Here is a 922746-nt window from a genome sequence, read left to right as displayed (position 1 = left end):
CTTTTTCGGAGCAATTCCCCGATTTGAATTGGATGAATATAGTCCACGTTCTTCACCATCCCTGACACCTGATCAAATTTCACCACATATGTAACACTATATAAAATTTTCAGCTAATTTTTATGTCATGACGGGGTAAAGCACCCAAACATCCCCTGAAGAAAGAAAAAACCCCAACATTTTATGGGGTAATTAAATATTTAGATACGCTTATTCTACCATATTTTTTTGAAAAGAAAAAAGAATGAATCAAAAAAAGGAAATTCTCTCCCTTTATATCCTCTCAAATAGATTGACCACGATGAAAGCAAAACTGCTTCCCAAGAAGGTTCCGATCAACACATCGGTCGGATAATGCAAAGCCAGATACATGCGGGAGAATCCAATGATCATGGCATATGGAATCAAAATCATCATCATGACGGACGAATGAAGGGCAAACGTCATGGCAATGGAAAAAGCGGCTGTGGTATGGCCGGAAGGAAAAGAATAATCCGTCAGCGGATTTGGAAATGTGTGCAAATGCGTTAATTTCAGATAAGGGCGGATTCTTGGCTTATACTTTTTCAAAAACCGGACGGCCAAATGGCTTGTCCCCAGCGCAATCAATGCCTCCAACGCCCATCCTTTCACCGGCTTGGGCATAAAAAGAAGCCAGCCCAACAAAAAAACGATGGTCGCCGTGGCCCCTCCCAAATGGGTCACCCGGGGCATGAGCCAATCCAACAAACGACACTTGAAATGGCAATTCACCAGTTGGATCAAAAATTGATCCGATCGGGACAACCAGGATGTCAAACTTTTCATCAGACCTCACCTCCGTCTGTCTCAGCACCCCTGATGAAGAAAAACGATAAAAAGAAAAAGTAAATAAGGTGTTAATCTTGGGAGAAGATTAACACCCGTTTTCAGCATTGGTGATTGCCATGGTGCAACTCTTCCAAAAAGGATATATCCATCATTCCGTCGCCAACCCTTCCAACCGTTCTTTTATGTAACAACACAGGGTGGTTTGTTTTTCCGGATTTTTCTCAGCAGAAACGCCTTTTTCGATTCCTCCCGACTGAAGCAGCATTTCCCAATGATTCAGCCATATTTTATTGCTTGGTGGCATCAGTACGATCAGAGTCATGACAGAAGCTACGATGATCAAAAAAGACGTTTTGTTCATTTTTCACTCCTTATATTAAAACGCTTCGTCCTGTGTTTTCATTTTAAAAAGGAATACGGAGAGGGTCAAGATTCCACGGCTTGTATTCTATAAGATTTATTGAACAACATGGATCAATCTGGTCACAATTGTGGAAAACAAACATTCAGGTCCGGTAAACTGTTTAATTTTTTCCAACACCTAAAAAAACGACAAATCCGATCCTTGATCTTCCGCTCCCGGAGACGAAAGAAAAAAAGATCGCTATAATAAGATAAGGAATTTTTAACCAAAGACAAAAAGGTGGGATGCAGAGTGAGTACACTGATCGCCATCCTCTCTCTTCTTCTGAACGGGGGGGTTCTCTATTTTTTGTACCGGCAATCGCTCACGAAAACGAAAGAAAATCCTTGGAACGATCTTTTTTACCAGCTGCAAACGCTCCAAGCCCAGCAAGAAAAATTGGAAAAAAGAGTGCGGGAAGAAATGGGGTACAACCGTCAGGAGTGGAATACGTCTTCACTGGAAAACCGGAGAGAATTGCAGCAGTCTTTCACCACGTTGACCAAAGCCACTTTATCCACGCTACGCGAATCGGCATCGCAACAAAAAGATCTCTTGGACAGCTTTTCCAAACAACTGAATGATCTGACCCGGATGAACGAACAAAAATTTGATCATCTCCGGACCCAAGTCGAAGAAAAACTGGCGGCCATCCAAACCGAAAACCAGAAAAAACTGGAGGAAATGCGCAAAACGGTGGATGAAAAGTTGCACAACACCTTGGAAAAACGTCTTGGTGAATCCTTTCAATTGGTCAGCGAACGTCTGGAACAAGTACATAAAAGCTTGGGGGAAATGCAAAATCTGGCCACCGGTGTGGACCATTTGCGGAAAATATTATCCAATGTCAAAAACCGCGGGGTGTTGGGCGAAATTCAACTGGAGAATATTTTGGAACAAATGTTGTCTTCAGAACAATATGAAAAAAATGTGCGTGTCAAAGAAAACAGCAAGGAAAATGTGGAATTTTGCATCAAACTGCCTTCGAAACAGGAAGAAGGGAAATTTGTATTGCTTCCGATCGACTCCAAGTTTCCCCTCGCAGATTATCAGCGCCTGTTGGAAGCGCAGGAAAGCGGAGATGTCCATCAAATGGCCCAGGCCGGAAAAAAACTGGAAAACCGGGTCAAACAAGAAGCCAAAAAGATCAGCGAAAAATATATATCCCCCCCGAAAACAACGGACTTTGCCATTTTATTTTTGCCTTTGGAAGGTTTATATGCCGAAATCTTGCGCCGTCCGGGATTATGGGAAAGCATTCAGCGCAAATACCGTGTCTCCATTGTCGGGCCGGCAACATTGTCCGCTTTTTTAAACAGTTTGCAAATGGGCTTTCGCACTTTGGCAATTGAAAAGCATACCCATGAAGCTTGGGAATGGCTCAGCATTTTAAAAAATGATTTGTACCGGTTCGGAGACTACCTGGCCAAAGCACAAAGAAAAATTGAAGAAGCCGGAAAAACCATCGGCCAGGCGAGCCGGCAAACGGAAACCATGAAAAAGAAACTGAACAAAGTGGAAAACCTGCCCCAACCCAAAAGCATCCCCCCGACTCCGGCCGATCCCGAAACGGATGAATTAACGGATCAGGGGGAGTGACCGTGGAACAGGTTTTATCATGTGGTGAAACCGATCCGGCCGGAAACGGGCGGGTGGTTCAACACATAACGGGGTGTTCCTTGGGCAGACACAGACAGGCGACGCACCGGCTGCCCAAGGATGGAGTCCCTTTGACCGAAAACCAAAAATCTCAGATAATCATTCTCATGAGGTTCCCCACCATGATCCCGATATAATTGCCCACCGCGTAACCGAAGATCCCCATTAACACGGCGGGAGTCATTAATGAAGCCCAACCTTTGGACGATGCCAGCGCAAGGGCCGTCGATGGCCCTCCGATGGCCGCCTGGCTGGCCACCGCCAACATCTCCACTTCCAGTTTGAACCATTTCCCCACACCGAAAACAATCAGTGCATGTATGGCGATGACAAGAACGAGAAATAGAAACACCACCGGTCCTTTTTCCACCAATGTATTCAAGATAGTCCCGGCGCCCATGGTGGCAAAAAACAGATGAAGCAAATAATTCCCGATCGCCTCTCCCCCTTGCAACCGGGAGACCGGCGTAAACCAGGCCAACAACAGAGCCAATGTGGTATACCAGATCACACTTGGAATTTCAAGGCCGCTGGCTTGCTGAATCCATGGCGTGACCCATTCGGAGACTGCCACGATGGAAAAGGCAACCGCAAGCATTGCCGCCAGATCAAAAATCGTCACTTTTTTGGGTTGGAAGAAACCTTCACCGGCTTTTTCCCCTTTCTCTCCCTTGTCCTGAACCGAAGGGTAAAAGCGGCGGAATAACACCGGAATCACGGCTGTCGCGACCATCCAGACGTTGGTCATGATGTTGTCGGCGGCAGCTCCGGTCGCATACATGGTTTCTGATGTTTCAAGCGCTTTTCCCACCGCCGCATAATTAATCCCGCCGCCGATGTAACTGGCCGCAAATTGGGCGGTGATTTTCCAACTCTCTTCCCCGATCCGGCCGGCCGTCAAAAGCCCTCCCAACACTGCCCCGCAAACGGTACCGATGGCGGCGAGGCCAAAAGCGATAAACGCCGGTTTTCCCAATCGGCGCAAATTTCGAAAATCCGTGGATAACAGTAACAGGACAATGGACAGCGGTACACCGTAATCTCCGGCAAATTGATAAACGGGATTTGATTCCCCCAAAGAAGAAGGAATCACATGCAAATTGACCAAAACCGCCCCGCCGGTGATCACCAGGATCGCGGTTCCGAGAAAAGAGAAAAAACGGTATTTTTGATCCAGCCAAAAGCAAAACCAAATAAGTAAAGTGATTACGGCCCCCACTCCCAAAGGGCTGGTGATCCATGCATCTTGATTCATCCAACTCCTCCTTTTCAAACTCTTTGCTTTTCCACCATTATCATACATTCAATAAAAAAAGTCTTGGATAAAAATATCCAAGACGATACTGATCTACTTCCACTCCGTTTTTCTGTTCACCATTTCGACCGCCTCTTCAATCCGGCTGAGCACTTCTTGTTCCGTCCGTCCGGTAATCACCATGGTCACGACGTAATCCACGCTCGTGCTGGCTCCGGCATAAGATTGCCCCGGTTTGGCGAGCAACCGGTATTCCGTGATCCATTCCGGCAATTCTTCCGCTTTGGGTCCCTTTACAAACGTGCCGTATTTCGGGGGAATCCCGACAAAACCAAATTGGGTTTTTGGTTTTTTCTCTTTCTGCAACCGTTTTGGCAGCTGAACCGGTATCCCGCACTGGGCTTGTACAGAAAATTTCGTCAAATCAACCCCGAAAGCTTGGCGATACTCTTCGCAAATCCGGGATCCCCCGGTGCGGCAAGCCACCTCACACAAGACCAATTCATCATCCGGTGTATGGAACACTTCGGCATGAAAAGAAGTGTGCTCAGGCGTCGGCATTACTTTCAAAACGGAACAAACATACTCTTGCATACGCGCCGTCAGCGGATTTTGCGGTGACAACAAATAACTTCCCAAATATTTGCCCTCGTGAAAAGCCAAGCAATCATTCAAATACTTGGACGGCCAGCATAAAACGATTTCGCCGTTTAGAATCAAACCATCAATATGATACATTTCTCCCTCAATAAATTGTTCCACTTCCAGATTATGCTCCAAGCCTTTGGTCAGGTACCGGATGGTGTCGCGGTCATTCTCCAGAACGGTGGTGTTCCTCGACCCCATTCCGTCAACCGGCTTCACCACCACCGGATAATGATGATCCTGAATAAACGCATACAAATCAATGGCTGAATTCAAACGGGCATATTGAGGAACCCGAATGCGTGCCTCGCTTAGAATGGATTTCATTTTGACTTTATCGCGGAACGCGATGGCACTTTCCCAGGATTGCCCTTCAATCCCCAAATATTCCCTCAGCCTGGCTGCCCGCAGGATATCTCTCTCGGCCGTTGCAATGATGGTGTGATACGGATGTTCGCGGTACAATTGCAAAGCTTGAAATTCAATGGCAGAATTATAATCATAATTTTCAAAAGCAAAAACTTGGACATATTGAGTAAAATCCTTGGCATAAGTGGTGTTTGTCATGAGATACAGATCCTCATTCAGTTCCTTCAACCATTGGTTATAAGGAACATCATAATGGGGCAATCGGTTGAAAATCAGTATACTCAAATTGTTTCCCCCTTTTTTCTGTCTTCTTGAGGATCTCAAAACACCGATAAATGAAGCAAATTCATGAACCCCCGACATTCAGGGTGCTCCTCTTAATATTAGAAAAAACGCTATTTTATGTCAATAAATATATGTAGAAAATGATTAATTTTCTTTTAATTAAAAATACCTTGCGAAACCGGCTTCGCAAGGCTCAAGAGATCGTGGATCTATAAGTCTTTTTTGGAGAACGAATAGGGAAGCAGTTTTCCAACGGTCGTCTCCATGACATCCCCCTTCAAATTGGACAGATAAACCGGCATGTCCGTATAGCAAAACTCTGAAAGCACCTGGCGGCACGCACCGCAAGGCGAAACCGGCCCGTCTGTATCCGCCACCACGGCCATGGCGGAAAAAGAACGTTCGTTTTCTGAAACGGCCTTAAAGATGGCGGTCCGTTCGGCACAATTGGTCAGTCCGTAAGAAGCGTTTTCAATATTGGCCCCGCGGATCACTTTCCCCTCTTTGGTCAAAAGAGCGGCGCCGACTTTAAATTTGGAATAAGGGACATAAGCCCGTTCCATCCCTTTTTTGGCTTCCTCAATCAGTTGGTCACGGTCCATGGATCTCAACCTTTCTGCTTAATGCTTATTTTGCTTCCATGATTTTGACTCCGGAACTGGTTCCAATGCGGTTGGCTCCGGCATCAACCATTTTCATCAGATCCTCCAGGCTGCGTACGCCTCCGGATGCTTTCACGCCCAGATCGTCTCCCACCGTTTTGCGCATCAGTGCGACATCTTCCACGGTGGCTCCTCCTGTTGAAAAACCGGTCGACGTTTTGACGAAATCCGCCCCGGCTCTGGCAGCTATTTCACATGCCCGGACTTTTTCTTCATCCGTCAACAAACAGGTTTCAATGATCACTTTGGTCAACGCTTTTCCTTCGGCCGCCTTGGTCACTGCACGAATGTCTTCTTCCACTTCTTCATACCGGCCGCTTTTTAACAGACCGATATTGATCACCATATCGACTTCCGTCGCCCCGTTTTCAATTGCGTTGCGGGTTTCGAAGGCTTTGGTCTCCGGTGTGGTTGCCCCGAGCGGGAATCCGATCACCGTACACACCTTCACATCAGTCTCTTTTAAAATTTCACAGACCTGCGGAACCCAAACCGGATTGACGCATACGGACGCAAAATCATATTTTTTGGCCTCTTCCGCCAGACGGACAATCTGTTCCCTGGTTGCATCCGGTTTCAACAAAGTGTGATCGATCAGTTTGGCAATTTGACTTTTTTCCATTTCTTCTTCCTCCTGTCATCCTTGAACAATGTCGTGAATCAAAGCAGGCGGTTGAACCGGTTTTTGGCTGATCGCATAAGCCTGTTCCACTTTTTCAATGACGTCTGTCACCGACGAACGGTTGCTGTGAATGGTGACGAGTGTCTCTCCTTTGCGGACGGAATCGCCGATCTTTTTGTTTAACACCAATCCCACCGCCAAATCGATTTCGGATTCTTTGGTGGCCCGTCCGGCTCCCAGCATCATGGCGGCCGTTCCGATTTCATTGGCTGTGATTTCGGAGACATATCCGTCCTCTTTCGCTTTCACTTCCATCGTATACTTTGCGGTCAGCAACTGCTCCGGATGATCGACATACCGGTCGTCCCCGCCTTGCGCCCGGATAAATTGCTTCATGGTTTCAAGCGCTTTTCCGTTGTTCATGGATTCTTTGAGCAATGATCGGGCTTCTTCCGGAGTTTGGGCTTTGCCGGCCAGGCAAACCATGTGGCTGCCCAACGTCAAACAAAGCTCTTCCAGATCTTTCGGCCCTTTTCCTTTCAACGTGTCAATGGCTTCTTTGACTTCGAGGGCATTTCCGACGGCGAAACCGAGCGGTTGGCTCATATCCGAGATCACCGCCATGGATTTTCTTCCCACATTGCCGCCGATTTCCACCATGGTCCGGGCAAGTTGCCGCGCATCTTCCATGCTCTTCATGAAAGCCCCGGCTCCCACCTTCACATCCAATACAATGGCATCCGAACCGGAAGCAATTTTTTTGCTCATGATCGAACTGGCAATCAGCGGAATGGAATTGACGGTTCCGGTCACATCCCGCAAGGCATACAACTTTTTATCGGCAGGCGTCAGCTTTCCGGACTGGCCGATGACGGCGACTTTATTTTGATTCACCAGCCGGATGAATTGCTCATTATCCACCTCGACATGAAATCCGGGAAAGGATTCAAGTTTATCAATCGTTCCGCCGGTATGCCCCAGCCCGCGGCCGGACATTTTGGCAACCGGCACACCGACCGAACCCACCAGCGGCGCCAGCACCAATGTGGTGGTATCCCCCACGCCTCCGGTACTGTGCTTATCCACCTTGATCCCTTCAATGGAAGATAAGTCGATCTGCTCTCCCGAGCGGACGATTTCCATGGTAAAATGAGCGGTTTCCTCAGGAGTCATCCCTTGAAAATAAACCGCCATCAAAAAGGAGGCCATTTGATAATCCGGAATCTCTCCCCGGGTGTAACCTTGCACCAAAAACCGAATCTCTTCTTCGGTCAACGCCTTTTTATCTCTTTTCTTTTCGATCAAATCGATCATCCGCATTTTCCTAACGACTCCCTTCATTCTTTATCGCACAAAGCCATCCGACTTATTCCATTCCTGCCTTCAAAGCAAATATATCAAAGGGGTGAACATATGTAAATTAAAATATTAACAAATGTAAAACCAACATCTTTCCAATCCTCTTTCTCCTTATTATGATCGGCGAAACGGAAAATAAAAAAGAGCATTCAATCCGAATGCCCCGTATCGTCGCTCATTCGTTTTCTCCGCCGCTTTGTTCGTGAAGCAATCGGGCCGTGTGCTGATCTGTGATCAACACGTTGGCATACCGTCCCCGCAAAGCCCCGCGGATCGCCTTCACTTTATTCAATCCCCCCGCCACCAAAACGGAGTGCTCCTTTTTTCTCAATTCGTCCAATTCAATGCCGATGGTTCGTTGATTTAAACGTTCATCGCAAATCTTGCCGTTTTCATCATAAAAACGGGAGCAAATATCCCCGACGGCTTTGGCGGAGAGCAGTTCCAACTCTTCCTTGTTCAGATAACCCAACCGGAACAACAGGGAATCGGACAACGCTTCCCCGACGGTATAAACCGCAATATTGGCCTGTCTCCCCATTTTCAGCAGTTTTTGAATGTGCTTGTCGGCTTCGATTGCTTCTTTCACCACCGCCTTGTCGACAATGGCGGGAAGCGGGAGATAATGCGGAATCGTTCCGTAAGCTTGCCCGAACCTTTGCATGATTTCCGAGGCATAAGTATGCTCCGCCGAGTAACTGACGCCTCCTTTTAATTGCACCACATGCACATGATTGACCGGCTTGTGCTTCAAATGAAGCGCAACCTGATACAAGGTTGTCCCCCAGGCAACACCGATCAAATCCCCGTCTGCAACGATTTGGTCCAAGTACAAGGCCGCCTGCCTGCCAAGCATTTTTTTCACCGTTTTTTCGTCATAGTTGTGAACCGGTACAATCAACACTTTTTTCATCCGGTATCTTTCTTTTAAAGCAGCTGCAAGTTGATCCAAACGAAGAGAAGGATCCACGATTTCAATCCGCACAATTCCTTCTTCTTTGGCCTGTTGCAAAAGGCGCGACACAGTCGGACGCGAAACCCCCAACTGGTTGGCGATTTCCTGCTGGTTGTAATCCTCCTGGTAATACATTTTGGCTGCTTGTATCAACATCTTGAGTTTTGTTTGGTCCATATTTTCACCCATCATCAATTCGTCACGCCCATTATAGCACGGATGGAATCCGGAACTCATCTTTCGCCGCCTTCATACGATGAAAAAAAAGTTTCCTTCCGTCTTTCGGTCAAGCGGACAAGAAAACACTTCCGCATTTTTCGACGGGAACTCCGGCAACGCTCTATTTTCTGAAAGGTTATTTTTATTATTTTTTAATATAAATTCATTTTTACAATAATGAATAAAATTCGTTAAACTTTTGTAACAAATTGAAAATAGAATCCTAACTGAAAATATTTTAGTATAGAAAGGATGAGCCCATTGCTGAAACGTGTATTGTCTCTGGCGGCCATCTTTGCATTGGGAACGTTTATGTCCATTCCGACCGTATCCAACGCCAACGCGGAGACGGTTCAAAAACAGCCTCAGGAAATTATCGTAAAATTCAAACAAAACGCAACATCTTCTGACGTTTCCGCCTTGCATGCCAAAGCAAAAGCCTCCATCACTTCCACCAATAAACAACTGGGTTATCAAGTGGTGAAAGTAAACGAAGGTCAAAACATGGAAGACGTACTGAAACAATACCAATCCAACCCCAATGTGGAATATGTGGAACCCAACCATGAAGTGCATGCCTTTTTCACTCCGAATGATCCCAGATACAGCGAGCAATATGCTCCTCAACTCGTCGGTGCTGAAGAAGCCTGGGATGTGACCCAAGGTTCTTCCAATGTGACGGTGGCCATCGTGGACACCGGGGTTGACTACAACCATCCCGACCTGCAAGGAAAAGTGATCAAAGGAAAAGACTTCGTTGACAACGATGACGACCCCATGGATGAAAATATGCACGGAACGCACTGTGCCGGAATCGCGGCTGCTTTGACCAACAACGGCGTCGGGATTGCCGGTATGGCTCCGAAAGTGAAAATTCTGGCAGAACGTGTTTTGGATGCGAACGGATCCGGCACCCTGGATTCCGTTGCACAAGGAATCACCCATGCCGCTGACCAAGGTGCTGACGTGATCAGCTTGAGCTTGGGATCTCCCCAAGGCGCTTCAACATTGGAAAATGCCGTGAATTATGCCGCAAGCAAAGGAGCTGTTGTGGTGGCGGCAGCCGGGAACGAATCCACCAGCGCTCCCAGCTATCCGGCTTATTATGAAAAAGCCATCGCAGTTGCCGCAACCGACTCCAACGATAAAATCGCTTCCTTCTCGAACTATGGAAGCTGGGTTGATGTAGCCGCTCCGGGGGTAAACATTTTATCCACGGTTCCCGGCGGGGGATACCAAACGGCTTCCGGAACTTCCATGGCCACACCGCTGGTTGCCGGTCAGGCAGCATTGCTCGCCTCCCAAGGCAAAAGTGCGAGTGAAATCCGTCAAGCCATCGAAGGAACGGCTGACCAAATCTCCGGAACCGGCCAATATTGGGCACACGGCCGTGTCAATGCCGCAAAATCTGTCTCTCAATAATGAAGTCGAAAGCTGTCTGTGATTTCACAGACAGCTTTTTTTGATCAGCGGCTGAAAAAATTCATGAGGATACCGGTTTAAAAAATGAAACATGCCGTTTGCCGACTTTAAAATGATGAACCCGGTTGAATCCCTCATGCTCCGGTTTTATCTTCTGACCGGTAATAATGACGGCGACGGAGTTGTTTAAGTCCATCGCTTTCCGCAGATTTTCAAACAGGGATTGGACCGGATTTTCATCATTTCCACGCCAGGAAACCAGATTCCCGTATGGAAGATCGGTGATGATGACCTGGACCCGTTGGACCGGGTTTTCATCCGGCTTCGTGATGTCCCTTTGAAAACAAGTGATTTGGATGGGTTCCTTCTTCAAATAAGCTTTTAACACCTGCACACTGTCCAACGCTTCTATATGCGAAGGTTTTCCATACTCCTTAACGTATTTCCGGATTTCTTCTTCTCTGCGACGAAGCCCTGCAAAAGAAAGCAAGGACAGATTTTTCCGCGCAAACGCCACCATTTTTTCATCATCATCCGAAGCCGCGATTTCACGGATCTTGGAAGCATGCAAAAAACCCAACACGGTCAACAGATAACCCGAACCACAACACGGATCATAGAGCTTGAACCCGTTTTTTTCTTCATTTAAAAACGATTGCGCCCGGTAAAAAATTTCGCTTGCCAACCGGACGGGAAACGGCGCGGAACCGGGGACATTGTACAACACCCGTCCGCTTGCAAAATCACGATAATCTTTCTTTTCGATTTCATAATGATACTTCATTGAATCACCCGATTGTAAATGTTATTCCTTTTGATTGAGAAACGATGTAACAGTCCGCACGAATTTGTCCGGCTGTTCTCTTTGCGGCCAATGCTTGCATTTTTCAAAGATCGCCAAGGGGAGATCCGGCGCATACACCTGAAATTTTTTGACAACGGTGCCAGTACTCCCTAGGACAGGCAGGCGGAATCGATGCCTCCCCCATGCAACAAAACAACAGGCGTTCCATTTTGATCCGGACAGGCTGTATAACCACTTACTCCTATTAAACCATTTTCCTTTGCGCTGATAAATCCGCTTTCACAGTGGATCAAAAAAACCGGGCAAACGGTGCTTCCATTTCTCCCTGCCCGGATCATCAGCTGTCATCAGGAGTGTTGCAATGCCACTTCAAATTTGATTTCTTTTTCATCCGTAAGATTAGGCTTATAAAGGAGCACATATTTTTCTTTTTGGGGAACATCAAAATAGAGGACGCCTTTTTTCGTCTCCCCTTTTTGCAAATCGGCCTTCATAAACCCGTCATCATAGGAAAAATAACTTTGCAATGCGTTCCCGTCCTCATCATATAAATTAAACGCTTCTACCCCCACACTCACCGGTTCATCCTTCTGGTTGGCCAACTGAAATTGAACCGCCAACACTTTTCCCTTCTCCGGCGGAATATATTTGTTTCCGTTTTTTAAAACGGCGCTTTGGACGGTGATCTCCAGCCCGTCAACAGCCGCGGTTTCACCGGTTTGAAACACTTTTTCCTCTTTGGTCGGTTCTTGTTTCTCCTCGGCATCCGTTTTTTCCTCACTGACCGCCGCGAGATTTTCCGCTTTCGGCTCCGCTTTTTGTCCTTGCGTGGAGCAACCCGTCAACACACCCCCTGCGAACAAAAGCGTTGCCCCCCATAAGATCCATCGCTTCATCCAATCCCTCCTTACCTTGGTCTCCGGATAATTCATTCGTATTGAAATCAAAAGTTTTTGTCCGGACCGGACAACCGGGATTGGATGAAGACACAAAAAGCCCGCTCCCCTCATGGAAATCCCCCCATGAAAAGAAGCGGGCTCCGGCCGGCGTCAATTTTGAAACGGATCTGACACAGCGTATCCGTTTACCAAGCAAAAACCCCTTCGCAAAAGAAGGGGTTCGATTTGGTGGGCAGTATTGGAATCGAACCAACGACCTCTTCCGTGTCAAGGAAGCGCTCTCCCCCTGAGCTAACTGCCCAAGTTTTGAATAGTTTGTGAATAGAAAAGGAAGTGATATGGTGGGCCCAACAGGACTCGAACCTGTGACCGATCGGTTATGAGCCGACTGCTCTACCAACTGAGCTATAGGCCCATTAAAGATGGCGGAGCTGACGGGATTCGAACCCGCGATCTCCTGCGTGACAGGCAGGCATGTTAGGCCTCTACACCACAGCTCCACATTTGGTTGCGGGGACAGGATTTGAACCTGCGACCTTCGGGTTATGAGCCCGACGAGCTACCTGACTGCTCCACCCCGCGTCGTTTTCCGCTTTGTCATCAGCGACATGTTTTAATATACAATAATTCTCTGGAACATGCAAGGGGTTTTTTAAAATTTTTTTCTCCAAATGTACCGCACCCCGTATTTCCCTTTTTTGGAGCGGAATACTTCCACTTCCTCCGGGCTGTCGTAACCATACAGCCACCAATCTTCCTGCATGCGTGTTGCCAGGCAGCGCGCTTGAAACGAACTGTCAAACAATTTGGCCCAATAAATCCACTTTGTCATTTTTCACACCCTCCCTGTATGTCTATTTTTTCCGCGGCGCTTCCTTTTCATGCCTGGATAAACGCATATTTTTGCCTGGTTTCATAACCGTTCAATGTGAAACGCATAAAATAAAACAACCATTGCAACACCTCTACATTCCCTCCTCTGAGCAGGCAGGCCGGATCTTTGCGGCCTGTCTTATTCTTTGCAGACAGATGCGTTCTGCTTAAATAAAAGTTATAATAATAGGAGTCACTATTTTGAGGAGGGATTCAGATGTACTACGGCATTGTTGCCTTTCCACAGAAACATGTCCAAGACAAAGTAAACGCTTTACGAAAACGCTATGATCCGCATTATTCCTTAATTCCCCCGCATATCACTTTAAAAGAGAAATTCGAACTTTCTGACGACAAACTCGAGAAAGCGGTTCAAGATCTGGAGAGAATCGCCAAAGAAGTCAAAGCGTTTCAAATTAAATTCCATAAAATCAGCCACTTTCATCCCACCAGCAACACCATCTATTATGCCATTGAAAATGGAGAGCCTTTGGTCAAATTGCACAATAAAATCAGCGAGGTGTTTGAAAGCGTCGAAGCTCCCTACAAATACATCCCTCATCTCACGATCGGGCAAAAAATGGCGGAAGATGAGTTGCATGATGTTTACGGAAGCTTGCGAATGAAAAATGTGCAAATGGAATCAAAAATTGACCGTTTTCATTTGATGTACCAATTGGAAAACGGTTCTTGGAGCATTCATCAATCTTTCCTGCTGGCCAAGGACTGAGAAAGGAAGGTATGCAATGGCAGACACCACCGTAAAACAAGCGACCGGCTCCAAAGAAATGGAGCTTGTCTATTCGATCCGGACCAAGGTGTTCATCGAGGAACAACAAGTGCCAAAAGACTTGGAAATGGACGAATGGGAAGAAAAATCCGTCCATTTCCTTGCCTGGCTGGAAGACATTCCCGTCGGAACCTGCCGCCTCCGTTTTATTGACCATGATACGGGCAAAGCGGAAAGAGTGGCCGTTTTAAAAGAGTACCGAAAAACCGGTGCCGGCACGAAATTGATGGAGGCATTGGAAACCTTCGCCCGGCAAAAAGGGGCCAAAAAAGTCTTGCTGTATGCGCAAGTCTCCGCGTTGCCCTTTTACGAGAAGTTGGGTTATGTCGCTTTTGGCACCCCGTTTGAAGATGCCGGGATCTTACACATGCGGATGGAAAAAATTTTCTAAAGATAAAGGCGATGTTTTTTCAAGTCCTTTATGACGGAGATGTCTGTTGTGCATGTGCCCAGCGGCGCGTGATACATGGAACCGTTTCGCTCCCCGTGAAAGTCCGAGCCCGCTGTTTTCAGCACTCCCAGTTGATCCGCCAACTCCTCATAATGTCTTTTTTGATCGGCCGGATGATCAGGATGGTTCATCTCTATGCCATCCAATCCTTTCTCCACCAAGAGCGGGATCAAGTCGTCTTGCTCATAAAGACCGGGATGAGCAATGACGGCTGCTCCTCCGCTTTGATGAATGCATTCAATCGCTTCAAACGGAGAAATCCGCTCAACCACCGCATAAGCTTTCCCATCTTTCCCCAAATACTGATCAAACGCTTCGTCCATCGTTTTTACGACGCCTTTATCGATCAATACTTCGGCAATATGCGGCCTCCCCGGATTTTTTCGGGCATTTCTTTTCTTTTTGGCGATGACCTCCTCATAAGTAACCGGAATCCCCAATTCGTTTAAACGGTCAATGATTTTCAAATTGCGTTGATGCCGGGCTTCTTGCTGTTTCTTTAATATTTTGAGGAGACGGTTGTCATACATATCAATATGGTATCCCAGCATGTGAATTTCTTTCCCCTGCCACATTGTACTGATTTCCACACCGGGCACCACTTCAATTCCCCGTTTTCTTCCTTCTGCCCGGGCTTCTTCGATTCCCTCGACGGTATCATGGTCGGTGATGGCGATCCCTTTCAACCCGGCTTCCTCCGCCAGCTGCACCACACCGGCGGGAGAAAACAAGCCATCCGAAGCCGTTGTATGCACATGTAAATCCACTTTCCCCATGCAAAACCCCTCCATTCATTGATTCAAAAAACAAACCGAAACAGCCCCATCCCTTCGCCTTTCATCCAGATCCGCACCGGAACCGTCCGGTTCTTCCGCTTTTCAAAAGACCATGCCTGCATCTTTTGTGCCTGCTCTTTCGTCAAAAAAACAACCGGCTTTAATGGATAAAACCTGACTCCCACCTTGACCGGCCTCAACAAGGCATAGTATGTGCACCCTGTCCCCGGTCCATCCGTCCCGGACCACTCAACACGGCATTCGGCCGCATCTTCCAGCAAAGAGCGAAGCTTCACCGTTTGGCCTTCTTGTTGCATCTCATATAACGAATAATAAGACGCAATCAACTTGGAAGCATATTCCCAATAATCATGAAGCTTGGCTTCTTTCAGTACGAATTCCACCATCCTTTCCTGTTTGACATTAAAATAGTCATACAAAAACCACTGCTGAAATATTTGTTCGGGGAGAATGTCCGCTGTTGATTCTTTGGTGCGTTGGTAACCGGTACATCGCTGAAACCAATAAAGAGCCCGCATCTTTTCCCGGATGGAAATCAACCGCCGGGCCCATTGCTCCACTTCTTGAAGCATGGTTTGAAACTCTTTTTCTTTTTGCCGCTGCCATTGCTCCCGCCAATTCGTAAAGTGAATCATTTCATGGTTGGAATTGGAATGCATCCGGATTCACTCCCTCTGTAACATCAAACACGAAGTCCGGCATGAAATCAAACTCGATGGAGGCATGTCCAGGGGCAAACAACGCATTTCAATCCCTCCTGCGGGCAGGATTTTCATCCGGACAAAGGAATCCAGGCCCGTTGAATTTTGTAGTACAAAAAAAGAGTACCCGCTTCAGACCGGGTACTCTCCTCACTCAACACCTTTTACTTCCGTTTTTTGATCTCCTCTTTCATCCGTTCCGCCAATTGCTTCGGGTCCTGATTGGTTGAACGCGTATTTTCATTCACACCCAACTCACGACCCACTTCATTCATCAGTTCTTCGACCTGTTTTTTATTTTGCCCTTGTTGATTGTTGCGTTGTTGTTTTTGATCTTTTTCCCGTCCAAATAATTGGTTGAGAAAGCGGAACATTCGAAGATCCCCCTTTTGGTTGAGTGATATGCTTATTATTTTCTTTTTTGTTCTTTTGCATACAAAAAAGAAGCCACTCCTTGCTATGGCTTCTTTTTATCATTTCTGACTTATTAGTTGTGCCGGATTGTCAAAAACCACCACCGGATAGACCCCGTCGATCTGCGTAAAATAACAACCCGTTTCATTTTTTGCAAGCTTTCCCCGGATCCAAAAACGCTGTTCTGTTGTAAACGAGGGAACCGCCGACAGATGGACAGGTTTCCATTTCCCTTCCAGATAGACCACCGGTCCGGAAGAAGAAAAAGTAAACATCGACATTTCCTGTTTCTCTTCAACCGTTTCCGGATTCTTTTCAGCCTGACAAATGCCATGATCCAAAAGCCATTTACGCACTTCAACCGCAACCGGCAAGGTACGGATCAAATAAATGTAAACTTTCCGGAACACCGGATAAACGTGAGCCATCTTTTCGCTTTCCAACCAGCGGAAAAAATACTTCAGTGTGTTGAGGAAAACGCGGGAACCCTGAGGTGTGCATTTTCCCTGATCCAAATACCATTTACTGAGAAAATGAATAAACGCCTCTTCATCCAAATGCTCCCAGCGAAACCGGTTTCCGAACCGGGAGGACAGGTATTGGTACAATTTATCGATCGATTGGCTGTACAAAGCTTGCGTCCCTTTTTGGAAAGAAGAAACATATTGAATGAAAAATTGTTCAAATTGCTGCATGACATACAAAGGCAACGTTTCATTTTTCTCCTCCAAGACAGGCCATCCGGAGGTTTTTTCTTCTGAAACTTTTGGCCCTGTTTGAACAGATTTTGAATTTTCCATTTCTTCTGCACGTTGAATGGACCAACCAAAAACTCTCCAACCGTTCTCCCAAGTCGTATACTTATTTTCTTCTTCCAAGTGGTTGTATTTCTCTAGTTGCAAAAGTATCTCCCCTCTCATCTCATGCAAGAAGGATGTATAAGGGCCAATCAGTTCATAATGATTGCCGATTCGGACAAACCGCCCGAAAATCAAAGGTGCCGGCGGATATTCTCCTGCCGGATGCTTCACCGTCATCTCCCCGCCGCCCGTCAGCATCCGATAGACCGCTTTTTGTTCATCAAAATCCAACAACTCGTAACAAGTAAAGCGGGATTGGCAAAAGCTTTTTGCAAGTCGTTTTTGGTAGGGATTTTTTTTCATAAGTGTGGAGGCCCAGATCTCTACGGGACGTTTATGATTCAGGCTGGGTGCATCAAACAACAGCCAAAATCGGAAGAAAGCGGACATGTCGTGCGGAATCGGCTTTTCAGGCGGAATGTTCAGCAACTGCTTAAAACGGTCGACCCAATCCAATTGCATTTCTGGTGGCATGTGTCGATGGAACCATTGATTAAACTCATGCAGCAAATCATTCTTCAGTTGACTTTCCCGATCTTCTCTTGCTTTTTCAGCTACAGACAGAGTCACTACCCTTTCACAACATTTTTTGTACTTTTTTCCACTGCCGCACGGGCAGGATTCATTCCGACCTACCATCGTCACACCTCGGATGAAAGATTCCTTGTTTTCAAGTATAGCTCAATCAGCTACCGAAAACAAAGAAAATATCACAAAATATACCAAATATCTGCTTGCATTTCCCCCATACATCACTTTATTCTCACTAACAATATTCCTCTATCTGAGGAAATTTAAACCAAAATGTGACGGCATGATCGGATGGTTTGAATGCTTCATGGAAGGATGGTGTAGCCGGGGCCGTTTGGAGATCATTGCGAAGGAAACGATGTCTCTTCACCCAAGAAGAACTCCCTGCTATAAAAATAATTCCCTATTCAACAAAAAAAACCTGCAATTCTTTTGATTGCAGGTCCACTTTTTTCTATTTTATTTTAAAATCTTGATCGTTACCGTTCTTCTTCCCCATTGGATCGCTTCACTTCTTGTTTCAAAAAACAAATCGATGATATGGCCTTGCACTGCTCCTCCGGTATCTTCCGCCACTCCATAACCGTAACCCGGAACATACAGTTTTGTTCCCAAAGGAATCACATCCGGATCCACGGCAATGGTTCCACGACGCGGGTATGTACCTGTTGCGGTTCTGCTGCCTGTATGGGTGTAACCAGTGGCCTGAACGGTCAATGTGCCGGCAGACGCCAATTGGGTGTCTTCTTTTTCAGCCAATTCTTCATTCGTGCCAATTTTTACAATTTCTTCGACAGGCTGAACCGTATCCACCAATCTTTGCTTCACCACTTGTTTCCCGTTTTCCTCCATGGGCTCCCCGTTTTTATACATCATGGCGACTTCGTAGATTTTCTTCCCTTTTTTCCCTTCTTGCTCCACTTCTTTTTCGCCTTTGGCCAATTCTTTATCTTCAACTTCCTTGGTTTTATAAGGCACCAGTTCTATTTTTTTCTGAATCCGCTGTTCATAACGATCCACGACGATTTTCACGCCGTCTTTGATTTTCTGATTCAGAGGCTGATTGACTTCATCCCACTCGGAAATTTGAATGTTTTTTTCTTCCAAGACATCACCAACGGTCGTCTTCGAAGTCTCGAACGTTCCCATGTCCTTTCCGCCGACTTGAAGCGAGACTTCACATTTGCAGATCAATTGAACTTGGTTATGTCCTTTAAGAGGTTGGTTCCACTGAATGCTCGGCGAATATTTCCGTTTCAACTCCGCCACATTCAAACCAGCCCCCTCCAACGCCTCTGCCAAAGTATGATCACTTGATTCAAGCTTGATCATTTTGGATTGGTCACTGAACGTGACTTCCACTTGTTGGGAAGACCCGGAACATCCTGCCAGCAGGAGAAAAATCATCGCAAGGCTGCTGAGAAGGGTCTTGTTCATCCAATACCTCCTTCGGTGAGCCTGAAACAATGACTTGATTATAGCAAATGTTCCCGGAATGATCTACGAGTCACCAACTTTTGTCAAATAATCACCCATTTTTATTAAAGATATGTCGCCGGCTTATCCAAGATTCGCCTTTTTTTCTTTCACTTCCTCCCGAATGGATTCTTTTTCACTCGGAGGCTCGGGAACTTCACGCGGAAAATGACGGGCATCGCTCGGAGCATAAATATGAATCGTCAACATTCCTTTCCTGACGCCGGCTTCAATCAAAATCGGTTTGGAAAGCGTATTTTTAAACTTGAAATCTGGCCCTCCCCAGGATACGGTGGCATCCCGGTTTTTGGGCACGTAAGCCACCCGGCGGCTGTGGCTGTTTCGTTCAACAATTTCAAGCCCCGCCATATCAACGGCATTAAACAGAGTGGATGAAGTTTGGCAAATGCCGCCGCCCACCCCTTCGCTGTATTCCCCTTTTACGATGATCTTCGCCATCCGGTATCCCCGCGCTCTGGAACGAATTCCGACAACTTTGTTAAAGGAAAAGGTTTCCCCGGGCATCAGCACATGATGGTCGATGGCTTTGGCGGATAAATAGATATTATGCGAGCGGTTTACATTTCTGTAATTAAAAAATGTGGTATAACTGCCCAATACTTTTTCTTTTAATTGCAATAGTTCCTTCGTGGTAAGTTCCGGCATGGACCACTGAACGGGCAAATCAACCGGGCGATTGATGTAATCATGAATTTCGTCAAACCATAATTTGATTTTTTGGCGGTCCACCTTGACTCCAAGTTGATGAGGAACCACCTTGCGATCCTTGTAGTATGCCGGTTGAGGCTTGCGATTCACCTCTTTTTCGATAGTCTCACGGATTTGATTCATGAGCGCATCCTGATTCAAAGTGGTCGGGTCGATCCCGTCAAAACCGATTTCACGCAAATCCAAACTCCACTCGTTTTCGCCAAACCTCACCATCAACCGGACTTCCGGATCCTTTTTTTCCTGAAAAGACCATGCCGCTTCCGGAAAGAAAAACAAGCTTGACAAAAAAAGAATAAAGAGAAAAATCGGTTTAGTTCGCTTCATAAATGAAACCCCCTTTTTGATCCATAGTTTGCATCAAAAAGGAGGCGGGTATGAAAAAACGGCTAGATGATTTCCCACAAAACATAAAGAAAAAACAAGTTCCATGCAAAGAGCACAGGAACCCCGATGCGAAAAGACCGGTGCAGGGTCTTATGGCGAAAAGCTTTCATCCCCATCCAAACCCCGGTGGCCCCTCCAAAAAAAGACAGCAAAAAAAAGGCGCTTTCTCTGACCCTCCATTTCCGTTTCATGGCTTGGGCTTTATCCCATCCCATCAGCAAAAAACCAAATCCGTTTAAAATCATCCAAGCAAGAATCAATAAAATCATCACCATACTCCGCATATTAACACAGGAACCGGAGGTTGTCGAATTCAGGTTTCCCCCCTTTTTCTTCTGATGCAAGCCTCCACAAAAGCACAAAAGAGACGGTGTGCATCGGCATCCCTTTTCACCATGTCCTCCGGATGCCATTGCACTCCCATCATAAAAGGGTGTTCTTTGCTTTCGAACGCTTCAATGACCCCGTCTTTAGACACGGCCGAAACACGAAAAGGTTCCACGACATTGCGGACCGCTTGATGGTGAAAGCTGTTCACCTTGGCCAGCCCTTTTTGATAAATCGATTGGAGCAAGGTATCTTCCACAATGGTAATGGTGTGGGAAGCATGATCCCTTGGCGCCCGCTGTGCATGCTGCAAAAGGGTTTGCTTTTGGGCGGCAAGGTCCTGGTACATGTCTCCTCCGAGCGCAATGTTTAAGATCTGGCAACCGCGACAAATCCCCAGGATGGGCTTGTTTTGCTCCATGAACTGTTCAATTAACGCGATCTCCATCTCATCGCGGTCCGGAACGATTTCACCCAATCCGGGATGCGGCTCTTCATCAAACAAGGTCGGATCGATATCCCCTCCCCCGGTCAAAATCAATCCATCCAATTTTAAGCTCAGTTGTTGAATCACGTGATCTTCCACGGTATAGGGAATGACCAGGGCGATCCCTCCGGCTTCAAACACCGCATCACTGTAAGCTTTGGAAAGATATTGTTTGATCTCGTTTTCCAAAGACATCGTCAGTCCGATGAGCGGTTTCATTTTTGCCTCCCCCTTTCTTTTTTGATCTTAACTTATTTCCTGATTTTACGAAAGAATCAAATTTTTTATCCCCGAAAAAACTCCAGACGGATTTGCCCGGAGTTTCACTCATGTTATTGGGATTCGGCTTTTGTACGGTCGTCAAAGAGGAAGCGAATCGCATAAATCCCCGCAATCCCGACCAGGGCATAAATGATGCGGCTGAGAAAGGAGGATTCCCTGAAAGCTTCGCCTCCGAAAATGGCCGATACCAAATCCCATTGAAAAAGTCCTACCAACAACCAGTTTAATGCGCCAATAATCACCAAGATCAAAGCTAATTTTCTCATGAGGTCCCTCCTTTAACTTGGGATCAGCAATAGTATCACAAAAAAAAGCGGGATTTATACATGGAATTGGAAAAATGCCGGAAACCCGTTTTCCGTGCCAATGAAAAAGCCATCCTTTTTTAAGGATGGCTGTTCTTTAAGCATTGAGAACGTTTTGTTTCTCTGCTTCTTGTTTTTTATAATACTCTTCCGCGAGCTTGTCGATTTCTTTTTTAAGTTCTTCAACCATTTTCTCTTCGGGAATTTTGCGGATAATCTTGCCGTGACGGAACAGCAATCCTTCTCCACGGGCCCCGGCAATTCCGATATCCGCTTCTTTAGCTTCACCCGGACCGTTTACGGCACATCCCAACACAGACACTTTGATGGGCGCTTGGATATTTGCAATGTACTCTTCAATCTCGTTGGCAATGGAGATCAAATCGATCTCGATCCGGCCGCAGGTGGGACAAGAAATCAAAGTGGCGGCATTGGCTGCCAATCCGAACGATTTCAGCAATTCGCGGGCCACTTTCACTTCCTCCACCGGATCGGCACTCAGGCTGATCCGAATAGTGTTTCCGATTCCCATCGCCAAGAGTGCACCCAAACCGGCCGAACTTTTCACCGTTCCGGAAAACAACGTTCCCGATTCAGTGATTCCCAAATGCAAAGGATAATCAAATGTTTCGGCCGCCAATTTATATGCATCAATCGCCAACCGGACATCCGAGGCTTTTAACGAAACGATAATATCATGAAAATCCAACTCTTCCAAAATGCCGATATGGTACAATGCGCTCTCAATCATGCCTTCTGCCGTCGGGTAGCCGTATTTCTCCAAGATGCGTTTTTCCAAAGATCCGGCATTCACACCAATCCGAATGGGAATCCCTCGTTCCTTGGCGGCTTTGACGACCGCTTCCACTTTTTCGCGGCGGCCGATGTTTCCCGGATTGATACGGATTTTGTCAATCCCGCCTTCAATCGCTTTTAATGCCAACTTATAATCAAAATGAATATCCGCAACCAAGGGGACATTCACTTCTTTTTTAATCAACGGAATGGCCTCTGCCGCACGCTGATCGGGACAAGCCACGCGTACAATCTGGCATCCGGCTTCTTCCAGCTTCTGAATCTGCTCAACGGTTGCTTTGACGTCATGGGTTTTGGTTGTGGTCATGCTTTGTATCACAACTTGGTCGTTTCCCCCGATTTGGATATTTCCCACTTTTACCGGTCGGGTTTTTGTACGATGTACCATCAAGGATTCGCTCCTTTTAAATATAGGTAAATCTATAATCGATTAATAAGGTCGAAACTCAATTATAAAGTATAACACAGAACAAAAAGAAAAGGAGCTTCACTCCCGCTCCTTTTTGTGAAGTTGTTCCGTTTGCTTTTCTTCGTAAGCAATCAGGGCCACATGGCTTCCGGTCTTTTCATGAAGTTCCCGTTCCCATTTTTGAATTTGCTCCAACAACTTCGGCTCCTGTTTCAAATTCATCAACCGGTAATTATTTTCCACTTTGCTTCCCTCGCAATCTGCTTCGTTGTTTGTCAATGGTCATTTTCATCGAGAAAGGGATCAATCCAAACCAGCGGACACTCCAAGGTTCTTTTCGCGATTGTTTCAATTTCTTCCGTTCGGTCCGGGGGGTTTCAAGATACCAGATGAATCTTTCCAACAAATAGGTAAACCAATCCCTGAATGACATTGAATCACCTCAGCCTTTAGCATGGCCCGGCACAAAAAACTTTAAACCAGGAAATACCGGTTTACCGGATCCACCGCGAAACAGCATAGGTATCCGGATGGAGAAAGGCCTCCACGGTTTGCACCACTCCCTGTTCCCCCCACGTGGTGGCTTGTACATGGACACGGGACGGCTTGACTTCCACTTTTACCAAGACATACCGGTCCTCCACCTGAATCATGGTTTCATCCGGCGCGTCTGCCCGGTTTTGCCCGTTCAACCGCAATTGTTGCTGGACGACGGCGATCCCGCTTTCAGCCACATACCGGCTTTTCACTCTTTCCTGATACAGCGTTTGCATATTTCTCACCTGAACCATTTGCGAAACCGACAGCATGATCAGCGTGAATAAAAACGTCACGACCATGAGGGTGACCGGCAGAGCCATGCCGCACTCACCGGGATGGGTCTTCCTCCTGTGACCGTTTTGAAAAGTACGTTTGAAATTCCTGATGGGCATACCAGTTTTGCAATCCGACATCCGACTTCACCCCGTTTCCATCCGGTAAAAAATGCGCATAATAAACATGGTTCAGAACAATGGTCGTGCCCCTGAAACCCCTGTCTTCCGGCTTTTTGACGCTTCGGATCAAGCGCCGGTCTTTCAGCATGTAGCGAATCATCACTTGTTGATCCTGCTCAATGTATAACACGCCATCCGTTTCCCGAAAATGAACTCCTTTTTGGACGTCTTTTTCCAGCCATACCAGAAAAGACAGGTAATCCATCTCCAACCGGGAGTGATGAATCATTTCTTTGATTTCTTTCTCGGTGGTTGAGGACACAAAAAACAAGGCCGGCAGAAAAACGATCAAAGCGGACAAAACAATACAAAATTCAATATATGTAAATCCGGCTTCTTTTTTCACGGGTAAAACCGGTGGGTGAACCATCGCCGGTTTTCGGTTTTTCCATCGAATCCTTCCCATTCAGCCTTCAACTCCAATTGATATAAGAAAGGTTGCACCTTTTTGCAATCCCAGCGCATAAGGATTTCTTTTTGCGGGATCTTGCGGCTTTTTACTTTTTCTTGCCCCTTGCATTGCCCTGGATCGGCATGTTGAAGCTCTTCCATTTTGCTTTGCATGGCCTCTGATATCTCCATCTGCAACATTTGTGAAGCATAGTGCATCCGCATTTCTTTCATCACAGGCAAAGCAAAAAACACAAACACCCCCAGGACAAAGCCGGCACTGACCAGTTCGGCCAGCGAATATCCGCTTGAGCTGTTGAAACGGTCAGACGGCATTGACGAACACCTCGATCATCGGCAGTCCTGAAGCCACTTGAATCACAATGCGGCCGACGGGCTTGTCTTTTACATAAAAAGTGACCGTGCCACCGCGCACCTGTCCCGTTTCCCGGAAAGTGAGCCGTTGCCCCGGATAGTTGCTGTCCAACCGGTATGGCGGAGGGATATCCATTTTCCTTAATATCGTCCCATCCTCGATCACTTTCACTTCCTTTGCTTCCCACTGCACTGTCACTTCCGCTTGTCTCGTGACAGCTTCCATTTGCGCCAGTTGCAGTTGGGTCGCAAGCTCCTCGATCAACAGCTTTCTTTCCACCCGCTCCCCCAGCGACATGACCGCGGGAACACACAAAGCGGCCAACAATCCAAACAAAAACAAAGCAAAAATAACTTCGATCAGCGTCCATCCCGCTTGGCCGCCCGACTTTCCGTCATTTGGCATGACAAGTGACTCTCCGTTCAAAAGGAAGATTTGGTTCTGGATGGATCACATATTTCCCGTTTCCGGACGGACATGGTGGGATGGAACGCAAATAACCCCTTTTCACCAATTCTTCAACCGTCGGATATTCCCCGTACTCCAAAAAATACTGATCCGCTTGGGCCGCAATCATTTGCCGGTTGGCCAGATCCGCTTTCTCCTGTGCTTTTAATCCCGCCGCTTTCAAATTGGGAATGGCAATTGCCAAAATCAAACCGATAATAAACAGGACAACCAACATTTCAATCAGAGTAAACCCGTTTTCTCCATGCGAACGACGGACATTCATGTTCCTCCCCCTTTCGTTTTTTCAGAGCGCCTGCACCAGTTTTACAACCGGCAAAAACAAAGCAACCACCGAGACTGCAATCATAAGGCCGATCACAAAAATACAAACAGGCTCAATGCTTTTGGCCACCCGTTCCAACTTGTAACGGATCATCATTTCGGTCCCGTCCGCCAGATTGGTCAAGGTTTCCACCAATTTCCCCGATTCTTCGGCAATGGCAACCAACCGGGGCAAAGAAGGCAAAAAGAAATATTTGCCCTTTTGGCTCAAGGCACCAGCAAAAGATTTCCCCGTCAACAGTTCTTTGTTCACCCGGTTCAGGTAGTGAACGAGCACCGGCCATGGTGTGTGTTTTTGGATCAACTGCAGGGCATCCACCAACGAAACCCCGGCTTTTAAAAGAGAAGACAGCTGAATGGTCAAAAAATGAGTGTGCCGGTACCGGCAAATCTGCCGGACCAACGGCAAACGGATCCAGCAGGCTCCCCACCAAACCCGGACCGGAAAAGGGCTCAACCGAAGGATGAAACCCACGGCCACCACCAGAAGGATGAGAAGCATCCCCCCTGCCAAAAGCTGCGGCATCGCATCATAAACCCGAAACAAACGGCGTGTAACCAGCGGCATGGAAATATTCATGGATGCATACAGATGGGAAAACCTCGGCATCACCACTGCAAACATAAAGACAAAAGCGCAAACGGCAAGGAGAAAAACGATCGCCGGATAAGTGCATGCTTTTTTGACTTCCCGCTGCCAATTGGCTTTAGTTGCATAGTAAGAAGCACAGCGCTTAAACCCCGATACGTAATCCCCGTGTTCTTCCGCCGCCCGCACAAAGGCGATGTAAATCGGCGGAAAATTGAGTTTTTTCAAAGCAGCGGACAACGATTGCCCTTTTTGCAGCAACCCGTTCAGCCGTTGATAAACCGGTTCGTCGATCAAACGTTGTGCCGCCAGCAATTCCAAACAGGCCAATAATGGTATTCCGCTTTCCAACAGATGTCCCATTTGTTGGCTAAACACCATGTACTGCTCCGCATTCCACCGTTTCCTTATCCACAACATCCCCATCGACCTTCCTCACCCGTTCTTCCAGTGTCGTTTCGCCTTGACGGACATACTCCTTCATCCTGTCTTCCAGCGTTTTCATCCCCGAATCTTTCATCGTCTTGCGAATTTTCATCCATGTATTTTGACGGGCAATCTGCCCGGCCAGATCATCACTCATCTCCAGCACTTCAAAGATTCCCGTTCTTCCCTGGTACCCGGTTTGCCGGCAATGATGGCACCCCTCACCGCCACAGCCGGTGCAGATCCGCCGCACGAGCCTTTGCGCAATCACCCCAATGAGCGATGCGGCCAGGCGGTACGGTTCCACTTTCAAATCAAGCAAACGTATCACGGCTCCCGCCGCATCGGGCGTGTGTAACGTCGTCAAAACCAGATGGCCGGTCAATGCGGCACTCACGGCAATCTTTGCCACTTCCTCATCCCGGATTTCCCCGATCATGATCACATCCGGATCTTGCCTCATCACCGCCCGCAATACGCAGGCATAAGTGAGGCCGGATTTGGGATGGATCTGCACTTGATTGATCCCGTCCAGTTGCAATTCAACCGGATCTTCCAAAGAAACAATGTTGGTCCGGTTTTGATTCAATGTCTGCAACAAGGTGTAAAGCGTCGTGGTTTTGCCTGAGCCAGTGGGGCCGGTGACAACCATGAGGCCGCTGTTCTTGCTTAACAGATGCCTCACTTTTTGTTGCTGGTCGCTCTCCATCCCCAACTCTTCCATGGTGAAAGGATTCTCGCGAAGGCGAAGAAGCCGCATCACCACTTTCTCCCCGTAAATCGTCGGCAGGGTGGATACCCTGATCTCAAGCGGTTGTTTGTTCCGCTCAAAAACAAAAACCCCGTCCTGCGGAAGGCGTTTTTCCCCGATATCCAACCGGCTCATCACTTTGATCCTTGAGACAATCGCTGTCGCATGGAAGAGATCCACCCTTCCGGTCTCCGTCAATTGTCCGTCCACCCGCATGCGGATGCGCAATGCATCCTGTTGCGGTTCAATATGGACATCACTTGCCCGGAGCTGCACGGCCTGATGCAACAATTGATTGATGTAAGAAGCTATGTCCACGCTGAATACCCCTTTCCCCATGCAAACGACATATTTTTACAATTTCCCCTTTAAAAGGGAAGATCCTCCTGAATTTTGTCATTTTTTTGATTTTGGTTGTTTTCGATTTTTTTCTCTTTTATGCCTTGTGCGATGTATAAAACGGTCCGGATGGATCCATTCTAAGAATGAAAGCAATGGGGAATAGCCAAGTGGTAAGGCAACGGACTTTGACTCCGTGATGCGCAGGTTCGAATCCTGCTTCCCCAGCCAAAAAAGATTGGCTCCTTTTAACCGGAAAAAGCCGGCTCATCCGCAACAACGGACAAGCCGGCTTTTGATTTACACTGTTTTGGTTCTATGTTTCCACGCATAGCCGCTGATAACGACAATCGCTGCCAGCGCCACCGGGATGATCATGTTCAAGACATCCAGCCCGGCTAGCAATTGATGAACGAACGGGTCTTCCACGATCAATTGTCCGCCCGTGTACCCGAGTACGGCGGCTCCGACATAGAGCAGCCAGGGAAACCGGTTCAGCAATCCGGCAATGATATTGCTTCCCCACATGATGATCGGAATGCTCAATGCCAGTCCCATCAATACGAGAAAAACATTCCCGTGGGAAGCGCCGGCAACTGCCAATACATTATCCAGACTCATCACCACATCAGCGATGATGATGGTTTTAATGGCACTTTTCAAAGTGTCCCCGGCATGGACATCCACTCCGTCATCTTCCTCAACCAATAATTTCACCGCAATGCCAATCAACAAGATTCCGCCCACGGTCATCAACAGAGGAATGTTCAACAAATATGCGGCCACGACCGTCAGGGTGGACCGTAACAACACGGCGATACCCGCACCGAACACGATCGCTTTTTTCCTTTGTGCCGGCGGCAGTTTGCGTGCAGCCATCCCGATCACAACCGCGTTATCCCCGCTCAAAATCAAATCGATGATGATAATATTAAAAAAAGCAAGCCATAAGGCAGGCTCCATCCAACTCGTATCCATGTCGACTCTCCTTTTCGGTATCTGCTCCTTTATACGATAACACAAATTTTCATCCGATGAGACGTTGTCAAAAAGCATCCACAGAATTGAAAAGATACCGTATCACACGCACGGTCAAGTTGGGGACCCATTGCATCGAATAGGAAATTTCCAACCGTTCCCATTTTTTGTGAGCGTCTTTTCCGTAAGGACCGATGTTGATCACCGGGACATCCAGCTGCCGGATGGCCTCCATGTCCATATGGTATTTTGCCCCCCACACCGGCATGTTTTTTTCAAACGTTTGAATTTCCCGTTCATCATCGCTCATTGCCACAAAGCTCATATCCGAAATGTACGGAAAAAATTTGCGCACTTTGATCTTTTTCTCCTGCAAAGGCTCAATCTCTTTGACCGATTTTTCTACGGCCCGGATCAGGCGGAGATCACGCGGATCTTTTTCATTTAAAACCACACGGGGAATATAAGGAGCCGCATAAAAAAGAATCACCGCCGGTTCATCGTCGCCGCCCCATTTCCACAACTCCTCCACCATCCGCAGCGAATGCTCGCGGACATCCATGTTTTCCTGATTCAGCATGTTACGGGTCAATCGCAAGACTTCCTGTTCGAATTCCTGTCCGTGTTTTTCCCGGCATTTCCGGTAAAACTCCTCATATGTATAAACACGCGGCTTCCAGTCAATGTCCCGGTACGGACGGCGTCTCAATTCATGATACCGGCGCGACCGGCCCCGAAACTTCATGACGGCTGATTCAAAGGCGTCAATAGCCACCTGCTTCAACTTTTCCAGCACATCCCTCGGCGACCAACTGTGAACGAAAAAATTATAGTAGACCAGTGCGGTTTTGGGCGTTTGCACATCATATTGTTTTTTTAGGTCCGTTTGTTTCAATGAAACCGGGGGCAAAGTAATTTCGCCAAACATTTCATCGCACAAATCGGTTTGGTAATCGATTCGCGCCGTTAACTCCGACGCAATCAAGTTGGGATCAAATCCTTCAAATGCCTGCCCCACATGGGTCTCCTTGCCCACGATATAAAAAGCCGGCAACAATTTACCGACCGTCCCCAGATAAATATAGCGGTCGCGATCCCCCGGAAATCGGGGCGATGTGTAATCCGAATTGATTGCCGCAATATAAGTAAGATTTTCTTCCCTTCCCCATTTCAAGATATCGGAAAGGGCAGACAGGATCCCGCGCGAATTCCGTTCTTCATCACAAGCGGCCACAAACAGCAAATTCCCATTCAATAAATGCCGGTTCCGGGCAAAGTACCGGACAATCGCCAAATGAATGGCAATCCCGCTTTTCATGTCCAGCACCCCGCGTCCGCCGATGTAATCTTCGGTGTCAAGATCTTTTTTCACTTCTTCCGGCAGTTTGCTCTTTTTCCACTCTTCCAATAATTGTTCCGGCGAAAAAGCAAGATTCATCCACTTCCCGTAATCTTCCACTCCCACCGTATCCATGTGCCCCATCAATATCACGGTTTCGCTTTCATTCTCTTTGCCGCCTTTCAGCAAAGCGAGCACATTATATCTTTCCAGGTCATCCTGCCGGGTCGGCGTCATCTGCAAATACTCCGGATGTTCTTGAAAATAAGGGGTCTCTTGCAATATTTCATAAATCAGATAAGCCATGTCCCGTTCACCGAAAGTTCCGACAATACTGGGGTGTTCAACCAATTTTTTTGTCAATCGGTATACTTCCTCTTGAAATGGAATCATACATCGGACCCCCGTTTCGGTCATGTTTGTTTTGACCGTTTGGCATGCGGAACGGAAACCGCATGCCAAACGCAACCTTAAAAGTAGGAAAATTGTTCTTCATCTTCCGGGCGCAAGTCGATGATTTCCGTGTTTTCCACGGCTTCTTGGATCAACCGTTCCACATCCAGCAAACGCTCCTGCCTTTCGGCCACGTCCAGATGAGGCTTGGTTTTCGGTGCTTTCGGGAGAAAAACCGTACAACAATCTTCATACGGCAAAATGGAAGTTTCATAAGTATCTATACGCTTGGAGATGGACATAATTTCCTGTTTATCCATCCCCACCAGCGGCCTTAGTACGGGCATTGTCGTTACGGCATTAATCGTTTGCATGCTTTCCAGTGTCTGGCTGGCCACCTGGCCGAGACTTTCTCCGGTCACCAGCGCCAACGCTTTGTGTTTTTTGGCGATTTGCTCCGCGATGCGGAACATAAAGCGGCGCATAATGGTGATGCTGTACGATTCATAACAATGCTTGTTGATCTCCGTTTGGATCTCGGTGAACGGAACCACATGCAACCGGATGTGTCCCCCGTAACGGGTTAAGATTTTGGCCAGGTCGATCACTTTTTGTTTGGCCCGTTCGCTGGTATACGGATAACTGTGAAAATGAATTGCCTGCAGCTCCACGCCCCGTTTCAGCGCCAGATATCCGGCGACCGGGCTGTCGATCCCTCCGGAGAGCATCAACAAAACCCTTCCGCTGACTCCAACCGGCAAACCGCCCAAGCCAGGGAGATCCTCGCCATATACATAAGCATGTTCTTTCCGCACTTCCACAAACAATGTCAGATCCGGATCGTGGACGTCGACTTTCAAATGCGGCAGCTTGGCCAGCAAAAATCCGCCCAACCGGTGATTCATCTCCTGGGAGGGGATGGGAAATTGCTTATCGGCCCGTTTCGCATTGATCTTAAACGTGTGCACCCGTTCCTTTTGTTCACTCAACAGCGCCAATGCCGCCTCTTTGATTTTTTCCCAATCCTTCTCCACCCGGATGGCGGGACTGATCCCCACCAGACCGAAAATTTCCGAACAAGCCTGAATGACCGGCTCGAAGTGTTCTTCACTCAGGTCAATATAAATCCGGCCCGGACTTTTGGTCACCACCGTGCCCGGAAACCGTTTCACTTTTTGGCGGATGTTGTTCACCAACTGATTCTCAAATTCTTTTTTATTTTTGCCTTTTAATGCAAGCTCTCCATATCGCAACAATATACAGTTCTTTTTCATCCTTTATGCACCTTCATGACTTGTTGTAATTCCGGGATGACACGCACCAGTGCATCGCCGCATCGGCGGATATCTTCGTCCGTGTTCATCCTCCCCATGCTGATCCGGATGGAACCGATCGCTTCCAGATCGGTCAACCCCATCGCTTTCAACACTCTGGAAGGCTCTTCTTTTTTCGAGGAGCAGGCTGATTTGCTGGAGACATAAACCTTTTCTTTTTCCAAGGCATGAACCACCACCTCGGACTTCAGTCCAGGGAAAGACAAGTTTAAAATATACGGGGCTCCACCGCGGGAAGACGTATCTCCGTTCACTTTCACACCGTTTAACTCTTTCACCCGCTCCAAGAGCATTTCTTTCCATCGTTGGCATTTTTGGATAAAATCTTTCTCCGATTGGCCAGCCATCACCACCGCTTTGGCCAGGCCGGCAACAGCCGGGACATTTTCGGTTCCCGAGCGAAATCCCTGTTCTTGTCCCCCGCCGATCAAAAGCGGCGGAAGGGTCAGGTTTTTCCGTTTATATAAACAACCAATGCCTTTCGGTCCGTGAATCTTGTGGCCGGACATGGTTAAAAAGTCGATATGGGCATCGGCCGGTTTCAGCGGGATCTTCCCGAAAGATTGGACCGCATCCACATGAAACATCACTTTGGGATAAGATTTTAATAATTCCCCGATTTCCCCGACTGGTTGAATGCTTCCCGTCTCATTATTGACATGCATGATGGAAACCAGAACCGTTTCATCGGTCAAAGCGGCTTTGACGTCTTCGGTCCTCACTTGCCCCTTTTCATTCACAGGCAGAAAAGTGACTTTCCACCCTTTTTGTTTCAGGTACTGAAAAACATCATACACAGACGGATGTTCAACCTGGCTCGTGATGATGTGGTTTCCCCGGTTGCGGTAAGATTCGGCAATTCCGCGAATCACCATGTTATTGGCTTCGGTTCCTCCCGAAGTAAAAATGATTTCCTGCGGCGATCCGCCGAGTTGATCGGCAATCACTTTGCGCGCCTGCTGCAGCAACCGCTCGGCTTTCACTCCGATACCGTGCAATGAAGAGGGATTTCCGTACACTTCGCGCATGACATCCCCCATGACCTTAATCACAGCCGGATCGGTTTGGGTCGTTGCACTGTTATCCAAATAAACCACCGATCCCCCCTCCTTTCTGCTGTACAAGAATGCCTGTTTTCATAACTCCATCATTCTAACACAAAACAAAACACCTGCCATCCATTCAGGTGCCGGGAGATCCGCCTGTTTTGTTCAAACTTCTGTTCGGATACAAGATAGCAAAGACCTGTCGAAATAATATTGCCAGTGTTTCCGGCAACCCGGATTAAACTTGGCGCGGCAAGAGGGACAAGCTCCCGTCCCCTGCAAATACTCCTTCAGGGTCATTTCATGCCGGCACACACCGCAGAAGACCGCTTTTTCATGCAGATGGCGGACCGACCAGCGAATGACCGGATGATTCTCCGCTTCCTGATGACAAAAATAGCATGGATAGTATTGCCCGCAACAGGCAAACTTAACCGCTATGATATCCAACTCCGAATGGTAATGGATACAACGGGTCATACCATCCACGACTTTGCCTTTGACAACCATTTCTTTCACACGCTTCACTTCCTTACAGAAAAAGGCGCCCGATGTCAGCGCCTTTTCTCTCTGATTATAAATGGCAGGCATTTAAGCCGCGTTTTTGCAAGTAACGTTGATGATATTCTTCCGCACGCCAAAAAGTGCCGGCTGGTTCAATCTGTGTCACAATCGGATCTTTCCATTTGCCGGATTGATCCAATTGTTTTTTCGACGCTTCCGCAGCCTGCTTTTGTTCATCTGTATGGTAAAAAATGACCGAACGGTACTGGGTTCCCACATCAGGGCCCTGACGGTTCAGTGTCGTCGGATTGTGATTATTCCAGAATACATCCAGCAAATCTTCATAGGTGACTTGTTCCGGATCATACTCGACCTGAACCACTTCGGCATGGCCGGTTTGATCCGTGCAAACTTCTTCATACGTCGGGTTTTCCGTGGTTCCACCCATGTAACCCACAGTGGTGTTTTTCACACCGGGAATTTGGCGGAACACCTCTTCAACCCCCCAAAAACATCCAGCTCCAAAAGTAGCCAGTGCCATAAGCAGTGCCTCCTTTTAATTACCACATATTTTATCAGTTTTTGCTGAAAAGAAGAAGATTATTTTTTCCGACCGTCATCAACCACTTCCAATTTTCCCGTTTCGGGATCGATGGTTAAGCCATGGATCAACACATCCCGGGGAAAAAAAGGATGGTTTCGGATCAAACGGACACTTTCCATCACGCCTTCTTCCACACTTTGAATGCCGGACAACCATTTCGCGGCATCCACTCCTTGTTTTTCTATTTCATCCGCTTTCTCTTCGGTGATTCCTCTCTCTTTTAATTTTTCAAGCACCCGCTCGCCCGTCAAACCGACCAGCCCGCAGTCATGATGACCAATCACCATCACTTCTTCCACTTTTAAAAGCGTTACGCCCACCAAAAGGCTTCGCATCAGGCTTCCATACGGTTCCGATATGAATGCACCGGCCGTCTTGAGAATTTTGGCATCCCCGTTTCTCAAATTCAGGGCTTTGGGCAACAACTCCGTCAACCGGGTATCCATGCAAGTAACAATCAATAACCGTTTATTGGGATATTTGTCCGTGGTGTAACTTTCATATTGTTTATTTTTTACAAACCTCTCATTATATGACAAAATTTCTTCCAAACAACTCATCATTTTGCCCCCTTCGTCACGGTCATATTTATGTTACATTTGCCAAAAAAACTTCATTTTGATTCCCGGAGGTCTGGGATATACTAAAAATATATTAACGGGCTGAAGGGGTTTGAACATCACATGAAAACACTTTGGACAAACATTCTCGGTTGGACCTTTTTAATATTGGGAATCATTGGTTTTTTCGCACCATTTCTCCAAGGATTTTTGTTCACATTTATCGGATTGGCATTGCTTTCCAAAACCACTCCTTGGGCAGCACGAATCGTACTCAAACTTCGGAAACGATATCCGAACATCGCCCGAAAATCAGATGAATGGATGGCTCGTTTTCTTGTGAAGTCCGGCTCGGCACAGAAAAATTAGAATCAGACAGAAACCGTGGAATCCGGAAAATTCGGGTTCCTTTTTTAACTTTAACGGGACCCCTTTACCCGGCAAACGCCCAAACCATCACCCAGTGGAAGAATCAGGGACTCCAAGCGGTCATCCGAGGCGATCTGCTGGTGAAACCGGCGCATGGTCACCGGAGAAGGCGCCTGATTTTTCTCATCAAACACCCGGCCGCGAAGAAATAAATTGTCAGCAGTGATTACGGCCCCCGGATTTGACAGACGGATGGCTTTCTCCAGATAGTTCGGGTAATTCAGCTTGTCCGCATCAATTAAAAAGAAATCAAACCGTTTTTGTTCTTTCTCCAATTGATTTAAACTTTCCAAAGCATCGCCGACGATCAATTCAACCTGTTCACTGAGCCCCGCCTTGGCAATATTCTCGCGGGCAAATTGTGCATGCTCCTCCTTTAACTCCAACGAAATAATTTTCCCATGCTCCGGCAACGCCCTGGCCATCCAGATCGTGCTGTAGCCCCCCAATGCACCGATTTCCAAAATACAGGATGCATTGGAAATCTTAACAAGCATATGTAACATTTTTCCGACTTCCGGCGGCACGGATATTTGCGGGAACCCTTGTTTTTCTAACCCGGCGCTGATCGACTTGAGCACTTCATCTTCTTCACGCGTAAATTGCTCACGGATATATTGTATTTCCTGCATGCAAGCCCCTCCTTCTTCGCTATTTTTATTATTTTATTCGATCGGGCGCACCCTTGGCTACTTTTTCTGAAATCAAATAAAAAAGGCACTACTGAAAACAGTAATGCCTCTGCTTTTATTTCGGAGGGGGTTCCAGGATAATTCCCTCTTTTTTGTGCATTTCCTAAAAGCGCTTCCAGTCCGTTCAGAAAATAAACTGGAGCGGATGACGGGAATCGAACCCGCGTTCCTAGCTTGGGAAGCTAGTGTTCTACCATTGAACTACATCCGCTAATTTCACTTTAAATTATAACATATTCCTATCATAAGAACAAGCCTTTCTTTTTCAGAAAGGCTTGTTCACCTGATCCGGACGTGATTAAAAAAGTAGTCGGAACGGAAATAAAAAGAGTGCGACGATCAGGGCAACGATCCCGACTGCAATCGCCCACCATCCTAAAGCACTTCTTCTCCGAACGGCAAAAATCCCTACAATAATCCCGGCAATGGATAAAACAAACGGCCAGACAAAAAATGAAAGAACGGACAGAATCAAGGCGGTTAAACCAATGCCGAATCCTCCCGCCTCTTCCTTTCTTTTATTGTTCTCCCTTCTGTCCTTCGCCAGAGCCGGATTGGGAGCAACCTCCTGTGCCACCTCTTCATCCAGCTGAGGATTGTGATTGTTTTCCTGATAGGTGCGATTTTCCATACGTTCTTCCTGACGTTCTTCTTGCTTTTGAAATTGATTGTCTCGATTCTCCATCATTACCCTCCAAACGGTCCGGATCTGTCCTTAGTATGTGTGTTTCAAGCAAAATTACTTTGTAAAAAAAATCCACTTGGGACTTCCGGATGCCAAGAGGGTTTAATTCACTTCGGCATGCGTATAATCTTTCGGGCCGACCGGATGGCGGATGATTCCTTTGACTCCCGGCTGTTCCATATATGCCGTGTTGTAATAGTAAAGCGGGAATACCGGCATTTCCTCAAACAAGATCGCCTCCGCTTCATGCAGCAGTTTCTTTCTTGATTCAGGATCAGCCGTTTCGGAAGCCTGCTTGAGAAGCGCATCATATTTTTCATTGCTCCAATTGGTTCGGTTCATCGGATGACCTGTTTGGAAACTTTCCAAGTAATTATAAGCATCGTTGTAATCTGCCAAGAAACTGGAGGTGCTCATCACAAACCGGGTGTTTTCCTGATCGGCATAATAGACCTTTTTCTCCTTGGCTTGCAATTGAATTTCCACGCCCAGATGTTTGCGGTACATTTCCTGTACGGCTTCCACCACTTTTTTGTTTTTGTCAGTGGCATTACTGTACATAAGCGTCACCGTCGGCAACCGGTCCCATCCTTCTTCTTTCATCCCTTCAGCCAAGAGTTGCCGTGCCTTTTCATACTGGCCGTCCGAAATCAGATTTCCCCCTTCCTTGCGGAAATTGTCCGGCACGGAAGGAGCGACATAAGCGTATGCCGGCTCTTCCCCGCTTCCCACAATCTGTTCCGTGATCAATTTGCGGTCCACCGCCAGCGCAAACGCTTGACGGATCTTCTTGTTGGTAAACGGTTTCTCTTTCACGTTAAACCGAAAAAAGGAAAGCCCGCTTCCTTCCATGGTTTTCACTTTCTCTTCCCCGATCAGCCGGGTTAACATCTCCCCGGGGATGGAACTTTTGGACGCCACATGCAATTTTTTGGTTTGAAACATTTGATAAACGGTCTGGTTATCCGTAATCACCGAAAAATGAATTCCATCCAGTTTGACTTCATTGGCTTTGTAAAAATTTTCGTTTTTGGTTATTTTCACATAATTGTTGTGCTTCCATTCAGCCAACCGGTAAGCGCCGTTAATCACATAGTTTTGGGTATTTTCGAACATGTCGGGATTTTTTTCATATGCCTGCCTGCTCACCGGGGCATAAACCGGATAGGCAGTGAGTTCGAGGAAAGAAGGCGTCGGCTTTTCCAGCTCCACCCGCAACGTGTCATCGTCCAACGCTTGAACTCCGACTCCTTCCACACCGGCTTTTCCTTGATTGTACGCTTCCGCTCCTTTAATAAAATAAAGCAGAAAAGCCGCTTTTGAAGCCGTTTCCGGGTTCAACACCCGTTTCCAAGCAAACTCAAAGTCATGGGCGGTCAGCGGACTTCCGTCGGACCATTTGGTTTGCCTCAACGTAAAGGTATAGACCCGTCCGTCTTCACTGGTCTCCACTTTCTCCGCAATGGCAGGCTGCGGTTGATGATTTTCGTCCAGGCGCATCAGCCCGACAAACAGATTATGGGTGATATCCAGGGAATCTTCATCAAAAGCTTGCGCCGGATCCAAGGAAGTCGGTTCGCCGGTGATATTCAAATTCAACGTTTGGTCGCCTTGATCCGCTTTTGAACTGCAACCGCTTAGCATCACAGCCAAAAGAAAAATGGCTGCCATCCCCATCGTCAATATTTTTCTCAATCGATGCCCCCCTTTTTTCATCAAACTATTTTTTAATTCAGCAAAATATTCAAAAAACCTCCTTAGAAGAAGGTTTGATTATTATTTTTAATAAAAATATATATCCATGACGAAAGCGAAGGAAACCGATTGATTTTGATCTGATACGGATGCCAGCCATTTTTCACACTTGTTTTTATGTATTAGCGAAGGACGATTTTCTCCAAACGATCCAACCGGGCGAGGATGTCACTGATCACGTCATCGTTTTTAACGGCGGCATTGCGGCCCGTTGCCTGGGACACCTTTTTTCCACCGCTTTTCAACTTCTTGATTTCTTCCTTCAAATATTCATTTTCCTGCAATACATCTTCATAACTTGCAATCACCTGATCCAAAAATTTGTTCACTTCTTCGATGTCATAACCCCGCAACGATTGCTTGAAATCTTTATTGAAAATCTCCATGGGCGTTAACCTTTTCACAAACCGACACTCCCTGCTTCAATTTCCTTCTTTGTCCTAATTATATATAAAAAAAACAGACCTCAAAAGAGGTCTATATCCGTAAAAAGGCTTATTTGGCTTCCGGGAATGTTCTCTTAATGATATCATTTAAATTTTTGATCAATCCGCTGACCGGACGTCCGTTCCGCAAGTCATTGGCATAATTATTCATTTGTTTGACGAAATCCGGGTTGGCGGAAACATACACATCCCGCAAAGTGGGATCCACGGCTCTGGCGTGTTTGGTGATCTTTTCTTTTAATCGGTCCGTCACCTTTCCGTCTCCGCGTTTTTTATCCAGAACCACCGCCACATAAGCCGTTTTGCCCATCACTATAGCTGCGGCACTTTTTACTTCCGGCAAACCGGCCACTTCGCCGGCCACTTCATCCGAAACCCGGACACCACGAGCCAAGTTGTTGTCATCCGTATCATTCATCCGGGTAAAGTTTTGTGCACGTTCGTTCATGTTGTTTCGGTTGGCAATTCTTGTCACGTCATCCCTCAGCGTGTCCCGGTCCACTCCTTGCTCTTGGGAAGTGGCACACGCACTCAATACAAAAACCAGGCATAAACTCATGAAGCTACGCATCCACAAGGCCATTCGGTTCATTTGTTTTCCCCCCTTTTGCTTTTGATTTGCCATTATTATTGTTATCCGGCCCTCAAACTATGTACCCGGTTTCTGTCATAAAGACGGCAAAAGAGGGAAAAACAGGAAAAGATGATCAACCGTTCACAAAAAAAAACCCTCCGAAGAGGGTTTTTTCTTTAATCGTCCTGTTGCAGGAAAAATAAAGCAACATATTGCAACAGTTCCACCAAGGCGACAACCGCACCGGCCACATAGGTGAGCGCCGCCGCTCCCAAGACTTTGCGGACGCCTCTTTCTTCCGAGGCTCCGTTAATAAATCCTTCCCTGACCATGATCGTCTTGGCCCGGGAACTGGCATTAAACTCAACCGGCAATGTCACCAGGTGAAACAAAACAGCCACGGAAAAGAAAATCAATCCGAGCAAAAGCATGCCCGTCATTTTAAAGAAAATACCGGCCATCAACAAGAAAGGAGCCAATCCCGAAGTGATGTTTAAGACAGGAACCATCCGATGGCGCAGGACAAGCGCGCCATAAGCTTCTTTATGTTGAATGGCATGCCCGCACTCATGCGCGGCCACCGAAATGGCAGCAATGGAACTGGAGCTGTATACTCCTTCCGACAACCGGACCACTCTGGATACCGGATCATAATGATCCGTCAACATCCCGCGTACCGGTTCAACCGCCACATTGTACAATCCGTTTTGGTCCAAAATGCGCCGCGCCACTTCTGCACCGGTCAATCCGGATCGTGCAGGCACCTTTGACCATTTAGAATAATTTCCCCTCACTTTGGCCTGTGCCCATAAGGTCAAGACCAAACCGGCTAAAGACAGCAACAGAAATAATCCAAACAATGACCCTTCACTCCTCAACTCAAGCCTGTATACACATAATAACTATACCCACTCTTATTCTAACAAAAACCAAAATGAAAACTAAGCGATAAAAAGCGGGCACCTATGTATTTTTATAAACAAAAAAATCCATCCTAACAACAGGGAGGGTTACCATGTTAGCAGATCAATTCTTCGACTTCGGCAAACTGGAACAATTCGGCTTCTTGTATGAGCTGGGAATCATCCTGCTGGCAGTAAAAATCATGGGGCATCTGAGCAAAAAATGGGGGCAACCCTCCGTGCTGGGGGAACTTTTGGCCGGCATCCTTTTAGGGCCGATGGTGCTCGACTGGATCCATATGAATGCGTTTATTGAAGAAGCGGCCGAAATCGGTGTCATTTTGTTGATGTTTTTGGCCGGGCTGGAAACAAATTTAAAGGAATTCCGAAAAGCCGCTTTTGCCTCCACCATGGTGGCGGTCATCGGGGTGATTTTTCCGTTTCTCGGCGGACTGGCCAGCGGTCTCTGGTTTGATTACCGGTTTGCCACGTCCATCTTTATCGGAACCGCATTGGTGGCGACAAGCGTCAGCATTTCGGTTCAGACGTTGCGCGAATTGGGCTGTTTAAAATCGAAAGCGGGCAACACCATTTTGGGTGCGGCCGTCCTGGATGACATTCTCGGAATCATCACGTTATCCATTGTCATTGGCTTTGTGGGAAAAAACGGGGACGACAGCCCGTCGCTTCCGGTATTGATTGTGAAAATCATCGTCTTCTTTTTATTCATCTGGTTGAGCCGCAAGCCGCTTCCGAAAATATTTCAATGGGCCAACCAAATGATGACGACAGAAGTCATCCTGACCATCGGCATCATCGTGGCGCTCGTTTATGCTTTTCTTGCCGAAATGTTCGGGCTGGCCGGGATTGTCGGTGCATACTTTGCCGGACTCATACTCAGCACGAGCAAATTTCAGGACGAACTGTTCCCGAAACTGGAGACGATTTCTTTTTCCTTTTTTGTGCCGGTCTTCTTCGTCAGTATCGGCTTAATGACCGAAATTGAGTCCGTCAATGCCACCATTTTGATTCAGATCATTGTGTTTACCGTCATCGCGGTATTGACCAAATTGGCTGGCGGTGCCATCGGGGCGAAATTGGGCGGTTTCCCGGCAAAGGATTCTTTCGCCGTCGGTGCCGGCATGGTGGCCCGGGGAGAAGTCGGGCTGATCATTGCAAGCATCGGTTTAAACAACAAGCTGTTCCCGGCCTCCCTGTTTCCGGTCATGGTCGCAGTAATCTTGATCACCACCGTTTTGACTCCGCCGCTTTTAAAGGTGTTTTTGCCAAAGCCGGAGAAAAAATCCGCCTCTTCCTGAACCCCTTATGATTCTATGGGACAAAAAGCAAAAAAAGTACAAAAAAACCGCCTCGAAAAGGGCGGCTTTTTTACTCTTGATCCGGGGTGTGATCAGCTTTGTCCAACTCTTGCAGCAATTGGATGATCCGGTCCAGTTTGATTCCCTGCTCGTTTCGCGCCGTCAATTTCAACGTGACTTCGGCACTGAATGCGGCAATATGTTCCCGGATTTCCACTTCCGTCTCGCCGAATGTTTTTTGATAAATGTGCTGGCCTTTCACCTTTTTCCATCCTCTTTGGATCAAAGTCTCCTCATACTCTTCAAAATCCTTTTCCCGGATATCCAGTGACAAAGAAGTGATTTTCATGGATTCGCCTCCCTTTAATGAATGGTAAATTGCAATTGTTCCGCCTTGGAACGCATTCCTACATTCAATGCCAAACCGATCGCCATCATTTGCGTGACAATGGAAGTGCCTCCGTAACTGATGAACGGAAGCGGAATACCGGTAATCGGCATCAAACCGATCGCCATTCCAATATTCTGGTATATTTGGAAAGCAAACATACCAACGATTCCGCTGACGATGCAGGTTCCGAACAAATTGGCTGATTTTAATGCAATGCGAATCAAGCGGTACAGCAACATCAAGTAACATGCAAGCAGGAAACCGGCACCCAAAAAGCCGAACTCTTCGGCAATCACCGCAAAGATGAAATCATTGTGGGGCTCCGGAATCCAGTTGCCCTGAGCTTGCGTTCCCTGCTGATAGCCTTTTCCCAAAAGCATTCCCGAACCAATGGCGATTTTGGCCTGGGTTGCCTGATATCCCGCTCCCGTCGGGTCGGATGCCGGATCCAAAAAGATTTGAATCCGTTCAATTTGGTGATCCGCCAACAAGAGGTGGAGCAAAGGAGAATCCGTCAGGTAAAGAAAAACGACCGAGCCGACGATGATTGCAATCACCGTCAGGCCGCCAACCAACCATTTCCAGTGCAAGCCGCCCACCAGTAAAATGCTTGCGGTGATGGCCAACAAGATCAGTGCCGTACCCAAGTCGGGTTGCATCAAAATGATCAGAAACGGGACGCCCGCAGCCAGCAAACTCTTTCCGAGCGTATGAAAATCCTCCCACATCTCCCCTTTTTTCCGGGACATCATTTTTGCTAATATCAAGATAACAAAGATTTTCATCAACTCCGACGGCTGCAGGGAAAAACCGCCAATCCGGATCCACAATTGCGCACCGTTCACTTCCTGGCCGATGCCCGGGATCATGACGAGCAGATTTAAGAAAATGCCGATCCCGTATAAAATGTACAAGAGTTTCCCTTGTAACAAAATTTTATAGTCAAACAGGAGAACACCGAACATACAGAGAAACCCGACTATGTACCACATGATCTGTTTTTCGTAAAAATCCTGGTTTCCGGTGTAAGTCGCACTCGATATGGCAACAATGCTAATAGCCGCAAGCAGGATGAAGATCAACACGGTGGCAAAATCAATTTGTTGTATTTGGTGCTTCTTGTTCATCACGATTTCCATTCTCCTTTTCTCTGCTCGGATTTCATCCTATCATAATGCATGAAACATCAAAACCTTTTGCAGAAGGAGATTTTTACTATGAAGCGTGGCAAACCAGACTTTTGGTTGATTTTTCTCACCTTTTTGCTGTTGGGAATTGGACTTGTCATGGTTTTTAGCGCCAGTTATTTCAATGGATATATCGATCCGGGCATCCATGATTCCTATTACTTTTTCAAAAAGCAATCCATCTATGCCCTGATTGGCTTGATTTTATTTATTACGGTTTCCAATATCCCCTATCACACCTACCGCAAATGGGTCGGCCCGATCTTGCTCCTTTCGCTCATTTTTTTAATCCTCGTCCCGATGATCGGTCTGGTCAGAAACGGAGCGCAACGTTGGCTGGGTTACGGGGCCATCTCTTTTCAACCCTCGGAATTTGTCAAGCTGGGGATGATCATTTACATGTCTTCCATCATGGTCAAAAAGCAACCGGTCTTGCATCAATTTCGGCGTGGTTTGCTCCCTCCCCTGATCGTCCTGTTTCTGATCTTGGGACTCTTAATGTTACAGCCTCATTTTAGCGCAACGGTGATTATCATGGGAATATGTTTCACCATCATTTTTTGCGCCGGCGCCCGGCTGAAACATCTTTTTTTGTTGGCATTATCCGGCCTTCCCGTTCTCATTGGCGTCATGTTGTTGGGAGACTACCGCGTCGACCGGATTCAATCGATGCTTAATCCGTTAAGTGATCCGACCGGAAACGGGTATCAAATCATGCAATCACTGATGGCCATCGGCCCCGGCGGCTTGACGGGAGTGGGACTTGGAAGAAGCATTCAAAAGCTGGCTTACCTTCCGGAATCCCATACCGATTTCATCTTCTCGATCATTGCCGAAGAACTCGGGTTTATCGGAGGGTTCATCATTATCGCTTTGTTTGCCTTGCTCATTGTACGCGGCATCTTGGTTGCCCTCCAGGCACCGGATCAGTTTGGAACCTTGATGGCAACAGGGATCGTCACTTTGATTGCAATCGAAACGATTTTCAATTTGGGCGTGGTCACGGCATTGCTTCCGGTGACCGGAGTTCCGCTTCCGCTGATCAGTTACGGGGGAACGGCACTGGTGTTTAAGTTGGTGTCGTTGGGCATTTTGCTGAACATCTCCCGCTACCGGAATGTAAAAAGCAAAGTGAAATTTTCCTCACCCACCATTCATCAGGTACATAGTTAGAAGAAATCCCCCCGGCCGGATTCATCCGGCCAGGGGATTTTTCGTTGAAAGAGTTATTTAATTGGCCGGCAATCCCTCGGAAGGACTGCTGGCACTGGCATATTCCCGTTTTGGGATCCTTCCGGCCTCATACCCCATTCTTCCCGCAATAATGGCATATTTCATGGCTTCTGCCATCTTGACCGGATCTTTCGCCTGAGATACGGCCGTGTTGAGCAACACCCCGTCCGCTCCCAATTCCATGGATTCCGCAACATCTTTCGGCGAACCGATTCCGGCATCGATAATCACCGGCACCGGCGAATTCTCAATGATCCACTTCAGATAAAGGGGATTCAATAACCCTTGCCCCGAACCAATCGGCGACCCCCCGGGCATGATCGCATGGGCCCCGGCTTCCCACAATTTGCGGGCCAAAACCGGATCATCCAAAGTGTAAGAAAGAACGGTAAATCCTTCTTCCACCAACATCCGGGTGGCTTTTAACGTTTCAACGGGATCAGGCAACAAGGTTTTGGAATCGCCGATCACTTCCACTTTAATCATATCACACAAGTTGGAGGCCCGGGCCAAACGGGCGATCCGTACGGCTTCTTCCGCAGTTGTGGCCCCTGCTGTATTTGGCAGCAGTTTGTATTTTTTCAAATCAAGCATTTCCAAAAAGTTGGGTTGCTCCGGATCAAAGAGATTCATTCTGCGGACCGCAAAAGTCAACACCTCGGTTCCGGAAACATCCACCGCTTTTTTTTGTACATCCAAACTGGAAAATTTCCCTGTGCCGAGAAACAAACGCGATTGAAAAGTATGTTTTCCGATTTTCAACACCGGCTTATCCCCCTCCGACAAAATGAACAATTTCAATGCAATCGCCATCCGACAACCGGGTCGTGGGATGCATTTCCCTTGTCAATACATGGCGGTTGTGTTCCACCACAAGAATTTTGTTGTTTAGTTTGAAGTGTTTGATGAGATCATCCACCGTTTTCAGATGAGGGGGGACCGTTTGCATCTCCCCGTTCAACTGAATTTGCACGGAACACCCTCCTTTTCATCCGGTAAACCTCCGGGGACTGAACGGGAGACATTCTTCTTCTGTTTCTCCCAAAATGAGACGGGCCACGACTTGACCGGTCCAAGGGCTGAGTAAAATGCCATTTCGAAAATGACCGGTGGCCACAATGCAATGATCGATGTTTTCCAGCCGGCCGATCACAGGAAGCTTATCCGGCGTTCCGGGACGGACGCTTGCCCACATCCGGCTGATGTTTAATTCTTTGACACCAGGCAAGTAACGGGAGGCATCGGCGATAAGCCGGTAAACCGCTTCGGCTGTCACGCCGGGATCCCACTGATGTTCTTTTTCGGTGGCGCCAATGATCCATTCACCGTTTGCTTTTGGCACGATGTACACATCATTGCCGAATATCGTGTGTTTCAGGGAAGGACGGGTGGTTTTCAGGGCAAAGGACTCGCCTTTGACCGGATAGACCGGCAGGTTCAATCCCAACCGCCGCGAAGCAATCCCCGTCCAAGCACCGGCAGCGAGCACCACCGTGTCCGCCGCCCATTCTTCATGCGGGGTGACCACTTTCCGGATCCGTCCGTTTTCAACGCAAAAATCAATGACTTTGCAATCTTCGATCAATTTTGCTCCCTGCTGTTGCGCAGCCCGGATCAAAGCTTGGGTCAACCGGGGGGCAGAAACTTGAAATTCCTCAGAAAAAAACAAGCCGCCGATCACTTCTTCGCCCAGCCCTCTTTCCTTCTCCAAGCATTCCTTGCGATCCAGCCAGACGGCTTTTTGCCATTTCATCCGTTCTTTTAAACCGGCCGCTTCCTCTTCCGACCGGGCGGGTTTGATCAACCCGGAACGGTTCAATTCAATATCCAGCCCGGTCTGCTCCCGCAATGCTTCCGCCAGTTCAGGAAACATGGACCTGCTTTTTAAACAAACATCGGCCAGCGGCCCCGGATGATGCATCTCCACCTGGGCCCCCAACATTCCCGCGGCCGCCCTTGAGGCATGAGCGCCTGCCCGGTCTTGTTCAAGGATAACGACTTTTACTTTTGCTTTGGCCAAGTGATAAGCAATGGAAATGCCGATGATCCCTCCGCCAATAATTAAAACATCACTGTGCTTCATCAACCCACCTTCTTTTCATTTCCTTTGCCGCTTCTTCAGGGGAAGGATGATGTGCGACGGCTGAAATCACAGCCACTCCTTCAGCACCCGTTTGTCGGATTTGATTCACATTGTCCGGTCCGATCCCGCCGATGGCAATGACAGGCAGCGAACAGGCTTGTACCAATCGCCGCAACGATTCCACCCCGAAGGGAGGCAATCCCGGTTTGGAAGCGGAAGGAAAAATGTGCCCTGCCATCAGATAATCCATGCCTTCCTGATTTGCTTCAACCGCGCGGCGGACAGAGTGAACGGAACGTCCCACCCGCATTTTTCGTTGCAACCGTTGCAACATTTCCCGGGAAATCACTTGATGTTCGGTCAGATGCAGGCCCCCTGCCCCCAATTCTTCCGCCACAGCGGCATGCCGGTTAATGATCAACGATTTCGCCTCAATCGGGGTTTCTTGCAAAAGCAGACGGGCCATCTCCAAGATTTCCCCTTCGCTTTTTTCTTTGTAGCGCAGATGAAAAGCATCGGCATAAGGAGCCAAACGGGTCCATTGTTCGATCAAACCACTGAGTGTTTGACAAGGGCTGGATATCACATGCAATTCCATACACGAATCCCCCATCAAAAAAACCGGCATCCATGGGGATACCGGTTTTTATGCATCATCAAGTCATAACGAACCTTCCCCACTTCCTTTCGCTGGCATGACCCAGTTCAAGTTCAAAGGGTTGGAACCATGTTCCTCTCAGCACGTCCGTGCACCCCTAGTGGATAATTTCAATATGATGTTATCTTCTTTATTCTAAACATAGAATGATCTACCCGTCAACTTTTTTAAACATTCGCACGATGGGAATCCCTTCTCTTGTCATGATTTCTTCCTGCTTCTGAAATCCGTGCTTTTCATAACATCGAATGGCCGGCTCATTTTCTTTTCCCGTGGTCACGACCCAGCTTTTGATCCCGGGTTGGTTTAAAACCTCCGTCAACAACCGGGAGGCAATCCCCTGCCGAAAATAGTCCGGATGAACCGCCAGACGGCAGATCGTCATCCGGTCTTTCTCTTTTATGTACGATAAAAAACCGGCCAATTGATCTTTTTTATATATACCGATAAACGTTTCTTTCGATTTTCGCATGGATTGAATGGTTTCTTTCAGTGTGGGAATATTGTAGGAACGGATTCGCTCTGCTTCCACCTGGTACGCCGCTTGCTGTGTGGATAAGATTTGGATCAGATGTTTATCATCCATGAGCGACAAAATTTGTATCGTCATCCCCATCCCTCCTTAACCTCTTCCACTATATCTTTATCTCTCCACCTTTGACAAGCAATCACCGGATTCCATAAAGAAAAGCCACCACCAACTTTTTTGGGGATGATGGTACCGTTCGCCACTTTCTATTTTGTGTTTAACGATTTATTTTGACTCCAAAAATACCATCCGCCAAAAACCAGAGCAACCGGCAACAGAATGAATAAAATCCGGGTCCCATACTTGTGCAACAGAAAAAACCCCCATTCCCAATTGGCTCCCAGAAGATGCCCCAAACCGATAAAAGCAGTGCACCAGCAAACGGCGCCTGCATAGGCATGTATGGCAAAACGCCAATAAGAAATCCGGGTTATCCCCGCCAGATAGGCCGAGACATGGCGGACGCCGGGAATGAAATACCCGCCAAACAACAGCCAATTTCCGTATTTACGGAACAGCAACTGCGTGATTCGCAATCGCCGGCGGGTAATGAAAAGCTTGGGCCCGTATTTTTTCAAAAACGGGTATCCCAACCAAATGCCGAGCAAATAACTGATGGTGATTCCACCCGCCGATCCGAGAAACGCACAAAGGATGGTGAGGTAAAAATTCAATTGTCCGATGGTTGTCAAATAACCAAGAAAAGTTAACATAATCTCATCGGGCAACGGAAGTCCGATCAGCCCCAACACCAGAAACAGAAAGATTCCTATATACCCGTATTCCTGCAAGATATACAATGCTTGTTCCATAACTCAACCCCGTTTTTGGACACGTCTCATTCTAAAAATATCTTACGAATTCCGATGCTGAAAAATACTGCTTTTTGTCCGCCGGTTCATCCTGGCCGGCAAGCTCCCTGAACTTCATCCATCCCGCCTGAATCCTTTCGTTTTACCGTGCTGTATTTCCCCCATTCCTTTTGATCTTTCTCCATCATAGCATAAAAGGAGGACGGTATGGAGTCACCGTCCCATGATGGGTACAAGTCAGACATATTGAATGAATTCATTGTATTGGTCCTGATTTAACCCTTTGACCACTTCCACCAGCAAGCGGACGGCATGATCCAAGTCACTCTTGCTGATCATGGAAACATGGCTGTGGATGTACCGTGCCGCCACACCAATGACGATCGACGGAACGCCTTTGCCGTAGAGATGGAACTGTCCGGCATCGGTTCCACCCCCGGTCATCGTGTCGATTTGGAAAGGGATTCCATGTTTTTCGGCCACTTTCACCACATAATTGCGCAAGGACAGATTGGGAATCATCGTCGCATCCAAAAATGTGATTAACGGGCCTTTGCCCAGCTTGGCTTTGTTTTGTCCTTCACTGCCCGGGGAATCTTCCGCAACCCCCACATCCAGAGCAATCGCAACGTCCGGCTTCAGCAGGCGCGGGGCGGTTGTCGCTCCCCTGAGGCCCACTTCTTCCTGCACCGTGGCCCCGGCAATCACCGTATTGGGATGATCCGCCATACTTAATTGTTTTAACACTTCCAAAGCCAGATAACAACCGGCACGGTTGTCCAGCGCTTTAGCCAGAATGGTGTCGCGATCCGGCAAAATTTCAAACGGACACACCGGCACAATCGGATCTCCGACGCGGATCCCCCATTCTTTCACCTGTTCATCGCTGTGGGCACCGATATCAATAAACATTTCGCGAATCGGAATCAATTTTCCTTTTTCTTCGGGTGTCAACACATGCGGCGGCCGGGAACCGATGACCCCCGTAAAGGTTCTTTGTTCCGTAATGATCAAAACACGCTGTGACAACAGAACTTGACTCCACCATCCCCCGAGCGGAGTAAAACGCAAATAACCGCTTTTGGTGATTTCGGTCACCATAAAGCCGACTTCATCCAGGTGTCCGGCCAATAAAATACGCGGCCGGTCACTTGTCCCTTTTTTAATCCCGAAAATGCCTCCGAGCCCGTCGGTTTGAATTTCCACATTTTCTTTGCTCAGTTCCCTTTTCATGACTTCGCGGACTTCTTTTTCAAACCCGGATACCCCGTTGGCTTCGGTAAGTTCCTTCAACAGCTGCATAGATATCCTCCTTCATGTTCATCTTTTGTTAAGTTTTGCAACGTTTTGCGATTTATACCCCGGTCCGGCCTGTTCCGCGGCAAAAATTCACAACACCGGCAATTGCCCGCCAAAACCCTCTCTCTTCGTGTGAATTTTCCGATAAATATCACCCGAGAAACAATGGCTTGAAAACAAGCCATCGTTTTTCCCGGCCGGTTACATTGAATGAAGAAGTTGTATACGGAAATTGTCAGAAGCATCACTGATGGCCAATTGATTTTCCAAACCGTTAATCACACTGCGGTAATACTGCCCCGCCTGCTCCTGTTTTCCCATGCGCAGCATTTCCTCATAGGTTTGGTAACTTTCTTTCAGCAACTGAAACAAGCGGGTGAATTGCTCACGATCCAACACGGGAGGGCGGTCATCCAATTCTTCATCGTAAAAAGTCTGATAACGCTCCAAATAAGCCTCGTAAGATGTAAAGTCCCCGTTCATCTGAACCAACCTCATTTTGAAAGATTCTATGTTTAGCATGGCCTTCCCTTTCATTCCTATTCAAAGTCCGCAAAAGTCCGTAAAAATAAAAAAAGACGCGTTCGCGTCTTTTCTCAAGCGATTTGTCGGAAAGCAAACAATAAGCCGGGTTCTGTTCTCCGGGTGGTCCAAGCAACGGCTTGAACGTCTCCCACCCATTGGAGTGGCAATCATCTATCTACATTGTGTATTGCTACACAACTTCAGCGACCTACCCGAGATCACTGCGGGCCACAGCTGCATCCAAAGATGCTGATCTCCTATCAGGTCTTGCTCCGGGTGGGGTTTACCTAGCCAGCATGTCTCCATGCTGCTGGTGCGCTCTTACCGCACCGTTGCACCCTTGCCTGTGAGACGAAATTCGTCCCCATCGGCGGTCTGCATTTCTGTGGCACTAGCCTTAGGGTCGCCCCCACCGGCCGTTAGCCGGCACCCTGCCCTGTGGAGCCCGGACTTTCCTCCCGTGGGACCTTGCGGTACACCACCGGCGATTGCCTTGTTTACTTTCCTTTGTACAGTAAATTTAATTATAACAATGGAGCAGGGTCATATCAACAGGAACCTCTTTCCACTTGCTCAAACACAAAACCGAAAGGGGTTGGTGTTCACTTTCGACGGTTCGACCGGAACCTGGCGGTTCAACCGTTTTTCCAGCTCCTTGCAAACATACGGAACCACCCAATGCTCAACATGGTGTCCCGGATCCACCAGTGAAATTCCCAAATCCATGGCTTCTTGCGCCGTATGATAATCCACATCCCCCGTGATGTAAACATCGGCCCCCTGCCGTTTGACATCGCGAAGGTAACGGCCGCCAGATCCTCCCAAAATCGCCACTTTCCGGATTTCTTTTTCCGGGTCCCCCACCACACGAACCCCGTCACATTCAAAAGCGTCTTTGACGAAACGGGCAAATTCATCCAATTTCATCGTTTCCGGCAAGGATCCGATTCGTCCGAACCCGAGCGGCTCGCCTTTCAAATCCAACGGATAAATGTCATAAGCCACTTCCTCATATGGATGGGCTTTGAACATGGCTTCAAGCACCCGTTTTTCGATCGATGCCGGCATGATGGTCTCCAAACGGATCTCTTTCACCTTTTCCAGTTCCCCCGTTTGGCCGATAAACGGATTGGCCCCGTCGCGCGGCAAAAAGGTTCCGGTTCCTTCCACATTAAACGTGCAGTGGCTATAGTTCCCGATCCATCCGGCCCCGGCCCTGCTGATGGCATTCAGCACCGCTTCATGATGAGCCACCGGCACGGTGACGACCAGTTTTTTCAATGCATCCTGTTTATAGCCGATCAGAACCTTGGTGCCGGTGAGCCCGAGACGGTCGGCCAAGGCATCATTCACTCCACCCTCAGCCGCATCCAAATTAGTGTGCGCGATGTAAACATGGATGCCGTGTGCCAGCAACTTGGCAAACATTCTGCCTGCCGGCTCATCGGTCCGGATTTCTTTCAACGGATGAAAAATCACCGCATGATGAGCCACGATCCAATTGGCCCCGATGCGAATCGCTTCATCCACCACTTCTTCATTCACATCCAGGGTGACCAGCACTTTCCGGACTTCCCCTTGCGGATCCCCCACCTGTAAACCAATCCGGTCTTTTTCGACAGCCAAAGCGGAAGGGGCATACGATTCCATCGCTTTGATCAGGTCGACTCCGCGAACAGACATGTTTTCACCTTCTCCCATTCTTTTAATTGTTCCGCCAGTTGTTCTCTTTTGGTGACAGCTGGTGCCGATTTCGCGTTTTTCAATGAACGAAACACCTTTTGTTTCGATTCCCATTCCTGCATCACTTTTCTTTTCAAAAGCGGATGCCTTTTCTTAAAAAGCAGCGGCCCCACTTCCATTAAGGTGGATTCCGAAAACTCCCCGCCCATTTCGTGATAAATCCTCTCCTCACCGGGTTCGGCCGCCATCGCCTCATACAAGATGCCGGCATCTTCCACCAATGATTCATCCACCAGGCAAAATCCGTTTTCTTTCAACCACCTGCGGACATTGTGGCCGCCGATGTTGGGTTGCAAAATCAACCTTTTCACACCGTGCAGTTTTTCTTTGCCCTCGTTTAAAATCTGAGCAATCAAAGCCCCGCCCATTCCGGCGATCACAACCACATCGACTTCATCCGGCTTTAACACTGACAATCCGTCTCCGAGGCGGACTTCCACCATCTTTTCCACCTTTGCCATGCGGATGGTGCGGCGGGCATTTTCAAACGGCCCCTTGTTTAACTCTCCCACAATTCCATGTGACAAACAACCGGCCTTGGCCTGATGAATCAGCAAATAGGCATGATCTCCGCCGATGTCTGCCACCCGCGCCCCGGAAGGGATCCATTCCGTCAATTTCTGAAGGCGCGCCGACAGGACAATTGGATCATCCGACAACCTCTTCCCTCCCCCTTGAAACTTAGACCTTTACGCCTCTTAGAATAATAGCACGAACCCTTTAAACAAAAAAGCAACCGGTTTGGTTGAGCCGTCTCCGGACAGCAAAGAAGGAAGTGACGGGTCATCACTTCCTTCGCTTGGTTGTTTTCGGTTCCTTCCCCCTCGAATTTAAGCTTCCTTGAAGTACAACCATTTTTGGAAAAAAGGAGTCAAATCTTTGCCGGCCACTTCACCTGCGGTCCGGATAAAATCCCGGGTGGTGGCGACTTTGTATTGATAACGGTGATAATAGGTTTTTAAGATCTCCAGGACTTTCTCTCTTCCGATTTCGTCCATCAGTTCATACAACATGGCTGCCGGACGAATGTACACCATCAGACCGTACACCGGTTCCGGGTAATCATACAACGGTTGAGCCGAACTGATCCCCACCGTTTGATGAATTTCATCGGCTTTTTCCGATGCTTTCTTCAAAAGCTCCCGTTCATCTTCTTTCATCTGCTCTTCCATATACAAAAACTCGGAGAAGGTGGTCAACCCTTCATCCAGCCAGGGTTCTTTGGCTTGGTTGTTGCCGACCACCCCGTACCACCACTGGTGCGCCAGCTCGTGCACCACCACATTGACGGCCGGTTGGATCCCTTTTTTGGTCCCGATTTTTGGAATGGAGGTCACCAGGCCCGGATATTCCATCCCGGCGATTCCTTCACCGGTTTCCCCCAACACGACATCGACTTCTTCATAAGGATAGGGTCCGAATTTTTCACTGTAAAATTTCATTCCGGATACCGCTGCTTCCAACAAGGGTTTGGCCACATCCTCCATCCCGTTCATATACCAAAGGTTGACTTGAATATCTTTGTACTTTCCGCTTACCGACCGGTAATCTTTGGTTAAAACCGCTGCAAAGTCGCGGACTTGATCCTGTTTGATGGTGATTTTGGAGCGTACCGGTTGATTTTTGTCATTTCCCGTGGAAATCACCCGGTAACCTTCGGGGAGACGGAAAGTGACTTCAAAATCAGACATCACCGAGTAAAAGGGATCGCCGGTCGTGGTGTACGGTTCGGTATGCCATCCGTGTTGATCCCTGACGGCCAGCATCGGGTACCACTGAGCCAAAAAGGCCGTGTTTTTGAAAGTGTTCAGCCGCATCCCTCCACGGGGCAAATGCAATAAAAAATCCATCTCAATGCGGGCGGATTGTCCGTCTTGAAGGGAACGGGGCAACTGCACTTTCATCACCGTTTCCTTGATATCGGGCTGCACGCTTTTGCCATCCACTTTCACATGAAAAACGCGGATGTAACCCGGTTTTTCCGGTTTGGAGGCTTTGTGCTTCCAATTTTGAAATGCATTGGGATAGAGCCTGAAATATACTTCATTTTGCGGTTCGTTTCTTTTTTCCGGCAAAGTGACCACCATATGTCCCGTCAACTCATCCTTTTCCGGATAAAAGGTTGTATCCATCTGATAAAAAGGGCGGTCCGCATAAGCGACCCCTTCCCTTGTATTGACACGGGGCGCCATTCCGGTCAAAACCGAAGAGGCGAAAATCAAAGAGAGAACGAGCGAAAAAACACGGCCTTTCATCTGTGTCACCTCAATTTGGTCAATTGGATTCTTCCATAGGATGACCTTAATATTGAGGATTTATGACAGAGAAAAGCCGTCTTGTCATCTCAGGGTCTCATGATTTTCTCTTTATAAGTTGCCTCGCCGGGCCTGCTCCCGCTCAATCGCCTCAAACAAAGCTTTAAAGTTTCCTTCACCAAATCCCCTGGCGCCTTTGCGCTGGATGATTTCAAAGAACAAGGTCGGACGGTCCACAATCGGTTTGGTGAAGATCTGCAACAGATATCCTTCATCATCCCGGTCCACCAAAATCCGGAGCCGTTTCAAATCATCCAGCTTTTCATCAATGTCGCCGACGCGTTCAAACAAATCTTCATAATACGTATCCGGGGTGTCCAAAAACTCCACGCCGTTTTTCTGCATCGTTTCCACGGTTTTCACAATGTCATCGGTAAGGAGCGCCACATGTTGAACGCCCGCACCGTGATAAAACTCCAAAAACTCCTGGATTTGTGATTTTTTCTTTCCTTCCGCCGGTTCGTTGATGGGGAACTTGATTCTTCCCGATCCGTTTTGCATCACTTTGGACATCAACGCCGAATACTCCGTGCTGATATCCTCGTCATCAAAATGAATCAACTGCTTAAAGCCCATGACTTTCTCATAATAAGCCACCCATGTCTCCATTTTTTCCACATTGCCCACCACATGGTCCACACCGGTGATGCCGGCATTCCGCACGGGGAGGTTCATTTCACACGGGATAAAGCCCGGCGCAAACAACCCTTTGTAATTTTTCCGCTCCACAAGCGTATGGACGGTGTCCCCATAGGTGCCGATGACAGCTTTTTTCAAAACCCCTTGTTCATCCCTCAATTCATACGGTTCTTTGATGGCAATGCCTCCGCGGGAAACCGCCTCTTTGAAAGCGCTTTCCACATCGTCCACCAAAAGGGCAATATCTTTGACTCCGTCACCGTGTTGCCTGACAAAGGAGGAAATCTCATGCTCCGGAGAATAAGCCCCGGTAATCAAAAAGCGCACATTCCCTTGTTCCACCAGATACGAAACGGTTTCGCGGTTTCCGGTTTCCAATCCGCTGTAAGCAACCGGACGAAATCCAAACGTCTGGCAAAAATAAGATGCAGCTTGCCTCGCATTTCCTGTGTAATACTCTAAATAGTCTACATCATGGATTGGGAAAAAATCGCTCATGTAAGAATATTCCTCCTTTATAAAATAATCTGTCATTTATAGATTAATATGCAAAAAAAAACAGCGCAAGCATCTACATTGATGCACCGCCGCTTTTCCGTAATGAAAGACTGTGGAAGTCTTCAGCAATCATTGCATATACACACGTATTTTCCAATTGGCGATCCGGGGACACATGGAAATTCCGCAGGATCCCTTCCAACCGGTACCCCAAACGTTCAGCCACTTTCCGGCTGCGTACATTTCGTTGGTCACAGCGGATCTCCACCCGGTTGGCTTTTAAAATTTCAAAAGCAAATACGGACAACCCCCGGACCGCTTCAGTGATGTACCCCTGTCTCATGTAAGACTTGCGGCACCAATAACCGATTTCAAATTTCGGTACGCTCCAGTCAATCCGGTGCAGTCCGCTGCTCCCGACAAAATCCTTGGTCTCTTTGTGAAACAAATGGAAACGCAAGTCGGTTCGCTCCAAGAACTTGCTGTGTGCCTGCCTGACATTGATTTCGGCTTGTTCTTTGGAAGGGGGAGTTTGCGCCCATGGCATCCATTGGCGCAAAAGCTCCTCGGTTTCCACCATGGCTTCATACACTTTTTCCCCGTCTCCCGGCAAAGGCAAACGAATCCATAAACGTTCGGTTTCGAAAGAATGCGGAAAATCCATCAAGATCGGAGGGATTCGCTCCATTTTTGACTCTCCATTTCTTGCTGTAATCCATACAGACCGATGATATTCATTCTAAATGTACCGGGAAGCCGGAAAAAAGACAAGGGTCAAGCTTTGCCGCCCGCTTGTTGATAGGCGGACAAGTCCTTTCGGATAAAGGCTTCCCGCAACTTGTACTTTTGGATTTTTCCGCTGGCGGTCATCGGATATTTGTCCACAAAAATGACTTGGGAAGGGATTTTGTACCGGGCAATGTTCCCTTTGCAAAACTCAATGATTTCCTCTTCCGTACAATCGACCCCCTCTTTCTTCCGGATGAAAGCCACCGAAACTTCACCATACTTTTCGTCCGGCACTCCCACAATTTGAATGTCCAAAACTTTGGGATGCGTATAGAGAAATTCCTCGATCTCCCGCGGATAAATATTTTCGCCCCCGCGAATGATCATATCTTTCAAACGTCCGGTAATCCGGTAGGTTCCATCTTCATTTTCCACTGCCAAATCACCGGTGTGAAGCCATCCTTCTTCATCAATCACTTCCCGGGTCGCCTCAGGCATTTTGTAATAGCCTTTCATCACATGGTAACCCCGGGTGCAAAGCTCCCCTTGCTTTCCTGGAGGCAACGGCTTGTTGCTTTCGGGGTCAATGATTTTCACTTCCACATGCGGCAAGGGCCTTCCCACGGTGGCCACACGCACGTCCAAAGGGTCATCCGTCCGGGTCTGGGTGATGACCGGTGAAGACTCCGTTTGGCCGTAAGCAATGGTGATTTCGCGGACCCCCATGTCTTCGGTCACTTTGCGCATCACTTCAATCGGGCAATTGGAACCGGCCATAATCCCCGTTCGCAAATGGGGGTACTTTTTCTTTCGGAAGGACGGATGATTCAATTCGGTAATAAACATGGTGGGCACCCCGTGCAGGCCTGTACACTTTTCCTTTTCCACAATCTCCAGCACTTTTCCGGCGTCAAAGGTGATCAAGGGAACCAGGGCCGCCCCGACACTGATGCCGGCTAGGGTGCCCAGGACGCACCCGAAGCAATGAAAAAAAGGCACCGGTATACAGAGGCGGTCTTTCTCCGTCAATTTCATGCACTCTGCGATATTTCGCCCGTTGTTGATGATATTGTGGTGAGAAAGCATCACGCCTTTTGGAAATCCGGTGGTGCCGGACGTGTACTGCATGTTGATCACATCATCCGGATGCAAAGATGCCTGACGGGCTTTGACTTCCTCCTCCCGGACCTCCCTCCCCATTTCAATCAGGTCCTTCCAGCAAAACATCCCGGGGGCCGGTTCATCATCGAGCAGTATGACATTTTTCAATTTGGGCAATCTCTTGGATTTTAACCGGCCGGGCGGACATTCTTTTAACTCCGGGCATATTTCATAAAGCATATCGACATAGGAAACGCCTTTTACTTCCCTCTCCAAAATCAGTGTCTCCGTATCCGATTGCTTCAGCAAATATTCCAGTTCGCGCACGCGGTAATTGGTGTTGACCGTAATCAAAACCACCCCGGTCATGCCGGTGGCAAATTGGGAAATCAACCATTCCGGTTGGTTCAGAGCCCAGATGGCCAGGTGATGCCCTTTGTCCAACCCCAGATTAATCAATCCTTTGGCAGCTTCGATCACCTTTTTTTGAAAGTCCTCATAAGTCCAGCGAATGCCTTTCTCCGGATAAATCACCGCTTCTTTTTTTCCATGGAGCTTCACTTGTTCGTCCAACAAATCCCCCAGCGTGTAATGAACCAGTTCCGCCAAGATATGACCTCCCTTTTCAACAGCCGATTTCACGTGCAATGATATTGCGCTGAATCTCCGAGGTTCCTTCCCCGATCTCGGTCAATTTGGCATCACGGAAATACCGCTCCACTTTATAATCGTGCATATATCCCCAGCCGCCATGAATTTGCACCGCTTGATTGGCAACTTCCATGGCCACTTCCGAAGCAAACAATTTACAGATGGAAGCTTCCTTGGTAAACCGTTTTCCCTGATCCTTCAACCAGGCAGCTTTATATACATAAGTCCGGGCCAATTCAATTTTCATGTGCATATCCGCCAATTTATGCTGAATCGCCTGAAACTTGGACAGAGATTGGCCAAATTGTTTCCGTTCTTTCGCATACTTCAAAGCCAATTCATAGGCTCCCTGCGCTATTCCGACCGCCATGGCCCCGATCCCGATCCGGCCCCCGTCCAGGGTGATCAAAAACTGTTTAAACCCTTTTCCCCTTTCCCCCAAAATATTTTCTTCCGGAACGTGCACATCTTCCAACACCAATTCGGTGGTATTGGAACTGTTTAACCCCAGCTTCACATAATGATCCAGCACTTGGAACCCGGGCGCATCCGTCGGAACGATAAACGCGGTGATTTCTTTGCGGTCTCCGGATTGGCCGGTCACGGCGGTCAAAGCCAAATACTTTGCATAACTGGCATTAGTGATGAAACATTTGCTGCCATTTATGACCCACTCGTCCCCTTTTTTGACAGCGCGGGTTTTGGTTCCTCCGGCATCGGAACCGGCATTGGGTTCGGTGAGCCCAAAAGCCCCCAAGGTCTTTCCTTCACACAACGGAACCAGATATTTTTCTTTTTGTTCTTTGGTTCCAAAGAGATAGAGTGGAGCACACCCCAATGAGATGTGAGCAGAATAAGTGATTCCGGTGGAAGCACAAACCCGGCTCAATTCCTCCACGGCAATGGCAAAGCTGATCGTATCTGCACCCGCTCCTCCGTATTCTTCCGGAAAGGGCAACCCCATTAATTTAAGATTGGACATTTTCTGAAAAATATCCTTGGGAAATTGCTTGCTTCGATCCCTTTCATCCGCTCCCGGAGCCACCTCTCCTTCGGCAAAATCACGCATCAAAGATCGGATCATTTGTTGCTCGGATGTCAATTCGTAGTTCATGTTTCCCCACTCCTTCGGTCCGAATGACAGCGTTTTCATTTTTATTATAAATTTTTTTATTCTATTTATTCAATAATTTTCGGTTATTCGCCCCAAACGGGCCCAAAATTGTCCGAAACTTATTTGCAATGAGGGTTGAAAAGGGATAAAATTGAATCAACAAAAAAGAAACGCACCCGGTTGGGTGCGTCAAACCACCAAATTTTATTCGAGGAAATCTTTTAAACGTTTGCTGCGGCTTGGATGACGCAATTTGCGAAGTGCTTTGGCTTCAATCTGACGAATCCGTTCCCGTGTCACGCCAAAGACTTTCCCGACTTCTTCCAAAGTGCGGGTGCGTCCATCATCCAATCCAAAACGTAAACGCAAAACATTTTCTTCCCGTTCCGACAAGGTATCCAACACATCTTTCAACTGTTCTTTCAACAATTCATAAGCCGCGGCATCCGCTGGTGCTTGTGCATCATCATCCGGAATGAAATCGCCCAGATGGGAGTCATCTTCTTCTCCGATCGGCGTTTCCAACGAAACGGGTTCTTGGGCAATTTTCATGATTTCCCGTACCTTTTCAGGGCTTAAACTCATTTCTTCGGCAATTTCTTCCGGTGTCGGCTCCCGGCCGAGTTCTTGCAACAATTGACGGGACACGCGAATCAATTTATTAATGGTTTCCACCATATGAACCGGGATTCGAATAGTGCGGGCCTGATCGGCAATGGCGCGGGTGATGGCTTGCCGGATCCACCAGGTTGCGTACGTGCTGAATTTAAATCCTTTACGGAAATCAAACTTTTCAACGGCTTTAATCAGCCCCATATTTCCTTCCTGAATCAAATCCAAGAACAACATTCCCCGTCCGACATACCGCTTGGCGATACTGACCACCAGGCGCAAGTTGGCTTCAGCCAGCCGCTGCTTGGCTTCTTCATCCCCCTGTTCAATCCGTTTAGCCAATTCGACTTCTTCTTCCGCAGTCAGCAAAGGAACACGGCCAATCTCTTTGAGATACATCCGGACAGGGTCATTGATTTTAACTCCCGGCGGAACATTTAAATCATCATCCACAAACTCCTCGTCATCGACCTCGGTTTCATCAAAATCCGAATCGTCTTCTTCATTGACCACTTCGATTCCCTGATCATGCAAGTGTTCAAAAAACTCGTCCATTTGTTGGGAACTTTGGTCGAAAGGAGACATTTTTTCCATGATCATTTTATAAGATAAAACACCTTGCTTTTTGCCTTTTTCCACCAATTGTTCTTTGGCTTGATCCAAAGTTAGTTCCATTTCATTTTGTTTGTTCGCCAAGTTCCTTTCCTCCTCCTTTCTGATGAACTCGTTTCCTAAATCCGCATATGCAACTGATTACGCAACTGCGTAACTTCCTTTAACAACTTTGCGGCTTTGACGGGTTCATCAGCACGCGATAGTTGTTCAATCTGTCTCTCCTTTTCTTCAATCTGTTTCAGGAGAGGAACATCTCGTATATGGTGAACACAATCCCTCAATTCCTTTTCCGAAATCTCATCGGGCAACTCCATGAAAGCAAGTTTTGCGGCCACTGATTCCAGATCGGGGTCGGTCAATGTACGGATAAAGGCTCCGGGATCTTCCGGGCTGTCCCGGTCATAGTAAGAATAAAGATAAGCTGCCAACACGGCATAAATTTCTGTATTGAAATCAGCTCCCAAATGGGTTTTCACCCATTCCGTCACTGATCTGCTTCTCATCATATGGGCAATCAGATACATCTCCGATTTCTCGGCAATCGACCGGGGTTGAGCACCTCCGATCAAATGTTTGCCAATCTCTTGATACCCATTATTCCACTTGGAGCCATCTTTATCCCTTTTGCTTTTCTGCTTTATCCGCTTTGCTTTCCGCAGTTCATCTTTCAGGGCATCCAATGAAAGATGAAACTCTCCGGCCAACCGGCGAAGATAGTGATCTTGTTCAATGGCTTGAGGCAACCTGGCAATGACACCGACCGCTTCGGCCAGATATTTCATGCGTTCGTCTTCATCCTGCAAATCATATTTTTTCTTTAGGATTTCCAATTTAAATGCCGTTAATGGCATGGCCGCCGCCAAAATTTCTTCTTTAAACGCCGTCTTTCCGAACCGCCGGATGTAATCGTCCGGATCCAATCCCAAGGGCATTTGCGCGACTTTGACCGTGCATCCTTCATTTTTTAACAATTCAATTCCTCTGAAAGCCGCATTCTGCCCGGCTTCATCGGAATCGTAACTCAAAATGACATGGTCTGAATTTCTCTTCAGGATTCGTGCTTGGGTTTCGCTCAGAGCCGTTCCCAACGTCGCAACACCATTGGGAACCCCTGCCTGCCAGGCAGAGATCACATCCATGTATCCTTCAAACAGAACGGCTTTGGAATGTTTACGTATGTGAGAACGTGCACGATGAAGATTATATAAATGATTCCGTTTATGAAATAATATTGTATCAGGACTGTTCAAATACTTCGGTTGTCCGTCTCCCAATGCCCGTCCGCCAAAGCCGATCACTTTTCCCTGGGCGTCATGAATCGGAAACATCAGGCGATGTCGAAAACGGTCATAATATTTTTTAGTGTATCCTTGTTCACGCGATGTGATTAATCCAATTTTTTCGAGGATCTCTTCGGAAAACCCTCTTTTTTTAAGGAATGACAGTAGAAATTGAAAAGATGAAGGTGCATAGCCAAGTTGAAACTCTTTGACGGCCTCCGGCAGGATTTCCCGTTGCTTGAGATATTGTCTTGCAACACGGCCGTACTTTGTGGAAAGGAGCACATAATGATACAACTTTGCAGTCAGATCGAGAGCTTTTCTCATTTGCCGGCGCATTTGTTCCTCTTCATCGGAAAGATCTTCCGCAACCGGCTTGGGAACGGGAATGCCGGCTTGTTCAGCTAAATGCGTCACGGCTTCGACAAACGTGTACTGCTCCAGCTCCATGACAAATTTGATCACATCTCCGCCTTTCCCGCAACCGAAACAATAAAAAATCTGTTTATCAGGCGCGACCGAAAAGGAAGGAGTTTTCTCTGAATGAAAAGGGCACAATCCAAAATAATTCTTACCGCTTTTTTTCAGGGAAACGGTCTGTTCAATCACATCGACAATATCATACTCTTTTCTGACTTGGTCAATGACTTCATCAGGAATCCTTCCTTTCATATCCATCACTGCTTTCTAAAGAATTCCTAATAAAAGGTATGGATGGATTGATTCCCCTGCACGAATGTTAACTATTCGCCAACATTCGGCAAACTCCTCCTTCAATCCTTTTTTTATAAAATGGCAATATCTGCAAAAAGTGCTTTGACCTTTCCCTATCCCCTTATTCTACATTAAAAATCGCTTCTCCTTCTAGGTGCCTTCTTTTAAAAATCAGGAGGATAAAAAACCAGGGGAATGAATTCATCATCATATCATTGCATTTTATTTTAATTTTGTAAAGAAATCTTTTTAAAGAAAAAATACCCAACGCGTGGGTATTTTTTTAAATAAATTTATTCTAGTACTACTTTCATATTCTTGCAAGCTTATTTCTCCAAAATGACGGCTTGTGCGGCGGCAAGCCTTGCCAACGGAACCCGGAAGACAGAGCAGCTGACATAATTCATCCCGACTTCATGGCAAAATCGGATGGATTCTTTTTCTCCGCCGTGCTCCCCGCAAATGCCGGTCTTTAAGGCTGGCTTTGTGTTTCTTCCTTTTTCCGTCCCGATGCGAACCAGCTCCCCGACACCTTCGCGGTCAAGGCGGATGAACGGGTTATCCGGCAGGATTTTCTGATCCACATAGGTATGCAAAAATTTGCCTTCCGCATCATCCCGGCTGTAGCCGAACGTCGTCTGGGTCAAATCATTGGTTCCGAAAGAGAAGAAATCGGCTTCTTCTGCAATTTGGTCTGCCGTCAAGGCTGCTCTCGGAATCTCGATCATGGTTCCCACCTGATATGAAACGCTTACATTTTCAGCCGCCATGACTTCAGCCGCCACTTGTTCCACCAAGGCACGCATCCGTTTCAATTCCTCCACATGCCCCACCAGCGGGATCATGATCTCCGGCTCCACCCGGATGCCTTCTTTGATGCATTCCACTGCCGCTTGGAAGATCGCTTCTGCCTGCATTCGGTAAATTTCGGGGTGAATGATCCCCAGACGGCATCCCCGGTGCCCCAGCATCGGGTTAAACTCATGGAGGGAACGCACTTTTTTAAGCAAATGTTCTTTTTGGCGGTACTCCCCGGTGCCTTCTTGCCCCGCCACTTGCATTTTGGTGATTTCCACCAGCAAGTCTTCCATATTCGGCAGGAATTCATGCAGCGGTGGATCCAACAGCCGGATGTTGACCGGCAATCCGTCCATCGCCCGGAAAATTCCTTTGAAGTCTTCTTTTTGCATGGGCAAAAGCTCATCGAGCGCCTGTTGTCTTTCTTCCTGGTCATCGGCCAGAATCATCCGTTGCACGATCGGAATCCGCTTGGGATCCATAAACATGTGCTCCGTGCGGCATAATCCGATTCCTTCCGCCCCCAGTTCCCGTGCTTTTTCCGCATCTTCCGGATTGTCAGCATTGGTGCGCACTTTCAACCTTCTGATTTCATCCGCCCATTTCAGCAATTCCCGGAACTCGGGAGTCAATTCGGGATCCTTCATCGGAACTTCGCCGATAAACACTTGTCCGGTTCCCCCGTCGATGGACAAAACGTCCCCTTCCCGGAGGGTCACATCCTCTACGGTCACCGTTTTTTGGCGCAAATCGATTTTCAACTGTTCACATCCGCATACGCATGCTTTTCCCATTCCCCTGGCGACCACGGCAGCATGGCTTGTCATTCCGCCGCGGCTTGTCAAAATCCCTTGTGCCGCCAAAACACCATGAATATCTTCCGGCGTCGTTTCCGGCCGGACCAACAACACCCGTTTGCCCTCTTTGGCCCAGGCTTCCGCCGTGTCCGCGTCAAAAACAATTTGTCCGGAAGCCGCTCCAGGCGATGCGGGCAATCCTTTGGCCCATGCGGTCAGCTTGGCGTTATGGTCGATCCGGCGGTGTAACATCTGTTCCAATTGCTCCGGTTCGACCCGCATCAGGGCCTCTTCGCGCGAGATGATTCCTTCCCCGGCCATCTGAACGGCAATCTTCACCGCAGCTTGCGAAGTTCTTTTGCCAACTCTCGTTTGCAGAATGTATAATTTTTTATTTTCAATGGTAAATTCAATATCCTGCATATCCCGGTAAGCGCTTTCCAATTGGTTGCAGATGCGGACCAACTCCTCATAAACATCCGGCATCTCTTTTTCCAGATCGGCGATCGGTTTGGGAGTGCGAATGCCGGCCACCACATCTTCCCCTTGCGCGTTAAACAAAAACTCCCCGTATAACTCTTTCTCCCCGCTGGAAGGGTTTCGTGTGAAGCAAACCCCCGTCCCTGATTCATTCCCCATGTTCCCGAAAACCATGGTTTGCACATTGACGGCCGTTCCCAAATCATCCGGAATTCCGTTCATTTTCCGGTAAATTTTGGCCCGGTTGTTATTCCATGAAGAGAACACGGCTACAATGGCTTGTTTCAATTGCTCCATCGGCTCCTGGGGGAAAGGGTTTTTGGTTTCCTTCCAAATCAGTTCTTTAAACGCGCGAATCACTTCCTGCCAATCCTCTGCATCCAGTTCGGTATCCAGTTCAACGCCTTTTTTCTCTTTCACCTTTTGGATGACTTGTTCGAATTTGTAATGATCCACGCCCAACACGACATCCCCGAACATTTGGATAAACCGGCGGTAACAATCATAGGCAAAGCGGGGATTGCCGGTTTGCCCGGCCAGGCCGGCCGCCGTTTGGTCATTGAGCCCCAGATTCAAAATCGTATCCATCATGCCCGGCATGGAAAATTTGGCGCCTGAACGGACCGAGACCAGCAACGGGCGCTTGGGATGGCCCAGTTTTTTTCCGGTTTCTTTTTCCAGACCGGATATCGCTTCTTTCACCTGCTCCAATAATTCTTCTTTTAACCCTTCCCCGCTTTTCAGAAAGTCATTGCACGCTTCGGTGGTGATGGTAAATCCCGGCGGAACGGGCAGACCGACACGGGTCATGTCTGCCAGATTCGCCCCTTTGCCTCCCAACAAATCTTTCATGTCCCTGTTTCCTTCATGAAAACGGTAAACCTGTTTCAAACCCACTGCTATTGTCCCCCTTTTTGAATGATATCCAGTATGAGATTTGCTGTTTCTTCCACGGCTTTGTTGGATACGTTGATCACCGGGCATCCCAGGCGGCGAATCACCCGTTCTGCATAATCCAGCTCTTCCAGGATCCGCTCCATGCTCGCATAGTTGGCACCGGAAGCCAGCCCCAATGCTTTCAGCCTTTCCGTCCGGATGTGATTTAATTGTTCCGGATCAATGGTCAGGCCGATAATGCGATGTGAGGGAACTTGCAGCAACTCTTCCGGCGGTTCCACTTCCGGAACAAGCGGGACGTTGGCCACTTTAAAGCGCTTGTGGGCCAAATACATGGACAGCGGTGTTTTCGAAGTCCGGGAAACCCCCACCAATATGACATCGGCTTTCAAAAGGCCCCGCGGATCTTTGCCGTCATCATATTTCACGGCAAATTCGATCGCTTCCACTTTGCGGAAATAATCTTCATCCAACTGGTGGATCAGCCCCGGCTTGTATTTGGGTTCATGCTGAAACAGCTCAGACATGCCTTGAATCATCGGCCCCATGATATCCACATAAGGGACTTGCTTGCGTCCGGCCTCTGTGATCAGGAGCTCTTGCAATTCCGGAACCACCAAAGTAAAAGCGATCAGCGCTTTTTCCTCTTTGGCGGCTTGTACCGTCTCAATGACGGTATCCGCATCGTTCACATAAGGGATGCGGCGGATTTCGATTTCTCCCCCGTTAAATTGGCTGGAAGCAGCTTTGACCACCAGTTCTGCTGTCTCTCCCACGGAATCGGAAACGACATATACGACTCGTTGCTTTTCTGACATATAAGGTCATACTCCCTCCCTTAATTTCTTCAAGGTTGTCCAAGCTCGACAAATACTTTGACCAGCGTCGTTTTGCTGATCCGGCCGATCACTTCGAGTTGCTGTTCATCCCCGTCGACCGGGCGAACCACCGGCAAAGAATCCACTTCATGGCGCATCATCTGTTTCGCCGCATAGTAAAGGGTATCTTCCGGCTTGCAAGTGATGATGTTCGGCATCCGGGTCATCACGACCCCGATGGGCATCGATTGCAATTCTTGTTTTCCCATCGCCGCCTGCAATAAGTCTTTCCGTGACACAACACCGACCAGATTGCCTTCTTTTTTTATCACGTAGAGCGAACCGACATCTTCCAAAAACATGGTGCAAATCCCGTCATAAACCGATGTGTGTTCCTGTACGACCACCGGGCGGGATTTGTAATCTTTCACCAGCAAATGACGGATATGTTCCCCCATCAGTTGGTTCGCGGTCTTTCCCGAGTAAAAATAGCCGACACGCGGTCTGGCTTCAAGAAAACCGGCCATGGTCAAGATTGCCAGATCAGGCCGCAACGTGGCTCTGGTTAAGTGAAGTTTGTCGGCAATATGTTCTCCTGTAATCGGACCCTCTTCCTTGACAATCTCCAGGATTTTCTCTTGACGCTTTGTGAGCTCGATTTTTTCACACCTCCCACGAAAGCCTTGCTTTTATTAATTGTGACATACTTTTGATCAAAAATCCATGTCTAGTATATAACATTTTTCATCCTTCTTACCAGTGTAATTTTTATCGCTTTTTGAGTTAACATAAGGGTAGATTTGAATCCCGATGATGGAGGACACACCATGTTATTCAACCATCCGATTGCAGTCAGTTGTTCGTGTGATTATTCTTGTTTTCATCATGCCAAAGCCCATGATGTGCAGTATATTGAAGTTCAACTTCCTGAAAAGCCCTTTGATCCCGGCCAATTCCGGGACATGATCAACACCGGCCGGCTCCGGCCCGTCGCTTTTCGGATGCCGCCTTCCGCGGGGCTTGGAACCGGGGCATTCAACCCTGAAGACTGGGAAAAATGGCTTCATCTTTTGCATCAATCCACCGATGAAAAAGGCCGCCGCCTCATCTGCAGCGGCCGGAAAGTTCCGCTCGGCATTATATTTGAATACCTGGACCGTCATCCCACGGACTTTTCCGCATTGCAGGACTTTAAAGATCAATATGTGAAAACCATCGCATCCCAACTGGAAGAGATTCAAAAACTTTGCCGGCCCCTTGGGTTTGAACTGTATTTGGAAAATGCCCCGATGGGGGGAGAACACTACTTTGAACCGGGACGCGCCGATTTGTATCCGGCTCTGCGAACCCCCCGACATTTACTGGAAATCGCCGAAAACACGGGTGTGCGCCTTTGTTTTGACACTGCCAACGCCTGCATCACGTCCAATGTGCTCACCTACATGCACCGATCCCGGAGTTTGTTTGCTGGGGCAACCGAACAAGAAATCACCCACAGAACCAACAACTGGGTGGATTTTTATCAACAGATTCAAAACCATGTGGGATTGGTCCGCCTTTCTTATGCCCACAGCTGGGGGGACACCAAAACCACTCACCACATCCCGTTCCCTCCGTCTGCTTACGGGGAATTGATTCAATTTGCCGAGCTGATCCGGGAGCAAACCCCCGTCATTCTCCCGGGGGAACATTTGGAGGAAATGATCCAAACCCTCCATCAATTGAAAAAAAGCTGAGCAAAAAAAGAAACAGCTTTGAAGCTGTTTCTTTTTTAAGCGAAAACGATCTGGTTAAAATCAGCAAACCGGTGAATCAATCGGGTGACGTCACTAAGCAATGCAAGGCGGTTACTTTTGATTTCCTCTTCTTCCACCATCACCATCACCCGGTCAAAGAAGTGATGAATATCGGGTGCCATTTGCGCCAGGGCTTGATACATGCCAAGGAAATCTTGTTGCTTTTCCGCTTCCTCATAACCGGCTTTCACTTCTTCCAACCGGCGGTAAAGCGCCTTTTCAGCATCCTCCCGGAAAAGGGACGGATCCGGCGTGGAATCTTCGGCATTTTTCGCCAATCGCGCAACACGCGTAAACCCTTCAACTTCTTCTTTAAACGCTTCCCGTCCGACTTGCCCCATCAATACCCGGGCTTTTTCCACGACTTGCACGGGATGGGAAAGATCGGAGGCCAATACCGCATCCATCACATCATACCGGATTTGCTGCTCCTGCAATACCGTACGCAGGCGGAGCGCAAAGAATTCATGCAGTTCTTTTTCCAGTTCGCCGGGATGCTTTTGAAGCAATCCGGCATCGTCCAGTTGCGCCAAGGAAAGTTGCCACAATTGCTTTAAAGAAAGCTTGTGGTAATCCCCGGCCAACAAAATCTGGATGATCCCCTGCGCTTTTCTGCGCAAGCCGTAGGGGTCTTGTGATCCGGTCGGCTGAATCCCGATTCCAAAGCTGGACACAATTGCATCGATTTTATCAGCAAGCGAGAGCAATCCGGCAATTCTCCGGCTTGGGAGGGCATCTCCGGAAAAACGGGGCAAATGGTGCTCATACACGGTTTCGGCCACTTCCGTTTCCTCTCCGGCATTCAGTGCATAAGTGCGCCCCATGATTCCTTCCAGTTCGGGAAATTCCCCGACCATCTGGGTCACGGCGTCAAACTTGCAAATGTGCGCCGCCCGTTTTAATTGAGACCGCTCTTTTTCCGAAAGGCCGATCCCGTCAGCCAGTTGTGCGGCAAGTGCTACGAGCCGGCGCACCCGATCTCCCAGGCTTCCCAATTCATCTTGATACACAATCTGATCCAATTTTTGTACGGCATCATCCAACGCAAGCTTTAAATCTTCTTCATAGAAGAAGCGGGCATCAGACAAGCGGGCACGGAGCACCTTCTCATTTCCTTTGGCCACCGTTTCCAAATATTGGTCATCTCCGTTGCGGACCGTCACAAAATAAGGCAATAACCGGCCGTTTTGATCTTCCACCGGAAAATAACGTTGATGTTCCCGCATGGTGGTGACCAACACTTCACGCGGCAGAATCAGAAACTCTTCATCGTATTGCCCGTACAACACCGTCGGGTATTCCACCAGATGGGTAATCTCCTTCAACAAGCCTTCCTCTGTCGGAATCACCCAACCCTTTTCTTCCTCCAACCTTCTCAGCTGGTTCAAAATGGCATTTCTTCTCGTCTCCACGTCGGCCAAAACATATTGCTGATTCATCACCTCTTCATAAGCACCGGCTTCCGGAATCACCGCTTCGCTTCCCAAAAAGCGATGCCCCCTGGTTTGATTGCCTGCCGTCAGCCCCGCCCACCGGACGGGAATGATTTCGTCTCCCAACAGACAAACCAGCCAGCGCACCGGACGGATAAACCTGACCCGCGAATTCCAGCGCATGGTCTTTGGAAAATGGAATTGGTTCAGCAAAGACGGAATCCCTTCCGGCAACAACTCCGCCGTCCGTTTTCCAGGTTGGTGAATTTTGGCAAAAACGTAGTTTTCCCCTTTCACCTCTTTGAGAACAAGTTGTTCGGGATCCACCCCTTGTTTTTTGGCAAATCCCTGAGCCGCTTTGCTCCAGGTGCCATCCTCCAGCTTGGCGATTTTTTCCGCAGGCCCTCTCACTTCTTTATACACGTCTTCTTGCCGTTCCAAAACGCCTGTGACACAAACGGCCAACCGGCGCGGGGTTGCATAGGTTTTGCAATGGCTGTATTGAACCCGGTTTTCTTCCAGCCAACCGGTCAACTTGTCTTTCAGCTGGGCCGCCGCATCATCCACAAACCGGGCCGGAATTTCCTCGCAACCGATTTCCAGCAACAAATCCTTGCTCATTTGCTTCTTCCCCCTTCTTGTTTTAATAAGGGATAACCCAATTTCTCCCTTTGCTCGACGAAAGCTTTGGCGATTTTCCGGGCCAGGTTTCGCACCCGTCCGATATAACCGGTCCGCTCCGTCACACTGATCGCTCCCCGGGCTTCCAGCAGATTGAAGACATGCGAGCATTTCAGCGCATAGTCATATGCCGGGAAAACCAATTGGTCCTCCAAAGCCCTCATCGCTTCTTTCTCAAAGTCGTCAAACTGGCGGAAGAGCCACTCTTTATTGGAGACTTCAAAGGTATATTTGGAATGCTCATATTCCGGCTGGCCAAACACATCGCCATACTTTACGCCATCCACCCATTCAAGGTCAAAGACATTTTCCTTTTCCTGAATGTAAGAGGCCAAGCGTTCCAATCCGTAAGTCAATTCCACGGAAACCGGATCCACATCCAGACTGCCCACTTGTTGGAAATATGTAAATTGGGTCACTTCCATCCCGTCCAGCCATACTTCCCATCCCAGTCCGGCCGCGCCGAATGTCGGGTTTTCCCAGTTGTCTTCCACAAACCGGATATCATGCTTGGACGGGTCAATCTCCAACGCTTCCAAGCTTTTTAAATAGATTTCCTGAATGTTGTCCGGTGCCGGCTTTAACAGCACTTGAAATTGATGGTGCTGGTAAAGGCGGTTGGGATTTTCCCCGTAACGGCCATCCGCCGGACGCCGGGAAGGTTCCACATACGCCACGTTCCACGGTTCCGGACCCAACGCCCTTAAAAAAGTCATTGGATTTAAGGTTCCGGCCCCTTTTTCCGTATCGTAGGGCTGGGCGAGGATACAACCATGCGAAGCCCAATAATCTTGCAATCGTTTGATCATCTCCTGCATGTTCACAGCTTTCCACCTCCGTCAAATTTCCACCTAAAAAACCTCTCATCCCTGACAAAACCCATGGTTTTCTCATAGGGACGAGAGGTTTTCCCGCGGTTCCACCCTATTTGACCCGGACTTGGTCCAGGCCCGCTTTTTATCATACAGCGCTTAAGAACTGCCTTCACCAATTGCCCGGACCGGGCTCCCACCATCCCCGGCTCGCTGTTCACACAGACAGATTTGGCTACTCCTTTTCTCTCATCGCGCCGATCTTCAAATTTTAATAATGGTATAGCAAAAATCCTTTCAAATGTCAATATCCATGAAAAAATCCGGAAGTCTCACGTCCAGATTTTTTTGAACTGCTCCAGCAGTTGCAAGGATTTCAGCCGAACCGGCAAATACTCTTCAACAAATCCCCGGATCATTTTTTCCAACTGCTCTTTGGTCTCCGGTTTCACATCGATTTTACCGAGCCGGTGCGGATCGACTTGTTGCAGGATCCGCAAAATCCGGATGCTTGCCTCCGATACCAAAATCCCGTCTCGATCCTGATCCTGACAACTTTCGCATAACCAACCGCCCTGACGGATACTGAAACGGACAGGACGCCGTCCGGAACAACAAGAAACACACCGGTCCGTCTCCGGAGTGTATCCCGCCGTCCTCAACACTCTGAGTTCCAAAATAAAGGTTAAGATGTCAGGGTCCTTTTTTTGTTCCAAATGCTCCAACAAGCTGGTCAACAAATCGTACATAGAAGGATCCGCTTCTTTTTCTTCCGTCGTTTTGTCGATCAACTCCAGCCAGTAGGCGCCATATGACGTCAACAAGAGATCAGAACGCAATAAATGATGAGAAGAAATGAGATCAGCTTGCGACAACGTCGCGATGTTCCCGTTTCCAAAACTGACAAAATGAGCCCGGGTAAACGGCTCGGTCACGGCTCCAAAACGGCTTTTCGTTTTCTTGGAGCCTCTGGCCATAAAAGAAACTTTCCCCTGGTTTTTCGTATAAACGGTTAGAATTTGATGGCTCTCTCCGTAATCGCGAGCTTTCAGGACAATCCCCTCATATTTGTTTAACACCGGTTAACCGCCCTTTCCCGTGTCAGCCGCTTTCCTCCTCATCCCGCTCTTTTTGCGCTTTTTCTTCATTCTCTTTTATGTTTTCGAGGCTTTTGAGCAAGAGATATGCATCGATACTGCCAGTCACTTCAAAGCAACTCCATAAGAAATTGCGCAACCAGTATCACCCTTTCCGTATTTTACAACTTTAGGATGACCTTTTGAGCGGGAGAGTATAAGAAGGAAAATTTGTCATTTTTTCAGATCTCTTCTTCCGTGTAACCCAGTTGACGCAACATGATATCTTCATTGGTCCAGTCTTTTTTCACTTTGACCCACAAATCAAGGAAAATCTTCACACCCAGCAAACGCTCGATTTCAACCCGGGCACGCGTGCCGACTTCTTTCAGCAAGGCTCCTTTTTTTCCGATCAGGATGCCTTTTTGTGAAGGCCGCTCAGCATATATCGTTGCCAACACATCCACGATGTCCTTCCCGGGTCTCCGCTTCATTTCCTCGACAACGACCGCCACCGAATGCGGAATCTCTTCCCGGGTCAGTTCGAGGACTTTTTCCCGGATTAATTCACTGACGATAAACCGTTCGGGATGATCGGTCACCTGGTCGGACGGATAATATTTCGGCCCTTGCGGCAAATACTGAAAAACCTGTTGGATCAGCGTTCCCGTATTATTTCCGTTCAGCGCCGAAATCGGCACCACTTCCGCAAACGAAAAATCTTTGCGGTATTTGTCAATGAGCGGCAACAGATCATCCGGATGCACCTGGTCGATTTTATTGACAACCAAAAAAACAGGTGTTTTGACATCCTTTAAATGGTTCATGATAAATTCATCCCCGGGACCTTTTCCTGCGACCGCATCCACCAGAAACAGGATCAAATCCACTTCTTCCAAGGCATTGTGCGATGCCCTGACCAGCATTTCCCCCAATTTGGATTGCGGCTTGTGAATCCCCGGTGTATCCAGGAAAACAATTTGTCCGTTTTCTTCGGTGTAAACCCCCCGGATCTTGTTGCGGGTGGTTTGCGGTTTGTCGGACATAATGGTGATCTTTTGCCCGATCACATGATTCATCAAAGTCGATTTTCCCACATTCGGTCGCCCGATCAAGGCTACAAATCCTGAACGAAATTCACTTCCCAAGTCAATATCCCCTTTCAAAAATTGCTTGGCCCTTCTTGTAAAGAATGGTTGCCAAGCAATGGTCTTTTTCTTTATCTATTTTCACCGGAAACGGCCGGTTCTTACAAGAACTGCGCGCCAATCAGGGCCACCAAAATCCCCAGGCAGACGCCAAAAAACACCGGTTTCCGCGAAGAACGGAAGCGGAGGCGGGTGCCGATCAACATGGCAAAAAGCACAAGGACCAATAAGGTGATCAAAAAATGACCGATGACACCGATCAGTAATACCGAAACACAACCGGCAATGGATGCAACCATACTGGGCTCCCAACTTCCACGATCCATACGTTGCAACCAGCCCTTTATGAAAAGCGTGAGGAAAAAGTCAAACACAATGATGACTGCAAGACTGATATTGGCCGGAATCGTCTTTTGGTTGATGGCCAGGGTAAACAAAGCATCCAGATGCGGATAAAAAACACTGATTCCGATGATCACGGCAAATCCGGCGGTAAGAAGCACCGCACCGGCTGCGACATCTTTGGCCACTTTGGCAAGCGGATGATACTCACCGGTGACCATATCGACGACGGCTTCAATGGCCGTATTAATCAATTCAGCAAACAGGACGAGGACGATTGCGACAAACAAGACCAGAACTTCCACTTTGTTCATCGGGAGCGTGAGGCTCAGCAAAAGAACCCCCAATGCCACCAAAAAATGAAACCGCATGTTCCGTTGCGTCACAATCGTGTATTTTAATCCTTCCAAAGCGTAGACAAAACTGCGTAACAGTTTGGTCACTTTCATGAAAGACATCCTCCCTTTTACCGGTGCAAACCTGCTTGCTGTAAGATCTCCTCCTGTCTTTGGAACATTTCCTTTTCTTCTTCCGCCGTTTCATGATCATATCCCAACAAATGCAAAAAACCGTGTACGGCCAGAAAGCCCAGTTCCCGTTCGAGGGAATGGCCGTATTCTTCCGCCTGCTCCTTCGCTTTGGGGTAAGAAATCACAATATCCCCGAGCGGCACGGTTTCTTCTTCTTCCGAGATCACCCATTCCTCCCCCGGTTCCCACAGGGGAAACGACAAGACATCGGTGGGACGGTCCACCTGGCGATACTCCTTGTTCAACGCATGAATCTGTTCATTGTCCACCACCGTGACCGCCACATCCGCCGGAGGCAGGTTTTCAGCCCGGGCGGCGGCCCGGAGCGCTTTTAATATCACCGAAAGTGACTCTTGTTCGGCTTCGTTTAAGGGAGTTTCCACTTGCAAATCGATGACTAAACTCATTCTTTCTTGACTCCTTTGGCATTTCCTGTTTCATCCGGATATTCGATGCGCGAATGAAAGATTCCCTGCAAGGTTTCGCAAACCGATTTTTCAATCAAATCAAGCTCCCTCAGGGTCAGGTCACATTCATTGAACTGTCCGTCCTCCAACCGCTCCCGAATGATCTTTTTGACCATGTTTTCGATGCGGGACGGAGTCGGTCTGGACAGCGACCGGACAGCTGCTTCCACACAATCACAGATTCCGACAATCGCGGCCTCTTTAAATTGTGCTTTGGGCCCGGGGTAACGGTAATCTTCTTCACGCACATTCTCCATTTGTTCTTTGGCTTTAAAATAAAAATATTTGATCAAGGTGGTTCCGTGATGTTGGGCGGCGATATCCTGAATCGGTTTGGGGATATTGTGGGACTTTAATAACTCCACCCCGTCTTTGGCATGGGAAATGATAATGCTTTTGCTTAAATTGGGCGATATTTTGTCATGGGGATTTTCCTTGGACAATTGATTTTCGATAAAAAATTGCGGACGTTTGGTTTTGCCCACATCATGATAATAAGCCCCCACCCTCGCCAGCAATCCGTTGGCGCCGATCGCTTCGGCCGCCGCTTCCGACAAGTTTCCGACCATCACCGAATGGTGGTAAGTCCCCGGACTTTGAATCAGCAACTTTCGCAACAACGGATGGTTCGGATTTCCGAGTTCAATGAGACGCATCGGGGACAAAATGCCAAAAAGCGTTTCCAAATAGGGGAGAAAACCCATGGTCAAAACAGCCGAAAAGATCCCGCCCAACATGGCAAAACCGATCGACTGCAACAATTCATTCAAGGTTCCCTCCACCGGCATCATAAACCAGATGGCCATCACCGGAATCACGGAAGCCAGCGAAGAAATAAGCCCCGCCTTCAAAATGGCGCTTCTTTTTCGCACATCGCCCAACGCAAACGCCGCCGTCATCCCGCTCACCAGTGAAACCAGACCGTACCGGTAATCAAACAGCAAATGATTATCCCCGTTAAACAACACACTGCAGAAGATCGACAAAAAGACCGTGCAGATCAAAGACAAGCGTATGTTGAGCAATAAAGTGATCAGCATGGATCCCAATCCGACCGGAACCAGATATCCGATTTTGCTCCATTCGAGATTTTGGCCGTAAGACACCACTTTCATCCCGATCAGCGTGAGCAGCAAGATGCAAAACAGCAACAACAAGTTCCGGTTATTATGGTGATTTTCCTGATCAAAGCGGTAAATGTAATAATATAAAAGACCCATGATGGTAAAGACAAACAAAAGGATTCCCAGATGTGTCTGCAATTGGGTATCTTTTTTCAGCAGGCCCAATTCTTGCAATTTTCGATACTGGTCATCCGTCACCACTTCTCCGTAAGCGACGATGATTTGCCCTTTGTTGATGGGAATCGGCTTGACCGCCTCCTGTACAGCCTGTTTTTGCTGTTCGGTCTGATTCTTGTCATAAAATTCATTGACAACCAGGCTTTTTTTCGCCAGTTCACTCACCAGGGCCTGCTCTTCATTGTTCAGGGTGTTAACGCTGAGATATAAGGTCTGATCCACTTTTTCCTGCATTTTTTTCAGTTCGTCTTCCCGAACCCCTTCTTGTAAGATTTCAGACACAATTTGGCGGGCGGTCAAACGAATCACTTGCAGGCGGTTCAGCGAAACATTCAACAGTTTTTGGTAAAACCCGTCTGAAAACCCCAAGGAAAAAGTGGCTTCAAAATCATTTTTTAATTTCTCCCGCTTTTCATCCGCATCGACCGGCTTCTCCAAAATTTCTTTGGCCATCACAAAAATGGAATCAATCTTTCCGATTTGCTGCATGGTTAAATGATCATCTTTGATGTACACCGGCTCCACGGATGCAGCCGCTTTTTTCCTTGCCTGATTGGTCGCATATTCATCCACTTTGGTAACGGGGGACACCACCGTTGCCGGACTGGGCTCCCCGAGGGTGATATCATATTGGTCGGGCAACACATGATGGATCAGCAATAAATAGAACGCGATCCCGAAGATCGCGTACATCAGAATCTTAACACGCCAGCTTGTTTTCCAATCCTTTAAAAGAAACCAATGGCTCACACCAGAGGTCGGTTCTTTGCTCTCTTTCATCGAAACCGGCTCCTTATCTGTTCTCCTCTTCTTTTGAATCGGCTTCATAAGCATCAATGATTTTCTGTACCAAGGTATTGCGGACAACATCGGCTTGTCCCAAATAAACAAAGCTGATTTCCGGAATCGATTTCAAAATCCGTTCGGCTTCTTTCAAACCGGACTTTTTGCCTCTCGGCAAATCAATCTGCGTCACATCTCCCGTGACCACCATTTTGGAACCAAACCCCAGACGGGTCAAAAACATTTTCATCTGTTCAGGGGTCGTGTTTTGCGCTTCATCCAAAATCACAAACGAATCCTCCAAGGTCCGTCCCCTCATGTAAGCCAACGGGGCAACTTCAATCAACCCCCGTTCCATCATTTTATTCATTTGCTCGGTGCCCAGCATCGTATATAAGCTGTCATAAAGCGGACGCAAATAAGGATCCACTTTCTCCTGCAGATCCCCGGGCAAAAAGCCCAGATTTTCTCCAGCTTCGACAGCCGGGCGGGTTAAAACAATCCGTTTCACCCGATGGGCTTTCAGTGCCGACACGGCCATCACCACCGCCAAGAACGTTTTACCGGTTCCGGCCGGACCCACACCAAAAACAATGTCCGATTTTTGAATGGCCGTCACGTAATGGCGCTGTCCCAACGTTTTGACCCGGATGGCTTTCCCTTTTTGGGTCACACCGATTTCTTCCTGGTACAATTCCAGCAATTCATCGGCCATCCCCTGTTCCGCCAGGCGGTGAGCATACACCACATCCCTTTCGGTCACTTGCATCCCGCGGCGAATGAGGGTGATCAGTACCCGGAACAATTCCTCCAATATTTCAACGTCCCCGGGCCGACCTTGGATCAGCACCTCTCCCCCGCGCGAAATGATTTGGGCATTGGTGTTTCTTTCAATTTGTTTCAAATAAGCATCATGGGGGCCAAAAAGGCTCAGGGCTTCCGCCCCGTTGCGCAAATGAATTTTTACGGTTTTGTTCTCTTCACGTGGATTTTGCAATGGCTCATTCTCCTTGCAGAATCGGTTGGATTTTAGCGATATTTTCAATCACATCAAAGTGTACTTTCAAATAAACTTTACCATTCTCTTGGCGCTTCTGCAAAACTTTTTGCCCCAAAATCCGCCCGTCCGATCCGGTTTTTTTAAGTAAATCCTCCTTGGCGTGAACCAGTCCTTCCTGAACGGCTTCATCAACCGACAACCGTTCTTTCATCCACTCCATTTCCAACTCTTCCCGTTCCACCCAGCCAACAGGAAGTTCCCACCGGCCCAACTTCAGAAAGTGAAAATGATCCATTACCTCGGTTGATTTATACGGCGGTTTTCTGTGAAAAGGATTTTTCATCACATGGGAAAACAGATAAGGATAAACATGTTTTTCGCGTCGTCCCGTATACACTTTTCTTTTTCGTTCGAGCGGAATCTCGACACTGGACTCATACCAAACCTCTCCCCATACTTTTCCCTTTGCACCCACTATTTTTTTCGATTTTGAATCATTTAAGTCCCCGTAAATTCCCGATACCAAAATTTGGCCTTCTTTGACGACATCATTCACCTCGACCATCGGATTGCCCCGTTCCACTTTCAGATCGTAAATCAATGCGTTTTTGGTGGCAACCAAATGCACGGGTCCGGCATCGCCGTTTTGTTCCCCGGACGGATCCTTCTCCCTTTTTTCCACCACGGTCACCACCACCCGTGTCCCTTCAACGCGGACGCCGACCCAGGAAGCCTGCGGCAGTTGGGACAGCAAACGGTATTGGACTTCTTCCCGGTCCGGCAAACGCATCTTCCATTGGCCTGGATACACGCCTTCTTTTTTTAATAAAGCTTGTACGTGTTGCACGGGAATCTTCTCCGTCCCTTCCACTTTCACATTCCACACCAGCGAGGTGAACAAAAGAATCAAGACAAAAAACAAAACAGAGCCCGCAACGAAGAACTTCCTCCTTTTCAAGCGCTTTAATAAAAAAGGAAGTCCTTCTTTTTTCACAATCCTCACCCGGTTGCGTGATTTACGCGCAATCCGGTAGAAAGAGAGAAACTCCGACAGTGGCACTTTTAACCGGATGCGATGCCCGTCCAGCCATTCGATATTTTCCAGTTCCATCCCCTGCTGAACCGCTTGGTTTAGCAAAGAAGTCAAATGCTCCCCTTCGCAAATACATTCGATTTTTCCTTTGAAATTGGATGGTAAGATGTTGGATGACACGCCGGGTCCTCCTCTTATTCCTGAAATTGAAAGCCCTGAATTTTTCCTTCAACCCATACCACTTCAGGCTGAATGGCTTTGATTTTTAATTGCTTTCCTTCGATCTTCAAAATTCCGGTTTTTGTCTTTAGCAACAATTCATCGGCGTTAAATTTCTCAATCTCCTGATAATTTTCCACTTGCATGGTCATTGAGCCGATGATCTCAATCCGCGGAGCATCACTTGCCACATGAACCGGTAAATCCAACCAATCCGAAGCCCATTTGCGCATGGTTTTCAGCCTTCCTCTCCACCCGCCCCTTCTTTTGTACCATCCTTATGCTTCGATGTACTCCGTTATGTTTCGTTCCTTCCAACCAAAAAAGCATGGGAACCGTGAATCACCCATGCTTGTCAACCCGTTTATTCATTCAATTGTTTTTGCGCTTGCGAAATGAGCCGTTTCGTGATCTCACCGCCGACGGAACCATTGGCACGGGCCGCCGTGTCAGAGCCCAACTTCACTCCGAATTCCGAAGCAATTTCTTCTTTGAACTGGTTTAAGACCTGCCGGGCACCGGGAACGAGCAATCGGTTGGAACGGTTGGCCACCTTCTTCACCTCCTTTGTTTTTTTAGTATGAGTGTACGGATTGAATCCATGACAGAGATTTATTTCCTTGGTTGGGATAAAAAAGAAAAGTCCGTTCCCCCGCAAGGAACGGACTTTTTGTTTGATATGCATTAAAAGCGGCGATACCGGACCCAGGAAAATGGTTTCAAGGCCCGGGGCGCTCCCAAAATTTCACTCATCAAAAATCCCCGGCGAAGCTCGGAACGGGTCAGCCAAAGCGATGCCTCCGGATCATTTTTTGTCTCCTCTCTCTGATTCCCTTCCACCTTCTCCTTCACTTCTTCAAAAATCATTCTTTATCTCCACCATTCTCCTTGAGGTCATCTCCGCGCAGGGAACGGCGCATTTTGGTGTCGGCTTCAATATTTTGCAACATGTAATAATCCATAAAGCCCATTTTTCCGGAACGCAACGCTTCGGCCAAAGCCAATGGAACCTGGGACTCCGCCTCGATCACTTTGGCTTTCATCTCTTGAACGCGTGCTTTCATTTCCTGTTCCGCGGCCACCGCCATGGCCCTCCGTTCTTCGGCTTTCGCCTGGGCAATCTTCTTGTCCGCTTCGGCTTGGTCAATTTGCAAAGAAGCGCCGATGTTTTTTCCGATATCGACATCCGCAATGTCAATGGACAAGATTTCAAACGCTGTCCCTGCATCCAAACCTTTGCTTAAAACAGTGTTGGAGATCATGTCGGGATTTTCCAATACTTCTTTGTGGTTTTCCGCCGATCCGTTGGTGGTGACAATCCCTTCCCCCACGCGGGCAATGATGGTTTCTTCACCGGCGCCTCCGACCAAACGGTCGATGTTGGCACGCACCGTCACCCGCGCAATCACCTTGACTTCGATTCCGTCTTTACAAACTGCAGAAACTTCCGGGGTTTCAATCACTTTGGGGTTGACGCTCATCTGCACGGCTTCCAGCACGTCCCGTCCAGCCAAATCAATGGCCGCCGCCCGTTCAAACACCAGGTCGATATTGGCACGTTGTGCCGCAATCAAAGCATCCACCACACGATCCACGTTTCCGCCTGCCAAATAATGCGTTTCCAATTGGGAAATATCCACATTCAATCCGGCTTTACGCGCCTTGATCAACGGATTGACAATGCGGGCAGGAGTAATCCGGCGCAACCGCATACCGATCAGGGTGGTCAAACCGATGTAAACCCCCGAGGCCATGGCCGTGATCCACAGCATGACCGGAACAAAGGAAAAAAACAGGGAAATCGCGATGATAATCAAGATAACCGAAAACAACGAACCAAAATCCATACCCATTTCTCCTTTTTGTTGTTAATGGTCAGAATCCAAATCCTTCACACGCTTCACAACCACACGCATTCCTTCAACATGAATAACCTTTACCTCTTCTCCTCTTGATATAATTTCTCCTTCACTGACAACATCTTCCTTCCGATCGCCAAACTTGGCAAAACCGGACGGGCGCAACGGAGTCAAAGTGATTCCGACTTGCCCGAGCAATTCGTTCCGGTCTTTTGAAGACGTATACCCTTCCTCATTGGATTGAGACGATCGGAGCACCACTCGGTTCCATTTCACTTCCCATCCCAAAAAACGGATCAAGATCCACACGATCACCGCCGTGAGCAGGACCGCTCCGGCCACGATCCAAATGGCCTCGCTCAATATGGGAACGGCATTGAAAATGGAAACCGCCACCAAAATCAAACCAATTGTTCCAACAATCCCCAGTGTCGGCAAAAAAATTTCCAACAAGATCAGAATGATTCCGGCGATAAAAAGCAACGGTTCGGTTGCACCGGCCGTTCCGGCATGAATATAAGTCCCGAAAAAAACGGCAAAACTGGCCAAACCGATGAACGCTCCAAGCCCGACTCCCGGGGAAAACAACTCCACCAGCAAACCCACGAGCCCGATGGTAAGGATAACCATCATCACCGCGGGATTCATCAAAAATTCCGATAGTTCCATCCCGGTTCGCCCTCCCCTCCCGGTACAAAAAACAGCGTGTTTGGATAAACACGCTGCAATCATTACTGAAGTGCTTCTTGAACCATTCGATTGACCAATCTTCCCTCTGCCCGTCCCTTCACTTTGGGCATGATCGCACTCATCACTTTGCCCATGTCCGCTTTGGAACCGGCCCCCACTTCTTCAATGACTTGTTTCACAAGGGCTTTCAATTCCTCTTCGGACATTTGTTCCGGCAAATAAGCAGAGAGGATGTCAATTTCAGCTTGCTCTTTCTCTGCCAAATCATCGCGTCCGGCAGCTTTGTATTCAGCCAATGAATCTTTGCGTTGTTTTACTTCACGCATGATGACACTGATGATTTCATCGTCGTTTAACGGACGCTTTTTATCGATTTCTTCTTTTTTTATCGCTGATTTCAACATGCGAATGGTGGATAATTTTTGTTTATCCTTATTTTTCAGTGCCATTTTCATCTCTTGATCCAACTGATTCGTCAAACTCAAAAAATGCCACCTCACTAACGGCGCTTTCTACGTGCCGCTTCCGACTTCTTTTTGCGTTTTACACTCGGCTTTTCATAGCGCTCGCGTCTTCTGTATTCGGCCAAAATCCCGTCTTTGGCGCAAGAACGCTTGAAACGACGCAAAGCGGCATCGAGTGATTCGTTTTTGCGAACGCGAGTTTCAACCATGCTATTCCCTCCCTCCACGGGTCAGCTAGACCGCTTTGGGCCGGCAGCCTAACAAAGGAAAAAGACCCACACATTTCAAGCAAAAAAACAAGAGAGCGGCCTTCCCCCAGAGGAGGGTCAGCACAACAACACCTGCTCAAAAAATCAGCCAACGATGCCCAAAATAAGGTTCCAAGACAGTCGTCTGAGAACCACCGTTGGAGACACAAATAATCATTTTATATTATATCTTATAAGAATGGTTCCTGTCAAAATCAACCCGGAGGCCAGGTCAGGGTCCGTCCACCCAACAAATGGAAATGAATGTGATAGACGGTTTGTCCGCCTTCTTTTCCGACATTGTTTACAATCCGAAATCCTCTTTCATCCAAATGATACTCTTTTGCAATTTTTTGAATTGCCGCCATCACTTCCCCTGCCAGCATCTGGTCTTCTTCCTTCAAGTCCATGATCGTCGGAATATGTTTTTTCGGAATGACCAAAATGTGCGTCGGAGCAGCCGGGGAAATGTCATGAAAAGCGTAAACATATTCATCTTCGTACACTTTTTTGGAAGGCATTTTCCCTTCCACGATTTGGCAAAAAATGCAATCCGCCATACAAGTTCCCTCCCTACTTTTTCAGGGCAATCTATGTATTCACCCATTTTTCCCGTTTGACATACACTATATCAGCCTGAAAGGAAAAAAGGGGTGAAAACCATGACACAACGCAATCATCCATCGGCATCGCAACTGCGGAAACTGATCCGGAAAATCGTCCGGGAAGAACTGAGCCAATTCTTTGCGGAGTCAAAAAAGGAAAACAATTCCGCTTCGCTGCCGGAACAAATGGAAGACGGGCCGTCCATCAAACCGCCGCGCATGGCGGAAGATCCCCATACGGGCACTTGGGCCATTTTCGGGACACCGGAACTGGCACCGGTCCAAACCCGCTCAGAACATGCACGTGCTTTGCCCGGCTTTCCGGAATTGTACCGCCCAGACTTCACCGGGTTTGACGCTCCCCCGTTCATCCCGAAACATCCCCGGGAAAAGCCGGGCGACCTGTCCGTTGAAACAGCACCGGAAGAAAGAAAAGCATAATGCGCCAGCCCTGTTGCAGGGCTTTTATTTATTTTATCGGTCATTCCCTCCGCATGTCCACATATAAATCAAATCAAGGAGGGAAACAAGCCGATGCCGATTCAATTGTTGGTTCCGTTCGGGTTTGGTCTTTTTATTTTTTTATGGGGACTTTCCAAGATGCGGACAGGCTTGGAAAACCTGGCCCGTGACCGCTTGCAGTCCGTGTTGCTGCGATTCACGAAAACACCGGTGCGCAGTTTTTGGACCGGAACGGTCACCACCGCTTTTTTGCAGTCCAGCAGTGCCGTGACGGTGTTGACCATCGGTTTCGTCAATGCCGGTATGCTCACTTTTTCCCAATCGTTGGGAATCATCCTGGGAAGCAATGTGGGAACCACCATCACCACCCAAATCCTGGCCTTGAAAATCGAAGATTTTGCCATTCCGCTGTTGGTCATCGGCGGCGGCCTCACTTTGCTTTCCAATCCGTTCCTCAAAAACACCGGCTCGGTCTGTCTCGGATTTGGAGCCATCTTTTGGGGAATCGAATGGATGCAAAGCATCACGGAATCCCTGAAGGAACAAGGATGGGTTTCCTGGCTCATCCATCACGGCGGAAACCCCATTGTTTCGGGTCTTGCCGCAGGCATCCTGGTTACGGCGCTGATTCACAGCAGCAGCGCCTGCATCGCCATGGCCATGGGATTTTATGCCGCCCAGGTGATTCCGCTTCCTTTTGCCATTGCCGTTGTGTTCGGAAGCAACATCGGCACCTGCGTCACAGCACTCATGGCGTCCATCCGCACCATCCCTGCCGCCAAACAAGTCGCCCTTTCCCATCTGATCTTAAATGTGGCAGGCGCCATCTTGTTCACCCCGTTCATACCGGTCATCGCCCGGCTGGCTCCGTATTTGTCCGGAGATCCGGCAACGCAAATCGCCCACATTCAGACCTTGTTCAATCTCATTTGTTCCATCGCGGTGCTTCCGTTTTGCGACCAATTCGCCCGCTTTATCACCCGTCTGGTTCCCGAAAAAGCAAGCTTTTAACCGCACTCATTGGTCAGGAAATCAACTGCCTGATCCATGACCTCCTGATTATTCGAATAGCCGTGAAGCGCTTGTCTTGACAACGCTTCTTTCACCGTGAGCCATGTGACATCATCTATCTCTTCCAACTGAGGGGATTCTGTTCCGTCCATCGCTTTCACCAAAAAATAGTGCACAACCTTGTCCGTTTCCCCGTGCTGCGGATGTTCATATGTATACTGCACGGTCACCAGGGGACGCAGAATTTCCCCTTTGATCCCCGTTTCCTCTTCGATTTCCCTCAAGGCTGTTTCCTCAACGGTTTCGCCCGGCTCTTGTTTTCCTTTCGGCAACGTCCAATGTTCAAAACGGTCTTTAATCATCAAAATCTCGTATCTTCCGTGCTTTTCCCGAAACACAACACCGCCTGCAGAAATCTCTTTCAACTTCCTTCCTCCTTTAAAAAAAGGTAAGAAAAAAGGTTGTCAACCCCGACCGGTTAACAACCTTTTTCCATCCCGACCTCAACCAACCCTGGCCGGACGGGGCACTTCATCCACCACACGCACGAAAGTGCCGTAACAATACTCCGGATCAACACGATCAATTTTCACCCGGCAAACTTTTCCAACCCATTCGGGATCAGCCGGGAAAACCACTTGCAGGTAGTTATCCGAATAACCCATATAAAGCCCGCTGTCCGGGTCCTCTTTAAACGGTTGTTCCGGAATCACTTCCACCACTTCGCCCACAAAACGCCGGGCATACTCCACCGTCAACCGTTTGGACAGTTCAATAAGCTTGCGGACCCGTTCGTGTTTCACTTCTTCCGGCACTTGGTCCGGCATGCGGGCGGCGGGGGTTCCGGTTCTTTTGGAGTATGGGAAGACATGCAGCTGATACATTTTCAAGTCTTCAATAAAACGGTATCCGCGCTCAAATTGTTCTTCCGTTTCTCCCGGGAAGCCGACAATCACGTCGGTGGTGATCGCCACATCCGGCATGGCTTCATGCAACTTCATGATTTTTTCCCTGTATTCTTCTGTCGTATATTTGCGGCGCATCCGTTTTAACACGGCGTCATCTCCCGCCTGCAACGGAATATGCAGGTGGCGGCACATTTTTTCGGATGCGTTCAACACCTCGATCACCCGGTCATCGATCTGGCTGGCTTCAATGGAACTGATCCGGATTCTTTTCAACCCTTCAATTTTATCCAAATCCCACAACAAGTCAGCCAGCTTGTAATCTTCAAAGTCATCCCCGTAACCACCTGTGTGAATACCGGTCAGGACAATCTCTTTATAACCGGCATCCACCAACTGGCGCGCTTGTTTCAGGACATTTTCAGGCTGACGGCTGCGGGACAACCCTTTCGCCCAGGGAATAATGCAGAACGTGCAAAAGTTGTTGCATCCTTCCTGGATTTTGAGATATGCCCGGGTTTGGTCCGAAAACGTGGGCACATCCAATTCTTCAAACTTGCGTTGCTTCATGATGTTCCCCACAGCGTTGATCGGTTCACGTTCCCGCATGTATTGTTCCACATAATCGATCAGCTTTTCGCGCCCTTGTGTCCCGACCACGACATCCACCCCGGGAATCGCAGCCACTTCGGCAGGGGAGGTTTGGGCATAGCAACCGGTCACCGCGATGACCGCGTCAGGATTGCGCCGGATCGCCCGGCGGATCATTTGCCGGCTTTTCCGGTCTCCCGTATTGGTGACCGTACAAGTGTTGATCACATAAACATCGGCTTCCTCTTCAAATTCCACCCGTTTGTAATCCGCTTTTTTAAACATTTGCCAGATGGCTTCGGTTTCATAGGCATTCACTTTACAACCCAACGTATGAAAAGCCACCGTTTTCACTGTGTTTCACCTCCCAATTCATGTCTTGCAAACAATATGCAAGAAAGAGCAACCAGCGGTGCTGTCTCGGCTCTGAGAATCCGGTTTCCCAATGTGACCGGCACGGCTCCCCTTGCTTTGGCCTCATCGATTTCGGCTTCAGTAAACCCGCCTTCCGGTCCGGTCACAAGCATGATTTCATCCGCTTGCGAGCCGGCCATCGCTTGACGGATGGGGACTCCCCCTTTTTCATACGCGATGAGAACAAGCGGAAACCTTTCCATCTCAGCGAGAAATTCTTTCCATGACAAAGCAGGCAAGACAGCCGGCACTTTGCCGCGATGCGACTGTTCGGCCGCTTCCTTTGCAATCCGTTGCCAACGCTCCCGCTTCTTTCTTTCCTTTTTATCATCTATATGGATCAATGAACGTTCAGAACAAAAGGGCTGAAAGGAAACAGCACCGATTTCGGTCCCCTTTTGTATGATCCATTCGAGTTTATTGCTTCTCACCAAAGAAGGGGCAACAGTAATCCTAGTTTTCGGCTCTCCTTTCGAAGGCCGTTTTTCCACCACTTCGCAAAGGATTTCGTTGCGGTTGATTTCCGAAATGGAGCACAGATAATCCATTCCATCTTCTTTACAGACAATGATTTGATCATTGGGCTGAAACCGCATCACGTTGCGAATGTGGTGCACTTCTTCCCCTGTTAACCAAACGAATTCACCTTGAAATGCGTCTTCGGATACAAAATATCTTTGCATTTGACACTCCTGCCATTTTACCATTTTTTTGCCACAATGGCTACCCAGCCATCCATATGAATCTTTTCCAGCACTTGAAGCCCACACGAAACCAGAGACTGTTCCACTGCATCGGCTTTTTCTTCAATAATCCCCGAGCCGATAAAAATGCCGCCGGGCACCAAGACACGCGGCAAATCCGGAACCATCGGCAGAATCAATTCGGCCAACAGATTGCCGACGACAACATCCGCCGTTTGGGACACCCCTTTTAACAAATCGCCTTTTTCCACCCGGATCCCGCTTTCGATTGGATTGAGACCAATGTTTTCTTTTGCCTTTTCCACGGCCAGGGGATCATAATCCAACGCCAAAACGTTTTTCGCACCGAGCATGGCGGATACAATGCTTAAAATGCCGCTTCCGCATCCCACATCTATCACCTTGGCATCGCGCGGCAAATATTTTTCCAAACACTGGATACACAGTTTGGTTGTCGGATGCGTCCCGGTTCCAAAGGCCATTCCGGGATCCAGCCGGACGATTTTTTCATCCGGGCTTTCCGGCTGATAATCCTCCCACACCGGCTTGATGGTGATCGTATCCGTCACCCGGACCGGCTTGTAGTATGTTTTCCATTCATTTTCCCAAGACTGTTCACTCATGCTTCGGATCCCCACCAACCCTTGCCCGGGGGACAATCCGTATTGCTTCAGCGATTCCAATTTCTCCTTGATTCTTTTTTTCAGGATTTCCGGATCGACCGATTGCAAATCAGACAAATAAGCTTTGATGACCACGCCCTCTTCCGGATAATCCTCCGGGGTCAATTCGATGATTTCCCCATAACGCTTTTCAAAATCCTGATTCAAGACGTTCGAATCTTCTATGGCAACCCCGTCGGCCCCCATCTCCTGTAAGAATTCACTGATGGCTTCTGCCGACTCGTGGCTTGTACGGACACTCACTTCCAGCCAATCCATCCGCTCATTGCTCCCTTCACCTCAAAGAAAAAACGGGCGAAATTGCCCGTTTCCCTCTTTACTCGCCTCGAAATGCCTGTTTCATCTTATCGAAAAAGTTCGTGCTTTGTTCTTGTTTGATATATTCGCCGCATAAATGGCTGAAATGGCGCAAGGCTTCTTTTTGTTCCTCCGTCAATTTGGTTGGTGTGACCACACGGACTTTCACGCGCAAATCCCCTTCCCCGTATCCGCGTAAACGGGGAACACCTTTTCCGCGAAGGCGAAACTCGGTTCCGGTCTGTGTGCCGGCAGGAACTTTCAGTTTGGCACGGCCGTTTAAGGTGGGGACGATCACTTCATCTCCCAATGCAGCCTGTCCAAAGGTGATCGGCAGTTCACAGACCAAATCGTCACCTTCTCTTTTGAAGAATTCATGCGGTTTGATATAAACGGTAATGTATAAGTCCCCTGCCGGTCCGCCGTTTTGGCCGGGTTCTCCCTCCCCGCTCACGCGCAGTTGGGCACCTTCATGAATCCCGGCAGGAATTTTGACGTTGATTTTCTTTTTCCGTTTCACTTGGCCGGTTCCGGAACATCCGTTGCATTTTTCACGGATGATTTTACCCGATCCGTTACATACCTGACAAATCCGCCGGTTCACAATGCGGCCGAAAGGCGTATTTTGCACCACTTCGGATTGACCGGTTCCTTGACAGGTGGAACAGGTTTCCGGTTGGGTTCCGGGTTTGGCCCCGGAACCATGACATTTTTCACACGTTTCGGTTCGCGGAATCGCCACTTCCACATTTTTCCCAAAAACCGCATCTTTAAACTCCACTGTCAAACGGTATTCCAAATCAGCCCCTTTGCGGGGAGCATGCGGATTGGTGCTGCGGCGGCCGCCGCCGAAAAACATGTCAAAAATGTCTCCAAAACCAAAATCGGCTTCAAAACCGCCAGCCCCCCCGAACCCCTGGTTGGGATCGGCATGTCCAAAGCGGTCATATTGTGCCTTTTTCTGCGGATCGCTCAAGACTTCATAAGCTTCTTTAATCTCTTTAAATTTCTGTTCCGCATCTTTTTCTTTGTTTACATCCGGGTGGTATTTACGCGCCAATTTCCGATAGGCTTTCCGTATCTCGCTTTCCGAGGCATCACGACTCACGCCAAGCACCTCATAATAATCGCGCTTGCTCACCGGGTCACCTCCCCTTCATTGATGAAACGATTTGGTTTTGACCTTTCACAAAAAAAGGGAAAGTCAACTCAAGGCAGAGCCCCGACGCTGACTTTCCAGTCGAGGAGAACTCTTCCTGCTCCTCCTTACTTCTCATCCTCTTTCACTTCTTCGTATTCGGCTTCCACGACATTGTCATCTTTCTTCTGACCGGAGTTGTCACTGCCCCCTTGGCTTTGTTGGGCACTTTGTTGTTGCATTTGTTCGTACAGTTTGATGGAAAGTTGTTGTACGGCTTGTTCCAGTTCTTCAATGCCTTTTTTGATGGCTTCGTCGTCATCTTTTTCCAAGGCTTTTTTCAACTCATCTTTGGCTTTTTCCGCCTTGTCTTTATCTCCGGCGTCCACTTTGTCGCCAAGATCTTTCAAGGTTTTGTCCGTGGTGAAAATCAGCTGGTCGGCTTTGTTACGAAGCTCCACTTTTTCTTTTCGTTTTTTATCCTCTTCCGCATGCAATTCGGCATCTTTCACCATCCGTTCAATCTCTTCGTCGGACAAACCGCTGGAAGATTGAATGGTGATGGCTTGACTTTTTCCGGTTGCTTTATCTTTCGCCGATACATTGACAATCCCGTTTGCATCAATTTTGAAGGTGACTTCGATTTGCGGGATGCCGCGAGGTGCCGGCGGAATGTCGGTCAATTGGAAACGTCCCAATGTTTTGTTGTCCGCTGCCATTTCCCGTTCCCCTTGCAGAACGTGAATATCCACCGTGGTTTGGTTGTCGGCGGCAGTGGAGAAGATTTGAGATTTCTCCGTCGGGATGGTCGTATTCCGTTCAATCAATTTGGTGAAGACGCCACCGAGGGTTTCGATTCCAAGGGAAAGCGGGGTGACATCCAGAAGAACAACGTCTTTCACATCGCCGGACAAGACACCGCCTTGAATGGCCGCACCCATGGCCACCACTTCATCCGGATTGACCCCTTTGCTGGGTTCTTTTCCGATCAATTTTTTAATGGCTTCCTGAACGGCCGGAATCCGTGTCGATCCCCCTACCAAGAGAACCCGGTCAATGTCTTCCGGTTTCAATCCGGCATCATTCAAAGCTTGGCGAGTCGGAACCATCGTTCTTTCAATCAAATCCGCGCTCAGCTCTTCAAATTTCGCTCTGGTCAAGGTGACTTCCAAGTGTTTCGGTCCGGTTTCATCAGCGGTCAAAAACGGCAGGGAAATCGTCGTGGTCAACACACCGGACAAGTCTTTTTTCGCTTTTTCCGCTTCATTTTTCAGACGTTGCATCACTTGGGTGTGATTGGGATCTTTCCGCAAATCAATTCCGTTTTCTTTTTGGAACTCTTCGATCAGATAATCCATGATCACTTGGTCGAAGTCGTCCCCACCCAATTGGTTGTCTCCGCTGGTGGCCAAAACTTCAAAAACCCCATCGCCTAATTCCAAGATGGAAACGTCAAAGGTTCCTCCACCGAGGTCAAACACCAAAACTTTTTGATCATCGGTGTTGTCCAAACCATAAGCAAGCGCGGCGGCCGTCGGCTCGTTAATGATCCGAAGCACTTCAAGCCCGGCAATTTTTCCCGCATCTTTGGTGGCTTGACGTTGACTGTCATTAAAATAAGCCGGCACGGTAATGACCGCTTGCGTGACTTCTTCCCCCAGGTAGCTTTCAGCGTCTTGTTTCAGCTTTTGCAGGATCATCGCCGAGATTTCTTGCGGAGTATATTTTTTTCCGTCAATGTCCACTTTATAGTCCGTTCCCATGTGACGTTTGATCGAAACAATGGTTTTGTCCGGGTTGGTGATTGCTTGCCGTTTTGCAGCTTCCCCGATCAAACGTTCCCCGGTTTTCGAAAAGCCGACAACCGAAGGAGTGGTGCGCCCTCCCTCCGCATTGGCAATGACCACCGCTTCTTTACCATCCATAAACGCGACACATGAGTTGGTTGTACCCAAATCAATTCCAATCACTTTACCCATAAACTGCTACCTCCCACTTCAGTGACAAATATGAAGATAGATGTTATCTATTTACTGACTTTCACGATTGAAGGACGAATGACGCGATCCAAATACCGGTACCCCGGTTGCAATTCCTCAACCACCATTCCGGATTCCACATCATCCGCTTCAACCTGCATCACCGCATTGTGTTCATGAGGATTGAATGGTTTCCCTTCAGTTTCAATCAAAGTGAGTCCCGCTTGGGACAACACATTTAAAAATTGCCGGTACACCATTTCTATGCCTTCTTGAAGCGCCTGGACATCCTGATTGGCGTCAGCGGCATCAAGCGCCCTCTCGAAATTGTCAAGGACCGGCAACAGATTTTCCAAAAAAGGAACCACACTGTATTTCAACGCTTCCTCTTTTTCCTTGCGGGCACGCCGGCGGTAGTTCTCGTAATCGGCCAACGCCCGCAAATACAATTCTTTGTTTTCTTCTGCTTGTTTTTTCCAATGATCTGCAGATTGTCTCGCTTCTTCCAACTCTGCCTCCAACTTTTCAAGCACTTTCCCGCCGTCTTTTTCTTCTTCGGAAACTGCCTCTTCCTTCGGTGGTTCCTTTTGGATATGTAATTCTTTTTCTTCCCGATTTTGCTCCTGCTCTAAACGGGCTTCTTCCGGTTGATGCTGGAGCTCATCTTTTTCTTGATTCATCTTAAAAATCCTCCTAAGTTTTTGAAACGGGGTTTTCCTTCATTTTCACAATGGCATGAATTCGCAAGATGGCGATCGCAACCTCACCGGCTGTTTTCAGTGCATGTGCTTTCACCAACAACGGATCGACCACACCCATTTCAATCATATCGACAATTGTGCCACGATCGCAATCCACCCCCAAGGAGTCGGATTGACGTTTGGCTTGAAAAACCTTGACGGACTCGATCTTTTCCAACGGATTAAAGCCTGCATTGGCCACAACTTGTTTCATCGGCTTTTGGAGAGCTTCCGCCACGGCAGACACGCCAAACCGTTCCGTTCCCTGGATGGTTTCCCGGTAATGTTCCACATGGCGGGCAATAAACAACTCAACGGCGCCTCCTCCCGGCACAAAACCGCCCCGGATGGCAGCCTGCACCGCCGATGCCGCATCTTTGGCAATGCGTTCCTGCTCTTTAATCACATCTTCCGTGGTCGCTCCGACAACAATGGTGGCATACGGCTTTCCTTGACCGCCGGTCACGCTCACACATTGAAGCTCGTTGTCGCCGGCAACCTCTTTGCACACACCCAAAAACGGCTTCATGCCGTCCGGCAAGCTGCGGCGCAAAGCACTCCGCTTCACAATCCTCGCGCGGGTGTGTTCCGCGACTTTTCTCAGATCATCCTCTGCCACGTTTTCCACCACGACAATCCCTGCATCCGCAAAAACACTCTCTGCATACGGATCAACAGAACCTCCTGCCACAATCAGCCCCACATTTAAATGGATGATGTGTTCCAACATCACATAAAACTCTTCTTTTAATCTTTCTTGTTTGTTGTTCTCATCATCCGACGCGAAATCTTTCGGATCTTGATCCGGCTCCAGAGAATCCGCCAAAACGAGCACAAGCGTCTCTCCTTTTTTCCGCTGCACCTCACTGTCCATATGAGGCTGCTTGAGAAGGACCCCCGGAACCACCCGTGTCTCGCTGCGGGGATGGGCCATTACACAGGATGAAAACTTAAATCCTTTATCCAACAACTTTTCCCGTCCCAATATATACGCGGCTTCCGTCACCGCCATTGTGATGTCTTCATCCTCGCGGCAGGCGGTGAAGGCAATCCGCTGCAGCCATTCATCATCTAATTCGTAAATGGGACGTGCTTTTTCCTGCATTTTGTGCAATGCAAACCGGATTCCCTTTTGTATCCCGTCAATGACTTTGGTTACAGGAACCCCGTGCGCCACTTGTTTAACCCCTTCATCCACCAGCGCGGAGGCCAGCAACGTGTCGGTGGTCGTTCCATCCCCCATTTCCTCCTGCTGTGCTTTGGCAACGTTGACAATCATTTTCGCAGCCGGATGCTCCGTCTTCATCAGTTCGAGGATGGTAACGCCGTCATTGGTGACCACCACTTCGTTTTTGGAGTTGACCAGCATCGTATCCAGCCCCTTGGGCCCCAGGGTGGAAGATACGGCTGAAGCCACCTCTTTTACGGCTTTGGCATTACTCTCCAACGCCGAAACCCGCGCATCCGGATTACGGACAAAAGACTCGTTTTCGGGCAACGGGTATTCCCCCCTTTCTATACACAGGGACGGGGGATTCAGATCCCCCTCCCTCTCAAAACCATGATAATCCATTAATCTCCATTTTCAAAAAAACGAATCCAAACGCCTTGAGAAATCTTTTGCCAACAACTGAATGATTCCGATCACCCGCCCGTAATCCATCCGGGTCGGGCCCAACACGCCGATTGTGCCAACAGGTTCCCCATTAATCATATACGATGCGGAAATGATACTACAATCCCTCACTGCTTCCAAATGGTTTTCATACCCAATGCGGACCTGCACCCCTTCGGAAGAAGTTTGGAGAAGGGATATGATCTCATCGTCATTTTCAAGGAAGTCGAGCAGGGATTTCATTTTATCCACATCGCGGAATTCAGGTTGTTCCAAAATCTTCGTCGTCCCGCTGGTATACAAGCGTTCGTCCGGCCGGGCCAGCAGAATTTGGTCCAGCAAGTCTGTCAGTTTTTCAAAATGGTCCACATGTCTCTGCAATTCGTCAGCCAGCTCTTTGACGACAATCCGCTTTAATTTGGAAATGGGAGAACCGGTCAAACGGAAACGGAGGAAATTCGTCAACCGCTCAATCTCCGACAATGATACCCCTTCAGGAACGGTGATGTGCTGTTGATAGACATGGCCCGTATCCGTAACCAATATGGAAACTGCGGTCCGGTCATTCAGCGGAACGATTTGCAGGTGTTTCAATCTGCTTTCCGAAATTTTCGGCCCCAAGATAAAGGTCATATAATTGGTCAGTTGTGACAAAATCGAGTTGGTATGTTTGATTGCTTGCTCGACATGATCCATCCGTGTGACGTAATAATCATGCAAAGCCATTAAATCCTTCTTTGACCACATATACGGCTTCAACAAATGATCGACATAAAAACGATACCCTTTTTGTGAAGGTACTCTTCCGGCAGATGTGTGCGGTTGTTCCAAAAATCCCATCTCTTCCAGATCAGCCATGACGTTGCGAACCGTTGCGGCACTAAAATGAATTCCTTCCTTTTTGGAAACCGTGCGTGAACCAACCGGTTCAGCCGATAAGATGTAATCATCAATGACTGCCCAAAGGATCATCTTCTGCCGCTCGCTTAACATCTGCCTTCCCTCCTTGTTAGCACTCCTGAAGGACGAGTGCTAAAAATACTATTTTTAAATTACCAAACGGCTGAAATGATGTCAACGGATGCCTCTATAATTCCACGCCGTTGAGAAATGAGGCGAACACCTCATTTCCAAACAAAAGCCCTTTTTCCGTCAAGGAGATCCAGTCTCCCTCCATTTTGATGAATTTTTGACTTTGCAAATTCCTCAAAACCGTATCAAACACTTCTTCCGGCCGGCAACCGTACCGGCGGTCAAAACGGGATCGTTTCACCCCTTTTAACAGGCGAAGCCCCAGGATCATGAAGTTTTCCATATCTTCTTCCGGACTGACCTGATACGATTCTTTCACCGGCAAATGCCCCTGCCGGATTTGATCGATATAGGCCCGAACCCCCGTCACGTTCGCGTAGCGGGTGGAACCGACATAGCCGTGCGCCCCGGTTCCCAAACCATAGTATTCCTCATTCAGCCAATACGTGGTATTGTGCCTGCTCTCCCTTCCGGGTTTGGCAAAATTGCTCACTTCATATTGGATATACCCCTTTTCCCGCATAAACGAACGGATGCATTGGTACATCTCAAACTCTTCGTCCTCCGTCGGAAGCGGCAATTCCTTCCGTTGGTGCAAGTGATAAAACACCGTACCCTCTTCAATTTTCAGACTGTAACAGGAAAAATGACCCAGATCGAGTGACATGGCTTCATTTAATGTATGTTTCAGATCGTCGACGGTTTGCGTCGGGAGGCCGAACATCAGATCCAGTGAGATGTTGTCAAAACCGGCCATGCGGGCGGCGTCGACACTTTCCCGGATTTCCCCGGCGCTGTGAATGCGCCCGATTCGCTTTAACAGATCCGGCCGGAAGGTTTGCGCCCCAAAACTGATCCGGTTCACGCCGCCTTCGCGCATGACGGAAAGCAGTTCGGGACTGGTGGTGCCGGGATTGGCTTCAACGGTGAATTCAAGCTGGTCGGACCAATCCGGAAAATGAAGACGCAAATCCCGAAGGAGTTTTTCCATTTGCTTTGGAGTCAACACGGTCGGGGTGCCGCCTCCGATAAAAATGGTTTCAATTTCTTGCGGCTTGGCTGCTTCCGTCACCATCTCCATTTCCCGCTTCAGCGCATCCAAATAATCATCCACCGGCTGTCCGCCCACGACATAAGCCGTAAAGTCACAGTAATAACATTTATTTGTACAAAAAGGAATATGAACATAAACCGATTTGGGCGGCAAAACCCCCACCTCCTTGATAAAAGCCGCAAGCGTTGCACCCGCCTGCGGCTTTTCCTCTTTATTTCTGTTCGTCAATCTTCAGCACGGCCATGAATGCTTCCTGGGGAACGTCCACGCTTCCCACAGACTTCATTCTTTTCTTTCCTTCTTTTTGCTTTTCAAGCAGCTTTCTTTTGCGGCTGACGTCGCCGCCGTAGCATTTGGCCAAAACATTTTTCCGTACGGCACGGATGGTTTCCCTTGCGATCACCTTGTTGCCGATGGCCGCCTGTACGGGCACTTCAAACATTTGCCGCGGAATCAGGCTTTTCAGCTTTTCCACCAACGCCCGGCCGCGCTGATAGGCACGATCCCGGTGGACGATAAACGACAAGGCATCCACAATCTCTCCATTGAGGAGAATGTCCAGTTTCACCAGATTCGCTTCCTTGTAACCGATCAATTCATAATCAAAGGAGGCATACCCTTTGGTGTTGGATTTCAATTGGTCGAAAAAGTCGTATACAATCTCGGCCAAAGGCAACTCATAAACCAGGTTGACCCGGTTTTGATCCAGGTAATCCATATTGACGTATTGTCCTCTTTTATTTTGACATATTTCCATCACCGCACCGACATAGTCATTGGGAACCATGATGCTGGCTTTCACATACGGCTCTTCCACCCGGTCAATCTCCTGCACCGGCGGCATCAAGGTCGGATTTTCGATTTCCAACATCGTGCCATCGGTTTTGTGAATCCGGTATACCACACTGGGAGCGGTGGTGATCAATTCAATTCCAAATTCCCGTTCAATCCGTTCCTGGACAATTTCCATGTGCAAAAGCCCCAGAAAACCGCAACGGAAACCGAATCCGAGCGCTTGTGAGGTCTCAGGCTCAAAAGACAAGGAAGCATCATTCAATTCCAGCTTTTCAAGGGCTTCCCGCAAATTGTCGTAGTCGGACGAATCCACCGGATACAACCCGCAAAAGACCATCGGATTGATGCGCCGGTAACCGGCCAACGGCTCTGCAGCCGGACGGTCCCGGTCGGTGATCGTGTCCCCCACCCGGGTGTCGCGCACGTTTTTGATGTTGGCACAGACAAATCCCACTTCACCGGCCTTCAACTCATTGGTGATCACGGGGCGCGGTGTGAAAACGCCGACTTCGGTCACTTCAAAGGTTTTTCCCGATGCCATCATCCGGATGCCCATGCCCTTTTTGATCGTCCCCTCAAAAACACGGGTATAAATAATGACGCCTTTATAGGAATCATAAACCGAATCAAAAATGAGCGCCCTAAGCGGACTGGATTCATCCGCTTCCGGCGGGGGAACCTTTTCCACAATCTGCTCCAGAATCTCTTCAATCCCGATGCCGGCTTTCGCCGATGCCAAGACTGCATCACTGGCATCCAAACCAATCACGTCTTCAATTTCCTGCTTCACGCGCTCCGGGTCCGCGCTGGGTAGATCGATTTTATTGATAACGGGAATGATTTCAAGATCGTTTTCCAAAGCCAAATAAACGTTGGCCAGCGTCTGCGCTTCCACTCCCTGGGAAGCATCCACCACCAACAACGCTCCTTCACATGCTTGCAAAGAACGGGAAACTTCATAGGAAAAGTCAACATGTCCCGGCGTATCAATCAAGTTTAACACATACTCTTTCCCATCCTTGGCTTTGTAGGAGATACGCACGGTCTGCAACTTGATGGTAATTCCCCGTTCTCTTTCCAAATCCATCTGATCCAGGAATTGATCTTGCATTTCCCTTTCGGACAAAGCACCCGTTTTCTCCAAAATCCGATCTGCCAACGTCGATTTTCCATGGTCAATATGGGCGATGATAGAAAAATTACGTATTTGTTTCTGATGATTCTTGTTTTCCATTCCCGTTCTTTTCCCTCCTGCAAAATGCAAGACTGCATTCCTAAATTATATCAGCAGACACAGGAGGTTTCAACGACATAAAAAAAGCATGGGACCGCGACCCCCATGCATCCGCCGGATTTGAGATGGAAAAAACTATGATCTTGTCCAGGCAAACAACCGGTCGGCCAACTCGCGCAACAGTTCACGGATCATCGTGCCGACCTGATTTCCGGTTTCAGCCAGATAATTGGTTCCTTCCCTCATTTCCTGACCAGCGCTTTTTTCCGGATTCTTTAAACCGGCTTTCGCCGACGCTTCTTCGGATCCGATGGTTTGTCCGAAGACGGAGATTTCGATTTTCCCTTCCTGTGGAGTAATTTGAATGGCCCGTGGCGCCCCTTCGATCCCTTGCATTTTTTGCATATTCCGTTCCGCAACATCCATCCCGATAAAAATACCGAAAACCAACATGGCCAAAAGCCCGATTATCTGCACCCAAACCCGCATGTTTCTCCACCTCAAAACTGTTTTAAGATCCTTCTTGCCGCATCACCGGCGTGGCATCATGAATCCGTTGCGCCAGCACTTCCGCCAACACTTCGACCGACCGGTATGCTTCTTCGAAGGTGTTATCCACCCCTCCCACTTCCACAAGCATGCTATTGGGGGATAAAGACTGGTTATATTCACCGTTGTTCCCATTTGTCCGTTCTTTAATAATCACCGCCCGTGACAATCCGGGATATTGTTTGTTGATTTCTTTGTGCAACTCACGGGCCAGCTTCAGATTTTGCTCAAAATGCTTGCTCGATTTTCCCACGACAAAAGCTAACCGGGCATAGCTTTTCCCGTTGTAAGTTTTGGTGGTTTTGTCCCTTCGTTGCGCATCCCTGTGCAAATCGATCAGATAAGTGATCCCTTCATGCTGCCCCATTACGGATTGCACCATTTTCCTCGATTGCTTGTACGCTCCCGAATCCCAAGTGTATTTCCGTTCCGCCGTGACCGCCCCGATGCCCATCTTCTCGAGCACTTGGGCCAGATGTTGAGAAACGAGGGTGATGTTTTTTTCGATATGCGATGCTTTCTGCGGATTTTTTTCTCCCAACTCCGGAAGATAAGACTCCCAAAAATGCGTCGAGTAAATCAATACTTTTTTCTGTTTGATCCCGCTTTGGGTTGTGCTGGCGCGGTCCTGATCCGGCTTTTCCATCGCTTTGATGATCTCTTTTTCCAATTCGGGAGGAGGAGCCGATTCAATGGGAATCGATGTGTAATCGACATCGGCGCTCGCCACGTCAATTTCGCTGTCAAAAAGTGCGTACATCGGCAATTCCCGGCCCAGAAAGGTACGGGGATCTTGTAAATTCATGCTGGTTAAAAGTTCAAAAGTCATCCGGGACACAATCCCGTCCAATCCGGCCGAACCGATTTCTTCCTGAAAATACGGGATGTTCTCCCCCATCACCATGGCCAGGGTTTTGGCCGAAATGCGGGAAGTCACCCGGCTAAAATCCGAACCCTGCATGCTGTTTTCAGCCTGAACCATGACCCAGGCTCCCGCAAATGAAAACAACACCGCGATGGCCAAAAATAAAAAAACCAAGATTCTTCTGGTCCGCGGACGTGCCAAGTTTAACGTCATAAACCTTCGATACCGATGATTCATCCGGTTCACCCTTTGCCAGCTTGTCTCTCATCCCTAAGCTATGAAAAAACCGGCAAAAGTAGAACCTATGAGACTTAAAAAATACAGGAGAAGGGTTGATAGAAATCCGGAACAAAACCCCGCCCCTTCAACAAACAGGCGGACATAAAAACGGAAGCCTGTTCCGCTCACAAGCTTCCGTTTTTGATCCCGTACGCCGTCTTCAATTGACGTGCGAAGCCACATTATCCATCGTCACCGCATCATGCAAGGCACAATTGACACCGTTGGCGATCATTTTGGCCACATTGGCAATAAAGGAGTCCACTTCTTTTGGGGTCACGATCAGGTTCTGTCCCAGCGGGGAAAGAACTTCATGAATGAGCTGGCGTTTTTCCTGTTCATTCAGACGACCGAACATTCCCAACACTTCCCGCGCGGTGCCGGAAGGAAGCTGATAATTTTTCAAATCCTTCACTGTCGGGCGGTTGTAAGGATCCAGCGGGTTGTTTCTTTCGCCATGAATTTCTCTTCCCAGATGGGAGATGACAAAATCAATCGTGTCATAGGCAATGGTCACCGCATCCACCACGGTGGGAACACCGATGGCAATCACGGGAACCCCCAACGTTTCCCGGGTTAACGCTTTCCGGTTGTTTCCCACCCCGGATCCCGGATTGATGCCGGTATCCGCCACCTGAATGGTCGTATTCACACGGGTCAAAGCCCGGGAAGCCAACGAATCAAAAGCAATGACAAAATCCGGTTTGGCTTTGTCAACCACTCCCCGTACAATATCGCTCGTCTCCAGTCCGGTCAACCCCAACACGCCCGGGGACAACGCACTGACCGACCGGTATCCTTCCTCAACGGATTCCGGTTCCAGCTCAAACAAATGCCTAGTAATCATGGTGTGCTTCACCACCAGGGGCCCCAATGCATCGGCCGTGACATTCCAGTTACCCAACCCGACAATCAGGCAGGAATCATCTTTCCCAATTCCGGCTTCATCTAAAAACCGGGCAAACTGTTCTGCAAAATGGCCCGCCACTTTCTGGCTGAAGACGGAATCTCTCGATCTCAGTTCCGGAGCTTCAATGGTTAAATAAGTGCCTGGCACTTTTCCCATCTCTTCCGCACCCCGGTCATTTTCAATCCAAATCCAGCTGGTTGTGATCCCGTCCTCCGTCTTTTCCTCGATCCGCACTCCCGGAATGGAACCGTTCCCGCTCCTGTTTCTTTTGGTTGCCAATTCATGCGATTCACGCGCCAAATCGGTCCGGATGTTATACCGGCTCAAATCAACCTGATGACCTTGCGATGGATCCTGATTCATGTTTCTTTTCTCCTTCCATTCACTTCCTCCTGTTTTTAGTTTGCTTGATGTCATTGGATTTATTCTTGGGGGATTGTTGCTTTTTGCCCCTTCCCATGCTAGAATATTGCATGTTGCATTTTAGGGATGCGGAATCCTTGTACGGGAGGTGAATTCATTGGCAAACATCAAATCGGCAATTAAACGTGCGAAAACCAACGAAGAGCGCCGCAAACGCAATGCTTCCCAAAAATCGGCAATGCGTACGGCTGTGAAAAAGTTTTTGACCGCTGTGGAAAATCAGGACAAAGAACAAGCACAAGTTCTTTTCGGTCAAGCAACCCGCAGCTTGGACAAAGCTGTAACCAAGGGTTTAATCCATAAAAACGCAGCTGCCCGCAAAAAATCCCGTCTTGCCAAAAAGTTGAACGCTTTGGCCTGATGCACGGTTCCATAAAACGACCCCTTTGACCGGGTCGCTTTTTTATACAAAAAAGATGCCGCCGGAGATTCCGGGGCATCTTTTTTTGCCTCACAAGATTCCCATCGCATCTTTCATTTTGCGCAGAGTGTCCTCGGCCACGAGCCGGGCTTTTTCTTTTCCTTCATCCAATACTTTGTCCACATAATCGGTATGCCGGATTTCCCGGTACCGCTCTTGGATTGGCGTGAGATGATCGACCGTCACCTCGACCAAATCCTTTTTAAATTTACCATAGCCCACCCCTTCGTATTGTTTCTCCAATTCCGGGATGGACTTTCCGGAGAGCAGGCTGTAAATCGACAGCAAATTGCTGATCCCCGGCTTGTTCTCCACGTCAAAACGGACTTGGTTGTCCGAATCGGTCACCGCGCGTTTCAATTTTTTCTCAATGGTTTTCGGATCATCCAACATCGCAATGTAATTCATTGCGCTTTCCGCACTTTTGCTCATTTTTTTCTTTGGTTGATCCAGCCCCATGATGCGGGCCCCCACTTTTCCGATCAGCGGTTCGGGAATGGTGAACACTTCCGCATAATCCCGGTTGAATCGTTGTGCCAAATCCCTGGTCAGTTCCAAATGCTGCTTTTGGTCTTCCCCGACCGGCACCTTGTCCGCCTGGTACAGCAGAATATCTGCCGCCATCAGCACCGGATACGTGTATAATCCGACCAGTGCCGATTCCGATCCTTTTCCTTTTTCTTTAAACTGAATCATCCGGTCCAATTCCCCGACACGGGCGACACATTGAAGCAGCCAGTTTGCTTCCGCATGGGCTTTCACCTGTGACTGGGCAAACAAGGTCACTTTTTCGGGATCCAGCCCGACCGCCAGATACAAAGCGGCGACATCTTTGGTTCTTTCCAAAACCTCCTTGGGATCTTTCGGAATGGTGAGCGCATGCAGATTCACAACGCAGAAGTAGCATTCCGCTTCATTTTGCAACTCGACAAACTGCCTGATGGCCCCGAGATAATTTCCCAAATGCAACATCCCCGTCGGTTGCACTCCGGACAATACTCGCGTCATCCAAAATCACTCCTTTGCCATGCAAAAAATATTCATATAAAAAACCCGCCCCCCAAAAGGGACGGGTTTTTGCCCGCGATACCACCCTCGTTCACCTGAGAAATCAAGGTGCACTCAACAGATAACGGTCTTCCCGTTTTTCCCTACTGAGGACTCATGCCCCGTTCGGAAAAAAAGCTCCAAAGTCCATTCACACAGGTCCCTGATTGGCTTGCACCACCCGCCAACTCTCTGAACAGTTCCCCTGTGCTACTCCTCTTTTTCAACACTTTCTGTCCTTATCCATTTGTACCTGACGATTGAAGAATATTTTCCTAGAACGATCCGGAAAAGTCAAGTATATATTATTTACAAGCTTCTTAAATTGTGCTAGTTTTTTTATCATACAAGGAGGGACGGGCATGATGCATTCTATCCCCGTGAATGTCAAAGTCATTGCACCCATTTTTGCCTTCATCATGGCACTGACCGTGATTTTCGTTCGAATCAAAGCGGCTGACAAACCGACCAACGCCAAAAAAATACTCATTCCACCGCTTGGAATGAGCACAGGTTTTTTAATGTTCCTGTACCCGCCTGTGCATATCCCTTGGTCTTGGGCCATCGCATCTTTCTTGGTCGGGGCTCTTTTTTTGTCCATTCCTTTGATTCAAACGTCCAAATATGAAATCATCGACGGACAAGTTTACCTGAAACGTTCCCGGGCGTTCATTTACATTCTGTTGATCTTGTTTGTCATCCGCATGTCACTGCACACATACATCGAACATTTCATCAGCTATTACCAAACGGCCAGTTTGTTTTTTATTCTGGCTTTCGGCATGCTGCTGCCCTGGCGGATCGCCATGTATATCCAATATAAAAAACTTTTGTCCACAGAAAAAGATGCATCCCGAAAACCCATGCCCCAAAAATCTCCCTGATCGCGGGAGATTTTTTTGTTTCATTCGATTGAAATTTTCGAATATCTAAAAAAACTATCCTCTTGTGATTAAACTTGCTACAATATTACAAGTAGATCGATATTTCTTTATAAAAATTGCAAACGATCTCAAGGGAGTGTGTCTTGTGTCTAAAAAAGTGATTGTAGCGGGTGGAGGTTTGGCCGGTTTAAGCGCAGCAGCCCGACTCGCTTACAATGGATATGATGTGACTTTGCTGGAAAAAGCACCGAAACTGGGCGGACGCGCCATCACCATCCCTTTGAAGGGGTTTAACTTTAACTTTGGCGCCCATGCCATTTATGCCCGGGACAAATCCGTTTTGCGGCGTTATGAAAGCGAAATCGGATTGGAAGTGGACTGGAAAAATTTTTCCCCATCCAAAGCTTATTACGATCTGGGGTCTTATACAACCTTAATGCCTGCCACATTGGAAGGGCTTTACCGCACAAAAATTTTGGATTCCCAAAACAAATGGCGTTTCGCCTATGAAGTGTTCAAAACCATGGCTTCCATCGAAAAAGGGGAAGAAGGCATTCCCATCGGGCAATATTTGGAGAAAGAGCCCCCAAAAGTCAGGGATTTGCTGTTGACCATTGCATCATCCAACTTCTTTACCAATGAGCCTGAAAAAATTCCTTCCCCGCTGTTTTTCCAATATTACAAACGCTTATTCTCCACACAACGTGCCGTCAGTTACATCGGGGGAGGCTGGCAGGCGATTGTGGAATCCTTCTCCAAAATCATTGAAGATCACGGGGGAAAAATCATCACCAAAGAAAAAGTCAGCGGCATCGAACTGGACGGCAACCGAATTTCCAAAATCATCGGGAAAGAAACCACTTACACAGCCGATGAGTTCATTTTGTGCATTCCGCCGAAAGAGTTACACCAGCTTTTTGCCGACACCCCGTATGAATCGACATTCGAAATTTATCGCAACTACTCGCCCACCCAAGTGGTCGTCTATGATGTGGGATTGAAAGAACGGATCCCCAGCCCGTATACCTATGTATATCAAAAAGAAAAGAAAGTGTTTATCACAGACATTTCCTACTATGATACGACCTGCATCCCGGAAGGCGGTCAGTTGATGCAAGCCATCGCTTATCTCAATGATGAAGAAGCGGCTGCCAACAAGGCCAACGAGAAAGTGGCGGACATTGAATCCGTTTACGATAAACACTTCCCCGGCTGGCGGGATCAACTCGTCGCCAAACGAATTTCGAAAAAAGCGGTTGTTCAGGAAATTAAATGTATTCATGACCAAAAACTGCTGCCGGTGAAACTGTACAGTTTGGATAATGTGTATTTCGCCGGAGACTGGTGCCAGGGTGAAGGTCAACTCTCCGAACTTTCCTTCTCCTCGGCCTATGAAGTCACCAACCGGATCATGAATAAAACCACCACATCATAAACAAAAAGGCCGGCGCCTTCATTGCCGGCCTTTTTCACCCGGTTCAAGAAATGAGCAGGATAAAAACGGATCCCAACAACGTCATGCCTAATACAACACAAGCAAAAATAACGGTAAACAAACTCCGCTCTGACGCATGTACACGGATTTGTTCCGCCGACAACCGGTCAAAGCGGCGGGCATGGGCAATCAAACTCAAATTCCCGATCAGAAACACTCCCACGATGAAAACCGCGATATACCAAACCGGGATCCCTTCCAAAAAGTACAAATCCTGGCGAAACCAAGCCTGCCCCAAGAAAAAGATCCCCAACACAACGGCCAAAATCACCGATGACAGATGATATTTCTTCCAAGTTTCACCCAGCTTTTCTTTCTCGTACCGGATCAATTCTTTCATCCCCGGAAAAAGCAGCAAGGTCGGGTGAAAGGTTTTCAGCCAAAAGCTGCTGAGTGCAACAAGAAAACACAAAATGCCCAAAAGCGTGTAGATCACAAGCGATGACAGTTGTGCCAGAGACAGCAAAGCAAGAATCCCCAGATAGACGAGAATGAGCACATTGGTATAAATCCGCTGCTTTTTACGCAGTTCATTCCGTTTTGCCGGATCCATTTTGATCAACTCCTTCCACAGCTTCCCTTCTCTTTAGTATCTTAGCATTGCTGTGTTGATGAAGGAAACAGGATCGGCACATCTTCTTCAAGCAAAGGAATGATGAATGGCGAACAGTAACCGTTCAACCGCCAGTTCCTTATCCGCTTTTCCGGATTTGATATCCTGGTCGGTGGCGATGGCGGAAATCAAAAATTGCCGCAGTTGGTCCTCTGTAAATTTGGCACCGTTTTTCAAGGCCAGTTTCACCGGATAAGGGTGGACTTTCAAGAAACCCGCCATCTCTTTTTCGGGCATCCCTTTCTTTGCCAGGGCTTTGACTTGCAACATCAACCGGATTTGCCGGATCATCAAGGCAAGAATCCGGATCGGCTCTTCTTTTTGAAACAACAAATCCTGCCAAACCATGAGCGCCTGATCAATTTTCCGCTCGGCCATCTTTTCCGTCAGTTTAAATATATTATGCTCCAGTGTCCGCGGGACAAGCTCTGACACCGTTTGCCGCGTCACCGTTCCTCCCCTTCCCGCGTAAGTGACCAGCTTCATACATTCTTGATTCAACAATTGCAAGTTCTCTCCGACCAAAAGAACCAACTCTTTCAATGCGGAAGGATCGATGGCAACTTGATGTGCTGCAAACCGCCCTTTTACCCAATCCGTCAATTCCTTCCCTTTCAGAGGGGGAAACGAAAGGGTAAAGGCTTTTTTCTGCAAGGCCTTTACCACTTTTTTTCGCTTGTCCAGTTGCTCGGAATAAACCGTCAGCACAAGAATGCTGGATGGAAGAGGATCTTCCAGGTACTTCAGCAAGGCATCCGCATCATGCTGAATCCCCGCAGCCTTTTTTTCGCTTGTGAGGAAATGGGCATGATGCCCGACAATAAACCGCCGGTCACCAAAAAAAGGGAGTGTTTCCGCCTCTTGGACCACCATTTGAACCGGCGTTTCCTCCAGATCAAAAGCGATCATGTTGCCAAACGGATCATCGGCAGGCATCCAATTGGTTTTCATCCACCGAACCGTTTCCTCGATCAAAAAAGACTCGGTTCCGTAAAGCAAATATACCGGATGCGGCCCTTTTCTTTTCAATTCTTCCAAACGGGAATGATCCACTTGTTCCACCTCTTGCCCTAATGATGAACTTCTTCCTTTTTCTCCACATCAATGGTGATCGATTGAGGAGCTTTTTGGTCTTCCTGAATGGTCATTTTCAGGGTTTGATCGGTCAACCACTCGATTTTTTGCAAACGCGCACCCGTTCCCGCAAAAGAACGCTCAAATTGAATGGTCCCGTCCGCTTTGGTGACAACCAGCGTTCCTTGTCTCCATTCCGCCTGATAGGTTTCATCCGGCGACCAAACTTGTGCACCGGATTCCCCGTCCGGTGCCGGACCATCCGTTTTCTCCATCAGGACATTCACTTCTTCCTTCGGGGTGGAATCTCCCATGAAGGTTCCGTTTTCTTTCTCCGCCGGTTGAAAATTCATCCACGCATAAAAGCCAATGAAACCGATCACCACCACTGCCGCCAATGCCTTTGCCGCCAGCGGCCATCCAAACCGGCGCCGGACGGAAGCTTCTCTCTTCAGACGGGAAGCCTCCTCTTGATCGATTTGAGCCAAGACATCGCCCACAATATCGCGGGGTGGATCCACTTTGGGAAGAAGGGACAGCTGACGCGAAACCTCCATCAGCTTCTCAGCGTTCTCGCGATCTTTCACTGATTCTGCCAGATGTTTGTTTAGCATCTTTTTTTCCGCTTCTGACAAATCATCATCCAGATCACGTTGCACCCATTCGTTTATTTTTTCATCCGCCACAGGTAATCCCCTCCTTCCTGATATTCGGACAACCACTTTTGCAATTGTTTCCGTCCCCGGAACAAATGAGATTTCACCGTATTTAACGGCAAATTCATGGCTTCTGAAATTTCCTTGTAATTATAGTCCTGGACATACCGTAGAATAATCGCTGTTTGCTGGGGCATCGGAAGACGCCGGATCGCTTGCTTTAAATCGGAGATGATGGCGCCCTTTTCTATCTCTTTGCCTGCATGGTAATCTTCCTGAACAAAATCCTCCTCCATGAACACCACCTTCTTCCGTTTGCGAAACATATCCATACACACATTAGTGACAATGCGTTGCGCCCACGTGTAAATCATGGCATCCCCTTTATACGAAGGCAAATACCGATACACTTTCAGCAATGCTTCCTGGGTTGCATCCAGCGCATCCTGTTCATTCCCCATGATGTAGTAAGCAGTGCGATAGAGCGGCGTTTCCAACTGTCGCAAAATCTCAACCAGTGCTTTTCGCTCCCCTGCCTGTGCCCGCTGAATCAATTCCGAGTCAAGCAAAAAAATAACCCCCCATATTTATTGACCTATTTTCCCACATGTTAGTTGCAAACAGGAGATTTATGTATACAAAAGTAGTATAAAGAAAAAACGGATTCATTTTAAATGGAACATCTTCCGGGTTGCATCCCTGACGGAACTGACGGTCATTCCCTTCTTCCCGATCTCAAAGATCACAGCTCCTTGTTGATCGGTCCGCCAAATGGAAATGCCTCTTTTCTCCAACCGCGAAATCACTTCCGGGGCAGGATGTCCATAGGTGTTGTAACGTCCGGCCGAAATCACCGCATGCTTGGGCTTGAGCACGTCCAGCCAGGTTTCATGGGTGGAAGAGCCACTGCCGTGATGGGCGACTTTTAAAATATCCACTGCCGGCCAACGCCAGCGTTGAAGCAACCTTTTTTCTGTCTCCGTGCCGATGTCTCCGGGAAACAAAACGTTGATGCCGTGAACGGAAAACAAACAGACCACCGAATCTTCGTTGGTTGCTTCCCCTTTGCCTCCATGCCGGACCGGATCCGGGTGCAAAAACGCAAACCCCGTTCCCCTTTCAATTTCCAACGTGCGGCCCACAGGGGACACATAGACCGGAACTTTTTGTCTGTGGAGCTCCGTCATGAGTTGCCGTTCCTCCTCATTTGCAGGCAAACGGGCATTACGCACCACTTTTTGCACCGGAAACCGCCGGATCACATCCAATAATCCATTGATATGATCCTGGTCGCCGTGTGTCAGGATCAACCAATCGATTTTTTGGATTCCTTGTGATTTTAAGTAAGGCACAATCACATCCTCGCCAACCCGAAACGGATGCTTTCGCCTTCGCCATGCTTCATGATTATCGTAACGTACATGGCCGCCTCCATCCACCAAAACGGTTTGACCGTTTGCCGTCTCAATGACCGTGGCATCCCCTTGGCCCACATCCAGAAAAGCAAGGCGTGCCAAAACGTCTTCTTTTCCCGGCTCCGCCCACAACAGCAGGCTGAGTGCCGCCACGCTTGCCGCAAGAAAAACCGGTTTTCCGCGCCGAAGCCATGACCAAAGCGCCATCGCCGAAGAGAGATAGTAAAGGAGGATCCACCACTCTGGAGGAGATGGAAAAGCCGGACAAAATGCCTTCCATGTACTCAGCCACTCCATCCCTCCCTGCATCATCCGGATCCCCGTTTCCATCACATTGGCCGCCCCCATGCTCCCGGACTCCCAGATCCAGCTCAACCCCAAAAGGAGCAAAGAGACCGGAAGCACGACAAAACTGACGATGGGAGCAAACAGCAGATTAGCGGGCAAAGACATGAAAGAGTATTCATGAAAGTGATCAATCACCAATGGAAAAGACAGCCATTCCGCGACCAGATTCCCTGCGACCGGATAACGAAGCGGTGAGGGGAGCCATGTGAGCTGTCCGGACACCGGTTCCGTCCAGACAATCAATCCGGCCGTCAACAAAAAACTGAGCTGAAATCCGGCTTCAAACAATTGATAGGGATCCCACACCAACAGAAGCAAAAGAGCAATCCCCCAAAAGGACAAACTGTCCCCCGGCTTGCGGAAAATCAAGGCAACCATCGTCAACCCCGCCATGACCGCCGCACGGGCCACCGGGGCTCCGAGACCGGTGAGAACCGCATAGACCGGCAGCAATCCGAGGACAACCCATGCCGCCTTTTCTCTGGTCAGGCCGATCCATTTTAAAATATAATATACGATCCCGGTCAGAACCGTAACATGCAATCCGGAAATCGACAACAAATGAACCAAGCCCAACCGGGTGTATTGCCGTTCCCAGTCCGGATCCACTTCCAAGCGCTCCCCCAGCAGCAAGCCGCGCAAATAACCGGACACCGGCTCGTCATACAGTTTTTCCAATTGTCCGGCCAACTTCTTCCGCCATGCATCCACCCATCCCACCGGATGTGGCGGGGCTTCTTTTAACATCACCAAAGAATGCAAACCCTTTCCTTTTCCCGTCCAATGAATTTTTTGCCGAAATAAATAAGCCCGGTAGTCCATTCCCCCCGGGTTGGAACGTTGAGATGGTTTTTCCATCCGGACCGGAAGCCGAATCCGGGAATAACGACGCAATTGTCCAGCCTTTTCCGCTTCTTCTTTTGATTGGAGTGAAAGGAAAACCCGGATTTTTTCCCGGTTTCCGTTGATCACACGATCCTTTGGTTGCAAGCGGTCCAGTTTCAGGTCAAAGCGGAGCACATCCCCGTCCACGACGGGCGAAGAAATGATGGTTCCGGCGACGGTCATTTCTTCCCCTTCCACCGTTGACGGGATTTGGCTCCGATTCTGCCCGTCCACCCAGGAAAAATGCGCAGCGGCCAAAAACAGCGCCGACAAAAAAATCCAAACCGGCCGCCCCTTGCGAAAGAGGTAATCATAGCAGACGCCCGAAAGCAAGAAAGAAACGGCCAGTCCGAGGAACAAAGCCGCATGGTTCCCCATCCGGTCCGCCAACAAAATCCCGGCTCCCCAGGCAATTCCTGCAACCACAAAAGGACGCTGCAATGCCCATCTTCCTTTCTTCCGTTTCCATTCCTTTCGACATTTTCCGACGATTTCCTTTTGGCCGCCTATCTTCACTCCAAAAAACGCACGGATTCACCGTGCGCCCTCCACTATCTCCTTCCAAATTTGTTCAAACTCTTCTTGGGTGATTTCCTTCGGAAAAAAGATTTCATACGGGTCTTGCGCGATCTCCTCCAGCGGCGGAACCGGCAACTTTCCCAATCCGGTCGGACCTGCCTCGATATCATCATAAGCATATCCAATGCTTCCGTCCCGGAACACTTCCACTTTTCGCAGTTCGTACCGGTTTTCGTCCAGTTCGGAACAGATTCTCACGGGCATGTCGCCGTGGCAATGAACATGATCTACCATGATGTAAGTTCTCCGGCTCATGTTGAACCTTCAGCCTCCTTCAGCAAAAAACGCGCGGATTTCCCGCACGTTTTCTATGCATGGCTATACTTTCGGCAATGTAATACCGGATTGGAACTGATATTTTCCTTTTTTCGTCCGGTAGGAAACTTCGCAGTCCTCATCACTTTCCAAGAAAAGAATCTGGCAAAGCCCTTCATTGGAGTAAATTTTGGCCGGCAGAGGCGTGGTGTTGGAAATCTCCAAGGTCACATATCCTTCCCATCCCGGTTCAAGCGGGGTCACATTGGTGATGATCCCGCAACGGGCATAGGTCGATTTACCCACACAAATCGCCAGCACGTTCTCCGGAATGCGGAAATATTCCACGGACCGGGCCAAAGCAAATGAATTGGGCGGAATAATGCACACATCCCCTTTATAATCCAGAAAAGAATCCGAATCGATTGCTTTGGGATCAATCACCGGGTTTAAGGCATTGTGAAAGATCTTATACTCATCAGCGACCCGGAGGTCATATCCGTAACTGCTCAATCCGTAACTGACCGCTTCTCCTTTCCCGACATTCCGGTCAATAAATGGTTCAATCATTTTGTATTGCTCTGCCATTTTCCGAATCCATTTGTCTGATTTGATCGCCATCGTTTTACGTACCCCTTCTAACATCAATTTTCCTTTCTCATTTTACATGATGACGGCTGAAAGAAAAACGTCTCCCGAAAAAGACGTATTATTTTCCAGAAAAAGAAACAACCGTTTCTTCTTGAAGGGCAGCGGCCAAATCGCCAATCAGGTCCTCCGCATTTTCCAATCCGACCGAAAGCCGCAACAAACCGTCGGTGATGCCGCGCTTTTGCCTTGCTTCCGGCGGCATGGAAGCATGCGACATCACCGCGGGATAGGACAAGATGCTTTCAACCGCTCCGAGGCTGACGGCAACGACCGGCAGTTGGACCCGTTTCAACACTTGCCGGGCTTTTTCTTTGCTGCCCACATCAAAAGAGAGAACCGCTCCGTGCCCAGTCGCCTGCCGGCATTGCAAATCATGCCATTCATTTGACGGGAGGCCGGGATAATAAACTTTTTCCACCAATGGATGCTGATTCAGCCACAACGCGATTTTTTCCGCGCTTTGCGTGGATTGTTCCAACCGCACTTTCAATGTCTTCAGACCCCTTAACACCAACCAGGAATCATGGACGCCCAATACGGCACCAAACGCATTTTGCAACAGTTCCAGCCGTTCCGCCATCTCTTTGTCTTTGGCCACCACCAACCCGGCCAGCACATCACTGTGTCCGCTGATAAATTTCGTCGCACTGTGAATGACGATATCGGCTCCCAACTTCAGCGGCTGTTGGTAATAAGGCGTTAAAAAGGTGTTGTCCACAATGGTCAAACATCGGTGTTTTTTTGCCAACCAGATAATTTCTTTTAAATCGCTCACCTTAAGCAGGGGATTGGACGGGGTTTCCACATAGATCGCTTTGGTTTGGGGCCGGATGGCTTGTTCGACTTCCCCGGTCCGGGTGGTATCGACAAACGTCGTTTCAATGCCCAGCCGCCGGAAAACTTGTGTCAGGACACGAAACGTTCCCCCGTAAACATCCCGGGAAACAATCAGATGATCCCCGCGCGAGAAGAGCAACAGCACCGTGGAGATGGCAGCCATCCCGGAGGAAAAGGCAAATCCCCGTTCACCGCCTTCCAAGTTGGCAATGGTGTCCTCCAGCGCTTTTCTTGTGGGATTTCCCGAACGGGTGTAATCAAATTCCCCGGGCCGGTCCACATTTTGATGAAAGGTGGATGACTGATAAAGAGGAATCCCCACTGCCCCGGTTACAGGATCGACTTCATTTCCGTTATGAAGCAGTTGCGTTTCAAAGTTCATCATCTATCTCCTCTCTTTATTTCGTCTTTGAAGCGGCTTGTCGGAAAGCTTGAACCAAATCATCCATCAAATCGTCAGCATGTTCGATCCCCACCGACAAACGAAGCAACCGGTCGGTCACGCCTGCCTTTTTCCGCACCTCTTCGGGAATATCGGCATGCGTTTGGGTGACCGGATAAGTCATCAGGCTTTCCACTCCGCCCAAACTCTCCGCAAAAGTAATAATCTTCAAATGATTAAGGATAAAGGGGATTTGATCCGGATCTTTCACATGGAATGAAATCATGCCTCCGTATCCCTCCGCCTGTTCATCCAGGATTTTTCGCCCGGCCGGATCGAAGGCCGGATGAAAAACCTGTTCCACTTGGGGATGTGCGGCCAAAAATTTGGCCAGCTTGTGTGCATTTTCCTGGTGTTTTTGCATCCGGAGCGCCAATGTTTTCATTCCCCGCATCAACAACCAGGCATCCAAAGGGCCCAACACCGCCCCGATGGAATTGTGGACAAACCGCAGGCGTTCGGTCCATTCTTCTCCTTTGGCCACAATCAATCCGGCCAGCACATCATTATGCCCGCCCAAGTATTTCGTGGCACTGTGAATCACAATGTCGGCTCCTAACGTCAGCGGCTTTTGGAAAAAGGGAGTCATAAACGTATTGTCCACAATGACACACAAATTTTTTTGCCGGGCCCATCGGCACAACGACCGGATATCGACCACCTGCATGAGCGGATTGGTGGGGGATTCGATAAAAAGGCCTTTGGTGTTCGGCTGGAGCGCTTCCGCGATTTCTTCCGGATTGCGTAAATCCACATAAGAAAACGTCAACCCGTATTGTGACAAAACTTGTTCAAACAACCGGTACGTTCCGCCGTATAAATCCAGCGACACTATGAAATGGTCGCCTTTTTCAAACAATCCCATCACGGTGTGAATCGCAGCCATGCCGGAACTACAGGCATATCCTTCATCTCCTTCTTCCAATTCGGCGATGCTGGCTTCCACCACCTCACGGGTGGGATTGGCGGTTCTCGAATAATCATAGCCTGTACTTTTTCCGGAGATATGCTCATAGGCGGTTGAAAAATAGACCGGAAAACTGACAGCGCCGGTGGTCCTTTCTTTTTTATTGCCGATCTGCGCCAACCTGGTTTCCAATCTCATGGCTGCCCCTCCCTTGATGTTGACAATCATGAAAAAAGCCTCTTCCCATAAGAGAAGAGGCTTTTATGCTGAACACAATCGCACGCAAATTCAAGCTTCTTCTCTTATCTTTCAGAAACCGGGGTTTCTGCAGGAATTGGCACCATCCGGTACACTGATCTGCACCGAGGTTGCCGGGCTTCATCGGGCCAGTCCCTCCGCCACTCTGGATAAGAGAATCGTTCCTGATCCATATGAAGTTGTTGCCGTAAGTGATATGAACATTATACCGATTCACAAAATAAAAAGTCAAGGAGCTACAAAGTGATTTGCTCACGAAACTGCTCCAGTGTTTTTTCTCCGATTCCGGGGACGTTGGAGATCTCTTCAATGCTTTGAAAGGGCCCGTTTTCCTCACGATAGCTCACAATCGCTTGCGCTTTTTTGGCTCCCACACCGTTTAATTGTTGCAGTTCTTCAGCCGTCGCCAAATTGATGTTAATTTTTCCGCCCGTTCCGTCTGCGGACGGATTCATCCATGCCATCCCTTGCTGCGTTTCTCCTTTTTTGGGAATGTAAACCACTTTTCCGTCTGTCAGGCGTTCGGCCAGATTGACTTGGTCCAAATCAGCATCGGACCGGGCACCGCCTGCTTTCAATATGGCGTCATGCACTCTGGACTCCGGATCCAGACGGTAAATCCCCGGTTTTTTGACGGCTCCTTTCACATCGATCATCACCCATGGATTTTTTTCTTCAGCCGTGTCCGGCGAATCGGGTGCGTCCGCTTCCACAGGCTGATAAGGAGTGAGCGGAGACGCTGATTCATTTGGGTTTTCATCCTGTTGCCAGATAAAAACAAGGCAAACGATCAACGCCAATGCCAAACCGCCCGACAAGATCATCCATTTCTTTTCCCGGGAAGTAAAATCCCACTCCCATTGCACCATCGGCCTTCCCCTTTCCGTTTTCGCCAAAGGACATGCTTTTATAAATTATTCCATGATTCCACAAAAAAACCTTCTTCCAAAGCAAATAAAAAACGGCCCGCCAAAATGGGCGAACCGTTTTTTCTGTGGTCATCTATTTCACCACAATATTCACCAATTTTCCGGGCACAACGATCACTTTACGCACCGTTTTTCCTTCCGTCCAATGTTTAATCCGTTCATTGTCGAGCGCTTGTTTTTCAATCTCTTCCCGGGAAGCCTGGGTTGGCACCACGATTTTATCCCGTACTTTCCCGTTGATCTGAACAGCCAATTCCACTTCATCCAAGACCAGCGCCGATTCATCATAAGACGGCCACGCTGTCTGGTGGACACTTCCTTCTTTCCCCATCACGGACCACAATTCTTCCGATATATGGGGCACAAACGGAGCGAGCAAGACCACGAGCGTCTCCAACGCTTCTTTGTACAAGGCGGGATCCGTTTCGCCCGCATGTTGGTACAATCCGTTGACCAGCTCCATAATCGCGCTCACCGCGGTATTGAAGTGGTTTCTTTCCCCGATTTCAATGGTCACTTTTTTGATGGTTTGATGCAAGAGACGGCGCAACTCTTTGGTTTTGCCATCCGCTTTCGCACCAGACGGGACCGGTTGCTTGAACAGCTCTTCGTTCTGTACGACCAGACGCCATACCCGGTTCAAGAAACGGTGAACCCCTTCCACACCGGATTCACTCCAATCCAGATCGCGGTCAGGGGGCGCCGCAAACAGGATGAAGAGGCGGGCGGTATCCGCACCGTATTTCTCCACAATTTCCAAAGGACTGACCACATTTCCTTTGGATTTGGACATTTTAAACCCGTCTTTCAACACCATTCCCTGTGTCAACAAGCTTTCAAACGGCTCATCGAACGAAACCATGCCGGCATCATAAAACACTTTGGTAAAGAACCGGGAATAAAGCAGGTGCAACACCGCATGCTCGATGCCGCCGATATATTCGTCAACCGGCATAAAGCGGTCTGCTTTCTCTTTTGCAAACGGGATTTCTTCATTATGCGGATCAGTATACCGCAAGAAATACCACGAAGAGTCCACAAAGGTGTCCATCGTGTCCGTCTCGCGGCGGGCCGGTTTTCCGCACTTCGGGCAAGTGGTGTGCACAAAACTTTCCGAAGTGGCAAGCGGATTGTTTTTCCCGTCAAAAACAACATCTTCCGGCAGCAGAACCGGTAATTGATCCTTGGGAACCGGCACGATATGGCAATCATCGCAGTAAACCACCGGGATTGGCGTTCCCCAGTAGCGTTGCCGCGAAATCAACCAATCCCGCAACCGGTAATTCACCGTCCATTTCCCTTGTCCCCGTTCTTCCAGGAACTTCGCAATCGCATGGATGGCTTCCCGGTTTTTCATGCCGTCAAATTGGCCCGAAGAAACCAACACGCCGTCTCCGGTGTATGCTTCACGCAACGGTTCGCTGAGTTCCTCATTTTCCGGACGGATGACCGGTTTCACCGGCAATTGGTATTTGGACGCAAACGCGAAATCCCGCTCGTCATGAGCCGGTACCCCCATGACAGCGCCCGTTCCGTAATCCATCAACACATAGTTGCCCACCCAGATCGGGATGGCCTCTCCCGTCAATGGATGTTGGGCATACGCTCCTGTCGGATGGCCCACTTTTTCGGCATCGTTGCTGGTCCGTTCAATTTCGGATTGTTTTTGGGTTTGGTTGATAAACTCAAGAATCCCGGCTTCGTTTTCTTTTCCTTTGATCAGCCGGGGAACCAGCGGATGCTCCGGAGCCAACACCAAGTAACTGACACCGTACAACGTATCCGGACGGGTGGTGAAGACCGTGATTTTTTCATCGGACAGCTCCGGCACCGTAAACGTGACGTGCGCCCCTTCGCTGCGGCCTATCCAGTTGCGTTGCATGGCTTTGACCCGTTCCGGCCATTTCGGCAAACGGTCCAGTCCCTCCAGCAAACGGTCTGCATAATCGGTAATCTTGAAAAACCATTGTTCCAGCTCTTTTTTGATCACTTCCGAATCACAGCGCCAGCATTTTCCTTCTTCCACTTGTTCATTGGCCAAAACCGTACCGCAGGACGGGCACCAGTTGACCATCGCTTTTTTCCGGTAAGCCAGTCCACGCTCATAGAAAAGCAAAAACAACCATTGGTTGAACTTGTAATAATCCGGGAGACAAGTTCCCACATAACGGTCCCAATCGTAAGAAGCACCCAAAAGCGATTGTTCGCGGCGAATGCGTTCCATGTTGTTCAGCGTCCATTCCCGCGGATTCACGCCACGCTGGATCGCTGCGTTTTCAGCCGGCAATCCGAAGGCATCCGCCCCCATTGGGTGCAACACGTTATAACCGTTCATCCGCCTGAACCGTGCCACCACATCGCCAATCGAATAGACCCGTGTGTGTCCCATGTGCAACCCTTCCCCGGAAGGATAAGGGAACTGTTCCAGCACATAATATTTCGGTTTGTTTGTATCCTCACCCGTTTGATAAAGCTCTGTTTTTCTCCAATGTTCTTGCCATTTGGCTTCAATTTCCCTTGGAGAGTACTCCTTCATGCCTGTAAACCTCCATCAATCTGATTTCATGCGATCAATTAAAAAACCTCCCACCCCCAGCATCTTCGGCTAGGGACGAGAGGTTGTTTCCAAATTCCCGCGGTACCACCCTAATTAGTGTTTCAAAAAACACTCCCTCATGGATCCGGTAACGGGGATGAACCGCCAAAAAGTACTGACGTGACCGCGTTCCTCTTTGGAGCAATGAGGCGAGTTCATTTGCTTCCCGGATTGACTCGCACCATCCGTCAATTCTCTGAGCCGGGAGAGGGCAAATTACTACTCCTCATCATCGCTGTCGCATTCAAAAGTTGTTTTTTAAGATTATATGAAAACAAACAGATCCGTGTCAACATTTTTCTCCAATTTCAACGCGGACGGACCGCCTGTTTTTCATACAAACCCGACCTATTGGACATGGACCTGCCTGGCGTCGCCCCACAAGCGCTCCAAGCCGTAAAATTCACGATCATCTTTGTGGAAAACATGGACAACCACATCACCGAGATCCATCAGAACCCAACGGGCATCCTGATAACCTTCCATCCCTTTGAGTTCCACGTTGTTTTCCAATAATTTTTCTTTGATTGCAGTGGCGATTGCTTGAACTTGTGTTTGCGAATTTCCGTGACAGATCACAAAATAATCCGCAAAGACGGATAATCCGCGAATATCCAGAACCGTGACATCTTGTGCTTTTTTCTCCTCGGCAGCGGTGGCTGCTAACTGAGCGATTTCCACGACTTTCAAACAGATTCCTCCCTTGAATCCTTTTGGGCAATCTGATCCAGCATGTGATTGCGTGCATCGAGTGTAAGCGGATAAACCTTCCGGCCTTTTTCGATCAAAAAGACAATGGTGTTGTCCAATGATTGAAGCACGGCCAGATTCAGGCTTTTTTCCGCAATCCTCCGGACTTCCTCCACCCCGGGAAATTGTCGGCCCGGCTCAATATAATCGGCCAGAAAAATGATCTTTTCCATTTTCGACATGTCAGGGCGGCCGGAGGTATGGTACCGGATCGCATTCAAGACCGTCTCATCCTCAATCCCGAACCGTTTCCGGGCCACGGCCGCGCCAACGGGGCCATGCCACAATTCTTTGTTGTACAGGAGCAAGTCCTGCCGCTCGTTTTCTTGTAAAATCCACTCGGTCAGTACTTCCCCGGGCCAAAACTTGCAAAAATCATGCAAAATGGCAGCCACTTCCGTTTTGTGCGGATCCACTCCCTCCCGCCTGGCCAGTTGAACGGCCGTTTCTGCAACACGAAGGGTATGCTCCCATCTTTTTTGAGGCAACTCTTTCTTTGTAGCTTGCTTTAAATACTCAAGATCCATACAACCCTTGCTCCTTTATATATTTGTATACGGAATCGGGGACAAGATAACGAACCGACCGGTTCAGCATGAGGCGCTCGCGTATGATGCTTGAGGAAATATTGGTTTCCACGGCGTCCGGAATCCACATCAAACGTTCTTCAATATATTCCGGCAACGCATCGTGATCAAACCCGGGGCGTCCAAGACCGATCACTTGAACATTTTGTATGATTTCCTTTATTTTATACCATTTTGGTAAATTTTTCACCATGTCCGCCCCCACTAGCAGAAAAAACTCAACATGAGGATTTTGTTTTTTCAGCTCCATGATCGTGTCCACCGTATAGGAGGGGCCGGAGCGCATCAACTCGATCGGATTGACTTTAAATTGCGGATGCCCCTCGATTGCCAGCTCCACCATTTTTTTTCGCTCCATGGCCGGGGTGACCGGTTTTCCTTGCTTGTGCGGGGGCTCGCCCGCAGGGATAAACCAAATCTCATGGAGGGATGCTGCTTCCCGTGCTTGTTCGGCGAGCAACAAGTGCCCGAAATGGATGGGATCAAAAGTGCCTCCAAAAATCCCTACCTTCATACCATCATTCATCCTTTAATCATCTTTTAAGGAATTGGCCAATGCTTGCTTCATCAAGGAAACGGGTGCGGGGACGCCCGTCCATTTTTCAAAGGCGATCGCCGCCTGATAAACCAGCATGCCCAATCCTTCATGCACCTTGGCTCCCTGTTGTTTGGCCCCTTTTAACAGCGCGGTCTCCCGCGGATGATAAATCAAATCGCTCACATATTGGCCTTCGTGGAACCATTCTGCCGGTACCGGTGTTGCATCCCGGTCGGGGTGCATGCCCACCGATGTGGTATTGATCACCAAATCGGCTTTTTCAATCACATCTTTTCCTTCTTTTAAAGAAACAGCCCGGGTTTGGGTAAACGAAGACAAGTGGTTTGCCAGGGCTTCTGCTTTTTCCACCGTCCGGTTTGCGATGGAAATTTCAGGAACACCTGCGGTTGCCAAAGCATACCCGACCGCCCGGGCGGCCCCGCCGGCTCCCAATATCACGGCTTTCAGCCCGGAAAAGGGAAGATCCCACTCTTCTTTCAGCGACCTTAAATAACCGGGCCCGTCGGTATTATATCCCACCCATTTTCCTTCTTCACACACGACGGTGTTGACCGCGCCGATCGCCCGGGCCGATTCATCGATCGCGTCCAAATGTTTCATGATCGCCACTTTGTGAGGGATGGTCACATTCCATCCTTTCACCCCGAGGGCCCGAAATCCATCCACCGCTTCCTTCAACCGTTCCGGTGCCACTTGAAAAGCCAGGTATACATAAGGCAATCCATGGCTCTCTAACGCCCGGTTCATCATCTCCGGTGACTTGGAGTGGCCGACCGGATCCCCGATCAGCGCCAGAAGTCCTGTTTGACTGTCCACTTGGGCTCCCCCCTCTTTTTTCTTTATTTATATAATGGACGGACGGGTGCTCACTCCGGTCCCCTCCGGAGCATAAACTTCAACCCACACCGCATTCTTACCACACGCCACCCATCCCAAGCCGGGAATGACAATGTCCGTCTTCTTCTCCCCTTTTAAATGGATCACGTGCTTTTTCAAAGGCGGCAAATTGTCCGGACGTTTGGGCGGGGACAACAATTTTCCGCGGTGTTTGTCCCACACTTCATCCGCTTTTTCCAATTTCGTCCGGTGAATGTATAACTGATTGGATAAATAACAAACAAACGACTGTCTGTTTCCCCGGACAAAGTCAAAGCGGACCAATCCTCCGAAAAACAACGTTTGTTGATCATTCAACTGATACACCCGCGGCTTGATCGTTTTGTGGGGAATCACCGATTTCAATTCCCCGGGCTCCACCCATTCGCTCACCCGGTCCTCCCGGACAATCCCCGGTGTGTCGACCAAAAATTTCCTGTCTTCCAACGGGATCCGGATGGCGTCCAAAGTCGTTCCCGGGTAAGGAGAAGTGGTGATGATCTCTTTTTCCGTGAGCTTGGCTTTTTTCAGAATTTGATTGATCAGGGTCGATTTTCCCACGTTGGTCGTTCCGATCATGTAGACATCCCGGTGATCTCTGTAAAATTCAATCGCTTCCATCACCTGCCGGATGCCAATCCCAACTTCTGCACTGATCAACACCACATCCACCGGACGAATCCCCAACTTTTTTGCCGACTGAAAAATCCATCCCCTAAGCCGTTCCCGTTTCACGCTGGGCGGGAATAAATCCACTTTATTGGCCGCAATCAAAACCGGAAGATTTCCGATCCGGCGAGCCAATCCCGGAATCCAACTTCCGGCGAAATCAAACAGATCCACCACCCATACCACAAAGCCCTCACTGCGGGCAATTTCGTCCAGGCGATGAAGATACGCATCCGGATCTTGTTCCACTTTGGCCATTTCCCCGTAATGGCGAATCCGGAAACAACGTTTGCACAAAACCACTTCCCGCGTCAACGCTTGTTCAGGGATATATCCCGCTTGATCCGGATCTTCGGTTTGCAGGGCAATTCCGCATCCTTCACAATGTTTCGTTTCTGAATCCAATCATCTGACTCCTTTCTTGTCCGTTTCTTTTCAACTTTTATGAATATCCCAGGGAATCAACCCCTTCTTTTCCAACAAATGAAAGACAAACCGTTCGACCCTCCGGTTTATTCGCGTGAAAAACCCGTCGACTTCGGAAACCGGCACCACCAAGATGGTGAAAAAGCCCATCCGGTTTCCGCCCAGCACATCCGTCAACAACTGATCCCCGATCACAACCGTTTCCTGTTTGGAAACCCCCAACTCTTTGAGCGCGCGGCGAAACGCAGCAGAAAACGGTTTTTTGGCCGCATGAATATAAGGGATTCCAAGCGGATCAGCAAATTGGGAAACCCGGGTTTTGGTATTATTGGATACGATCATCACTTTTAATCCCATTTGTTGCACTTCTTTCAGCCACTCCACCAACTCCGGGGTGGCATCGGGGCGTGTCGATTCCACCAAGGTGTTATCCAAATCCACAATGACTGCCTTGATATTGCGCTTTTTCAGTGCGGCAAAATCAATCTCATAGATCGATTGAACATACAAATCAGGTATCATTTGTTTCAACAAAGGCTACACCGTCCATTCAAAGCTTATCGGCAAATAATATATCACAGGCATAAAACTGTTTTCAAAAACTCCTCACCGGTCCAAATTCGCTTCTTGCTCTTTCCCGATTTTCTCTTGTTCCTCCAAAACGGCTAGGAACAAATCGGCATCGGATAAATATTGAAACCATGCAATCACTTCATCCGCATCTTGATCTATCACATTATACCCTTTATCCTCCAAAAGTTCACCGACCCGTTCAATCACATATCTGGAACGCATACCGATCCTCCTAATTTTTTTGCGATTTTCCATTTCGATTTTACTTCGAGTCCCAAGCACATTCAACCAAATCATCGGATAAATCGCTGGTACACCGCCCTTGCTAATGTTATAATTTTATTTGTATAGCAAATCTTTTTACAAAAAATATATTCCATGAGGTTCAGGCGATGAATTATTCATACTCATTCAAATTTTTGTGGTTGGGACAATCTTTGGCTAATTTGGCGGATTCATTTTACATGCTGGCCATTGTCACCCTGATTTACGGAAAGACGGGATCTGCCGCGATATCAGCTTTCATCCCGGTCATTCGCATCATCGCCAAGTTTATCAGCGGCATCATCTCGCCTCTGTTACTGGAACGTTACCGGCTGCTCCCTTTGCTCATCACTTCCCAAGGGAGCCAGACCCTTTTGTTGGGACTTTTGATCTTGAGCATCGATTGGTGGAAGGACTCCGCGTCATTGACGCTCGTCATTTGGCTGTTTATCATTCTCCTTGCTTTTTTTGACGGATGGACCAACCCGGCAAGAAATTCACTGGTTCCGCGTCTGGTCACCAAAGAGCAACTGGTGAAAGCCAACGGCCTTTTATCCACTTCGGACCAAACCGTCTTGCTGGTCGGCTGGGGAGCCGGAGGGTTGTTGGTTGAATTGCTTGGGGCCCATCAGGTGCTTTGGCTGACTGCCGTTTGTTTTCTCATTTCCACCCTTTCTTTGTTTTTCATTCATGATCCCCATCACAAAGAAAGGGTTTCGCCTGAAAAAACATCTCACCGGAAAGCGATGAAAGAGGGTTGGCTGCTGTTATTCAATCATCCGGTTCTGAAAAGGCTTGCAGCGATCGATTTTCTCGATTACACCGCTTCATCGGTATGGATCGGCGCCATCACCCTGACTTTTGTCGACAAAGTGTTGCACGAGCAGCATACCTGGTGGGGGTTTATCAACAGCAGTTACTTTTTGGGCACGATGATCGGCGGAATGTTGGTGATTCGTTACAGCCACTCCATTGAAAAAAGATTATACAAAATATTAATATTTTCAGGTTTTGCTTCCATCTTGTTCAAACTCATTTTCGGTTTCGTCACGTTCCCTGTCATTTCGCTCATCACCATCTTTTTGCTCGGTTTTCCCTATCAGGCAAAAGGCGTGGCCAAAAAGACACTGTATCAACTCCACACCACGCTGGACACCATGCCGAAAGTATTTTCGGCGCAATATGCGTTATGTTGTGTTGCATACGGCACTTCCTGCTTTTTGATGGGCTGGGTTGCCGACCACTTTTCCGTGCAATGGGTTTATATCATCGCCGCAGTCGCCAGCACCGTTGCCACCTTTGTCTCTTATCCGCTGAAAAAGTTCGAGGCACGAACCATTCCGGTCCGTTCCCAATCGATGCCCTGAGGAAAAAGGAGCGGGATATTCCCGCTCCTTTTTATTCTCAAATCCTTTCAATTTTTTCCATCTGACAGGGTGCATCCGTCATCGTCACCGCCGAATCCGTCATTCATTTTCTGCATTCTTTTTCAGATGTGTTGTTTCTGTTCTTTGTTTTTTTTTAAGTAATACCACAAAATAAAGGCTGCAGCGAACACCAGGATAATGGTGATCATCACTCCGACTTTTCGGGTCATGGCAAGAAAATGTTCAACCGTTTCCAAACTCCCGTAATTTCCGATAAACAACAAAAGCGTATTCCACGGGAACACACCCAGATAACTCAAAAGCCCGAACCGCCAGATGGAAATATCGCTGATGCCGGATATATAAGAGATATAATTCCCAAATCCGGTGGGACGTGACAGGGTGATGCTCCACTCTCCGTACTTTTGGAACCATTCCTGGGCTTTTTTCACTTTTTTCTCATCAAATTTCTTCTGGGTTAAATTTCCCAAATATTTCCCGATATAATAAGGAATCAAACTGAACACGACGTAAACCAGACTGTTCAGCGCACTGATCGCCACTAATTGCCACGTACTCACATCCATCAAATACCCGTAAATCAAAACAAAAGTCGCCCCGGGAAACGGAAGTGATGAAGCTTCAATCGCCGTTGCTGCAAAAAGCCCCCATACGCCACATTTCTCCAGAAAGTCCAATGCCGTTTGCAGCATATCTCCACTCCTCATTGACTATATGTTTCAAAGCCAGCCGCTCTGATTTTTTCTCGAAATAAAAAACCGAACCTTATCAACAATTCGATTTCATTATAACATACTACAAATAGAAGAAATAAACATGAATGAAACCGGCTTATCTAATGCTTGACGACCTCCGCTTCCACTTCCAACCGTACATTCCCCCGAAGCGCATTGGAAATCATGCAATTCTTCTCGGCCAACTCCACCGCCCGCTCGATTTTTTTCAGCTCTTCGTCCGTCGTTCCTTCTTCCAAAATCAATTTCGGGCGATGAATGATCGCTTCAAAGGTGAATTTTTTATCCACATGGACAATGCCTTCGGTTTCCAGCGACAATTCACGAACCGGCATGTTTCCTCTTTCAATCATCGCCGCCAACGTGATGAGATAACACGTGGCGGCCGCACCGATCAACATTTCATCCGGATTGGTTCCGACACCGGGGCCGTCCATCTCTTTTGGAATGGAAATCGTCTGTTTCAAGTTTCCCGCTTCAATCGTGCCTTGCCCGTTTCTGCCTCCATCCCAGCTTGCCTTCAAATGAAAATGATGTCGTGCCATTTTTCATCACCTGTCTTTTTTATATGAAATCATCTGCATCAATGGTTCGTTACTTTCAGCTTCCACCTTCGTTTGTTAATAAATCCATTTTAACAAGAATCAAAACCAATACCAGTGAACAACCCTTGAAAGTCTCACACAAAGATCAGGTCTTTGGGGAAGGAAGTCAACAGTTCCGCGCCGTCTTTGGCAATATAAACATCGTCTTCAATCCGGACCCCGCCGACTCCGGGAACATAAACCCCCGGTTCAACGGTAAACACCATTCCTTCTTTCAGAGGATGGTCATTTTTCCCGTGAAGGGAAGGATATTCATGAACACTGATTCCGAGCCCGTGCCCCAACCGGTGCGTGAAATAAGCCCCATAGCCGGCATCGGAAATCTTTTTCCTGGCGATTTGATCCAGATCACCCATGCGCACACCGGGCCGTGCCGCATCGATGGCGGCTTGTTGCGCTTCCTGGACAAGCAAATAAATTTCCCGTTGTTTGGAACCGGCCGATCCAAACGCCACCGTCCGGGTGATGTCCGAACAATATCCGTTCCAGACGACCCCCAGGTCAAACAATACCAAATCCCCTATTTTCAGGCGGTTCAGCCCCGGATTTCCGTGCGGCAATGCGGTTTTCTCGCCAAATAACACCATGGTGGGAAAAGACATGGCGGCGACGCCTTTTTTCTTCATGGCAAGTTCAATTTGTGCCACGATGTCCATCTCCGTACAACCCTCTTTTAAATGCTCAATCCCGACTTGCACCGCTTCATCCGCCAAGAGGGCCGCTTCCTTCAAAATCTGCCGTTCCCGCTCATCTTTGACCAAACGCAATTGGTTCAGCGTTTCGTCCAAGGAGCAAAACCGGACTTCTTCCGCCAGGGTTTGAAGTTCTTGGGACCTTGCGTAGGAAACCACATGTTCTTCGATCGCGATATTTAGACGGTTTTTGAAAGAACGGCGGCTCCACTCCTCACGGATCAATGCCCACGGGTCCTCCGCATCATCATAGCCGATCACGTGACCGGTCCAACCGGCTTCCCTCGCGGCTTGTTCTTCCATTTTCGGACAAACCAAAAAAGATTCCGCTTCTGGAAACACAAATAACCCCAACAATCGTTCATGGGGGTGGCACATAAAGTTGGTGAAATAATATACATTCTCCGGCGAATGGACAAAAGCCGCATCGATTCCTCCGGCTTTCAGCCAGTCCGTCAACCGGTCGAGTCGTTGTTGTTGGATCATTTTTTCTCCCTCTTTTTTAATCAAATCATACCACAACCGAACCTTTTCCAACAAATTAACCGGTCAAGCCCGTCATTTGTCAAAAAATTAATGGTTTCGATTGAAAAAATAAGGGAATATATAGTATTTATAAAATATTATGATTCATCTTGCTGTGAAGGAGGACACCTGCCATGAATCATAACGGATACTTGTGTGAACATTGCGGGAAAGAGGAAGCCAAATATGAAGCGCGTTTTGTTTTGGAGGGAATAAACATTTTGCTTTGCGAACGTTGTTTGAAACACTTTGATTCATCCCATTGCCCGCCGGTATTTCACACCGAAGCCGGTTGGGATTGGAAAACGCAAAAAAGGGCTTAATCCCCGCAGAATAAAAAGGGGCTTCCCGGGGAAAACGCCCTTTTTCCATTGGCCCTTTTTAAAAAATCCCCAACCGGCCGATCCGGTGAGCCGCCTCTTGCAGACGTTCTTCCGAGGTCAACAATCCGACCCGGACATACCGGTCTCCTTGCTGTCCAAAGCCCACGCCCGGAGCGACGACCACGTGCGCTTTTTCGATCAACAAATCGGAAAACGTCTCCGAATCATATCCTTCGGGGACCGGAAACCAGCAAAAGAAGGAGCCTTGCGGTGCTTCCACCTTCCAGCCGATTTCCCTCAAATGACGGATAAAGAGATCCCGCCTTCTTTCATACATCCCGACCAATTCACGCACACAGTCTTGCGGCCCCAAAAGCGCTTTGGCCGCCGCTTGTTGAATGCCGCCAAACAAGCTGCAATAAAAGTGATCCTGGATCAGGTTGATGGACCGGATCACTTTTTCATGCCCGACAGCAAAAGCGATTCTCCAGCCGGCCATGTTGTAAGTTTTGCTCATGGTGTAAATTTCGACGCCAACGTCTTTGGCCCCCGGCGTTTGCAAAAAACTGCGGGGTTTCTGCCCGTCAAAACCGATGGCGGAATAAGCAAAATCATGAACCACCAAAACATGATGCCGTTTGGCAAAACGCACGGTCTCTTCAAAAAACGCCGCATGGGCCAAAGCGCCCGTCGGATTATTGGGATAATTGAGAAACATCAATTTTGCCCGGTCCGCACTTTCGCGGTCGATTTGCCCGTAATCCGGCAAAAACCCGTTTTCTTTCAAAAGGGGCATCATGTACATCCGGCCGCCGGCCAAGGCAATTCCCGACCAATAATCCGGATACCCCGGATCGGGAACCAATGCCACATCCCCCGGATTTAAATAACACTGCGAAATTTCAACCAATCCGGTTTTTCCCCCGAACAACACCGCCACTTCTTTCTCCGGATCCAGCCGGACCCCGTACTCGCGATCATAAAATTGGCTGACGGCTTCTTTTAAAAAAGAAAAACCGTGAAACGGCGGGTATTTATGGTACTTGGGATTTGAAGCCGCTTCTTGCAGTTCCTTGACAATATGGGGAGGTGTGGGTAAATCCGGGCTTCCCTGTCCCAGATTGATCACATCATGACCCGCTTCAACCGCCCTCCCCACTTTTCGGACCAGTTTGGCAAAAAATTGCTCCGGCAATCGTTTTAAGGCATCAGCTTGTTCAAATCTCTCCATCCTGACCACATCCCGTCTATCCAAATATTCTTGAAAATATATTGAATTATGTTATATGTTAAAAGAAAATCTGTCAAAGGATCTGGAGGAAAACCATGCAAAAAACCGTTGCCTTGATTCAAATGGACATTGCCTACGGACGGCCGGAAGCCAACCGGAAAAAAGTGGAGGAAAAAGTCGCGCAGGCGATGGAACAACAACCGGATTTGATCATGCTTCCGGAACTTTGGGACACCGGATACGATTTGACAAGGCTGGATGAAATCGCGGATGACCACGGTCAAACCAACAAAGCCTTCTTGCGGGATCTCGCCCGAAAACATCAAGTGGCCATCATCGGCGGCTCCGTTTCCAACCGGGAGGAAACCGGTACGTATAATACATTGTATGCCTTCGATCCTGCCGGCAAGCAGACGGGGGAATACAAGAAAGTGCATTTATTCCGTCTGATGGAAGAAGAAAAATATCTGAAAGCCGGCGATCAGGAAGGGGTCTTCCCATGGGGCGACCTGTTGTGTGCGGCAGCCATTTGCTATGATATCCGCTTTCCGGAATGGATCCGGAAAATGGTGCTCCGCGGCGCCCATGTGTTGTTTGTGCCGGCCGAATGGCCCGGGCCGCGGCTTTCTCACTGGCGTCACCTTTTAATCAGCCGCGCGATTGAAAACCAATGTTATGTCGTCGCTTGCAACCGGACGGGAAAAGATCCGAACAATACATTCGCCGGCCATTCCATGGTGGTGGATCCGTGGGGAGAAGTGATTGCAGAAGCCGGAGAAGACGAAGAAATTCTTTTTGCTGATCTGGATTTGTCCTTGGTGCAAAAAGTCCGTTCCACCATTCCGGTCTTCACGGACCGCCGGCCGGAACTCTATGAATAAATAATATCCGCTGCTCCGCGAGTCTCTTTTTCAAAAAAAGGGACTCTTTTCATGAAATCCGCAAAAAGCGCCGGGTGTTTTCCCGCACTTGCCCGGCAACTTTTTCAAACGGCAATCCTTTCAACCGGGCCAGCTCTTTCAAAACCGCCCAAACCATCGGGGGTTCGGTTCGCTTGCCTGCAAATGGATGTTCAAAAGGCCAGGGACCGTCGGTTTCGGCCATGATCCGCTCCAGCGGATAACTCCGGGCCACTTGACGCGTTTTTTCATTGTAAAGGAGGTCTGGCGTAAAAGAAACATAATATCCGGACTTCTCCATCCGTTTTAACGTCTCCGGATCGGTTTTCAGCCAATGAAAATGAACACGGCGGATGGAAGTTTCCTCCAGCAAGTCGCAAATCAGCGGCACGTCTTCATGCACCCCGTGCAAAATCACCGGCTTGTCCCACTCATCCGCCCATTTCAACAGGGTTTGCAAGATGTGGAGATATGCCGGCTTGTCAAATGGCTTTCCTTCTTTTTTCCGCTCACGCTCCAGATAATAGGGAAGCCCCGCTTCACCGATGGCATCGATCTCCTCCCGGTGGGCATTCAGAAATGAAAACCACTTGTCACGGTCAAAACAAGGCGGCTGTTCCGGATGAAAACCGCAAGCGGCAAAAACCTTGCCCGGAAATCTTTTCTTCAGTTGCAACGTGCGCCGGCTGGACGGAAGATCCATCGACACCGCGATCACCCCTTCCAACCGTGCGTCGGATAAAAACCGCTCTATTTCCGAATCCTCGTATTTCTCCAAATGAATATGCGCATCCCAATACACTTTTGATTCCTCCGTAAACATAAAAAAAGAAACAGGCGGATCCGTTTTTTGATCCGCCTGTTGGCCAAACGTTTTTCCCCTCCCGCGGCGGCCGGATTAAAAATCAAAGTTGTCCGGATCCGGACCATACCGGTGATTCTTGTTCAGTGCATCCAACTTGTCCATATCTTCCCGGCTCAACTCAAAGTCAAACACATCTGCGTTTTCTTGGATCCGATGCTCTTTGACTGATTTGGGAATGGTCACGACCCCGTGCTGCAAATCCCAGCGCAATACGATTTGGGCCGGGGTTTTTCCGTATTTTTCCGCCAACTCCTTGATCACATCCACCCGGACCACTTCGCCTTGCATCAGAGGACTCCATGCTTCCAATTGAATGTTTTCCTCATTGCAATAGGAAAGCAGTTCTTTCTGGGTCAAATAGGGATGAAACTCCACTTGGTTCACCATGGGTTTGACTTTGGCATCCGACAGTAAATCTTTCAAGTGGTGAACTTGGAAATTGCTGACCCCGATCGCTTTGACCAATCCGTCTTCGTAAAGTTTCTCCAAGGCTTTCCAGGTTTCTTTATATTTCCCTTTCACCGGCCAATGGATCAAATAAAGATCAATATATTCCAACCCCAGTTTCTTGCGGCTTTCTTCAAAAGCTTGAAGCGTCGACTCATAACCTTGGTCATCATTCCAAACTTTGGTGGTGATGAACAGGTCTTCTCTTGATACCCCGGATTCTTTGATGGCTTTTCCGACACCTTCCTCATTTTTGTAAACCGCTGCCGTGTCAATCAACCGATATCCGGTTTGAATTGCCGCTTTGACTGCGTTTTGCACTTCTTCACCGTCTTTGGCTTTCCAAACCCCCAGTCCCAACCGGGGCATTTCCACACCGTTTGCCAGTTTGACTGTGTCTGAAAGCTTTTTGGGGTTTGCCATAATATCCCTCCATCTTTTTTTCGATGCCTTCTCATTTTAGTCAATGCAAAATGATCATGCAAACGATCATATGAACGTTTAAAGCGAAAAAAAGACCCACCAGCCGGTGAGTCATCCCTCATTTTTACAAATGCATTGTATTATAAAGCATGATCCAAACGGAACCTGCCACCACAACCACCGCAATGAAAACGGCAAACCACATGTTGATAACCTGAAAGAATTTCACTCTTCCTTCGGTGAGGTGCATGAAGAAAATGAGCTGAATGATGAATTGCACGAAGGCCAGAGCAAAAATCACCGTGATTTTGACAGACTCGGAAAACGGCGCTTTGAGCGTCACACCGAGTGCGGCAAAGGTCAAAAGGAGTGACAACAGGAAACCGATAATATGCTGTTTGGGCGAAAGATCATGTTGTTTCATTGTCACATCACTCCCATCAAATAAACCGCCGTAAAGATAAAGATCCACACAACATCAAGGAAATGCCAGTAAAGACCGGTGATAAACGCTTTTCTCGCCGTCATGGGCGTAAAACCGCGGCGGGAAATCTGCAGCATGACCGCCAACACCCATACAATCCCCAAGGATACATGCAAACCGTGCGTCCCGAGCAAGGTGAAAAAGGCAGACAAAAATGCACTGGTTCCGATGGTTGCCCCTTCATTCACATACGCGATAAACTCATGAATCTCCATGTAGAGAAAGCCGAGACCCAGCAAAAGCGTGACACCCATCCATGCCATAAATCCCTTCTGCCGATCCTTTCTCATTTCCAACATGGCAAGCCCGCACGTAAAGCTGCTGGTCAAAAGAAGGAGCGTTTCCATCATAAATTCTTTGACTTCAAAAAGCTCCCGCGAGGACGGGCCGCCCGCCGTCTGATGATGATAAACCAAATACGCGGCAAACAACGTGGCAAACAAAACAACTTCCGCCCCCAGGAAGATCCAGAAGCCGAAAATTTTCATCCGGCCTTCCTTCGTTGAATATTCCAAAGGCATCTTCATTCCCTCCTTCTTCCTTTGATCAACCGGCCCTTAAATCTTTTTCAATTTCTTCCACCTGGATATAATGATCGGCGTCATAATCGTTGAACGTGCGCCACAGCATCGATCCGAAGATTCCCAACAAGCCGATGACCACCAAGAGATACCATTCAAAAACAAACCCGAATCCGGCAACAAACATGAACGCCGCAAAGATGACCGGCATTCCGGTGTTATTCGGCATATGAATCGGTTGAAGCGGCTCGTCGCTGTCTTTGCGGTTTTCTTTTTTCCGGTACCAGAAGTCATCCTGCTTCTTCACCACAGGAATGCGGGCAAAGTTGTAATGCGGAGCCGGTGACGGAATGGACCATTCCAACGTGCGTCCGTTCCACGGATCCCCGGTCGTATCCCGCTCGCCGTAACGCGCACTGTAATAGATGTTGTAAGCCAGGATGAGAAAACCGATTCCCATCACGAAAGCGCCCACGGTGCTGATAAAGTTGCCCGCAGTCCAACCCGCTTCGGCCGGATACGTGTAAATGCGCCGCGGCATCGCCTGGAAGCCCAGGATATATTGCGGGAAAAAGCAAAGATGAAACCCGATGAAGAAGGTCCAAAACGACCATTTCCCCAGCCGCTCGTCCAGCATATGCCCGAACATCTTCGGCCACCAGTAAGTGAGTCCCGCCATACATCCGAAGACCGTTCCGCCGATTAATGCATAGTGGAAGTGGCTGATCAAAAAGTACGTGTTGTGGAATTGGTAATCCGCCGCTGCTGCCGCCAGCATCACACCGGTGATCCCGGCGATCAGGAAGGTGGGAATAAATCCGGTTGCCCACAACATCGGCGTGGTGAATTCAATCCGTCCTTTGTGCATGGTAAACAGCCAGTTAAAGATTTTCACACCGGTCGGAATGGCAATCAGCATGGTGGTGACGGAAAAGACCGAGTTGATCCAAGGTCCGGAACCCATGGTGAAAAAGTGGTGAACCCACACGAGAAAACTCAAGCCCGTGATCAAAATCATCGACCAAACCATGGCGCCATATCCGAAGAGCCGTTTTCTGGCAAAAGTCGTAATCACATCCGAGAAAATCCCGAATGCGGGCAAAATCACCAGATACACTTCGGGATGTCCCCAAATCCAGAACAGGTTGGCCCACATCATCGGCATACCGCCGCCGTCAATGGTGAAGAAATGGGTGCCGAACAGCCTGTCCATGCTGAGCATCGCCAAAGCAACGGTTAAAACGGGAAACGCAAAGACAATGATGACAGATGCAATCATCGTCGACCAAGTAAACATCGGCATTTTCATCAGTTTCATTCCCGGTGCACGCATCTTGATGATCGTGACGATAAAGTTGATCCCGGTCATCAAGGTGCCGATCCCGGATATTTGAAGTCCCCACAGATAGTAGTTGATTCCGGGGCCTGCGCTTAAATCATTGCCTGCCAGCGGAGTGTAGTTGGTCCATCCGGCATCCGGAGACCCCCCGATGACAAAGGACAGGTTGAAGAGCATGGCTCCGGCAAAAAACAGCCAGAAGCTGACCGCATTCAACACGGGGAACGCAACGTCCCGCGCACCGATCTGAAGCGGAACGATGATATTCATCAAACCGATCAGAAACGGCATGGCCATAAAGATGATCATGATGGTTCCGTGCGTCGTAAAAATCTCGTTATAATGCTGGGCATTGAGAAAATTCATATCGGGCAGGGCCAATTGGGTCCGCATCAACAGTGCGTCCACCCCGCCCCGGAAAAACATCAACAACGCACAAATCAAATACATAATCCCGATTCTTTTATGATCCACCGTGGTTAACCATTCTTCCCACAGCCAACGCCACTTTTTAAAGTAGGTCAGCACAAACAGAATTCCCAATGTGACAAGAACAATGGATATCTCCGCAATGACAATCATCGGTTCATTGGTAATCAAAAACGGGTCCGGTATCTTAAACTTGAACAGATCCACTTCGTTAGCCCTCCTTTGCTCTAATGGTGGCTTCCATGGCTACCGTGATGATCAGTGCCTGCGGAGCCCTGATGATCCGATCCATGGGCATTTGTTTTTTCTTTTTCTTCCGGGAAAGAAGAGTAAGTTTTCTCCTCCACCAGTCCCGGTTCGAGCAACTGCTGATACTCCGTCTCCGTCATGGCCGGTGCAGATTTTTTCACGCTTTGCACCCATTGATCAAAGTCCGGAGCCTGAACGGATTCCACATCAAAGGTCATATGCGTAAATCCTTCACCGGAAAAATTGGCGCTTCTGCCCTGATACACGCCCGGCCGGTCCGCCTCCAGCCACAAAACCATCTCCATATCCGGCATCGTGTACTCTTGTCCGCCCAATTCAGGGATCCAGAAAGAGTTCATGGGCCCGACCGCATTCAATTCGAATTTGACCGGCACCCCGGCCGGAATCTTCAAGTGGTTGACAGTGGCAATCCCTTGTTCCGGATATTTGAAAATCCATTTCCAGTCAGCCGATGTCACCTCGATCACCATCGGTTCCTTGTGAGGACTCGGGGATGTTTCCAAGTCAAACGTGGCCTTCACCGTGGGGACGGCCAACAAGGCGACAATCACCACCGGGATCAAGGTCCATACCACTTCAAGCTTGCGGCTTCCCTCAATATCCGGCGGCTCGTAACCTTCGTTTTCCGGCTTTGCTCTGTATTTCACAATCATGTAAACAAACAAGACGGAAACCGCGACGAAAATAATCATCATCAAAATCACAGACCACAAGATCAAGTCATACTGTTTTTGTGCCACGGGACCTTGCGGATTCAAAATGCCTGTTTTCATCGAACAGCCCGTCAACAGAAACAGGAACAATCCCGTCAGCGGCATCCATCGCAGCAGGCGCTTTTTATTCATTGCTGATACCCCATCCTTCCTTGCGTAAATAAACATCATCGCCTGAATACAATAGAAAGAATATTTTTACAAACAATGGATAAAAATAGTAAACTCTCACAATAATTGCTTACGGTTTTTACTAGAGACATTGTATAGAAAAAAATGTGCAATTGATCACATGAAATATGACATTTCCGTAAATCTTTTCTTGAAAATGCCAGGAAAATGATGGTTACTCATAAAATTTTTTGTTTTTCGGCCCGATTCCGCCGGTTGTTGTTTATATTTTTATAAAAACTTCCCATCTTCGTTCTCCTTTCCTTTTTCCGTGCCGACCGCTACAATAGGGATAAATTGACGGAAGGAGCTGACACGAGGATGGACAAGAAAAAGCCGCTGCTTCAGATCTCCCTTCTGCTCATCCTGGCCGTCCTGACCGTTTATGCGATCTGGTCTTTCAGGAGTTCCCCCTCCAAATCCCAAAACCCGCAAAACATGACCGCCGAAGAATATATTGCGTCCCATGCGCTTCCCAAACAGTCCCAAGCGCCGGGATTTGAGCTGCCCGGCATTTTTCAAGAGACGGTCCGGTTTTCCGCGGACTCCGGTAAACCCGCGATCATTAATTTTTGGGCGACTTGGTGCGAAAACTGCAAACGGGAGATGCCGCTGTTGGAGAAGGTTTACCAATCCAAACAGGATCAAGTCCAAATCATCATGGTTCACACCACGCATCTGGACCGGAAAGAGGCGGCACAACAATACATAAAACAGCATGGCTACACCTTCCCGGCGGGTCTGGACACGGATGGCCGGGTTTCCGATCTTTATCGCGTGTCGGCCTTGCCCCAAACGTTTTTCATCGACAAAAACGGGCGCATCATCCACCACCAAATCGGCGAACTCACCCCAGCCGTGTTGGATCAACAACTTTCCAGGCTGATTGAACCGTAAAACACAAAAAAAGCGGGATCTCCGCGGTTGAGAGATTCCGCTTTTTCATTCGGCCTCAAAACCGAAATATACAAATAAGAAGATAAAAAATTAAGATTAGCAAATATTTTTATCTAATTCCCATAATTCATTGCATCAAACGGCTTCTATTTCTTATACTTGTACTAGATACCTGTGAATCATCGTTCACCAACCGCCCCCGACGGATCAACGGGTTCGTATTCAGAAGATCGGAGGAAGATCAAGGTGAAGCGTAAAATTGTTTTGAAGTTGGATAACAACGCCAAACAGATTTTGTTGCACGCTTTAAAGAAACATAAGACTTTGCGAAAGGTGGAATTGAAGCGAAACCCGGACAACAGCTGCCCTTCCCTTTATTTTGATGAAGCGAAAATTTTGGAAGATTTGGCGAATCAAGTGATCGAACAGTGGAATCAAGCATTGCCCAGCATCCCTTCCACCCCTCGCAAATAACCGGTTCAAGGCGATGTGTTACCGGCACCGCCTGATTCAAAACATCCGTCCCGTCGTTTCGCTCCGGCAAAGGGAGTCCGTTCAGGATTCCCTTTTCATTTCCCGTATTATTTTCCCGTGATCAGATAATGGTAGGGAAGACGCTTCATCAGCTTGGCCAATCCCAAGGAAAAAAGCGTCACGACGAACAACATGATGAAAAACTCCGTCCAGGAGGCAGCGGGGAACAGCTTGGAACTGACTTGGCTCCATAAGTTTAACAACATCGGATGAATCAAATACAGGCCAAACGAATATTTCCCCAACGTATACATCCAGGAAAACTTCCATTTGCAAAACATCTGATACAGCAGCATCAGCGTGCAAATCGAATAAGCAAAAACCGAATAATTAAAGAAGCCGGTGTGTTTGCGGACGAATCCCTCGATCATCATCGCAACGGCCGAGGCCAGATAAAAGAGGACCGTCGCCGAAAAAGGGATTTTTTTGACATATTGGTATACTTGGTCGGCATGTTGGCCGATCCAACCGCCCAGACAAAAGTAGAATAACCAAACCGGAAAGTAATACATGGCATTTTGGTTATAGGACGCAAGCCACGGCAACTTGTCCACCACTTCCCACCAAGTCATGCTTCCGGCGATCACATTCACGAGCAGTGAGAAGGCAACCACCGTGATGCCTCCAAACTTGCGGAATGCCCAGATCAAAACGGGAAGCAACACATAAAATTGAACCATGACCACCAAGAAATACAAGTGATAATAGGCGCCTCCCGTAAAAATCGCCTCAATGCTTTTGATTCCCGGCCCGGGAACGGTTTCCGGATGAACCATTTTTCCGTAAATCAGATAGATGACCGACCAGATCAGATAGGGAATCAGGATATACATGGTGCGCTTTTTAAAGAAGCTTTTGACCGGAAACGGTTCATTGTCATAGTACCGGTAGAACAAAAACAAGCCGGAGATCATAAAGAAAACCGGAACACAAAACCTGCCCAACTGATTGATCGCAAAAAACACGCCCCCGTCTGTCAATTGATGAAATGAACGCATGCTAAAAGCGGTTACATGAATCAAAATCACGGCCAAAATGGCGACGCCTTTCATGTAATCCGCTTCTTCAATTCTTTTTTTCATCCCGATCCTCCTCTTGCTGCAAAACATTTCCCCAATCCTTAAGACACAGCCAATGCACTGATAAACAAAAAAATGATCCCTAAAAGGGATCATTTCATCTTCATCTCCAGCATAACATATTTGCCCGCAACAATTAATAGTCAGAAAAATTTGTCCATAAGTTTTAAATATTCATCCAAGATCTCTTCCTCGCTTGGCAATCTTTTTCCCAATCATTAACCTTTGACGAACAGAAATATTTCCTTTAAAATTTTCAAAGATAATATTCGATGTTTTTTCTATAATTGTTCCAAAATTTTAACGACAAGCCTTTTTTTCTGCTGGATTTTTATTTTTTTCCAAAGTATTTCACCTAATCAATCAACCAGCCAGGCAATCAGGCAACATTCAAGGAGGGATCATCACATGGAAGCAGCAGTGGAAATTGAAGAAAACATAGCGGAATCGGCACCCACGAAAAAACATCCTCCCGGACTCAAACTGCTTTTTTTCACGGAGATGTGGGAACGATTCAGTTACTATGGATTGCGGAGTTTGTTGATCTTGTATTTAACCGCCAGTCTGGTCAGCGGCGGTTTGGGATTTGATCCTGCGACCGCATCGATGATTTACGGCTTTTACACCGGCGCTTGTTATTTCACACCGCTTGCCGGCGGCTGGCTGACCGACCATTTCATCGGAAAACGCCTGGCCATCACCATCGGGGGTGTCACCATGGCGCTCGGAAACCTGGTGCTGTTCATTAACCAGAGTCAGGCGGCGTTATATATCGGACTGGCGCTGATCATCCTGGGGAACGGTTTCTTTAAACCCAATATCTCCACCCTCTTGGGCGAACTTTACAGCGAACAAGACAAACGGCGCGATGCAGCGTTTACGATTTTTTACATGGGCATCAACCTGGGCGCCTTGTTTGCCCCGCTCATTTGCGGTTTTTTGGCCGAAGATTTCTTTAAAACCACCGTCAACGGAGTGGTGCAATACGGCTTTAAATACGCTTTTCTTGCCGCTGCCATCGGAATGATCGCGGGACAACTGGCTTTTAACCTGTTGGGAAAACGCTATTTGGGGGACATCGGGATGAAACCGGCCGGCAAGAAAACGGCCGCCAATCCCAAAGCCAACGAGCCGTTGACCAAAAAGGAAAAACAACGGACGCTGGCCATCATCCTCATCACTTGTTTTGTCGTCTTTTTCTGGGCCGGTTTTGAACAAGCAGGAAGCTCCATGACGCTTTACACCCGGGACTTTATCGACCGGACCCTCTTCGGATGGGAAATCCCCATTTCCTGGTTCCAATCGGTCAACCCGTTGTTTATCATTCTGCTGGCACCCTTGGTTTCCATGCTGTGGACCAAACTGGCCAACTCCAAGCGGGGAGATTTGCCCGTTCCCATCAAAATGGGGCTGGGAATGGTTCTTTTGGGCACAGGCTTTTTGATTCTGATGGCTGCCGTGCTTCAAACCGGCAGTGATGCGGAACATATCACGGTCAAAGCCAACCTGCTGTTTATTGTGTTCACTTATTTGTTCCATACCTTGGGAGAACTTTTCTTGTCTCCGATCGGGCTTTCCTTGGTCAGCCGCATTGCGCCGGTCAAACTGGCTTCGCTTCTCATGGGAGTCTGGTTGGCCAGCACCGGGGTGGCCAATATCTTGGGCGGCCAAATCGCTGCACTGACCACATCGTTCGGCTTCATGGAGATTTTCGCCATCATTGGAGGACTGGCCATCTTCTTCGGCCTCTTGTTGATTTCCATCAACCGCATCCTGGTGCGGATGATGGACTGACCGGAAAAAGGGAGGGAACCAGGTTCCCTCCCTTTTTATCCGCCTTTTAAAATCATGACCGTTAAAATCGAACCGGCAATCACCAACAGAACCGGGGCGCGAAAAACCGCCAACAGGGCGGCGACCAGACCGCCGATCAGTCCGGTGGAAGGATTTTCGGCATCCACGCTTAAGATCCCGGGAAAAATCAAAGCGCCCAGTGCAGCATAAGGAATGAAGCCCAACCAGTCATTCACCCGTTTGGGAAAAGTGAAGCGCCCGATAATGAGGACCGGCAACCATCTCGGGATCAAAGTCACCACTGCCATGCCGAGGATGATCAAGAATTCATTCATCAGTCTCCCTCCGTTTCAGAACCAAACCTGCCAGGCTTCCCAATACGGTTGCCAGCACAATCGACCAGCCGCTGCTTGTAAATTGGCTGAAAAGGTAACAAAGAAGCATGGAAAGAACGCTGATCAACCCGATTCTCCAGTTCTTCCGCACGGATGGCACCAACAGCCCGATGAACATGGCATACAAAGCAATGGACATGCTTTCCCCGATGACCGGCGGAATAAAATCCCCGAGGAGCGCGCCCGACAAGGTGCCAAAAATCCACGATCCGTAAGCGGTGAGCATCAAACCCGCCAAAAACCCGGGACCGGCTTTTTCTTTATGAAAAGAAGCCACACTGAACGTTTCATCCGTGATCCACGAAGACAAAACCCACTTCCATTGATTCGGGACGGATTTTATTCCGTTCATCAGAGATAAACTCATGATAAAATGCCTGAAATTTAAAATAAAGGTCGCCAAGATAATCTCCATTGCCCCCACTCCGCCTGCCAACATCGACACGGCCATGAATTGGCTGGCTCCGGCATAAACCATGACACTCATCAGCACCGTGTGATAAAGAGAAAGACCGGATTGGGTGGAAATCAGGCCGAAAGCAACCGCCACCGGGAGATAACCGATGACGATGGGAACGGACTTTAAGACTCCCTCCGCAAAACCCTGTTTAATCCCCCGCCATGCTTCATGCCCCTGCTGATTGATCATCTGCTTGTCCAATCCTTTCAAGCTGATTCCACAAAAGTTTTATTTATTAGTATATTATAAGTTGATATAAAAAGACAGGAAACCGATTTGGAGCCAAAGCATCATGTTGTGCGGACCGCCGCGCCCGACCGGACGGTTGATCGGCTGCATCAAAATCTTTTTGGTCTTGCGATAAATCTCACAAACCCATCGACCTTTCCATGATAGAATAAAATGTTCACCATCACTCAAAGAAAGGAGAAGCATTCTTGAACCGGATCATGCTGTTTCTTCATCTCTTGGGAGCCGTCGGCATGGGCTTCTATTTGTTATTGCCCTTCTTCTTGCGCAAAACGTGGTTACAAAACCGGGGGGTTCTGCAAGTTTATTACTGGATGAACTTCACCGTCCAATGGATTTTGGTCGCTCAATTCGTCACGGGCCTCATCATGTATCTTCAAGGAAATTATCCGGTATTGTGGATCATCCTTGTGGCGGTTGTATTTACCGGTGTGGGCGCATTTGGCGGGATGTTCGGATATTATTGCCGGAAAGCTCCCCCGTCCTTTGAAGAGGACCGGACCGGCTGGCTGAAAAAAGTGCGCTTTCATGCCATCCTGACCTCGATTTGCATGTATCTGATCCTTGTGTTGATGAAATTCCCATATGGTTGGTAAGAAAACAGCCTCCTTTGCTCCGGGCTTAAACCCGGGACAAAGGAGGCTTTCTTCATCGTCCGGATCCACTGGCTTCTTCCGGCATCACCGGACGATCCAAGTGATATAAACGGCGGTAACGTGGCAAACAGGCAAGCAGTTCTTCATGCGGACCGATCATTTCAATCCTTCCGTTTTCAATAAAGACAACCTCATCCATTTTTTCCACTCCCGTCAAATGGTGTGTAATCCAGATCAGGGTTTTTCCGGCGGCAACCTGAAAAATCGTCGCAAGCAAATCCCGTTCCGTCCGGGGATCCAGTCCCACCGTCGGCTCATCCAAAACCATCACGGGCGTGTTTTGCAGCAATATCCGGGCCAATGCAATCCGTTGCCGTTCCCCGCCAGAAAATCGCTCTCCCGTTTCCATCATCGGGGTGTCATACCCCAGGGGCAGGGATTCGATCAGTGCATCCAGTCGGACTTGCCGGGCCACCCGGCGGACTTCTTCATCGGTCGCATCCGGTTTGCCCAGCCGGATATTATTGGCTACGGTGGTGTCAAACAAATGCGGCCGCTGGTTTAACACGGAAATCACTTTTGAAATTTCCCCGCCGAACCGGACGGCATCCACCCCGTTGATGGTCACCTGTCCGCGTTCGGGAGCCAACATGCCCCGGATCAGTTTGATGAGGGTCGACTTTCCGGCTCCGCTCCGTCCGATCAATGCCACTTTCTTCCCGTGGGGAATATCCAGGGAAATGTTGTCCATGCTCCATTCATCAGCACCTTCATACCGATGGGACACCTTTTTCAACCGGATATCCGCTTTTTGTTTCGCCTTTTGCAACTCTTCTTCCGCAACTTCCGGTTCGGATGGCGGAACGAAACCCGATCTGCCGAAACGATGTATCCTGTTCAGCGAATGGCGGTATTGCGGAATTTTTTCCACGGCTTCGGACACCGGAAGAAACACATCCGTCAACGGAAAGACAATCAACGTAAACGCGGCAATCATGGGGGCGGCAAGTTGGCCGTTTTGTGCGTGGCCACCGGCCCAGGAAACCATGAAGATCACCAGGACTCCGAGCATGACTTGTCCGACCAGCGTTCTCCACTGCTTCCAGCGCTTTAACCTTCTCTCCTCAACAGCCAACCGGTCTTCATCCGCCTCATGCGACGCAATCAATTCTGCCGACCGCCCGCTGATCACCCAATCCGAAAGCCCCATGACCGCATCCGTCCACTCCCGGTACAAACGGTTCCGGTTTTTCCTCATGCGGCGCTGCCTCACCTGTGTCACCCAAAGCGAGACAAGCGGCAAAAGAACCACCAGGAAAAACAGATACAAAGCCATCCAAAGGGCAAACGAAAGGTCAAACGTTCCCAAAGCCGCAACGGCCAACCCGTAAATCACCAGCGCGGTCACCGCCGGGAAAATCGTCCTCACATACACATCCTGCAATTGTTCGATGTCATCGGCAAGCGTCCCCAACATATCCCCTGTCCGGTAACGGGAGCGAAGGAAAAGTGCCTGCGGTTCCAAGATCCGGTACAGACAGACACGCATCTTGGCCAGAATGCGCAACACCATATCATGGCTGATCAACCGCTCCGCATAATGGAGCACCGCACGCCCGATCCCAAACGTCCGAACCAGAACGATCGGCACATAAACCATGAGAATGTTTTCCGGACGAAGCGCCGATTTGGAAATCAAAAAACCGGAAGTAAACATCAAGGCCGCCGCACAACCGGCCGTCAAAATCCCCAATCCAATGACCAGCAAAAACCGCAGACGGTGAGACCGGAGATAAGCGAAAATCCATTGTTCCTTTTTCATGCCAACCCTTCCCTTTGCGCTTGAAACAACTGATAATACAAGCTTTTTTGCGCCAGCAGCTCCTCATGGGTTCCGGTTTCAACCACTTTCCCCTTGTCCAGCACCAACACCACATCCATGTGCGGCATCCAGTGCAGCCGGTGCGTGGCCAGGAAGACGAGTTTGTTTTCAACCAAACGAAGCATCGTTTCTTTCAGTTCATACTCGGTCTCCACGTCCAAATGTGCCGTCGGTTCATCCAACAGCACAACGGGGCGGTCGTTTAAAAAAGCCCGGGCCAATGCCACCCGCTGTTCCTGGCCGCCGCTTAACGATCTGCCGCCGTTTCCGACGATTTGATCCAATCCGCCGGGCAATGTTTGAATCAGTTTCGTGAGGCCGGCGGACGCTGCCGCTTTTTCCACTTCTTCCCGGGTGGCGTCCGGCTTGTAAAACCGGATGTTGTCTTCCAAAGAGGCACTGAACAAATACGGATGTTGCGGGATGTACGTCGTTTGCCCGCGCCATCTTTCTTCCATCAAAGACGAGAGCTTTATTCCGTTGATGCAAACCGAACCGGACTCCGGCCGCTTAAAGCCGGCCAGCACATCGATCAATGTCGATTTGCCGGCTCCGCTCTCCCCGACGATCCCCACCTTTTGAAATCCTCGGATCTCAAACGACACCTTTTCCAAAGAAGCCGATCCTTTTTCTTCATGGCGAACCACAAGCGAAGTGAGCGACAAGAAGCTGTCTTTGTCCCAGACAAACGAAGCGGGAAGCTTGGCAGTGACGGGTTCTTCTTTTTGTCCGATGATCCCGAAAATCGCTTCCCCTGCTTCTTTTCCGTCCAATGTGGCGTGGTAATCCGCTCCCACCATCCGGACCGGCAAGAAATACTCCGGCGCCAACATCAGAATGGCCAGTGCCGTCGCCAGCGACATGTGTCCTTTGATCAGTTCAAGTCCCAGATGCACCGCCACCGAGGCCACGGAAAGCATGGTGAAAAACTCCAACGCAAACGAGGACAAAAAAGCAACGCGCAAGGTGCGCATGGTCGCTTCCCGGTACCGGTTGCTCACCCTTTCCATCGTGTGGCCGTGTGCCCGGCTCCGCCCGAGGAATTTCAACGTTTCCAGTCCGCGCAGCGAATCGACAAAATGATTGGATAAAACCCGAAACGAGGCCATCTGTTTTTCCGTATGCTTTTGCGCCGCCATACCGACAAGAATCAAAAACACGATTAAAACGGGCAGGGTCACCGTTAAAATCAGACCGGAGGTCACATCCAGCGTATACACATAAACCAACAGGAGGGCCGGTGTCACGGCGACGGAAATCATGCGGGGGAAAAACAGTTCCAAATACGTGCGAAATTGCGTGACACCTTCCAACACCAGCGTCACCAAGTTCCCCGTCCCTTCCCGTTTGGCAAAGCGCGGCCCGTTTTGCACCAGCTTTTTCAGGAGTTGTTTTCTCACCCCGGCTCCCGTCCGCTCCGCAAAACGGAAGGCCGATTGATCCATCAGAAACTGCATCCCGTGGCGCAGAAGGAAAAACACCAAAAACAGTCCCATTAAAACAGCTTGCTCAGCCGGCGGCTCCCCGGCAAACAAAGCCGAAACCACACCGGAGAGCCACTTCGCCGCCATGATGATCGCGACACTTTGAATGACTGTCATGATGAAAAGCTTCAAGAGGAAGCCCTTCACCCCTTGAAGCTTCAACCAATTGCGGTTCATCAATATTCCAAGTGCTCCTTTTCAGACAATCTTTTGCGGAAAATGTAGTAGTTCCAAATTTGGTATCCCAACACAAAAGGCAACAGCGTCAAAGCCACGATCGTCATCACTTTCAGCGAATACGGTCCGGAAGCCGCATTATAAACCGTCAGGTTATAGGCACTGTCAATGGAACTGATCATCACGCGGGGGAACATGCCCGTAAAGACCGAGGCAATCGCGAGGGTGATCACCGTGCCCATCATGCCGAAAGCCCAGCCGTCTTTTTTCTTTGAAATCATCGCTCCGGCCACCAGGAAAGCCGCCGTCCCTAACAGGAACGTCACGGTCAGAATGTCCCCGCGCACGTTAAACAAATCGGTTTTTAAGCAGGTCATGCCCCCAAACGCCACCAGCAACATGGCCAGCGGAACCAACAGGCGTTTGGCCAGTTTCCGCGCCCGGTCCCGCAAATCCCCCGTCGTCTTCAGCGTGGCGAACAGGAGACCGTGCACAAGGCATAAAACGGTAACCGTCACGCCGCCGGTCACGGTGTACAAGTTAACCATGTCAAACAGCCCGGCATTCAGTTCCATCTGATGATCCACGGGCAACCCTTGGATCAAACCAGCAAACAAAACCCCGAACAAAAACGGAGGCAACAAACTTCCCCAAAAAATCACTTCATCCCAGGTTTTTTTCCACTTTTCGCTGTTCACTTTCCCGCGGAATTCAAAGGAAACGCCCCGGCCGATCAAAGCCAGCAGGACGATCACCAGCGGCAAATAATATCCGCTGAACAGCGTGGCATACCAGTGCGGAAATGCGGCAAACATCGCACCGCCGGCAGTCAGGAGCCACACCTCATTCGCATCCCAGAACGGGCCGATGGCATTGATCAAAACCCTCCGCTCCCCGTCCGTTCTGGCCAGAAACTTCGTCGACATCCCGATCCCAAAGTCAAATCCCTCCAAAAAGAAGAACCCGACAAAGAGCACGGCCACCAACACAAACCACAATTCATTGAGATACAGCATGGCGTTGTCCCCCCATTTCAAACGGGTCTTCCGACTGGGCTTCCTCTTCAACGGCTACATGCGGCCCTTTTTTAATGACCCGGACAAACAAGTAAGCCATCACAATCGCCAGGATCGTGTAAATCGCCGTGAAAGCGATGAGCGAAAACAGCACTTCCCCTGCCGTCACACCCGGCGAAACACTGTCTGCGGTAGTCATGTGCCCGAAAACCGTCCACGGCTGGCGGCCGATCTCGGTCATGATCCATCCCGAAGCATTGGCGATATGCGGAAGAGAAATGGCGAAGACCATGATGCGGTAAAACCACGGTTTCACATCCGGCAGTTTTTTGCGCAAGGCCTGGTAAGTTCCGTACATTCCCAACAGGATCATCGCCACGCCGGCCCCAACCATGATCCGGAAGCTCCAGAACGTGGTTCTTACCGGCGGAATATAATCTCCCGCTCCATATGTCTGCTCATATTTTTGTTGCAGTTCCTTCATGCCCTCCACCGATCCGGAAAACTTGCTGTAGGTCAAATAGCTGAGCATGTACGGAATTTTAATTTCATATTTATTCTCCATCGTTTCCGGATTGATGACGGCAAAAACCGTCCACGGCGCAGGATCCTCACTGGTCTCCCATAACCCTTCACTGGCCGCCATTTTCATGGGCTGGGTATGCATCAGGTACTGCGCTTGCTGATGTCCGAATATTGCCACCAGGAAAGATGAGATGAGTGCAACGACAATTCCGATGTGGAAAGATTTTTTAAAGAATGGGACATCTTGTTTTTTAAGCAGCTTGTAAGCACTGACCCCGGTCACCAAAAACGCCCCGGTCGCCAACGCCCCGAGCACCGTGTGCGGGAACTCCACCCACAATTGCCCGTTTGTAATGAGGGCGAGAAAATCGTTCATTTCCGCGCGGCCTTGATTGATGGTAAATCCGACCGGATGTTGCATGAACGAATTGGCCGCCAAAATCCAAAACGCCGACAGTGTCGTCCCGATAAACACCAGCCAGATGCAAGCCAAATGCAATTTTTTGGACAACCGGTCCCAACCAAAAATCCAAAGCCCGATAAACGTCGACTCCATAAAGAAAGCCAACAACGCTTCAATGGCAAGTGGCGCACCAAACACATCCCCGACAAACCGGGAGTAATCCGACCAGTTCATCCCAAACTGAAACTCTTGGATGATCCCGGTCACCACACCGACGGCAAAGTTGATCAAAAACAGCTTTCCCCAAAACTTTGCCATGTTTTTGTACTCTTCTTTGCCTTTGACAACGTACATCGTCTCCATCACAGCAATCAAAAACACCAAGCCAATGGACAAAGGCACAAAGATAAAGTGATAAATCGTCGTCACGGCAAATTGAATTCGTGACAAAGTGAGCAAATCCATTTGCTTCTCTCCACCTTTCCCGCCAATTTGCCAATCACGTTGGCTTTAATCCTTCTCACCTTTATTATGGCATGAAGCGCTGCCAATTTTTGCGGGCGAGTATGGCTTTTTTGTGAAAAAAATCACATAATCACCCAAAGAATAAATCCCTTTTTCCACCCCGGAATTCAAGTGAATATCCTGATTTGAAATCATACATCCCCCATAATCCTTTTCCGGAAGAAAACGCATAAGAATGATCATTCATTAACAAAATGAAATATCGGGAAAGCGAAACAACCGCTGGTGTTATTTTCATTCTATTAATTCGAAAAATTATTTATATTTAAAATATAATAATAGAGCTGAACCGGTTGTTTGGTCCTTTCTCTTTTTTCCTTCCCCTTAATCACCTTAATGACGATGGAAAAAACTTGGAATTCAAAAATGAACCAACGCTACAAAATCGTCGCTGATTATCATTTACAACTGACCCTTAATCCTTTTGACGATCCCTGGCACCCCGGCACGCCTCATTTTAAATATGGCAGAAACCAAGTGGAATTGAAAATCAAGCCGCAAAAAGAGATCAAAAAATCCGTGTTCACAGGCGATGTCGAGGTTTACTTGAATGGAAAACGGTTAGATACATTTAAAAATCGAATGCTGGAGAGCGTCACCAATCATGAAAATGAACCTCCCGAATTCCTCCCCCCCTCAGCTGACGACGTTTCTGTCTTCGCCGTCACCGATTCCAAAACAAAGGAAAGTCATGTCTTCATTTTGGCAGAGATCTCTGACTATGAAATAAGGAATGAAAATGAATTGCATTACAAATATTACCGTGACGGGATGAAGGAAATGTTAACGTTTCGTTTATGGAAGGTTCGTGAAGACGGTACCTGTACAAAAGAAGAGTTCGGATATAAAGGTGGGAGGACCGATCTTCAAACTTTTCTGGTTCAATATGCAGGGCATCCGGTCGGCCGGTATACCGATTTGTTATTTGCATGGCCATCTTTCATTTTTCCAATCCTTTATCCTTATGCTACAGGATTAATCGGCTTGATTCTCATTTTCTTTGGTGTGCGAACAAAGCCGTCTTTACATTAGATCTCCTTTTTCTTTATACAATTTGATTCTTTGCACTTCTCCCCTCACCAGTTTTCGATGTTCTTTTGACAGGAACCAGGTGAAAGGCCGCCATTCCCCTGTATCCGCATAATAATTGGTGATTTTTATCCCGTGCGGTTGAAAGACTTTGGCAAACGTCAAATAAGCGCGCAATTGATGAAAGGGCGACGTCACCAGAATGATATGGGATAAACCATGCTCTTTAAGCAGATCCAGCACATACTCCGCATTTTCACGCGTATGGAGGGACTCATCTTCGACGAGAACCGCACGGGAAGGAACCCCCATGGACAAAGCTTTTCGTCGCATATATCCGGCTCCGAGACGGGTATCCCAAGTGGCGGCGGCTCTTTTAATGTCTTTTTCTTCAATCCGTCCGCACCGTGCAGCCTCCCGCAATGTTTCCAGAGAGATCAACCGGGGTTCCCCCGTTCCATTCACCTTGGCACTGAACTTTCCGCTGCAAATGATCCGGGGAGCCCATCCTTCACGATATAACCGCACGGCCGTCGCAATTTTGCCGTCCAAAAACCGGATGTTTCCCCGGGTGCCGGCAAGCACGACAATGGCATCTGCTTTTTGCAAACGGTCTCTCAACGCAAAACGTTTTCCCCGCAGGTAGAAAACAAACCAAGTAGCAAACAACATCAGGACAAGAATAATAAACACCGTCATTTTTCTCTCCCCCGCTGATCAAACCTCAGCTGAATTCTTCCTCCCTTTTTGATTTCGTCCCTCCCATTTCCTCCTTTTTGCCCCGGATATTTTGGATGGATTTTAAAGCCGGTTTTCCCGTTTGCCATTCTGAAAGATAAATGCATAATCCAACCGCATTGTAGATACAATGTGTATACAAGGCATCCCGGAGGTGATAAAATGAAAGAGGAGGAAAATCAAGGAGGAATCATGAAGATGACGACACAAGTCCGTAAATGGGGAAACAGCCTGGCCATTCGGATCCCCAGCCATATTGCCGAGATGTTGTCCATCAAGCAAGGCTCCGAATTGGAAATGAAAGTGGAAAACCAAGAGATTAAATTGGTTCCAAAGAAGAAAAAACCCACATTGGATGAACTTCTAGCCAAAGTCACGCCGGAAAACCGCCACGAGGAAATTCAGCTTGGAACCGAAGGGAATGAGCTGATTTAATGGCTGTACCGGATCGCGGGGATCTTGTTTATGTCAGTTTCCATCCACAAGCCGGGCATGAACAGGCCGGAAGACGCCCCGCCATTGTCTTATCCCCCCAATCATTCAACGCAGTGACCAAATTCGCTGTGGTCTGCCCCATCACCCGCAAAGAAAAAGGCTACCCATTTGAAGTGAAATTGCCCGACGGTCTGCCCATTCAAGGCGTCATTCTGGCGGACCAAGTCAAAAGCCTGGATTGGCGGGCACGGCAATTTACGATCAAAGGCCGGGCACCCGAAAACGTGGTTAATGATTGCATTGAATTAATCCATACCTTTTTGTCATAAACAGTAAGAAAAGCCTGTTCTTTTTCTCTCAAGCCAATTTAACAAATGAAATTATCGCGAGACGATCTCAAGGATGGTCTCTTATTTTTTGTCTAATGCTCCCCCGGGAAGTTCACAACAACCGGTTCCCCTCTGCTGCAAGCAGGAAAAGAACATGACGGAACGAATATTATATCCAATAAAACAACATTATCTTTTAAATATAAAAGGAGATGACGCTGATGAAAAAGAATTTTGGTTGGAATGTCAAAGCAAAACCACTGCCCAAACAGAATTATTTCACCCGGTCGGATTTAAACCCGCGGGGATGGGTAAATGCCAAAAAGGGCGAAAATTTGACCGGATGGACCAATCATGAGAACTGGAACGGGTCTCCTTGGTTAAAGGAACGGTAATTCTTTGATATGGTAATAGAGGGAAGAATATTTATACATATGAGGTGATCTTTGATATGCCCTCTGTAACCAGTATGAGAAATGCGATGTTATGGGAGAATGAGACATGGCAACGGAAACACACAAAGGAAATCGCCGCGCTCCGGGAACGGGACCCTTCCCGCTTTGCCAAAATGAAGGGCGACTTTTACTGTTTCGGTTGCTGGAAGCGCTACGTCCAAGAGCATGAAACGCCGCCTTCGCGTTCTGAGCTTCCCAAAGTGAGCCATTATCACTTTAAAAAAAGCAAAGAACATCATTTCCGGCTTCGCCCCAATCAAAAACACATCCCCGGATGCGTTTTCCGGGACGCCGGCTATATTCGCGAAGTGGCCCAAAGGCACGGATTAACCGTTCTCCATGATCAAGTCCTCTGTCTGCCGGACTTGGAAAAAAGCCTGCGTTTGGCCGCACCAACCCGTTCCCAAGAATCCAAACCGGCTTCCGGCAAGAAACGCCCGGAACAATCTTTTCTGTTTCAAGAGCTGTTTGACGGAATGCAGGAAGATTGGGTTCACCAACGGGTGCAGGTGGACGGAAAAACCACCGATTTGGGGCAAATGTTGTACTCTCATGAATCAGCACACCAAGCAGCCGGCTCCTATGCCATCATCACCGGTGTGGTGCAAAATCTCTCTTTGAACCGGTACCACGGCGTGGAACTGACCTTGGGACCTGATGAGAAATTGAAAATCACGGTTTCCCCGGGACACCTTTATGACCGGGATTTCCTCTCCCCGCTTTTGGGAAGAAAAATCGCGATCTACGGCAAGGTGACACAAACAGAAGATCAGCCTCCCGGGATGGAACTGATCTCCATAGAGAAACAACTGGCTTTTTTGGATCTGGATGAAAAACCTTTTCCCGCGTTTGATCCACCAAAGGTCAAAGATCAACGCTTGCACGACACCATCCATCAGGTTTTGGCCCGTTACCAAGCCCAACCGCTGGCACCAAAAGAATTTCCTTTCCGTTTTCAAACCGGACTGATTCAGCAACACGAAGAACAACGGGCGCAACTGGAAGAAGAATATGCCCGACTTGAGCGGCAAACCAAAGATTTACATCATCAACATACTGATTTATTGCAACAACAATCTGAATATGAGGAACAGAAAGAGAAATATACACAAGAAAAAAGCGCCAAAGAAGCGGTTGAAAACCAGCTGAAAAAAGAAATCCGGAAACTCAGCGGATTTTTCAAACGCCTGTTTTCCTCCGGCAAGCTGAAACAAAAGCAACAGGAACTCATCGCCGTCCAAACAGAACTCCAATACTTGACGCGCCAAATTTACGAAACCCGATCCAAAATCCAAAAGCTGGCCGATGAACAAAAAAAGATCCATCGGGAGATGGAAACGCTGAAGGCGGAGATGAAAAAAATCCAATCGGAAATGGAATCTGTGAAAAGCTCGCTGGGTTCGTTGCGTCAACATGATGAACTCGCCCGCTCTTGGCAAAAGGTCGCAAATCATGCTGAGCACTCATATCTCTTTTCATCCCATACCCGTGGCTTTCATTTTTGCCTGAACATCTCGCGGGACCAGGATAATGCCCGTTCCGTTCATGTTCAAGCCTTCCTTCAGCCTTACGAAACCGAAGGAACCGAAAAACGGTTGACGCAACCCTTCGCAAAACAAGCAATCCATCTCGAACCGGATCTTCTCAAACCATATGGAAAACTGTTCAATCAATTGAAAGCATGGATTGACAGCCAAACCGAAAACCTTGAGGGCGAAATGGCCACCACCCCCGTATAACCCAAAATAGCCGGGCTTACTGCCTGGCTTTTTTTCTCTATGAAACATTCCCTCGGGCAATTTGGGGTCACCTTTTTGACAAATCAAGAGACTCAGAATCAACAAATTTCATTATAATTAGCAAATTGAACTTTAGTTATACAATAAGAGTATGTAACCTCATGTGAAATTGAAAATATTTTAGCTGAGGGAGAGTTCATCTACAATTAATAAAATCTACATTAAACATATTTTGCTTCCCTCTTCAATACATAGCTTCATCAAGATACCCCTTTAATTACTCCATTATTTTCTCATATCATCCATCCACTCTGGAACTTTCCAACCGCCCTCCCGTGCTCTCTTCATCCGCTCTTTAATGGACATTCCATCGGGGTCATCGATAATTTTATGACGAACCAACCATCCAATAACCAGATCACGTTCTGGATCAGCTTCGTCAACCAAGTTATACCACCATTCAGTTACTATTGAAAGTTTATTTCCTTTCTCCGCAATAGTTTGATCACATTGATACCAAGATTCTTTATCAGTGTTAGATGCAACTTGATTAAGAATATTATTTATGGTGGCATATAATAACGCTTCTTCTTTTTCTTCTTCACTTTCTAAAGAAAACCTAATCAATTCATCAAATGAGTATTTATCATTTTCCTGAGGAATTTCTTCTCTACGTTTCATATATGCCAGAAGGTTATATGCTAAACCATAATTTTGGCTTTCAGCACATTCCAAAAAATATTTTGATGCCAATAGATAATTATTAGCTTTATAGTAAACGGCCCCAACCCCCATTAAAATTTCTTTTATATTTGGTATTCTTTTTATTTTATTCAACCAAACTTCGAGTTCTTTCCATTGAGTTTTTAAATTTACTCCTTCGTATAACTTACCAGCTAAAGCCAAAATTGCATTTCCTATTCCTTGCTGAGCGGCTCTTCTCAACCACATTTCTCCCTCTTCCAATTCATCCTTATCAATATAATTATCGACGAGATTAACTCCCAATCTTAACATCGCTCTTTGATCACCTTCTTTTGCCGCCTCTCTTAACAATTTTTTTCCTCTTTCTCTATCATTCAAATACTCCCCTTCAAACAAAATTCCTCCATAGATTCGTTTCGCCTGTAAATCTCCTGTTTGTGTCGCTTTAATTAACCACATCTCACCTTCTTTAGAGTTTTGTTTAAATCCATTCCCTGTTAAAAATCTTATCCCTAATGATAACATCGCTTGAACCTCACCATTTTCAGCTGCTTTTCTTAACCATTGTTCCCCTTCCAAGACATCAATTCTTCCAAGATTTCCATCAATCAAGCACACTCCTAATAGATACATAGATTTAATGCAACCCAAATCAATCGCCTGACGCAATAGATTTTCACCATATGTTTTATCAATACCAAAATCTTCATCATTAATTACATGCCACGCTAACTTCCTCATTGCATCCACATTTTCTAAATCAATCGCAAATAGTAAACATTTTTTGCCTACTGTTTTGCTTTCTCCAATAAGACAATCAGATAAATTAAATAATAATTGTGAGCAACCTCTTTCCTTTAACTGTTGTAATAAATCTATTTCGACACCCAACTGTTCGCAATTTTTTTTGTCAGTATAAAAGATGAAAAATTTTTCTATTAATTCCATTTTCTTTTCTGTAACATTTTTTAGTGAAGCTATCCAATCTAATATATTAATAAATACTTCTTCCATATCAATTGGGCTATAGTATTCCTCTCGTACATACTCTGCAAAAACTTTGAACCTCAATTTAACCCAAGTTTTTGACTTTAAACCCTCAATCTGCTCTTCCACTAATTTTAATACTCTAATCAAGCGCGGTTTATTTAAATAAAAACCATGATAGTGCAAGTAGCTCTGGATATCACTAAAATGAAGTGGTGCAACTGGTTCAAACAAAGCCAATAAAGGTAAAAGTTCTTCTAAGATCTCATTATCTTTAGCTGAAATCGAATAGGATTGCCAATTTTCTGCCATCCGATCTAAAAAAACACTTCTACTTTCATAAATTTCAACCTTATCTATTTGAAAGTTACATCTTCTCACTTCTTTAGAAATCGCAGACACCAATAAAGGCCATCCATCACTCGCTTCCATTACTTTATCATTAAATGACCGTTCTTCACTTCCCTCATCAGGTATACCAGTTAATAAAGGTATCTCTTCCCGAGTCAAGTGATTAAGCGTGAATGTTTCTACAGGACGATTTAAACATACCCATTTCTCTACTTGCCCCGGACGTGTAGTCATTAATAAAACTACCCCATCAGGCAATGACTTAGGTAAAAACGAAAGCGTCTCACCATCCTGACTAATTTCATCTAATGCATCTATCAAAACTACAACATGACCAAGTTCTTTAGACAATTGATCTAAAGCTTGGTATAAATAACGACTTAACTTCTCATTGCTTTGAACCAAATTATTTCGTCGGATAGTCATTAATTTTTCAAAATCAAATCCTTTATCTTGTAGTCCAATCTTCTCTTCAATCAGCTTGTGCTCGATTTCTTTCATTTCTCCAACTTCCTTGATTTCTTTAGTCTGTATAGGATGTAGCAATAATGTATTAGCTTGTTCGATTAGAGAGAGAACAATTTCATAAGGCTGATTGGATTGTTTTCCGTAATGCATGATAACTCCAGGTATCCATGGAGCATATTTCTTCACCTCAATTTCCCTGGGCCCAAAACTAGTATACATAGAAGCAAATTGTTCTGATAATTTGCTACACAATGCTGTCTTACCTGTCCCCTCATCGCCAACTAACATAAAATAACGACTAAATCCTGTCTTATCGCTTGTCATAATCTCAAATAATTTACCAATAATTTCTTCACGAGCTGCAAATTGTTTTATATGCCGGTTTCGCTCATCTCTAATCGATCCAAGTAATGGGGTTAAATTTGAATTTTCAATAGAATTCAAGATACAGCCTCGTAAGTACTGGGTAAGCTTCTTCTTATAGATGTATACAGGTGTTAATAATGAAACAAGTCCTATTCGTTCCCAATCATTAGGAACTAGATTTGAAATGTTATGCATATGTTTTGATCGAAGAAATGATTGAAAGCAATATTGTCTTTCTAACTTCAAATTAACCAACAATTCACTAAAAGACATTTTTTTCACTTTCGATTTATTAATTGATGTTTTGGAATTGATAACAAAGAAAATTAACCTCAACCATTCCAAGATGATATCGCTCCACTGATAACAGGACATCAAATCAGATCCCTTTTGCTCTAACAACATTGGAATATGTTTTATTTTATGAAAATAAGGATCCTCACCATAACCGGCCACCAACCGATCACAAATCAGTAAGAGTTTATCAATTTTTTTATCCAAATCGAATTTTAATTCCCCTATAACCATACTTTCTTGTATTTTCTGTAAAAACAAATCCCGATGATCTGAAAATAATCTTCTGCCTTGGAAAATTTGATTTGTAACCCCTTTACATTTTATTCCTTTTCTTTCTTCATATCCCATAATCCCGTAAGTTTGCGCATCATCTTGAGTAATATTTAGCTGTCCCTCAAAACTTGATATATTAAAAATACTTTTACTATCGTTATTCACTCATAAATTCTCCTTTCTCTTACTACTTTAATAAGTTCATGAAGGTATCAATTGTACTGTTTAGAAATGAACCTGCCTCAAATAAATTAGAAATATTTTGCAACTTCTCATTAAGAATTGCAACAATCCCCTGATCTACTTTCCCCGTTTCCATTTGGGATTCCACTATTTTAACTAAAGATTTAATTTGTTCTTTGTCCGCATCATTTAATTCCTTTATATCATTAATCTCGCTTAATAGTCGTTCAACCAACTGTTTTACATTATTGATTTGTTCCGTACTAACAGCATTATACATGTTAATATTTTTCGATTTTCCTTGTCCAATATTAATTTGTCCAGTAATACGGTCAAAGTGAAATTGTGAGTTGTTTTGCTCACTCATAATAATCCCCCCTCATTAAAGTTATTATTATCATTATAAATTCAAAAATTAATACGAACAAATAATTTTTTCACTCTGCAAAACCAATCGTGGTTGGAGGTCGAAGTGTTGTATGAAGGATGATATCTCAACCACGGAACTGGAAAATCAACTCGGGGCTGTTTTTCATCCTTCCATCAAAGCATATTTTAACAGCTACTGGTTTGCCGAACTCGACGGATTTATTGAAAATGACTGCATCCACTGGAGCCGGTGTTGCCCCGGATCGAATTGGACAGTTTTGCGTATATGGTAAAAGGTTACAAAGAAAATCACCCCCGATTGCAACACATCCCGTTGGGAATGGAAGGAAACGGCCGGATCGTGGAGGTGGACAACCAACACGGAACCGTCCGGTTGGAAGACTTCGAGCGAAAATCATTTGCGTTTTTAGCCAATGATATCCCTTCTCTCCTTACCCGCTTAAGGCTGCGTAAATAAGAGACTCGTATCATTCAGGCCTGAGGAAAAGCTCAGGCCTTTTTTATTGGTATTTTCCCTATTTAATCTTTACAGATTTTATTCATGCTTTATATAATTCTATAGAAACAGAATTTTTCATACAGAGGGGACTAATTTTTTATCATCCAAAAATTCCTTCGAGAAAAAGGTCTATCTCAGCAATCCGCAAGGGCGGTTTGTTGATTAAAAATTAAATGCGAGTGGTATAATGCCAAGTTTCATGCCTTTGATGACCGTGTGACACGAAATCATGGTGGAAGGGGGTCCCCTTTGCGATAAAGGAGAGGTTTTCGTTGAAAAAGTATGTATTCACATCGATTTTGTTGTTTCTGTTCAGCATCGTTGCAGGATTTCTTTTGGGAACCAACTTATGGTTAATCAAAGATCACATTCCAAAAGCTGAGGCCGCCATTGTTGTTTCTCTTTTAAACATTTGCATCACCCTGTTTGCTTTGGTGGCCATGCTTGTCCGGATGCATCACGGAAACCAAAAGGCCGATTCGTTTTCCGCCGGGCCGCAACGGTCCTCAGTCCAAGATCAAATCTTGGAAAAGCGGATGAGATTGTATCAGGAACTCATCATGAAAATAAAAAAGTACCAAAAATACTATTTTGATCTTCTCTCCACTCCCAATTACAGCGAAGAAAAATTTAACGAAAAGAAAAGTTTCCAGAAATATGATGAACTGCACAAATGGTTAAAGCAATTCCATGACCAAAACAAATTGTTTCTCAGTAAAGACATGAGTGACCTGATTTATTACTATCTCATCGCAGCCAATCTTGCCCCGGAGGATGACCATCACTTGTATTCGGCCCATGCGGTTTATCATCAGGCTGTTCAGTTTACGGCCCATCCCCGTACGGTCAAAAAAATACATAAAGCGCATCCATCCTGGTCTCCGGATTATATCAAGAACATCGGGCAGGATCCGTTGACATTTGGCCATCTCATCAAGGAGCTGCCGGAGAAATGGATCCAAAAACGATTCAAATCGGACCTTGGCCGGAAACAAAACCGGATCGCTCTTTCCATCCTGCATTTCATCGGACATTTAACCGAATCGGACGGATACAAACTGCAGTCAGATCTGGAATATTTCAAACGGCTGAATCAACTCAGTTTTCATTTGACACAATTGATCAGTAACGAATTGAATCTGGCATCCGTTGAGGAAGAGATCAACATTTTTTCAAAAACCAATCCCATGGTGCCATCCTAGCCAATCGTTCATTGGATCCGAATGGCGGGAAACCATCCGGATCCATAAATTTGCAAGACGCAAGGCAATCTGCGATAAGCCCCAAACCTGGATAAAAAAGAGATTTTCAGTGCGGGGCTTTTGCGGCTTGCAAGTCAGCCTATCTAAAACCTCATCAGATATGCCACAGACTTTGTTCTTCTCAAGAATTTTTTTAATCAATATAACTCCTCACCTCTCAAAATGAACAAATCCTTATATTTCATTCAACTCTCTCCAATCATTTCAAAATAATTTTCATCCTATTTATTATTTGAAAGTTGAGTTTATTTAATAGATGAAGCATTTCATTATTATTCAATATCAAAAAGGAGGTAGCATCGTTGTATTTAGTATGAAAAAAATAATTTATCGATTTTTTATCGGCCTGCTTATTAAAGAAAGGAGATTTAAATATTGATTTCTTGGGCTGAGCAAGAAGAAAAAATCCCCGACGAGCAATTTGCCGAAATTGAGGAAGAAATTGGTGTGAAACTTCCCAAAGACTATATTCATTGGGTGCAACAATATGCTTCCCCGGAAGATGGTAATACGTATCTCCTCGTCGATGGGAAACATTATCATTTTGATGCGTTTTACCCACCAGATTCCATTATTGAAGAATTTGAAGCCCTCTATTTTGGGGAAGAAGAGTTTAAAGAATTCGGGCTTCTCGTGCCATTCGCCTTTGACGGGTCATTAAACCATTACTGTTTTTACTACCGTCCCGGAAACCTGAATCCCTTGATTCTTTGGAAAGATAAAAACGATGCATTGGAAGCTATTTTTGATAAAAATAAATTAAACAATCGTGTTCAGATATTCGGCTCTTCCTTTACAGAGTTTATTAACGCTTTATATCACCCGGCTGAAAATATTGACAGTATGTAAAGACCAGTGTTTCACTGGTCTTTTTTATGGATTAAAGGCAAAGTATTCGTTATAATATGAATAGAAAATATAATCATTGTTGAAGCTACAGTCTGAAAGGAGGAAATTATGTGGCTTGGTTAAAAACCCGTAAAGGGATTATAGTCATTCTCGCCGTACTTCTTCTCATTATTTTTATCATTTGGAACACCTTTTTTGGATTTTATCAAGGGACAGGAAAGAGTATGGGGCCCGCCATGGCCGAAGGAGAAGTTTATATTGTTAAAAAAAACCCTGACTACATACAAAGAGGAGATATCATCGTCTTCAAAGCCCCTGGTCTGAATCAGATACATACGAAACGAGTGGTTGCTTTTGGAAACGAAATGGTGGAAATCAAGGAAGGCCAACTTTATATCAACGGCGAAAAATTCGACGAACCTTATATCTTACATAAAAACAAAAGTGACCATTTCAAACCGGTACATGTCCCGACCGGCCAGTATTTTGTTCTCGGCGATGTCCGTTCCGCAAGCCAAGACAGCCGATATTACGGAGCAATCAAAAAAGACGACATCATCGGTGTCGTAATCCAATAGAAAGGTGATAAAAATGTTGGTTACATTAAAGGAATTTTGGATTCCAATGATCAAGCAGCCTAAGTCAGTCATTCGCCAAGCCATCGCCAATTGCTCAAGTGGAATATTTTTTATTTTGGCTATATTATATGGAATCACCTTGTTTTTGGAACAAGCAATGAACCGGAATGCAGGCGATACGATGGCCGTCCCGACCATTTTGGTCTTATCAGTAATTTTGGGACCAATCATCGGTATTATCTCCTGGTTTTTATACAGTCTTTTGACTTATGCAGGCACTCGCTTGTTTAAAGGAACGGCAACTTTTAAAGAAACATATAAAGCAACCGCTTGGGCAACTGTTCCGTATTCAACAAAACTTGCTTTGTTCATTCCCATGCTCCTCATTTTCAGAGAAGAAAACTTTACAACAGAGACACCGGATATTGATTCCTCATTTTTCTTGATACTGTTGTTTTTTATTGCTTTATTGATCGGATTAATAATGACCATTTATTATTTCATGGTTTACTCAAAAATCATTGGAGAAATTCACGGCATTGGTTCATGGAAAGGATTTGCTTCGATCATTGTGATACCTGTCATTTTGATTTTGTTTTTGATTGTTTTGTCACTAATATTTTTTTAAAACATGAATTAAATTGTTTTAAAGATTGAGAATCTTCCTCAATCTTTTTTCATTCTTCTTTCAAAAATTCCTCCATGAATCCAACTTGCAAGACTCCAGTCAAATCCCATCACAGGTGTCTCATATAACTTGGTAATCTTTTGGTAATCTTTTACCAAGTGAATGCAAAGATAATGTAATAGCAGAACCCTCACTCTTTTGGTTTTATTCTTTCGGCCCGGCCGTCCATAGAAGAAACACAAAACTCTTTTTAATATCCCCTGTTTTAATCGCCCTCTCCTCAATTTCATTTTTTCAGTTTATACTTTTCTTATGATTTTGCTTTCCCGGACAAAAACACAACAGCCAAGGGACTCACTGTAAATACATAGGCAAAGCAAAATCTTTTTTCAAAACGGATCCTTGATCCATCACAGGGGGAGTGAGAAACGATGAGTGAACATGAAAACAATCAACAACCCAACGAAAAAAACGCGCAAGTGATTGACCTGAGCAAAAAAAGAGAGCAGTTCGGCGTCGACGAAGGCATCAAATGGTTGCGCCGGGCGGCTCACTCCGGAGACATTTGGTCGATGACCGAGTTGGCTTATCTTATGTTGACCGGCACAAAAGTGGCACAAGATTTGGAAGAAGGCGAAAGATGGCTGAGAAAAGCAGCGGATGCCGGCGACCGGTGGGCCATGATGGAATTGGGTTACCGTTTGTTGGTCGGTGAAGGGCTGGCCAAAGATGCCGAAGAAGGAGAAATGTGGCTCAGAAAGTCAGCGGAAGCCAATTATCCGGTGGCCATGAGAATCTTGGGTTACCGTTTGCTTGAAGGAGACGGATTGGAGAAAAACCCCGAGGAAGGGGAAATGTGGCTGAGAAGAGCCGCAGAAGCCGGGGAATCCGTGGCTATGAGGGTTTTGGGTTACCGTTTGTTGAATGGACAAGGACTGGAGCAAAATATCGAAGAAGGAGAAATCTGGCTGCAAAAAGCGGCCGAATCCGGAGAAGTCATCGCGATGCGTGAATGGGGAAACTATTTGATTCACGGACTCTCCAATCCACCGAAAAATTAAGGGCTTGAACTGCCGGCAGATCTTTCCCGAAACCACAACGGGCAAGATCTGCTTTTTCTTCCATCTTTTTATCTTGATTCCACCTTCCGGTCATTGCGGTAAAACTCATGAAACAGCTTGATCAACGCCCTTTTTTCAATCCGGGAAACATAAGAACGGGAAATCCCCAGCTCCTTTGCAATTTCCCGCTGCGTCTTCTCTCTTTCTCCCCCGAGCCCGAATCGCGCCCGGATCACCTCTTGTTCCCGGTCATCCAATATATGGATGTGCTGATAAATATTGCGCCGCTCAATCTGCATCTCCACTTGTTTGACCACGTCATCCGCTCTCGTTCCGAGAATGTCGATCAAGGTGATTTCATTTCCTTCTTTGTCTGTGCCTATGGGGTCATGCAGGGAAACATCTTTCCGGGATTTTTTTAATGAACGCAAATACATCAGGATTTCATTTTCCACACACCGTGCCGCATACGTCGCCAATTTTGTCCCTTTTCCCATCTGGTACGATTCAATCGCTTTAATCAAACCGATCGTGCCGATCGAGATCAAATCTTCATTGTCTTCTCCCGTATTTTCAAACTTTTTCACAATATGTGCAACCAGACGCAGGTTATGCTCAATCAGCTTATTGCGCGCTTTGGTGTCTCCCCGGGCCATCGCTTTTAATGCTTTTTCCTCTTCTTCCGATGAAAGCGGATGGGGAAAGGCATTGTTTTTAATGTACGAGACAAACGCAATGAGCTCTTTCACCATAAAAGCCATCGCCGTCAACATACCGGGCAATCTGCGACACCTCCATCCCACTGGTCAAAAGCCCATTCATCTTCACCATATGCCCGACCGGGGCCGGGGGTGAATTTTATTTTCCAATCCATCCCTTTTATATATATGCAGCATGGGCTTGGTTAAGCAGGAAGAGGAAAAAACCGAAAAAAACAGGAGACAAAAATCTCCTGTTTTTTTCAAACCGCATGATTTGACCGGACTTACGGCCCGCCACTCCTTTTGATTGCTGCCAATTGCCACACCGGATCGATCAAGCGTTTTTATTTTATTCCAAGTATCGCCGGTCATACATCCGCACGGGATCCCCGGTGGAAACGTTCATAAAGCTCTTGTCTGGAACCCAACGGACTTCCGATCAAGTCCCAAGCCAATTTGAACAGCCAGATCCGGCTGTCGGCATCAATTTTTCGCCCCGTGATAATATTTGCTTCCCCCAATGGCTGTCGCGAAAAAAGTACCTTCATGGTCTGACCGTTTCACGGCTTTATTCTCCTCCTTCATACCACAACTCCAAGGGCAAACCAAGCAGGGATTTTCCGATCCATTCGCGGGCAATATGATTAGACGGGCCCATGACAATGCCAGCGCGGGCGTCCCGGAACAACCGCTCAATTACCCCTTTTTTATACCCGTAACCTCCGCTCACATTCATCGCCGCTTGTGTGGCTCTGCTTGCAACTTCCGCCGCATGGACTTTAAACTCCACCAGCGGGATCAAAAGCTCTGCTTGCGGCCGTCCTTCCGCCTGAAGGGCATCCAGCTCACAGGCCAAATAATTTTGCCAATGTTTGAGGCTTTCAAGCAAGATTTTCACTTTCGCCAATTCCTGCCGGATCACCTGATAATCGGCCAACCGCTTATTAAAATCCCGATGGATGGTCCCTTTGGCATACTGAACGGCTTCTTCGAGTGCTGCTTCCGCCACCCGACCCAGGCCGATCCCAAACCGATCAGGTAGACAGGCGACACACCGTTTTCAACGATTTCTTTTCCTTGGCCTTCTTCCCCCAAGCGGTCCCGGGCATGCACTCTTACGTTTTCATACCGAATGGGACCGCTGTGGTTTCCCCTGACTCCCAATGCGTCCCAATGCCCCGGTCGGATCCCCGGCTTTTTCCCGTCGATGATGAAAAAACTGATGTCCGTCGGTTTGCGGGCGCCGGGGGACCTGGTTTGAAAAACATAAAAATCGGCTTGTCCGGCACTGGTCGTAAACGATTTTTCCGCATTCAAAATATATTCGTCGCCGTCCCGTCCGACCTCGCTCAAGTTAAACCACCAATGACCGCCGGTGGCTTTTTCGCTCGTGGAATAAGTTCCGATCAATCCGTGTTGAACCGGTTCGAGCCAGCGGCGCTTTTGATCGTCATTTCCATACAGATGAATCGTTTGTGCAGCGCCCACATGCATCACGTAAACCAAGGCGGTGGAAGCGCACCCTTTGGCAATTTCCGCGGCGGCGATGGAAAAGGCCACATGGTTCAGGCCCAATCCACCCCATTTTTCAGGGATGAGCACTCCGTTCCACCCGTGTTTGGCCAACGCTTGCAAATTCTCCCTTGGAAACACACCTTCCCGGTCAATTTGTTCCGCCCGCGGTCTCACCACGGTTTCCACGATCTCCCGCACTTCGTCCCGGTATCTTTTTTCATCGGCCGCCTTGCTCATGTTTCATTCTCCCCCTTTTGGTGGTCAGTCTGTCACCGGTTGTTCCAAAAGCTGTTCTCTTTCGCGCACCAGCGGAATCACTTTTTCGCCGAATAACGCCAAATCTTCTTCATAATGCAGAAACCCGGTCAAGATCAGGTCCACCCCGGCTTTTTTCAACGCAATGATCCGGTCGGCCACCTGCTCAGGCGTTCCGATCAATCCCGTCTTAAACCCGTCATTATACTGAACCAGATCCTCAAAACCGGAGTTTGCCCACATCCCCTCTCTTTCGGGAGACGCTTTGCCGGCGAACCGGACCTGATCCCGGAACCCTTCCACCACTTTCGGATCGGCATGGGACACGATCTCACGCAGCACGTGTTTTGCTTCTTCTTCACTGTCCCGGACGATGACAAACCCGTTCACTCCGAACCGAACCTTCCTCCCTTCCAAGGCCGCCAATTCCTTCACTTCATCAATCTGTTTCCGGATCCCCTCCAGGGTGTTCCCGTTCATGAAATACCAATCGGAAACCCGCGCCGCCATTTGCTTGGCCGCTTTGGAATTCCCCCCTTGAAAAACGGGCGGCAAAGTGGCGGGCTTGGGTTTGAGCGGCGCTTGCCAGATGCGGTAAAAAGCCCCCGTGAAGGTGGTTTCTTCCTGTGTCCACATGCTTCGGAGCACCCTGATAAACTCTTCAGACCGGCGATACCGCTCATCATGATCCAGCCAAGGTTGCCCGTATTTGTGAAATTCATCTTTAAACCATCCGCTGACAATGTTCACCGCGGCCCGCCCGTTGCTGATCTGATCCAGGGTTGCGATCATTTTCGCCACCACGCCCGGGTGCCACAAGCCGGGCAGAATGGCCGGAATGAGACGAATCTTTTGGGTGACGGCCGCCAATGCCGCCGCCAACGTGATCGCTTCCAATTGATTCTCCGCACCATAGCTGCCCACAAAACGGGTTTGCAACAACGCATATTCAAATCCAGCCTGCTCGGCAATGCGGGCGTACCGCGCATTGGCTTCAAAAGACCAATCCGTTTTTTGCGGGATGTCTGAAATCACCAATCCGCCGCTTACATTGGGAACCCAATAAGCAAACTTTAATGCCATCGCTTCTTCACCTCATTTCAACAAATTGGAAACGAATCGCGAAGATATTGATGGAGTGTGGCCATCAGCATGCCTTTTCCGAATTTGACCCGGTCCTTCTCCCGGCATTTTCCGGACTGATAAATCTCGTCCAAAAACGAGACGATGGTTCTCCGGCGGGTCACGATGTCTTTCAAACCAAACCGGTACAGCGCATCATCAATCGTGTTGTAAATCCCCCGGTTGATGCCGTATTGCCGGCGGCACCAGGCGGCAAACCGGTAATCCGGTTGATGCACGAGATGCGGGCCGACCGGCGCCTGGGGGATTTTGGCAGATTGTATTTTCAATTTCCCGCGACCCCCCTGTTCACTCCGGACAAAAGGCGGTTTTTCTTGTTTTTGCCTGAATGCCACAAAACCTCTTCGATCAATTCCCGGAGAGCATCATTAAACCGCCGTTTCACTTCCCCGTCCAACACCAATTGCCCCTGGCTGTCCCGTTGCACTTGGGAATCGATGACGTAAACGCCGGCCAAAATGTGCCGCGCTCCCAATACGGACAACACCGGTTTCAGAGCATAATCGATGGCCAATAAATGATTGATGGTTCCGCCGATAAAAACGGGAAGAATGACTTTTTCAGCAAGCCCTTTTTGCGGCAACAAATCAAGATAGGTCTTGAGAATACCGGTATAGGAAGCTTTATAAACCGGACTCGCAATGATGACGGCATCCGCGTTTTCCACCCGGCGGTTGGCCTCTTGAATGGCGGGATGTTCGAAATCAGCCGTAATGAGTGCCTCCGCCGGCAGATCCGAAACGCGGATCACCCCGACTTTCAGTCCTTTTTCCTGCAAATGGGTTTGGGCATAATCAACCATCCCGTTCAGCCTTGACGTGCGCGACGGACTTCCGGAGAGAATCAACACATTGGGCATAAAGCATCTCCTCTCTGTGGCATGGAATAAAAAAGGGCACCCCGCCTGCGTGTACCCTCGCAAGCAAAGGTGCCTTCAGTTGACTGATCGGCAATGGAAACCCTGATATACACTCACAATTCCGATTTGATTAATCAAGTTTAATATAGCATACCCTCCGCCGGAAGTAAAGAGAAAATGAAGAACATTTCCGCTTTGTCCCGGACAAAAAAGAACCGCCTCCCACGAGGCGGTTCAATCGGTTCACCGCTTTCCGGACGCATCCGGCGAGGCGGCTTTTCCAACGTTTCTATTGGACCAATTTCAAAGGAACGGAAATTTTCTTGTCCACCTTTTCCCCTTTCAATATTTTTGAAGCCGCCACCACCGCTTCTTTTCCGATCAATTCAGGCTGTTGGGCAATGGTGGCGCCGAGCCTTCCATCTTGGACGGCTTTGATGGCATCATCATTTCCGTCAAAACCAACCACCAAAATGTCTCTTCCCGAACTGTTGATGGCTTCAATGGCTCCCAGCGCCATTTCGTCGTTTTGGGCGAACACGGCATCAATCTCTTTATGGCCCTGCAGCAGGTTTTCCATGACATTCAACCCCTGGGTCCGGTCGAAATTGGCCGTTTGCCGGGCGATTACATTCAAATCCCGGTCTGCGACGGAACGGAATCCTTGTCCCCGTTCACGCGCTGCCGAAGCCCCCGGTGTTCCTTGCAATTCGACAACTTTGGCATCTTTGCCCAATTGACCAATGATAAATTCCGCCGCCATTTTTCCTCCTTCGATATTGTCAGAAGCGATAAAGGAAGCCACCTCTCCCTGATCAGCCGTCCGGTCCAGCGTGATGACCGGAATGCCAATGTGGTTGGCATTTTGCACCGCCGTCGATACAGCGGAAGAATCCGTCGGGTTGATCAAGAGAATATCCACGCCTTGTTGGATTAAATCCTCAATGTCATTGATTTGTTTGGCAGTGTCATCTTGCGCATCAACGGTGATCACTTCCATGTTTTTGCTTTTCGCTTCCTTTAAGACCCCCTCTTTCAGCGAAACAAAAAACGGGTTGTCCAACGTGGAAACGCTCAAGCCGATTTTCACGTCGGCCAGATCTTTCTTTTTGGCAGGTTTGGCCCATTCCGGCGGTTCCAAGGAACAAGCCGATAAAATGAAAATGAGAGAACACATCAACAGAAGATGAACCAGCTTCTTCATCACCGACACCCTCCTCATGATTTTTTCCGGTCAATCAAAACGGCGATCAGGATGACAATTCCTTTGACCACCTGTTGGTAGAAGGAAGAAACCCCGAGCAAATTGAGGCCGTTGTTCAAAGTCCCGATAATGAGGGCACCCACCAACGTCCCGAAAATTCTTCCTTTCCCGCCGGCCAGACTGGTTCCGCCCAAAACCACCGCGGCAATGGCATCCATCTCGTAAGCCGTACCGGCCGTCGGTTGGGCGGAATTCAAGCGGGAAGTCAGGATGGCTCCGGATATCGCCGCCATCATTCCGGCCAAGCTGTAAATCAAGCATTTCACCTGGTCTACTTTAATGCCGGAAACAAACGCCGCCGTTTCATTCCCGCCGATGGCATATGTTTTTCTTCCGAATGACGTTTTGTGAAGGATAAACCACAGAATGAAAAACGTGATCAGCATGGTGACGGCCGGAACCGGAATACCGAAGAAATATCCGCGGCCGAACAATTGAAAACTGTAATGATCCCCCAGACCGGTGATCGGATTTCCGTCGGTATAAACCAGCGTCAATCCCCGGTAAATGGTCATGGTGGCCAGCGTGGCAATAAAAGGCGCCACTTTTCCTTTGGTGATCAAAAGCCCGTTGACCGCCCCCATCAAGGCCCCGAGAAGCGCAGTGATGCATATGGACAGGATCGGATCCACGCCGGATACGATCATGCCCGCCATCAACGCACTGGACAAAGCCAGGATGGAACCGACCGATAAATCAATGCCGCCGGTTAAAATGACAAACGTCATACCAAAAGCAATGAGTGCATTAATCGAAATTTGTCTGAGCAAATTCAATAAGTTCAGCGGTTCGATAAATGACGGGTTTAAAACGGCCACCACCGCAAACAACAAAACAAACGCCAAAAAAGGTCCCAATTTTTGTATGAGGCCGGCACTTTTTTTACTGATCTGTTCCATGTTGATCCCCCCCTGTTGCCAAAACCATGATTTTTTCCTGTGTGGCTTCTTCCCGTTTCAATTCCCCGGCCAGTCTGCCCTCGTGGATGACCAGAATCCGGTCGCTCATTCCCAAAACCTCCGGCAACTCGGAAGAGATCATCACGATGGCCATTCCTCTTTCCGTCAGTTCATTCATGAGATGGTAAATCTCTTTTTTCGCCCCGACATCGATTCCGCGTGTCGGTTCATCCAAGATGAGAACTTTCGGAGCCGTCCCGATCCATTTGGCAAGAACCACTTTCTGCTGATTTCCCCCGGACAGGTTTCCGGCAAGTTCATCCAACGACGTGGTTTTCACTTTCAATCGCTCCACCATCATTTGGACAAACGTCTCTTCATCTTTGGTTTTCATCCATCCGTGGGGCGCAAAGCTTTTCAGATTGGCCAGGCTCATGTTTTCCTTGATCGAAAAGTCCAACAGCAACCCCTCATCCTTGCGGTTTTCCGTAATAAAACCGATGCCATGGGAAACGGCGTCACCGGGATGCTTGATGCGGACCTTTTGGCCGTCGATCAAAATTTCGCCTTCATCATACGCGTCAATCCCGAAAATCGCTCTCATGATCTCCGTCCTTCCCGATCCCATCAAACCGGCAATCCCCAGGATTTCGCCGGAACGCACCGAAAAACTGATGTCCCCGAACACGTCCGATCGCGTGAGATGGCGCACTTCCAGAACGACTTTCCCCGGTTGGGCCTTTCTTTCCGGAAACCATTCATCCAATTCCCGGCCCACCATTTTTCTCACGACTTCCTGCGAGTCAGTCTCTTGAACCGGCTTGGTATCGACCGTTTTCCCGTCCCTCATCACCGTGATCCGGTCGCAGATGGTGAAAATCTCTTCCATCCGGTGAGAGATATAAACAATGGAAACTCCGTCATCTTTCAACGACCGCATCACCTGAAACAAGGACTCGATTTCCCGGTCCGTCAATGCCGATGTCGGCTCATCCATGATGATGACCTCGGCATCCGTCAGCAAAGCTTTGGCGATTTCAATCATTTGTTGCTCCCCGACCGAACACTTTCCGGCCTCTTGGTGAAAAGGAAGCGAGATTCCCAAACGGTCAAACACCTTTTTTGCCAGCGCTTTCATTTCTTCCGTTTTCAAAATCCCCAGCTTGTTGGTGATTTCCCTGCCGATGAACAAATTTTCCAAAACGGTCATGTCCGGCCAGATATTTAATTCCTGATGAATAAAAGCAATCCCGTCATCTTCGGCTTCTTTGGGATTTTGGAACTGTTTTTCCTCGCCGTTGATCAGAATGCGGCCCCTATCTTGCTTGTGAAGTCCCGTTAAAATATTCATCAGGGTCGATTTGCCGGCACCGTTTTCCCCCATCAAGGCATGCACTTCTCCCGGAAGGAGAGTGAAACGGACTCCTTCCAGGACTTTGTTCGCGCCAAAGGATTTATAAATATCTAGCATTTCAATTTGCATCATGCATCCCCCCTTGTCAGAAAAAGACCCCTGCCTGCAAAATGCAATTGGAATAAGGCGTGGCTTCCCCCGTCCGGATGACGGCTTTGGCCTGCCTTGTCATCTGCTTGAATTCTTCATGCGGGACATAACTGATTTGATCCGGAAATTCGCTGGTCAAAAACGCATGTTGCTTGGCATTTTCGGCCACGATTTCTTCTGCGACGAACACTTTCTCCACCACCATGTCCCCGTGAACCGCTTTCACGACGGCTTCAAACGACGGATTTCCCACCGTGACGGCCAGATCGATTTTGGGAACGCCGGCGGGCACCGGCAGTCCCGCATCGGCAATCACAATCCGGTCCGTATGCCCCAAATCGGACAGAACCTTGGAAATGGCGCTGTTGATGATTCCGGTTTTTTTCATCCTTCCCGACTCCTTTTCACTTCTTCTGCCGTCGGCATCCCACCCTGTGCACCAAATTTCGTCACAGACAATGCGGCGGCATGGTTGGCGAATTCAAGGGCTTCATAAACGGATTTTCCCCCGGCAATTTGAACCGCAAATGCGGCATTAAAGGTATCCCCGGCACCGGTTGTATCCACCACCGGCACGCTGATTCCCGGAACCAGCCATTCTTTCTCCCCGTCAAAAAAGCGTGCCCCTTCTTTCCCTTCCGTGATGATCAATTTGTTCGGATATCTTTTTAGCACTTCGGAACGGTCTTCCCCGTCAAACAAAAGCTTGAATTCATGTTCATTGGGAGTGATGAATGAAGCCTTCGCGATCAATTCCCGGCTGACGGGCCGTGCCGGTGCGGGATTGAGCAAAAGCGGAACCCCCAGCTTGTCGCAAAGCTCAGCCGCAAATTCCACCGTCTCCATCGGAATTTCCAACTGAACCAGCACGACATCCGCTTCACGAATCACAGATTCGGCTTTTTTCACATATTCCGGTGTGGTATGGTCATTCGCGCCTTTGACGACAACAATGCTGTTATCCCCTTCCGCCAAGGTGATATGTGCGGTTCCCGACCGGGTATGTGTAACCGGTTCCATATATTTCGTATTGACCCCGTTGGTTTTCAAATTCTCCAGGATGATCTCGCCGAAGTCGTCGTCCCCGACCCGCCCGATCATGGTCACATCGGCTCCGAGCCGTGCCGCGGCCACCGCCTGGTTGGCTCCCTTTCCGCCGGGAACGGTTTCAAACGAATTTCCCAATACCGTTTCGCCGGCTTGCGGACGCTTGTCCGCACTCACCACCAAGTCAATGGACGAACTGCCGATCACTGCTATTTTTGCCACGTTCCATCCCCTGCCTTTCTGGTTGTCTCTCTTTCCACAAAAGATACAGGCAATATGATTTGCTTTTTCTTGATATCCGCTTGACGGATTCTCTCCAACAACAGTTTGGCCGCTTCCTTTCCCATTTCATAGGCGGGCTGTTGAATGGTGGATAAAGCGGGAAACAGAAATTTGCTCATCGGAATGTCGTCAAAACCGATGATTTGCATCTCCTCCGGGATCTTCCTGCCCCGTCGCAACGCCTCCCGCAACACGGCCGAGGCCACAATGTCATTGACGGCGATCACCCCGTCCGTGTCCGGATACAATTCAAACAGTTTCCCGGCGGTTTCCAAAGCCCCGTCAAAAGAAAAAGAAGTGTTTAACACCTGAAACTGCACTTGGGATTTCCCGAGAACTTCCAGCGCCGCAAAAAATCTTTCATACGCGGTCCGCACATGTTTCGGGCCCCGAAGCAACGTGATATTGCGGCTGCCCCGGTCCAGCAGGATTTGCGCAGCCAGCCGCCCTCCTTCCTTTTGATCGGAACATACAAACGGAAAGTCATGATGAATCCGGTCCAGCAAGACAACGGGAATATTTAATTTTTCCCATTGCGATACTTCTTCACTGCTGGTGCTGATCACGCCAAGCACATTATGTTGGGTGAACGTTTCAATGTAACGGACTTCCTTTTCTGCATCCTCATCACTGTTTCCGATAATCAAGCGGTATCCGTTTTGTTGCAGAACATCTTCGACTCCCCGGGCAATTTCCGGAAAAAAGGGGTTGGTGATATCCGGAATGATCAACCCGATCAGCTTCGACTTTTGGAAATATAAAGAACGGGCCACTTCATTCGGCAAATAATTCAATTTCGAAATGGCGGCTTCCACCAATTTTCTGGTCTCCTCCTGAACATACCCGTTCCGGTTGATCACCCGGGAAACGGTCGCCACCGACACCCCCGCTTCTTTCGCCACATCTTTGATCGTCGCCATTACTCCCACCATTTTTCTTTTTTGATATGTAACCGTTTACATCATTATGTCACAAAAATGTTTAATTCACAAGATAAATCTTTTTTCTCTGTTCAAATTAAAAAAACATGCCAAAAGGCCGGCTTTTTGCCATCAGCCGGCCGTTATCACCAATATTTTCCATTTGCAATCCAAAAAAGAACCCGGTAAAATGAATGTTACCTTCATGCACATTATATTCGAAAGAACATAATTACTCCATAATAATTATAAAACATAATTCACCCCCTTGTCAATCTTTTTTTGAAAGGAGCGGAAGCATGGAAAATTCCAAACGGATCTGGCAGGAAGAGCAAGAACGTGTCGACCGGGTGATCGATGAAATCGACGGACGCCTTTCTTCGCTCGAACAGCAAGCAAACCAAGTCAAATCAGACATTGTGGATATACGCAAAAACTTTTGGGAAGATGTGCGGATCAATTTTGCCGACGAGATCGAAACAACCGAAACCGTGGTCAGCATCAAGCAACAAGCCGAAGTTTTGGCGGAAAGAGAGCGCCGCCACCGAACCGCGCAAAAACAAGTGCAACTCTTAAAGAAAATGAAATCCTCCCCCTACTTCGGACGGATTGATTTTACCGAACACGGGGAAGAAAAAGAATCGATTTATCTGGGAATCGCCTCGCTGGTCGATGAGCAAACGAATGAGTTTCTCATTTATGACTGGCGCGCCCCCGTCTGCAGCCTGTATTATGATTACCCGCCGGGGCCTGCACGGTATGAAACGCCGGGCGGAACGGTCGAAGGATTCATCGGTCTGAAGCGCCAATTCCTGATAAAAAACGGAATCATTGAAAGCTTGTTTGACACCGGGATCACCATTGGCGATCAACTGTTGCAGGAAGTGCTCGGAAAAAGATCCGACTCCCAAATGAAAAGCATCGTGGCCACCATTCAACAAGAACAAAACCGCATCATCCGTAATGAAAAAAGCCGGCTGGTCATCGTTCAAGGGGCGGCCGGGAGCGGAAAAACTTCGGCCGCGTTGCAACGGGTCGCCTATCTCCTTTACCGGTACCGGAATTCATTGAAAGCCGAAAATATCCTTTTGTTTTCCCCCAATCCGATGTTTAACCGGTATGTCTCCACGGTTCTTCCCGAACTGGGGGAGGAAAACATGCAACAAACCACTTTTCAGGAGCTGTTGGAACATCAATTGAAAAATCTATTGAAAGTGGAAGATCCGTTTTCACAAATTGAATATACCTTGACAAACCATCAGGAAGACGGGTATGAGGCAAGGATTGACGGCATCCGCTACAAAGCCTCCCGGGCATACATCCGGTTGCTGGACCTTTACCTGTCTTATCTCGGGCAACATGGCGCGTTAGTCTTCCGGGACATTCCGTTCCGTGGCGGCACGATCATTCCGGCCGGGGAAATCAAAGCCCATTTTGCTTCCCTGGATTCGTCCCTTCCGCTCACCCACCGGATCTCCCTGGTCAAAGACCGGCTGATGGCAGAACTGAAAAAGCGGGCCCGGGAAGAAGTCAAAAAAGACTGGGTGGATGAAGAAATCCAGTGGTTGAATCCGGCCAATTACATCCGCGCTGACCAAGCGCTGCAAAAAGACAAACATTTCACTTCCGATACCTTTGACGATCTACAAAGGGAACGGCACTGGCTGGCCAAAAAAGTGGTCCAAAAACACATCAAACCGGCTGTCCGCATGGTCAAAAAACTCGGATTTCTGGACATTCCGGCCATCTACCGGCAACTGTTTGCCGATCCAACCCTGGCCAAAGATGCCCTCGGGGTCACGGATCTGCCGGAAACCTGGCCGGACATCTGCCGGCAAACGGTTGCCAAACTGGAGCAAAAGGAGCTTTTTTACGAAGACGCCACTCCTTTGCTCTATTTGAAAACCCGGCTTGAAGGATTGGAAACCAACCGGTCCATCCGCCATATTTTTATCGATGAAGCGCAGGATTACTCGCCTTTTCAGTTTTTCTTTTTAAAGCGTTTGTTTCCGCGCAGCAAGATGACAATCCTCGGCGATTTCAACCAGGCCGTCTTTTCTCATACCCCGGTTCATCACAATATGGCTGAGTTATCCTCTCTGTATGGAAAAGAGCAAACCGAATTGGTTGAATTGAAACGAAGTTACCGGTCCACCTTTCCGATCATCGAATTCACCCGTCACCTGGCGGAAAACAAAGAAGCCATCGAGCCCTTTGAACGTCCGGGGAGCAAGCCGACCGTGACCGAAGTGCAAAACCGAAAGGAACTTCACAACCGGATTCTCCACCGCATCGAAACATTGCTAAAAGACGGGCATGAAACGATTGCCGTCATATGCAAAACAGCCGCGGAAAGCCAAAAGGTTTTTGATGCATTGAACAAAGCAACTGCCGAACCGGTTCAACTGATCACGAAAGAATCCGTCGAATTTCACCCGGGCATCCTGGTCATTCCGGTTTATCTCGCCAAAGGCATTGAATTTGATGCCGTGATTCTTTATGACGCTTCCGGGGATCAATATCACCGGGAAAACGAGCGGAAATTATTGTACACCGCCTGCACCCGCGCCATGCATGCTTTGCACCTTTACTGCCTCGGCAAAATGAGTCCGTTTATAAAAGAAGTCCCTGAAGACACCTATCTCCGGGATCATCAATAAAAAAAGAGCGGGAACATACCCGCTCTTTTTTTATTGGAGCATTTCCCGCAACCGGTGAATGTGATCGGGGCTACCGCTGATAATGAGGCGATCCCCGACTTCCAGCACGGTGTCCCCGTGAGGAAGGATGGCTTCATTTCCCCGCAGGATGCGGATGATCAACGTATCCCCCCAAAAAGTCAGGTCCCGGACCCGTGCCAAATGGTAACGGTGGTTCAACAATTTCACTTCCATCAAATTTCCGTTATCATGGTTCACCAGTTTAAACAGGGTCGGATGTTCAATCAAAATCTTGGTCAACGTTTGATTGGCAAAGAAGGTGGAGATAAGCTGGATTCCCAGATTGTTTAACGACTGTTGCAACTCTTTGCTTTCCACCCGGGCAATGATCCGTTCAACGCCTTGTTTCTTCGCCGCTTTGGCCAACTCCACGTTCCTTTCATCATGCGGCGTGAACAAAACCATGATATCGCATGAAAATCCGTTTTCCTTTTGCAGGTATTCCTCTTCGACCACCGGCAATTGAATGATCGGAAACGGACGCTGTTTTTCTTCCAGATTCGATTTATCCGCTCCGTAAACCTTGACTTCATACCCGTCCCGGTGCAAATCCTGCGCCAGGGTCAATGTCGCGGCATTGATCCCCACCAGCGAAACGGACGGGCGTTCCACCTCATCGACGGCATCCGGCAACAATTGCTGGAATATAATCGGCGGAATGATCACGGTGATGGACGCGGCCAAAATCAACGCCGTGTTCATCGTGTTATTGATGATTCCGAGATCCATCCCGACCGCCGCGGCGGCAATGACCAAACTGATGGTGGATGTCAACAAAATCCCCGAACTGATTGACTCGCGCCAAGAAAACCACTTGCGGAAAATCAAAACCAAAAGTCCTTTGGATAAGATAAAGGCAAGCAAAATGAGCGGAAACATGATCAAAGCACGGGCATCCTGCATCAACGAGACCAGGTCCAGCTTGGCACCCACCATCACAAAGAATATCGGGATTAAAAAGCCAAAACCAAATGCATTCAATTGACTGACAAACTCTTCACGCGGCCCCAACAACGACACAATGACGCCTGCCAAAAAGGCTCCCAAAATATTTTCCGCCCCGACTGTTTCCGATAACGCGACAAAAAACAGGATCAAAGCAAAGACGCCGCGTGTTCCGATGGAAATTGTCTCTTTGGAAATGGATTCGGTCAGCCGAATGGGCTTTAATGCTTGGATAATGCGGTACACCGCAAAGAAAATCACAAAAAATAACAATAACAGCAGCACGCTGAAAAATCCTTTTTCCGACTTCAGCGCCGCATAAACCGCCAACAAAATCATGGTGATAAAGTCCGCAAAAACTGCCGTCACCAAGATTGATTGTCCCAGCGGTTTTTTATTGATCCCTTTATCTTTCACCACCGGCAAAGTGACACTCAATGAGATCGTGGAAATGATCAAAGTGATAAAGTAAGGATCTTTGATAAACCCCGCAACATATAAGATCCAACTGATCACAAAAGACAAGAGAAGGATGCTTATAAAACTGATCAGACCGATCATGAGCGGATTTTCCCGATTCTCTTTCTTTCCGCTTGTCTTACCCGTGTTTAAAATCATATTAAAGTCGATTTCCAGTCCGCTTAAAAACATCAAAAAAATAATTCCAAGCGTGGACAACATTTCCAGCCAGGTGTCCTCAACCACCCATCCCAAGCCGCTTTTTCCCAGGATCAAGCCAACCATGATTTCTGCGACAACGGCCGGAATCGCATTCCATTTTAAACGGTGCAATAAGATCGGAACCAAAAATGCCACGATGACCACAATCATGACTGAAATCAATGAATGATCCACTTCCATATCTTGTCCCCCCATCCATTACGGGTTTCAATTTTCTACCTGTAGACCCTGCCGGAACATGAGAAGTTGCAAAGCACTTTCTTGCTCATCATAATGGTCTTTGAGATCCGTGACAAGTGCCGGGCGATATAATTTTATTTTGTTTCCGCCCGACAAGGCCTCCTTTTTTTACCAACATGCCTTCTCCCCGCTTGGTACACCGGCCAGCGACGGTGAACCGGCATCAACCCTTGCATGGAGATTGAAATTGCTTTCACAAACGTACTATAGTAGGTAAAGAGTGAGTACGGAGCACCAAAGGAGAGAAAAAGGATGAATCAAACGTCGAACAAAACTGCTGTCAATATGAACCAAGGGGCTCTGATCGTTTCCTGCCCTGAAAAGCAAGGAATCATTGCTGCAATCACACAATTTCTTTATGAAAACGGAGCCAACATCTTGCACTCCGATCAATTTTCAACCAATCCGGAAAGCGGACACTTTTTTATGCGGGTCCAGTTTCTGATGGACAACCTGACCGGACGGATTGATGAACTTCGGAAACAATTTTCATTGATTGCAGAGCCGTTTCAGATGGATTGGAAAATCACACATCCGTCCGAAAGAAAAAAACTGGCGGTCTTCGTTTCAAAGGAAGACCATTGTCTGCGGGAACTGTTGTGGCGTTGGAGTATCAAAGAATTGAATGCCGATATTGTCATGGTGGTTTCCAATCACCCGGACATGGAATATCTGGTTACACCCCACAACATTCCTTATTATCATGTCCCGGTGACCAAAGAAAACCGTGAAGAAGCCGCAGACATCCATCTGGAACTGCTTCAAAAACACCAAGTGGATACTCTTATCCTTGCTCGTTATATGCAAATTATCCCTGGTAAAATCATCGACCGTTATCCGAATCAAATCATTAACATCCACCACTCGTTTTTGCCGGCCTTTATCGGTGGGAAACCGTATCACCAAGCGTTCAACCGCGGGGTGAAGCTCATCGGGGCCACAGCGCACTATGTCACGGAAGATTTGGATGAAGGTCCCATTATCGAACAAGATGTGAGCCGTGTCAATCACCGGCATCAAGTCGCCGATTTAAAACGAATCGGACGCGATCTGGAGCGGATCGTTTTGGCCAGAGCCGTCCAATGGCACATCAATGACCAGATTATCGTTCACAATCACAAAACCATTGTGTTTGAATAAAAAATCCCCTTTACAGGGGATTTTTTGCTTTATGACCACAACTTCGGCAACTCTTCCACACTGACCACCAATCCCATGGTTGCCATGATCACAGCGACCAGGATGCCAAAGACCGTCAGCCAAAGCGGATGCCTGTATTCACCGACAATCTCCTTCCGGCGGGCGGCAAACAGGATGATGGCCAGTGAAAGTGGCAGAATAAAACCATTTAACGTCCCCACCAAAATCAACATTTTCACCGGTTTTCCCACCACCACAAAAACCGCTGTGGACAACAAGATGAAGCAAACGGTCCACCACCGGTGATGACGGTCGATCTTTTCATGCCAAGTGCGAATAAAGGAGACGGAAGTATATGCCGCTCCCACCACCGACGTAATGGCGGCCGCCCACATGACCAAACCGAACAATTGATAGCCTGTCTCTCCCGTGGCCAGCTGAAACACCGAAGCCGCCGGATTGCTTTCGCTTAATGTTCCCCCCGCAGAAACCACGCCCAATGTCGCCAAAAACAAGACCAAACGCATGACCGATGTGATGATGATTCCGGAAACCGAACTTCGGTTGGTTTCCGGCAACGCTTCCGTTCCTTTCAATCCGGCATCTAAAAGGCGGTGCCCTCCTGCAAAGGTAATGTATCCGCCAACTGATCCGCCGACCACGGTCACAATGGCCATAAAAAATGCATTCCACCCGTCAACGGGCACATCGGGAACCAGCGAGCGCACCGCAGCTTCACCCAGGGGAGGATGCGATCCCACTGCCACCCAGAGCGTCAGCCCAATCATCACAAATCCCAACAACACGGCAAACCGGTCCATCACTTTCCCGGCTTCTTTTGACAAAAAAACCATCACGGCAATCAACCCGCTGATGACCGCTCCCCATACCGCATCCACACCAAACAACACTTCAAACCCCAATCCGGCACCGGCCACATTGCCAATGTTAAAAGCCAATCCTCCTGACACCACCAAAAACGACAAAACGTGGCCGAGCCCCGGCCGGACCGCATGGGCAATATCCTGCGCCCGCATCTTCGATACAACAATAACCCGCCAAATATTTAATTGGGCTCCAATGTCGAGCAAAACGGAAGCCAGGATCACAAACCCGAAACTGGCTCCAAATTGGGCCGTGAATACGGAAGTTTGTGTCAAAAACCCGGGTCCGACGGCAGAAGTGGCCATTAAAAATGCGGCCCCCATCAAAGATAACCAAACTTTTTTCTGCACCGTACCAACCGCCTTTAATTGGATTGAATTAAAAAAAGATTCCGTTTTTTAATAATATACTTTTAAATGGTTTTATTTCTTTTCCATACTAACATATTTCCGCTTGCCACCAACACCTTCCCCGTTTAAAAAAACCACTTCTGAAATGACATTCAGAAGTGGTTTTCAAGTCAAGTCGAGATGCTTACTTCGCTTTGGCCGATCCCGGCTCTTTCGGGGTTCCCGCTCTTCTTCTTTTGGGCACTTCCTGGCGGAACGCCTTCAACAAGGAAACCGCCACACCGATCAGGATAAAGGCAAATGGAAAAGCAGCAATAATCGATGCCATCTGCAATCCTTCCAATCCGCCGGAGTAAAGCAAGATCAAAGCCGAAGCGGAAATAATGAGTCCCCAAATCCATTTGACGGTATTGGAAGGGTTTAAACTCCCGTCCGTCGTCTGCATTCCCAGCACAAACGTTGCCGAGTCGGCGGAAGTAATGAAAAACGTGCTGATCAAAATCACGGCAAGCACAATCATAATCCCGCTCAACGGCAAATGGGAAAGCATCGAGAACAGAGCCACTTCGGTTCCCTGCTCGCTCATCTGTTCAAAAAGCGGAATACCATCCGACATCTCCATGTGAAGTCCGGTTCCTCCGAAAACGCTGAACCAAAATGCCCCGAAAAAGGTGGGCACCAAGAGGACGCCGATCACAAATTCCCGCACCGTGCGCCCTTTTGAAATGCGGGCAATAAACGTTCCGACAAACGGAGCCCAAGCAATCCACCATGCCCAGTAAAAGATCGTCCAACTTTGAATCCATTCATTAGCCTGCGGATTAAACGGCCCCAAATAGAAACTCATCCGGGGCAACTCCTGAATATACGCCCCCAACGTGGATGTGAACAAATTCATGATAAACTTGGTCGGTCCCGTGAACAAAACAAAAAACATCAACAATACCGCAATCAGAATATTGATATTGCTCAAGTACTTGATCCCTTTATTCAGCCCGGTGGTGGCCGAAAGAATAAACAAGCCGGTCACAATCACAATGGCGATGAATTGGGTGAGGATGTTATTTTCCAGCGGCGTCACAAAAGAAAGCCCTCCGCCGATCTGAATGGCCCCCAATCCCAAGGAAGTGGCCACGCCGAACACCGTGGCATAAACGGAAATAATATCAATTGTTTTCCCGACCGGCCCCTTCACTTTCTCTTTCAACAGTGGATAAAAGGTGTGGCTGATCAATCCCGGAGCATCTTTTCGAAAGTTTGCATAAGCAAGCGCCAATCCCAAAAGGGCATAAATCCCCCATGGATGCAATCCCCAGTGGAAGAAGGAATAACGCATCGCATCATTGGCGGCGGTACCGGAACCTGGTTGGGCAAAGATCGGCTGATAAAGATGGGACAACGGCTCAGCTGTTCCCCAAAAGACCAGTCCGATCCCCATTCCGGCACTGAATAACATGGCAAACCATGAAATGGTGCCAAATTCGGGACGATCGGTATCCTTTCCGAGTCGAATATTTCCATAGCGGCTGAAAATGAGGAATAAAGAAAAGATCAAAAAGGCCGTGGTGGAAAACAAATAGAACCAACCAAACTTATCCTGCAAAAAAGTCTGGATATCGTTCATGACCGTCAGAATATGTTTTGGGGCGACACCCCCCCACAAAATAAAGACAAAGGAAATAATCACTGAAATAATGAAGACGTTGGTAAATTTTTTCATGCTTCAATCCTTCCTATTTACAGACTGGTAAAAATGCTCCGGTTTCATAATTAAGATATATTCCCCGGTTTTTCGATTTTTAAACCGTGTTTTTTCAAAGAGAATAAAAAAAAGGATTGAGGAATCTGTTTCCCCAATCCTCTCAAGATCAGTATTCTCCCAAATCAATCAAATCATTCATTTCCTGATATTGGTTTTGCATACGCTTTTTGATATTCACTTCCCAATGTTGGGACAAAAAGCGGGCCGCTTCATCCAAATCACTAAAAACCTTGCGCTCTCCCTGATAAATCACCATCCAACCTTCGTCCAAACCTTTGAACACTCTTTCCACTTCAATCTTATGTTCATCCTTCGACGTCGAAAAATAAGTCGATTCCCCGACTTTCAAGTTTTTTAAAATATTTTTCACTTCTTGTTCCTTCATCATCTTTCTCCCTTTGGCATATGCACCAATCATCTTTGTTCATGTACATCATAACATGATCCGGCATCCAATATAAAAGCGCCATCTGAAGAGTATGAAAATCAGAGGCGCTGATTTACTGAATCCATTTAACGAGAAAATGGATATTGATTGGGAGCTACAAAGGTATTGGGACCATGGTATTGATTGGGAGAAGCGTACTGGCCCTGCGGCGGCTGATATTGGTTTCCGCCCGGAGGCATCGGCAATGCCTTTTGCTGGGACTGTGGTTGATCCTGAGAATTCTCCTCCAAATCTTCCATCCCAAACTCTTCCAAAACGCGGCGCACCAATTTTAACTCGTCATTGACCATTTCATCTTGATCTTTTGATTTGAGCAAAAGATTTTGATATTGCAAAAGAGCTTCTTCAATTAAATCAAGTTCGGCCTTTGATAAATTAACGGTGATTTTCATGATTTCTACTCCTTTATTTAAAACCTACAATACTACTAATATCATAATCGGATAGGAATCACAAAACAACCAGAAGAACATCTTGTGAAACCAATAACTTTCACATCGCCCGCGGAAATAATTATTCTTTTTTCCGCATTTTTATGGATTCCTTCACTCTTTTGCCCGCTTTTTTTCCAAATCAGCCAAATTGTTCATCACTTTTTCAAAGATTTTTATCGCTCTTTGATCACCGGCATCATCCACCGAACGCAACAACACGGCCACCGAATAACGCGGCGTTTCCACGGGGCCGAAACCGATCATCCATTTGTTGTACCGGTCTTTGTCCACCCCGATCTGAGCCGTTCCCGTCTTCCCCGCCAGGGACCAGGTTGCATTTTTAAGCGATGAAGCCGTGCCATCTGTGACGACTTGACGCATCAGCGCTTTGACGGATGCGGCGGTTTCCGGCTTGAGCGGTTTGGCCCCTTCGATTGTCTGCTCCCGAAAGCGAAATAACATGCGCCCTTCAGCATCTTTGATTTCCTTCACCAGACGCGGTTCCATGGTTTTTCCCTGATGGAAGACCGAAGTGATCATATTGGTTGCCTGAACCGGGGTCATCCGGACATCGCGCTGTCCGATCCCGGTTTGCACCAAAACCCCTTCATCTTTTTTATTCGTGGAATCAGCAAAAATCAGTCCCGTTTGCTCTTCAGCCAACTGCGCAAACGACGGGTCGTGAAACACTTTGCCGTTCCAGATCACTTTTTGCCCGAGCCCCAACCGCTTCGCATACTCTTCCAGTTTTTCAGGGCCGAGTGTTTTGGCCACGGTGCCAAAAACAATATTGCAGGACTTGGCATAAGCTTCGGCAAACGTAATTTTTCCGTGTCCTTCGGGATCATTGTCCCGCAAATGATATTGATCCAATTTTCCTTTGCAATGGAAAGTGGTGTCCGGGCGGACCAATCCCTGATCCAAAGCCGCCACCGCAACCACAGTCTTAAAGATCGAGCCGGGTGTTGCCTCCATCACCGCCCGGTTTTCCCAATGATTTTCCCCTTCCTTTTCCGAATTTCCTTTCGGCCGGCTGGCCATCGCCAGGATATCCCCGGAAGAGATCTCCTGAATCACCACTGCACCGTCATCCACACTTTCTTCTTGCAACAGGTTTTCCGCCATTTGCTGAATCTCTTTGTCCAATGTGGTGACAAGGGTCTTGGGCCGGTCTCCGGATCCGCGTTGAATATCTTTTCGTTTCATCTGCACCCCGTTTAACGGTTTTCCCGTCCGTGCCTTGGTATAAATTAAAAGATGCTCTTCTTCTCCGTGCAAAAATGGTTCAAAAGCTTGTTCAAGCCCGGAGATTCCAATGAATGATTCGGGATGCCAATTTCCGTTTTGGGCTTGCTCCTGATACCGGTTTTTCAAAAGGAGCGGACTGCGGGCAATCTGTCCGATCACTTGTTCCGCCACTTGGTTTAATGTCATGCGCTGGTCCGATTGAACCACCATCACCCCCGGGATGTTCATCGCTTCGATCCTCTCCCGCTCCAAGGGGGACAGGGTGATTTCTTCTCCGCGAATGCCTGACAAGATCGCGGGAGACTTCAGATGCAACAACTGGCGTCGGAATGCCTCATACGGATAATGGATCCATTCGGCAATCTGTTTGAATTGCTCCTCGCGCAGCTTGAGCTGCTCTTCACTTTGCGGAAAGATCAGCAAATGCCAATCGTTCCCTCCAACCAGCGTTTCTTGATGGCGATCCAAAATGTCCCCGCGACCGCTTTGAATCACAATTTCTTTGTTTTGCCGCGTTTGTGCCATGGTGACCAAATCAACTTGTTTATTCACAATTTCAAAAGACCGCGCCGAGGCGATCTGAATCATGTACAACCGAACCAAAATCACTGCAAACATGGACAAAATCAACAAGCTGACTGTGATGCTTCGCCAATTTCGTTTCATGATGACACCCCACTTCTTTCATCAGCTTGGACAGGATGAAAGCGGGGTATACTTCTTATATCAAAGCAGTCTTTCATACCAAAAAAGAAAATAAACCATTATTTATTCATCGCGATGTCCTTTCTGTTCAGCAATTTTTTCAGAAAATCCCTTTTTTTGCCCAAAAAAGCTCTTGCAAAAATGCAAGAGCTTGCTCCTGTTAATTTTTCTGTTCTCTTTGTGCTTGATTGGCATTACTCATTTTGATGTACTGATTATGCTGCTCATACGTCTCGGCAAAGTAATGTTCGCCGCTGCCATCTCCCTTGGTGACATAATACTGGTAAGAATGCTGTTCCGGTTCCAAAGCGGCGCGCAACGCTTCTTCCCCCGGATTGGCGATCGGCCCCGGCGGCAAACCTTTGACTTGATATGTATTATACGGGTGCTGTTTGTATTTCAACTGATGAAAAGGAATATCCTTCCATTCCTCCTTCAACTGCGTCACATACAAAAAAGTGGCGTCGATTCCCAGTTTCTGATTATCGGTGCTGTGCAGCCGGTTATAAATCACACCGGAAATGCGCGGATATTCCTGCTTTGCCTTTCCTTCCCTTTCCACCAGCGACGCAATTGTCACCAGCTTATCCAACGTCATGCCTTTTTCCGGTTCATTTTGATTGAGCCGGTCACGAATTTTCAGTTTTTCGACACGCTGTGCAAACTGGCCCAGCATGATGTTGATGATTTCCTCTTCCGAAGCCGTTTTTGGAAAGTCATAGGTGCTGGGGAACAAATATCCTTCCAATTTAAACGGTCGGTCGGGATTTTGGGGAATGTTCACCTCAAAATTATATTTTGGTTTTTTACTATTCAATAAATCTAGAAACTTTTCTTTGTCAAAATCCTCTTTTTCCTTTTCAAGGCGATTGGCGATTTTCATGGCATCCCATCCTTCGGGAATGGTCACCGTAACAACGTTTTCTTCGCCTTTAGAAAATTTTTCTAATATTCGATCGATGTCTTCATCAGGCTCAATCAGGTAATTCCCGGCTTGCAGGTTGGTCTTTTGCTTAAGAAAAACATAAAGACCGAAACAATAGGACCGGCGAATGATTTGCTTTTCCTCCAAAATCTTGCCGACTTGCTTCAATGATGTATTTTTAGGGATTTCCACCGCCACTGGTTCGGTTCGTTCCGATGAGCCCAAAGTGAAATCCATAAAGAAGTAACCCAGAATCCCCCAACCGGCCAGTAGCGCAATGGTAAAGAAGATGCGCCAAAACCATTTCATGAGACGTGGACTCCTTTTTCTGATTAAATCTCTTCTTTATTACAAGAAACCCTTCTCTATGTTAGCACAGTTTATCAAAAAGAAAACGGGGTTCCCCCCGTTTTTACTGAAAGTCATGAAAATATAACATTTCGTCAACGGCATCGGCAATATTTTCCCACTCTTGCTCATCCTCAATTTCTTCGATGCGCCCTTGATTGACATGAAACAAGTGCAGATCATCCGGATGATCGCCGTCTTTTTGCAACAAAGCATAGTGTTGTCCGTTCACTTCAACTTCATGGACAATCCGGTAAGGAGTGCCGGCCGGTTCGACATTGGAAACCATGTGATCCGGATATTGCTGACGCAAGATATTCACTTCTCTTGCTCCGTGAACCGACAGGTTGTTATTGTTCATTTTCCTCACTTTCCTCTTCCAATTCACTCACCAGTGTGTTAAACACTTCTTCCACCATATCCCATTCTTCTTCATTCTCTTCTTCAATCATTTCCAGATTCAAATTCCCATCCTCTTCGGTATAGCGAAAAGCCATCACTTCTTGGTAAGGCTCCTGTTCGTCCGGTTCCCCGCCTTGTTCCCCGTCGACCGGCGTGACAAACATATAGCTTTTGCCTGTTTCATCATGATCAAACGTATATAAGATCTCAAACTTTTCCTCTTTCCCGTTTTCCGTCGGAATGATCAAGTATTCCGGTTCATGATTATGTGCCATTAAAATTGCCTCCTCTTTGCATCCAGATATCCTTGCAAAATCCATGTCGCAGCCAGTTGGTCAACCACCTTTTTCCGTTTGCGGCGGGAAAGATCGGCATCAATCAAGGTGCGCTCTGCCGCTGCTGTTGACAAGCGTTCATCCCACAAGTGCACAGGATATCCATATCGCTTTTTTAATTCTTCGGCCAGTTGCCGGCTCAACTCCCCGCGGGGACCGATGGTCCCGTTCATGTTGCGGGGGAAGCCGACAACCAGCTCTTTTATTTGATATTGTTCCACAAGTTGGTCCAATTCTTTCAACCAGTTACTGTTTTTGCGGTCAATGACTTTGACGCCCTGAGCGGTCAGCCCTAATGCATCGCTGACCGCCACGCCAATTCTCCGGTCTCCTGCATCCAGTCCCAGAATCCGGGGGAAATCATCTATATGCTTTGAAGAGAGTTCATCCAAATCCATTTTCCAATACCTTTCTTATTGATTCTGCCTTTCCACACCCAAGTAGTGCTTGACGAGTTCTTCGATAATTTCATCCCGTTCCATTTTCCGGATCATGGCACGGGCATTTTTATGGCGCGGAATATAAGCCGGATCTCCTGAAATAAGGTAGCCCACAATTTGGCTGATCGGATTGTAACCTTTTTCCTTCAAGGCCTCATAAACGTGGAACAACAAATCTTTAGGGTCGATCTCATTTCCACCTCGGAAATTAAACTTCATCGTTTCATCCATGGATGATCTCACACCCCTCTCTTATGAAGATCCGCACTTTAATCCTTCGCCTTTTGCAATGGATTATCCTTTGTTTTTAACAGGACATTTGCCGGCGGATCCACTCACTGACTCCGGCCAAAGCAGCCGGCAATTGTTCCGGTTTCTTGCCTCCGGCTTGCGCCATATCCGGACGGCCGCCACCGCCGCCACCGCATTGGACAGCCACTTCTTTCACCAATTTTCCGGCGTGCAACCCTTCCTTTACGTATTTGGGGGAGACCGAAGCCACAATGGACACTTTTCCGTTTGAAGCCGCGCCCAGCACGATGACTCCTTCTTCGAGGTGCTTACGCAAATCGTCCATTAACGAGCGCAACGGTTCCATGCCGCCGGCTTGCACTTGTGTGGCGAGCACCGGGACTCCGGACACTTCCTGCACCTGATTCAGCAATTTGGCAACCTGAGCCTGGTTTAACTTGGCCGTGAGGGATTCGTTTTCCCTTTCCAACTCTTTCTGGCGGTTTTGCAATTGTTCAATCCGTTCCGGAACATCTTGCGCTTTGCTTTTCAACTGCCGGGCAGCCAGGTTGAGCCATCCGATCTGCTCTTCAACGAACGCATAAGCATGGCGCCCGGTCACTGCTTCGATCCGGCGGGTTCCGGAACCGATTCCGCTTTCCCCGGTAATTTTGAAAAGACCAATCTCACCGGTGAATTTCACATGGGTTCCGCCGCAAAGCTCCAAGCTGTAGTCGTCAATTTTCACGACCCGCACGATGCTGCCATATTTTTCGCCAAACAAAGCCATGGCTCCCATCGCTTTGGCCTCGTCCAGCGGCTTGATCATGACTTCCACCTTATTATTAGCCCAAATCTGTTCGTTTACACGCCGTTCCACTTCTTTGATTTCCTCTTCGGACATCGCGCCGATGTGTGTGAAATCAAAGCGGAGGCGATCCGGCGCAACCAAAGAACCGGCTTGGTTCACATGTTCGCCCAAGACATCTTTTAAGGCTTGGTGCAACAAGTGAGTGGCCGTATGGTTTTTCACCGTGTCCTGGCGCAAATCGCGATGGATGGCGGCTTTGACCGTTTCTCCTTCGCGGATCGTCCCTTTTTCAACCTGAATGTTGTGGACATGCTCACCACGCGGTCCTTTTTGCACATCCAGCACGGTCAGTTCCGCCTGGCCGGACAAAATGACGCCCCGGTCGGCGACCTGCCCGCCGCTTTCCGCATAAAACGGGGTTTCTTTCAGGATCAAAAACCCTTTTTGTCCTTCCGTCAATTCCCGAACCCGTTCCTCTTCATGAATCAACACGGAAACGGTGGTCTGGCATTCGGTTTTTTCATAACCGACAAACTCCGTGTCCACTTGCAATTCAGAGAGAACACCGCCTTGCACCTGCATGCTGTCCGCATCTTCCCTCGCGGAACGGGCCCGTTCCCGTTGTTTTTTCATTTCTTCTTCGAATCCCTGACGGTCGACGGAAACCCCTTGCTCGCGGGCAATTTCTTCGGTTAAATCAAAAGGAAAACCATAGGTGTCATACAATTTGAATGCTTCTTTTCCGGAGATTTCTTGTTTTCCTTCGGTTTTTGCTTTATCCAAGACCTTTTCAAGAATATGCAAGCCTTCGGTCAATGTTTCCAGGAATTTTTCTTCTTCACCCCGGATGACCCGTTGGATGAAATCTTGTTTTTGCACCGGCTCCGGATAGTAATCTTTCATGATCTCCGCCACGATCGGGGTCAATTCATAAAGGAACGGCCGTTTGATCCCCAGCTTCCGTCCGTACCGAACGGCCCGGCGCAACAAGCGGCGCAAAACATAGCCGCGGCCCTCATTGGAAGGAAGCGCTCCATCCCCCACGGCAAAAACAATGGTCCGCACATGATCAGCAATCACTTTCAACGCGACATCGGTTTCCTCTTTTTCCCCGTAGGCCACTCCCGCTTTCTCACAGGTTGCCTGGATGATCGGCTGGAACAAATCCGTGTCATAGTTGGTCGGAACATCCTGCATCACCGAAGCCATCCGTTCCAACCCCATGCCGGTATCAATGTTCTTTTTCGGCAGGGGCGTGTAAGTCCCGTCCGGATTGTGGTTGTATTGGGAAAACACGAGGTTCCAGATTTCCAGATACCGTTCGTTTTCACCGCCGGGGTAACACTCCGGATCCGAGGGATCACAAAGATGGGCCCCGCGGTCATAGAAAATTTCGGTATTGGGGCCGCTCGGTCCCTCGCCGATATCCCAGAAATTTTCTTCCAGGCGGATGATCCGCTCATCGGGCAAGCCGATTTTCTCTTTCCACAGCCGGTAAGCTTCCTCATCTTCCGGGTGAATGGTTACGGACAATTTTTCCGGATCCAGCCCCATCCATTTGGGATCGGTCAGGAATTCCCAAGCCCACTCGATCGCTTCTTCTTTAAAGTAATCCCCGACCGAAAAGTTTCCCAACATCTCAAAAAACGTATGATGGCGGGCCGTGTATCCGACATTTTCAATATCATTGGTACGGATCGCTTTTTGCGAATTGACGATCCGTGGATTTTCCGGTTTCACCCGGCCGTCAAAATACTTTTTCAATGTGGCCACCCCGCTGTTGATCCACAACAGAGAAGGATCATCCACAGGGACAAGCGATGCACTGGGTTCGATTTTGTGCCCTTTTTCCGCAAAGAATTCAAGATATTTCCGGCGAATTTCACTTGCTTTCATCAACTCTTACCTCCTTTTTCCAATAAAAAACCTCCCCGTCCTCGATCAGGGACGAGAAGGCTGTTCTCGCGGTACCACCCTTATTACCGTCAAATCCCGGTCCTTTGGAAGCCGGGTATGTAACACGGTCACCTCATTAAAGGATAACGGCAGATTCTGCCGGCAGGGATTAGCTGCATTCCGGAACTGGCCGTGGATCGATCGGTTCCGGAAAAGCCTCTCAGCCCACGGGCTTTTCTCTCTGGCGGGGATTCAATCCACTCGGTTCCTTCATCATGTTTCACATATTCCAGATGCTCTTTGGTTTTTTTATTATACAATCTGTTTTGCCGGGTTTCAAACCCTTCGTTCAATAAAATGTTGCAAAATATGCTCCACCGTCACTTTTCCCATCGCAAAAACGGGAACAGCCAAAAGCAATCCCAAAACCCCCCCGATTTCCCCACCGACCAATAAGGCCAAGATAATAAACAACGGATGCATATGCAGGCTTCGCCCGACAATCTGTGGCGAAATCACATTCCCTTCCAGCATCTGGACAAAGAGATTGACGATCACAACGCCGACGGCCGTTTTGGGAGAAACGGTCAGTGCCACAAACAATGACGGAATGAGGCCAAATATGGGGCCCAGATACGGAATGACATTAAAGACGGCAACCAAAGCCGCCATCAAGAGTGCATAGGGCAACCCCACAATGAGATAACCGATATATGCCAGCACCCCGACAACCACGCAAACCAGAAACTGCCCGCGAATGTAATTGCCCAGTGCATCGTCCACATCCCTCAACAAACGGAGAATCGGCTTGCGCTGTTTTTTGGGCAACAAAGTAAGCAATGTCCGTTCAATGGATTGAATGTCCTTTAACATGTAAAAAGCCAAAAAAGGAATGATCAAAACGAGAAACAACTGGTTGATGGTGCTGCCGATCCCGCTCATCATGTTTCCCACATAACCGGTCATCTTATGCTCCAATTTTGACAATGCTTGCTCGATGCCTTCTTTGACCCCAAAAGGCAACAACTCTTTGCTGTGATCATTGTATTCTTTGATCATGAGCTGGATCCGCTCATTCCATTCCGGAAGATGCTCAGCCAACTCTTTGAATTGATGTTGCAAAAGCGGAATGGTGTTCATCGCCAAAATCACCAGAGACAGGATAAACAAACTGTATATGAGCAACACCGCCAGACTGCGCGGCAGAAACTTCTGGCTCAACAAATTGACCACCGGATTTAATAAATAGGAAATGATCATGGCAATTAAAAAAGGGCCGAAAACCGCCTTTAAAAAACGAAAAATGCCCGATATCCACGGTCCGAGTTGCATAAGAAAATACAAGATGCCGAGCAGAACAAGGACAAAAAGAGCCCGATGCAAATATTGCGGCATTTTCCATTGCTCCACGGACGGCACCTCCCGAAAAACCAATCTTACTTATAAGATACGAAAACCTGTCTCATTTTATGAGAAGCAAAAAATCCCCGGGCTTATTTTGGGCCCGGGGATTTTCGCGGGGTTTGGTTATCTTGCGATTTGGAAGCGACGAAGCCCTTTCATGAGCCCTTCCATCATGATTTTGCGCAACCATTTGTTTTTTTGCATGGCACGCATCATGGACTGCAAATAGTACTGCATCTTGCTTTTTTGCCGCATGTGCATCATCCGTCTGAAGCCGAATAAAATCAATCCGCCTGCGATAAGGGTGTAAAGTGTCCGGCGCATGACGAAGCTCCCTCCTTGTGGGTGAGGTCAGTCCAAATACGAAAGGTGAGAGCTTTCCTCCAAAAACAGGTCATTGAGGGAAGTCAGGGTTCCGTCTTCTTCCACTTGATACACCGAGGTAATTTGATCTTCTTCTGTGGTGATTTCCACAAAGCAGTGCCAGCAATACAGCTGATTGGTTCCCACTTTTCCCAGGTCGTGAGAATTGCAATTCGGACAACGAAGCATACTGATTTCCTTCCTTCAAGAATTGGCATCTTTGACTTCAATTTGGTCGGCGGGGGCAATCAACACATCTTCTCCCCAAATCAGCGGTTTTTTCGTTTTCAACCACTTTCTGCCGTCCCGAATGTCATTTAAGATGCCGTCAGAGAGTTCGTACCCTATCAGCGTCCCCATTTCTTCCAGAAAATAGACATTTTCCACCAAACCCATTTCATATCCGCTGCTGGTTAAAATGGTGCGTCCTTTTAATTTCTTGTCTCCCGAACAAATGCTCATCCAATTCTTGTTTTTCGGGTTGGCGGAAAATGGATGCTCGTTGTCCACTACGACGGCATCATTTCCGATGGAAACGATATGGTCCGTCGAAATAAACTTTCGCCTTTTAAACAAACCGCCGTCTTCCATCAAAATACCCCTGAACTGTTGCTCTTCATCAAACAGAAGATCACAGACGGTTCCCAACTTCTTGCCTGTTTCAAGATGGATGATGGAAAGCCCGATCACTTCCTGGGATTTGCGCAAGGATATCAGCCTCCCCCGCTACCCTTAGTATTGGCGGATCACCGTCGGAAATGCGGGGGACTTGTTACCAGTCTTCCTCAATCAAATCTTGAAGCCGGCTGTTTCGTTCCTCACCCCGTTGGTTTTTCAATCCCTCGACCAAGGCTTCCTTTTCCCCGCACATGATCAGATACGATTTGCTCCGGGTAATCCCCGTATAAATCAGATTCCGCTCCAGCATCCGGCGAAAAGCAAATAATACCGGAAACACCACAATCGGAAATTCGGATCCTTGCGCCTTATGGACGGAACAGGCATATGCCAGGGAAATTTGGCCCAATTGCGTCTTTTTATAAGGAACTTCCAACCGGTCGTACCGCACCCACAACACCGGCTGATCCCCGGAAGCCGTTTCGTCAATGGAGGTGATGATGCCCATATCCCCGTTATAAACCGGATGTTCCGTGTGATTGACAAGCTGCAACACTTTGTCTCCCAACCGAAACACCGTGTCTCCCCAAGCAATTTCTTTTTTTTGCGGGCCCGGGGGATTTAAAACGGCTTGAATCTCTTCGTTGATGCGGTTCACCCCGACGGGGCCTTTGTAAATCGGGGCCAGAACCTGGATGTCAAACAACGTGTACCCTTTTTTGACGGCATTGACGACGGTTTGCACTATGACGGACAGCGCTTGTTCTTTTTTGCACGAAAAAAAACGGCGGTCGGGCCGGGGCAACAACAAATCATCCGGAACCTCACCGTTTTTCACGGCATGCGCCAGCTCAATGATCGAAGAGCCTTCCTGTTGCCGGAAAATTTCCGTCAACTCGGCACGGGGAATTTCTTTCACCTGCAAGAGATGATGCAAAACCTGACCGGGTCCCACGGAAGGAAGCTGGTCTTGATCCCCGACCAAAATCACCTGCATCCCCTTTGGAATCGCCCGGAAAAGTGAATTGGCCAGCCAGATGTCGAGCATCGAAACCTCGTCCACAATTAACAAACTTCCTTCAATCGGATGATCGGCATGATGCTCAAAAAATTCTCCTTTCCATCCCAACAACCGGTGAATCGTCATTGCCGGAAGCCCCGTGGTTTCAGACATCCGCTTGGCGGCCCGCCCGGTGGGCGCAACCAGCCGGATGGGAAACGGCTTCTCCGTTCCTTTGTAATCCTCGGGATTGATGGAAATTTCATTCAGGCGGGAAAACAGCTGACAAATCCCTTGGATCACGGTGGTCTTCCCCGTTCCCGGCCCACCGGTCAAGATCATCAAGGAAGACAACATCGCCGTGATCAAGGCATCTCTCTGCTTTTCGGCATAACTGACTGACAACTCTTCTTCAATCTCCCCGATTTTTCCGTAAATGTCCGCCACCGAGTAATCCGGCTCAAACGGCTCCTCCAGCAATTGCTTGACCCGCATGGCAAGCCCGTATTCCGCGTAATACAACGAAGGCAGATAATAGCGGCCGTCTTCTAATATCAACCGGTCATCATCCAACAGATGCTCAATATAAAGCGTCCGTTTCTCTTCCGGAAACCATCGGACCGCCTCTTCCCCCAACAGATCATTGACCGCTTCGTTCAACTGTTCCCAAGTGGCGTAAACATGTCCCCGGGACAGAGAGGCTTCCTTGATCACATACAGCAACGCGGCTTGAAAACGCTCCGGCGCATCTTCGCTGAGCCCTTGTGCTTTGGCAATTTCATCGGCCCGCCGAAACCCGATTCCGTCAATTTCTTCAATCATCCGGTAGGGGTTTTCTTTCAGAATGGAGATGGTCTCATGTTTATATGTTTGAACGATCCGCAAGGCCAAGGCCGGGCCGATTCCGAATTGATACAAATAAACCAACGCTTGCTCCAGTCCCTGATGGTCATGAAGTTGCTCAGCGATTTTCCGGGCTTTTGCGGCCGAAATCCCTTTGATTTCCTCCAAACAACGGGGATCGTTTGCAATTTTGTCGAGCGCCTCCGTCCCCAAAAAATCAACGATTTTTTCTGCCGTCTTTTGCCCCACGCCGGAGAACAGCCCGCTGGAAAGATAACGGATGATGGCGTCTCTGGAGCGCGGAATCTCTTTTTGCACGCGATGGGCATACCATTGCCGGCCAAACTTGGGATGGTTTCTCCACTCTCCGTAGCAACAATAAACTTCTTCCTGATACGGGCGCAACATATTGCCGACCACGGTGATCTCCTCTTCCTCCACTTCCTCGGAAGCATCCGTCACCTTCAATATAAACACGCCATATCCGGTTTCCTCGTTATAAAAAATTTCCTGTTTGAAAACGCCTTTGACATAGCTTTCTTGAAACAGATCCAACTGTGTATTCATGACACTCACCCTGATTCATGCCTTAAAGAAAAGGACCTCAAACAAACATCTGAGGTCGCTTTTAAGAATTATCCCGTAAAATCTTCTTTCATTTCATCCATCACATATTCCATCGCACATTCGGGGGAGCAAAATTCCGCTTGCTCCTGCTCCGCATCCCAATCGATGCGGGACGGGTCAAACGGATTGTATTCGTGTTCGCAACAACGGCAGCGCTTGGTTTGCACTACTTGATCCAGCCCCTGTTCCAAGCGTCTTAAATGTTTTTTTTCCAACTTTAATACTTTGGCAATAAACTCCATAATTTGTTGTTTATTCTCAAAATACAACGGATCTTCTTTGGCATACGTGGTCGGATTCCACCACACCCACCGGCCGTCGGAAAGGTGGGCGACGTAAAAGTCTTCCACCACCCGCTCCGAAGCTTGTTCCAAACGTTGGTAGGAAGGAAAACCCAACTCGGCGGCCAAATTATCCATCAATGCACGGTCAATGTCGGCAAGCATGGTTTTCCAGTCAATGTTGTCCAATTCCTTTTCCCAATCTTCCATTTGATCAAGGGCATGCAAATTCAATGGTCTCCCTCCCTTTCTTTTTCCATTTGTTTCGATCTCCACCCTTGTCCATTCCTGCTTTTGCCGGTTTTTACACCGAAGTCAATCTCTCCACAACCGACGCTGTGATTTGCGCCGCCTGTCTCACTTCTTCTTCGGTATTTTCCCAGCCGAAACTGAAGCGAATGGCCGATTTTGTCACTTCATCCGGCAAATTCATCGCTTTCAAGACATGCGACACTTCCAGCGTTCCGGATGTACATGCCGAACCGCTCGCACACGCAATTCCTTCCAAATCGAAATTCATCAGTAACGTTTCGGAATCCGTACCGGGAAAACTAACATTGACAATGTGGGGAAGGCTCCGGTCGGGATCGCCGTTAATCACGTGACGGGTTCCGCGTTTTTGCAGCTCTTTCAAAAAGAGTTTCCGCAACCCTTCCATTTTTGCCCTGTGCTCCCGGCGTTTTTGGCCGGCGATTTCAGCTGCTTTTCCAAATCCGACGATTCCCAAAACGTTTTCCGTTCCGGCACGGCGCCTTCTTTCCTGGGCACCGCCAAAAAAGCGGGGAATCAGCGGAACCTCCGGTGCGAAATAAAGGGCACCCGCCCCTTTGGGACCGTTGATCTTATGGCTGGAGATGGTAACCAAATCCACGGGTAATGTTTTTACATCGATTTCTTCCACCCCGAATGCCTGCACCGCATCGGTATGAAAAAAAATCCCCCGTTCCCGGGCCCATTCGCCGATTTCCCAGACAGGCTGAAGGGTGCCCACTTCATTGTTTCCATACATGATGGAAACAAGAGCCGTATCCGGCCGGGTCGCCTCTTTCAAAGCTTCCAAATCCACAAGCCCTTTGGAATCCACCGGAAGATAAGTGACTTCAAACCCGTTCCGTTCCAAATAATGGCATGTATCCAAAACCGCATGGTGTTCAATTTGAGATGTGATCAAATGATTTCTGCCTTTTTTGCGTTCTGCCTCCATGACCCCGAACAAGGCCAGGTTATCTGCTTCAGTTCCGCCGCTGGTAAAGACAATCCGGCTGCTGTCGGCATTCAAGCTTTGTGCGATTTGATCACGTGCCCGATCCAGCGCGCTTCTCACTTCCCTGCCGTATTGGTGGATACTGGAGGGGTTCCCAAACGCATGATCCAAAAAAGGCAACATGGCTTCTTTCACTTTTGGATGGATCGGTGTTGTCGCTGCATGGTCTAAATAAATTGGCATTGATTTTCACCTTACCTGCTGAACTCTTTAAAAATCTATAATAAAAAGATACGCCTTTTCGCTTCTTTTTAAAAGTTTCTTCAGATATAAAACATATAACCGTCATGATTTCCGTCATCGGAATCATTGATCAATGAGGCCAGCGTGGTGCTGTCCAATTCTTTGACAATGGCATCCCGGACGCGTTTCCACAAGTTCCGCCTGGCAGGATCATCTTCTTCGGTGTATTCCACCAGGTTAATGGGGCCTTCCAAAACCCGGATGATGTCTCCGGCGGTGATCTCTTCGGGATCTTTTGCCAGTTTATATCCGCCGTAAGCTCCGCGTACACTCCGCACCAGACCGGCATTGCGCAGCGGGGCGATCAGCTGTTCCAAATAATGCTCCGATAACCCGTGGCGTTCAGCCACGCTTTTTAAAGGAACCGGCCCTTGTCCAAACCGTTTGGCCAGATCCATCATAATGGTTAAACCATATCGACCCTTGGTTGAAATTTTCAAGATTGCCACTCCTTTAACTTACTTAATCAAACATTTTATGGTTTTCATATGCCGTTTCCGGCTTCCCGACGTTTTTTCTTTTAACCGGATACAAAAATTTCCGATGCCCGTGTGCCAATCGCAAGAATGGATCGACAGTTCATTGTCAGTGTATCATAGCTTCATTCTCTTTTAGCAATCTTTTTTCCTGTACTTTTTGTTACATTCCGCTTGGAAAACGTTCTGTTTCCCTTTACTTTTCCTGAATTTATCATAAAAATAAAACGTAGATGATTGATCAGGAAAGGCGGAACCATATGGACTTGTTTGAATATGGATACCAACAAACCAAAAAGGAAAGCGAACCACTGGCAGCCCGGATGCGTCCCCGCCACATCGATGAAGTGATCGGACAACAACATATCATCGGACCGGGAAAACTGCTCCGGAGGATGATCGAAGCCGATCGCCTGTCTTCCATTATTCTATACGGACCGCCCGGCACGGGAAAAACGACCCTGGCGCATGTGATCGCCAACCACACGCAAGCTTACTTTGAACAACTGAATGCAGTGACCGCCGGCGTCAAAGATTTACGCCAAGTCATCTCGGAAGCCAAAGAACGGTTAACCATGCACGGCCGGCGTTCCGTCCTCTTCATTGACGAAATCCACCGCTTCAACCGCTCACAGCAGGATGCCCTGCTCCCGCACGTGGAGAACGGAACCATCATCCTGATCGGCGCAACGACCGAAAACCCGTCTTTTGAAGTGAATGCCGCGCTGCTTTCCCGTTCCCGCATGTTTATGTTGGAACCGCTGAAGGATTCCGAAATCCGGCAAATTCTGCTCCAAGCTTTACAGGACCCGGATCGGGGATACGGCAAGGAAAACATCCGCTTGGATGAAGAAGCGCTTCAGCATTTCGTCCGCGTGGCCGGCGGAGACAGCCGCAACGCTTTAAACGCGTTGGAACTCGCTGTCATGACCACTCCCCCTGACCAAGACGGGGTCCGCCACATCACGTTGGACATTGCCGAAGAATCCATTCAGAAAAAAGTGGTGCGTTACGATAAAAGCGGCGACAACCATTATGATACCATTTCCGCCTTTATCAAAAGCATGCGCGGTTCGGATCCGGATGCCGCGCTTTATTACCTGGCGAAAATGTTAAAGGCCGGGGAAGATCCCCGTTTCATCGCCCGCCGGATTTTGATCCATGCGGCCGAAGATGTCGGAATGGCCGATCCGCGCGCACTGTTGATCGCCTCAGCCGCTGCACACTCGGTGGACCTGGTGGGCCTGCCTGAAGCACAAATCCCCATGGCACAAGCGGTGATTTACATCGCCACCGCCCCGAAAAGCAATGCCGTGGTGAGGGGAATTCAAGAAGCCATGCAAGCTGTCGAGAACGAAAAAGACGGATCCGTTCCCCCGCATTTGCGCGATGCGCACTTCCACGGCGCCAAAGAACAAGGCAGAGGAAAAGGATATTTGTATCCGCACGACTATCCCCGCGGTTATGTGCGGCAAGATTATTTACCGGCGGAACATCGCGGGAAAACCTTTTACCATCCGACAACACACGGTTATGAGAAAAAATTGCAACTGTTTATGAACTGGATGAAGGAAACGCCCGGGGAATCCCAAAAATAAAATCAGGTACGGCTCGTACCTGATTCAATCTTTCCCCGTCAGCTTTCTTTCTTTTTAAATATTTTTTCTTCCCGGTCTTTTCGTTTCAGAGCAGCGATCCCGGCCAGTGCCAAAGCAAAGGGCACAAAAAAGTTAAATCCCCCGTCATAGGTCAAAATCTCAACCAAAGCATAAATCACCGCGATCACGAGCATCATGATCCCAAAATGTTTGATCTTCATTCCCCGGCTCCTTTTTTTCCAGATATTATCGATTGTTATGTAAAGATTCCAAGTCATCTAATTCATACAAAAAGATTGAATTTCTGTCAAGATGATTTCAAATTCTTACAAAAGTGATCCCTTCATGGAAGGGATATCTACCGTTCCACCTGTTTCCAAGGGTTTTCCTCATCGCCGTTTAACCCGGCCCCCGGTTGAATCCCCTGATTCTCTCTTTCCGCCACATAAACCCTGTCTTCATACCGGACATAATCTCCCGGTTGATAAACCCGGTCGGCTTGCCAAGGTTCAACGGGTCTTTCCTCTTCTTTGGGGTCCGGACTCGTGGTTTCCGGTTCATCTTTGTCGACCGGGTTCACCTTTGGCACCTGAACCGGTTCGGGGGTTTTTTCCACTTCTCTGGTTCTTTCCTCATGAATGTCGGCTTCGAATGTTTGGGTATCGGTGTCTTCTTCCGACGCTTGAGCCGCGGGCTCCGGTGCATGGAACGTCCGGGTGATCTCGGGAATCTCAGGAACATGCCGCACCACGACCCTTTCCGCAGACAACCCGTGGACAGCCTCTCTTTGATCTTCATTATCCATCAAACGTCCGGCACCCAGTCCCACAGCCAGCAAAATCACACACGTCCACACCAGCTTGTTGGGGATGCGTTGTTTCTTTCTGGAGGAAGGAAGCGGCGGCAAGGTCGATCCCGACACCTTCCGTGTAACCACTTTGATTTTCAATGAAAAATCCTCCTTATGTAGAGAATTTAGATCATAAATATGGAATCTTCGACATCGTTTAAATGAACCCTTTACTTTACCAACTATTTACTAAAAAAAACAAGAGTATCATTTATCTATTTGGTCATATTACCTAATGTTGACTCAGAAAGGAGGAAGAAATTATGAATCAATTTCAACATCAACAGGAAAATCAAACCATGAACCCCTCGGTTCCCCCTTCACTGAACCATGGTGCTCATGAAATAATGGATGTGCATGAACTTTTATCTTTTGGCATCAACACATTGAACCAATATACCATGATGGAACAGCAATGCACTTGCCAAGAGCTTCGCGATATCATCCGGCGGCAACATGACTTCATGACACAAGAATATAATACATTGCTTGAATGTTTCTCCACCGGTACCCCGCCTCAACAACCCACCGGAAAGTATGAAATGAAGCAAGGAAACAATGTGATTTACGGCTTGGAAGCCGGTACGCCCAAGAAGCCGATCCAATCCGCCAATGAATGGAACAACGAGAACATTTCCCAACAAATGATGGGGCTGATGAAAACCTCTGCCACCGAGAAAGCAAGAGCTGCCTGCGAAATCACCAATCCCGTGGTACGCCGCGTCGTTCAAGACAGCGTGGCCAACTGCCTGGAAATGGCGTACGAAATCTTCCTGTATCAAAACAAAAAAGGGTACTATCAGGTGCCTCAGCTCCCGGCCAATGTCATGCAACAAATGATCCAATCTTACCAACCGTCCAATGCCACGATGTCCTCTTCCCCCCAGGCACCGGTGCAATAAACGGGAAAACCGCTCCTTTCAAAGGGGCGGTTTGCATTTTTTGCAAAACAAAAGCCGCAAAGCATCGGTGGGGCGCTTTACGGTTCATCAGTGTCCTTTTTTTGTTTGGAACGTTCCATTTCTTCCACCAATGAATACACTTGCCGCCAGTTGGTGATCCGTTTTAAAGGCACCGGAAAGTCGCGATTGTAGACGGCATCGACGATCACCGTGGGCACCTGGCTTTTCACCAGTTTTTCCAAATGATCGGGAGCATCTTCGAAAAACAGCTCCACTCCCAATTCCTTGGCAACTTTTCCTTTATCTTGCGAATTCATGATCAGATTTTTTCCGTTATAGGGAAAGCCATGTTCTTTCAGCCACTTCCTGGTAACGCTTTCAATATTTTTCAAACCGGGTCGTGCGGTGATAAAATAAATCTGGTGTCCTTGGTCAGCCAAATCATTTAATACTTCCACAGCATGATTTAACGGAACACCCAGTTGGTAAATTTCTTCTTCCAGAGAACGCCACAGTTTTTGCCCTTCTTTCGGTGTCAAGCCATACGCTTTATCCAAATAGAAGTCTTGCACATCTTCCACTTTGACTTGTTGATTCAATTTCCGGTTGTAAATTTCCACAGCGGCACGGTGAGTATCTTTGATGGTATTATCGATATCCACACCAATAATCATGTTTTTCGCCTTCCTCTGCCATCCACACATAATAAAAAAGAGTCCCGTTATGCCGTGCTCCGTTTGTTTTGAACCTGCTCTCTCGCAGGTGGGTGTCCTGCATCCATGTTCGAAGGTCCACTCACATTGCGTGGCTTCCCCTAGCATGGATGACGCAGACTCCCTTTTCGTGGGTGTTGGCTCAAAACATCCCGGCGGACACGTACATCGCAGGACTCGTTTGGTTGCTTCTATATTACCAAAAATTTATAGATGCATCAAGCCAGAACGTCTTCTGCCTTCTTCTTTGGTTTGATTTGGATGTGCAGTTCATCCAACTGGCTTTCTTCAACCGGAGATGGCGCTTCGGTCAACAAGCAACTGGCTTGCGCGGTTTTCGGGAAGGCGATGCATTCCCTGAGATTGCTCCGTTTGGCCAGCAACATGACAATCCGGTCAAACCCGAAAGCAATTCCTCCGTGCGGCGGAGCCCCGTACTCGAAAGCTCTCAGCAAAAAGCCGAATTTTTCTTTGCTTTCTTCTTCGGTGATGCCCAACGCTTTAAACATTTTTTCCTGAATTTCACGTTGATAAATCCGTTGGCTTCCCCCGCCGATTTCATAACCGTTTAAAACCATGTCATAGGCTTTGGCCCGCACTTTGCCCGGTTCGGTTTCCAACAGATCGATGTCTTCTTCCACCGGCATCGTAAACGGATGATGCATCGCATAATAGCGTCCGTCTTCTTCCGAATACTCAAGCAGAGGGAAATCGACAATCCAGGCGAACCGGTATACATCCGGGTCGATCAAGCCCAGCTCCTGTCCCAGCAGCAACCGCAATTGCCCCAGCACATGAGCCACCACGGAGGGCCGGTCTGCGACAAAGAACAACAAATCTCCCGTCCCGGCACCGGTGATTTCCTGAATCCGGGCAATCTCTTCCTCCGTTAAAAACTTGACCACCGATCCTTTCACGCCGGACTCTTTAAAGGCCAACCATGCCAATCCTTTTGCCCCCAGTTCCTGAGCCTTGGTGCTCCAACCGTCGATTTCTTTCCGGCTCCAGCCGGCACACCCTTTGGCACAAATCGCTTTGACTTGCCCGCCGTTTTGGATGGTTTTGGCAAAGACTTGGAAAGAAGTGTTTTTCAAGGCTTCCGACAGATCGTTCAGCTCCATGCCAAAACGCAAATCCGGTTTATCCGATCCGTAGCGTTCCATGGCTTCCTGATAAGTGAGGCGCGGGAAAGGGGTTTCCACCTTGACCCCGATGGTCTCTTGGAACAATTCGGCCATCATTTGCTCCATCATCGACTGCAGTTCTTCGGCCGGCAAGAAGGAAGCTTCAATGTCGATTTGGGTAAATTCCGGTTGCCGGTCTGCACGCAGATCCTCATCCCGGAAACAACGGGCAAATTGGAAATACCGGTCCATGCCCGCCACCATGAACAACTGTTTAAACAATTGAGGCGATTGGGGAAGGGCATAAAATTCCCCTTCGTGCAAACGGCTCGGCACCAAATAATCGCGTGCCCCCTCCGGTGTGCTACGTGTGAGCATCGGGGTCTCCAATTCCATAAAGTGGTGCCGGTCCAAAAAGCGGCGAACCACTTGCATCGCTTTATGGCGAATTTGCATGGTGGTTTGCATGCCCGGGCGGCGGAGATCCAGATAACGGTATTTTAAGCGGATGGATTCATCCACTTCTTCATCATCGGCAATCATGAAAGGCGGGGTTTTGGCAGCATTAAACACGTGCACCTCTTTTGCGAGTACCTCGATTTCACCGGTTTCCATGTTGGGATTGACATTTTCCGGGTCGCGTTTGACCACTTCCCCGCGCACCGCCAAAACATACTCGCTTCGGATTTGGTCGGCAACCGCCGCCGCTTCCGCCGAAATCTCCGGATTAAACACAACCTGCACCAGCCCGGTGCGATCGCGCAAGTCGATAAAAATGAGACCGCCCAAGTCCCGGCGCTTTTGAACCCATCCATTTAACACAATCATTTTTCCGGTCAGTTCTTTGGTGCATTCGGAAACATAATGAGTACGGTAAACCTGTTCCACGCTTATCTCCTCCTGATGTTTGCTTTGATATATGGAATCAATTGTTCAAGCTCAATCGTTTCCTGTTCTCCGGAGTCCAGGTGTTTGACGTTGATTCTGCCTTGCTCCATTTCGTCTTCGCCCAAGATGACGGCAAAGCGGGCATTGCTCCGGTCCGCTGCTTTGAATTGCGCCTTCATTTTCCGGCCCAAATAGTCCTGATCAGCGGCGATTCCGGCTTCCCTCAATGCTTTCAGCCATTTCGCACCGGCTGTTTTTGCTTTTTCCCCAATGGTGATCAAATAACAATCGATGCCGTCTTCGACGGGTATTTCCACCTTTTGCTCCTCCAAAGCAAGAAGCACCCGCTCCAGCCCGATGCCAAAACCAAAACCGGGCATTTCCGGCCCGCCGAATTCTTCAACCAGCCCGTTATACCGGCCGCCTCCGCCGATGGTTCCCGCTTGCGCCCCCGGCACATCCACCATAAACTCAAATGCGGTGTGTGTGTAATAGTCCAGGCCACGCACCAGACGGTCATTGATCACATACGGGATTTTTAAAACATCCAAATACGACTTGACTTGCTCAAAATGCTGCCGGGCCGGCTCACTCAGATCGTCCAAAATCGACGGCGCCTCCATCGCAATCTCTTTGGTTTTCGGATCTTTGCTGTCCAAAATACGCAGAGGGTTTTTATACAAGCGTTCCCTGGCTTCTTTTGATAACGATTCCTTTACCGGCTCAAAATAATCGATCAGGCGCCTCCGGTACCGTTCCCGCGTTTCCTGATCACCCACGCTGTTGATTTCAACCCGGACATCTTTCAGTCCCAACGCTTGATAAAAATGCATCCCGAGCGCAATCACTTCCGCGTCCAACGCCGGATCCGCGCTTCCAAACACTTCCACCCCGAACTGGTGAAACTGGCGTCTCCTTCCGGCCTGGGGATTTTCATACCGGAACATCGGCCCGATATAATACCATTTCGTCGGTTGCGGATCGGCAAACACTTTCTTCTCCACAAAAGACCGGACCACTCCGGCCGTTCCTTCCGGACGAAGCGTTAACGCCCGTTCGCCGCGGTCATAAAAACTGTACATTTCTTTTTCAACGATATCGGTCGCTTCCCCCACCCCGCGTTGATAAATCTCCGTGTGTTCAAACAAAGGAGTGCGGATTTCCCGAAAACCGTAAAGGCGGCAAATCTTGCGCGCCGTTTCTTCCATCCATTGCCATTTCTCCACTTCACCCGGCAGAAGATCGTCCGTTCCGCGCGGAACAAAATATTTCGGCGATGCTTGATATTTCATGAACGCATTCCCTCCTAAACACCCGTTTTCCGTATTTACAAATTAAAAAATCTCCCGCCACTGACTTATTGTCAGGGACGAGAGATTGGTTTAACGATTCCCGTGGTGCCACCCTAGTTGGAAACTTTGAGTTTCCCGCTTTCATACTCGTTATCGCCGAGATACGTCTAAGTCTACTGGCCAACATTGGCGTTCGGTTAGATACTCCGGGTGTCTTTCACTGCCCCGTCACAAAGGGAATCTTCCAGCCTCAGGATTCCCCTCTCTGGTTGCTCGCCAGACAGTTACTTTTCCCATCATCGTGCAAATATCCATTTCAAGTTGATTTATCTTAAGATTTTAATGAGGGAGATTGCTTTTGTCAAGAAAAAGATCCATCTTTTTTCTTTTGCACTGTGTGATGAAATCGTGAATCATGGTATGGTAATGATGGACAGGAGGGATCATCATGAAAGTGTTCGTCATCCTGGGAAGCATCAACATGGCTCTTGCGGTGGCCATCGGGGCTTTTGGCGCTCACGGACTGGCTCCAAGGGTAACGGATAAAATGCTTCAAACTTGGGAAACAGGCGCTCATTATCACATCATTCATGCCCTTGCATTGATTGCCGTCGGCCTGTTGATGAGCAAAGCAGGCCAAGCTTCGTCATTAATGAACATCGGCGGCTGGCTCTTGTTTGCCGGCATCGTCATCTTTTCCGGAAGTTTGTATACGCTGGTCTTGACCAATGTAAGCAAATTCGGCATGATTACACCGATTGGCGGTGTCTGTTTCATTGTCGGATGGATCTTGGTTGCCGTTGCCACCGCCAAAATGGCCATCGAATAAGGACACGTTCCAAAAAAATCCCTGCCACTGAGGACAGTGACAGGGATTTTTTGTTCAGCCCCGCAACAGATTTTCCATATGCGAGACCACATTATCCACATGGAAACCATACTCTTTCATCACCCGGGATCCAGGCGCCGATGCACCGAAGCGATCGATGCCGATCACTGCGCCGTTGTCGCCGACATAATGATCCCATCCCATCGGATGAGCGGCTTCCACCGCAAGGCGTGCCTTGATGTTGGAAGGCAACACCGATTCGCGGTAATCCTCGGGCTGTGCGTCAAACAATTCACGGCAAGGCATGCTGACAACACGGACATGGATTCCTTTTTCAGCCAGTTTTTGTTGTGCCTCAACCGCCAGGCTCACTTCAGAACCGGTGGCCAGGATGATGCCTTCCGGTTTCCCGCCTTGGGCTTCGGACAAGACATAAGCCCCTCGTTCAATCACCGTGCGGTCTTTGTCCACTGTTCCTTCCAGAACCGGCAATCCTTGCCGCGTCAAAACAAGCGCAACAGGATGTTCTTTTTGGCTCAATGCATATGCCCAAGCGGCAACCGTTTCATTCGCATCCGCCGGACGGATCACCTTGAGTCCCGGAATCAGACGCAAAGACGGAACATGTTCCACCGGTTCATGTGTCGGTCCGTCTTCCCCGACTGCAATGCTGTCATGCGTAAAGACATAAACAACAGGCAGTTTGGACAAAGCGGCAAGACGGATGGACGGCCGCAAATAATCGGAGAAGACCAGGAAGGTTCCGCCATACGCCCGAACCCCGCCGTGGAGCAGCATTCCGTTTAAAGCCGCACCCATGGCATGTTCGCGCACACCGAACCAAATGTTTCTTCCCGAGTAATCTTCGGCATGGAACACGCCCTCTTCTTTCATCATGGTATTGTTGGACGAAGCCAGATCCGCTGATCCGCCGATCAATTCCGGAACCGCTTTGGCCAGGGCCTGCAACGCTTGACCGGAGGCGGCCCGGGTGGCGAGCGGCTTGTCCTCTGTGGTAAACTTCGGCAATTGTTGTTCCCAATCTGCCGGCAGTTCCCCTCTCATCACCCGGTGGAACTCCCGTGCCAGTTCCGGGTGTTTGGCTTCATACTGTTTCAACAAGTCTTGCCATGCCGCTTCCGATTCACCAAGTTTGGAAGCGAGATCATCAAAGTATTTCCGCACTTCCGCCGGAACCGTAAAAGGTTCTTCATAAGGCCAGCCGTATTCTTTTTTCACCGCCTCTACTTCGTCTTTGCCGAGTGGTTTTCCATGGACTTCGGAAGTGCCGGCCCGGTTGGGGCTTCCATACCCGATGATCGTGCGCACTTCAATCAAAGTCGGGCGGTCGGTCACTTTTTGCGCTTCTTCAATCGCTTTGCCGATGGCATCCAGATCATTTCCGTCTTCCACCAGGAGATAATGCCAGCCGTAAGATTCATAGCGTTTTTTCACACTTTCGGTAAAGGCGTGGGCCAATTCTCCATCCAGGGAAATATCGTTGGAGTCATACAGGGCGATCAATTTGCCCAAACGCAAATGTCCCGCCAGCGATGCAGCTTCCGCCGAAACCCCTTCCATCAGATCGCCGTCGCTGCATAATACATAGGTGTAATGGTCCACGACATTCAAACCGTCACGGTTGAAACGTGCGGCCAAATGCGCTTCCGCCATCGCCATCCCGACCGCCGTGGAAATCCCTTGTCCGAGCGGGCCTGTGGTCGCTTCCACCCCGGGGGTGTAATTGGCTTCCGGATGTCCCGGCGTTAAACTTCCCCACTGGCGGAAATTTTTCAGATCATCGATGGAAAGCGGATATCCGAACAAATGCAGGAGACTGTACAGCAAGGCACTGCCATGACCGGCAGACAACACAAACCGGTCGCGGTTGAACCATTTCGGATTTTTCGGATTGTGTTTCATATATTTTGCCCAAAGTTCGTAGGCCATCGGGGCTGCTCCCATCGGCAATCCCGGATGTCCTGAATTTGCTTCTTCAATTTGATCAATCGACAACATACGAATGGTGTTAACAGCTAATTGATCCACGTTGGACACTATGTATCCTCCTTTTTCATCTGACTGATTACTCAGCGGGTATTATAACATATCTGTCTCTTTTAGGATGCTTCTTTGCTCTCCAAAATAAAAGTGACCGGCCCGTCGTTGGTGAAAGAAACTTCCATCATCGCGCCAAAAACGCCGGTTTCGACCGGCACCCCGTAACTTCTCAAAATTTCATTAAAGCGCCGGTACAACGGTTCTGCCACTTCCGGTTTGGCCGAGCGCATGAAATTGGGGCGCCGGCCCTTCCGGCAGTCCCCGTACAATGTAAACTGGGATACCGAAAGGATAGCACCCTTCACATCCAGCAATGAGTGATTCATTTTCCCGCTCTCGTCCTCAAAAATCCGGAGATGGACCGCCTTGTCGGCCAAATAGCGCAAATCCTCTTCCGTATCCCCTTCTTTAAAGCCGACAAGGAGCAGGAGCCCGTGATCAATGGCTCCCGTCACCTCTCCATCCACGGTCACACTGGCATTTTTCACCCGCTGCAAAACCACCTTCATGCCTGACACCGTCCTTTGCTTTCATTGAATAATCCGACGAACGCTGTAAATGTCGCGAACTCCTTTGACCCGTTCCACCACGGATTTCAAGTGATTGATGTTTTGGATTCCCACCCGGATGTGGATGGAAGCGATGCCGCGCCGGTCCCCCTTGGCACTGACGGCCGACAAACTGGTCTGGGTGTCGCTGATGACCTGGAGCACTTCATTCAACAATCCTTGCCGGTCAAATCCGGAGACCTCGATGTCGACCTGATAATGTTGGGAAGTTTGGCTGTCCCATTCCACTTCGATTCTACGCTCTTTCGGGACATTATTCAGGTTGGGGCAATCGGCCCGGTGGACCGTGACCCCGCGCCCTTGTGTCACATATCCGGCAATATCGTCCCCGGGAACGGGATTGCAACATCGGGACAAGCGAATAAGCAGATTGTCGACACCCTTGACCCGGACTCCCTGATCCGCCTTATGGTTTCGGTGACGCATCGTTTTCACGTCCGGCAGAATAACCGGTTGTTCTTCCTCTTTGAGACCGTCTGTTAACCGGTTCACAACCTGTGCGGTGGTGATCCCCCCGTATCCGACGGCCGCAAACAAGTCATCCGGATCCTGAAAATTAAATTTCCGGGTCACTTCTTGAATGCGTTCATTGGTTAATACTTCGCTCACTTTAAAATCATGTTTTTTCAGCAGCGCTTCCACCATCTCGCGGCCTTTGGCAATGCTCTCTTCCCGTCTTTGCTTTTTGAACCAGCTGCGGATTTTATTGCGTGCATTGGAGGATTTGACGATTTTGAGCCAATCCTGGCTGGGGCCGTAACTGTGCTTGGAAGTAAGGATCTCGACAATGTCTCCCGTGTGAAGCTGATAATCCAAGGGGACAATCTTTCCGTTCACCTTTGCCCCGATGCACATATTGCCGATATCCGTATGAATCCGGTAGGCAAAATCGAGCGGAACCGAGCCTTGCGGCAACTCAATCACATCCCCTTTGGGGGTAAACACAAAGACCGAATCCGAAAACCAATCCACCTTCAGGCTTTCCACAAACTCCAGCGCATCTTTCGTTTCTTGCTGAAGCTCCATCATTTCACGGAACCATTTGAGCTTTTCTTCAAACTTGCTGTTTTCAATGGTGCTTCCCTCTTTATAAGCCCAATGGGCCGCAATCCCGTATTCAGCCGTCCGATGCATTTTCATGGTGCGGATTTGCACCTCGATCGGCTCCCCTTTGGGACCAATCACCGTCGTGTGCAACGATTGATACATATTGGCTTTCGGCATGGCAATGTAATCTTTGAAACGGCCGGGCATCGGCTTCCAAATCGTATGAATGATTCCCAACACCGTGTAACAATCCCGAACCGTGTTGACGATGACCCGCACCGCCATCAAATCATATATCTCATTGAATTCTTTGTTTTGCGTCACCATCTTGCGATAAATGCTGTATATATGCTTCGGGCGCCCGGAAATATCCAGCACCGGGACATCCGAACCTTCCAGGCGTTCGGACAACGTCGAAATGATTTCATCCAGATATTGTTCGCGTTCCGCCCTTTTTTTCTTCATCAGATGCACGATCCGGTAATATTGTTGCGGGTTCAAATAACGGAGAGCGGTGTCCTCCAATTCCCATTTGATCTTGGAAATCCCGAGCCGGTGAGCAAGCGGGGCGTAAATTTCCAGCGTTTCCCTGGACTTTTCCCTTTGTTTCTTTTCGGGCATGTATTTTAACGTTCTCATGTTATGGAGACGGTCTGCCAACTTGATCAAAATCACGCGAATGTCTTTGGCCATGGCCACAAACATTTTCCGGTGGTTTTCAGCTTGATGCTCCTGATTCGACTTGAATTTCATGCGTTTGCGCAACTTGGTCAGACCATCCACCAGTTTCCCGACAGCAGGCCCGAATTTTTCTTCCACTTCTTCCAAAGTGACACTGGTGTCTTCCACCACATCATGCAGCAGGGCGGCGATCAGTGTCGTTAAATCCATCTTCAGTTCCGCCAAAATGATGGCCACTTCCACCGGATGATGAATATAAGGCTCTCCGGATTTCCGGGTTTGTCCCTCATGCGCTTTGGCGGCAAATTCATAAGCCGCCTTCAGGCACATCACATCTTCTTTCGATAAATACGATTCTGCAATGTCGACTAATGCATCGATCGGCATTCCTCTCACATCCGTACAAAAAATAAGTTTTCCTTCTATTATCACTCAATGGTCTTTGAAAGTAAAGGGAAATGCAGATATAGGAAATAAACCGATCGGTGATCCCAATCGGTTTATTTATGCCGGCGGATCCGGAACATCCCGGACCGGCCCCATCCTCCGGTCTGGCTGCGGATATATAAACTGATGACGGTCAAAATGACAGCGGCGACCGTAATCATCCCGTACCGCAAATATTCTTCTGTCACATACATCATGATGGGCGCGATGACCACAGTGCCATAGATGGTGCACTCCACGCTCACAATCAGCATACGCAACACTTTATACAGATAATCACGCAGATCCAACCGGGTCGGTGAAAATAACTCACGAAACAACAAAACAACGAGCCCAATCATCCAAATCACTACTGCGATCAACAATATGATCGAAAATCCCGTGATAAATGATGTGAATCCTTCCTGAAATGATTCCACGCGCGTCCTCTCTCCTTAATAAAAAAATTCAAACATAATCTTTTAACAATAATAATGCAATCTCCTGTTTCCTGCAATTCCATCAGTTGAAATCAGGTTCCCGAATAAAATCCGTTGAAAATGACAGGTTAAGATTATCTGTTACCATATGGAGGTGAGCAAATGAAAGAAGAACCAATAAAACAAGACAAAATGAAAAAACCAAAAGCCCGGCGCGATCAGGAACAAACCGAATTTGCATCCGAGTTTTTTGAGGATGAATCCACCCGGAAAGTCATGAGTGCCATCCAGGAAATGTACAGCCAATCCGGACCAGAGGATGTCGAACGCACCAAGTAACCGGGTCCGCTCAGAAAGCCCCATGCATTTTCATGGGGCTTTTTTAGATTTTTATTTTTATTTGCACTCCCATTCAAAATCGAATAAACTTTTCTTATGAAACCAATCGGCAAATATATTCCATTTTTTCCTATATGTATCTTGTTTAATCGCACGGATTGCTTCACTGGAAATATATTCGATGAAATTTTTTGTTAATTTTTACTTTTCTCCCCTACGAACGGAGGATGTTTTATGTTAAGAAGTACCAAAAGCACTCTCTATGAACGCCTGGGCGGAGAACAGGCCATTGCAGCAGTGATTGCGGAATTTTTCAACCGGATGATGCAGGATGACCGGGTCAACCATCATTTTATCGGTGTCAACATCGAACAATTGCGGCAGAAACAAATCACCAACTTCATGAGCTATGCCATAAGCGGGACCCCGCTCTACGACAAAGCAACCCTGAGAGAAGCCCATACCGGTTTGAACATCACCTCGGAAGAATATGAAATCGCCATCAAACATTTAAACAGTTCGCTGAGGAAATACAATGTGGGTCTGGGTGATATCGCCAAAATCGAGGCATTTCTGCGCAGTGTAAAGCCACATATCATTAATAAATAACAGGGAAGCGGCACCGGCCGCTTCCCTGTTATTTATGTTAAGAATCCTCTTATTCAATTTCAATGATTTTAAACTGAATGGTTCCGGACGGAGTGGAAACATTGACGATTTCGCCCACTTTTTTGCCGATCAACTCTTTCCCGATCGGGGATTCATTGGAAATTTTGAAAGAAGCAGGGTCGGATTCGGCGCTTCCCACAATCGTATAGGTCTCGCGATCCCCGTCCGGCTGTTCTTCAATCGTCACTTTGCTTCCCACGTTCACCACGTTTTTATCCTGATTGGCCGCATCAATGATTTTTGCGTTGCGGATCATGTTTTCAAGCGTAATGATACGGGACTCCACAAAAGCTTGTTCTTCTTTGGCTGCGTCATATTCGGAGTTTTCGCTCAGGTCCCCTTGGGCAATGGCTTCTTTTAACCGTTGGGCGACTTGTTGGCGCTTTTCCGTTCTTAAATATTCCAGCTCTTCTTTTACCTTTTCGAGCCCTTCTTCTGTCAAATAAACTTCTTTATTTTGCGACATGCTAACTCATCCTCCTTTAATACAACACAAGCTCTTCTCATCGCTTGTGTTCCCCGGCGATCCACCGCCAGTCTTCTGATCCCATTCTCTTATTCACAAGCATTTTATGAAGTTTCAATCCCGTCAAACGGTGGTTGTAAGCGATTTCACCTTGCGATTCAACGCTGAACTTGATTGGCCGAAGCCAAGAATCAAACCACGAAATTAAACTGAGGAATATATTAACACATTTTATTTCTTCCTCCAAGTAAAGAACCAAACTTTTTTCTTTTAGCCACCACCTTGTCAAAATTACCCGTAAAGCTCTTCCCAGACCCGGGTGTTGACAACATGCGGCGGACGCCTCCCTTTAAAGAAGCAGATCAAGTTTTCCACGGCCAAGCGGGCCATCGCTTCTCTCGTTTCGACGGTGGCACTTCCCATATGGGGAGCCAGCACAACGTTTTCCATTTCTTTGAGCTCTGCCGGAACTTCCGGTTCCCTTTCGTAAACATCCAGCGCCGCTCCGGCAATTTCTTGATTCCGCAACGCTTCGGCCAATGCCCGTTCATCCACCAGAGAACCTCGTGCGGTATTAATGAGATACGCACTTTTTTTCATTTTTTTCAGCGCCTGTCGCCCGATCAAGCGGTGCGTCTCCGGAGTGTAAGGGGCGTGCAGCGAAACGAAATCGGCTTCTTCCAGCAGATCAAAAAATGAACTCCACCGGACCCCCAGCTTCTGCTCTTCTTCAGAAGACAAGCGTGTGCGTGAGTGATAGATCACATTCATATGAAAAGCCCGCGCCCGATATGCCACGGCTTGGCCGATTCGCCCCATACCGATGATTCCCAGGGTTTTTCCGGTCACCTCCGTCCCCAGCAAAAACCCGGGTTCCCATCCCTTCCATTCCCCGAACCGGACCAACCGGTCTCCTTCCGACACACGGCGGGCCACATCAAGCAACAGTGCCCACGTCAAATCCGCGGTTGCATCGGTCAACACACCCGGCGTGTTCGTCACGATGACCCCGGACGATGTCGCAGCTTCCAAATCAATATTGTTGTATCCAACCCCATAGTTGCTGATGATTTTTAACCGGGGGCAAGCATCCATCACCTCTGAATTAATTTCATCGGACACCGTACATAAAAGGGCATCTTTATCCTTGGCGAATTGCATGATTTCCGACTGTGTCAATTGCCGGTTCATCGGATTCAGTTCCACTTCCATATACTCTTTTAATTTGGATAAATAATGTTGGTTGATCAAACTTGTAACAAAAACACGGTGACCCAATGATCTTCCTCCTGTTCATCATGCAAAGGTACCATAACTGCATTTTCAATCTCTATAATATTCGACCAATAAACCTTTTTTCCCTGCTAATCTTTCCAAGAATCCCCGAAATATTTTCCGTTTTCTTCCATGCGTCCACACCCTCCCTGTGAGCAACAATGATATAATAATAACAGAATACTCTGACTCCATACAGGGGGAATTCAATGAAAGAAATCCTGAACATGGATGCAACGATCTTGTCCAGGGAATTAAAAAAGGGAACCTGGGATGTGGAAGAGGTTTTGCGAACTTATTATCACCACATTCAAAAAATCAATCCGCATTTGAATGCCGTTGTTGAAACCCGGTGGGATGACGCGTTGAAAGAAGCCCGGGAAATCAAGAGTCAAGGTTTGAAAGGGCGGTTGGCCGGTGTCCCGGTCAGCATGAAAGAATCTTTTTTCGTCAAAGGAACGGTCACCTCAGGAGGCCTTCCCCGCCATGCTTCCGCTCCCCGGCCGTGCGATGCCGAAGTTGTCCGGCGTTTGAAAAAAGAAGGAGCCATTATCCTTACCAAAACCAACACACCTTCACTCTGCTTCTGCCAAGAAACCGATAATCTTCTTTATGGCCGCACCAATAACCCGTGGAATTTGTCCAGGTCATGCGGGGGATCCAGCGGAGGGGAAGGTGCACTGATTGCCGCGGGCGGAGCTGCGGTCGGCATCGGAGCCGACATCGGGGGATCCATCCGGTTTCCGGCCCATTTCAATGGAGTGATCGGTTTCAAGTCCGGTATGAATCAAGTGCCGGATGAAGGATTGTTTCCAAAGCTGGCTCATCCCTTGCAGCAAAATATGCTGGGAATCGGCGCCCTTTCCAAATCCGTCGCCGATGCCCAATTGATCCATGAAATTATCGCCGGAAAACCGTCTCCAAGCCAAAATCTCTCCGAGTACACCCTGTCGGTGCCTGATCTTTGTTTTTTCACTCCTGTCAACACTACAACCAGGCAACTGTATGACCAAATCCATTCCTTTTTAAAACAAGATTTCCCCATCGACCGGACCCTCCCGCCTCACTTTTCGGACTCGACACAAACGTGGTTTTGGATCATGACTTTTGACGGCGCCCGATCCTTTCTCCAGCAGACCGAGTTTGACCATATCGGACAAGTGTTTTGGGATTGGCTCAAATCCAAAACCGGCCTCAAGCCCCGTTATCACCACTATTTGACCTGGGCTCTTTTGGCCGCTGAATTTCTCAAACCCTCCCCCCGGGAATGGAAAGACTTGCTCATCCGGTGGAAAAAAACGAAAATGGAAGTGTATGATTTTCTAAAACAACGCATCTTGGTTTTGCCTGTTTATCACAGCCCGGCCCTGAAGCATGGTGAACTTTACCGCGAACTCTTTTCCATCCGGAAAACGATTTTTAAATACCTGCAGTTTATCACGTATGCCAACACATACGGACTGTGTTCCCTCACCATTCCCATCGGGGAAAGTGAAGAACACCTGCCAGTTGCTTATCAGCTGGTGACCATCCCTGGACAGGAAGATGCTTTGTTCCGGCTGGGTACGGAGCTGGAAACCCGTTTTCGAGGCTATCGTCGGGCCACACACTATGATTCTTAAGCAGCAAAGGAAGTGTTTTCATATGAAACCCATTCAGACGGGACTGATCGGCTTTGGTTTTTCCGGGTCCACTTTTCATGCGCCGGTCATTCAGGCCGTACCGGCCCTGAAATTGACCAAAGTCCTTTCTTCCAAACCCGAAGTGGTCAAACAATCGCTCCCGGAAGCAGAAATTACCGGAACATTGGAGGAGATGCTCAACGATCCCGAATTGGAACTGGTCATTATCACATCCCCCAATGAAACCCATTATCCCTATGCCAAAGAAGCGCTGGCGGCCGGCAAACATGTGGTGGTGGAAAAACCTTTTGTCATTCGCACCGAAGAAGCCGATGAACTGATTCAACTCGCCCGAAAGCAAAACCGCATCTTAAGCGTCTACCAAAACCGTCGTTTTGACAGCGATTTTTTGACCGTCCAAAAATGCCTGAGTCAAGAATTGATCGGAACGGTTCACACTTATCATGCCCATTTTCACCGGTTCCGCCCGCAAGTCAAAGACCGGTGGCGCGAATGGGATCTTCCCGGCTCCGGATTGCTCTATGACTTGGGTTCCCATTTGGTCGATCAGGCATTGGTCTTATTCGGGTTGCCTCAATTCGTATCCGCGGAGTTGTTCAAACAACGCCCGCAGGCGCAAACCACGGACGCCTTTCACCTGGTTCTCGGCTATGAATCCGGTTTGAGGGTCCGGCTGGAAGCCGGCTGTCTGGTGAAATCGCCGGGTCCCCGTTACGAAATACACGGAAGGCAGGGAACTTTGATTAAATACGGGATGGATCCGCAAGAAGAGCAATTGAAAAACGGCCTGACCCCCCATGCCCCCGAATGGGGCAAAGAATGTCCGGAACACTATTTAAAAGCGGTTTACGAAAAGGACGGATTGGAAATTTCGGCGACCATTCCTTCTCTTGCCGGCTGCTATGAAATGTATTATCAAAAGCTGGCCGAAGCCATCCGCACCGGCTCCCGGCCGCCCGTGACCGCCGAAGAAGCCCGTGAAACCATCCGCATCATTGAAGCCGTCATCCAAAGCCACCGGGAAGGCCGGCGGATTGATTTGTAAACGTAGGCGACCGACAAAAAAACCGCAGAAGCAGGGAACCCTCTTCCCCGCTTCCGCGGTTTTTATCTTGTCAATCTCCGGATCCATTTCAAACCGCTTCTCACATAAGGATAACGTAAAGCCATATCAAACCGCGTGGTTTGTTTTATCATTCCCTTCTGGTGGGAGAAACAATCAAAACTGTATTTACCGTGATACCTTCCGATCCCGCTGGGGCCCACTCCCCCGAAGGGCAGATGCGGGGTTCCGACATGCATCAGCGTGTCATTGACGCATCCCCCGCCGAAAGGCAAGGAAGCAATCACTTTTTCCTGCACGTTTTTGTTTTCTGCAAACACATAGAGTGCAAGCGGTTTCGGTTTCTGCCGGATGGTTTGGATCACTTCTTCCAGCTTGCAATAGGTCAACACCGGCAAGACCGGGCCGAAAATTTCTTCCTGCATGACGGGATCTTCCCAAGAAACGGGATCCAGGATGGTCGGTTCAATCTTAAGCGACTTTGGATCGCTTTTGCCGCCAACGACAATACGGTCCGGTGCCAGAAAGGACTGCAACCGATGGAAATGCTTTTCGGACACAATCCGTGTATAATCCGGATTTTCCAGCGGATTCTCCCCGTAAAAACGCTTGATCTCCTCTTTCATCCGATTCAAAAGGGCCTCTTTGATCTCTTCTGGAACATACACATAGTCCGGCGCCACACAAGTTTGCCCGGCATTGGTAAACTTGCCCCAGACAATCCGGCGGGCAGTCAACTCCAGATTACAGTCTGGACTGACAATCACCGGGCTTTTGCCGCCCAGCTCCAAGGTCACCGGGGTCAATGATTTGGCTGCACTCTCCATGACGGATCGGCCGACGGCCACACTCCCCGTGAAGAAAATATGGTCAAAAGGCTCCCGGATCAATGCTTGGGCTGTTTCCGCCTCCCCTTCGACCACAGCCACATATTCCGGATCAAATATTCCTTCAATCATTTGCTTTAATACTTTGGAGGTATGCGGGGTATATTCCGACGGTTTGATCACGGCACAATTCCCGGCCGCAACGGCACCCGTCAACGGGCACAAAATCAATTGAACCGGATAATTCCACGGACCAATAATCAAATTGACGCCATAAGGTTCCGGATAAACATAACTCCGGGCGCCGAATAAAACCAGCGGAGTTTTGACCCTGCGCCGCTTTGCCCACTTGCGCAAATTCTTTTTCATCCATTTGATTTCTTCTTTGATCACCATAATTTCCATCACATAGGCTTCATACTCCGACTTGTTTAAATCTCTTTTCAATGCCGTCAGGATATCCGGCTCATACCTTTTCACCGCATCCAGCAGTTTTTGCAAGTTGTTCAACCGAAACGAAAGCTCCCTGGTTTTCCCACTGTAAAAAAAAGCTTTTTGCCTCCGGACCAATTCGGACAAATCCATCCGTTTCCCCTCCCTTTTTCCGGTTACACGAAAATGCCAAACCGTTCCTTGCATGCCTTTCGCAATTGCTCCTGATATTCCCGACTCAACCTTCCGGCTCCCCGCATGATTTCTTTCAAGTATGACGGATGCGGGCAAACCTCTTTGCTTTCTTTCTTCACCACCGTGTAAGTCATCGCCATCTTCTTTTTCCCCTGATGGCAGACATTCACTTGGATCCGCTTGTATCGCCCGCGGCTCACCCCTTCCCGTTCATCCAGATCCGGCAGTGCCTTCGGGTTCAACTGATACAGGATCCCTTCCACTGTTTCACCCGGAGACCAAAGAATATCCGCAACCCCTCCTTTCCGGTTCGGGCTGTACAAGGTAAAAGCCAACCGAAAATCCGGCAAAACGGCTCTGCCCATGAGTTTATACCCGTTTTCGCCCACTGTCCGCTTGAAACTCAATTCATCCATGCACGAACCGTAAGCAAAGTAAAGGATCAATCCGGCCCCCCTCCCTTGCTTTCTTTTATTGTATCAAATCAAAAATAATTGATATATTCAGAAATGTTAAATCCATTGAGGATGTCCTGTCTTTCACATCCTCCGGGCGTGGTTTTCCACGCGCTTTGGTACCGGAATCTTTCGCATCGCCCACCATGCAAAAATCGGGACAAAGCTGATGGCTAAAACAAACCACCGGATCGACGAAAGGGACGTCGAATATTGAACCCATCCCACAAACAACAAAACACCGGCTATGCGTCCCAAATTTAATGCCATTTCCCTGGAAACCACATATTCCACCCGGTACTTGGCGGTTTCCCTGGATTGACCGATCACATCAAAGACAACGGAAGTCATCGGGGACAGGTATAAAGGATAAAACAGGGAAACGATCACCCCCAGGATCCAGATCGTCCATTCATTGGTTTGAAAAACAAACGGCACCGCAGCCAATCCCATCATCCAGGCGCCGACCAGCATGTAACGGTTTCGCAAATCCGGCCTCAGATAGCGACTGACAATAAAGAAGGAAAGACAGGACATCGCGGAGGAAACCGTGTAGAAACTTCCCAGCGCCAATTCACTCTTCACAATGACAAAAAAGAGCAAACCAAGCAAAAAAGCAAAAACCCCTTCGCGAAACCCCTGGCCGATCATGGCCAAATTCACCCAAAACCAATCCGTATCCCGATCCCGTGCCAAAGCTAAAACCGAGTGCAATTGATAGTTTCCCCGGGCTTTTCGGGAACGGAAAAAAAAGCTGGCCAAAACGGCGCATAAAAAGATGATCAACGAAATGCCAAAAATCAGCCGGTATCCCTTCAGCTCCCCCATCTGACTGATCAGGAACCCGGATACAAAAGGGGCCACGATTCCTCCCACGGATGTGCAGAAACCGTGAAGGCCGTTAAAAATATCCCGGTTCTCCTTTTCCGTGATCTCGAAATACATTACATGGAAAGCCAGCCAATAAAAACCGGAACCCATCCCCAAGATGACACCGAGCGCGGCGAACCAGTCAACCGACCGGGCGCCCAACCACCATACACTGAGATAAAAAAAGGCCAGAACCGCAACCCCCAACCGGATCGCCATCACCCGGTCCCGTTTTTTGATCAGCCAGCCTCCCAGCGCAAAAGTGACCGCAGTCGTCAAGTACTGGATGAGATTAAACATGCTGATGAAAACCCAATCTTCTTCCATTTTAAAGAGGTATACATTCACAAAAGTGCTGGACAGAGAAGTGGCCATAAAAAAAAGGGTGCTGGTCAACAAAAGAAGCCATGCTTCCCGGTCCATCCGGTCCATGTTTAAGATTTGCATCACCCATCACCGGTATTAGCTTATCCAAGCCCGGATTTTTTACCACAAAACAAAAAAGGACAGACTTTTTCCGCCTGTCCCGAAATCCTTAAAAACCACTCTTGTTTCGTGCTGTGAATTGTTTGATTTGAATAATCACCATGGCCATGACAAACCCCGCAAGCAAAGCCAAAATATGCGCAAACAAAAATGCATGGTCCAAAGCCAGGCTCAAAACAATCAACAAGATCATGGCTCTTCCGAATAAGGGATGAATGATGCCACGCAAAAGCAGATATAAGTAAACCCCCATTAAGCCAAAAACAGCTTCCGTCGCACCTGTATAAATCCCTTGGAAATCCATCCAGCAAATTCCCCAGTTGCCGATCATGCCAGTCACCAAAAAGAGAAGCAAAAAAACACTTCTTCCAAACAGCCATTCCAACTGCGGAGCCAACAAATAAATGGTAAAAGACACCATCAGCCATTGGAAAAGGTTCACATGCAAAAACAAAGAAAAAAGCAATCGCCAAAATTCCCCTTCTTCCACACGCCATTGCACAATGGCTCCAAACTGAACCCATTGCATCGGGTGATGCTGATGGCCCGATATCAAAAAAAAGAAAAACACGATGGCTTGAATGATTAAAATGCTGGTCACCACTGGAAACATACGCGGAAACTGATGCAAGGGGATGATGACGCGTCTATGGTTCAATGGCCTCCCCTCCGTTTTTTATAATCCGTGCCACGGCTTGTCCCATTTGGACTTTTGCACCCGGGACACAATAATTCATCCAGTCGATCTGATTGGGTTCAAACAACAGGATGACGGTGGATCCGAATTCAAACCAACCCAATTCCTCGCCTTTTTTAAAGGAAAAAGCCGGATCGTACGTTTGGAAAGATTCCTTTTTCGCCTTCTGGTTGGTGGCAATATTCCGGTCGTAGGAAACTTTGATGCTCCCCACGTTGGTTGCGCCAACTTTGACCATCGCCACTTTTCCGCAATCCATGGAATCAATGTAAGAAATCAAACGCTCATTTATAACAAAAATGCCTTTCATACAATTTACCACCATCGGATTCACCGGATACAATTCGCCGGGCAAATGAGTACAAGCGTGAATTTTGCCGTCCAACGGCATATGAAAGCGATGGTAATCGCTCGGACTCAGATAAATGGTCATAAAACGACCGCCAAAAAAAGACTCGACATATTTTTTCTGATGTCCCAGCAACTCTTCCAAAGAATAAGTGATTCCTTTGGCCTGAAACAACTTTCCTTCTGTTATCTCACCAACCTGCGAAATCGTACCATCCACGGGACTGATGATCAAATGATCTTCTCGGGCAACCGGCCGCATATCCGGCCGCAATTCCCGGATAAAAAAGGCAAGCAGATTTTCAAATTCGTGAACAGGCTTTTTTACAGGTGTGAGATCGACTCGAAAATACCGGATGTAGATGGGAATCAACCTGCGGCTCCACGGCTGCCGGGCAAGCTTCCCCATCCACCGGGATATGGTTCTTTTCGGAAGATATTTCAAAACCCATTGTAAATATCTCTGTTTCATGTGCGCCTCCTATGGGTTCATTCAATTTCAAACGAACAGGAAAAAAACGGTAAACATAATTGCTCCATAAGGGGACACCATAGTTAACGGGAGGTGAACGAATGATGAACAACAAAAACTTTGGACCGCAAGAATCCAAAACCAATGCACAACAAGTTCGTCAGCAAAATCAGCAATCCGCTCAACGTCAAACCGGTAAATATGGTACCGAGTTTGCTTCTCAAGCTGGTGCAGCTCAACAACAACAACAGCAACAACAAGCTCGCCAAGCTCAACGCCAAGGGCAACAAGCTGGTAAATTCGGAACTGAGTTTGCTTCCGAAACCAATGCACAACAAGTTCGTCAACAAAATCAGCAATCTCAAGCCAAAAAAGGCCAACAACAACAATAATTGGCCTCATCAGAAGATGAAATCCCATCTACCGGCGATGTAGATGGGATTTTCTTTCTTCTTGACATCACCCGTTTCAGGGTCGACCCATCCTTTTACCCAAAACGAACCGGAAAACGGAATTATCCGCCAGGCTCGCCGCCGGCTTCAGATCACTTTGCCATAAACTGCTCATAATAGGAAGTGATCAACCGCTCCGCAATCGGGCCGGCAGCCACTGCACCATATCCGCCTTCCGGTACAACGACAGCCACCGCAATTTCCGGATCGTCGGCCGGGGCAAAGGCAATAAACACGGAATTTTCCACACGGCCTCTGCCGGGAATGTCTTGTTCAGACGTACCCGTTTTTGCCGCAACGTCAAAGGGCAAATGGCCAAACAGTCCGCTGGCGGTTCCGCCGGACTTGGTCACTTTCACCATGCCGTTGACAACGGTTTGCCAATGTTCCGGCTTGATGTCCGTTTGGTTTAACACTTCCGGTTTGGTCTCTTTGGTTTCACGCGTATGGGGATTGACCACTTTTTCCACCAGTTGCGGCTTCATTCGTTTCCCCTTGTTCGCCAGCGTCGCCGCATATTGGGTCAACTGCATCGTGGTGTACCGTTGGGCTTGGCCAAAAGAAGAAAGAGCCATTGCGCCCAAACCTGAGAATTTCTCGGCGGTGACAAGATAATCTTCCGATCCATCCTGTTCTCCTTTTAAAGGAACCCCCGTTTTCACCCCCAAACCAAAGCGGTGCGTGAGTTCACGGAATTCGCGGACCGCCTCCGTCTTCTCTTTCCAATACCAACGGGTACCGAGCCAGGCCATAAACGTGTTGGAAGACTTTTGCAACGCTTTTTCCGGAGTTAACATCCCGTAATTGTGCCCGCCGGAATTCCGCACCGGGGGAGTGGCTTTCGCATAATAATATTTTCCCGGATCGGCCCAGTGTGTGTTCGGCGAAATCAATCCTTTCTCCAACCCCATCCAAACCATGAGCGGCTTAAAAGTGGATCCGGGCGGCAAAACGGACAGCGGATGTTTTTGCATCTCTTTTTCCGGGTTCGCCGCACCCCTTGCATCATAAGGAGCTTCGGTGATGGTTCCGTTTCTCATCACATAACTCAGATTTTGATAATCTTTTTGGGACACTTTTTGATTCCAAATCCCCGGATCATAGTCCGGATAACTGACCATCGCCCGGATTTTTCCGGTTTTGACTTCCATGGCGACGGCATAGGCATTTTTGGCATACGGTGCCCGGTCTTTTCCGGAAGTGGTGCGCAAGTGGCGCAAATGTTGCTCGATAAATGTTTCGGCATCCAGCTGCATTTTTTCATCCAGGGTCAAATACAAGTGATTTCCCGATTTCGGATAAACTTCTTTCAACACCTCAACCAGTTTTCCCCTGGAGTTCACCCGGACCAGCCGATAACCGTTTTTTCCCCGGAGCTCATCCTGATAGGTGTATTCCAATCCGTCAATTCCGACTTGCTCCCAGTCCAGGTAACCGCCTTGGTCCTTTTTTTCCGCCGCATCTTTATACCTGGAAAGCGAGGATTTTGCTCCGGCAAACGGACGGACATAGCCGATGGTTTGAACGGCAAATGTATCCGTCCGGTATTTGCGAAGCGGCTGGGAAAAAATATTCACGCCGGGAAAAAGATCAGGGTTTTCAGAGATTTTGACAATTTCCTTCTCACTCAATTGGTCTTTGATGCTCTTCGGGTAATAGGGGGGCTGTTTGCGCATCACGGTGTTTCCTTTTTCATCCAATCCGACATCCATGGCTTCAAGGACTTCGCTCACGGTCATCCCCAATGTGTTTGCCAGATTCTTTGCCGTCTGCAATTTTTGTTCTTTGCTGATATCCGGTTCAATATACATTGCGGCAAACAGCGATTGATTCCCGACAAGCTCCGTACCGTTCCGGTCAAAAATTTGCCCCCTTGAGGCAACGATCGGGATTTTTTTGAAGTTGTTTTGTTCGGCCAACAGTTGATATTTTTCTCCCGAGCCCAGCTGGATCCAACCCAATCGCAATATCACAGCGACAAAGAGCAGAACAACAATGAACCACAGGATGTGCAAACGCTGGGTAACCAGCCCTGCGCCCCCTGTTTTTTGCTTTGACTTCTTCATCGCCTTGATCAATCCTTTTTCAATATGGTGCTGTCGCTTTTGACCACGATAATAAGTTTAACATAAAATCACCGGAATCGATCTTTCTTTTCCAACCTTTCTTTGAATGGAAACCCGGCCTAATATCGGTAGATCTTATGATAAAACCGCAGTACCTCGTAGGCATTCAACGCGCCGATCTCCTTGAGGTGATCGTGCTTTTCCGCCGATTGTGTGAGAATGTAACGGACTTGCTCCGGATTGAGATACGGATTGAGATGCAACAAGAGCGAAATGGTTCCGGTCACATGGGGAACCGCCATGGAAGTCCCGCTCATCTCCCGTTTGGAATGATTCAGCCAGGCAGACAGGATCCGGTCCCCCGGGGCGGCAATGTCCACTCCTTTGCTGATATTGCTAAACACCGACAATTCCCCGTTTTTCGAAATCGATGTCACCGCGATGGTTTCCGGATAGCGGGCCGGAAAATCAATCCGGGAAGACATTCCTTGATTCCCTGCCGCCGCAACCATCAAAATCCCTTTCCGGTGAGCAATCTGGATGGCATGGCGAAGGGATTCGCTGACTTTGTCCATGCCAAAGCTCATGTTGATGACATGCATTTTATTTTCGATGCACCAGTTGATCGCACTCAATAAGTCGGAAAGGTTGGCACTTCCTTTGCGGTTAAACGCCTTCACCCCGTAAATATGCGTCTCCGGGGCAACCCCCACAATCCCGGCCTCTGCCGTCCGTCCGGCAATAATCCCTGCGACATGCGTGCCGTGGCCGTTATAATCCCTCGGGGTATGGTAAGGAGAGAGAATATTGATCCCACCCCGGTAATTGTCACGGATCGCCGGATGATCATCCGCAATGCCCGTGTCGATCACAGCGACCCGTATCCCTCTTCCTTTACTCCATTTCCAAGCCTTGTGTGCCTTGATTCTTTCAATTCCCCAAGGCAAATTTTCCTGCTTGACAGGAGTGCTCAATGTTCCGACATAAGGTTCGGTGATCGTTATCCGGATGTCGCTTTCCCAGTACTCGATTCCTTCCAGTTTATGCGAGCGGGAAGGCCGGGTGTATTCCCCGATGATCATCCCCAAATGGGACAAGTAACGAATCGGCCGGACCCCTGAATATCTCATTCCCTTCAAACAACGGTCCAAAGAATGGCCGCTGCGGAGGTAAAAAATTTTCCGGATGCCTTGCGGCGGCCGCGCATTCCACTTCTCTGCCGAAGAAGGGAGCAGACCATTGGTGTATTCCATGATTTTCACTCCCCGGTTTCACTGATTCACAATTTTGTGAATATATTTCCATCGAATCCTTCTCCTGAAAGGCGGTGCGTACGACGATGGAAAAAAAGCCGGAAGATTCTCTTGATTATTGGAAAGAAATCCAAAACTGGTCCGGCTTGTTGTCCAAACGGATCAAACAATTCGATGACATCGTGAAAGCTATGCAATCGGTCAACTTGGCGGTGACAGATAAAGAAGTTTTAAAAGAACTCATCTCTGCCCTCGCAAAGTTGAACCAAGTCCAAACCAAACCCCAAAAAGAAAAAACCGTTTCCAAACAATCCGCTGAAAGCAGCGGCTCTGATGAATTTCTGGTTCAGCTCATGAACACTCCGGCCATCAGCAACGTGTTTAAAGAGGTCTTCAAAAACAAGCGAAAATGGTGAACGATGGCTTTTTCCGGTTGATTTAGTTGTATGAAACAGCCGTTCAAAGTCACACGTTATATACCTAAAAAACGAAAAAAGGGCAGAAGTCCAAAGACTTCTGCCCTTTATCCCGTGATTTCATTCACAACCGCATGGTTTGCGATTGATGTCATAAACCGAACATCCAAACATTTCAAAATCGATGTCCCGTCCCAACTCCCATACCTGCTGCCAAAATTCCGCCACACAAGCCAACGGTTCCAAGACGCCATCTTCATCCGCAAAGAAATAAGTGGTTTCATCTCCCGTCTCTTCATCCATAAACGTGATATATAAAACCCGGTAATGAACGGGACCAGCTTGTTCATCCACAATATCAAAGCTGGCTTCGTGGCTCAAATACACATCTTCCAGCTTCCGGTTCTCTTCCTCTTGCTTCGGTTCATCCATGCATTGGAAAGAAAACGTGCACCGGTTCCCTTCCTCATCATAATCAAAGCTTTCCAAGCGGCCGTAAACCCTGACTTCTTTTGCTTCAAGATCGATTTTCCCAAAAAGCGTTTTTTCCTGCTGATCGAGCATTTTATCCAAAAGCCGCTTCCAATCGGAAATCACCATTTCCCGGACGGATTCCTGGAAGTTGATATTGCAACCATGCGCAAATACCTTCATTTCATGGACTCCTTTTCCATTCAAGTCCCATTCATTATACCGAAAGCGCTTTGATCCTTTCAAGACGATGCCTGTTTTCTTTGCTTTTCCAAATTCCGAAGTTCGACCCGGCGGATTTTTCCGCTGGCTGTTTTGGGCAAGTGGCCGACAAACTCGATTTCCCGCGGATATTTGTAAGGAGCCGTTATCTTTTTGACATGATCTTGCAACTTTTGGATCAGCTCTTCGGATGGGGAAAATCCTTCTTTCAAAACCACAAACGCTTTGACAATCGACCCCCTCACTTCATGCGGACTGGCCACCACCGCACACTCTTTCACGGCAGGGTGCTTGACCAAGGCGTCCTCCACCTCAAAGGGGCCGATGGTGTATCCAGAGCTGATAATAATATCATCCGCCCGGCCTTCAAACCAGAAATATCCGTCTTCATCTTTTCTTGCCCGGTCTCCGGTCAGGTACCAATCACCAATAAATGCTTGCCGGGTTCTTTCCGGATCCTGATAATACCCTTTAAACAAAGCCGGTGAGGAACGATGAACCGCAATATGCCCCACTTCCCCTGCCGGGACTTCTTTTCCTTCGTCGTTGATAATGGCCACCTTGTTGCCGGGAGTCGGTTTGCCCATGGAACCTTGTTTGGTTTCCATATCTTTCATGGTGGCCACCAACAGTGTGTTTTCGGTCTGGCCGTAACCGTCCCGCACCCGGATCCCGAAATGGGTTTGGAAGACCTGAATCACTTCCCGGTTTAAGGGTTCCCCGGCGCTGACTGCGCTTCTCAAGTACAACTGATAATCCTTTAAGTTGTCCAGTTTCGCCATCATGCGATACTCGGTGGGGGTACAGCAAAGCACATTGATTTTTTCATCCTGCAGGAGCTCCAGATACGTTTTGGCATCAAACGTCCCGTGATATACAAACGCCGTCGCCCCGGCTCCCAAAGTGGATACAAACGGGCTCCAAATCCATTTGGCCCATCCCGGGCTGGCAGTGGCCCAGACCACATCATCCGTCTGTATGTCCAGCCAGGCTTCGGTCGCCGTCTTTTGATGGGCAATCGCCCAACTGTGGTGATGGATCACACCTTTGGGATTGCCGGTGGTTCCCGATGTGTAAGACAAAAAGGCCATATCCTCTTCGGTGGTTTCCGGGAGTTCCGTTAAAGCGCTTCCATTTAAGGATAAAAGAGGTTTCCAGCCATCCCGTTCCTCTCCGTGAATCAGCCGGCTGTGCAATGATTGAGATTGTTTTTCCGCCTCTTCCACCCGTTCCGCAAGTGAAGCATGGGCAATCACCGCTTTCGCACCGGAATGGCGAAGCCGGTAGGCAATGTCGCTGGCCCTTAACATTTCCGATCCCGGAATCACCACCAATCCGGCTTTTAAGCACGCTATGTATGATAGGTAAGCCTCAGGGATTCGCGGCAATAAAATCATGACCCGGTCTCCCTTGTCCAGTCCGAGCTCCACCATCCCTTTGGCCAAACGATCTGATCTCTCTTTTAATTCAGAATAAGAAAACGAACGTCTTTTCCCCTCTGCGTTGACCCAGCGGATCGCTTCCTTGCCGCTTTGGGCATGGCGGTCAATATCTTGTGTCAAATTGTAAAGTTTCGCCATCCAAATCCCCTCCCAATCTCTCATAATTGCAACTATTGTTTATAAAATAAACACTTTTCGCTAAAAAGTAAAGAATTTGAATAAAACAAATTATGAATAATGGAACATCCCGGATGGATGTATTTCTTTCCATTGAAAGTGGCGGCTTCCACAGCCGCCACCCAATGACCATGCTATTTCATTGTCCTGAATTAGAAGTTGCTTCCTCCAAGCTGTTGTTGAGCCATGGAAACCAGACGTTTCGTGATTTCTCCCCCGACAGAACCGTTTGCGCGGGAAGTGGTGTCAGCTCCCAATTGAACGCCAAACTCTTGAGCAATCTCATATTTCATTTGATCGATTGCTTGAGCAGCACCAGCCACCAGCAATTGATTAGAACTGCGAGTGCGATCTTGTTGTGCCATGTGTTTTTCACCTCCTTGGCTTTGTTGTCTATAGCTTGTGTCGGATCAAATCAGCCAATGCATAGGAAAATTTGGTATTCGAGCCGTTTTCCGTCATCAGTAGTTTTCTTGCATCATCACCGTTTTTTTGTAAACGGAAAATATGTTTTTCATTCTAAAATGCTTTTTTTATACATATCGTTATTATGCCTCCCATTTTATTTTTCACAGGAAGGGTGATTGGAGTGAAAGACTGCCGCGACCGCAATACGCCCGACCCGTACCGTTATCAACAGCGGGTTTGGTATCCGTACATCAGCCCTTTGGATCCCTGCCCTCCGCAAAGAGTCAAAACTTACGTCGTTGCACCCAACCAATTCCTTGGTTTTCAACCGCCCGGCCTCCCCCAATATCCGCCGCACAAAGCCCTGCGCCGCGGAACACTGTGGCCTATTTTATACAGCCCTTATCCTCCGAAAAAAACGCCAAGGGAGGAAAGATAATGGATACGTATCCGGATCACGCCAAACGCTTCCAAATGCTCAAGCAGTTACAGGAAGTGGATTTTGTGTTGACTGAATTGAACCTTTATTTGGATACCCATCCGGATGATCTGTCCGCCATTGACCAATACAACTGGTACGCCAAAGAACGCGACAAACTCCGCCGCCGATATGAAAAACAGTTCGGTCCCCTGATGCATTTCGGACACAGTTTTAACCAGTATCCCGACGGATGGAATGAAGGTCCCTGGCCTTGGGAAATATAAAGGGGGAAAGATTCGGTGTGGATTTATGAAAAAAAATTGCAATACCCGGTCCGGGTCAGCCAATGCAACCCGAGACTGGCCAAATTTCTGATTGAACAATACGGGGGCGCTGACGGGGAACTGGCCGCAGCCCTGCGCTACTTAAACCAGCGCTACACGTTGCCGGACAAGGTCAAAGCCCTTTTGACGGATATCGGCACAGAAGAATTTGCCCACTTGGAAATGATCGCCACCATGGTGTACAAATTGACCAAAGATGCAACGCCGGAACAGCTGAAAGAAGCAGGACTGGGGGCCCATTTTGCAGATCATGACAAAGCCCTGTTTTACCATAATGCCGCCGGTGTTCCATTTACGGCCACCTATATCCAGGCCAAAGGAGATCCCATTGCCGATCTGTATGAAGACATCGCCGCCGAAGAAAAGGCACGGGCCACATACCAATGGCTGATTGACATGTCCGATGACCCGGACATCAATGATGCGTTGAAATTCTTGCGTGAACGGGAAGTGGTGCATGCACAGCGTTTCCGTGAAGCGGTGGAAATCCTGAAAGAGTATCAGGGGCAGAAGAAGTATTTTTAAACGAGCGACGTCATCCCGTCTCAGATAAAAAAGCCGCCACCATTTCAAGGGGCGGTTTTTGTGTATTGGCGCAAGGGACAACCTCAGCCCCGATGGAAATAATCTACAAATCTTTTGAGTTCATTGTTTTTAAAATATTTTATATATTCTATAATAAAAACAACTTCTTGTTTCACATCGTTAAATCCGGCCAATAGGACTGTCACCTTGCGCCGGTTTGGTGATTGATCCATGAGATCCGTACGGAACATTACATTTTTACGGGAGGTTGTCTCCATTGAAAAACAAATTCAACATTCCATGGTTGTCCATATGGTTAAACCCCGGGGACACGGTCCAGCGGATTTTAAACAACAAGAAAATACCCGTTATGCTGATATTGCTGACCGGCCTTTCCATGAATCTGGACAATTCTTATTTCAACTCCACAGGGGATACCTTGAGCTTGTCCGCCATCTTGCTGATTGCAATCATCTTTAGTCCGGTGACCGGTTACCTGTTTGTCTGGATTTCCACCTATTTGTTTTCCATTACCGGACAATGGTTGGGAGGCACAGGATCAACCAAAGAAATCAAACCCGTCGTCGCATGGTCAGGGATCTTTTTTGCCGCTTCGCTGATCATCCGATTTTTGGAAATCCTGATCCTGGGAAACGAAATTTTTCAAACCGTTCAACCCACCGTGGAAAACAGTACATTTTTATCAATCTTATTTATTTTCCTCCATCTGCTTGATCTGGCCATCTTAATTTGGTGGGCCGTCTTTATGGCTGTTGCATTGGGAGAAATCCACTCTTTTTCCAAACTCAGGGGATTTTTCGCCATGCTCATTTCCCTGCTGTTGGTTGTATTGGTTAACCTTTTGATTGCCATAATTCTTATGATTTTTTAAACAGGGTGATCATCATGATCAAAAGATTCTGCATGACCTTGTTCAGGCTTGTTGTTTGTTTCGCTGTTCTTTTCATGTCGGCGGGAACATGCTATGCCGATCCATCGGGAGGTTTTGAGGTTCCCGAAGTGAATGAGGACTTTACCAAAGTCAAACCGAATCAAGGTGCGCAACAGAAAAAAGACGAAAACACCTGGCTGGGCGATTTTCTTATCTGGATCGGTGCCGCCAAGGATAAAAAAGACTTGGAGAAATTAAGCAAGCAGGCAAATGACGAATTTTTGGACGGCTTCTTCAAAAAATCAGTCGAAAGTTTGTTGGGATATGATCTATACACAGGCGATCCATTGCAAGGCGAAAGGAAAAAAGAGGCAGACCGGGCGTTAAGCAGCGTTGTCGACTGTATTCCGGTCATCTCCAACATCAAAAATTTGAAGGACCTCTTTACCGGAAAAGATTCCATCTCCGGGGACAAACTGAGCCCGGTCGATAAAGTGATCTCAGCCATCGGCATTGCTTCCGGCCCCGGCAAAAAAGCAGGGGTGATCCTGAAAGGAATATTTAATGGCGGAAAGAAATTATTAAAGAAATTTGGTGTCTATATTGATGATCTGGCTGAACGATTCGGATTCGGTCCCAAACTGCAGCCTGCCGGCGGACCCCCGGACATTCCCCGGAGACCTGAGGTGAATCGGATTGAAGGCACAAACGGGGGTGGAAAAAATCAGAAAAATCATCCTGTCAAAAGAACCCAAGAGGAATATGACGATTTAGCAAGAGACCCTTCTCATGGCGGACAAATTACAGAACAGGGGATTAAAGAAAGAGAAATAGGTTTAGCGCTTGAAAGTCAAGGAAAGCTGGGAAAAATCATTCGTGATCCACAGGCTGACGGGGGCGCAGAATTTATTGATACCACCACAGGTATAAAATGGGACATAAAAAGTTTTGTTTCCTATCCAAATGGTCACACTTCTCCAAGAAAGGGCGCTTTTACTGTTGAAAAAGCAATGAAAAAGATTAATGCGGAGTTTCGCAGAGGTCATAATGTAATTATTGATAAAAGAGATTTAATTCCTCAACATGTCAAAGAGTTAGAAGATGCAATTAAAAAGAATGGGGTTGAGGACCGAATCATATGGTATCCATAGAAAGAGGTTTTCAAAATGCAAGAAAAAATATTGAATTGTCTGGAAGCCCATAAAATATGGATTAAAACGATTGGCAAAAAAGGCGAAAAATTAAAATTGGACGCAATCGATTTTCGTGAAATGAATTTAATGGAATATCCCTTGGATCAATCTTTTTTAACAGATTGTGTATTTGATGGAATGAACTTAAAAAGTAAAGATTGGTTTGCATCACATCTGTGTTCCTCCACATTTCAATATACCAATTTGGCCCATGCTGATTTTACGAAAGCAAATTTATCTTATGTGAATTTCTCTCATGCTAATGCCAAAAATGCAAGGTTTGTTAAATGTGAGTGCTTTGAAACCATCTTTTACAAAACAGACCTGACCCATGCCAAGTTAGTGAACAGTCTTTTTGTGGAGGCTGACTTTCGTGAGGCTACTTTGAAACATGTGGATGTAAGTGTCTCCGTTTTTGAAGATGTTTTGATTAAAGGAGCAAAATTAACAGACATCAGAGGTATTGATAATGCATATATAAAAAGCATTAATATCGGTACACCTGAAAATCCAATAATGCTTGAAGGCGATAAAGCCAAAGAATGGCTCATGAACCACGTGGTTTAATCAATCATAAGATCACGTGATTACGGCTCTTCCCGGAGGAGAGTTGGATGAATGATAAAAAACCCTCAGCATGATCCGGAAAAATTAAAAAACAATCTTTACTTGCCAATGAAGCACTTGCCTGCAAATACACAGGGCAAGTGCTTCTGATGATGATTTATACAAGACCCGATGGATCCCCGATAAGCTTATTTTTTATACCCCGAATAAACCGCATGGTTTTTGCCAAATATAAAAACCTCTTTTTCTTTTGTAAAACCGATTTTTTCCGCCACCCGGATGGAAGGAATATTTTTCGGATCGATGAGACAGATCAATTTATTGAAATGCAATTGATGAAAGCCATATGCTTTGCATGCTTTGGCCGCTTCCGTGGCAAATCCCCTGGACCAATACTTTTTATGGATATGATACCCGATTTCAATTTCGGTGCGGCCGTCCACCGTCTGGCGAACCAATCCGCAATCACCAATGAGTTCATCTGTTTCTTTCAAACACACCCCCCACAGTCCGAACCCGTCTTTCCGGTATCGTTCCTGATTTTTTTTGATCCATTGGCCGGTTTGTTCCCGGGTGAAAGGCGCCGGGTAAAACCGCATGGTCTCTTCATCGGAGAAGATGGCATGAAGACGGTCCAGATCCTCCTGTTTCAATTCTCTCAAGTACAACCTTTCTGTTTCCAGAATCATCCTTCATCCTCTCTTTGAAAGAAAGAATCTTATCAAAGTTCTTCCCTTTTTACGGCATGAAGAAAATGGATCGTTTCGCAGGCAGACAAATGATCATTCCGATTGCGAAAATACCGCTCCTGAATATCGACCGGCGATAAATGTTCAACGATCCGCAAGCCCGGTTTCTCCAACATGTTCTCCATTTCCGGCAATGAAAAGCAAGATTTCATCGGCTCTCCGGCAGCCGCGGCCATTTTCACCATGTTCTCCACCCGGTTGCAGAACCCTTTTTCTTCAAAAAGTCGTTCATCGGCAAAATCGAAAACAATGGAACTTCCCGCCGGAACGTTCGCAAACAAATGCCGGAGCAAACCGGCCAACTCCTCTTTGCTTAAATAATAAGAAACGCCCAGCAAACTGAAAAAGGTTTTTTGATCGCCAAAGCCTTTTTCATACAGTTTTTCGTAAGAAAACGGCTTTGTAAAATCACAAGCAATGAAATGAAGATGATCCGGTATTTCCAAACCCGCCTCCTGCAATCTTTGCAATTTAAACGTTTGGGTGAAAGGGTGATCCAATTCGAAGATTTCCAATCTGTTTTTCAGTTCCGGATACCGCTGGGCAAACGTGTCCATGCCTGCACCGAGAATGACATATTGCCTGACCCCTGATTCGATTTCCTTTTGCAATACCGCTTCGCAATAGGCCGCCCGTGCCAAAGGCGTTGGCGATAACTGAACTTGGGTGATCCATTTCAATATTTCATCCGGATTGTCCCGATGTTGCTCGGCCATTTCCGGGTTGAAAAACGAAATTCCTTGAACCATATGGGTTTTAATGGCATCATATTCTTCTTGTGTCATCAATTGTTTGGCGAGAAAATCGTCGAAAATCTTTGGTGTATCAAATTGGCTGTGATAAGCCCTGCCAAATGCGGAAATCAGCGCGGTTAAACTGGATTCCCCTTTTTTCACGTCCATACACCCCTTTAAAAAAAATGGGATCCCCCACGTCCGGGAATCCCATTATATATAATATAGAATTAATTTTAAATTATAGCATAAATTAATTTTTTTGTCAAGAGGTTTACTGCTTTCTTTTTCAATGTTCACCCGATTCCCTCTCTAAAATGAATCAAATCATCTTCACCAGCTTAAAAATTTATCTTCTTTTTTGCATGATCATTCTTCCTTATAAAGAGGCGTTCCTGTGAGAATTTTGGACAGGAACTGTATAAATCGAATGCATTTATCAAGAGATCGTCTGACACGACAATTCAAATCATTCCGTAAATTTCATAGAATAAAGTTAAGGTTTTATTTAGGTTGTTGAAAATCCACCTTCAAATCGCATTCCGTGCAAAAGAAACGATCCCGGATGGATTTTACAACATGATCAGGGAGGGATTCACATGCCTTGGTATCAAACCCGGTTAACCGAATTATTGCAAATCTCCCGCCCCATTATCCAGGCAGGAATGGCCGGCGGGATCACAAGTCCCCGGCTCGTTGCGGCGGTATCCAATGCCGGCGGTCTGGGATCACTGGGAGCGGGCTATATGTCTCCCGAAGACATCCGCCAAGCCATCCGGGAAATCCGGAAGCAAACCGACCGTCCGTTTGCCGTCAACTTGATGGTTCCCGCGCCTTATGAAACCAATGCGGAACAAGAACGCCTGATGAAAAATCATCTCAAGCGGTTTGAAGAAGCCGCCGGTGCCTCCGGCCAAGAAACCACAAGCCATGCCGCCATTTCCTTTGAAGAACAAATTCACGTCATTCTGGAAGAAAAGGTCCCTGTCGCATGCTTCACTTTTGGAATTCCGTCCCCCGCCGTCATCCAGGAACTGCATGCCCGTCACACGGTGGTCATCGGGACAGCCACTTCGGTGCGGGAAGCTGTCGAAGTGGAAAAGAGCGGGATGGATGCCGTCGTAGCCCAAGGAAGTGAAGCGGGAGGCCACCGGGGAACCTTTCTCTCCGCCGAATTTCCATATGTCGGAACGATGGCCCTGATCCCTCAAGTGGTGGATCATGTCCGGATTCCGGTCGTTGCCGCCGGCGGGGTCATGGACGGTCGCGGGGTTCTGGCCAGCCTGGCTCTGGGGGCGGACGGGGTTCAAATGGGCTCGGCCTTTTTACCCACCTTGGAAAGCAGCGCCCATGACAAACACAAAGAAGCCGTCCTGCAAAGCACCGATGAAAGCACCGTCATGACAACCGTCTTTTCCGGAAAGCCGGCACGGGCCATCCAAAACGAATTTATCCGGGAAATGGAGAACTATCCCCATCCCCTTCCCCCATACCCGGTCCAAAACGCCTTGACCAAGCACCTGCGCCAAGCAGCCTCCAAAAAAGGAAACAAGGACTACATGGCTTTGTGGGCCGGCCAAGCCGCTGCCCTCAGCCGTTTTGAACAGGTCGAAGAACTGATGCAAAGAATCATGACCCAAGTTGATCAATGTTTGTCGCAACTGGCCGGCGAGCATTAAGCCCATAACCGGGACAACTAATGAAAAGAGCTGAATCCGCAAGGGTTCAGCTCTTCTGCAGACACCATCCAAATTCAGTGTTTAAAAATAAAAGCAAGGAAAGAATTCGAAGTAATGGCTAAATGGACATGGAAATAAACTTGGTTTCCAGGAAGCTTTCCATCGCATAGCGACCTCCTTCACGGCCCAAGCCGCTTTCCTTCAACCCGCCGAAAGGTGCCTGGGTCTGGGTCGGGGTGCCGTCATTGACGCCGATGATGCCATATTCCAAGGCCTCCGCCACCCGGAAGCAGCGGCTGTTGTCCTTTGTATAGCAGTAGGCGGCCAATCCGTAGCGGGTGTCGTTTGCCATCTCCAACACGGCCTCTTCCTCTTTAAAGGGAATAATCGGCACGACGGGACCAAATGTTTCTTCATAAGTAATTTTCATATCCGGGGTGACATGGGTGATGACAGTCGGTTCCAGGAAAAATCCTTTGCTGTATTCCCCTTCTGTCAGCCTGTTTCCGCCAAAGATCACGCGGCCTCCTTTTTCTTTGGCATCACGGATGTGTTCCATCACCCCGTTTAATGCTTCTTCATCCACCAGCGGTCCGATCTCCACGCCTTTTTGGCGCCCGTCACCCACCTTGGTTTTTTTCAACCGTGCGACCAGTTTTTCCGTAAACGCATCCACCACGGACTCATGGACATACAAACGGTTGGTGCTAATGCACATTTGCCCGGAGTTGCGGTATTTGCTTTCAAAGAAACCGGCAACCGCCGCATCGAGATCGGCGTCTTCAAACACAATGAAGGGAGCGTGTCCGCCAAGCTCCATGCTGATCCGTTTCACCTGCTTGGCCGCACCTTCCATCAAATGCTTGCCGACGGCGGTCGAACCGGTGAAGGTGATCTTCGCCACTTTCCGGTTTTGCAACACTTCGTCGCCAAACTTTTCCGCCTTGGCCAGCACCAGATTGACCACGCCTTTGGGGAACCCGGCTTCTTCCATCAGCTCAAACAGCCGGACCGCGCTCAACGGGCTTTCCATCGCGGGTTTTAAAACGACGGTACACCCGGCGGCAAGTGCCGGGGCAATTTTTCTCGCCACCATGTTGACCGGGAAGTTCCAGGGAGTGATGGCGGCCACGACACCCACCGGCTGTTTGATGGCCATCAACCGTTTACTGCCGTCATAGGACGGGATGGTTTCCCCGTAAATCCGCTTGGCTTCCTCGGCATACCACAAGAAATTGTCCGCACTGCCCACGGCTTCAAATTTGGCTTCCCCGAAAGGCTTTCCCATCTCCGCCGACATCAGTTCGGCGAGCTCATTGCGGTGTTTCATCACCAGCTCGTACAATTTGGTGAGATATTTGGATCTTTGGCGTCCGGGCAACCGGGACCAGTCTCTGAACGCTTCATGCGCCGCATCAATGGCTTTTTTCGCATCCCGTTCATCCCCGTAACTGACCACTCCCACACATTCTCCCGTGGCCGGATTGAATACTTCCAGTGTTTCTCCGCTTTCTGCTTCCACCCATTCTCCCCGGATATACATTTTTTTGATCTCACTCATGGATTGGCCACCCTTTCTCCATTTGGATTTAAATCATTTTCAACGCTTCAAACGGATTTTTGCAGTTTTTGCAATATAAAATGCTCCGGCATGCGGCCGGCCCGAACAAGTTCTCCAGAGCGGTGTATGAAGAACCGCAATACGGACATTTCACTTCCCATGTTTCCTTTTGCTCATCCTTGCGTGGCGGCGGCATGATGCCCATTTTTTTCAGCTTTTCCCTTCCCTCATCACTGATGCGGTCGGAGGACCACGCCGGTTCGAGCAAAAATTTCACCCGGACCTCCCGGACCCCTTCCACCGCGCCCAGTTTCTTTTCAATCGCTTTTTTCATGATGTCCAAAGCGGGGCAACCGGCAAAAGTGGGCAAAACATCCACGGACACCACATCATCCTCGACACGAACCTGATGGATCATGCCCATTTCCACCATGCTGACCGTCGGGATTTCCGGATCCTTCACTTCTTGCAGCAGTTCCAAAAAAATCTCTTCCTTCCCTGCCACCCAGATCCTCTCCTTTACCAACGGGCTGTGGGATCCAGCCGGTAAACTTCTGACAAAGTATTTAGTGCCGCGGCGAGATCCGGTGTGTGCTCCCCGGCCCGTCCGTTCCATCCGGGCGCTTTCAGCCCGCCGGCCGGAGGCAAGCCATAGTCCTCAAAATCTTTGTTCACTTGCTCCAACCACCGCTTCGTCAACGGCTCTTCTCCTTCAATCAATCCGTATCGGACCATGGCGGAAGCTTCAGGCCCCAACTGAAACAATCCGCCTGCATCCTCCCACGCCCTTTCCGTCGCCTCCTTCAGACGGGACCGGGCTTCCTCCGTACTGTCGGCCAATTGTTTCATCCACACCCGCCAGTGAAACAGATGGTAATGGTGTTCCGTCAGGATTTTACGCGCCGACTGCTTCAGCGGAAGGTAGGAAGCATGGGACAAAGATTCAAACCGGATTTGCTTGAACACACTGTAAAAATACGAACGCACAATGGCATAAGCCCAATCATAGCGGGGTTCTTCCAGATAAAGGCCGGGGCCGTTCACCCGCTCCACCAGGACGGCATTACGGAAGTCTTCCGGCTTGCGGAGTTGTGCCAGATCATCGGCTCTTCCGGCCCCCAATACTTCCAACATTTCATAAAAGAGCACGGCATGTCCCATCATGTCTTGTGAAATGGAGGAAAAAGCGACATCTTCTTCGATATGGGGGGCCAGCCCCAGCCATTCCGATCCCCGGAAAGCCATAATGAAATCATCATCGGCGATTTGAAGCAGCAAGTCCTTCAAAGCCGATAAATATTCCGGATTCTGCTTGGCTTGCTCTGCCGATTCGACACGGAAATTGCTCACATGCTGACCCTCCTTTTACTTTCCCGAAGCATTTTTCTTCTCGTACCGCTCTTTGTGCCGGCGCCATTTCGATTGCAAATCGCCGTACCCTTTCGTTTCCCGGTAACTCTTGTTGTCCAGCTTTTCCAAGTACCGGCGCTGTTCCGGAGGCAAAACCCAGATATCGTCCCGTTTGACCACCCACAAATTGACGCACGGTTCACGCCGGAGGAAGTTTTCACGCGCCATGGACATGGCCACCTCGTGATTCGGGGCCAGCAAGCTGAACTGGTGGACAAAATGGGCATTCGGGCTTTTTTGGCTGAAGACTTCAAACACGAAAAAGTCTTTCTTTTCCTTGTCCCCGCTGGTCATACGCTTCCCCCCCAGACCGCGTTTCGTTGCTTGGCGAGCAGGGCATCACGCACCCATTTTCCTTCTTCATAAGAAATTTTTCTCAATCTCAGCCGCTCTTTGGATCGGGGCCCGTTTCCTTTGATGATCCGTTTGAATTCATTCCAGTCCGGCTGCCGGTAATGCCAACGGCCTTCTTTTTCGTCGTAATGAATGGTCTCATCCGGCAAGGTCAACCCGAGATGGAAAATCCGCGGAACATATTTGTGGAAAAACTCCTGCCTCAACTCTTCGTTGGTTTTGGAACGGATTTTATACCGGAGGTTCAGGCGTTGGTTACTGGAAATTCCCCCGTCTTCCGGCGGCCCGAAGAACATGAGCAATGCCGGCCACCAGCGGTTGACCGCCTCCTGCAACATCCGGCGCTGCCGGGGGGTTCCTTCTGCCAGGCTCAACACGATGCTTTCGCCGTGTTGCATGTGAAATTTTTCTTCGGCACAAATCCGTTGCAGCGCCCGGGCATAAGGCGCATACGAGGTGCTAAGCGACATCGTTTGCGTGATGATCGCCGCCCCGTCCACCAACCATCCGATCACTCCGGCATCGGCCCAGGTCGGCGACTCCATGTGGAACACATTGTGAAATTTTAATTTTCCGACAAATAAATCGTTCATCAGGTCTTCCCGGGTTTTTCCAAGCGGAGCCAGCAAATCTTCCGCCACCCTGAGCAACAATTGCCCATGCCCCATCTCATCCTGGACTTTGGCCATGATCGCCAGCTTGCGCCGTAACGTTGGTGCTTTGGGAACCCATTCTTTCTCCGGCAACGCCCCCATGACTTCGCTGATCCCGTGCATCGCGATCAATTTAATCAACTGCCGGCGGTAATCATCCGGCATCCAGTCATCCGCTTCAATTTTTTCGCCGCGCTCAATCCGGGCAAGAAATTCTTGCCGTTTTTCGTCATCGGGATGCCCATTGCCATGTTCCTGATCTTCCAACAGTCTCCGGTCATAGATATGCATCCACATCACAACCTTTTTATATAACGTTTGTTTAACGATATATTAACATATTGTAACATGTTTTTCAATGCATAAAATTCATTAATATATTTATTGTCAGAATAAATTAACACAAAAAAAGAAGGGAGAATCTCCCCTTCTTTGTTTAGCGTCCACTCTTGGATTCTACTCCGGAGCACTTTTGAAAACACTCAGGAAAAACCGGACCGCACCGGGATGCAACAGCTCATAATAATGGCGGAATATCCGGTCCGCCTCCCGTCCCGTCCAAAAATCGGGCAACAACTCTTCCGGCAGGCTCGGATCAATAAACAAAAATTTGCGATATTCGTGCACCAGTTTGGTTTTCTCCACAAAGCATTTTGCATCCGATATGTCTTCCTGGTTTTTCACTTGTTCTTTCAATCTTTCATATTGCGGTTGATAGTGGCTGATGAATTCTTCGTAGGCCTTGTTGATTTCATCCAGATTCCAGCATTTTTCCACCAACTGCTTATCCGTGCTGACGCCGAGATGTTCGGACCGGAAGACTTCAATATATTCGCTGGCATCATAAGATTCGGCAATTTCTTTGACCCGGTCGGCCAAGTCATTCGGGCTGATCCACACGCTGTTGGCCAGCATGCCAAAGCCCATCCAAGACAATTCTTTTCGCAATTGATCCCGTTTGGCCCTCTGCTTTTCCGGAATGTTGTAATGAATGATGCACCATTTTCCGTCCCACCGGCCCGGGGATTGCTTATAAATCCGGGCACTGGCTTCATTCATCCGCTTTTTTCCGCGGGGCGTCAAAGAGTAGTAGGAGCGGTTGCCGACTTTGCGCGCTTTCAGCCATCCCTGGCTGGCAATGCGGGATATGGCGACGCGCACGGCTTGTTCGGACATGCCGAATCGCCCCAATAACCGGGTCAAACTGCCCACCCAGATTTCCCCGCCAAAATGGCGGACATATTCGCCATATATCGTAAAAATCATCGATTGAGGCTTCAATCTCTTTCAACTCCATTCAACCGTTGCCTGTTTTTCTCCATCTCAAACCTATTCGCCTATTATAACAAAAAAATATTTCAAATGTTGAACGGAGTTTGTCAACTTTCTTCTGTGACTGTTATCGGGCTCTTGGTTATAACCTTTCTATTATCGTGGCAATGCCCTGTCCGACCCCGATGCACATCGTCGCCAACCCGTAGCGCACACCCCTCCGCTCCATTTCATACAGCAAGGTGGTCAGAATGCGTGCCCCGCTGCATCCCAAGGGATGGCCGATGGCAATGGCTCCCCCGTTGACATTCACCCGGGCGGGATTCATCCCCAACTCGCGGATGCAGGCCAGGGATTGGGCGGCAAACGCTTCATTCAATTCGATCAAATCGATCTCATCGATGGTGAGACCGGCCTGTTTCAACGCTTTTTTCGTGGCCGGGACCGGCCCGGTTCCCATGACGGACGGATCCACACCGGCCACAGCCGAAGCCACCACACGGGCCCTTGGCTTCAAGCCGAGCTTCACGGCCGTTTCCATTTCCATCAGCAACAAGGCGGCGGCCCCGTCATTGATGCCGGAAGAATTGCCGGCCGTGACCGTCCCGCCTTGGCGGAAAACCGGTTTCAACCGGGACAACTGTTCAAGGGTCGTATCCGGACGGGGATGCTCATCCTCGGCAAAAAGGGTGACCTGCCCTTTATGCCCGGGGATTTCCACCGGGACAATCTCGCTTTTGAACTTGCCTTCCTCCCGGGCTTTGGCGTATTTTCGCTGGCTTTCCAACGCAAAGCGGTCCTGTTCTTCCCGGCTGATGCCGTATTGTTCCGCCACATTTTCCGCGGTTTCCCCCATGCTGTACGGATAATACATTTCGGCAAGCTTTTCATTCACAAACCGCCAACCGAGCGTGGTGTCATACAGTTTTTGCTCTCCGCGCGCAAAACCCTTTTCGGGTTTTGGCATCACATACGGAGCCCTTGTCATGCTTTCCGTTCCGCCGGCAACATAAACTTCTCCGCGCCCCGCTTCAATGGCATTGGCACACTGATTCACCGCTTCCAGTCCCGAGCCGCACAAACGGTTTACCGTCACTCCCGGCACCGTCACCGGAAGGCCCGCCAGCAACAAGGACATTCTCGCCACATTCCGGTTGTCTTCACCGGCTTGATTGGCACACCCCAAGATCACGTCGTCAATCCGTTCCAAAGGGATGTCGTTTCGTTCCATCAGATAGCGGATCACCACGGCTCCCAAGTCATCGGGACGGACCTCTTTCAATGCGCCGCCGTATCTTCCGATGGCTGTCCGTACGGCATCCACGATCACCGGAATTCTCATCGTTCGTCCCCCCTTGTCGATGGCCGGGCCGCTTCCCCGGAATAAGTATAAAATCCCTCGCCGCTTCGGACGCCAAGCATCCCGGCCAGCACCATTTTCCGGAGCAAGGGAGCCGGCCGGTACCGTTCTTCCGCCAAATCCCGATGCAGTCCGCGAATCACCGCGTAAACCTCGTCCAAGCCGATTTGGTCAGCCCATTCCAGCGGTCCGTATGGATAATTCGTCCCTTTTTTCATGGCAATATCGATGTCTTTGGGGGTTGCGGTCCCCTCCATCACGGCAAAAACGGCTTCATTGATGATGAGTGACAAAACCCTCGGAAAGACCAGTCCGGTCTCATCTTGCACCACAGCGGTATTTTTGCCCAGCGACTGAAAAAACGCCTCCGCCCGTTTCAACGTTTCCATAGATGTCCTGAGACCGGGAGCCAGCTCCAGCAATTTCCGTTCCGACAACGGACGGAAGGTGCCAAAACCGCAAACTCTTTCCGGATTCCGGGTCCACGACGCCACTTCGGTGGCCGACACTCCCAATGAAGTCGTGAGAATGGGAACATCCGGCGGAAGCTCCCGGTCCAGCTTTTGGATCACGGCTTTTTTCAATTCCAAGTCGAGATTGGAAACTTCAACGGCGAGCCCGATCTTCTGTGCATCGTTTTCAACGGTTTTTTCTGTCACCACTTCATAATTCTTGTCCGTAAAAAGTTCCTTCAATTCAGGAAGCAGCACACTCTCGCCCGTCAGCAAAACGGTGTTACTTGTCGTAGTCATAATATCCCTCACCTGACTTCCGGCCGATGGTTCCCGCCTGAACCATCTTTTGTTGAATGCGGCTCGGCTGAAACCGGCGTTCATGGAAAAAACCGGAGTAAACCGACTCGGTCACCGCAAAATTCACATCGATGCCGATCAGATCCTGGAGTTCAAACGGCCCCATTTTAAATCCGCCGGCTTCGGTGAGAATGCGGTCGATTTGCTCGACGCCGGCCACCCGGTCTTCCAAGATGCGGAGCGCTTCATTGTAGTAAGGCCGGGCCACGCGATTGACGATGAATCCCGGCGTATCATTGGCATACACCGGCACTTTTCCCAGATTTTGCGCAAATTCATAAACAAACTTTGCCTGCTTTTCGCCCGATTTCTTCCCCCGGACCACTTCCACCAGCGGCATGACAGGAGCCGGATTGAAAAAGTGCATCCCCAGAATCCGCTCCGGGTTCCTCAGGCCGCCGGCAATTTCGGTAATGGAAAGCGAAGAAGTATTTGTCAAAAGCAAGGCATCGGGCCGGCAAATTTCACTTAACGACCGGAAAATTGATTTTTTCAGGTCCATCCGTTCCGAGACCGCTTCGATCACAATGTCCGAGTCCGCCAACTTCTTCAGGTCTTGTACAAATTGGACGGACCGGAAAACCGACGCTTTTCCCTCTTCGCTGATTCGTCCTTTCATGACGTCTCTCGATAAAACCGATTGAAAATAAGCTTTGGCTTTTTCCAGCATCGTCGGATCCACATCCAGCAATAAGACCCGGTGCCCTTTTTTGGCGCAAACCAGGGCAATCCCCGATCCCATCGTGCCTGCCCCGACGACGCCAATCTGATATCCGGTCACAAACTCCCCTCCTTGTCCGGTTTTGGTTTCCCTTCCATTCCTCTTCCGCCGATGCTTCAGCCTGCAGTTGCATTGTTCCGGTTGTCCACCACCCGGATCGCTTTCCCCTCACTGCGCGGGATGGTGTGCGGTTTGCAAACCTTCAACAAGATGGAAACCCCCAGCGTGCTTTTCATGGCATGCCCGATCTCTTTGGACAGCTTTTCCATTTCCGGACTGTTTTCTATATCCCCGCCCTGCTCCATAAATTCCGGGGTGACTTCGCAGTGCACTTCAATCCGGTCCAACGCCCCTTCCCGTTCCACCACCGCCTGATAATGGGGTGCCAGTTGCGGAAAACTCAAAAGCACCGATTCGATCTCGGTCGGAAAAACATTGACACCGCGGATGATCAGCATGTCATCCACGCGCCCTTTGATCCGCGACATCCGGAGGGTTGTGCGTCCGCATTTGCATTTTTCCGGATGAAGGGATGCAATGTCGCCCGTCCGGTAGCGGATCACCGGAAACGCTTCTTTGGTCAACGAAGTGAAGACCAACTCTCCTTCAGCACCATCGGGAAGCACTTCCCCGGTTTCAGGGTCAATCACCTCCGCCAGAAAATGGTCTTCCGCAATGTGGAGTCCGTCCTGCGCTTCGTGGCATTCAATCGCCACACCCGGCCCCATCACTTCGCTCAATCCGTAAATGTCCACTGCTTTGATGCAGAGCTTTTCTTCCAACTGCCGGCGCATTTCCTCTGACCATGGCTCCGCCCCAAAAATGCCGTATTCCAGGCTGGTTTCCCGGGGATCCATTCCCCGCCTTTCCATTTCTTCCACGAGGTTCAGGATATAAGAAGGCGTTCCGGAAATGCCGCGGGGTTTGAAATCTTCAATCAGCGTAACCTGACGGGGCGTGTTCCCTCCCGAAACCGGAACGGCCGTCATACCGAGGTATTCCATTCCATAGTGCAATCCGAGGCCACCGGTGAATAAACCATATCCATATGCATTATGAAAAATATCACCCGGACGGCCGCCGGCACAGCAAATCGCCCTGGCGACAATCTCTGCCCAATTTTCGATATCCTTTCTCGTATAACCGACCACCGTCGGCTTTCCTTTGGTTCCGGAAGAGCCGTGAATGCGAATCACTTTGCTGAGATCCACCGCAAAAAGTTTAAACGGATAGTTTTCGCGCAAGTCTGTCTTTTTCATGAACGGCAAACGCCGGATGTCTTCCAAGCACCGGATGTCTTCCGGTTTCACCCCGGCACGGTCGAAATTTTCCCGGTGGAAAGGAACGTTATCATAGCAACGCTTTACCGTTTCTTTCAGACGAGCCAGCTGAAGTTTTTGCATGTCCTCCCGTGATGCGGTTTCCATCGCTTGATTGAATATCACCAGAATGTCCCTCCCTTTCGGCCAGGCCGACGGTTACTCTCCCCGAAACACCGGCTTCCTTTTTTCACGAAATGCTTCCAACGCTTCCACCCGGTCTTTGGTGGGGATCAACACCTCATACGCTTTGGACTCCAGATCCAATCCGCTTTGCAGATCCAACCCGACTCCCCGGTCGATGGCATATTTCGCCTGATACACCGCCAGCGGGGCGTTGGAAAGCATCTCACCGGCCAAGGAACGGCACAGCTTAAACAGATGATCGCGGTTTTCGGCAACCCCGTTTAATATGCCATATTCCTCCGCATCGTTTGCCGTGATTTTCCGGGCGGTCAAGATCAGTTCCTTGGCCCTGGCCAGGCCGGTCAACCGCGTCAGCCGCTGTGTTCCGCCGGCTCCCGGAATGATCCCCAGACTGACCTCGGTCAGTCCCATCCTGGCTTCCTGTACGGCAAACCGGAAATCACATGCCAGTGCCAACTCAAACCCTCCGCCAAAAGCATGTCCGTTGATGGCGGCAATGGTGGGTTGCGGAAGCCTCTCCAGTGCCGAAAACACCTCCCGGATTTTTTTCACATTGCGGCGGACTTGCTGTTCATTCAGGGTTCTCCGCTCTTTCAAATCCGCTCCGGCGCAAAACGCTTTTCCTTCTCCGGTCACGATGACGGCCCGGGTTTCTTTGAGATCCTGTTCCAGTTCGCCAATCACTTCCCCGAGCCGAACCAAGGTGGAGTAATCCAAGGCATTCATCCGGTCCAGGCGGTTCAGCCGGATGATCCCCAAATAGCCTTCTTTCTCCAGCAATACCGTTTCTTTTCCCATCATGCATGGCTCCTTGAGTGAAAATTTTCATTCATGTTTGGGCTGGATGCGGGCATACGTGCCAACCGCGACCGCCACCAGCTTTCTGTCACCGGTCCTGACCCGGGCTTCCATCACGATGATCTTCAATCCCCTTTTGATCACCTTGGCCTCGGCAATCAAACGGTCGCCTCTTGCCGGTGCAAGGTAATTGATTTTGCTTTCCACCGTGACGCATTGTTGCAAACCGTTGACAGGCGGAGCCGCCCCGTGCCCCATAGCGACATCAGCCAACGTGGCCGTCACGCCGCCATGCACCACGCCCTCCATGCTGTTGTAAAATTCCGGGCGGATTTTTAAAGATGCCGTGCATCCTTCTTCATCCAACTGCTCGATCTCAATGCCAAGGGCATGGTTAAAACGATTGATCACCGTTTCGTTTGTGGAATGCTCACTTACATTTTTCATCTCAAACCACCTGTCCGCATCATTTCGGTAGCGCTTTCAAACAACGATACACGAACCGATCTGAATACTATGAATTCATGTTGGAGGGACGCCAACCGCATGCACACACGGTTGACATCATGCCGCCTGTTACACCACCTCGGCAAAATGCATTTGCACCAGTTTGCCGGCAAACGTCATCAAATCTTTGCCAGCCGCTTTTCCTTCCGGGGATGCCAGTGCCGCATTCAACGCCTCTTTGGTTTCAAAATACATTTCGGCCATCAAATACAGGTCACTCTTCCCGGCCGGAGAACCGTAAATTTTATTCACTTCCAGTTTGATAAGCCCCGGCATCTTTTCAGCCAACGGAGCATGGACATTGTAATAATGCTCGTCAAATTTCTCCTTGTCTTCCGGCTGACGGTAAATCGCAATTAATTTTACCATTTTGAATTTTCACTCCCCTTAATGTTTTGGGTTATTCTCCATATAACATAATTTAATATAACGTTATAAAAACGTTGCTCTAAAATTAAGTATAAACTTTCAGCCTCTTTTCAGTCAATTAGTTTTTTCTTTCATTTTAGAATATTCACTTCAATCATCCTTTTCTTTCAGCCGATTAACCACTTTTTGCAGCGTTTCATCCGGCTCCGGTTTCGGATGGTTATGACCCAACTTCATCTTGTCTTGTTCGCCCTGTTCCTCCTTTGCTAGAGTGAAAGAAGACTATTAAAGGAGCGATTTGATGCGAATTCGATTTGTGTTTGAGATCCCGGCGGAAACATCACTTCCTTACCATTATCCATATGCCCTGATGAGTTACTTTTACCACGCCGTCAGGATGGCGGATCCGGATCTGGCTGAGTGGTTGCATCAGGAAGGCATCCCCTATGAAGGACGAAAATACAAGCCGTTCGTTTTTTCCCCCCTCGCTTTTGACCATTGCCGGAAATCCCCCGGACAAATGCGGGTACAGGGAAAAGCGACATGGAAAGTGGATTCGATTCATCCTCCCTTGTTGCAAGCACTCTGCCAAGGCATCCAAGCACTCAACCATTTACAACTGTTTTCACACCGTTTTCCTTTGCACTCGATTCATTTTGAGGAACGGCCCCGTTTCGAATCTGTCATGAATTATCGTTGTTTGGGGCCAGTGGTGTTTCCTGTCCGCAAAGAAGGGAAGTTGGTGTTTTGCCATCCGCTGGAAAGCGATTTTTATGACCAAATTCGAACATCCCTCCATCGTTGGGCCAAATTGAAATGGGGAGTGGATGACTCCAACCCGGCTCCCATTCGCATCCGTTTGCTGAATCCCGGACACTTTCGCCTTGAACAAGCTGCCACTTTGATCGACATCAAAGGAAAAAAGACCAAAGGATACCAAATGCCTCTGCAAATCCATGCATCCCCCCGTATTCAGGAAGTGGCAATGGAAGCGGGAATCGGGAGTTATACCAATCAAGGCTTTGGCATGTTGGAACCCCTGTCCTGATCGTAAACGGGATTTTCAACAAACCGGCCATAACCATTGGAAGTTTTGGCCCGAGCCCGAGCCGCAAACCCTGTATGCGCCGGTTTTCATTAGGAATAAGAATCGATCGGATCAACACCCTTTCGGTAGTAATCACCCTAAAGGACATTGATGATATATGTGATAAAAGGTGAATCCATTTTCTGTCGGATGCGGGTTGCCCAAACCGACAGCCAGCCGGCTGGTCAGTTTCATATATAATATGGAGCAAAAAATAAAAAACCAGGGGCGTTTTCCCCTGGTTTCATTCTCTGATTTCAACTTGCTTTTGCTTCCTGATGGCTGACCGGCACGGCTTTTAAGCGCGGAAAGCGGAACAGGATGGACAATACGGCGCAAACGGCGATCAAAGCCGGATAATAGGAATAAGCCAAGATGCTGACCGGCGAGATGGAAGCAATCCCTGCAGCAAGCAACATTTGCGGCCCGTACGGGATCAGTCCCTGTACACTGCAGGAAAAGATGTCCAACAAGCTGGCCGATTTCCGTCCGTCAATTCCGTATTGGTCCGAAATCTCTTTGGCGAGCGGTCCGGTCATGATGATGGAGATGGTGTTGTTGGCCACGCACAGGTTGGTCAAACTCACCAGACCGGCAATGCCGAACTGCGCCCCTGTTTTCGTCCGCACTTTGCTCGTCAACAAATTTAACAAAAACTGAATGCCCCCGTAATGCCGGATCAATTCCACCATCCCGCCGATCAACAGCACCAGGATCGACAAGGATTGCATGCCGGTGATCCCTTCTTCGGCATGTTTCACCAAGGAAAGCCATGTGTAGCTTCCCTCAAACAGTCCGATGGCTCCAGCAAAAACAATGCCCAAGATCAAAACGATCAATACATGAACCCCGAGCAAGGCCGTAATCAACACGGCGATATAAGGCAGTGTCTGGAGAATGGAGAAGTCTTGACCGCCGGCCACACTGCCTTGTCCGCCCCCCGTGAAAAAGAAGAGAATCGCTGCGGTCAAGATGGCGGCGGGCAACACAATCAAAAAGTTGGCTTTAAATTTGTCTTTCATCCGGATCTTTTGGGTACTGACCGCTGCAATCGTGGTGTCGGAGATAAAGGACAAGTTATCCCCGAACATGGCTCCCCCGATCACCACCGCCATGGACAAGGCCAGTGCAATGTCCGCCTGTTGGCTGATTCCGACCCCGATCGGCGCGAGTGCCACGATCGTTCCCATCGATGTTCCCATCGCCAACGAAATGAAGCAGGCGATCACGAACAGTCCGACCATCAACCAATTGGCCGGCAAAAGGTTCAGGGCCAGGTTGACCGTGGAATCCACGGCGCCCATGCCTTTGGCCACTGCCGAAAAGGCACCGGACAACAAAAAGATCAAGATCATCATGATGATATCCGGATGGCCGGCTCCACGAAAATAGTGTTGCAATTTCGATGCCAACGACTCTTTGCGGTGCATGCACAAGGCCAACACCGATGCAATCATCACGGCAATGATGGCCGGCATTTTGGTGAAATCACCGGTATAAGCCCCCACACCAATAAACAAGATCAAAAACACGGCAAAAGGCAATAAAGCCCATGGATTTTCTCTGTTTTCCAATCGTCTCTCCCCTTTATTAAAAGAAAAGACCTCTTCGATGCATACGAAGAGGTCTTCTGTCTCCATGTTATTGAAAACCTCTTCTTATCTTCCAAGCTTCAAAACGCTTGCTGGAATTGGCACAGTACTCCGAAGAGCCCGTTGCCGAGGTTTCATCGGGCCAGTCCCTCCACCTCTCTGGATAAGAAGATCGGGTGTTGGATTTCGATGTCATGAATGATCTTTTGACATCATAATACGCAATCCTTTGTTTGTCAATTGATTGGATGCTTAAAAAATATGGAAAACAGCCGGCTGGATTCGCCGGCTGTTTTCTGCCATTTATCATTTAATTGAGCCCTAACTGTGACTTCAGTTCGCTCTGTTGTTTTTTCAATTGTTTCCACTCTTCGTAAAGATCATATTGTGCCAAAAATTCATGTCTTTCTTTTGCCAGCAAGTATTCTTGTTGAACGGAATAGAGACGCTCTTCCAGTGCTTTTAACTGTTCGATCATGCGAAGCACCTCAATTCTTTTCATTTGGTTTGACGAGAGTCAACAAATTATTACCCGTTATTCAATATATTAAACCCAAAATTTTGTCTAAATTACCAAAGGGTTTGTCTGATTGAAAGAAAAAAAGGAAACATCCCGGCAAAAAGCTGACAAAAAACAGAGGACAAGGTCAAAAACCGATGTTGACCTGCGTCGAATTTTTGATAGAATGAAAACCTGACCCATCACAGATTGATAAACCGAAGGGAGTAAACGGGTATGTCCATGCAACCACAATATATGCCGTCTTTTCTGGAAGAATTCCGCTCCATGAAGCTCGAGATGATGATTCGTGACCTGCATAAATTGAGCCATGAAGAATTGATCTATATCAAAAAAGAAATTGATGAGATCCTTCATTCCGTCAAAGAGTAGGATGGATTGCAATGAGCCAGCCAACAGAGAAGCTGTTGATCGAAACCTACAAGCACATTAACGAATCGCGCAATTTAATCGAGCAACTCATTAATCAACTCGGGCAAGAACAACCGTTTATCCACCATCTGCCCGACGACATTCAACATCTTATTCGTGTTGCTTTGGAATTATCACCCGATCAGCGAAAAACCTTGCGTTTGTTTCTTGAATCTTTAAAACAAGAATGACCCCAGCTATTACTTTGAAAAGTAATTACTGGGGTCATTTTTTGGAATTGTCTGTTCAAACATGTTGATCCGGATAAAGAAGTTGGAAGATCTTGCGGGACAAAACCGATGAACGAAAATACCGGTACATTTTGGCCGCATCGACAGCGGAAAACAATCCGGTTCCGGGAACCACCCATTCTTCATCGCGAAAGCGGATATAATCATGTTCCTTCAGTTTTTCCAACACTTCACGGCACCGTCCGGCACTTCCCAAATAGTTTTCAAATATATTGATAAACCGTTTGATATGTACCGCGTCTGACTCATTTTCTTCTCTTAAATCCGGATCCAGCTTCGGGTAAATCAATAACCCCCAAAAAATCACCAATGCGGCACGTTCGGTTTCATTCCAATGGCGATGGGGGAGTTCCTGGTCGCTTAAATCTCGTTGGGTTTTGATTCTATGACGTGAAAATAAAAGAGAACTGATTTCTTGAATCGACAACAGTGTCATTACTCCACCCCTTTCATCGTTCATATCAACCTATTCTTTTTCTCTCTTAATAAGGGTTATGGGCAAAATTCCCAGTTTTCATACCTCCGTCGCCAAGAAAATGATTTTATTATATAATTTCAGATGGATTTCCTTAAATTTTCTGGTCTGTGAACGAAAAAACAAGCCCGGTTCCTTGTTAAACATTAATAATTACCCTTGCTTATAAAATGGGCAGTGGAAAAGATTACGGCTTTTCTGTTATATTTATAAGTAAAGATTTTAAGGAAAATTATCTTCGGAAGGAGTTTGCACCGAATGTTTTTTGAAACAAAAAAAGGGAAATATACCGAAGAAGAAAACGAGTTGATTATAAAAACAATGAATAAAGGTTTAAAAGAAGGTAAAAAAGAACGGGAAATTCTAAAAGAACTGTCTGAACAATTAAAACGCGGATATTCCGGAGTGATGTCCCACGTAAGAAAGCTGAGGTCGGAATATCCAGATCGTTTTCACTCTTTAGAAAATTCGCCGGACGGCGGGAACCGCCTGAACAGCTGGGAAAAAGAAGAAGAAGAATTGGTCATTGAAACCGTCAATGAATATTTGGAAGAAGGAAAGTCCCTCTCTGCCGCGATCAGCGAACTGGAAAAGAAACTTTCCCGTACCCAGGGAGCCATCTACCAACGGATTTATACCTTAAGGCGAAAACATCCCGAAAAATTCAAACACCTTCCCGTGCAAAGACCCCGGCGCCGCCGGCAATTGCATGATTGGCCGTTTCATCCGTCACTGCAACAGGTGAACCAGTCCTTTCCCGTCCCATCCAAGGATCTTTCCGGAACCAATCAACAATTGACATCTGCTTTTCATCAAATGCATACATATCAACAATCTTTAATCACTCCTTCCGATGACAGGACGGATCATGCATCATCTCTGACACCAGAAGAAGAGCTGGTCTTAAAAGCTTTTGAGAAAAAATACGGGCGCCCCAACAATGAAGCGAAATCCAAATTACTCTCTCTCATGCGTACATACGGGACCACCCGGGTTTCGGTGGCCATGTTCACCTTGACGGAAGACAAGGCTTTTCCCAGCCATATTATCGAGTTTTTGGAAAAACACCTGATCAATCACAAGTTCTTGTAAAAAGAAAAAGCACGAACCCGCACCGGTCCGTGCTTTTACTTATACCTGGCCTTTCAATTTCACCGGAATGCTTGCATTGATGATGGTCGTTCGTTCTTTGGATTGCGGAACCACCACCACTTGTCCGACCACATCGTAACCAAAATCATCGCATAACTCGATCAGCCGTGCGCGAAACTCTTTGAGCTTTTGTTCGTTGATGTCCGATCGTTGATAGCTGAGCACCAATGACAACCGATCATCTGCCGTCATGGCCGTTGGTTCATCCTTATCCCGATTAAACATGTTCAAAAAAGCCATCCTTGTCACCTCAAATTTCATTAAGCGATATGAAACAACCTCTTGATCCTGGTGATAATCGTGGAAGACTCCAATTCCAAAAACGGCACTTCTTCTCCGATCAACCGGCGGGCAATGTTGGCAAACGCTTTCCCGGCCAACGATTTGTGATCCAAAATAACCGGCTCCCCGGTGTTGGAAGAACGGATGATGCGTTTGTCCTCCGGAACAATGCCCAAAAGATTGATGGCGAGATGGCTTTGTACCCGTTCCACGCTCAACATGTCCCCGTCTCTGACCATTCCGGGTTGCACCCGGTTCACGATCAAGTCGATTTGCCGGATGTTCGCCGACTCCAACAAACCAATGACCCGGTCCGAATCCCTGACAGATGGAATCTCCGGATTGACAACAAGAATGGCCCGGTCCGCGGAAGCGATCGCGTTACGGAATCCTCCTTCGATCCCTGCCGGTGAGTCGATCAAAATATAGTCAAATTCGTTCCGCAACTCATTCACAATCGCTTGAACCTGTTCAGGTGAAACCTCTTCCTTGTACCTGGTTTGCGCCGCGGGCAACAACGCGAGCTGATTGTACTCTTTATGGCGAACCAGGGACTGGCGCAATTTGCTTACCCCTTCGATCACATCGACCAGATCATAGACGATCCGGTTTTCCAAACCCAGCATCAAGTCCAGCTTGCGCAATCCGATATCGGTATCCACCAGGCAAACTTTATAACCCAACTGAGCCAAACCCAATCCCAGTGAAGCAACGGTCGTCGACTTGCCGACGCCTCCTTTGCCGCTTGTCACTGTAATCGCCACAGACCTGTGGTTCATCATCGATTCCCCTTTCTCGCCCTCATATGTACTCCGCTTCAACTTTTCTCTCCACTTATCCTTTTCTATCCATTAAAATTATCGAACCAATCCGATCCTTTTTTTGTCGAAGAAAGTCTGTCAATGCCACCGGATCTACAATATTCTCCATTTATTGTAGCAAAACTGTAAGAATAAAAAAAGTAAGAAATCAGCTTCTTGGCAAAAAATGTCTCTGCCGATTTCCTACTTTTGGAATCAGTTGGCTAATTCAGTTCTTTTCCCTGTTCAAACCGTTCGAGTTCCTTTGATAAAAAACGCCAAACAAACAAGACGGCCGCCATGTCATCGATATATCCCACCATCGGCAACCAGTCAAAGATCACATCGGTCGGCAGGATGAAATAAAGAAGGGCTGCTCCCACCAACCCTTTTTTCTTCATGCTGACGCCGGGATCGCGGAAATAATGGTACATGACCTTCAACTTGTGAATCAATGCCTGAATTCCGCCGACACTTTCCACTTTGCGGTTGAACTGGTCGATGATCTTTTTTTCTCCCTCTTTTGTCATTGCTTCTTTTTTTAACACCTGAAGCATGGCGATGATTTTATTTTTTTGCTTCATGGATGCTCCTCTCCTCAATAGAAGCGTTTTTGGCAATGGGGGCAGCTTTGGTCATCGGGAGCGATTTGGCGGGCACAAAAAGGGCAGATGTAAATTACGGAAGACACCAATGCTTCCGGTTTCCCCCCCTCCGCCTCGTCCGATGCCAAATCCAAAGGAACCCGTTCGGCTTCCTTGCGGGAAACAATCTCCTTTTTCTTTAACTCTTCCAGCTCTTTGGTCAACGCTTCGAGCCGTTTTTGCTGATCCCGGATCGATTCCAAAGAAAGGACAATGCTGTCCGTCAATTCGAGATTCCCATGTTCCTCCCAGTGGCGATAGACTTGCCATCCCAGTTTGCTGACCTCGTGTTCGATATCTTCTTTTTTCCCTTTTATCCGAAGTGTTAAGCGACTCATCTCCAACATTTTTTGAGATTTTTGGCCGGCCGTCTCCACACTTTTCTCCAGTTTTTCCTTCAAATCCTGAAAAAAGTTCAACAGAATCTCTCCTCACAAAAAATCATCATTGCTTTATCTATTGTATGGAAGAGAGGCGGAAAGAAACAAGCCAAAACCTCCAAATTCGTTTTTTTGTCAGGCCGATTTGGCCGCCTTGCGGGAATGGGGATCCCGGACTTTCTTGCGCATCACCGCATTAAACCAAAAAGCATTCAGGATCAAAATGAGGCCGGTCACCGGAAAAACGCCACGGATACCAAACCATCCTGACATGGCGCCGTAGCAGATGGGACCGAGCAAATTGCCGATGCTGTTGGCACTGGTGTAAAAACCGTATGCGGTGCTTTCTTTTCCCGGGGGCGAAAAACGGCGGATCAATGTGTTCAGCGAAGGCAACAATCCTCCGACGCAAAGCCCCAACAAGAAACGGAGAATCAACAGCTGCCAAATGTTGGTGACCGCCATATGCGGGATAAACAGCAGTCCGGAAGCAATCAAAGCCATAAAAAGAACACGGTCTGACCCGTAACGGTCGGCGGTTCTGCCCAATATCGGGGAAGACAGCATGTTGGAAACGCCTGTCATCGCCGTCACCAATCCGGCAAAAAAGGCGACGTGCCCGTGCGCTCCCAATTCATCCACAAACAAAGACATCAGCGGTGTCGGGCCGACATTGGCAAATTGCAACAACAAACCGACTCCGAAAAGAAGCAGCAACGTGCGCTGATTCAGCACAAAAAGACCGTCCTTCAAAACCGATTGTTTCGGCTGGACGGAAGGATCCGGTTTTTTCTCTTCCTTGACCGCAAACAAAACCACCAACGACGCAGTCAGCAACATGGCAGACGTGAGAATGAAGTTATTCCGGTATCCGACCAACTCGGCCAAAACCCCGCCCATAAAGGGACCGATGATGGATCCTGCGGTTGCCCCGGCTTGCAACATCCCCAACACATAACCGCTTTTTTCTTTCGGGGAGTTGGTCGCCATCAATGAAATCGAGGCCGGAATAAACCCGGAAACCATCCCGTTTAAGAGGCGAAGGAAAAAAAGCTGCCAATGGGATGTGGCCAGACTCATGAGAAAGATGGCAACCGACATGCCAAACCCGGAACGCAAGATCATCATTTTTCTGCCGTACCGGTCAGCCAGATTCCCCCAGATCGGCTGGACAATAATCTGGGACAAAAAGTTGATCCCAAAAATCAAGCCAGCCCATAATTGGACTTGCTTGGGATCCGTCATGCCCAGTTCTTTCAAATAAAGCGGAAGAAATGGCATGATCATGGTCATCGATCCTAAAACCAAAAACTGCGACACCATCAAAATATACATGTTTCGCTTCCAGACCGGCATCTTCTCTTACTCCTTCCGACATGGTAAATTTCGAAATACGAAATAACAGACAACAAAAAAACTGTCACTGGATGTGACAGAAATGAAAGTATGGACATCATGATTTATGAAAGTCAAGGCAAATGTTCCTTCTTTGCGATCTTTCAACGCGTTTTACAAACGGTAATTGCTCAATGCGGTGGATGACCTGATCCGCAGATTTTTCATCAATGTAAAGGTAAACGTACTTTAATCGTTTGGAAATGTAATGAATGTTTCCCATGCGACCCAACGAACGGGCTGACTTCAGATCATTGACCCAAACAGCCAAACCTAATCTTTCCGCAATATTCATGCTTGGTAACTCCTTTTCTTCGGAACGTGTCCGGAGGGCGCCATTGTTTGGATAAAAAAACAGCCTAATATCATGTTAACACTCTGTTAACAATTATTCAATGCGCGAAATACACCAAATATAAACAAGGCAGAGAAAAACCCAAAGGCGCTTTCTCTGCCGGCTCGTTCTATTTCAACAAGGGATAAAATCAAGAGGAAGAGTGGCTTGCACATCCGCCGCGACCTTTGGCCCCGATGGGGAAAACCGGATCATTGCCCGGCACCTTCACGGATTCGGACACGGCATGGGCGATGGTCCTGGAGACTTCATGCAACAGCCGGTCCAGTTGTTCCTCGGCCAACAAATACGAATGGATGGCCGGGTGTTTCCGTAATTTCTCCTGCCACTTCACCGCCTTTTCCTTGGCCTCGTGATAATTGGGATGAAAGATGCCAAACCGCTGGGCTTCTTCAAACTGATCCTTCACTTTGTGGAATTCCCGGATCAATTTTTGCGCTTCCTGATCTTCACTCAGCCGTCGTTTGGTCCGCAGGTACTCTTCGACTTCCGGCGATTCGTTGATTTTATCCGCCAAATGATATGCTTCAAGCAGTATGGTCGCCATGTCCAGTGTTTCCATGAACACCCCTCCTCCTTTTTATTGTAATGGATTTTCCCGCGATACAGAAGGAGAGGGCAACATCTGGAAAGCTTCCACTTCACCCAAATGAATGTTTTTTCGCTCGGTTCCAACCAGCGCCTCCATCATCCATTTGCCATTTTCATAACGCAAATGTTCCGGGTACACTTCCATTTTTCGCCCCTGATGCTCCATGAAAAGCGGCAATCCGTGAGAAATGCTTTGCCGGACCATTTCCCTGGCCATGTTGATTCCATATGGCCTGAGCCCGGAAAACCAAGCCTTGGGCAAAGGAACAGGCTCCGGTTTCGGAACTTCGACCCGGCAATCCCGGATGCCCTCAAAATCGGTTTCCAGGTTTTCGGCTTTACCAGACCATTCCTTTTTTTCCATGATGGCTTCCCGGTTCTGCTGTTTCAGCCAGGCCCTGACTTTCCCTGGTGTTTCTTTGATAAAATACTCGGACCCGTTCAGTTTTTTGACTTCCCAGCCGGCCTCTTCCAACCGCACCGGCCAATCTTTTGCCCCGTCATCGTTTTCGATTTTCAGGCACGTCCATGTTGACAGGGTGACGGCACCGATTCTTTTTTTGAGATCAAGGAGCCTTTCCGTAACAGAAGACGGAACATCCCCCGCCCATGCTTCCAGTTTTTCCAGAATCTTGTCCACCGTCCGTCCGTATTGGAGCCCTCTGACCAATGACCTTTCGTTGATCTCGTACACAAGCATGTAATCCCCGCCCATAAAATCCGCCCACAAGGAAAGTTCATGACGCTTTTCCCACGGAAAATGAAACGGGACATAAACTTCCGGTGCTGGATCGACATAGACCGGCATTTCGCCTGGATCCACCCACTCCCTGGGGGGATAAGACATCCATCGGAAACAAGTTTCTCCTTTTTCCGTCCTGCCCGACTCCAACCAGCCCATGCAAGCCATCGGGGTGATAAACCCCTCTTGCAACCGTTTGATGAATTGAAACGGCATCTTCAGCGGCACCTCCGTTTTAAGACGGCGCCAGAATTGTTCCAATCCCCACCACGTTCCGGCCGGCAATTGTTCCAAAATCAAGCAGAATCCGTCCAGCTCCGGGTGATCTTTCAAAAGGACATGGCGAACGGCATCATACAATTGGCCGACACTTTTTGGCCAAGGGGTGGAAAGCCAGCTTTTCCACCTTGTTTGATGAACGGCAACATGTTTTTTGGTCTCTGTGACCAATCCGAGCAAACGGGCGGTTTCCAGCAGAAAACCGGACCAGCCGGGCCAGGATGCATGAACGTCGTCCAAATCCAACTCGACATCCATTTTTTTCAGATCTTTTTTGGAGAGATGGCCGGTCCGATTCAACAGCCAAGGTTCATGGCTTAACGATGTCAAAAAGTGAAAAAAGGCCTGGCTTGCTTTCAAAGGATTGGATTGGACAGGAATGACGCGTTCTTCATCCAATGGGCGAAGAGACTGAGCGACAGAAATGGACCGGGCCCAGGCCACCCGGATCTCCCAAGGCACATAATACATCCGCTCCATATGCCGGTTCCGCAGGCAATAAATCCATCCCCGCCCGCAAGCCGCATCCAGCAGATGCTGATATTCCACTTTGGAAAGTGGCAGGTTTTTTTCCTGATGCAGGGCTTGTTTTTTTATTTTTCCCTTCTTCAAAAAGACCGACCAAAACCACCGGTACGTTTTTCGGTCCATCTTTTGCAGGCAATCCTGATAATAAGCGGGATCGGTCAGTTTCTGTTCCATCGCAGCCAATGACTCTTCTTGAAGATCCAGCGCGTTTGCAATCTGTTTTCGTTCCGCGTCGGATAAGGAAGTCAAACAATACCGGAGCTCTCTCACCCGCATCATTATGTTCCCCCCCACTTTACGACGAAATAGTGATACCCTTTTTCCCGCAAAAAGGTTTGGCGTTGCCATGCATATTCCTGATCCAAGGTGTCCTGGGTGACCAGCTGATAAAAATAAGCTTTTTGTCCGTTTGCTTTCGGCCGTAAAATCCGCCCCAAACGTTGGGCCTCTTCCTGGCGGGAACCAAACGTTCCGGACACTTGAACGGCCACTTTCGCATCCGGCAGGTCGATCGCCATATTCGCCACCTTGGAAACAAATAAAACAGAGATTTCCTTTTTCCGAAACTTCCTGTACCACTCTTCCCGTTCCGGTTGCGGGGTGGAACCGGTGATGAGCGGGGCGTCAAAACGCTCCGCCAAAGCTTTCAGTTGATCCACATACTGGCCGATCACCAAAATTTGCTCGCCCTGATGTTTTTTTAAGATCTCTTGCAAGACCTCCTGTTTCAGCGGATTTTCCGCGGCCAGGCGGTACCGGTGGCGTTTTTCGGCGGTTTGGTAAACCTCTTTCAGTGAGTCGGAAAGCGGAACACGCACCTCATGGCAAACCGCTTCCGAGATCCATCCCCCTTCCTCCATCTCTTTCCACCGGGAAGCATAAATCACCGGCCCGATGAGCGAAAATACATCCTTTTCCCGACCGTCTTCCCGGATCAATGCCGCTGTCAACCCGAGCCTCCTTTTGGCTTGCAAGCCGGCGGTGACCCGAAAAACCGGTGCCGGCAACAAATGCACTTCATCATAAATGATCAGTCCCCAATCTCTTTTCGAAAAAAGGTGCATATGCAAAAATGCACCCGTTTTTCCGTCTCTTTTGGTCAACATTTGGTACGTGGTGACCGTGACCGGGGCGATGTTTTTCGTTAAAGATGTATACTCTCCGATCCATTCTTCCGGCAAGTCGGTTTTCTCTTTCAATTCGCGGATCCATTGTCGGCAGGAGGTGACATTCGGGGTCAGAATCAGCGTCTCTTTTTGAATCTTTTCCATAATGCCAAGGCCCACCACGGTTTTTCCCGAGCCGCACGGCAACAGGATCACCCCGCTTGTCCGCCAGCTTTGCTCCGGATGGCAAAAAGCATCCACCGCTTGTTGTTGGTATTGACGCAATCCGGGAAAAGAAGGGTGGGTTTTCAAGCGCAGGGAAAGCTGTGCTCCTTCGGAAGAGCCGATGGCATCCAAAGGCGGATAACCCCAATCAACACATTTCTTTTTCAGCAATCCCCGATATTCCATCGGAATCACAAGGGTATTTTTGTTCTTTTGAAGAATACATTTCATAATCTCCGACAATTGTTTGATGCGTCGAATGATCTTTTCTTCCGGGCACATCAAAAGAAACGTCTCTTTGCTGTCTTTCTCAAACCGGATCAAACCAAAACGTTTCATTTCCGTTTTTATTTTTTGCACCAGTCCGGAAGAAAGCGGAAATTTGGCATGTTGTCGAAGCCACATCACGAGGCTGTCCGGATCGGATCCGTCGGCGGCGGCTTGCCACAGGGAGCATTCATCCCAACGGTACGTGTACAAAACATCCGTTTCTTTGACACACCGGGCAAACTGATCCAGTTTTTGAATCACATCCTGAATTCCCGGAGCCCGTTTTTCTGCGAGAATGATCCCATTGTCCCTGACGATCAATGGTTTGAAAGCCAACCCTTTTCACCTCCTGTCCCCGAATTGGTGACCGGTTGAAAGAATGTTGAAACTCCCGGTCATAAAAAAACGTCTATCCCATAAAAGCAATTGTGGGGTGAAAAACCAATGCACACTTTCAAATCCATTGTCTCCGTTTTTATTTTTTGTTTGCTGGCCGGTTGCTCAACCTTCGGTCAAGAATCTGACACGGGAGGAACGGTCATGGAAGAAATCCCTTTTCAAGTCGTCTCTTTGGAACAGGTGCCGTCTCAACTTCAAAACCAAGCTCAAGAATCGCTGCAATCCCCCGGGGAATCCATCCGTCTGCTTTCAGCCGACTCCAAAAAATATGTCATTTTAGGTTTGGGAGAAAAGCCGACGGCGGGCTATAAAATTGACGTGAAAAAAGTGGAGCAAAAGGGCAACAAACTGGTGGTTCATGCGCAAAAACACGAACCGTCCAAGGATTCTTTCCAAGCGCAGGTGATCACTTATCCTGCCGTTATTATTGTCACAGAACCCAAAAATCATGTGGAACACGCCGAAGTTCATTGGCTTTAAATCAAACGGAGCCTGTCAAATCATTTTGACAAGCTCCGTTTTTTCTTATTGTTTCGGTTCTTTGACCCGTTCCGGACTCCGGTCGGGAGCGTGCGGTTCTTCTCTTCTTTCGGGTTCCGGATCCCGGGGCGTCATGATTTCCGGTTGTCGGGGCTGAGCAATTTCCGGTTCGCGAATCACATCCGGCATTCTCATGATTTCCATTCCCTCCTTCTGTCCGTAGTGTGTCCGTATCGTTTGGTTTTCAATGATCTTGTTTTTTCCAAAAAAAATTCCCTTTGCATAAAACAAAGGGAAAACCCGGTCGGGTCACTTTTCTTCCTTCTCGTTTTTTTCCTGATTCTGATAAGCCCGGAACCAAGGGGATTCCGGGGATTCGGGCGATTCCCAGGCCCGGGGGTTGTTCCGGCGCGGCCTTTGCCATTGCCACTGATATCCTTGGTCATCTGGTGGAAACATAGGATATGACATCCCGGATTGAGGAGGCGGACCATAAGCTCCTCCATACGGAGGGTTGGAGGGGTATGAGTAACCCGGCATATATCCGCCGTAACGGCCTCCTCCGCAGCCGCAACCGGTGCCCGGGGGATAAACCGGGAACGGGTAATAGGGACTGCCATAACCATGTCTGAACGGAGGGTAAAACATAGGGTACATATTGAACTTCCTCCTTTTTTGTCACGTCAGTTTCAATTTATGTAAACACAAGCTTGGCTTATGACAAGGGGAAATCCATCATGGATCATCAACCAATCGGACAAAAAGATTTAAAGCAACTGTTGACTTACTTGCAAAACCTGGATCAAACGGGTTTTCGGGCCATGATCCAAAAATTGCATTCGTATGATCTGGCCCGCCTGTTTTTCCAATTGAGCAATATTTATCAAAGGCGCCTGCTCACCCTGTTGCAGCCGGAAGAAATCGCCCTTCTCATGGAAGAATTGGACCTTCAGGAACAAAAGGAAGTCCTTGCCGCATTGGGTCAAAAAAAAGCTGCGCAAGTACTCGACCACATGCCCAACGACGATGCCGCCGATCTGCTCAGCGAACTGGAATTGTCCCAATCCACTTTGCTTTTAAAAGAGATGAAAACAGTGGAAGCCGATCAGGTTCGGGCATTGCTGCATTATCCGGAAGACACGGCCGGAGGATTGATGACCAATGCATACGTCCAAATCTTCTCCCACTATACAGTGGAAGAAACATTGCGTTTTTTGCGGGAAATCGCCCCTGCTGCCGAAACGATTTATTATTTGTATGTGACCGATGTCCGCCACCGGCTGATCGGCGTTCTTTCCTTGCGGGACCTTTTGATCCGTGAACCCCACGAAAAAATCGACCGGATCATGAATGAACGGGTCATTTCAGTTCCAGTTGACATGGATCAGGAAGAAGTGGCGCGGATCCTGAGCCGATATGATTTTCTGGCCCTGCCCGTGGTGGATCAAAACAAAAAACTGGTGGGCATTGTCACCGTGGATGATATTATCGACGTCCTGATCGAAGAAGCCCGGGAAGATTTGGAACAACTGTCAGCCGTCCAACCGACGGACTTTGTAGATCCCTTTGATTCCGCCCGCAAGCGGATTCCCTGGCTGATCATCTTACTCGGAATCGGCATCCTCACCGCCAATCTAATCGGCTTGTTTGAAAGCACCATTGAAGTCCTTCCCGTTTTGACGCTCTTTATGCCGATGGTCGCCGGGATGACCGGAAATGCAGCGACGCAATCGCTGGCTTTGACCATCCGGGCCCTGTCCAAGGATCAACCCGCCCCGGATCACTTCCGGAAATTCATCCGTCAGGAAGGGATTGCCGGTGTGATCATCGGCTTGATATGCAGTGTTTTTATCACCTTGGCGATCGGAATTTGGAAAAGTTTTCAGCTGGGGTTGGTCGTCGGGCTTTCCCTTTTCTTCACCCTGATCTTGGGAACCATGGTCGGCACCTTCGTCCCCCTGATTTTGGAGAAATTCGGCATAGACCCGACAACCGCTTCCGGCCCTTTGATCACCACCTTAAACGATGTCTTTTCCCTGATGATTTACTTCGGGTTCGCCACCCTTTTTCTGCAATACCTCATGTGATCTCACAATGCGCGGACCAATCCTCTTCCGGTCCAGGGATCCGGACCTGCCGGCGGCAAATCAATGGCTCGCTGAAAAACCATTTTTTTGAGCTCGTTCGCATCCATCCGCGGATAAGCCGCCCGGTAAATGGCCAAAACCCCGCTGACATGGGCGGCGGCCATGGATGTCCCGCTTAAGATCGCAAACCGGCGTAACGAGTAGGTACTCAATATTTGCGATCCCGGTGCGGCCAAATCCACCTTTCCCGTCGCGGAGTAAGGTTCGCGCCCGTTATTCCGGTTCAATGCCGCCACCGAAATCACCGGGGCCAACCGCGCCGGAACCGAAACGGTGTCGCCCGTCCCCGCCGGCGTTCCGGTGTTTCCGGCTGCAGCCACCACCAGAATCCCGCGTTTGACCGCCGCTTGAAGAACATAATCCAACAGAGGCGTGGTCAACTTTCCCCCGCTGATACTGATGTTTAAAATATGCATGCGGTTGGCAATCGCCCATTCCACACCGCGAATCAAATTGGAAATCGTCCCTTTTCCCGATGCATTGAGTACTTTGATGGCATAAAGCGAAACCTTCGGAGCCACTCCCACCACACCGTAATGATTGTTCAATGCACCGATGATGCCGGCAATGTGTGTTCCGTGACCGTTTTCATCCATCGGCGGCAGAGAAGGAGACAGAATGTTGACTCCTCCTTTCACATTGGAAGCCAGATCGGGATGATGAAAATCAATCCCCGTGTCAATGACACCGACCCGGACGCCCGATCCGCTGTTTAAACGGCGTTTTCCGATCACGCGGGCGATATTCCACGTCAACACCTGTTGATTCATCATCTTGTGTTCGGGATAAGGCACGGCCGATGCTTTGATCACCTTGTTGACCTTATAATACGGGAGGGTTAACAACTGATCTTTGGCAATGCCGATCAATTCCGGACTATTGGCAATTTTCCGGGCCTGGTCGGGATGTTTGAATGACACAATCACCGCCGGCGTGTATTTTCCAACAAACAGGATGTTTCCTCCCGCGGCTTTGATTTTTTTCAAATGGGCAGGAGAGCGTAGCAACAAGTGATAGTTGGCACTCATAAAAAATCACCCCTTTGATTCTAGTTATGAATCGAGGGGTGATTTGGTATAGACGAGATTCATAGCGTTATAGTTTATTTTCCTTCTTCCCGGTCTTTGGTTCCGGAGGAAACCGGCCTGCTTTTTTCGCGGCTTGTTTTAAAATAAACTCGATCTGTGCATTCACACTGCGAAACTCATCCGCTGCCCATTTTTCCAAAGCCGAATAAAGTGCATGGTCGAGCCGGAGAAGGAAACGCTTTTTTTCTTTGCTCATGAGTACAGGGTGCCTGTATTGATCACAGGCTGGGATTCACTCTCCGAAACCAGCGCCACCATCAGATTATTGGCCATGGCCGCTTTTCTTTCTTCATCCAGTTGAACCACACCCTGTTTTTCCAAATGGGACAGCGTCATTTCAACCATACTCATGGCCCCTTCAACAATTTGCTTGCGTGCAGCAATGACTGCCTGCGCTTGCTGGCGGCGCAACATGGACTGGGCGATTTCCGGGGCATATGCCAAATGGCTGATCCGCGCTTCCAATACTTCCACCCCGGCAATCGCCAAACGTTTCCCCAATTCCTCCCGCAAATTCTCTGTCACATCGTCGGTGGCCGTACGCAGAGAGATTTCCGCATCGTCTTGGCGGTCATACGGATAACGGCTGGCAATGGCCCGGATGGCCGTTTCACTTTGCACCGCAACAAAAGAATCGAAATCTTCCACATCCAACAATGCTTTGGCTGAATCGACGACCCGCCAGACAATCACCGCTCCGATCAAAATCGGATTTCCGTCGGCATCATTCACTTTTAACTTATCGCTTTGGAAATTCCGGACGCGTAAAGAGATCTTTTTTTTGGCAGCAAACGGATTGAGCCAGAAAAACCCGTCTTCCCGGACACTGCCCACATATTTCCCAAAAAACAGCAAGACACGCGCTTCGTTCGGCTGAATGAGGGTGTACCCCGGCAAAGTGACGAAAAACAGAATCAACAAAATGACACCAAGCAAATGGCCTGCCAAAACCAACACTGCTCCGGCAACCAGTAATACCAAGTGAACCAAAAGCATCAAAAATCCATTCACTTTCCAGGTAACAACTTCCCGTGATTGATTCATACCTTCACCTCGAAATTGATTTGTTATCTAAATGATATCATTATGATAAATAAAAAACCACCCCTTTTTAAGAGATGGTTTTGCTCATTTCCCCAGGATTCTGAAGAGGACTTTGCTTGGCCGACTGGATGAATAACCGGGCCAACTCATCATAACCCGTTTGGTTGGGATGCACTTCATCGGCAAAATACTCTTTGCGGTTTAAAAACGATGGATACGGATCCACCATATTCACTCGGAACCGCTTGCACAAACCCGAATACGCCCGGTTCAACATCTGGACAAAGAGCTGCGCCTGCTCGATCCCCATCTCATATGCCGGCAACGGAATGTAAAATCCCAACAGATAAACGGTCAACCGAGGATTTTGCCGCCGGATCAATGAAAGGATTTGCCGGACATTTCTTTGCACCATGCGGGAAGATTTCAGGATTTCCCCGACGGTCAGCTTTCCTTTTTCAAACAGCTCGATAAAATCGCATCCCCCCGTGGTCACAGTCAAGTGGGTCAAACGCGGGAGGAGTCGTTGGAAAGCCGAATGTTGCACCAGCTGCAACAACTCGGTGGAAGTCATTCCCGAAATCCCCCAATTACGGAAGTGGCAGTGATCGGAATGCCTTAAATAACGGAAAAGCTGGGCCACGAAATGTTGTTGGGGACTGTTTGCCCCGATTCCTTCCGTCAACGAATCCCCGATGGCCAAATAAGAAACGGCGGCTGGTGGTTCATTATGCATCAAGACCCTCCCTTCTCATTTCGCCTTTCAAATGAAACGGCATGGGCAATGCAAGGAATCGCTTCGCCTTGCTGATAAGAAACCGGACTGAGCAAGGCTCCGGTCGCCACCACTAGGATCCGGTCATACACTCCTTCTTCCATCTCCTTCAATAAATGACCGTAAGTCACCACCGCACTGCTGGCACACCCGCTTCCCCCGGCAAAGGTTTGCTGATCCTGGGTATAAATCATCAAACCGCAGTCTTTGAATTTGGCTCCCATGTTGTAACCGTCATTCTCCAACAGTTCCCTGGCTATGGGTAATCCCACACTGGCCAGATCCCCGGTGACGATCAAATCATAATCATCCGCCGTCCGGCCTGTGTCTTTAAAATGGGTTTGAATCGTTTTGGCCGCGGCCGGGGCCATGGCTGATCCCATGTCAAACGGATTTTTCACACCCAAATCCGTCACCTTGCCAATGGTCGCATAGCGAATCCCGATTGTTCCCTTTCCTTTCCCGACAACACAAGCTCCGGCGCCGGTGACCGTCCATTGAGCCGTATCCGGTTTTTGGCCTCCGTATTCCGTCGGATAACGGTATTGCCTTTCGGCCGTGCAGTTATGGCTGCTGACACCGGCCACGGCATAATCGGCATATCCCCCGTCCACCAAAGCAGCAGCCAATGACAACGAAAGCATGGAAGTGGAACAGGCGCCGTACACTCCCAGCAGGGGAATTTGGTTTGTTTTGGCGGAAAAGGAAGCAGAAATGTTTTGGTTTAACAAATCGCCTGCCACATAGAAATTGATTTGCCCGGGGGTCAGGTTTGCTTTTTCAATGGCGATTTGCACTGCGTCTTCCAACATTTTGCGCTCGGCTTTTTCCCATGTCTCTTCTCCCATGTATAAATCGGAATACACCTTGTCATAACGATCCTTCAACAGCCCTTCGCCTTCCATGGGGCCTGCCGTGGCCGCACTGGAAAGCACACACAGGTCTTCGGAAAAGCTCCATGTACTCTGTCCGATTAATTTACTTTGTTTCAATTCCATCTCCCCCGATCATTTGATCCAATGAAAGAAAAAGTAGTGAATGATGCCGATGAAAAACGCCGCAACGGTTCCAAAGACAATCACCGAACCGGCCAGTTTGAACATGTTTCCGCCGACTCCCAGCACAAACCCTTCGGAACGGTGCTCCAAGGCGGCAGAAGCCATGGAATTGGCAAAGCCGGTCACCGGTACGGCCGTTCCCGCTCCTGCCCATTGACCGATCCGGTCATATACTCCCAACCCCGTCAACAAACAGGAAATAAAAACCAATGTGGCCACTGTTGGATTTCCGGCTTTCTCCGGCGGAAACCCAAACCACTTGACATACATTTGCGACAGCCCTTGGCCCAGCATGCAAATGGCTCCTCCGACCACAAATGCTTTCACACAGTTTTTCAGCACATTGGGCCGCGGTTGATGTTTTTTTGCCAGTTTTTGATACGCTTTTTGGGATTTTTTATCCACATTGGCTGACGAAATCTTTTCGCTCACGTTTTCTTCGCTCCTTTTTCAACCAGTATCTTCTTTTAGATTGCGGCCTTTTCGCCCACTTTATGCACCCGGATTCCCATGTAAAAAGCATGCAAAAAACCATGCCGCCGGCGTTTCACCGGCAACATGGCACAAACTCACTGGAGGTCATTGGATGCATTTGGATTGTGCGTTTCGGAGATTTCGTTCAAAGCCTGGCTGGCCTCATCCTGGAACTCCGGCTGAACCGCCAGATCCCCGATCGAAACAACTCCGACCACACGATTGTTTTCCACCACAGGCAAACGTCTCACTTGCGCTCTTGCCATCAATTCAGCGGCTTCATCCACCGTCATATCCGGTGTACCATAAACAAGATTGGTGGACATAATGTCGCTGACGGAACTGGAATTCGGCTTCTTGTCTGCAATTCCCCGTGTTACAAGGTCCCGGTCTGTAATCACGCCTTTTAACTCTCCGTTTTCCACAACCGGTATCATCCCGACATTGGAACCGCGCATTTTGTTTGCCACTTCATACACATTGTCCTGCGGCGACACAGCTTCAACGTTGGTCGACATGACTTCGCGTAAAGTATGCATCAGAATCCCCCCTTGGGTTATATCCTTTGCCAGGGAGGGACAACTCATTCCTGACACTGCCCGGGAATTTTCCCTATTTCCTCCAATTCCAGCCCCATTTCCCTCAAGGCCGTCCGGGTCAATAATTCGGCCCCGATTTTCATGGCCCTTTCATCAAAATCAAACATCGGATGATGGTGCGGATACCGAAAATCCTGATCATTTCCCGCCCCGATAAAGCAAAAGGCGCCGGGACGTTCCTTCAGGTAATAACTGAAATCTTCACCAGCCATTAAAGGTTCCATTTCCTTCACGCAGGAAACTCCGTCAATCTTTCGCGCTTCGTCCATTAATTCCCGTGCGGGCCGGGACTCGTTGGAAACGGCGGGATACCCCCACTCATAGTAAAATTCGCAATCGGCCCCATACATGCGGCAAGTGGACTCAGTGACTTCTTTCATCCGGCGCACAATCAACCGGCGGACTTCTTCATTGAATGTGCGCACGGTGCCCTCCAACCGGCAATGTTCCGCAATCACATTGAAAGTTTGCCCCGCCTGGATCATTCCCACTGAAATCACTGCCGGTTCCAAGGGATTGACTTCCCTGCTGATAATGGATTGCAAATGAACCACCAAGTGAGCGGCAATTTGCACCGCATCAACGGATTCATGCGGCAATCCGGCATGGCCGCCCCGCCCTTTGATCTCAATCCGGAACGCATCCGCCGCCGCCATCAACACTCCCGGGCGGGACCCGACCGTGCCGAGGGGAAGAGGCGTCCACAAATGGGCCCCGTAAATCACATCCACTCCTTCCAACACCCCGGCTTCAATCATGGCTTTGGCTCCTCCGGGAACCAACTCTTCAGCCGGTTGAAAAAGAAACAAAACATTTCCGCGCAACTCTTCACGCAACTCTGACAACAAAGCGGCTGCTCCCATCAACATGGCCATGTGCCCGTCATGCCCGCAAGCATGCATCACTCCCGGAACGGTCGAGCGGTATTCGCACGTTTTCTCATCCTGAATCGGCAAAGCATCCATATCCGCGCGCAATGCGACCGTGGGCCCTTCTCCTTTTCCTTTGAGGAAACCGGTCACGCCGTACCCGCCGACTCCCGTTTTGACCTCCAGATTTAAACTTTTCAGATAGCCAGCCACCTTTTCGGATGTTTCCCGCTCTTGAAAAGAACGTTCAGGATATTGATGAAAATGCCGGCGCCACTTTTTCATGAGGGGAAAAAGACGGTCCAATCGTTCTTTCATCTGTCCTCTCGGCACTCCTCTCTTCCCTTTTTCGCTCCTCCTTTATGCCCCTTTGTCCGGTTGCTTTGTCAAAGCGTTCGTACTATGATAAAAAAGGATTGAATACGGTGCCAATACAAAGGAGGCGCACATGAATGATTTTTTATGACAGTAAAACCAAAGGGATCAAAAAAGAATTCGGCGAAATGGAAAAATTAATGAAAAAATTGGGATTTGTCCGCTGGTCCTGGGATTATGAACGGGTCACGTACGATTACAAATTGTCAGCCAATGGCGTGAGTTACTACCTGCGTCTGAGCGGAGATGTCGTGAACGATAAACGTTTGGAACACCCGAAAGCATTGCTGGAGCTGGGCACTCCCGTATTTTCCCGTCACTTCTTCCCGCACGGCCTGGATGACACTGCCGAAGTCCCGGAAGAATTAAAAGAAGAAGTCCAACAACTGCTGAATGATTTGGAAAAAGCTTTGCTGGAAGAGAAAAAATAAAGATTTGGACAAAAGAAGAGGGTGCTTTGGCTTCACCCTCTTTTTCAACGCAACTCCCCGTTACCGGCTTGGACAGCCGTTTCCTTTATATGGACGCCGTCCACTTTGACATTGACTTCAACCACATGTAAGCCCGTCATCGTTTCCACGGCTTCTTTCACATTTTGTTGGAGTTCCCGGCATACTTTGTGAATGGGTTGGCCATAGTCCACGATGACTCTTAAATCAATGGCCGCTTCCAAATTGCCCACTTCGACTTGCACGCCTTTGGTGATGTTCTTCCCGCTCACCCGTTTGGCGAACTCTTCAGCCATCCCGCCTGACATGCTGGCAATTCCATGGGTTTTGCCTGCCGCCAGTCCAGCAATCACGGCAACCACGTCGTCGGCAATCCGGATCGACCCTTGATTGGTTTCTTCAGCCACGCATCATCCCCCCTTGTCGTCAGAATGGCCCCCGGTTATAGTTTAGCACAACCGTCCGGCGGAAATCCGGTCAACTTACCTTATACCCGGCGATTTTCACCATGGTTTGCACCTGAGAATGGTTGAGATTCACCTTATAACCATAATATGTTTTATCTTCCATCTCAATTTCTACAGGAACAATAAATTTCCCTTTTAAAAGCTTCGTAAACAATTGGTTCGCTTCCATTTCGTCCAAGTGGAATTTACGCATAAAATCATTTTTGATCCACGTGCTTCCATAACTCTTTCCAATATTGTTGGGATCATGATACCATTCATAAATTTGCACCACCGCATTATGAATCAGGCGATCCAGCTGCGTCAGATTCTGAAATTCGTTAATATTCAAAAATTCAAAGAGATTGTGGGTTTGGTCACAAAACTCATGCAACTGAGCGGTTCGGGATAAACTTTCATCACAAAGGCAAAAAAGTTCAACCTGCTTTCCTCTCGACCACAAGCGGTCCAAAAGCGGGATCATGTCCTGATCCGCACTGACGATTACAAACGTGTTGATTTCGGGAATTTCATATAACACTTCCATGGCATCCAAACACAACTGAATGTCCGCCGCATTTTTCCGTTCCCGGCCGTTTCGCCCGTTCCCGTACACCTGATGGATGTGAACCCGTTTTTTTTGCAGGCTCATCATGGACAAATCCAATTGCTCAAAATCCGCATATGCTTCCATGAGGCGGATGGCATCCCGTCCGTAATGTTCTTGCAGACGCAAAAATAAATTATGAGTCTCATCCGGGTGATCCGGGTCCATATGATACTTTTTGAGTCCGTAATACACATTTTCCAGATCAATAAATATCGCTATGTCCTTGGACACGGGAGTCATCGAACGTCCCTCCCTTCATAAAATGGAGTATGTTCAATTATTTCGATTTTTTACAGAGATTTCCTGCCATAAACTTTCGAAATCGTCTTACAGATACTTTGATAGGATTTGACATTTTTTTGCGTTTCCGTATGACAAAATCGTTTTTTGTTCAACATAAACTCACATCTTATGGAATGAGGGGTGCGCAGGATTGAATAACAAATGGTTTTATCCTTTATTGATTCTTTCCACCTTGCTCAGCGCAGGGGCTCATTACTTTTGGGGCAACCAATTCATCCAATTTGTTGCAGCTTCCTTCTCTCTTTTGCTGTGGGCTGCGTTGTTGGGAAAAGCAACGGAAAATGTGGCCCATTATGCCGGGGAACGGTTGGGGGGACTGTTAAATGCCACCTTCGGCAATGCGGCTGAATTGATCATCGCTATTTTTCTGGTGAAAGAAGGATACTTCGACATGGTCAAAGCAAGCATCACCGGTTCGGTGATCGGAAACTTGCTGTTGGTGCTGGGACTGAGTGTCCTTTTCGGAGGGATGAAACATAAAACCCAGCGCTTTAATTCCGAACTTGCCGGCCATAATGCATCCCTGATGATGCTTTCCGTGATCGCCCTGTTTATCCCGGCCGCCTTTATCCAATCTCTCGGGGAGCGGGAGGTCGGGATTATCAGCATGGTCATTGCTTTTCTCCTGATTGCCGGCTATTTTTTGTGGCTTTATTTCTCTCTTGTCACGCACAAAGATGAATTGGGGGACGCCGTGGATGGTCTGCCGGACCGGGAAGAAGAAAAAGAGGAACCGGTTTGGTCCGGGAAAATTTCCCTCCTCCTTCTTTTCATTTCCACGGTTTTTGTGGCAATTCAAAGTGAATGGCTTGTGCACAGCGTCGAAGCCGTCGCTCACACCCTCGGATGGTCCCAATTATTTGTCGGCGCTTTTCTGATTGCGATCATCGGAAATGCAGCCGAACACAGCGCAGCCATCTTTCTGGCCATGAAAAACCGGATGGGGGCGGCCGTGGAAATTGCCATCGGAAGCAGCCTGCAAATCAGTCTCTTTGTGGCCCCCGTCTTAATCTTTGTGAGCCGGTTGTTTCAAAATCCCATGGACATCCTCTTCACCCATCATGAAATTGCGGCCATTGCCGTCTCTGCATTGATCACCGCATCCATTTCCCGGGACGGGGCGACCAACTGGTATGAAGGGGTTTTGCTGCTGATTGTCTATTTCATCTTGGGCGCGGTCTTTTTTGTCGCCTGAATCCAAAAAGAAAAAAGACTCCTCTTTTTCAAAGGAGTCTATTCATCTATGACATATTATCATTAGACTTAGGCAAAACTTTCGAATAAAAATCAGCTAATTTCCGTTCCAGATCATGAATGATTTGTTGCCCTTGCTCTTTTTCGATTAATCCTGCCCGGACGGCAAAATCAATTTCCCTTGATAAACCAAACATTTGTGTATCTAGAACTTCCTCATATAAAGGACATTTTGGCAAGGTGAGATTGTCAAGCTGTACGGAAATAAGTTGAGCGATTTTATCTGCATCTTCTCTGAGTAATTGCAGAGCCTTGTAACTCAAATCGGTCTGTGTTGGTATGGTCAAAGCAAACCCCTCCATCGACCGCCGTCATTGCAATTGGTTTGCTTAAAACGGCCCGTATTCCCTGCGTTAAAGTTAGTGTATCATGACCCCCTCCGTTTGTAAAATACCGAATCCCGTTATTAGAAAATACTTAAATCCAATTCCCTCGAAAGATCTTCCAATAACGCAACCCCCCCGATGCTGTTTCCCTTTTCGTTCAGGGCCGGACCGAACACTCCGATTCCCATTTCCATCGGCACGGAAGCCATAATGCCTCCCGAGACCCCGCTTTTTGCCGGTATTCCCACTTTGATGGCAAATTCCCCGGACTCATTGTACATGCCGCATGTCACCATAAAGGTTTTCGCCATTCGGGAAACATAGACCGGAACCACCATCCGGTTGTCAAAGGTTTGTCCGTACCGGGCCAGGCATAATCCGATTTTGGCCAGGTCTTCACAGGTAACCTGAATCGAGCATTGAAGCAAATAGGCTTCCAATGTTTCCTCCACCCGGTCGATCAGGTTGAGTTCTTTCAACAAGTGGGCCAGTGCCCGGTTCCTGTGCGCCGATTCATATTCGGAACGAAAAACTTCTTCATCCACTTCAATTCCTTTGCTTCCTGTCATTTCCTCGATCAGCCGGATGATCCGCCCCGTCTTTTCCCGTGCCGTTCTCCCTTTGATCAGGGAGGTCACCACCAACGCCCCGGCATTGATCATCGGATTTAACGGCTTTTTCAACTTCATCATTTCCATGTTATATATGGAATTAAAAGGATCGCCGGTGGGCTCCATTCCCACTTTGGAAAAAACTTTGCGGTCCCCGTTATCCATTACCGCGAGCATCAATGCAATCACCTTGGAGATGCTTTGCAGCGTGAAGCGTTTCGGAAACCGTCCAGCCTGATACACTTTTTGGTCCTTTGTGACAACGGTGATCCCCAGCTGGGACGGATCCTGCCCGGCCAATACGGGAATATATTCGGCACACTTGCCATACCGGGTTGTGGGCAGATGTTTTTCAATCAAACGCTCCAGTAATTTTTGCATATCGGCTTCCTTCTTTCCGAAGTTCTTTTATGAATTATCATGTCCGATTCAGCATTTGTTATTTTATTCTCCGCTCCATCTTCGATATAATGAAAACGTTATAAAATTCAATTCGTTTGGGTGATCATGATGAATTCCGTCATTCAAGTAACCGGAGATGTAAAATATACCATTCATCTGGATCCAACCATTTGGATTTTTGATGAGCGCCGTTTCCCTCTTGAGGAGCGTCTGGACGGAGTGAGCGGGCTGGCTGTCGAATTGGCCCCGTTTCTGGCCAATGCCGAGCCTTCCGAAAAAGCCACCAAGTTGATTTGTCGCCGCCGTCAGGGCGAAGATGTTGTCATTTCCATGGAAGAAGCGAAAAAAGCTTATTTGTGCTTTGCCAAAGACAACAAACCAATCCGGGAAGGAGGTCCGGCGCTTCTGTATTTGGCAGACGGCAGCAACAAGGATCAGCCGGTCGATTATCTGACGCATCTCGAAGTGGTGGAATGACCCGCCCGCTCAATTCCCTCAGGAAAACGAACGAGGAGGCCTTTTTTCGGCCCCCTCGTTCTTCTGTTTTATCACATCACCGGAAATGGCGGTATGGCTCTTTTAAACATCCGCCGTCGTCCATCCCTCTTCCGTACCGCCAAAAAGTTTCTTCTTATTTTCGAATCATGAAAAAGGTTCCCGATGCATGCGCGATCAATTGATTTTTCTCATTCTTGATCTCACAAGTGGCGGTTGCCAAATGGCTTCCCATCTTCAGCAATTTGGCTCTGGAAATGATCCGTTCGCCCGTTCCCGGTGACAAATAATTGATTTTCATTTCGGCCGTCACGGCTCCCTGGTATTTGTCCGACAGCCGCCGGTTGATCAACGATCCCATCGTTGAATCGGCCAGTGTAGCCGTGATGCCTCCATGGACAATGCCGGCTTTATTCAACATGAACGGAGTGATCGGAACGGAAAACTGATACTCATCCTCACCGATGAATTCACCCTTCAACCCCATAAAACCGGACAAATAGGCACTGTCACGATCCCTTTTTTGCCGGATGGCCTGTACAGCCAAAGATAAAATTTCCCTTTCCTCATCGTTGCCGTCCCGGAGAATCCTGTCCAGTTCCTTCCTGAGATCCACCTTTTCTCTCTCCTTTACTTGCAAATATGATCCCGTTTCAAAAACAAGCTGTCCTGAGAAAACCGCACGGCCACGGCTCACAAACCCGGTTCACGCCATGTTTGAAAGCAAATAATGATACAAAAGCAGATACGTGTTTTCCAAAGCATCCCGATGCGTCCGTTCATAAGCATGAGAAGCATCCACCCCCGGGCCGATCAAGGCATGCTTCACATCATACCCTGCCCGGACGGCGGCACTGGCATCAGAAGCATAATGCGGATAAATGTCCACTTGATAAGCAATGTGATGCTCCTCGGCCAGCCGGATCAAATGATTGGTCAACCCGTAATGATAAGGGCCCGAACCGTCTTTGGCACAAATGGACACGCTAAATTCATCCGATGCCTGCCCTTCCCCGGTCGCCCCCATGTCAACCGACACGTATTCGCAAACAGGGACCGGGATCCCGGCATTCGCCCCAAAGCCCACTTCTTCGAAGTTGCTGAAATAAAAATGGGTGGTATAAGGCAGTTTCGCCCCGGATTCTTTCAAATGTTTTAAAAGCTCCAGCATGACGGCCACACTGGCTTTGTCATCCAGATGGCGGGCTTTGACAAAACCGGTATCCGTTTGGACAACGGACGGGTCAAATGAAACAAAGTCCCCCACCCGGATGCCAAGCGCCTCAATCTCTTCCCGGGAGCCGGCCCGCACATCCAGCCGGACTTCCATGTTCTCATCGGAGCGTTCTTGTTTTTCGGCATCATGATAAACATGAACCGACGTATGGGAAGCGAGGATGGTTCCGGTAAACACCTCTCCTTTTCTCGTCTCCACAAAGCAATAGGCCCCGTCCACGGAAAACCAACCAAACCCGCCGATTTTGCTCAATTTTAAGCGCCCGTCTTCCTTGATCTCTTTCACCATGGCACCCAACGTGTCCACATGGGCTGTCACAAACCGGTGTTGGGTGTCGTTTTCTCCCTTGATGGTGACAAGCACCCCTCCTTTGTTGGTGAACACCGGCTGCATTCCCGCCTTGGTCAACCGGCGGGTGACATATTCAATCGCATGGTCGGTATGGCCGGAAGGACTTTGAATTTGCATCAATTCCACCAGGGTGGTTAAAACTTGTTCTTCCGGAAAATTCATGATTCATTCCCCCTTGAGCTTTTAGAAAAAAGAGGCTTCCCCTTCCATCTGACTAAATGAGAAGGAAGCCTCTTCCTCTTGGCCGCTGATTCTCTTTATTTTTTTTCTACGCTTGCAACATGGGTTTCTCCTGCTTTTAAATCTTCTTGCTCTTTAAATTCAATCTTCCATTCGGCTGACTGAGGAAAAACCACCGGCGAAACCGGCGATTTTCCTTTCCCCTTCAAGAAATCCACATCCACCTTTAACAATTTTTGCCCAACTTTGACCGAATCGCCTTCGCTGACAAAGGTTTCAAATCCTTCACCGTTCAACTCCACTGTGTCAATGCCGATGTGGACCAGAATTTCCAGGCCATCCGCTGTTTTTAAACCGATGGCATGCTTTGTCGGGAAAACATGAATTACTTTGCCATCGACCGGGGAAACCACTTCCCCGCCAACCGGATCCACCGCAAATCCTTCTCCCATCATTCCTTGGGAAAAAACTTGGTCCGGCACTTCATCCAATGATACAAACCGTCCGTTCATCGGGGAATAAACTTCAATGCTTTTCTTTTTTTTCTTCCAAAAGAACATTTTTTTGCCCCTCTCTTTGATCCATTTTGTTTATTTTAGATTTTCCGGATTGAGCGGAATCAAATCGTCCACTACAAAGAGCCCGTCTTTGCGAATCAGTTCGCCGTCAAAATAAATTTCTCCGCCGCCGTATTCCGGCCGTTGAATCAAAACAAGATCCCAGTGAATGGCCGAGCGGTTGCCGTTATCCGCTTCATCGTAAGCCCGTCCCGGAGTAAAATGGAAACTTCCGTTGATTTTTTCGTCAAACAAGGTGTCCTTCATCGGATGATGGATATGCGGATTCAAACCCAAACTCCATTCCCCGGCATAGCGGGCTCCTTCATCGGTGTCCAAAATTTGGTTTAACCGCTCGGTGTCATTGGCGGTCGCTTTCACAATTTTACCGTCTTTGAGCTCAAAGGAAATGTTTTCAAAGGTGACTCCCTGATATACCGACGGGGTGTTGAACGTAATCACGCCATTGATCGAATCGCGGACCGGAGCGGTGAACACTTCCCCGTCGGGAATATTCATTTCCCCTGCACATTTGACCACCGGAATTCCTTTGATGGAGAAGGTGAGGTCTGTTCCCGGGCCCACAATCCGCACTTCGTCCGTCTGCTCCATTCGTTTCACCAGCGGATCCATGGCTTTGGACATTTGTTCATAATCCACATTGCATACACGGAAATAGTAATCCTCAAAAGCCTCCGTACTCATGTTGGCCAGCTGTGCCATGGACGCGTTGGGATAACGGAGAACCACCCATTTCGTGTGTTTCACCCGTTGCTCGCTATGTACCCGGTGATTAAACAGGCTCATGTACAATCTCATTTTTTCTTCGGGAACATCACTCAGCTCACTCACATTGTCATTGCCCCGGATCCCAATGTAACAATCCATGGATTTCATCTGTTCGAGCGCATGGTATGTTAACGTTTCCATATGTTCTTCAGAAGTTCCCATTAAAAGCGCACGGGTGATCATCTGGTCGTTGAGCTGCACGTACGGATGCCCGCCCGCTTTATAAACCTCCTCAATCAATGCACGGGCCAGTTCCCGTTCATTGCCGAATACATCAATCAGGACTTTTTCCCCCGGTTGGACTTTGCAAGAATGGTTCACCAAAATTTCGGCCAATTTCAAAACACGTGAATCACGCATTTCTTCATCCCCTTTATGGTTCAATGTCGATTGTGTTGCATCTGTTTCTTGTCATTTTTATATTCTAACACTTCTTTGCCCAAAGCGTACAATCTTTTCATCCCCGCCGGTCCGGTGTACAATGGGAACCATACCTGCGAAAACATGAAATCACCCGGTCTCACCGATCACGACCGGAGAAATGGAGGGCATTCAATGTTTGCTTTTGAAGAAGTGAAAGGAGACAAAACCACGCGTTATGAATCCATGCAACAACAACTGTCCGCCCTGTTGGAAGGAGAAACCTTCTGGCTTCCGAATTTATCCAATGCCGCCTCACATTTATTTCATTCCTTGTCTGACATTAACTGGGCCGGCTTTTACCTGATGAAAGACGGCGAATTGGTCTTGGGTCCTTTCATGGGCAAACCGGCTTGTGTCCGGATCCCCGTCGGAAAAGGCGTATGCGGAACCGCTGTCAAAGAGGAGCGGCCGCAACTGGTGAAAAACGTCCTGGAGTTTGCCGGACATATCGCTTGTGACGCCGACAGCCGTTCCGAAATCGTCATCCCTTTGTCGGTAAACGGAAAAATCATCGGCGTCTTGGATATTGACAGCCCGAAGGAAGCCCGTTTTGATGAGGAAGATCTGGCCCAGCTGGAAAAGTACGCCGAAATCATAATCCAAAAAACGGACTGGAGTCCGCTCCTTGCAAACTGAAAAACCCCGGTGTTGTCTCCAACCCGGGGTTTTCAAACCTTTCCCGTTCAATTGTAAACCTGGCTTAAAAACTGCCGGGTCCTTTCTTCTTTCGGGGATTCAAAAATTTGTTCCGGCGGTCCCGATTCCACAATCACCCCTTGATCCAAGAACATCACCTGATCGGCCACTTCACGCGCAAATCCCATTTCATGGGTGACAATCACCATCGTCATCCCGTCTTGAGCCAGTTCTTTCATCACGGTCAACACTTCCCCCACCAATTCGGGATCCAGGGCGGAAGTCGGTTCGTCAAACAGCATGACTTTCGGCTGCATCGCCAAGGCCCGCGCAATCGCCACCCGCTGTTTTTGTCCGCCGGATAAAGCGTAAGGATAGACATGGGCTTTTTCGCGCAACCCGACTTTGTCCAACATTTTCAGTCCCAAACGCTCGGCCTCTTCTTTGGGAACTTTTTTCACATGAACCGGGGCCTCCATCAGATTTTGAAGAACTGTCCGATACGGGAAAAGGTGAAAATGCTGAAAAACCATGCCGACTTCCTGGCGAATCCGGTTCAGATTCTTTTTTTCGGCTCCACTTTTTTTCCCTTGAACCAAATTTCGCCTCCGTCCGGTTTCTCCAAAAAATTCAGGCAACGGAGCAATGTGCTCTTTCCCGAACCACTGGTCCCGATGAAAACAACCACCTCGCTTTCTTCCACTTTAAAATTGACATCCTTCAACACCTGCACTCCTCCGAACGACTTGTTCAACTTTTTCACCTGAATCAAGCACGGACACTCCTTTGTTCCACATCCAAATGCTTCTCCACCCACTGCAGCAGAAATGTAAAAATCAAAACCAATGCCAAATAATAAAACCCGTTAATCAAATAAGTCTCAAACTGCTTAAAATTATCCGCCGCCGCTCCCAAAGCCGTGGCCCACAACTCGGTTCCGCCGATATAAGCCACCAGGGAAGAATCTTTCAACCCGATGATAAACTGGTTCCCCAAGGAAGGAATGGAACGGCGAAAAGCCTGCGGCAAAATAATCCGGCGCATGGCCATCGGATAAGTCATGCCAAGGGAACGGGACGCTTCCATCTGTCCTTTGTCGATGGATTGAATCGCGCCGCGGAAAATTTCCGCAATATAGGCTCCGGCATGGATGGCCAGCGCATACACCCCGGCCGTGAACGAATCCAACACCACGAGTTGCGCCAAGCCGAAGTAAATGGCAAAAATCTGCACAATCAGCGGCGTCCCGCGAATCAACCGTGATATAAACCGTTGCAATTCCATTTAAAACGGCATTGCGGGAAATTTTGAAAAATGCAAACACCAAGCCAATCGCCGTTCCCAAAAGCAAGGACCAAAACGTTAACTGAACGGTTTGCCAAGCGGCTTTGGTAAAGCCAGCAAACGTCACTTGGAAAATTTCCATGATCTCCATGTTTCTGTTGAAAGTCACCCCTTCACATCTATTTCATTTATTTTCCAGAAGATTCCGATTGAAATACTTGTGACTGATCCGGTCATACGTCCCGTCCCGGATGATCTTTTCAAGAGCCTGATTTAACTTTTGCTGCAATTCTTTATCCCCTTTATGCACGGCAATGGCCATCTCGTCTTGTGTCAGCGGCTCACCGACATCTTTGATCGGGAAATTCATCCGGTTCATCGCATACAACCCGACGGCCTGGTCGGTAATGACGGCATCCAGACGCCCGGTCGGCAAATCCTGCAAAGCGGTGATGTCGCTGGTGTATTCCACGAGATCGGAACTGTAGCCGGATGCCACCTCTTTAAAAGTGGACGCCTTCATCACCCCGATGATTTTTCCTTTCAAATCATCCGCCGAACGAATGGACGTGTTCTCAGCGGACACAAATATTTGCGCACCCGAACGGTAATAAGGGATCGTAAAATCAACAGCTTGTTTTCGCTTCTCGGTAATCCCCATGCTGCCGATGATGGCATCATATTTTCTCATTTGCAAACCGGCAATGATGGTTTCCCAAGGCGTGGCAACCGGATTGGGTTTCAATCCCATTTCTTTGGCCAATGCCTTCCCGATCTCCACATCAAATCCGGTCAATTCTCCTCCCTGCCGGGTGTCATGATAGTTGAACGGTTTATACAGACCGCTCATCGCAAAGGTAAACGTTCCTTCTTCCAAAGTAAACCGGCCTTCGGGGCGGTCCGGCACACAAGCAGTGAAAAACAGAAAACAAAAAACCATGCCCAAAAAAGAAAACCAACGGAAACGGATCACAAAAACCTCCTTTTTTCAATACAACAGATAAAAAATCCAAACCTTATTCCCGATATGCGTTATGTATTTCCCGTTCTATTGCATTTTTAAACCATAAAACTTTATATTTATAATGTTAGATTTCATAAAGATCAATAAAAAAACCACCCGTAACGCAGGGTGGCTGCAAGATTCCGGGAACAAATCAAGAGGATTCAATCAAACTGCTTGTATCCACTTTCCATATTCCCTGTTCATTTTTCACCATTTGAAACCGGCTGGCATCTTCGCCCATCAGCGGATACTCGACGTAACCCGTATGGTCATCAAGTTGGACAAACTTCACTTTTGTCACTCCGGTCAACACCCGTTTCATACTGTTCACCTTTTGGATCAGTTTCTGGTGGTCCCCGGGCTTTTTATTGACAGACAACAATTCCTCCATCTCTTCATCATGGTTCAAAACGGCGTGGAGATACAGCTTGGCCGCAACAATGGGATCGATCTGTTTCAAATCTTCCACCGGTTTGCTCTTATACTGATCATAAATCTTTTGTTCATCTTCCCGGAGTTCGAGCAGATGGGTTTCTTCCAGCATCATCACTTTCTTTTCGTTTCCAACCACCGTGCCCGTTCCCATTTCCGGCTGATCCGCGCATCCTGCCAACAACACGCCACAAACGCCACAGAACACAAAAAACATGGCCAAACGAAGATTGACACGAAGCATGTCCGTTTCCTCCCATCCCAAAAAAATCCCCCGGTTTCACAACCAGAGGACTTCTCTGTTCTTGTTCCAAGATTCAAAGACCGCGAAAATCGGTGTAAATCCGATAAGCCCGGCGGATCTCTTCTTTCATCCATTCCGGATATTCTCCCTCGTCCAGTTCGTCCAGATAAACCCAACGGTAAAGGTCATGCTCTGCACTTAAAGTCAGATCTCCCGTGGGTTGGTCACAGGCAAATTTAACAATGATCAAATGCTTTTCTTCCTGGATCTCATCGTATATATATGCCGGTGCCACCACTTTCACTTCCAAACCGGTTTCTTCCTTCACTTCCCGGGCCAACGCATCCATGATCGGTTCGCACGGTTCCAAACCGCCTCCCGGAAAGTCCCAACCGTGAGTGTCTTTGGCCAGGCGTTCTTCCAGCGACTTGCGCAAAATTAGCACATGGCCTTCATGAAAAATAATCGCTTTTGCCACGATTTTGTAAGGTTTTGTCATAAAAATCCCCGCCTACTTCAAACGGAAAAAGGTTGAGGAAGCTGTGGCAATCATCTTTTCCCGCTCATCGAACACTTTGGTTTCCAAAATAATGGTCGTTTTTCCCTTTTTGATCACTTGCGTTTCGGAAGTCAGCCAGCCTTCCTGGCCTGGTGCCAAAAAATGAACATTCAAGTCCAGGGTCACGACCCGGGCATCTTTCCCTTCCATTTGAAAAATGGTGGATCCCATGGCCGTGTCGATAAAAGTGGCGGTGATGCCGCCATGCAAGATTTTGTAGCGGTTTTTCAATTCATCTGTGATGCACATGCGGTGAATGTACGCATTTTTCTGTTCATCGTAGCCCGTCGCTTGAAAGTTCATGACTTCCTCAATATATGCCAGCGGGCTGACCCTTGTGCGTTTCAAAGCTTGAACCAGTTTATGTATGGTTTCAATTTCACCGGGATTTAAATCCTGCAGTTCTTGGTATAAAGTTTCTAACGTCATCGTTGCTCCTCGGTTCATATCTTGATTTTTCTTCTATTATCTTAACGAAACCACCCGCAGGACGCAAGAATCCCCGCCTTTTTAAGACGGGGAAATTTTGTCACCATCCGCCCGATACGGAAATGGTCTCTCCGGTCACCGCCCCGGCCGGATCCGAAGCAAGATAAACCGCACAAGCAGCCACTTCTTCCGGGCGGATAAACCGTTTGACGGCTTGTTTATTCAACAAATGTTTCATCAAAGCCTCCTGTTTTGTGATCCCTTCTTCCGAGGCCAATTTCTCCAGTTGATTTTGCACCAGCGGGGTATCCACGGCGCCGGGCATGATCGCATTGGCGGTAATGCCGTAATCGGCGGTTTCCAAAGCAACCGTTTTGGTCAGCCCCACCAATCCGTGTTTGGCTGAAATATAGGCCGCTTTAAAGGGGGAAGCGGTCTTTCCGTGCACGGACGAAATATTGATGATCCGCCCGTACTTCTGTTTTTTCATCACCGGCAACACATGTTTGATCAACAAAAACGGACCGGTCAACATCACATCCAACAAATGATTCCACTTTTCGAGCGGGAAATGCTCTACCGGATCAATATGTTGCAATCCGGCATTATTGACAATCACATCGATGCTGCCCCGTTCATCCACAAGCAACTTGGTGTTTTGCTTGATTTGCTCTTCGCTGGTCACATCCACCGCATAGCCTTTGGCCGATCCGGCCGTTTCATTTTGGATGTCTTCCGCCACCGATTCAGCCGCTTCTTTCTTTACATCCCAGACCGCCACAAAGTCTCCTTCTCCGGCAAACGCCCGGGCAATGGCCCGCCCGATCGTTCCGGCAGCGCCTGTCACAATCACCGTTCTTTCCGCCATCCGGTATCCTCCTCTTGAAAAAATTTTTAATAAATTCCCGTCGCGATGGTCAACAAGATCATAAGCGGAACAACCAACGTCTTGATCACCGTGATCGCAAAAATGTCCGGATACGCTTCCCGATGCGTCAATCCGCAGATCGCCAGAAGGGTGATGACCGCCCCGTTATGGGGCAATGTGTCCATGCCGCCGGCCGACATGGAAGCGATCCGGTGCAACACTTCGGGATCCGTCCCGATGCTTGCGGCCAGCTCCAGATACTTTTGCCCCATGATGTCAAGGGCAATGCTCATCCCGCCGGATGCGGACCCGGTGATGCCGGCCAGAATGTTGATGGACAATGCCTCGGAAAAAAGGGGATTCACGTCCATCGACAACAGGGCACGGGTAATCGACTGAAACCCCGGCAAGCCGGCAATCACATTTCCAAACCCCACTTCCGAGGCTGTATTCATGATCGCCAATGGCCAAATTCCGGTTTCCGTTCGCAGCTTTCAATGCTTGCCGGATCGCTTCTTTTTCCGCCCGGGCCACGGCGGACTTCAAGGAAAATTTCCCGTCATGGCATCCTTGTTTTTTCTGCAGGTGATACGGCAAGTGTTTCACATCCAATGTGTCCCCATCCATCAGATGCATCGACCGCTCCAAGACATTTCGCAATTCCCGGATGTTTCCGGGCCAGTCATAATTCAACAGGCATCCCATGGCTCCCGGCGTGATCCGGCTTGCGTAAATCCCCAGATCCGCCGATAAATCCCTGAGCAGGATCTGTGCCAGGTCCGGGATGTCTTCTTTCCGCTTGCGCAACGGGGGAATCTGTAAGGAAATCACATGGAGCCTGTAAAATAAATCCAACCGGAACCGCTTTTCCCTGACCATCTCTTCCAAATCCCGGTTGCTGGCTGCCAACACCCGGACATTGATTGGAACCGGATGAGCCGATCCCACCGGCTCCACTTCTTTTTCCTGCAACACACGCAACAGTTTTGCCTGCATGGTGAGAGGAAGTTCCCCGATCTCATCCAAAAAAATCGTGCCACCCTCCGCGAGGAGAAACTTTCCCTTTCTGCCTCCCGGGAAAGCTCCGGTAAACGCCCCCTCTTCATACCCGAACAAAATCGATTCCACCAGGCTTTCCGGATTGGCGGCACAATTGACTTTAATAAACGGCTTTCCCCGTCTCGGGCTTTCAAAATGGATGGCATGGGCAAACATTTCTTTTCCGGTTCCGCTTTCGCCCCCGATGAAAACCGTGGAATCACTCCAAGCCACTTTCCGCGCCATTTCCTTCACCCGGAGCATGGCTTCGCTTTTTCCCGCAATGTCATCAAAACGGTATCGGATTCCCAATTTTTTAAAATATTCTCCCCTGTAATAGTCCAATTCTTTGCTCAACTGCATGACCCGGCGGGACAAGGCGTGCAGTTTGTTCACATCTTGAAACAAAACTTTGCCAACTGCGGAAACCACCCGGTTGTTTTTACGGATGGGAATGCGATGAACCAACATGTCTCCGCCGCGGATCCGTTGGACTTGCGCCAGCTCCGGCCGGTGCGGACGACAATGTGCATCCGTGTGTTTTCAATCACTTCGGTCACATGCCGCCCGATAACTTCCCGGGCATCCACCTGCAAAAATCTGGCATACGTGTCGTTCAGCATGACAATTTTCCCGTCGGGATCCACCCGAACAATCCCCTCATAGGCGCTCTCAAACGCCTCTTCAATCAGCTGCTGCCTTTCCCGCAACCGGAAAAGCTCCTTTCTGAGCTCTTGAAAATCGTTGCATTCTGCTTCCACAGCCGGACAACCTCCATTAGCGGATAATCTCATTGAAGATGCGGCACTTCATTATAACTTTCCACCGTCCACCGGCCGTTTTGGTGATAAATCAGCCGGGTCATGCTGGTATTTTTCAATTTTTCTCTTTGCGGGCCGTACTCCCCGCCAGTCACCGCATGCAAAAACATATGGATGCACAAACCATGGGCCACAATCGCAATTTGCCCTCCAAAATGTTCCCTGGCCAATTCCTCGCATTTTTCAGAAAATCGTTTTTGCATGGCTTTCACGGTTTCCACACCGTATTTTCCCCCGTTTAAAGTCACTTCTTTCCAGTCGGGATATTTCCGTTTCACTTCCTCATCCATCAACCCTTCCCACTCACCAAAATTTCTTTCCCTGAATTCCGGAAAGACCGTGACCGGCAACCGGTGCGGTTTGGCCACCAGTTGTGCCGTCTCTTTGGCGCGGGACAGGTCGCTGGCATAAATGGCACTGAACGTTTCATCCTTCAGATAGCCGGCCAGCTTGGCAGCCTGCTCCCTGCCCAAATCACTCAACGGGACATCCCGTTGCCCTTGCTTGCGAAATTCCCGGTTCCACAAGGTTTCCCCATGACGAATCAAAAGAATTTTGGTCTCCATCCCTCTTCCTCCCGTCCAGTCGGTGCCAAATCCGCGGGTTGTGCGGGGTTCAGGGCCGGAAAGTGCCGGCATCAAAACGGCGGATCATGTTTTCTTCCGCCCGGTCCCCTTTCAGCACAACCGCAAAAGCCCAGTCGGAATGATTCTCATCCAAAGGCACCAAATAAGGATAAATTTCATTTTCTTTGATTCCTTTTAAATCTTTCCGGAAAACCGTCCAACGCTGGTCCTTTTCATTTTCAACCGTCAAATACAAATCGCCTTCCTGCTTATACGCCCGTGCATACCATCCGGCTTCTTTCTGCAGGATATACCGGTTGCCGGTCACTAACAAAACTGGTTTCACCGGCTTGTTGATCCGGTATCCTTTGTCGATCGTTTCTTGTACAATTTCCAGATATTCCACCATCTCATCGCCGTCTTTGGAATGCATTTTGGTTTCCAGCTTGCTTTTTTCCGGCAAATAAAGGGTTTGGACACACCGGCCGCTGTCCAATTGGTAAAAATCCATCCGAAACACTTGTTTTTCCTTTATGTAAGTTAAAACGGACAAATACCGGCCATCATCACTTCCGCCGTAAATATAGGGTTGATTTTGCAAGTAAGTTTGCACACCCGCATCCAAAAGCAAATCTTTGATTTTTGGAACCTCTTGATACAATTTTTCATAAAAACCCCAGTGATCCGTGGGGTCTTGTTGAATGCCGAAGAGAAACCCCTGGCAAGCCACACAGGCAAAAGCCATGAAAACCATCAAGAGCAGAAAATATCTTTTTGACACATCAACACCCCGAACCAGTCCGAAAAATCATCCATCCTTGTTCCCATTGTATAGCAAAATCAAACGGACAGACCTCCGGATCCATGCCAACCAAGTGTCGCCCCAACTTGCACGGTACCGGCTTTAATCTTAGCATATTAAATGTTTTTATTTATATCAACAAAATCCGGGCCGGAAGGACGACACCTTCACAAGCCCGGAAAAACGGATCTTTCCTGTTACACGATGCTGACTTGTCTGGAGGAAACAACAATCGGCCGGGGGACCCCTTGAACACAAGCAACCAAGGTGGCATCTCCCCAACGGTTCACATCGGCGACATAAACGTAGGTGGGATAACGGAATACATCACGAACCACCACACGGATCACCTGACCGACATATTGGCGCAACGTTTGAGGAGCGACGAAGGGACGTTGTTGCGGGGGTTGCTGCTGACCGGGGCTCCCCGGCCTTCCCGGGGGTTCAGGTCTTCTCTGCTCAATATATCCTTCATTTCCCATCCATCCATACGGATAATGATACATCCATCCTTCTCCCTTCATTGAAGATCTATTTTCTATCTATTCCAATCCAAACCGCTTCGTTTATGTATACACCCACCCGGCAAAAAACCGGGCATCAAAAGGGAAACCCTTTGTTTTCCCGCTTGTCAATCGTTATAATAGAAAGGAATTTTAAATGGAGGATCAGAGAGAACCATGCGACTGAGAAGAAACCCAGAAGCACCGAAAATTCTTTCCAATCACCCGATGGTTTTCCGGGTCACGGAAGAAAACAAAAATGAGTGGCAAGGCAAGTGGCGTACGCGCTTTCCCCATCCCGACAACCCCCTTTACGTGGAACTCGGGACCGGAAAGGGCCAATTTTTAGCCAAAGCTTCCACCCAATATCCCGATATAAACTGGATCGGCGTCGAAAAAATTCAGGAGCCTTTGTTAAAAGCCGTCCGAAAAGGAGAAGAAACCGAAAACCAAAACCTTCATTACATCTGGATGGATGTGGAATGGTTAAATGAGGTCTTCGGCAACGGGGAAATCAACCGCCTGTACCTTCACTTCAGCGATCCATGGCCGAAAAAGCGGCATACCAAAAGGCGCTTGACTCATCATCGCTTTTTGGAACGTTACCGGAAAGTATTGGCTCCCGGCGGTGACTTGATTTTAAAAACCGACAGTGTCAGCCTGTTTGACTTTTCATTGGAGGAATTTGCCGAATACGGCTGGGAAACGGTCGAAATGACGCGGGATCTGCACAACAGCCCCTTTCAGGCGGACAATATCACCACTGAATACGAAGAAAAATTTGTCGCCCGCGGCCTGCCGATCCACTACATTCGTGTCAAACCCGTCTGATCGTCCCATTCCTCCATTTTCCCTTCTGTTATTGACTTTTGTATGGAACCGGCTATAATAATTCCTTGTATGGCTCAAAGTTCCTGAAAAAGGGTTTTGAGGATAGCAAGCAAACGATAGGTGAAGGGATCACCCTCACTGATTCGCCTCACCGGGAACCGGTGGGTATCCGGCTTTTCGCCGCTATCCGGAAAGTGCGGGTAATTCGCGAATCAGCACCCTGTCATTTGCGAAAAACCAGCAAATGATGAAAGGAGCCAAAAAGTATGGCACGTTACACAGGACCTACTTGGAAATTAAGCCGTCGTCTGGGAATTTCTCTTTCCGGAACCGGAAAAGAGTTGGCAAAACGCCCGTACGCTCCCGGACAACACGGCCCGAACCAACGCAGAAAGCTTTCCGAATACGGAATGCAATTGCAGGAAAAACAAAAACTCCGTCTGATGTACGGCGTTAATGAAAAGCAATTCCGTAATCTGTTCAAACGCGCAGGGAAAATGAAAGGGGTCCACGGGGAAAACTTCATGAAGCTGTTGGAATCCCGTTTGGACAACCTCGTGTATCGTCTCGGACTTGCCCGTACCCGTGCACAAGCACGCCAATTGGTGGTACACGGCCACATCCTGGTCAACGGGAAAAAAGTGGACCGTCCGTCTTACCAAGTAAAACCGGGCGATGTCATCGGCGTACGCGAAAAAAGCCGCAACCTGCAAATCATCAAAGAAGCTTTGGAAGAACGCCAATACCTTCCGGAATATCTCACCTTTGATGAAAACAAAATGGAAGGTACCTACACCCGTCTTCCGGAGCGCTCGGAATTGCCGTCTGAGATTAACGAGACCATGATCGTCGAGTTCTACTCCCGTTAATCCGGCAAAACGGCATATGCGACGAAAAAACCCTGAAAGCCTGGATCCAGGCTTTCAGGGTTTTTTGGTTTTTTCGGCTCACTCCAAAATTTCGATATAACCCTCCGTGCCATTCACCCGGATCCTTTGTCCGTCCTTGATCCGCCTGGTCGCATTCTCCACCCCGACCACAGCCGGCAAGCCGTATTCCCGGGCAATGACAGCGCCATGGGTCATCAACCCTCCCACTTCGGTAACCAATCCTTTCACCGAGACAAAAAAGGGAGTCCAACCGGGGTCGGTAAATCTTGTCACCAAAATATCCCCGTCTTCCGGAACCGCGTCCTCCATGTTTAAAAGAACACGGGCCCGTCCCTCGACAATGCCGGAAGAAACCGGCAGCCCCAAAATTGCGTTGTCCGGGAGGTTTTCCCGTCGGTACCGGCCTTGGATGATTTCGCCATCGGATGTGATCACACGCGGAGGGAACAGTTTTTCATAGAATTGGTATTCTCTCTTTCGCCGGCGGATGATGCGTTTATCCAGCCTGCCGGTGCGCACCGCTTCGCAAAATTCATCAAAAGTGAGGTAAAAAACCTCTTCTTTATCCCGCAAAATCCCCTTTTGCACAAGCTTTTCCGCTTCTTTCAGCAAGGACTGCTTATAGATAAAGTAACGTTGAATGATACAGTACTTGGGATATTCCCTGAAGCCGGCGAGGTTTCTCAGCCGCTGGATCATCCGCTTGGTTTCCCTTGCTTTTTGCCCACCATCCGGCAGTTCTTTCAACCGTTCCAATAATTCCTTTTCTTTTTTCAATGCTTTTTGCTTTCCTTGCTCGAACTTGCGTCTGCCGGCACCCGGCCCAAAGTTTTTGACGTGGTGCAAAATGACGGGAACCAATGTGACGGGCTTTTCGCTCCAACGGGTCCGGGTGATATCAATTTCCCCGGGACAACGCATTCCATGCTTTTCAAGAAAAGCATCGATTTTGGCACGGGCTTCTTTGCCGCCCTCCAACCGGATCATGTCATCCAAAAAAGAATCCTTTTTCACTTGTTGCAAATAATCCACAACTTGCGGATAAGGGCGGATCGCATCGGCCACCTCCAAAAGCTCCATTCCCATTTCCGACGTGATGTTGTTCGGCACTGATTGCGTCAATTGGTCGGCTGCGTGTTTTTCCCCCAGCCACTGTTCCATCTTTTCATTGATCCACATCGCAGCGTCCATCGCCGCCTGAATCAAATCGATATGGGAAGATAACTCCTTCCTCAGTCGTTTCAGATCATGCCGGATGTAATCAAACAACGCCGGTCCGGCTTTCTGTCGGATCTCTTGTTTACACTGTTCGACGGATGCCTGAGCTTTTCTCATTCGTTCCAAAACGACAGACGGATCGCTTGGAATGGAGGCCGGATCAGGCGGAGACGGCAGCGCTTGGCGTCCCGGTCCGGGATTGCGTCCTTTGCTATCCGGACAAGATCGGGTAAAATCCTCAAAAAAATTCTCCCGTTTGACAATGGTCATCAGCGCGTCTTTGATCAGCGGATCGTTTTGTCCGAGGGATTGGATCAAATGGTTTCGGCTTTCAGGCGAAGCCAGCATCGGCGTGACATCGACAAACAACCTTCCCCCTGCGGTCCGCATGGGCGCGGGCGTCGTTAACAGGAAAAAAGACAATCCCAACGGTTTCATGGCATCCGTCATCATTTGTTGATGCCCGACCGACACGTAAACGCGTTTTCCCCGGGCTTCCCCCTGCTTTGGAACAGGAAACAAAGTGGTGACGGGGCGGCTCTGAACAATATAAACGGTGCCGTCGGCCAGACACCATTCGATGTCTTGGGGACATCCGAAATGCGCTTCCAGCATCCTGCCGGTTTGCTCCAACTTCAACACTTGCTTTTCTGAAAGGACGGGACGGTTTTGCTTCTCCGGCGGGATCCCCTTTTTCTCCGTCCCGCCCTCTTTCCGTGCATAAACCGCCGACTTTTTGCAGGCAATCCGTTTCTCCGTGATTTTTCCTTCCCGCACTTTGTAGCTGTCGCCGGAAATTTCGCCGGAGACCAAGGCCTCCCCCAATCCGAAGCACGCATCCACCGCCAGCACCTTGCGGTTGGAAGTGACGGGATCGGCGGTGAACATGACACCGGAAGCATCAGGAAAAACCATCCTTTGAATCACAACAGCCGGCAAAACCTCCCGATGATCCCTCCCGTTTTTCATGCGGTAAATCACAGCCCGATCCGTAAACAGAGAAGCCCAGCATTGTTTCACCGACCGGAAAATTTCCCGGGTCCCCTTGACATGGAGCCAGGAAACCAGCTGTCCCGCAAAAGAATGGTCAGGCGAATCCTCGGCCGTTGCGCTGGAACGAACAGCATATGCTTCTTCCCTTCCAAACTTTTCAAGCAGGCGGTCCACCTCGTTCACCATCTCTTGAGGAAGGGTGGACTGCATGATCACTTTCCGGATCTTCCCACTGATTTCACCCGTTTGTTCAAGATCCTCATCTTTCAGCCGGGTGAGCCGGTCCAACAGCATATGAAAGGTTTCATTTGATGCCAAGGCCTTTTCAAAAGCGGCTGTGGTCACACAAAATCCTTCCGGCACGTGGATGCCTTGAATCTTTGAGAGCTCTCCCAAATGATATCCTTTTCCCCCGACAAGCCTGAGATGCGTTGGTTGGATTTCCTGAAACTCAAGGACATACGGATTCATCTCATTCCTCCTCCTGACGGCGTCACCGGAGGCGGATGGCCCGCGGGCACCATCCAACCTCCCGGACACGATCTCACTGGAACATGATGCACCATTTCCCCCCGAAAAAACAGTCTGATATTCTTTTTTCCGCCGTTGTATAATAAAAGTGGGAGGAAGATGCCGGTTTCAGGGCAGATGGATCCCTTGACGTTTTTGGAACATCATTTCGCCGGCGGTTTGAAATCGTGAATCCATTCCTTTATCTTTTAACCGGGTGTTCCCCCGGTTCCCCGGTTTGAATTCTCTGAAATTATGGACAAATATTAAGAATCATCCAAAATTTTTGATCTGCCTTCCCGCTCCCGCAAGCGGCATTCCCCGCTCCCGTTTGCTTCTGCACGACTTCCCGGCCCCTTTTCTTTTCAAGCATTCCGGGCTTTTCATTTTTTCCGGGTGCCCACAGACTTCCTCGCAACCATCCCCGCGGAAGCCCTGAACCGTTGCAAAATTCAAGCATAAAATATACCGATTTTAATCATATTTTCGTATTACTTTATACCAATATATATGTTAATCTTTGCTAATTTTTGTTAAAATATATATAAAGGAACCAATCATCCTCTGATTATTTCCCCTCTGTTTTTTGCTAATCTTTTCACCACCTGGACCTCATTTTCAAAAAGGTGAGGTGAGTTATGATGGCACCTCCGAAATTTTCATTGTATTCCCGTGTTTTGGTTTTTAACTACCACTCACAGCTTTTGCTTGTCAAACACCCGAAACGCGGTTGGGAGATTCCCGGCGGACGGGTGAGAGAAAAAGAATCCATTCGCTTGGCCGCCATTCGCGAAGTGAAGCAAAAAGCGGGGATGAACATCAAATTGATCAAATACTGCGGAGTTTTCCAGGACTTACGTTCACATAAATGCGAACTGTTATTTATCGGCAAACCCATCAGCGGACGGATTGCGGTCGGAGAAGAAGTCGATGATGCCGCTTATTTCCCTGTCGACACGGCCATGAGAATGATCAGCCAACGCATTGTCAAACAACAGATCATGTACTGCCTCCATGAAAAAAGACATCCATTCATCGTGGAATATTAAAAAAACCGGCAGAGCAGGCCATCCCCTGCTCTGTCGGTTCAATTTCGTTTCACCTTTGCAAATTTCCGCTTTCCGACTTGGACGACCATGCCGTCTTCCACTTGAATTTGCGCTTGGATGTCAGTGACTTTTTCCTGGTTGATCCGGACACCGCCCTGTTGAATCATCCGGCGACCTTCCCCGTTGCTAGCCACCAGACCCAGCTTGGACAAGAGGGCAACCACCCAAATCTTTCCTTGTTCCAAATCTTCTTCGGCCAATATCACTTCCGGAATCTCGTCCGGCAACGATCCCTTTTGGAAGACGGTCTGAAAATGCCTTTGGGCTTCATCCGCCGCTTCTTTTCCGTGATACATCCGCACCAGGGTATGCGCCAGCCGCATTTTCGCGTCCCGGGGATGCAATTTTTCTTGCTCCAGTGCTTGTTTTAAACCATCCAGCTCATCTACCGTCAGATCGGTCACCAACTCAAAATACTTGAGCATCAACTCGTCCGGAATGGACATGGTTTTTCCATACATGTTATTCGGCTCTTCATCGACGCCGATGTAGTTGCCCAAGCTTTTGCTCATTTTCTTCACGCCGTCCATCCCTTCAAGGATCGGCATCGTCAAAATCACTTGTTCTTCCAGACCGTATTCTTTTTGCAACTGGCGCCCCATCAATAAGTTAAATGTCTGGTCCGTCCCCCCGATCTCAATGTCACTTTTGAGCACCACCGAATCGTACCCTTGCATCAGGGGATAGAAAAACTCATGAATGCTGATGGCCTGGCCCCTTTCGTAACGTTTGGAAAAATCATCCCGTTCCAACATGCGGGCCACGGTGCATTTCGAAGCGAGATGGGTCACATCGGCAAAAGTCAGCGGGCTTAACCAGTGACTGTTGAAATAAACTTCGGTTTTTTCCCGGTCCAACACTTTAAACAATTGGTCCGTATAAGTTTTCGCATTTTCTTTCACTTCTTCTTCGGACAACTGTTTCCGGGTTTGCGATTTTCCGGTCGGGTCCCCGATTTGTGCGGTAAAATCCCCGATCACCAGCTGAACCTGATGTCCCAACTCCTGAAATTCGCGCAGTTTATGAAAGACGACCGTATGGCCGATATGCAGATCCGGGGCGGTCGGGTCCAAACCCAGTTTGATTTTCAGCGGGCGGTTTTCTTCGATTGAGCGGGCCAATTTCTCCCGCAAATCTTCCAATGGCAAAATTTCGGCTGCTCCACGCCGGATCACTCTCAGTTGTTGTTCAGTTTTTTCCATGGTTTCGGCGGACCATTCTTTTTTTACTGACATACCTGTTCCCTCCTTAAGTAAAATAAAAGTAGGTCATAAAAAAACTCCATCCCTCATCAAAAGGGACGGAGATTGATTCCGCGGTACCACCCTCATTGGAAACCGGACGTTTCCCACTCATTTCGATAACGGACCCTGTCGTCCGTGCGCATGACACGCAAGCTCCCAAGTGTAATTCACCGCCAGGTTCCTGCCGGTTCGCAGCAACCACCGGCTCTCTGGAAGGAATGGTCTGGCGACTACTCGCTTGTTCACAGCTTTTTACACGTTATAATAACCAGATTATGCTATAATATTACCCTAGAATGAGGAGGGTATCAAGTGAATGAAAAGTAGATCAGCCCGATTTACAAAAAAACGAAAGCATCAACCGGTGATCAATGCGGTGAAACCTGGCCTTTACGGACTTGTTGCTTTCGTGCTGATCGCCGCTTTTTTTGCGGTCGGCACTGGTGCGGGCATTGTATCCGCCATGGTGAAAGATGAACCGGTGAGAGATAAAGAAGATTTTGAAAAAGCATTAAACAGCTTGTTTGAAAACAGTTATGCCTATTTTGCCAACAAAGATGACAGCGGAAATCCCATTCGCATCGGGGCCTTCCGGAATGAAGGGGATGTCCGGAAACTCATCAAGTCAGTTAACGATGTCAGCCCTTACTTGATCGATGCTTTTATTTCCGTCGAAGACCGCGATTTTTACAAACATCACGGGATTGTCCCCCGCTCGATCTTGCGGGCGGCTTACCAACAGATCACCCATGCGGACGTGACAACCGGCGGAAGCACGATCACCCAGCAATTGGTGCGACGGGTCATCCTGGAGAATTTCGAAAAAGACCTGGCGCGCAAATCCAAAGAAATCGTTTTGTCCATCCGGCTTGACTCCTTGTTGGAGAAAGACCAGATTCTCGTTTATTACATGAACAGCGTCTATTTCGGCAAAGGCGCCAACAATCAAAACTTGTACGGTGTACAGGCCGCAGCCAACGGCATTTTCGGCGTGGATGTCAAAGACCTGAATCTCGCCCAGGCCGCCTATCTTGCCGGGATGGTTCAACGCCCGAATGCATACAATCCATTTGGTGATCCGGATAATCTCCGTCGCGGTTTGGACCGGATGCGACTGGTACTGTCGGAAATGTTGGAGAACAAAAAGATCACGGAAGAACAATATCAGGAAGCGTTGAAGTTTGACATCAAGGGTTCCCTGGCCAAGCCCAGTCCGGACGCCAACGGGTATGCCAATTATCCGTTTATCATGTATGCGCTGGAAAAAGAAGCGGCCGAAATCCTGATGAAAAAAGACGGTCTGGATATCGAAAAACTGAGCCAGGAAGGCAAATACCGCGCCACCTTGCAAAAATACATTGAGCGGATCCAGACACAGGGATACCATGTGTACAGCACGATCGACAAAAACATGTATGATGCCGTCAACAAGGAAGCCACCAAACATCTCACCTTCCACACGCGCAAATACGGTGAGTTTGAAGACCATGAACAATTGGGTGCAGTGCTCATGGACAACCGCACGGGAGCCGTTCTTTCCTTTGTCTCCTCGTCCAACCGCGAGGGCAATCAAAAAGACCATGCTTTTGACGCTTTAAACCAACCCGGCTCCTCCATCAAGCCGTTGATCGTTTACGGACCGGCCATTGAACAAAAAGTGGTTTCCCCCGACACCAAAGTATTGGATGAAAAACTGGCCCGGGGAGACGGTTCCGGCTATTACCAAAATGCGAACCAGAAATATCACGGACCGGTTACCATCCGGGAAGCTTTAAAATGGTCCTACAACATTCCGGCCATCAAAGTGTTCAACCACTTGGGCCATGACACCGGCTTCGAGTATCTGCGCAAGCTGAAAATCCCGCCGCATCCAAATGACGGGGAATCAGCAGCCATCGGGGGGCAAACCAAAGGTTACTCCGTTGCCAGAATGACGGCGGCTTTTGCAACGTTTGGAAACCAAGGGAAATACAATGACCCCCACATAGTGGAAAAAATCACCAATGCCGACGGGGAAGTCATCTATGAACACGAAAACAAACCGGAAACGGTCTTCTCTCCGCAAACCGCCTATCAGGTGACGGACATGCTTCGCGAGGTCGTCAAAGGAGGAACCGGTGTATATATCGGAAGCCGCATTAACGGTTTTGACATTGCCGGAAAAACCGGAACCACTTCCGAAGACCGGGACCTTTGGTTTATCGGTTACACACCGCAAATCACCCTTGGGGTTTGGAGCGGATACGATTACAACTTCCCGATGAGCCACAATGACAAATTCTCCAAACAAGCCTGGGTCAATATTTTTAAAGCCGCTCAGCAAGCAGCGCCTCAATACTTTGACAAAAATGCGCGCTTTGAAAACCCCGGCGGTCTTTTCCACGGCGTTCCGTGCCTGGAATGCGACCGGATAAACAAACATCAGGAAGACAAAGAGAAAGAAAACAAACAAAAAGACCCCAATGGCAATCCTGCGGATGATCCTTCACAAGGAAATCCGGATGATGGCACGAAGCCGCCCGATATTGTCCGTCCGCCGGATGACAAACCTTCGGATGGCGGTGGCGGAGACGACCCCAATCCTCCCGATGATCCCGGGGAGGAACCGGATCATCAGCACGGAAATCAGCCCGATCATCCCGGGCGCCCTCCGGGACAACGGGATGAAAACTGAACATCTGTTTGGAAAATCCCCTGATCTGGCAAAAAGATCAGGGGATTTTTCGCGGTCAAAAATCCATGAAAATATTGTCAAAAATTATATATGACTAGCAAGATAATGCCCTATGTTATAATAGGTCTCGTCAACATGGAGGGAGGGGATTGATGCATCATCATGAAACCATCTAACCATCCCGACGAGAGCGAACAAAAAGTGGGGAAAGAAGAAATATGAACAACAAGATCAAGCGTATTTTACTCGGCTGTTTATCAGTCATCCTGATTCTCTCTGTAGGAATCTTCGGGGCCGGAGCAGGCGTTGTTTCTGCTTTTGCCAAAAATGAAACGATCCGGACCAAAGAGGCTTACGAAAAGGAATTGACCGGCTGGTCGCAAACCAGTTACGCTTATTTCCGTTCAGAAGAGCAGATCGGTCGCATGATCGCACAAACGGACCGGAAACTGATCAAGAACATGGATGAAGTGAGCCCGTATGTTGTGGATGCCTTGGTCGCCACCGAAGACAGGGATTTCTACAATCATAACGGGATCGTCCCCCGCTCGATCTTACGCGCCATTTGGCAGCAAATCAGTAACAGCGGCGTGGAAACCGGGGGAAGTACGCTTACCCAGCAATTGGTGAAAAATGAGATTTTGGACAACACCAAAAAAACTTATGAGCGCAAAGCCTTGGAAATCATCAATGCCGTGCGTTTGGAACGTTTTTACAGCAAAGATGAGATTTTTGTAAAATATTTAAATAGTGTTGAATTCGGCCCCGGTGCTCACGGCACCCGGATGGTTGGTTTTGCCTCCGCCGCACGCGGGCTTTTTAATAAAGACATCAAAGAATTGTCCATTGCGGAAGCGGCTTATCTGGCAGGAATGGTGCAACGTCCCTACGACTACAACCCCTTTTATGGAAACACCGAACAAGAACAAAACAAGCATTTCCAAAAAGGGTTAAAACGGATGAAATATGTACTGGGGAAAATGCTTGAAACCGGCAAAATCTCGCAAGCGGAATACAATCAAGCCGTCAAATACGACATTAAAGCCCATCTTGCCAATGCATCGGATTTTCCAAATGCGTACGCAGAATACCCGTACATCATTACTTCCGTTGAACGGGAAGCCGCGCAAGTTTTAAAAGAACTGGATCAGAAAAAAGGCAATAAAGTTCAGTCGGATAAAAACTACATCGATCAAGTTCGTCAAGGCGGATACAAAATTTACACAACGATTGACAAAAACATGTACGATGCTGTGAACGACGCCGTTTCCAAAATGCACATTCCTTCAAAAAACGGCCACAGCGAACAAATCGGTGCAACCATTATCGATAACAAAACCGGAGCCATTCTGGCCTTTGTCGGTGGCACCAGTTTTGAGAAATCCAACATTAACTATGCACTGAGCGCTACCAACCAGCCGGGATCCACCATCAAACCTTTGCTGGTTTACGGTCCGGCCATGAATGAAGGAATCATTTCGCCCAACTCCATCATTATTGACGAACCGATCAAAAAAGCCGGAAGCTCTGACAACTATGTCAATGCGAACGGAAAATATTCCGGACCGGTGACGGCCACGGTCGCCTTGCAAAACTCGCTCAACATCCCGGCCGTGAAAATCTTCCGGGAACTGGGAATCAAAAAAGGCTTTAAATACTTACGCAAGATGGACATGCCGCCCACCAAATACGATGGCGAAGCTTCCGCGTTGGGAGGCATGCGTGCAGGGTACACCGTTTCCGAGATGACAGCCGGCTTTGCCATGATTGCCAATAACGGAAAACATAACAAACCCCATTTGATTCAAAAAATCGTCGATTCCAATGGGGATGTGATTTACGAGTTTGAAAAACATCATCAGCCAAAAACCATTTTAAAACCGTCTGTTTCCTTTGAATTAACCAAAATGTTGCAGAAAGTGGTGACGGACGGAACCGGTCGCTATATCGGCTCCAGTCTCCCAGGGTTCACGATTGCCGGTAAGACCGGAACGACATCCAATTATTACGACCTGTGGTTCATTGGCTATACTCCGGAAATTTCCCTCGGGGTCTGGTCCGGTTATTCGGACGCAAATCGCCCGGCTGACAAAGATCTTTCCAAAACAGCTTGGGTCAAAATCTTTAAAGCGGCTCAGCAAGCAAGTCCGGATCTGATCAAACAAGGAAGCCAGTTTGAAAATCCGGGCGGACAAGTCAAGGACCAATGCTTTGAATGCCATAAGGTCCCGCAACAACCGCAACAGCCGGAGCAACCGGGGAACCCGGCACAACCCGGTCAGCAACCGGGAAATCCGGGACAGCAACCGGCACCTCCGCAACAACCGCAGCAGCCGGAACAGCCCCAACCGGGAGCGGAGCAGCCTCAAGAAGCCAGTACGTTCCTGCGTTACTTTTCACCAGAAAAAGACGCCACCTGAAAGTGGCGTCTTTTTTAGTGTTATATCAATCTTCCATGGTGGACAAATCGCCGGTCGGCAATCCGAGTTCCCAAGCTTTTAAAACGCGGCGCATGATTTTCCCGCTGCGGGTCTTGGGCAACTTGTCTTTAAACTCAATTTCCCGCGGTGCGGCATGAGCCGCCAAACCCTTTTTCACAAACAAACGGATCTCTTCTTTTAACTCATCGGAAGGTTCATATCCATCCCGAAGCGAGATAAAAGCTTTGATGATTTGTCCCCGCACCGGATCCGGTTTCCCGATGACCCCCGCTTCCGCCACCGCCGGATGCTCGACCAATTTGCTTTCCACTTCAAACGGCCCCACGCGTTCCCCGGAGGTATTGATCACATCATCCAAACGGCCTTGAAACCAGAAATAACCTTCCTCGTCCTTGTATGCCGTGTCTCCCGATGTATACCAGCCGGGAATTTTGAAATATTCTTTGTATTTTTCGGGGTTTTTCCAGATCTGCCTCATCATGGACGGCCACGGTGTTTTAATGGAAAGATTCCCCATTTGATAAGGCGGCAACTCATTTCCGTCGTCATCCAAAATGGCCGCTTTCACTCCCGGGATCGGTTTACCCATCGATCCGGGTTTAATCTCCATTTGCGGGAAGTTTGCAATCAGGATCCCGCCGGTTTCCGTCATCCACCAATTGTCATGGATGCGTTTGTTATATACTTTTAAGCCCCAGCGAACCACTTCCGGATTGAGCGGTTCCCCCACGCTCAGGATATGACGGACAGAAGAAAGATCATACCGTTTGGCCACTTCTTCCCCTGCTCCCATCAACATCCGGAAGGCGGTCGGCGCGCTGTACCAAACCGTTACTTTGTATTTTTCAAGGGTTTGGTACCAGTCATCCGGCGAAAACCGTCCTCCGCGAATCACATTTGTCACTCCGTTCAACCAGGGAGCAAAAATCCCGTAACAAGTTCCGGTCACCCAACCCGGATCTGCTGTGCACCAATATATGTCATTTTCCTGAAGATCGAGAACCCACTTCCCGGTTTGATAATGCTGAATCATGGCATTATGCACATGGAGAACCCCTTTGGGCTTTCCTGTGGATCCGGAAGTATAATGCATCAGCATGGGATCTTCCCGATCAACCCATTCAATTTCCAATTCCGTCGATGCCTGCGACATCTCTTTTTCAAAGGAATACACACCTTCAGCGGTGTTTTCTTCCCCATCGACCAAAATCACATATTTTAAATTTGGCAACTCTTCTCTCGGTACACGTTCCAAAAGACTTTTCGTCGTCACCAGAGCCACCGCTTCGCTGTCTTCCAAGCGGTCCTTCACCGCATCTTCCATGAACGCTTCAAACAAAGGGCCGGCAATTGCGCCTATTTTGATAATTCCCAAGAAACTGACATAAAGTTCGGGGGTCCGGGGCATAAAAATAAAAACACGATCACCCTTGGAAATGCCCAGCTTTTTCAGGACATTGCCAAATTGGTTTGACTTTTGCTTCAACTCGTAAAAGGTATATTTCTCGTCCCGCTTGGCATCACTATAATACAAGGCGATTTTGTCTTTTTTCCCCTCATCGACATGGCGGTCAATTGCTTCATAACCTGCGTTGACTTTTCCCGTTTTGGCCCACGTGAACTGTTGTTCCACTTCTTCCCAGCGGAAGCTCTTGTAAGTGTTTTCATAATCTTGCAGATTATTCCCTGTTGTTTTCACTGCAATGGTCTCATCATGTCTCATAAGAAGAGATGCCCCCTTTAAAATAAAGGTTTCACTTTTCAGTATTATAACATAATTCGAATCAAATTCAAATTTTAGACACAAAAGAAGAAGAGTAAAAACTCTTCTTCCCCTTTCATCAGTGTACCGGCTTAAATGTTTTGCAGTCGGTTTCTTTGGTGTCTTCCGCTTCTTCCCCTTTGTGGCTCACAACATAAATTTCCTCGGCACTGCACAAGTTTCCTTGTTGCCAAAAGGTACAGTTTTTCACTTCACACAATACATCTCGTGCCATCTTCACTTCCCTCCTTTGCTCTATCGTTATTCTCTCTCACGCTCCCCTTTTTTACACTGTCAGATTCATGAAAAAAACGCCCCGCCTTTTCAGGCTGGCGTTTTTCATAAGCGGTTCCGGTTGCGCAAGGAAAGCATGCGGCAAACCATTTCACTGGAGCGCTTGGCCGCCAACTGCGTAAACTCCGTGAAATTCACATTGGCCGAATGGTCCGCCCGGTCGGACATGGAACGGATCACCACATATGGAATGCCGGCCAGATGGGAGACATGGGCCACCGCCGCCCCTTCCATTTCCACACAAGCTCCTTCCATCTGTCCCCGCAATTCCTTGACTTTTCCAAGATCAGAAATAAATTGGTCACCGGACAAAACTTTACCTTGTATGACTTGAACCCCTTCCAGCGTTTCCCCGGCTTTGACCGCCCAACCGATCCACTTGGAATCGGCCGGGTAAACCGACACTTCCTGATAGGGAATGATTCCTTTGGCAAATCCCAAAGCACTAACATCCACATCATGCTCCTGGCATTCGGTGGAAACAACAATATCCCCGATCTCCAACTTGGGGTCCAAAGCCCCGGCCACGCCGGTGAACACGATCGCCTGCACTTGGAAACGATCAATTAAAACCTGCGTGCACAATGCGGCATTCACTTTGCCGACGCCCGATTTGCAAAGCACCACGGGGGTGCCTTCGAGCCGGCCTTCATAATAAGTGATTTGATAATGGGTATGAGACCGTACATCCTCCATCAAACGGAGCAGAGAAGCGATTTCTTCGTCCATTGCCCCGATAATTCCAATCTTTTTTTCCATCGGTTTCTCCTCGCTTATTCTTTTTCTTCTTCCCACTCTTTTAACCGGGTGGACTCCCGCAATTGGATATGATACGGCAAATAAACCTGCCCTGTCTCCACTTGCTCTTCATTCATGTATTTCGTAAGCAACCGCATGGCCACCGCACCGATGTCATACATCGGAACCCCGACGGTGCTTAAAAGCGGGCGGACTTGGGAAGCCAGCGGAATGTTTTCAAAACCGATGACCGATAAATCATTCGGAACGTCACGCCCCATGTCCAATGCCGCATGAAGGGCACCCACAGCCATTTCATCGCTGGCCGCAAAGACAGCGGTGATTTCAGGACGGCTTTCCAATAGTTCTCTCATCGCTTTGTAACCGGAACGGTAGCGATAATCCCCCAAACGGATCAGGTCTTCCTCAAAGGCAATATCCATCTCTTTCAAGGCTTCTTTGTAACCGAGATAACGCGGATAGCCGTTGACCGAATCCGTCAGCGGGCCACCGATAAACCCGACATGTTTATGTCCCTCATGCCCCAGGATCAGGGTGGCCTCTTTGGATGCCTGAATCTGATCAATTGTGACATAGGGAAGTTCTTTTTTCTCATCGCGGCTCGCCGCAAGGACAACGGGCACCGGTGTGGCCGAAAAAATTTCCCGGTGTGCTTCGGTGATTTCCCCGCCCAAGAACAGCAGGCCGTCGACTTGTTTTTCCAGCAATGTTTCAATTAACTGCAATTCCCTGTCCTTTTGCAAATCCGAGTTGCTCAAAATAATGTTGTAATGATACATCGTGGCAATATCTTCGATGCCCCGGGTCAGTTCGGCATAAAAAGCGTTGGAAATATCCGGGATCACCACACCGACTGTGGTCGTTCTTTTGCTTGCCAGCCCGCGCGCCACCGCATTGGGCCGATACCCGAGCCGGCGGATGACATCCAACACTTTTTTTCTGGTTGCCGGTTTGACATTGGGGTTTCCATTGACAACACGGGATACGGTCGCCATGGAAACGCCCGCTTCATGAGCAACATCATAAATCGTGATCGTCTCTTTTTTCTTACCCATACGACTCCACATCCATTTTTTAATTTTTGTTCACAAACCATCTCTTCTCGAGCATTTTTTAGTTTTTACCAGGTTGCTTCTTTCCATCCTGAAGCTGTGACATTAATTGTAGCACATATGGCAAGGTGTCTCCCATAATACTTGTCCATGCTTCCGGGGATCCCCGGTTGATCCAGACAATCGGCTGGCGTGGCGCCAAAGCCCGGTACAGCTTTTTCGTCGAAATCAATCTCGGAACCATGGGCGGCAAATTCGGGTTTTTTTCACGGGCTTCTTTGATCAAGCGCTCGGCGTGTTCAGCCGAAGTGAAAAAGTCCACAATCGGGCTTTGATCCTGTCCGGCCAAAATCACCATATTTCCGTCCGGATCCACCACAACCCAAATTCTGCGCAACTCCGCCATCGCCCGGCACACTTCCCAGCCATTTCCCATTCCCTGTCCTTCAATCGTGGCTCTCTCCAACTTTTTCAAGCCCAACGCCACATCCGGATCGACCGGCTTCCGGGGAACCGGCTCCGGACTCACGGGTTGGGGTTGCCCACGCTCCGGCTCCTGATTGGAAGGAGCGGTTTCTTGGGGCGGATTGCCGACGGGTTCGGGAGGCTGCGGCAGTGGTTCGGGCAGTTGGTTGGACGCCGGCAAACGTTCGGGCGATTCAACGGTTTCGTCTCGTTCAGGCAACTTCTGACGGAGCCCGGAAAAAATCACTGCGGCATGTTCCGGCGATAACAGTCCCTGCTCCGGCAAACCAAAATGGAAGTAAGGAGCCGCCGCCCCCAATTCACGGCAACGCTCTTCAATTTTTTCCCACGAATGCTGTACAGCCTGTCCTCCCGACCTTTGCGTGACATATTGCGCATCTTGTTCACTTAAATAAACCGCCACGGAATATTGCCCCTTTTGGTACTCCACCAATAACAGTTGATCATCCATGGTCGGCACCCAGGGGCCCGGCATCTCTTTAAACTGTTCAACCGCATATGCATAAATCAACTTCTGCACATGCGGCTTGATCAAAAACAGAGGCGAATCCTGCCCCGGATTGAGAATCACCCCGTCCGCTTGCGACCGGTAGGCTTTCAACAAAAACGTAAGCGCCGGTTCTCTCACAATCTGCAAATGCTGAGGCTGATCCACCCGGATCACTCCCGCCGATTCAGGATCCGTAAAAGCTACAATATAGTCACTGTTTTGATTCCCCTTGGACAATAAAGGATTTCTCTCCGATCCCACCGTCTGGTAAACAATCGTCCAGTCAGACAAGTTTTTCACCAGCAAATGGAACAGTTCATCCAGACCAATCTGATTCCTGTCCACTCTCACCAAATATTCCCTCACATCCAACAAACGTTCCTCCCCCTGTAACACAGTTCTTCTTTATTATAAGGGATGTGATCCGGTCCAACATATTTGATCAGCATCCTCGTCTTTTAAAGGTTCATTTTCACCACCATGATCATCATATCAAAAATTTGCACGAAAAAAAGCGGACAGACTGTGAAGCCGGTCCGCTTTTTTTACGCCGTCCCGCTTATGTTGCCGAAACCAACTGGCCTTCCAACAATCCGGAACTTTTAAGCTCGCCCATAAACGATTCAAATTGAGGGATGTTGATCTGCTGTTTGGCATCCGACAACGCCACATCCGGATTGGGGTGCACTTCCAGCATGACACCGTCTGCCCCCGCAGCAAGAGCCGCTTTGGCACAGGGAACCAAAATGTCCCTTCTTCCTGTTGAGTGAGTGACATCCACAATCACCGGCAAATGCGATTCATTTTTCAGAATCGGAACAGCTGAAATATCCAATGTGTTTCGTGTCCATTTTTCATAGGTCCGGATTCCCCGTTCACACAGCATCACCTGGTCATTTCCACGGGAAACGATATACTCTGCCGCAAACAAAAACTCCTCCATCGTTGCGGACAGTCCCCTTTTCAACAACACCGGGGTTTTGACCGAACCAGCCGCTTTCAAAAGCTCAAAGTTTTGCATATTGCGTGCACCGATTTGGATCACGTCGACATATTGCTCTGCCATTTCAATGTCCACGGGACTTACGATTTCGCTGATCACCTTCAACCCGTATTCATCCGCTGCGCGCCTTAAGATTTTCAAGCCTTCTTCACCCAATCCCTGGAAGTCGTAAGGCGATGTCCGGGGTTTGAAAGCGCCTCCCCGCATCAATTTGACGCCCTGTTCTTTCAAAGCTTTGGCCACGGCAAAAACCTGTTCCTCCGACTCCACGGAACAAGGTCCGGCGATCACTTGCCGTCTGGAGCCGCCGACAGTCACCCCGCCAAAATCCAACACCGTATCCGTTCCTTTTCTTTTCCGGCTCACCAACAATTCTTTCTTCTGGTTGTCTTGTTGCAAATCCAGACATGCCTTAAAGATTTGCTTGAACAGATAGCGGATGGTGTCATCCGAAAAAGGCCCGGGGTTTTGTTTCACCAAGGTGTTCAGCATGTTTTTTTCGCGTTCGGGGTCAAACTTGTTGATCCCTTGTTTTTTCTTCACCTCGCCAATTTGCTTGGCGATTTGGGCACGCTCGCTTAACAAGTCCAATAATTTCAGATTGATTTCATCCAGTTGTTTCCTTAACACTTGCAGTTGATCACTCACTCGTCTGTCTCCTCTCTTCTCATCCTAAAAATAATTTTTGATATTATAACGAAAAATGCCTGAATTGTCACCCGTTAATTTGAAACCGGAGCAACTTCCTTCCGCGCCCGGAACCAATGGGTTTTCACCGTTTCTTCCGGAATATTCGGTTCCCGGTCCATTTCCTGACCGCTCATTCCGTAAAAATGGTGGGGGATAAAGGCCGCCGGCAAATTTCCGCCCACCGGCCGATTGCCCGTTTCAAGCCTTTTCTTGCTTTTTTGATCCCGAAAGCGATGATTTTTTCTGCTTTTGACGGGCTTGCCACATGGTTTCCCCGGCGGAACCCGCTATTTACCGGGGTTCACTGACCGCTTGGCCGATCTTTTCCGCTGTAATATTTGAATGGGATGTGTGCCAACACACTTTTCCGTCTTTGATCCACATCACTTGCGGGGATTCATGCCGGATGCCAAACCTTTCTGAAACGGCATCGGAAACCTCCCGTTGTTCAATCACATGTACAACTGCAGCCGGGACCCGCCGGTCCGCATCCGTATTCTTCAAAAACCGTTGAAATTCATCAAAAGCTTGCGCACTGACAGGACACCGGGTGCTGTGTTTAAACAACAATAAACGGTCATATCCGGCCAGTACCTCTTCCAATTGCCCCCGGTTTTCAATCAAAACATAAGGTTCCAATGTGAAGGCCTCCTTTGATTCTTTTCTTTTTAAAAAAGAGAGCCAACAACGGATTCTGTTGGCTCATGCATATCGTTTTATGACGGAGAAACTTCCCCGGTCTTTTGCTCTTCTTTGGTCTCTTCCTGTTTTTTCGGGGCAGGCAGTTCCATCCATCCTTCATACGAATCTTCTTTTTCCGTGTCCTTGTAAACGGAATCGACGGGTTCATTTACGAGGGAATAATAAAATTCCTTTCCTTTTTCCTTGGTCAATTCCAGATTTTTTTCCAATTCCTCACGCATTTCCTTTCCGTTGCGCGGGGTGGTCAACACGGCAACCGCCGCTCCGACCACGGCACCAATAAAAGCTCCTGCAACAAAGTATTTACACTTCGCCACGGATTTTCACTCCTTTGCTTTGATCGGTTTTTCGATCCTGTTTCCAGCGCTTGGCCAGTTCAATTCCCGTTCCGATGACACTGATCAAATTTCCGTACCGGGATTGATGGGCTTTGATTTGCTGATCCACCCGGACAGAGATCTGCTCCATGGTTTTTCCCCATTCATCCAGCGCATGAAATAACGATTCGGTTTTCTCCGTCTTCTTGCGGACCTCTTCCACCAAGCCCCTGGTTTCTCTGACCGTTAAATGCGTTTCGTCAATGGTGGCCGTCACTTGACCTTTGACTTCATTCAAGGTGGTTTGCACGGTTTCAATGGTTTGGGTGATTTTTATCAAAAAACGAACGGCAAAAACGACCAAGACGACGACTGCCACTGCCATCACTGCCACACTGATTTCAAGAATCACTCCGTCAGCACCTCCTTTATCCTCCCTGGTTGCCGTTTTCTTGTTCTGGCCAGCCGAACGGATATTGTTTCGACAGGGTGACCGGCAAACGCCCCTGGCTTTGGACCCCGCCGGTCATGATTTTGGCTCCGGCTTCCAACAGCGGACGGGACGATCCATATAAAGCAATGGATGTGACGCCCTCCGGCAATTGATCCAATCCGTAGGGGACATCCATTCCCCAGACAATGACCGGGATCCGTTTGGCATGTAACGTTTGAATCAAGTCAATCCATGCCGGATTTTCCTTCACCTGATTGATCACGACCAATGCCGCATCCGCATTTCCGGCCTTCTCCGCCAAAGCCGGAACTTGCGTTTTCTTCAGGGAATCGACATAATTCACATCAGCTTCATATCCGTTTTGTTTTAAAACCTCCGCTATGGCCTGGGGTTTATTCACGGTGAACACAGCCAGCTTTTTCGCATTTTCCGGCTTCAACGGGATGTGTTGTGCCGGATCTTTCACCAGCGTCACCCCTTGCTCGGCGGTTTGCCGGGCCACTTTTTCCGCTTCGGGCCGGTTGGAAAGCTCCGTGGCTTTCTCAACATCGGCATACGGTTGTTTCAAAAAAGCGTCTTTTGCTTTTAACCGGAGAATCCGGCGAACCGACTCATCAATGCGCGCCTCGTCAATTTCCCCTTTTTCGACGGCTTGTTTCACCGCTTCGATGGATTGGGTTTGCCGCTCAAGCGAATGGCAAACCAACACAATGTCCGCTCCGGCCTTGATGGCACGGACCACCGCTTCGCGGGTACCGAAATTCTCCGCAATGGCTCCCATCTCCATGTCATCGGTGATGATGATGCCGTCGTAATTCAATTGTTTTCGCAACAGCCCCGTCAACACTTTTTCGGACAACGTGGCGGGAATCCCCGGCTCCTTTTCAATCGCAGGGAAGATGATATGCGTGCTCATCACCATATCCGTCCCTTGCGAAACGGCTTTTTTAAAGGGAACCAGTTCCACTTGGTTCAAGCGTTCCATGGAGTGTGAAATCTCAGGCAGTCCCACATGGGAATCGACCGCCGTGTCCCCGTGTCCGGGAAAATGCTTGGCAATCGTGTAGATGCCGCTGTCATGAAATCCCCGGATCAATTCCGCTCCCAATTCAGCCGTCAGCCCGGGATCTTCGGAAAACGAACGCACACCGATCACCGGATTCTCCGGATTGTTATTCACATCCAACACCGGAGCCATATTCAAGTTGACACCGACGGCTCTCAACTCTTTGCCCATTTGTTTTCCGGTTTGGTAAGCCAAATCTTTATTTTGCGTGGCTCCGAGAACCATGTTCCCCGGAAAAGCGGTAAACCCTTCCTTAAACCGGGCCACTTTTCCTCCTTCCTGATCCACCGTGATGAACAACGGAATTTTCCTTTCTGATGAAAGTGCCAGTTTTTGCAAATCATTGCTCAGCGTTGCGACCTGGTTTGGACTTTTTACATTCCGGTCAAAATAAATAACGCCTCCCACATGGTAATCCTCAATCAATGTTTTGGCTTGTTCATTCACGGTGAGCGCTTGTTCGCTGTCGCCTTTTCCTTTGAAACCGACAATAAACATTTGCCCGATCTTTTCCTCCAGGGTCATGTTTTTCAATTGTTCCTCGACCCAGTTTGAGGAAGCCTCAGGCATCGGCTTTTCCCCGGATCCGGGTGAAGAGGAGGGCGAACAAGCCGTAACGGCTCCCACACAAAACGCCAGACAAAAACTTATGTATTTCAGATATTTCGGACGCAAATCCATCTCTCCCTCTTCCTGTCTCCCTTCCATTGTACTGAATCCCGGGCGGAACTTAAAGGAATGTCACCTGCCTTTCAATTTGTCAGAATATTTATTGCTAGTTATTGAAAGTTCGAAAGAGTATAATAGACACGGAATATTTAAATGAGGTGATTAATCCATGAGCCATAAAACCATCGTAGTCATGAAAGGGGACCAAACCGGACAAGAACTGTTGGATGAAGCATTGCGGGTTTTGGATCCGAATGTAATCGGAATGGGTCTCGAATTTCAAACGTTTGACTTGAGCCTTGAAAACCGGAGAAATACGAACAACGAGGTCGTTTATGAAGCGGCACGAGCAATGAAACGGACGGGATTCGGCCTGAAAGCGGCCACCATCACTCCGGAAGAAAAAGGGGATGTGGGAAGCCCCAATGCCATCTTGCGGAAAGAGATTGACGGGAAAGTGATCATCCGCACCGGTCGCAGAATCCCGGGAGTTCGCCCCGTTGCGGGAACCTTTGCCCCGATTTCCGTCATCCGCATGGCGGTGGGTGACGCTTACGGCGCCAAAGAATGGCGGGAAGGTGAGGGCTTGGATGAAATCGCTTTCCGGACGGAACAAATTGACCGCAAAACCTGCCGCGCCGTTGCCGAATTTGCCTTCCGCCACGCAAAAAAAATGAACGCCAAAGTGTTTGGCGGGCCGAAATACACCGTGAGCCCTGTCTATGAAGGCATGTTAAAAGAAGAAATGGACGAAGCGAGCAAGCGCTTTCCGGAAGTCCGTTACGAACCCCAACTGATTGACGCGACCTATGCCCTTCTCATCAACAACTCCGGCGATCCCCTTGTCATTCCTGCATTAAACCGTGATGGAGATTGTTTGAGCGATATGGTTCTCCAATTGTTTGGATCCATCGCCGGTTCGGAATCGATCTTGATGAGCTTTGACGAATCCTTCAACACCCAAACGGTCATGGCCGAAGCACCACATGGCACGGCGCCTTCTCTGTTCGGCAAAAACGTAGCCAATCCCATGGCCATGATCCTGGCCGCTGCCTCTTTGCTCACCTATATGGATGACCCCAAAGCCAGCGCCGCTTCCCGCGCCATCTATGAATCAGTGATCGAAACGGTCCGGGAAGGAGTCCGAACCGCCGATTTGGGTGGAAGCGCCACCACAACGGAATTCACCAATGAAGTGATCAGCAAGGTCCAAACCAAACTGGAAGTATGGACAACCCTGCAAGGATTTTGAACCAGACGCAAACACACCCGGTTTTCACCGGGTGTGTTTGCAAAGATTTACCTTTTTGTGCGGGGCAAACTTCTCTTTCCCTGTAAAATGTCCAGTCCTTTTTGCGGATTTTTTTGCACCTGGTTGGCGAATCTTTTCAATTCCCCGAAATCGACATCGGCCTGGGTCACTTTCATCAGGTATTGCAAAACCGCATCCATTCCACCCCGCTCATGGGCGCGTTTGGCCCCTTCCATGATCTGCTCCATTTTTCTTTCGGACAACACCGATCTTCCCATAATGGCATTGATCATGTGGGCAAGATCTTTCATGGATGGTCCTTTTCCGGTCATTTCCATTCCTCCTTACAGGCAACTCCATATACTATATGCCCCCCTGATTCAAATTGCTTATCAAAGCGACCCACTCCAAACGTCCAATCTTCAAAAATCGTGATGTTCACCCAACACCTTTTGGACGAATTTTGTATAAATTCATAGTAAAAAACATCAGTGATACGCCGCTTTTCGAAAGGAGAACCGCCATGTCCTTTTCCCCGTCAAAATCCAGACAAAATTCGCCATATCTCAATCTGCTTCTTTTCTTGCTGATCATTCCGGTCATCTTTGTGTTTGTCATGAATCTGAATCTTTGACCCCGGCAATTTCCCCGGCAAAGATATTCGCCTTTACAAAAGAAAAACACCGAGCATAAAGTAAATCAGCACTGGTGAAAAAACATCCATTTCACCAGTAAACCCCATCCACAAAGGAGGATTTTAGATGAGCGAATATTACGGTGGTTTCGGCTGGAGACAACTTTTGATCTTCCTCTTGGTCATCGCCACGATCTTCGTCTTTGTCGGATCAGGATTTGGAAAAGGCGGATATTGCTGATCCGCTGATTCTTTGAATCTTCCTTGAAAGGAGGTGTTCAAATGAGCGGATACTACGGCGGTTTCGGCTGGAGACAACTTTTGATCTTCCTCCTGGTCATTGCCACCATCTTCGTCTTTGTCGGATCAGGATTTGGAAAAGGCGGATATTGCTAATTCACTGATGTCGCAATCCTTTTCTTGAAAGGAGGTATTCAAATGAGCGGAGGATACTGCGGCGGTTTCGGCTGGAGACAACTTTTGATCTTCCTCCTGGTCATTGCCACCATCTTCGTCTTTGTCGGATCAGGATTTGGAAAAGGCGGATATTGCTAATTCACTGATGTCGCAATCCTTTTCTTGAAAGGAGGTATTCAAATGAGCGGAGGATACTGCGGCGGTTTCGGCTGGAGACAACTTTTGATCTACCTCTTGGTGATTGCCACCATCTTCGTCTTTGTCGGCGGATGCTTTGGTGGCGGAAAATACTGATCACCCGAATGCCTTCCAAAGAAATAATCCCGCCCTCTCCAGACAGCATGAAAGTACAAAAAGCGCCTCTTCCAAGGCGCTTTTTGTTTATTCTGAATTCTTGTCCCGTTTCGTTTGTCCGTGGGCGGATTGAATATAAATTTTATTTTGATCCCGGTTCAACAGTTGAATCAACAAATGATACTCTTCCAGCAACATGAGCTCGAAAAATTTCAAGTCCGTCTTCAGTTTATGGTTTTCCCGAAGCAAATCTTTCACTTGTGCCTGAATTTGTTCCAACCGGTTTTCCAAACTGGACAACTGTTGATCAAGCGATTCCTTTGAACGGCTGGACAAACGCTGCACCTCTTTTCATTGAAATCTGGCCATATTATTTTATGAAGTCGTCTCTTTTTTGTGTTCGGCTTCCGTTTGAACCGCTGCGTGATCTTCGGCAGGAAGAGTTGCGGAAAAAACGGGATTGGCCCCCATGTCCGACAACAGATTCAACAAATACCGGTACTTGTTTTTTACTTCTTTCTGATACCATTGATAAGATTCCCGGTCTTCACGCAGTCCGCGATTTTCCTCTTTTAATATCCGGTAACGCTTGTCGAGCTTTTTCCGTTTATCCTTCAAATGATTCAAATGTTCTTTCAGACTCTTTTCTTCTTGTTCCAGCTTTTTCAGCATCGGGATCAACGCATCAACCGACGAACATCGTTCTTCTTTGTTTTTCCTCAATTGCTTGGCAACCCGCGCTCTCTTTGCCTCAAGAAATGAATGGGGATCTTGTTGCTTGACGACTGCATTCCAGCGAAACCCGCAGGATCCGGGAGTCCGGTTCAGCTTTTCCCCCACTTTTTCAAAGGCTTCGATTTGCGTTCCTCCAAGACGGATGGCCTCCAACACCGTCTCTTTTAAGAGCCGGTCCTCTTCTTCAGTCCATCGTCTCCCCTTCACTCCTCCATCCTCCTTTCCTGACGGTTTCGTTGATGAAGACGCCACCTAGTAATTATTTAGTCAATAACAAGTAATTTTATGTTTAATTTATAAAAGATAATTATATAAACAAAGAAGTTGTCCGTTTCAGCGGACAACTCCCCAAGCCTTTTTTCGACATCTTTTTTAGCGGTTGTTGTTAAAATCGTGTTCGCCCGGCAACTTGCACGGCAAAATGCCCAGCCGGTTCACCTCTTCCCGGCTGATTTTTTCCACACCTTCCGGTAAAATTTGCAAACATTCGTTTAACCAACGGACGACTTCGGCCACATCCACGCCGTCTTTTTGCGGGACAAACGGCTTCAGGTAACCGAGGGCACTGATGGCCAGTTTCCTGGCTCCGCGTACTTTTCCCCTCTTCAACTGATGCATGATGGCCGCAATTTGAATCAACCCGTGATAAAAATCATTGTGCCGTTGGGTTTGCCATAACTCCTCCAACACTTCATGGGCTTCCCAATACTCTTCGTTGTGGTAATGGCGGAAAAACTGAAGATAAAGCGGGGGATATGTCATAAATTTTTCAATCCTTCCGTTCGGTTTGGTGTTCATCTCTCTTCGTTTCAGGGTATATTCTTTATGTCAATATCATCATAACGAATGGCAAAAGAAAAAAGACCAGGCAATTCCTGGTCACATGAAAGAGGGTCAAGATTAAGGAGTTAAAAGAAGCGTGGTAGCGTAAGCAAGAAGGTCAACCTTACTTACACGAACATTTTAACACGCTCCCCGAATTTTGTCGATATCATGTCGAGAGATGTTTTCAAACTGTTTCAATTTTAAACCGCTTTTCAGATCACCCATTTTTTCCAAAAAAAGAAAATCTTGGGCGTTTTCGTCGCTTTTTTCACCATATCAAACTGGGAGCGGATGATTTTGTTTTTGGGGTCCATCCGAAGCGCCTGCTTCAATTGCTCGGCCGCTTCCTCATAACGGTTCATCTCCATGAACACTTTGGCTTTGCGCTGATGATAAAGTGGATTCGCCTGATAATACTGAGCCGCCAATCGGAGGTGCAATAACGCTTGTCCCGTTTTGCCGCGCAACAAATAAATTTCAGCCAGCAACGTGTGTGCAATCGCGTCTTTCGGATTCCATTCCAGACTGTGGAACAAAACATTTTGTGCAAGCGTCAGCGAATCGGTATGGGTTATCAAATAACGGGCATACTCCCGGGCCCCTTTACTGAATTGGCGGTGTCTGTGAAAACATTCCTGATACATGACACCGGCTTCCCGCAGTTCCCCTTTGGCTTCCAAAATTTGCGCCAAAAGAAGTTTGGCCCCGGCGTGATTCCCGTCCAGTTCCAACGCCTTTTGCACGGCGGTTTGGGCACGGTTCCAATAACCTTTTCTTGCTTCCAAAACCGCCAACAGCAAATATTCCTCCACACGCGGATTGTCTTGAATCATTTTTTCGATCCGTGAACGGTTTCTCCTGTAACTGCCCGTGACCAGCCAGCGTCCCTTTTTTCCATTTTCACAGACAAAATCAACATCAATCATCGGCCCAACCACTTTCGTTTCCCCCTTAGTCCAAGAAGTCTGTTCTATGATCAACCCTCACTGAATCGTTATTCACTTCATGACAGAAAACAAACCCCGGCCAAATTGGCTGAAAAACCAGGGTTTTCATGAAGAATGCCGAATTCTTCCCTGACGCATGCCAAAAAAATATCCATCCCGCCATTTGATGATGGTAAAGTCTTGGCCGTTTCCGGTGCAGAATATTTCATGGAAAAGATGACAATCATCATGCAATCTGTTCACTTTGTTCACTAACAAACAAAATAATCCGATTAATTCCATGTTTAGTATATCATAAGTACTATTTTATTTCTGCAATTAATTTAAATATTTTTCACATAATCCTATCAATATTTCATATATTTATGCCTAAATTTTTATTATAATGAAGAAATACTCATTTTATTATCCTCATCCCTTTTTACATCATTATTTTCATTTCCTTATTTTGGATTCCGGACAAGGAGGAACCGAAGATGAAAATTGCTTGGATGGACCAAGCGCCGGAACAATGGCTGGAAAAGTTTCGCTTTTTTACTCCGATCCAAGTTCGTTTTTCAGATACGGACCAACTCGGACACATCAATAATGTCAGTTATTTCAGTTATTTCGAATACGGGAGGATCGCTTATCTGGAAGCGCTGGATTTGACCAAGAGCCTGCTGGATGCTTCCCAACGCTCCGCACAAGGCGTGATTGTCACCGCCAGCTTGGAATGCCAATACTTAAAACAAGTTCATTTTGGGGAGAAAGTTTCGCTCGGTGTCCGCATTTCCCGTCTGGGAAAAAGCAGTGCCGACTTCGAATATGCATTGGTGACAGGCGAAAACAAAACGCTGTCGGCCGCAGGAAGGGGCGCGGTGGTTTATATTGATCCCAAAACCGGTAAAAGCCAGCCGATTCCGGAGGAAGTCAAAGATCGCATCCGTGCTTATGAACAAAAGATGGAGCCGATCGAATAAAAACCGCAGTCAAAAAGGGATTCATCCACAACGGGATGAATCCCTTTTTGATCCGAAACATCTATCTCAATGGTAAACCGAAGATTCATGGTGATACTGAATGGTTTGGGCGATAATCCGGTTCATATCGTCTTTGTTAATGTCTGAAAGCTTCCCGTGAACCATGATACTCGCATTCCGCTCCGTTTCCGTCAATAAGTCGTAAAGTTCAGGGGACACAACAAGAACTAACTGCGAAAGCTTCATGGTTTGCATGAGAGCATCACCCCGTCCGTTTTTTACAACTTGTTTTTTATATTATGACACAAATAGAATCAAAATACGATATCTTTCGACAAATTTTTTTGAGAATTGACAAAATCAAAAGAGCCCCGGACGGGTCGGGACTCCTTAAATCCTGCACCTGATTACCGGTTTGTTCCCACTAAAATGGCATGATCCACTTTGATGCAACGGTCCATCACCACAATCAGACCATTTTCTCCGGCATAGCGCGCCGCTTCTTCATGGATCACTCCTTCTTGCAGCCATAGCGCTTTCGCTCCGGCTTCCACGGCTTCTTTGGCCACCGGAAAAACATGTTCGCTGCGGCGGAAAACATTGACAATATCGATCGGTTCTTTGATTTCGGTCAAGGAGGCATATGGTTTTTCCCCCAACACCGGTCCGGTTAAATTGGGATTCACCGGAAAGATCCGATAGCCTGCCTTTTGCAAAGCTTCCGCAATCATGTGACTGGTCCGGGCCGGATTGTCAGAACAACCCACCACTGCAATATTTTTCGCCTCTTTGAGCAGTTTTTTCCGGATTTCGTCCGAAGGATTTTTAAACATTTTCGTCGGCACTCCCCTCTGATTGTGTATCCCCCAACCATTTGACAAACTTCCGGCCAAACTCCCGGACGGAAAAAGCGGAGGAAGTTTTGCGGTTATACATCATTTTGACGCTTTCCAGCAGCCAAACAGGGACTTTGCGTCCCCTAATCAACGGATAAAATTCGTAATATGCCTCTACCAGGGCATCCCAACGCCGGTCATTCCCCGGTTTCATATATTCGGAAACATCCAACAGTTTTCCGCGCCCTTTTTGCAAAAGGACATTTTTCAAATGAATGTCACGCGGGTTCAACCCTTTGAACCGCGCTTCACGACGTGCGTGTTCCACATCGATGATCACCTGCTCCGGGATTTCAACTCCTTCGCACAAACACTGATACAAGTTCATCCCTTGTTCATGACTCAAAATCAAATAATTGTCCCCTATGTCGTAGCAACGGGCAAAATAAGGGGACCCCTTCAACTTTTGGTAAACTTGAAACTCTTGATCCACTTTGTGAAGGCGGCCCTCCGCAAACACCTTCAAAACCCGGCCTTTGCATTCCGGATGGCTGACGACCACTGCATCCGTGCCGTAACCGACCAGGTTGAATGCGGGGGGAATATACTCAATTGTGACCGGTTCATTTTCCGGATGGGCGTGGAAAATGATTTCCCCGATGGCTTCTTCAATCTTTCGGATCTGATTCATGGGCTTGGCCCCTTGTCGATAATATCCCACTTACAGTATTTACCCGATTTCAAGAAGAACATGCCCTTGATTTTTATTTAAAAAATCGCGCAGCAAACCCCTGAAAGGGCCAAAAGATACAATCCGGAAGCAAGCCACATCACCCGGATCGCCTTAAGCAGGTGTTCCGGTTTTTTGTCCTGAACCGGTTTTCCCATGTAAGCACGGAACGATTTTTTGCCGAAATAAGTATTGACTCCCCCCAACCGGATTTGAAGCCCGCCCGCCATCAGGGACTCAGGAATGCCGCTGTTGGGACTGGGATGTTGCCGGGCATCCCGCCTCCACGCTTGAAAAGCCGGGCCCGGGCTCAGCCGCAACAAACCGAAGGCTGCCAACATAAACGGGATCAAAACGCGGGCCGGAATCCAGTTGGCCAGATCATCCATCCTCGCCGAAGCCCAGCCCAGGTGCAAATAGGTCTCGTTTTTGTATCCGACCATGGAATCCAGGGTATTGACTGCACGGTAAGCCATGGCCAGCGGCGCTCCTCCCAATGCCGCATAAAAAAGAGGGGATATGACCGCGTCCACAATATTTTCCGCAATGGTTTCCACACCACCTCTCACAATTTCCGCTTCATCCAACGAATCCGTGTCTCTTCCGACCACCATGGACAAACGACGGCGCGCCTCACCGATCTTTTTTTCCACCAAAGCGGAATAAATGTCTTTTCCCGACTCAGCCAAACTGCGCGGAGCCATCGTCAGCCAAACCAGCACCGCTTCAAACAAAAGGCCGGCCACCGGATGCAGCTGCTTCATGCCTTGAACCCCGAAAAAGGTCAAAAGCCAAACGCCACCCACCACAACCAGCGGCAAAATCATCCCGGCACAGCGCCACTTCCACGCCTCTTCTTTTTCATTCCACCCTCTTTTCCGGCCAAAAAAGCGGATGCGGCGGTCCAGCCACCCAATGGCTTTCCCCATCCCCACCACCGGATGATAACGGTTTGCGGGATCCGCAAAAAGACAATCCAAAAGAAATGCCAGGATCAAAACAGCGGCCGTGGTCATATGCGCTCCTCCCCGTATCTTTCTGCCAGCACGGCTTCTTTCACCGCCTGATAGACGGCTTTTCCCAAAGCGCTTCCCAACGGGCTGGACAATCCCGCATAGGCATGCAGATCCTTTCTTGCCGGATCCTGGGTCGAAGCAATGAGAATCGCATCCGTTGTGGTGCCGGTGGCCGGGTTTCCGCGGGCATCTTTTACTTTCAAGTCTTGCAGTGCCGCCGCTTTGGCTTCGGTTGCCGTGATGACGGCATTCACCATTGCCGCCTGTGTCATCCGTCCGTCGATCACAATCACCGTGTTGATCGTGTGCGGCATGTATTCCTGATCGTTCCAAAACACCGGGTATGATTCCCCGGCACGGGCTGCATTTCCCACACCGGCTGTGACAAACACCGCCATCTTGAAGGTTTTCTCCTCAACAAAACGGCGGCAAACCCGGTCCACCCGGGCAGCTGTCATCAGCACGACCGTTTCGTCAAGGGGAATCTTTTTCCGGGTTAACCAATCCCGGATCTCTTCTTCCGGCTCTTTCGCCGCATAATCGCGTCCGACATGCCGGTTGATCATCCGTTTGCAAGAGAACCGGTCACTTCCGTAAACCGCACTGGTCAAAACTTTCAACGGCCGTTTTGACTCAATCATCATCATTTCCGGGTGAACCGTCCATGAAATCGGGCAACTGGCTCGATGAAACCAATCCATCAAAAGTCTCCTTTCTGAAACAAAGAACGGCTGATGATCCACTCAGCCTCCTTTTTTTCGGCAACCCATCCCTCTCCGTGCCCGATGGACGGCTTCCAAAAGTCGTCCCGGCACTGATACACATGATAAGCAACAAACCAGCGGATGGGGCCGCCATGTGTAAAAACGGCCACGGTGTCCCCGGGCCGGTTTTGTTCCAATTCGCGAAGGAAACATTGCATGCGGTGGTGCAGATCCATGAGGCTTTCCCCCTTTGGGGGAGCAAAACGGACCGGATCACGGATCCAGTTCCACCAAGCCTCTTTGGCCAACTTCTCCGCTTCCTGATACGTTTTTCCTTCCCAAATCCCAAATGAACACTCTCTCAAAGCCGGCATGACGGCCACCGGAATCCCGGGATGTTTTTGAAGAAAGGGACGGGCGGTCTGGACGGCCCTTTTCAAATCGCTGGTCACCACAAAGTCAATCTTTTCGCGCGAAAGTGCTTCCGCCAACCGGAATGCCTGTTCTTTTCCCGTTTCAGCCAGCGGCTCGTCCAAATGCCCGATGTACCGTTTCATCTGATTTCCCTTGGTTTCGCCATGGCGAATCCATATCAACCGCATCATGAAAGCACCCCCGGAATGGTAAAAAAGAGAAGCCAGGTTAATTCAGACGCTTCAATCATGGCTCCGTACAAATCCCCGGTGCAACCGCCAAGGGTCCGGGTTCCCTTCCAACCGATCCACAGCGGAACCCAAACCGCAAAGAGCCCCACCACCAAACCCATGCTTCCCAAACCGACCCCCACCGGCAACACCGTGCAAACCAAAGCCAAACAAAATCGCGGCCAGGTGAACCGCTCCCGCATGCCTTGTCCCAACCCGTCTTTTCCGGCATAAGGGAAGAAACGGATGCCGATCACCGCGGCCATCCTCCCCCAGATGCAGGCCGTGATCCACACCCGGGCAAAGGAAGCATCCGGATGGCCGGCAAGCACAAACAGGGACCCCGCTTTTAACATCAACAGCAAAATGGCGGCAATCGCTCCCATGGCTCCGACCCGGGAATCCTTCATGATTTCCCGGATTTTGTCCGGATCGCGGTGGGATCCGAATCCATCGGCCATATCCATCCAACCGTCCAAGTGCAATCCCCCGGTGAAAAACACCCATGCCGAAAGGTCCAACAACACCCGGACCGGCGCCGGAAACCACCCGGCAATCAATTGATCAAATAAAAAAAGAACGCCTCCCAACAGAAAACCGACCAACGGATACCACACCGGACTTTCCCGGAACCCCTCCTTGCCCAGCCGGATCGGTACCGGGAAGCGGGTCAAAAAAGCCAGGGCATGAAAAAAAGCATTCATGGTTTCACTCTCCACGGAATACCCGCAATCACCATCCACACTTCATCCGCCACTTGCGCAACCTCCTGATTGAGCCAGCCCAAACCGTCTTGAAACGCCCGGCTCACCGGATGCATGGCCACACCGCCCAAACCGACTTCATCGGTGACCAGGATGGCCTCATACGGTTTTAACCGTTCCAGCCAAACCCGGGTGTCTTGTTTCAAATGTTCTTCCCACGCTTCTTCTTTGTACAACATCAATTGATTGCTCACCCACGCGGTCAGGCTGTCCACCAACACGAGATGGTGATGCGGAATTTGTTGAAAGGCCCGGGCCAACCGGTGCGGCTCTTCCACCAAGCACCAGTGGTCCGGACGCCTTTTCCGGTGTCGTTCGATCCTCTTTTTCATCTCTTCATCCGAAGCAACTCCGGTTGCCACATAAGTGACATATTCGGCATCCATGCACAATGACTCGGCAAAGCGGCTTTTGCCGGAACGGACGCCGCCGGTGATCAACTTGATGCCCATGATATCCCGCCTTCCTTCCGGCTCCATTCTTCAAGCGCCTGCCTGAACAGCAGATTCTGCTCCGGTTTTCTTACCGCGATCCGGAAACAATCATCCTCCAGCCCTTCATAATTGGAACAACTCCGGATCAATAACCCTTCCCGGGCCAAGTCGAATTGCAGATCCGAAACGTTTTTTCCGTTTACCGACATGCGGACCAGCAAGTAATTGGCCACCCCCGGAAAAACCTGAAAACCGTCCAGACGGTTCAATTCCCGGATCATCGTTTCCCGCTCTGTTTCCAGCCACCCGCTCACCTTTCGGGCGTGCGGCCGGTAAACTTCCTCCCGCAAAACCGCGCAGCCGATCATTTGCGCCAATCCGTTCACACTCCAGGGAACCTGAAGCGCCCGAATCCGGGAAATCACCGCTTCATCCGCCACAAGATAACCCAAACGCAAACCGGGCAGCGAAAAAAACTTCGTCATGGAACGAACCACAATCAATTGGGGATGCTCCTTCACCCGTGAAATCAACGACCGGTCTTCCTTTGGCTCCACAAAATCCATAAAAGCTTCATCCACAACCAAAATGGTTTGATACCGTCCGGCCCGGCGGATCCATTCCAACATCCGGCCGGCATCAATCAAATGCCCGGTGGGGTTGTTGGGATAACCGATGAATACCAAGTCCACCCGTCTCAACAGCCGGTCCATTTCTTCCAGGGACGGCAAAAATTGCTGCTCCCAGCCGGTCACCAGATGGTCCACGGGAATGTTTCTCTTCCGGGCACATTGCCTGTACTCGACAAAAGAAGGATCCACCACCCCCACCCGGGACGGCCGGAAGGCCTGGATCAACAGATCAATCAACTCGGCAGCCCCGTTTCCCGGCAACACCATGTCCGCGGAAATCCGGTGAAAACGGGCGATCGCCTGTTTCAACCCGCGGCAGGCCGGATCCGGATATCTTGATAACACCGGCATTTCTCTTTCTTCGACCAACTCCCGGATCACTTCTTTGACGATTTCCGGCGGACCGTAAGGATAAATATTGGAGCTGAAATCAATCCATTCCTCTTGTTCTCTGGAAAAAAGCTCACTGGCCGTCAGCAAATCCCCTCCGTGTCCGAACCGCTCCAAGCTTGCCATTTTTTTTCACCCTTTCTGGTCAGTTCTTTTCGCCTTGCGGGGCAGAAAGTCCCAAATCGGCAAATACGGCCATATTTCGGGCCAACTTTACCGCCGTCTCAAACATCGGCATCACAAGAGCCGCACCGCTGGCTTCCCCCAAACGCATCTCTGCATGCAGCAACGGTTTAAAACCCAGCTCATCCAGCAATACGGCATGTCCCGGTTCCACCGACAGATGGGAAGCAAACAAACAGGGGCGGACCTCCGGTTTCCATCTCACCGCCGCCAAAGCTGCCGCCGTGGAAATCAATCCATCCATGATGACGGGAATCCGGTGTTCGGCCGCCCCCACATAAGCTCCCACCATGGCTGCAATCTCCAGCCCGCCGACTTTTTCCAACACCTCCAGCGGATTTTCCGGATCGGGCCGGTGAAAATCGATGGCCTTTTGGATCACTTCACATTTTCGCGCATAAGCCTCCGGAGAAACCCCGGAACCTTTTCCCGTCAATGACGAAACCGGTTTTCCCGTGAGCCCGGCTGCCACCGCAGCCCCTGCCGTGGTATTGCCGATTCCCAATTCCCCCACAGCCAACAGGCGGACGTTCTTTTCGCCCAACTGCCGGACAGTCTCTCTCCCCACCCGGATCGCTTCCACCACTTCTTGGCGGGTCATCGCCTTTTCTTTTAAAAAGTTGCGCGTGCCTTTGCGTACCCGGGCAGAGAGCACGGATCCCGGGGTTTCCTCCCATTCACTCCCGACATCCACCACAACCAGCCCGGCGCCGGCCGCTTCAGCCAAAAGATTCACCGCCGCTTTTCCACGGTCGAAGGTTTGCATCATCAGGCCGGTCACTTCTTTCGGATACGGACTGACCCCTTCTTCGGTCACCCCGTGATCCCCGCAAAACACGGCCACCGCTTTTTGACTCAAATCAGGGAACATTTCCCCCGTGATGGCGGCCAAGCGGATCATGATTTCTTCCAATTGCCCCAAGCTGCCGACCGGTTTGGTCAATTGATCGACATGTTGTTTCATTTTGCCGGCCGTTTCTTTGTCGACCGGCGGAATTTCAATCTTTTCTATTCCGTTGATCAATGTCTCCTCCCCCGCTTTCTTCCGGTATCTTCATTCAAGGATATTATAGATGAAACAGCCGGACAAACCCGTTGTTAAAAAATTGGTTGTTGAAAGATAAATTCATTTTGTTAAAATATTCTTCAATTACCCTTTCTTTATTTCCCCGTTTCTTTGACGAGCTGAGATAAAAGATGAGGTGAGCAAATTGAGACCACGAACATTGTTTGAGAAGGTTTGGGATCGCCATGTCATTGAGCAGGAAAAAGGAAAACCCGCCATCTTGTACATCGATTTGCATTTGGTGCATGAAGTCACCTCCCCGCAAGCTTTTGAAGGATTGCGTCTTCAGGGGCGCAAAGTCCGGCGGCCGGATTTGACCGTCGCCACCATGGATCACAATGTTCCCACCACCGACCGCCATTTGCCGGTCAAAGACCCGATTTCCCAAAAACAAATGGAAACCTTGGAGAAAAACTGCAAAGAATTTGGCATTTCCCTTTTCGATCTGCATCACCAAAACCAAGGAATTGTCCACGTCATCGGCCCCGAGCTCGGGCTCACCCTGCCCGGGAAAACCATCGTATGCGGGGACAGCCACACTTCCACACACGGGGCATTCGGCGCCTTGGCATTCGGCATCGGAACCAGTGAAGTGGAACACGTCTTGGCCACGCAATGTTTGCATCAACTCAAGCCCAAAACGATGCGCATCCACTTTAACGGGGAACTTCGCCCCGGTGTCACCGCCAAAGATGCCATTCTTGCCGTGATCCGCCAAATCGGCACGGACGGAGCCACCGGCTATGTGATTGAATATACCGGCAAACCTATTGAAAAAATGTCCATGGAAGAACGGATGACGGTATGCAACATGTCCATTGAAGCGGGTGCCCGTGCCGGCATGATCGCTCCGGATGAAACCACTTTTGAATATTTGAAAGGCCGCCCTTACGCCCCCAAAGGGGAAGCCTTTGAAAAAGCGGTCCGAGAATGGCGGCAGCTGTCCAGCGATCCGGGTGCGATGTATGATGCGTACATCGAAATCGACGCCTCATCCATTGCACCGCAGGTAACCTGGGGAACCAGCCCTGGAATGGGGACGGATATCACCGAAACCGTGCCGGACCCTTCCTCTTTCCCGACAGAAACCGAAGCCAAAGCGGCCCGGCGGGCGTTGGAGTACATGGGATTGAAACCGGGCACGCCGATATCGGAAATCGAGATTGATCAAGTATTCATCGGCTCCTGTACCAATTCACGCATTGAAGATTTGCGGGCGGCGGCCAAAGTGGTCAGAGGATACAAAGTGGCCCCGCAAGTGAAGGCCATGGTGGTTCCCGGTTCCCAACAAGTGAAACTGCAGGCGGAAAAGGAAGGATTGGACAAAATATTTTTGGAAGCCGGGTTCGAATGGCGCGAGTCGGGTTGCAGCATGTGTTTGGGAATGAATCCGGATATTTTGAAACCCGGTGAGCGATGCGCCTCCACTTCCAACCGGAACTTCGAGGGCCGGCAAGGCCGCGGTGGCAGAACCCACCTGGTGTCCCCGGCCATGGCGGCAGCAGTAGCCGTCGCCGGTCATTTTGTCGATGTGCGCAACTGGCAATACCGGGATGAGGAGGGAAAAGTCCATGCAACCACTTAAACAACATAAGGGAATCGTTTGCCCGTTGGACCGGGCCAATGTGGATACAGATGCCATCATTCCCAAACAGTTTTTAAAACGGATCGAACGGACCGGATTTGGCCAATTCCTGTTTCACGATTGGCGGTTCACCGGTGACGGAAACCCGGATCCGGATTTTGTCCTCAACCAGCCGGAATACAAGGAAGCCAGTGTGTTATTGGCACGGAAAAACTTCGGATGCGGCTCTTCCCGCGAGCATGCCCCCTGGGCTCTTCAGGATTACGGATTTCGTGTGATTATCGCACCCGGTTTTGCGGATATTTTTTACAACAATTGTTTTAAAAACGGAATTCTTCCCGTTTCGCTTTCGGAAGAACAGGTGGACCGGCTCTTTCAAAACACCTTCAAAAAAGACGGTTACACCTTGACCATCGACTTGGAAAAACAAGAAGTGCGGGACGATGCGGGGCTTTGCTTCCGCTTTGAAATCGATCCCTATCGCCGCTTCTGTTTAATGAACGGGTTGGATGACATCGGCATCACGCTGCAATATGAAAACCAAATCGCTCAATACGAAAATGAGCTTCCCTCTTATTACAGCGTGAAATCATAAGGGATTGCAAAAGGCATAGGCCGCTTGAACCAGTGGCACTATGCCTTTACTTTTCGGATTGCCGGCGCGAGAAGCGGGCGGATTGTTGAAGGAGCACCGCCATCGCTTTCTGAAACGTTTGCGGATCAATCAGGCCCATCGCCTTTAATTCCCGGACCTCTTCCATCATCAACTCCACATCCCCCAGCTGGTCCCCTGTATAAATGATGGTTCCAAATTGTTTTAACAACTGACGAACCTCAGTCATGCCACGCATCGGATGTATCCTTTCCTCTCTTGTGTTATACTGGATATAACCTCACTGAAAGAGGTGTTCTTTTTGCCTTATACAAACTTTATTCCCGTCAAACGAATGATCGGGCATTTGATCATATCCCAAAAACGGAATCATTGGGCAAGTACACTGACCACCAAAGAACTGATTTTCCAAAAACCACATTTATCCTATCACATCCTTTTAAATGATGTCATCGGCATCATTCCCTGTGAGATAAAAGGACTGCATCCACAGCCGGATCACGATTTATTGATAACTTTGAAAAATCCATCCCGTTACTATAAAATCTCAGTCCACAAATTGTTTGTCATCAACCGGAACGGTGTGTTCACCAACAGGGCAACGGATTTGATCGTACCGTTAAACCATCGTTTCTTAAAACATGTGGAAAAACATACAAATTTGACGATGTTACCTTCATAAAAAAAGAGCCTTTGTCAGGCTCTTTTTTGTTGTTGCACACTGCTTAATTGGGGAAGCGCTTTTCTCACCGCCATCACCACCGGCACGGCCAAGATCGCTTTCATCAAATCTCCCGGCAGAAAAACCAACAGAGAGGAAATCCATGTGGTTTGGTTCAGCGGAAGGTCAAGCACCGTAACCAGCCACGGAAAACCAATCAAATGAATCAAAATCACTCCGCCGACGACATGGGCCAATCCGAGTTTCCAAGCATTGAGTGTGCCCTTTCGGATCCATCTTTCCACCATCCAACCGGTCAATCCGGCCGCAAACACCCAGCTGATGATGTAACCTCCCGTCGGGCCGGCCAAAGCGGCGATTCCGCTTTTACCCCCGCTTAAAACCGGCGCTCCGGCGATGACCAGGGCAATAAAGACGACCATGGAAATCATTCCCCGCCGGGCCCCCAGCACGGACCCCGCCAGCATCACCACAAGGGTTTGCAAGGTAATCGGAGCCGGGCCGATATGAATCGCAAAGGCCCCGCTGACCGCCAGCATGGCAACAAACATGGCCATCCATGTCATATCCCGCACCTTCAAAGCAGATCGACGCATCAGCAAACCTCATTTCGATAAATGATTTTCTACTCATTACAATAGCGATCCCTGCATTTATTGTCAACTTCATTTATCAATAAGGTTTACAATTGGCTTTTGACCGGCACTTGAGTCATCCGCCCTTCCTCCTTCCCGGCTGCAGCCATATGATATACAACCTGGCTTCGCGGATGGGGAGTGAAATGGATGCCTGATGGAAAGTTAAAAAAACAACGTCTGTCGGTCGTTTCGCCTGCACCACACCCGGCGAACATCTTTGTGCCGGTCTACCGCCGTGTCCGGAGAGGGGTGGTTTCCATCATCACCCAGGAAAAAAGCCCGGGGACTTATCTGTCGCTTCCCAGAAATTTGCTTCACCTGTTTGTCCCCGAACTGAACGATCCTCCGGCCCCTCCCAAAAACCATTTTGGTTCCGGGTTTATCATTCACCCGCAAGGCTACATTTTAACCAATGCCCATGTCATCAAAAATGCTTCACGCATTGACGTAAAGTTGGATCATTTCCAAAAACGGTTCACCGGAATGCCGGTTTGGACCGATGACAAACGCGATTTGGCCGTCGTCAAAATCAAATCCCCGCGTCCGTTACCCGCATTGTCCCTGGGAACTTCCCGGGATGCCGACATCGGGGAATGGGTATTGGCGGTCGGCAACCCTTTCGGCTTGGAACACACGGTCACGGTTGGGATCATCAGCGGCAAAAACCGGCCGCTTAAAGTCGGGCGGCGTTATTATAAAAACGTGATCCAGACCGATGCCGCCATCAATCCGGGAAACAGCGGCGGCCCTTTGATCAACCTCCAGGGAAAAGTGATCGGAATGAACACACTGATCATTTATCCATCCCAATGTCTCGGATTCGCCATCCCCATGGAAGAGATCCGCCCGCATATCAAGCGCTATTTGCCCCAATGATGCCAGAGTCAAACACTGAGGGTTTGCTCCTTTTTCCCTTTGTTTTTCATATTCCAAAGCACCGAACCGGCCCACAAGACCAAAATGATTGCGTAAACCCCCCATTGTCCGGTGGAGGAAACCTTCAAAAATTTCAACACCGGGCCCACATTGACCAGAACAATGAAACCGCCGACCAACACGCCCAACAAATGGGACGGGATCACCCGCACCAGCCATGCCGCAATCGGGGCCGCCACGACTCCGCCAATCACGATGGCTGCCACCCAGTAGGCATGAAAGGTTTCCCAACCGAGGAAGAGGAAAAATCCCAAGGAGGCGGAAACAGCCACAATAAATTCGCTGGTATCCACCGTGCCAATCACTTTTCTGGGTGTGACGGCATCTCTGGCCAACAACATAGGGGTGGTAATCGGACCCCATCCCCCGCCTCCGACAGCATCAAAAAATCCTCCCGCCAATCCGAGCGGAATCAAATAAGTATTGGATAAATTCGTTTTTTTGGCTTTCCGCGAGGAAACTGTGATATATCGACAAACAATATAAATCCCCATCAGCATTAAAAACAAAGAGATAAACGGTTTGATCCGGTCTCCCGGTATACCGCTTAAAAAAGCGGCTCCCGCAAAAGCACTGACACCTCCCGGAACAGCCAGTTTGAAGAGGATTTTTTTGTCCACATTTCCAAACCATAAATGGGACGCGCCGGAGACAGCGGTCGTCGCCACTTCCGCCAGATGAATCGAGGCCGAAGCCACTGCAGGAGCCACCCCGAAAAACAAAAGCAAAGAAGCGGAAGTTGCCCCGTAAGCCATTCCCAGCGATCCGTCAATCAACTGGGCGAAAAAACCGACAATGCCAAGAATCAGGAGTTTTTTCATAAATGCCCCCCTTAAACAAGCATTCATTTTTGCAATGGATGAAAGGGGAGCGCCGCATCAGGCAAGCTCCCGCCACAAGTTCTACACCCCCACTTTATTCCGGAGCCCCTCAATTAATACTTCCACCACTTCGGGACGGGAAAATTCCGGAGGCGGCGCAATTCCTTCCGACAACATCTTTCTCACTTTCGTTCCGGAAAGAATGACATGATGTTCGTCATCATGCGGACAAGTTTTGTACGAAGCCATGCCCGCACATTTTTTACAGTAAAAGCTGTGTTCAAAAAAGAGCGGGTTGATCCCCAGTTCCTCTGCAGTAAAATGGGAGAAAATTTTCTGCGCATCATAGGTGCCGTAATAATCGCCGACACCGGCATGATCCCTGCCCACGATAAAATGGGTGCAGCCGTGGTTTTTGCGCACCAAAGCATGAAGGACGGCTTCGCGGGGACCGGCATAGCGCATGGCCGCCGGGTACGCTCCCAAAAAGACCCGGTTTTCCGGATAGTAATGTTTTAAAATCACTTCATAGCTTTTCATGCGGACATCCACCGGAATATCATCCGTTTTCGTTTGTCCGACCAACGGATGCAAAAACAGTCCGTCCACCGTCTCCAAAGCCGATTTTTGAATGTACTCATGGGCACGGTGCACCGGATTTCTCGTTTGAAACCCGACCACCTTTTTCCACCCGCGCTTTTGGAAAATCTCCCGCGTTTCGGCCGGGTCGAACAGCCGGTCTTCAAACGGATATGCCGGGCGTTTTAACAGCCAGATGTCCCCGCCCAGGTTTAACGGCGATTGACTGTACAGATATCGAACCCCCGGATGGGCTTCTTCTTCCGTCTTGTAAACCAACCGGGCTTCTTCACGCAGATCGACACGGTAAAGCTCTTCCACTTGGACAACCGCAATGATGTTTTGTTCTTCATCGAGCAAGGAAACATATTCCGCCCCGGCAATCTCTTTTTCCCGTTCTTCCGGAACGGGCAAGGTCACCGGGATGCTCCAGACTGTTCCGTCCGACAGCCGCATGGTTTCACAAACTGACCGGTAGTCTTTTTCTTTTAAAAAACCGGTCAACGGCGAGAAAACCCCGGTGGCAATGCAAAACAAATCCGACACGGTGCGGTTGGAAACGGGAAGCTTCGGAAAATGCTCCGCCCGATTCAACCAAACTTGTTTTCCCTCTCCTGTCAAAACGCGGTTTACCAGCACTCCTCCATGTGGTGCGATCAAATCTCCCATGGTAATACTCCTCTCCAATCATTTTCATCGGGCCCTCTCCCCGGGGGCTTCCGGGTCAGAGTGACTGAAAAGATCCCACGGTTCGAATCGCCCCCGGCGCCAAGCGGAACGGAATGAGCAAAAATCAATTGACCGGACTGTTATGAAGCCCGCATTCGATTTTGTCGGTCCCCGACCAGCGTCCGGCACGCGGATCTTCCCCGGGACGGACCGGGCGGGTGCACGGCTGGCAGCCGATGCTTGGATACTGCCGGTCATGCAAGGAATTGTACGGAATTTGATGATCATGAATATAAGTCCAGACTTGTTTGGCGTTCCAGAAAGCCAAGGGATTCAGCTTGAGCAACCCAAACCCCTGATCCCACTCCACCACCTGCGTATGGGCACGGGTGGGGGCTTGTTCGCGCCGGATTCCGGTGATCCATCCCTGGTAGTTTTTCAACACTTTTTTCAAAGGCTCGACTTTGCGGAGCTTACAACATAAATCGGGATTTCTTTTCCACAGTTCGCCGCCGTATTTCTCCGCTTGTTCCTCCAACGTGAGTTCGGGCGAAACGCGGATGAATTCTTTTTGGTATTTCTCAGCCAGCCGGTCCCGGACTTCATAGGTTTCCTGAAAGTGCAGGTCGGTGTCGAGATAAAAAATGTCCAATTCCGGATCGACTTTGAATGCCATATCCACCAAAACCACGTCTTCATATCCGAAACTGCAAGCCAACACCAACCGGGAAACCCCCAGTTGTTCCACTCCCCAACGGATAATTTCCTGAGGATGGAAGTCTTTCAACTCTTCTGCCACGATTTTGATTTGTTCGGGATTCCATCTTTCTTCTCCACTCAATGTCGGCCAATACCGTTCCCGGGTCATTTGTCGTTCTCCTTTCTTTCGGATCCGTTTAATACATATCCGGTTCCTTGGCGAACCCTTTTTTTCTCTTCAATCACCCACTCTTTGACCGCAGGCGTTTTGATCGTGTAACGTTCCAACTCTTTTTCTGCATATTCAAAAGCTTTTTCCTCCGTCGGCGCCAGAACGATGACGTTGTAAGAACCGTCCGGTTCTTTCTCTGCCACCAAGCGGTACAGATACAATTCCCGGCTCATACAGCAGGCACCACCCGCTGGCGGATCTCATCAAACTGTTTCTGAATCGCTTCGATTCCGGCACGTTTCACAAAGTCGCCGAATTTCTCCCCTTCTTTCCGTTCGCGTTTGTAGAAAAGAATGATTTCTTTTAACACAGGCGCCACATATTCTTTGGTGACCCGTCCCTTTAACTGCGTGTTAAACTTTCCTTGTCCGTATAAATGCCCGCCGACCGAGATGGTGTAAGCTTCCACCATTCCTTGGGCCGTTTTCGCCTTCCCGCCCATGAGACCGATGTCGGCGATTTGTTGTTGCCCGCAGGAATTGGGACAACCGTTGATATGAATCCGGATGGGTTCGTCCAACCGGATCTCCTGGTCCAGAAAGTTGACCACTTCTTTCAAAAACCCTTTGGTTTCGGTCAGCGCCAGATTGCAAAATTCAATTCCCGTGCAGGAAACGGCATACCCCTCAAACGTTTTTGGAAACGGGCTCAGCCTTTTTAAGAGAGGCTCTTTCAACAGATCCTCCACTTTGTCATCCGGCACATCGGTCAGAATCACATTTTGCGTGTTGGCGGTGCGCACCGAGCCGGATCCATAGTGGTCCGCCAGATCGGCCAAACCGTCAAACTCGTCTGCCGACGTGCGCCCCAACGGAATGTTTAAACCGACATAGTTCAGCCCCGGCTGTTTTTGCGGATGAACCCCGGTGAAATAACCGGCATTCCAGCCGGCGATTTTATCTTCACCCCGGGCCGGATACTCGCCGATATACTCTTTCAAGATTTCCAAAAACTTCTCCGGCCCCCAATCTGCGACCAAAAACTTCAGGCGCGCTTTATGCCGCTTTTTCCGGTATCCGTAATCGCGGAACACTTTCGTCACGCCGACCGCCACATCGACAACCTGTTCGGGACGGACGAAAAGATCCAGCTGCTGAGCCAAATGCGGCCGGTTGGAAAGGCCTCCCCCCACCCAGACGTGGAAACCGACCGTCTCTTTGCCATCCAACTTTTTCACTGCCGGCGTAAACGACAGATCGTTGATCTGGGCATGAGCCGGATTGTAGACACTGGAGGAGACGGAAATTTTGTATTTTCTCGGCAAGTTGGAAAATTCCCGGTTTAACAGCAACTTTTCATTCAGTTTGGCAACGATGGGACGGGTGTCCACCAACTCATGCGGATCGATCCCGGCCAGCGGGTTGCCGGTAATGTTGCGGGGGCAATCACCACAAGCTTCAAAGGTGTAAAGATCGACCTCTTTCAAACGCCGGAAGATATCCGGAAGATTTTCCACCCGAATCCAATGATATTGAATCGCTTGGCGTGTCGTCACATCGATCAGCCCGCGCCCGTACTCCCTCGACAACTCAGCCACCACCCGCACTTGGCGGCTGTTTAAAATCCCGGAAGGGACACGGATGCGGATCATAAAATAGCCGTCTTTTTTCGGGCGTTGTTGATAGACTCCCGCCCACTTGAACAAAGCAAATTTTTCCTCGGGAATCGATTCAAATCCCTTTTTAGAATAAATATGAATAATCTCGTCGATAATGTCTAAACCGTCCTGCTCCAACTTTTGCAATTCGAACGGATTCAACTGTTCCGGATTGTTCGCCCAAGGCCAATGTTTTTTCATCCCCGCTTCCACTCCTTCGTTCACCTTGAAAATAAAAAAATCCCTTTTCCATGAGGGAAAAAGGGATCGATGCCACTTGCCTTTTTCTCCTCATATTCGAACAGTGACTGTTCTCTGGATTTGGCACCAAGCCGTACGGCCGGTTGCCGAGGGTTCATCGGGCCAGTCCCTCCGCCTCTCTTTATGAGGATGTTTCTAAACCATAAATACCTATCAAATAACTATGTTTTCAATTGCTTGGGATAAGAATAACAAATTCCGCCCGTTATTGTCAACCATTTCAGAAGAATCCTTTTGTCTTGAAAAATCAAGGCTTTGAACCGCCCCGAAACCTCCTGTTCCGGGCATGCATCCCGGTTTGTCTTTTTCAAAAAACGCACTTTGATTACAATAGAAGAGATCATTCCAAAAAAGGGGGAACCGGATCATGGAACTCGTCGTCTATCTTGCCGGTCAAATTCATGATGACTGGAGGGCAAAACTGCGCCAAAAAGCCGAAGAACGGGGCTTGCCCGTCATTTTTAAAGGGCCGCAGGAAAATCACGACCGTTCGGATGACATCGGCGAACTGATCAAAGGAAAACAGCCCAATGCGGTTTACCGGGATCAAGCCGCTTCGGAACTGAACAATTTGCGCACCCGGGTATGGATGGAAAAAGCCGACATCGTCATCGCCTTGTTTGGCGAAAAATACCGGCAATGGAACACCGCAATGGATGCATCGTTGGCCATCGCTTTAAACAAGCCCCTGATTTTGGTGCGTCCGGAAAGCTTGCACCATCCGTTGAAAGAAATCAGCCAGCGGGCACAAGTGACGGTCGAAACCGTCGATCAGGCCCTGGATGCCCTGGCCTATATCTTTGAAGAATGAAACAGGAAAGGGAGGCGGTTTTCCGCCTCCCTTTTCACGCTTTTTCACACTTTTTCCGCCAGGGGTTACGACCGGGTCAGCCGGGCCGGTGTATCATCAAACACTACAAAATTCAAATTGATATTTAACAACATGACATCTTTTCCGGTTTCCTGATCCCGCAAAACAAAATAATCCCTGCCCACCTGGCGCAACACCCCGGTGAACACCCGGTTCCTCCATTCCTCGCTCCCTTCATAAGTCATGTAAGCCGTCACTCGTTTTCCGATATTGCTTTGCAACAAATCTTCCGAGAATCTGCGGTCCTGTCTTTGGGGCTGCCCTTGTTCCGGTTGTTGTCTCTGACTGACCTGCGCGTCGGAATAAAACGGGTATGGAGCATGATATGGATAAGACCAATACACCATTTGTCTCCCTCCAGTTCTTAATATTGATAAACAGCCGGACAATCCGAAGCATCAGGAATATAAAAACAGTGGCTTTTATATCTTCCGGAATGCGTCTGATTAAACCAGGTTGCCGGACATTCCCCTGTCGGCCGGAAAAACCACAAGGCCCGTTTGGCGGGATCAAAACGCTGGCCCTGAATGGCCTTTCGGGCCAACCGGATATCCTGCTGGCGGGCCGGTTGATAAAAATACGGCATTTGCACGGCTTCAAAACCGCCGGGGGATTGGAAAACCATCTGTTGAAGATTGCGGATCCCCTCAAAATCGAGACAGTTGGCAATCACCCGGTTGACACCCACATTGCCAACCAGTAACATCCCCATTTGCCCGTCCCCTTCCGCTTCCGCCCGCATCAACCTGGCCAACAGCTTGACATGCGATTCCGGCGCCTGAATAACCGCCATACCATCCCCCCTGAGACCAACATATGCCCCCCTGCTCAAAAAAAGAACCGGCCAATTCTTTTGAAAATTGGAAATATCTTTTGGAAAGAACACTTCTTTTGGTGTATTCTGAATATAGGAGGTGACCGGCTTGCTTCCCCTGTTCAACAACCGAACCGACGGCTGTCGCCAACTTTCCTGGAAGTTTCGGAAGTTACGCCGCAAGTGGCGTCATCACTGGTTGTGCATCCCCTTTTTCATCCCTGTCTGGATTTACGAACAAGTCCGGCTGGGGTTCTTCCCGTTTATCCATTTCCAACTCCTCCACACTTGCAATCCTTGGGAACGGAAACTGTTTTACGCGCTTTATTCCAAATTCGGGCGTGACGTCAAAATCCACTATCCCATTCACCGCCATCGGGTGGCAATCGCCATCCCCAAATACAAACTGGCTTTGGAATGCGACGGGGACACGGTGATCCGTCCCAAAAAACAACTCCGCTTTCAAACAAAAAAACATGATCTGGGAAAGCAAGGCTGGAAAGTGATGCGCTTTTCACGCCGTCGCCTGTCCGGGCAAATGGACCAGGTCATCCGCGAAATTACAGAATATACAGATATCATGAAAAGAAGAAAATCACCTGGTCAATTCACCTGACAAGCATCCGGTCCGCGGGGACGGAAAACAGGGTCCCGGACGGCTTTTCACAAGGAGGGAAACTTTTATGATTCAAGGCTTGTATGAAGTTCATTTTCAAGTGGAAGATTTGGACCGTTCTGTCGAATTTTATCAAAAACTGGGGCTGACTCCGGCCTGGAGAAATGACAGTGTCGCTTTTCTGTGGATTGAACCTGAAAAAAGCTGGCTGGGCCTCTGGCAAAAGCCCGGCGGGAACCATGTATTTGCCAAACATATCGCCTTTCGCATCCACTTTGAGGATATGCCCGAAGCCATCCGCTGGCTCAAGGAAAAAGGGATCGAACCGGTAAAAGACGGGCGTTTTGAACCGGTCGAGCCCGTGGTGCGCCCGTTTCAAAGAAATGCTTCTTTGTATTTTGAAGATCCGGACGGCCATAATCTGGAACTGATCTGCACCATCCCCGATGACATTTCCCCGGATCTTCCGAAAATGTATTGGAGCGAATGGGAAAAACTCCGCGCAAAAAAATAAACCTCCCGCTGAAACGGCGAAACCCCCTTAAAAATCGACAAGCTTGCACCGGCTGATATCATAGAAGAAGAACCCCCGACCCCGTCCAAAAAAAGGAGGAAAGCAAAAAGATGTCCGAGATGATTGAAGTAAAAAATCCTGCCACCGGGGAATTGATCCAAAAAGTAAAAGCCCATACCGAAGAGGAAATCACCAGAGCCATCCGGAAAGGACACGAAAGTTTTTCCGCTTGGTCCAAAACCAATGCCCATGAGCGCTCCCGCTTGCTCCGGGTATGGTCGGATCGCATTCAAAAAAACAAGGAAAACATCGCGCGGATCATGACGCTGGAAAGCGGAAAACCGCTGACCGAATCCCTCGCGGAGGTCGACTATGCCGTCAGTTATATTGATTGGTACGCCGAAGAAGCCAAACGGCTGTACGGCCGGACCATCCCCGCCCACACCGGATCGAAACGGATTATCGTCACTCGTCAACCCGTCGGGCTGGTGGCGGCCATCACGCCTTGGAATTTTCCCGCGGCCATGATGACCAGAAAAGCCGCACCCGCCTTGGCAGCCGGCTGTACGTTTATTGTGAAACCGGCGGAAGAAACGCCGCTGACCACCATGGAACTGGTTAAACTGGCCCATGAAGCCGGCATCCCGGAAGGGGTCATCCAATATGTCAACGGGTTGGGGCCTTTCGTCGGCAAACTCTTTACGGACAGCCCCCTGATTCAAAAAATCTCTTTTACCGGCTCCACTGAAGTCGGAAAGTTGCTGATGAAAAACAGCGCCGCCACCGTCAAACGCATTTCCATGGAACTGGGCGGCCATGCTCCCGTCATTGTGGCCGAAGATGCCGACCTTGATCTTGCCGTCCGGCAAACCATCCTTTCCAAATTCCGAAACGCCGGGCAAACCTGCATTTGCGCCAACCGCCTGCTGGTCCACGAAAGCATCGCCGAAGCCTTCTCCCAAAAGTTGGCGGACAGCGTGCGGAAATTAAAAGTCGGAAACGGCTTGAACCCAGAGACCGACGTCGGTCCGGTCATCAACAAAAAAAGCTTTGACAAAATCATGGAACAAATCGAAGATGCCCTCCAAAAGGGCGCACGCGTGTTGTGCGGAAACACTTACCAAGCCGACCGCGAAAAAGGATATTTTTTTGTCGCTCCGACCATCCTCGGCCAAGCCGGCCTTGACACGAAAATCATGCAGGAAGAAACATTCGGACCGGTTCTTCCCATCCTGTCCTTCAAAAGCCTGGAAGAAGCCGTGGAGATTGCCAACAGCACCCCTTACGGCCTGGCCGCTTATTTCTTCACCAATGATTACCGCACCGGCATTTACTTGAATGAACACTTGGACTTCGGCATTATCGGTTGGAACGACGGAGCGCCGTCTGCCGCACACGCCCCGTTTGGTGGAATGAAAGAAAGCGGCATCGGCCGGGAAGGCGGCTTGGAAGGAATGGAACCGTATTTGGAGACAAAGTACTTATCCATCGGGAATCTGTAAAAAAGCCGATTGATTGTTCTTGATCAATCGGCTTTCAGCATGGCGCTTTCTTGAATCGCTCCCGTTCTCATCAAAAAACAAAGAGAACCGAAGAAACAGATGGTCTGTCTCCGGTTCCCCGTTTTATCATGATTCCAAATTGCTGTGGCGGCGGACCGCTTCGTCATGATTCACTTCCTTCAGCCTTCCATATTCCAGGCATACGGCATCCAACAAGATATGGACACTTTGGTCAAACAGCGACCCCAGAGGTTGAATGGTTTTCCATTCATTGGCGCGCCGGTGTTTGGTTGCCGCCGGAACACGGAGGATCTTCACGGCCGTTTGTGCAAGAGGGGACGCCTCATCGGTCGTCACGGCAATCACCTTGCACCCGATGGATTTGGCTTTCTCCGCCGTCCAAACCACTTGGCGGGTGGTTCCCGATCCTGAAACGGCAACCAGCCAGTCTCCTGCTTCAACGGATGGCGTAATCGTTTCGCCTGCCACATACACCTTGGCACCCAAATGCATCAACCGCATGGCAAACGATTTGGCCATCAATCCGGAGCGTCCTTCCCCCACGACAAAGATCCGCCCCGCCTTTTGCAATGCCGCGGCGGTTTCTTTGATCTCTTCTTCTTTCACCTGCCCGATCACCGCTTCCACTTCTCTTAAAATGGCTTGAGCTGTCGACATGGCTTATTCCCCCTTTTCAATGGCTTGTTTCAACTGTCTGGCCGCCTCTTTTGGATTCTCCGCTTTGGTGATGGCGGTACCGACAATCACCACCGAAGGATGGAAAGACTTTCTCACCTTCTCCAAGGAACTTAGCGTAATTCCGCCTGCTGCCGCCCATTTCACCGGCTTCTCCGACGAAACCGCCGCACACTTTTTCCATACAGGCCGCACCCCTTCTTCTTGCTCATCCTTGCTCACATGCACGCAAAAAACGGCCTCGTCATATTTTAATAACTCTCTCACTTGATCTTCTGATACGTTCAACAAATCAATCATCACCGTTTTGCCATGGCGGCGTGCCACGTCCATGCAGGTCTCGATGGTAACCGGCGGCGCCACCCCCATGACAGTGGCCGCATCGGCCCCGGCTTCAAATGCCTTTTCAAATTCATAACGGGCATTGTCCATCGTTTTGGTGTCCGCCACCACCGGCTTGTCGGGAAAAGTCCGCTTCAATTCCCGGACTCCCGCCATTCCAAATTCCTTGATAATGGAAGTCCCCACTTCAATCCAATCGGTGAATTCTTCCGTTTCCCCGGCCAACCGGACTGCTTCGGGGATACTCATCCGATCCAACGCAAGTTGCAGTATCATCCTCCGGTCTCCTTTCCCTCTGCATGAACATTCATTTCCTCTCCGGATCAACACGATTGCCGGGAAGTGCCGGGCCGGCAGGCGGATTTGCCTGAACCATCCGGCTCGGAAAAACATATTCCTCCGGCTCCGGCTTCCCGCCATTTATTTGTTCAAACAACAATTCCGCAGCCTTTCTTCCCATCTCAGCTGCCGGTTGCTCGATAAACGTGATGGGGTGGTCCATCAACCGGGCAAACGGAATATTGTCAAAAACGACCAGATCCACCTCTTCCCCGAGCACGAGCCCTTTTTCTTTTATAAATTCCATGACGGCCAGAAACATCCGGTCATTCCCGGCAAACAAAGCAGTCGGCCGCTCTTTGGAAGCAAAAAGGCTTTCCAGCCGGCTTTTCACCTCATCCACCGGGGATTCGACGATATAGTCGGGATCCACGGGCAAACCGGCATCCTCCATGGCTTTTCGGTAACCTTCCAATCTGCCTTTTCTGGTGCTTACCATCAGTGGCTGCACGACAAAAGCAATTCGTTGGTGCCCTTGTCCGATCAACTGTTTGATCGCTTGGCAAGTGGCCGCGGCATTATCGGTCACCACCGAATAAGCATGATCCAACCCGGTCTGGCGATCCACGAAAACCACCGGATAGCCTTCCCGGACCATCTGTTCATACAAATCCCGATTCTTTCCGGTCGGAAAGATAATCATGCCATCCACTTGCTTTGCCCTCAGCATTTCAATATACCGTCGTTCCTGATCCGGCTGGTCATCCGCATTGCAAACAATCGCGTGCAAATCATGATCCCGGCAAAAATCTTCAATTGCACGAATGATTCCGGTGGAAAAATAATGAAGGATATTCGCTACAATAATCGCAATCATTGAAGTGCGCTTTTGTTTTAGACTCCTGGCAATGAAATTGGGTTGATAACCCAGTTTTTCAATGGCTTCTTCGATTCTTTTTTTTGTGTTTTCCCCCATGTATTCAAAGCGCTTGTTTAAAAATTGCGAAACGGTGCTCTTGGAAACACCCGCTTCTTTGGCGACATCCGCCATGGTCACTTTCTTCATTGCTGTTCCCTCTTTCAATCGTTCGATGACTTTATTGTAGCGACTCCTTTTCCTTTTTCCCAGCTTCAATCCGTTCCGACTGCACCGCGGCCATCAGCTTTTCGGCCTGTTTTGTCACTTCCCGCAAATATTCGTCCGTCAATGCCCGTGACGGATCGACGAGGGACGATCCCACCCCGACGGCCACCGCACCGGCCCGGATGTAATCTTTGGCGTTCGTTTGGTCAATGCCGCCGGTCGGCATGAGCGGAATGTGGGGCAAAGGAGCCGAAATGCTTTTTAAATAGCCCGGTCCGGCAATCCCTGCCGGAAACACTTTCACCACATCCGCCCCCTGTTCAAACGCATGTAAAATTTCCGTTGGGGTGAATGCTCCCGGCACACTGATCACCCCGTACCGTTTCGCCATTTGAATGATCTTTTCATTCACCGTCGGCGAAACAATGAATCGGGCTCCCGCCAAGATGGCCAGACGTGCGGTTTCGGCATCGAGAACGGTTCCGGCCCCGACCAGCATTGCATCGCCAAACACCTCGCATGCTTTTTCAAGCACGGACAGCGCTTGCGGGGTTTCCATCGTGATTTCAAGCGCGGTCACGCCTCCGTCCAGCAACGCTTGGCCGATTTTTACCGCCGATTCCACAGAAGCCCCGCGGACAACGGCAACCACCGATCTTTTTTTGATTTCTTCCGCTCCCATGACAACTCCCCCTTTATCCTTCTTCCGACGCATAAACAACATCCGGGCGGCGGCCGGAAAGCTTGTCCTTTCGGGCTGCACGGACCGCCCAAAGTGTGAGGGCCGCGGCCAAAAGCAAAGATCCCGCCATGAAGATATAGGAAGCACCAAATCCTCCCGTCACACCGTTTAAATACCCGACCACATAAGCGCCGACAAACGACCCCAAGGCTCCCATGCTGTTGATCAGTGCCATCGCTCCCCCCGCCACATTTCTGGGGAGAATTTCCGGAATAATTGCAAAGAACGGTCCGTACGGGGCATACATCGCGCCGCCGGCAATCACCAGCAGGATGAAAGAAAGCAAGAAGTGGTCGGTTCCCAAGGCATATGAAAGGTAAAAAGCGACGGCGCCAACCAGTAAAAACGGCCACACAAACGCACTGCGATTTAACATTTTGTCAGAGAAGTATGAAGCCAGAAGCATCATGGCCGTGGCCAGGATGTAAGGGACAGACGACAACCAACCGGTCTCCACCAGCCCCATGTCCGGCGCGGCTTTGATGATTGACGGCAGCCACATTACAAATCCATACACGCCGATACTCCACAAAGCATATTGGATGCTGAGCAAAATCACCGGCTTGGATCGAAACGCCTCCCGGTAATTTTTAACCGGTTTTAAATCCTCCTGTTCCTTTTGTAACCGTTGATTCAATTCCCCTTTTTGTTGTCCGGTCAGCCAACGGGCCTCCCCGGGTTTATCTTCCACAACGCACCACCACACAAAGGCCCATAAAACGGCGGGAATCCCTTCCAAAACAAACATCCAACGCCAGCCGAACGCTTCCAACAGATAGCCGGAAACAATGGACATCCACAGCACCGTGACCGGATTTCCCAAGATCAAAAATGTATTGGCGCGGGAACGCTCTTCTTTGGTGAACCAGTGGCTCAAGAAGACAAGCATCGCCGGCATTACAGCGCTTTCAACCACTCCCAAAGCAAACCGGATGACAAATAATAAAGAAAGATTGCTGACCAGTCCGGTCAAGGAAGCCAACAAGCCCCATAAAATCAACGACCAGAAAATCAACCTTTTGGCACTTTTCTTTTCCGCATAATGCGCGCCGGGAATTTGGAAAAAGAAATACCCCAGAAAGAACAGGGCACCGAGCAAGGAGGAAGTGCCTTCCGTAATGTTCAGATCTTCCGCCAAACCGCCGGCGGCCCCAAATCCATAATTGGCACGGTCCAGATAAGCAAGACTGTAAGTGATAAAAACAACGGGAATCAAACGCATCCATCTTTGATCGGCCCAAGTTTTCATGTGATCACTCCTTGCGGGGCTCCCCATTTTTTTCAAGATAATCATCCAGCTCCGTCTTGGTTGGATAACCGTCATGGTCTCCGGGAGATTGCACCGCCAGAGCCCCCATCGCATTGGCCCGGATCACGGCCTCCCGGATCGCGAGTCCTTCCAGGAGTCCGCTGATCAATCCGGCGGCAAACCCGTCGCCGGCCCCAACGGTATCCACCACTTTACGGACCTTAAAGCCGGAAACCGTCCCTTCTTCCGATGCCGTTTTGTAATAGGCTCCCTCTTCCCCCAGCTTGACGACAACAAGCTTTACTCCTTTTTCCAAGTAAAAATCGGCAATCTCCCCCGGTTTGTCCGAACCGGTCAGAACCGCTCCCTCCCGGATGCCGGGCAGCACCCAGTCGCATTGAAAAGCGGATTGATTGACTTGCCGGATCATCTCATGAACGGACGGCCAAAGGGAAGGTCGCAAATTTGGGTCAAAAGAAACCGTTTTTCCGTTTTCCTTCATAAACGCCAAAGCCTGACGGGCAAAAGACCGGAATGACCCGGACACCGCCAGGGGGATCCCCGTCATGTGCAGGTGGCGCGCTTTGAGAAAATACGCTTTGTCAAAGTCGCCGGGCACCCAACGGCTTGCCGCCGATCCCTTTCGGAAATATTGAACTTCCGGATCCCCTTCTTTCACTTTCGACTTCAACTGGAAACCGGTCGGATGCTTGTCATCCATCCGGACTCTGCTGATGTCAACGCTTTCATTTTTGAGCCGCTTCATGATAAACTTGCCAAACGCATCCTTCCCCACTTTACTCACCCAACCGGTCCGGACATTCAGCCGGGCCAGGCCGATGGCCACATTGGCTTCGGCACCGGCAAGCCCAAGCGTGAACCGGCCGGCTTCATGCAATAGCCCCGGACGATCCGCCATAAACATGGCCATGGCTTCCCCAAATGTCACAACATCCAACTTCTGCATGTCACCACCCCGCCTGTTCGGTTGTTACCCGCCTTTTTCAACAGAAGCCAAAGACAACGCTTTCAAAATCATAGATAAACCGATTTAGTAAAACGGTTTATCTCAGTATAAAACCCATCCCCAAAGAGATCAATACAAAATTTCAAAAATACCACATTTTTTCTTGTGTATTCTGCATTGATCCTGTGTATTGTATGGATTATTTATCGATTTTATATATTTTTCATTCCATTTTTTATTGTTATAATTAACTAAATTGTTGTTTTTTATTTTTCGCCGTGTGAAAAGAAACCGGAAAACATCCAGCCCGCCTTCTGTGTCTTCCACAGATCCGGACAGGGTTCTGCTCATTCCCAATGCTGCCCGGAGGGTTCACCGGATGCAATGATCGGAGTCTCAAACGGAAGGAACAGGAGGAGAACAGATGGCCGTTTTGTCCTTGATATTTTTGCAAATCATTCTGCCACTGTTGATTCTGCTGGCCGTTGGTGCGATTTTGCATAAAGTCTTTGCTTTGCATTTAAAATCCTTTTCCAAACTGTTAACGTATTGCCTCTTGCCGGCCAACACCTTCGTCAATATTTATCAAAGCCGCATGCCGCTGGCGATTTTCGGGCAAATCATCTTGTTTTTGCTGTTGTTTTCCACTTTCTCCATCTCCTTTACCGAAATCATCAGCCGGGTCACGAAGATGGACCGGAAAACGGCGGCCACCTATAAGAACAGTGTGGTTTTGATGAATTCGGCCAACTATGGGATTCCAGTCAGCCAGATGGTTTTCCATGCCAATCCGCTGGGGGTTTCCATTCAATTGTTTGTGATGATTTTTCAAAACCTGCTCACCTTCACCTACGGGATTTTCAACTTGGTGAGCGCCAAAAGCGGAGTGCAATCCGTGATCAAAGAGCTGTTAAAACTCCCCATGCTGTATGCGCTCCTGCTCGGTCTTATCTGTTCCGGTTTTCAGATCGAAATTCCCTCCATCCTGTGGGGGCCGGTCGGGAACATGGCCAACGCGTTTCTGGCGGTCGCTTTGATCACGCTCGGCGCACAAATCGCCACCATCCGGCCCGGCAAACTCCATCCGATTTTGTACCTGAGCACTTTTTCCCGGTTGGTGATCGGGCCCGGTGCCGCACTCGGCATCATCTTCCTGCTGGGGTTGGACGGCACGGTCGCACAATCCTTGTTTATCGCCAGTTCCTTCCCCACTTCACGAAACAGCTCCATTTTGGCTTTGGAATACAACAACCATCCCGATCTGGCTGCACAGGCCGTCATGATCACCACCTTGCTCAGCACAATGACGGTCACGCTGGTGGTTTATCTCGCCGGAATCCTTTTTCCGGTCACCACTTGACAGGAGGGGCAAATGATGCTTGCACTCACGGGTTACCTGATGGTCTTTTTGTTTATGTACCTGATCATGTCGAAAAAGATGCCCACACTCATTGCACTGATGATCATCCCGGTCCTTTTTGCCGTATTCACCGGACATGCTTCCGAAATGGGCCATATGGCTTTGGAGGGAATCAAAGATTTGGCACCGACCGGGATCATGCTTTTGTTTGCGATTCTTTATTTTGGCATCATGATTGATGCCGGCTTGTTTGACCCCATCGTAACCAGAATCTTAAAGGCGGTGAAAGGAGATCCGGCAAAGATCGTCATGGGAACGGCCGTCCTTGCACTGGTCGTTTCCCTGGACGGGGACGGCACCACCAGTTACATCGAAACGTTTTTTTGTTATTAATAGCCTGTGAATAGTTTGTTTTTTCACGGGCTTATTTTATTGTTTGTTGTTTTTTATCGGGGTTTATCGCTTTTTTTGTGAGCATTAATGTGAGCAAAACACCCAGCGCCGGTCAGCCCTCCACATTAAAGCCCCTACGCCTTTTGTTCTGATATTTCCCCCTTCCTCTCTCTGTAACAAAAAATATGCAAAACAAAAAAATTATTTGTTGACATTTATGCGTATCGCAATTATTATAATAATAGACATTGCGAAACGCAAAGAAAACAGGAAGGGGATATGCGAAATGGAAAAACTGCTCGACAAAAAGGTAAAAGTTGAAACAAACAACGTCGTCATGATTGGCAAATTGTACGACTATACACAAGATGAAAAAACTGTATGGATTGAAACCGAAGAAGATATTTTTGCAATTAGTAACTTTGGCCACTTAGAAGAAATTGAAGAGGAAACGAAAGAAGAAGTAGAAGAAGAGGCAGAGGAAGAGACAGAAGAAGAAAACCCTATTTATCAAGCTCTTGCAAAAGAAAATATTCAGTGTGACTCGTTCAATAATGGAGATTACGGCGACGATATTTTAATTACGGGCTCTACTTACGACATTAACATTTGGGCAAAACCAGACGGAACATATGAATGTTGCACAATACATAAGGAACGATGGAAACAAGAGGATAAAGAATTATATGGAGATACGACGAAGGCATATGCGAACCACCGAGACATCAAGAATGTAAAAACGGTTATTCGATATATCAAAAGATGGATAGAAGCCTAACGGCTTCTATCCTCTGGACAAAAACAAAGAAAGGGATGATTCAAATGTATTGTAAATGTTTGGAACCGCACCACGATTTGAGGAAAGCCGACGGAAAAATTTGTCGTGAATGTGGCGGTAAAAAGCCGACCGCTGAAGAAATCATGCGCCAACGGTATTTAATCAGCATTTTAAACGTGATTGACTATAACAAAGAACCAGAGTATTTTAAGCGAATCTTGGATGAATGCTTGGAATTTGAAAGCAAATACTGTTAACCCACCCCCTCCCCCACTCTCTATTATGCCTCTCTCCACTCTAGACAAAAAAACGGAGAGGGGCGATAGGGTAGGGGGGAGGCCGGACAACATATTGTAAATGAAAGGAGGAATCGCATGGACGAGGTGTTTTTTCAAGTCGTGAGCGATAGGAGGAAATATGACGTAAATGTGCAGTTCGAACGGTCAAGGCGTTATTTTCATGTTCGCATAACCAAGGCAACCAGCGGTTTCTTACGTCCGGATATACTGGTAGGAGAAAAGAAATATATCAAATTCAGCGAACCAGAGGAAGCACGGCGAGCTATTTTAGAAGTGGTGAAAAAGGAAATTCAAAGCTACGAAATACCGGATGATTTTGAAGAATCCATAACAGAAAACAACGGCGTCTTTTTTCTTGACAATGAACCAGAAGATGAAGTAGAACCGGAAAGCACGGAAGAAGAACCGAGGAGCAAAATTAAATATACGGATTGGGAAACAAGAGAAGTTAAATATATTTATATATAAAGGAGCCGTGAATATGATGAACGAAATGAAAAAGTTTAACGATGATTTGAAAAGACTTTATAAAACCGCCGAGCAGTTTAAAAATCTTGATGATTATGTTTATGGTGAATTGACGGAGACTTTTAAAAAGTACGCCGCGTTATTTTATGAATTCGACCAAGAATTAAACACCACCGGCAATATCAAAGAGACACGCGAGAAAATGAGCAAAGAAGTTTCTGACTTTTTGCGCGCTGTTAAAAACCACTACGGCGAACGATTAAACCTAGAATTAGAGTGATTAAAGGCAACCAAAAAAGTTACATAGGTTTACTATGAGTAACTTTTTTTGAATTTAGGTATTGCATTCCGCAAAGAAACTGTTATAATAGATTATGTAGTTACCGATTAGAAACCTATCGGAAACCCACAAGAGTCAAGAAGGGGAAATGCAAGATGGAAAATGATTTTACTATTGATGAAATCTTAGCAATCGATTTGAAACCGAAGCGCAAGGCAGAACCAATTAAAAAAATGAAATGTCCGAAATGCTCCGGAAAAAAACGCTCAAACAATACATCTATTTCCGCGCTGGTAAGTGTTTCGAGTGTAACGGCAAAGGGTTTACATACAAAGTCAAATAAAACAATGAAGGGGTGGTCTTAATGTTAGTTGCTGTTGACGCTGGCCGTTCTTATGTAAAATCCATTATTTCAGACGGAAAAGGAAAATATAAAACACTTATTTTCCCCTCTTGGATTACGAAATACTATAAAACGGAATGGGATGTCTTAACATCCCCTAATGATTTTGTTATTGAGTATAACGGGGAAAAACATTACATCGGCGAAGTTGTAGAATTTGTAGCTGATGGCGACAGCGGACGCCGGATGGATGAAAACAAAGGTGGAAAAAATACATTGCTTTTTGTCCTGACTGCGCTGTTTCGTTTGGGTTCGACTTACGAACCTATTGACTTAGTAACCGGTGTACCGCTTGACCGGTTTAATCAGGATAAAGATGAAGTGAAAAATATGTTGATTGGTTCGCATGAAGTAACTATGCATACAAAATACGGAGAAGAGAAGCGGAAAATTATTATTCGAAATTGCAGCGTTTCGGTGGAAGGCGCTGGCGCTTTCTTCGATGATGCAACGGAAGAGGAAACCCATGTTATCGACTTAGGAAGCCGCACGGTGAATTGCTTGACCTTCCGTAATCGTCGTTTCGTTGCTCCATCTTCCCTTACTCTCCCGTGGGGATGGGATACGCTCCGGAAAGAAAACCGTGATTTTGAACGAATCGCCGAAACACTTCACGGGGAATTATCAGCCAAATGGAACAAAAATAATCCTGTCAGAGTCGTCGGCGGTCAAGCTGAAAACCTAACACCTGTACTACAAAAATATTTTCCTAACGCCTATACAGTCGAAGCACCGCAATTTGCAAATGTAAGAGGTTATTATAAAATGGGGGATGTAATGGGTTATTGATTTTGGAGGCGTAAAAAATGAGCAAAGGGAATATAAAAAAAGTTGCAATTAATTTTAAATTGGACGACAAGCAAGAAGGTGACATGTGGGAGTATTTAAATAAAGTCTCAACAAACCACAGCGCGTATTTTAAGCGGCTGTTATACATGGAAATGAGATTGAACCCTGACGGCAAAGGTGGTTATCCTGTTGCGGCTGTTCCGGCTCAACCACTGCCGCAACAGGAAGAACCAGAACCCGAGGAAGAAAAGCCGAACTTTGACAAAGACGACTTAGGGGGAATTTTTGGATGAAACTTTCAGAGAAAGAACGGGAACAAGCCGCATTAATCGCTGAAACGGTTTTAACAACCTTAGAGAAGCGATTTAATACTATGACAGAGGAATTAAAAAAGCAAATCGAAGAATCGCACCTAGATTTAAGTGAACAGCTTCTTATTTTGACTTCGAAAGTCGAAGGCATCGCCAAAAAATTGGAAGAAACCGAAAAAGCCACAGCATACCTTGCAAAAGATGTATTATTACTGAAAAACGCCGAATAAAACAAAAAACCAGCCGCCGTTTTTGGCCGCTGGTTTTTTTCTTGTTCATCGCTTTTTCACGCTGATTTCTTCCGCTTCTTCCCTTACTGCGTTCATTACAGCTTCGGTAATTTTCGTTTCATACGCTGTGTCATAAATAACATCTCCGTCAACAGTCACCCGATACATGGGCTTTTGTGTTGTGTCTTTCTTTTTAAGTCCGAATGCATCGGCAACCCCTGCAACGATTGCCGCCGCTAAACCATCCAAAAATTCATTATCTCTTAACAGTTTATTTTCCTTCTCGTTGGTGATAAAAAGATTTTCAAGAAGAATTGCCGACATTTTAGTATTGCGAAGTACCGCAAAGTCCGCGCGTTTCTTTCCGCGGTCTCGGATGTTGTAGCGGCTTAAATAGTCCATAATATGTTTATGAAGTACATTCTGATAATTAGCCGTTTTTGAACCGGCGTTATCGTGAATGAAACTTTCAAACCCGTTAGCTGTGGGAGTGGCCGCGTTATTATGAATACTAATAAACAAATCAGCCCCACGCTGATTAGCCATTTCCGCGCGTTCGCTCAAATCAATAAAGCGGTCATCCCAACGTGTGAGACTGACCGCCGCGTCTTTATATTCCCCGAAATGATTATTAATTTTTTTAGCCAAGTCAAGGCAGACATTTTTTTCATATAGCCCAAAACCTACCGCCCCGCTGTCGCGTCCACCGTGTCCCGCATCAATAAAAATATATGCCATATCATTTTACCTCCTTTTTTCGTTGAAGAGTCATAGAAAGCGGACAAATCGAACATTCGCCGTTTAACGGGCAATTTGAACAATCAAACATTATTTATTTCCCTCCTTTTTCGGACTATAGAAAATGCCAATCAATCCAACGAGAGACAAAACGCCTAATGCTATATCTTGAAGCATTTGCATTTGTTCAGGCATCAAATCGATGCCGAAAGAGGAAAGAATAACGGGAATATAAGCCACTACAGCCGCTTTAACTTTTGCATCTTTCAAGCTATCAATCAATTCACGGAAAAGTCTTTTCATTTCATTTGCCCTCCTGTTAAGATTGAAATAATTACGCCGGCAAACGCAGACCATGCCACCCTTTTTGCCGCTTTATTTTCGTCTTTGATGTCTTGCGCTATGGCCAAAGCTTCCCGGCTTCTGTCGTCTGTTTCTTCTAGTTTCAAATCAAGCCTTTCTATTTTGCCATCTAGCTTGTCTAATTGAGAAATTACAATCGATTGTCTTTCATCCATCCTTGCTAACCATTCTTTTAATTCCTTATCCTCCATTTTTCGGCGCTCCCTTCGCCCTCGCTTCCTTGACATCTCCGAGCAATGCGGCTTTTAATTCTTCAATTGTTGTAGCCGATGAAATAGCTTGTGCTAATAATTCATCCGGTGATGCTGGGAGCGTCGGCGGTGTCGGGTCGTGATTTGATACAATTTCATTGATTTTTTGTATTTCTTCATCTGTCACCGTTTCAGGCACATAAATAAAAACGTTTTCCCCTTTTCCCGTTACGGTCGGAGAAAACGTTAAACCAGCCGCGGCTAATTCATCACATAATTTGTCTAAATGGTTTGCCTTGACAAAAGCCAGTCTTTTCACTGTTAATCACCTACCCTTGCAATAGATAAACAGGGAGAATAAAACAATGAACTTAAAACGGACAATGCCGCCCCGCTATTTTGGTAAGCGTCTAGGGTTAGATAGTCCCCCTCGTTTAGCCAATAGTGTGTATTAACTTGATTCGCTTTTTGTGTCGTGTCGGCCGCCGAAGTAGTATCCCATGCAACTTCTGACAACGTGCCGGAAGCCGCACTGTACCTATTGACTCTAATGCTTCTTATGCCCGTTGAATTCCCTGCCCATTTCACAGTCCCTGAAATAGAATAAACCCCTTTTGTCCGAATCGTTAACCTTGTATTATTCGAAGAGTTGAAGAAAAAGTTATCGTCAAACGATGTAACATCAAAAGGAATAGAAGTCCACGTGGCATTTGGTATTGATACATCAGCGGTAGAATACGCACGACAAGCCGGCGCAAGTCCATAACTAGTAATGACCGTTCGCATTTCCTGAACGTCAGATGCCGCAATGTAAGTTCTCACACTCGACGGCTGAACAAGCACACGCGCAAGTGGGTATTCCCATCTCACCCCAAGCGCTTGAGTTAATGCAGGGTCAGTGTCGCTTCCCTGTAATACTGCTAAGTCGATATTATTTTCCGTCCAATCCAAGCGCAAAATAACTAAATCACGCCTTGCAGTTGTGCCATCGTTCGGCGCGATGCTTAGCCGCTCGGTCGCGTCGCTTATAAAATAATGTCCCATTATCCAAGCTTCACCGGGTGACACATCCACATATAGCCCCGTTCCGTCTGCTGATACTTTTAATTCATCGCGCAATGATGAATGCCTAACCGTATTAACTCCTGTTCCGGCGAAAACCTTCGCCATCCGCGCCCATTGTTCTTCGTATGTTGCGCTATCGTCGAACGGGAAAGAAAATTTAGCCACGTTTTAACCCCCTTTTAAATCTTCTCTAAATTCATCATCCGCGCTTCTAAATTCCGGTAATTATCGAATAGTCTAAATGTCGTCCCGACTCCTGCCGTTCCTATAACCGGTGTTATTTCCTCGCCTTTATCTTCGGTTAATTCAATATTAATTTCTCTGATAATGTCGCTAAATTTTTCGTCGTCAACTTCAACCGTTACCCTATCCCCGATGTCATAATCGACACCAAAAACAGTTCCTGGCGCTTCTCTCGGTTTGATTTCGGCGCTTATTTCTTCGGTTTTCTTTGCTAGTTCTTCATAGATTTTTTCGTTTAATTCTTGCTTGTCTGTTGTGTGACGCTGGTCTATGAATTCTTCAATCGTCCCGTATAAACTCCGGCTCGGTTCATCGCCTGCCCATGAAAAATAACGGTCTACACCTACACCACCGCCACCAACAATAATAAAATTAGCTGTCGCCGCGTTTTGTCGGTAGTTAATGGCTTGCAAAGTTCCGCGCAGATTCGAAAAAACAACACTTTTTGTTTTATCCTTCGGCTCAAAGACCATGAATTCAGTTTGTCCGTTTCCGGTTTGGATGGTTTTAAATCCAATGCCACCTTTTGTAGCTAACTCGTTACAAAGCTTTAATAGATTATCGAAACGCGCCCGTCCGATAACCTGCGTTCCTCGCTCTTTGTTTGTTTCAACGGTCAAACCTCTAATTTTCCGCGAAGGATAAGCTAAATCAGCCGCATTGTAACGAACATAATTTTTAATAACTGCTTCAGCCGCTCCAGTGAAAATGCTGTAGTCTTCGCCATTGTATGGTTCTCGGTTTTCTCCGTTTGCATTTTTAGGAACTGCTAAACGCATGGCCAATAAAAAATTATCGTCGTTACCGGTTAAAATCAGCTCGTCTGTTTTTGTGCTATAGTCCGTGTCTTTCTCCCGCCCGCGGATTACTCCTGAAAATATCGGCGTTTGGTTTTTAAAAACAACAATACCGGCTTTTCCTCCGCCGGCTTTCAATAAGTCTATAAACTTTTCCCCAGCACGAGTTTTTGCCGGTAATTTTAACTTCCACGCTCCGACGTCGCAAAAAGACATTTTCAGCTTTAAGCTAGTAAATTCTTTTACTTCGCCGACAATGTTTAAATCATTGTCCCTGATTTTGATTTCATATTGATTCATAGATACACCCCGTCATAACCCGATAAATCTTTCTTTATAAGAAATAACCACGCTTGAATTTTCAGTTCCTCCGCTCATCTCGATTGAAATTTTATTTTCTCCCGGAACTAATGGCCACAGCGAACAGCCCCAATCTAAACTTGAATATGCTTCAATATATCCATTTTTAACGATAGTTCCAGCTTTAGTATCAATGGTCAAGGTTTCGCCGACGCTTAATGTTAAATCGCTAAATGAAATGGTTTTAGATGTTGTTAAATTATTTAAAGCTATGTTGTTTCCGGGCCCGGTGATAGTAAATACCGGATAAGCTTCTAAATCCCCGTTATTCGTCACGTTGTCACTTGAAAAGACTGTAGAAGAAGCCAGCCGCAAAGGGAGGATTGGAAAAAAGTTGACTACACTACCAGTAGTAAAAGTTTTTGTTATTGTTGACGTTGATTCCCAAACCCCTTCAAACCCTTTAAAAACTAACAGGATATCCTGAAACGAAGGGATATTATCATTGTAAAATGAGCTTTTGCTATCTTCTTTCACGATAAAATCAATAAAACGCCCTTTCATTTCACGCTGTACCCCATCGGGAGAGGTAACCCTCAAATAACCATCGCCTAACATTGGATTAAATGCCTGTCTCATCCGGCGCAATCTTCCCCACAAATCAGCCGCATTACTTCCGCGCACTCTAAACGGCAATTCAACCTCTACCGGTTCAATAGTCATAACTTGCAATTTGACACCGGGACGTCCCGGTGTCTTTTCTTCGATGGTGTCAAACTCTGTTATAAATGCTCCTGTTCGCCCGTATAAATATTTTATGTTCGGCGGGTCAGTTAATAGGGTTTCGTTCCCATGGGTATCAATAAATGAAATTCGTTCTATCATAAATACCACCCTGTAGCCCGTCTAAAGGTTTTTACTAATTTCCTTTCATCTAAAGTTGCTTCTTTGGGATAAACATTAACCGTTGTTCCCCCGCCGCCTAATCTTTGGGCAATGGCTGAACCTAAAGCATCAAAAGTGCTATTATTAAGCGGTAAAACCGCTTCGCTGTCTCGCCCTTCCCCAATCATTGCTAGCGTAGGAGAAGAAACGATGCCCCCAGAAGCAAGCCCCGGAATCTTCGGGATGTTCAGGGAGAAACTACCGCCGCCCAACCATGAAGGCATACGGAAACTGAATAAACTGTTTAGCTTGCTAATAATACTGTTGATGCTACTAATTACACGGTTAGCCGCATTTCTTACGGAGTTTGCTATACTATTCCAAGCATCGCGCGTTTTATCTTTCACTTTATCCCACGCGTTTTTAATTGCGTCCCAAACTTTTTTTCCTAGTTCCTTTGCGCCGCTAGTCAATTTATCAAGCCCTAAAGATTTAAAAACACTCCATACAATCTGAAGCGCTTCGCGTATGATTTGTTTCACTCCGTTCCACATTGCCGACCAATTACCGGTAAACAAACCTTTAAACGTATTTAGAATACCCATGATAATATTTACAGCACCGGTAAAAATGGCTTTAATTGCATTCCACGCGCTTTGGATAATAACTTTCGCTACATTCATTACGTTGTTTACTATGTTGCGGAACGTTTCAAATCGGTTATAAGCATAAATAACCGCCGCCGCAATTGCGACAATGGCCGCAATAATTAACGTTATCGGCGATAGTAACGCGCTAAACACCGTACCAAGCGCGCCGACACTCATTACAAGCGCTCCGATTGTAATGAGAATAGGCGGCAATATGATTGCTAAGCCGGATAAAATAAGCAGAAATGTTTGTGTGGTTGGGCTGAGCGATTGAAACCAGCTAACCGCCTGTTTTATCCAATTTACAAGCGTAGGCAAATGTCTTTCTGCAATATCCAGAAGTAAATCCCCTAGCGGTTGCAATTCTAACTGCGCCTGACGCCATATTCCCGATAGCTCCACCCATGGTGAACTGTTCGCGGCCGCTGTTACTTCATCCGCTCTTCCCTTGACCTGTTGAAGCCGCATAGCTAAATTTTGCCCTTCTAATGAAGCCGCGCTATACCCAGCGGCTACTAAATCCATTGCTTGTTCTGTTGTTACCCCGTATTCTTGGGTAATCTCCTTAACTTCTTCTAAAGTGCTTGTTACATCCTCTCCCATGACTTGCGATAATGCCAAAGCATCAGTAACGAGCCCCTCTATTTGAACCGTTGACAGGTTTCTAAACTGAGTATGCGCCCACCCTACAGCATTTGCCACCTCGTTTATATCTTCGCCTAGCCCGCTACTCCAAACGCTCTTTGCTACCTCTCCCCATTTTGTAACCTCGCTTGCCGAACTCCCGACATATCCTTGAATAATCGACATTCCAGCGCCAATGTCTCCAGCCGCTTTAAAAGCCGCTCCCCCAGCAATCATAAAAGGGAGACTTAGCCCTTCCGTAAGGTTTTCCCCTGTATCAATCATGGTTTCTCCTGCTTCGCGCCATCTCCGGGAAATTTCACGCAAGGTTTGCTGAACTCGGCGCATCCCCGAAACAAACGGTTTAATATTTGCGGAAACAATAGTAGAAACTTCTGAAATGGCCACTACCCGCCCCCCTTTCTAGCCTCCTAATCTCTCTTCCAAGCTTTTTAATATTTGTTTCCGTTCCTCGTTTGTATGTTTGCGATTTGGCTTGATTTTCTGTAAATAGCGCCGTTCTCCTTCTTTGGTGTAGTCTTCAGGTTTGACCTTCCGCTTTCGCCATACATTAGTAATTTCCGCAACAATAAACGCCGCCCGCTTATCTTCGAGTAATTGCCGGCGTTGTTCCGCGATAACGAAGGCGTCGACCATTTCTATAAATTCGATGTATAACAATGAATAAAATTCGTCCGGTTTCAAACCCAATTCACCATATGCAATTCTTTTCATTTCCTCCCATGTCGCCGCTTCGTCTTGTTCATTCTTTTTTTTAGTTCCATCCCTTGCGCAATGTCTTTTTTTGTCGCTCCTAAAGAAAGCGCAAAAGCTTTCATAGCATACCCGAAAGCTTTCAAAATTTGCCCGTCAACAATTTTATTTACATCGTCTATTTCTAATTTCGGGTTTTCATGCAACAGCCCAGCCCAAACTATCACCTTATAATCACTAATAGTCAGCTTTTCGGTTTGTTCCAGAATTTCCACTAGGCCTTTACCAGTCTTTTCACAAATCCTTTCTAATGCGTCCATGTCATATTTAAAATAGCGCGTTTTATCCAATTCAACTTTTACATAACCGCGTCTGTTACTCATTTTTAACCTCCTATAAATTACTTATAGGTTACTTATAGGAAACCTATAATTGTTTTTATAGTGATAATCCACCAAAAAAGACAGAATAAACAAAAATAAGTTACCTATAAGATTCTTATAGGTAACTTAAATTATGATGTCGTTGTTGTCGTTGCTGTTTTTACTAATGCTCCGGTTCCTTCAATGGTCAAAGAATACGTGCTATATTCATCCACCGGATGTTCAACAGGCAATTCACTAATAATGCCGTTCCCCTCGTAAATTGCCCCGTTTGGTCGCTCAAGTTTTACTTTGATTGCTTGGTTATTCTCCCATGCATCTTCCAGAAAATCATAAGCCACATCATCCGCCGGCAAAAACGCGCTCATCTCTAAACTCCAACTTTTAGCGCCTGCGTCTCTTGTCATCCAGCCGTTATCATCTTTAGCGTACCCTTCCATAATTTCAGTTTCCCGGTTCAATGTCGCGTCTTGCTGTCCTCCAATAAGGGTATATGTGTCTGCCGCTGTCTCAATGTACAATAAAGCTTTTACGCCTGGCTCCTTAACCGCCATTTGTTTATACCTCCTCTGTATTAAACATTAACGACAAAACGCCGTGCCGTGTTACGCCGTCTGGGTCTCTAAGTGTTTGTTCACTGACCAATCGCGTAAAGTGAAAATAAAAAGAACCGCTAGCCCCTAACGGTTCCCGCGTAATTGCTTGTAATATCAAGTCGTGAATTTCCATTACTTCTTTCATACCCGGATATTCTGACCATGTATGAAGAGTAACAATGAATTCTTGCCCCGGTTCCGTTTTTGTCGACCAGTCGACCGCCGACATTTCCCCAATGGTCACAAAGGGAACAGCGTGTCCGTTTGCGTCATCAAAAATACCGGTTACTTTTTCCGTTAAAGCGGTATCGTTAATAAGCCGCGAATAAATAGCCTTTTGTAATTCCCAGCCTGCCGACTTCATTTATTCTTTAACCGCCTTTTCTAATCGTTTTTTAAATTCTGGTATAACCTCCTGAACAGACGGGTAAAAATACGGTCGCGCGCTCATTTTACGCGTTCCAAACTCAACGAATACAGCATATTCCACATTCGTGCCAACCCATCGCGAGTATTCCCCGCGTGGTTCCGTATGAATAGAGTTTTTTAGACGGCCAGTATCAACCGGCGCTTTTGTTTTTGCTCTACGCTCAATATCTAATGCGGTTTTCTCTACTGCTTCGGATGTTTTTCTAGAAACAACCCCTGTATATTCTTCAAACTTCCTCATTGTTTTATTAACGCCGGATACTTTTATATTTACTCGCATATTTCAACCGCCTTTAAATAAATTCTTCGGCTAGCAGTTGCAACGTTTTGTTACTTTCCTGTTCGTTGATAACGGATGTTATGTTAAATATTCGATTGTTATAAACTGCTCGCATCTTAACGTTAACGCTTATATCCGGTCTATAACGAATAATTATTTTATGCGTTAAAGTTGCGCGCACTTGTTGCGCCGCGTATAACTCGCGCCCTTTTAACGGCTCTACACTAGCCCATACCGTGGCCACATCTTGCCAAGTGACCACCGAACCGCCACCGCCATCCGGCGTTTTAACCTCTTCTTGCAAGGTTACCCTGTGTTTTAGTCTCCCGGCGTTCATCGCTTACCGCTCCTGTTCTCGTATAAGTCAGCCACAATATCTATGCATTCGGCTACAAAAGATTCTGGCACAGGATTATAACCGGCTGTATACGAAACCTCTATATTCCCAAAACCTTCAGGGAATATCCCGGCATATTTCAACACGCCGTTATCTTTTGAAACCTGATAATCATTTATAGGTGTTCCGTTGATTTTTACGCTTGTAACATTTGTTACAGGATAATTTAGCAAAAATATTTCCGGCGTCCCTTCTCCATCGTGTGTTTCTGTATATTCTCGCTCTTTTATCCCTTTGAAATAACGTTCTTTTTCTAATATGTCAGTTGCGCGATTAATAAGGTTTTCTAATAAAGCGTCTTCTAAATCATGTTCAATCTTCAAATAATCCTTTACATCTTGAACAGTGATGAATGCATTAGGGGATATCATTTCTTAGCGCTCCCCTTTTTCGTTTTCTTTGTTGTTTTCGTTTCTTCGACAATAACCGCCGGGTATACTTTGCCATGAGCTTTTACCTTTTGATTGGCTAATCGCTTTAAAACGTCTTCACCAAAAACACTAACCGGTAATTCTTCGCCTTTTTTATATAGCTTTTCTTTCCTAATCGCGGTATTTGCGATATAACGCATTTTTTCACCTCCAAAAAGACAAATAGAATAGACCGCCCTGATAAAAAACAAGCGGTCTAATCCTAATCAGTCTACAAATGCGCTAACGTATGCAAACGGTTGGAACTCTCCGGCGGTTGTAGAACCTGCCAATTTACCATCAAGACGCGCAACCGCACGGAAAGCAGTTTGCCCATATTCGAAAAACCGTTCCGTAGAACGCTCAATAACAAGGTTAGACGCTTCACCGATAAAATAATATGACGGGTCGCCAAAATAGATGTCATGCCCTTCTTGTACTCCTTCTGTTACATCGTCCGTGTCGATTGCCGGGATATTCGGCGCTTCAAATACTGGACGCCCTAAAATGGTTAACGGCATACCATCACGATACGAATTTACCCAATCCGTACCAAGCGCAGAGAGAACCTTCTCTAAATGATGAGGATGAATAAACCATACCGCATTCATGCGTAAGTCTTCAGGCAACGAGAAATACAACCCTTGCACCGCTTCTTTAATTGTCGCGCCGCTCGCCGGCGTGTGTTGAATCATTTGCCCTGTGGAACTGCTTAAACCTGTCGGCTTGGCGTTACCATCGCCGGCAATAAACGCCGCATTTTCAGCCTTCGCCAAGTTGCGCCCGAACAATCGCGCTAAGTAATCGGCGATGTTCAGCGCTGAATCATTGAACATATTGTTAGAAACTTTAATAATACGTCCCCAGTCATGAGGGTCTAATACCACTTCATTCAATGTCGGGTCAGACTCAGTAAACGCTTGTTGTTCTGTCGTTCTCCAGCCGCCATCCCCGCTGTTATATTCCACGGGAACAGAAATTTTTCCAGAGTTAACCGGCACAACCTCAGCGCCTGCCCGCCGCATAATTGAACGTTTGTCACGTTCGGCGATAATTTGATTATACATTTCATCCGGCACAACATAAGAACCCGGCGCCACGTTTGTGTCTAATGACTTAAATTCACTTTGTCCAGTTGCCGCCCAATAGATAAAATCCTTAACCTCCGGGCTTAACTGTTCCCGGCCATAACGTGTATTAATATTTACTCGTTTGCTAGCGATTGGATAAAACATTTTTTGCTCTACCTGCTTTCTGAAAGGGTCATTTAAGAAATTGATTCCTTTTTCCTCCAAAAATTTATTAACGTTTTCTGCAACAAGTTGGTCAAAATCTTCTTTTACCCGCTTCCGCGCTTCGACAATTTGTTTTCCGATTTCTTCCGCTTGTTTTTGTGCTTGTTCTTGCAGTTCTTTTTCTTCTTTGTATTTCCGATATTCTTCTAATTCTTTTTTGTCCGCGATAACTTCACACGACGGACAACCGCAAGCCCGTAAATCCTTTACTTCTAGTGCCCATTTTTCATTTTTGGTTTTATCGCCATATTTACACTTCATAATTTTTTAACCTCCTATTTTTGCGATTCGTAAAGTTAATGAACATCATAAAAAGCCCATTTGATATAAGCTTTGTTGTAGTTGTTCCACCTGTTTTTTATAGCTTCTTAATTCATCGTTGGTTTTCTTCAATTCTTCATTTTCTGCCGCCAATTTTTCTATCCTATCTTCCAAAGCTTTTACGTTAGTAACACGCGCTTTATCATTTGCGGGAATGGGAACAAGAGAGACTTCTAATAGCTCCCCTTCCTTAATAACTCTTACAAAGCGTTCTTGACCATTGATTTCTTTAATGTCTTCCTCGGCTTTGTTAACAATAAATCCTACCGACATACGGGAAATAATGCCTTCCTTAACCATTGAATAATATTCAAGCGCCCGTTGTCTCAAGCGCTCAGACTCGGCATTAATAGCAAGTCGCATTTTAATGCGGAGACCGTTTTTATCTTCTTTCACTTCGCCGACGCCTACGCCTTCCCTTGGGTCGTGATAACCAAAGATAGGAACCTTTCGCGCGTTCTTAAATGTCCCCGGCTCGATAATATCCCCGTGCCGGTCGATATTGTTATAATACGCGGCATACCCTTCAATAACACCTTTTTCTTCCTCTGATGCCTTAAACTCCACCCCGCTAAATTCTTTAAAGACTTTTTCCTCTATGATTCACACCCCCTTTATAATTTAGGAATTAGCGCACAACGGCAATTAGGATGCAACGGAGGGAATTCTACCGGCGCAAAATCCACTGTATAACTTACCATTTGACCGGTTTCATCCTCCGCGGTTATCGTATCGCCGAGTTCTGCAAAGCTTTCATCAATATTAATTTCTTTCATATGAAATTTCTTGCAGAATGGACAGCGTCTTTCGTCCGCATGCGTATGCCAAACAAGCCTTTTGATTCCGGCTTTCTGATACGTCATTTTCGCCGCGGCATTACTCGAGCGGATAATTTCGGACCTGGCAATAGTCAAAGCGCGGTTATCGCTGAATTGCTTAAACTTTTCTTTGATTAAATCCCTAACCTCCGGAATGCTCAAGCCTTCATCATGCGCCCTTCTTAGAACGCCTGCTATTTCTTCTAATGTCACATTTTCATATTGTCGGATAAATTTAGGTAAATACTCGTCTAAATACTTTTCAATCTCAGAGTTAGTCGGCTTAAATTCTTCGTTTCCCATCAAGTTGCTTGTAATCGTTCCGCTCACTTCAACACCGGCCGTTATCAGCGCGCGAACAATCCTTTCTACCCGTTTCCCCCATCGAGGGATTAGCGCTTTGATTGCCGCTAACAATACGGCTAATTCTTCAGCGGATAAATCCTTTTTGTTCAACACATCCAAAACATCTTTTTCATGTTCCGAAAACACCTTTTGCAACTGCCCGGTATATACCGGTTCTAACTGCTCTTGTGCTCGCCTCATGTCTTCCAGATACCCGCTAATGTCCGCGCTTTTTAGGGTGAAACTTTTATTTTCCGTCTCGTCCTCTTCTACCGGCTCCGGCTGATTATCCAAAACTTCAACGGTTTGCAACCGGTCAATTTGCCATTTGTACAAATCCCCTAATTGGTCATCTTTATTTTTTTGCATTTCTTCGCGCGCTTCGTTTAAGGTGTATATTCCTGCTTGGAACAACGAAACCGCCCGTGTTGCGTTATCGTTCGCGTTTTCTTGTAACGCTTCGACACCCGACAAATCAAATTCACAAAATAAACCCTCAGTCACTAATAGTTGACTGGTGATTTTTGATTCTAAGCGCCGTAATTCAGGAATTAATGTTTCTTCCCATAAATGCCGGCGCGCTTCTTGGTAGTTGGAGTATTTGCCGCCAAGTTCAATACCTACATAGGCGGAAACTAACACAGGGTCAACACCAAACGCGCCACAAATTCGCGCCTCTGAAATTGAACGTAAAGTTTTTACATCCATCTTTTGAAAGTCCAGCGACAAAGGCATGAACTTCAAGCCGTTCCCTATGACAGGCGGAACAAATCGCATTTTCCCTTTGAACCAATTAAAAAAGCGTAAGCGTGTTCTTTTCGCTTCCGCCTCCGTAACGCGTTTATCTTCTTTTATCAGCAACCCATAAGGCACACCGTTATTTTTGAAAAATGTTTCCGTGAAGTCATTGGCTTCGTTATCAATCCCTAATTCTCGCGCTATTGGCTCCAAAGGGGAAGCGCCCCAGAAGTCATTTAAAGGATTGGGACGTTTGAAATGCAACACTTCCCATGGCTCAAATCTGACTTCCCTGCCTGCGACTTTGTAGACATAGCCAGCAATTAAATTTTTTGAGTCCGGAATGATTTCCACCCTATCCGGTCGCATAGGGTAAATTTCCACCACTTCAGCGGACGGGTGATTTGCGCGTCTGACCAATTCCCAGAAACAATTACCGGATGTATCAGAAAAAATATGTGTCAATTCCCACAGTTCATAAGCCGACAAAAAAGGGTTAGGCCGTTGCAATACTTTCAGCAACCAATGATTAGTAATTTCCCTTTTTTCGCCGTTTCTCATTCGCTTATATACGCGGAGAATTGCGCCGTTTGTAGCCGCTTTTGCTTTTAGCTTAATACAAGCGGAGGCAACCGCATTTAATTTGAACCCAGCATTAATCAACTGTTCGTTTGCTTCTCCTCTTTGTGCGTGCCGGTTCCACGTAATTAATGACGTTTGCCGGCTATCCTTAACAAACCAATCAAGCACGGTTAAACCCCCTTTCTATATAACTTCCCACATGAAAGAATCATCTGTTATATCCTCTTCGATTTCATCAGCATAAAAAGCCGTAGTTTCTGCATCTTTGAAAGCTAATATAACCGCGTCGGCTCTGTCAGGTGAACGCAACCCGCGTTTTTTCATCTCATCCTTAGATTCAAGTCTGATTTTCCCTTTGCTCGTAATCTTATATTTGCGCGTGGTTAATTGACCAATTAACGCCTCATCATCCAATAATGTTATTTTCCCGTCTTTCAGCAACTGGCGAAATTCCGCCCATGCTTCCGAACCCCAGTTATCGTATCTATCCGAATCATCCGCGCTGGCCCCGTTGTGACAATCGATAACCTCTATTCCCTCCGCCTTGTTTTCATCTATTAGTTCGCGTAACCGGTCAGTAACAGCGCCGCCTATCCCGTCGTCATCCACTTTGATATAACAATTTGTTTTATCATATTCCCTCATTAAATCCCGTGCCAACTGCCAAACGGCGCCGGTTGTTCTCATGGTATCCTGCCCGGCGTGTATTTCTATTTTGAGCATAACGGAACCAATGCGAGCGACAATGACTGTTTCATCGTTCCCGAACCGTGCGACATCAACACCAATATGCAAGACGTTTTCCTTCAAATGCTCCTGTCGCTCTTTCTCAGATGAAAATAATTCCCTCATTGTTGCTTGTTCCACAATATCAATAGGTATAAATACATCCGCTTCAACTTTGGGGAACTCACCCAAAACACGCACCCGGTATACATCCGAGTCTTTGCCGTATTCCTTCGCGATTCGTTGCGCGTATTTTGGGCTGACTTGTCGCGGTGATAAGTCCAAACAGGAAACCTTCATTACATAATACAATTCGCGGTTTTTATGAAATGCCTCGTAAAACTTCCCGGATGTACGCGTAGGGTTTCCGCATAAAAGAAGTTTTGCACCGCTTGTTGTTAATGCCCCTTCGATAGCTTCATAAATTTCATCACTTACCCCTGACGCTTCATCAATGATGAATAACAAATGCTTTTCATGAAACCCTTGCAAATTCTCTGGTTTATTGCTTGTTCTGGCTGTTGCAAACCAATTTTCAGGATGATAAACATTATTAATTCGCGTTTTTCTCCACTGGAACAGAGATTTCAAAAGCGGTGATTTATCCAGCCACTTTGAAACCTCCGACCATAAAACATCCATTAATTGTTGTTTGGTCGGCGCGGTAACAGGCACACGCGGGAAAGGCCGCGTAAATAAAAACCATAGAATAAGCCACGATTCAAGCGCCGTTTTTCCTACGCCGTGCCCTGCCCGGATTGCTAACCGGTCATATTTGCTAATAGCCGTTAACGCTTCTTTTTGCCATTCGTGCGGTTCTACTCTCAACACATGCCGCACAAACCAAACCGGGTTATCTTTCGATTTCTTTATAATCATTTTTACTCGCTGTTCTTCATTCATCGTCCGTCCACTCGCTAGCTACAATTTCCGCGATATCCGCCAATACATCATCTTTTGTATCTTCGCCTAATAATTCGGCTTTTTGCTTCAATTGTTGACGTACTTCCGCGGCGGTTGTTGCTAATAAATCCACCGCCGACTTAGGCAATTTCCCTTTCTTCTCTACTAATTCACCAATCCACGCACGAACAGCCAAGAACAAGTCATAATTTTCGCGTGCTATATTATCTAACATTTCTACTTCCGATAACTTCTTGTTTACCTGCCGGCTCATTTCCGCTTGGCTTTTCGCGTATTGACGCCTGGCTTCCGCCTTAACATCAAAATGTTCATTCATATGCCGGCTAATCGCAACATGGCCAATCTTTTCCCCATGCTCTTCTTTTAGCCTTTCGGAGGCCGCGCGTAGACTTAAACCTTCTTCTTTAATCCATCTTTCAACTTCCGCTCTATGCATCGAATTACAAAGTTTGCATTTCGCAGAATATCCGACAGGCATATTTGCAACCCTCCTTTTCCCGAAATAAAAACAGGCGTGATTTCGCGCCTGTTCTATACTGTTTCTTCCGCTTTTTATTTTTTCGCCAATTCTTTTTTTATTCCGCTGATTTCATCTTTTATCCCTTTATGTACACCATATATATGCCTAAGCTGTTTCGCTATCTCTTGAAACTGTTTAATTTCCTTATTTTCAATAATCCTGAGTTCTCCGTCAAACTGTTTTATGTCAAGTTCAAATTGTCCGGTGTATAACCGCCCGTTGACATCTTTATATTCAACGTCGATTTTATAAACAACATCTACCAATTCCCTACCGCCCCAATAAAACAAGACCTTATTCTTATAATGGGGCGATAGCGTTTTAATCCCCTTATTAAATAATGCGCTTTTGCTTAAAGGGTGTTCCTCATCAGGATAGATATCTATAATTGGGTTGCTTTTAAATTTGATATCAAACGCCGTCCCGTTACCTGAGTTTTCAACAATCAAATTAACAACATGATATGTTAAATCGCGTTCTAGGTATACGGTTATATTCGGGCTTGCTTGGTCTAATCTCGTCAATCGCATTTCTTTTACAGCCTTCCAGTTTGCAAGAACAGTGAGATAAGTTAATGTGATTGTAGCGAGCGTTAACAAAGCACTTATTGTCCCTTCGTTCTTATTAAGAAATTCCATTATATCTTTTATTGTCTCCATATTGCATTCCTCCCCGAAATTCATTTCTTCAGGGAGTTTTAAATTTCCTGTTGCAAACCGGAAAATAAAAATTCATACTAAAAAAAGGAACGCTGAGCGTTCCTTAACTTGCTTCAGCTTGTTTTATGCTAATTTTTCTTGTATACACTGCCTGCTTTTTAAATTCCTCTATCGGAACCAACCGCCCGAATGACCGATAAGAGGAATTAAAAGCAGGCGCTTTTTTATATGTGGCTATCCACCGCGGAAGGTTAAGTAATATATCAATTGGTCTAACAGCTATCAATTCGCCCGTCATCGGAATAAAATAAATAACTATATCCGCTTGGCATTTAATCGCCCAACCCTCCGCGCCGCTTTTGGAATTGCTTATTGTTTCAACAAATATATTACCGGTTTTCCCGGCCGCTGAATCGGCTTTATATTCAACTTTAATTATTTTCCCATCAAATCTATTCTTAAATATCCTGTCTATGCCCATTTTCCGTTGAGTTTTTATATTTACTTTTTCTATCTGATACCATTTAGAAAAATGGTTATCTAATTCACGTTCAAAAGCTTCTCCTTCTTTTAATTTCTCTTGGAAGCTATGGATTTTTTTCATTTCTCCTCACCCTCCGAGTAGGAAAAGGCGGCTTTTATTGCGGAACGCATAGACAGAGGGTTAAAAAAATAAGTCTCCGCCTTTTCCTCTCATATATTAGTTGCATCTGTTACCCGAGCTTGCGCCTAATCCGGTTGTATTGACTAAAAACCGGTTGACCTATCAGTTTTCCGACTTCACGAACAGACAGCCCCCAAACGGATGTAAGAATAAAAACCTTTATTTCCAACGGGGAAAGCTTCTTTAACGCTCGGTTTATAGCCGCTTTCTCAAACTCGCTTAGCCTGCTAGACTTCTTATAATCTTCTAACGCGTTTTGAACAAGCAATGGAACATCCGAAGGTGCGAAAGGCATATAATTCCTCCGTGTCGTCGGCTCTTTCAATTCGTCGGTGTGCTCTTTCAACCATTCAAAAGACTTCTTATATTCCTCCGCGATTTGTCTTTCTCCTTCCGCCAAAAGCCTATTTATTCGCTCAGCGATTCCGCAAGCGGTTCTAAATTCCCGTCCGGGAAGTATGACCGCCTTTTCCGTCTCATAATCAACAACCAAGCATGCTTTATCCTCTCCGCCAAAAACTTTAACGCCTATATCCGGCATTTAATCCCCTCCGTATAACCTCATGTAATCGCTCCAATATTCGCGGAAATCTTCTTCGTTCCCCGGCCACGGATTGGTCAAGTCGTCATTTTCAAAATGAATCCGGCTAAAATCATCAATCAATAATTCCCTACGCCTTTTGCTATATCGGCTTATATCTGTTTTTGCCGGCGGCTCATAACCTAGTTCCAACCACTCTACCGCATATGATAAATCCCGCTTCATCCCTCTTAGAATGCGGCGGTTATCTGCCGCCTGCTTAGTTTTTTGGTTTTTAACCTTTTTTAATAACACTTCAAGCTTAATTAAACTTTCTTTGCACTCCTTTAAATGTCTTAACTTCCAATCTCGAAAACTCATTTTTTGCTCCTCCTCACATCTTGCATATATAATATCAAAAAATTATGCGTAACGCAATTTATAGACGTAAAAAATAATGCGTTACGCATAATATATTATTTATTTATATGTGTCGAAATAGCCCAAAAGCCCGTATCCCGCAATATCCGCCCATGCGTTTTCTTCTCCTTGGTTTCCATTCGCGATTCTCGACAACTTATCCAAAATACGTACGATGCCTAACATATAATGATATTCGCTCGGCTTCACTCCCTCAGGATATAAAACCCTCAAGATATCCGCCGATTTGCCCCAACTGTCTCCATACTCTGCTTGTTTTCTATCCACTAGCTGACCAATCCGGCGTCCTAGCGCTTCATAATCACCCATACCTTCCGTTTTTTCTTGCTTCGCCTGTTCGCTTTTTTGTGGCGGTGTGATTAATGCCGCGTTTAGCAACTTTGTGATATCCTGCAAATGCTTTTTATTTTCCTCTGTTAGCCCATTAAGGAGATAAACATTTTCTTTTGTTTCCGTGTCATATACCCGCCCGTAATCTTCGCCATAATATAAAATAAAGCGTTCATTCATCTTCAATCACTCCTAGTAACTTTTTATATTCATTCATAGCGTTTATTCCATCCCACCGACTAAACCGCCTCACTATTTCACCGGTTTCCCGGTCTATAATTAAAATTTGTCTATTCTTCAAATCGTCCAAGATTAAGAACGGTTCATTGTTCCTGTCGGTTCTTAATGCATAAAAATACTCTGTCATCATCAATGGTGAATTGCTGAACCTCACAATCTAACAACTCCAACGGAACCGCCGAAAAAAGACTATCAAAGGTAACTTTTAACGCTCGCGGCGTTAACTGTTCCGGCAACATCACACGTACTTGTTTATTAGGATTGGCTGAACGTTCCGCCTGTTTCTCTTGTTTCTGTTCCGGTTTGCTTCTTTTGACCATTTCCGCCCATGCTCTGTTAACGCTCATCTTTTCCCTCCCGCATAGCTAAAAAAGTATCCAAAGGCAACACAACAAGCCAATCTTTCCTATCCGCCTTAATCGCTAAACCGTCTACAGCCTCTTCTGATAACCACTTATAAAGTGTTTTAAATCCATCTTTTCTGGCTTTCACCTCCCAGCGCATCCCCAACCCCTCTACATCACCGGTATATTCTTGGCCTGAATGTTTGGCGGAACCGGAAAGCGGAACCCTCCGGCCGCCTATCAGTTTTGCAAATTCGCGCTCTGTCCTGTTTCCCTTCATTTTCTGGCTTCTGCCCATCGCAACCCCTCCTCTTATTTAAAAAGTTCAAGTTGGATAAATTTAACCTTAGTTTTCGCCTTTACGCGAACTTCTTCACCAAGCAAACGCGCAATATATCCGCAACATTCTACATAAGCCCTCGGGCTACAAACGCTTACTAATTTGTGGCATTTCCCGCATTCATAATGAAACATTTTCAACCCCTCCGTGAAATTATCTTTTTGTTATATTGCGATACGCAAAGATGAAGTCCTAAAAAAATCCCTTATAAGCTAATATTTTGTGTTCAATGGCATTATAAAGCTTCAGATACTCTTTCCTTTTCTTTTCCGGCAAAAAAGGGTTAGATATCATTTCCGCGCCTTTTCGCAACCGCTCGAGCAAATGAAAATATTCCTTTTCACTCATTTTACATCCTCCCTCCTATGGCTTTTGTTGTCTCTTCTTTTTCCTATTTGGTCGATTTCTTCGTATGACTGACACCAACCGGCGAATTTACAAATAAACTCCGCCAACCCGATATTACGCCCTTTCGCTATCCTGCTTCTAACCCATTTGCAACCCTCCGGCGCGGGTTCTCCTTTTTCGTCTTCTTTGTTTTCATAAAGGAATTCAACCACATCTGCCGCCTGTTCAATTCCGCCGGATTCCTTTAAATGTCCTAATTCTGGCGTTACTGTTTCTTCCGTCTTCCGACTCAATTGGGACAACATAACAAAGGTTAAATTTTCCGCTCTGGCAATCTCTTTTGCTTGTTGCGCTACTCTTCCGACCGCTTGCGCCCGTGATTCCCCCAACTCTTGCTTGATATTCATAATTTGGAGGTAATCAACAAATACAGCCGCTATTTTCCCTTTCCGCGCTTTAAATCGTTTGATTGCCGCTTTTATTTGATTAATGCTTTTCCCCGCCACGTCATCCACATAAATATCAAGTTGGCAAAGTTTTTTATATCTTTCTCTTAACTTCTCCCTCATTTCCGGCGTCAATTTGTCTTTGTCCTTGGTTAGAAAGTTATAAGGTACTGACGTTTCGTTTGATAACACCCTTAACATTAATTCTGTATAGCTCATTTCTTGGGAGAAAATAAGAACCGCTCCTTGACGCTGTTTAGCCACTCCAAAAGCCATTTGTAACATTTTCGCCGTTTTCCCGACACTAGGACGACCAGCGAGGATATATAGCCAGCCGGGATGTAAGCCCCCACTGAACCTATCAAATAATTTAAACCCGGTTTTAATGCCGCTTTTCTTCTCGTCCAAGGATTGAAATAATTCCTCTTCAACATCCGACAGATGCCGAAGCCCCTTTGAATCATCTGGCCGCGCACTCTCTATCGCCTTTTCCATTTCTTCTATTAAAGCTTCTGCGTCTTCCGGTTTAGCTTTTTCTAATTTCAATTGTATTTCTTGCGCTTTGTACTGAAGTCGTCGTAATGTCGCCGCGTTTTTTACTTTCTCAGCGTAATATTTCACATTAGCCGCGCTAATAATGCTTCTTTGCAAGTCATACAAACGCATAAACCCGCCGACTTCATCTAACCGCCCGGCGTCCTGTAGCATTTGCACAACCGCCGGTAATTCCATCGGTTCATCATGTTCATATAAATACTTCAATCCTTGCCACAGGATAGAAAAGCCCGGTTCTTCGAAGTCATCCGCTTCTAAATCAATGACATCACCAATTACAGCCGGTTCAAACAAAACAGAACCTATAACCATTTCTTCAGGTTTTAAATTCATAATGCATACCTCCTATGGATTCACAGATTTAATGCCGCTTCTTGTAACTTTTTATTTAAAAAGTCGTCGCTATACTCAAAGCCAAATAATTCTTTTTCCTCTTTCGCCGGTTTTTCCGGCTCATCATCGCCTATATAGTCAAGATACGGTCTATCCTGTCCTAGGAAAGTTGAAGGGTGTTTTATAAACTGTTCGGGCGTCGCTCTTTCCTCACACTCCGCCGCGTAATTTTCCGCGGCTTTTATCATGTTTTCGCTTGTTTCCCCTTCTTCAATCAAGGCCTTAAAATTGCTATAAGCTTTACTCTTGCTTACTTTCTTTGTTCTGGGATACACTGACCAAAACTTTTCGAATTCAGCCGGATAAATTCGCCGTCGATTCCTCTTTTTTGGTTGCTCCTCTTCGACTTTATCTTTTTTCTCGTCTGTCTCGCCGGTTTGTTCTCGTTCGCTCTTCGGCTCTTTCGTTTCAGATGGTTTATCTGTTTGCTGGCTCGTTTGGTACACTTCCCAATTTACAACGGTTATTATCCGCCCCTTTTTTGATGATTCATTTGTGATGAACCCCCATTTTTCAAGTTTTTTAAGCGCTGTTCTAACGTTTTGTATAGTCACATCTTTTGCGCATTTTTCCCTGATTGTCTCAAGCGAACAAAAACACTGTCCCGGTTTCGTCTTAATTATCCCCTCTTCTGTTTCCGCTTCCCCTTCATCGTAGGAAGCCATCAATAAAATCGTAATAGCAACATCCCGTTGCGCGCTGTTTAGGTTTCTCCACATATCAGACTTTAGAATCTTCCGGTGTAACTTAATCCATCCTGACACTCTGCAACCCTCCGGCTGTTAAAATATGCGTTACGCAATGTCATTTATTATAATAATTTGCGGAACGCATAGTTGTCAATCGTTTTTTTAGCGAATCGCAATTGAACAAAGTATGAAAAAAGGCCGATTTTGCATCAGCCTTTAACACGCAAACCTTATGCCCAACAACTTCTTCTCTACTTTCTCCCCTTCGCCAGTAACAAAGGAGAAAATATTTTGCATCGCGTCGTTCATTATTCCGTCAATCACTTGCAAAGTTTTAAACCCGTCTTTAAAATCCTCCTCGCTCATAACACCTGTTACCTCTACTGTTGTTTCTCGGTCTACGCTGACAGTTACCGTGATTTCTACGCCTTTCCGCATGCTGTTCCCCTCCGATGTCTTAGAATGGCAAGTCTTTTTCATCTAATAAAACCCCATCGTCAGCGAACGGGTCGTCTATAGGCATTTGTTCACTTTGTTTATTCGATTCTTCTTTTTTCTTAGTATCTAAAAACGCCACATTATCAGCCCGGACATCAACGGTATAAACCGTTTGACCATCTTTTTCATACCTGCCGGTTACAATGGAACCATCAACCGCAACCATCGAACCTTTAGAAAGATACCGCGCGCAAGTTTCGGCTAATCCGCGCCAAGTGACTATATTTATAAAATCGGCTTCCCTTTCGCCGTTTTTATTTGTATAACGTCTGCTGACAGCCAATGCGAACCGGCAAAACGCGTCCCCTGCTTGCGTATAACGCAATTCAGGGTCACGCGTAAGGCGACCAACCAGCACCACGCGATTTATCATTTTTCATCATCCTTTTTTTCTTCTTTCTTCCCGTCATCCTTTATATCCACTTCCCAACCATTGGGTAAAATCACTTTCATTTTCTAACCCTCCAATATGTTATAATCGGAGGTAGGCGGTGGCCGCCGCCTACCATTACATTGCTTCTTTGAGTCGTTTTATTACGTTGCGTCGCCAGTCAATTTCGCGGCGCAATTTTTCTTTTCTATCGCCTTGCGCCCAAAGAATATTTCTTTCTACTTCTCTTAAAATCGCCTCGTGCGCTTTTATTTCTTCTTCTATGGGCAACGGCATTTCTTGCCAAAAATGTAACCCTAAATTCACGCGGCATCGCTCCCGTTTTTCGTTTCATCCTCTTTACCGGTTCCTTCTTGCTTCGCTTCCTGACTCCCTAACCGTTCATTCTTTTTAGCTTCCTTTCTTTCGCGCTTGCTTAGTTCCATTTCAAGCATTTTTAAAAACTCTTTCGCTTCATCGTCTGTAAGTTCATCTAACCGCTTACTATAAAGTTTGAAAATCTGGCTCGCTAATTGTTTCTCCGTTAGGTTTAATTCCTTCCATGCTTTCTGTATTTTTTTCATTAGTCGTTGGTTAGTTGCAGGTTTCGGCGTTTTCTGTATTGCTTGCTTTTTCGCATTTTGGCGCGCCTTCGCGTTTGCAACCTCTTCCCACGATGCAATCGACTTTTTTATTTCGTAGCCCATAAACGCCAGCGCGCGTCCAACAGCCGACGTCTCGCAATTTTCCAAGGCATTCCCGTTGTTAATGTAGCTCGAGCCTTCCTGTTCGTAGGCATGGCCAACAGCGATATAAACCCCTCTTTCAAATTCTTCTGGATTGCGGTAAATTACCGCCTTCATAACGATTGTTCCGTCATCCGTCCATTTGATAATTTCCGTGTGTATGATACCGTCCGGGTATTCCTCCCGGAACTTCATTAACCGCTCGTTCACAGATACATAATCCTTCAACGCTTCCTCGCGCGTTTTTCTCATATCGCATAACCCCTTTTCAATTTATTTTTCATCTGACGTATGCGTCATAAGCTCTTCTTTCCTGTTGGCTGCTAAGATATGCGGCGGCAAAGTATGCCTTACGCGGCTTAACAGGCCGTTCAACAAATCCCCTAAAGTCAACACTGAATTTTTCACGGCAATTAGTGCAATAGTAATAATCCTTAGTGATTGATTCACCCGGAACATAAGAAACCGGATGAACTTTGCAGTCTGGACAGTATTTTTGTTTTAATCCCATAGTTCAACGCCCCTTTCAATGAATTCTTCCAGCGCTTTAATAGGTATCAACTTTCTACCACCTAGTTTCAAATGTGGTAATTTACCCTCGCGGATAAGTTCATAACAAGTAGTTTGGGAAATATTCAATGCCTTCGCCGCTTGCTTAACTGTATAAACCAACGGTTTAACCTCTTCTTTCCGCATACTTTCGTTATTAATTTCTTGCGCTATGTCAAGTAATCGTTTAAAAAAATTTGTTGACATTTCCTCGTTTTTGAAATCGTTATGTTCCATGGTGCTCCTCCTTTATGCGTTCCGTCTGACAATACAAATAATAACATCACGATACGCAAGATGTCAAGCGAAAAATTATTTTTTTCATAAATAAATTATGCGCATTGCAAAGTCTTTGCATATATTATCATATATTACAAGAAGGCGTTTTGTTAGTTTGACTTTACTGTTAAAATGAGTTAATTATTATATTATGTGCGGAATGTAAATTATTTTTATCTTTTATTCACGGGGAGGAAATAATGTAAGATGGATAAAGAATCAAGGAAAGAATTTGGTGCGCGCTTGCGTAGATTGAGGAAAGCGAAGAAAAAAACAATAAAAGAACTTTCGGCGAAAATTGGAGTCGCTGAAAGTACATTAAGTTGCTATGAAAATGGTTCGAGAATCCCGGACATTGAAATATTGGCGAAATTAGCGGATGAACTTGATGTGCCTACTGATTACCTTATTAACGAAAACCAAGAGGAAATAAAAAACCTCCGAAAGCTTCTAGATAGTAAAGAATTGACATACGACGGGGTTAAACTAGATGAAATTGAATTAGTACAAATCAAAAACTTTCTGGAGTTTTTAATTAGGGAAAAGATTAAATGAGAAACCGGGTCACCTAAATGTATTAGGTGACTTATTTTTTTAACCCTCTCAATTCCTCATCCCATTCCACAGGGATATTTACTTTCGTTTTCAAATCGTTAATGAACACGCAAACATCCGCTCTCAGCGTAACACCCGTTTTAAGAGAAACATAAACTAAGTAATCCTTGATGATTTCTTGGGTATCTAGGAGATTTGGATTGTTCGTCATTTTCATCAACCATATCCCTTCCCTGAGTTTATTGTCTCTCGTGGCAAAACCTCATATACTTACCATTAATTAGATAATAAATGTTTTTATGTTCACCTTCAATATAATCTTTCGAAAATCGAACGTATTTTCGGTCACAATTTTGACACGTTCATTTTTCTGTAACATTTATAAGCAACCAAACATGCGCTATGCAACATAATAATATATTCTTATATTTCTTATATATATTCTTTATAGATGTTAATTTTATTGTTAGTCTGTTTGTTAGTTTGATTGTTAGCATGACGCTAAACACGTTGTAATCACTAGCTTAACCCTTTGTTGATATGTTTGTTAGTCTGTTTGTTAGTTTCTTTGTTAAATCCTTGTTAGTGGTAAAACTTTATGTCGTGAAACCCCTTGCGTTTATTAAGGTTTCCGGTTGGTGACCCTTTTGTTAGTAGTTTGTTAGTTCTTTGTTATTCTTTAGTCAGGCAAAGAAGGGTTAGGCGGCGCTTTGAATAATATAAGAAAACTATCCCTTTCTCTCCTGTTAATGGTAATGAAACATCTATATATATTCTTCTTTTTATTCTTTATATATTCTTTATTGATGTTAGGTTTCATGTTACCTTCTTTGTTAGCCGCTTTGTTATAATGTTATTGAATCCCTTGAATTTACTGGCTTCAAGGTTTGTTAATGTGTTTGTTGGTTTGTTTGTTAATTTCTTTGTTAAATCCTTGTTGGTTTTTGTGTTGCTTACCGCGAAAATACCGGTGAAATAAGGGTTTTCGGTGTGTGGGTGCTTTGTTAGTCGTTTTGTTGAAAAGGAGAAATGCGGAATGAAGGGAAGCATTAGAAAGCGAGGAAAGACATGGTATTATACCGTTGATTTACCGAGGATAAACGGCAAGCGAAAACAGAAGACGAAAGGCGGATTTAAAACCAAGAAAGAAGCGGAGAAAGCCCTGGCGCTCGTCCTGGCCGATATTGAGCGCGGAGAATATATAATAGAGGATAAGAAAGTTACGTTGAACGAATTAATAAGGGATTGGCTAAATTTCCAAAAATGGAGAGTAAAGCCGACTACTCATTACATTTACGTCCGCCTTTTTAAAACTCATATACAGAATGGAATCGGGCGATGTAAAATAAGTGAAATAAAACCCATTAATATCACTCGGTATTATCAAGACTTGGTAAACTTCCTATCGCCGAGCACGATTAAATTAATTCATCGTGTTATAAACGGTTCCTTTGCATGGGCTGTAAAAATGGAAATGCTTAATAGGAACCCGGCGCAAGGTTTAGAATTACCCCAAAAAAAGCGTTCCGGTTTAACCATTTGGACAAAAGAGGAAGTAAACCGGTTTTTGTCGGTGGCGAAAAAGGAAAGCGTTTATTACCCCATTTATTATTTGGCTATTACAACAGGAATGAGACGCGGGGAAATTCTAGGTTTAAAATGGCAGGATATAGATTTTGAGCAAGGAGTAATAAATATTCAAAGAAGCTGGACAACAACCGGAAAAGAAGCTATATTAACCGATACTAAGACTAATTTTTCCGCCAGAAGCATTAATATTTCAAAAAATGTAATCGAAATCCTTAAAGCTCACAGAAAAAAACAGGAAGAACATTTGAAGTTGCTAGGGATTAAAACTGATTTTGTTTTTGTAAACCGGAACGGAAATTTAATAAGACATAATAACTTATGGCGTTCATTTAAGACGATGCAAGAAAAAGCGGGCGTTCCGCTAATTCGATTTCATGATTTGCGGCACATCCACGCTTCTATTTTGTTACAAAAAGGCGTCCATCCTAAAATTGTTAGCGAACGCTTAGGCCATTCTTCAATAAAAATTACCCTTGACATATATTCCCATCTCGTCCCCGGCATGCAGAAACAAGCCGCGGACGCTATAGATGATTTTTTGGCTTGATGTTAGCAAAATGTGAGCAAATAAGCCCCCTTCTCCTCTCGAAGCCCCATAAAATCAAGACTTATAGACGTTTGGGAATGTAACCACCAGTTACATGATCACCGTTTCCGCCTTTCTTCCGCTGTACCGGCGTTTGAACATGAATCCGCTGATTCTGCCGGGGATCACTGTGATGTCGGTCAGTTTGACCAATATGGTGCCATGGGGCGGACCGACTGCCCGTGCAGCCGCCGCATTGGGCGTGGACGCCGGCGATGTGTTCGTCCCTTTGATTCCTTCCATGATCGGCGGGGCCGTTTGGATCCTCTTCACCGCATTTTGGTTGGGACGGCGGGAAAGAAAACGGCTGGGAGTGATTCCCCTGGATGAACAGAGCATCCAAAACCTGCAAAAAGAAGCCTCCCCTGAAGGGGACGCTTCCTTGAAACGCCCGAAACTGCTTTGGGCCAACACCATCTTGACCGCTCTTTTGCTCATCGGCCTGATCAAAGGCATCATGCCGCTGCCGGTGTTGTTTATGCTCGCTTTTTCCCTTGCCGTCATGATCAACTATCCCAATCCCGAACAACAAAAAAAGCGGATCGCATCCCATGCCGGAAACGCCCTTGCCGTCGTCTCCCTGGTTTTTGCCGCCGGCATTTTCACCGGGATCCTCTCAGGCACCAAAATGGTGGACGCCATGGCTTCCAGCCTGATCTCCATCATTCCGGACTCCTGGGGACCGGCCTTTCATCTCATCATCGCGGTAACCAGCATCCCATTCACCTTTTTCATGTCCAATGATGCTTACTATTTCGGCGTGGTTCCCATTTTGGCTGAAGCTGCCGCTTCCTACGGTTATACTGCCGTCGAGATCGCCCGGGCATCGTTGCTGGGACAGCCGGTCCATTTGTTAAGCCCGCTCGTGCCTGCCACTTACCTGCTGGTGGGAATGTCGAAAGTCGACTTCGGGGAATTCCAGCGCTTTACAATCCTTTGGGCCACCGGCACCGCAATGGCTGTGATCATCACGGCTCTGGCCACCAAAGTCATCTTTTGAGCCGGGGACCGGGACGGCCGGCCTCTACAGACGGATCTGGTATTTTTTCAGCTTTTTGTAGAGGGTCACCCGGGATATCCTTAATTTTCTGGCAGCTTGGGATTTGTTGCCGGCCGTCTCTTTTAATGCCTGTTCAATCAACTGTTTCTCCATGTGATCTTTTTCACCGGACAAGCTGCGGGGGTTTTCCGCACCACGCTCCGAAAAAGACGGGGCATCCGGATGTTGAAAAAAGCTGACCAAATCTTCTTTTTGGATCACCGGTTTTTCCGACAGGATCACGACCCGTTCCATCAGATTGCGCAGTTCCCGCACATTTCCCGGCCATGGATGCTGAAGCAAAACCGGCATGGCATCCGGCTGGATTTCGGGAACCGGCACTTGATACCGGCTGGCAAATTGCTCCAAAAAATATTGCGCCAACAGGGGGATATCCTCCACCCGCTCTCTTAAGGGAGGCATGGTCAGCTGAATGACGTTTAACCGGTAATACAAATCGGAACGGAATTTTTTTTCTTCCATCAGCTTGTTAAGATCCTGATTGGTCGCGGCGATAAACCGGACATCCACTTTTCTCCCCTTGGAATCCCCGATGCGGTAAAGGACTTGCTCTTGCAACACCCGGAGCAACTTCACCTGCATCTCCAACGGAAGCTCTCCCACTTCATCCAAAAACAGGGTGCCGCCGTGGGCCATTTCAATTTTTCCGGGTTTTCCTTTTTTCTGTGCCCCGGTGAAGGAACCGCCTTCATACCCGAACAATTCACTTTCAAACAAAGCGTGTGGAATCGCCCCGCAATTCACGGGGATAAACGGCCCTTTTCTCCGTGCGCTGGCTTCGTGGATGGCCCGGGCGCAAATTTCTTTCCCGGTTCCGCTTTCCCCCAGAATCAATGTGGTTGCGTCCGCTTTGGCACTTTTATTGGCAATTGCGATCGTTTTTCGGAGGGCTTTGCTTTTTCCGATCAATTTGGAAAAGGGAAGGATCTCCTGATCCGTGTGAACGCGTTGCCTCAATTCCTGCAGCTCCCGGGATGTCGTGATCAGGTTTTCATTCAATTTCACCAACTGGGTGATGTCACGTTCGACCGACACCGCTCCAATCAATTCCCTGTTCCCGTCAAAAATGGGGCTGGTATTGATGACAACATGTTTGTCATGGCGAGGGCGATGATATTTATTTTTCACTTTTTTCTTTGTTTTCAGGACCTTCAAAACCATTAAATCGTCATGGAAAAAGAAATCCGTGATTTTTTTGCCCAGGATCTCCTCTTTTTTAATGTTGTAAGTCTCTTCCGCCGCTTCATTCCAAAAAATCACATTCATCTTTTTATCCACAATCGTAATCGCATCATCTTCCGTCGACAACACCGCCTGCAAATAAAAGTGATGAGGATTCGTCACTTTCCCCGCCCCTTTCGGCTCAATGTGGATGAATCCGACTGTAAACAGGTGTTAACCCTGTTTACAATATTGTTAATAATATTTTACACATTAACAAGATTATCAGCAAATGAAATCGCTTCCAGACAAATGAAAACAACATGATTAAACCGGTTTCATTTTGTTGGCACATTCCTTGCATAGAAAAAGGGCAAAGCATTTTTTCTTGAGTCATTGATTCATTTTTAAAATCATTGATCTTTTAAAGGAGGTTTTCTCATGGTTGTCCCTTACAAACATGAACCTTTTACCGATTTCAAGGATCCGGCTAATCGCGAGGCATTTGAAAAAGCTTTGCAAAAAGTCCGCAGTGAACTCGGAAAAGAATATCCGCTGGTCATCAACGGCGAACGGATTTACACCGAAGATAAATTGGTTTCCGTCAACCCCGCCAACAAAGATCAAGTGATCGGAAAGGTTTCAAAAGCAACCAAAAAACACATTGACCAGGCATTTGAAGCAGCGAACGAAGCCTTTAAAACGTGGCGGAAAATGTCCCCGGAAGCCCGCGCCAACGTGCTCTTTAAGGCCGCTGCCATCACCCGTCGCAGAAAGCATGAAATTTCCGCATGGCTCGTCTACGATGCCGGAAAACCCTGGGATCAAGCCGATGCGGATACGGCCGAAGGCATTGACTTTTTGGAATACTACGGAAGACAAATGCTGGAAATTGCCAAAGGGGAAAAAGTAAACAGCCGTCCCATTGAACAAAACACCTTGTTTTACCAGCCGATGGGACCGGGCGTCACGATTCCGCCGTGGAACTTCGCCTTTGCCATTGTATGCGGAACGACCGTCGCCCCCATCGTTGCCGGAAACCCGGTTCTGATGAAACCGTCGGAAAACACCCCCGTCGTCGCTTACAAAGTCGTGGAAATTTTGGAAGAAGCCGGTCTCCCCAAAGGCGTGCTCAACTTTGTCCCGGGAGATCCCGCGGAAATCGGGGACTATCTGGTTGACCATAAAGACACACACTTCATCAACTTTACCGGTTCCAGAGCCACCGGTGTCCGCATCTATGAACGCGCTGCCAAGGTGCAGGAAGGTCAGACCCACCTGAAACGGGTGATTGCGGAAATGGGAGGCAAGGACACGATCATCGTGGACAAAGATGCAGACTTGGAATTGGCTGCAGATGCCATCGTCTATTCTGCCTTCGGATTCTCCGGACAAAAATGTTCCGCCTGCTCCCGGGTCGTGGTTCATGAGGATGTTTACGACGAAGTGATCGAAAAAACGGTTCAGCGCACCAAAGCGTTGACAGTGGGAAATCCGGCGGAAGAAGATGTGTACATGGGTGCCGTGATCAATCAAAAACAATTTGACAAAATCAAAAGCTACATTGAAATCGGCAAAACCGAAGGAACCCTTGTCTACGGCGGACAAACGGATGATTCCAAAGGATATTTCGTCCACCCGACAATCTTCAAAGATGTGGATCCCAAAGCCCGCATCATGCAGGAAGAAATTTTCGGCCCGGTGGTTGCGTTCACCAAAGCCCGTGATTTTGATGAAATGCTGGAAATCGCAAACAACACGGAATACGGTTTGACCGGAGCCGTGATTTCGAATAACCGGGAACATCTGGAACGGGCAAGATATGAATTCCATGTCGGAAACCTTTACTTTAACAGAGGATGCACCGCGGCCATTGTCGGTTATCAGCCTTTCGGCGGATTCAAAATGTCCGGTACCGATTCCAAAGCAGGAGGCCCTGACCACCTGAAATTATTCATGGAAGCAAAAACGGTTTCCGAAACGTATTGATCGCAGATCGGAAACAGATGAAAGGGATGGGGGCTGTGCAGAAATTGTTGCGTAATTTTTTCATCCGTTTATCTACCAATAAATTTTTAAACCAAAGCGCCCGGAAATGGGGATTTCGCTTGGGGGCCGAACGGTTTGTGGCCGGCACGGACATTGAAAGCGTCACACGCACCATCAAAAAGATGAATCAACAAGGCATCAGCTGTACGGTAGATAACCTGGGGGAATTTGTCTTTCACAAAGAAGAATCCATCCAAGCCAAAAACCAAATCATCGCGATGCTCAATAAAATCAATGAAGAAAATCTGGATTGCCATGTCTCGGTCAAATTGACCCAGTTGGGGCTGGACATCGATCAGGACTTTTGCATTGGAAACATGAAAGAGATCCTGGACATCGCCGCCCGATACGACATTTTCATCAACATTGACATGGAAGACTACATTCACTTCCAACCGACCATCGACGTTTTAAAAACATTGCTGAAAGACTATAACAATGTGGGAACCGTGATCCAAAGCTATTTGCGATGCGCGGAAGAAGTGACGGATGAACTCCGGGATGTCCGCCTCCGGATCGTCAAAGGAGCGTATAAAGAAAGTCCGGATGTCGCCTTTCAATCCAAAGAGGATATTGACCGGAACTTTTTGAAACTGGCCAAGAAAAGACTGACCGGACCGGCTTTCACTTCCATTGCCACGCATGATCACCGGATCATCGGCGAACTGAAAAAGTTCGTCGCCGAAAACGGGATCCCGACGGACCGGTTTGAGTTTCAAATGCTCTATGGATTCCGGCAAGAGATGCAATATGATTTGGCCAAAGAGGGATACCGGATGACCACTTACATGCCCTTTGGCCATGACTGGTTCGGCTATTACATGCGCCGGTTGGCCGAACGCCCGCAAAATCTGAATCTGATCTTCAAAGACGTTTTCAACCGGAAATCCTCCTGAGCCGAAAAGGCGGCGTCACCAGCAGATGGGTGACACCGCCTTCTTCTTTGCCATCCGTTCAGGTTTGCCGGTATGCCACTTGCCCGTTGACAATGGTCATTCGCGTCTTCGTCTTTCCCCACTCCCCGGGATCTGTGGCAAACAAATCCTGGTCATAAACCGTCATATCTGCATAATAACCAACCTGCAGGCGTCCCCGCTCTTTTTCCTCCCCGGCTGCATAAGCACTACCTTTAGAAAATAAGGCTAAAGCTTCGGTCAAGCTCAGTTTCTGCCGGGGGAAATAGCCCGGATGATCTTCTTCCGGTGACCGCCGGGTGACCGCCGCATGAAGTCCCCACACGGGATGAAGCGGCTCGATCGGCGCATCGCTTCCGCCTGCCAGGTGAACACCGGATTGAAGCAATGTTTTCCAGGCATAAGCACACGCCATCAAATCTTCTTCGACGCGGTCCAACACCCAGGGAAAATCGCTGGCCACAAACCGGGGCTGGATGTCCACAGCCACCGGCATGGTTTTCAGTTTCGAAATGAGATCCGGCCGCAAAAATTGTCCGTGAATGAGCCGATGGCGAAGCGTGTGGCCTGTTTTGCCGGGAACCACCGGACAGGACTGCATGGCCTTCAACACATATTCGGCGGCTTGATCGCCAATGGCGTGAGCTGCCACCGGCATCCGTTGTTCCGCTGCCGTTTGCGTCAACCGGATCAATTCTCCCGGTTCGTGAATCAAAAGCCCGTAATGATCCGGTTCATCCCGGTACGGTCTGGAAAGAAGTGCCGTCTTTCCTCCCAACGATCCGTCCGCAAAAATTTTCATCGCCCCGATCCGGAACCACTCGTCCCCATCCCCGGCATTCCACGAACTTTCTTTCAGCTCTTCCAAATAAGGATGATAAATTAATTGATGAGTCCGCAACCACACGCCTTCTTCCCTAAGCTCCCGGTATATCCGGATCAACTCGGACAAACTTTCGACATAACGCAGATCTTCGGTATGGACGGCGGTCAACCCGCAAGCCAACGCCTCTTGCATCGCCAGGCGGATGGTTTCCTTTTTTTCCGTGTAATCCGGTTTCGGTTGGACATCATAAAAAAACCGGGTGGCATTTTCATAAACCCGTCCGTTCAACCGTCCCTTTTCATCCCGTCCCCATTTTCCCTGCTCCGGATCTTTTTCCCCTTCCCGGATTCCGGCCATTTGGTAAGCCAGGCGGTTGACCAGACCGGCATGATGGCAGATGCGGATCAGAAAAAGGGGATGATCCCCGCTTGCTTCATCCAGCTCTTCCAATGTCGGGATTTCGCCTTGCATTTGATTTTCATCCCATCCCATTCCCAAGATCCATTGCCGCGGTTTTAACGACCCGGCCCGGGTACGGATGGCTTGCAACAGTTCTTCTTTGGAACGGCAGAAACTCACATCCATCCACCGCCTTTTTTGCCCGACCCCCGACAAATGCACATGGCTGTCGGCCAGTCCCGGATAAATGTAGCCGCCTTCCAGATCCACCTTCTTCACATCCGGACGCCCGTACTCCAGAAGAATGGAATCATTTTCGCCGATGGCCGCAATCCGCCCGTCCCGCACCACCACGGCTTCCACAGAGGAAGCGCCGGTAGCCGGACGAATGTGTCCATGGTGAAAAATCACCGTCCCTTTCATCTTTCTTCTCCCCCGTTTCATGAATGGAACATGCTTACTCCCATCATAGCGTCTGAATATTCGGCCGTAAAGAACCGGGACACGCGCTGGAAATATTTTGAGGTATAAAAAGAATGCATGTTCGCATATAATGAGAACAAATCCGATCGTTTGTTCGCGTTTTGAGGGGAGGTAAAAGCATGGAAAAAGTGATCTTTCTCGTTGACATGCAATCCTTTTATGCAAATATCGAAAAATCACTTCATCCCGAATGGCGCAACCGCCCGGTGGTTGTCTCCGGCGATCCCAAACGGCGCCACGGCGTGATCTTGGCCGCTTGTCCCCTTGCCAAAAAATATGGCATTCAAAATGCCGACACGTTGCAAGAAGCGCAAAAACGTTGCCCGGATCTGGTTGTCGCCCGTCCCCGCATGGGTTTGTATCTGGAATTTTCCCTGCGCATCACAGAAATTCTGGAGCGTTTCAGCGATTTGGTCGAACCTTACTCCGTGGATGAACAGTTTATCTCAATCCACGGAAGTGAAAAGCTGTTCGGCCCTCCCGAAACCATTGCCCGCAAGATCCAAAAGACCATCCAGGATGAACTTCACCTGTATGCCCGGATCGGGATCGGACCGAACAAGGTGCTCAGCAAAATGGCCTGCGACAATTTTGCCAAGAAAAACAAGGAAGGCATTTATTGGCTGGATCGAAAAAAATTGAAAACCGATTTATGGCCCCTGCCGGTGCAAAACATGTTCGGGGTGGGCAAACGGATGGGGCATCACCTGAACAAGATGGGGATTCGCACCATCGGGGATCTCGCCCGCTTTCCGCTGAAACGCCTGCAAAAACGGTGGGGGATCCCCGGGCAAGTATTGTGGATGACCGCCAACGGACATGATTTGTCCCCGGTTTCTCCCGACACCTTCGAACACCAAAAAGCGATCGGCCATCAGATGACCTTGCCCCGCGATTACCGGACCGCCGAAGAAATCCGGGTCGTCCTGTTGGAACTGTGTGAAGAGGTCTGCCGCCGGACCCGGTGTCACCATCTTCTCGGCCAAACGGTCAGCGTCGGATGCCGGGGGGGAGATTTTCAAAATCCGTCGGGATTTCACCGCCAATGCAAACTCCCGGAAGCAACCAATCAGACCATGGAAGTTTTTCAATCGGCCTGGCAACTGTTTTTGCGTTTTTGGGAAGGACAGCCGATCCGTTCGCTGGGGGTCAGCTTAAGCCGGTTCCAAACCGATCAAGCCCTGCAACTCAGCCTTTTCGAAGACCGGAACAAAAAAACGGAGCTCGGCTATGTGATGGACGAAATCAAGGAACGCTTCGGCCCGACAGCCATCTTGCGCGCCGTCTCCCTGACGCATGCCGGGCAAGCGCTCAGCCGGGCACAAAAGATTGGAGGTCATGATCGATGAGCTCTGTATTAAACCGCAAAAATCTCCTTTGGGAAGGAAGCCGCATGTTTCTGCCTGAGCATCGCGAAGCCTTGTTGGCCCGGCGAAAAAAGCAAGAAGAATGGAGCCCGCCTGAACTGGCGGAAGACGCGCTCGAAGAAATCAACCAAATTCTTCTGGAGGCATTGCACGGCGATTTCCCTGTCCTGGTCCGCTATGTGAAAAACCGGCGCCCCTGTCAACTGTGCGGATTTGTCGAAAAACTGAATCCGCAGGAGCGCCGGATGAAAATAGCCAATGGCCGCTATGAGGAGATCATCCCTTTTTCCGCCATTTACAGCGTCCAAAAAGTATCCGGTCACCCGTGATGGCTCGTTGCATAACGGGCAGCGGGCCGCCGCCAAAATCTGGCCACCGCCAAAGTCAACAGGACCGCGGCGCCAAAGCGGATCAACAGCAAATATTGGACCGGGATTCCCAAAGGAATAAAAATGACGGTATCTTCAATCACGGCATGACAAGCGGCCAGGAAAATGATGATGAGCGTAATGTCCCGTTTTGACAAATTGTGTTCCTGTGCTTGCTGGATAATCAATCCGGCCCCGAGAAACAAACCAGCCAGCAAACCGCTTGCCATGGTGATGGAACCTTCTTTGGCAATGCCGAACGGCTTTAAGAAGGGAAAAATCCAAACCGCAATCTTGTCCAACACTTTTAAATCTTTCAGCGCCTGCAAAAACAACGTCAACGGAATCAAAATGGCGGCAAATTGAAGAACCCCCGTCGCGGCGGTCCAAAACGCCGATCCGATGATTTCATCCCATCCGGAATAAACCGTTTCCCCGCCAGAAGCCAAATTCACAGAGGCTTTGCTGTTTCCGCCCGGCCAGAACAGATGGATCAAAATCCCCGATAAAGCGGCAAGCCCCCCGCGCACCGCCAGAGGCACCCAAACCGCCACCCCCACTTTCCGGCACAGGGCCGATTCAATGAACATATTGTGGGAAAAACTCAACATCACCGCCAATATAAACACTTGTTTCACCGTCAGATCCAACGCTCCGATCGCTCCCAGAGCGGCATACAGATTCAGCACATTTCCAAGCACCAACGGAATGGCCGCTTCCCCGTTCAATCCGAACAAGGACATAAACGGAGCAAGGAGGTTGGCAAACCACGCCAAAAGTGAAGTATGTTTGGCGATATGCACAAAAAAAGCAATCGGAAAAACCACTTTCGCCAGCTCCAAAGAAGTTTTCCAACCGGACTGAAGTCCCTGTTTCCAATAAATCTTCTGCACAAACGTCCCCTTCTTTCTCTTTTTGCTCTTCCGCTATACAAATCTGTCTCCTGTGTAAACGGAGGATCTCCGCCATTTAAAAAATCCCCCGGATTTCACGGCTGTCCCTTCTGCCGCCGTTGCCATTTTTTCTCCCGGCCCGCTTCTTTTCATTCCGTCTGGTGCCGGTGAAACAACCGGATCCGTCCCCAAGCTTTCCGCTGTCCGGGAATCCAACCGATCAACCCCATAATAAAAACACGCTCTGATAATCTGCTTTTCTACCACATCATAAAATAATTCTCCCAAAACCTTCAATAAAGACAACCGGAGGATCGAAACAAAATGACTGAGTCCGAAACTCCACGGAGCGTGGATGACGTTTCAGCAGCCCCGGGAGATATAATAAAACCCGGGGTGAGGCAATGGATCAAGCAAGAAAAAACACTCCGGCAATTTTTCCAAAACAGGCGCCCATTTTTGATTGGCAACCAACCTGCATCCCGGACGCCGACTGCAGGAATTTTGCAACCAACCCAAAATCGGGCGATGAATATAAGATAAATATAAAAAGATGGAGGCAAGAATATGGATGCTGATAAAATCGGCAAGTTGATTGCCAGACTGCGCAAAGAAAAAAACCTGACCCAAAAAAATATTGCCGATGCGTTAGGGGTGCAAAGCAAAACCGTTTCAAAATGGGAATGCGGAGCCGGATGTCCGGATTTGTCCCTGTGGCCGAAATTGTCCGCCGTTTTGGGTGCGGATATCGCACAAATGATGGAAGGGGAAATCATTCCCAACCGACCGGACGCCGGGAATATGGACAAAGTACGCTTTTATGTTTGTCCAAGCTGCGGAAATATGTTGGTCAGCACCGGAAATGCCTCTGTCTTCTGCTGCGGCAGAAAGCTGGAACGGCTCCGGCCTGCGAAAGCCCTTCACGAAACAGAAATCAAGGCAGAAGAAACGGACACGGATTACTTCTTTACGTTGGACCACCCGATGACCAAAGAACACTATCTTTCTTTTGCCGCCTTGGTCAAAAGCGACAAAGTTTACCTGAACCGGTTATACCCCGAGCAAGACCCTTCTTTCCGGTTCCCGGCCGTCAAAGGCGCGAAATTGTATGTCCATTGTGTCAAGCATGGTTTGATGATGTATTCCGGCAAATATTAATCCCGCCCTGAATCCTTCGGCAATCAAGCGGCCGCCGCACAAGGAGTCCTGCTCCTTGCCCGGCGGCCTTTCTTTCACATCGTCCGGGCAAGCGGAAGGGAACGTTTGCTGCCCGTTGCTTCGCCGCTTAACACCGGACGGATCCGAATGCCATCCACTTTTCCATCCCATGTGGAAACCAGGGTATCTGTTTTCTCTTGTGTCCATCCCCGGAGAATCAACCCGATAAACGTGTGTTCTTCCGCCGGAAGCAAAGCCAGGGACGAAGCTTCTTCAGGGAAAGACGGCGGAAGCATGGATTCGGAAATCTGTCCGCATACTTTGAGCAACAAAAACCGGGTGGGAAACAAATCATCCCCGGAGAGCATCCATGGCTCGTTTGCCGGAAGGGGGTTTTGTTCCGCAAAGCCGTTTGTGTTCAGCAAGTCTTCCACCACTGCGCTGGCTGTCGGTTTCTGTCCCGCACCTTGTCCGACCAATGTCAAATCCTGAACATAATCGCCTTCGACCGTCACGGCATTATAAACATCCCGGACCGAGGCCAACGGATGTTCCTTGGGCACCAGCGTCGGAAAAACCAAACCGGAAACCGGGCCGTTCTCGCCAAATTTTTCGGCCTGTGCCAACAATTTGACCGAATACCCCAATCTCTCTGCCAATTGAAGCTCTCCCGGAAGCATATCGGTAATTCCTTGATAAAAAATGTCCGAAACGGATACCTGCGCCTGAAAAGCAAGCCGCATCAAAATCGTCAATTTATAGACCGCATCCAATCCTTCCACATCGGAGGAAGGATCGCTTTCCGCATACCCTTTTTCCTGGGCTTTTTTTAAAACCTCCGCAAACGAACAACCTTTTTCTTGCATTTGGGTCAGAATATAATTGGTCGTTCCGTTTAAAATGCCTTGGATCCGGTCGATGCGGTTGGCCTTCAGAAAATGGCGGAGGGTGCTGATGACCGGAATGCCTCCCCCGACACTGGCTTCATACCGCAATTGGACTTTGCATTGTTTGGCCAGCTGTTCCAATTCCATGCCGTGTTTGGCGATCAGCTCTTTGTTGGCGGTCACCACATGGCATCCTTTTTTTATCGCCTGTTTGATATACGAATAAGCCGGTTCCACTCCCCCCATCACTTCCACCAACACATCCGTCTCTTCGGTCAGAACCTGGGAAAAATCCGTGGTGATCCGTGCATCCGTGATTTCCAGATCCCGCTTTTTCCCGGGATCTTTCACTAAAATGGCATGGACTTGATACCACTTCCCGGTTTTGCGGGCAATCACATCCTGGTTTTCCTTGAGCATTTTCCACACTCCGCTTCCCACGGTTCCCAAACCGAGCAACGCAACATTCACTTTTTCCATTGTTCCACCTCTGCCTCCCAAAATAAAAACCCCCTTCCATAAAGATAAGAAGAGGGTTGAGATCCGAAGAACGTTCTTCTTATCTTTCAGCGGTTTCAACCGCTGCAGGAATTGGCACCATCCGGTGATTGGCTGATCACCGAGGTTGCCGGGCTTCATCGGGCCAGTCCCTCCGCCACTCTGGATAAGAATGAATCTGCTTTGTATTCAATTCAAAAAATATTTCTGTATATTATGAAGTTCAACTCCTTCTTTGTCAAGGGCCGCTCTTTTAAATAATAAGGTTTTTCAAGATGCCGAGCCGCTCGACTTCCAGTTCCACCACGTCCCCCGGTTCCAAATAGCGGTGCACATCAGTGCCCAATTCCAGGATGCAGCCGGTTCCGACCGTCCCGGAGCCGATCACGTCGCCCGGGAAAAGCTCACAATCCCGCGAAGCCCGCTCGATCATCCGGGCAAAACTCCAGTAAAGCGATTTTACATTTCCCGATGAAACCTCTTTGCCGTTGATTCTGGCCCGCATCTTTAAATCCCAGTGCTCACCGGACCGGCGGTCTTCCAATTCATCCGGCGTCACCAGATAAGGACCCATCGAGGTGGCGAAATCTTTCCCTTTGGCCGGCCCCAACCCGACCGCCATTTCTTTTCGTTGCTCATCCCTTGCACTCCAGTCATTTAAAATCGTAAAGCCGGCAATATATTCCAACGCCCGTTCGTGCGGAATGTTTTTTCCTTTCTTTTTGATGACACAGGCCACTTCCAGTTCAAAGTCAAGCTCGTTGGTGTATTCCGGCTTCTTGACCCGTGACTCGTGCCCGACAATTGACCGATGATTCGAAAAATAAAAAACAGGAATTTCATACCACTCCGGCACCATGGGAAGTCCCCGCTTATGGCGGCAGGTCTTGACATGCTGCTCAAACGCATAAAAATCGCGAAAACTGTTCGGCACAGGAACCGGCGCAAACAGCCTGGCTTCCTTCAGGCGGATCGCAACGGGCTCCCCTTCGATCTGCAAAGTCCCGATGTCCTCCTGCGCAAGCTGCCTTTCCATCTCTCTGAGGGCGTTGAATTCCGCATCCCCTCTGGCCAGACATTGCCCCATCTCCGTTGCGATTTCATGAGAAAAAACCAAACGTTTTTCAATTTCCAGCCATCTTTGGGCAAGTCCCACATCGATGATCCATGCCCCTGACACCAGTCCCAGGCGGGCACCGGCAATCTCTTCCGTCTGGATGTTCAATTCATCGGCTTTGACGCAATACGTGACCAGTTTCAAAAGCAGATCCCCCTTTATATAAAAGAAACAGACTTTGTAGCTGCTCCATGTTAGCTATAAAGTCTGCATCATCTTTGCCTGGATTCGAAGCGTCTCGTGAACAATCCGCTCTCCCGCATTCGGCGACATCAGCCCGGTAAACCGTTCGACCATGCGATCTCTTTTATAATCCGGCGAAAAAAACTTTTCCAATTGCAACCGGATCGTCTGCGGTCTGGTGATCATGGCCACACGATGGTGCAACAAATATTGTTGATTGGCTTTTTCCTGTCCCGGTAAAGCTTCAAACAAAAACATCGGCAATTTTTTGGCAATGGCCTCGCTGATGGTCAATCCGCCGGGTTTGGTGACCAACAAGTCGGCAGCCGCCATCCTCAGCGGGATGTCGCAACGAAAGGGTTCAATCCGGATGTGTGGTTGATTCACTTTCTTTTGAAGCCGGTGATACAACTGGTTGTTTTTCCCGGTCAACACAACAAATTGCATGGAACGGAGAAGCCGGATTTCATCCACCAACTGCTCCAGCGGTCCGAGACCGGTGCCTCCGCCCATGATCAACACCACCGGTTCGTCGCTTTTTAAATTCAATTGTCGGCGCGCTTCTTCCTTCGGTATTTCTTCATAAAAAGCTTCATTGACCGGTATGCCTGTTTCATGGATTTCAAGCCCTGTTGTCCACTGAATTTGTTCCAACTGGCATTGATTCAGCAAACGCTTGGGCACAAAAAGCGCATGCGGCAACCGCATCAGCCAGATGGGATGCAATTCATAATCGGTAATCACTCCGACGGCCGGAACTTCCTCCCATTGGGTCGGACACAAAAGCAACGCAAAAGGATGGGTGGAAACTATTCGTGTCGGTTGCACTTGTTCAAAGAGTTGCGCCATTTTCTTCCGAATGGACCATCCCATCTTTTCAATGAGTTCGCTTGAGACATAACGAAACATTTTATTGTGATGAGTCCAGTCATATAAATAATGATAAAGGGTTGGAAACTTGTTCAACATTCCGTGATATCCAGATTGCAACAGGGGATGGAAGGTGCCAGGGATCAAATCCAGTAAATCAACCACCTCCGCTGTTACTGCAGGCATTTTTTCAAATTGACACTTCAGTGCCTTGGCGGCAGCATTATGTCCGGTACCGAAGCCCATGGTCAGCAGTAATATGCGTTCGATGGCGCTTCCCTCCTTTGCAAACCCGTTAACCCCTATATACTGTTCCCAAAACTGCCCGGATTTAAATCCGTAATCTCGCAATGAAACCAAACACGCAAAGTGCAGCAACCACTCGGACAACTCTTTGGATGCCGTGCTGCGGGCCGTTTCCCCCGTTTCCTTTCGCCTTCGGCACGATCCGTCCGACACCTCCGGCTCTTCCCATTGAACAAAAACGGCTTGGCTACTTCCATCTTTACGTCATCCGGATGGCGAATATGCTTTCCCGCCCGATGAAGGATGTCCCGTTGAACCAGTCTTCATCCTCCCGCTTCTCCCTCACTTCAGGGAAGCGGAAAAAATGACACAGGGCCGCTGTATCTCTATATTCTACACTTTTTTGAAACAGGGAGCAAAAACACGGATGCTATTTAAAAAAGACGTGTTCACCAATGCGCATTTTCTTGCTGTTCGACGCTTTTTTCTCCATCCATTCGGAGGTGGCGATTTCCGGATTGTAATAATAAACGGCTCCTTGTGTCGGATCCTCCCCTTGGATCGCCATTTCCACCGCTCTTACCGCCTTGGCGTCCGGCTCCAGTTGAATTTGTCCGTCACTGACCGCCGTAAAAGCATTTTTCTGATAAATCACTCCACGGATGCTGTCCGGGAAAGCCGCATGTTCCGTCCGGTTTAAAATCACCGCGGCCACGGCCACCTGCCCCTTGAACGATTCTCCGCGGGCTTCTCCGTAAACCGCTTTGGCCAACAGCCTTTTTTCCGAAGGCGTGACATCAAATCTTTTTTTCCCCGGCCCATCGCCGGCCATTTTTCCTTTTATTTCATTTTTACCGGGTTGCGCGGTGTTGCCCGTTTCTTTCTTTTGCATGGATTTCCCGGCCAAGCGAACCGGCTTGGTTTTCCGGGCATCTTGTTTCACATGGGAAACAGCGATCCCCTCGCTCAACGCTTCTTGATTCCTCTCTTTCCATAAGCGGATATATTCTCTGTCATCCACTGCTGCGGATGTTTTCTTCAATATTTTCCGGTCTGCCATTTTTGCATGTCCTTGATGGGCGGTTTTATACAAAACAATCACAGCCATGGCAAGAATTGCAATGGCCGCCGCCAGATTTTTCGCTGTCTTCATTCAATCCCCTCCCCTTTTTGACCGGGCAGAGCTACACAATCGCTATTGTAGGAGAAGGGATTTTACGACTCAATAGTGATTTATTGGGAATCAAAAGACACAAAAAAAGACACAGCGTTTTTGCTGTGTCTTTTTACCGGGATTAACCGCGAGCGGCGAGGTAACGTTTGTTTACTTCTTCCCAATTAACAACGTTCCAGAACGCTTCAATGTATTCCGGACGTTTGTTTTGGTATTTGAGATAGTAAGCGTGCTCCCAAACATCCAAGCCCAGGATCGGGGTCGCCCCTTCCATCAACGGGCTGTCTTGGTTCGGCGTGCTGGTGACGGCCAACTTGCCGTCTTTCACAACCAGCCATGCCCAGCCGCTTCCAAAACGACCTTTGGCTGCATTGGAGAATTCTTCTTTAAAGGCATCGAAGCTTCCAAATTCGGCATTAATGGCTTCTGCCACTTCACCCGTCGGGGCGCCTCCTCCGTTCGGGCTCAAAATTTGCCAGAACAAGCTGTGGTTTGCATGTCCGCCTCCGTTGTTGCGGACAGCGGTGCGGATGCTTTCCGGCAAAGCATTCAAGTCCGAAATCAATTCTTCCACGCTTTTGGCACCAACATCGTGCCCTTCCAGCGCAGCGTTCAAATTGTTGACATAGGTCGCATGATGGCGGTCATGGTGAATTTCCATGGTGGTTGCATCAATATGCGGTTCCAAAGCGTCTTTTGCATATGGCAGTGGCGGCAATTCGTATTTGGCCATGGTTTTTAACCTCCTATGTAATGAAAATGAATGGCTTTTTGGGACATTGGAAACAAAACCAACATCTATATTTATTATGCTTGAAATTTAAGTATTTAGTCAACCGATACGTTGAAGGAGAGGAATGAAATGCGTAATGTCCTCCAAAACATAATCCGCCCCCAGCTCTTCAAACTTCGCCCGGGCTGCTTTCCCGGTGAGACCGGTCAAAGTTGCGGCAAAATCACAGCCCATTTTCCGGGCCGCAAGCAAATCGGCCACCGAATCGCCCACAATCAAAATCTCTTTTCCGTTTTCAAACGGCAACGGATGGTCCAGACAATCGCTGATGTCTGCCTCCCTCCCCAAGTAAGCCCGGACATAGGTAAATGGCTCGGGCTTTCCGAGCGGGGCGCGATGGGGATATGCTTTTTCCGCTTCCATCACATCACTTGCCGTGGCAATATGGTTCTCATCCAGCAAGGGGAACCAGCCGAACGAGCGGAAAGGGACTTCCGTTTCCAAAAAGGAGCGCCCGGTTCCGATTCCGGCTTGGATTCCCTTTTCTTTTAACGTTGTCAGCAATTGCCTGACCTTTTCCGGTTCGGCAAGGGGAATTTCATTTTCAAGAAATCCTTTTTTCCCTTTTTGTCTCGCCGGTTTGCCCTCTGTTTCCTCAAATCTTTGATCACCCAAATACCATTCCTGATAAACCGAGTAAGCCAATTTCCACAAGGAAGAATTCCGGGAAAACGCATCCACCGCGAAACCAAACCATTCATAAGCCAGTTCATTGAAATAAATCAACAATTGATGTTTGTCCAGGTTTTCTTTCCCGTCAAACAGAGAGATAAAGCCGGAAAACCGCAGTTGAAAGCCGTTTGCCTCGTTTTGGATCGCTTGGAGCACCTCCGCCGTCACCGGTTCACTCAATAATTGTTTTACCCTCTCCGGTTTTTCTTCATACAATGCCTTCAAAAAGAGCATCAGCTGTCCCGAAAAGACGAGGTAAACCATATCCCAGTTGGAATTGAGCCCCTTTTGTTTCATCCAGTCCAAAACTTGATCGTTTACAAAAACCTCTTTCCGGATCCGGCGGATCTGCTCTTCGGAAGGCCGGACCACATGTTTTTGGTCATCCAGCCCCAGATATTGCGGCGAATGGAGCAATTCCCACACGGACAGCGCCGAAGCGTCAAAACATCTTTCTTCACTTAAAAACACACCATCCACATCAAATAAAACCGTTTTATACAATCGGAACACCCCTTTTGAGAAAAACATCACATTCTGCCTTTCGCCTCATTGTAATAAAGCACTCCTTGTCTCGCAAGAAAGGAATCTTCTTCTTTTTGCGACTTTGAATGAAATCTCTTGCGCAACATCCTGAAATGCGACTCTCTTCTTCACAAATCATTTAACATCCATTATTATCTAAATAGACAGAAAAAACAAATTTACTGGCGAGGAGGCATGCCGATTGCGTTTTTTCAAATGGTCCTCTCTTTTGATCACGACCATTGCCTTCACACTCATTTTTTCATTTTGGCCGACGGTTTCTGATGCAGCTTCCTTCGGTTACAAAATAGAAGTCAACAAAGCCACCAACCGCCTCTATCTGTATCAAGGCAATCAATTGAAAAAAGTATATCCGGTGGCTACCGGGCGTCAGCCGGGGTTGACCCCGGAAGGCACGTTTCCCGTGGTCATCAAAATCAACAAACCCGGCTGGAAAGGCATCCCGGGAGGAGATCCGAAAAACCCGCTGGGCGAACGCTGGCTGGGTCTCCGCGTGAACGGGGACCAGGGCAGAACTTACGGCATCCACGGCACCAATCAACCCGGGTCGATCGGGAAATATGTTTCCAACGGCTGCATCCGCATGCGGAACCAGGACGTCATCGAATTATCGAAGCTGGTTCCGACAGGTACACCGGTTTGGATTCACAGCGGCAAAAGCAATCAAAAACCACAAGGGAAACAGAACGGACAACCCGTTTTACAAACCGCCACCATTACGGGCAACCACGTTCATATCCGGACCGCCCCTTCCCTCAGCGCCGCGATCATCGGAAAATTAAACAAAGGCGCCCGTCTTTCGGCCACGGGAAAAACGAAGGATTGGGTGCAAGTGAAACTGGCGGACGGACGCACTGCTTATGTCCATCAAAACTATATCCGGGTGCAAGGGAACACTGGCGGAAATCAACATTCAATCCGTGTCGGTGTCTTTTTGGCCAATATCCGGTCTCAGCCTTCTTTGTCGGCAACCATTCTTCAACGCGTTCCCAAAGGAATGGTCTTGACCGCCATCGGGAAAGAAGGGCATTTTTACAAACTGCGCCTGAAAGATGGATCGATCGCATACATTCACGAAATTTGCATCGGCCGGTAAACGGATGTGTCATGCCTCTGACGAGGCATTTTTTCTGCGCGAAATTCAAATAATGGTAAAATTCCTCCTGCTCTCTCCCCCAATTTTTCCGGTATAGTTAATTTCAGTTGATGATTCGCAAGCAAGGAGGGGGAAACGATTGCATGATCCGATCGGGCTTCATTCCGGTTAAACTCCTGCTGCTTTCACAATAACATGTAGGAGGGAAAAGAAGCGTTGAAACATATAAAATGGATTTTCTCATCCATTTTGGCCATCGTTCTGGTCTTCGGTTTTTACTTTGGAACCGCAGGCGCTGCGGCCAATTACCAAATCGAGGTCAATAAATCCACGAACACACTCTATTTATATAAAGACGGTACCTTGGAAAAAACATACCGGGTGGCGACCGGCCGCACGAAAGAATTGACTCCCGAAGGAACATTCACCATGGTGGTCAAGATCAACAAACCCGGCTGGAAAAACATCCCGGGAGGAGACCCGAAGAACCCGTTGGGAGATAAATGGATGGGAATCAGTGTCAATGAAGACAATGGACGTACTTACGGCATTCACGGGACCAATCAACCGGAAAGCATCGGAAGCCACGCTTCGAGCGGATGTGTACGGATGAAAAATGAAGATGTGAATGAATTGTACAAAATCGTCCCTGAAGGCACCCCCGTGTGGATTCACAGCGGAAAATCGACGGGGAAATGGGCCGGAGATCCTTCCTTTGCCGTTCAACCGACAAGCGGCCAATTGAAAGTGACGGTCAACCTGGCCAATATCCGGACAGGCCCTTCACTGGGAGCCTTTGTCATGGAACAGGCTGAAACAGGGACGGTTCTGGAAATGACCGGCTTTGTCAAGGATTGGTATCAAATCAAAACACCGGGCGGCAAAACCGGGTTTATCCATTCATCTACCGTGACGAAAAACACCGGTTCTTCCAATCAGAATAACTTTACCGATGCCACCGGTTCCATCAAAGTCACCGGTTCCGTGACCAACATCCGGTCCAATCCGTCTTTGTCCGCTCCGATTGTGCAAAAAGTAAACAAAGGCACCCAACTTGTGCTGACCGGAGAAAATGCGGAATGGTACCGGGTCCGGTTATCCAGCGGTTACACCGCATACGTCCATAAAAGTGTCGCCGAAAAAACAGAAGCCAAAACACCCGATGCCCAAACGATCAAAGTAACGGTCTTTCTTGCCAACATTCGTAATTCCCCTTCAGAAAATGCAACCATTATCATGCGAGTGGCTCAAGGAACGGAACTGAAAAAAATCGGAAACAACGGTGATTGGCACATCATCCAATTAAAAGACGGGCGCACCGGATTTATACATCACAGTGTTGCCCAATAAAAAGGAAGGAGAAACATTGGTTTCTCCTTCCTTTTTTTATCAAACAGTCAACATCCGGTTCAACGCGACCTTGGACCAATGTTTGGTTTCCTCATCCACTTTGATGACATGAATCGGGTTTCCCTCCAGGATACTTTCCAGCGCCCATAATAAATGGGGGCGGTCAATCCGGTTCATGGTCAGACAGGGACACATCGTCGTGCTTAGCAGTTCAATATGCTTGTCGGGATATTCCTGGGCCAGCCGTTGCACCAAATTGACTTCGGTGCCGATGGCCCAGCGGCTTCCGGCCGGCGCTTCTTCGATCACTTTGATGATATAGCTGGTCGAACCGGAATCATCGGCCAATTGCACCACATCAAAAGAACATTCCGGATGGACGATCACTTTCATTTCCGGATCCCGCTTGCGAATGCGGTGCACTTGTTCAGGAGTGAACTTTTGATGCACGGAACAATATCCTTTCCATAAGATCATGCGCACCCGATCCAACGGCCCTTTTTGCTCCTCAAACTTTCCGTCTGCAGGATTCCAAACCACCATTTCTTCCAAGGGAATGCCCAATTGATCATAAGCGGTGTTGCGCCCCAGGTGTTGATCGGGGAGGAAAAACACGCGCTTCTTTTGGCGGAATGCCCAGTCTAACACCTGCTTCGCATTGGAAGACGTACAGGTGGTTCCGCCGTGCTTTCCGACAAAAGCCTTGATCGCAGCCGTGGAATTGACATAAGTGACCGGAATCACCGTGTCTTGAAATGTTTCCTGCAAAACTTCCCAAGCTTCTTCCACTTCTTCAATGTCCGCCATATCCGCCATGGAACAACCGGCGCGCAGGTCCGGCAAAATCACGGTTTGCCCCGGGGACGCCAACGTATCGGCCGTCTCAGCCATAAAATGCACCCCGCAAAACACGATATATTTGGCGTTCTTCTGCTTCGCTCCCGTCTTGGCCAATTGCAAGGAATCCCCGCGGAAATCGGCATATTGAATCACATCATCCCGCTGGTAGTGATGGCCGAGGATCACCAAATCGTCCCCCAGTGCTTTTTTTGCCTTTTGAATCCGTTCGTCCAGCTCCTGCCCGGACATGGAACGGTAAACCTCCGGCAAATCTTGATCCAAGTAATTCAACATGGTATCCATCATCGAGATGCCTCCTCCCCAAAATCCAAACTGATATCAAGAGCGGAAACCGAATGCGTCAGCCAACCGAGCGATACCGCATCCACCCCGGTCTCCGCAATCGGGCGGATCGTTTCCGGTGTGATCCCTCCGGATGCCTCGGTCCATACCCGGCCGTCGATCAAACGAACGGCTTCCCGCAGTGTGTCAAGATCCATATTGTCCAGCAAAATCGCATCCACATCATGCTTTAAAATTTCTTTCACTTGTTCCAAGGTATCCGCTTCCACTTCAATTTTCACCATGTGCCCGACATGTTTGCGGGCCCGTTCAATCGCCGTCGCCAGACTCCCCGCCATCGCAATGTGATTGTCTTTAATCATCACGCCGTGGCTTAATCCAAACCGGTGATTGGTGCCGCCGCCGACACGGACGGCATACTTCTCCAACTGCCGCAACCCCGGTGTCGTTTTCCTTGTGTCCAACACCTGGCACGAAAGCCCTTCCAACCGGTCCACCAACTGCCGGGTCATCGTGGCAATGCCTGACATCCGTTGCAAAAGGTTCAGCGCTACCCTTTCCCCCGTCAAGATGGCTCGGGTCGGTCCGGTGATCCGGGCAATCGCCGTTCCTTTTTTCACCCGGTCCCCTTCCCGGACCAGCCATTCCCACTTTATTTCGGGATCCAACTCCCGGTACACGGCTTCCGCCACCGGCAAACCGGCAATCACCCCGTCTTGCTTGGCAATAAACAAACAAGAACTTTGATGATCCGCCGGCACCAGCGCTTCCGTCGTGAGATCGCCGGCACCGATGTCTTCGTTCAATACTTCACGAATCCATTGCTTTAATGCTATCCAATTCACGATGAAATCCCCCCTTGGATCACTTTGTGTTTTTCCGCCCATTCAGGAATGGTTTGCGGGAAATCACGACGGTAATGCCCCCCTCTGCTCTCCTCGCGCCATCGTGCAGCTTTCATCACCAATTGTGCAGTCGTTAACATATTTCTCAACTCAAACATCCCCGGCAGAACGCGTCCCGAATCCTGCAACCGTTTCAGCTTGGAAAGCCCTTCAGCCAATCCTTCCGATGTGCGGACAATGCCTGCGTGATCCCACATGATCTGCCGGATTTCCTTTTTGATTTTTTCTTCCGTTTGTTTATCTTGGCACAAACGAGGAAATTGCGAAGGAAGTTGCATCGTTGTGGGCTGCTCTTCATAAGACGACAGCTTTTCCGCCACCCGTTGCGCAAAAACCGTTCCTTCCAGCAAAGAATTGCTCGCCAGACGGTTGGCACCGTGGACACCCGTGCAAGCCACTTCCCCACATGCAAACAGCCGCGGGAGGGAAGTCCGTCCATAAGAATCGGTTTTGATTCCTCCCATGATAAAGTGCGCGGCCGGCCGGACGGGAATCCATTCACGTTCCGGATCAATCCCGGCTTTGCGGCATTTCTTGTAAATGGCAGGAAACCGGTGGGCAAATTTCCCTTTCAAATGTCTTGCATCCAAATACACTTGGTTCCCTTGCTGCATTTCGGTGTAGATGGCCCTGGACACCACATCCCGGGGAGCCAGATCTTTTAATTCGTGATACCGTTCCATGAACCGGTCTCCCGATTCCGTCACCAAAACGGCGCCTTCGCCCCGCACGGCTTCCGAAATGAGAAACATCGGGTTTTGATCGACGGCCAGTGCAGTCGGATGAAACTGAATAAACTCCATGTCTGTCAATTGCACGTTGGCACGATGTGCCATTGCAAAACCGTCACCGGTGGTCACCAGGTCATTGGTCGTATACTTAAAGACCTGACCGCATCCTCCCGTCGCCAAGACCACCCCTTTCCGTGCCAGATAACACGTCGGCTCCCGACCGGTATCCAGTGCAATCACTCCGCGGCAAGTTTCGTTTTCCACCAACAAATCGGCCACCATTGTATGCGTTTGCATATGAATGGATTTTCGCCGCTTGGCTTGCCGCAGTAAGGTGGAAGTGATCCCGGCTCCGGTTGAATCCCCGTGCACCCGCAAAATCCGGGAAGCCGAGTGGGCACCTTCTTTGGCCAGCAAATAGGTATTCCCCTTTTTATCAAAAGGCGTTCCCCAATCTGCCAGCAACCGGATCGTGTCGGGAGCCATCTTAACCATCAAACGCACGGTATCCTCATCACACAAATCCACTCCCGCCCGCAGTGTGTCCTGCCAATGCAGGTTGGGAGAGTCTGCAACGCCGACGGCCGCGGCAATCCCGCCTTGGGCCCGGTAAGAATTGCTCTCATCTTCACATGCTTTGGTCAAAACCTTCACTTCTCCGGTTTCGGATAAGAAAAGCGCTGTCATTAAACCGGAAATCCCGCTCCCTACGACAATATAATCGGTAGTGACTTGTCTCATCATGATAAGGTCCTTTCAAAAAACGTTAACAATTTGTTCATATTCATTTTCTCAATAACGAAAGGAATGTCAATAGCAAATTTTTTCTTTTTATGTTTTGAACACTTCACGAAAAAAGGTCTGTCGTTCTTTTTTTTCGCTATAATAGGTGGAGAAAGCTTTACAAATGCGGAGGTTTAATCGATGAAACCCATTTATTTGGATTATGGGGCCACCAGTCCCGTACGGCCGGAGGTCATGGAAATCCTTCTTCCTTTCTTCCAAAAAGAATATGCCAATGCCGGCAGCATCCATGATTTCGGACAACGAAGCCGGGATGCAATCGAGTTGGCAAGAAAACAGGTGGCTGACTCGCTGGGCGCTTCATCCCCGCGGGAAATCATCTTTACCGGAAGCGGCACCGAAGCCAATAACCTGGCCATCCTGGGAGCGGCCAGAAAACACCGGAACCGGGGAAATCATGTGATTACGACATCCATCGAGCACCCTTCGGTCCTGGAAGCATGCAAACAATTGGAGAAAGAAGGGTTTGAGGTCACTTACCTGCCGGTCGATCCATACGGCCGAATTTCTGTGGAACAAGTCAAAGATGCCCTGACGGAGCAAACCATTCTGGTCAGTGTCATGGCCGCCAACAATGAAGTGGGAACGCTGCAACCGATCAAAGAAATTGGCCGGCTCCTTCGCGACACACCGGTTTTGTTTCATACCGACGCGGTGCAATTTTACGGCAAAATCCCCTTTTCCGTTCAGGAACTGGGCGTGGACCTTCTTTCCGTCAGCGGGCACAAAATTTACGGCCCCAAAGGAATCGGCGCTTTGTATATCAAAAAAGGAATCCGGATTGAACCGGTTCTCTTTGGCGGGGGCCAAGAAAGAGGCCTGCGTCCCGCGACCCAAAACACGCCCGGAATCATCGGTCTCGGAGCAGCCGCTTATCTGATGAGCCAAGAATTGGAACAAGAACGGCAACGGTTGACCCGGTTGCGCGATCTGTGCCTGAAGCGGATCCAAAAGGAAATCGGCCAAGTGGATTTAAACGGCCATCCAAGCAACCGGTTACCCAACAATCTGAATCTCAGTTTTCACGGGGTCGAGGGACAAGCCGTTTTGTTGGAACTCAACCGCAAACAAATTTTTGTTTCCAGCGGTTCCGCTTGCAGTGCAGGGAAACATGCCCCTTCCCATGTCCTGATGGCCATGGGCAAAAGTGAAGAACAAGCCTATCAAAGCCTTCGCATCACCTTTGGCAGGGAAACCACCGAGTCGGATATCCATCAACTGGTGGATCATTTAAAAGAAATTCTTGAAGACTTGCGATCCTTCTTGCGAAACAAACCTTAATACTTGGAGGCTGTTTCCATTGCAAAAATATATCAAAGGATGCTTGAAGTTATTGTCCGGTTTGCTGATTGCCGTTTTGTTTTGGATTTTGTTTGTCTTTTTGCAACAAGTGAATTATCGGGATCCGGAACAGATTTACTTAATGGGAACCCCTGTCGCCTACGGGTTTGTCTTTTTCTTTTTATGTATCTCTGTCGGTTTTATCTTTTCCTTTTTCAAAAACCGGTTCCAACCCGCCAAATTAAAAAGGCGTTTCTTTGTTTTTGCTTTTTTCTATTTGGTCAGCAGCCCGCTTGTGATTTTAAGCTTTGACAATTATTTGCTCGTGACTCCCCAAGGTCTCGGTTACAGCCGCTTTTTCAGCATCGAAGACATGCATTTTTACCGCTGGCAAGACATCAATCACGTGGTTTTGGACTACAAGCCGGAACAACTTCCGTTTATGAAAGAAAAACTCCGTCTTCAATATCACATCCATTTTAAGGATGGAACAGCCTACAACCTGAACAGTTACAATTCACCGCTTTATGATGCCAGCCAATTCAAGGCGATTCATCGCACGTTGCTTCGGAAACAAGTTCCGGTGATGATTGAACGTCCCTTGCCTGCGGATGTTTCCCCCGATTCATTCATTTATCAGATGTTCCATTTTCACTCGCAATAAAACATCCCCTCCCCAGGCTGACAACCCGGGTGAGGGGATGTTTTCAATCATTTGGCCAATTCATAAATGGCTTGGGCATAAATCGCAGTGGCCTTCAGCAATTCATCCACATCGATATATTCATCACGCTGGTGTGCGGTTTCGGCACTGCCCGGGAACAACGGCCCAAAGGCAACGCCGGTGTCCAGGACCCTAGCATACGTTCCTCCTCCAATGGCGAGAATCTCCGCTTTTTCTCCGGTTTGTTCTTCATAGACTTTCGTCAGCGTCCGGATCAAGGGGTGATCCGGTTCCACAAAATGAACCGGCTTATGGTCGGCCTCCGGAATTTGGAAACCGTATTCGGCCAATTTTTTCTCTGCAGTTTGCAAAATCTGACCGGCATCGCCGTTTTTGGGATAGCGGATATTGATGCGGATCATTTGTTTTTCCCCGGCTTCAAAGCGGAAAACCCCGGCATTGACGGTAAGGGGTCCCATCCATTCATCGGACACCTGAATGCCCAGTTTCTCCCCGAAGAAACTGTCCACAAAAAGATCATTGATCATGCGGACATAATTTTCCCCTTCCGGATCCAAAGGAACTTCCGCGAGGAAACGGGCCATAAACAACGCCGCATTTTTTCCTTTGTCCGGTTCCATGCCATGATGGGCTTTCCCCTCCATCACAATGGTGACACCCTCGTTGCTTTCTTCGGCGTATCCCTGAATCCTGCGGGTAAGCAGATAGTCTTGAACCTTTTCTTTCAATGCGAAGACATCCCCGTCTCCACTCAGCCGGACGGTGGCCACGTCCGGAACCATGTTTACGCGTTCCCCGGATTCAAATCGTTCCAATGTCCATGCGCCATCCCTGTTCGCCGGTTTTTGGCCGGATTTTACCGCCTGGATATCCAAAAAGCCTTTCTCGGCCGCAATGATCGGAAAATCGGCATCCGGGCTGAATCCCATCACCGGCATCTCTTCTTTCTCGAAATAATGAGCCATGCAGCGCCAACGGGACTCTTCGTCCCCTCCCACTATCAGCCGGATCCTTTTGGACAAATTGAGCCCCAGATCCCTGATGATCTTCAAAGCAAAATAAGCCGCCATGGTCGGGCCCTTGTCGTCCAAGGCACCACGGGCATACAATTTTCCATCGCGGATTTCGGGTTGAAACGGAGGACTCGTCCATCCATCTCCCGCCGGAACCACATCCACATGGGACAAAATTCCGATAATCTCCTCCCCATCGCCGTATTCAATATGCCCGGCATAACCGTCCACATTTTTGGTTTGAAAGCCGTCCTTTTTGCCCAATTCCAACATATAATGAAGTGCTTCCGCCACTTTTTCCCCAAACGGAGCCCGGGCGGAAGCCGTGGATTCATCCAAAACACTTGCAATGGACAATAAGCTTTTTAATTCCGCTAACAATTCATCTTTCCGTTTCAACACTTCTTCCTGCCATGCCACTTGGTTCATAACCGACTCCTCCTGTTTCACGTTCATGCCTTTTCTCCTTTCCGTTATGTATAGTCAGAGATGATGAGCCAAACGTGAATATTCTCCTTAAAATGGAATAAGTCTCTTTTTATGGGATTTATTAGATGCATGACTTATTTCTAATTAATATACCACGTTTGGGTAAAAAGAGTAAATGAAGCAAGCTTCACCCCCGTTTCCAGACTGTTCATATATTTTAATAAAAAAGAAAAGACTTGTGTTGCCACAAGTCCCATCAACCTTCCAAAAATTTTAAGACGTGGTAAAAGAGAAAGCCCATCACAGCCGTACCCGGAAGGGTCAGCACCCAGGCATAAATGATTTTTCCGGCCACACTCCAACGCACGCTGCGGACCCGTTCAGCCGCACCGACGCCAATGATTGAACCCGTGATGGTATGTGTCGTACTGACCGGAATCCCAATTTTCGCCACCGTCGTCAACAAGATGGCCGACCCGGTCTCAGCGGCAAAACCTTGCGGCGTTTCCAAACGGCTCAACCGGGAACCGATCGTATGGATGATTTTTCGTCCGCCCATTGCGGTTCCCAATCCCATGGACAAACCTGCAGCCACTTTGACCCAGCTTGGCACCGTCAATTCACTGTATGAACCGTACGCCACCAAAGCCATGGCAACAATCCCCATCGCTTTTTGCGCATCGGACGCCCCGTGGCTGAATGCCATAAACGCTGACGAAACGATCTGCAACGGTTTAAAAATCCGTTTCACCCGGGAGCGGGGCATGGTTTGGAAAAGTTTCCGAATCAATTTGATCAGACTTCCCGAGAAAAGTGCTCCCAATACGGGAGAAATCAACATGGCTACAAGAATCATAATAATTCCATGAACTTTAAGAACGCCAAAACCTTTATATGCAATCACCGCCCCGATCAAACTGCCGATCAAGGCATGGGATGAACTGGTGGGAAGTCCCAACAACACGGTGATGATATTCCACATGATCACTGCCAATAAAGCCGATATCAACAAAACCAATGTCACATTTTCCGGATCCACAATATCCTTTCCGATCGCTTTTGCAACCGCCGTGGAAAAAAAGGCCCCGGCCAAGTTTAATCCCGCGGCCATGAGAATGGCTGCCCACGGGGATAGCGTGCGTGTCCCCACCACCGTTGCAATCGCGTTGGCGGTGTCATGCCATCCGTTTGTAAAATCAAATATCAATGCCAATACCACAACCGCAACCAGTAACCAAAACGGATCAAGCATACTTCATTACCACACTTTCCATCACGTCCATCACATCTTCAAAGGAATCCGTGACGCCTTCCAGTTTTTGATAAATCTCTTTCATTTTGATTAATTCAATCGGGTCAATCGCCTCTTCAAACAACGCACTGATGCTTTCCCGCATTAATTTGTCGCCTTCGTTTTCCAACGAATTGATTTCGACGGAAATCCGGCGAATGGTATCATAATCCCGCTTTTCCAATGCGACAAATGCTTCCTGTAACTGTCGCGCCGATTTTTCCAGGATTTCTCCATACTGGATCAGGTAAGGCGTCGTTTTGTTGACATGCATATAAACAAACCGCGCGGCGCACGCTTCAATCCCGTCCAAAACATCATCCAGATAATAAACCAATTTCAAGATGTCTTCATGATCAAGAGGAGTGACAAACGCCTTGTTGAGTTCCTGGATCACAAGATGAGTGTAATCGTCCCCCTTATGCTCCAGTTCTTTCAATCTTTCCGCATATTGTTCCTTTTCTTCCAGGGTTTCCACGTTTTCGCGGAACAGCTGTACGGCCTCGATGATGTTGGTGGTTGCATCCACCATGGTTTGGTAAAAAATCTTGTCCTTTGACCGGTTAAAGAGCACAATCGTTTCCTCCCAATCAACCATTTTTTAACTAAAAATTATCTTATTCTTAAAAAAGAAGTTTTGAAATACCTCAGCCTGAGACTTAACCAATTATTTATCTCTGATTTAAAAAAACTTAACAAAAACTTTACATTGGAAATAAAAAACACACGACATATCTTGATATCCAATGCGGTTTGGCGGTATTGGAAGAAAAGGAACAACAGGCACCACGGGCTTTTTCAGGGACGGACCGGATCCAATCATTTATTTTAACACAGAAGTAAACAGCTGACTTAAAGGAAGAATCTTCTTTTCCATCTTGCAAAATTGTCCCGACGACGGAAATGCACTCTGTTTTATCTATTTCCCAAATGAAAAGATTATATAAATGCATAAAAAAAGACACCCTTTGCAGGTGTCTTCAAAGCCAATCCGGCGAGGCGTCACATATGAACATTGCTGTGCAAATAGGTTCCTTCAATTTGTAAATAAAGCAAATTGATCTCACTGATTTTCTTGGACAGCTCGTTCATTTCCTCGTTGGTTTTAAAAAAGAGCTCTTCATCTTCTGTATCCTTCAATTTTTCATAAAGCTCCATATAAGCTTGTTCAAGTTGTTGGAGCCGGTCCGGAATTTTGGCACACACTTGTTGGCAAGCCCATTCAAATTCCTGCTTCTTCTCCGGGGACAAACTTTCATAATCCACGTGCAAAACCGGCCGCATCAATTCCAACTCTTGGTCATAGCGAAGCTCAAAAGCGGGTTTTGTCATCATCTTCACCTTCACCTTTTTAGGGTTGCGGCTTTTCTTCCGTATTTAACTGCATATTGCGTTTCACTTGATCTTGCAAATCCTCTTTGATCAATTGCTCCGTTTTCAGCTCGATCTGATCCGGATCCCCTCCGGCTTCTTTCCAATCTTTGAGCAAACCGGACACTTCTTTGCGGTAATCTTCATCCAGTTTGTTGCCCACCTCATCAAAACGCTGTCTCACATAGTTTTGCAGCTGTTCATTTCTTTGTTCAATCCAGGAACGGATTTGTTGAAAGGTTCGCTGGTCGATTTTTTGATCATCTTTGATAAAGTGGTTGGCTTTTTTCAGACGATCCGATTCCTGGTCCACTTTGGTTTGCATATCGGCATAATATTGTTGCAGGCGTTCTTCATCATAGTGATGGGCTTTTTGCACCGAATTGATTGCACGGATCGCCCACGGTTGCCGGGATTCTTTCAAGCGTTCCGTTTCGGATGACAATACCTTTTCCAATTCCTGTTCATTTTTGACGGTGGCATAATCCCCACCGGTTTGATCGGCTATGTTTCGCAATTGCTGTTCGGTTTTCGCTTCCACATCCAAACCGATCACATGAACATTGGCTGCGGTGTCGGACAAATGCAGGGCTTGTGCCATTTTTTCCGGATTGCCGTCACAGTTGTCATAACCGTCCGTGATCAGAATGACATGGTTTTCCACCTGACCGGGTGCCCCTTTTTTCATATCCGGTTGGGATTTAAACAATGCCAGGGCCAGGGGATTGTAGCCCGTCGGTTGAACCCGGCTCAAAGCTTGTTCCAACTGTTTTTGGTCATACCGGGAACCTGCATAAATTTTTTGGGTGCTGTTGCATGACCGGTCCCGGTCCTTCAACTCCGGACTCCCTTCATGTCCGTAAATGCGCAACTGGAAATCCACCGTATTTTGCGGAAAGCGTTTGGCCAATTGTTGAAGTGATTTTTTCACCGCATCCATCTTCGGTTGTTCTTTCAATTTTCCTCCCATGCTCCCGCTCGTATCCAGTAAAACCACATAGTTCATTTTTTTGTTTTCCGGATCCGTCTTCGATTTCTTCGCTGCCTCTTCCGCTTGCAGCCAGCGGTCTTTCACATTGCGCCATGCTTCGCTTTTGGCTTTATAGGTTTGATGGGAGAGTGCATCAAACGCTTCGATATCCTCTTTATAATTTTCGCCGACCAACCCCAGCAAATAAGCATAAGCTTTGTCATCCGACAAGCCTTTCGGCATTTGCTGCAAAGCGTTGATGACTTCATTCCGCTCATAATTTTTCCCGGCGTATCTTCCTTGCCCGTCATCATTCAATATCGCCTGCAACTCGGTGTGGGGAGCCGGGCTTTTGGGAATGCTTCGATCCTTTTCCTCTTCGTCCGGATTCTCTTCTTTGGCTTGTTCCTGTTGTTGAAGCGTTAATTTGTCCACTTTCTCGATTTCATTGCCTGTGGTTTGCTGGATTTTTTGGATCACTGACGCGCAACCACTTGACATCCCGACCGTCAACAACAGGAAGCCTGTCAGCAGGACTCGACTTTTGCTGATACGCATAAGCCCTCCTTATCCTATCCTCTTCATTGATCTATATATATCCAACCTGAGAGAAAAACATCCCAATTTGATTTTAGCTTACTTGATGCACTTTGATTTCGCAATAGGTGCAGCCTGCCTTCATTCGACAATCTCGGGAAAGATTTTATCCGATCAAAGGGCGTTCTTCCGGATACCGGAAAGGAGGCGGATCAATGTCGCGGGCAATGGCCAACGCCAGAGTGATCGGACCAAGACGCCCGGCATACATGCTGAAAATGAGAATAATTTTTCCCATCTCGCTCAAATGGGGGGTCAGTCCGGTGGACAACCCCACGGTTCCCACGGCGGAAACCGCTTCAAACAAGGCAGACAGGATGTCGGTTTGTTCCGTGATCGCCAAGAGCATGGTGACGATGATCACCAGTGTTAAGGAAGCCACTGTAATCGTCAATGCTTTATACACATGTTTCGTGGGAATCCGGCGCCGGTAAGCCACCACATCCTGACGTCCCCTCATCATGGTCCACACGGCCAACAAAATCACAGCCAGCGTGGTGGTTTTGATTCCTCCCCCGATGGAGCTGGGAGACGCTCCCACAAACATCAGCAGGATGGTGAAAAACAATGTCGCCGGATACATGTGGCTTAAGTCCAGAGTTTGAAATCCTCCGGACCTGGGAGTGACCGCATGAAAAAAAGAAGCCAACAGCTTTTCCTTCAAAGAAAAAGATTGCATGGTTTGGGGATTGTTCCATTCCGTAAATAAAATGACCAGCATTCCGATGCCAAGGAGCAGGCCGGTCATGGTCAACACCAATTTGGTATGTAAACTGAGCCGCTTGGTTTTTGGATAATGGATCAGCTCCAGGATCACGATAAAACCGATGCCACCCAAAATCACCAGGAAGCCGACAATCAGATTGACCCACGGATCGTGCACATAAGCTGTCAACCCGGCAAATGCCCGGGTCTCTCCAAACAAGTCAAAGCCTCCCTGGTTAAAAGCGGAGACCGCATGAAAAAGCGCATAATACAACCCTTTTTTGATCCCCCAATCCGGGACGAAACAAAAACACAAAGCGACAAACCCGGTTCCCTCGACAATCAGGGTGATGAGAAACACTTTCAAAACAAGGCTGACCACCCCTTGCAATTCCAATTGATTGAATGCTTCCCGCAAGACCAGCCGCTCCTGCACGCCGATTTTTCTCCCCAGAATCATGGCAAACAAAGTGGTGAGAGTCATGATCCCCAGTCCGCCGGTCTGAATGAGCAGGAGGATCACCATTTCGCCAAATGTGCTGAACGTTTGAGCCGTATCCACCACCACCAGTCCGGTCACACAAACGGCAGAGGTTGCCGTAAATAAAGCATCAATCCATGGAAGCGGCTGTCCGCTTTCGGTGGCAACAGGCAAGGAAAGGAGAAAGCTCCCGGCCAAAATCGCCACCACAAAACCGATGGCAAGCACTTGAGCCGGATTTAATCTTTTCTTTTGAAATGATTTGTTTTTCTTGTACAACACACGACATCATTTCCTTTTGTAAAATTTGTTGAATGTCTTTGGATTGGTTATAATGAGATCACCGGGTAAAATAGCATTATACATCAATTTTTAGCATGGGACGGATTCATTATGACCAGAAAACCTCGAGTTGTCGTTGGCATGTCCGGCGGCGTGGACTCTTCTGTTACAGCCTGGTTACTGAAAGAACAAGGATATGAAGTGATCGGCCTGTTTATGAAAAACTGGGATGACACCGATGAATTCGGTCATTGTACCGCCACAGAGGATTATGAAGATGTGCGGAGAGTGTGCGCACAAATCGGCATCCCTTATTATTCGGTAAACTTCGAGAAAGAATATTACCAAAAAGTGTTCCAATATTTCCTGGACGAATACCGAAAAGGCCGCACCCCCAATCCGGATGTCATGTGTAACCGGGAAATCAAGTTTGGCGATTTCCTCAAAAAAGCCAAACAACTGGGAGCAGACTTGATCGCCACCGGACACTATGCACAAATCAAAGATGAAAATGGCACCAAATATTTGGTTCGCGGTGCTGATTCCAATAAAGACCAGACTTACTTTTTATATGCAGTTCCGAAACAACAATTGATGCAAGCCATCTTCCCGATTGGCCACATGCAAAAGAAAGAAGTGCGTGCACTGGCTGAAAAAGCGGGACTGGCCACCGCCAAAAAGAAAGACAGCACCGGCATCTGTTTTATCGGCGAACGCAATTTCCGTGAATTCCTCAGTCAGTATTTGCCGGCACAACCAGGCAAAATTTGCACGCTGGACGGCCGGGAAATCGGCGAGCATCACGGCCTGATGTATTACACATTGGGTCAACGCCAAGGATTGGGCATTGGCGGTTCCGGAACCGGCGAGCCTTGGTTTGTTGCCAAAAAAGATTTGGAGAACAATATTTTGTATGTGGTCCAAGGGCATGACCATGAAGCGCTCTACTCCAACGGTTTGTCGGCAACAGACGTCAACTGGCTGGGAGAAGGAAATTTGCCGGACCGTCCGTTTGAATGCACAGCCAAATTCCGTTACCGCCAACAAGACCAAAAAGTGCTTGTCCATCCTCAAGCTGACGGATGCCTGCACGTCGAATTTGAAAAGCCGCAACGCGCGGTAACCCCCGGACAATCAATCGTGATGTATCGCGATGAAAAATGTCTGGGCGGCGGCATTATCGATCACACTTTTTAACCTTTCTCCCATAAAAAGCCCGGGGACGGGGATCTCCCCGCCCTCCGTTTTCCTTTTAATTGCTTGAATAATTATATTTAACCCAAAAAAACCATTTTATATATTATATAAAAATAGAACTTTGGTCGGCTGTTCAAAAACTGGAAAATAGAGTAGCATATAAACGAGTTTTCATAAAGGAGGACTCATTTCCGTGAAAAATACATATCGCGGTGAACCGGAACACAAAGAGAATTTTTCCATCGATGAGTTCGGCTTACAAGTCAAGCGAAAAGCCCTGGTGTTTACCAGTGCCGGCATTGCTTGCCTGATCATGACTTTTTCCGCATATGTGATCGGAATGGAAGAAACTTATCCAACAGCATCCAAGCTTGAACAACCATTGATTTCGAAGAAAAAGTCAAATATCTCTGAACATGCAGTCAACGAATCCAGGCAACTGGCATCAGCGGATGTCGACCGACCGGCCACCACGGAGAACAACGGGGAAACTGCGAACACATCCATTCAGCCTGACACCAATCCAAACGACCCGGCACCGTCCGCTTCCAACCCTTCTCCGAAAAACGATCCGGCGACACAGGAACCAAAAAATCATGACTTGTCGGATATTGTGGCCATTGCCGATCCGGTTGGAGAAACGCCGGTTTATGAAAAGGATGATCCGGTACCATCCAACGATCAAAAACCGAAGTTTCCGCCACCCAAGTTTGAATGGAATCAACCGGGTTTCCTTGACCACTTGATTCCTTGCAAGCCTGAACCGTCCAAAGACTGCACAAAATCAATCATTAAAAAACCAGAAACAAACAACGATCTCAAATGGATTCATTTAAACCCCCATCACAAGGATGAAGATGACAAACAATCCAAGCGGCTCAACCAATCTGATTCATCTGATGTGAAAAAACAAGAAAGCCATCGACGGAGCCAAAACAAGCAGACCGTTTCAACCAAAGAAAAACCCAAACAAGACTTCAAACGGTTTCAAAAGCAGGCCTTGCTTTTCAAAATGAAAGACAAGCATCTACACAGCAAAATAAAGACCCAACCTGTGAAGAAAGAGCCGTTCTTTTTAAAAACAAAAACAAAATGGAATCATCAAAAAAGCAGCTAATTCAAATTGAATTAGCTGCTTTTTTGATGGCGTGCCCTGGAAGATTCGAACTCCCGACCTTCTGATCCGTAGTCAGACGCTCTATCCAGCTGAGCTAAGGGCACATATTTAATTGGTGCGGACGAAGGGACTTGAACCCCCACGGTCTGAAGTGACCACAAGAACCTGAATCTTGCGCGTCTGCCAATTCCGCCACGTCCGCACGTCATGGAGGCGGCACCCGGATTCGAACCGGGGATAAAGGTTTTGCAGACCTCTGCCTTACCACTTGGCTATGCCGCCATGTTGAATGAAATAAATCAGATCATCAAACAATAACTTTGAAAGGAGGAAACAATGGTGATTACCATTTCGTCAAAAATCGAAGGTTTACAGATTCCCTACGGAATTCTTCAAGAACAACTGGAACCTGAAGACTTCCATCTGGGTGGTGGCTATGATTACGACCACGGCTATCTCGACAAGCCTTTGGATTGGGAATCTGATCAAGGTTACCGTTACTATTTGCGTATTCCCCTTTACACGGTTAAAGGAGAATTGGAATCACGCAACGCCATCGTCAAAATCGGTAAACCTTTCATCATCAAACATGAATTTCTGACAAAAAATGACCCATCCGGAGATACCGGACTTGTCAGTTCTTTGGTGAATCAATTTTCCAAACCCGTCCCTTCAGCAGATGAACCCATTGATGACAAATGGATTCAGCGGGCTGAAAAAGTGATTCAAACCATTGAAGCCAAACTTGCAACCGTAAGTTGAAGATGGCAGGGGCGGTAGGAATCGAACCCACACTGGAGGTTTTGGAGACCTCTGTTCTACCATTAAACTACGCCCCTACGATGGTGCTGGTGGAGGGACTTGAACCCCCAACCTACTGATTACAAGTCAGTTGCTCTACCAATTGAGCCACACCAGCCAGTGGTGGCTCGGGACGGAATCGAACCGCCGACACGAGGATTTTCAGTCCTCTGCTCTACCGACTGAGCTACCGAGCCTCATAAAATGGCGGAGAGAGAGGGATTCGAACCCTCGAGGCGGGGTTTGCCCGCCTACACGATTTCCAATCGTGCTCCTTCGACCACTCGGACATCTCTCCGTGTCAAGTCATTCGAAAATAAGTTACTTACTTATTTCGTATTGTTTATCGTGCTGACAAATAATATGATACACAGCCCCTGTCTTCATGTCAAGACAAAATTTACTTTAGTTTTTTTCTGAAAACTCCCCACTCTGCCCTCTCACCTTAAAACCGGCGAGAAGATTGAACCCATTCCACCAAGGAACAGGACATGCCACGAGGAACAAAACTGTAAGATCAGGGCAATAATTTTTGAAAACAATTCCCCCTGTCTGAAATCAGGGGGGATTGTTTGCCTGGCAACGACCTACTCTCCCAGGGGTCATCCCCAAGTACCATCGGCGCTGGAGGGCTTAACTTCCGTGTTCGGGATGGGAACGGGTGGATCCCCTCCGCTATGGTCACCAGACAAAGATGTTATGGACACACCCTGAAAATGAGGATGGAAGAAGCAATGCAACCGTGAGAAGTAGTAGGGAAAGCCCTCGACCGATTCGTATCCGTCAGCTGAACACATTGCTGTGCTTACACCCCGGACCGATCTACCTTGTCATCTACAAGGGGTCTTACTTCCACGAAGGGAATGGGAAATCTCATCTTGAGGGGGGCTTCGCGCTTAGATGCTTTCAGCGCTTATCCCTTCCGCACTTGGCTACCCAGCGGTGCTCCTGGCGGAACAACTGGTACACCAGAGGTGCGTCCATCCCGGTCCTCTCGTACTAAGGACAGCTCCTCTCAAATTTCCTGCGCCCGCGACAGATAGGGACCGAACTGTCTCACGACGTTCTGAACCCAGCTCGCGTACCGCTTTAATGGGCGAACAGCCCAACCCTTGGGACCTACTTCAGCCCCAGGATGCGATGAGCCGACATCGAGGTGCCAAACCTCCCCGTCGATGTGGACTCTTGGGGGAGATAAGCCTGTTATCCCCGGGGTAGCTTTTATCCGTTGAGCGATGGCCCATCCACACGGAACCACCGGATCACTAAGTCCGACTTTCGTCCCTGCTCGACTTGTAGGTCTCGCAGTCAAGCTCCCTTCTGCCTTTGCACTCTGAGGGCGCGATTTCCAACCGCGCTGAGGGAACCTTGGAGCGCCTCCGTTACCTTTTAGGAGGCGACCGCCCCAGTCAAACTGCCCACCTGACACGGTCCTCCCGCCGGATGACGGCGGCGAGTTAGAACCCCGATACGGCCAGAGTGGTATCCCACCGGCGTCTCCACCGAAGCTGGCGCTCCGGCTTCGCAGACTCCCACCTATCCTGTACAAGCCGTACCCGGATTCAATATCAGGCTGCAGTAAAGCTCCACGGGGTCTTTCCGTCTTGTCGCGGGTAACCAGCATCTTCACTGGTAGTACAATTTCACCGGGTCTCTCGTTGAGACAGCGCCCAGATCGTTACGCCTTTCGTGCGGGTCGGAACTTACCCGACAAGGAATTTCGCTACCTTAGGACCGTTATAGTTACGGCCGCCGTTTACTGGGGCTTCGGTTCAGAGCTTCGCGTGAGCTAACTCTTCCCCTTAACCTTCCAGCACCGGGCAGGCGTCAGCCCCTATACTTCGCCTTGCGGCTTTGCAGAGACCTGTGTTTTTGCTAAACAGTCGCCTGGGCCTCTTCACTGCGGCCCCCTCGGGCCCGAAGACCCTAACGGGGCACCCCTTCTCCCGAAGTTACGGGGTCATTTTGCCGAGTTCCTTAACGAGAGTTCTCCCGAGCACCTTAGGATTCTCTCCTCGCCTACCTGTGTCGGTTTGCGGTACGGGCACCTTGTTCCTCCTTAGAGGCTTTTCTTGGCAGTGTGAGATCAAGAACTTCGGTACTGAAACTTCCCTCGCCATCACAGCCTGGCCTTAAGAAGAGACGGATTTGCCTGTCTCTTCAGCCTCACTGCTTGGACGCGCACAACCAGTCGCGCGATTCTCTACCCTCCTGCGTCCCCCCGTCGTCAACGGAACAAGGTGGTACAGGAATCTCAACCTGTTGTCCATCGCCTACGCCTTTCGGCCTCGGCTTAGGTCCCGACTAACCCTGAGCGGACGAACCTTCCTCAGGAAACCTTAGGCTTTCGGTGGAAGGGATTCTCACCCTTCTTTTCGCTACTCATACCGGCATTCTCACTTCCAAACGCTCCACCGCTTCTCACGAAGCAGCTTCGCTGCTGTTTGGAACGCTCCCCTACCATGTCCGAAGGACATCCGCAGCTTCGGTGAACCGTTTAGCCCCGTTACATTTTCGGCGCAGAGTCACTTGACCAGTGAGCTATTACGCACTCTTTGAATGATGGCTGCTTCTAAGCCAACATCCTGGTTGTCTGGGCAACTCCACATCCTTTGCCACTTAACGGTTACTTTGGGACCTTAGCTGGCGGTCTGGGCTGTTTCCCTCTCGACCACGGATCTTAGCACTCGTAGTCTGACTCCCGGAGGACGAGTCTGTGGCATTCGGAGTTTAACTGAGTTCGGTAACCCTGTGGGGGCCCCTAGCCCAATCAGTGCTCTACCTCCACGACTCCTCTCCGAGGCTAGCCCTAAAGCTATTTCGGGGAGAACCAGCTATCTCCGGGTTCGATTGGCATTTCACCCCTACCCACACCTCATCCTATGGTTTTTCAACACCAACAGGTTCGGGCCTCCATTCCGTGTTACCGGAACTTCACCCTGGACATGGGTAGATCACCCGGTTTCGGGTCGACGGCCACGTACTCATTCGCCCTGTTCAGACTCGCTTTCGCTGCGGCTCCGGCTTCTCACCTTAACCTCGCACGTAACCGTCACTCGCCGGTTCATTCTACAAAAGGCACGCCGTCATCCCTTTAAAAGGACTCCGACTGATTGTAAGCACACGGTTTCAGGTTCTCTTTCACTCCCCTCCCGGGGTGCTTTTCACCTTTCCCTCACGGTACTGGTTCACTATCGGTCGCCAGGGAGTATTTAGCCTTGGGAGGTGGTCCTCCCTGCTTCCCACGGGGTTTCACGTGTCCCGCGGTACTCAGGATCCGTCTCGGAGGGTGACCGATTTCGATTACAGGGCTGTTACCTTCTTTGGCGGGTCTTTCCAGAACCACTTCATCTATCCGTCACCTTTGTAACTCCGTGTGAGACGTCCTACAACCCCGGTTGGCAAAGCCAACCGGTTTGGGCTGTTCCCGTTTCGCTCGCCGCTACTCAGGGAATCGCGTTTGCTTTCTCTTCCTCAGGGTACTAAGATGTTTCAGTTCCCCTGGTGTGCCCCCGTCCATCCTATGGATTCAGATGGCGGTGCCAGCTCTTCAAGCTGGCGGGTTCCCCCATTCGGACATCCCCGGATCAACGCTCACTTACAGCTCCCCGGGGCATATCGGTGTTCGTCCCGTCCTTCATCGGCTCCTGGCGCCAAGGCATCCACCGTGTGCCCTTAGTAGCTTACCCTACTGGCTCTCTTGGAGATTACTTCTCCCGGTGATTGCAACTTGACAAGCGACGTGTGAAGATTCTCGTCAAACGAGCCTCTTCAACCTCGTCTTGCTTCTTCCATATCTCATTTTCAAGGTGCGTTCTTTTTCCTTTTGTCCACCGCCTTTTGCGGCGACAAGGAATAATATATCACGGCCGCAAGAAAAATGCAACCCTTTTTGTAGATGTTTTTTTCAAAAGAAAAGAACCATTCGCTTGTGAACAGCTCTTTATCTTGGTGGAGCTAAGCGGATTCGAACCGCTGACCCCCTGCTTGCAAGGCAGGTGCTCTCCCAGCTGAGCTATAGCCCCACAGTTTGAAGGAATTATTCCTTCAAAACCAAAGAGTGCGAGACATGACTCTTTGAAAGAAGAAACGTTTTTGCTCGAAATGAGCTCCTTAGAAAGGAGGTGATCCATCCCCACCTTCCGGTAGGGATACCTTGTTACGACTTCACCCCAATCATCTGCCCCACCTTCGGCGGCTGGCTCCTAAAAGGTTGCCTCACCGACTTCGGGTGTTGCAAACTCTCGTGGTGTGACGGGCGGTGTGTACAAGGCCCGGGAACGTATTCACCGCGGCATGCTGATCCGCGATTACTAGCGATTCCGGCTTCACGCAGGCGAGTTGCAGCCTGCGATCCGAACTGAGACTGGCTTTTTGGGATTGGCTCCCCCTCGCGGGTTCGCTGCCCTTTGTACCAGCCATTGTAGCACGTGTGTAGCCCAGGACATAAGGGGCATGATGATTTGACGTCATCCCCACCTTCCTCCGGCTTTCACCGGCTGTCTCGTTAGAGTGCCCATCCGAAATGCTGGCAACTAACGACAAGGGTTGCGCTCGTTGCGGGACTGAACCCAACATCTCACGACACGAGCTGACGACAACCATGCACCACCTGTCACCGCTGTCCCGAAGGAAACCTCCATCTCTGGAGGGGTCAGCGGGATGTCAAGCCCTGGTAAGGTTCTTCGCGTTGCTTCGAATTAAACCACATGCTCCACCGCTTGTGCGGGCCCCCGTCAATTCCTTTGAGTTTCAGCCTTGCGGCCGTACTCCCCAGGCGGAGTGCTTAATGGGTTACCTTCGGCACTGAGGGGCGTAGCCCCCCAACACCTAGCACTCATCGTTTACGGCGTGGACTACCAGGGTATCTAATCCTGTTTGCTCCCCACGCTTTCGCGCCTCAGCGTCAGTTACAGGCCAGAGAGCCGCCTTCGCCACTGGTGTTCCTCCCGATCTCTACGCATTCCACCGCTACACCGGGAATTCCGCTCCCCTCTCCTGCACTCAAGCTGACCAGTTTCAGGTGCCGCTCTGCGGTTGAGCCGCAGCCTTTCACACCTGACTTAATCAGCCGCCTGCGCGCGCTTTACGCCCAATAATTCCGGATAACGCTCGCCCCCTACGTATTACCGCGGCTGCTGGCACGTAGTTAGCCGGGGCTTTCTCCTTGAGTACCGTCAACCTTCCAGGCTGTTCGCCTGGAAGGAATTCTTCCTCAAGAACAGAGTTTTACAACCCGAAGGCCGTCCTCACTCACGCGGCGTTGCTCCGTCAGGCTTTCGCCCATTGCGGAAAATTCCCTACTGCTGCCTCCCGTAGGAGTCTGGGCCGTGTCTCAGTCCCAGTGTGGCCGATCACCCTCTCAGGTCGGCTACGCATCGTCGCCTTGGTGAGCCGTTACCTCACCAACCAGCTAATGCGCCGCGGGCCCATCCGCAAGTGACAGCCGAAGCCGCCTTTCCCCTTTTCCCCATGCGGGGAAAAGGACTATCCGGTATTAGCCCCGGTTTCCCGGAGTTATCCCGGTCTTGCGGGCAGGTTGCCCACGTGTTACTCACCCGTTCGCCGCTGGATCCTCATCCCGAAGGATGATTCTCCCGCTCGACTTGCATGTATTAGGCACGCCGCCAGCGTTCATCCTGAGCCAGGATCAAACTCTCCAAAAAAGTTTGATGTGAACTCTCAAGAATTAACGAGTCATGTCTTCACTCTTCAGTTTTCAAGGAACAAGTCATGCAGCAGTTTTTCGCGACAACGTTGAATATATTAACCCATATTTGATCACTTGTCAACAAAAAAATTAATTTTTTTCTCTCTATTATAAATCACACAGAAGAACTTTATTCTCCCTGGTAAACCCCTTGTACCGAAAGGCTTTTCGCCATGTCATTCAAATCCTTCACCACTTCATCCGAAAGAGGAATTCCTTGTTTTTTTCTTTGCAAATATCTTTGATATCTCCTTTCTCCCGGATAATAAACGCCATCACTGTTTGTGGAAGGAGGTGTTTCTTTCAACATCCGTAAAAAGGCGTTCATCCGTTTGTCATATTCCTTTAATGACATGAAATGCGGCACATGATACAGGATGAAATGGTGTCCCACACCAGCAAAGCCAGCCTTCTCTTCATAGATGCTGACTACATTTTTCCCGAAGGCGGCACCGCTTAAGACCCCGCAAAACATCTCAATTGCACATGCCAGAGCATATCCCTTGGCTCCCCCCAACGGCAGCATCGCCCCTTTGAGTGCGGCCGAAGGATCCGTTGTATCCATTCCGTTTTCATCAACGGCCCAGCCCTTGGGAATCGGTTTCTTTTCGCGGGCGGCCAAAATCACTTTGCCTCTTGCAACCATACTGGTGGCCAAGTCAACAATCAACGGTGGACCGTCGTTCACCGGAAAACCGAAAGCAACCGGATTGGTCCCCAGCCGCGGTTCTCTGCCTCCGGTTGGCACAATGCCCGGCGGGGTATTGGTCATGGCGATCAGCACCATATTCTCCCGCATGGCTTGCTGGCAGTAAAACGAACCTGTGCCGTTATGATTGCTGCGACGAATAAAGACACCGGCCATGCCCAGTTTTTTTGCAACGGGAATCGCCGCTTCCAGCGAACGGTAAGAAACCACTTGCCCCAACCCGTTGTCTCCATCCACGTTTAACGCCGATCCGTGTTGAATGATCCGAAGACACGGGCGCACGGAAATTCTGCCTTCCATCATCCTGCGCACATAAACCGGCAAACGGCTGATGCCATGGCTGTCGATTCCTTCCAAGTTGGCTTGTATCAATGAATCCGTTATTATTTTCGCATCTTTTTGAGAAACTCCGACCGCTTTGAGCACTGTTTCGGCAAATCGCCGCAGATCGGCATCTTTAAATCGCGGCAACGGATGGCAAACCTCCTTTCAGATCATTTGCGTAAAGAAAAAGGCCTGCATTGTCACAGGCCTTCCTTCTTTTCTCCGGATCCGAAAAAAATTAACCCAAAAGGGATTTTCTTTTCATTGCAACGGACAGAAGTACCATCCCGGCCAGGATTCCCCCAAGTCCAAACATCATTCCGGTTCCATATGACGTCGCGGTCTTGGGCAACTTTCCTCCTTGAGGCTGTTTGGAACCACCCTTTTGATTGTCATCGCCGGGCTGATCACCACCGTTTCCGGGATTTTTCGGATCATCCTGGTTTCCGGGATCATCGGGATTATTCGGGTCATTCGGTTGGCCGCTTCCTGGATCATCGGGCGCCCCCGGTTGATCCGATCCGCAATCATGGTTGAACACCAGTTTTGCAATCAAGATCTTCCCGATGACTTCATTGTTTATGTTCAATCTTACTTTTAAAACATACGTCCCTTTGGCGCCGTTCGGATTGGACCTGGGATCATATTTCACAAAAAGAGTTTCGTTGTCTTCTTTTACATCCAGTACTCCCTGATCCACTTTCTTCCCGTTCACCAACCCTTGATCGGAAGCCGGATACCAGTAAATTTCATAAGGCACCACCACTTTTAGCGGGGTGTCGGGAAGATCAACCAACTTAAAAACGCTTCCCACCTGTACTTTGAATTGAATCGAGGTGCAATTTCCCTTAAAAGGAATCGGCTTTAAAACATTTGCTTCAACCAACGATTTGAGCTTCGCTTGTACATCCGCATCGTCTGCCGCTGATGAAACGGCCGGATGTAAGCTGATTACCAACAACGAAACCAACGACAAAACAACTTGAGCAAGTTTAATCCATTTTTTTGTCATTTTATGTACCCCCTTACGGGGAATTAGTTTTCCACATCTTTTTTCAATTTCCTTCTTAAAATTGGATAAAATTGATTTAATTTGTAATTGAATAAAAAATATGTAAACATTCCAGGGAACACCTTTTTAGCAAAGAAAAAAGCTGCAAGTTTTAAATCACTTGCAGCTTTGCTTGGTTATCGGTTTGTTTGGAGCGGAAGACGGGATTCGAACCCGCGACCCTCGCCTTGGCAAGGCGATGCTCTACCCCTGAGCCACTTCCGCATATGGGGCGACCGGTGGGAATCGAACCCACGAATGCCGGAGCCACAATCCGGTGCGTTAACCACTTCGCCACGGCCGCCATCCAAAAAAAATGGCGGAGCTGACGGGATTCGAACCCGCGATCTCCTGCGTGACAGGCAGGCATGTTAGGCCTCTACACCACAGCTCCGCATTTGGTGACCCGTAGGGGATTCGAACCCCTGCATGCCAGCGTGAAAGGCTGGTGTGTTAAACCACTTCACCAACGGGCCGTTTCATGGAGCTCCCTACCAGGCTCGAACTGGTGACCTCTTCCTTACCATGGAAGCGCTCTGCCAACTGAGCTAAGGGAGCGGATGCTCTGGAGCGGGTGAAGGGAATCGAACCCTCGCATTCGGCTTGGAAGGCCGATGTTCTACCACTGAACTACACCCGCAACTGGTGCGGTCGGCGAGACTCGAACTCGCACGGCCAAAAGGCCACTACCCCCTCAAGATAGCGTGTCTGCCAATTCCACCACGACCGCAAAATGTTATGGAAATTAGAAAATCATCTCACGCTGATATAATTTAACACAGGTTCGAAAAAAACGCAACCCCTTTTTCAACAAAAAAAAGACGGGAATCCCGTCTTTTTTCCCCTTGATGCCACTGAAGATCACGCAGCTGAACCTTCTTGTTGCTGTCTTTTTTCTTCTCCTTTGGCAACAACGACTGCCACACACACATCCCCGGTGATATTGGTCGCCGTACGGCTCATATCCAGCAAACGGTCCACACCGAGTACAATGGCAATCCCCTCAACCGGCAGCCCCACCGATTGCAACACCAAAGTCAACATAATCATTCCGGCTCCCGGAACAGCGGCCGTACCAATTGACGCAAGGGTTGCGGTCAAAATAATCATGAGCTGATCATCAATCCCCAACGGAATTCCATATAACTGGGCGATGAAAATGGCGGCAACCCCCTGCATGATGGCCGTTCCGTCCATGTTGATCGTGGCGCCGAGCGGCAACACAAAACTGCTGATCGATTTCGGGACTTTAAAGTCATTTTCCGCCACATCCATGGTCACCGGCAGGGTGGCGGCACTGCTGCTGGTCGTAAAGGCAACTTCCATCGCCCTCATCATGCGTTTGAAAAAGAAAATCGGATTCATCTTCGCAAATACGGCAAGCAGTGTACTGTATGTCACACCCATATGCAACAACAACGCCAGCAACAGGGTGATCATGTATATCGCCATGGAACCGATCAACTCGATCCCGGATTCCCCGATCGCCCGGGCCATCAAGGCAAATGCCGCATAAGGGGCTGTGGCCATAACAAGGGTAACCAGTTTCAACGTCACTTCATTTCCCTGTTCAATCACTTCTCTGATGCGATTGGCCTTATCCCCCAATAAAGCGATTCCAATTCCAAACAGCAAAGCGAAAAAGATAATTTGCAGCATTTCCGCCTCAGCCATGGCTTTCACCGGGTTTTCCGGAACGATATTCACCAGGGTATCAATCATGCTCGGCGGCTTATCCACTTTCACTTCTTCCGCCGGTTGGTCAATCGTAACCCCGGTTCCCGGCTGGATGATATTTGCCAAAATAATGGCAAAAGTAATGGCGATTGCCGTTGTCAGAATATACAGGATAATCGTTTTCCCGCCGATGCGCCCCAGTTTTTTCGGATCGGCAATGCCGGCAGCTCCCGAAACCAGCGAGAAAAACACAAGAGGAACGACAACCATTTTAATTGCTTTAATAAATAAATTACTGACCGGGTCAAATAAATATTGATTCAAGACGACAAATGCAGATGGAAAATAAAGATTAAGAATAACACCAACTATCAGACCGAGCAAGATCCCGATCAAAATCTTTTTCGTCAAGGAAATCTTCTTCATAGCCTCACACCTTTCAAAAATAATTCGATAATTCATAAAAAATCAATTTTAAATTAATCAGACAATACAGGCGACAAGGTAATAATGACAATTTTATTATATATTTTATAAAGAAATATCTCAACTAAAAATTATCATCCTAAAAAAACCAAAAGATTTTATTTATCATTGCAAATTCCGGTTGCAAGCCGGTCCCCTCTTGTGCATTGGAATGAGAGCAGAAGATTTCAGATTCACGATCACTTTGCCCTTGATCCCTCTTCTCTGAAAATCATCCCCGTTTTCTTCGTACCGGCAAAGGTAAAAACACTTTTTCAATATTCATATTTTTTATCTTCACATAAACCTTTTTGGCAATTTTTCTCAATAGGATACTCCAAATATGTAAAATTTAAATTGCTAAATTTATATTTTTAAAAAAAGATACCTTAAATGCGCATGAAACATAAAAAAACCACCTTCAGCAAGACTGCTGAAGGTGGTTTGGGTGACAATTCGCCTGGCAACGACCTACTCTCCCAGGGGTCATCCCCAAGTACCATCGGCGCTGGAGGGCTTAACTTCCGTGTTCGGGATGGGAACGGGTGGATCCCCTCCGCTATGGTCACCAGACAATTTGATTGGCGTGCCCTGGAAGATTCGAACTCCCGACCTTCTGATCCGTAGTCAGACGCTCTATCCAGCTGAGCTAAGGGCACATGAACACACCCTGAAAATGAGGATGGAAGAAGCAATGCAACCGTGAGAAGTAGTAGGGAAAGCCCTCGACCGATTCGTATCCGTCAGCTGAACACATTGCTGTGCTTACACCCCGGACCGATCTACCTTGTCATCTACAAGGGGTCTTACTTCCACGAAGGGAATGGGAAATCTCATCTTGAGGGGGGCTTCGCGCTTAGATGCTTTCAGCGCTTATCCCTTCCGCACTTGGCTACCCAGCGGTGCTCCTGGCGGAACAACTGGTACACCAGAGGTGCGTCCATCCCGGTCCTCTCGTACTAAGGACAGCTCCTCTCAAATTTCCTGCGCCCGCGACAGATAGGGACCGAACTGTCTCACGACGTTCTGAACCCAGCTCGCGTACCGCTTTAATGGGCGAACAGCCCAACCCTTGGGACCTACTTCAGCCCCAGGATGCGATGAGCCGACATCGAGGTGCCAAACCTCCCCGTCGATGTGGACTCTTGGGGGAGATAAGCCTGTTATCCCCGGGGTAGCTTTTATCCGTTGAGCGATGGCCCATCCACACGGAACCACCGGATCACTAAGTCCGACTTTCGTCCCTGCTCGACTTGTAGGTCTCGCAGTCAAGCTCCCTTCTGCCTTTGCACTCTGAGGGCGCGATTTCCAACCGCGCTGAGGGAACCTTGGAGCGCCTCCGTTACCTTTTAGGAGGCGACCGCCCCAGTCAAACTGCCCACCTGACACGGTCCTCCCGCCGGATGACGGCGGCGAGTTAGAACCCCGATACGGCCAGAGTGGTATCCCACCGGCGTCTCCACCGAAGCTGGCGCTCCGGCTTCGCAGACTCCCACCTATCCTGTACAAGCCGTACCCGGATTCAATATCAGGCTGCAGTAAAGCTCCACGGGGTCTTTCCGTCTTGTCGCGGGTAACCAGCATCTTCACTGGTAGTACAATTTCACCGGGTCTCTCGTTGAGACAGCGCCCAGATCGTTACGCCTTTCGTGCGGGTCGGAACTTACCCGACAAGGAATTTCGCTACCTTAGGACCGTTATAGTTACGGCCGCCGTTTACTGGGGCTTCGGTTCAGAGCTTCGCGTGAGCTAACTCTTCCCCTTAACCTTCCAGCACCGGGCAGGCGTCAGCCCCTATACTTCGCCTTGCGGCTTTGCAGAGACCTGTGTTTTTGCTAAACAGTCGCCTGGGCCTCTTCACTGCGGCCCCCTCGGGCCCGAAGACCCTAACGGGGCACCCCTTCTCCCGAAGTTACGGGGTCATTTTGCCGAGTTCCTTAACGAGAGTTCTCCCGAGCACCTTAGGATTCTCTCCTCGCCTACCTGTGTCGGTTTGCGGTACGGGCACCTTGTTCCTCCTTAGAGGCTTTTCTTGGCAGTGTGAGATCAAGAACTTCGGTACTGAAACTTCCCTCGCCATCACAGCCTGGCCTTAAGAAGAGACGGATTTGCCTGTCTCTTCAGCCTCACTGCTTGGACGCGCACAACCAGTCGCGCGATTCTCTACCCTCCTGCGTCCCCCCGTCGTCAACGGAACAAGGTGGTACAGGAATCTCAACCTGTTGTCCATCGCCTACGCCTTTCGGCCTCGGCTTAGGTCCCGACTAACCCTGAGCGGACGAACCTTCCTCAGGAAACCTTAGGCTTTCGGTGGAAGGGATTCTCACCCTTCTTTTCGCTACTCATACCGGCATTCTCACTTCCAAACGCTCCACCGCTTCTCACGAAGCAGCTTCGCTGCTGTTTGGAACGCTCCCCTACCATGTCCGAAGGACATCCGCAGCTTCGGTGAACCGTTTAGCCCCGTTACATTTTCGGCGCAGAGTCACTTGACCAGTGAGCTATTACGCACTCTTTGAATGATGGCTGCTTCTAAGCCAACATCCTGGTTGTCTGGGCAACTCCACATCCTTTGCCACTTAACGGTTACTTTGGGACCTTAGCTGGCGGTCTGGGCTGTTTCCCTCTTGACCACGGATCTTAGCACTCGTAGTCTGACTCCCGGAGGACGAGTCTGTGGCATTCGGAGTTTAACTGAGTTCGGTAACCCTGTGGGGGCCCCTAGCCCAATCAGTGCTCTACCTCCACGACTCCTCTCCGAGGCTAGCCCTAAAGCTATTTCGGGGAGAACCAGCTATCTCCGGGTTCGATTGGCATTTCACCCCTACCCACACCTCATCCTATGGTTTTTCAACACCAACAGGTTCGGGCCTCCATTCCGTGTTACCGGAACTTCACCCTGGACATGGGTAGATCACCCGGTTTCGGGTCGACGGCCACGTACTCATTCGCCCTGTTCAGACTCGCTTTCGCTGCGGCTCCGGCTTCTCACCTTAACCTCGCACGTAACCGTCACTCGCCGGTTCATTCTACAAAAGGCACGCCGTCATCCCTTTAAAAGGACTCCGACTGATTGTAAGCACACGGTTTCAGGTTCTCTTTCACTCCCCTCCCGGGGTGCTTTTCACCTTTCCCTCACGGTACTGGTTCACTATCGGTCGCCAGGGAGTATTTAGCCTTGGGAGGTGGTCCTCCCTGCTTCCCACGGGGTTTCACGTGTCCCGCGGTACTCAGGATCCGTCTCGGAGGGTGACCGATTTCGATTACAGGGCTGTTACCTTCTTTGGCGGGTCTTTCCAGAACCACTTCATCTATCCGTCACCTTTGTAACTCCGTGTGAGACGTCCTACAACCCCGGTTGGCAAAGCCAGCCGGTTTGGGCTGTTCCCGTTTCGCTCGCCGCTACTCAGGGAATCGCGTTTGCTTTCTCTTCCTCAGGGTACTAAGATGTTTCAGTTCCCCTGGTGTGCCCCCGTCCATCCTATGGATTCAGATGGCGGTGCCAGCTCTTCAAGCTGGCGGGTTCCCCCATTCGGACATCCCCGGATCAACGCTCACTTACAGCTCCCCGGGGCATATCGGTGTTCGTCCCGTCCTTCATCGGCTCCTGGCGCCAAGGCATCCACCGTGTGCCCTTAGTAGCTTACCCTACTGGCTCTCTTGGAGATTACTTCTCCCGGTGATTGCAACTTGACAAGCGACGTGTGAAGATTCTCGTCAAACGAGCTTCTTCAACCTCGTCTTGCTTCTTCCATATCTCATTTTCAAAGTGCGTCGTTTTTTCATTGTTTCCATCGCCTCGCGGCGACAAGAAATAATTTAACACAAATCGACAAATTGCGCAAGACATTTTTTTAAAAAATTTTATGTTTCCTATTCCTGCTTTTGCAAATAACGCTTATCCTTCAGGAAAAAACGCCAAAAAATCAAGAATCCCGGCAAGAGCAGGGCAATCCCCGCACCAAGGATTTTAAGCAGGGAATAGAAGGTGTTAATGTTGGTAAATGCTTCTCCGACCGTCAAGTAGGGATAGACAATATACGGAAGATGGGCAATTCCGTAAGCAAACGTGGCAAACGCATATTGTAAAAATATAAAAATGATCGCCACCCGGATCCGCCGGCCTCCCCGCCATAAAAAAAGGTACCCGATCAAGAAACAAACCATGGATAACAAAAACAGTTTCAACTGTCCGCTAAGCCTATGCAACAACCATTCCGCTTCCGGTTCCAAAAAAACGAGCGTCAAAACCGCCGCTGCGATGGCCACCGGCCCGAGCCAGACGGCTTGCTTCCGGTACATCGCATAAGCCTCCGTATCATTGGCTTCCCTCGAATAATCCGCGAGAAACAAAGCAGACAAAAACAATTCCGACGCAAGCCCGAACAACATGTACAAATAAACAGAAGGACTGGTTAACCACTTATCAAACAACATCATGATCTGTCCCCCGGTTTCCCGGATAAAGCCGCCTTCCGTCACCGGCAACGCGCTGATCAAAAGCGCCGGGACAAACAAGCCCGTCATACCCGAAACAATACGGAGTCCTTTGGCTGACCCCCCGGCCGAATAAGACAACACCAAAAAAGAACTGCGCAAGGTGATCAGCAACAAAATGATGCTGACCGGAACCAACAGCACCGTTCCCAGCATATAAGCCGCTTTCGGGAAAAAGCCCACCATGGACACCACCAACAACACCAAAATCGTATTGGTCACCTCCCAAGTGGGAGACAAAAACCGGTTGGCTACTTGTCCAGCTTTGGATCGTTTTTGATTGTAAATCATCGCCCAAAAGCTGGCTCCAAAATCGATGGATCCGGCCATGCTGTAGACGTAGACAAGCATCCATATCAACAAAATGGCAATCGACGGTTCAATAGTTTGCTCCATAGGAATACCCCTTTTGTCTCATTTGTTCCAGATCTTCTTCGAGGGGATGACGCCGGAAATAGGAGATCATCACTTTGACCAACATCAAACTCAACAACCCGTATACCACGGCAAACAGGACATACAGGAAACCGAGGTTCCCGGCTTTGGTTGCCGCTTCCGCCGTTAGTTGCACCCCGTAAATCGTCCAGGGCTGACGTCCGCTGCAACTGAAAATCCAGCCAAATTCGATCCCCAGCATGGATAAGGGCCCGGATGCAACCAGTAACCACAACAGCCAGCGGGGCAGATTTTTCTCCTTTGCATCCCGTTGTTTCCACCAAAAATAAAGGGCCAAAGCGGAAAGAGCCAACAAGAGGACACCGATTCCCACCATGATGTTAAACAAAGTGTGCACATAGGCCGGCGGCCAGGTTTCCTCCGGAAATTCCTCCAAGCCTTTGACTTCCGTGTCAAACCGGTCTCCTGCCAAAAAGCTGAGCATGTAGGGGATTTCAATCCCGTTTCTCACTTCTCTTTTTTCTTGATCCACCACACCGCCGATGATCAGTGGGGCATAACGCCGGGTTTCAAACAATCCCTCTGAAGCGGCGAGTTTTTCCGGATTATATTGATGCAAATTTTGGGCAGATCCGTGTCCGGAAACTGCCGTCAAAAACGACATGGCAAACGCTGCAATCAACGAGAAAAACAAAGCTTTTTGATGAACGGGGCGTTCGGCGGCCTTTCCCTTCAACAAGCGGTAACTGGCCATAGACACGATCACAAATGCTCCGGTCATGAGCGCACTGACCACCACATGATAAGCGGTGTTTCCAAAGCTCGGATTAAAAAAAGCTTTCCATGGATCCACATTGTAGACCGTCCCGTCCGGTTTCATGTCAAACCCCGCAGGAGTATTCATCCAAGTGTTTGCCGATGTGATCAAAATTCCGGAAGCCGCGGCGCCAAAAGCCACTAAAAACACGGAAATCACCCGCCACAAAGGGGCCAGGCGGTCAGCAGCGTAAACATAAATGGATAAGGCGAGTGCTTCCAAAAAGAATGCATAGATTTCAATCTGAAACGGAACCGAGATCACTTGACCGACAATTTTCATAAATCCCGGCCACAACAGCGAAAGCTGGACAGCCACAATGGTCCCGCTCGGAATGGCCACTCCCAAAAGCAGTGCCACTGACTTGGTCCACCGCTTAGCCATGACCGCGTAGTGAAGATCTTTTCTTTTGTAAAAGAGCCATTCGCTTACAAAAACCATCGCCGACAAACCGATTCCCAACGTGGCGTAGATGATGTGAAAAGCCAAAGAAGTCCCAAAAAAGATTCGGGCCATGGTGACCTGATCCATAAAAATCCTCCTCGTCTCACGGTCTTGTCTTAGTTTGATAGGATCAGGAAATTTTATGCAAAAAAGGAAGACTTACTTTGTAAGCCTTCCATCATCAAAACCTGTTTTGTCAAATGAGTTCCCGCAACAACTTTCCGGGATCCCGGGTATATTCGCCCAAAGTTTGTGTAAAACGGATGGCATCGGCTCCGTCCAACACCCGGTGATCGAAACTGAGCGAGACGTTCATCCGCCATCCGACGGTTAGCTGGTGATGTTCCACGACCGGTTTTTCCCCGATCCGGTGCAAGGCAAGTATGGCCACCTCCGGGGGCTGGATGATCGGGGTCGCCCATTCTCCCCCCAAAGCCCCGGCATTGCTGATGGTAAAAGTGCTTCCCTTCATTTGATCCAGCGAAAGCTTCCCTTCTCTTGCCAGTTGGGTCAATCTTCCGATTTCTTCCGCCAGCTGGTCGATGCTTTTTTGCTCGGCCTGTTGAATCACCGGAACGACGAGTCCTCCCGGGGCATCCACCGCCATCCCCAGCGAAATGGACGAAAACTGCCGGATGCGCTGATTTTCCTCATCATAATGGGCATTAAACCGGGGATGGTGTTTCAATGTCACGGCGACTAATTTTGCCAAAACGGCCATATAAGTTAATTTGGGCAACGACGGATCATTGGCCGACGCTTGTTTTTGTTGTTCGTACCACCGGACCAAACCATCTGCCGACAATTCATCAAAATGGGTCGCATGCGGCTTGCGGGTCACCGAATAAAGCAGCCGGTCCCCGATCACCCGCCGCGTCGGTGACAAATCTTCCTCCACCACTTCCTGAGTGGGAACTTCCACTTTCGGAGGGAGGATACCGGATACCGGCCTCTCCTTGTTCCGGTTCACATGGCGGAGGACATCTTCTTTGGTGACCCGCCCATGTTCCCCCGTTCCCTTGATTTCATTGATATCCACTCCGTGTTCCCTGGCCAGACGCCGCGTGGAGGGGGTTGCCAAAACTCTTTTTTTCTTTTTCTTCTGCGGGGCCACCGGGCGGGCAACGGTTTCGTCTTCTTCCAGTTCATACAAAACTTCCCCAACGGGTACCACTTGCCCTTCGGTCCATTTCAACCGCATGATTTTTCCGCCGGCAGGCGCGGGCAATTCCACGACTGCTTTATCGGTCTGCACTTCCAAAACCGGTTGATTTTCTTCGATTTTCTCTCCTTCTTTCACCAGCCAGCGGATGATTTCGGCTTCCGTCACCCCTTCGCCGATATCCGGCAAACAAAATTTCACTGCCACTTCTTCTCTCCCCCCTCAATAAGAAACGACCTGGCGAATCGCTTGATACACCCGTTTCACATCCGGGCGGAAATCATCTTCCAATGCATACATCGGCACCGGCACGTCATAACCGGTCACCCGGGTCACCGGGGCTTCCAGGTACAGAAAAGCTTGTTCATTGATCAGTGCCGTCAACTCCGCTCCAACCCCGGCGGTTCGGGGGGCTTCATGGACAATGACGACCCGCCCCGTTTTTTTGACAGAGTGAATAATCGTCTCTTCATCCAATGGCGACAAGGAACGCAAATCAATCAAATCACAGGAGATTCCTTCTTTTTTTCCTGCTTCTGCCGCTTTTTTCGCCACCGGCACCATGGTTCCCCATGCAATCAGGGTGACATCTTCCCCGTCCGTCACTTTCCGCGCTTGGCCGATCGGAACCTCATACCACCCTTCGGGAACTTCTTCTTTCACCGAACGGTACAACTGCATCGGTTCCAAAAACAAAACCGGATCCGGATCTTGAATGGCGGCAAGCAAAAGCCCTTTGGCGTCTTTCGGAGTTGAAGGGGCCAAGACTTTCAATCCGGGAATGTGGACAAATAAGCTTTCCGTGGAATCAGAGTGCAATTCGGGCGCCCGGATCCCCCCGCCATACGGAACGCGCACGACCATGGAAGCCGGATACCTTCCTTGTGTCCTTGTCCGCAAGCGCGCGGCATGCGTCACCAGCTGTTCCATCGCCGGATAAATAAAACCCATGAATTGCACTTCCGCCACCGGACGAAACCCGCCTACAGCCAGTCCGATGGAGGAACCGATGATGCCCGCTTCCGCAAGCGGGGTGTCCATCACCCTCTCCTCTCCGAACAATTCCCACAATCCTTCCGTCGCTCGGAAAACCCCTCCGTTTTTCCCGATATCTTCCCCTAGCAAAATCACCCGCGGGTCGGTCTCCAATGCCACCTTCAGCGCATCGCATATGGCTTGCACCATGGTTTTTGGTTTCATCGACGATAATCCCTCTCTTCCAAAAGCTCCAGTTTTTGTCTCTTTTCATTTGCGGATAAGGTTTCATATACATGCGCAAACATATGCCCGGGAGGGACCGGCTCTTCTTTTTCCGCCCGGGAAATGGCTTGATCCATTTTCTCTTTGCAGGTTTCTTCCCACGTTTTCTCCTCTTCGTCCGTCAACAACCCTTCCTTTTTCAACAGGCGGGTATATCTCAGCAAAGGATCTTTTTCGTTCACCCATTCTTCCACTTCTTCCGGCGGGCGGTAACGCGTGGCATCATCGGCCGTGGTGTGCGGACCGAAGCGGTAAGTCACGGCTTCGATCAAGGTCGGTCCTTCCCCGGCACGGGCACGCGCGACGGCTTTAGACATCACATCATACACGGCCAAAACGTCATTTCCATCGACGCGGATTCCCGGAAAGTTATACGCTTTCGCCTTTTCGGCCACCGTCTTTGACGCCGACTGGCGCGAAAACGGCACACTGATGGCATAGCCGTTATTTTGGCAGAAAAAAATCACCGGGATGTTGAAAACCCCTGCAAAATTGCAAGCTTCGTGAAAATCCCCTTCGGATGTGGCCCCGTCCCCAAAGTAACAGACCGCGATGCTGTCCTCTTTTTTCAATTTCGATGCCCAGGCCGTTCCGACTGCATGCGGAAGATGGGTGGCAATCGGCACGGAAGGAGGCAATAAGCGAATTTCTTCCGGGGCTTTGCATCCTTCGACCCTGCCCATCCAATAAAGCAAGATTTGAGACAACGGCATTCCGGCAATCATCGCCACCCCGTGTTCCCGGTAACTCGGAAAAATCCAATCTTTTTTTTGCAAGGCCAAGGAACTTCCGACCTGCGCCGCTTCCTGTCCTTCCAAAGGGGCATAGGTTCCGATTCTCCCTTGCCGTTGCAAGAAAACCGACCGCCGGTCAAAATGGCGGACGAAGGCCATCCACCGGTAAAAGTCTTTTTTCTTTTCCACACTCAACCGGTTCCAGATTTCCTTTCCCGATTCCGTCAAATGGCCATCCGGGGAAAGATGGCAGACTTCATCCTTGGTCATCAGTTCCATCAATGGTTTTTACCTCCTTGCGCTGTTGCGGGAATCCTCCAACAAAATCCGGCGAATATCGGTTAACTTTTTCAAACGCTCCATCACGATCCGGTCCGCCGCTTCACAAGTGGGAATATTCTCATTTTTCGCCCGGTGGAAAATATCCAGGACCATGTCATAAATCGCTTCGGTTTTGGCAAGCACTCTCTCTTCATGGAAGCCTTCCAGCTCATCAGCCACTTGAATCAGCCCTCCGGCATTCACCAGATAATCGGGCGCATACCAAATGCTTCGTTTTTGAAGCAAAGCCCCATGCCTGTCTTCCACCAGTTGGTTGTTGGCGGATCCGACAATGGCCAGGCAACGAAACTCGTCAATGGTGTCATCATTGACCACGCCGCCTTTGGCGCAAGGCGAGAAAATATCGCAACTCTCCTTGTGAATCCGGTTCACATCCACCACTTGGACCTTGTCGCCATACTTTTCTTTCAGCTGTTCGCATCGCACCGAATCGATATCGGCAATTTTGCAGTAAGCCCCCGCTTCGACCAAAAGCTGCAACAAGCGCTCTCCCACCTTGCCGACTCCCTGGATGGCAACCACACGCCCTTTCAGCTGATCCGTCCCCCATAAAAACCGGGCGGTTGCCCGCATTCCATGAAACACCCCGAGCGCGGTGGGAATGGATGTGTCCCCGCTTCCGCCGTACGATTTCGGCAATCCGGCAAAAGATTTCGATTCCCTGGCGGCATGGACAAAATCTTCCGGGTTGGTTCCCATGTCGGTTCCGGTATAGAAACGGCCGTTTAACCCGCCCACAAAACGGCCGATCACGCGAAACAACTCCGGCGACTTATCTTTTTTCGGGTCTCCAATAATGACCATTTTTCCCCCGCCAAAGTCCACATCTGCCAGACTGCATTTATAGGTCATGCCTTTGGACAACCGCAAAACATCCTCCAGGGCTTCGTCCGTCGAAGCATACGGAATCATGCGGCATCCGCCCAAAGCCGGTCCCGCGGTTGTATTATGCAAGGCGATGATCGCTTTGAGACCGGTTTGCGGATGACGGCAAAAAATGACCTGCTCATGGCCATAGCGGTCCATCATTTCAAACACGTCGCGCATCTTCGCTTCCTCCAGCAAAGCTCCCCGCATTTGTTCATTGATTTTCATGCTTCCCATTCTTATCATCTCCACTTTGAACAAGTTGACTGACAAGCCTGAAAATCTCTCAATTCATCATATGCCCAAAACCGGAAGTGTGATCTTATTCCCCCCGAAACTCCGGTTTTCTTTTTTCCAAAAACGCCCGCATACCCTCGCTTTGGTCTTCTGAGGAAAAGAGCAGAAAAAAAGCATTTTGTTCCAAATTCAATCCGTGTTCCAAAGGAAGTTCCTGCGCCTTTAAAACCGCTTGTTTGGCCAGCCGGACTGCAACAGGCGGCTTTTCCGCAATCTCTTTTGCAAGGGACAGCGCCTCTTTTTCCAAATCCTCCGCGGGAACCACACGATTGATCAATCTCCACTGCAGGGCTTCTTCTGCCGAAATGCTTTTTCCGGTCAAAATCATTTCCATCGCTTTTTTTGTTCCGACTGCTTTGGTCAGGCGCTGGGTTCCCCCGGCTCCGGGGATCACTCCCAATAAAATTTCAGGTTGTCCAAATTGAGCCGTGTCGGAAGCAATGATCATATCACAGCACATCGCCAGTTCATTGCCCCCGCCCAAAGCATAACCGTTGACAGCCGCAATCAAAGGTTTGGAGATTTTGCGGATCCGTTCCCAATCCCGGAAAAATTGTTTCATCACAAAGTCGACCGGCTTGGTTTCAGACAACTCATTAATGTCGGCTCCCGCCGCGAAAGCCCTTTCACTCCCGGTCAAAACAATCACCCGGATCGCTTCGTCCCGGTCCAGCGCTTCCAATTCATCGGCCAGTTTTTTCATCAGGCCGGAGTTTAAGGCATTGAGTGACTTCGGGCGATTCAGCGTTATTTTTGCGATCGGCTCCATCCTGTCCAGCAACAGCATTTGCTGATCCATTGGAATATTCCCCCTTGTAAAGAAAGCGATTTCATTTTTCGAAAAATTATTTATTTATCATATGTTTTCATTTTACCAAACAAGCGATTGTTTGTCAGTCCGTCACGGTGAAGCGGTTGTGAGATAAAGAAGACATGCACCAAAAAAAGCGCCCTTACTCAGGCGCTCCTTTCATCATCACTTTGGATGTTTCCTCCACACATTTTTTGCAAATCATTTTTCCGCGATAGTAGATCACTTCTTCCAGACTCCCGCAAAAAATGCAGTTGGGCTCGTATTTTTTCAGCACAATATATTGATCATCCACAAACACTTCAACACCGTCGCTGGGATGAATATTCAAAAGATCCCTCAGGCCTTTTGGCAATACGATCCTTCCCAGATGATCCACTTTTCTTACGATCCCAGTCCCTTTCATCGAAATCGGCCCCTCTCATTTCTGTTGTAAGCTGGTGGGAGGTGTCAGCTTGCAACCCCAGTTCAACCGGTTTACTCATCCGTCACCATGTTGGACTCTTTTGGACCCGACGTATTTGAATCGGAAGAGGAGTCTGTTTTTTCATCTGCAGGTTTAGCCTTCTGATCCTGATCTTTTGATGGAGATTGGGAATCGGTTTGCTCCGGTTCCTCCTTGTTTGCAGGTTCCTCCTGATCGGTATTAGAAGCCGGATCACGGGTGGAACCCGAAGAAGAGTCATTGCTGGTTTTGTCTGTTTTTTTGGCGGGGGCATCGTCTTTGTGATCCGTTTTGGGTTGATTCTCATCTTTGATGATGCTTTCCCATTCTTCTTCCGATGGCGGCCGATTGAGAATATCGGATACCGGCTTGATGTCTTCAGCCAGTTGCGTTATCGGAATCTCTTCCATCTCTTTGACATCCAGGTTTTTCCCCTCTTTGTTTGCAATCATCCACACGGCATATTTCGCCGGGGACAAACCGGTTTCATCTGCTTTCTTCTTCACCGATTTCGGCATCGTCAGCGTATGAACAAGCAATTCCAGTTTCTCTTCTTTGCTTTCCTCGTCAATCATGGTTTCGATCTCTTGCAACGTTCTCACGCTTGTTTCTTCATCGTTGTAACCGGATAAAACAATTTGGTCTTTCGGATGCAAAAAACCTTGTTGTTTCGCTTCATCCAAAAAATGTTCCACAAATTCGTCCACTTGCTCGTTTTTGTAACTTTTACCGCCAAGCACTTTTAAAGCGGATTTGTTTAAGGGTTTGACCTCGGTGATATGTTTGTTTTTATCCATTCCAATCGCAATGCTGGGATTCACATCCAAATAAATATATCCTTCTGCATGGGCTTCCTTGGAAGGCGAAAATTGGGGAAGAACATAAAACATTCCGATCATCGCTGCCACGCCGGCACTGATCGCCGCGATCCAAGGCTTTCTCTTCCATGCGGAAGAACGATTCACAACCATGGGAAACTCCACTTCTTCTCCCACGGTCAGCTCCATGTTTGTTCTCGGCACACGAACAAACTCGCCATCCGGTGTCATCACAATCCAATGGCGCGGCCGAACTTCCATGATAACTCCTTTCCGCATTCATTCGCCCCCTTTCTTACCCTTACAGACCCAAATAGCTTCGCACAAGGGCTAAATCTTCCGTCATGACAATGGTAAGAGCCGTCAGGTATTTTCTGTGCCGATTCAAAGTTCGGCGATGCATTCCCAAATATGAGGCAATCTCTTTATCCAGCTTTTTTTGGTGCAGGAATTTGTGCAAAAGCTCCTTCTCAGACACCAGCTTTTTCGCCACGTGGAATAAATTTTCGCGTGTATCCCGGTGTTTCGGGCTTTTTTTGACCAATTCATCCAAAGTGATCCCTTGCTTGGCCAACGCTTTTTTAAAAATTTCGATCTCAAGGCGGCGCATTTTGCTCAGTTCTTCGTCCCGGTAACTTTCAAAGGCTTTGGCCACCACTTCCTGGTTTTGGATCTCTTCCTCATTTGGACCGGAAGTCAAAAGGGGCACCGTTTTCTGATGCTTTGCCTCCTGCCGGAAATAATCCACCAACCGCCGATGGATCACTTTGTACGCAAAGGACATGAATGTTGCCTGAAATCCTGAGCTGTAGCCACTGATCGCTTCATCCAAAGCTTTGTAAGCGATCATGTACTCGTCATCCTGCTTAGTGATCACCCTCCTGCAAACACGTGAAGCGATTCTGCGCACATGTGGTTCCAGTTCCCTAAGCAGATCGTCTCGTTTGTCTGGAGAGTGTGTTTCTTGCACCTGAAGCACACGTGTTTCTAAATCTGTTCCCCGGAACATGCAATACCGACACCTCTCCTATGTATTCATTCGCACGGCTTCTCTGTTTTTCTGTCCATTTTATGGATCAGTATCATTGTATCACGGATCATTCCCTCCATTATATAGACAAAAGCGATCATTTTATCAACAACAAAAAACAGAATGAACCAAAAACCGGTTCATTCTGTAATGCAAGCAAATTCGTATCGCTTAAATATATATATTTTATCATATTTATGAAAATCTTATTTTTCGTTTCCGGCCAACCGGCGAATCGCCTCAACGGTCTCTGTGTTTTCCAGCGAAGACAGATCACCGGTGTCTTCTCCCAAATAGGCGGCCCGGATCACGCGGCGCAAAATTTTTCCATTCCGGGTCTTGGGCAATTCGTCCACCACCCATACCCGCTTTGGTTTTAATGCTTTTCCCATTTTGCGGGCCACAAACCGGATCAGCTCCTCTTCCAACCCTTCGGTTGTCCCGCCTTTTAAGACGACAAAGCAGACGGCACTCTCCCCTTTTTCCGCATCCGGAATCCCGATGGTTGCCGCTTCCGCCACCAAGGGATGATTGACCAGAACCGATTCCATCTCTGCCGGCCCCAACCGTTTTCCAGCGATTTTCAGCGTGTCATCCGAACGTCCGGTGATAAACCAGTTGTTTTCCTCATCGATATACACCCAGTCCCCGTGCAACCATACATTCGGCCAGCGGCTCCAATAAGCTTGTTCATACCGCCGGTCATCCTGCCAGAAGCTTCGCGTCATGCCGACCCATGGCTGACGCAAAACCAGCTCCCCCACTTGCCCGCGGACCGGGCGGCCCGAATCATCAAACACTTCGGCATCCATTCCCAAAATGGGACCGGCAAACCCGCACGGAACAATGGGCTTGAAAAAATGATTGCCTAAAATGCCGCCGGAGATTTCAGTCCCGCCGGAATAATTGAAAATGGGCACTTTCTTTTTGCCGACTTGTTCAAACAGCCAATGCCACGGCTCCGGATTCCAAGGCTCCCCCGTGGAACCGAAAACGCGCAGGCTGCTTAAATCCCATTTTTCATGCCACTGGTCCCCGTGCTTCATCAACGCCCGGATCAAGGTCGGGGAGATTCCCAAGTGAGTGACCCCGTTTTTTTCGACCAACTGCCACAAACGGTCCGGTGCCGGGTAATCCGGCGTTCCCTCATAAACAATCATGGTGCTTCCCATCATCAAAGCACCGAACACCATCCAGGGGCCCATCATCCACCCCATGTCCGTCACCCAAAACAACACATCCCCCGGTCCCACATCAAACATGTATCCCGCATCAAAAGCCGCTTTCACCGGAAACCCCGCATGCACATGGACCGTTCCCTTCGGTTTGCCGGTGGTCCCGGAAGTATAAATGATCATCACGGGATCATCCGCCGCCGTGGGATGGGGTGACAGCGCTTTCAAATCTGTCCGCAACCGGTCCCAATCCACATCCCTGTCCCTTGCCGGGCACTCCCGGTTGGCCCGCCGCACCACAATCACTTTCTCGACAGATGGCGATTGATCCGCGGCCAGATCGGCTTCCTCTTTCATCCGGACCAATTTTCCCCGCCGGTAGAACCCGTCCGCCGTGATCAGCCATTTGGCCTCGCATCCTTGAATCCGGGTGGCCACCGCATCGGCGCCGTATCCGGAAAAACACGGGATGAAAATCGCACCAATCCTGGCGACCGCCAACATGGCAATCACATTTTCCGCAATCATGGGCAGGTATATGGCAACCCGGTCTCCCGGCTTCACACCCAGCTTTTGCAACCCTCCTGCAATCCGGTTCACTTCCAGCCATAAATCCCGGTACGAATATTTCCGGCACTCCCCGTTATCGCCTTCCCAGATCAACGCAATCCGGTGACGGGACGATGGATCATCGACAAACCGGTCCAAGCAATTTTCCGAAATATTGAGTTTCCCGCCAACAAACCAGCGGGTCCATAAAATGCCGTCACTCATGTCCATCACTTGACGATACGGAACCTGCCATCTCAACTGCATATCTTTGACCGCTTCATCCCAAAACCAGGCAATATTTTTCACACTGTCCCGGTAAAAAGCGTCATAATCCTGATAACCCAGCCGGTTCATCCATTGATAAAGACGGGTTTTTTTCATCTGTCCGGGGGTTGGAACCCAGGCCGGTTCATGACTCATCGCCCATATCACTCCTATCTCAAATAAAATGACTCATCATTATTTTAAATGTATTTAAAAGATTAAGCAAAATAGATATACGCATAAAAAAGGGCTTTCTGCTTTTAGCACAGAAAGCCCGCCCGGGTTCCGTCAAAAAATCAGATGAGCCATCAAGGCGATGATGGGCAACGTCAGCAACGTACGCTGCAGGAACAAAATCACCAGATCTTTAAAATCAACGGGGACTTTGGAACCCAACAACAGCCCGCCCACTTCGGACATGTAAATCAATTGGGTCACCGAGAGACAGGCAATGACAAACCGGGTCAATTCGCTTTCAATCGCTCCGCTTGCAATCACGGAAGGAAGAAACATGTCCGCAAAGCCGACCACAACCGTTTGGGCCGCTTCGTGTGCTTCCGGGATGTTCAACAAGGATAAAATCGGGACAAACGGCAATCCCAGCCATTTAAACAACGGGGTATATTCCGCGATAATCACTGCGGTGGTTCCAAAAGCCATCACAACCGGCAAGACGCCCAGCCACATATCGAAGATGTTTTTGGATCCGTTTTGAAAAACTTTTTTAAACTGCATGCTGCGCGCACGTTCCACGGCTTGGTGCAAACCCCATTGCCACACGGAAAAGCCTTCCGGAAACGTTTCATTCAGGTTCCCTTTCAACCCGTCATAATACGTATCCTCTTTCCGGGACAACGGAGGGATCCGCGGCAAAACAATCGCCGCCACCAACCCGGATAAGGAAATGGTTAAATAATAAGGCCCGAACAAATGTCCCAATCCGATCTGTTCCAAAACGACAATGGTAAAAGTGATGGACACCACGGAAAACGTCGTTCCGATAACGGCCGCCTCCCGCTTGGTATAAAAGCCGTCTTCATATTGCTTGTTGGTAAGCAAAACCCCGATCGTTCCATCCCCCAGCCAGGATGCCAGACAGTCAATGGAAGCCCGTCCGGGAAGTTTGAATAACGGACGCATCAACCGTGTCAACAACGTTCCGGTCATTTCCAGCAATCCAAAATCCATCAAAAAAGGCATGAAAAGTCCGGCAAAAATAAACACTGTAAACAATACGGGAATCAGGTCATACAGCAACAAACCGCCTGTATTTTCCGACCAAACCCAATCCGGTCCCCACTGAAACAGCGTCAGCACGGCCAATACCGCTCCCAAAGCACGGGTGACCGCCCAAAAAACCGACACGTGAAACAAACTTTTTAAAAAGGGGCGATCCATGATCCAAGTTGGTTTTATAAAAGATCCAATGAGCGTGAGCACTGCAGAAACCAAGATCAGGACCGTTGCCAAAGCCGGGAGGACATCCGCCAGCAACTCCTGCAACCATTTGGCCAGCATGGCAACAGGAATGGTCATTTCCCCCCCGATGGAGATCGGAATCATAAATAAGATAATACCGATGATAGATGGGATGATAAATTTCAAATAGCTCGTCACCGGGCGCGTCCCTTTCTGAACATTTTCCATATCGACTGGATCACCTCAATATTTGCGTATAGATAAAACATAGATACATAAATCTTATAATTATTTTATAAAAAAGAAAAGATATATTTTTCCGACCAATTTGATCCATATGAATTGTTTATACAGATAAAAAACAGATATAAATGGATAACAATATTATTTTTTCAATAACACAGTATAAATATACAAAAATACGATATAAATAATCAATAGGAAAATATAGCAAAAATAAGGTATAGTAGTATTAAACGACTTTCATCCAAAAGGGGACTATACAAGTATGATCAAGCGGACCATCAAAAAAGAAGTACTTGACAGCAAACATCTCGATGAAACAAAAGAAATACTGATTTTTCTTCCCGAAGAAGAGCCATCATCCGTCCGGGAATATCCGCTGGTCCTTCTTCATGACGGGCCTGATTACTTCAACTTGGGACGCGTGGTGACTCAGGCCACCCAAATGATTGCAAACGGGGAGCTCCAACCCTTTGCCATGGCAGCCATTCCGGTGGACAAAAAGAAACGGATCTCCCAATACTCCCCTGTTGGAAAACAACAATCCGGACATATCCAAATGGTGATGGAAGAACTCCTCCCTTTGCTCCGTGATAAATATCCCGTCTCCCGGGAAAAAGAAAAGTTGGCGATCGGCGGTTCATCACTGGGTGGAACGGTTTCGTTGCACATTGCCTTGCAACATCCGGAACAGGTGGTCAATGTCTTTGCCCAGTCGGGGGCCTTTTTGGAAGAAACCTGTGAAGAAATCCTGCAGCAAGACACGCTTTCCCATTTGCGCATCTATCAATCGGTCGGAACCTCTGAAACGAAAGTTCCCACCCATATGGGGGATCTGGACCTCTTGGCCCGCAACCGGGAAGTCCATCGTTATTTAAAGGAAAAAGAAGCCCGGGTGCAATATGCTGAAAAAGACGGAGATCACACCTGGGGGTTCTGGCAACGGGATCTCCCGGATGTCTTAAAAACCTTTTTTTCTTCCTGAATCATAAAAACAGCCATCCGTGTGCCTCACAGATGGCTGTTTTTTTATGGGATGCTTCCATTCATTTTCACTGTCTTGCTTCAAATACTGCTTCCGCAACTGCTCCCGCCCGAAGAGTCGCTGCCTGTGCCACTTCCCGGATCACTCCCCGAATTCGATCCTGTGTCACCGGCTCCGCCGCCTTCCCAAAGATACTCCGTGCCGGAGGATTCGGGATAATAGCCTGTTCGTTTTTTGGCGTAAACGACGGAACCATGATCGTCTTCCAATGATTTTTTACAGAGCTCATGGTATTTTTCGCCGAATGCATCGGCATGGTTTAACGAAAGGAAAATCGCGCCAAGAACCGGATCGCCCTCTTTGAACGGCCCGGAATCTTTTTTGAAATGGCGGCGGAATTCTTTGATGGAGGTTCCTTGATTCACCACATGCTTTTCGACTTCTTCCCGTTTTCGTTTCAAAAGCCGGATCATGTTTTCAATGACACGGGCTGCCGGTTCCAAATTTTTAACAGTGTGTGGATTAAAGTATTGATCCTTTAATTCCAGATCCGAGCAGCGCTTAAAGTCATCCAAAAGTGCTTTGGAAAGCGGTTGTTGAAAAAAAGCTCCCCATGTATGGCGGCTGTACGGGGTCGGGCGAAACAAAAGCAAATACACCAAATCAAAAAAACTTCTCTCGCTTTCACTCACCGTTTGCCCCGGCACATTGGGCTCATGATGCAAAGTCGTCCCCAGGAAACGGTTGGAAAATTCCTCGTATTCTCTGGTGAACATCAGCATTTCATGCCAAATCTCATCGACTTCATGGCTGTACATCGGCGCTTTTTTCAGGATGGCTGTCATGATTAAGTATCGTTTCCACTCAAAAAAGCGGTTTTCCCATTCGGTCAAACTGATTTTATATTCACGGATCACGCGTTCTTTAACCCGTTCCACATAACTTTCTTGAAGTGAATGTTCCAAATGTTGTACCAGTGCTTGAACGTCCTCCTCAAGTTCCTGCCGGGGCTGGACCCCGAGATTTTCAAGCACATAACTCTTTTTATGGTTTACTTTTTTCGCCGAGCGATACAAGACATTCACAATGATCGACGTGATGATAAACAAAGCCACCAAAAAAAAGGCGATCAATTCCATTCCTTCACCATCCTTTCACTTTTATTTTAATGAAAATAACCCCTGCCGCCTATGTACATATAAAAAAACTCCCCTATCTTTCACACAGGGGAGATTTTGTGAATTTAATCCACAAAACGGTCATAAGCATCCGTCAGGTTTTTGGCGATTTCCTCAAGCGGAACATTTTCAATGTCGTGGCGATGCACCATGTGCACCAGTTTCCCGTCTTTTAACAAGGCAAAAGATGGTGAAGACGGGGGCATTCCTTCAAAATATGAACGGGCCCGTTCCGTGGCTTCCCGGTCTTGTCCGGCAAAAACGGTATACAAGTGATCCGGAACTTTGTCATGTTTCAAAGAAAGCGCCACTGCCGGGCGGGCCAAACCGGCTGCACAACCGCAAACCGAGTTCACCGCCACCAAGGTGGTTCCTTTGGCTCCTTCCCCCTGCAGAGCTTCATCCACTTCTTCCGGAGTGCGGAGCTCTTTGAAACCGACACCGGTCAATTCATCACGCATATGTTGAACCATCTGCTGCATTTGCAGAATATAGAAGTTTTCACTCATTTCCAACCCTCCTCCCCACTATTCTATCCCAATCGGGAAACAGAGAAAAGAAACATTTACCGATTGTCCACTTTTTCGGGATACAGGTCATGCAGCGCCAAACGCTGTTCGGCGATTTTTTCCCACCGGGTTCCCGGTTTTCCATAGTTCACATAAGGATCGATGCTGATCCCGCCTCTGGGCAAAAATTTCCCCCATACTTCGATGTATTTGGGATCCAGCTTCTCAATCAAATCCTTCATGATCGTGACAATGCAGTTTTCGTGAAAATCGCCGTGATTGCGAAAACTGAACAGATACAACTTCAGCGATTTGCTTTCCACCAGTTTTTGATCCGGAACATAGCTGAGATAAATGGTCGCAAAGTCCGGTTGACCGGTAATCGGACATAAACTGGTGAACTCCGGGCAGTTGAACTTCACAAAATAATCCGTCCCCGGATGACGGTTGTCAAACGTCTCCAACAAACCGGGGTTGTATTCGAAATGGTAAGTGGTGTCATTCCCCAACGCTTTCAGGGACAATTCCTCTTTCGACTTGTCGCTCATGACTTTTCCTCCTGTTCATCCACACGTTCAAAACGGGCATAAGCTTCATTGGTCTCTTCAACCTCAACCCATTTGCACCGGGGTTGATTCGATTTTTGCCGGCACAAGCCTTCAATAATCCGGAAAAACACCTCCGCCACTTTCTCGGTGGACGGGGCCACTCCGGTTTGCTCGGGATCAAACTCCGGAAAATCATTTAAGTAGTGGTGGTCATACTTTTTCTCGATGGCATGTTTCACTTGCCGGAAATCGATCAACATATGCTTTTCGTCCAACTCAAACCCTTCCACACAAAAAGTGACCTTATAGTTATGTCCGTGAATTCTTTCACATTTCCCGGCCCCCGGAATGCTGTGGGCGCAGGAAATCCAAAAGTGTTTCACCATCGTGTATTTGCCGCGCATGTTTATCACCTTAATTGTTCAGGGATTTTTTTATAAGCAATGGGATCCGTCGCGTTATTCTCTTTAAAACCTTTCAAGCGGAGCAGGCAGCTGTCGCATTCCCCGCACGCTTCCTCTCCCCCCAGATAACAGGAAGTGGTCAGTTCATAAGGAACGTTCAGCTCAAGCCCTCTTTTGATGGTTTCCGCTTTACTCAAATGAATCAGCGGCGTCCTGATCTCCATTTTTTCGGAAACACCCATTTTGGTCGCCAAATTGACCGTTTCACTGAAAGAACGGATAAATTCGGGGCGGCAGTCGGGATAACCGCTGTAATCCACCGCACTCACCCCGGTATAAATCCGTCTGGCCCCGATCACTTCCGCATAAGCCGATGCCAGTGACAGGAAAATTAAATTGCGGGCAGGAACATACGTATCCGGGATGTCTTCTTCCACTCCCCCGGTCCGGACTTCCATTGTCTGATCCGTCAGGGCACTGCCGCCAATCTCGCCGAGGAAAGAAACGTTTACAATTTTATGCCGGTGGCCCACCCCGTAGTGTTTGGCGATTTTTTTGGCTTGCTCCACTTCCCTGTCATGGCGCTGGTTGTAATAAAAGGTGATCGGATACAGTGCATAACCTTCTTCGCGGGCAATGCCCATGCACGTCGTGCTGTCCAATCCGCCGCTCAACACAATCACCGCTTTTTCTTCCACCCGTTTTCCCTCCTGTCATACCCCGCGCAAGTCGGGATCCCAAATCATTTTGTGCATTTGCAGACTCAATTTCACCTGTGTCAATTGATGCTTCAAGATCAAATCCACCAGTTTTGCCGGTTCCATTGATTCCCACACCGGACTGAACAAGGGAATCCCTTTTTTCATCTTGGTCTGGACGACTTCTTTGGCCACCTTGAAGTCCTCTTCCCCGGCAATCACAAATTTGACCTCGTCGTCATCGTTCAAACAGTCGAAATTCTCATCGATCATCCGCTTGTTTTCGCCGCTTCCCGGCAATTTATAATCCAAAATGAACCGGACTTTTTGTCTTGCCGCTTCATGGTTTTGCCTTAACTCAGCAAACGGCTTCAAATGGATCGCGCCGTTGGTTTCAATGTGAATGTCCTCGATATGGTCAATCTCAGCCAATGCTTCAATCAACCGTTCGGATTTATATCCATGCATCAACGGCTCACCGCCCGTCAGGCAAATGAACCGGTGCGGAAACTTTTTCACTTCCTTTACGATTTCGGAAACCCGTGCAAAATATTCCGGTTTGGAAGGGGCGTAGCTGTAAGGTGTATCACACCAGGTACACCGTAAGTTGCAATTAAACAACCGTACAAACGTGGTGGGAAATCCGGCACGGGTCCCTTCCCCTTCAACGGTTTGAAAAATTTCCACCATCGGAAGTTTGGGATCTTTTATGGATCCGGAATCTTGTTGCAAAGGGGCACCTTCTCTCCTGCAAAAAATATAGACATCACAAAAATTATATTCTACTTTGTCATGCTATCAAAAGCAAACGTTTTCGGGCAAGCGATGCTTTGGTCATCTTTCTGCAACACTCCACTCCACATTGGCTTTTTCCAGACATTCTTTCCAATGATCCGGCAAACGGTCCGTCACCAAAAGATCAATATCTTCCAAACGGCAGACTTGATAAAAAAACTGCTTTCCAAATTTTGTGTGGTCAGCCAGCACAATCACTTGTTCCGAACAGGCAATCATCTGTTTGACAACCTGGCCTTCCTCTTCATCCTTGACAAAAATCCCGTCCTTGGTGATTCCCCCGCCGCCCATCAAACACTTGTTCACCCGGAACTCCTGCAAATGGCGGATGGTCGCGGCTCCATGAATGTACCGGGAATGCGGGTCAAAAACCCCTCCCAACACATGCAGTTTGACCCCCTCTTTGCCGGACAGGATATCCGCAATGTCGATGGAATTGGTTACAACCACGACATTTTGCGCTTCAAGGGCTTGCGCGGCATATTGCACCGTTGTGGACGTATCCATCAAAATATGGTCGCGGGGGTGGATGTTTGCCGCGGCCAGCCGTCCGATCTTTGCTTTGGCTTCGCTTTTCTGTCCCACACGTTTCTTATAACTGTCGACTTCTTTTTCAAGAACCGGCAAAATGGCTCCGCCCCGTGTGCGGATGATGGAATTTTGTTCACTCAATTTCACCAAATCCCTGCGGGCGGTGTCACGGGAAACCCGAAACATCTCGCAAATCTCTTGAACGCTGATCCGGTGATGTTTTTTTAGATGGCGCAAAATCATCATCATTCTTTCTTCCTGATACACCCCTCGTCCCTCCTTTCCGTCCGGCGTTAAGCGATCATAAGCAATTATAAGACATAATACTCGACATCCGCGCCAGTATTGCTTATAATTACTTAAAAAGAAGCTCACAGGATCAGCGGGAATGGAGCGTGACCTTCAGCGGGCGTGATCTTTCCCGTTCTCTACATTTTGTCAGCCCGAGAAACCTCGGGCCTTTTTTGTTCAATCTCCTATCATTTTCCCCATTTTTCCTGCCGCTTCCATCATATACGGGACAAATTGCTCCATCTTGTCCACATTCATCCGGGAAACCGGACCGGACACGGCCAGCGCCGCCACCAATTTTTCCCGGCGGGAAAAGATCGGGACCGCCACTGCGGCTGTTCCGGCTTCCCTTTCTTCGATGCTCACCGCGTAACCGTCTTTCCGGATCTGTTTCAGTTGGTTCAGGTATTCAGACTTTTCCACATGGTCCGGCCATTCGGATTCGGCCAGCACTTTTTGCAACAGCGCCGGCTCCGCAAATGCGACCAGAACTTTACTGGAAGCTCCGACGGTAAGCGGCATCCGGACCCCGACCGGGGCCACCCGGCGAATTGCCTGATTGCTCTCGACAGCCTGAATGCGGATCCGCTCGATGCCGTCATAAACATACAAACTGACGGTCTCATCCAATTCATCCCGCAGCCGCTCCATTTCCGGCAAGAAAAGCACGGCGGGATCCTTGGACCGGTTTAAATGGGCGGAAAGCTCCCAAATCCGGAAACCCAGCTGATATTTTTCGGTATCCGGGTCTCTCTTCACAAATCCTTTGCTCTCCAAGGTGGCAAGCAAACGAAACACCGTGCTTTTGTTCAGCCCCGTGCGTTCGGCGATTTCTGTCATCCCCAGCCTGGTTTCATCCACAAAACACAACAAAATATCCAGTGCACGCTCAGCTGCTCGGACTGTCGATTTTTTTTCTCCACTCAAAATCAAGTCTCTCCCCCGTGTTTCACTCTGTGAAACTCATTTTTCAAATATTATACTCCTCTCTTTTCCATTAGAAAACGGAAATTTTGACAGAAAACAAAGAGATCGGTCTTTTCATGCGTCGTTCCAAAAGAATAAGACGTCTGACTTGTCCGTTTTTTTGCATTTTTTATAAAGAGTCTATACAAGTTTAAAAAAACATTGTATAATGAAGACGAATTTAGAACTTAGTTTCATCTGATGAAACAAGACGTCTCCCTCAGCGTGCCTTATTCCTTGCACTTTTCCCGCTTTTCATTCAGCCACCGCTGATGTGAAAGCTTTTTCATCTTTCTTCAAAGGAGGTTTTCCCATGGCAAAAGACTTATACAATGTGCGCTCCACGTTAAAAGTGGGCAACAAAGAATATGTTTACTATCGTCTGGACAGCTTGGAAGAACAAGGGATCGGAGAAATCTCCCGGTTGCCTTTCTCCATCAAAGTGTTGCTGGAAGCTGCCCTTCGCCAATATGACGGGAAATCGGTCACCCAGGAACATATTGAGCAGTTGGCTTCCTGGACCCAAAACAAGGATAAAAAGGAAATCGGATTTAAACCGGCCCGCATCGTTTTGCAGGACTTTACCGGTGTGCCGGCAGTCGTGGACTTGGCGGCATTGCGCTCTGCCATGAGCCGGGTGGGCGGCGATCCAAAACGGATTAACCCGCTGATTCCGGTTGACCTGGTGATCGACCATTCGGTGATGGTGGATCGTGCCGGAACTGAAGATGCACTGCAATACAACATGGATCTGGAATTCAAACGGAATGAAGAACGCTACCGCCTGCTTCGCTGGGCTGCTGAATCCCTTGACAATTTCCAAGCGGTTCCGCCCGCAACCGGAATTGTCCACCAGGTGAACTTGGAATACCTGGCCCGTGTCGCACAAACCCGTGAAGAAAACGGGGAAACAGTGGTATTCCCGGATTCCCTCGTCGGAACCGACTCCCACACCACCATGATTAACGGACTCGGCGTCGTCGGTTGGGGCGTTGGCGGAATCGAAGCGGAAGCCTGCATGTTGGGGCAACCATTGTACTTCATCACCCCGGATGTCATCGGATTCAAATTGACGGGGCAACTTCCGGAAGGGGCAACCGCTACCGACCTCGCGCTTACGGTCACAGAAATGCTCAGGAAGAAAGGCGTCGTCGGCAAATTTGTCGAGTTCTACGGTCCCGGCTTATCCAACCTGAACCTTGCTGACCGGGCCACAGTGGCAAACATGGCGCCGGAATACGGTGCAACAGTCGGTTTCTTCCCGGTTGACGAAGAATCCTTGAACTACCTCCGCACTACCGGACGGGACGAAAACCTGATTCAACTGGTCAAAGCTTACTATCAGGCACAAGGCTTGTTCCGGACCGATGACACTCCGGATCCGGTATTCACGGACACCATTGAACTGGATCTCAGCACGGTGGTTCCAAGCCTGTCCGGACCGAGACGCCCGCAAGACCGCATTGAACTGAACAAAATGAAAGAAGCTTGGAACGAAACCTTGCGCAAGCCGATTGATGAAAGCGGCTTTGGTCTGACGGAAGAAGAAATCAGCAAATCCGTGCAAGTCACCCGCCAAAATGACCGTTTTGACCTGAAACACGGTTCCGTGGTGATTGCCGCCATCACCAGCTGTACCAACACGTCCAACCCGTCCGTCATGGTGGGAGCCGGTTTGGTGGCGAAAAAAGCCGTCGAAAAAGGTTTAAGTGTACCGGCTTATGTCAAAAGCAGTTTGACACCCGGTTCCAAAGTGGTCACCGAATACCTGGCCCAGGCCAATCTGCTGGAACCGCTCGCCAAACTCGGCTTTACCGTTGCCGGTTACGGATGTGCCACCTGTATCGGAAACAGCGGGCCCCTCGCAGACGATGTAAGCAAAGCCATTGAAGAAAACGATTTGACAGTGGCTTCCGTTCTGTCCGGAAACCGGAACTTTGAAGGACGCATCCATCCGCTGGTAAAAGCCAATTATCTGGCTTCTCCGCCGCTGGTTGTTGCTTATGCGCTTGCCGGAACCGTCAATATTGACTTTGAAACCGAACCGATCGGTCACGGCAAAGACGGCCAACCCGTCTATCTCAAAGATATCTGGCCGACTTCCCAAGAAATCAGCCGGGTCATGAGCGAAGCCATCAGCGCGGAACAATTCCGCAAACAATACAGCCGGGTGTTTGACGCCAACGAGCGCTGGAATCAATTGCCAACTCCCAAAGGCGTTCTCTACGATTGGGACGAAAACTCCACCTACATTCAAGAACCGCCGTTCTTCGTGGATATGTCGGTGGAAGCGGAAGAAATCGCTCCGATTCAAGACGCCCGTGTTCTCGCTCTGTTGGGAGATTCCGTCACCACGGACCATATTTCGCCGGCCGGAAGCATCGCCCCCAACAGCCCGGCAGGGAAATATCTCCAAGAACATGGCGTCAAAGTAAAAGACTTCAACTCATATGGTTCCAGACGCGGGAACGACCGGGTCATGACACGCGGAACCTTTGCAAACATCCGGATCCGGAACCAAATGGTGCCCGGTTCTGAAGGCGGAGTGACCGAACATGTTCCGAGCGGGCAAGTCATGTCCATTTATGATGCGGCCATGAAATACAAAGAAGAAAACACGCCACTCGTCGTGATTGCCGGAAAAGAATACGGCACGGGAAGCTCTCGTGACTGGGCGGCCAAAGGAACCAACCTGCTCGGGGTAAAAGCTGTCATCGCCGAAAGCTTTGAACGGATTCACCGCAGCAATCTGGTCGGCATGGGCGTATTGCCGCTTCAATTCAAAGAAGGGCAAAGCTGGAAAACATTGAACCTGACCGGAAAAGAAACCATTGACATCCTCGGCTTGAATGATGACATCCAACCGGGGCAATGCCTGACGGTTCGCGCCACCAAACCGGACGGCGAGACCACGGAATTTGAAGTCACCGTCCGCCTCGACAGCGTTGTGGATGTGGAATACTATAAAAACGGCGGCATCCTGCAAACGGTTCTGCGCCAAATCTTAAAAGACAACCAATAAGCTGAATAACCCGAAACAAAAAACCTCCCGGGACTTTCCCGGGGGGATTTTTTTGGGGACAAACGGCGGGGAGATCCAACGACAGGCTCAATCTTTGGCTTCCATCCACATTCCTTTGACAATGGCCGATTTGATGATCCAGCGGTCTTGATCCCGGATGCAAGGAAAGCGAATATCCTGCTCGCGATGGTACAAATAAAGGTGGCGGTCGGTCTCCAAGATCACCTGGCTCTCCCGGATCATCCGGTCAATTTCATGTCCGGAGATTTTTCGGTTCAAGCGTTCTTCCAGCCGCTTCCGCAAATGATAGGAAAAATGGTAAGAACGCGTTTCAAAGATGTTCCCTCCCTTGGCTTAATTCTTTCAAAAAATGGTAAACCAAGTCCCTTTGAAACTGCGGAAGCGTTCTCATCATTGCCTTTGTAAATTGATATACCCCCATTTCCCGGACCATGTCCTTGATAATGGTTTTGGACTCTTCCGACACAACGCCGAATTCTTTGGAAAGGTCTTGAATGATTTGATCCACTTCGTCTTGCGGAACCTCTTTTTTGGGGAGTTCATTTTTGACATTTTCCAATAATCGAAAAGGATTGTCTCTTTTATCCATATACATCAAACTGAACTCTACTTTATGGTCTTCCTTCACTTGCCGCACCTCGGCATCCATCACCTGGTTGACTTCCACGGTCACCCCGTCGGGAATTTGGGATATATGGATCAGTCCCGAAGCCATATGTTCATCCTTGGTCACGACAAAGGCGCCGTAATCCATGATCCGGGTGATGCGAACCTTGACTATATCACCAACCGCATAAGGCAGCGGAGCTTTCCTGTCGCTATGTAGGAACTTGTCGATCCGTTCATCAATGCTCATTTCCGCTCTCCTCCCCCTCAGAAACGATTTTCATTCCATTATAAATACAGATACGAAAAAAGGGCAAAGTGATTTCATTGTCCACGCTCTTCACACCCTCGCCCTCGTTTCATTTATACAATATATTCTCTCTCTTCGCTGAACGTCATTAAAATTAAAAGTGATGTTCTTTTCTAAGATAAGAAAAAGCTTGCATCGCTTCGTACCAAGCCTGTACCGTTCCCTCCGTGACACCGGATGTCAAAATCTTTCGACTCCCCAGGCGCCTGCAAGCTCCCGATTCCAACAACATCAAATCATTTGCGCATTCTGCCAAGTCCATGTCTGTGGTGGTCGCAAACAAGGTAATTTGTCCTCTTTTGCGTTTTTTCAATTCGTGCATCAACAAATAACGTCCCCATGGATCCAATCCTTCCGTCGGCTCATCCATGATCCAGATCGGGGCGGGCACAATCAGGCTGCGGGCCAACAAAAACCTTTTCAAAACCGCTCCGGAAAGTTCGTACAGAGGCACTTTCCGATAACCGGCCAATCCCCATTTTGCAATGATTTCCGCAATTTTTTTCCTGGGATTTGGAACGCGCATCAACTGCGCATGCATGAAGAGTGAAGACTCGATGGTGGTATCCTGGTTCAACCGTTGGACATGCGGGGTATAGTGAATCAGTGATTTGAGAAAGGAAAGGTCTGAAAGGCCGGAATGCAACATTTTCCCTTTCGACCAGACAGGCGGTTCTTTTTTATGGGAGAAAAAAACAATCCTGCCGTCATCCGGAACCATTTTCAGGGCGGTCAGCTTCAACAACGTTGTTTTTCCCGAACCCGCAGGGCCCAACAAGGCCGTCACCCCTTCCCGGACGGAAGCGGAAAAATCTATGAGCCCCGTCATCCTCATACGTGAAACCTGCGCCTTTTGACCAAAAACTTTCCGCACGTGATGCCACTCTATTCTCAATTTTCATGCACCCTTTCTCCAACCTCTCACAGGTACAAAAAACAAAGATCTTTTCCAAGGATTTTCACATTCAACCAAAAATGGAAGATATCCCCTGATTCAGGGTTTGTTTAATTTAAGTATAACGGACAAAAAATATCCTGTCTAAAATGAGGATTGTGAATATATTGCAAAATCGTGACAAAAAACCTTCAAAAATAACAGATTCCAACCGAATGGGGATCCCGTTTGTTTTTCTTCTTCTTTTATATAAATTTATTCTTTGGCGATTGACCTCCCGTGAAATCTGTGATAGCTTGAAAGGGACAGCAACTAAATAGGGTCAAAAAACGGGAGCTTGGAGTCAGCCAGGCTGAGAGGGCGGAGAATTCTGCCGCCGACCGTGTACCTGATCTGGGTAATGCCAGCGTAGGGAAGATGACGGGACTCGTGTCCCCTCATCGTTTTGATCACTTCCCCGATCCATACGCATCAGGTGTATGGTTTTTTTGTGTCGTATTCGCCCTTCGTCCGTTTTGGCCACTGGTTGCAATCACCAAAGGAGGGCAATATTGATGGAACGTTATTTCTATCCGAACAGCAAAAAAGTTTATGTCAAAGGGTCCAGACCCGATCTCCTCGTTCCCATGCGGGAAATTTCCCTTTCCCCCACCACCGACTGGCGCGGAACCCGTGCCAATGAACCTCTCCGCATCTATGACACAAGCGGGCCTTACACCGATCCGGAAGCATCCATTGATTTGAGACGAGGATTGCCAAAATTGCGAAGAAACTGGATTTTGGAACGGGGCGACGTGGAAGAAACCAAAGGCCGCCCGGTCCAGCCCGTCGACAATGGATACCGCTCGGAGGAAAAGGCAAAAACGCTTGAATCATTTCCTCATCCCAACAAACACCCGTTAAAAGCAAGACCCGGAAAAATCGTCACCCAGATGCATTATGCCAAAAAGGGAATCATCACGCCGGAAATGGAGTTTGTCGCCATTCGCGAACAGTTGGATCCCGAATTCGTGCGGCAAGAAGTCGCCAGCGGCCGGGCCATCATCCCCGCCAATATCAATCATCCGGAATCCGAACCGATGATCATCGGCAAAAACTTCCATGTCAAAATCAATGCCAACATCGGAAATTCCGCGGTTTCCTCTTCCATTGAGGAAGAAGTTGAAAAAATGACCTGGGCCACCTTATGGGGAGCCGATACCATCATGGATTTATCGACCGGAAAAAACATTCACAACACCCGGGAATGGATCATCCGCAATTCACCGGTTCCGGTTGGAACTGTTCCCATTTACCAGGCACTCGAAAAGGTCAACGGGGTTCCGGAAGACTTGACATGGGAAATTTACCGCGACACCTTGATCGAACAAGCCGAACAAGGGGTGGATTACTTTACCATCCATGCCGGCGTGCGGCTCCATTACATCCCGCTCACGGCCGAACGCACCACCGGAATTGTCTCGCGCGGCGGTTCGATCATGGCCGCATGGTGTCTGGCCCATCATGAGGAAAACTTTTTATACACACACTTCCGCGAGATCTGCGAAATTCTGCAAGCTTATGACATTTGCGTTTCTCTCGGTGACGGCTTGCGTCCGGGATCGATTGCCGATGCCAACGACAAAGCCCAATTCGCCGAACTGGAAACGCTGGCGGAACTGACCCAAATTGCATGGGAACACGATGTGCAGGTGATGATCGAAGGACCGGGACATATCCCCATGCATAAAATTAAAGAAAACGTGGATATTCAGCAAAAACTGTGTCAAGAAGCTCCTTTTTACACCCTGGGGCCGCTGACCACGGATATCGCCCCCGGCTATGACCACATCACGTCTGCCATCGGTGCGGCGATGATCGGCTGGTATGGCACCGCCATGCTTTGCTATGTGACTCCGAAAGAACATCTGGGGCTCCCCAACAAACAAGACGTAAAAGAAGGGGTCATCGCATATAAAATCGCCGCCCATGCCGCCGATCTGGCCAAAGGGCATCCGGGAGCGCAAAAACGGGATGATGCGTTGTCCAAAGCACGGTTTGAATTCCGGTGGGTGGATCAGTTCAATTTGTCCCTGGATCCGGTCCGGGCAAGAGAATTCCATGATGAAACCTTACCGGCCGAGCCGGCAAAAACCGCCCACTTCTGCTCGATGTGCGGCCCCAAATTTTGCAGTATGAAAATCACGCAAGATATCCGGGAATATGCGGACAAACAAGGATTGACCCTGGAAGAGGCCGCCAAAAAAGGGATGAAAGAAAAAGCCCGGGAATTTAAGAAAAAAGGCTCTTCCCTCTATCAATAATTCCGGTCAAGGGAAAAAAGACCCACCGGTTCATACATCGGCTGCCGCCCCAACTTCGTCTCATAGCACGCAATTTGCCGGACCCGCCATTCGATGTTTTGGAAGATGGAACTCATCCCGGGCGTCAGTGTAAAGTTTGGCTGCCGGCATTTGCGGGCAATCGTGACATGGGGGCGGTATGCCCGTTTTTCAGCCGGAAAGCCGAGCGGTTCCATCGTCCGGACCACTTGTTTTTGCAAGCGGTACAAAGCGTCAAGATCTCCCGAAACACCGGCCCACAAAATGCGCGGCTGATGTTCCCTGCCAAACGTCCCGAGACCGGACAGTTTTAAAGAAAACGGTTCCGTTCCTTGGGCACAACGGGGCAAGGCGCTTAAAATTTGTTCTTTTTTCTCCGGGTTGACATCGCCCAAAAATTGAAGCGTAATATGGTAATCCTCTTCAAAGACCCAGCGGGAAAAATCGCATTGTCGCTTCAACATGTCACTTCCCCGGGCCAAATGCCGTTTCACTTCCGGCGGTAATTTCACGGCGATAAACAAACGGGATTCGTGTGCCATCCCCGATTCGACCTCCATTCCATGCTGAAAAGGCTCAGCGGTCATCGCCGAGCCTTTTTTGCATATGGATTTATTGGTTCAATGCTTTTTTGGCGGCAAGAATCGGCGCTTCATAATCCGGATGATTGGTGGATTCCGGTACGTATTCCACATAGACGATCTGATCATTTTGATCCACCACAAACACGGCCCGGGCCAACAAACGCATTTCTTTAATGGCGACACCGTAAGCCGTTCCAAACGACAAATCGCGGTGATCGGAAAGAGTTTGCACATTTTCCACACCGGCCGCCCCGCACCAGCGTTTTTGGGCGAAAGGCAGGTCCACACTGACGGTCAGTACTTTCACCCCGTCAATGCCGCCCGCTTCTTCGTTGAAACGGCGGGTTTGCGCATCACAAACTCCTGTATCCAGAGACGGAACCACACTGATAATCCGGACAAACCCTTTGCTGTCCGCAAGTGTGACTTCGGACAAATCATTTGCCAACACTTTAAAATCCGGGGCTTGGTCCCCGACTTTCAACTCCGGGCCAAGCAAAGTGACCGGGTTTCCTTTAAATGTTACAGCACCTTTTCGTTCGATGGCCATGAGCATTTCCTCCTTTAAAAAGTCATCTTCTTTATCTTAACACTGTTTGAAAACAAAAAAAATAAACATCCCCCTTCACAAATGGAAGGGGCTCTGTTTCTCTGTCGAAAAGGCCCGTTTTTTTCAAAAATCGGGGTTTTTATTCTTCTGATGAACCCGACTTCCGGCTCAACACCCCGGAAAGGAAGGAAAGCATAGTGTGGGTTGCCGTTTTGACCGACACCGATCCCACATCCCGCATGGGATCCAGGCAAACAATATCCAATGCCTTGACTTTCGGTTCTTCCCCCAGCCGGAACATGGCCTCAAACAATTCCCGCGAATACAAACCGCCGGGATGGGATCCGGGGGAACCCGGCAGAAATGAAAGATCAAGCACATCCATATCCACGGTCACATAGATGGAATCCACCAATTCAGTCAATTTGGACAGAGCTTCTTCAAAGACCGCAGGAAATCCTTTTTTCCAGATTTGATGCATGGTATAAAAAGTGATTCCTTTTTCTTCTGCATATTGGCGGTAGATCCGGGAATTAGCAAAGCCGTGGATGCCGATTTGGACAATCTCTTTTCCTTCCAGTGTGCCGGATTCCAACAATCCGCGAACCGGCGTCCCGTTGCTCGGACCTCCGCTTTCCAAGCTCCGCACGTCAAAATGCGTGTCAAACTGGAGCAGACCGGTCTTGCCGGGCGGACGGGCTTTTTTCCATGCCTTGACCGACGGGCACGTGATGGAATGGTCCCCTCCGATGATCACCGGCAAAAAGAAGTCCTGTTTCTGTGTCTTTTCATAAACTTCTTCCATTCCTTTTTCAATGTAATGATGGCAAAGCGGGATATCCGTCACATGCATGCGGACATCGCCCAGATCCCGCACATTCAAGCGGGTTAAATCGGCATCATGATCCACATCATAGGTGGAAAAGCTTTTCCAGCTTTGCCGGACGGCCCACGGCGTTTCACTCGCTCCCGAAGCGCTGATGGAAGAACGGGACAAAGGGACTCCGATGACTCCGACATCCATGGTTTCTTTCCCGTTCCACGGCCGGATCCACTCACTCACTTTCGGATCATTGGGATCAGCCGTCTGAACACGGTGGACAAAGGGGGGCGGATTCAAATAACGAAAGTTCATCCTTCCTTCCTCCCTAAACAACCCATTTTCCTTTTTTCATCACTCGTTCCACGTCATTGGATCCGTAATGATACGTCAAATGCAGATAGTTGGGCACATCGAATACAACCAAATCCGCTTGCTTGCCGGGCTCCAGACTTCCGATCCGGTCCGCCCGGCCGATGGCATGAGCGGCATTGACGGTCACCGCTGTAATCACCTCTGCCGGGGTCATCTTCATGTGAAAACAAGCCAGATTCATCATCAAAAGCAAGGATTCGGTCGGGGAAGAGCCCGGATTGCAATCCGTCGACAAGGCCACCGGCACCCCGGCATCAATCATCTTTCGCCCGTCGGCAAAGGGGGCCATCAGGAAAAAGGCCGTTCCCGGAAGCAAGACCGCCACCACTTTCGCTTTGGCGAGTGCGCGGATTCCTTCATCGGACGCTTTCAGCAAATGGTCCGCGGAAATGGCACCGATGCGGGCAGCGAGTTCCGCCCCACCCGTCGGTTCGATTTCGTCCGCATGAATCTTCGGGATCAGGCCGGCCGCTTTGGCCGCCCGGAGGATCATTTCAGACTGTCCGACGGTAAACACGCCTCTTTCGCAAAAAACATCGCAAAATTCAGCCAAATGCTCCGAAACCACCCGCGGTATCATCTCGTCCGTGATGAGCCTGACATACGCATCCGGTTGTTGTTGGTACTCCTTCGGGATCGCATGCGCCCCCATAAAAGTGGATACGATCTCCACCGGATGCTCCTCATTCAATCGTTTGGCCACTCTGAGCTGTTTCAGTTCATGTTCCAGGGACAGCCCGTATCCGCTTTTCGCTTCAACGGTGGTCACCCCGTTCTTTAAAAACCGGTCCAGCCTCGCTTTGGCTTGCTCCGCCAATTCATCGGCACTCGCTGCCCGTGTTCTTTGGGTGGTTGACAAAATTCCGCCGCCGGCCTCCAAGATCTCCAAATAGGTTTTCCCGTTTAAGCGCATGTTCAGCTCATCTTCACGGGAACCGGCATACACCAAATGGGTGTGCGGATCAATGAGCCCCGGCATGATGACTTTTCCCGTCGCATCCCAATGGTTCACCTTTTCCCATGAACCCCATCGTTTCCGCGCTTCACTCTCCACTTCGTTGCGGGTCCCGACGGCAATGATCGTGTCTTTTTCAACAGCCACCGCCCCATCTTCGATGATGCCCAGATCATTCATTGCTTTCCCGGTTTTCGGGTGTTTGCCGGCCCCTTGCAACGTAAGCAATTGGTTTGCTCCGGTAATCAGCCACTTCTCCATTTCCCTCACTCCATCATCGGAATCTGAATCCCGTGCTTTTTCGCCGTTTCGACCGCCTTTTCATATCCGGCGTCCACATGGCGCACGATCCCCGTGCCCGGATCGGAGGTCAACACCCTTTCCAGGCGCCTCGCCGCCTCTTTGCTGCCGTCTGCCACCACCACCATGCCCGCGTGGATCGAATAACCCATCCCGACACCGCCACCATGATGGATGGACACCCAGCTTGCCCCGTTGACCGCATTGATCAATGCATTCAACAGCGGCCAATCTGCAATCGCATCACTGCCATCTTTCATTGCTTCGGTTTCACGATTGGGAGAGGCCACCGAACCGCAGTCCAAATGATCCCGTCCGATGACAACCGGCGCCTTCAGTTCGCCCGATGCCACCATTTCATTGATGATTCGTCCGAATCGCACTCTTTCGCCGTAACCCAGCCAACAAATACGGGCCGGCAAGCCTTGAAATTGCACCTTCTTGCGGGCCAAATCGATCCAGCGCACCAAAGAGGGCTGGTCTTTAAATTCCCGTTTGATCACTTCATCCGTTTTATAAATGTCTTCCGGATCGCCGGACAAGGCCACCCAGCGAAACGGACCTTTTCCTTCACAAAACAGCGGCCGGATAAAAGCCGGGATGAATCCGGGGATGGAAAACGCTTCTTTCACTCCTTCATCAAAAGCGGCCTGCCGGATGTTGTTTCCGTAATCAAAGGCAACCGCCCCCCGTTCTTTCATCGCCAACATCGCCTTGACGTGTCCGGCGATACTTGCCTTGGCTTTTCGGATATATTGCTTCGGATCGGTCTTGCGAAGCCGCTCGCATTCTTCCAAAGTCATCCCGGCAGGGTAATAACCGTTCAACGGATCATGAGCCGAGGTTTGGTCGGTCACCAAATCCGGAATAAACCCCCGTTTCACCATTTCAGGGAGACATTCGGCGGCATTTCCCACGAGTCCGATGGACAAGGGTTTGCCTTTTTGTTTGGCCGCTTCCGCCATGCGGATCGCTTCATCCAGACTGTCCGTTTCCCTGTCCAGATAACCCGTTTGGATTCTTCGCCGGATGCGGGAAGGATCGCATTCGACCGCAATGATCACCCCTTCGTTCATGGTGACGGCAAGCGGTTGCGCGCCTCCCATTCCGCCCAACCCGGCAGTGACCGTGACCGTGCCTTTCAAACTGCCTCCGAAGTGTTTCCTTGCGGCTTCGGCAAACGTTTCATACGTCCCTTGCAAAATCCCCTGGGTCCCGATGTAAATCCAGCTTCCTGCCGTCATTTGCCCGTACATGATCAAGCCTTTTTGTTCCAGGTCACGAAAGGTCTCCCAATCAGCCCAAGCCGGAACCAGATTGGAATTGGCCAGCAAGACCCGCGGCGCATCCGGATGCGACTTGAAAACCGCCACCGGCTTTCCGGATTGAATCAGTAACGTTTCGTCATTTTCCAACGCTTTCAGCGAGCGCAGGATCGCATTAAAACATTCCCAATTCCGGGCGGCTTTTCCCATTCCCCCGTACACCACCAGCTCTTCGGGACGCTCCGCCACCTCCGGATCCAAATTATTCATCAACATCCGGTAAGCGGCTTCTTGAACCCACCCCTTGGTTCTTAAATCCGTTCCCCGCGGAGCGCGGATCTCTTGCCTCTTTCCATTCACCACAGATGGCTCCTTTCGGAATTTTCCTTGTAAACGCAATATTATTTATATTTCACTTTCACCTTATCATGCTGGAAAACCAAGAGGCAAGCCATTCCGTTATTGAGTTAGCTCAGCACAGGAAACGGACGAAAATGCCCTCTTCCCCTTTTCTTTCATGTCCCCCGGATTTTTGCTATATTGATGAAGAATGCATTTCAAGGAGTGAGCATCCATTGAGTATGGAGATTTCCGATTTGGCGGCCGGGAAACTGCACTGGCTGCTTTACCAGGAGCAGCAGTCGGAAAACCATCCGTTGGGGGTGAAGATTGTTTCTCTCACTTCCGGGTGCAACAGCCCGGTTTATGCCCTCGAAATCACGGAAACGGATCCGGCCTGTGAACAAGAAAACATCAAAGGCATCCCGTTCATGTGGCAAGCCGGCGAAAAGGAATGGATCCAAGGCTTAAAGATCGATTATGATCCGGTCCGCAGAAAATTTTCTTTGACCCATCAACATCCGCCACGCATGCCCGACTGCCCGATTGCATGAAATAATAACAGAGACACAAAAAAACGGAGAGGGGAATCATGCTGACAAGCAAATGGTTTTGGTTCGGATGGCTGTCCGCCCTTTTTTTCTGCGGGGTTTTTGTCTTCGTTCACCTGTGGCAATGGGTTTCCCGTTTTGATCATAAAGATCCGCCGGAGGAACATGCACAAGTCGGAATCGTGTTGGGAGCGGCATTATGGAATCAACAGCCGAGCCCGGCCCTGAGGGAGCGTTTGGAGCTTGCTTTGCAATTGTACAGGCAAGGGAGAGTGGATTATCTCATTTTATCCGGGGGACTGGGCAACAACGGGATCACAGAAGCGGAAGGAATGAAAAACTACCTGGTGGAACGCGGGGTTTCCCCCGCCCATCTTCTTCTGGAAGACCGTTCTTCCAACACCAGGGAAAACCTGCTGTATTCTGCGCAAATCATCAAACGGACGGGGTTTGAGAAGATCACCGTCATCACCCATGACTATCACATGTTGCGGGCTTTGAATTATGCCCGGCAAGCCGGCCTGGAAGTGACAGCTTCGCCCGTTCATTCCAAGGTATTATTCCTTCCGTACCATAAAGCACGCGAATGTCTGGCCTTGATCAAGCAACAAGTGTTTAAACACTGAACGGACACAACGGAAGCCTTAATGGTCCTGATTTTCCATCTTGACCACTTCCTTTCTTAACACCGGGTCCGTCAGTTCGATCACGATCCGCTCCGGGACGGCATCCAAACGGGCATTTCCGTTTAAAAAGGCGATTACCTTTTTCACATCCCGTTTTAACCGGTCCAAGTTGATCCCCATCCACTCTTTCTCCGGATAAAGCGACAGCTTTTCCAAAGCACTGGTGAGCAATTTTAAAGCTCCGTTCCGGTTGTCGTTTTGCAAATGGTACAATCCGACAGCCACTTGGAGCAATCCTTGGTAAAACGGTTCCCTGCCCTCTTCGAGCCACAGCTCTTCCAACATATCGTGGCATACATAGTAGTCACAGACCGTGTTAAAATAATGAAAAAAGGCAATATATAAAGGGGAATAAGGCTCCACGGATTTTCACTCCTTTAAAAAACGGCAGAGAGGATGGAGCAAATTTGAATTCTGGCACGCCCAGCAAGGAAAATCTGGAACAAATTGTCGAAGAAATCAAAAGCAACCTGAGATTGGTCAATGCATCCATCATCAGACCGGAAGATTTCTGCTTGGATCAATATGATGAATTGTTGGAAATCCATCAACTGATCCGGAAAAAAGAAGGCCGGCTGACGATGATGGAAATCGAAGGGATACTGGAGGAGTTAAGGGAACTCCGGACAAACGCAAAATGAAGGCAGGGTTTTCCCCTGCCTTGTTTTTTATGTAAAAATTTTGGCCAATGGTTCGGGCAATGCAACCGATTTTCTTTTTTTCAGGTCGATCGTGACACTGGTCACTTCCGCATCCGCCACTTTCTCCCCTTGTTCATTATAAATTTCATGTTTGAGCACAAAACTGGTTCTTCCTTTCCGGACAGGCTCTGTGGATATCACCAGCTTTTGCCCCAACAACGCTTCCTTCCGATAGTTAATGTTTATGTTGACAGTCACTGTTCCCACTCCCATCTCCGTAAACACATCAAACGGGAGTCCCATTTTGTTGTACCAATCTTCACGGCTCCATTCCATATACTCTAAATATTTCGCATTATTCACATGCCCCATGACGTCGATTTCCGTCGGCCGCACTTCAATTTGAATGGAGGTTTTCATCTCTTTCTCCCCTTTTTGAGATCAAAATAGCGATTTTTTCTTTGTCTGAAAGGCATTTTTCTTGATATCGTCGATCATCTCCAAAATCTCCAGCCAATATTGGTGATCCTCGACCAACCCAAATTTCCGCGTAAGGTATTCATGATTCCAAACAAATGCACGTAACGTAAATGCGTTGATCACCACGGCCTGTCCCTGACAGGATTCATAAAAACTTTTGTACAGAATGGGTTTCATTTTCAAAAAAGCCGCCTCCATCAACTCATCCTGTGCGACTCCGTGTTGCCGGACATAAATGCCCGGCCGGATCTTTTTCCACTCTTGCAAGATCCGCTTGTTTAAAAAACTTTTCTGGTATTGGACAAACGCTTTTTGTTCCTCTTTCGTCACTTCCCCTTTGCTTCCCGCAATCTGATCCATGATGTGGAAAATGGTGTTTAATTGAGGGGGTGACAAGTTTTCCGGCTTTTGGTGCCTGACATAAATATTTTTGTGTTTGAGAGAAGGAATCAACTCACCCATTTTTACGGCAACAGTTCCGCGCCAACCATTGCAAACCTTCAGAAACAACTGAGCCCATCGATGATACCAATTCATCTGCTTCACCCTTAACCATGCATGAATTGCCAGACCAAAAAAGATTATTTTCAGAAATATTCCCTTCCCATTATAATACGAAAAGTCCCCAAGCAGTTTAAATCGCGATTATTTTTAAATTTCCGTCAAATCTCGCCAAAAAAGTGCCCCGTGAAAGATTCACGGGGCACCGGGTCCGAAAAGCTTACCGGTTCACCATATGGATGGCGTGGCCCAAGACGCCTTCGGCCGCTTCCATGATTGTTTCGGTCAAGGTCGGATGCGCATGAATCGTCAAAGAGAGATCTTCTGCGTTGGCACCCATTTCCACGGCAAAAACGGCTTCTCCGATTAATGTGGAGGCTTCCGGACCAACAATTTGAACGCCCAAAACCTGTTTGGTTTCGGAGTCGGCGACGATTTTGACGAAACCGTCAGCCTGATTCATCGACAAAGCGCGTCCGTTTGCCTGGAAGGCAAAGCGGCTGACCACCGGATCATAGCCTTGTTCTTTGGCTTCTTCTTCCGTCAGGCCGGTGTAAGCAATTTCCGGATCGGAGAAGACAACAAACGGCATGGCTTGATAGTCAATGACGCTGTTCATTCCAGCAATGGCTTCCGCAGCCACTTTTCCTTCGTAGCTGGCTTTGTGGGCCAACAGTGCACCTCCGGCGCAATCTCCGATGGCATAGATGTGATCCACATTGGTGCGGCATTGATTGTCGATTTTAATAAAGCCGCGTTCATCCAGTTCCACTTGAGCGTATTCCAATCCCAATTCGTCGGTGTTCGGTTTCCGACCGACCGCAACCAGGCAATAGTCTGCGGTAAATGTTTTTTCTTCCCCGCCGACCGTGGCTTTGATTTCCACTTCTTCGCCTTTGTTTTCGCCACCTTGAACCATGGCTTCCGTCATAACGTTGACGCCCAGTTGTTTCAAGCGGCGCATCACCATTTTTGTCAATGCCGGATCGCTTCCGGGGAGAATGGATTTGGCTCCTTCCAAAATGGTGACTTCTGCACCCAGTTTCGCATAAGCGGTACCCAATTCCAGACCAATGTAACCGCCGCCCACAACCACCAAGCGTCCGGGAACTTCTTGCAATTGCAGCGCTTCGGTGGAGGAAAGGATCCGTTTTCCGTCAAACCGGAGAATCGGAAGTTCAGCCGGACGGGATCCCGTTGCAATAATCACATCGTTAAATTTATAAGTCTGGCTGGAATCGTCCGTCACAACCCGGACCGAATCGGTGCCGTTAAAGTATGCTTCTCCGCTGATGATCTCCACTTTGTTTCCTTGCAACAGCGATTTCACACCGCCGGTCAACTTTTTCACAACGCCGTCTTTCCATTTCATGAGTTCCGGCATGTTCACATTGACATCCCCTGAAACTTCGATCCCCATCTGATCCGCTTCTTTGATGGACAAGAAACGTTCAGAAGCGGTGATCAAAGCTTTAGACGGAATACAACCACGGTTCAAGCACACGCCGCCCAAAGCATCTTTATCGACAATGGTCACTTTGCGTCCCAGTTGTGCGGCACGAATGGCTGCCACATATCCACCCGGACCGGCTCCGATCACCAGAACATCGACTTCTTGTGCAAGATCTCCCACTACCATATCAGCTCATCTCCATCATTAAGAGTTTTGGATTTTCCATCAACTGTTTGAACCGACGCATAAATTGTGCAGCCAAATCGCCATCCACCAGACGATGGTCAAAGCTCAAAGATGCAAACATTTGCGGGCGGATGACAATCTCTCCGTCACGAACCACCGGTTTTTCCTGGATGGTTCCGACGCCCAGGATGGCCACCTCCGGATAGTTGATGATCGGGGTGAAGAATTGAGCCCCGTATCCGCCGAGGTTGGAAATGGTAAAGGTGCTGCCTTTCAATTCGCTGGGATCCAGTTTCATTTCACGTGCTTTGGTTGCTTTTTCGGTGATTTCCTGAGCGAGTTCGAAAAGCGATTTGCGATCGGCATCTTCAATGACCGGCACCATCAAACCATGGTCGGTCGCGGTGGCCAGACCGATGTTATAGTATTTTTTGATGACAATCTCTTCTCTTTCTTCATCGATGGACGCATTCAGTTCCGGGAACTCACGCAATGCAGCGATGGCCGCTTTGATCATGAACGGCAGGTAGGTCAATTTGATTCCGCGTTCTTGCGCCACTTCTTTTCCCCACTTGCGGATGGCCATCAATTCCGTTGCATCGATTTCGTCCATCAAGGTGACATGAGGAGCGGTATGTTTGCTTTCCACCATGCGTTTGGCGATGGTGCGACGGATGCCGCGCAGCGGAATGCGTTCTTCGTCCCCTCTGGTTTCCACCGGTGTTTTTGGCTCCACGGTTTTCCCTTGAACCGGTTGCGTTTCCGGTTGGGCTGCCGCTTCAGCTTGCCCGCCTTCTGCAAACCGTCTGACGTCTTCGGCCAAAATCCGGCCATGTTTTCCGGTTCCGGTTACCTGGGTGATGTCGACTCCCAACTCACGCGCCAATTTGCGGACAGACGGCATCGCCGATACATTCCGTTTGTTGCCGGCTTGCTCCGGAGCCGCTTTTTTCTCTTCCTTGGCTTCCTGAGCCGGTGCTGCCGTCTCTTCAGCCGCGTCTTCTTCTGCCACCTCTGCTTCTTCGAAATCTCCTTCTGCATCGATGATGGCAATCACCGAGTCGACGAGCACCACATCCCCTTCTTTGACTTTGATCTCTTTGATCGTCCCCGATACCGGAGAGGGGATTTCCACAACGGCTTTATCAGTTTGCACTTCGGCAAAAATGTCAAATTCCTGGATGGTGTCTCCTTCTTTGGCGTGCAGTGTCACGATTTCGCCTTCATGAATTCCTTCGCCCACATCCGGCAGTTTAAATTGATATGTTGCCACGAAAATAGCCTCCTTTTCTGTTTTCATGTTTAAGAAAGGACGCGGTGATGTCGAAACCACCGCATCCATCGGTATGTGTCTTTCCGGCACACTTTTTTACAATCAGAAGTCGAGTACTTCGGTAATTCCTTCCACCACGCGTTTGACATCCGGAATCCACTGGTCTTCGATCATCGGGAATGCGATGACGGTATCCGGAGGAGCAATCCGTTTGACCGGTGCTTCCAGTTTCAAGATGGCATGTTCATTGATTTGAGCAATCACTTCTGCCGCAATTCCGGAAGATCTTTGAGCTTCCTGTACCACCACGGCACGTCCCGTTTTTTCCACCGATTGGATGATGGTTTCGGTATCCAGCGGGCTGAGCGTGCGAAGATCGATCACTTCCACTTTGGTTCCGCGTTCTTTTTCCAGTTGCTCTGCCGCTTTCAAGGATGTATGAACCATGGCACCGTACGTGATCACCGTGACATCGGAACCTTCCCGAACCACGTTGGCTTTACCGATCGGAACGGTGTATTCCCCTTCCGGAACGTCTGCTTTTTGCGAGAAGTAAAGTTTCAAGTGTTCCAGGAAGAATACCGGGTCATTGTCCCGAATGGCCGAAATCATCAATCCTTTGGCATCATACGGATTGGAAGGCATAACCACTTTCAACCCTGGTGTTTGGGTGAGCAATCCTTCCAACGGATCCCCGTGAAGTTCCGGCGGTTTTACTCCTCCGCCAAGCGGTGCGCGGAACACGATCGGGGCATGAAAACGGCCGCCGGTCCGGTAACGCAAGCGGGGAGCTTGTACACAAATCGAATCCATGGCTTCAAAGATAAAACCGATAAATTGGATTTCAGCAACCGGACGGAATCCTTGGCTGGCAAGACCGACTGCCAAACCGCCGATTCCGGATTCGGCAAGCGGTGTATCAAAGACGCGATCTTCCCCGAATTCTTTTTGCAATCCGTCACTGACACGGAACACACCGCCGTTTTTCCCCACGTCTTCCCCAAACAAGAGTACGTTCGGGTCCCGTTTTAACTCGACACGAAGTGCATCATTAATTGCTTTTACCATTGTCATTTGTGGCATGGCTTATTTCCCCTCCTTTGTATATTCCGCTTTTTGTCTTTCAAGGTTCGGAGGCGTGACTTCAAACATGGAGTCAATCAAACCAGAAATGGTCATTTTCTCATATTTATCCGCTTTTTTAATTTCTTCGGAAACGGTTTGTTTTGCTTCCTCAATCACTTGGTTTTCGTCTTTTTCCGTCCACAGTCCTTTAGATTGCAAGTATTTGCGGAAACGAACCAACGGCTCGATTTTTTCATATTGTCCCGGTTCATCTTCCGGACGGTAACGGGACGGATCGTCACCGGACATGGAGTGCGCTCCGAGACGGTAGTTGATGGCCTCGATCAAGGTCGGTCCTTCACCGTTGCGGGCACGGTCGGCGGCATCTTTCACCACACGGTACACGGCCAGGACGTCCATTCCGTCCACTTGCACGCTGCGAATACCGGCAGCGACCCCTTTTTGTGCGACGGATTTTGCCGCTGTTTGTTTGCGGAACGGTGTGGAGATTGCATAACCGTTATTTTGCACGACAAAAATGGCGGGCAATTGATAAGCGCCGGCAAAGTTCATTGCTTCATAGAAATCCCCTTGGGAACTTCCTCCGTCACCGGTGAAGGTGATGGCAACGCGTTTTTCCCCGCGGCGTTTAAACGCCATGGCCACACCGGATGTTTGCACATATTGCGCCCCGATAATGATTTGGGGAACCAGGACGTGCACATCTTCCGGAATTTCCCCGCCGTGCTGATGGCCGCGGGACCACAGGAACCCTTGGTACATCGGATAGCCATGCCAGTAAATTTGCGGGATATCCCGGTAACCCGGCAAAATAAAATCATCTTTATTCAAAGCGTATTCGCTTCCAATCATCGTGGCTTCCTGCCCGGAAACCGGCGCGTAGAACCCCAGGCGTCCTTGGCGGGCGAGGCTGACCGCACGCTGATCCCATGTACGGGTAAAGACCATTCTTCTCATTAATTCTCTCAACTGTTCATCGCTTAACTCCGGCATGTGTTCTTCATTGATCACTTCCCCTTCCGGAGAAAGGATGGCAAACGGCTCTAACGGTTTCAGGCTGACTTCCGCTTTGCCAAAGACGGCAGCTTGTTTTGTTTTTGCCATGATTCATTCACCTCTTTGAATTAGTCTCAAAAAACCAATCAGTGAAAGCGTTTCACTGTTACACCCATTTTTTTATTCTGTTTTATAACAACAAAAATAATCAAGGGAAAGCAATTGATTTTATTAACTTTTTTGCTTTGAAACAAATGGCCTTTCCTCAATAATACAACTCACAGCAAATTTGTCAATCGCTCAAGAGCATCATTTTGTACTTTCCTTATCTTACCCATCCACAAACACGCTCCATGCATGTTCCCGGATGCATTTCATGTTCATCAAAAAACAATTGATGATATTAAATATTCAAGAAATAAATCCCTTTATAATTAAATTAAAAAATGGTACATTCTATAGAAAGGTTTTTGATTCTCTGAATAATAATCCATTAAATTTTTAAACGAAGAGGTGACGTTTCATGTGCGCTTTTTTGGAAGCGGACCCGCCCATCAGCCAAACCTCTTGACTCAGAACAGAAATCACAGCAATTCATCTCAGACCGTCAGATATACATACAAAAACAACACCAAAAGGCCTGGAAATTTGTCCAGGCCTTTCAGTGTTCCGAAAATTGCGGCATGACATTTTCCCATTTGACCGGTTCCGAAAAACGAATCTCCCCGGTCCGCTCTGCTTCCGGTATCCATGCATGCCTTTTATGAAGTGACACTTCTATTTTACTAATCCGCAAATGATCCACTTGCTTCACCCGAAACAACAAATGGGAAAAGGCGACTTGGTCTCCGACTTCAGGCGCTTTCTCCAACCGGGAGAAAAGCCATCCGCCGATGGTGTCATTGTGATCGTCCTGAATATGACAATGAAAAACCTGATTCACCTCGTCGATCAACCATCCCGGATCGATCTCCATCTTGATTGAACCGGACAGCGGTTGCCTTTCTTCAGGCAACGGACGGGGAATCTCTTTCAGCATCATATTCATGATGTCTTCCATCGTGACCAGTCCGGAGGTTCCACCAAATTCGTCGATGACCACCGCCAGTCTGATGTTTTCCTGCCGAAAAAGGCGAAGCATGGCTTTGAGCTCCATCGTCTCGGGCACAAACATCGCCGGACGAACCAAATCCCTGACGGAAAAGTCATCGCCTTCCCTCATCTTTTCAAACACGTCTTTGATGTGGATCACGCCGAGAATCTCATCTTTGTCTTTCCCGCAATAAGGAAACCACATGTGGCTTGACTGCCGGATCGTCTGAAACATCTCCTGTTTCGATTGCCCTTTATACAGGCAGACCATTTCCACCCGGGGAACCATCACTTCCCTCACGACACGGTCAACCAATGCAAAGACATTATCCACCAGAGCAAAAGCGGTTTGATCAATCACCCCGTGTTGATAGCTTTGCTCCAGCGATTGCCGGATCTCTTTTTCCGATGGAACCCTTTGCTCGCCTGCATCCATTCCCAGTTTCCGCGAGAGGAAAACGGTCAATTGCCGCAAAATTTGGACAACCGGACGAAATACATGGTAACAGCCAAGCACCCAAGGCGTCAAAAAGCACATTAAATTTTCCGGTTTGGAAAGAGCAAAAAGCTTCGGAAAGATCTCGCCAAAAACCGCATGCAACAATGTCAACAACAAAAAAACCAAGAAAAAAGCAATGATCTGAACGGCTCCGTCTGACAGGCCGAAACGGTTCAGCCCGGATTCCATCCATTGAAACAAAAAAGATCCGCCCATCCATCCCAAACCGAGAGAGGATACCGTCATCCCGAGTTGCGCGGCAGAAACATATTGGTGGATATCCAACCTTTTCAACGACATTTCCAGCCTCTTCTTTGCCGGCGTATGACGCACCATAAGCTCTGCTGCAACAAAAACGGAATTAAACAGCACCAATAAAAGAACGACTCCAAGCACCCACCAACTGTCAGGATCTTCCAATTGTCAATGCCCCCTAAAGCGTTCTCGTTCTTATTATAGCAAAAAAACTCTTTATGAGACCGTATTCCGGCCCACAAAGAGTTTTCCCCCTCTATACCACCGCTTCAATGCCGGCCCAGGTTTGAATCGCGTAGGCCACCCCGTGTTCATCATTGGTGCGTGTGACATAACGGCAGGCTTTTTTCACTTCTTCCTCCGCATTTCCCATCGCCACACTGACGCCGGCCCGTTTCATCATGGAAAGATCATTGAATTGATCGCCCAGGACCATGACTCGTTCCATCGGAATCCCATGCAGCCGGGCGAAAAACTCCACTGCGATCCCTTTTTGCGCTTCGGGATGATTGATTTCGATATTTTGCCCGTTCGAGCTGGTCACACAAACCCCGGCAACCGATTTTGCTTTTTCGCGCGCTTCGGCCAGTTTTTCTTCCATCAACGAAAAAGCCAGGACTTTAAAGACGGGGGATTTCGCTTCCTCCATCACATCTTCATAATACCGGTCGCAAATTTCCGTCGTGCGAAATTGTTTTTTGGCCAAATCCCGAATCCAGTCCTGAACCTTCGAACGATCGATTTGAAGCCGGTCCAGCTCTCCTTTTAGATTTTGAAATCCGTCGCGATTGCAGTAAATCCCGCCGGAGGTGTACAGCTCATGATAAATCCCCGCTGCCCGGAAGGCTTCATGCAGCTTCCGGACTTGATTTACATCCAGAGAAATCTCCCGGAGAATCATCCCTTTTTCCGACCGGATGCAAGCGCCGTTCAAATGGATCAAAGGCAATCGGAGGCCGGCTTCCTCGAGAACCGTGACGGCGCCTTGGTACGAACGCCCGGTTGCAATGACCACCAAAATCCCTTTTTCCCGGGCCAAACGCAACGCCTTTTGATTTTCCGGACTGATCTTCCCTTCGTGATTCAATAATGTTCCATCCATATCTGTTGCAATCATTTGAACCATGTTCCCCACTCCTTCCCGATGCTGACAAATCATTTCTTACCCCAACCAACCATCCCTTAACCATCCTGAACCAAATCATGTATAATGGTCAATGGAATTTGACAGCAGACAAAACACAAGGATGATACCATGAAAAACAATAAATGCAAAACCCCTTCCCGTTGGGGAGAAAAACGATATCACACATGGAATCACCATTTGCGCCGGGTTTTTGGGCAAAAAGTGTTTAAGGTGGCGTTGGACGGCGGATTTACTTGTCCCAACCGGGACGGAACCGTGGCCGTCGGCGGATGCACGTTTTGCAGTGCACGCGGCTCCGGGGATTTTGCCGGAAACCGGCGTGATAATTTATTAAAACAATTTCACGAAGTCAAAACGCGGATGCATCAAAAATGGCCGGAAGCCAAATACCTTGGCTATTTTCAAGCTTTCACCAACACCTATGCCCCCGTGGAAACATTGAAAAATATGTATGAAATCATTTTGGAACAACCGGGCGTTGTCGGCTTAAACATCGCAACACGGCCGGACTGCCTGCCGGATGATGTGGTGGAGTATCTGAAAGAACTCAACGAACGGTCTTATTTGTGGGTGGAGTTGGGATTGCAAACCATCCATGATGAAACGGCCAAAAGGATCAACCGCGGACATGACTTCGCCTGTTTTCTGGAGGCCGTGGATAAACTGAGGAAACACGGAATCCGTGTCTGTGCCCATATCATTCACGGCCTGCCGGGCGAAACCGAAGAAATGATGCTGGAAACCGTCAAAGCTTGCGCTGACATGGATATCCAAGGGATCAAAATCCATTTGCTGCATGTATTAAAAAACACGCCGATGGCGAAGCAATATGAAGCCGGGCTCATCCGGTTTTTGGAAAAAGATCAATATATAAGTTTGATCGCCGATTCCTTGGAACTTCTCCCACCCGACATCGTCATTCACCGGTTGACGGGCGACGGGCCCCCGGACTTATTGATCGGCCCGATGTGGAGCACCAACAAATGGAGCGTGCTCAATGCCATTGACGCCGAATTGAAAAAGCGCAACGCATGGCAGGGAAAAAAAGCCAAACCGCGCAAGCCGCTGACGCCTTCCACATCCATGTCAGGAGGAAAAGCATGATTCTTCCATCCATCTTGCAAAGTGCCCACCAATGGGCGTCCGAAGCATTAACTCCCGGCGGGACGGCCATCGATGCCACAACGGGAAACGGCCATGACACCTTGTTTTTGGCCAGGCAAGTCGGACCGGACGGACAAGTCTTCGGCTTTGACATTCAAGAACAAGCCATCCAAAAGACCCACCGGCGTCTCTTGGCGGAAAATGCACATCGTCAAGTCACATTGTTCCAAAAAAGCCATGATCAAATGCACGAAGTGTTGCCGGAAAAACTCTTGGGAAAGGTCCAAGTCGTGATGTTTAATCTGGGCTATCTCCCGCACGGGGACAAAACGATCATCACCCGTCCCGACACCACCGTCCGAGCCATGCAACAGGCCCTCCAATTTTTAACATCCGGCGGACTGCTGATTGCAGCTCTGTACACCGGCCATCCGGGCGGACAAGAAGAAGCCGGTCACGTCATTGAGTGGGCTTCCGGCTTGTCCCCCCGTTCTTTTCAAGTCATGTGGCAACAGATGATCAACCGGGACCGGTCCCCTTCATTGCTGATGATCGAAAAACGGTCATAAAAAGACGGATCCCCGCTCCGGCGATCCGTCTTTTTATAATAAAAACATCTTCCCGGCTTCCTGGAAGATGTTTGATTGCTGATTTATGAAACATTATCGGTTTTTTCTTTGCTTGGCTGCAAGGGCACTCAGTCGTTCTTCGCTGCTTTTCATCCATTTCTTCATCATGTCTTCGAAGTCCGTCGAACTTCTTCGACCGGACCGTCCTCCTCTTCGATCACGCGGACGATCCGCCTGGAGCGCTTTTATTGACAAGGAGATTTTTCCTGAAGGATCAATAGAAAGCACTTTCGCTTTAACTTTTGCACCTACTTGCAACTCATCTTCAACTTTTTCCACATATTTTGTCGAGATTTGAGAAATGTGAACCAAACCCGTTTCTCCGGATTCCAGTTTGACAAATGCGCCGAACGGTTTGGTGGTAACCACTTCCCCTTCTACGACGGCCCCTTCCTTTAACACGCTCATTATAACACTCCCGAAGTGTAATTAATTCTGTACAAAAGTACCATTTATTTTCGTAAAAGTCAATGGGTAAAAATGTCTTCGCACCCGATGATGCGCTTGTTTTATTTATCTCCTTGTCTCCACAGATCCAAACCTTTGCCTTTAAAATATACACAAAACCATGGCAAAATATGCACTTGATTTCCCACCTGTTTCTTAGTTTAATATTTTTCTTATAAGGGAATTTGAAAGGATATGTGATTGTATAATCCCTTTCTGATTCTGTTGGACAGACCTGAGGCGGGGATGAAGCGGCAACATCCTCCATGAAAAACCCGTGCCGCGCAAACTTTATTGTTGGGAGGCTACTTTTGTGCATCATTCGGTGAATGACGTGAAAATCATTGAGGAAAAGGCAAAGAAAGATCAGGCGGAAGAAAGAAAAGCGATCCGGGTGGTTCGGGAAGCAACCAAAACCCATTTGAAAAACGAAAACAATCATCATTCAAAATAAACCATTCCCAGCCGAATCCTTCTCAAAAAAGGAGAACCCCTGTACCGGGTTCTTCTTTTTTTGTTCCTTACCAAAAAAATAAATGATCCTATTCACCTTATCCGGATAATTATGTTATACTAATCGGTGATTTAATATATCACAATCGATTCGGAATCTCATTAAAAGGTGGATGTAAATATGAGCATGGTTATCCCGACGAAAAATGAACCTTCTCTTCACCTCGGGGGAAAATTGCACATCAACCTCCCTGTCAGCCAATTGGTGGAACACGCCATCTTGAGAAAAGAAGCCGTTTTGACAGAATCCGGCGCCATTTGCGCAACCACAGGGGCTTTTACCGGACGTTCACCCAAAGACAAATTCATCGTTCAGGAACCTTCCGTCGATGGACACATCGACTGGGGAAGCGTCAATCAACCCATGGAACCGGAGAAGTTTGAACGTTTATTAAAACGGTTACAAACCTATCTGGCAGAAAAAGAACTCTACATTTTTGACGGTTTTGCCGGCGCAGACCCCGCTTACCGCCTTGCGATCCGGGTCATCAATGAGTATGCCTGGCAAAACCTGTTCGTACATCAGCTTTTTATTCGCCCTTCAAAAGAAGAACTGGAAACGCACGAGCCGGAATTCACCGTGGTTTGTGCCCCGGACTTCAAAGCCGATCCGAAATCGGACGGAACCCGGTCCGAAACGGTGATTGCCGTCAGCTTTGAGCACAAAATGGTGATCATTGCCGGAACCCGTTATGCAGGGGAAATGAAAAAATCCATATTCAGTGTCATGAATTACTTGCTGCCGGAACATGGTGTGCTGCCGATGCATTGCTCTGCAAACATCGGTAAGGAAGGAGACGTGGCCCTCTTTTTCGGACTGTCGGGAACCGGAAAAACAACGTTGTCCGCAGACCCTGAACGCTCGTTGATCGGAGATGACGAGCACGGCTGGTCCGACCAAGGGGTGTTTAACATGGAAGGCGGTTGCTACGCCAAATGCATCGGCCTTACCGAAGAAAAAGAGCCGCAAATCTACCGTGCCATCCGCTTTGGCTCCGTTCTGGAAAATGTCGTGGTGGATCAAGACGGGGTTCCCGATTACGAGGACGCTTCGTTAACCGAAAACACACGCGCCGCTTATCCCATTCATCATATTTCTGGATCAGTCATTCCGGGGATCGCCGGACACCCGAAAGTCATTCTCTTTTTAACGGCGGATGCTTTTGGAGTATTGCCCCCGATTTCCAAGTTGACGCCGGAGCAAGCCATGTATCATTTCTTGTCCGGCTATACGAGCAAGCTGGCCGGAACCGAGCGGGGAGTCACGGAGCCGGAAGCCACTTTTTCCACATGTTTCGGCGCTCCGTTCCTGCCCCGCCCAGCATCGGTTTACGCGGAAATGTTGGGCGAAAAAATTGACAAACACCAAGTCGATGTTTACTTGGTCAACACCGGCTGGACCGGCGGGCCTTATGGAACCGGCAAACGCATGGATTTGAAATATACGCGCGCCATGGTCCGTGCCGCCATTTCCGGGGAACTGAAAAAAGCGGATTATGAAACGGATCCCATTTTTGGTTTGTCCATGCCCAAAACCTGCCCGAACGTCCCGGATGAAATATTGAATCCGCGCAACACTTGGGACGATCCAAAAGCTTATGACGAAAAAGCACGGGAATTGTCCCGTCGGTTCCACACCCATTTCGCGAAATTTAAAAATATCAAGGATAAAATTCGTAACGCCGGCCCCCGGCTCTGAACTTTTCTTTTAAAAACAGCTCTTATTTTTCAAGAGCTGTTTTTTTATTAACAAAAACGCTTATTTTATATTTTTTGACATCCTGTTATCTGTTGAAATCAATGTAATCTATTGGTATGATCAGCAAAGGTGAAGCTTGGACGAAAGAAAGGAAGCTCAGTCATGTCAACAAAACCTGTCATTATCGGTGTTGCAGGAGGAACCGGTTCAGGCAAAACGACCATTGCCAAAAAACTGGTGGAACAGTTTTCGGAATCCGTGGTTTATCTGGAACAAGATTCTTATTATAAAGATCAATCCCATTTGCCTTTTGAAGAACGCATCAAAACCAATTACGACCATCCTTTGGCCTTTGACAACGATTTGTTGTATCAACATCTCCTTCAGCTGAAAACCTACCAACCGGTTCAAAAACCCGTTTATGATTATGCACGGCACACCCGGGCAAAAGAATCCGTACATCTCGAGCCCAAAGATGTCATCATCTTGGAAGGCATTTTGATTTTGGAAGATGAACGTTTGCGCAATCTGATGGATATCAAAATTTTTGTTGACACGGATGCGGATGTCCGGATTTTAAGAAGAATTGACCGCGACATCAAAGAAAGAGGAAGAGATCTGGATTCGGTGATCAACCAGTATCTGACCGTTGTGCGTCCGATGCACATGCAATTCATCGAACCGAGCAAACGTTATGCCGACATCATCATTCCTGAAGGAGGGCACAATCAGGTGGCCATCAATCTTTTGCTCAATCAAATCCGGACTTATTTGCAAAAAGCTCCTTCCTTTTCCAATAAAAAAGCCTAGATCGCATTCACGACCTAGGCTGGATTTCTTATTTGCTTTCTTCTTTCTGCTCTTCGAGCTCTTTCAGCTGATCGCTTAACACGTGGAGACGATGCTTCAATTCTTCGCCCCACTCTTTATCATTTAATACTTTTGATACTCTCAACAAGTCAAGTGAATGATCAATTTGTTCGCGCAAGATGGGTTCAAAGTCTTCAGACTCTTGAAAACTTACGCCATATTCTTTCCATTCAGCGATCATTTCGGGGGTAATGGTATCTCGGAGGGTGACTTCTCTTACGCGATCTTCCCGAGCGTACTCCACCACTAGCTCGAACTCTTCTCTCACCGATGGATGAACTTGAACGTCATGGCAAACCGGACAGTACATCAGTGGCACCTTATGAACCATGACGGACTCTGAACGATACGATCCGATAAATCCGATGGTTGATGCGCCACAACAATAACTCATCTGCGATCCCCCCTGTCCCACTCATGATCGGCGACATATCCTGGTGCGATTCGGTTTTATAAAGGATAAGGCGTCTTTTATATATTTTATCACAAATCACTATTATCCAAACATATTTATACAAAGAAAAAACATGACAATTTTTTCTGTTCACCGAAAATCTTCACTTTTAAAAATCTCCTGATCCGGGGAAGGGGCCGCCCGGGCCGCCGGAAAGCACAAAAATATCCTCCTGTAAAAAATCTCTTTTTCACCGAGATTTTCCTTCAGGAGGACAAATCAGGCCGTGACGGCACATTAAGAATCAGTCTTCTTCACTGACCATCGCTTCATATTGGCTTGCATCCAACAATTTCTCCAGTTCGGAGGGATCGGACATTTCCAACACGATCATCCAACCGTCTCCATAAGGGGATTCATTCACATTTTCCGGCGAATCTTCCAGTCCGCTGTTAACCTCAAGAACTTTTCCGCTGACCGGAGCATAAAGTTCCGAAACCGTTTTCACGGATTCGACACTGCCAAACGATTCTTCGGCAGCCAGTTCCTGTCCTGCCTCAGGCAATTCCACAAAAACAATGTCTCCTAACTGGTCTTGGGCAAAGTCCGTAATCCCGATGCGAACTTTGTTGTCTTCCAAAGTTTCCACCCATTCATGTTCTTTGGAATACCGCAGTTCTTTTGGCACGTTCATTGTTCGATTCCCTCCGTTATTGAATTTCTCCCGACATCCGTTCCAGCGGGCGCTTTAACATGGACAATGCCTTGGCGCCGGCGAAACGGTGTCTTAATTGACCTTTGGCATCGAATAAGTAAAATGCCGGTACATACTCATTCTCAAAGGCATCCACAACAGCATGCTTGTTATCGATCCCTTGAGGATGTTTCAATTCATATTTTACGATAGTTTCTTTCACCGCGTCTACATCTGTATCTTTTTCCGAACGCGGGACATGAATACCTATAAATTCCACATGCGGATGTTCTTCCCGCAGTTTGTTCAATTCTTTAAACCCCATCTTGCACAACTCGCAACTGACGGACCAGAAATGAACCAGCACGGGTTGTCCCGTGAGCTCGTCGTTTGAAACCTCTTGATTCACCCATTCCGTGACGCCGCCGATGTCCGGCAATGCCGTCCGCAACCGCAGAACCATGTGCCATTCCTCCCGTTCCGTATGAATAAAGGCCCGACACATTGTCAGGCCTTCCGGCTTGCTTGCCCGTAAACTTTTTTAAGACCGAATGAAGCATTACAGCCATTTTTCTTTGAACTCTTCTTCTTTAAAACCAACCGTGACCTGGTTCCCGTCGGTAATGACCGGGCGCTTGATCAGCATCCCGTCCGATGCCAAAAGATCCAACTGCTCTTCTTCACTCATCTCTTTCAGCTTTTTGGACAATCCAAGTTCACGGTATTTCTTGCCGCTGGTATTGAAAAACTTTTTGACGGGCAGTCCGCTTTTGGAAACAAACTGTGCCAATTCATCCCGGGAAGGAGGGTTTTCGACGATGTTTTGCTCGGTGAAACGCACGCCGTGTTCCTCCAAAAATTTCTTGGCCTTACTGCACGTCCCGCATTTCGGATACCAGTACATTTTCAGTGCCAATTTCAGCCCTCCTTATGTGGACATCATTATTTCTTATTCTATCCTGAATAAAATTATTTGAACACTTGGCCGCCTCTTTTATATTCCACATCCGCCACATTTTCCCTCACATTGGCCACCCTTGCCGCGACAAAGAAAAAGTCGGACAAACGGTTTAAGTAGCGGCGGACTTCCTCATTGGTCTCTTGTTCACGGCACAATGTCACCACCATGCGTTCAGCACGGCGCGCCAGCACGCGGCAAATGTGCAAAGCGGCGGCTCCCCGGGTTCCACCCGGCAAAATAAACCGTTTTAACGCCGGGCACTCTTCCTCATAATGATCAATCCAGTTTTCAAGGCGACGGACCATCTCCGCATTCACCTTATATTGCCGCTTTTCCCCCGCCTGTGCCAGGTCGGCTCCGGCATCAAACAATTCATGTTGAATTTCGGTCAAATGCCGGATCAGATCGGAAAACTTTTCGTCATCCAACCGGGTGATGGCATCACCGACAAACGCATTCAGCTCATCGACGGTTCCATAGGCTTCCACGCGGATGTCATCTTTATCCACACGTCCGCCGATCACATTGGTTTTTCCTTCATCTCCCTTACGGGTGTAAATTTTCATGATATCTCCTCCTGATCAACACCCCTGGCGGATGTTAAAAGAATTTGCGGAACATGGAGGGTCGGATGATCAATGACAACCGGCTTGACACCATATACTTCTTCAACGAGGCCGGGCTCGATCACCTCCCACGCCGTTCCGGTTCTTACCAGCTTTCCGTCTTTCAGCACCAGCAGTGCATCGCAATATTGGGCGGCCAGGTTTAAATCATGCAGGACCACAATCACTGTCAATCCGTACGTCTTTTGCCAGTTTTTCAGCCGGTCCAGCACCGCAAGTTGATAATGAATGTCCAAATAAGTGGTTGGTTCATCCAATATCAGCAACCGGGGCTCCTGCGACATCACCCGGGCGATGGATACCCGTTGCCGTTCCCCTCCGCTCAATTCAGAAACCGGACGGTGTCTGACCGGGTAAACCTGCGTTTCCCGCATGATCCGGTCCACCACCCGCCGGTCTTCCCCGGTCTGTCCGAAAAAGCGGCGGCGGTAGGGATAACGTCCCATCAAAACAACTTCTTCAGCCGTGAATGAAAGATCCGAAACCTGTTCCTGCGTCAATACCGCCCATTTTTTGGCTCTTTCTTTGAGCGGATACGATTCAAGCGGTTTATCATCCAACCAAACCTTGCCGGCATCGGGAGCATCCTCCCCGGTGAGAAGGCGCAGCAATGTGCTCTTTCCGCTTCCGTTCGGACCGATGATGCCCAACATTTCTCCTGGTTTGACTTGAAAAGAAATCTCTTTCAACACCCAGCGTTGCCCCATCTTTTTCGCCAGTCCGGCCGCTTTTAACATCGTTTGTCTCCTTTCATCCCTGACTTCTCTGATGTCTGCGCAAAATGCCCGCGAAAAAAGGAGCCCCCACAAAGGCTGTCACCACACCAATCGGGAGTTCCCGGGGTGCCAGCACAATCCGGGACAACCCGTCGGCCCAAATGAGAAAGGAAGCCCCGAACAGCGCCGACAAGGGAAGCAAATACCGATGATCCGCCCCCGTCAACATGCGCATGATGTGGGGGACCACCAATCCGACAAAGCCAATCATTCCCGAAACGGAAACAGCCGCACTGGTCATCAGGGAAACAATGATCAATAAAAATATCCGCATTTTTTCCACATGAATACCCAGATGGTGAGCCGATCTTTCTCCCAACACCATCAAATTCAGCTCCCGTGAAAACCGCCAGCAAACGAGAAAGCCGATGAGAAAAAATGGCAACAGCAAACCGATGTGTTGCCACCCGCGAAAAGCAAAACTGCCCATCAGCCAAAACTGAATCCGCTGCATTTCCTCCGGGGAAGTCGAAATGGCCAAAGTCAACACCGCACTGAAAAACGCTTGGACCACCACGCCGGCCAGAATTAATGAACTCGCCTGCGATGCTCTCCGTCCTCTCCCAAGCTGAAGCACCAACAAAAGTGCCAGACAAGCGCCCAGAAAAGCAAAAAGAGGAAGCATCCAACCGGACCGGTCCCCCCAGCCGGTGATGATAACCAAAGCCGCTCCGACAGCCGCACCGGAGGACACCCCCAGGATATACGGGTCCGCCAAATGATTTTTGAGCAATCCCTGATAAATCACTCCGGCCGTCGCCAGACAAGCTCCGACCAAACCCACCAACAACACCCGGGGAAGCCGCAACTCCCAAATAATAGCGGCATCGGCTTCATCCATGTTCAACCCGTCCGCCAAACCGGTATGTTGCAAAATAACTTTCCACACCGTCCAAAATCCGACATCCGTGCTTCCAAGAAAAACCCCCAGGGAAACGGAGAGAATCAGGGCAACCAACAACCCTCCTCCCCACAACCACTTCCTTCTTCCGATCGTCATCGGGCACTCTCACCAAACCTGTCAGGATACAATGTTTCAGCCAATTGTTTGACCCCTTCGTAAACGCGCGGCCCGGGACGGCTCAACAAATCCGGATCCAGTGCGTAGACCCGGCCTTCCTGAATGGCACGGATGGATTGCCAGCCTGCCCTTTTCTTAATTTCTTCGATATTGCCATGCAACGAAACAATCACATCCGGATTCCATTTCACCACTTGTTCCGGAGAAACTTTGGGCCATCCTTTCAGCCCTTGCGCCACATTTTTTCCGCCGGCCAATTGGAACAATTCATTCATAAAGGTGTCTCCCCCGACCGTATACAAGTTGTCGTCCAATTCAATCCACACTTTCACCCGTTTTTCTTCCGGAACTTGAGCCACCTTGGCATAAACCGTCCGCAATTGTTTTTCCATTTTGGCAACCAATTGATCCGCCTCTTTTAGATGATTGGTTGCCTGCGACAAGATGACAATGGCCTCATAAATCTCTTTGGTGCTTTGGGGATCGGCCACCAACACGGGAATCCCCATTTTTTTCAATTGATCCAGAACTTCTTTTTCATTTCCGGAACTTGCCACAACCAGATCCGGCTTTAAAGCCACCACTTGTTCCGCATTGATTTGGAATGCACTGACTTTGGGCAAATTTTTGACTTCCTCCGGATAATCATCCTGATCGGTTACTCCGACCACTTGCTTTCCTGCTCCCAGTGCGAATAAAAGCTCCGTGTTGCTCGGCATCAGGGATACGATACGCTGTGGCTCTTTTTCAATCTGAACCAGATTGCCCGTCTGATCTTTTACGGTCAGCGGATAATGGACGCTTCTGTCTTGCATCGGCCCGTATTGCACGGCTGAATCATCCAGGTTTTGCGGGGAACAACCGGCAATTCCGCCGATCAAGACCAGAAGTGCGATCCCCAGGAAAAGAACTTTCCACTTGAATCGTTTCATGTTTGAACTCCTCTCTGTGGCCAATAAAAAAACCCGTGCTGACGGGGCACAGGAGTTACATGCATGCAAAACACCAGCCCGGCATGAGACACACAACGGGCCAAGTGCATACGTCTCTCCTCACCCCCGAAGGAGAACGTAAGTAAACAGAAAAGGCAGGTCTCCTGGCTTATGGGTCATCGTCAGGCTCGCCTTCCCATTTTCTTGCGAAAACAGTGGCATTAAGAGCCGTCCTCCCCAAATACAGTGGCGGGGCCGCGCCGGATTCCAACCGGTCTTCCCTATTACCTTTCTCCCAACGGAGAAAGACCTTTTCTTCTATTCACTTCGTTCGTTATCATTATAAAAGAAAGGAAAACGGGTTTCAATTTTCAGACCTGCAGCGGAAGGGAGAGACCACACTTTGCTTAAAAAATCTTTTTCTTTTGATTTGGGAAAAGAAAATCGCGTCATCCGCGGAGATATCCGTTTGCCAAAACCGCAACTACCTGCGCCGGTCCTTTTCATTTGTCACGGTTTCAAAGGATTCAAAGATTGGGGATTTTTCCCTGTATTGGCCGAAAAACTGGCAGAAGCCGGCTTTGTCACCGTCACGTTTAACTTTTCCATGAATGGAATCGGCGAGGATTTGGAAAACTTTACGGAGTTGGAGAAATTTTCATTGAACACCTTCAGCCGGGAACAAGAAGATTTGGCCTTTTTAATCCAAAAGGTCCGCGAAGGGGACTTTCCGTATGCGGATGCCATCGATCCGGGACGAATCGGACTTTTCGGCCACAGCCGCGGAGGAGGCAACAGCCTGATCCATGCCTTGGATCACCCGGATCGGATCAAAGCGGTTGCTGTTTGGAACAGCATTCACCGGGCCGACTTCTTTGCTCCTGAAGTGATGGACGACATCAAGCGCAAGGGAATCGGTTATATATCCAATGCACGCACCGGACAACTATTGCCCGTCCGCCGGGAAGTCATCGATGACATCCGGCAGAACCGGGAACGGTTTGACATCAAAAAACGTCTGCCGGATCTGCATCTTCCTCTGCTCATCGTACAAGGAACCGAAGATCTCCCCGGATTTATGGAAGGAGCAAAAGAAATGGCTGATCTGGCAGACAAGGCCACGCTTCGTCTCATCGAAGGGGCCAATCACACCATGGGTGCGGTTCATCCTTTTGAAAAAATGACTCCGCAGCTGGAAGAGGCGATTCAAACCACCTCCTCTTTTTTTCTGAAGCATTTGTCTCCTGAACAGGTATAATGATAGCAGGTGCATCATGTAAAAAGCAGGTGAATGGAATGCAAACGCAGAAATCGTCTTCGGATTGCCCGGCGGGGGAAACCCGGAAAAGCCACCACCCCGACAAAGTGAAAAACAATCTGATTTCCAGGCTCAACCGCATTGAAGGGCAAATTCGCGGTGTCAAAAAAATGATCGACAATGATACTTACTGCGATGATGTGTTAAATCAGATTGCAGCGATCCAATCGGCTTTAAACAGTGTGGGCAAAATCCTTTTGGAAGGCCATTTGAGAAGTTGTGTGGTGGAACGTCTCCAAGAAGGCGAAATGGAAGTGATTGACGAATTGCTTGTGACCATGAATAAGTTGATGAAATAAGCAGTGAAAATGCAGACAGGTTGGCGGATCCCGCCAACCTGTCTGCTTAAGGGGGTCAAACGTTTTGGATTTCTACTTGCCATCAGTGACGCGTGAGAACATGAGATCATCCATTTACAAATTGGAAAGGAAAGTTGTTTTCTCTGCTCCATCCATTGTTGCATCGTCATGCATGTTTGCTTCTCTATCTATTATAACGGATCATGCTTCGGAAAAGTTTCAACAAAAAATGAAAAAATAAAATTTTAAACCGTGATGGAGACATCATGACTTTCAAACAACTTTACGGCGGTTTTCTCACGCATATACACCAAATAACGCGTGTAAAGACGCCACATTCCCTGCCAGAATTCATCCCCGGCCGGTTGGTACACCACTTTCAGCCCGATCGCTTTGGCCTCCTCATAACCGATGACTGAACCGTGATTCGGATATTTGTCTATGTTGATCAACGTCTCGGCAATCCGCTTGGCCTTCAGCAGATTGTTTTTATACATGGACCGGCTCAACCACTTGATGGCCAAACGTTTCGAATGTTCAATCGATTTATGGCAAAAGTCAATCAATGCCGCATCCACGCCCTGCAAAAAAGGAAGATAGGCTGCATTTAAAGGTTGTCCATTTGCATGTTCTTTTTTAATCAATTCGAGTCCGTTCAGGAAAGCTTGAGCGGGCCGGTATTGATAACCGAGCACGGTCGGAATCGAAACCTGAGGATCGATCGGACCCAGTTCCGATGTGTCGCTCATCACAATTTCATCCGCAGCCAGGCTGATCAAGGTGGCCGCACTTTTGGCTGCCTGCGGGACAATCACCCGAAGATGCCTGGTTTTGGAAAACAGCGTGTGCACCAATGTTTCCGCCGCATTCGGATCGCCACCGGGGCTTTCGATGATCAAATCCACATCACACGAGTCCTCCAAAGAAGAAACAATCTCATAAAACGGAGCAATATCTTCCCGGGTAATGGCGCTGTCCGGATGGGTCAGGTTCGCCATGTACACCAAAATGCGGCGCCCCGTCTTCTTTTCCAATTCTCTCATCAATGCCTGCCGTTCGTACCGGTCGCGATGGACAGCGTGATAAAGAGGACTTTGCTTTGGAAATTGTTGGTGATCCATGGAATCTCCTTCTCTTTTCATTATTGGCTTTGATAGGGACGGCCGTACAACTTTTCTTTCGTCGGCTTGATTCCCAAAGCCTCCATATCCCTTTTCAGCTTTTGCACCGATTTGGCAAAGCACTCAAAATCATTCCGGTTGTTTTCGCGCAACAATTTCTCTTTGGCTGTAAGGAGTGTGTCAAACATCGCTTGCTTCCCTCCTTGTCTCATTCGCAAGCTCCTTTTTTTAGTATACTATATGCATTCCCTTTCCGAAAGATCACGGTGATTCCCCCGACTTTCCATTGTTGGGCACTTTCCCGTTTGCTATACTAATATATTAAGTCGATTCCATAAAGATAGGAGTTTTACAGTGAAATACACCGGATTTTTAGAGCCGCTTCAGCATCGCCCCGCCCGGCCTGTACACTATGAGCTGAAAGTGGATGACCAAGTCATCCCTTTGAATGATTTTTTGGGCAGGGAAATGGAAATCCGATTTCTGGATGAATTGCGATGCCGGTATTGCGGACGGAAAACCAAAAAATTTTACGGTAACAACGGCTCATGCTTTCCTTGTTTTAAAAAACTCCCGGTCAATGATCTTTGCATCGTCAAACCGGAATTGTGCCATTTCCATCAGGGAACTTGCCGGGACAACGCCTTCGGCGAGCATCATTGCATGTGCCCCCATATTGTTTATCTCGCTTTATCCAGCGATATCAAAGTCGGCATCACGCGAAAAAGCAACCGGTTCAACCGCTGGATCGATCAAGGGGCGGTGCAGGCATTGCCCGTTTTGGAAGTGGCTACACGCAAAGACGCCGGCGAAGCGGAAGTGTTCCTTTCCCAATTCATTACGGACAAAACCAACTGGCGCAAAATGCTGAAAAATGAAATCAATGACGCGGATTTGTATCAAACCCGGAAAGAACTGATCAAAAAACTGCCGGAACGGTTCCAGCCTTGCATCCTTCCTGAAACGGAAATTCATGAATTCACTTATCCCCAGCTTCAAGTTCCCGATAAAATCACTTCCCTGAACTTTAAAAAACAACCGGCCATCCGCGGGACATTGATCGGCATCAAAGCACAATACTTAATCTTTGACACCGGAGTATTTCAGGTGCGCAAACATGCCGGATACAAAATTTCCATTTCGCTTTGAGCATTTTTAATGTATCCGGCGAAAGAAGTTTTTAAACCGGTACGGCGGTCCCAAATTCCGGCGGATGTGCCGCCAATTCGGCTTCATTCGGAAGAGAATGAGGCTTCCCAAAACCAAAATGACAAGCCATGCATAAAAATGGGTCACCAGAATCAATCCGAGAATAATCATCGCCATGGTCGTAAGCAGTGTGGACAAAAACAGATAACGGGTGAACAGCAAACTGAAAAAATAAATAATGATTCCCACCAAAACCAACACCGGGCTTAAAATCAGCAATGCTCCCGCTGCGACGGTCAATCCGTAATTCCCTTGAAAACCCAAGAACACAGAATACATACTGCCGGCGACAACCAGGACAGCCGCAAAGCACGCTCCCGGCCACCCTCCCAAAGCCATGCCGAAAAGAGTTGCTGCCATTCCTTTCACCAAGTCAATTACAATTATTAAAAAATATTCGCTCGGCTGCAATTGGGATCGAAACGGATACTTTCCCAAAGCCCAGAGATGAAGCGGCAAAGCTCCCATCAGATAAGCGCCGGCCAAGATACAAACAAAACTCATGCTGTCCCCTCCTTCCCTGTTTTTTAACAAATTATGCCGGCAAACGGCATAGTGCCAACCGGATCAGGGTCACCAGCCCGGCATAACCGAAAAAAGGGTACAAAAACCCGATCAGCACCGGAAAACCGAACAAGGAAAACAGATAGCCCAATCCAAAAATCACAGCCATCACAATTGCCGGATGGTACGGAATCCACGGTTTCAAACTGACGGTCAACCCGTATACATTGCCGATGAGGGTGGTCAAAATCTCCGCCCACATCACCAATAAAAAGAAGTATTTGAGCCCGGCGCCCAACCGGCTGATGACAAAAGCCATGGGAATCTTCAGATGAGACACATCCGTCCAATAAATCTGCATGGCGAGGTTGCTGGCAAAAAGCATCAAGCCCAAGCCCAAGCCACCCATCATCCCTCCCGCCATCACCACAGGCTCATCGGCCACTTTGGCCCCCAACGGGATCAAGACCGCTTGCATCAACGACAAATTGTAAGCCACGTAAATGAGGGACGGCACCAACCAATGATAGCGGGACGGCACCAAAGCAAAGGGCATATAAGAAGACCAATCCGCTGTCTTCCAAGCATGAATCGCGACCATCCCGATAAACAGAAGCATCATGGGAACGACAAGGGAGTTGACCGATAAGATGCCGTCCATTCCCCTTAAAATGACGACATATGCAATGAAGACCGTTATCATGACCCCCAAATGAAAAGACAATCCGAGTTGTTCCTCAAACAAAGCCCCCGAGCCGGACAACATCGCGGTTGTGATGCCGAATAACATGAGACTGACCAACCGGCTCATCCATTTCCCCCAATATTCGCCAAACAAATAACAGTTGAAATCTTCATAGGACGGGGTGCCCAACCGGCTTCCCATGAGAAGCATGCGGACTCCCAACCATGAAAACATCCCGATGGCAAACAGGACTCCCCAAATGCTGTCTTTCCCGTGAGAAGTAAAAAATTGCATGATTTCCTGTCCGGAAGCAAATCCGGCTCCAACAGCGGTTCCCGCATAGACAAAACTGATCCGGAGAGCCAAACTCCATCTCCTCAGTGACCACATACAACCCTAACCCCTTTGTCCGACTGTCAGGACTAGTTTATGATCACGGGCATAAGAAAAGACCAGCCAAGTTTTTGGCTGGTCTTTGGATTACCAGGGCCATCCTCCTTTTTTGTCATCATCCTTCTTGCCATCGTCACCGTTATTTCCGTTGTCCCCTTGGTCATTGCCGTTGCCGGGTCCGGGGAACGGGAAGTTATTGTTGTCGTCTCCATTTCCCGGATCATTCGGATCTTCCGGTTTTTCCCCGTCATCCGGTTTTTCTTCCCCTTGCGGGGCCAGTGTAACCGAAACGACACCCGATTCTTTTTGATCGTTTTTCTCCGTGTCAATGGCCACCACTTTATAGCGGTAGGTTTTGGAGGCAGGTTGCCCTCCTCCGCCGAAGAGATTATCCAGGAAGTTTCCTCCTTGAGGCGGTTGCACGGGATCTTTATATTCTCCCACGGTTCCGGGCAATTCTTTAATCATCTGGAAGTCTTGCCCTTCCTCTGCACGCCATACCTGGAATTTGACGCGGTCTCCCTGTTCACCCCACTTCAAGAGAATACCGTCACTTTGTTGCGACGCACTTAATTGAGGTTGTTTCAACTCAAACGGCGGTTGCGGTTCAGGTGCGTTAAACTGGAATTTCTGAGGTTTCTCCCCTTCCAGCGCTTTGTTCATCACATAGCCGAAGATTTTCGCCGGTGCGCTTCCCCCGGTCAGGTACGGGTTGTCCTGTCCGCCTTGGGGATAGAACACGTTGACAGCCATCACCATATTGGGGGTGTACCCGACAAACCATCCGGCTTGCCCGCCTTGGATCGTACCGGTTTTCCCGGCAACATCCCAGTCGTTATGCAAGGCGGCTTTTTTACCGGAACCTTCGGTAATGACATTCTTCAACATGCGGGTCATCCAATAAGCGGTCTTTTCATCAAAGACTTTGGTTTCTTTTTCATCTTTTTCTTTTTTGGGCTCCAACTCTTTGTCTCCTTGCACCACTTTCCGGATGGTGTACGCATGCTTATAAGAACCTTTATTCGGGAAGACGGAGTACGCTTGCGCCATTTGCTTGGAAGTAACCCCTTTGTTCAAACCTCCCAGAGCAAGGGGTGCATATCCTTTATCCGCCGGTTGCAAATCCAGCCCCAGTTTTTGCCCGTAATTATAGGCCCGTTCCAGTCCGACTTCTCGCAACAAGTGAATCGTCGACAAGTTCAGCGAGTTGGCCACCATGTATTTCATGCTGACCTCACCTTTGGGACCTCCCGAGTAGTTGCTTGGACTCCAGTCGCCGGCAAAGTCCACCTTTTTGTCTTCAACCGTGAAATACTCATTATAACCAAGATCCTGAATGGCCGGGGAATAGACGGTCAATGGTTTGATCGTCGATCCCGGTTGCACCGGATCGGCCACCGCCCGGTTTCGGTATCCCGGTTTATATTCGCGGCCGCCTCCCACGGCTCGGATCAGCCCCGTTTTGGGATCAATAATGGTAATCCCGGCGTCGGCCCCCTCCAAAGATTTTCCTTCATTATTGGTAAACAGCGAATCATCTTTCAGAGCCTCTTCCACCGCTTTTTGGGCTTTCAAATTCAAACCGGTATAAATATTGAGTCCCAGTTGTTCCAGATCTTCTTCATTCAAGCCGTATATTTCTTCCAATTCATCAATGACCAAATCTTTATAAGCATCAAACTCGTTTTGTTTCAGATACTCTTGTTCACATTCTTTACAAGTTTCCAGTGGCTTTTGCGCCAGCTTTTTGGCCTCTTCTTCCGAAAGCATCGGCTCCATCTCATCATCCACCGGCATGACCATCGTCAAGACGACATTTCGGCGCTCGATTGCTTTATCCGGATGTTTAAGCGGATTGTACTTGTTGGGCGCCTTGGGCATCCCGGCAAGCATGGCCACTTCTTGCGGCTCCAGTTTTTCTTCAACCGGGTCCTTGCCAAAATACACCTTGGAAGCCAGACGCACACCGGCTACCCGGCCGCCGAATCCGATAAAGTTTAAATAGGCTTCCAAAATATCATCCTTGCTGTATCTCTTTTCAAGATTCAGCGAACAACCCAGCTCCTTGATCTTCCGGGTCATGGTTTTTTCGGCATTTTCCAGGATAATGTTTTTACAAACCTGTTGGGTGATGGTACTTGCCCCTTGGGCCGCACCCATGGCGACGATGTTTTTGACCACAGCCCGGGACAAACCTTCAAAGTCAACCCCGATATGTTTATAGAAACGACGGTCTTCCGTTTTGACAAAAGCGTCGACCAGCATCGGGTTTTTTGCTTTTAACTTTTCAATATCCGCCCACTCACGCTGTTTCGTACCAATGGTGGCAATCACTTCATCATTGGCATCATACAGTTTGGAACTAAATGGCATATTTTCTTTTTGAATTTTTTTCAAATCATAAGTGCCTTCGCTTAACATAATGGCTGAACATCCGCCCACCATCAGGAGCAGAGATGTCACCAATACCAATACAAGCCATTTCCAAGAAAGAAATCTCTTCCACCCGGTTTTGGGCGGTTTGCGTCCGCCGCCGCCACCCGAACGGGAACGCGAACGGGGACCCACTCGTTCACTGCGTGAGCGCGGAGGCATCGGGCTATAACCACTTTTCATGCTCACCCTGCGAAAATCATCCATCGATTACCCTCCCGAAACCATTGTTCTATCCAATCCATGCTTCCACCTTCAAAAAAGCACGAAAACCTATAGATAATTTGACAATGAGGCTGACCAATTCCTGCACATCCGCTTTTGTGCTATGATAAACGAAAAGGTGGTGAGCGTCGTCATGCACAAAAAAGCTGCAGTTTTTTCCAGTCGGTTGACCGGGATCATCAGCCTTTTCCTTACCTTTTATTTATGGAAAGTTGCAGGAATCACCGGTCTCATCGGCGGACTGGTCAGTGCCGGTTGTTGGTTTGCTTGGAGTTGGCTCCTCCAAAAGAAGTAATCTTTTCTTCTCTCGAATACTTACCCATTATAACTTAAGAGCCTGCAAAATGGTTTGTCATTTTTAAAAAATATTACAGCAATATTACACGAATCTTATGCTCATTCTACATAATATCATCCATTGATGAAACCCCCAGTCACTGGAATCATGGCACCGGTGATAAAATCGGAATCGGGATGGACCAAAAAGCGGACCACGCGTGCGACATCCTCCCCGGTGCCCGGCCTTCCGACCGGGGTGCGTTGGTCTTCCTTCCCCCTCGCTTCGCAAATGGATGCTTCTTTATAGGGATCGCGAATATCCCCGGGCAGGATCATATTGACGGTAATTTGATGGGCCGCTTCCTCACGGGCCAGTGTTTGCGTCAACACCGCCAATCCCGTTTTCGCGGCGGCATAGGGCCCGTAACCGGTCCATCCGAACACTTTATCCGCTTCCGGATACCCGAAAGTAATGATCCGCCCTCCTCCCTGGTTGCGCATCATCGGAATCACTTCCCGCACCAAATAAAAAACGCCGGATAAATTGCCGTCGATCATGTCACGCCAATGTTCATCCGTAAAGTCGATCACGGGCGTTTTCTTGAAAATAAACGGTCCGGCCGTGCAGACAAGGGCATCGATCCTCCCCAAATCTTCACGAACCTCACCGACCATGCGCCGGATATCCTCTTTGTTGCTGATATCTCCTTGGAGAATGACCGCTTCTCCTCCATTTTTTTCGATCTCTTTTTTCATTTTTTGCGCCGCACTCCGACTTTGTCGATAATTGATCACAATCCGGTAACCGTCCTCAGCCAGCCCTTTGGCCACCATCACGCCCAGCCCTTTGGGGCCGCCGACAACCCAGGCCACCGGCTTTTCTTTTTGCGCCATCAAACATTCATCTCCTTATTCAAAACATTTTTATGTCCGGCCATTTGGAAATTATGATACCATCCCCGGTCGCAAATTTTGTCTATTATTATAATATATGGCGTTGGAAGTCCCACTCCGAAAATTGCCCGATTCTCCCGGCCGGTAAACTGCTTCATAAAAAAAACAGCAGGCAACTTTGGATACATTGCCCGCTGTCTTGCACAGTCTGCTTGCAAACATTCCCGGCAACCGTCGCCGCAAATCTCCGGATGCCGGATTTAGGATGTGGCAACCCTCTGCCGTCGGTCCGCTCACTGTTTTCCGATGTAAACCGACCGGACGATGGTGCGTGCAAAAGGCGTTCCGTCGGCTTTGGTTCCCTGAAGATCGATGGTGACATTGTAGGTGCCCGGCTCCTTCAACCCGAAGCGGTCAGCCAGATCCGGTACATTTTTCAGGATTTGTCCGGCGGTGATTTTTTCGGTTCGAATTTTCTCCCCCCGCGGGGAAATCACTTGGATGGATCCTTGCAGTTGTTTCAAATTCGTGTTTTTCCAATTCATCTGTAAGGGGATACGGCCGGAATCGGCTTTGGCCGGAAGCGTGAACGAAAGGGTATCCGCTCCGGAATAGGTGGTGATCAAGAGATAAGCATCGGTTTGCGGACTGTTCATTTGCATCGTCCAGTTTCCGCTTTCCAACTGGCTTCCATTAAGATGAAACATTTGCACAGCCGCCCCTTGAAAGAAGGCTTCATCCGTCGCTTTGGAAAAAACGCCGCTGGTTTCGGTGTAAACTTTGCCGGATGGCGAGATCAACCGGACTTTCACTTCAGGGGATTTGGTAAGCACGGTGAAAAGGATTTCTTCCGAACCGGCATCCACCGAAATCGTTTCTTCCGCTTGCTCGCCTGCCGTCAACGGTCCCCCTCTGACAAAATGGTCAGCACTTTCTTCCTTCATCCGGGGAACATCCTGCCGGGTTTGCACCACTTGACCAGAGCGAAGCACGGAATCGATTTCCGCAAAGGCGACGGTTCCGGTCCGGATGGCATCATGATCCACATCCTTGGTAAACAGATGGTTTCCATAAGGAAGATCGGTGCTCCAGACATTCACCAACCCGTCATTGTCTCCATGGGAAGACAAGTAGAAACCGCCAAACCACAAGGCCGACAAACTCGGTCCCCAATTGGTGCCCGCAGCAGTGTAATAAACGTTTTTAACCGCATCGGGATGACTGTCGGTTTGTTCGCGGTACTTTGCCATTTCGCCCGTTTGCAAGGAATAGGTCGCATCCGAACGCTGTCCCAGCAACTCTGCCAGCCACCCGGCCCAGGAACTGTGTGCCAGATCCGCAAGATGCGAACCGTGATGCGGGGAGCCTAAGGTGACCACTTTTGATACATACGGATACGCGCCATAATGAATCAAGGCTGCCTGCGTGTCAGGACCACCTTTGCTGTGTGCGACAATATTCACCTTCTGTCCGAAATGGTCATAAATTTCCTTCAGCATCCGGGCCAGCAATTCTCCGTTATCCCACTGGCTGGATGGCTTTCCGCCGGCATCATACAATTGGACAAAAGCGGTCCGGTAACCGTTGTTGTATGCGGTTTCATACATATCATTCAATCCGTGATAATTGGTCTCGTTCCACCAGTTTTGGGCTTTTCCGTTCATTCCTTGGACAAAGACGATGGGAAGTTTGTTCGGGTCGGCATTTGCCGGAGTGGCTCCCAAAAACCAGGTTCCGGGGGTGGTGTCTTCAGAGGGAGGGGGCAACTGATTGCTGATCACATTTCCCATCGGTTGGGGAGGGGGAATTTCCTCACTCTCAGCCCCGACCCATCCGGCGGGCAAAAACATGCTGAAGGCCAACAACAAACAAAGCAAAAAACACCAAGGCCGGCGCAACACAATCTCCTCCTTTTTTCATATACAGAAGATTGCGACATCTATTTCTGAAACATTTGCGTTTCCAAGAGAACATAAGGTCTTGCAAACCATTTTTCAATTTTGATTATATCGTATTCTATAAAATTCCACAAATAAAATTTTGAATATTTGAAAATTTAATGGTTTGCATGTTCCAAAGCGGGGAACATGCAGACCCGGCCTTGTCCTTGCCAAGTCTCAATGATTCAACACGCTCCAGCTTCCAATGTTTCAAGCAGTTGCCGGATATCTTCCGGAAGCGGGGACTCCCATTCTTTCCATTCATGCCACCGGGGATGGAGCAAACGGAGATAAGAAGCGTGCAAGGCTTGCCGACCGATCAGATGTTGATCATCCCCGATTCCGTACAACGGATCGCCAATGATGGGGTGGCCGATGGATGCCAAATGAATCCGAATCTGATGCGTGCGTCCGGTTTCCAACCACAAACGCAACAAAGTGGTTTCTTGGAAGCGCTTGACGACTTGAAAGCGGGTAACGGCGCGGACGCCTTCCTCAGATACGACGCGTCCCCCTTTTTCCTCCGGCAACATTTGAATGGGCTTGTCAATGGTGCCGCTTTCGTCTTCCACCCGGCCATGGACAACGGCATGATAGCTTCGTTCATAATGCTTTTTTTCCATTTGGGCCGCCAAAAAAGCATGCGTGTATGCATGTTTGGCTACCACCATCAATCCGGAAGTGTCCCGGTCCAGCCGGGTCACCGGCCGGAACTTTCTTCGTTCCCCTCTTTGTTCCCAATGGTAAATCAACCCATTGGCCAAAGTACCTTCCTTATAACCGCGCGTGGGGTGGACCACCAAGCCGGGCGGCTTGTCAATCACGATCAAATCTTCATCTTCTTCGACAATGTCAAAAGAAACGGGTTGGGGAAGGACGGTTTCCGATTCCTCTTCCATATAGCGGATTTCAATTTGGTCCCCTTCCCTGACCCGGCTCGTAAAATAACGCACTTCGCCGTTGACCGTGACCAACCGGTTCCTTTTCAGGCGGGTCATCATTCTTTTGGAAAAACGGTACTTGTTCCGGAGAATTTGTTTCAACATTTTCCCGTCTTCTTCTCCGGAAACGACATGGGTGAATTGGATCTGGTTATTCATGAAACACCTCAAAAAGACATGATGATTCCAAACGTTTCTAGTATAGCACGGGTGAAATCAACGAGAAAGAATCCCTTTTGTAAATAATTGTAATTATATATAATAGACAATGATTTCATCCATTCGTTATAATGATGCCAAAACCAAAAAAATACCTGCAAAGGGGAGCCGGAGATTGGCCGGCTGAGATAGTGTACCGATACACTGACCCTCACAACCTGATCCGGATTATGCCGGCGTAGGGATTGCGCATGGTTTCAGACAAGCACAAGCATCCCTCCATCAGGGGTGCTTTTTTGTGTCTTCCCCTTTGCATGCAACCAGGAAGGAGTACAAAAATGAAACAACGTCTGGTGCTCACGGCACTTTTCACCTTGTTCGCCTTGTTTCTGGCGGCATGTTCCTCAACCGGGGACTCTTCCAGACAAACAGTCAAAATCGTGCTCGACTGGACCCCGAACACCAATCACACCGGACTGTACGTAGCAAAAGAAAAGGGCTATTTCAAAGAACAAGGGCTTGATGTCCAAATTATCCAACCCGGCAACAGCGGCGCGGAGCAAATGGTTGCTTCCGGGCAGGCCGATTTTGGCGTCAGTTATCAAGAAAACGTCACCCATGCCCGAACCCAAGGGATTCCGATCATTTCCATCGCGGCCGTGTTGCAACATAACACTTCCGGCTTTGCCTCTCTCCGCGACAAACAGATTCAACGGCCGAAAGATTTTGAAGGCAAAGTCTACGGCGGCTTCGGTTCGCCGGTTGAAAAACAGATCCTGACTTCTTTGATGGAAAAAGATCAGGCGGATGCAAACAAAGTCAAAATCATCAACACCGGAAACGTCGACTTTTTCCAAGCGTCCAAACAAAATATCGACTTTATGTGGATTTATTACGGATGGACCGGCATTGAAGCCGAATTGCGCGGCGAAAAGCTGAACATGGTCTACCTGAAAGATTATGACCGTGCTCTGGACTATTACACCCCGGTTCTCATCACCAGCGAAAAACAAATCAGCCAAAACAAAGAAACCGTTCAATCCTTTATGAAAGCCGTCAGCAAAGGTTATCAGTTTGCCATTGACCATCCCGATCAAGCGGCTGACATTCTGATCCGGGAAGTGCCGGATTTAAATCCCGAACTGGTGAAAAAAAGCCAGGCATGGATCAGCCCCCGTTACAAGGATGATGCCAAAGTTTGGGGATGGCAAAAAGAAGAAGTTTGGGCGGACTATGCCAAATGGCTGAGCGATCACCACCTTTTGGAGGGAAAATTTGTACCCAACGAAGCCTTTACCAATGAATTTTTGCCGGAAGGAGGAAACTGAATTGGCCCAAGCACTGGTCAGCCTTCAAATCCTGCCGCGAACCCCCCGCGGGGAAAAAGTGATTCCTTATGTGGACCGGGCGATTGAACTGATTGACCAATCCGGTGTCCGTTACCGCGTCGGCCCTCTGGAGACCACCATGGAAGGGGACTTGTCCGAACTGCTAAAGATCGTTGAGAAAGTCCATGAAGAAATGGTGAAAATGGGTTGCGGCAGCGTCCTGGCCCAAGTGAAAATCTTGTATCAGCCGGACGGCATTTCGATAAGCGAGTTGACGAAAAAATATGATGAGCATTGTTAAACGGGGCATGCCTGTCTGGTTCGTCCTTTTTCTGTTGTTCTTATGGGAAATGTCGGTTTCCTTGTTTCATATTGAACCTTGGGTGCTTCCGTCCCCTTCGGCAATCGGCAAAGAATCCCTCGCATTGTCCCGGCAATTGCCCGTTCCCGTATGGGCAACTGCAAGCATTGCCATCAGCGGCCTTTTCATGGGGACCGTCATCGGCCTTTTGACCGCCGGCGTGCTTCATTTATTTTCATCTCTGCGCCGAATGGTTTATCCGTTGATTATCTTGTCGCAAAATATCCCGATGATTGCGCTAGCGCCGTTGCTTGTGATGTGGCTCGGGTTTGGCGTCTTTCCAAAAATCCTGGTGGTTGCCCTGATCTGTTTCTTCCCTGTCACCGTCTCACTGTTGGGCGGATTGGCTGAAACGGATCGCACCCTTCTGACCTATATGAAAATGGCCGGCGCTTCCCGGATGCAAATTTTTTTCAAATGTGAATGCCCGTCGGCTTTACCGGCCTTTTTTTCCGGTTTGAAATTATCGGCCACTTACAGCGTGATGGGAGCGGTCATCGCCGAATGGCTGGGAGCGGAAAACGGCATCGGGGTGATGATGCAGCTGGCTTCGTCCACTTTCCGCACAGACCGGGTCTTTGTGACCATTTTGTTGGTCGCCGGCTTAAGCCTTCTCTTTTTCGCTTTGATCACATTCTTCGAGCGGATGGTGACAGTGCGCAATGGAAATCAAAGGAGGGATTCCCGATGACTTTGGAAGTGAAAAACATCACGTTTTCTTATGGCAACGGACCGGTCATTTCCGGTCTTTCCTTACGGGTGAAAGAGCGGGAATTCGTCTCCTTGATCGGACCGTCCGGGAGCGGAAAAAGCACACTGTTCCACCTGATCGGAGGCTTGGAAAAACCGGCAGAAGGAGAAATTACGTGGAACGGGCAGTCCATCGTCGGCAAACGCGGCAACTTCGCTTACATGCCGCAACAACCGTCCCTCTTCCCGTGGCGGACCGTGGCGGAAAACATTGCTCTTCCCAGTGAATTGAACCATCAAAAAATGAAACCGGAGCACATCCGCCGGTATTTGGAAAACGCAGGCTTGAGCGGGACGGAATCGCTGTATCCCCACGAACTGAGCGGGGGAATGCAACAGCGGGTGGCATTTTTGCGCACCTTGGCAAGCGGAAAGGAATGGCTGCTTTTGGACGAACCTTTCGGCGCATTGGATGCCCTGACGCGAACCCACATGCAAAAATGGCTGGATGCTTTGCTGAAAAAGGAACGGCGCACTGTCCTTTTCATCACACACAGCATTGAAGAAGCTTTGCTCCTTTCTGATCGCATCTATATTTTGACGAAACGCCCGATGCAGGTGTATCAAGAGTTGAAGGTTCCATTCCCCAAGGAAAACCGTTTTTCCCTCCGCGGAGATAAAACATGGGAATCCCTCCGGAAACAGCTGGAAGACTGGTTGTTACCGGAACCGGCGGAAACGGATTAAATAAATGACAGGGAACGGCATGCACGTCCGTTCCCTGTTTTGTCAATAAACAATGCCCGTGCGGCGATGTGTTTTGTCCAGTAAGGAAGAAGGAGGATCAAAATAACGGGAATCATATCTTTTTTGGAACGTTCCCTCTTTCGTTATGTACCCGGAACCCCATGTCGGATCCATGACCAGCCATCGCCCATCCACCCGGACTTCCACCCAGGCATGGCGTTGTCCCCCCGCTTTTCCTTCCACAAAACGGGCTGGCAAACCGGCGGATCTTAAAAGCGCAATCGTCAAAAACACGTAATCCTGGCAAATACCCTTTTTTGTGCGCAACGACTTGATCGCGCTGTCCGACCAATGGAATTCATTTTTCCGGTACTTTTCCATGTCATACGTCATGTTTTTTGCAACATAATCATAGATCGCCTTCGCCTTTTCCCGCGGTGTGGAAGCTCCGTTCACCAGTTGTCCGGACCGGTTTTGAATCTCCGCACTGTCGGACTCAATGCCTCTGGACGGAAGCAAATACCGGAGATCCTGCTTTGCCGAACTGTTCACCTCAAACCGGGCCACTTTAAAAAAACGGAAATAATCCCGTTTCTCCGTTGTGATTTCCGGAACATACAGGTTCACTTCATATTTTCCGGGACCAAACCTCAGCCATATCCGGTCATCAAAGCGGAAATTGTTCACCGGCAGAAAATAGGTTGCCTCTTCTCCATCTTTTTTGGTTTTGACAATCAGATGGGTGGTCTCTTTTGCATAAGGTGCCGTCGCATCAATCCGTCCGGCAACGCGGTAGGACAAGCCGGCCGTATCGCCGCTGGCCACCGGCGTTTCCAATTGAATGCCCCTTTGGGCATAAAGATCAGTATAGGCAACCGGTTCCCGCTTGATGTTTTTCGTGTGTTCCACATACAGCGTGGCTCCTTCCCGGAACGAACCCCATTTTTCCGGGTCGGGAACCATCACATCAAGCTGATGCACCCCCTGCCCGAACAACAAAGGGATCTGCTCCTGAAACTTGCCGTCGGTGACCCGGATGACCCGTTCCCAGGATTGATTTCCTTTTTTCAATTGCACCAGCAGTTTTTTCACGGATTTTTTGACCTCTCCGCGGATCGGGACGGCCTGGTCCGACCGGACATACCCTGACTGCGGGGAAGAGAGATTCAGTTCGGCTTCCCGGGCTTGCATGCTGTATGCCACATCCCGTGCCAACGTGTCGGAAGCATTGTGGACAGTAAAAGCCGCCATCAAATAAAAGTAATCTTTTTCTTCCCGGTCCGGAAGCCGGAGATAAACGCGATAATCCCCTTTCCCCTGAAACAGCCGGAGACTTTTCCCGAACCGCCCGTTTTCCACGGGAATATATTCATCCAATGTTTTGGGCAATCCCTGTTTGGGCTCCCCTTGGTACTCGATGTGCACCCATATGTATGGAACCGCCAGGTTTTCTGTCTTTTCGATGGTTCCGGAAACCGTAAAAACGGATTCGGCCTGCACCGGTTCCCATTGAGGCTGTTCCAGTTTGGCGTTCAGTTTTTGGGCATAATCCTCTAACCGGATTTTTTCTCTGCCTTGAAAATCCGAGCCCGGATTGGCCTGTTTGCTGAACACCAGTTTTTCCGATCCCCGGGTCCAGGTCCGGTCCAAAGCCTCTTTGTCCTGATATGCGGCCACTCCGAGCAGACAAGCCGTCAACAACGCACAACCTGCCGAAAACCACTTCCAACTCATACCCTTCTCCGGCCTTTCACAATTTTTTCCTTTGCTATTCCATTTTCTTTTGCATTGTGAAAAACCCTTCTTTTTCGCCGCCGGTTTAAAATAAAAAAAGCAAATGGCCGGGGTCTTTGACACACAAGACCCCGGCCATTTTTTATACCCGCACTTCTTCCGGCAAATGGCTCAACAACGTTTCTTCATCCCAAATCGTCACATCCAATTTTTTCGCTTTGTCCAGTTTGGAGCCCGCTTTTTCGCCGGCAACCAACAAATCCGTCTTTTTGCTGACGCTTCCGGTGACATTGGCCCCCAACGATTCGAGCAGGTCCGTTGCCTCTTTGCGGGACATCTTCTGCAATGTTCCTGTGATGACGACCGTCTTTCCGGCCAACGGTGATGATGCAACGGCTTTTTCTCCATCCGCACCCGGCCCTTTGTATTCCATATTCACGCCGGCTTCTTTCAAACGATTGATCGTTTCCCGGACTTCCGGTTTTTCCATGTAGGTGACCACGCTGTCTGCCATTTTCGGCCCGATCTCATCCAAGGCAAGCAATTCTTCCATGCCCGCCTCCATCAGGGCATCCATATGCTTGAAGTGTTGCGCCAGAATTTTGGCCCCTTTGGCTCCGACAAAACGGATCCCCAGCCCGAACAACAACCGTTCCAGCGAATTCCGTTTGCTTTTTTCAATGGCTTCCAGAAGGTTTTGGACCGATTTTTCTCCCATTCTCTCCAGCTGTAACAAATCTTCTTTTTCAAGGTAATAAAGATCCGCCACGCTTCGCACCAAACCGTGGTTAAACAGCTGGGTCACCACTTTTTCGCCCAGCCCTTCGATATTCATCGCACCACGCGAAACAAAATGGATGATGCCTTCCCGAGTCTGCGCCGGACATTCGGGATTGATGCAGCGAAGCGCCACTTCACCTTCAAGGCGGACCAGCCCGCTGCCACACTCCGGACAGTGTTCCGGCATGGAAAACGCTTTTTCTCCGCCGGTGCGCTTTTCGGTGAGAACGCCCACCACTTCCGGAATGATGTCTCCTGCTTTTTTCACCACCACATAATCATGGATCCGGATATCTTTTTCACGGATCAAGTCTTCGTTATGCAGAGAAGCTCGTTGGACGGTGGTTCCGGCCAGGCTGACCGGCTCCAAAACGGCAGTCGGTGTCACCACGCCGGTCCGACCGACATTCAGGGTGATGTCCAAAAGACGGGTGACGGCTTCTTCCGCCGGGAATTTATAGGCAATGGCCCAACGGGGGCTTTTGGCGGTGTTCCCCATCTGTTTTCTTAACGCCAATTCATCGACTTTGATCACAATGCCGTCAATCTCGTAAGGAAGATCCGGGCGGTTCTTTCCCCATTTTTCAATGAAAGCCAGCATTTCCTCCACGGATTCCACCGTCTGCCGGGCCGGATTCACCTTAAAGCCCAACGTCTCCAAAAATTGAAGCCCTTCGGTGTGGGTTTGGACGGTATGGCCTTCCAATTGTCCGATCTCATAAACAAACAAATCCAGCGTCCGCCGGGCCGCCAATTTGGGATCCAGCTGGCGAAGCGAACCGGCTGCCGCATTGCGCGGGTTGGCAAATAAAGGTTCCCCGTTTTCGGCCCGTTCCCGGTTCAAGCGTTCAAAAGCCCGCCGCGGCATGTACGCTTCCCCGCGAACTTCGATGGAAAGCGGTTCGTTGATGCGCAAAGGCAGGGACCGGATCGTTTTTAAGTTTTGCGTGATATCTTCCCCGGTGATGCCATCCCCCCGGGTGGATCCCAAGACAAAACGGCCGTCTTCATATTTGACGGAAACTGCCAACCCGTCGATTTTCAACTCGCAAACATAACGGACATTTTGGCGGCCGGCCGCTTTTCTCACACGCTCGTCAAAATCACGCAAATCCTGCTCGTCAAAAGCGTTCCCCAAACTGAGCATAGGGGCGGTGTGCTCGACTTTTTCAAAATAAGGAAGCGGTTCTCCGCCAACCCGCTGGGTGGGGGAATCCGGGGTTTTCAGTTCGGGAAATTTCTCTTCCAATGCCATGAGCTCGCGCATCAACCGGTCATACTCGGCATCGGAAATGGCCGGATCATCCAAAACATAATACCGGTGGTTATGTTCATTGATTTCATCATGCAATTCCAGCACGCGTTTCTTTGCCTCTTCCAGCTTCAATCCAACTTCATCCTCCTGTTCATCATTCTTTCGTGATGGGAGCATATTTGGCCAATAATTTTTTCACCCCGACCGGAGCGGGAAATGCAATGTTCAACTCCATGTCGTCGCCTTCCCCCTGCACTTTGACGACCGTGCCGACCCCCCATTTTTTGTGGACGGCTTTGTCCCCGACCTGCCAGTTGCGTTCCGGATTGGGTGCCGGCCGTGCCACTTTCCTGAAGCTTCGGCTTGGCGTCGGCGCTTCCTTTTTCTGTCCGGCTTCTTCAAACAACCCTGCCGGAATTTCCCTCAAAAAACGGGAAGGCAGATTGGAACTGGTTTGCCCAAAAATCGTCCGCGTCCGGGCCCGTGTCAGGTGAAGCACTTTCTCCGCACGGGTCAACCCCACATAGGCCAGCCGCCTTTCTTCTTCCATCTCCGACTCGTCATCCAGTGAACGCATGTGAGGGAAAATCCCTTCTTCCAAGCCGACCAAAAAGACATGCGGAAACTCGAGTCCTTTGGCGCTGTGCAATGTCATCAACGCCACGGATTCCGCATTTTTTTCCTCCTCTTCATCCAGCTGGTCCACATCCGAAATCAAAGCCAAATCCGTCAAAAAGCTGATCAATGTTTTGTCTTCATTTCTTTTCTCGAACTCTTGGGCGACCGATAAAAATTCATCAATGTTTTCCAGCCGGCTCGCCGCTTCGATGGTCTTCTCTTTTTTCAATTCTTCTCTGTAGCCGCTTCGTTGCAACACTTCTTCCGTCATTTCCACGGCTGACAGATATTCAATCATGGCATGAAGCTCGCGCACAAATCCGACAAAGGTTTCCAGCGGCTTCAGGGTCCGCTTGGACAGTCCGATGTGCTCCATCTCCAACAGCGCTTCAAACATGGAAATGCCGTTTTGCACTGCATAATTTTGGATTTTCTCCAGCGAAGCCGCTCCGACACCGCGGCGGGGCACATTGATGATGCGAGAAAGGCTCAGATCATCATGGGGATTGACAATCAGACGCAAATATGCCAACAAATCTTTAATCTCTTTTCGTTCGTAGAACTTGATGCCGCCAACCACGGTGTAAGGAATGTTGGATTTCATCATCACTTCCTCGATCACCCGTGATTGTGCATTGGTCCGGTACAACACAGCATAATCGGAATACCGTTTTCCTTGTTTGATGCCGTTTGAAATGGTTTCGGCAATATAGAAGGCTTCTTCCTGCTCAGTACCGGCTTCAAACAATTGAATCTTGCTTCCTTCCTCATTGGCCGTCCACAATTCTTTGGGTTTCCGTTCCGTGTTGTGGGCAATGAGATGATTGGCGGCTTGGAGGATGTTTTTGGTGGAACGGTAATTTTGCTCCAGCTTGATTTGCACCGCATCCGGATAATCCTGTTCAAAATGGAGAATGTTCCTTATATCCGCTCCCCGGAAACGGTAAATCGATTGGTCCGAATCACCGACCACGCAAATATTCCGGTGATGTTCCGCCAGCATTTGAACCAATACATATTGGGCATGGTTTGTATCCTGATACTCATCCACATGAATGTACTTGAATTTGCGCTGGTAATACTCTTTCACCTCGGGCCGCGATTTGAAAAGCCGGACGGTTTCCATTAACAAATCGTCAAAATCCAAGGATTGATTGGCCCGCAATTTCTCTTGGTATTTTTCGTAAACATCTGCTGCCACCTGTTCGAAAAAGTTGCGCGCACCCTGTTTCATTTCTGCCGGCCCGGCCAATTGATTCTTCGCATGGCTGATTTGATTCAAAAGGGAACGCGGCTCAAACTTTTTGGGATCCAGATTTTCTTCCTTTAAAACTTGTTTAATCACGCTCAATTGGTCCGAAGTGTCCAGAATGGTGAAGTTGCGCGACATCCCCAGCTGGTCAATATCCCGCCGCAAAATGCGCACGCACATCGCATGGAAGGTGGAGATCCAGATCTCTTCCGCCCGGGGCCCCACCAAAGAGACGATGCGTTCTTTCATTTCGCGCGCCGCTTTGTTGGTAAAGGTGATCGCCAAAATATTCCAGGGGTGAACCTGTTTTTCACTGAGAAGATAAGCCACGCGGTGTGTCAAAACCCGGGTTTTTCCGCTTCCGGCCCCGGCCACGATCAGAACGGGGCCTTCGGTGGTTTCCACTGCTTTTCGCTGCATCGGGTTCAAGCCCTCAAGCAACGTCTCCGTCGACAACTGGTTAAGCATCAGCTCACCCTTTCTCCTGCAACTTTGTTTCTTTGACCCATGTCACGGTTTGAACCGCTTTTTCCACATTGGTGTAAACCACATTACCCACGACAACGGTATCGGCCCACCGGGCCATGGTTTTCGCCTGCTCTTCGTTGGTGATGCCTCCCCCGTAAAACAACCGGGTCTGCTTTAATTTTCGGCGAATGGCCCGCACCTTTTTCTCCTCGCCAAAGGTCCCGCTGTATTCAACATAAAGCACCGGCCACCGGAACAAATTTTCCACCAAATCGGCATAGCCGGCCGCTTCTTCTTCGGTCAGGTCCGCTTTGGCCTGTGTCAAGCGGCTCACCTTGGCCCCTGGATTTAAAATCACATATCCGAGCAACAAAACCTGCTCCCAGGGAATGCTGCTCCCGTAACGCCGGATGGCCTCCAGGTGCGCCCCATGAATCCACTTGGCTTGATCGGTGTTTAACACCGATGGAATGAGATAACCGTCAAATCCGGGTACAATCGCCTTCATCGTCGAAATTTCCTGCACACAAGGCACTTGATATTTCTGTATCCGTTCAAGCAATTGCCATGTGTTTTGAAACGTAATTCCATCCGTTCCCCCAACTATAATCGCATCAGTTCCGGATTGGCAAATCTTTTCCAGTGCCAGATCAGAAAGCCGCCGGTTGGGGTCCAATTTAAAGACATGTCTCCATTTCTTCACTTTTTTTATCATACTTTTCCCCCCGCCCGAAACCTACAATCCCTATTATACACCGCAGAGAAAATGAAAAGAAAACAAAGGCTGTGATCCGTACAGGAAAACACAGCCTTTCAGCAAAAAGTCATCCGTATTATCATTTTTCAGGGGATTTTTCTTCCTTCGCTTCTTTTAAACGTTCCAAGGCGAGCAAATAACCGTCGGTACCGTAGTGGAGACAGCGTTTGACACGGGATATCGTTGCCGTGCTGGCGCCCGTTTCGGTTTCAATCTGGTTATAAGTGCAACCATCTTCGAGCATCCGGGCCACTTCCAACCGTTGCGCCAGTGACTTGATCTCCCCGACAGTACATAAATCTTCAAAAAAACGGTAACATTCATCAATGGTTTCAAGTTGCAAGATTGCCTGAAAAAGTTGATCCACTTCTTTTTTGTTCAGTTTATTCAGTTGCATTCATCATTCCTCCTCGAGGTAGAAGGAAGTCCTTTCGCCCTTTAAAGTTATGCCTCTGATAAGTATAGCAGAAAATAAGAGGTTATTGGAGAAGAACCTCTCCGGTCTCCGGCAAAACATTGATCCATGTTTTCCCGGGCAGCAACGTGCATTCTTTTCCGTCACGGTAAGGAACGATCCATCCGTCCCGGTACTTCCATTCGACCGGGACCGCCTTCCCCTGCTGGAGCAAATAACCTTTCCCCTGCCCCGTAATATCCACCGCCCGGTGTCCCACATAATCCAATACCTTGTGTTTGGCAAAAATCACGAGTACATTTTGCATGGTGACCGGCTCCCCGGTTTCCCTATCGGTTTGCATCTCGCCTTCGGTGTAGCGGACATATTGCTGCTTGGCCGGATCATATTGATACCCGGCTTCGTACAATTTATGGTAAATGAGGCGGACCTTCCCGGCGGCCTTTCCCCCGCCGGTGACCGCTTCACCGGAAAACTGGTAAGCCGGCTTTCCACTGTAATCGGGATAATCCCGTTGCTTTGCAACCCGGCTCAATTCTTCCAACCGGGCATACAGGTTATGCGGCGGTTTGCGAAAATCGACGCGGAAAAAATGTTTTTCGTCTTGATGGACCCCGTCGATCGCCGGCTTTTTCTCCTCACGGATCCGGTTTAACGCAGACGGGGAACCGCCGGCATGCGCCACCACCGCCCCGGTTCCGTCCGCCAGGTCCAGATAATAATCCCGGACACTCCGGACCGGACCGATCACCCCGTTCAACCGGTTATAATAAAAAGCCGCGAACCGGGTGATCTCTCCTTCCGCCAAAATCTCCACCACCACATCCGCCAATTGAAGCCCGGATTGCGGACGGGCCGCTGGATGGTTGTTGATCATGGCCATGATCACGGGTTTGGGTTCCTCTTTCTCAACAGGAGTGCCGGTGATGGGACTCATCAGACGTACCGGTTTTTCTGGCCGGGTGACGGGGGCGGAATCAGGCTGACAGGCAACCAGCAAGACAGCGATTAAAAGACTCGCAATTCCGAAATTTCTTTTCACCAAATCCCTCCACTTGAAATCGATATTGAATTCTTCTTTTTCAAACGGTTTCATCCCTTCCTGTTCAGAAAACCTGCTGACAGGGTATGCAACAAGGCAAAGCATAGCAACGGGCAAACTGCCAGGCGCCAGCCCGCAAAAATGAGAACCGGCTGTTTTAAAACCGCCGCGTCTCAGGTTGCAAACCATTCAATCACATGGGAACGAAACCGCTCAGCGGACGGGGATAACGGATTGTCTTTCAACCAAGTCAATCCGATCTTCCGGTAACATCTTGGATTCCGAACGGAAATCTTTTTGATCTTGGCCTCGCTGATGCCCCGGTATTCCGGGATCAACGTCACGCCCAATCCGGCTGAAACCAACCCGGCCAACGTCGATACATCTTCGCCTTCAAATTTCATGACCGGGGTGAAACCGGCTTTCCGGCAAAAATAGGTGATCCGTTCCCTCATCTCCAATCCTTGCCGAAAACCGACAAAGCTTTCGCCGCCAATCTCCTTCAGATCCACAGAGTCTTTTGCAGCCAGCCGGTGGTTCGCCGGAACATACAAAAACAATTCCTGTTCCATCAGCGGATGCCACTGAATGCCAGGCGGAAACGCATACGAACTGATCAGGCACAAATCAACCTCCCTGGCCTTCAACAGCTCCACGCTTCTTGAAATGGTGCTTTGGATCAGTTGAATTTCCACCCGGGGATATTTTTGGTTAAAGCTGCGGATCAACTCCGGCAAAACCGTGACACCCAACGTGCGGAGAAAGGCCACCGAAACCTTCCCGGTATCCGGGTTTTTCAATTGTTCAATCTCCTGAACCCCGACGGAAATTTCATTGAGCGCATTTTCCACCCGTTTCAAAAAAACCCGGCCGAAGGCATTCAGCTTGACGGAACGGCCGACCCGGTCAAACAGCGGCACCCCCAACTCTTCTTCCAGTTTGGCCATGGAACGGCTGAGAGCCGGTTGGGAAATGCCCAGCCGGTTTGCCGCTTTCCGGAAGTGCTCGGTTTTGGCCACTTGACAAAAGTATTCCAGCTGCTGCCATTCCATTCTTCGATAACCTCTTTCTCTTTATTGATAGCAAAAAATTATCATTTAAATAAATATAATGCAATAGACACATCAGCCTGCCGGAAGTACACTAAAAACCAAAGCAACAGCTTCACAATGAGGAGAGGTGCTTCATGAAATATGTCGAATCCGGCAGCAGTGAATATTACCGGATTTTTGTTTGCATGCTGTTGGGGAGCATGGTGACTTTTGCCCAGCTGTATTATCCGCAAACATTGATCAATGCGTTTGCCTCACAAATGGGAATCTCCCCGTCTCATGCCAGTTTGTCTGTTTCGCTGGCCACCTTTTCACTGGCCGTCGGAATGTTGATTCTCACAGTTTTTTCCAATGCCTGGGGCCGGAAAAAAATCATGGGAGTGTCTTTGTTGTTGGCATCCTTGGCGGGAATCGCCACGGCATTCACCCCGGATTTCAAAACCCTGGTTTTTTTGCGGGTTTTCCAGGGACTGGCGATGAGCGGATTTCCATCCGTTGCCATCACTTATCTGAATGAAGCAATCTCACCGAAACACATCGGGCGCATCATGGGGATTTATGTGAGCGGCAATGCAGTGGGCGGTTTCTTTGGGAGAATATGGGTCAGTGTTTTTGCCGACTTTTATTCTTGGCAGGCGGGCGCCCTTGCGCTGGGGATTTTCAGTTTTTTATGCAGTGCGCTGTTTTTCGTTTTGCTTCCTGAATCCAAACATTTCAAAAAAGAACAACTCTCTTTTTCCAACTGGATTTCAGGCATGATCGGCGGAATGAAAAACAAATATCTGTTGTCCATTTACGCCATGGCCTTTTTGCTGCTCGGCGCCTACATTACATTGTTTAACTACATCGCTTTTCCTTTGTCCAATCCTCCGTATCAATTGAGCCAAACGGCGATCGGCTTTTTATTTATTTTTCAACTTTCCGGATCGTGGAGTTCGTATTTCTTCGGGAAACTGACAGAAAACCACTCGCGATCCTCCCTCTTGATCAGCGGGGTGGTCATGGCATTGGCCGGTGCCCTTTTGACCTGCACCGGAAATCTCTTTTTGTTGATGGCCGGCTTGATCTTGTTTGCAGCCGGATTTTTCGCCGGACACAGCCTTGCCAGCGGATGGGTCGGGATGATCGCAGACCCCCGGATCAAAGTGTACGCTTCTTCTTTATACCTGTTGTTTTATTACACCGGCTCCAGCCTCTTGGGATGGGCCGGCGGGTTCTTTTTGACCCGCTTTGGTTGGTACGGGGTGATTTTCATGATCTCCGTCCTCTTGATCGCCACTGTGTTGTTGACTCTTACGTTAACCCGGTCGCTTCGTCTCTCCCACAAGGAAAATTCCGTCCGCCTGACCGGTTGAAACCAGAAAAACAGGAACCTTACGGGGTTCCTGTTTTTTAATGCAAAAACCGGAGCAAGACGGGAATCAAGAGGGAAGTCAAAATGGCACACAGGGTCATGGCCACCAAACTGGCGGTTCCTTCCTTTTCCCCGATCTCCAGTGCTTTGGACGTTCCAATCGCATGGGAAGCACTGCCAAATCCGATGCCTATGCCCAAGTAATGGGTGATCTTGCACCATTTCATCAAATACGGGCCCAACACAGCCCCGATCAGTCCGGCCACAATCACAAATAAGGCGGCCAGAGAGGGGATGCCTCCCGAAAGCTTGGCCAAGTCCATGGCCACCGGCGTGGTCACGGATTTCGGCAACAACGTGTAAAGAAGACGGCGGTCCACCCCGAATGCCTCCGCCAAAAAGTATCCGCTCAACACGGCGGTGAAACAACCGGAAATCACACTGACCAGTATCGAAGCAAGATAACGTTTCACGACCCGTCGGTGACGATACAGCGGGATCGCCATCGCCACCACCGCCGGACCCAGAAACCCGTCCAGCCACCGTCCGCCGGTCATATAGACATCATAAGGAATTTGGAATAAAAGCAACAAGCTGATCAGAAACACTGCCGAAGTCAAAAGGGGCAGCAAAAACGGCGACGGGAAGCGTTTATACAGACGTTTCATCGCGATGAACACCGCGAGCGTGACACCGATGGATATTCCCCCGCTGATCCACTCTTTCATCCACACCCTCCTTTCGCATGGCAAGCCATTGTGCCAGCCATCCGGATAAACACATGACCAGCACGGTACTGATGAAAACCACGGCCACGGCTTGCAACCCGTGTTGTTTCAAAAAGCCGCCATATTCGATCACCCCGATGACAGAGGGCAGAAACAAAAGCGGCAACCAGGAAAGCAATGCATCCGCCCCTGATTGCAGCCGCTTGACCCGGACCATGCCGGTGGACAAACAAATGAACAATAGAAACAATCCGATCATACTGCCCGGGATCGGGACATGGAACTTCTGCTGGATCCACATGCCCGTCTCATAAAAAAGGTAAATCCCGCCGATTTGCAAGACGGTTTTCAACATCTGCGCAAACATGGATGAACCCTTCTTCCTGTGTATTCTCTTTTTTGGGAGAGATTGTTATATAACAAGAGAATAACCTTCTATCTTTACTATCACACAAATATCCCGGTCCCGCAATATGCTTCCCGTTTTCATTCCCCCAAGGGACTTTAAGGCGGTGACTTATTTCACTGTACATTTTTTTCATCATTGGTACAATAAAGGAAACCTCAAAATCAGGGGGAATTCGATGGCTTATCCAGTGGAAACACGCGGGGTGGAAGAACAGCAACACCCGTTTTACGTAATTCGTTATGTCATCAAAAACGGAGATGAAGAACTTCTCGCCAGCGTTGCACGTTATGTCCATACCGGGCAAGGGGGAAGAGTGCAGTTTCTGGAGCACGACTTGAGAAAAATCAGGCGCATGCCCGATCCCGTCAAGCAAATGTCGGAAGTGGAAAGAGTCATCAAAAACGAAGGAGCCCGCTTGGCCGAAGAAGCAAAAAACAAAAAATGACCGCTTCTTTTCCTTGCAAAAACAAGGTAAAATAAATACGTCCATCAACGAGGAGTGAATCCAATGACAGTCAAAGGTGAAATTTTGCTTGAAAACGGAGGAATCATCGAAATCGAATTTTTCCCGGATGAAGCTCCCATCACGGTCAATAACTTTCGCAAACTGGCCAATGAGGGCTTTTACAACGGGCTCAACTTTCACCGGGTGATTCCGGGATTTGTCAGCCAGGGAGGCTGCCCCAACGGGCTGGGAAACGGCGATGCCGGATACACCATTCCTTGCGAAACGAAAAACAATCCGCACCGCCATGTGCCCGGAGCCGTATCGATGGCGCATCGCGGGAAAGACACCGGATCTTGCCAATTTTTCATTGTTCATGAATCCCAGCCGCATTTGGACGGGGTGCACACCGTTTTCGGCATGGTGATCAAAGGAATGGAGCACGTGCTGAACATGCAGCCCGGAACGGTCATGAAAGAAGTCAAAGTCTGGGAAGAATAAATAAAAAAACTGTCGGCCTTGACCGTAAGGCCGGCAGTTTTTTTATGCCCCTCTTTCGTTCACCGGATTTTTTCTTTCTTTTGGCACTGATGAATCCGGGCAATCCCTTCCGTAATCGTTTCTGCGTATTGATCCAAAAACCGGGCGTCTGAAAGAAGATGGTTTTCCCGCATGTGGGTGATAAACAACGAAGCCACCGTGATCGCGGGCATGTTCACCCCGCGCAATTCCTGGATTTTCCCTTCCGCCGTCTCTGTGTCATTTTTCTTTCCCAAATCCATCACGCCGTATTTTCTTAAAAAGCTGGTCAGCTGATTATGAAGCCAGCACTGGATTTTTCTCTCTTCCAATCCTGCAATCACGCTCACATAAGAGGCAAACCCGGACATGGTGGGATCAGGGGAAGCATTGGTATGGATGCTTAAAAATAAGTCCGCATTCTGACGGTTCGCCCACTCAATCCTTTCCCGGGCACTCACGTGGGTATCCACAGACCGGGTCATGGTCACGGACAACCCTTCATAATTTAACAACTTGCGGCGAACGCGAAAAGCAATTTCCAAACAAACATCCTTTTCAGCCAGAGAATAACCCACCGAACCCAAATCCTCTCCCCCATGTCCCGGGTCAAGGCACACCAGCATGATTCTCACCTCACGTAAGACAATGCTCCATGTTCATACTTTTTCCCCACATCGCTTCTTTAAAAACACCGATTCCCAAAAGGATATGAACAAAAACAAAACACCGGATCGTTTCGGTGCCTCTTTTGCAATAAAAAACGGGAGGGGCCGGTCTTCTTCCGAACCCCTCCCGTGTTCCGGTTTTCAGTTACATCGGGATACGTTTTAAAAACTTTCCTTCACCACAACCTGATCCAAAGGCAAACGGGTCGTCGGCCGGGCCGGAGCCGCCGCTTTGCCGATCGTGATCAGCATAACGGGCGCATAACGATCCGGAACCCGGAATTCCTCCACAAATTTTTCCCGGTTAAATCCTCCGATCGGACAAGTGTCATACCCTTTGGCTTTGGCTGCCAACATCAGCTGCATGGCGGCAAATCCGGCATTCAAAAAAGCCTCATCCCGGGCGAACCGGTCATTTTGATAAGCTTTTTCCACTTGGCCGATCATTAAATCGTAAATGTCTTTTCCGGCATCCTTATAGACGATTTTGGCGGTTTCATTCGCTTGCAGGTCTCCCAACACAGCCACGGTGGCTGCCGCCTCGACCACTTGCTCTTGATTGTATGAAATGGGCAACAGTTTTTCCTTCATCTCTTTGGATGTAATGACGAGAAAGCGCCAATGTTGCAAGTTCCAGGCAGAAGGAGCCTGGATGGCAATCTCCAGAAGTTCATTCAATTCCTCTTCCGGAATGTTTGCATTCGGATCATATTTGCGAACCGTGGAACGCGCTTTCATCACTTCAATCGCATCCATGGTTTTTGTTGTTGACATTCAATCACCCCGATTAATTTAAATAGAAATTAGACAGATAAACATACTTTCATATTACTTAATATATCAAAAAATTATATGTCAAGATAAACAACTTGACAACAGGCCATTTCCATCAAGATTCCAGTCAACCCCCAACAAATCATATCATGTCCATCTGATCCCTGATGGATGCAATGGCGGCAGATCTCTCCGTTCCTTTCGCCCTCCATTGCCCGGCAGATGGCCGATCTTCCCTGCCATGGCACAACCGCCGGCATCGTGGCACATCGGATATCATTTGAAAAAACATCCCCGGCCAGCCGGTAAATGGCAGCCGGGGCCTAGAGGTTTTTAAACGATGTGAGTTTCTCCGGATTCCGCACCAGATAAAGTTTCTTCATTTTCCCTCCCTCCAGTTGAAACAAGGCGACAGTCATTTGTCCACCCGCACGGATCAACAGTCCGTCCTCTGCATTGATCCCGATCACCCTGTATTGCACACCCTGATATTTTCTCAACAATCCCAACAAGAACCGTGCCACCTTTTCGGCAGAAATGACCAGCCGGAGGGCAGCCGTCACTTTTCCGCCGCCGTCAGATGTTACAACGACATCTTCCGCCAAGAGGGAAAGGATTTTTTCTACATTTCCTCGACGCAATTCTTCAAGAAACTGTTCAATCCATACTCTTTGGTTTTGCCGGCGGCGAATCGCTTTCCCCGGATTTCCCACTTTCCTTCTCGCCCTGCTCAAAATTTTGCGACAATTCCCCTCGCTTTTCTCCACGATTTTTCCAATTGAGGCATAATCAAAAGACAATGCTTCCCTCAAAACAAAAACCGTTCTTTCAACAGGGGTCAACCGTTCCAACAACACCAACATCCCATAAGACAACATATCCTTTTTAAGTAACATGGCACCGGGATCTGCAACATCTGTGGGAACCGGTTCCGGCAGCCAGGGACCGGTATATTGCTCCCGCCTTTTTTGGGCAGAACCCAGATAATCATAACAACGATTGACGATCATTTTACAAAGATAATTCTTGGGATCGTACAAGCGCTTGAGATCCAAACCGGTCAGTTTGACAAAGAGATCTTGCACCAGATCTTCCGCATCAGCCATCGAACCGGTCAATTGATATGCAATGGTGCAAAGCAAAGGTTTGTATTCTTCATAAAGTTGTTTTATTGTTTCCCCATATCCTTCTCCCCTCCTGTGCCCCCATTTCACTTTTATTTTACGTTACTTGCTTTCTTCCATGTCCATTTTCTGATGAACCTGCCGATTTTCCCCGCCAGGATCCAATCGATTCCGCAGTATTCAGCCCAGACCAAACCTTCTTTTTGACCTAAATTGATACAAAAAAAATTTCGGCATCTCCGATGAATCGGAGCAGGCTTTTTTTTCAAATCAGCTTCAATAACTTCTCCCAGTCGTTTTGCTTGCAGGATTCCTTCTTTGCAAGTCATCCCGTCTGCTTTTCCATTCTCCGGATCGATAACATGTGCACAATCCCCGATACTGTAGATGGCACTTTTCCCTGACACCCGATAAGAAGCATCCACTTTCACTTTTCCCTCCAAAGTAAGTGGCAGTTGACATTGGCGCAAAACCGGATGGGGCTCAAGCCCCAAGGTCCAAATGGTGAACCCGGCAGAAAGTTGCGTGCCATCGGAAAGTACCAGCTTTCCGTCTTTCTCATACAAAGCTTTGCGTTGATGGAGGACCGTAACACCTAAATTGTTCAGCTTGGCTTCCAATTTCCGGCCCAATTTCTTTGGTCCGTTCATCATCAACCTTTCTTCCGCATTGATCAAAAAAACCCGGACCAACGCGGGATCCATGCCCAACCGAGCTGCTTCTGAACGCATGGCCTGTGCCAATTCCGCAGATGTCTCCACTCCACTGATTCCGGCACCTGCCACCGCAACAGAGAGCAATCGTTTTCGTTCGGCCGGGTCTTGCTCGTTTACCGCCTTTTGTAAATGCCGGCGCCACTTGGTTCGTATCTCTTCCGATGCGGATAAATCGTGCAATGAAATTCCGCCTTGTTCCGGATCCGGCCTTTTCACCACACTTCCCACGGTAATGACCAACAGATCATAGTCCAATGATTGCTCCTTTTTCTCTGCATCACAAAAAAAGATCCGCTTTTCCTGGCTTTCGATGGTTACAAGCTCACCTTGAATGCGCTCCACCCTTTCCGGGAGAACCTCTTCCCAAGCCAAGGCAATCTTTTCAGCTCTGGCAACCGGTTGAAATAACAGGACTTTCTGTACATAAAACGGCTTGGGATCAATCAAAATCAACCGGAAGGGTTTGCCTGCTTTTCTCATCGCCTGACCGATCTCTTTTAAAGCATGAAGGCCCACATGCCCGCCCCCTGTCACGACACAAGTGATTTCCTTCATTCCGCCCATCCCCTTTTCCCTGTTTAATAATAAAACGAAACAGACGGTGTTTTTGTGACAGACTCCACCACGACTCAAGTTTGTTTCCCCAAACCGGTATAATGGAAAACGAATCCTGAAAAAGAAGGGTTGACCATGAAAAAAGTGATTGTCATCGGAGGCGGAATTTCAGGCGCCTCCGCCGCGTACCAATTGACCAAACTGAGTGCCGATGTGAAGGTTACGATCATCGACCGCAAAGATCCGGGACAAGCCACCGACGCCGCCGCCGGAATCATTTGTCCCTGGTTGTCACAGAGGCGAAACAAAGCCTGGTATCAACTGGCAAAAAAAGGGGCCCGTTTTTATTCGCAACTGATCGCCGGGTTGGAAAAAGACGGGGAAAAACAAACTGGTTACAAAAAAGTCGGCGCGCTACGCATTCATACGGATGCCAAAAGGCTCGCCAAAGTGGAAGAACGGGCCGAAAAACGCCGGCAGGACGCACCGGAAATGGGCAAGCTCACCCCGTTGCCACCCCAAAAGACACGGGAACGGTTTCCTCCGCTTGCCAGCCATTTTTCGTCCCTGCATGTGGAAGGGGCGGCCCGCGTGGATGGCCGCGCCCTCCGCGACTCCCTGCTCCGTGCGTCACAAAAAAACGGTGCATCGTTCATCCGGGGAAGCGCCTCGCTCTTGCACCAGGGAAAAAAGGTGACTGGCGTCCGGGTAAATGACAAAGAGGTGATTCCGGCGGATATCGTGATTGTCTGCGCGGGAGCATGGGCAAAATCATTGCTTGCCCCGCTGGGAGTAAATTTTTTGGGCACTTTCCAAAAAGGGCAAATCGTCCATTTGCGATTGCCCGACACGCCCACCAACCATTGGCCGGTCATCATGCCGCCCAATGATCAGTACATGCTGACCCTGGAGGATCACCGGATCATTGTCGGGGCAACCCACGAAAATGATTTGGATCACTTTGACACCCGGGTCACTGCCGGCGGCTTGTTCGAAGTGATTCAAAAAGCGCTGGACGTCGCTCCCGGACTGGAACACAGCACCTTGCTGGAGACCAGAGTCGGCTTCCGTCCCTATACTCCCGGGTTCCTTCCGGTCATCGGCCCGCTTCCCGGATGGGACGGCATCCTGTTGGCCAATGGACTGGGAGCTTCAGGACTGACGATGGGACCTTTTATCGGAAACCAACTGGCCAAACTGGCATTGGGATTGGAACTGGACATCGATCTGTCCCTGTATGATGTCAAAGGGGCACTGGAACCTTGATTCCGGTGCTCCTGAACGGCATCGCCTCTTCACAAAAAACTCACGCGGTTGTTTGCTGGATGGCCTCTCTGACCCGAAGGAAAAGATGTTGTTTAAACCTTTCCATTTTCCGTTCGCAATTCTCCATTCCGGTGTCCTTAACTCCAAAATAAAACTTCAGCTTCGGCTCGGTCCCCGAGGGACGGGCGGCCACCCAAGAGTCATCCTCCAGCACAAATTTCAGCACACAGGTAATCCGGATGCCGCTTTTCCTCCTGCCAAGCCTCCAAATAACGCCAGCCCTCCAATTGGGGCAGCCCTGTTTCTTCCGTGCCATTCAAGATGGCAAAGAACCGTCCCTTCATGATATCCAGCAGCACCACATGCGGGAGAAACTACTTCATGAGTTGCAGAGCCTCCATCCCATCCTGTGCCGTCCGGCCCTCAAATCCTTCATTTTGCAGACCGATCTTTAATAATGTCGGGCTCATCATCCACAACCAATATTTTGATTCCCGCCAATGGTTTCATCATGGCGGGTTCACCGCCTTTTTCCCCAAATCATTTTCATGATCCGGCCTGAAACTGAAATTTCCCTTCAAAAAAACCGCACTTTCATCCCTCCCGGGACAAAAGCACGGTTTCTCTCACGGGCCCGCAGGACGAGGCCAACGGAAAAAATGGCTCCTATTTTCGAAGCAACAAATAAACAAAATAAGGCGCGCCAATCAGCGATGCCACAATTCCGGCCGGAATGCCGTCCGGTTCCAACAGATTGCGTCCGATAGTATCGGCCGTCAAAAGCAACCAGCCTCCGATCAACAGGGCAATCGGCAAAAACAGCTGATTTCTCGGTCCAATCAAGGCTTTCGCCAAATGGGGAGCCATCAAGCCGATAAAAGCAATCCCGCCGGTGACGGATACGGCGGAAGCCGCAAGCGCCACAGCCGCAAGCAGCAGGAACATCCTTTCTTTTTGCAGGGGCATTCCGACTCCGATGGCGACCGGATCATTAAAACTTAACAGATTTAATTGATTGGCTTTATAAAAGGTAAACGGGATAAACACCAACAGCCAGGGGAGGAGCGCCCAGATGAACGGCCAATCTTCCCCCCAAATATTCCCGTTGAGCCATCGTGCAATAAAATCCACTTTTTCGCGCTCAGCCGAGGAAATAATGACCAACATCGCCCCGGAAAAAGCCATGTAAAATCCCACACCCGTCAAAATCAAACGGGCCGGCTGGAGCCCCGCCCCCTTTTGATAAGAAAACAGATAAAGAAGGATGGCGGTCAAAATGCCGGATAAAAAAGCCACGACCGGCAGCAAATAGATTAACGATCCGGCTTCCACCGGAAAAAACAGAAAAAAGACGGCCACTCCGACACCGGCGCCGGAATTGATGCCGATAATGCCGGGGTCAGCCAGATCATTGCGCGTAATTCCCTGTAAAATGGCTCCGGACACAGCCAAAGCCATTCCGGCAAGGAGGGTCACCACGATCCGCGGCAGGCGAATCGAATAGAAGACAAATTCTTCTTTAAAGGTTCCATCCCCCAAGAGAATCGGCAAAATCCGGTCGAAAGAGACCGAGGAACGGCCAAGCCCCAGGCTGAGGACCATGGTGATCCCCGTCAGGACAAGCAAGATCCCGATGATGATTTTTTGTTTCTTTAACACGGAAGGATGGATCATAAAACGGTTTTCCCTCCTTTGCGCACGATCAACAGGAAGAAGGGCAGCCCCAGTATGTATACAATGGCCGTCACCGGTGTCTCAAACGGGGCATGGATCGTCCGGCCCAGCGTATCGGCCAAAAGCATGAATGCAGCCCCGCACACGGCAGACATGGGAAGAACAAAACGGTAATCCGTGCCCACCACCGCCCTGACGATGTGGGGAACCATCAAGCCGATAAAAGCCATGTTGCCGGCAAGCGCCACCGCGGCGCCGGCGAGGATGGTGACCACCATGAACAAAACCGCTTTGATCTGCCGGGTCTTTTGCCCCAAGCCGACCGCCACCTCCTCATTCAAACTGAGGATGGTCAACTGCCGGGAGAGATAAAGAGCGATCAAAATGCCGGCGGCAATAAACGGAATGATCACCTGAAGCTGTTCCCAGGAAGTTCCGATCAGTCCGCCGGCCGTCCACATCGACACATCTTTGGAAATTTTGAAATACAACCCGATGGCTTCCGCAATCCCTTGCAAAAAGGCCGTCACCGCCGCACCCGCCAACACGATTTTAAAAGGCGAAAAACCGCCTTTTTTCACCGCGCTGATGCCGAACACCAGACACACCCCCGCAAAAGCCCCGACAAAACAGGCTATGGTAAGGACAAAGTATCCGGCAGAAGGGTAAAAAGCAAGCAGGAAAGCCAATGCGGCATTGGCGCCGGCCGTCAGGCCCAGCAATCCGGGATCGGCCAACGGATTTCTTGTCAACCCTTGCATGACAGCGCCGGCCACCGATAGTGCCGCTCCGACAAAAACAGCCGCCACTTCGCGGGGCAAACGGATCTCCCGGATCATCGTGACCGTCTCCGTCTTTTCCCCGCCGGTGATCGCCAGCCACACTTCCCTGAGACTGGTATCCGCCGCACCCATCACCATGGCGATGACAAAAGAGAGAAAAAGAATGGCCACCCCGGCCGTCAATTTCAAAACAAACGGGAAAGAACTTTGGTTTTTCAACATGTTGATCTCATCTTTCTATCATCAGGAAGAGGCACCCTGTCCAAGGGCCCCTCTTCCCCGCATGTTACTGGTTTAAAAAGGACTTTTTAAAGAAATCAAGCTGATATTCCAAAGTCAGGGGATCATTGAAGAAGAAACCTCTCGCATCGACTTCAAACACGCGATGATTTTTCACCGCCGGGATGTTTTGGTAAGTTTCGGTTTTCTCAAACGATGTGTCCGCATCTTTGTATTTGCTGAAAATCACATAATCCCCGGCAAAATCGCGCAAAACTTCGGGAGAGATGGCATAATAGCCCGGTCCCAACGCTTTCTCTTTCACTTTCGGGGGCATTTTCAGGCCCATTTCCTGATAAAGGATTTCGGTTCCCCTTCCCCAGTTATCCCCGAAAACATACAGTTGTTTATCAAAGTTCTCAATCACGGAAACCGTTGCATCTTCCCCGATTTTGGCTTTGATTTCCTCTCCGGTTTTCTTGGCTTCCGCCTTGAATTGGTCAATCCATTTGCGGGCTTCCTCTTCTTTGTTGAGAAGCTTCCCGATTTCAAGATGCTGTGTCAGGTAGTCCAATTTCCCATAGGTATAGGTGACGGTGGGAGCGATTTGTTTCAGTTTATCCACGTTTTTCGTTGTGGAAACACCGATAATCAGATCCGGATTCAACTCGATGATTTTCTCCAAATCTTCATCGCTGACCAGTTCCGCATTTTTCAGCTTGTCTTTGAAACGGGGATTGTCTTTTGCCCAGGAATCCACCCCGACAATATTGCCGCCAAGTGCCATCACGTTCCCGGCAAACTGCGAAAGCACCACAATGCGTTTGGGATGTTCCGGAACCTCGACGGGTCCGTTTTCCGATTGGTAAGTCACGGTTTTGGATGAACCGTTTGTTGCACTCTCGTCCGCCGAACCGCCGCACCCGCTAAGAAACAGTGCCAGTCCGAGCAGCAACGGCCAGATTTTCTTCATAAGCGTCTTCTCCTTTGATCAGATTATATGTCAAGCACATCGGTTTACCGGTGCGCGGATCTTTTCCGATTTCTGCATCAATATGGAAAACTTCCCTCAGCACATCCCGGGTGATGACCTCTTCACCGGTTCCGCTTTTTATGATTTTCCCGTCTTTCATCGCCACGAGAAAATCCGCAAAACGGGCTGCCTGATTCAAATCATGCAGGACCATGACAATCGTGCGCCCTTCTTCTTTATTGAGCTTTTGCAAAAGCTCCAAAACCTCGAGCTGATGGGCCAGATCCAAATAAGTGGTGGGTTCGTCGAGGAAAATGATATCGGTTTCCTGCGCAATGGCCAAAGCGATCCAAACCCGCTGTCTCTGGCCGCCGGATAAAGCATCCACCGGATGATATTTAAAGCGCTCTGTACCGGTGACTTTAAGTGCCCAGTCAATCACCTCGATGTCCTTTTTGCTCAGGCGTCCAAACCCTTTTTGGTAAGGATACCTCCCGTAAGAAACCAGTTCCCCGGCCGTGAGCCCGGCCGCGCTTTCCGGATTTTGGGGAAGAATTGCCATTTTTCTGGCTAAACTTTTTGTGTCTTCCTGCACAATACTTTTCCCGTCCAGGATCACCGACCCCGACTGATATGCGATGATGCGTGACATTGCTTTTAAAAAGGTCGATTTTCCGCATCCGTTCGGCCCGATGATCACCGTGATTTGATGATCGGGAATTTGAATCGTCAAATCACGGACAATCGCTTTCTCCCCATAACCAACCTGCAAATGTTCGGTATAAAGGCGCCCCATCCTGATGCCCCCAACATCTTTAATTTATCATTGATAATGATTATCAATTCAAGTCCAATAATACTATAAATCGTTTTCTTATCAGCGTCAATAAAAAAGCAACCTTTTCCCACAACAGTTCTTTCCTGTAAACAGGATTTAGCGCGCCGCTCCCTAAATATACATAACAACCGGTTTTGGCTTTCCATAAAACAAAAAGGGGGGAAACCCGATGATTCAATATCCTTTGTGGACCGAAGGCGCAACCATCGGGGTCACCGCGCCGTCATCCGGTGTGCCGCGGGAATTGCATGCCATGTTTGAACTTTCATGCCGGCAGATGGAAGAAAAAGGTTTTCAGATCCATTGCGGGGAAACCGTCCGGACCCAGCATAAAGCAAAATCAGCCCCTGCCCGGAAACGGGCGGAGGAATTCCATGAAATGATGCAAAACGATGCAATCCACGTTATTATCCCGCCATGGGGCGGGGAGCTTTTGATTGAGATGCTTGAACATACCGACTTTCGAAAAATCAAAAACAAATGGGTGATGGGCTATTCCGATACCAGCACTTTGTTGTTGGCCATCACCTTGAATACAGGGATCGCCACGGCCCACGGCCCCAACTTTGTGGATTTGCGGGGGGAATATTGGGATGACACCACCGCCATGTGGAAAAACGTTTTGGCCGCGGGAAAGGGAAATTCCGTCCTGCAGCGCTCTTCCGCATATTATCAAAAGAAATGGCAGCACGACCGCCCGACACCCTGCGTTTTTCATCTGACGGAGCCGACTTGCTGGAAAACCGTTTCCAACCAAAAAGAAATCATCAAAGGCCGGCTGCTCGGCGGATGCATTGACACCATCCGGCATTTGGCCGGCACGCCTTACGGGGATGTGGAAAAATTCAGAAAAACCCATCTGGATGGAGAACCGGTGGTGTGGTATCTGGAAAATTGCGAATTGACAACGGTGGATTTGAGAAGGTCCCTCATGCAGATGAAATTGGCCGGTTGGTTTGACGCATGCTCTGGGATCCTGTTCGGACGAAGCCAAGCCAATCACCCGGTTCAAGACTACACCGTGGATGATGTTTACCAAGAGCTTGCCGGGGAACTTCAAATCCCGGTCATTTACGATGTCGATTGCGGCCATGTCCCGCCGCAGATGACCTTCATCAACGGAGCCTTTGCCGAGGTGGAAACCGAAAACGGAAAAGGCAGTATCCGGCAGCATTTCATATGACCAAATCCAATAAACCTGCCCCTCACGGGCAGGTTTTCCTTTGGTCAACCGATTATTTTTTGCTTTTCCGTTTGAATAAAATCCCGAGTGTATTGGGGCCGCAATGGCTTGAGATGGTGCAGCCGGCCTCGGTGACGATGATTTCATCAAAATCAACATAACGGCGGACGGCTTCCTTGACTTTGGCCACGGTTTCTTCCGAACACTTGGAATGAGTGATAAAGATCCGGCTCCGGTCGATATTCTCTTGTTTACCTGATAATTTGTCTTTGACATAACGTTCCAGGCAACGTTCAAAACTGCCCCGGTATTTCTTCCCGACTTCCATCCGGCCGTCGACCACTTCAATGCTCGGCTTGATCCGGAGCAAGGCCGCCCCCAACGCTTCCACTCCCGAACAGCGTCCGCCTTTTCTCAGATAATCGAGGCGGTCAATCACAAAGCTGGCATCCACTTTGGGAATGGTCTCCTTGATTTTTTCGCAAATCTCCTCCGCTTTTAAACCTTCCTTGGCCATGAGCGCCGCATCATATACGAGATGTCCGCTGCCCGTGGAAAGATTGCGTGTGTCAATCACATGGACATTGGCGAAGTTCTCTGCCGCCAACACCGCATTTTGATAAGTCGAGGAAAATTCCGCGCTGAGGGAAAAATGGATGACGGCTTCATATTTGGGGGACAGTTCGGCAAAAACCTTCTCGTACTCATAGGTGTTCACCGCTGCCGTTTTGCAGGTTTTCCCTTCCTCGCCCACATACCGGAAGATCTCGGCCGGCGTAATGTCCACCCCGTCCCGGTATGACTTGTCATCAATCAAAACATTCAAGGGCACCAGCGTGATATCCATCGCGTTTAAGATTTCAGGAGACAGATCACAAGTGCTGTCTGCCGTGATCTTAATCATTTTCATCACCACTCTTTGCTGTCTGAACCGTTCAAACCGGTTTCTTTCCTGACCATTCAGTCAAAACGATTTTATAATACCCTGTTTTTTCTTGTCAAAAACCAAAGCGCCTCCCGGACGGAAGGCGCTTCCGAGCTATTGTTTCTTATTTCATCAACTGCACAATCACATCATGGATGCGGGTGTTCTCATAAGCCCCCTGCAACAACTCGGCTCCCGGTCCCATGGCGGTTAAAGGAATGCTTACCGCCGAATGTCCCCCGGTTGTCCAATCCACCATAAACTGCTGATCGGAACCGGCTACCGGGAAAGGCCCGTCTTCAGCAGACACGCCGTCCCCCGACTCGTCGGAGTCATCCAATCCTTCAATCGTAAATCCGCCGGTTTCATGGTCACCGACGACAATGACCAGGGTATCCCCGCGTTTTTTGGCAAATTCTTTGACATGCGCCACCGCTTTGTCAAACTCCTTACCGGCTTTGATGGCCAGTTCGGCGTTGTTCACATGGCACATGGCGTCAATCCCTTCTTCTTCCACCAGCAGGAAAAATCCGTTTTTGTTTTTGGACAGCGTTTGAAGGGCTTTGTCCGCCATCTCGGTCAAAGACACCGACGGATCATAGCGATCCCCGGCCTCGGTATCATATTGGAACATCTCTTCGTTGGCAAACAAGCCGAGAATTTTGGAACCGTTTGCTTTTTGCAACTCTTCCCGGTTCGCGACATACTGGTATCCCAGATCTTTGGCCCGTTCCACCAGATTTCCTTCGGTTCCTTTGCTTTCTTCAGAGGGGTCTTCCGCCGGATGATCCGGATGACGGCCGGGGTTCCCTTTCGGATACCAGTAATCTTCTCCTCCGCCCAAGATCACGTCAGGACGGCTTTTCTCCAAAAACTGCCGGGCGATTTTGCTCTGGTCCTCCCGGTCTTTCACATGGGAACCAAATGCCGCCGGGGTTGCATCCGTGACTTGGGCGGTGGTGACCAGCCCCGTCGCTTTCCCCCGTTTTTTGGCTGTTTCCAACACTGTTTCCACCGGCTTTTGATCCAGGTCGACACCGATGGCTCCATTGTAGGTCTTCACGCCGGTGGCCATCGCCGTCGCCGCTGCGGCCGAGTCGGTTACAAACTCTACGGGGTCTGCGGAATTGGTGTGTACAAAGCCTGTATACGGCATGTCATCCATGGCCGTTTTACCGTGCAAACCGACACTGGACAGCCGGATGGCATCCCGTTGGGCCCTGCCCATCCCATCTCCGACCATCAATATGACATTCTTCGGCTGCGGCTTCTGCTTTCTTGCCACTTCCTCCTGTCCGGCCCAGACTTTGGAAAAGGAGACGGCAGAAACCGCGACAATCACCGCCAAAGCCGCCCCAAACCAACCGCGTTTGTTCATGATAAATCATCCTTTCCAAAGAAGTCGTTTTACGTTTACACACTATCCAAAAAATTCATTTATATTCTAAAATATTTATATATAAATAAGACGAATTCCTTTTTAAATGACGGTAAATTTACCATTCAAAACAAAAAAGCACCTCGTTTTTGAGGTGCCTGCATCAGACTTTCACTCATCTTTTTTCGGCCACTGCGGAACCGTCTCAAACACATCTTCCAATGCGTCGGATTTCATGACAGCAATCCCTCTTTCAACATCCGCAAACAAAAGCAGGGTTTCGCCCGGTTGAATGTCAAACATATCCCGGATCTCCTTGGGGATCACGATCTGGCCTTTGGTTCCGACCTTTGCGGTTCCGGCGTATTTGCCAACCGGTCCTTTCTTCTTCTGATTCATAGATTCCTCCTTGTCTTTATCATAAACCGATCCCAAACGATCAACCATTGACTTTGTTTCCATTCATTGAACCTCAATATTATCTTAATAAACTCTTCCCGTTTTTCAAAACCGGAACCCTTTCACCCTTCCGCCCGAATCCCAAAAACGGAGTTCTGTGCTACAATTTAGGGTTGAGGTGGTTGCAAGTGAAACTCTCACCAGAAACAATCCGACAACTGCAGAAAAAACAACTGGAGATTTTGCTGGAATTTGACAAAGCGGCCAGAAAAATGGGCCTCTCCTATACCCTTTCTTCCGGAACCCTGTTGGGGGCCGTCCGTCACGGCGGGTTTATCCCATGGGATGACGACGCGGATGTGGCGATGCTCCGGGAAGATTACGAACGCTTTTGGAAAGAAGGCCAAAAACACTTGCCGGATTATTTGTTCATCCAACACTATGAAACTGACCGCGATTATCCGCACAACTTTATCAAAATTGTGGACACGCGCACCCGCCTTGTCGAGCACACTACCTCCCAATCGGATATCAAACGGGGTGTTTTTATCGATATCTTCCCCATCGACCGCATCCCCGACAGCCGGATTCTCCGCACACTCGACCGGATCTGTCTCACTTTCATCTACTTCACCCGATATTCGGTCACACTGAAATTCCAAAAGAAAAGCCACAGCCGCATGAGAAAAATCGCAAGCCGCTTGCTCCGGCCGCTTGGCAAGGCGCTGGGCGTCCACCGGCTCAATCAATGGGAAACCCGCATCAAAACCAAATACAATCACCATTCAAAATTTGAATATACTTACGGAGACAATTCCATCTTGGTTCCAACCGAGATTAAAGAATCCATGATTTTGCCCGTCAGGATTTTTCAAGACCTCGAAGAAATCCGGTTCGAGGGGCACTCTTTCCTGGCAATCAAAGACCGTGACCGCTATTTGCGGACGCTTTACGGGGATCATTACATGGAATTGCCTCCCGAAGAAAAGCAAAAGCCCAAACACACCTTCACCGAATTACAATTATGAGGGTTGATTCATTCATTTTTTGACCAAAAAAGAGGGATGGCTTTCACCGACGAAAGCTTCCCTCTTTTTTTCACGCTTTATGAACTCTGAATAAAATCCTTTTAACAGCCGCTCTCTGGAAATCTCCCATTTCACGCCACATTAATTTCTCAAAAAAAGAGAGTTATGTTAAAATAAATACATTCAAAAATTGAATATGTTTCTCGATTCATCTTGTCCATACGTTTTCACCCCGGTCTGCCACACTCCGCCACAACCGATTCATCACACCATCCAGCAGGAGGGATGTCCATGGAAGATCAACTCAAAGTGCTTGAAATCATCAACAAACATGTGCAGGTGAATCAAAAATCGATCGGGCAACTCTGCCATTTTTCCTCCGGCAAAGTCAATTACCTGATCCGCGATTTGATGGAAAAAGGCCTGATCGACACACGGAAACATGGACGCAGCACCCAATACTACCTCACCAAAGAAGGCATCCGCCTTTTGAAAAACCGGTATGCTTCTTACCAAAACAAAAAAGTGGATCTTCACGGCGGGAAAACAACCAAAGTGAAAGAAGCCGTCATTTTGGCCGCCGGCGAAAACGATGAATTCAATCTTCCGGTAAGTCTCTTGCCGCTGAACGGCACCACGCTGTTACAACGCAACATTGACATTTTGAGAAAGCACGGAATCGAAAAAATCATCATCGTCACCGGATACCAAAAGGAAGCCTTCCAATCGTTAACTGATCAAGAAGGAATCGTGTTCGTGGATAACCCGCGTTACCAATGGACCGGGTCGATGTCCTCCCTGGCTTGTGCCAAATATGCCGTTTCCGGGGATTTCATCGTTCTCGACCACGATATTCTGGCGGAGGAACAAGCCTTCAAGCAGCTGATTCACAATGAACAACGCGACTGCATGCTGATTGCAACCGAAAGCGGGCAAGGCAACGAGGCCTATGTGGAACTCCGCAACCAGAGTATCTTCAAAATTTCCAAAGATCTTCACCAATTGAACCGGATTGACGGCGAAATGGTGGGCATCAACAAAATCTCGTATGATGTCTATCAACTGATGCTGGAAGAATACAAAAACAACCAGAATCCCTATCTCGATTATGAATACCTGCTGTTGGATGTTTCCCGCCAGTACAAAATCGGTTATTTGAAAATCAATGATTTGATCTGGTCCGACATCGACACGAAGGAGCATTATATCCGCATTTTGAATTTGGTGCACCCGCGATTGAAGCGGAAAGAAGAAACCTATTTCATCCATCAATTAAAAGATACGGTTTCATCCGCCATCGGAATTCCGGAGGATGACATCACCGGGGCTGTCCCGTTGGGAGGCATGACGAACAAAAACTACAAAATCAGCGTGGTCGGAGGAAAGGAATATGTTCTTCGCATTCCGGGCGCCGGGACAGACCAAATGATCGACCGCCACCTCGAAAAGGAAAACGCCATGCTGGCCGGCGATCTCGGAATTAACGCCAAAACCCTCTACTTTGATGAAAAAAACGGCGTGAAAATTTCTGAGATGATTCCGGATGCGGAAACGCTCACTCCCAAAATGGCCCGGCGCGAAGAAAACATGCGGCTGGTGGCCAACCTTTTGAAAAAGCTCCACACCTCCAACGCACCGATGAAAAACAAATTTGACATCGGACAGGTCAAAACCAAGTATGAGCGGCTGGTCGACGAGGTGAACGGAGGTTATTTTTATCCGAACTTCCGCAAATTGAAAGAAGAAGTGTTGAAGATCAAATTGATGTTTGACGCCATGCAGGTTCCGCTCGTCCCGTGCCATAATGACACCTTGCCGGACAACTTCATCAAAAGCGGGGACAACCGGCTTTACCTGATCGACTGGGAATATGCCGGGTTGAATGATCCCGTCTGGGATTTGGCTGCCTACTCGCTGGAATCTTCCCTGACCCGACGGGAAGAAGATCTCTTCTTGTCCTATTATTTCTCCGGAGAGATCACCGAAAAAATCCGGATGCGCATGCTGATGCACAAAATTTTCCAAGATTACATCTGGAGTTTGTGGACCATCTACAAAGAAGCCAAAGGGGACAACTTCGGGGATTACGGCATCATGCGCTACAACCGGGCCATTGCCAACATTGAGTTCTTCTTGTCAAAGAAGGTGTCGGCATGAAACGGGCCGGTGCAGCTTACGGACTCTTGTCGGGGATCATGTGGGCGTTGGACACGGTATTCATCGGGGCGATCCTCTCCCGCGATCTGTTTGTCTCCTCCGGGCAGGCATTGTTCCTCGCCCCGCTGGTGGGGACTTTTTTGCATGACGCGACATCGGGCTTGTGGATCACCGGATACTTATCCCTGAAGGGGGAACTGAAGAAAGCACTTGCAAACATCAAAACGGACGGCGGACGGTTTGTCATTCTGGGCTCGATCCTTGGCGGTCCGCTCGGAATGACCTTTTATGTGCTTTCCATCCACCACCTCGGTTCCTCCTATGCCGCTTCGTTCTCCGCGGTTTATCCGGCCGTCGGGGCCTTCTTCTCTTTTCTGCTTTTGAAAGACCGTCTGCGCCCCAAAAACTGGTTTGGGCTTTGCATCAGCATTTTGTTCATCATCCTGCTCGGCTCCTCGGGATCAGAGGATGCTTCCGTTCCATCCCGGCTCGGATTCTTGTATGTCCTGCTGTGCATTATCTGCTGGGGATTGGAATGCGTCCTGGTCGCTTATGGAATGAAAAAAGTACAAATTTCCCCGGAGCAATCCATCCTGCTGCGCCAACTGGTTTCAACGGTCACCTACTGTTCCGTCATTCTTCCGTTCTTTGGCGGTTGGCACTTTGCCGCCGGAGTCATGGCCAAAAAGGAACTGTTCTTTCTCGCTCTCGTTGCTTTGGCCGGATCGGTCTCCTACCTGTTTTATTACAAAGCCATCCGGGCCATCGGTCCCGCCAAGGCCATGGGACTGAACATCTCTTATTCCGGCTGGGCCATCTTCTTCGGCTTTCTGTTTTTCAGCGAACCCCTCTCTTTGAAAATGATTGGTTACAGCCTCATGATCATCCTGGGTTCCGTGCTGACGGTGGCTGAAAAAGATGAACTGAATCTCACGCACTTTTTGAAAAAATTCCGGAACCGGCCCATGAAGGAGGTGAGACGATGAAAGCCATTTTGCTGGCGGCAGGAATGGGGACCCGGCTCCGCCCGCTCACGCTGACCACCCCGAAATCCCTCATCACCGTCAACGGTGAACCGCTGTTGGAAAGGCAAATCCGTTTTTTAAGGGAAACCGGTGTCCGGGATATCGCGGTGGTGACAGGATACCTGCACGAAAAATTCACTTATTTAAAAAAGAAATTTGCCGTCACGCTGATCCGCAACCCGTACTATGACCGGTACAACAACCTCTATTCCATGTACCTGGCCCGGGAATACCTGCCCGGCGCTTATGTCATCGACGCCGACAACTATCTGCGCCGCAACTTTCTTTTGGACAAGCCGTCCACCTCGTTGTATTTCAGCGCCAAAAAACCGTTTGTCAACGAATGGGTCCTCCACATGGACTCGCAAAACCGGATCCAAAACATCACCATCGAGGAACAAGGAAATGATTACATCCTGTGCGGCATCTCCTATTGGAGCGAACCAGACGGCCGGAAACTGGCCAAAAAACTGGAAGAAACCGTCGCAAACGGAGATTTCCAAAACAAATACTGGGATCACATCGTCAAAGAAAACATCCGGGATTTGAATGTCCGTTTGCAAGAAATCGATGCTTGGGACACCCATGAAATCGACAGCCTGGAAGACTTAAAGCGTCTGCAAAGGGAAGGGTTGTAAAAAAGCCGGATTCAACCCGAGACCCTGACATTCCCCGATAAAAACCTTACGGATGCAGATTTCTTCCGCCCGGAGCAGGGAAATCCCGTACCCATCTTTTCACCGGCTTATCCCCCCACCCCCAAAACACCATTTTCATTTGTTTTATTCTCCCCTTTGGCACTGCCACCCCGGAGGATCCCCCACCTCCGTTCCTTCCTCTTAACCCTTTCCAATATAACCATGTCATGCAATTTTTCCTTTTGGGATTGGTTTACTGAAATTTGCTCCAAAATAGCAGAAGTCGTAATCGATACACTGTCTGCAGTGTGGGACTGGATCGTCAAATTTAAGGAATACATAGCGTTTGCCGGCGTCTTGATTTTGGGCATTGTCTTGTGCATCTTTGCCACACCGTTAGGGATTGCCGTACTCAGTGGTATGGCTTTGTCATTTGTGATCAGTATGGCCCTGAATGGTTGGGAAATTAACAAAATGACCTTCTTGGAAGCAGCCATTGGCGGCCTCTTGGGATTGATCGGAGGAGGCATCACGGCAGGAGCTTCCCGGGGCTTGGCCAGTGGCATCGGGCAAAAACTGATCATGGGTGCCAAGAATTCCAAAGTCTTGGGACCTGTTCTGCGCGGAGGACAAAAACTGGTTTCCAAATTGCCGGCACCTCTGCAAAACATGTTTACCAAAGGTGGAGTCATCGGAGCAGTAGAAGGCGCCGGTACAAGCGTCGCAGACGATATTTTGCACGGGCGGAAAATCAATTGGAAAAATGCAGTCTTATCGGGAATAGGCGGCGCAGCACTGGTCGGATTAGGATCATTCATCGTTCCCAAGTTGGACCCAATCATCGATAAAGTAACCACCGCATTCAAAAAATCAGAAACTGTTGAAATCGCAGCAAAACAAGTCGCAGATTGTTTTTCTTATCGATATCAATCAAACAGTTATTTGGCATCCATAGCACTGGCTTCTCCAATTAAATGTGAAAAATATGGAGAGCACTTCACCAAAAGAAATGGCAAAAAAGCTTTAAAAGCAAACATTGAATACACTTCAAATGAAGGCTATAAATATATAACCGATGCAAACGGAAGAATCATAGACATTGAAGCATCCTTAAAATTAGGCAAAGGAAAAAGGAATAATTATGCTCAAAGGACCGTGGGTGGTGATGACAGGTTGCCAGATGACGATGGCGGCCATTTAATAGCGACTATTTTCAAAGGATCTGGTGAAATTGATAACCTGGTCCCGATGAACTCTAATCTGAACAGAGGTGAATGGAAAAAGTTGGAGAACGAATGGAAAGAAGAATTACTTCATAATAATGAAGTTAAGGTCAAAATAAATCCTAAATACATTGGCAATTCAAATCGACCAGATTACTTTAAAATAAAATATAAAATTGGTGATGATCCTTGGGTTGAAATTGAGTTTAAAAATAGACCAGGAGGTAAATAAATGGAAGCTCAATTAGGAAAAATATATCAGCAGATTGGAGAAACCATTGTTGAAATGATTCCCGAAGAATGGGAAAAAGTTTATTTGTATGCGGAAGTGAGTGAAGGATTTAGTTATGTTTACTTTTACTACTACCCTGTAAATCATTCATCCCCTGTTTACTTTTTGGATATTCCCGAAAAATTTCATATCAGCGATACGGAGTTTGATGAAATTAAGCACCAATTATTCGAAGAGTTTGTGAAGTTGTGGGAAACCTTCAAAAAACATGACCAAGAGCCTTGGACCAACCTGACTTTGTTCTTGGATTCATCCGGAAAATTAAAAATCCATTTCGACTATGAAGATCTCTCTCATGCGAGCCCGCGAAAACGCAGAATCATTTGGAGATATCAATATCTTGGAATTGTACCAGAAAATCAGAGGGACAGATCTTTTATAGATGAATATCTAAAACAGAAAAAAGAGGATATATAAAAATGTTTACAGTATCTTTCTCCATAACGTTATCATTGCTTAAAGCACTGCATTTTCCACCGGCTCCCCATTGGCAATGAGGCCGGCATGATTAGTTTAACGAATTTTAACAGACTGGCATTACGGGAGCGAATTCGAATGGATCGTAAAATCAAATCACTCCTCCAAGAAGGAATTAATTTAGAAAAAGAAAATGTCATTCAGCATTTTCGGTATTTATTACAATATCCGTTTCATCCGGATACAACCTTTATCTTGTTAGAAATCAGAGGTGACAGAGGAATTTTTGGTGCAACGATCACACCCATGAACGGATTTGGAAGACAACTCAACATGGATGCCCATGGAGAAGACCCGAAAGTAGGTTCCTTTGGATTTTATGCTTATGAAAAAATGGAGCATGTGCTTCCACCAGAGGAATTCGAAAAGCTGGAAGAAGATGAAGAACTCGTGGAGGAAATGGATTCCTATGTTAAAGATTACTTTGTTCCGTTTTTTCAGGAATGCTTCAACAAAGCCGGCGGAAAGAAATCAAAACTCCCCTGCTATCTGGGTTATACCAATGGCGATGTCTATGATTTGGTAAAAGAAAAATGGCTAAACACTTATTGATGAACGTAATCAAGAAAACCGGTTTCTATAGTAGAATTGAATCCGGTTTTCTTTTTTATTTTGTTTTGCAGGGGGAAAATCCATGGATACTCCATTCGAAACCCAATCAGGAAAGCTTTATCAGCAAATCGGAGAAGCCATTAATAAAATGATTCCTGAAGAATGGGAGAAAGTTTATTTGTATGCGGAAGTGAGTGAAGGATTCAGTTATGTTTACTTTTACTACTGCCCTGTCCATCATTCATCCTGTTTAACTTTCCGAAAAATTTCATATCATCGACACGGGGTTTGATGAAATCAGGCACCAATTATTTGAAAAGAGTTTGTGCCTCCAGAGAACATGACCAGGAACCTTGGACTAATTTGACTTTGTTTCGGGTTCATCCGGAAAATCAGAGAGACAGGAAACATTTTGGAAGCATATCTAAAAAAAGAAGCCGGCTCCTCGAATCAAACGGGAGCCGGTTGTTTTACTTTTTTCCTCTTCATCCCGAGCACAAGATAGCGGATGACAGGAATTCTCCGCAATCCCTCATAGAGGAGAAACGTGCCGGGCAGTTCGATGGCCAAGGCCAAAAAGTAATTCAGGGCCTTCGGCAAGGGACTGAAATGGTAAACATAGAAACAAACCACTTGAACGACCAAGTAATGCACCACATAAAAACCGAAGCTGGATCGGGTCATATAGGATGCAAAAGCGGATGTTTTATTAAACCAGGCTTTGCCACAGCCGAGGATCGCAAGGATGGCGGCCCACAGATAACAGTTGGTCAAAAAGCTTGTCAGGCACTTTGTGGAGACGAAACTTTCCCCAAAGTAACAGACGGTAAAGGCCACTCCCAGAATGACGGCCGCAAACAACATGGGAATCCGGATCTTTTCGACGGCGTTTTGAACCTCATCATGGGAAAAAACAAAGTAACCGATCAGATAAGCGGCACCATAGATCCCAAACCGGTACGTTGTGATCAAAGGCGGATTCAAAACCTGTGCCGCCCCCCAGATGACAAAAACGAGCGACAGGATCATGACGATGTTGATTTTCCCGCAAAAGGCCCAGATTTTATCGTTTTTATCCATTTTGCGGATCAACACCAAGAAGACTGAAAATAAAAACAGCATTTGGATAAACCACAAAGGGCCGGTTCCGGCCATGGCAAAAACGGGATAACGCATCCAAACCGGAATGGAATCGAGCCCGCCTCCCCACTTGATATTCAAGTACCCGGAGATCCAGTGAAAGACAAACAACCCCAGGGTGGACGGAACCAAAAGCTTGTTCACTTTGTCTTTTAAAAATTCCCGGTGGGTCCGCTTGTAGAGCGCATACCTGGCACTGATCCCGGCGATTAAAAAAAGGATGACCATAAACCACGGATAAACGATATAAGAAAACGTATCAAACGCGCGTACCCCGGCATCATCTGCAACCGGAAAAGGCACGCCGACCGTGTTGAACAGATAAAACACGTGATAAATCAAGACCAAAATCACGGTTGCCCAACGGATATTGTCCAAATAATGGACTCTGCCAACCTTATGGACATCCGACTTTACACTTGTCATTATGCTTTCCCCTTTGGAACCGGTGGTAACCGGACAGATGTACTTTCGCTTTGATCTTTTCCTTCATCCAAGATATTTTTCTTCGGTACGTTTGGTATAATTAGTATTACTTGTATTACAAATTATACTTTGGAGCATTGTTTTTGTCAATGGGAGCATCCTCTTGTCTTCAATTGCGGCGATCATATCCATGATAACCGTTGCAAAGTGGTGCCGGATTCTTGATGTGAGGATAAGACATGCGGACATCTTCATCAAGGATGGATTCAGAGAGAAGTTGAATGAGGTGAATGGTGAAATGGAAGACAAAAAAACGCCAATCAGGCCAGCTTTTATCCCCTGAATTGGCAAGGCAATTTAACGGAGCGCATGGAATCGGCGTTTCCACTTTTCAGATACAATCATTTATTTTGTGAATCAGCATTCGCCAGAGCAACCCGTTTCATTTACTTATAAAGATAGACATACAAACTGATGCCTTCTTTTTTAATCTTGTAATTTTCAAAACACGATTCGTTGATTAATTCCTCAAACCCTTCTTTGGTGTATGCGCCTTCCCTCAGGAAAGTTCTAAATGCGAATTTTACAAAATATTTGTCAAATCCTTTCATGCCTGTCTTCTTGATTTCATTCTCTATATCTTCTGCGGTGGCCTCGTGATTCATGTCAATGATCAGTGCAGTTCCGCCCGGTTTCAGCACTCTGTGCATTTCATTCAATGCTTTTAAGGGCTCCTTGAAGTTTTTGAATGCCGCACTGCATACAACAAAATCGAAAAAATTGTCGTCACAAGGCAAACTGGATGCATTTCCTTCTTTAAAATCAACAAATACACCGGCTTTCTTTGCATTTTCTTTTTCAATCTACACAAAATCGGGGCTGATCTCAACACCCGTTACATGAAAACCTCTTAAGGCAAGCTCGATGGCCAAATAACCCGGGCCGGGGGCGACTTCCAAGATCTTTGCATTTTCGCCGACATGCGATGCCACTTCATTGGCATATTCCCGCATTTCCGCAAGCCGGTTCTTACGCGTGTTTCGGTCATACCATTTGGCCGCCAAACCATAGATCCCGACATCTTTCTTTTTTCTCCTGTTCTTGATCATGTTTTTCACCATCCTTTTTCAACCGGAAATCAATCTGCCAGTCACCGGGGCAAAGCTCCTCTGCCTTGGGTGTATTGATAATCCGGTTGCAACAGGTTATAATGCAATCACCTAACATTGTTAGTCTGCTTATACTGCCAGTATACAATCTAACACCGTTAGTGTCAATGTTTCGAAAATATTCTCTTGGAGTGATTGGATGACCATAACCAAAGAAGCCATTATCCAAGCATCGCTGGATCTTTTAAACCGGGATGGCATAGGGAATTTGACAATGCGGGCACTTGCAAAGGAGTTAAACATCAAGGCGGCTTCCTTGTACTGGCATATCAAAAATAAACAGGAATTATATGATTTGATTGCAGAACACATCACCCGGGATGTATCTTTTCCCGAATCGGTCGATCATCCTGAAGAAGCATTAACAGCCATCGCTTTGGAATTCAGGAGGGTTTTGCTTCATACCCGGGATGCGGTCGATATTTTTGCGCAATCTGTCCCCAAGACACCGAGCAGAATCAAAGCCATCAAATTTGTTTTATCTGCCCTGACCAAGCTCGGGGTATCTGACAAAAATTGTATGACTGCAGCCAATCTCATCAATAATTACATATTATCGTTTGTCGCCGATGAAATCCGGGCAAAACAGCTTTCTTCAGAGGAACTTAAGCAGTTTGAAATGCTTTTTGGCAAGCAATATGCATTTGATCCGGACTTTGAACGGCAGTTCCTGTACGGGTTAAACGTGTTACTGACAGGATTGTTACATGTGAAGTAAATATGAGGGATGCCGGTTGCCCCTTCTGGCAATGATCAACTCTGCAATACTCCCAACAAAAGACCATGCTTACAGCGGGATTTGGATTCCGGTCAAAAAACGAACGTAATAAGGGTTTTCCGGCCAAGGGACGGAAAACCCTTTATCATAAAACAGCCAATATATCTTTGGATCAGTTTCCTTCCTCCTCCCCTTTTTCATGGTGCTGATTTCCATTGTAACTTCCTCAATGACAACTCCCTTTGACCGACATCACACCATCGGTTTTAAAAACAATCGAAAACGTATACAACGGACAATGAGATACCGATTGATGATCGGATCTTTTTTGGATGAATAAAGTCGAGCGGCAATGCATGGCGTTTTGTTATGATGTCGATGCCGAAAGGGGGAAACCATGTGTTAAAAGAATTGAATGACGTGATCAACTATATTGAGGATCATTTGACCGATGAACTCACTCTGGAATCGATTTCGGAATATGCCGGGGTTTCGGACTACCACTTTCGGAAGATATTTTTTTATCTTACCGGCTTTCCTCTGAGTGAATATATAAAAAACCGAAGATTATCGGAAGCCGGCATGGACCTGTTGCAAGGAGAAACCGTGACCGATGTGGCTTTGAAATACGGTTATACCCTCGACGGCTTTACCCGGGCTTTCAAAAAATGGAGCGGTCATTTGCCCTCGGATGTCATCAAGAACGGCGTCAGCCAATCTTTTCCCAAACTTTCATTTGTCATTACAGTCAAAGGAGGCCATTCCATGAAGTTTCGGATCGAAGACAAACCGGCTTTTCATCTGGTCGGTGTCAAGAAACGGGTTCCCATGCAATTCAAAGGAATCAACCAAGACATTGTCAAACTGGCAGAAAGCATCACGGATGAGCAAAAAGAAGAAATGCATGCACTTCAAAACATCGAGCCTTATGAAGTCGTCAATGCTTCTTATGAAGCGGATGCTGACTTCTTAAAAGAAGAAGGAGAATTAACGCATATGATCGGGGTTTTGACGACGAAAAATCAGGTGAGTGACCGGTTGGAAAAGGTGACGGTGCCTGCATGCACTTGGGCCGTCTTCCCCAATGAAGGTCCCTTCCCTTCCACACTGCAGGAAACCATGGCCAAAGTGTATTCCGAATGGCTCCCCTCTTCCAATTATGAACTCATCAATGCTCCTGCTTTTTCCTTTTCCAAACGGGATCAAAACCAAAAAGACCATGCTTACAGCGAGATTTGGATTCCGGTCAAAAAACGAACGTAAAACATAAGGGTTTTCCGGCCAAGGGACGGAAAACCCTTTTTTTGCAGATGTTTATATATCACCTGATCTATATTTTGTCACTCGTTTTCGCATTGGATCTTGACGGCGGTCCCGGTCGGATTGTTTAATTCGACGCATAATTCTCTGCCGCACAGAAGAGATAATAACTCAAGCCGGTCTGTTGCGATTCCATTTGCTTCCGGTGAAAATCATCCATCATAAAAAACCGGGTTTGGGCCAAAAAACCCTTTGCATCCATGTCCATGTCTTTTTGAAGGAACCGGATGTGTTTTTCAATCGCATCCCGTACCCGCTTGTCGTTGACACCGATGCCGTTTCTCAAGGCGGAGGCCATAAACGACATAAATTCAACCGCTTCATTCGCCTTTTCATTCATCGCGTCAGCATGGATTTCACTTGAACCAATTTCGTAGCCGTAGTTTTTTTGCAAATAATCATTCTGCTCTTTCATCGCTTCTTTCCATTCGGTTTCATTCAACCCGGAAAACATCTTATCCTTTCTCATCGGAATTTCCTCCTTTTCGTGCCGGATGGTTTCCTCCAACGTCCGCAAAATGCCGGCCAGTCTCTGCTCTTTTTCTTTTAAGAGGGAATGCTGTTCCAACAAACAGCTCAGCCGGTCCGTTTGCTGGTCCAGCAAGTCTTTGATTTTCTTCAACGGAAAATCCAACTCGCGATAAAATAAAATTTGCTGCAACCGTTTTAATTCCTGATCGCCATAATAACGGTATCCGTTGTCGTCCACCCTCTTTGGCAACAAAAGTCCGATTTTGTGATAATGGTGCAACGTCTTCACGGTCACACCGGAGAGTTTCGCCACTTCCTGCACGGTATAGGACACATCGCTTCACCTCCCGCCATCCACTCTAAAGTCTTACCCAAGGTCAGGGTCAAGAGAAATTCCGCATTTTTTTATTCATCAAAAGCGCATGATTACTATTCATGATGAGTTATGATAATAATAAATAAAAGATGAAAATGGAGACGCTTCAACCAACGGGGAACCGAAGCTCCGCCCTGCATCCGGAAGAGGATGGAACCTGGGAAACCGCTTATGTGGCGGCGCCGGGAGCCGTTTCAATGGTTCAGTTACTTAAACGTTGACAACAAGATAAATTATAATTATTATTAAATAGGAATTAATTAAAGAAGCGAGCCTTCAATCCCCACGAAGCGCTTCATATATCTTAAAAACAGGAGGAAACAAGCCATGTCTTTAATCGGTAAAAAAGTTGAACCTTTCAAATTGCAAGCTTACAGAAATGGTGAGTTCGTCGAAGTGACGGAAGAAGATTTCAAAGGTCATTGGAGCGTTGTTTGCTTCTACCCGGCAGACTTTACTTTTGTTTGCCCGACCGAGCTTGAAGACTTGCAAGATCAATATGAAACCCTGAAAAAACTGGACACGGAAGTATTCTCCGTTTCCGCTGACACCCACTTCGTGCACAAAGCATGGCATGATCATTCCGAAGCGATCAGCAAAATCACCTACACCATGATCGGCGACCCGGCTCATGTGCTGATCAACATGTTCGATGTATTGAGAGAAGAAGAAGGTGTGGCTGACCGCGGTACCTTCATCATCGATCCGGACGGCGTGATCCAAGCTGTCGAAATCAACGCTGACGGCATCGGACGCGATGCAAGCACCATCGTGGACAAAATCAAAGCAGCTCAATACGTACGCAACCATCCTGGCGAAGTTTGCCCGGCAAAATGGAAAGAAGGAGAAGAAACCCTTAAGCCGAGCCTTGACCTGGTTGGAAAAATCTGAGGAGAGCGATATACATGCTGGATGCAGAAATAAAAACACAACTGGAACAATATCTCCAACTATTGGAAAACGATATCGTTCTTAAAGTGAGCGCCGGCTCCGATAAAGTATCCCAAGACATGCTCGCCTTCGTGGATGAAGTTGCGGGCATGTCCCCCAAAATCAAAGTGGAAAAAACCACATTGGAGCGCACGCCCGGCTTTAGCGTGGACCGTGTTGGAGAAGATTCAGGAATTGTCTTTGCAGGTATTCCTCTGGGTCACGAGTTTTCTTCCTTTGTGCTGGCTCTGTTGCAAGTCAGCGGCAGACCGCCCAAAGTGGAGCAAAGCATTATTGACCAAATTAAAAATCTGGATGGCGAATACCACTTCGAAACATATGTCAGCCTGAGTTGCACCAACTGCCCGGATGTGGTGCAGGCTTTGAACATGATGAGTGTTTTGAATCCGGGTATCAAACACACCATGATCGAAGGAAAAGCCTATCAGGAAGAAGTGGAAAGCAAAGACATCCTGGCTGTGCCCACGGTTTACCTGAATGGCGAATTTTTCGAAAGCGGACGGATGACGATCGGCGACATTCTCAAAAAACTTGGAAGCGAATCCGACCCGTCGGAATTCAATAAAAAAGATCCGTTCGATGTCCTCGTCATCGGCGGAGGGCCTGCCGGCGCAACGGCGGCCATTTATGCGGCGCGTAAAGGGGTTCGCACAGGTATCATTGCCGACCGGTTTGGCGGCCAAATTTTGGACACCACCACCATTGAAAACTTCATCTCCGTCAAACAAACCGACGGGGAAAAACTGGCTTCCCAACTGGAAGCGCATGTCAGGGATTACCCTGTCGATGTGATGGATTCACAAACGGTTAAACGGATCGAAAAGAAAGACGACATGATTGACATCTTCCTGGAAAACGGTGCCGTGTTAAAAAGCAAAACCGTCATTATTGCAACGGGTGCCCGTTGGCGTAATGTCGGTGTTCCCGGAGAAGATAAATTCCGGAACAAAGGTGTGGCAAACTGCACACACTGTGACGCACCGTTATTCGCCGGAAAAGACGTGGCCGTCATCGGCGGAGGAAATTCCGGCATCGAGTCGGCCATCGACCTGGCAGGGATCGCCAATCATGTCACCGTCCTCGAATTTATGCCTGAACTAAAAGCAGACGAAGTTCTGCAAAAACGCCTGAACAGCCTTCCCAACGTCACCGTGATTACCAATGCCCAAACCAAGGAAATCACTGGCACAGATAAAGTGGACGGAATCAAATATATCGATCGTGAGACTGGTGAAGAACATCACATCAAACTGCAAGGTGTCTTTGTCCAAATCGGTCTCGTGCCGAATACCGAATGGTTGGAAGGCACGGTCGAAATGGATCGCGGCCAAATCATCGTCGATTCCAAAGGTGCCACCAATGTTCCGGGCATCTTTGCCGCAGGGGATTGTACCAACAGTGCCTACAAACAAATCATCATTTCCATGGGCTCCGGTGCAACCGCCGCATTGGGAGCATTTGACTATCTGATCCGCAATTAATTGAAAAAAGTTGCTCTACTGAATTAAAGTAGAGCAACTTTTTTTGTTCCTGATCATTGGGATGTCCGCCATCTCCGGTAAATCCCATCCCGCATGATTTGCCTCCTCCATTTCGGAGGCACACTTTTCCTTGGAAACGCACTTCAATCAGCAAGCTTACCGATTGAGACAGCCAATCCCAAACCAACAATGTTTTCATACCTTACTCAGATCCTCAATTTTCTTCTCAACCGATAAATCGCGCCAATTGATGGTTAAATTCATCTTTCTCATCATAAAAAGATCCGTGACCGGAAAATTGAAACGGGACCAACCTGGCATTCCGGATCATCCTTTGTTGGATTTCTCCCAGTTCAAAAGGAACCACTTGGTCATGAATGCCGTGAATGATTAAAACCGGCACCCGGATCGCTTCCAAATCGGCAAACAACACTTCCCGGATCCAGGTTTTTGCAATGGCAGCCGTGGCCCATCCCGCCGCCTCCAACCCCAATTGGAAAAACCAGTCGGAAAATGCTTGCGATGTATGTTGGTAAAAAAAGCGGTCCCCGAAATCCCGAAGCATCCGGGGACGGTCCCGGTAAGTGTCCTTGATAATCTGCAATATGGTTTCTTTCTCAACCCCGTATGGAAAATTGGTTCGGCGGATCAAACTGGGAGCAGCAGCTGCGACCAAAACCAGCTTCGACACCCCGTAACCCTGATGCCGTCCCATATATCTGGCCGCAATGGCACCGCCGGTGGAATGCCCGACCAATGTAAAATCACGCAATCCGAGCGCCTCCACCACCCCTCTCACATCATCGGCCAACGTATCGTAATCATAGCCGGAAAACGGTTTGTCAGACTTGCCAAATCCCCGGATATCCATGCCGATACAGCGATACCCGTATTTGGGAAGCCGGTTGAACTGGTATTCAAACAGATGATGATTGCCGGGCCAACCGTGCAAAAACAAGATGACCTTTTGGCATTCGGGCCTTAAATCTTCGACATATATATTGATATGATTTGCCTTCACATAGTAACCCATGGCTTTCCTCCTTCATGAATATGTCAGGTCATTCTATTCATGAAGGCGTTTCAATATGCCGGAACTCACCCCGCCGGCCTTTTTCCAAAATAATGCCCGAAGTGACAAATCCACCTCGGGCTTCACAAGATCTTCCTTGAATTCGCTTCAAATTCATCTCCTTATTGATTTTGCACCTGAGGTCCTTGTATCCGGTTTTTCAGTTTGTCAGTCAAAAACAATGCCGGCAGGATGCTGATCCCCATGAAAATCAAGCTTGTCACAAAACCGGAGTGATAAGCTCCGGCCAAGTTGGCTGCCGCAGCTCCCCCGAGGACATGGCTCACCACGGTTGCCAAAATGGCAGAACCGGAAGCTGCCCCGACGTTTTGGATAATGCGAGTGGCCACGCTGGCTGCCGGCATCTGTGACTTTTCCAATCCCACATAAGCGTCGCTCATTACAGGGACTGTGATCCCTCCAACGCCGATTCCGCGTATGAACAGTACAATCCAGATGATCCACTGTGCCGAGTCAACATCAAAAAATATAAACGGGAACGTCCCGATGATGGTGATGGCAATCGAAGGCAGCACAACATACCGGGCCCCAATCTTATCCGTCAAGTTTCCAATCAACGGCCGTGCCACCAGCATCCCCAAGCCTTGGGGAATCAGCCACAACGCCGATGTGATCACGTCCAGGCCAAGTACATTTTGAAAAAACATCGGGAAAAGCAACATGGGTCCGTTGGTGGCAAACCCGGCCAAGAACAGGGAAAAGAACACAGCACTGAAATTTTTGGATTGAAACAGATCCAGCGGGATCAATGCTTCGCTCTTTTGCTTCCATGCATAAAGCAAGTAGGAAATCAGTGACAGAGCGGCAATTCCCAAAGCCAGAATGCCCGTGGCTGCATGCTTGCTTTCCGCCCGGATCTCTGTGATGCCATAGATAAACATTCCCGATAACATAACCAACAACAAAATACCGATCCAGTCCAGTTTTGCTGATCGATTCACCGGCTCAAATTTTGGAAGCTTCCATTGCGCAATGATGAGTGCAAGGGCTCCGACCGGAAGGTTTACAAAGAACAACCATTGCCACTCGGAGTGCTGCAAAATCAACCCTCCGATCACCGGTCCGGCAATCGGGCCAAAAACAACCGGAATTCCGACAACAGACATGAGACGCCCGATGTTTTCGCCGCCGGCAGCTTGTGCAACCAAGGTCGTCAGCGTTGGAATGATGATCCCGGAAGCGATCCCCTGCAACACACGAAATGCAATCAGACTCTCAATGTTCCAAGCAAATCCGGAAAGGAGAGAGCTGATCAAAAACAGCCCCAATGCGTACATATACACCTTCTTGCCGTCATATTTTTGCATCAGCCATCCGGAGAAGGGGACGGCCATCCCCAACGCAAGAACATATCCGGTCACAACCCATTGCGTAACCACGAAGGAGGCTGAAAACACTTTTGCCAAATCATTCACCGCAATATTCACGATCGTGGAGTCCAACATCGGCGGCAGTGCGCCAAGTACCAAAATCCACGCGATGCTGAGCAATCCTTTGGTCAATTTATCTTTTTCCATCATCTCACCACCTTATTAGGATACACATTGTACTTTAATCGGTATACACACTGCCGCCATAAGGTTCAATATGTACCTTATTTCCAAAAACAATATGGTATAATGTTTTAGAAAAATTTTGGTCCGGGATTAAGGTTTCCCGAAAGAAGGTGAAGAAATGAAAGATCCAAACAAGAATACGCGCAGAAGAGGAGACACGCTGACCGAAAGCATTTATGAAGCCACGATTCAGTTAATCAAAAAGGTCGGCTACAACAACCTGACCTTTCAACAAATCGCGCAGGCCGCCAAAACCAGCCGTTCGGTCTTGTACCGCCGTTGGAAAACTCCCTTGGAATTGATCCGTGACATCGCGGCATATAAAGCAATCGACGCACTCGACGGGGCTTTGATTGATAAAATTGAGGATACCGGAAGTTTGCGCGGGGACTTGTTGCAGTTGCTCACCCTTTACCAAAGCATTTATGACCGGTGCGAGCGTGAAATCATGAATGCGATTTTATTTGAAATGGGGCAAAACAAAGAAATCGCAGCTGAACTTGAAATCAACGCAACCAATAAGAACATCCAGGTCATGCGGAAACTGCTCGAGTTCGCCAAAAACCGGGGGGAAAAAATAAAAAAGGTCAGCGACGAGACACTGACCTTGCCTTTTGACCTGATCCGGATTGAAAATATTCTGCGTAAGGATGCGATTGACACTAAACGGTTGGAACGGCTGGTGGACGAAATATTGCTTCCGGTTTATCTTGCTTGACGCCTCCCACTTAAGGGCAAGAATTCCGTTTTCTTGTCCACCCCTTCTTTCAGAACGGGGCGAAGAACAGAAACGTTTATTCGCAAAAGGAAAGATGACTTCGACGAACTCCATCCCTGTAGCCACTCTTTTTAGCTCCACATATCCATTCCCTGTAAATTTCCTCCGGATTGATACTGAAAAAGATCCGGAAATGATCAGTGCTTTTATATCAAATCCGGATCCAATGTCTTTCTGTCAATCTTTTTTCATCCATGCCACGCACTCCACGTATCTCGAGTGTTGACGGCAGACAAATTATAAAAAATGAGATGAAGTGGTGCATTATCACTTCTTTTCAATACCTTTTATGTTACGGATCCGATTGTGGAGGTGAACCAATAAAAGAAACAAAAGAAATTTATGATACCTTAGCTCAATGGAGATTTGAAAAGTATGTAAAATAAAAAGGCTCTGTTACTAAATATGGTTGATCTTTTGTGTAATTGTAAAGGAGACGTTATTTCCTCTACAAACCGGGATTTGCGCATTTAACTTAGTTCTGACATATACGAAAATCAGATCTGTCTTGTTTTACAATAATATCTCATTATAAAAGTTGATATAATCATTGATAGCTTCTTCAAAATACGGATTTAAATAAATATCAAAGTGTCCGCAATCATACTGTTTACAAGTTGAGTATTTCGTGTTTCCTGCAAGTTGTATGGTTTTTTCTGCAGGAGCCAATGAATCTTTTGAACAAACCGCAACATAAATCGGATTGTTGATTTTGCTGAAATATTTGCCGGGAGAATACTTGACAAATTCAAGTAATGTTCTTGCTGGTGCTTCATTTCTAAATTCTGCATCTCCAATAAATCTCTTTGTGGTTTCCTCATCGGCTTCCATAAACGCATTTTCTCCCTTGTATGTGGAGAGTTTCAGCATGACGGGATGATATCCTCTTATACAGGATAATAAGTCAGCAATAACAAAAGGTACTTTTTTCAGGATATAAGGCAGGGATACCATTTTTACGGTGGCCATGGTATCCGTATATGGACATTGTGCTACTGTTGCTTTAATATCATTTCTGTGTGCCGACAGCCATATTACATGCCCACCGCTGAATGAAGTGCCAAAGAGCAAAAGATTCTCTCCATCAATGCGATTGTCTTTTTTGACATATTCGATGGCATTATTCCAATCTTCGAGCTGCATTTTTACATTTATCAGTTGTCTTTTATTGCCGTCACTTGCCCCAAAGTTACGATAGTCAAATAAAAAGCAAGCGTATCCTGCTTCTGCAAATCTTTCAGCGTATTCATATAAACGCATTTCACGAGTTCCACCCAATCCGTGAGCCATTACAATTATGGGGCATTTTTTATCGCTTGCTGGTAAATACAACCATGCACTGCATCTTGTTCCCTTGGAATAAAAGTCAACATCTTCCCGCTGAAATGAATTTCCCATAATTACCTCCTTTCAATATCATTCAATAAATTCTGATTTATCTGAATCCATGAGACGAACGAATTGCTGGCCTCTTGGAATTTGACTGCATTTTTCAGACCTCAATGTAATCTGTGGTAGTTGTTAATATACTGGATATTATAAATGCCATTCTTGCTCTTTCCTGTTTTCAACTGTACTAATTTATTTCCGTTTATATTTGAAAACTTAACATATGAATTCATTTTATTCCCTTAAAAAAATATATAATAAATAAACTTTATATTCTTAATTTTAATATAAATATCGACCCTTTGTCAAAGGGTATAGGTTAACGCGCAAGCGCGTTTGCTCAGGTCTTTAGGATCGTGTTGTTCCCGCAGGACTTTGAATATGCTACGGAGCATGACACCGCAGAAAAATACGAATGTATTTTTTTGAGTCGCTGCCAAAAGCAGAAACTCCCTGAACAAAGTCAGACCGTTTCGACTCCTTCTGGAGGCACAGTTATTGTAATTTGTAATGGGTATATGGCAAATTATCAAATATAAAAAGATATTTACGGCTTGAGTCAATGAAATTATTGCTCTAATGACACTATATTAAAAGAAATAGACCCCCCCAAGGACAGGTTAAGGCCTATTTCTTCACATCTTTTTATTCTGGTTAATTTTCTAATTTCAACATTGCAACATTTTCTATGTGCCCGGTCTGCGGAAACATGTCCACCGGTTGCACTTCCTGCACCCGGTACCCGCATTCTGCGAGGTATTTTGCATCACGGGCCAACGTGGATGAATTGCAGGAAACATAGACGAGCCGCTCAGGCTGCATGGAAACGAGGGTATCGAGCAGCACCCGGTCACAGCCTTTTCGCGGCGGATCGACCACCACGACATCCGGGCGCATCCCTTCTTTGTACCATCGGGGCAACACTTCTTCCGCGGCTCCCGTTTCAAACGTGACATGATCCATGCCGTTAATTTTCGCATTTCTTTTTGCATCCCGGACAGCGGCGGGGACAATCTCCACCCCGTACACCCGCTTGGCGTTTTGCGCCAGGTACAAGGCAATGGTTCCGATTCCGCAATAAGCATCGATCACGACTTCATGGCCGGTCAGGTCGGCATACCGGGCCACTTGATCATACAGCACTTGGGTCTGCACGGGATTGACCTGGAAAAAGGAATGCGGCGAAATGGCAAAGGTCACTTCCCCGATCCGGTCGCAAATGACATCCCGGCCCCACAACACTTCATTTTCCGGACCCAAGACCACATTGGTCCGTTTGGAATTGATGTTTTGGATCAATGACTTGAGCGCGGGAAACTCTTTTCGCAACGCCTCCACCCATTTGTCACGATGCGGCAGTTTTTTGCCGTTCGTCACCAGCACAATCATCATTTCCCCGGTGTGAAAACCGGTGCGAACCATCACATGCCGCAAGCATCCCTGGTGTTTGGTTTCGTCATAAACGGGGGTTTTCAGTTCCCGGGCCAGTTCTTTGACTTTCCGGACAGCTTGATCATTGGCTTCATGCTGGATGAGGCAGGCCTCCATATCCACGATCCGGTGCGATCCGGCCGCATAAAAACCGGCTTTCACTTTCCCGTCCTCCCATCCCAAAGGAACCTGGGCTTTATTGCGGTACCGCCATGGGTCTTCCATGCCCAACACGGGGAGAACCGGCACCTGCATGCCGCCGATCCGCTCAAAATGATCCGCCACCTGTTGCCGTTTATACTCCAGTTGGGCAGGATATTGCAAATGTTGGATCTGGCATCCCCCGCATTCATGGTAAATCGGGCAAGGGGGCTCCGTCCGGCGGGGATGGCTTTTCAACACTTGGATCGCCTCGCCCTTCCCGTATGTTTTTTTCACCACTTGAACGCGGACGCGGACTTTCTCATCCGGAACCGTTTGCGGAACAAAGATGGTGAATCCCTGGTATTTCCCGACACCGGCTCCGTCATGGGACAAGCCGGTGATTTCCATTTCAATCACATCGCCTGTTTTTACCGGCGGATTTGCTTTCTTCATCCGAACAACTCCTTCATAAAAAAACGTTCATCAACCCGGATGAACGGCGACTATGGACAAAAGATCTGCAAGTGGCGCGGCAGCATTTTCACCTTACCGGAAAGCTCCCCTCCCCACTCCCCGTCCAAATTTAATTTCAGGGAAATCGGGGTGTTGATCTCGAGCTCATCCGTTTGGAAATAAATGATTCTCGAATCCCGGATATGTTCCCCTTTACGGGCCAGGGCAGCCAAGTGCAACAAGTCGGGGATATTGGCTTTGGGAATGATGAGCACATCAAACAAACCGTCATTCAGACTGGCTTCGGGAGCGAGCCGTTCAAATCCCCCGACAGAGACGCTGTTGGCAATGATGATCAGCCAGATTTCCGACTTCCATTTCCCACGGGGCGTTTGAAGCTCGACCGGGAAAGGATGATGAAGGCTCCCCAGCTTTTCGATCGCTTTGGCGTAATAAGCCAACGGCCCCACCATGGACTTTAAACGGCTGGGCGCCTCATAGGTGACTTCCGTCAACCGGCCGGCTGCCGCCACATTGATGAAATATTTATCTCCAAACACACCGACATCCACATCGACGGTGTTTCCTTTGGCAATTACTTTGCAAGCTTCTTCCAAATCCCGGGGAAGTTTTAAAGCCCGGGCCAGATCATTTGTGGTTCCTCCGGGCAAAATGCCGAGTGCGGGAGGGTTTGGAAACTCCGCCAACCCGTTGACCACTTCATGAATCGTCCCGTCCCCGCCGGCGGCAATCACCACGTCCTCTCCCCGTTTTGCGGCAATGCGGGCTTCCCGGGTGGCATAACCCCGTCCCGTGGTGGCATGGCAGGAGGTTTCATATCCGGCCTGTTCCAATACCGCGATCAACTGCGGCAACTTCCTGGCTATCATTTCCCTTCCGGCTGTGGGATTATATATCAGTCGTGCCCGTTTCATAGAGCCAGCTCCTTTGGACTTTCAAAAAAATTGCCGTCATTTTTCCTTATTCCGTTGGAACAAACACCTAGTTACTAGTTTACCCAACACCCCTGCCCACTTCAAAGTGAATATTTCGTTATAGAAAAAGGCTTGCGGGAAATTCCCACAAGCCTGTCAATGTCCGGGTCAATGGGGCAGATAAACCAGTTGGAAAAAGAACAGGACAGCAAAGAGATACACCAGCCAGTGAACTTCTCTCCACTTGCCGCGGAAGATTTTCATCAGCGGATAGGTGAGAAAGCCCAGCGCAATTCCCGTGGCGATGCTTGACGTCAGCGGCATGCTCAAAATCACCATAAATGCCGGGAATGCCTCATCGATCTCGTTCCATTGGATATGGCTGACATGGCTCATCATCAGGGCGCCGACCACAATCAAAGCCGGGGCCGTGATGGCCGCAATCCCGGACACGGATTGAACCAACGGGCTGAAAAAGGCGGAAAGGGCAAACAACACGGCCACCACCACGGCTGTCAACCCGGTTCTCCCGCCAGAAGCCACACCGGAAGACGATTCAATATAGGCCGAAGTCGGACTGGTTCCAAAAACGGAGCCCGTCAAGGTTGCGACCGAATCGGCCAGCAGGGTCCTTTCCCCCCGGGGAAGCACTCCCTCCTTCATCAATCCGGCTTGTTTGGCAACCCCCAAGACAGTGCCGGTGGTGTCAAACAAAGTGACCAGCAAAAAGGAAAAGACCACTGCATACAAACCGTAATCAAACACGATTTGAAACGCATGAACCGGATTGTCCACCACGAGCCGGTTTGGAATCTCGGGAGCCGACACAATGCCGCTGTCAAAAGAAAGCTGTCCCGTCAAATAAGCAATGATTCCCGTCCCGATCATCCCGATAAATAAAGCGCCATTAAGATTCAAGGCCATACAAGCCAGTGTGATCGCCAATCCGGCCAGCGTAAGCAGCGCCGAAGCAGAATGAAGATTGCCAAGCGCCACCAAATTGGAGGGATGGTCTTGAATCAATCCCGACATTCGCAAACCGATGAAAGCAATAAACAATCCAATGCCTGCGGTGATCGCGCTTTTCAAATTGGAAGGGATCACTTCAATCAGCTTGGTCCGAAGCGGCGTCAACGAAATCAGAACAAAGAGAATCCCCGCGACAAAGACCGCCGCGAACGCTTCTTCATATCCCAATCCTTGATGGGCTTTCACCACGGAATAGGCAAAATATGCATTTAAACCCATCGCCGGAGCAATGGCAATCGGGTAATTTGCGAACAATCCCATGACCAGCGTTCCAACCACCGTCGCAATGATGGTGGCAAAGAAACTCAACGAAAAGGGAACCCCGGCATCCGCCAAAATAATCGGGTTCACCACCATAATATAAGACATGGTGAAAAAGGTGGTCATTCCTGCAATGATTTCTTTTTTAACGGAAGATCCGTGTTTTTCCAATTGAAACATGGATGAACTCCCCCGAAAAAACGAATATTATTAGAAGCACAGATATATATTATTCGTTTTATGTATAAAATGCAAGAAAAAAACCCCGGAAATGATATCCCGGGGTCTCCAAATTATTCTTTTGTCCACTCCGTATGGAACACGCCTTCCCGGTCAATGCGCCGGTAAGTATGAGCTCCAAAATAATCGCGCTGGGCTTGCAACAGGTTGGCCGGCAATTTCTCAGAGCGGTAACTGTCATAGTAGTTGATGGCACTGGCAAAAGCCGGCACCGGAATGCCGTTTAACACCGCCGTTGCCACCACTTCCCGCCAAGCTTGCTGATACTCTTCCACAATCCCTTTAAAGTAGGGGTCCAAAAGCAAGTTGCTCAAGTTCGGATCCCGGTCATATGCCTCTTTGATATTTTGCAGGAATTGGGCACGGATAATGCATCCGCCACGGAAAATCATCGCGATTTCCCCGGGTTTTAAATCCCAGCCAAATGCATCGGATGCAGCTTTCATTTGGGCAAATCCTTGGGCATACGAACAGATCTTGCTGGCATAAAGGGCTTTGCGGATCGATTCGATCAATGCTTCCCGGTCCTCGATCACCGTATGGCAGCCGGTTTTCGGCCCTTTTAAGACCTGGCTGGCTTTAACCCGCTCTTCTTTCATGGCCGACAAAAAGCGGGAATAAACCGACTGGGTGATAATGGAGAGCGGGACGCCGAGATCCAAGGAGCTTTGGCTCGTCCACTTTCCGGTTCCTTTTTGCCCGGCGGTATCCAGGATCAATTCAACCAACGGCTGTCCGGTTTCCTTATCGACTTTGGTAAAGATGTCTGCCGTGATTTCGATCAGGTAACTGTTCAACTCGCCTTGGTTCCATTCTTTAAAGACCTCATGCAATTCCTCGGCATTCATGTTTAACAGATGTTTCAACAAATGATAAGCTTCGCTGATCAATTGCATGTCGCCGTATTCGATGCCGTTGTGAACCATTTTTACATAATGTCCGGCTCCGTCCGGGCCAATATAGGTGCAGCAGGGATCGCCGTTTACTTTGGCGGAAATGTCGGTCAAAATATGTTGGACCTTCTCATAGGCTTCTTTGGATCCTCCCGGCATAATGGCCGGTCCGTGCAGAGCTCCTTCTTCCCCTCCGGACACCCCGGCCCCGATAAAATGAATCCCGGTGGCTTCCAATTCTTTGCTGCGGCGAATGGTGTCCTCGTAAAAGGCATTGCCGCCGTCAATCACGATATCGCCGGGTTCCAGGTATTTTTTCAGTTGTTGAATCATGTCATCCGTCGGTTGGCCGGCTTTGACCATCAACATGATCCGGCGCGGCCTTTGAAGAGACTGAACAAATTCTTCCATGGTATATGTACCAACGATATTCAAATCGCTGTGTTTTTCGGTCAGCTTTTTCGTCCGCTCCGGAGAACGGTTGAAGACAGATACGGTATAACCTTTGCTTTCCATATTCAAAGCCAGATTTTTGCCCATCACTGCCAGTCCGATTACTCCGATATGACTTTTTGCCATGAACGACACATCCTTCTATAAATGTAAAGTATTGTTCATCTTTAATAATTAATTATAACAAAAACAAATTCATTCTTCTTCAAATCGGGAAAAACGGAATCTGAATCTCAAAAGCCCGCTCCACCATCCACAAAATTCCCAACACCGCCATCACCGCCGAAACCCACCGGATGGCCCGGCGCTCAAGCGCCCCGTTTTGCATGCGGATCCGCCGGAGCAACGGGAACACAAGGGAAACCACCAGCAATTGCCCGATTTCAATCCCCGCATTAAACGAAAAAAGGGCGGTGAGAAAATTGGTTTTGGGCAAGTGGATATCGGCCAGCGAACCGGCAAACCCGAGACCGTGAATCAATCCGAAGAAAAACGTCACCGTCAGTCGATGAGGGTATGTCCGGAAAAAGAAATTCTCCACTGCAACATAAACAATGGTCAGTGCAATCAGCACTTCCACCCACTTGGAGGGGGCTGCAATAATGTCCATGACGGCCAAAATCAACGTGATGGAATGGGCAACGGTGAAACAAGTAATCACCTTCAACAAGTTTTTCGCGTTTCCCGCGACCACCAGAAGACCCGCCAAAAAAGCCAAGTGATCAAACCCAAACCAAATGTGTGTCATTCCCATATAAACAAACTCTTTGGCCGTCAGCCAAACCGACAAATCCGTTTGTTTGGAAAAAGTCAGATGCCGGTTGTCATCATGAAAAACATAATGCCCTTCCTGATCCCCGTTATGGATCTTGACCACGTTTTGGTGTTGGCTTTTGTTGAATTCAAAAAACATTTGATAGGACAAATCCACTTTGCCAACCGGTTCCGTGGAAACAAACACTCCCTCCACCCTGTAGTGCCCCGGTTCCGGCCGGGTGATTTCTTTCAATGTGAATGGCATCGGACGGTTATTATTTTTTGCAACAAACCGTGTTTTTATATAGCTTTCGATTTGATTCTCCTGTTCTTCACGCACTTTATTTTCCTTCAGCACCAGCTGCTTCCCCGCCACCTGTTCCAACAGGGGCTCATTGATCAGCATCGAGACATGAATTTGATTGCCTTCGACCGAAAGATCCGTAGACACCAGATGCAACGGATGGGCCTCTGCCGGCAACAAAGGCAAAAAAACGATCATCCACAATAAAAATCCCATCCATCCCCAATAACGGATTTTCTCCATCCTCTCTCCTCCCACATCATTTCGTATAATTCCGGGCCATTTCCATCAAACTAACAACGTACCAAGAAACAGGAGGGATTAAATCATGAAACGCGTTGCAGTGGAAGCCGGATTATCGCCCGTCCGTGATTACTTGAGCCAAAGAGGTTTCCAAGTGGAGGAATATCAAGCGGAATCACTGCAAAATCAAGGTAATTATGCCGCAATTGTCATATCCGGACAAGATCAGAATTTAATGGGCATGCAAGACCAAGTGGAAAACTGTCCGGTCATCAGCGCAAGCGGCCTGACCCCGGAAGAAGTTTGCCGGAGGATTGAACAAATTGCCGGATCTTAAAGAAAAGACCAAGTCATCTGTTATGACTTGGTCTTTTTCTTCAGGTCCTCCACCATGGCCTCCATCCAATGGGAAACCCCCGGATCCGGCAAGTATGCCGACCTGAGGTATTCCACCTTCAATCCTTCCAAACGGGAGGGAATCAGTTGGTCAGTGAAGTACCCCTCGCTTAAAAACAAAGGCAAAACCAACACCCGGTATTTCTGACTCAAAGCATCAGCCCGTTTTCGCAATTCGTCCGATGAAAGGGAGGCAGAGGTGATACAGGCCAAAGGAAACTTTCGCCGCAGCTGCTTCACCAATCCGTTCACTCCGGCTTCCCACTTCTCTTTGAAACCAGGCAATCCATTTCCGTGTCCCACCAGCAAAACCGCCTCTTCCTCCGGTTTCCGGATAAGAGCTTGGATTCTTTTGGCCAACATTTCCGCAATGTACGGATGGTCGTCCATCGCGGGACTCATCGCCACTTTGGCATGCACGTTCAACGGTGCGGCATCGGATGCGGCCGGAAGACGGCCGGTCAGCCCCAACATAAACCGGATTTCTTCAATATGTTTGCTGCCGGAAGAAGCAAACAAAGGGATGGCGAAAATCCGGTTTACCCCTTGGGCTTCCAATGCATCAATTCCGTCTTGAATCTTCCGCCCTTTCACCAGTTCCAAAAAACCGACCGTAAGCGGATGGTCCGTTTTTACCTGTTTTGCGGCATCATCAACCAACCGGACCCACTGTTTGCTTCTGGAACCATGAGCAATCACCAGCACCCCGATTTTTTCCGCCATCACACATCCCCTTATTTTGAATGATCTGCCACTTTCTGCATGGATTTAAATGTCAAAAGAGCAAAAAAGAAGCTGATCATCCCATTCATCAGGCCTTCCGCATAAAAAAAGACCTGAGCCACTCCGTTTAAAGCCAGCAAAAAAACCGTCACCCAATAAACCGGTTTGGGAAACGCCCGGGCCGTCCGTTCATAATAAGTCAACAAAAAGTACAACGCAAAAATCAAAAAAGTAACCGCTTCATAAGGAGCCGGCACCAAAAATAAAAAATAAACCCCCGCCCCCAACAGAAGCGCAATAATCACAAGATGAAAAAGCAGCACAACCAAGCCTCCTTCTGATTAGAAAGAAGCCCGCCGAAAGGCGAGCTTTTTAATTGGACGATTGAATTTGTTTTAAGATCAACTCATTCACCAATTTCGGATTGGCTTGGCCCCGGGTTGCTTTCATCACCTGACCAACCAGGAAACCAAGCGCCCGGTCTTTTCCGTTTTTAAAGTCCTCAACGGATTGCGGGTTGGCGGCAATCACTTTTGCGACTTCCTCTTTCAGCTTCCCTTCGTCACTGATTTGGACCCATCCTTTTTCTTTCACGATGGTGCCGGGGTCTTTTCCGGTATCCAGCATTTCCTTGAACACTTTTTTCGCGATTTTGCTGCTGATGGTTCCTTTTTGGATCAATAAGATCATTTCAGCCAAATGAGCCGGTGTCATCCGGATGGCTTCGATTTCAATGCCTTCCCGGTTCAGGTATCCCAACAGTTCAGTGATAATCCAGTTGGAAGCCAGTTTCGGATCCGCTTTTTTCGTCACTGTCTCTTCATAAAAATCGGCAACGGCTTTGGAGCTGGTCAAAATTCCCGCATCATAATCACTGAGCCCGAACTCTTTTTGGTACCGTTCTTTTCGCTGATCCGGCAATTCAGGGATGCTTGCGCGGATTTCTTCTTTCCAAGCTTCGTCAATATGAAGCGTAACCAGATCCGGTTCGGGGAAGTAACGGTAATCGTGCGCTTCCTCTTTGCTGCGCATGGTTTTCGTCCGGTTTTCCTGTTCCAGCCAGCGCAAGGTTTGTTGCACCACTTTTTCGCCGCGGTCCAAAATTTCCTGTTGCCGTTTTTGTTCATATTCCAGCGCTTTTTCCACGTTTTTGAACGAGTTTAAGTTTTTCATTTCCGTCTTGGTGCCGAATTCTTTTTGGCCGACCGGACGCAAACTGATATTGGCATCGCAACGCAACGAACCTTCTTCCATCCGGACATCGGATACACCCGTGTACTGGATGATCGTTTTTAATTTTTCCAAGTAAGCCCGGGCTTCGGCCGGTGAACGGAGATCGGGTTCGGATACAATCTCAATCAGCGGCACGCCCACACGGTTGAAATCAACCAGGGAACCGTCGCCGTTATCGCTGTGATTGAGCTTTCCGGCGTCTTCTTCCAGATGCAAGCGCGTGATTCCGATGCGTTTCTTTTTTCCGTCAACTTCGATTTCAATCCATCCGTTTTGGCCGATCGGTTGATCATATTGAGAGATTTGGTAAGCTTTCGGGCTGTCCGGATAAAAATAGTTTTTCCTGTCAAACTTGCTGTATTCGGCAATCTCACAATTCAGGGCCATGGCGGCTTTCATCGCGAAATTCACTGCTTGTTTGTTCAATACCGGAAGCACGCCGGGATGCCCCAGGCAAACCGGACAGGTATTCGTGTTGGGGGGAGCTCCGAACTCAGTCGAACAACCGCAAAAGATTTTGGATTTCGTGGACAGTTCGACGTGAACTTCCAAACCGATGACTGTTTCATATTTACTCATTCTGCGTTCCCTCCCACCATCGGAGCCGGCAATGACTCAGTTTGTTGTTCATAGGCATGAGCCACGCGCAATACCGTCGATTCGGCAAAAGGCTGGCCAATGATCTGCAAACCAACCGGCATGCCGTCTGCCAGACCGCACGGAACACTAATGGCCGGCAATCCTGCCAGATTGACCGGAATGGTCAAAATATCGTTCATATACATGGTCAGCGGATCGTCCGCCTGTTCGCCGATTTTAAAGGCCGTTGTCGGCGTGGTCGGTCCGACAATCACGTCAAATTGCTTGAATACGTTCTCGAAATCCTGACGGATCAATGTTCTCACTTTTTGTGCCTTTTTGTAGTAAGCATCATAATAACCGGAGCTGAGGGCATAAGTTCCGAGCATGATCCGCCGTTTCACTTCGGGACCGAAGCCCTGACTGCGCGATTCCAGATAAAGATCCAACAAGTTTTTCCCGGTTTTGCGAACCCCGTACCGCACGCCGTCAAAGCGGGCCAGGTTGGAAGAGGCTTCCGCCGGGGCAATGATGTAGTAGGCCGCTACCGCATATTCCATATGGGGAAGGGAAACTTCCTCCACATGTGCGCCCATTTTTTCCAGCTGGTCAATCGCTTTTTGAACCGTTTCACGTACGAAAGGATCAATACCTTCTCCCAACATTTCTTTGGCCACGGCCACCTTCATGCCTTTGATCTCTCCGGTCAAAGCGGACAGATAGTCCGGCACTTCTACCGGGGCCGAGGTGGTGTCATGAGGATCGTGACCGGAAATGGCTTGCAAGACATAAGCGGTGTCTTCCACGTTTTTCGTCAACGGCCCGATTTGATCCAACGAAGAGGCAAAAGCCACCAAACCATAACGGGAAACACGCCCGTAGGTCGGCTTCATGCCAACCACGCCGCAATATGCTGCCGGTTGGCGGATCGATCCGCCGGTATCCGATCCCAGTGAGAAATAGACTTCGCGGGCGGCCACCGCTGCGGCCGAACCTCCGCTGGATCCTCCGGGTACCCGGTTTAGATCCCACGGATTGCGGGTCAAGTGGAGAGAGGAGTTTTCCGTGGAGGAACCCATCGCAAATTCGTCCATGTTCATTTTTCCCACCGTCACCGCTTCGGCCTGTTCCAATTTATCCATCACCGTGGCGTTATAGATCGGCTGGTAATTGGACAAAAGCTGGCTGGCACACGTCGTGGTCATGCCTTCGGTGCAAATATTGTCCTTGATGCCTGCCGGTAAAGCGGCGAGCAGACCTTTTTCCGAAGCGTTTGCAAGCTTCTTGTCCAACTCCTCCGCACGCTTTCGGGCGCCTTCCGCATCCACGTGAACAAAAGCTTTCACTTGTCCGTCGACTTCTTCAATGCGCCGCAAGGATTCATTCACCAGGTCTGTGGCCGAAATTTCACGATCTGCCAAGCGTTTATGTATGCTCGTTATGGATTCATTAAACAGCGACATCGTTCTCCCCCTTACTCTTCAAAAACTGCCGGCACACGAAACATTCCGTCTTGATGTTCCGGTGCATTTTTCAATACTTTTTCCCGGTCCAGGGACGGACGCACTTCATCTTCCCGCATCACATTGATCATCGGTAAAACATGGCTGGTCGGTTCCACATGATCTGTGTCCAATTCGTTCAATTTATTGGCAAACTCCAAAATATCATTTAACTGGCTGGTAAACCGCTCCGCTTCCTCTTCACTTAATTTCAAACGGGCCAGTTCAGCCACTTTATAAACCTCTTCTTTGGAAATCGCCATCTCGTTCACCTCCGCTAAACAATCGCGTGCCTTATTATTCTTCCACTTTAACTTCTCACAGTATAGCATAAAACCGTAAATTTCATTAGTTTTTCTTTGGCTCCGTCCTTTTAAATACAGGTCCGTGGGAACCGAGACCTTATTTTTTGACGAAAACCGGAAATATTTTTGTCGAAATCATGAAAAATCTCCAGTATAATAATGATAAAATTCAATAAATATTTTGATGAATTCGATGAAGCAACGCCATTCAACCGGTTCGGACGAATTCTCATCAGCAGGAGGGTTGAAAGTGAAAAATCGACTATTGTCCATTCTCATATGGGGAGGAATATCCGTATTAGGCGCCGCCGGTTTGGCCGTTTTGGCCTTAAACCGCGGCGAATCGGTGAACTCATTTTGGCTGATTATCGCCGCCGTCTGCACCTATGCGGTTGCTTACCGTTTTTACAGCCGTTTTATCGCGCGGAAAATTTTCGAATTGGATGACAATCGGAAAACTCCGGCAGAAATTCATAACGACGGCAAAGATTATGTTCCCACCAACAAATGGGTGTTGTTCGGCCACCATTTTGCGGCCATTGCCGGCGCCGGTCCCCTTGTCGGTCCCATTTTGGCGGCACAAATGGGGTATTTGCCGGGAACGATTTGGATCATCGTCGGCGTGGTGCTTGGCGGGGCCGTGCAAGATTTTATCATTTTGTTCGGCTCCATGCGGCGAAACGGAAAGTCGCTCGGTGACATGGCACGCGAAGAAATCGGCCCGGTCGGCGGATTCACGGCTGCCATCGCCATTTTGGGAATTATGATTATTTTGCTGGCGGTTTTGGCATTGGTGGTTGTACAAGCGCTCGCACACAGCCCGTGGGGAATGTTCACCATTGTGATGACGATCCCCATCGCCATATTTATGGGCATTTACATGCGCTATCTGCGGCCGGGGAGAGTGCTGGAAGCCTCCATCATCGGGTTTGCCTTGTTGCTCTTGTCCATTTACGGGGGACAATATGTATCCGCTCATCCAGCCCTGTCTTCCCACTTCACGTTTGAAGGCACCACCATCGCCTGGATGATGATTATTTACGGCTTTGTCGCTTCGGTTCTTCCGGTTTGGCTTTTGCTCGCTCCACGCGATTATTTAAGCACCTTTTTGAAAGTGGGGGTCATTTTCGGACTGGCTGTCGGCATTCTCATTGTCTTGCCGGATCTTCAAATGCCGGCCTTAACCCAATTTATTGACGGAACCGGTCCCGTGTTCTCCGGCGATTTGTTCCCGTTTGTCTTTATCACCATCGCTTGTGGTGCCATTTCCGGATTTCACGCTTTGGTTTCATCCGGCACCACTCCCAAAATGATCGCCCGGGAATCCCATGCCACCATGATTGGATACGGAGGAATGCTGACCGAATCTTTCGTCGCCATCATGGCATTGGTCGCGGCATGCATCCTGACCCCCGGTGTGTACTTTGCCATGAACAGTCCGGCTTCGGTGATCGGAAATGACGTCATTTCGGCAGCCCGGGCCGTGACGGAGATGGGATTCACCGTAACGCCACAGGATTTGTCGCAACTGGCTGAATCGGTCGGTGAAAGCACCATTCTTTCCCGCACCGGCGGAGCTCCGACCCTTGCCGTCGGAATGTCCGTCATCTTTTCTGAAGTGATCGGCGGTCAATCGTTGATGGCATTCTGGTATCATTTTGCCATTTTGTTTGAAGCCGTGTTCATTCTGACCACCATTGATGCCGGTACCCGAGTGGGCCGCTTCATTTTGCAAGACTTGATGGGAAGGGTTGTCCCGAAACTGGGAGACACCAAGTTTTATCCGGCAAACATCCTGGCGAGCGCACTGGTCGTTGCCGGCTGGGGATACTTTTTATACCAGGGCGTCATCGACCCGTTGGGCGGCATTAACACGTTATGGCCCCTGTTTGGGATCGCCAACCAAATGCTCGCGGTCGTTGCGCTGGTTGTCGGCACCACTATTTTGATCAAGATGGGAAAAGCCGCCTACTCCTGGGTAACGTTCATTCCGCTGGGATGGCTGACCATCGTCACCATGACAGCGGGATGGCAAAAGTTGTTCCATTCCGATCCTTCGATCGGATTTATCGCGGCGGCCAACAAATATTCCGGAGCGATTGCCAACAACCAGTTGCTGGGTCCGGCGCAATCGATTGAAGAAATGAAACGCATCGTTTTGAACAATCAGATTGATGCCGTCTTAACCTTCTTGTTCATTGCTTTTGTGCTTGTGATTATTGTGGATGCGGCCCGCATCTGGTACAAGGTGCTGGTCAAACACGAACCCCTGTCGGCAAAAGAAGCGCCGTATGTTCCGCATCAACCCAAAACCGTGAAGGGGTGAATTTGAATGGTGAAATGGATCAAAAAATCCTGCCGGGCCATTGCTTTTTATTTAAATGAAATGGCCGGTGTCCCCAATTACAACCGATATCTTGAGCACCTTAAAAAACATCATCCGGACCAAACCCCGATGACAAGAGCCGAATTTTACCGCCAGGCCATCGATGAACGATACGGAAGCGGCGACATCCGCCGCTGTTGCTGAACGGAAACAGCAAAAAAACACCCACCTCTGGTCTTTAGAGGCTGGGTGTTTTTGTTTCGTCTTTCACGGTTTGGGTTTCCGCCTTCGGATTTTCGGTCTTGGCATTTTCCGCTTTGGGTGCATCCGGCTTGGCCTCTGCTCCTTGTCCCGAATCTTCTTCGCTTAAAACCCCGCTGGTGGCCTTTTTAAATTCTCGAAGCGATTTCCCAAGGGCTCGTCCCAATTCCGGCAGTTTCTTCGGACCAAACAAAATGAGTGCCACCACAAATATCAGCAGCCATTCCACACCATTGATGCTCACTTTGCTTCCTCCTTTATCAAGGGACACTTCAGATCGTATCCATTATAACACCGATTCAAAACAAAGAAAAACCCAAACAACGTGTCCGGGCTTACCCTACATGCTGATCAATGATGTTTTTAAGCTGATTCTTCTTTTCTTTGGAACATAAGGCCAAAGCCTGTGTGATCTGTTCCTGCCAATTTTCTTCCTCAATCAGAACCTGATCCAGCCTCTCCTTTGAGCGGTCGATAGAGGAAAGTTCCTCTTTGATCATTCCCACCATTTGTTTCATTCCGTTGACGTGCGATTCGATCCGGTCGACTTTTTGCTCCACCTTGTTCAAATTCTTTTTTAAATCCGAGATATCCGTTTTGATCTGTTCAATGCTTGCAGACTGCATGTCAATCCGTTCCATCACCGCATGCAACAAAGATTGCAATTCTTCCATCGCCGATCAGCTCCATCTCTGACTCTGCTTTTGTTTCTTCCATTATATAGAAATTTTTGCCAAAAATATCCCTGCAATTTGTCGATATTTTGACAAAAATATCAAAATTGCGGTTTTCTTTCATTCCCGGCTTGTACAAGCAAACCCGGTTTTGCTTAATCTTCCCTCCGGCGCCCCCAAAATCCTGCCACCATTGCGGGCATTTTTCTCATACTTTTTCCAGCTTCTTGCCAAAATAAAGCCAACAAGCGAAGGAGGCGAAAAAAAATGCCCTTTTTGGATTGCGGCGGAACCCGGCTTTACTACGAATCGGAAGGAAACGGCCCTGCCATCATTTTTATCCATCCTCCGCTGATCACCAGCCGCGTCTTCCGATATCAGAAAGAAGATTTGAAACACCGTTATCAACTGATCCTTTTTGACGTTCGCGGCCATGGATTCAGCGGCCCGTCGCGCCAGCCGGTGACCTATCCGTTAATCATCCAGGATCTTTGCCGCCTGATGGATCACTTGCAAATCGAAAAAGCTTATCTGGCCGGGTATTCCACAGGTGGAAGCGTGGCGTTAAACGCCTTGCATCGCCACCCCGAACGATTTTTGGGCGGAATCTTAATCAGTGCGCTTTCAGAAATATCCGATCCGATCATCCAAGCGGAATTGGATCTGGCTGTGGCTTTGTGCAACCGCATCGGCTTTCCGTTTTTGTCACGGAGCATTTGCATGGCCAACGCCGGCAGCCGCAAAATGTTTTCTTATCTCCATGCCGCAGCCCGCGTGGGAAACCCGGAAAACATCAAGCAATACTTTCAATACAGCCAAACATTTAACGGCACCAAGCTCCTGCCGGGCATTCAGGCACCTGTTTTGGTTTTCTCGGGAACCCGGAATGACCGGTTCCGCAAATATACCGAAGTTCTCACCAAAAACCTGCCCAATTCCACTCATTTTCCGCTGAACCACAAGCCGCATCACTTAATCACCCGAGCTGCACGGCAACTCAATCAAGCCATCCGCGCGTGGCTGGCGCTGTATGAAACCACCGATTGATCCATCGCATGCATAGGCGTTTATGGCGGTGAAATAATAACAAAAAACCGGAAAGGAGCTTGCGCGTTGAATCATACTTACCATCTGATCATCAAGTTTATCTATGTCACTTTTCTTCTCTACCTTACGTTGGGATTGATTTACGACATTGATTATAAATCGATTCTGTTTGTCAGCATTGTTCTTGCATTGGCCGGATATCTGGGGGATTTCTTTTTGCTGCCGAAAATGGGGAATATGTTCACCACTCTGTCGGATGCCTTGTTAAGTTTTCTCATTGTTTGGTTCATCGGGACTTACTTTTTTGATATGGATATCGGCACCAAAAACTTTAAAATCAACCAAGTGCCGCTTTTTCAAATTTCCTTGACCGCCGGGATCCTCTATGCCGTCATCGAATGGTTTTACCATCGCTGGTTTTTTAAATTTCTAGGCAAAAAAGAGGTTTTTTAACCCTTCCCTTTCGTTCCCCTTTTCTTCTTCACACATGCAAAAGGGGGGATTTGATTCCGATTCATCATATAGAAATAATAAAAAATATTTGGATATAAAATCCCTGAAAGCTCCCTGAAAGCCGCTGAATTTCAAACGCACGTTCATGGCGGAAGACGTTTCCTCGTTCACCTGCCTTCCCCGGAGCAAAGCGAACATCTGCTTCAGGACGAAACCGTCATTGAAAAGACATGAAAGGAAATTTTTCAATAAAAAAAGGCTGTTGACGATTTTGTCAACAGCCTGAAAACGCCGATTAAACCACATATTTCTCGGCATCGATGATCCGGGCGGCAATCCGGCGTTTCAGTTCCACTTCGTTTACCGGTTGAATCCGGGTCAGCTTTTTCAATACCGAAAGTTGTGTGCGCAGGACATCGCCTTCTTCGATGGCTGCCAAAGCATGGCGGGCCAGTGCATCCACTTTTTGCATCGAAGCATAGATGAAGGCCACGGTGTAATCGATTTTGGCTTGTTCATTTTCTTCACCATTTTTAAGAATGGCTTTTTTCGTGCGCAACAAAGCACTCTCCATGGCAAAGGTTTCGATGGCGATATCCGCCAGGTCACGCAACAACTCTTGTTCTTTCTGCATTTTCTCACCGTATTTTTGCGTGGCCAGTCCGGCGACCATCAAGAAGATTTTCTTCGCATTTTCCACATAATGTTCTTCAGCTTCCAAGACCGGAGCATCTTCATCCGGGAAGTACGGCATCATGGTCAACAATTCTTCTTGCAGGTCTTGCGCGGCTTGCAAGAAAGGCAATTCCCCTTTCAATGCTTTCCGCATCAAGGTGGCCGGAATGATCAAACGGTTAATTTCGTTGGTTCCTTCAAAAATGCGGTTGATCCGGGAATCGCGATACATGTTTTCAATCTCGTATTCATTCATGAAACCGTAACCGCCATGAATTTGTACCCCTTCATCCACCACATAATCGAGCACTTCGGAACCGAACACTTTCGACACGGAACATTCGATCGCCAAATCTCCGATCGCATTGGCCACCACGGAACCTTCCGCGTTTTCCACTCCTTCCAGGTTGGCGTCAAACATTCCCGCAATCCGGTACGCCAAGCTTTCCGAAGCATACACTTTTGTCGCCATGTTGGCCAATTTTTCGCGAATGAGGCCAAATTTAGAAATCGGGACTTTAAATTGTTTCCGTTCATTGGCGTATTGCGCCGAGATCTCGATGGCCCGTTTGGAGGAACCCACGGTACCGATGGCCAGTTTGTAACGGCCAATATTCAAAATGTTAAAGGCGATTTTGTGCCCTTTACCCAATTCTCCGAGCAGGTTTTCCACCGGAACCTTGGCGTCTTCCAGGATCAAGGTGCGGGTGGATGAACCTTTGATCCCCATTTTCTTTTCTTCCGGCCCGACAGAAACACCGGGGAAGTCACGTTCCACGATGAACGCCGTAAACTTGTCGCCATCCACTTTGGCGTACACGATAAACACATCGGCAAAGCCGGAGTTGGTAATCCATTGTTTCTCCCCGTTTAAGATGTAATATTTGCCGTCATCGCTTAATTTCGCCGTCGTTTTTGCCCCCAGGGCATCTGATCCGGAACTGGGTTCCGTCAAGGCATAAGCGGCAAGTTTCCGTCCGGAGGCCAAATCCGGCAGATATTTTTTCTTTTGTTCCTCATTTCCGAAAAAGACAATCGGAAGGGATCCGATCCCCACATGCGCCCCGTGGGACAAACCAAAAGAACGGGCAAGAGAAATTTTCTCCGTGATCAAACTGGAACTGACTTTGTCCAGCCCCAGCCCTTCATATTTCTCCGGCACGTCGGCACCAAGGAGTCCCAAATCTCCTGCTTCTTTCAACAAACGCACGGTATGTTCAAATTGATGATTCTCAATTTCCGGCAAAACCGGCCATACTTTGTCTTTGACAAAGTCTTCGGTCGTTTTGGCGATCATCTTATGTTCTTCTGTAAAATCTTCCGGGGTAAACACGGTTTCCGGATCTCTTTGCTCCAGTAAATAAGCTCCGCCTTTTGCTTTTGTATCTGTCATTTTTCTTCCCTCCCGTTAATTTAAAACCTGATGGATTGGCCGGGTCAGCTTACCCGTTCCACAATGCCCGCAGCTCCCATGCCGCCGCCGATACACATGGTGACAAGCCCGTAACGAAGATTGCGCCGTTCCAGTTCTCCCAAGATGGAAACGGTCAATTTCGCTCCGGAACATCCCAGGGGATGGCCCAAGGCAATGGCGCCTCCATTGACATTCACCTTCTCGTGATCCAGTCCCAACTCCCGGATCACGGCCACCGATTGGGAAGCAAAGGCTTCATTCAGCTCAATCAAATCGATGTCCTCAAGGCGAATGCCCGTTTTTTCAAGCAATTTGGGGACGGCTGCCACCGGACCGATTCCCATGACATCCGGATCCACCCCGCCCAGGGTGAATCCGCGGAAAATCGCCAGCGGTTTCACACCCAGTTCCTCGGCTTTTTCACGGGACATGATCATCACAGCGGCCGCTCCGTCACTCGTTTGCGAAGAGTTCCCCGCGGTCACCGTTCCGTTCACGTGGAAAACCGGACGCAATTTCCCAAGCACTTCCAGATTGGTGTCGGGACGAACGCCTTCATCAGTGTCAAAGACCCGCTCTTTGACTTGCAGTTTTCCGTTTTCATCAAAGAAATGTTCTTTCACGGTCAACGGAACGATTTCATCTTTAAATTTCCCCGCTTTGATGGCTGCCGCCGCCTTTTGGTGGCTGGCCAGGGCAAAACGGTCCTGATCTTCTCTTGTCACGTTGTACCGCTTTGCCACTTCTTCCGCCGTATGCCCCATGGACATGTAGGTTTCCGGCAAATGTTCCATCAGATAGGGGTTGGGCGCCGGTTTATATCCGCCCATCGGCACCATACTCATGCTTTCGACACCGCCGGCGATCATGATGTCGGCAAATCCGCACATAATTTTTTCCGCCGCAATGGCAATGGTTTGCAGGCCGGAAGAACAGAAGCGATTCACGGTCATTCCCGGAACCTCCGTGGGAAGTCCCGCCCTCAAAGCGACGATTCTCGCAAGGTTCATCCCTTGCTCTCCCTCAGGAAACGCACATCCCAAGATCACATCTTCCACTTCCTTGGGATCCACCTGAGGAACACGCCGCATCAGATCCGAAACAACAGCTGCGGCCATTTCATCCGGCCGGTAATTGCGCAAGCTCCCTTTTCCCGCTTTTCCCACCGCAGTACGGGCGCCGGCCACAATGACTGCTTCGCGCATATTTTCTCCCCCTTTTCAAATGTTAGTTGCGAAGAGGCTTTCCTTTGGCCAACATATGTTGCATTCTTTGTTGGGTTTTGGGTTCTCCGATCAAACTCAAAAAGGCTTCCCGTTCGAGATCCAACAGATATTGCTGATCCACCAGCGTTCCTTCCGGCACATTTCCTCCGGACAGAACAAAAGCCAGTTTGCTTGCAATTTTGTAGTCATGCTCACTGATATATCCCGACTTCAAGAGACCGTAAGCCCCGAGTTTCAGCGTGTTGTATCCCGTTTCCCCGACCACCGGGATTTTACGCGGTTGAGGCGCTTTATAACCTGCGTTGTAAAGTCCCAGCGCCACTTGTTTTGCATCGTAAATCAAATGATCTTTGTTGACGGTAATACCGTCATACGGACGGATGAATTTATATTTACGGGCATCTTCACCGCTGGTTGACACCTTGGCTTGCCCGATGGTCATAAAGATGTGATTCACCAGAGGCTGCAAAGAAATCCGGTCTTTGGGATCCACGCCTTCGGTGAAGCGGAGCAACATTTCGCTGTTGCCGCCACCGCCCGGAATCAAACCGACACCGACTTCAACCAGCCCCATATAGGTTTCTCCCGCTGCCTGAATCCGGTCACACGGCAAGCACACCTCAACGCCGCCGCCCAACGCCATGCCATAAGGTGCGGCAACGACCGGTTTCTCAAGGGTCCGCAAAGAGCCCATGGCTTGCTGGAACTGATGAACAATCAAATCGATTTCCGGCCAGTTGTAATCTTGGGCTTCCATTAAGAGCATCATCAGGTTGGCGCCGACACAGAAGTTGGGCGCTTCCGCACTGATGACGAGTCCCCGGTAATTCTTCCGCACTTCTTTGACCGATTTGTTGATCATGCTGATCACTTCCGGCCCCAGTGCTTGTTTGGGGGAATGGATTTCCAGACAAGCAATGTCATCGCCCAGGTCAATCAGGGAGGCTCCCCGGTTTCCGAAGATTTTCTTCCCTTGTTCTTTCAAGCGGGCCAAAGAGATCGCTTTTTGATGCTCTTTTACTTCTTCATACTTGCCGCCAATCGCGAACACCCGGGTTTTTCCGTCTTCCGTTTGATAGAAAGCGGTTTTTCCGGACTGAAGCATCTCTTCCACCCATTGCGGGATGGTTTCTCCTTCTTCGCGCATCCGGTTGACGGATTCTTCAAGCCCGACGGCATCCCACATTTCAAACGGCCCCAAATCCCAGTTGAATCCCCATTTCATCGCACGATCCACACTGGTGATGTCATCGGCGATTTCTTCCAGACGGGCAGCGGAATAAAGAAGCACTTTTTTCGTGATAGTCCAAGCCAATTTTCCGGCAACATCATCGGCATAAACCAGAGCTCGCAATTTTTTCGGCAGCCCTTTTGCCCGTTTGCTCGCTTCCAGTGAAGGGGCTTTCAGTTTTTGGCGCGGTTCATAAGTAAGCGTTTTCGGATTTAAGACCAAGATCTCTTTTCCTTTTTCCGTTTTCACCCGTTTATAAAATCCTTGGCCGCTCTTTTCACCGAGCCACCCGTTTTCCACCATTTTTTTCAGGAGGGGAGAAACCTCAAAAGCGGCTTTTTCCTCCGGATCATCCACATTTTCTCTCACATTGTTTGCCACATGGACAAACGTATCCAATCCCACCAGATCCAGGGTACGGAAGGTGGCGCTTTTGGGCCGCCCCATGGCACGTCCGGTGATCGCGTCCACTTCAGCCGGTCCGAGATCCATTTCCTCCATCGCCTCTAACGTGACTTGAAGCCCGTAAGTTCCGATGCGGTTTGCAATAAAGTTGGGGGTATCCTTGCATATGACCACCCCTTTGCCCAGAACCTCCTCGGCAAAAGACTTCATGCCTTCGACAATAGCAGGATCGGTCTTTTCATTTGGAATAATCTCCAACAATTTCATATAGCGCGGGGGGTTAAAAAAGTGCGTCCCCAAAAAATGCTTCCGGAACTCTTCGGAACGGCCCTCCACCATCTTATTGATGGAAATGCCCGAAGTGTTGGAACTGACCACAATGCCCGGTTTCCAAACATTTTCCAGGCGCTTGAACAAATCTTGTTTAATTTCCAAATTTTCCACAACGACTTCGATCACCCAGTCCACCTCGGACAAGCGGTCAAAATCGTCTTCCATGTTTCCGATTTCTATCCGTTCAGCCGCTTCCTTCGTATAAAGCGGAGATGGCTTTTCCTTGAACAAACGGTCTTTCCCGGCCTGAGCCAAACGGTTGCGAACCGCCCGGTCTTCAAGCGTCAGTCCTTTCTGCTTTTCCTTTTCCGTCAAATCGCGCGGCACAATGTCCAGTAACAAAGTGGGAATTCCTACATTCGCAAGATGCCCGGCGATCGATGCCCCCATGACACCTGCGCCCAACACTGCTGCTTTTTGAATGTGTCGCAAGAGTTCTCCTCCTCTCTTCTTTTAAAAAACCCCGTCTGAATGAACAGTCATTCACTTGAGGGATAGAAAAAAACCTATCCCTAAGGATCGGCTTTGACTACAAGAGGATTGACACCAATTCATAACTTAACAAATTTTATTTTGTTTATAATTAATTTCAATAATATTATTTCTCTGTTTTTTATTTTCGTCAAGGGTTTTTATCGACTTTTTAATTCCTTCTGACAAAAATATTTTTTCAAAACGATCCGGTTCCTTTTGATTCGTCACATTTTTCGATAAATAACGATCCAAATGATGATTCCCGCCCCCAATGCGACAACCGAAAAGATGGCAACGGGTGTGAAGAAAAACGGAGTGGAGCTGCTTTGCGAAGGATTCGGACCGGAATCCGGCAAGCCGGGTTCGTCTTCAGAAGCCGGTGAAGAGCTTTCGGGAGAGACTTGGAACGAATAAGCATCTCTTAATATTCGCCGGTCGCCGTTGATCGTCCCGTCAAAGGTGAGCTGTGCCTGATAAGCGCCAGGAGGAAGCGCCTCAAACCGGTGGCTTGCGGTCTCCCCGTTTTGCCGGAGCCAAATGGAAGCTTTTTCTTGTCCTTGTTGATCAAAAATTTGAAAATGCCATTTTCCTGCCGCTTGACTCCCATATAAAATTTCCCCGGAAGCGCGGATGCCCTCTTGGGAGGGTGACACTTGCAACCGAATGCCTTCCCGGGTAAACGTGCAGTTTTCTTCCAATATATACGGCTTGCGGTTGATAATCCCGTCAAACTTGAGGAGTGCCGCGGTTTTCCCGGCATCATTCCCGATCTTTAAAAAAGAGACATCGCGATCGCCAATCTCGCGGAACGATTGGTTGTGTTCACGGTCAAAATAATACCAGCTTCCTTCCACTTGATCGCCGGATCCAACCGTGAGCCGCGCATACACATAATACCGTTCACTTTGTTCATCAAAACCGACACTGCACCGAATCGAATAGGCATCCTGAGCCAAGCTGTGTGATAAAGGAAGCGCCGCCACAACCAGCCAAAAAGCGAAAAAGGCGGTCCACCCCTTTTTCATCCCTTTCCTCCCTTCCAAAGAAAACCCAGATTTCATGAAATTTTCCATTCATGGTTACATTCATTATAACATATATTTCTAAATAGTTTTAAAATATCTATTAATTAACAGTTGGATTCCTTGTTATTTTAAACATCCCTTTAGAAAGCAAAAAGTTGCCCGGTGCATCCCCGACGGATGCCTGAGCAACGTTCCACCTTAATTTATAAATGATTGCTTGCCCGCATCACACGCGGTCTCAATGCGGGGGTCTGGGGAATATATTCTTTCACCAAAGCCGCGGCATAAAAGAGGCACCACAAATAGTTGATGAAAAGGAAAGTCCCCGCTTTCAACCAAACATTCGGAAGATCCAACAAGTCAAACGCCAACACATACGCCGGCAAAATCGACCACAAAGCCCGGTCTCCCAGTGATTCGGCCATTTCCCAATAATACACTTCTTCCACTTTAAAAAGCTTATCCCGGAAGTACATTTTCAAGACCGGCCGGACACTGGAATAATAGAAAAAACCCGGGATTCCCAACAACGCCCGGTTGATGCTGATAAACAAATACGACAGTATCAGCAAACAGATATATATCATCGGTTTGCTCCTCCCCCCACAAAGACCTGGATGATTTTCTGTTTTATTTCGTAAAACTTTGTCATAAAAAAGTTTTATATATATATTTATATCTTTTTATAATTCTTTCCTCCCGGGAAAATTTAAAAATTCCATGTCTTTGTTAACCAGTAATTTTAATTACAACTAAAATTAAACAAAATTTGATTTTACAGGTTGAATCTTTGTTTCCAAGAAGTTTATTTTATGTAAATAAATATCCCTCGTCCATCGGGATCGAGGGAATCATTAATTTCCATAATTATCCGGTAATTAATCCGGAAGAATTTTTGATGATGAAATTGCGTATGGTTTCTGCCGCCGCCTCTTCAGAGGAAAGTTCTTCCGCACGGAATTCAAAAGCTCCCTTTTTTTCATCCAAATCCAGCTCATCTGCCAGCATGCCGATCAACCCTTTGGTTTTCTTATCCAATTCAAAAAATCCTCTGACGCTGTTTACCGCCTGTTTCGGTTTATACTGAAACACGATTTCATCAAATTTGCCGCGCATCCAATCGGTGGCATGAAACTGGATGATTTGGACGCCTCCGTTCCGTTGGCCGGTATACCCTTCTCCATAGTGAACAAAGCCCAGCTTTGCAAAACCGCCCAAAAAGTTTTTGAGAAGGCCCGACGGCTTTACATCGACAACGTCCCGGTCCTTGGCATCAATGCCGCTTATGATTTCCAAATTGGATTGGAAATAATAACGGGTGTTGACGGATGAAACCGGGAGCAGTTCAGGACATTTAAAATAGAAATCAAATTCTCTTTTTTCCCCGGGCCGGACCACAAATTCTTCCTGCATCACCGGAATGGTTGCGATGGTTTCATTGACATACTTGATTTCATCGTCCTTTTTAAAAGAGGACGCCAGATTGAAGTGGACTTCCAACTCTTCGATTAGCTGTTCGACTTCGCCTCCCTCAACATACACCTTTCCGGTGACCTCTTCACCCATGGTGACCACATCGGAATCCAAAACCAAATCGATTTTGGCCGCTCCCACTCCCAAAGAAGCTAGAATTTTCTTAAACAAATCCGCTCCATCCTTTCATCATTATGTAATTTACTCCCATCTTACCATACATTCCTCACGGCGAGCGGATCAATCAATGTGCTTTCTTGGATTTTTGTCAGGCCGTTTTCACAAGGCAAAAGTTCAATCTTCTTCTGCCTCTTCCACCTCAAATCCCATATCCCGTATCATTTGATGATCCAACAAGGCCGATTGGCCTTCTGTCGTCAAGTAATCCCCGACAAAAATGGAATTGGCAGGATAGAGGGACAATGCTTGCAAATGGCGCAAATTGACTTCTCTTCCTCCCGAAACCCGAATTTCCTTTTGCGGACATATGAAACGAAACAACGCAAGCACTTTTAAACAATAACGCGGATTTAATTCATTCATCCCTTCCAAAGGCGTTCCGGGGATGGGATTCAAGAAGTTCACCGGGATCGAATCAACATCCAGTTCACGCAAGGCCAAAGCCATTTCCACGACTTGTTCTTGGGTTTCCCCCATGCCGACAATATAGCCGGAGCAAGGGGAAATGCCCCCCTTCTTCACCAATTGCAGTGTTTCCACCCGGTCTTGATACGTATGGGTGGTGGTGATGTTTTCATAGTGTTTTTCGCCGGTATTCAGGTTGTGGTTGTAACGGTCCACGCCGGCTTCTTTTAACCGTTTGACTTGATCATCATTCAAGATCCCCAAACAAGCGCAAATTTTTAGCGGATATTTTTCTTTGATTTCCCGAACCGCTTGAACCACTTCATCCAGTTCACGTCGGGTCGGTCCGCGCCCGCTTGCCACAATGCAATAGGTCCCGGCTTTTCGTGCCAAGGCTTCTTTTGCCCCGTCGACCAATTCCTCTTTTTTCAATAAACTGTATCGCTCAACCGGAGCCTGCGAAACGACCGATTGCGAACAATAACCGCAATCTTCCGGACAAAGCCCGCTTTTGGCATTGATGATCATATTTAATTTGACCTTTTTCCCGAAATAATGGCACCGGACACGGAAGCTGGCTTGCAACAAAGGCAGCAATTCATCATCCGGTGCATTTAACACCGAAAGGCCCTCTTCCATGCTCAATGTTTCTCCTTGAAGCGCCTTATCCGCCAACTTTTCCCATTTGGACAAGCTTCTGAAAGAATGAAGTGTCATAGAAACCTCCTGCTCCTTAAAAATGCATGAACCCAATCTCCGGATCAACCGGTGTCGGGCCAATTCAATTGTAAACCAAATCGAAATAAATAGTTTACATTTACAATATAAGTATACCACAGCCGGCTTTTTTCCTTTAGAAAAAAGCAAATGCCCCCGGGACATTTGCTGTCAGAATCTCCTATAAATATAATTCACTGTATTTTTTTCTTAAATAATCCAGATAGGGTTGGATGGTCAGTTCCGATCCGGTTGCCCGCCGGATCAATTCATCTGCTGTATATTTGCTTCCATGCTGATAGATCTGTTCTTTCAACCAAGAATGAAGAGCGGTAAAGCTCCCGTGTGCAATTTGATCCGGGATGTGAGGGGCATCTTTTAATGCCGCTTCGTAAAATTGGCAACTTAAGATATTTCCAAGCGCATAGCCCTGAAACTGTCCGCCAATAAAATCCGCATACCAATGGATATCCTGCAATACGCCCGAACGGTCATCGGGAGGAGTGATTCCAAGATCGGACTGATAACGTTCATTCCATGCATCACGCAAATCTTCCACCCGGAGTTTTCCTTCCAGCATGTGCAGTTCCAGATCAAAGCGGATAATCACATGCAAGTTGTATGTCAATTCATCCGCTTCCGTACGGATCAGCGACCGCTTCACATGATTGATGGCCCGGTAAAACTCATCCAGTGTCACCCTTCCCAACTGGGTCGGGAACGTGGCCTGCAATTGCGGATAAAAATAGGTCCAAAACTCCCGGCTTCTGGCAATCACATTTTCCCACAGACGCGACTGGCTTTCGTGTACCCCGGAAGAGGTCCCGTCATAAAGCGGGGTTCCGTCATATTCCGGGCGAATCCCCAATTCATACAGCGCATGCCCGGCTTCATGGATCGTACTGAACAACGCTTCGCTGATATCCCGTTCATTGACGCGGGTGGTGATGCGAACATCTCCTGCCGCAAACCGCGTCATAAATGGGTGGGCCGACAAATCCACTCTCCCGCGGTTGAAATCAAATCCCATCTGCTTGATAATTTCCTTGCTGAAATCCAGCTGTTTTTGCACCGGATAAGATTGCTCCAAAGAGGAACGGTCCGAAGCCGGCTTCTTCGTCACCGCTTCCACAAAGGGAACCAATTCCCTTCGCAACTCATGAAACAACTTGCGGAGCATCGACGCTTTCATCCCGTAGTCCGAACGGTTGATCAACGGGTCGGACACATGCTCTTTTTCCGGAAAAAAGTCGGCATATTCCAAACTGAGTTCCAACGTCTTTTTCAGGTAAGGAATCACTTTGCCAAAATCATTGGCTTCCCGCGCTTCCAACCACGCCTGGTTGGTTTCGGTGATATGCCTGTAAAAACGGGCCATGAAATCCGCCGAAACTTTTTGTGCTTCCTCATACTGCCGTTTGGCAACCCGGACGATGGCTGCCTGATCGGAATCCAAGGATGAAGAAGCCGTCGCTTTTTCCAGATCCTCCAGTAATTCGCCCAACCGTGGATCCGTTTTTTTCTGATGCACCAGTTTCCCCAACAGGGACAGTTGGTGTCCTCTTGCTTCCGCTGCAGCCGGGGGCATGTATGTATTTTGATCCCAGCTTAATATGGCCATCGTTGCTTCCAAATCATATATTTCGCGCAACTTCGTTTTTAATGCTTCCCATTTTTCATGCAAAATCGATTTCCCTCCAGTTTGCCGGGCAAAGAGTCCGGAGATTCAGTCAATCTTTGTTTATTGTACCAAAACATCACATCCCAGGCGATGCCCGAAAAAAATGAAAATCATCGGTTTTGCCGGTGTACGGTTAAATTTGGATTTCATTTTTTCTTGCCTTTTTTACACGCTCGGGTGACAATTAGTGTGCAAAGTGTGTATGATACTTAGAAGAATGAGAAAAAGAGGCGGTACCATGAAAAAGCGGGATTGGATCGAACAAGTTCTCCGTCAATCCTGCCTGGAAAACCCGGAAGGAATGACGGCACAACAAGTCGGAAAGATATCAGGCCTGAACCGTTCCACCGCCAGCCGGTATTTAAATGAATTGGTCAAACTGGGACGCGCCCGGAAACAGGCGGGTCGCCCGGTGCGGTATTTTCCTGCGGATGACCCGGGCAAAATCCAGGCAACCTCCCGCCAGAAACCGGCTGAAGATGACGGATTGCTGGACGATGCCCTGGCAGCTCTTTTATATCCTCCCAAAGGGCTTCCCATTTTGTTTACCGGGGAAACCGGTGTCGGAAAAACCTATATGGCCAAAAAATTGGTCGAAGTGGCCATCGAAAAAAATTACCTTCCGCCAAACACTCCGTTTGTCTCTTTTAACTGTGCGGAATACGCCCAAAACCCCGAATTGCTTCTGGCTCAACTGTTTGGCGTGAAGAAAGGCGCCTACACCGGTGCGCAGGAAAACCGGGCCGGGTTGGTGGAGCGGGCCAATGGCGGCATTTTGTTTTTGGATGAAATCCACCGTCTTCCCCCATCGGGACAAGAAATGCTTTTTTACCTGATGGACCAAGGATTTTACCGTCGCCTGGGGGAAGCTTCCGTGGAACACCCTGCCCGCATCCGGCTGATCGGCGCCACCACCGAACCTCCTGAACAGGCGTTATTGCCGACCTTACAGCGCCGTTTCTCCGTGCAAATTGAAATTCCGCCGCTCAGAAAGCGTCCGGTTCAGGTGAGGGAACAATTGATCGAAAAATTTCTCCTCAATGAATCCAAACAGATGAACATTCCCGTTTCCCTGTCCCCCGAATGCCGCTCGCGGCTTTTGACTTATCCTTGTTTTGGAAACATCGGCCAATTAAAAAGCGATATCCAGATTGCGTGCGCCCGCGCTTTCCTCCGACACATGAACCGTTCCGGACAAGAAGTGGTGATTCAACTGCATGATTTGCCGGCCCATCTGCGCAAACAAGGCTGGATCTCGGCCGCCATCGAAGCCAAAATGAAAGATCAACCGGCACCCATAGAGGCAAAAGCAAAAACAACAGACGAAGCGGGCAACATCTACCGTGAACTGCTGGCAGCCACAGACGAAGCGGGCAACATCTACCGTGAACTGCTGGCAGCCAAAGAACAATTAAGCAAACAAAACATTTCGCCTGCAGAATTAAACCGGCAACTGCAGGAAACGGTCAATGAATATATCACCCGTCTTTTGCACTCAGCCAAAAACCGACAACCCTCCGGGGATCAGGAAACCCGTCTGTTCCAATCGATCCGGCAGGTGCTCGGGCAATGTGTGGATCATTGGAACCATCCTCTGGCCCAAAAGATATCCGGCACGAAGATCAACGCCCTGGCCCTGCACATCCAGTCTTATTTGGAACAACCCGGACCCCGTGCGAAAAAAACGTTTAACGGGTTGAAAATTGAACCGGTTTACCGAGAACTGGCCGGTCAGATCGGAACCGCTTTGGAACAAGCGTTGGGTATCCGTTTGCCGAAAGATGAATTGGATTTAATCTCCCTTTTTTTCTCGTTGTATCAACCCCGTTCATCCGATCCGAAGCCGCGGGTGATTGCCACGGTTTGTTTAACTGGCGAAGGAGCGGCGGTTTCATTGGAACTTTGGCTGAAACAACACTTGCCGGAGCAAGACCAGGACGTGTTGATCCGTGCGGTGCAGATCGATCCGCTTGAACGCGAATCCGGGGAGTTGGAAGAACTGGCGAAATCCTGTCATCTGGTCGCCGTGGTCGGGACGGTCCCCCCCAAGATGAAAGATGTTCCATACATTCCGGTTTGGGAACTGTACCAACCCGCCGGATGGGACAAATTGAAGGAACTGTTATCCAATAGCCGCCCGGGCACTTCATCTTTTAAACGCGACATGAAACCGGAACCCGAAAACCGGCTCTTTCAGTTAATGGAACAAGGATTGCGGGAGACGGTCACCCACTTTAATCCCAAAAAATATATCGACCTGATCCAAAAACATCGCGCGCCGTTTCAAGAAACATTTCAGTGGACCCCCGAACGCGAACTGGGGATCTGGATGCATTTGGCGATTTACACCGATCAACTGCTGAAAGAACAAATCAATCAAACGTCCCGCCAAAATCACGGTGGCGGGCATAAATCCCGGCCAGAACAACCATCCTATTTATGGAAAAACCTTTTGCACCAACTGGAATCCGTCTTTTCCGTTCAATATCCGGCGATGACGGCACAAGAAATGACCCGTTTGTCGGCGTCTTCCGTTTAAACCGTTCCACCCTTGTGTGTAATTTTGCTGCACACAGGTGTGTCCAATCTCATCCGATGCGAAAAATCTTTCCAATCGGTATGTTTTATTGTTTGGCATGCTTTTTGCATTTAAAATGAAATGGCATTATTTTTTATTACTAAAACCAAGGTGGAAAATCGTTTCTGTCAGAAGCGGAGGAATGAAATGAACCACACTATCCGCCTGCTCGTCATTTGCAGCTGGGGGGCAACTTCCAGTGTATTGTGCCAGAAAATCAATGAAGCAGCTTCCCAAAAGGGGATTGCTTTAAGGGCAAAAGCAGTCGGCGTCAAAGATTGGAGCGAACATCTCCAATCTGCGGATCTCATCATGATCGAACCCCAAATCAGCCATCTCCGAAACGAGATCGAACCGGTCGCAAAAGCCCATCGAAAACCGTTTGCGCAAGTCGACCCGGTTGCTTTTGCCACGATGAACGGAGATCAGTTGCTAAAACAGGCGGCATTGCTTTTATCCACTTACCGTTCATTGCATGGGACAGAATAAAGGTTGTCATCCTTTCCACCTTGTACACGATATGCCAGTCAAAATCCAAAATGATAAAAAGAAAGGAACATGTCACATGGCTCAAAAGAAAGTAACCATTACCAATCCAAGCGGTTTGCATGCCCGTCCGGCAGCACTTTTGGTGAAAGAAGCCGGAAAATTTTCCAGCAAAGTCCAATTGGTGAAAGACGGAAAAGAAGTGGATGCCAAAAGCTTATTGGGGGTCATGTCGCTCGCAGCCAAACAAAATGATGAAATTGTCATTCAGGCTGAAGGAGAAGACGCTGAAGAAGCCGTAAACCAATTGGCACAATTTATCGAACAACTCAACGCTTAACTTTAAGGAGGGTTCATGTTGAGCCAACACATCAAGGGAGTGGGGGCTGCACCGGGGTTAAATATCGGACAGGCCATTTGGTGGCGCAAAGAAAAACCGGTTGTGGAAACACGCTCCATCTCCGATACCGATGCCGAAGTGGAAAAGTTAAATCAAGCGATTGAACAAGCCAGGGAACAAATCCAGGAGCTGCGTTCGATCGCTTCCCGGCGGATGAGTGACGAAGAGGCCGCTGTTTTTGATGCACACCTCGCCTTCTTGGACGATCCCGGTTTTACGGGAGAAATGAAAAACCGGATTCAAAGCAAAAAACAAAACGCGGAATCCATTTGCCAGGAAGTCACCGATGAAATGAGCCAGTTAATGGCTTCGCTCGATGACGAATACATGCAAGCCCGTGCCGACGACATTCGTGATGTCGGAACCCGTTTGTTGTTGATTTTATCCGGCAAACAACCTTTTGATCCTTCCTTGTTAAAACCGGGGCATGTTGTCATCGCGGAAGAATTGACTCCTTCCGACACGGCCCAATTCCCGGAAGGAATCAGCGGGATGGTGACCGAACGCGGAAGCAAAACCGCCCATGCCGCCATCATGGCCCGGACTTTGGGCATTCCGGCCGTATTGGGACTGGGTGAGGCCATTCGTCAAATTGAAGACGGCGACATCATTGTGTTGGACGGGGATCAGGGAACCATCCAAATCAACCCGGACAAAGAAACCGAAGCAGCGATCCGCCAACAGATCAAAAAACAAAACGAAGCACGCGAGCAAGCATTGAAAGAAGCAAAAGCCGATGCTTATACAGCTGATGGAAAACGGATTCAGGTTTTCGCCAACATCGGAAGTTTAAATGATGTGGAAATCGCCCTGAAAAACCATGCCGAAGGGGTCGGTTTGTTCAGAACCGAGTTTCTTTATCTGGAAAATGACCACTGGCCTGACGAGGAAGAACAATATGACGCTTATGCAAAAGTTTTGAAAGCGTTTGGCGACCGCCCCGTGGTCATCCGGACTTTGGATATCGGCGGCGACAAAGACTTGCCTTATGCCGAATTACCCAAAGAAGAAAACCCGTTCTTGGGACACCGGGCGATCCGTTTCTGTCTTTCCAACCCGGACATCTTCAAAACTCAATTGCGTGCACTGCTCCGGGCAAGCACCCACGGAAATCTGTGGATCATGTTCCCGATGATCGAAAACCTCGCCGAAATCCGCCAAGCCAAAGCGCTGCTGGATGAGTGCAAAAATGAACTGAAAAACGAAGGCATTTCCTTCGCAGAAAACATTCCCGTCGGCATCATGGTGGAAATTCCGGCAGCCGCCATCAATGCGGATCTACTTGCGCCGGAAGTGGATTTCATGAGCATTGGAACCAACGACCTCACCCAATACACCCTGGCGGCAGACCGGGGCAACGAGAAAGTGGCTCATTTGTATGATGCCGCACATCCGGCAGTGTTGCGCCTGGTCAAAATGACCTGTGACGCCGCGGAAAAAGCCGGAATCGTTGTCGGCATGTGCGGGGAATTGGCAGGTGACACCGCCATGACAGAAGCGTTGGTCGGACTCGGCCTGCACGAATTGTCCATGAGTGCAGGAACCATTCCGGAAGTGAAACAAAAAGTCCGCCAAACCGATTCGGAAAAAGCCAAAAAATTGGCGGCGGGACTGTTGAACCAAAAAGACGGGGATCAAGTCCGCCGGTTCATCCAAGAACAAAAATCATAAAGACGAAAAAAAGCCGAAGAACATGTTCTTCGGCTTTTTTTAAATGAAAAAGGAATCCAAAACATGCTTTTGGATTCCCACCGTTCCCTATTTAAACCGTCATTTTTTTCATCGGTCGTATTGCTGGTTCTGGTTGGACAACCTCAATAGGCCTAACACCTCTCCGAAGCATTTTGTGATAGGCTTGGGAGGGTTTTAATACATTGAACATGTGCTCAATGGCAATCATGGGATCAACGGTATGACCGCAAGTATAACAATCCAAAGCGGCAAACCCTTTTTCCGGATACGTGTGAATGGACAGATGACTCTCTGAGAGCAACACTAAAACAGTGGCCCCTTGAGGTTCAAACTGATGCGATTGGACGGACAAAACGGTTGCTCCGCAGGCTTTTGCCGCATCTTTCAAGTGTTCCTCCAAACGCTGGACATCATTCAGCAGATCGAAATCAACACCCCATGCATCCATGGCTACATGTCTTCCGAAAGTAGAAAATTCCATCTCTTTCGGCCCCCTTCCTAGCAAAAAGTTGGTGTGAGCCAAATTCCGCTAGGATCTGCTTGTTCACCACGGGGGAAGGTTAGTCCAGTGAGGTCCCAACCCTTTAAGTGAATCCTGGATCCTACTAGCTCAATGTCACAGTGATTAACTTAACACAATCTGTATACAACTTCAATAGTTATTTTAACCGAAATTCCCTTTCACTGCGATCTTTTTAAAAAGTTTAAAACCAATATTTCGAATCATCCGAGTCATCCTGCAACGAACCTGCCCATCCAGGTTTTCTCTGTCTCATCCACGGCCAATCATTGCCGGAGCATTTGTTAAAAAAAGCGGGATCCGGTCCCGCTTTAATTTCCTTCTTGCCAACGCCCGCCTTTTTACAACTTTTTCACCCAGATATTCATATCTTCAAAATCCCCGGAGATCTGGCTGTTTTGAATCAATCGTCCTTTATATTCAAAACCCAGCTTGGCGATCACCATATTCATTCCCGTCGAAACCGCCCGGGTCAATGAAAACAGATGAGGGATCCCTTTTTCTTTCATTCTTAATTCCAGACCATAAATAATGGCACTTAACAGTCCGTTTCCCCGATGATCCGGGTGAGTGGCGCAATCAGTGATTTCCGCACATTGAAAATGCGGAAAAACATCAGCCGATGCCGAGCTGACAATCTGATCCCCTTCGGTTACCACCGTGAAGTAGACATCCTGGTCCATGCACTGGCGGATAAAATCCGGATCATGAATGGGGGTGGGATACGTTTCAAAAACCAGCTGATACAACTTCGCCAAAGCCTCGGCATCTTCTTTCACGGCATGGCGCAATTGATACTTTGGATCCAAACGCGGACGCTCTTTAATGGCTTCGGCCTGCTCTGCCATCTCCACAATTTGATCTTTTTTCTCCTCATCTTTTTTATGCGCGCGGTCCTCTTCCAGAAAGCGGGACAAAATACAAGCCGGATTTCCTTGGAAAAAACCGCTGATTTCTCCTTCTCTTTGAAACCCGAGCTTCTCAAAAAAGGAGATATCCTCAGGGTTTGCATAAATCATCACTTTACCGATATCCTTTTCCTTGGCCAATTCTTCCAGGTGTTTCAACAGGGACTCCACATCGTACCGGCTGTATTGGATCAATTTAATGCGACTATTAAATTCATCCACTTCATAAGATACATTATGTGGAGTGGTTTGAGTGGTTTTCATTCAACTACTCTCCTCCATCATCTTTCTTTCTGCAACTCCGCTGTCCTTAGCTTTTGCCAAGCTGCCCGATATTATCATCAGTAACTTTTACCCTGTCTTCTGAAATACAAACGGCTTTTTCCCGGTTTCATGTCAATTGGACATAAAATCAACACAAAAAAGAAAGATCCGTCGTGTAATTTTTATTTAATGCGGGTAGGATATAATTTAGATGTTGATTACCCTAAATCCAGGGGGTTTCTTTTATGTACCTGACACCCAAAGAACGCGGCATCGTCATCCGGGCTCTAACCAAGGTGTTGGAAACCGAACCGCCTTATACAAGAGCCGATGAATATAAAAAATTATTGGACCGTCTCAAAAGCGAACAAGAAAAGGAAGACGACGACCATCTTCGGCAAGAATACATCTACAACATGGACGATGGCTGAAACATAAAAAATCCCCTTCTTTTCAAAGAAAAAAGGGGATTTTTGTCTTCTTCACCATCCGGCTTGGGGATGCCTTTTTAATTCGATATTCCGAAACAAAAAGCAAGGATCCAACGAATCGGAACCCGACAAAGGTTGACTGGTGATCAACAAATGAAAGGGCGCATAAGCACGTTTGTCTTTCAGCAGGATCCCGGCATGTTCCCTCGGAAACGCAACTGCATATTCCCGCTTCCCCTTCAACCGGAAACAAAAGAGGTAAGCATCATTGCCGCGGTCGTACATCCAGACATATTCATCCGCTTCCTCCGATTGCTTGACATCGCCGGCCCACTCCGGAATGGACAACACCAACGTATCCGTTTCATCCGCACGGAGTTCGGTCCATCCTCCGTCCTCCGGAATGGCTGCTTCTGTCACCTGTGGTATATATCTTGAACTCATAATCACCGATCCTTTACCTCATTTTTATTTCTGGACACGATCCGATGCAACAGCGGAACAATGCCCGTTAAATCCCACGCTCCCGTGTCAACCTCCGAGAATGCGTCAATATCCCCGATCACCAGGGTGGGGACCGGGTTGGCAGTATGGGTTTTCACCCGCAAATCTTCGCTGTTTCCATGATCGCTGACCAATACTATCGTATCCTCCGGCCCTTTCAACCGCGCAAGTTCCCCCAAAAAACGATCATAATGGTGCGTCACATATTGAAGCAACCAGGGATCCTGTTTGTGGCCGGCCCGGTCACTCAAGAAGAACTCATGGACAACCAAATCATAACCGCTGGCTATCGACCAAAGGTGGCGGGCAGCCTGCTCCGGCGTGATTTCCTCCACATCCGTCCCTGATTTTTTCAGGATGGTCCGGGTAATGTCATGATACACCGCTTTGCCTTCCACCAATTCCGGGAAAAACCGAACCGGCTCCCCGCTGGATTGGATCGTTGCCGTGGTGACCGACACCCATCCGCGCTTGGTGGCAGGACGTTCAAAATACTCTTTGGTGTACGCATTGGCAAAGGTCGCTTTCCATCCTTTTTTTTCAAACTGTAAGTAGATATTGTCTTTTTTCACCCATTCACGCAACCTTCGAAACGGCAACCCGCTCATGTGTTTTCCCATCTCACGGGCTGCATTTTTTCCCGTAAAGATCGTCGCCTGGCCCGTGGCACTCTGCGGAAGCCCCTCCACGCCCAGACAGGCATCGGTCTCGAGCAGAAGAAGATCCGGACCATGGCGGCCGGCCGCTTCCCTCACCAACGGCATTCCGCCTAGCAACTGACGGATGCAAGGAGTCGGATACGTCACCCAGGGATTGTGATCAGCCATCTCTCCCAAGCCCACCCCGTCAATAAACAGTAGCACAACAGCGATCTTCCCCACCCCCCGTCTGTGTCCTCCAGGTTGTTTTTCATCCCGGCCTCCCGGTACAATAAAAAGGAGTATTGCAAAAAAGGAGGATACGATGCAACGTTTCAGCCAAATGTCCAAAGATGCTCTTGAGATGGAAATTGAGCGCCTGAACCGGGAAAAACAAAAAGCAAAAGACCAAGGTTTGGATACACAACTTGCCATTTTGGAACAAAAAATCAATCTTGCGCGTTCATACCTGATCGATTCCTCAACTGTCCAAACTTCCTGTTGGTATCAAGTGGAAGGAAAAAACATTCCTTTTTATGTCGAATATCTGAACGGAGTGATGGCTTGGGGAAATTGGGAACATTCCGGTGAAAAAACAGCCGTTCCTTTGGCTTTGTTGGAAAAACCGGTATCCCGCCGTTCTGTTAAATGATGGTTAATTTTTATTTGTATTGGACATAATACAACTAGGAGGTGTGTTCGAAAATGTATTATGTCGTCCGCGATTCAGAAAAACTCCCGCCATCGATCATTCATGAAGATAACTATTTCGCTTGGTATAATCCGATGAAAAAGGATCATCGCATTGAATTTCGCGGCACCATGAATCAATGCTATGATTTTATGGCCGCACACTATCCCCGAAAATAATGTTTTTTTAGGTCTGTAAATTGACAGAATTGTATAAAGAAATGAGTGAAAAATAAACCGGGACTTGAAAGTCTCCGGTTATTTTTTCGGTTGTAACTTTTTCTTTCGCACCGGTGGCAAAATTTTGTTCATGCTGACTTCCTGTTTGCGTTCCCAGGTACTCGGATCATTTTCGTCAAACTGCTCCAAAAAGCGAATCACTTCGCGGGTGATCGGTGTTGGCGTCGACGCACCCGCCGTCACGCCGACCACTTTTTTCCCTTTGAGCCAGTCCAAATTGATTTCTGTCACATCCGCAATCCGGTACGCATCCACGCCGGCGATCTCTTTGGCCACCTGAGCCAGCCGGTTGGAATTGTTGCTGCGGGGATCTCCGACAACAAGAACCAGATCCGTTTCCTTCGCCTGTTTCGCAACGGCTTCTTGCCGCAATTGCGTGGCGAGACAAATTTCATTGTGGATCTCTGCCGTCGGGAACCGTTCTTTGACCTTTTCCATCAAATGCTTGGTGTCCCATTGGCTCATGGTGGTTTGGTTGGTGACGAGCAACCGGTCCGTTTTGAGTTGGAGCCGGTCAATATCATCCTCTTTTTCAATCAAGTGAACCTTCCCGGGAGCCACTCCCATGGCCCCTTCAGGCTCGGGATGGCCTTGTTTGCCGATATAAATCACTTCATATCCGGCAGCCGTCTTTTCCCTGATCAGATCGTGCGTCCGCGTCACATCCGGACAAGTTGCATCCACCACCGTCAAACCCTTTTCCCGGGCGCGACGGCGGACTTCGGGAGAAACCCCGTGTGCGGTGAAAATGACCGTCCCTTTGTCAATTTTCTCCAGAATCTCCAACCGGTTTGCTCCGTCCAGGGTAATAATGCCTTCGTCTTCAAATGCTTCCACAACATGGCTGTTGTGAACAATCATTCCCAATATATAAATCGGACGGGGCAGATCCAGGTTTTGGGCGGCTTGGCGCGCCAAAACCATGGCATCCACCACTCCGTAACAATATCCTCTCGGTGTGATTTTTACGACTTCCATGTTTTTCCCTCCTGACCCCGATGTTGGATCCGAGGCTTTTGTCCATCTCATTATAGCGCAACGGCCGCTCCGGGTAAATGCAAATCCTCCCTGTTCCCGATAAGTCCAAAAGGATTTCACAATTTTTTAGGCATTTTTTCTGGAACATCCACCCTTGGTCATTCATAAGATACACTGTCATCATGAACAGAAGGAAGTGAGTGTGCATTATGGAAAAACCAGCAAAACCCATGCCGAGGCCCGAACCGCAACCGCCGGTCATGCCGGAATATCCCATGCCGCCGATGCCGGAACACCCCATGCCCATGCCCTGCATGCCGCCCATGCATGAAATCCCCTGTGATCCCAGATGGCTCCGGCACATGTATCACCACCTTAAAATTTGCCATAAGTATGAATTGGAAATGCTTAAATGGTATATGAGGTATTGTGAGAGCAAACATGATTGCAGACATCCTCACCGTCACCATCCCCACTGCAGAAGACCTTACCACTGTCATCCGCATGAATCCCCTCGTCACCGGTGGGAAAGCTCTCACCATCATTGCTGAAAAAAGGCCATCCTTCCTGATTTCTCTCCCGGAAGGATGGCCTTGATTGCACCTGTATCGGATTAATTTTTCATTCTTTCGCGGACATACAAGGTACCAAGAATAAAAGAAATAAACAACAAAAAAAGGATAATCACTCCTGATGAATCCAGAATATTCCCATTCATATGATCAAAACCCCCCGAATCTTGTCCGTCTGTAAATAGGTATACTACATTTAAATAAATTTGTACAGAATGGGAATATTACAAAACCATGAAACAGGGGTGATTTCGTGCAGATTTAAAGAGCTTCCTCTTCTTCCTCCCAATTCTGGGGTTTCATGACACCGTTTTTGATTCGCAAGATGGCCAACGTTCTCGCTTCAAAATCAAGCGCCCGTTCCGAATGGGAAAGCGTCAGGTTTCGCCGGGCAATACAGTCAAAGCACACGGCGAATTCATCAAAGATTTGGTCGGGATCTTTGGCGATTCTCAATTCGGTTCTCTTCTTTTCCTGATAACAGATCGCGCAATTTAAATACATTTCCGTGTAATAAGGTTGAGGCCCGCCTTCCCGGATCGCATTTAATATCTCCGCTTCAATCTGGTCCGCCAAACGCTCCACTCTTTTTTTTCTCTTTGTTTGATCCTGCATCATTGTTCACCCATTTCCCCTTTTGAAAAAATCGCGTTTTCCATGAACAAACCAATCCACTGCATCTTTTTATTTATATTTAAAAGCAAAATTCGTTATTTTTGACTATATCATCCATTCGTCAACAAGCCGGCAAACCCCTTTCAAAGAAGGAAGAATGCGAAAAAATCCCCATCATCCTCATTATCATCAATGTCCTTTTTTGTCAAAAAATTAAATGATTTGACTACTTATGTCGCGAGGAAGGAATTGTTGGTTACCGATGTCTAATAAATGTTAAAAAGGAGGGGGCGAATATGGTCGTACGTGATCGATCCTCGAAATCTTTTGCCGACCAGCGTCTGGGATACAAGTACCGTGTCATTCACAAGCGGGTTCGTCCCGCAGTGAAAAGGACGGTACTCAAAATGGCAAGAGATATGTTTCTCGACCATATTTCGAAGGATGTGCCTTTTAAAAAGTGAATCACCTTTGTTTGGTTTGCATTTTGCATTGGATGACAGCCCTCCCGTTCCAAAAGGGCGTCATTTCCTCTCCAAACGGATGAATCATTCCCCCAAATGGCCAATGGTTCGTTTCTCTATTCTTTTGAATTTGGTTTTGGGTAATCAAACAATCAGCCCTCCTGAACCGACAGGAGGGCCTTTTTTTGTTCTTTAAGCATGTGTATGGCTCTTGAGACAGGCTTGCATCTTTTTGTCATGCCGCCGGATAAAATGCGTCAATTCTTCTGTCATCTGCCAGTTGGAAAACGGGGTGATCAAATAAATTCCGTCGAATTTTTCCATCGCCACTTCCAAAAGTTCCTTGGCCACTTGGACGCCTTCTGATTTTCCGGACTGCCGGTCGGTCGTTTTTTCCATTCTTTTTAACACGTCTTCCGGTATTTTAATTCCGGGCACCTCATTATGCAAAAACAATGCATTGCGATACCCGGTGAGCGGCATCACACCGATAAACACCGGGATGCCAAGCGATTTCGTCGCCTCATGCATCCGAATCACCCCGTCCGGGTCATAGACCGGCTGAGTCATGACAAAATCCGCGCCGGCTTCAATTTTTTTCTCGAGACGTTTGACCGCCGCATCCAGCTTTCGCACATGCGGATTAAAGGCGGCGCCCACCACAAACTGCGCTTTTTGTTTTAATTTCCTTCCAGAGAACGATATCCCTTCATTCAGCTGTTTCGCCATCCGGATCAGTTCAAAGGAAGTGACATCGTAAATCGAATGGGCTCCGGGCAAATCCCCCATGCGGGTGGGATCCCCGGTAATCACCAAAATTTGATCGATTCCCAAGGCGTGAAGCCCCATCAGGTGGGATTGCTGTCCCAATAAATTCCGGTCCCGGCAAGCCACGTGGACCAACGGCTCGATATCATATTTTTTTAAGATGGCGCCCAGCGCCAAATTGCTCATCCGGGCGGTGGCCAGGGAATTGTCCGCCATCGTGACCGCATCGACACCGGCTTGTTTCAGTTTTTTCGCCCCTTGCAAGAACCGCATGGTATCCAGATCTTTCGGCGGATCAAATTCACAAATGATGGTTCGTTGTCCGTTGCGGACTTTCTGTACGACCGTCGGTTTCGTTCTTTTTTGCAAGACGATCGTTTCATGGGAAGACAGTTTGTAACCATCCCGGGGAGGATTTTTCCGCTGAACCGGACATTTGTCTTTCAATGCTTTGGCTATCCGGGCGATGTGCCCGGGGGTGGTTCCGCAACACCCTCCAAGCAGGCGGACTCCTTGATCAATCAAGAGACCGGCTGTTTCTTCAAAATAGTCCGGCTCCGACTTGTAATGAAGTTCCCCGTTGCTCATCCCCAGCCGCCCGGCATTGGGAAAAGCCGTGAGGATCATTTGCTCGGGAACAATGGTTTTTTCCAATGTTCTCAATACTTCCACGGGACCGAAACGGCAATTGATTCCCACCCCGTTCACCCCGAGCGATGCAAGCTTCTCAAAAGCTTCAGAGACGGTAAAGGCATCCCGGGTCCGGCCGATTTCCATCATCGACAGCTGGGCAAAGACGGGAAGCTTCGTCAACGGGCGAATCACTTCAACCGCCAATTGCAGCTCTTTCAAATCCAAAAAAGTCTCCAGCAAAATCCCGTCAACACCTCCGTGCAAAAGAGCCACCGCTTGCTCTTCATACATCACCCGGTACTCCTCTTCATCGTACACCGGCACCTTCCCGGCACAGATGGAACCGATCACCCCAAGAACATAGGCATCGCTGCCAATCGATTCTTTGGCAATATGAACGGCTTCCCGGTTCAGCCGCGTCACCTTGCTCTCCAGTCCGTAACGCGACAGCCTCTCGCGGTTGGCACCAAAGGTGTGCGTTTCAATCACACGCGCCCCGGCCCGATAATATGCTTCATGAACCTCGCTGATCAGGGACGGGTTGCTCAAAACCAATTCCTCCGTACAATGGCCGATGGAAACGCCTTGTTGATACAAAAATGTCGCAATCGCCCCGTCTCCGACCAGCAAAGAATGTTGCAGGCATTGAAGCAAGCCTTGCTTGCCCATCAATCTTTCCCCCTTATATCGCATTAAAATACCGAGCTTCCGGATGAGCAAACACCATTGCCGACACGGATGCTTCGGGATCCATCATGAAACCGTCGGTTAACTGAATGCCGATATCCTCCGGCGAAATCAGGCGAAACAACTTCTGCTGATCCTCCAGATCAGGACAAGCCGGATAGCCGAAAGAAACGCGAATTCCCTGATATCTTGCGCCGAACCGCTCCTTCATGGTCATTTCGGCCGGATCCGGAAATCCCCAACGGTTCCGCATCTGTTGATGCAATTGTTCGGCGAAGGCTTCCGCCGTTTCCAATGCCAAGGCCTGAATGAAATGGGAATGGAGATAATCCCCTTTTTCTTTCCATTTTTGGGACAATTCCCGGATGTGTTGCCCGGCTGTCACCGCAAGAAAACCGACATAATCCATTTCCCCGGATTCCACCGGACGCACAAAATCTGCCAGGCACAGATACGGATCCTCAGGCTGACGGGGAAACGAAAAACGTTCCAATATCACGCCGGGGTCTTCAGGATCATAAATCAAAATGTCATCCCCGTCGGCTTGCGCGGGGAAAAATTGATAAATGCCGTGAGGGGTGAGCCACCGTTCTTTTTTGGCTTTTTCAAAAAACTGGCTAAACAATCCCTTCATTTCCAGCGCTTTTTCGTCCCCCTCTTCGATCAATTGCTCCACATTTCCCTTTAACCCGAGATGTTTTCCAAACAACATCTGCAAATTGATATAGGGAAGAAGCAAATCCAACGGATAATCCCGGTAAACATGCTTTTTGAAATCCGGCGGAGTAAAAACAGGGGCCTTGCGGTTCACTTTGCTTTTCACCAGCAAAGACGCCGGGGGCCCCGCCTCCCTTCGGTCTGTTTGCAATGGAGACCGCTGTTTTTTCTTTTCGTTTTTTTCGGCCTCAATTTGCTCCCTCTGCTCCGGATTCATCAACTTGTTGGCCAGTTCCAGTCCGTTCATCGCGTCTTTGGCATATAAAACGGGGCCGTCGTATTCCACGGAAATGCGTGTTTCTGTAAATTTTCTCGTCAAAGCCGCCCCGCCCACCAGGATGGGAATGTCAATCTCCGCTTCTTTCAGATCTTGGGCCGTCACCACCATCTGTTGGGCCGACTTCACCAAAAGCCCGGACAGCCCGATGATATCCGGCTTTTCTTTCCGGGCGGTCTCAATCAATTGCTCCGGGGGCACTTTGATCCCCAAATTCACCACTTGATAGCCGTTATTCGCCAAGATGATTTCCACCAGATTTTTCCCGATGTCATGGACGTCTCCCTTGACGGTGGCCAAAACGACTTTTCCCCGTGTATGGCTTTCCGCCCGGTCCATGTGGGGTTCCAAATACCGGACGGCCGCTTTCATCACTTCCGCACTCTGCAAAACTTCAGCCACAATCAACTGGTTATCATTAAATAAACGCCCCACTTCATCCATGCCTGCCATCAACGGCCCGTTGATGATATCCAGCGGTTTGTACTTGGCAAGCGCCTGATCCAAATCCTCGTACAAACCGTCTTTGCTTCCTTCCAGGATGTAGTTGGCAAGCCTCTCTTCCAAAGTCATCCGAACCCCGGTTTGCTTTTTCTTTTCTTTTTTATGGCGGTAAAAGTTTGTAAACCGGATCAAGATATCGTCATAGTTTTGATGATCTGAGTGAAACAAGAAGGTTTCCGCCAACTCCCTCTCTTCTTCCCCGATGGAAGCGTAGCGCTCCAGTTTTTCCGTATTGACGATGGCATAATCCAACCCTGCTTTGGTGCAGGCATAGAGAAACACCGCATTTAACACTTCACGCCCGGCCAGCGGAAGCCCGAAAGAAACATTGGAGATACCCAGAATGGTTGATGTCCGGGGCAACGCTTTTTTGATGAGCCGGATGCCTTCCACCGTCTCACGGGCGGAACCGATGTACTGTTCATCTCCCGTCCCGACGGGGAAAACCAATGGGTCAAAAATGATGTCCTCTTCAGGAATGCCGTACTTATGAACCAGCAAATCATAACTTCTGAGCGCCACTTCCAGTTTCCGCCGGGCCGTCTGCGCCATCCCCTCTTCATCAATCGATCCCACCACGATTGCCGCCCCGTATTTTTTCACCAGCGGGATCACTTCTTGAAAACGTTCTTCCCCGTTTTCCAGGTTGATGGAATTGATCACTGCTTTTCCTTGGGAATATTGAAGCGCCTTTTCAATCACCCTGGCATCGGTCGAATCAATCATCAGCGGAACTTTCACCATTTTGGTCACATGCTTCAAAAATGCTTCCATGTCCGCCAGTTCATCCCGGTCCGGATCAGCCAGACAAACATCGATGATCTGGGCTCCGCCTTTCACTTGTTTGCGGGCAATCTCGGAGGCTTCCTCATATTTCCCTTCTCTGATGAGCCGTTTAAACTTGCGGGACCCGATTACGTTGGTGCGCTCCCCGACAAGCAACGGCCGGGCATCCTCTTCCAAGAAAACCGGGTCAATTCCCGAGATTCCTGGCAAATGGCTTTGAACCGGCCGGCGGGGTTTTTTCCCTTCCAAAGCCCGGGCAATGGCCCGGATGTGTTCCGGTGTGGTTCCGCAACAGCCTCCCGCCAAATTCAGCCATCCTTTATCCGCAAAGTCGGTCAATTTCTGCGCCAAGGCTTCGGGGGTCTCCGGATAATCCCCGTTTTCATCCGGCAAGCCGGCATTGGGATAACAACTGACGCCGCAACGGGCAATTCGGGACAACGAACGGATGTGATCCGTCATGAACTCGGGACCGGTCGCACAATTCAGCCCGACCGCAAACGGGCGAAGATGTTCGATGGACAGATAAAACGCTTCAATGGTTTGTCCTCCGAGCATCGTTCCCATCGGCTCAATCGTCCCGGAAATCATGACAGGCAAACGGAAGCCCAAGTCCTGAAAAGCCCTTTCAATCCCGATCCCCCCAGCTTTCACATTTAACGTGTCTTGGGAAGTTTCCAACAGGAGAAAGTCCACCCCGCCCTCCATCAATGCTTTCGCCTGCCGATAGTATCCCTCGGCCAACGCTTCAAAGGTCGTCCCCCCGGTGACGGACAATGTCTTGGTGGTCGGCCCGATGGCGCCGGCCACATAGCGGGGACGGTCACCGGTTGACCATTTGTCCCTTGCTTGAACCGCACAACGGGCGGCTGCCCGGTTAATTTCTTCGGTTTTGTCTGCCAAATGATACTCCCCCAAAACCAGCGGCGTGGCTCCAAATGTATTGGTTTCCACCACATCGGCGCCGGCCTGGTAATACTTTTCATGAATGTTTCGAATCAGATCCGGCCGGGTCAGGTTCAAGATTTCATTGCAACCTTCATACCGCTCTCCGCCAAAATCATCAGCCGTCAGTTGTGCCTGCTGCAACATCGTGCCCATCGCGCCATCCAAAATGACAATTTTTTCGCGCAAATATTCTTCAATCGGTTTTTTCCCCACACCTATCGCCACCTTTAACCGTTTTTTCCCAGGCAGAGGTCCGCAAAATAAAAAACACCTTTTCATCTCTGAAAGATGAAAAGGTGTGGATTACCCGGCCAGACTCACTCTCATCTTTCAGAGAGAGAAACTCTCTCTGCTGGAATTGGCACCACATTGGACGCAAGTTCCAACAGGTTGCCGGGCTTCATCGGGCCAGTCCCTCCGCCTCTCTTGATAAGAGATCCTTGTAAAAATTATGTCAGTTTATCTTCATAATATATAAATCTTTTTGCAAGTTGTCAACCAATTTGCCGCAGTTGCTGTTGTTCGAGTTCTTTTTGGGCCAGGTACATTTGCTCGGTGGCCGATTTGAAGCCATCCTGATCATCCAAAGCTTCATAACAGCCGGCCAGTTCATAATAACAGTCGTAAACATTGGTTTTCAGCTTGTTTTTGGCTGCCAAACGGGCAGACCGTTTCAAATATTCGACCGCTTCAGTGTAATGCTTCATCTGCTTCAGCAGTTTGCCCATGGTGAAAAGGGCATCATTCAACAGTTGCGGATCATAAATTTTTTCCGCCCATTCCAGCGCTTTTTTCAGCTTATCATAAGCTTCGTGGTATTTGCCTTGCAACATATACACTTTACCCAGATGGCAATAGGCATGTGCTACTTCCTGGGAGTTATCATCATGTTCTGCCAGTTCTAAGACAAATTGGAAACAGGTCGCTGCATCATCCAATTGGGAAATTTCAAGGTAAGACAGTCCCAATCCACTCCAAAGCTTCAACATTTCTTCCGTGTTTTTACTGCCGACCGACCGTTGAATCCCCTCTCTGGCATAGCGGATGGCATCATGGTAAAGTTTCATTCTCTGTAACAACCTGGAGCGATAATAGTACATTTTAATGATGATGTCTTTGCTTTGAATCCGGGGAATTTTCCCCCACAACTCTTCCAGCAGGCGGAAAGCTTCATCCGTGCGGTTCAACTTTTCCAAGTAAGCCACTTGCGAAATCAAGAGCAAGTAATAGGTTCGGTCATCACACTCATTGGATTTGTCTTGCTCCATTGCCGCCAACCCGCGTTCCACATACCGGAGGGCTTGTCCATAATCTTTGTTCATAAAGCGGCAATAAGCCAGTTCACAATAACCGGCAGCTTCCAAATGATTTTTCGGGGAATAGGGATCCTGATAAGCCAGACGGATGGCTTCACTCAACTCACGTTCTGCTTTGCGCCATTCCTTCTGGTGACTGTACACTTTCCCTTTCAAATAATGAACCGTAGCCTGATGTCTGGAATAAGATTCTTCCGATATATCCGAAAGCAAATGAAGGGCCCGTTCAGGCATTCCCATCTGGATCATGGTTTCGATGGCGACAAACCGCACTTGCATACTTTCCAAAGTTTCCGTATCTTTTTCGATCATTTCCGGAATTTCATTTAAATCCAGTTCCAGCTTGCTCATTAAATACAAGACTTTATCTTTGTTGACATGAGGAACACCGCGCTCAATATTACTGATTGTCGCCGTGGAGATATGCTCATCTGCCAAATCTTCCAATCTTAACCCTTTTTCTTTTCGGACTTTACGAATAAATTTGCCAATTTCACTCATTTCCAAAATATTCATAGCCGATCTTTCCTTTCGGATTGTTGGTTAACTCTATATTACTTCATTCATTTTATTTTATAAAGAAATAAATATATAAAAATTAACATTTTATGGATTGTAATTTATACCAATTTCTATTTTTAACTTTCATCCCAAAAAACAAGCCCCGGTTTCATCTTGAAAAAAACAATCGAAACACCGCTTTCACATCTTTATTTCGAGTCGGATATTTTTTCGAATTTTACAAATAACAATCAATGTTTAATCCCATGCTCCGCATCTTTATTAAATATTTTATGTATTAAATTAAAATACTTTGTTTATTACTCAAACATCCTTCAAATATTGTCTCTATATCTTTTTTTTCTCTGTATTTCTTATTTTACCCAGTAAATTAACAGCGCAATCTCCTTCTTTGATCCTGTTTTTTGATTGTTTTTGATTGGTTATGATTTAAAATGATTGTTTTTGCTCTCTTTTTTCGATACAATCAAGAAAAGGCCGAAGCGAGGTGATGGATCACGCTTACACCCCAACGTCACCAATTCATTCTGAGTTTATTAAAAAGGCAAGGTATCGTAAAAGTGCAGGAATTGGTTCATTTAACCGGCGCTTCCGAATCCACCATCCGCCGCGACCTGGATCAATTGCAGCAACAACATCTTTTAAAACGGGTTCACGGCGGTGCAGCGCTGCTTCAAAACAAAGGTTTGGAAATGCCCATTCAAGAAAAAGCGATTCGGCACACCCCCGAGAAAAAAGAAATCGCTCTCTTTGCCGGTTCCTTTGTCGATCAGGGAGCTTGCATCTATCTCGATGCCGGCAGCACCACGCTTGAAATGATCCCGGCGCTGGCCGGAAAACAAGTCACAGTGGTCACCAATGGAATGACGCATTTGGAACGGCTGGTTGAATATGACATCGAGGCCTATGTTTTGGGCGGGAAAATGAAATCATCCACCAAAGCGCTGATCGGAGCCGTGGCACTCCAAGGAATCGAACGTTACCGCTTTGATCAGTGTTTTTTGGGAACCAACGGCATCCATCCGGATTTTGGATACACGACGCCGGATCCCGAAGAAGCCTGCCTGAAACAAAAAGCGCTTCAACTTTCCAGTCAGGCGTTTGTGTTGGCCGATCCCAGCAAGTTATCGGAAGTTTCTTTTGCCAAATTCGCTGATTTGGAAGAAGCCTCCTTGATTACACTTCCTCTTTCCTCGGAGATCAAAGAAAAACTTGCACAAAAAACTTATGTATTTGAGGTTGATCAGGCATGATTTATACCATTACATTGAATCCTTCCATCGATTTTGTGGTTGAAGTGGAAACCTTGCAACTCCATCAAGTCAACCGGATGAAGAAAGAACAAAAATACCCCGGGGGCAAAGGGATCAACGTGGCTCGCGTGTTGCACCGGCTGGGGGCCGAAACCACGGCTCTCGGCTTTGTGGGCGGATTTACCGGAAGGTTTATTGAAGAAGCGTTGCGACGGGAAGGCATTCCTGCCCGGTGGATCCGCGTCAACGAAGATACGCGCATCAACATCAAGCTCAAAACCGGGGCAAACGAGGAAACGGAAATCAATGGCCAAGGGCCGGCGATCCCTCCGGTAGCGTTTCAGCAATTAAACGAACAGCTGGAACAAGTCCGGCCGGGAGACACCGTGGTGATGTCCGGCAGCATTCCCCCGTCGCTGTCCCCTTCCGTCTATGAGGAATGGGCCGCAATACTTAGCGCCCGCGGCGTCCGTGTCGCTGTTGACGTTGCCGGTCCGGCATTAAAAAGAGCGGCCAACCGTCCCGTTTTTTTGTTGAAGCCCAATCACCATGAACTGGGCCAATTGTATGGTGTCCGTTTAAACACCATGGAAGAGGTGGTTGTTTACGGACGCAAGCTGCAACAAGCGGGGGCAGCCCATGTGATCGTATCAATGGCCGGCCAAGGAGCGCTTTTGTTTACAGAGGATGCGACATATCGCTCCACCGTTCCCAAAGGCACCGTGGTTCACCCGGTCGGGGCGGGCGATTCGATGGTTGCCGCCTTTCTCGCTGACTATGAGAAAACCAACGATGCGGTCTCCGCATTCAAAACCGCCGTGGCTGCCGGCAGTGCAACCGCGTTTTCGCCCGACTTGTGCACCAAAGAACAGGTTGAACAATTACGACAGGAAATTGACATTGAGGCGCTTTGAGGAGGTGCAAATCCAATGAAGATCACCGATTTGTTAACCAAAGAAACGATCGTGATGGAACTCGGCGCAACCACCAAATCTGCCGTGATCGACGAGCTGGTGGACAAGCTGGATCAAGCCGGGGTTTTATCCGACAAAAATCTGTTTAAAGAAGCCATCCTCGAACGGGAATCGCAAGGATCCACCGGCATCGGCGAGGGGATCGCGATTCCCCATGCCAAAACCAAAGCGGTCCGGACACCGGCGATTGGTTTTGGCCGCAGCCGTTCCGGGATCGAATATGAATCGCTGGACGGCAACCCGGCCCGCTTATTCTTCATGATTGCCGCGCCGGAAGGAGCCAACGAGACCCATTTGGAGACGTTATCCCGCTTGTCCACGTTGCTGATGAATGAAGATTTTAGAAAACGCTTGCTCGAGGCCGAAACCGAAGAAGAACTGCTGGACATTGTTCGCCGCCAGGAAGCAGAAGGGCATGAGGACAGAGAAGAAAAGAAAGACGAAAAAGAACCCGGTGACGACGGAGCTATGATCCTGGCTGTCACCGCTTGCCCCACCGGCATCGCCCACACCTACATGGCTGCCGATGCCTTGGCCGCCAAAGCGAAAGAAATGGGAGTTTCCCTCAAGGTGGAAACCAATGGTTCAACCGGAGTGAAAAACCGTTTGACAGAAAACGAAATCAAACGGGCCACCGCCATCATCGTCGCAGCGGACAAGCAAGTGGAAATGGATCGCTTTCATGGAAAACACGTGATTCAGGTTCCGGTGGCCGACGGCATTCACAAGGCCGAAACCCTCATCCGGCGCGCTTTGAAACAGGACGCCCCGGTCTACCAGGGACATCAAGAGACAAGAGGTGCGAAAAAGAAAGCGCCTTCTTCCTTCGGGTTTTACAAGCATTTAATGAACGGGGTCAGCAATATGCTGCCCTTTGTGGTGGGCGGCGGTATCTTCATTGCGTTGTCCTTTGTCTTTGGAGGCATTGATGCCAAGGGCCCTGTGGCAGAACTTTTGATGAAAATCGGAGGAGACGAAGGAGCGTTTCATTTCTTGGTTCCGATTTTGGCCGGATTTATCGCCAGCAGTCTGGCGGACCGCCCCGGATTTGCCCCCGGGGTGGTCGGAGGCTATTTGGCCGCCAGCGCGGGAGCCGGGTTTTTGGGCGGATTGATTGCCGGTTTCCTTGCCGGTTATGTCGTCCTTTTATTGAAAAAAGCTTTTTCCGTTTTGCCGGACAGTTTAGAAGGAATTAAACCGGTGTTGCTCTACCCGGTTTTCGGCATCCTGATCACCGGAGTGTTGATGGTGCTAGTGATCAATACCCCCGTCGCCGCACTGAACCAGTGGCTGACGGATTGGCTGAACGGGATGAGCGGCACCAATGCCGTCATCCTCGGATTGATCTTGGGCGGCATGATGGCGGTCGACATGGGCGGTCCGGTGAACAAAGCCGCTTTCACCTTCGGCATCGCCGCCATCGAAGCCGGCAACCTCGCCCCCCACGCCGCCGTCATGGCCGGGGGAATGGTTCCGCCGCTCGGCATTGCGTTGGCAACCACTTTCTTCAAAAACAAGTTCACTGACGAACAGCGCAAATCCGGATTGACCAATTACGTGATGGGCGCTTCTTTCATCACCGAAGGAGCAATTCCGTTTGCCGCCGCCGATCCCCTGCGGGTTCTGACTTCTTGCATTGTGGGATCTGCCGTGGCCGGTGCGGTCACCATGATGTTCGGCATCACCTTGCCGGCTCCGCATGGCGGAATTTTTGTCATACCGTTGGTCAACCAACCGCTTTTGTATCTTCTCGCCATCCTGGCCGGTTCGCTCGTCACGGCCGTCCTGATCGGTTTCTTCAAAAAGAAAATCCGTTAAACCTGAAAAGGTCTCTTCCCTCTGGTGACAACCGGGAACGAGACCTTTTCTTTTCACATCGGTTTGGCAGTCAATTTGATTAATTGGATCACTTCTTGCATGTTTTGCTCGGGAGAATTTTGGCTCATTTTCTCGCGGTAGGCTTCCTGATTTTCCACCAAATTCTCCAGATGTTGGAAGAAACTTTCATCAGTCAAGTCTTCTTCCATCAAAACTTCCGAATAGCCCATTTTTTCGAAAGAACGCGCATTCAAAATTTGATCCCCGCGGCTGGCGGCTTTGGAAAGCGGAATCAAAAGCATCGGTTTTTTCAGCGACAAGAATTCAAAAATGGCGTTGGATCCGGCACGCGACACGACAAAGTCGGCCATGTTCAAGACATGGGGAAGTTCTTCCGACAAGTATTCAAACTGGCAATAGCCGGGTTTTTGAATCGACTCGTCCACCTTTCCCCGCCCACAAAGATGAACAATTTGAAACCGCTTTAGAAGCGTATCCAAGTTGTTGCGAACCACTTCATTGATAACGCCAGACCCCAAACTTCCGCCCATGACCAGGATCACCGGCTTCTCTTGGGTGAATCCGCACAATTCCCTTCCCCGTCCGGGGTCCCCGTGTTTCAATTCTTCCCGGATGATGGCGCCGACATACTTTCCTTTCTCCTTGGAAAAATGTTTGGCCGTTTCCGGAAACGTGGTGCAAACTTTTGTTGCAAACGGAGTGGCAATCTTATTGGCCAGCCCGGGCGTCATGTCGGATTCGTGAATGATGGCAGGCACCCGGTTCAACCATCCTCCCAGCACCACCGGAACCGACACGAATCCTCCCTTGGAGAAGATCAAACCCGGTTTATGGCGGCGAATCAGCCGGTATGCTTCAAAAATCCCTTTCAGGACTTTAAAAGGATCTTTAAAGTTGTTCCAATCAAAGTACCGGCGCAGTTTTCCGGTCGAAACACTGTAATATTCCACATCTTTCAGTTCGGAAACTAATTGTTTTTCTATTCCGTCTTTGGAACCGACATAAATCACTTTCCAGCCATCTTCCAAAAATTTAGGAATCAGTGCCAAGTTGACCATGACATGGCCGGCGGTTCCGCCACCTGTAAACAAAATGGTTTTTTTCATCGGTCGTTTCCCTTTCTAACGGTGTTTTCAGCGACAACGTTATTTTAACAGCTTTTTTTCCTGTTGCATTGAACAATGTATGAAAGATGTAACCAATCCATCCCTGATTTCAATAAAAAATATCTTTTTTGGAAATTCCATACTTCTTCATCTTGTTCAAAACGGTGGTATGGCTCACCCCCAGATGGCGGGCGGTTTTCCGTATGCTTTTGAACCGCCGGATCCCGGCCTGCACCAGTTCTTTTTCATACTGCGCAAGATGTTCTTTCAAACTGCGCCGGGGAAATGAGCAATCCGTATCCAATACATCGCTCAGATAAACTTCTTGTAATTCGGTTTCTCCTTCCGGACAAAGGTAAACGCTCCGCTCCATCACATTTTGCAGTTCCCGGACATTTCCCGGCCAGGAGTGTGCCTGCAGGCGAAGGAAAGCCTGGGATGAAAGAGAAAGAAGCGGACGGCGGGAACGGGTGCAAAATTCCCGGAGAAAATGAGCAGCCAGAAGCGGGATGTCTTCTTTGCGTTCTCTTAAAGGGGGAATGGTGATCGGGATCACATGAAGGCGGTAATACAAGTCTTTGCGGAACCGGCCCCGGTGCACCAGATCCGCCAAATCCCGGTTGGTGGCGGCAATGATCCGCACGCGGAGAGGAATCCACCGGTTTCCGCCGACCCGCCTCAAAGCCCTTTCCTCCAAAACCCTCAATAATTTGGCTTGCAAATTGAGCGGAAGCTCACCGATTTCATCCAAAAACAGCGTCCCGTTCTGCGCCAATTCCATCAAGCCTTTTTTCCCCCTTTCCCCGCTCCGGTGAACGCCCCCTCCTCATAGCCGAACCATTCGCTTTCCATCAATGACTCCGGAACGGCGGCACAATTGATGGAAATAAAAGGGCCGTTGGCCCGCCGGCTTTCAAAATGAATGGCCCGCGCAAACAATTCTTTTCCCGTTCCGCTTTCCCCCTGCAATAAAACGGTCGCTTCCATTTGTGCCACCTTTTTGACCGTTTCCACGCACCTTTTCATCGTTTCACTTTGATGGATAATATCCTGAAACTGGACCATTCCCTTCCGGTTGACAGACTGCAGCAATTGGCGGACTTGTTTCATGTCGCGAATGACGATCACCAAACCGGACTGCCGTTTTTCACCGGAACGGACCGGAATAAAACTGGCCATCACTTGAATCATGTCCGGACCGCGGCGGATGGTTACCGGGACATTCAATTGTTCTTTCCCCGACTGAAAACATTTCCGGCAACATTTCAGGTCCGTTCCCCAAAGTCCGGGAAGATCCTTTTCTTCCCAATCCTCCGGAAAAAGGCGCAGCATTTCGGCCGCCGCCCGGTTCATCGCCTGAATTTTGAACTTTTGGTCCACCAGGATCATGCCTTCGGACACCGTTTCCAAAATGGTGTTCATTTGTCCTTCGCGCATTTCGGACGGAAGAATTTGAATGGGTTCTAATTGCTTCACACCAGGGATTTGCTTGATCCGTTCCGTCAGTTTTTTAAACACCCCGGAAGGGACCGCCCGGATTTTCAGATGAATGCTTCCCGATTCCACCTCCATCCGCTCAATGTCGACATGATCGGCCAACAGACAGGAAATCACCTCATGCGTCATGCCCACCCGGTCAATGGTTTTAATGCAGAGGGCGATTGTTTTCATTCGTTTCCTCCTTCCCGTCCTCTTACTTTTATCTTAGCGGAAGGGAAGAGGAAGATCGATCACACAGATGAAAACGCTTCCCCCAGATCCGCCAAAATATCCTCTGCGTTTTCAATCCCCGCGGACAGGCGGATCATGCCGTCGGAAATGCCCATTTTCAGCCGCTCCTTCCGGGGAACCACCGCATGGGTCATCGAAGCCGGATGCTGAATTAGTGTATCCGTTTCTCCCAGACTGACGGCCAATTTACAAAGCGAGACATGATTCAACAACCGGACGGCAGCTTCATATCCGCCCTTCATCTCAAAGCTGATGACTCCGCCGGGCTTTCGCATTTGTTTTTTGGCCAACTCAACCTGAGGGAAAGAAGAAAGCCCCGGGTAAAAGACCTGCTTCACTTTGGGGTGTTCCGACAAAAAACGGGCGATCTTCCCCGCGTTTTCACAATGGCGGTCCATGCGCACCTCCAATGTTTTCAATCCCCGGATCAAAAGGTAGGCATCCATCGGCGACAAAACCGCCCCCAAATCTTTCAAGGTGGTTTTTTTCACGTTTTCCAGCAGATGGCGGGGGCCCGCCGCAATCCCGGCAATCACATCCCCGTGACCGCCGATATATTTGGTGGCGCTGTGCAACACAATGTCACAGCCCCATTCCAACGGACGCTGCAAATACGGAGACATCAGGGTATTGTCCACAATGGTCACGATCCCGTGCCTGCGGGCCACAGTTGCGGCCCATTCCAGATCCACCAGCTCAAGGGTGGGATTCATGGGAGTTTCAATATAAAAACAACGGGTTTCGGGACGGATCGACTTTTCCAATGCGGCTTCTTCTTTCATCGAACACATGGAAAAACGGATTTGAAACCGCTCCTGCAACCAATGAAACAGACTGTACGTGCATCCGTACAAGCCTTTGGAACAAACCACATGATCCCCGGCCTTTAAAATTCCCAACAAAACCGAGGCAACCGCTCCCATCCCGGATGAAAAAGCCAACGCCGTTTCCGCTTTTTCCAACACCGCCACTTTCTCTTCCAACAGGCGGACCGTCGGGTTGCCCAGCCGGGTATAAATAAATCCGTCCTCCCGTCCGGCAAAACGGTTCCCGCCGGTTTCCGCCGAGGGAAACACAAATGTCGAAGTTTGAAAAATGGGCGGTGCCAACGATCCTTCCATTTCCCCGTGACGCACCCCGGCATGAATCGCCTGGGTGGAAAAACCCCATTTGTTCTTTTCCATCTCGGTTCCTCCCTTTTCCGTCATTCATTGCAAATAAAATGCAAAACCCGTGCCAAACGGTGCGATGGAGCTTTTCCGCCCGGTTCCATAAAAAAATGGCAACCCATCTTTCCATTCTTGAAAGAGAGGTTGCCACTTTCCGCGATCCAGATTAAAAGATCGTATCCAATTTCTTGATGTCTTCCTCTGTCAATATTACATCCAACGTTCGCAAATTCGAGAGCACCTGTTCCGGGTTTCTGGCCCCCGGGATGATTGCGTCCACTTCTTTCCGGTGCAAACACCAGGCCAACGCCAAATTGGCTGTATTGACCCCTTTGGATTTGGCCATTGCTTTTAATTTCTCCACTTTTTCCAGACTCTCGCGGTAGGCTTCTCCTTGAAAATAAGGCAGATTGGCCCGGTATCCCTGAATGGTTGACGTTTCATCATATTTTCCGGTCAAAAGTCCGGAAGCCAGCGGAAAATATGGAACAAAGGAAATCTGATGCTCACGGAGATAAGGGAACAGGATACGTTCTGCTTGCCGGTTCAACAGATTGTATTCTCCCTGATACACATCCACATATCCGTCCTGATTGACCTCTTTCAGCTGTTCAAGAGAAAAATTGGATACGCCGATGGCGCGGATCTTCCCTTCTTCCTTCAGTTCCTGCAACGCCCCGACCGCCTCTTCTTTGGGCGTATCCTGATCCGGAACATGAATATAGAGAATGTCGATGTAATCGGTTTTTAAACGCTTCAAGCTTTTTTCGGCTTCCTGTTTCAAAAAAGACGGGGTGTTGTCTGCCACCACCTGATTGTTCACAAATTTGGGGCCGATTTTGGTGGCAATCACCACATCCGTCCGTTTGCCGCTTTCTTTCACCGCCTCCCCAACCAGCTCTTCCGACCGTTCGGGGCCATACAGATAAGCGGTGTCCAAAAAATTGATCCCGTTTTCAATGGCTGCTTGGACCACTTCTTTTCCCGCCTGGCTGCCGACCTTATTGGTCCCCAAACCAATGGGATGGACGGTGAGACCGGTTTTCCCGATGGTCACCTTTCTTTCCATCTGTCGATCCCCTTTCTGTCTAAAAGGATTAAACGGTTTATTGCATCCCCATTCCCCGCCAAACCCGAATGCGTCCAGCCCGTTTCAATATTGACAGAACACAGGAAGAAAAATCACCAGTCCACCGGGCGATAATCTTTGAAAAACTGTCCATTGGGCGGTTTTTCAGCATCCATCCCGAGATAAACCGGGTCACAAATCCGGGCCGCGGCATCTTCACAGTCGAGCGGGGGTTGAATGTGTTCCCGGACTTTGGCCGGGAGTTGATTGGACACCCATCCCGGATCAACACTGTTGACAAAAATCCGATCCCGCTTGTAATCTTTGGCCATCGTCAATGTCATCATATTCAGCGAAGCCTTGGCCATATTGGTATGGACATGGTAGCGCCCTTTGCGTTTGGTCCGAAAGATCCCTTCCTTGGAAGAAACATTGATGATAAAGCGGTTCAGATGGGGACTTCTCAGCATGGCCGGTTTCAACCGGGTGCTGATCAAAAAGAGCGCCGTGACATTCACCAGTTGAACTTCCAGCATTTCCGTCAACGAGATTTAATCCGGTTTGGCAATCCAGGCATTGTTGGCAAATGGAGGAAGATTCGCCGGATGCCGGGACGGGCTGGCCACGGGCAGGAGAAGATTTTTCTCATCATCCGGTTCCGTCCCTTGCGCAAATGTATAAACCGGCAACTCCCTTCCCCGCTCTTCGCCGGAACCCAACCAATTCGTTTTCCATTCCCTTTCTTTTTGCAACAGGGCCTGGTACGCTTCATCCGGAAGCCGGACCGTCTGGGCTGCGTTATTGACAATGATGTCAATATAGGGAAATTGCTTGTTCAAAGAAAAAGCAAATGCCTCCACGAGGTCAATCCGCCGAAAATCCAACCCGTATACGTGAATCCGGTCTTTCCAGTCTTCCCAATCCGGCTCCTGAATGTATCGCCGGATGGCATCATAAGGAAACCGTGTGGTGACAATCACCCGGGCGCCTTCGCGCAACAGGCGCAATGCCGTATGATACCCGATTTTCACCCTGCCGCCTGTCACCAATGCGACATAAGAAGTCAAATCATGGCGGGCAAGGCGCTTCTGTTCGTTGAAATTGCCGCATTCCACACAATTTGGAATAGCGGGGATGGGAGAAATCCATCCGTTCTTTGCATATGTAACATTTTTGTTTCTTTTCTCTCTAAGCCGGTTGATGCGGATTCGTCATTCAACTCTCACCATTAAAATATTTTATATTTAAAAAAATCATATCACATGATGAATTTTTTCACACAGCCGCTTAATGAAAGCGCCTGCCCCACGCAGGAGATGAAGGTAACCAATCCTTCCTGTGTCCTGCGATAGTTTAAATGAAAACGCCAGCCTTTCCCGCTGGAATTGCAGGTTCCATCCTGCTCGCAGGGATCCCCCTTCGGGGGATTTTCTTTTCATACCGGTCTGAAGGTGCCGGCCAGTGAGTGCCGTTTAAAAGCATGAATCTGCAAAAACCGAAACATTGACATCTCTGAATGAATGGCATACGATAATTTTTAATCATCCAGTCATCAGATGACCTTATGAGGTGAAAAATGGAAAAGAAAATGAAGATGAGATCTGCTTTAAAAGTGCGTAAATCCTATGAAGAAGTGGCGGACTTGTTAAAAGAACACATTTTAAACGGCACCTACCAACCGGGCGAGCGGTTGCCTTCCTTCCGGGAATTGAGCGAACAAATGGGCGTGGGCCAATCGACCATCCGGGAAGCCGTCAGTTCGCTGAAAACCATAGGTCTTGTGTCGATTCGCCATGGAGAAGGAACTTTCGTCACCCGGCTGGATCCCAAAAAGGTTTTGTCTGAATTCAAACCTTTTCAGCCGGTGACCCGCCAAGATCTCCTTTCCCTTTTGGAGGCACGCAAAGTGATTGAAACCGGAATGGCCCGGTACGCTTCCGAAAGGAGATCCGGGGAAGATTTAAAACAAATGGAAAAGGCGCTTTTTGACATGAAAAACGCGGCGGCAAAAGGCGAACTCGGAGATGAAGCGGATCTGGCTTTTCATTATGCCATCGCCCGCGCCAGCCACAATCCGGTGTTGGAATGGATGATGGAATCCATTTACGGCATCTTGTCCAGATCCCTCAAAGAAAGCCGCCAACAATTGTTTTTGATTCCCGGTTATCCGGATCAATTGCTTCAGGAACATCAGAAGATTTGTGAAGCCATTGCCGCCCAAAATGCCGAGGAAGCGGAAAATGCCATGTTCATGCATTTGGCAGGCGTGGAAGAAAAATTGTTTGCAAACCGTGAAAAACAAAAAAACATTCGATGAACCGGGCAGGTGATGATGGTGAAAGTGTCATTATTTGTTACTTGTTTGGTGGATATGTTTTATCCGAATGTCGGAAAAGCCACCGTTGAATTGCTTAACCACCTGGGTTGTGATGTGGAATTTCCGGAAAAACAAGTGTGCTGCGGACAGCCGGCTTATAACAGCGGTTATGTCCGGAAAGCCAAAAGTGCCGCCAAAAACATGATCCAAGCCTTTGAACATGCGGAATACATCGTGACGCCTTCCGGTTCCTGTGCCACGATGTTCAAAGAATATCCGCGTCTTTTTGAAGATGATCCCGAGTGGAAAGAGGGAGCTGAACAGTTGGCCGCCAAAACGTATGAGCTGACCCAGTTTATTGTGGATGTTCTCCGGATCACGGACACCGGAGCCCGGCTGGACGGGAGAGCCACGTATCATTCGTCCTGCCACATGACCCGTCTGCTTGGCGTGAAAGACGCGCCTTTCACACTTCTTTCCAATGTCAGAGGATTGCAACTCGAACCGCTTCCCCAAGCCCAAAATTGCTGTGGCTTCGGAGGCACGTTTTCCGTGAAAATGAGCCCCGTCTCCACGGAAATGGTCGATGAGAAAGTCAACAACATCCTGCAAACCAAAGCCGGCTACCTGATCGGGGCGGATTGCGGATGCCTGATGAATATCAAGGGGCGGCTCGAACGCCTGGGACATCCCGTTCAAGTGATGCATATCGCGGAAGTTTTAAACAGCCGTTAAGGAGAGATCACAATGGCGATTAAAATCAGTGAAAATCCATTTGGCCACCGGGTACAACAAGGATTGGAAAATGTCACGATGCGGCAGGCGGTTGCCTCGGCCCAGGAACGATTGCAAGACCGCCGCCTTTTTGCCGCCGATGAATTGGGAAACTGGGAAGAATGGCGGCTTTTGGGCGAGCAAATCCGCCAGCACACACTGGAAAACCTCGATCATTATCTGATGCAACTCAGCGAAAACATCGCCAAGCTGGGCGGCCATGTCTTTTTTGCCCAAACCGCGGAAGAAGCGGTGCAATACATCCAAGACGTGGCCAAGCAAAAAAAGGCCAAAAAAATCGTCAAATCCAAATCCATGGTGACCGAGGAAATCCATTTGAACCCGGCGCTTGAACAAGCGGGTTGTGAAGTGGTGGAAAGCGACCTCGGGGAATACATCCTGCAAATCAATGACGATGTCCCTTCCCATATCGTCGCTCCCGCGCTTCACAAAAACAAAACGCAAATTCGCGAAACCTTTCAAAGCAAACTCGGCTATGACCAATCGGACGACCCGTATGAATTGACCAAATTTGTCCGGCGGATTTTGCGCGAAAAATTTATGGAAGCGGACATCGGCATCACCGGGTGCAATTTTGCGGTGGCCAATACCGGCTCCATTTGTCTTGTCACCAATGAGGGAAATGCCGACCTGACCATTTCCATCCCGGACACCCACATTGCCGTGATGGGAATGGAACGGATTGTTCCGACCATGGAAGAACTGGATATTCTGGTCAGCCTGCTTTGCCGGAGCAGTGTCGGGCAAAAGTTAACCAGCTATATCACCGTGGCCGGCCCCAAACCGCCAGGGGAAGGAGATGGGCCGGAAGAATTTCATCTTGTGATCGTCGACAACGGCCGGTCGGAGATTTTAGGCTCTGAGTTCCGTTCCATCCTCCAATGTATCCGCTGCGGGGCGTGCATCAATGTTTGCCCAGTCTATCGCCACATCGGCGGCCTTTCTTACGGATCGGTCTATCCCGGGCCGGTCGGAGCGGTTTTAACCCCTTTGTTGGCCGGGTACGAAGACTTTCAGGAATTGCCTTACGCCTCCAGTTTGTGCGGAGCATGCACCGAGGCTTGTCCGGTAAAAATCCCCCTGCATGAATTGTTGATCAAACACCGGCAAGTGATTGTGGAACAAGAAGGGCGCGCCCCGCTGGCCGAGAAACTGGCCATGAAAATGTTTGAAATAGGTGCTTCCTCCAGTGCCCTGTATCAGTGGGGATCCAAAATGGCTTCTGCGGCAACCCGTCCACTCACTGCCGGTGCAAAATTCAAAAAAGGCGTCGGCCCGTTAAAGCAGTGGATGGCATCCCGTGAATTTCCGGCCCCTAGCCAAGAGCGCTTCCGTGATTGGTATCAACAGGAACAGAAAAGAGGGAAAGCGGATGCAAGGAACAATTCATAACCGGGACACTTTTTTGAAAAACATTGCCCGAAAGCTGGGACGGAAACAAAAGACGGATCCGGTTCCCCGTCCGGAGTGGAAAACAGAGGTTCACCAGGAAACGCTGAAAGACGCAAGCAGAGAGCAACTGCTGGAAATATTTAAAAAACAATGCCGAAACATCCACACAACCGTCATTGAAACCACAAGCGAACAACTGCCGGAAACGCTGAAAAAGCTGGTATCGGAAAACGGGGGAGGCCCGGTGGTCATCTCCGGGGATCCGCGCTTTCAAGAATATGGGCTCCACGAGCTGCTTCATGGAACCTGGCCCGGTCAGGGGATTTCCGTTTACCGATGGCAAGAAGGGAAAAAAGAAGAAAACATCCGGCAGGCCGCGTCAGCCAAATTCGGCGTGGTCTTCTGCGACCATGCCCTGGCGGAATCCGGAACCGTGGTTCTTCAAACCCGGGATGATCAAGGCCGGGCTTTGCATTATCTGCCGGAGAATTACATCGCCATCATCCCGAAAGAAACCATCGTCCCGCGGATGACCCAGGCCGTCCATGCCATCAACCAGGCCATCGAAAACGGCCAAACCCCGCCCTCCAGCATCCATTTCATATCCGGACCAAGCAACTCGGCAGATATTGAGATGAACCTGGTCGTCGGGGTTCACGGCCCCTTAAAAGCGTTTTATATCATCGTTTAAGGGCATCCATCGATGCCCTTTGTAATGTCCGGATCCGGAAGGTCTTCAATCCGGGTTGGAGAACGTTTCATAGAACCCTCAAAAGGAAAGGAGCGAATCCCGGTGACCATTTTGCATTCAGAAATCACCCGGGCCATTGCCGCTTATGCCGACCGGTTTTCCGGCTCCGGCATGCAATCCCTCCACCCTCTCATGGATGTGCTTCATCATTCCCGGGACATCACTTCCCGCGCCACTTTCCCCGGTCACGTCACAACGAGTGCCGTCATCATGGATGAACAAAAAAGAGTTCTGCATATCAGGCATAAAACCTTGAACGCTTGGCTTCTTCCGGGTGGACATTGTGAAAAGAAGGATCGTTCACTGATTGAAGCCAGCTTGCGGGAAGCCTGTGAAGAAACCGGAATCTCTCCGGAACAACTTCAACCCGTCCTGCCCCCAAACGTTCCCGTTGACATTGATTTGCACGAGATCCCCGAAAATCCCGAAAAAGGCGAACCTCCGCATTGGCACGCCGATTTCCGGTTTGCCTTCTGTTTGAAATCTTCCGCAAAGGTCATCATTCAGGAAGAAGAAGTCACCGGTCACGCTTGGCTGACGTTAAAACAAATGCCCATGCGCCGGCTGGCGGACCGGTTGTGCGACATCGCCGGCATCCCGGATTAATGACAGTGTTCATGACAGTGTCCACCACAGAGTTCAACCACTTTTCTCCGAAGATACAAAGAAACTGCTTGTGGTCAGTGAAAAGCAATTATGGTTTCCTCGAAACATCCCATCAGGAGAATCGTACACCACTTATCTGACGGCTATTATCAAAACAGCCCCTTCCCTTTCGGATCAGGAAATCTTAAATATGGTAAGCAAGGATCGATTTACCATCACCGGCGGTCGGGAAGTATGGTCCATCCCGTTTGGGGATGAATCGGTTACGGTCGGTCCATTAAAGAAAAATTAAAAAGAACAAAAAAACGGATGGCCTGCAAACCATCCGTTTTTTGCTTTTGGGATCTTTCAACGCAACATTTCGGGCTTGATTTCCGGAACAATTCCTTCTTTGGCAGCCCGGCTGAGTAGTGCATAAATCGCGTTATACCCTTCTTTGCCGAGGTCGGCGGTAAAGTCGTTGACATAAAGGTCAATATGTTTCTTGGCCACTTCCGGATCCATTTCCTGGGCATGCTGCATCACATATTCCCGGGATGCTTCCGGATGGTTCCAGGCATATTCGACCGAAGCACGTGTCCATTCAGCAATGGACTTCACATCAAGGGTGCGGCGGGCAATGATGGAACCGAGCGGAATCGGCAAGCCGGTGTCCTCTTCCCACCATTCCCCGAGATCCGCCAACAAATGAAGTCCATAAGACGGATAGGTGAAACGGGCTTCATGGATCACCAATCCGGCATCAAAGGTACCTTCCCGGACAGCCGGCATGATTTTGTCAAAAGGAACCACCTGGATATCCAAGTCCCCTGAAACATGCCGGGCGGTCCAGAGACGGAACAACAGATAAGCGGTGGAGCGTTCACTGGGCACGGCAACGCGTTTGCCGCTCAAGTCCGTTTCTTTGGAAGCATCCTTGGTCAGGATGAGCGGCCCGCATCCCCTTCCCATCGCGCCTCCACAGGGAAGAAGTGCATAGTCGGACAATACCCACGGCAAAGCGGCGGATGAGATTTTTAAAACATCCGGTCCATCCGGCCGTGTCGCCAGATGGTTGGTGATATCAATATCGGCATAGGTCACATCCAGTTTGGGCGCTCCGGGCACCAATCCATGCACCCAGGCATGGAATACAAACGTATCATTGGGACAAGGGGAAAAAGCGATTTTCATCGAACCACCTCCGTCAATGCACTGCTTGCTTTTTCCAAAGTTTGCAAGGCTTCATTAATTCGCCAGGCCGCCCGGTTTCGCGGGCCGACAAAATTGGACACGGCCCGCATTTCAAGCACCGGCACGCCTTGCAACCGGGCCGCGGTGGCCACACCGAAACCTTCCATCCCTTCCGCCGCCGCTTCCGGAACACGCCGGATCAGCTCCTCTGCCGTTTCTTGTGTCCCGGTGACGGTGGACACCGTCAAGATCGGTCCGGTCGTAACGGATATCCCTTTATGTTGCAAAGCTTGTTCCATCCAACAGACAAATTCCGCATCCGCCGGGATCCGGGAGGTTCCCAGATCCAATTGATCCAAAAAACAAAAGCCTTCCCCGGTTTCCGCGCCCAAGTCGGCGGCAATGATTTCACTGGAAAGCACCAGCGAACCAATGTCCGTCTTTCCCGGGAACCCTCCGGCAATGCCGGCATTGATCACCCAATCATACGAGGCGGCAGACAAAGCCATGGCTGTGGAGGCAGCCGCTTGGGCCAATCCCACTCCGGCCACCAAGACCTCGGCCTCAATCCCTTCGGTCTGCTCCAGCCCCCGTAAAACAGCTTCCCGTTCGGCCTGTACCGAGGTCACAACCAGCACCCGGCGCTTGGCACCGCCCTCCTTGTATGTTCTCGGCTTTGGCTTCATTTTCAATCTCCTTCTTCAACACTTGTCTGTTTTTCCATCATACCATATCCTTGATAGTTGGACGTTCTTTAAAGATTTTATAAATGATTCACAAACAAATAATTATGGATCTATTTAAATTATTGATATGATGAATAGTATTGGTGACTTGAGATTAAGCAACCCAGAGCTAGGAGAGAGTGATATGGGCTTTTTCAACCGATTTTCCGCGAATAACACAGGCGAAGCTTTGCAAGAGATTTATGAAGAACTCGGAAACATGTATCACCAAATTGAAAGAATCAAGCGGGAAATATCCTCGTTTCGCCAGATCGACCAGAAGCTGAAACAAGCCACGACGATCAACCAATCGGCTGTCATGATCTCACAAAAACTGAATGAAACGTACCGGGATGTACAGCTGATCCAAAAATCCATCCAGAAGGATGATCAGGAAACCTGCGCTTATATCCGCCAACAACGGAAAAACATAGAAGATTTGATCGGACAGCTACATCAAAAAACCGGGGAAATCCAAGAGGAAATCGAAAAACAGATGGCCGGGGCACTGGATCAACATCAAGAAAAATTCACCGACTGGGTGAATGAAAAACAAGAAGAAAAGCAGAAACAGCTGGATGAACATGCCAAAAAAATATTGGAATCCCTGGATCAGCGGCAAAAAGAATACGAAGAGAAAAAAGAAGAGCTGGATGACAAATTGAAAAACTTAAAGGAAACCATCGAGGCGGAACAAAAGAAATGGACCGAAAACCTGGCTCAATTGAACAAAGTCATTTTGGAAAAAGAAGAAATGTGGCAACAAAAATCAAAGCGGCAAACGATTCTTTTTTCCATTCTGTTTTTGCTGTCTCTGGCACTTTCCGCGGGGGCCTTGTGGTTTTAAATCGGTCAGGCTGTTGACAACAGCGTCAACAGCCCCGGGTTCTTTGTGCACTTCGGAGCCTTCCGGCATCAAACTTTTAATTCCTGAAGCAGAATCTTTCCAATCCCATCCCCGGTTCCTGTTCATTCACCGGGACTCACTGAAACGAAACCATCATCCACCGGCCGATCGGGACAAATCCCAAACGTTCATAAATTCTCCCGGCGTCCGGGTTATCATAAAACAAACAAAGTTCCTTTCCCTCTTGAAGCAGATCTTGGCACAGCCGGACCAGACAGGCGGAAGCCATCCCCTTCTTTTGATGCTCTTTTACAGTGCAAACCCCGACCACCATGGCAGAAAGCGTATTTTCCGCCGTACTGGAAGCTGAAGAAACCATCTGTCCGTCCACTTCGATGTAATAAGTCCGGGCTACACCTTTTTCCATGTTTCTTTTGATGGATTCCGGATTGTTACTGAATGAAAAGTGCCGGTATAACTCCATGATTCTCCCGACATCCTGAACGCCTGCTTTTTTCACCGGCCAATTTACTTGAGACTCCTTTAACGCGCGGCACTTGGCGTAATAAAGTTTCCGGATTTGAGACGGCTTGGAAGCGATCCACGGAATAAGAAAAGAAACCACATCCTCCAAGCCATTCAGGTTTTGAAATTCCGGATCTGAAACCATCACCTTGGCCAACCCTTCGTGGTCAAAATCATGACCGGGCGCATAAGGGATGTAATTTTGGTAATATTTTAAAAGCACCGCACGCAAGTTTCCATGATCATCAAAATCGCCCCACACCTTTTGGAACGCCTGATCATAACCATATGCCTCAATATCGCCGAGAATAAACAAGTTTTCCGCCGCTTTCGGCATCAAAAGCTTCATGCATGCTTCATGATCCTCTTCCGTCAACCTGCGAATCATGTTCCTCCCGCCTTTTCCACCCCGTCAGGGCATTTTTTCTCTTGTTGTTTTTCGGATATGGAAGAGTATATCACGAAATGAACAGAATTTTTGTAAACGAGTACACGAAAAAAATTTAATTTTCTTCTTGCAAAAATGATCTCCGGTGATTATAATACAATATGTAACTGAAAAACACGGGGCATTAGCTCAGCTGGGAGAGCGCTACACTGGCAGTGTAGAGGTCAGCGGTTCGAGCCCGCTATGCTCCACCAAAGGAAAACCCTCGGATGTTCCGGGGGGTTTTTATTTACAATAAGTTAAAAGGAACAACGACTTGAAACATCACTGCTCCTTTTTCCACTTTATACAAGACCATGATATACAACCACTAATAATTAGGATATTTCTTTAAATGAAACTTTAAGTTCGAAAAGTTATTATTGATGAAATAACGGGAGATTATGATCAAGAAGGGATGGACTTTATGCTAGAGTTCATCCCTTAACGTTATCTATGGAGTTTGACTAAAGTTTTTTTTAGTCTTTTCTTTCTTATGTATACAATTGGCTTTTGTATTCAGCATTTTTAGCTCTTTATACAAGCGTTTGATTTATCATGCAACATCGATTAACCCTTAAACTAGCGCTCTACCGTCTGTTCCTTTCTTTATTGGAGGTATATCAGCTCTTACTCCGTCATGTTCTATTTCAATAACACCAAGAAAACCGGTAATTTTCGAAGTATCCGACATAACAGGAAAATATTTCTCTAGCTCTTGAAAATTTCCAACTCGTTCAGTTAAATAATAGTACATTTGACGAGAAGGTAATACCAAGAATCCCCCAGCTAAATCACCTTCTAACATACCAAGTTTAAGTCTGTTTATTGCTCGATGACTTGAAGCTATGTTTCCTGTTTCCCATTCAACACCAAAATACTTTCCATCACTTAATTCTAAGGAAGAGTCAATCTTTCTATTTTTGATCGACTTCTTACTTACAATCTTTTCATCTTCCCAACCTAGCTGATTTAACTTCTCAATAAATGCATGTTTAATCGGCTTTACACCATTAGCTTGTTTGCGACAAACGAAGGTGACTTGATATTTGAACCATTTGGTGGAAGCGGTAACAACATATATCGCAGCCGAAATTCTAAAAAGACATTGGATTGGTATTGAAATAGGATCTGGTATCATCGTGGCCATCATTGTTTTCGCTTTTGAGGTTACTATTGCCACCTTTGTAGGTGTTGGGATTGTGTTAGGTGAAATCGTCAGTGCACTTACTTCATAGCCATGATCGGTGAATCAAGTATCCTAGCTTCGATCGGTTCCAGAATTCCTTGGCTAAACCGAGCTACGCCCAAAATGTTTGGTAATGCAGTGATTGCGGGAACGGACCAAAGCATAACAGATTACCTGAAAACAGGTATATTTAGTTTAAAACGAGCAATAGTGGCCGCTGCATTCGGTTTTTTCCTTAGCTTTGGCGGCTGGTACATAAGCAGCCATTTAGATGGCATTATAACTAAAATTAACGGACTCAGTCTTTCGACGGCATTCGAAATATTTGCTGATGGAACTGCTTCCGCACCAAAGACAATCGGTGATACCTCATTCGGTCAGTGGTTACAGAAGTTTGCCAGCAAATCAAATGGTAAAAAGTACGCCAGTGTTAGCTTTGAAGAGGAATCTTTGTTAAAGAACAGTATCCGAAGTAAATTTGGCGAAGAAGAAGGAAAACGAAAAATAGACTCCTTATTTCGAGCTGTTTACAACAAAGCGTACAAAGAAGATCCAACTAAAAAAGGTATTTTTGGTTTGCCTGATGACATTGTGGTTGATAACGGAAAAATCATTATTGTAGAGGAAGCAAAACTGTATTCCAAAGATGCCCTCAAAGATTTAGCTCTGTTAGCAGAGAATAAACCTCAACAATTTATAGAGGATGGTCTTCTCGTTAAAAATAGCAAAGGAAATGAATTTAATGCCTTTATTCAGTTATATAAACATAAAAATGCGATCGATTATCTAAATCAGCACTTGGATGACCTAATTATTCAAGAGAAAGCACGGGAACTTGGCATAACTCATAGAGCAGATAGTCGAATATTATATAAAGGTTCCCGGGCAGAGGATAAAGATATGAAAACGATTGTGGATACTTTTAAGAAAGAGCTTGGCATTGTTGTAAAATATCGCAAGGTTAAATTCGGGAAATGAGATATTGATTTCTTGGGTAAAAATGTGAAGGTATAAGGGGGATTGACTAAATGGATGAAAAAACTTATCTGGCTTATACCGGTTGGGGAAGATATCTGGTGGATGGATATTGGAACACGGCAATCAAAATATGTGAAAAACTATTAAAGCATTGGGAAGGAATCAAAGCCATCACCAATTACAAGGTGGGGGATATTGCAAGAGATATTAAATATTCATCTGAATTCATCCATCTCGCCGGGACCCGGTTAAAGAACTTTGACGCTTTTAACGTCGTTTTTTTTAATCCAATGGTACAGGAGGAGCCATATGTTCACCGCATGTTTATCAGTGATTCGGTCCTGTCAATTTCCGAGTATGATGGCGGGAAATATTTCAAGGAGAATCCAGCGTTAACCGGTCATTTTATCCAGGTGATGAAAGACATTTCCCGGATCAGGGAGATTCAAGAACTGTGGTTAGGCGACTTGCGGGCTGGTTTTATGGGAAATATCTATTTTCTTTACCGTCCGGAAAAAATCTATGACTATCGGGCCTCTTTGGAACCTCATCCAGAGTGGCAAGAGTTATTGGATCTTTTGGAAACTCAATTACCCAGGGAAGTCATTGTGGAAACGATTGTCCGGGAAATCGGAGAAAATCACGTGGAGGATTTGAATGACGGTAAGATTTTTGTGCGTTTTTACGGGGAGAACTTGTTTGATATAAAGGTGGATAAGACTGATTTATTGCATCAGATCCGGTATAAAGTGGAGAGTTATTTGGACGACAAGAACATAAAATTTAAACACCTCGTTTATTAGAAAACAAAAACAGCCTGCTGAAACGTTTCATTCCATGATCCAGTCCCCCAAATGTTTCAATTTTTTTCGGGGGACTTTATCTTTTTATATTTTAACCATCAAATATTCAGCATAATTTTATTATGATGAAATATTTCATTTAAAAGAGGAAAGTGGGGTGCGATCCGTTGTTTGAAATTGAAATCACCTCTCTCACGCTGACCGGACTGGGAATCGGGATTTTGGCAATCTCCTTGTTAACCCTTGCCATCAGGGTTTTGCTGATCTGTGTCAACAAAAATAAATCCTGAACGGCCCCCCTGAAAGCTGGTTAAACCGTCGATTTCCTCTCTCAGTTCCATAACCGGAAGATAAATGAAAATCAGAGATTACATTGTGGACAACCCTGATTATCCTTCAGACGTTTGCTTTGGATGCACATGGGATAACCTAGAGGATAAATTGCGAAATTCCCGAAAGAAGAAGGAGCATCCGTATGGATACAAGTCGTCCGTTATCCCGTGAATCCATGGATTCGTTTTTTTGGAAGCGCAATTTCTGGTCCGGGTTGTTGTTTGGCATCGGATTGATTGCTTTTTTCGATGAAGCAGTCTTTCACCAACTTTTACACTGGCATCATTTTTATGACCGGGCCACCCGCAGCATCGGGCTTGTCTCCGACGGGCTGTTTCATGCCTTCAGCTGGTTTGCGACGGTCTGGTCATTGTTCTTGCTGGCCGATCTTCGCCAGCGCCATGCCTGGCGGAAAAAGAGATGGTGGGGAAGCGTTGTGCTGGGAGCCGGTCTGTTTCAATTGTACGACGGAATCATTCAGCACAAGTGGATGCGGATTCATCAGATTCGTTATGTGGAAAATGTGTTGATCTATGATCTGGTTTGGAATTTGCTTGCCGTGATCATGATCATCGCCGGCTTTCTGGTCATCCGCTCACAAAAGAAACGGAAGGAGCGGGAAGCGTGAATCCGGTTTATACCCTGCTGTTCATCCTTCCGTTCGGGACGGTTTTTTTTGTCTATCTGTATGGTGCCTTCGTCCATTCCCGCCGTCGGGGAAAGGCATGGCCGCGATCCCGTACCGTTTTTGGGATTGTGGGGGTTCTTATGGCCGTCGTTTCGGCGACCGGACCCTTGGCCCATCTTGCGCATGCCGATTTTCGGTTTCATATGGGAACCCATTTAATTCTGGGCATGCTGTCCCCGCTTTTGATCCACTCGGCCCGCCCGCTCACCCTCATTTTTCGAACACTGAGTGTCCAAAACGCCCGGAGGCTTGTCCGTTTTTTAAAAACCCGGTATATCCGGACCCTCCACCATCCCGTCACCGCTTCCCTCCTCAATATCGGCGGGATGTGGGTGTTATACACCACCCGCCTCTGGGAAATGATGCATCAACATGCGTTTTTTTATCTTTTGATCCACCTTCACATTTTTTTGGCCGGCTATGTATACACCGCCTCCCTCTTGCAGTTGGAACCTTCCCCTGACCGGTACCGTTTTTCGTTCCGGGCTGCTGTCCTGGTTCTCTCCCTTGCCGCGCACCAAATTTTGGCCAAATTCATCTATGCCCATCCGCCTGGCGAAGTTCCAACGGACCTGGCAGAAGCCGGAGGAATGCTGATGTACTACGGGGGCGACGTGATCGACTTGGTGATCATCATCGTCCTCTGCCGGAGGTGGTATCAAACCCTGCAACCACGAAAAAAGCTTCCCTCCTGTCAACCTGCTTTGAAATCCTGAATAAAATTCCCGCATTTTCTGCCCTCCAAAAAGCAAAGCCTGCTTTTTGAAGCAGGCTTCTTTCGTTTATTCGGAACCGATTCCGGTGTTGGACCGGACATAGAGCTCCGTAAATTTCTGTTCCGCCTCCGGTTCACGGGAAAACACCGTTCCCAACCAGGCACCGATAAAACCGAGCGGAACCGATACAATGGCAGGGTTCCCCAGAGGGAAAAGCGCATCTTCCGGATCCATCAGGTTCGGGCTGATCAAAACAAGGAAAATGGAGCTGAACAGTCCGGTTAAGATCCCGGTGACCGCACCCGTTGTATTAAAGCGCTTCCAAAACAAACTGAAGAGGATCACCGGCAAGTTGGCGCTGGCCGCCACGGCAAAGGCGAGAGAAACCAGAAAAGCGACATTTTGGTTCTTGGCAAGAATGGCCAGGATAATGGACACAATCCCGACTCCCACCGAAGCCCATTTGGCCACCTGCATTTGCTCTTTTTCCGTGGCTTTTCCCCCACGCAAAACATTGGAATAAAAATCATGGGCAAAGGCACCGGCTGCCGAGATCACAAGCCCGGCCACCACCGCCAGGATGGTTGCAAATGCCACGGCGGAAATAAAGGCGAGAAAGAAATTTCCTCCCAATGCTTCGGCAAGCAGAGGGGCAGCCATGTTTCCGGCTTGATCCGCGGCGATAATTTTTTCCTGGCCAACCAGAATGGCCGAACCAAAACCGAGGAACGTGGTCATGATATAAAACGCCCCGATGATAAACATGGCCCAGACGACGGAAGTCCGCGCTTCTTTGGCAGTCGGCACCGTATAAAAACGGATCAATATGTGGGGAAGGCCTGCCGTCCCGGCCAGAAGGGCCAGTCCCAACGAAATGTTGTCCAGCGGATTGGTGTACAACAGTCCGGCTCGAGAAATCTTTGCCCGAGCTTGTCCGAAACTTGATTAAACATCTCCACCATGCTGAAATCAAACCGGGCAAGCACCAGGAAGCTGAGCAAAACCGTTCCCGCCATCAGCAAAACCGCCTTGATGATCTGCACCCAAGTGGTGGCCAGCATCCCGCCAAATGCCACGTACAAAATCATCAAAATCCCGATCATTACAATCGATACCTCAAAATCGATCCCGAGCAATAACTTGATGATCCCGCCTGCCCCGACCAGTTGGGCAATCATATAAAAGGTGGAGATCGCCAAAGTACTCAGCGCCGCAGCGGAACGGACCGGCTTTGCCCTCATGCGGTAGGCCAGCATGTCCGCCAGCGTATATCGGCCGGAGTTACGGAGGGGTTCAGCAACGATGATCAACACGACCAGATAAGCGACCAGCCAGCCGACGGAATAAAGAAAACCGTCAAATCCTCCCAAAGCAATCAACCCGGCTATTCCGAGGAAAGAGGCAGCACTCATGTAATCCCCGGCAATGGCAATCCCGTTTTGCCAGCCCTTGATTGACCGGCCCGCCGCATAAAAATCCGTGGTGGTCTGCGTCCTTTTGGCGGCCCAATAGGTGACCAAAAGCGTCAGCAACACAATCACCAAAAACAGCGAAAAAGCGGTTGTGTTCACGAAGCTTCCCTCCTCTGTTTCTCGATCAGACGCTGAATCAATTGATCGGTTTGGTTGGCATGACGAACATATAAAACCGCCAGGATCCAAGCCATAAAGAATTGGGAGATGGCAAACAAATAGGCACCATTGATGGATCCGATCAACGGAGTGTTGAGAAACTCAAAATAACCGGTGAAAAAAGGCAGGGCAAAATAATAGAGAGCGAAAAAGAACGTGGCTGAGATGATAAACCGGCGTTTCTTTTGCATCAGCTCGCGAAATTCCGGTGAGCGGGAAATTTCCTCCCAATCCGGATGCGTTGAGGCCATTCTGTCAACCTTCTTGTTTTCTGACAATGAATAAACCTCCTCCAAAGATGTTAATCTGATTATTAGATAAATAATATATATTCAAAAATATAACATATTAATTTATGAAAAAGTTAACTTTTTTGAAAATTATTTATTTAAAAATCATTTAATTCATCCCGCATAAAAAAGCCCCTTTGCTCCTTACCGGATCAAGGGGCCTGACATGGGTTTTATTTGGAAGCAATTGCTTCTTGTCGGGGTTTCTCTTTTTTGGAAGGATTCATTTTCTGGAAGGTGATTTTCAACAACGGTGGTGTGATAATAGTGGTCAAAATCACAACCAAAATCGTGGATGTATACCATTCGGCGGGCAACAGATGTTTACTTAATCCAAGGGAAGCAATGATCAAGGCCACTTCCCCACGCGAAATCATGCCAGAACCAATGCTGATGGATGAAGCGGTGTTAAATCCGGTCAAACGGGCTCCCAATCCGCAACCGATCCATTTGGAGAAAATGGCAAGAATGGAAAGAACAACAATCAATCCAATTTGACTGCCTAGCCCTTCGAAAGACACAGACAACCCAATACTTACAAAGAAAATCGGAACGAAAACGGAATAAGCAATCGGACTCAACTTTTCTTCGACCTCATGGCGCACTTTGGTTTGCGACAGAGAAAGACCGGCCGCAAAAGAGCCAATGATTCCGGCAACGCCCATTTCTTCCGCCATAAAGGCAAAGGCAAAGCAAATCATCAACGCAGAGCTGACCACAATTTCGGATGCGCGAATGCGGGTCATCCATTTCATGGCCCACGGAACCACTTTCCATCCCAACAAGATAATCAGGGCAAAAAACAAGATTTTTTGACCGATCACCAATCCGAGGCTGACATCCTGCAATCCGGAAAAACTCATCAAAAAGGCCAGCAACACCACCACAATGACATCATCGGCAATGGCCGCACCCAAAATGGTGACACTTTCTTTGGTTTGCAATTTGCCAAGATCCCGCAATGTCTGAACCGTGATGCTGACAGAAGTGGCCGAAAGCAATGCACCTAAAAACCAGGCAGTAAACGGTTCCATCCCGAACCAGATCCCAACCAGATAACCTCCGACCAATGGGAGAATCACTCCCCCCACAGCCACGGCAAGAGAAGAGGTGCGATTTCTGTTAAGCTCATGTATATCGGTCTCCAGACCAGCCAAGAACATTAACAAGAGAACACCGATTTCGCTCATTTGATGGATGATGTCGCTCTCTTCAATCCATCCCAGCACCGCCGGTCCCAAAATCACACCGACAATCAATTTTCCCAAAACAGCCGGCTGTCCGATCCGGGTGCTCAAATCGCCAGCCAACTTTGTTGCAACCAAAATTAGCAGTAATTGTGCAAAAAACATGGTTTCTCCTCCTCACCCCTCAAATTTTTTAAAAATTAGGTCAAAAAGAACAAAGGGAGCTTGCCAGTGACAGACTCCCCCTGAAAAACGTAATATGCTTTTTTTAAAAGGATAACATAAATACTTTATTTTATCAACAATTAAAATAAAAGCATTCATTGTGAAAACCATTCCATGGCTACCCTGCTTCCGACAATAAACACTTCATGCCCAAAGGTCCGGATAACCCGGCCAGGCCGTGCCATTTCCGCCCAATGACTTAGAAGCGGTTTTTCCCTTTGTCTTGATCAAGCATAAGGTACAAAACGAGTCCGGCAATGGTCATGAAAAAGCCCAGCCATTCGGTTTTCACAAAAAACATCAAGGGATCCGGGTGAAACACCGGAAAGGAACCGGCAAGCAAAACCAAGCCGGAAAAAGCCAAAAAATCAGCAAACACTTCCCCCGTTCCCATCTTTCTCAATCCCTGCCTCCAGAGCCAGTACAAAATCATGCTGTGCAAAACCGCCACCGGCAAATGAATCCACTGAAGGCTCCAAGCCCCATCCCAAAAAACACGGATCCATTGATTCACCGCCAGCACGACCCCCATCAAAACACCGAACAGGTCCAAACATCCGCGGCGCATCTGTTTTTTTAACCGGAAAAAATAAATCCCCAAATAGGAAAGTGCAATCAACAATCCCAACCAATCCCCGTTCCCGGAAGGAGGCAAGTAAACAATGGTCCAGTGATATTTCAAAAACAATGAAGGTTCAAAGATCACCGCACTTAATTTCCAAACCAGCATTCCCATGGCAATCGCCTGGATGATAATATCCAAATCCCAAGCAGGCTCCAATTTCTTCTTGATCGCCAACCATCTTGACAATGCCATTCCCAAACCTCCGCCCACGAAAAAAACAAACCACTCCAAGCGAAGCAACATGGGCCCGATTTGAATGAACTCCATCATCATCCCTGCCAATCCAGCGATTTCTCCATGTCCGTGTCCGGGAAATTCTCTTCATGATAAAAAAGCCCGCAAAAATCAACGGGCACTCCTCCATATGTTTTGATTTTTCGTCCATGCTTGTATAATTTCTTCCCCTTGCCTGAGGAGGATTTCTTCAGCCCGTCCGATCACGGCCAAACAAGCAGCATATTGCGGATCCACCTGCAGCGGGTGACAACCGATTTGCCCGACCCGGTCTTCACGGCCTTCCCACCGGGTCAATCGCGGAGAACCATCCCGGTTTGTCACCGTCAAGCGGGGCATTGAAACCGCCAACCCTTCTCCGGTCGCTTTCAAGATTGCTTCTTTCCATGTCCAGTACCGGTAAAAGGCCTCTTTTCTTTCCCCCGGGGGCAATTTCTCCCATTCTTTCATTTCCACCGCGGAAAGCACCCTTTTCACCATTTCATCTTCAACCAGATCAGGATTGATTTGTTCAATGTCAATGCCGACCGGAGTGTGACAGGCAATGGCGGTCAGCACCCATTTTCCTGAATGGGAAATGTTCACTTCGATGGGTCCTTCATCCATCACCCGCGGCTTGCCGTGCGGCTTTCCGCAAGCAGGGCAATTTCGGGAAATTTTTATCTTTCGGGGATCTTTCCCAGTAAACTGGGACAGCAACAAACGCAGCAAAGCAAAAGACAAAAGCGACCGTTTTTGATCTTCTTCCTTTTGGTATGAACGAAATCTTTTTAATTCCGTATGGTTTAACAGAGCGGCGAGTTCCGGGACCGCCGCTGATAGAGGCGTTTGATAAATCCAGACCCTGCCGGGGATTAATGAATCCTTCGTTTGCAACGACAACCGCTCCTTTATCCGTTTACTTTCTCTTTGATGACACGATTCAGTTCCCGGCTCAACGTCTTGAAAAAGTCATCTTTGTTTCCATGGATAAAAAAATGGTCTCCCGGGTAGATGTAATGGCGGAATGAACCGTTCGAATGACGCTCCCACTCAAGCAGCGCTTCTTCGGAAACATCCAGGTCCCGCTCGCCTCCAAAAGCAATGACCGGACATGAAAGCGGGGCTGCCGGTTCATAAGTATAGCGGCTGACCACCGAAAAATCAGCGCGCAAAATCGGAAGCACAATCTCCAATAACTCCGGATTTTGCCAGACTTCTTCCGGTGTCCCGTTTAATTGGCGAAGTTTGGTGATCAATGCTTCGTCATCAGACAAATCGCCGATGTCCAGATCCCGGCGCGGTAAATGCGGCGCGCGGCTGGCCGCAACATAAAGCGCAACCGGAGTTTCCCCCTCTTTCTGAAACCGGACGGCCAACTCATAAGCGAGCAACGAACCCATGCTATATCCAAAAAATGCAAAAGGGAGATCGAGTTGTCCCTTGATTTGTTGACTGACATCTTCCACCAAGCAAGCCATATTCTCACAAAGCGGTTCGGTCAACCGGCGTCCGCGGCCCGGCAATTCCACCGGACAAAAGTCGACTTCCGCCGGCAAATATGATTTCAAGTCGTGATAAATATTCGACGAACCTCCTGCATAAGGAAAAGCAAAAAGCCGGAGCTGTTTCAGTTGATATGGATTTTGCACGTGTGTCATCCTTTCCCGAAAAATCCTGCTGTGTTTCTAAAAAAAGATATTCTTCGTTAAAATGATGCATCCCTTTTTCTTCCTGCACAAAGGTACACGCCCTGTCTGTCTCTCCTTTTTTCCATATGATGATAAAGAAAAGAAAGGAGAGATTTCATGCCTGCCAAAAAACATTGGTTAAAGAAAAGCCGTTTGTACAAGGGGAAAGTCGTGCGGATCAAACTGATCAGCGGACACACCATCACCGGCGTGATCACAGGGGTAAGCAAGGGCGGCATCCACTTCAAACCACTCAGAAAAAACAAAGATTCACAACTGAAAGCTTCTTTTTTCTTCCCCTTTTTTATTCCGTTTGCCGCGATTTTGTTTATTAAACTCCTTATTTTTTAAAAAGAAACCACCCTCAGCCAAAAAAATCAAATGCAAGGACATAACAGATTGCATGCAACACCTGTGTTATGTCCTTTTTTGTTTCGGGAAGGCCTTTGTCCGTTCATAATTCAAATATTTATCATACAGAGTATCGTGTATGTAAAAAACGAGAGGACAATATTCCCTGAAACGGGACATACCATCCTCCCGGAAATTGGATTTGTTTATTTGAATATGCAACTTCTTTCAGGTTTAGCGATAAGTCACCCCGTCATATTGAACATATCCGACCGGGTCATGGGTGAAATGAATAACGGCATCACAGCAGTTATGCGGCGTTTTATACGCTTCGTCCTCCGGAATGAATTCCCCTTTGATCACAATCGAAGCACCGACGCGAAGATTGGGGATTTCACCGCCGATTCCCGATTTATCAATGCGAATCGCGACAAACGCCCGGCTGGGAATGTCACTGGCATTTCCATTTTCAATATCCAACACATTGATATTATTCACCAGGATGTGTTGATGTTCATAGTCCGAATCATATCCGCGGATCTCCGCAATCTTTGCAGATACCGTAACAACGGTGTCCGCCGCTTCAGCTTCATACGTTGCGGAAGGATGGACCGCCAAATCCGGCGCGGAAAAAACCGGTTGGGACAAAGAAATGGAGAAAATGAAGACAAAAGCCATCACAACAGACCAATAACGTTTCATGATCATTCCTCCTTTTCGTATCAATAGGACAATATATAATATACCGAAAAAATGTTTCATTTTTGTCAAAATACATGAAAAAAATGATTTTTTTATCCGGGTGATTGCGCCGGGGGCCATCCGATGCGTCGCTTTTTTGCAGGCTGTTGCATACGTATAAATTAACATCCTAAGGCAAAGGGGATCTCTATGTATCCGAAGCATTCAACCACTTCCTCCACCCATGAAGGAAACCGGTTTACCGAAGTCCATCATGAAGTTCATCATGAAGTACACTATGAGAATCAGCCGTTTTTCAGGACGGGCAGGCCTCAGCCGGTGAGCAGGAACGGTTACAACCGGCAAACCGAAATGCCGGATCCGGAAAACAGTCTGGTGATCTTAAACGACTATCTTGAACCTTTGGTTCCGGAAAACACGCAAACCCGGGACAATCTGAAAACCTTGATCCAAGTGATCAACCTTTTCCATCTGCCCGTCATCATGACCTATGGCAGCTTGGGGTTATCGGATGCCTCCCTCATCCCCGAATGGAGAAAACTGCATTCCAAACCCGTCATCATTTCCCGCACCACCGTCAACCCCTGGGACGACTCCTGCTTTTCCGGCACCATCCGGCAAGCCGGAAGAAGAAACCTTTTCTGGGCCGGAGCCATTGCAGAGATCAGTTTAACCCTGCCGGCCTCCACTGCCGTCCAACACGGTTACACCTCTTACGCCCTGATGGACGTTTCCTGCTCTCACACCGCCGGCGGAATATGGATGGTCAGCCAGCAATTGCAATCTGCGGGAGTTTTGCTGACCAACGTATTGGAAACCGCCGCCCGGATGCAAAGAGACTGGCGGATGCCGGCCGGAAGACAACTGGAAGCCATTCTGCAGAAATATTTAAACCGACAAATTGAATAATGTGATCACTCCACATGTCGGAAAGACATGTTTTTTTGTGCAGAATCCAAAGGGAGCCGGAGTTTTCCGGATCAAAACGCCGTTTTCACAGGATTTCCCGCTTCTTTTCGTTCTTCTTCCGGTTTTACAAGTGCTCCATTGTGTGAAAAATGGAGTATATACTCTGTTTATTTATTTATATGGAGTAAATATTTCTGAGCGAGGTGCCCGTGATGTTCACTTCTTCCTTTGCAAAACAAACTTCCGGTTCCGCCCAAGCTTACCAAGAGGCTTGCCAATGGTTACCCGGGGGTGTGACCGCCAATATCAAATATTTTTCACCTTATCCGATCATGATGGAAAAAGCTGACGGGGCCTATTTATGGGATATAGACAAAAACCGTTATATTGACTACAACTTATGTTACGGAGCCCTTGTCTTGGGACACGGCCATCTGGCTGTCAACCGTGCGATCCAAACGGTGTTGAACGAATGGGGAACCACTTCGTTTGGAACACCTCACGCTTTGGAGCAACAAATGGCCGAACGCCTGGCAGGCCTGTATCCCGGAATCGAGAAAGTCCGCTATACCCATTCCGGGATGGAAGCGACCCTCTTGGCCATTCGGCTGGCAACCGCCTGGACCGGAAAAAAGAAAATCGTCAAGTTTGACGGGCATTATCATGGCAGTTTCGACCAGGTTTTGATCAATGTCAATCCCTCACCCCCGGTTTCCGGGGCCATGCCCGTCGCCACCTCCGATTCTTATGGATTGTCTGAAGACATCGTGGCAAACACGCTGGTTCTCCCTTTTAATGATTTGGACCGAACCGCCGAATTTCTCCGGAGGCATCACGCGGAGATCGGTGCCGTGATCCTGGAACCGGTTCAAGCCGGGTACATCCCGCCGGACCCGGAATTTTTAAAAGGACTCCGGGAAGTGACCCGGGAGCGGAACATGGTACTCATCTTTGATGAGATCAAAACCGGTTTCCGCATCAGCTTGGCGGGAGCGCAAGGCTATTACGGGGTCTCCCCCGATCTGACCACACTGGGCAAAGTGTTGGGCGGCGGTTTTCCGGTCGGTGTGGTCGGAGGACGAAAAGACATCCTGGATTTATGCTCCCCCACCCGCGGAACGGACATCTTATCCATGGAATCGGGCAATGCCGGCGAAAAACCTTTGTTTCACAGCGGGACGCACAATGGTCATCCCTTAGCCCTTGCAGCAGGATGGGCCACGCTGCAACTCTTGGAAAAGAAGGATGTTTATTCATCTTTGGAAAAGAATACTATGCGCTTGCGGAACGGAATCGAGGAAATCTTGAACCGCCACGGTCTCGACGGCAAAACAGTGGGAGTGGGCAGCATCTTTAATCTGGTGTTTACGAATCGCCCCGTCCGACAGGTTTACGATGTATTGAACTCCAATCGTGACTTACGCAAAAAATTGGATTTTTTATTATTGGAACAGGGGATTTATATAAAACCGCTGAACCGCTTTTCCACCTCAGTGGCACACACTCCGGAAATCATTGATGAAACCCTGGAACAATTTGAAAAGGGGGTTTTGAAACTGATTAAACAGGAGATGATGGTTTGACAAAACAACCGGACATTTTTCAAAGAATTCGCCAGAAGAGCAGTCAGATGAGCAAAGCCCAGCGCCAAATCGCCCGCTATATCGAAAACAATCCGGATACCGCTGCATTTCTGACCACGGCCAAGTTGGCAGAACGGGCGGGAGTGGGGGAAGCCACGATTATCCGTTTTTCCACTTTCCTCGGCTATTCCGGATTCACCGACATGCAGCACAGTTTACAGGAACAACTGCGAAAACGGATCACCACGGTGGAGAGATTGGATCTGGCCGGTGACATTTACCCGGAAGAACAGCGGATTGCCTACGAAATTCTGAACGACGACATCGCCAATCTCAACCAAACGATTCAAATGCTGGATGCCAAAGACTTCAGCGAGGCGGCCAAACAAATTCATCATGCCGATACCATCACGGTGGTCGCTCTTCGCAGTTCCCACTCGTTGGGCTTTTTTCTCACCTTCTACTTGCAATTGTTAAAAAAGCATGCAGAGTTGATTACCGAATCGGACACCATGTTTGAGAAATTATCCACCCTGACGGAAAAAGACCTGGTGATTGGCATCAGTTTTCCCCGTTACACCTCGCGGACGATCCAAGCCATGCAATTCGTCAGAAAAAGAAACGTGCCGGTCTTGGCCATTACGGACGCACACAGCTCCCCATTGGCCGGCGTCTCGGATTTGTGCCTGGTGGCCGCGAGTAACCTGCCGTCGTTTTTGGACTCATTTGTTGCCCCGCTAAGCTTGATCAACGCGCTTTTGACGGCAGTCGCACGGATGAACAAAAACGAAATCACCCGACACCTGAAAAACATGGAATCCTTATGGGAGATGGAAGGCATCTATCACCAGCCGGATTCTCCCAAGAAAGAATAAAAACCTCCTGGAAATCAGGAGGTTTTTTTAATTGCATAAAAAAAGCAGATCCGACGTCAGGCGGATCTGCTTGTCCCAAATCCCATTAAGCTTGGTCGGTTTGACGGAATTTGGTGGCAATTTGGGTCAATGCGGTTGAAATGTTTTCCAAAAGCAAGGTAAAGTTTTTCATATTTTGTTCTGCTTCTTGGAAATCGGAGAAGAAACGTTCTTTGGTCATACCTTTCCATTGACCTTCAAGTCCGGTGATTTGGCCTTTCAAGTGTTGGATGATTTGCTCACTTTCTTGGCGTTTTGCTTGGAATTGTTTTGCAACTTGTTCCACGTGATCCGGATCAATTTGAATTTGAGCCATTCCGTTAAAACTCCTTTCATAAAAAACCAAAATATATACATTGAAATTATATACAAAAATTATTGTTATAGCAATATTCTTCCTTTTGTTTTTTATATGAAAAATAGTTAATTATGCTCATCAACGCTTTCGGACGGGCTGTTTTCAACGGACGGCCAACGCTGTCTTATCCGTTCCGTCCAGGTAACTGGCGTCCAATCCCCTGAATAAGGAAGTGCTCCTTTCACTTTGGTGTAACGCCGTTTTGCGAAATACCCTTCACCAGCCCGCAAACTTTGTTGAACCGGCCCCATGGAATAAGCCCTCGACTCCGATGTTGGAATCTTGAAGAACGACAAATCGTTCGGTTCCAGACTTGCAAACAAAAATCCGGTTTCCATGGCTTTTACTTCCGCCAGCCAGTTATCACTGCTGTACGGGAAGTTCGAAGGGGTTCCGGAGATGATCATGTAGAAGTTTTTGCTCCGCCCCTGCGTTGCAATTTGGTTCAGCTGATTTTGAAGATCAAAGTTATTCATCCGTTTGCTGAAGTAATCGGCATCGTCGATCACCAGCACAATCGCCGGGCCTTCCTCTTTCTTTTCATTGGCGGCAGCCAAAACGGCTTCAAACCCTTTCGGTTTCACGCGCTTGCTCAATTTCTCATCAATCTGCTTTAAAACTTCCTTCAGTTCTTCTTCGTCGGTGGCATATCCCTTCACATGCGGAAGTCCTGTCACCATGGCCAACCCTTGATCCCCAAGGCGGAAGTCCACTAAATAAAATTCGATTTCATCCGGTGAATAAAAATAGGAAAGGGACAACATCCATGTTTGCAAGAAAGACGTTTTGCCACCTTCCACCGGACTTCCGACCACAAAGTAAGGACCGTCCTTCAAACTGACATAAAACGGGGTTAAATCATCCATGGAGATGGCGACCGGTGCTTCCAAATGATTCAAGGAAGTCTGGTTTTCTTCATGTTTGACAATCAGCTCTTGCAATTCCACCACTTCCGGCAGAGAACCGATTTCTTTCGGGCGTTTTCCGGTCCAAGCATCCGCGAGAAGCTGCGCTTTCTCCCGCAATGTCCGGGACCGCTCGATTTCATCCGCACCTTCGGACGGAAGTGCGCTCTGGAATTCCAACGGGGGCACCTGTCCTTTGACGAATCCGCGCCCTTCCGGCAAACTTACCGGCGGTGTCCTTAAACGGCCCACTGCGTAATAATAATCGCTCGGATCTGCCAGCTCAAAGGAAACCCCCAAGGAAAAGTTGTTTCTCACCCGGTCAAACATGTCGGTCAATTGGTTCATGGTGACAATGAAGTGGATCCCGAAGCCCACGCCGGTACGGAGCAATTTCTCCAATTGATGATGTTCTTCCTCATACGTCGACTTGAAGCTGACATACCCATCCAGCACCACAATGATGGCCGGAATTTTTTCCGATGCCGACTTGCGGTAAGCCTGGAAGGTTTTTGCTCCGGACTCAACGATTTTATCCCGCCTGCGTTCCATTTCCTGCGTCAGGTAACGGAACAAGCGTTTCACCCGGTCCGGCTCGTCATCCTGAATAATTGCTCCCATATGCGGGAGATTTGCCAAATCACGGAACATGCGCCCAAAGTCCAGGACATACATATGCACATCATCCGGCGAATGTTCCAGAGCCAGTGACATCAGCAGATTTTGTACAAACGTGGTTTTACCGGTTCCCGGCATTCCGTATACCGGCAAATGGCCTTCGTTCAACGGAATGCGCAACGTATCCTGATTTTGGTTTTCCGGGTCGTCAAACAAACCGACTGCCGGTTCCAGCCAGTTTTCTGTCGGCTGCCAGGTTTCCCCGTCCCAACCGGGCGCGTTTTCCCCACGCAACTCTTCCAAAAAGAGCTGTTTGGGCAAAGGCGGGAGCCATGGGCCGCCAACCGGTTTGATCCCCATTTCTCTGGCTTGTTCGGCCAAATAATCCACCAGCACATCCAATTGTTTTTGGGTTCTTCCTTCTTTTTTCTTCTTCACGGACGATGTTCGTTTCGTCCGGTCCACTCTTCTTCCCGTCAAGAGCACTTCCTTGATGGATGCTTCTTGATTTTGCGAAGAATCCGGGCGGTAAGGAGCCCCGCTCCATGCAAATTGAACCAACTCCAACAGTTCATTGCTACCCACTTGGAAATAACCGCGTCCCGGGTTGGTGATCCATGCAGCATCCGGGATTTTCAACATTTCACGGCTGTCTGCTTCATCTTGTACGCGCAAGCAGACTCGGAAACGGGCGTTACTCCAAATCTTGTCATCCACAACCCCTGCCGGTTTTTGCGTGGCCAAAATCAAGTGAACCCCCAAGGTTCTTCCTTTGGCCGCAATCGAGATCAATTCATTCATAAATTCGGGTTGCTCTTTTTTCAACTCCGCAAATTCGTCGATAATAATCACCAAATGCGGAAGCGGATTTTCTTCGGCATGGTCCGACCTGAAATATTCATCAATATGCTGAATGTTTCCTGCCTCTTTAAAAATCCGTTCACGCCTCATCAATTCCGCTTTTAACGAAATCTTGGCCCTTTCAATAAGATTTCCGTCCAAGTTGGTAATCACGCCGGCCAAATGCGGGAGGTTTTCAAAAATATTGGACATCCCGCCCCCTTTATAGTCAATCAACAAATAAGCGATATCATGCGGATGATATTTCAGCGCTTGTGCCACGATCAAGGCTTGAATCACTTCACTTTTCCCCGAACCGGTCGTACCGGCGATCAGCCCGTGCGGACCGTGTCCTTGCCGCTCGATTTTATCGTGAATATTCAAGCGGACTTTCTTCCCGCCGGCGCTCATTCCCACCGCAACCGGCAACGTGTTGGGGAAACGGTTCCGCTCCCAGAGGCGCTTGACATCCATTTCCTCCATCTTCTCAACTTCCAACAAGTCGAACAAAGTCAGCAATTGCGGGATTTGATTGGAACGGTTGGCTTTCAAACGGACCGGAGCCAATGCCCGTGCGGACAAATCCGCAATTTCCAGCGAAACATGGTCCGGATAAAACTTGTATTCCCACTTGTCTTCTTCTTTTTCGACCTTGGTATAGTTCGTCTCTTTCAGGATGCCGCCTCCCTCATGCACTTCAAGCACCGCCTGACATTGCATGGGCAAAACTTCTTTGGAGTCGGCAAGCAACAAGGTACGCGCACCGACTAAATCCGGCTCTTTCAAAATCAAAGGCAGGATCGCTTCATCTTCCAACAAACCGGGGTCGGAAATGAGAAAAACATAATAAGGGAGTTCCATCCCCATCATTTCCCGGTTTTTGTTCCGTTTCCGGCGGCGCAAAACTTCATACAAGTGATCGACCAATTCCCGCGCTTCTTCATAATTGGATGCCAAGTACCGCACTTGGCGCTGATCATCCCAAACATGGGGGAACCACCGGATCCAATCCCAGCGATCGGCTTCTTCCTCGTGATAAAAAGAAACGATTTTCACTTCATCCGGCGAATGGTGCGTCACGATTTGAATGATCAGATTGCGGAAGGTGCTTAAAATCGAATCCCGGTCTCCGACAACCCCCACCACTTGCCGTTTGTTCAACGGGAGCAACACCGGGACGTCCTCCAAGAGGCCGTATTCTTTCTCCAGTTCTTTGGCCTCATCAATGAGCGGTTCCCGCTCATATTCATCCTGTTTCGGCGCCACGATCGTCAGCGTTGAAGGCACATCGCCATTTCCCAACCGCAAGGACAAAAAATCGCTGTCATGCGGCGAACGTTCCCACAAGGAACTGTCTCTCCGCTGCATTCTTCTCAGGCATTCATGCGGCGAGGGATTCCATTTCCGGAGCAGTTCCGCTTGCCGGTTTTCCTTTTGTTCCAGATCTTCTTGGTATTTTTTCAGGAGATTCCGGTATTTCCTCTCCCGTTCGACCAAGTCTTGTTTATATTTCTTCTTGTTTGATAAGTAAGTGAAAAACGGAAGGATGTACGAAAAAGCCATCATAACGGAAGAGATGATCGAAAACATATACCAACTGGAATTCCCCAATTTCCCCGATTTAATCATGTAAATATACAACCCGATGGTGGTACAGGTCATGAGAATGGGGAAGATCAATTGCACGTAAGAAAAAGTCGGCGCCGTCGGCTTTTGAGGCGGTTCGCTGATCTCAATGACTTCCCGGGGCATCTCTTCCTTGATCCTCGGTGATCTCTGAAAAATAATGCTCATCACTTTCTCTCCTTTACCGGTTTAACCATCGGTCTTCCAAGTTTCAAGAATCCCCTTGATCTCTTCTTTTTCAATCAAGCCCAGCTGTTCGGCCAGATCGTCATGTTTTTCTTCTTCCAACGGCTTTCTTTGAATCCGGAGATAAAACCCGTCCATGACTCCATAGTTTTGAAGCGTCTTTTTTTCATTCATTTTTTCCCAATTGCTGTTTTTGTTTTTGATCTCCAAGACAAACCGGTCCTGTATGTTTTGCAGATGTTCTTCAAGCGTTTCAACCATGATCGGAATCAACTCTCCGACTTGAACATCGGTGGGAAGTTCCAAATCCACCCAGTCTTTTTTTTCGTCGGAACCGTAAATCACGGTGACAATCACACTCAACCGCCGCTCCCTCCTTTCTTTTTAAGAAACCGAAAGGGGGGAATGAAATGATTCCCCCTCAAAAACCGATCGACTCATTTTTGCATCAATTTCCACATTTTCAAATACTTCACACTTTTTGACTCCATCATGAAATTATGTATACTTTCCTTCATCCAATCACAAGGAATGAACATCCTGCTATGACAATTTTTATTTTTTAAAGGAAAAATCTCCGGATTCCATTAATATAAATTTTAATCATTAAATGTATAATAATCAATACGGAAAACTCGTGTATATTTTGTGAATAAGCAATTTTCCCCACGTTGCTTCTTTTTTGCACAATAAAGGGATGCGGATCCAAAACGGCCCGCATCCCTTTAAAATATTTCCTTTATGAAAAGAAATCTGCCAGGAAACTCAAAATGAGTCCGACAACGCCAAAGTCGGCATCCCCAAAGGTCGTTTCCCGGAATCCCAAATCCCCCAACGCCGGCAACAACAGAGCCGGCAAAAAGCTGATGATGAGTCCGTTGGCAAACGCGCCCAAGATCGCCCCGCGGCGCCCGCCGGTCGCATTGCCAAACACCCCTGCGGTCGCCCCGGTAAAGAAATGGGGGACAAGTCCCGGAACAATCACCCGCAGGCCGAATAGCGGCAACACAAACATGCTGACCAATCCCGCAACAAAGCTGGATAAAAAGCCGATAATCACGGCATTGGGAGCAAACGGGAACACCGTCGGACAGTCCAACGCCGGCTTGGCATCCGGCACCAGTTTTTCCGCGAATCCTTTAAAAGCGGGGACAATTTCGCCGATCAACATCCGCACCCCGGCCAACACCACATACACACCGGCTGCAAAGGTAATGGCCTGAATCAGGGAATACACCAGATAGTTTTGTCCGTCGGAAAGCTGCGACTCAATATACCCCGATCCGGTAAAAAGCGCCACCACTATAAACAGGATCGCCATCGTCAGAGAAACGGCAACCGACGTATCCCTTAAAAATCCCAGCTGCTTCGGCACTTTGATCGATTCGGTCGATTTTGACTTATCCCCGGTCCATTTTCCAACGGCGCCTGCCACCAAATAGCCCACGGAACCAAAGTGACCCACGGCAAAATCGTCAGACCCCGTGATTTTACGGACATACGGGAACAAAATCGCCGGGGAAACCACCATCAAAATCCCCAGAATCACAGAACCGACAATCACCAACAGGGCCCCATTCAATCCGGCGGTGGACAAGATCACCGCAATCAGGCAAGCCATAAACAAGGTATGGTGTCCGGTGAGAAAGACAAATTTGAGCGGGGTAAACCGGGCCAAAATCAGGTTCACGACCATTCCGAAAACCATGATCAAAGCCGTTTGCGTCCCAAATGTGCTTTGAGCCACAGCCACAATGGCTTCATTGTTCGGAATGACCCCCGAAATGGAAAAGGCACGGTTGAACATTTGCCCGAACACATCCAGCGAACTGATGATGACATTGCCACCGGCAGTAATCAAAATAAAACCGAGTACCGTTTTCAACGTTCCCGAAATGACTTGCGAAACCTCTTTTTTCTGCAACAGCAAACCGATCAAGGCAAAAACACCCACAAGGATCGCAGGCGTTGCCAAAATATCGAGAAAAACATTTAAAAGTTCCATTTTCATCGCCAACTTCCTGTCCATTATGTCAATCGAGATAAGGAGCGATTTTGGTTTTGATTTCCTCAAGATTCATTACATTTTCCAGTGCGACAATGTTGCGGGTTCCATCATCAAGTTGTGAAATAATATCTTGCGCTCCGATATAAAGATCCGCCTCTTCCGAACGGGCTGACGCCAAATCGGTATGCCCCACTTCCGCTTCTTTGCCCAATTCATTCAATGCTTTTTTCACGTTCAGCTCCATGATAAAACTGCTGCCCAGTCCATTTCCGCATACCACCAAGATTTTCATGATACGCCATCTCCTTTCGAATATTGGTGAATCATCTGCAAAACTTCTTCCGGGGTTTGTGCTTGGATGAGCTTCTCGATCTCCGCTTCATCGGATAACATTTCCGACAATTGTGCAAGCGCCAGCAAATGGGATTCACTGTCCACCGCCGCCAGCACAAAGAGTAAATGGACCTTTTTCTGTTGCGGAAAAAGCACCCCTTCTTCCAATCGCAAAAAACTCATCGACAGTTGATGAACTCCGTCATCCGGCCGTGCATGAGGAATGGCCACTTTCGGTGCCAACACGACATAGGGTCCCAATTCATGGATCGAATCAATCATGGCTTGGACATATTGTTCTTTGACACATCCTTTTTGGACCAGCGGCTTTGCAGCCAGCCGGATGGCGTCTTCCCATGAATCAGCCTTCTTGGCCAGTTGAATCGTCTGTTCGGTGATTAATTCGTTCAACATCGGTTTCTGACTCTCCTTTATTGATGAAGGAGCGAAATGGTTTTGCGCGAACAGCGAAGCCAACGCTTTGGACAGACCAGCCCGGTCATGAATGTCCGCGTACTGCTCAATGATGTTCAAGATATGCTCCTCATTCGTGGAAAAACCGTAAATTTCCCTGGAAACTTCACTTCTTAAACGCACTTTTTCTTCTTGGGTCAAAATCGGAGGAATCAAAAATAATTTTGCTTGCGTCCGCAAAAACACCGTGGAAAAAACCAAGTCACACGGATAACGTTTGGAAAAGAACTCCCTCACCGTTACCGCATCCAAAAACAGGATATCCGGAAACAAATCCCTGAGCCCGTGGGTCAGCAAATTGGAAATGGCAATTCCGTTGGGGCAAACCACCACCGCTTTCGGTCGGTTGGTCAATTCCAATCCTTGTCGTCGGAGCCATCCCCCAAAATGCATGGTAAGATAAGCCAATTCGTCTTCCGGAATGGGTTTCCCTACTTTTTCTTCAAACGGAACTGCACACTTTTTCACCAGGAAATGGAGGGCTTCATGCTCCTCTAAAATGATGTTCTTCAAAGGATTGGGCAGTGTCAGCCCGTATTTAATCCGGTAATAAGCCGGATCCAGATGCATGGCGATCATCGAAGCCAATTGTTCCTTTTCCGAAAAATAAAGGCATCCGATTTGCTCAAAACGCCCGATCATCTTTTCCGCCAATTCGTGCATCGGCTGATCCGCCTGAGAAAAAATGTTTCCCGTCAGCAAAAGCAAGGCGATATAAGCTTGTTCGCGACTGAAAACCGGATCGGAAAGCGGGAAACGAAGCAGCCTTTTCAGCAGGTTTCCGGCCGCCGCAAATGCTTTTGTACGCGTAATTTCATCCCACTTTTCCGGCCATCGGACCCGGTTCCCCTCTTCGATTCTCCGGATTAAAAACATCAACAAATATTTCAGCTGATTCAAATGTTCATCCATATAACGGATATCCAGCCGTTTTTCGGTCTCTTCCAACTGATGCAACACTTGGTCAGCGGAAATTCCCGTGCCTTGATCCAACACGGTGTTTAAAAGCATTTCACCGTTATCCCAGCGAATGCACTCGATCACTAGCCACCTTAACAAGTTCCTTTGCTTCCACTCCGGGCCGGCAAAGCGGTACCCGTCAGCCCGCGAATAGATCAAATTCACTCCGGCTTTGCGAGCCTTTTTCCTCGCTTCTTTCAGATCGGCCAGTGCCGTGTTCCGGCTTACGTCCAATAAACTGGTGACATGGACGAGCGACCACGGTTCTCTTGCAATCAAAAGCGAAAGCAAGAGCATATTCACTCGTTCAGTGCCGGTCCAAACATAATTTTTTTGTTCGACGGCATCCCATCTTTGCAAGTATTCCTCCAATGAAGAAGGGATGACAAATCCATGCTGCCGGACATATCGAATCGCCGGGAGATTTTCTTCTTTCAACCAGGAATTAATCTTCTCCAAATCATAGGTGATCTGGCGTCGGGACAGCCCCAGCCTTTCCTGCAATTGTTTCCATGAACTGCCCGGGCGGGATGCAATTTCATGAAGCAATCGAATACAGCGTTCATCAAGTTGCATGGATCATCCCTTTCTTTCTTCAGTATAAGGAAAAAACGCAGGAGATAGAAAACGTTTTCATCCCAATTTTTGTCCAACCCCTTTGTACAAATTTGGGTTATGGATTATCCAAGCATTGATTTTTCACCCATTCCCGCAGAACCGCGGCATGGTTGTGAATTGGATCTTTGGCTGCATAAAGGAGGGTGACATGATCCTCTTGCAAATACCGGCAAATCCGGTCGACCCATTGTCTGCATCCGGGATCAGTGGCCAATTCCTTCCGGTAAAGCACGCGAAACTTCTCAAAACGATCCGGCCGGTGGCCAAACCAACGGCGCAACTCCGGACTCGGCGCAACCTCTTTCATCCATTCATCCAAACGGGTTTGCTCTTTTTTGACTCCGCGTGGCCACAAGCGATCAACCAAAATCCGTTTCCCATCTTCGCGGACAGGTGGTTCATAGATCCGTTTCAATTTCAATTGATAAACCATTTCCGCATCCTCCTGTTTTCAAATTATTATACCAATCTGTCAAAAAACCAATTCCGGCACAAATGTCCTTCAATTTGAAACAGGACGGGGTGGTGTTTATCCTTCCGAGAACGAAGCGGGATCGAAAAAAGAGAAAATTATATCCGCAAACATTTGGGAATCCCCGACGATTTCCGTGTTGTTGCCGTTTTTGGTTTCCCTTCTGACTTCTTTGGATAAAACAGTTTATGTTCATATATTCACAAATAACTCTTGGTTTAAACATGTCATAAACGTTGTAAATATTAGTTTTTTTATAGTGATAAGAAAAAAAAGCACCCTTAATGTGAAATATTTCACATTATGTCCATTTCTTTTCCCATCTTTCGGAAGTATACTGTAGGTGATGGATCCATCATCCCATGAAACAGTCACCAGCAGGCCGTTGGAATAAAATTGATTTTCTTTGGAAACCATTCATTAGCGTATGGAAAACCAGGCCACTTTGACCGGAACGAGGTGTTCCCCATGAATCTGTGGACCCAAACTTATTATCCATTGGAAAGCTCTTGGCTGTCGGCGCTGATTGCCGCCGTTCCCATCGCCTTCTTTGTGATATCCCTCACAATCTTACGCTTAAAAGGCCACATCGCGGCTATATATACCACCTTGATTGCTTTGGCGATTGCAATCCTTTTCTATCACATGCCTGTCCCGATGGCTGCCGGTGCGGCCGTTTTTGGCTTTGCATACGGGTTGTGGCCGATTGCCTGGATCGTCATCACAGCCGTCTTGCTGTATAAAATCACGGTCAAGACCGGACAATTCGATGTCATCCGGTCCAGTATCATCGCCATTTCCCAAGACCAGCGTCTGCAACTGTTGTTAATCGGTTTTTCATTCAACGCTTTTTTGGAAGGGGCCGCCGGCTTTGGGGTTCCGATTGCCATTTCCGCTGCACTGTTGGTGCAACTCGGTTTCAAGCCTTTGCAGGCCGCTTCTCTCTGTCTGATTGCCAATGCGGCTTCCGGAGCTTATGGAGCCATCGGAATCCCGGTGATTGTCGCCGGTCAGGTGTCCGGCATCGACAAAATGACGCTTTCCAAAATTCTCGGGATTCAACTGCCTGTCATCTCTTTCCTTGTCCCGTTCCTGATGGTGTGGATGATCGATCGCTTCCGGGGGATCAAAGAAACCTTTCCGGCACTGATGGCCGTGGCCGGCTCCTACACACTCACACAATATCTGACCGTGACGTGGATCGGTCCGGAACTGGCCAATATCACTTCATCGCTCATCAGCATGGGGGCGTTGGTTCTCTTGTCGAGATACTGGAAACCGAAAAAAATATTTCAACTCCAACACGGCGTGCCATCCGCACCGCCGAAGCAAGTCACCCTTTTTGAAGTGGTCAAAGCATGGTCACCGTTTTACATCTTGACAGGGATCATCGGACTGTGGAGCAGCCATGGCTTTAAGCAATTATTTGATCCCGGCGGACCGCTGGCTTTTCTGACCACGTATCTGAAAATCCCCGGGTTGCATCAAAAAATTCTCATCGCTCCGCCCATTGCTGATAAATTGACCCCTTATGATGCCATCTTAAAACTGGATTGGGTTTCTTCCACCGGAACCGCCATTTTCCTCTCCGTCCTTTTGACTCTTTGGTTGTTCCGGATGGATCTGAAAACGACAATTCAACTGGTCAAAGAAACATGGTCGGAACTGTGGAAACCGGTGATCACAATAGGTTTTGTGCTTTCCTTTGCATATGTCGCCAATTACTCTGGCATTTCCTCCACCTTGGGATTAACCCTTGCCAAAACCGGCGGACTCTTTCCGTTTTTCTCACCCGTTTTGGGGTGGCTCGGCGTTTTCCTGACCGGGTCGGTCGTCGCAAACAATGCCCTGTTTGCCAACTTGCAACTGGTGACCGCACACCAAATCGGGGCATCCCCGGCTTGGTTGGTCGCCGCAAATACCAGCGGGGGGGTGATCGGAAAACTGTTAAGCCCGCAATCCGTGGCCATTGCCACAGCAGCTGTCGGCAAAGCGGGACAGGAATCCGGTTTGTTCCGCAAGACGTTAAAAGTCAGCCTTTCCTTCCTGCTGCTGACCTGTATCTTTACCTATCTTTTGAGCTTTCTGTTCCACTAAGCTGAAACAGAAGTGGGGAGTGTTGTACGATGAAAAGAAAAATTGCTCTGATCGGAACCGGATTTGTCGGATCCAGCTATGCTTTTGCGGTGTTGAATCAAGGATTGGCCAATGAACTGGTCCTGATTGATATCAACAAGAAAAAAGCAGAAGGGGATGCGATGGATTTAAACCATGCTTCCCCCTTCGGATCACGCATTTGTGTCCGGGCCGGAGATTATGAAGACTGTAACGATGCAGACTTGGTCGTCATAACCGCCGGAGCCAATCAAAAGCCGGGAGAAACCCGTCTGGACTTGGTCAATAAGAACGCGAAAATCTTTCAAACCATCATTGCAGAAGTGATGAAAAGCGGTTTTGACGGACTGTTTCTGGTCGCCACCAATCCCGTTGACATCTTGTCCTTTCTCACCATGAAGTATTCCGGCTTCCCGGCTCACCGCGTCATCGGCTCGGGAACCATTCTGGATACGGCTCGCTTCCGCTATCTGCTCGGCGAAGCTTACCAAATCAACCCGCAAAACGTGCATGCTTATATCATAGGCGAACACGGCGATACGGAACTTCCGGTCTGGAGCCATGCCTATATCGGCACCCGTCCGGTTTCCGATTATTTGAAAGAAGGAAAAGGCCCGGACAAAGAGCAGTTGGATCAACTGTTCACCCAAGTGCGGGATGCCGCTTACCAGATCATTGATTTGAAAGGTGCCACCTACTATGCAATCGCCATGGGACTGGTGCGTTTGACGCAAGCCATATTTCGCGATGAAAATGCAATCCTGACCGTCTCCACGCTCCTGAAAGGAGAATACGGTCTGAATGACATCTGTCTGGGGGTCCCGGCTGTCATTAACCGCACCGGGGTTCGCGAAGTTATCGAACTTAATCTCACGGAAGAAGAACGAAAAAAATTACACCATTCCGCTGATATCCTGACCAAGCAACTGCAATCCTTGAAGTAATTCCCACCTTTGACCTGACCACCTCCCAATGAAAAAGCCTGTGCCCCAAAAAAGGACACAGGCTTTCCCCTCCCTCATGATTTCTGTCAATAGGCAGCCGTTCTTGCTCCCCGGAAATAGATCCCGTTGTCATGGATACCATGCGCATAAGACGTCACATGATGATCGTTGACCTGTTGGGTGAAGCAAACCGTCTCTCCTCTCGGAATATCACAACTGTATGTGCGCCCGTCGCTGTTGCGGACAATTTTGGCTGTGCCCAACCCCCGGTTCGGATCATGCGGATAGTCGGCGGTAATCCGTGCCCAAACCGTCTCACAGGACGGACTGTAACGCAATTCGATGATCACCGTCAATGCTTGCCGATTGAACCGTGACCGCATTATTTGCACATACGGTTTGATTCGGCCAGGTTCCGGTCCAATCCTCCGACCAGGCATAGTTTTCCCGCTGAAAACTGAAAAAAGACATGCTGAACACGGTGATCAATGAAAAAGCCACAGCAGTGAATTTTCTCATTCAAGCCCTCCAAACGGAATTTTTAAAATTCGCACACAAATGCCGCAAGAAATCTATCCGTCAGATGGCTTCGAATCTCCCATTGTTTTGAAATGATGACCGCTCATTTCTTTTGGTATAATATCCATGACGAAACACCGGTTTGATTTTATTCACTGCGGTTTGCACAGAAGGTGAAAGCACCATGAAAAAAATCTTGCATCTGGATTTGGATGCATTTTTTGCCAGCGTGGAACAACTCGATTTTCCCGAACTGCGGGGAAAACCCGTCATTGTCGGGGGACTGAAAAACCGCGGTGTAGTCTCCACCTGCAGCTATGAAGCCAGGAAGTACGGCATCCACTCGGCCATGCCGACCGCCAAGGCCCGGAAACTCTGTCCAAAAGGCATTTTTTTGCCGGTAAGGTATGAACGTTACCGGGAAAAATCCCGTGAAGTACGGAACATCTACACCGAATACAGCGACCGCTTCGAAACCGTCGGATTGGATGAAGCCTATCTGGATGTCTCCCATTACGACAATGCTGTACCCGTCGCACGTGAAATCAAGCGGCGGATCCGGGAGGAAACCGGGCTTACATGCAGCATCGGGCTTTCCTACAACAAATCCATGGCCAAAATTGCCAGTGATTTAAAAAAGCCGGATGCCTTTGTCATCATACGGCCCGGACAAGCCATGGCGGTGTTAAAAAATTTGCCGATCGGCGCTTTGCACGGCATTGGAAAAAAATCACAAAAGCGTTTGCACGCCATGGGAGTGGAAACGGTTCGTGATTTCTGGCGCTTGTCTTTGGAAGAAGTGACGGCGATGTTTGGCAAGTTTGGTCATGATTTATATGATCGTGCCCGCGGGCAGGATAACCGCGATATTGTCACCGATCGTTCCCCAAAATCCCACGGCCGGGAAATCACATTGCCCTCAGACTTGTATGACAGGGAGGAAATCGCCCGGATCGCCCGCGATCTTCTCGCGGAGACCGAGCAAAAACTGAACAAGAAAAAAATCAGGCCGCAAACACTCACCCTGAAAATCAAATACGCTGATTTTACAATGCATTCCAAGCAACGAACAACAATACCGGGCGCCGACTGGGCCAAAGTTTTGGAGGAGTTGCTTGATGCCTTTGATTATTCAGCCGGCGTCCGGTTGGTCGGGGTGTCGCTGTCCAATTTTGTCGAGCCGTCTTCCGATTTGTATGAACAACTTGTGTTGCCTTTGGGGGAGGAATGGGTTTGAATCCGGTTTTATTTTGAATGATTTTTCTCTGACACGAGTGCGGCGATTTTATCGAAGGTTTTGGACTCATTGGAACTGGAAACCATTTGGATCCCCATTTCCTGAATGCGCTTATAGGCTTCATCCAGCTTGTTTTGCAGTTCGGTAATCGTTTCGTGGGATGCTTGCAGTTGCTTTTTGAGGTTTTCGCATTCGGTTTCGAGGATCTTTTTGTCCGCTTCCACTTCTTTTTTGAAGGCGGCTTCGCGGATGGCCAAGACTTTTTTCATCTCTGCGTCCGCTTTTTCCTTCGCTTCTTTTTTCACTTCCGCGATTTTGTCCGTGATGGAAGCCACTTCCTCTTCCAACTCTTTCATTTTCTCTTCCCGCTTCAGGAGCTTTTCTTCGCGTTCATCCAATTGCATTTTAAAGGCATCCAGTTCTTTCGTGGTTTTTTCGACTTCCGCTTCAAATTCTTTCCGCTTGCTTGCCAGTTCATCTTCCAACTGGTCATAAGACTGTTTTTTCTGGCGGGCGAATTCGTATTTGAACTCTTCTTCGCCTCTTTTTTTCTGCAATTCCAATGCTTCTTTTTGCTCTTTCAGCATGGTTTGGTACTCTTTGCGGGCGATTTCAATTTGCTTTTTGATCTCTTCCAGTTCATTGGTCGCCTTTTCCTTCTCTTCAGCCAATTCTTTCTCTTGGGATAATTTCAATTCCTGATGAGCATTGACCAATCCCGCAAGGGTGTGGGCTTGTTTCTCGATATCAAACAGTTCTTTGAGTTCGGCTTCTTTGATGGCAATGGCTTCTTTGACCGTCTGCAGGTTCTTGGTCTGTTCTTTTAAATCACTGTCGATTTTCGTCAGCAGTTGAACAACAGATTTGGATAAATCGGTGATTTTGCCTTCGATGTTTCCTTCCATCAATTGATCGGCTTTGTTGGTGATTTCGGCTTCTTTCTTCTTTTTCGCCTCTTTGGCTGCATCCAATTTTCCTTTTTCCAGTTCCGCAATTTTCTTTTCTGCTTCACGAAGCGCTTTTAAAATGGTCGCTTTTGTGTCTCTTTCAGTGATTTTTTTGCTCATGATTGCTCCCCTTTTTCTGATGATGACAATAATATTTTAAAATACGAACATACGTTTGTAAAGTCTTTTTCTTCAAATTTATTGCCTTTAATAAATAGATTCATTATTTTGAATATTGCCCCCTTGCAGGACATTTCCCTCCTGAAAAAACATGCAAGGACGGTTAACCCGATCAGATAACCGTCCCTTGCAGTTAATTGGCACAGGAAGCATACTCACGCAATACATATTTTAAAACTTTCCCCATGCTGTTTTTTGGAAGCTCCTTAATAAATTCCACATCGATCAGTTTATAATCCGCAAGATTTTCACGCGCATGATGGATCACTTCTTCTTTGGTAATATCATGGCCATCCGCTTTCACAATGTATGCCCGAGGCAATTCTCCCCAAACCGGATGCTTGACACCCACGACAGCCACCTCAGCGATTCCTTCCATCTGCAGAAGCACGGATTCCACTTGGGCCGGGAACACTTTTTCCCCGCCACAAACGATCATGTCACGGAGACGGTCGATCACATACAAATACCCTTCTTCATCCACCCGTCCCAAATCTTGCGTGTGATACCAGCCGTTCTTTAATACCTTTGCCGTTTCCTCCGGATTATTCCAATAACCGGCAAACACCTGATCCCCGCGCACCAGGATTTCTCCGATCTCTCCGGGAGCACACTCCACACCCGTCAACGGATCGATGATTTTGATTTCAGTCAGATATAATCCTTTTCCGACAGAATAACAGCGGTTGATGTCCATTTCCGGCAAGAAATAAGTGACGGCACCGGTGAATTCGGTAGCTCCGTAAACTTGGATCACTGAAAATCCCAAATCGTGAAAAGCCTTGATGTAATTTTCCGGAACCAGGGAACCGCCGCAAACAATTCCGCGCAAAGAAAAAATGTCCTTATCAATGGTCTTCAACATTTCCAACATAAAGGGCAACATCGACGGCACCGACATCATTCCGGTGATCTTCTCTTCATCAATCAGATTCCACAGTTTGGAAGGAGTGAAATTGGATGCGATCACCAAGGCCATTCCCCGAATCAGTGCGTTGATGATAAACATCATGCCGCTGATATGAAAAAGCGGCGTCACAAACAAAAAACGGTCAGCCTTGCGAAGATCCAACGTGTTCACATTGGCCAATCCCGCCGCATACACATTGGCGTGGGTACTGATCACCCCTTTGGGATTTCCGGTGGTTCCGGAAGTGTAAATAATGGTGGCCATATCGTTTTCATGGACTTCCACATCGGGTTCTTCATCCGATTCGGTATAAAAAATGCTGTTGAATTGTTCCGACACCCGCTCTCCTTGAAAAACACAGATCACTTTCTCCACACAATCCGGAAGCACTTGCAGGCTGTCCTTGAAATCCTCATCATATAATAAAACTTTGGCTTGACAGTCTTTTAAAATATACTGAACCTCCACTGGTTTTAACCGGCAATTCACCGGAACCGTAACCGCGCCGATTTTGGCTGCCGCTAAGTATATGATCGGAAATGCGTATGTATTCTTGCAAAGCATGGCCACACGGTCGCCATGTTTCACGTTGAGACTCAGCAAATAATTGGCCAGCTGGTTCACTTTCTGTTTATATTCACGGAAAGTAAGGCGCTCGCCGTTATAGATGAGCGCTTCCAAATGTGGGGACAGTTCCGCCCGGCTGTTCAGCAAGTCTCCAATCACCATGTCTTTTCGCCTCCTTTACTAACATTTAAAACAAATAATATATTCTTTTATTTTACTATACAATTATAATATAAAAATATTAGCGTTTTTGAAGCAGGAACTTGCCTCTTTCCGAAAATAAAAGCTGACCGGCAAGTCCGAACAGGACCTCCCGGTCAGCCATCCCCACCGGAATCATGCATTTCCCAATCCGATCGGCAAAATATATATCACCATCATCGCAAAATGAACAGCGGTGCCGGCCATGATAAACAAGTGAAAAATTTCATGAAAACCAAATTTACCCGGAAAGAAATCCAGCCATTTGGTCGCATAAATGACGGCTCCGACGGTGTAAAACACCCCTCCCAAAACCATCAACAAGATCGCACCGGTTGGAAGCGCACGAACCAATTGCACAAACGGAACCACGGCGATCCATCCCAAAGTCAGGTAAAATGCGGTCGAAACATAACGCGGAATGTGCATGAAAAACAACTTCAACACGATGCCGAGAACCGATAACCCCCATACACTGATGAGCATCACCCATTGAAAGGTTCCGTTCAGGCCATAATAAAAGACCGGAGTGTACGAACCGGCGATCAACAAATAAATGGCACAATGGTCCATTTTCCTGAAGATCAATTCTTTTTCGGGAGTCGTCACAACCCAATGGTACAAAGAACTTGCGCCATACAGCAAAATCACACTCACACCGTAAATCGTCATCGTGACCAGTGTCGAGGGGTCGGGCCAACTGAAACCGATCAGGAAAAAAAGCCCGATGACAGCCGCCAAAAACGTAATAAAATGCGTCCAAGTATTGACGGGTTCCCTCATTTTAAAAAATTTCATTCAAAAACCTCCGGTCTGTTTGTAAGGATAAAGATGTTTCTCTTCATTTTACCATGAATGATTTCCATTTTGGGAAAATAAAAAAGCCCGGTCTTCCTCCAGGCTTCAATTCCGGTCTTTTCCCGTTTCAATCCCCTGCCAGCGTTTGGCCTTTCTCACCTCGATCCCGAATTGATCCAACGTGCGCACGACCACATGATCCACAATATCATCGATTGTTCGCGGATGATTGTAAAAGGCCGGCACCGGAGGCAAAATCGTTGCACCCATGCGCGACAAGGCCAGCATGTTTTCCAAGTGAATGTCATTCAGCGGCATTTCCCGGGTTAACAAGACCAATTTCTTCCGTTCCTTCAAAACCACATCCGCCGCCCGGGTCACCAGATTATCCGCAAGCCCGGCCCGGATGGAGGCCAATGATTTCATACTGCAAGGTGCAATCACCATCCCATCGACACGAAAAGAGCCGCTGGAAACCGATGCGGCAAGATTTTGTGACGAATGGCAGACCGTCGCCAACGCTTCCACTTGCGGAACCGTGTAATCCGTTTCCAATTCAATGTTCGCTCTCCCCCATTTGGATAAAATCAAATGGGTTTCCGTATCCGTTTCCCGCAAAAATTCCAACAATCGAATCCCAAAGATGGCTCCGGTCGCACCTGTGATTCCAACGACTAAACGCAAACAAAGTTCCCCCTCTGATGCATCCTCGATTTGCCTTCATTAATATGTATTGTAACAAATAAACGGCCCCGCTTCACCGCCGCGACAAAATCCCTGCATCGGTCCGGTGCAGGGATTTTTGTTTGATCATTTTTTTTGCGGCAACAAAAAGCCGAATTCTTCATCATACAAGCCCTCTTTAAAAAACCACAAATAGTCGATTTTGCCTTCTTCATCGAAAAACATTTGAACTTTGTTCCCGTTGATTTGATAAGTTAAACTATCAATCTCAGTCCCGAAGTTGACAGCCGGACTTTTCTTCGGAGCCGGCTTGCCAAAAACCTGAATAATGTCATCTTTTGTTACAGGGATGGAATTTTCAAATTCCCGAATAGATATGGATGTTAAAACGTCATTAAAAAATTTAAGTTTTATTTCCCGGTCTTTAAATTGATATTTCAACAACGTTTCATTATTTTGTTGATTCGCCTCTTTATGAGATACATTATTCTGATAAGTTCCGCATTTTCCGGACAAAACATCATGATAAGCGGTTCCCAGCGGCCCGCAATCATAATTTCCCAAATCCCCTTGGCTGATCCATTCATGCAATTGTTTGGCCACCTTCACGCCACCGGCAGAGGAAATTCTCTTTGCTTGATCAACCGGATGAACTTCCGTTTCAAATTGTGTTCGCGGAGAACCGGTATAGCCGAACTTTTCTCTGGTCTCCAGATTGATATCTTTCAATTTTCCTGTGTCCTTGCTAAAATTTAACATCAAGTCATATACGGATAAAAGATATTGATAGTAAACCGTATCCGATTTCAAATTTGTTTGATTCTCCGCCGTTTCAACCGGAGTCCCAAAGACCCGTTTCATTTCATCCACAGACAATGATTCCTTCGATTCATCCATCACCTTGATCGCCTTTAACCGATCATTCTCAAAGTTCAAATGAACCAACTTGTGATCCCCATACTGATAGTACAAACTTGTCATGGTCGAGCTGACATCGTATGTATCTTTACGCGCAATCGGTTCCCCGCAACGATTGATCACATTGGTAATGCCGGAACCCAACGCACCGCATTCGTACTCAGGCATGTTCCCTTCGGAAGCCAATCGCTTCAGGCTTTCCATGTAGGTTTCTTTCTTTTCGCCTTCAAACAAATTGCGCACCCATTCATTCGTCTCATCTTCATAAGCGGCGAGGACAACCGTGAGGATCACCGGAATCAAAATCACGCTGAGAAAAGAAGACACCAGACGTAAAATCTTTTTCTTTCGTCTTCGTCTGGCTTCATCTAATTCCTCAACAGTCACAGGATCAATTTCATTCCCCATATTCTCTCTTTCTCTCTTATTCATCCCTTCCCCATGCACTCCTCAAATTTTTTAAATAACAGATTTATTAAAACAAATTCATTTTAACATGTCTCCATCCAATGATGTTAACAATCTTGTGTCATCTGCTTCCTGCATAAAAAAATACCTCCTGCCATCGAGGAGGCATTTTTGGTGCTTATGCTTATGCTTTTTCATTATCCGGAGCGGGTGTCACAACCGGTTCAATGATCAAAGCTTTTTCCACGATCTCTTCCAGAGAAAGTTCCAGATCATTTCAATAAATCAACCTCATGAACTCTGGAAATTAGGGACGGTTCTCTCCATAAGGGACAACCCCTCCGCCTCTTTTTCAGTGGAAGTGGAGCAACTTGCTTACGATATCTATCAACTCTTCTTTTGATCTGATCAAAGAGCCCGACTTGCTCCCTTCCGCCGATATCCATCTTGACGGACAGAGGCAATATCTTTATTTGATTTGACCTGCTTTTTAATTACTCCAGAAGGCACCGCCAATTTTGAATGCACTCACCGGGCAGGAATGCATCCAATTTTTCTTCGGTTCCTTGCAAAATCCTCGGAACAAATTCCCCGTTTTCGTCCATAAACCGCCCATGATAGGTTAAGTAACAAATCTCACACAGCACAACAAGCGCCTTGATCCACCCTTCCAGATCGGGGGATAGTCTTTTTAATGTGATATCTCCTTGACCGTGTCGCGCATAATACATTCCTTTGGATTTCATGTCGTAGATCAAAGGATCGAGACCTTTGTCTGCAATCACAATCCAATCATCTTTCCACTCCGGATCCCTTTTCATATTTTGCAAATCGTGGCTGAAATTCATCTGCAAATCAATCAGTTCCTCCGGCTCGTACAATTGAATTGGATTTCCGCCAAAATCCAGCTCACCCATCCGCGGGGCGCTTCCCTGTACCAACCCGCCAGCTCTTCATCCATCCCCAATGCCTCTCTCAGTTCCCGGACAACCGTATCATCCGTGCATCTGCTTCAATCTGCAATTGCTCCTTAGCCTACTCCCTTTCCACCAACTAAATCTTGTTAACTTCATTACTTTGGCACCGACTATCCCTTTCAGCAAATCGGTTATTTCAGCCGGGACATATTCACATCCAATTTGGATCTCCATAAAAACCACCTTATTTCCACGCATCAATAAATCTTTATGAATGCAGTCCCCAGATCATTTACAGGACATCCAAGACGTTCACCAATCACTTCCGTCCTCTGCCTTTTTGAAAAGTAATCTTCAAATCCTTTTTTCATGATTCCACATCCTGATCGTCATAATCTCAATTTCTTGATAATATCATCAATCCCTGACCTGGCGTTCCCGTAAGTTCCCCGGATTAAAAAAAGAGACTGAATCACAGACTTTTTAAGAACTTTTTAAAAGGGCTTCTATCACATCAACCACAGCGCTGACAGTCGGGGCTAATGCAGAAATCCCGGCCACGATGCCACTAAACTCCGTTAACGACTTATTTAACCCTTTCAATACTCCTTTTGTACATTTCCCGTTTTCAATCTGGCTTTTGGCTCCATTGACACTCAGCAGATATTCATCTTTTGTTTCCTCATCAAGCTCGGTTGTCGTTTCAATCCGCTGGATCAATTCATTTAGCTTTTGTTTCAATTCCTCTACTTTTTCTTCCTTGGGATCAAGATGATTGCTGACATTTATGTTGGCATTTCTATTATCCATTGTGGCATTGCGGTTGTCTCCGATTTGAGTGCCATTCATCATAATGTTATTAAAATTTAAGGAAAAATTTCCGTTTCCCATTATCCGTTTCTCCTTTCAAGTATATAAAGTGGCATTTTCATTCATTCCAAATTGCGAGCGGTCAATGATACTATTCACAATGTTCATTTTATAAATCTGATGGGTTTTCTCAGGCAACTCCCGGTAAAAATCTTTTTTCATCCTTTCAAGCAAATCATTCACTTCTACTTCTTCCGGAAGTGCCGGTGCAAAAGCTGTTTCAGTTGCCAACACACTCATTTTTCTCAGTTTGCCGGAAGGCTCATTCCGATTCACACCGATATACCTCAAATCCCCAAAAGTCAAAAACGCTTTTTTTGCTCTTGAAGCGGCAACATTTAAAATATAGGGTTCCCGGTCAAAAAAGTGTTGATCCGTAATGGAAGTATATGTCGGGGAAAAAACAACCACGTCAAACTCGGCCCCTTGCAGCGAGTGGACGGTTCCCACAACAATTTGGTCAATCCCCAATTCTTTTAAGTATTTCCGAATGACTCTCGCCTGTTGGGCAAACGGGGTCAACACGGCCAATGTGTCCTTTTGTTTATCTTCCTTTATGTTGTACAAGTCAAAGAAATCTTGAATCCACAAGGCAATGGTTGCGGCTTCAATATGATTAATGCGACTGGAGCCGGAGGGTTCTTCCTGTCCTTCAATATCGACAAATCCGAGATTCGGAATGGAATATGGACTTTTCTGTCCCGAACGAACAATTAAGTTTTTCCCATAGAACAACTGATTAAAATATTTTGCAATGGAAGGATGACAACGGAAATGCTCTTTTAACATAAACGGTTTCAAGTCTTCATCCAAATAACGTGTCAAGTAGTTGGCAAGTTTCAGCATACTTCCATCCGGTTGATGGAGCCCCATGGCTTCAATATCCAACGAAGTCTTATGTAAACCGGCCTCTTTGATATTCACTTCGCATCGCTCGCGGGACAAATTGGAAATCGGTGGTAATTGTTTGGAATCGCCGACCACCAGTCCTTTTTTGGCAAACGAAAGAACCGGAAACATATATTGCGGCAACACCTGGCTTGCCTCATCAATTATCAAAAGATCAGCAAACCCATAAAAATAATTGTACTTCTCATTGAAATATACCGGTGCCATATACATGGTCGATACAAAACACGGAGTCAACATCGCCACTTCCCGGTAAAAATCTTTTCGATCACTAAATTTTCCTTGCTTTTGTATGATTCTTTCTTTTGCCCGTTCAATCCATCTTGCTTCCCAATAATGAGTGGAAAGATGAAAGGCCAGCACCCTGTGCATTTTATCAAACGCTTCCTGTGCACGAAACAGATCCATGGGAATCTCTTCTTTATATTTTTTATATTTCTCTTGCAAATGAGTTAATTCATTTTGTGCTTGCTCATTTCTCTGTTTTAATTCTTCTGCTTTGGCCTTTTTGGCTGTCAGTTGACAGATCTTTTGATTACATTCTTTTTCCAATTCTTCCAAATAAGTTTCAATGGTTGTATCTTCATAGGAAGGAATGGAAGCACTGCTTAGAACTCTGTCCACAAACCGTTGATTGGCATAAACAAACCATTTTTCGAAGAATTTGTTTACCACCGGTAGCCGCAACAAAAATTTTTCCAATGGCTTTCGAATGCCTTTGTGTTTATCCCATGCATACATTTTCGCTTCAATGGCCTGTTTTTCTTTTTCCAAATCATTCAGCTGATTGCTCCAATGGGATAAAACCTGGTCCAAACTTTCAGCCTTGTATTCTTTCAGTAACTCGTGGATTTGCTTTGCCGTCAAATAATCCTCTGTCAAAACCCCCATCACTTCGTTTATTTCACCGACTGCTGTTTGCAACCTTGCATGCAACAGTTGTCTCGCTGATTTAATATCAGGAATGCTGAATCCGAAGTATCTGGAGGTTGCATTCAAAAAAGCTTTTTCGTATCTTTTTATATCTTGTTCGTCCAGCTCCTCGAAGTGGATCCAGTTTGTTTTCAGACTTTCTTTGTCATAAAAAATTAACTGGTAATCTTGGTGGTCCCCCTGTTTGGACGGAGCGATGCAATATGTCCCCAAACTTTTTACATCGGGAATCCATCGTTTTGCCAATAGTTCAATGTTATGAAAATGGTCTCCACTTGGAAATTGGTCTCTCTTCAGCTCAATGTTCTCGTCAAATGTTTTTAAAATGTTGGTGATGGCAAGATTTGTGCCGCCCGAAGCCAACAGAACCGGAGGAACATCACTTTGATCCAATGCGGAACAAACCCACATCGAAGCAAACACACTTTGCAACAGGGTCGTTTTCCCTGTTCCCGGCGGCCCCTCAATGGATAATAACTCTCCATCCTGCAACGCCAAAAAGTGATGAAGTGCCTTGCGTTGGGATTCAGTGAGCGGATCTTTGTTTTTGATCTGCCCTAAATGTTTTAAAGCCATGGTTTCATGATTTGACAATGTTCCTTGTTGCAATTCTTCTTTGGGGAGAAACAATTTAGAAACGAGCGGACTTTTTTTACAAAGCTCCGTGTATTTCTTTTTGCTGTACTTATTGACAATATGATTTTCATAAAAATTTTTCACATGACGGTCCGTGGCCGATCCCAAACATTCATTTGCATCAAATATAATGACTTCTTTCAGTTCCTGATAAGTCCCTAAAGTAATGAGCGAAATCACATTATCCAACACACGACGGGAAAAATCCTCGCATATTTCCAACGTCCGCTTCCAGCTTGGATTTGTCGGGAAAGGATGGTCTTTCCAATACCTTTCCACTCGTTCCAGAGAAGAAAATGTTAAATCCCCTTTGGAAGGACGTAAATATTTTCTCGGGATAAAAGGTTGACGTGTGGCCACCAATTCACCTGTTGATGTCACTTTGGCCGGTATCACCAACCAAACGGAATAGACATATGTCGACTCCCCGTTCTCTTGGTATTCTTTTTTCCGGTATAACTTCGGGCATATAAACAATTCACTGTTTTCATCAGTGCAATGCTTAGCCAATTGCGTAAAATCTGAAATTTTACCCGAATAATATTCCTCTCTGCTAATGCTGTGCAAGGGATTGATATTTCTTTCATTGATGTCCATATACCGGTTTTCTTCCAGATTGAGATTCCAATATTTTAAAAGCTCTTTATGAATAATAAAGGACACCTTCTTTCCCACTGTTATTTCATCGTCAACAATCATTTACATTATATCATTATCAATAAATTTATTTCATCATCTGTTTTCGAAACAGGAAGCAGCGGGAGAAATTCTCACGATTTCATCAAACGGATTCATATTTTATCGCTGGAATTTAAAAATCAAAAAACCCCTGCATTCCGCAGAGGTTTTGATTTGGTGCTGGAGACAGGATTCGAACCTGCGACCCCTTCATTACGAGTGAAGTGCTCTGCCAGCTGAGCTACTCCAGCATGGTATTTCATTTTTGGTGGAGGCGAGCGGAGTCGAACCGCTGTCCGAAGACATCGCCACGCCAGCTTCTCCGAGCGCAGTCACTGTATTGAAGCTTCGCCTTCCATACTGCCCAGTGACAGGCGTTATGAAAGACTAGCCACTCAAGTTTCGCTTTCCGACCAGTGGCCGATCGGTCAGCTAGCCTGCTTGGTTATGAGACCCGGCAACTCCACACAGGCAATGGAGAGGCGGATCCTGGCTGGTTTAATTAAGCAGCCAGAGCGTAGTTTTCTTGTTTGCCAGTTACATTTGGCATTTGCGTTTTTAACGAGTTCGCAACCCCTCGGCTCGCTACTGACGCTCGATCTGTCCCCGTCGAATCCCAAGAACGCCCCCGAGATTCTGAGGAAATATCGAGCAATCTTTTCGCTACAGTTCAAGATTATAACACCATATAGAAAATCATGCAAGCATTTTTAACGATAATTTTGTTCTTTGAGTTTGCGTTCGATCATGCGCTCTGCATCCCGTTTGGCGGCGGTTGCCCGTTTATCGTACAGCTTTTTCCCGCGAGCGAGTCCCAACTGCAATTTGGCGAAACCGTTTCGCAGATGAATGTCAAGCGGAACCAACGTTAGCCCCTTCGTCTTGATCAAGCCGTGCAATTTGTCAATCTCTTTTTTGTGCATCAGTAATTTCCGGGTCCGGGTGGGATCCACATTAAACCGGTTTCCCTGCTCAAACGGGCTGATGTGCATGCCAATCACAAAGGCTTCGCCGTTTTCTATCCGTGCATAGGCATCCCGCAAATTGACACTGCCTTTGCGGACCGACTTGATTTCTGTTCCGGTGAGAACGATGCCAGCTTCATATTGTTCTTTGATTTCATAATCATGAAATGCTTTTTTGTTTTTGGCAATCACCTTGACGCCTTTGTTTTTCATCGTTTTCACCTCGCCCCGGTTCTCCGTAGAAATGAATGGCAGATTTTATTCTAACAAGAAATGTTTTGTCAAGTCAATCATTATTTCCGGTCCGTTCCAAAAGCGAAGGAAAACTCCTTCGCTTTTGGGCGGAGGGCATTTTTTTATTTTTTCTTTGCTTTATTGCGGTATTTTTTCTTTTTCTTCTTCTTTTTCTTGTGCTGCTTTTGTTCTTTTGTTTTTGATTGGAAAGCTTCACGGTCCACTTCATAATACTTGCCTTTTTTTCCGCGCTTTTTCTCTTTTTCCCCGGATGCTTTTTTGGCTTTGATTTTCTTCCCTTTCTTTTTCAAGACCACGTCCTCTCCGGGGAAATGTTCCAACAGTTCAAAGTCGATTTTACGCTCGTCGATGTTGACCCCGCTCACTTTGATCCGCACTTTGTCCCCGATGCGCATGATCCGGCCGGTCCGTTCGCCGATCAGGGAATAAGAACTTTCATCATAATGGTAGTAATCATCCGTCAGGTAACTGACGTGCACCAGCCCTTCCACGGTGTTGGGCAGTTCCACAAAGATCCCGAACGAGGTCACGCTGCTGATGATTCCTTCGTACTCATCCCCGATCTTATCCATCATAAACTCGGCGATTTTCAAATCCTGGCTTTCTCTCTCCGCATCCACGGCAATGCGTTCGCGGATGGAAGATTGTTGAGCTGCATCCGGGAGGATTTCGTTTAATTCATCAATCCGCTCCACCGACAAGCTGCCCTTTGTCAACACTTCGCGGATGATCCGGTGAATAATGAGGTCCGGATACCGGCGGATCGGCGAGGTGAAATGACTGTAAAAAGGAGCCGCCAGACCAAAGTGGCCGATGCAATCTGCGGCATACTTGGCCTGCTTCATCGAGCGCAACATGACGGTGCTGATGACATGCTCTTCCCGTTTTCCCCGGATCTTCTCCAGCAAGGATTGGAGCGCGTGCGGCTTGACCTGATCCGGCCGCCCTTTGACCGAGTAGCCAAAGCTGGTGATGAATTCATAGAAAGCTTTCAGTTTCTCGGCATCCGGATTTTCGTGAATCCGGTACACGAACGGAACCTCCAAACGGTAAAAATGCTCGGCCACGGTTTCATTGGCCTTCAGCATGAATTCTTCGATCAGTTGTTCGGCGATGGTCCGGGGACGTTTGACAATGTCCACCGGCTCCCCTTTCTCATTGATGACCACTTTCGCTTCGGCAAAGTTAAAATCGATGGCTCCCCGTTGCAGACGTTTTCTGCGAAGGGTTTTCGCAAGATCGGCCATCAGGCGGAAGTCTTCCACCAAAGGCCGGTACCGCTCGATCAGTTCCGGGTCTTCATCCACGACGATTTTTTTGACATCGGTGTAAGTCATGCGCTCATTGGTACGGATCACGCTGGGGAAGATGTCATAATCGACCACATTGCCTTCCGGGTCAATCTCCATGTCACACGTCATGGTCAGGCGGTCCACTTTGGGATTCAAACTGCAGATGCCATTGGACAAACGTTTGGGAAGCATGGGAATCACCCGGTCCACCAGGTAAACACTGCATCCCCGTTCATAAGCTTCCCGGTCCAAAGCGGAACCTTCTTTGACATAGTAACTCACGTCGGCAATATGAACGCCCAGACGGACATTGCCGTTTTCCAGACGTTCCACCGAAACGGCATCATCCAAATCCTTGGCATCTTCCCCGTCAATGGTGACCATGGTACGTTCGCGCAAGTCGCGCCTTCCCTGGATTTCTTCTTCGCTGATTTCCCCGGGAATTTGCTCTGCTTCGGCCAGCACCTCTTCGGGGAATTTTTCCGGCAATCCGTGTTTTCGGATGATCGACAGAATGTCGACTCCCGGATCATCCTTATGCCCGAGGATCTCGATGATTTCCCCTTCCGCGCTGTGGCGCCCGGCAATCTGGTGCAGTTTGACGACCACCTTCTGCCCATCCCTGGCGTTCATCTGCAACTCGTGAGCGATAAAAATATCGGCCGGAATCCGTTTATCATCCGGAATCACAAAGCCGAAATGGGAAGACAAGCGGCGGAACGTTCCGACAATGCGGTCCCGTCCCCGTTTCAACACACGGACAATTTCCCCTTCCGGCCGCCGGTGCTCCGATTTTCTTTTATGAATGCGCACCAGCACCAAATCGCCATCCAACGCGCCGTTCATATCGTTCAGATGGACATAAATATCATCTAGATGGGCCGCATCGGGAATGACAAAGCCAAATCCTTTGGATGTTCCCTGCAAAGTGCCGCGCACCAGGTTGAACCGCTCCGGGACACCGTACCGTTTAGCCCGGGTTTGCACAATTTTTCCATCTTCTTCCATTTGCTGAAGCAGTTTGACAAACGCTTCCCTCTCTTCTTCCCCAATGCCGAAGACTTCGATCAGTTCTTCCAGCATCAGCGGCTTATAAGCTTGTTCCAACATAAAACGCCGAATCTCTTGTTCTGTGATCATACCTCATCTGCTGTGGGGAGATTCCCCGCGACAGATGCTTCACCTCACTTCTTATCGTTCATGGATGTTAAAGACACGTGCTTGATAAAGTCATCCACTTCATGAAATAATTTTTTTCTCTCTTTGTCCAACGTAATGATATGGGAAGATTTTTCATACCAAGACAGATGTTTGTGCCTGGATGAAATGGTCTCATAAATATATTTGGCACTTCGGGACCGGATGGTTTCATCTTGCCGCGATTGAATAATCAGTGCCGGAACTTCCACTTTGGGCAAATTTCGTTTTAACCGGCGAAGCAATTTCATCAGTTCCCCCACACTTTTGACGGGAGTCCGGTCAAACGGGACAAGATAGGCATCCACTTCCGGATCGGGGTGATTTCCTTTGGGTTTAAACCGGTAAAAACGATAGGCAAACCCGGCCAAAAATGCCCGCCGGTCCCGGACCCACACTGGAGCGCACATGGGAATGACCCCATCCATCGGCTTTTCGGCGGCAAGAAGCAGTGACAGGACGCCACCCATCGATAAACCGGCCACAAACAAGTGATCCAAGTCGGCTTTCGAGCGGATTTCATCATAAGCATCCAACGCGCTTTGCCACCAGTCCCGCCACCCGGTTTGCTCCAAATCTTCGGGTGTTTTGCCATGTCCGGCCAACAGAGGCGCATAAACGGTGTAACCTTTCTCCTTGAAAAAGTCCCCCATGGGCCGCATTTCAGACGGCGTCCCGGTAAAGCCATGTATCAATAGGATGCCCGTTTTTCCCCCGGAATAAAAAAAAGGTTCAGGTGAACGTTGTACCACTTTCATGATTGTGCATCCCCTTGGTTCGGATTTTATTTTTTAATATTCTAACCATAGCACACCCGATGAAAAAATGGAAAGAAATCCGACCGGAACTTCCCAAACAAAAAATCCATCCGAAGATGGACTTACCAAAGGATTATGGGGTATGTTCCGTCACATAATACAGATGAACTGTCGAAGTTTGCCCTTCCATGGGGACATTTAAAACAAACGTGATTTCATGGCCATCGTTGAGCAAATAGGTGACATAATAATCTCCCTCCGCTTCCACAAACCGATCCGCTTCCCCCAATGTGTCAAGCAATTCTTCCAATGTGATCTTTTGCAGGGCGGGATCAAAATCTTCCACCCATGTGACGGGGTTTCCCTTTTGATCGGGATCATAAATAAAGCGGATGTTCCGGTTCCAATAGTTGGCCGCCACACCGGAGTCGTCATCCGGCTCGCCCCACCACTTCTTCACCTCATCCAGCAAACTGCCCACCTGAAAAGGGCCGCTGTTTAAGGTTTTCTTTTCTTGCGCCAGCCACATGATATGTTCCAGGTACGCCCCTGCGTCATTATTCGCGGAAGCCGCCGCAGATGACAAGGGAAGCGCAAAAACGGCAAGAAGCCCCGCTATCAATGCAAAAGACAAAAGACGAAAGCTTCTTTTCACGGGAATCCTCTCCTTTCCGGCAGCGAATGGCCCCCTTCTGATTCCATTATACGAAGAAAAACCGGAATATCATATAGAAAATTCATATAAATGCTTCATTTTTCAACCCTTGTAAAAACAACAAAAAAACCACGACGTACAAACGTCGTGGTTTTTTTGCCTGGCAACGACCTACTCTCCCAGGGGTCATCCCCAAGTACCATCGGCGCTGGAGGGCTTAACTTCCGTGTTCGGGATGGGAACGGGTGGATCCCCTCCGCTATGGTCACCAGACATTTATTATAATAGCATGTCCTTATCCTCTTGGCAAGTCTTTTTTTAAAAAAAATAAAATAGAATTCCTTAAAGATATCTCTTAAGGAATTCCAGCTTTAGATTACTTCAAAAAGAAAGCAACAACCAAAGCAACAATAATAAACAAGGCTCCCAACACCACGGTTAACCGGTGCAACAGCGCATCCAAACCGCGTGCTTTTGCTTTTCCCATCAGGTGTTCAGCTCCACCTGCAATCGCACCGGACAACCCTGCACTTTTTCCAGGTTGCAGCAGGACAACGACAATCAACCCGATGCAAATGATTGCAAGGACCCATTTTGAAACAAGCGCCACGTTCACAACCTCCTTGCCGTCTCTCTAGATGACTTTATCATATTCGAATCGGCATTTCAATAATCCGGCGTCAACAGACAAAAGACCGTCGGACATTCAAACAAAAAAGGGCACAGGGAATTTTCCCCGTGCCCTTTATGAGATGTCGGTCATTCTTTTTCGATGGAGCGCAGGTTGTAAAATGCGGAACGCTTCGGATATTGAGCGATATGGCCCAATTGATCTTCAATGCGGATCAATTGATTGTATTTGGCCACACGATCCGTGCGGGAAGGAGCCCCGGTTTTGATTTGACCGGCGCCGGTTGCAACGGCGATGTCCGCAATGGTGGTGTCTTCAGTCTCCCCGGAGCGGTGGGAAATCACTGCGGTATATCCGGCACGTTTTGCCATTTCAATCGCATCAAAGGTTTCGGTGAGTGTGCCGATTTGGTTGACTTTGATCAGAATGGAGTTACCAACACCTTTTTCAATTCCGTCTTTGAGACGGGTGGTGTTGGTGACAAACAAGTCGTCCCCGACAAGTTGCACTTTGTCACCCAAACGCTCGGTCATTTTTTTCCATCCATCCCAATCGTCTTCTGCCAAGCCATCCTCAATGGAGATGATCGGGTATTTTGAAATCAATTCTTCATAGAAATCGATCATTTCCTCGGAAGTGCGGCTGATGTTTTCCCCGGCAAAGTGATATTTGCCGTCACGATAGATTTCGCTGGAAGCCACATCGAGCGCCAGCATGATTTCTTCTCCCGGTTTGTATCCGGCACGTTCAATGGCGGTCACGATCGTGGACAAAGCTTCTTCGTTGGAACTCAAGTTCGGGGCGAATCCGCCTTCGTCGCCCACGCCGGTCGCATAGCCTTTTTCTTTCAATACTTTTTTCAGGTTATGGAAGATTTCGGCGCCGATCCGGACCGCTTCATGCATGCTTTCCGCACCGACGGGCATAATCATGAATTCTTGAATATCCACATTGTTATCGGCATGAGCGCCGCCGTTTAAAATATTCATCATCGGAACCGGCAGCACTTTTGCGTTAAATCCGCCCAAGTAAGTATATAACGGAACCCCCAAAGCCTCTGCGGCAGCGCGCGCAACTGCCATGGATACTCCCAAAATGGCATTGGCACCCAGGTTTCCTTTGTTTTCGGTGCCATCCATTTCGATCAGGGCACGGTCAATCGCCACTTGGTCCAGTGCATCCATTCCCGTGAGTTGGGGGGCAATCACGTCATTTACGTTTTGAACCGCTTTGAGCACACCTTTGCCCAAGAAACGCTCTTCATCCCCGTCACGCAATTCAACGGCTTCATAAGCACCGGTCGATGCACCGGACGGTACGATGGCGCGTCCCGTTGCACCGGATTCCAATACGACTTCCACTTCCACCGTCGGATTCCCGCGGGAGTCCAAAACCTCGCGGCCATAAACTTCAATGATGGTTGTCATTTGCTTGATCCCTCACTTTTATTTGGATTTGATCATCGATTTTCCTGTCATTTCTTCAGGTTGTTCAATGTTCAACAGATGGAGCAAGGTGGGAGATACATCCGCCAAAATCCCTTTTTCCCGCAAGGTCACTCCTTTTTTCGTCACGATAAAAGGAACCGGGAAGGTGGTATGGGCAGTGTGCGGACTTCCGTCTTCATTCACCACCATGTCTGCGTTTCCGTGATCGGCGATGATCACGGCCACTCCGCCTTTTTCAATTGTCAGGTCGACCACTTTCCCCAGGCATTCGTCAACGGCTTCCACCGCCCGGATCGTCGGTTCCAGTTTTCCGGAGTGGCCCACCATGTCCGGATTGGCGAAGTTCAAGATAATCACATCATGTTTTTCCGCCTCGATTTCCCGGCAAAGCGCATCGGCCACTTCATAGGCACTCATCTCGGGCTTGAGGTCGTAAGTCGCCACTTTCGGCGAATTGATCAAAATCCGTTCTTCACCCGGAAACTTCTCTTCCCGCCCGCCGCTGAAGAAAAAGGTGACATGCGGGTATTTTTCAGTTTCTGCAATCCGCAATTGTTTCAGTTGATGCCGGCTGACCACTTCCCCAAGCGTTTGGGCGAGATCAGTCGGTTTAAAGGCCACTTCGCCGTTTACCGCATCACTGTAATGTGTCAGGCAGACATAAGCCAGGTCTTGCGGATGCTCCGAACCGCGGTCAAACCCGTCAAAGTCCGGATCGGTAAAGGCGAGGGAAAGTTGAATCGCCCGGTCCGGACGGAAATTGTAAAAAATAACTGCATCATGATCGCGGATTTGGCTGACCGGTTCTCCGTTTTTATCCACGATGACCGTCGGGACCACAAATTCGTCATAGACAGACTCTTGGTAGGAGGCTTGTACCGCTTCCACCGGGTCGCCGTACCGGGGACCTTCTCCATAAACCATGGCACGATAGGATTTTTCCACCCGATCCCACCGTTTGTCACGGTCCATTGCATAATAACGTCCTTGAACCGTGGCAATCTTGCCGACACCGGCTTCATCCATTTTTTCCTGTAACTGCCGGATGTATTGGACGGCACTGTCCGGCGCCACGTCGCGCCCGTCCAAAAACGCATGCACATAAACTTCTTCCACTTTTTCTTTGGCAGCCAGATCCAAAAGCGCAAACAAATGGTTGATGTGGCTGTGCACCCCGCCGTCGGAAAGCAGTCCGAACAAATGGAGGCGGCTTTGGTTCTTTTTCACGTGTTCAATCGCTTGAAGGAACGCTTCGTTTTCAAAGAAGCTGCTGTCTTCAATTGCCTTGGTCACCCGGGTCAGATCCTGATACACAATCCGTCCGGCACCGATATTCAAATGCCCCACTTCGGAGTTTCCCATTTGTCCGTCAGGAAGACCGACGGCTTCCCCGCTTGCCTCGAGCGTTGCATGCGGATATTCGTTCCAATAGCGGTCAAAATTCGGTTTGTTGGCTTGCTTGACGGCATTTCCTTCCCGTGCCTCCCGAAGGGCAAAGCCATCCAAAATACACAACAACACTGGTTTGGGTCGGTTCATTGTTTCTCACCTTCACTTGCCTGACTTACCAACGAAGCAAACGAATCCGGCTTCAAGCTGGCTCCGCCCACCAACGCTCCGTCAATGTTTTTCTGCTTCATGAAGGAAGCCACGTTTTCCGGTTTCACACTGCCGCCGTATTGAATCCGCACCGCTTCGGCCACAGATGCATCATACAAGTCGGAAATGGTGCTCCGGATGAAAGAGCAAACTTCCTCCGCATCTTCAGCCGTGGAAGCTTTTCCGGTGCCGATGGCCCAAACCGGCTCATAGGCAATGATCGTTTTTTTCATTTCTTCGGCAGAAAGCCCTTCACAAGCAGATTTCACTTGTGCGGCAACGACTTCCATGGTTTTGCCGCTTTCTCTTTCTTCCAACACTTCCCCGACGCATACGATCGGGATCAAGCCGTGGGCGTGAGCCGCTTTGGTTTTCTTATTCACGTCTTCATCCGTTTCATTGTAATAAGCGCGCCGCTCCGAGTGCCCCAAAATCACGTACTGCACGCCTGCAGCTTTTAACATCGGCAAACTCACTTCACCGGTATATGCGCCTTGTTCTTCATAATGGGCGTTTTGCGCACCGATTCCGATCCCGCTGTTTTTGGTCTCTTCCACCAATGCAGGCAATGCCAGGAATGGTGCGCACAAAACCGTCTCCACATCTTGAGGGAGCTCAGTCTCCTTCAGCTCTTTGACAAAAAGCAATGCTTCGTCAATGGTTTTGTGCATTTTCCAGTTTCCTGCAATCACTGGCTTCCGCATCGAAGCAACCTCCTGTTATTGATCTTGTAGCACCGCCACTCCCGGTAATTCTTTTCCTTCCAAAAACTCCAAGGATGCGCCACCGCCGGTGGAAATATGATCAACCCGATCGGCCAATCCGGATTTTTTGATGGCTGCTGCCGAATCCCCGCCACCGATAATGGTCATGGCTTCGCTGTCAGCGACGGCTTCAGCCACGGCATTGGTTCCTTTGGCAAATTGATCAAATTCAAAAACACCCATGGGGCCATTCCAGATCACCAGCTTGGACTCTTTCACAATCGCCTTGTACCGTTCTCTTGTTTTGGGGCCGATATCGACCGCTTCCATGTCTTCGGGAATCTGATCAATATCCACTGTTTTCACCGTGGAAGGATTGGGGCCGAATTCATCGACAACCACCACATCCACCGGCAGTTCAAACCGGACACCTTTTTCTTCCGCTTTTTGCATGAATGATTTGGCCAATTCCACTTTATCCGGATCGAACAACGATTTTCCGATTTCATATCCTTTGGCATGGACAAATGTATAAGCCAATCCTCCGCCGATGATCAAATGGTCCACTTTATCCAGCAAATTTTCAATGACGCCGATCTTGTCTTTCACTTTGGCTCCACCGATAATCGCCGTGAACGGACGTTTCGGATTGTTGAGCGCACTGCTTAACGTTTCAATTTCTTTTTGCAACAAAAGCCCGGCAACGGCCGGCAGATATTCAGCCACTCCGGCTGTGGACGCATGGGCGCGGTGAGCGGCGCCGAAGGCATCATTGACATATAAATCAGCGAGACGGGAGAAGGCTTTGGAAAGCTCCGGGTCATTTTTTTCTTCACCGGGATGGAAACGGACGTTTTCCAAAAGCAACACTTCTCCGTTCTTTAACGTTGACACTTTTTCTTCCACTTCCGGACCTGCCACTTCATCAACTTTGATCACCGGTTGCTTTAAGTATTCCGAAAGCCTTTCGGCCACCGGATTCAAACGCAACTCCTCCACCACTTTCCCTTTCGGCCGTCCCAGATGGCTGGCGAGCACGACTTTGGCGCCTTGTTCCACCAAATGGCGGATGGTGGGAAGGGCCGCACGGATCCGGGTGTCATCAGTAATTTTCCCGTTTTGCAACGGAACGTTGAAATCCACGCGGCAAAACACGCGGATTCCGCGTACATCCACATCTTTGACTGATTTCTTGTTCAAGGGGACTCCCTCCTTAATGCATGAGAAAGAGGAGAATGGTTCTCCTCTTTTCAGGTTCAATTCCGAAATCAGTATAGCATATTTTCAATTAGTATAACTTATTGATCTTTCAACTTTACAGACCTTTGCTGGCAATGTAGCTGGCCAGATCCACCACGCGGTTGGAGTAACCCCATTCATTGTCATACCAGGAAACGACTTTCACCATGTTTCCTTCCAATACCATCGTGGACAGTGCATCAATGGTGGAAGAATGAGGATCACCGTTGTAGTCGACAGACACCAGCGGTTCCTCGGAATAGTTGAGGATGCCTTTCAACTCTCCTTCTGCCGCTTTGCGCAACGCTTCATTCACTTGTTCAGCGGTGACTTCCTGATCCAATTCGGCAACCAAGTCCACAACAGATACGTTTTTGGTCGGAACCCGCATGGCAAAACCGTTCAATTTCCCTTTCAATTCAGGCAGTACCAAGGAAACGGCTTTGGCAGCCCCCGTGGTGGTCGGAATGATTGATTGACCCGCTGCACGTGCACGGCGCAAGTCTTTGTGAGGCAGGTCCAAAATTTGTTGGTCGTTGGTGTAAGCATGGACGGTGGTCATCAAACCGCGGCGGATGCCGAAGTTCTCATGCAAGACTTTGGCAAAAGGTGCAAGACAGTTGGTGGTGCAGGATGCATTGGAAATCACGTGATGGGAAGCAGGGTCGTATTTTTCATGGTTAACCCCCATCACAATCGTGATGTCTTCCCCTTTGGCCGGAGCGGAAATAATCACTTTTTTGGCTCCGCCGATCAGGTGTTTGGCGGCGTCATCCCGGTTGGTGAAGCGCCCGGTGGATTCAACAACAATTTCCACACCATAGTCTGCCCATTTGATTTGGGCCGGATCGCGTTCAGCCAACACTTTGATTTCCCGGCCGTTGACGCTGAAGCCGTTTTCGGTGGCTTCCACTTCGCCGTCGAATTTTCCATGAACCGAATCATATTTCAGAAGATGGGCCAGTGTTTTGGAGTCTGTCAAATCATTGACAGCCACCACTTCCAATTCCGGATGGTTCATCATTGCCCGGAAAACGTTGCGTCCGATACGGCCAAATCCGTTAATTCCCACTTTGATCATGGTAAAATTCCTCCTTGTTATCTATGCAAAGTATCACTGAGGACGGAACCGTCCAAGCGGTCTCATTCCAGCGACAAAATCGCTTTGGCGGCTCCCTCGTCAGTAATCAAAATATCTCTGGAAACCTTGGTGCTGATGGCCCGGATGGCTTCCGCCTTACTCGAGCCGCCCGCCACCGCAATGATATTTTTGGCATTGGCCAAATCATCCAACTTCAAACCCAAGGATTGCACACGGTAAACAATCTCCCCGTTGCGGTTGAAGTAATATCCGAAAGATTCCCCAACCGCCTGTTCACGCTGCAACTTGTCCAAGACGGCTTGGCTTGATTTTCTCCGCACTGCCATAGTCATAGCATTGCCAATCCCGTGAATGACAATGTGCGCTCTTTTAAGGGATTCCAGCACTTCCTGAATATGCGGTTCGCGAAGCAACGTTTGGTAAGCCTGGTCGCTGACTTGGTCCGGCACATGCATCATGCGGTAATGGCCTTTGGTTTTTTTGGCCATGAGCGAAGCAATGTAGTTTGCTTCCAATTCCACCGCTTCCCCGACCCCTCCCCGGGCCGGAACAAACATGGTGGATTTGAAAGCGGAAGACGGCATCATCATTTCCGCGACAGCCAACATGGTGCTCCCTCCGGAGACGGCAATCACCTGATCCGGTTCTGCAATTTTCCGGAGGAATCGCGCACAAGCCCTTCCCATTTCTTTTTTCACCCAATCCGATTGATCCGAGTCGCCGGGAACAATGATGACTTTTTTCAAGTTGAGGCAGGACTCCAAATCACGCTCCAATTGATTGAGTCCAAACAGCTCTTTCATCATCGGTTCCATCTCGGACAACAAATCGGCTCCGCTTTGGGTCAGCCTCATGCCGCTGGAGTCAACAGCCACCAAATCCTGTGTCCTTAAAAAATCGACTTCGGCACGAAGCACGCGTTCGGTGAAATCCAACACGCCGGAAAGGCTCCGCCGTCCCACGGGTTGCATCAATTGAATATGCCGCAGTATCTCATACCGCTTATGCATAACCCTCAGCAAGTCAGGCAATAATTGTTTCTGCAAATTGAGTAGATTTTTCATCAAACCCCCACCATTGGGACGCGATATGTCCCGTGTAGAAAAAATCGTCCCAATCACTCCAAAAAAAATCCCCGATGCTGGGATCAGTTTTATTTTATCCTAAGAGGGCAGTCTTTGACAAGTTTCCTCCGGCCTGATTTTATTGAACATTCACAGAAAACGCTTTCGTTTTGCAGATGATGCGATTCCCATTTCATCCCGGTATTTGGCCACGGTGCGCCGGGAGATCGAAACCCCCTCTGCCTTCAACAGATCCGCAATCTTCTGATCGGATAACGGCTTGGCTTTATCCTCGTTTTCAATCATTTGCCGGATTTTTTTCTGCACCGCACTTTGCGCCATGTCCACTCCGGTATCGGTCTGTAAGCCGGAAGGAAAGAAAAAACGGAACGGAAACAAACCGTTTGGCGTCTGCATGTATTTATGCTGGGTCGCCCGGCTGACCGTCGATTCATGGAGATCGACTTCTTCGGCAATTTGCTTCAATGTAAGCGGCTTCAAATGATCAACCCCGAGCTCAAAAAAGTCACGCTGCCGCTTCACAATGGCTTGGGCAACACGGTAGATGGTGTCTCTGCGCTGCTCAATCCCCTTCATCAGCCACAAAGCGGACTGCACCCAGTTTTTCAGATACCGGCTAACCTCTTCGCCCAACTCATCTTTTTGCCGCAACAATTGCTGATAATACCGGTTCACGGTCAGATTCGGCATATCCCCTTCATTCAGGAGAATCACGTATTCATCCTCCATTTTCTCGACATACACATCCGGTGACACATAACGGGGAGGAGATGAATGAAATTGAAGACCGGGTTTGGGATTGCACGATTTAATCTCTTCCACCGCACGATGCACTTCACTCAGATCCACTTGCAAGGCATCGGCGATCTTGCGCCATTTGGCATCCGCCACATCCGGCAAATGCTCCCGGGCAATGCGGATGGCTGTTTCATTGACACTCTCCCGCCGGCACAACTGCAGCTCCACACATTCTCCCAGCGAGCGGGCACCCACACCAGCCGGCTCCATCGATTGAATCACCTTCAAACACTTTGCAAACATCCCGCCATCGATATGCAAGCGCTTACATGCTTCACCGGAACCCAAATCCAAATATCCCTTTTCATCCAGATTGTGAATCAAATACAAACAAACCTTCCGTTCTTTTAAAGTCAGGGAATACTCGCAAAGTTGCGCTTCCAATTCATCGGCCAGCGTTTGATGTCCCGTGACAAAAGACTCAAACGACGGTTCGTCCGGTTCTTTCCGGTAGCCGATCCTGCTTTGCCGGGGCAAGTCACGCATATACTCCATCCACCGGTCCAAATCCGGCTCTTTTTTCTCTGCTTCGGAAACATTCAAAACCGGGTTTTCCATCATTTGGTCTTCTATATATTTTCGCAAATCGGTTGCGGAGAATTGCAAAATCTGAATCGCTTGGCGCAGTTCCGGGGTCATCACCATCTTCATCCGCTGTTCCTGAATCAAGCCAAAACCCACTTGCAGAGCCATTCTCTCATCCACCTCCGCCTACATCATATATGCAGCTCAATAATTTCTTCAATAAACAATTTCAATTATATTTTATCATAATATACCATTCATCATTTTACGCTTTTTTTACCACTCTCTTCCTTGAAAAAAGGGCAAAAAACAAAAAAGGTGCTTTTTGCATAAAAAGCACCTTTTTCTTCTGATGGTGCGCCTACCAGGATTCGAACCTGGGCACCTGGTTCCGGAGACCAGTGCTCTATCCCCTGAGCTATAGGCGCACGTTTTTCGAGTTGACGAAAGAAATTATATCACGGAAAAAATAATCATGCAAGATGTTTTTGGGAAAATTATTTCCAATTTCCGCAGGATGCTCTACACTAAACCCAGAATACATTTCAAAAAAGAAAAGGGGAGCCGAAACATGAACCATTTTCCAACATGGCCAGATTTCAAAGACATGGAGCTGGCATTTTTTCCGATCGGATCCACCGAGCAGCACGGATACCATTTGCCCACCAATACGGACAGCCTCATTGCGACCGCCATCGCCCAAAAGCTGGCAATGAAACATCAGGCATTTGTCGTTCCCACTCTGCCTTACTCTTGCTCCTTTGAGCATGCGGGCTTTCCCGGCAGCATCTCCCTCCGCATCGAGACGCTGTTCTCCATTGTCAAAGATGTGCTTTCTTCTCTGGAACAATCCGGGGTCAAGCGTTGCGTCATCATCAACGGCCACGGAGGAAACAAACTGCTTTCCAACTTCGCCCAGGAGCTCAATCAAAGCAAAAGCAGACTTTTGATCGCCCCGAGCCGGAAACACTGGGAACAAGCTTACCAAAAAGCGGGATTGTCATCCACCCCCTCTCAGGATATGCATGCCGGAGAAGGGGAAACTTCCATCTTGCTCCATTTGTTGCAGGAACAAGCGGTGCAATTGGAAAAAGCGGAAGATGTGGAAGTTTCCGACCGTCCCTTGTTGGAAGTTTTGGGAATGCAGGCATATACCAAAACGGGAACCATCGGTTATCCCACCCGTGCTTCCAAAGAAAAAGGGGAAAAGTTATTCAATGAATTGGTCCGGCAGATTGACCAAACCGTGACGGAATTTCTGCAAATATGAAAGCGATAAAAAACTTTTGAAAAAAAATTTTTTCTCTGCAACTCTTTTTCTGTTCCTTGCGTCTGTTAAGTAAATGGTCCTCCTAACCAGACTATTTTGTTTCCAAAGCTTTTTCGTCACGTTAGAAAAGGCCTTCTCTGTTTCTAAATTCTGTTTATGGACGAAGTCCCAGCTTCGTCCTCCCCCTTCTTTTTCTTATGGGATTCCCCTTATGACATAAATCCCTTTTATTTCAGGGCCCTTGAAGGCCCTGTTTTTTTATTCGTCAAAATTGATTTGACCTTTTTTGACCTTTGGGGTATCATAAAAGTAAAGCAACATCCATGTGGACAGATGAACCTTACCGAATGAAAACCATCCTTGATCCTTGAAAGGAGGGAAGGGTGCCGGACGATCCGTGCATCCCTGATAGATGAATCTAATCCCAATGGTTGTGGAACAAACCAATCGCGGTGAACGTTCCTATGATATTTATTCCCGCCTTTTGAAAGACCGGATTATTTTGCTGGGAAGCCCGGTGACCGACGAAGTCGCCAACTTAATCGTGGCCCAGCTTCTCTTTTTGGAAGCCGAAGACCCGGAAAAGGACATCCATCTGTACATCAACTCGCCAGGCGGCTCCATCACCGCGGGAATGGCCATTTATGATGCCATGCAATACGTCAAACCGGATGTCTCCACCATCTGCGTGGGATTGGCCGCATCCATGGGCGCATTCCTGCTGGCCGCCGGAAAAAAAGGAAAACGGTTTGCCCTTCCCAACAGCGAGGTCATGATCCATCAGCCACTGGGCGGGGCGCAAGGCCAGGCTTCCGACATAGAAATCCGGGCGAAACGAATTTTGCGGACCAGAGACCGCTTGAACAAGCTGCTCTCCGAATTCACCGGGCAACCGTTGGAAAAAATTGAACGGGACACCGACCGCGATTACTTTATGAGTGCGGAAGAAGCACTGAAATACGGTTTGATCGACCAAGTCATGAAACACAAATAAGCTTCGATGCCAAAAGACCTTGGGTGACCTCCCAAGGTCTTTTTATGCTTTCTACGGATTAATAAGGCGTCTCCATCCACTTTTCAGGAGGGACAATTTTCACATGAAACGGATTTGACGGGGTGGCCTCGTTCACTTTTTCATAAACCCGGTTGGCCAAATCCCGGTACTTTGAAGATGGAATGTGTTTTTCCGGCAAAATGTACATGATGATCTTTTGTTGTTTATACTCCACGCGGACATCTTCCACGCCTTCCACATCTCTGGCCACCTGCTTCATCTTGCTTTCCGGAAAACCCATATTGGTGAAAGAGTGGCTGTCTTTGTCCAGCCCTTCCCGTTCTGCGGGCTTTTCAAACCTTTGGCAGGCAAACAACATGACGGATAAAAGACAAAGAAAAAGGCAAAAAAACCGCTTCACAAAGAACACCTCCCTTTCTAGTTTGATGAAGGAAAGCGTTCTTTATGCGCAAAAAAGCCGAAGCAACGGCTTCGACCTGTTATTCATAATCCTCTGCTTTCAATCTTTGTTCCGTCAATACCAGGCTTCCCATCAGGATAAAATGGAACAGCGCGGCCATGCCCGGAAGTTTCAGTGCATAGGCCAATCCGCCTCCGATCACGGTCAATGCGATCCCTGATATCAAAACGGGCCAGCGCAACTTTTTCCACACCAAATAGCCGGAAATAACAAGCGGGATCATCACAAGCATCAACACAACCGGAAATTGGATCTGTTGCGGCACATATTGCACCACTCCGCTCACTTTTTTCGGGACGATTTCCACCCACAAAAAATTGGTGAAGATTCCGAGCACCGTCAAGAAAAAAGTATAAAGGTGATACACCACATGGGTCACAAAGTATTCCGACCATTCAATACGGATGCGCCGCATAATATCAAGGGATACATACACCAGCGTCGGAATCAGCAAAACATGGAGCAAATAACGGACAATGCTCAGCATCTCAAATAATTCGGATTGCCCCACCCAGATCCCGAGCGACAAAACCAAATTGTCATAAACGAATGCCAAAATGATGAATAAAATCCATGAAGTCCCCCAAAAAAAAGATTCCCGAAAGGAACGGAAACTCCAGATAAACAAAGCCAGATATCCAATTGTCAAAACCGGATAAAGGAAAGCATCCATAATTTCCTCCAATCATATGTATCCATCCAAGGGTTTCTTTGTCGGTTATCCAAACGTTCCCCCCAGATTTAATTCCATCATAGTCAAAATTTAACAATTCATACCCAGGAAATGTGACATGCTTTCAACGATCCCGTGTCGTTTTTGACATTCTTTTCCACTTCATGAAAGCGGGCTTGTTCTCTTCCGAAAACGCCCGCTTCCTTTTTTACTCCGGTCTGCTGACCAATTCCACCAGTTTTTCCACCGCTTCTTCCTCATCGGAACCTTCCGCGGTGATGGTGATTTCCGTACCGCGGGAGACCGCCAGGCTCATAATTCCCATGATGCTTTTGGCATTCACTTTTTTATTCCCTTTGACCACAAAAATATCCGAAGCAAACTTGTTCGCTTCTTGCACAAACAAAGCCGCCGGTCGGGCATGAAGTCCGGTTTCCAACTGAACGGTTACTTTTTTTTCTACCATCACAATCCTCCTTACTTCACAATTTCTTCGCAATTTCCTCCAATTTGCGGAGACGGTGGTTAATAGCCGACTTGCTGATCTTTCCTTCCGGCAACAACTGGCCCAATTCCGCCAGGTTGGCTTCCGGATATTTCAAACGGGCTTCAGCGACTTCCCGCAATTTTTTCGGCAATTGTTCCAAACCGATTTCCCGGTCAATCCGTTTGATGTTTTCGATTTGGCGCATGGCAGCCTGAATCGTTTTGTTCAAATTCGCCGTTTCACAATTGACCAGCCGATTCACCGAATTTCTCATATCTTTCATGATGCGTGCGTTCTCAAATTCGAGCAAAGAAGGATGCGCGCCGATGATATTTAAAAACTCCCCGATTTTGTCCCCTTCTTTAATATAAACCACAAAGCCTTTTTTGCGCTCAATCACTTTGGCATGCAAATGAAACTGATTCATCACTTCGCAAAGTGATTGACTATGGTCTTGGTAAGTCGATACAATTTCCAAATGATAAGAAGCGCTGTCCGGGTTGTTGACCGAACCGGCGGCCAAAAACGCTCCCCTTAAATAAGCTCTTTTGCAGCAAGGACGGCCAATGAGGCCAGGGGAGATTCCTTCGACCCTTTCCCATGAATTTTTTTTCATGATGTGCAGTTCTTCCAAAATCCGGCTCGTGTCCGAAGTCAAGCGTATCAAATAAACATTGTTTTTCTTCAAGCGGACTTTTTTGCGCACCAACACCTCGGGATGAATCTGATACAAATTTTTGACCAAAGAAAAAATGTATCGCGCGGTCGACGGGTTTTCAGTCACAATATCGATCATGGGCTTCTTGTGCATAATGTGAACCGTGCCGTTCATCCGGACCAATGCCGACAGTTCAGCCGTCTTGCAACAAGTCTCCGACTGAAGCTGGGTCAATTCTTTTTTGATCATCGCAGTAAATGACATAGAACATCCCTTCTTTTAACCACTTTGCCGCTTTTTCATGCGCTCATGTATCAAGCGGAAAATGTGTCCGCTGATCCGTTCGGCGTCATGGCGCAATACAGACTGATACAACAGCAAGTTATCGGCAACGACATGGCAACCGAGACGGTGAATCTCTTTCATGTCCGGCAAAACCATCTTTTGGCCCCGTTCGGCATATTGCTGTTGGATGGCAAGCGGTGGGACCTCATTATTGATGATGGCCACATCAAACAAGCGTTCACCAACGTGATCATAAATGGCTTGAATGTGGTCACTGGCAGAAAACCCGTCGGTCTCCCCGGGTTGCGTCATGACATTGCAAACATAAATCTTGCAGGCATCGGACTTGCGAATCATCCGGCTCATGTCTTTGACCAACAGGTTGGGAAGAATGCTGGTGTACAAACTCCCCGGCCCGACCACGATGCCATCCGCCGCCTCGATGGCTTCCAACGCCTCGGGAAGGGGATGCGGATCCGGCGGGTTTAAAAAAACACGGCGAATCGGCTTTCCGGTTTGCGGAATTTGTGACTCTCCCTCGACAATGCTTCCGTCCTTCATTTCCGCCATCAACACAACATCCTGCTCACTGGCAGGGAGAACCCGTCCGCGCACCGCAAGAACACGGCTCATTTCTTTGACCGCTTGCGTGAAATCCCCTGTGATTTCTTTCATCGCGGCGATCATTAAATTCCCCAATGTGTGCCCTGCCAAACCATCCCCGTTTTTGAACCGGTATTGCAAAACACTTTCCAAAAGGGGTTCCGTATCTGCAAGCGCAATCAAAACATTTCGGATATCGCCGGGGGGAGGCATCCGTAAATCATTGCGCAGCCGCCCCGAGCTGCCTCCGTCGTCTGCTACGGTCACAATGGCCGTGATCTCAATGGGCAACTTTTTCAAACCACGTAAAATAACGGACAATCCTGTACCGCCACCAATGCAAACCACACGCGGACGCCTAAATACATTCGAATTCAGGTTCTTCTTTGCCGACAATGCTATCCGCCTTTCTTCATGTCTCGATGTGCGATTCGACAATGCTCCTGTTTATTGAAAGTCTGATACAAATACTCTGCAATGGCCACGGAACGATGTTTTCCTCCCGTGCATCCGATTCCGATCACCAGTTGCGACTTTCCTTCCCGTGCATACCGGGGGATCAAAAACTCCAACAAAGTGGTCAACTTCTCCAAAAACTGTTTGGTTTCCGTCCATTTCATGACGTATTCGGCCACTTCGGGGTCCCGTCCGGTTTGCGGACGAAGGGAGTCAACATAATGGGGATTTGGCAAAAAGCGCACATCGAAAATAAGATCGGCATCGATGGGGATGCCATGTTTAAATCCAAAGGATACAAAGGTCACCATCATTTTGGCCGAATCTTTCTCCGAAATCATGACGGCGATTTTCTCCTTCAGATCGGAAGGCTTCAAATCGCTCGTGTCGATGAGATAGTGTGCACGGCCTTTGATCTCTTCCAACAACCTGCGCTCTTTTAAAATGGCATCCAACGGCGTGCTGCCGGGATAAAGCGGATGGCGACGCCTCGTCTCCTTAAACCTTCGAACCAGTGTGTTGTCATCAGCATCTAAAAAGATAATCCGCGGGTGAATCCCGTGATTTTTAACCAACAGATCCAGTGAATCAAGCAAAGAAGAAAAAAACTCCCGGCCTCTTAAGTCAATCACCACGGCCACTTTATGGTATTTGCTCTTTGATTCTTTCAGAAGCTCTGCAAATTTGGGCAGCAAGATCGGGGGCAAATTGTCTATGCAAAAGTAGCCTTGATCTTCCAAGCTTTGCATCGCTACGGACTTTCCAGCTCCGGACATACCGGTGATGACAACCATATTCACTTCTTGTTTTTGTTCCACGGCCATCACCTCTGAGGCAACCATTTCCTCTTATTATACATTATTTTCCCGTCCTTGCTAAAAGACCCGCAGCCCCGATGAATCCGGCTTGGTTACCCAACCGTGCCAACTCGATCCGGACACCTTGGCCGGCATTTTGTTGCACCTGCTTCCGGTAGTGGTTTTCCAAGGGCTTCAGCAAAGCATCCCCCGCCTTGGAAACACCGCCTCCTATAATGAACAGCGAAGGATTTACCACGACCGAAAGAATGGCCATCGCCCGGGCAAGCGCATCAACGGCCCTTTCCACTGTTCTTTTGGCCAGGAAATCTCCTTTTTCCGCTTCGGCGAAAATTTCTTTGGTTGACAACGTTCCGTTTTGAACCGGAAGTACCAGCGAAGATTCTTCCCCTGCCTCCACCGCTTCACGAACCAGCCGCACCATTCCGGTCGCCGATGCGATCGTTTCCAAACATCCGGTTCGTCCACAGTTACACAACACCCCGTCCGGATCAATCGGAATATGCCCGATCTCCCCGGCAATGCCCCGGGCACCGTGTAAAAGTTTGCCGCCGGCAATAATGCCTCCGCCCACACCGGTTCCGAGTGTGATCAACACCACATTTTGCTCACCGGCACCGGCACCGGTCCATACTTCTCCGAGCGCGGCAACATTGGCATCATTATCAATCTTCACAGGTACTTCAAACGCCGACTCCAGCTGATCACGAATCGGGACATCCCGCCAACCCAGATTGGTCAAATACTTGACAACACCGCCGGGAATATCGAGAAAGCCGGGCAATCCCACACCCACTCCCCCGATTTCCTCCCACGGCACCCGGGCCTCTTTGGCCAAGTCCTGTGTATGGCGTACCATCCGGCGAATCACGCCGTCCGGACCTTCTTCTTTTAGTGTAGGTTTTTCTATGTCTTTGATCACATTTCCGTTCTGATGAACCAATCCGATTTTCATATTGGTTCCACCCAGATCGATTCCGACGAAATACTGCTTCACGTCCACACCCCTCATCGTTCCGGCTGGATTAAATCTTTTTTCAAAATGTTTTAATAGCTATATTTTGATTCATTTTATAATATCATGATTAATTTATGTCATCAATGTAGAACTAAACCGCCGGCAAACACCGGCGGTTTCGGATTCAAAGCCTTTACACCTGGCTCAAAAAGCTTTCGATTTGTTCTTTTGTCTTTGCATGGCGACTCGGCAACCGGTCGACTTCTTTTCCGTCACGATAAACGATAAAGGTCGGGATTCCTTTTACATTGTATTCATCGGCAATTTCCTTGGATTCATCCACATCCAGCTCTGCAAATTCAAACCGCCCGGAAAAGCGATCGGTGATCTCAGGCAGATCAGGCGCGATCCGTTTGCAATCAATACACCACTTTGCACTGAATTCGACCACTTTATCCCCTTCTGCAATAAAGTCGTGAAAGTTTCCTTTGTCCACTTTTTTCACAACGATCCCTCCCCTTTCCTCAGGAAAAACATTCTTTGGCGATGGTTTCCAACTGTTTGGCAAGCCGGGATACCGTTGACATGGATACTTCGTATTTTTTGGCCAGTTCTCGCTGAGTCACGGCCACCCCATGATATTTTGCCGTCAAATATTCCAGAGCCGCCGCCCATCCCTCCACTTTTCGAACCACCGAAAAGTCACGGTTTCTTGCAGCCCATTCGAACCACAGCCGTTCGATCTCCTTACAGAGGTGGGCGGTGGATGTTTCCTGAACATGCTCCAGACAGCATTCCAACACTTTTTTCCACTTATGATTCACTTCAATGACCGAAGGAAGAGGATCTTCCGGTTCCCCGCTTTCCGTGCGGCTCAATTCGCGAAGCACCATTTGCGCCAACTGTTTCAATTCCTCGTCTTCTTCCGGTTGTGACACAAACTGCTCCAACAATTGTTTCACTTCATCATCCGAAAACCAAGTCAAAAACTTGATGACTTGCCTTTTCGTTTGATGATCGCCCCGGCTCAAAGCCCAGAAAAAAGCAGAGCGCAAAAGCAGATTGCTCTGTAATTGCTTGACAATCTCCTCGTTGGGGCCGAACAGTTCCATCCGGTTTAATTGCTCTTCAAACGGAAGCTGGTAATGATAAGGGAGCTTCGGCGGTTGATCCAACTCCACCCATTGGTCCATATGTTTGTAATAGAAAGCCGCGATCGCTTCCCTGCCTTCGAGATTCATTGCCTTTTTCCAATATTGCCGGGCTCTTTCAAAGCGGCCGCAGTTCCAAGCCGCAACCGCCGTGTAATGGTAAAGCCCGGGTTCCTGAATTCCGTCGACTTTCAAAAGGCGGGAAAATAATGCGTACGCCACTTCATGTTCTCCCAAAATCCCCAGCGTGGTTGCCAATTTATAAGTATTTTCCTGATGAAACGGAACCAGTTTTTTCAACATATCAAGAATGGCCCGTTCCTTTTTTTCGTCACCGAGATTCCGGGACAAAACCGCCAGATTGCACAATGCATGCAGATTATTGGGGTCGATCTTCAGCACATGTTCGATCAATCCCGTCGCCTTTTCCAAGTCCCCCGTGTAATAATAAGCCAATGCCAGATTGTTTTTCGCCGCCAAAAACTCCGGATGCGCCTCGGAAATTTCTTCGAGCAGTTGTATGGCCTGGAGAAACTTCCCTTCTTCCAAATAACTGCGTGCTCTTTCATGATCCTCAATATAGCCGGGCTGGTTCACCGGCTTCCATTCTTTTGGGGGACGTCCGAGCTCCTGGGCAATCATGTAAAGCATTTCTTCTGCTTCTTCTGCAAAGTCTCCGTAAGGATCCCGGCTCAAATATTGCAACAAATATTCTTCGGCCCGTTCCAAATCGCCCATGTTGGCCGCGTTATTCGCCATATAAAACCAGCATTCATATAAATCAGGATCCACTTCTTCCAAAACGGACATCAGCACTTGATTGGACTCTTGAAAGCGCCCCAGTTCCGAAAGAATGCCGGCCAGGTTGCAGTGATTCACCGGATTTCCCGGTTCCTTTTCCGTCGCCAAACGAAAATATTTGACCGCTTTGTCGTAACGGTGGCGGTCAAGGTAATATAAGGCCCGTTCAAAGAAAAAGCCGGCATCCATCCGCAAACGGATGATTTTTTTATTTTTTTGGCGGTCTGCTCCGGCCTGTGATTTTCTCATGAATTTCCCCTCCACCCAGCACAATGTTTTCGCCAGGCTGGTGTGTGGTTTTTTGGTAGTATACCAAATTCGTAACATTCTCAGGGTAATTGTCAACGATTTGACATAAAATGATGCAAATACAGAAATAAATTTCAAAACCCGAACAAGAAAGCCATGAATGAAGTTGTTTCATTATTTTATTCAATTATAGCGCAAACACAAGGGGATCACCAAGAATCCTGGCAAAAAAATGGATAATATTTCTAAAAGGATCCAACAAATTTTAACAGCCATCTTTTTAACATGGATCCATTTAAATATTACAACAAAACATCAATATATGGAGAGTCTCAAACAAAATAAAAAACAAGGGAACGCATGATCCCTTGTCTGTATTTTTAAAGATTTGCTATTGATTCCGATCTTTTAATACACGGAGCACCTCATCCAGAGGCAATTTTTGTTCCCGCAGCAAAACAAACAAGTGATAAAGGAGATCCGCCGTTTCATTGCTCAGCTCTTCGGCGCTGCGGTTTTTGGCGGCAATGATCACCTCGGAAGCTTCTTCACCGACTTTTTTCAAGATCTTGTCCAATCCTTTGTCAAACAAATAAGCCGTATAAGAGCCTTCGGGCCGTTCTGCTTCTTTTTTGGCAATCACCGATTCCAACTTATTGATCATCTGAAAGCGGCCGGCGGTATCTTCCGGTTGCTCCTTAAAACAAGAGTAGGTTCCTTGGTGGCAAGCCGGCCCCTCGGGAAGCACCTTCACCAAAATCGCATCCCGGTCGCAGTCCGTCTGAACGGACACCACTTTCTGCACATTTCCGGAAGTTTCCCCTTTATGCCAAAGTTGATTGCGGGAACGGCTGTAAAACCAGGCTTCCTTTGTCTTCAGCGTCAATGCCAATGCTTCGCGGTTCATATAAGCCAAGGTCAAAACTTCTTTGCTGGCCGCATCCTGCAGTATTGCCGGCACCAGCCCTTTTTCGTCAAATTGAATATCATCCGGATGGATCAACGCACATTCACCCCGTTTTCTTTTAAAGCCTTTTTCACTTGATCGATCCCGACTTCTTGAAAATGAAAAATGGAAGCCGCCAACGCCGCATCCGCTTCGGTTTCCAGAAACACTTCCACAAAATGCTCCACCTTGCCGGCCCCGCCGGAAGCAATCACCGGAACGCCCGCTTTTTGGGCAATTTGCCGGGTCAGTGGCAGATCATAACCGTTCTTGTGCCCGTCCCGGTCCATACTGGTTAATAAAATCTCCCCGGCCCCTCTGCCAACGGCTTCCACGGCCCAGTCCACGGCCCGCTTGTCCGTTCGTTTCCGTCCGCCGTGTGTATAAACAAACCAGTCTTTTTCATCCGGGTCATACTTGGCATCAATGGCAATCACGATGCATTGGTGGCCAAACCGTTTGGCGCCTGCTTCAATCAATCCGGGATTCAAAACGGCAGATGTATTGACCGACACTTTGTCCGCTCCCGACCGCAAAATGTCATACATGTCTTCCTCCGTACGGATTCCCCCACCCACGGTGAAAGGGATGCTCAGCTGCTCCGCGGCTCTTCTCACCACATCCAGCATGATTTTCCTCCCTTCGTGGGAAGCGGAAATATCCAAAAAAACGAGTTCATCCGCCTGGTTCCGGTCATAATAAGCCGCCAGCTCCACCGGATCGCCCGCATCCTTTAAATCAACAAAAGAAACCCCTTTGACTACACGGCCGTCTTTGACATCTAAACAAGGAATGATGCGTTTGGTTATCATAAATTCGCCTCCTTTGTCGCACGGATGGCTGACGGAAAGTCGATGGCTCCGGTGTACAACGCTTTTCCGACAATGGCTCCTTTCACGCCTTCATGTTGATAAGAAGCCAACTGTTTCAGATCTGCCACCCGATGAACACCCCCGGACGCGATCACCGTTTTCCCGCATACACCCGCCAGGTCCCGCACGGCCCCGATATTCGGACCAGTCAGCATTCCGTCTCTGGAGATGTCTGTAAAGATAAACGTTTCCGCACCCCAGTCACTCATTTGTTGTGCCAATTCCCCCGCTTTCACCCGGGATGTCTTCAGCCAGCCATGGGTGGCGACAAATCCGTCCCTGGCATCCAGACCGATGGCGATATGCGCGGAATAAAGCTTCAATGCCTCTTTCACAAACGCCGGATCATCAATGGCTGCGGAACCGATGACCACCCGGCGGACACCCCATTTTAAAAGCCGCTCCAACCGCTCCATATTTCGGACGCCCCCGCCGATTTGAACCGGAACCGGAGAGAATTCCACAATCTTTTGAATGATGGAGGCATTTTCCATCCCTCCAGAACGCGCCGCATCCAAATCCACGATATGGAGCCATTCCGCTCCCTGTTCGATAAACGTTTGTGCCACGTTCAGCGGATCTTCGCTGTACACCGTTTCCTGACCGTAATCCCCTTGTTTGAGCCGGACACACTTGCCGCCCCTTAGATCGATGGCCGGATAGATGACAAAACTCATGATGTCCCCACCTTTTCACTGAGCTTGGCAAACCGTTCCAACAAGGCAAGTCCCAGCTTGCCGCTTTTTTCCGGATGGAATTGCATGCCGTAAATGTTTCCGCGGGTGACCACCGCCGCCACCGTCTGATGGTAATCGGTGGTGGCAATCACATCTTCGGGATTGTCCGCTTGGATATGATAGGAATGGGCAAAATAAACATGTCCTTCTTCCAATCCCTTAAATAACGGATGCGGATGTTTAAAACTCAGCCAATTCCACCCCATATGCGGAATCCGGTATTCCCCTTCAAACCGGACCACGTGGCCGGGCAGCAAATTTAATCCCTGATGATAGCCATGTTCATCACTGCTGGTGAACAACAATTGCATTCCCAGACAAATCCCCAAAACCGGTTTGTTCCGGCGGGCCGCTTCCTTGATCACCGCGGCCAGATCCCTTTGGGTCAGTTCATACATCGCCTTTCCGAACGCACCGACTCCCGGCAGGATAATCGCATCCGCTTCAAGAATTGTTTCCCGGTCAGACGCGATGACACTGTCATAGCCCATCCGTTCCAATGCTTTGGACACACTATGCAAATTTCCCATTCCGTAATCGACAATGACAATCATCACAAGACTCCTTTCGATGAAGGGATTCCCTGTACGCGGGGATCCATCTGCACCGCATCATCCAATGCTCTCCCCAATGCTTTGAAACAAGCCTCGATCATATGATGGGTGTTTTGGCCATAGTGAAGGATCACATGCAAAGTGATGCGCGCTTCAAGAGCCAATTTCCAAAAGAATTCATGGACAAGCTCCGTGTCAAAACGACCCACCTTCTCACTCGGGAATTCCGCCCGGAATTCCAAATGGGGACGGTTGGACAAATCGACCACCACCTGGCCCAACGCCTCATCCATCGGAACAAAAGCATTGCCATAGCGGCGGATTCCCCTTTTGTCCCCGAGCGCTTCCCTCAACGCCTGTCCCAGACAGATGGCGATGTCTTCCACGGTATGATGATCATCAATATGGGTATCTCCTTTAGCTTCGACAAACAAATCAAATTTCCCGTGTTTTGCAAACAGATCCAGCATGTGTTCCAAAAACGGGACGCCTGTCTTCAAATTGGTTTGTCCCATCCCATCCAATTGCAATGCCAAAGAAATCTCGGTTTCCCTGGTTTGACGGGAGATATTACTCATCCGCTTCCCTGTTTTCACCAATTCCCTCACCTTCCCTTTTCTTTGCCATCCGTACCCGGACCGATTCGGCATGCGCCGTCAGTCCTTCCGCTTCCGCGAGGTACATCACTTTGTTCCCGTCACGGTAAAGCGCCTCCGGACTGTAGGAAATGACACTGGTCTTTTTCACAAATTGATCCACGCTCAGCGGTGAAAAAAAGCGGGCCGTTCCGCTGGTCGGCAACACATGATTGGGCCCGGCCCAATAATCCCCCAACGGTTCCGGACTGTGTTCACCCAGGAAGACGGCACCCGCGTGTTTAATTTTGGCAAGCCAATGCCAAGGATTGCGAACCATCAGTTCCAGATGTTCGGGCGCCAGCTGATTTGCGGTTGACACCGCTTCTTCCATATCTTTCACCACACAAACGGCACCGAAATTTTTGATGGATGCTTCCGCAATCTCGCGGCGCGGCAACCGGCGGCATTGTCTGTCCACTTCCTCCGCGACGCGTTCAGCCAAAAAGCGGGAAGGCGTGATACACACAGCGGAGGCCATCCGGTCGTGTTCCGCCTGGGAAAGCAGATCGGCCGCCACATAAACCGGATCCGCCGATTCATCCGCAAGGGCCACGATCTCACTCGGACCGGCGATGCTGTCAATATCCACTTGGCCGAACACCGCCCGTTTCGCCAACGCCACATAGACATTGCCGGGCCCCACAATCTTGTCCACACGGGGAATACTTTCCGTCCCATAGGCCAAAGCAGCAATCGCCTGAGCTCCTCCGACCCGGAAGATGCGGTCCGCACCAGCAATTTTTGCCGCCACCAGCGTCGTTACATACACCTCCCCGTTTTCAAGCGGGGGAGTCACCATGATCACCTCGTTGACGCCGGCGGTTTTGGCCGGAATCACATTCATCAACACAGATGAGGGATAAGCTGCTTTTCCTCCCGGCACGTAAACTCCGACCTTTTCCAAAGGAATGACTTTTTGTCCCAAAACGGTTCCGTCTTCCTCTGTAAAAAACCACGACTGTTGCCGTTGGTGTTCATGAAACTTCCGGATGCGTCCGGCCGCTTCGGTCAAAACCCGGACCAACTCCGGATCCGCCTGCTCCATGGCTTCTTCAATTTCTTCCGGACTCACTTCCCATTTTTGAACGTCGGCACCGTCAAACTGAAGTGTGAAGGTACGCAGGGCTTCATCGCCTTTTTTCCGGACCAGGTCAATGATCTCTTGCACCGCTGACAACGGTTCTTCCGTTTCAATCCCGGCCCGGTGGAGACGTTTTAAATCCTCCCGCGAGACAATTTTGATCACAGACGCCCCTCCTTTTCAATCACGCGTTCCAAATCACCCAAAATTTTTTGGATCCGTTCATTCTTCAAGCGGTAACTTCCTTTATTGGCAATCAACCGCGAGGTAATATCGGCAATACAACACCACTCCACCAAACCGTTTTCCTTCAGTGTCCGGCCGGTGGAGACAATATCGACAATCCGCTCAGCCAATCCGATGATCGGAGCCAGTTCGACTGATCCGTGCAGGCTGATGATTTCAACCTGCTGTCCTTGTTCCTTAAAATATTGTTCTGCAATCCGCGGATATTTGGTTGCCACCTTCGGATGGGGGGAAAGGGTGGATTCCGGCTTCCCGGCCACAGACATCCGGCAGGGACTGATTTTCAAATCCAGTAATTCATAAACATCACGGGATTGCTCCATCAGCACATCTTTCCCGACCACACCGAGGTCTGCTACTCCATATTCCACATAGGTCGGGACATCCATCGGCTTGGCCAAAAAAAAGGTCATTTCGTTCTCCGGTACCGACACCACCAGTTTTCGCGAATCCAGATCATCCGCTTTCGGAACCGGCAGGCCGGCTTGTTGAAACAGGTCAAAAGCTTCCTCCATCACCCGCCCTTTGGCCATGGCGATCGTTAACACGTGGACCACTCCCCTTCGCCGGCGATCGTCAAAACTTCATCCACATCCGGTGTCCGGTCTGCCCGGCTTCCCACCGGCTGCATGATCACCGCACAACCTTGCTCCCGTAAGGAACGCACTTTCCGATAAGCTTCCTGTTGCAAATGAGGTTCATAAAAAACTGCGATCCGTTTCGGCGATGCCGGTTTTAACGGACTGGCCTCCAACAGGCGGTCGGTTTTTAAAGCAAAACCGGTTGCCGGAAGATCCGTGTGGAAAGATTGATAAAGCTGGTCATACCGTCCTCCGCTGACGAGGGGAAATCCCATCCCTTTTGCATAGCCCTCAAAATAAACGCCGGTATAATAACCGAGACTCCCCACCAAGCTCAAATCCACTTTCACTTGCGACACACAGCCAAAAATCTGCAACTGGTCCCAAACCCGTTTCAGATAACAAAATTTTTCCCGCACTTCTTCTGTTTGGGCCGACGCAGACAGTTTTTTCCAATCTTTCCCTTCCAGTCCCGGTTTTGTCAGCTCCATGATTTCTTGCCGTTCTTCAAGGGAAAGATCCAACTCCTCCAGAATGCGGCGAAATGCAACCAAATCCCTGACTTCCAATGTTTCTTTCAACTTTTCAATCGCTTCATCCCGATGAATCCGTTCCCTTAAAAATCCTTCCAAAAGTCCGACATGGCTGAGTACGATGGTCGGAGCACCGATGCCACAAGCCTGGATCGACTCCACGGCCAAAGCGATCACTTCCCCGTCGGCTTCCGGCCCCGCTTGTCCGACCAGTTCCACCCCTGACTGAAATTTTTCGCTGTTTCGGCCTGCTTCCTTCTCTTGGGCGCGGAAAACCGTCCCGTGATAAAACAGGCGCAGCGGCAAAGGCTCCCTTTTTAAAACCGAAGTCACCAACCGCGCGATCGGAGCGGTCTGGTCGGGACGCAAAACCAACAGATTCCCGTCCCGGTCCATGCATTTAAACATCCGCGAAACGGGAATCTGGCTGGATTGTCCCACTGTATCAAAAAATTCCAAGGCCGGCGTGCAGACTTCCTGATAGCCCCACTTGACAAAATGATCCCGGACCCGGTCTTCCAACAAACGTTTCTTTTCCGCAATGAGCGGCGGAAAGTCCCGAAAACCCATTGGTTTTTCAAATGTCTGCGGTTTGGTCATCGCACTCCCCCCCGCTTCGCTTTATCTTATTAAATCGATAATGAGTTAAAGTATCGTTTCAAGTAGTATAACATGAAGCACTTCTTATTGACTAGTGTTTTGTTTTTTCTTTCAACCATTCGGCCAAACCGATCAATGCTTTGCGGCGGTAAGAATAAGTCTGCCATTCTTCTTCGGACAGCTCACTCAGCACCCTCGACTCCCCTTCCGGTATAAAAATCGGGTCATAGGGGAAGTCGGTGACGGGACTTTCCGATTGTTCGATTTGCTCAACGATATGCCCTCTGGTTTCTCCGCTGAAAATCTTCATTTCCCCGTTGAAGCAGATGCCGACCGCTCCCTGGAACCAGGCTTCTCTCTTTTCCCCGTGCAAAAGTTTGCGGATTCCTTTGTAGCCAATCCGTTCATAAATCCGCTTGGACAAAATCCCGGGGAAATCTTTGTAAGCCGCAAAATAGATCCCGGCATCATCCACCATGAATTGATCCAGCCCTTGTTTACGGACTTGTTTCAATTTGGCCCGGGCTGTTTCTTCCACCGTTCCTTTATCCGGTTCCACAAAGGCAACCGTCTTCTGCTCCACGTCAATTCCGAAAGGCGCCAGGATTCCTTTGGCTTCTGCCACTTTTGCTTTGTTTTGAGTCACGAAAAAAAGTTTCATTTTTTCCCCTCCGATGGTTCGATCTGACTTTGATTTTTTCTCATTTTAACGCTAATTCTCTTGCATCAGAAATAAATAATACACTGCCAGCCGCATTATTTTTACAAAAAAGACATAAACGATCGGTTCAATGCGAATAAATACACTAGAGACTTTAACAAGGAAGGCGAAAGCAATGGGCTACTTGGGACTCTCTTTCCTGGCAACCGGGATCGTTCTGGAACTGATCGGAATCTTTCTGGTATATCGGGGAAAAAACCAATCATTGGAACCCATAATGATGGGCCTCGTTTTCCTGTTGGTTGGAATGATTTCCATATAAAACCGGCGTTTAAAACCCGAAGCTTTTTTGTGTTTTTTTGAAAACGTTTACAAATAACGGCGGATTTTAACGATCTCTTCTTTTTGCTGTAACAAATTTGTGATAAAAACCATGAAATCATCTTGAAAAGATTCGATTAATTCTACACAATGATTAATAAAGGTATTAAAATTGAATTATTGGGTTTAAGTAATGAACTTATCTGTTAATTATCAATTACTTATTTCCGATCAAATATATTTCCAGAAAGATATAAGGAAAGAGGGGTTTTTATTTATGTATAAGATCATTGGTTACTACAAAAGAAAAGATGGAATTGAAGAGTTTGCAGAGGAATTAAAAAATACATTGATCCCGAGAATCTTAAAAATCCACGGTGTAATTAAAGTGGAAGTGACGGAATTGATGGTTTCCAACAGCAGCCCGACCGATGTGACACCGGATAACGATTTTGCTTTAATGTGCGAAATTTACTTCGCAAGCCCCGATGCCCTGCAAAAAGTCTTAGCCAGCGAAGAAGGACAAGCCGTTGCCCAAAGCTGGATCAACGATGCAGCCGATTACCTGGTGGCCTATGTAGGGAAAGAACAAGTCTTCAGAGCGAACCTTTTCACCAATTTAAATTATTAATTACATATGACGGACGATCCCCTCTGTTTTGGAAACTCTTGATACACATTCTGCTGACTGGCCGGTACAAGCCAGTCAGCTTTTTTTTGTCCACCCCTTGTGGTATGCTACCTTCAGATATTTGCGGTAAAGGAGAAGTCACACCCATGAACTACCAGTTATTTCGAAAAGTGTTGTTTCGGATGGATCCGGAAACCGCCCACAACTGGACCGTCCGGGGATTGAAATGGATGCAGTCTGCTTCCTTGATTCAAAAGACCGTCTCCAAACCATTCACCATCCAAGATCCGCGCCTTGCCTCCGAATTATGGGGTATTTCTTTTCCAAACCCGGTGGGAATGGCAGCCGGATTCGATAAAAACGCCTATGTTTATCCGGCACTTGCCGCTTTGGGATTCGGCTTCGTGGAAGTCGGCACCCTGACTCCCCGTCCGCAAAACGGGAATCCCCGTCCCCGGTTGTTCCGCCTTCCGGAAGATAAAGCCGTGATCAACCGGATGGGATTTAACAATCACGGGATTGCCGCGGCGAAAGAATCCTTTGAACGATTGGGACATCCCGCCATTCCGGTCGGCATTAATTTGGGTAAAAACAAAGACACCCCCAATGACAAAGCAGTGGAGGATTATACCCGCGGTCTCCAAGAACTGTATCCCTACGGCGACTATTTTGTAATCAATGTCAGCTCCCCCAACACCAAAGGGCTTCGCGACCTCCAGCACATCGAGGCATTGCAGTCGTTATTGACGGAAATAATGAACCAACGAACGAAATTGGAAAAAATCGATCAAAAAAGAAAGCCCGTTCTGTTAAAGATCGCTCCGGATCTTGAAATCCAGATATTAAAAGAGATTGTCTCCACGGCGGTTTCCTTGCGGATTGACGGCATCATCGCCACCAACACCACGTTGTCCCGTAAAGGATTGACCGCCTCGGCCCGACATGAAAACGGAGGTTTGAGCGGAAAGCCTTTGCGGGAAAAATCAACCGAAATGATCCGACACATTTATTCCGTAACACAAGGCAGCATTCCCATCATCGGTTCGGGAGGCATTTTTTCGGGACAACATGTCATCGAGAAACTGAAAGCGGGGGCCAATCTGGTTCAAATCTATACCGGCATGATTTATCAGGGACCCGGGATCGTCAAGCAAATCAACCAGGAATTGATAAGACAGATGGAAAAAGAACAAATCAGCCATTTTACCGAATGGATCGGCCAACACTTGCAGGAAACAAAAAGACGGGTTCCCTTGTAAAAGCCCGTCTTTTTCCTGTCAAAACATTTCAGGTGGCTTTGACATTTCAATGGTGCTGACCATCTTCTTGGAGATGACAAACATTTCCCCGTCCACCTCGATGGAAAGGGTGTATTTGTCAAAATCATTGACTTTCCCTTGATATTGGTATCCGTTGACCAAATATATTTTGACGGTATCCCCCTTTTCCTTTAATTGGCTTAATATTTGGTCTTGTTCTCGGTTCATCCCCTGTCACTCCCCTTTCTCTTTCCTTGTTTCTTTTTCTTGTATTTAAATCCTTCCTCCGGCCGCTGCTTTTTTATATAGAAAATTCTTTATTTTTAAAATGAAAATATTGTTATGAAAAATGCTATAGATATATAATTAAAGATAGAGAACCACTTCAGACATAAAAGGGGGAATCCGGTTTGAGGAGAATTTTGGGGATCTCGCTTCTTCTTTTCAGCATGGTCTTTTTCAGTTTCAGTCCGCCGGTCAGCTATGCAGCCGACGATCACTTTCAACCGGGAACTTTATATGAAACGTTCCAGCAGGCTGCCAAGGAATTTCAGGTTCCCGATGAAATTTTACTGGCTGTCAGTTATGCCGAAACCCGCTGGCAAGACCATCACGGACAACCCAGCCAGCTCAACGGCTACGGGTTGATGCACCTGGCCGACAACCCGTACAACCAATCATTGAAAGAAGCCAGCCGCCTGTTGAATCTCCCCGAATCCACATTGAAGACAGATATCAAACAAAACATCCGGGGAGGCGCTGCCGTTTTGGCCGAACTGGCCAAGGAAAACAATCAGGGCCAGATCCCGCAAAATTTGGCTGACTGGTATACCACCGTGGCCGATTACAGCGGGTTATCCTCCGACTTGGCTGCCAAATGGTATGCCGATGAAGTTTTCAAAATCATCAATGAAGGCGCACAACGGGTGATTGACGGGGAAGATGTTTTCATTCAGCCGACTCCGGTAACACCTCATACAGGAAAGTATGAACAAGTGGAAAAGCAACCGGAAAAACAGGCAACGCCCGATTACCCTGGTGCCAAATGGGTGGCCGCTTCCAGTTCCAACTATACAGCGGCCAATCGCGAAAGCGACGGCAATTCCATCGACTATGTCATCATTCATACGACACAGGGCTCTTACAGCGGCACGATCAGCTGGTTCCAAAATCCGGCAGCCAGTGTCAGCGCCCACTATGTAATCCGTTCCAGTGACGGAGAAATTACCCAAATGGTTCAAAACAAGGACATTGCTTGGCATGCGGGAAACTGGAACTACAACGTCCACAGCATCGGGATCGAACATGAAGGATACGTCAGCGATCCGGCTTGGTACACGGATGCCATGTACCGCGCTTCAGCCAACCTGACCCGCTGGTTGTGTGACCGGTACGGCATTCCCAAAGACCGAAGCCATATTATCGGACACAATGAAGTGCCGGGCGCAACCCATACTGATCCGGGTTCCCACTGGGATTGGAACTACTATATGTCTTTGGTCAAGGAGTCTCAAGAACTCGTTTTTGACAACACCGGCGCAAAAATGGCCAGCGACGCATGGGGAACCAGCAGCTGGAATTCCCAAAAATACGGAAGCAACTATCATTTTGCCGAACCGGTGCTTGCCAGCGACCCTTTCTGGTACCAAATCAACATTCCTTCCTCGGGAAACTATGATATTTACGGCTGGTGGCCAGCCAACAGCGGCTATAACTCCAACACGCCCGTGATCATCAAAACATCTTCCGGCAACCAAACAGTTTATGTCAATCAGCAACAAAACGGCGGCAAATGGAACTATCTGGGCCGTTTTCACATGTCGCAAGGCACTGATTATAAAATTGCCGTATCCAGATGGTCATCCGGTTCCGGTTATGTGGTGGCTGATGCCTTCAAGCTGATTAAACAATAATTTTTTCTCTGTTCCTCCTTGAATGCGAACTTGTGTTCGTGTATGATCATAGACAAGGAGGCGGAGAAAGATGCTGGCAGCTTCTTTTCACAAATGGTATGAAACCCAGCGGCACAACATGGTCACAAACAGGCCGGCCGCAACATACCATCCCCCCGCAAGGGATGAAGACGAGCGCCAATACATGACTTTTTTGCTGGAAGAATCTTATGAATTGCAAAAACCTGTCATCGTGATCTATGCGGGGAAATATTCACCCCTTCAGTTTTACGGACGCATCAAAAAAATCCATCCGTATGAAGAATGGTTCATCATGGCCAACGGCGAATGGAAGAAAAAAATCACCTTTGATCAATTGATTGAGGTGGACCCGTTATAAAAATCCCCCGGGAAGTCTTCCCCGGGGGATTTGGTTATGCTTCGGCTTGACGACTTCTTTTGGACTGCCATCTTTCTTTCAATTGGGAGAGGAAAAGATAGACGATCGGAACAATAAACAAAGTCAATAACGTGGACGAGGCAAGTCCTCCGATCACCACAATCGCCAATCCTTGCGACATGGCGGCACCTTCTCCATACCCGAGAGCCAGCGGCAACAAAGCGAAAATCGTTGCAAAAGCCGTCATCAAAATGGGACGCAGACGGGTTTCTCCTGCTTCCAACAAAGCATCAACGGTATTGTGCCCGCGTTTTTTCATCTGTTGCACACGATCCACAAAGACGATCGCATTGGTGACCACGATCCCGATCAACATCAATGCCCCGATCAAAGCAGGCGCACTGATCGGCTGACCGGCAATCCACAGACCGAGCAAACCGCCGATGACGGCATACGGGAGAGAGAACAAAATGGTAAAGGGTGCCGTGGCTTCCCCAAATGCAATCAACATGACCACATAAACGGCAAAGACCGCGACGATCATGGCTTTCCCCAGATTAGCAAAGCTTTCGTTCATTTGTTCGATATCGCCGCCCAGTTTGACCGAAACGCCTTGCGGGATCGGAGTGCTGTCAATTTGCGCTTGAATGTCTTTGGAAACGGCTCCGGTGTCCTTAATGGTGACATCCCCGGAAACGGTGGCAGCCAACTGCCCGTTTTCTCTTTTGACGGTGACCGGTCCTTCTTCCACCTTGACGTTGGCAATATCTTTGAGCGGAACCAGTTCACCGGTGGAGGATAATATCCGGATTTCTTTCACCTTATCCACCGAATTGACTTCATCTTGTTTCAATCCCAATTTCACTTCTTGCGATTCGTTTCCTTTCTCAATTTCAAAGATCGTATCCGCCTGCAACAATCCGCGGACACTTGCGGCCACTTGTTGGGCCACCAAACCTTTCTTCGCAGCTTTGGCATCATCCACTTCAATGGTGACGATTTTCTTCTGTTCACTCAAATTGTTTTCCACATTGGCAAGACCGTTCACTTTTTGAATTTTTGCCGTCAATTGATTGGTCAATGTCCGGATCTTGTCCATCGAATCTCCGGTAATCACCACTTCGATGGAATTGGAAGCGGGATTGATGCTGTTGACTTCACTGACATTCACAACGGCATCCTGATCCACCGCATTTAATTCCTTGCGGATGTTTTCCAAAAAGGTGTCCATTTCGGTGTCATCCGCCAAGGTGACAAACATGGAAGCACGGTTGCTGCTGCCCGTTGAACCGTCATTGGTCATCTGGCTGCTCATGTTCCCGACCGAACTGCTGATCACTTTCACTTCCGGGTGCTGTTTCAACTTTTGCTCCATTTGTTCGGCGACTTGATTTGTTTTTTCCAAATTCGTGCCGGAAGGCATTTTCAATTCAATGTTCATCGCTTTTTCTTTATCGGAAGGAAGGAAAATGGTTCCGATAAAGGGTACGAGCGCAAAACTTCCCAACAACATTAAAGTCGACCCGACCAAAACGATTTTTTTATGGTTCAAAGACCAATTGAGAGCTTTTTTGTATTGTTCCGCCAGCCGGCTCCTTGTCCGGTCTTTTTTCAACGGCTTTCCGTTCAAAGCCAGCAATTTCGCCAAGACCGGAACGATGGTGACAGCCACCACCAACGAGCACAAAAGCGAAATGGTCACCGTCAGTGCAAAGGGATAAAAGACTTCACCGATAATCCCTTCAATCATTCCGAGCGGAACAAATACCGCAACCGTCGTCAATGTGGAGGATGTAATGGCTGAAGCAACCTCTTTGGTCGCCAACAGAATCAATTCGGACGTGCGTTCCATCCCTTTCATCAGGTGGCGGTAAATGTTTTCGATCACGACAATGCTGTCATCGACCACCCGACCGATGGCCACCGTCATTCCGCCAAGGGTCATGATATTGAGGCTCACATCCGCTTGTTTCAACAAGATCAAGGTTGCAAAAACAGATACCGGAATCGAAACAATCGAAATCAATGTCATGCGCACATTCCGCAAGAACAGAAGAATCACAACCGAAGCAAACAGAGCCCCGAGCAATCCTTCCCGCACCATGGAATGGATGGACATTTTGACACTGTCCGACTGGTCAAACAACTTCATGAATTGAACGTCTTTATTGGCTTTTGCCAGCTGATCCAGTTCAGCATTCACTGCATCTGCTGTTTCCACCACGTTATCATCCGGATTTTTGATGACCTCCACATTGATGGAGGGTTTCCCGTTGGTCCGGGTGATCATGGATTGACCTTTTGCTGATTCCGTAATGGTGGCAATGTCCTGAAGTTTGACGGTTTTAATTTCTGGTTCTTTCATTTCCGGTTTGCCGGTGCCGGCAGAAGTTTTTCCTTGCGAAGCCGGCATTTTTACCGATTGGCTGTTTCCTTTCGGCACAGTTCCGGAAGATTTGGGCATCTTCGCCAGCATCGCTTGCAATTGTTTGCTCAGCGCCACCAGTTCAGCTTGTTTGGCCTTCAACTGTCCCTGCAACATGGCGATTTGTTGTTTGAGCTCAGGATTTTCAGGATCTTTTTGCAGTTGCTCCATCGCTTTATTTAACTCAATCTGAATCCCGATCATTTCGGCTTGGACTTTTTGCGTATGGGCCTGTACTTTCGCCAACTGCTGGGTTCCTTGGCTGACTTGCCCCAATCCTTGGCTCACCTGTCCCAGTCCTTGGCTCATTTGCCCCAACCCTTCGCTCAATCCTCCGACAGCTTGACCTAGGCCGCCTACAGCCTGCCCCAAGCTCTCCATGGATTGACCGATTTGGTTGAAGGCATCCTGCATGCCTTCCGTCGGATTGGCAGGAACGGTCAACTCAAAATTTTTCAAGTCTTCCACTGAGGTGATCTCCTGATGAATGCGTACAGGCATATCCACATTGCCGGTGTTTAAATCCCCCAGCGGCAAAGACATCTGGGCACTGGCCAAAGCTTGTTGAACTTGCTGCATAGTGAGATTATGTTTCTTTAATGCTTCCGGATTCAAACGAATGTATACCGCTTTGGTCCCTTCTCCTTTTACCTGTACTTCACCGACCCCTTCGATCGACTCCAGTTTGGGTTTCACCACATCTTTTACCCATTGCTCCAATTCAGTGGCATTTTTCTTGTCACTGCTTACCGTAAAATTAATCATGGGGAAGGTGTTGAATCCAAACCGGTTAAAGATTGTATCCATCACATTGTCCGGCAAATCCAAACGGTCCAGGGCGTCCCTCATTTGTTGCTGCGCCTTGTCCAGATCCGCATCAAAATCAAATTGGGCAACCACCACGGAAGTACTGTCTGCCGAAATGGATGTAACCTTATCCACCCCTTTGACTCCCATGATTTCTCTTTCTATCGGCTTGGTCACCTCTTCGGCGATATCCTCAGGCGATGCCCCCGGATACGGGGTGACTGCGACAATCACCGGAAAGTTGATATCCGGCATGGCTTCCATTTTTAATTGGGTTGCTGTATAAACACCGCCACCGGTTACCAAAATGATCAAAATCAACACTGCGGCAACGTTTCGCAGTGAAAAACGGGTCAACCAATTCACCTTGACTCCCCTTTCATATCACCCATAAATAATTAATCTGATTAAATAATAACTTCTAAGCAAATTGAAAAATAGTGTATCTCACTGTTGTTCATATAAATTCCAATCTTTCATCCCATGAATACCAAAAACCGGAATCGGATTCCGGTTTTTGGTTCAATCCCTCATTGTTTTGTACTTTTTATCACCCTGACCGGATTTCCTGCCACAAAAGTGCCGGGGGGCACATCTTTGGTGACCACGGAACCGGCTCCGACCACCGCACGGTCTCCAATCGTCACTCCCGGAAGGATGGTGGAATTGGCGCCAATCATCACATGATCACCGATATACACATCCCCCAACCGGTACTCATCAATCAAATATTCATGCGTCAAAATGGTGGTGTTGTATCCGATAATCGTATTTTTCCCGATATGGATTTTCTCCGGATACAAAATATCCATCATCACCATGAAAGCAACCGCCGTGCATTCTCCGATTTCCATGCCGGTCAGCTTGCGATAAAACCACCTTTTCAACCCCATCCACGGCAAATAACGGGCAACCAAGATCACGAGGGTGTTTTTAAACACTTTCCAAAAGGGAACCGTCCGGTACACCTGCCATAATGAATTAGGCCCGCTCACTTTGAATCGTTCCGTCTTGCGCATGTTGTCCGCTTACCCCTTCTCTGTATCCAAAATGCGAAGCAAATCACGCATATCATGCAAATAATAGGCTGGCTCATACTTCTTCAGTTCCTCCGCATGAAGGCTCCAACCCACCGCTGCCGCATCGACCCCGGCGCGCTTGGCCGCCATCAAATCATAGCGGCTGTCTCCAACCATCAATGCCTCCTCCGGAGCCGCCTTCAACTGTTCCAAAGCCAGAAAAATCATGTCCGGAGACGGTTTTGCCTCGGGAGTGTCCCCGATGCAAACGATGGTTTTCATAAACGGGGTCAGTTGAAACAGATCCAATCCTCTTTCCACCACGACCCGCCGTTTATTGGAAACCACCCCCATCACCACACCGGCTTGATCCAACGCTTGCAAAACCTCCCGGACATGGGGAAACGCTTCGGCATATTCATCATGATGCTTGATATTATAGGCATGGTAGGTTTTCACCATCGCTTCGGCCTGATCAGGATCAAAACGGCGCATCTGGTCGAGCAGAGGCTCCCCCATGATCTTCAGCACATCTTCCCGAGTGTACTTTCCCGGACAATGCTGACTGAGCGTATGCATAAAAGAAGCAAGAATCAACGAATTGGTATTGATCAACGTTCCATCCAAATCAAAAAGGATGACGGAATATTTCACGCTTGTTCCACTCCTTCGGGATTTAAGCTTTTTTACTTTCACCGGCCTGCTTTGGGACAGTTCCGCTCATGCGACGCCAAATGATGAGAACCAGCCCCGCCAAGACGCCGATCAGGCTCACCAATTGTGCAATGCGGATGTTCCCCCCGGTTAACATTCCCGGTTCGAACAACAATTGCATCGGGGACCAAAGCCCAGCCAGCAGTTGTTCCAAAAAGCCGGGGCCGGAAAACGCAAGGCTGTCTGTCCGGAGGCCTTCAATGAAAAAGCGGCCCAATGAATACCAGATCAAGTAGGAGAAGAAAATCTCGCCTTGCCGGATGCGTATCTTTCGTAAACCGATCAGCAAAAGGAACCCGGCCAAATTCCAGATCGATTCATACAGGAACGTCGGATGATAGTACACACCGTAAATATTCATCTGATCTATCAACCATGAAGGCAAATGCAAGCTTTCCAAAAAAGCCCGCGACACTTCCCCACCATGGGCTTCCTGATTGACGAAATTTCCCCAACGTCCGATCGCCTGGCCCAAAATGATACTCGGGGCTACAATATCCGCCATTTGCAAAAATGACAAACCATGCTTGCGCACAAATATGTATCCGGCTGTAAAAGCACCGATCAATCCGCCGTGAATCGCCAGTCCGCCTTTCCAAACGGCAATGATGTCTCCGGGATGCATGGCATAATACTCCCATTCAAAGAGCACATAATAAAGCCGGGCTCCCACGATCGCCGAAGGTAATACCCAGATCATCATATCCAATAAAATATCCGGATCCAGCCCCTGGCGCTTTGCTTCCATTGTCGCCAACCACAAACCCAACATGGCGGCCGTCGCCATAATGATCCCGTACCAATGCACCTGGATCGGGCCGATGGAAAAGGCCACGGGATCAATCACCATGAACGTCATTCCCTTCATCCCCCTTCTTCCCCAAACAGTAATTTCACGGATCCACCCTTCCATTTTGAACAAATTTGGTCTTCATTGTAACCTAAAAATTTTCGAAAAGAAAATCCCTTTCAGATCAAGCGGTTTTCATTCAAAGCAGATTGGCCTGTCCAAAGCAACGTCATAAAAATCCCGGCGGACTTTCTGTGCAATATTTTTCATTTTTTTATCGAATTATTTATTATGGACATAAAAAGTCTGATTCATTAAAATAGTATACACAAATCATTGGAGGGATTTATTTTGTTGGCGTTCGATTTACACCGAGAAGAAGCAGAACGTTATGATTGTATGGAATGCGGAAACAGCCAAAGTGTGTATATCATGGGAGATCGCGGATTTTGCTCCACTCCCGGATGTTTGTCCAATGATCCCATCCAGTTTGTGTACCTTCCCCATTGGCGCAAGCCGAAAACTTGTCACGCCGATCGCGAAATCACGCTTGAATAATAGATCACAGCCGGCTGCTCCTGACAAAAGAAGCAGCCTTTATGCGTGGTTTGACACCTTTTTGAACGATTCCTCCCCACGCGGCCTCCAACATTGTTCCAGCACCAGACAGATCAACATCCCCACCAGTAATCCGTTGCTCATCAAGGACTGAATCACCGGGGGAAAGTTTTGGAACACTTCGGCAGGAAGAAACATCATTCCCACCCCGGCCGACATGGTGATACCTAAAATCTGAAATCTCCGTGAATCCAGAGCTTCTTTTAACACGCCTTTCAAACCGATGCCGAACATTTGCCCGAAAGAAGCCAGCAATACCGCATAGGCCACCGGGCCCGGCAATTGGGCGAAAAACGAGATGATAGGCGGGATGCATGAAATGGCGACAACCCCGATACAGGCTGCCAGATAAGGACGTCTCCTCTTCTCGCCGGTCATGCTGACAAAGCCGGCGGAAACCGTCAAAGGAACCATTCCGACCGTCGAAAAAAGAGACGAAGCGAGCGTCGCCACCCCGTTGACCGTTCCGGAACGGGACAACAACCCGGATTCCAAGCGATTCTTCCCGGACAACACTTGTTCCATGGCTGACACACTTGCAATCAAATTGGACAAAAGCAACAACACAATCACCAATACGGTTAAAATCATGTTCGGATCAAAGACCGGCGTTCCCCAGGCAAAAACGGACGGAAGGGTGACAAAAGAAGAAAAAGAAACCGGCGCCGCATCATAACCCAACCCTGCAAAACCGGCCCAACCTGCCGCAATGCCGATTAAAACCGCATAATTTTTCATCCAGCCTTTTCCCCAAACGGAAAGAACCCACACCAACACAAAAACCGCCACCGACACGAGCAACAATTTGCCCTCCAAAGCATCACGGCCTTGCCCGATCCCGAACATTCCCTGAAAGAACACACCGCTTAACTGGAGCGACAATAGCATTAAAAAGGACCCGGTCACCAAAGGGGTAAATAAAAACAGGATTTTCGGAAGCAAGCGGAAGGCAGAAATAACGATGATGATGACTCCGGCCAAGATCATCGCCCCTTCCAACACCCGTAAGGTCTCCGAAAGCACGGCTTCACCGGCCCCGGCCATGGTTCCCATCACCGTGAACATGCCGAGCCAGATTCCCGCCGGACCGTCTGCCAAAGGATAACGGTGCCCCAGCCATCCCTGCAAAAAAGAAGTCAATCCGATTACAAAAAAAGTCCGCTGCATCAAGCCGGCAACTTCTGCAGCAGAGAGATGATAAAGCTGGCCGATGACAACGGGGAGCGAAAGGGCATTTGCCAACAAGAAGACCACCCATTGCAAAAAGGAAAAACCCTCTTTCATCCATGCATGTTCATTTTTCATCAAATTTTTCTTCTCCTCCTCCCGGATTCAACCCCATCAATCAAATTCCTCACTGTCATCAATCGCGGAACCCAATTGCTGGACAAATTGTTGTGCGGCATGATAACCCATTTGCTTCAACCGGTAGTTCATGGCCGCCACTTCAATAATCACCGCCAGGTTTCTCCCCGGGCGGACCGGAATGGTCAACTTGGGGATTTCTGTGTCGATAATGCGGATTTTCTCTTCATCCAGACCCAATCGATCGTATTGGCGCTCTTCCTTCCATGCCTCCAAATGAATGGCCAGCGAAATTTTCTTTTTATCGCGCACGGCTCCGGCCCCAAACAGCGTCATGACATTGATGATCCCGAGTCCCCGGATCTCCAGGAGGTAACGGATCAATTCCGGGGCATGTCCGACCAGCGTCCCTTCTTCGGACTGGGTGATTTCCACCGCATCATCGGCAACCAACCGATGGCCGCGCTTCACCAGTTCCAATGCCGTTTCACTTTTGCCGATTCCGCTTGAACCCGTAATCAGCACGCCGATTCCATACACATCCACCAACACCCCGTGCATCGTTGTGGCCGGGGCCAAGTATTTTTCCAGGTAATTGGTCAATTTGCTGGCAAATTTGGTGGTTGCCAAGGAAGTGCGCAAAATCGGCACCTTTTTCTTCTTGGACGCCTGGATCAATTCGGGCGGCACTTCCAACTGCCGCGTTACGATAAAACAAGGGATTTCCGAGTGGCACAACCGCTCCAAACGTTCCTCTCTTTTTTGCCTGGTCAATCCTTCAATAAAGGACAATTCCGTTTTGCCAAGCAACTGCAAACGTTCGACCGGATGATAAGTGAAAAAACCTGCCAGCTCCAATCCCGGCCGGTACAAATCCGCGACGGTCACGGCACGGTCCAATTGATCCCAACCATAAATCACTTCCAGGCGAAACTCTTGTATTAACTTTTCCAGTGTAACCTTTTTACTCATCGTCCGTATCTCCTAACATCCAACCGGCCTTTGATTGCCTTTTTGCCGGCGGACAGTTTTTTATTCTCACGGATGCCGTTCCTCTGCCGGCTTGACTTGTTTCATATCCTAAAATACCTTTTTTTCTGTTTCTTTGTCAAAACGGAAGGAGAGATTTTCTCTCCCGGCGTGACACAGGGAATATCCGGCTTCTTGTCGAATAAAAACCATAAACACGGAAATGGAAGCCGTCAAGGAGGAAACGCGTGATGCGCATAGTGGCTTGGCTCCTGATTCTGGCAGGCGGCATTTTCTTTTGTTACAATATGTATCATTGGCAGAAAGAAGCATCGGTCGTGGAACAGAATGAACAACTGGCGGCATCCATTGCCCCCGACTGGCATGTCCAAACCACGATGCCTTCTTTAAAACAGGGAGTCTCCGTCCCGCCCCCTCCCGTCCGCCAAGGTGAAAAGCTGGGAGAATTGGTGATTCCGAAACTGGGCCGGATTCTCCCGATCGTCAAAGGAACGGATTCCGATTCCTTAAAAAAAGGGGTCGGATTATACCAAGGGCATGGCACGGTTTACCCCGGGGACACCGGGCATGTTGTCCTGTCCGGCCATCGGGACACTGTTTTTCGGGATTTGGGCAAATTGAAAAAAGGAGACCGGTTATACATAAAATACGGGAACTATCTCTTCACTTATCAAATCCGTAAATCTTGGATCACCCACGCCGATGACCGGACCGTGATCGTTCCCATTTCCCGTCCGGTTCTGACCCTGTCAACTTGTTATCCGTTTGATTACGTGGGAGATGCCCCGGATCGGTATATCATCCGGGCTGAATTGATTCAAATTCAAGAAGGTGAAAACAAACATGATCATCGCAGTCGGATCGACCAATCCCGCTAAAGTCGGGGCTGTTGAAGAAGCGTGGCAGGAATTTAACCGGACCGGAACGGTTTTATCCGCTTCCGTTCCTTCCGGGGTTTCAGACCAGCCTTTTTCCGATGAGGAAACCATCGAAGGGGCCATTCACCGTGCACGCCGCGCCAAAAAAGCTTTGGACGCAGCCATCGGAATCGGCTTGGAAGGCGGAGTGACCGAAACGCCTAATGGTTTGTTTTTGTGCAATTGGGGAGCCCTTGTGGATGAAAACGGCCGTGTGCAGCTGGCCGGAGGGGCCCGGATTCCGCTTCCGGATTCATTCAGGACTCCGCTGAATCAGGGAAAGGAATTAGGATGGATCATGGAGGAATATTCCAAACAAAAAGGGGTTCGCCGGGATCAAGGAGCCGTCGGCATCTTCACCAACAACCAGGTGAAACGAAAAGAAATGTTTATCCATGTTTGCAAACTGCTTTTCGGACAATACCAATTTTACAAACATCATTCATAAAAAGGCTTGTGTTTTCCACAAGCCTTTTTATGTTGCCGGTTAATCCGTAAACCAACCCAAAATCCAGTTGGCCACGGTCATGATCAACGCCCCCAAAAATGCGGCGACAAATCCTTCCACTTCAAACCCGTCCACAAAGAAGCTGGCCATCCAAAACATGAACGTATTAATCACAAATGAAAACAAGCCCAATGTCAAAATGGTGATGGGCAAAGTCAACACCTTGATGACCGGCCGGACAATCAGATTGATGATGCTCAGTGCAATCGAGGCGAAAAGAGCGGCTTTCCAGCTTTCCACTTCAATTCCCGAAACCAAATGGGAAGCAAGAAAGACAGCAATGGCGCCCACAACGATTTTTAACAGGATTCTCATAAACATTCTCCTCCTTACTTAATTCATACCCGATTGTTCAAAGATATAAAATGCTTTGTGAACAATCAACCTTTTTCTTGAATCCCCCTCTGTCCCGGATGAGAAGGAGCAAAAGTTATGGAATCCATTCAACCGCCATGGCTGTCTTTTTTTGCAAACGGATCAAGCCGTCCGGAAAAGCCGGCGTCCCGCTTTCCTGTATCACACAAACTTCAGGATGCCATTTCTTCTCCCGTGCATTGGTTCACCATTTCGACCAGTCTTTTCTCCAGTTGCCCGGCAATCCGTTTCACCCGTTCACTTTCCACTTCCTTGGCAAGTTCACTCAGACGTAGAACACCGACACGTACGGTATTTTTTTCTTGATCCCAATAAACCATGCATTTGGCCGGAAGCAAAAATCCACAGTCGGGATGTTCGGTTAACAGCTGTTTCGTCAAGTCGGCGTGAGACAACTCAAGAATGTAATAAGGTTGATTGAACCGGATTCCTTGTTCAAACAATTTTGTGGAAATATCATACTTCCATAATAATCGGAATTTATGTTCGGCAATTTTTTCCTCCAAACGCTTCAGCACCTGTTCCGTCGAAGCGCCTTTCACATCCACGACATATGAATACATCTCTCTCCTCCTCTTTTCAAACCGGTCTTCTTTTCCTATTGTATCATGATTTCTTTCCAATCTTTAATACACTGTATTCATGAATGAATAGAATCATGAAACCGAACACACTCTTTGATCCCTTCAATTGACTAATAATCAATCTCATTTTATAATTATTATAAATTGATATTGACTTTAATATATAGCCGTGCTATTGTAAAAATACAATGAATCAGCCCTTTCCTGCATTCAGGGATCATGCCACGGGTATACTTATCTTTAGGTTCTTCAGCAAGGAGGGGGATGGACTAAATGGATTGCCAACAAAAAATCACATCCGAAGTTGTAGGAAAAATCGAAAATGGTAAAGTGGTCTTATATCATCTTGGAAAAAAAATCGGCCATATTCCGTTGGACGAAAAGCTGCCTCATTTGGAAGAAGGCTATCAGTTCAAAAACGGAGACATCCATTCTTCACTCATCCCACCATCCCAACCTTCGCCTGACTCGTATGTGAGCGATTGCGATTTGGGATGGTGTTGACATAAAAAAGCAGGGGAAATCATTCCCCTGCTTTTCCTTTTCGCTGTTGCTCCATGACTTGCGAGCCCAGCGCCACAAGACGTTTTGTCATCTCTCCACCTACTGACCCATTGGCACGGGCTGTGGTGTCAGCCCCCAACTCGACTCCGAATTCTTGAGCGATTTCATTCTTCATCTGTTCCAATGATTCTCTGGCACCCGGAACAACAAGCCTGTTTCTTCTAGCCATTCGAATCACTCCTTTGTCGTAAGGTGGTGATGAACGTCTTGCAATATTCAGTTTGTCCGCAATTCCGTGCAATTATTGATTCCTTACTTTGGGGTTGCGGTCTCTTCCCGTTTTGCCAGCAGGGTTTCCATGCGTTTTTTGTCTCTTTCCAAAATCGGCGCCAGGAATTGTCCGGTATAAGATCCTTTGCTCTTGGCCACTTCTTCCGGTGTTCCTTTGGCAACGATCGTTCCCCCGCCGCTTCCGCCTTCCGGTCCCAGGTCAATCAGATAGTCCGCTGTTTTAATCACATCCAGATTATGCTCAATGACGACCACCGTGTCCCCGTTTTCCACCAGCCGCTCCAACACTTTGAGCAACCGCGCGATATCATCGATGTGAAGACCGGTGGTGGGTTCATCCAGTACATATAACGTCCTCCCTTGACTCCGTTTATACAACTCCGAAGCCAATTTCACCCGTTGGGCTTCCCCCCCGGACAATTGCGTGGCCGGCTGTCCCAGTTTGATATACCCCAGCCCCACGTCATAAAGGGTTTGCAATTTCCGTTGGATCCGGGGAATATTCGCAAAGAAATCCAAGGATTCCTCCACCGTCATTTCCAAGACATCCGAAATGCTTTTTCCTTTGTATTTCACTTCCAAGGTTTCCCGGTTATACCGTTTCCCTTTGCATTGTTCACACGGTACATAAACATCCGGCAGAAAATGCATTTCAATTTTAATAATACCGTCCCCGCGGCAGGCCTCGCACCGTCCGCCTTTGACATTGAAACTGAAACGCCCTTTCTTGTAGCCTCTCACCTTGGCTTCCGGCGTGGATGCAAACACTTCGCGGATATCATCAAACACCCCGGTGTACGTTGCAGGATTGGAACGCGGTGTTCTCCCGATCGGAGATTGGTCGATGTTAATGATTTTATTTAAATGTTCGGCGCCTTCGATTTTTTTGTGCTTGCCGGGCACCGTTTTGGCTTTGCCCAACCGGCGCGCCAAACCTTTTAACAAAATTTCATTAACCAGTGTACTTTTTCCCGAACCGGAAACGCCCGTCACACAGGTGAATACGCCGAGAGGAAAGGCAACATCGATATTTTTCAAGTTATTTTCCCGTGCTCCCGACACTTTGATCCATTTGCCGTTCGGCTCTCTCCGCTTCTGTGGCACGGGAATGAAACGGCGGCCGCTTAAGTATTCCCCTGTCAACGATTTTTCATTTTCCATCAATTCCTGCGGCGTGCCGGCAGCAACCACTTTTCCCCCGTGGGCTCCGGCACCGGGACCGATATCGATGATGTAATCGCAAGCCAACATCGTGTCTTCATCATGCTCCACCACAATCAGGGTATTCCCCAAATCCCTCATCTCCTTGAGGGTGGCAATCAAGCGGTTGTTATCTCTCTGATGGAGTCCGATGCTCGGCTCATCCAGAATATACAAAACCCCCATCAATTTGGAACCGATCTGGGTCGCCAGGCGAATCCGTTGCGCTTCTCCTCCCGACAACGTCCCGGCCGCGCGGGACAAACTCAGATAACCGAGTCCCACATTGACCAAAAAACCGAGCCGGCTTTTAATTTCTTTTAACACTTGATAAGCGATTTGGTTTTCCTTGTCCGACAAAGACAGGTTTTGGAAAAATCCCAGTGCCTCTTTGATCGAAAGACGAGTGACCTCATCGATGTTTTTTCCGCCGACGTAGATATGAAGAATCTCTTTTTTCAGGCGGGCCCCCTTGCAGGAAGGGCAAGACTTGGTTGTCATATACGTTTCCAAATACTCGCGCACCATGTCGGAACCGGTTTCTTTGTAACGGCGGTTCAAATGTCCCACCACCCCGTCAAACCGGGCCATGGCTTCCCGTTCAAAACCGCTGTTTCTCACATATCTGAAAGGAAACCGTTCATCGGAACCGTAAAGGAGAATATCCTTTTCCTTTTGGCTTAAATCCTGAAACGGCTTATCCATGTCAATTTGGAAATGGTCGCAAGCGGCTTTCAACAGTTGCTCGTAATAATGATTGCCGTTGGAAGAAGACCAGGGTTCAATCGCTCCTTCATTCAGGGAAAGGGACGGATCGGGAATCACCAGCTGCGGGTCGATCACCAACCGGTTTCCCAGTCCGTCACAAGCCGGACAAGCGCCGTACGGGCTGTTAAAAGAGAACATGCGCGGAGACAATTCCTCAATGCTGAAGCCGCACTCCGGACAAGCCAGCTTGGAACTGAACAACAACTCGTCCCCGCCGATCACATCCACCAACACTTCACCGTCACTGATTGCCAGAGCGGTCTCGACGGAATCCGTAAGCCGCGTGTTCACGCCCGGTTTGACGATGATCCGGTCCACCACCACTTCGATGGTATGCTTTTTGTTTTTCTCCAGTTTGATCTCTTCGGACAAATCCCGGAGTTCCCCGTCAATCCGGACACGCACATACCCTTGGCGGCTGATATCTTTTAAAAGCTTGACATGCTCCCCTTTTCGCCCTTTGACGACCGGTGCCAAAACCTGAATCCGGGAACGCTCCGGCAATTCCATGATCCGGTCCACCATTTGCTGAACGGTTTGCGATTTAATCTCGATTCCATGCACCGGACAATAAGCATGTCCCACCCGCGCATAGAGCAAGCGCAGGTAATCGTAAATCTCGGTCACGGTTCCGACCGTGGAACGGGGATTGCGGCTCGTCGTTTTCTGGTCGATGGAGATCGCCGGGGACAACCCGTCAATCCCATCGACATCCGGCTTGTCCATTTGCCCCAAAAACTGGCGGGCATAAGCCGAAAGCGATTCGACATAACGACGTTGCCCTTCGGCATAAATGGTGTCAAACGCAAGTGAGGACTTTCCGGAACCGCTCAACCCCGTGATGACAACAAACTGATCACGCGGAATCGTCACATCAATGTTTTTCAGATTATGCACCCGTGCACCGCGAACGACAATCTTTTCTTGCGACATGTCTTAAACCTCCGCTTTCAATTCGATAATCAAATCCCGCAATTCGGCAGCACGTTCAAAATTCAACTCTTTGGCGGCTTCTTTCATTTCTTTTTCCAGGTCGCGGATCAACTTGTTCCGTTCAGACTTGCTCATTTTCTTCGTTTGTTTTCCTGTCACATATTCAGCGGTTTGTTCCGCCACTTTGGTCGCCTCAATCACTTCACGCACGTCTTTTTGAATCGTTTGGGGGACAATTCCGTGTTTTTTATTGTAGGCCGCTTGAATTTGCCGACGGCGCTCTGTTTCATCGATCGCTTTTTTCATGGAGTCGGTGATCTTGTCCGCATACATCACCACTTCTCCGTGGGCATTCCGCGCAGCCCGTCCGATGGTTTGGATCAAAGAACGCTCCGAACGCAAAAATCCTTCTTTGTCGGCATCCAAAATCGCCACCAGGGAAACTTCCGGTAAATCCAATCCTTCCCTTAACAGGTTAATCCCAATCAACACGTCAAATTCACCCAGACGCAGATCGCGTAAGATTTTCATCCGTTCAATGGTTTTGATATCCGAATGCAAATAGCGGACTTTGATCCCCATTTCTTTCAGATAATCCGTCAAATCCTCCGCCATTTTTTTCGTCAGGGTCGTCACCAGCACGCGTTCATCCTGTTCAATGCGGTCATGAATCAGCCCGATCAGGTGGTCAATTTGCCCCTTGATCGGATGGATATGGATTTTCGGATCCAACAACCCTGTCGGGCGGATAATCTGTTCCACCACTTCCGGCGATTTCTCCAATTCATACGGACCCGGTGTCGCGGAAACAAATAAGATCTGATTAATCTTTTCTTCAAACTCGCTAAATCTGAGCGGCCGGTTGTCTTTGGCCGACGGAAGCCGGAAACCGTGCTCCACCAACATCTCCTTTCGCGCCTGATCCCCGTTGTACATCCCGTGAATTTGCGGAATGGTGACATGGGACTCATCCACTATGATCAAGAAGTCTTTCGGGAAAAAGTCCAACAAGGTGTAAGGCGGTTCTCCCGGCTTTTTGCCGACCAGGTGGCGGGAATAGTTCTCGATCCCGGAACAAAATCCGACTTCCCGCATCATTTCCAAATCATATCTCGTCCTTTGCTCCAAGCGTTGTGCTTCCAGCAGTTTGCCTTGTTCCCTCAGTTCCTTGAGCCGTTCATCCAGCTCCTGTTCAATCCCTTTCAAAGCCCTTTCCATCACATCGGAACGGGTGACATAGTGAGAAGCCGGGAAGATGGCAACATGTTCCCTTTCCCCGATAATTTCTCCCGTCACGACATCAATTTCGCGAATCCGGTCAATCTCATCCCCAAAAAACTCCACCCGGACCGCTTGTTCACTCCGGGAAGCAGGGAAAATCTCCACCACATCGCCCCGCACCCGGAACGTTCCGCGCACAAAATTGATATCGTTTCGTTCATATTGGATATCCACCAACTTACGCAACACTTCGTTCCGGTCCCTTTCCATTCCCACTCGCAAGGAAAGAACCAGATCCCGGTATTCCGTCGGTGAACCCAAGCCGTAAATACAAGAAACACTCGAAACAATAATCACATCTTCCCGCTCAAACAGAGCGCTGGTTGCCGAGTGGCGCAACTTGTCAATTTCATCATTGATGGACGCATCTTTTTCTATATAAGTATCCGTTGCCGGAATATAAGCTTCAGGTTGATAATAATCATAATAACTGACAAAATATTCGACGGCATTATGGGGGAAGAATTCCTTCAACTCCCCGCACAACTGCGCCGCCAACGTCTTGTTGTGCGCAATCACCAGCGTGGGTTTGTTGACCCGGGCAATCGTTTGGGCCATGGTAAACGTTTTCCCCGTCCCCGTGGCTCCCAAAAGGGTTTGGTACTTGTTGCCCGCCTGAATTTGGCGGACCAGTTTCTCAATCGCCTGCGGTTGATCCCCACGCGGCTCAAAATCCGACACCAGTTGGAATTGTTTTCCCATCCGACTCACCTCATTTCCACATGAAAGTATTATAACATACGGACACGACCTATAAGAACATTCGTTCCGAATCCAAAAAAAGCCTTTCCAGACCGGAAAGGCTTTTGGCTGACACCCGACGGGCGCCTGAATCCCCAAATTGCGGCCCAAGTCAAGACGTGGACCGGACGCGGGTTTTTTCGTCCGCCGGAAGGGCGGGAATCACTCCCAAATCAGCCGGATCATCCTCAAATAAAGTTTTTTGGGTGATGTGCAGGTTCTGATGTTCATCCAACACTGCCAGCTTGCAATGGGTCGCTGTTTCCGCCACCCGGGTCAGCTCCTCCATGCTACGGACGGGCCGTCCGTTACAGCGCTGAATCACATCGCCAGTTCTCAATCCCATCGCTTCTGCCGGGGAATCCGGAATCACAGCCAGAACCTTCACACCTTGATGGTTGGAAACAAAATACGGCGTTGAACGTTTTTCCATCCACTTGGTTCCAAGATAGATCCCTTCATGCCCCAGCACCGCCAAAACCGCCATGATCCACCCGCCGGACTCCCATCCTTCCAAAAAGGCCAGCCCCAAACTTAAAATCACGGCATACAAAAAAGTAAAGGTGGATGTCTGCCTTTTTTGTTTTTTCAACATTCCCGACAGATTCATCCGCGCAAAACTCAAAAAAACCGGAAGCGGAATCCAACCATTTGGACCGCTCAACAGCAAAGGAACCGGCCAGCCTTTTTTCAGCATGAAACCACTCACCTGATTGACTTGGACCGGATAAGCTCCGTTTTCCCCATCCAAGCGGATCAAAGCCCATTCCAACCAATGGCTGGCGGCAATCAGCCATAACCAGTCCCGGGCAGGGAAAGCATACACCATTTCGGGGACCGGGAAAGGATCCAGCCACGTTGTTTCCGTCACGCAATAGTGAACCAGGCATAACATGCCGGCAGAATAAGCAAGACAAGCAAAACGCAGTCCAAAGACGGACAAAAGGAGCGTCAGGCTCCAAACCATGAACCAGTCTCCGGGTTGAATCTCCCACCGGCCCCCGGACAAACACAGGGAACCGGCCAAACCGACAATCAACGACCAGCAAGTTGTCCGAAGCAACAAAGCCCACTTGGGTTCCAAAACACTGTGAAACGTTTTGAGTTCATATCGCCTGCGCACCCACACATATACCACAATCATCCCTGTTCCCAGCCAAAAAGCCGGGTGAATGAACGTTGAAAACCACTTGGTCAAAAAAGAAAGCGGATCTTCCCAAACAGACCACAATTTGTCCTTCCTCCATATCATAAAAAATACCCCAATGGAAATCATTGGGGTATTTTCTATATTTCCGGGACAAATCCTTTATTTTTTCTTCAAGAGCTCCACTGCCACCTGCAATGTCACATCATTTTTCGGGTCGCGCAAAAAGTTGATAAATGCTTGTCGCAATTTATCGGAGGATACCTCATCCAGTTGTCCTGTCTCCGGAATTCCTTCTTTCTTTTGGAAGGACTTGACAGCCTGTTCGGTAGAACCGTCAAAATATCCGTCCGTGCGCCCCGGATGGTAACCCAGCGCATCCAAAATCAACTGCATATTTTTGACTTCGGTTGAATTATCATCTTTTTTTAGCGGTGCATCCGGCTGGGGAGGAAGCACATTGGCATATGCGGGTTTCTTCACGGGAACATCCGGTTTGATCCCTTTGGTTCCGCCATGCTGGTCAATCCAGTTTCCTTCCGGCGTCAACCATTTGGCGATGGTCAGTTTCAAGTTGCTGCCGTCATCAAAGGATTTGGTGGTCTGAACCGTTCCTTTTCCGAAGGTGGTTTCCCCGACCAACGGATATCCACCGGATTCTTTTAAAGCGGCTGCGAGAATTTCAGACGCACTCGCACTGCCTTTGTCAATCAAAACCGTGATGGGATAAGGCTTTTTGGTTTCCTGTTTGGAATGATATTCCGTGCGGCTTCCCGACTTATCCTCCGTCATCAAGACGCGTTTTTTGCCGGGCACCAATTGGTCACAAATTTCCAATACGGACTGCAAAAGGCCACCCGGGTTTCCGCGGACGTCAATGACAAGCCCGTTGATCCCCTGATCCTCCAGTTTTTTCAGCTCTTTGGCAAAATCTTCTGCTGTATTTTCCGAAAACTGCGTCAATGTGATCCGTCCGATTTTGTCAGGCAACATCGTTGCTTCCACGGTTTGAAGCGAAATTTCATCCCGCACCACCGTAATGTTTAGCGGTTCGCTGACGCCGGGACGGGAAATGAGCAATTGGGCTTTGCTTCCCTTCGGACCGCGGATTTTGCTGACCGCCTCTTGAATGTCCATTCCTTCCAGGCTTTGCCCGTTGACTTTTAACACTTGGTCACCTGCACGCAATCCGGCTTTTTCCGCAGGCGAATCCTTGATCGGCGCAATAATGGTCACTTGGCCGTTGGTCAATGTCACTTCGGCACCGATTCCCGTAAAGGATGACTGCAAATCTTCCTCAAATTGCGCTGCTTCTTTCGGACTCATGTAGGCGGAGTAAGGATCCCCCAGGGATTCAATCATTCCTTTGATGGCCCCGTCAATCAATTGTTCTTCATTTACTTTATGTAAATAAGAAGAAGTAATCGTTTGATATGCTTGCTTTAATTTCCCCTCGTGTGTTTCAAATGATTGAGACCGGTCAAAAGAAAACAGGGTTCCGGATTCCAGTTGATCAATCAACCCCCCGTCACCCACAACCAGCACGGTAAGCAAACTGCTGAAAATCATTGTCACAACCGTAATGATCGCGACGGTCCTGCCTTTAAAATTCATTGTCAGTAAACACCCACCTTTGGATCCCCTTGCAGGCGATCCGGATCAGCCCTTTATACTCTTTAATGTATGACAACCCCGGACAAAATAGTCGTCCGGGATATTATTTTAACTATATCACATTTTTAGTTCATATACCGTTCCGGGTCATAAGACGGCGGTTGGGCCCCTTGTCCGATCCGTACTTCAAAGTGCAAGTGCGGTCCCGTTGAGTTTCCGTTATTTCCAATCGCTGAAATGACCTGCCCGGCTTTTACTTCTTCCCCGGGTTGCACTTTGACTTGGTTGGGGTAACTGTGAGCATACCGGGTAAAGAAAGGCATGCCTTTATAATGTCCGTGATAAATGGTGATCAACCAACCATATCCGGAAGACGCACGGCTGGACACCACGACACCGTCAGCTGCGGCCTTGATCGGAGTGCCGATCGGTCCTCCGTAATCCACTCCCGCGTGAAGTTTTTTCGTTCCAAAGATGGGATGCACACGGTATCCGTAACTGGAAGTCTTTGTGACAGTGGTCGGTTTAATGAGCGGACCGGTGTATGCAAAACGAAGCTTGCCCGAACGCCATTCCGCCAGGTTGATCTGAATCAATTCGTCTTTATGTTCCTCCAGAATGCTTTCCAGCTGCTGCAGGCTGGCATCGGACGCTTCGAGTTCTTTCATCAACTTTTGATATTCTTTGTTAATTTGATCAATCAGCTTTTGTTGTTCCTCAATTTTCACCTGTTTTTCGTCAATGGCTTTCTGGCGATCGTCGACCGCTTTTTGGTATTCGGCCACGATTTTATAATCTCCTTTGACGAGAAGGCGAATGATTTCAAAGCGGTTCAAAAACTCATTAAAATCCTCTGCAGCCAGCAACTGGGCCAAGTAGTTATTTTCTCCGTGCAAATACATCCGGCTGATGCGAACATCAAAATCTTTCCGGATCTCTTGCAAATCTTTTTCCGCTTCCTGCCGCTTTTGCTCAATGGGCTCGATTTCCTTCTGGATGGACTCAATCTTTTGATCTGCTTCGTCCATCTTGCTTTTAAACTCTTCCATCTTCTGTTTCAAACTTTGCTGTTTCTCCAGGATTCCTTGTTTGTCCTCACGGACGCTGTCGATTTTTTCCCGGAGCGACTCGGCTGACACTGTTTGTGGAGGAGTCATCATTGCCGTCAATGAAGCAATCAAAGCCATGGTTAACCATTTCTTACTCATTGATATAAGCGCCTCCCAGTCTTTCTCCTAGTTCCCCATCGCCTTCCTGTTCTCTGTTCTTTTTTATATTACTCAAAACATATGAATATAGTTTAATTCTATTTTATATGGAAACATACAAAGAAATTTTGACGATTTTATCCTTTTTATCCAATTTGCTTGATGGGGTCAATGAAAATGGGAAGTCGATCTAATCACCAGGATTAGATCGACTTTATCCATGATTTGTTCTAGTAATATTGCAAGGGATCCACCGGTTTCCCGTTTTCATGTATTTCAAAATGCAGGTAGGGCACCAACTGGGGATAGTTCCCGACCGAAGCGATTTGTTGCCCTTTTTCCACACGATCCCCGACCTCAACTTGCACTGTGCTTGGATACATATGGGCATAAAGGGTCTTGAATCCATTTCCATGATCAATCACAATATAGTAGCCGTATCCGCCCGGGTCCGATTTTGTCAATACAACGATGCCTGAAGCCGCAGCCACAATCGGTGAGCCCATCGAATTTTTGATGTCAATTCCTTCGTGGCTTCCGTTTCGTTCCCCGAATTCAGAAGAGACTTTTCCGCCCGGTTGCGGCCAGGCCAAAGTATCATTCTCATGCCGGTCCGGTGAAGAAGATGCCGGCGGATGGGAATTGCGAACCTGTCTGTTTTTATCCTCCTGACGAACGGGTTGCATTTTCTCGGGCTCCGGCTCCCGTACCGGATGCTGAAGCGTCCGGCTTTGCTGCTGATACAACGCCGTATAACGTGTCAAATGTTGCCGGGCTTCTTTCAGCAAAGCCTCTTTTTCTTTTTTGCTTTTCTCGATCATGGCCACTTCATTTTCCAAAGCTTTTTTCTCTTTCAAATATTGCTTGATCACGGCACTTTCATTTTCCACGAACATAGAAAGAATATCCAGGCGCATCAAAAACTCCGAAACGGAATTCGCGCTCAACAAATAATAGAGATATTGATTTTTGTGACTTCTCTTATATATATGTACCAGCACCGCCTCAAACCGCGCTTCCAGCATGCTCAGTTTTTTTTGTTTCTCCAACAGGTTCATTTTCTTTTGCGCGATTTCTTCATTTAACCCCGCAACTTGCCGCTCCCTGGCCATAACCTGTTTTTTGGCTTCTTCCAGTTTGATCCATGCCGGGTTCTTCTGGTGTTCACTGTTTGCTTTGACCGAAAGCGGGCTTGCGAGGCTGAATAAGACCGCCTGAACAAGCATCATTGTAGTGACAAACCATTTTCGAACCACTTTGGTCGTACTCCTCCCGTTTCAATTCAGCTTACTTGCCCTGTTCCGGGGGCAAATAAGAGATGGGATCGACAGGTGTACTTCCTTTATGTACTTCAAAATGCAAGTGAGGTCCGGTTGAAAATCCATTACTTCCCACAGCTGCGATGACATCTCCCGCCGATACCTTTTGGCCGACTTCCACTTTTACCGTTTGAGCATACATGTGGGCATAAAGCGTGGAAAGTCCGTTCCCATGGTAAATGACAATGACATAACCGTATCCATTTGAAGGACGGGCTTCAATCACTTCACCGGACGACGCGGCACGGATCGGGGTCCCCATTTTCGCTGCGATATCCATCCCTTCATGCATCCGGTATTCCCGGTGAACCGGGTGATATCGCATGCCGAACGGGGAAGTCACCGTCCCGTTTACCGGCCAAAGAAAGCCGTCGCTTGCCGGAACATTGCCGTCCGGATGGTTTTGTTGCTCTTTTTTGCGGGCTTCTTCTTCCCGTTTGGCCACCCAGTTGCGCAATTCTTTCCGGGCCTGAATGTTTTGGTCCTCCAATTCCGCCAGGTTCGTCTCCAGCGCCGCCAACTTTCCTTCATGTTGTTGGTATTTTTTTTGGAGTTGAGCAAAAACGCCCTGGGCTTCTTTTTGTGCTGTTTGTAAGTTTGCCAAATCCTTTTGTAATTCCTGCTCAACTCCGGCCAATTCTTTTTGTTTGTCGGTATATTTTTGGATCACGCGCTGATCGGCCCGGGCCAAAATGCTGATATAATCGTACCGTTTCAGGAAATCCCCGATGGAGTCGGATTGTAACAAAAGCTCAAAGTAAAAATTGTTTCCTTTTAAATAAATATCCTGCATGCGATGTTTGTAAGTTTGACGCAAAAGATCCAATTCCCTCTCAACGCTTTTGCGCTCTTCCCGTTTTTCCTTTATTTGGTTTTCCAGTGCATAAACACGCATGTCCAACTGGTTGAGTTCCTTCTTTTTCGCTTCAATCTGACCCAAAATTTGTTTCATGTCCTCTTGCGCTAGTTCTTTCTTTTTTTCCAGTTGCAATATTTCTTGATCCCGTTGTCGGATTTCCTCTTTTTTCTCATCGATGGAAGAGGAATCTGTGATTGCAAAGCTGTCTTTGACGGGGATCAAAGAAAAAACCAGCAAAAAAGAAAATATCCCTGCAAATTCTTTCCTAATCACTTTGCTCCTCCTCGAACTAGACTCCTCCTCTTTACACTTTCAAGAAACGGCGCACGGAAATAATGCTTCCCAGTGTCCCGATCGCTGTTCCCAGAGCGAAAATGCACAAGGTCACATAAGTACCCAGCGAGAGGATCGGCATCATTTTCAGAATGGATTGGGCTTCACCGGCCCCCAAAATGGTGTAAGCCACTTGATAGAGAACCAAAACCAGGATGGTCGGAACGAGGGCACCAACCCATCCGATAAACGCCCCTTCAATAAAGAACGGCCACCGGATGAACCAGTTGCTGGCTCCCACCAGCCGTTGGATTTCAATCTCTTTCCGACGGGCAATAATGGTCAGCTTAATGGTGTTGGAAATCAAGAAGGCGGCAAGAGTCGCCAGCCCCAATCCGAAAATCAAAATGATGTTCCGAATCCAGCTGGACAATGTCAGCAATTGCTCGGTCACATATTCACCGTCATCCGCTTCGTCAATTCCCGTCATCGATTTCACCTTTTCGGTCAGGCTTTTGATCTGATGGGGATCTTTGGGTACAACCGTGATGACGTCAGGCAAGGGGTTTTTCCCTTCCCCTTCATAACTGCGGAAAATTTCCGTTCCTTCCTCTCCCCATTGGGCCTTCAGCTGACGCAATCCTTCTTCCTTCGGCACCAGTTCCGCACTTTTCACTTCGGGCATCGATTCGATTTGTTTCAATACTTGGAGCTGCTGGTCATCCGTCAACTGCTCGGCAAGTGCTGCACGAATCGCCACCTGTTTATCCAGCTCCACCGCCATGTAGCGGACGTTGAATGCAAAAATGAGGAAAATACCGAAGATAAACAGCGTAACGGCTACAGCACTGATCGCGGCAAAACTCATCCAGGCATTGCGACGCACGCCGCGATAAGCTTCCCGAAAATGTCGCGATAATGTCTCAATCCTCATAGCCGTATTCTCCTCCCATTTCGTCCCGGACAATCACACCTTGTTCAATGGCAATGACGCGTTGTCTGAGTGTGTTTACAATTTCTTTGTTGTGTGTCGCCATTACGATGGTGGTTCCGCGCCGGTTAATCTCTTCCAGCAGATACATGATGTCCCAAGAGTTTTCCGGATCGAGGTTTCCGGTGGGCTCGTCCGCTATCACAAAAGTTGGATTATTGACAATTGCGCGAGCGATTGCCACACGTTGCTGCTCCCCTCCGGAAAGTTGCGACGGCAAGGCATGCATCCGGTCCGCCAGACCAACCAGCTCCAAGACTTCGGTGACTCTCGGTTTGATTTTGCGTTTGGGAGCCTCGATCGCTTCCATCGCAAAAGCAACATTTTCAAAAGCTGTCATATGCGGAAGCAATTTGAAATCCTGGAACACGACACCGATTTTGCGGCGAACATGCGGAATTTTCCAATCGCGTACCCGTTTGACGTTGACCCCGTTGATCAGAACAACGCCGTGCGTGGGTTTTTCTTCTCTGTACATCAGCTTGATAAATGAACTTTTCCCCGCTCCGCTCGGTCCGACCACATACACGAATTCTCCCTGGTCGATCCGTACGTCCACTCCGCGGAGAGCTTCAACCCCATTTGGATAAACCTTCCACACATCATGCATTTCAATCACGAAAACTCACCCCAGGAAACATGATTTTCAATATAGTTTATCTCTCTCCATTTTTTCTCCTGCTTACTGATGGTAACAAAAATGGTTCGCCACTTCATCCCATTATCATCCTAAATTTGAAGAAAAATATCAAATAAAGAAATGGCTTACTTTCCTTCAAAAACTACTTCAATATTATAACACCATTCACCAATTTCCCGGGTTAATATTTTGCAAAATCATTTTTTATTCAAAAATACAAAAAACCCCAAATGATGGTGATTTGGGGTATTATCTTACCATAGAATTCCTTCCTAGTAAATATTGGATAAGGTTTCCCGCTGCTTTTTAAGCGTGGCGATTTTGTTTGAAAGTGTCTTCAACACTTGTTCTTTTGCGGTTCCTCCCTCGCTTTTGCGCGCATCCACCACATTTTCCAGTTCCAAACAGGAATAGACATCTTCCCCGATTTCCGGGGAGAAACGGTGAAACTCTTCCAAGGAGCAATCACTCAAGGTTTTTTCTTTGTGAATGGCATACAAAACCAGCTTTCCGACAATTTCATGCGCTTTGCGGAAAGGAATGCCTTTGCCCACCAAATAATCGGCCAAATCCGTTGCATTGGCAAACCCTTGCCCGGCATGCCGTTTCATTTTCGATTGGTTGACTTCCATCGTTTCAATGAGGGCCGCCATCAAACGAAGGGAACCTTTTAACGTGCGGACCGTATCAAAAACCCCCTCTTTGTCTTCCTGCAAGTCTTTGTTGTAGGTGAGGGGCAAAGCTTTCAGCGTGGTCAACAAAGCCATCAAATGCCCGAACACCCGTCCGGTTTTTCCGCGGATCAACTCCGGGATATCCGGGTTTTTTTTCTGCGGCATCATGCTGCTTCCGGTGCAAAACGCATCATCCAGGATGACATATTGAAACTCTTCGCTCGACCACAGAATCAGTTCTTCCGACAGCCGGGACAAATGAACCATCACCAAGGAACAGACTGAGAGAAACTCCACCAAATAATCCCGGTCACTCACCGCATCCATGCTGTTATCGTAAAGCGAGGAAAATCCCAACGCTTTTGCAACCATTTGCCGGTCGATGGGAAATGTCGTTCCCGCAATGGCACCGGCCCCCAACGGACAGCAGTTGACGCGTTTGAAGCTGTCGATGAACCGTTGTACATCCCGTTCAAACATCGAAACATAAGCCAATAAATGATGGGCAAACCGGACGGGTTGCGCGCGCTGCAAGTGAGTGTATCCCGGCAATATGGTATCCACGTGTTTCTCGGCCTGTTTGAGCAAAGCTTCCTGCAATTCCAGGATCTTTCCGGCCAGATCGACCGTCTCCTTGCGCACATAAAGGTGCATATCCAAGGCAACCTGGTCATTCCGGCTCCGTCCGGTGTGCAATTTTCCGCCGACTTCCCCGATTTCGTCGATCAGCATCTTCTCGATGTTCATGTGAATGTCTTCATGTTCAATGGAAAATTCGGCTTTCCCTTCCCGGACTTTTTGCCGGATGGTTGACAAACCTTCCAGTATCCGGTTTGCTTCTTCCCCGGTGATAATCCCGCATGCGCCCAGCATTTTCACATGCGCCATGCTCCCTTCGATGTCTTCTTCAGCCAATTCTTTATCAAATCCAATGGATGCATTAAAGGCTTCCACCCACTGGTGTGTGGTCTTGGTGAAACGCCCGCCCCACAGTTTCATGGTCTTCCTCCTTTTTATGCACGCTTGCATAAATATTCGTCGGCAATCCCCACAATTTAATAAACCCGACAGCCGCCTGATGATCAAAACTGTCTTCATTGGAGTAGGTGGCCAATTTTTCGTTGTATAACGAATAAGGGGAAATTCTTCCCGTCACCGTCGCATGGCCTTTGAACAAGTTTACGCGAACCTTTCCGGTCACCACTTGTTGCGTTTCTTCAATGAACGCATCCAGCGCTTTTTTCAGCGGCGAATACCAAAGCCCGTCATAAACCATTTCCGACCACTTTTTCTCAACCGTGGCCTTGAACTGCAAAACATCTTTCGGCTGCGTCAGAAATTCCAGTTCCCGGTGTGCGTTGATCAATGTGACCGCTCCCGGACATTCATAAACTTCACGCGATTTAATTCCCACCAGCCGGTCCTCCACATGATCGATCCGTCCGACCCCGTGTTTTCCGGCCAACTTGTTCAATTGCTCCAAAATCTCAGGGAAAGAAAGCCGGTTTCCATTCAGGGATACAGGAACGCCTTTTTCAAAAGCGATCTCGATTTCGTCCGGTTGATCCGGGGTGCCGGCCAAAGGACACGTCCATTCATAAGCAGCTTCCGGAGGCGCCTGCCACGGATTCTCCAATTCACCGCATTCACAACTTCTTCCCCACATGTTTTGGTCAATGCTGAACGGATTGTCCAAATCAACCGGAATCGGAATCCCGTGTTTTTTTGCATAAGCAATTTCCTCATCCCGGGTCATTCCCCATTCCCGTACCGGGGCCACCACTTTCAACTTTGGATTCAATGCCGCAACCGAAACATCAAACCGGACTTGGTCATTTCCTTTTCCCGTGCAACCGTGGGCAACGGCAACGGCCCCTTCTTCTTTTGCGATTTCAACCAGCACTTTGGAAATCAACGGACGGGACAAGGCCGAATGCATCGGATACTTTCCTTCATATAAAGCATTGGCTTTCAAAGCCGGCAGCAGGTATTCTTCAGCAAACAACGCTTTGGCATCGACCACAACGGATTTGACTGCTCCCACTTTCAACGCCTTGTCCTTGACAAAATCCATGTCTTTGCCTTCCCCGACGTCCAATCCGACCGCAATCACATCATAGCCGTATTTTTCTTTCAACCACGGAATCGCAACTGATGTATCTAAACCACCTGAATAAGCTAAGACCACTTTCTCCTTACTCATGGGTATCCCTCGCTTTTAATAAAAATTCATTTATATGTATGATTATACATCCTGTGCATAAAAAATCCACCCCCAATTTTTTGAACCGGCTAAAAAAAAGCAGAAACCTTTTTCCGGTTTCTGCTCTGAAACGATGATCCACCCCGGATGGAGCGGCTCAATCTTTCCTTCCCACCGGCACAAAATAGGAAAGGTTTCCGGTGATTTTCCGATCCACCCTCGCGATCACGGCCGAAGGCTTTCCGCCAATCAAAAAAGACCCCCACAACAATTCCCCCTGATAAGCTCCCTTGAGGGTTTCCACTTCCACTTTTTGCAGGGACACCAATTGTTGATAAATCATGGGTTGATCCCAATAGGCATCCTGGTTGTCCCGGACAATCAAATTCCCGTTTTGGTCATACAAAGAAACGGCGCCGCCCTCCCGGCCGAAGAATGGCTTTTTCACATAAGCCGCATGGCCTTTAAAATTGTTTTCCAAGTAGGTGGGCAACATGTACGTTGCGATCACATCACGTTCTTCTTCATTAAAAAAAGTATTTGTTTCATATAAGTTCCAAATCAGTGCCTGTAAAGCTTTGGTTTGCGATAAAAGAGCAGAGGGGGGATTAATGGAAACCAGCTTTTGACCGGCCATGAGGGAAAGGAGATGCGCCCCGGTCGGATAACCATCCTCATCCGTGTCTTCGGCCATGATTTCAATGGCATGCAAACGATATAAAACGTCCACCGGTCCATAGCCGGCATGATCCTGCTTGGCATACAACCGGTCTCCCCGGACGGCCAATGCCGACAACGGGACAAAACGGGCGCAAAGGCCTGATTTCTCCATTAAATACCGGGTCGTCCCGGCATCTTCTTCATGCCAGTCCAACGCGCTGAAGCAGATGTGATCGGTTCGGAAGCCTCGTTTCTGGTATGCCTCCACCACGTTTTGAAAGGCATCGGTCAAATCTTGCTCCATGCCTTCATTCGGATCTTGATATCCCATCGCTTTCGTAACCCGCCCGTTGACATAAAAAGCTTCCACAATGCCTGTGGGGGTGTCACTGTTAAATTCCAGCATTTTCAATCCTTGCGGGGTATAGGCAAAGTCAAAACGACCAATCACCGTTGGCCAGTCAAGCAGAAAAGGTTGCCGGACGGCTCTTCGGGCTGCTTCGGGAATTCCCAACTCCTCCAACAACCGGTCATCGGCCTGCTGTAAAACCTTGACCGTGCGTTCATAGATTTTCCCCAAACACGCGGTCGCTTGTTGAATTTCATGATGAAGCGCCGGGTCCAAAGGGTAAACCGAAGCGAGGGCATATTCCTGACCGTACATGACGTCCCAGGTAAACACCTTTTCTTCTCTCAGCAGATGGTAAATCTGTTCCCTGCGCTTGGCATAATTTAAATCTTTCAAAATTTATCCTCCTGAACCACGGATTTTTCCAATTCCTGATTTGTAACTGCTGCCCGTTTTTTTGTAACCGGATGAAACCAGCGATTTTTCTTTGATATAATACATTTTCTTCCCGTTGATCACCACGTAACTGTCCGGATCCACCCGGCTTTGGTCATCATCGCATAACAGATCATGATTCTGGTCGCGGCAAAATTCCCAGTCATTCTTGTCATCGCATCCCGACAGCGGGACGGACAGCATGGCCAGGGTAAACAACCCCACCAGATGGCGGCTCTTTTTCATCCGTTTCCTCCTCCTTCCTTTAAAACGGGAACAGCATAGATCACATAAACATACCGGTTTTCATCCACTTCCGTTGATGTCGTTTTCCACCATTGCCCGTCAATGTAGTGCAGGCTGCTGAGCAAACGGAGCAAAGCATCTTGTGCATGATGAAATTGATAACAATGAACCACAGGATAACCGGACCACCGTGCATCAAAATGGCGCACTTCCATGCGGATTCCTTGCCAGGTCGGGCTGAAACGGAGGCGGTCGTCAAGCACTTTTTCTTCTTCGCTTCGTTTTACATAAATCTTGTGCACGGGCGGGTCCGCCTGGATGTGAACACATTCAAACACGTCTTTCCCCCTGACAAAATAGTCACACGCAAAACGCATCATCACTTCTTCCTTGGAAACAGACGGATACTCATACAAGACGGAAATCTCCTCTCCGTCTTCCATCAAATGATATTCCAGCTTCTCCATATTTACCCTCAATTCCAAATAATAATCAACTCAACAAAAATATAGTTCTATAATATGAAAGGGTTTTCCCTTCTTTGTCATGAAGAAAGAAGCAGATTGATAACATCTGCTTCTTTTCCTTGTCATCAGGAGGCGTTGGGAACCTCTTTTTTCGCTTTTTTCAGTTTCAACCAGCGTCCGCATAACAGAACAAACGCGGTCATGACGAGATAGAAAACATATTGCAACCATTCCGCTCCTTGGAAAAAGGGACGGATGAACTTGTCATCTGCAATCATTTTTGCCGATGTAAAGGCCAAAACTCCCGATCCGATGTAAATAATCGACGGATACTTTTCCAACAGCTTAAGGAACAAGGTACTGCCCCAAACAATGATGGGAACGCTGATCAACAATCCGATAATCACCAGCATGAAGCTTGCGTGAGCAGCGCCGGCCACGGCGAGGACGTTATCCAAGCCCATCAGGGTGTCGGCGATCACAATCGTGCGGATCGCGGACATCACACTGCTGGCCGCTTCGACATCTTCATCGCCTTTCTCTTCAATCAGCAATTTCATGGCAATCCAGATCAAAAGCAACCCGCCGATCAACAAAAGCCCCGGAACCTTTAACAACCAGACCACCGCCAGCGTACAAAGGATCCGCATCACAACGGCACCGACAGTCCCCCAAAAAATCACTTGTTTTTGCTTGTTTTTCGGTAAATTGCGGGCGGAAAGCCCGATAACAATGGCATTATCTCCTGCCAAAACCAAATCAATGATCACAATGGAAAGTAAAGCGGTGAGAAACTCAACTGACAAGAAGTCCAAATTCTTTCCCTCCATTTGTTATTGGATTCAGGGGATTACAAAAAATGGCAAGACCTTTGCATGACAAATCACGCAAAGGTCTTGCCAACAACATAAAAATGTTGCAACAAAGCCGGGGATAAACCCGTAATGACGACTTTGTTGTAAATAGCTACTCCCCTTAATCAAAGAACAAAAAATGATTCAATTATTCAGTTCATACAAACATTATATAAAAATTTGTTCCTCCGTCAATAATTTTTCTGCCAGTTCATAAATATTTTACAGTAGCTCATTTTTTCACCTCTTGATCATGATAAGAATAAACCGCCAGATAAATCACACCCTTATCCTCCGTGTGCTCGTCCGCCCATTGGTAATCCCAACCAATCACGCTGACCAGACGATCACTCTTTTGCAATTGGTCCAACAATGAAGCAAACTCTTTTTGATTGGCCTTTACTTCCAACTGAACCCAAGAAGGAACCAATTCCGGGCGCACCACCATCCCCAATTGTTGCATGAGCTCTTCTTCACTGACCGGTCGGGCCTCACTTTGCTCCGCAGTGTCCTGACGTGCAATTTGGTGAAGATCTGCTAAGCTTTCCAGCTTCAAAAAATCGGCACCGGACGATTTGACGGCCCGCTCAATATCGACAACATAGCCCGGATCCCGCCGGTTCAGCGGAATTCTTTCCTCCAGCCGTCTCAACTCCATATGGGTTAACACAGACGGGGGTTGGTAATCAGGCGCCAGGTATTTTTGATGCCTTTCAATGTTTTGGGCCAGGGATTCCCTCTCCCTTTCCAGCCATTTTTGTTTTAAAACCAAGGGATGCACCAGATAAAAATAGAGGGTCAGGATGAGCAAGAATCCAGCCGCCAGGGTCATGATTAAGAACTTTCCGGACTTCCATCGCCGGATCTTGACTGGTTTTCGGATGATTCTTCCACTCCTTTCTCTCTTTTTAAATCCAGCCGGAAATGCACCAATACCTGATTGGCGTTTTTTTCATAAACTTCATTCATGCAGCGGTCTCCGACACACTCGATCCATGCTTCCTGATACAAATCCGGCTTTTTTTCAACCAGTTCCTGAAGAAATTTCGTCGCTTCCGGAATCGAAGAAAAATAGGCCCAACCTTCCAATTGATTTCCTATTCCTTGCAGGCGAAACAAGTCCGTGCCGCGGGGTATCATTTGATGCACTTGATAGGCCGCTTCTTTCCAACGCTGTTGACTTGCCTCCACTTTTTGGATCGTTTTTTCATAATCCATGGCTGGTTGCTGACTCTCATAAATTTTCTCTTCGTTTTTTTTAAGCTGAATGGCCTGATTCAACTGTTTTCGCTTTTGGGCCACTTCCGCTTCCAAAGCCGACACGCGTTCACCGGCAACCTTCTTGGCATATAGAATGCCCACCCCCAAACCTGAAAGCAAAAGCAAAATCCCGGACAAAAAACTGTAAAAAAACCGTTTGTATATCGGCTGTGGCGGCAAAAAATTCATGGTCCCATTCCTTCCTTCTCATCCACCGTCAGACCGATCGGGATCGACAAAGCATTTCCGAGCCATTTCGATGCGCGGTCACGCAACGGTTCGGGCATGATGATCTCTGCCGGAGGGGCAAGTTTGACAGACGCCTCCAAATGTTGCTGAAGCCAGTTTTCCAACAAATAAAAATCCAATCCTTCCCCGGACAAAAACCATTCCGCTCTGGAGCTTTTCAACCATTTTCTCTCCTTGTTCGAAACTTTTTCAAAAATTTGTTCCATCAACCTTTTCCCGTATCTCTCCACCTCTTGTTTCTCTTTCAACAAGGGATGGAGCGGATCGGGATGCGGACGGTCCTCATGTTCTGCAAACGAAGCCATCGGCAGATGAAGATGATAAACCCGTTCCAGTTTTCGATCGATAAAATGGCTGACCTCCACATCCTGTTTGGAGATTTGAATCATCAGGGTATGGGGCGTCTGAAAGCTCCGGTGATAATGGATCCATCGGTACAAACCGAAAGGAGCCAGATCAATATGAACCGGATCCAATCCGCAATATTGAAAACACCGGACAAAAGAGTCAATGTATGACTGAGAAATCAACGCCAGAAAAACCTCTTGCTGGTCCCCGTCTTCCCAGACATGATCCAGCAAACGGAAATCAAACACCGGATCGGAAAAAGGCAGGTCCAACACGGGAATCAAATATTTTTCAATCCATCTCCGGTATTTTCTTTTGCGCATTTCCGGCAACATCACCCGTTTAAACAAAACATGACGACAATGGATGCTGACATGCACCCGTTTTGTATTGAGTCTTCTCCCCAACAAGGCCTCCTGGATGGTTTGGATCAATTCCTCCCGATCCAAAAACGTGCCCGATTCCGCCCACACACTGGGCAACGGATGGACCACATATTGGAGAAGCTCCATGTTCTTCCTCTTTTTCTTCACTTCAACCAATTTGAAAAAAGAAGAGGATAATTCAACACCAACATGTATAGCCATAACCGGTTCTCCTTTGCAAAATCATCCTGACGACACCACACGGATCAACGGCTGGTTATCACTTTTTACCAACATCATAACATTTATTATTTTAATTTTTAATTCGCATAATCCTTTTACTTTGACATAAAATCAAATCCCTGTCAAAATTCGCTCCACGCAAAAAAAAACCCCGGTTTCTTTCATTTCAGAAACCGGGGGTTTTCATCCGGGTCAACCATCAGCCAAAATGGCTACCAAAAGTGCTTTTTGCGCATGAAGACGATTTTCCGCCTGATCAAAAACCACGGATTGCGGTCCCTCCAAAACTTCTCCGGTCACTTCCAGTCCGCGGTAAGCAGGCAGGCAATGCATAAAGATGGCATCGGGTTTCGCTTTTTCCATCAGCGAAGCATTCACTTGATAAGAAGCAAACGTTTTGTTTCGTTCTTCTTTTTCTTCTTCTTGTCCCATGCTCGCCCAGACATCTGTGTAAACCACATCGGCCCCTTGCACGGAAACGGCCGGATCATAATGGAAAGTGAGAGAGGCTCCCGTTTGTCCGGCGATTTGCTCCGAGTATTCCCAAACAGCGGGATCCGGTTCATAACCCGGCGGCGTTGCAACATGCAAATCGATGCCGGTGAGCGCCGAAGCCTGGATCAGAGAGTGAAGGACATTGTTACCATCCCCGACATAAGTCAATTTCACTCCTTTTAACGATCCCTTCTTTTCCAATATGGTCAACAAATCGGCCAGCGCCTGGCAGGGATGGGCCTGATCGGAAAGCCCGTTAATGACCGGAATGGTTGCGGCATCGGCCAGGCGCTCGATTCTTGCATGTTCATGGGTGCGGATCAAAATCGCATCCACAAACCGCGAAAGAACACCTGCCGTGTCCTCCATGCTTTCTCCCCTGCCCAACTGCATCTCATCGTTCCGGAGCAAGACCGTGTATCCCCCTAACTCCTTCATCCCGACTTCAAAAGAGACACGGGTCCGGGTGGACGGCTTTTCAAACAGCATCGCCAGGCTTTTTCCTTTCAGCGGCTGACAGTGTTCTCCCTTGTTCCGCAGTGATTTGAGTTTGAGGGCTGATTGAAGCAAAGCTTCAATTTCATGCGGCTCCCAGTCGATCAATGTTAAAAAACTCTTCCCTTTTTTCCCTGCTAATAACGGCGTTTCCAAAGTCTCTTTCACTATCGCCCCTCCTCACATGCCGATTTTTGTTTGTGACAAGGTTTGGTGCAAAACGGAGGCCGCCTGGTCTATTTCTTCTTCACTTACAATTAAAGGCGGCAACAGGCGCACAACCTTTTCGCCGGCAGGAAGCACAACCAGTCCGTTTTCCAACAGCTGACGGATGAACGGGGCAGCCGGTTCATCCAGCTCAATGCCGACCATCAATCCTTTTTGGCGGATTTCCCGGACAGCAGGAAGGGATCGGATCAAACCGTCCAGCTTCTTCTTTAAATACTCCGCTTTTTCCCTTACCTGTTCCAACAATCCGGTTTGTTCGATTTCGGTCAAAACCGCATCACAAACGGCCATGGCCAACGGATTACCTCCAAATGTCGTCCCGTGTGTGCCGGGGCCCAACACCGGTTTCAAGCGGGAATCCGCCACAACAGCCCCGACCGGATACCCGTTTCCCAACCCTTTGGCAACGGAGATTGCATCCGGCTTGATGCCATATGCCTGATAGGCAAACCATTCACCCGTCCTTCCGACTCCGGTCTGCACTTCATCGATCATCAGCAAAATCTCTTTTTCTTTACACCAATCCGCCAATTCCCGGACAAACGCCGGATCAGCCGGCCGGACCCCGCCTTCCCCCTGCACCAGTTCCAAGAAAACACCCGTGGTGGTTGTCCGGGTTGCTCCTTTCACCGCCTCCATGTCTCCATAGGGGACCGTGCGGAATCCGGGAGGCAAAGGGTCAAATCCCGTTTTAACTTTCTCTTGCCCCGTGGCCGTCAAAGTGGCCAGTGTACGGCCGTGAAAAGAGCCGGTGAATGTGATGATTTCAGGCTCATGGATGATCTTTGCGTCTTTCGCCCATTTCCGGGCCAATTTGATTAATGCTTCATTCGCTTCCGCCCCGCTGTTACAAAAGAAGACGGCATCCAACCCGGTGATTTGGCACAACTTTTCCGCCACTTTTTCCTGCAACGGCTGTTCAAACAGGTTGGACACATGCCAAACCGCCCGGGCTTGCGCCATGAGTGCTTCCAACACGCGGGGATGTTTATGACCCAAATTGGTCACCCCGATGCCGGAACCAAAATCCAGATACCGTTTTCCCTGTGCATCGGTCAACACCGCCTTTTCGCCGTCCACAAAATGAACGGGGTGGCGCTTATATGTTGGAAACAGAGACACGTTCGCTCACCTCTTTCTTCATCAGGCATGTTCCCGGGGAATCCGGTCTTTTTTCATCCGTGTCGCGACCTTTTTCTCCGTTGATAATCCACACTTTCTCCACCCCGCCGTTCAAGCAACGGACCGCGGACCGGACTTTCGGGATCATACCGCCAGTGATCTGCCCATCTGAAATCAATTGCTCCACCATTTCCGGTGTCGCATGGCGCAACAGCTTTTTTTCATTTCCTTCCTTTATGAAAATTCCGTCCACATCGCTGACCATGACCAATTGTCTCGCTCCCATCCCTTGTGCAACCAAAGCGGCCGCTTCATCGGCATTGACATTAAACGCTTGCCCTTTTTCCCCGATTCCGAGGGATGAAAGGACAGGAACCCAGCCAGTCTCCAACATCTGATGAAGCACTTTCCGGTTCAGTCCGGTCACTTCCCCGACAAAACCCAGTTTTTCGTCTTTGGGTTTCACCGTGATCAAATTCAGATCGATTCCGCTTATGCCAAGCGCCGGAATCCCTTCTTGGAGCAAACGCGAAACGAGCTGTTTGTTCACTTGGCCGGCCAACACCATTTGCACGATATCCAGCGTTCCTTCATCCGTGACCCGTCTCCCCTCGATAAACACCGGTTTTTGGCCCAGTTTGTTCATCCAGTTTGAAACAAAAGGACCGCCGCCGTGCACGATCACATACGGAATGTTTTCTTTTGACAACTCCCTCAACTTCCGGAAAAAATCCGGGTGAAGCCGTTTCAGCACGCTTCCCCCCAATTTGAACACAATCATTGGAGACTTTCTGTTCCTCCTTTGTTTATGTCCGGTAGCTTGCATTGATGCGGACATATTCATAGGTCAAATCACATCCCCAGGCAACGGCTTCCTCCATTCCGTCGCCCAGATCCAACCGGATCTCCACGACATCCTGTTTTAACACTTGCTCCGCCAGCTCTTCACGAAAGTCTGAAGCCATCCCTTTTTTCACCACCTGAACCGGTCCCAGCCAGATATCCATGTTTTCCGGATTTAACGAAGGATCGGCATAACCGGCTGCGCAGATGACCCGGCCCCAATTGGCATCCTCCCCGAAAACAGCGGTTTTCACCAGGTTGGATCCCACCACGGATTTGGCCACCTTCCGTGCTGCTTCCTTCGACGGGGCTCCTTCAACCCGGACCTGAATCAAGCGGGTGGCTCCTTCGCCGTCGCGGGCAATCATTTTGGACAATGCCCCGCAAACGTATTGGAATGCGGCTTGAAACCGTGCCCATTCCGGATGCTGACGGGTAAGGGGCCGGTGACCGGCATATCCGCTTGCCATCACCAACACCATGTCATTGGTGCTGGTATCGCCATCCACCGTGATCATGTTGAAGGTTTCATCGGTGGTTTGCCAAAGCAATCTCTGCAAATGATCCGGCCCGATTTTGGCATCGGTGGTAATAAAAGAAAGCATGGTCGCCATATTGGGATGAATCATGCCGGAACCTTTGGCCACTCCCGCAATGGTTACCGGCTTCCCGTCAATTTCCAAGGTGACGGCAATTTCTTTGGTGCATGTATCCGTCGTCAGGATCGCTTCAGCAAATGCAGCAGGTTGGTTGTCCGTCTCCGTCACCAATCGTTTTAAGCCGGCCGCGACCCGGTCCATGGGCAAATACTCGCCAATCACGCCCGTGGAAGCCACGGCGACCAAATGCGAAGGAATATTTAATAAAGAAGCGGCTTGATCCCGCATTTTTCTTGCATCTTCCAATCCCCGTTCCCCCGTGCATGCATTGGCAATGGCACTGTTGACCACAATCGCTTGCAACTTGCTTTCCACGCCCATGCTTTCCTGCGTCACTTTGATCGGCGGCGCCTGAAAGGCATTCACGGTATAAACCGCCGCCGCCGAAGCTGGCACTTCGCACTGAATCATCCCCAAATCCTTCCGTTTTCTTTTCAATCCGGCATGGATTCCCTTGGCTGAAAACCCTGCGGGCAATGCAATGGAAGGATTTTCAACGATTTGAAACCAATCCGTTCCGGTGATCATGTCGTCTCCCCCCGTTTAAGGATAAAGCGGATCCATATCAAGTCCGGCAGTGACCGGATAGCCCATGCGAATGTTGGCATTTTGCACGGCTTGTCCCGCTGCTCCTTTCATTAAGTTATCAATCGCCGCCAAGATGATGAATCTCCCTGTCCGTTCATCCACTTGAACCCCGATATCACAAAAGTTGCTTCCTTGTACTGCTTTGGTTTCGGGCCATTTGTCTTTTAACACACGAACAAACGGTTCCGAAGCATAAGTTTCCTCATAAAGTTGCAAAAGGTCCGCCTTTGTATATTTATTCAGTGGCTGCGCATAGATCGTGACCAATATCCCCCGGTTCATCGGAACCAGATGGGGAACAAATTGAACCCGGACATCCGAACCGGTAAGACTGCTTGCCACCTGCTCGATTTCGGGAATGTGTTGATGATGACTGATTTTATAAGGACGAAGATTTTCGTTGATTTCGCTGAACAAGTTTTGCTGCCTGGCAGCCCGTCCGGCACCGGTGACACCTGATTTGGCATCAATAATGACCGAAGCCGGATCCAGGCACTTTTCCTTTAAAAGCGGCAAAAGCGCAAGCAACGTGGCCGTCGGATAACAACCCGGATTACTGATGAGTTGCGCCGTTTTCAACTCCTCGGAAAACCATTCACTCAACCCGTAAACTGCCATGTCCAGATATTTGCGGTCCGCCGCCGGCTTTTGGTACCACGTTTCATACCGGCCGGGATCCCTCAGCCTGAAATCCCCGGACAAATCAACCACAATCTTTCCTTCTTCCACAAACAAAGACGCGTACTCCTTACTGACGCCCGGCGGGGTGGCAAAAAAAATAAGATCCGCCGAGTCACAAATTTGTTTCACATCCAGATCCCAAAACGTTTCCGTCAATTGGGGCATATGCGGAAAAGAACGGTTTAACGGCCGCCCGGCTTGGGAAGAGGAAACATAAGAAGCAATTTGAAATTCCGGATGACGCTGAAGAATTCGCAACAACTCCATGCCACCATAGCCCGTGGAACCGATCACTGAAACTCTCAAAGAATCTCACACCTTCATTTTGGATATGTATTATTATACATTTAATATAATATTTATTCAACCGTATTTCAGGAGAAACAAAAAAAGCCAAGCAGATCGCTTGGCTTTTGAACGTGCGGATTATGGCTGCCCAATCAACCAGTCAGCCAATTTTTCCCGCTGATCCTGGGGGATGTGCGATTGAGCAGGCATGCTTCCTTTTCCATTCTCCAAAACCTGAAGAATTTCATCTTTATTCATTTTCTCGCTGATCTTTTGCAAACTCGGCCCCATGGCCCCTTGCCGGTTTCCGCCATGACAAGAAGAACAGTTGTTCATATAAACCGTTTGGGGATCCGAAGCTGTTGTCGTCCCGTTTTGATTTTGCGAAGTGTTCGGATTTCCACCGGAGTTACATCCGGCCAAGAGCAACAGTCCGCAAAGCGCTCCGAAAAACCAACCTGTTCTTTTCATGGTATCACTCCTACTTGTTCTTTTTGGAAAACAGACTTTTCCCTGCATAATGTTTGGCCCGGGAGGGCGTTTTCTTTTGGTCTTGTTCCTCTTCCTCTTGATTATGGCCGGGTGCTTGCGAGCCGAGTAAGCTGGCTTTCGGGTGTTCCCCCGAATCTTTCGTTGATTCCCCGCTTTTTTCCGGCTTTAACAAACTTCTTTTGTACAAACGGCGGTTTGTTTTTTTATCCAATGCTTCCTGTTGCTTTTCGTCTGTCGCCTTCTCTTCGTCTCCACGGTTCTTTTCCGGTTTTTGTGTCTTCTTGTTTAATGTCAATTTGTGGCCGGACACCTCTTCCGGCTTAGATTTCAACAAACTTTGTTTGCCGTTGACATTCGGTTGTTCTGCTTTCTTCTCTGACGCCATGGAAGCGGCACCATCGTTTTTGGAATGAATCTTTTCTTCGGATGCAGCCGGTTTTGCCTTCGCATTGACGCGCTTCTTCTCGTCAGGTCGGCTGGTGTTGGATTGGATACCGGGTTTGGTGTTGGCTTTTCTTTTTTGTAACTCCTCGGGACTCCGCACAATGATTTCTTTGTCTTCATCCGGATGTGCTTCCGTCGGCCGTTCACGATGGATGCGGGGCTTTTGTTTTCTTTTTTGCCTTTCCCGCTTAAATCGTTCCATGGAAATCTGCACATCTTCGCTGGACATGTTTCCATCCGGAAACATTCTTTCGATTTCTTCCACTTCTTTTTTTCTTTTTTTCGAAACGATAATGCTGATGACCAATATAATGACAATCAATGCAACAACAAAAACGGTTCCCCATAAGACGGGATTTTCCATGATCATATCCATAAGACGACCTCCTCTTTTCTCTGCTCCCCCAACATGACTATGTAATGAGAAGGCCGGCTTTGTTTGCCGGCCCGCCAATGTTTATTTTCCTTTAAACCGGGGCTCTCTTTTTTCAAGAAAAGCATCCATGCCTTCCACACGGTCTTCGGTGGCGAAGGACAAACCAAAGTACGCGGCTTCCATTTGCAAGCCGGATCGGAGATCTGCTTCTGCTCCCTGATTGATCGCTTTTTTCACAAAACGGACGGCCAGCGGAGCCTTTTTGGCCAATAATTGAGCCAACTCTTTTGCTTTGGGTAACAATTGGTCGGAAGGGAACACTTGATAAACAATTCCCAACCGCCGGGCTTCCTCAGCGGAAATCATCTCCCCGGTCATGCAAAGGTATTTGGCAGCTTGCTTGCCGATCAAACGGGCCAAGCGCTGCGTTCCTCCGTAACCGGGGATGACACCCAGGTTGACTTCGGGTTGCCCGAATTTCGCATTTTCCGATGCAAGGATCATATCCCCGCTGAGTGCCAATTCCAAACCTCCGCCCAAGGCAAATCCATTGACGGCCATGATCACCGGGATGTTCAATTCTTCAATCCGGTTGAACAAGGCCTGTCCTCTTTTGGCTTTGGCTTCAGCCTGATCCGGCCGGGAGATCTCGCGCAGCTCTTTGATGTCGGCCCCCGCAACAAAAGCTTTTCCCCCTGCTCCCGTAATCACCAATGCCCGGACGTCTTCCGATTGTTCAATGGATGCAACCGCTTCTTCCAATTCGTTTAACAGATCCTGATTCAGCGCATTTAAAACTTTTTCCCGCGAAATCGTCAGAACCGCCGTATTCCCCTCAAACTCCACGTTTAAATATTTCCAGTCGGACATTTTCCGCCCTCCCTGGTTTTTGATTTTTTCTCTAGGATTTTTGATTTAACTGCTGACGTAAATACGCTTCGATAAACGAATCGATTTCCCCGTCCATCACGGCTTGCACGTTGCCTACTTCCACTTGCGTCCGATGGTCTTTCACCATACTGTAAGGATGGAATACATAAGAACGGATCTGATTTCCCCATCCGATCTCGCTCTGTTCCCCTTTTAGCGACTGCAATTCTTTTTGTTGCTCTTCCAATTGCCGCTCGTACAAGCGGGCTTTTAAAATTTTCATCGCCCGGTCGCGGTTTTTGATTTGAGAGCGTTCCGACTGGCAAGTGACCACAATGCCGGTTGGGATATGGGTGATCCGGACGGCTGAATCCGTCGTATTCACATGCTGGCCCCCGGCGCCGCTGGAACGGTAGGTGTCAATTTTCAGGTCTTCCTGCCGGATTTCAATTTCGATATCATTGTCAATCTCCGGCATCACTTCAACCGATACAAACGAAGTGTGGCGGCGGCCGGAGGAATCAAAAGGCGAAATTCGCACCAAACGGTGAATGCCTTTTTCCGCCTTCAAATACCCGTAAGCATAATTTCCTTTGATCAGCAACGTCACACTTTTTATGCCGGCTTCATCCCCTGCGAGATAATCCAATGTTTCCACTTTGTATCCATGGTCTTCCGCCCAACGGGTATACATACGGAGCAGCATGTCCGCCCAATCTTGCGATTCGGTTCCGCCTGCCCCCGGGTGCAGTTGTAAAATCGCCGAGTTGCGGTCATACGGTTCACTGAGCATGACCGTCAGCTCGAAATTGTCGATCTCTTTTTGCAAGGAACGGATTCCGCTTTCCAATTCCTTCTCCATGGAAGGGTCTTCCCCTTCTTCTTGCAACAGTTCAAGCATCAATTTCTGTTCCTCAAAGGTTTCATCCAGCTCTTCCATCTTCTCGATCTGTTCTTTCAATTGTTTCATTTCACCGATCACTTTTTGGGCTGATTCCTGATCATCCCAAAAGTCAGGAAGAGACATCTCACTTTCCAGCTCTTTCAAACGCGATTTCTTCTGATCGAAGTCAAAGAGACCTCCTGATGTCCGCCAGTTTCCCGGCTGTATTTTCCAACGCTTGTTTCATTTCATGGATTTCCATACCTATCACCTCATGACATATCTTATTCCAAAAAAACGGATTGGAAAAGGGAAGGCTCAGGGTTCCCTGAGCTTCTTTCATTGAACCGAAACAGATTTTTCATTTTTTAAGCAACAGTTTTTGTATTTCTTTCCGCTGCCGCAAGGGCAGGGGTCATTCCGCCCCACTTTTTCGCTCCGGCGAACCGGTTGCTTCTTCGATACCGTCTCGCTCTGTTCCTGGCCGGAAACCGCCTTGGTGTTGACAGCGACTTCTTCCCGTTCAATTTCTTCTTTTTCGTCGATGACAGATTTCATCACGTAACGGACAACTTCCTCCTGTATTTCACTCACCATTTCCTCGAACATGGCAAAACCTTCAAATTGGTAAGCCCGGAGAGGATTGTCCTGTCCGTACGCACGCAAATGAATGCCTTGCCGCAATTGTTCCATTGCGTCAATGTGATCCATCCATTTCCGGTCAACCGTCCGCAAGGTCACGACTTTCGCAAATTCATTGAGCCGTTCTTCGCCCATTTCCTCCTTGCGCTCTTCATAATATCTTACGACTTCGTCATAAATATATTCGATCATTTCTTCCGGATCCAATTTTTCCAACTCATCGATGGAGATCCTTTCTTCCGGGAGCAGATTGGATTCGACGAAATCAACAATGGCATCCAAATCCCATTCTTCCTCCAGTTCATCGGCCGTATGGGCCTTAACCACTTTTTCGATGGTTGATTTGGCCATGCCGAGAACGACATCTTTTAAATCCTGGCTGGTTAAAACTTCACGGCGTTGTTTATAAATGATTTCCCGTTGCTGGTTCAACACATCGTCATATTGCAAAACCCACCGGCGCGCATCGAAGTTGTTCGCCTCCACTTTCCGCTGGGCATTGGCCACTGCTTTGGTAAACAATTTCCCCCGGATCGGTTCGTCATCGGGCAGTTTATTCAACATTCCTTCCAGATTTTCCGCTCCAAAACGGCGCATCAAATCGTCATTCAGGGACAGGAAGAACCGGGAAGAACCGGGATCGCCCTGACGTCCGGAACGTCCCCTGAGCTGGTTGTCAATCCGCCGGCTCTCATGGCGTTCCGTGCCGATCACATGCAAACCACCCAGCTCGGCAACACCTTCTCCCAAAACAATGTCGGTTCCGCGCCCGGCCATGTTGGTGGCAATGGTGACGGCTCCTTTTTGCCCGGCCTGTGCAATGATTTCTGCTTCCCGTTCATGGTTTTTCGCATTCAGCACTTGATGGGGAATCCCTTTTCGCTTCAACATCCGGGACAATCGCTCTGATTTTTCGATGGACACCGTTCCCACCAACACCGGCTGGCCTTTTTGGTGGCATTGTTCAATTTCCTCCACCACGGCCTTCATTTTCGCCTCTTCCGTTTTGTACAGCACATCAGAATAATCTTCCCGGATCATCGGACGGTTGGTCGGAATTTGCAAAACATCCATGTTATAGATTTTACGGAACTCTTCTTCTTCGGTTTTGGCCGTACCGGTCATTCCCGACAATTTTTCATACATCCGGAAATAGTTTTGCAAAGTGATGGTGGCCAGGGTCATGCTCTCCCGTTGAACTTGCAAACCTTCTTTGGCCTCAATCGCCTGGTGCAGGCCGTCACTGTAACGCCTTCCGTACATCAAGCGGCCGGTAAATTCATCCACGATGACCACGCCGTCTTCATTCACCACGTAATCTTCGTCCCGTTTCATGAGAACATGGGCTTTCAATGCTTGCTGAATGTGGTGGTTCAACATGATGTGCTTCATGTCATAAAGGTTGTCAATCCCGAGGAAGTTCTCCACTTTCTTCACGCCGTCTTCGGTTAACGTCACTTGCTTCGTTTTGATATCCACTGTAAAGTCTTCTTCCGGTTTCAGGCGGCGCACCACTTTGTCGGCCGCGTAATACAAATCGGTGGCCTTATTGGCTTGCCCGCTGATAATCAAAGGCGTTCTCGCTTCGTCGATCAAAATGCTGTCGACCTCGTCGATGATGGCATAATTCAGTTCCCGTTGCGTCAACTGCTCCGGATACATCACCATATTGTCCCGCAAATAATCAAATCCGAATTCATTGTTTGTCCCAAAAGTAATATCCGCCTGATAGGCGGCTCTCTTCTCTTCCGGTGACATGTGCGGCAGATTCAGCCCGACGGTGAGGCCCAAAAATTCAAACACCTGCCCCATCCATTCACGGTCCCGTTTGGCCAGGTAATCATTCACGGTGACAATATGAACGCCTTTTTCCGTCAAAGCATTCAAATAAGCAGGAAGCGTGGAGACGAGCGTTTTTCCTTCCCCGGTCTTCATCTCGGCAATATCGCCCTGATGAAGCACCATTCCACCGACCAACTGCACACGGAAATGACGCATGTTTAAGACACGGCGCGCGGCTTCGCGAACCACGGCAAACGCCTCCGGCAGGAGGTCGTCCAATGTTTCTCCTTCCTTGAGACGCCGTTTAAACTCATCCGTTTTCTCTCTCAATTGGGCATCGGTCAGTTTTTGCATATCCGGTTCCAAAGCATCAATCTGATCGGCAATCTGAAAAAACTTTTTCAGTTGCCTTTCCTGATTGTCAAACAGTTTGCGAAGGGTTTTTAACAACCTTCATCATCTCCTACCTTGAGCTGGATTAGATATTCGCCGAAATCCAAACAAATCCATATTGTATAGTTTAACAAATTTTTTCCCCTTTTTCATTTGGCTTTCACCGCCGGGGAGAGTAAAAAAACATCCGGCGTATGCGCTTTACTTCACCAGCTCTTTTAAGAATCCGTAGAAACGACGGGCCAGTTTCTTGCGGTCCCCTTCCCGGTCAATATATTCGCGTCCCCGCTTCCGGATGGCTTCCCTCTCTTCAGGAGACAGGGAACGCACTTTTTCAATGGCCTCAGCCAACCCTTCCGGGTTTTCCGCTCCCGCAAAGAAACCGACTTGATTCTTTTCCACAATCTCCCGGACTTCCCCGTCAACGGTAGTGACGATCGGCAGGCCGATGAATGTGTAGTCAAACAATTTGTTGGGCCGGGCGCCACGGAAAACCTCGTTGTCAGCCAAAGAAATGATTCCGCAGTCAGCCGCCTGGGTATAGTCAAAGATCTCCGATTTGGGCACCGGGTCCAACAAATGAACGTTATCCAAGCCTTCTTCTTCTTTTAATCGAAGCAATTTTTCCTTCTCCGGCCCGTCTCCGATCAAAACGATGGAAACCCCCGGTTTTAAATAGCGGCCTGCTTCCACCACATGTTGCAGTGCATTGGCCGGACCGTGTGCCCCGGTATAAATGGCAACAAACTCATCTTCCTTCACACCCATCCGTCTGCGGAATTCAGTCCGTTTGGACGGGTCGGGTTCCCAGGAGCCGACCACAATGCCATTGGGAATCAACCGGATTTTATCGGGATCAAACCCTTTGTCTGCGATAAATTTGCGCTGATGTTCCGTCAACACGATAATCTGGTCGGCTTTTTCATACAAAAACGATTCCATCCAAGTCAAGATCCGAACCACCCATTTATTGTTCAAACCGCCCATTTTTATCAGCGAATCCGGCCACAAATCACGCACTTCCAAAACAAACGGACAACGCTTTACTTTTGAAAGCATCCATCCGGCAAACGCCGTGAACAAATGGGGAGAAGATGCAATCAACACATCTGGCTTCTTTTTGAACAAGCCGGCCAGAAAAAAAATGGAAGCAAAACTTCCCATATTGAGAATCCGCTTGAAATCGTTGGTTTTATGCGGGAAGGACCACAGCCACTCCAGGTTCAGCCCTTTCACCGGTTCAATGTTTCGTTTTTCTTCCTCCGTGATAAATGTCCGGCGGGGGTGCACAAACTTGGACAAAAACAGAGTCACTTCCGCCCCTTCGCCATCCGCCCACTCTCTTGCCAGCTCATAGTGGCGGGTTATGCCTGCAATATTCGGTGGAACTGCATAATGATTCGCTAACCATATCCGCACGATCTTCACTTCCTTGTTTCTCACTTTTTTAATTTATGAAAAAAGGAAATCAATTCCTTTTGTAATATAAACGTCATTGTATTACAAAGTCTGAAATAAACTATCGTCAATGTAACATAATCATTCTGTGTTGGGTATCCTTTCGATTCCTTTTCGCAAAATAGTCAAGATTAAAACCGTTGATAAAAAGAGCCAGTTCCTTTTTCAGAACTGGCTTCATCCCTTCTTTATCCTATATCTTTGCCCAACTGTTCCAAAATTTTCTCCGCCGCATGTCCGTCTCCGAAAACCGGTTCCACCTGGTCAAAGTCCACTTCGAATTGTTCAACGGCTTCCAAAATCTTGCGGGAGTCCGCACCAACCAATCGATTGGCTCCCAGTTCAACGGTCTCGGTCCATTCCGTCTCATCGCGCATGGTAATGCAGGGAACCCTTGCAAACATGGCTTCTTTTTGGACGCCTCCCGAATCGGTTAAAATTTTCTTCGCATTGACTTCCAGCTGCAACATATCCAGATAGCCGACAGGTTCAATGCATTGGACGCGGTCGTTTTGAATGGCAAAACCATACTCTTTCAGTTTTCCGCGCGTTCTCGGGTGAAGCGGGAGAACCGCCGGCACCGGCAATTCATTGATCGCTTTTACAATTTCATGCAACCTTTTGGGATCATCCGTGTTTTCCGCCCGGTGCAAAGTGATCAAAATATAGCTTCCGGGTTCCAATCCGAGTTTTTCGAGCGCACCGGCTTTTTCCTCCGCCAGACGGCGGTTGTAAAGCACGGCATCCAACATCACATCGCCGATCAAATGGACACCTTCGGTGATCCCTTCCGTTTTCAAATGGTTGACCGCCGTTTTCGTGGGACAAAACAACCATTTGGAAACATGGTCGGTCAATACCCGGTTAACCTCTTCCGGCATCCGTTTGTTAAAACTTCTCAGCCCTGCTTCCACATGAGCAACCGGAATATGAAGCTTGGCAGCCGCCAGCGCCCCGGCCAGGGTGGAATTGGTGTCTCCGTAAACCAAAACGCAATCCGGCTTTTCAGACAAAAGGACTTCCTCGATTTTGTCCAGCATTTCACCAGTCTGCCGGCCATGCGATTTGGAACCGACATGCAAATGGTATTCGGGCACGGGAATATGTAATTCATCAAAAAATACATCCGACATGGACTGATCATAATGCTGACCGGTATGTACAAGAATTTCTTCGGCATGACGACGAATCACACGGGAAACCGGTGCTGCTTTGATAAATTGCGGTCTTGCTCCAACCACTGTCAAGACTTTCATTGGATAAACCCCCTGCGTGCTCTGAAATTTGGGAGATCCCATGGAATATGAAGTTATCATATCACAGCATGGTCCAAGTTCAATCTTCTTTTATAAAAACATCATAAAAGCAACAATCCCCCCAAGCAAGGGGGGATGATTTCGCAGTTTGGATTTTTATTCGGGTTCAATCAAGCCGACCTTTCCATCTTTTCGGCGATAGATCACATTTATTTCATCCGTGACTGCATTGGTATAGACGAAGAAATTGTGTCCCAACAGCTCCATTTGCAAAATCGCTTCTTCGGTGTCCATCGGTTTCAACTGAAACCTTTTCACCCGGACGATTTCATCGTCTCCTTCTTCTTCATCGGTCAATGCGGTCATGGTGGTTCCCTTTTCTAAAGCGTTTTCTTTTAACATGTTACGAAAGCCTGACTCGCGGCGGGAACGCCGGTTGATTTTGGTTTTGTATTTCCGGATCTGTCTTTCCAGTTTTTCCATTACCAGATCCACAGAGGCATACATATCTTCACTCAGTTCTTCGGCCCGGACCAAAAGTCCCGGAAACGGGATCGTCACTTCGACTTTGTGCATATCTTTTAAAACATTCAGGGAAACTTGTGCCTCGATTTCAGCGGAATGATCAAAGTACCTTTCCAACTTGCTCAACTTACGTTCGATAAAGTCTCTCAAAGCGTCTGTAACTTGTAAGTTGTGACCGCGAACGATACATTTCATGGGGAAATCCTCCTTCCGCTTTGTACTTTATCTATTCCCTGATTTTTAAAAAATTCCTCCAGTATTTGTTACAATTAATATAAGGTAAATATTGGATGTTTTTAATTTTCGAAAAGATCCGGCCGCATGCCACAGAAAACACAAAAGCTCCCCGGAGGAAACCTCGAGGGAGCTTTATTTTCGATTTTATAAAACGTTAACCTAATTTAACAACGTTCGCAGCCTGTGGTCCACGCGAACCCTCCACGATTTCAAATTCAACCAATTGACCTTCTTCCAATGTTTTAAATCCTTCCATTTCAATCGCGGAATAATGGACAAACACATCGTCCCCGCCTTCACGCTCGATGAAGCCGTAACCTTTCTCCGCGTTGAACCACTTGACTTTGCCTTGCATGAAAAATACATTCCCTTCTTCAATCAGATTGCACAAGACATACATCTTACGCCATTTAACTATATCATTTGTCTAAAAATACTGTCAAGAAGACCCTTTTTGAATCATAAAACCTTGCTGAGAAAATTTTTTAATCTTTCGTGCCGGGGATGAAAAAAGATCTCTTCCGGACTGCCCGTCTCCAAGACTCTTCCTTCGTCCATAAAGACGATGCGGTCGCTGACTTCACGGGCAAATCCCATCTCATGGGTGACGACGACCATCGTCATCCCTTCACGGGCCAAGCCTTTCATCACTTCCAAAACTTCTTTCACCATTTCCGGATCCAAGGCGGAAGTGGGTTCATCAAACAACATGACTTTGGGCTCCATGGCCAATGCCCGGGCAATGGCAACCCGTTGTTTTTGCCCTCCTGACAGTTCACCGGGGTAACTCCCCGCTTTTTCCTTTAATCCGACTTTGTCCAATAACGCATAAGCTTTCGGCTCGATTTCTTCTTTTTTCATCTTCCGGACACGAATCGGAGCCAAAGTGATGTTTTCCAACACACTCAGGTGAGGAAACAGCTCAAAATGCTGAAACACCATCCCCACTTCAGCCCTCACCCGGTTCACATCGGTACCGGGATGCGTCAAATCTTGTCCGTTTACAATCAACTTGCCTGAAGTAATGGTTTCAAGCCGGTTCAAACAGCGCAACAACGTGCTTTTGCCTGATCCGCTCGGACCAATGACACAAACAAGTTCTTTTTCATTTATCTCCAAATCAATCTCTTTTAATACATGATACTGACCATAAAATTTATCCAGTTTTTCTGTCCGGATCATCCTGTCATCATCCCTTATCCGTTGAAGTCCGTCAGGCATCACATGCATGCCTTTGAAACGGCGCAAACGAACCGATCATAAATTTTTTTGTGCCACGGACTAACGTTTGCTTGTCCGAAACCGTTTTTCCAAATAAGAAACCCATTGCGTCAAAAGCGTTGTCAACACGAGGTACACCAATCCGGCCGTGATGTAAGGGGTCCAACGGACAAATGTGTTTTTGGCCGTCACGAATGCCGCATACGTAATATCATTGACGGCAATCACGGTCACCAAGGAGGTGTCTTTTAAAAGGGTGATCATTTCATTTCCGAGCGGCGGCAACATATTTTTAAACGCCTGAGGCAACACCACAAACCGCATCGCTTGTGGATAAGTCATGCCCAGCGAACGGGCCGCCTCCAACTGCCCTTTATCCACAGACTGAATGCCGCCGCGAAAAATCTCCGCAATATAAGCTCCGGCATTCATGGAAAAAGCAACGAATCCGGAAATGACGGCTTCGGGCGGATCCATGAAAAACATTTCCGCCAACGTGGGCAAAACGGCAAAATGGAAAAACAAAATCTGCAAAAAAAGCGGGGTTCCGCGAAACAGATGGACATAAACCCTGGCAGGAATCTTGAGCCATTTCTTCGTGGAAATCAACATCATCCCCAGCAATACCCCGATCACCAATCCAATGGCCACCGCCACCGTGGTTAATTCGATGGTCGTGATCAACCCCTGGATAAATAAATCTTTATATTCTATGACAACCGACCAATCCCAATCCATCATTTATCCACAATCTCCTTCTCCCTGTCCACAGTTATTCACATAGTTATCCACATTATCCACAAAATTAAAAACAGGCTCTTTTCACAACTTACCCACAAGTTATCCACAGATTTATTTCACTTATCCCCAAAATATTTGGCATAAATTTTGTCATAAGTTCCGTTTTGTTTAATCTTTTTCAGCCCGGCATTCAACTGGTTCAACAATTCCCGGTTTCCTTTTTTCACAATCATCCCGTAAGATTCCGACGGCATCGACGGATCTTGAACCGTTTTGAATTGACTTTTTCCCAGCTTTTTGAGATATTCCGCATTCACCGCTTCATCCACCACCACCGCATCAATGCGGCCGAGCTTCAAATCTTCCACCGCTGAAGAAATCACGTCATACCGTTTCAATCCCGGATAAGTGTTTCCAAATGCTTTTTGCACCACTTGTTCCCCGGTTGTGGACGATTGCACCCCGATCTTTTTCCCTTCTAAGTCTTTCAATGTTTTGACCTGGGAAGCCGACGGAACCAAAATCACTTGTTTCGCTTCAAAGTAAGGTTCCGTAAAATCATAAATCTTTTGGCGCTCCTTTGTGATGGTGATTGCAGAGATCCCTGCATCCAACCGGCCTCTTGCCACACCGTTTAACATGACATCCCAGCCGACATGTTGAAAGTCCAGTGAAAGGTTTTCCGCTTCGGCCACAGCCGACAAAATTTCAGCATCAAAACCGGTGATCTTCCCGTTCCCTTCCAACTTTTCAAACGGAGGAAATTCAGCATTGGTTCCCACTTTGATGTCATTTTCTTTTTCAGCCGGACTGCCGCAACCGGCCAATAGAAACAAAGAAGAAACCAAAGAAAGTATAATCATGCAAAAGCGCATTTTTCCCACACCCCTTCCCAAACCCTTTATCCGCTAAAAACGTATAAAATTTAATCATTTCCTTTGAAAAGATTCGATTTAATTATACATATTTATGTATATTTATTCAACACTGGCATGAATGCAAATTCAGGAAGGCGGAAATAAAAAAATCACCCGGGGCTCAGCGCCTCAGGTGATTCCGTAGGGACGAATTACTGATTGATCAGTTCTTTCAATTGTTTTCCGGGTTTAAAAGCCGGGGCTTTTCTTGCTTCGATAAACATTTCTTCTCCGGTTTGCGGGTTTCTTCCTTTGCGTGCCGCATATTCACGGACTTCAAAGTTTCCAAATCCGATCAGTGTGACTTTATCTCCGTTTTTCAATGCTTCCGAAATGGTTTGCAAAACGCTGTCGACGATCATTCCTGCCTCTTTCTTCGTTTTGCCCGTTTTTTCAGCTACTTTTTCCACTAATTCCGTTTTGTTCATTTTTCAACGCTCCTTCATGATTACTTGATTTACATTGCTATCTACAAGAGTTGACCACTTTTTTCTATTCTAATACTTTATCTGGCAAATGTAACAGAGAAAACTTCTTGAAATCCCGCATTCCGCAAAACTTTTGCACATTCTCTGACCGTGGCGCCGGTGGTGTAAACATCATCCACGATCAATACCGACCGTTTCCGGCCCTTTTGCGCTTGCCTTTGATCCGCCAACTGAAAAACGCCATTTATGGAATGAAGCCGCTCACGGCGAGTACGCCTGCTTTGCGGAGTGGTTTCCTTTACTCGTTTCAATAAAGGATGTACCGGGATCCACAATTTTTTCCCGATGGTCAAAGCCAATCGTTCCGCTTGATTAAAGCCTCGCTGTTTTTGCCTTTCGCCATGCATCGGAACATAAGTGATCACCGAAACGGCTTTTCTCCCGTAGTGTTCCCGGATCACTTCCGCCATCCACTTTCCCATCGGCACCGCCAAGCTTTCCTTGCCGCCATATTTGAATGTCCACATCCATTCCCGGACCAAAGGGGAATAGGAAACAGCGCTGCGATTTACGACCCGTTCACCGGGGGGTATTCGCAGACAATCTTCGCAAATCTTTCTGTTGAATACCCCGGGGCTCATGCAAATGGAACAATACGGCTTTTGAAGCACTTCCGCTTGCTCCAGACAAACCGGGCAGATATGATCCGATACAGATACGGGGAGTGCCCTTTGCACAGGAGACGAGCAAAACCAGCAAGTACGAAAAGCCGGAAACAAAGATGACCACCACTTCACCTCTGATTATACGCTCCTTTTTCAGCAAAATCCTTCTTTTTCAGCAAAATGATTCAGCCACTTTATTTTTTTCAATGCTTGTTTCTGTGCCATGGTTTTTTCCTCTGACAAAAACCAAACCACTCCCTTTTGGTACCCGGCATTTCTCCCGACGCGGCCGGCGATTTGCACGAGGGTTGCTTCGTCAAAAACCGGATGATCTCCTCCCATGACGAGCACATGGCAACGCGGAACGGTCACGCCCCGTTCCAAAATGGTGGTGGTCACCAAAACGATCCACTTTCCTTCGCGGAATTCCCGGATCTTTTGCTCACGAAAAGGATCGCGGGCATGAACGCCCCCGGCTCTGGCAAAACAGGAAGGGGCATTTTTCTTTAACCATAAAAGCACCAAGCGGACATCCCGAACCCTGGGCACAAAAATGAGAGCTTGTCCCCGGCATTCATCCAGTTGTTGCAAAAAACGGGTCAAGACGGCAACCGGTTTCCCTTTGCTGATTTTCGTCCATAACCGGCTCTCCAGAAACAGCTTTGGAAGCGGAAGTGGACATCCATGATACCGGGCCGGCAACATCACAGCGGCCAGACGACCTCTTTTGACGGAGTCCTGCCAATAAACCGGCGGTGTTGCGGTTAACAAGACTTGTTGCCCATCCGGGGCCATCGCCCGGTGCAATCCGCTTTCCAACGCAGGATCGCCATCAAGTGGAAAAGCATCCACCTCATCAATGATCATCAAATCAAACGCATGATGATACCGCCACATTTGATGGCAAGTGGCCAGCACAAGCGGGGAAGAAAGCCACCGGTGCGGGGATCCCCCGTACAAAGCAACCGTTGCCGGGAAAAATTCCCGCATCCGGGGGTACAACTCCAACACGACATCTTTGCGCGGCGTCGCCCATAATATCCTTTTCCCGCGATCCAGCCATTTTTGAATCACCGGAAACATGATTTCGGTCTTTCCGGCTCCGGTGACAGCCCAGACCAATACCTTTTTTTCCTGATTCTCAAGAAGGGTTTCGATCCGGGAAGAAGCCCGTTGCTGGTTCAAGGTCAAAGAAAACGCCGGATCCTTGCATGCGGGTTTTGCCGGTTGATTTGCCTCCGGTTCAAACAAGAAAAAAGGGGTGCAAGCACGGCTGCGCCCCATCAAAAGGCAATGTTCACAAACCGCACACTCGCCGCCGCATGACGAACAGACCGTCGCTTTGATTTCCTCCCCCTGATGACGGCATCGTTCACAACGCCATCTGCGTACCGAACCCAGCTTGATCACGCCCGGTTTCAATTGACATTTTTGTTCCAGGATCAGGATTTGCAAGGCTCTTTTTATCGTTTTCAAATCCATGCCCGACATATGTTTCTCCACCAGGTTTTGGACTTCCTGCCACAACAACGCTCTCCCGGCAAGAACCGGAAAGAGCCGGTCCGCTTGATCCATCCATGCCGGAAGTTCATGGCCAACAGGCATGGTAACGGGTTCCGGTGATTTTTCTTTCCTTCCCCGGGCCAAGGACCAGGCTTCCCGGATCGAACGGGTCCAATGCACCTCCGCCAATGTCTTCCCCCGCTTCTTCCAATACCAGAAATCCACTTCCACTGCCAGGCTGAACCGCCCCTGTTTTTCCCCTTCCAGACGATAAAAATAAATTTCCAACTCCATCACTTCCCAAAAATGAATCAGGCCGGATCAAGGCCTGATCAAATCAAGCGGATCCTTTTTCAGATTTATCCGACGAATCCACCTCTCTCAAGTCCATCACAATCAGTTTTCCGCTGTTTTTCTCTTGGGATTGAAGCCAGCGATAAACCGCTTCATCTTCATCGAAACCGGTATGAAGCCGAATCACTTCCAATGTGGGAAAACGTTGTTTCAACCGGTTTAAAATGAACAGGGTGTCATCCTTGGAACCGGCATCCAGGCAAGTGATTTGCCCCGGCTTTCCCTGTGAACCGTTCCATGCATAATAAGAACGGATCATCCACTCGACTTCGTGTTGGCTGTTTTTTGTAATGATCACCAGATGAACGGCTTTGTTATGGTAATAGTTGCCCAAATAGCGGGAAAGACCCTTTACCAGGAAATAGAGGGCAATGTACAAAAAAACGCTCCACAAAATCCACTCTCCCATACAAAACGCCCCTCCTCAAAAAGCATCGTATGGCAAAAAGGCAGGGACTGTGACCATTGCCGGGATATTCGTCATATCAATTGAACCCATCCGTATCTCATCGCCATCAACACCGCTTGCGTCCGATCCTGTACATTCAATTTATACAAAATATTACTCACATGGTTTTTTACCGTCTTTTCGCTGATGTACAGATGCTCACTGATCGTCCGGTTATTTTTTCCCTGTGCCAATAGTCTTAAAACTTCCATTTCCCTTTCGGTCAAAACTTCTCTCCAAGAGACCTTGGGGACGGTCATGTAATGATAATAAATCGCCCCTTCCATACGGCTCAATCTGCGAAATTCATTGACCAGACTTCCCATCATGACGGGATGGATATAGACGCCTCCGTGGGCAATGACACGGATCGCATCGACCATCGTCCGGATTTCGGTATCTTTCAACAGGAAACCGGACGCTCCGGAACGAATCGTTTCCAACACATAGGGATCGGCGTGATCGGATAAAATCATAATTTTTGTCTGCGGGCTCATTTTCCAAAGCCGGTAGGTGACCTCCACTCCGTCCACCCGCGGCAAATATAAATTCATGACGACAACATGCGGGTTCAATGTTCCACAGGCCAAAGGAACCTCGTTCCCTTCGGATGTTTCGCCAACGAGCAGCATATCGCTTTCCCGCTTTAAGGCCTCTTTAAGCCGGTCACGAAATCGGGTGTCCTGATCGGCAATCATGATCCGGATCGGAGAAGGATGTTGTGAAATTTCCGTATTTTCTTCTACTTCAGCCCGCTGTTTCTCCAAGGAAATCGCCTCTTTCTCGCAATATTGCCTCTATTTAAATTTTACCATGAATAAAATCAAGATGAAATAAGATGTCCATCATTTAAAGACAATCCTTCACTTCAAAAGAGAACGCACATCTTTTTCATCACCGGCCGAACGTTTCCTTGTATGCCGGAACCAAACAGCCAAAGCGGCCGGTTTTTTAAAATCCATAAAGAAAAGAGTTTGCGCCTGACGGTCACAAACTCTTTTCCATTCTTTATCATAATCCGGCTTCTTTCTTCAACACATCCGCCAGGTCGGTGCGCTCCCAAGGCAAGTCGACATCGTTCCGCCCGAAATGGCCGTATGCAGCTGTCTGCCGGTAAATCGGGCGACGCAAATCAAGCTGCCGGATAATGCCGGCCGGGCGCAGGTCGAAATGTTTTTCCACCAGTTTCACCAGCGTTTCTTCATCCACTTTTCCCGTGCCGAAGGTGTCCACACGAATGGAAACCGGACGGGCCACCCCGATGGCATAAGCCAGCTGTACTTCACATTTGTCGGCGAGTCCGGCGGCAACGATGTTTTTCGCCACGTAACGTGCTGCATAAGCTCCGGAACGGTCCACTTTTGTCGGGTCTTTACCGGAAAATGCCCCGCCGCCGTGCCGGGCATATCCGCCGTAAGTATCCACGATAATCTTCCGTCCCGTCAGGCCGGCGTCCCCTTGCGGACCCCCGATGACAAAACGACCGGTCGGATTGATGAAGGTTTTGGTTCGCTCATCAAACATTTCACCCGGAACAACCGGAAGAATCACATGTTCCATCAGATCTTTCTTAATCTGTTCCAATGAAACATGATCCGCATGTTGTGTGGATACAACAATGGTATCGATCCAGACCGGTTTATCATCCTCATACTCAATCGTCACTTGCGTTTTTCCATCCGGACGAAGGTATGGAAGCGTGCCATCCACCCGGACTTCATGCAAGCGACTCGCCAGTTTGTGTGCCAGCGAAATGGGCAGCGGCATCAATTCTTCCGTTTCATTGCAGGCAAACCCGAACATGATCCCTTGGTCGCCGGCCCCAATGGCTTCAATTTCTTCCTCGGTCATGGAACCTTCCCGTTTTTCAAGGGCGACATCGACACCCATGGCAATATCGGGCGACTGCTCGTCAATGGAGGTGAGCACAGCGCATGTTTCGGAATCGAAACCGTATTTTGCCCGGGTATAGCCGATATCTTTGATCGTTTGGCGAACAATTTTGGGAATATCGACATAGCAAGAAGTTGTAATCTCACCACTGACCAACACCAAACCGGTTGTCACTGAAGTTTCGCAAGCAACCCGCGCATTAGGATCTTTTTCCAAAATGGCATCCAAAATGGCATCGGAAATCTGATCGCAAATTTTGTCCGGGTGACCTACCGTGACGGATTCAGAGGTGAAAAGGCTGCGTTTTGTTGCTGACATTCATTCTCCCCCTATCTACCCTGAAACTGCAAACAGAAAAAGCCCTTCCTTCGAGGAAAGGCTTTATTGTTTCGTAATCCTCGATACCCAGATACATAAAACCCCTATTTTTATTTAACATTAGAATAACCTAATCATTCGTGAATTACAACCGTATTCTTTTCTTCCACATTTTGACGCATACGCTTGTCACTTTGGTTCAAAAGAAACGATTAAATGATACGGATCCTCAATCAAATTTCCTGCATAGTCCGTCACGCGAAAATAAAACGGCCCCGGTTTCACATCCAGTGACAAAGTTTCGGTTCTTCCTTCCCTCTCTTCATCTTGTCGCATCTTATCCCAATCATCCTGCCGGATTTTAAAGATCACCGGATCAAAACGCGGGGTCAGGGGTTGAACTTGCACCACCAGCCTTCCTTCTTTCGGAATCAACAATTGGTACCAGTCGGCATCGCCGGGACGGGAAATGGTTGCAGAAAATGTGTTTTTGGTTTCCGAAAGAGGCAGCAAAGCGGCTTGGGACAACAAATCATTCGCTTCATACTCATCCTCTTCCGGCAAATAAGCGGCATGAAACCGCAAGGCAACCTCTTGTTTGGATGCTTGGGACACCGACCATTTCAACAAGATCTTCCCTTGGGAGACCGGCGTGATGATCCGTTGTTTGCCTGATTGGGCCAAAAGGGAACGGGAACGGGTTTGACCGGTCGTTGACTGGATAATTGACAAAATAACATCCTCCCCCGGGCCATCGAGCACTTCTACATCAATTTGCAGCCGGCCGGCCTTGTTTAAATCCAAGACATACCAATCCGGATCCCCTTTTTGCAGAACCAGACGGATTTCTTGGGAAAGAAAAAAAGGCGTTGCTGTTTGTTCACTGTCATTTGGTTCGCCAATATCGGGGTCAAGCGGGGACCGAAGCGCACGATCCGCATCCAACATCCCAAACCCGGTTTTTTCATTCCAATGCGGCGAAGAAGAAGCCGTTTGCCGGAGCAACATGCGGATGTCCCCGGGCGTGTAATCGGGACGAAGCTGCCAGACCAAAGCCGCCACTCCGGCAACTTGCGGTGTGGAAAAGGATGTTCCCGAATCAAAAGCATAATCCTGTCCATTGGACGTGGTATATATCATGTCACCGGGCGCCACGATATCCAAACCCAAACCGGTATTGGAAAAGGGCTCATGTTTCCCTTGAAAATCCGTGGCACCCACGGACAAAACCGAAGGGAATGCCGCCGGATAATACAAAGGTTGACTGAACAAAAGCTCCCCTTTTTCATCGAATTCCGCATTCCCCGCCGCCGCAACCACCAGCACGCCCCGGCTTTCGGCTTCCTCCACTGCGTCCTCCATCAACTTGGAATAAGTCCAACTCCCTTGTGACAATACAATGATGTCAGCACCTCTTTGGATGGCTTCGCGGATTCCTTCCACAGTGTAGAAAATTTCACCATCCCCGTCGTTTTCCATCACTTTGACCGGCATGATCCTGCCCTTTCCAACCGGCTTCCCCTCTCTGGCCCCCCAAGTGGAAGCAATAACCCCGGCCACTTTGGTTCCGTGCCCGAAATGATCCTGCGGGGGAAGATCGGGATTTTTCACGTTCACCCCTTCGGTCAGAAAAGGTTTGAGTACCGGATGGGACAAATCGACTCCGGTATCCACCACCGCCACCGTCACCGGCTTTATTTTGTCGGGATCCGCCTTTTTCCGGAAATAATCCCAAGCCTTCGGGATACGGATTTGTTGCAAATAATAATTTTTGCCAAACGCCACCCGGGGACGTCTCCGGTTTTTTTCTTTCCCCAGTTCATACCGGATATCGGGACCGATGAATTCGATTCCCGGATCTTCTTTCCACGTTTCAACCCACCGTTCTTCATCCGTTCCCGGTTTGGTCTGCACCAAATATAAACCTTCTCCCCCTTCTTCCAAAAGCTCTGCTTCCATCCAGAAAGAAGAAGGGGCCGGCTGACGCCACTTCACCACCCACTTGCGGCTTGCAAGCAGCGATCCGGGGGTGGACATCATCGGTAAGGTTACAGCTGAAAGCAACAAAATAAACACAAAAAACAGGAAAAACAGCCCCACGGCCCTCTTTCGATTTATCATGTCAATCACCAAAAGTACGATTATTTTCAAAAAACATAAAGCTGGATTGTAGATTCATACGAATTTATTATATAAAATAAATAATTGTAGATAGAATCTTTCTTTTTCTTTATTGAAGCTTCTCTACCTTTTGCACCGCTCTTTTGAAAGAATTACAGTGTCTCAGACACGTCGGGAAAGCGGAAACAGAAGGGGACTCCTTGACACTCCACAGCTTTCCAATTTTTGAAGAAAGCTATTCCGGATTTTTCTAAAACTCCTCCATTCTGATGAAAAGGTCCGTTTCGCCGTTCCCATCGTTTCATCGTTTTCTCAAAATCGACAAATTTTTACGCAACCATCCTGGCCGGATTACGTCTACATATGTAAATCTCTTTAAAGGATTCCATTCAATTCTGTTTCCATTTTGATCCATGGTTTGTACGGGAGCCTTTCTTCCCGGTTCAAAAAGATTTCAACAAAGCGTCAATATTATCTGTTTAATCACTATTTGATGTTTTCTTTCCTAAATATTAATTTTCAGTGAATTTGATCATTGCCAACCGGTCTTTACTTGATCCAATCCAAACCACGATGTTACCATTGAATGAAAACATTTAGCGCGAGTGGGGATTTCGATGAGAAGAGTAGAACAAAGCCGATTAAATCGGGTTAAAAAAAACCAGCGGAAAAAATGGATCATCCGTTCCATCTCTTTGGCCTTCATCCTTCTTTTAGGTGTCGGTCTTTATTTAGGATCCGAAATATGGGGAGTCTTTGCCAATACGAAAAACGATATCGGAAAATCCGATTTACGGGATAAACAAGTGGAAATGGAATCCGACCCCTTCACCATTTTACTTCTCGGAACCGACCAACGGAAACGTTCGGATCCGGTTTGGCGGGCGGACACCATGATTCTGGTTGCCGTCAACCCAAAAAAACACACGGCCAAAGTCCTGAGTATCCCCCGGGATACCTATACAGAGATCGCCAACACGGATGGTTTAAAAACAAAATTAAATGCCGCCGCTTATTGGGGATATAAGAAAGATGTCGGGCAAGTTGAAAATATCCGTAAAACTTTGGAAAATCTGTTGCATGTCCCCATCGATCATTACGCACGAATCAACTTCCAAGGATTTGAAGACATTGTCGATGCCTTGGGCGGAGTGGAAGTGGATGTACCGTTTGCGTTCCACCAAAAAGCCATCGGCGGCAAGACGGTTTACTTTGAGCCGGGACCGGCCAAACTGAACGGATCTGAAGCCCTGGCCTATGTAAGGATGCGCAAGCAGGATCCCCGCGGGGATTTGGGCCGCAACGAACGGCAACAAGAAGTGGTTGCCAAATTGATTGACAAAATCGCCAGTTTCAAAGGAGTCGGCAAATTCTCCGACCTGATGAATGCAGTGGGCGAGAACTTCGAACACAGTCTTGAATTGGACAACTTCCCGGCATTGGTGAACATCTACACCAAAATACCGAAGAGCAATATTGAAACCCTGCATATTGAAACCTACCCCGAAAATATCAAAGGGGCAGGTGCGGTGTTGATCTGGCCTGAAAAAGACCGCAAAAAAATTCGACAAGCCCTGCGGGAACAATTGGAATTGCCTCCGCTTGAAAATGGGGAGACAGACGGTGACTCCGGCTCCGGAACGGATGATGACATGTCGGATACCGAAAACACCAATTCATATGACGGTGATACAGAAAGTGACGGCAGCTATTAAGCCGTCACTTTTCCGTTTTACCATCGAATTCCCCGGCAAACCGCTGGTATTTCCCCGCCGTTTTCATTAAGATAGTAGGGAAGAAGGTGAAACGATGTCTGAGAAACAGTATTTAACCGTCGGACCTCAAGGGGAAACGGAAATCGTCATTCAGAAATCGCGCTTTATTTGCAGGGCCAAACGGGTTTCTACGGAGGAAGAAGCGCAACAATTCGTCCAGAAAATCAGCAAACAACATTGGGATGCCACACACAACTGTTATGCATACCTGGTGTCCGACACCATTCAAAAATCCTCCGATGACGGGGAACCGGCCGGGACCGCCGGACGTCCGATACTGGAAGTGATCCATGCCAAAAAGCTGGTCAAAACCGCCATTGTTGTAACCCGTTATTTCGGGGGAATTAAATTGGGAGCGGGCGGGCTCTTACGCGCTTACAGCCAGGGGGCTTCCGCGGCAATTGAAGCAGCCGGGATCATCCGCTGCCAATTACACCAAAAAATCACCTTTACGTTTGATTATCATTTTATGGGAAAAATGGAACATGAATTCCGCCAAACCGATTACTTTTTGGAAACACCCCTCTATCAGGAGGTGGTGTCTTGGCCGGTGTGGATCCCGGTTGGGGAAGAAGAGGACTTCATCCAACAAGTCACCAACTGGACCCACGGGCAAGTGAAAGTGACACGCGGAGAAAAAGAATATAAAGAAATCCCCCTTTCCTCCTGACCGGAAAGGGGGATTTCTTTACACCTCAGAACGCCGGAACCACTACGCCTTTGTATTTTTCCTCGATAAACTTTTTCACTTCCGGTGAAGTGAGGGCTTCCGCCAGTTTTTTCACCGCCTGGTTATTTTCATTCCCTTGTTTGACCGCCAAAACATTCACATAAGGATTTTGGTCTTTCTCTTCCATAAACAGTGCATCCTTGAGCGGATCCAAATCGGCTTGAAGCGCATAGTTGGTATTGATCACAGCCAGATCCACTTCATTGATCATCCGTGGAAGTGCAGAAGCCTCAAGCAGCTCAAACTGCAAATTTTTCGGGTTCTCCACAATATTTTTCAGGGTGATCTCCCCTTGATGTCCATTCAACTTGATCAACCCGTTTTTCTCCAACAACTGCAAAACGCGTGTAATTTCACTCGTTCCATTGGGAATGGCGACTTTGGCACCGCTTTTTAATTGATCAACCGAGTTTATTTTTTTGGAATAAGCCCCCATCGGCTCCAGATGGACCCGGGCCACATCCCTCAAATGATATCCTTTTTCCTGATTGGTGGTTTGAAGCCAGACAATGTGTTGGAAATAGTTTGCGTCAATTTCTCCTTCTTCCAATGCTTTATTGGGCAAAACATAATCCGTAAACACTCTGATTTCCAAGTTTACCCCTTGTTTTTCCAATTGCGGTTTGACATGCTCCAAAATTTCCGCATGCGGAACCTGCGTGGCTCCGACCACAAGCGTATTTTCCTTGCTTTGGTTGCCGCAAGCGGCTCCCAATACCGCAACCAGCACACTGACAAGCAAAACCCAAAACTTTTTCATCCCATTTGACCTCCTTAAGATCTTTTATCCAAGGCACGGGCAATCCAGTCCCCCACTGCTTGAACCAATTGCACCAATACGACCAACAAAATTCCACAACTGTACAGCATCGCATCATTAAATGCCTGAAAACCAAAACGATAAGCCGTGTCCCCGAGACCGCCGGCCCCGACAATTCCGGCCATTGCGGAAAAACTGATCAACGAAACACAAGTAACGGTCAGTCCGGAGACAATCGAAGGAAATGCCTCCGGAATCAGCACTTTGCATATGATGGTCAGCCGGCTGGCCCCCATTGCTTGTGCGGCTTCAATCACTCCTCTGTCAATGTCACGGATGGCGGTTTCCACCATGCGCGCATAAAAAGGAGCGGCTCCTGCAATGAGCGGAATGGTGGCTGCCGTCGGCCCCAATGTGGTTCCCACCAAGAGCTTGGCCACCGGAAACAAAAACAAAACCAAAATAATGAAAGGAACGGCCCGGAAAATATTGACCACAAAGGCCAAGATACGTTGAAAAACGAGATTTTCCCAGAAATAGCCGCGGTCCGTCACCACCAGAAGCACCCCCAGCGGAATCCCCAGCACCGCCGTCATCAGGGTGGAAATTCCCACCATATGAAGAGTTTCCAGGGTTGCTTCTTGCAACAGATCAAGATCTACCGACTCCCACATTCAAGTTCCCCTCCCAACACCTTCCGCACTTTTTCCACTGCTTCTTCATTTCCGCCGATTTTGACTTGGACTGCATCTTCATCGTTGCTTCCTTTCACTTCTCCGCCGACCAGTTGAAAATGCACGTTATATTGGCGGGCCAGTTCATTCAGTTTGGAAAGGCCGGACCACGGCACCCAAATGCCATCCTGGCCGGGTTCTGCATCCTGAACAAATTTCTTCGTCAAAGGATGCTTCGGATTTTGAAAAATTTCGGCAACCGGACCCGTTTCAATGATCCGGCCGTTTTCCATGATCGCCATTTTGTTGCAGATGGCACGTACCACACTCATCTCGTGCGTAATCAAGACAAGGGTCAGCCCCAGTTTTTGATGGATCTGTTTTAACAGCCGCAAAATCGAAGCCGTGGTCTCCGGATCCAACGCCGAGGTGGCCTCATCGCACAAAAGCACGTCCGGATCATTGGCCAAGGCTCTGGCAATTCCGACACGTTGTTTCTGTCCTCCACTGAGCTGTGCCGGATAAGCATCGGCGCGCTCGGATAATCCGACCAGTTCCAGCAAACGGCTTACCTTCTCCTTGATCTGTTTTTTGGGAACCCCGGCAATCTCCAGCGGAAACGCCACATTTTCCGCAACCGTCCGGGACCACAACAGATGGAAATGTTGAAAAATCATACCAATCTTTTGCCGGGCAAAGCGCAATTCCCGTTCACTAAGCCGCGAAATTTCTTTTCCATCCACCAGCACCGTTCCCCTTGTCGGCGTCTCCAATCCGTTTAACAACCGGAGCAACGTGCTTTTCCCGGCCCCGCTGTAACCGACAATTCCAAATATATCCCCTTTTTCGATTTCCAGGGAAATTTCTTTTAATGCCGTAATTTCTTTGTTTTTACCTGCAGCCGGAAATGTTTTGACAACATTTTTCAACTGAATCATTTCCTTCACCGCCTTCGATCTGCAAACATTTTTTAAGCATAAAAAAACCTTCCTGCTCGTTCAGATGCAGAAAGGATCACTTTGCTCAATCTCCTTCTCTCATCTGTCAGAGCAGTGTACAGCTCTGCAGGAATTGGCACCTTCCCATGGGTTCTTCAAACCCAACAGGGGGTTGCCGAGAGATCATCAGGCCTGTTCCCTCCCTCTCTCTGGATAAGAGAATACTTCATTCCCGTATACAATTTTGTTCAAGATCTTTTCTAAAATTATCACATAAAATCATGCCAGTCAACAATTAGCGTTCTAATGCAAACGATTTTTTAAGGTCATGTATAACTTCATTCGATTTATGGAAAAATATGCCTGTTTTCAGCATCTTATCAACTGTTACTCCCAGATTACATTTCATTAACAAAGCCGCTACTTCGATCTATCCAAAATGAAGATGGCGTATAATAAAAATACATTCATCCTTTGGAGGTGCGCATATGGAGCACACGGTTGTCGGCAAGTCCTTCTGGATCGGAGTCATGAACGCTTCTTGTTTGAGTGTGCCACTGTGGCTTCTCATGTACCTGTTTTTAAAAATGATTTTCTGAATGAGCGCACCAAATGAAATCCATCATCCTTCCGATAAATAAAAAAGATGCCACCCTTTTTGGCAGCATCTCTTTAGCGGGCTCCATTTCCGGAAACAACCACCCAAACCGTCCGAAACAAAATCTGCATATCCATTTTAAAGGATTGGTTTTGAATATAGAACATATCCAACTCAAACTTTTCAGCAGGTGTCATCTCATATCCTCCGTTTACCTGAGCCCACCCAGTCAAACCTGGTTTCACCAACAAGCGCTTTTTAAAACCAGGAATCTCCTTGTCAAATTTCTCGGTGAAGACAGGTCTCTCCGGACGGGGACCGATCAGACTCATGTCACCACGTAGGATATTGATTAACTGTGGAAGCTCGTCAATCCGTGTCTTACGGATAAATTTACCTACTCGAGTGACACGCGGGTCATTTTTTGCCGCCCATTGCGGACCATTTTTCTCAGCATCGGTGCGCATGGATCTGAGTTTGATAATCTCAAACCGTTTCCCGTTCAACCCCACGCGTTCCTGTTTATAAAAAACAGGCCCCGGAGACTCCAGTTTAATCGCGATCATGGTCAGTACAAGCACAGGCAATGTAAACAGCAGCAATGCAACGGAAAAAACAATCTCAAAAGCCCGCTTGAAAATCGGATAAATGGTCTGTCCGGAAAATGCACCCGTGTTGTTGCTCTCGTAGGCTAACTTGGAACGCATCAGCTATCCACCCCTGCTGTGTATAATAATCAGAATCCCTTCCGTTTCTTCGCTAAGTTTACAAAAATAACAGTAACATTACAGTAATATTTCAAACCGATTACTGTAAAACAGTATACTGCAGAACCCACGGAATGACAATAGGTTCTTTTTTGAAAACCGTGTCAAATCCTTGACCGATCACAGCATATGCTTATTTTCTACATTTCTTTGTCCATTTTGCGATATTCGTTTTGGTAATATTCGTAGGTTTTGCGTAAACCTTCCATAAGAGTGTATTTCGGTTTCCAGTCCAATATGCGGCAAACTTTGTCATTCTTGAAATAACTGTGTTTAATGTCCCCCGGACGGTCCGGGCCGTGAACCTTTTCGTTTTCAAAAGAAGCGATTTCATCAAACAAGGAAAGCAATTGGTTCAGCGAAGTTTGCACCCCGGTTCCGACATTCAGGATCTCCCCGTCTCCTCTTGAGAGTGCCGCGACGTTGGCTTTGGCCACATCTTCCACATAAATATAATCCCTCGTTTGTTCGCCGTCGCCAAAAATGGTGAAAGGCTCTTTTTTCAAGTACTTATCCACCAAGATGGAAATGACTCCCCCTTCCCCGCGGGGATCCTGCCTGAGCCCGTAAACATTGGCGTAGCGCAAAACGGTGTATTTCAACCCGTATAAATGGGCGTACACTTCCAAATAATGTTCCACGGTATGTTTGGAAATTCCGTATCCGGAAAGCGGTGACACCGGATGTTCTTCATCAACCGGCAGATATTTCGGATCTCCGTAGACGGCGGCGGATGAAGCGTAAACCACTTTCTTCACCCCGCTTTTGCGGCAGGCTTCCAACAGATTGATCGTCCCAATAATGTTGGTGTTTGCGTCCAAAACCGGATCTTCAACGGAAACATCCACACGGATTTGCGCCGCTTGATGGATGACGGCTTCCGGTTTTTCCCGCATGAACACATCACTTAATTCCGGATTGGTCAAATCCATTTCAATCCATTTCGCTTCCGGATGGATGTGCTCTTTCTTGCCTGAAGAAAGATTATCGATGATCACCACCCGGTCTCCTCTTGCAATCAACAGATCGACAATGTGGGAACCAATAAAACCGGCTCCGCCTGTCACGATTACCTTCATTGTTACAGACTCCTCTCTCGAGTGGACTTTGTCAATTGAGTCGGCCATTTTCAACGTATTCCCGTCTATCTTATCAATTCAGCCGGGCAGAAGCAAAAGACAAGTTTTAAACTTTTTGTCCATATTTTTCGAAAATAGCCCCTTGGTCCCCACTTCCCCACCCAATATTTTGGAAGGTATTTTCCCATGGAAAAGAAGAATAATATAGTACATAAAACCAAACACCTGTGAGGGATTTTCCGTAATGAAAAAATGGATCCTGCGTTTTTTTCTGCTTTTGTTTATAACAGTTCTGCTTGGATTTGGATATTATGTGTACCTGATCTGGTCCGCCGCTCACCGGTCCTATGTCCCGCCTGAACAGGAAAAATCGGACAAACGTCAAGAAGCGATCAAATGGCATGAGGATCCTGTCGCCATTTTGATGCTTGGCGTGGATGAACGGGACGGAGATCAGGGACGTGCCGATACCATTATGATTGCGGCTTTAAATCCGCAAGAAAAAGACATTGTCTTAACCAATATTCCACGGGACACCCGGGTTGAAATCCCCGGTAAAAACTTCCGCGACAAAATCAACCACAGCTATGCCTACGGCGGAGTGGATTTGACCCGCAAGACCGTGGAGCATTTTTTGGATTTGCCCATCGATGGTTACGTTCAAATCAACATGCAAGGCTTGAAAGAAATCGTGGATGAGCTGGATGGAATTGATGTCGAAGTGCCTTTCACCTTTTCCTATGGAGGACACACTTTCAAAAAGGGGACCATGCATTTAAACGGAGAAGAAACCCTTGCCTTTGCACGAATGAGAAAAGAGGACCCGCTGGGGGATTTCGGACGGATTCAACGGCAACAAGAAGTGATCCGGGCCATCGTCCGCAAGGGAACGGATTGGACCACATTCACCAAACTGGATACGGTCATGGAAAAACTCGGCTCCAATGTCAAAACCGACATTTCCCCCTTTCAGCTTTTGCAACTGCAAAACCGCTATGCCAATCTTTCACGGGAAAATATCAAAACGGTCCGGTTCAAAGGGGAAGATGCAACCATTGACGGCATTTATTATTTCCGGGTGTCACCCGAAGAAATCGAACGCATCCGGGGGATCCTGGCGGAACAACTGAACTATTCCCGACCTCCTGACACCCTTTATTAAAAGGATCCTGCCATGGACAGGGGAATCGCCCTGATCATGGACACAGGATCCCTTTTCATTGAAGCAGTTCCTGATATAAAGAAAAAACTTTTCTTTCCTCAACCTTCCAATTATAACGGGTTTCATGGGCTTTTCTCGCATCGGTGCTCATTTGGCCGCGCAGTTCGTCATCGCTTAAGATCCGTTCCACTTTTTGCGCAATATCCTTGGGATTCAAAGCATCGGCCACCAGCCCGGAATGGCTGGATTCCACAATTTCCCTCCACATCGGAAAATCCGTCGCCACCATGGGCAATCCGGCGGCCATGTATTCAAACATCTTGATGGGAAGGGATTCCCGGTAATTCTCGACCGGATGCAGGCAAACCAATCCCACTTTTCCTTTTCCCAACCACTTCTGCACATCATCAAACGGAATCCGGCCATGCAAATAAACCCTCTTCTGTTCCAGTGCGGACTTGTCCCGGTCTTCCGGTTTGATATGCTGGAGGGGACCAATGATGTGAAGTTCGGCTTGCAAGGATTCCGGCAAATAATCCATCATCTGTATCATTTCCCGGTAACCGCGCAGATACGACACGCCCCCGACATACAAAATCCGGTTGACGCCATCCTCTTCTTTTTCGATCTCCGGCATCGACAACGGATAGTTTTTAATCACTTCGACTCTTTTGGCTTGATGGAACTGTCTTTGAATCGATTCCGTCGCTGTAATGACCGCGGACAGCCGGCGGGCCAATCCCTTTTCCACTTTATGGACGATTTTTGCCAGCGGGGCACGGAGCTTTTCGGGAATCCACGGTTTGGTTTGGATCTGTTTGGGCAAATCCTCATGCGAATCATAAATCACCGGGCACCCGGTCCGCCAAGCCAATAACACTCCCCACGGCAACAACTCCGGATCATGAAAATGATACAAATCCGCTCCGCATTTTAAAGCGCGCCGGTAAAGCTCATATCCGGTCCAAAGCCGTTTCCACTTTTTGTTGACGCGCTTTACCCCCCGGATTTTTACGCCATCGATCACTTTTTCTTTAAAATCGGCGATGGCGTGGAGCTCCACCCGGTATCCGTTTTTCGCCAGTGATTTTGCTTGTTTGTGGAAAATCCGCGAATCATCATAAGGATGAACCGAACTGAAGATCATTACTTTAGCGGACACACAAGCAACTCCTTTCTCCTCACACTCCCTCCAGAGACCCTTTTTCCCGCTCCGATCCGGAGTGTTTCTTTTTCAAAGTTTCCCCGATGGCAATGATGGCCAAGCCGATTCCGTAACAAATCCACATCGGCGTATAGTGAATGGCCGTGCTTGGTGCCATGCCCCCGAAGAAGTAACCGGTCAATGCGGCTATGGTGGCGTAAGCGCCCCAACGCAAAACCGGGTTCAATTCCGGCGAGTGTTTCAAGCTGGCCAATTTCCACAAGCGCCACAACATAAGGAAGTAAAGGGACATATACAGGATAAAGATAATCACGCCAAAGTTGACCAACACTTCGCCCCACCAATTGTGCATATTGACTTTATCCACTTTGGGGGCGCCGTCCATGTACACTTCAACGTTTCCTGGACCGACTCCCATGTAATGGCTTTGATGGAGGAAGCGGAGTCCGTTGAGGATCAAAAACTTCCGGACCGTGGCACTCCGGCCGGTTTCCGCATCAATGGGGTCTTCTCCCCCTTCTTCCACCGTCCACGGACTGTTTTGAACATCCATCAAGAAGCCAAAAGTGCTGGACAGTTTGGTTTTGGCTTGTTCCCTGGCTTCAGCGCTCAAGAAAACCATGCTCAAACCATTGGCCAGTATGAAAGCCACCAAAACGGCAATAATGGCTTTAAATACATTTTTCAACGTGATTTTGCTCCGGTCCATCACCTGCGGCAACAGCACCACCAATGGCAAAGCGGCAAGCGGCAGGGCAAAGAAGGTGTTGCTGCGCGAACCGGTCGCAATCAGTGTATAAATGGACAGGATACCGATAATATAGATAAACCATTTGTGTTTACGTTTCAGATCCAGCATATAAAAGGAACTGGCCAGGAAAGGAAGGCCGAGTGTGATGCAGGTTGCCAAATCATTCTGGTTGCGAAACACCGATGTCACCGAAGCCGATAACCGACCAAATGCACGTGATTGCGGCAAATGAATCAAAGTGATGGACTCAAAAACCGCAAACAAAATAATGGCTGCAAAAACCCAAAATAAAATCCGCAGGGTTTTCCAAAAATAATCGGTTGATTTCAGGAAAAACGGGAACGAATAAGCAAGAGGCAACATCATTCCCAATAAAAAGAGATACCGCACCCCGGCAGAAAGACTGGCTGACCAGGATAACGCAATCACTCCGTATGCAAACCAAAACAAAAAGAAGGCTCCATACCACCGAACCGGATACATGTAGGAAGTTTCCAATTTCTTTTCCGCTGCAAATCTCAGCGCGATTCCCGCCGCCACCAACAGAAATGCGATGCGGAAAAACGTCAGATTAAACCCATCGGATATCGGTACACCCAAGGAGGGGCCGATCAGCGCAAAAACAATCATCAAATAAAACAATATATCCAAACGCTTCTGCTTTGAAAACAACAGTTCACTCACCAACTCTCACCCTTTTCCTCCTAGTTTGGGTAACAAGTGACCGATCCGATTCAGTGAAGAAATGGAAAAAAGTCCTGTCGCAAACACAGATCCGAAGGTTACAACAAAAGCCAGCACATAATAGAGCCAGGCATATTCCATCTCATTTAATTGGACCCAGGTAACCCCGGTCATTGAGATGAAAAAGACAGCCAAATAGATGAGAATGGAACGAAACCGGAAATCAATCGGATATTCTTTTTGATTTTTCCAATAAACCCAAACAATGACAAAAAGATAAGCCACAACGGTCATGATGACAGTGCCCCAAATGCTGAAAACCGGCACCAGGATCAAATTGCCGATCAGGTAAATGGCGGCGGCAATCATAAATCCGTAGGAAATGACCTGGGTTTTTTTCTTGATCAACAAACCGACACCAAAAACATTATGCAACACATTGAATAAAGTTCCCAAAGATAAAGCCCAGACATAGATATAACCGGATGAAAGCGACTGATCATCCCGACCGATAATATACAAATGATACAGTGGTTTCATGAAGAAGGCCAGAATCATGACAGCCAGCGTTCCAACCACCAACAACGCGCGACCGACCAGCCCGAACAACTGCGGGGCATCTTCCCGCTCTTTGATGGACATGGAAAAAGGGCGCCATGCGAGTTGAAACGGTGAGGTGATCAAAACAATGATGCTTGCAATCCGGATGCAGGTTTCGTAAATATCCGCACTCAGTTGGGAATCCATGTGATACAAAATGGGCCGGGATACGGATGTCATCACCCAAAAAGCCAGCAGTGTCGGCAACAGCGGAGCACCGTAACGAATCAAATCCATCAAATGTTTACGCGAAATACGAAAAACAAATTCCTTGCGAAATAGGATAATCAGAATCAATGCCACTGTCAATTGACCGATTAATTGTCCATAAAAAATTCCCATAACCCGCATGTCATAGACAGTGACAAAAAAGATGCTCAACAAATTGGAACCAATCACATAAGCCATGCTGAAAATATTAAACAGCCATACCCGGCGGCTGTATCTGGCATATCCCAAAATATGCTGAATAATGATCGCCCCAAACGTGGCCATAAAAGCAACCGGCAACAAGTTGGAATAATCCCGCGTGCTTTCATAGACCCATTCGGACAAAGGGGCTCCAAACAAAAATGCAAAGACGGTGAATATCAGGCAAACCCCGGCACTGAAAACCACCGCATTGGTAAAATAGGTGCGGCGTTCCGTCACATCCTTGGCGTCATAAAAATAGAACGCCATGGCCGCATCCGTTCCCAAAATGCTGAGATAAGTCAAAATCAGAGTCAGCGTGTTGGTGAGTCCCCACTCTGCAATTTCCCCTTCTCCGGTCAAAAAAGCAACATAGATGGGGCCAAGCATGGCCGCAACCACCTTATTCCCCATCGTTGCAATCGCAAAAGCGGCTGAATCAGAAAAAAGCCGTTTAATGAGTTGTTTCATGATTAAACAACACCTTCTGCCTGCAGGCTGTTACTCTTGATTTTCCAATTTCTCACGGTCAGGAACATCGCGCAAAACCCGTGCCGGAACCCCGATATACACTCTGCCCGGCTCCGTGTCCCGATTGACCAATGCCCCGGCGGCAATGAAGCTTTCTTCGGCCACCGTGATCCCCGGCAAAAGGATGGATCCGCCGCCCACACGCGCTCCTCTTTTCACAACCGGACCGCGCACGTATTTGAAACGCTCTTTGGTCCGCCCCATGAAGTTGTCGTTCGTGGTCGTGACGGTCGGGGCAATGAAGACATGATCTTCCAACACGGTATAAGCTGTAATATAAGCATTGGTTTGAATTTTTGTAAAAGATCCGATTTTCACCTGATTTTCCACCGCAACGCCACGGCCGATCACCACACGGTCCCCGATCTCGCATTTTTCACGGACCGATGCCTGATCCCCGATCATCACCTCTTTTCCGAAACGGCTGCCCCGGTAAAGAACGGTGTTGGCACCAATCGTCGTTCCGTCGCCGATTTCCAGCACCGGCAAGTCGGCATCCACCTTTACGGTGGACGACTTTGCCGGTCTCGGCCAGCGGCCCAACACACAGTTGTCAGAGATATATACATCGGAACCGATCACGGTTCCTGCTTTAATGGTGACATTGTTGCCGATCGTCACATTGTCGCCAAGAACCACGCCTTCTTCAATGACAGAGAAACAACCGACGGAGACATTCTTTCCCATTTCGACTGAATCATGAATGAAAGATTGTTTCATGAAAAACCCATCCTCTTATAATTTTTCGTAATCCGCTTTGATGTTTTGGACATCTTTCAAAGCATTCCGCGTGTCAAAGATCACTTTTGCTTTATCGGCAATTTCTTCATAATCAAAGTCACTGTGATCCGTGGTGATCAAAACAAGATCCGCCATCTCCAGAAGTTCGGTGGTCAGCTCTTGCGTTTCATATTCTTTGCCTCCGGCTTTGAAGGTTTTCACATGCGGATCAACCAGCGTGAACTCTGCCTGATATTTCTCAAGCAGCTCGACAATTTGAATCACGGGGGACTCGCGGTAATCATCGATATCCTTTTTATAAGCCACCCCGAGTACCGCCACTTTGGAACCATTCAACGATTTGCCGTAGCGGTTCAAGATTTTCATGCAACGATCCACCACAAAGTCGGGCATTTCATTGTTGATTTCGCCTGCCACTTCAATCAAACGCGTATGATAATGATATTCGCGGGCTTTCCATGTCAAATAGAACGGATCAATGGGAATGCAATGTCCGCCCAGACCCGGCCCCGGATAAAAAGCCATATAACCGTAAGGTTTGGTTTTGGCGGCATCGATCACTTCCCAAATATCGATTCCCATTTTGTTGCAAAGAATGGCCATCTCGTTCACCAGGGCAATGTTAATGTTGCGGAAGGTGTTTTCAAGAATTTTTTCCATTTCGGCCACTTTCGGGCTGGATACTTGGTGAACTTCCCCGTCCAACACCGCGCGGTACAAAGCACCGGCGACTTCCGTGCATTGATCGGTCACACCGCCCACCACTTTGGGAGTGTTTTTGGTATTAAACACTTTATTGCCGGGATCCACCCGTTCCGGCGAATAAGCAAGGTAAAAGTCTTCGCCTGCTTTCAAGCCGGTTTTTTCCAGAATCGGTTTCACCACTTCTTCGGTGGTTCCGGGGTAGGTGGTGCTTTCCAAAACCACCAGCATGCCCGGGTGCAAATATTTTGCAATGCTTTCTGCTGAAGATTCAACATAGGAAACATTGGGCTGCTGATATTTGTCAAGCGGTGTGGGAACGCAAATAGCCACCGCGTCCACTTCACGAATCAAGGAGTAATCCGTGGTCGCAGACATTTGTCCGCTTTCCACCAATTGTTTCAATTCTTCGTCCACCACATCGCCGATATAGTTCACTCCCCGGTTCACCATGTCCACACGGTTTTGCAGAATATCAAAACCGATCACTTTGAACCCGGCTTTGGCTTTCTCCACAGCCAGTGGCAAACCGACATATCCCAATCCGACAACACCGATTTTAGCCGTTTTGTCATCGATTTTTTGCAATAAAGTCTTACCACTCACGGTTATTCCTTCTTTCACTTGGATTTGTTGGCATAAAAACTTTTAATGGTATTTGCGATAAAACGGATGTTTTCATCCTCCAATTCTGCATACAGAGGAAGTGCAAAGGTGCGTTTGGCCATGTATTCGGAAACAGGCAAACTTCCTTCTTCATATCCCAAGTCTTTATACACTTCCTGCTGATGCAGGGGAACCGGATAATAAACTCCGCAGGAGATTCCCTGCTCTTTCAAATGAGCCATTAATTCGTCGCGATCTTCTGCCTGAATGATATACAAGTGATAGATGTGTTTGCGGTCTTCCGCTTCATGAGGAGTAACCACCGGTGTATCTTTTAAAAGCTCGTTGTACAGGGCCGCTTTTTTCCGACGGCCGTCATTCCAAGCATCCAAATGGCGCAGTTTGATGCGCAAAACAGCAGCTTGCAAAGCATCCAGGCGGCTGTTGTATCCGATCATGCTGTGGTAATACTTCGGATTGGAACCATGAACCCGCAAGATCCGGATTTTCTCCGCCAGTTGGTCATCATTGGTGACAACCATTCCCCCGTCACCATAGCCGCCCAGGTTTTTGGTGGGGAAGAAAGAGAAGGTGGCCGCATGACCCCAATTTCCGATTTTCCGTCCTTTATATTCCGAACCCATGCCTTGAGCCGCATCTTCCAAGACAAACAATTGATGTTCTTCAGCCAATGCCATAATTTCTTCCATGTTGGCAGGCTGGCCGAAAATGTGAACCGGAATGATCGCTTTGGTTTTTTCATTGATTTTTTCCTTGATTTGGTTCACATCGATGTTGTAAATTTTCGGGTCGATGTCAACAAAAACCGGGGTGGCCCCGACTTGAGAAATCGTTTCGGCAGTGGCGAAAAATGTAAACGGTGTCGTGATCACTTCATCGCCAGCTTTGATTCCTGCCGCATCCAATGCCAGAAGCAACGCATCCGTGCCGTTTCCAACGCCGATGGCATGTTTCACCCCGAGATAGTTGGCCACTTCTTCTTCAAAAGCTTTGACTTCGGGCCCCATAATATATTGTCCGCTGTCAATCACCCGCTCCACCGCTTGGAGAACTTCTTCCCGAATCGGTTGCAACTGTGCCGTTAAATCCAATAAAGGAATCTTTTTCATCGCTTTCTACTCCTTTAATCATTTCAATTTATTTTCGGTTTAATTCGTCCATCCGGACCGGCCGGTTTCTTTCGGCAGCCAACTGGCATCCGATCACAAAGCTCAACGCCTTGCGTCCTTCTTCGCCGGAAACGACCGGCTTCCGGTCTTTTAACACCGCTTCGGTCATATCTTGAATGATGCACTGATGTCCCGGAATTCCGAATGGATCTTGTTCCACCCGGCGGATTGTGTTTTGAGCCTCTTCATCCGGCAGGCCTTCAAATTTCCATTCTTTGATCCAGTTGGCCGTCGGCCCGCCAATCACCGCGGTCCCCTTTTCGCCAAAAATACTTAATGATTCTTCCAAGTTTTTCGGATAAATGGTGACCGCAGCTTCCAACACCCCGAGTGCCCCGTTTTTAAAGCGGATCACCGACACCGAGGTGTCCTCAGCTTCAATGTTCCGGATACGGGTCGCGTGATAAGAGGAAATCTCTTCAATGTCCCCCATCATCCACAACAAAAGATCCATGTTGTGAATTGCCTGATTCATCAACACGCCTCCGTCCATTGCTTTCGTGCCACGCCAAGGAGCCTGGTCATAGTAAGCCTGGTTTCGGTTCCAACGAACCGTTGCGTTGGCATGCCCGATTTTGCCGAAAGCCCCTTGTTCCAACTGCTTTCTGAGTTCCACGACAGCCGGACGGAAACGGTTGGGGTGAACCACCGCCATTTTCACACCGTTTTTCTCACAGGCATCGATCATCCGGTCTGCATCTTCCAAGGTCAGTGCCATCGGTTTTTCCACGATCACATGCTTTTTGGCTTCCGCTGCCTGAATGGTCAGCGGTGCATGAATCCCGCTCGGTGTGCAAATGCAAACCACATCCACATCCGAAGCCAGCATGTCTTTCAAATCGGCATACCCACGGACACCGTCGACGGCAAACTCGGAAAGACGCTCTTCATTGGTGTCGCAAACCGCAACCAACTCGGCTCCTTCCACCGCTTTAATGGCTGCCACGTGCTTTTTCGCAATGTGACCACAACCTACAATTCCATAGCGTATCAAAAGATCTCCCTCTCTTCTTTTACCCAGTCAGTCAATTCATATCCAATCTATATTACAGTAACATTACAAAATCTAATGTTCAATGTAACATAGATGAAATCTCTTGAGTACCCTGCATCAAAAAAGTCATAAACTTTTCCGTTCTATTAAAGATGTATAAATTTGTAAGGTAGTTCGCGCGTTTTCGCTCCAAGTCAATGCACGGGACGCATCCAACGCATTTTTCCCCATAGTGGCGATGAGGGAAGGATCATCGATCAGGATTTTGCGCAAGCAACCGGCAATTTTGTCCACATCTTTGGCCGGCACAAGAAATCCGGTCTTCCCGTCTTGAAGAATTTCCTTGATTCCGCCCACATCCGTCGCCACCATGGGCCGGCCGCACCCCATCGATTCCAGCAATATGGAGGGAAGCCCCTCGCTCAGACTGGTGAGAACCATCACATCGGCACTGTTGATCCAGTCGGGAATCTCAGCGTACGGCTTTTTGCCCAAAAAGGTGACGGCTTCGCTTAATCCCGATTCTTCCGCCTGGTTTTCAAGCCGGGGGCGCAAAGGCCCGTCCCCGATCAAATACAGATGAATGTCCCGGCTTTCTTGGCGGATCCGGGAAAAAGCCTCCAACAAATAAGAAACGCCTTTGACCGGATACAAGTTGCCGACAAAAAGCAAAATTTTTTGTTCCCTGTTCAACCCCAGACGTTTCCTTGCCTCCAGACGGTCCATGGGGCGGAATTTCTCCGGGTCAAAACCGTTGTAAACCGTTTTGGCCGCAAGCTCGGGATGCATTTTTTCCGCTTCTTCTTTCAGCCGGTCGCTGACCGTGATGACCAGGTCATTTTCCTTTAATGCACGAAGCGTCTGTTCATAAACGGAACGCTTTCGTTTGGGATACAACATGATGTCCGAGCCATGGATCGTGCTTAACACCGGCACCTTCCAAATTTTCTTCAGTTCCCCTCCTGCATAACCATCCGGATAGATGGTGTGACAATGAATCAGATCAAAAGGAAACGCTTTATGTACTTCCTCCACTGCCTTTTGCAGGGCTTTTGTATAATACTTGCCATAGCGTTGGAAAAAAAATCCCCCCGGAATCATTCGCGTGGGAACATAATAAACGGCAATTCCATCCTTTTCTGTCTTTTTCGGCAATTGACGATACCCTTTCCACTTCGGGTAAAAGGGGAAAGAAGGAACGGGCACCACCACGCTTACCTCTGCCCCTTCTCTTTTTAAAGCTTTTGCCTGGTTATGGACAAAAATTCCCGCCATGGGATTGACCGGATTCGGGTACATATGCGAAATGATCAAAATACGCCCATTCATTGAAACCACTTCCTTTATCCGGTTTCATTTCCGAAAGATTACTGTCAATAGCATTTTCCAAACCGGTGATACTATGTACAACACCATACAGGAGAGGTCGTTGTCATGAAAAGACAAAGAATCGCCAGCGACTCCTATGACGGATTCCTCGGCATGTTGAATGCCTTTCTCATCAGCTTGCCTTTTTGGGGACTGATTTATTTCGGACTTCGCATTTTTCATTTATGGAAATAAATACATGACAAGGAAGGTCCATCCCCAAGGACCTTCCCGCTTTATGTATTTTTTAATCATTGATCGCAAACATCAGATCCGCTTCCACCGCCACATGTTCCCCGACACGGGCAATACCCTTGCCTTTCCCGACTTTTCCTTTCACCCGGGTCAATTCCACTTCCAGCGTTAGGACATCTCCGGGTTTGACCTGATGACGGAAACGGACTTTATCCAGTCCGGCAAAAAATGCGATTTTGCCCCGGTTTTCTTCCACACTGAGAATGGCAACGGCCCCCACTTGCGCCAATGCCTCCACAATCAGCACGCCCGGCATAACAGGATAGTCCGGAAAATGCCCTTGGAAAAACGGCTCATTCACACTCACATTTTTGATTCCCACCGCTTTTTTCGCCGGTTCCAATTCCGTGATCCGGTCCACCAACAAAAAAGGATACCGGTGAGGAATAATTTCTTGAATCTGTTTTGCATCTAACATCGTCATCCACCTCTCAAAAAACCGTCTCACCTTCTGAAATCACTTGTCACCATTATAGCGAAACCGTATTTAAATTACCAAACATCCGGGCGTCATAAAATGGCGGTTTCTTAACAATCTGGAGAATAAAAAAACACTTTGTTACACGGACTTTCCGGTCCGTTTAACAAAGTGTCAATGCTTGCGCCCTGTGACTTTTCACGACAAAGCGGCAGCCCTTTCCACCGCGCGGGCCACTTCCCGATGGACTTTGGGATCCAAGGGATGCGGCGCCAATTCCCCGGGACTGGTACAATCTGCAATGGCTTCGGCGGCGGCCACCAACATCGGGTGAGTGATTTTCTTGGCATTGGCATTCAACACGCCGCGGAAGATCCCGGGAAACCCGAGGACATTATTGACAGAACGCCCGTCTGCTGCAAAAGAAGCACCGGATTTGAGTGCCAATTCAGGGTCGATTTCCGGTTTGGGATTGGATAAGGCGAGAATCACCTGACCTTCCCGGATCATTTCCGGTTTGATCAATCCGGGAACCCCTGTTGTCGCCACCACAATGTCGCAGCGTTCCATCAATTCTTCCATGCCCACCGGTATGCCGCCGTAATTCTCCAAACGCTCCAAAGCTTTTTCTTGCCGGTCGGCACCGCAAATCTCCCGCACCCCGTAAGCTTTAAACATGCGGCAAATAGCCAAACCCGCGGCACCAAGCCCGATTTGTCCCACTGACGCTTCTTTCAGGTTGATCCCGGTGGAACGGCAAGCCGAAATCACGGCAGCCAGTGTCACGACCGCCGTTCCGTGCTGATCGTCATGCATCACCGGAATGGGCAACTCTTCTTTGAGGCGTTCTTCAATCTCAAAGCAATGCGGGGAACCAATATCCTCCAACAAAATGCCTCCAAATCCCTGATAAATGTGTTTCAAGATGTTCACCACTTCATCCGGATCACTTGTATCCAACAAAATCGGAATCCCGCTGATCCCGGCAAAGCGGTCAAACAAAGCGGCCTTTCCCTCCATCACCGGCATTCCCGCCAACGGACCGATATTGCCAAGCCCCAAAATGGCGGTGCCATCAGTCACAATGGCAACGGTGTTTCCAATGCTTGTATAATAATTGGCTTTTTCCGGATTCTCCCGGATCTCAAGGCATACATTGGCCACTCCCGGGGTGTAAACACGGCGCAAATCCGCCAAGGACCGGATGTCCATCTTGCTGACCATGCGGATTTTTCCGCCTTCATGGGCACTTAACACTTCGTCCGATATGGAATGAACGTAAATGCCGCCCCCCAACGCTTCAATGCTGGTGACCACCTGATCCAGATGTGCTTCACTCTCACACTGGACCGTGATGTCCCGGAGAGTGGAAAACGGGCCGATCTTGATGGTGGTGATGTCCCCTATATCGCCTCCTGCTTGTCCGATCGCTGTGGTCACTTTTCCCAGGTTGCCAGGCTTTGAAGGAGTTTCCACGATAATGCTGCGTGTCATATTCCGTACCATCCGTTAACCTCCCTAATCCGTCTGAAGTCAAATCGAAAAAAAAGAACCGGATCCGGTCACCGATTCTTCCTACATAGCCCGTTCGTTCACCGTTTTCAATTGCAACAGGTAAGAAAGTGTCGTGATGTAGGACAAAATAATGACCGACCATAAAAAAGTTTGTGCAAGCGGCAATTCAAACATGATAAAAAATAAAGCGACATAAAACAAAAAGGTTGTCAGCTTGCCGAAAATGTTTGCCGGGACCGTTCGTTTGCCTCTCAGCTTCAGGAAAACAGAAAAAAGGATCATGGACACATCGCGCAAGACAATGATAAAGGCAGCCCAAACTCCGATTTTTCCGGAGATCATCAGGGATAAAAAAACAGAGAGCATCATTAATTTGTCCGCCAAAGGATCCAGCATGATTCCAATCTGGGTCACTTGCTTTGTCTTTCTGGCCACATACCCGTCAATGACATCGGTTAACCCCGCAAGAAGAATGATCCCAAACGCCCAGTACACATTCCATGGCGTGTCCGAAAAAAATGCAACAAAATACGCAGGAATCAAAAAAAGGCGAATCATGGTCAAGAAATTGGGCAAATTCATTCAGGACCCCCCTTCTTACAGTTTACCGAACGGATGGTTAATAAAAAAGGAAAGAGCCCGTCTTCCATCCAAGTGACAGACGGGACTTATGATCCAAAAATGAGCTGATAAATATGCACCCACATGTCAAAATCCAAGAAATCGCCGGCCGGTTGATCACCAATGATGGTATGACCAACGACAAATCCCGCATACAAAGCCACAATGAGCGAAACAGGCAGCCAAAGAATTTTAACCCATTTTAGAATTTGCTCTTTTTTCTCATCAATCGGCGGATCATCTTCACTACGGGAAGCGGCACTTTGCTTTTTTTCTTTGGTGGAGTCCAGTTGTTCCACCCGCGGTTTCACTGGCTGTTCTGCAACAAAAGACGGTTTTTTCACTTCTTCTTTGAAATTTTCGTCGCCGCTGTTCTCTCCGATGACCGGATCAATGGAATATTCCTTAAAATCGATGGGAGTTAACGTATCTTCTAATGAAAGCTGCCGTTTTTCATGCGGGGAAGAAGGTTGTTCCACTTCGAAGGTTGGAGGTGCGCCATACTCATGGGAATGGAACTGGTTACCGGAGTCTTTCTTCTCCTCCGTCTGCTCCTCTTTTTTCTCTTTGTCGCCTTCTTGCTTTGCAGGCTCAAACTTCCGGGCATCCTCCAAACTGTCGAGGGTGTCTTGCTCTTCTTCTTCATCTCTTCGCCATTTCAATTGGCCTACCGGCAAGATATCATCCACTTTTTCATTTTCCACTGTCAAATGGTCCGATGGATTATTGAATTTTTCTGCTGAAGACTCCACATCGTCTGATTGGTAGTCCATGTGTTTTTCTTTATCAGAATAACTCATCTGCATTCCTCTCCAAGGCTAACTTCTATTACCGATCCTCTCTATTTCATGAAGCTCGTCCAACAAAATCAAGTTTACTTTTAAATAAGCTCCATTCTACTCATAATAGAATATATCGCAACTATGAACATAAGTCTATACTTACAGCTTATAGGAGTGTGAAAGTTTCTTATACAGTAGAAGCACCGGGTTGAAAGGAAAAAGGATACATATTATGGCAATGATTCGGAGATCTTGTTTTTATGTAAACACTGCCGGTGCTTCCGTCTCATTTTCACAGTCACACGGACACTTCTTGCTTCTTTTTTCCGGTTTTTTGCTTATATTTAATCTTTGTCGCTTCTCCACCTCTTATATGGCGAATCGATTTATGGTATTCCAATATCTCTTTCACTTGACGAGCCAGTTCCGGGTTGATTTCCGGCAATCGTTCCGTAAGGTCTTTATGAACCGTGCTCTTGGAAACACCAAACTCTTTCGCAATCGTCCGGACCGTATTTCGCGTCTCCACAAAATAATGTCCGATTTTTAATGTTCGTTCCTTAATATATTCATGCACCCCGCCAAACCTCCTCTCTTCTCCATTTGCTACATTATATTGAGGGAAGAGGCGGGTTATTCTTTCTAAACAAGCCATGACAAGCCATGTTTGGCAATTTTTCTTTTTTCGGGAACAAAAAAAAGCGTTCCCTTGGATGGAAACGCCTTTTTCCTTATTTTTCCCCGCTTAAATAAACATCCGGATTGATGGCTTTCTGATCCCGGTCGCGAATTTCAAAATGCAGATGGACACCCGCTTCCTTTTCAAAACGATTGCGTCCTGCTTTGGCAATCACTTGTCCTTTCTTGACGGTTTGTCCATTTTTGACGCGGACATCGTCCAAACTTTGGTATACCGTTTGAATGCCGCTTTCATGCTGAATGACCACTTGCCATCCGACAACCGGGTTTTCCTCGACTTTCACCACTTTCCCTTCCAATGCCGCCACCACATCAAAGGTTCCTCCATCTTTTTTCGCAAAGTCAACTCCCGAATGCGGCGTGAACGTATTGGCATATTGGTTCAAAGAGGATTCCCGGCTCGCTTCCGGATCTTCTTGCTTATAAAATCCCATGGTTTTGTCGGCATGGGCATTTTTGGCGACAGGCAATATCATGTCATCATCGGTCGGATTGGTCGGAATCGGCTCTTGGGGAAGATTTTGTCCCACCAAATCCCTGGTGGTTTTGGATGCTTTTTCCACCTGATGATCCTGATACCACCATGCCACACTTAAAATCAGTGCCGCCACAAAGAGATAGACAGCAGGGAAAAACCACTTTTTGGACATTAACTTTTTCCATTTCAAACGTCGCTTCGCTTTTTCAAAGGAAGAAATCTGGTTATTTGCATTTGGTTCCTTCGATTTCATGGAAATCACCTCAGGAACCATTGTCGACCAGCTTCTCTCTTTTTATACCTACAGATGGGAACTTTTAGTAAATTCGAAGCAAAGTCAAAACTGAGACATACATGATCTTCATTTCTTTGGCTCATACTTTAGAAAAGGCTTGGCAGAAGGAGGTGAAACGGTGATAAAACCCTTTGAGCCTGATCTGGTCTACTACGAGCCCGGAGCTTTGGACTATCCACTCGGAAAAGAATTGGTGGCAAGGTTTCAAAGCATGAAGATTCCGGTCCGGCCAACAACCTCGCACAACCAGGTGACCGGCCTGCCGGGAGAGACCCCGTTGGATAAATACCGGATTGCCAAGCGGACCTTGGTCATCGGAGTGAAGAAATCATTAAAATTCGAACAATCCAAGCCCTCAGCCGAATATGCCATTCCGCTGGCCACCGGCTGTATGGGGCATTGCCATTACTGTTATCTGCAAACAACGCTCGGAAAACGTCCTTATATCCGGATTTATGTCAACCTGGATGAAATTTTTTCCCAAGCCGAAAAATACATCCAAGAACGTGCTCCGGAAATCACCCGGTTTGAAGCCGCATGTACTTCCGATCCGGTGGGCATCGAACATATTTCGGGGTCGCTATACAAAACCATCGAGTTCATGGGAAAACAGCCGTTGGGCCGTTTGCGCTTTGTCACCAAGTACGCCAATGTGGAATCCCTTTTAAATGCCGACCACAAGGGACATACCCGTTTTCGCTTCAGCATTAATGCCGATTATGTGGTCAAACATTTTGAACCGGGAACCTCACCGTTGCCGGACCGGATTGAAGCCGCCGGAAAAGTGGCGGAAGCCGGCTACCCGCTCGGATTCATCATCGCTCCCATCATGTCTTTTTCCGGATGGAAAGAACAATACCAGGCCTTATTGAAAAAATTGTCCAATCGCCTTCCCGAAGTGGATGATTTGACCTTTGAACTCATCACCCACCGTTACACGCAAAGCGCCAAACGGGTCATCGAAGAACGTTATCCCAAGACCAAGCTGGACATGGACGATGAAAAGCGGAGAAAAAAATGGGGCCCTTACGGACGGATAAAGTATGTTTATCCCAAAGAGCAAATGGACGAAATCAAAGATTTCATGCACCGCACCATTTCCACTTACTTTCCCCGGGCAGAAATTCTTTATTTCACTTGATCGGGGGAGAAAGGCTCGATCTTTACCCCCTGGTAGTAATGCTGAATAATTTCATCCACCTTTTTTCCCTGCTTTGCCATCAAATTGGCGCCCCATTGGCTCATGCCGACGCCGTGTCCGTATCCGCGGGTGGTGATTTGAAGTTGATTCCCCTGTACCGCCACATCAAAATCGGTTGAAGCCAATCCCAATGCTTCCCGGATTTCCCTGCCGGTGAATGTCTGATCGCCAATCTTGATTTTGGCGATTCTTTTTCCTTTTGTACGCTCGGTCACCTGGATCAAACGCGTACCGGTTGTGGCGGGAAGACTGACTGCCTGTCCGGTTTTCTTTTCCAGTCGGCTGACAAACTCGTCCCATGACAACGTATGCCGGTGAATATATTTTGGGGACATCCGATCCCATGGGGAAGACACACTCCGCAAGTAAGGATACTTTTGTTTGAAATACTCCTCCGAATTCTCGGTATAGCCGTTGCTGGTTGAGAAAAACGCAGCATAAATGGGCTTTCCCTGATAGGTAATGATCTGGCCGTCGGTTTCCCTCACGGCCTCCCGGATGGAATTCCGGAGGGTTTCATATTGGGCTTTCCACTCCTGCTTCAACATTTCATCCGTTTTAAAAGCCTGATGGTTCACCGTGTCCGTGACATGTGCTTTCTTTGCTTCTTCCCCCCATTTGGACATATCCGAATAATCTTTTCGCTCCAACCGGTCCACGATATAAGTCCGGGCAGCCAAGGCCTGGGCTTTTAAGGCTTCCTTGTGGAAATCCGCCGGCATTTCCGCCGCCACGACACCGTAAATGTACTCTTCCAACGGCAATTGAATCACTTTTTTCGACTCTGTCAGGTACACTTTAACCCGGATATCCTGATTTTCACTTTGCAATGCTTTCTCTTTTGCCAATGCCTCCGGTGGGACATCGGAATCCCAAGCAACCAGAAACACCGGAATCAAAAGAATAACGCCCACAAGCCCCAACAATACCATCAGCAATCCTTTGTGCAATCTGTTCTTCGCCTCCATTTGAATGACAGCGTTCACTACTAAGCTATGAAAAAAACCCCTTTTTTTAGAACCGGAATTCGTAGATTCCCTGATAAAGAAAAAAGCGGCTTCCCTTCAAAGAAGCCGCTTGACCTTCGTTTGGTCATGCAAAAGATTTTTGTTCCGTCTTGGAACTTTTCTCCTCGCTCACCCGTTCAATTTTGGCTCCCAAGCCTCTCAATTTCCCGACAATGTCCACATAACCGCGATCCACATGATGCAACTCCGTCACTTCGGTGACTCCTTCCGCTGCCAATCCGGCCAAAATCAAGGCCGCACCGGCACGCAGATCCGTGGCTTTCACCTGAGCTCCCGACAACGGTTTTCCACCTTCAATCAATGCGGTGCGCCGGTCGATTTTAATCTGCGCCCCCATCCGCTTAAACTCTTCCACATGCATAAACCGGTTTTCAAACACGGTTTCCGTCAGCATGCTGTTTCCGTTTGCGGTAAGCAAAAGAGCCATCATCTGTGATTGCATATCCGTCGGAAATCCTGGATAGGGCAAGGTTTTGACATCCACGGGTTTCAAATCCCCGTCTGCACGAACGTGAATCCCGTTTTCGCCGTCAAGCACATGGACTCCCATTTCACGCATCTTGGCAATCAGCGGAACCAAATGATCGGAAATGGCCCCTTCCACAAAAACTTCGCCGCGGGTGATGGCAGCCGCCACCATGTAAGTTCCGGCTTCGATCCGGTCGGGAATCACGGTGTATTCTGTTCCCCGCAAAATATCCACTCCATCGATGCGAATTTCATCGGTACCGGCTCCCCGGATTTTTGCACCCATCGCATTGAGGAAGTTGGCAAGATCCACGATTTCCGGCTCACAAGCGGCATTTTCAATCACTGTCCGGCCTTCAGCCAATGTTGCTGCCATCATGATATTTTGGGTTGCTCCGACACTTGGGAAATCCAGATAAACCGTCGCTCCATGAAGACGCCCGTCAATGGTCCCTTCAATGTAGCCTTGCCCGATGTCAAACCGGGCACCCATGGCTTCCAGTCCTTTTAAATGCAGATCAATCGGCCTGCTTCCGATGGCACATCCTCCCGGGAGAGGAATCCGTGCGTGTTTTTTCCTGGCAAGCAGGGGTCCCATCACCAAAACAGAAGCTCTCATCTTGCGCACCAGTTCATAAGGCGCTTCGGTGGATTCCACTTTTTCTGCATTGATCACAATTTGGTCATCACCCAGATCGGCTTGGATCCCCAAGCGTTTCAAAAGTTGAGTGATGGTTTTCACATCTTCCAAAAGCGGAACATCCGTAATCCTGATGTCCCCTCTGGATGCCAAAATGGATCCGGCAATCAAAGGAAGTACCGCATTTTTGGCGCCATGTACTTTCACTCTTCCTTTTAAACGTGTTCCGCCTTGAACGATGATCTTTTCCAAAGCTTTTCCCCCCAAAAACTAATATTCGATGGTGATAATTGGCGTGCCTAAAGTGATAACCATGCGATGGGCATCCTGATTCATCCGAACGGCCGCTTGCATATTCATCATGCCGCCTCTTGTCTTGATGCCTGCCGGTAACAACGGAGAAAGTGCGGAGATGCTGACGGTATGATCCGTACGCATCGCTTCCACCTCTTCCGCTTTCAACAGCCGGAAAATCTCCGCGAGTAAATATTCCTCCTGTTCGTTTTGCACCGGCCTGCTTCCCTGAACGGAATAATGATAAGATGGAGTAATGCCATGATTTAACAAAACACGCGTCACATGATCGCGGGCAGCTTGCCAGTTTTCCCGGTCACTTCCTTTTCCTTCCAATTGAATGGACAAATATGGATGGATGAATTCTTCAGACGGTTCATCATTGATCACGGCCATTTTCACCAAAATGTTTCGCTCGATGATCCCTTCCGCCGAAAATTTTATTCCGGCAAATTCATCATTGCGTTCCAACGGCCCGATATTTAATGAACGACTCAATGCTTGTGTCCACTCTTCGATCTCTTGTTGGCTCATTGCCCGGTGCAGCCGGTTTCCATAATGCAACACATATCGTTCCGGTTCCACCCCGACTTTCTTGAACGCTTTGATCAATTGCCCTTCGGGTTGGGATTGTTCCTGTGATCCAATGAATACAAAAGGCAAAAAAACACAAAAAAGAATCACTTTTTTCACAATCCCCCACATTTTCCATCCCTCTCCCTGAATTCTTATTATTCCCATTCTTCACATTCAGGGAAAAGGATATACGTGGAGCCGGTCAGTGAATCAGCTGGCTGATCAGCCTGGACCAACTGAGATAATCAATAAAAAAGGACGCCAGTTGATGCCCGAGAATGATCGACAAGACGATCATCAAGGCTCTGATCTGAGCCGTGTGATTCTTTTTGAAAAGTTGCTCGATGCGCATGCCCAGCAAGATCCACCAGACAAAGGCAATGCTTAAGATCGAGAGGAATATGTTCACCAGCCCCGACAAGGCCAGCTGCGTCGTCCCATCCATAATATGCACTCCCTCAGGCATATGTTCACATGCTACCATGGTACAAAAAAAATGGCGAATGCGCAAAAGATATTTTTGCAAATGCATGAACAAAACAAGCATACCCCTTCTGAAGAGGGGTATGCTTTCAGATTCCGCTTGATGAAAAGAGCGCCTATGGTGAAGTATTGGCAGCTTGGGAGAACGCAGACATCCAATCCAGATCCCCCAAGGCTTGAAAGAAGTAGTCCGGCATCAATCCCAACAAAAAGGTGCCCAAACATCCGATCCCGATGACGGCCATCACCGTCCAAGGGACGTTCAGCTTCCCATCATCCCCGGCTCTTCTAAAATAGATGTGCCGGGCGATGCGAAAATAGTAGTAATAAGAGATCACCGTTGTGATGATCATGATGAGCGCCAGCCAGTTGTGTGAACTGGCCACCGCGCTCATCAAAATGTAAAATTTCCCTACAAACCCCGCCGTCACGGGAAGGCCGGCAAGAGACAAAATAAACAGGGTCATGATCACCGCCAGCCCCGGCGAACGTTGGTACAACCCGGAAAAAGCTCTCAAATCATAGGTTCCCGTCTCTTTTCCCACGACTTCAATCACCACAAAGGCCCCGGCCGTCATGAACAGGTAGGCGATGAGGTAATACACCAGACTCGGAAACAGATCATATCCCACAAATCCCATCGTTGCGGGAGGAACCAGCAGATAACCGGCATTGGCGATGCTGGAGTAAGCCATCAGCCGCTTGGCATTGGTTTGGCGCAATGCCACCGTGTTTCCCACAATCATGGAAGCTGCTGCCATGATCATCAATGTCCAGGAAATCACTTCATTCCAGACACCGTTTGACACCAGCGGAATATAGGCCCCGAGCAACATCCGGAGCACCAGAGCAAACGCCGCGGTTTTGGACACCACAGCCAAAAACACCGCCACCGGGGTTGACGAGCCTTGGTAAACATCGGGAACCCAGGTGTGGAAAGGCGCGGATGAAATTTTAAAACCAAATCCGACCATCATTAAAAAGAACGACAAAAAGAGGAACAACTGGTAATCAGTTGCCGAAACTTCCGCAACCCGGTCCCGTATCTCAAACAAGTGGGTGCTTCCGGTCAATCCATAGAGAAAGGACATCCCGTACAGGATAAAAGCGGAAGAAACCCCTCCCAAAACGACATATTTCCATGCCGCTTCGGTCGCATCAGTCCGTTTTTTCCGAATCCCAGTCAATATGTAGGATGAGAGGCTCAACAGCTCCAGACCGACGAACAATGTGATCAACTCCGCCGACGACACCATGATCATGGCACCGAGCAAAGCGGTAAGAAGCAAAGAATAATATTCGCTTTCCGCTTTTAACTCTTCGTCTTTCCGGAAGGAAAACAAGAAAACCAAAGCCGTTCCGGCAAGCAAAATGCCTTTGAGCGTCAAGCTCAAATGATCAATCCGGTACGAATCCCCCAAAATCTGATACGGTTCATGCCCCCAACCCATGCCGACAAAAACGCCTGCCGCCAAGATGGCCATGAGCCCGAAGATGCCCATCCATTTCTTTGACACCGTTTCTTTCAACAACAAATCCAAAATCATCAACAGAGCGGCGGCAACGACGATCGTCAGCTCGGGGGCCATCACCCTCAGGTCAAAATCCAGCAATGTTTGCATCATGCCCCTACCCTCCGATCCGAGATACAATAAGATCTAACGTTTCTTGCATCGGCGCACTCAAAACGGCCGGATAAACACCGATCAGGACAATCAACAGCACCATCACCAACATCGGAAAGCTTTCGCGCAAATGCAGATCGCCAACCGCCTGAAAACGTTCCGGCAACGGTCCGAAGGTCGTTTTCAACACAGCACGCAATGCATAAACCACGGTGAAAATCAACCCGAGTGCCCCGACCGCCCCAATCACCGGATGGTTTTGGAACACGCCGAGATAGGCCAGAAACTCGCTGATAAAACCGGACAGCCCCGGCAATCCCAAAAGCGCCAATCCACCGGTGAGGAAAATCCCCGAAAGTACCGGTGCCGATTTGGCCAGTCCGCCCAGATCATCCAATTCCGTCGTTTTGGCACGGTCATAAATGCTGCCGACGAGGAAGAAAAGCAGTGCCGAAATGATCCCGTGGGACACCGCCTGGAAAACCGCTCCGTTTAGTCCGGCCGTATTTAAAGCGGCCAACCCGAACAAAATGATCCCCATATGGCTGACACTGGAATAAGCCAGCACATGCTTCAACTCTTTTTGCACAATGGCAATACAGGCTCCGTACAAGATGTTTATCAAACCGAACACAGCCAGATAGATGGAGATTTCCTTCATTTGCACCGGGAACAACCCCAACCCGAACCGGATTAAACCGTAAGCCCCCATCTTCAGCAGAACCCCGGCATGAACCATCACCACCGGGATGGGAGCTTCGACGTGGGTTTTTAACATCCAGCTGTGGAAAGGAAACACGGGCAACTTAATGCAAAATGCGATTACCAGTGCCGCAAACGTTCCCCACAACATCGTTTTCAAAACCGGGGGCAACAGCGCAAATTGCCCCATCACCTGATCCATCCGGTCTTGCAACACCGAATAATCCAACGTGCCAAAGAGAAGCAGCAAACCCACCATGGCAAACAGAAGGAATCCGGATCCCAGCCCGTTAAACAACAAAAACTGGTTGGCTGCTTTCTCCCTGCCCAAAAATCCCCACTTTCCGATCAGAAAATAAGCGGCAATCAATGTAACTTCAAAGAAGATGAAAAAGAGAAACAGATTGGATGCGGAAAAAACACCAATCATCCCTGTCTCCAAGAGCAAAAACAGCTGGTAAAACCCTTTGGTCTCCTCCTTGATGAATCCGGATGCCGCGGCAGCCACGGCACTGATCAGGGTGGTCAAAACGATGAAGGGAAGCGATAATCCGTCCACTCCCATGCTGTAATGAAAAGTCCACGGTTCTCCCTGTAAGAGGGGGATTTGAAACCAGACAACCGATTTCACCCACTGTAACCCTTTCAACCCCTGATCAAATTGCGCATACATCACAAGGGACAGCAAAAGCGGCGGAAGTGTGGACAAAATCCCGCAAATCCGGTGCCAGCGCACTTTCTCACGGGGAAGAAAAATGAGAACCAAAGCCCCTAAAAGCGGGAGAAACGTGACCAATGAAGGCATCCAATCAAACCGACTCATTTAAATAACCTCCCCGCTGTCATTCCTACCATCAAAAGGACAAAACCAATCACACTCACCAACACATAAGTCTGTGCCTGCCCGTTTTGGATCTTGGAACCCAAACGCCCGATCCATTGGACGACCCAACTGACAAACCGGACAATCCCACCAATCACAAACCGGTCCCATCCGGACAAAAACCAGCCGATTCCTTTGATCGTCCAGACAAACAAATACTGATACAATTCATCCACATAATATTTGTTCAAAACCAGGCGATGGAGCCAAGGAACGGTTTGTGCCGCCTGACAGGCGCTGAACTTACCGTTTCCGTAAAACAGCCAGGCCAATCCGATTCCGGCAAGGGAAACCGCAACCGTCACGACCGCCAACCACACCGGAACCGATGCGGCATCCGAAACGGATTCGTTGCCGGCGGCCAACCAGTTTTCAAACCCCCCGCCGGGAAGCAAACCGACCCATCCGCTTCCAATTGAAAGAATCCCGAGCACGGCCACCGGAATCATCATCACGGCAGGCACCGGACGGTCTGCCTTGGGACCCCTCGGTTCCCCGGCAAATACCAGAAAGAAAAGGCGGAACATATAAAGAGCCGTGAAGAAGGAGGCAATCAAACCGGTGACAAAAAGCCCCGTCCTTCCATCCTGGTAAACGGAAAACAAGATTTCATCCTTGGAGAAAAACCCGGAGAAAGGCGGAATCCCCGCAATGGACAAACAACCGGCCAAGAACCAAACACCGAGTTGGCGGTGGGTTTTCCAAAGCCCGCCCATCTTCCGCAAATCCTGTTCATGGGCGAGCAAAACAATGACCGCGCCGGCTCCCAAAAACAACAACGCTTTAAAAAAAGCGTGGGTAAAGAGATGAAAAACCCCGGCCACATATCCGGCCGAACCCAGGGCCAACATCATGAAGCCGAGCTGGCTCACCGTGGAATAAGCAAGCACCCGTTTGACATCATGCTGCATCAATCCGATGGTTGCGGCAAAAATCGCAGTGAACCCCCCGATATAAGCCACCACATCCATGGCCGGAGGAGATGCCTGAAAGAGGAAAAACAGATTGGCAACGAGATAAACCCCGGCGGCTACCATGGTGGCCGCATGGATCAGGGCACTGACCGGCGTCGGCCCTTCCATGGCATCCGGCAACCAGGTATGTAATGGAAACTGTCCGGATTTTCCAACCGCTCCGATAAAGATGAGAATTGCCAACAAAGTGATCAAACCGGGGGACATTTGCCCGGAAACCACAGCCGTTTTCAAATCGGAAACTTCAAAGCTTCCCACATGCCAAAACATCAGGAGAATGGCAATGAAGAAACCGACATCCCCGATCCTTGTAACGACAAACGCTTTGTGTGCCGCTTCCCTGGCCTCCGGTTTGAAGTACCAAAACCCGATCAACAAGAAGGAACAAACCCCGACCAATTCCCAAAAGATATAGATCCACAACAGATTGGCCGCCATGACCAGACCAAACATAGAAAAAGTGAACAAAGCCAAATAAGCATAAAACACCCGGATCCGGTCATCCCGTTCCATATAACCGTACGAATACAGATGAACCAGAAAACTGACGATGCTGATGATCAAAAGCATCAAGATTTGCAGGGAACCCAGATGGATGCTGAATGAAACCGCAACGTCCCCCAGATTCAACCAAGGAATGTTCCATGTGACGGTTTCCCCGGACAACCAAACGTAAACGGACAGCAACAAAGAAAGAAAAGTTGCCGTCACTCCTGTTGCGGCCGCAATTTTCCTTTGGATGAATCCACGGCCGGACAGAAGCAAAAGAAATGCAATGAAAGGAAAAAGAGGAATCAACAGAGCCATGTTTGCTTCCATTTCTGACCCTTCCTTCTTTTTAGAAGTTTGATTGCTTCCGCTAATCTCTCAGCGAATGATAACGGTCGGCTTCCGCCGTGGACACCTGCCGGTACAAGGCAATCAAAATGGCAATCCCCACAGCCGCTTCCGCCGCTGCCACCGTAATCGTAAACAGTGTGAAGATCTGGCCCGCCAGATTGGGAAACAGACCAAATTTGGAAAATGCCACAAAGTTGATATTCGCGGCGTTAAACATCAACTCAATGCAGAACAGGACCATCACGGCGTTTTTCTTCGTCAACACGCCATACAAACCGATACTGAACAAGATGGCCGACAAAGCAAGATATGAGGTGATGACCATCTCATTTCTCCTCCCTTTTTGCCAGAATGACTGCCCCGACCAGTGCCACCAAGAGTAAGATCGATGCCAGTTCAAACGGGATCACGTATTCAGTGAAGACCCGCTCTCCCAACCGGACGACGTTCCATCCTTCACCGTTATGCGGTTCGCTCCATACCGGCACCTGATAAATGATCCACATCATGACGCCAAAAAAGGCAGCGACAGTGATAAAACCGAGCACGGCATGCCATGGCGCAATCGAACTTTTCTCTTCATCCCGGTGTTTGGTCAACATGATCCCGAATAACATGAGAATCGAAACGGCCCCGGTATAGATCAGCACCTGGATCACCGCCAAAAACTCGGCGTTTAAGAGCAAATAAATGCCTGCGATACTGAAGAAAGTGAATGCGAGCGCCAAAGCCATATGGATGACCCTTGTAAAGTTGATCATAAACACGGCCCCGCCAATCGCCATGACGGAAAGGATAAAAAATGCAATGAATTCAGCGTTTACGGGCATTATTTTTTTCCTCCCGGTTTTTTGATGAGATTGGTGCTGTTTTCTTTTCGAATCTTTGTATTATTTTGGTTGAGCCACTCCAAATCTTTAAACAATTCATCCCTTCCGTAAACGGCGAGCTCATAGTTATTGGTCATGACAATGGCTTCTGTCGGGCAAACTTCCGTGCATAAATCACATAAGATGCAAATTTCAAAGTTAATATCGTAAGTGTCAATCACTTTCCCTTTCTTTTCCGGATGCTTTTTCCCCGTCAGTGAAATGCAATCGGTCGGGCAGATGCGGACACATTGGTTGCAGACAATGCATTTTTCCGGATCGAAATGCTGGATTCCGCGAAAGCGGTCCGGCATCTCGAGCGGCTCATCCGGATACCGGTAAGTGACCTTCGGCTTTGTCATGTTTTTGAGGGTGACTCCCAACCCTTTGATCAAGCCAAGCACCATTTTCCCCTCCAATCCTTTTCCGTTAATAATAAGTCCCGATCACCGGCACTTCTTTTAAAAGACAAGTCAGCAAAATATTGAGGAGAGCGACCGGCAACAACACCTTCCATGCAAACTGCATCAGTTGGTCGACACGAATCCTCGGCATGGTGGCTCTCAACCAGAACAGGAAAAACACGACCAGCAAAAATTTCAATATAAACCAAAGGACCGGCGGAACCCACGTGAAGCCGAATGGCGCATTCCATCCGCCCAGATAAAGCACGGTCGTCAGGGATGCCATGGCAAAAATGTAGGTATACTCCGCCAACATAAAAAACGCAAACCGGAAACCCGTATATTCCACATGGTAACCGGCCACCAGTTCCGATTCGGCTTCCGGCAGGTCAAACGGCGTCCGGTTCAATTCCGAAACCGACGCGATCAAAAAGACCACAAAACCGATAAATTGCGGAAAAATAAACCAAACCTCTTTTTGGGCCTCCACAATCTCGGCCAGATTTAATGAACCGACCGACAAAGCAATCCCGACGACAGACATCACCAGCGGAATTTCATAACTGATCATTTGCGCTGCCGAACGCATCCCGCCGATCAATGCATATTTGTTGTTGGAAGCCCAGCCTCCCACCAGGATTCCGATGATGGTAATGCTGGAAACTGCCATGTAATACAGCAAACCGACTGCAAAGTCAGAAAACTGAATGGAAGGGGTGAAAGGAATCACCGCCATCACGGCAAAAGCGGGAACAAAGGCAATCGCCGGCGCCAATTTAAACAATCCGGCATCCGCTTTTGCGGGAATGACATCTTCTTTGATGAGCAGCTTCAAAACATCCGCCACGGTTTGAAACATCCCCCGGGGCCCCACCCGGTTCGGGCCGATGCGGTTCTGCATCCAGCCCAGCACTTTCCGCTCAAACAAAATGGCATACGTCACAAACCCGAGTACGATCAGCAAAAGCAGAACCGGTCCGATGATCATCCACGGATTCATCAACAATCCACCTCCCCGAGCACAATGTCGATTCCGCCCAAAATCGCCACCAAATTGGATATATTCTCTCCTTTTAATAAAGTCGGGAGTATCTGTAAATTATAAAAAGACGGACGCCTGAACTTCAACCGCCACGGTTTGTCTTTCCCATTGCTGACAATATGGCAACCCAGCTCTCCCCGTGGAGATTCGATACCGCAATAAATCTCTCCTTCCGGAACCCGTAGGACCCGGGGAACTTTTCCCATGACCGGACCGCTTTCGGGGAACTGAGCAACCGCTTGTTCGACGATTTTCAAGGATTCATCAATTTCCCTCATCCGACACAAATATTTTTCATACAAATCTCCGGTTTTCCCGACCGGCACATCAAAATCAAACCGTTCATAAATCGAATACGGCTGGTTCTTCCTCAAATCCCAATCCACGCCGGTCACCCGTAAATTGGCACCCGACAGTCCGTATTCAATGGCCAGCGACGGCGAAACCACCCCGATTCCTTTGGTCCGTTGAATAAAGATTTCATTTCCGGTGATGAGATCATGGTATTCTTTCATTTGCCGTTTCATGTCCTCCGCGAATTGCCCGACCTTGTCAATCCAACCCGGAGGCGCATCCCATTTGACACCGCCCACGCGCATATAGTTGAACGTGATCCGGGCACCACACAACTCATTAAACAGATCCAAAATCTTTTCGCGGTCCCGAAATGCATATAAAAAGGGGCTTAAAGCACCGATATCCAACAAATAAGTTCCCATCCAAACCAAATGGCTGGCAATCCGGTTCAGTTCCATCACAATCACCCGCAAAAATTGGGCTTTTTCCGGAACTTCCAGTTGCATCAGCTTTTCGGTGGCATGGACGATGGAATAGTTGTTGGTCATGGCGGACAGATAGTCCATCCGGTCCGTATAGGGAATGATTTGTGTATAATTCAGATCCTCCGCCAGCTTTTCGGTTCCCCGATGGAGGTATCCAATCACCGGCTCGGCATCCACAATGATTTCCCCGTCTATTTTCACGACCAAACGGAGCACGCCATGGGTGCTGGGATGTTGAGGTCCGACATTCAGCAACATTTCTTCCGTTCTAAGCACAAGGATTAAACCTCCTTATCCAGTGGTTCGTAATCTTTCCGGAGCGGATGCCCCACCCATTCATCCGGCAACAAAATCCGTTTCAGATTCGGGTGCCCTTCAAAAACCACTCCCATCAGGTCATAAGCTTCCCGTTCATTCCAGTCGGCTGCTTTCCATAAATGAGCCACACTCGGCACTTTGGCTTCATCCCGGTCTGTTTTGACGCGAATGGCAATCTGGTGTTTCTTTTTGAAAGAGTAAAACTGATATACCACTTCGATTTCTTTTTGGTAATCCACAGCCGATAAATTGCGCAGATAATCAAAGGAAAACAACGGATCTTCTTTCAAAAGCCGGGCCACCTCAAGCCACTTTTCCCTGGCGATGACAAACGTGGGAATATGTTCGCCGGCCCGGTTGATATAATCTTCAACCACGGCGTCTTCCCCTGCTTTTTCCACGATTTCCTGCTTAAAACGTTTTAAAACCGGTTCAAGCGGTGACGGCTCTTCCGGTTTTTTCTCCTCTTTGTCGGCTGGTTTGGAACGGACGGAAGCAGGCCTTGCCCGCCGGGGAACTGCTTTGTCTTTCGGTTTCGGGGATTGGGGAGCCGGTTTTTCCGGTTCTAAAGCATTTGGACTTGATCCAGCAGTTGATGCGTTTTTCTCTTCCAGTCCTTTTTCTTTTTCTTCAGATTTTTTCCGATCCTCTTCATGAGAACTCACCGGTTCGTCACCTTCTTCCCGTGTTTGGCTTCATAACGGATTTTTTCCTGCAATTTGTTGATTCCGTAAATCAAGGCTGCCGGGTTGGGAGGACATCCCGGAATGTAGACATCGACCGGCACAATTTGATCAACGCCTTTGACAACAGAATAAGATTTCACATACGGTCCGCCGGCAGTAGCACAAGACCCCATGGCAATCACCCATTTGGGTTCCGGCATTTGATCGTATAATCTGCGCAACAAAGGCGCCATTTTTTTGGTCACGGTTCCTGCGACAATCATGACATCCGACTGGCGCGGGGACGCACGAAAAATGACGCCAAACCGGTCGAGATCATAATGCGGGGCCCCCGTGCCCATCATTTCAATGGCGCAACATGCCAACCCGAAAGTAAGGGGCCATAAAGAACTGCTGCGCGCCCATGCTTTGATCTGTTCCAAATTCGTCGTCACCACATTGCGCTTTAATTCCTGCTCCTCAACCGGAGCCAATTTTTCAAAATTTACTCCCATTCTAACACCTTCTTTTTCCAAGCATAAAGCAAACCCAGGATCAGAAAGAAAACAAACAAAACCATTTCCACCAGAATGAACAGCCCCACCTCAGAGCGCAGAACATCGTAACCGGCTGCCCAAGGGTATAAAAAAACCGCCTCCACATCAAAGATGACAAACAAGAGCGCAAACAAATAATAGCGGACATTAAACTGAATCCAACTGTCCCCGGTCGGATCCACACCGCTTTCATAAGAAATGGCCTTATCCGGGGCGGGCTGATGGGGACGAAGCAGTTTTCCAATGGAAAGCGCCACAATGTGCAGAACAATGCCGAGAATAAAAAAGATGGCAATGATCCCGTGACTGACGGCAGACAAACAAACCCCTCCTTCATCTTGATCTATACAAAAATAAAACGCTTACATTATTTAAATGAAATACTAATTTTTCAGTAATAAAATGCTTTTTTAAAGCAGTGCTAAAAAGTTGGCAATCCCCTCCTCTATTGTTTGATTATACACTACTTTCCCAATTGTGAGAAGGATCGTGTCCTTGAGAAAAATAGCGCTTATCTGAGATGGTTCACCAAAAGCGGGAAATATTTTTCACAAACCTTAAAATAAAAAAGACACCTTCGGAAAAGGTGTCTTTTTGAAGATCCGTTTTTATACCTCTGCGGATTCAGCAAGAATGGTGACTTTATCAGGGCGCACTTCAATGAACCCGCCGCTGATTTTAAACGTCTCTTCCGATCCGTCATTTTTCACCCGAACGGTATCCCCGATAATCGGGCTCACAAACGGAACATGCTTGGCCATCACGCCAATCTCTCCATTGGCCGCCTTTGTCACCACCATATCAATGTGCTTGGAATAAACAATCCGCTCAGGCGTTACAATATCCAACTGCACTTTATTCCCCATCATGACCTGCTGATCCCGGGAACAACCACGGGATGTGGCAGGGCTTCACCTCCTTGTCCTGCGGAGTGAGCCGTGTATCCATCGATCGGCATTCCGGTTCAACCGGAAACCCGCCGCAAAAAATGCCGGGATCTACACCATGCGGGTATAACCCAGTTTTTTCGCTTTTTCAACGGCTTCGTCAATGCCGCCGACCATGTAGAAAGCGTCTTCCGGCAAGTCGTCATATTTTCCTTCCAGCACTTCTTTGAAGCTGCGAACCGTTTCTTTCACCGGCACATATACTCCCGGGTTACCGGTGAACTGCTCAGCAACGTGGAAGTTTTGCGACAAGAACTTCTCCACTTTCCGTGCACGGGCAACCACGATTTTATCTTCCTCGGACAATTCATCCATTCCCAAGATGGCAATGATGTCTTGCAACTCTTGGTAACGTTGCAGGAGTTCCTGCACGCCACGGGCAACCTGATAGTGTTCTTCTCCCACCACTTCCGGCGTCAGGATGCGGGAAGTGGATGCCAGCGGATCCACCGCCGGATAAATCCCTTTTTGAGACAAACGACGTTCCAGGTTGGTGGTCGCATCCAAGTGGGCAAAGGTGGTCGCCGGAGCCGGATCGGTGTAGTCGTCAGCCGGCACGTAAATGGCCTGAATGGAGGTGACGGAACCTTTCTTCGTGGAGGTGATCCGTTCTTGCAATTGACCCATTTCCGTTGCCAATGTGGGTTGGTAACCCACCGCAGACGGCATCCGGCCCAAAAGTGCGGACACCTCGGATCCGGCTTGGGTGAAGCGGAAAATGTTATCAATGAATAACAAAACGTCTTGACCTTCTTGATCACGGAAATACTCCGCCATGGTCAAACCGCTCAAAGCCACACGCATCCGCGCCCCCGGGGGCTCGTTCATCTGTCCGAACACCATGACGGTTTTGTCGATGACCCCGGTGTCTTTCATCTCATGATAAAGATCGTTCCCCTCGCGGGTACGTTCACCAACCCCCGCAAACACCGACAATCCGCCGTGCTCTTGTGCGATGTTGTTGATCAACTCTTGAATCAAAACGGTTTTTCCTACTCCCGCACCGCCAAAGAGTCCGATTTTTCCACCTTTGGCATAAGGGCAAAGCAAGTCAACCACTTTGATTCCCGTTTCCAGCATTTCCTGCTCAGTCGATTGTTCTTCAAAGCTCGGTGCCGGACGGTGAATGGAGTGTCTTTCGGCTCCTTTTACTTCTCCGGCCTCATCAATCGGCTCTCCCAATACGTTAAACACCCGTCCCAATGTCGGACGTCCGACGGGTACGGAGATTGGTCTTCCCGTATCGATCGCTTCCATCCCCCGGACCAAACCGTCGGTGGATGCCATGGCTACGGTACGCACCGTGTTATCTCCCAAATGTAAAGCTGTTTCCAAAACAAGCTCGCTTCCGTCCGCCCGCTTGACTTTAATCGCGTTGTTAATCTCAGGCAGATGTCCGCGTTCAAACTCAACGTCCACAACCGGCCCCATAACCTGAAGCACACGTCCAGAACTCATCGAATTCCCTCCTTAAACTGCCATGCACTGGTTTCTTCACTTGTGAAAAGATCATGCTCAGCCGTTTAGCGCAGATGCACCGCCGACAATTTCAGCGATTTCCTGAGTAATTGCAGCCTGACGCGCACGGTTCAACTGTAACGTCAATTGATCAATCAACTCCGTCGCATTATCCGTTGCATTGCTCATCGCTGTCATTTTGGAAGCAAATTCACTTGCTTTCGCGTCGAGTAAGGCGCTGTAAATCAGAGATTCAGCATACCGGGGGAGCAAGACGGATAACACTTCTTCCTGCGATGGTTCATATTCGTAAGCTGTTTTCGGACCTTGTTTCTGCCCGCTCAAATCCTCGCTCGCAAGCGGCAATAACCGTTTGTCCAAAGGCCGCTGAACAACCGGGTTTACAAACTCGTTGTAAACGATGTACAGCTCGTCATATTTCTCTTCTGCATAAAAACGAACGGCTTTTTTCGCAATTTCTTGCACTTCATCATAAGAAGGTGAATCAGAAAGTCCCGTAATCTCATCAATGACTGGATAATTGCGTTTTTTCAAGAAGTCCCGGCCTTTCCGGCCAATGACAAACAATACGTACTCATCTTTGCTTTGATGCCGTTCATTCAAAGTCTGAAGCAACATCCGCAAAAGGTTGCTGTTGTATCCTCCCGCAAGGCCGCGATCCGACGTAATCACAAGATAGCCTGTTTTACGTACGGGGCGCGAAACCAGCATGGGATGTTTTGCATTCGTCGTACCTTGGGCAATGCTTACGATCACTTCACGCATTTTTTCCGCATAAGGACGCGCTTTTTCGGCTCTTTCCTGTGCACGGCGCAAGTTCGCGGCTGCAACCATCTTCATCGCTTTGGTGATTTGTCTCATTTTTTCCGTCGAACGAATGCGCCTTTTGATCTCACGCATCGATTGACCCATGTTTTCACCGCCTTTCCGCTGCCAGTCTCCCCGTAAGAGCCGCTGACGACCAGCGACTCTTTTCTACTTTATCTGAAACGGCTTATTTCTCGGTAACCGCAAACCCTTTTTTAAAGGTTTCGATTGCTTTTTTCAGTTTTTCTTCGGTCCCGTCTTCAAGCGCTTTTTTCTCCCGGATCGATTTCAGAATGCCTTCTTCATTGGTTTCCAGATAGCTGTGGAATTCTTTCTCAAAACGGCGCACATCTTCCACCGGGATGTCATCCAAGTGCCCCTTAGTGACAAGATACAAGGAAACCGCTTGTTTCTCAACAGGAAGCGGATGGTGTTCCTCCTGTTTCAAAATTTCCTCGGTGCGTTTTCCCCGCTCCAGTTTTGCTTTGGTGGCTTTGTCCAAATCCGAACCAAATTGGGCAAAAGCCGCCAGCTCATAGTATTGGGACAAATCCAAACGCAACGTTCCCGTAAGTTTTTTAATGGCTTTGGTTTGCGCCGCGCCACCGACACGGGATACCGACGTCCCCACACTGATCGCCGGACGGAAACCGGAGTGGAACAAATCGGATTCCAAGAAAATTTGCCCGTCGGTGATGGAGATCACGTTGGTCGGAATGTATGCGGACACGTCCCCGGCTTGGGTTTCAATAAACGGAAGTGCCGTCAAGGAACCGCCGCCGCGTTCGTCGGACAATTTTGCAGCCCGCTCGAGCAAACGGGAGTGCAAATAGAACACGTCCCCCGGATAAGCTTCACGGCCTGGCGGACGACGGAGCAAGAGCGAAAGCTCGCGGTAAGCAGCGGCTTGTTTGGTCAAGTCGTCATAAACGCAGAGAACATGACCGCCATTGTACATGAAGTATTCACCCATTGCACATCCGGCATAGGGAGCGAGGTACAAAAGCGGTGCCGGATCCGAAGCGCTGGCAACCACCACAATGGTGTAATCCATCGCACCGTAGCGGCGAAGCTTTTCAACAACTTGTGCAACAGTCGATTGCTTTTGCCCGATTGCCACATAAACACAGATCATGTCTTCATCTTTTTGGTTAATGATGGTGTCAATGGCAATCGTGGTTTTCCCGGTTTGACGGTCCCCGATGATCAACTCACGCTGCCCGCGTCCGATCGGGATCATGGAGTCAATCGATTTGATTCCTGTTTGCAGAGGTTCATGGACGGATTTCCGGTCAATGACACCCGGTGCAGGAGATTCGACGGGACGGAATTCGGTGGTTTCAATGGGGCCTTTTCCATCAAGCGGTTGACCCAACGGGTTGACGACACGGCCAAGAAGCGATTTCCCCACCGGAACTTCCATCAAGCGGCCGGTGCGTTTGACCTGATCCCCTTCACGAATATCCTGATAAGGTCCTAAAATAATAACCCCCACATGGTGTTCTTCCAAGTTCAAAACCATTCCCATGACGCCGTTTTTAAACTCAACCAGCTCACCCGCCATTGCGTTGGAAAGGCCATGAACTTGTGCGATCCCGTCACCTACTTGAATGACGGTGCCGACATCCGTCACTTCCACTTCGGAACGGTAATTCTCGATCTGCTCTTTAATCAGAGAGCTGATCTCTTCCGGTTTAATGCTCATAAATGTCACCCCAATCTTTCCGTCTGTGATCTATCCAACTTGATTTTGTTTCAGCTGTTCTTGGAAACGATTCAGCCTGGTTCGCAAACTTCCGTCGTACAAACGGTCGCCGATTTGCACAACCACGCCGCCCAGGATATCTGAATCCACTCTCTCAACCAGTTCCATGGTTTTCCCGATCATTGGCTCAAAGGTTGCTTTGACTTGTTTTTTATCCTCTTCGGTCAATTCAAATGCCGTCGTGACAACAGCTTCGACAATCCCTCTGGATTCATTTGCCAGCTTTTTGTATTCTTCATACAGATCAAAGAGAACGTTTTCCCGCCGGCGATCCACCAACAGATACATCAGATTCTTGGTGTAAGCATTCAACTGATCAAAGATTTTGGTGAGCAGTTCCTTTTTTTGTCCGTTCCCGATTGAAGGATGGCTGAGCCATTCCGTCAATTCCGGGAAAGCTTCCAATGTATCGGTGATTTGCTTCAAATCTTTCTCAACGGCATCGATCTGCTTTTGTTCAGAGGCAACTTCAAACAGCGCTTTGGCGTAACGTCTCGCTACCGTCTTACTCATTGCAATCTTCCTACCTCGTCAAGATAGCTGGAAACCAAATCGGAATGCCGGTTTTTGTCCAATTCTTTTTCCAATAATTTGGACGCCAACTGAACGGAAAGCCCGCCGACTTCATCACGCAAGCTGGCCAACGCTTTTTCTTTTTCGCGCTGAATTTCGTTCGTCGCCTCTTCCAGAATGCGCCCTGCCCGTTCCTGTGCTTGCTTGATGATCGCTTCCGCTTCGCGGTCTTTTTGCGCTTTGGCACGTTCAATGATCTCTTTGGCTTCCTGACGCGCTTTTTTCAGTTCCTGCCGTTGCTCTTCAAGCAGTTTTTCCGCTTCTTTTCTGCGTTCTTCCGCTTCCTTGATCTGGCCTTCGATGTGATCCTGGCGTTGTTTCATCACCTGCAGCATCGGACGAAGGGCAAACTTGGACACAAGAAGCATTAAAATAATAAATGCAATCAGCTGAAACAGCATCGTACCGATTTCGATGGTCAGCAATCCAACTCACTCCCTTCGGGATCGTGTTTCTTCTTCAATACGACCAGACGGGGACTTAAAGTCAAATCCCCGCCTCCATCATACGGATCGATCCATTAAATTACACCGAAGAACAACATGACACCAAATGCCACGGCAATAACCGGCAATGCCTCAACCAACGCAATCCCGATAAACGCCCGGGTGAAAAGTTTCCCTTCCATTTCGGGTTGACGGGCAGACCCTTCCAAATAACGGCTGTATACCACTGCGTTTCCAAATCCTCCGGCAATCGCTGCGACTGCGAGCAACAATGCACCAGCCAAAATGTTTACATCCATGATATTTCCTCCTCTGATTTGTTTTCGTTTCAAAATTTTTTTGATAGTCCATATGCGGATCAGACAAGACTGACTTCAGACTGCATTCTGATTGTCATGATTCAATTTTTTGCGCCATGTAAACCATGGCCAACACGGTGAAGACATAGGCCTGAATGGTTCCGACGAACAAGGAATAACCCAGCCAGACTATCAACGGGGCCCCGGTCAGGAACCAGCTGCCTTTCACCATCACAATGATCAACACTTCACCGGCAAAGATATTGGCCCATAAACGCATGCCGTGTGTCAACGGTTTCGCCACTTCATCCACCGCATGCATCAAGACCATCGGCCAGAAAGGCTGGAAGTAGTGGGAAATATAATGCTTGGGAGATTTTTTGAAGCCCAGGAAATGAGCCGCCAGCGTGATGGCCAAAGCCATGGCCATGGTTACATTGATGTCGGCGGTGGGCGATTTCCACAGGGCATACGCATAATGTTCCCCTTCTCCGGCTGAATCGGCCGCCCAAATTTTCAAAAACGGAATCGATACATGCGACTCGGCGACGACATTGAACATGACTCCCATCTGGTTGGAGATAAAGATAAACAGAAAAAGCGTGAATGCAAAGCCGAAGAAACGTTCAGCCGTTTTCCCCGAGATGCTGGCACGGACTATTCCCTGCGTAAATTCGATCACCATCTCAACCACATTCTGCATGCCGGTCGGAACAAGCGAAAGGCGACGGGCAGCAAGCATGGCGATCACAAAAACCAGGATGCATGCGACCGTGGTTGTAAACATGACCGTGACGTCAAATTGAATCGGAATCCCGGCCACTTCAAATCCCAGCTTCGGTGTAAGTTCCATTCCCTCACTCCTTTCTCTTTAAGATGAAGAGCGAATCACTTGGATAAACTGAGTGCAATAAAACAATATATAGCAAACTGGTAACCCTGCGACAATTGCCTTGACTTCAATCCATTCCGGAAATCTGACAGCAATCATGACAGCGAGGGCAACCATGAGATAACGATGAATCATTCCAACTCCCCGAAATCTTGGTTTTGCATGAAAGGCACTTTCCCTACCTATTTTTATTTTCCACAACAAGTTTAAGACATTGTACAAACTTACACATAAACCCAGGAAAACGCCTGCAACAATGCGTTGGTGCGGAGTCATAAACCAAATGATCAATAACAGAGTGAGGAGTCCGGTTGTGAGGGATACCACTCGCTTCCGAATGGTCTTCACGGTATCCATGAGGGTTCATTCCTTTAACAATGCTTTCAGGGTGTAAATGGCACTGAAAAAACCCACTCCCAATCCCAGCAACACTCCAGCCATCAAAAGATACGGCCGGGTTCCCCAAACCGTATCCAGTTTTTTCCCTAACCAAGCTCCCCCCAAGGTCAAAAGAACGATTTCCATTCCCATGGAACTGATCACGGCAAACAACCGCCATGCATTTCCGTTCAATTTAAAACCCCCGTAACATTTGGCATTTTCAAAGGGGAAGTTTCGCCGTAGGGAGCCGGATTGACAAGAGTGAAGTTTTCTCAGTTTTCCATCCTTCCCCCTGCCTATAGTAACGAAGCGTTCTATCTTTTGTCAACGTTTTCTCAAAAACACTTATGAACAAATTGTCGCAATTTAAAAAACTCCGCTTGAAACACCGGGTTTTTTCAAAATTATTTTGTACCGAAGAGTCGATCTCCTGCATCTCCCAGTCCCGGAATGATATAACTTTTTTCATTCAGAACCGGATCGACTGCCGCGACATAAATATCCACATCATCGTGTTCTTTTTGCACGCGGTCAATACCGGCTTGAGCAGCAATCAAACACATCAGTTTGATTTGTTTGGCCCCCATTTCTTTCAGCACGGAAATTCCCGCTGCGGCCGACCCGCCCGTTGCCAGCATGGGATCGATCACAATCAATTCCCGTTCTCCGATATCCGGAGGCATTTTGGAATAATATTTCACCGCTTCTAAGGTTTCCGGATCCCGGTACATTCCCAAATGCCCCACCTTTGCGGCAGGGATCAATTTCAAAATTCCGTCCACCATGCCGAGTCCCGCACGCAAAATCGGAACGAGGCCCAGTTTTTTTCCGGCCAACACTTGACATTTGGCCCTGGCCAGCGGCGTTTCCACTTCCACTTCACGCAAAGGCATGTCTCTCGTAATTTCATAAGCCATTAAAGCGGCGACTTCGTCCACCAGTTCGCGAAACTCTTTCGTGCCGGTGTTTTTGTCCCGGATATACGTCAGCTTATGTTGAATGAGCGGGTGATCTAATACATGTACACGACCCACTTGCTTCACCTCTTTCTCATCTATTTTTTATCCAACTGATTATAACCATAATTCACCCTGTGTACACAACTTTTTTATATATGTTTCTTATTGCCAAAAACCCGACCCTCTCGGATCGGGCATATGAATCCGTTAAAGTTGTGGATACAAGGGATACGTTTCCGTCAGCCGGGCCACCCGTTTTTTGGCTTCCTCCCGTGCATTTTCGTCTTCCGGATTTTTCAAAGTCAATCCGATGATTTGCGCGATTTCCTCCATGGCTTTTCCGTCCATGCCGCGGCTGGTCACAGCGGCCGTGCCAATACGGACTCCGCTGGTGACAAACGGTTTTTCCGGATCAAAAGGAATCGCGTTTTTATTGGTCGTGATCCCCACTTCATCCAGCAGATGTTCCGCTTTTTTGCCGGTCAGGTTGAAGTTGCGGACATCCATCAGGATCAGATGGTTATCCGTTCCGCCTGAAATCAGGTTAAACCCTTCCTCTTTCAAAGATTCCGCCAACTTTTTGGCATTGTCGACAATGTTTTGGGTATAGGTTTTAAATTCATCGGTCAAGGCTTCCCCGAGCGCCACGGCTTTGGCCGCGATCACATGCATCAGCGGTCCTCCTTGAACCCCCGGGAAGACAGATTTGTCAATTTGCTTTGCATATTTTTCTTTGCACAAGATCATGCCGCCCCGCGGCCCGCGCAACGTCTTATGTGTGGTGGTGGTGACAAAATCGGCATAAGGAACCGGATTGGGATGAAGTCCCGTCGCCACCAGTCCGGCAATGTGAGCCATGTCCACCATCAGATATGCACCGACTTCATCGGCAATTTCCCGAAACCGCTTGAAATCGATGATCCGGGGATAGGCGCTGGCTCCCGCCACAATCATCTTCGGCTTATGTTCCAAGGCAACTTTGCGAACTTCTTCATAATCGATCCGGTGGGATTCACGATCCACCCCATAGGCGACAAAATTGTACATTTTTCCGGAGAAATTCACCGGGCTTCCATGGGTCAAATGGCCCCCATGGGCAAGATTCATGCCCAATACCGTGTCTCCCGGTTCCAAAACGGCAAAATAGACGGCCATATTCGCTTGGGCGCCGGAGTGAGGCTGAACATTGGCGTGTTCTGCACCAAACAATTCCTTGGCACGGTTCCTTGCCAAGTCTTCCACCACATCCACATACTCACAGCCGCCGTAATATCTCTTTCCCGGATAGCCTTCGGCATACTTATTCGTCAAGACCGTCCCCATCGCTTCCATCACAGCCGGGGATACGAAGTTTTCCGAAGCAATCAACTCGATTTTATCCCGTTGACGCCCCAGTTCCTGTTGGATGGCTTCAGCCACTTGCGGATCGCTGGTGATTAATTGCTTCATGATTTGCCTCCTTGTCCTGTTCGGTAATTTTCTCTATTTTATCAAACAAGTTCTCTTTTTTGGACTCGGATTACTTTTCCAACGCATAAACGGCCCGCTCTCCCCCGATCAGTTTGGGGCGGGTCTTGGCCAACGTGACATGTGCTTGTCCGATCGTCTTTTGCTGAGAGCGTACGGGAACGGCCACAGGCTTTAAATGCATGCCGATCAGTGTATCCCCGATATCAATGCCCGCATCGGCCTGAATCTGTTCGACCACCACCGGTTGCTCCATGTGTCTGTACGCATATGCGGCCATGGCTCCGCCGGCATTGTTCACGGGAACCACCGTCACTTCCGGCCAACCAAAACGTTCGGCGGTTTTTCGTTCAACCACCAATGCCCGGTTCAAATGTTCACAGCATTGAAATGCCAGATGAAAGCCAGCTTGCTTTTGAATTTCCGAAATTCCTTCATACAATTCGCGCGCAATTTCCTCACTGCCGCCGGAACCGATCCGTTTCCCGGCCACTTCGCTGGTGCTCGTACCTACAACCAAAACATGTCCGGCATCCAAGGGCATCGCCGCCAATAAATCACGTAAGGCCCTTTTCACTTCCTCTTTCATCATGATCATCCTTCATTTTCCAATTGCTCGATCTTATCCAAACGGCGCTGATGACGGTCTCCCTGAAACTCGGCCTTCAGCCAGGTGCGGACAATGGATTTGGCCAGGTCGGGCCCCACGACCCGTTCGCCCAATGCCAGGACATTGGCATTGTTGTGTTCACGGCTCATCCGCGCCGAGTATTCATCGCTGACGACCGCACAACGGATTCCCTTGATTTTATTGGCGGCAATCGACATCCCGATGCCGGTTCCGCAAATTAAAATTCCCCGGTCAAATTCCCCTTCGGCGACGCGTTTGGCCACCGGTTTGGCATAATCGGGATAATCCACCGATGTGTCGCAATCACAACCTGCGTCCTCATAAGCAATGTTCATTTCCTCAAGCAGTCCTTTAATCTCTTCTTTCAAATTTCTGCCACCGTGATCGGATCCGATGATCAGCTTCATCCCTTCATCTCCCTCCTTGGATCCATCTTAGTATAACATCATCAATCCTTCCCGCCGGGTCATGATTCTTGCTCCCACCGGTCTAAAATCCGGTTAATGTATTTTTTCAATTCCGCGGCGCATTCCCGGTACCGCTCCACGCTGCCGCCGACCGGATCTTCAATATCCATTGTCCCATTCATCTCTTCCAGATATTGTTGTTCCTGTTCCCTCAGCGGCTTCAGGGCTTTTTCCATGGCGGCCTTTGCTTCGTCCGGCCAAGGCTCGTCCGCTTTGACGGAAAACTGGGCCTGAATTTTTGCCCGGATGCTTTCCGCTTCCAGATACAATTGATCCAGCTTTTTATGGATTTGCTCAGATTCTTCTCCCCACAAAGCATACTCTTTCAAAGTGTATATTTTTTCTCTGCTTTGCAAGAAGTTTTGTGCGATGAATTGTTTATGCTCTTCCGTCATCGCCAAAATCAAATCAGACCATTCGACGAGTTGCTGATTCAATAAACGGGAACGATGATTGCAGTTGATGCCTTTTTCTTTTAATACCTCCACCGCCTGCATGGACGGCCTCACCCCGTCGATGGCAGCAATTCCGGCGGACTTCACCTCGACCGGGATGTTCCTTTTCCTGGCCGTTTCACGGAACAATCCTTCTGCCATGGGACTCCGGCAGGTATTCCCCGTGCAAACAAACAACACCCTTTTCATGATGTTCACCTCAATTTTCACCTGTTCTTCAGTATCCGTTGAACAGATGGATGATATACCCTTTCCCCCTTTCTTTTAAAAACATACCACTAAATCCCCGGCGGCTTCCACATCTTCTCTGTTCCTGCCGCCAGCGGTCAAAACAGAAATTTTCCTCCCAAAAAAAGCAAAATAAACCCTCCGATCACTTCCCCGTAGCGGCCAATCCATCCCCCGAAAATTCGTCCGAGCATCAGTCCCGTTCCCGCCATGGTCAGTCCGGCGAAACCAAACAACAAAACCGCGAGCACCATGTCTGTCGAAAAAAAGCCGAGACTCAATCCAGCCGAAAGGGAATCCATGCTTACACTCAGTGAAAGCATCAATGTTTGCCAGAACGATTGAACTTGAAGTTCCTCCGAATCATCCCCTTTGACGACCTGGTACAGCATATTCAACCCCAACAAGCAAAGCATGATGCCTCCCAGCATGACGGCAATATCTTTCAACAAAGCACTTAAAAAGTGCCCGATCCCCATTCCCAAAAGAGGCATGATGATATGAAAAAGGCCGACGGACAGGCTGATCAACGTCATTTGCGAACCGGAAATCCGCTTCAATCCCAGCCCGATTCCCATGGAAAAAGCATCCATGCCGAGTGCTACCGCAATCATGGATAAAGTCATCACTTGACCCCATTGAATGAGTGTAAGCTCCATTGGTTCCCCCCCTGAGCCTGCTTGTCACATTCCATCATATGCCGGATCCCGAAAAAAAGAACCAAGCTTGCCATGGCCACCGGAATCTGTAGTAAAATCATCTACAGACCATTTCAATCAATTAAGAGGAGAGAGCCATATGTGGGGTCTGGTTATTTTGATTTTTTTGACACTGTATGGCCTGATGGGTTATTACATCGGCCGCAAAGGTTGGAAATATTTGATCCGTAAGGATTCCCCCGTAAGCAAAGTCCTTTTTATCGCGGCGCTGTTGGCACTGATCGTCCCTTTCCCGCTGTCCGAACTGGGAAAAAACCTTTTGCCTGAGCGCATCGGTTCCTGGTTGGGCATCTGGGGAGGACACTCCATGATCATCGTTTTATATTTGTTCTTTCTGATCCTGATGCTCGATGTGGTCCGCTTCATCGACCGCCTGGCCAAATTCATTCCTCCCGCCTTTAAAAATCATCATTTCACTCCTTATTCCCTGGCTGCGGCAGTTTTTCTCCTCGCAACGGTTCCCGTGGCTTACGGCAGTTGGAATGCACAACATCCGGTGGTCAAAAAATACAACGTCCACGTCAACAAAGATGCCGGCGAAATGAAACAACTCCGGATTGCCATGGTATCCGACATCCATTACGGTCCCGTCATCGATACGGACAGACTGAAAACCTTGCAACAGATGATTCATCAAATCAAACCGGATTTGGTTTTGTTGGCCGGTGACATCACCAACGGTCCTCTTCCGCCGGGGGAAGACCGGAAATTGGCCACTGCGTTGGGAAATATCAAGGCACCGTATGGCGTCTATGCCGTTCCCGGAAACCATGACCGCGATCTTGCCGAACGGGGAAGCGAACTGATGCAGGCGTTGAAACAAGCCGGCATAAAGGTTTTAAAAGACGAGAAGGTTGTATTCCCAAACCGTTTCACCCTGATCGGCCGGGATGACCCTCATTTGATCCGGGAACCGGGACGCAAAGATCTGGCATCTTTGATGAAAGGAACCGATTCTTCCCAACCCTTGATTCTTCTGGATCACCAACCGATCGAGCTGGAACAGGCACAAAAAAACGGCATTGACCTGATGCTTTCCGGGCATACCCACCACGGACAAATTTTCCCCGGAAACTGGATCACCGCCATGATCTACGAGAATGACTGGGGACTTTTGCAAAAAGGCGGTTTTTATTCCGTCGTCTCCTGCGGGTTCGGCACATGGGGACCGCCTCTTCGGATCGGAAACCGGCCGGAAGTCGTGGAAATCACGATGAATTTTACATAAACAGAAAAAAACAGCTGCAGAAGATTGCAGCTGTTTTTTGGTTTCAGGGCCTATTGTCTCACACTTCCACCATGTTGCCGGAGGCCGCTTTTTTCATGCGATTCATCACGGAAGCAAACAACCCTTGTTCCGGAAAAGCTTCCGCAAAAATCACATCCACCTTTTGTTCGTCAAAACGGCGCAATGCACCATACAAATGGCGGGCAACGCTGGCCGGATGGCGGCGGGATCCGGCTGCAATCACACAATCCGCCCGATCATACTTTCCTTGGTTCTCTTCCGTGGTGAGAACCCCGACCCGTTTTCCGTTTTTGACGGCCTCTTGGACTTGTTGTTGTATGTACAAAATCACCGCTTCCGGATTCCCTTTGACCAGCCACATTTCTCCCTGCGGGGCGTAATGCCGGTATTTCATGCCGGGTGAACGGGGCGTTTGGCTTGCGTCCATCAATCCGGGGTCCACGCGAACTTCCCCCAGTGTTTCTTGCAACTGTTCCAAAGTGATTCCTCCCGGCCGGAGCAACACGGGGATTTCCCCGCTGACGTCGACCACGGTGGATTCCACCCCGATGCCGGTCGGACCTCCATCCAAGATTCCGTCAATTCTTCCGTCCAGATCATTTAAAACATGCTCGGCCGTCGTGGGACTGGGCTTCCCGGAACGATTGGCACTGGGAGCCGCCACCGGAATGTCCACCTCGTTTAACAAGGCCAGCGCAACCGGATGATCCGGCATCCGGACCGCCACCGTCGAAAGTCCTGCCGTCACGTTTTCCGCCAGGTTATCACGGTGGGGCAATACCATCGTCAGAGGGCCTGGCCAAAATTTTTCCGCCAGCTTTTGCGCATTCTCCGGAAACCGGCGGACCCATTTGGCCAGCTGCTCTTTTTTTCCGATATGAATAATTAACGGATTGTCCGAAGGCCTTCCTTTGGCTTCATAAATCTGTGCAACACTGTCGCGGGATGTGGCAATCGCTCCCAAACCATAGACGGTTTCCGTGGGAAAAGCGACCAGTTTCCCCTGGCGCAAATAAGCCGCCGCCCGTTTGATGGCTTCCGAATGAATGAGCTGTTTTTCCTCCATCCCGCAATCCAGTTGAAACCGTTCTGTCTTTTTCAACATTGGCTCCCTTCTTTTCCACGTTTTATCCACTTATGATAACACATTTTCTCAATGCGGCAACGAGGTCGGATTCTCACAGGTGTATACCATCGGCTGCCCCCGGTGGATCGACTGTTTCAAATGGGCGGATTGATGCAACTCTTCCGGCAAATGTTCTTCGCCGGTCTTGACAAAACCGAGCCGGGTGAAAAAATGCGTGGATTGACCGGCCAGCAAATAAATCCGGGACAACCCCATCTGTTCGGCATAAGAAAGAATGACTTGAATCATATGGACTCCCACTTTGCTGTTCCAGGGAGCCCGCTCCAAAACAAAAGACCGGATCAACCCGTACGGAGGATACACTTCCATGCCAACGATGCCCACCATTTGGGAAACATCCCCTTCCCCTCCGCCGGGAAGTTCGGCGATAAAAAAGTGATCCAGGTGCTCCTCGATCCCCCGGTCATTTAATCCGACTTCTTTGAGCAATTTGCGAATCTGAAACAAATCTTTTTTCTCCGCTTGACGGATGATAAACATACCTTTCCCCCATTCCGCTGAAACTCTTTGATATTAGCGGTATGAAAGAAAAAGGTTTCATAGAACCAAAGAGTCAGTCATTCATCCACTTCTTTGCCTGGTCCAAGAGAAAAAACCGTACTTCGGGCTTCTTGTCCTGTTCTTCTTTTTGTGCTTTCGCTTCCGAAGCATAAACCGGTTGCGCCGATGTCATGGAAGTGGAGAACGATTCGGGCGATTTGGCCTTGACGGCATCCCCGTTGCTCATATCCACAAAACACAGGGGAGGAAACAACACGCACCACCAATTCTCCCCTTTGCCGCTTCCGATCTGGATGCGAAGCGCCTCATAATCTCCGGCGGGATAAACCTTGTCTCCGTATAATTTGGTCGGGAACGGAACCATTCCATAGTCCACCCGGACCGCGTAATCATACCCCTGTTCTCTGACCGTTTTCCGCGCAATTTCCTCAAAACGGGGCAAGTGCTCTTTCACCAGTTTTCTCGCTTCTTCAATCGTACGGGGCTGAGTCACCCATGTATTCATTTCGTGAATTACTTCGTCGCGGACTTTTCGTTTTAACCACTGATCTTCTGGCTGGTCGCTGTTGGCCAAAATTCTGAGGCGGATGGCCTGATCCGGGATCCGGTTCGAAGATGACGCCATTTGCGTTTGGGTCGCATCCTCCCAAACCCGTTGGTAAAAAAAGATTCCTCCGGAAAGCACGATGATACCAAGAATGAAATAAGTCCATTTACGCATTGCCCATTCCTCCTCTTTATCCCTACCCACAGTATGGACAGAGAGGAGAAAACTTAATCTTATTTTTTCAGAATTGATTCTCCGTCCTGAAACCATCCCAAAACCATCCGGTCTCTTCCCGCCAGATCTTTTCTCACTTCCACGCGGGTGATGCGCGGCATTTGGCGAACCAGCCCGCAAACCTCTTCGCCTTGGTCGGCGCCAATTTCAAAAGCAACCAGCCGCGGGCTTTTTGGCCAACCGGAAAGTTGCCGGGTGATCCGACGGTACGGTTCAAGGCCGTCCGCTCCCCCGTCCAATGCAAGGCGGGGCTCATAACAAGAAACGGTTTTGTCAAGGCTTGCAATCTCCCCGGAACGTATATACGGTGGATTGGAAACCAAAATGTCGATGGGGGGATGCTCCTTTTCAAGCGGCTTTAAATAACTTCCCAAAACCCACCGGATCCGCTCTTTCACCCCGAATTTCCGGGCATTTTGCCTTGCCACCGACAATGCTTGTTCTGAAATGTCAATCGCGGTGACCTGCCAGTGGGGATGTTCCAGTGCCAACGAGACAGCAATCGCCCCGCTTCCCGTCCCGACATCGACCACATGTACCGGACGGCCGGCAAACAGCTTTTCCCCTTCCCGCAACACAGCTTCCACCAGCAATTCGGTTTCCGGTCTGGGAATCAACACCCCGGGCTTCACCTCAAAAACCCGCCCAAAAAACTCCTGATCCCCCACGATATATTGCAGCGGTTCCCCCTCGCCACGTCGTTTCAGCCATTCCCGGAATTTGGGTTCCAGACGCTTTGGCCAAGGATCGGCCATTTTCGCAAAAAACGCGGCCCGCTCCACCCCGAGAAGCCGGCGCATCATGTATTCCGCTTCAAACTGCGGAGAATCGGTTCCGCTTTGCTGTAAAAAAGAAGAAGCCTTTTGCCAGGCTTCCCGGATCGTTTTATTTTTCATCAAACTCACCCTTTGAATCAGGAAGTCTTTGTTTCCTGCTCCTTCAACAACTCGGTTTGCTCATGCAAAATGAGCGCATCGATAATCTCTTCCAGTTCTCCGTTCAGAATCAGATCCAATTTGTGCAACGTCAGTCCGATGCGATGATCCGTTACCCGGCTTTGCGGAAAATTGTAAGTCCGGATCCGTTCGCTTCGGTCACCGGATCCCACGGCCATTCTTCGGGCGTTTGCCATTTTTTCCATTTCTTCTTTCTGCTTCAAGTCAAACAAGCGGGCACGAAGCACCCTCATCGCTTTCTCTTTGTTGCTGTTTTGTGATTTTTCATCCTGACAGGAAACAACAATCCCCGTCGGAAGATGGGTAACGCGTACGGCAGACTGGGTCGTGTTGACGCTTTGCCCCCCGGGGCCGCTGGAGCAGAAAGTGTCGATGCGAATGTCTTTATCATGAATCTCCACTTCCACTTCCTCGGCCTCCGGCAAAACGGCAACCGTGGCCGTTGACGTGTGAATCCGTCCGCCGGACTCCGTCTCCGGCACCCGTTGTACCCGGTGTGCCCCGTTCTCATACTTCAATTTGCTGTAAGCCCCGTTGCCATCCACAGAGAAAACCACTTCTTTAAATCCGCCGAGCCCGGTGGTGTTTGCCTCCAGGACTTCCACTTTCCATCCTTGTCTTTCTGCAAAACGCGTATACATGCGGTACAAATCCGCGGCAAACAATGCAGCTTCTTCTCCTCCTGCCGCCCCGCGCACTTCCACGATCACGCTTTTCTCGTCATTCGGGTCTTTGGGCAGCAACAGGACTTTGATCCTTTCCTCCAGCTCCTCTTTCCGGCGGCTCAGTTCGTCGATTTCGGCTTTCACCAATTCACGCATTTCTTCGTCCAGTTTATCTTCCAACATCGATTTTGCATCATTCAATTGCTCAATCGTCTCTTTATATTCAATATAGGCTTGATTTTTTTCTTCCAACCCGGCCTGCTCCTTGGAGTATTCACGCAACTTTTTGGTATCATTGATCACTTCCGGGTCACAAAGCAGGCGGCTTAACTCTTCATAACGTTGATGTATCGCCTCAAGACGATCTAACACTGTGCTCACTCCCGTAAAATCGGATCATTTTGCCATGCATATCGGCTAACTATAAGATATAAGTATGATGATTGATCAAGAATTGGCATCAATTGATTTTACCACAAGCCTTGAAAGAAAGCGAAGGAAATGGATTGGAAAGAATGGTATGATAAAAAAGCAGAAGACCGGTTAAAAAATATAAAAGGAGAGCGATCATGAACGAAGTCATCTTTAACATCATCAATAATCTGTTGCTTATCGGTCCTTTGATTGTTTTATTTTGGCTGATAAACCATTCCGAAAATACATACTCCGATTCCGATATAAAGGGAAACATTTTGGGTTTTCTGTGTTACTTGATCGTATGGATCGGTTATCTTGCCAGTTTCATCATCGGTCTCTTGCTTTTTTTCTACAGCCATGCTTTCTTGCCATGGACACAAAATTTCGATGTCGATCCGTATTCAGTGAACATGGTTAAAAACGTCGGTATGTCACTATGGATCCCGTCCTTGATCGCCATGTCGGTTTTGTTGCCGCCCGTACGCCGGTTTTGTGCCCGTTTTCTCCGCATTCACCCCGGGAGCAAGGTCCATGCCGTCGCCTTATCCCTTTCCATGCTGGTTTTTATTCAGTTTTTTGTCACTCAGAGCTTCGGGTTGGAATCGATCAATGAACAGACGGTTCCCGGAGATGAAGCCGGAACGCTTTCCTCCATCTGGTCGCAAGACATCCTGTTCGGCATTTTGGGACTGGTCGGGGTGGGATGGCTGTCCAGACGATCATTCAAGGAATCTTTGGACCGCTTGGGATTGAAAAAAATCACCCTCAAGCAGGCGGCAGCCGGCATTAGTATCGGACTGATCATGCTTTTGGCCCCGATCATCGCACAATCGGTGGCAGAGACCCTGAATTGGTCCGAGAACGTGCATGCCAATGAGTTGACGGACAAAATGCTCGGACCGTTACTCTCATCCATTCCCGGCATTTTAACCATCGGACTGGCAGCGGCTCTTGGAGAAGAAATGATTTTCCGGGGGGCATTGCTCCCGCGGTTCGGCTTCGTCTACACCAGTCTGTTGTTTACATTGGTCCACGCTAACTACGGATTCAGTTTCAATTCCCTTGTTGTTCTGTTGCTTGCCTTGGTACTGGGTTGGGCACGGATCCGTTATAACACCACCGTATGTATGATCATTCATGCGACGTATAACATCTCCGTGAGCCTGTTGGGCAGTTAACCCCCGTCTCCAAACGGCGGGTTTTTTATATTTCAAGAATCCCTTCTTTCTGTCTCAACACCTCATGGCAGTGCCGGCAACGGGCTTCATATTGTTCTTTGGCCCCGACTTGGATCACCGGATCATCAATGGCAGCCGGACGTCCATCGATCAGCCTCTGGGTGCGGCTTGCCGGACCTCCGCATTTTACACAAATGGCCTGCAATTTTGTCACATATTCCGCCACAGCCAACAACACCGGAGTCGGGCCAAACGGCTTTCCCCGAAAATCCTGATCCAATCCGGCACAAATCACCCGTTTTCCCTGATCGGCCAACTGCTGGCAAATATCGACGATTTCGGGTTCAAAAAACTGAATCTCGTCAATGGCCACCACATCCACATTTTCTTCCAGCAATCCGGGAATTTCACTTGCACTTTTCACCGGACGGGCATCCGCCATCAAACCATTGTGTGATGCGATCGCTTCTTGATGGTAGCGGTCATCAATGGCCGGTTTAAAGGCGGCCACTTTCTGCCTGGCAATTTTGGCACGGCGGATCCGGCGGATCAACTCTTCGCTTTTTCCGGAAAACATCCCGCCGCAAATCACTTCAATCCAGCCGCTGTGATCACCACTTAATGGATGAATATCTCTCATTGTTGTTCCTCCAACTCCCGAAAAATTGATGCTCAATCCATTTCTTTACACAAAGAAAAAGCACCCAGCCCTTCTGGATGCCCAAGCAAACTCTCTTTATTTTAACATACACAGTCTCAAGTTTGCTGAATGAAAAATAAAAAGGCAAGCCCGATTTTCTGCTTGCCTGACTTGCCAGGATATTATTTGAGGTTGTATTTCTTTTTGAAGCGATCGATACGCCCACCTGCACTGACCATTTTTTGTTTCCCGGTGAAAAACGGATGACATTCTGAGCAAATATCCACCCTCAAGTTTTCAACGGTCGATCCGGTTTCAAATGTATTTCCACACGCACAGGTGACTTTGGTCAATTTGTATTCCGGATGAATTCCTTGTTTCATTCGTCTCACCTCTTTCCTAATGCCGCTTCCATACGTACATTTAGAACCACTGGTGTATTATAGCACGTTTGATGATGAGAAAGCAAGAAAAGAGACCAGCCCCCGTCGCAACCGGCCGTTTAAAAAGGCACACTCTCCGGTTTCAGGAGAGTGTGCCCTTCCATAAAAATAAACCAATATGAGAGCAAGTTATTTTAAAACCCGCAAGGGATTAATCGCTTTCCCGTTTTTGCGAACCTCAAAATGCAAATGATAACCCGTGGCACGACCGGTCTGTCCCATCATCCCCAAAACGTTCCCTGTTTCAATCTCCTGGCCTTTGCTGACCAAAATTTGGCTGAGATGTGCATAATAAGTGACCCATCCGCCGCCATGGTCAATGACCACAAGATTTCCGTAAGATCCGGAATAACCCGCCTGGATCACGACTCCGCTTAACGATGCACAAATTTCAGCTTTGGCTTTCTTTGCGTTCCAAATATCAATCCCTTTATGCTGACGGCCGTTTCGCCAGCCGAAATTGCTGGTGATCTGCCCATTGACCGGCCACCGGAACACATAAGCCCCTTCACGGTCTGCCAACCGGATCGTATTCTTTTTCTTTTTGTTCGCATTCGCTTTTTTCGGCCATGACCCCGGAATGCTTTCCCTCCATTTCTCGGGAACGGCAATGAGTTGCCCGGCATACGTGAGCGGGGCCTCCTTCAGCTTCGGGTTCAAATAAAGCAACAGTTCACGGGATGTATGGTACGTCTCGGCCAAAGCCGACAAGGTATCCCCGGACTCCAAGCGAACCCATTTTTTCGCCAAAGGAATTTTGATCTCCTGACCAATGTATAACAAGTCCGGGTTTTCCAACCGGTTGAACCGGACCAGCTCTTGATGAGGGATTCCGAACAATCGGCCGATCTGTGACAGCGTATCCCCCTTTTGCACACGATAAGTGAGAGGCTTTGTCTCCACCGTGGCAGCCAAATTCCCCTCGGCAACCTGAGAAATGGGGCTTAAAAATTGGTACATTGCTTCCTGTGCAATCTGCTCCTTCTCCGGTTCCGGATCAGCTCCATCGGCCAATTCCCGGGCATAAACCGGATGCTTATCCGTCCCCATCATCCATGAAGCCGATGTTGAACAGATGGCTAAGGAAGAAGCCAATAAGGCACGTTTTGAAGACATTTTAGCACCTCACAGAAGATAATGGATGGGGTGAAGTTCACCCGGTTTTATCTTTATGTGAGGAATTTCTTTAATATGACAACAAGCCGGCGTTAAGAGACCGATGTCTTGGTGCGATGGGACTTGAACTCGATCGAAGCGAGGAATTCCTCATTCGACTCGGTGTTTTTCAACCGTTTCACCATAGCTTCTGTATAATCAGAAGAATCATTCAATGACTTGCGAATCATCCACAACTTTTCCAGTTCGGTCTTGCTGAGCAACAATTCCTCACGGCGCGTTCCGGAGCGGCGGATGTCAATGGCCGGGAAAATTCTGCGCTCGGCCAGACGGCGGTCCAAATGAAGTTCCATGTTCCCCGTTCCCTTAAATTCCTCATAAATCACATCATCCATCCGCGACCCGGTATCCACCAGCGCCGTCGCCAAAATGGTCAAGCTGCCGCCTTCTTCCACGTTGCGAGCGGCACCGAAAAATCTTTTCGGCCGGTGCAAAGCAGCCGGATCGATTCCGCCGGACAAAGTCCGTCCGCTCGGGGGAATCACCAGGTTATAGGCTCGTGCCAAGCGTGTAATACTATCCAGCAAAATGACCACATCTTTTTTGTGTTCCACCAGACGTTGGGCTCTTTCCAAAACCAGCTCCGCCACTTTAACATGGTTTTCCGGCAACTCATCAAAAGTGGAACTCACCACTTCCGCATCCACGGACCGCTGCATGTCCGTCACTTCTTCGGGCCGTTCGTCAATCAACAGGACGAACAATTCGATATCCGGGTGATTGGTGGTAATACTATTGGCAATTTCTTTTAACAGCATCGTTTTGCCGGCTTTGGGCTGAGCGACGATCAAACCGCGCTGTCCCAAACCGACCGGGGCGATCAAATCCATCATCCGCGTTGAAATCCGATCTGGGGTGGTTTCCAAAAAGAGACGTTTCTGCGGGTAAAGAGGAGTAAGCGCAGCAAAGTGGAGCCTTTCCGCAGCAATGTCGGGGTCTTCGCCATTGACTGCTTCTACATGAAGCAATCCAAAATAACGCTCATTTTCTTTCGGAGGCCGGACTTTACCGGACACCAGATCTCCGGACCGCAAATCAAAGCGGCGGATTTGTGAAGCGGAGATGTAAATATCCTCGGAGGACGGAAGGAAATTAATCGGCCTTAAAAAACCGTATCCCTCGGAAAGGATGTCCAGCACACCCTCCATAAACATATATCCGTCTTTTTCCGCCTTGGCTTTTAAAATCGCAAAAATCAATTCTTTCTTTTTCATCTGTGAATAGTACGGAATTTGATATTCTTTCGCCAGCTTATACAAATCCACCAAGCGGCGATTTTCCAAATCACTTAACGTGAGCTCCATGTGTCGCATCACCACTCGATTCTATTGAAATTCTCTTCCTCTTTCCGGATCAGAAAGAGGAAGAGGAGAAAATTATAAAATAAGATTTGGTTTTTTCTCAAGTTTATGCGTTCCGTCCATGAAACGGATGGTTCCGGTTTTTGCACGCATCACCAACGAATGGGTTTTGGCCAGGTTTCCTTTGTAACGGACGCCTTTCAACAATTCGCCGTCCGTCACCCCAGTCGCTGCAAAAATCGCATCATCCCCCTTGACCAAATCTTCCATTCGCAAGACTTTGCCCGGATCACTGATCCCCATTTGAACACAGCGGTTATATTGCTCCTCATTTTCCGGCAACAGCCGGCCTTGGATTTCCCCGCCCAAGCATTTTAATGCAACGGCAGACAAAACCCCTTCCGGAGCACCGCCGGCCCCGAACAAAATATCCACCCCGGTGTCGGGAAATCCGGTATGAATCGCCGCAGCCACGTCCCCGTCCGGAATCAACTTGATCCGCGCCCCCGCTTTGCGGATATCCTCGATCAGTTTCGCATGTCGCGGGCGGTCAAGCACCACCGCCACCAAATCTTCGACATCCTTGCCGGTTGCTTTGGCAACCGCCTTCAAATTATCCTCCACCGGCGCATCAATATCAACTTGTCCAACGGCTTGCGGCCCCACGGCAATTTTATCCATATACATGTCGGGGGCATGCAACAATCCGCCGCTGTCGGAAATCGCCACCACCGACAGCGCATTCCACAAACCTTTAGCGACAATATTGGTGCCCTCAAGCGGGTCCACCGCCACATCCACTTCCGGGAGATAACCCAAGCCCACTTTTTCTCCAATGTATAGCATCGGGGCCTCATCCATTTCTCCCTCGCCGATGACAACCGTCCCGCGCATCGGAATCGTGTCAAACACTTTGCGCATCGCTTCTGTTGCCGCTTCATCCGCTTCGTCTTTCTTGCCGCAGCCCATCCACCGTGCGGAAGCAATAGCGGCCGCCTCGGTCACACGCACCAGTTCCATCGTTAAACTTCTTTCCATGATCGATCCCCTCACCTGTTTAAAATAAACATCAAAATGACAACAAAACTCCCAATCAGAGTAACATATTTATGATATATGTTACACGATTGTACGGGGATGGATCAATTTTTTGATATCTCGATGGAGGAAACGCCTTTTCGGTGAAGAAAATCACGAGAACACAAAGTGGTTGTGCACAGAAAATGCGAGGGAACGACGAAGATATTTATAAATCATGACTATCAAAAACAGTAGAGTGAAAAATCCCAAAAATAGGAATGTACCGGTTAAAAGGGGAGTCCGGCCGGGAGATTCCTTCCCGGCCAAACCCGTCTGCGATCAAGATTGTTTCACTTTTTCCCAATCGGCCTCAAACTTTTCAATCCCTTGATCCGTCAATGGGTGACGAACCATTTGTTCCAACACCTTATACGGCAAGGTGGCAATATGTGCCCCGTTCAGGGCCGCTTGCGTCACATGCACCGGATGACGGATGCTGGCCGCAATGATTTGTGAGGAAATGTCGTGAATCCGGAAAATCTCAGCCACTTGCCGGATCAATTGCATTCCGTCCTGGCTGATATCATCCAGACGGCCGATAAAGGGGCTGACATAGGTGGCTCCGGCCCGGGCAGCCATCAAGGCCTGGTTGGCGGAAAAAATCAAAGTGACGTTGGTATGGATCCCTTTTTTGGCAAAATGATTGACGGCTTTTAATCCTTCTACGGTCATCGGGACTTTAATCGTCACCTGGTCCGAAATCGAAGCGAGACGCTCTCCTTCTTCAATCATCCCTTGCGCGTCACGGCTGAGGACCTCCGCGCTGACCGAACCGTCCACGATCTCCGTGATTTCTTTGAGCACTTCTTCAAAATCCCGTCCTGATTTGGCAATGAGGCTGGGATTGGTGGTTACCCCGGACAACAGTCCCCATTCATGAACCTGGCGAATTTCATCAACAATGGCCGTATCTAAAAAAAATTTCATCGCAACCACCTTCTAACCATAATTGTTCAATCGCTTACGCTTTGCCGGAGCTTCCAAACAAACGCATTTTTGCTTTAACGGTTTCTTTGATGGCTTCGCGGGCCGGCCCGAGGTATTTGCGCGGATCGATCATATCCGGGTTTTTATCCAGCAACTCACGAACCACTTTCACCATGGCAACTTGGTTTTCCGTATTCACATTAATTTTTCCGACACCCAGGGAAACGGCTTTTTGGATGGATTCGTCCGGCACGCCAGAACCGCCGTGCAGAACAATCGGAGCTTCAATTTGGCTGGCAACTTTTTCAATGATGTCGTAGCGGATTTTCGGCTCTCCTTTATACATGCCATGAGCCGTTCCCACCGCAATCGCCATCGCGTCCACTTTGGTTTCTTCCCAGAAGCGGATGGCTTGCTCCGGATCCGCCAATGCGGCATCTTCTTCGGAAACGTTCAAATCGTCTTCCACACCACCAATGGTTCCCAATTCTCCTTCCACAGATACCCCCACGGCATGGGCAGCTTCGACCACTTTTTTGGTCAGGCGGATGTTTTCTTCAAACGGATAATGGGAACCGTCGAACATCACCGAAGAAAATCCGGCCCGGATACATTTCATCACCACTTCAAAGCTGCTTCCGTGGTCCAGATGAAGGGCGACGGGTACATCAGCTTCTTCCGCAGCGGCTTTGGCCAATGCCACCACGTTGTTCAACCCCATGTAGCGGATGGCACCTTCACTGGCTCCGAAAATGAGCGGGGAACGTTCTTCTTTCCCGGCTTCGATAATGGCTTGCACGAATTCCAGGTTGTTTACATTAAATTGCCCGACAGCAAAACCTTCTTTTTTGGCTTGCGGCAAAAAGGCATTCATCGATACAAGTGGCATGATATGTAGCCTCCTTCAGTTCAAAAAATCATCATTTTGACATTATAACACTTGATCGGAGGATTGGGTAGAAAGAGATGCACTTCCTTAATAAAACCGACTCTTTGTTAAATGCAATATTTGTCTGGCGTCATCCGGGGTTGCCACCTTCCGCTCCAGTTCCCCGGCAATCCGGACCACGCGCTCGACCAGCCGGACATTGGTTGCCAGTTCCCCTTTCCGGTAATAAATGTTGTCTTCCAAACCGACGCGTACATGCCCTCCCAAAATCACGCCGAGTGCAGCCATGGGCAATTGGTGCCTCCCGATTCCCGCCACCGTCCAGGTCGCCCCTTCCGGCAACTGGCGGATCAAATGGAGCAGGTTTTCCGCCGTGGCCGGAATCGCACCGGGAACCCCCATCACGAAATCAAAATGAAGATGACCGGTAAAATAGCCTCCTTTCACAAGCTTCAAGGCATTAGCTATCATTCCCACATCAAAGATTTCAAATTCAGGCCGGACCCCGTACCGTTCAAATTCTTCCGCAAATCGGGTGAGATGCGCGGGAGAATTCATGAACACTTCCCGACCGAAATTGACGGTTCCCGTTGTCAACGTGGCCATCTCCGGACGCAAAGAAAGGGGCTGCAACCTCTCATCCGGAGACATCCCCACCGCCCCGCCCGTGGAAACTTGCACAATGAGATCGGTCCGTTTTTGAATTTTTTCGATCACTTCCTGATAAAGCGAACGATCTTGGCTGGGACGGCCGTTTTCGTCACGGACATGAAGATGGACAACCGATGCGCCCGCCTCTCTCACTTCTTCGGCTTGAGCGGCAATTTCATCCGCCGTAACCGGAAGATGGGGGGTGTCCTCTTTCATCACTTCCGCCCCCACCAACGCCGCCGTAATGATCAGCTTTTGCAAACCGGCTCCCTCCTTCAAACCGATGATCCGGTCCGGTTCTTTTTCGGAACCACACAAGTTCCGGAAGCTCTGGCAACCACCACCGGCTCCTTGAGCACCCGGGCACGGGACGGGCAAGCGGGGTCAATGCCGCCTTCAATGACCTTGACCGCTTCAAAGGTCATTTTCCGGCTCGTGTTTCCCACTTTGACGATCCGTCCGGTCACTTCGATAAAATCGCCGGCATGAACAGGAGCCAAAAATTCCACTTGGTCATAAGCCACAAACAACCCTTCGTCGCCATCATGGCGTATCAACAGTTCCGTCGCGGCATCCCCGAACAAAGACATCACCCGGGCTCCATCCACCAGATTGCCCCCGTAATGTGCATCCGACTGACTCATCCGCAAGCGAATTTTTGCTTCCATCCTGATGATCCCCTTTATTCTCATTATGATGCCAGTTGCTTTAACACTTCCGTACGCAGCTCTTCAATGTCAAACGGCTTGGTAAAATGGGTGAGCGCCCCGAGTCGGCTGGCTTCGGCAACCATATCCAATTCGCCGTAAGCCGTCATCATAATCACCTTCGATTCGGTGTTAAACTTCCGCAAACGCCTTAACAGTTCCAAACCATCCATTCCCGGCATCTTCATATCCAATAATATGAGGTCCGGCTTTTCCGCTTGTATGATTTCAAGTGCCTGTTTTCCGTTGGAAGCTTGAAAAATATGTACATTTTCCTTGGAGAACACTTCCTGAAGCAAAAGTCGGATTCCGTATTGATCATCCACCACAAGTATTTTTTTATCCATTTCACCTCTTGCCTCCTCTCAGATCCGTCCCTGCAAACCCCGCTTCCATTTTGCATCTTCGAACATCAAAAGGGATTTATGACTAATATTTATCGATTCCTTCACTTATTTCCTGCTTCTTGGCGAAAAATGCGACACCCCCTTCTCCCACGAAAATTCCTTTAAATTTTAAAATGAGCTTATAAAAGAGGGACTCTTTTCATCGTATAATAAATTCATTGCAAAAGAGTTTTATTTGGACAAAGTAGGTGCAGACATTCATGAAATGGAAATGGTTTCCCATCATCACAGGGCTGGCCGTCCTTTTATTCTCCGCTTTTTTCATTTTTCACAAAGTATCCGCTCTGGAGGATCAAGAACTGCATGCGTTAAGCGGGGACGGATCCGACCTGTCTCACCAGCCGCAAGTGGTGTATTTGGTCCCTCATGCCGATGATGAATTGTTGTCCATGGGTGTCGACATCGTCAACCACATCCGCTTGCGCTATGATGTGCATTTGGTTTTGATGAGTCCCGGCGGCCACTCCCGCGCCCGCTTTTTGATCAACGGATTCAAAGACTCCGACCAAGAGCCCTTCCTCTTTAAAACGCCGGTTTATTGCCCTCTGCACAAGCGATATCATGATCCGGAAAAAGAACACTACCAGGATCTCTATCTCACCGTGGACGATCTGGGGGAAGCCCGGGTCCGGGAATTCAAAGAGTCTGCCAAGCTTTTGGGGATTCCTGAAGATCACGTCCATGTCTATGATCTTGAAAACGACCGGTTTGAAGAACAGGAACAAGAGATTCGCGAAATTGTGGACGAGCTTTTGCAACGTTTTCCGGACGCCCACTTCCGGACGATGAGCATCGAGGATTACCATCCGGATCACAGGATGCTGGGAAAAGTCCTGAGCGAATTTGAGAAAGAAGGCAAAATCCAGGGCGAAAAAACTTTATATTTTCTTTCCATTTACAAAACACGGTTCACAAAATACAAACCCACACAAAAAGAATATACAATGAAACTGCTGGTTCCGCAGGATGCAAATAAAATCAAGCGTGCCGTCCAAGTATACGGCAAGTGGGATCCGAAAAACGGATGGTACCAAATCGGCTATCACAGTGTCAAAAGCCAGTTTCTGCAATTAATGAAAAATAACCAAAATACATATCATTATTAATCGGCAGACAAAGGTCTGGGTTCCTCGCCCGGTCCTTTGTTACAATAGCTTTACAAGAGGACCTTTGTTTGACAAAAGGAGGAATACGATGCGCGTTTTGATGGTTGGCGCCGGTGCGGTAGGCGGATATTTCGGAGGAAGGCTTGTTGAAAAAGGAGGAGATGTCACCTTCCTGGTGCGAAAGAAAAGACAAGAGCAATTGGAGCAGAACGGGTTGGTGATCAAAAGCGTCAACGGCAATGCCGAATTAAAAGTGAAAACCCTGACCGCCGGACAACCGGCCCCCGCTTTTGACCTGATCATCCTCTCGGTTAAAGCTTATCACTTAACGAAGACTCTCAATGATTTGAAGCCGTATGTCGGGGAAAACACCACCATTCTCCCCCTGTTAAACGGGATCATTCACATTCAGCAGTTACAAAACGAATTCGGCGCTGAAAAGATTCTGGGCGGATTATGCTTTATTGAATCCACCTTGAATGACAAAGGGGAGATTGAACAATACAGCCCGCAACATGAAATCGTTTACGGCGAATTAAACGGAGATGTGACAAAACGGATCCTTGACATCCAAGCGTTGTTCGATGGTGCCGGTTTTGACGCGAGATACAGCCAAAAAATCCGGATTGAAATGTGGCAAAAATATATTTTCATCAGCGCCATGAGCGGAATGACCTGCCTGATGAACAGCAGTATCGGTCCGATCCTTTCCGCACCTTACGGAAAAGAAATGTACCAACAGCTGCTGGAGGAGATTGTCTCGGTTGCCCATCATCAGGAACCGGAAATCCCGACCACCCTGGCCGGAAAAATCCTCCACAACATGGAATCCCTTTCCCCAAGCATGAAATCTTCCATGTTGAGGGACATGGAAAAAGGAAAGCCGGTGGAATCCGACCATTTCCACGGGGCCTTGCTCAAAATGGCACCCGGAGATGCCCGTCTGCCGCTCATAAAAGCGGTCTACAGCAGGTTGTCGATTTATCAGCAAGAACTTGAGAAATCCAGTCAATAGAAAAAGCAGGCTCCACCTCGTGAAACCTGCTGTCCTGCTTGTTTCTAAGTCACCCGTTTTTCAAAAGCCATATACGGCTCATCATGACGGGGAAAATAAAATTTTCCTCTTTTCTCGTAACCGCAAGATTCATACAAATACATGGCCTTTTCATTGATCATCTGGGTATCCAGCCGGATGCTGGCATACCCTTCTTTTTTGGCAAATCGTTCGATTTCCGCCAGCAAAGTGCGCGAAATTCCTTTTCCTTGGTACTTTGGGTTCACACAAAGCCGGTGAACAACTAAAAACCGCCCGGATGAATCTTCCCACGGTATGTGATCATACTCCGGTTCCTGATGTTGATCCAACACAACACAAGCAACGATTTCCCCTTCGTTCATCAGCACATATAAATTTCCGCTTTGGATATCCTTTTCAATATCCTCCCGTACCGGATAATTTTCAGACCACTGATAAATATTATTGGCATTCATGATTTTGGTGGCTTCTTTGTATACTTGGAAAACTTCATCGGTTTGTGATGGTACGGATTTTGCAAATTCCATTTCTGTCCCTCCTGTTGTCACTAATTTGCGCAAAAAAATCAATAATAAAAGTCCCGAAAAAAAAGAGCTGTCATATGACATGACAGCTCCAACACAAAATTATACCAGGCTGCAAAGCGAATACAACGATGAATCAAATCCTTATTTAACCATTTTATGAACACTTCTCCCCCATTACATGAGGAGAATCCCCACGGCACAAACCGTTCCGCACAACAGACCGAAAAAGATGAAAATCCTCATCATCCCGTACCCTTTTTGATCCAGATGCATGAAAATATAAAGCTGCAAAATCACTTGAACAGCCGCCAAAAAAAGAATCACAAAGAGCGTTCCCTGCAAACTGAACCATTGATTAATCACGGCCAGAAACGAAACGGCCGTCAGGACAATCATGAATAAAAAAGAAACCACGTGTTTGAAAGCGGTATCACTTTTTTGCCTGACCGGCTTCACTTCGTTTTGCAGTTGTGTCTTCAAACCGGAAGCACCCCCGCTCTTTCAATCTGATTATTTTTATTATACAGAAAATAGCCAATGTTTGCGAATCCCTATACAAAAAACCCGGCTCTGAAATCAGCCGGGTTTTTCGCCTCAAACTTCCACTTGCGGCTTTAAATGCATTTGAAGTGCTGCTTTTACAAATTCACGGAACAGCGGTTGCGGACGCGTCGGACGTGATACAAATTCCGGATGGAACTGAGCAGCCACAAACCACGGATGATCTTTGTACTCCACAATCTCGACCAGTCTTCCGTCCGGGGAAGTTCCCGAGAACACGTATCCCACTTCCTCCAACGCTTTCCGGTATTCATTGTTGAATTCGTAACGATGGCGATGGCGTTCGTACACCAAATCCGATCCGTATGCCTGATGTGCGAGGCTGTCGGGAACCAACTTGCACGGATACAAGCCACGGCGCATGGTGCCGCCTTTTTCCTCGATCGTTTTTTGTTCCGGCAATAAATCAATAATCGGATGAGGCGTCGATGCATCAAATTCCGCACTGTGTGCCCCTTCCAGTTTCAGGAGGTTCCGGGCGCCTTCCACACAAACCATCTGCATACCCAAACAGATGCCGAGGAAAGGAATCCGCTGTTCCCTTGCGTACCGGATCGCCGAGATCTTTCCTTCAATTCCGCGGTCGCCAAATCCGCCGGGGACCAGAATGCCGTCCACATCCCCGAGAAGAACATGGACATTGGAATCGGACACGTCTTCGGAATTGACCCATTTGAGGTCAATCTCCGTATCCCGGTCAAAGCCGGCATGACGCAATGCTTCAACCACACTCATATAAGCATCATGCAAAGCCACGTATTTTCCGACGATGGCAATGCGTGTTTGATGGGTCAGGTTTTTCACTTTGTTGACCAGCTCCAACCACTCGGACATTTCCGCCGGTCCGCATTCCAAGCCCAACCGCTTGACCACAATTTCATCCAGCCCCTGCTCCTGGATCATCAGCGGGACTTCATAAAGGGTTTCGGCATCGCGCACTTCAATCACCGCTTCACGATCAATGTCACAGAACAAGGCGATTTTATTTTTTAGTTCTTCCGAAAGAGGATATTCGGTCCGGCAAACAATCACATCGGGTTGAATGCCGAGACTGCGCAGTTCCTTCACACTGTGCTGGGTCGGTTTCGTTTTCAATTCGCCGCTGGCCCGCATCATTGGCACCAAGGTGCAGTGGATATACATGACATGCTCCCGGCCGACATCGCTTTTGATTTGACGGATGGCTTCCAAAAAAGGCAAGCTTTCGATGTCCCCGACAGTACCGCCGATCTCCGTGATCACCACGTCGGCGCCCGTCTCACGGGCCGCACGGAAGACCCGGTCCTTGATTTCATTGGTAATGTGAGGGATGACCTGAACCGTCCCCCCTAAGTAATCCCCGCGGCGTTCTTTGTTAATGACGGATGAATAAATTTTTCCCGTTGTCACATTGCTGTTTTTTGTCAAATTAATATCGATAAATCGTTCATAGTGGCCCAAATCCAAGTCCGTTTCCGCCCCGTCGTCCGTGACGAATACCTCACCGTGCTGGTAAGGACTCATGGTTCCCGGGTCCACGTTGATATAAGGGTCAAATTTTTGGATGGTAATTTTCAGTCCTCTGTTTTTTAACAATCTTCCCAGGGAAGAAGCGGTAATCCCTTTCCCCAGAGAAGAAACCACACCACCGGTAACAAAAATATATTTCGCCATTTTTATCTTCCTCCTATAGACAAGGATGCCCTTTCTTTTCGCAAAATAGAAAAGAGCGCCCCCAATCAAGGGGCGCTCTTTTATTTCCGTTCATAACGAGCCCAGAAAATAATTTATCGCAGGAAATGACGATTGTCAAGCAACTAAATCACTTCATCCCCGTCGTCAAATTCATTTTCTTCCTCATCCATTGCAAATTCATCTTCCGTATTTTCGATCTCGCCCAACTCTTCTTCTTCCTCATCAAACAGTTCTTCATCAAGGTCATGATATTCGTCGTCTTCTTTGACGTTGGCTGCAACCGCGGAATCCGTCGCTTGGTCCGTCGGATACCATTCCCTCAATCCCCACAAATTGCGGCCGACACAGACAAACCTTCCGTCAATGTTGATTTCGGTGTAAAGCTGGGCGATGTAATGCTCGGCTTCTTCCTTTGTAAACCCTTTCATGCTCGAAACTTCGCCCATGATATCCCGGTACAGCATTGCTTCTCCCTTTTGTTTCAAAAGGTCGTAAGCCAAATCAACCATGGCAGTCTCTCGCACTCTTTCCACAGCGAGATTGTCACTCAAATTCGGACACATCCTTCCATCCAGAGGTGAAGACCGTATATCCTGTTTCTAGTACAACTATTTTATCCAAAAAACAGGTGAAGTCAACCATAAACATCCAAAGCCGGACGGCTCAAAAAAAGGGATGGAGCAACAACCGTCTCCATCCCGGACATGAAAACCTTTACATATTCCGGCGGTACTGGCCTCCCACCTCATACAAAGCACGGGTGATTTGGCCCAAGCTTGCCACTTTTACGGTTTCCATCAACTCGGCAAAAATGTTTCCATTTTCGCGGGCCGTTTTTTTCAAACGCTCCAGCGCAACTTTCGCCTCTTCCCGGTGTTTTTCCTGGAATTCACGGAGACGGCGGATTTGCAGGTCTTTTTCCTCTTTGGTGGCCCTGCTGAGCGGAACTTCCACATCTTCCGGGGGATTGGGGTTTTCAAAAGTATTCACGCCGATGATCGGCAACTCGCCGGAATGTTTTTTCGTTTCATACAACAAGGATTCCTCTTGAATTTTCCCCCGTTGATACTGGGTTTCCATGGCCCCCAGCACGCCCCCGCGGTCACTGATCCGCTCAAATTCACAGAGGACGGCCTCTTCCACCAAATCCGTCAGTTCATCAATGATGTAGGAGCCTTGCAAAGGATTTTCATTTTTGGCAAGCCCCAGTTCCTTCATGATGATCAACTGAATGGCCATGGCCCTGCGAACCGATTCCTCGGTCGGTGTGGTAATCGCTTCATCATAGGCATTGGTGTGCAACGAATTGCATTGGTCATAAATGGCCATCAATGCCTGCAGAGTCGTCCGGATGTCATTAAAGTCCATTTCTTGCGCATGCAGGGAACGGCCCGAAGTTTGAATATGATACTTTAATTTCTGGCTCCGCTCATTGGCTCCGTACAAATGCTTCATCACAATGGCCCAAATCCGGCGCGCCACCCGGCCGATCACGGCATACTCCGCATCCAATCCGTTACTGAAGAAGAAGGAAAGATTCGGGGCAAATTCATCAATCTTCATTCCGCGGCTCAAATAATACTCCACATAGGTAAAGGCATTGGCGAGAGTGAAAGCCAGCTGGGTAATGGGATTGGCGCCGGCTTCAGCAATGTGATAACCGCTGATGCTGACCGAATAATAATTGCGGATGCCTTTTTTAATAAAGTACTCCTGGATGTCCCCCATCATCTTCAGCGCAAAATCAGTGGAGAAAATGCAGGTGTTTTGCCCTTGGTCTTCTTTCAAGATATCGGCTTGAACGGTTCCGCGCACCTTTTTCAGAGCCTGATTCTTGATTTCCTCCGCCTCTTCAGCCGTGGGCTCCCGTCCTTCCCTTTTGCGGAATTGTACCATCTGCTGCTCAATCGCCGTATTGAAATACATGGCCAAAAGAATGGGGGCCGGCCCGTTGATCGTCATGGACACACTGGTGTTCGGAGCACAAAGGTCAAAGCCTTCAAACAACCTTTTCATATCTTCCAAGGTACAAACACTGACGCCGGATTCACCCACTTTTCCGTAAATGTCCGGGCGTTCGTCCGGATCTTCCCCGTAAAGGGTCACACTGTCAAAAGCGGTGGACAGCCGCTTGGCCTGATCATTTTTTGACAAATAGTGAAACCGCCGGTTGGTGCGTTCGGGCGTTCCTTCTCCCGCAAACTGCCGTTTCGGGTCTTCATCCGTTCTTTTAAACGGAAACACACCGGCCGTAAACGGGAATCTCCCCGGAACATTTTCCTTGCGCAAAAAGCGTAAACGTTCTCCCCAATCCTCAAACCGGGGCAAGGCCACCTTGGGGATTTTGCTTCCGGCCAACGTTTTGGTATAAAGAGGAATCTCCTTTGTCTTGTTGCGCACCTTGATGGTGAATCGATCCTGCCGGTAGGCATCGGCCAACAAACCCCATTCATCCAGCAATTTCCGGTTCTCCGGGGTGAGGCGTTCCTCAATTTTTTGAATGGTCTCTTTAAAACGTTCCGTCAGGCTTTCTTCCCCGGCCGCTTCTTCCTTCATGCATTGCAGGCTTCCATTTAATTGATAAAGCCTTGTGGCCAGCTTTGCCTGCGCTTCCGTCTCTTGATGGTATTTCCGCACGGTGGACGCAATTTCCCTTAAATAATGGCTCCTTTCCGGAGGGATGATATGATGGATGTCCATTTCCGAAACCGGGGCTTTTACTTTGGTTTCCCAACCGAGATCAAACTTTTCATTCAATTTCCGGATCATTTCCTGGTAAAACCGGTTGGTTCCGGGATCATTAAACCGGGAAGCCATCGTGCCATAAACCGGAATCTCCTCATCATCGGCGTCAAACAACTGATGATTGCGGCGGTATTGTTTTTTCACGTCTCTGAGGGCATCTTGCGATCCTTTCCTGTCAAATTTGTTGATGGCCACCATGTCGGCGTAATCCAGCATTTCGATTTTTTCCAGCTGGGAAGGCGCACCGAATTCCGATGTCATCACATAAACGGAAAAGTCACTTACTTCGACCACATCGGCATTTCCCTGCCCGATTCCGCTGGTTTCGACAATCACTAGATCATATCCGGCCACTTTTAAGATTTGAATCGCTTCTTTGATTCCGCCGCTTAATTCCGACCGGGTTTTCCGGGTGGCCAGGCTTCGCAGGTAAACCCTGGGATGATGGACGGAATTCATGCGGATCCGGTCCCCCAACAACGCGCCTCCCGTTTTTTGCTTGGAGGGGTCGACGGACAAAATCGCAATTTTTTTGTCTTCAAAGTCATGGATAAAACGCCGGACCAATTCATCGGTCAATGAACTTTTCCCGGCTCCCCCCGTCCCGGTGATCCCGATGACCGGAACAAATCCCTGCAATTCTTTGGATAACTGTTCCCCCAGCCTTGCCCGCTGGTCAGGATCATCCTCCACCCAAGTGATCAAACGGGAAATCGCTTGTTTATCCCCTTTCTTGGCACGACTCATTTCCCGGGAAATGTCGCGAACCGTGGGGAAATCCGTCGTCTCCACCATGGTTTGGATCATGCCTTCCAATCCCATCTTTCTCCCGTCTTGCGGGGAAAAGATTTTTTTGACGCCATACTCTTCCAGTTCCTTGATTTCCCGCGGGACAATCACGCCTCCCCCGCCGCCGAACACTTGAATATGGCCGGCGCCGCGTTTTCTGAGCAAATCGATCATATATTTAAAAAATTCCATGTGCCCGCCTTGGTACGAAGAAACCGCGATCCCCTGCACATCTTCCTGAATGGCGGCCTCCACAATTTCATCCACGGACCGGTTGTGTCCGAGATGAATCACTTCCACTCCGGCCTGTTGCAACAAGCGGCGGAATAAATTGATCGAAGCATCGTGTCCGTCAAACAAGCTCGCAGCGGTCACAAACCGAATGGCATACTTGGTTTTAATCCCCTGCATCCCGATCGCCTCCTGCTGTAAATTCTCCCAACAACAAAGCCATTTGCCGCTTTGTGTATTCTTCCACATCATACTCGCGCCCCAACGCCCAGTGGCGAAACGTCCACATTTGGCCGATCACCATGATATTGTGGGCCATCAACTTGATGGAGGAAGGATCGATTCGGATGGTTCCGTCGTTCATTCCTTTTTCTAAAATTCGGGAAAATAAATTGGTGATCTCTTCTTCTTTTTTTAATACATATTTCATCTTGTCTTTGGGCAATGATTTGGTTTCTTGATAAATCAAAAGAACCAAGGAGCGCATCTCATCCATGACTCGGAACAATTGTTTCAAGCTTTTTTGCAATGATTCCATTCCGGTGTCTTCTTCGTTCATGACTTTCAGCAACCGGCTCTCCAATTTGGAATGGATGTGCTCGCAGACCAGATAAAGAACGTCTTCTTTGCTCTGGATGTATTCATACATGGTCCCGATGGACAGTCCGCATTCTCTGGCAATCTCACGAGTGGTGGTTTTGTGAAAGCCTTTTTCCACGAATAACCGAACCGCCCCTTCGATGATCTGTTCCCGCCTTTGTTCGATCAAACGCTCATTCTTAATCATCGAAGGAATCAGTTTGGAATGTTTCTTCACAGACTCCCCTCCCCAATGCCCCGATCCATTTTTCAGCCAGCTTCCGCGGACTGATCTCACGGGATTCCAGATTTTGCAAATCTTTTTTCCAATCCGGACTCCTCCATGCCCTCTCCAAAAGGCGCCGGACAGATTCTTCGATGATTTGGCGGGTTTCCAGCTCCAACTGTTTTTTCCGCTTCTTCTTTAATTCCCCGTTTTCTTCCAAGTAGCGGCGGTGCCGTTCAATCGCTTCCCACCATTTCTCAATTCCTTCCCCCCGTGTCGCAATCGTCCGGACAATGGGAGGGCGCCAGCAGCCTTCCTTTTGCTTCGACAAATCGAGCAAATCATTGATCTCCGATTCCAAGCGTCCGGCTCCCGGTAAATCGGCTTTATTGATGACAAACAAATCGGCAATTTCCATGATTCCGGCTTTAAACACCTGAATAACATCCCCGGCGGTCGGATTGAGAACCAGGCACACGGTATCGGCCACATGCATCACATCCAGTTCGGCCTGCCCGACTCCCACCGTCTCCAATAAAATCAGGTCATAGCCGGCCGCATCCAAAATTTTGACGGCGTCTCTGGCGGATTTGGAAATGCCGCCCAAAGATCCGCGGCTTCCCATGCTCCGAATAAAAACCCCCTCATCCAGGGAATGGCGGGTCATTCTCACCCGGTCCCCCAGAATGGCCCCACCTGTATAGGGGCTGGAGGGGTCAATGGAGATGACCCCGACCGTCAAGTTTTGGCGACGCAAATAAGAGATGGCTTCGTCCAACAACGTGCTTTTGCCGGCCCCCGGCGAACCGGTGATCCCGACAATGTATGCATTTCCGGTGTTGGAATAAATCGCTTCCATCCATTGGTCCGCATCCGGATCTTGATTTTCAATCCGTGTGATCAGGCGGGCAATCTTCCGCTTGTTTTTTTGCCTGATGGCTTGGATCCAACTCTCCATCACTCCCCCTCCCGGAGACGGTTTATTCTTTTAACAAGTGGTTTGCGATCACGACACGTTGGATTTCATTCGTTCCTTCATAAATTTGTGTGATTTTTGCATCACGCATCATGCGCTCCACCGGATATTCACGGGTGTATCCATAGCCGCCGAAGATTTGAACGGCTTCCGTCGTCACTTGCATGGCAACATCCCCGGCAAACAATTTGGCCATGGCCGATGCCTTTCCGTAAGGAATGCCTTCGGATTCCCTCCAAGCAGCCTGGTAAGTCAAAAGGCGGGCCGCTTCAATCTGGGTGGCCATATCGGCCAGTTTAAATTGAATGGCTTGCTTTTTCGCGATCGGTTTCCCAAATTGATGCCGTTCTTTGGCATAGGAAAGCGCCTCATCCAAAGCGCCCTGCGCAATTCCCACCGCCTGGGCGGCAATCCCGTTCCGGCCCCCGTCCAGCGTCATCATGGCGATTTTAAATCCTTCTCCTTCTTCCCCCAAGCGCTGGCTCGCCGGAATCCGGCAGTCTTCAAACAAAATTTCCGTGGTCGGGGACGACCGGATCCCCAATTTTTTTTCTTTTTTTCCGATGGAGAAGCCGGGAGTTCCCTTTTCCACAATGAATGCCGTGGTTCCCTTATGTTTCAGCGACGGATCCGTCAAGGCAAAAACGACATAAATCTCTGCTTCTCCCCCGTTGGTGATAAAAATTTTACTGCCGTTTAAAACATAGTCGTCCCCGTCGCGGACGGCGGTGGTTTTCATGGCCGCCGCATCGGAACCGGATCCCGGTTCGGTCAAACCGAAGGCGCCCAACTTCTTTCCTTCGGCCAACGGACGCAAAAACCGTTCTTTCTGCTCCGGGGTGCCGAACTTAAAGATCGGCCAGCTGGCCAGGGAAATATGCGCCGACAAGGTCACTCCGGTGGACGCGCAAACCCGGGACAACTCTTCCACGGCAATCACATAACTCAAAAAGTCCGCTCCGCCTCCGCCGTATTCTTCGGGAAAGGGAATGCCCGTCAGTCCGAGCGTTGCCATTTTTTCGAAAATGGTACGGTCGAACCTCTCTTGTTCATCCCGTTCGGCTGCAGACGGGGCCACTTCTTTTAATGCAAAATCACGCACCATCTTGCGCATCATTTCATGCTCTTCACTCAACTGAAACTCCATCGGGTTTCACTCCCATCCATCATCGTTTTCTAACCATTTAACAGTTCGCCGGCGATGACAATCCGTTGAATTTCATTGGTGCCTTCGTAAATTTGCGTAATTTTCGCATCACGAAACAATCTTTCGACCGGATACTCGCGCGTATAACCATACCCGCCGAAAATTTGGACCGCTTCGGTGGTCACCTTCATGGCCGTATCCGATGCAAACATCTTGGCCATGGATGCCTCTTTCTTGCACGGTTTTCCTTTTTGCCTTTTCTCCGCTGCCTGGTAAATCAAGAGACGGGCCGCCTCGATTTGCGTGGCCATGTCGGCCAGTTTGAATTGAATGGCCTGTTTCTTTGCAATCGGCCGGCCAAACTGTTTCCGTTCTTTGGCATAGGAAAGTGCCTCCTGCATCGCTCTTTGGGCAATTCCGATGGCTTGCGCGGCAATGCCGATCCGTCCTCCCGCCAGGTTGGACAAAGCCACTTCATACCCCTGCCCTTCGCTTCCCAGCAGGTTTTCTGCCGGTACTTCCGCGTCTTCAAAAATTAGCTCGCACGTATTGGAACCATTTAAACCCATCTTTTTCTCTTTTTTACCGACACGGAAGCCGGGCGTGTCTTTCTCCACAATAAAGGCCGAAATCCCTTTGGAACCCTGATCGGGATCGGTTACGGCAAACGTGACATATACATCCGCTTCCCCACTGTTGGTGATGAAGATCTTGTTCCCGTTCAAAATATATTTGTCTCCTGCTTTCCAGGCACTGGTCCGAAGATTGGAAGCCTCCGAGCCGGCTTGGGGTTCGGTCAGGGCAAAAGCCCCGAGATACTCGCCGGCAGCCAGACGGGAAACGTATTTCTTTTTCTGTTCCTCATTTCCGTATGTCAAAATCGGCATCGTGCCGACGGAAGTGTGAACCGACAAAATCACGCCAACCGTGGCACTGACTTTCGAGATCTCTTCCAGTGCAAGGATGTAGGAGATAAAATCCGCTCCTGCTCCTCCCCACTCCTCGGGAATCGGAATTCCCATCAAACCGAGTTGTGCCATTTTATTGACAATTTCTCCCGGAAACCGGTCTTCTTCATCCATGCGGTTTACCAACGGAGCGATTTCCGTTTCTGCAAAGTCCCGCACCATCTTGCGCATCATTTCTTGCTCAGCCGTAAAGGAAAGCCGCATGAGAATCACTCCACTCCGTGAAAATGAAAGTTCAGGATGCTTTTTCTCTATTTTTCATTGTCATATTGATAAAAACCGCGACCGCTTTTCTTTCCGAGCCAGCCGGCTTTCACATATTTTCTCAACAGAGGGCACGGGCGGTATTTGCTGTCGCCAAACCCTTCATACAAGGTTTCCATGATATACAGGCAGGTATCCAATCCGATAAAATCCGCCAACGTCAGCGGCCCCATCGGATGGTTCATCCCCAGTTTCATGACAGTGTCCACATCTTCGGGCGAAGCCACGCCTTCATACACGGCATAAATGGCTTCATTGATCATCGGCATCAGGATGCGGTTGGACACAAAGCCTGGAAAATCGTTGACTTCCACCGGAACTTTCCCCATCTTTTCCGCCAAATTCCTCACGGTTTCATTCACTTCATCCGATGTGGCCAATCCCCGGATCACTTCCACCAATTTCATCACCGGAACCGGGTTCATAAAATGCATGCCAATGACCGATTCGGGGCGGGAAGTCGCTGCGGCAATTTCTGTGATGGGCAGGGAAGAAGTGTTGCTGGCCAAAATCGCATGCTTCGGACTGTATTGGTCCAACTGGCGGAACAAATCGGTTTTGACTTCCATGTTTTCCACCACGGCTTCAATCACCAGATCCGCATCCTTGACCGCTTCCTGCAAATCCGCGGTGGTTTGAATCCGTGACAACACCGCCTCTTTTTCTTCCCCGGTCCACTTCCCTTTGGCCACTCCTTTTTCCAAGAGACCTTCAATCCGCGCCAGTCCTTTTTTCACCTGCTCTTCAGCCACGTCATGCAAAGAAACGGAAAAACCGGATTGGGCAGCCACTTGGGCAATTCCGCTCCCCATCTGCCCGGCACCGATCACTGCAATCCGTTTAATTTCCATCATTCCACTCCCTTTCTATCCATCCACCCGGACCAAGACGGCATCTCCTTGGGCTGCTCCGCTGCAAATGGCGGCAACCCCCAATCCTCCGCCACGACGTTTTAATTCCATGATCAGGGTGAGAAGAATGCGTGCACCGCTGGCTCCGATGGGATGCCCCAATGCCACGGCACCCCCGTTGACATTCAATTTTTCCGCATCGATTCCCAAAAGTTTTTGATTGGCCAGGGCCACCGCGGCAAAAGCTTCGTTGATTTCATACAAATCAATGTCTTGGGGCGACAACTGGTGCTTGTTTAACAGTTTCCGGACGGCATATGCCGGTGTGATGGGAAAGTCTTTGGCTTCCATCGCCACGGATGCATGCCCCAAGATGCGTGCCCATGGTTTTACGCCCAGTTCCTCCGCTTTTTTGGCGGTGGAAACCACCAATGCGCAAGCACCGTCATTCACCCCGGGGGCATTTCCGGCTGTAATGGTGCCGTCTTTTTGGTAAGCGGGCTTTAAAGCAGCCAATTTCTCCAGTGTGGTGTCCGGCCGGACCGATTCATCCTGATCCACGACATGTTCACTTTTTCTGGTTTTGACGGTGACCGGAACAATCTCTTCCGCAAAGAGGCCGGATTGAATGGCTTTTAATGCCCGTTCATGGCTTCTCAAAGCCCATTCATCCTGCTCTTCCCGCGAAATGTTTTGTTCTTTGGCCGTATTGCTTCCATGGATGATCATGTGAACATCGTGAAATGCACACCACAAACCGTCATGCACCATCAAATCCACCAATCTCCCGTCGCCCATCCGATGACCAAAACGCGCGCCGGGCAAAACATAAGGCGCATTGCTCATGCTCTCCATGCCGCCTGCCACCATCAATCCGGCATCGCCGGCCCGCAAAATCTGATCCGCCAAGGTCACACTGCGAAGACCGGAAGCGCAGACTTTGTTAATCGTCTCCGTTCCCACTTCCCAGCTCAACCCTGCAAGCCGGGCGGCCTGGCGGGAGGGAATTTGTCCGGCTCCGCCTTGCAAAACCATCCCCATGATGACTTCGTCCACCGATTGATCCGGCACACCACTTTTGTCCAGAGCGGCCCGGATGGCCGTGCCACCCAATTCCACTGCTTTTTTGTCCTTTAATCCTCCTCCGAGTTTCCCGATCGGAGTTCGTGCACCACCCAAAATCACCGATTCGGACAAATCTCTTCACCTCCGGTAAATAGGCACTCTATCGAGCGTTCGTTCGATATGCTGGCATACGTTGAAAACGCCTTCATTCATTAGCTTACCGGAAATTATTATTTTTAACAATAGTTAATCGAATTTATTTATTACCATAAAATGCTTTATTCTGTATAGATAAAATTTTCTATAAAAAAATCCGCACGTTGCGTGCGGTTATTTGGAATCCATCACAGGAAAACAAAGGCGAACCAAAGTGCCTTGATTGGCCTTGCTTTCCACTTCAATTTTTCCGCCCATGGCCTCCACCCATTCTTTGACCAACGCAAGCCCCAGCCCTGCCCCGTGTTCGCGCCCTCCGGTTTTTCCCTGGTAATATCTCTCGAAAATATACGGAAGTTCATCCTCGGAAATCCCCATCCCCGTATCCTGCACTTCAATGACACAGTGGTTCCCCGCCGGCCTTGCCGATAATTTGATCATCGATCCGCTCGGGGTGAAACGCAATGCATTGCGGATCAGATTGTCCAGCATTTGCGACAACCTCTTCCGGTCCACCCGGATCAGGGGCAATTTGGGCTCGATCTCCAATAAAATACTTACTTTTTTGCTTTGCCATGCGATCCGGGAAAAAGTTTCATGACTTTGTTTGATGAGTCCGGCCACCTGCGTTGTTTCCGGCTGTAAAAAAGAAGCAAGCGATTTTTTTTCATCTTCGGTGGCAATGACAAAAAGGTCATCAATCATCCTTTGCAACCGGGTGACTTCTCGTTTCAAGATTTGAACCTCTTTCGTCTCCTTCCACGGGTCATGCATGTGCAGTTGTTCCACATACCCTTGGATAATGGCAAGGGGATTCCTCAATTCGTGGGAAACATTGGCGACAAACTCCTGTTTGCTTCGCAATAAACTCTCCACTTGTCTCTTTTCATTGTGCAACTTCTGCGTCGTTTCCTCCAAAGATCCGGCCAGCTGATTCAATTGGCGGCTCAAGATTCCCAGCTCATCAATTTGTTCGTCACGAATCCGAAAAGCAAGATCTCCCCGGGACCAGGCTTTGGCGGCTTCCCCCACCTGGACGACCCGGCGGGTGACAAAGCGGGCATGAAGATAGGAAAACGGTAGAGCAATGACGAACGCGAGCAAAACCGTCAACAGGATCAGCGGAATGGATAACAAAAACGAAAAGAACATGGTCAACACCACTGCATCCACGTAAAAGAAATCGTCAAAGCGGATCATCTGATTGACCACGCCCAAAATTTGCCCGTCGTGTCCGTAAATCGGAGCGGCCGTCATATACCGGCTCCCGCTTTTTAACGGGATGCTGATCATTTTTTGCGTCTTCAGCACCTCCCGGATAAACGCTTTTTCTTCGTGATGGGCCGCTTGTGAGATCAGGGCTTCTTTCAAAAACGGATAAGTGCTGTCGGCCACCAACTCGCCTTTTTGGTTGTAAATGGTCCAATACCGTTCAACCTGATAAGGAGACCACCGGAAAATCCAATCATTCCATGCCGTGGATTCCACCTGCCGGATCCACTCGGGCAACGACGACTGAAGCCGTGGGTTTTCCATCATGTAGGAGGCCCAACGGGCCACTTGAACCGTTTCATTTTCGCCCCGGACCACTTTCGGGATATAGGTGGTGACGGTATAAAAAACAAGAGAAGAAACCAGGGAAAACACCAGAAAAAGAAACAGATTGACATGTGATAAAGTGATTTGGCGCACCAACCGGCCGGATGCCCATTCCCAAATGGCACCCAGGAAGAAAAAGATCAGGCGGAAGGCAACCAAGATGAAAAGCGCAATGGCCAAAATCCAGACATAATCCATATAAACTTCCTGATTGTCCGGCAAAAGAACCGGATATTCTTTGAAAACGGGCAACCGTTTCAACAGCCATTCCATGATCCATTCAAAACAAAAAACCCCCGTCAGGTAAGGGATCAAAAACTTTGCCCACAAAGCCAGACTTTCTTTGGCATTTTCTCCTTTTTTGAAACGATAAGCCGGCCAGACACTCATCCAAAACTCGGGAATAAACGTCAATATATACATCCAAACCAACTCATAAAAGGTACGGACCTGCCAAAGGAGCATCAGCACATATAAAAGCAAAAACGGGGCAAAGGTTTCAATCAATACCCGTTTGATTCCTGCTTTTTGGAAACTTTTCAACTGCATGAATGAGACCCCCGAATCCCTTTTAAAAAAAGGTCATCTGCTGTGCAGAGACCTTTTCACTCCTGTGATGAATCATTATTTGCCGTTTTTAACACAAACTTATAACCCATTCCCCACACCGTCAGAATATGTTTTGAATACGGCGCCAATTTTCTTCGCAAACGCGATACATGCGTATCCACCGTCCGGTCAAATCCATCATACGTCAAATCCCAGATTTGTTCCAATAAAAATTTCCGGCTGAACACCCGGCCCGGGTGGGCCAAAAACAAGTGCAACAATTCATATTCCTTTGGTGTGAGTTCCAGCAGGGAATCCTCCAAAAAAACCTCACGGGTCTCCACATTCAAGCGGATAAACCCGTAATCGATACAGGTCTGTTCGTGTTTTCCCTTCTCCTGTTCCATCAAAACCATTCTGCGAAGCATGGCACGAACCCTGGCCCTCAATTCACCGGTGCTGAAAGGTTTGATCATGTAATCATCCGCACCGACATCCAGTCCCCAAATCCTCTCCATCTCGCTGCCACGGGCCGTCAACATCAAAATCGGCACCACCGATTTCTGCCGGATTTTTCTGCAGACCTCGATTCCCTCCATATCCGGCAAAACCCAATCCAAAATCACCAGATCCGGTTGCTCCTGTTTCCAAAGTTCCAATCCTTCGCCGGCCGTGTGGGCCACCAACGTATCATAACTGTCGCGGCGCAGTTCCCCTGCAACCAGACCGGCCAATTCCACTTCGTCCTCCACGATCAAAATCTTTGGCATTTGTGCTTCACTTTCCTGTCTTTTTTTTCCTCAAAAGAAGAAGACAGCGAATACAGGAAGTTTTCTTCCCATATTCGCTTTCCCGTTGTTGATCAATGGACGCCTTCTGCCACTTCTCCCGGCTCATCCTCAATGGAAAGAGCCAAAATTTCAGCAACATCCATGGTTTGCACTGTGTCTTCAACTTCTTTGGCTTTGGTTCCGTCGGACAACATTGTCAAGCAATAAGGGCAAGCACTTCCGATCACGGTCGGGTTCACTTCAAGCGCCTGCTCGGTACGGGCGACATTCACGCGCACCCCTTCGGTTTCCTCCAGCCACATCAATCCTCCGCCGGCTCCGCAGCACATGCCGTTTTCTCTGTTTCGTTTCATTTCCACCAGCTCGATGCCCGGGATTTGATTCAGGATATAACGCGGGGGATCAAACACCCCGTTATATCTTCCAAGATAGCAGGAATCATGGTATGTCACACGTTCTTTCACTTCTTTGGTCGGCTTGATCCGTCCTTGTTTCAAGAGTTCGGCCAACACTTCCGTGTGGTGATATACTTCCGCTTCCAACCCAAGATCGGGATATTCTTTTTTAAAGGCATTATAGGCATGAGGATCAATCGTAATAATTTTTTTCACTTTATGCTTTTGGAACAAAGCAATGTTGTCCATCGCCAATTGTTGGAACAAAAATTCATTTCCCAGACGGCGGGGGGTGTCACCCGAGTTTTTCTCTTTATTCCCGAGAATGGCAAATTTCACACCTGCATGATTCAATAATTTCACCAAAGCCCGGCTGATTTTCTGACTGCGGTTGTCATAAGACCCCATTGAACCCACAAAGAAGAGGTACTCGAATTCTTTTTCTTCTTTGACGGTCGGAACGGGGACATCCGAATTTTCAATCCATTTGGCCCGGTCTTTCCGGCTGATTCCCCAAGGGTTCCCCTGACGTTCAATGTTCGAGAAAGTCCGTGAAACTTCGGGGCTCATTTTCCCTTCCGTCATCACAAGGTAACGGCGCATGTCAATAATTTTATCCACATGCTCATTCATCACCGGGCATTGGTCTTCACAGTTGCGGCAAGTGGTGCAAGCCCATAATTCCTGCTCGGTGATCACATCCCCGATCAGATTGACTTCCCCGGTGTTTAAAGCTTGTTGATTCGCCCCGGCAAAGGCAAATCCCGGAACCCAGGGGCTTTTGGAAGTAATGGCTGCCCCTTTGGCGGTCAAATGGTCCCTCATTTTGACGATCAAATCCATGGGAGACAACATTTTTCCCGTTCCGGCAGCCGGACACATATTGGTGCAACGCCCGCACTCAACACAGGCATACAAATCGATCAATTGGTTTTGGCTGAAGTCTTCAATTTTTCCTTTCCCGTATTCTTCGATGGATTCATCTTCAAAATCGATTAAAGACAACTTGGATGGTGCCTGCTTCTGTTTTTGTTTCAAGAAAACATTCACCGGCGCCACCAACAAATGGAAGTGTTTGGATTGGGGAACGTAGACCAAGAAAGTCAGCAAGACCAAGGCATGCATCCACCAGAAAACGTAAAACATCACCTTGGCGGCCTCCGCACTCATCCAATCCATAAACGGCATGGCAAGGATGGAAGAAAACGGGGTGTACCAAGTGACCCCCTCGCCGGCCCACAATTTTTCAAAGGCCGCGGACAATAAAATGGAAGACATCAATAAGGTCAGAAAAATAATCACAAGACCGGATTTAAAACCTCTTTTCAACCGGGGCAATTTTTCAATATAACGCCGGTAGAAAGCATAAAGGGTGGCCAACAAGACGATGAATGTCGTCAGTTCCTGCAAGAACAGAAAAAACGGATATGCCGGCACGGGAAGATGATGTCCCGGTGCCAAACCTTTGATGAATAAATCAATCGCTCCAAATTGAATGATAATAAAACCGTAAAACATCAATACATGCATGAACCCGCTTTTTTTATCCTTGAGCAGCTTCTTTTGTCCAAAAACGTTTACCAGCACTTGATTGATTCCGGTTTTTAAATCCACCTCCAAATCGGCCGGCTTTCCCAATTTCACATATTGATACCGACGATATACAACACTGGCAAATAAGTATACGGCATAAGCGGTAACTCCTAAAAAGACCAAGAGGTTCACAATTTGCAGCATCGACATCCTTTTCTCTCCTTTCCATTATTTATGTTAATTCAGAAAAAAGATTTTGCAAACACACAAAAATTACTTTAAATTCAGTTTGTTTACATTCTATCATAAACTGAGCAGTCATTCATTAATTTTTATCAAAACCAGCTTCATCCATTTCCATGGATATTTATTCAATTTTAGCATATTTTCATGCTCCAAGCCGTTTTTTTGCGCTATAATAGACCATGGTCCGGACTATGGACATTTCTATTCCGTTTATGCAGACTTGAGTCATGACAAACGGCAACCTGATTTTCCATTTCGTTGACTTTTGTCCGGACTGAAGTCCCCGGACAGACGAATCGAATGACACTTGTTCCGTTTGCCAAAAATGATGCAGGAGGCGTTTTTATGTTAATAGCGGTGGATGCAGGACGTGCCTTTGTAAAAACAGTAACGGGAAACCAAAAATTCTCATTTCCAAGTAAAGTTTCAAAAGCGAGAAAAAGAACATTTGTACAGACATTGGAGGAAGATATCGAGCTCCGGTATCAAGGGAAGGAATATTTTATCGGGCAACTGGCAGAGCGGGAAGGGTCTTTCACAAGACAGATGATGACCGAAAGCAAAGTCAATGTGGAAACGGTATTGTTGATCCTGACGGCTTTGTTTAAAGCAGGAGCGATCGGGGATGTAAAATTAGTCACCGGCGTGCCGATCAACATGTATAAAGAGGAAGAAAGAGCGAGGCTTCGTGCCAAGTTGGAGGGAGAGCACGAAGTGGTCTTAAACGGTACATATCGAAAGATCAATATCACCAAAGCCGCGATCACCATTGAGGGAGGAGCGGCCTATTGGGTGCACCGGCGCATGGGAACGGTGCGTATCGTGGATCCGGGAGCCCGGACGACAAACTATGCCACGTTTAAAGACGGGATTTTTATTGACCGGGAGAGCGGAACGTTGCCAAAAGGATGGGATAATGTGCGGGAAGCCGATCCGGAGGAAATGGCGGCCATGATCGTCGGACATTTGGGAGGAATGTGGTCCACGACCGATGTGGTCGAGTTGATCGGCGGAAAGGCAACGGAATTGGTGGAGCCCTTCAAACATGTGGGTTTCATCCACGCCACCAGTTTTGGCAATCCGCAATATGCCAATGCACTCGGTTATTATGCACTGGGAAAGGAGACGCTCGGTGAATGAGGGAATATAAAAAGAGGGAAAGAAGACAAGTTTCCTTTAATACCGAAGATGCGGTGGAACTGGAACTGCTCAAGTTGGCAGACCGGGAAGACATCAACTTTTCCGGACTTGTCAAAAACCTGTTGTTTGCCTATTGCATGGGCCAATTGCAACCTGCCAAAGATCTTTCTCCCGTGAAAAATTCCCGGATGCTGTCGAGTCAAAATGTACCTCCATCCTCTTTTCAAGAGATTAAAGCCAGTGGCATCCCGTTTGATTATTAAGTTTATATAGAATAGGAGAGAGAGAATATGAAGCCTCATTCTTTTCAAATCCCGTATTCTGTCGTTGACAAACTCCCTCCGATGGAACGATTCGTTTACTACGAACTGAGCCGCTTGGCCTCTCCTGTCGCTAAAAAAGATACCATTTTCAGAGTGAATATTCCGCCACGGGGGCTGATTATCAACCATTTCCGGTTGGCCAAGGAAATGGATTTTCCCTATTCGCGTGTTTCCTTTGCCATGGAACAGTTGGAGAAAAAAGAATTGATTGAAATTCATCCCTTAAACAACAAGGAGTTCCGATCCTACTATCTGGTCTATGTAAGAAAAGTTTACCAGGAAAATGAAATCCCCTTGTCTCCTCCCGAATTTTCGTTTTAAAGAAAAAGGCTGGCGCTGGCGTCAGCCTTTTACAACATCCGGGACCGGTTTTGGCGGCGAACCAGTTCCTGCACAAAGTACGAAGCGACATCCGGGGCCAATGTGCCGGGGCCGAAACCGGCATCAAACCCCAACTCCAAAGCCAGTTCATGATGAATGCGGGGGCCTCCGCATATCAGGATAAACCGGTCCCGCACCCCTTCCGCTTCCATCAATTCCACCAACCCGGTAAGCGTTTGGATGTGGGCCCCTTTTTGGGTCACCACTTGGGAAACCAAAATCACATCGGCCTTTTTCTTTAAAGCTTCTTCCATCAACACTTCGTTTTCAACCTGGCTTCCCAGATTGTAAGCCTCGATTTCCGGATACCGTTCCAGTCCGTATTCCCCGTGATAACCTTTCATATTCATGATCGCGTCAATGCCGACCGTGTGTGCGTCCGTTCCGGTGCACGCCCCGACCACAACCACTTTCCTTCCGATGTTCTCCCGGATATACTGATTGATCTGATCAAAATCCATGCGGACACTGTCCACTTTCGGAACCCGGATGGCCGTGAAATCAACGGCATGGCGGCATTTTCCGTAAACGATGAAGAAAGTGAAGCCTTCCGTCAGGTCTTTCATATGGTACACTTGCGGTTCATCCAGCCCCATTTTCATCGCCAGTTGTCTGGCTGCTTCCCGGGCTTCTTCACCATACGGAACCGGCATGCTGAAACTCAGCTGGACCATGCCGTCATTCAGTGTGTCGCCATACGGTTTCACACGGGTCAAATCCGCCTTCAACGTCCAACCCCCTCCCTTGGTTTCAATCCGAGACGCAACCGGAGTTCCGCTTCAATCGGGTTATAATAGTCACGGCTTTTTTTGAGAACCCCTTCCAGCCCCTTTCCTCCGGTCCTTGACCGTTTCACATCGGCAAACATGCCTTTTTCCAAAGCATAAAACAAGCCGGTTTCACGAATTTCTTCCAATAGTTTCATCGCTTCCTCCAAAACATGGCGGGCTCTTTGTTCGATGCGCCCCCCTGGCCGGAAGCAGATTTCTTCTCCCAAATGGCGGGCATTGCGGAAAATGTACCGGGCATTTTCGATGGCCAGTTGCCGGTCATGGATATGTGGTGTATGCATGGCTTCGGTCATCATGCCAAGCAATTGCACCCCTTGGTTCGTCATGATGCCGACCAAATTAAACAGTGCATTTTGGATATGGCCCTTAAAAATATTTCCGGTCATGTGTTTGGTCGGCGGCATATACTTCAAGGGGGCATTGGGAAAGATTTGCCTTGCCATCTGGGCCTGGGCAATTTCCCACAGCAACCCGTCTTCCAAATCCGGATTCATTTCAAACGCATGGCCGAGTCCCATTTGCTCCGGGGGAAGTCCCGACAACAGCGCCAACTGTTCATTGATGAATTGCGACGCCAGCACGGTATGCGCGCTTTTTACGGCATCGGCTGTTGTCAAATAATTGTCTTCCCCGGTATTGATCATGATGCCGGCATAACTGTTGATCATGCGGGAAAACGATTGGTCGATCAGGGTTCGCTGCATGTTGATATCCCTGAACAAAATCCCGTACAGGGCATCATTCAGCATAACATCCAACCGCTCAAACGCTCCCATGGCGGCAATTTCCGGCATGCATAACCCCGAGCAATAATTGCACAGATAAATATACCGCCCCTCTTCCCGGCTGACTTCATCCAGCGCTTTCCGCATGATCCGGAAATTCTCCTGGGTGGCAAACGTCCCCCCGTACCCTTCCCGTGTCGCGCCATAAGGCACATAGTCCAGCAAACTCTGACCCGTGCTGCGGATCACGGCGATAATATCCGCCCCCTGGCGGGCCGCAGACTTGGCCTGCACAACATCTTCGTAGATGTCGCCGGTTGCCACGATCACATACAAATAAGGATTTTTTCTCTCCCCGGTTTTCCCGGTCCACTGCTGTCGCACCATCCGGTTTTTCCAAATCTCATCCAGAGCCAGAGCGGACATTTGCTTTCCTTTTTCCTGAATCTCAGCCAAGGGGGCACGGCGGAGTTGCACCAAATCCCATTTTCCCTCCGCCACTTGTTCCGCGACATACTGCGCCGAACACCCGTTGATCACCATCGCATTTAAAACCCAATAAGCGGCACCCGTTTCCAATTGTCCTCTTTCCAGCAAGTGATCCACAACCACATTGGCCAGCGGCACTCCATCTTCATTCACCCCGTCGATTCCAAAACAACGCAAAACCGTCCGTTCCACCGCAACCGTGGTGTGATCGGAAACCAACCGGTCCACTTGGGTGGCGATCTTTTTGGCCGCTTGACGCGCACGCGCGATTTTCTCAGGATCCAGCCTCAATTTATTCACTGTTCCTCCCCCGCTTTCTCCCCCGCTTGTTGTTTGGCCATCCGGATGATTTCGGGAGGCAGACCAATGGCTTCAGCAATCCGGATGGCTTCATGCGGGATGCTTTTTCGTCCCTCTTTGACCGGGATCAGCCGGTAATCCATCCTTTTTTCAAGAGTATCGGGAAGAAATGCACCGGCTTCGGCCATCCGCCCGGAAATCCCGGCCACTTGGTACAGGCGGATGCCTTTGACTTCCAGAACCTCCTGATAATGCGTCACATGCACGGAATAGTGCCGCTCTTTGGCAAGAAAAGCCGTGACGGCCCGGGCCAATGCCCCTCCTTCCACCGGATTGGTTCCGCTTCCCGTTTCATCCAACAACAACAGTCCCGTTCCCGGAAGCTGTAAAAACTCACGAAACCGGACCATTTCTGCACCAAAACGGCTTAGCCCTTGCCGGATTCCCTGTCCGTCACCGATCAAACCGGCAACCCAGGAAAACAAAGGCATGTCACAGGCGGCAGCCGGGACAAAAAATCCGTATTGCGCCAAGACAGCAATCAACCCGAATGTTTTTAATCCGACCGTTTTCCCCCCCATATTGGGGCCGATGATCACCGTCACCCCGCGCCGGATGGAACAATCCACACGGGTCATGGATTGTCCGCGTTCGTTCAGCTTTTGCTCCAAGGCAGGATGGAAAGCGCCTTTCACCCGGAATTGATTTTTGGACCAGCGCGGGCGGACTCCTTGCCAGTGTTCGGCCGCCCGGATCCGGGCCCATTGCAGATCAAGCCGGGTGATGTGAACCATCCATTCACGGAAATCCGGGACCAACGGGACCAGTTCTTTTACCAACCACCAGTTGATTTCCTGTTCGATCCGGGCGATCTGTTCTTCCCATGCGGCAATTTCACACGACAAGGGATGCTCGTTTTTTAAGCGGTAAACCGATTCATGGGACGTTTGCCGAACCAGCATCAATTCCGCCTCTTCTTTTAACAACCGGTCCCCTTCTGTATCCCGGGGCACCACCCATTCTCCAAACCGGTTGCAAGTTTGCCCGGTTTTTTCCGCAATCCTTACCGCCTTTTGTTCCTGATCCCGTTTGACTTTTGCCTGCAATTTCCTGAGCGTTTTTCTGGCTTCTCTCAAACGGTCATCATAGGCATCATCAAACCAAAAAGAAGATGTGTGCGTTTTGGCGGGATTTAAAAGGAGAAAAGCCTTTTCGCACCGCTTTTCCATCGCTTTGTTTTTGAGAATCATGCGGAAGAGCGTGGTTTGTTTCAACAGCGAATGGAGCTTCTGCGTGCTGTATAAAAAGGTTTTCAGTTGGAACCATTCGGTCAAGTCCAATAACCGGAACTCCTCCAGTTTCCGTAATACAGAGGAAATGTCCGGGATTTCGGTGAGAAGGGCATGAACCGGTTCCCGTATGGAAAAAGCGTCAAATTGCTTTTTGATCTCTGCTTGCTCTTGTAAACATTGCTGCCAGGCTTCTTCCTCTCCCGGCAAAAACGGCCGGCAATCCTTTTGCTCTCTTCCGTAAGGGGTGAGCGGCTGAAACAAGTCCAGGCAAACCGAGAGGCCGATTTCTTTGGCAGTACGCTCATCACAAAACATCACACCACACTCCCTGCTCATGCCGGTCCCTCATCACATCCACCACGGGGACGGGAAAGAAAAGGCGGCCGATTTTTTCTTTCATTTCCCCGGGGGGAAAGGAATATCCGTCCGGCGATTCCGGGTTGACGGCCACCTGAAGGAGACGGATCGGTTTCAGGACGCGAATCTCCCCTCCTTGCTTGTAAAAACGGCGAAGCACCGGCATACTGACAAATAAATGCGTAATGTCCGGAACGATGATGCGGACGGCCCTCCGGGAGCGGAGAAAAGTTTGCAACATCCGATCGGTCAACGCTCCGCTGATCGCCAGTGCCTGCCATTCTTTTTGCAACCATTCTCCGTCCTCCCGGACGGAAAACAAACCGGTGAAAGGAAGCAGTTCGATGCGGTTGCGGAGAACTCCGACCACCCGCTTTTTTTCCAAAGCCAAGGCTCCGGCTTTTTGTTCCGGAAAATGGCTGCATGCCTTCAAGCGCAGCAAGCGGCTCCATTCCCCGGCTTTGCGGAGGACCTCTGCAAAATTTGGATCAAGGGAAGCCCCGATGACGAGAATGGTTGCATCGGTCAGTTGGGGACTGGACGGCGATCTTCGGTCATAAGCCCCGTCCAACAGGATTTTTTGTGCACCGGCCTGCCTCAAAAACTCCATCGCCCGTTCCGCCCCGCTTTTGGAAGGAAGACCTGCCAACAGAACCGGTCCCTCCCGTTTGGCGCGGGCAATGAACACTTCCCCCATCACCGATTGGATTCCGCAGGATTGAATCACTTCCCAGTGCCCCGGTTGACGGTTCAACCAGTGAGCGGAAGTGGCCACCAGCATATTCTCCCTCACCCGGATCAAAGGCTTTTCCCTGCCGCTTATGGCATCATGTTTCTCCCCGTCCACGCCCATGCTTAATATCCCAAGCACACCGGCCTTGGGGGCATCGCGGATCAACGCATTCAACACGGTTGTTTTTCCGGCGTTTTTGGACAGTCCGATGACAGACAAGGAGGAGATATCCATTTTTAAGCCCATGGCCGGTTCCTTAAGACGGATGGACACGCCGGTCTTCCCGTGTCAATTGTTTCGGTTCCAGATTGATCCGTTCATCGTTCATCAAAGCGGCGATTCCCACTTGCTCCCCGGCTGCTCTGCAGTATTCACATTCTTCTTTGTTATGTGGTTGGTAATGGGTCGGCTCGGGATAACTGGTGATCACTCCTTCAAAATTGCGCAAAACGGTTTTTTCGGTGCTTTGCGAGATCAGATAATTCGGGCTGAGCGGAATTTTGCCTCCTCCTCCCGGGGCATCCACCACAAACGTGGGAACGGCATAACCGGAAGTATGCCCCCGCAAATACTCGATGATTTCCAATCCTTTGGAAACAGGAGTTCTGAAGTGCCCGATGCCTTCCGATAAATCGCATTGGTAAATGTAATAAGGCCGGACACGGATTTTCACCAACTCATGCATCAATTTTTTCATGATATGCGGACAGTCATTGACCCCGGCCAGAATCACGGACTGATTCCCCAGCGGCACCCCTGCATCCGCCAACATTTCACAAGCCCGTTTGGCTTCCGGCGTGATTTCCTTCGGATGGTTAAAATGCGTGTTCAGCCATACCGGATGGTATTTCTTTAAGATATTGCACAAATTTTCAGTGATCCGTTGCGGGAAAACAACCGGGGCCCTGGTTCCGATCCGGATGATTTCCACATGGGGAATTTCGCGCAGGTTTTTCAGCAAATACTCCAAAATCCGGTCGTTGACCAATAATCCGTCTCCCCCGGATAACAGCACGTCCCTGACCTCGGGTGTGTTTCGGATGTAGTCGAGGCAGGCATCCATCTGTTTTTTGGGAACGCCCATCCCGATTTGCCCGGAAAAGCGGCGGCGCGTACAATAGCGGCAATACATGGAGCATTGGTTGGTGATCAAAAACAGGACCCGGTCCGGATAACGATGGGTCAATCCGGGGACGGGGGAATCGGTATCTTCCAACAGCGGATCTTCCATGTCGTAAGGAGTGCGGTCCAATTCGGCAGAAACCGGCACCGATTGCATCCGGATGGGATCTTGCGGATCATCGGGATCCATCAACAGTGCATAATACGGCGTGATATTCAGCGGAATGGTCTGTTTGGAGATCTTCACCCCTTCGATCTCTTCCGGCGTCAAACGGATCACCTTGCTTAAGTCTTCAAACGTGCGGATGGTGTGCGTCAGTTGCCACAGCCAGTCATTCCACTGTTCCTCCGTCACATCTTTCCACAGTTCGATCTCACGCCAATCTCTCATCTGTCTCCGACCCCTTTCATTGATAGCGTTTGGCAAAAGCTTGAAACAACCGGTCACATTCCCGAAGAGACTGAAAAGCCAACGTTGCGTGCCCGGGAGCATAGCCGTTTCCAATCATCATTTGCACGTCCTTGCCCATTCCTTCGGCTCCCAAAGCTGCTTTGGTAAACTGTACCGCCATGCTGAAGAAATAAACCAATCCTTGATCCCGGGTGGCCAAAATGGAGGAAAGCTCCGTATCACAAGCGTTGACACAGTTGATGGTCAAATCAGCCAGCTTCCCGAAGGTGGCTTTGTGAACCGCCTCATAAACCGCCATCGGATCCGTGGCATTCAACCGGATCACTTCATGGACCAGCCCAAGGGAACGGATTTCCCGACATGCCTTTTCGCTGGCCTCAATGGCGATCACTTGCCCGGACTTGCCCGCTTTTTTCCATGCCTGATACAAACTGAGCATCCCCGACTTTCCGCCGGCTCCCAGCACCACCACCCGGTCCTGCGGCCGGACCAGACGGGCCGTTTGGGCAGGGGCACCACATACATCCAACACAGCCAGTGCCACTTTTTCCGGGATGTCATCCGGCAAAAGGGCAAATGGTCCGCTTGCAAACAGGACGGCCCGCCCCTTGATTTCGACTTGACCGGTATCCATGTGTATTTTTTTGATTTTTTCGATGTGAAGCGGCGTCAGTGTCAGGGATACCAAGGTGGCAATTTTCATCCCTTTTTTGACGTCACGGGATGGAAAACGGGGGCCGGCCTCTTGCACCGTGCCGATCAACATGCCGCCGGATCCCGTCACCGGATTGTGCATTTTACCGCGTCGGGAAACAATGGACAAAATCTGTTCTTCCACCTTGCCGGCGTCATGGCGTGCTTCTTCTTTCAATTGCTGAAAAGAAGCGGAATCAATGTTTAAGCAATCCACTTCAATCAGCAGTTCATTGTCATAAACCATCGGATCCGCATTCAGCTTCCAAGCCGGTTGCGGCAACGCGCCGGCCGGTTCCATCACACGATGCAAACCATAGGGGTGGCCTTTCGGATAAATCAAGTCGTTCCCTCCTCTCGCCCTTTATTCATGCAAATCCGGTGCCAACCGAAAACACGGGGCATCCCGGGTTTTTTAACATAAAAAAAAGCCCATTTTTGGGCACTTTTTAAACCGAGTTGATTTTCTTCAATTTGTATTGCAGGGTCTGGCGCGGAATCCCCAACCGGCGGGCTGCTTTTAACACATTGCCTCCGGTTTCTTTCATCGCCTGCCGGATCAACCGGGTCTCCACTTCTCTCACCACTTCCCGCAGCGACTTGCTGTTTTCTTTGAATAAAGTTGATAATTGGATCCCGGCATCGGATTTTCTGTTTTTGAAATGGGCGGGCAGATGGTCGACGCTCAGTTTTTTTTCGGTCGCCAACGTCAAAGCCCCTTCAATGGTATGTGCCAACTCCCTGACATTTCCGGGCCAATGGTACTGATGGAACAGCCGGAACACTTCATCGTCGATTTCTCCGGCCGGCGAATCGATTTCGGCCTTTAACTTCCTGAAAAAATAACGGGTCAAACATGGGATGTCGTCTTTTCGCTCCCGCAAAGGAGGAAGATGAATTCCCACCACATGGATGCGGTAGTACAAGTCTTTTCTCAACTTTCCTTTTTGCATGCTGATGAGCAGATCTTCGTTGGTCGCCACAATTATCCGCACATCCACCGAACGGAATCTCGCATCCCCGACGCGCCGGACACCGCCTTCCTCGAGTGCCCGCAATAATTTGGCCTGCAACTCAATCGGCATCGATTGGATTTCATCCAGGAACAACGTTCCTCCATCTGCCAATTCGAATAATCCCGGGCGATCTTCGGAACCTGTAAACGCTCCTTTCACCGTGCCAAATAAGATCCCCTCCAGCAAAGTTGACGGAATCGCCGCGCAATTTTGCACAATGAACGGCCCCTTCACACGACCGGAGGCACTGTGAATCGATTGGACAAACAATTCCTTTCCGGTTCCAGTCTCACCGACCACCAAAACGGGAGATTTGGTTTGCGCAGCCCGCTTGGCTTTCTCGATTTCCTTCAGCATAACCGGGTTTTGCGTCACAATATCGGCAAACTGGTAAAAGGATTGTTTTTTTGAAGTTAAGCGGCGAGGCGTCGGGTTCATTTTTTCTTGCAAGTGAATCACCTGGTCGGACAATTCCTTGACCTGCGTGATGTCGCGCGAAATTTCAGCAGCTCCCACCACTTCCCCACGGACCCGGAGCGGAATGGTGCGGTTGACGGTCAGCACCCTCTGTCCTCTCCGGTTCATAAACGACTGCTGTTTTTCTTCGATGGATTTTCCCGTTTGCAGCACGTTCAAAAGTGTACTCGTTTTCTGTGTCAACGAGGGAAATGCCTCAAGCACATGGACGCCCATGACTTCGTCAATCTCCATCCCGTCCAGCTTGGAAGCCGCTTTGTTGTAAAAGACCGTCATTCCCCGGGCATCCACGATATGCACCCCTTCATTCAAACAATCCAGAAACCGGCAAATCATTTTTTTGGACAAGCGGGTATGAATCAGACCAAATTCCTCCTTCCGCGGTTGGTGCCGAAAAATAATCAGAATTGTGCTTAAAATTCATCACTATCCATTGTACCGCATTATCCGGACAAAAAACAGGAGGGGATTTCCCTCCTGTCAATCGGATTTTTTCTCTCCTTCAGATTCGGGGACCGTTCCCCACATCTGCAATAAATTGTCGATGGTGTATTTTTCTTTCCGGTTCTCTGATTTCTTGTCGAGACTGTATATGGTGATTTTGGCAATTCCCTCACCCGATATGGGCATGATCGCTTCTTTGGGAATGTTGACTTCAAAATCCACCGTTGTAAAATCTTGATCCTTGTCTTTGTGAAAGGTGACCGAACGGCCGTTTAACACCGACCGAGAACTGAATCCATCCACCACATAAATATCATAATAAAAAGTCCGTCCCTTAAGGTCATTGTTGACTTTGAGGGTCACCTCGTACTCGCCGTCGGCTCCCTTCACCTCAAAATCACGAAACATTTTGCTTTCGGTCTTTTCTTCTTTGGGTATTTCCTTCCACCATTTATGGTTCCATTCAGGCCGCGACTCGTTTGCCGGTGTTTGCGAAACCGTCGGGGAGGAAGAAGGAGGATCCGGCTTTTTTTCCTGCTTGGTTTCCCCGATCATTTTGATGCCGAATGTCAGCAGGAAAAGTCCGACAACCGCCACACCGGACAAGATCCCGATTTTTTTGGGGCTGAATTTGGTTGATTTTTTCTTCTTCGGCCGGTCCACCGGCAACATATAAGCATCCGGCTTTTCCAGGGCTTGTTGCAAAGCGTGTTTCAATTCCACTGCCGTTTGGTACCGTTTTTCCGGATCCTTTTCCAACGCCCGCATCAGCACTTGCCGCATCGATTCAGAAATATCCGGATTGTAAGTTGTCGGGTCCGGAACCGGATCGTGCAAATGTTTCAAGGCAATGGAGATGGAACTGTCCCCGTTAAAAGGAACTTTTTTGGTCAACATCTCATAAATCACGATTCCCAATGAATATAAATCCGAAGAGTAGTCCACCTTTCTCCCTGAAGCTTGTTCCGGGGAGAAATAATGAACAGATCCCATGACATAACCAGTTTTGGTTTTGACGGTGGCGGCACTGGGCAAATGCGAAATCCCGAAATCGGTCAGCTTGTAACGTTGGTCGGAACCGACCAGAATATTGTGCGGTTTGATGTCACGGTGAATAATCCCGTGACGATGGGCATGAGACAAACCGTCACATATCTGTGAAGCAATTTTCACCGCTTTTTCCGGCGGGAAAGGACCTTCTTTTTTAATGAGGTCAATCAACGACGGACCGTCCACATACTCCATCACCATGTAATAGATGGAACCTTCCCGCCCCACATCATAGACACTGACAATATTGGGATGGGACAAACTGCCGGCCGCTTTCGCCTCCCGGATAAAGCGCCGGACAAAATCCTGGTCATGAATCAGCGAATTGTTCATCACTTTGATCGCAACATACCGGTCAATCACCAGGTCCTTTGCCTTGTATACAACCGCCATGCCGCCCCCGCCCAGAGAGTGAAGGATCTCATATCTCTCCGCCAGCTTCATTCCTTCCATAATCATTCTATCTCCTTAATCGCAGTGTTTATTATCCAAATCATTTCTTTCATTCCCAAGCCACGAAAAAAGGTCTGAGCATCTCTATTAAAACTCGGTTTTCAGCGATAGAATGTTACATTTTTTCAAACATTCATTCAACATGTGAAAAATACCCCTGTGATGATGGCATAAAAAAAGCCAGAAGGGATTTCCCCCTCTAGCTAGTATAACATTACATTTGCTCCGGTGCGTCCACTGCGATCAAATTTAATCCGTTCCGGATCACTTGGGCAATGCCTTGAAGCAAAGCCAGTCTGGCCCGCGACAGGTTGACATCATCGCTGATGACGCGATGGGCGTTGTAATAACGATGGAAGTCGGAAGCCAACTCATACAGATAACGAACCAACTTGTGGGGGGCCAGCTGTGCGGCCGAGGAAGCAATCTCGCCCGGAAAACTTCCCAATTTCTCCAACAAGTCGTATTCCTGTTCCTCCCGGAGCAATTTCAAATCTTCGCGGTCTCTGGAAGGAGTGATGCCTTTTGCCTCCGCCTGGCGAAACACGCTCATCATCCGGGCATGGGCATATTGGACATAGTAAACCGGGTTTTCATTGGACTTGGAAACCGCCAAATCCATGTCAAAATCCAAATGCGTGTCCGGACTTCTCATGACAAAGAAATACCGGGCGGCGTCCGTTCCCACTTCTTCCATCAAATCGACAAGTGTCACGGCTTTGCCGGTCCGTTTGGACATCTTGACCAGTTCACCGTTTTGGAACAATTTCACCATTTGCGTAATCACGATTTCCAATTGATTCGGGTTATAACCCAAGGAAGCCAGCGCTGCTTTCATCCGGGCGATATAGCCATGGTGGTCGGCTCCCCAAACATTGATCAACCGGTCGAATCCCCGGTGGAATTTATTGCGGTGATAAGCGATATCCGGGGTTAAATACGTGTAAGAACCGTCTTTTTTGATCAGGACACGGTCTTTGTCATCCCCAAATTCCGTGGACTTCAGCCACAAAGCCCCGTCCTTTTCATAGGCGTAACCCCGTTCCTTCAACGCCTCCAGGGTTTCTTCCACGGCACCCGATTCATAAAGCGAGGTTTCGCTGAACCAGACGTCAAATTCCACACGGTATTTGGCCAAATCTTCCCGGATTTTGTCAAGCAGGCGCTTTTTCCCGTATTCACGCAATTTTTGAATCCGTTCTTCCCGGTCGATCTTTAACAGGCGGTCGCCTTCTTTCTCCACCAGCTCTTTGGCCAGGTCGACGATATCTTGCCCGCGATAACCGTTTTCCGGGAAGGAAACGGGCTGCCCCAGCTGTTCCAGATAACGGGCTTCCAGCGACAAAGCCAACATTTGGATTTGGTTTCCGGCATCATTGATGTAATATTCACGGGTGACATCATATCCGGCAGCTTCCAACAGATTGCACAAGGCATCGCCCACCGCCGAGCCTCTGGCATGGCCCAAATGAAGGGAACCGGTCGGGTTGGCGGAACAAAACTCGACATTTACTTTTTCGTTCTTCCCGGCCGGGGATTGTCCGTAATTTTCTTTTTGGCGGTCGATCTCATCCAAAACATCGACCAAAAAGCTGCGGTCCAAGAAGAAATTGATGAACCCGGGGCCTGCGATCTCGATTTTTTCAATGTGATTCTTCTCTTTGTCCAAGTGTTCCACAATTTTGGCCGCGATTTCACGCGGATTTCTGCGTGCCACTTTGGTCAGTTGCATGGCAAGGTTGGTGGCCCAATCCCCGTGCTCTTTTTCCCTCGGCACTTCCAGCAAAATCTCCGGAATCTCTTTTTCTTCAGCAAGTCCGGACTGAATCACCGCTTGTTTCAGTTCCTGTTTCAACGTCTCTTTTTTCTGCTCAAGCAGACTCATTCCATGATCCTCCCATCCACCGTAAACTCAACTGGTATTTTCCTAAATTTTGTTGACCCATATGTAATAAAAAGGAAAAATCAATCCATCCTTCCTGCCCTTTAAGTTTCCGCTCATACGCCAACGTGGTGACTTCCATTTCCGTGGTCCCGGCAGGTGTGTGAACCACGCTTCCCAACGTCTTCCCCGGTTCGTAACTTTGCCGGTAGGAAACAGCGCCTTGCCGGATGATCGTGACTCTTTCCGGCATGGACTTGACGGAGGTTTTCACTTCCTCCCGGGTTCCGCTGTTTTCCTCGTATTTCAGGATCCACTCTCCGTTTTCCTTTTCTTGAAAGCGGCCGTTCACTTCTTGTTTGATCACATCCGGTTCCTGGTCCGGTTCCGATTGAATGACCGATTCAATATAGATCTTGACCGGAATCATCATCCTGCCCCTTTCTGTCTAATATTAGTATCTTATCACTGGTTTTTGCCGTTTGCCAATCTTGAAGGCAGCATATGAAAAAACCCCCTTTATAAGGGGGAAACGGCACCCGACGTGACGTTTTTTTACGATTTTACAAAACCGAGCAGCATTTCGCGAACCAGTTTCGCCGCCAAAATGGGGGTTTGCTCACTGTGATCGTAGCAAGGCGCCACTTCGACCAAATCGGCACCGACCACACGCACTTCCGACCGGGCGATCGCATGGATGGCCTGCAACATTTCCCGCGTCGTGATTCCCCCCGGTTCCGGCGTTCCCGTTCCCGGAGCGTGCGCAGGATCCAACGCATCGATATCGATGGTGACATACACCGGACGCCCTTTTAGTTCCGGCAGGCATTGATTCAACGGCTCCACCACATCAAACGGATAAAAATGAATCCCGGCCTCCCCGGTATACATCACTTCTTCTTTGGTCATGGAGCGGATGCCAAACTGATAAAGATTTTCTCCCCCGATCCGCTCGGCGATTTTGCGCAAAGGGGTGGCATGGGAATAAATTTCCCCTTCATAATCGGTACGCAAATCGGCATGGGCATCGATATGGATCACCGCCAGGTCGGGATAAGCCCGATAAACTTCCTCCACCACCGGCCAGGTCACCAAATGTTCCCCTCCGAGCCCCAAGGGGAATTTCCCGGCATCCAGAACTTTTCTCACGAACTGCCTGATACACTGCAAGCTTTTTTCCGCATTCCCGAAAGGAAGGGGAATGTCCCCGGCATCAAAATAAACCACTTCCGACAACTCGCGTTTTAAATAGTGGCTGTATTCCTCATGAACCAGGGAGCTTTCCCGGATCCTCGCCGGGCCAAAGCGGGAACCCGGGCGAAAGCTGACGGTCCAGTCCATCGGCATGCCATAAATCACGGCTTGAGCCCGGTCAAAATCATCGCTTGCTCCGATAAACACGTTTCCGGAATACTTCTCGTCAAAGCGCATCGTTTTCCTCCCCATCCTCTAACAGCTCCTCAACAAACCGGGGCAAATCGAACAAAGCATGATGCATTTTCGGATGATAATAACGGGTGTCCAAATCGCGAATGGACTGTTCATCCACATCGAGCGGATCATATTTTTTGGACCCGATGGTAAAGCTCCACAATCCGCTGGGATAGGTGGGAATGCTGGCCGTATAAAGGCGGGCGATCGGGAACGTTTGGGAAATGTCCCGGAACACCTGGCGGATCAGCGGCCGGTTAAACCACGGGGATTCCGTTTGGGCAACCATGATCCCATCTTCTTTCAAAGCTTCGTAAATCCCTTCATAAAACGGTTTTTGGAACAGTCCCACCGCCGGCCCGACCGGTTCGGTGGAATCCACAATAATCACATCGTATTTTCCTTTATTCTCCTGAATATGGCGCACGCCGTCCGTCACTTGGATGTCCACCCGCTCATCGTTCAACTTGCCGGCAATTTGCGGGAAATATTTTTTGGAGGTTTCAATCACTTTTCCGTCGATCTCAGCCAAAACCACTTTTTCGACGGAAGGATGGCGCAAAACTTCGCGGACGACGCCTCCGTCTCCGCCACCGACAATCAAAACATGTTTCGGCTTTGGATGCGTGTTCATGGCCACATGGCTGATCATTTCATGATAAACAAATTCATCGCGGTCGGTGGTCATCACCATTCCGTCCAAAACCAGCATCTTGCCGAATTCTATGGTATCTATGACATCCAAAGATTGATACTCTGATTTGTCGTGATATAAGGTTTGCTTAATTTTTGTGGTAATTCCGTGGTTTTTGGTTTGTTTTTCCGTATACCACAATTCCATGTCCATCTTCCATCCAATCTCCTTTCATCCTGTCCACACTGACCAGATCCATAACATACTAAGAATAATGCATGTTTTAAGTGGTTACAATCATTTTTCCCGGGAAATACAAACATAATTTTTTCAGGTATATTTTTCCTGATGGCTCCGCATAATACCCTTTGTCAACTTGTTGGAAGGAAGGAGCCTATTTGTGAATAAACAGGATTTCCCAACCGGTGTCCAACCCGGGCATGTCCCCCGCCTTGCGAAAATCATCCTGCGTCTTGCACGCATGATTAAATTGGCATTCATCAGCGTCATCCTTTTTTCCCTTTTCTGCGGGCTTGCCTTACTGTACCTGAAAGGGCGCCCGCTCCCTCCTCCCGATACATACGCCAGTTCCATGATGCTGGATGACCGTGGAAGGGTGATCGGCTCTTTGGATCACGGGGAACCCCGGGACATCATCCGTTTGAATCAACTTCCCAAATCTTTGATCCATGCCACCTTGGCGGCCGAGGATAAAGATTTTTACCGCCATCACGGATTTTCCGTTTCCGGAATCGTGCGGGCCGTTCTCGCCAACTTAAAAGCGGGCGGGGTGGTGCAAGGGGCCAGCACCATCACCCAACAATTGGCCCGAAACCTTTATTTGACGCATGACCGGACCTGGACCCGGAAACTGAAAGAAGCGATCTATACGTTGCAATTGGAGTTGCATTACACAAAAGATGAAATCCTGGAACTGTATTTCAATGAGATCTATTACGGCCACGGGGCTTACGGAATCGGACGGGCCTCCAAAATGTATTTCAACAAAAAGCCGGAAGAATTGAGTTTGGCTGAATCCGCCCTCTTGGCAGGGATTCCCCGCGGGCCTTATTATTATTCCCCTTACCGCCATCTCAACCGGGCTAAAAAGCGGCAACATCACATCCTGGATCTGATGGTGAAAAACCGGTTCATCTCGCCGGAAGAAGCCGAAGCAGCCAAGAACCAGGCCGTCAGCATGCATCCCTTGTCCCGATCCAAGCCGGCCAAAGCCAGTTATTTCCGCGATTACATTATCCAAACCGCGGTCACCCGGTACGGGCTGGACGAATCGCTGGTCAGAAGCGGCGGGCTTAAAATCTACACCACCTTGAATGCAGACATGCAAAAAGCGGCGGAAAAAGCGGTGCAAAACCATACCCAAAATGACAAAGACCTGCAAGGAGCCCTGATCTCCGTGGATCCGGCGACCGGTCACATTAAAGCCATGGTGGGGGGGAAGGATTATCAACAATCTCAATACAACCGGGTTTTTGCCCGGAGACAACCCGGTTCGTCCTTCAAACCCGTCGTCTATTTAAGTGCATTGGAAAACGGTTTTACCCCCCTGTCCAAAATCATGAGCCGTCCCACCATTTTTCAATTCGGCGGGGACACTTACACGCCCCGCAATTTTCATCAGCACTATGCGAACCGGCTGATCACGTTGAGAGAGGCGATTGCCCGTTCGGATAACGTTTATGCCGTTGGAACGCTGGCCAAAATCGGCACCGAACCGGTGATCGAAACCGCCCGCCGACTCGGGATCAAAAGCCCGATTCAAGCGACCCCTTCGCTGGCCTTGGGAAGCTATCCCGTTTCCCCGTTTGAAATGGCGCAAGCATATGCCACTCTGGCAGCCGGCGGCATCAAAAAACCGCTAATCGGGATTACCAAAATCGTCGATCCGTTTGGACGGGTCCTGGTCGAAGAAAAGACCGCACCCGAGCGGGTGGCTTCTCCGGCACACACCTTTGTGCTGACAAAACTGCTGGAAAATGTGTTGAAACCGGGTGGCACCGGTTACCGGGCAGGACATCTGTTCCATCAGCCCGCGGCAGGAAAAACCGGAACCACCGATTGGGACGGATGGTTGTCCGGATACACACCGAATTTGGTCACAACAGTGTGGGTGGGTTATGACCAAGGGAAAAAGCTTCCTTATCACAAAGCGCGTCTCGCTCAAAACATTTGGGCCGAGTACATGAATAAGGCAACCGGAAAGCAACCGGCCCGTATCTTCGCCATGCCGTCCGGTGTAAAGGCCGTCTATGTGAATCCGGAAGAAGGGAACATCGCCGCCCCCGGGTGCATGGGTAAACAAGCATATTTGGAGTATTTTGTGGCCGGCACCGAACCGGTCGTGTCCTGCACTCCGTCTCATATCCCCCGGAAGAAAAAGCCTTCCATGCTGGAACGTTTCCTCCGCTGGTGGAAACACGGATAAAAAAACACCCCGGCTTTATGGATGCCGGGGTGTTCCCGTATTTTCAACAATCTTGGCTTCCTCCCACTTCTCCCTCTCCATCGGCAAACAAACCGTCATTGTAGATGGTGATCATCCCTGCTGATTCCAATTCTTGCATCACTTGGAACATGCTTTGTCTTTTGTGTTCCGGCAAGGACCGGACATATAAGTTGATTTGTTGCTTGGGGACATTGGCCCGGTAATGGACTCCCCCGTGTTTGGCAAAAAGATCGACCGAATTGAAATCACGCATGAAAAAACGCCTCCTTTGCCATTTATGTTGACTCAAAGGAGACGAAAATATCATCCATTTCCAAATAAAAAACAGCGAGCGGGTATGCTCGCCATTTCCGTGTCCTAGCAAAAGATTCCGAAACCACAAATCAAGTGTACCCCTGCCGGTCAACCCCGGCAAGATATATGTTGATTTGTTCACGAACCGTTCACTTTTTGGACAATTGTTCCTTCAACTCATCCCCACTGTTTTCCCACATTTCCTTATTATGCCGGATCAAAAATTCCTTCAGGGCTTCTCTCTCCCGGCCGCCCAACTCGTTGATTTTGATTTTGCGCTTCAGGGCATCATCCATCCGGTTCACGTGAAAGGCCAGATTTTTCCACCCTTTCCGCTTTTCCCGGTCAATGCGCATCGGACAAGCGGTAACGCCTGCATAGTAAGGCCCTTTTTCGCTCCGGTCGGCGGCCACCCAGATAACCCAATAGTCCTTTCCTTCCGGAACTTCTTCCGGATTGGCCGTAAATTTGATGCCGCGCTCCACCGCACTTTTGGCATGAAGAAGCCCCAAATCGATTTTTACTTCATCCCCGTCAATCAGAAGTGAGGACAAATTGCTGAGATTCAAAGTTCCGGTATAGTAACTGCCGTGGATGCTGTTGGATGTGTTACCGAGAATCTGAAATTGCGTCTTCTTTTTGTCTGCCATTCTTCATCCTCCTTCCTTTTATTTTACAGCACGTTCAGCCCGATGGGCAAAATCGGTTTTCTTTTTTTCGGATAACCCTTTTCGATCCGCCCTGTTTTCTTCTTTCAGGCGCTTATGGCCGGTGATCGGGCTTACCTTTGCTTCCTCCTTCCATTTCAAGGCGATGGTGCGTTCCGCTTTTTGCATCATGGCGGCAATTTTCCGGGACACTTCCGGGCTGATCGAGACTTTTTTTCCGCCGGCTGCCGGCTTCTGTAACACGGCAACTTCCCCCTGTTTTTGCTCCTCTTTCCTCGGTTCCGCCTTTTGAACGGAAACGACGTTTCTTTCCGGTGCCCCCGGATCGGGATCCGCCTCCAGATGGTGGTTTTGGCCTTCATCAACTTCTTGGCACAAGCTTGCTTGTTTAAGTGGCAGATAAATCTGGAAAGTGGTCCCACGGCCCGGACGGCTGTTCACCGTGATTTGCCCGCCATGCTCCGAAATAATGCGCTGACAAATGGAAAGCCCCATGCCGGTTCCATCGCCTTTGGTGGTGAAAAAAGGATCGAAAATCCGGGAGAAATCTTCCGGATTGATTCCGTTTCCATTATCTTTGACAGTGAGCAGGACATACTGGTTTACCCGCTTCCAGCCCACTTCCACCCTTCCTTTTTCGTTCAGGGCTTCCAACCCGTTTTGGATCAGGTTGATCAAAACTTGTTTGATTTGTTCCGGATCCGCCTCGATCTCCATGTCTTCCTCCGGCGGATCTTGTTTCAATTCATGCCCCATCAACAACGATTTGGGTTCCAATAAACTTAACACGTCACTCATCAACTGATTTAAAGAAAAGCGCGTCACTTGTTTCGGCTTGGATTCACTCAGGTTCAAAAACTGTTTCAAAAGATCGTTGATCCGGTCAATCTCCGGCAAAATGATGGACTCCCATTTTTTCACGGCTTCCGATTCCGCCGCCGATATCTGCACAAATCCCCGGATCGACGTCAACGGATTGCGGATTTCATGCGCCAGCCCCGCAGCCAGTTGGCCGACCGCCGACAATTTTTCCATATGCCTTCTTTGCTCCTCCTCTTTGTGGCGAATCCGGTTCTGTTCAATCCGCAACCTTTCCTCAGCCAAGCGGATCAATTCCCCTCCGGTGCTGGCTTCCCGCGGATAACTGGCAAACCCGACGCAATATTGAATGATGCTTTGCTCGGTGCGGATGCCGGCCATGATCGCTTCAATGGTCTCCAAAAGACGACGCAACACCGATTCGTCCCCCATCAATCCGATCGCATACTGATCCCCGTCATAGCGGGCCAGCTTGGCAGAAGGAGGAAGATGTTTTTTCAGTTGACGGGCAATCTGCACAAGAATGCGGTCGCCCGTCTCAATGCCTTCTTCAATGTTGATTTGCCTGAACGAATTCAAATCAATGCAAATCACGTGATAGGCCGTTTCCGGCCAAAACCGCGACAAACTGCGAATCACCTGCTCCTGAAAACCGTGAAAGTTATACAGTCCCGTGAGCGAATCCCGGAGATACGTCTCATCCAGTTCCCGCTGGAAATCCCGGAGACGCTGATTTGCCTCATTCTTTTGATCAACGAGGAAACGGATTTTTTCCCTTTGTTTTTGCAATTCAAAAAATATATCCCGCACATGATTTGCCATCCAGGTGACCCATATAAATAAAAGCCCGTGGCTGATCAGCTCAATGATCATCAACCGGTTCCAAACCGTCAACGCCGAGATGACCAAATACACAGACAAAAAGGCAACCGCCACTTTATAGCTTTTTTCCTCATTGGACCGAAACAGGACATATCCCAATACAATCAGGTAAACAGTTAAAATCGGGATGGATAAAGTAAATAAATCCAATAATGCAATGGTCAACAAAACGGAAGCCATATATCCGTAGCGCGGAAACCGTTCCATCGTTTTTTTCGGAATCAATAACAAAAAGATCAACAATCCCGTGACCAATCCGACACTCATCCAATGCAAAAAGGGGTAGGCCGAAAATAATTTTTGGATTTCATAATAGAAAAAACCCTTTTCTGCCAGTGCATAATAATCCAACACGATGATCCGCACTCCCTTAGTTGCTATATTTTGTCAAAATTCATTCTTTATCAACATCCAGTGCAATTATTCTTCGTTGATTTCTTCCACTTGCAAATAAAATAATCCTTCAAACCTTGTTTTATTCGACAAAAATTGTCAAACTTCGATCCTCTGTCTGAAATCAAGCCAAATAAAATAGAGCCCGCACTCAACAGTAAACGGACTCTTTCATTCCTTCTGCCTGATTTTCCTCCACACTGTCATTCCTCTTTTTCCCATGATGTCGTTCATCTTTGTGTGCATTTATCTTTCCGTCATCAAACCCGCTTGTCATCCCAGATAGTTGACCAAATGGCTGAATCCTTTGGTGGCTTTATCCTTCCCCTCTGCATCCCCTTCGGTCGGGTACGGTTCTTCCATCGCGATCTGTTCCCGTTTGAGCAGGGTCAATTTTTGCGTGTCGTCCGGATAAGGGCGGTACATGCCTTGGGCTTCATGGGCCTCCATGCCGCCGTAAGGGACTTGTCCCATCATACGTTGCGGATATTGCGGTTGTTCATTCAGCAATGTGTGAACCACCGTTTCCTTCAAAATGTTTTTGATTTCCTCACTGCGGTAACCGCTTTCCAGCCCTTTGATCCATTGATAAACCGGACCGTCTTCCGGGGTGAACGTGACATTCCGCTGGGTGGGAACATACTCGCTTCTTTTTTGGATTTGCTCTTTCAACTGTCTTGCATCACAAATGGATTGCAACGGGAAATAGTTGTTTCTCAGATAAGACTGGATGCAGTATTTGACCAACATCGGGAATTGGCCTTTCGGCAAAATTTCGTACCAATAACGAACCAACCGGTCCTTTTTCCCCAGATATACGCCAACCGTAATGGAAGACATAAATACACCTCCAAAAAATCGTTAAAAAATTTTAAATACCTAGAATTAATATTAATGGTAACAGGTGTTATACAAGAACGTCAACGGGAAGACTTTGTCGAAACATGTTATATATTTTCGAAAACGAAAAAAACATGCTTTGCGCATGTACAAATCATTTAACCCGCAATGGTTTGCGTGATAATTTTTCTTCTTAAATTTTTAAACGATCATGGCATGGTTTTTCAAAATTCGACGGTACATCCGGGGATTATTCAAAGATCGGAACATTTTAAAGTCCGGACGGGTGTTGACTTCAAAAATCCAGATCCGCAAATCTTTATCCACCCCCAGATCAATGCCCAACTCTTTTAAACCGGGGAAAGCCGCATTTAATGTGCGGGCCGTCTCTTTGGAAAGCGCCTGGATCTCATTCATTAAATGAATCGTCCGGCTTGGATGCCCCGCCACCTGACACAACGCATGTTTTGCTTCCACCGGCAATCCTCCCTTGCAATGGTTGGTGACAATCTTGCCGGGAGCGGCCACCTTGGCGCAAACTCCGGTGATGTGCCAACGATGAAAAGGCTTTTGCAGATGAACCCGCAAATCAAACGGGCGTCCGCCGATTTCCCCCAGATCGATTCCCTGTTGGATGATATAGTTTTTCCCGGGGTGCATGCATTGGTTTAAATAATGGAAAAGCTTCCGGATCTCAATCACTTTTTTGCGGTTCAAAGTGCGGATCTCAATTTGCCCCCAACCTCTTTGTAACAACCGGACCGCCCCTGCACCGCCTCCTCCTTTATCCGGTTTGAGAAACAAAGAAGTGTGGCGGCCGAGCATCCGGATCAGGTTCCGGGGACTGAAAAGTCTTGTTTCCGGAATGTAGGGCCGGATCCGTTGGTTTTTCATCAGGACCATGGTCTTCAATCTTTTGCTGGCAACTTGCTGATACGGCAATGGTTTCAATGGCGCTCCCCCCCTTTTTTTTTGTATCCTATTCCAAAGAAAGTCGCATGGATCAGGAATAAAAAGCCCAATTTTCGTAAAACCGGTCTCCGGGAGATTTTTTAAGGTTCCGTGGATTTCCATCTTTTCGTCTGTTTTCTCTGAATTCCGATGTTAAAATAAGACATAAAAACAAATTGTACACATGAAGGCAATTGTGGGAAAATGGTTTTAACTTTTTTCTTTTTTGTTTCTGAAACCAGTGGATGACCATAAATTCTCCGATTCCTGAAAACCTTGGGAGGGATGGGCTTGAGCGCCAAAATTTATGTCGTCGAAGATGAAAAACCGATTGCAGACATCATCCAGTTCAATCTGGAAAAAGAAGGATACAGCGTGGAATGCATTCATGATGGCAGTGAAGCCATTCAAAAAGCTTTGTCCTCACCTCCGGATCTCATGCTTTTGGATCTGATGCTGCCGGGCGCCGACGGCATTGAAGTTTGCCGGCAGGTGCGACAGCGTTATCAATTTCCCATCATCATGCTCACCGCCAAAGATTCGGAATTGGACAAAGTGCTCGGACTGGAAATGGGCGCGGATGATTATGTCACCAAGCCTTTCAGCAACCGGGAACTTTTAGCCCGGATCAAAGCCAATTTGCGGCGGACGCAAACGCTGAAGCAGGCAAATGCCGAAGAAGAAAAGAAAGGCACATTAAATGTCGGGGAAATTTCGATTGACCCCAACAGCTTTGTCGTCACCAAAAAAGGGCAAACCGTGGATTTGACCCATCGGGAATTTGAGTTGCTCCTTTACCTGACCAAACACGTCAATCAGGTTTTGACCCGGGAGCATCTTTTGCAATCCGTGTGGGGATATGATTACTTCGGGGATGTACGCACGGTGGATGTGACGATCCGGCGGTTGAGGGAGAAGATTGAAGATGATCCGGGCGCTCCCCAATATATCATCACGCGCCGCGGGATCGGTTACACGATCCGGGATCCTTATTCGAAACAGTAGCCGGGTGATGGATGTTGAAAAGATGGAAACAACTTGCTAACAGTATCCAGTGGAAACTGGTCGTGATCTATTTGCTGATGATTATCATGGCCATGCAGCTGATCGGGGTCTATTTCTTCCGTCAGCTGGAAAATCATTTTACGAGCAGTTTAAATCAGACCCTTCGCACCCAAGCCGAGGTCTTAAAGAAAATGGGCGTCACGGAAGAATTGGCGAAAGGACAAAATGACGAAGAGCGCTCCAATCACCTGAACACGTTGCTTGGCAAACTGGCTCCGTCATTGAAACAATCCGACATCACCATTCACATCATTGACGAAAACAATTTTATCATCGCTTCGACGGAGCCCAACCAATCCAAACTGAAAAAGCGGCCGTTCACCTATAATTTGCCCCAACAGCCCACGGAAGTGCTGAAACGCACCAACCCGGCCACAAACCAGGATTATCAATTCTACACCGAACGCCTGTCCCATGCCGGCAACTATGTGGGAATGATTTATGTTGAGGCGCCTTTAAAACAAACTTATGAAAACATCAAAGACATCAGTGTGATCCTGGTTCAGATCACCATGATCTCGCTGGTGGTCACTTGCATTTTGATTGTCATTCTGGCCCGCACCATCACCTCTCCGGTGAAAGAGATCACCGAACAAGCCACGTTGATGGCAGCGGGGGATTTTGACCGGAAAGTGGACGTCCGCAGTCACGACGAGATCGGGCAACTGGCTCACGCCTTCAATCATTTGGCAGCCCATCTCAGAAATGCTCTGGCTGAAAAAGAAGAAGAAAAAGAGAAGCTGGAATCGGTCCTTTCCAACATGAGCGACGGTGTGATCGCTTTTGACAGCGCAGGAAAAGTGATTGTGAAAAACGAATGGGCGGAAAAACTGTTGGATCGTCCGATTCCGATCGGGGAAAAAATCGATCACATTCTCCCGCTGGATCAACCCCTGGACAAACCGCTCGCCCAAGAGTGGCAAACTTATTTGGAGATCCGTCAGCAGGATTCGGAAGATCCCGTGATTTTGCGGGCCACTTTCACCCCGGTCAAGCTGAAGGGAGAAAACGTGTACGGAACGGTGACCGTTTTGGGGGACGTCACCGAGCAAAAAAGACTGGATCAACAACGAAAAGATTTTGTGGCCAATGTTTCCCACGAGCTGCGGACACCCTTGACCACGATCAAAAGTTATCTGGAAGCACTGGAAGATGGAGCGGTGGAAGAGCCCGAACTTGCCCGTCGCTTCTTGAAAGTGTCCCTGCAGGAAGCCGACCGGATGACACGTCTGATTCAGGATCTGTTGCACCTTTCCCATTTGGATTCCAGAAAGGCGACCTTCAACAAACAGTCCATTTCTCTGGAACCTTTGCTTGAGGAAGTGGCCGACCGTTTCCGTTTACAATGCGAAGAAAGAAACATTTCTTTCACTTTGTCCATTCATCCGCCGGTTCCCAATGTCTACGCCGACAAGGACAAACTGAATCAGGTTTTGGACAATCTGGTCTCCAATGCCGTGAAATACACACCGGACGGAGGATCGGTCGCCTTGGTGCTGCAAACCAACCGCCAAGGAATAGTGGAAGTCGGAGTGGCCGACACGGGGATCGGGATTCCCAAAAAAGACCTGGGAAGAATTTTTGAACGGTTTTATCGCGTGGACAAAGCGCGCTCCCGCAGCTTGGGGGGAACGGGATTGGGACTGGCCATCGCCCAAGAGATTGTTCATCATCACGAAGGCGAAATCGAGATTGACAGTGTTTACCAAAAAGGGACTTTAGTCACCTTTACCTTGCCCCCTGTCACAGGAGGGAAAAACGATGAGTGAAAAATGGGTGGAGCACATCAAAACGGGGCTCCTCATTGCCCTGGTCCTCGCCAGCTTCCTGCTGACCGGCTTGTTGTGGTTGAATCAACCCGGGGAAAAGCGGTCCTACAATCCGCTCGATGCTTACACCATCAATCCGATTTACGACGAAAAATACAACGACCGGAAAATTTATCAACTGGCCGCTCCCAACCAAATGATTGTCCACCGGAAGGGAGCCCATTATTGGTTGCTGCCGGAGGAAGCCGGTTATGAACAATTATTAAGATCCATGCAATCCATGTCTGTCAGTGACATAGAAAAAATAGGGAAGGTGAGCCCGGACACATGGAGAAACATGTTCACCCGGTTTACGGGGGTTGAACTTTATTTTCCGGATGATGTTTCCCTGGAATACGCCGACATCTTTTTCCAGGAATCTTTGTCCCAACATTATTCCATATCGCACCTTTCCTCGGTGAGCCGGATCTGGTTCTTTTCCAACCCGGAAAAAAAGCAAAACTATGTCTGGTTTATTTCGGATCAAGACCAGCAGATCATCCAAGCCAAAACGGATATTGACTTGGAAAACCTGCTTTCAAAGATGAAACATCCGTTGTCCCCGTCTCTTGAGGCGGTGCCTGCAACCGGAAAAGCACCGTGGGATCCGGCCAATCAAGACGAACCTTTTCCGCGGATGTTTTACCTTCCGGCCCAACCGGTCTCTCTGAGCGAAAAAACCTATCCGTTGGAAGACATCTCTGCGGATGCGATGATTGACTGGTTATTTAAAGATCCCGAGGTTCGCCCGATCCCGATCAATAAAAATGAAGATCTGTACATGTATGACGAACAAATGATGACCGTCAACAAAAGCAACCGGTTTATGGTCTACAGCGAAGCCGTGGAAGAGTCCCCCGGAGAAATCCAGCCGGTGGAACAACGTTTGTCGGCTGTGAACAACTTTGTGCAACGGCCGCATGGATGGACCGGCAATTATCTGCTCGATCAGGTGGAAGACAAAGAGAATGCTTTTAGCGAATTCACATTCCGTCTTTACATGAACGGCTACCCGGTTTATTGGAAAGACAGGAATTTTATTCACCCTGATGAAATCAAATTACAAACCAATCCGGTTGAAAATGCAGTCAATGTCAATAAATACGAGCGTTCTCTCTTTTATCTCACAGGAGAACCGCAACAAAAACAGGCAGCCTTGCCGGATAAAGAGACCCTGATCAAACAAATGTCCAGGCAGAATCTTTCCCTTTCCAACGTGAAACGGATCCATCCGGGATATCAGGCTGTCACAACCAACCAACAAGTCCGGTTGACACCCGTCTGGGTGGTCAAAACCACATCCGGACAGCAAGTATGGATTAGTTCTCCATGACAGGGAGGAACCCAAATGGATTGGAGTCGGGCCAAAAGTATCCTGATCGCCACCTTTTTTATACTCGATCTTTTTCTCGGCTTGCAATTAAGCCAAATGATGCAAACACAATCCAAAATCATCCGCGAAGACCAAATCAACCGCAAACAGATTGAGCAGTTGCTGGATCAGGTCCATGTAAACGCAAAGTTGGACCAACTGGAACAAAAAGATTATCCCGGGCAACTGACGGTGTACAAAGCGATGATTTCCGAACTGGGGAACCCCTGGGTCAAAGAAAAACAAGGAAGCTACATCCAAACCTTTTCCCCGGGGCTTGAGTTTAAAAATGAACAAGATTTGGAGCGGATTTTAAATCAACAAATTCCGTTTTTTCAGGACTTCCGTTACTCCAAAGCATTTTCATCAGAAAAAAAGCGTGTCTATGTCCAAGTGGTGAACCAAATCCCACTTTTCAACGGAAAAGTGGAAGTCCATTTAAACGGAAAACAAATTGAAGCGATTCGTGTGCTGCATTTTAATCACTTGGAAAAGCTGTCTTCAATCTCCGCGGTCAATCTGCGCACGGCCTTGTACCGCCTGATCACCAATTGGGAATTCAACAACAATGCGACAATCAATGGCGCAAACATCGCTTACCGGTCCAAACTGTACAACAGCGTCAACAACGAACATATCCTGCTTCCCTATTGGTACTTTGAAGTGGGATCGGATTATCTCCTCATTCAGGCAAACAACCGCGGACAAAATGAAGGGGTTGAAAAAATACCAATAAAGCAAGGGAACGAATGAATCATGAAATTCAGTGTACTCGCAAGCGGAAGCACAGGCAATGCCTTATATATCGAGTCGGAACAAACAAGGATTCTGGTGGATGCCGGAATCAGCGCCAAACAACTGACCATGCGCCTGCAACAACTGGACGTTGACGCATCGACCATCCAGGCGATTTTTGTCACCCATGAACATATCGATCATGTGAAAGGATTGGGCGTGTTGGCACGCCGACTGCAAATTCCCGTTTATATGAACGAACCGACCTGGCGACATTTGCCGTCCAGTGTGGGCGAAATTCCGGAGCCTTTAAAAAATGTGATGGAAACAGGAGCGTCTTTGGAATTTAAAGACCTGCTCATCGAATCCATCCCGGTATCCCACGATGCGGCCGAACCCGTGGGATACCAGATTCACCACGGCAAGGAAAAGCTGGCAACCGTCACGGATCTGGGTTATGTCAGCTCCCGCATCATCGACTTTTTGCAAGGCGTGGATACATTGATTTGGGAAAGCAATCACGATGTGGAAATGCTCCGGATGGGTTCTTACCCTTGGAATGTCAAACGGCGCATTTTAAGCGACACCGGCCATTTGTCCAACGAAGACGCCGGAGAAGCGTTGGCGGAAATTTTAAAGGGGATGGGGGAAAATGTTTATCTCGCTCATCTGAGCAAAGATAACAATTTAAGTGAACTGGCCCATCTGACCGTAAAAAACATTTTGGAAGAGACCGGACTCAAAACCGGCCGGGATGTCCATTTGTGGACAACCTACGATGATCGTCCCACCCCTTTACGGGAAGTGAAATAAGCGCAACAAAACAGGGCAGCCGGTGAATGGCTGCCCTGTTATTCTTCGGTCGGCTTTTGTTCCAGGGGATACAGATCTTTTGCCAATTCCATATCTATTTTCATCGCCATACGAGCTATTTCTTCTTTTTGCAGTAAATCTTTTTCAATCAGCAAATCCATCATCGCGGATAACAGCACACTTTGCTGGTAAAAGCTTAATTTCAATTCTGCCAACTGGCCTGCCAAGTCCAATTTGTCAACCGAATCCAACGAGCCTGAAAATTTCGCCCGTTTGGGTCTGTGTTGATCCATATTCTCAACTCCTAATCTGTCCTGGCATATTTACTTTTTCTATTCATCTCCTCTTTTTTCCTATTTTATATAGTCAAAGTAAGAAAATTGTGATCAGGAAGTGAATGTTCCTAAAGAGCTTTGTGTCATACAAAAAACCCCATCCTCATACCGATGGGGTCAACGTATCTCCTTTAAGGCCGGACGGCATACAACACGCGCTTTCCGGGATGCTCGGTCACCGTCCATAGCTGATCGCGATTTGGCCAGTAATACAGATCTTCCGGTCCGATCCCCGCAACACGGGAAGAAGGTGCATTCCCCGGGGTTCCTTTGTACAATTTCCCGTTTTTGGTCTCTCCGGCACTGGTCATCGCATACCAATTGCCGTTTAAAGCCAGGGCCCCTTGTGCATGGGCTTTGGGCAGACGATATGCTTCACTTGCATAAACTTTCCCGTCCTCTGCCGTTTTCAGTTGCCCGGTCGAGGCATCGATCGGCCATCTTGCCACCCGCCCGTATAATGTGCGGTCCTCTTCCGGATTGGGAGGATTGCAATATTCACCGGTAATCAGCGAATCAGGCACAGTACTGCGATCCAGTCCGACAAAACTGAACCGGGGAGGACCCGAAGGTTCACAATTGTCTTTTGTTTGGTCTCCGGAAACTGTCCAGGCACCGATCTGGGGCATCACATACCGGTAACCGTGACCGTAATAAACCCCGTTTTGCCGCCCGATTAAATCTTTGTTGGAGGTATCGCCGTTTGAACTGGTCCCCAAATCAAACACATACCTCATGTCAAAAACGCGAAACCCTTTTTTCGTATCCACGACATACAAATAGTTTCCATACCATACGATCCCGCCGGCATGAATTTTCACTGCCCGGTAGCTCGGATTTCCATACGAGTTGGTGTAAGGTTCAACCAACAAGACATGGCGGTATTTTCCCGTATCCGTATCCAGAAAACTGATCCGGACCCCTTTTTGGGAATGGTACCAGCTGACCAAAATCGCCTGTTTGCTTCCCCGATAATCATCGGCTTGGGCATCGCCGGTTCCCGTCACTCCTTGCGGATACCATTCGGACGTCTGATTGTCCCCGCTGTTGAAGCACCAGTTGTCCAGAATACCCGACACTTGGTTCAGCGCCGGGGAACTGCATCCCCGCGTTGCCTCACGATTGGCCTCATCCAGCAATTTTTGAATGCCGCTTTTTTTGAGCTCCCCTTCCAGCTTACTCACCTCACCGGGTAAATTCGTCGCGGTGCGGGTGAGAACAAACGGTTTCGTACTGACGGGAGCCATCGGTTCCTCTTCGGAAAATACGGGCGGGACAGGGAAACCGCAAACCAAAACAAGTGAAAGGATCCACCCTGTGACAGCCCGACGGAAAAGCCGTTGGTTTTTAATATCCAAACACTCCCCTTCACTTTTAGAATGTTTTTTAATCTTTACAAACCTATTCCATTCATCCCATACGTTTTCCTCTTTGATTTTGGCGAATTCCAGGAGTGGGAAGGAACCTGATGTTCCCAGATTTGATTGATCTTTTTCACATGAACTACACACAAGTCCGGTAGAATGAAAACAGAAACACCATGAAACACAGGAAAATCTTGCAAACTGCCGTTTAAAAAAAAGAACATTTTGGGTATATTAACTTGCAGGAGGGAACGCCATGGGATTTTATGATGAATCCGATGTTCAAAATCCACCGCCGAAGAAAAAATTTTCCCCGTCAACCATATGGGTTCCGCTCGTTTCGGCCATCATCGGCGGGCTCGTTGTATTGTTCCTGTCTACTTTTTTGATGGGAAAAGGAATCATTCCCGAGTATTCCAAACAACAGGAACTTATATTTGGCGACTCCAAAACAGCCAGTTACCGTGTCAATTCCGAAGTGACGGAAGCCGTCAACAAAGTGGGGCCGGCTGTTGTATCCGTAATTAATTTAAAAACTTCGGGAGATTTCTTCAGTACCGAACAAGTCCAACAAGGAACCGGATCGGGAATCATCTTTCAAAAAGCCAACGGCAAAGCGCTCATTGTAACCAACAACCATGTCATCGAAGGCGGATCCAGCTTTAAAGTCAACATCTCCAGCGAAGACGGCGACCATCATGAAGTGGATGCCAAACTGCTTGGCAGCGATCAATATACAGATCTTGCCGTTTTGGAGATTGATGATAAATATGTCACCAAAGTGGCCGAATTCGGCAACTCCGATTCGCTGAAAGCCGGGGAACCCGCCATTGCCATCGGCAATCCGCTGGGACTCGGGCGTTCCATTACCGTCGGAGTCATCAGTTCCCCGAAACGAACGATCGAAGTCAGTTCAAATATGGCGACCGATGTCATTCAAACGGATGCCGCCATCAATCCGGGGAACAGTGGCGGTGCTCTGGTCAATGTTGCCGGCCAGGTGATCGGAATCAACACGTTGAAAATTTCCGACCAGGGTGTGGAAGGACTGGGATTTGCCATCCCCGTCAATGAAGCACGTCCGGTCATTGAAAGCCTGGTCAAAGACGGAAAAGTCCAACGCCCTTATTTGGGACTCAGTCTGATTGACCTCTCCAACCTTCCGGTTTATGTCCTTGAGGAATTGAGATTGCCCGGTTCCGTGCGTGAAGGCGTGGCTGTGGCCGAAGTGGTTCCAAGCAGCCCAGCCGACCAAGCCGGACTCCAGCCGCGGGATGTGATCGTCGCTTTGGATGGCCAGGAAATCTCGAGCAGTTCCGAGCTTCGGAAGTATTTGTACACGAAAAAAGAGATTCATCAAAAAGTCAACGTTACTTACTATCGCCACGGCGAAAAACAAACCGCATCCATTGCCCTGGGGGAAGCCCCGAAATCATTCCAACCATGATGTTTAAATGAAACGGGTGAAACACTCGTTTCATTTTTCATTTCATCCGATGGTCGAAAGGAGGAAAGGTTTTGGACGGAGAAAAAATCGTCTGGTATGCTTGTGAAGAACACACAGAGATCGTCATGGAAGATTTCATCGATACTTACCAAGCCCCGCCGGTCATGGAACCATGCGACACGCAACAAGCCGGGGCGCGATGCAAATGGTGCGGGGAAAAACCGAAATATCAGTTTGAAATTCAAAAGCAGGAGATCTTATGAAAATTCAAATCATCACAGTGGGAAAGATGAAAGAAAAATACTTACAACAAGCTTGCAAAGAATACTTGAAACGATTAACCCCCTATGCCAAAACGGAAATCATTGAAGTGGCGGAGGAAAGGGCGAGTGACCCGGTTCATCCGGCACAAAAAGAGCAAATTTTGGAGAAGGAAGGGCAACGGATCTTGCGCCACTGTCCGGCGGATGCCTTTCTCATCGCACTGGCCATCGAAGGAAAAGCTTTTACATCCACCGAATTCGCCCGGAAACTGGATCAGCTGGCCACCTACGGGAAAAGCCGCATCCTCTTTGTGATCGGCGGATCCTACGGTTTGTCGCCCGAGGTGCTGAAACGGTCTGATCTTTCCCTTTCTTTTTCAAAGATGACTTTTCCCCATCAGCTGATCCGCGTCTTCTTGCTGGAACAAATCTACCGGGCCTTTAAAATCAACCGGGGAGAAACCTATCACAAATAAACAAAAGAGAAATTTAATGACATACAGGGATGGTATGAAAATAATCCTCTCAATTGTTCGATGATGACCAATTTGTCCTCACATTGATGAAAGGAAAAGAGATCCGGTATCCAAAAACGTTTCATATCGGGTTTCCACAAGAAAGCAGGGAAAAAGTGGACCAAATCCGTGAGCGCTTGAAAAATGACTCCTCCCGTAAAATCCCACGGATATACTTTCTATGTAAAAGTACCTAGCGGGTTTAAAATAGAAATCATATCAAAGTAAAATACAAAAAAAGCAAAAAGGACATTACATGATGTAATGTCCTTGATTGTTCCATATGCCTGTCTTCACAAAGATCCGTCTTTTAAGCATAAACCGGACGGACTTGAACCGTTTGATCCCTGCCGGGTCCGACAGAGAAAGTGGTCACCGGAATCCCGGTCAATTGGGACACCCGTTCGATATAATGCCGCGTTTCCTCCGGCAGTTCATGAATGCTGCGAACGCCGGTGATGTCTTGTTTCCATCCGGGCAATTCTTCATAGACTGGTTTGCATCTTTCAAGAAGGGACAAATTGGCCGGGTAATTTTCAATCCGTTTGCCATCCACTTCATAGGCGACACAAATTTTGACCGTATCCAGCCCGGTTAACACATCGAGTGAATTCAAAGACAAGCCCGTGATGCCGCTGACCCGGCGGGCATGCCGGACCACGACGGAGTCAAACCATCCGACCCGTCTCGGACGACCGGTGGTGGTTCCATATTCCCGCCCGATTTCGCGAATTTGGTCACCAATTTCATCATGCAATTCCGTCGGGAACGGTCCGTCTCCGACCCGCGTCGTGTAAGATTTTGCAACCCCAATGACATGATGGATTTTGGTCGGGCCGACTCCGGACCCGATGCAAACGCCTCCGGCCACCGGATTGGAAGAAGTGACAAACGGATAAGTTCCTTGGTCGATATCGAGCATGACGCCTTGCGCCCCTTCAAATAATACCCGTTTTCCTTGATCGATCGCATCATTTAACACCACTGAGGTATCGGTGACATATTGACGGAAACGGTCGGCACAGGCCAAATACGACTCGTAGATTTCCTCAAATGTGAATCCATCCGTTTGATAAATCTGTTCCAACAAACGGTTTTTCTCTTCCAAATTTCTTTTTAATTTTTGTTTAAATTGTTCCGGATCCAGTAAATCGCTGATGCGGATTCCCACCCGTGCGGCTTTGTCCATATACGCCGGTCCGATTCCTTTTCCGGTGGTTCCGATTTTTTCGTTCCCTTTCAGTTTCTCGCTCGCCAGATCCAAACGCAGATGATACGGCATGATTACATGGGCACGGTCTGAAATTCTGAGATTATCGGTAGAAACACCATGTTGGTGTAAATAATCCAGTTCTTCGACAAGCGCCTGGGGATGAATCACCATCCCGTTTCCAAGTACACAGATTTTTTCTTTGTAAAAAATCCCGGAGGGAATCAGGTGCAATTTATAGCGGGTTCCGTTGAAAACAATGGTGTGTCCCGCGTTGTTTCCACCTTGATAACGGGCTACGACTTCCGCTTTTTCCGCGAGATAGTCGGTGATTTTCCCTTTTCCTTCATCTCCCCATTGGGTACCTACGACAACCACTGTAGACATCTTATCGTTCCTCCTGAAACGAGGTTTTGTATCGCTTTAGCACAAGCACATTTTATCAATATCCTGTAAAAAGAGTCAAACAAAAGTCGAACATTGATAAATAAAAAATAAATATCATTCGGGAATTGGCGTTTTGTTCATTTCCAAGCTTAAAAACTTGTTATAGTTCTTCAAAAACAAGAGCTCCACTTTTCCGACCGGACCATTCCGCTGTTTGCCGATGATCAGCTCTGCGATATTTTGCTTTTCGGATTCCTCGTTGTAGTAATCATCGCGATACAAAAAGGTCACCACATCGGCATCCTGCTCAATCGACCCGGATTCCCGAAGATCGGATAACATCGGCCTTTTATCCTGACGTTGTTCCACGGCACGGGATAATTGCGACAAAGCGATCACCGGAACATCAAACTCGCGGGCCAGCAACTTCAAGGAACGGGAGATCTCCGAAATTTCCTGTTGGCGGCTGTCTCCGCCCCGGCCGGAAATCAGTTGCAGATAGTCGATCACCACGAGCCCCAAACCGTGTTCGGCTTTTAACCGCCGGAGTTTCGCCCGGATATCATACACCGTCACCCCCGGCGTATCATCAATAAAAATCGGTGCTTCGCTCAGCGTGCTCATCGCCATGGTTAGTTTTTCCCAATCTTCCTCATTCAAATTACCGGTCCTAAATGCTTGGGCATCGATATTCCCTTCCGCCGCCAACATCCGGGTCACCAGTTGGGAAGCCGACATCTCCAGGCTGAAAATCGCCACGGTCTTTCCGCTTCGCACCCCCACATTTTGTGCCAGGTTCAGTGCAAATGCCGTTTTTCCCATACTGGGACGCGCAGCCAGAATGATCAGCTCCGAACCTTTCAGCCCGGAAGTCATCCGGTCAAAATCGACAAAACCGGTCGGAATCCCGCTGATCCCGCCCTTGTTGAAATGAAGCGTCTCAATCTGTTCATAGGATTCCATCAAGGCATCGTGGATCGAAACAAAATCCTCCCCACGAACCGTCCGCTGTGAAATCTCCAAAATCTTTCTCTCTGCTTCATTCAAAATTTGAGTCAATTCGGCTTGGCCCGAATAACCGGACGCGGCAATTTGCGTGGCTGTGCGAATCAACCGCCGCAAAATGGCCTTTTCTTCCACGATTTTGGCGTAATACTCCACATTCGCCGCGGTGGGCACGGCATTGGCCAATTCGTTCAAATAAGGAACGCCGCCGATTTCGTCGAGCAGTTTCCGGTCATTCAATTCAGCCGTTAACGTCACCAGATCAACCGGTTCACCTTTTTCGTCCAGTTCATTCATCACTTGAAACAGTTTTTGATGAGCCTGGCGATAAAAGTCCCCCGGCTTTAATCGCTCATTCACGGTTGTTAACACAGAGGGGTCCAGTAAAACCGCTCCCAACACGGCTTGTTCCGCTTCCTGGTTGTGAGGGGGGAGCCGGTCCGCGAAAAGATCACTCATGATACATCCCTCCGATCCATAAAAAAGCACTCCAGATCAATGGAGTGCTTCCGCTCATTCTTCAACCACATGCACGGCGAGTGTCGCCGTCACTTCCGGATGAAGTTTCACGGGAACTTTCGTAACTCCAAGCGAACGGATGGGCTGATCCAATTGGATCTTTCTCTTATCCACATTCATTTGATGCTGTTTCTTCAATATCTCGCTGATTTGTTTGGAAGTGATGGAACCGAAAGTCCTTCCGTCTTTCCCCAATTTCATGGAGATAGAAACCTTCATCTTGTTCAGCTTTTCTGCCAAAGCCTCTGCCTCTTTCCGTTCTTCCTCTTTGCGCCTTTGTTCTCTTTGTTTTTGGTCTTTCAATGCATTCATGTTTCCCTGTGTGGCCGCCACCGCCATTTTCCGCGGAATCAGGAAATTTCGGGCGTACCCTTCTGCAACCTCTTTGACTTCCCCTTTTTTTCCGGTACCTTTCACATCTTTCAGCAAGATTACTTTCATCTGTTCACTCCCCCACTCTCCAAGATTTCATTCAACACATTCAGCAACTTTTCTTTCGCTTCCGCCAAAGAGACCTGTTCCAGTTGGCAAGCCGCATTGGTCATATGGCCACCGCCCCCCATTTTCTCCATGACCACCTGGACATTGATTTCTCCTTGAGACCGTGCACTGATGGAAACCAATCCGTCTTCTCTTTTGCCAATCACAAATGAAGCGCGGATTCCCTGCATATTGAGCAAAGTATCCGCCGCCTGGGCAATCAGCAATTGATGATATTCCTCATCTTCCTTTCCGAGAGCCACGGCAATGTTTTCAAAATAAATTTCGGTGTTTTTTATGATCTCCGCTCTTTTCACATAATGCCCCAAATCTTCCTTGAGCAGAGACTGCACCATCATCAGGTCCGCCCCGTGGCGCCGCAAGAACGAAGCCGCTTCAAAAGTGCGGGACCCGGCACGAAAAGCAAAATTTTTCGTATCCACCACAATACCGGACAACAAAGCGGTCGCTTCCAGCGTATCCATGGGCAGGCGGCCATCTTGGTATTGCAGCAGCTCCGTCACCAATTCACAAGTGGAAGAAGCATAGGGTTCCAAATACACCAGCACCGGATCCGAAACAAAATCTTCCCCCCGCCGGTGATGATCGATAACCACGACCCGTTTGGCCTTATCCAACAAACGGGGTTCCATCACGAGCGAAGGTTTATGCGTATCCACCAGAATCAACAAAGTGTCCGGATCATCCAGCCAATGCATCGCTTTTTCGGGAGAAATCAAATGATCTTTCAGGTACTCATGATTTTTCAAGGCCATCAGCAAGCGTTGAATGGAAAGGTTGTCTTCATCCTCATCCAATACGATCGCCGCTTCACAATCATGGAGGGTGGCAAATTTGACCACACCGACGGCCGCTCCGAGCACATCCATATCCGGGCGCTTATGTCCCATCACCAGAACCCGTTTGCTGTCGCGAAACAAATTGCTCATGGCATGGGAAATCACCCTTGCCCGGACGCGGGTCCGTTTTTCAACCGCATTGGTCTTTCCTCCATAAAAGGTAATCTGTTCTCCCGCGTGGACTGCTGCTTGATCGCCTCCCCGCGCCAGCGTGATGTCCAATGCCGCCTGTGCATTCTGGACTCTTTCCGCCATGGTTTGGCCGACACTGGCTGCCCCAATGCTCAACGTAATCGGAATTTTATTTTGACGGGTCATTTCCCGGACAACATCCAAAATTCCAAAACGGGATTTCATCAACTTCTCCAAGGATTTCTGTTGAGTGACAAAGAACATTTTATCCGTTTCAATTCGTTTGAGGGCGATATCATATTCCAGTGCCCATTTTGAGATCGCACTCGTCACGTTTGACAACAGCAAGGTACTTTCCTGATCCGTCAAACCTTGACCGGCTTCATCAAAGTTATCCAAGTGAATAAATCCCAAAACGGCCCTGTCATCATGCAACTGCTTTTTCAAACGGCTCAACTCGGTGACATCCCAGAAGAAGTACAACCGTTCTTCCGACTGGGGAGTGACTTGATAGATATGCTCCCCCAGCTCCATGGTAAAGCTCCCCTCTTTTTCCGAAGCATGTTGTTTCAAGGAGGGAAGCACTTCACCGATTTCCTTGCCCACCATTCGGTCAAGCCCTGTCATGCGCTCGACAAAGGTGTTATGCCACTCGATTTTTCCGTCCCGGTCATAAAGCAGGATCCCCAGCGGCAACTCATCCACCGCCGTCTGTCCCGCGTTCTTCACCCGGTTTCCAAGCGTCAGCACATACTCGGTAAAATCCTTGCGAAAGGCACGCTCGGCCCGGTACAAGACCCATGCCAACACCGTAAAAAAAACGAGACCGATCACTCCATAGATCCATTTGTACGTCGATAAAAGCGCAATCAAAATCAGGCTGAAACACATGGCAAAAACCATGTGATAGCCATGCCATCTTTGTATTACAAACTTCGGCATCCTATACACCCTCAAACTATCCGATGCATCACAATATGCAACCGTTTCTCCTTCTTATTTTACCCTAGTTGACACAAGGAGCAACTCCCCTTGTGAAACATCCGCGGTTCCATAAAGTACCTGTTGTCATTTCTGCATTCTTTTCCGCAAGGGTGTTCCTGTATCAATCATCCCCATCAGCAAAATAACAAAGGAAACCGGGGGAAACCACGCCAACAAAACCGCCGGTGCCAGCCACACCATGCTTTTTCTTTTTTGTTTCAGCAAAAACGCAATCAATGACAAGCCTTGGATAAAAAACAAGACATGCAAAATCAGCAGGGCGCTGATGATCCAATGGAAATTTTTCCCGTACTCCTCCGTGACCGCAAGCCACTGCAACAGCAACACAATGACAAAAAAATAAAAGAATACCTTCGGCAAACGCCACTCATAAAACGGAGGGAGCGATTTGCTTTCATATCCTTTGGATACGAGCCGTCTTTTGGCGACCGCAAACGTTATCAATACCATGGGCAATAAAGCCATCAACAAAAAGATGAGCACAAAAGCTTCCAACGGCGGGATGATTTCCCCGGGCACCGACACTCCCGATTCTTGCAAAATTTTTTGGGCCTGATGCCATTCATTCAACCACAGGGCATTTAACCGGTCAAAAAACCCGAAGGCCCATTGCATCACACTCATGGTCATGACGGAGACGATCAATCCGCTGACCAATCCGCCCAATACCACATCGGTTCCGGTCATCCTGGTTTGGGCGTATAAGCTTCCCATCACCACGCCGACGCACCCGGCCGAAACACCGAGCAGGATGTACCAAAGCGGAATGCCGATGAGAAACATGATGAAGAGGCCCAATAGCGGAACAACCATTGCACTGACCGGCTGTTTCACGCGCAACATAAAAAAAGGAAAAGGAATGATCCACAATGCAAGCCATTGGATAAAAGGAATGTGAATGGAGGCCAGCAAGAAGAGAAACAGCCCTGTGTACAGGAAGCTGTCTTTTATCCAACCTTTGTCCATTTGCGGCAAATATCCGTCACCTCTTGTTTAGATACTCGTCCAGTTTTGACAAATCACCATACCATTTCTCCAGCTGGTGCCCGTCCCGGGCGTGTTCACGCAACTTTTGCGAAACCGATTGATCCAATTCACTGAAAGAAAAACCCATTCTCCGTGCCAATACATACACCGAAATCACCAAGCTGGACAAACTGTCTATCATCAAATGCTGATTGGCTGAATAAATCGCCCGGAACAAAGCGGCAATTTGATCCAGGATTTCTGTCTTCAACCAATCCACAATCTTTATGCTCTTTGCGAATTGTAACCCCCGCTCAGGCCGACTCATTGGTTGCACTCCTCCAAAACCCAACATATTTAGGAGAAGTTTCCACAGATGATTCGCGTTTTCCTGCTTTTTATATGAAAAACAGGGGCGTCATCCACCCCTGCTCTCGATCAATCATTGGTATATGGCAACAGAGCCATTTGACGTGCACGTTTGATCGCACGTGTCAACTGGCGTTGATATTTGGAACTGGTTCCCGTTACACGACGGGGTAAAATTTTGCCGCGTTCGCTGATAAACTTGCGCAGCAAATCAACATCTTTGTAATCGATGTATTCGATTTTATTCGCTGTAAAGTAGCAAACTTTACGGCGCTTATTCCCACGACGGCGTGCCATGAGACCATCCCTCCTCCCTTAAACCGTTTTTGTGCTCAGAAAGGAAGATCATCGTCAGAGATATCAATCGGTTGTCCGTCATCGGCAAAGGGGTCATCCAACGGCGTGTTCTGGCTGTAACTGTTTCCGTTCCGACTGTTGTCAGAAGCTCCAAAAGCACCGCCGGATTCCGCATTCCGGTTGCGCGGTTCCAAGAACCGGACATCTTCCGCAACGACATCGGTTGTATAGACCGTCCGTCCTTCCTGGTTCTCATATTTTCCGGTTTGCAAACGTCCGTCAATCCCAACCAACGAACCTTTCCGCAAATAGTTGGCACAGTTTTCCGCCAAATTCCGCCAAGCGACAATATTGATAAAATCTGCTTCACGTTCGCCGCGCTGATTCAAGTAATTCCGGTTCACCGCAACATTGAATCGCACCACGGCGATACCGCTCGGAGTGTAACGAAGCTCCGGATCCCGCGTCAAACGCCCGACCAGGATGACCCGATTTATCATGACAAACCTCTCCCTTTCCCGTGATCAACCTTTGAATCTATTCCAACGTTCCAATTATTTTTTCTCGTCCACATTGATGATCAAATGACGCAAAATGTTGTCATTGATCCGGATCGTGTAATCAAGCTCGTCAATCACTTCGGCATCCGCTTGGAAGTTCACAACGGTGTAATAGCCTTCGCGATAGTGATTGATCTCGTAAGCAAAGCGGCGTTTTCCCATGTCATCGGTATCGGTGATTTCACCTTTGTTTGCTTTGATGGTTTGCGCCACTTTATCACGGGTTGCCTGCAATGTTTCTTCATCCACATCCGGACGAACAATATACATCATTTCATAGCTGTGTTGCATCTCTTTCCACCTCCTTCTGGACTTTCGGCCCTGCCTTCCCGGCAGAGCAAGGAGCGTATCATCGCCCATGTACAATACGATATTTAATTCTAACAAAGCCACCGTCATAAATCAATACGGGGGATGCGCATCCGGCATTGAAATTTTTGCTCTTTCCGGTTTTCTCAACCTTAAACATTAAAACGGAAAGTGATAATGTCTCCGTCCTGGACGATATAATCTTTTCCTTCCAACCGGAGCAATCCTTTCTCCCGGGCATTGGCCAGGGATCCGGAGCGGATCAAATCCTCATAGGACAAAACCTCCGCACGGATAAACCCGCGCTCAAAATCGGAGTGGATCACCCCGGCGGCTTGCGGCGCTTTCGTTCCTTTGCGGATGGTCCAGGCGCGCACTTCTTTTTCCCCCGCCGTAAAGTAGGTCATCAATCCCAACAGGCGGTAGGCCGCCGCAATCAACCGGTCCATTCCGGAAGAACGGAGTCCCAGCTCTTCCAGGAATAATTGCCGCTCTTCCTGATCCAACTCGGCGATTTCTGCTTCCACCTGCGCACTGATCGGAACCACTTCAGCCCCTTCCGCAGCTGCAATCTCTTTGACCACCCGGACATATTCGTTATTCTCCGGATCGGCGATATCCGACTCGTTCACGTTGGCTGCATACAGCATATTTTTCATGGTCAGCAGGTTTAAGCTTTTGATCATTTTTTTCTCATCCGCGTCCAATTCCACCGTGCGGGCCGGTTTTCCCTCTGCCAACGCCTCTTTTAAACGCGTCAGGATGTCAAATTCCAAAACCGCTTCTTTATCTCCGCTTTTCTTGATGCGTGCCACGCGGTCCAGCCGCTTTTCCACGGTTTCCAAATCCGCCAATACCAGCTCCAGATTGATCGTCTCAATGTCACCGGCCGGATCCACTTTTCCCGCGACATGCGTGATGTTTTCATTTTCAAAACAGCGAACCACGTGGATAATCGCATCCACCTCGCGGATGTGGGACAAAAACTTGTTTCCCAATCCCTCCCCGCGGCTGGCTCCTTTGACCAACCCGGCAATGTCGACAAATTGAAAGGAGGTGGGTATGACTTTTTGCGGACCCACAATTTCTGCGATTTTCTCCAGTCGTTCGTCCGGAACGTCAACCACGCCCACATTCGGGTCAATGGTGCAAAACGGGTAGTTGGCTGATTCAGCCCCTGCTTGGGTGATGGCATTAAATAGAGTGGATTTCCCCACATTGGGAAGTCCGACGATTCCTGTTGCTAACGCCACATCGGCTCCTCCTTGCTATTTATAAAATGGTTTTTCGCACCGGATTTTTATGCCCCGTCAATCCTCGTCCATTATAGCGTAAAACGGGAGGTCTCTTCCATCCGCAAAAAGAAAACCTCCCTCCCGGGCCGATTCAGGGAGAGAGGTTCTCTTATTCCGAGTCTTTTGCCGAAACCAAAACCCGCTTCATTCTTCTTTCAAACCGGCTGCGCGGCAACAAGACACTATGGTCACAGCCGGTGCATTTCATCCGGATATCTGCGCCCATGCGAATCACTTTCCAGGCATTTGTTCCGCATGGATGAGGTTTTTTCATCTCCACAATGTCCCCTAAGCCAAATTCCTTCCTCTGCAATCGGAATCACTCTCTTTACTATTTTATTGCTTCATTATAGAAAGAGACCCGTTAAAATTCAACCGGACATTCCGGAGGCTCCCCGCCTCTTTTGACAAGACCGGTTTCCCGGAACCGGATCCCAAATGAACCGGCCGCTGGACCGGCAAACAAAAGCTTGCGATGAAGCTTGCAGCGATCCATTCTTCTTTTCCTCTGAATCTATTTATATTTCATTTTAAAAGAATCCGCCTTATTTTACGCCTGTGGGACTTTTCGGCATGTATATTTTCTTCTCTCCAGCCGTATACTGAATTTGAGATTTCAGAGTAAAGGAAGGGATCCCCCGAATGCGAGAAACGATGCCTCCGCGGTTCAGCGCGAAACCCCCCGGCCTTTTTCGGGTGGAATACAGTGATCCGTATGCTCCACATCAATTTTCAAGCCAATTGCAAAAATTAATGTCTGTTTTTTTTCCATTTGAAGAAGTCGTCTGTGTCTCCATCGGGACGGACCGTTCCACGGGGGATGCGTTGGGTCCGCTGGTCGGCTCCCTTTTGGAGAAAGATCTTCCCGATTCACTTTCGGTGTACGGAACACTGGATGCGCCCGTTCATGCACTCAATTTGAAACAAACCCTTTCAAAGATTAAAGACGCTCACCCTCATGCACTGATCATTGGCATCGATGCGTGTCTCGGACAAATGAAAAACGTGGGTTGGATTCAAGCGGGGCCGGGGCCTGTGAAACCCGGGGCCGGCGTCCATAAAAAATTGCCGGAAGTGGGCCAGATTCATATCACCGGCATCGTCAACGTGGCAGGATTTATGGAATACTTTGTCCTGCAGAATACGAGGCTGAATCTGGTCATGAAAATGGCCGAGCTGATTTCCTCATCCATCAGACGAGCCGTGTGCAATCTGTCGGAAGAAAAACCTGTGTATTTGCAACCATAAAAAAGGCGCCTTTTTCGGCGCATGACGCGTGGGAAAGTCCTTTCCCAAAACAGCCGGAACACTCTTGCGGCAGGACGGCAAAACTTGTGGAGATTTACAGGGAATAGGCCTTACTGATGTCCCGCACCGCAGCAAGCAATTGATCCACTTCATCCCCGGTGTTGAAATACCCCGGACTCACCCGTACCGTTCCTGTTTTCGTCTTCAGACCGCGATGTTTCAGTGCCGCACAATGAAAACCCGCGCGCACCGCCATTTGATAATGCTGATCCAAGATCATGGCCACTTCATGACTGTCCACACCCTGAACATTAAATGAAATCACAGGCAAAGCGGGCGGGGCGTCCGTCACCAGTTCCACCCCGTCGATCCCCCTCAATCCTTCCCAAAGCTGCCGGGTCAAAGCTTGTTCATGCTCACAGACCGCCTCGACACCGGTTTTTAATAAAAAATCAACCCCTTTTCCCAATCCCGCAACTCCGGGGGTATTGGGAGTGCCGCTTTCAAAACCCGTCGGACGGATTTGCGGCTGTTCCATCTCTTCCGATTTCGTCCCGGTTCCCCCTTGCATCCAGGGAGTTAACGGAACATTCGGGGCCACATATAAACCTCCCGTTCCTTGCGGTCCCAATAAGCTTTTGTGTCCGGGAAATGCCAGCATGTCAATGGGCATTTGATCGAGTTGGTACGGAAACAAACCGGCGGTTTGGGCTGCATCCACCAGATAATAAATCCCCTGTTCACGGGCGAACTCTCCGATTTCCAACACCGGCAGGCATTCTCCCGTTACATTGGATCCATGGATGGTGACCAACAAGCGGGTATTTGGACGAATCTCTTGTTTGATCGCCGAAACCCAATCGCCATTGGCATCCACATCCACCACACTCACACCGATTCCGTGATGATCCTGCAACCAAAAGGCGGGGCGTGCCACGGCATTATGTTCCCATCCCGTGATCACCAAATGGTCCCCTTCTTTCAATAATCCTTTCAACGCCATATTGATGGCATGGGTGGTGTTGAAACAAAACAACAGATGCTGTGGATCATGAACCCCCAGCAATTCAGACAATCGTCCCCGCGTCCCTTCAATGATGTCTTCCGCTTTTCGGGCCAGTTGATGCCCGCCGCGCCCGGGATTGGCTCCCGCATGCATGATCGCTTGTTGCACAGCTTCCGCCACTTCCGGAGGTTTCGGCCAGCTGGAAGCCGCATTGTCAAAATAAATCATGGTTCGTTTCTCCTTTGACTGTTAATCCGTCATCACCTGATCCCGGTTTAACATTTCAATTAAACGTTCCAGTTCCCGTTCGGAATAATATTCGATTTCAATTTTTCCTTTTTTCTTTCCGTGTTTAATGCGCACCGGCGTGCTGAACACTTGCTGTAACATGTTTTCATATTGTTTGATAAAAGGATCTGCCGCTTTCTTCTTTTTCTTTTCCTTTTTCGGAACGGATTGATTCAATTGCTGCACCCATTCCTCCAGTTGGCGGACACTGGGCTTTTCTTTTTTTGCTTTTTCCGCCAGTTTCTTCATTAAATCACGGTCTTTGATCCCCAATAATGCCCGGGCATGCCCCATGGACAATGTTCCACGTGAAACATCCTCCTGAATCTCCGGCGGCAGTTGAAGCAAACGAAGGAAATTCGCGACATGAGGCCGGCTTTTTCCAACCCGCGCCGCCAACTCTTCCTGCGTGATGGATAAATGCTCCATCAATTTTTGATAGGCACGCGCCATCTCAATGGGATTCAAGTCCTCCCTCTGAACATTTTCAACCAAAGCGATTTCCATCATCTGTTCATCGGTAAAATCGCGCACCACCACCGGAACCCGTTCCAGCCCGACTTCTTGGGCAGCCCGGAAACGACGCTCTCCCGCCACAATTTCATATCCGCGAATGCTTTTTCTTACGATTAACGGTTGGACAACCCCGTGTTGCTTAATGGACTCTGCCAATTCCTGCAGGGAGTCGGGATCAAACTCTTTACGAGGCTGATAAGGGTTGGCGCGCAACTCGGAAATCTCCGCTTCATGGACGGTTTCATCCCCGTCCTCCACATCAATCGGTTGAAACAGCGCACCCAATCCCCGTCCCAAACCTTTAGAATTGCTCATTATTCATCACCACTTCTCTGGCCAGTTGATTATAACATTCCGCACCCCGGGAGCGGGCATCATAAATCGTGATCGGCTTGCCATGGCTGGGAGCCTCACTCAGCCGGACATTCCGCGGAATCACCGTTTCATAAACTTTTTGTTGAAAATACTTTTTCACTTCTTCCATCACTTGGACTGACAGATTGGTGCGCCCGTCAAACATGGTCAACAACACACCTTCAATTTCCAGTCCCTTGTTCAAATGTTTTTGTACGATGCGAATTGTATTTAATAGTTGTCCCAATCCTTCCAAAGCATAAAACTCGCATTGGATGGGAATCAGGACAGATTTGGCAGCTGTTAACGCATTCAGCGTAATGATCCCCAACGACGGAGGACAATCGATAAAAATGTAATGATAATGTTGGGCTGCATTTTTCAATGCTCTTTTTAACCGCAATTCCCGTGAGATGGCCTGAGACAGTTCAATTTCAACCCCTGCCAACTGAATGGTTGCGGGAATAATCGATAAATTCTCAACCTCAGTGGGCAAAACCACCTTTTCTGCCGGAACTTCATCCACCAAAATGTCATATACACACTGCTTCACGTCCGCTTTGTTGATCCCGAGTCCACTGGTCGAGTTCCCCTGCGGATCAATATCCACCAGTAAAACCTTTTTCCCCATCGCCGCAAGGCTTGCCGCCAGATTGACTGAGGTTGTCGTTTTCCCAACGCCCCCCTTTTGGTTTGCGATTGCAATTACTTTGCCCATTATCCCACCTCATTTTCGGACTTTTTGTTTTCCGAACCACACCGCCGAACCAGCCTATGTACGAAAAGAAAATGAGGCGAATCATTGCCTCACAGACCCATCCATTTCTCCTCTTATTTTAATGATAAAAAAGAAAGAAAAAAAGATAAAATCAAATTCAGAAACCCGTTTTCCGTCACTTGGGAAGGCGGATGATCACTTCAACAAAATTTTCATGTTCCCGCTCATCCACCATGACATCCATGCCTGTTTTCTTCACCAGATCCACCGATTGGCGGATGGTGTTCATGGCAATGCGAAAATCACGCGTGACCGACTTTCGTTTGGCTTGCTGTTTATTGGTTTCTTTGACCAGAAGCTTTTTGACCCGTTCTTCCGTTTGCTTTACATTCCACCCTTTGGCCAAAATCTCTTCCAGGACTTGTTGTTGTAAAAACCCCTCTTTTAACGGAAGGAGCGCCCGTGCATGACGTTCAGTGATCATCCGTTTCTGCAATGCTTCCTGCACTTCGGCCGGCAACTGCAAAAGCCTCAATTTGTTGGCGATGGTCGACTGCCCTTTTCCCAACTTTTGCGCGAGGCCTTCCTGTGTCAACTGGTGAACCTCCATCAACCGTTGATATGCATGTGCTTCTTCAATGGCTGTCAATTCCTCACGCTGCAAATTTTCAATGAGGGAAGCCGCCGCCGCTTGATGATCATCCATCTCCCGAATCACTGCAGGAATCCGGTCCAGCCCCAATTTTTTTACCGCACGCAATCTGCGCTCACCTGCAACCAACTCATAACAGCGTTCGGTGCGGCGCACCACGACAGGCTGAATAACCCCGTGCATACGGATGGTTTGGCACAATTCATCAATTCGTTCCTCATCAAAAATCGTGCGGGGTTGATAGGGACTGGGTTCAATTTCATTTACGGGAATCTGCATGACTTGATCCGGATGAACCTCTTGTTCTTGTTCTTTCTCTTTCAGACCGAATAATCTCGTGAAAGACTGTCTCATGAACACAGACACCACCTTACGGTCAACTCAGGTCACGGAATCACCTAATATACCTTTTCGCTTTGATCGTTCAACCCCCTTCTTTCCCGAAACATTATAGAAAAAGATTCACATGTTCCACGTGGAACATGACCGGTTTCGTTGTATGATATGAGAGGAAAGTTTATCATGCCAAACCCGTTCCTTTCACCATTTGGTTAAAAAACAGGGGAGAATCCGGAAACTTTATCGTGGAAAGAAAGGTCTGATACATCGACGCAAACCTTCTCCCCCTGCCTTTCGATATAAAAGAATTTACAAATCTAAAAAACCCGTTATAAGCTGGTGAAGATTCACTTTATTCTGTTGACCCTTTACCTTCACAATTGATAGAATCGTGGGAAGAAGGGGATTTCATCACTTGAGGAGGATATTTCAAAAATGAGCGTACCTGTATACATAGGAAATGACCAAGGATACTATGGTACCAAAGTAGTGACCCGGGCGAATGGAAAGTTTTATAAAATGTTCATCCGGAACATGGTTGTGCCAAACCGTGTGGGGGAAATCACCTATAACAACGATCCCCATAACATCATGTATCGGGAACATGAAGGGGACCGCGAATGGTTCTGCGGAAAGCTGGCCATTGAGCAAGCCGGGGATGACGAACTTTTCGATTCACACAAACGTCGTCTCTTCAGCCCGACCTGGTTCCGGGAACAAGAATACTTGATCATGTTCCGTGTCAGCACCGGCCTCATGCTGCAAGGATCGACGGAACCGGTCGTTGCGGTGGCCCTGCCGACGGACAACTACATCGATTACAAAGATGAATTGAAACGCCGTCTCATCGGGAAACACAGTTTTGAAGTGAAACAAGGGAACTTACCTTGGCGCAAAATCGAGTTTGAAATTAAACAGGAAAACCTTTTCGTTATCAGTCAACCCATGGCAACCTTGTTCCACATCGCCTTGGACCGCGAAGGAAAACTGCTCAATGAAGACTTGTTTATCCAAAAAGTGAGCATCAACGATTTGGGCTTTGGTACTTCGGACATCGAAACCCTGCACGGGGAAACGATCATCAAACGCCAAAGCTTCACCTCCCGCCATGCTATGTTGGGCGTTTACCAAAACCTGACGAAGCGCTTGCTTGAATTCACCCGGAACGCGGATAAAGACGGAAACGGAAAAGAGTATCCGTTATGGAGCCTGCCTAGGATCGTCCGTTCCGGCGAAATCAGTTTCAAAGGAAAATCATATGATGTCAGTGCCATCGTTCAGGAATCGATCAAGGAAGTGGGCGAAGCTTTGGTGGATGAAGTCTGGCACCGCCTGGATTATGGTGACGACATCACTTATATCATCCTCACCGGCGGAGCTTCGATTCCGTTCAAACCATTTTACCGGGAACGCTTCGGCGATAAACTGATCTTCTCCGAAGACTATGGAATCGAAGCCCAATTTGCCAACGGCTTCGGATTGTGCAAATTTGCCCAATCCAAAGCGCGCACCGCATCATCCAAAGAAATGATGGAAGCGGCAGCCTCCATTCACCAAGAGTTTAACGTTCCTGATAAATTCGGGGACACCCAGCAAAAGAAAGATCGGAAATCCGGGAAAAAATAAAAAAGCGATTCACCCCCCAAGGAAATCCTTGGGGGAAAACTTTTCATGGGCTTTCCATTGAGGAAATTTGTCAAATAAACAAAAAAAATTATAGAGATTGTCGCTGAAAAAAGAGATAATAATTGAGAAAGAAGGTTGGAAGGGATCAGGCGACTATAAGGAGGGTGGAGTAGATGTCACAATTTGAATCCCAATTCGATTGCATTCTTATCGGTACGGGCAATTCGGGAAAAGCGGCTGCCGATGCACTCAAAGAAAAGGGGAAAAACGCACTGTATATCGAATTGAAACCCGAGATGATTGCAACGTTAATCAGTCAACAAGCAGTCGGGCAATCCACCGGATCAAGCGACCCCTCCTCACGAACAGATACGCATGGAAACGGGGAAATCTTTGTACAAAAGCAAACCTTACATACCAATCATCTTGAAACCAACACATATACATTCCAAAGCAAACCGGTTGAAGATTTTTCTTATCAAACCGACTCTTTTTATGATGAATCGTCTCAGGCCGACCAAAGCTCCAGCGCCAAAGACATGGAGATCATCGAAGCTCAAAAAGTGGAATATGCGCCTCCCCACTATTCTTTTTTCACCAATCGCGGCCCTTTACGCAAAAAAACTTTGCGCCGTAAACAAAAGTTGAATTTCCAGGAACCATCGGAAACAGGGGATGAATATCCGGTATACCACTTGGAACGGGTTCAGTTGGGGAAAGAGGAAGAATCAAGCAACCACGGGGAAGATCCCTGGAATCCGCCTTTTATCGACGAAGATCAGGAAAAACAAGAAGAGATGCTTCTGGAAAGGGAACCAAAACTTCGCAAAAAACGGACAAACAATCAGTGGATCCATTCATTCAACCAGGATGCCGAGGAATCGCCGATGCAATCAGACCGTTCCTCTTTTTCGCCGGAAACGTACGGAACTTCGGATGACCCGTTTTCTTCCGACTCGTTCCCTGATTTTTATTCGAACGGATTCGATGCGGAGTCCGACAATAACCTTCCATCGGATTATTTCAAACCAAATGAACAAAGCAAAGACAACCCGTCAAACGAACTCGTCCCGTTTGAGCCTTTTTCGCCGCGCCGCCGGGTCCGCCAGGGAAAGCGAAGCCGATTGCAAAAAAAGCGGGGAGCACTTGCGGAAAAAACAAACCAATCATTGACGGAAAACCATCAACAACAAGGAAACCAGTCAATGCTGTTTTCAGAAGAACACGCCACCCATGAAAAGCACCCCATCTTTCCCAACGGTTCATCCGGTGTCCAATCCTTCGGGATTGAAGACAAGATCGAGGCGCAACAACCGGTTTCCGCTTTTCAAACGAATGAAAGTGAAGAATCTGCATCCAGTTTGAAACGGGATGACATTGAGTTTGAAGATGCTTATGGTGGCTACAGTTCGTGGGAAGAAATCATGACCCCTTATTCCCAAAACAGCCGGAAGCGCCAAGAAATCGATAAAATTGAGAAGAGAAAAATCGCTTTGCGTGGATTGCACAATTTAATCAATAATATGGGTTAATTAAAGAAGCCGAATCACTCCCTGACTCCAAGAGCATTCGGCTTTCTTTTTATATATGAAACAGACTTTTTAAACCAATGGTTGTTTGGCCGGTGTCCCTGCTTTCCGCGGATAAGCTTTGGGCGTATGATCCCGCTTTTTCATCCACAGCAGACTGCGCGTCCCCATCTCTTCCGGCAAACGAAACTGCTTCACATCCAGCGTCGTTTTCCCGAGGGTGTGCAAAGCCTTGCCCGCTTCTTCCATTTCCTCTCTCACATCCGGCCCTTTCATGGCGATGAAATGCCCCCCCACTTTGACAAACGGCAGGCAATATTCGGCCAATACATTTAACCGGGCGACCGCACGCGCCGTGGCCAAATCAAAACTTTGCCGGAATCCTTTTTTCTTTCCAAACTCTTCAGCCCGTCCATGAATGCATTCCACCCGGGTCAATCCCAATTCCCCCACAATTTCGTTTAAGAAGTTGACCCGTTTTTTCAGCGAATCCAACAAAACCACCTGCAAATGGGGAAAAGCAATCTTTAATGCCAATCCCGGGAAACCGGCACCAGTCCCCACATCGATCACGGACCGGACACGATTCAACGGAATGACGCGGGCCAAGGTTAATGAATCATAAAAATGCTTGATGTAGACTTCCTTTTCTTCCGTGATTGCCGTTAAATTCATCACTTTGTTTTTTTCAACCAAGAGCTCATAATACCGGTGGAACTGCCGGAGCTGTTCATGGGACAGATAAATGTCCCATTCCGCTGTTTCTTGTTGCAACCAACTCCCCCAATGCATCCCCTGAAACCTCCTTTAAAAAAGCCTGACAAACTTGTCAGGCTTGATTTTCCGATATGGCATAAGCTTTTCCGCCTTGCTCGATATGCACCATCAAAATGGATATGTCCGCAGGATTCACCCCGGAAATTCGCGAAGCCTGGCCCAAAGAAACCGGCTGTACTTCTTTTAATTTTTCCCGTGCTTCCGAAGAAATTCCCGAGATTTTGTCATAATCCACCCAATCGGGAATCCGTTTTTCTTCCATACGGCGCATTTTTTCAACTTGCTGGAGCGCTTTTTTGATATAACCTTCATATTTCAATTGAATTTCCACTTGCTCCATGACATCCGCCGGGAGCGGCTCAGGCGGCGGGGACATGCTGGCAATTTCTTTATATCCCAATTCGGGGCGTTTGATTAAGTTTGCCAGTTCCACCGCATTGTTGATCTCCGAGGTTCCCATTTCCTTCAGGATCGCTTGGACTTCCGGTTTCGGCCGGACTTTGGTTTCCCTCAGGCGTTGAATTTCCTTTTGGATCAATTCTTTCTTTTTGACAAACCGCTGATAACGCTCTTCCGGAATCAACCCGATTTCATAGCCCAATTCCGTCAAACGCAAATCCGCATTGTCATGCCGGAGCAACAAGCGGTATTCCGCCCGTGATGTCAACAGCCGGTACGGTTCATTGGTCCCTTTGGTGACCAGGTCATCAATCAAAACACCGATGTAAGCTTGCGAACGGTCCAAAATCACGGGTTCCTTGCCTTGCACTTTTCGAGCGGCATTGATTCCGGCCATGATGCCTTGTGCGGCCGCTTCTTCATAACCGGAAGTTCCGTTCAATTGACCCGCGGTAAACAAGTTTTTCACCAATTTTGTCTCCAACGAAGGCCAAAGTTGCGTCGGAACGATGGCATCATATTCGATGGCATAGCCGGTACGGAGCATTTCTGCCTTTTCCAGTCCTTTGATGGTGTGAAGCACTTTTAACTGGACATCTTCCGGCAAGCTGGTGGAAAGCCCTTGGACATACATTTCTTCCGTGTCCCGTCCCTCCGGTTCGATAAAAATCTGGTGCCGCCCTTTGTCGGCGAACCGGACGATCTTGTCTTCAATCGACGGACAATAACGGGGCCCCCGCCCTTCAATCATCCCGGAATACATGGGGGCGCGGTGCAAATTTTCCCGGATGTAACGGTGCGTCTCTTCATTGGTGTATGTCAGCCAGCAAGGCAGTTGATCAGTGATGTATTCCGTCGTTTCATAGGAGAAAGCCCGTGGTTCCTCATCTCCCGGCTGAATGGTCATCTTGCCGGTGTCAATGGATCGTTTATTCACCCGGGGCGGGGTGCCGGTTTTAAACCGGACCATTTCAAAACCGAGTTCTTTCAAATGATAAGCCAGTTGGATGGAAGGCTGTTGGTTATTCGGGCCGCTTTCATAACTGATATCCCCGATGATGATTTTGCCGCGCAAATAGGTTCCGGTCGTCAAAATCACCGTTTCGGACAGATAGCGGGTTCCGGTCCGGGTGATGACGCCTTTGCACACGCCGTCTTCCACAATCAGCTTTTCCACCATTCCTTGCTGCAAACGGAGATTGGGCGTTGATTCCAGGGTTTTCTTCATTTCTTGCTGATACAGCACTTTGTCGGCTTGTGCCCTTAACGCATAAACAGCCGGCCCTTTCCCCGTATTTAACATCCGCATCTGGATATGGGTTTTGTCAATATTTCTCCCCATTTCTCCACCCAGCGCATCAATCTCACGCACCACATGGCCTTTGGCCGGGCCCCCGATCGAAGGGTTGCATGGCATGTAAGCGATGGTATCCAAACTCAGGGTCAACAGCAGTGTGGAACAACCCATCCGGGCCGCGGCCAAGGCCGCTTCGCATCCGGCATGACCGGCACCGATTACAATCACGTCAAATTTTTGGGATTGGGATGCATCCCTCATCCTGCTCACCTCTCTTTATTTGCCCAAGCAAAATTGCGAAAAAATCTGGTCGATCAAATCTTCGGAGACGGAGTCCCCAATGACTTCGCCCAACGATTCCCAGGCATTTTTCAAATCAATCTCCACCATATCCAGCGGAACCCCCGAATCAATCCCTTCGATCACATCTTTCATACTTGTCAAAGCTCTGCGAAGCAAGTGGATATGCCGGGAATTGCTGACATACGTGGCATCGGCAAGTTCCACTTTTCCCAACTGAAACAGCCGGGTAATGGCTTCTTCCAAATCCTCTATTCCCCGGTCCTCTTTGACGGAAGCGGAAATAATCGGAACGTCGCCGGCCAAGCGCTTCACTTCATCCAATTCGATTTGCCGGGGCAAATCTGTTTTGTTCACAATGATGATCGAACTGTGCTCCTTAATCAGCGAAAGCAGCTCCCGGTCCAACGGGGTGAGGGGTTCGGCGTAATTTAACAAAAGCAACACCAAATCCGCCTGTTTCAATGCTTGGCGGGAACGTTCCACCCCGATCCGTTCCACCACATCCTCGGTCTCGCGGATTCCGGCTGTGTCCAACAGTTTGAGGGGAATTCCCCGCACATTGACAAATTCCTCAATCACATCCCGTGTGGTTCCCGGGATGTCGGTCACAATGGCCTTGTTTTCATGGGTCAAAGCATTCATCAGCGATGACTTGCCGACATTGGGACGCCCCACGATTGCCGTTTTGATTCCCTCCCGGTAAATTTTCCCTTGGCGGGCGGTTTGAAGCAACCGTTCAATTTCACCGGAAATGTAAACACAGCGCTCACGCAAAAATCCGGCCGTCATCTCTTCGGCGTCATACTCCGGATAATCCACATTGACCGCAAGATGGGCAAGGGTTTCCAAAATTTCGCTTCTCAGTCGTTGAATCAAACGGGAAAGTTTCCCGTCATGTTGGGACAGAGCCACTTTTGCGGCACGGTCCGTTTTGGCGCGGATCAAATCCATGACAGCTTCGGCCTGGGACAAATCAATCCGGCCATTTAAAAAAGCCCGTTTGGTAAACTCGCCAGGCTCCGCCAATCTTGCTCCATGATCCAACAGGATTTCCAACGTTTTTTGAACGGGAATCATCCCGCCATGACAACTGATTTCAACCACATCTTCCCGGGTGAATGTTCGTGGTGCGCGCATCACGGTCACCAGCACTTCATCGACCCGCTCTCCCGCTTCCGGATCCACGATATATCCGTAATGGACGGTATGCGAAGGCACCTTGTCCAGAGATTTTTTTCCTTGATATATCTGATCTGCAATCGAAATGGCATCGGGTCCGCTGACACGGATCACCGAAATGCCCCCTTCCCCCACGGGGGTGGAAATCGCTGCAATGGTATCGGTCTCCATTTTTTCACACTCCAACATGATTCCTAATACTTAATCTTAGCATAATCCGATTCATTCAATCAAAAAAATCGCCGAAACAAAAAACCCCCCTGAACGGGGAGTTTACGGGCGCCGTCTGCTATTGGTTTTTTCTTAAATCAATCACCACAGAGCGCCGGGGTTCTTTTCCGACACTGTATGTGGTTAAATCTTTTTCCCGCTGTACCAAGCGATGAATCATTTTCCGTTCGCTTGCGGACATCGGATGCAAGGTCACCTCTTTTTTCGTTTCACGGACTTTTTCCATCATCTTCGCCGCCAGGTGCTTTAACGACTCCTTCCGGCGACGGCGGTAATCTCCCGCATCCACCGTCACGCGAATGCCGTTATTGTATTTCCGCCAGACAACGGTTTGCACCAACGTTTGAATTGCATTTAACGTCCGGCCGTGTTTTCCGATCAGAAGAGACAAGTCCTCTCCTTTCAACACAAAGGAAATCTCCGCCGGCTCTTCCTTCATTTCGACTTGGCACGGCCAACCAATCCGCTCCACGATCCCCTTCAAAAATTGACAGGCATATTCCCCGGGGCTTTCCTTCCGGATGACGGAAACTTCCACGATGGCATCCCGTCTCCCGAAAATACCGAGGAATCCTTTTTTGGGCGGTTGGATCACTTCATACCCAATTTCACCGGGTGACACCTGTAACGCATCACATGCTTTTTCAATCGCCAATTCAACGGACCGGGCCCGCTCTATCCGTTTGCTCAACGAGTTGCACCCTTTACTTCATTTTTTTTATTCAGCTTCTGCAAAATGAGAGATTGGGCTATGGTGAAGATGTTCCCGTATACCCAGTATAAAGAAAGTGCGGACGGGAACTGATAGGCCAGGAAAAAGATCATAACCGGCATGATCCAGACCATTACTTTCATTTGCGGATTGCTTTGCGCTCCGGTAACAATAAACTGCAAGTACGTGGTAAACGCCGCGATCAAAGGCAGGATGAAATAAGGATCCGGACTTCCCAATTGCAGGTAAAGGAAACTGGATTCCTTGATATGCTCATTTCCCATGATCGCTTGGTAAAAAGCGAACAAAACGGGAATCTGAATCAATAAAGGCAAGCATCCGGCCATCGGGTTGATGTTGTGCTTTTGAAACAGCTTCATGGTTTCTTCTTGCATTTTTTGCGGATTTTTCTCGTACTTTTTGCGGATCTTCATCATTTCCGGCTGAATTTCCTGCATCCGCTGGGTGCTTTGTTGCTGTTTCCAGGTAAGCGGAAAGACGATCAGACGGACGAGAAAGGTCAGCACCAGAATCGACAATCCGTAATTTCCCAAAGCATCTTTAAAGATGTCCAGCAATTTGACCATCGGGATAACCAAGATCTGTTGAAAAAAGCTGGGATTGTTGTAATCGATCTTGTACCGGTTTTGATCGGGGGCACACCCCGAAAGGATGGTGACAGCCATAATCATCAGCAAGAGTACAGCAATCCCGCGCCTCCGTTTTTGCAAGGATAACTCCTCCTCATCTTCTCTTCAGTCTCTGAATCCATTTGTTTGCGGTTTCTTTTTTTCCGGCACATCATCAAATCCGCCCGGATGAAAAGGATGGCATTTCAACAGACGGATCAACGTATACCATCCCCCGACAACAAATCCGTGTCTCCGAAAGGCAATCAAAGCGTATTCCGAGCAGGTGGGAACGAAGCGGCAGACAGGGGGCTTAAGCGGTGAGATGACATAGCGATAAAATTGAATCAGACCGATGGCAATCCACTTCATTCCACTCCTCCTCCCCTATTCCGAAGGCTTTGACACAAAACATTTTCCCTTGCGAAACACGTGAAAAAGGCTGGATTTCACCTGTTTGTAATCCATTTGGGCAACGGGGTTTCGGGCGATGATAACGTAATCGGTTCCGGGTTTCAAATGGGAAACCCAATGCCTCGCCACCTCTTTGATCAAACGTTTGCACCGGTTGCGTATCACGGCATTCCCGACCTTTTTGCTCACGGAGATGCCGATACGCGGTGGCCCGGAAGGAGAACGGCCATACTGGATCACGACAAATTGCCGATTGGCAAAAGATTGACCGGCCTGAAAAACCCTCCGAAAATCTTTTCTCTTCTTCAGACGGTATTCCCGCTGCAATGAAAATCTCCTTCCTCGCTAAAATCCCCGTTTTTTCTTCACATTATAAAACAAAAAGAAGCAGATTAAACACTTTCAACGTGAATTAAATAGGAAAAAAGGCCACAAAACACGTGGCCGGCATTTATTAAGCAGATAATACTTTTCTTCCTTTTCTTCTGCGTCTTGCAAGAACACGACGTCCGTTTTTCGTGCTCATGCGTGCACGAAAACCGTGCTTGTTTTTACGTCTGCGGTTACTTGGTTGAAATGTGCGTTTCATTTTCATTCCCCTGGTTCCCCATCACTCAGCCACGGCAAATTTGCCGGCTGAGGACCGCGTTCCAGGATACCTCCCTTCTTTCAATCAAGTCCGTGAATAACCGATGGACAATCTCTATCATTATAGACAGCATCGGCAATCACTGTCAAGAATCCGGCCGGATCCACTCCTGTTTATCCACATGTGGATAAATTTTTCATTATCCACCCGTTATCCCAAAATTATCCACGATTTATCCACAAATCCCCTGCTGTGGATAACAAGGTTTTTTCCGCTTTGTGAATTGTGGATAACTCACTATTTTTCATTGTAAATATTGGTATATTTTGATATTCTATTCTTGTTTTCCTGTGGATAAATATGTTGCGGAGCAGTGAATATCCACAGTTGTGGATAATCCGGGAGATCATTTAACCACAAGTTGTGGAAAAAAGTATCCACAGCCTGTGGATAATGTGAATAAATGCAATAGACTCTGATGCATCGTCGCTTTTGACTGTGGATAAGTATTGTTCATTTTTTTGTCAGGAAGGAGGTTCTTTGGGTGATTCACATCCAAGAATTATGGTCCCAAACGTTGGATTCCATCCAAAACAAAATCAGCAAGCCCAGTTTTGAAACCTGGCTCAAGGCGACTGAAGCCATCAACATGGAAAATGACATCCTGATCGTTTGTGCCCCCAATGATTTTGCCCGGGACTGGCTGGAATCGCGCTATGCCGATTTGGTGCGGGACACCTTGAAAGAAGTGACCGGCGGTTCAAAAATTGGCGTGAAATTTGTCAGCCAGACCCAGGAAAAAAACCATCATGAATCCTTAAAAGAACCGCAACAACCGGCGGCGGAAAACGTGGAAGACGAAAAAGACCCCGGCTCCCAACTGAATCCGAGGTACACTTTTGACACATTTGTCATCGGTTCCGGGAACCGGTTTGCCCATGCGGCTTCCCTGGCTGTGGCCGAAGCGCCTGCCAAAGCATACAACCCTTTGTTCATCTACGGTGGCGTCGGCCTTGGAAAAACACACTTGATGCATGCCATCGGTCATTATGTACTGAAACATGATCCGTCCAGCCGGGTGGTGTACATCTCATCCGAAAAATTCACCAATGAATTTATCAATTCGATCCGGGATAACAAAACGATCCAATTCCGGAACAAATACCGTTCCGTGGATATCTTGTTGATCGACGACATTCAGTTTTTGGCGGGAAAAGAACAGACCCAGGAAGAGTTTTTCCACACCTTTAACGCTTTGCATGACGCCAATAAACAAATCATTATCTCCAGCGACCGGCCGCCCAAGGAAATCCCCACGCTGGAAGACCGTTTGCGCTCACGCTTTGAATGGGGTCTGATCACCGATGTGCAACCGCCGGATTTGGAAACGCGGATCGCGATCTTGCGAAAGAAAGCAATAGCTGATAATTTAGATGTTCCAAGTGAAGTCCTTGCATTTATCGCGGATCGCGTGGATACAAACATTCGTGAACTGGAAGGTGCGTTAATCCGGGTTGTGGCTTATTCAGCTCTCTTGAATCAACCCATCACTCCCGATCTGGCACTGGAGGCACTGAAGGATATCATGCCCGATTCAAAGCCAAGAATGCTCAGCATTCATATTATTCAACAGACGGTCTGTGATTATTACCGTCTCCGCATAGAGGATTTGAAAAGTAAAAAGCGAACAAAGTCGGTGGCATTTCCAAGACAGATCGCTATGTATCTGTGCCGGGAAATGACAGAGTTCTCTTTGCCGAAAATCGGGGAAGATTTTGGAGGGCGCGATCATACAACCGTGATTCATGCACATGAGAAAATCAGCCGCATGATCGAAGAAGACCCCCAAGTCAAAGAAGTGATCAAGCAGTTGAAACAACAACTTCAACGCAAAGCTTAAAAGCAACGCCTGTGGAAACTGTGGATAAGGTGTACAAGCTTATGCACACTTTCTCCACAGCCGGCAATCCGCTTTACACCTGGTCCAAACCCGGTTTTCCACATTATCCACAATCCCTACTACTAGTGCTACTGCAATTTTAAAAAATAAATATATGTACAAGCGTCCTGCTTTATGCATGCCTGTCATGTTTTTCCCAAAACAATTTTTGGTTCTATCACCATCAAGGAGGATCGATATGAAATTCCGTGTCATCAAATCAGCATTGGTTGATGCTGTTTCTCAAGTATCCAAAGCGGTTTCTTCCAAAACAACCATTCCCATTCTCACCGGGATTAAAATTGCTGTGGATGAAGATGGGCTCACTCTGACCGGAAGCAATTCGGACATCACCATTCAGGTGCATGTTCCCGTCAAAAAAGAGGACTTGGATCAGGTGTTCGTGGAAAAAATAGGTAGTATCGTACTCCCCGGACGCATCTTTGGCGAGCTTGTCCGCAAATTGCCCGGAGATGAAGTGGAATGGATCACCAATGATCAATTCCAAACCACCATCCGATCGGATATGGCGGAATTTCAACTGAACGGACTGGATCCGGTGGAATATCCGCGCTTGCCGCACTTATCCACAGAGCAGATGTTCAGTATTTCCGCCGATGCACTCAAATCCCTGATCCGGCAAACTGGATTTGCCGTGGCCGCCAAAGAAGCGCGGGGCGTATTGACCGGAGTGCTGTTCCAACTTAAAAATGGGGTGTTGACTTGCATCGCCACGGACAGCCACCGTTTGTCCAAACAACAGGCCCAAGTGGAAGCTTCCCCGGAAGTGACACTGAAAAATGTGATTGTCCCGGGCAAAAGCTTGTCGGAATTGGCCAAGACCCTGGGGGATTATTCCGGATATGTGGATATCCTGATCGCGGAAAATCAAATTCTGGTAAAAACCGATGAATTCTCGTTTTATTCCCGTTTGTTGGACGGGACCTATCCCGACACCAACCGGGTGATTCCCGAACGTGGTGAGACGGAACTCGTTTCCTCCACCAAGGAATTGTTACAATCCGTTGATCGTGCATCCCTAATCAGTCGGGATGGCCGGGATAATGTGATAAAATGGACTATAAAAGACGGAAAAGTGGAAGTTCACTCCACCGCCCAGGATATTGGAAGCGTCTCTGAAGAAGTGAATGCCAAGGTGAACGGGCCGGAAATGAGCATCTCTTTTAATGCGCGTTACATGATGGAAGCTCTCCGCTCCATTGAAAGCGATGAAATCCGGATTCAATTCACAGGCGCGATGACACCGTTTATGATCCAACCGACAGACCGGGATGACTCGCTCCATCTGATCGTACCGGTCCGCACCCGTTAGGACGGACCGGTACGGATGACGCCCGAAAAGGAGGACTGGGATTGGAATCCATCAAGATTGACACACCGTACATCACATTGGGGCAACTCTTAAAACGCCTGGATGTGATCAACAGCGGCGGGCAAGCCAAGTACTTTTTGCAAGAGGAAACGGTAAAAGTCAACGGCGAAGTGGAAACGAGACGGGGGAGAAAAATTTATCCCCGGGATCAAGTGGATATCTCCGGGTTCGGGTCCGTGGTCGTGTCGGACCGGTAAGGGAGGATCTTCGTTTTGCGTGTCCAAACCCTGGAATTGAAACAGTACCGAAACATTGAGAAACTTCATCTGCATTGTCCGGAGGAGCTTCATTTCTTTGTCGGCCCCAATGCCCAAGGGAAAACCAACATCCTCGAATCCCTTTATGTCCTTGCGCTTGGCAAATCACACCGCACACGGACTCATAAAGAACTGATCCGTTTCGGCCAAAAGGCATCGTTCATCAAGTGCAGAGTAAAAAAAGGAAATGAGATCCAGCGTCTGGAAATCAGTTTATCGGACAAAGGAAAAAAAGTGAGTCGGAACGGGGTTGAACAAAGGAAGTTGAGTCAGTATATCGGCTCGCTTCCTGCCGTCCTCTTTGCGCCGGAGGATCTGGCGCTGGTCAAAGGAAGCCCGCAGGTTCGACGCCGTTTTTTAGATATGGAGATTGGCCAGGTAAGTCCTCAATATGTGCATGATTTGTCGCAATTAAACAAATTGCTCGTGCAGAGAAACAGCCTGTTGAAACAACTTTCCCGGCAAAAGCAGGAGGATTCCCCTTTATTGGAGGTATTGGATGAACAATTTGCCGCTTTGTCCGTCCATTTATGGAAAAAAAGAAAACAGTTTTTAAAATCCCTCACCCGATGGGCGCGTGAAATTCATCAGGCCATTACGCAACAGCCGGAGGAGCTGGTGATCAAGTACCGCCCTTCTTTTCCTTTGCCCGAACCATCCGGGCCGGATGAATGGGCGGAGATTTTGCGGTCGGAACTGAAAAAAAACCGCCAAAAAGAAGTGATGCGGGGAAGTACCGCCATCGGGCCGCAACGGGATGACATCCGGTTGTTTCTGGGAGAGATGGATCTTCATCATTACGGTTCCCAGGGACAGCAACGAACCGCCGCCTTGTCGCTCAAGCTGGCGGAAATCGAATTGATTCATCAGGAAATCGGTTATTATCCCATATTATTATTGGATGATGTGTTGTCCGAATTGGATGACATGCGCAAAACGCATTTATTGAAGGCCATTTCCGGACGTGTCCAAACTTTTGTGACCACCACCGGTTTGGACGGGATCCATCCGGATATCTTATCCGGAGCCAAAATCTATCAGGTGAAGCAAGGACAGATTACGGAATCGGGGTGAAAGAAGTGTTTATCCACTTGGGTGGAAGCCGGATGATTTGCATTCGCGAAGTGATCGCCATATTGGACGCCAATGTTGCGAAGAGTGCAACGCCACCGTTTTTGAACGCTTGCCATCAGAAAAAGAAAATTGAACATTTGTCTCCTGACGAAATCAAATCGTATGTGATCACCACACATCACATCTATGCATCGCCCATTTCTTCAACCACATTGAAAAAACGGGCCGATCTGACTCAAAAGATATAGAACCGAGTTTATCAGTTATGGAAGAAGGAAGCAGGTGACCGAGAGTGTCCATTCAACAAACAAATTATGATGAAACACAAATTCAGGTGTTAGAAGGTCTGGAAGCCGTACGAAGGCGGCCGGGAATGTATATTGGTTCCACTTCCAGCCGCGGTCTCCATCATTTGGTGTGGGAAGTGGTGGACAACAGTATCGACGAAGCACTGGCCGGCCGTTGTGATACCATTCAGGTGATTGTCAATGAAGACAACAGTGTGACCGTGATTGACAACGGAAGCGGGATTCCTGTCGGGATCCACCCGAAAATGGGCCGTCCGGCGGTGGAGGTTGTGATGACGGTCCTTCATGCCGGGGGTAAATTCGGCGGAGACGGATACAAATTTTCCGGCGGTTTGCACGGTGTGGGGGTTTCTGTTGTCAATGCGTTGTCGACATGGCTATCGGTCGAAGTGAAGCGTGACGGGAAAATCTATCATCAACGTTATCAACGAGGGGTTCCGGATGCGGATTTGGAAGTGATCGGAGAAACAGAGGAAACAGGGACCAAAATCACCTTTAAACCGGATCCCGAGATCTTCACGGAAACCACCGAGTTTGATTTCAACATTTTGCAAAATCGTCTGCGCGAACTTGCTTTCTTAAACGGCGGCGTAAAGATCATTTTAAAGGATTTGCGCGGCGAAGAAGAAAAAGAAGTGGTTTTTCAGTTTGAAGGCGGAATCCGGTCTTTTGTGGAGCATTTGAACCGGAATCGCGAAGTGTTGAATCAACCGCCGGTATACATTCAGGGGGAACGGGATTCCATCCTGATTGAAATCGCTTTGCAATACAACGACTCTTTTACATCCAACATCTATTCTTATGCCAATAACATCCACACGCACGAGGGCGGCACGCATGAAGCCGGCTTTAAATCGGCTCTGACGCGCGTGATCAATGATTATGCCCGCCGGAACAACCTTTTGAAGGATAATGACAGCAATTTGACCGGGGACGACGTGCGGGAAGGCTTGACCGCCATTATCAGCGTGAAAATTATGGATCCTCAGTTTGAAGGGCAAACCAAAACCAAACTGGGGAACAGCGAAGCCCGTTCCGCAACCGAGCAGCTCTTTGCCGATCATTTCCAAACCTATTTGGACGAGCATCCCGCGGAAGCGAAAAAGATTATTAACAAAGCCGTGATGGCGTCCCGTGCCCGCCAGGCCGCCCGCAAAGCCCGGGAATTGACACGGCGCAAAAACGCGTTGGAGGTCAGTGCATTGCCCGGGAAACTGGCGGATTGCACCTCCCGCAGCGCTCAGGACAGCGAGCTTTTCATTGTGGAGGGGGATTCTGCCGGCGGTACCGCAAAACAAGGACGGGACCGGATGTTCCAAGCCATTTTGCCATTGAAAGGAAAAATCATCAATGTGGAGAAAGCACGACTGGACCGGGCGCTTTCCAATGATGAGATTCGCACCATCATTACGGCATTGGGAACCGGAATCGGCGATGATTTCAATATTGAAAAGGCCCGTTATCACAAAATCATCATTATGACGGATGCCGACGTCGACGGTGCCCACATCCGGACTTTGCTGCTCACCTTCTTTTACCGGTACATGCGTCCGTTGATTGAACATGGATATGTCTATATTGCCCAACCGCCTCTGTATAAAATTACGCAAGGCAAAAAGATCCGGTATGCGTTCAATGACAAGATGAAAGATGAAATCGTGGCCGAGCTCCAAGGGAAAGGGAAAATCGAGATCCAACGGTACAAAGGGTTGGGGGAAATGAACGCCACCCAGCTGTGGGAAACCACCATGGATCCGGAAAGCCGCACCTTGCTCCGTGTTTCTTTGCAAGATGCCATGGATGCCGATGAAGTGTTTGAAATGTTGATGGGAGACCGCGTGGCACCGCGTCGGGAATTTATCAAGGAGTATGCACAACAGGCGAACCTTGATATTTAGGCGAGTGTAGAACGGAGAGATGAACAATGGAAGAAATGAACCGTATCCAAGAAGTCAATATCAGTAAGGAAATGAAAACCTCTTTCCTGGACTATGCGATGAGCGTGATCGTGAGCCGGGCGTTGCCGGATGTCCGCGACGGGTTAAAACCGGTTCACCGGCGGATTTTGTACACCTTTTACGAGTTGGGGATGACCCCGGATAAGCCGTACAAAAAGTCTTCCCGTCTCGTCGGAAACGTGACGGCGAATTATCACCCGCACGGGGATGCGGCCGTGTACGATTCCATGGTGCGGATGGCACAGGACTTTACTTACCGTTATCCGCTTGTCGACGGACACGGGAACTTCGGATCCGTGGACGGGGACCCGCCGGCGGCCATGCGTTATACCGAAGCAAGGATGGCTGCCATCAATCTGGAAATGCTTCGCGACATCCAAAAAGACACCATCGATTTCACACCCAACTACGACGGGCAACAAGAGGAGCCGGTGGTGCTCCCTTCCCGTTTTCCGAACCTCCTTGTCAACGGGGCTTCGGGGATTGCGGTCGGGATGGCCACCAACATCCCTCCGCATAATTTGAGGGAAGTGATCGACGGCATCCTGTTGTTGCTGGAAAATCAGGATGTGTCCGTTGAGGAATTGATCAAAGTGATCAAAGGGCCGGATTTCCCCACCGGCGGCATTATTTTGGGTTATGACGGAATCCGCAAAGCGTACCGCACCGGTCGCGGAAGCATTCAAATCCGGGCTAAAACGCGGATTGAAGAAGCCCGAAACGGAAAAATGCGGATTGTGGTGGACGAACTTCCGTTCCAAGTCAATAAAGCGAAATTGATCGAAAAAATCGCCGAATTGGTACGGGATAAAAAGATCGACGGAATCACCGATTTAAGAGATGAATCCGACCGCAACGGAATGCGTGTGGTGGTTGAGCTCCGCAAAGATGTGAATCCGCAGGTGGTTTTGAACAACCTGTACAAATTCACCAACTTACAAACCAGTTTCGGCATCAACATGCTGGCATTGGTCGACGGACAACCGCGCGTGTTAAATCTGAAGCAGACGATCCAACATTATGTGGACCATCAAATCGAAGTGATTCGCCGCCGGACTCAATATGATTTGAACAAAGCGGAAGACCGGGCGCACATCTTGGAAGGGCTCCGAATCGCTTTGGACCAGATTGACGAAGTGATTGATTTGATCCGCTCCTCGAAAACCACGCAGGAAGCGAGAACCGGCCTGATGGAACGGTTCGGCCTGTCCGAAAAACAAGCCCAAGCCATCCTCGATATGCGGCTGCACCGTTTAACCGGTTTGGAACGGGAAAAAATCGAGAGCGAATATAAAGAGCTGCAACAGCTGATCTCCAAATTGCGTGCCATTCTTGCCGATGAGAACAAAATCCGGGGTGTGTTGCGCAAGGAAATCATTGAAATCAAAGAAAAATACGGTGACGAACGCCGGACAATGATCAAAATTGAAGAAGACAACATCGACATTGAGGATCTGATCCCGGAAGATGAAGTCTCCATCATGATGACGCAAAGAGGGTATATCAAGCGGGTGCCGCTTTCCACCTACCGCGCGCAAAAACGGGGCGGCAAAGGCATCACGGGGATGGGAACCCGTGATGATGATCTCGTTCAGCACATGTTTGTCACCCATTCACACAGCACGCTGCTTTTCTTTTCAAACAAAGGAAAGGTTTATCGCCTGAAAGCTTATGAAGTTCCGGAACTGGGACGGACGGCGAAAGGGACACCGGTGATCAATTTGATTCAAATTGATCAAGAGGAACGGATCGAAGCCGTCATTCCGGTCAAAGAGTTCACCCCGAACCAATTCCTCTTCTTTGTCACGGCGGAAGGGGTGGTGAAGAAAACCGCATTAAGCGAGTTTGAAAACATCCGCCGCAACGGATTGTTCGCCATCAATCTACGTGACGGGGACGATCTGGTGGGCGTGCGCCTGACCGACGGGGACCAGGAAGTGATCATGGGCACACGGCACGGCATGTCCATTCGTTTCCATGAATCCGATGTCCGTGAAATGGGACGTTCCGCCACCGGGGTAAAAGGAATCACCCTGGGCGAAGGAGACCGCATCATTGACATGGATATTGTGGTTCCGGACAGCTACGTAATGATTGTGACCGAAAACGGCTACGGAAAACGGACGCCGATCGATGAGTACCGGATTCAATCGCGTGGAGGCAAAGGGATTAAAACGTTAAGCCTGACAGAGAAAAAAGGCGAAGTGGTTGCGCACAAAGTGGTGTCGGAAAACGAAGATCTCATGATTGCCACGCAATCGGGTGTTGTGATCCGGATCAAAGTCGCGGATATTTCCATCATGGGCCGGTATGCCCAAGGTGTCCGTCTGATTCGGGTGGATGAAGACGAAGTTTCCGCGGTGGCCCGGGTGCATGCCGAGGAAGAAAACGATGAAAAAGAAGAGAAAGAATCGGATGCTTAATCCGGCCAATCCCAAAACGGGGCCATAAAGCCGGGGAACCCGTAAAGAATCAGATCAGTCAGATGGATTAACATCAGCTGTTCCTGATGAACGGACGCCAGCATGATTTCTTCCCACAAGGGGGGATCATACCGGCACAGCATACTCATGGAAAAACACAGCATCATCAGGGAAATGACCCGCGGAAGCGGACCAGGGCGATGATTACCGATATACAGGTAATGGTCGCCCTTTTTGTTTCTTTCAATCCAAGGATGAAGCCGGTGCGGCGGGCCGGAGGCGGAACAGTTCAGGTAAAGCGCTCCTTCCTCTTGATGGTGCAATGAAAACTGAATTTCCCTGCTTTGTGCGTTTAATTTTTCCACAAAGGATGAGGTAGCAAGGTGGCATTGATCCAGAATTTTTTCAGGGATGACCATAAGGGAGGAAGAAGGCATCCAATCCACGGGAAACCAAGTGCACTCACCGAAGATCGTCCAGTACGTCGGCTGCAGTTCAGGCAAAAAGCCGAGCAATTCCTTCATCCGATAGGAATCGCCGGCAGATACCGGAAGGTTCATCATTTCAGCCAGATACGGAAACAGTCCCTCTTTTTGGATCCGGATTTCGTCCTGCGAAAAGCGAAAGGGTTCCCTTTTCCGTTTGCGGGTCGACAGCCCGTGTCGCAACACGGCCGTGTTCTTTGGATAATCGGGGTCTTTGGTTAAAATCCAGGCTTTGAAAAAATCCATCATCCCATAATAGAGCAAAAGGGGTTGCATCCATTTGTCACATGCCCGGGCTGTTTGAAACAGGGAGCAAGCTTGGCGAATGTAAGCGGCAAAAGATTGGACATTTTTGTAAGCCAAAACTCCCGGTTCCCCGAAAGAAGCATCCTGATATTTTTGCTGCAGAAATTTGCGTGCCCATTCTTCATTTTGCAGTTTTAAAAAAAGATCCGGTGCATGGAAGCCATCACGGGAAGAAGGGTCTGAGCAAAACGGCACACCCGTCACCTCGATTTTTCTTTCTTTTTTTTTTATTGTTTGACAAAATAAAAAGGGCTATAACAAGAAAGAGCAATGGGAGAGAGGCAGCATCCATGAAAAGAAAGGTTATATGCCTTTGTCTGTTGTCGGTTTTTGTGTTTGGACTGTTGCCGCCTCCGGGTTCCGGAAAGACAACGGTTCCGAAAAAATATGATCTGGTGTTGATTCACGGATTTAACAACCGCCATCAATGGGGGTATGAATTTTTAAACTGTTTGGCCCGGAATTGGGGCTCCGGGAATGTTTATGTGGTGTATTCCAATTCGTCCATGAAAGTCTGGTCGATGCCGGTGCAAGGAAAACGGGTGATCATGATGGGGGCGAAAAACCATCAGGCCGGGAATGATTCCATTGAGAAGCAGGCCCGGGTGATTTCCGAGAAAATTTCGATTCTCCAAGAAAGGCACGGACTCGGGAAAAACTACTACATTTTGGCTCACAGCATGGGTGGACTCGTTGCCCGGCGTTTGGTTTACATGCGGCCCGGGGAAGTGGCGGACCTGGTGACGCTCGGGACTCCGCATCAAGGGACACCGCTTGCGAAAGAATATGAATGGCTGGGGATGTTTGTCAACGGACAGGAAGGGATCAAAGATGTCACGCCGGAAGCAGTGGCCCGGTTTAACCGGCGCTTTCCGGTGGAAAAAAGCCCGTTTTATCAAAACGGAAAACTGTACACGATTGCCGGGGATGCGGACGGTTGGGGCGACCGGGGATGGAAAGGGGAATTGGCCGTCGGTTGGACCTTGCTGGCCCTGAAATATCATACAGACAGCGACGGGGTTGTGGAAGAAGGAAAAGCCACGCTTCCCGGCGCTTACCATGTGAAAACTTTTTGGCATTTAAACCATTTGCAGTTGATCCAGAGCCCGCTGGTTGCCGAATTTGTATCCAAGTTGTTGCCTTAAACACATTTATCCACAAGCCTTTGTGAGTTATCCACAGGCTTTTGTGGATAATCTATGGATAAATACAATACAGCCATGGCTGGATCTTGAAAAATCTTGACAGTTATGCAGGAGACTGTTAAACTGCTTTAAAATTATTAGGCCAAAAGGGGAAAACGTCTATGTGGGAACAGAAATTCGCCAAAGAAGGATTGACTTTTGATGATGTACTGCTATTGCCGGCAAAATCAGAGGTACTGCCTCGCGAAGTCAATGTGGGAACCAAGCTGGCAGAAGGAATTGAATTGAATATTCCGTTGATCAGTGCGGGAATGGACACCGTCACCGAATCCAAACTGGCGATTGCCATTGCCCGGCAAGGCGGAATCGGAATCATTCATAAAAACATGAAAGTGGAAGAACAAGCCGAGGAAGTCGACCGTGTCAAACGTTCCGAAAGCGGAGTGATCACCAATCCGTTTTATCTGACGCCCGAACACAAAGTCCATGACGCGGAAGAACTGATGGCCAAATACCGGATTTCCGGTGTGCCGATTGTGGATGAAAACCGGAAACTGGTTGGCATTATCACCAACCGTGACCTTCGCTTTGTACGGGATTATGCCATGCCGATTCAAGAAGTGATGACGACCGAACCACTTGTTACGGCTCCGGTCGGGACCACGCTCGAACAAGCGGAAGAAATCCTGCAAAAGCATAAAATCGAGAAATTGCCGCTGGTGGATGAAAACGGGGTTTTAAAAGGGCTCATCACCATCAAAGACATTGAAAAGGCGACACAGTTTCCCGACGCGGCCAAAGATAAACAAGGACGTCTTTTGGTCGGGGCGGCTGTCGGGGTGTCCAAAGATATGGAACGCCGGGTTCAAGCCTTGATCGATGCCGAAGTGGACTTGATTGTTGTGGATACGGCCCACGGCCACTCCAAAGGGGTTTTGGATGCCATTCACACGCTTCGCCGGAAGTATCCGGATTTGGTCATTGTGGCCGGAAATGTCGCAACCGGTGAAGCCACCCGTGATCTCATCGAGGCAGGTGCCAATATCGTGAAAGTTGGAATCGGCCCGGGATCCATTTGCACAACCCGTGTGGTTGCCGGCATCGGCGTTCCGCAAATCACGGCGATCTATGATTGCGCGACTGTGGCCCGCCAGTACGGTGTGCCGATCATTGCTGACGGAGGAATCCGTTATTCCGGGGATATCGTCAAAGCTTTGGCGGCGGGTGCGGATGCAGTCATGTTGGGAAGCCTGTTTGCCGGAACGGAGGAATCTCCCGGGGAATCAGAAATTTACCAAGGACGCCGGTTCAAGGTGTACCGGGGAATGGGATCCATCGGCGCCATGCAACAGGGGAGCAAAGACCGTTACTTCCAGGAAGATGCGCAAAAACTCGTTCCGGAAGGCATCGAAGGACGGGTTCCGTACAAAGGGCCTTTGGCCGATACCGTGTATCAATTGATCGGAGGCATCCGTGCCGGAATGGGTTACTGCGGTGCGGCCACATTGAAAGAACTGAAGGAAAACAGCCGGTTTATCCGGATCACCAATGCCTCTTTGCGCGAAAGCCATCCGCATGATGTCCAAATCACCAAAGAAGCGCCCAACTATCATTTATAATCCATCCGTTAAAATGCAAGCTGTTGATCGTTGATTCGGTCAACAGCTTTTCTTCGTGATGCGAAATTTTTCTTTTCTTGTCCATTTCTTTTTTTATTGCAATTTTGTAAAATGATTCTCATCCTTTTCATCCTTTTCGAATGTTGTTGTAGAGGACGATTTCAAAACAGAGACAGGGAAGTAGGGAATGAGCGACGATGAATCATTTTCATGACAAAAAAGTTTGGTTGTTTTTAAGCGCGTTTGCTTTTTTCATATGGATGTTTCCGGTTCCGGTGCAGGCTGAGCAGGCAGAGCTTCCTCCAGTGGAAGCGCGTTCTTATTTTTTGATGGATTTTTATTCCGGGGTGGTTTTGGCCGCGAAAGATGAAGAAACCCCTTATCCCCCGGCCAGCATGACCAAAATGATGACGGCCCTGGTGGTTTTGGATGACATTCAGGACGGAAAATTGCATTGGGATGATGTGGTGACGGTCAGCAAACGGGCGGCCGATGTGGAAGAAGCACAAATTTATTTAACCGAAGGCGAAAAGATCACGGTCAAGGAACTTTTTGAAGCGATGTTGATTTATTCCGCCAATGATGCGACCGTGGCCTTGGCGGAACATGTGGGCGGAAGCGAAGAAGGATTTGTCGACCGGATGAATGAAAAAGCGAAAGAAATTGGGATGAACAACACCCATTTTCAAGGAGCCTCCGGTTTGGATCTGCATCTGTATCCCGATCCGCCCAAGGTGCCCGGGAAACACGTGATGTCGGCCCGGGACACGGCGATTCTTGCTTCGACGTTGATTCAAAGACACCCCGAAGTTCTGAAGGTAACGGCGACGGCGAAATATAAGGTCCGGCCCGGAACCAACCGGGAACAAACGGTGACGAACTGGAACCTTATGCTTCCGGATTTTGTGTATGCCTATCCGGGTGTGGACGGAATGAAGACCGGACATACCAATGCCGCCGGTTATTGTTTCACGGGAACCGCGCAACGGAACGGATACCGCTTGGTTTCGGTCGTGATGGGAACCGCGAATGATCAAAGGCGTTTTTCTGAAACGAAAAAACTTTTGGATTACGGATTTGACCAATTTTCATTCACCACTTTGGTCCCGGAACACGGAAAAGTAAAAGGGCAAGAATCATTGGCATTGCCTAACGGCGTGGAACGGACCGTCCCGGTGGAAGTGGAAAAAGCCGTGTCGCTGCCGGTTCAAAAAGGAGAACAAGGCAAATATTCCATCAAAGTGGAGTTTGATTCCAACGTGAAAGCCCCTCTGGAGAAAGGCACCATTGTCGGAAAAGCATATGTCGTTTATGATGGAAAGAAAATGGAAGGCTTCAAACCAATCAATGTGGTCACTTCTCAATCCGTGGAAGAAGGGAGCTGGATTCGCCTCTTTTTCCGCTCGGTGGGGGATGAAATTTCAAGTTGGTTTGATTGATTATTTTTCAAATGCTTCCATTCAATTATAATAAAAGAGGGAGGAAAAGGGGGATTTTCTCTCTTGCAAAATGAAACCCCCCTTCCATGACGATCACAGTTGAAGACATCCATAAGATCACAGAGGAGGCAGCAAGATGAGTCAAACACGGAAAACAGGAACGGACCGGGTAAAACGCGGGATGGCTGAAATGCAAAAAGGCGGCGTCATCATGGACGTGGTGAACGCCGAGCAGGCCAAAATTGCCGAACAAGCCGGCGCGGTGGCAGTGATGGCGCTGGAGCGCGTTCCGTCGGATATCCGTGCGGCAGGAGGCGTTGCCCGCATGGCTGATCCGCGTGTGGTGGAAGAAGTGATGAACGCTGTTTCCATTCCGGTAATGGCCAAAGCACGGATCGGCCATTTTGTCGAAGCGCGTGTATTGGAATCCATGGGGGTTGATTATATTGATGAGAGTGAAGTGTTAACCCCGGCGGATGATTTGTTCCATATCGACAAATCCCAATTCACCGTTCCATTTGTATGCGGTGCCCGTGATTTGGGGGAAGCGTTGCGTCGCATCGGGGAAGGGGCATCCATGATCCGGACCAAGGGGGAACCCGGTACCGGAAACATTGTGGAAGCGGTTCGCCATATGCGTAAGATGCAGGCACAAATTCGCCAAGTGCAAAATATGTCCCGTGATGAATTGATGGCCGAAGCGAAAAAACTGGGGGCTCCGTATGAACTGCTCCTGGAAGTGCATGAGACCGGAAGATTGCCGGTGGTCAACTTTGCGGCAGGAGGCGTCGCCACCCCGGCGGATGCCGCACTCATGATGCACTTGGGATCCGATGGCGTGTTTGTGGGCTCCGGTATTTTTAAATCGGAAAACCCGGAAAAATATGCGCGCGCGATTGTGGAAGCGACCACCCATTATGAAGATTTTGCTTTGATTGCAGAAGTCTCCAAAGATCTGGGTTCGGCGATGACCGGGATTGAAATTTCCAAACTGAGTGCGGAAGAACGGATGCAAGAGCGCGGTTGGTGACATAAGGAGGACAGATCCGATGAAAATTGGAGTATTGGCATTACAAGGCGCAGTCCGTGAACATATCCGCCTGCTTCAACAAACCGGGGCAATGGCCGTGGCGGTGAAGAGGGCGGAAGAGTTGTCGGATCTGGACGGTCTGGTGATTCCGGGCGGGGAATCCACAACGATTGGCAAATTGGTGAAAAAATATGAACTGACCGAACCGATTCTCGCGCTTCATCGTGCTGGGAAACCCATTTTCGGAACCTGTGCCGGAATGATCCTGATTGCCAAAAATATCGGGCCGGAAGAAGAACCCCATTTGGGCATCATGAACATCACGGTGAAGCGGAATGGGTTTGGACGCCAGCGGGAAAGTTTTGAAGCGGAGCTGGCGTTAAAAAACATTGCTGATGATTACCCGGCGGTCTTTATTCGTGCTCCTTACATCGAAAAGGTGGAACCGGGAGTCGAGGTCTTCGCCGAAGTGGACGGAAAAATTGTCGCTGCCAAGCAAGGGAATTTGCTCGCGATGTCTTTCCATCCGGAATTGACCGAAGATCCGCGGGTTCACGCTTATTTTGCTGAAATGGTTCGTGAATCGATGGCAGAAAAAGCAGTATAACGGAAAATTTTCATTCTTGACGGAATCCTCCCTGTTTTGGGGAGGATTTTTTGGTTGGGATGGTTACAAAGGGTGTACAATCGGATATAATAAAAGGTAAAATTTGAAATGGCAGGCCGCGAGGAAAAGGCGAGTAGCTGATTGTTTTGCCATCCAGAGAGGCGGTGGAAGGTGCGAACCGTCCAAAATGATCAGTGAATCCACCTTGGAGCGAGGCACGAAGCGAACCGGGTTCGCATAAGTGTTTTCGGTGAACGAACCGTTATCTCGTCAGAGCGGGCCGGTGGATGCGTCCACGGCCAAGAAGGGTGGCAACGCGGAACCTTCCGTCCCTTGTATGAGGGGGGAAGGTTTATTATTTTATAGGAGGTGTGTGTGAGTGCTGGATATGAAAATCCTTCGCAATCAAATGGAGGATGTGAAGAAAAAATTATCGACAAGAAATGACGAATTGGAAGGACTCCGCGCCTTCACGGAATTGGATCAGCGGCGACGCGCATTGATTCAGCAAAGTGAGCAATTGAAAAACAAACGGAACGTGGTATCCAAAGAAATCTCCCAAAAGAAAAAGAACAATGAGGATGCAGAAGACAAAATCAAGGAAATGCGCCAAGTGGGAGAGGAAATCAAACGGTTGGATGAAGAATTGCGCCGGTATGAAGAAGAAATGAATCAAATCCTGCTCCAACTTCCTAACATTCCTCATGAAAGCGTTCCCGTCGGAAAGTCGGAAGAAGAGAACGAAGTGGTTCGCACATGGGGGGAAGTTCCCGCTCCTTCCTTCGAGCAGAAGCCGCACTGGGAACTGGCGGAAGAATTGGATTTGCTTGATTTTGAACGCGCCGCCAAAGTAACGGGTTCCCGGTTTGTCTTTTATAAGGGTCTGGGAGCGCGTCTGGAGCGGGCGTTGATCGATTTCATGCTGGATTTGCATACCAGGGAGCATGGATATACGGAAATTATTCCGCCTTATATTGTGAACCGCCGCACCATGACCGGTACAGGGCAATTGCCCAAATTTGAGAACGATGCCTTTAAGCTGGCGGAAAATACGGATTATTTCTTGATTCCCACTTCCGAAGTACCGGTCATAAACTATCATGCCGGCGAGATTTTGTCTTTGGAAGACCTGCCCAAATATTACACGGCTTACAGCAGTTGTTTCCGCTCGGAAGCGGGATCGGCCGGACGGGATACCCGCGGTTTGATTCGTCTTCATCAATTTAACAAAGTGGAATTGCTGAAATTGGTCCATCCGGAATCATCCTATGAAGAGCTGGAAAAAATGGTGGAGAATGCCGAAAAGGTCTTGCAATTGTTGGAACTCCCCTATCGGGTGGTGGCTTTGTGTACGGGAGATCTCGGGTTTTCTGCCGCCAAAACCTATGATCTGGAGGTATGGATGCCCAGCAATCAAAGCTATCGGGAAATCTCTTCCTGCAGCAATTGTGAAGATTTCCAAGCGCGCCGCGCACAAATCCGCTTCCGTCCCGACCCCAAAAGTAAACCGGAGTATGTCCATACGCTCAATGGTTCGGGACTGGCCGTGGGACGGACCGTTGCCGCCATCTTGGAAAATCACCAGCAAGCGGATGGAACGATCCGGATTCCCGAAGCATTGCGTCCTTACATGGGCGGAATCGAGAAGATTGGATAAAATAAATCCCTGCAGATATTGCAGGGATTTATCTTTTGAGGTTGGTTGACATCGCACAAAAAATCAGTATAATATAACTTTGTAATTGAATATTTACATTGTGGAGAGGTGGTCGAGTGGTTTAAGGCAGCGGTCTTGAAAACCGCCGAGGGTTCACGCCCTCCGTGGGTTCGAATCCCACCCTCTCCGCCAAATGGACAGAAAGGTTTCGCGGAAAGCGAAACCTTTTTCTTTACTGCCAGGTTAAATTTTTACGGGATGCGTTTGATGTGTGATCCATGTTGTTGCTGGTTGTTCATGCACAAAAGATATCATTCATGGAAAAAAACATTAAAAAAACATAAAAAATTAATCAAATAGAAAGAGAATCGACATTCATCAGCAGGGGTTCTTAAATAAAAGGATTGAACCAACGGCCTGATTCATGTAAATTCAGAATTAAAGATATAGTTTTCACAATGATTTGATCAAATGTTAAAATCTCATTCAACATTTAAAACAAGGAGGGTAAAGAATGTTCTACTTAAAAATTGAAACTGAAAAAAACGGGGAAATCAAAACGCATGAATACCCCGCCGGATTTGAGACCGAAGAATCCGCCAACGAATACATAAAATCTCTGATTCGCTTGTTTCCCAAAAAACATGAAGCCAGCCGCTTCTATATCAGTACGGACAAAAGCAATTGGAAAGAAGTTCAGGTTGAAGTTTGAGACAATCCGACAAAAAGCTGAATATGATCAAAGTGGGAGGGGGAAACCTCCTCTTTTTTTTATCAATCTTAACATTTATATTAGCACAAGATGTTGTGGATAGTGTGGATAAAATTGTGGATATGTTGATAAATTTTATTTTTATACAACATACTGAATGAAAAAAAGAGCCGGCTTTTTAGCGCGACTCACCGGAGGGTATCGGTTTTTTCCCGTGATTCAATCCCGTTGAAATCTTACATTTTCATTATAACGAATCATCGGTTGATTCGAAATATTATTATGGAAAGGGTCATAAAAAAGACACATGCATAATTATGAATGATGGTTTTTGGAAGAAGAAGTTTTGAAGGTTAATTCCTCAAACATATTCTCCATTTTCAAGATCACGCTTTGATTATGGGATAGTTGTTCTTGGACCAAGGGAAGGGTTTCTTCAATGATACGGGCAGCCCAGATCAGCCATGGATTATGCATTCCATCGGCTCCTTTGGAAGTGGTTTTGTTTTATTATTATATCATATATTCGGCGAAATAGGAACGTATGTTCTTGTTTTGGGGTTGAAAAGCATGCTGTTCCGAAATTGCACTATATGTTGTGGATAATGTGGATAAAGTTGTGGATATGTTGATGGGCCGGCATCGGGATCAGCTGTTTTAAATGCATTAAAAAATCTGTACCAAGGGAAAAGATGGTTTATTCAAAGGTTGAAAGCTTTTTTTGAAACTGTTTTTGGTTTGACAGGATGTTGTAATCATCCGGCTTTTTTCCGTGGAACCGGTCTCACTTTGCCGGCAGAAAACAACCGGGTTTGGCATTGCCCCGGTCCGGCAGAAAGAATGGAATTATTCATTTTGTTCAGGAAAAGGAAAATGAATCGTAAACAAAACGCCGTTTTCTTCATTGGTCAGCTGGTAAGGGAACGAATGGATATCCAAAATCTGTTTCACGATATAAAGCCCCAAACCGCTTCCCCCGGTGTTTCGGTTTCGGGATTTTTCCAAACGGTAAAAGGGTTCGAAGACTTTTTGCAGTTCGGCTTCCGGGATGGAGGCTCCCGTATTCAGTACGTGAAATTCGATATGGGAGTTTTTTTGTGCAAGGGAAATCCGGACGGTTTCGCCGGAAGGAGCATAGTTGATGGCATTGTGGATGATGTTTGCCACCGCTTTTTGCAGATAGCCGGGATCGGCTGTGACAAACAGGTCCGGCTCGATGTTCACGTCAAATCGGATTTGTTTGTCCTCGCGGAAAAATTCCAGCCTTTTGATGACGGATTGAATCATGCCTGATAAAGAAACGGTTTTTTTCAGCGGATGAAATGCATCCGATTCCAGTTTGGAGACTTCCAGGATTTCTTTTACCAGTTGTTCCATGTTTTTGATAATCGAATAGGATCGGCGCAAATATTTATCCCGGTCTTTGTACACACCGATTTGGTGGATCATGCCTTCCAGTTGCCCCATCACGGCCGTGATCGGTGATTTCAATTCATGCGAAATGGTCGCCATCCATTCCCTCCGCTTCGCTTCTTGTTCCCTTTCGCGTTGAATGTCATTTTTTAACTTCGCATTGGCTTGTTGCAATTCGGACATCGTTTGTTTGAGATTTTGCGACAATTCATTCAGGCTCTGGGACAATTCCCCGATTTCATCATCGGACCGGTTTTCCAACCTCTGGCTGAAATCCAGTTTGGCCATTCGCTTGGCCACTTGATTAATTTTAAGCAGGGGTTGGGTGATCAGTTTGGTGTAGAGAAATGCACCAACCATGGAGATCAACAGGACAAAAAAACCCATGTACGGCATCAGCATCAAAATGGCATTGGAAGCCTCATCGATAGGCTGCAAGGTGGCGACAAAAATGGCGATAAACCGGCCGTCCTGAAAGGAGATGGGTTTTTCGATGATCCGGATCGGCGGGATGCCATCTGTTTCCTTTTCGTAATTATTACGGTACGGGATTTTAACCAAAGGAGAAGAGGAAGACGGAATCGAAATCATGTTTCCCTGTTGATCCCGGATCAGCAAATGGATGTTGTAGTCATGGGTGAATTCGTATAAAAGGTTTTGTGCTTGGGAAACGGGAACCTCCGAAACATCGGCCAACAATTGGTCGATGCCGTGGTTTAATTTATTGATCTTGTATTCATAATAAAAAGAAGGCAACAAAAAATAAAAGGCAGCAAACAGGATGCTGGTGGTCAGAGCGATCAGCAGGCTGGTGACCCAAAAAATTTTCAGGGTAATGCTTTTTTTATGCTGTATCAAGCTTGTAGCCCACTCCTTTTACCGTCTGTATGTAGGGGACCCCCAATTTTTTGCGCAAGTTTTTGATATGGGTGTCGACAACCCGGGGATCTCCGTAATAATCAAATCCCCAAACTTTGTTGAGCAAAAGCTCTCTTGAACACACTTTCCCTTTGTGTTTCATCAGGGTTTGCAAAATTTCAAATTCCTTGGTCGTCAAGTGTTTTTGATGCTTGCCGACATAAACGTTATAGCCGTCCAAATCCAATGTGATTTCCTGGTACTTTAATTTTCGCGTTGACTCTGCTGTCTGATAGGTTCTGCGCAGCACGGCTTCGACGCGTTTGATCAAAATATGAAAAGAAAACGGTTTGGTGATGTAATCATCCACCCCCAGCTCAAATCCTTTCAGTTGGTCGGCTTCCTCATCCAAAGCCGTCAGCATGATCACGGGAACACCGGATTGTCGGCGGATGGCTTTCAATACCTGATATCCGTTCATCTCCGGGAGCATGACATCCAAAATCAACAGGTCCGGATTCGTTTCCATAAATTTTTGGATTCCTTCTTTTCCGTCACCGGCCACATCGACATAGTAATCCTGAACCGTTAAAAATTCACGAATCAGCTCCTGAATATCAGCGTCGTCCTCGATGACCAAAATATGGTATGGCATGATGACCCTCCGTATCGTTTCGTTTCTTTTGTTATGATAGCAAATTTATTTATGAAAAGACGGGACATACTAAGAAAAAGTGGTCCGCTTCAGGTGGAGGAGTTGTTATGCAGGAGCTTATCAGCCATCTTTTTTATCTTTTGTTGGTCCTCATCTTTGTCTTGTTAAACGGTTTTTTTGTGGCTTCCGAGTTTGCCATTGTGAAAGTCCGTTCCAGCCGGATCGCGCAGATTGACACCAAGCGGGGAAGAGTTGCACAACAGGTTTTGTCCAATCTGGATGAATATTTATCGGCCACTCAATTGGGAATCACCTTGGCGTCTTTGGGGCTTGGATGGATCGGGGAACCGGCGATCGCACGGTCTTTGGAGCCCTTTTTTCGTTGGGTCGGGATTCCGGAACTTCTGATTCATACAATTTCTTTTGCGATTGCCTTTTCCTTGATCACCTTTTTGCATATTGTGATCGGGGAAATGGCCCCCAAATCGCTTGCCATTCGCCAGTCGGAACGGATCACTTTATGGACGTCTGTTTTTCTGCACGGATTTTACAGGTTGTTTCGCCCGTTTATTTTTTTGTTGAACCAGTCCGCTAATTGGTTTCTCCAAAGATTTGGCGTCGGAACGAGCGAAACGCAACAAGCGCATACCGAAGAAGAAATCCGCATGTTGATTGCTCAAAGCCATCGCAGCGGTTTCATTGACCAGACCGAACTCAAGCTGTTTGACAATGTGTTTGATTTCACCGAACGCGTCGCCAGGGAAGTGATGGTTCCCCGTGTGCGAATGCATTGTATGTACGTGGAAAAACCGCTCGAAGAAAATCTGAACATCATCAAGCAGTTTCATCACACCCGTTTTCCTTTGTGCAAATATGACAAAGACAATATCCAGGGACTGATTCACATCCGGGATGTTTATGAGCAACTGGTGGAAGGAAGAAAGCCCGATTTAACGGCGTTGGTACGCCCGGTTGTCGTTGTGCCGGAAACGATGGAAATCAAGGATGTGCTTCGCCAATTGCAGAAAAAGAAAACAGGAATGGCGATTGTTATCGATGAATTTGGCGGGACATCCGGGCTGGTTACCACGGAAGATATCATCGAAGAGATTTTCGGCGAGATTCAAGATGAATTTGATGATGAAAGGCCATTTTTCCAAAAAGAAAAACAAGGCATCCTGATTGATTCCGGGTTGTTGATTGAAGAAATCAACAATTATTTTAACATCCATATTGAGGACGAAGATAATGACACCATCGGGGGCTGGTTGTTTTCCAAGCTGGAAAAAGTGCCGAGCGTCGGGGATCAAGTGGAGTTTGAGGGATTTGTGTTCACGGTCAAAGAAATGGACCAGTGGCGCATTTCCCGCATCTTGGTCGAACAACATAACACCGCCGAAAAAAAGGGCGATGTAGTCCGGTAAAAGGGCATCGCCCTGCGGGTTAAACCAATTTTCGGCTCAGGATTTCCTTTAATTTGTTGGTGGGGTTGGTCAGTGTTTGTTGTCCGTTGACATAAACCTGTCCCAGTTCGTGAGGATTCCAGGACAATGTGGTGTAAAAAGACTGATTGGCCCGGATCATTTCCAGGTTCATCAACACTTCGCTGTCAGAGAGATTGAAAACCACATTCAACTCGTCGATATAACCGTGGTAACGCCCGATGGGCCGGAATTGGAATACTTGTTGAAAACCGAAAGGCTTGGCTTCCGGATCATATTGGTTATAAATCTGATACAAAATAAATTCCGACTCCTCGATTTGTTTCAGGCAATTTTGCACGGTTGGATGGGGAAGCACCTCAATCAGGTCTTCGTCACTGGGATCGATGGCCATTTTGATGTCCAATCCGGTTTTTAAGTAAATGGGGTAACTGCCTGTGGACATCGGTGTGACAATCGGCAGATGAATCTGAAAAGGAATTTCCTTGGTCTCATTGGCTTGAATGACAAAGGATTTGGACAACTGGTATTCTTGCAGGATGTAAGAGACTTTTTTATTGTATCTTAAATAATGAATCACCAGATACAAATAAATATCGTCAATTTGTTGTTCGGCTTGTCCGCCTTGTATAAATACAACGCCTTGAACTGAATCGCCGGCGTAAAAAGTTTCTTGGTTCAGCCGGGTGTCCACTTGTGCGGCTCCGATTCCCAAGCTGGCTAATGATTTGAAAATCAACAGGTATCCCTCCTTTGGGCGAGAATTTGGTTAAAAGGACCAATTATATCATAACACAAAATAAGACATTTCCCGATATTGAATATTTTTCTGTTTTTTATGGGCACTTTTCTGGGGTTTCTACATAGTATGAGAAGAAGACACTTTATCAGAAAAATGGGGGATGTCCATGTGCGGAATTACCGGATGGATAGATTTTACGAGGGATTTGACCCGGGAACGGGAAATTTTACGCAGGATGAATAAAACGCTCCAATCCAGAGGACCGGATGGAGAAGGGTTTTGGTTTTCCGAACATGCCGCTTTGGGACACCGGCGGCTGATCGTGATTGACCCGGAAGGCGGAAACCAACCGATGGTGAAAAAAGTGGATGGGTATGAATTTGTCATTAATTATAACGGCGAAATCTACAACATGGAGGAACTCCGCCTCAAACTCCGGTCATTGGGGCATACCTTTGAGACCCGGTCCGATGTGGAATTGATCTTGACGGCGTACTTGGAATGGGGGGAAGATTGTCCCAAGCATTTAAATGGAATTTTCGCTTTTGTCATTTGGGACGGAAAAAAGCAGGCTTGTTTTGCGGCCAGGGACCGGTTGGGGGTAAAACCGTTCTTTTATACCAAAACAAAAGATGCTTTTCTGTTCGGATCCGAGTTGAAAGCCATTCTGGCCCATCCGGAAGTGGAACCGGTATTGGATGATCAAGGGTTGGCCGAAATTTTGGTGATAGGCCCGGCAAGAACCCCGGGATGCGGAGTGTTTAAAGACATTCATGAATTGCGTCCCGGACAGATGCTCCGTTATGACCGGAACGGCCTCAAAACGTGGACTTACTGGGAGCTGACCAGCCGCGAGCATGAAGATGATCTGGAAACCACGGCCGAAAAAGTGCGCGAACTTTTCCGGGATGCGGTGAAAAGGCAATTGGTTTCGGATATTCCTGTGGGCACGATGCTGTCGGGGGGATTGGATTCCAGTGCCATCGCGACATGCATGGCACAGGTTTATAAAGAAGAAAACCGGGGGCCGTTGCATACTTTTTCGGTGGATTATATTGATAATGAAAAATACTTTCATGTCAATGAATTTCAGCCCAATGCCGATCCCCCTTGGGTCAAAATGATGTCGGAAGAGATCGGGTCTGAGCACCATACCATTTTACTGGATAATCATGAACTGTTTCGCAGTATCATCCAAGCGATGGAGGCAAGGGATTTGCCGGGGATGGCCGATGTCGATGCTTCCATGCTCCTTTTTGCCAGAGAAATCAAGAAAGAAATGTCCGTGGTTCTTTCCGGGGAATCCGCGGATGAAGTGTTCGGCGGGTATCCGTGGTTTCACCGGGAAGAGATGGTGAATGCCGATACGTTCCCTTGGGCGCGCTTGGTTGAAAAACGGCTTCCTTTTATTTCCCCGGAAATAAAAGAACGGGTGAATCTGTTGGAATATGTGGAAGCAAGGTATCAAGAAGCCTTGTCGGAAGTTCCGCGCTTTTGTGAAGATCACACCCGGGAAGCACGGATGCGGGAAATGTTTTATTTGAATTTAACCCGATGGATGCCCACCTTGCTGGACCGGAATGACCGCATGAGCATGGCATTCGGTTTGGAAGTGCGCGTGCCGTTTTGTGATCATCATTTGGTGGAATATGTGTGGAACATCCCCTGGTCGATGAAAAAGCATGGAAACCGGGAAAAAGGATTACTGCGTTATGCCATGAAAGAGGTTCTCCCCCAACCCATTGTTGAGCGCAAAAAAAGCCCCTATCCCAAGACCCATCATCCCGATTATTTGCGCCTGATGAAAAAACAAATTCGCGAAATCCTGGATGACCCGTCGGCGCCGTTATTTCAATTATTGGATCCAAAGGAAGTCGAAAATTTCATGAATCAGGATTTGACCCAGTTGCATTTGCCTTGGTTTGGTCAATTGATGAACGTGCCGGCCTTGTTGGCTTACTGGTGGCAAATCAATGAATGGATGAAACGGTATAAAGTGGTGATCCAATAAACGCGGGAATGAATTCAATCCCGCGTTTTTTGGCATAAAATAACACCGTTCTTTTTTATATTAATAATTTACTTCATTAAAGCAATGGCGTTATAATGGATGGAGCATGATTGTACTTTATCGGACGGTGATAGAAACGATGCAAAATCAAGAAACAAAGTTGAAAAAGGATCTCGGTTTCTGGCCTGCGATTTCCTTGGTGGTGGGAGTTGTCATTGGTTCGGGAATCTTCGTCAAGCCCGGTACGGTGCTGGATTATGTGGGAGGGGACTCCTCTCTGGCCTTATTGGCTTGGTTATTGGGCGGTTTATTGATGCTGGCCGCGGGCCTGACCATTGCCGAGCTGAGTGCCCGGATTCCCAAAACCGGCGGGCTTTATATTTATTTGGAGAACGTATACGGAAGGTTTTCCGGTTTTTTAAGCGGCTGGGTGCAGACGGTGATTTATCAGCCGGCGCTGATCGGATCCATGGGGCTTTACTTCGGATTGTTGACAGGGAATTATTTATCTTTGGCTGAATCCTGGCATCTGTGGATTGGCATTGGAACCGTGCTTTTTCTGACCATCGTCAACAGTCTGGGCGTGAAATACGGCGGAATCATCCAAGTGATCACCACGATTGCCAAATTGGTGCCCATTGTCCTGATTTCCACATTTGGATTGTGGCAAGGTTCCGGCGACATCTTTTCTTCCGCAACCTTCGGGGGAAGCAAAGAAGGACTGGGGGCTGCCATGCTTGCCGCCATGTTTGCTTATGACGGTTGGATTGCGGCTTCATCAGTGGCGGGGGAAATGAAAAACCCGGCGAAAATCCTTCCCAAGGCGCTGAGTCTCGGTTTGGTAGTCATTATTGTCGCTTATCTTGCGGTCAATCTGGCTTTGCTTTCCGTCATGCCGGCCGGCCAGATTCAAGCGTTGGGTGAAAATGCAGCGGGGACGGCAGCCGGTCTCTTGTTTGGAGAGGTCGGACAACAAATCATCAGTATCGGTATTATCATTTCTATTTTTGGCGGTTTAAACGGGAAAATTTTAAGCTATCCCCGGCTTGCGTTTGCCATGGCCAATGACCGCCTGCTGCCGGGAGGAAACTTCTTGTCGCAGGTACATCCCAAATTTGGCACGCCGATCCGCGCGATTTTGTTGCAAATCCTGCTGGCTGTCCTGTTCATGGTGTTGAGTGACCCGGATCGTTTGTCGGAAATCGCCATTTTTGCTATTTTTATTTTCTACATCCAGGCTTTCATTGCCGTATTCTTGCTGAGAAAAAGAGACCCGGAATGGGTTCGCGAAAAAGGGAATTACCGGGTGCCGCTTTATCCGGTGACTCCGGTTCTGGCGATTATCGGTTCTTTGTTTGTGGTCTTCAGTATGCTGACCCACGACTTGGAAGGAGCCGTGATCACCATCCTCATTGCTTTGGCCGGTTTGCCGTTTTACGGATGGATGAAACGAAAAGAAAAACTTGCGGATCAATAAAAAAGTGTCGCCGGTATTTCAGCTCCGGCGACACTTTTTTTGTATCCCTGATAGCCCGAATTTCTCCAGCCGTGTATTACCGGAACCGGGGATCCAGCCCCATGGCAGAAAAAAGCCGGGGTTTCCCCCGGGTGGATCAGGCCGCTTGTTGGGAGCGTTGTTGCTGTTTTTTTCTTAAGGCGGCTTTTTTGCCGTGCAAGATGAAATACAGGAAAATCGACAGGAGAACAAGGAATGAAAGCATCAAATACATACTCCGGAAGTCCATGTACTGGATGACGATCCCGATCAAGTAAGGGCCGATGCCCACGCCGCCATCCACCAGAGAATAGAAGGTGGAAGTGGCCAAACCGACTTTGTGCTTGGGGGATTCTTTAATGGCAACCACCTGGCAACAGGACATGAGGGCGCCGAACCCAAGCGCAAGCAATGCACCTGCCAACAGCAGAACGGATCCGCTCCGGGCTTGGCTGAGGAACAGGAAACAAAGCGCATGCAAAATGATGGCCGGATATAGAACCATGTTTTCCCCTTTCAAGTCCAGCAGTTTCCCGGCAAAAGGGCGCGAGATCAGAAGCATGACGGCATAGACGATAAAAAAGAAGCCGGCAGACTCAGTCAAATTCACTTCGATGGCATAAGAATTGATAAACGAAACGATGCCGGAGTAAGTGATCCCGATGAGAACCATGTATAAAGAAATCGGAAGAGCCTTCTTTTCAAAAAAATCCCACAAGCTGAATCCGCTTTTCATCGCCTGCAGCTGTTCCTCGGTGACGGAGACTTGAGGAATGTCCGCAAAAAAAGCGAAGAGCAAGGAAAGGAAAGAAAAGAGTGCACAAAACTCAAAGATCACTTGGTAATCCGCGTGTTGGGAAATGAAAAGGCCGAGAAACGGACCGATGGCGGTTGCCACGGTGGTGCTCAAGGTGAAATATCCAATGCCTTCACCTTTCCGATGATGAGGAATCATGTCCATGACCGCCGTTTGCATGGCCGTCGAAGCACACCCGAAAGCAGCTCCGTGAAGAAAACGGATCAACAGCAACAAAATCAAATGATCAGCAAGAAAATAGCACAAGGTGGCAATCAGGTAAAAAAACAATCCTCCCAAAAGCAGGCGTCTTCGGCCGATCACTTCAATGTATTTTCCGGCAAACAACCGGGAAACCAATGCCCCGATGACAAAAATCCCCGCAGCCAGTCCGGCCGAGCTTTCGGAGGCATGATACTGTTTCACGGCATAAACGGCCATGGTGGTCATCAATAAGTAAAAAATTAGGGACACGAAAGAATTGGACAAAAATAAAAAAAGGAAATTTTTCGTCCACAGCTTGTCATTTTCCATATAAAACCATCACTCCTTTATCATGTAATGAAAAAGAAGCCGGCCCCGATCGGCGACTTCTTTTTAAAGCAAAATAAAATGCGCCCTCCACAACAGAGTCAGCGCGTTTCCTGGAGCACCGGAAGGATTGGAACCCCCGGCACGCGGGTGAAAATCCGTCCTTGGACCGCAATCACACGGTTAAAATATTTCGATACCCTAAATATACCATATCATCGAATTTTCTTCAATAATCATCGGTTCTTCTTCAGACGGTCGGCTTACCGGCTTCTCATAAAATAAAACGCCGCCTTTCTTTACCGGCAATTGCATGGTAAAGTGGCGGCTGTACGTACGGATCAGGAATTTTCACGGTTAACTGTGAAACCCTGCATCCTGTCCGGCTTGGTGCACCCGAGAGGACTCGAACCTCCGACACGCGGTTTAGGAAACCGCTGCTCTATCCTGCTGAGCTACGGGCGCTCAATGTTTAATGATCCAATCTTCATTATAACGTTTGGGAATAAAAATGTCCAGATATTGCGGATGGCCGAAAAAGGTGTATTTGGCCGGAAATTCCTTCATCCATGCATAATAAAACGCGTTTTGAAAAAAATAGGGACGTGGACTTCGCATGGAAAAGAGGGATGATGATGCAAGAATTGCATAAGACCTTGAATCAGCAACTGGCCAATTTTGGCGTTCTTTATTTTAAGCTTTATCATTATCATTGGTTTGTCAAAGGAGAAAAGTTTTTTGAACTCCATGCCAAATTCGAGGAATTTTACAAAGAAGCGGCATCTTACATTGACGAAATTGCAGAACGGATTTTGGCCATCAAAGGCATTCCGCTCAGCACCATGAAAGAGTATTTGGATCATGCCACCATCCAAGAAGCGGTGGGCAACGAAACCGCTGAACAAATGGTGGAGCAATTGATTCAAGATTTCCAAGTGGTGGTGGACGAGGCAAAAAAAGGCATCAAAGAAGCGGAACGCGCCGAAGATGATTCCAGTGCCGATTTGTTGACCGACATACGGACAAACCTTGAAAAACACATTTGGATGCTGACGTCATACTTGGCCAAGTGAAGAAAAGAGGGCACCTTCCGGGAGGTTGGGAAGATGCCTTCTTTCGTTTTTACTTTTTGGGGAGGGCATCATGATCCATATATCTTTCCCCGTTTAATTCACTGATTACATTGATGGCGACCCGGGCTCCGTCCCCGGCGGCAATGACGGTGTGGAAGCTCGCGCCGGCACAGATTCCGGCCGCCCAGATCCCATCAATATTGGTTTTTCCGTTTTCATCCACTTCAAAGATGGTTTTGATGAATGGTTCGGTTCCCGGCTTGGTTTGGATGCCGGTTTTGTCGGCAAGTTTGGCAACCATTCCGGTGGCCAGAATGACTTGCTTGGCTTGGATGGGTTCTCTGTTATCAGTTTCGATGACAAAATATTCAGATTCTCTGCGGATGTCGGACACGTTGTCTTTCACCCATTCCGCGCCAAACGAAACGGCTTGTTCCTGAATGGTTTTCAGCAAATCAGCCCCGTTGATTTCCTTGATACCGGGATAATTTTTTAACAAAGCTCTTCCAATGGGGGTTTTTTCATGATCGATCAGTATGGTTTTCTTTCCTGCTTTGGCTGCGAAAATCGCGGCGCTTGCACCGGTTGGACCGGCTCCGACGATGGCGATGTCAAACATGCAACCACCCTCCTGTGAAAAGGTTCTGTATAAATGATTTATATAGAATATTCTATCCTTATTCCTTGCGATTTGGAACAAGATGAAAAGGTCCCTGATTGCAGGAAAAAGAGTCTGTGGGGGACAGACTCTTTTTGCCTTATGTAGTCTTCTGAAAAGACATAGCTTATTTGGCTGGTAAATAAAAAATGAAAATCTATTTGTAGTATAACGCAAATGGAGACGGGATTCTATTTTTTTCTAAACTTCTGTTTGATTACTTCAATATATTATTGTTTTAGCGTATACTGATTTTAAATGGGTTTGTATCGGATTGACAGAAAACTGGGAGGACTTATTTATGCGTCATGAAAAAGTGGATTTGATTTTTAAAGCTGCCATTGAAGTGTTTGCGGAAAGCGGTTTTGATCAGGCGAAAATGGATGATATCGCCAAAGCGGCCGGCGTTGCGAAGGGAACCATTTATTATCACTTTAAAAGCAAAGAAGAACTGTTTGTCGGTTTGATGAATGAAGGCGTCCAAAAGCTGATTGACAGTGCACAGCGGAATGTGGATTTACACGAGTCGCCGACGGATCAATTGTTGGCATTGGTGGAGAATCAGGTTCATTTTTATGTGCAAAACGGAAAATTGGCCAAGCTGTTGTTGAGCGAAGCGTTCGGAACGAAAACAAGGCAACATCAGTTCCGGATTAAAATTGGCGAATATTTGAAGTTGATTGAGAAAGTGATGGAGGAAGGAAACCAGATCGGTGAATTCTGTGTCAAGCATGTTCCGGAAGCGGCCAGTGCATTTTTTGGGGCGGCCAGCGTGGTGGTTTTACAAAAATTGTATAGTTTGGAAGAATTGGATTCCGAACAAATCGAGAAAGATGTTCCGCAAATGATTGAAAGTCTCCAGCACATTGTTTTGTGCAGTATTAAAAATTCGCCATATTTTTAAGGAAATTATACTTGTTTATGCGAATAGGAGTAGTATAATATCATTTATACTGACCAGTCAGTTTTTGCGATCCCTGTGAGGAGGGGAATGATGAAAAGGAGGAAAGAGAACAAATTTTTGTTTTTGTCCGGTTTTAAGGATTTGGAGCGGTTATGGGCATCCAAGCCCATGCGCCTCGGTTTGGTCGGGATCCTTTTGATCCCCCTGATCTACTGCGTCATTTACCTGTCGGCGTTTTATGATCCCTATGAAAATTTAGAGTACCTGCCGGTGGCGTTGGTGAATGAAGACCAGGGAGCCGTTCGGGACGGAGAGAACTTGCATGTCGGAAATGAACTGGTGGAGGAACTGCAAAAGGATTCCAAGGTGAAATGGGAAGTGACCGACCGGAACAAGCTGGAGGAAGGTCTGGATAAAGGGACCTATTACATGGGAATCGTCATCCCCAAGAACTTCTCGCAAGCCGTGGTTTCCGTGGATTCTCCGGAACCGCTGAAAGGGCAGTTGGAGTATCACGTGGATAAGAGCAACAACTATTTGTCCGGGACGATCGGGGATTCCATCAAACGGGAATTGGAGATGAACCTGGATGAAAAGATAAGCAAAATTTACGTGGAACAAATTTTTGCGCAACTGTCGGATTCAGTGGAAGAATTGCAAAAAGCGGCAAACGGGGCCGGCTTGTTGGCGGAAAAAACCGGGGATGCCCAATCCGGTTCCGAAACCATTACCGGCAGCTTATCCAAGTTGGATCAAGGCGCCTCCAAAATCCTCGGGTATTTGCAACTGTTTAATCAAAAAGCAACCCAAGCGGAGAAGGAAATCAACAAGATTCCGATGGAGGATATGGAAAAGGCGCAACAAATCATTCATCAAGTGAATGATGAGATTCAAAAGCTTGCCAGGATTCCGCTGCCTGAGGATCCCCCGGATCTTAAAACACCGCTGTCGGAAGGGCAACGGTCGGTGAAAAAAGCCGCGGAGGATCTGCAAAAAACCGAAGCGGATTTAAACCGGTTGATCGAAAAACATCCGGAACTGGCCCAAGACCCGTCGGTTCTTTCCATGAAGGAGTCTTTAAAAGAAGCGGAGGCGGGCAACGTATCGGGAATGAACCGGTTCCGCGAGATCGACCAAAAAATCCCCGACTGGGAAAAACATTGGAAAGAGTTTTTAAACGAAAGACAAAAAGTGGCGGACCATGCCAATCAGTTGACACAAAAAGTGGATCAGGCAGTGGCGAAAGCCAAGGAGTTAAAAGGAAAAGCGAGCCAGTTGGTTCAGGCGACTTCCCAGCTGTCTGACGGACAGCAACAGCTGGTCAGCGGCATCCGACAGCTGGAAACGGGAGCAGGAAAACTGTCGGAAGGATTGGGAAAAATCCAGTCCGGACAAAGTGAGTTGGCCCAAGGCTTGAGTGACGGGGTGGATAAAGCCAAAGACCAACTTCAAGGTTCGGAACAAAAAGAAGAAGTGATTTCCGATCCGGTACAGATAAAGGAAAATGTTCATCATGATGTACCGAACTATGCAACCGGATTTGCCCCGTATTTTATCTCTTTGTCGCTCTGGGTGGGCGCCATGTTGCTGTTTACCGTGGTCGATTTGTATCAAGTGTTTTCCCACCGCAAAGAGCCGCTTTCCGTGCCGGCCGCCGGATTGATCGGCATCGGGCAGGCAGTGTTGCTTATCACGGCCATCATCTGGGGCCTGAAGATCGAGCCGGAACTTCCGGGATGGCTCTATCTGTTCAGTATCGTGATGTCGATCACCTTTATCGCTTTGAACCATATGTTAAATGTCTTTTTGGGCAATGTGGGCCGCTTCCTGTCAATCGGGATTTTGATGCTGCAACTGGCATCCAGTGCCGGGACATATCCGGTGGAGTTGTTGCCTTCGTTTTTCCGCACGATCCACGATTATTTGCCCATGACTTACACCGTTCAGGGATTGCGTGCGATTTTGTCCAGCGGAAACATGGAGATCGTGGAACACTGCATGTATATTTTGCTCGCGTTTATGACCGCGGCGATTGTGATCACCCAGTTCCACCTTCAAATCGGAAAACCGTTGCTGAAAAAAGGCGTGCAGCAAATCAAATTAAAATGGAGCAAAGCATAAAAAAAGCGTCCGGATTAATCCGGACGCTTTTTTTGGGGAAGACTGTGAATGGCGGAACGGATCGCTTCCACAAACGGTTGAAAGCGGGGGGAAGGCTCACTTCCTCCGGGCCGGCTCAAATCCTTGAAAAGCTCCGAACGCATGCCCCGGGTCAGTTCGATTTGCAGTCCTTTGCCACGGGCGCCGCGATTGACGATGTTTTTCGGGTCTGTTCCTTTAAGACGGCCGGGGGTGACACCGACCGGAAAGGATGCATCCAACAGGTAAAGCCGGGTTTTTTTCAACAACGCCTCATCCCGGCCGCCAAGATAAACGAACGGTTTGTCGCCTTTGGTTCCGTGAACCGTGACCACACGGGAGGCATGGGCCACCAGGTTCAAGGCGCGCGGTTCGTCAAAACAGGTGGAAGTAATGTGGAGATCCCGGTTATTTTTCTTTTTTTTCCCGCGGAAATCATAAAAGCTCCACCTTTCGCCGGCGATGCCCCGGGCAATTTCGCTGGTGCCGGCTTCAATCCTCCCGCCGTGAATGGCTAAAATCACGATGTCGGGAAGGGCATACTGAATGTGAATCGTATAGTCTTTTCCGATTTGCTGATGTGCCGACAATTCTTTATAATTTGCATACTTATCCATTTTGAAAAGAATTCTCCTTTGGAACGAAAAAGATTTAAATCGTAATATTTACGATTTACATAGATGTCTAAGGGGGTTATAATGAAAAAGATCTGTGAACGAATTTTGTCTTGAGAAGGTGATCCATAACATGAAACACCTGAAAAGCGCCGTGTGCTGGATTCTTTTCACGGTCCTTGCGCTCACGGGCTGTTCGGCGGGAACCCCGGAAAAGGAGGCCAAACAGCCGGGGGATAAAATACAAGTGTATACCAGTATATACCCGCTCTACGACTTTGCGAAAAAAATCGGCGGCGAGCATGCGGTGGTGACCAATCTGGTGCCTCCGGGGGTTGAGCCGCATGACTTTGAATTCACAGCGCGTGATATGAGCAAAATGAGTGAAGCGGATTTATTTGTTTATAACGGCGGCGGGTTTGAACCGTGGATCGAGCGGGTGAGCCGGATGTTAAATCCGGAGAAAACCAAAATCGTCGAAGCATCCAAACCGATATCCCTGCTCCGTGATGATCAACACGGGGGACAAACCGATCCGCATGTGTGGCTGGATCCGATGTTGGCGAAAAAGCAGGCATCGGCAATTTTGGATGCCCTCATTCAGCTGGATCCCCAACACCAAAAGGACTATGAAAAAAATTATGAAGCGTTGGCCGCCGGGCTGGATCAACTGGACCGGGAATACCGGGACATGACGGAGAAAGCCGCCAAAAAAGAGTTTGCCGTTTCCCATGCCTCATTTTCCTATCTGGCGAAGCGTTACGGACTGACGCAAATCGCCGTTTCCGGACTGAGTCCTTCCGACGAACCGAGCCCCAAAGAACTTCAACAAGTGGTGGAACAAGTCAAATCCCATGACATTGATGTGATTTTCTTTGAAACCCTGGTCAGCAACCGGATTGCCAATGTGGTGAAAAAGGAAGCCGGAGCCGAAGTTCTGGTTTTAAACCCGCTGGAAGGATTGACGGAACAGGAAATGAAGCAAGGGAAGGATTATTTTAGTGTCATGCGTGAAAATAAGGAAAACCTTGCAAAAGCATTGGGGGTTTCTTCTACAGATGAAAACGCCTCTGATTGAAATTGAGCATTTACATTATGCCTATGCGGAACAACCCGTACTGGAAGATATCCATTTGACTGTGGAGGAAGGGGAATTCCTCGGGATCGTGGGGCCAAACGGATCGGGCAAATCGACCTTGGTCCGGTGCCTGCTCGGCTTTTTAAAAACCCGGCAAGGACGCATCCGGGTAAGAGGCGAGGAAGTCTCCAAACTGCAAGACCGGCTGAATGTCGGCTACGTTTCCCAAAAAGCGAACAGTTTCCATTCGATGTTTCCTGCCACGGTGAAAGAAGTGGTTCAATCCGGCTTGTATGGAAAACTGGGGTTATTTCGGCGGCTGAAAAAAGAACATATCGAACAGGTGGAAAATGCCATCGATCTGGTCGGTTTGACGTCCGTCCAAAACAGGAGCATCGGCAAACTGTCCGGCGGTCAGCAGCAACGGGCTTTTATCGCCAGGGCATTGGTGGCTGAACCGGAGCTCCTTGTATTGGACGAGCCTACCGTGGGGGTGGACGAAAAAACAACCGGACAGTTTTATGATTTGTTAAACCGGCTTCACCGGGAAGAGGGTTTGACCTTGCTGATGGTGAATCACGATCTTCAAGCGGTGTCCGGGTTGGCGGATCAGGTGGCCTGCCTCAACCGGCGCTTGATCTTTCACGGCGATCCCGGGGAGTTTCAACAAAGACAGCAGGAAATTTTGAGCAAAGCCTATCAATATGAACTGATGGGCGTCTGACCGGAGAAAGACAGGGAGGGAAGAGCTTTTTTCCTATGATGATGGAGATCTTACAATATGAATGGATGCAAAACGCGTTTTATGCCGGAATCATCATCGGGTTCATTTCACCGCTTGTCGGCGTATTTTTGGTGGTCCGGCGCATGTCTTTGATTGCCGATGCGTTGTCCCATATCACACTGTCGGGGGTGGCGGCCGGAATGCTGTTGCAAAAAGAGCTGCCGCTTTTTTATGCGGTCAACCCGCTTTATGTCGGCATGGCTTTTGCCGTCGCCGGTTCGGTTTTGGTGGAACAAATCCGCCGCTTGTACAAATCCTTTGAAGAAATCGCCATCCCGATCTTGTTGTCGGGCGGAATCGGATTGGGCGTCGTGCTCATCAGTGCGGCGGACGGTTTCAATGTCGATATCGCCGGGTATTTGTTCGGAAATATCCTGGCCGTTACCCGTGAGGAATTGGGCTTTATGGCAGCCATCGGGGGAATCGTGGTCTTATTCATCCTGATCTTTTACAAAGAGATGTTTGCCCTTGCCTTTGATGAGGAACATGCCGTTTTAACAGGCATTCCCCGCAAAACCTTGCACTTTTTGTTTTTGGTGATCGTGGCGCTCGTGATTACGGCTTCCATCCGGGTGGTCGGGATTTTATTGGTCTCCGCCCTCATGACGCTTCCGGTGGCGGCCGGGTTGCAACTGGCGAAAAGCTTTAAAGAAGCATTGTTTTGGTCGGTGCTTTTTTCGGAGTTGGCCGTATTCAGCGGACTGATTGCCGCTTATTATCTGGACTGGGCTTCGGGAGGAACCATTGTCATCGTTTCGCTGATCATTTGGCTTTTTATTTTGTGTTTCAAAAAAATGACGAGGAAAACGGGAAGAATTTATTATAAAATAAAGGGAAAGTAATGGTGGAAAATAGGAGAGAGAGGGATGGATTTAAAACAGGCATTGGAAGTGCTGAAAAAAAATGGATATAAATACACCGGCAAGCGGGAAACCATGATGCATATTTTTTGGGAAGAAGGCCGCTATTTAACGGCCAAAGAAGTGTTGGACCAAATGCAGGAGGATTTTCCCGGGCTCAGTTTTGACACCGTGTACCGGAACCTTTCCCTTTTTGAACGGTTGGGTATCATCGAAGGAACGGAATGGGGCGGGGAAAGGCGGTATCGTTTTCACTGTGACCGGGATTCACACCATCATCATATCATTTGCACGGAGTGCGGACGGACCCGTGCCATCCAGCTTTGCCCGATGCATTCCATTTTGGGGGAGCCGGAAAACTTCGCCATTACCGGACACAAGTTCGAGATTTACGGGATTTGTTCCGATTGCGGAGGAGAGCAGACAACACAATAGAGAGAAATGGGATGGGTTGGGACTTGCAAGAAAAGGCAGGTCCTTTTTTGCAAGGGCGGTCCACAAAGGAGGTGAAGTCCGGAATGGATCATGAAACGTATATGAAAGAAGCGCTGGCCGAAGCGAAAAAAGCGGGAGAAATTGGCGAAGTCCCGATCGGGGCGGTGATTGTCAAAGACGGGGAAGTGATCGGACGCGGATACAATCTCAGGGAAACGGGAAATGACCCGACCGCCCATGCGGAAATGATCGCCATTCGCGAGGCCGCCGCGAAAACGGGAAGCTGGCGGTTAAATGATTGCACCTTGTACGTCACCCTGGAGCCGTGCCCCATGTGTGCCGGCGCCATCATCCAAGCACGCATCGACACCGTGGTCTACGGGACAGAAGATCCGAAAGCCGGATGTGCCGGAACCTTGATGAACATCCTTCAGGACGGGCGGTTCAATCACCAAACCGAAATGATCACCGGAGTCATGAAAGAAGAATGCAGCACCATCCTGACTTCTTTCTTCAAAGAACTCCGCCGCCGGAAAAAAGAACAAAAAATGCAGGAAAAATCCTGATTGCCGCTCATATTCACGAAACTGACGGCAATTCCTCTTTCTCTTTTTCCCTTGACAGACATCCATTTCTCCTGTACAATATACAACTGTATGATCAGGATATCATCTTGGAGAGGTGTCCGAGTGGTTTAAGGAGGCGGTCTCGAAAACCGCTGTACGGGCTTCCCGTACCGTGGGTTCGAATCCCACCCTCTCCGCCAAACGCCAAGAGCTTCGCAACAGCGGAGCTCTTTTTTTGTTTTGCTTTCAAAATGGACAAGACAGACAGTATAGGATTGAAGGATACTTTCTTAGTTGTTAACATAGAGTGCGATTTTTTACAGGTGATTTCATTTCCTCCTTTCAGGTGACCTTTGGCTCGCCTCTTTTTTTGGTGAATATATAAAAGTAAAGGGGATTCCTTCTGACGAATCCCCTTTACACAGCATTACTTGTTTTTTTTCTTCACCCAATAAATAATGGCCCCAATGATGACAATGCCAAATACAAACATCAATGTCTGGTACAGAAGAGTAGCGATACTAAATATTTTAACCAACTCCTGTTGATTTTGTTATGGTGGAGTATATTGAAATTTTACGGTACAGTATATCCATAGTGAATATTGATGTCTTTAGAGTAAACGGTTCCGACTCCCTGAACAAATACAACCCATTTACCTGTTCCTCCACCTTTTACCATAGTGGTTCTTGAGCCGCTTGTTGGAGTACAATAAGCATATTTTTGGTCCCACCCAAGAGAAAAAGTCACACCTGTATGTGTTGTCCAAGCACGGCAGCTTGTAATTATTTTATTACTATTCCAAGTAATATCGGCATAAAGATTAATTTTTGAGAATCCAAACGATACAGATCTTACTTGAGTTGTTCCTAACGCAAGGGTACTAAATGAAGAGTCTTCGATTATTGGGTTTTCAGCGTCCTTATTGATTTTTGTAAAGAATTTATCAGCTGCCTCAACACTATCAAATTTAATGACTTCTGTTCCTTGAGGGATATTAGTTGCGGGTTCTAAATTGTATTTTTGAAAGAGTTGTTCTAGTGTTAGGCTTTCCCCAGTGCTCGGCAAGTTTGTTACTAGTTCATCTCCATCAACTACCTCATATGTACTGTCCAGCTCTGCATCACTCATTTTAATTCCTGCTGCATGGCTGTAAGAAGGAATGAAAGAGCTAATTGTTAGTGTTAGTAATGTGAATAACATAAAAATTTTTTTCATATATTAAGCTCCTTTACACTTAATTAATTCTATTATCACTAGATTTATAAAAATATTCAAGAGTTTTATATAGATGATATTTAATTTGATTTTTATTGTTATTCTTATTTTTATACCAATTACAGATTGATAATTGGGTCGCGTCTTATTCAAATCTTCTCCAAGTTTATTAATAATATACAGAAATGATTGAATTTTATATATAATAAAGGAGGAGGTGTGTTGGCGTGAGCCGTTTTCAAGAGATAAGCCCCGGTTTGAAAACATGTCCCCGTTGTGGAGAAGGGAAGCTGCATAAAACCATAGACGGATATGTGGTTTGTGACGAATGTGATTATGAAGAATATGAGGGATGAGTTGTTCCCGCACAGCGGGAGTTTTCTTTTTATACCAAGGTAATAAGAATGATCCTGTGGAATAAGTATTAGCAACATCCATTGAAGGAGTCAAAGTCCATTGAAAACGGCAGATGCTTTTTTAAAGGGATACAAGCCTGCATTTTTGGAAATACTCGGCTTGAAACAGACGACAAAGCACTTGAATTTTTTATTGGCGAACTATCCGCATGTGAGTCATCGTGATTACGACTTATTGTCCGGTAACCGGTTTTATTTGTTTTTTCAAACCGACTTCATGCGTCACCGGTTTGAAGAAGAGTTGAAACAAAGCACTTTTTCGTTAGCGGACACAGACCGCATTTTGGGGATGACTTTGGGATTCCCGCCGCGAGCTGTCGGTTTTTATGTCCAAATGATGAGGGAAAAAAGAAAAGGAAACACTCAAGCGTATCAACAAATGAAAAGCAGAAAAATCGGTATGATTTACAGCGGATGCTCGTTTGCTTCGGATATCGCGGATTTCAAGGAAAATGCGTTGTGGTTGCTTAAAAGGTATCCGTACGAAGAAGCAAAAGAAGACGGCATGTATATCCGCATCGGTTTGGAACCGCGCATACCAGTGCCGGTTGATGATTACCAAGGGCTTACGGAGTTTCACGAATACATAATGAAAAAAAGCGGCTTTGTGACTGTATAAAGCGATCGCTTGGGAGTTCCCCCGGCGTCGGTATGTTATCATGTGACGGATGACAGCAGCTTCACGAGAACAACATGGGGGAACGATGTGATGTTGAAAAAAGTATCGATGATCTTGGTATGTACGTTCCTGCTGACGGGAGTGGCAGGTTGTTCTGAAGAGAAAATGACCAACCGGGGGGATTTGTCGGCCCGTGTCCCGTGCATGGAGAAAAAGAATATCAAGTTTGAGCTAAGAGCAGACGGTTTTTACTTGAGTGATGACCAGTGGGATAAGTTTATTCGGTTTTGCAGTTGACAGGGTGTGTGCATCGTTGGTGCCAAGGTGAAATTTTAGGGGGGTGACAGTGTGGCTGTTCAAATTCGTCCGGCTGTTTTTTCCGATATCGGCGCGATTCGTGAGATTGCCCGCATTACCTGGCATCATACGTATGAAAACCTGATTCCGGAACCGGTCCGGCAACAGTTTCTGTCCGTGGCTTATTCCGATGAAATGCTGAAGCGGCGAATCGGAGAATCCATTTTTTTGGTGGCCGTGGCAAGAGAAAAAGCAACCGGTTTTATTCAGGTGACGGAAAAAGGGAGGATGGCGGTGATTGATGCGATTTATGTGTTGCCTGAATTCCAAGGAAAAGGGATGGGGACCCGGCTGTTCCAATCGGCTTTTGGGAAGCTGAAACAGGCCAAAGCGTGGCTCGTGGATGTGGAATCCGGCAATGAAACGGGATTTTGCTTTTATCAAGCCAAGGGGTTTCGGGTGGTGAAAGTGTACACAGAGCCTTTTTTCGGACATGATCTAAGAACGGTCCGGATGAAAAAGGATATTTTGATTTAAAAGATTTGTCACAAGACTCATGCTAAATGAACATGTGGAAGGGGCCGCTCTGCGCTAAAATGAATGATGAGACTTTTAAGTTTTGCTTAGGGAGTTATGAAGATGCTGGATAAGATCAAAGGCGGTTTATTCGGAGTGGCAATCGGGGATGCATTGGGGGCGACCACCGAATTTATGAGCCGGGGGGAAATTGAGGAGCAATATGGATATTTGACCGAAATCACCGGTGGAGGATGGCTGAATCTAAAACCGGGGGAAACGACCGATGATACGGAATTGACCATTGCCGTGGCCAACGGGTTGATGAAAAACCCGGACAATCCGTTGGGATGGATTGGCGATGAGATCAAAAAGTGGGTTGAAAAGAATCCCCGGGACATCGGGAACATCATTCGCACAACATATGATTGTTACGACGGGGACTGGTTTGAAGCAGCGGAAAAGGCCCATCAAGTGTTAAGCGGAAGAAGTGCAGGGAACGGAACCTTGATGCGCTGTTTGCCGGTTGCCCTCGTGTACGGTGATCCGGCCAAAATCACGGAAATCAGCCGCTTGCAATCGAAAATGACGCATTATGATGATTTGGCTTCAGAAGCCTGTGTGCTGTACAATCGCATCGCTCACCGGGTTCTTTGCGGGGAATCCCTGAAAACGGCGTTGGAAGAGGAGATTCAAGACACCCGATATGCTGAGGCCGTCAAAGAGAAACCCCAAGTTCCGCCCAACGGCTATGTGGAAAATACCTTCAAATGGGTGTTGTACCTGTTGTGGCATGCCTCTTCTTTTGAAGAAGTGGTGCAAGAGGCGGCCAATCTGGGGGGAGATTCCGATACCATCGCAGCTATTTCCGGCGGTCTTGCCGGCCTTTACTGGGGATTTGAATCCATTCCCCCGCAATATAAAGAAGCGATTTTAATCAAAGGAGAGCTGGCATCCCTGGCGGAACAGCTGTGGCAAGTACGAAAAAACGAAACGGAAAAGGCTTCACCGGAACGCGCTGCAACTCCCGGATTTTGAATAAAAATTCTGTTGTAAAAAACCCCGGCCGTGAAAAAACGGTCGGGGTTTTTGCGTCCTATTTGTTTACTTTAACGGATGGGATGACGGTTCCGGGTTCCATCCAGCCGGCATGGAAGGTTCCTTGTTGATCGGTGCGTTCGAAGCCGTGTGCACCAAAGTAGTCCCGTTGGGCTTGGATCAGGTTGGCACAACCGGTGGAAGACCGGTATCCGTCGTAAAAGGCGAGGGCCGAACTGAGACACGACAGCGGCAGGCCGTTTTCAAATCCTTTGATGACCACTTTCCGCAATGATGCCTGATAGCGGTTGGTTTTTTCCAAGAAATAAGGAGCCAAAAGCAGATTGGACAAGTCTTTGTTTTCCTCGTAGGCTTCGGAAATGCGGTTTAAGAAGTCGGCCCGGATAATGCACCCGCCGCGGAAGATCAGAGCGATGTCCCCCAAATCAAGCGACCAGCCGTATTGTTCGGAAGCTGTTTTGTATTGCTGAAACCCTTGGGCGTAGGCGCAGATTTTCCCCATGAAAAGTGCTTGCTTCACTTGTTCGATCCAGTATGCCTTGTCGGCTTCTTCTCCCGACGGGGAAGGTCCTTCCAAAAGGGATTCGGCTTGGATTCTTTCCTCTTTCAAGGAAGATAAAAATCTTGCAAAGACCGATTCGGTCATGATGGTGGTGGGAACGCCGAGGTTCAGCGCATCCTGGCTGGACCATTTCCCCGTTCCTTTTTGCCCGGCTTTGTCCAGTATCACTTCCACCATCGGTTTTCCCGTTTCCTGATCGGTTTTGGAAAGGATTTCTGCGGTGATTTCGATCAGGTAGCTTTTGAGTTCCGATTCATTCCAGGACTTAAATACATCAGCTGTTTCCGGGATGGAAAGCCCGACGATTTGATGGAGGAATTGCCAGGCTTCGGCAATCAATTGCATGTCCGCATATTCGATTCCGTTATGCACCATTTTGACATAATGCCCTGAACCTTCAGGGCCGATGTAGGTGCAGCAGGGTTTTCCGTCGACTTGTGCAGCGATTTTTTCCAGGATCGGGGCCACTTGGCGGTAAGCTTCTTTGTCGCCGCTTGGCATCAGCGCCGGACCGTTTAATGCACCTTCTTCCCCGCCGGAGACGCCCACGCTGATGAAATGGATTCCCCGTTCTTTTAAAGCCCGGTATCTCCGGTTGGAATCATGGAAGTCGGAATTTCCGCCGTCCATGATGATGTCCCCTTGATCCAAAAGAGGCAGAAGGGATTCGATGACGGAATCGACTGCCGCCCCGGCGGATACCATCAGAAAGATTTTGCGCGGGCTTTTTAAGGAACGGACAAAGGGTTCCAGTTCATAATAAGCCTCGATCCGGCTGTGTGCATGTCGGCTGACAAATTTGTCGGTCAGATCCGGCGTGTAGTTGTAGACGGCGACATTTTCGCCGTGATTGGCCATGTTTCTGGCCAAATTGGACCCCATCACACCTAAACCATAAACACCTATGCTGTTCTTCATTGAATTCCACCCTTTAGACAAACAGATTGAGAATCAGGACTCCTGCCAGACCGGTGACTGAGATGACGGTCTCCAGCAAAGTCCAGGTTGCAAATGTTTCTTTTATGTTCAGATTGAAGAATTCTTTAAACATCCAAAAACCGGCATCATTGACGTGGGAAGCGATCAGGCTGCCGGCGCCGGTTGCCAGAACCATCAGGGCCGGGTCCACATCGGCTCCTTGCATCAAGGGAATGACCAGACCGGCAGTGGTCAGTGCAGAAACCGTTGCGGAACCGAGCGCAATTCTCAAAATGGCGGCGATCAACCAAGCCAGCAAAAGCGGCGACATGTGGCTGCCGGCAAACAGTGCGGATACCGAGTCTCCCACACCGCCATCGATCAAAACTTGTTTCAGGACCCCGCCGCCGCCGATGACCAGCAGCATCATCCCGATGGCACGGACGGCTTCCTCTGCCGATTGCATCACTTGTTTCATCGGAATGTGTCGCTTGATGCCCATGGTATAGACGGCGAGCAATACGGAGATCAATAAAGCCGTGGTCGGTTCTCCGACCAAATGGATGGCGTCAAAGAACAGGTTGTCGCCTGCCACCCCCAAATCCTGAAGGAGTTCAACCAAGGTTGCAATGGCCATTAAAATCACGGGCAACAAGGAAGTGAAAACACTGATTCCGAATCCGGGAAGCTTTTCCGGTTGAATTTCTTTGTTGCTGACAAGGGAATCGATTTGTTCCGCTTCCGATTTATGAAAAGAATCAGGGCTGATTTTTTTGACCAACCGGGCAAATAACGGTCCGGCAAGGATCACGGCCGGAATGGCAATGATGGTTCCATAAAGCAGCACCATTCCGATATTTGCATCATACTGCCGGGCAATCACGGTCGGGCCGGGATGCGGGGGCAAAAATCCGTGGGTGACCGAAAGGGCCGCCGCCATCGGAATTCCCAAATACAAAACGGGAACTTTGGATTCCTTGGCGATTTGAAATACAATTGGCACCAACAGCACCAACCCCACTTCAAAAAACAGGGCAATTCCAATTATAAAGGATGAAATGACCACTGCCCATTGAATGCGTTTTTGGCCAAACCGGCCAATGAGCGTCACGGCGATTTGCCGGGCCCCGCCAGCATCGGCGACCAATCTTCCGAGAATGGCTCCCAGTCCGAAAATCAAAGCGATACTGCCCAGGGTTGCTCCCATTCCGCCTTCAATCGATTCGACGATTTTACCCAATGGAATACCGAGCGCCAGCCCGACGGCAAAGGCAGTGATGATCAAAGAAATAAATGTGTTGAGTTTGAACTTGGTGATCAAAACAAGCAAAAAGATGATGCCGAGTGCCACAATCAAAAGCGGCAACATGTTTTGCATTGGTTTTCACTCCCATCCGTTATGGTTTGAGGGTGGCAAATTGGTTATACTCTGGTGCCAGAACCCGGGAAAGGCGGATGAAGACCGGGATCCATTTGCGGTACTCCCGGACATGGGAAGGAACGGGTTTGTGCTGATGGGTTTTGCCGATCCATTCAGTCACCACGTCAAAGGAGTCGATTTTTCCAAAAGCGTAAAGCCCGAGCAGGCAGGCCCCCAGGCACGAAGACTCATGGCTTTCCGGGATGATCACTTCCTGGTCAAAGATGTCTGCCAGCATCTGCCGCCACAATTCGGATCTTGCAAAACCGCCGGTTGCCCTGATGGAAGTGACGGGATGATCCATGACTTCCACCAAAGCCAGAAAGACGGAGTACAGGTTGTATAGCACGCCTTCCAGGGCGGCGCGGATCAGGTGTTCTTTTTTGTGGCTGAGGGTGAGACCCACAAAGGAGCCCCGGACATCCGCGTTCCACAGCGGCGCCCTTTCCCCGGACAAGTAGGGGAGAAACAGCAGCCCGTCTGCTCCCGGTTGGACCTGGCCGGCAATTTTGGTCAAGGCATCGTAAGGATCCATGCCGAACGATTTTGCCGTTTCCGCTTCCGCCGCGGCCAGTTCTTCGCGGATCCAGCGAAGCACAATGCCGCCGTTGTTGACAGGGCCGCCGATGACCCAGTGATCCTCGGTCAATGCATAACAAAAGATGCGGCCTTTGGGATCGGTTTGGGGTTTGTCGATCACGGTCCGGATGGCGCCGCTGGTTCCGATGGTGACGGCCACTTCCCCTTTTTTGACGGCACCAACCCCCAGATTGGACAGGACGCCATCACTTGCACCGATGACAAACGGGGTTTCAGGCAGGATTCCCATTTGTTCGGCAAAAGACGGGTTGCATCCGGTAAACACTTCCCCGGTCGGGACAATCCGAGATAATTTTTCTTCCGTGATGCCCGCGACTTGAAGCGCTTTCGGATCCCAGTCCATTGATTCGAGGTTCATCAACCCGGTGCACGAGGCGATGGAAACATCGACGGCGTATTCGCCGAAAAGACGGAAAAACACATATTCCTTGATCCCGATGTATTTATGGGTTTTGACGGCAATTTCCGGCACATCATGTTCCAGCCAGGCGATTTTGCATAACGGGGACATGGGATGGACCGGGGTTCCGGTTCGTTGGTAAATGGCATGTCCGTCCCGTTCGGTTTTGATGGTTTCCGCCCATTTTGCACTGCGGTTGTCGGCCCAAGTGATGCAGCGTGACAGGGGGTGTCCCTTGGCATCGACGGCAATGACACTGTGCATCGCGCTGCTGAAGGCGATAAACGACAAATTCTCGGGGTTGATTCC

At 48.3% G+C, this 922746-nt stretch carries 935 protein-coding genes, 28 tRNA genes, 6 rRNA genes, 3 other RNA genes, 13 pseudogenes, 9 riboswitches and 5 other annotated features (2 of these 999 running past the window's edge); of the genes and pseudogenes, 241 read left to right on the top strand and 744 right to left on the bottom strand.

Annotated elements, in window-relative coordinates; all coding sequences use genetic code 11:
- The 3 genes from NYE37_RS05875 to NYE37_RS05865 all read right to left on the bottom strand — a co-directional run.
- On the bottom strand, nucleotides 1-56 hold the beginning of the coding sequence (locus NYE37_RS05875) for a helix-turn-helix domain-containing protein (RefSeq protein ID WP_340711873.1). 1279 nt of this gene lie to the left of the window's left edge; only the first 56 of its 1335 coding nucleotides appear in the window; it begins with the start codon at nucleotides 54-56; its stop codon lies off the left edge, out of view.
- A gap of 217 nt (nucleotides 57-273) precedes the next feature.
- Nucleotides 274-807, bottom strand: coding sequence for a phosphatase PAP2 family protein (locus NYE37_RS05870; RefSeq protein WP_037995045.1), 534 nt, complete (start codon nucleotides 805-807; stop codon nucleotides 274-276).
- A gap of 151 nt (nucleotides 808-958) precedes the next feature.
- Nucleotides 959-1171: a hypothetical protein gene (locus NYE37_RS05865; protein ID WP_049720307.1), complete on the bottom strand. Its 213-nt coding sequence runs from the start codon at nucleotides 1169-1171 to the stop codon at nucleotides 959-961.
- Between the two features lie 294 nt (nucleotides 1172-1465).
- Between NYE37_RS05865 and rmuC the strand changes: the two genes are divergently transcribed.
- Entirely contained in the window at nucleotides 1466-2812 is a 1347-nt protein-coding gene (gene rmuC, locus NYE37_RS05860; RefSeq protein ID WP_340711872.1) for a DNA recombination protein RmuC, read from the top strand.
- A 151-nt stretch (nucleotides 2813-2963) separates the two neighbouring features.
- Here the strand turns inward: rmuC and NYE37_RS05855 are convergent, their stop codons facing one another.
- From NYE37_RS05855 to NYE37_RS05830, 6 genes are all read right to left on the bottom strand, one after another.
- Nucleotides 2964-4127, bottom strand: coding sequence for a DUF819 family protein (locus tag NYE37_RS05855; RefSeq protein ID WP_037995047.1), 1164 nt, complete (start codon nucleotides 4125-4127; stop codon nucleotides 2964-2966).
- A gap of 93 nt (nucleotides 4128-4220) precedes the next feature.
- Nucleotides 4221-5426 carry an ATP-grasp domain-containing protein gene (locus tag NYE37_RS05850; protein WP_198241451.1) on the bottom strand — a complete coding sequence of 402 codons (1206 nt, stop codon included), beginning with the start codon at nucleotides 5424-5426 and terminating at the stop codon, nucleotides 4221-4223.
- A 209-nt stretch (nucleotides 5427-5635) separates the two neighbouring features.
- Nucleotides 5636-6028, bottom strand: a complete 393-nt coding sequence (locus tag NYE37_RS05845; RefSeq protein WP_340711871.1) for a cytidine deaminase — start codon at nucleotides 6026-6028, stop codon at nucleotides 5636-5638.
- A 25-nt stretch (nucleotides 6029-6053) separates the two neighbouring features.
- Entirely contained in the window at nucleotides 6054-6710 is a 657-nt protein-coding gene (gene deoC, locus NYE37_RS05840) for a deoxyribose-phosphate aldolase (RefSeq protein WP_037995051.1), read from the bottom strand.
- A gap of 15 nt (nucleotides 6711-6725) precedes the next feature.
- Nucleotides 6726-8030 (bottom strand): pyrimidine-nucleoside phosphorylase, encoded by a 1305-nt coding sequence (locus tag NYE37_RS05835; protein WP_037995053.1) that lies wholly within the window; start codon nucleotides 8028-8030, stop codon nucleotides 6726-6728.
- 214 nt (nucleotides 8031-8244) lie between these two features.
- Complete coding sequence (locus NYE37_RS05830) at nucleotides 8245-9201, bottom strand: sugar-binding transcriptional regulator (protein ID WP_049720404.1); 957 nt, start codon at nucleotides 9199-9201, stop codon at nucleotides 8245-8247.
- Between the two features lie 354 nt (nucleotides 9202-9555).
- On the opposite strand from NYE37_RS05830, the gene NYE37_RS05825 reads away from it, so the two are divergent.
- Nucleotides 9556-10665: a S8 family peptidase gene (locus tag NYE37_RS05825; RefSeq protein ID WP_369813511.1), complete on the top strand. Its 1110-nt coding sequence runs from the start codon at nucleotides 9556-9558 to the stop codon at nucleotides 10663-10665.
- A gap of 61 nt (nucleotides 10666-10726) precedes the next feature.
- Here NYE37_RS05825 and NYE37_RS05820 read toward each other — a convergent pair whose 3' ends face one another.
- The 7 genes from NYE37_RS05820 to NYE37_RS05790 form a co-directional block, all read right to left on the bottom strand.
- Nucleotides 10727-11449, bottom strand: coding sequence for a hypothetical protein (locus tag NYE37_RS05820; RefSeq protein ID WP_049720312.1), 723 nt, complete (start codon nucleotides 11447-11449; stop codon nucleotides 10727-10729).
- A gap of 368 nt (nucleotides 11450-11817) precedes the next feature.
- A complete protein-coding gene (locus tag NYE37_RS05815) occupies nucleotides 11818-12366 on the bottom strand; it encodes a DUF4352 domain-containing protein (RefSeq protein ID WP_049720313.1) in 549 nt (182 codons plus the stop codon).
- Between the two features lie 229 nt (nucleotides 12367-12595).
- Nucleotides 12596-12670: transfer RNA gene (locus NYE37_RS05810), tRNA-Val, on the bottom strand.
- Between the two features lie 38 nt (nucleotides 12671-12708).
- A tRNA-Ile gene (locus NYE37_RS05805) sits at nucleotides 12709-12784 on the bottom strand.
- A gap of 8 nt (nucleotides 12785-12792) precedes the next feature.
- Nucleotides 12793-12869 (bottom strand) — tRNA-Asp (locus NYE37_RS05800).
- A 5-nt stretch (nucleotides 12870-12874) separates the two neighbouring features.
- Nucleotides 12875-12951: transfer RNA gene (locus NYE37_RS05795), tRNA-Met, on the bottom strand.
- A gap of 70 nt (nucleotides 12952-13021) precedes the next feature.
- On the bottom strand, nucleotides 13022-13201 hold the full coding sequence (locus tag NYE37_RS05790; protein WP_037995063.1) for a hypothetical protein: 180 nt from the start codon (nucleotides 13199-13201) through the stop codon (nucleotides 13022-13024).
- Nucleotides 13202-13459: 258 nt separating this feature from the next.
- Here NYE37_RS05790 and NYE37_RS05785 point away from each other — a divergent pair, with 258 nt between their 5' ends.
- Both NYE37_RS05785 and NYE37_RS05780 read left to right on the top strand, forming a co-directional pair.
- Nucleotides 13460-13972 carry a 2'-5' RNA ligase family protein gene (locus tag NYE37_RS05785; protein WP_037995065.1) on the top strand — a complete coding sequence of 171 codons (513 nt, stop codon included), beginning with the start codon at nucleotides 13460-13462 and terminating at the stop codon, nucleotides 13970-13972.
- Nucleotides 13973-13988: 16 nt separating this feature from the next.
- Nucleotides 13989-14423 carry a GNAT family N-acetyltransferase gene (locus NYE37_RS05780; RefSeq protein ID WP_049720314.1) on the top strand — a complete coding sequence of 145 codons (435 nt, stop codon included), beginning with the start codon at nucleotides 13989-13991 and terminating at the stop codon, nucleotides 14421-14423.
- Here NYE37_RS05780 and NYE37_RS05775 read toward each other — a convergent pair.
- From NYE37_RS05775 to NYE37_RS05685, 19 genes are all read right to left on the bottom strand, one after another.
- A complete protein-coding gene (locus NYE37_RS05775; protein WP_049720315.1) occupies nucleotides 14420-15259 on the bottom strand; it encodes a PHP domain-containing protein in 840 nt (279 codons plus the stop codon). The two genes, NYE37_RS05780 and NYE37_RS05775, sit on opposite strands and share 4 nt — an antisense overlap.
- 23 nt (nucleotides 15260-15282) lie before the next feature.
- The gene (locus tag NYE37_RS05770; RefSeq protein ID WP_049720316.1) at nucleotides 15283-15939 is read right to left on the bottom strand and encodes a hypothetical protein; all 657 of its coding nucleotides are present in this window, start codon (nucleotides 15937-15939) and stop codon (nucleotides 15283-15285) included.
- A 206-nt stretch (nucleotides 15940-16145) separates the two neighbouring features.
- A complete protein-coding gene (locus NYE37_RS05765) occupies nucleotides 16146-16355 on the bottom strand; it encodes a hypothetical protein (protein ID WP_037995073.1) in 210 nt (69 codons plus the stop codon).
- A gap of 99 nt (nucleotides 16356-16454) precedes the next feature.
- A complete protein-coding gene (locus tag NYE37_RS05760) occupies nucleotides 16455-17825 on the bottom strand; it encodes a hypothetical protein (protein WP_165489698.1) in 1371 nt (456 codons plus the stop codon).
- Nucleotides 17826-18245: 420 nt separating this feature from the next.
- Nucleotides 18246-19223 carry a 3D domain-containing protein gene (locus NYE37_RS05750; protein ID WP_049720318.1) on the bottom strand — a complete coding sequence of 326 codons (978 nt, stop codon included), beginning with the start codon at nucleotides 19221-19223 and terminating at the stop codon, nucleotides 18246-18248.
- A gap of 123 nt (nucleotides 19224-19346) precedes the next feature.
- Nucleotides 19347-20318, bottom strand: coding sequence for a VanW family protein (locus NYE37_RS05745; protein WP_236533727.1), 972 nt, complete (start codon nucleotides 20316-20318; stop codon nucleotides 19347-19349).
- 62 nt (nucleotides 20319-20380) lie between these two features.
- Nucleotides 20381-20647, bottom strand: coding sequence for a DUF1294 domain-containing protein (locus tag NYE37_RS05740; protein WP_049720320.1), 267 nt, complete (start codon nucleotides 20645-20647; stop codon nucleotides 20381-20383).
- Nucleotides 20648-20691: 44 nt separating this feature from the next.
- Nucleotides 20692-21411, bottom strand: a complete 720-nt coding sequence (locus NYE37_RS05735) for a gamma-glutamyl-gamma-aminobutyrate hydrolase family protein (RefSeq protein WP_037995080.1) — start codon at nucleotides 21409-21411, stop codon at nucleotides 20692-20694.
- Nucleotides 21412-21524: 113 nt separating this feature from the next.
- Nucleotides 21525-21740, bottom strand: coding sequence for a DUF378 domain-containing protein (locus NYE37_RS05730; protein ID WP_037995082.1), 216 nt, complete (start codon nucleotides 21738-21740; stop codon nucleotides 21525-21527).
- A gap of 136 nt (nucleotides 21741-21876) precedes the next feature.
- Nucleotides 21877-22983: a flavodoxin-dependent (E)-4-hydroxy-3-methylbut-2-enyl-diphosphate synthase gene (ispG, locus tag NYE37_RS05725; RefSeq protein ID WP_037995084.1), complete on the bottom strand. Its 1107-nt coding sequence runs from the start codon at nucleotides 22981-22983 to the stop codon at nucleotides 21877-21879.
- 99 nt (nucleotides 22984-23082) lie between these two features.
- Nucleotides 23083-23247: a hypothetical protein gene (locus NYE37_RS05720; RefSeq protein WP_156097725.1), complete on the bottom strand. Its 165-nt coding sequence runs from the start codon at nucleotides 23245-23247 to the stop codon at nucleotides 23083-23085.
- Nucleotides 23237-23437: a YqzE family protein gene (locus NYE37_RS13990; protein WP_037995087.1), complete on the bottom strand. Its 201-nt coding sequence runs from the start codon at nucleotides 23435-23437 to the stop codon at nucleotides 23237-23239. Before NYE37_RS13990 ends, NYE37_RS05720 begins: the two co-directional genes overlap by 11 nt.
- A 61-nt stretch (nucleotides 23438-23498) precedes the next feature.
- Complete coding sequence (locus NYE37_RS05715) at nucleotides 23499-23864, bottom strand: hypothetical protein (protein WP_049720321.1); 366 nt, start codon at nucleotides 23862-23864, stop codon at nucleotides 23499-23501.
- A 7-nt stretch (nucleotides 23865-23871) separates the two neighbouring features.
- On the bottom strand, nucleotides 23872-24405 hold the full coding sequence (locus NYE37_RS05710; protein ID WP_131470921.1) for a hypothetical protein: 534 nt from the start codon (nucleotides 24403-24405) through the stop codon (nucleotides 23872-23874).
- Nucleotides 24342-24725 carry a hypothetical protein gene (locus tag NYE37_RS05705; protein WP_037995093.1) on the bottom strand — a complete coding sequence of 128 codons (384 nt, stop codon included), beginning with the start codon at nucleotides 24723-24725 and terminating at the stop codon, nucleotides 24342-24344. Before NYE37_RS05705 ends, NYE37_RS05710 begins: the two co-directional genes overlap by 64 nt.
- A complete protein-coding gene (locus NYE37_RS05700; RefSeq protein WP_037995095.1) occupies nucleotides 24715-25170 on the bottom strand; it encodes a GspH/FimT family pseudopilin in 456 nt (151 codons plus the stop codon). Before NYE37_RS05700 ends, NYE37_RS05705 begins: the two co-directional genes overlap by 11 nt.
- Complete coding sequence (locus tag NYE37_RS05695) at nucleotides 25160-25498, bottom strand: competence type IV pilus major pilin ComGC (protein WP_049720324.1); 339 nt, start codon at nucleotides 25496-25498, stop codon at nucleotides 25160-25162. Before NYE37_RS05695 ends, NYE37_RS05700 begins: the two co-directional genes overlap by 11 nt.
- Nucleotides 25499-25519: 21 nt before the next feature.
- Nucleotides 25520-26566, bottom strand: a complete 1047-nt coding sequence (locus NYE37_RS05690; RefSeq protein WP_165489736.1) for a type II secretion system F family protein — start codon at nucleotides 26564-26566, stop codon at nucleotides 25520-25522.
- Nucleotides 26517-27641 carry a GspE/PulE family protein gene (locus NYE37_RS05685; RefSeq protein WP_340711870.1) on the bottom strand — a complete coding sequence of 375 codons (1125 nt, stop codon included), beginning with the start codon at nucleotides 27639-27641 and terminating at the stop codon, nucleotides 26517-26519. The genes NYE37_RS05690 and NYE37_RS05685 overlap by 50 nt, the downstream gene beginning before the upstream one ends.
- 177 nt (nucleotides 27642-27818) lie before the next feature.
- On the opposite strand from NYE37_RS05685, the gene NYE37_RS05680 reads away from it, so the two are divergent.
- Nucleotides 27819-27893 (top strand) — tRNA-Gln (locus tag NYE37_RS05680).
- A 69-nt stretch (nucleotides 27894-27962) separates the two neighbouring features.
- Here the strand turns inward: NYE37_RS05680 and NYE37_RS05675 are convergent.
- The 7 genes from NYE37_RS05675 to NYE37_RS05645 all read right to left on the bottom strand — a co-directional run bounded on the left by NYE37_RS05675 (nucleotide 27963) and on the right by NYE37_RS05645 (nucleotide 34420).
- Nucleotides 27963-28640 carry a TerC family protein gene (locus tag NYE37_RS05675; protein ID WP_231564635.1) on the bottom strand — a complete coding sequence of 226 codons (678 nt, stop codon included), beginning with the start codon at nucleotides 28638-28640 and terminating at the stop codon, nucleotides 27963-27965.
- Between the two features lie 67 nt (nucleotides 28641-28707).
- Nucleotides 28708-30372, bottom strand: a complete 1665-nt coding sequence (locus NYE37_RS05670) for a M20/M25/M40 family metallo-hydrolase (RefSeq protein ID WP_049720405.1) — start codon at nucleotides 30370-30372, stop codon at nucleotides 28708-28710.
- A gap of 77 nt (nucleotides 30373-30449) precedes the next feature.
- Nucleotides 30450-31646 (bottom strand): tRNA uracil 4-sulfurtransferase ThiI, encoded by a 1197-nt coding sequence (thiI, locus tag NYE37_RS05665; RefSeq protein WP_340711869.1) that lies wholly within the window; start codon nucleotides 31644-31646, stop codon nucleotides 30450-30452.
- Nucleotides 31643-32803 (bottom strand): cysteine desulfurase family protein, encoded by a 1161-nt coding sequence (locus NYE37_RS05660; RefSeq protein ID WP_037997157.1) that lies wholly within the window; start codon nucleotides 32801-32803, stop codon nucleotides 31643-31645. Before NYE37_RS05660 ends, thiI begins: the two co-directional genes overlap by 4 nt.
- Before the next feature lie 114 nt (nucleotides 32804-32917).
- Nucleotides 32918-33262: a CHY zinc finger protein gene (locus NYE37_RS05655; RefSeq protein ID WP_037997175.1), complete on the bottom strand. Its 345-nt coding sequence runs from the start codon at nucleotides 33260-33262 to the stop codon at nucleotides 32918-32920.
- Nucleotides 33263-33326: 64 nt separating this feature from the next.
- Nucleotides 33327-33797 (bottom strand): peptide-methionine (S)-S-oxide reductase MsrA, encoded by a 471-nt coding sequence (gene msrA / locus NYE37_RS05650; protein WP_037997160.1) that lies wholly within the window; start codon nucleotides 33795-33797, stop codon nucleotides 33327-33329.
- Nucleotides 33798-33856: 59 nt separating this feature from the next.
- Complete coding sequence (locus NYE37_RS05645) at nucleotides 33857-34420, bottom strand: beta-class carbonic anhydrase (RefSeq protein ID WP_037997162.1); 564 nt, start codon at nucleotides 34418-34420, stop codon at nucleotides 33857-33859.
- Between the two features lie 123 nt (nucleotides 34421-34543).
- Here NYE37_RS05645 and NYE37_RS05640 point away from each other — a divergent pair, with 123 nt between their 5' ends.
- Nucleotides 34544-34789: a PGPGW domain-containing protein gene (locus NYE37_RS05640; protein WP_037997165.1), complete on the top strand. Its 246-nt coding sequence runs from the start codon at nucleotides 34544-34546 to the stop codon at nucleotides 34787-34789.
- Between the two features lie 50 nt (nucleotides 34790-34839).
- On the opposite strand, the gene NYE37_RS05635 is transcribed toward NYE37_RS05640, so the two are convergent.
- The 7 genes from NYE37_RS05635 to NYE37_RS05605 form a co-directional block, all read right to left on the bottom strand.
- Nucleotides 34840-35481 (bottom strand): O-methyltransferase, encoded by a 642-nt coding sequence (locus tag NYE37_RS05635; RefSeq protein WP_049720328.1) that lies wholly within the window; start codon nucleotides 35479-35481, stop codon nucleotides 34840-34842.
- 197 nt (nucleotides 35482-35678) lie between these two features.
- A tRNA-Gly gene (locus NYE37_RS05630) sits at nucleotides 35679-35752 on the bottom strand.
- Between the two features lie 87 nt (nucleotides 35753-35839).
- Complete coding sequence (locus tag NYE37_RS05625; protein ID WP_049720329.1) at nucleotides 35840-36226, bottom strand: DUF308 domain-containing protein; 387 nt, start codon at nucleotides 36224-36226, stop codon at nucleotides 35840-35842.
- Between the two features lie 102 nt (nucleotides 36227-36328).
- Nucleotides 36329-37921 (bottom strand): peptide ABC transporter substrate-binding protein, encoded by a 1593-nt coding sequence (locus NYE37_RS05620; RefSeq protein ID WP_049720330.1) that lies wholly within the window; start codon nucleotides 37919-37921, stop codon nucleotides 36329-36331.
- A gap of 182 nt (nucleotides 37922-38103) precedes the next feature.
- Complete coding sequence (locus NYE37_RS05615; protein ID WP_049720331.1) at nucleotides 38104-38385, bottom strand: DivIVA domain-containing protein; 282 nt, start codon at nucleotides 38383-38385, stop codon at nucleotides 38104-38106.
- A gap of 91 nt (nucleotides 38386-38476) precedes the next feature.
- Nucleotides 38477-39019, bottom strand: a complete 543-nt coding sequence (locus tag NYE37_RS05610) for a YhcN/YlaJ family sporulation lipoprotein (protein WP_052186848.1) — start codon at nucleotides 39017-39019, stop codon at nucleotides 38477-38479.
- Between the two features lie 158 nt (nucleotides 39020-39177).
- Nucleotides 39178-39861, bottom strand: a complete 684-nt coding sequence (locus NYE37_RS05605) for a zinc metallopeptidase (protein ID WP_049720333.1) — start codon at nucleotides 39859-39861, stop codon at nucleotides 39178-39180.
- 155 nt (nucleotides 39862-40016) lie between these two features.
- On the opposite strand from NYE37_RS05605, the gene NYE37_RS05600 reads away from it, so the two are divergent.
- A complete protein-coding gene (locus NYE37_RS05600) occupies nucleotides 40017-41222 on the top strand; it encodes a cation:proton antiporter (protein WP_049720334.1) in 1206 nt (401 codons plus the stop codon).
- 70 nt (nucleotides 41223-41292) lie between these two features.
- Here the strand turns inward: NYE37_RS05600 and NYE37_RS05595 are convergent, their stop codons facing one another.
- Nucleotides 41293-41571, bottom strand: a complete 279-nt coding sequence (locus NYE37_RS05595) for a hypothetical protein (protein ID WP_037994475.1) — start codon at nucleotides 41569-41571, stop codon at nucleotides 41293-41295.
- Between the two features lie 14 nt (nucleotides 41572-41585).
- A complete protein-coding gene (gene rodA / locus NYE37_RS05590; RefSeq protein WP_037994684.1) occupies nucleotides 41586-42740 on the bottom strand; it encodes a rod shape-determining protein RodA in 1155 nt (384 codons plus the stop codon).
- A 90-nt stretch (nucleotides 42741-42830) separates the two neighbouring features.
- On the opposite strand from rodA, the gene ftsW reads away from it, so the two are divergent.
- On the top strand, nucleotides 42831-43973 hold the full coding sequence (gene ftsW, locus NYE37_RS05585; RefSeq protein WP_340711868.1) for a putative lipid II flippase FtsW: 1143 nt from the start codon (nucleotides 42831-42833) through the stop codon (nucleotides 43971-43973).
- Nucleotides 43974-44030: 57 nt separating this feature from the next.
- On the opposite strand, the gene NYE37_RS05580 is transcribed toward ftsW, so the two are convergent.
- The 21 genes from NYE37_RS05580 to NYE37_RS05480 all read right to left on the bottom strand — a co-directional run bounded on the left by NYE37_RS05580 (nucleotide 44031) and on the right by NYE37_RS05480 (nucleotide 66399).
- Nucleotides 44031-44798, bottom strand: coding sequence for a thiazole synthase (locus NYE37_RS05580; protein WP_037994477.1), 768 nt, complete (start codon nucleotides 44796-44798; stop codon nucleotides 44031-44033).
- 4 nt (nucleotides 44799-44802) lie between these two features.
- A complete protein-coding gene (gene thiS, locus NYE37_RS05575) occupies nucleotides 44803-45006 on the bottom strand; it encodes a sulfur carrier protein ThiS (protein WP_037994479.1) in 204 nt (67 codons plus the stop codon).
- 15 nt (nucleotides 45007-45021) lie between these two features.
- Nucleotides 45022-46116, bottom strand: a complete 1095-nt coding sequence (thiO, locus tag NYE37_RS05570; protein WP_340711867.1) for a glycine oxidase ThiO — start codon at nucleotides 46114-46116, stop codon at nucleotides 45022-45024.
- Nucleotides 46103-46714 carry a thiamine phosphate synthase gene (locus tag NYE37_RS05565; RefSeq protein ID WP_049720338.1) on the bottom strand — a complete coding sequence of 204 codons (612 nt, stop codon included), beginning with the start codon at nucleotides 46712-46714 and terminating at the stop codon, nucleotides 46103-46105. Before NYE37_RS05565 ends, thiO begins: the two co-directional genes overlap by 14 nt.
- 67 nt (nucleotides 46715-46781) lie before the next feature.
- Nucleotides 46782-46883, bottom strand: a riboswitch (TPP riboswitch).
- A gap of 42 nt (nucleotides 46884-46925) precedes the next feature.
- A complete protein-coding gene (locus NYE37_RS05560) occupies nucleotides 46926-47384 on the bottom strand; it encodes a GNAT family N-acetyltransferase (RefSeq protein WP_037994485.1) in 459 nt (152 codons plus the stop codon).
- 125 nt (nucleotides 47385-47509) lie between these two features.
- Nucleotides 47510-48115 carry a DedA family protein gene (locus NYE37_RS05555; RefSeq protein ID WP_037994486.1) on the bottom strand — a complete coding sequence of 202 codons (606 nt, stop codon included), beginning with the start codon at nucleotides 48113-48115 and terminating at the stop codon, nucleotides 47510-47512.
- A gap of 237 nt (nucleotides 48116-48352) precedes the next feature.
- A complete protein-coding gene (locus NYE37_RS05550) occupies nucleotides 48353-49417 on the bottom strand; it encodes a M42 family metallopeptidase (protein WP_037994489.1) in 1065 nt (354 codons plus the stop codon).
- 198 nt (nucleotides 49418-49615) lie between these two features.
- Nucleotides 49616-49897 (bottom strand): hypothetical protein, encoded by a 282-nt coding sequence (locus NYE37_RS05545; RefSeq protein WP_037994490.1) that lies wholly within the window; start codon nucleotides 49895-49897, stop codon nucleotides 49616-49618.
- 125 nt (nucleotides 49898-50022) lie between these two features.
- Nucleotides 50023-50443, bottom strand: an RNA gene (gene rnpB, locus NYE37_RS05540) — RNase P RNA component class A.
- 69 nt (nucleotides 50444-50512) lie between these two features.
- Nucleotides 50513-51622, bottom strand: coding sequence for a Nif3-like dinuclear metal center hexameric protein (locus tag NYE37_RS05535; protein ID WP_037994492.1), 1110 nt, complete (start codon nucleotides 51620-51622; stop codon nucleotides 50513-50515).
- Complete coding sequence (locus NYE37_RS05530) at nucleotides 51598-52341, bottom strand: tRNA (adenine(22)-N(1))-methyltransferase (RefSeq protein WP_037994494.1); 744 nt, start codon at nucleotides 52339-52341, stop codon at nucleotides 51598-51600. The genes NYE37_RS05535 and NYE37_RS05530 overlap by 25 nt, the downstream gene beginning before the upstream one ends.
- A gap of 171 nt (nucleotides 52342-52512) precedes the next feature.
- Nucleotides 52513-53937 carry a M1 family metallopeptidase gene (locus tag NYE37_RS05525; RefSeq protein WP_037994496.1) on the bottom strand — a complete coding sequence of 475 codons (1425 nt, stop codon included), beginning with the start codon at nucleotides 53935-53937 and terminating at the stop codon, nucleotides 52513-52515.
- A 111-nt stretch (nucleotides 53938-54048) separates the two neighbouring features.
- A complete protein-coding gene (hppD, locus tag NYE37_RS05520; RefSeq protein ID WP_037994498.1) occupies nucleotides 54049-55170 on the bottom strand; it encodes a 4-hydroxyphenylpyruvate dioxygenase in 1122 nt (373 codons plus the stop codon).
- Nucleotides 55171-55207: 37 nt separating this feature from the next.
- The gene (locus NYE37_RS05515; protein ID WP_049720340.1) at nucleotides 55208-55822 is read right to left on the bottom strand and encodes a GNAT family N-acetyltransferase; all 615 of its coding nucleotides are present in this window, start codon (nucleotides 55820-55822) and stop codon (nucleotides 55208-55210) included.
- 86 nt (nucleotides 55823-55908) lie between these two features.
- Nucleotides 55909-57564, bottom strand: a complete 1656-nt coding sequence (locus NYE37_RS05510) for an AMP-binding protein (protein ID WP_049720407.1) — start codon at nucleotides 57562-57564, stop codon at nucleotides 55909-55911.
- Nucleotides 57565-57589: 25 nt separating this feature from the next.
- Nucleotides 57590-58729: an acyl-CoA dehydrogenase gene (locus NYE37_RS05505; RefSeq protein WP_037994500.1), complete on the bottom strand. Its 1140-nt coding sequence runs from the start codon at nucleotides 58727-58729 to the stop codon at nucleotides 57590-57592.
- 204 nt (nucleotides 58730-58933) lie between these two features.
- Nucleotides 58934-60016, bottom strand: a complete 1083-nt coding sequence (gene rpoD, locus NYE37_RS05500; protein ID WP_445330306.1) for an RNA polymerase sigma factor RpoD — start codon at nucleotides 60014-60016, stop codon at nucleotides 58934-58936.
- A gap of 56 nt (nucleotides 60017-60072) precedes the next feature.
- On the bottom strand, nucleotides 60073-61908 hold the full coding sequence (dnaG, locus tag NYE37_RS05495; RefSeq protein WP_340711864.1) for a DNA primase: 1836 nt from the start codon (nucleotides 61906-61908) through the stop codon (nucleotides 60073-60075).
- Nucleotides 61909-62276: 368 nt separating this feature from the next.
- Complete coding sequence (ppdK, locus tag NYE37_RS05490) at nucleotides 62277-64922, bottom strand: pyruvate, phosphate dikinase (protein WP_282957130.1); 2646 nt, start codon at nucleotides 64920-64922, stop codon at nucleotides 62277-62279.
- Nucleotides 64923-64924: 2 nt separating this feature from the next.
- Complete coding sequence (locus NYE37_RS05485) at nucleotides 64925-65740, bottom strand: pyruvate, water dikinase regulatory protein (RefSeq protein WP_037994505.1); 816 nt, start codon at nucleotides 65738-65740, stop codon at nucleotides 64925-64927.
- A gap of 29 nt (nucleotides 65741-65769) precedes the next feature.
- Entirely contained in the window at nucleotides 65770-66399 is a 630-nt protein-coding gene (locus NYE37_RS05480; RefSeq protein ID WP_062843147.1) for a helix-turn-helix transcriptional regulator, read from the bottom strand.
- Nucleotides 66400-66567: 168 nt separating this feature from the next.
- Here NYE37_RS05480 and NYE37_RS05475 point away from each other — a divergent pair, with 168 nt between their 5' ends.
- The gene (locus NYE37_RS05475; protein WP_037994509.1) at nucleotides 66568-67476 is read left to right on the top strand and encodes a hypothetical protein; all 909 of its coding nucleotides are present in this window, start codon (nucleotides 66568-66570) and stop codon (nucleotides 67474-67476) included.
- 35 nt (nucleotides 67477-67511) lie between these two features.
- Here NYE37_RS05475 and glyS read toward each other — a convergent pair whose 3' ends face one another.
- From glyS to NYE37_RS05385, 18 genes are all read right to left on the bottom strand, one after another.
- A complete protein-coding gene (gene glyS / locus NYE37_RS05470; RefSeq protein WP_037994511.1) occupies nucleotides 67512-69590 on the bottom strand; it encodes a glycine--tRNA ligase subunit beta in 2079 nt (692 codons plus the stop codon).
- Nucleotides 69587-70474 carry a glycine--tRNA ligase subunit alpha gene (gene glyQ, locus NYE37_RS05465; RefSeq protein WP_082240614.1) on the bottom strand — a complete coding sequence of 296 codons (888 nt, stop codon included), beginning with the start codon at nucleotides 70472-70474 and terminating at the stop codon, nucleotides 69587-69589. Before glyQ ends, glyS begins: the two co-directional genes overlap by 4 nt.
- Before the next feature lie 320 nt (nucleotides 70475-70794).
- Nucleotides 70795-71541 carry a DNA repair protein RecO gene (gene recO / locus NYE37_RS05460; protein WP_049720345.1) on the bottom strand — a complete coding sequence of 249 codons (747 nt, stop codon included), beginning with the start codon at nucleotides 71539-71541 and terminating at the stop codon, nucleotides 70795-70797.
- A 22-nt stretch (nucleotides 71542-71563) separates the two neighbouring features.
- Nucleotides 71564-71698 (bottom strand): YqzL family protein, encoded by a 135-nt coding sequence (locus NYE37_RS05455; protein WP_082240616.1) that lies wholly within the window; start codon nucleotides 71696-71698, stop codon nucleotides 71564-71566.
- 82 nt (nucleotides 71699-71780) lie between these two features.
- Entirely contained in the window at nucleotides 71781-72686 is a 906-nt protein-coding gene (gene era, locus NYE37_RS05450; protein ID WP_340711863.1) for a GTPase Era, read from the bottom strand.
- A 101-nt stretch (nucleotides 72687-72787) separates the two neighbouring features.
- Entirely contained in the window at nucleotides 72788-73477 is a 690-nt protein-coding gene (locus tag NYE37_RS05445; RefSeq protein ID WP_340711862.1) for a diacylglycerol kinase, read from the bottom strand.
- A 17-nt stretch (nucleotides 73478-73494) separates the two neighbouring features.
- The gene (gene ybeY, locus NYE37_RS05440) at nucleotides 73495-73965 is read right to left on the bottom strand and encodes an rRNA maturation RNase YbeY (RefSeq protein ID WP_037994518.1); all 471 of its coding nucleotides are present in this window, start codon (nucleotides 73963-73965) and stop codon (nucleotides 73495-73497) included.
- On the bottom strand, nucleotides 73962-76106 hold the full coding sequence (locus NYE37_RS05435; RefSeq protein WP_049720347.1) for an HD family phosphohydrolase: 2145 nt from the start codon (nucleotides 76104-76106) through the stop codon (nucleotides 73962-73964). The genes ybeY and NYE37_RS05435 overlap by 4 nt, the downstream gene beginning before the upstream one ends.
- 13 nt (nucleotides 76107-76119) lie before the next feature.
- Entirely contained in the window at nucleotides 76120-77106 is a 987-nt protein-coding gene (locus tag NYE37_RS05430; RefSeq protein WP_049720348.1) for a PhoH family protein, read from the bottom strand.
- 4 nt (nucleotides 77107-77110) lie between these two features.
- Nucleotides 77111-78322, bottom strand: coding sequence for a sporulation protein YqfD (yqfD, locus tag NYE37_RS05425; protein WP_037994520.1), 1212 nt, complete (start codon nucleotides 78320-78322; stop codon nucleotides 77111-77113).
- A gap of 14 nt (nucleotides 78323-78336) precedes the next feature.
- Nucleotides 78337-78594, bottom strand: coding sequence for a YabP/YqfC family sporulation protein (locus NYE37_RS05420; RefSeq protein ID WP_037994522.1), 258 nt, complete (start codon nucleotides 78592-78594; stop codon nucleotides 78337-78339).
- A gap of 131 nt (nucleotides 78595-78725) precedes the next feature.
- A complete protein-coding gene (locus tag NYE37_RS05415; protein WP_037994523.1) occupies nucleotides 78726-78914 on the bottom strand; it encodes an alpha/beta-type small acid-soluble spore protein in 189 nt (62 codons plus the stop codon).
- Nucleotides 78915-79045: 131 nt separating this feature from the next.
- Nucleotides 79046-79228, bottom strand: coding sequence for a hypothetical protein (locus NYE37_RS05410; RefSeq protein ID WP_037994524.1), 183 nt, complete (start codon nucleotides 79226-79228; stop codon nucleotides 79046-79048).
- Nucleotides 79225-80214 (bottom strand): flotillin-like protein FloA, encoded by a 990-nt coding sequence (gene floA, locus NYE37_RS05405; RefSeq protein WP_369792444.1) that lies wholly within the window; start codon nucleotides 80212-80214, stop codon nucleotides 79225-79227. The genes NYE37_RS05410 and floA overlap by 4 nt, the downstream gene beginning before the upstream one ends.
- 15 nt (nucleotides 80215-80229) lie before the next feature.
- The gene (locus NYE37_RS05400) at nucleotides 80230-80889 is read right to left on the bottom strand and encodes an NfeD family protein (RefSeq protein ID WP_049720350.1); all 660 of its coding nucleotides are present in this window, start codon (nucleotides 80887-80889) and stop codon (nucleotides 80230-80232) included.
- A gap of 62 nt (nucleotides 80890-80951) precedes the next feature.
- Entirely contained in the window at nucleotides 80952-81395 is a 444-nt protein-coding gene (locus tag NYE37_RS05395) for a GatB/YqeY domain-containing protein (RefSeq protein WP_037994527.1), read from the bottom strand.
- A 14-nt stretch (nucleotides 81396-81409) separates the two neighbouring features.
- Nucleotides 81410-81583: a 30S ribosomal protein S21 gene (gene rpsU, locus NYE37_RS05390; RefSeq protein ID WP_037994530.1), complete on the bottom strand. Its 174-nt coding sequence runs from the start codon at nucleotides 81581-81583 to the stop codon at nucleotides 81410-81412.
- Between the two features lie 254 nt (nucleotides 81584-81837).
- Nucleotides 81838-82182 carry a histidine triad nucleotide-binding protein gene (locus tag NYE37_RS05385; protein WP_340711861.1) on the bottom strand — a complete coding sequence of 115 codons (345 nt, stop codon included), beginning with the start codon at nucleotides 82180-82182 and terminating at the stop codon, nucleotides 81838-81840.
- Between the two features lie 102 nt (nucleotides 82183-82284).
- On the opposite strand from NYE37_RS05385, the gene NYE37_RS05380 reads away from it, so the two are divergent.
- Complete coding sequence (locus NYE37_RS05380; RefSeq protein WP_037994535.1) at nucleotides 82285-82668, top strand: hypothetical protein; 384 nt, start codon at nucleotides 82285-82287, stop codon at nucleotides 82666-82668.
- A 93-nt stretch (nucleotides 82669-82761) separates the two neighbouring features.
- Nucleotides 82762-83700, top strand: a complete 939-nt coding sequence (locus NYE37_RS05375) for a Na/Pi cotransporter family protein (RefSeq protein WP_037994536.1) — start codon at nucleotides 82762-82764, stop codon at nucleotides 83698-83700.
- Here the strand turns inward: NYE37_RS05375 and NYE37_RS05370 are convergent.
- The 14 genes from NYE37_RS05370 to gpr all read right to left on the bottom strand — a co-directional run bounded on the left by NYE37_RS05370 (nucleotide 83697) and on the right by gpr (nucleotide 99847).
- A complete protein-coding gene (locus tag NYE37_RS05370) occupies nucleotides 83697-84125 on the bottom strand; it encodes an NUDIX hydrolase (protein WP_340711859.1) in 429 nt (142 codons plus the stop codon). The genes NYE37_RS05375 and NYE37_RS05370 overlap by 4 nt on opposite strands.
- A gap of 78 nt (nucleotides 84126-84203) precedes the next feature.
- Entirely contained in the window at nucleotides 84204-85550 is a 1347-nt protein-coding gene (mtaB, locus tag NYE37_RS05365; RefSeq protein ID WP_037994545.1) for a tRNA (N(6)-L-threonylcarbamoyladenosine(37)-C(2))-methylthiotransferase MtaB, read from the bottom strand.
- Nucleotides 85547-86293, bottom strand: coding sequence for a 16S rRNA (uracil(1498)-N(3))-methyltransferase (locus tag NYE37_RS05360; protein WP_037994549.1), 747 nt, complete (start codon nucleotides 86291-86293; stop codon nucleotides 85547-85549). The genes mtaB and NYE37_RS05360 overlap by 4 nt, the downstream gene beginning before the upstream one ends.
- Nucleotides 86294-86310: 17 nt before the next feature.
- The gene (prmA, locus tag NYE37_RS05355) at nucleotides 86311-87255 is read right to left on the bottom strand and encodes a 50S ribosomal protein L11 methyltransferase (RefSeq protein ID WP_236533724.1); all 945 of its coding nucleotides are present in this window, start codon (nucleotides 87253-87255) and stop codon (nucleotides 86311-86313) included.
- Nucleotides 87256-87313: 58 nt separating this feature from the next.
- Nucleotides 87314-88435, bottom strand: coding sequence for a molecular chaperone DnaJ (dnaJ, locus tag NYE37_RS05350; protein WP_340711858.1), 1122 nt, complete (start codon nucleotides 88433-88435; stop codon nucleotides 87314-87316).
- A 125-nt stretch (nucleotides 88436-88560) separates the two neighbouring features.
- Entirely contained in the window at nucleotides 88561-90411 is a 1851-nt protein-coding gene (dnaK, locus tag NYE37_RS05345) for a molecular chaperone DnaK (protein ID WP_049720354.1), read from the bottom strand.
- Nucleotides 90412-90458: 47 nt separating this feature from the next.
- Nucleotides 90459-91091 (bottom strand): nucleotide exchange factor GrpE, encoded by a 633-nt coding sequence (grpE, locus tag NYE37_RS05340; RefSeq protein WP_062843144.1) that lies wholly within the window; start codon nucleotides 91089-91091, stop codon nucleotides 90459-90461.
- 13 nt (nucleotides 91092-91104) lie between these two features.
- Entirely contained in the window at nucleotides 91105-92649 is a 1545-nt protein-coding gene (locus NYE37_RS05335) for a TCP-1/cpn60 chaperonin family protein (RefSeq protein WP_340711857.1), read from the bottom strand.
- Between the two features lie 87 nt (nucleotides 92650-92736).
- Complete coding sequence (gene hrcA / locus NYE37_RS05330; protein ID WP_037994556.1) at nucleotides 92737-93759, bottom strand: heat-inducible transcriptional repressor HrcA; 1023 nt, start codon at nucleotides 93757-93759, stop codon at nucleotides 92737-92739.
- Nucleotides 93760-93853: 94 nt separating this feature from the next.
- Nucleotides 93854-95005, bottom strand: a complete 1152-nt coding sequence (gene hemW / locus NYE37_RS05325) for a radical SAM family heme chaperone HemW (protein ID WP_340711856.1) — start codon at nucleotides 95003-95005, stop codon at nucleotides 93854-93856.
- Between the two features lie 58 nt (nucleotides 95006-95063).
- Nucleotides 95064-96881 carry a translation elongation factor 4 gene (gene lepA, locus NYE37_RS05320; RefSeq protein WP_340711855.1) on the bottom strand — a complete coding sequence of 606 codons (1818 nt, stop codon included), beginning with the start codon at nucleotides 96879-96881 and terminating at the stop codon, nucleotides 95064-95066.
- A 135-nt stretch (nucleotides 96882-97016) separates the two neighbouring features.
- Entirely contained in the window at nucleotides 97017-97370 is a 354-nt protein-coding gene (locus NYE37_RS05315; protein WP_037994558.1) for a DUF3679 domain-containing protein, read from the bottom strand.
- 22 nt (nucleotides 97371-97392) lie between these two features.
- Nucleotides 97393-98532: a stage II sporulation protein P gene (gene spoIIP / locus NYE37_RS05310; protein ID WP_082813523.1), complete on the bottom strand. Its 1140-nt coding sequence runs from the start codon at nucleotides 98530-98532 to the stop codon at nucleotides 97393-97395.
- Between the two features lie 202 nt (nucleotides 98533-98734).
- The gene (gene gpr / locus NYE37_RS05305) at nucleotides 98735-99847 is read right to left on the bottom strand and encodes a GPR endopeptidase (RefSeq protein WP_037994560.1); all 1113 of its coding nucleotides are present in this window, start codon (nucleotides 99845-99847) and stop codon (nucleotides 98735-98737) included.
- 157 nt (nucleotides 99848-100004) lie between these two features.
- Here gpr and rpsT point away from each other — a divergent pair, with 157 nt between their 5' ends.
- Nucleotides 100005-100268 carry a 30S ribosomal protein S20 gene (rpsT, locus tag NYE37_RS05300; protein WP_037994564.1) on the top strand — a complete coding sequence of 88 codons (264 nt, stop codon included), beginning with the start codon at nucleotides 100005-100007 and terminating at the stop codon, nucleotides 100266-100268.
- A 90-nt stretch (nucleotides 100269-100358) separates the two neighbouring features.
- Here rpsT and trpS read toward each other — a convergent pair whose 3' ends face one another.
- Nucleotides 100359-101336 (bottom strand): tryptophan--tRNA ligase, encoded by a 978-nt coding sequence (trpS, locus tag NYE37_RS05295; RefSeq protein ID WP_049720357.1) that lies wholly within the window; start codon nucleotides 101334-101336, stop codon nucleotides 100359-100361.
- A gap of 54 nt (nucleotides 101337-101390) precedes the next feature.
- Nucleotides 101391-101611: a binding site (T-box leader), on the bottom strand.
- A 126-nt stretch (nucleotides 101612-101737) separates the two neighbouring features.
- Here trpS and NYE37_RS05290 point away from each other — a divergent pair.
- Together NYE37_RS05290 and NYE37_RS05285 are read left to right on the top strand one after the other, a co-directional pair.
- The gene (locus NYE37_RS05290; RefSeq protein ID WP_049720358.1) at nucleotides 101738-102259 is read left to right on the top strand and encodes a CcdC family protein; all 522 of its coding nucleotides are present in this window, start codon (nucleotides 101738-101740) and stop codon (nucleotides 102257-102259) included.
- Nucleotides 102260-102404: 145 nt separating this feature from the next.
- The gene (locus NYE37_RS05285) at nucleotides 102405-103694 is read left to right on the top strand and encodes a phytoene desaturase family protein (protein ID WP_340711854.1); all 1290 of its coding nucleotides are present in this window, start codon (nucleotides 102405-102407) and stop codon (nucleotides 103692-103694) included.
- A gap of 43 nt (nucleotides 103695-103737) precedes the next feature.
- Here NYE37_RS05285 and NYE37_RS05280 read toward each other — a convergent pair whose 3' ends face one another.
- From NYE37_RS05280 to NYE37_RS05195, 18 genes are all read right to left on the bottom strand, one after another.
- Complete coding sequence (locus NYE37_RS05280; RefSeq protein ID WP_037994572.1) at nucleotides 103738-104307, bottom strand: hypothetical protein; 570 nt, start codon at nucleotides 104305-104307, stop codon at nucleotides 103738-103740.
- A gap of 87 nt (nucleotides 104308-104394) precedes the next feature.
- Nucleotides 104395-105420 (bottom strand): DNA polymerase III subunit delta, encoded by a 1026-nt coding sequence (gene holA, locus NYE37_RS05275; RefSeq protein WP_037994574.1) that lies wholly within the window; start codon nucleotides 105418-105420, stop codon nucleotides 104395-104397.
- A 17-nt stretch (nucleotides 105421-105437) separates the two neighbouring features.
- Nucleotides 105438-106127: a hypothetical protein gene (locus NYE37_RS05270; RefSeq protein ID WP_037994576.1), complete on the bottom strand. Its 690-nt coding sequence runs from the start codon at nucleotides 106125-106127 to the stop codon at nucleotides 105438-105440.
- On the bottom strand, nucleotides 106109-106666 hold the full coding sequence (locus tag NYE37_RS05265; RefSeq protein WP_037994578.1) for an RNA polymerase sigma factor: 558 nt from the start codon (nucleotides 106664-106666) through the stop codon (nucleotides 106109-106111). The genes NYE37_RS05270 and NYE37_RS05265 overlap by 19 nt, the downstream gene beginning before the upstream one ends.
- 96 nt (nucleotides 106667-106762) lie before the next feature.
- A complete protein-coding gene (locus NYE37_RS05260) occupies nucleotides 106763-109186 on the bottom strand; it encodes a DNA internalization-related competence protein ComEC/Rec2 (RefSeq protein ID WP_198052678.1) in 2424 nt (807 codons plus the stop codon).
- A gap of 93 nt (nucleotides 109187-109279) precedes the next feature.
- A complete protein-coding gene (locus NYE37_RS05255; protein WP_049720360.1) occupies nucleotides 109280-109579 on the bottom strand; it encodes a DUF6881 domain-containing protein in 300 nt (99 codons plus the stop codon).
- A 63-nt stretch (nucleotides 109580-109642) separates the two neighbouring features.
- Nucleotides 109643-110200, bottom strand: coding sequence for a dCTP deaminase (gene dcd / locus NYE37_RS05250; protein WP_037994582.1), 558 nt, complete (start codon nucleotides 110198-110200; stop codon nucleotides 109643-109645).
- Between the two features lie 88 nt (nucleotides 110201-110288).
- Nucleotides 110289-111449, bottom strand: a complete 1161-nt coding sequence (locus NYE37_RS05245) for an aminotransferase class I/II-fold pyridoxal phosphate-dependent enzyme (RefSeq protein ID WP_121874199.1) — start codon at nucleotides 111447-111449, stop codon at nucleotides 110289-110291.
- Between the two features lie 16 nt (nucleotides 111450-111465).
- Nucleotides 111466-112614 carry an aminotransferase class I/II-fold pyridoxal phosphate-dependent enzyme gene (locus NYE37_RS05240; RefSeq protein ID WP_082240634.1) on the bottom strand — a complete coding sequence of 383 codons (1149 nt, stop codon included), beginning with the start codon at nucleotides 112612-112614 and terminating at the stop codon, nucleotides 111466-111468.
- A gap of 101 nt (nucleotides 112615-112715) precedes the next feature.
- A riboswitch (SAM riboswitch) is annotated at nucleotides 112716-112830 on the bottom strand.
- Nucleotides 112831-112910: 80 nt separating this feature from the next.
- Complete coding sequence (locus NYE37_RS05235; protein ID WP_340711853.1) at nucleotides 112911-113543, bottom strand: helix-hairpin-helix domain-containing protein; 633 nt, start codon at nucleotides 113541-113543, stop codon at nucleotides 112911-112913.
- 133 nt (nucleotides 113544-113676) lie between these two features.
- On the bottom strand, nucleotides 113677-116139 hold the full coding sequence (leuS, locus tag NYE37_RS05230; protein WP_049720363.1) for a leucine--tRNA ligase: 2463 nt from the start codon (nucleotides 116137-116139) through the stop codon (nucleotides 113677-113679).
- Between the two features lie 68 nt (nucleotides 116140-116207).
- Nucleotides 116208-116441: a binding site (T-box leader), on the bottom strand.
- 106 nt (nucleotides 116442-116547) lie between these two features.
- Entirely contained in the window at nucleotides 116548-116889 is a 342-nt protein-coding gene (gene rsfS, locus NYE37_RS05225; protein WP_206759997.1) for a ribosome silencing factor, read from the bottom strand.
- Nucleotides 116886-117476: a bis(5'-nucleosyl)-tetraphosphatase (symmetrical) YqeK gene (gene yqeK / locus NYE37_RS05220; protein ID WP_037994595.1), complete on the bottom strand. Its 591-nt coding sequence runs from the start codon at nucleotides 117474-117476 to the stop codon at nucleotides 116886-116888. The genes rsfS and yqeK overlap by 4 nt, the downstream gene beginning before the upstream one ends.
- A complete protein-coding gene (locus NYE37_RS05215) occupies nucleotides 117466-118050 on the bottom strand; it encodes a nicotinate-nucleotide adenylyltransferase (RefSeq protein ID WP_037994596.1) in 585 nt (194 codons plus the stop codon). Before NYE37_RS05215 ends, yqeK begins: the two co-directional genes overlap by 11 nt.
- 15 nt (nucleotides 118051-118065) lie before the next feature.
- Nucleotides 118066-118911 (bottom strand): shikimate dehydrogenase, encoded by an 846-nt coding sequence (gene aroE, locus NYE37_RS05210; RefSeq protein ID WP_037994597.1) that lies wholly within the window; start codon nucleotides 118909-118911, stop codon nucleotides 118066-118068.
- 27 nt (nucleotides 118912-118938) lie between these two features.
- Nucleotides 118939-120045 (bottom strand): ribosome biogenesis GTPase YqeH, encoded by a 1107-nt coding sequence (gene yqeH / locus NYE37_RS05205; RefSeq protein ID WP_037994599.1) that lies wholly within the window; start codon nucleotides 120043-120045, stop codon nucleotides 118939-118941.
- 30 nt (nucleotides 120046-120075) lie between these two features.
- The gene (locus tag NYE37_RS05200) at nucleotides 120076-120597 is read right to left on the bottom strand and encodes a YqeG family HAD IIIA-type phosphatase (RefSeq protein WP_037994600.1); all 522 of its coding nucleotides are present in this window, start codon (nucleotides 120595-120597) and stop codon (nucleotides 120076-120078) included.
- A 75-nt stretch (nucleotides 120598-120672) separates the two neighbouring features.
- Nucleotides 120673-120861 carry a hypothetical protein gene (locus NYE37_RS05195; protein ID WP_037994601.1) on the bottom strand — a complete coding sequence of 63 codons (189 nt, stop codon included), beginning with the start codon at nucleotides 120859-120861 and terminating at the stop codon, nucleotides 120673-120675.
- A 170-nt stretch (nucleotides 120862-121031) separates the two neighbouring features.
- Between NYE37_RS05195 and NYE37_RS05190 the strand changes: the two genes are divergently transcribed.
- Nucleotides 121032-122270, top strand: coding sequence for an MFS transporter (locus NYE37_RS05190; protein WP_037994603.1), 1239 nt, complete (start codon nucleotides 121032-121034; stop codon nucleotides 122268-122270).
- 122 nt (nucleotides 122271-122392) lie between these two features.
- Here the strand turns inward: NYE37_RS05190 and NYE37_RS05185 are convergent, their stop codons facing one another.
- The 3 genes from NYE37_RS05185 to NYE37_RS05175 all read right to left on the bottom strand — a co-directional run bounded on the left by NYE37_RS05185 (nucleotide 122393) and on the right by NYE37_RS05175 (nucleotide 124808).
- Nucleotides 122393-122983, bottom strand: coding sequence for a DedA family protein (locus tag NYE37_RS05185; RefSeq protein WP_037994606.1), 591 nt, complete (start codon nucleotides 122981-122983; stop codon nucleotides 122393-122395).
- A gap of 143 nt (nucleotides 122984-123126) precedes the next feature.
- Entirely contained in the window at nucleotides 123127-123570 is a 444-nt protein-coding gene (locus NYE37_RS05180) for an SACOL1771 family peroxiredoxin (RefSeq protein WP_037994607.1), read from the bottom strand.
- Nucleotides 123571-123704: 134 nt separating this feature from the next.
- The gene (locus tag NYE37_RS05175) at nucleotides 123705-124808 is read right to left on the bottom strand and encodes a M24 family metallopeptidase (RefSeq protein WP_340711852.1); all 1104 of its coding nucleotides are present in this window, start codon (nucleotides 124806-124808) and stop codon (nucleotides 123705-123707) included.
- 173 nt (nucleotides 124809-124981) lie between these two features.
- On the opposite strand from NYE37_RS05175, the gene NYE37_RS05170 reads away from it, so the two are divergent.
- A complete protein-coding gene (locus NYE37_RS05170) occupies nucleotides 124982-125170 on the top strand; it encodes a hypothetical protein (RefSeq protein ID WP_198241446.1) in 189 nt (62 codons plus the stop codon).
- A gap of 58 nt (nucleotides 125171-125228) precedes the next feature.
- Here NYE37_RS05170 and NYE37_RS05165 read toward each other — a convergent pair whose 3' ends face one another.
- Complete coding sequence (locus tag NYE37_RS05165) at nucleotides 125229-126401, bottom strand: pyridoxal phosphate-dependent aminotransferase (RefSeq protein WP_198241445.1); 1173 nt, start codon at nucleotides 126399-126401, stop codon at nucleotides 125229-125231.
- 95 nt (nucleotides 126402-126496) lie between these two features.
- Between NYE37_RS05165 and NYE37_RS05160 the strand changes: the two genes are divergently transcribed.
- Nucleotides 126497-127282: a carbon-nitrogen family hydrolase gene (locus NYE37_RS05160; protein ID WP_121874196.1), complete on the top strand. Its 786-nt coding sequence runs from the start codon at nucleotides 126497-126499 to the stop codon at nucleotides 127280-127282.
- 49 nt (nucleotides 127283-127331) lie between these two features.
- Here NYE37_RS05160 and NYE37_RS05155 read toward each other — a convergent pair whose 3' ends face one another.
- The 6 genes from NYE37_RS05155 to qoxA all read right to left on the bottom strand — a co-directional run bounded on the left by NYE37_RS05155 (nucleotide 127332) and on the right by qoxA (nucleotide 132923).
- On the bottom strand, nucleotides 127332-128102 hold the full coding sequence (locus NYE37_RS05155) for a TatD family hydrolase (protein WP_049720365.1): 771 nt from the start codon (nucleotides 128100-128102) through the stop codon (nucleotides 127332-127334).
- Nucleotides 128103-128198: 96 nt separating this feature from the next.
- Nucleotides 128199-129035: an aldo/keto reductase gene (locus tag NYE37_RS05150; protein WP_037994617.1), complete on the bottom strand. Its 837-nt coding sequence runs from the start codon at nucleotides 129033-129035 to the stop codon at nucleotides 128199-128201.
- 124 nt (nucleotides 129036-129159) lie between these two features.
- Entirely contained in the window at nucleotides 129160-129459 is a 300-nt protein-coding gene (qoxD, locus tag NYE37_RS05145; RefSeq protein WP_049720366.1) for a cytochrome aa3 quinol oxidase subunit IV, read from the bottom strand.
- Nucleotides 129460-129461: 2 nt separating this feature from the next.
- On the bottom strand, nucleotides 129462-130046 hold the full coding sequence (qoxC, locus tag NYE37_RS05140) for a cytochrome aa3 quinol oxidase subunit III (RefSeq protein WP_037994620.1): 585 nt from the start codon (nucleotides 130044-130046) through the stop codon (nucleotides 129462-129464).
- A 19-nt stretch (nucleotides 130047-130065) separates the two neighbouring features.
- Nucleotides 130066-132009: a cytochrome aa3 quinol oxidase subunit I gene (gene qoxB / locus NYE37_RS05135; RefSeq protein WP_037994723.1), complete on the bottom strand. Its 1944-nt coding sequence runs from the start codon at nucleotides 132007-132009 to the stop codon at nucleotides 130066-130068.
- Nucleotides 132010-132035: 26 nt separating this feature from the next.
- A complete protein-coding gene (qoxA, locus tag NYE37_RS05130) occupies nucleotides 132036-132923 on the bottom strand; it encodes a cytochrome aa3 quinol oxidase subunit II (RefSeq protein ID WP_049720367.1) in 888 nt (295 codons plus the stop codon).
- Nucleotides 132924-133283: 360 nt separating this feature from the next.
- Between qoxA and NYE37_RS05125 the strand changes: the two genes are divergently transcribed.
- Nucleotides 133284-133859 (top strand): TlpA family protein disulfide reductase, encoded by a 576-nt coding sequence (locus tag NYE37_RS05125; protein ID WP_052186670.1) that lies wholly within the window; start codon nucleotides 133284-133286, stop codon nucleotides 133857-133859.
- A gap of 246 nt (nucleotides 133860-134105) precedes the next feature.
- Entirely contained in the window at nucleotides 134106-134333 is a 228-nt protein-coding gene (locus NYE37_RS05120; protein WP_037994623.1) for a hypothetical protein, read from the top strand.
- A gap of 107 nt (nucleotides 134334-134440) precedes the next feature.
- Here the strand turns inward: NYE37_RS05120 and NYE37_RS05115 are convergent, their stop codons facing one another.
- Complete coding sequence (locus NYE37_RS05115) at nucleotides 134441-135475, bottom strand: acyltransferase (RefSeq protein WP_062843138.1); 1035 nt, start codon at nucleotides 135473-135475, stop codon at nucleotides 134441-134443.
- A 405-nt stretch (nucleotides 135476-135880) separates the two neighbouring features.
- Here NYE37_RS05115 and NYE37_RS05110 point away from each other — a divergent pair, with 405 nt between their 5' ends.
- Nucleotides 135881-137266, top strand: coding sequence for a peptide MFS transporter (locus tag NYE37_RS05110; protein ID WP_037994627.1), 1386 nt, complete (start codon nucleotides 135881-135883; stop codon nucleotides 137264-137266).
- Nucleotides 137267-137301: 35 nt separating this feature from the next.
- Here the strand turns inward: NYE37_RS05110 and NYE37_RS05105 are convergent, their stop codons facing one another.
- On the bottom strand, nucleotides 137302-137601 hold the full coding sequence (locus tag NYE37_RS05105; protein WP_037994628.1) for an AzlD domain-containing protein: 300 nt from the start codon (nucleotides 137599-137601) through the stop codon (nucleotides 137302-137304).
- Complete coding sequence (locus NYE37_RS05100) at nucleotides 137594-138310, bottom strand: AzlC family ABC transporter permease (protein ID WP_049720369.1); 717 nt, start codon at nucleotides 138308-138310, stop codon at nucleotides 137594-137596. Before NYE37_RS05100 ends, NYE37_RS05105 begins: the two co-directional genes overlap by 8 nt.
- A gap of 248 nt (nucleotides 138311-138558) precedes the next feature.
- On the opposite strand from NYE37_RS05100, the gene NYE37_RS05095 reads away from it, so the two are divergent.
- Complete coding sequence (locus tag NYE37_RS05095; protein WP_049720370.1) at nucleotides 138559-138966, top strand: hypothetical protein; 408 nt, start codon at nucleotides 138559-138561, stop codon at nucleotides 138964-138966.
- Nucleotides 138967-139018: 52 nt separating this feature from the next.
- Here NYE37_RS05095 and cydC read toward each other — a convergent pair whose 3' ends face one another.
- The 4 genes from cydC to NYE37_RS05075 are packed head-to-tail and all read right to left on the bottom strand — an operon-like array spanning nucleotide 139019 to nucleotide 144918.
- Nucleotides 139019-140788 carry a thiol reductant ABC exporter subunit CydC gene (gene cydC, locus NYE37_RS05090; RefSeq protein WP_062843136.1) on the bottom strand — a complete coding sequence of 590 codons (1770 nt, stop codon included), beginning with the start codon at nucleotides 140786-140788 and terminating at the stop codon, nucleotides 139019-139021.
- Nucleotides 140785-142509: a thiol reductant ABC exporter subunit CydD gene (gene cydD / locus NYE37_RS05085; RefSeq protein WP_049720412.1), complete on the bottom strand. Its 1725-nt coding sequence runs from the start codon at nucleotides 142507-142509 to the stop codon at nucleotides 140785-140787. The genes cydC and cydD overlap by 4 nt, the downstream gene beginning before the upstream one ends.
- Nucleotides 142509-143525 (bottom strand): cytochrome d ubiquinol oxidase subunit II, encoded by a 1017-nt coding sequence (gene cydB / locus NYE37_RS05080; RefSeq protein ID WP_037994635.1) that lies wholly within the window; start codon nucleotides 143523-143525, stop codon nucleotides 142509-142511. The genes cydD and cydB overlap by 1 nt, the downstream gene beginning before the upstream one ends.
- Nucleotides 143509-144918 (bottom strand): cytochrome ubiquinol oxidase subunit I, encoded by a 1410-nt coding sequence (locus tag NYE37_RS05075; protein ID WP_138614904.1) that lies wholly within the window; start codon nucleotides 144916-144918, stop codon nucleotides 143509-143511. Before NYE37_RS05075 ends, cydB begins: the two co-directional genes overlap by 17 nt.
- A gap of 426 nt (nucleotides 144919-145344) precedes the next feature.
- Here NYE37_RS05075 and NYE37_RS05070 point away from each other — a divergent pair, with 426 nt between their 5' ends.
- The gene (locus tag NYE37_RS05070) at nucleotides 145345-146010 is read left to right on the top strand and encodes a hypothetical protein (protein ID WP_049720373.1); all 666 of its coding nucleotides are present in this window, start codon (nucleotides 145345-145347) and stop codon (nucleotides 146008-146010) included.
- Here NYE37_RS05070 and NYE37_RS05065 read toward each other — a convergent pair.
- Complete coding sequence (locus NYE37_RS05065) at nucleotides 146002-146706, bottom strand: YdcF family protein (protein WP_037994643.1); 705 nt, start codon at nucleotides 146704-146706, stop codon at nucleotides 146002-146004. The genes NYE37_RS05070 and NYE37_RS05065 overlap by 9 nt on opposite strands.
- A gap of 201 nt (nucleotides 146707-146907) precedes the next feature.
- On the opposite strand from NYE37_RS05065, the gene NYE37_RS05060 reads away from it, so the two are divergent.
- The 4 genes from NYE37_RS05060 to NYE37_RS05045 all read left to right on the top strand — a co-directional run bounded on the left by NYE37_RS05060 (nucleotide 146908) and on the right by NYE37_RS05045 (nucleotide 149703).
- Nucleotides 146908-147180 carry an AbrB/MazE/SpoVT family DNA-binding domain-containing protein gene (locus NYE37_RS05060; protein WP_037994644.1) on the top strand — a complete coding sequence of 91 codons (273 nt, stop codon included), beginning with the start codon at nucleotides 146908-146910 and terminating at the stop codon, nucleotides 147178-147180.
- Nucleotides 147180-147509 carry an endoribonuclease MazF gene (mazF, locus tag NYE37_RS05055; protein ID WP_037994646.1) on the top strand — a complete coding sequence of 110 codons (330 nt, stop codon included), beginning with the start codon at nucleotides 147180-147182 and terminating at the stop codon, nucleotides 147507-147509. The genes NYE37_RS05060 and mazF overlap by 1 nt, the downstream gene beginning before the upstream one ends.
- Before the next feature lie 221 nt (nucleotides 147510-147730).
- Nucleotides 147731-147904 carry a hypothetical protein gene (locus tag NYE37_RS05050; protein WP_156097721.1) on the top strand — a complete coding sequence of 58 codons (174 nt, stop codon included), beginning with the start codon at nucleotides 147731-147733 and terminating at the stop codon, nucleotides 147902-147904.
- A gap of 86 nt (nucleotides 147905-147990) precedes the next feature.
- Complete coding sequence (locus NYE37_RS05045; RefSeq protein WP_340711851.1) at nucleotides 147991-149703, top strand: hypothetical protein; 1713 nt, start codon at nucleotides 147991-147993, stop codon at nucleotides 149701-149703.
- 285 nt (nucleotides 149704-149988) lie between these two features.
- On the opposite strand, the gene NYE37_RS05040 is transcribed toward NYE37_RS05045, so the two are convergent.
- Nucleotides 149989-153315 carry an AAA family ATPase gene (locus NYE37_RS05040; protein ID WP_049720375.1) on the bottom strand — a complete coding sequence of 1109 codons (3327 nt, stop codon included), beginning with the start codon at nucleotides 153313-153315 and terminating at the stop codon, nucleotides 149989-149991.
- A gap of 22 nt (nucleotides 153316-153337) precedes the next feature.
- A complete protein-coding gene (locus tag NYE37_RS05035) occupies nucleotides 153338-153700 on the bottom strand; it encodes a hypothetical protein (protein ID WP_037994654.1) in 363 nt (120 codons plus the stop codon).
- A gap of 112 nt (nucleotides 153701-153812) precedes the next feature.
- Here NYE37_RS05035 and NYE37_RS05030 point away from each other — a divergent pair, with 112 nt between their 5' ends.
- The 7 genes from NYE37_RS05030 (at nucleotide 153813) to NYE37_RS05000 (ending at nucleotide 158600) form a co-directional block, all read left to right on the top strand.
- Nucleotides 153813-153995, top strand: a complete 183-nt coding sequence (locus tag NYE37_RS05030) for a hypothetical protein (RefSeq protein WP_121874189.1) — start codon at nucleotides 153813-153815, stop codon at nucleotides 153993-153995.
- The gene (locus NYE37_RS05025) at nucleotides 153956-154180 is read left to right on the top strand and encodes a hypothetical protein (RefSeq protein WP_049720376.1); all 225 of its coding nucleotides are present in this window, start codon (nucleotides 153956-153958) and stop codon (nucleotides 154178-154180) included. Before NYE37_RS05030 ends, NYE37_RS05025 begins: the two co-directional genes overlap by 40 nt.
- A gap of 314 nt (nucleotides 154181-154494) precedes the next feature.
- Nucleotides 154495-155424: a hypothetical protein gene (locus NYE37_RS05020; RefSeq protein ID WP_049720377.1), complete on the top strand. Its 930-nt coding sequence runs from the start codon at nucleotides 154495-154497 to the stop codon at nucleotides 155422-155424.
- A 435-nt stretch (nucleotides 155425-155859) separates the two neighbouring features.
- Nucleotides 155860-156333, top strand: coding sequence for an SMI1/KNR4 family protein (locus NYE37_RS05015; protein ID WP_049720378.1), 474 nt, complete (start codon nucleotides 155860-155862; stop codon nucleotides 156331-156333).
- 110 nt (nucleotides 156334-156443) lie between these two features.
- Nucleotides 156444-156911, top strand: coding sequence for a signal peptidase I (lepB, locus tag NYE37_RS05010; protein WP_236533705.1), 468 nt, complete (start codon nucleotides 156444-156446; stop codon nucleotides 156909-156911).
- A gap of 16 nt (nucleotides 156912-156927) precedes the next feature.
- The gene (locus tag NYE37_RS05005; RefSeq protein WP_165489733.1) at nucleotides 156928-157539 is read left to right on the top strand and encodes a YIP1 family protein; all 612 of its coding nucleotides are present in this window, start codon (nucleotides 156928-156930) and stop codon (nucleotides 157537-157539) included.
- A gap of 431 nt (nucleotides 157540-157970) precedes the next feature.
- Nucleotides 157971-158600: a tetratricopeptide repeat protein gene (locus NYE37_RS05000; protein ID WP_049720381.1), complete on the top strand. Its 630-nt coding sequence runs from the start codon at nucleotides 157971-157973 to the stop codon at nucleotides 158598-158600.
- Between the two features lie 68 nt (nucleotides 158601-158668).
- Here NYE37_RS05000 and sigK read toward each other — a convergent pair whose 3' ends face one another.
- From sigK to NYE37_RS04940, 12 genes and pseudogenes are all read right to left on the bottom strand, one after another.
- The gene (sigK, locus tag NYE37_RS04995) at nucleotides 158669-159382 is read right to left on the bottom strand and encodes an RNA polymerase sporulation sigma factor SigK (RefSeq protein WP_049720382.1); all 714 of its coding nucleotides are present in this window, start codon (nucleotides 159380-159382) and stop codon (nucleotides 158669-158671) included.
- Between the two features lie 268 nt (nucleotides 159383-159650).
- A pseudogene (locus NYE37_RS04990) lies at nucleotides 159651-159798 on the bottom strand (4-hydroxyphenylacetate 3-hydroxylase C-terminal domain-containing protein); the annotation flags it as partial.
- A gap of 71 nt (nucleotides 159799-159869) precedes the next feature.
- Nucleotides 159870-161053 (bottom strand): annotated as a pseudogene (locus NYE37_RS04985) (acyl-CoA dehydrogenase family protein).
- Nucleotides 161054-161077: 24 nt separating this feature from the next.
- On the bottom strand, nucleotides 161078-162154 hold the full coding sequence (gene sfnG, locus NYE37_RS04980) for a dimethylsulfone monooxygenase SfnG (protein WP_049720384.1): 1077 nt from the start codon (nucleotides 162152-162154) through the stop codon (nucleotides 161078-161080).
- 17 nt (nucleotides 162155-162171) lie between these two features.
- On the bottom strand, nucleotides 162172-162483 hold the full coding sequence (locus NYE37_RS04975) for a hypothetical protein (protein ID WP_340711850.1): 312 nt from the start codon (nucleotides 162481-162483) through the stop codon (nucleotides 162172-162174).
- The gene (gene ssuE / locus NYE37_RS04970) at nucleotides 162480-163073 is read right to left on the bottom strand and encodes an NADPH-dependent FMN reductase (RefSeq protein ID WP_052186671.1); all 594 of its coding nucleotides are present in this window, start codon (nucleotides 163071-163073) and stop codon (nucleotides 162480-162482) included. The genes NYE37_RS04975 and ssuE overlap by 4 nt, the downstream gene beginning before the upstream one ends.
- A gap of 289 nt (nucleotides 163074-163362) precedes the next feature.
- Nucleotides 163363-164277 carry a ribose ABC transporter substrate-binding protein RbsB gene (gene rbsB, locus NYE37_RS04965; protein WP_037994667.1) on the bottom strand — a complete coding sequence of 305 codons (915 nt, stop codon included), beginning with the start codon at nucleotides 164275-164277 and terminating at the stop codon, nucleotides 163363-163365.
- Nucleotides 164278-164291: 14 nt separating this feature from the next.
- Entirely contained in the window at nucleotides 164292-165236 is a 945-nt protein-coding gene (locus NYE37_RS04960; protein WP_037994670.1) for an ABC transporter permease subunit, read from the bottom strand.
- Nucleotides 165220-166719 carry a sugar ABC transporter ATP-binding protein gene (locus tag NYE37_RS04955; protein ID WP_049720387.1) on the bottom strand — a complete coding sequence of 500 codons (1500 nt, stop codon included), beginning with the start codon at nucleotides 166717-166719 and terminating at the stop codon, nucleotides 165220-165222. Before NYE37_RS04955 ends, NYE37_RS04960 begins: the two co-directional genes overlap by 17 nt.
- A gap of 16 nt (nucleotides 166720-166735) precedes the next feature.
- Nucleotides 166736-167128, bottom strand: coding sequence for a D-ribose pyranase (gene rbsD, locus NYE37_RS04950; RefSeq protein ID WP_236533697.1), 393 nt, complete (start codon nucleotides 167126-167128; stop codon nucleotides 166736-166738).
- Entirely contained in the window at nucleotides 167125-168009 is an 885-nt protein-coding gene (gene rbsK / locus NYE37_RS04945) for a ribokinase (protein ID WP_037994676.1), read from the bottom strand. The genes rbsD and rbsK overlap by 4 nt, the downstream gene beginning before the upstream one ends.
- Nucleotides 167997-168989 (bottom strand): LacI family DNA-binding transcriptional regulator, encoded by a 993-nt coding sequence (locus tag NYE37_RS04940; RefSeq protein ID WP_037994678.1) that lies wholly within the window; start codon nucleotides 168987-168989, stop codon nucleotides 167997-167999. The genes rbsK and NYE37_RS04940 overlap by 13 nt, the downstream gene beginning before the upstream one ends.
- Nucleotides 168990-169288: 299 nt before the next feature.
- Here NYE37_RS04940 and helD point away from each other — a divergent pair, with 299 nt between their 5' ends.
- Complete coding sequence (gene helD / locus NYE37_RS04935) at nucleotides 169289-171649, top strand: RNA polymerase recycling motor HelD (protein WP_340711849.1); 2361 nt, start codon at nucleotides 169289-169291, stop codon at nucleotides 171647-171649.
- A gap of 30 nt (nucleotides 171650-171679) precedes the next feature.
- Here the strand turns inward: helD and NYE37_RS04930 are convergent, their stop codons facing one another.
- Nucleotides 171680-173515 carry a monovalent cation:proton antiporter family protein gene (locus tag NYE37_RS04930; RefSeq protein WP_037993240.1) on the bottom strand — a complete coding sequence of 612 codons (1836 nt, stop codon included), beginning with the start codon at nucleotides 173513-173515 and terminating at the stop codon, nucleotides 171680-171682.
- A gap of 312 nt (nucleotides 173516-173827) precedes the next feature.
- Here NYE37_RS04930 and purU point away from each other — a divergent pair, with 312 nt between their 5' ends.
- On the top strand, nucleotides 173828-174715 hold the full coding sequence (purU, locus tag NYE37_RS04925) for a formyltetrahydrofolate deformylase (RefSeq protein ID WP_198241437.1): 888 nt from the start codon (nucleotides 173828-173830) through the stop codon (nucleotides 174713-174715).
- Nucleotides 174716-174744: 29 nt separating this feature from the next.
- Here the strand turns inward: purU and NYE37_RS04920 are convergent, their stop codons facing one another.
- The 19 genes from NYE37_RS04920 to cymR form a co-directional block, all read right to left on the bottom strand.
- The gene (locus NYE37_RS04920) at nucleotides 174745-175923 is read right to left on the bottom strand and encodes an NRAMP family divalent metal transporter (RefSeq protein WP_082240550.1); all 1179 of its coding nucleotides are present in this window, start codon (nucleotides 175921-175923) and stop codon (nucleotides 174745-174747) included.
- A 211-nt stretch (nucleotides 175924-176134) separates the two neighbouring features.
- The gene (locus NYE37_RS04915; protein WP_037993245.1) at nucleotides 176135-177670 is read right to left on the bottom strand and encodes a glycine betaine uptake BCCT transporter; all 1536 of its coding nucleotides are present in this window, start codon (nucleotides 177668-177670) and stop codon (nucleotides 176135-176137) included.
- Nucleotides 177671-177818: 148 nt separating this feature from the next.
- Nucleotides 177819-178097: a hypothetical protein gene (locus NYE37_RS04910; protein WP_037993247.1), complete on the bottom strand. Its 279-nt coding sequence runs from the start codon at nucleotides 178095-178097 to the stop codon at nucleotides 177819-177821.
- A gap of 128 nt (nucleotides 178098-178225) precedes the next feature.
- A complete protein-coding gene (locus NYE37_RS04905; RefSeq protein ID WP_062843114.1) occupies nucleotides 178226-178552 on the bottom strand; it encodes a hypothetical protein in 327 nt (108 codons plus the stop codon).
- Nucleotides 178553-178705: 153 nt separating this feature from the next.
- Nucleotides 178706-180508: a peptidoglycan D,D-transpeptidase FtsI family protein gene (locus NYE37_RS04900; RefSeq protein ID WP_049720391.1), complete on the bottom strand. Its 1803-nt coding sequence runs from the start codon at nucleotides 180506-180508 to the stop codon at nucleotides 178706-178708.
- Between the two features lie 199 nt (nucleotides 180509-180707).
- Complete coding sequence (gene mltG, locus NYE37_RS04895; protein WP_049720392.1) at nucleotides 180708-181781, bottom strand: endolytic transglycosylase MltG; 1074 nt, start codon at nucleotides 181779-181781, stop codon at nucleotides 180708-180710.
- Between the two features lie 103 nt (nucleotides 181782-181884).
- Nucleotides 181885-182181 (bottom strand): DUF1292 domain-containing protein, encoded by a 297-nt coding sequence (locus NYE37_RS04890; protein WP_037993252.1) that lies wholly within the window; start codon nucleotides 182179-182181, stop codon nucleotides 181885-181887.
- A complete protein-coding gene (locus NYE37_RS04885) occupies nucleotides 182171-182497 on the bottom strand; it encodes a DUF1292 domain-containing protein (RefSeq protein ID WP_037993253.1) in 327 nt (108 codons plus the stop codon). Before NYE37_RS04885 ends, NYE37_RS04890 begins: the two co-directional genes overlap by 11 nt.
- Nucleotides 182497-182955 (bottom strand): Holliday junction resolvase RuvX, encoded by a 459-nt coding sequence (ruvX, locus tag NYE37_RS04880; RefSeq protein ID WP_049720393.1) that lies wholly within the window; start codon nucleotides 182953-182955, stop codon nucleotides 182497-182499. Before ruvX ends, NYE37_RS04885 begins: the two co-directional genes overlap by 1 nt.
- 15 nt (nucleotides 182956-182970) lie before the next feature.
- Nucleotides 182971-183228 (bottom strand): IreB family regulatory phosphoprotein, encoded by a 258-nt coding sequence (locus tag NYE37_RS04875; protein WP_037993255.1) that lies wholly within the window; start codon nucleotides 183226-183228, stop codon nucleotides 182971-182973.
- A gap of 76 nt (nucleotides 183229-183304) precedes the next feature.
- Nucleotides 183305-185935 carry an alanine--tRNA ligase gene (gene alaS, locus NYE37_RS04870; protein WP_340711848.1) on the bottom strand — a complete coding sequence of 877 codons (2631 nt, stop codon included), beginning with the start codon at nucleotides 185933-185935 and terminating at the stop codon, nucleotides 183305-183307.
- A gap of 336 nt (nucleotides 185936-186271) precedes the next feature.
- Nucleotides 186272-187345 carry an AI-2E family transporter gene (locus NYE37_RS04865; RefSeq protein WP_309485132.1) on the bottom strand — a complete coding sequence of 358 codons (1074 nt, stop codon included), beginning with the start codon at nucleotides 187343-187345 and terminating at the stop codon, nucleotides 186272-186274.
- 117 nt (nucleotides 187346-187462) lie between these two features.
- Nucleotides 187463-187663, bottom strand: coding sequence for a hypothetical protein (locus NYE37_RS04860; protein WP_037993259.1), 201 nt, complete (start codon nucleotides 187661-187663; stop codon nucleotides 187463-187465).
- Between the two features lie 27 nt (nucleotides 187664-187690).
- On the bottom strand, nucleotides 187691-187891 hold the full coding sequence (locus NYE37_RS04855) for a hypothetical protein (protein ID WP_037993262.1): 201 nt from the start codon (nucleotides 187889-187891) through the stop codon (nucleotides 187691-187693).
- Between the two features lie 15 nt (nucleotides 187892-187906).
- Nucleotides 187907-188410: a PRC-barrel domain-containing protein gene (locus NYE37_RS04850; RefSeq protein WP_049720414.1), complete on the bottom strand. Its 504-nt coding sequence runs from the start codon at nucleotides 188408-188410 to the stop codon at nucleotides 187907-187909.
- A 64-nt stretch (nucleotides 188411-188474) separates the two neighbouring features.
- On the bottom strand, nucleotides 188475-190730 hold the full coding sequence (gene recD2, locus NYE37_RS04845) for an SF1B family DNA helicase RecD2 (protein ID WP_037993263.1): 2256 nt from the start codon (nucleotides 190728-190730) through the stop codon (nucleotides 188475-188477).
- 68 nt (nucleotides 190731-190798) lie between these two features.
- The gene (locus NYE37_RS04840) at nucleotides 190799-191305 is read right to left on the bottom strand and encodes a hypothetical protein (protein WP_037993265.1); all 507 of its coding nucleotides are present in this window, start codon (nucleotides 191303-191305) and stop codon (nucleotides 190799-190801) included.
- Nucleotides 191306-191375: 70 nt separating this feature from the next.
- A complete protein-coding gene (locus NYE37_RS04835) occupies nucleotides 191376-192518 on the bottom strand; it encodes a cysteine desulfurase family protein (RefSeq protein WP_049720415.1) in 1143 nt (380 codons plus the stop codon).
- A gap of 80 nt (nucleotides 192519-192598) precedes the next feature.
- Nucleotides 192599-193018, bottom strand: a complete 420-nt coding sequence (gene cymR, locus NYE37_RS04830) for a cysteine metabolism transcriptional regulator CymR (RefSeq protein ID WP_037993270.1) — start codon at nucleotides 193016-193018, stop codon at nucleotides 192599-192601.
- A gap of 296 nt (nucleotides 193019-193314) precedes the next feature.
- On the opposite strand from cymR, the gene NYE37_RS04825 reads away from it, so the two are divergent.
- The gene (locus NYE37_RS04825; RefSeq protein ID WP_037993272.1) at nucleotides 193315-194652 is read left to right on the top strand and encodes an AAA family ATPase; all 1338 of its coding nucleotides are present in this window, start codon (nucleotides 193315-193317) and stop codon (nucleotides 194650-194652) included.
- Nucleotides 194653-194690: 38 nt separating this feature from the next.
- On the opposite strand, the gene NYE37_RS04820 is transcribed toward NYE37_RS04825, so the two are convergent.
- Nucleotides 194691-194873, bottom strand: a complete 183-nt coding sequence (locus NYE37_RS04820; RefSeq protein ID WP_037993275.1) for a hypothetical protein — start codon at nucleotides 194871-194873, stop codon at nucleotides 194691-194693.
- 137 nt (nucleotides 194874-195010) lie between these two features.
- The gene (locus NYE37_RS04815) at nucleotides 195011-195601 is read right to left on the bottom strand and encodes a hypothetical protein (RefSeq protein WP_340711847.1); all 591 of its coding nucleotides are present in this window, start codon (nucleotides 195599-195601) and stop codon (nucleotides 195011-195013) included.
- A 164-nt stretch (nucleotides 195602-195765) separates the two neighbouring features.
- On the opposite strand from NYE37_RS04815, the gene NYE37_RS04810 reads away from it, so the two are divergent.
- Nucleotides 195766-196404 (top strand): spore coat protein, encoded by a 639-nt coding sequence (locus tag NYE37_RS04810; RefSeq protein WP_037993279.1) that lies wholly within the window; start codon nucleotides 195766-195768, stop codon nucleotides 196402-196404.
- 77 nt (nucleotides 196405-196481) lie between these two features.
- On the opposite strand, the gene NYE37_RS04805 is transcribed toward NYE37_RS04810, so the two are convergent.
- The 4 genes from NYE37_RS04805 to hisS form a co-directional block, all read right to left on the bottom strand.
- Nucleotides 196482-197078: a 5' nucleotidase, NT5C type gene (locus NYE37_RS04805; RefSeq protein WP_037993280.1), complete on the bottom strand. Its 597-nt coding sequence runs from the start codon at nucleotides 197076-197078 to the stop codon at nucleotides 196482-196484.
- A 37-nt stretch (nucleotides 197079-197115) separates the two neighbouring features.
- Nucleotides 197116-197297, bottom strand: a non-coding RNA gene (gene ssrS, locus NYE37_RS04800) — 6S RNA.
- Nucleotides 197298-197335: 38 nt separating this feature from the next.
- Nucleotides 197336-199129 carry an aspartate--tRNA ligase gene (gene aspS, locus NYE37_RS04795; protein ID WP_037996755.1) on the bottom strand — a complete coding sequence of 598 codons (1794 nt, stop codon included), beginning with the start codon at nucleotides 199127-199129 and terminating at the stop codon, nucleotides 197336-197338.
- A gap of 2 nt (nucleotides 199130-199131) precedes the next feature.
- The gene (gene hisS / locus NYE37_RS04790; RefSeq protein WP_037996757.1) at nucleotides 199132-200421 is read right to left on the bottom strand and encodes a histidine--tRNA ligase; all 1290 of its coding nucleotides are present in this window, start codon (nucleotides 200419-200421) and stop codon (nucleotides 199132-199134) included.
- Nucleotides 200422-200491: 70 nt separating this feature from the next.
- Nucleotides 200492-200730: a binding site (T-box leader), on the bottom strand.
- 139 nt (nucleotides 200731-200869) lie between these two features.
- On the opposite strand from hisS, the gene NYE37_RS04785 reads away from it, so the two are divergent.
- Complete coding sequence (locus NYE37_RS04785) at nucleotides 200870-201250, top strand: DUF423 domain-containing protein (protein WP_037996759.1); 381 nt, start codon at nucleotides 200870-200872, stop codon at nucleotides 201248-201250.
- Between the two features lie 54 nt (nucleotides 201251-201304).
- Here NYE37_RS04785 and tkt read toward each other — a convergent pair whose 3' ends face one another.
- The 4 genes from tkt to NYE37_RS04765 form a co-directional block, all read right to left on the bottom strand.
- Nucleotides 201305-203311: a transketolase gene (tkt, locus tag NYE37_RS04780; protein WP_138614891.1), complete on the bottom strand. Its 2007-nt coding sequence runs from the start codon at nucleotides 203309-203311 to the stop codon at nucleotides 201305-201307.
- 59 nt (nucleotides 203312-203370) lie between these two features.
- Complete coding sequence (gene dtd / locus NYE37_RS04775) at nucleotides 203371-203820, bottom strand: D-aminoacyl-tRNA deacylase (RefSeq protein ID WP_037996763.1); 450 nt, start codon at nucleotides 203818-203820, stop codon at nucleotides 203371-203373.
- Nucleotides 203821-203841: 21 nt separating this feature from the next.
- On the bottom strand, nucleotides 203842-205995 hold the full coding sequence (locus NYE37_RS04770) for a RelA/SpoT family protein (RefSeq protein WP_037996766.1): 2154 nt from the start codon (nucleotides 205993-205995) through the stop codon (nucleotides 203842-203844).
- A gap of 113 nt (nucleotides 205996-206108) precedes the next feature.
- Entirely contained in the window at nucleotides 206109-206474 is a 366-nt protein-coding gene (locus tag NYE37_RS04765; protein WP_037996769.1) for a hypothetical protein, read from the bottom strand.
- A gap of 162 nt (nucleotides 206475-206636) precedes the next feature.
- Here NYE37_RS04765 and NYE37_RS04760 point away from each other — a divergent pair, with 162 nt between their 5' ends.
- A complete protein-coding gene (locus NYE37_RS04760) occupies nucleotides 206637-206813 on the top strand; it encodes a hypothetical protein (RefSeq protein ID WP_340711846.1) in 177 nt (58 codons plus the stop codon).
- 234 nt (nucleotides 206814-207047) lie between these two features.
- Complete coding sequence (locus NYE37_RS04755; protein WP_037996772.1) at nucleotides 207048-207422, top strand: group I truncated hemoglobin; 375 nt, start codon at nucleotides 207048-207050, stop codon at nucleotides 207420-207422.
- Between the two features lie 49 nt (nucleotides 207423-207471).
- Here NYE37_RS04755 and greA read toward each other — a convergent pair whose 3' ends face one another.
- Nucleotides 207472-207948: a transcription elongation factor GreA gene (greA, locus tag NYE37_RS04750; protein ID WP_037996774.1), complete on the bottom strand. Its 477-nt coding sequence runs from the start codon at nucleotides 207946-207948 to the stop codon at nucleotides 207472-207474.
- A gap of 291 nt (nucleotides 207949-208239) precedes the next feature.
- Nucleotides 208240-209226, bottom strand: a complete 987-nt coding sequence (locus NYE37_RS04745; RefSeq protein WP_340711845.1) for a 2-hydroxyacid dehydrogenase — start codon at nucleotides 209224-209226, stop codon at nucleotides 208240-208242.
- A gap of 206 nt (nucleotides 209227-209432) precedes the next feature.
- Between NYE37_RS04745 and NYE37_RS04740 the strand changes: the two genes are divergently transcribed.
- Together NYE37_RS04740 and NYE37_RS04735 are read left to right on the top strand one after the other, a co-directional pair.
- Nucleotides 209433-210845, top strand: coding sequence for an amidase (locus NYE37_RS04740; RefSeq protein WP_062843110.1), 1413 nt, complete (start codon nucleotides 209433-209435; stop codon nucleotides 210843-210845).
- A 22-nt stretch (nucleotides 210846-210867) separates the two neighbouring features.
- Nucleotides 210868-211911 (top strand): oxidoreductase, encoded by a 1044-nt coding sequence (locus tag NYE37_RS04735; protein WP_340711844.1) that lies wholly within the window; start codon nucleotides 210868-210870, stop codon nucleotides 211909-211911.
- Between the two features lie 62 nt (nucleotides 211912-211973).
- Here the strand turns inward: NYE37_RS04735 and NYE37_RS04730 are convergent, their stop codons facing one another.
- The 5 genes from NYE37_RS04730 to asd all read right to left on the bottom strand — a co-directional run bounded on the left by NYE37_RS04730 (nucleotide 211974) and on the right by asd (nucleotide 216711).
- The gene (locus NYE37_RS04730) at nucleotides 211974-213341 is read right to left on the bottom strand and encodes an aldehyde dehydrogenase (protein WP_340711843.1); all 1368 of its coding nucleotides are present in this window, start codon (nucleotides 213339-213341) and stop codon (nucleotides 211974-211976) included.
- 23 nt (nucleotides 213342-213364) lie between these two features.
- Entirely contained in the window at nucleotides 213365-213829 is a 465-nt protein-coding gene (locus NYE37_RS04725; protein ID WP_049720420.1) for a gamma-glutamylcyclotransferase family protein, read from the bottom strand.
- A gap of 93 nt (nucleotides 213830-213922) precedes the next feature.
- Nucleotides 213923-215155 (bottom strand): MFS transporter, encoded by a 1233-nt coding sequence (locus NYE37_RS04720; protein WP_340711842.1) that lies wholly within the window; start codon nucleotides 215153-215155, stop codon nucleotides 213923-213925.
- An 88-nt stretch (nucleotides 215156-215243) separates the two neighbouring features.
- A complete protein-coding gene (locus tag NYE37_RS04715) occupies nucleotides 215244-215852 on the bottom strand; it encodes a rhomboid family intramembrane serine protease (protein ID WP_340711841.1) in 609 nt (202 codons plus the stop codon).
- Nucleotides 215842-216711: an archaetidylserine decarboxylase gene (gene asd / locus NYE37_RS04710; protein WP_340711840.1), complete on the bottom strand. Its 870-nt coding sequence runs from the start codon at nucleotides 216709-216711 to the stop codon at nucleotides 215842-215844. Before asd ends, NYE37_RS04715 begins: the two co-directional genes overlap by 11 nt.
- Nucleotides 216712-216812: 101 nt before the next feature.
- Between asd and NYE37_RS04705 the strand changes: the two genes are divergently transcribed.
- Nucleotides 216813-217103: a gamma-type small acid-soluble spore protein gene (locus tag NYE37_RS04705; RefSeq protein WP_082813516.1), complete on the top strand. Its 291-nt coding sequence runs from the start codon at nucleotides 216813-216815 to the stop codon at nucleotides 217101-217103.
- Between the two features lie 152 nt (nucleotides 217104-217255).
- On the opposite strand, the gene NYE37_RS04700 is transcribed toward NYE37_RS04705, so the two are convergent.
- Both NYE37_RS04700 and NYE37_RS04695 read right to left on the bottom strand, forming a co-directional pair.
- A complete protein-coding gene (locus NYE37_RS04700) occupies nucleotides 217256-219229 on the bottom strand; it encodes a peptidoglycan D,D-transpeptidase FtsI family protein (protein ID WP_037995514.1) in 1974 nt (657 codons plus the stop codon).
- Nucleotides 219230-219348: 119 nt separating this feature from the next.
- A complete protein-coding gene (locus tag NYE37_RS04695; RefSeq protein ID WP_121874174.1) occupies nucleotides 219349-220482 on the bottom strand; it encodes a S8 family peptidase in 1134 nt (377 codons plus the stop codon).
- A gap of 86 nt (nucleotides 220483-220568) precedes the next feature.
- On the opposite strand from NYE37_RS04695, the gene NYE37_RS04690 reads away from it, so the two are divergent.
- Complete coding sequence (locus NYE37_RS04690; protein ID WP_037995515.1) at nucleotides 220569-220898, top strand: hypothetical protein; 330 nt, start codon at nucleotides 220569-220571, stop codon at nucleotides 220896-220898.
- 120 nt (nucleotides 220899-221018) lie between these two features.
- On the opposite strand, the gene NYE37_RS04685 is transcribed toward NYE37_RS04690, so the two are convergent.
- From NYE37_RS04685 to NYE37_RS04675, 3 genes are all read right to left on the bottom strand, one after another.
- Nucleotides 221019-221552, bottom strand: coding sequence for a hypothetical protein (locus tag NYE37_RS04685; protein ID WP_121874173.1), 534 nt, complete (start codon nucleotides 221550-221552; stop codon nucleotides 221019-221021).
- Between the two features lie 59 nt (nucleotides 221553-221611).
- Nucleotides 221612-223171, bottom strand: a complete 1560-nt coding sequence (locus tag NYE37_RS04680) for an acyl-CoA synthetase (RefSeq protein ID WP_232335454.1) — start codon at nucleotides 223169-223171, stop codon at nucleotides 221612-221614.
- Nucleotides 223172-223362: 191 nt separating this feature from the next.
- Nucleotides 223363-223575, bottom strand: coding sequence for an alpha/beta-type small acid-soluble spore protein (locus NYE37_RS04675; protein ID WP_037995524.1), 213 nt, complete (start codon nucleotides 223573-223575; stop codon nucleotides 223363-223365).
- Between the two features lie 224 nt (nucleotides 223576-223799).
- On the opposite strand from NYE37_RS04675, the gene NYE37_RS04670 reads away from it, so the two are divergent.
- The 6 genes from NYE37_RS04670 (at nucleotide 223800) to NYE37_RS04645 (ending at nucleotide 227560) form a co-directional block, all read left to right on the top strand.
- Nucleotides 223800-224057 (top strand): spore coat associated protein CotJA, encoded by a 258-nt coding sequence (locus tag NYE37_RS04670; protein WP_049720427.1) that lies wholly within the window; start codon nucleotides 223800-223802, stop codon nucleotides 224055-224057.
- Nucleotides 224057-224323, top strand: coding sequence for a spore coat protein CotJB (locus NYE37_RS04665; RefSeq protein WP_037995529.1), 267 nt, complete (start codon nucleotides 224057-224059; stop codon nucleotides 224321-224323). Before NYE37_RS04670 ends, NYE37_RS04665 begins: the two co-directional genes overlap by 1 nt.
- Nucleotides 224324-224338: 15 nt before the next feature.
- Nucleotides 224339-224908, top strand: a complete 570-nt coding sequence (locus NYE37_RS04660; RefSeq protein ID WP_037995530.1) for a manganese catalase family protein — start codon at nucleotides 224339-224341, stop codon at nucleotides 224906-224908.
- Between the two features lie 277 nt (nucleotides 224909-225185).
- Nucleotides 225186-225800: a YIP1 family protein gene (locus NYE37_RS04655; protein ID WP_037995533.1), complete on the top strand. Its 615-nt coding sequence runs from the start codon at nucleotides 225186-225188 to the stop codon at nucleotides 225798-225800.
- A 14-nt stretch (nucleotides 225801-225814) separates the two neighbouring features.
- A complete protein-coding gene (locus NYE37_RS04650) occupies nucleotides 225815-226951 on the top strand; it encodes a pre-toxin TG domain-containing protein (protein ID WP_049720428.1) in 1137 nt (378 codons plus the stop codon).
- Nucleotides 226952-226966: 15 nt separating this feature from the next.
- Nucleotides 226967-227560, top strand: coding sequence for a pentapeptide repeat-containing protein (locus tag NYE37_RS04645; RefSeq protein WP_121874170.1), 594 nt, complete (start codon nucleotides 226967-226969; stop codon nucleotides 227558-227560).
- A 188-nt stretch (nucleotides 227561-227748) separates the two neighbouring features.
- Here NYE37_RS04645 and NYE37_RS04640 read toward each other — a convergent pair whose 3' ends face one another.
- Both NYE37_RS04640 and NYE37_RS04635 read right to left on the bottom strand, forming a co-directional pair.
- Nucleotides 227749-228249: a GNAT family N-acetyltransferase gene (locus NYE37_RS04640; protein ID WP_037995541.1), complete on the bottom strand. Its 501-nt coding sequence runs from the start codon at nucleotides 228247-228249 to the stop codon at nucleotides 227749-227751.
- A gap of 32 nt (nucleotides 228250-228281) precedes the next feature.
- Nucleotides 228282-229211, bottom strand: a complete 930-nt coding sequence (locus NYE37_RS04635) for a class I SAM-dependent methyltransferase (protein ID WP_206199228.1) — start codon at nucleotides 229209-229211, stop codon at nucleotides 228282-228284.
- A 431-nt stretch (nucleotides 229212-229642) separates the two neighbouring features.
- Here NYE37_RS04635 and NYE37_RS04630 point away from each other — a divergent pair, with 431 nt between their 5' ends.
- Nucleotides 229643-230722, top strand: a complete 1080-nt coding sequence (locus NYE37_RS04630; protein ID WP_049720431.1) for an NAD(P)H-dependent flavin oxidoreductase — start codon at nucleotides 229643-229645, stop codon at nucleotides 230720-230722.
- 118 nt (nucleotides 230723-230840) lie between these two features.
- Here the strand turns inward: NYE37_RS04630 and NYE37_RS04625 are convergent, their stop codons facing one another.
- The 13 genes from NYE37_RS04625 to NYE37_RS04565 all read right to left on the bottom strand — a co-directional run bounded on the left by NYE37_RS04625 (nucleotide 230841) and on the right by NYE37_RS04565 (nucleotide 242005).
- A complete protein-coding gene (locus tag NYE37_RS04625; RefSeq protein ID WP_049720432.1) occupies nucleotides 230841-232283 on the bottom strand; it encodes an NAD-dependent succinate-semialdehyde dehydrogenase in 1443 nt (480 codons plus the stop codon).
- 28 nt (nucleotides 232284-232311) lie between these two features.
- Nucleotides 232312-232788 carry a 1,2-phenylacetyl-CoA epoxidase subunit PaaD gene (paaD, locus tag NYE37_RS04620; RefSeq protein WP_231564599.1) on the bottom strand — a complete coding sequence of 159 codons (477 nt, stop codon included), beginning with the start codon at nucleotides 232786-232788 and terminating at the stop codon, nucleotides 232312-232314.
- Nucleotides 232789-232802: 14 nt separating this feature from the next.
- Nucleotides 232803-233633, bottom strand: a complete 831-nt coding sequence (paaC, locus tag NYE37_RS04615) for a 1,2-phenylacetyl-CoA epoxidase subunit PaaC (RefSeq protein WP_236533676.1) — start codon at nucleotides 233631-233633, stop codon at nucleotides 232803-232805.
- A gap of 15 nt (nucleotides 233634-233648) precedes the next feature.
- Nucleotides 233649-233987: a 1,2-phenylacetyl-CoA epoxidase subunit PaaB gene (paaB, locus tag NYE37_RS04610; RefSeq protein WP_049720435.1), complete on the bottom strand. Its 339-nt coding sequence runs from the start codon at nucleotides 233985-233987 to the stop codon at nucleotides 233649-233651.
- Complete coding sequence (paaA, locus tag NYE37_RS04605) at nucleotides 233984-234991, bottom strand: 1,2-phenylacetyl-CoA epoxidase subunit PaaA (RefSeq protein ID WP_340711839.1); 1008 nt, start codon at nucleotides 234989-234991, stop codon at nucleotides 233984-233986. Before paaA ends, paaB begins: the two co-directional genes overlap by 4 nt.
- Nucleotides 234992-235156: 165 nt before the next feature.
- On the bottom strand, nucleotides 235157-235981 hold the full coding sequence (paaX, locus tag NYE37_RS04600; protein ID WP_049720437.1) for a phenylacetic acid degradation operon negative regulatory protein PaaX: 825 nt from the start codon (nucleotides 235979-235981) through the stop codon (nucleotides 235157-235159).
- Nucleotides 235982-236114: 133 nt separating this feature from the next.
- Nucleotides 236115-237314 carry a 3-oxoadipyl-CoA thiolase gene (gene pcaF / locus NYE37_RS04595; protein WP_037995553.1) on the bottom strand — a complete coding sequence of 400 codons (1200 nt, stop codon included), beginning with the start codon at nucleotides 237312-237314 and terminating at the stop codon, nucleotides 236115-236117.
- Complete coding sequence (locus NYE37_RS04590) at nucleotides 237311-238084, bottom strand: 3-hydroxyacyl-CoA dehydrogenase family protein (protein WP_037995555.1); 774 nt, start codon at nucleotides 238082-238084, stop codon at nucleotides 237311-237313. Before NYE37_RS04590 ends, pcaF begins: the two co-directional genes overlap by 4 nt.
- Nucleotides 238068-238925 carry a 3-hydroxyacyl-CoA dehydrogenase NAD-binding domain-containing protein gene (locus tag NYE37_RS04585; RefSeq protein WP_340711838.1) on the bottom strand — a complete coding sequence of 286 codons (858 nt, stop codon included), beginning with the start codon at nucleotides 238923-238925 and terminating at the stop codon, nucleotides 238068-238070. Before NYE37_RS04585 ends, NYE37_RS04590 begins: the two co-directional genes overlap by 17 nt.
- Nucleotides 238926-238981: 56 nt before the next feature.
- Nucleotides 238982-240310, bottom strand: coding sequence for a phenylacetate--CoA ligase PaaK (gene paaK, locus NYE37_RS04580; protein ID WP_037995560.1), 1329 nt, complete (start codon nucleotides 240308-240310; stop codon nucleotides 238982-238984).
- Between the two features lie 33 nt (nucleotides 240311-240343).
- Nucleotides 240344-241129, bottom strand: a complete 786-nt coding sequence (locus NYE37_RS04575) for an enoyl-CoA hydratase-related protein (RefSeq protein ID WP_340711837.1) — start codon at nucleotides 241127-241129, stop codon at nucleotides 240344-240346.
- A 27-nt stretch (nucleotides 241130-241156) separates the two neighbouring features.
- Complete coding sequence (locus NYE37_RS04570) at nucleotides 241157-241576, bottom strand: PaaI family thioesterase (RefSeq protein ID WP_049720439.1); 420 nt, start codon at nucleotides 241574-241576, stop codon at nucleotides 241157-241159.
- A gap of 129 nt (nucleotides 241577-241705) precedes the next feature.
- The gene (locus tag NYE37_RS04565; protein ID WP_037995564.1) at nucleotides 241706-242005 is read right to left on the bottom strand and encodes an EthD family reductase; all 300 of its coding nucleotides are present in this window, start codon (nucleotides 242003-242005) and stop codon (nucleotides 241706-241708) included.
- Between the two features lie 301 nt (nucleotides 242006-242306).
- Here NYE37_RS04565 and cas6 point away from each other — a divergent pair, with 301 nt between their 5' ends.
- Nucleotides 242307-243053: a CRISPR-associated endoribonuclease Cas6 gene (cas6, locus tag NYE37_RS04560; RefSeq protein WP_062843104.1), complete on the top strand. Its 747-nt coding sequence runs from the start codon at nucleotides 242307-242309 to the stop codon at nucleotides 243051-243053.
- A gap of 296 nt (nucleotides 243054-243349) precedes the next feature.
- Here cas6 and NYE37_RS04555 read toward each other — a convergent pair whose 3' ends face one another.
- On the bottom strand, nucleotides 243350-244666 hold the full coding sequence (locus tag NYE37_RS04555) for a Na+/H+ antiporter NhaC family protein (protein WP_232335455.1): 1317 nt from the start codon (nucleotides 244664-244666) through the stop codon (nucleotides 243350-243352).
- An 81-nt stretch (nucleotides 244667-244747) separates the two neighbouring features.
- Nucleotides 244748-244854: riboswitch (SAM riboswitch) on the bottom strand.
- A 140-nt stretch (nucleotides 244855-244994) separates the two neighbouring features.
- Complete coding sequence (locus NYE37_RS04550; RefSeq protein ID WP_156097735.1) at nucleotides 244995-245162, bottom strand: hypothetical protein; 168 nt, start codon at nucleotides 245160-245162, stop codon at nucleotides 244995-244997.
- A gap of 258 nt (nucleotides 245163-245420) precedes the next feature.
- On the opposite strand from NYE37_RS04550, the gene NYE37_RS04545 reads away from it, so the two are divergent.
- A complete protein-coding gene (locus NYE37_RS04545) occupies nucleotides 245421-245576 on the top strand; it encodes a hypothetical protein (RefSeq protein WP_156097736.1) in 156 nt (51 codons plus the stop codon).
- A gap of 11 nt (nucleotides 245577-245587) precedes the next feature.
- A complete protein-coding gene (locus tag NYE37_RS04540; RefSeq protein WP_037995567.1) occupies nucleotides 245588-245806 on the top strand; it encodes a hypothetical protein in 219 nt (72 codons plus the stop codon).
- A gap of 55 nt (nucleotides 245807-245861) precedes the next feature.
- Here NYE37_RS04540 and NYE37_RS04535 read toward each other — a convergent pair whose 3' ends face one another.
- A complete protein-coding gene (locus NYE37_RS04535) occupies nucleotides 245862-246302 on the bottom strand; it encodes a hypothetical protein (protein ID WP_037995568.1) in 441 nt (146 codons plus the stop codon).
- A 297-nt stretch (nucleotides 246303-246599) separates the two neighbouring features.
- Between NYE37_RS04535 and NYE37_RS04530 the strand changes: the two genes are divergently transcribed.
- A complete protein-coding gene (locus tag NYE37_RS04530) occupies nucleotides 246600-247433 on the top strand; it encodes a hypothetical protein (protein WP_037995570.1) in 834 nt (277 codons plus the stop codon).
- A 39-nt stretch (nucleotides 247434-247472) separates the two neighbouring features.
- Here the strand turns inward: NYE37_RS04530 and NYE37_RS04525 are convergent, their stop codons facing one another.
- The 9 genes from NYE37_RS04525 to NYE37_RS04485 form a co-directional block, all read right to left on the bottom strand.
- Nucleotides 247473-247724, bottom strand: a complete 252-nt coding sequence (locus NYE37_RS04525; protein ID WP_131470915.1) for a hypothetical protein — start codon at nucleotides 247722-247724, stop codon at nucleotides 247473-247475.
- A gap of 29 nt (nucleotides 247725-247753) precedes the next feature.
- Nucleotides 247754-248554 (bottom strand): septum site-determining protein MinD, encoded by an 801-nt coding sequence (gene minD, locus NYE37_RS04520; RefSeq protein ID WP_049720442.1) that lies wholly within the window; start codon nucleotides 248552-248554, stop codon nucleotides 247754-247756.
- Between the two features lie 245 nt (nucleotides 248555-248799).
- On the bottom strand, nucleotides 248800-249159 hold the full coding sequence (locus NYE37_RS04515; protein ID WP_049720443.1) for a YkvA family protein: 360 nt from the start codon (nucleotides 249157-249159) through the stop codon (nucleotides 248800-248802).
- Between the two features lie 14 nt (nucleotides 249160-249173).
- The gene (locus tag NYE37_RS04510; protein WP_037995575.1) at nucleotides 249174-249638 is read right to left on the bottom strand and encodes a zinc ribbon domain-containing protein; all 465 of its coding nucleotides are present in this window, start codon (nucleotides 249636-249638) and stop codon (nucleotides 249174-249176) included.
- 96 nt (nucleotides 249639-249734) lie between these two features.
- Nucleotides 249735-250955, bottom strand: coding sequence for an MFS transporter (locus tag NYE37_RS04505; protein WP_037995576.1), 1221 nt, complete (start codon nucleotides 250953-250955; stop codon nucleotides 249735-249737).
- Nucleotides 250956-251052: 97 nt separating this feature from the next.
- Complete coding sequence (locus NYE37_RS04500; protein WP_037995578.1) at nucleotides 251053-251289, bottom strand: YlbG family protein; 237 nt, start codon at nucleotides 251287-251289, stop codon at nucleotides 251053-251055.
- A 190-nt stretch (nucleotides 251290-251479) separates the two neighbouring features.
- On the bottom strand, nucleotides 251480-251911 hold the full coding sequence (locus NYE37_RS04495; RefSeq protein ID WP_037995580.1) for a YlbF family regulator: 432 nt from the start codon (nucleotides 251909-251911) through the stop codon (nucleotides 251480-251482).
- An 18-nt stretch (nucleotides 251912-251929) separates the two neighbouring features.
- Nucleotides 251930-253768 carry a helicase-associated domain-containing protein gene (locus NYE37_RS04490; protein WP_340711836.1) on the bottom strand — a complete coding sequence of 613 codons (1839 nt, stop codon included), beginning with the start codon at nucleotides 253766-253768 and terminating at the stop codon, nucleotides 251930-251932.
- Entirely contained in the window at nucleotides 253768-255426 is a 1659-nt protein-coding gene (locus NYE37_RS04485; protein WP_198050817.1) for a DNA repair helicase XPB, read from the bottom strand. Before NYE37_RS04485 ends, NYE37_RS04490 begins: the two co-directional genes overlap by 1 nt.
- 204 nt (nucleotides 255427-255630) lie before the next feature.
- Between NYE37_RS04485 and NYE37_RS04480 the strand changes: the two genes are divergently transcribed.
- Nucleotides 255631-255969 carry a protease complex subunit PrcB family protein gene (locus tag NYE37_RS04480; protein ID WP_170151235.1) on the top strand — a complete coding sequence of 113 codons (339 nt, stop codon included), beginning with the start codon at nucleotides 255631-255633 and terminating at the stop codon, nucleotides 255967-255969.
- A 45-nt stretch (nucleotides 255970-256014) separates the two neighbouring features.
- On the opposite strand, the gene NYE37_RS04475 is transcribed toward NYE37_RS04480, so the two are convergent.
- Nucleotides 256015-256164, bottom strand: a complete 150-nt coding sequence (locus NYE37_RS04475) for a hypothetical protein (RefSeq protein WP_156097737.1) — start codon at nucleotides 256162-256164, stop codon at nucleotides 256015-256017.
- Nucleotides 256165-256278: 114 nt separating this feature from the next.
- A complete protein-coding gene (locus tag NYE37_RS04470; protein ID WP_156473329.1) occupies nucleotides 256279-256428 on the bottom strand; it encodes a hypothetical protein in 150 nt (49 codons plus the stop codon).
- 278 nt (nucleotides 256429-256706) lie between these two features.
- Here NYE37_RS04470 and mgtE point away from each other — a divergent pair, with 278 nt between their 5' ends.
- Complete coding sequence (gene mgtE / locus NYE37_RS04465) at nucleotides 256707-258056, top strand: magnesium transporter (protein ID WP_037995589.1); 1350 nt, start codon at nucleotides 256707-256709, stop codon at nucleotides 258054-258056.
- A gap of 2 nt (nucleotides 258057-258058) precedes the next feature.
- Here mgtE and NYE37_RS04460 read toward each other — a convergent pair whose 3' ends face one another.
- From NYE37_RS04460 to NYE37_RS04425, 8 genes are all read right to left on the bottom strand, one after another.
- The gene (locus tag NYE37_RS04460; RefSeq protein ID WP_049720448.1) at nucleotides 258059-259144 is read right to left on the bottom strand and encodes a S8 family peptidase; all 1086 of its coding nucleotides are present in this window, start codon (nucleotides 259142-259144) and stop codon (nucleotides 258059-258061) included.
- 67 nt (nucleotides 259145-259211) lie between these two features.
- Nucleotides 259212-259400, bottom strand: a complete 189-nt coding sequence (locus tag NYE37_RS04455) for a hypothetical protein (protein WP_037995590.1) — start codon at nucleotides 259398-259400, stop codon at nucleotides 259212-259214.
- Nucleotides 259397-260248, bottom strand: coding sequence for an SPFH domain-containing protein (locus NYE37_RS04450; RefSeq protein ID WP_037995592.1), 852 nt, complete (start codon nucleotides 260246-260248; stop codon nucleotides 259397-259399). The genes NYE37_RS04455 and NYE37_RS04450 overlap by 4 nt, the downstream gene beginning before the upstream one ends.
- A gap of 67 nt (nucleotides 260249-260315) precedes the next feature.
- The gene (locus tag NYE37_RS04445; protein WP_037995593.1) at nucleotides 260316-260984 is read right to left on the bottom strand and encodes an SGNH/GDSL hydrolase family protein; all 669 of its coding nucleotides are present in this window, start codon (nucleotides 260982-260984) and stop codon (nucleotides 260316-260318) included.
- On the bottom strand, nucleotides 260984-262021 hold the full coding sequence (spoVAD, locus tag NYE37_RS04440) for a stage V sporulation protein AD (protein ID WP_049720449.1): 1038 nt from the start codon (nucleotides 262019-262021) through the stop codon (nucleotides 260984-260986). Before spoVAD ends, NYE37_RS04445 begins: the two co-directional genes overlap by 1 nt.
- 9 nt (nucleotides 262022-262030) lie before the next feature.
- Nucleotides 262031-262513, bottom strand: coding sequence for a stage V sporulation protein AC (gene spoVAC / locus NYE37_RS04435; protein WP_236533659.1), 483 nt, complete (start codon nucleotides 262511-262513; stop codon nucleotides 262031-262033).
- Between the two features lie 137 nt (nucleotides 262514-262650).
- The gene (locus tag NYE37_RS04430; protein ID WP_037995596.1) at nucleotides 262651-263094 is read right to left on the bottom strand and encodes a CBS domain-containing protein; all 444 of its coding nucleotides are present in this window, start codon (nucleotides 263092-263094) and stop codon (nucleotides 262651-262653) included.
- A gap of 44 nt (nucleotides 263095-263138) precedes the next feature.
- Nucleotides 263139-264341 carry a M20 metallopeptidase family protein gene (locus NYE37_RS04425; protein ID WP_049720450.1) on the bottom strand — a complete coding sequence of 401 codons (1203 nt, stop codon included), beginning with the start codon at nucleotides 264339-264341 and terminating at the stop codon, nucleotides 263139-263141.
- Nucleotides 264342-264475: 134 nt separating this feature from the next.
- Between NYE37_RS04425 and NYE37_RS04420 the strand changes: the two genes are divergently transcribed.
- Nucleotides 264476-264829, top strand: a complete 354-nt coding sequence (locus NYE37_RS04420) for a YugN family protein (RefSeq protein WP_037995599.1) — start codon at nucleotides 264476-264478, stop codon at nucleotides 264827-264829.
- Between the two features lie 44 nt (nucleotides 264830-264873).
- On the opposite strand, the gene NYE37_RS04415 is transcribed toward NYE37_RS04420, so the two are convergent.
- Nucleotides 264874-265254 (bottom strand): Asp23/Gls24 family envelope stress response protein, encoded by a 381-nt coding sequence (locus NYE37_RS04415; RefSeq protein ID WP_340711835.1) that lies wholly within the window; start codon nucleotides 265252-265254, stop codon nucleotides 264874-264876.
- Between the two features lie 70 nt (nucleotides 265255-265324).
- On the bottom strand, nucleotides 265325-266143 hold the full coding sequence (locus NYE37_RS04410; RefSeq protein ID WP_340711834.1) for an NYN domain-containing protein: 819 nt from the start codon (nucleotides 266141-266143) through the stop codon (nucleotides 265325-265327).
- A gap of 193 nt (nucleotides 266144-266336) precedes the next feature.
- On the opposite strand from NYE37_RS04410, the gene cax reads away from it, so the two are divergent.
- Entirely contained in the window at nucleotides 266337-267401 is a 1065-nt protein-coding gene (gene cax / locus NYE37_RS04405) for a calcium/proton exchanger (protein ID WP_049720452.1), read from the top strand.
- Between the two features lie 46 nt (nucleotides 267402-267447).
- On the opposite strand, the gene NYE37_RS04400 is transcribed toward cax, so the two are convergent.
- Both NYE37_RS04400 and glsA read right to left on the bottom strand, forming a co-directional pair.
- Entirely contained in the window at nucleotides 267448-267747 is a 300-nt protein-coding gene (locus NYE37_RS04400) for a YlaN family protein (protein WP_232335082.1), read from the bottom strand.
- A gap of 119 nt (nucleotides 267748-267866) precedes the next feature.
- Nucleotides 267867-268778, bottom strand: a complete 912-nt coding sequence (glsA, locus tag NYE37_RS04395; RefSeq protein ID WP_037995606.1) for a glutaminase A — start codon at nucleotides 268776-268778, stop codon at nucleotides 267867-267869.
- Nucleotides 268779-268907: 129 nt separating this feature from the next.
- Between glsA and NYE37_RS04390 the strand changes: the two genes are divergently transcribed.
- Nucleotides 268908-269276, top strand: coding sequence for a hypothetical protein (locus NYE37_RS04390; protein WP_037995608.1), 369 nt, complete (start codon nucleotides 268908-268910; stop codon nucleotides 269274-269276).
- Nucleotides 269277-269430: 154 nt separating this feature from the next.
- Here the strand turns inward: NYE37_RS04390 and NYE37_RS04385 are convergent, their stop codons facing one another.
- From NYE37_RS04385 to NYE37_RS04370, 4 genes are all read right to left on the bottom strand, one after another.
- Nucleotides 269431-269910, bottom strand: coding sequence for a PaaI family thioesterase (locus tag NYE37_RS04385; RefSeq protein WP_037995611.1), 480 nt, complete (start codon nucleotides 269908-269910; stop codon nucleotides 269431-269433).
- Between the two features lie 90 nt (nucleotides 269911-270000).
- Nucleotides 270001-271044: a M42 family metallopeptidase gene (locus NYE37_RS04380; protein ID WP_037995613.1), complete on the bottom strand. Its 1044-nt coding sequence runs from the start codon at nucleotides 271042-271044 to the stop codon at nucleotides 270001-270003.
- A 95-nt stretch (nucleotides 271045-271139) separates the two neighbouring features.
- Nucleotides 271140-271622: a PTS sugar transporter subunit IIA gene (locus tag NYE37_RS04375; RefSeq protein ID WP_037995616.1), complete on the bottom strand. Its 483-nt coding sequence runs from the start codon at nucleotides 271620-271622 to the stop codon at nucleotides 271140-271142.
- A gap of 30 nt (nucleotides 271623-271652) precedes the next feature.
- Nucleotides 271653-272768, bottom strand: coding sequence for an aminopeptidase (locus NYE37_RS04370; RefSeq protein ID WP_037995618.1), 1116 nt, complete (start codon nucleotides 272766-272768; stop codon nucleotides 271653-271655).
- Between the two features lie 195 nt (nucleotides 272769-272963).
- Here NYE37_RS04370 and NYE37_RS04365 point away from each other — a divergent pair, with 195 nt between their 5' ends.
- Nucleotides 272964-273467: a GAF domain-containing protein gene (locus tag NYE37_RS04365; RefSeq protein ID WP_037995621.1), complete on the top strand. Its 504-nt coding sequence runs from the start codon at nucleotides 272964-272966 to the stop codon at nucleotides 273465-273467.
- 47 nt (nucleotides 273468-273514) lie between these two features.
- Here NYE37_RS04365 and NYE37_RS04360 read toward each other — a convergent pair.
- The 13 genes and pseudogenes from NYE37_RS04360 to NYE37_RS04300 form a co-directional block, all read right to left on the bottom strand.
- Nucleotides 273515-274239: pseudogene (locus NYE37_RS04360) on the bottom strand (amino acid ABC transporter ATP-binding protein).
- Nucleotides 274236-274896: pseudogene (locus NYE37_RS04355) on the bottom strand (amino acid ABC transporter permease). The pseudogenes NYE37_RS04360 and NYE37_RS04355 overlap by 4 nt, the downstream one beginning before the upstream one ends.
- 39 nt (nucleotides 274897-274935) lie before the next feature.
- Entirely contained in the window at nucleotides 274936-275721 is a 786-nt protein-coding gene (locus NYE37_RS04350) for an ABC transporter substrate-binding protein (protein ID WP_445330305.1), read from the bottom strand.
- Nucleotides 275722-275908: 187 nt separating this feature from the next.
- Complete coding sequence (locus tag NYE37_RS04345) at nucleotides 275909-276433, bottom strand: hypothetical protein (protein ID WP_049720456.1); 525 nt, start codon at nucleotides 276431-276433, stop codon at nucleotides 275909-275911.
- Nucleotides 276434-276506: 73 nt separating this feature from the next.
- A complete protein-coding gene (locus NYE37_RS04340) occupies nucleotides 276507-276932 on the bottom strand; it encodes an NUDIX hydrolase (RefSeq protein ID WP_049720457.1) in 426 nt (141 codons plus the stop codon).
- Between the two features lie 12 nt (nucleotides 276933-276944).
- Nucleotides 276945-277421, bottom strand: a complete 477-nt coding sequence (locus tag NYE37_RS04335; protein ID WP_049720458.1) for a PaaI family thioesterase — start codon at nucleotides 277419-277421, stop codon at nucleotides 276945-276947.
- 100 nt (nucleotides 277422-277521) lie between these two features.
- Nucleotides 277522-278289: a 3-hydroxybutyrate dehydrogenase gene (locus NYE37_RS04330; RefSeq protein ID WP_037995633.1), complete on the bottom strand. Its 768-nt coding sequence runs from the start codon at nucleotides 278287-278289 to the stop codon at nucleotides 277522-277524.
- Nucleotides 278290-278315: 26 nt separating this feature from the next.
- A pseudogene (locus NYE37_RS04325) lies at nucleotides 278316-278753 on the bottom strand (GntP family permease); the annotation flags it as partial.
- A 163-nt stretch (nucleotides 278754-278916) separates the two neighbouring features.
- Nucleotides 278917-279573, bottom strand: a pseudogene (locus tag NYE37_RS13985) (sigma-54 interaction domain-containing protein); the annotation flags it as partial.
- 146 nt (nucleotides 279574-279719) lie between these two features.
- The gene (locus NYE37_RS04315; RefSeq protein ID WP_340711832.1) at nucleotides 279720-280088 is read right to left on the bottom strand and encodes a PAS domain-containing protein; all 369 of its coding nucleotides are present in this window, start codon (nucleotides 280086-280088) and stop codon (nucleotides 279720-279722) included.
- Between the two features lie 29 nt (nucleotides 280089-280117).
- Nucleotides 280118-280714, bottom strand: a complete 597-nt coding sequence (locus tag NYE37_RS04310) for a histidine phosphatase family protein (RefSeq protein WP_049720463.1) — start codon at nucleotides 280712-280714, stop codon at nucleotides 280118-280120.
- Between the two features lie 49 nt (nucleotides 280715-280763).
- A complete protein-coding gene (locus NYE37_RS04305) occupies nucleotides 280764-281495 on the bottom strand; it encodes a hypothetical protein (protein ID WP_037995635.1) in 732 nt (243 codons plus the stop codon).
- Nucleotides 281496-281713: 218 nt separating this feature from the next.
- On the bottom strand, nucleotides 281714-282022 hold the full coding sequence (locus NYE37_RS04300; RefSeq protein WP_037995637.1) for a hypothetical protein: 309 nt from the start codon (nucleotides 282020-282022) through the stop codon (nucleotides 281714-281716).
- 174 nt (nucleotides 282023-282196) lie between these two features.
- On the opposite strand from NYE37_RS04300, the gene trmB reads away from it, so the two are divergent.
- Both trmB and rpsD read left to right on the top strand, forming a co-directional pair.
- Nucleotides 282197-282850, top strand: a complete 654-nt coding sequence (gene trmB, locus NYE37_RS04295) for a tRNA (guanosine(46)-N7)-methyltransferase TrmB (RefSeq protein ID WP_037995639.1) — start codon at nucleotides 282197-282199, stop codon at nucleotides 282848-282850.
- A gap of 266 nt (nucleotides 282851-283116) precedes the next feature.
- Nucleotides 283117-283719 (top strand): 30S ribosomal protein S4, encoded by a 603-nt coding sequence (gene rpsD, locus NYE37_RS04290; protein ID WP_037995641.1) that lies wholly within the window; start codon nucleotides 283117-283119, stop codon nucleotides 283717-283719.
- Nucleotides 283720-283797: 78 nt separating this feature from the next.
- On the opposite strand, the gene ppsA is transcribed toward rpsD, so the two are convergent.
- The gene (gene ppsA / locus NYE37_RS04285) at nucleotides 283798-286422 is read right to left on the bottom strand and encodes a phosphoenolpyruvate synthase (RefSeq protein ID WP_340711831.1); all 2625 of its coding nucleotides are present in this window, start codon (nucleotides 286420-286422) and stop codon (nucleotides 283798-283800) included.
- Between the two features lie 680 nt (nucleotides 286423-287102).
- On the opposite strand from ppsA, the gene NYE37_RS04280 reads away from it, so the two are divergent.
- The gene (locus NYE37_RS04280) at nucleotides 287103-287510 is read left to right on the top strand and encodes an NUDIX hydrolase (RefSeq protein WP_037995722.1); all 408 of its coding nucleotides are present in this window, start codon (nucleotides 287103-287105) and stop codon (nucleotides 287508-287510) included.
- Nucleotides 287511-287548: 38 nt separating this feature from the next.
- On the opposite strand, the gene tyrS is transcribed toward NYE37_RS04280, so the two are convergent.
- Nucleotides 287549-288805: a tyrosine--tRNA ligase gene (gene tyrS, locus NYE37_RS04275; protein WP_037995647.1), complete on the bottom strand. Its 1257-nt coding sequence runs from the start codon at nucleotides 288803-288805 to the stop codon at nucleotides 287549-287551.
- Nucleotides 288806-288863: 58 nt separating this feature from the next.
- Nucleotides 288864-289069 (bottom strand) — a binding site (T-box leader).
- Nucleotides 289070-289130: 61 nt separating this feature from the next.
- Between tyrS and NYE37_RS04270 the strand changes: the two genes are divergently transcribed.
- On the top strand, nucleotides 289131-291488 hold the full coding sequence (locus NYE37_RS04270) for a transglycosylase domain-containing protein (protein WP_340711830.1): 2358 nt from the start codon (nucleotides 289131-289133) through the stop codon (nucleotides 291486-291488).
- A 218-nt stretch (nucleotides 291489-291706) separates the two neighbouring features.
- Complete coding sequence (locus tag NYE37_RS04265; RefSeq protein WP_340711829.1) at nucleotides 291707-293908, top strand: transglycosylase domain-containing protein; 2202 nt, start codon at nucleotides 291707-291709, stop codon at nucleotides 293906-293908.
- A 25-nt stretch (nucleotides 293909-293933) separates the two neighbouring features.
- Here the strand turns inward: NYE37_RS04265 and acsA are convergent, their stop codons facing one another.
- The 11 genes from acsA to nagZ all read right to left on the bottom strand — a co-directional run bounded on the left by acsA (nucleotide 293934) and on the right by nagZ (nucleotide 303712).
- Entirely contained in the window at nucleotides 293934-295652 is a 1719-nt protein-coding gene (gene acsA / locus NYE37_RS04260) for an acetate--CoA ligase (protein WP_062843092.1), read from the bottom strand.
- A 118-nt stretch (nucleotides 295653-295770) separates the two neighbouring features.
- Nucleotides 295771-295926, bottom strand: coding sequence for a DUF1540 domain-containing protein (locus tag NYE37_RS04255; RefSeq protein ID WP_069201544.1), 156 nt, complete (start codon nucleotides 295924-295926; stop codon nucleotides 295771-295773).
- A 104-nt stretch (nucleotides 295927-296030) separates the two neighbouring features.
- Entirely contained in the window at nucleotides 296031-296744 is a 714-nt protein-coding gene (locus NYE37_RS04250; protein WP_121874156.1) for a 5'-methylthioadenosine/adenosylhomocysteine nucleosidase, read from the bottom strand.
- Nucleotides 296745-296758: 14 nt separating this feature from the next.
- Nucleotides 296759-297799 carry a catabolite control protein A gene (gene ccpA / locus NYE37_RS04245; protein WP_037995652.1) on the bottom strand — a complete coding sequence of 347 codons (1041 nt, stop codon included), beginning with the start codon at nucleotides 297797-297799 and terminating at the stop codon, nucleotides 296759-296761.
- A 58-nt stretch (nucleotides 297800-297857) separates the two neighbouring features.
- Nucleotides 297858-299144: a hypothetical protein gene (locus NYE37_RS04240; protein WP_131470911.1), complete on the bottom strand. Its 1287-nt coding sequence runs from the start codon at nucleotides 299142-299144 to the stop codon at nucleotides 297858-297860.
- A gap of 187 nt (nucleotides 299145-299331) precedes the next feature.
- Complete coding sequence (locus NYE37_RS04235) at nucleotides 299332-300423, bottom strand: bifunctional 3-deoxy-7-phosphoheptulonate synthase/chorismate mutase (RefSeq protein WP_037995658.1); 1092 nt, start codon at nucleotides 300421-300423, stop codon at nucleotides 299332-299334.
- A gap of 172 nt (nucleotides 300424-300595) precedes the next feature.
- On the bottom strand, nucleotides 300596-300730 hold the full coding sequence (locus NYE37_RS04230; protein ID WP_255347192.1) for a hypothetical protein: 135 nt from the start codon (nucleotides 300728-300730) through the stop codon (nucleotides 300596-300598).
- Nucleotides 300731-300756: 26 nt separating this feature from the next.
- Complete coding sequence (gene ytxJ, locus NYE37_RS04225) at nucleotides 300757-301104, bottom strand: bacillithiol system redox-active protein YtxJ (protein ID WP_037995660.1); 348 nt, start codon at nucleotides 301102-301104, stop codon at nucleotides 300757-300759.
- A 77-nt stretch (nucleotides 301105-301181) separates the two neighbouring features.
- The gene (locus tag NYE37_RS04220) at nucleotides 301182-301484 is read right to left on the bottom strand and encodes a YtxH domain-containing protein (protein ID WP_037995662.1); all 303 of its coding nucleotides are present in this window, start codon (nucleotides 301482-301484) and stop codon (nucleotides 301182-301184) included.
- Complete coding sequence (locus NYE37_RS04215; protein WP_037995663.1) at nucleotides 301471-301896, bottom strand: DUF948 domain-containing protein; 426 nt, start codon at nucleotides 301894-301896, stop codon at nucleotides 301471-301473. Before NYE37_RS04215 ends, NYE37_RS04220 begins: the two co-directional genes overlap by 14 nt.
- Before the next feature lie 16 nt (nucleotides 301897-301912).
- On the bottom strand, nucleotides 301913-303712 hold the full coding sequence (nagZ, locus tag NYE37_RS04210) for a beta-N-acetylhexosaminidase (protein ID WP_082240677.1): 1800 nt from the start codon (nucleotides 303710-303712) through the stop codon (nucleotides 301913-301915).
- A 130-nt stretch (nucleotides 303713-303842) separates the two neighbouring features.
- Between nagZ and NYE37_RS04205 the strand changes: the two genes are divergently transcribed.
- Nucleotides 303843-304925: an isocitrate/isopropylmalate family dehydrogenase gene (locus NYE37_RS04205; protein WP_037995665.1), complete on the top strand. Its 1083-nt coding sequence runs from the start codon at nucleotides 303843-303845 to the stop codon at nucleotides 304923-304925.
- Between the two features lie 47 nt (nucleotides 304926-304972).
- Here NYE37_RS04205 and NYE37_RS04200 read toward each other — a convergent pair whose 3' ends face one another.
- The 5 genes from NYE37_RS04200 to NYE37_RS04180 all read right to left on the bottom strand — a co-directional run bounded on the left by NYE37_RS04200 (nucleotide 304973) and on the right by NYE37_RS04180 (nucleotide 308768).
- Nucleotides 304973-305257 (bottom strand): hypothetical protein, encoded by a 285-nt coding sequence (locus NYE37_RS04200; protein WP_037995667.1) that lies wholly within the window; start codon nucleotides 305255-305257, stop codon nucleotides 304973-304975.
- 1100 nt (nucleotides 305258-306357) lie between these two features.
- A complete protein-coding gene (locus tag NYE37_RS04195; RefSeq protein WP_037995669.1) occupies nucleotides 306358-306606 on the bottom strand; it encodes a hypothetical protein in 249 nt (82 codons plus the stop codon).
- A gap of 39 nt (nucleotides 306607-306645) precedes the next feature.
- A complete protein-coding gene (locus tag NYE37_RS04190; RefSeq protein ID WP_049720472.1) occupies nucleotides 306646-307212 on the bottom strand; it encodes a Myb-like DNA-binding domain-containing protein in 567 nt (188 codons plus the stop codon).
- 165 nt (nucleotides 307213-307377) lie between these two features.
- The gene (locus NYE37_RS04185) at nucleotides 307378-307767 is read right to left on the bottom strand and encodes a DUF309 domain-containing protein (RefSeq protein WP_069201546.1); all 390 of its coding nucleotides are present in this window, start codon (nucleotides 307765-307767) and stop codon (nucleotides 307378-307380) included.
- Between the two features lie 275 nt (nucleotides 307768-308042).
- Nucleotides 308043-308768, bottom strand: coding sequence for a tetratricopeptide repeat protein (locus NYE37_RS04180; RefSeq protein WP_037995671.1), 726 nt, complete (start codon nucleotides 308766-308768; stop codon nucleotides 308043-308045).
- 485 nt (nucleotides 308769-309253) lie between these two features.
- Between NYE37_RS04180 and NYE37_RS04175 the strand changes: the two genes are divergently transcribed.
- Nucleotides 309254-309739, top strand: coding sequence for an acyl-CoA thioesterase (locus NYE37_RS04175; protein ID WP_049720474.1), 486 nt, complete (start codon nucleotides 309254-309256; stop codon nucleotides 309737-309739).
- Between the two features lie 66 nt (nucleotides 309740-309805).
- Here the strand turns inward: NYE37_RS04175 and NYE37_RS04170 are convergent, their stop codons facing one another.
- The 10 genes from NYE37_RS04170 to cobT form a co-directional block, all read right to left on the bottom strand.
- Nucleotides 309806-309994: a hypothetical protein gene (locus tag NYE37_RS04170; RefSeq protein WP_037995676.1), complete on the bottom strand. Its 189-nt coding sequence runs from the start codon at nucleotides 309992-309994 to the stop codon at nucleotides 309806-309808.
- Nucleotides 309995-310146: 152 nt separating this feature from the next.
- Nucleotides 310147-310572 carry a CoA-binding protein gene (locus NYE37_RS04165; RefSeq protein WP_037995677.1) on the bottom strand — a complete coding sequence of 142 codons (426 nt, stop codon included), beginning with the start codon at nucleotides 310570-310572 and terminating at the stop codon, nucleotides 310147-310149.
- Nucleotides 310565-311266, bottom strand: coding sequence for a hypothetical protein (locus NYE37_RS04160; RefSeq protein ID WP_052186701.1), 702 nt, complete (start codon nucleotides 311264-311266; stop codon nucleotides 310565-310567). Before NYE37_RS04160 ends, NYE37_RS04165 begins: the two co-directional genes overlap by 8 nt.
- Nucleotides 311267-311343: 77 nt before the next feature.
- Nucleotides 311344-312321, bottom strand: a complete 978-nt coding sequence (gene cbiB / locus NYE37_RS04155) for an adenosylcobinamide-phosphate synthase CbiB (protein ID WP_037995678.1) — start codon at nucleotides 312319-312321, stop codon at nucleotides 311344-311346.
- Complete coding sequence (locus tag NYE37_RS04150; protein WP_340711828.1) at nucleotides 312318-313022, bottom strand: adenosylcobinamide amidohydrolase; 705 nt, start codon at nucleotides 313020-313022, stop codon at nucleotides 312318-312320. Before NYE37_RS04150 ends, cbiB begins: the two co-directional genes overlap by 4 nt.
- Nucleotides 313022-313630, bottom strand: a complete 609-nt coding sequence (locus NYE37_RS04145; RefSeq protein ID WP_049720479.1) for a histidine phosphatase family protein — start codon at nucleotides 313628-313630, stop codon at nucleotides 313022-313024. Before NYE37_RS04145 ends, NYE37_RS04150 begins: the two co-directional genes overlap by 1 nt.
- Nucleotides 313627-314373, bottom strand: a complete 747-nt coding sequence (gene cobS / locus NYE37_RS04140; RefSeq protein WP_037995680.1) for an adenosylcobinamide-GDP ribazoletransferase — start codon at nucleotides 314371-314373, stop codon at nucleotides 313627-313629. Before cobS ends, NYE37_RS04145 begins: the two co-directional genes overlap by 4 nt.
- Nucleotides 314370-314885 carry a bifunctional adenosylcobinamide kinase/adenosylcobinamide-phosphate guanylyltransferase gene (gene cobU / locus NYE37_RS04135; RefSeq protein WP_037995682.1) on the bottom strand — a complete coding sequence of 172 codons (516 nt, stop codon included), beginning with the start codon at nucleotides 314883-314885 and terminating at the stop codon, nucleotides 314370-314372. The genes cobS and cobU overlap by 4 nt, the downstream gene beginning before the upstream one ends.
- The gene (cobD, locus tag NYE37_RS04130; RefSeq protein WP_340711827.1) at nucleotides 314870-316015 is read right to left on the bottom strand and encodes a threonine-phosphate decarboxylase CobD; all 1146 of its coding nucleotides are present in this window, start codon (nucleotides 316013-316015) and stop codon (nucleotides 314870-314872) included. Before cobD ends, cobU begins: the two co-directional genes overlap by 16 nt.
- A gap of 19 nt (nucleotides 316016-316034) precedes the next feature.
- Nucleotides 316035-317096, bottom strand: a complete 1062-nt coding sequence (cobT, locus tag NYE37_RS04125; RefSeq protein WP_131470910.1) for a nicotinate-nucleotide--dimethylbenzimidazole phosphoribosyltransferase — start codon at nucleotides 317094-317096, stop codon at nucleotides 316035-316037.
- A gap of 187 nt (nucleotides 317097-317283) precedes the next feature.
- Here cobT and leuC point away from each other — a divergent pair, with 187 nt between their 5' ends.
- Entirely contained in the window at nucleotides 317284-318723 is a 1440-nt protein-coding gene (gene leuC / locus NYE37_RS04120) for a 3-isopropylmalate dehydratase large subunit (protein ID WP_049720483.1), read from the top strand.
- Complete coding sequence (gene leuD, locus NYE37_RS04115) at nucleotides 318710-319318, top strand: 3-isopropylmalate dehydratase small subunit (protein WP_037994056.1); 609 nt, start codon at nucleotides 318710-318712, stop codon at nucleotides 319316-319318. Before leuC ends, leuD begins: the two co-directional genes overlap by 14 nt.
- A 46-nt stretch (nucleotides 319319-319364) precedes the next feature.
- Here leuD and NYE37_RS04110 read toward each other — a convergent pair whose 3' ends face one another.
- Nucleotides 319365-319574 carry a YqgQ family protein gene (locus NYE37_RS04110; protein WP_181731156.1) on the bottom strand — a complete coding sequence of 70 codons (210 nt, stop codon included), beginning with the start codon at nucleotides 319572-319574 and terminating at the stop codon, nucleotides 319365-319367.
- 63 nt (nucleotides 319575-319637) lie between these two features.
- Between NYE37_RS04110 and NYE37_RS04105 the strand changes: the two genes are divergently transcribed.
- A complete protein-coding gene (locus tag NYE37_RS04105) occupies nucleotides 319638-320018 on the top strand; it encodes a hypothetical protein (protein WP_037994060.1) in 381 nt (126 codons plus the stop codon).
- Nucleotides 320019-320032: 14 nt separating this feature from the next.
- Here NYE37_RS04105 and NYE37_RS04100 read toward each other — a convergent pair whose 3' ends face one another.
- A complete protein-coding gene (locus NYE37_RS04100; RefSeq protein ID WP_340711826.1) occupies nucleotides 320033-320614 on the bottom strand; it encodes a biotin transporter BioY in 582 nt (193 codons plus the stop codon).
- Between the two features lie 189 nt (nucleotides 320615-320803).
- On the opposite strand from NYE37_RS04100, the gene NYE37_RS04095 reads away from it, so the two are divergent.
- Nucleotides 320804-321532, top strand: a complete 729-nt coding sequence (locus NYE37_RS04095; RefSeq protein WP_340711825.1) for a S1C family serine protease — start codon at nucleotides 320804-320806, stop codon at nucleotides 321530-321532.
- 8 nt (nucleotides 321533-321540) lie between these two features.
- Here NYE37_RS04095 and NYE37_RS04090 read toward each other — a convergent pair whose 3' ends face one another.
- From NYE37_RS04090 to NYE37_RS04070, 5 genes are all read right to left on the bottom strand, one after another.
- On the bottom strand, nucleotides 321541-322413 hold the full coding sequence (locus NYE37_RS04090; RefSeq protein ID WP_037994063.1) for a sulfite exporter TauE/SafE family protein: 873 nt from the start codon (nucleotides 322411-322413) through the stop codon (nucleotides 321541-321543).
- 81 nt (nucleotides 322414-322494) lie between these two features.
- Nucleotides 322495-323661, bottom strand: a complete 1167-nt coding sequence (gene sat / locus NYE37_RS04085; RefSeq protein ID WP_340711824.1) for a sulfate adenylyltransferase — start codon at nucleotides 323659-323661, stop codon at nucleotides 322495-322497.
- Between the two features lie 124 nt (nucleotides 323662-323785).
- The gene (locus NYE37_RS04080) at nucleotides 323786-324529 is read right to left on the bottom strand and encodes a phosphoadenylyl-sulfate reductase (protein ID WP_052186649.1); all 744 of its coding nucleotides are present in this window, start codon (nucleotides 324527-324529) and stop codon (nucleotides 323786-323788) included.
- Nucleotides 324526-324765 carry a DUF3906 family protein gene (locus NYE37_RS04075; protein WP_037994066.1) on the bottom strand — a complete coding sequence of 80 codons (240 nt, stop codon included), beginning with the start codon at nucleotides 324763-324765 and terminating at the stop codon, nucleotides 324526-324528. The genes NYE37_RS04080 and NYE37_RS04075 overlap by 4 nt, the downstream gene beginning before the upstream one ends.
- Nucleotides 324762-326390 (bottom strand): nitrite/sulfite reductase, encoded by a 1629-nt coding sequence (locus NYE37_RS04070; protein ID WP_049720526.1) that lies wholly within the window; start codon nucleotides 326388-326390, stop codon nucleotides 324762-324764. Before NYE37_RS04070 ends, NYE37_RS04075 begins: the two co-directional genes overlap by 4 nt.
- Nucleotides 326391-326477: 87 nt before the next feature.
- Nucleotides 326478-326580, bottom strand: a riboswitch (SAM riboswitch).
- A gap of 237 nt (nucleotides 326581-326817) precedes the next feature.
- Between NYE37_RS04070 and NYE37_RS04065 the strand changes: the two genes are divergently transcribed.
- The gene (locus tag NYE37_RS04065; RefSeq protein WP_049720489.1) at nucleotides 326818-327261 is read left to right on the top strand and encodes a YtoQ family protein; all 444 of its coding nucleotides are present in this window, start codon (nucleotides 326818-326820) and stop codon (nucleotides 327259-327261) included.
- A 65-nt stretch (nucleotides 327262-327326) separates the two neighbouring features.
- Here NYE37_RS04065 and NYE37_RS04060 read toward each other — a convergent pair whose 3' ends face one another.
- Together NYE37_RS04060 and NYE37_RS04055 are read right to left on the bottom strand one after the other, a co-directional pair.
- Nucleotides 327327-327668, bottom strand: a complete 342-nt coding sequence (locus tag NYE37_RS04060; RefSeq protein ID WP_049720490.1) for a spore coat protein GerQ — start codon at nucleotides 327666-327668, stop codon at nucleotides 327327-327329.
- Nucleotides 327669-327685: 17 nt separating this feature from the next.
- Nucleotides 327686-328114: a cell wall hydrolase gene (locus NYE37_RS04055; RefSeq protein ID WP_049720491.1), complete on the bottom strand. Its 429-nt coding sequence runs from the start codon at nucleotides 328112-328114 to the stop codon at nucleotides 327686-327688.
- A 130-nt stretch (nucleotides 328115-328244) separates the two neighbouring features.
- Here NYE37_RS04055 and NYE37_RS04050 point away from each other — a divergent pair, with 130 nt between their 5' ends.
- The 3 genes from NYE37_RS04050 (at nucleotide 328245) to NYE37_RS04040 (ending at nucleotide 330767) form a co-directional block, all read left to right on the top strand.
- Nucleotides 328245-328751 carry a DUF559 domain-containing protein gene (locus tag NYE37_RS04050; protein ID WP_049720492.1) on the top strand — a complete coding sequence of 169 codons (507 nt, stop codon included), beginning with the start codon at nucleotides 328245-328247 and terminating at the stop codon, nucleotides 328749-328751.
- Between the two features lie 67 nt (nucleotides 328752-328818).
- Nucleotides 328819-329265, top strand: coding sequence for a VOC family protein (locus NYE37_RS04045; protein ID WP_049720493.1), 447 nt, complete (start codon nucleotides 328819-328821; stop codon nucleotides 329263-329265).
- A 110-nt stretch (nucleotides 329266-329375) separates the two neighbouring features.
- Nucleotides 329376-330767 (top strand): NAD-dependent succinate-semialdehyde dehydrogenase, encoded by a 1392-nt coding sequence (locus NYE37_RS04040; RefSeq protein ID WP_049720494.1) that lies wholly within the window; start codon nucleotides 329376-329378, stop codon nucleotides 330765-330767.
- 126 nt (nucleotides 330768-330893) lie between these two features.
- Here NYE37_RS04040 and hxlB read toward each other — a convergent pair whose 3' ends face one another.
- Genes hxlB through NYE37_RS04010 form a run of 6 tightly spaced genes read right to left on the bottom strand, consistent with a single transcriptional unit; the run spans nucleotide 330894 to nucleotide 336126 of the window.
- Nucleotides 330894-331445, bottom strand: a complete 552-nt coding sequence (hxlB, locus tag NYE37_RS04035) for a 6-phospho-3-hexuloisomerase (RefSeq protein WP_049720495.1) — start codon at nucleotides 331443-331445, stop codon at nucleotides 330894-330896.
- Nucleotides 331446-331448: 3 nt separating this feature from the next.
- A complete protein-coding gene (gene hxlA, locus NYE37_RS04030) occupies nucleotides 331449-332081 on the bottom strand; it encodes a 3-hexulose-6-phosphate synthase (protein ID WP_181731164.1) in 633 nt (210 codons plus the stop codon).
- A 31-nt stretch (nucleotides 332082-332112) separates the two neighbouring features.
- Nucleotides 332113-333150, bottom strand: coding sequence for a LacI family DNA-binding transcriptional regulator (locus tag NYE37_RS04025; RefSeq protein ID WP_049720497.1), 1038 nt, complete (start codon nucleotides 333148-333150; stop codon nucleotides 332113-332115).
- Between the two features lie 31 nt (nucleotides 333151-333181).
- Nucleotides 333182-333850 (bottom strand): bifunctional 4-hydroxy-2-oxoglutarate aldolase/2-dehydro-3-deoxy-phosphogluconate aldolase, encoded by a 669-nt coding sequence (locus NYE37_RS04020; RefSeq protein WP_049720498.1) that lies wholly within the window; start codon nucleotides 333848-333850, stop codon nucleotides 333182-333184.
- 13 nt (nucleotides 333851-333863) lie between these two features.
- A complete protein-coding gene (locus tag NYE37_RS04015) occupies nucleotides 333864-335159 on the bottom strand; it encodes an MFS transporter (RefSeq protein WP_049720499.1) in 1296 nt (431 codons plus the stop codon).
- A 4-nt stretch (nucleotides 335160-335163) separates the two neighbouring features.
- Nucleotides 335164-336126 (bottom strand): sugar kinase, encoded by a 963-nt coding sequence (locus NYE37_RS04010; RefSeq protein WP_049720500.1) that lies wholly within the window; start codon nucleotides 336124-336126, stop codon nucleotides 335164-335166.
- A gap of 424 nt (nucleotides 336127-336550) precedes the next feature.
- Here NYE37_RS04010 and NYE37_RS04005 point away from each other — a divergent pair, with 424 nt between their 5' ends.
- The 10 genes and pseudogenes from NYE37_RS04005 to NYE37_RS03960 all read left to right on the top strand — a co-directional run bounded on the left by NYE37_RS04005 (nucleotide 336551) and on the right by NYE37_RS03960 (nucleotide 341437).
- Nucleotides 336551-337486, top strand: a complete 936-nt coding sequence (locus tag NYE37_RS04005) for an AEC family transporter (protein ID WP_049720501.1) — start codon at nucleotides 336551-336553, stop codon at nucleotides 337484-337486.
- A gap of 15 nt (nucleotides 337487-337501) precedes the next feature.
- Nucleotides 337502-337864: pseudogene (locus NYE37_RS04000) on the top strand (SLC13 family permease); the annotation flags it as partial.
- Nucleotides 337865-338165: 301 nt separating this feature from the next.
- Nucleotides 338166-338657, top strand: a complete 492-nt coding sequence (locus NYE37_RS03995) for a hypothetical protein (RefSeq protein ID WP_340711822.1) — start codon at nucleotides 338166-338168, stop codon at nucleotides 338655-338657.
- A gap of 44 nt (nucleotides 338658-338701) precedes the next feature.
- Nucleotides 338702-338914: a hypothetical protein gene (locus NYE37_RS03990; RefSeq protein WP_340711821.1), complete on the top strand. Its 213-nt coding sequence runs from the start codon at nucleotides 338702-338704 to the stop codon at nucleotides 338912-338914.
- A 117-nt stretch (nucleotides 338915-339031) separates the two neighbouring features.
- Complete coding sequence (locus tag NYE37_RS03985; RefSeq protein ID WP_340711820.1) at nucleotides 339032-339424, top strand: hypothetical protein; 393 nt, start codon at nucleotides 339032-339034, stop codon at nucleotides 339422-339424.
- 16 nt (nucleotides 339425-339440) lie between these two features.
- Nucleotides 339441-339704, top strand: a complete 264-nt coding sequence (locus tag NYE37_RS03980; RefSeq protein ID WP_340711819.1) for a hypothetical protein — start codon at nucleotides 339441-339443, stop codon at nucleotides 339702-339704.
- 155 nt (nucleotides 339705-339859) lie between these two features.
- The gene (locus NYE37_RS03975; protein WP_340711818.1) at nucleotides 339860-340069 is read left to right on the top strand and encodes a hypothetical protein; all 210 of its coding nucleotides are present in this window, start codon (nucleotides 339860-339862) and stop codon (nucleotides 340067-340069) included.
- On the top strand, nucleotides 340069-340896 hold the full coding sequence (locus NYE37_RS03970) for a ParM/StbA family protein (protein ID WP_340711817.1): 828 nt from the start codon (nucleotides 340069-340071) through the stop codon (nucleotides 340894-340896). The genes NYE37_RS03975 and NYE37_RS03970 overlap by 1 nt, the downstream gene beginning before the upstream one ends.
- Before the next feature lie 17 nt (nucleotides 340897-340913).
- Complete coding sequence (locus NYE37_RS03965; RefSeq protein WP_340711816.1) at nucleotides 340914-341189, top strand: hypothetical protein; 276 nt, start codon at nucleotides 340914-340916, stop codon at nucleotides 341187-341189.
- Nucleotides 341186-341437 carry a hypothetical protein gene (locus NYE37_RS03960; protein ID WP_340711815.1) on the top strand — a complete coding sequence of 84 codons (252 nt, stop codon included), beginning with the start codon at nucleotides 341186-341188 and terminating at the stop codon, nucleotides 341435-341437. The genes NYE37_RS03965 and NYE37_RS03960 overlap by 4 nt, the downstream gene beginning before the upstream one ends.
- 45 nt (nucleotides 341438-341482) lie before the next feature.
- Here NYE37_RS03960 and NYE37_RS03955 read toward each other — a convergent pair whose 3' ends face one another.
- The 36 genes from NYE37_RS03955 to NYE37_RS03780 all read right to left on the bottom strand — a co-directional run bounded on the left by NYE37_RS03955 (nucleotide 341483) and on the right by NYE37_RS03780 (nucleotide 365140).
- Nucleotides 341483-342175, bottom strand: a complete 693-nt coding sequence (locus NYE37_RS03955) for an N-acetylmuramoyl-L-alanine amidase family protein (RefSeq protein WP_340711814.1) — start codon at nucleotides 342173-342175, stop codon at nucleotides 341483-341485.
- Between the two features lie 90 nt (nucleotides 342176-342265).
- Nucleotides 342266-342478, bottom strand: a complete 213-nt coding sequence (locus NYE37_RS03950) for a hypothetical protein (RefSeq protein WP_340711813.1) — start codon at nucleotides 342476-342478, stop codon at nucleotides 342266-342268.
- On the bottom strand, nucleotides 342475-342729 hold the full coding sequence (locus tag NYE37_RS03945; RefSeq protein ID WP_340711812.1) for a hypothetical protein: 255 nt from the start codon (nucleotides 342727-342729) through the stop codon (nucleotides 342475-342477). Before NYE37_RS03945 ends, NYE37_RS03950 begins: the two co-directional genes overlap by 4 nt.
- Entirely contained in the window at nucleotides 342719-343048 is a 330-nt protein-coding gene (locus NYE37_RS03940) for a hypothetical protein (protein WP_340711811.1), read from the bottom strand. The genes NYE37_RS03945 and NYE37_RS03940 overlap by 11 nt, the downstream gene beginning before the upstream one ends.
- 2 nt (nucleotides 343049-343050) lie before the next feature.
- Nucleotides 343051-343959: a hypothetical protein gene (locus NYE37_RS03935; RefSeq protein ID WP_340711810.1), complete on the bottom strand. Its 909-nt coding sequence runs from the start codon at nucleotides 343957-343959 to the stop codon at nucleotides 343051-343053.
- A gap of 14 nt (nucleotides 343960-343973) precedes the next feature.
- Nucleotides 343974-345134, bottom strand: coding sequence for a Gp37-like protein (locus tag NYE37_RS03930; protein WP_340711809.1), 1161 nt, complete (start codon nucleotides 345132-345134; stop codon nucleotides 343974-343976).
- Between the two features lie 12 nt (nucleotides 345135-345146).
- A complete protein-coding gene (locus NYE37_RS03925) occupies nucleotides 345147-346019 on the bottom strand; it encodes a phage distal tail protein (RefSeq protein ID WP_340711808.1) in 873 nt (290 codons plus the stop codon).
- Nucleotides 346016-347701: a hypothetical protein gene (locus NYE37_RS03920; RefSeq protein ID WP_340711807.1), complete on the bottom strand. Its 1686-nt coding sequence runs from the start codon at nucleotides 347699-347701 to the stop codon at nucleotides 346016-346018. The genes NYE37_RS03925 and NYE37_RS03920 overlap by 4 nt, the downstream gene beginning before the upstream one ends.
- Before the next feature lie 15 nt (nucleotides 347702-347716).
- Complete coding sequence (locus tag NYE37_RS03915) at nucleotides 347717-348028, bottom strand: hypothetical protein (RefSeq protein ID WP_340711806.1); 312 nt, start codon at nucleotides 348026-348028, stop codon at nucleotides 347717-347719.
- Nucleotides 348025-348390, bottom strand: a complete 366-nt coding sequence (locus NYE37_RS03910; protein WP_340711805.1) for a hypothetical protein — start codon at nucleotides 348388-348390, stop codon at nucleotides 348025-348027. Before NYE37_RS03910 ends, NYE37_RS03915 begins: the two co-directional genes overlap by 4 nt.
- A gap of 131 nt (nucleotides 348391-348521) precedes the next feature.
- Nucleotides 348522-348944, bottom strand: a complete 423-nt coding sequence (locus NYE37_RS03905; RefSeq protein ID WP_340711804.1) for a phage tail tube protein — start codon at nucleotides 348942-348944, stop codon at nucleotides 348522-348524.
- 4 nt (nucleotides 348945-348948) lie between these two features.
- Nucleotides 348949-349350: a DUF3168 domain-containing protein gene (locus NYE37_RS03900; RefSeq protein WP_340711803.1), complete on the bottom strand. Its 402-nt coding sequence runs from the start codon at nucleotides 349348-349350 to the stop codon at nucleotides 348949-348951.
- Nucleotides 349351-349695: an HK97-gp10 family putative phage morphogenesis protein gene (locus NYE37_RS03895; protein WP_340711802.1), complete on the bottom strand. Its 345-nt coding sequence runs from the start codon at nucleotides 349693-349695 to the stop codon at nucleotides 349351-349353.
- Nucleotides 349696-349708: 13 nt separating this feature from the next.
- Nucleotides 349709-350032 (bottom strand): phage head closure protein, encoded by a 324-nt coding sequence (locus tag NYE37_RS03890; RefSeq protein WP_340711801.1) that lies wholly within the window; start codon nucleotides 350030-350032, stop codon nucleotides 349709-349711.
- On the bottom strand, nucleotides 350029-350463 hold the full coding sequence (locus tag NYE37_RS03885) for a head-tail connector protein (protein ID WP_340711800.1): 435 nt from the start codon (nucleotides 350461-350463) through the stop codon (nucleotides 350029-350031). Before NYE37_RS03885 ends, NYE37_RS03890 begins: the two co-directional genes overlap by 4 nt.
- Nucleotides 350460-350663 carry a hypothetical protein gene (locus tag NYE37_RS03880; RefSeq protein WP_340711799.1) on the bottom strand — a complete coding sequence of 68 codons (204 nt, stop codon included), beginning with the start codon at nucleotides 350661-350663 and terminating at the stop codon, nucleotides 350460-350462. The genes NYE37_RS03885 and NYE37_RS03880 overlap by 4 nt, the downstream gene beginning before the upstream one ends.
- A 66-nt stretch (nucleotides 350664-350729) precedes the next feature.
- On the bottom strand, nucleotides 350730-352058 hold the full coding sequence (locus NYE37_RS03875; RefSeq protein WP_340711798.1) for a phage major capsid protein: 1329 nt from the start codon (nucleotides 352056-352058) through the stop codon (nucleotides 350730-350732).
- 45 nt (nucleotides 352059-352103) lie between these two features.
- Nucleotides 352104-352685: an HK97 family phage prohead protease gene (locus NYE37_RS03870; protein ID WP_340711797.1), complete on the bottom strand. Its 582-nt coding sequence runs from the start codon at nucleotides 352683-352685 to the stop codon at nucleotides 352104-352106.
- Nucleotides 352686-352732: 47 nt separating this feature from the next.
- A complete protein-coding gene (locus tag NYE37_RS03865) occupies nucleotides 352733-354769 on the bottom strand; it encodes a phage portal protein (protein ID WP_340711796.1) in 2037 nt (678 codons plus the stop codon).
- Between the two features lie 15 nt (nucleotides 354770-354784).
- Complete coding sequence (locus NYE37_RS03860) at nucleotides 354785-356230, bottom strand: DEAD/DEAH box helicase family protein (RefSeq protein ID WP_340711795.1); 1446 nt, start codon at nucleotides 356228-356230, stop codon at nucleotides 354785-354787.
- Complete coding sequence (locus NYE37_RS03855) at nucleotides 356223-356729, bottom strand: hypothetical protein (protein ID WP_340711794.1); 507 nt, start codon at nucleotides 356727-356729, stop codon at nucleotides 356223-356225. The genes NYE37_RS03860 and NYE37_RS03855 overlap by 8 nt, the downstream gene beginning before the upstream one ends.
- A 74-nt stretch (nucleotides 356730-356803) precedes the next feature.
- Nucleotides 356804-357430: a hypothetical protein gene (locus NYE37_RS03850; RefSeq protein ID WP_340711793.1), complete on the bottom strand. Its 627-nt coding sequence runs from the start codon at nucleotides 357428-357430 to the stop codon at nucleotides 356804-356806.
- Between the two features lie 103 nt (nucleotides 357431-357533).
- Nucleotides 357534-358034 (bottom strand): hypothetical protein, encoded by a 501-nt coding sequence (locus NYE37_RS03845; protein ID WP_340711792.1) that lies wholly within the window; start codon nucleotides 358032-358034, stop codon nucleotides 357534-357536.
- Nucleotides 358035-358143: 109 nt separating this feature from the next.
- Nucleotides 358144-358635: a hypothetical protein gene (locus NYE37_RS03840; RefSeq protein WP_340711791.1), complete on the bottom strand. Its 492-nt coding sequence runs from the start codon at nucleotides 358633-358635 to the stop codon at nucleotides 358144-358146.
- The gene (locus tag NYE37_RS03835) at nucleotides 358636-358995 is read right to left on the bottom strand and encodes a hypothetical protein (RefSeq protein ID WP_340711790.1); all 360 of its coding nucleotides are present in this window, start codon (nucleotides 358993-358995) and stop codon (nucleotides 358636-358638) included.
- 99 nt (nucleotides 358996-359094) lie between these two features.
- Nucleotides 359095-359565: a hypothetical protein gene (locus NYE37_RS03830; RefSeq protein ID WP_340711789.1), complete on the bottom strand. Its 471-nt coding sequence runs from the start codon at nucleotides 359563-359565 to the stop codon at nucleotides 359095-359097.
- 143 nt (nucleotides 359566-359708) lie between these two features.
- Entirely contained in the window at nucleotides 359709-359972 is a 264-nt protein-coding gene (locus tag NYE37_RS03825; protein WP_340711788.1) for a hypothetical protein, read from the bottom strand.
- Nucleotides 359962-360267 (bottom strand): hypothetical protein, encoded by a 306-nt coding sequence (locus NYE37_RS03820; protein ID WP_340711787.1) that lies wholly within the window; start codon nucleotides 360265-360267, stop codon nucleotides 359962-359964. The genes NYE37_RS03825 and NYE37_RS03820 overlap by 11 nt, the downstream gene beginning before the upstream one ends.
- A gap of 234 nt (nucleotides 360268-360501) precedes the next feature.
- Nucleotides 360502-360657 carry a hypothetical protein gene (locus NYE37_RS03815; RefSeq protein WP_340711786.1) on the bottom strand — a complete coding sequence of 52 codons (156 nt, stop codon included), beginning with the start codon at nucleotides 360655-360657 and terminating at the stop codon, nucleotides 360502-360504.
- Complete coding sequence (locus tag NYE37_RS03810) at nucleotides 360654-361991, bottom strand: replicative DNA helicase (RefSeq protein ID WP_340711785.1); 1338 nt, start codon at nucleotides 361989-361991, stop codon at nucleotides 360654-360656. Before NYE37_RS03810 ends, NYE37_RS03815 begins: the two co-directional genes overlap by 4 nt.
- Before the next feature lie 20 nt (nucleotides 361992-362011).
- Entirely contained in the window at nucleotides 362012-362815 is an 804-nt protein-coding gene (locus NYE37_RS03805; RefSeq protein WP_340711784.1) for a hypothetical protein, read from the bottom strand.
- 141 nt (nucleotides 362816-362956) lie between these two features.
- Entirely contained in the window at nucleotides 362957-363178 is a 222-nt protein-coding gene (locus NYE37_RS03800) for a hypothetical protein (protein ID WP_340711783.1), read from the bottom strand.
- Nucleotides 363179-363197: 19 nt separating this feature from the next.
- Entirely contained in the window at nucleotides 363198-363611 is a 414-nt protein-coding gene (locus tag NYE37_RS03795; RefSeq protein ID WP_340711782.1) for a single-stranded DNA-binding protein, read from the bottom strand.
- Between the two features lie 135 nt (nucleotides 363612-363746).
- Entirely contained in the window at nucleotides 363747-363935 is a 189-nt protein-coding gene (locus tag NYE37_RS03790) for a hypothetical protein (protein WP_340711781.1), read from the bottom strand.
- Nucleotides 363932-364606 carry a hypothetical protein gene (locus NYE37_RS03785; RefSeq protein ID WP_340711780.1) on the bottom strand — a complete coding sequence of 225 codons (675 nt, stop codon included), beginning with the start codon at nucleotides 364604-364606 and terminating at the stop codon, nucleotides 363932-363934. The genes NYE37_RS03790 and NYE37_RS03785 overlap by 4 nt, the downstream gene beginning before the upstream one ends.
- A 249-nt stretch (nucleotides 364607-364855) precedes the next feature.
- Nucleotides 364856-365140, bottom strand: a complete 285-nt coding sequence (locus tag NYE37_RS03780; RefSeq protein ID WP_340711779.1) for a helix-turn-helix domain-containing protein — start codon at nucleotides 365138-365140, stop codon at nucleotides 364856-364858.
- 249 nt (nucleotides 365141-365389) lie between these two features.
- Here NYE37_RS03780 and NYE37_RS03775 point away from each other — a divergent pair, with 249 nt between their 5' ends.
- A complete protein-coding gene (locus NYE37_RS03775; protein ID WP_340711778.1) occupies nucleotides 365390-365737 on the top strand; it encodes a helix-turn-helix domain-containing protein in 348 nt (115 codons plus the stop codon).
- Between the two features lie 31 nt (nucleotides 365738-365768).
- Here the strand turns inward: NYE37_RS03775 and NYE37_RS03770 are convergent, their stop codons facing one another.
- The gene (locus tag NYE37_RS03770) at nucleotides 365769-365957 is read right to left on the bottom strand and encodes a hypothetical protein (protein WP_340711777.1); all 189 of its coding nucleotides are present in this window, start codon (nucleotides 365955-365957) and stop codon (nucleotides 365769-365771) included.
- Between the two features lie 816 nt (nucleotides 365958-366773).
- On the opposite strand from NYE37_RS03770, the gene NYE37_RS03765 reads away from it, so the two are divergent.
- Nucleotides 366774-367874: a tyrosine-type recombinase/integrase gene (locus tag NYE37_RS03765; RefSeq protein ID WP_340711776.1), complete on the top strand. Its 1101-nt coding sequence runs from the start codon at nucleotides 366774-366776 to the stop codon at nucleotides 367872-367874.
- 73 nt (nucleotides 367875-367947) lie between these two features.
- Nucleotides 367948-368913, top strand: a pseudogene (locus NYE37_RS03760) (CitMHS family transporter); the annotation flags it as partial.
- A gap of 24 nt (nucleotides 368914-368937) precedes the next feature.
- Here the strand turns inward: NYE37_RS03760 and NYE37_RS03755 are convergent.
- Entirely contained in the window at nucleotides 368938-370317 is a 1380-nt protein-coding gene (locus NYE37_RS03755) for a sigma-54 interaction domain-containing protein (protein WP_049720503.1), read from the bottom strand.
- A 258-nt stretch (nucleotides 370318-370575) separates the two neighbouring features.
- On the opposite strand from NYE37_RS03755, the gene pruA reads away from it, so the two are divergent.
- Nucleotides 370576-372123 carry an L-glutamate gamma-semialdehyde dehydrogenase gene (gene pruA, locus NYE37_RS03750; protein WP_049720504.1) on the top strand — a complete coding sequence of 516 codons (1548 nt, stop codon included), beginning with the start codon at nucleotides 370576-370578 and terminating at the stop codon, nucleotides 372121-372123.
- A 35-nt stretch (nucleotides 372124-372158) separates the two neighbouring features.
- Nucleotides 372159-373079 carry a proline dehydrogenase family protein gene (locus NYE37_RS03745; protein ID WP_121874244.1) on the top strand — a complete coding sequence of 307 codons (921 nt, stop codon included), beginning with the start codon at nucleotides 372159-372161 and terminating at the stop codon, nucleotides 373077-373079.
- A gap of 58 nt (nucleotides 373080-373137) precedes the next feature.
- On the opposite strand, the gene NYE37_RS03740 is transcribed toward NYE37_RS03745, so the two are convergent.
- Complete coding sequence (locus NYE37_RS03740; RefSeq protein WP_340711775.1) at nucleotides 373138-374745, bottom strand: amidohydrolase; 1608 nt, start codon at nucleotides 374743-374745, stop codon at nucleotides 373138-373140.
- A gap of 179 nt (nucleotides 374746-374924) precedes the next feature.
- Between NYE37_RS03740 and NYE37_RS03735 the strand changes: the two genes are divergently transcribed.
- A complete protein-coding gene (locus tag NYE37_RS03735; RefSeq protein WP_037995860.1) occupies nucleotides 374925-376154 on the top strand; it encodes a DNA polymerase IV in 1230 nt (409 codons plus the stop codon).
- Entirely contained in the window at nucleotides 376151-376501 is a 351-nt protein-coding gene (locus tag NYE37_RS03730) for a YolD-like family protein (RefSeq protein ID WP_037995863.1), read from the top strand. Before NYE37_RS03735 ends, NYE37_RS03730 begins: the two co-directional genes overlap by 4 nt.
- Here the strand turns inward: NYE37_RS03730 and NYE37_RS03725 are convergent.
- Nucleotides 376492-377433 carry a nucleoside recognition domain-containing protein gene (locus NYE37_RS03725; protein ID WP_049720505.1) on the bottom strand — a complete coding sequence of 314 codons (942 nt, stop codon included), beginning with the start codon at nucleotides 377431-377433 and terminating at the stop codon, nucleotides 376492-376494. The two genes, NYE37_RS03730 and NYE37_RS03725, sit on opposite strands and share 10 nt — an antisense overlap.
- Before the next feature lie 567 nt (nucleotides 377434-378000).
- On the opposite strand from NYE37_RS03725, the gene NYE37_RS03720 reads away from it, so the two are divergent.
- A complete protein-coding gene (locus NYE37_RS03720; protein WP_037995870.1) occupies nucleotides 378001-378591 on the top strand; it encodes a helix-turn-helix domain-containing protein in 591 nt (196 codons plus the stop codon).
- A gap of 74 nt (nucleotides 378592-378665) precedes the next feature.
- Here the strand turns inward: NYE37_RS03720 and NYE37_RS03715 are convergent, their stop codons facing one another.
- The 6 genes and pseudogenes from NYE37_RS03715 to NYE37_RS03690 all read right to left on the bottom strand — a co-directional run bounded on the left by NYE37_RS03715 (nucleotide 378666) and on the right by NYE37_RS03690 (nucleotide 385535).
- The gene (locus NYE37_RS03715) at nucleotides 378666-379958 is read right to left on the bottom strand and encodes a homoserine dehydrogenase (protein ID WP_062843082.1); all 1293 of its coding nucleotides are present in this window, start codon (nucleotides 379956-379958) and stop codon (nucleotides 378666-378668) included.
- A 76-nt stretch (nucleotides 379959-380034) separates the two neighbouring features.
- Nucleotides 380035-380149, bottom strand: a riboswitch (SAM riboswitch).
- An 80-nt stretch (nucleotides 380150-380229) separates the two neighbouring features.
- Nucleotides 380230-380943: pseudogene (locus NYE37_RS03710) on the bottom strand (fumarylacetoacetate hydrolase family protein); the annotation flags it as partial.
- Between the two features lie 348 nt (nucleotides 380944-381291).
- Complete coding sequence (locus NYE37_RS03705; RefSeq protein WP_049720508.1) at nucleotides 381292-382605, bottom strand: MGDG synthase family glycosyltransferase; 1314 nt, start codon at nucleotides 382603-382605, stop codon at nucleotides 381292-381294.
- A gap of 217 nt (nucleotides 382606-382822) precedes the next feature.
- On the bottom strand, nucleotides 382823-383545 hold the full coding sequence (locus NYE37_RS03700; RefSeq protein WP_052186718.1) for a cell wall hydrolase: 723 nt from the start codon (nucleotides 383543-383545) through the stop codon (nucleotides 382823-382825).
- A 142-nt stretch (nucleotides 383546-383687) separates the two neighbouring features.
- Entirely contained in the window at nucleotides 383688-384299 is a 612-nt protein-coding gene (locus NYE37_RS03695) for a superoxide dismutase (protein ID WP_037995878.1), read from the bottom strand.
- A 99-nt stretch (nucleotides 384300-384398) separates the two neighbouring features.
- Nucleotides 384399-385535, bottom strand: a complete 1137-nt coding sequence (locus NYE37_RS03690; RefSeq protein ID WP_049720527.1) for an HAD family hydrolase — start codon at nucleotides 385533-385535, stop codon at nucleotides 384399-384401.
- A 223-nt stretch (nucleotides 385536-385758) separates the two neighbouring features.
- Between NYE37_RS03690 and NYE37_RS03685 the strand changes: the two genes are divergently transcribed.
- Nucleotides 385759-386673 (top strand): L,D-transpeptidase family protein, encoded by a 915-nt coding sequence (locus NYE37_RS03685; RefSeq protein ID WP_049720510.1) that lies wholly within the window; start codon nucleotides 385759-385761, stop codon nucleotides 386671-386673.
- A gap of 216 nt (nucleotides 386674-386889) precedes the next feature.
- A complete protein-coding gene (locus NYE37_RS03680) occupies nucleotides 386890-388023 on the top strand; it encodes an SH3 domain-containing protein (protein ID WP_049720511.1) in 1134 nt (377 codons plus the stop codon).
- Between the two features lie 39 nt (nucleotides 388024-388062).
- On the opposite strand, the gene nadA is transcribed toward NYE37_RS03680, so the two are convergent.
- From nadA to NYE37_RS03665, 3 genes are read right to left on the bottom strand one after another with little or no spacing between them, the layout of a single operon-like run.
- Nucleotides 388063-389175: a quinolinate synthase NadA gene (gene nadA, locus NYE37_RS03675; RefSeq protein ID WP_049720512.1), complete on the bottom strand. Its 1113-nt coding sequence runs from the start codon at nucleotides 389173-389175 to the stop codon at nucleotides 388063-388065.
- Complete coding sequence (nadC, locus tag NYE37_RS03670; protein ID WP_062843080.1) at nucleotides 389166-390053, bottom strand: carboxylating nicotinate-nucleotide diphosphorylase; 888 nt, start codon at nucleotides 390051-390053, stop codon at nucleotides 389166-389168. Before nadC ends, nadA begins: the two co-directional genes overlap by 10 nt.
- Nucleotides 390008-391543 carry an L-aspartate oxidase gene (locus NYE37_RS03665; protein ID WP_049720528.1) on the bottom strand — a complete coding sequence of 512 codons (1536 nt, stop codon included), beginning with the start codon at nucleotides 391541-391543 and terminating at the stop codon, nucleotides 390008-390010. The genes nadC and NYE37_RS03665 overlap by 46 nt, the downstream gene beginning before the upstream one ends.
- 183 nt (nucleotides 391544-391726) lie before the next feature.
- Between NYE37_RS03665 and NYE37_RS03660 the strand changes: the two genes are divergently transcribed.
- Entirely contained in the window at nucleotides 391727-392887 is a 1161-nt protein-coding gene (locus tag NYE37_RS03660; RefSeq protein ID WP_037995888.1) for a cysteine desulfurase family protein, read from the top strand.
- 19 nt (nucleotides 392888-392906) lie between these two features.
- On the top strand, nucleotides 392907-393551 hold the full coding sequence (locus tag NYE37_RS03655; RefSeq protein ID WP_037995890.1) for a hypothetical protein: 645 nt from the start codon (nucleotides 392907-392909) through the stop codon (nucleotides 393549-393551).
- A gap of 47 nt (nucleotides 393552-393598) precedes the next feature.
- Here the strand turns inward: NYE37_RS03655 and pepV are convergent, their stop codons facing one another.
- The 6 genes from pepV to NYE37_RS03625 all read right to left on the bottom strand — a co-directional run bounded on the left by pepV (nucleotide 393599) and on the right by NYE37_RS03625 (nucleotide 400708).
- Nucleotides 393599-395014 (bottom strand): dipeptidase PepV, encoded by a 1416-nt coding sequence (gene pepV / locus NYE37_RS03650; protein ID WP_340711774.1) that lies wholly within the window; start codon nucleotides 395012-395014, stop codon nucleotides 393599-393601.
- A 256-nt stretch (nucleotides 395015-395270) separates the two neighbouring features.
- Nucleotides 395271-396266 (bottom strand): inorganic phosphate transporter, encoded by a 996-nt coding sequence (locus tag NYE37_RS03645; protein WP_049720516.1) that lies wholly within the window; start codon nucleotides 396264-396266, stop codon nucleotides 395271-395273.
- Nucleotides 396259-396879: a DUF47 domain-containing protein gene (locus NYE37_RS03640; protein WP_037995896.1), complete on the bottom strand. Its 621-nt coding sequence runs from the start codon at nucleotides 396877-396879 to the stop codon at nucleotides 396259-396261. Before NYE37_RS03640 ends, NYE37_RS03645 begins: the two co-directional genes overlap by 8 nt.
- A gap of 428 nt (nucleotides 396880-397307) precedes the next feature.
- A complete protein-coding gene (locus NYE37_RS03635; RefSeq protein ID WP_037995898.1) occupies nucleotides 397308-397640 on the bottom strand; it encodes a hypothetical protein in 333 nt (110 codons plus the stop codon).
- 16 nt (nucleotides 397641-397656) lie between these two features.
- Nucleotides 397657-399204, bottom strand: coding sequence for a vWA domain-containing protein (locus tag NYE37_RS03630; RefSeq protein WP_037995901.1), 1548 nt, complete (start codon nucleotides 399202-399204; stop codon nucleotides 397657-397659).
- 145 nt (nucleotides 399205-399349) lie between these two features.
- Nucleotides 399350-400708 carry a TrkH family potassium uptake protein gene (locus tag NYE37_RS03625; RefSeq protein WP_037995927.1) on the bottom strand — a complete coding sequence of 453 codons (1359 nt, stop codon included), beginning with the start codon at nucleotides 400706-400708 and terminating at the stop codon, nucleotides 399350-399352.
- A gap of 114 nt (nucleotides 400709-400822) precedes the next feature.
- Between NYE37_RS03625 and mnmA the strand changes: the two genes are divergently transcribed.
- Nucleotides 400823-401908 carry a tRNA 2-thiouridine(34) synthase MnmA gene (gene mnmA / locus NYE37_RS03620; RefSeq protein WP_037995903.1) on the top strand — a complete coding sequence of 362 codons (1086 nt, stop codon included), beginning with the start codon at nucleotides 400823-400825 and terminating at the stop codon, nucleotides 401906-401908.
- Nucleotides 401909-402101: 193 nt separating this feature from the next.
- Nucleotides 402102-403025 carry a hypothetical protein gene (locus NYE37_RS03615; RefSeq protein WP_340711772.1) on the top strand — a complete coding sequence of 308 codons (924 nt, stop codon included), beginning with the start codon at nucleotides 402102-402104 and terminating at the stop codon, nucleotides 403023-403025.
- A 27-nt stretch (nucleotides 403026-403052) separates the two neighbouring features.
- Here NYE37_RS03615 and NYE37_RS03610 read toward each other — a convergent pair.
- The 3 genes from NYE37_RS03610 to NYE37_RS03600 form a co-directional block, all read right to left on the bottom strand.
- Nucleotides 403053-403129: transfer RNA gene (locus NYE37_RS03610), tRNA-Arg, on the bottom strand.
- Between the two features lie 9 nt (nucleotides 403130-403138).
- Nucleotides 403139-403227: transfer RNA gene (locus NYE37_RS03605), tRNA-Leu, on the bottom strand.
- A 6-nt stretch (nucleotides 403228-403233) separates the two neighbouring features.
- Nucleotides 403234-403307: transfer RNA gene (locus NYE37_RS03600), tRNA-Cys, on the bottom strand.
- A gap of 57 nt (nucleotides 403308-403364) precedes the next feature.
- On the opposite strand from NYE37_RS03600, the gene NYE37_RS03595 reads away from it, so the two are divergent.
- Nucleotides 403365-403787, top strand: a complete 423-nt coding sequence (locus NYE37_RS03595) for a YugN family protein (protein ID WP_165489731.1) — start codon at nucleotides 403365-403367, stop codon at nucleotides 403785-403787.
- Between the two features lie 3 nt (nucleotides 403788-403790).
- Here NYE37_RS03595 and NYE37_RS03590 read toward each other — a convergent pair.
- The 33 genes from NYE37_RS03590 to NYE37_RS03430 all read right to left on the bottom strand — a co-directional run bounded on the left by NYE37_RS03590 (nucleotide 403791) and on the right by NYE37_RS03430 (nucleotide 431320).
- Nucleotides 403791-403864, bottom strand: a tRNA-Trp gene (locus NYE37_RS03590).
- Between the two features lie 4 nt (nucleotides 403865-403868).
- Nucleotides 403869-403944, bottom strand: a tRNA-Thr gene (locus NYE37_RS03585).
- A 3-nt stretch (nucleotides 403945-403947) separates the two neighbouring features.
- Nucleotides 403948-404023, bottom strand: a tRNA-Phe gene (locus tag NYE37_RS03580).
- An 8-nt stretch (nucleotides 404024-404031) separates the two neighbouring features.
- Nucleotides 404032-404124: transfer RNA gene (locus NYE37_RS03575), tRNA-Ser, on the bottom strand.
- A gap of 276 nt (nucleotides 404125-404400) precedes the next feature.
- Nucleotides 404401-404515 (bottom strand): 5S ribosomal RNA (gene rrf / locus NYE37_RS03570).
- Nucleotides 404516-404579: 64 nt separating this feature from the next.
- Nucleotides 404580-407515 (bottom strand): 23S ribosomal RNA (locus NYE37_RS03565).
- A gap of 260 nt (nucleotides 407516-407775) precedes the next feature.
- Nucleotides 407776-407851, bottom strand: a tRNA-Ala gene (locus NYE37_RS03560).
- Nucleotides 407852-407943: 92 nt separating this feature from the next.
- Nucleotides 407944-409492, bottom strand: a 16S ribosomal RNA gene (locus tag NYE37_RS03555).
- The 16S, 23S and 5S rRNA genes sit together here with 5 tRNA genes alongside, the layout of an rRNA operon.
- Nucleotides 409493-409666: 174 nt before the next feature.
- Nucleotides 409667-410716: an Ldh family oxidoreductase gene (locus NYE37_RS03550; protein WP_049720529.1), complete on the bottom strand. Its 1050-nt coding sequence runs from the start codon at nucleotides 410714-410716 to the stop codon at nucleotides 409667-409669.
- Nucleotides 410717-410807: 91 nt separating this feature from the next.
- On the bottom strand, nucleotides 410808-411581 hold the full coding sequence (locus NYE37_RS03545) for a hypothetical protein (RefSeq protein WP_037998340.1): 774 nt from the start codon (nucleotides 411579-411581) through the stop codon (nucleotides 410808-410810).
- A gap of 189 nt (nucleotides 411582-411770) precedes the next feature.
- Nucleotides 411771-411845: transfer RNA gene (locus NYE37_RS03540), tRNA-Gly, on the bottom strand.
- Nucleotides 411846-411848: 3 nt separating this feature from the next.
- A tRNA-His gene (locus NYE37_RS03535) sits at nucleotides 411849-411924 on the bottom strand.
- 13 nt (nucleotides 411925-411937) lie between these two features.
- A tRNA-Asp gene (locus NYE37_RS03530) sits at nucleotides 411938-412014 on the bottom strand.
- 5 nt (nucleotides 412015-412019) lie between these two features.
- Nucleotides 412020-412096, bottom strand: a tRNA-Glu gene (locus NYE37_RS03525).
- Nucleotides 412097-412102: 6 nt separating this feature from the next.
- Nucleotides 412103-412178, bottom strand: a tRNA-Thr gene (locus tag NYE37_RS03520).
- An 8-nt stretch (nucleotides 412179-412186) separates the two neighbouring features.
- Nucleotides 412187-412260, bottom strand: a tRNA-Gly gene (locus NYE37_RS03515).
- Nucleotides 412261-412263: 3 nt separating this feature from the next.
- Nucleotides 412264-412350 (bottom strand) — tRNA-Leu (locus tag NYE37_RS03510).
- 131 nt (nucleotides 412351-412481) lie between these two features.
- Nucleotides 412482-413714: a dicarboxylate/amino acid:cation symporter gene (locus NYE37_RS03505; RefSeq protein ID WP_037998344.1), complete on the bottom strand. Its 1233-nt coding sequence runs from the start codon at nucleotides 413712-413714 to the stop codon at nucleotides 412482-412484.
- A 506-nt stretch (nucleotides 413715-414220) separates the two neighbouring features.
- Nucleotides 414221-414335 (bottom strand): 5S ribosomal RNA (gene rrf / locus NYE37_RS03500).
- Nucleotides 414336-414344: 9 nt separating this feature from the next.
- Nucleotides 414345-414421 (bottom strand) — tRNA-Arg (locus tag NYE37_RS03495).
- Nucleotides 414422-414475: 54 nt separating this feature from the next.
- Nucleotides 414476-417411: ribosomal RNA gene (locus NYE37_RS03490) — 23S ribosomal RNA — on the bottom strand.
- 224 nt (nucleotides 417412-417635) lie between these two features.
- Entirely contained in the window at nucleotides 417636-418655 is a 1020-nt protein-coding gene (locus NYE37_RS03485) for a cytochrome d ubiquinol oxidase subunit II (protein WP_037998427.1), read from the bottom strand.
- Entirely contained in the window at nucleotides 418639-420003 is a 1365-nt protein-coding gene (locus NYE37_RS03480) for a cytochrome ubiquinol oxidase subunit I (protein ID WP_037998430.1), read from the bottom strand. Before NYE37_RS03480 ends, NYE37_RS03485 begins: the two co-directional genes overlap by 17 nt.
- A gap of 109 nt (nucleotides 420004-420112) precedes the next feature.
- A complete protein-coding gene (locus NYE37_RS03475; RefSeq protein WP_049720531.1) occupies nucleotides 420113-421285 on the bottom strand; it encodes a dihydrolipoamide acetyltransferase family protein in 1173 nt (390 codons plus the stop codon).
- 15 nt (nucleotides 421286-421300) lie between these two features.
- Entirely contained in the window at nucleotides 421301-422278 is a 978-nt protein-coding gene (locus NYE37_RS03470; protein WP_037998365.1) for an alpha-ketoacid dehydrogenase subunit beta, read from the bottom strand.
- On the bottom strand, nucleotides 422275-423351 hold the full coding sequence (pdhA, locus tag NYE37_RS03465; protein WP_082240808.1) for a pyruvate dehydrogenase (acetyl-transferring) E1 component subunit alpha: 1077 nt from the start codon (nucleotides 423349-423351) through the stop codon (nucleotides 422275-422277). The genes NYE37_RS03470 and pdhA (NYE37_RS03465) overlap by 4 nt, the downstream gene beginning before the upstream one ends.
- A gap of 9 nt (nucleotides 423352-423360) precedes the next feature.
- Entirely contained in the window at nucleotides 423361-424518 is a 1158-nt protein-coding gene (locus tag NYE37_RS03460; protein ID WP_231855195.1) for a Leu/Phe/Val dehydrogenase, read from the bottom strand.
- 85 nt (nucleotides 424519-424603) lie between these two features.
- Nucleotides 424604-425377: an enoyl-CoA hydratase-related protein gene (locus tag NYE37_RS03455; protein WP_037996276.1), complete on the bottom strand. Its 774-nt coding sequence runs from the start codon at nucleotides 425375-425377 to the stop codon at nucleotides 424604-424606.
- A gap of 154 nt (nucleotides 425378-425531) precedes the next feature.
- Nucleotides 425532-425795, bottom strand: coding sequence for an AbrB/MazE/SpoVT family DNA-binding domain-containing protein (locus NYE37_RS03450; RefSeq protein WP_037996279.1), 264 nt, complete (start codon nucleotides 425793-425795; stop codon nucleotides 425532-425534).
- Between the two features lie 71 nt (nucleotides 425796-425866).
- A complete protein-coding gene (locus NYE37_RS03445; RefSeq protein ID WP_037996281.1) occupies nucleotides 425867-426931 on the bottom strand; it encodes an anti-sigma factor domain-containing protein in 1065 nt (354 codons plus the stop codon).
- Between the two features lie 22 nt (nucleotides 426932-426953).
- Nucleotides 426954-427661: a sigma factor gene (locus NYE37_RS03440; protein WP_082240706.1), complete on the bottom strand. Its 708-nt coding sequence runs from the start codon at nucleotides 427659-427661 to the stop codon at nucleotides 426954-426956.
- A gap of 227 nt (nucleotides 427662-427888) precedes the next feature.
- Nucleotides 427889-429829 (bottom strand): AMP-binding protein, encoded by a 1941-nt coding sequence (locus NYE37_RS03435; protein ID WP_198050840.1) that lies wholly within the window; start codon nucleotides 429827-429829, stop codon nucleotides 427889-427891.
- 132 nt (nucleotides 429830-429961) lie between these two features.
- Nucleotides 429962-431320 (bottom strand): YjiH family protein, encoded by a 1359-nt coding sequence (locus NYE37_RS03430; RefSeq protein ID WP_181731599.1) that lies wholly within the window; start codon nucleotides 431318-431320, stop codon nucleotides 429962-429964.
- A 280-nt stretch (nucleotides 431321-431600) separates the two neighbouring features.
- Between NYE37_RS03430 and NYE37_RS03425 the strand changes: the two genes are divergently transcribed.
- The gene (locus NYE37_RS03425) at nucleotides 431601-432320 is read left to right on the top strand and encodes an alpha/beta hydrolase (RefSeq protein WP_198050842.1); all 720 of its coding nucleotides are present in this window, start codon (nucleotides 431601-431603) and stop codon (nucleotides 432318-432320) included.
- An 80-nt stretch (nucleotides 432321-432400) separates the two neighbouring features.
- Here the strand turns inward: NYE37_RS03425 and NYE37_RS03420 are convergent, their stop codons facing one another.
- The 8 genes from NYE37_RS03420 to NYE37_RS03385 all read right to left on the bottom strand — a co-directional run bounded on the left by NYE37_RS03420 (nucleotide 432401) and on the right by NYE37_RS03385 (nucleotide 438201).
- Nucleotides 432401-433459 carry a hypothetical protein gene (locus NYE37_RS03420; protein WP_037996292.1) on the bottom strand — a complete coding sequence of 353 codons (1059 nt, stop codon included), beginning with the start codon at nucleotides 433457-433459 and terminating at the stop codon, nucleotides 432401-432403.
- Between the two features lie 104 nt (nucleotides 433460-433563).
- Entirely contained in the window at nucleotides 433564-434007 is a 444-nt protein-coding gene (locus tag NYE37_RS03415) for a BrxA/BrxB family bacilliredoxin (RefSeq protein WP_037996295.1), read from the bottom strand.
- Between the two features lie 56 nt (nucleotides 434008-434063).
- A complete protein-coding gene (queF, locus tag NYE37_RS03410) occupies nucleotides 434064-434555 on the bottom strand; it encodes a preQ(1) synthase (RefSeq protein WP_037996297.1) in 492 nt (163 codons plus the stop codon).
- The gene (locus tag NYE37_RS03405; protein WP_037996299.1) at nucleotides 434552-434959 is read right to left on the bottom strand and encodes a 6-pyruvoyl trahydropterin synthase family protein; all 408 of its coding nucleotides are present in this window, start codon (nucleotides 434957-434959) and stop codon (nucleotides 434552-434554) included. Before NYE37_RS03405 ends, queF begins: the two co-directional genes overlap by 4 nt.
- A gap of 5 nt (nucleotides 434960-434964) precedes the next feature.
- Entirely contained in the window at nucleotides 434965-435657 is a 693-nt protein-coding gene (queC, locus tag NYE37_RS03400; protein ID WP_037996301.1) for a 7-cyano-7-deazaguanine synthase QueC, read from the bottom strand.
- A 15-nt stretch (nucleotides 435658-435672) separates the two neighbouring features.
- Complete coding sequence (locus NYE37_RS03395; RefSeq protein ID WP_329605872.1) at nucleotides 435673-436389, bottom strand: 7-carboxy-7-deazaguanine synthase QueE; 717 nt, start codon at nucleotides 436387-436389, stop codon at nucleotides 435673-435675.
- Between the two features lie 102 nt (nucleotides 436390-436491).
- Nucleotides 436492-437250, bottom strand: a complete 759-nt coding sequence (locus NYE37_RS03390; protein WP_198050843.1) for a DeoR family transcriptional regulator — start codon at nucleotides 437248-437250, stop codon at nucleotides 436492-436494.
- A 201-nt stretch (nucleotides 437251-437451) separates the two neighbouring features.
- On the bottom strand, nucleotides 437452-438201 hold the full coding sequence (locus NYE37_RS03385; protein ID WP_037993182.1) for an IclR family transcriptional regulator: 750 nt from the start codon (nucleotides 438199-438201) through the stop codon (nucleotides 437452-437454).
- 352 nt (nucleotides 438202-438553) lie between these two features.
- Here NYE37_RS03385 and acnA point away from each other — a divergent pair, with 352 nt between their 5' ends.
- Nucleotides 438554-441262 carry an aconitate hydratase AcnA gene (gene acnA / locus NYE37_RS03380; RefSeq protein WP_062843298.1) on the top strand — a complete coding sequence of 903 codons (2709 nt, stop codon included), beginning with the start codon at nucleotides 438554-438556 and terminating at the stop codon, nucleotides 441260-441262.
- 87 nt (nucleotides 441263-441349) lie between these two features.
- On the opposite strand, the gene NYE37_RS03375 is transcribed toward acnA, so the two are convergent.
- The 3 genes from NYE37_RS03375 to NYE37_RS03365 all read right to left on the bottom strand — a co-directional run bounded on the left by NYE37_RS03375 (nucleotide 441350) and on the right by NYE37_RS03365 (nucleotide 443028).
- Nucleotides 441350-441541: a hypothetical protein gene (locus NYE37_RS03375; RefSeq protein WP_037992942.1), complete on the bottom strand. Its 192-nt coding sequence runs from the start codon at nucleotides 441539-441541 to the stop codon at nucleotides 441350-441352.
- 52 nt (nucleotides 441542-441593) lie between these two features.
- Nucleotides 441594-442139 carry a S1 RNA-binding domain-containing protein gene (locus NYE37_RS03370; RefSeq protein ID WP_049720534.1) on the bottom strand — a complete coding sequence of 182 codons (546 nt, stop codon included), beginning with the start codon at nucleotides 442137-442139 and terminating at the stop codon, nucleotides 441594-441596.
- A 154-nt stretch (nucleotides 442140-442293) separates the two neighbouring features.
- Complete coding sequence (locus tag NYE37_RS03365) at nucleotides 442294-443028, bottom strand: ABC transporter ATP-binding protein (protein WP_340711771.1); 735 nt, start codon at nucleotides 443026-443028, stop codon at nucleotides 442294-442296.
- A 620-nt stretch (nucleotides 443029-443648) separates the two neighbouring features.
- Here NYE37_RS03365 and thiC point away from each other — a divergent pair.
- Nucleotides 443649-445397 carry a phosphomethylpyrimidine synthase ThiC gene (gene thiC / locus NYE37_RS03360; RefSeq protein ID WP_049720536.1) on the top strand — a complete coding sequence of 583 codons (1749 nt, stop codon included), beginning with the start codon at nucleotides 443649-443651 and terminating at the stop codon, nucleotides 445395-445397.
- On the opposite strand, the gene thpR is transcribed toward thiC, so the two are convergent.
- The 5 genes from thpR to hutU form a co-directional block, all read right to left on the bottom strand.
- Nucleotides 445391-445957 carry an RNA 2',3'-cyclic phosphodiesterase gene (thpR, locus tag NYE37_RS03355; RefSeq protein ID WP_037993185.1) on the bottom strand — a complete coding sequence of 189 codons (567 nt, stop codon included), beginning with the start codon at nucleotides 445955-445957 and terminating at the stop codon, nucleotides 445391-445393. The genes thiC and thpR overlap by 7 nt on opposite strands.
- Before the next feature lie 70 nt (nucleotides 445958-446027).
- Nucleotides 446028-446555 carry a thiol peroxidase gene (gene tpx / locus NYE37_RS03350; protein ID WP_037992946.1) on the bottom strand — a complete coding sequence of 176 codons (528 nt, stop codon included), beginning with the start codon at nucleotides 446553-446555 and terminating at the stop codon, nucleotides 446028-446030.
- Between the two features lie 133 nt (nucleotides 446556-446688).
- Complete coding sequence (locus NYE37_RS03345; RefSeq protein WP_037992948.1) at nucleotides 446689-447684, bottom strand: agmatinase family protein; 996 nt, start codon at nucleotides 447682-447684, stop codon at nucleotides 446689-446691.
- 13 nt (nucleotides 447685-447697) lie between these two features.
- On the bottom strand, nucleotides 447698-448960 hold the full coding sequence (hutI, locus tag NYE37_RS03340; RefSeq protein WP_037992949.1) for an imidazolonepropionase: 1263 nt from the start codon (nucleotides 448958-448960) through the stop codon (nucleotides 447698-447700).
- A 5-nt stretch (nucleotides 448961-448965) separates the two neighbouring features.
- Complete coding sequence (gene hutU / locus NYE37_RS03335; protein ID WP_049720538.1) at nucleotides 448966-450624, bottom strand: urocanate hydratase; 1659 nt, start codon at nucleotides 450622-450624, stop codon at nucleotides 448966-448968.
- Nucleotides 450625-450839: 215 nt separating this feature from the next.
- On the opposite strand from hutU, the gene NYE37_RS03330 reads away from it, so the two are divergent.
- Together NYE37_RS03330 and NYE37_RS03325 are read left to right on the top strand one after the other, a co-directional pair.
- Nucleotides 450840-451157, top strand: a complete 318-nt coding sequence (locus NYE37_RS03330; RefSeq protein WP_062843295.1) for a hypothetical protein — start codon at nucleotides 450840-450842, stop codon at nucleotides 451155-451157.
- Nucleotides 451158-451195: 38 nt separating this feature from the next.
- On the top strand, nucleotides 451196-451780 hold the full coding sequence (locus NYE37_RS03325) for a YdcF family protein (protein ID WP_049720539.1): 585 nt from the start codon (nucleotides 451196-451198) through the stop codon (nucleotides 451778-451780).
- 18 nt (nucleotides 451781-451798) lie between these two features.
- Here NYE37_RS03325 and NYE37_RS03320 read toward each other — a convergent pair whose 3' ends face one another.
- On the bottom strand, nucleotides 451799-452203 hold the full coding sequence (locus NYE37_RS03320; RefSeq protein WP_049720540.1) for a DUF309 domain-containing protein: 405 nt from the start codon (nucleotides 452201-452203) through the stop codon (nucleotides 451799-451801).
- A 44-nt stretch (nucleotides 452204-452247) separates the two neighbouring features.
- On the opposite strand from NYE37_RS03320, the gene NYE37_RS03315 reads away from it, so the two are divergent.
- Nucleotides 452248-452481: a DUF1128 domain-containing protein gene (locus NYE37_RS03315; RefSeq protein ID WP_037992954.1), complete on the top strand. Its 234-nt coding sequence runs from the start codon at nucleotides 452248-452250 to the stop codon at nucleotides 452479-452481.
- Between the two features lie 27 nt (nucleotides 452482-452508).
- Here the strand turns inward: NYE37_RS03315 and NYE37_RS03310 are convergent, their stop codons facing one another.
- From NYE37_RS03310 to NYE37_RS03275, 8 genes are all read right to left on the bottom strand, one after another.
- A complete protein-coding gene (locus NYE37_RS03310) occupies nucleotides 452509-452901 on the bottom strand; it encodes an acyl-CoA thioesterase (protein WP_037992957.1) in 393 nt (130 codons plus the stop codon).
- A 21-nt stretch (nucleotides 452902-452922) separates the two neighbouring features.
- Nucleotides 452923-453498 (bottom strand): hypothetical protein, encoded by a 576-nt coding sequence (locus NYE37_RS03305; RefSeq protein ID WP_037992958.1) that lies wholly within the window; start codon nucleotides 453496-453498, stop codon nucleotides 452923-452925.
- Between the two features lie 184 nt (nucleotides 453499-453682).
- Complete coding sequence (gene lpdA, locus NYE37_RS03300) at nucleotides 453683-455101, bottom strand: dihydrolipoyl dehydrogenase (RefSeq protein ID WP_037992959.1); 1419 nt, start codon at nucleotides 455099-455101, stop codon at nucleotides 453683-453685.
- A gap of 1 nt (nucleotide 455102) precedes the next feature.
- Nucleotides 455103-456374 (bottom strand): dihydrolipoamide acetyltransferase family protein, encoded by a 1272-nt coding sequence (locus NYE37_RS03295; protein ID WP_340711770.1) that lies wholly within the window; start codon nucleotides 456372-456374, stop codon nucleotides 455103-455105.
- A 102-nt stretch (nucleotides 456375-456476) separates the two neighbouring features.
- A complete protein-coding gene (locus NYE37_RS03290; RefSeq protein WP_037992963.1) occupies nucleotides 456477-457457 on the bottom strand; it encodes an alpha-ketoacid dehydrogenase subunit beta in 981 nt (326 codons plus the stop codon).
- A 3-nt stretch (nucleotides 457458-457460) separates the two neighbouring features.
- Complete coding sequence (pdhA, locus tag NYE37_RS03285) at nucleotides 457461-458564, bottom strand: pyruvate dehydrogenase (acetyl-transferring) E1 component subunit alpha (protein WP_340711769.1); 1104 nt, start codon at nucleotides 458562-458564, stop codon at nucleotides 457461-457463.
- 553 nt (nucleotides 458565-459117) lie between these two features.
- Complete coding sequence (locus NYE37_RS03280; RefSeq protein ID WP_037992966.1) at nucleotides 459118-460467, bottom strand: hemolysin family protein; 1350 nt, start codon at nucleotides 460465-460467, stop codon at nucleotides 459118-459120.
- Nucleotides 460468-460558: 91 nt separating this feature from the next.
- Nucleotides 460559-461428: a Cof-type HAD-IIB family hydrolase gene (locus NYE37_RS03275; RefSeq protein ID WP_037992968.1), complete on the bottom strand. Its 870-nt coding sequence runs from the start codon at nucleotides 461426-461428 to the stop codon at nucleotides 460559-460561.
- Between the two features lie 129 nt (nucleotides 461429-461557).
- Between NYE37_RS03275 and NYE37_RS03270 the strand changes: the two genes are divergently transcribed.
- Nucleotides 461558-462553 (top strand): TIGR01212 family radical SAM protein, encoded by a 996-nt coding sequence (locus NYE37_RS03270; RefSeq protein WP_049720542.1) that lies wholly within the window; start codon nucleotides 461558-461560, stop codon nucleotides 462551-462553.
- On the top strand, nucleotides 462550-463122 hold the full coding sequence (locus NYE37_RS03265; RefSeq protein WP_037992970.1) for a tRNA (mnm(5)s(2)U34)-methyltransferase: 573 nt from the start codon (nucleotides 462550-462552) through the stop codon (nucleotides 463120-463122). Before NYE37_RS03270 ends, NYE37_RS03265 begins: the two co-directional genes overlap by 4 nt.
- A 93-nt stretch (nucleotides 463123-463215) precedes the next feature.
- Here NYE37_RS03265 and NYE37_RS03260 read toward each other — a convergent pair whose 3' ends face one another.
- On the bottom strand, nucleotides 463216-463590 hold the full coding sequence (locus NYE37_RS03260; protein ID WP_037992972.1) for a S1 RNA-binding domain-containing protein: 375 nt from the start codon (nucleotides 463588-463590) through the stop codon (nucleotides 463216-463218).
- A 352-nt stretch (nucleotides 463591-463942) separates the two neighbouring features.
- Between NYE37_RS03260 and NYE37_RS03255 the strand changes: the two genes are divergently transcribed.
- The 3 genes from NYE37_RS03255 to udk all read left to right on the top strand — a co-directional run bounded on the left by NYE37_RS03255 (nucleotide 463943) and on the right by udk (nucleotide 466651).
- On the top strand, nucleotides 463943-464083 hold the full coding sequence (locus NYE37_RS03255) for a hypothetical protein (protein WP_156097692.1): 141 nt from the start codon (nucleotides 463943-463945) through the stop codon (nucleotides 464081-464083).
- Between the two features lie 180 nt (nucleotides 464084-464263).
- A complete protein-coding gene (pckA, locus tag NYE37_RS03250; RefSeq protein WP_037992975.1) occupies nucleotides 464264-465841 on the top strand; it encodes a phosphoenolpyruvate carboxykinase (ATP) in 1578 nt (525 codons plus the stop codon).
- Between the two features lie 129 nt (nucleotides 465842-465970).
- Nucleotides 465971-466651, top strand: coding sequence for a uridine kinase (gene udk, locus NYE37_RS03245; protein ID WP_329605873.1), 681 nt, complete (start codon nucleotides 465971-465973; stop codon nucleotides 466649-466651).
- Nucleotides 466652-466679: 28 nt separating this feature from the next.
- Here udk and NYE37_RS03240 read toward each other — a convergent pair whose 3' ends face one another.
- The 8 genes from NYE37_RS03240 to NYE37_RS03205 all read right to left on the bottom strand — a co-directional run bounded on the left by NYE37_RS03240 (nucleotide 466680) and on the right by NYE37_RS03205 (nucleotide 472115).
- Complete coding sequence (locus NYE37_RS03240; RefSeq protein WP_037992978.1) at nucleotides 466680-467105, bottom strand: hypothetical protein; 426 nt, start codon at nucleotides 467103-467105, stop codon at nucleotides 466680-466682.
- 304 nt (nucleotides 467106-467409) lie between these two features.
- Entirely contained in the window at nucleotides 467410-467799 is a 390-nt protein-coding gene (gcvH, locus tag NYE37_RS03235; protein WP_049720543.1) for a glycine cleavage system protein GcvH, read from the bottom strand.
- Between the two features lie 16 nt (nucleotides 467800-467815).
- The gene (locus tag NYE37_RS03230) at nucleotides 467816-468262 is read right to left on the bottom strand and encodes a TlpA family protein disulfide reductase (protein WP_231564551.1); all 447 of its coding nucleotides are present in this window, start codon (nucleotides 468260-468262) and stop codon (nucleotides 467816-467818) included.
- Between the two features lie 96 nt (nucleotides 468263-468358).
- The gene (locus NYE37_RS03225) at nucleotides 468359-468715 is read right to left on the bottom strand and encodes an arsenate reductase family protein (RefSeq protein ID WP_049720544.1); all 357 of its coding nucleotides are present in this window, start codon (nucleotides 468713-468715) and stop codon (nucleotides 468359-468361) included.
- A gap of 53 nt (nucleotides 468716-468768) precedes the next feature.
- On the bottom strand, nucleotides 468769-469326 hold the full coding sequence (locus tag NYE37_RS03220; RefSeq protein ID WP_049720545.1) for a cob(I)yrinic acid a,c-diamide adenosyltransferase: 558 nt from the start codon (nucleotides 469324-469326) through the stop codon (nucleotides 468769-468771).
- Entirely contained in the window at nucleotides 469323-470123 is an 801-nt protein-coding gene (locus tag NYE37_RS03215; protein WP_037992984.1) for a heme ABC transporter ATP-binding protein, read from the bottom strand. Before NYE37_RS03215 ends, NYE37_RS03220 begins: the two co-directional genes overlap by 4 nt.
- Nucleotides 470124-470136: 13 nt before the next feature.
- Nucleotides 470137-471162, bottom strand: a complete 1026-nt coding sequence (locus NYE37_RS03210; RefSeq protein WP_052186589.1) for a FecCD family ABC transporter permease — start codon at nucleotides 471160-471162, stop codon at nucleotides 470137-470139.
- Nucleotides 471159-472115: an ABC transporter substrate-binding protein gene (locus tag NYE37_RS03205; RefSeq protein WP_037992985.1), complete on the bottom strand. Its 957-nt coding sequence runs from the start codon at nucleotides 472113-472115 to the stop codon at nucleotides 471159-471161. Before NYE37_RS03205 ends, NYE37_RS03210 begins: the two co-directional genes overlap by 4 nt.
- Nucleotides 472116-472252: 137 nt before the next feature.
- A riboswitch (cobalamin riboswitch) is annotated at nucleotides 472253-472444 on the bottom strand.
- Between the two features lie 74 nt (nucleotides 472445-472518).
- Here NYE37_RS03205 and NYE37_RS03200 point away from each other — a divergent pair.
- Entirely contained in the window at nucleotides 472519-473373 is an 855-nt protein-coding gene (locus NYE37_RS03200) for an alpha/beta hydrolase family protein (protein ID WP_037992987.1), read from the top strand.
- A gap of 38 nt (nucleotides 473374-473411) precedes the next feature.
- Nucleotides 473412-473732: a metal-sensitive transcriptional regulator gene (locus NYE37_RS03195; RefSeq protein WP_049720547.1), complete on the top strand. Its 321-nt coding sequence runs from the start codon at nucleotides 473412-473414 to the stop codon at nucleotides 473730-473732.
- Nucleotides 473733-473977: 245 nt separating this feature from the next.
- On the opposite strand, the gene NYE37_RS03190 is transcribed toward NYE37_RS03195, so the two are convergent.
- Together NYE37_RS03190 and NYE37_RS03185 are read right to left on the bottom strand one after the other, a co-directional pair.
- Nucleotides 473978-474853: an SDH family Clp fold serine proteinase gene (locus NYE37_RS03190; RefSeq protein ID WP_049720548.1), complete on the bottom strand. Its 876-nt coding sequence runs from the start codon at nucleotides 474851-474853 to the stop codon at nucleotides 473978-473980.
- Nucleotides 474854-474873: 20 nt separating this feature from the next.
- Nucleotides 474874-475065 carry a hypothetical protein gene (locus NYE37_RS03185; protein WP_131470908.1) on the bottom strand — a complete coding sequence of 64 codons (192 nt, stop codon included), beginning with the start codon at nucleotides 475063-475065 and terminating at the stop codon, nucleotides 474874-474876.
- Between the two features lie 142 nt (nucleotides 475066-475207).
- Between NYE37_RS03185 and NYE37_RS03180 the strand changes: the two genes are divergently transcribed.
- Nucleotides 475208-476002 (top strand): DUF2797 domain-containing protein, encoded by a 795-nt coding sequence (locus NYE37_RS03180; protein ID WP_340711768.1) that lies wholly within the window; start codon nucleotides 475208-475210, stop codon nucleotides 476000-476002.
- Nucleotides 476003-476008: 6 nt separating this feature from the next.
- On the opposite strand, the gene NYE37_RS03175 is transcribed toward NYE37_RS03180, so the two are convergent.
- The 3 genes from NYE37_RS03175 to NYE37_RS03165 form a co-directional block, all read right to left on the bottom strand.
- Entirely contained in the window at nucleotides 476009-476566 is a 558-nt protein-coding gene (locus NYE37_RS03175; RefSeq protein WP_198241465.1) for a glycerol-3-phosphate acyltransferase, read from the bottom strand.
- Nucleotides 476567-476597: 31 nt separating this feature from the next.
- Nucleotides 476598-477641 carry a YkvI family membrane protein gene (locus tag NYE37_RS03170; protein WP_340711767.1) on the bottom strand — a complete coding sequence of 348 codons (1044 nt, stop codon included), beginning with the start codon at nucleotides 477639-477641 and terminating at the stop codon, nucleotides 476598-476600.
- A gap of 90 nt (nucleotides 477642-477731) precedes the next feature.
- Nucleotides 477732-480284, bottom strand: coding sequence for a transglycosylase domain-containing protein (locus NYE37_RS03165; RefSeq protein ID WP_049720551.1), 2553 nt, complete (start codon nucleotides 480282-480284; stop codon nucleotides 477732-477734).
- 151 nt (nucleotides 480285-480435) lie between these two features.
- On the opposite strand from NYE37_RS03165, the gene NYE37_RS03160 reads away from it, so the two are divergent.
- Nucleotides 480436-480597 carry a hypothetical protein gene (locus tag NYE37_RS03160; RefSeq protein ID WP_156097693.1) on the top strand — a complete coding sequence of 54 codons (162 nt, stop codon included), beginning with the start codon at nucleotides 480436-480438 and terminating at the stop codon, nucleotides 480595-480597.
- 116 nt (nucleotides 480598-480713) lie between these two features.
- Here NYE37_RS03160 and NYE37_RS03155 read toward each other — a convergent pair whose 3' ends face one another.
- From NYE37_RS03155 to NYE37_RS03145, 3 genes are all read right to left on the bottom strand, one after another.
- Nucleotides 480714-481475: an SDR family oxidoreductase gene (locus tag NYE37_RS03155; RefSeq protein WP_049720552.1), complete on the bottom strand. Its 762-nt coding sequence runs from the start codon at nucleotides 481473-481475 to the stop codon at nucleotides 480714-480716.
- Between the two features lie 293 nt (nucleotides 481476-481768).
- Entirely contained in the window at nucleotides 481769-483373 is a 1605-nt protein-coding gene (locus NYE37_RS03150) for an esterase/lipase family protein (protein WP_052186591.1), read from the bottom strand.
- A gap of 227 nt (nucleotides 483374-483600) precedes the next feature.
- On the bottom strand, nucleotides 483601-484515 hold the full coding sequence (locus tag NYE37_RS03145; RefSeq protein WP_062843291.1) for an RluA family pseudouridine synthase: 915 nt from the start codon (nucleotides 484513-484515) through the stop codon (nucleotides 483601-483603).
- A 151-nt stretch (nucleotides 484516-484666) separates the two neighbouring features.
- A riboswitch (TPP riboswitch) is annotated at nucleotides 484667-484777 on the top strand.
- 76 nt (nucleotides 484778-484853) lie between these two features.
- Between NYE37_RS03145 and NYE37_RS03140 the strand changes: the two genes are divergently transcribed.
- The 4 genes from NYE37_RS03140 to NYE37_RS03125 are packed head-to-tail and all read left to right on the top strand — an operon-like array spanning nucleotide 484854 to nucleotide 487641.
- Nucleotides 484854-485843, top strand: a complete 990-nt coding sequence (locus NYE37_RS03140; protein WP_037993002.1) for an ABC transporter substrate-binding protein — start codon at nucleotides 484854-484856, stop codon at nucleotides 485841-485843.
- Nucleotide 485844: 1 nt separating this feature from the next.
- Complete coding sequence (locus tag NYE37_RS03135) at nucleotides 485845-486144, top strand: thiamine-binding protein (RefSeq protein WP_037993003.1); 300 nt, start codon at nucleotides 485845-485847, stop codon at nucleotides 486142-486144.
- Nucleotides 486131-486895, top strand: coding sequence for an ABC transporter permease (locus NYE37_RS03130; RefSeq protein WP_131470906.1), 765 nt, complete (start codon nucleotides 486131-486133; stop codon nucleotides 486893-486895). Before NYE37_RS03135 ends, NYE37_RS03130 begins: the two co-directional genes overlap by 14 nt.
- Entirely contained in the window at nucleotides 486892-487641 is a 750-nt protein-coding gene (locus NYE37_RS03125; protein WP_082240532.1) for an ABC transporter ATP-binding protein, read from the top strand. The genes NYE37_RS03130 and NYE37_RS03125 overlap by 4 nt, the downstream gene beginning before the upstream one ends.
- A gap of 42 nt (nucleotides 487642-487683) precedes the next feature.
- Here the strand turns inward: NYE37_RS03125 and NYE37_RS03120 are convergent, their stop codons facing one another.
- From NYE37_RS03120 to NYE37_RS03090, 7 genes are all read right to left on the bottom strand, one after another.
- A complete protein-coding gene (locus NYE37_RS03120; RefSeq protein WP_147437079.1) occupies nucleotides 487684-489375 on the bottom strand; it encodes a transglutaminase domain-containing protein in 1692 nt (563 codons plus the stop codon).
- A gap of 142 nt (nucleotides 489376-489517) precedes the next feature.
- On the bottom strand, nucleotides 489518-491587 hold the full coding sequence (ligA, locus tag NYE37_RS03115; RefSeq protein ID WP_121874473.1) for an NAD-dependent DNA ligase LigA: 2070 nt from the start codon (nucleotides 491585-491587) through the stop codon (nucleotides 489518-489520).
- On the bottom strand, nucleotides 491565-493748 hold the full coding sequence (gene pcrA, locus NYE37_RS03110) for a DNA helicase PcrA (protein ID WP_037993010.1): 2184 nt from the start codon (nucleotides 493746-493748) through the stop codon (nucleotides 491565-491567). The genes ligA and pcrA overlap by 23 nt, the downstream gene beginning before the upstream one ends.
- 4 nt (nucleotides 493749-493752) lie before the next feature.
- Nucleotides 493753-494463, bottom strand: coding sequence for a heptaprenylglyceryl phosphate synthase (locus NYE37_RS03105; RefSeq protein ID WP_037993011.1), 711 nt, complete (start codon nucleotides 494461-494463; stop codon nucleotides 493753-493755).
- A gap of 121 nt (nucleotides 494464-494584) precedes the next feature.
- Nucleotides 494585-494902, bottom strand: coding sequence for a YerC/YecD family TrpR-related protein (locus NYE37_RS03100; RefSeq protein ID WP_037993013.1), 318 nt, complete (start codon nucleotides 494900-494902; stop codon nucleotides 494585-494587).
- Between the two features lie 82 nt (nucleotides 494903-494984).
- Nucleotides 494985-495962 carry a DUF3048 domain-containing protein gene (locus NYE37_RS03095; RefSeq protein ID WP_037993201.1) on the bottom strand — a complete coding sequence of 326 codons (978 nt, stop codon included), beginning with the start codon at nucleotides 495960-495962 and terminating at the stop codon, nucleotides 494985-494987.
- Between the two features lie 173 nt (nucleotides 495963-496135).
- A complete protein-coding gene (locus NYE37_RS03090) occupies nucleotides 496136-497014 on the bottom strand; it encodes a LysR family transcriptional regulator (RefSeq protein WP_037993016.1) in 879 nt (292 codons plus the stop codon).
- A 134-nt stretch (nucleotides 497015-497148) separates the two neighbouring features.
- On the opposite strand from NYE37_RS03090, the gene NYE37_RS03085 reads away from it, so the two are divergent.
- Complete coding sequence (locus NYE37_RS03085) at nucleotides 497149-498369, top strand: MFS transporter (protein WP_340711766.1); 1221 nt, start codon at nucleotides 497149-497151, stop codon at nucleotides 498367-498369.
- A gap of 37 nt (nucleotides 498370-498406) precedes the next feature.
- On the opposite strand, the gene NYE37_RS03080 is transcribed toward NYE37_RS03085, so the two are convergent.
- Both NYE37_RS03080 and NYE37_RS03075 read right to left on the bottom strand, forming a co-directional pair.
- Entirely contained in the window at nucleotides 498407-499096 is a 690-nt protein-coding gene (locus NYE37_RS03080) for an LrgB family protein (protein WP_037993021.1), read from the bottom strand.
- Nucleotides 499020-499463, bottom strand: coding sequence for a CidA/LrgA family holin-like protein (locus NYE37_RS03075; protein ID WP_062843289.1), 444 nt, complete (start codon nucleotides 499461-499463; stop codon nucleotides 499020-499022). Before NYE37_RS03075 ends, NYE37_RS03080 begins: the two co-directional genes overlap by 77 nt.
- Before the next feature lie 217 nt (nucleotides 499464-499680).
- Here NYE37_RS03075 and NYE37_RS03070 point away from each other — a divergent pair, with 217 nt between their 5' ends.
- Together NYE37_RS03070 and NYE37_RS03065 are read left to right on the top strand one after the other, a co-directional pair.
- Entirely contained in the window at nucleotides 499681-499950 is a 270-nt protein-coding gene (locus NYE37_RS03070; protein ID WP_037993023.1) for a hypothetical protein, read from the top strand.
- Nucleotides 499951-500013: 63 nt separating this feature from the next.
- Entirely contained in the window at nucleotides 500014-500451 is a 438-nt protein-coding gene (locus NYE37_RS03065; RefSeq protein ID WP_049720560.1) for a peptidylprolyl isomerase, read from the top strand.
- A 59-nt stretch (nucleotides 500452-500510) separates the two neighbouring features.
- On the opposite strand, the gene NYE37_RS03060 is transcribed toward NYE37_RS03065, so the two are convergent.
- From NYE37_RS03060 to NYE37_RS03045, 4 genes are all read right to left on the bottom strand, one after another.
- On the bottom strand, nucleotides 500511-501095 hold the full coding sequence (locus NYE37_RS03060; RefSeq protein ID WP_052186595.1) for an N-acetylmuramoyl-L-alanine amidase family protein: 585 nt from the start codon (nucleotides 501093-501095) through the stop codon (nucleotides 500511-500513).
- Between the two features lie 204 nt (nucleotides 501096-501299).
- A complete protein-coding gene (locus NYE37_RS03055; protein ID WP_037993027.1) occupies nucleotides 501300-501911 on the bottom strand; it encodes a nitroreductase family protein in 612 nt (203 codons plus the stop codon).
- Between the two features lie 323 nt (nucleotides 501912-502234).
- Complete coding sequence (gene sigJ, locus NYE37_RS03050; protein ID WP_340711765.1) at nucleotides 502235-503125, bottom strand: RNA polymerase sigma factor SigJ; 891 nt, start codon at nucleotides 503123-503125, stop codon at nucleotides 502235-502237.
- 2 nt (nucleotides 503126-503127) lie between these two features.
- A complete protein-coding gene (locus tag NYE37_RS03045) occupies nucleotides 503128-504306 on the bottom strand; it encodes an NAD(P)/FAD-dependent oxidoreductase (protein ID WP_340711764.1) in 1179 nt (392 codons plus the stop codon).
- 135 nt (nucleotides 504307-504441) lie between these two features.
- On the opposite strand from NYE37_RS03045, the gene NYE37_RS03040 reads away from it, so the two are divergent.
- The gene (locus NYE37_RS03040) at nucleotides 504442-505572 is read left to right on the top strand and encodes an NAD(P)/FAD-dependent oxidoreductase (RefSeq protein ID WP_049720563.1); all 1131 of its coding nucleotides are present in this window, start codon (nucleotides 504442-504444) and stop codon (nucleotides 505570-505572) included.
- Nucleotides 505573-505612: 40 nt separating this feature from the next.
- Here NYE37_RS03040 and NYE37_RS03035 read toward each other — a convergent pair.
- The 5 genes and pseudogenes from NYE37_RS03035 to NYE37_RS03015 all read right to left on the bottom strand — a co-directional run.
- Nucleotides 505613-505798: pseudogene (locus NYE37_RS03035) on the bottom strand (phospho-sugar mutase); the annotation flags it as partial.
- Nucleotides 505799-506238: 440 nt separating this feature from the next.
- On the bottom strand, nucleotides 506239-507246 hold the full coding sequence (locus tag NYE37_RS03030) for a FecCD family ABC transporter permease (RefSeq protein WP_340711763.1): 1008 nt from the start codon (nucleotides 507244-507246) through the stop codon (nucleotides 506239-506241).
- Nucleotides 507243-508250, bottom strand: a complete 1008-nt coding sequence (locus tag NYE37_RS03025; RefSeq protein WP_037993036.1) for a FecCD family ABC transporter permease — start codon at nucleotides 508248-508250, stop codon at nucleotides 507243-507245. The genes NYE37_RS03030 and NYE37_RS03025 overlap by 4 nt, the downstream gene beginning before the upstream one ends.
- A 64-nt stretch (nucleotides 508251-508314) precedes the next feature.
- A complete protein-coding gene (locus NYE37_RS03020; protein ID WP_037993037.1) occupies nucleotides 508315-509220 on the bottom strand; it encodes an iron-hydroxamate ABC transporter substrate-binding protein in 906 nt (301 codons plus the stop codon).
- Nucleotides 509174-510016, bottom strand: coding sequence for an ABC transporter ATP-binding protein (locus NYE37_RS03015; protein ID WP_037993040.1), 843 nt, complete (start codon nucleotides 510014-510016; stop codon nucleotides 509174-509176). The genes NYE37_RS03020 and NYE37_RS03015 overlap by 47 nt, the downstream gene beginning before the upstream one ends.
- Nucleotides 510017-510227: 211 nt before the next feature.
- Between NYE37_RS03015 and NYE37_RS03010 the strand changes: the two genes are divergently transcribed.
- Complete coding sequence (locus NYE37_RS03010; RefSeq protein WP_037993041.1) at nucleotides 510228-511241, top strand: S66 family peptidase; 1014 nt, start codon at nucleotides 510228-510230, stop codon at nucleotides 511239-511241.
- Nucleotides 511242-511293: 52 nt separating this feature from the next.
- Here the strand turns inward: NYE37_RS03010 and NYE37_RS03005 are convergent, their stop codons facing one another.
- The 3 genes from NYE37_RS03005 to NYE37_RS02995 form a co-directional block, all read right to left on the bottom strand.
- A complete protein-coding gene (locus NYE37_RS03005) occupies nucleotides 511294-512145 on the bottom strand; it encodes a DegV family protein (protein WP_049720606.1) in 852 nt (283 codons plus the stop codon).
- Between the two features lie 145 nt (nucleotides 512146-512290).
- Nucleotides 512291-513544 (bottom strand): alkaline phosphatase, encoded by a 1254-nt coding sequence (locus tag NYE37_RS03000; protein ID WP_340711762.1) that lies wholly within the window; start codon nucleotides 513542-513544, stop codon nucleotides 512291-512293.
- Nucleotides 513545-513715: 171 nt separating this feature from the next.
- Nucleotides 513716-513943, bottom strand: coding sequence for an AbrB/MazE/SpoVT family DNA-binding domain-containing protein (locus tag NYE37_RS02995; protein WP_037993043.1), 228 nt, complete (start codon nucleotides 513941-513943; stop codon nucleotides 513716-513718).
- A 188-nt stretch (nucleotides 513944-514131) separates the two neighbouring features.
- Here NYE37_RS02995 and NYE37_RS02990 point away from each other — a divergent pair, with 188 nt between their 5' ends.
- The 8 genes from NYE37_RS02990 (at nucleotide 514132) to NYE37_RS02955 (ending at nucleotide 521627) form a co-directional block, all read left to right on the top strand.
- Nucleotides 514132-514971 (top strand): LicD family protein, encoded by an 840-nt coding sequence (locus tag NYE37_RS02990; protein WP_052186596.1) that lies wholly within the window; start codon nucleotides 514132-514134, stop codon nucleotides 514969-514971.
- A 291-nt stretch (nucleotides 514972-515262) separates the two neighbouring features.
- On the top strand, nucleotides 515263-517128 hold the full coding sequence (locus tag NYE37_RS02985) for a phosphotransferase (RefSeq protein ID WP_037993045.1): 1866 nt from the start codon (nucleotides 515263-515265) through the stop codon (nucleotides 517126-517128).
- Nucleotides 517125-518114, top strand: a complete 990-nt coding sequence (locus NYE37_RS02980) for a DMT family transporter (RefSeq protein WP_340711761.1) — start codon at nucleotides 517125-517127, stop codon at nucleotides 518112-518114. The genes NYE37_RS02985 and NYE37_RS02980 overlap by 4 nt, the downstream gene beginning before the upstream one ends.
- Nucleotides 518111-518791: an NTP transferase domain-containing protein gene (locus NYE37_RS02975; RefSeq protein WP_340711760.1), complete on the top strand. Its 681-nt coding sequence runs from the start codon at nucleotides 518111-518113 to the stop codon at nucleotides 518789-518791. Before NYE37_RS02980 ends, NYE37_RS02975 begins: the two co-directional genes overlap by 4 nt.
- A 363-nt stretch (nucleotides 518792-519154) precedes the next feature.
- Nucleotides 519155-520246 carry a DNA/RNA non-specific endonuclease gene (locus tag NYE37_RS02970; RefSeq protein WP_231564554.1) on the top strand — a complete coding sequence of 364 codons (1092 nt, stop codon included), beginning with the start codon at nucleotides 519155-519157 and terminating at the stop codon, nucleotides 520244-520246.
- Nucleotides 520247-520723, top strand: coding sequence for an antitoxin YezG family protein (locus NYE37_RS02965; protein WP_340711759.1), 477 nt, complete (start codon nucleotides 520247-520249; stop codon nucleotides 520721-520723). It abuts the gene before it with no gap.
- Between the two features lie 87 nt (nucleotides 520724-520810).
- On the top strand, nucleotides 520811-521335 hold the full coding sequence (locus tag NYE37_RS02960; RefSeq protein ID WP_340711758.1) for a hypothetical protein: 525 nt from the start codon (nucleotides 520811-520813) through the stop codon (nucleotides 521333-521335).
- An 82-nt stretch (nucleotides 521336-521417) separates the two neighbouring features.
- Nucleotides 521418-521627, top strand: coding sequence for an immunity protein YezG family protein (locus tag NYE37_RS02955; RefSeq protein ID WP_340711757.1), 210 nt, complete (start codon nucleotides 521418-521420; stop codon nucleotides 521625-521627).
- Between the two features lie 158 nt (nucleotides 521628-521785).
- Here NYE37_RS02955 and NYE37_RS02950 read toward each other — a convergent pair whose 3' ends face one another.
- The 3 genes from NYE37_RS02950 to NYE37_RS02940 form a co-directional block, all read right to left on the bottom strand.
- Nucleotides 521786-522901: an acyltransferase family protein gene (locus tag NYE37_RS02950; RefSeq protein ID WP_062843279.1), complete on the bottom strand. Its 1116-nt coding sequence runs from the start codon at nucleotides 522899-522901 to the stop codon at nucleotides 521786-521788.
- Nucleotides 522902-523347: 446 nt separating this feature from the next.
- On the bottom strand, nucleotides 523348-523764 hold the full coding sequence (locus NYE37_RS02945; RefSeq protein ID WP_340712044.1) for a class I SAM-dependent methyltransferase: 417 nt from the start codon (nucleotides 523762-523764) through the stop codon (nucleotides 523348-523350).
- Nucleotides 523765-524010, bottom strand: a complete 246-nt coding sequence (locus NYE37_RS02940) for a class I SAM-dependent methyltransferase (RefSeq protein ID WP_340711756.1) — start codon at nucleotides 524008-524010, stop codon at nucleotides 523765-523767. It abuts the gene before it with no gap.
- A 199-nt stretch (nucleotides 524011-524209) separates the two neighbouring features.
- Between NYE37_RS02940 and NYE37_RS02935 the strand changes: the two genes are divergently transcribed.
- Entirely contained in the window at nucleotides 524210-524788 is a 579-nt protein-coding gene (locus NYE37_RS02935; protein WP_049720582.1) for a TetR/AcrR family transcriptional regulator C-terminal domain-containing protein, read from the top strand.
- A 399-nt stretch (nucleotides 524789-525187) separates the two neighbouring features.
- Nucleotides 525188-526051 (top strand): AraC family transcriptional regulator, encoded by an 864-nt coding sequence (locus NYE37_RS02930; RefSeq protein WP_037993062.1) that lies wholly within the window; start codon nucleotides 525188-525190, stop codon nucleotides 526049-526051.
- A 124-nt stretch (nucleotides 526052-526175) separates the two neighbouring features.
- Here the strand turns inward: NYE37_RS02930 and NYE37_RS02925 are convergent, their stop codons facing one another.
- Nucleotides 526176-526913, bottom strand: a complete 738-nt coding sequence (locus NYE37_RS02925) for a MerR family transcriptional regulator (protein WP_037993065.1) — start codon at nucleotides 526911-526913, stop codon at nucleotides 526176-526178.
- A gap of 369 nt (nucleotides 526914-527282) precedes the next feature.
- Between NYE37_RS02925 and ahpC the strand changes: the two genes are divergently transcribed.
- Complete coding sequence (gene ahpC, locus NYE37_RS02920) at nucleotides 527283-527846, top strand: alkyl hydroperoxide reductase subunit C (protein ID WP_037993068.1); 564 nt, start codon at nucleotides 527283-527285, stop codon at nucleotides 527844-527846.
- Between the two features lie 14 nt (nucleotides 527847-527860).
- Nucleotides 527861-529387, top strand: coding sequence for an alkyl hydroperoxide reductase subunit F (gene ahpF / locus NYE37_RS02915; protein ID WP_340711755.1), 1527 nt, complete (start codon nucleotides 527861-527863; stop codon nucleotides 529385-529387).
- A gap of 226 nt (nucleotides 529388-529613) precedes the next feature.
- On the opposite strand, the gene NYE37_RS02910 is transcribed toward ahpF, so the two are convergent.
- Together NYE37_RS02910 and NYE37_RS02905 are read right to left on the bottom strand one after the other, a co-directional pair.
- Nucleotides 529614-530420, bottom strand: coding sequence for an alpha/beta fold hydrolase (locus NYE37_RS02910; RefSeq protein ID WP_198050856.1), 807 nt, complete (start codon nucleotides 530418-530420; stop codon nucleotides 529614-529616).
- A 161-nt stretch (nucleotides 530421-530581) separates the two neighbouring features.
- Entirely contained in the window at nucleotides 530582-531997 is a 1416-nt protein-coding gene (locus NYE37_RS02905; RefSeq protein WP_340711754.1) for an MDR family MFS transporter, read from the bottom strand.
- A 157-nt stretch (nucleotides 531998-532154) separates the two neighbouring features.
- On the opposite strand from NYE37_RS02905, the gene NYE37_RS02900 reads away from it, so the two are divergent.
- Entirely contained in the window at nucleotides 532155-532754 is a 600-nt protein-coding gene (locus tag NYE37_RS02900; RefSeq protein ID WP_037993074.1) for a TetR/AcrR family transcriptional regulator, read from the top strand.
- Between the two features lie 573 nt (nucleotides 532755-533327).
- Here the strand turns inward: NYE37_RS02900 and NYE37_RS02895 are convergent.
- The 7 genes and pseudogenes from NYE37_RS02895 to NYE37_RS02865 all read right to left on the bottom strand — a co-directional run bounded on the left by NYE37_RS02895 (nucleotide 533328) and on the right by NYE37_RS02865 (nucleotide 541345).
- Complete coding sequence (locus NYE37_RS02895) at nucleotides 533328-534212, bottom strand: alpha/beta hydrolase (RefSeq protein ID WP_037993075.1); 885 nt, start codon at nucleotides 534210-534212, stop codon at nucleotides 533328-533330.
- Nucleotides 534213-534325: 113 nt separating this feature from the next.
- A pseudogene (locus NYE37_RS02890) lies at nucleotides 534326-534442 on the bottom strand (IS1595 family transposase); the annotation flags it as partial.
- Between the two features lie 415 nt (nucleotides 534443-534857).
- Nucleotides 534858-536231, bottom strand: coding sequence for a 23S rRNA (uracil(1939)-C(5))-methyltransferase RlmD (gene rlmD / locus NYE37_RS02885; RefSeq protein ID WP_340711753.1), 1374 nt, complete (start codon nucleotides 536229-536231; stop codon nucleotides 534858-534860).
- 50 nt (nucleotides 536232-536281) lie between these two features.
- The gene (locus NYE37_RS02880; protein WP_037993079.1) at nucleotides 536282-537166 is read right to left on the bottom strand and encodes a diacylglycerol kinase; all 885 of its coding nucleotides are present in this window, start codon (nucleotides 537164-537166) and stop codon (nucleotides 536282-536284) included.
- Nucleotides 537167-537334: 168 nt separating this feature from the next.
- Complete coding sequence (locus tag NYE37_RS02875) at nucleotides 537335-538636, bottom strand: NCS2 family permease (RefSeq protein WP_037993081.1); 1302 nt, start codon at nucleotides 538634-538636, stop codon at nucleotides 537335-537337.
- A gap of 113 nt (nucleotides 538637-538749) precedes the next feature.
- A complete protein-coding gene (gndA, locus tag NYE37_RS02870) occupies nucleotides 538750-540168 on the bottom strand; it encodes an NADP-dependent phosphogluconate dehydrogenase (protein ID WP_340711752.1) in 1419 nt (472 codons plus the stop codon).
- A gap of 79 nt (nucleotides 540169-540247) precedes the next feature.
- Nucleotides 540248-541345, bottom strand: coding sequence for a HupE/UreJ family protein (locus NYE37_RS02865; RefSeq protein WP_340711751.1), 1098 nt, complete (start codon nucleotides 541343-541345; stop codon nucleotides 540248-540250).
- Between the two features lie 85 nt (nucleotides 541346-541430).
- On the opposite strand from NYE37_RS02865, the gene NYE37_RS02860 reads away from it, so the two are divergent.
- Nucleotides 541431-541682 carry a YkuS family protein gene (locus NYE37_RS02860; RefSeq protein WP_037993084.1) on the top strand — a complete coding sequence of 84 codons (252 nt, stop codon included), beginning with the start codon at nucleotides 541431-541433 and terminating at the stop codon, nucleotides 541680-541682.
- Nucleotides 541683-541702: 20 nt separating this feature from the next.
- On the opposite strand, the gene NYE37_RS02855 is transcribed toward NYE37_RS02860, so the two are convergent.
- Genes NYE37_RS02855 through gatC form a run of 5 tightly spaced genes read right to left on the bottom strand, consistent with a single transcriptional unit; the run spans nucleotide 541703 to nucleotide 546041 of the window.
- Entirely contained in the window at nucleotides 541703-542464 is a 762-nt protein-coding gene (locus tag NYE37_RS02855) for a sirohydrochlorin chelatase (protein ID WP_198050859.1), read from the bottom strand.
- A gap of 11 nt (nucleotides 542465-542475) precedes the next feature.
- Nucleotides 542476-542787, bottom strand: coding sequence for a hypothetical protein (locus tag NYE37_RS02850; protein WP_037993086.1), 312 nt, complete (start codon nucleotides 542785-542787; stop codon nucleotides 542476-542478).
- A gap of 49 nt (nucleotides 542788-542836) precedes the next feature.
- Nucleotides 542837-544276: an Asp-tRNA(Asn)/Glu-tRNA(Gln) amidotransferase subunit GatB gene (gene gatB / locus NYE37_RS02845; protein WP_037993087.1), complete on the bottom strand. Its 1440-nt coding sequence runs from the start codon at nucleotides 544274-544276 to the stop codon at nucleotides 542837-542839.
- Complete coding sequence (gene gatA, locus NYE37_RS02840; protein WP_340711750.1) at nucleotides 544273-545739, bottom strand: Asp-tRNA(Asn)/Glu-tRNA(Gln) amidotransferase subunit GatA; 1467 nt, start codon at nucleotides 545737-545739, stop codon at nucleotides 544273-544275. The genes gatB and gatA overlap by 4 nt, the downstream gene beginning before the upstream one ends.
- An 11-nt stretch (nucleotides 545740-545750) precedes the next feature.
- Nucleotides 545751-546041, bottom strand: coding sequence for an Asp-tRNA(Asn)/Glu-tRNA(Gln) amidotransferase subunit GatC (gene gatC / locus NYE37_RS02835; protein WP_037993091.1), 291 nt, complete (start codon nucleotides 546039-546041; stop codon nucleotides 545751-545753).
- A 235-nt stretch (nucleotides 546042-546276) separates the two neighbouring features.
- Here gatC and NYE37_RS02830 point away from each other — a divergent pair, with 235 nt between their 5' ends.
- Both NYE37_RS02830 and NYE37_RS02825 read left to right on the top strand, forming a co-directional pair.
- Nucleotides 546277-548409 (top strand): carbon starvation CstA family protein, encoded by a 2133-nt coding sequence (locus tag NYE37_RS02830; protein ID WP_082813549.1) that lies wholly within the window; start codon nucleotides 546277-546279, stop codon nucleotides 548407-548409.
- Between the two features lie 6 nt (nucleotides 548410-548415).
- Nucleotides 548416-548613: a YbdD/YjiX family protein gene (locus NYE37_RS02825; RefSeq protein ID WP_198050861.1), complete on the top strand. Its 198-nt coding sequence runs from the start codon at nucleotides 548416-548418 to the stop codon at nucleotides 548611-548613.
- Between the two features lie 34 nt (nucleotides 548614-548647).
- Here NYE37_RS02825 and NYE37_RS02820 read toward each other — a convergent pair whose 3' ends face one another.
- Together NYE37_RS02820 and NYE37_RS02815 are read right to left on the bottom strand one after the other, a co-directional pair.
- Entirely contained in the window at nucleotides 548648-548914 is a 267-nt protein-coding gene (locus NYE37_RS02820; protein WP_037993094.1) for a Sec-independent protein translocase subunit TatA/TatB, read from the bottom strand.
- Nucleotides 548915-549005: 91 nt separating this feature from the next.
- A complete protein-coding gene (locus NYE37_RS02815; protein WP_037993096.1) occupies nucleotides 549006-549344 on the bottom strand; it encodes a hypothetical protein in 339 nt (112 codons plus the stop codon).
- A gap of 267 nt (nucleotides 549345-549611) precedes the next feature.
- On the opposite strand from NYE37_RS02815, the gene NYE37_RS02810 reads away from it, so the two are divergent.
- The gene (locus NYE37_RS02810) at nucleotides 549612-550391 is read left to right on the top strand and encodes an alpha/beta fold hydrolase (protein ID WP_198050862.1); all 780 of its coding nucleotides are present in this window, start codon (nucleotides 549612-549614) and stop codon (nucleotides 550389-550391) included.
- 66 nt (nucleotides 550392-550457) lie between these two features.
- Nucleotides 550458-550844, top strand: a complete 387-nt coding sequence (locus NYE37_RS02805; protein ID WP_340711749.1) for a DUF2512 family protein — start codon at nucleotides 550458-550460, stop codon at nucleotides 550842-550844.
- A 295-nt stretch (nucleotides 550845-551139) separates the two neighbouring features.
- Here NYE37_RS02805 and NYE37_RS02800 read toward each other — a convergent pair whose 3' ends face one another.
- The 8 genes from NYE37_RS02800 to NYE37_RS02765 form a co-directional block, all read right to left on the bottom strand.
- Nucleotides 551140-552912 (bottom strand): acyl-CoA dehydrogenase family protein, encoded by a 1773-nt coding sequence (locus tag NYE37_RS02800; protein WP_198050864.1) that lies wholly within the window; start codon nucleotides 552910-552912, stop codon nucleotides 551140-551142.
- 44 nt (nucleotides 552913-552956) lie between these two features.
- Nucleotides 552957-554138: an acetyl-CoA C-acyltransferase gene (locus NYE37_RS02795; protein WP_037993103.1), complete on the bottom strand. Its 1182-nt coding sequence runs from the start codon at nucleotides 554136-554138 to the stop codon at nucleotides 552957-552959.
- A gap of 22 nt (nucleotides 554139-554160) precedes the next feature.
- Complete coding sequence (locus tag NYE37_RS02790) at nucleotides 554161-556560, bottom strand: 3-hydroxyacyl-CoA dehydrogenase/enoyl-CoA hydratase family protein (RefSeq protein ID WP_255517131.1); 2400 nt, start codon at nucleotides 556558-556560, stop codon at nucleotides 554161-554163.
- Nucleotides 556561-556826: 266 nt separating this feature from the next.
- Nucleotides 556827-557627: a hypothetical protein gene (locus tag NYE37_RS02785; protein ID WP_049720593.1), complete on the bottom strand. Its 801-nt coding sequence runs from the start codon at nucleotides 557625-557627 to the stop codon at nucleotides 556827-556829.
- A 203-nt stretch (nucleotides 557628-557830) separates the two neighbouring features.
- Nucleotides 557831-558214, bottom strand: a complete 384-nt coding sequence (locus NYE37_RS02780; RefSeq protein ID WP_037993108.1) for a hypothetical protein — start codon at nucleotides 558212-558214, stop codon at nucleotides 557831-557833.
- Between the two features lie 280 nt (nucleotides 558215-558494).
- The gene (locus tag NYE37_RS02775; protein ID WP_037993110.1) at nucleotides 558495-559271 is read right to left on the bottom strand and encodes a sporulation protein; all 777 of its coding nucleotides are present in this window, start codon (nucleotides 559269-559271) and stop codon (nucleotides 558495-558497) included.
- A gap of 123 nt (nucleotides 559272-559394) precedes the next feature.
- Nucleotides 559395-560402 (bottom strand): biotin synthase BioB, encoded by a 1008-nt coding sequence (gene bioB, locus NYE37_RS02770; protein WP_049720594.1) that lies wholly within the window; start codon nucleotides 560400-560402, stop codon nucleotides 559395-559397.
- A gap of 181 nt (nucleotides 560403-560583) precedes the next feature.
- A complete protein-coding gene (locus NYE37_RS02765) occupies nucleotides 560584-562086 on the bottom strand; it encodes a carboxypeptidase M32 (RefSeq protein ID WP_231855193.1) in 1503 nt (500 codons plus the stop codon).
- Between the two features lie 235 nt (nucleotides 562087-562321).
- Here NYE37_RS02765 and NYE37_RS02760 point away from each other — a divergent pair, with 235 nt between their 5' ends.
- The 4 genes from NYE37_RS02760 (at nucleotide 562322) to ptsP (ending at nucleotide 567218) form a co-directional block, all read left to right on the top strand.
- Nucleotides 562322-564622: a sigma 54-interacting transcriptional regulator gene (locus tag NYE37_RS02760; protein WP_340711748.1), complete on the top strand. Its 2301-nt coding sequence runs from the start codon at nucleotides 562322-562324 to the stop codon at nucleotides 564620-564622.
- 186 nt (nucleotides 564623-564808) lie between these two features.
- Nucleotides 564809-565150 (top strand): PTS sugar transporter subunit IIB, encoded by a 342-nt coding sequence (locus NYE37_RS02755; RefSeq protein ID WP_037993111.1) that lies wholly within the window; start codon nucleotides 564809-564811, stop codon nucleotides 565148-565150.
- A gap of 76 nt (nucleotides 565151-565226) precedes the next feature.
- Nucleotides 565227-565487 carry an HPr family phosphocarrier protein gene (locus NYE37_RS02750; protein WP_037993221.1) on the top strand — a complete coding sequence of 87 codons (261 nt, stop codon included), beginning with the start codon at nucleotides 565227-565229 and terminating at the stop codon, nucleotides 565485-565487.
- An 18-nt stretch (nucleotides 565488-565505) separates the two neighbouring features.
- Nucleotides 565506-567218: a phosphoenolpyruvate--protein phosphotransferase gene (gene ptsP / locus NYE37_RS02745; protein ID WP_170151251.1), complete on the top strand. Its 1713-nt coding sequence runs from the start codon at nucleotides 565506-565508 to the stop codon at nucleotides 567216-567218.
- Nucleotides 567219-567309: 91 nt separating this feature from the next.
- Here ptsP and speD read toward each other — a convergent pair whose 3' ends face one another.
- Nucleotides 567310-567720 (bottom strand): adenosylmethionine decarboxylase, encoded by a 411-nt coding sequence (gene speD, locus NYE37_RS02740; RefSeq protein ID WP_037993114.1) that lies wholly within the window; start codon nucleotides 567718-567720, stop codon nucleotides 567310-567312.
- Between the two features lie 380 nt (nucleotides 567721-568100).
- Complete coding sequence (gene ablB, locus NYE37_RS02735; protein ID WP_198050867.1) at nucleotides 568101-568931, bottom strand: putative beta-lysine N-acetyltransferase; 831 nt, start codon at nucleotides 568929-568931, stop codon at nucleotides 568101-568103.
- A 245-nt stretch (nucleotides 568932-569176) separates the two neighbouring features.
- On the opposite strand from ablB, the gene NYE37_RS02730 reads away from it, so the two are divergent.
- A complete protein-coding gene (locus tag NYE37_RS02730) occupies nucleotides 569177-569362 on the top strand; it encodes a hypothetical protein (protein ID WP_037993117.1) in 186 nt (61 codons plus the stop codon).
- A gap of 51 nt (nucleotides 569363-569413) precedes the next feature.
- On the opposite strand, the gene NYE37_RS02725 is transcribed toward NYE37_RS02730, so the two are convergent.
- On the bottom strand, nucleotides 569414-569806 hold the full coding sequence (locus NYE37_RS02725) for a hypothetical protein (RefSeq protein WP_131470904.1): 393 nt from the start codon (nucleotides 569804-569806) through the stop codon (nucleotides 569414-569416).
- Between the two features lie 2 nt (nucleotides 569807-569808).
- Nucleotides 569809-570747 (bottom strand): hypothetical protein, encoded by a 939-nt coding sequence (locus tag NYE37_RS02720; protein WP_049720612.1) that lies wholly within the window; start codon nucleotides 570745-570747, stop codon nucleotides 569809-569811.
- Nucleotides 570748-570829: 82 nt separating this feature from the next.
- Between NYE37_RS02720 and NYE37_RS02715 the strand changes: the two genes are divergently transcribed.
- Both NYE37_RS02715 and NYE37_RS02710 read left to right on the top strand, forming a co-directional pair.
- Entirely contained in the window at nucleotides 570830-571156 is a 327-nt protein-coding gene (locus NYE37_RS02715) for a DUF1811 family protein (protein WP_037993120.1), read from the top strand.
- 53 nt (nucleotides 571157-571209) lie between these two features.
- Nucleotides 571210-571374, top strand: a complete 165-nt coding sequence (locus tag NYE37_RS02710; RefSeq protein ID WP_156097694.1) for a hypothetical protein — start codon at nucleotides 571210-571212, stop codon at nucleotides 571372-571374.
- Nucleotides 571375-571452: 78 nt separating this feature from the next.
- On the opposite strand, the gene NYE37_RS02705 is transcribed toward NYE37_RS02710, so the two are convergent.
- The gene (locus NYE37_RS02705) at nucleotides 571453-572412 is read right to left on the bottom strand and encodes a 4-hydroxy-3-methylbut-2-enyl diphosphate reductase (protein ID WP_049720613.1); all 960 of its coding nucleotides are present in this window, start codon (nucleotides 572410-572412) and stop codon (nucleotides 571453-571455) included.
- A gap of 202 nt (nucleotides 572413-572614) precedes the next feature.
- Here NYE37_RS02705 and NYE37_RS02700 point away from each other — a divergent pair, with 202 nt between their 5' ends.
- Both NYE37_RS02700 and NYE37_RS02695 read left to right on the top strand, forming a co-directional pair.
- A complete protein-coding gene (locus tag NYE37_RS02700) occupies nucleotides 572615-572743 on the top strand; it encodes a hypothetical protein (protein ID WP_255347142.1) in 129 nt (42 codons plus the stop codon).
- 110 nt (nucleotides 572744-572853) lie between these two features.
- A complete protein-coding gene (locus NYE37_RS02695; protein ID WP_156097695.1) occupies nucleotides 572854-573009 on the top strand; it encodes a hypothetical protein in 156 nt (51 codons plus the stop codon).
- 236 nt (nucleotides 573010-573245) lie between these two features.
- On the opposite strand, the gene NYE37_RS02690 is transcribed toward NYE37_RS02695, so the two are convergent.
- A complete protein-coding gene (locus tag NYE37_RS02690) occupies nucleotides 573246-573599 on the bottom strand; it encodes a hypothetical protein (protein ID WP_131470903.1) in 354 nt (117 codons plus the stop codon).
- A 296-nt stretch (nucleotides 573600-573895) separates the two neighbouring features.
- On the opposite strand from NYE37_RS02690, the gene NYE37_RS02685 reads away from it, so the two are divergent.
- Complete coding sequence (locus NYE37_RS02685; RefSeq protein WP_156097696.1) at nucleotides 573896-574063, top strand: hypothetical protein; 168 nt, start codon at nucleotides 573896-573898, stop codon at nucleotides 574061-574063.
- A 192-nt stretch (nucleotides 574064-574255) separates the two neighbouring features.
- Here the strand turns inward: NYE37_RS02685 and NYE37_RS02680 are convergent, their stop codons facing one another.
- The 3 genes from NYE37_RS02680 to NYE37_RS02670 form a co-directional block, all read right to left on the bottom strand.
- Nucleotides 574256-576133, bottom strand: coding sequence for a bifunctional homocysteine S-methyltransferase/methylenetetrahydrofolate reductase (locus NYE37_RS02680; RefSeq protein WP_037993125.1), 1878 nt, complete (start codon nucleotides 576131-576133; stop codon nucleotides 574256-574258).
- A 13-nt stretch (nucleotides 576134-576146) separates the two neighbouring features.
- Entirely contained in the window at nucleotides 576147-579536 is a 3390-nt protein-coding gene (metH, locus tag NYE37_RS02675) for a methionine synthase (protein WP_242062471.1), read from the bottom strand.
- A 167-nt stretch (nucleotides 579537-579703) separates the two neighbouring features.
- Nucleotides 579704-579819, bottom strand: a riboswitch (SAM riboswitch).
- A 58-nt stretch (nucleotides 579820-579877) separates the two neighbouring features.
- The gene (locus tag NYE37_RS02670; protein ID WP_121874315.1) at nucleotides 579878-581215 is read right to left on the bottom strand and encodes a helix-turn-helix domain-containing protein; all 1338 of its coding nucleotides are present in this window, start codon (nucleotides 581213-581215) and stop codon (nucleotides 579878-579880) included.
- 500 nt (nucleotides 581216-581715) lie between these two features.
- Between NYE37_RS02670 and NYE37_RS02665 the strand changes: the two genes are divergently transcribed.
- The 3 genes from NYE37_RS02665 to NYE37_RS02655 are packed head-to-tail and all read left to right on the top strand — an operon-like array spanning nucleotide 581716 to nucleotide 585266.
- Nucleotides 581716-582474, top strand: coding sequence for a DeoR/GlpR family DNA-binding transcription regulator (locus NYE37_RS02665; protein ID WP_037993128.1), 759 nt, complete (start codon nucleotides 581716-581718; stop codon nucleotides 582472-582474).
- Nucleotides 582471-583388, top strand: a complete 918-nt coding sequence (gene pfkB, locus NYE37_RS02660) for a 1-phosphofructokinase (protein ID WP_037993129.1) — start codon at nucleotides 582471-582473, stop codon at nucleotides 583386-583388. The genes NYE37_RS02665 and pfkB overlap by 4 nt, the downstream gene beginning before the upstream one ends.
- A 15-nt stretch (nucleotides 583389-583403) precedes the next feature.
- Nucleotides 583404-585266 carry a PTS fructose transporter subunit IIABC gene (locus NYE37_RS02655; protein WP_037993131.1) on the top strand — a complete coding sequence of 621 codons (1863 nt, stop codon included), beginning with the start codon at nucleotides 583404-583406 and terminating at the stop codon, nucleotides 585264-585266.
- 53 nt (nucleotides 585267-585319) lie between these two features.
- Here the strand turns inward: NYE37_RS02655 and NYE37_RS02650 are convergent, their stop codons facing one another.
- The 7 genes from NYE37_RS02650 to NYE37_RS02620 form a co-directional block, all read right to left on the bottom strand.
- A complete protein-coding gene (locus NYE37_RS02650) occupies nucleotides 585320-586393 on the bottom strand; it encodes an undecaprenyldiphospho-muramoylpentapeptide beta-N-acetylglucosaminyltransferase (RefSeq protein WP_340711747.1) in 1074 nt (357 codons plus the stop codon).
- Between the two features lie 109 nt (nucleotides 586394-586502).
- Nucleotides 586503-587174, bottom strand: a complete 672-nt coding sequence (locus NYE37_RS02645) for a sigma 54-interacting transcriptional regulator (protein ID WP_340711746.1) — start codon at nucleotides 587172-587174, stop codon at nucleotides 586503-586505.
- Complete coding sequence (locus NYE37_RS02640; RefSeq protein WP_340711745.1) at nucleotides 587174-588064, bottom strand: sigma 54-interacting transcriptional regulator; 891 nt, start codon at nucleotides 588062-588064, stop codon at nucleotides 587174-587176. Before NYE37_RS02640 ends, NYE37_RS02645 begins: the two co-directional genes overlap by 1 nt.
- A 59-nt stretch (nucleotides 588065-588123) precedes the next feature.
- The gene (gene megL, locus NYE37_RS02635; RefSeq protein ID WP_049720620.1) at nucleotides 588124-589308 is read right to left on the bottom strand and encodes a methionine gamma-lyase; all 1185 of its coding nucleotides are present in this window, start codon (nucleotides 589306-589308) and stop codon (nucleotides 588124-588126) included.
- Between the two features lie 151 nt (nucleotides 589309-589459).
- On the bottom strand, nucleotides 589460-590362 hold the full coding sequence (locus NYE37_RS02630; protein ID WP_049720621.1) for an aldo/keto reductase: 903 nt from the start codon (nucleotides 590360-590362) through the stop codon (nucleotides 589460-589462).
- A 113-nt stretch (nucleotides 590363-590475) separates the two neighbouring features.
- Nucleotides 590476-590898 (bottom strand): SDR family NAD(P)-dependent oxidoreductase, encoded by a 423-nt coding sequence (locus NYE37_RS02625; protein WP_236533805.1) that lies wholly within the window; start codon nucleotides 590896-590898, stop codon nucleotides 590476-590478.
- Between the two features lie 15 nt (nucleotides 590899-590913).
- The gene (locus NYE37_RS02620; protein WP_340711744.1) at nucleotides 590914-591393 is read right to left on the bottom strand and encodes an SDR family oxidoreductase; all 480 of its coding nucleotides are present in this window, start codon (nucleotides 591391-591393) and stop codon (nucleotides 590914-590916) included.
- Between the two features lie 545 nt (nucleotides 591394-591938).
- Here NYE37_RS02620 and NYE37_RS02615 point away from each other — a divergent pair.
- From NYE37_RS02615 to NYE37_RS02595, 5 genes are all read left to right on the top strand, one after another.
- Nucleotides 591939-592679, top strand: a complete 741-nt coding sequence (locus NYE37_RS02615; protein ID WP_236533765.1) for a FadR/GntR family transcriptional regulator — start codon at nucleotides 591939-591941, stop codon at nucleotides 592677-592679.
- Nucleotides 592680-592697: 18 nt separating this feature from the next.
- Nucleotides 592698-593414 carry a (Fe-S)-binding protein gene (locus tag NYE37_RS02610; protein WP_049720652.1) on the top strand — a complete coding sequence of 239 codons (717 nt, stop codon included), beginning with the start codon at nucleotides 592698-592700 and terminating at the stop codon, nucleotides 593412-593414.
- Between the two features lie 12 nt (nucleotides 593415-593426).
- Entirely contained in the window at nucleotides 593427-594866 is a 1440-nt protein-coding gene (locus NYE37_RS02605) for a LutB/LldF family L-lactate oxidation iron-sulfur protein (protein ID WP_131470902.1), read from the top strand.
- Nucleotides 594847-595557 carry a LutC/YkgG family protein gene (locus tag NYE37_RS02600; RefSeq protein WP_121874309.1) on the top strand — a complete coding sequence of 237 codons (711 nt, stop codon included), beginning with the start codon at nucleotides 594847-594849 and terminating at the stop codon, nucleotides 595555-595557. Before NYE37_RS02605 ends, NYE37_RS02600 begins: the two co-directional genes overlap by 20 nt.
- Nucleotides 595558-595659: 102 nt before the next feature.
- Nucleotides 595660-596223 carry an NUDIX hydrolase gene (locus tag NYE37_RS02595; protein WP_340711743.1) on the top strand — a complete coding sequence of 188 codons (564 nt, stop codon included), beginning with the start codon at nucleotides 595660-595662 and terminating at the stop codon, nucleotides 596221-596223.
- A 348-nt stretch (nucleotides 596224-596571) separates the two neighbouring features.
- Here the strand turns inward: NYE37_RS02595 and NYE37_RS02590 are convergent, their stop codons facing one another.
- The gene (locus NYE37_RS02590) at nucleotides 596572-597396 is read right to left on the bottom strand and encodes a 1,4-dihydroxy-6-naphthoate synthase (RefSeq protein WP_049720624.1); all 825 of its coding nucleotides are present in this window, start codon (nucleotides 597394-597396) and stop codon (nucleotides 596572-596574) included.
- Entirely contained in the window at nucleotides 597393-598082 is a 690-nt protein-coding gene (locus tag NYE37_RS02585; protein ID WP_049720625.1) for a futalosine hydrolase, read from the bottom strand. The genes NYE37_RS02590 and NYE37_RS02585 overlap by 4 nt, the downstream gene beginning before the upstream one ends.
- Nucleotides 598083-598266: 184 nt before the next feature.
- Between NYE37_RS02585 and NYE37_RS02580 the strand changes: the two genes are divergently transcribed.
- Entirely contained in the window at nucleotides 598267-598968 is a 702-nt protein-coding gene (locus tag NYE37_RS02580) for a hypothetical protein (protein WP_037993149.1), read from the top strand.
- A gap of 136 nt (nucleotides 598969-599104) precedes the next feature.
- On the opposite strand, the gene NYE37_RS02575 is transcribed toward NYE37_RS02580, so the two are convergent.
- The gene (locus NYE37_RS02575; RefSeq protein WP_037993150.1) at nucleotides 599105-599881 is read right to left on the bottom strand and encodes a GNAT family N-acetyltransferase; all 777 of its coding nucleotides are present in this window, start codon (nucleotides 599879-599881) and stop codon (nucleotides 599105-599107) included.
- Nucleotides 599882-600059: 178 nt separating this feature from the next.
- On the opposite strand from NYE37_RS02575, the gene NYE37_RS02570 reads away from it, so the two are divergent.
- Nucleotides 600060-600135, top strand: a tRNA-Ala gene (locus tag NYE37_RS02570).
- A 362-nt stretch (nucleotides 600136-600497) separates the two neighbouring features.
- Here the strand turns inward: NYE37_RS02570 and NYE37_RS02565 are convergent.
- Nucleotides 600498-601070, bottom strand: a complete 573-nt coding sequence (locus tag NYE37_RS02565; RefSeq protein ID WP_165489727.1) for a restriction endonuclease — start codon at nucleotides 601068-601070, stop codon at nucleotides 600498-600500.
- Nucleotides 601071-601232: 162 nt separating this feature from the next.
- On the opposite strand from NYE37_RS02565, the gene NYE37_RS02560 reads away from it, so the two are divergent.
- From NYE37_RS02560 to NYE37_RS02540, 5 genes are all read left to right on the top strand, one after another.
- Nucleotides 601233-602087 carry a hypothetical protein gene (locus NYE37_RS02560; protein WP_131470901.1) on the top strand — a complete coding sequence of 285 codons (855 nt, stop codon included), beginning with the start codon at nucleotides 601233-601235 and terminating at the stop codon, nucleotides 602085-602087.
- A gap of 50 nt (nucleotides 602088-602137) precedes the next feature.
- On the top strand, nucleotides 602138-602890 hold the full coding sequence (locus NYE37_RS02555) for a hypothetical protein (RefSeq protein ID WP_340711742.1): 753 nt from the start codon (nucleotides 602138-602140) through the stop codon (nucleotides 602888-602890).
- A gap of 167 nt (nucleotides 602891-603057) precedes the next feature.
- On the top strand, nucleotides 603058-603180 hold the full coding sequence (locus tag NYE37_RS02550; RefSeq protein ID WP_255347143.1) for a hypothetical protein: 123 nt from the start codon (nucleotides 603058-603060) through the stop codon (nucleotides 603178-603180).
- A gap of 185 nt (nucleotides 603181-603365) precedes the next feature.
- Nucleotides 603366-603851 (top strand): DUF2243 domain-containing protein, encoded by a 486-nt coding sequence (locus NYE37_RS02545; protein WP_340711741.1) that lies wholly within the window; start codon nucleotides 603366-603368, stop codon nucleotides 603849-603851.
- The gene (locus NYE37_RS02540; RefSeq protein WP_340711740.1) at nucleotides 603848-604627 is read left to right on the top strand and encodes a cytochrome c oxidase assembly protein; all 780 of its coding nucleotides are present in this window, start codon (nucleotides 603848-603850) and stop codon (nucleotides 604625-604627) included. The genes NYE37_RS02545 and NYE37_RS02540 overlap by 4 nt, the downstream gene beginning before the upstream one ends.
- 66 nt (nucleotides 604628-604693) lie before the next feature.
- Here the strand turns inward: NYE37_RS02540 and NYE37_RS02535 are convergent.
- From NYE37_RS02535 to NYE37_RS02510, 6 genes and pseudogenes are all read right to left on the bottom strand, one after another.
- A pseudogene (locus NYE37_RS02535) lies at nucleotides 604694-606198 on the bottom strand (solute symporter family protein).
- Entirely contained in the window at nucleotides 606195-606509 is a 315-nt protein-coding gene (locus NYE37_RS02530) for a DUF485 domain-containing protein (RefSeq protein WP_037993231.1), read from the bottom strand. Before NYE37_RS02530 ends, NYE37_RS02535 begins: the two are co-directional and overlap by 4 nt.
- A gap of 212 nt (nucleotides 606510-606721) precedes the next feature.
- A complete protein-coding gene (locus NYE37_RS02525) occupies nucleotides 606722-607900 on the bottom strand; it encodes a cation:proton antiporter (protein WP_049720629.1) in 1179 nt (392 codons plus the stop codon).
- Between the two features lie 259 nt (nucleotides 607901-608159).
- Nucleotides 608160-608852, bottom strand: a complete 693-nt coding sequence (locus NYE37_RS02520) for a hypothetical protein (RefSeq protein ID WP_131470900.1) — start codon at nucleotides 608850-608852, stop codon at nucleotides 608160-608162.
- Nucleotides 608853-608930: 78 nt separating this feature from the next.
- Nucleotides 608931-609695, bottom strand: coding sequence for a 4'-phosphopantetheinyl transferase family protein (locus NYE37_RS02515; RefSeq protein ID WP_037993160.1), 765 nt, complete (start codon nucleotides 609693-609695; stop codon nucleotides 608931-608933).
- Between the two features lie 14 nt (nucleotides 609696-609709).
- Complete coding sequence (locus NYE37_RS02510; protein WP_049720630.1) at nucleotides 609710-610450, bottom strand: thioesterase II family protein; 741 nt, start codon at nucleotides 610448-610450, stop codon at nucleotides 609710-609712.
- Nucleotides 610451-610606: 156 nt separating this feature from the next.
- On the opposite strand from NYE37_RS02510, the gene NYE37_RS02505 reads away from it, so the two are divergent.
- Entirely contained in the window at nucleotides 610607-610840 is a 234-nt protein-coding gene (locus NYE37_RS02505; RefSeq protein ID WP_049720631.1) for a hypothetical protein, read from the top strand.
- Nucleotides 610841-611074: 234 nt separating this feature from the next.
- Here NYE37_RS02505 and NYE37_RS02500 read toward each other — a convergent pair whose 3' ends face one another.
- Nucleotides 611075-611542 (bottom strand): hypothetical protein, encoded by a 468-nt coding sequence (locus NYE37_RS02500; RefSeq protein WP_049720632.1) that lies wholly within the window; start codon nucleotides 611540-611542, stop codon nucleotides 611075-611077.
- Nucleotides 611543-611731: 189 nt separating this feature from the next.
- Here NYE37_RS02500 and NYE37_RS02495 point away from each other — a divergent pair, with 189 nt between their 5' ends.
- The 3 genes from NYE37_RS02495 to NYE37_RS02485 all read left to right on the top strand — a co-directional run bounded on the left by NYE37_RS02495 (nucleotide 611732) and on the right by NYE37_RS02485 (nucleotide 614909).
- Nucleotides 611732-612451: a hypothetical protein gene (locus NYE37_RS02495; RefSeq protein WP_049720633.1), complete on the top strand. Its 720-nt coding sequence runs from the start codon at nucleotides 611732-611734 to the stop codon at nucleotides 612449-612451.
- Between the two features lie 212 nt (nucleotides 612452-612663).
- On the top strand, nucleotides 612664-614034 hold the full coding sequence (locus tag NYE37_RS02490; RefSeq protein WP_340711739.1) for an aspartate aminotransferase family protein: 1371 nt from the start codon (nucleotides 612664-612666) through the stop codon (nucleotides 614032-614034).
- Nucleotides 614031-614909 carry a MurR/RpiR family transcriptional regulator gene (locus NYE37_RS02485; protein ID WP_236533772.1) on the top strand — a complete coding sequence of 293 codons (879 nt, stop codon included), beginning with the start codon at nucleotides 614031-614033 and terminating at the stop codon, nucleotides 614907-614909. The genes NYE37_RS02490 and NYE37_RS02485 overlap by 4 nt, the downstream gene beginning before the upstream one ends.
- Before the next feature lie 85 nt (nucleotides 614910-614994).
- Here the strand turns inward: NYE37_RS02485 and NYE37_RS02480 are convergent, their stop codons facing one another.
- The 7 genes from NYE37_RS02480 to NYE37_RS02450 form a co-directional block, all read right to left on the bottom strand.
- Nucleotides 614995-615264, bottom strand: a complete 270-nt coding sequence (locus tag NYE37_RS02480; RefSeq protein ID WP_236533773.1) for a WXG100 family type VII secretion target — start codon at nucleotides 615262-615264, stop codon at nucleotides 614995-614997.
- Between the two features lie 107 nt (nucleotides 615265-615371).
- Nucleotides 615372-619463: a type VII secretion protein EssC gene (essC, locus tag NYE37_RS02475; RefSeq protein ID WP_340711738.1), complete on the bottom strand. Its 4092-nt coding sequence runs from the start codon at nucleotides 619461-619463 to the stop codon at nucleotides 615372-615374.
- 21 nt (nucleotides 619464-619484) lie between these two features.
- Nucleotides 619485-619838 carry an EsaB/YukD family protein gene (locus NYE37_RS02470; protein ID WP_231564555.1) on the bottom strand — a complete coding sequence of 118 codons (354 nt, stop codon included), beginning with the start codon at nucleotides 619836-619838 and terminating at the stop codon, nucleotides 619485-619487.
- 382 nt (nucleotides 619839-620220) lie between these two features.
- Entirely contained in the window at nucleotides 620221-621486 is a 1266-nt protein-coding gene (locus NYE37_RS02465; RefSeq protein ID WP_037993235.1) for a PTS ascorbate transporter subunit IIC, read from the bottom strand.
- Nucleotides 621487-621514: 28 nt separating this feature from the next.
- Nucleotides 621515-621781, bottom strand: a complete 267-nt coding sequence (locus NYE37_RS02460; protein ID WP_175413164.1) for a PTS sugar transporter subunit IIB — start codon at nucleotides 621779-621781, stop codon at nucleotides 621515-621517.
- Nucleotides 621778-623832, bottom strand: coding sequence for a BglG family transcription antiterminator (locus NYE37_RS02455; RefSeq protein WP_037993174.1), 2055 nt, complete (start codon nucleotides 623830-623832; stop codon nucleotides 621778-621780). Before NYE37_RS02455 ends, NYE37_RS02460 begins: the two co-directional genes overlap by 4 nt.
- Nucleotides 623833-623929: 97 nt before the next feature.
- The gene (locus NYE37_RS02450; protein ID WP_037993177.1) at nucleotides 623930-624307 is read right to left on the bottom strand and encodes a DUF488 domain-containing protein; all 378 of its coding nucleotides are present in this window, start codon (nucleotides 624305-624307) and stop codon (nucleotides 623930-623932) included.
- 507 nt (nucleotides 624308-624814) lie between these two features.
- Here NYE37_RS02450 and NYE37_RS02445 point away from each other — a divergent pair.
- Together NYE37_RS02445 and NYE37_RS02440 are read left to right on the top strand one after the other, a co-directional pair.
- Nucleotides 624815-626443 carry a lactate permease LctP family transporter gene (locus NYE37_RS02445; protein WP_138614838.1) on the top strand — a complete coding sequence of 543 codons (1629 nt, stop codon included), beginning with the start codon at nucleotides 624815-624817 and terminating at the stop codon, nucleotides 626441-626443.
- 29 nt (nucleotides 626444-626472) lie between these two features.
- On the top strand, nucleotides 626473-627405 hold the full coding sequence (locus tag NYE37_RS02440; protein WP_340711737.1) for an L-lactate dehydrogenase: 933 nt from the start codon (nucleotides 626473-626475) through the stop codon (nucleotides 627403-627405).
- Nucleotides 627406-627491: 86 nt separating this feature from the next.
- On the opposite strand, the gene NYE37_RS02435 is transcribed toward NYE37_RS02440, so the two are convergent.
- The gene (locus tag NYE37_RS02435) at nucleotides 627492-627755 is read right to left on the bottom strand and encodes a DUF2690 domain-containing protein (RefSeq protein WP_165489726.1); all 264 of its coding nucleotides are present in this window, start codon (nucleotides 627753-627755) and stop codon (nucleotides 627492-627494) included.
- Complete coding sequence (locus NYE37_RS02430) at nucleotides 627721-627924, bottom strand: hypothetical protein (protein ID WP_049720642.1); 204 nt, start codon at nucleotides 627922-627924, stop codon at nucleotides 627721-627723. The genes NYE37_RS02435 and NYE37_RS02430 overlap by 35 nt, the downstream gene beginning before the upstream one ends.
- A gap of 184 nt (nucleotides 627925-628108) precedes the next feature.
- Here NYE37_RS02430 and NYE37_RS02425 point away from each other — a divergent pair, with 184 nt between their 5' ends.
- On the top strand, nucleotides 628109-629161 hold the full coding sequence (locus tag NYE37_RS02425; RefSeq protein ID WP_049720643.1) for a DNA polymerase IV: 1053 nt from the start codon (nucleotides 628109-628111) through the stop codon (nucleotides 629159-629161).
- Nucleotides 629162-629169: 8 nt separating this feature from the next.
- Here NYE37_RS02425 and NYE37_RS02420 read toward each other — a convergent pair whose 3' ends face one another.
- From NYE37_RS02420 to NYE37_RS02305, 24 genes are all read right to left on the bottom strand, one after another.
- A complete protein-coding gene (locus tag NYE37_RS02420; RefSeq protein ID WP_340711736.1) occupies nucleotides 629170-630228 on the bottom strand; it encodes a hypothetical protein in 1059 nt (352 codons plus the stop codon).
- Between the two features lie 193 nt (nucleotides 630229-630421).
- The gene (locus tag NYE37_RS02415) at nucleotides 630422-631927 is read right to left on the bottom strand and encodes a class I adenylate-forming enzyme family protein (RefSeq protein ID WP_121874297.1); all 1506 of its coding nucleotides are present in this window, start codon (nucleotides 631925-631927) and stop codon (nucleotides 630422-630424) included.
- Between the two features lie 174 nt (nucleotides 631928-632101).
- A complete protein-coding gene (trhA, locus tag NYE37_RS02410; RefSeq protein ID WP_037997346.1) occupies nucleotides 632102-632764 on the bottom strand; it encodes a PAQR family membrane homeostasis protein TrhA in 663 nt (220 codons plus the stop codon).
- Nucleotides 632765-632869: 105 nt separating this feature from the next.
- On the bottom strand, nucleotides 632870-633448 hold the full coding sequence (locus NYE37_RS02405) for a non-oxidative hydroxyarylic acid decarboxylases subunit B (RefSeq protein ID WP_198050882.1): 579 nt from the start codon (nucleotides 633446-633448) through the stop codon (nucleotides 632870-632872).
- 126 nt (nucleotides 633449-633574) lie between these two features.
- On the bottom strand, nucleotides 633575-634798 hold the full coding sequence (locus tag NYE37_RS02400; protein ID WP_236533775.1) for a DUF4309 domain-containing protein: 1224 nt from the start codon (nucleotides 634796-634798) through the stop codon (nucleotides 633575-633577).
- A gap of 470 nt (nucleotides 634799-635268) precedes the next feature.
- On the bottom strand, nucleotides 635269-635691 hold the full coding sequence (locus NYE37_RS02395; RefSeq protein WP_037997339.1) for a hypothetical protein: 423 nt from the start codon (nucleotides 635689-635691) through the stop codon (nucleotides 635269-635271).
- A 483-nt stretch (nucleotides 635692-636174) separates the two neighbouring features.
- Nucleotides 636175-636582, bottom strand: a complete 408-nt coding sequence (locus NYE37_RS02390; protein WP_049720647.1) for a hypothetical protein — start codon at nucleotides 636580-636582, stop codon at nucleotides 636175-636177.
- 15 nt (nucleotides 636583-636597) lie between these two features.
- Entirely contained in the window at nucleotides 636598-639714 is a 3117-nt protein-coding gene (locus NYE37_RS02385; protein WP_197461821.1) for an AAA domain-containing protein, read from the bottom strand.
- 178 nt (nucleotides 639715-639892) lie between these two features.
- Nucleotides 639893-639968 (bottom strand) — tRNA-Thr (locus NYE37_RS02380).
- A 15-nt stretch (nucleotides 639969-639983) separates the two neighbouring features.
- Nucleotides 639984-640347: a transfer-messenger RNA gene (gene ssrA, locus NYE37_RS02375) on the bottom strand.
- An 80-nt stretch (nucleotides 640348-640427) separates the two neighbouring features.
- Nucleotides 640428-640895: an SsrA-binding protein SmpB gene (gene smpB / locus NYE37_RS02370; RefSeq protein ID WP_049720653.1), complete on the bottom strand. Its 468-nt coding sequence runs from the start codon at nucleotides 640893-640895 to the stop codon at nucleotides 640428-640430.
- Nucleotides 640896-641038: 143 nt separating this feature from the next.
- Nucleotides 641039-643369 (bottom strand): ribonuclease R, encoded by a 2331-nt coding sequence (gene rnr / locus NYE37_RS02365; RefSeq protein WP_037996137.1) that lies wholly within the window; start codon nucleotides 643367-643369, stop codon nucleotides 641039-641041.
- Between the two features lie 44 nt (nucleotides 643370-643413).
- Nucleotides 643414-644184 (bottom strand): alpha/beta hydrolase, encoded by a 771-nt coding sequence (locus NYE37_RS02360; RefSeq protein ID WP_049720649.1) that lies wholly within the window; start codon nucleotides 644182-644184, stop codon nucleotides 643414-643416.
- A 133-nt stretch (nucleotides 644185-644317) separates the two neighbouring features.
- Nucleotides 644318-644839, bottom strand: a complete 522-nt coding sequence (locus NYE37_RS02355) for a DUF4309 domain-containing protein (RefSeq protein ID WP_037996132.1) — start codon at nucleotides 644837-644839, stop codon at nucleotides 644318-644320.
- Between the two features lie 158 nt (nucleotides 644840-644997).
- Nucleotides 644998-645112: ribosomal RNA gene (rrf, locus tag NYE37_RS02350) — 5S ribosomal RNA — on the bottom strand.
- A 103-nt stretch (nucleotides 645113-645215) separates the two neighbouring features.
- Nucleotides 645216-645449 (bottom strand): preprotein translocase subunit SecG, encoded by a 234-nt coding sequence (gene secG, locus NYE37_RS02345; protein ID WP_037996129.1) that lies wholly within the window; start codon nucleotides 645447-645449, stop codon nucleotides 645216-645218.
- 149 nt (nucleotides 645450-645598) lie between these two features.
- Entirely contained in the window at nucleotides 645599-646897 is a 1299-nt protein-coding gene (gene eno / locus NYE37_RS02340) for a phosphopyruvate hydratase (RefSeq protein WP_037996125.1), read from the bottom strand.
- An 18-nt stretch (nucleotides 646898-646915) separates the two neighbouring features.
- A complete protein-coding gene (gene gpmI, locus NYE37_RS02335) occupies nucleotides 646916-648457 on the bottom strand; it encodes a 2,3-bisphosphoglycerate-independent phosphoglycerate mutase (RefSeq protein WP_037996123.1) in 1542 nt (513 codons plus the stop codon).
- Nucleotides 648454-649221, bottom strand: coding sequence for a triose-phosphate isomerase (gene tpiA / locus NYE37_RS02330; protein WP_037996120.1), 768 nt, complete (start codon nucleotides 649219-649221; stop codon nucleotides 648454-648456). The genes gpmI and tpiA overlap by 4 nt, the downstream gene beginning before the upstream one ends.
- Before the next feature lie 15 nt (nucleotides 649222-649236).
- Nucleotides 649237-650421 carry a phosphoglycerate kinase gene (locus tag NYE37_RS02325; protein WP_049720656.1) on the bottom strand — a complete coding sequence of 395 codons (1185 nt, stop codon included), beginning with the start codon at nucleotides 650419-650421 and terminating at the stop codon, nucleotides 649237-649239.
- 115 nt (nucleotides 650422-650536) lie between these two features.
- The gene (gene gap / locus NYE37_RS02320) at nucleotides 650537-651541 is read right to left on the bottom strand and encodes a type I glyceraldehyde-3-phosphate dehydrogenase (protein WP_037996116.1); all 1005 of its coding nucleotides are present in this window, start codon (nucleotides 651539-651541) and stop codon (nucleotides 650537-650539) included.
- 62 nt (nucleotides 651542-651603) lie between these two features.
- Nucleotides 651604-652626, bottom strand: a complete 1023-nt coding sequence (locus NYE37_RS02315) for a sugar-binding transcriptional regulator (RefSeq protein ID WP_037996115.1) — start codon at nucleotides 652624-652626, stop codon at nucleotides 651604-651606.
- 150 nt (nucleotides 652627-652776) lie between these two features.
- A complete protein-coding gene (gene rpoN / locus NYE37_RS02310; protein ID WP_138614836.1) occupies nucleotides 652777-654138 on the bottom strand; it encodes an RNA polymerase factor sigma-54 in 1362 nt (453 codons plus the stop codon).
- A gap of 185 nt (nucleotides 654139-654323) precedes the next feature.
- Nucleotides 654324-654398 (bottom strand) — tRNA-Arg (locus NYE37_RS02305).
- A gap of 143 nt (nucleotides 654399-654541) precedes the next feature.
- Between NYE37_RS02305 and NYE37_RS02300 the strand changes: the two genes are divergently transcribed.
- Together NYE37_RS02300 and clpP are read left to right on the top strand one after the other, a co-directional pair.
- Entirely contained in the window at nucleotides 654542-655240 is a 699-nt protein-coding gene (locus NYE37_RS02300; RefSeq protein WP_049720658.1) for a creatininase family protein, read from the top strand.
- 412 nt (nucleotides 655241-655652) lie between these two features.
- Nucleotides 655653-656234 (top strand): ATP-dependent Clp endopeptidase proteolytic subunit ClpP, encoded by a 582-nt coding sequence (gene clpP, locus NYE37_RS02295; protein WP_037997422.1) that lies wholly within the window; start codon nucleotides 655653-655655, stop codon nucleotides 656232-656234.
- A gap of 58 nt (nucleotides 656235-656292) precedes the next feature.
- Here clpP and NYE37_RS02290 read toward each other — a convergent pair whose 3' ends face one another.
- The 18 genes from NYE37_RS02290 to NYE37_RS02205 all read right to left on the bottom strand — a co-directional run bounded on the left by NYE37_RS02290 (nucleotide 656293) and on the right by NYE37_RS02205 (nucleotide 671303).
- Complete coding sequence (locus NYE37_RS02290; RefSeq protein ID WP_037997424.1) at nucleotides 656293-656655, bottom strand: hypothetical protein; 363 nt, start codon at nucleotides 656653-656655, stop codon at nucleotides 656293-656295.
- 79 nt (nucleotides 656656-656734) lie between these two features.
- Nucleotides 656735-657388: a hypothetical protein gene (locus NYE37_RS02285; protein WP_049720659.1), complete on the bottom strand. Its 654-nt coding sequence runs from the start codon at nucleotides 657386-657388 to the stop codon at nucleotides 656735-656737.
- A 208-nt stretch (nucleotides 657389-657596) separates the two neighbouring features.
- Complete coding sequence (locus NYE37_RS02280; protein WP_037997428.1) at nucleotides 657597-657854, bottom strand: HPr family phosphocarrier protein; 258 nt, start codon at nucleotides 657852-657854, stop codon at nucleotides 657597-657599.
- A gap of 16 nt (nucleotides 657855-657870) precedes the next feature.
- Entirely contained in the window at nucleotides 657871-658797 is a 927-nt protein-coding gene (gene whiA / locus NYE37_RS02275) for a DNA-binding protein WhiA (RefSeq protein WP_037997431.1), read from the bottom strand.
- Between the two features lie 15 nt (nucleotides 658798-658812).
- Complete coding sequence (locus NYE37_RS02270) at nucleotides 658813-659799, bottom strand: gluconeogenesis factor YvcK family protein (protein ID WP_037997446.1); 987 nt, start codon at nucleotides 659797-659799, stop codon at nucleotides 658813-658815.
- Nucleotides 659800-659819: 20 nt separating this feature from the next.
- The gene (gene rapZ / locus NYE37_RS02265) at nucleotides 659820-660701 is read right to left on the bottom strand and encodes an RNase adapter RapZ (RefSeq protein WP_037997447.1); all 882 of its coding nucleotides are present in this window, start codon (nucleotides 660699-660701) and stop codon (nucleotides 659820-659822) included.
- Nucleotides 660702-660735: 34 nt separating this feature from the next.
- Nucleotides 660736-661692, bottom strand: a complete 957-nt coding sequence (locus tag NYE37_RS02260; protein WP_231564641.1) for an ROK family glucokinase — start codon at nucleotides 661690-661692, stop codon at nucleotides 660736-660738.
- A 154-nt stretch (nucleotides 661693-661846) separates the two neighbouring features.
- The gene (locus tag NYE37_RS02255) at nucleotides 661847-662158 is read right to left on the bottom strand and encodes a thioredoxin family protein (protein WP_037997434.1); all 312 of its coding nucleotides are present in this window, start codon (nucleotides 662156-662158) and stop codon (nucleotides 661847-661849) included.
- 19 nt (nucleotides 662159-662177) lie between these two features.
- The gene (locus NYE37_RS02250) at nucleotides 662178-663854 is read right to left on the bottom strand and encodes a tetratricopeptide repeat protein (protein ID WP_037997436.1); all 1677 of its coding nucleotides are present in this window, start codon (nucleotides 663852-663854) and stop codon (nucleotides 662178-662180) included.
- A gap of 391 nt (nucleotides 663855-664245) precedes the next feature.
- A complete protein-coding gene (gene hisIE, locus NYE37_RS02245) occupies nucleotides 664246-664857 on the bottom strand; it encodes a bifunctional phosphoribosyl-AMP cyclohydrolase/phosphoribosyl-ATP diphosphatase HisIE (RefSeq protein WP_037997438.1) in 612 nt (203 codons plus the stop codon).
- Nucleotides 664854-665612: an imidazole glycerol phosphate synthase subunit HisF gene (gene hisF / locus NYE37_RS02240; RefSeq protein ID WP_062843244.1), complete on the bottom strand. Its 759-nt coding sequence runs from the start codon at nucleotides 665610-665612 to the stop codon at nucleotides 664854-664856. The genes hisIE and hisF overlap by 4 nt, the downstream gene beginning before the upstream one ends.
- Nucleotides 665609-666349, bottom strand: a complete 741-nt coding sequence (gene hisA / locus NYE37_RS02235; RefSeq protein ID WP_037998088.1) for a 1-(5-phosphoribosyl)-5-[(5-phosphoribosylamino)methylideneamino]imidazole-4-carboxamide isomerase — start codon at nucleotides 666347-666349, stop codon at nucleotides 665609-665611. Before hisA ends, hisF begins: the two co-directional genes overlap by 4 nt.
- Nucleotides 666346-666963 carry an imidazole glycerol phosphate synthase subunit HisH gene (gene hisH, locus NYE37_RS02230; protein WP_037998086.1) on the bottom strand — a complete coding sequence of 206 codons (618 nt, stop codon included), beginning with the start codon at nucleotides 666961-666963 and terminating at the stop codon, nucleotides 666346-666348. Before hisH ends, hisA begins: the two co-directional genes overlap by 4 nt.
- Complete coding sequence (gene hisB, locus NYE37_RS02225) at nucleotides 666963-667541, bottom strand: imidazoleglycerol-phosphate dehydratase HisB (protein WP_037998100.1); 579 nt, start codon at nucleotides 667539-667541, stop codon at nucleotides 666963-666965. Before hisB ends, hisH begins: the two co-directional genes overlap by 1 nt.
- Nucleotides 667534-668844 (bottom strand): histidinol dehydrogenase, encoded by a 1311-nt coding sequence (hisD, locus tag NYE37_RS02220; protein WP_340712043.1) that lies wholly within the window; start codon nucleotides 668842-668844, stop codon nucleotides 667534-667536. The genes hisB and hisD overlap by 8 nt, the downstream gene beginning before the upstream one ends.
- The gene (hisG, locus tag NYE37_RS02215; protein ID WP_121874289.1) at nucleotides 668844-669485 is read right to left on the bottom strand and encodes an ATP phosphoribosyltransferase; all 642 of its coding nucleotides are present in this window, start codon (nucleotides 669483-669485) and stop codon (nucleotides 668844-668846) included. The genes hisD and hisG overlap by 1 nt, the downstream gene beginning before the upstream one ends.
- On the bottom strand, nucleotides 669470-670642 hold the full coding sequence (gene hisZ / locus NYE37_RS02210; protein WP_138614833.1) for an ATP phosphoribosyltransferase regulatory subunit: 1173 nt from the start codon (nucleotides 670640-670642) through the stop codon (nucleotides 669470-669472). The genes hisG and hisZ overlap by 16 nt, the downstream gene beginning before the upstream one ends.
- A gap of 91 nt (nucleotides 670643-670733) precedes the next feature.
- Complete coding sequence (locus tag NYE37_RS02205; protein WP_037993311.1) at nucleotides 670734-671303, bottom strand: non-canonical purine NTP pyrophosphatase; 570 nt, start codon at nucleotides 671301-671303, stop codon at nucleotides 670734-670736.
- Nucleotides 671304-671901: 598 nt separating this feature from the next.
- Here NYE37_RS02205 and NYE37_RS02200 point away from each other — a divergent pair.
- Both NYE37_RS02200 and NYE37_RS02195 read left to right on the top strand, forming a co-directional pair.
- On the top strand, nucleotides 671902-672255 hold the full coding sequence (locus NYE37_RS02200) for an EthD family reductase (RefSeq protein WP_037993309.1): 354 nt from the start codon (nucleotides 671902-671904) through the stop codon (nucleotides 672253-672255).
- A gap of 146 nt (nucleotides 672256-672401) precedes the next feature.
- The gene (locus NYE37_RS02195) at nucleotides 672402-673514 is read left to right on the top strand and encodes a quinone-dependent dihydroorotate dehydrogenase (RefSeq protein ID WP_340711735.1); all 1113 of its coding nucleotides are present in this window, start codon (nucleotides 672402-672404) and stop codon (nucleotides 673512-673514) included.
- 18 nt (nucleotides 673515-673532) lie between these two features.
- On the opposite strand, the gene NYE37_RS02190 is transcribed toward NYE37_RS02195, so the two are convergent.
- Complete coding sequence (locus NYE37_RS02190) at nucleotides 673533-673742, bottom strand: RNA chaperone Hfq (protein ID WP_037993303.1); 210 nt, start codon at nucleotides 673740-673742, stop codon at nucleotides 673533-673535.
- A 182-nt stretch (nucleotides 673743-673924) separates the two neighbouring features.
- Between NYE37_RS02190 and NYE37_RS02185 the strand changes: the two genes are divergently transcribed.
- Both NYE37_RS02185 and NYE37_RS02180 read left to right on the top strand, forming a co-directional pair.
- A complete protein-coding gene (locus tag NYE37_RS02185) occupies nucleotides 673925-675427 on the top strand; it encodes a golvesin C-terminal-like domain-containing protein (protein WP_049720664.1) in 1503 nt (500 codons plus the stop codon).
- 70 nt (nucleotides 675428-675497) lie between these two features.
- Nucleotides 675498-675806 carry a YolD-like family protein gene (locus tag NYE37_RS02180; protein WP_037993300.1) on the top strand — a complete coding sequence of 103 codons (309 nt, stop codon included), beginning with the start codon at nucleotides 675498-675500 and terminating at the stop codon, nucleotides 675804-675806.
- A gap of 34 nt (nucleotides 675807-675840) precedes the next feature.
- Here the strand turns inward: NYE37_RS02180 and NYE37_RS02175 are convergent, their stop codons facing one another.
- The 4 genes from NYE37_RS02175 to lgt form a co-directional block, all read right to left on the bottom strand.
- A complete protein-coding gene (locus NYE37_RS02175) occupies nucleotides 675841-679404 on the bottom strand; it encodes an efflux RND transporter permease subunit (protein WP_049720665.1) in 3564 nt (1187 codons plus the stop codon).
- 164 nt (nucleotides 679405-679568) lie between these two features.
- On the bottom strand, nucleotides 679569-680057 hold the full coding sequence (locus NYE37_RS02170; RefSeq protein ID WP_037993298.1) for an acyltransferase: 489 nt from the start codon (nucleotides 680055-680057) through the stop codon (nucleotides 679569-679571).
- Nucleotides 680058-680066: 9 nt separating this feature from the next.
- A complete protein-coding gene (gene ppaX / locus NYE37_RS02165) occupies nucleotides 680067-680711 on the bottom strand; it encodes a pyrophosphatase PpaX (RefSeq protein ID WP_049720666.1) in 645 nt (214 codons plus the stop codon).
- Between the two features lie 22 nt (nucleotides 680712-680733).
- Nucleotides 680734-681630, bottom strand: coding sequence for a prolipoprotein diacylglyceryl transferase (gene lgt, locus NYE37_RS02160; protein ID WP_340711734.1), 897 nt, complete (start codon nucleotides 681628-681630; stop codon nucleotides 680734-680736).
- 285 nt (nucleotides 681631-681915) lie between these two features.
- Between lgt and NYE37_RS02155 the strand changes: the two genes are divergently transcribed.
- Nucleotides 681916-682119: a hypothetical protein gene (locus tag NYE37_RS02155; RefSeq protein WP_131470896.1), complete on the top strand. Its 204-nt coding sequence runs from the start codon at nucleotides 681916-681918 to the stop codon at nucleotides 682117-682119.
- Between the two features lie 39 nt (nucleotides 682120-682158).
- On the opposite strand, the gene NYE37_RS02150 is transcribed toward NYE37_RS02155, so the two are convergent.
- The gene (locus NYE37_RS02150) at nucleotides 682159-683484 is read right to left on the bottom strand and encodes a purine/pyrimidine permease (RefSeq protein ID WP_121874333.1); all 1326 of its coding nucleotides are present in this window, start codon (nucleotides 683482-683484) and stop codon (nucleotides 682159-682161) included.
- 36 nt (nucleotides 683485-683520) lie between these two features.
- Nucleotides 683521-684456: an HPr(Ser) kinase/phosphatase gene (hprK, locus tag NYE37_RS02145; RefSeq protein WP_037993293.1), complete on the bottom strand. Its 936-nt coding sequence runs from the start codon at nucleotides 684454-684456 to the stop codon at nucleotides 683521-683523.
- A gap of 248 nt (nucleotides 684457-684704) precedes the next feature.
- Here hprK and NYE37_RS02140 point away from each other — a divergent pair, with 248 nt between their 5' ends.
- Nucleotides 684705-685352, top strand: a complete 648-nt coding sequence (locus NYE37_RS02140) for a class D sortase (RefSeq protein ID WP_049720668.1) — start codon at nucleotides 684705-684707, stop codon at nucleotides 685350-685352.
- On the top strand, nucleotides 685318-685839 hold the full coding sequence (locus NYE37_RS02135; RefSeq protein WP_037993292.1) for a DUF84 family protein: 522 nt from the start codon (nucleotides 685318-685320) through the stop codon (nucleotides 685837-685839). The genes NYE37_RS02140 and NYE37_RS02135 overlap by 35 nt, the downstream gene beginning before the upstream one ends.
- Before the next feature lie 39 nt (nucleotides 685840-685878).
- Here NYE37_RS02135 and NYE37_RS02130 read toward each other — a convergent pair whose 3' ends face one another.
- Both NYE37_RS02130 and NYE37_RS02125 read right to left on the bottom strand, forming a co-directional pair.
- On the bottom strand, nucleotides 685879-686214 hold the full coding sequence (locus tag NYE37_RS02130) for a phage holin family protein (RefSeq protein ID WP_037993291.1): 336 nt from the start codon (nucleotides 686212-686214) through the stop codon (nucleotides 685879-685881).
- Between the two features lie 212 nt (nucleotides 686215-686426).
- On the bottom strand, nucleotides 686427-686837 hold the full coding sequence (locus tag NYE37_RS02125; RefSeq protein WP_049720669.1) for a DUF302 domain-containing protein: 411 nt from the start codon (nucleotides 686835-686837) through the stop codon (nucleotides 686427-686429).
- 294 nt (nucleotides 686838-687131) lie between these two features.
- Between NYE37_RS02125 and NYE37_RS02120 the strand changes: the two genes are divergently transcribed.
- Nucleotides 687132-687362, top strand: coding sequence for a DUF2553 family protein (locus tag NYE37_RS02120; RefSeq protein ID WP_037993289.1), 231 nt, complete (start codon nucleotides 687132-687134; stop codon nucleotides 687360-687362).
- Nucleotides 687363-687381: 19 nt separating this feature from the next.
- Here NYE37_RS02120 and NYE37_RS02115 read toward each other — a convergent pair whose 3' ends face one another.
- From NYE37_RS02115 to NYE37_RS01905, 43 genes are all read right to left on the bottom strand, one after another.
- Nucleotides 687382-687591, bottom strand: a complete 210-nt coding sequence (locus NYE37_RS02115) for an alpha/beta-type small acid-soluble spore protein (RefSeq protein WP_037997788.1) — start codon at nucleotides 687589-687591, stop codon at nucleotides 687382-687384.
- An 83-nt stretch (nucleotides 687592-687674) separates the two neighbouring features.
- On the bottom strand, nucleotides 687675-690554 hold the full coding sequence (gene uvrA, locus NYE37_RS02110) for an excinuclease ABC subunit UvrA (RefSeq protein WP_340711733.1): 2880 nt from the start codon (nucleotides 690552-690554) through the stop codon (nucleotides 687675-687677).
- Nucleotides 690555-690557: 3 nt separating this feature from the next.
- Nucleotides 690558-692537 carry an excinuclease ABC subunit UvrB gene (gene uvrB, locus NYE37_RS02105; protein ID WP_037997783.1) on the bottom strand — a complete coding sequence of 660 codons (1980 nt, stop codon included), beginning with the start codon at nucleotides 692535-692537 and terminating at the stop codon, nucleotides 690558-690560.
- A gap of 151 nt (nucleotides 692538-692688) precedes the next feature.
- Nucleotides 692689-693828 carry a PDZ domain-containing protein gene (locus tag NYE37_RS02100; protein ID WP_165489724.1) on the bottom strand — a complete coding sequence of 380 codons (1140 nt, stop codon included), beginning with the start codon at nucleotides 693826-693828 and terminating at the stop codon, nucleotides 692689-692691.
- Between the two features lie 57 nt (nucleotides 693829-693885).
- Entirely contained in the window at nucleotides 693886-695337 is a 1452-nt protein-coding gene (locus NYE37_RS02095) for a S41 family peptidase (protein WP_037997778.1), read from the bottom strand.
- Nucleotides 695338-695462: 125 nt separating this feature from the next.
- A complete protein-coding gene (locus NYE37_RS02090; RefSeq protein WP_049720671.1) occupies nucleotides 695463-696545 on the bottom strand; it encodes a murein hydrolase activator EnvC family protein in 1083 nt (360 codons plus the stop codon).
- A gap of 230 nt (nucleotides 696546-696775) precedes the next feature.
- Nucleotides 696776-697801, bottom strand: coding sequence for a murein hydrolase activator EnvC family protein (locus NYE37_RS02085; protein WP_049720672.1), 1026 nt, complete (start codon nucleotides 697799-697801; stop codon nucleotides 696776-696778).
- A 31-nt stretch (nucleotides 697802-697832) separates the two neighbouring features.
- On the bottom strand, nucleotides 697833-698996 hold the full coding sequence (locus tag NYE37_RS02080) for a murein hydrolase activator EnvC family protein (protein WP_049720673.1): 1164 nt from the start codon (nucleotides 698994-698996) through the stop codon (nucleotides 697833-697835).
- Nucleotides 698997-699027: 31 nt separating this feature from the next.
- A complete protein-coding gene (ftsX, locus tag NYE37_RS02075) occupies nucleotides 699028-699930 on the bottom strand; it encodes a permease-like cell division protein FtsX (RefSeq protein WP_340711732.1) in 903 nt (300 codons plus the stop codon).
- Entirely contained in the window at nucleotides 699920-700606 is a 687-nt protein-coding gene (gene ftsE, locus NYE37_RS02070) for a cell division ATP-binding protein FtsE (RefSeq protein WP_037997772.1), read from the bottom strand. Before ftsE ends, ftsX begins: the two co-directional genes overlap by 11 nt.
- A gap of 293 nt (nucleotides 700607-700899) precedes the next feature.
- Nucleotides 700900-702300, bottom strand: coding sequence for an argininosuccinate lyase (argH, locus tag NYE37_RS02065; protein WP_121874285.1), 1401 nt, complete (start codon nucleotides 702298-702300; stop codon nucleotides 700900-700902).
- Entirely contained in the window at nucleotides 702242-703504 is a 1263-nt protein-coding gene (locus NYE37_RS02060) for an argininosuccinate synthase (RefSeq protein WP_037997769.1), read from the bottom strand. The genes argH and NYE37_RS02060 overlap by 59 nt, the downstream gene beginning before the upstream one ends.
- A gap of 157 nt (nucleotides 703505-703661) precedes the next feature.
- Nucleotides 703662-704909, bottom strand: a complete 1248-nt coding sequence (locus tag NYE37_RS02055) for a glutathionylspermidine synthase family protein (protein WP_037997767.1) — start codon at nucleotides 704907-704909, stop codon at nucleotides 703662-703664.
- Between the two features lie 3 nt (nucleotides 704910-704912).
- Nucleotides 704913-705194, bottom strand: a complete 282-nt coding sequence (locus tag NYE37_RS02050; RefSeq protein ID WP_062843242.1) for a hypothetical protein — start codon at nucleotides 705192-705194, stop codon at nucleotides 704913-704915.
- Nucleotides 705191-705661 (bottom strand): hypothetical protein, encoded by a 471-nt coding sequence (locus NYE37_RS02045; protein ID WP_037997763.1) that lies wholly within the window; start codon nucleotides 705659-705661, stop codon nucleotides 705191-705193. The genes NYE37_RS02050 and NYE37_RS02045 overlap by 4 nt, the downstream gene beginning before the upstream one ends.
- 125 nt (nucleotides 705662-705786) lie before the next feature.
- Nucleotides 705787-706476 (bottom strand): TerC family protein, encoded by a 690-nt coding sequence (locus NYE37_RS02040; RefSeq protein WP_198050891.1) that lies wholly within the window; start codon nucleotides 706474-706476, stop codon nucleotides 705787-705789.
- A 271-nt stretch (nucleotides 706477-706747) separates the two neighbouring features.
- Nucleotides 706748-707347 (bottom strand): hypothetical protein, encoded by a 600-nt coding sequence (locus NYE37_RS02035; protein ID WP_037997758.1) that lies wholly within the window; start codon nucleotides 707345-707347, stop codon nucleotides 706748-706750.
- Between the two features lie 2 nt (nucleotides 707348-707349).
- On the bottom strand, nucleotides 707350-707964 hold the full coding sequence (locus NYE37_RS02030; RefSeq protein WP_037997757.1) for a hypothetical protein: 615 nt from the start codon (nucleotides 707962-707964) through the stop codon (nucleotides 707350-707352).
- Complete coding sequence (pilM, locus tag NYE37_RS02025; RefSeq protein WP_049720677.1) at nucleotides 707961-708959, bottom strand: type IV pilus biogenesis protein PilM; 999 nt, start codon at nucleotides 708957-708959, stop codon at nucleotides 707961-707963. The genes NYE37_RS02030 and pilM overlap by 4 nt, the downstream gene beginning before the upstream one ends.
- A 213-nt stretch (nucleotides 708960-709172) precedes the next feature.
- Nucleotides 709173-710138, bottom strand: coding sequence for an ornithine carbamoyltransferase (gene argF, locus NYE37_RS02020; RefSeq protein ID WP_082240779.1), 966 nt, complete (start codon nucleotides 710136-710138; stop codon nucleotides 709173-709175).
- Between the two features lie 12 nt (nucleotides 710139-710150).
- Nucleotides 710151-711320 carry an acetylornithine transaminase gene (locus NYE37_RS02015; RefSeq protein ID WP_340711731.1) on the bottom strand — a complete coding sequence of 390 codons (1170 nt, stop codon included), beginning with the start codon at nucleotides 711318-711320 and terminating at the stop codon, nucleotides 710151-710153.
- A complete protein-coding gene (argB, locus tag NYE37_RS02010) occupies nucleotides 711298-712101 on the bottom strand; it encodes an acetylglutamate kinase (protein ID WP_049720679.1) in 804 nt (267 codons plus the stop codon). Before argB ends, NYE37_RS02015 begins: the two co-directional genes overlap by 23 nt.
- Before the next feature lie 25 nt (nucleotides 712102-712126).
- Nucleotides 712127-713350: a bifunctional glutamate N-acetyltransferase/amino-acid acetyltransferase ArgJ gene (gene argJ / locus NYE37_RS02005; RefSeq protein WP_049720680.1), complete on the bottom strand. Its 1224-nt coding sequence runs from the start codon at nucleotides 713348-713350 to the stop codon at nucleotides 712127-712129.
- Nucleotides 713351-713365: 15 nt separating this feature from the next.
- Nucleotides 713366-714397, bottom strand: a complete 1032-nt coding sequence (gene argC / locus NYE37_RS02000) for an N-acetyl-gamma-glutamyl-phosphate reductase (RefSeq protein WP_037997711.1) — start codon at nucleotides 714395-714397, stop codon at nucleotides 713366-713368.
- A 120-nt stretch (nucleotides 714398-714517) separates the two neighbouring features.
- Nucleotides 714518-714850: a c-type cytochrome gene (locus tag NYE37_RS01995; RefSeq protein WP_037997709.1), complete on the bottom strand. Its 333-nt coding sequence runs from the start codon at nucleotides 714848-714850 to the stop codon at nucleotides 714518-714520.
- 10 nt (nucleotides 714851-714860) lie between these two features.
- Nucleotides 714861-715691, bottom strand: a complete 831-nt coding sequence (locus NYE37_RS01990; RefSeq protein ID WP_049720681.1) for a hypothetical protein — start codon at nucleotides 715689-715691, stop codon at nucleotides 714861-714863.
- Between the two features lie 81 nt (nucleotides 715692-715772).
- Nucleotides 715773-716561: an enoyl-CoA hydratase/isomerase family protein gene (locus NYE37_RS01985; protein WP_049720682.1), complete on the bottom strand. Its 789-nt coding sequence runs from the start codon at nucleotides 716559-716561 to the stop codon at nucleotides 715773-715775.
- 31 nt (nucleotides 716562-716592) lie between these two features.
- A protein-coding gene (prfB, locus tag NYE37_RS01980; protein ID WP_121874281.1) for a peptide chain release factor 2 occupies nucleotides 716593-717706 on the bottom strand; the annotation gives its coding sequence in 2 pieces (ribosomal slippage) (nucleotides 716593-717633 and nucleotides 717635-717706; 1113 coding nt in all).
- Between the two features lie 77 nt (nucleotides 717707-717783).
- The gene (gene secA / locus NYE37_RS01975; protein WP_037997705.1) at nucleotides 717784-720318 is read right to left on the bottom strand and encodes a preprotein translocase subunit SecA; all 2535 of its coding nucleotides are present in this window, start codon (nucleotides 720316-720318) and stop codon (nucleotides 717784-717786) included.
- Between the two features lie 144 nt (nucleotides 720319-720462).
- A complete protein-coding gene (locus tag NYE37_RS01970; RefSeq protein ID WP_049720683.1) occupies nucleotides 720463-721680 on the bottom strand; it encodes a glycosyltransferase family 4 protein in 1218 nt (405 codons plus the stop codon).
- 227 nt (nucleotides 721681-721907) lie between these two features.
- Nucleotides 721908-722975, bottom strand: a complete 1068-nt coding sequence (wecB, locus tag NYE37_RS01965) for a non-hydrolyzing UDP-N-acetylglucosamine 2-epimerase (RefSeq protein ID WP_340711730.1) — start codon at nucleotides 722973-722975, stop codon at nucleotides 721908-721910.
- Nucleotides 722976-723131: 156 nt separating this feature from the next.
- On the bottom strand, nucleotides 723132-723695 hold the full coding sequence (hpf, locus tag NYE37_RS01960) for a ribosome hibernation-promoting factor, HPF/YfiA family (protein ID WP_037997699.1): 564 nt from the start codon (nucleotides 723693-723695) through the stop codon (nucleotides 723132-723134).
- 196 nt (nucleotides 723696-723891) lie between these two features.
- The gene (locus NYE37_RS01955; protein WP_037997728.1) at nucleotides 723892-724092 is read right to left on the bottom strand and encodes a cold shock domain-containing protein; all 201 of its coding nucleotides are present in this window, start codon (nucleotides 724090-724092) and stop codon (nucleotides 723892-723894) included.
- 104 nt (nucleotides 724093-724196) lie between these two features.
- On the bottom strand, nucleotides 724197-724919 hold the full coding sequence (locus tag NYE37_RS01950; protein WP_037997697.1) for an amino acid ABC transporter ATP-binding protein: 723 nt from the start codon (nucleotides 724917-724919) through the stop codon (nucleotides 724197-724199).
- 99 nt (nucleotides 724920-725018) lie between these two features.
- A complete protein-coding gene (locus tag NYE37_RS01945) occupies nucleotides 725019-725699 on the bottom strand; it encodes an amino acid ABC transporter permease (protein ID WP_037997694.1) in 681 nt (226 codons plus the stop codon).
- Nucleotides 725700-725815: 116 nt separating this feature from the next.
- Complete coding sequence (locus tag NYE37_RS01940; RefSeq protein ID WP_082240780.1) at nucleotides 725816-726562, bottom strand: basic amino acid ABC transporter substrate-binding protein; 747 nt, start codon at nucleotides 726560-726562, stop codon at nucleotides 725816-725818.
- A 206-nt stretch (nucleotides 726563-726768) separates the two neighbouring features.
- Entirely contained in the window at nucleotides 726769-727044 is a 276-nt protein-coding gene (locus tag NYE37_RS01935) for an HU family DNA-binding protein (RefSeq protein WP_037997689.1), read from the bottom strand.
- A 77-nt stretch (nucleotides 727045-727121) separates the two neighbouring features.
- Entirely contained in the window at nucleotides 727122-727841 is a 720-nt protein-coding gene (locus NYE37_RS01930) for a ComF family protein (protein ID WP_131470895.1), read from the bottom strand.
- A gap of 21 nt (nucleotides 727842-727862) precedes the next feature.
- A complete protein-coding gene (locus tag NYE37_RS01925; RefSeq protein ID WP_049720686.1) occupies nucleotides 727863-729500 on the bottom strand; it encodes a DEAD/DEAH box helicase in 1638 nt (545 codons plus the stop codon).
- Nucleotides 729501-729549: 49 nt separating this feature from the next.
- A complete protein-coding gene (locus NYE37_RS01920) occupies nucleotides 729550-729975 on the bottom strand; it encodes a hypothetical protein (protein WP_049720687.1) in 426 nt (141 codons plus the stop codon).
- Between the two features lie 71 nt (nucleotides 729976-730046).
- The gene (locus NYE37_RS01915; RefSeq protein WP_049720688.1) at nucleotides 730047-730781 is read right to left on the bottom strand and encodes a response regulator transcription factor; all 735 of its coding nucleotides are present in this window, start codon (nucleotides 730779-730781) and stop codon (nucleotides 730047-730049) included.
- A gap of 244 nt (nucleotides 730782-731025) precedes the next feature.
- Entirely contained in the window at nucleotides 731026-732225 is a 1200-nt protein-coding gene (metK, locus tag NYE37_RS01910) for a methionine adenosyltransferase (protein ID WP_049720689.1), read from the bottom strand.
- 189 nt (nucleotides 732226-732414) lie between these two features.
- The gene (locus tag NYE37_RS01905) at nucleotides 732415-734346 is read right to left on the bottom strand and encodes a S8 family peptidase (RefSeq protein ID WP_084712953.1); all 1932 of its coding nucleotides are present in this window, start codon (nucleotides 734344-734346) and stop codon (nucleotides 732415-732417) included.
- A gap of 617 nt (nucleotides 734347-734963) precedes the next feature.
- On the opposite strand from NYE37_RS01905, the gene NYE37_RS01900 reads away from it, so the two are divergent.
- Nucleotides 734964-736061, top strand: a complete 1098-nt coding sequence (locus tag NYE37_RS01900; RefSeq protein ID WP_049720691.1) for an LCP family protein — start codon at nucleotides 734964-734966, stop codon at nucleotides 736059-736061.
- A gap of 94 nt (nucleotides 736062-736155) precedes the next feature.
- Nucleotides 736156-736791: a YigZ family protein gene (locus tag NYE37_RS01895; protein ID WP_049720692.1), complete on the top strand. Its 636-nt coding sequence runs from the start codon at nucleotides 736156-736158 to the stop codon at nucleotides 736789-736791.
- 25 nt (nucleotides 736792-736816) lie between these two features.
- Here the strand turns inward: NYE37_RS01895 and NYE37_RS01890 are convergent, their stop codons facing one another.
- The 5 genes from NYE37_RS01890 to NYE37_RS01870 form a co-directional block, all read right to left on the bottom strand.
- Nucleotides 736817-737611 carry a MetQ/NlpA family ABC transporter substrate-binding protein gene (locus NYE37_RS01890; protein WP_049720693.1) on the bottom strand — a complete coding sequence of 265 codons (795 nt, stop codon included), beginning with the start codon at nucleotides 737609-737611 and terminating at the stop codon, nucleotides 736817-736819.
- 14 nt (nucleotides 737612-737625) lie between these two features.
- The gene (locus NYE37_RS01885; protein ID WP_037996731.1) at nucleotides 737626-738285 is read right to left on the bottom strand and encodes a methionine ABC transporter permease; all 660 of its coding nucleotides are present in this window, start codon (nucleotides 738283-738285) and stop codon (nucleotides 737626-737628) included.
- Nucleotides 738270-739223: a methionine ABC transporter ATP-binding protein gene (locus NYE37_RS01880; protein ID WP_037996729.1), complete on the bottom strand. Its 954-nt coding sequence runs from the start codon at nucleotides 739221-739223 to the stop codon at nucleotides 738270-738272. Before NYE37_RS01880 ends, NYE37_RS01885 begins: the two co-directional genes overlap by 16 nt.
- A 96-nt stretch (nucleotides 739224-739319) precedes the next feature.
- Nucleotides 739320-739443, bottom strand: a riboswitch (SAM riboswitch).
- A gap of 452 nt (nucleotides 739444-739895) precedes the next feature.
- Nucleotides 739896-740528: a sugar transferase gene (locus NYE37_RS01875; protein WP_049720694.1), complete on the bottom strand. Its 633-nt coding sequence runs from the start codon at nucleotides 740526-740528 to the stop codon at nucleotides 739896-739898.
- 200 nt (nucleotides 740529-740728) lie between these two features.
- Nucleotides 740729-741667 (bottom strand): SDR family oxidoreductase, encoded by a 939-nt coding sequence (locus NYE37_RS01870; protein ID WP_037996700.1) that lies wholly within the window; start codon nucleotides 741665-741667, stop codon nucleotides 740729-740731.
- 244 nt (nucleotides 741668-741911) lie between these two features.
- Between NYE37_RS01870 and NYE37_RS01865 the strand changes: the two genes are divergently transcribed.
- Entirely contained in the window at nucleotides 741912-742829 is a 918-nt protein-coding gene (locus NYE37_RS01865) for an LCP family glycopolymer transferase (RefSeq protein ID WP_037996698.1), read from the top strand.
- 55 nt (nucleotides 742830-742884) lie between these two features.
- Here NYE37_RS01865 and NYE37_RS01860 read toward each other — a convergent pair whose 3' ends face one another.
- The 8 genes from NYE37_RS01860 to NYE37_RS01825 all read right to left on the bottom strand — a co-directional run bounded on the left by NYE37_RS01860 (nucleotide 742885) and on the right by NYE37_RS01825 (nucleotide 752533).
- Nucleotides 742885-743991 (bottom strand): glycosyltransferase family 4 protein, encoded by a 1107-nt coding sequence (locus tag NYE37_RS01860; RefSeq protein WP_131470894.1) that lies wholly within the window; start codon nucleotides 743989-743991, stop codon nucleotides 742885-742887.
- Between the two features lie 19 nt (nucleotides 743992-744010).
- On the bottom strand, nucleotides 744011-745429 hold the full coding sequence (locus tag NYE37_RS01855; protein WP_131470893.1) for an O-antigen ligase family protein: 1419 nt from the start codon (nucleotides 745427-745429) through the stop codon (nucleotides 744011-744013).
- Nucleotides 745430-745435: 6 nt separating this feature from the next.
- Complete coding sequence (locus tag NYE37_RS01850) at nucleotides 745436-746911, bottom strand: lipopolysaccharide biosynthesis protein (RefSeq protein WP_049720696.1); 1476 nt, start codon at nucleotides 746909-746911, stop codon at nucleotides 745436-745438.
- 30 nt (nucleotides 746912-746941) lie between these two features.
- Entirely contained in the window at nucleotides 746942-747691 is a 750-nt protein-coding gene (locus tag NYE37_RS01845; protein ID WP_049720697.1) for an acyltransferase, read from the bottom strand.
- A 15-nt stretch (nucleotides 747692-747706) separates the two neighbouring features.
- Nucleotides 747707-749020, bottom strand: a complete 1314-nt coding sequence (locus tag NYE37_RS01840; protein WP_340711729.1) for a nucleotide sugar dehydrogenase — start codon at nucleotides 749018-749020, stop codon at nucleotides 747707-747709.
- A 14-nt stretch (nucleotides 749021-749034) separates the two neighbouring features.
- Nucleotides 749035-750150, bottom strand: coding sequence for a DegT/DnrJ/EryC1/StrS family aminotransferase (locus NYE37_RS01835; RefSeq protein WP_340711728.1), 1116 nt, complete (start codon nucleotides 750148-750150; stop codon nucleotides 749035-749037).
- 28 nt (nucleotides 750151-750178) lie between these two features.
- Nucleotides 750179-751204, bottom strand: coding sequence for a Gfo/Idh/MocA family protein (locus NYE37_RS01830; RefSeq protein WP_037996683.1), 1026 nt, complete (start codon nucleotides 751202-751204; stop codon nucleotides 750179-750181).
- Between the two features lie 126 nt (nucleotides 751205-751330).
- A complete protein-coding gene (locus NYE37_RS01825; RefSeq protein WP_037996681.1) occupies nucleotides 751331-752533 on the bottom strand; it encodes a glycosyltransferase family 4 protein in 1203 nt (400 codons plus the stop codon).
- Between the two features lie 105 nt (nucleotides 752534-752638).
- Here NYE37_RS01825 and NYE37_RS01820 point away from each other — a divergent pair, with 105 nt between their 5' ends.
- Nucleotides 752639-752767, top strand: a complete 129-nt coding sequence (locus NYE37_RS01820) for a hypothetical protein (RefSeq protein ID WP_255347197.1) — start codon at nucleotides 752639-752641, stop codon at nucleotides 752765-752767.
- A 52-nt stretch (nucleotides 752768-752819) separates the two neighbouring features.
- Here the strand turns inward: NYE37_RS01820 and fabZ are convergent, their stop codons facing one another.
- The 6 genes from fabZ to NYE37_RS01790 all read right to left on the bottom strand — a co-directional run bounded on the left by fabZ (nucleotide 752820) and on the right by NYE37_RS01790 (nucleotide 757593).
- Complete coding sequence (gene fabZ, locus NYE37_RS01815) at nucleotides 752820-753245, bottom strand: 3-hydroxyacyl-ACP dehydratase FabZ (protein WP_049720699.1); 426 nt, start codon at nucleotides 753243-753245, stop codon at nucleotides 752820-752822.
- A gap of 198 nt (nucleotides 753246-753443) precedes the next feature.
- Complete coding sequence (locus NYE37_RS01810) at nucleotides 753444-754751, bottom strand: NAD-dependent malic enzyme (protein ID WP_037996675.1); 1308 nt, start codon at nucleotides 754749-754751, stop codon at nucleotides 753444-753446.
- 69 nt (nucleotides 754752-754820) lie between these two features.
- Complete coding sequence (gene pgsA / locus NYE37_RS01805; RefSeq protein WP_037996672.1) at nucleotides 754821-755342, bottom strand: CDP-diacylglycerol--glycerol-3-phosphate 3-phosphatidyltransferase; 522 nt, start codon at nucleotides 755340-755342, stop codon at nucleotides 754821-754823.
- 86 nt (nucleotides 755343-755428) lie between these two features.
- Nucleotides 755429-756181, bottom strand: a complete 753-nt coding sequence (locus NYE37_RS01800) for a DNA-directed RNA polymerase subunit beta (protein ID WP_049720700.1) — start codon at nucleotides 756179-756181, stop codon at nucleotides 755429-755431.
- 280 nt (nucleotides 756182-756461) lie between these two features.
- A complete protein-coding gene (spoIIID, locus tag NYE37_RS01795; RefSeq protein WP_037996666.1) occupies nucleotides 756462-756740 on the bottom strand; it encodes a sporulation transcriptional regulator SpoIIID in 279 nt (92 codons plus the stop codon).
- A gap of 154 nt (nucleotides 756741-756894) precedes the next feature.
- The gene (locus tag NYE37_RS01790; RefSeq protein WP_198241493.1) at nucleotides 756895-757593 is read right to left on the bottom strand and encodes a M23 family metallopeptidase; all 699 of its coding nucleotides are present in this window, start codon (nucleotides 757591-757593) and stop codon (nucleotides 756895-756897) included.
- 163 nt (nucleotides 757594-757756) lie between these two features.
- On the opposite strand from NYE37_RS01790, the gene splB reads away from it, so the two are divergent.
- Nucleotides 757757-758776, top strand: a complete 1020-nt coding sequence (gene splB, locus NYE37_RS01785) for a spore photoproduct lyase (protein ID WP_037996717.1) — start codon at nucleotides 757757-757759, stop codon at nucleotides 758774-758776.
- On the opposite strand, the gene spoIID is transcribed toward splB, so the two are convergent.
- From spoIID to NYE37_RS01635, 31 genes are all read right to left on the bottom strand, one after another.
- Nucleotides 758764-759786 (bottom strand): stage II sporulation protein D, encoded by a 1023-nt coding sequence (spoIID, locus tag NYE37_RS01780; protein ID WP_037996663.1) that lies wholly within the window; start codon nucleotides 759784-759786, stop codon nucleotides 758764-758766. The genes splB and spoIID overlap by 13 nt on opposite strands.
- Before the next feature lie 142 nt (nucleotides 759787-759928).
- Nucleotides 759929-761224 carry a UDP-N-acetylglucosamine 1-carboxyvinyltransferase gene (murA, locus tag NYE37_RS01775; protein WP_037996661.1) on the bottom strand — a complete coding sequence of 432 codons (1296 nt, stop codon included), beginning with the start codon at nucleotides 761222-761224 and terminating at the stop codon, nucleotides 759929-759931.
- 18 nt (nucleotides 761225-761242) lie between these two features.
- Nucleotides 761243-761971, bottom strand: coding sequence for a YwmB family TATA-box binding protein (locus tag NYE37_RS01770; RefSeq protein ID WP_037996659.1), 729 nt, complete (start codon nucleotides 761969-761971; stop codon nucleotides 761243-761245).
- Between the two features lie 73 nt (nucleotides 761972-762044).
- Complete coding sequence (locus NYE37_RS01765; protein WP_037996714.1) at nucleotides 762045-762287, bottom strand: DUF1146 family protein; 243 nt, start codon at nucleotides 762285-762287, stop codon at nucleotides 762045-762047.
- A 154-nt stretch (nucleotides 762288-762441) separates the two neighbouring features.
- On the bottom strand, nucleotides 762442-763950 hold the full coding sequence (locus tag NYE37_RS01760; RefSeq protein WP_062843229.1) for an NADH-quinone oxidoreductase subunit N: 1509 nt from the start codon (nucleotides 763948-763950) through the stop codon (nucleotides 762442-762444).
- A gap of 4 nt (nucleotides 763951-763954) precedes the next feature.
- Nucleotides 763955-765475: a complex I subunit 4 family protein gene (locus NYE37_RS01755; RefSeq protein WP_121874272.1), complete on the bottom strand. Its 1521-nt coding sequence runs from the start codon at nucleotides 765473-765475 to the stop codon at nucleotides 763955-763957.
- The gene (nuoL, locus tag NYE37_RS01750) at nucleotides 765472-767328 is read right to left on the bottom strand and encodes an NADH-quinone oxidoreductase subunit L (protein ID WP_049720704.1); all 1857 of its coding nucleotides are present in this window, start codon (nucleotides 767326-767328) and stop codon (nucleotides 765472-765474) included. Before nuoL ends, NYE37_RS01755 begins: the two co-directional genes overlap by 4 nt.
- Nucleotides 767329-767368: 40 nt before the next feature.
- Nucleotides 767369-767674 (bottom strand): NADH-quinone oxidoreductase subunit NuoK, encoded by a 306-nt coding sequence (gene nuoK, locus NYE37_RS01745; protein WP_037996651.1) that lies wholly within the window; start codon nucleotides 767672-767674, stop codon nucleotides 767369-767371.
- Nucleotide 767675: 1 nt separating this feature from the next.
- Nucleotides 767676-768179 (bottom strand): NADH-quinone oxidoreductase subunit J, encoded by a 504-nt coding sequence (locus tag NYE37_RS01740; protein ID WP_037996647.1) that lies wholly within the window; start codon nucleotides 768177-768179, stop codon nucleotides 767676-767678.
- Complete coding sequence (gene nuoI / locus NYE37_RS01735) at nucleotides 768179-768622, bottom strand: NADH-quinone oxidoreductase subunit NuoI (protein ID WP_037996710.1); 444 nt, start codon at nucleotides 768620-768622, stop codon at nucleotides 768179-768181. Before nuoI ends, NYE37_RS01740 begins: the two co-directional genes overlap by 1 nt.
- A 25-nt stretch (nucleotides 768623-768647) precedes the next feature.
- Nucleotides 768648-769622: an NADH-quinone oxidoreductase subunit NuoH gene (gene nuoH / locus NYE37_RS01730; RefSeq protein WP_049720705.1), complete on the bottom strand. Its 975-nt coding sequence runs from the start codon at nucleotides 769620-769622 to the stop codon at nucleotides 768648-768650.
- Nucleotides 769622-770722, bottom strand: coding sequence for an NADH-quinone oxidoreductase subunit D (locus tag NYE37_RS01725; protein WP_037996645.1), 1101 nt, complete (start codon nucleotides 770720-770722; stop codon nucleotides 769622-769624). The genes nuoH and NYE37_RS01725 overlap by 1 nt, the downstream gene beginning before the upstream one ends.
- A gap of 5 nt (nucleotides 770723-770727) precedes the next feature.
- Nucleotides 770728-771429 carry an NADH-quinone oxidoreductase subunit C gene (locus NYE37_RS01720; protein WP_231855192.1) on the bottom strand — a complete coding sequence of 234 codons (702 nt, stop codon included), beginning with the start codon at nucleotides 771427-771429 and terminating at the stop codon, nucleotides 770728-770730.
- Complete coding sequence (locus NYE37_RS01715; protein ID WP_049720706.1) at nucleotides 771426-771944, bottom strand: NuoB/complex I 20 kDa subunit family protein; 519 nt, start codon at nucleotides 771942-771944, stop codon at nucleotides 771426-771428. Before NYE37_RS01715 ends, NYE37_RS01720 begins: the two co-directional genes overlap by 4 nt.
- Nucleotides 771935-772306, bottom strand: a complete 372-nt coding sequence (locus NYE37_RS01710) for an NADH-quinone oxidoreductase subunit A (protein WP_037996639.1) — start codon at nucleotides 772304-772306, stop codon at nucleotides 771935-771937. Before NYE37_RS01710 ends, NYE37_RS01715 begins: the two co-directional genes overlap by 10 nt.
- Nucleotides 772307-772594: 288 nt before the next feature.
- On the bottom strand, nucleotides 772595-772852 hold the full coding sequence (atpC, locus tag NYE37_RS01705) for an ATP synthase F1 subunit epsilon (protein WP_037996704.1): 258 nt from the start codon (nucleotides 772850-772852) through the stop codon (nucleotides 772595-772597).
- Between the two features lie 132 nt (nucleotides 772853-772984).
- Nucleotides 772985-774391, bottom strand: a complete 1407-nt coding sequence (gene atpD / locus NYE37_RS01700; protein WP_037996637.1) for a F0F1 ATP synthase subunit beta — start codon at nucleotides 774389-774391, stop codon at nucleotides 772985-772987.
- 57 nt (nucleotides 774392-774448) lie between these two features.
- Nucleotides 774449-775324, bottom strand: a complete 876-nt coding sequence (atpG, locus tag NYE37_RS01695; RefSeq protein WP_037996636.1) for an ATP synthase F1 subunit gamma — start codon at nucleotides 775322-775324, stop codon at nucleotides 774449-774451.
- Between the two features lie 82 nt (nucleotides 775325-775406).
- On the bottom strand, nucleotides 775407-776924 hold the full coding sequence (gene atpA, locus NYE37_RS01690; RefSeq protein ID WP_340711727.1) for a F0F1 ATP synthase subunit alpha: 1518 nt from the start codon (nucleotides 776922-776924) through the stop codon (nucleotides 775407-775409).
- A 30-nt stretch (nucleotides 776925-776954) separates the two neighbouring features.
- Entirely contained in the window at nucleotides 776955-777497 is a 543-nt protein-coding gene (locus NYE37_RS01685; protein ID WP_037996632.1) for a F0F1 ATP synthase subunit delta, read from the bottom strand.
- Complete coding sequence (atpF, locus tag NYE37_RS01680) at nucleotides 777494-777982, bottom strand: F0F1 ATP synthase subunit B (RefSeq protein WP_037996629.1); 489 nt, start codon at nucleotides 777980-777982, stop codon at nucleotides 777494-777496. The genes NYE37_RS01685 and atpF overlap by 4 nt, the downstream gene beginning before the upstream one ends.
- Before the next feature lie 95 nt (nucleotides 777983-778077).
- On the bottom strand, nucleotides 778078-778302 hold the full coding sequence (atpE, locus tag NYE37_RS01675) for a F0F1 ATP synthase subunit C (RefSeq protein ID WP_037996628.1): 225 nt from the start codon (nucleotides 778300-778302) through the stop codon (nucleotides 778078-778080).
- Between the two features lie 94 nt (nucleotides 778303-778396).
- Nucleotides 778397-779155, bottom strand: coding sequence for a F0F1 ATP synthase subunit A (gene atpB / locus NYE37_RS01670; protein ID WP_049720708.1), 759 nt, complete (start codon nucleotides 779153-779155; stop codon nucleotides 778397-778399).
- 18 nt (nucleotides 779156-779173) lie between these two features.
- The gene (locus NYE37_RS13980; RefSeq protein WP_037996626.1) at nucleotides 779174-779551 is read right to left on the bottom strand and encodes an ATP synthase subunit I; all 378 of its coding nucleotides are present in this window, start codon (nucleotides 779549-779551) and stop codon (nucleotides 779174-779176) included.
- A 6-nt stretch (nucleotides 779552-779557) separates the two neighbouring features.
- Complete coding sequence (locus tag NYE37_RS01665; RefSeq protein WP_037996624.1) at nucleotides 779558-779767, bottom strand: AtpZ/AtpI family protein; 210 nt, start codon at nucleotides 779765-779767, stop codon at nucleotides 779558-779560.
- 212 nt (nucleotides 779768-779979) lie between these two features.
- Nucleotides 779980-780609, bottom strand: a complete 630-nt coding sequence (gene upp / locus NYE37_RS01660; protein WP_037996622.1) for a uracil phosphoribosyltransferase — start codon at nucleotides 780607-780609, stop codon at nucleotides 779980-779982.
- A gap of 132 nt (nucleotides 780610-780741) precedes the next feature.
- Nucleotides 780742-781983: a serine hydroxymethyltransferase gene (gene glyA, locus NYE37_RS01655; RefSeq protein WP_049720709.1), complete on the bottom strand. Its 1242-nt coding sequence runs from the start codon at nucleotides 781981-781983 to the stop codon at nucleotides 780742-780744.
- Nucleotides 781984-782053: 70 nt separating this feature from the next.
- Complete coding sequence (locus tag NYE37_RS01650; RefSeq protein WP_049720710.1) at nucleotides 782054-782599, bottom strand: TIGR01440 family protein; 546 nt, start codon at nucleotides 782597-782599, stop codon at nucleotides 782054-782056.
- Nucleotides 782596-783039: a ribose 5-phosphate isomerase B gene (gene rpiB, locus NYE37_RS01645; RefSeq protein ID WP_037995829.1), complete on the bottom strand. Its 444-nt coding sequence runs from the start codon at nucleotides 783037-783039 to the stop codon at nucleotides 782596-782598. Before rpiB ends, NYE37_RS01650 begins: the two co-directional genes overlap by 4 nt.
- Before the next feature lie 59 nt (nucleotides 783040-783098).
- Nucleotides 783099-783743 (bottom strand): low molecular weight protein arginine phosphatase, encoded by a 645-nt coding sequence (locus NYE37_RS01640; protein WP_340712041.1) that lies wholly within the window; start codon nucleotides 783741-783743, stop codon nucleotides 783099-783101.
- Nucleotides 783744-783880: 137 nt separating this feature from the next.
- Nucleotides 783881-784441, bottom strand: a complete 561-nt coding sequence (locus NYE37_RS01635; RefSeq protein WP_037995831.1) for a manganese efflux pump MntP — start codon at nucleotides 784439-784441, stop codon at nucleotides 783881-783883.
- Nucleotides 784442-784580: 139 nt separating this feature from the next.
- On the opposite strand from NYE37_RS01635, the gene NYE37_RS01630 reads away from it, so the two are divergent.
- Nucleotides 784581-785729: a metallophosphoesterase gene (locus tag NYE37_RS01630; RefSeq protein WP_198050898.1), complete on the top strand. Its 1149-nt coding sequence runs from the start codon at nucleotides 784581-784583 to the stop codon at nucleotides 785727-785729.
- 58 nt (nucleotides 785730-785787) lie between these two features.
- Here the strand turns inward: NYE37_RS01630 and NYE37_RS01625 are convergent, their stop codons facing one another.
- The 5 genes from NYE37_RS01625 to prfA form a co-directional block, all read right to left on the bottom strand.
- Nucleotides 785788-786855, bottom strand: coding sequence for an L-threonylcarbamoyladenylate synthase (locus NYE37_RS01625; RefSeq protein WP_049720714.1), 1068 nt, complete (start codon nucleotides 786853-786855; stop codon nucleotides 785788-785790).
- A 48-nt stretch (nucleotides 786856-786903) separates the two neighbouring features.
- Nucleotides 786904-787377 (bottom strand): GNAT family N-acetyltransferase, encoded by a 474-nt coding sequence (locus NYE37_RS01620; protein ID WP_037995837.1) that lies wholly within the window; start codon nucleotides 787375-787377, stop codon nucleotides 786904-786906.
- 73 nt (nucleotides 787378-787450) lie between these two features.
- Nucleotides 787451-788119 (bottom strand): stage II sporulation protein R, encoded by a 669-nt coding sequence (spoIIR, locus tag NYE37_RS01615; RefSeq protein ID WP_049720715.1) that lies wholly within the window; start codon nucleotides 788117-788119, stop codon nucleotides 787451-787453.
- Nucleotides 788120-788178: 59 nt separating this feature from the next.
- Nucleotides 788179-789075, bottom strand: coding sequence for a peptide chain release factor N(5)-glutamine methyltransferase (gene prmC / locus NYE37_RS01610; RefSeq protein WP_049720716.1), 897 nt, complete (start codon nucleotides 789073-789075; stop codon nucleotides 788179-788181).
- A 17-nt stretch (nucleotides 789076-789092) separates the two neighbouring features.
- Nucleotides 789093-790172, bottom strand: a complete 1080-nt coding sequence (gene prfA, locus NYE37_RS01605; RefSeq protein WP_037995745.1) for a peptide chain release factor 1 — start codon at nucleotides 790170-790172, stop codon at nucleotides 789093-789095.
- 197 nt (nucleotides 790173-790369) lie between these two features.
- On the opposite strand from prfA, the gene NYE37_RS01600 reads away from it, so the two are divergent.
- A complete protein-coding gene (locus NYE37_RS01600; RefSeq protein ID WP_037995747.1) occupies nucleotides 790370-791395 on the top strand; it encodes a CPBP family intramembrane glutamic endopeptidase in 1026 nt (341 codons plus the stop codon).
- A 25-nt stretch (nucleotides 791396-791420) separates the two neighbouring features.
- On the opposite strand, the gene NYE37_RS01595 is transcribed toward NYE37_RS01600, so the two are convergent.
- From NYE37_RS01595 to NYE37_RS01550, 10 genes are all read right to left on the bottom strand, one after another.
- Complete coding sequence (locus tag NYE37_RS01595) at nucleotides 791421-792035, bottom strand: thymidine kinase (RefSeq protein WP_037995750.1); 615 nt, start codon at nucleotides 792033-792035, stop codon at nucleotides 791421-791423.
- Nucleotides 792036-792217: 182 nt separating this feature from the next.
- On the bottom strand, nucleotides 792218-792418 hold the full coding sequence (gene rpmE / locus NYE37_RS01590) for a 50S ribosomal protein L31 (protein WP_037995751.1): 201 nt from the start codon (nucleotides 792416-792418) through the stop codon (nucleotides 792218-792220).
- A 189-nt stretch (nucleotides 792419-792607) separates the two neighbouring features.
- Nucleotides 792608-793594, bottom strand: coding sequence for a M23 family metallopeptidase (locus NYE37_RS01585; RefSeq protein WP_198050900.1), 987 nt, complete (start codon nucleotides 793592-793594; stop codon nucleotides 792608-792610).
- A gap of 92 nt (nucleotides 793595-793686) precedes the next feature.
- Nucleotides 793687-794958, bottom strand: coding sequence for a transcription termination factor Rho (rho, locus tag NYE37_RS01580; RefSeq protein WP_037995753.1), 1272 nt, complete (start codon nucleotides 794956-794958; stop codon nucleotides 793687-793689).
- Nucleotides 794959-795030: 72 nt separating this feature from the next.
- A complete protein-coding gene (gene glpX / locus NYE37_RS01575) occupies nucleotides 795031-795993 on the bottom strand; it encodes a class II fructose-bisphosphatase (protein ID WP_037995754.1) in 963 nt (320 codons plus the stop codon).
- A 321-nt stretch (nucleotides 795994-796314) separates the two neighbouring features.
- Nucleotides 796315-796962 (bottom strand): fructose-6-phosphate aldolase, encoded by a 648-nt coding sequence (gene fsa, locus NYE37_RS01570; RefSeq protein ID WP_037995757.1) that lies wholly within the window; start codon nucleotides 796960-796962, stop codon nucleotides 796315-796317.
- A 34-nt stretch (nucleotides 796963-796996) separates the two neighbouring features.
- Entirely contained in the window at nucleotides 796997-797851 is an 855-nt protein-coding gene (locus NYE37_RS01565; RefSeq protein WP_037995760.1) for a class II fructose-1,6-bisphosphate aldolase, read from the bottom strand.
- 87 nt (nucleotides 797852-797938) lie between these two features.
- Nucleotides 797939-798763 carry a BKACE family enzyme gene (locus NYE37_RS01560; protein ID WP_049720764.1) on the bottom strand — a complete coding sequence of 275 codons (825 nt, stop codon included), beginning with the start codon at nucleotides 798761-798763 and terminating at the stop codon, nucleotides 797939-797941.
- Between the two features lie 14 nt (nucleotides 798764-798777).
- Nucleotides 798778-799170 (bottom strand): hotdog domain-containing protein, encoded by a 393-nt coding sequence (locus NYE37_RS01555; protein WP_037995761.1) that lies wholly within the window; start codon nucleotides 799168-799170, stop codon nucleotides 798778-798780.
- A 23-nt stretch (nucleotides 799171-799193) separates the two neighbouring features.
- Nucleotides 799194-799556 (bottom strand): response regulator, encoded by a 363-nt coding sequence (locus NYE37_RS01550; protein ID WP_037995764.1) that lies wholly within the window; start codon nucleotides 799554-799556, stop codon nucleotides 799194-799196.
- Nucleotides 799557-799816: 260 nt separating this feature from the next.
- Between NYE37_RS01550 and NYE37_RS01545 the strand changes: the two genes are divergently transcribed.
- Together NYE37_RS01545 and NYE37_RS01540 are read left to right on the top strand one after the other, a co-directional pair.
- Nucleotides 799817-800722, top strand: a complete 906-nt coding sequence (locus NYE37_RS01545; protein WP_049720718.1) for a PIG-L deacetylase family protein — start codon at nucleotides 799817-799819, stop codon at nucleotides 800720-800722.
- 88 nt (nucleotides 800723-800810) lie between these two features.
- Nucleotides 800811-801737 (top strand): ketopantoate reductase family protein, encoded by a 927-nt coding sequence (locus tag NYE37_RS01540; protein WP_340711726.1) that lies wholly within the window; start codon nucleotides 800811-800813, stop codon nucleotides 801735-801737.
- Nucleotides 801738-801781: 44 nt separating this feature from the next.
- On the opposite strand, the gene NYE37_RS01535 is transcribed toward NYE37_RS01540, so the two are convergent.
- The 14 genes from NYE37_RS01535 to NYE37_RS01470 form a co-directional block, all read right to left on the bottom strand.
- Nucleotides 801782-802285, bottom strand: coding sequence for a GNAT family N-acetyltransferase (locus NYE37_RS01535; RefSeq protein ID WP_037995769.1), 504 nt, complete (start codon nucleotides 802283-802285; stop codon nucleotides 801782-801784).
- Between the two features lie 174 nt (nucleotides 802286-802459).
- Nucleotides 802460-802765: a cytochrome C oxidase subunit IV family protein gene (locus NYE37_RS01530; protein WP_037995771.1), complete on the bottom strand. Its 306-nt coding sequence runs from the start codon at nucleotides 802763-802765 to the stop codon at nucleotides 802460-802462.
- A 114-nt stretch (nucleotides 802766-802879) separates the two neighbouring features.
- Nucleotides 802880-804499, bottom strand: a complete 1620-nt coding sequence (locus NYE37_RS01525; RefSeq protein WP_037995773.1) for a CTP synthase — start codon at nucleotides 804497-804499, stop codon at nucleotides 802880-802882.
- A 143-nt stretch (nucleotides 804500-804642) separates the two neighbouring features.
- Nucleotides 804643-805071: a DNA-directed RNA polymerase subunit delta gene (gene rpoE, locus NYE37_RS01520; RefSeq protein WP_049720719.1), complete on the bottom strand. Its 429-nt coding sequence runs from the start codon at nucleotides 805069-805071 to the stop codon at nucleotides 804643-804645.
- Nucleotides 805072-805234: 163 nt separating this feature from the next.
- Nucleotides 805235-808465: a fused isobutyryl-CoA mutase/GTPase IcmF gene (icmF, locus tag NYE37_RS01515; RefSeq protein WP_049720720.1), complete on the bottom strand. Its 3231-nt coding sequence runs from the start codon at nucleotides 808463-808465 to the stop codon at nucleotides 805235-805237.
- Complete coding sequence (locus NYE37_RS01510; RefSeq protein WP_037995778.1) at nucleotides 808452-809102, bottom strand: TetR/AcrR family transcriptional regulator; 651 nt, start codon at nucleotides 809100-809102, stop codon at nucleotides 808452-808454. The genes icmF and NYE37_RS01510 overlap by 14 nt, the downstream gene beginning before the upstream one ends.
- Nucleotides 809065-810048, bottom strand: coding sequence for a methylmalonyl Co-A mutase-associated GTPase MeaB (meaB, locus tag NYE37_RS01505; protein ID WP_049720721.1), 984 nt, complete (start codon nucleotides 810046-810048; stop codon nucleotides 809065-809067). Before meaB ends, NYE37_RS01510 begins: the two co-directional genes overlap by 38 nt.
- Nucleotides 810049-810070: 22 nt before the next feature.
- A complete protein-coding gene (locus tag NYE37_RS01500; RefSeq protein ID WP_037995782.1) occupies nucleotides 810071-811213 on the bottom strand; it encodes an acyl-CoA dehydrogenase in 1143 nt (380 codons plus the stop codon).
- A 29-nt stretch (nucleotides 811214-811242) separates the two neighbouring features.
- On the bottom strand, nucleotides 811243-812385 hold the full coding sequence (locus tag NYE37_RS01495; protein ID WP_049720722.1) for an acyl-CoA dehydrogenase: 1143 nt from the start codon (nucleotides 812383-812385) through the stop codon (nucleotides 811243-811245).
- A 47-nt stretch (nucleotides 812386-812432) separates the two neighbouring features.
- Nucleotides 812433-813296, bottom strand: coding sequence for a 3-hydroxybutyryl-CoA dehydrogenase (locus tag NYE37_RS01490; protein ID WP_340711725.1), 864 nt, complete (start codon nucleotides 813294-813296; stop codon nucleotides 812433-812435).
- A gap of 15 nt (nucleotides 813297-813311) precedes the next feature.
- Entirely contained in the window at nucleotides 813312-814493 is a 1182-nt protein-coding gene (locus NYE37_RS01485) for an acetyl-CoA C-acetyltransferase (RefSeq protein WP_037995788.1), read from the bottom strand.
- 198 nt (nucleotides 814494-814691) lie between these two features.
- On the bottom strand, nucleotides 814692-816665 hold the full coding sequence (locus NYE37_RS01480) for a sensor histidine kinase (protein WP_037995789.1): 1974 nt from the start codon (nucleotides 816663-816665) through the stop codon (nucleotides 814692-814694).
- Between the two features lie 56 nt (nucleotides 816666-816721).
- Entirely contained in the window at nucleotides 816722-817435 is a 714-nt protein-coding gene (locus NYE37_RS01475; RefSeq protein ID WP_037995791.1) for a response regulator transcription factor, read from the bottom strand.
- A gap of 92 nt (nucleotides 817436-817527) precedes the next feature.
- The gene (locus tag NYE37_RS01470) at nucleotides 817528-819594 is read right to left on the bottom strand and encodes a (Fe-S)-binding protein (protein ID WP_037995794.1); all 2067 of its coding nucleotides are present in this window, start codon (nucleotides 819592-819594) and stop codon (nucleotides 817528-817530) included.
- Between the two features lie 381 nt (nucleotides 819595-819975).
- Here NYE37_RS01470 and NYE37_RS01465 point away from each other — a divergent pair, with 381 nt between their 5' ends.
- The 3 genes from NYE37_RS01465 to NYE37_RS01455 are packed head-to-tail and all read left to right on the top strand — an operon-like array spanning nucleotide 819976 to nucleotide 821414.
- Nucleotides 819976-820770 carry a ParM/StbA family protein gene (locus NYE37_RS01465; protein ID WP_037995795.1) on the top strand — a complete coding sequence of 265 codons (795 nt, stop codon included), beginning with the start codon at nucleotides 819976-819978 and terminating at the stop codon, nucleotides 820768-820770.
- A complete protein-coding gene (locus NYE37_RS01460; protein WP_037995798.1) occupies nucleotides 820767-821033 on the top strand; it encodes a hypothetical protein in 267 nt (88 codons plus the stop codon). Before NYE37_RS01465 ends, NYE37_RS01460 begins: the two co-directional genes overlap by 4 nt.
- 27 nt (nucleotides 821034-821060) lie before the next feature.
- On the top strand, nucleotides 821061-821414 hold the full coding sequence (locus tag NYE37_RS01455) for a hypothetical protein (protein ID WP_037995800.1): 354 nt from the start codon (nucleotides 821061-821063) through the stop codon (nucleotides 821412-821414).
- A 29-nt stretch (nucleotides 821415-821443) separates the two neighbouring features.
- On the opposite strand, the gene NYE37_RS01450 is transcribed toward NYE37_RS01455, so the two are convergent.
- The 12 genes from NYE37_RS01450 to speE all read right to left on the bottom strand — a co-directional run bounded on the left by NYE37_RS01450 (nucleotide 821444) and on the right by speE (nucleotide 835982).
- Nucleotides 821444-822202 (bottom strand): lysine 5,6-aminomutase subunit beta, encoded by a 759-nt coding sequence (locus NYE37_RS01450; RefSeq protein ID WP_121874268.1) that lies wholly within the window; start codon nucleotides 822200-822202, stop codon nucleotides 821444-821446.
- Nucleotides 822199-823779, bottom strand: a complete 1581-nt coding sequence (locus NYE37_RS01445; RefSeq protein WP_049720725.1) for a lysine 5,6-aminomutase subunit alpha — start codon at nucleotides 823777-823779, stop codon at nucleotides 822199-822201. Before NYE37_RS01445 ends, NYE37_RS01450 begins: the two co-directional genes overlap by 4 nt.
- Entirely contained in the window at nucleotides 823776-825407 is a 1632-nt protein-coding gene (locus tag NYE37_RS01440; protein ID WP_084712956.1) for a MutS-related protein, read from the bottom strand. Before NYE37_RS01440 ends, NYE37_RS01445 begins: the two co-directional genes overlap by 4 nt.
- Nucleotides 825376-826434 (bottom strand): lysine 5,6-aminomutase reactivase subunit KamB, encoded by a 1059-nt coding sequence (locus NYE37_RS01435; RefSeq protein WP_049720727.1) that lies wholly within the window; start codon nucleotides 826432-826434, stop codon nucleotides 825376-825378. The genes NYE37_RS01440 and NYE37_RS01435 overlap by 32 nt, the downstream gene beginning before the upstream one ends.
- Entirely contained in the window at nucleotides 826418-827674 is a 1257-nt protein-coding gene (gene ablA, locus NYE37_RS01430) for a lysine 2,3-aminomutase (protein ID WP_049720728.1), read from the bottom strand. Before ablA ends, NYE37_RS01435 begins: the two co-directional genes overlap by 17 nt.
- A gap of 16 nt (nucleotides 827675-827690) precedes the next feature.
- A complete protein-coding gene (locus tag NYE37_RS01425) occupies nucleotides 827691-828731 on the bottom strand; it encodes an L-erythro-3,5-diaminohexanoate dehydrogenase (RefSeq protein ID WP_232335487.1) in 1041 nt (346 codons plus the stop codon).
- Between the two features lie 106 nt (nucleotides 828732-828837).
- On the bottom strand, nucleotides 828838-830217 hold the full coding sequence (locus NYE37_RS01420) for a sigma-54 interaction domain-containing protein (RefSeq protein WP_037995820.1): 1380 nt from the start codon (nucleotides 830215-830217) through the stop codon (nucleotides 828838-828840).
- A gap of 144 nt (nucleotides 830218-830361) precedes the next feature.
- Nucleotides 830362-831828 (bottom strand): protein kinase domain-containing protein, encoded by a 1467-nt coding sequence (locus NYE37_RS01415; protein ID WP_049720729.1) that lies wholly within the window; start codon nucleotides 831826-831828, stop codon nucleotides 830362-830364.
- 214 nt (nucleotides 831829-832042) lie between these two features.
- A complete protein-coding gene (argS, locus tag NYE37_RS01410; RefSeq protein ID WP_340711724.1) occupies nucleotides 832043-833713 on the bottom strand; it encodes an arginine--tRNA ligase in 1671 nt (556 codons plus the stop codon).
- Nucleotides 833700-834140: a DUF1934 domain-containing protein gene (locus NYE37_RS01405; protein ID WP_037996352.1), complete on the bottom strand. Its 441-nt coding sequence runs from the start codon at nucleotides 834138-834140 to the stop codon at nucleotides 833700-833702. Before NYE37_RS01405 ends, argS begins: the two co-directional genes overlap by 14 nt.
- A gap of 125 nt (nucleotides 834141-834265) precedes the next feature.
- A complete protein-coding gene (gene speB / locus NYE37_RS01400; RefSeq protein ID WP_037996353.1) occupies nucleotides 834266-835141 on the bottom strand; it encodes an agmatinase in 876 nt (291 codons plus the stop codon).
- Entirely contained in the window at nucleotides 835131-835982 is an 852-nt protein-coding gene (gene speE / locus NYE37_RS01395) for a polyamine aminopropyltransferase (RefSeq protein WP_037996355.1), read from the bottom strand. Before speE ends, speB begins: the two co-directional genes overlap by 11 nt.
- A gap of 193 nt (nucleotides 835983-836175) precedes the next feature.
- Between speE and NYE37_RS01390 the strand changes: the two genes are divergently transcribed.
- Complete coding sequence (locus NYE37_RS01390; RefSeq protein ID WP_049720731.1) at nucleotides 836176-838221, top strand: transglycosylase domain-containing protein; 2046 nt, start codon at nucleotides 836176-836178, stop codon at nucleotides 838219-838221.
- A gap of 43 nt (nucleotides 838222-838264) precedes the next feature.
- Here the strand turns inward: NYE37_RS01390 and NYE37_RS01385 are convergent, their stop codons facing one another.
- The 5 genes from NYE37_RS01385 to NYE37_RS01365 all read right to left on the bottom strand — a co-directional run bounded on the left by NYE37_RS01385 (nucleotide 838265) and on the right by NYE37_RS01365 (nucleotide 843089).
- Complete coding sequence (locus NYE37_RS01385; protein WP_049720732.1) at nucleotides 838265-838495, bottom strand: hypothetical protein; 231 nt, start codon at nucleotides 838493-838495, stop codon at nucleotides 838265-838267.
- 190 nt (nucleotides 838496-838685) lie between these two features.
- Nucleotides 838686-839186: a YwhD family protein gene (locus NYE37_RS01380; protein ID WP_037998157.1), complete on the bottom strand. Its 501-nt coding sequence runs from the start codon at nucleotides 839184-839186 to the stop codon at nucleotides 838686-838688.
- A gap of 18 nt (nucleotides 839187-839204) precedes the next feature.
- Complete coding sequence (locus tag NYE37_RS01375) at nucleotides 839205-841259, bottom strand: sensor histidine kinase (protein WP_037998160.1); 2055 nt, start codon at nucleotides 841257-841259, stop codon at nucleotides 839205-839207.
- A 312-nt stretch (nucleotides 841260-841571) separates the two neighbouring features.
- Complete coding sequence (locus NYE37_RS01370; protein WP_037998162.1) at nucleotides 841572-842138, bottom strand: hypothetical protein; 567 nt, start codon at nucleotides 842136-842138, stop codon at nucleotides 841572-841574.
- Between the two features lie 201 nt (nucleotides 842139-842339).
- Nucleotides 842340-843089: a YheC/YheD family protein gene (locus tag NYE37_RS01365; RefSeq protein WP_037998165.1), complete on the bottom strand. Its 750-nt coding sequence runs from the start codon at nucleotides 843087-843089 to the stop codon at nucleotides 842340-842342.
- Between the two features lie 291 nt (nucleotides 843090-843380).
- Here NYE37_RS01365 and yycF point away from each other — a divergent pair, with 291 nt between their 5' ends.
- Genes yycF through NYE37_RS01340 form a run of 5 tightly spaced genes read left to right on the top strand, consistent with a single transcriptional unit; the run spans nucleotide 843381 to nucleotide 848882 of the window.
- Nucleotides 843381-844094 carry a response regulator YycF gene (yycF, locus tag NYE37_RS01360; RefSeq protein ID WP_231855191.1) on the top strand — a complete coding sequence of 238 codons (714 nt, stop codon included), beginning with the start codon at nucleotides 843381-843383 and terminating at the stop codon, nucleotides 844092-844094.
- 11 nt (nucleotides 844095-844105) lie between these two features.
- Nucleotides 844106-845923 (top strand): ATP-binding protein, encoded by a 1818-nt coding sequence (locus tag NYE37_RS01355; RefSeq protein WP_445330299.1) that lies wholly within the window; start codon nucleotides 844106-844108, stop codon nucleotides 845921-845923.
- The gene (locus tag NYE37_RS01350) at nucleotides 845916-847295 is read left to right on the top strand and encodes a YycH family regulatory protein (protein WP_049720734.1); all 1380 of its coding nucleotides are present in this window, start codon (nucleotides 845916-845918) and stop codon (nucleotides 847293-847295) included. The genes NYE37_RS01355 and NYE37_RS01350 overlap by 8 nt, the downstream gene beginning before the upstream one ends.
- Nucleotides 847296-847310: 15 nt before the next feature.
- Nucleotides 847311-848087 carry a two-component system regulatory protein YycI gene (gene yycI / locus NYE37_RS01345; protein WP_037998178.1) on the top strand — a complete coding sequence of 259 codons (777 nt, stop codon included), beginning with the start codon at nucleotides 847311-847313 and terminating at the stop codon, nucleotides 848085-848087.
- Nucleotides 848088-848090: 3 nt separating this feature from the next.
- Complete coding sequence (locus NYE37_RS01340) at nucleotides 848091-848882, top strand: MBL fold metallo-hydrolase (RefSeq protein WP_037998180.1); 792 nt, start codon at nucleotides 848091-848093, stop codon at nucleotides 848880-848882.
- Nucleotides 848883-848920: 38 nt separating this feature from the next.
- Here the strand turns inward: NYE37_RS01340 and NYE37_RS01335 are convergent, their stop codons facing one another.
- On the bottom strand, nucleotides 848921-849175 hold the full coding sequence (locus NYE37_RS01335) for a hypothetical protein (protein ID WP_037998182.1): 255 nt from the start codon (nucleotides 849173-849175) through the stop codon (nucleotides 848921-848923).
- A gap of 173 nt (nucleotides 849176-849348) precedes the next feature.
- On the bottom strand, nucleotides 849349-850464 hold the full coding sequence (locus NYE37_RS01330) for a hypothetical protein (protein WP_037998264.1): 1116 nt from the start codon (nucleotides 850462-850464) through the stop codon (nucleotides 849349-849351).
- 373 nt (nucleotides 850465-850837) lie between these two features.
- Here NYE37_RS01330 and NYE37_RS01325 point away from each other — a divergent pair, with 373 nt between their 5' ends.
- The 4 genes and pseudogenes from NYE37_RS01325 to NYE37_RS01310 all read left to right on the top strand — a co-directional run.
- A complete protein-coding gene (locus tag NYE37_RS01325; protein ID WP_340711722.1) occupies nucleotides 850838-852028 on the top strand; it encodes a S1C family serine protease in 1191 nt (396 codons plus the stop codon).
- A 71-nt stretch (nucleotides 852029-852099) separates the two neighbouring features.
- On the top strand, nucleotides 852100-852291 hold the full coding sequence (locus NYE37_RS01320) for a CxxH/CxxC protein (RefSeq protein ID WP_037998187.1): 192 nt from the start codon (nucleotides 852100-852102) through the stop codon (nucleotides 852289-852291).
- Nucleotides 852288-852767, top strand: coding sequence for a 23S rRNA (pseudouridine(1915)-N(3))-methyltransferase RlmH (rlmH, locus tag NYE37_RS01315; protein ID WP_037998190.1), 480 nt, complete (start codon nucleotides 852288-852290; stop codon nucleotides 852765-852767). The genes NYE37_RS01320 and rlmH overlap by 4 nt, the downstream gene beginning before the upstream one ends.
- A gap of 59 nt (nucleotides 852768-852826) precedes the next feature.
- Nucleotides 852827-853034 (top strand): annotated as a pseudogene (locus tag NYE37_RS01310) (VOC family protein); the annotation flags it as partial.
- Between the two features lie 82 nt (nucleotides 853035-853116).
- On the opposite strand, the gene NYE37_RS01305 reads toward NYE37_RS01310, so the two are convergent.
- The 11 genes from NYE37_RS01305 to NYE37_RS01255 form a co-directional block, all read right to left on the bottom strand.
- Nucleotides 853117-854403 carry an adenylosuccinate synthase gene (locus tag NYE37_RS01305; protein ID WP_049720737.1) on the bottom strand — a complete coding sequence of 429 codons (1287 nt, stop codon included), beginning with the start codon at nucleotides 854401-854403 and terminating at the stop codon, nucleotides 853117-853119.
- A 114-nt stretch (nucleotides 854404-854517) separates the two neighbouring features.
- Complete coding sequence (dnaB, locus tag NYE37_RS01300) at nucleotides 854518-855867, bottom strand: replicative DNA helicase (protein WP_037998192.1); 1350 nt, start codon at nucleotides 855865-855867, stop codon at nucleotides 854518-854520.
- A 54-nt stretch (nucleotides 855868-855921) separates the two neighbouring features.
- A complete protein-coding gene (gene rplI, locus NYE37_RS01295) occupies nucleotides 855922-856368 on the bottom strand; it encodes a 50S ribosomal protein L9 (protein WP_037998194.1) in 447 nt (148 codons plus the stop codon).
- A complete protein-coding gene (locus NYE37_RS01290) occupies nucleotides 856365-858341 on the bottom strand; it encodes a DHH family phosphoesterase (protein ID WP_037998197.1) in 1977 nt (658 codons plus the stop codon). Before NYE37_RS01290 ends, rplI begins: the two co-directional genes overlap by 4 nt.
- Nucleotides 858342-858467: 126 nt before the next feature.
- On the bottom strand, nucleotides 858468-859370 hold the full coding sequence (locus NYE37_RS01285; protein ID WP_231855196.1) for a DUF2232 domain-containing protein: 903 nt from the start codon (nucleotides 859368-859370) through the stop codon (nucleotides 858468-858470).
- A gap of 16 nt (nucleotides 859371-859386) precedes the next feature.
- On the bottom strand, nucleotides 859387-859698 hold the full coding sequence (locus tag NYE37_RS01280; protein ID WP_037998200.1) for a MazG-like family protein: 312 nt from the start codon (nucleotides 859696-859698) through the stop codon (nucleotides 859387-859389).
- Between the two features lie 110 nt (nucleotides 859699-859808).
- Complete coding sequence (rpsR, locus tag NYE37_RS01275) at nucleotides 859809-860036, bottom strand: 30S ribosomal protein S18 (protein WP_037998203.1); 228 nt, start codon at nucleotides 860034-860036, stop codon at nucleotides 859809-859811.
- Between the two features lie 35 nt (nucleotides 860037-860071).
- Complete coding sequence (gene ssb, locus NYE37_RS01270; protein ID WP_037998204.1) at nucleotides 860072-860536, bottom strand: single-stranded DNA-binding protein; 465 nt, start codon at nucleotides 860534-860536, stop codon at nucleotides 860072-860074.
- Between the two features lie 54 nt (nucleotides 860537-860590).
- Nucleotides 860591-860887: a 30S ribosomal protein S6 gene (rpsF, locus tag NYE37_RS01265; protein WP_037998208.1), complete on the bottom strand. Its 297-nt coding sequence runs from the start codon at nucleotides 860885-860887 to the stop codon at nucleotides 860591-860593.
- Nucleotides 860888-861057: 170 nt separating this feature from the next.
- Entirely contained in the window at nucleotides 861058-862158 is a 1101-nt protein-coding gene (gene ychF, locus NYE37_RS01260) for a redox-regulated ATPase YchF (RefSeq protein ID WP_037998211.1), read from the bottom strand.
- A 151-nt stretch (nucleotides 862159-862309) separates the two neighbouring features.
- Entirely contained in the window at nucleotides 862310-862513 is a 204-nt protein-coding gene (locus NYE37_RS01255) for a DUF951 domain-containing protein (protein ID WP_037998213.1), read from the bottom strand.
- A gap of 329 nt (nucleotides 862514-862842) precedes the next feature.
- Between NYE37_RS01255 and yyaC the strand changes: the two genes are divergently transcribed.
- On the top strand, nucleotides 862843-863448 hold the full coding sequence (gene yyaC, locus NYE37_RS01250; protein ID WP_082240796.1) for a spore protease YyaC: 606 nt from the start codon (nucleotides 862843-862845) through the stop codon (nucleotides 863446-863448).
- Between the two features lie 94 nt (nucleotides 863449-863542).
- Here the strand turns inward: yyaC and NYE37_RS01245 are convergent, their stop codons facing one another.
- The 4 genes from NYE37_RS01245 to noc all read right to left on the bottom strand — a co-directional run bounded on the left by NYE37_RS01245 (nucleotide 863543) and on the right by noc (nucleotide 867342).
- Nucleotides 863543-864682 carry an aminotransferase class V-fold PLP-dependent enzyme gene (locus tag NYE37_RS01245; protein ID WP_340711721.1) on the bottom strand — a complete coding sequence of 380 codons (1140 nt, stop codon included), beginning with the start codon at nucleotides 864680-864682 and terminating at the stop codon, nucleotides 863543-863545.
- A gap of 21 nt (nucleotides 864683-864703) precedes the next feature.
- A complete protein-coding gene (locus NYE37_RS01240; protein ID WP_037998216.1) occupies nucleotides 864704-865573 on the bottom strand; it encodes a ParB/RepB/Spo0J family partition protein in 870 nt (289 codons plus the stop codon).
- Nucleotides 865560-866330, bottom strand: a complete 771-nt coding sequence (locus tag NYE37_RS01235; protein WP_049720741.1) for a ParA family protein — start codon at nucleotides 866328-866330, stop codon at nucleotides 865560-865562. Before NYE37_RS01235 ends, NYE37_RS01240 begins: the two co-directional genes overlap by 14 nt.
- A gap of 175 nt (nucleotides 866331-866505) precedes the next feature.
- Nucleotides 866506-867342: a nucleoid occlusion protein gene (gene noc, locus NYE37_RS01230; RefSeq protein ID WP_340711720.1), complete on the bottom strand. Its 837-nt coding sequence runs from the start codon at nucleotides 867340-867342 to the stop codon at nucleotides 866506-866508.
- Nucleotides 867343-867756: 414 nt separating this feature from the next.
- Here noc and NYE37_RS01225 point away from each other — a divergent pair, with 414 nt between their 5' ends.
- Together NYE37_RS01225 and NYE37_RS01220 are read left to right on the top strand one after the other, a co-directional pair.
- Nucleotides 867757-868947 carry a ParM/StbA family protein gene (locus tag NYE37_RS01225; protein ID WP_037998222.1) on the top strand — a complete coding sequence of 397 codons (1191 nt, stop codon included), beginning with the start codon at nucleotides 867757-867759 and terminating at the stop codon, nucleotides 868945-868947.
- Nucleotides 868948-869120: 173 nt separating this feature from the next.
- Nucleotides 869121-870479 carry a hypothetical protein gene (locus tag NYE37_RS01220; RefSeq protein ID WP_340711719.1) on the top strand — a complete coding sequence of 453 codons (1359 nt, stop codon included), beginning with the start codon at nucleotides 869121-869123 and terminating at the stop codon, nucleotides 870477-870479.
- A 69-nt stretch (nucleotides 870480-870548) separates the two neighbouring features.
- On the opposite strand, the gene rsmG is transcribed toward NYE37_RS01220, so the two are convergent.
- The 8 genes from rsmG to rpmH form a co-directional block, all read right to left on the bottom strand.
- Entirely contained in the window at nucleotides 870549-871268 is a 720-nt protein-coding gene (rsmG, locus tag NYE37_RS01215) for a 16S rRNA (guanine(527)-N(7))-methyltransferase RsmG (RefSeq protein WP_037998227.1), read from the bottom strand.
- Between the two features lie 37 nt (nucleotides 871269-871305).
- Nucleotides 871306-873210: a tRNA uridine-5-carboxymethylaminomethyl(34) synthesis enzyme MnmG gene (mnmG, locus tag NYE37_RS01210; protein WP_037998229.1), complete on the bottom strand. Its 1905-nt coding sequence runs from the start codon at nucleotides 873208-873210 to the stop codon at nucleotides 871306-871308.
- Between the two features lie 15 nt (nucleotides 873211-873225).
- Nucleotides 873226-874602: a tRNA uridine-5-carboxymethylaminomethyl(34) synthesis GTPase MnmE gene (gene mnmE / locus NYE37_RS01205; RefSeq protein ID WP_037998232.1), complete on the bottom strand. Its 1377-nt coding sequence runs from the start codon at nucleotides 874600-874602 to the stop codon at nucleotides 873226-873228.
- Nucleotides 874603-874720: 118 nt separating this feature from the next.
- A complete protein-coding gene (gene jag, locus NYE37_RS01200) occupies nucleotides 874721-875353 on the bottom strand; it encodes an RNA-binding cell elongation regulator Jag/EloR (protein ID WP_037998235.1) in 633 nt (210 codons plus the stop codon).
- On the bottom strand, nucleotides 875350-876105 hold the full coding sequence (locus NYE37_RS01195; protein ID WP_231564651.1) for a YidC/Oxa1 family membrane protein insertase: 756 nt from the start codon (nucleotides 876103-876105) through the stop codon (nucleotides 875350-875352). Before NYE37_RS01195 ends, jag begins: the two co-directional genes overlap by 4 nt.
- Nucleotides 876106-876129: 24 nt before the next feature.
- Nucleotides 876130-876375 carry a membrane protein insertion efficiency factor YidD gene (yidD, locus tag NYE37_RS01190; RefSeq protein ID WP_037998237.1) on the bottom strand — a complete coding sequence of 82 codons (246 nt, stop codon included), beginning with the start codon at nucleotides 876373-876375 and terminating at the stop codon, nucleotides 876130-876132.
- Between the two features lie 15 nt (nucleotides 876376-876390).
- Nucleotides 876391-876744: a ribonuclease P protein component gene (gene rnpA, locus NYE37_RS01185; protein ID WP_037998238.1), complete on the bottom strand. Its 354-nt coding sequence runs from the start codon at nucleotides 876742-876744 to the stop codon at nucleotides 876391-876393.
- A 127-nt stretch (nucleotides 876745-876871) separates the two neighbouring features.
- Nucleotides 876872-877006, bottom strand: coding sequence for a 50S ribosomal protein L34 (rpmH, locus tag NYE37_RS01180; RefSeq protein ID WP_082240799.1), 135 nt, complete (start codon nucleotides 877004-877006; stop codon nucleotides 876872-876874).
- Nucleotides 877007-877550: 544 nt separating this feature from the next.
- Here rpmH and dnaA point away from each other — a divergent pair.
- From dnaA to gyrA, 7 genes are all read left to right on the top strand, one after another.
- Nucleotides 877551-878906 (top strand): chromosomal replication initiator protein DnaA, encoded by a 1356-nt coding sequence (dnaA, locus tag NYE37_RS01175; protein WP_037998240.1) that lies wholly within the window; start codon nucleotides 877551-877553, stop codon nucleotides 878904-878906.
- 238 nt (nucleotides 878907-879144) lie between these two features.
- Nucleotides 879145-880278: a DNA polymerase III subunit beta gene (gene dnaN / locus NYE37_RS01170; protein ID WP_037998241.1), complete on the top strand. Its 1134-nt coding sequence runs from the start codon at nucleotides 879145-879147 to the stop codon at nucleotides 880276-880278.
- A 41-nt stretch (nucleotides 880279-880319) separates the two neighbouring features.
- Nucleotides 880320-880535: a S4 domain-containing protein YaaA gene (gene yaaA / locus NYE37_RS01165; protein ID WP_037998244.1), complete on the top strand. Its 216-nt coding sequence runs from the start codon at nucleotides 880320-880322 to the stop codon at nucleotides 880533-880535.
- Between the two features lie 15 nt (nucleotides 880536-880550).
- Nucleotides 880551-881669, top strand: coding sequence for a DNA replication/repair protein RecF (gene recF, locus NYE37_RS01160; protein WP_037998245.1), 1119 nt, complete (start codon nucleotides 880551-880553; stop codon nucleotides 881667-881669).
- Nucleotides 881666-881917, top strand: a complete 252-nt coding sequence (gene remB / locus NYE37_RS01155) for an extracellular matrix regulator RemB (protein WP_062843211.1) — start codon at nucleotides 881666-881668, stop codon at nucleotides 881915-881917. Before recF ends, remB begins: the two co-directional genes overlap by 4 nt.
- A gap of 44 nt (nucleotides 881918-881961) precedes the next feature.
- Entirely contained in the window at nucleotides 881962-883875 is a 1914-nt protein-coding gene (gene gyrB, locus NYE37_RS01150) for a DNA topoisomerase (ATP-hydrolyzing) subunit B (protein WP_198050905.1), read from the top strand.
- Nucleotides 883876-883901: 26 nt separating this feature from the next.
- Nucleotides 883902-886358: a DNA gyrase subunit A gene (gene gyrA / locus NYE37_RS01145; protein ID WP_340711718.1), complete on the top strand. Its 2457-nt coding sequence runs from the start codon at nucleotides 883902-883904 to the stop codon at nucleotides 886356-886358.
- On the opposite strand, the gene NYE37_RS01140 is transcribed toward gyrA, so the two are convergent.
- On the bottom strand, nucleotides 886355-887344 hold the full coding sequence (locus NYE37_RS01140) for a YaaC family protein (RefSeq protein ID WP_049720750.1): 990 nt from the start codon (nucleotides 887342-887344) through the stop codon (nucleotides 886355-886357). The genes gyrA and NYE37_RS01140 overlap by 4 nt on opposite strands.
- 95 nt (nucleotides 887345-887439) lie before the next feature.
- Here NYE37_RS01140 and NYE37_RS01135 point away from each other — a divergent pair, with 95 nt between their 5' ends.
- The 8 genes from NYE37_RS01135 to NYE37_RS01100 all read left to right on the top strand — a co-directional run bounded on the left by NYE37_RS01135 (nucleotide 887440) and on the right by NYE37_RS01100 (nucleotide 895358).
- A complete protein-coding gene (locus tag NYE37_RS01135) occupies nucleotides 887440-888294 on the top strand; it encodes an alpha/beta fold hydrolase (RefSeq protein ID WP_037998254.1) in 855 nt (284 codons plus the stop codon).
- Nucleotides 888295-888455: 161 nt separating this feature from the next.
- Nucleotides 888456-889913, top strand: a complete 1458-nt coding sequence (gene guaB, locus NYE37_RS01130) for an IMP dehydrogenase (RefSeq protein ID WP_049720751.1) — start codon at nucleotides 888456-888458, stop codon at nucleotides 889911-889913.
- A 197-nt stretch (nucleotides 889914-890110) separates the two neighbouring features.
- Nucleotides 890111-891352, top strand: coding sequence for a D-alanyl-D-alanine carboxypeptidase family protein (locus NYE37_RS01125; RefSeq protein WP_049720752.1), 1242 nt, complete (start codon nucleotides 890111-890113; stop codon nucleotides 891350-891352).
- 136 nt (nucleotides 891353-891488) lie between these two features.
- Nucleotides 891489-892382, top strand: a complete 894-nt coding sequence (gene pdxS, locus NYE37_RS01120) for a pyridoxal 5'-phosphate synthase lyase subunit PdxS (RefSeq protein WP_037998258.1) — start codon at nucleotides 891489-891491, stop codon at nucleotides 892380-892382.
- Nucleotides 892383-892401: 19 nt separating this feature from the next.
- On the top strand, nucleotides 892402-892989 hold the full coding sequence (pdxT, locus tag NYE37_RS01115; RefSeq protein ID WP_037998259.1) for a pyridoxal 5'-phosphate synthase glutaminase subunit PdxT: 588 nt from the start codon (nucleotides 892402-892404) through the stop codon (nucleotides 892987-892989).
- A 112-nt stretch (nucleotides 892990-893101) separates the two neighbouring features.
- Nucleotides 893102-893326: a binding site (T-box leader), on the top strand.
- Nucleotides 893327-893368: 42 nt separating this feature from the next.
- Complete coding sequence (gene serS / locus NYE37_RS01110) at nucleotides 893369-894646, top strand: serine--tRNA ligase (RefSeq protein WP_049720753.1); 1278 nt, start codon at nucleotides 893369-893371, stop codon at nucleotides 894644-894646.
- A gap of 102 nt (nucleotides 894647-894748) precedes the next feature.
- Nucleotides 894749-894838, top strand: a tRNA-Ser gene (locus NYE37_RS01105).
- Between the two features lie 322 nt (nucleotides 894839-895160).
- Nucleotides 895161-895358 (top strand): hypothetical protein, encoded by a 198-nt coding sequence (locus NYE37_RS01100; RefSeq protein ID WP_037996561.1) that lies wholly within the window; start codon nucleotides 895161-895163, stop codon nucleotides 895356-895358.
- A 315-nt stretch (nucleotides 895359-895673) separates the two neighbouring features.
- On the opposite strand, the gene NYE37_RS01095 is transcribed toward NYE37_RS01100, so the two are convergent.
- The 3 genes from NYE37_RS01095 to NYE37_RS01085 form a co-directional block, all read right to left on the bottom strand.
- Complete coding sequence (locus NYE37_RS01095) at nucleotides 895674-895835, bottom strand: hypothetical protein (RefSeq protein WP_156473336.1); 162 nt, start codon at nucleotides 895833-895835, stop codon at nucleotides 895674-895676.
- 369 nt (nucleotides 895836-896204) lie between these two features.
- Nucleotides 896205-897629, bottom strand: coding sequence for a sensor histidine kinase (locus NYE37_RS01090; protein WP_198241503.1), 1425 nt, complete (start codon nucleotides 897627-897629; stop codon nucleotides 896205-896207).
- Complete coding sequence (locus tag NYE37_RS01085; protein ID WP_175413221.1) at nucleotides 897616-898287, bottom strand: response regulator transcription factor; 672 nt, start codon at nucleotides 898285-898287, stop codon at nucleotides 897616-897618. Before NYE37_RS01085 ends, NYE37_RS01090 begins: the two co-directional genes overlap by 14 nt.
- Before the next feature lie 104 nt (nucleotides 898288-898391).
- Here NYE37_RS01085 and NYE37_RS01080 point away from each other — a divergent pair, with 104 nt between their 5' ends.
- Complete coding sequence (locus NYE37_RS01080; RefSeq protein ID WP_037996568.1) at nucleotides 898392-899708, top strand: hemolysin family protein; 1317 nt, start codon at nucleotides 898392-898394, stop codon at nucleotides 899706-899708.
- A 19-nt stretch (nucleotides 899709-899727) separates the two neighbouring features.
- Here the strand turns inward: NYE37_RS01080 and NYE37_RS01075 are convergent, their stop codons facing one another.
- A complete protein-coding gene (locus NYE37_RS01075; RefSeq protein WP_049720756.1) occupies nucleotides 899728-900465 on the bottom strand; it encodes a sporulation protein in 738 nt (245 codons plus the stop codon).
- A 169-nt stretch (nucleotides 900466-900634) separates the two neighbouring features.
- On the opposite strand from NYE37_RS01075, the gene asnB reads away from it, so the two are divergent.
- Nucleotides 900635-902479 carry an asparagine synthase (glutamine-hydrolyzing) gene (gene asnB / locus NYE37_RS01070; protein WP_037996573.1) on the top strand — a complete coding sequence of 615 codons (1845 nt, stop codon included), beginning with the start codon at nucleotides 900635-900637 and terminating at the stop codon, nucleotides 902477-902479.
- 139 nt (nucleotides 902480-902618) lie between these two features.
- Nucleotides 902619-903956 carry an APC family permease gene (locus NYE37_RS01065; protein WP_037996576.1) on the top strand — a complete coding sequence of 446 codons (1338 nt, stop codon included), beginning with the start codon at nucleotides 902619-902621 and terminating at the stop codon, nucleotides 903954-903956.
- 136 nt (nucleotides 903957-904092) lie between these two features.
- Here NYE37_RS01065 and NYE37_RS01060 read toward each other — a convergent pair whose 3' ends face one another.
- Entirely contained in the window at nucleotides 904093-905304 is a 1212-nt protein-coding gene (locus tag NYE37_RS01060; protein WP_198050910.1) for an MFS transporter, read from the bottom strand.
- Nucleotides 905305-905689: 385 nt separating this feature from the next.
- Nucleotides 905690-905766 (bottom strand) — tRNA-Arg (locus NYE37_RS01055).
- Nucleotides 905767-905933: 167 nt separating this feature from the next.
- Between NYE37_RS01055 and NYE37_RS01050 the strand changes: the two genes are divergently transcribed.
- Entirely contained in the window at nucleotides 905934-906374 is a 441-nt protein-coding gene (locus NYE37_RS01050; protein WP_037996581.1) for a Dps family protein, read from the top strand.
- Between the two features lie 49 nt (nucleotides 906375-906423).
- Here the strand turns inward: NYE37_RS01050 and NYE37_RS01045 are convergent, their stop codons facing one another.
- On the bottom strand, nucleotides 906424-906993 hold the full coding sequence (locus NYE37_RS01045; RefSeq protein ID WP_037996583.1) for an NAD(P)/FAD-dependent oxidoreductase: 570 nt from the start codon (nucleotides 906991-906993) through the stop codon (nucleotides 906424-906426).
- A 340-nt stretch (nucleotides 906994-907333) separates the two neighbouring features.
- Here NYE37_RS01045 and NYE37_RS01040 point away from each other — a divergent pair, with 340 nt between their 5' ends.
- Together NYE37_RS01040 and NYE37_RS01035 are read left to right on the top strand one after the other, a co-directional pair.
- Complete coding sequence (locus tag NYE37_RS01040; protein ID WP_037996586.1) at nucleotides 907334-907936, top strand: TetR/AcrR family transcriptional regulator; 603 nt, start codon at nucleotides 907334-907336, stop codon at nucleotides 907934-907936.
- A gap of 90 nt (nucleotides 907937-908026) precedes the next feature.
- Nucleotides 908027-910057 carry a YhgE/Pip domain-containing protein gene (locus tag NYE37_RS01035; RefSeq protein ID WP_037996587.1) on the top strand — a complete coding sequence of 677 codons (2031 nt, stop codon included), beginning with the start codon at nucleotides 908027-908029 and terminating at the stop codon, nucleotides 910055-910057.
- 14 nt (nucleotides 910058-910071) lie between these two features.
- Here NYE37_RS01035 and NYE37_RS01030 read toward each other — a convergent pair whose 3' ends face one another.
- Nucleotides 910072-910692: a poly-gamma-glutamate hydrolase family protein gene (locus NYE37_RS01030; protein WP_052186801.1), complete on the bottom strand. Its 621-nt coding sequence runs from the start codon at nucleotides 910690-910692 to the stop codon at nucleotides 910072-910074.
- A gap of 130 nt (nucleotides 910693-910822) precedes the next feature.
- Between NYE37_RS01030 and NYE37_RS01025 the strand changes: the two genes are divergently transcribed.
- From NYE37_RS01025 to NYE37_RS01000, 6 genes are all read left to right on the top strand, one after another.
- Complete coding sequence (locus NYE37_RS01025) at nucleotides 910823-911767, top strand: metal ABC transporter substrate-binding protein (protein WP_121874262.1); 945 nt, start codon at nucleotides 910823-910825, stop codon at nucleotides 911765-911767.
- Entirely contained in the window at nucleotides 911748-912491 is a 744-nt protein-coding gene (locus NYE37_RS01020; protein ID WP_037996590.1) for a metal ABC transporter ATP-binding protein, read from the top strand. Before NYE37_RS01025 ends, NYE37_RS01020 begins: the two co-directional genes overlap by 20 nt.
- A gap of 35 nt (nucleotides 912492-912526) precedes the next feature.
- Nucleotides 912527-913393, top strand: a complete 867-nt coding sequence (locus tag NYE37_RS01015) for a metal ABC transporter permease (RefSeq protein ID WP_037996592.1) — start codon at nucleotides 912527-912529, stop codon at nucleotides 913391-913393.
- Between the two features lie 24 nt (nucleotides 913394-913417).
- Complete coding sequence (locus tag NYE37_RS01010; protein ID WP_037996594.1) at nucleotides 913418-913846, top strand: Fur family transcriptional regulator; 429 nt, start codon at nucleotides 913418-913420, stop codon at nucleotides 913844-913846.
- Nucleotides 913847-913929: 83 nt separating this feature from the next.
- Nucleotides 913930-914412 (top strand): tRNA adenosine(34) deaminase TadA, encoded by a 483-nt coding sequence (gene tadA, locus NYE37_RS01005; RefSeq protein ID WP_037996612.1) that lies wholly within the window; start codon nucleotides 913930-913932, stop codon nucleotides 914410-914412.
- Nucleotides 914413-914521: 109 nt separating this feature from the next.
- Nucleotides 914522-914612, top strand: a tRNA-Ser gene (locus NYE37_RS01000).
- A 376-nt stretch (nucleotides 914613-914988) separates the two neighbouring features.
- Here the strand turns inward: NYE37_RS01000 and NYE37_RS00995 are convergent.
- The gene (locus tag NYE37_RS00995) at nucleotides 914989-915630 is read right to left on the bottom strand and encodes a hypothetical protein (RefSeq protein ID WP_037996597.1); all 642 of its coding nucleotides are present in this window, start codon (nucleotides 915628-915630) and stop codon (nucleotides 914989-914991) included.
- A gap of 456 nt (nucleotides 915631-916086) precedes the next feature.
- Between NYE37_RS00995 and NYE37_RS00990 the strand changes: the two genes are divergently transcribed.
- The 4 genes from NYE37_RS00990 to NYE37_RS00975 all read left to right on the top strand — a co-directional run bounded on the left by NYE37_RS00990 (nucleotide 916087) and on the right by NYE37_RS00975 (nucleotide 918516).
- On the top strand, nucleotides 916087-916665 hold the full coding sequence (locus tag NYE37_RS00990; RefSeq protein WP_037996599.1) for a hypothetical protein: 579 nt from the start codon (nucleotides 916087-916089) through the stop codon (nucleotides 916663-916665).
- A 90-nt stretch (nucleotides 916666-916755) separates the two neighbouring features.
- Nucleotides 916756-916962 carry a hypothetical protein gene (locus NYE37_RS00985; protein ID WP_049720768.1) on the top strand — a complete coding sequence of 69 codons (207 nt, stop codon included), beginning with the start codon at nucleotides 916756-916758 and terminating at the stop codon, nucleotides 916960-916962.
- A 51-nt stretch (nucleotides 916963-917013) separates the two neighbouring features.
- Nucleotides 917014-917499 carry a GNAT family N-acetyltransferase gene (locus NYE37_RS00980; protein ID WP_037996603.1) on the top strand — a complete coding sequence of 162 codons (486 nt, stop codon included), beginning with the start codon at nucleotides 917014-917016 and terminating at the stop codon, nucleotides 917497-917499.
- A gap of 102 nt (nucleotides 917500-917601) precedes the next feature.
- Complete coding sequence (locus tag NYE37_RS00975) at nucleotides 917602-918516, top strand: ADP-ribosylglycohydrolase family protein (protein ID WP_309485134.1); 915 nt, start codon at nucleotides 917602-917604, stop codon at nucleotides 918514-918516.
- 58 nt (nucleotides 918517-918574) lie between these two features.
- On the opposite strand, the gene gndA (NYE37_RS00970) is transcribed toward NYE37_RS00975, so the two are convergent.
- The 3 genes in view from gndA (NYE37_RS00970) to gntK are tightly spaced (at most 31 nt apart) and all read right to left on the bottom strand, a layout consistent with a single transcriptional unit that may run on beyond the window.
- Nucleotides 918575-920017, bottom strand: coding sequence for an NADP-dependent phosphogluconate dehydrogenase (gndA, locus tag NYE37_RS00970; RefSeq protein ID WP_049720770.1), 1443 nt, complete (start codon nucleotides 920015-920017; stop codon nucleotides 918575-918577).
- Nucleotides 920018-920030: 13 nt separating this feature from the next.
- The gene (locus tag NYE37_RS00965; protein WP_037996619.1) at nucleotides 920031-921383 is read right to left on the bottom strand and encodes a GntP family permease; all 1353 of its coding nucleotides are present in this window, start codon (nucleotides 921381-921383) and stop codon (nucleotides 920031-920033) included.
- A 31-nt stretch (nucleotides 921384-921414) separates the two neighbouring features.
- Nucleotides 921415-922746 carry the 3' portion of a gluconokinase gene (gene gntK / locus NYE37_RS00960; RefSeq protein ID WP_049720771.1) on the bottom strand. 204 nt of this gene lie beyond the right edge of the window, so the window shows 1332 of its 1536 coding nt (coding positions 205-1536); its start codon lies beyond the right edge, outside the window — the gene reads right to left on this strand; the stop codon is at nucleotides 921415-921417.

The sequence above is a fragment of the Thermoactinomyces sp. FSL K6-2592 genome, assembly GCF_038006465.1.
In the GTDB taxonomy this organism is placed as follows: Bacteria; Bacillota; Bacilli; order Thermoactinomycetales; family Thermoactinomycetaceae; genus Thermoactinomyces; species Thermoactinomyces vulgaris.
The sequence above is the reverse complement of the archived record's forward strand: the minus strand, read 5'-3'. Positions and strand labels throughout refer to the sequence as shown.

Coding starts and splice junctions, on each gene's coding strand:
- NYE37_RS05870 (WP_037995045.1), bottom strand. CDS start 807: ATGAAAAGTTTGACATCCTGGTTGTCCCGATCGGATCAATTTTTGATC.
- NYE37_RS05865 (WP_049720307.1), bottom strand. CDS start 1,171: ATGAACAAAACGTCTTTTTTGATCATCGTAGCTTCTGTCATGACTCTG.
- NYE37_RS05855 (WP_037995047.1), bottom strand. CDS start 4,127: ATGAATCAAGATGCATGGATCACCAGCCCTTTGGGAGTGGGGGCCGTA.
- NYE37_RS05845 (WP_340711871.1), bottom strand. CDS start 6,028: ATGGACCGTGACCAACTGATTGAGGAAGCCAAAAAAGGGATGGAACGG.
- deoC (WP_037995051.1), bottom strand. CDS start 6,710: ATGGAAAAAAGTCAAATTGCCAAACTGATCGATCACACTTTGTTGAAA.
- NYE37_RS05835 (WP_037995053.1), bottom strand. CDS start 8,030: ATGCGGATGATCGATTTGATCGAAAAGAAAAGAGATAAAAAGGCGTTG.
- NYE37_RS05830 (WP_049720404.1), bottom strand. CDS start 9,201: ATGGACCAAACAAAACTCAAGATGTTGATACAAGCAGCCAAAATGTAT.
- NYE37_RS05825 (WP_369813511.1), top strand. CDS start 9,556: ATGTCCATTCCGACCGTATCCAACGCCAACGCGGAGACGGTTCAAAAA.
- NYE37_RS05820 (WP_049720312.1), bottom strand. CDS start 11,449: ATGAAGTATCATTATGAAATCGAAAAGAAAGATTATCGTGATTTTGCA.
- NYE37_RS05815 (WP_049720313.1), bottom strand. CDS start 12,366: ATGAAGCGATGGATCTTATGGGGGGCAACGCTTTTGTTCGCAGGGGGT.
- NYE37_RS05790 (WP_037995063.1), bottom strand. CDS start 13,201: ATGACAAAGTGGATTTATTGGGCCAAATTGTTTGACAGTTCGTTTCAA.
- NYE37_RS05785 (WP_037995065.1), top strand. CDS start 13,460: ATGTACTACGGCATTGTTGCCTTTCCACAGAAACATGTCCAAGACAAA.
- NYE37_RS05780 (WP_049720314.1), top strand. CDS start 13,989: ATGGCAGACACCACCGTAAAACAAGCGACCGGCTCCAAAGAAATGGAG.
- NYE37_RS05775 (WP_049720315.1), bottom strand. CDS start 15,259: ATGGGGAAAGTGGATTTACATGTGCATACAACGGCTTCGGATGGCTTG.
- NYE37_RS05770 (WP_049720316.1), bottom strand. CDS start 15,939: ATGCATTCCAATTCCAACCATGAAATGATTCACTTTACGAATTGGCGG.
- NYE37_RS05765 (WP_037995073.1), bottom strand. CDS start 16,355: ATGTTCCGCTTTCTCAACCAATTATTTGGACGGGAAAAAGATCAAAAA.
- NYE37_RS05750 (WP_049720318.1), bottom strand. CDS start 19,223: ATGAACAAGACCCTTCTCAGCAGCCTTGCGATGATTTTTCTCCTGCTG.
- NYE37_RS05745 (WP_236533727.1), bottom strand. CDS start 20,318: ATGAAGCGAACTAAACCGATTTTTCTCTTTATTCTTTTTTTGTCAAGC.
- NYE37_RS05740 (WP_049720320.1), bottom strand. CDS start 20,647: ATGATTTTATTGATTCTTGCTTGGATGATTTTAAACGGATTTGGTTTT.
- NYE37_RS05735 (WP_037995080.1), bottom strand. CDS start 21,411: ATGAAACCGCTCATCGGACTGACGATGTCTTTGGAAAACGAGATCAAA.
- NYE37_RS05730 (WP_037995082.1), bottom strand. CDS start 21,740: ATGAGAAAATTAGCTTTGATCTTGGTGATTATTGGCGCATTAAACTGG.
- ispG (WP_037995084.1), bottom strand. CDS start 22,983: ATGGTACATCGTACAAAAACCCGACCGGTAAAAGTGGGAAATATCCAA.
- NYE37_RS13990 (WP_037995087.1), bottom strand. CDS start 23,437: ATGTCATTCAGGGATTGGTTTACCTATTTGTTGGAAAGATTCATCTGG.
- NYE37_RS05715 (WP_049720321.1), bottom strand. CDS start 23,864: ATGGCTCTGCCGGTCACCCTCATGGTCGTGACGTTTTTATTCACGCTG.
- NYE37_RS05710 (WP_131470921.1), bottom strand. CDS start 24,405: ATGGGAAGGATTCGATGGAAAAACCGAAAACCGGCGATGGTTCACCCA.
- NYE37_RS05705 (WP_037995093.1), bottom strand. CDS start 24,725: ATGCCGTCTGACCGTTTCAACAGCTCAAGCGGATATTCGCTGGCCGAA.
- NYE37_RS05700 (WP_037995095.1), bottom strand. CDS start 25,170: ATGCCAAATGACGGAAAGTCGGGCGGCCAAGCGGGATGGACGCTGATC.
- NYE37_RS05695 (WP_049720324.1), bottom strand. CDS start 25,498: ATGAATGTCCGTCGTTCGCATGGAGAAAACGGGTTTACTCTGATTGAA.
- NYE37_RS05690 (WP_165489736.1), bottom strand. CDS start 26,566: ATGTTGTGGATAAGGAAACGGTGGAATGCGGAGCAGTACATGGTGTTT.
- NYE37_RS05675 (WP_231564635.1), bottom strand. CDS start 28,640: ATGGATACGAGTTGGATGGAGCCTGCCTTATGGCTTGCTTTTTTTAAT.
- NYE37_RS05670 (WP_049720405.1), bottom strand. CDS start 30,372: ATGATTCCATTTCAAGAGGAAGTATACCGATTGACAAAAAAATTGGTT.
- thiI (WP_340711869.1), bottom strand. CDS start 31,646: ATGAAAAAGAACTGTATATTGTTGCGATATGGAGAGCTTGCATTAAAA.
- NYE37_RS05655 (WP_037997175.1), bottom strand. CDS start 33,262: ATGGTTGTCAAAGGCAAAGTCGTGGATGGTATGACCCGTTGTATCCAT.
- msrA (WP_037997160.1), bottom strand. CDS start 33,797: ATGGCACTGGCTACTTTTGGAGCTGGATGTTTTTGGGGGGTTGAAGAG.
- NYE37_RS05645 (WP_037997162.1), bottom strand. CDS start 34,420: ATGAGTTGTTTGGAAGAAATTTTGTCATATAATGAGAGGTTTGTAAAA.
- NYE37_RS05640 (WP_037997165.1), top strand. CDS start 34,544: ATGAAAACACTTTGGACAAACATTCTCGGTTGGACCTTTTTAATATTG.
- NYE37_RS05635 (WP_049720328.1), bottom strand. CDS start 35,481: ATGCAGGAAATACAATATATCCGTGAGCAATTTACGCGTGAAGAAGAT.
- NYE37_RS05625 (WP_049720329.1), bottom strand. CDS start 36,226: ATGGAGAATCGAGACAATCAATTTCAAAAGCAAGAAGAACGTCAGGAA.
- NYE37_RS05610 (WP_052186848.1), bottom strand. CDS start 39,019: ATGAACCGAATGGCCTTGTGGATGCGTAGCTTCATGAGTTTATGCCTG.
- NYE37_RS05600 (WP_049720334.1), top strand. CDS start 40,017: ATGTTAGCAGATCAATTCTTCGACTTCGGCAAACTGGAACAATTCGGC.
- NYE37_RS05595 (WP_037994475.1), bottom strand. CDS start 41,571: ATGAAAATCACTTCTTTGTCACTGGATATCCGGGAAAAGGATTTTGAA.
- rodA (WP_037994684.1), bottom strand. CDS start 42,740: ATGAACAAGAAGCACCAAATACAACAAATTGATTTTGCCACCGTGTTG.
- ftsW (WP_340711868.1), top strand. CDS start 42,831: ATGAAGCGTGGCAAACCAGACTTTTGGTTGATTTTTCTCACCTTTTTG.
- thiO (WP_340711867.1), bottom strand. CDS start 46,116: ATGAAGCACAGTGATGTTTTAATTATTGGCGGAGGGATCATCGGCATT.
- NYE37_RS05565 (WP_049720338.1), bottom strand. CDS start 46,714: ATGGAATTGCATGTGATATCCAGCCCTTGTCAAACACTCAGTGGTTTG.
- NYE37_RS05560 (WP_037994485.1), bottom strand. CDS start 47,384: ATGACGATACAAATTTTGTCGCTCATGGATGATAAACATCTGATCCAA.
- NYE37_RS05555 (WP_037994486.1), bottom strand. CDS start 48,115: ATGGAACAAGCATTGTATATCTTGCAGGAATACGGGTATATAGGAATC.
- NYE37_RS05550 (WP_037994489.1), bottom strand. CDS start 49,417: ATGCAGCTGTTGAAGGAACTTACCGAAGCCAACGGGGTATCCGGGTTT.
- NYE37_RS05545 (WP_037994490.1), bottom strand. CDS start 49,897: ATGAACGGGGACTTTACATCTTACGAGGCTTATTTGGAGCGTTATCAG.
- NYE37_RS05535 (WP_037994492.1), bottom strand. CDS start 51,622: ATGTCTGTTCGCGGAGTCGACCTGATCAAAGCGATGGAATCGTATGCC.
- NYE37_RS05525 (WP_037994496.1), bottom strand. CDS start 53,937: ATGAAAGGCCGTGTTTTTTCGCTCGTTCTCTCTTTGATTTTCGCCTCT.
- hppD (WP_037994498.1), bottom strand. CDS start 55,170: ATGACAGATTATTTTATAAAGGAGGAATATTCTTACATGAGCGATTTT.
- NYE37_RS05515 (WP_049720340.1), bottom strand. CDS start 55,822: ATGGAGCGAATCCCTCCGATCTTGATGGATTTTCCGCATTCTTTCGAA.
- NYE37_RS05505 (WP_037994500.1), bottom strand. CDS start 58,729: ATGAACTACGAATTGACATCCGAGCAACAAATGATCCGATCTTTGATG.
- rpoD (WP_445330306.1), bottom strand. CDS start 60,016: ATGGAACTAACTTTGGATCAAGCCAAAGAACAATTGGTGGAAAAAGGC.
- dnaG (WP_340711864.1), bottom strand. CDS start 61,908: ATGAAAGGAAGGATTCCTGATGAAGTCATTGACCAAGTCAGAAAAGAG.
- NYE37_RS05485 (WP_037994505.1), bottom strand. CDS start 65,740: ATGTCAGAAAAGCAACGAGTCGTATATGTCGTTTCCGATTCCGTGGGA.
- NYE37_RS05475 (WP_037994509.1), top strand. CDS start 66,568: ATGTTATTCAACCATCCGATTGCAGTCAGTTGTTCGTGTGATTATTCT.
- glyS (WP_037994511.1), bottom strand. CDS start 69,590: ATGAGCAAGGATTTGTTGCTGGAAATCGGTTGCGAGGAAATTCCGGCC.
- NYE37_RS05445 (WP_340711862.1), bottom strand. CDS start 73,477: ATGAAAGTGACCAAACTGTTACGCAGTTTTGTCTACGCTTTGGAAGGA.
- ybeY (WP_037994518.1), bottom strand. CDS start 73,965: ATGAGTTTAGTCATCGATTTGCAAGTGGAAACTCCCTTAAACGAAGCC.
- NYE37_RS05435 (WP_049720347.1), bottom strand. CDS start 76,106: ATGAAAGAGAGCAAAGAACCGACCTCTGGTGTGAGCCATTGGTTTCTT.
- NYE37_RS05420 (WP_037994522.1), bottom strand. CDS start 78,594: ATGCGCAAATGGGCTTCGGATTGGTTGGATTTACCGGTTCATGTGGCA.
- NYE37_RS05410 (WP_037994524.1), bottom strand. CDS start 79,228: ATGATTTTTGAAGAAGTGAAGGAGAAGGTGGAAGGGAATCAGAGAGAG.
- floA (WP_369792444.1), bottom strand. CDS start 80,214: ATGGGTATGGATTTTGGTTCGTTGTTTTCGGTTATCTTGATTATCATC.
- NYE37_RS05400 (WP_049720350.1), bottom strand. CDS start 80,889: ATGGAACTATCGGAATTTTTGATGAATCCCGCGGTGATGATGGTTATC.
- rpsU (WP_037994530.1), bottom strand. CDS start 81,583: ATGGTTGAAACTCGCGTTCGCAAAAACGAATCACTCGATGCCGCTTTG.
- NYE37_RS05385 (WP_340711861.1), bottom strand. CDS start 82,182: ATGGCGGATTGCATTTTTTGCCAAATCGTGGAAGGGAAAATGCCTTCC.
- NYE37_RS05380 (WP_037994535.1), top strand. CDS start 82,285: ATGACACAACGCAATCATCCATCGGCATCGCAACTGCGGAAACTGATC.
- NYE37_RS05375 (WP_037994536.1), top strand. CDS start 82,762: ATGCCGATTCAATTGTTGGTTCCGTTCGGGTTTGGTCTTTTTATTTTT.
- NYE37_RS05360 (WP_037994549.1), bottom strand. CDS start 86,293: ATGCAAAGATATTTTGTATCCGAAGACGCATTTCAAGGTGAATTCGTT.
- prmA (WP_236533724.1), bottom strand. CDS start 87,255: ATGGATTGGCTGGAAGTGAGTGTCCGTACAAGCCACGAGTCGGCAGAA.
- dnaK (WP_049720354.1), bottom strand. CDS start 90,411: ATGGGTAAAGTGATTGGAATTGATTTGGGTACAACCAACTCATGTGTC.
- grpE (WP_062843144.1), bottom strand. CDS start 91,091: ATGAATCAAGAAAAAGATGAGCTCCAGCATCAACCGGAAGAAGCCCGT.
- hrcA (WP_037994556.1), bottom strand. CDS start 93,759: ATGTTAAGCGAGCGGCAGAAGATGATCCTTTGGGCAGTCATTGATGAT.
- lepA (WP_340711855.1), bottom strand. CDS start 96,881: ATGGAAAACAAGAATCATCAGAAACAAATACGTAATTTTTCTATCATC.
- NYE37_RS05315 (WP_037994558.1), bottom strand. CDS start 97,370: ATGCGGGTTTGGGTGCAGATAATCGGGCTTTTGGCCATGTTGGTTTTC.
- spoIIP (WP_082813523.1), bottom strand. CDS start 98,532: ATGAATCATCGGTATCGAAGGTTTATGACGTTAAACTTGGCACGTCCG.
- gpr (WP_037994560.1), bottom strand. CDS start 99,847: ATGAATCAGGATCCATCGCAAGGTCATCAGGTTGATTTGAGCCGGTAT.
- trpS (WP_049720357.1), bottom strand. CDS start 101,336: ATGACGCGAGTATTGTCCGGAGTGCAACCGACGGGGATGTTGCATTTG.
- NYE37_RS05290 (WP_049720358.1), top strand. CDS start 101,738: ATGATGCATTCTATCCCCGTGAATGTCAAAGTCATTGCACCCATTTTT.
- NYE37_RS05280 (WP_037994572.1), bottom strand. CDS start 104,307: ATGGATCCGGCAAAACGGAATGAACTGCGTAAAAAGCAGCGGATTTAT.
- NYE37_RS05255 (WP_049720360.1), bottom strand. CDS start 109,579: ATGAGCCGGAGAACTTACATCATGGTAGATCATGTTCATTGCCACGGC.
- dcd (WP_037994582.1), bottom strand. CDS start 110,200: ATGGCGATCAAATCAGACAAATGGATTCGGAAAATGGCAGAGCAATAC.
- NYE37_RS05245 (WP_121874199.1), bottom strand. CDS start 111,449: ATGAACTTTGAAACGCAACTGCTTCATAACGGAAATGAAGTCGATCCT.
- NYE37_RS05240 (WP_082240634.1), bottom strand. CDS start 112,614: ATGAGATTGGAAACCAGGTTGGCGCAGATCGGCAATAAAAAAGAAAGG.
- NYE37_RS05235 (WP_340711853.1), bottom strand. CDS start 113,543: ATGGTGCAATGGGAGTGGGATTTTACTTCCCGGGAAAAGAAATGGATG.
- leuS (WP_049720363.1), bottom strand. CDS start 116,139: ATGAAGGAGTACTCTCCAAGGGAAATTGAAGCCAAATGGCAAGAACAT.
- yqeK (WP_037994595.1), bottom strand. CDS start 117,476: ATGGATCTTGAGTATTTAAAGCAAGCTACAAAGAAAGAGTTGCCTCAA.
- NYE37_RS05215 (WP_037994596.1), bottom strand. CDS start 118,050: ATGAAGGTAGGGATTTTTGGAGGCACTTTTGATCCCATCCATTTCGGG.
- NYE37_RS05195 (WP_037994601.1), bottom strand. CDS start 120,861: ATGCGTTCCAGATATGTGATTGAACGGGTCGGTGAACTTTTGGAGGAT.
- NYE37_RS05190 (WP_037994603.1), top strand. CDS start 121,032: ATGAATTATTCATACTCATTCAAATTTTTGTGGTTGGGACAATCTTTG.
- NYE37_RS05185 (WP_037994606.1), bottom strand. CDS start 122,983: ATGCTGCAAACGGCATTGGACTTTCTGGAGAAATGTGGCGTATGGGGG.
- NYE37_RS05180 (WP_037994607.1), bottom strand. CDS start 123,570: ATGGCACGACATCATTTTCATTTGAAGGCAAGCTGGGATGGAGGCAGA.
- NYE37_RS05175 (WP_340711852.1), bottom strand. CDS start 124,808: ATGATCCAACAACAACGACTCGACCGGTTGACGGACTGGCTGAAAGCC.
- NYE37_RS05170 (WP_198241446.1), top strand. CDS start 124,982: ATGAATCATAACGGATACTTGTGTGAACATTGCGGGAAAGAGGAAGCC.
- NYE37_RS05165 (WP_198241445.1), bottom strand. CDS start 126,401: ATGGAGAGATTTGAACAAGCTGATGCCTTAAAACGATTGCCGGAGCAA.
- NYE37_RS05160 (WP_121874196.1), top strand. CDS start 126,497: ATGCAAAAAACCGTTGCCTTGATTCAAATGGACATTGCCTACGGACGG.
- NYE37_RS05150 (WP_037994617.1), bottom strand. CDS start 129,035: ATGGCAAACCCCAAAAAGCTTTCAGACACAGTCAAACTGGCAAACGGT.
- qoxD (WP_049720366.1), bottom strand. CDS start 129,459: ATGAAACAACATGATCTTTCGCCCAAACAGCATATTATCGGTTTCCTG.
- qoxC (WP_037994620.1), bottom strand. CDS start 130,046: ATGAAGATGCCTTTGGAATATTCAACGAAGGAAGGCCGGATGAAAATT.
- qoxA (WP_049720367.1), bottom strand. CDS start 132,923: ATGAATAAAAAGCGCCTGCTGCGATGGATGCCGCTGACGGGATTGTTC.
- NYE37_RS05125 (WP_052186670.1), top strand. CDS start 133,284: ATGGACAAGAAAAAGCCGCTGCTTCAGATCTCCCTTCTGCTCATCCTG.
- NYE37_RS05115 (WP_062843138.1), bottom strand. CDS start 135,475: ATGAAAAAAAGAATTGAAGAAGCGGATTACATGAAAGGCGTCGCCATT.
- NYE37_RS05110 (WP_037994627.1), top strand. CDS start 135,881: ATGGAAGCAGCAGTGGAAATTGAAGAAAACATAGCGGAATCGGCACCC.
- NYE37_RS05105 (WP_037994628.1), bottom strand. CDS start 137,601: ATGAATGAATTCTTGATCATCCTCGGCATGGCAGTGGTGACTTTGATC.
- NYE37_RS05100 (WP_049720369.1), bottom strand. CDS start 138,310: ATGATCAATCAGCAGGGGCATGAAGCATGGCGGGGGATTAAACAGGGT.
- cydC (WP_062843136.1), bottom strand. CDS start 140,788: ATGAAAAAGGAACAATGGATTTTCGCTTATCTCCGGTCTCACCGTCTG.
- cydD (WP_049720412.1), bottom strand. CDS start 142,509: ATGAACCGCAATTGGTTGAAGCTTCAAGGGGTGAAGGGCTTCCTCTTG.
- cydB (WP_037994635.1), bottom strand. CDS start 143,525: ATGCTGTATCTCAATGAATTGTGGTTTGTGTTGGTGGCCGTGCTCTTT.
- NYE37_RS05075 (WP_138614904.1), bottom strand. CDS start 144,918: ATGGATTTGCTCACTTTGTCACGAATTCAATTTGCCGTGACGACGATT.
- NYE37_RS05070 (WP_049720373.1), top strand. CDS start 145,345: ATGAACCAACGCTACAAAATCGTCGCTGATTATCATTTACAACTGACC.
- NYE37_RS05065 (WP_037994643.1), bottom strand. CDS start 146,706: ATGACGGTGTTTATTATTCTTGTCCTGATGTTGTTTGCTACTTGGTTT.
- NYE37_RS05060 (WP_037994644.1), top strand. CDS start 146,908: ATGAAAGAGGAGGAAAATCAAGGAGGAATCATGAAGATGACGACACAA.
- mazF (WP_037994646.1), top strand. CDS start 147,180: ATGGCTGTACCGGATCGCGGGGATCTTGTTTATGTCAGTTTCCATCCA.
- NYE37_RS05050 (WP_156097721.1), top strand. CDS start 147,731: ATGAAAAAGAATTTTGGTTGGAATGTCAAAGCAAAACCACTGCCCAAA.
- NYE37_RS05045 (WP_340711851.1), top strand. CDS start 147,991: ATGTTATGGGAGAATGAGACATGGCAACGGAAACACACAAAGGAAATC.
- NYE37_RS05035 (WP_037994654.1), bottom strand. CDS start 153,700: ATGAGTGAGCAAAACAACTCACAATTTCACTTTGACCGTATTACTGGA.
- NYE37_RS05030 (WP_121874189.1), top strand. CDS start 153,813: ATGAAGGATGATATCTCAACCACGGAACTGGAAAATCAACTCGGGGCT.
- NYE37_RS05000 (WP_049720381.1), top strand. CDS start 157,971: ATGAGTGAACATGAAAACAATCAACAACCCAACGAAAAAAACGCGCAA.
- sfnG (WP_049720384.1), bottom strand. CDS start 162,154: ATGGCATTAAAGTTTGCTTATTGGGTTCCCAATGTAAGCGGCGGATTG.
- ssuE (WP_052186671.1), bottom strand. CDS start 163,073: ATGCCCAATGTGTTGATTCTCTCCGGAAGTCCGTCGCGCACGTCAAGG.
- rbsB (WP_037994667.1), bottom strand. CDS start 164,277: ATGAAGAAGCTGGTTCATCTTCTGTTGATGTGTTCTCTCATTTTCATT.
- NYE37_RS04960 (WP_037994670.1), bottom strand. CDS start 165,236: ATGGAACAGATCAGTAAAAAAAGTGCCGGCCTCATACAAAAATTGGGA.
- NYE37_RS04955 (WP_049720387.1), bottom strand. CDS start 166,719: ATGCAAATTGAAATGCTAGATATTTATAAATCCTTTGGCGCGAACAAA.
- rbsD (WP_236533697.1), bottom strand. CDS start 167,128: ATGAAAAAAACCGGAATCATCAACAGCGCCATTTCCAAGGTTCTGTCC.
- NYE37_RS04940 (WP_037994678.1), bottom strand. CDS start 168,989: ATGGCGACGATCAAAGATGTGGCGAAAGAAGCGGGGGTGTCGGTGGCG.
- helD (WP_340711849.1), top strand. CDS start 169,289: ATGGAAAATTCCAAACGGATCTGGCAGGAAGAGCAAGAACGTGTCGAC.
- NYE37_RS04930 (WP_037993240.1), bottom strand. CDS start 173,515: ATGGAAGTGGATCATTCATTGATTTCAGTCATGATTGTGGTCATCGTG.
- purU (WP_198241437.1), top strand. CDS start 173,828: ATGAATCAAACGTCGAACAAAACTGCTGTCAATATGAACCAAGGGGCT.
- NYE37_RS04920 (WP_082240550.1), bottom strand. CDS start 175,923: ATGGGGGCCGCATTTTTAATGGCCACTTCTGCCGTCGGACCCGGGTTT.
- NYE37_RS04915 (WP_037993245.1), bottom strand. CDS start 177,670: ATGAAAAAATTTACCAACGTCTTCATTATTTCAGTGATTATTTCCTTT.
- NYE37_RS04910 (WP_037993247.1), bottom strand. CDS start 178,097: ATGAAGGAACAAGAAGTGAAAAATATTTTAAAAAACTTGAAAGTCGGG.
- NYE37_RS04905 (WP_062843114.1), bottom strand. CDS start 178,552: ATGAAAATCACCGTTAATTTATCAAAGGCCGAACTTGATTTAATTGAA.
- NYE37_RS04900 (WP_049720391.1), bottom strand. CDS start 180,508: ATGAAACGAAATTGGCGAAGCATCACAGTCAGCTTGTTGATTTTGTCC.
- mltG (WP_049720392.1), bottom strand. CDS start 181,781: ATGAAATGGTTTTGGCGCATCTTCTTTACCATTGCGCTACTGGCCGGT.
- NYE37_RS04890 (WP_037993252.1), bottom strand. CDS start 182,181: ATGAACAATAACAACCTGTCGGTTCACGGAGCAAGAGAAGTGAATATC.
- NYE37_RS04885 (WP_037993253.1), bottom strand. CDS start 182,497: ATGGCACATAATCATGAACCGGAATACTTGATCATTCCGACGGAAAAC.
- ruvX (WP_049720393.1), bottom strand. CDS start 182,955: ATGGATTTGGATGAACTCTCTTCAAAGCATATAGATGATTTCCCCCGG.
- NYE37_RS04875 (WP_037993255.1), bottom strand. CDS start 183,228: ATGGATGAAACGATGAAGTTTAATTTCCGAGGTGGAAATGAGATCGAC.
- alaS (WP_340711848.1), bottom strand. CDS start 185,935: ATGAAAGCAAGTGAAATTCGCCGGAAATATCTTGAATTCTTTGCGGAA.
- NYE37_RS04860 (WP_037993259.1), bottom strand. CDS start 187,663: ATGCGCCGGACACTTTACACCCTTATCGCAGGCGGATTGATTTTATTC.
- NYE37_RS04855 (WP_037993262.1), bottom strand. CDS start 187,891: ATGCTTCGTTGTCCGAATTGCAATTCTCACGACCTGGGAAAAGTGGGA.
- recD2 (WP_037993263.1), bottom strand. CDS start 190,730: ATGAATACACAGTTGGATCTGTTTCAAGAAAGCTATGTCAAAGGCGTT.
- NYE37_RS04835 (WP_049720415.1), bottom strand. CDS start 192,518: ATGCCAATTTATTTAGACCATGCAGCGACAACACCGATCCATCCAAAA.
- NYE37_RS04825 (WP_037993272.1), top strand. CDS start 193,315: ATGGACTTGTTTGAATATGGATACCAACAAACCAAAAAGGAAAGCGAA.
- NYE37_RS04820 (WP_037993275.1), bottom strand. CDS start 194,873: ATGAAGATCAAACATTTTGGGATCATGATGCTCGTGATCGCGGTGATT.
- NYE37_RS04810 (WP_037993279.1), top strand. CDS start 195,766: ATGAATCAATTTCAACATCAACAGGAAAATCAAACCATGAACCCCTCG.
- NYE37_RS04805 (WP_037993280.1), bottom strand. CDS start 197,078: ATGATTATTGGTGTGGATATCGATAATACCATCAAAGATACTCACCGT.
- hisS (WP_037996757.1), bottom strand. CDS start 200,421: ATGAAATATCAAGCATCGCCGAAATATTTTGTTCCGCGCGGAACGGAC.
- NYE37_RS04785 (WP_037996759.1), top strand. CDS start 200,870: ATGAAAGTGTTCGTCATCCTGGGAAGCATCAACATGGCTCTTGCGGTG.
- dtd (WP_037996763.1), bottom strand. CDS start 203,820: ATGAAGGTGGTTTTGCAGCGGGTGAAAAATGCCAGTGTGACCGTGGAT.
- NYE37_RS04770 (WP_037996766.1), bottom strand. CDS start 205,995: ATGCCGATCGATGCATTAGTCGACATTGCAGAATCGTATTTATCGAAA.
- NYE37_RS04760 (WP_340711846.1), top strand. CDS start 206,637: ATGAAAGAAGAACCAATAAAACAAGACAAAATGAAAAAACCAAAAGCC.
- NYE37_RS04755 (WP_037996772.1), top strand. CDS start 207,048: ATGTTAAGAAGTACCAAAAGCACTCTCTATGAACGCCTGGGCGGAGAA.
- greA (WP_037996774.1), bottom strand. CDS start 207,948: ATGTCGCAAAATAAAGAAGTTTATTTGACAGAAGAAGGGCTCGAAAAG.
- NYE37_RS04740 (WP_062843110.1), top strand. CDS start 209,433: ATGAAAGAAATCCTGAACATGGATGCAACGATCTTGTCCAGGGAATTA.
- NYE37_RS04735 (WP_340711844.1), top strand. CDS start 210,868: ATGAAACCCATTCAGACGGGACTGATCGGCTTTGGTTTTTCCGGGTCC.
- NYE37_RS04730 (WP_340711843.1), bottom strand. CDS start 213,341: ATGGATTTGTCCGAATTGGTCCGGAGGCAAAAAGCTTTTTTTTACAGT.
- NYE37_RS04720 (WP_340711842.1), bottom strand. CDS start 215,155: ATGCAAATCTTAAACATGGACCGGATGGACCGGGAAGCATGGCTTCTT.
- asd (WP_340711840.1), bottom strand. CDS start 216,711: ATGAAACAGAGATATTTACAATGGGTTTTGAAATATCTTCCGAAAAGA.
- NYE37_RS04705 (WP_082813516.1), top strand. CDS start 216,813: ATGATGAACAACAAAAACTTTGGACCGCAAGAATCCAAAACCAATGCA.
- NYE37_RS04700 (WP_037995514.1), bottom strand. CDS start 219,229: ATGAAGAAGTCAAAGCAAAAAACAGGGGGCGCAGGGCTGGTTACCCAG.
- NYE37_RS04695 (WP_121874174.1), bottom strand. CDS start 220,482: ATGGAATACACCAATGGTCTGCTCCCTTCTTCGGCAGAGAAGTGGAAT.
- NYE37_RS04690 (WP_037995515.1), top strand. CDS start 220,569: ATGGAAAAAAAGCCGGAAGATTCTCTTGATTATTGGAAAGAAATCCAA.
- NYE37_RS04685 (WP_121874173.1), bottom strand. CDS start 221,552: ATGAAGGTATTTGCGCATGGTTGCAATATCAACTTCCAGGAATCCGTC.
- NYE37_RS04680 (WP_232335454.1), bottom strand. CDS start 223,171: ATGGCGAAACTTTACAATTTGACACAAGATATTGACCGCCATGCCCAA.
- NYE37_RS04675 (WP_037995524.1), bottom strand. CDS start 223,575: ATGGCACAACAAGATCGCACTCGCAGTTCTAATCAATTGCTGGTGGCT.
- NYE37_RS04665 (WP_037995529.1), top strand. CDS start 224,057: ATGGATACGTATCCGGATCACGCCAAACGCTTCCAAATGCTCAAGCAG.
- NYE37_RS04650 (WP_049720428.1), top strand. CDS start 225,815: ATGATCAAAAGATTCTGCATGACCTTGTTCAGGCTTGTTGTTTGTTTC.
- NYE37_RS04645 (WP_121874170.1), top strand. CDS start 226,967: ATGCAAGAAAAAATATTGAATTGTCTGGAAGCCCATAAAATATGGATT.
- NYE37_RS04640 (WP_037995541.1), bottom strand. CDS start 228,249: ATGATTCTGGAAACAGAAAGGTTGTACTTGAGAGAATTGAAACAGGAG.
- NYE37_RS04635 (WP_206199228.1), bottom strand. CDS start 229,211: ATGGACGTGAAAAAAGGGGAATCCAGTTTAACCGCGCTGATTTCCGCA.
- NYE37_RS04630 (WP_049720431.1), top strand. CDS start 229,643: ATGCCTTGGTATCAAACCCGGTTAACCGAATTATTGCAAATCTCCCGC.
- NYE37_RS04625 (WP_049720432.1), bottom strand. CDS start 232,283: ATGAGTGAGATCAAAAAAATGTATATCCGGGGAGAATGGGTGGAAGCA.
- paaB (WP_049720435.1), bottom strand. CDS start 233,987: ATGACCAGCGGGGACAAGGAAAAGAAAGACTTTTTCGTGTTTGAAGTC.
- paaA (WP_340711839.1), bottom strand. CDS start 234,991: ATGCATATCTATGACCGGAGACTGTTGGAAGATCAGGAACATGGCAAT.
- pcaF (WP_037995553.1), bottom strand. CDS start 237,314: ATGAGAATTCCGGTGATCGTGGATGCCGTACGGACAGCCATCGGAAGA.
- NYE37_RS04590 (WP_037995555.1), bottom strand. CDS start 238,084: ATGACTACGACAAGTAACACCGTTTTGCTGACGGGCGAGAGTGTGCTG.
- NYE37_RS04575 (WP_340711837.1), bottom strand. CDS start 241,129: ATGGGAAAAGAAACGGTATTGCTGGAGAAAGAAGGCTATTTGGGGATC.
- NYE37_RS04570 (WP_049720439.1), bottom strand. CDS start 241,576: ATGAAAAATGTAAGTGAGCATTCCACAAACGAAACGGTGATCAATCGT.
- NYE37_RS04565 (WP_037995564.1), bottom strand. CDS start 242,005: ATGGTAAAATTAATTGCGATTTACCGTCAGCCGGAAGACAAGGAGAAA.
- cas6 (WP_062843104.1), top strand. CDS start 242,307: ATGCGAATTCGATTTGTGTTTGAGATCCCGGCGGAAACATCACTTCCT.
- NYE37_RS04550 (WP_156097735.1), bottom strand. CDS start 245,162: ATGATCGAACAGTTAAAAGCACTGGAAGAGCGTCTCTATTCCGTTCAA.
- NYE37_RS04545 (WP_156097736.1), top strand. CDS start 245,421: ATGTCCATGCAACCACAATATATGCCGTCTTTTCTGGAAGAATTCCGC.
- NYE37_RS04540 (WP_037995567.1), top strand. CDS start 245,588: ATGAGCCAGCCAACAGAGAAGCTGTTGATCGAAACCTACAAGCACATT.
- NYE37_RS04535 (WP_037995568.1), bottom strand. CDS start 246,302: ATGACACTGTTGTCGATTCAAGAAATCAGTTCTCTTTTATTTTCACGT.
- NYE37_RS04530 (WP_037995570.1), top strand. CDS start 246,600: ATGTTTTTTGAAACAAAAAAAGGGAAATATACCGAAGAAGAAAACGAG.
- minD (WP_049720442.1), bottom strand. CDS start 248,554: ATGAACCACAGGTCTGTGGCGATTACAGTGACAAGCGGCAAAGGAGGC.
- NYE37_RS04515 (WP_049720443.1), bottom strand. CDS start 249,159: ATGAAGCAAAAAAATAAAATCATCGCCATGCTTCAGGTGTTAAAAAAA.
- NYE37_RS04505 (WP_037995576.1), bottom strand. CDS start 250,955: ATGCCGGTCTGGAAGCGAAACATGTATATTTTGATGGTGTCGCAGTTT.
- NYE37_RS04500 (WP_037995578.1), bottom strand. CDS start 251,289: ATGAATATTGCGGAAAGATTAGGTTTGGCTGTTTGGGTCAATGATCTG.
- NYE37_RS04495 (WP_037995580.1), bottom strand. CDS start 251,911: ATGGAAACACTGGACATGGCGACCATACTGCTTGAAGCATATCATTTG.
- NYE37_RS04490 (WP_340711836.1), bottom strand. CDS start 253,768: ATGATGCGGGTGAGAGAGCTCCGGTATTGTTTGACTTCCTTATCCGAC.
- NYE37_RS04480 (WP_170151235.1), top strand. CDS start 255,631: ATGGAAGAAATCCCTTTTCAAGTCGTCTCTTTGGAACAGGTGCCGTCT.
- NYE37_RS04475 (WP_156097737.1), bottom strand. CDS start 256,164: ATGAGAATGCCGGATGTGATTCGCGAACCGGAAATTGCTCAGCCCCGA.
- NYE37_RS04470 (WP_156473329.1), bottom strand. CDS start 256,428: ATGTTTCCACCAGATGACCAAGGATATCAGTGGCAATGGCAAAGGCCG.
- mgtE (WP_037995589.1), top strand. CDS start 256,707: ATGGATCATCAACCAATCGGACAAAAAGATTTAAAGCAACTGTTGACT.
- NYE37_RS04460 (WP_049720448.1), bottom strand. CDS start 259,144: ATGAGTGCCAACTATCACTTGTTGCTACGCTCTCCTGCCCATTTGAAA.
- NYE37_RS04455 (WP_037995590.1), bottom strand. CDS start 259,400: ATGAGCAAAGAAAAAAAGCGTTTCCTTCTCCGGCTCGACCATGCACTT.
- NYE37_RS04450 (WP_037995592.1), bottom strand. CDS start 260,248: ATGAATCAATCACGGGAAGTTGTTACCTGGAAAGTGAATGGATTTTTG.
- NYE37_RS04445 (WP_037995593.1), bottom strand. CDS start 260,984: ATGCATAATGAACCACCAGCCGCCGTTTCTTATTTGGCCATCGGGGAT.
- spoVAD (WP_049720449.1), bottom strand. CDS start 262,021: ATGGAATTGAAACAAAGTAAATTAATCGGACAGAGTACATGGAGCTTT.
- NYE37_RS04430 (WP_037995596.1), bottom strand. CDS start 263,094: ATGCATACTTTACGCGAAGTCATGTCGACCAACGTTGAAGCTGTGTCG.
- NYE37_RS04425 (WP_049720450.1), bottom strand. CDS start 264,341: ATGAAAGAACGATTGGACCGTCTTTTTCCCCTCATGAAAAAGTGGCGC.
- NYE37_RS04420 (WP_037995599.1), top strand. CDS start 264,476: ATGATTTTTTATGACAGTAAAACCAAAGGGATCAAAAAAGAATTCGGC.
- NYE37_RS04410 (WP_340711834.1), bottom strand. CDS start 266,143: ATGACTCCCGTGTCCAAGGACATAGCGATATTTATTGATCTGGAAAAT.
- glsA (WP_037995606.1), bottom strand. CDS start 268,778: ATGCAAAAATTACTGGAGCGTTTGATTGAAAAACATCTGCCCACAACC.
- NYE37_RS04390 (WP_037995608.1), top strand. CDS start 268,908: ATGAATTCCGTCATTCAAGTAACCGGAGATGTAAAATATACCATTCAT.
- NYE37_RS04380 (WP_037995613.1), bottom strand. CDS start 271,044: ATGAATTTTCCGGAAGAACAAGTTTTAACCACCCTGGTGGAATTGATG.
- NYE37_RS04375 (WP_037995616.1), bottom strand. CDS start 271,622: ATGTTCTTTTGGAAGAAAAAAAAGAAAAGCATTGAAGTTTATTCCCCG.
- NYE37_RS04370 (WP_037995618.1), bottom strand. CDS start 272,768: ATGCGTGATTCACGTGTTTTGAAATTGGCCGAAATTTTGGTGAACCAT.
- NYE37_RS04365 (WP_037995621.1), top strand. CDS start 272,964: ATGTTTGCTTTTGAAGAAGTGAAAGGAGACAAAACCACGCGTTATGAA.
- NYE37_RS04345 (WP_049720456.1), bottom strand. CDS start 276,433: ATGCTTCGTGTCAATCTTCGTTTGGCCATGTTTTTTGTGTTCTGTGGC.
- NYE37_RS04340 (WP_049720457.1), bottom strand. CDS start 276,932: ATGACAAAACCTTACAAAATCGTGGCAAAAGCGATTATTTTTCATGAA.
- NYE37_RS04335 (WP_049720458.1), bottom strand. CDS start 277,421: ATGACGTTAGAAACTTTATACCAAGAACTGCAGGATTTAAATCCCGGT.
- NYE37_RS04330 (WP_037995633.1), bottom strand. CDS start 278,289: ATGGCGGAAAGAACGGTGATTGTGACAGGCGCTGCCGGAACGATCGGG.
- NYE37_RS04310 (WP_049720463.1), bottom strand. CDS start 280,714: ATGGAGACCAAAATTCTTTTGATTCGTCATGGGGAAACCTTGTGGAAC.
- NYE37_RS04300 (WP_037995637.1), bottom strand. CDS start 282,022: ATGTATCATTATCCGTATGGATGGATGGGAAATGAAGGATATATTGAG.
- trmB (WP_037995639.1), top strand. CDS start 282,197: ATGCGACTGAGAAGAAACCCAGAAGCACCGAAAATTCTTTCCAATCAC.
- rpsD (WP_037995641.1), top strand. CDS start 283,117: ATGGCACGTTACACAGGACCTACTTGGAAATTAAGCCGTCGTCTGGGA.
- ppsA (WP_340711831.1), bottom strand. CDS start 286,422: ATGAATCCGTATGTCCTTGAGTTTCAGGAAATCCAACCAACGCATCTC.
- NYE37_RS04280 (WP_037995722.1), top strand. CDS start 287,103: ATGGCACCTCCGAAATTTTCATTGTATTCCCGTGTTTTGGTTTTTAAC.
- tyrS (WP_037995647.1), bottom strand. CDS start 288,805: ATGTCAGTAAAAAAAGAATGGTCCGCCGAAACCATGGAAAAAACTGAA.
- NYE37_RS04270 (WP_340711830.1), top strand. CDS start 289,131: ATGAAAAGTAGATCAGCCCGATTTACAAAAAAACGAAAGCATCAACCG.
- NYE37_RS04265 (WP_340711829.1), top strand. CDS start 291,707: ATGAACAACAAGATCAAGCGTATTTTACTCGGCTGTTTATCAGTCATC.
- acsA (WP_062843092.1), bottom strand. CDS start 295,652: ATGAGACATGATGAGACCATTGCAGTGAAAACAACAGGGAATAATCTG.
- NYE37_RS04255 (WP_069201544.1), bottom strand. CDS start 295,926: ATGGCACGAGATGTATTGTGTGAAGTGAAAAACTGTACCTTTTGGCAA.
- NYE37_RS04250 (WP_121874156.1), bottom strand. CDS start 296,744: ATGGAAAAAAAGATTGGAATTATCGGGGCAATGGACGAAGAAATCGCT.
- ccpA (WP_037995652.1), bottom strand. CDS start 297,799: ATGGGTAAGAAAAAAGAGACGATCACGATTTATGATGTTGCTCATGAA.
- nagZ (WP_082240677.1), bottom strand. CDS start 303,712: ATGGAAGGGAGACAGGAAGAGGGAGAGATGGATTTGCGTCCGAAATAT.
- NYE37_RS04205 (WP_037995665.1), top strand. CDS start 303,843: ATGAGCCATAAAACCATCGTAGTCATGAAAGGGGACCAAACCGGACAA.
- NYE37_RS04200 (WP_037995667.1), bottom strand. CDS start 305,257: ATGACCGGAAAAGGACCATCCATGAAAGATCTTGCCCACATGATCAAT.
- NYE37_RS04185 (WP_069201546.1), bottom strand. CDS start 307,767: ATGACATATCCCCCGCTTTATCTTCAGTTTTTCCGCCATTACCACAAC.
- NYE37_RS04175 (WP_049720474.1), top strand. CDS start 309,254: ATGAAAATTGCTTGGATGGACCAAGCGCCGGAACAATGGCTGGAAAAG.
- NYE37_RS04170 (WP_037995676.1), bottom strand. CDS start 309,994: ATGCAAACCATGAAGCTTTCGCAGTTAGTTCTTGTTGTGTCCCCTGAA.
- NYE37_RS04165 (WP_037995677.1), bottom strand. CDS start 310,572: ATGTTTAAAAATCCTTCGGACGAAATCCGGAAAAAACTGCTCAAAGAG.
- NYE37_RS04160 (WP_052186701.1), bottom strand. CDS start 311,266: ATGAATCAGATCCGAAAGATTGAAGAAGCCATCGGGGAAATCATTTTC.
- cbiB (WP_037995678.1), bottom strand. CDS start 312,321: ATGACCACGGCCGCTGTTTTGATCCTGGCATTTCTTTTGGATTGTCTT.
- NYE37_RS04150 (WP_340711828.1), bottom strand. CDS start 313,022: ATGGATTGGTTTCATCGAGCCAGTTGCCCGATTTCATGGACGGTTCAC.
- NYE37_RS04145 (WP_049720479.1), bottom strand. CDS start 313,630: ATGATGCGGTTGATATGGATTCGCCATGGCGAAACCAAGGGAAATCAG.
- cobS (WP_037995680.1), bottom strand. CDS start 314,373: ATGAATGCTTTTTTTCATGCCCTGGCTTTTTTGACCCGCTTCCCGGTA.
- cobU (WP_037995682.1), bottom strand. CDS start 314,885: ATGGGCATCAAGTTGATCACCGGCGGCGTCCGTTCCGGCAAAAGCCGC.
- cobD (WP_340711827.1), bottom strand. CDS start 316,015: ATGGCAAGCTTGGAGCGGTTCGGACACGGAGGGGATTTGCTGACGGCC.
- leuD (WP_037994056.1), top strand. CDS start 318,710: ATGCAACCACTTAAACAACATAAGGGAATCGTTTGCCCGTTGGACCGG.
- NYE37_RS04110 (WP_181731156.1), bottom strand. CDS start 319,574: ATGCGTGGCATGACTGAGGTTCGTCAGTTGTTAAAACAATTTGGAACC.
- NYE37_RS04100 (WP_340711826.1), bottom strand. CDS start 320,614: ATGCGTCGATCTGCTTTGAAGGTGCGGGATATGACATGGATGGCCATG.
- NYE37_RS04095 (WP_340711825.1), top strand. CDS start 320,804: ATGCCTGATGGAAAGTTAAAAAAACAACGTCTGTCGGTCGTTTCGCCT.
- NYE37_RS04090 (WP_037994063.1), bottom strand. CDS start 322,413: ATGAAAAAACTCCTGATTCTTGGCATTGTCGGTTTTTTCGCCCAGTTG.
- sat (WP_340711824.1), bottom strand. CDS start 323,661: ATGGGAGATTTGATCGCACCACATGGAGGAGTGCTGGTAAACCGCGTT.
- NYE37_RS04080 (WP_052186649.1), bottom strand. CDS start 324,529: ATGACCCGGGAACGGTATTGGCCGACATTGAGTGGAGAAGAAAGATGG.
- NYE37_RS04075 (WP_037994066.1), bottom strand. CDS start 324,765: ATGAGCCGGGAATTGTATCTGTACCGCTTGGTGGCAGAGAAAGAACCG.
- NYE37_RS04070 (WP_049720526.1), bottom strand. CDS start 326,390: ATGAAAAAACATTGGCCTTGGGCGAACAATCCGGAACAGTTGAATCCG.
- NYE37_RS04065 (WP_049720489.1), top strand. CDS start 326,818: ATGGAACTCGTCGTCTATCTTGCCGGTCAAATTCATGATGACTGGAGG.
- NYE37_RS04060 (WP_049720490.1), bottom strand. CDS start 327,668: ATGGTGTATTGGTCTTATCCATATCATGCTCCATACCCGTTTTATTCC.
- NYE37_RS04055 (WP_049720491.1), bottom strand. CDS start 328,114: ATGGCGGTTATTCAGGCGCCGGAATCGCATGTCAAGCTGTTGGCCAGG.
- NYE37_RS04045 (WP_049720493.1), top strand. CDS start 328,819: ATGATTCAAGGCTTGTATGAAGTTCATTTTCAAGTGGAAGATTTGGAC.
- NYE37_RS04040 (WP_049720494.1), top strand. CDS start 329,376: ATGTCCGAGATGATTGAAGTAAAAAATCCTGCCACCGGGGAATTGATC.
- hxlB (WP_049720495.1), bottom strand. CDS start 331,445: ATGTCGACAGCTCAAGCCATTTTAAGAGAAGTGGAAGCGGTGATCGGG.
- hxlA (WP_181731164.1), bottom strand. CDS start 332,081: ATGATACTGCAACTTGCGTTGGATCGGATGAGTATCCCCGAAGCAGTC.
- NYE37_RS04025 (WP_049720497.1), bottom strand. CDS start 333,150: ATGAAGAAAGTGACCATGGCGGATGTCGCCAAAGAAGCGGGTGTTTCC.
- NYE37_RS04020 (WP_049720498.1), bottom strand. CDS start 333,850: ATGGGAGCGGAAGAAATCAAAAAAAGATCGGTGGTTGCCGTTGTCCGC.
- NYE37_RS04015 (WP_049720499.1), bottom strand. CDS start 335,159: ATGAAAACTTGGGCCGATCAAAGATGGATGCGTTTGATTCCCGTTGTT.
- NYE37_RS04010 (WP_049720500.1), bottom strand. CDS start 336,126: ATGCAGAAGTTGGATGTTGTGACATTTGGGGAAGCCATGGCCATGTTT.
- NYE37_RS04005 (WP_049720501.1), top strand. CDS start 336,551: ATGGCCGTTTTGTCCTTGATATTTTTGCAAATCATTCTGCCACTGTTG.
- NYE37_RS03995 (WP_340711822.1), top strand. CDS start 338,166: ATGGAAAAACTGCTCGACAAAAAGGTAAAAGTTGAAACAAACAACGTC.
- NYE37_RS03990 (WP_340711821.1), top strand. CDS start 338,702: ATGTATTGTAAATGTTTGGAACCGCACCACGATTTGAGGAAAGCCGAC.
- NYE37_RS03985 (WP_340711820.1), top strand. CDS start 339,032: ATGGACGAGGTGTTTTTTCAAGTCGTGAGCGATAGGAGGAAATATGAC.
- NYE37_RS03980 (WP_340711819.1), top strand. CDS start 339,441: ATGAACGAAATGAAAAAGTTTAACGATGATTTGAAAAGACTTTATAAA.
- NYE37_RS03975 (WP_340711818.1), top strand. CDS start 339,860: ATGGAAAATGATTTTACTATTGATGAAATCTTAGCAATCGATTTGAAA.
- NYE37_RS03970 (WP_340711817.1), top strand. CDS start 340,069: ATGTTAGTTGCTGTTGACGCTGGCCGTTCTTATGTAAAATCCATTATT.
- NYE37_RS03965 (WP_340711816.1), top strand. CDS start 340,914: ATGAGCAAAGGGAATATAAAAAAAGTTGCAATTAATTTTAAATTGGAC.
- NYE37_RS03960 (WP_340711815.1), top strand. CDS start 341,186: ATGAAACTTTCAGAGAAAGAACGGGAACAAGCCGCATTAATCGCTGAA.
- NYE37_RS03955 (WP_340711814.1), bottom strand. CDS start 342,175: ATGGCATATATTTTTATTGATGCGGGACACGGTGGACGCGACAGCGGG.
- NYE37_RS03950 (WP_340711813.1), bottom strand. CDS start 342,478: ATGAAAAGACTTTTCCGTGAATTGATTGATAGCTTGAAAGATGCAAAA.
- NYE37_RS03945 (WP_340711812.1), bottom strand. CDS start 342,729: ATGGAGGATAAGGAATTAAAAGAATGGTTAGCAAGGATGGATGAAAGA.
- NYE37_RS03930 (WP_340711809.1), bottom strand. CDS start 345,134: ATGAATCAATATGAAATCAAAATCAGGGACAATGATTTAAACATTGTC.
- NYE37_RS03925 (WP_340711808.1), bottom strand. CDS start 346,019: ATGATAGAACGAATTTCATTTATTGATACCCATGGGAACGAAACCCTA.
- NYE37_RS03915 (WP_340711806.1), bottom strand. CDS start 348,028: ATGAAAAGAATTGCATATGGTGAATTGGGTTTGAAACCGGACGAATTT.
- NYE37_RS03910 (WP_340711805.1), bottom strand. CDS start 348,390: ATGAGTAACAGACGCGGTTATGTAAAAGTTGAATTGGATAAAACGCGC.
- NYE37_RS03905 (WP_340711804.1), bottom strand. CDS start 348,944: ATGGCGGTTAAGGAGCCAGGCGTAAAAGCTTTATTGTACATTGAGACA.
- NYE37_RS03900 (WP_340711803.1), bottom strand. CDS start 349,350: ATGAAGTCGGCAGGCTGGGAATTACAAAAGGCTATTTATTCGCGGCTT.
- NYE37_RS03895 (WP_340711802.1), bottom strand. CDS start 349,695: ATGCGAGTAAATATAAAAGTATCCGGCGTTAATAAAACAATGAGGAAG.
- NYE37_RS03890 (WP_340711801.1), bottom strand. CDS start 350,032: ATGAACGCCGGGAGACTAAAACACAGGGTAACCTTGCAAGAAGAGGTT.
- NYE37_RS03885 (WP_340711800.1), bottom strand. CDS start 350,463: ATGATATCCCCTAATGCATTCATCACTGTTCAAGATGTAAAGGATTAT.
- NYE37_RS03880 (WP_340711799.1), bottom strand. CDS start 350,663: ATGCGTTATATCGCAAATACCGCGATTAGGAAAGAAAAGCTATATAAA.
- NYE37_RS03875 (WP_340711798.1), bottom strand. CDS start 352,058: ATGAAGTGTAAATATGGCGATAAAACCAAAAATGAAAAATGGGCACTA.
- NYE37_RS03860 (WP_340711795.1), bottom strand. CDS start 356,230: ATGAATGAAGAACAGCGAGTAAAAATGATTATAAAGAAATCGAAAGAT.
- NYE37_RS03855 (WP_340711794.1), bottom strand. CDS start 356,729: ATGCCTGTCGGATATTCTGCGAAATGCAAACTTTGTAATTCGATGCAT.
- NYE37_RS03850 (WP_340711793.1), bottom strand. CDS start 357,430: ATGGAGACAATAAAAGATATAATGGAATTTCTTAATAAGAACGAAGGG.
- NYE37_RS03845 (WP_340711792.1), bottom strand. CDS start 358,034: ATGAAAAAAATCCATAGCTTCCAAGAGAAATTAAAAGAAGGAGAAGCT.
- NYE37_RS03840 (WP_340711791.1), bottom strand. CDS start 358,635: ATGCCGGATATAGGCGTTAAAGTTTTTGGCGGAGAGGATAAAGCATGC.
- NYE37_RS03835 (WP_340711790.1), bottom strand. CDS start 358,995: ATGAGTTTTCGAGATTGGAAGTTAAGACATTTAAAGGAGTGCAAAGAA.
- NYE37_RS03830 (WP_340711789.1), bottom strand. CDS start 359,565: ATGAATGAACGCTTTATTTTATATTATGGCGAAGATTACGGGCGGGTA.
- NYE37_RS03825 (WP_340711788.1), bottom strand. CDS start 359,972: ATGAGCGTTAACAGAGCATGGGCGGAAATGGTCAAAAGAAGCAAACCG.
- NYE37_RS03820 (WP_340711787.1), bottom strand. CDS start 360,267: ATGGGCAGAAGCCAGAAAATGAAGGGAAACAGGACAGAGCGCGAATTT.
- NYE37_RS03815 (WP_340711786.1), bottom strand. CDS start 360,657: ATGAGTGAAAAGGAATATTTTCATTTGCTCGAGCGGTTGCGAAAAGGC.
- NYE37_RS03810 (WP_340711785.1), bottom strand. CDS start 361,991: ATGAATTTAAAACCTGAAGAAATGGTTATAGGTTCTGTTTTGTTTGAA.
- NYE37_RS03800 (WP_340711783.1), bottom strand. CDS start 363,178: ATGCGGAAAGGCGTAGAAATCACGGTAACTGTCAGCGTAGACCGAGAA.
- NYE37_RS03795 (WP_340711782.1), bottom strand. CDS start 363,611: ATGATAAATCGCGTGGTGCTGGTTGGTCGCCTTACGCGTGACCCTGAA.
- NYE37_RS03785 (WP_340711780.1), bottom strand. CDS start 364,606: ATGAGAAAAACGCGCGAGGAAGCGTTGAAGGATTATGTATCTGTGAAC.
- NYE37_RS03780 (WP_340711779.1), bottom strand. CDS start 365,140: ATGGAACATAACGATTTCAAAAACGAGGAAATGTCAACAAATTTTTTT.
- NYE37_RS03775 (WP_340711778.1), top strand. CDS start 365,390: ATGGATAAAGAATCAAGGAAAGAATTTGGTGCGCGCTTGCGTAGATTG.
- NYE37_RS03765 (WP_340711776.1), top strand. CDS start 366,774: ATGAAGGGAAGCATTAGAAAGCGAGGAAAGACATGGTATTATACCGTT.
- pruA (WP_049720504.1), top strand. CDS start 370,576: ATGGTTGTCCCTTACAAACATGAACCTTTTACCGATTTCAAGGATCCG.
- NYE37_RS03740 (WP_340711775.1), bottom strand. CDS start 374,745: ATGAAAGGGACGGTGATTTTTCACCATGGACACATTCGTCCGGCTACC.
- NYE37_RS03735 (WP_037995860.1), top strand. CDS start 374,925: ATGGAAAAAGTGATCTTTCTCGTTGACATGCAATCCTTTTATGCAAAT.
- NYE37_RS03730 (WP_037995863.1), top strand. CDS start 376,151: ATGAGCTCTGTATTAAACCGCAAAAATCTCCTTTGGGAAGGAAGCCGC.
- NYE37_RS03720 (WP_037995870.1), top strand. CDS start 378,001: ATGGATGCTGATAAAATCGGCAAGTTGATTGCCAGACTGCGCAAAGAA.
- NYE37_RS03715 (WP_062843082.1), bottom strand. CDS start 379,958: ATGGAAAAAGTGAATGTTGCGTTGCTCGGTTTGGGAACCGTGGGAAGC.
- NYE37_RS03700 (WP_052186718.1), bottom strand. CDS start 383,545: ATGAAGACAGCGAAAAATCTGGCGGCGGCCATTGCAATTCTTGCCATG.
- NYE37_RS03695 (WP_037995878.1), bottom strand. CDS start 384,299: ATGGCCAAATACGAATTGCCGCCACTGCCATATGCAAAAGACGCTTTG.
- nadC (WP_062843080.1), bottom strand. CDS start 390,053: ATGGGCGGAAAAACACAAAGTGATCCAAGGGGGGATTTCATCGTGAAT.
- NYE37_RS03665 (WP_049720528.1), bottom strand. CDS start 391,543: ATGAGACAAGTCACTACCGATTATATTGTCGTAGGGAGCGGGATTTCC.
- NYE37_RS03660 (WP_037995888.1), top strand. CDS start 391,727: ATGAAACCCATTTATTTGGATTATGGGGCCACCAGTCCCGTACGGCCG.
- pepV (WP_340711774.1), bottom strand. CDS start 395,014: ATGAACCAAGTGGCATGGCAGGAAGAAGTGTTGAAACGGAAAGATGAA.
- NYE37_RS03645 (WP_049720516.1), bottom strand. CDS start 396,266: ATGCTTGATCCGTTTTGGTTACTGGTTGCGGTTGTGGTATTGGCATTG.
- NYE37_RS03635 (WP_037995898.1), bottom strand. CDS start 397,640: ATGATGACAAAACCCGCTTTTGAGCTTCGCTATGACCAAGAGTTGGAA.
- NYE37_RS03630 (WP_037995901.1), bottom strand. CDS start 399,204: ATGCGTATCAGCAAAAGTCGAGTCCTGCTGACAGGCTTCCTGTTGTTG.
- mnmA (WP_037995903.1), top strand. CDS start 400,823: ATGACCAGAAAACCTCGAGTTGTCGTTGGCATGTCCGGCGGCGTGGAC.
- NYE37_RS03545 (WP_037998340.1), bottom strand. CDS start 411,581: ATGACAAAAAAATGGATTAAACTTGCTCAAGTTGTTTTGTCGTTGGTT.
- NYE37_RS03485 (WP_037998427.1), bottom strand. CDS start 418,655: ATGGAGCAAACTATTGAACCGTCGATTGCCATTTTGTTGATATGGATG.
- NYE37_RS03480 (WP_037998430.1), bottom strand. CDS start 420,003: ATGGATCAGGTCACCATGGCCCGAATCTTTTTTGGGACTTCTTTGGCT.
- NYE37_RS03470 (WP_037998365.1), bottom strand. CDS start 422,278: ATGAAACCAAAAACCATGGTGCAAGCCATATGCGATGCGCTGAAGGTG.
- pdhA (WP_082240808.1), bottom strand. CDS start 423,351: ATGGAACTGATGACCAAGGATGAAGTCTGCCATCTTTCCCCGGATGGC.
- NYE37_RS03460 (WP_231855195.1), bottom strand. CDS start 424,518: ATGGGAAGCATGAAAATCAATGAACAAATGCGGGGAGCTTTGCTGGAG.
- NYE37_RS03455 (WP_037996276.1), bottom strand. CDS start 425,377: ATGGATCAGCAAATGCTGTTGCTGGACAGGATGGAGCCGATCGCAAAA.
- NYE37_RS03450 (WP_037996279.1), bottom strand. CDS start 425,795: ATGAAAGGGACTGGGATCGTAAGAAAAGTGGATCATCTGGGAAGGATC.
- NYE37_RS03445 (WP_037996281.1), bottom strand. CDS start 426,931: ATGCGGAAAGGAGTTATCATGGAAGTTCGGCCGCGCCATTGGATTGTG.
- NYE37_RS03440 (WP_082240706.1), bottom strand. CDS start 427,661: ATGTTCCGGGGAACAGATTTAGAAACACGTGTGCTTCAGGTGCAAGAA.
- NYE37_RS03435 (WP_198050840.1), bottom strand. CDS start 429,829: ATGAGTCATGAACCGGCCTGGGTTCCAACCCCCGGACAGATGAAAAAA.
- NYE37_RS03430 (WP_181731599.1), bottom strand. CDS start 431,320: ATGGAAAATGTTCAGAAAGGGACGCGCCCGGTGACGAGCTATTTGAAA.
- NYE37_RS03425 (WP_198050842.1), top strand. CDS start 431,601: ATGATCAAGCGGACCATCAAAAAAGAAGTACTTGACAGCAAACATCTC.
- NYE37_RS03420 (WP_037996292.1), bottom strand. CDS start 433,459: ATGGAATTGATCGCCTTTTTTTTGGTGGCTTTGTTTATCATCACGTCG.
- NYE37_RS03415 (WP_037996295.1), bottom strand. CDS start 434,007: ATGAGTGAAAACTTCTATATTCTGCAAATGCAGCAGATGGTTCAACAT.
- queF (WP_037996297.1), bottom strand. CDS start 434,555: ATGAGCGACAAGTCGAAAGAGGAATTGTCCCTGAAAGCGTTGGGGAAT.
- NYE37_RS03405 (WP_037996299.1), bottom strand. CDS start 434,959: ATGCGCGGCAAATACACGATGGTGAAACACTTTTGGATTTCCTGCGCC.
- acnA (WP_062843298.1), top strand. CDS start 438,554: ATGGCAAAAGACTTATACAATGTGCGCTCCACGTTAAAAGTGGGCAAC.
- NYE37_RS03370 (WP_049720534.1), bottom strand. CDS start 442,139: ATGAGCATTGATGAACGGATCGACAAGTTCCTACATAGCGACAGGAAA.
- NYE37_RS03365 (WP_340711771.1), bottom strand. CDS start 443,028: ATGACGGGGCTCATAGATTTTTCCGCTTCCGTCCGGGAAGGGGTGACG.
- thiC (WP_049720536.1), top strand. CDS start 443,649: ATGGAACGTTATTTCTATCCGAACAGCAAAAAAGTTTATGTCAAAGGG.
- thpR (WP_037993185.1), bottom strand. CDS start 445,957: ATGGCACACGAATCCCGTTTGTTTATCGCCGTGAAATTACCGCCGGAA.
- tpx (WP_037992946.1), bottom strand. CDS start 446,555: ATGCTCATGGCCATCGAACGAAAAGGTGCTGTAACATTTAAAGGAAAC.
- NYE37_RS03345 (WP_037992948.1), bottom strand. CDS start 447,684: ATGAACTTTCGTTATTTGAATCCGCCCCCCTTTGTCCACCGTGTTCAG.
- hutI (WP_037992949.1), bottom strand. CDS start 448,960: ATGGAGAAGTGGCTGATTACCGGAGCAAACCAATTGCTTACGTTGCAA.
- NYE37_RS03325 (WP_049720539.1), top strand. CDS start 451,196: ATGCTGACAAGCAAATGGTTTTGGTTCGGATGGCTGTCCGCCCTTTTT.
- NYE37_RS03310 (WP_037992957.1), bottom strand. CDS start 452,901: ATGAAAACCTCCATTCAAATTGAAGTGCGGCCGACGGAAATCGACGTC.
- NYE37_RS03305 (WP_037992958.1), bottom strand. CDS start 453,498: ATGAATTGGTATCATCGATGGGCTCAGTTGTTTCTGAAGGTTTGCAAT.
- lpdA (WP_037992959.1), bottom strand. CDS start 455,101: ATGGTAGTGGGAGATCTTGCACAAGAAGTCGATGTTCTGGTGATCGGA.
- NYE37_RS03290 (WP_037992963.1), bottom strand. CDS start 457,457: ATGCCACAAATGACAATGGTAAAAGCAATTAATGATGCACTTCGTGTC.
- pdhA (WP_340711769.1), bottom strand. CDS start 458,564: ATGGCAAAAACAAAACAAGCTGCCGTCTTTGGCAAAGCGGAAGTCAGC.
- NYE37_RS03275 (WP_037992968.1), bottom strand. CDS start 461,428: ATGGTTCAAATGATTGCAACAGATATGGATGGAACATTATTGAATCAC.
- NYE37_RS03270 (WP_049720542.1), top strand. CDS start 461,558: ATGAAAAACAATAAATGCAAAACCCCTTCCCGTTGGGGAGAAAAACGA.
- NYE37_RS03265 (WP_037992970.1), top strand. CDS start 462,550: ATGATTCTTCCATCCATCTTGCAAAGTGCCCACCAATGGGCGTCCGAA.
- NYE37_RS03260 (WP_037992972.1), bottom strand. CDS start 463,590: ATGAGCGTGTTAAAGGAAGGGGCCGTCGTAGAAGGGGAAGTGGTTACC.
- pckA (WP_037992975.1), top strand. CDS start 464,264: ATGAGCATGGTTATCCCGACGAAAAATGAACCTTCTCTTCACCTCGGG.
- NYE37_RS03240 (WP_037992978.1), bottom strand. CDS start 467,105: ATGAGTTATTGTTGTGGCGCATCAACCATCGGATTTATCGGATCGTAT.
- gcvH (WP_049720543.1), bottom strand. CDS start 467,799: ATGAACGTGCCAAAAGAACTGCGGTATTCCAAAGAACATGAATGGGTG.
- NYE37_RS03230 (WP_231564551.1), bottom strand. CDS start 468,262: ATGGTTCTGCGGTTGCGGACGGCATTGCCGGACATCGGCGGCGTCACG.
- NYE37_RS03220 (WP_049720545.1), bottom strand. CDS start 469,326: ATGAAAATTTACACCCGTAAGGGAGATGAAGGAAAAACCAATGTGATC.
- NYE37_RS03215 (WP_037992984.1), bottom strand. CDS start 470,123: ATGTTAAAAGCGGCCGGACTGGCGAAAAAGATGGGGCAACGCTGGGTG.
- NYE37_RS03210 (WP_052186589.1), bottom strand. CDS start 471,162: ATGACGATCGGAAGAAGGAAGTGGTTGTGGGGAGGAGGGTTGTTGGTT.
- NYE37_RS03205 (WP_037992985.1), bottom strand. CDS start 472,115: ATGAAACGATTCAAGTGGAAAGTTCTTTTCCTGGGGATCGCACTTCTG.
- NYE37_RS03195 (WP_049720547.1), top strand. CDS start 473,412: ATGCAAACGCAGAAATCGTCTTCGGATTGCCCGGCGGGGGAAACCCGG.
- NYE37_RS03190 (WP_049720548.1), bottom strand. CDS start 474,853: ATGGATCACCAACAATTTCCAAAGCAAAGTCCTCTTTATCACGCTGTC.
- NYE37_RS03185 (WP_131470908.1), bottom strand. CDS start 475,065: ATGAGACAAGGAGGGAAGCAAGCGATGTTTGACACACTCCTTACAGCC.
- NYE37_RS03175 (WP_198241465.1), bottom strand. CDS start 476,566: ATGAGTTTTGTTTGTATCTTGGCCGGCGCTTATCTGATGGGAGCTTTG.
- NYE37_RS03170 (WP_340711767.1), bottom strand. CDS start 477,641: ATGTGGTCACTGAGGAGATGGAGTTTGGCTCTCCGGATCAGTTTTGTC.
- NYE37_RS03165 (WP_049720551.1), bottom strand. CDS start 480,284: ATGGATGATTTTCGCAGGGTGAGCATGAAAAGTGGTTATAGCCCGATG.
- NYE37_RS03160 (WP_156097693.1), top strand. CDS start 480,436: ATGCACAAAAAAGCTGCAGTTTTTTCCAGTCGGTTGACCGGGATCATC.
- NYE37_RS03155 (WP_049720552.1), bottom strand. CDS start 481,475: ATGGCGCAAAAAGAAAAGCCGGTGGCCTGGGTTGTCGGCGGCCCCAAA.
- NYE37_RS03145 (WP_062843291.1), bottom strand. CDS start 484,515: ATGAATAACCAGATCCAATTCACCCATGTCGTTTCCGGAGAAGAAGAC.
- NYE37_RS03140 (WP_037993002.1), top strand. CDS start 484,854: ATGAAACAACGTCTGGTGCTCACGGCACTTTTCACCTTGTTCGCCTTG.
- NYE37_RS03130 (WP_131470906.1), top strand. CDS start 486,131: ATGAGCATTGTTAAACGGGGCATGCCTGTCTGGTTCGTCCTTTTTCTG.
- NYE37_RS03125 (WP_082240532.1), top strand. CDS start 486,892: ATGACTTTGGAAGTGAAAAACATCACGTTTTCTTATGGCAACGGACCG.
- NYE37_RS03120 (WP_147437079.1), bottom strand. CDS start 489,375: ATGAGTTGGAAGTGGTTTTCGGCAGGTTGTGCGTTGTTGACGGCTTGT.
- ligA (WP_121874473.1), bottom strand. CDS start 491,587: ATGCTCCCATCACGAAAGAATGATGAACAGGAGGATGAAGTTGGATTG.
- pcrA (WP_037993010.1), bottom strand. CDS start 493,748: ATGCTTAACCAGTTGTCGACGGAGACGTTGCTTGAGGGCTTGAACCCG.
- NYE37_RS03105 (WP_037993011.1), bottom strand. CDS start 494,463: ATGATAAAAAAAGTGAAGAAATGGAGACATGTCTTTAAATTGGACCCC.
- NYE37_RS03100 (WP_037993013.1), bottom strand. CDS start 494,902: ATGCAACTGAATAAACTGAACAAAAAAGAAGTGGATCAACTTTTTCAG.
- NYE37_RS03090 (WP_037993016.1), bottom strand. CDS start 497,014: ATGGAATGGCAGCAGCTGGAATACTTTTGTCAAGTGGCCAAAACCGAG.
- NYE37_RS03085 (WP_340711766.1), top strand. CDS start 497,149: ATGAAATATGTCGAATCCGGCAGCAGTGAATATTACCGGATTTTTGTT.
- NYE37_RS03080 (WP_037993021.1), bottom strand. CDS start 499,096: ATGAAAGAGTGGATCAGCGGGGGAATATCCATCGGTGTCACGCTCGCG.
- NYE37_RS03075 (WP_062843289.1), bottom strand. CDS start 499,463: ATGTTTGCGCAGATGTTGAAAACCGTCTTGCAAATCGGCGGGATTTAC.
- NYE37_RS03070 (WP_037993023.1), top strand. CDS start 499,681: ATGGCTTATCCAGTGGAAACACGCGGGGTGGAAGAACAGCAACACCCG.
- NYE37_RS03065 (WP_049720560.1), top strand. CDS start 500,014: ATGACAGTCAAAGGTGAAATTTTGCTTGAAAACGGAGGAATCATCGAA.
- NYE37_RS03060 (WP_052186595.1), bottom strand. CDS start 501,095: ATGCTGGTGTGCCTTGACCCGGGACATGGGGGAGAGGATTTGGGTTCG.
- NYE37_RS03055 (WP_037993027.1), bottom strand. CDS start 501,911: ATGTCAACAACAAAAACCATGGATGCGATTGAAGTGATGAAAGCGCGT.
- NYE37_RS03045 (WP_340711764.1), bottom strand. CDS start 504,306: ATGAAGGAAATCACTTGTGTCGTGACAGGGGGCGGGCATGTGGGCCTT.
- NYE37_RS03040 (WP_049720563.1), top strand. CDS start 504,442: ATGAAAAAAGTGATTGTCATCGGAGGCGGAATTTCAGGCGCCTCCGCC.
- NYE37_RS03030 (WP_340711763.1), bottom strand. CDS start 507,246: ATGATCCATCCTTCCGTGTTAAAGAAACAAAAAATCATCATCGGGATC.
- NYE37_RS03025 (WP_037993036.1), bottom strand. CDS start 508,250: ATGTTGAAAAACCAAAGTTCTTTCCCGTTTGTTTTGAAATTGACGGCC.
- NYE37_RS03020 (WP_037993037.1), bottom strand. CDS start 509,220: ATGAAGAAAATCTGGCCGTTGCTGCTCGGACTGGCACTGTTTCTTAGC.
- NYE37_RS03015 (WP_037993040.1), bottom strand. CDS start 510,016: ATGGGGCGCCTTTATACCGAACATTTGCAGGTTGGTTATGGGGAGAAA.
- NYE37_RS03010 (WP_037993041.1), top strand. CDS start 510,228: ATGATTCAATATCCTTTGTGGACCGAAGGCGCAACCATCGGGGTCACC.
- NYE37_RS03005 (WP_049720606.1), bottom strand. CDS start 512,145: ATGATTAAGATCACGGCAGACAGCACTTGTGATCTGTCTCCTGAAATC.
- NYE37_RS03000 (WP_340711762.1), bottom strand. CDS start 513,544: ATGAACAAACGCGGTTGGTTTGGGGCGGCTTTGGCGGTGATTGTCGCG.
- NYE37_RS02995 (WP_037993043.1), bottom strand. CDS start 513,943: ATGAATCAGAAGAAGAAAGGACCGGTTGGCAAATACGCCGGAACCGCA.
- NYE37_RS02985 (WP_037993045.1), top strand. CDS start 515,263: ATGGAAGATCAACTCAAAGTGCTTGAAATCATCAACAAACATGTGCAG.
- NYE37_RS02980 (WP_340711761.1), top strand. CDS start 517,125: ATGAAACGGGCCGGTGCAGCTTACGGACTCTTGTCGGGGATCATGTGG.
- NYE37_RS02975 (WP_340711760.1), top strand. CDS start 518,111: ATGAAAGCCATTTTGCTGGCGGCAGGAATGGGGACCCGGCTCCGCCCG.
- NYE37_RS02965 (WP_340711759.1), top strand. CDS start 520,247: ATGGAAGCTCAATTAGGAAAAATATATCAGCAGATTGGAGAAACCATT.
- NYE37_RS02960 (WP_340711758.1), top strand. CDS start 520,811: ATGATTAGTTTAACGAATTTTAACAGACTGGCATTACGGGAGCGAATT.
- NYE37_RS02955 (WP_340711757.1), top strand. CDS start 521,418: ATGGATACTCCATTCGAAACCCAATCAGGAAAGCTTTATCAGCAAATC.
- NYE37_RS02950 (WP_062843279.1), bottom strand. CDS start 522,901: ATGACAAGTGTAAAGTCGGATGTCCATAAGGTTGGCAGAGTCCATTAT.
- NYE37_RS02940 (WP_340711756.1), bottom strand. CDS start 524,010: ATGATCAAGAACAGGAGAAAAAAGAAAGATGTCGGGATCTATGGTTTG.
- NYE37_RS02935 (WP_049720582.1), top strand. CDS start 524,210: ATGACCATAACCAAAGAAGCCATTATCCAAGCATCGCTGGATCTTTTA.
- ahpC (WP_037993068.1), top strand. CDS start 527,283: ATGTCTTTAATCGGTAAAAAAGTTGAACCTTTCAAATTGCAAGCTTAC.
- ahpF (WP_340711755.1), top strand. CDS start 527,861: ATGCTGGATGCAGAAATAAAAACACAACTGGAACAATATCTCCAACTA.
- NYE37_RS02910 (WP_198050856.1), bottom strand. CDS start 530,420: ATGGGTTACTATGTGAAGGCAAATCATATCAATATATATGTCGAAGAT.
- NYE37_RS02905 (WP_340711754.1), bottom strand. CDS start 531,997: ATGGAAAAAGATAAATTGACCAAAGGATTGCTCAGCATCGCGTGGATT.
- NYE37_RS02900 (WP_037993074.1), top strand. CDS start 532,155: ATGAAAGATCCAAACAAGAATACGCGCAGAAGAGGAGACACGCTGACC.
- NYE37_RS02895 (WP_037993075.1), bottom strand. CDS start 534,212: ATGGGAAATTCATTTCAGCGGGAAGATGTTGACTTTTATTCCAAGGGA.
- rlmD (WP_340711753.1), bottom strand. CDS start 536,231: ATGAAGAAAGCAAATCCGCCGGTAAAAACAGGCGATGTGATTGAAATG.
- NYE37_RS02880 (WP_037993079.1), bottom strand. CDS start 537,166: ATGAAACGGGCACGACTGATATATAATCCCACAGCCGGAAGGGAAATG.
- NYE37_RS02875 (WP_037993081.1), bottom strand. CDS start 538,636: ATGTTTCAATTGGAAAAACACGGATCTTCCGTTAAAAAAGAAATCATT.
- gndA (WP_340711752.1), bottom strand. CDS start 540,168: ATGGCAAAAAGTCATATCGGAGTAATCGGACTGGCAGTGATGGGCAAA.
- NYE37_RS02865 (WP_340711751.1), bottom strand. CDS start 541,345: ATGGAGAAAATCCGTTATTGGGGATGGATGGGATTTTTATTGTGGATG.
- NYE37_RS02860 (WP_037993084.1), top strand. CDS start 541,431: ATGAAACGCGTTGCAGTGGAAGCCGGATTATCGCCCGTCCGTGATTAC.
- NYE37_RS02855 (WP_198050859.1), bottom strand. CDS start 542,464: ATGGCGGAAAAAATCGGGGTGCTGGTGATTGCTCATGGTTCCAGAAGC.
- gatB (WP_037993087.1), bottom strand. CDS start 544,276: ATGAGTAAATATGAAACAGTCATCGGTTTGGAAGTTCACGTCGAACTG.
- gatA (WP_340711750.1), bottom strand. CDS start 545,739: ATGTCGCTGTTTAATGAATCCATAACGAGCATACATAAACGCTTGGCA.
- gatC (WP_037993091.1), bottom strand. CDS start 546,041: ATGGCGATTTCCAAAGAAGAGGTTTATAAAGTGGCTGAACTGGCCCGT.
- NYE37_RS02830 (WP_082813549.1), top strand. CDS start 546,277: ATGAAGCAACGCCATTCAACCGGTTCGGACGAATTCTCATCAGCAGGA.
- NYE37_RS02825 (WP_198050861.1), top strand. CDS start 548,416: ATGGTGAAATGGATCAAAAAATCCTGCCGGGCCATTGCTTTTTATTTA.
- NYE37_RS02815 (WP_037993096.1), bottom strand. CDS start 549,344: ATGGAAGAATTGCAATCTTTGTTGCATGCGGTGATGGAACGGATTGAC.
- NYE37_RS02810 (WP_198050862.1), top strand. CDS start 549,612: ATGCCCTTTTTGGATTGCGGCGGAACCCGGCTTTACTACGAATCGGAA.
- NYE37_RS02800 (WP_198050864.1), bottom strand. CDS start 552,912: ATGACAGATACAAAAGCAAAAGGCGGAGCTTATTTACTGGAGCAAAGA.
- NYE37_RS02795 (WP_037993103.1), bottom strand. CDS start 554,138: ATGCGCGAAGCAGTCATTGTGGCCGGCGCCCGTACTGCGGTGGGAAAA.
- NYE37_RS02785 (WP_049720593.1), bottom strand. CDS start 557,627: ATGAAAAAGGGGTGGACCGCCTTTTTCGCTTTTTGGCTGGTTGTGGCG.
- NYE37_RS02780 (WP_037993108.1), bottom strand. CDS start 558,214: ATGATATATATCTGTTTGCTGATACTGTCGTATTTGTTTATCAGCATC.
- bioB (WP_049720594.1), bottom strand. CDS start 560,402: ATGACACTTCATTCTTTCAGAAGCTTGTCCAAATGGGAAAAGTTGGCG.
- NYE37_RS02760 (WP_340711748.1), top strand. CDS start 562,322: ATGAAAAAGCGGGATTGGATCGAACAAGTTCTCCGTCAATCCTGCCTG.
- NYE37_RS02755 (WP_037993111.1), top strand. CDS start 564,809: ATGAACCACACTATCCGCCTGCTCGTCATTTGCAGCTGGGGGGCAACT.
- NYE37_RS02750 (WP_037993221.1), top strand. CDS start 565,227: ATGGCTCAAAAGAAAGTAACCATTACCAATCCAAGCGGTTTGCATGCC.
- speD (WP_037993114.1), bottom strand. CDS start 567,720: ATGGAATTTTCTACTTTCGGAAGACATGTAGCCATGGATGCATGGGGT.
- ablB (WP_198050867.1), bottom strand. CDS start 568,931: ATGAAAACCACTCAAACCACTCCACATAATGTATCTTATGAAGTGGAT.
- NYE37_RS02730 (WP_037993117.1), top strand. CDS start 569,177: ATGTACCTGACACCCAAAGAACGCGGCATCGTCATCCGGGCTCTAACC.
- NYE37_RS02725 (WP_131470904.1), bottom strand. CDS start 569,806: ATGAGTTCAAGATATATACCACAGGTGACAGAAGCAGCCATTCCGGAG.
- NYE37_RS02715 (WP_037993120.1), top strand. CDS start 570,830: ATGCAACGTTTCAGCCAAATGTCCAAAGATGCTCTTGAGATGGAAATT.
- NYE37_RS02710 (WP_156097694.1), top strand. CDS start 571,210: ATGTATTATGTCGTCCGCGATTCAGAAAAACTCCCGCCATCGATCATT.
- NYE37_RS02705 (WP_049720613.1), bottom strand. CDS start 572,412: ATGGAAGTCGTAAAAATCACACCGAGAGGATATTGTTACGGAGTGGTG.
- NYE37_RS02695 (WP_156097695.1), top strand. CDS start 572,854: ATGATTGCAGACATCCTCACCGTCACCATCCCCACTGCAGAAGACCTT.
- NYE37_RS02690 (WP_131470903.1), bottom strand. CDS start 573,599: ATGCAGGATCAAACAAAGAGAAAAAAAAGAGTGGAGCGTTTGGCGGAC.
- NYE37_RS02685 (WP_156097696.1), top strand. CDS start 573,896: ATGGTCGTACGTGATCGATCCTCGAAATCTTTTGCCGACCAGCGTCTG.
- NYE37_RS02680 (WP_037993125.1), bottom strand. CDS start 576,133: ATGGGCAAGCAAGGCTTGCTTCAATGCCTGCAACATTCTTTGCTGGTC.
- metH (WP_242062471.1), bottom strand. CDS start 579,536: ATGGGCACGATGTTGCAGCAGGCACAACTGACGGCTGATGATTTTGGC.
- NYE37_RS02670 (WP_121874315.1), bottom strand. CDS start 581,215: ATGAATATTTTGGAAATGAGTGAAATTGGCAAATTTATTCGTAAAGTC.
- pfkB (WP_037993129.1), top strand. CDS start 582,471: ATGATTTATACCATTACATTGAATCCTTCCATCGATTTTGTGGTTGAA.
- NYE37_RS02655 (WP_037993131.1), top strand. CDS start 583,404: ATGAAGATCACCGATTTGTTAACCAAAGAAACGATCGTGATGGAACTC.
- NYE37_RS02650 (WP_340711747.1), bottom strand. CDS start 586,393: ATGAAAAAAACCATTTTGTTTACAGGTGGCGGAACCGCCGGCCATGTC.
- NYE37_RS02645 (WP_340711746.1), bottom strand. CDS start 587,174: ATGGAATTGGCGCAGAACGGGACGCTGTTTTTGGATGAAATCGGTGAG.
- NYE37_RS02640 (WP_340711745.1), bottom strand. CDS start 588,064: ATGAAAACAATCGCCCTCTGCATTAAAACCATTGACCGGGTGGGCATG.
- megL (WP_049720620.1), bottom strand. CDS start 589,308: ATGGAAAAGAACAAATGGGGTTTTTCCACCCAGGCGATTCATGCCGGG.
- NYE37_RS02630 (WP_049720621.1), bottom strand. CDS start 590,362: ATGGAAAGAAAGGTGACCATCGGGAAAACCGGTCTCACCGTCCATCCC.
- NYE37_RS02625 (WP_236533805.1), bottom strand. CDS start 590,898: ATGCTGGAAGTTCAACTGGTGAATGTCACGGCGCTCTTTTTGATCAGC.
- NYE37_RS02615 (WP_236533765.1), top strand. CDS start 591,939: ATGGAAAAGAAAATGAAGATGAGATCTGCTTTAAAAGTGCGTAAATCC.
- NYE37_RS02605 (WP_131470902.1), top strand. CDS start 593,427: ATGGCGATTAAAATCAGTGAAAATCCATTTGGCCACCGGGTACAACAA.
- NYE37_RS02600 (WP_121874309.1), top strand. CDS start 594,847: ATGCAAGGAACAATTCATAACCGGGACACTTTTTTGAAAAACATTGCC.
- NYE37_RS02590 (WP_049720624.1), bottom strand. CDS start 597,396: ATGAAAATCGCTTTTTCCCCTTGTCCCAATGATACGTTTGTATTCCAT.
- NYE37_RS02585 (WP_049720625.1), bottom strand. CDS start 598,082: ATGAAGCCAAAGCCGAGAACATACAAGGAGGGCGGTGCCAAGCGCCGG.
- NYE37_RS02580 (WP_037993149.1), top strand. CDS start 598,267: ATGGGCTTTTTCAACCGATTTTCCGCGAATAACACAGGCGAAGCTTTG.
- NYE37_RS02575 (WP_037993150.1), bottom strand. CDS start 599,881: ATGATTCGCAGGTTGACGGAAGAGGATCATGAAGCATGCATGAAGCTT.
- NYE37_RS02565 (WP_165489727.1), bottom strand. CDS start 601,070: ATGGCCACGATGATACCAGATCCTATTTCAATACCAATCCAATGTCTT.
- NYE37_RS02560 (WP_131470901.1), top strand. CDS start 601,233: ATGTTTGGTAATGCAGTGATTGCGGGAACGGACCAAAGCATAACAGAT.
- NYE37_RS02555 (WP_340711742.1), top strand. CDS start 602,138: ATGGATGAAAAAACTTATCTGGCTTATACCGGTTGGGGAAGATATCTG.
- NYE37_RS02545 (WP_340711741.1), top strand. CDS start 603,366: ATGGATACAAGTCGTCCGTTATCCCGTGAATCCATGGATTCGTTTTTT.
- NYE37_RS02530 (WP_037993231.1), bottom strand. CDS start 606,509: ATGGCCTCAACGCATCCGGATTGGGAGGAAATTTCCCGCTCACCGGAA.
- NYE37_RS02525 (WP_049720629.1), bottom strand. CDS start 607,900: ATGTTTTTTGCACAATTACTGCTAATTTTGGTTGCAACAAAGTTGGCT.
- NYE37_RS02520 (WP_131470900.1), bottom strand. CDS start 608,852: ATGGAGTTCATTCAAATCGGGCCCATGTTGCTTCGCTTGGAGTGGTTT.
- NYE37_RS02505 (WP_049720631.1), top strand. CDS start 610,607: ATGCCTGCCAAAAAACATTGGTTAAAGAAAAGCCGTTTGTACAAGGGG.
- NYE37_RS02500 (WP_049720632.1), bottom strand. CDS start 611,542: ATGAAACGTTATTGGTCTGTTGTGATGGCTTTTGTCTTCATTTTCTCC.
- NYE37_RS02495 (WP_049720633.1), top strand. CDS start 611,732: ATGTATCCGAAGCATTCAACCACTTCCTCCACCCATGAAGGAAACCGG.
- NYE37_RS02490 (WP_340711739.1), top strand. CDS start 612,664: ATGTTCACTTCTTCCTTTGCAAAACAAACTTCCGGTTCCGCCCAAGCT.
- NYE37_RS02480 (WP_236533773.1), bottom strand. CDS start 615,264: ATGGCTCAAATTCAAATTGATCCGGATCACGTGGAACAAGTTGCAAAA.
- essC (WP_340711738.1), bottom strand. CDS start 619,463: ATGAGCATTATTTTTCAGAGATCACCGAGGATCAAGGAAGAGATGCCC.
- NYE37_RS02465 (WP_037993235.1), bottom strand. CDS start 621,486: ATGGAACTTTTAAATGTTTTTCTCGATATTTTGGCAACGCCTGCGATC.
- NYE37_RS02460 (WP_175413164.1), bottom strand. CDS start 621,781: ATGAAAATCTTGGTGGTATGCGGAAATGGACTGGGCAGCAGTTTTATC.
- NYE37_RS02455 (WP_037993174.1), bottom strand. CDS start 623,832: ATGCAACTTGATGAACGCTGTATTCGATTGCTTCATGAAATTGCATCC.
- NYE37_RS02450 (WP_037993177.1), bottom strand. CDS start 624,307: ATGGTTTATCAATTGAAATTGAAACGGATCTATGAACCACCTGTCCGC.
- NYE37_RS02445 (WP_138614838.1), top strand. CDS start 624,815: ATGAATCTGTGGACCCAAACTTATTATCCATTGGAAAGCTCTTGGCTG.
- NYE37_RS02440 (WP_340711737.1), top strand. CDS start 626,473: ATGAAAAGAAAAATTGCTCTGATCGGAACCGGATTTGTCGGATCCAGC.
- NYE37_RS02430 (WP_049720642.1), bottom strand. CDS start 627,924: ATGAGAAAATTCACTGCTGTGGCTTTTTCATTGATCACCGTGTTCAGC.
- NYE37_RS02425 (WP_049720643.1), top strand. CDS start 628,109: ATGAAAAAAATCTTGCATCTGGATTTGGATGCATTTTTTGCCAGCGTG.
- NYE37_RS02420 (WP_340711736.1), bottom strand. CDS start 630,228: ATGAGCAAAAAAATCACTGAAAGAGACACAAAAGCGACCATTTTAAAA.
- NYE37_RS02415 (WP_121874297.1), bottom strand. CDS start 631,927: ATGGTGATTGGAGACTTGCTGAACAGCCGGGCGGAACTGTCCCCACAT.
- trhA (WP_037997346.1), bottom strand. CDS start 632,764: ATGAAATTTTTTAAAATGAGGGAACCCGTCAATACTTGGACGCATTTT.
- NYE37_RS02400 (WP_236533775.1), bottom strand. CDS start 634,798: ATGAATAAGAGAGAAAGAGAGAATATGGGGAATGAAATTGATCCTGTG.
- NYE37_RS02395 (WP_037997339.1), bottom strand. CDS start 635,691: ATGGGTGAGCTGGATTTTGGCGGAAATCCAATTCAATTGTACGAGCCG.
- NYE37_RS02390 (WP_049720647.1), bottom strand. CDS start 636,582: ATGGGAAACGGAAATTTTTCCTTAAATTTTAATAACATTATGATGAAT.
- smpB (WP_049720653.1), bottom strand. CDS start 640,895: ATGAAAAACAAAGGCGTCAAGGTGATTGCCAAAAACAAAAAAGCATTT.
- rnr (WP_037996137.1), bottom strand. CDS start 643,369: ATGATCACAGAACAAGAGATTCGGCGTTTTATGTTGGAACAAGCTTAT.
- NYE37_RS02360 (WP_049720649.1), bottom strand. CDS start 644,184: ATGAAAGTGGTACAACGTTCACCTGAACCTTTTTTTTATTCCGGGGGA.
- eno (WP_037996125.1), bottom strand. CDS start 646,897: ATGACAACCATCATTGAAGTTTATGGCCGCGAGGTTTTGGACTCCCGC.
- gpmI (WP_037996123.1), bottom strand. CDS start 648,457: ATGAACCGACCCAAACCAGTGTTGTTGTGTATTTTGGATGGCTTTGCC.
- tpiA (WP_037996120.1), bottom strand. CDS start 649,221: ATGCGGAAGCCAGTGATTGCAGGAAACTGGAAAATGCACAAAACCATT.
- gap (WP_037996116.1), bottom strand. CDS start 651,541: ATGATCAAAGTGGGAATTAACGGATTTGGCCGTATCGGACGCAACGTT.
- NYE37_RS02315 (WP_037996115.1), bottom strand. CDS start 652,626: ATGAAAAATCTACTCAATTTGCAGAAACAATTATTGCCTGACTTGCTG.
- rpoN (WP_138614836.1), bottom strand. CDS start 654,138: ATGGCTCTGCAAGTGGGTTTTGGCTTGATTCAGGAACAGCGGATGAAG.
- NYE37_RS02300 (WP_049720658.1), top strand. CDS start 654,542: ATGAACCATTTTCCAACATGGCCAGATTTCAAAGACATGGAGCTGGCA.
- clpP (WP_037997422.1), top strand. CDS start 655,653: ATGAATCTAATCCCAATGGTTGTGGAACAAACCAATCGCGGTGAACGT.
- NYE37_RS02285 (WP_049720659.1), bottom strand. CDS start 657,388: ATGGATGCTTTCCTTTATCCGGTTTTGACAATTGGATATCTGGCTTTG.
- NYE37_RS02280 (WP_037997428.1), bottom strand. CDS start 657,854: ATGGTAGAAAAAAAAGTAACCGTTCAGTTGGAAACCGGACTTCATGCC.
- whiA (WP_037997431.1), bottom strand. CDS start 658,797: ATGTCATTTACTGCGATGATCAAAAAAGAATTGACCCAGCTTCAGTCG.
- rapZ (WP_037997447.1), bottom strand. CDS start 660,701: ATGGCCGTGGAACAAAAACAAGAAGTGAATATGGTTGTCATCACCGGT.
- NYE37_RS02250 (WP_037997436.1), bottom strand. CDS start 663,854: ATGAGAAAATCACAGGCCGGAGCAGACCGCCAAAAAAATAAAAAAATC.
- hisF (WP_062843244.1), bottom strand. CDS start 665,612: ATGATAACCAAACGCATCATTCCTTGTTTAGATGTCAAAGACGGCCGT.
- hisA (WP_037998088.1), bottom strand. CDS start 666,349: ATGAGTTTTGTCATCTATCCGGCCATCGATCTAAGGGGCGGCAAGTGT.
- hisH (WP_037998086.1), bottom strand. CDS start 666,963: ATGATTGTCATTGTCGATTACGGAATGGGAAATTTGCATAGTGTGTCC.
- hisB (WP_037998100.1), bottom strand. CDS start 667,541: ATGAGTAATATCTCCCGTCAAACCAGGGAAACCGAGATTTCTTTGGCA.
- hisZ (WP_138614833.1), bottom strand. CDS start 670,642: ATGACCAAACCGCAGACATTTGAAAAACCAATGGGTTTTCGGGACTTT.
- NYE37_RS02205 (WP_037993311.1), bottom strand. CDS start 671,303: ATGAAACTTTTTTTCGTGACTCAAAACAAAGCAAAAGTGGCAGAAGCC.
- NYE37_RS02200 (WP_037993309.1), top strand. CDS start 671,902: ATGTATAAGATCATTGGTTACTACAAAAGAAAAGATGGAATTGAAGAG.
- NYE37_RS02195 (WP_340711735.1), top strand. CDS start 672,402: ATGAACTACCAGTTATTTCGAAAAGTGTTGTTTCGGATGGATCCGGAA.
- NYE37_RS02190 (WP_037993303.1), bottom strand. CDS start 673,742: ATGAACCGAGAACAAGACCAAATATTAAGCCAATTAAAGGAAAAGGGG.
- NYE37_RS02180 (WP_037993300.1), top strand. CDS start 675,498: ATGCTGGCAGCTTCTTTTCACAAATGGTATGAAACCCAGCGGCACAAC.
- NYE37_RS02170 (WP_037993298.1), bottom strand. CDS start 680,057: ATGCGCAAGACGGAACGATTCAAAGTGAGCGGGCCTAATTCATTATGG.
- lgt (WP_340711734.1), bottom strand. CDS start 681,630: ATGACGTTCATGGTGATTGATCCCGTGGCCTTTTCCATCGGCCCGATC.
- NYE37_RS02150 (WP_121874333.1), bottom strand. CDS start 683,484: ATGAAAAATGAACATGCATGGATGAAAGAGGGTTTTTCCTTTTTGCAA.
- hprK (WP_037993293.1), bottom strand. CDS start 684,456: ATGAGTAAAAAGGTTACACTGGAAAAGTTAATACAAGAGTTTCGCCTG.
- NYE37_RS02140 (WP_049720668.1), top strand. CDS start 684,705: ATGCGCATAGTGGCTTGGCTCCTGATTCTGGCAGGCGGCATTTTCTTT.
- NYE37_RS02135 (WP_037993292.1), top strand. CDS start 685,318: ATGATCATCGCAGTCGGATCGACCAATCCCGCTAAAGTCGGGGCTGTT.
- NYE37_RS02130 (WP_037993291.1), bottom strand. CDS start 686,214: ATGAGAATCCTGTTAAAAATCGTTGTGGGCGCCATTGCTGTCTTTCTT.
- NYE37_RS02125 (WP_049720669.1), bottom strand. CDS start 686,837: ATGTATTCATATGTCGTGGATGTGAAAGGCGCTTCGACGGAACAGGTG.
- NYE37_RS02120 (WP_037993289.1), top strand. CDS start 687,132: ATGGATTGCCAACAAAAAATCACATCCGAAGTTGTAGGAAAAATCGAA.
- NYE37_RS02115 (WP_037997788.1), bottom strand. CDS start 687,591: ATGGCTAGAAGAAACAGGCTTGTTGTTCCGGGTGCCAGAGAATCATTG.
- uvrA (WP_340711733.1), bottom strand. CDS start 690,554: ATGTCGCAAGAAAAGATTGTCGTTCGCGGTGCACGGGTGCATAATCTG.
- uvrB (WP_037997783.1), bottom strand. CDS start 692,537: ATGGGAAAACAATTCCAACTGGTGTCGGATTTTGAGCCGCGTGGGGAT.
- NYE37_RS02100 (WP_165489724.1), bottom strand. CDS start 693,828: ATGATATGGAGGAAGGACAAATTGTGGTCTGTTTGGGAAGATCCGCTT.
- NYE37_RS02095 (WP_037997778.1), bottom strand. CDS start 695,337: ATGAATTTTAAAGGCAGGACCGTCGCGATCATTACGGTTGTGACAATG.
- NYE37_RS02090 (WP_049720671.1), bottom strand. CDS start 696,545: ATGAGTAAGAAATGGTTAACCATGGCTTTGATTGCTTCATTGACGGCA.
- ftsX (WP_340711732.1), bottom strand. CDS start 699,930: ATGAGGATTGAGACATTATCGCGACATTTTCGGGAAGCTTATCGCGGC.
- argH (WP_121874285.1), bottom strand. CDS start 702,300: ATGAAACTGTGGGGCGGGCGTTTCACCAAGACCACACACCAGTGGGTG.
- NYE37_RS02060 (WP_037997769.1), bottom strand. CDS start 703,504: ATGAGTAAGGAGAAAGTGGTCTTAGCTTATTCAGGTGGTTTAGATACA.
- NYE37_RS02050 (WP_062843242.1), bottom strand. CDS start 705,194: ATGAAAAAGAGCCGCCATCTGGTGGGGTTGTTTACCCTGGCCATGCTG.
- NYE37_RS02045 (WP_037997763.1), bottom strand. CDS start 705,661: ATGGAGAAGCTGGAATATCATTTGATGGAAGACGGAGAGGAGATTTCC.
- NYE37_RS02035 (WP_037997758.1), bottom strand. CDS start 707,347: ATGACCCTGGCGGCTGGATTCTTGCTCATCCTGACCCTCTATTTTTAT.
- NYE37_RS02030 (WP_037997757.1), bottom strand. CDS start 707,964: ATGAATTTTTTGCCGCCACAGCCGATATACAAACGGTTTTTTTACAGT.
- pilM (WP_049720677.1), bottom strand. CDS start 708,959: ATGGCTATACATGTTGGTGTTGAATTATCCTCTTCTTTTTTCAAATTG.
- argB (WP_049720679.1), bottom strand. CDS start 712,101: ATGATTGTGTTCAAATTGGGGGGAAGCGTGCTGAAACGGCTTCACCCG.
- argJ (WP_049720680.1), bottom strand. CDS start 713,350: ATGATCACCGGAACGGATTGGTTTCAAATCGTTGAAAATCCTTCCATT.
- NYE37_RS01995 (WP_037997709.1), bottom strand. CDS start 714,850: ATGAAAAGAACAGGTTGGTTTTTCGGAGCGCTTTGCGGACTGTTGCTC.
- NYE37_RS01990 (WP_049720681.1), bottom strand. CDS start 715,691: ATGGATATGATCATGGAAAATCCCGTCTTATGGGGAACCGTTTTTGTT.
- NYE37_RS01985 (WP_049720682.1), bottom strand. CDS start 716,561: ATGTCCGACTGGAAATATTTAAACGTGGAGTTTGAGGGGAATACGGCG.
- wecB (WP_340711730.1), bottom strand. CDS start 722,975: ATGAAAGTCTTGACAGTGGTTGGAGCAAGACCGCAATTTATCAAAGCA.
- hpf (WP_037997699.1), bottom strand. CDS start 723,695: ATGAAATGTATCGTTCGCGGTCACAACTTACAAGTTACAGACGCTTTG.
- NYE37_RS01955 (WP_037997728.1), bottom strand. CDS start 724,092: ATGCAAGGCAAAGTCAAGTGGTTCAACGCGGAGAAAGGTTACGGCTTC.
- NYE37_RS01950 (WP_037997697.1), bottom strand. CDS start 724,919: ATGATCCGGACAGAAAAACTGGATAAATTTTATGGTCAGTATCATGTA.
- NYE37_RS01945 (WP_037997694.1), bottom strand. CDS start 725,699: ATGATGGATTGGGATTGGTCGGTTGTCATAGAATATAAAGATTTATTT.
- NYE37_RS01940 (WP_082240780.1), bottom strand. CDS start 726,562: ATGATTATACTTTCTTTGGTTTCTTCTTTGTTTCTATTGGCCGGTTGC.
- NYE37_RS01935 (WP_037997689.1), bottom strand. CDS start 727,044: ATGAACAAAACGGAATTAGTGGAAAAAGTAGCTGAAAAAACGGGCAAA.
- NYE37_RS01920 (WP_049720687.1), bottom strand. CDS start 729,975: ATGGGAGAGTGGATTTTGTGGAGCGTTTTTTTGTACATTGCCCTCTAT.
- metK (WP_049720689.1), bottom strand. CDS start 732,225: ATGTCAGCAACAAAACGCAGCCTTTTCACCTCTGAATCCGTCACGGTA.
- NYE37_RS01905 (WP_084712953.1), bottom strand. CDS start 734,346: ATGATAAATCGAAAGAGGGCCGTGGGGCTGTTTTTCCTGTTTTTTGTG.
- NYE37_RS01900 (WP_049720691.1), top strand. CDS start 734,964: ATGAGAAGAGTAGAACAAAGCCGATTAAATCGGGTTAAAAAAAACCAG.
- NYE37_RS01895 (WP_049720692.1), top strand. CDS start 736,156: ATGTCTGAGAAACAGTATTTAACCGTCGGACCTCAAGGGGAAACGGAA.
- NYE37_RS01890 (WP_049720693.1), bottom strand. CDS start 737,611: ATGAAAAAGTTTTGGGTTTTGCTTGTCAGTGTGCTGGTTGCGGTATTG.
- NYE37_RS01885 (WP_037996731.1), bottom strand. CDS start 738,285: ATGTGGGAGTCGGTAGATCTTGATCTGTTGCAAGAAGCAACCCTGGAA.
- NYE37_RS01880 (WP_037996729.1), bottom strand. CDS start 739,223: ATGATTCAGTTGAAAAATGTTGTCAAAACATTTCCGGCTGCAGGTAAA.
- NYE37_RS01875 (WP_049720694.1), bottom strand. CDS start 740,528: ATGCGTTCCAAGTTAGCCTACGAGAGCAACAACACGGGTGCATTTTCC.
- NYE37_RS01870 (WP_037996700.1), bottom strand. CDS start 741,667: ATGAAGGTAATCGTGACAGGCGGAGCCGGTTTTATTGGTTCCCACATT.
- NYE37_RS01865 (WP_037996698.1), top strand. CDS start 741,912: ATGAAAAAATGGATCCTGCGTTTTTTTCTGCTTTTGTTTATAACAGTT.
- NYE37_RS01850 (WP_049720696.1), bottom strand. CDS start 746,911: ATGAAACAACTCATTAAACGGCTTTTTTCTGATTCAGCCGCTTTTGCG.
- NYE37_RS01845 (WP_049720697.1), bottom strand. CDS start 747,691: ATGAAACAATCTTTCATTCATGATTCAGTCGAAATGGGAAAGAATGTC.
- NYE37_RS01835 (WP_340711728.1), bottom strand. CDS start 750,150: ATGAAAAAGATTCCTTTATTGGATTTAACGGCACAGTTGCAACCGATT.
- NYE37_RS01825 (WP_037996681.1), bottom strand. CDS start 752,533: ATGAATGGGCGTATTTTGATCATTTCGCATATGTACCCGAATCCGGTC.
- NYE37_RS01820 (WP_255347197.1), top strand. CDS start 752,639: ATGAAAAGACAAAGAATCGCCAGCGACTCCTATGACGGATTCCTCGGC.
- fabZ (WP_049720699.1), bottom strand. CDS start 753,245: ATGTTAGATGCAAAACAGATTCAAGAAATTATTCCTCACCGGTATCCT.
- NYE37_RS01810 (WP_037996675.1), bottom strand. CDS start 754,751: ATGGTACGGAATATGACACGCAGCATTATCGTGGAAACTCCTTCAAAG.
- pgsA (WP_037996672.1), bottom strand. CDS start 755,342: ATGAATTTGCCCAATTTCTTGACCATGATTCGCCTTTTTTTGATTCCT.
- NYE37_RS01800 (WP_049720700.1), bottom strand. CDS start 756,181: ATGAGTTATTCTGATAAAGAAAAACACATGGACTACCAATCAGACGAT.
- NYE37_RS01790 (WP_198241493.1), bottom strand. CDS start 757,593: ATGAAATCGAAGGAACCAAATGCAAATAACCAGATTTCTTCCTTTGAA.
- NYE37_RS01770 (WP_037996659.1), bottom strand. CDS start 761,971: ATGTGGGGGATTGTGAAAAAAGTGATTCTTTTTTGTGTTTTTTTGCCT.
- NYE37_RS01765 (WP_037996714.1), bottom strand. CDS start 762,287: ATGGATGGGACGACGCAGCTGGCCTTGTCGGGGCTGGTGAACATATTC.
- NYE37_RS01760 (WP_062843229.1), bottom strand. CDS start 763,950: ATGATGCAAACATTGCTGGATTTTGACCTGAGGGTGATGGCCCCCGAG.
- NYE37_RS01755 (WP_121874272.1), bottom strand. CDS start 765,475: ATGAGTCGGTTTGATTGGATGCCTTCATTGGTCACGTTTCTCCCGCTT.
- nuoL (WP_049720704.1), bottom strand. CDS start 767,328: ATGGAAGCAAACATGGCTCTGTTGATTCCTCTTTTTCCTTTCATTGCA.
- nuoK (WP_037996651.1), bottom strand. CDS start 767,674: ATGGTCATCACCTCATATCTTGCTTTGTCGGCCATCTTGTTCAGTATC.
- NYE37_RS01740 (WP_037996647.1), bottom strand. CDS start 768,179: ATGCCCGTAAACGCTGAATTCATTGCATTTTTTATCCTTTCCGTCATG.
- nuoH (WP_049720705.1), bottom strand. CDS start 769,622: ATGAATCCGTGGATGATCATCGGACCGGTTCTGCTTTTGCTGATCGTA.
- NYE37_RS01715 (WP_049720706.1), bottom strand. CDS start 771,944: ATGGGAGTAAATTTTGAAAAATTGGCTCCGGTTGAGGAGCAGGAATTA.
- atpC (WP_037996704.1), bottom strand. CDS start 772,852: ATGGGGAATAAAGTGCAGTTGGATATTGTAACGCCTGAGCGGATTGTT.
- atpD (WP_037996637.1), bottom strand. CDS start 774,391: ATGAGTTCTGGACGTGTGCTTCAGGTTATGGGGCCGGTTGTGGACGTT.
- atpG (WP_037996636.1), bottom strand. CDS start 775,324: ATGGGTCAATCGATGCGTGAGATCAAAAGGCGCATTCGTTCGACGGAA.
- atpA (WP_340711727.1), bottom strand. CDS start 776,924: ATGAGCATTAAACCGGAAGAGATCAGCTCTCTGATTAAAGAGCAGATC.
- NYE37_RS01685 (WP_037996632.1), bottom strand. CDS start 777,497: ATGAGTAAGACGGTAGCGAGACGTTACGCCAAAGCGCTGTTTGAAGTT.
- atpE (WP_037996628.1), bottom strand. CDS start 778,302: ATGGATGTAAACATTTTGGCTGGTGCATTGTTGCTCGCAGTCGCAGCG.
- atpB (WP_049720708.1), bottom strand. CDS start 779,155: ATGGAACTTACACCGAAGCTGGGATTTGAAGTGGCCGGGATTCCGATT.
- NYE37_RS13980 (WP_037996626.1), bottom strand. CDS start 779,551: ATGGATACCGTGAAGACCATTCGGAAGCGAGTGGTATCCCTCACAACC.
- glyA (WP_049720709.1), bottom strand. CDS start 781,983: ATGAAGCAATTAATCACCAGCGATCCGCAAGTGGCTGAAGCCATCCAA.
- NYE37_RS01650 (WP_049720710.1), bottom strand. CDS start 782,599: ATGATCATGATGAAAGAGGAAGTGAAAAGGGCCTTACGTGATTTATTG.
- rpiB (WP_037995829.1), bottom strand. CDS start 783,039: ATGAAGCTGATCATCGGATCCGATCACGGTGGCAGAAATTTGAAAGAA.
- NYE37_RS01640 (WP_340712041.1), bottom strand. CDS start 783,743: ATGAAAAGGGTGTTGTTTGTTTGCACGGGGAATACCTGCCGGAGTCCC.
- NYE37_RS01635 (WP_037995831.1), bottom strand. CDS start 784,441: ATGGAGCTTACACTCATTCAATGGGGTCAAGTGATGACTTTATCCATG.
- NYE37_RS01630 (WP_198050898.1), top strand. CDS start 784,581: ATGTGGGGTCTGGTTATTTTGATTTTTTTGACACTGTATGGCCTGATG.
- NYE37_RS01625 (WP_049720714.1), bottom strand. CDS start 786,855: ATGTTGAAAAAGACAGAACGGTTTCAACTGGATTGCGGGATGGAGGAA.
- NYE37_RS01620 (WP_037995837.1), bottom strand. CDS start 787,377: ATGTTTATCATCCGTCAAGCGGAGAAAAAAGATTTGTTTCAGATTCGC.
- spoIIR (WP_049720715.1), bottom strand. CDS start 788,119: ATGCGTAAATGGACTTATTTCATTCTTGGTATCATCGTGCTTTCCGGA.
- prmC (WP_049720716.1), bottom strand. CDS start 789,075: ATGAAAAATAAAACGATCCGGGAAGCCTGGCAAAAGGCTTCTTCTTTT.
- NYE37_RS01600 (WP_037995747.1), top strand. CDS start 790,370: ATGAACGAAGTCATCTTTAACATCATCAATAATCTGTTGCTTATCGGT.
- NYE37_RS01595 (WP_037995750.1), bottom strand. CDS start 792,035: ATGAGAGATATTCATCCATTAAGTGGTGATCACAGCGGCTGGATTGAA.
- rpmE (WP_037995751.1), bottom strand. CDS start 792,418: ATGAAACAAGGAATTCATCCGGAATACAAATTGACCAAAGTCACCTGT.
- NYE37_RS01585 (WP_198050900.1), bottom strand. CDS start 793,594: ATGTCTTCAAAACGTGCCTTATTGGCTTCTTCCTTAGCCATCTGTTCA.
- rho (WP_037995753.1), bottom strand. CDS start 794,958: ATGGAGCTCACGTTAAGTGATTTGGAAAATCGCCGCTTGGTGGATTTG.
- glpX (WP_037995754.1), bottom strand. CDS start 795,993: ATGGAAAGAAGTTTAACGATGGAACTGGTGCGTGTGACCGAGGCGGCC.
- fsa (WP_037995757.1), bottom strand. CDS start 796,962: ATGAAATTTTTTTTAGATACGGCCATTGTTGATGAAATTCGCCAGGTT.
- NYE37_RS01565 (WP_037995760.1), bottom strand. CDS start 797,851: ATGCCACTTGTATCGATGAATGCCTTTTTGCCGCAAGCCAAAAAAGAA.
- NYE37_RS01555 (WP_037995761.1), bottom strand. CDS start 799,170: ATGGAAGCAAAAATTCGCTTGCGGATGAGTCAGTCGGATGCACATTAC.
- NYE37_RS01550 (WP_037995764.1), bottom strand. CDS start 799,556: ATGGATAAAAAAATACTTGTGGTGGATGATCAATACGGAATCCGACTT.
- NYE37_RS01545 (WP_049720718.1), top strand. CDS start 799,817: ATGAAATGGAAATGGTTTCCCATCATCACAGGGCTGGCCGTCCTTTTA.
- NYE37_RS01540 (WP_340711726.1), top strand. CDS start 800,811: ATGCGCGTTTTGATGGTTGGCGCCGGTGCGGTAGGCGGATATTTCGGA.
- NYE37_RS01535 (WP_037995769.1), bottom strand. CDS start 802,285: ATGGAATTTGCAAAATCCGTACCATCACAAACCGATGAAGTTTTCCAA.
- NYE37_RS01525 (WP_037995773.1), bottom strand. CDS start 804,499: ATGGCGAAATATATTTTTGTTACCGGTGGTGTGGTTTCTTCTCTGGGG.
- icmF (WP_049720720.1), bottom strand. CDS start 808,465: ATGCAGGGGATTAAAACCAAGTATGCCATTCGGTTTGTGACCGCTGCG.
- meaB (WP_049720721.1), bottom strand. CDS start 810,048: ATGGAGAGTTGGATCCAAGCCATCAGGCAAAAAAACAAGCGGAAGATT.
- NYE37_RS01500 (WP_037995782.1), bottom strand. CDS start 811,213: ATGGAGTTTCAGTTGAGTGAAGAGCATGAAATGATGCGCAAGATGGTG.
- NYE37_RS01495 (WP_049720722.1), bottom strand. CDS start 812,385: ATGCGGCTTTCCTTTACGGCTGAGCAAGAAATGATGCGCAAGATGGTG.
- NYE37_RS01490 (WP_340711725.1), bottom strand. CDS start 813,296: ATGGAAATTAAACGGATTGCAGTGATCGGTGCCGGGCAGATGGGGAGC.
- NYE37_RS01480 (WP_037995789.1), bottom strand. CDS start 816,665: ATGCAGTTGAAAAGTTTCCAAAAAGCAGGAATCAAACGGGTATTGATT.
- NYE37_RS01475 (WP_037995791.1), bottom strand. CDS start 817,435: ATGCCAAAGATTTTGATCGTGGAGGACGAAGTGGAATTGGCCGGTCTG.
- NYE37_RS01470 (WP_037995794.1), bottom strand. CDS start 819,594: ATGTCGATGCTGCAAATTGTGAACCTCTTGGTCTTTTTAGGAGTTACC.
- NYE37_RS01465 (WP_037995795.1), top strand. CDS start 819,976: ATGTTAATAGCGGTGGATGCAGGACGTGCCTTTGTAAAAACAGTAACG.
- NYE37_RS01460 (WP_037995798.1), top strand. CDS start 820,767: ATGAGGGAATATAAAAAGAGGGAAAGAAGACAAGTTTCCTTTAATACC.
- NYE37_RS01455 (WP_037995800.1), top strand. CDS start 821,061: ATGAAGCCTCATTCTTTTCAAATCCCGTATTCTGTCGTTGACAAACTC.
- NYE37_RS01440 (WP_084712956.1), bottom strand. CDS start 825,407: ATGAGCAGGGAGTGTGGTGTGATGTTTTGTGATGAGCGTACTGCCAAA.
- ablA (WP_049720728.1), bottom strand. CDS start 827,674: ATGAGAGATTGGCGTGAGATCGAACTGTGGAAAGATGTGACGGAGGAA.
- NYE37_RS01420 (WP_037995820.1), bottom strand. CDS start 830,217: ATGATTTGCCGGTTTCTGGATTGTTTGAATGAAGGGGTGCATATCGTG.
- NYE37_RS01415 (WP_049720729.1), bottom strand. CDS start 831,828: ATGGAAGGAATGAAGCTGGCGGAGAGATATGAGATCCTTCACTCTCTG.
- argS (WP_340711724.1), bottom strand. CDS start 833,713: ATGAGTCTGCTTGAGCAGAAAAAAGAGACGTTGAAACAGGAACTGAAA.
- NYE37_RS01405 (WP_037996352.1), bottom strand. CDS start 834,140: ATGATTCCGGTCAAGATCTATATTGAATCGGTCATTCAATCGGAACCG.
- speB (WP_037996353.1), bottom strand. CDS start 835,141: ATGCGCTTTGACGAGAAGTATTCCGGAAACGTGTTTATCGGAGCAAGC.
- speE (WP_037996355.1), bottom strand. CDS start 835,982: ATGGAATTGTGGTATACGGAAAAACAAACCAAAAACCACGGAATTACC.
- NYE37_RS01385 (WP_049720732.1), bottom strand. CDS start 838,495: ATGCGTGATTTCAATTCGGTCGATCTTTTTGCCAAACACGGGGGAGTC.
- NYE37_RS01380 (WP_037998157.1), bottom strand. CDS start 839,186: ATGGCAGACAAAAAGAAGACGCAATTTCAGATTCTCGGTAACACATCC.
- NYE37_RS01370 (WP_037998162.1), bottom strand. CDS start 842,138: ATGTCTTCCATTACGGTTGGCGTATATCTGGGGAAAAAGGACCGGTTG.
- NYE37_RS01355 (WP_445330299.1), top strand. CDS start 844,106: ATGTTGAAAAGATGGAAACAACTTGCTAACAGTATCCAGTGGAAACTG.
- NYE37_RS01350 (WP_049720734.1), top strand. CDS start 845,916: ATGAGTGAAAAATGGGTGGAGCACATCAAAACGGGGCTCCTCATTGCC.
- yycI (WP_037998178.1), top strand. CDS start 847,311: ATGGATTGGAGTCGGGCCAAAAGTATCCTGATCGCCACCTTTTTTATA.
- NYE37_RS01340 (WP_037998180.1), top strand. CDS start 848,091: ATGAAATTCAGTGTACTCGCAAGCGGAAGCACAGGCAATGCCTTATAT.
- NYE37_RS01335 (WP_037998182.1), bottom strand. CDS start 849,175: ATGGATCAACACAGACCCAAACGGGCGAAATTTTCAGGCTCGTTGGAT.
- NYE37_RS01330 (WP_037998264.1), bottom strand. CDS start 850,464: ATGGCTCCCGTCAGTACGAAACCGTTTGTTCTCACCCGCACCGCGACG.
- NYE37_RS01325 (WP_340711722.1), top strand. CDS start 850,838: ATGGGATTTTATGATGAATCCGATGTTCAAAATCCACCGCCGAAGAAA.
- rlmH (WP_037998190.1), top strand. CDS start 852,288: ATGAAAATTCAAATCATCACAGTGGGAAAGATGAAAGAAAAATACTTA.
- NYE37_RS01305 (WP_049720737.1), bottom strand. CDS start 854,403: ATGTCTACAGTGGTTGTCGTAGGTACCCAATGGGGAGATGAAGGAAAA.
- dnaB (WP_037998192.1), bottom strand. CDS start 855,867: ATGAGTGATCTTTTCGCGGACCGGCTCCCCCCTCACAACCAGGAAGCG.
- rplI (WP_037998194.1), bottom strand. CDS start 856,368: ATGAAAGTAATCTTGCTGAAAGATGTGAAAGGTACCGGAAAAAAAGGG.
- NYE37_RS01290 (WP_037998197.1), bottom strand. CDS start 858,341: ATGCCGAAGTTTGTAATACAAAGATGGCATGGCTATCACATGGTTTTT.
- NYE37_RS01285 (WP_231855196.1), bottom strand. CDS start 859,370: ATGGACAAAGGTTGGATAAAAGACAGCTTCCTGTACACAGGGCTGTTT.
- NYE37_RS01280 (WP_037998200.1), bottom strand. CDS start 859,698: ATGAGTCGGCCTGAGCGGGGGTTACAATTCGCAAAGAGCATAAAGATT.
- rpsR (WP_037998203.1), bottom strand. CDS start 860,036: ATGGCACGCCGTCGTGGGAATAAGCGCCGTAAAGTTTGCTACTTTACA.
- ssb (WP_037998204.1), bottom strand. CDS start 860,536: ATGATAAATCGGGTCATCCTGGTCGGGCGTTTGACGCGGGATCCGGAG.
- rpsF (WP_037998208.1), bottom strand. CDS start 860,887: ATGCAACACAGCTATGAAATGATGTATATTGTTCGTCCGGATGTGGAT.
- yyaC (WP_082240796.1), top strand. CDS start 862,843: ATGCGAGAAACGATGCCTCCGCGGTTCAGCGCGAAACCCCCCGGCCTT.
- NYE37_RS01245 (WP_340711721.1), bottom strand. CDS start 864,682: ATGATTTATTTTGACAATGCGGCTTCCAGCTGGCCGAAACCTCCGGAA.
- NYE37_RS01240 (WP_037998216.1), bottom strand. CDS start 865,573: ATGAGCAATTCTAAAGGTTTGGGACGGGGATTGGGTGCGCTGTTTCAA.
- NYE37_RS01235 (WP_049720741.1), bottom strand. CDS start 866,330: ATGGGCAAAGTAATTGCAATCGCAAACCAAAAGGGGGGCGTTGGGAAA.
- NYE37_RS01225 (WP_037998222.1), top strand. CDS start 867,757: ATGAGCGTACCTGTATACATAGGAAATGACCAAGGATACTATGGTACC.
- NYE37_RS01220 (WP_340711719.1), top strand. CDS start 869,121: ATGTCACAATTTGAATCCCAATTCGATTGCATTCTTATCGGTACGGGC.
- rsmG (WP_037998227.1), bottom strand. CDS start 871,268: ATGCATTGGGGGAGTTGGTTGCAACAAGAAACAGCGGAATGGGACATT.
- mnmG (WP_037998229.1), bottom strand. CDS start 873,210: ATGAGGGATGCATCCCAATCCCAAAAATTTGACGTGATTGTAATCGGT.
- mnmE (WP_037998232.1), bottom strand. CDS start 874,602: ATGGAGACCGATACCATTGCAGCGATTTCCACCCCCGTGGGGGAAGGG.
- yidD (WP_037998237.1), bottom strand. CDS start 876,375: ATGAAGTGGATTGCCATCGGTCTGATTCAATTTTATCGCTATGTCATC.
- rpmH (WP_082240799.1), bottom strand. CDS start 877,006: ATGAAACGCACATTTCAACCAAGTAACCGCAGACGTAAAAACAAGCAC.
- dnaN (WP_037998241.1), top strand. CDS start 879,145: ATGAAATTCCGTGTCATCAAATCAGCATTGGTTGATGCTGTTTCTCAA.
- gyrA (WP_340711718.1), top strand. CDS start 883,902: ATGGAAGAAATGAACCGTATCCAAGAAGTCAATATCAGTAAGGAAATG.
- NYE37_RS01135 (WP_037998254.1), top strand. CDS start 887,440: ATGAAAAGAAAGGTTATATGCCTTTGTCTGTTGTCGGTTTTTGTGTTT.
- guaB (WP_049720751.1), top strand. CDS start 888,456: ATGTGGGAACAGAAATTCGCCAAAGAAGGATTGACTTTTGATGATGTA.
- NYE37_RS01125 (WP_049720752.1), top strand. CDS start 890,111: ATGAATCATTTTCATGACAAAAAAGTTTGGTTGTTTTTAAGCGCGTTT.
- pdxS (WP_037998258.1), top strand. CDS start 891,489: ATGAGTCAAACACGGAAAACAGGAACGGACCGGGTAAAACGCGGGATG.
- pdxT (WP_037998259.1), top strand. CDS start 892,402: ATGAAAATTGGAGTATTGGCATTACAAGGCGCAGTCCGTGAACATATC.
- NYE37_RS01100 (WP_037996561.1), top strand. CDS start 895,161: ATGTTCTACTTAAAAATTGAAACTGAAAAAAACGGGGAAATCAAAACG.
- NYE37_RS01095 (WP_156473336.1), bottom strand. CDS start 895,835: ATGCATAATCCATGGCTGATCTGGGCTGCCCGTATCATTGAAGAAACC.
- NYE37_RS01080 (WP_037996568.1), top strand. CDS start 898,392: ATGCAGGAGCTTATCAGCCATCTTTTTTATCTTTTGTTGGTCCTCATC.
- asnB (WP_037996573.1), top strand. CDS start 900,635: ATGTGCGGAATTACCGGATGGATAGATTTTACGAGGGATTTGACCCGG.
- NYE37_RS01065 (WP_037996576.1), top strand. CDS start 902,619: ATGCAAAATCAAGAAACAAAGTTGAAAAAGGATCTCGGTTTCTGGCCT.
- NYE37_RS01060 (WP_198050910.1), bottom strand. CDS start 905,304: ATGGAAAATGACAAGCTGTGGACGAAAAATTTCCTTTTTTTATTTTTG.
- NYE37_RS01050 (WP_037996581.1), top strand. CDS start 905,934: ATGATGCAAGAATTGCATAAGACCTTGAATCAGCAACTGGCCAATTTT.
- NYE37_RS01045 (WP_037996583.1), bottom strand. CDS start 906,993: ATGTTTGACATCGCCATCGTCGGAGCCGGTCCAACCGGTGCAAGCGCC.
- NYE37_RS01040 (WP_037996586.1), top strand. CDS start 907,334: ATGCGTCATGAAAAAGTGGATTTGATTTTTAAAGCTGCCATTGAAGTG.
- NYE37_RS01035 (WP_037996587.1), top strand. CDS start 908,027: ATGAAAAGGAGGAAAGAGAACAAATTTTTGTTTTTGTCCGGTTTTAAG.
- NYE37_RS01030 (WP_052186801.1), bottom strand. CDS start 910,692: ATGGATAAGTATGCAAATTATAAAGAATTGTCGGCACATCAGCAAATC.
- NYE37_RS01025 (WP_121874262.1), top strand. CDS start 910,823: ATGAAACACCTGAAAAGCGCCGTGTGCTGGATTCTTTTCACGGTCCTT.
- NYE37_RS01020 (WP_037996590.1), top strand. CDS start 911,748: ATGAAAACGCCTCTGATTGAAATTGAGCATTTACATTATGCCTATGCG.
- NYE37_RS01015 (WP_037996592.1), top strand. CDS start 912,527: ATGATGATGGAGATCTTACAATATGAATGGATGCAAAACGCGTTTTAT.
- NYE37_RS01010 (WP_037996594.1), top strand. CDS start 913,418: ATGGATTTAAAACAGGCATTGGAAGTGCTGAAAAAAAATGGATATAAA.
- tadA (WP_037996612.1), top strand. CDS start 913,930: ATGGATCATGAAACGTATATGAAAGAAGCGCTGGCCGAAGCGAAAAAA.
- NYE37_RS00995 (WP_037996597.1), bottom strand. CDS start 915,630: ATGAAAAAAATTTTTATGTTATTCACATTACTAACACTAACAATTAGC.
- NYE37_RS00985 (WP_049720768.1), top strand. CDS start 916,756: ATGTTGAAAAAAGTATCGATGATCTTGGTATGTACGTTCCTGCTGACG.
- NYE37_RS00975 (WP_309485134.1), top strand. CDS start 917,602: ATGCTGGATAAGATCAAAGGCGGTTTATTCGGAGTGGCAATCGGGGAT.
- gndA (WP_049720770.1), bottom strand. CDS start 920,017: ATGAAGAACAGCATAGGTGTTTATGGTTTAGGTGTGATGGGGTCCAAT.